General features: G+C 46.4%; 814 protein-coding genes, 14 tRNA genes, 1 other RNA gene, 14 pseudogenes, 2 riboswitches and 2 other annotated features (2 of these 847 only partly in view). Of the genes and pseudogenes, 700 read left to right on the forward strand and 143 right to left on the reverse strand.

Features of this window, described 5'->3' with window-relative positions; all coding sequences use genetic code 11:
• From MWG26_RS00560 to MWG26_RS00570, 3 genes are all read right to left on the reverse strand, one after another.
• Window positions 1–634, reverse strand: partial view of a hypothetical protein gene (locus tag MWG26_RS00560; protein WP_025653980.1) — the 5' portion only. 92 nt of this gene lie to the left of the window's left edge; 634 of the gene's 726 nt are visible here — the first part of the coding sequence; its start codon is at window positions 632–634; its stop codon lies beyond the left edge, outside the window.
• Between the two features lie 17 nt (window positions 635–651).
• Window positions 652–1,221 (reverse strand): RNA polymerase sigma factor, encoded by a 570-nt coding sequence (locus tag MWG26_RS00565; protein ID WP_025653981.1) that lies wholly within the window; start codon window positions 1,219–1,221, stop codon window positions 652–654.
• A 199-nt stretch (window positions 1,222–1,420) separates the two neighbouring features.
• Entirely contained in the window at window positions 1,421–2,107 is a 687-nt protein-coding gene (locus MWG26_RS00570; protein ID WP_025653982.1) for a diguanylate cyclase domain-containing protein, read from the reverse strand.
• A 368-nt stretch (window positions 2,108–2,475) separates the two neighbouring features.
• Here MWG26_RS00570 and MWG26_RS00575 point away from each other — a divergent pair, with 368 nt between their 5' ends.
• The 20 genes from MWG26_RS00575 (at window position 2,476) to MWG26_RS00670 (ending at window position 39,775) form a co-directional block, all read left to right on the forward strand.
• Window positions 2,476–19,077 carry a DUF7507 domain-containing protein gene (locus tag MWG26_RS00575; RefSeq protein ID WP_240285591.1) on the forward strand — a complete coding sequence of 5,534 codons (16,602 nt, stop codon included), beginning with the start codon at window positions 2,476–2,478 and terminating at the stop codon, window positions 19,075–19,077.
• 35 nt (window positions 19,078–19,112) lie between these two features.
• Window positions 19,113–19,325, forward strand: coding sequence for a hypothetical protein (locus tag MWG26_RS00580; protein WP_117441369.1), 213 nt, complete (start codon window positions 19,113–19,115; stop codon window positions 19,323–19,325).
• A 67-nt stretch (window positions 19,326–19,392) separates the two neighbouring features.
• Window positions 19,393–19,584 carry a hypothetical protein gene (locus tag MWG26_RS00585; RefSeq protein WP_025653986.1) on the forward strand — a complete coding sequence of 64 codons (192 nt, stop codon included), beginning with the start codon at window positions 19,393–19,395 and terminating at the stop codon, window positions 19,582–19,584.
• 153 nt (window positions 19,585–19,737) lie between these two features.
• On the forward strand, window positions 19,738–20,256 hold the full coding sequence (lepB, locus tag MWG26_RS00590) for a signal peptidase I (protein WP_117441368.1): 519 nt from the start codon (window positions 19,738–19,740) through the stop codon (window positions 20,254–20,256).
• A gap of 202 nt (window positions 20,257–20,458) precedes the next feature.
• Window positions 20,459–21,298, forward strand: coding sequence for a tyrosine-type recombinase/integrase (locus MWG26_RS00595; protein ID WP_025653987.1), 840 nt, complete (start codon window positions 20,459–20,461; stop codon window positions 21,296–21,298).
• A gap of 416 nt (window positions 21,299–21,714) precedes the next feature.
• Complete coding sequence (locus MWG26_RS00600; RefSeq protein WP_025653988.1) at window positions 21,715–22,122, forward strand: hypothetical protein; 408 nt, start codon at window positions 21,715–21,717, stop codon at window positions 22,120–22,122.
• A 101-nt stretch (window positions 22,123–22,223) separates the two neighbouring features.
• Window positions 22,224–22,610 carry a DUF2304 domain-containing protein gene (locus tag MWG26_RS00605; RefSeq protein WP_081732986.1) on the forward strand — a complete coding sequence of 129 codons (387 nt, stop codon included), beginning with the start codon at window positions 22,224–22,226 and terminating at the stop codon, window positions 22,608–22,610.
• On the forward strand, window positions 22,607–24,730 hold the full coding sequence (locus MWG26_RS00610) for an NAD-dependent epimerase/dehydratase family protein (RefSeq protein ID WP_025653990.1): 2,124 nt from the start codon (window positions 22,607–22,609) through the stop codon (window positions 24,728–24,730). Before MWG26_RS00605 ends, MWG26_RS00610 begins: the two co-directional genes overlap by 4 nt.
• A gap of 15 nt (window positions 24,731–24,745) precedes the next feature.
• Window positions 24,746–25,660: a hypothetical protein gene (locus MWG26_RS00615; protein ID WP_025653991.1), complete on the forward strand. Its 915-nt coding sequence runs from the start codon at window positions 24,746–24,748 to the stop codon at window positions 25,658–25,660.
• Window positions 25,661–25,720: 60 nt separating this feature from the next.
• Window positions 25,721–26,248 carry a hypothetical protein gene (locus MWG26_RS00620; RefSeq protein ID WP_240285592.1) on the forward strand — a complete coding sequence of 176 codons (528 nt, stop codon included), beginning with the start codon at window positions 25,721–25,723 and terminating at the stop codon, window positions 26,246–26,248.
• Between the two features lies 1 nt (window position 26,249).
• The gene (locus MWG26_RS00625) at window positions 26,250–27,989 is read left to right on the forward strand and encodes a pilus assembly protein (RefSeq protein ID WP_240285593.1); all 1,740 of its coding nucleotides are present in this window, start codon (window positions 26,250–26,252) and stop codon (window positions 27,987–27,989) included.
• Between the two features lie 119 nt (window positions 27,990–28,108).
• The gene (locus tag MWG26_RS00630) at window positions 28,109–28,855 is read left to right on the forward strand and encodes a glycosyltransferase family 2 protein (RefSeq protein WP_025653993.1); all 747 of its coding nucleotides are present in this window, start codon (window positions 28,109–28,111) and stop codon (window positions 28,853–28,855) included.
• Window positions 28,852–30,522, forward strand: coding sequence for a DUF2194 domain-containing protein (locus tag MWG26_RS00635; RefSeq protein WP_025653994.1), 1,671 nt, complete (start codon window positions 28,852–28,854; stop codon window positions 30,520–30,522). Before MWG26_RS00630 ends, MWG26_RS00635 begins: the two co-directional genes overlap by 4 nt.
• A gap of 227 nt (window positions 30,523–30,749) precedes the next feature.
• Window positions 30,750–32,168, forward strand: a complete 1,419-nt coding sequence (gene pelF / locus MWG26_RS00640; protein ID WP_025653995.1) for a GT4 family glycosyltransferase PelF — start codon at window positions 30,750–30,752, stop codon at window positions 32,166–32,168.
• A 2-nt stretch (window positions 32,169–32,170) separates the two neighbouring features.
• The gene (gene pelG, locus MWG26_RS00645) at window positions 32,171–33,628 is read left to right on the forward strand and encodes an exopolysaccharide Pel transporter PelG (RefSeq protein WP_117441164.1); all 1,458 of its coding nucleotides are present in this window, start codon (window positions 32,171–32,173) and stop codon (window positions 33,626–33,628) included.
• Window positions 33,615–35,114, forward strand: a complete 1,500-nt coding sequence (locus tag MWG26_RS00650) for an MATE family efflux transporter (protein WP_025653996.1) — start codon at window positions 33,615–33,617, stop codon at window positions 35,112–35,114. Before pelG ends, MWG26_RS00650 begins: the two co-directional genes overlap by 14 nt.
• 65 nt (window positions 35,115–35,179) lie before the next feature.
• On the forward strand, window positions 35,180–36,244 hold the full coding sequence (locus tag MWG26_RS00655; RefSeq protein WP_025653997.1) for a glycosyltransferase family 2 protein: 1,065 nt from the start codon (window positions 35,180–35,182) through the stop codon (window positions 36,242–36,244).
• A gap of 13 nt (window positions 36,245–36,257) precedes the next feature.
• The gene (locus MWG26_RS00660) at window positions 36,258–37,262 is read left to right on the forward strand and encodes a glycosyltransferase family 2 protein (protein ID WP_025653998.1); all 1,005 of its coding nucleotides are present in this window, start codon (window positions 36,258–36,260) and stop codon (window positions 37,260–37,262) included.
• A gap of 43 nt (window positions 37,263–37,305) precedes the next feature.
• The gene (locus tag MWG26_RS00665; RefSeq protein ID WP_025653999.1) at window positions 37,306–38,592 is read left to right on the forward strand and encodes a DUF4874 domain-containing protein; all 1,287 of its coding nucleotides are present in this window, start codon (window positions 37,306–37,308) and stop codon (window positions 38,590–38,592) included.
• Between the two features lie 13 nt (window positions 38,593–38,605).
• Window positions 38,606–39,775 carry a CDP-glycerol glycerophosphotransferase family protein gene (locus MWG26_RS00670; protein ID WP_117441163.1) on the forward strand — a complete coding sequence of 390 codons (1,170 nt, stop codon included), beginning with the start codon at window positions 38,606–38,608 and terminating at the stop codon, window positions 39,773–39,775.
• 20 nt (window positions 39,776–39,795) lie between these two features.
• Here MWG26_RS00670 and MWG26_RS00675 read toward each other — a convergent pair whose 3' ends face one another.
• Window positions 39,796–40,638: a DUF368 domain-containing protein gene (locus MWG26_RS00675; RefSeq protein WP_025654001.1), complete on the reverse strand. Its 843-nt coding sequence runs from the start codon at window positions 40,636–40,638 to the stop codon at window positions 39,796–39,798.
• A gap of 1,010 nt (window positions 40,639–41,648) precedes the next feature.
• On the opposite strand from MWG26_RS00675, the gene MWG26_RS00680 reads away from it, so the two are divergent.
• From MWG26_RS00680 to MWG26_RS00720, 9 genes are all read left to right on the forward strand, one after another.
• The gene (locus MWG26_RS00680; protein WP_025654002.1) at window positions 41,649–43,007 is read left to right on the forward strand and encodes a Wadjet anti-phage system protein JetA family protein; all 1,359 of its coding nucleotides are present in this window, start codon (window positions 41,649–41,651) and stop codon (window positions 43,005–43,007) included.
• A 94-nt stretch (window positions 43,008–43,101) separates the two neighbouring features.
• Window positions 43,102–43,746, forward strand: coding sequence for a DUF4194 domain-containing protein (locus tag MWG26_RS00685; protein WP_025654003.1), 645 nt, complete (start codon window positions 43,102–43,104; stop codon window positions 43,744–43,746).
• A complete protein-coding gene (locus MWG26_RS00690) occupies window positions 43,697–47,047 on the forward strand; it encodes an ATP-binding protein (RefSeq protein ID WP_044926061.1) in 3,351 nt (1,116 codons plus the stop codon). Before MWG26_RS00685 ends, MWG26_RS00690 begins: the two co-directional genes overlap by 50 nt.
• A gap of 87 nt (window positions 47,048–47,134) precedes the next feature.
• Window positions 47,135–48,322 carry a Wadjet anti-phage system protein JetD domain-containing protein gene (locus tag MWG26_RS00695; protein WP_117441162.1) on the forward strand — a complete coding sequence of 396 codons (1,188 nt, stop codon included), beginning with the start codon at window positions 47,135–47,137 and terminating at the stop codon, window positions 48,320–48,322.
• A 100-nt stretch (window positions 48,323–48,422) separates the two neighbouring features.
• A complete protein-coding gene (locus MWG26_RS00700) occupies window positions 48,423–49,100 on the forward strand; it encodes a TIGR00266 family protein (protein ID WP_025654006.1) in 678 nt (225 codons plus the stop codon).
• 51 nt (window positions 49,101–49,151) lie between these two features.
• Window positions 49,152–49,706, forward strand: coding sequence for a phosphodiesterase (yfcE, locus tag MWG26_RS00705; protein ID WP_117441161.1), 555 nt, complete (start codon window positions 49,152–49,154; stop codon window positions 49,704–49,706).
• A complete protein-coding gene (locus MWG26_RS00710; RefSeq protein ID WP_025654008.1) occupies window positions 49,682–50,647 on the forward strand; it encodes an NYN domain-containing protein in 966 nt (321 codons plus the stop codon). The genes yfcE and MWG26_RS00710 overlap by 25 nt, the downstream gene beginning before the upstream one ends.
• A gap of 231 nt (window positions 50,648–50,878) precedes the next feature.
• Window positions 50,879–53,287, forward strand: coding sequence for a glycyl radical protein (locus tag MWG26_RS00715; protein WP_044926065.1), 2,409 nt, complete (start codon window positions 50,879–50,881; stop codon window positions 53,285–53,287).
• 13 nt (window positions 53,288–53,300) lie between these two features.
• Entirely contained in the window at window positions 53,301–54,209 is a 909-nt protein-coding gene (locus MWG26_RS00720) for a glycyl-radical enzyme activating protein (protein WP_025654010.1), read from the forward strand.
• A 217-nt stretch (window positions 54,210–54,426) separates the two neighbouring features.
• Here MWG26_RS00720 and MWG26_RS00725 read toward each other — a convergent pair whose 3' ends face one another.
• On the reverse strand, window positions 54,427–55,239 hold the full coding sequence (locus MWG26_RS00725) for a GntR family transcriptional regulator (protein WP_025654011.1): 813 nt from the start codon (window positions 55,237–55,239) through the stop codon (window positions 54,427–54,429).
• Between the two features lie 333 nt (window positions 55,240–55,572).
• Here MWG26_RS00725 and MWG26_RS00730 point away from each other — a divergent pair, with 333 nt between their 5' ends.
• The 7 genes from MWG26_RS00730 (at window position 55,573) to MWG26_RS00760 (ending at window position 63,545) form a co-directional block, all read left to right on the forward strand.
• On the forward strand, window positions 55,573–56,364 hold the full coding sequence (locus MWG26_RS00730; RefSeq protein WP_025654012.1) for a DeoR/GlpR family DNA-binding transcription regulator: 792 nt from the start codon (window positions 55,573–55,575) through the stop codon (window positions 56,362–56,364).
• Between the two features lie 31 nt (window positions 56,365–56,395).
• On the forward strand, window positions 56,396–57,019 hold the full coding sequence (locus MWG26_RS00735) for a sugar O-acetyltransferase (RefSeq protein ID WP_244062681.1): 624 nt from the start codon (window positions 56,396–56,398) through the stop codon (window positions 57,017–57,019).
• Window positions 57,016–57,891: a PHP domain-containing protein gene (locus tag MWG26_RS00740; RefSeq protein ID WP_025654014.1), complete on the forward strand. Its 876-nt coding sequence runs from the start codon at window positions 57,016–57,018 to the stop codon at window positions 57,889–57,891. The genes MWG26_RS00735 and MWG26_RS00740 overlap by 4 nt, the downstream gene beginning before the upstream one ends.
• Before the next feature lie 16 nt (window positions 57,892–57,907).
• The gene (locus MWG26_RS00745) at window positions 57,908–58,519 is read left to right on the forward strand and encodes a DUF1349 domain-containing protein (protein WP_025654015.1); all 612 of its coding nucleotides are present in this window, start codon (window positions 57,908–57,910) and stop codon (window positions 58,517–58,519) included.
• 398 nt (window positions 58,520–58,917) lie between these two features.
• Window positions 58,918–60,492: a response regulator transcription factor gene (locus MWG26_RS00750; protein WP_025654016.1), complete on the forward strand. Its 1,575-nt coding sequence runs from the start codon at window positions 58,918–58,920 to the stop codon at window positions 60,490–60,492.
• The gene (locus tag MWG26_RS00755; RefSeq protein ID WP_025654017.1) at window positions 60,479–62,152 is read left to right on the forward strand and encodes a sensor histidine kinase; all 1,674 of its coding nucleotides are present in this window, start codon (window positions 60,479–60,481) and stop codon (window positions 62,150–62,152) included. The genes MWG26_RS00750 and MWG26_RS00755 overlap by 14 nt, the downstream gene beginning before the upstream one ends.
• 100 nt (window positions 62,153–62,252) lie before the next feature.
• Window positions 62,253–63,545, forward strand: a complete 1,293-nt coding sequence (locus tag MWG26_RS00760; protein WP_025654018.1) for an ABC transporter substrate-binding protein — start codon at window positions 62,253–62,255, stop codon at window positions 63,543–63,545.
• A 244-nt stretch (window positions 63,546–63,789) separates the two neighbouring features.
• Here MWG26_RS00760 and MWG26_RS00765 read toward each other — a convergent pair whose 3' ends face one another.
• On the reverse strand, window positions 63,790–64,440 hold the full coding sequence (locus MWG26_RS00765) for a PBECR4 domain-containing protein (protein WP_025654019.1): 651 nt from the start codon (window positions 64,438–64,440) through the stop codon (window positions 63,790–63,792).
• Between the two features lie 603 nt (window positions 64,441–65,043).
• On the opposite strand from MWG26_RS00765, the gene MWG26_RS00770 reads away from it, so the two are divergent.
• From MWG26_RS00770 to MWG26_RS00785, 4 genes are read left to right on the forward strand one after another with little or no spacing between them, the layout of a single operon-like run.
• On the forward strand, window positions 65,044–65,931 hold the full coding sequence (locus tag MWG26_RS00770) for a carbohydrate ABC transporter permease (protein ID WP_025654020.1): 888 nt from the start codon (window positions 65,044–65,046) through the stop codon (window positions 65,929–65,931).
• Window positions 65,931–66,764 carry a carbohydrate ABC transporter permease gene (locus MWG26_RS00775; RefSeq protein WP_025654021.1) on the forward strand — a complete coding sequence of 278 codons (834 nt, stop codon included), beginning with the start codon at window positions 65,931–65,933 and terminating at the stop codon, window positions 66,762–66,764. Before MWG26_RS00770 ends, MWG26_RS00775 begins: the two co-directional genes overlap by 1 nt.
• Window positions 66,765–66,781: 17 nt before the next feature.
• Entirely contained in the window at window positions 66,782–67,135 is a 354-nt protein-coding gene (locus tag MWG26_RS00780; protein WP_117441159.1) for a hypothetical protein, read from the forward strand.
• A gap of 24 nt (window positions 67,136–67,159) precedes the next feature.
• The gene (locus MWG26_RS00785) at window positions 67,160–69,103 is read left to right on the forward strand and encodes a hypothetical protein (protein WP_025654023.1); all 1,944 of its coding nucleotides are present in this window, start codon (window positions 67,160–67,162) and stop codon (window positions 69,101–69,103) included.
• A gap of 73 nt (window positions 69,104–69,176) precedes the next feature.
• On the opposite strand, the gene MWG26_RS00790 is transcribed toward MWG26_RS00785, so the two are convergent.
• Window positions 69,177–69,740, reverse strand: coding sequence for a GrpB family protein (locus MWG26_RS00790; protein WP_025654024.1), 564 nt, complete (start codon window positions 69,738–69,740; stop codon window positions 69,177–69,179).
• Window positions 69,741–69,996: 256 nt separating this feature from the next.
• On the opposite strand from MWG26_RS00790, the gene MWG26_RS00795 reads away from it, so the two are divergent.
• From MWG26_RS00795 to metG, 11 genes are all read left to right on the forward strand, one after another.
• The gene (locus MWG26_RS00795) at window positions 69,997–70,971 is read left to right on the forward strand and encodes an ABC transporter permease (protein ID WP_025654025.1); all 975 of its coding nucleotides are present in this window, start codon (window positions 69,997–69,999) and stop codon (window positions 70,969–70,971) included.
• 85 nt (window positions 70,972–71,056) lie between these two features.
• Window positions 71,057–72,070: a substrate-binding domain-containing protein gene (locus MWG26_RS00800; RefSeq protein ID WP_025654026.1), complete on the forward strand. Its 1,014-nt coding sequence runs from the start codon at window positions 71,057–71,059 to the stop codon at window positions 72,068–72,070.
• Between the two features lie 22 nt (window positions 72,071–72,092).
• Complete coding sequence (locus tag MWG26_RS00805; protein ID WP_044926068.1) at window positions 72,093–73,568, forward strand: sugar ABC transporter ATP-binding protein; 1,476 nt, start codon at window positions 72,093–72,095, stop codon at window positions 73,566–73,568.
• A 15-nt stretch (window positions 73,569–73,583) separates the two neighbouring features.
• The gene (locus MWG26_RS00810) at window positions 73,584–74,540 is read left to right on the forward strand and encodes a carbohydrate kinase family protein (RefSeq protein WP_025654028.1); all 957 of its coding nucleotides are present in this window, start codon (window positions 73,584–73,586) and stop codon (window positions 74,538–74,540) included.
• A gap of 161 nt (window positions 74,541–74,701) precedes the next feature.
• Complete coding sequence (gene deoC, locus MWG26_RS00815) at window positions 74,702–75,403, forward strand: deoxyribose-phosphate aldolase (RefSeq protein WP_025654029.1); 702 nt, start codon at window positions 74,702–74,704, stop codon at window positions 75,401–75,403.
• 363 nt (window positions 75,404–75,766) lie between these two features.
• Entirely contained in the window at window positions 75,767–76,672 is a 906-nt protein-coding gene (gene nadA, locus MWG26_RS00820; protein WP_025654030.1) for a quinolinate synthase NadA, read from the forward strand.
• A gap of 19 nt (window positions 76,673–76,691) precedes the next feature.
• On the forward strand, window positions 76,692–77,885 hold the full coding sequence (locus tag MWG26_RS00825; RefSeq protein ID WP_117441157.1) for an L-aspartate oxidase: 1,194 nt from the start codon (window positions 76,692–76,694) through the stop codon (window positions 77,883–77,885).
• 91 nt (window positions 77,886–77,976) lie between these two features.
• A complete protein-coding gene (gene nadC, locus MWG26_RS00830) occupies window positions 77,977–78,828 on the forward strand; it encodes a carboxylating nicotinate-nucleotide diphosphorylase (RefSeq protein WP_025654032.1) in 852 nt (283 codons plus the stop codon).
• Window positions 78,829–78,866: 38 nt separating this feature from the next.
• Window positions 78,867–79,376, forward strand: coding sequence for a transcription repressor NadR (locus MWG26_RS00835; protein ID WP_025654033.1), 510 nt, complete (start codon window positions 78,867–78,869; stop codon window positions 79,374–79,376).
• A gap of 349 nt (window positions 79,377–79,725) precedes the next feature.
• The gene (locus MWG26_RS00840; protein ID WP_025654034.1) at window positions 79,726–79,911 is read left to right on the forward strand and encodes a hypothetical protein; all 186 of its coding nucleotides are present in this window, start codon (window positions 79,726–79,728) and stop codon (window positions 79,909–79,911) included.
• A gap of 334 nt (window positions 79,912–80,245) precedes the next feature.
• Complete coding sequence (metG, locus tag MWG26_RS00845; protein WP_025654035.1) at window positions 80,246–82,156, forward strand: methionine--tRNA ligase; 1,911 nt, start codon at window positions 80,246–80,248, stop codon at window positions 82,154–82,156.
• A gap of 83 nt (window positions 82,157–82,239) precedes the next feature.
• On the opposite strand, the gene MWG26_RS00850 is transcribed toward metG, so the two are convergent.
• Entirely contained in the window at window positions 82,240–83,175 is a 936-nt protein-coding gene (locus MWG26_RS00850) for a glycosyltransferase family 2 protein (protein WP_117441156.1), read from the reverse strand.
• Window positions 83,168–86,068, reverse strand: coding sequence for a YfhO family protein (locus MWG26_RS00855; RefSeq protein ID WP_117441155.1), 2,901 nt, complete (start codon window positions 86,066–86,068; stop codon window positions 83,168–83,170). Before MWG26_RS00855 ends, MWG26_RS00850 begins: the two co-directional genes overlap by 8 nt.
• A 164-nt stretch (window positions 86,069–86,232) precedes the next feature.
• Here MWG26_RS00855 and MWG26_RS00860 point away from each other — a divergent pair, with 164 nt between their 5' ends.
• Window positions 86,233–86,970 (forward strand): response regulator transcription factor, encoded by a 738-nt coding sequence (locus MWG26_RS00860; protein ID WP_025654036.1) that lies wholly within the window; start codon window positions 86,233–86,235, stop codon window positions 86,968–86,970.
• The gene (locus tag MWG26_RS00865; RefSeq protein ID WP_049915265.1) at window positions 86,963–88,327 is read left to right on the forward strand and encodes a HAMP domain-containing sensor histidine kinase; all 1,365 of its coding nucleotides are present in this window, start codon (window positions 86,963–86,965) and stop codon (window positions 88,325–88,327) included. The genes MWG26_RS00860 and MWG26_RS00865 overlap by 8 nt, the downstream gene beginning before the upstream one ends.
• 158 nt (window positions 88,328–88,485) lie before the next feature.
• On the opposite strand, the gene MWG26_RS00870 is transcribed toward MWG26_RS00865, so the two are convergent.
• Window positions 88,486–89,664, reverse strand: a complete 1,179-nt coding sequence (locus MWG26_RS00870) for an iron-containing alcohol dehydrogenase (RefSeq protein ID WP_025654038.1) — start codon at window positions 89,662–89,664, stop codon at window positions 88,486–88,488.
• Window positions 89,665–90,009: 345 nt separating this feature from the next.
• Between MWG26_RS00870 and MWG26_RS00875 the strand changes: the two genes are divergently transcribed.
• The 15 genes from MWG26_RS00875 to MWG26_RS00945 all read left to right on the forward strand — a co-directional run bounded on the left by MWG26_RS00875 (window position 90,010) and on the right by MWG26_RS00945 (window position 111,227).
• Window positions 90,010–91,959 (forward strand): BglG family transcription antiterminator, encoded by a 1,950-nt coding sequence (locus MWG26_RS00875; RefSeq protein ID WP_025654039.1) that lies wholly within the window; start codon window positions 90,010–90,012, stop codon window positions 91,957–91,959.
• A gap of 26 nt (window positions 91,960–91,985) precedes the next feature.
• Window positions 91,986–92,447 carry a PTS sugar transporter subunit IIA gene (locus MWG26_RS00880; RefSeq protein ID WP_025654040.1) on the forward strand — a complete coding sequence of 154 codons (462 nt, stop codon included), beginning with the start codon at window positions 91,986–91,988 and terminating at the stop codon, window positions 92,445–92,447.
• Window position 92,448: 1 nt separating this feature from the next.
• The gene (locus MWG26_RS00885; RefSeq protein ID WP_025654041.1) at window positions 92,449–92,757 is read left to right on the forward strand and encodes a PTS fructose transporter subunit IIB; all 309 of its coding nucleotides are present in this window, start codon (window positions 92,449–92,451) and stop codon (window positions 92,755–92,757) included.
• Window positions 92,757–93,842 (forward strand): PTS fructose transporter subunit IIC, encoded by a 1,086-nt coding sequence (locus MWG26_RS00890; RefSeq protein ID WP_025654042.1) that lies wholly within the window; start codon window positions 92,757–92,759, stop codon window positions 93,840–93,842. The genes MWG26_RS00885 and MWG26_RS00890 overlap by 1 nt, the downstream gene beginning before the upstream one ends.
• A gap of 132 nt (window positions 93,843–93,974) precedes the next feature.
• Complete coding sequence (locus MWG26_RS00895) at window positions 93,975–94,859, forward strand: class II fructose-bisphosphate aldolase (protein ID WP_025654043.1); 885 nt, start codon at window positions 93,975–93,977, stop codon at window positions 94,857–94,859.
• 62 nt (window positions 94,860–94,921) lie between these two features.
• Window positions 94,922–95,671, forward strand: a complete 750-nt coding sequence (locus MWG26_RS00900) for a nuclease-related domain-containing protein (protein WP_025654044.1) — start codon at window positions 94,922–94,924, stop codon at window positions 95,669–95,671.
• 131 nt (window positions 95,672–95,802) lie between these two features.
• Window positions 95,803–97,431 (forward strand): class I adenylate-forming enzyme family protein, encoded by a 1,629-nt coding sequence (locus tag MWG26_RS00905; RefSeq protein WP_025654045.1) that lies wholly within the window; start codon window positions 95,803–95,805, stop codon window positions 97,429–97,431.
• Between the two features lie 47 nt (window positions 97,432–97,478).
• Window positions 97,479–99,086, forward strand: a complete 1,608-nt coding sequence (locus MWG26_RS00910; RefSeq protein ID WP_025654046.1) for an acyl CoA:acetate/3-ketoacid CoA transferase — start codon at window positions 97,479–97,481, stop codon at window positions 99,084–99,086.
• Window positions 99,087–99,104: 18 nt separating this feature from the next.
• Window positions 99,105–99,944: a 3-hydroxyacyl-CoA dehydrogenase family protein gene (locus MWG26_RS00915; RefSeq protein WP_207658947.1), complete on the forward strand. Its 840-nt coding sequence runs from the start codon at window positions 99,105–99,107 to the stop codon at window positions 99,942–99,944.
• A gap of 90 nt (window positions 99,945–100,034) precedes the next feature.
• Window positions 100,035–101,216 (forward strand): thiolase family protein, encoded by a 1,182-nt coding sequence (locus tag MWG26_RS00920; RefSeq protein ID WP_025654048.1) that lies wholly within the window; start codon window positions 100,035–100,037, stop codon window positions 101,214–101,216.
• Window positions 101,217–102,252: 1,036 nt separating this feature from the next.
• Window positions 102,253–106,017 (forward strand): hypothetical protein, encoded by a 3,765-nt coding sequence (locus MWG26_RS00925; protein ID WP_244062682.1) that lies wholly within the window; start codon window positions 102,253–102,255, stop codon window positions 106,015–106,017.
• Window positions 106,018–106,189: 172 nt separating this feature from the next.
• The gene (glgB, locus tag MWG26_RS00930) at window positions 106,190–108,115 is read left to right on the forward strand and encodes a 1,4-alpha-glucan branching protein GlgB (protein WP_025654103.1); all 1,926 of its coding nucleotides are present in this window, start codon (window positions 106,190–106,192) and stop codon (window positions 108,113–108,115) included.
• A gap of 121 nt (window positions 108,116–108,236) precedes the next feature.
• Complete coding sequence (locus tag MWG26_RS00935; RefSeq protein ID WP_117441152.1) at window positions 108,237–109,163, forward strand: helix-turn-helix domain-containing protein; 927 nt, start codon at window positions 108,237–108,239, stop codon at window positions 109,161–109,163.
• 408 nt (window positions 109,164–109,571) lie between these two features.
• The gene (locus MWG26_RS00940) at window positions 109,572–110,891 is read left to right on the forward strand and encodes an ABC transporter substrate-binding protein (RefSeq protein WP_025654105.1); all 1,320 of its coding nucleotides are present in this window, start codon (window positions 109,572–109,574) and stop codon (window positions 110,889–110,891) included.
• A gap of 57 nt (window positions 110,892–110,948) precedes the next feature.
• On the forward strand, window positions 110,949–111,227 hold the full coding sequence (locus MWG26_RS00945; RefSeq protein WP_244062683.1) for a hypothetical protein: 279 nt from the start codon (window positions 110,949–110,951) through the stop codon (window positions 111,225–111,227).
• Between the two features lie 139 nt (window positions 111,228–111,366).
• Here the strand turns inward: MWG26_RS00945 and MWG26_RS00950 are convergent, their stop codons facing one another.
• A complete protein-coding gene (locus MWG26_RS00950; RefSeq protein WP_117441395.1) occupies window positions 111,367–112,608 on the reverse strand; it encodes an IS256 family transposase in 1,242 nt (413 codons plus the stop codon).
• An 83-nt stretch (window positions 112,609–112,691) separates the two neighbouring features.
• Here MWG26_RS00950 and MWG26_RS00955 point away from each other — a divergent pair.
• From MWG26_RS00955 to MWG26_RS00965, 3 genes and pseudogenes are all read left to right on the forward strand, one after another.
• Window positions 112,692–113,357, forward strand: a pseudogene (locus tag MWG26_RS00955) (carbohydrate ABC transporter permease); the annotation flags it as partial.
• A gap of 70 nt (window positions 113,358–113,427) precedes the next feature.
• Window positions 113,428–114,156: a carbohydrate ABC transporter permease gene (locus tag MWG26_RS00960; RefSeq protein ID WP_081732994.1), complete on the forward strand. Its 729-nt coding sequence runs from the start codon at window positions 113,428–113,430 to the stop codon at window positions 114,154–114,156.
• A gap of 18 nt (window positions 114,157–114,174) precedes the next feature.
• Window positions 114,175–115,245: a uroporphyrinogen decarboxylase family protein gene (locus MWG26_RS00965; protein ID WP_025654108.1), complete on the forward strand. Its 1,071-nt coding sequence runs from the start codon at window positions 114,175–114,177 to the stop codon at window positions 115,243–115,245.
• Window positions 115,246–115,334: 89 nt separating this feature from the next.
• On the opposite strand, the gene MWG26_RS00970 is transcribed toward MWG26_RS00965, so the two are convergent.
• The 9 genes from MWG26_RS00970 to MWG26_RS01010 all read right to left on the reverse strand — a co-directional run bounded on the left by MWG26_RS00970 (window position 115,335) and on the right by MWG26_RS01010 (window position 124,023).
• Window positions 115,335–115,961, reverse strand: a complete 627-nt coding sequence (locus MWG26_RS00970; RefSeq protein ID WP_025654109.1) for a V-type ATP synthase subunit D — start codon at window positions 115,959–115,961, stop codon at window positions 115,335–115,337.
• A 68-nt stretch (window positions 115,962–116,029) separates the two neighbouring features.
• Window positions 116,030–117,397 (reverse strand): V-type ATP synthase subunit B, encoded by a 1,368-nt coding sequence (locus tag MWG26_RS00975; RefSeq protein ID WP_025654110.1) that lies wholly within the window; start codon window positions 117,395–117,397, stop codon window positions 116,030–116,032.
• Between the two features lie 17 nt (window positions 117,398–117,414).
• Window positions 117,415–119,181, reverse strand: a complete 1,767-nt coding sequence (locus MWG26_RS00980) for a V-type ATP synthase subunit A (RefSeq protein ID WP_025654111.1) — start codon at window positions 119,179–119,181, stop codon at window positions 117,415–117,417.
• A complete protein-coding gene (locus tag MWG26_RS00985; RefSeq protein ID WP_025654112.1) occupies window positions 119,174–119,761 on the reverse strand; it encodes a V-type ATP synthase subunit E in 588 nt (195 codons plus the stop codon). Before MWG26_RS00985 ends, MWG26_RS00980 begins: the two co-directional genes overlap by 8 nt.
• 201 nt (window positions 119,762–119,962) lie before the next feature.
• On the reverse strand, window positions 119,963–120,271 hold the full coding sequence (locus tag MWG26_RS00990; RefSeq protein ID WP_025654113.1) for a V-type ATP synthase subunit F: 309 nt from the start codon (window positions 120,269–120,271) through the stop codon (window positions 119,963–119,965).
• A 1-nt stretch (window position 120,272) separates the two neighbouring features.
• A complete protein-coding gene (locus MWG26_RS00995; protein WP_025654114.1) occupies window positions 120,273–120,704 on the reverse strand; it encodes an ATP synthase subunit C in 432 nt (143 codons plus the stop codon).
• 14 nt (window positions 120,705–120,718) lie between these two features.
• The gene (locus MWG26_RS01000; RefSeq protein WP_025654115.1) at window positions 120,719–122,665 is read right to left on the reverse strand and encodes a V-type ATP synthase subunit I; all 1,947 of its coding nucleotides are present in this window, start codon (window positions 122,663–122,665) and stop codon (window positions 120,719–120,721) included.
• Entirely contained in the window at window positions 122,662–123,708 is a 1,047-nt protein-coding gene (locus tag MWG26_RS01005; protein ID WP_025654116.1) for a V0D/AC39 family V-type ATPase subunit, read from the reverse strand. Before MWG26_RS01005 ends, MWG26_RS01000 begins: the two co-directional genes overlap by 4 nt.
• A 3-nt stretch (window positions 123,709–123,711) precedes the next feature.
• Complete coding sequence (locus MWG26_RS01010) at window positions 123,712–124,023, reverse strand: hypothetical protein (protein WP_025654117.1); 312 nt, start codon at window positions 124,021–124,023, stop codon at window positions 123,712–123,714.
• 342 nt (window positions 124,024–124,365) lie between these two features.
• On the opposite strand from MWG26_RS01010, the gene trmB reads away from it, so the two are divergent.
• The 6 genes from trmB to MWG26_RS01040 all read left to right on the forward strand — a co-directional run bounded on the left by trmB (window position 124,366) and on the right by MWG26_RS01040 (window position 131,788).
• Entirely contained in the window at window positions 124,366–125,016 is a 651-nt protein-coding gene (trmB, locus tag MWG26_RS01015; RefSeq protein ID WP_025654118.1) for a tRNA (guanosine(46)-N7)-methyltransferase TrmB, read from the forward strand.
• Window positions 125,017–125,309: 293 nt separating this feature from the next.
• The gene (locus MWG26_RS01020; RefSeq protein ID WP_025654119.1) at window positions 125,310–125,621 is read left to right on the forward strand and encodes a thioredoxin family protein; all 312 of its coding nucleotides are present in this window, start codon (window positions 125,310–125,312) and stop codon (window positions 125,619–125,621) included.
• Window positions 125,622–125,920: 299 nt separating this feature from the next.
• Window positions 125,921–125,993, forward strand: a tRNA-Lys gene (locus tag MWG26_RS01025).
• 108 nt (window positions 125,994–126,101) lie between these two features.
• Window positions 126,102–126,290: a hypothetical protein gene (locus MWG26_RS01030; protein ID WP_147324109.1), complete on the forward strand. Its 189-nt coding sequence runs from the start codon at window positions 126,102–126,104 to the stop codon at window positions 126,288–126,290.
• Window positions 126,291–126,416: 126 nt separating this feature from the next.
• A complete protein-coding gene (locus MWG26_RS01035; RefSeq protein ID WP_025654122.1) occupies window positions 126,417–127,610 on the forward strand; it encodes a YibE/F family protein in 1,194 nt (397 codons plus the stop codon).
• Window positions 127,611–127,756: 146 nt separating this feature from the next.
• Window positions 127,757–131,788, forward strand: coding sequence for a LamG-like jellyroll fold domain-containing protein (locus tag MWG26_RS01040; RefSeq protein ID WP_025654123.1), 4,032 nt, complete (start codon window positions 127,757–127,759; stop codon window positions 131,786–131,788).
• Between the two features lie 127 nt (window positions 131,789–131,915).
• On the opposite strand, the gene MWG26_RS01045 is transcribed toward MWG26_RS01040, so the two are convergent.
• The 3 genes from MWG26_RS01045 to MWG26_RS01055 form a co-directional block, all read right to left on the reverse strand.
• Window positions 131,916–132,392 carry an SAM-dependent methyltransferase gene (locus MWG26_RS01045; RefSeq protein WP_025654124.1) on the reverse strand — a complete coding sequence of 159 codons (477 nt, stop codon included), beginning with the start codon at window positions 132,390–132,392 and terminating at the stop codon, window positions 131,916–131,918.
• 150 nt (window positions 132,393–132,542) lie between these two features.
• The gene (locus MWG26_RS01050; protein ID WP_025654125.1) at window positions 132,543–133,373 is read right to left on the reverse strand and encodes a MerR family transcriptional regulator; all 831 of its coding nucleotides are present in this window, start codon (window positions 133,371–133,373) and stop codon (window positions 132,543–132,545) included.
• 188 nt (window positions 133,374–133,561) lie between these two features.
• Window positions 133,562–133,864, reverse strand: coding sequence for a helix-turn-helix domain-containing protein (locus MWG26_RS01055; protein ID WP_025654126.1), 303 nt, complete (start codon window positions 133,862–133,864; stop codon window positions 133,562–133,564).
• Window positions 133,865–134,057: 193 nt separating this feature from the next.
• Between MWG26_RS01055 and MWG26_RS01060 the strand changes: the two genes are divergently transcribed.
• From MWG26_RS01060 to MWG26_RS01150, 19 genes are all read left to right on the forward strand, one after another.
• Window positions 134,058–134,810 (forward strand): hypothetical protein, encoded by a 753-nt coding sequence (locus tag MWG26_RS01060; RefSeq protein WP_025654127.1) that lies wholly within the window; start codon window positions 134,058–134,060, stop codon window positions 134,808–134,810.
• Between the two features lie 65 nt (window positions 134,811–134,875).
• Window positions 134,876–136,231: a family 43 glycosylhydrolase gene (locus MWG26_RS01065; protein WP_025654128.1), complete on the forward strand. Its 1,356-nt coding sequence runs from the start codon at window positions 134,876–134,878 to the stop codon at window positions 136,229–136,231.
• 122 nt (window positions 136,232–136,353) lie between these two features.
• A complete protein-coding gene (locus MWG26_RS01070; protein WP_117441238.1) occupies window positions 136,354–137,262 on the forward strand; it encodes a diguanylate cyclase domain-containing protein in 909 nt (302 codons plus the stop codon).
• A gap of 29 nt (window positions 137,263–137,291) precedes the next feature.
• Entirely contained in the window at window positions 137,292–137,882 is a 591-nt protein-coding gene (locus tag MWG26_RS01075; RefSeq protein WP_025654130.1) for a hydrolase, read from the forward strand.
• 207 nt (window positions 137,883–138,089) lie between these two features.
• Entirely contained in the window at window positions 138,090–138,764 is a 675-nt protein-coding gene (locus tag MWG26_RS01080) for a response regulator transcription factor (protein ID WP_025654131.1), read from the forward strand.
• Window positions 138,761–139,999, forward strand: coding sequence for a sensor histidine kinase (locus MWG26_RS01085; RefSeq protein ID WP_117441237.1), 1,239 nt, complete (start codon window positions 138,761–138,763; stop codon window positions 139,997–139,999). Before MWG26_RS01080 ends, MWG26_RS01085 begins: the two co-directional genes overlap by 4 nt.
• Window positions 140,000–140,391: 392 nt before the next feature.
• Window positions 140,392–141,186 carry an HpcH/HpaI aldolase family protein gene (locus MWG26_RS01090; protein WP_025654133.1) on the forward strand — a complete coding sequence of 265 codons (795 nt, stop codon included), beginning with the start codon at window positions 140,392–140,394 and terminating at the stop codon, window positions 141,184–141,186.
• A gap of 108 nt (window positions 141,187–141,294) precedes the next feature.
• Entirely contained in the window at window positions 141,295–141,993 is a 699-nt protein-coding gene (locus MWG26_RS01095) for a hypothetical protein (protein ID WP_244062684.1), read from the forward strand.
• A 409-nt stretch (window positions 141,994–142,402) separates the two neighbouring features.
• Complete coding sequence (locus tag MWG26_RS01100) at window positions 142,403–143,164, forward strand: HD domain-containing protein (protein ID WP_025654139.1); 762 nt, start codon at window positions 142,403–142,405, stop codon at window positions 143,162–143,164.
• 36 nt (window positions 143,165–143,200) lie between these two features.
• Window positions 143,201–144,184, forward strand: a complete 984-nt coding sequence (locus MWG26_RS01105) for an ABC transporter permease (RefSeq protein ID WP_025654140.1) — start codon at window positions 143,201–143,203, stop codon at window positions 144,182–144,184.
• Window positions 144,181–145,683: a sugar ABC transporter ATP-binding protein gene (locus tag MWG26_RS01110; protein WP_117441236.1), complete on the forward strand. Its 1,503-nt coding sequence runs from the start codon at window positions 144,181–144,183 to the stop codon at window positions 145,681–145,683. The genes MWG26_RS01105 and MWG26_RS01110 overlap by 4 nt, the downstream gene beginning before the upstream one ends.
• Before the next feature lie 16 nt (window positions 145,684–145,699).
• Window positions 145,700–146,704: an ABC transporter permease gene (locus MWG26_RS01115; RefSeq protein WP_117441235.1), complete on the forward strand. Its 1,005-nt coding sequence runs from the start codon at window positions 145,700–145,702 to the stop codon at window positions 146,702–146,704.
• Entirely contained in the window at window positions 146,701–147,744 is a 1,044-nt protein-coding gene (locus MWG26_RS01120) for a sugar ABC transporter substrate-binding protein (protein ID WP_117441234.1), read from the forward strand. Before MWG26_RS01115 ends, MWG26_RS01120 begins: the two co-directional genes overlap by 4 nt.
• 71 nt (window positions 147,745–147,815) lie before the next feature.
• Complete coding sequence (locus MWG26_RS01125) at window positions 147,816–148,724, forward strand: acetamidase/formamidase family protein (RefSeq protein WP_025654144.1); 909 nt, start codon at window positions 147,816–147,818, stop codon at window positions 148,722–148,724.
• 60 nt (window positions 148,725–148,784) lie between these two features.
• A complete protein-coding gene (locus tag MWG26_RS01130) occupies window positions 148,785–149,747 on the forward strand; it encodes a D-2-hydroxyacid dehydrogenase (RefSeq protein WP_025654145.1) in 963 nt (320 codons plus the stop codon).
• A 119-nt stretch (window positions 149,748–149,866) separates the two neighbouring features.
• On the forward strand, window positions 149,867–151,384 hold the full coding sequence (locus MWG26_RS01135) for a xylulokinase (RefSeq protein WP_117441233.1): 1,518 nt from the start codon (window positions 149,867–149,869) through the stop codon (window positions 151,382–151,384).
• Between the two features lie 40 nt (window positions 151,385–151,424).
• Entirely contained in the window at window positions 151,425–151,754 is a 330-nt protein-coding gene (locus tag MWG26_RS01140; RefSeq protein ID WP_025654147.1) for a cupin domain-containing protein, read from the forward strand.
• Between the two features lie 73 nt (window positions 151,755–151,827).
• The gene (locus tag MWG26_RS01145; protein ID WP_044926133.1) at window positions 151,828–153,168 is read left to right on the forward strand and encodes a hypothetical protein; all 1,341 of its coding nucleotides are present in this window, start codon (window positions 151,828–151,830) and stop codon (window positions 153,166–153,168) included.
• Window positions 153,169–153,347: 179 nt separating this feature from the next.
• Window positions 153,348–154,418, forward strand: a complete 1,071-nt coding sequence (locus MWG26_RS01150; RefSeq protein ID WP_025654149.1) for an Ldh family oxidoreductase — start codon at window positions 153,348–153,350, stop codon at window positions 154,416–154,418.
• 13 nt (window positions 154,419–154,431) lie between these two features.
• Here MWG26_RS01150 and MWG26_RS01155 read toward each other — a convergent pair whose 3' ends face one another.
• Window positions 154,432–155,298: an AraC family transcriptional regulator gene (locus MWG26_RS01155; RefSeq protein WP_025654150.1), complete on the reverse strand. Its 867-nt coding sequence runs from the start codon at window positions 155,296–155,298 to the stop codon at window positions 154,432–154,434.
• 172 nt (window positions 155,299–155,470) lie between these two features.
• Between MWG26_RS01155 and MWG26_RS01160 the strand changes: the two genes are divergently transcribed.
• The 3 genes from MWG26_RS01160 (at window position 155,471) to MWG26_RS01170 (ending at window position 158,090) form a co-directional block, all read left to right on the forward strand.
• Entirely contained in the window at window positions 155,471–156,079 is a 609-nt protein-coding gene (locus tag MWG26_RS01160) for a sugar O-acetyltransferase (protein ID WP_025654151.1), read from the forward strand.
• 15 nt (window positions 156,080–156,094) lie between these two features.
• Window positions 156,095–156,952 (forward strand): HAD-IIB family hydrolase, encoded by an 858-nt coding sequence (locus MWG26_RS01165; protein WP_025654152.1) that lies wholly within the window; start codon window positions 156,095–156,097, stop codon window positions 156,950–156,952.
• Between the two features lie 88 nt (window positions 156,953–157,040).
• Window positions 157,041–158,090, forward strand: coding sequence for an aromatic acid exporter family protein (locus MWG26_RS01170; RefSeq protein ID WP_117441232.1), 1,050 nt, complete (start codon window positions 157,041–157,043; stop codon window positions 158,088–158,090).
• On the opposite strand, the gene MWG26_RS01175 is transcribed toward MWG26_RS01170, so the two are convergent.
• A complete protein-coding gene (locus MWG26_RS01175) occupies window positions 158,042–158,482 on the reverse strand; it encodes a metal-dependent transcriptional regulator (protein WP_081732997.1) in 441 nt (146 codons plus the stop codon). The two genes, MWG26_RS01170 and MWG26_RS01175, sit on opposite strands and share 49 nt — an antisense overlap.
• Before the next feature lie 146 nt (window positions 158,483–158,628).
• Here MWG26_RS01175 and MWG26_RS01180 point away from each other — a divergent pair, with 146 nt between their 5' ends.
• The 3 genes from MWG26_RS01180 to MWG26_RS01190 all read left to right on the forward strand — a co-directional run bounded on the left by MWG26_RS01180 (window position 158,629) and on the right by MWG26_RS01190 (window position 163,260).
• A complete protein-coding gene (locus MWG26_RS01180; RefSeq protein WP_025654154.1) occupies window positions 158,629–158,874 on the forward strand; it encodes a FeoA family protein in 246 nt (81 codons plus the stop codon).
• A 1-nt stretch (window position 158,875) separates the two neighbouring features.
• The gene (gene feoB / locus MWG26_RS01185; RefSeq protein WP_025654155.1) at window positions 158,876–161,029 is read left to right on the forward strand and encodes a ferrous iron transport protein B; all 2,154 of its coding nucleotides are present in this window, start codon (window positions 158,876–158,878) and stop codon (window positions 161,027–161,029) included.
• Between the two features lie 251 nt (window positions 161,030–161,280).
• Complete coding sequence (locus tag MWG26_RS01190; protein WP_309295946.1) at window positions 161,281–163,260, forward strand: sensor domain-containing diguanylate cyclase; 1,980 nt, start codon at window positions 161,281–161,283, stop codon at window positions 163,258–163,260.
• Window positions 163,261–163,288: 28 nt separating this feature from the next.
• On the opposite strand, the gene MWG26_RS01195 is transcribed toward MWG26_RS01190, so the two are convergent.
• Entirely contained in the window at window positions 163,289–164,653 is a 1,365-nt protein-coding gene (locus tag MWG26_RS01195) for an MATE family efflux transporter (RefSeq protein WP_117441231.1), read from the reverse strand.
• Window positions 164,654–164,790: 137 nt separating this feature from the next.
• On the opposite strand from MWG26_RS01195, the gene MWG26_RS01200 reads away from it, so the two are divergent.
• From MWG26_RS01200 to pcp, 6 genes are all read left to right on the forward strand, one after another.
• Window positions 164,791–165,624, forward strand: a complete 834-nt coding sequence (locus MWG26_RS01200; protein WP_025654157.1) for a MerR family transcriptional regulator — start codon at window positions 164,791–164,793, stop codon at window positions 165,622–165,624.
• Between the two features lie 135 nt (window positions 165,625–165,759).
• Entirely contained in the window at window positions 165,760–166,353 is a 594-nt protein-coding gene (locus MWG26_RS01205; RefSeq protein ID WP_025654158.1) for a VanZ family protein, read from the forward strand.
• A 368-nt stretch (window positions 166,354–166,721) separates the two neighbouring features.
• Window positions 166,722–167,402: a 5-oxoproline transporter, DUF969 family subunit gene (locus MWG26_RS01210; RefSeq protein WP_025654159.1), complete on the forward strand. Its 681-nt coding sequence runs from the start codon at window positions 166,722–166,724 to the stop codon at window positions 167,400–167,402.
• A 15-nt stretch (window positions 167,403–167,417) separates the two neighbouring features.
• The gene (locus MWG26_RS01215) at window positions 167,418–168,365 is read left to right on the forward strand and encodes a DUF979 domain-containing protein (protein ID WP_025654160.1); all 948 of its coding nucleotides are present in this window, start codon (window positions 167,418–167,420) and stop codon (window positions 168,363–168,365) included.
• Window positions 168,366–168,428: 63 nt separating this feature from the next.
• Window positions 168,429–169,424 (forward strand): 2,5-dihydroxypyridine 5,6-dioxygenase NicX family protein, encoded by a 996-nt coding sequence (locus MWG26_RS01220; RefSeq protein ID WP_025654161.1) that lies wholly within the window; start codon window positions 168,429–168,431, stop codon window positions 169,422–169,424.
• A gap of 25 nt (window positions 169,425–169,449) precedes the next feature.
• Complete coding sequence (gene pcp, locus MWG26_RS01225) at window positions 169,450–170,094, forward strand: pyroglutamyl-peptidase I (protein WP_025654162.1); 645 nt, start codon at window positions 169,450–169,452, stop codon at window positions 170,092–170,094.
• 111 nt (window positions 170,095–170,205) lie between these two features.
• Here the strand turns inward: pcp and MWG26_RS01230 are convergent, their stop codons facing one another.
• Window positions 170,206–170,712 (reverse strand): sensor histidine kinase, encoded by a 507-nt coding sequence (locus tag MWG26_RS01230; RefSeq protein WP_025654163.1) that lies wholly within the window; start codon window positions 170,710–170,712, stop codon window positions 170,206–170,208.
• Between the two features lie 47 nt (window positions 170,713–170,759).
• Here MWG26_RS01230 and MWG26_RS01235 point away from each other — a divergent pair, with 47 nt between their 5' ends.
• The gene (locus tag MWG26_RS01235) at window positions 170,760–170,897 is read left to right on the forward strand and encodes a hypothetical protein (RefSeq protein WP_153918034.1); all 138 of its coding nucleotides are present in this window, start codon (window positions 170,760–170,762) and stop codon (window positions 170,895–170,897) included.
• Between the two features lie 73 nt (window positions 170,898–170,970).
• On the opposite strand, the gene MWG26_RS01240 is transcribed toward MWG26_RS01235, so the two are convergent.
• Entirely contained in the window at window positions 170,971–171,969 is a 999-nt protein-coding gene (locus tag MWG26_RS01240; protein WP_025654164.1) for a hypothetical protein, read from the reverse strand.
• A 439-nt stretch (window positions 171,970–172,408) separates the two neighbouring features.
• Here MWG26_RS01240 and MWG26_RS01245 point away from each other — a divergent pair, with 439 nt between their 5' ends.
• From MWG26_RS01245 to MWG26_RS01280, 8 genes are all read left to right on the forward strand, one after another.
• Entirely contained in the window at window positions 172,409–173,413 is a 1,005-nt protein-coding gene (locus MWG26_RS01245) for a carbon-nitrogen hydrolase family protein (protein ID WP_025654165.1), read from the forward strand.
• Window positions 173,414–173,919: 506 nt separating this feature from the next.
• Window positions 173,920–174,624, forward strand: coding sequence for a FadR/GntR family transcriptional regulator (locus MWG26_RS01250; protein WP_025654167.1), 705 nt, complete (start codon window positions 173,920–173,922; stop codon window positions 174,622–174,624).
• Window positions 174,625–174,827: 203 nt separating this feature from the next.
• Window positions 174,828–175,709 (forward strand): dihydrodipicolinate synthase family protein, encoded by an 882-nt coding sequence (locus tag MWG26_RS01255; RefSeq protein ID WP_025654168.1) that lies wholly within the window; start codon window positions 174,828–174,830, stop codon window positions 175,707–175,709.
• Between the two features lie 223 nt (window positions 175,710–175,932).
• On the forward strand, window positions 175,933–176,850 hold the full coding sequence (gene dapA, locus MWG26_RS01260) for a 4-hydroxy-tetrahydrodipicolinate synthase (protein ID WP_025654169.1): 918 nt from the start codon (window positions 175,933–175,935) through the stop codon (window positions 176,848–176,850).
• Between the two features lie 32 nt (window positions 176,851–176,882).
• Window positions 176,883–177,785 carry a carbohydrate ABC transporter permease gene (locus tag MWG26_RS01265; protein ID WP_025654170.1) on the forward strand — a complete coding sequence of 301 codons (903 nt, stop codon included), beginning with the start codon at window positions 176,883–176,885 and terminating at the stop codon, window positions 177,783–177,785.
• Window positions 177,786–178,610 carry a carbohydrate ABC transporter permease gene (locus tag MWG26_RS01270; protein ID WP_025654171.1) on the forward strand — a complete coding sequence of 275 codons (825 nt, stop codon included), beginning with the start codon at window positions 177,786–177,788 and terminating at the stop codon, window positions 178,608–178,610. It abuts the gene before it with no gap.
• A 2-nt stretch (window positions 178,611–178,612) separates the two neighbouring features.
• A complete protein-coding gene (locus MWG26_RS01275; RefSeq protein ID WP_025654172.1) occupies window positions 178,613–179,968 on the forward strand; it encodes an FAD-dependent oxidoreductase in 1,356 nt (451 codons plus the stop codon).
• Between the two features lie 33 nt (window positions 179,969–180,001).
• Complete coding sequence (locus MWG26_RS01280; protein WP_181969602.1) at window positions 180,002–181,387, forward strand: ABC transporter substrate-binding protein; 1,386 nt, start codon at window positions 180,002–180,004, stop codon at window positions 181,385–181,387.
• A gap of 532 nt (window positions 181,388–181,919) precedes the next feature.
• Here MWG26_RS01280 and MWG26_RS01285 read toward each other — a convergent pair.
• The 6 genes from MWG26_RS01285 to MWG26_RS01310 form a co-directional block, all read right to left on the reverse strand.
• A complete protein-coding gene (locus tag MWG26_RS01285; protein WP_025654174.1) occupies window positions 181,920–182,486 on the reverse strand; it encodes a cob(I)yrinic acid a,c-diamide adenosyltransferase in 567 nt (188 codons plus the stop codon).
• 96 nt (window positions 182,487–182,582) lie between these two features.
• Window positions 182,583–182,912, reverse strand: coding sequence for a glycerol dehydratase reactivase beta/small subunit family protein (locus MWG26_RS01290; protein ID WP_025654175.1), 330 nt, complete (start codon window positions 182,910–182,912; stop codon window positions 182,583–182,585).
• 123 nt (window positions 182,913–183,035) lie between these two features.
• A complete protein-coding gene (locus MWG26_RS01295) occupies window positions 183,036–184,847 on the reverse strand; it encodes a diol dehydratase reactivase subunit alpha (protein WP_117441187.1) in 1,812 nt (603 codons plus the stop codon).
• Window positions 184,844–185,236 (reverse strand): diol dehydratase small subunit, encoded by a 393-nt coding sequence (locus MWG26_RS01300; RefSeq protein ID WP_025654177.1) that lies wholly within the window; start codon window positions 185,234–185,236, stop codon window positions 184,844–184,846. The genes MWG26_RS01295 and MWG26_RS01300 overlap by 4 nt, the downstream gene beginning before the upstream one ends.
• Entirely contained in the window at window positions 185,237–185,908 is a 672-nt protein-coding gene (locus tag MWG26_RS01305; protein ID WP_025654178.1) for a propanediol/glycerol family dehydratase medium subunit, read from the reverse strand. It lies immediately after the preceding gene.
• A gap of 11 nt (window positions 185,909–185,919) precedes the next feature.
• A complete protein-coding gene (locus tag MWG26_RS01310) occupies window positions 185,920–187,584 on the reverse strand; it encodes a propanediol/glycerol family dehydratase large subunit (protein WP_025654179.1) in 1,665 nt (554 codons plus the stop codon).
• 506 nt (window positions 187,585–188,090) lie between these two features.
• Here MWG26_RS01310 and MWG26_RS01315 point away from each other — a divergent pair.
• From MWG26_RS01315 to MWG26_RS01345, 7 genes are all read left to right on the forward strand, one after another.
• Window positions 188,091–189,977: an AAA family ATPase gene (locus MWG26_RS01315; protein WP_025654180.1), complete on the forward strand. Its 1,887-nt coding sequence runs from the start codon at window positions 188,091–188,093 to the stop codon at window positions 189,975–189,977.
• Window positions 189,978–190,058: 81 nt separating this feature from the next.
• The gene (locus tag MWG26_RS01320) at window positions 190,059–190,238 is read left to right on the forward strand and encodes a hypothetical protein (RefSeq protein WP_025654181.1); all 180 of its coding nucleotides are present in this window, start codon (window positions 190,059–190,061) and stop codon (window positions 190,236–190,238) included.
• A 65-nt stretch (window positions 190,239–190,303) separates the two neighbouring features.
• The gene (locus tag MWG26_RS01325) at window positions 190,304–191,614 is read left to right on the forward strand and encodes an amidohydrolase (protein ID WP_025654182.1); all 1,311 of its coding nucleotides are present in this window, start codon (window positions 190,304–190,306) and stop codon (window positions 191,612–191,614) included.
• Window positions 191,615–191,707: 93 nt separating this feature from the next.
• A complete protein-coding gene (gene amrA, locus MWG26_RS01330) occupies window positions 191,708–193,093 on the forward strand; it encodes an AmmeMemoRadiSam system protein A (RefSeq protein ID WP_025654183.1) in 1,386 nt (461 codons plus the stop codon).
• The gene (gene amrS / locus MWG26_RS01335; RefSeq protein ID WP_025654184.1) at window positions 193,086–193,913 is read left to right on the forward strand and encodes an AmmeMemoRadiSam system radical SAM enzyme; all 828 of its coding nucleotides are present in this window, start codon (window positions 193,086–193,088) and stop codon (window positions 193,911–193,913) included. The genes amrA and amrS overlap by 8 nt, the downstream gene beginning before the upstream one ends.
• Window position 193,914: 1 nt before the next feature.
• A complete protein-coding gene (locus MWG26_RS01340) occupies window positions 193,915–194,379 on the forward strand; it encodes a YaiI/YqxD family protein (RefSeq protein ID WP_025654185.1) in 465 nt (154 codons plus the stop codon).
• Window positions 194,376–194,957, forward strand: coding sequence for a cyclase family protein (locus tag MWG26_RS01345; RefSeq protein ID WP_025654186.1), 582 nt, complete (start codon window positions 194,376–194,378; stop codon window positions 194,955–194,957). The genes MWG26_RS01340 and MWG26_RS01345 overlap by 4 nt, the downstream gene beginning before the upstream one ends.
• 80 nt (window positions 194,958–195,037) lie before the next feature.
• Here the strand turns inward: MWG26_RS01345 and yaaA are convergent, their stop codons facing one another.
• Complete coding sequence (gene yaaA, locus MWG26_RS01350) at window positions 195,038–195,817, reverse strand: peroxide stress protein YaaA (protein ID WP_044926151.1); 780 nt, start codon at window positions 195,815–195,817, stop codon at window positions 195,038–195,040.
• 438 nt (window positions 195,818–196,255) lie between these two features.
• On the opposite strand from yaaA, the gene MWG26_RS01355 reads away from it, so the two are divergent.
• Window positions 196,256–198,229, forward strand: a complete 1,974-nt coding sequence (locus tag MWG26_RS01355) for a sensor histidine kinase (RefSeq protein WP_173005566.1) — start codon at window positions 196,256–196,258, stop codon at window positions 198,227–198,229.
• Window positions 198,204–198,950, forward strand: a complete 747-nt coding sequence (locus tag MWG26_RS01360) for a response regulator transcription factor (RefSeq protein ID WP_117441189.1) — start codon at window positions 198,204–198,206, stop codon at window positions 198,948–198,950. Before MWG26_RS01355 ends, MWG26_RS01360 begins: the two co-directional genes overlap by 26 nt.
• A 134-nt stretch (window positions 198,951–199,084) precedes the next feature.
• On the opposite strand, the gene MWG26_RS01365 is transcribed toward MWG26_RS01360, so the two are convergent.
• Entirely contained in the window at window positions 199,085–200,191 is a 1,107-nt protein-coding gene (locus MWG26_RS01365; RefSeq protein WP_025654226.1) for a HigA family addiction module antitoxin, read from the reverse strand.
• Entirely contained in the window at window positions 200,184–200,426 is a 243-nt protein-coding gene (locus MWG26_RS23120; RefSeq protein ID WP_416388517.1) for a hypothetical protein, read from the reverse strand. The genes MWG26_RS01365 and MWG26_RS23120 overlap by 8 nt, the downstream gene beginning before the upstream one ends.
• Before the next feature lie 435 nt (window positions 200,427–200,861).
• Here MWG26_RS23120 and MWG26_RS01375 point away from each other — a divergent pair, with 435 nt between their 5' ends.
• From MWG26_RS01375 to MWG26_RS01405, 7 genes are all read left to right on the forward strand, one after another.
• The gene (locus MWG26_RS01375) at window positions 200,862–202,178 is read left to right on the forward strand and encodes an ABC transporter substrate-binding protein (protein WP_025654228.1); all 1,317 of its coding nucleotides are present in this window, start codon (window positions 200,862–200,864) and stop codon (window positions 202,176–202,178) included.
• 88 nt (window positions 202,179–202,266) lie between these two features.
• A complete protein-coding gene (locus MWG26_RS01380; RefSeq protein ID WP_025654229.1) occupies window positions 202,267–203,211 on the forward strand; it encodes a carbohydrate ABC transporter permease in 945 nt (314 codons plus the stop codon).
• Window positions 203,211–204,041, forward strand: coding sequence for a carbohydrate ABC transporter permease (locus MWG26_RS01385; RefSeq protein ID WP_025654230.1), 831 nt, complete (start codon window positions 203,211–203,213; stop codon window positions 204,039–204,041). Before MWG26_RS01380 ends, MWG26_RS01385 begins: the two co-directional genes overlap by 1 nt.
• 6 nt (window positions 204,042–204,047) lie before the next feature.
• A complete protein-coding gene (locus tag MWG26_RS01390) occupies window positions 204,048–205,937 on the forward strand; it encodes a glycoside hydrolase family 127 protein (RefSeq protein WP_025654231.1) in 1,890 nt (629 codons plus the stop codon).
• 9 nt (window positions 205,938–205,946) lie between these two features.
• Window positions 205,947–207,851: a glycoside hydrolase family 127 protein gene (locus MWG26_RS01395; protein ID WP_025654232.1), complete on the forward strand. Its 1,905-nt coding sequence runs from the start codon at window positions 205,947–205,949 to the stop codon at window positions 207,849–207,851.
• A gap of 258 nt (window positions 207,852–208,109) precedes the next feature.
• The gene (locus MWG26_RS01400; RefSeq protein ID WP_025654233.1) at window positions 208,110–208,712 is read left to right on the forward strand and encodes a Maf family protein; all 603 of its coding nucleotides are present in this window, start codon (window positions 208,110–208,112) and stop codon (window positions 208,710–208,712) included.
• Entirely contained in the window at window positions 208,705–208,893 is a 189-nt protein-coding gene (locus MWG26_RS01405) for a DUF6472 family protein (protein ID WP_025654234.1), read from the forward strand. The genes MWG26_RS01400 and MWG26_RS01405 overlap by 8 nt, the downstream gene beginning before the upstream one ends.
• A gap of 48 nt (window positions 208,894–208,941) precedes the next feature.
• On the opposite strand, the gene MWG26_RS01410 is transcribed toward MWG26_RS01405, so the two are convergent.
• Complete coding sequence (locus MWG26_RS01410; protein WP_025654235.1) at window positions 208,942–209,499, reverse strand: M48 family metallopeptidase; 558 nt, start codon at window positions 209,497–209,499, stop codon at window positions 208,942–208,944.
• Between the two features lie 134 nt (window positions 209,500–209,633).
• On the opposite strand from MWG26_RS01410, the gene MWG26_RS01415 reads away from it, so the two are divergent.
• From MWG26_RS01415 to MWG26_RS01435, 5 genes are all read left to right on the forward strand, one after another.
• Complete coding sequence (locus MWG26_RS01415) at window positions 209,634–210,326, forward strand: response regulator transcription factor (protein WP_025654236.1); 693 nt, start codon at window positions 209,634–209,636, stop codon at window positions 210,324–210,326.
• The gene (locus MWG26_RS01420; RefSeq protein ID WP_025654237.1) at window positions 210,319–211,308 is read left to right on the forward strand and encodes a sensor histidine kinase; all 990 of its coding nucleotides are present in this window, start codon (window positions 210,319–210,321) and stop codon (window positions 211,306–211,308) included. The genes MWG26_RS01415 and MWG26_RS01420 overlap by 8 nt, the downstream gene beginning before the upstream one ends.
• 187 nt (window positions 211,309–211,495) lie before the next feature.
• Window positions 211,496–212,176, forward strand: coding sequence for an ABC transporter ATP-binding protein (locus tag MWG26_RS01425; protein WP_117441190.1), 681 nt, complete (start codon window positions 211,496–211,498; stop codon window positions 212,174–212,176).
• Window positions 212,173–214,665, forward strand: a complete 2,493-nt coding sequence (locus tag MWG26_RS01430; protein WP_117441191.1) for an ABC transporter permease — start codon at window positions 212,173–212,175, stop codon at window positions 214,663–214,665. Before MWG26_RS01425 ends, MWG26_RS01430 begins: the two co-directional genes overlap by 4 nt.
• A 277-nt stretch (window positions 214,666–214,942) precedes the next feature.
• Window positions 214,943–215,842, forward strand: a complete 900-nt coding sequence (locus MWG26_RS01435) for a DUF2238 domain-containing protein (RefSeq protein ID WP_025654360.1) — start codon at window positions 214,943–214,945, stop codon at window positions 215,840–215,842.
• Between the two features lie 189 nt (window positions 215,843–216,031).
• On the opposite strand, the gene MWG26_RS01440 is transcribed toward MWG26_RS01435, so the two are convergent.
• Window positions 216,032–216,808 (reverse strand): IclR family transcriptional regulator, encoded by a 777-nt coding sequence (locus MWG26_RS01440; protein ID WP_025654361.1) that lies wholly within the window; start codon window positions 216,806–216,808, stop codon window positions 216,032–216,034.
• 555 nt (window positions 216,809–217,363) lie between these two features.
• On the opposite strand from MWG26_RS01440, the gene MWG26_RS01445 reads away from it, so the two are divergent.
• The 8 genes from MWG26_RS01445 to MWG26_RS01480 all read left to right on the forward strand — a co-directional run bounded on the left by MWG26_RS01445 (window position 217,364) and on the right by MWG26_RS01480 (window position 226,061).
• Window positions 217,364–218,281, forward strand: a complete 918-nt coding sequence (locus MWG26_RS01445) for a dihydrodipicolinate synthase family protein (protein WP_025654362.1) — start codon at window positions 217,364–217,366, stop codon at window positions 218,279–218,281.
• Between the two features lie 117 nt (window positions 218,282–218,398).
• On the forward strand, window positions 218,399–219,754 hold the full coding sequence (locus MWG26_RS01450) for an ABC transporter substrate-binding protein (protein WP_181969603.1): 1,356 nt from the start codon (window positions 218,399–218,401) through the stop codon (window positions 219,752–219,754).
• A gap of 191 nt (window positions 219,755–219,945) precedes the next feature.
• Window positions 219,946–220,809, forward strand: a complete 864-nt coding sequence (locus MWG26_RS01455; protein WP_025654365.1) for a carbohydrate ABC transporter permease — start codon at window positions 219,946–219,948, stop codon at window positions 220,807–220,809.
• Entirely contained in the window at window positions 220,806–221,630 is an 825-nt protein-coding gene (locus tag MWG26_RS01460; RefSeq protein WP_025654366.1) for a carbohydrate ABC transporter permease, read from the forward strand. The genes MWG26_RS01455 and MWG26_RS01460 overlap by 4 nt, the downstream gene beginning before the upstream one ends.
• Before the next feature lie 101 nt (window positions 221,631–221,731).
• Window positions 221,732–223,000 (forward strand): lactate racemase domain-containing protein, encoded by a 1,269-nt coding sequence (locus MWG26_RS01465; RefSeq protein ID WP_147324108.1) that lies wholly within the window; start codon window positions 221,732–221,734, stop codon window positions 222,998–223,000.
• Between the two features lie 2 nt (window positions 223,001–223,002).
• Entirely contained in the window at window positions 223,003–224,457 is a 1,455-nt protein-coding gene (locus MWG26_RS01470) for an NAD(P)/FAD-dependent oxidoreductase (protein ID WP_025654368.1), read from the forward strand.
• Window position 224,458: 1 nt separating this feature from the next.
• Window positions 224,459–225,697: an NAD(P)/FAD-dependent oxidoreductase gene (locus tag MWG26_RS01475; RefSeq protein ID WP_025654369.1), complete on the forward strand. Its 1,239-nt coding sequence runs from the start codon at window positions 224,459–224,461 to the stop codon at window positions 225,695–225,697.
• The gene (locus MWG26_RS01480) at window positions 225,687–226,061 is read left to right on the forward strand and encodes a DUF1667 domain-containing protein (protein WP_025654370.1); all 375 of its coding nucleotides are present in this window, start codon (window positions 225,687–225,689) and stop codon (window positions 226,059–226,061) included. Before MWG26_RS01475 ends, MWG26_RS01480 begins: the two co-directional genes overlap by 11 nt.
• A 121-nt stretch (window positions 226,062–226,182) precedes the next feature.
• Here the strand turns inward: MWG26_RS01480 and MWG26_RS01485 are convergent, their stop codons facing one another.
• Entirely contained in the window at window positions 226,183–226,869 is a 687-nt protein-coding gene (locus MWG26_RS01485; RefSeq protein WP_117441193.1) for a TMEM164 family acyltransferase, read from the reverse strand.
• A 761-nt stretch (window positions 226,870–227,630) separates the two neighbouring features.
• On the opposite strand from MWG26_RS01485, the gene MWG26_RS01490 reads away from it, so the two are divergent.
• The 17 genes from MWG26_RS01490 (at window position 227,631) to MWG26_RS01570 (ending at window position 245,555) form a co-directional block, all read left to right on the forward strand.
• Complete coding sequence (locus MWG26_RS01490) at window positions 227,631–228,341, forward strand: F0F1 ATP synthase subunit A (RefSeq protein WP_025654372.1); 711 nt, start codon at window positions 227,631–227,633, stop codon at window positions 228,339–228,341.
• A 74-nt stretch (window positions 228,342–228,415) separates the two neighbouring features.
• Window positions 228,416–228,640, forward strand: a complete 225-nt coding sequence (gene atpE, locus MWG26_RS01495) for an ATP synthase F0 subunit C (RefSeq protein ID WP_025654373.1) — start codon at window positions 228,416–228,418, stop codon at window positions 228,638–228,640.
• Window positions 228,641–228,661: 21 nt separating this feature from the next.
• The gene (atpF, locus tag MWG26_RS01500) at window positions 228,662–229,165 is read left to right on the forward strand and encodes a F0F1 ATP synthase subunit B (protein ID WP_117441195.1); all 504 of its coding nucleotides are present in this window, start codon (window positions 228,662–228,664) and stop codon (window positions 229,163–229,165) included.
• Window positions 229,143–229,811 carry an ATP synthase F1 subunit delta gene (gene atpH / locus MWG26_RS01505; RefSeq protein ID WP_330587818.1) on the forward strand — a complete coding sequence of 223 codons (669 nt, stop codon included), beginning with the start codon at window positions 229,143–229,145 and terminating at the stop codon, window positions 229,809–229,811. The genes atpF and atpH overlap by 23 nt, the downstream gene beginning before the upstream one ends.
• Before the next feature lie 5 nt (window positions 229,812–229,816).
• Window positions 229,817–231,325, forward strand: a complete 1,509-nt coding sequence (gene atpA, locus MWG26_RS01510) for a F0F1 ATP synthase subunit alpha (protein ID WP_025654376.1) — start codon at window positions 229,817–229,819, stop codon at window positions 231,323–231,325.
• 1 nt (window position 231,326) lies between these two features.
• On the forward strand, window positions 231,327–232,217 hold the full coding sequence (gene atpG / locus MWG26_RS01515) for an ATP synthase F1 subunit gamma (protein ID WP_025654377.1): 891 nt from the start codon (window positions 231,327–231,329) through the stop codon (window positions 232,215–232,217).
• Between the two features lie 57 nt (window positions 232,218–232,274).
• The gene (gene atpD, locus MWG26_RS01520; RefSeq protein WP_044926239.1) at window positions 232,275–233,657 is read left to right on the forward strand and encodes a F0F1 ATP synthase subunit beta; all 1,383 of its coding nucleotides are present in this window, start codon (window positions 232,275–232,277) and stop codon (window positions 233,655–233,657) included.
• A 27-nt stretch (window positions 233,658–233,684) separates the two neighbouring features.
• A complete protein-coding gene (gene atpC / locus MWG26_RS01525; RefSeq protein ID WP_025654378.1) occupies window positions 233,685–234,101 on the forward strand; it encodes an ATP synthase F1 subunit epsilon in 417 nt (138 codons plus the stop codon).
• A gap of 277 nt (window positions 234,102–234,378) precedes the next feature.
• Complete coding sequence (locus tag MWG26_RS01530) at window positions 234,379–235,998, forward strand: EAL domain-containing protein (protein WP_025654379.1); 1,620 nt, start codon at window positions 234,379–234,381, stop codon at window positions 235,996–235,998.
• A 15-nt stretch (window positions 235,999–236,013) separates the two neighbouring features.
• Window positions 236,014–236,643 carry a 4'-phosphopantetheinyl transferase family protein gene (locus MWG26_RS01535; RefSeq protein WP_025654380.1) on the forward strand — a complete coding sequence of 210 codons (630 nt, stop codon included), beginning with the start codon at window positions 236,014–236,016 and terminating at the stop codon, window positions 236,641–236,643.
• The gene (locus MWG26_RS01540; protein WP_025654381.1) at window positions 236,640–237,428 is read left to right on the forward strand and encodes a D-Ala-D-Ala carboxypeptidase VanY; all 789 of its coding nucleotides are present in this window, start codon (window positions 236,640–236,642) and stop codon (window positions 237,426–237,428) included. Before MWG26_RS01535 ends, MWG26_RS01540 begins: the two co-directional genes overlap by 4 nt.
• Before the next feature lie 346 nt (window positions 237,429–237,774).
• Window positions 237,775–238,113 carry a P-II family nitrogen regulator gene (locus MWG26_RS01545; protein WP_025654382.1) on the forward strand — a complete coding sequence of 113 codons (339 nt, stop codon included), beginning with the start codon at window positions 237,775–237,777 and terminating at the stop codon, window positions 238,111–238,113.
• 139 nt (window positions 238,114–238,252) lie between these two features.
• A complete protein-coding gene (locus MWG26_RS01550; RefSeq protein WP_025654383.1) occupies window positions 238,253–239,503 on the forward strand; it encodes an ammonium transporter in 1,251 nt (416 codons plus the stop codon).
• Window positions 239,504–240,072: 569 nt separating this feature from the next.
• Entirely contained in the window at window positions 240,073–241,110 is a 1,038-nt protein-coding gene (locus MWG26_RS01555; protein ID WP_025654384.1) for a hypothetical protein, read from the forward strand.
• 25 nt (window positions 241,111–241,135) lie between these two features.
• Entirely contained in the window at window positions 241,136–242,548 is a 1,413-nt protein-coding gene (locus tag MWG26_RS01560) for a deoxyguanosinetriphosphate triphosphohydrolase (protein ID WP_025654385.1), read from the forward strand.
• A 557-nt stretch (window positions 242,549–243,105) separates the two neighbouring features.
• On the forward strand, window positions 243,106–244,149 hold the full coding sequence (locus MWG26_RS01565) for a class I mannose-6-phosphate isomerase (RefSeq protein ID WP_244062685.1): 1,044 nt from the start codon (window positions 243,106–243,108) through the stop codon (window positions 244,147–244,149).
• Between the two features lie 212 nt (window positions 244,150–244,361).
• Window positions 244,362–245,555 carry an ROK family transcriptional regulator gene (locus MWG26_RS01570; RefSeq protein WP_025654387.1) on the forward strand — a complete coding sequence of 398 codons (1,194 nt, stop codon included), beginning with the start codon at window positions 244,362–244,364 and terminating at the stop codon, window positions 245,553–245,555.
• A 151-nt stretch (window positions 245,556–245,706) separates the two neighbouring features.
• On the opposite strand, the gene MWG26_RS01575 is transcribed toward MWG26_RS01570, so the two are convergent.
• Entirely contained in the window at window positions 245,707–247,230 is a 1,524-nt protein-coding gene (locus MWG26_RS01575; protein WP_025654388.1) for a DUF6128 domain-containing protein, read from the reverse strand.
• A gap of 179 nt (window positions 247,231–247,409) precedes the next feature.
• On the opposite strand from MWG26_RS01575, the gene tadA reads away from it, so the two are divergent.
• Complete coding sequence (tadA, locus tag MWG26_RS01580; RefSeq protein WP_117441004.1) at window positions 247,410–247,886, forward strand: tRNA adenosine(34) deaminase TadA; 477 nt, start codon at window positions 247,410–247,412, stop codon at window positions 247,884–247,886.
• Between the two features lie 99 nt (window positions 247,887–247,985).
• Here tadA and MWG26_RS01585 read toward each other — a convergent pair whose 3' ends face one another.
• The 3 genes and pseudogenes from MWG26_RS01585 to MWG26_RS23125 form a co-directional block, all read right to left on the reverse strand.
• The gene (locus tag MWG26_RS01585; RefSeq protein ID WP_044926268.1) at window positions 247,986–249,590 is read right to left on the reverse strand and encodes an amidohydrolase; all 1,605 of its coding nucleotides are present in this window, start codon (window positions 249,588–249,590) and stop codon (window positions 247,986–247,988) included.
• A gap of 62 nt (window positions 249,591–249,652) precedes the next feature.
• Window positions 249,653–250,219, reverse strand: coding sequence for a chromate transporter (locus MWG26_RS01590; protein WP_025654390.1), 567 nt, complete (start codon window positions 250,217–250,219; stop codon window positions 249,653–249,655).
• Window positions 250,216–250,808: pseudogene (locus tag MWG26_RS23125) on the reverse strand (chromate transporter). Before MWG26_RS23125 ends, MWG26_RS01590 begins: the two are co-directional and overlap by 4 nt.
• A gap of 275 nt (window positions 250,809–251,083) precedes the next feature.
• Here MWG26_RS23125 and MWG26_RS01600 point away from each other — a divergent pair.
• On the forward strand, window positions 251,084–251,959 hold the full coding sequence (locus MWG26_RS01600) for a LysR family transcriptional regulator (protein ID WP_025654391.1): 876 nt from the start codon (window positions 251,084–251,086) through the stop codon (window positions 251,957–251,959).
• Window positions 251,960–252,121: 162 nt separating this feature from the next.
• Here MWG26_RS01600 and ffs read toward each other — a convergent pair.
• Window positions 252,122–252,384: signal recognition particle sRNA large type (ffs, locus tag MWG26_RS01605), an RNA gene on the reverse strand.
• A 223-nt stretch (window positions 252,385–252,607) separates the two neighbouring features.
• Here ffs and MWG26_RS01610 point away from each other — a divergent pair.
• The 40 genes and pseudogenes from MWG26_RS01610 to MWG26_RS01805 all read left to right on the forward strand — a co-directional run bounded on the left by MWG26_RS01610 (window position 252,608) and on the right by MWG26_RS01805 (window position 293,143).
• The gene (locus tag MWG26_RS01610) at window positions 252,608–254,338 is read left to right on the forward strand and encodes a B12-binding domain-containing radical SAM protein (protein ID WP_025654392.1); all 1,731 of its coding nucleotides are present in this window, start codon (window positions 252,608–252,610) and stop codon (window positions 254,336–254,338) included.
• Window positions 254,335–254,970, forward strand: coding sequence for an endonuclease III (nth, locus tag MWG26_RS01615; protein WP_025654393.1), 636 nt, complete (start codon window positions 254,335–254,337; stop codon window positions 254,968–254,970). The genes MWG26_RS01610 and nth overlap by 4 nt, the downstream gene beginning before the upstream one ends.
• A 172-nt stretch (window positions 254,971–255,142) precedes the next feature.
• Complete coding sequence (locus tag MWG26_RS01620) at window positions 255,143–256,702, forward strand: VanW family protein (RefSeq protein ID WP_025654394.1); 1,560 nt, start codon at window positions 255,143–255,145, stop codon at window positions 256,700–256,702.
• A 4-nt stretch (window positions 256,703–256,706) separates the two neighbouring features.
• Complete coding sequence (locus MWG26_RS01625) at window positions 256,707–257,723, forward strand: AIR synthase-related protein (RefSeq protein ID WP_025654395.1); 1,017 nt, start codon at window positions 256,707–256,709, stop codon at window positions 257,721–257,723.
• 127 nt (window positions 257,724–257,850) lie between these two features.
• A complete protein-coding gene (locus MWG26_RS01630; RefSeq protein ID WP_044926270.1) occupies window positions 257,851–258,342 on the forward strand; it encodes an Lrp/AsnC family transcriptional regulator in 492 nt (163 codons plus the stop codon).
• On the forward strand, window positions 258,342–259,511 hold the full coding sequence (locus MWG26_RS01635; RefSeq protein ID WP_025654397.1) for an aminotransferase class I/II-fold pyridoxal phosphate-dependent enzyme: 1,170 nt from the start codon (window positions 258,342–258,344) through the stop codon (window positions 259,509–259,511). Before MWG26_RS01630 ends, MWG26_RS01635 begins: the two co-directional genes overlap by 1 nt.
• A 5-nt stretch (window positions 259,512–259,516) precedes the next feature.
• Entirely contained in the window at window positions 259,517–260,014 is a 498-nt protein-coding gene (locus tag MWG26_RS01640) for a tRNA (cytidine(34)-2'-O)-methyltransferase (RefSeq protein WP_025654398.1), read from the forward strand.
• Between the two features lie 420 nt (window positions 260,015–260,434).
• Window positions 260,435–261,154, forward strand: a complete 720-nt coding sequence (locus tag MWG26_RS01645) for a GntR family transcriptional regulator (protein ID WP_025654399.1) — start codon at window positions 260,435–260,437, stop codon at window positions 261,152–261,154.
• A 293-nt stretch (window positions 261,155–261,447) separates the two neighbouring features.
• Window positions 261,448–262,311: an aldo/keto reductase gene (locus MWG26_RS01650; protein WP_025654400.1), complete on the forward strand. Its 864-nt coding sequence runs from the start codon at window positions 261,448–261,450 to the stop codon at window positions 262,309–262,311.
• The gene (locus MWG26_RS01655; RefSeq protein WP_025654401.1) at window positions 262,308–263,336 is read left to right on the forward strand and encodes a TRAP transporter substrate-binding protein; all 1,029 of its coding nucleotides are present in this window, start codon (window positions 262,308–262,310) and stop codon (window positions 263,334–263,336) included. The genes MWG26_RS01650 and MWG26_RS01655 overlap by 4 nt, the downstream gene beginning before the upstream one ends.
• The gene (locus tag MWG26_RS01660) at window positions 263,329–263,829 is read left to right on the forward strand and encodes a TRAP transporter small permease (RefSeq protein WP_025654402.1); all 501 of its coding nucleotides are present in this window, start codon (window positions 263,329–263,331) and stop codon (window positions 263,827–263,829) included. Before MWG26_RS01655 ends, MWG26_RS01660 begins: the two co-directional genes overlap by 8 nt.
• A gap of 1 nt (window position 263,830) precedes the next feature.
• Window positions 263,831–265,135, forward strand: a complete 1,305-nt coding sequence (locus MWG26_RS01665; RefSeq protein ID WP_025654403.1) for a TRAP transporter large permease — start codon at window positions 263,831–263,833, stop codon at window positions 265,133–265,135.
• Window positions 265,136–265,147: 12 nt separating this feature from the next.
• Window positions 265,148–265,576: an HIT family protein gene (locus tag MWG26_RS01670; RefSeq protein ID WP_025654404.1), complete on the forward strand. Its 429-nt coding sequence runs from the start codon at window positions 265,148–265,150 to the stop codon at window positions 265,574–265,576.
• Window positions 265,577–265,595: 19 nt separating this feature from the next.
• Window positions 265,596–266,603: a TRAP transporter substrate-binding protein DctP gene (dctP, locus tag MWG26_RS01675; RefSeq protein WP_025654405.1), complete on the forward strand. Its 1,008-nt coding sequence runs from the start codon at window positions 265,596–265,598 to the stop codon at window positions 266,601–266,603.
• A 25-nt stretch (window positions 266,604–266,628) separates the two neighbouring features.
• Window positions 266,629–267,126 carry a TRAP transporter small permease gene (locus tag MWG26_RS01680; RefSeq protein ID WP_025654406.1) on the forward strand — a complete coding sequence of 166 codons (498 nt, stop codon included), beginning with the start codon at window positions 266,629–266,631 and terminating at the stop codon, window positions 267,124–267,126.
• On the forward strand, window positions 267,119–268,402 hold the full coding sequence (locus tag MWG26_RS01685; RefSeq protein WP_025654407.1) for a TRAP transporter large permease: 1,284 nt from the start codon (window positions 267,119–267,121) through the stop codon (window positions 268,400–268,402). The genes MWG26_RS01680 and MWG26_RS01685 overlap by 8 nt, the downstream gene beginning before the upstream one ends.
• 55 nt (window positions 268,403–268,457) lie before the next feature.
• Entirely contained in the window at window positions 268,458–269,441 is a 984-nt protein-coding gene (locus MWG26_RS01690; protein ID WP_025654408.1) for a C-terminal binding protein, read from the forward strand.
• Window positions 269,442–269,445: 4 nt separating this feature from the next.
• On the forward strand, window positions 269,446–270,219 hold the full coding sequence (locus MWG26_RS01695) for an HpcH/HpaI aldolase family protein (protein ID WP_025654409.1): 774 nt from the start codon (window positions 269,446–269,448) through the stop codon (window positions 270,217–270,219).
• 19 nt (window positions 270,220–270,238) lie between these two features.
• On the forward strand, window positions 270,239–271,069 hold the full coding sequence (locus MWG26_RS01700) for a transketolase (RefSeq protein ID WP_025654410.1): 831 nt from the start codon (window positions 270,239–270,241) through the stop codon (window positions 271,067–271,069).
• 13 nt (window positions 271,070–271,082) lie between these two features.
• Window positions 271,083–272,051 (forward strand): transketolase family protein, encoded by a 969-nt coding sequence (locus MWG26_RS01705; RefSeq protein ID WP_025654411.1) that lies wholly within the window; start codon window positions 271,083–271,085, stop codon window positions 272,049–272,051.
• 130 nt (window positions 272,052–272,181) lie between these two features.
• Window positions 272,182–273,681, forward strand: coding sequence for an L-arabinose isomerase (gene araA, locus MWG26_RS01710; protein ID WP_025654412.1), 1,500 nt, complete (start codon window positions 272,182–272,184; stop codon window positions 273,679–273,681).
• Entirely contained in the window at window positions 273,678–274,553 is an 876-nt protein-coding gene (locus MWG26_RS01715; protein WP_117441000.1) for a D-psicose 3-epimerase, read from the forward strand. The genes araA (MWG26_RS01710) and MWG26_RS01715 overlap by 4 nt, the downstream gene beginning before the upstream one ends.
• Window positions 274,554–275,320: 767 nt before the next feature.
• Window positions 275,321–275,632 (forward strand): ATP synthase subunit B family protein, encoded by a 312-nt coding sequence (locus tag MWG26_RS01720; RefSeq protein ID WP_025654413.1) that lies wholly within the window; start codon window positions 275,321–275,323, stop codon window positions 275,630–275,632.
• A gap of 28 nt (window positions 275,633–275,660) precedes the next feature.
• Window positions 275,661–277,679 (forward strand): V-type ATP synthase subunit I, encoded by a 2,019-nt coding sequence (locus MWG26_RS01725; RefSeq protein WP_117440999.1) that lies wholly within the window; start codon window positions 275,661–275,663, stop codon window positions 277,677–277,679.
• Window positions 277,676–278,152: a V-type ATP synthase subunit K gene (locus MWG26_RS01730; RefSeq protein ID WP_025654414.1), complete on the forward strand. Its 477-nt coding sequence runs from the start codon at window positions 277,676–277,678 to the stop codon at window positions 278,150–278,152. Before MWG26_RS01725 ends, MWG26_RS01730 begins: the two co-directional genes overlap by 4 nt.
• 51 nt (window positions 278,153–278,203) lie before the next feature.
• Window positions 278,204–278,797, forward strand: coding sequence for a V-type ATP synthase subunit E (locus tag MWG26_RS01735; RefSeq protein ID WP_025654415.1), 594 nt, complete (start codon window positions 278,204–278,206; stop codon window positions 278,795–278,797).
• A gap of 121 nt (window positions 278,798–278,918) precedes the next feature.
• Window positions 278,919–279,890 (forward strand): V0D/AC39 family V-type ATPase subunit, encoded by a 972-nt coding sequence (locus MWG26_RS01740; protein ID WP_025654416.1) that lies wholly within the window; start codon window positions 278,919–278,921, stop codon window positions 279,888–279,890.
• Window positions 279,883–280,203 (forward strand): V-type ATP synthase subunit F, encoded by a 321-nt coding sequence (locus MWG26_RS01745; protein WP_025654417.1) that lies wholly within the window; start codon window positions 279,883–279,885, stop codon window positions 280,201–280,203. The genes MWG26_RS01740 and MWG26_RS01745 overlap by 8 nt, the downstream gene beginning before the upstream one ends.
• Before the next feature lie 9 nt (window positions 280,204–280,212).
• Window positions 280,213–281,979 carry a V-type ATP synthase subunit A gene (locus MWG26_RS01750; RefSeq protein ID WP_025654418.1) on the forward strand — a complete coding sequence of 589 codons (1,767 nt, stop codon included), beginning with the start codon at window positions 280,213–280,215 and terminating at the stop codon, window positions 281,977–281,979.
• Window positions 281,979–283,352 carry a V-type ATP synthase subunit B gene (locus MWG26_RS01755; RefSeq protein ID WP_025654419.1) on the forward strand — a complete coding sequence of 458 codons (1,374 nt, stop codon included), beginning with the start codon at window positions 281,979–281,981 and terminating at the stop codon, window positions 283,350–283,352. Before MWG26_RS01750 ends, MWG26_RS01755 begins: the two co-directional genes overlap by 1 nt.
• Before the next feature lie 42 nt (window positions 283,353–283,394).
• On the forward strand, window positions 283,395–284,066 hold the full coding sequence (locus MWG26_RS01760; protein WP_025654420.1) for a V-type ATP synthase subunit D: 672 nt from the start codon (window positions 283,395–283,397) through the stop codon (window positions 284,064–284,066).
• Window positions 284,067–284,082: 16 nt separating this feature from the next.
• Complete coding sequence (locus MWG26_RS01765) at window positions 284,083–284,235, forward strand: hypothetical protein (RefSeq protein WP_244062686.1); 153 nt, start codon at window positions 284,083–284,085, stop codon at window positions 284,233–284,235.
• Window positions 284,236–284,406: 171 nt separating this feature from the next.
• Window positions 284,407–284,796 (forward strand): annotated as a pseudogene (locus MWG26_RS22975) (hypothetical protein); the annotation flags it as partial.
• A 385-nt stretch (window positions 284,797–285,181) separates the two neighbouring features.
• Window positions 285,182–285,691: a shikimate kinase gene (locus MWG26_RS01775; protein ID WP_025654422.1), complete on the forward strand. Its 510-nt coding sequence runs from the start codon at window positions 285,182–285,184 to the stop codon at window positions 285,689–285,691.
• Between the two features lie 150 nt (window positions 285,692–285,841).
• Window positions 285,842–287,134, forward strand: a complete 1,293-nt coding sequence (locus MWG26_RS01780) for a UDP-N-acetylglucosamine 1-carboxyvinyltransferase (protein ID WP_025654423.1) — start codon at window positions 285,842–285,844, stop codon at window positions 287,132–287,134.
• Between the two features lie 498 nt (window positions 287,135–287,632).
• Window positions 287,633–289,060, forward strand: a complete 1,428-nt coding sequence (locus MWG26_RS01785) for a CapA family protein (RefSeq protein WP_025654424.1) — start codon at window positions 287,633–287,635, stop codon at window positions 289,058–289,060.
• Between the two features lie 90 nt (window positions 289,061–289,150).
• Complete coding sequence (locus tag MWG26_RS01790; RefSeq protein ID WP_025654425.1) at window positions 289,151–289,720, forward strand: GNAT family N-acetyltransferase; 570 nt, start codon at window positions 289,151–289,153, stop codon at window positions 289,718–289,720.
• Between the two features lie 139 nt (window positions 289,721–289,859).
• Window positions 289,860–289,957: riboswitch (SAM riboswitch) on the forward strand.
• Window positions 289,958–290,099: 142 nt separating this feature from the next.
• Entirely contained in the window at window positions 290,100–291,287 is a 1,188-nt protein-coding gene (gene metK / locus MWG26_RS01795; protein WP_025654426.1) for a methionine adenosyltransferase, read from the forward strand.
• A gap of 115 nt (window positions 291,288–291,402) precedes the next feature.
• On the forward strand, window positions 291,403–292,458 hold the full coding sequence (locus MWG26_RS01800) for a sensor histidine kinase (RefSeq protein WP_025654427.1): 1,056 nt from the start codon (window positions 291,403–291,405) through the stop codon (window positions 292,456–292,458).
• Window positions 292,451–293,143 carry a response regulator transcription factor gene (locus tag MWG26_RS01805; protein ID WP_025654428.1) on the forward strand — a complete coding sequence of 231 codons (693 nt, stop codon included), beginning with the start codon at window positions 292,451–292,453 and terminating at the stop codon, window positions 293,141–293,143. Before MWG26_RS01800 ends, MWG26_RS01805 begins: the two co-directional genes overlap by 8 nt.
• A 153-nt stretch (window positions 293,144–293,296) precedes the next feature.
• Here the strand turns inward: MWG26_RS01805 and MWG26_RS01810 are convergent, their stop codons facing one another.
• A complete protein-coding gene (locus MWG26_RS01810) occupies window positions 293,297–293,530 on the reverse strand; it encodes a hypothetical protein (RefSeq protein ID WP_025654429.1) in 234 nt (77 codons plus the stop codon).
• A gap of 162 nt (window positions 293,531–293,692) precedes the next feature.
• Between MWG26_RS01810 and MWG26_RS01815 the strand changes: the two genes are divergently transcribed.
• From MWG26_RS01815 to MWG26_RS23130, 15 genes are all read left to right on the forward strand, one after another.
• Entirely contained in the window at window positions 293,693–293,905 is a 213-nt protein-coding gene (locus MWG26_RS01815) for a hypothetical protein (RefSeq protein ID WP_244062687.1), read from the forward strand.
• Between the two features lie 780 nt (window positions 293,906–294,685).
• Window positions 294,686–296,065, forward strand: coding sequence for a TrkH family potassium uptake protein (locus MWG26_RS01820; RefSeq protein WP_025654432.1), 1,380 nt, complete (start codon window positions 294,686–294,688; stop codon window positions 296,063–296,065).
• Window positions 296,066–296,106: 41 nt separating this feature from the next.
• On the forward strand, window positions 296,107–296,763 hold the full coding sequence (locus MWG26_RS01825; RefSeq protein WP_025654433.1) for a potassium channel family protein: 657 nt from the start codon (window positions 296,107–296,109) through the stop codon (window positions 296,761–296,763).
• Window positions 296,764–296,798: 35 nt separating this feature from the next.
• On the forward strand, window positions 296,799–297,575 hold the full coding sequence (locus MWG26_RS01830) for a TrmH family RNA methyltransferase (protein WP_025654434.1): 777 nt from the start codon (window positions 296,799–296,801) through the stop codon (window positions 297,573–297,575).
• Window positions 297,576–297,808: 233 nt separating this feature from the next.
• Window positions 297,809–298,474 carry a SatD family protein gene (locus tag MWG26_RS01835; RefSeq protein WP_244062688.1) on the forward strand — a complete coding sequence of 222 codons (666 nt, stop codon included), beginning with the start codon at window positions 297,809–297,811 and terminating at the stop codon, window positions 298,472–298,474.
• A 120-nt stretch (window positions 298,475–298,594) separates the two neighbouring features.
• Window positions 298,595–298,927 (forward strand): hypothetical protein, encoded by a 333-nt coding sequence (locus MWG26_RS01840; RefSeq protein WP_025654436.1) that lies wholly within the window; start codon window positions 298,595–298,597, stop codon window positions 298,925–298,927.
• 347 nt (window positions 298,928–299,274) lie between these two features.
• Window positions 299,275–300,144 (forward strand): MerR family transcriptional regulator, encoded by an 870-nt coding sequence (locus MWG26_RS01845; protein WP_025654437.1) that lies wholly within the window; start codon window positions 299,275–299,277, stop codon window positions 300,142–300,144.
• A 582-nt stretch (window positions 300,145–300,726) separates the two neighbouring features.
• Window positions 300,727–302,820, forward strand: coding sequence for an ornithine carbamoyltransferase (gene argF / locus MWG26_RS22980; RefSeq protein WP_081733015.1), 2,094 nt, complete (start codon window positions 300,727–300,729; stop codon window positions 302,818–302,820).
• A gap of 91 nt (window positions 302,821–302,911) precedes the next feature.
• Window positions 302,912–303,892, forward strand: coding sequence for a biotin--[acetyl-CoA-carboxylase] ligase (locus MWG26_RS01855; protein WP_025654439.1), 981 nt, complete (start codon window positions 302,912–302,914; stop codon window positions 303,890–303,892).
• Between the two features lie 65 nt (window positions 303,893–303,957).
• On the forward strand, window positions 303,958–304,299 hold the full coding sequence (locus MWG26_RS01860; RefSeq protein WP_025654440.1) for a DUF6145 family protein: 342 nt from the start codon (window positions 303,958–303,960) through the stop codon (window positions 304,297–304,299).
• Window positions 304,283–305,053: a type III pantothenate kinase gene (locus MWG26_RS01865; RefSeq protein WP_025654441.1), complete on the forward strand. Its 771-nt coding sequence runs from the start codon at window positions 304,283–304,285 to the stop codon at window positions 305,051–305,053. The genes MWG26_RS01860 and MWG26_RS01865 overlap by 17 nt, the downstream gene beginning before the upstream one ends.
• 13 nt (window positions 305,054–305,066) lie before the next feature.
• A complete protein-coding gene (gene dusB, locus MWG26_RS01870; RefSeq protein WP_117440998.1) occupies window positions 305,067–306,026 on the forward strand; it encodes a tRNA dihydrouridine synthase DusB in 960 nt (319 codons plus the stop codon).
• A 267-nt stretch (window positions 306,027–306,293) separates the two neighbouring features.
• Window positions 306,294–306,782: a transcription elongation factor GreA gene (gene greA, locus MWG26_RS01875; RefSeq protein ID WP_025654443.1), complete on the forward strand. Its 489-nt coding sequence runs from the start codon at window positions 306,294–306,296 to the stop codon at window positions 306,780–306,782.
• A gap of 94 nt (window positions 306,783–306,876) precedes the next feature.
• Window positions 306,877–308,847 carry a lysine--tRNA ligase gene (gene lysS / locus MWG26_RS01880; RefSeq protein ID WP_117440997.1) on the forward strand — a complete coding sequence of 657 codons (1,971 nt, stop codon included), beginning with the start codon at window positions 306,877–306,879 and terminating at the stop codon, window positions 308,845–308,847.
• 187 nt (window positions 308,848–309,034) lie between these two features.
• Window positions 309,035–309,145, forward strand: coding sequence for a hypothetical protein (locus MWG26_RS23130; protein ID WP_379689817.1), 111 nt, complete (start codon window positions 309,035–309,037; stop codon window positions 309,143–309,145).
• 101 nt (window positions 309,146–309,246) lie between these two features.
• Here the strand turns inward: MWG26_RS23130 and MWG26_RS23135 are convergent.
• Both MWG26_RS23135 and MWG26_RS01890 read right to left on the reverse strand, forming a co-directional pair.
• Window positions 309,247–309,618 (reverse strand): annotated as a pseudogene (locus tag MWG26_RS23135) (HNH endonuclease); the annotation flags it as partial.
• Window positions 309,615–309,872 (reverse strand): helix-turn-helix domain-containing protein, encoded by a 258-nt coding sequence (locus MWG26_RS01890; RefSeq protein WP_181969584.1) that lies wholly within the window; start codon window positions 309,870–309,872, stop codon window positions 309,615–309,617. The gene MWG26_RS01890 and the pseudogene MWG26_RS23135, both read right to left, overlap by 4 nt.
• Window positions 309,873–309,987: 115 nt before the next feature.
• On the opposite strand from MWG26_RS01890, the gene MWG26_RS01895 reads away from it, so the two are divergent.
• The gene (locus tag MWG26_RS01895) at window positions 309,988–312,174 is read left to right on the forward strand and encodes a DNA-methyltransferase (protein WP_117440994.1); all 2,187 of its coding nucleotides are present in this window, start codon (window positions 309,988–309,990) and stop codon (window positions 312,172–312,174) included.
• A 74-nt stretch (window positions 312,175–312,248) separates the two neighbouring features.
• Here MWG26_RS01895 and MWG26_RS01900 read toward each other — a convergent pair whose 3' ends face one another.
• On the reverse strand, window positions 312,249–313,079 hold the full coding sequence (locus MWG26_RS01900; protein ID WP_181969583.1) for a helix-turn-helix domain-containing protein: 831 nt from the start codon (window positions 313,077–313,079) through the stop codon (window positions 312,249–312,251).
• 153 nt (window positions 313,080–313,232) lie between these two features.
• Here MWG26_RS01900 and MWG26_RS01905 point away from each other — a divergent pair, with 153 nt between their 5' ends.
• The 21 genes from MWG26_RS01905 to MWG26_RS02010 all read left to right on the forward strand — a co-directional run bounded on the left by MWG26_RS01905 (window position 313,233) and on the right by MWG26_RS02010 (window position 334,391).
• Complete coding sequence (locus MWG26_RS01905; protein WP_117440992.1) at window positions 313,233–313,466, forward strand: hypothetical protein; 234 nt, start codon at window positions 313,233–313,235, stop codon at window positions 313,464–313,466.
• Between the two features lie 93 nt (window positions 313,467–313,559).
• Window positions 313,560–313,943, forward strand: coding sequence for a hypothetical protein (locus MWG26_RS01910; RefSeq protein ID WP_117440991.1), 384 nt, complete (start codon window positions 313,560–313,562; stop codon window positions 313,941–313,943).
• Between the two features lie 59 nt (window positions 313,944–314,002).
• Entirely contained in the window at window positions 314,003–314,599 is a 597-nt protein-coding gene (locus MWG26_RS01915; RefSeq protein ID WP_117440990.1) for a hypothetical protein, read from the forward strand.
• A complete protein-coding gene (locus MWG26_RS01920; RefSeq protein WP_117440989.1) occupies window positions 314,583–315,341 on the forward strand; it encodes an ATP-binding protein in 759 nt (252 codons plus the stop codon). The genes MWG26_RS01915 and MWG26_RS01920 overlap by 17 nt, the downstream gene beginning before the upstream one ends.
• Before the next feature lie 172 nt (window positions 315,342–315,513).
• Window positions 315,514–316,488, forward strand: a complete 975-nt coding sequence (locus MWG26_RS01925) for a hypothetical protein (protein ID WP_117440988.1) — start codon at window positions 315,514–315,516, stop codon at window positions 316,486–316,488.
• Between the two features lie 5 nt (window positions 316,489–316,493).
• Complete coding sequence (locus MWG26_RS01930) at window positions 316,494–316,703, forward strand: excisionase (RefSeq protein ID WP_330641686.1); 210 nt, start codon at window positions 316,494–316,496, stop codon at window positions 316,701–316,703.
• A gap of 97 nt (window positions 316,704–316,800) precedes the next feature.
• Window positions 316,801–318,387, forward strand: coding sequence for a tyrosine-type recombinase/integrase (locus MWG26_RS01935; RefSeq protein WP_117440987.1), 1,587 nt, complete (start codon window positions 316,801–316,803; stop codon window positions 318,385–318,387).
• 422 nt (window positions 318,388–318,809) lie between these two features.
• Window positions 318,810–319,499, forward strand: coding sequence for a deoxyribose-phosphate aldolase (gene deoC, locus MWG26_RS01945; RefSeq protein WP_025654445.1), 690 nt, complete (start codon window positions 318,810–318,812; stop codon window positions 319,497–319,499).
• An 11-nt stretch (window positions 319,500–319,510) separates the two neighbouring features.
• Entirely contained in the window at window positions 319,511–320,824 is a 1,314-nt protein-coding gene (locus MWG26_RS01950) for a transaldolase family protein (RefSeq protein WP_025654446.1), read from the forward strand.
• 139 nt (window positions 320,825–320,963) lie between these two features.
• Window positions 320,964–321,533, forward strand: a complete 570-nt coding sequence (locus MWG26_RS01955) for a DUF1097 domain-containing protein (RefSeq protein ID WP_025654447.1) — start codon at window positions 320,964–320,966, stop codon at window positions 321,531–321,533.
• 49 nt (window positions 321,534–321,582) lie between these two features.
• Window positions 321,583–322,035: a VOC family protein gene (locus tag MWG26_RS01960; RefSeq protein ID WP_025654448.1), complete on the forward strand. Its 453-nt coding sequence runs from the start codon at window positions 321,583–321,585 to the stop codon at window positions 322,033–322,035.
• Between the two features lie 9 nt (window positions 322,036–322,044).
• Complete coding sequence (locus tag MWG26_RS01965; RefSeq protein ID WP_025654449.1) at window positions 322,045–323,226, forward strand: phosphopentomutase; 1,182 nt, start codon at window positions 322,045–322,047, stop codon at window positions 323,224–323,226.
• Complete coding sequence (locus MWG26_RS01970) at window positions 323,219–324,388, forward strand: iron-containing alcohol dehydrogenase (protein ID WP_025654450.1); 1,170 nt, start codon at window positions 323,219–323,221, stop codon at window positions 324,386–324,388. Before MWG26_RS01965 ends, MWG26_RS01970 begins: the two co-directional genes overlap by 8 nt.
• A 9-nt stretch (window positions 324,389–324,397) precedes the next feature.
• Window positions 324,398–325,723 carry an amidohydrolase family protein gene (locus MWG26_RS01975; RefSeq protein ID WP_025654451.1) on the forward strand — a complete coding sequence of 442 codons (1,326 nt, stop codon included), beginning with the start codon at window positions 324,398–324,400 and terminating at the stop codon, window positions 325,721–325,723.
• 25 nt (window positions 325,724–325,748) lie between these two features.
• Window positions 325,749–326,840: a BMP family ABC transporter substrate-binding protein gene (locus tag MWG26_RS01980; RefSeq protein WP_025654452.1), complete on the forward strand. Its 1,092-nt coding sequence runs from the start codon at window positions 325,749–325,751 to the stop codon at window positions 326,838–326,840.
• 112 nt (window positions 326,841–326,952) lie between these two features.
• Window positions 326,953–327,789: a nucleoside phosphorylase gene (locus tag MWG26_RS01985; protein ID WP_025654453.1), complete on the forward strand. Its 837-nt coding sequence runs from the start codon at window positions 326,953–326,955 to the stop codon at window positions 327,787–327,789.
• An 87-nt stretch (window positions 327,790–327,876) separates the two neighbouring features.
• Window positions 327,877–329,409, forward strand: a complete 1,533-nt coding sequence (locus tag MWG26_RS01990; RefSeq protein ID WP_025654454.1) for an ABC transporter ATP-binding protein — start codon at window positions 327,877–327,879, stop codon at window positions 329,407–329,409.
• Window positions 329,399–330,484: an ABC transporter permease gene (locus tag MWG26_RS01995; RefSeq protein ID WP_025654455.1), complete on the forward strand. Its 1,086-nt coding sequence runs from the start codon at window positions 329,399–329,401 to the stop codon at window positions 330,482–330,484. Before MWG26_RS01990 ends, MWG26_RS01995 begins: the two co-directional genes overlap by 11 nt.
• Window position 330,485: 1 nt before the next feature.
• Window positions 330,486–331,430, forward strand: a complete 945-nt coding sequence (locus tag MWG26_RS02000; protein WP_025654456.1) for an ABC transporter permease — start codon at window positions 330,486–330,488, stop codon at window positions 331,428–331,430.
• On the forward strand, window positions 331,430–333,427 hold the full coding sequence (gene tkt, locus MWG26_RS02005; protein ID WP_117441002.1) for a transketolase: 1,998 nt from the start codon (window positions 331,430–331,432) through the stop codon (window positions 333,425–333,427). Before MWG26_RS02000 ends, tkt begins: the two co-directional genes overlap by 1 nt.
• Window positions 333,428–333,611: 184 nt before the next feature.
• Complete coding sequence (locus MWG26_RS02010) at window positions 333,612–334,391, forward strand: DeoR/GlpR family DNA-binding transcription regulator (protein ID WP_025654458.1); 780 nt, start codon at window positions 333,612–333,614, stop codon at window positions 334,389–334,391.
• Window positions 334,392–334,489: 98 nt separating this feature from the next.
• Here MWG26_RS02010 and MWG26_RS02015 read toward each other — a convergent pair whose 3' ends face one another.
• The gene (locus MWG26_RS02015) at window positions 334,490–335,737 is read right to left on the reverse strand and encodes a uroporphyrinogen decarboxylase/cobalamine-independent methonine synthase family protein (protein WP_117440984.1); all 1,248 of its coding nucleotides are present in this window, start codon (window positions 335,735–335,737) and stop codon (window positions 334,490–334,492) included.
• A 127-nt stretch (window positions 335,738–335,864) separates the two neighbouring features.
• On the opposite strand from MWG26_RS02015, the gene MWG26_RS02020 reads away from it, so the two are divergent.
• From MWG26_RS02020 to MWG26_RS02030, 3 genes are read left to right on the forward strand one after another with little or no spacing between them, the layout of a single operon-like run.
• Window positions 335,865–336,692 (forward strand): helix-turn-helix transcriptional regulator, encoded by an 828-nt coding sequence (locus MWG26_RS02020; protein WP_117440983.1) that lies wholly within the window; start codon window positions 335,865–335,867, stop codon window positions 336,690–336,692.
• 50 nt (window positions 336,693–336,742) lie between these two features.
• Window positions 336,743–337,930 (forward strand): cache domain-containing protein, encoded by a 1,188-nt coding sequence (locus MWG26_RS02025; RefSeq protein ID WP_117440982.1) that lies wholly within the window; start codon window positions 336,743–336,745, stop codon window positions 337,928–337,930.
• A 49-nt stretch (window positions 337,931–337,979) separates the two neighbouring features.
• Window positions 337,980–338,351, forward strand: coding sequence for a TnpV protein (locus MWG26_RS02030; protein ID WP_117440981.1), 372 nt, complete (start codon window positions 337,980–337,982; stop codon window positions 338,349–338,351).
• Between the two features lie 49 nt (window positions 338,352–338,400).
• Here the strand turns inward: MWG26_RS02030 and MWG26_RS02035 are convergent, their stop codons facing one another.
• From MWG26_RS02035 to MWG26_RS02045, 3 genes are read right to left on the reverse strand one after another with little or no spacing between them, the layout of a single operon-like run.
• On the reverse strand, window positions 338,401–339,426 hold the full coding sequence (locus MWG26_RS02035; protein WP_117440980.1) for a virulence RhuM family protein: 1,026 nt from the start codon (window positions 339,424–339,426) through the stop codon (window positions 338,401–338,403).
• An 11-nt stretch (window positions 339,427–339,437) separates the two neighbouring features.
• Entirely contained in the window at window positions 339,438–340,346 is a 909-nt protein-coding gene (locus MWG26_RS02040; protein ID WP_117440979.1) for a recombination protein NinG, read from the reverse strand.
• A gap of 56 nt (window positions 340,347–340,402) precedes the next feature.
• Entirely contained in the window at window positions 340,403–341,335 is a 933-nt protein-coding gene (locus MWG26_RS02045) for a sigma-70 family RNA polymerase sigma factor (RefSeq protein WP_117440978.1), read from the reverse strand.
• Window positions 341,336–341,580: 245 nt separating this feature from the next.
• Here MWG26_RS02045 and MWG26_RS02050 point away from each other — a divergent pair, with 245 nt between their 5' ends.
• The 18 genes from MWG26_RS02050 to MWG26_RS02135 all read left to right on the forward strand — a co-directional run bounded on the left by MWG26_RS02050 (window position 341,581) and on the right by MWG26_RS02135 (window position 363,580).
• Window positions 341,581–341,796 carry a transposon-encoded TnpW family protein gene (locus MWG26_RS02050; RefSeq protein WP_117440977.1) on the forward strand — a complete coding sequence of 72 codons (216 nt, stop codon included), beginning with the start codon at window positions 341,581–341,583 and terminating at the stop codon, window positions 341,794–341,796.
• Window positions 341,787–343,829, forward strand: a complete 2,043-nt coding sequence (locus tag MWG26_RS02055) for a recombinase family protein (protein WP_117440976.1) — start codon at window positions 341,787–341,789, stop codon at window positions 343,827–343,829. Before MWG26_RS02050 ends, MWG26_RS02055 begins: the two co-directional genes overlap by 10 nt.
• A gap of 70 nt (window positions 343,830–343,899) precedes the next feature.
• On the forward strand, window positions 343,900–344,529 hold the full coding sequence (locus MWG26_RS02060) for a CHC2 zinc finger domain-containing protein (RefSeq protein ID WP_117440975.1): 630 nt from the start codon (window positions 343,900–343,902) through the stop codon (window positions 344,527–344,529).
• Window positions 344,501–345,802 carry a DNA primase family protein gene (locus MWG26_RS02065; protein ID WP_117440974.1) on the forward strand — a complete coding sequence of 434 codons (1,302 nt, stop codon included), beginning with the start codon at window positions 344,501–344,503 and terminating at the stop codon, window positions 345,800–345,802. Before MWG26_RS02060 ends, MWG26_RS02065 begins: the two co-directional genes overlap by 29 nt.
• 515 nt (window positions 345,803–346,317) lie before the next feature.
• Entirely contained in the window at window positions 346,318–346,533 is a 216-nt protein-coding gene (locus tag MWG26_RS02070; RefSeq protein WP_117440973.1) for an LLM class flavin-dependent oxidoreductase, read from the forward strand.
• Window positions 346,534–346,547: 14 nt separating this feature from the next.
• Window positions 346,548–346,754 carry a DUF3847 domain-containing protein gene (locus MWG26_RS02075; RefSeq protein ID WP_117440972.1) on the forward strand — a complete coding sequence of 69 codons (207 nt, stop codon included), beginning with the start codon at window positions 346,548–346,550 and terminating at the stop codon, window positions 346,752–346,754.
• A 351-nt stretch (window positions 346,755–347,105) separates the two neighbouring features.
• Entirely contained in the window at window positions 347,106–348,794 is a 1,689-nt protein-coding gene (mobQ, locus tag MWG26_RS02080; RefSeq protein WP_117440971.1) for a MobQ family relaxase, read from the forward strand.
• Window positions 348,795–349,003: 209 nt separating this feature from the next.
• Window positions 349,004–349,594, forward strand: coding sequence for an MptD family putative ECF transporter S component (locus MWG26_RS02085; RefSeq protein ID WP_117440970.1), 591 nt, complete (start codon window positions 349,004–349,006; stop codon window positions 349,592–349,594).
• Window positions 349,594–350,307: an energy-coupling factor transporter transmembrane component T gene (locus MWG26_RS02090; protein ID WP_117440969.1), complete on the forward strand. Its 714-nt coding sequence runs from the start codon at window positions 349,594–349,596 to the stop codon at window positions 350,305–350,307. The genes MWG26_RS02085 and MWG26_RS02090 overlap by 1 nt, the downstream gene beginning before the upstream one ends.
• A complete protein-coding gene (locus tag MWG26_RS02095; protein WP_117440968.1) occupies window positions 350,304–351,785 on the forward strand; it encodes an ABC transporter ATP-binding protein in 1,482 nt (493 codons plus the stop codon). The genes MWG26_RS02090 and MWG26_RS02095 overlap by 4 nt, the downstream gene beginning before the upstream one ends.
• Complete coding sequence (locus MWG26_RS02100; RefSeq protein ID WP_117440967.1) at window positions 351,782–353,590, forward strand: ABC transporter ATP-binding protein; 1,809 nt, start codon at window positions 351,782–351,784, stop codon at window positions 353,588–353,590. Before MWG26_RS02095 ends, MWG26_RS02100 begins: the two co-directional genes overlap by 4 nt.
• Window positions 353,583–355,337 carry an ABC transporter ATP-binding protein gene (locus tag MWG26_RS02105; RefSeq protein ID WP_117440966.1) on the forward strand — a complete coding sequence of 585 codons (1,755 nt, stop codon included), beginning with the start codon at window positions 353,583–353,585 and terminating at the stop codon, window positions 355,335–355,337. The genes MWG26_RS02100 and MWG26_RS02105 overlap by 8 nt, the downstream gene beginning before the upstream one ends.
• A gap of 215 nt (window positions 355,338–355,552) precedes the next feature.
• A complete protein-coding gene (locus MWG26_RS02110; protein ID WP_275891977.1) occupies window positions 355,553–356,194 on the forward strand; it encodes a sensor histidine kinase in 642 nt (213 codons plus the stop codon).
• The gene (locus tag MWG26_RS02115) at window positions 356,172–357,800 is read left to right on the forward strand and encodes a response regulator transcription factor (RefSeq protein WP_025654462.1); all 1,629 of its coding nucleotides are present in this window, start codon (window positions 356,172–356,174) and stop codon (window positions 357,798–357,800) included. The genes MWG26_RS02110 and MWG26_RS02115 overlap by 23 nt, the downstream gene beginning before the upstream one ends.
• Before the next feature lie 1,037 nt (window positions 357,801–358,837).
• Window positions 358,838–360,124, forward strand: coding sequence for an ABC transporter substrate-binding protein (locus tag MWG26_RS02120; protein ID WP_025654463.1), 1,287 nt, complete (start codon window positions 358,838–358,840; stop codon window positions 360,122–360,124).
• The gene (locus MWG26_RS02125; RefSeq protein ID WP_049915355.1) at window positions 360,121–361,086 is read left to right on the forward strand and encodes a carbohydrate ABC transporter permease; all 966 of its coding nucleotides are present in this window, start codon (window positions 360,121–360,123) and stop codon (window positions 361,084–361,086) included. Before MWG26_RS02120 ends, MWG26_RS02125 begins: the two co-directional genes overlap by 4 nt.
• An 11-nt stretch (window positions 361,087–361,097) precedes the next feature.
• Window positions 361,098–361,925 carry a carbohydrate ABC transporter permease gene (locus MWG26_RS02130; RefSeq protein WP_025654465.1) on the forward strand — a complete coding sequence of 276 codons (828 nt, stop codon included), beginning with the start codon at window positions 361,098–361,100 and terminating at the stop codon, window positions 361,923–361,925.
• A 68-nt stretch (window positions 361,926–361,993) separates the two neighbouring features.
• Complete coding sequence (locus tag MWG26_RS02135; protein WP_153921279.1) at window positions 361,994–363,580, forward strand: glycoside hydrolase family 43 protein; 1,587 nt, start codon at window positions 361,994–361,996, stop codon at window positions 363,578–363,580.
• Window positions 363,581–363,844: 264 nt separating this feature from the next.
• Here MWG26_RS02135 and MWG26_RS02140 read toward each other — a convergent pair whose 3' ends face one another.
• Window positions 363,845–365,599 carry an IS1182 family transposase gene (locus MWG26_RS02140; protein WP_025654467.1) on the reverse strand — a complete coding sequence of 585 codons (1,755 nt, stop codon included), beginning with the start codon at window positions 365,597–365,599 and terminating at the stop codon, window positions 363,845–363,847.
• A 380-nt stretch (window positions 365,600–365,979) separates the two neighbouring features.
• Here MWG26_RS02140 and MWG26_RS02145 point away from each other — a divergent pair, with 380 nt between their 5' ends.
• The 15 genes from MWG26_RS02145 to MWG26_RS02215 all read left to right on the forward strand — a co-directional run bounded on the left by MWG26_RS02145 (window position 365,980) and on the right by MWG26_RS02215 (window position 386,442).
• The gene (locus tag MWG26_RS02145) at window positions 365,980–366,954 is read left to right on the forward strand and encodes a LacI family DNA-binding transcriptional regulator (protein ID WP_025654468.1); all 975 of its coding nucleotides are present in this window, start codon (window positions 365,980–365,982) and stop codon (window positions 366,952–366,954) included.
• 105 nt (window positions 366,955–367,059) lie between these two features.
• The gene (locus MWG26_RS02150; protein WP_244062689.1) at window positions 367,060–368,388 is read left to right on the forward strand and encodes an ABC transporter substrate-binding protein; all 1,329 of its coding nucleotides are present in this window, start codon (window positions 367,060–367,062) and stop codon (window positions 368,386–368,388) included.
• A gap of 88 nt (window positions 368,389–368,476) precedes the next feature.
• On the forward strand, window positions 368,477–369,361 hold the full coding sequence (locus MWG26_RS02155; RefSeq protein WP_025654470.1) for a carbohydrate ABC transporter permease: 885 nt from the start codon (window positions 368,477–368,479) through the stop codon (window positions 369,359–369,361).
• Entirely contained in the window at window positions 369,362–370,204 is an 843-nt protein-coding gene (locus MWG26_RS02160; RefSeq protein ID WP_153921277.1) for a carbohydrate ABC transporter permease, read from the forward strand.
• Window positions 370,205–370,252: 48 nt separating this feature from the next.
• The gene (locus MWG26_RS02165) at window positions 370,253–372,730 is read left to right on the forward strand and encodes a GH116 family glycosyl-hydrolase (RefSeq protein ID WP_025654472.1); all 2,478 of its coding nucleotides are present in this window, start codon (window positions 370,253–370,255) and stop codon (window positions 372,728–372,730) included.
• 2 nt (window positions 372,731–372,732) lie between these two features.
• Window positions 372,733–374,409, forward strand: coding sequence for a glycoside hydrolase family 13 protein (locus MWG26_RS02170; protein WP_025654473.1), 1,677 nt, complete (start codon window positions 372,733–372,735; stop codon window positions 374,407–374,409).
• 181 nt (window positions 374,410–374,590) lie between these two features.
• Window positions 374,591–375,292, forward strand: coding sequence for a GntR family transcriptional regulator (locus MWG26_RS02175; protein WP_025654474.1), 702 nt, complete (start codon window positions 374,591–374,593; stop codon window positions 375,290–375,292).
• Between the two features lie 83 nt (window positions 375,293–375,375).
• Window positions 375,376–376,674: a nickel-dependent lactate racemase family protein gene (locus MWG26_RS02180; protein ID WP_117440963.1), complete on the forward strand. Its 1,299-nt coding sequence runs from the start codon at window positions 375,376–375,378 to the stop codon at window positions 376,672–376,674.
• Between the two features lie 61 nt (window positions 376,675–376,735).
• Window positions 376,736–378,070, forward strand: a complete 1,335-nt coding sequence (locus MWG26_RS02185; RefSeq protein ID WP_117440962.1) for an aminotransferase family protein — start codon at window positions 376,736–376,738, stop codon at window positions 378,068–378,070.
• 32 nt (window positions 378,071–378,102) lie between these two features.
• Window positions 378,103–379,284 (forward strand): M20 family metallopeptidase, encoded by a 1,182-nt coding sequence (locus MWG26_RS02190; protein ID WP_117440961.1) that lies wholly within the window; start codon window positions 378,103–378,105, stop codon window positions 379,282–379,284.
• 40 nt (window positions 379,285–379,324) lie between these two features.
• On the forward strand, window positions 379,325–380,734 hold the full coding sequence (locus tag MWG26_RS02195; RefSeq protein ID WP_117440960.1) for a YfcC family protein: 1,410 nt from the start codon (window positions 379,325–379,327) through the stop codon (window positions 380,732–380,734).
• 57 nt (window positions 380,735–380,791) lie between these two features.
• Window positions 380,792–382,063: a 3-oxo-tetronate kinase gene (gene otnK, locus MWG26_RS02200; protein WP_117440959.1), complete on the forward strand. Its 1,272-nt coding sequence runs from the start codon at window positions 380,792–380,794 to the stop codon at window positions 382,061–382,063.
• Window position 382,064: 1 nt separating this feature from the next.
• Window positions 382,065–382,658, forward strand: coding sequence for a class II aldolase/adducin family protein (locus MWG26_RS02205; RefSeq protein WP_117440958.1), 594 nt, complete (start codon window positions 382,065–382,067; stop codon window positions 382,656–382,658).
• A 389-nt stretch (window positions 382,659–383,047) separates the two neighbouring features.
• Complete coding sequence (locus tag MWG26_RS02210) at window positions 383,048–384,973, forward strand: sensor domain-containing diguanylate cyclase (protein ID WP_117440957.1); 1,926 nt, start codon at window positions 383,048–383,050, stop codon at window positions 384,971–384,973.
• Window positions 384,974–385,200: 227 nt separating this feature from the next.
• Window positions 385,201–386,442: an IS256 family transposase gene (locus MWG26_RS02215; RefSeq protein ID WP_117441395.1), complete on the forward strand. Its 1,242-nt coding sequence runs from the start codon at window positions 385,201–385,203 to the stop codon at window positions 386,440–386,442.
• A gap of 269 nt (window positions 386,443–386,711) precedes the next feature.
• Here the strand turns inward: MWG26_RS02215 and MWG26_RS02220 are convergent, their stop codons facing one another.
• From MWG26_RS02220 to trxA, 3 genes are all read right to left on the reverse strand, one after another.
• A complete protein-coding gene (locus MWG26_RS02220) occupies window positions 386,712–387,131 on the reverse strand; it encodes an RrF2 family transcriptional regulator (protein WP_025654476.1) in 420 nt (139 codons plus the stop codon).
• A 130-nt stretch (window positions 387,132–387,261) separates the two neighbouring features.
• Window positions 387,262–388,182 (reverse strand): thioredoxin-disulfide reductase, encoded by a 921-nt coding sequence (gene trxB, locus MWG26_RS02225; protein WP_025654477.1) that lies wholly within the window; start codon window positions 388,180–388,182, stop codon window positions 387,262–387,264.
• A 3-nt stretch (window positions 388,183–388,185) separates the two neighbouring features.
• Window positions 388,186–388,503: a thioredoxin gene (gene trxA, locus MWG26_RS02230; RefSeq protein WP_025654478.1), complete on the reverse strand. Its 318-nt coding sequence runs from the start codon at window positions 388,501–388,503 to the stop codon at window positions 388,186–388,188.
• Between the two features lie 265 nt (window positions 388,504–388,768).
• Between trxA and MWG26_RS02235 the strand changes: the two genes are divergently transcribed.
• On the forward strand, window positions 388,769–389,542 hold the full coding sequence (locus MWG26_RS02235) for an SDR family oxidoreductase (RefSeq protein WP_025654479.1): 774 nt from the start codon (window positions 388,769–388,771) through the stop codon (window positions 389,540–389,542).
• A 15-nt stretch (window positions 389,543–389,557) separates the two neighbouring features.
• Complete coding sequence (locus MWG26_RS02240) at window positions 389,558–389,896, forward strand: hypothetical protein (protein WP_025654480.1); 339 nt, start codon at window positions 389,558–389,560, stop codon at window positions 389,894–389,896.
• A gap of 175 nt (window positions 389,897–390,071) precedes the next feature.
• On the opposite strand, the gene istB is transcribed toward MWG26_RS02240, so the two are convergent.
• The 3 genes from istB to MWG26_RS02255 form a co-directional block, all read right to left on the reverse strand.
• Entirely contained in the window at window positions 390,072–390,824 is a 753-nt protein-coding gene (gene istB, locus MWG26_RS02245; RefSeq protein WP_025654481.1) for an IS21-like element helper ATPase IstB, read from the reverse strand.
• A complete protein-coding gene (locus MWG26_RS02250) occupies window positions 390,821–391,378 on the reverse strand; it encodes a Mu transposase domain-containing protein (RefSeq protein ID WP_049915358.1) in 558 nt (185 codons plus the stop codon). Before MWG26_RS02250 ends, istB begins: the two co-directional genes overlap by 4 nt.
• 177 nt (window positions 391,379–391,555) lie before the next feature.
• Entirely contained in the window at window positions 391,556–392,191 is a 636-nt protein-coding gene (locus MWG26_RS02255; RefSeq protein ID WP_049915360.1) for a transposase, read from the reverse strand.
• 212 nt (window positions 392,192–392,403) lie between these two features.
• On the opposite strand from MWG26_RS02255, the gene MWG26_RS02260 reads away from it, so the two are divergent.
• The gene (locus MWG26_RS02260) at window positions 392,404–392,787 is read left to right on the forward strand and encodes a VanZ family protein (protein ID WP_025654482.1); all 384 of its coding nucleotides are present in this window, start codon (window positions 392,404–392,406) and stop codon (window positions 392,785–392,787) included.
• An 89-nt stretch (window positions 392,788–392,876) separates the two neighbouring features.
• Here MWG26_RS02260 and MWG26_RS02265 read toward each other — a convergent pair whose 3' ends face one another.
• Window positions 392,877–394,283, reverse strand: a complete 1,407-nt coding sequence (locus tag MWG26_RS02265; protein ID WP_025654483.1) for an ATP-binding protein — start codon at window positions 394,281–394,283, stop codon at window positions 392,877–392,879.
• A 534-nt stretch (window positions 394,284–394,817) separates the two neighbouring features.
• On the opposite strand from MWG26_RS02265, the gene MWG26_RS02270 reads away from it, so the two are divergent.
• Window positions 394,818–395,759, forward strand: coding sequence for a tyrosine-type recombinase/integrase (locus MWG26_RS02270; protein WP_025654484.1), 942 nt, complete (start codon window positions 394,818–394,820; stop codon window positions 395,757–395,759).
• A gap of 1,306 nt (window positions 395,760–397,065) precedes the next feature.
• Here the strand turns inward: MWG26_RS02270 and MWG26_RS02275 are convergent.
• Entirely contained in the window at window positions 397,066–397,242 is a 177-nt protein-coding gene (locus tag MWG26_RS02275) for a hypothetical protein (protein ID WP_154253251.1), read from the reverse strand.
• A 614-nt stretch (window positions 397,243–397,856) separates the two neighbouring features.
• Window positions 397,857–398,465 carry a Mu transposase domain-containing protein gene (locus MWG26_RS02280; protein ID WP_025654489.1) on the reverse strand — a complete coding sequence of 203 codons (609 nt, stop codon included), beginning with the start codon at window positions 398,463–398,465 and terminating at the stop codon, window positions 397,857–397,859.
• 870 nt (window positions 398,466–399,335) lie between these two features.
• Here MWG26_RS02280 and MWG26_RS23140 point away from each other — a divergent pair.
• Together MWG26_RS23140 and MWG26_RS22995 are read left to right on the forward strand one after the other, a co-directional pair.
• Window positions 399,336–399,548, forward strand: a complete 213-nt coding sequence (locus tag MWG26_RS23140; protein ID WP_025654490.1) for a hypothetical protein — start codon at window positions 399,336–399,338, stop codon at window positions 399,546–399,548.
• Between the two features lie 6 nt (window positions 399,549–399,554).
• A pseudogene (locus tag MWG26_RS22995) lies at window positions 399,555–400,018 on the forward strand (ATP-binding protein); the annotation flags it as partial.
• A 158-nt stretch (window positions 400,019–400,176) separates the two neighbouring features.
• Here the strand turns inward: MWG26_RS22995 and MWG26_RS02295 are convergent.
• From MWG26_RS02295 to MWG26_RS02345, 11 genes and pseudogenes are all read right to left on the reverse strand, one after another.
• Window positions 400,177–401,286: a DegT/DnrJ/EryC1/StrS family aminotransferase gene (locus MWG26_RS02295; RefSeq protein WP_025654491.1), complete on the reverse strand. Its 1,110-nt coding sequence runs from the start codon at window positions 401,284–401,286 to the stop codon at window positions 400,177–400,179.
• Window positions 401,287–401,308: 22 nt separating this feature from the next.
• Window positions 401,309–401,527 (reverse strand): annotated as a pseudogene (locus tag MWG26_RS02300) (GNAT family N-acetyltransferase); the annotation flags it as partial.
• Between the two features lie 15 nt (window positions 401,528–401,542).
• Window positions 401,543–402,619 carry an ATP-grasp domain-containing protein gene (locus tag MWG26_RS02305; RefSeq protein WP_025654492.1) on the reverse strand — a complete coding sequence of 359 codons (1,077 nt, stop codon included), beginning with the start codon at window positions 402,617–402,619 and terminating at the stop codon, window positions 401,543–401,545.
• 868 nt (window positions 402,620–403,487) lie between these two features.
• A complete protein-coding gene (gene rfbC, locus MWG26_RS02310; RefSeq protein ID WP_025654493.1) occupies window positions 403,488–404,096 on the reverse strand; it encodes a dTDP-4-dehydrorhamnose 3,5-epimerase in 609 nt (202 codons plus the stop codon).
• A gap of 102 nt (window positions 404,097–404,198) precedes the next feature.
• On the reverse strand, window positions 404,199–405,086 hold the full coding sequence (gene rfbD / locus MWG26_RS02315) for a dTDP-4-dehydrorhamnose reductase (protein WP_025654494.1): 888 nt from the start codon (window positions 405,084–405,086) through the stop codon (window positions 404,199–404,201).
• Window positions 405,087–405,115: 29 nt separating this feature from the next.
• On the reverse strand, window positions 405,116–406,144 hold the full coding sequence (gene rfbB, locus MWG26_RS02320) for a dTDP-glucose 4,6-dehydratase (protein ID WP_117440875.1): 1,029 nt from the start codon (window positions 406,142–406,144) through the stop codon (window positions 405,116–405,118).
• A gap of 43 nt (window positions 406,145–406,187) precedes the next feature.
• The gene (gene rfbA, locus MWG26_RS02325) at window positions 406,188–407,084 is read right to left on the reverse strand and encodes a glucose-1-phosphate thymidylyltransferase RfbA (RefSeq protein ID WP_055152546.1); all 897 of its coding nucleotides are present in this window, start codon (window positions 407,082–407,084) and stop codon (window positions 406,188–406,190) included.
• Window positions 407,085–407,246: 162 nt separating this feature from the next.
• A complete protein-coding gene (locus MWG26_RS02330) occupies window positions 407,247–408,434 on the reverse strand; it encodes a MerR family transcriptional regulator (protein ID WP_025654496.1) in 1,188 nt (395 codons plus the stop codon).
• 132 nt (window positions 408,435–408,566) lie between these two features.
• Window positions 408,567–408,710 carry a hypothetical protein gene (locus tag MWG26_RS02335; RefSeq protein ID WP_153919697.1) on the reverse strand — a complete coding sequence of 48 codons (144 nt, stop codon included), beginning with the start codon at window positions 408,708–408,710 and terminating at the stop codon, window positions 408,567–408,569.
• Window positions 408,711–408,974: 264 nt separating this feature from the next.
• Window positions 408,975–411,485, reverse strand: coding sequence for a hypothetical protein (locus MWG26_RS02340; protein WP_117440876.1), 2,511 nt, complete (start codon window positions 411,483–411,485; stop codon window positions 408,975–408,977).
• Window positions 411,486–411,550: 65 nt separating this feature from the next.
• The gene (locus MWG26_RS02345) at window positions 411,551–413,662 is read right to left on the reverse strand and encodes an efflux RND transporter permease subunit (RefSeq protein WP_025654500.1); all 2,112 of its coding nucleotides are present in this window, start codon (window positions 413,660–413,662) and stop codon (window positions 411,551–411,553) included.
• 309 nt (window positions 413,663–413,971) lie between these two features.
• On the opposite strand from MWG26_RS02345, the gene MWG26_RS02350 reads away from it, so the two are divergent.
• The 6 genes from MWG26_RS02350 (at window position 413,972) to rplA (ending at window position 416,915) form a co-directional block, all read left to right on the forward strand.
• A complete protein-coding gene (locus tag MWG26_RS02350) occupies window positions 413,972–414,577 on the forward strand; it encodes a TetR/AcrR family transcriptional regulator (RefSeq protein WP_025654501.1) in 606 nt (201 codons plus the stop codon).
• A gap of 152 nt (window positions 414,578–414,729) precedes the next feature.
• Window positions 414,730–414,879, forward strand: coding sequence for a 50S ribosomal protein L33 (rpmG, locus tag MWG26_RS02355; protein ID WP_009001657.1), 150 nt, complete (start codon window positions 414,730–414,732; stop codon window positions 414,877–414,879).
• Between the two features lie 22 nt (window positions 414,880–414,901).
• Window positions 414,902–415,102, forward strand: a complete 201-nt coding sequence (gene secE / locus MWG26_RS02360) for a preprotein translocase subunit SecE (RefSeq protein ID WP_025654502.1) — start codon at window positions 414,902–414,904, stop codon at window positions 415,100–415,102.
• A gap of 25 nt (window positions 415,103–415,127) precedes the next feature.
• Window positions 415,128–415,646: a transcription termination/antitermination protein NusG gene (gene nusG, locus MWG26_RS02365; RefSeq protein WP_025654503.1), complete on the forward strand. Its 519-nt coding sequence runs from the start codon at window positions 415,128–415,130 to the stop codon at window positions 415,644–415,646.
• 52 nt (window positions 415,647–415,698) lie between these two features.
• Window positions 415,699–416,124, forward strand: a complete 426-nt coding sequence (rplK, locus tag MWG26_RS02370) for a 50S ribosomal protein L11 (RefSeq protein WP_025654504.1) — start codon at window positions 415,699–415,701, stop codon at window positions 416,122–416,124.
• 98 nt (window positions 416,125–416,222) lie between these two features.
• Window positions 416,223–416,915: a 50S ribosomal protein L1 gene (rplA, locus tag MWG26_RS02375; protein WP_025654505.1), complete on the forward strand. Its 693-nt coding sequence runs from the start codon at window positions 416,223–416,225 to the stop codon at window positions 416,913–416,915.
• Window positions 416,916–417,084: 169 nt separating this feature from the next.
• On the opposite strand, the gene MWG26_RS22875 is transcribed toward rplA, so the two are convergent.
• Entirely contained in the window at window positions 417,085–417,426 is a 342-nt protein-coding gene (locus MWG26_RS22875) for a hypothetical protein (protein ID WP_199679560.1), read from the reverse strand.
• Window positions 417,427–417,497: 71 nt separating this feature from the next.
• Between MWG26_RS22875 and MWG26_RS02385 the strand changes: the two genes are divergently transcribed.
• The 22 genes and pseudogenes from MWG26_RS02385 to MWG26_RS02480 all read left to right on the forward strand — a co-directional run bounded on the left by MWG26_RS02385 (window position 417,498) and on the right by MWG26_RS02480 (window position 440,507).
• Entirely contained in the window at window positions 417,498–418,442 is a 945-nt protein-coding gene (locus MWG26_RS02385; protein ID WP_118555767.1) for a DUF6017 domain-containing protein, read from the forward strand.
• Window positions 418,443–418,478: 36 nt separating this feature from the next.
• A complete protein-coding gene (locus tag MWG26_RS02390) occupies window positions 418,479–418,952 on the forward strand; it encodes a PcfB family protein (RefSeq protein WP_118555766.1) in 474 nt (157 codons plus the stop codon).
• Window positions 418,949–419,431 (forward strand): annotated as a pseudogene (locus tag MWG26_RS02395) (recombinase); the annotation flags it as partial. The gene MWG26_RS02390 and the pseudogene MWG26_RS02395, both read left to right, overlap by 4 nt.
• A 580-nt stretch (window positions 419,432–420,011) precedes the next feature.
• Window positions 420,012–421,829, forward strand: coding sequence for a reverse transcriptase domain-containing protein (locus MWG26_RS02400; RefSeq protein WP_003504504.1), 1,818 nt, complete (start codon window positions 420,012–420,014; stop codon window positions 421,827–421,829).
• Window positions 421,830–421,934: 105 nt separating this feature from the next.
• A pseudogene (locus tag MWG26_RS02405) lies at window positions 421,935–422,690 on the forward strand (VirD4-like conjugal transfer protein, CD1115 family); the annotation flags it as partial.
• Window positions 422,691–423,189: 499 nt separating this feature from the next.
• Complete coding sequence (locus MWG26_RS22670; RefSeq protein ID WP_270629529.1) at window positions 423,190–423,315, forward strand: hypothetical protein; 126 nt, start codon at window positions 423,190–423,192, stop codon at window positions 423,313–423,315.
• 188 nt (window positions 423,316–423,503) lie between these two features.
• The gene (locus MWG26_RS22880) at window positions 423,504–424,223 is read left to right on the forward strand and encodes a reverse transcriptase domain-containing protein (protein ID WP_207658940.1); all 720 of its coding nucleotides are present in this window, start codon (window positions 423,504–423,506) and stop codon (window positions 424,221–424,223) included.
• Between the two features lie 41 nt (window positions 424,224–424,264).
• On the forward strand, window positions 424,265–425,413 hold the full coding sequence (locus MWG26_RS02410; RefSeq protein WP_330615971.1) for an RNA-dependent RNA polymerase family protein: 1,149 nt from the start codon (window positions 424,265–424,267) through the stop codon (window positions 425,411–425,413).
• Between the two features lie 102 nt (window positions 425,414–425,515).
• Window positions 425,516–426,058 (forward strand): annotated as a pseudogene (locus tag MWG26_RS02415) (type IV secretory system conjugative DNA transfer family protein); the annotation flags it as partial.
• A 64-nt stretch (window positions 426,059–426,122) separates the two neighbouring features.
• Window positions 426,123–426,338, forward strand: coding sequence for a Maff2 family mobile element protein (locus tag MWG26_RS02420; protein WP_002604482.1), 216 nt, complete (start codon window positions 426,123–426,125; stop codon window positions 426,336–426,338).
• A gap of 82 nt (window positions 426,339–426,420) precedes the next feature.
• Window positions 426,421–427,272, forward strand: a complete 852-nt coding sequence (locus MWG26_RS02425; protein WP_118555928.1) for a VirB6/TrbL-like conjugal transfer protein, CD1112 family — start codon at window positions 426,421–426,423, stop codon at window positions 427,270–427,272.
• A 12-nt stretch (window positions 427,273–427,284) separates the two neighbouring features.
• Window positions 427,285–427,677, forward strand: a complete 393-nt coding sequence (locus MWG26_RS02430) for a PrgI family protein (RefSeq protein ID WP_118555762.1) — start codon at window positions 427,285–427,287, stop codon at window positions 427,675–427,677.
• Window positions 427,637–430,033 carry a VirB4-like conjugal transfer ATPase, CD1110 family gene (locus MWG26_RS02435; protein WP_118555761.1) on the forward strand — a complete coding sequence of 799 codons (2,397 nt, stop codon included), beginning with the start codon at window positions 427,637–427,639 and terminating at the stop codon, window positions 430,031–430,033. The genes MWG26_RS02430 and MWG26_RS02435 overlap by 41 nt, the downstream gene beginning before the upstream one ends.
• Window positions 430,030–430,986 (forward strand): DNA-methyltransferase, encoded by a 957-nt coding sequence (locus MWG26_RS02440; RefSeq protein ID WP_118555760.1) that lies wholly within the window; start codon window positions 430,030–430,032, stop codon window positions 430,984–430,986. The genes MWG26_RS02435 and MWG26_RS02440 overlap by 4 nt, the downstream gene beginning before the upstream one ends.
• On the forward strand, window positions 430,983–432,953 hold the full coding sequence (locus MWG26_RS02445; protein WP_118555759.1) for a C40 family peptidase: 1,971 nt from the start codon (window positions 430,983–430,985) through the stop codon (window positions 432,951–432,953). The genes MWG26_RS02440 and MWG26_RS02445 overlap by 4 nt, the downstream gene beginning before the upstream one ends.
• A gap of 13 nt (window positions 432,954–432,966) precedes the next feature.
• Window positions 432,967–433,689: a phosphoadenosine phosphosulfate reductase domain-containing protein gene (locus MWG26_RS02450; protein WP_118555758.1), complete on the forward strand. Its 723-nt coding sequence runs from the start codon at window positions 432,967–432,969 to the stop codon at window positions 433,687–433,689.
• Between the two features lie 6 nt (window positions 433,690–433,695).
• Entirely contained in the window at window positions 433,696–433,962 is a 267-nt protein-coding gene (locus tag MWG26_RS02455) for a DUF4315 family protein (RefSeq protein ID WP_118555926.1), read from the forward strand.
• Window positions 433,952–434,701 (forward strand): DUF4366 domain-containing protein, encoded by a 750-nt coding sequence (locus tag MWG26_RS02460; RefSeq protein ID WP_118555757.1) that lies wholly within the window; start codon window positions 433,952–433,954, stop codon window positions 434,699–434,701. Before MWG26_RS02455 ends, MWG26_RS02460 begins: the two co-directional genes overlap by 11 nt.
• Window positions 434,698–436,773: a type IA DNA topoisomerase gene (locus tag MWG26_RS02465; protein WP_118555756.1), complete on the forward strand. Its 2,076-nt coding sequence runs from the start codon at window positions 434,698–434,700 to the stop codon at window positions 436,771–436,773. Before MWG26_RS02460 ends, MWG26_RS02465 begins: the two co-directional genes overlap by 4 nt.
• On the forward strand, window positions 436,770–437,138 hold the full coding sequence (locus MWG26_RS02470; RefSeq protein WP_007860200.1) for a cysteine-rich VLP domain-containing protein: 369 nt from the start codon (window positions 436,770–436,772) through the stop codon (window positions 437,136–437,138). Before MWG26_RS02465 ends, MWG26_RS02470 begins: the two co-directional genes overlap by 4 nt.
• A 125-nt stretch (window positions 437,139–437,263) precedes the next feature.
• The gene (locus MWG26_RS02475) at window positions 437,264–440,293 is read left to right on the forward strand and encodes an antirestriction protein ArdA (protein ID WP_244062690.1); all 3,030 of its coding nucleotides are present in this window, start codon (window positions 437,264–437,266) and stop codon (window positions 440,291–440,293) included.
• A 4-nt stretch (window positions 440,294–440,297) separates the two neighbouring features.
• Window positions 440,298–440,507, forward strand: coding sequence for a transposon-transfer assisting family protein (locus MWG26_RS02480; RefSeq protein WP_002584960.1), 210 nt, complete (start codon window positions 440,298–440,300; stop codon window positions 440,505–440,507).
• Between the two features lie 201 nt (window positions 440,508–440,708).
• Here the strand turns inward: MWG26_RS02480 and MWG26_RS02485 are convergent, their stop codons facing one another.
• The 3 genes from MWG26_RS02485 to MWG26_RS02495 form a co-directional block, all read right to left on the reverse strand.
• Window positions 440,709–442,043: a relaxase/mobilization nuclease domain-containing protein gene (locus MWG26_RS02485; RefSeq protein ID WP_002584959.1), complete on the reverse strand. Its 1,335-nt coding sequence runs from the start codon at window positions 442,041–442,043 to the stop codon at window positions 440,709–440,711.
• On the reverse strand, window positions 442,004–442,333 hold the full coding sequence (locus MWG26_RS02490; protein WP_002584958.1) for a plasmid mobilization protein: 330 nt from the start codon (window positions 442,331–442,333) through the stop codon (window positions 442,004–442,006). The genes MWG26_RS02485 and MWG26_RS02490 overlap by 40 nt, the downstream gene beginning before the upstream one ends.
• Before the next feature lie 201 nt (window positions 442,334–442,534).
• Window positions 442,535–442,891 carry a helix-turn-helix transcriptional regulator gene (locus MWG26_RS02495; RefSeq protein ID WP_002584957.1) on the reverse strand — a complete coding sequence of 119 codons (357 nt, stop codon included), beginning with the start codon at window positions 442,889–442,891 and terminating at the stop codon, window positions 442,535–442,537.
• A 398-nt stretch (window positions 442,892–443,289) separates the two neighbouring features.
• Between MWG26_RS02495 and MWG26_RS02500 the strand changes: the two genes are divergently transcribed.
• The 6 genes from MWG26_RS02500 to MWG26_RS02525 all read left to right on the forward strand — a co-directional run bounded on the left by MWG26_RS02500 (window position 443,290) and on the right by MWG26_RS02525 (window position 448,252).
• Window positions 443,290–443,475 carry a cysteine-rich KTR domain-containing protein gene (locus MWG26_RS02500; protein WP_003431289.1) on the forward strand — a complete coding sequence of 62 codons (186 nt, stop codon included), beginning with the start codon at window positions 443,290–443,292 and terminating at the stop codon, window positions 443,473–443,475.
• A 16-nt stretch (window positions 443,476–443,491) separates the two neighbouring features.
• Window positions 443,492–444,475: a 23S rRNA (adenine(2503)-C(2))-methyltransferase RlmN gene (gene rlmN / locus MWG26_RS02505; protein WP_002584956.1), complete on the forward strand. Its 984-nt coding sequence runs from the start codon at window positions 443,492–443,494 to the stop codon at window positions 444,473–444,475.
• Window positions 444,476–444,948: 473 nt separating this feature from the next.
• Window positions 444,949–445,386, forward strand: coding sequence for a sigma-70 family RNA polymerase sigma factor (locus tag MWG26_RS02510; RefSeq protein ID WP_002604474.1), 438 nt, complete (start codon window positions 444,949–444,951; stop codon window positions 445,384–445,386).
• Window positions 445,370–445,612: a helix-turn-helix domain-containing protein gene (locus MWG26_RS02515; RefSeq protein ID WP_002604473.1), complete on the forward strand. Its 243-nt coding sequence runs from the start codon at window positions 445,370–445,372 to the stop codon at window positions 445,610–445,612. Before MWG26_RS02510 ends, MWG26_RS02515 begins: the two co-directional genes overlap by 17 nt.
• A 461-nt stretch (window positions 445,613–446,073) precedes the next feature.
• Window positions 446,074–446,247 carry a transposon-encoded TnpW family protein gene (locus MWG26_RS02520; RefSeq protein WP_226855230.1) on the forward strand — a complete coding sequence of 58 codons (174 nt, stop codon included), beginning with the start codon at window positions 446,074–446,076 and terminating at the stop codon, window positions 446,245–446,247.
• Window positions 446,248–446,488: 241 nt separating this feature from the next.
• A complete protein-coding gene (locus tag MWG26_RS02525) occupies window positions 446,489–448,252 on the forward strand; it encodes a recombinase family protein (protein ID WP_118520950.1) in 1,764 nt (587 codons plus the stop codon).
• An 89-nt stretch (window positions 448,253–448,341) separates the two neighbouring features.
• Here MWG26_RS02525 and MWG26_RS02530 read toward each other — a convergent pair whose 3' ends face one another.
• Window positions 448,342–449,550: a sensor histidine kinase gene (locus tag MWG26_RS02530; RefSeq protein ID WP_025654506.1), complete on the reverse strand. Its 1,209-nt coding sequence runs from the start codon at window positions 449,548–449,550 to the stop codon at window positions 448,342–448,344.
• 35 nt (window positions 449,551–449,585) lie between these two features.
• Window positions 449,586–450,257 (reverse strand): response regulator transcription factor, encoded by a 672-nt coding sequence (locus tag MWG26_RS02535; RefSeq protein ID WP_025654507.1) that lies wholly within the window; start codon window positions 450,255–450,257, stop codon window positions 449,586–449,588.
• Between the two features lie 194 nt (window positions 450,258–450,451).
• Between MWG26_RS02535 and MWG26_RS02540 the strand changes: the two genes are divergently transcribed.
• The 26 genes from MWG26_RS02540 to MWG26_RS02665 all read left to right on the forward strand — a co-directional run bounded on the left by MWG26_RS02540 (window position 450,452) and on the right by MWG26_RS02665 (window position 482,957).
• The gene (locus MWG26_RS02540) at window positions 450,452–451,720 is read left to right on the forward strand and encodes an ABC transporter substrate-binding protein (protein ID WP_025654508.1); all 1,269 of its coding nucleotides are present in this window, start codon (window positions 450,452–450,454) and stop codon (window positions 451,718–451,720) included.
• Between the two features lie 60 nt (window positions 451,721–451,780).
• Complete coding sequence (locus MWG26_RS02545) at window positions 451,781–452,674, forward strand: carbohydrate ABC transporter permease (protein WP_117440877.1); 894 nt, start codon at window positions 451,781–451,783, stop codon at window positions 452,672–452,674.
• Window positions 452,671–453,498: a carbohydrate ABC transporter permease gene (locus MWG26_RS02550; RefSeq protein ID WP_025654510.1), complete on the forward strand. Its 828-nt coding sequence runs from the start codon at window positions 452,671–452,673 to the stop codon at window positions 453,496–453,498. Before MWG26_RS02545 ends, MWG26_RS02550 begins: the two co-directional genes overlap by 4 nt.
• A gap of 12 nt (window positions 453,499–453,510) precedes the next feature.
• Window positions 453,511–455,028 (forward strand): arabinosylfuranosidase ArfA, encoded by a 1,518-nt coding sequence (gene arfA, locus MWG26_RS02555; protein ID WP_025654511.1) that lies wholly within the window; start codon window positions 453,511–453,513, stop codon window positions 455,026–455,028.
• Window positions 455,021–456,001, forward strand: a complete 981-nt coding sequence (locus MWG26_RS02560) for a glycoside hydrolase family 43 protein (protein WP_025654512.1) — start codon at window positions 455,021–455,023, stop codon at window positions 455,999–456,001. Before arfA ends, MWG26_RS02560 begins: the two co-directional genes overlap by 8 nt.
• Window positions 456,002–456,062: 61 nt before the next feature.
• Window positions 456,063–456,200: a sequence feature (ribosomal protein L10 leader region), on the forward strand.
• A gap of 36 nt (window positions 456,201–456,236) precedes the next feature.
• Window positions 456,237–456,821 carry a 50S ribosomal protein L10 gene (gene rplJ / locus MWG26_RS02565; RefSeq protein WP_025654513.1) on the forward strand — a complete coding sequence of 195 codons (585 nt, stop codon included), beginning with the start codon at window positions 456,237–456,239 and terminating at the stop codon, window positions 456,819–456,821.
• Window positions 456,822–456,921: 100 nt separating this feature from the next.
• Window positions 456,922–457,299, forward strand: coding sequence for a 50S ribosomal protein L7/L12 (gene rplL, locus MWG26_RS02570; protein WP_025654514.1), 378 nt, complete (start codon window positions 456,922–456,924; stop codon window positions 457,297–457,299).
• 337 nt (window positions 457,300–457,636) lie between these two features.
• Complete coding sequence (locus MWG26_RS02575; protein ID WP_025654515.1) at window positions 457,637–458,071, forward strand: hypothetical protein; 435 nt, start codon at window positions 457,637–457,639, stop codon at window positions 458,069–458,071.
• A 29-nt stretch (window positions 458,072–458,100) separates the two neighbouring features.
• A complete protein-coding gene (locus MWG26_RS02580) occupies window positions 458,101–459,417 on the forward strand; it encodes a TrkH family potassium uptake protein (RefSeq protein WP_117440878.1) in 1,317 nt (438 codons plus the stop codon).
• Between the two features lie 12 nt (window positions 459,418–459,429).
• A complete protein-coding gene (locus MWG26_RS02585; RefSeq protein WP_044926299.1) occupies window positions 459,430–460,101 on the forward strand; it encodes a potassium channel family protein in 672 nt (223 codons plus the stop codon).
• A gap of 15 nt (window positions 460,102–460,116) precedes the next feature.
• Entirely contained in the window at window positions 460,117–461,541 is a 1,425-nt protein-coding gene (gene pyk / locus MWG26_RS02590) for a pyruvate kinase (RefSeq protein ID WP_025654518.1), read from the forward strand.
• A gap of 373 nt (window positions 461,542–461,914) precedes the next feature.
• Window positions 461,915–463,030 carry a GntR family transcriptional regulator gene (locus tag MWG26_RS02595; protein ID WP_025654519.1) on the forward strand — a complete coding sequence of 372 codons (1,116 nt, stop codon included), beginning with the start codon at window positions 461,915–461,917 and terminating at the stop codon, window positions 463,028–463,030.
• A 56-nt stretch (window positions 463,031–463,086) separates the two neighbouring features.
• A complete protein-coding gene (locus MWG26_RS02600) occupies window positions 463,087–463,773 on the forward strand; it encodes an L-ribulose-5-phosphate 4-epimerase (protein WP_117440879.1) in 687 nt (228 codons plus the stop codon).
• Between the two features lie 119 nt (window positions 463,774–463,892).
• Window positions 463,893–465,389 (forward strand): L-arabinose isomerase, encoded by a 1,497-nt coding sequence (araA, locus tag MWG26_RS02605; RefSeq protein ID WP_117440880.1) that lies wholly within the window; start codon window positions 463,893–463,895, stop codon window positions 465,387–465,389.
• 216 nt (window positions 465,390–465,605) lie between these two features.
• Entirely contained in the window at window positions 465,606–466,784 is a 1,179-nt protein-coding gene (locus tag MWG26_RS02610) for a M20 family metallopeptidase (protein ID WP_025654522.1), read from the forward strand.
• A 140-nt stretch (window positions 466,785–466,924) separates the two neighbouring features.
• Entirely contained in the window at window positions 466,925–470,782 is a 3,858-nt protein-coding gene (rpoB, locus tag MWG26_RS02615) for a DNA-directed RNA polymerase subunit beta (protein ID WP_025654523.1), read from the forward strand.
• 14 nt (window positions 470,783–470,796) lie between these two features.
• A complete protein-coding gene (gene rpoC, locus MWG26_RS02620; protein ID WP_025654524.1) occupies window positions 470,797–474,423 on the forward strand; it encodes a DNA-directed RNA polymerase subunit beta' in 3,627 nt (1,208 codons plus the stop codon).
• A gap of 266 nt (window positions 474,424–474,689) precedes the next feature.
• Window positions 474,690–475,478, forward strand: a complete 789-nt coding sequence (locus MWG26_RS02625) for a chemotaxis protein CheW (RefSeq protein WP_025654525.1) — start codon at window positions 474,690–474,692, stop codon at window positions 475,476–475,478.
• Window positions 475,471–476,289: a CheR family methyltransferase gene (locus MWG26_RS02630; RefSeq protein WP_025654526.1), complete on the forward strand. Its 819-nt coding sequence runs from the start codon at window positions 475,471–475,473 to the stop codon at window positions 476,287–476,289. Before MWG26_RS02625 ends, MWG26_RS02630 begins: the two co-directional genes overlap by 8 nt.
• Window positions 476,290–476,319: 30 nt before the next feature.
• Window positions 476,320–476,685: a response regulator gene (locus MWG26_RS02635; protein ID WP_025654527.1), complete on the forward strand. Its 366-nt coding sequence runs from the start codon at window positions 476,320–476,322 to the stop codon at window positions 476,683–476,685.
• Window positions 476,686–476,713: 28 nt separating this feature from the next.
• On the forward strand, window positions 476,714–478,396 hold the full coding sequence (locus MWG26_RS02640; protein WP_025654528.1) for a methyl-accepting chemotaxis protein: 1,683 nt from the start codon (window positions 476,714–476,716) through the stop codon (window positions 478,394–478,396).
• Between the two features lie 14 nt (window positions 478,397–478,410).
• Complete coding sequence (locus MWG26_RS02645) at window positions 478,411–479,022, forward strand: chemotaxis protein CheC (RefSeq protein ID WP_025654529.1); 612 nt, start codon at window positions 478,411–478,413, stop codon at window positions 479,020–479,022.
• A gap of 4 nt (window positions 479,023–479,026) precedes the next feature.
• Window positions 479,027–479,503, forward strand: a complete 477-nt coding sequence (locus MWG26_RS02650) for a chemotaxis protein CheD (protein ID WP_025654530.1) — start codon at window positions 479,027–479,029, stop codon at window positions 479,501–479,503.
• Between the two features lie 46 nt (window positions 479,504–479,549).
• Window positions 479,550–480,500: a GGDEF domain-containing response regulator gene (locus MWG26_RS02655; RefSeq protein ID WP_025654531.1), complete on the forward strand. Its 951-nt coding sequence runs from the start codon at window positions 479,550–479,552 to the stop codon at window positions 480,498–480,500.
• Window positions 480,501–480,504: 4 nt separating this feature from the next.
• Complete coding sequence (locus MWG26_RS02660) at window positions 480,505–482,511, forward strand: chemotaxis protein CheA (protein ID WP_117440881.1); 2,007 nt, start codon at window positions 480,505–480,507, stop codon at window positions 482,509–482,511.
• The gene (locus MWG26_RS02665) at window positions 482,502–482,957 is read left to right on the forward strand and encodes a chemotaxis protein CheW (RefSeq protein WP_025654533.1); all 456 of its coding nucleotides are present in this window, start codon (window positions 482,502–482,504) and stop codon (window positions 482,955–482,957) included. The genes MWG26_RS02660 and MWG26_RS02665 overlap by 10 nt, the downstream gene beginning before the upstream one ends.
• Before the next feature lie 87 nt (window positions 482,958–483,044).
• Here MWG26_RS02665 and MWG26_RS02670 read toward each other — a convergent pair whose 3' ends face one another.
• Window positions 483,045–483,602 (reverse strand): helix-turn-helix domain-containing protein, encoded by a 558-nt coding sequence (locus MWG26_RS02670; RefSeq protein WP_025654534.1) that lies wholly within the window; start codon window positions 483,600–483,602, stop codon window positions 483,045–483,047.
• A 133-nt stretch (window positions 483,603–483,735) separates the two neighbouring features.
• On the opposite strand from MWG26_RS02670, the gene MWG26_RS02675 reads away from it, so the two are divergent.
• The gene (locus tag MWG26_RS02675) at window positions 483,736–485,109 is read left to right on the forward strand and encodes an amidohydrolase (protein ID WP_025654535.1); all 1,374 of its coding nucleotides are present in this window, start codon (window positions 483,736–483,738) and stop codon (window positions 485,107–485,109) included.
• Window positions 485,110–485,186: 77 nt separating this feature from the next.
• Entirely contained in the window at window positions 485,187–486,953 is a 1,767-nt protein-coding gene (locus MWG26_RS02680) for an adenine deaminase (RefSeq protein ID WP_117440882.1), read from the forward strand.
• A 198-nt stretch (window positions 486,954–487,151) separates the two neighbouring features.
• Here MWG26_RS02680 and MWG26_RS02685 read toward each other — a convergent pair whose 3' ends face one another.
• The 3 genes from MWG26_RS02685 to MWG26_RS02695 form a co-directional block, all read right to left on the reverse strand.
• Complete coding sequence (locus MWG26_RS02685; protein ID WP_173005669.1) at window positions 487,152–487,298, reverse strand: hypothetical protein; 147 nt, start codon at window positions 487,296–487,298, stop codon at window positions 487,152–487,154.
• Between the two features lie 122 nt (window positions 487,299–487,420).
• Window positions 487,421–488,155: a response regulator gene (locus tag MWG26_RS02690; RefSeq protein WP_025654536.1), complete on the reverse strand. Its 735-nt coding sequence runs from the start codon at window positions 488,153–488,155 to the stop codon at window positions 487,421–487,423.
• Window positions 488,145–489,215: a sensor histidine kinase gene (locus tag MWG26_RS02695; RefSeq protein WP_373596235.1), complete on the reverse strand. Its 1,071-nt coding sequence runs from the start codon at window positions 489,213–489,215 to the stop codon at window positions 488,145–488,147. Before MWG26_RS02695 ends, MWG26_RS02690 begins: the two co-directional genes overlap by 11 nt.
• 226 nt (window positions 489,216–489,441) lie before the next feature.
• On the opposite strand from MWG26_RS02695, the gene MWG26_RS02700 reads away from it, so the two are divergent.
• Together MWG26_RS02700 and MWG26_RS02705 are read left to right on the forward strand one after the other, a co-directional pair.
• Window positions 489,442–490,527, forward strand: a complete 1,086-nt coding sequence (locus tag MWG26_RS02700) for a M24 family metallopeptidase (protein WP_117440884.1) — start codon at window positions 489,442–489,444, stop codon at window positions 490,525–490,527.
• 268 nt (window positions 490,528–490,795) lie between these two features.
• A complete protein-coding gene (locus MWG26_RS02705) occupies window positions 490,796–492,778 on the forward strand; it encodes a sodium-translocating pyrophosphatase (protein WP_025654538.1) in 1,983 nt (660 codons plus the stop codon).
• Window positions 492,779–492,980: 202 nt separating this feature from the next.
• Here MWG26_RS02705 and MWG26_RS02710 read toward each other — a convergent pair whose 3' ends face one another.
• A complete protein-coding gene (locus MWG26_RS02710; RefSeq protein ID WP_025654539.1) occupies window positions 492,981–494,057 on the reverse strand; it encodes a LacI family DNA-binding transcriptional regulator in 1,077 nt (358 codons plus the stop codon).
• 389 nt (window positions 494,058–494,446) lie between these two features.
• Here MWG26_RS02710 and MWG26_RS02715 point away from each other — a divergent pair, with 389 nt between their 5' ends.
• The 10 genes from MWG26_RS02715 (at window position 494,447) to deoD (ending at window position 505,064) form a co-directional block, all read left to right on the forward strand.
• A complete protein-coding gene (locus tag MWG26_RS02715) occupies window positions 494,447–495,832 on the forward strand; it encodes an ABC transporter substrate-binding protein (protein WP_025654540.1) in 1,386 nt (461 codons plus the stop codon).
• 148 nt (window positions 495,833–495,980) lie between these two features.
• Window positions 495,981–496,859 (forward strand): carbohydrate ABC transporter permease, encoded by an 879-nt coding sequence (locus MWG26_RS02720; protein ID WP_044926308.1) that lies wholly within the window; start codon window positions 495,981–495,983, stop codon window positions 496,857–496,859.
• Between the two features lie 15 nt (window positions 496,860–496,874).
• Window positions 496,875–497,699 (forward strand): carbohydrate ABC transporter permease, encoded by an 825-nt coding sequence (locus MWG26_RS02725; RefSeq protein WP_117440885.1) that lies wholly within the window; start codon window positions 496,875–496,877, stop codon window positions 497,697–497,699.
• Between the two features lie 76 nt (window positions 497,700–497,775).
• Window positions 497,776–499,878 (forward strand): ADP-ribosylglycohydrolase family protein, encoded by a 2,103-nt coding sequence (locus tag MWG26_RS02730; RefSeq protein WP_025654543.1) that lies wholly within the window; start codon window positions 497,776–497,778, stop codon window positions 499,876–499,878.
• 48 nt (window positions 499,879–499,926) lie between these two features.
• Window positions 499,927–500,838 carry a carbohydrate kinase family protein gene (locus tag MWG26_RS02735; RefSeq protein ID WP_025654544.1) on the forward strand — a complete coding sequence of 304 codons (912 nt, stop codon included), beginning with the start codon at window positions 499,927–499,929 and terminating at the stop codon, window positions 500,836–500,838.
• On the forward strand, window positions 500,835–501,971 hold the full coding sequence (locus tag MWG26_RS02740; protein WP_240285601.1) for an SIS domain-containing protein: 1,137 nt from the start codon (window positions 500,835–500,837) through the stop codon (window positions 501,969–501,971). Before MWG26_RS02735 ends, MWG26_RS02740 begins: the two co-directional genes overlap by 4 nt.
• Before the next feature lie 28 nt (window positions 501,972–501,999).
• The gene (locus tag MWG26_RS02745; RefSeq protein WP_025654545.1) at window positions 502,000–502,404 is read left to right on the forward strand and encodes a secondary thiamine-phosphate synthase enzyme YjbQ; all 405 of its coding nucleotides are present in this window, start codon (window positions 502,000–502,002) and stop codon (window positions 502,402–502,404) included.
• Between the two features lie 9 nt (window positions 502,405–502,413).
• Entirely contained in the window at window positions 502,414–503,337 is a 924-nt protein-coding gene (locus MWG26_RS02750; protein ID WP_025654546.1) for a nucleoside phosphorylase, read from the forward strand.
• Between the two features lie 18 nt (window positions 503,338–503,355).
• Complete coding sequence (locus MWG26_RS02755; protein WP_025654547.1) at window positions 503,356–504,339, forward strand: nucleoside hydrolase; 984 nt, start codon at window positions 503,356–503,358, stop codon at window positions 504,337–504,339.
• Between the two features lie 14 nt (window positions 504,340–504,353).
• Complete coding sequence (gene deoD / locus MWG26_RS02760; RefSeq protein ID WP_025654548.1) at window positions 504,354–505,064, forward strand: purine-nucleoside phosphorylase; 711 nt, start codon at window positions 504,354–504,356, stop codon at window positions 505,062–505,064.
• 119 nt (window positions 505,065–505,183) lie between these two features.
• Here deoD and MWG26_RS02765 read toward each other — a convergent pair whose 3' ends face one another.
• Genes MWG26_RS02765 through MWG26_RS02775 form a run of 3 tightly spaced genes read right to left on the reverse strand, consistent with a single transcriptional unit; the run spans window position 505,184 to window position 508,465 of the window.
• Window positions 505,184–506,359: a ribose-phosphate pyrophosphokinase gene (locus MWG26_RS02765; RefSeq protein ID WP_025654549.1), complete on the reverse strand. Its 1,176-nt coding sequence runs from the start codon at window positions 506,357–506,359 to the stop codon at window positions 505,184–505,186.
• Window positions 506,332–507,360 carry an ATP-binding protein gene (locus tag MWG26_RS02770; protein ID WP_025654550.1) on the reverse strand — a complete coding sequence of 343 codons (1,029 nt, stop codon included), beginning with the start codon at window positions 507,358–507,360 and terminating at the stop codon, window positions 506,332–506,334. Before MWG26_RS02770 ends, MWG26_RS02765 begins: the two co-directional genes overlap by 28 nt.
• Window positions 507,361–507,373: 13 nt before the next feature.
• Window positions 507,374–508,465 carry a DnaD domain-containing protein gene (locus tag MWG26_RS02775; RefSeq protein ID WP_025654551.1) on the reverse strand — a complete coding sequence of 364 codons (1,092 nt, stop codon included), beginning with the start codon at window positions 508,463–508,465 and terminating at the stop codon, window positions 507,374–507,376.
• Window positions 508,466–508,541: 76 nt separating this feature from the next.
• Between MWG26_RS02775 and MWG26_RS02780 the strand changes: the two genes are divergently transcribed.
• Window positions 508,542–508,685 (forward strand): hypothetical protein, encoded by a 144-nt coding sequence (locus tag MWG26_RS02780; RefSeq protein ID WP_153919749.1) that lies wholly within the window; start codon window positions 508,542–508,544, stop codon window positions 508,683–508,685.
• 127 nt (window positions 508,686–508,812) lie between these two features.
• On the opposite strand, the gene murC is transcribed toward MWG26_RS02780, so the two are convergent.
• Window positions 508,813–510,189, reverse strand: coding sequence for a UDP-N-acetylmuramate--L-alanine ligase (murC, locus tag MWG26_RS02785; protein WP_055152520.1), 1,377 nt, complete (start codon window positions 510,187–510,189; stop codon window positions 508,813–508,815).
• 214 nt (window positions 510,190–510,403) lie between these two features.
• Between murC and MWG26_RS02790 the strand changes: the two genes are divergently transcribed.
• The 3 genes from MWG26_RS02790 to spoVG all read left to right on the forward strand — a co-directional run bounded on the left by MWG26_RS02790 (window position 510,404) and on the right by spoVG (window position 513,154).
• A complete protein-coding gene (locus MWG26_RS02790; protein ID WP_025654552.1) occupies window positions 510,404–511,678 on the forward strand; it encodes a glucose-1-phosphate adenylyltransferase in 1,275 nt (424 codons plus the stop codon).
• Window positions 511,675–512,793 carry a glucose-1-phosphate adenylyltransferase subunit GlgD gene (gene glgD / locus MWG26_RS02795; protein ID WP_025654553.1) on the forward strand — a complete coding sequence of 373 codons (1,119 nt, stop codon included), beginning with the start codon at window positions 511,675–511,677 and terminating at the stop codon, window positions 512,791–512,793. Before MWG26_RS02790 ends, glgD begins: the two co-directional genes overlap by 4 nt.
• Window positions 512,794–512,866: 73 nt before the next feature.
• The gene (spoVG, locus tag MWG26_RS02800; RefSeq protein WP_025654554.1) at window positions 512,867–513,154 is read left to right on the forward strand and encodes a septation regulator SpoVG; all 288 of its coding nucleotides are present in this window, start codon (window positions 512,867–512,869) and stop codon (window positions 513,152–513,154) included.
• A gap of 100 nt (window positions 513,155–513,254) precedes the next feature.
• Here the strand turns inward: spoVG and MWG26_RS02805 are convergent, their stop codons facing one another.
• Window positions 513,255–513,935 (reverse strand): RluA family pseudouridine synthase, encoded by a 681-nt coding sequence (locus tag MWG26_RS02805; protein WP_025654555.1) that lies wholly within the window; start codon window positions 513,933–513,935, stop codon window positions 513,255–513,257.
• A gap of 91 nt (window positions 513,936–514,026) precedes the next feature.
• Here MWG26_RS02805 and MWG26_RS02810 point away from each other — a divergent pair, with 91 nt between their 5' ends.
• The 8 genes from MWG26_RS02810 (at window position 514,027) to tuf (ending at window position 524,333) form a co-directional block, all read left to right on the forward strand.
• Window positions 514,027–515,001 carry a calcium/sodium antiporter gene (locus MWG26_RS02810; RefSeq protein WP_025654556.1) on the forward strand — a complete coding sequence of 325 codons (975 nt, stop codon included), beginning with the start codon at window positions 514,027–514,029 and terminating at the stop codon, window positions 514,999–515,001.
• Window positions 515,002–515,010: 9 nt separating this feature from the next.
• Complete coding sequence (locus MWG26_RS02815) at window positions 515,011–516,378, forward strand: 5-bromo-4-chloroindolyl phosphate hydrolysis family protein (RefSeq protein WP_025654557.1); 1,368 nt, start codon at window positions 515,011–515,013, stop codon at window positions 516,376–516,378.
• Between the two features lie 39 nt (window positions 516,379–516,417).
• Complete coding sequence (locus MWG26_RS02820; protein WP_025654558.1) at window positions 516,418–517,551, forward strand: toxic anion resistance protein; 1,134 nt, start codon at window positions 516,418–516,420, stop codon at window positions 517,549–517,551.
• Between the two features lie 84 nt (window positions 517,552–517,635).
• Window positions 517,636–517,844, forward strand: a binding site (T-box leader).
• A gap of 151 nt (window positions 517,845–517,995) precedes the next feature.
• The gene (gene proS / locus MWG26_RS02825) at window positions 517,996–519,438 is read left to right on the forward strand and encodes a proline--tRNA ligase (RefSeq protein WP_025654559.1); all 1,443 of its coding nucleotides are present in this window, start codon (window positions 517,996–517,998) and stop codon (window positions 519,436–519,438) included.
• Between the two features lie 266 nt (window positions 519,439–519,704).
• The gene (gene rpsL, locus MWG26_RS02830) at window positions 519,705–520,124 is read left to right on the forward strand and encodes a 30S ribosomal protein S12 (RefSeq protein ID WP_009001705.1); all 420 of its coding nucleotides are present in this window, start codon (window positions 519,705–519,707) and stop codon (window positions 520,122–520,124) included.
• A gap of 291 nt (window positions 520,125–520,415) precedes the next feature.
• Window positions 520,416–520,886, forward strand: a complete 471-nt coding sequence (gene rpsG, locus MWG26_RS02835; protein ID WP_025654560.1) for a 30S ribosomal protein S7 — start codon at window positions 520,416–520,418, stop codon at window positions 520,884–520,886.
• Window positions 520,887–520,902: 16 nt separating this feature from the next.
• Entirely contained in the window at window positions 520,903–523,020 is a 2,118-nt protein-coding gene (gene fusA / locus MWG26_RS02840) for an elongation factor G (RefSeq protein WP_025654561.1), read from the forward strand.
• Window positions 523,021–523,139: 119 nt separating this feature from the next.
• On the forward strand, window positions 523,140–524,333 hold the full coding sequence (gene tuf / locus MWG26_RS02845) for an elongation factor Tu (RefSeq protein WP_025654562.1): 1,194 nt from the start codon (window positions 523,140–523,142) through the stop codon (window positions 524,331–524,333).
• Window positions 524,334–524,438: 105 nt separating this feature from the next.
• Here the strand turns inward: tuf and MWG26_RS02850 are convergent, their stop codons facing one another.
• On the reverse strand, window positions 524,439–524,915 hold the full coding sequence (locus MWG26_RS02850) for a hypothetical protein (RefSeq protein WP_025654563.1): 477 nt from the start codon (window positions 524,913–524,915) through the stop codon (window positions 524,439–524,441).
• 986 nt (window positions 524,916–525,901) lie between these two features.
• Here MWG26_RS02850 and MWG26_RS02855 point away from each other — a divergent pair.
• From MWG26_RS02855 to MWG26_RS02970, 24 genes and pseudogenes are all read left to right on the forward strand, one after another.
• Window positions 525,902–527,358 (forward strand): annotated as a pseudogene (locus tag MWG26_RS02855) (putative bifunctional diguanylate cyclase/phosphodiesterase).
• Window positions 527,355–528,083 (forward strand): DUF554 domain-containing protein, encoded by a 729-nt coding sequence (locus MWG26_RS02860; protein WP_025654565.1) that lies wholly within the window; start codon window positions 527,355–527,357, stop codon window positions 528,081–528,083. Before MWG26_RS02855 ends, MWG26_RS02860 begins: the two are co-directional and overlap by 4 nt.
• Before the next feature lie 180 nt (window positions 528,084–528,263).
• A complete protein-coding gene (locus MWG26_RS02865) occupies window positions 528,264–529,301 on the forward strand; it encodes a LacI family DNA-binding transcriptional regulator (RefSeq protein WP_244062691.1) in 1,038 nt (345 codons plus the stop codon).
• Between the two features lie 297 nt (window positions 529,302–529,598).
• Complete coding sequence (locus MWG26_RS02870; RefSeq protein ID WP_025654567.1) at window positions 529,599–530,081, forward strand: RpiB/LacA/LacB family sugar-phosphate isomerase; 483 nt, start codon at window positions 529,599–529,601, stop codon at window positions 530,079–530,081.
• A complete protein-coding gene (locus tag MWG26_RS02875; protein ID WP_025654568.1) occupies window positions 530,078–530,746 on the forward strand; it encodes a ribulose-phosphate 3-epimerase in 669 nt (222 codons plus the stop codon). The genes MWG26_RS02870 and MWG26_RS02875 overlap by 4 nt, the downstream gene beginning before the upstream one ends.
• A 618-nt stretch (window positions 530,747–531,364) precedes the next feature.
• Complete coding sequence (locus MWG26_RS02880; RefSeq protein ID WP_025654569.1) at window positions 531,365–532,381, forward strand: LacI family DNA-binding transcriptional regulator; 1,017 nt, start codon at window positions 531,365–531,367, stop codon at window positions 532,379–532,381.
• A 14-nt stretch (window positions 532,382–532,395) separates the two neighbouring features.
• Window positions 532,396–532,959: a 6-phospho-3-hexuloisomerase gene (gene hxlB, locus MWG26_RS02885; RefSeq protein ID WP_025654570.1), complete on the forward strand. Its 564-nt coding sequence runs from the start codon at window positions 532,396–532,398 to the stop codon at window positions 532,957–532,959.
• Window positions 532,960–533,044: 85 nt separating this feature from the next.
• Complete coding sequence (locus tag MWG26_RS02890; protein WP_025654571.1) at window positions 533,045–534,160, forward strand: autoinducer 2 ABC transporter substrate-binding protein; 1,116 nt, start codon at window positions 533,045–533,047, stop codon at window positions 534,158–534,160.
• A 185-nt stretch (window positions 534,161–534,345) separates the two neighbouring features.
• Window positions 534,346–535,839: a sugar ABC transporter ATP-binding protein gene (locus MWG26_RS02895; protein WP_025654572.1), complete on the forward strand. Its 1,494-nt coding sequence runs from the start codon at window positions 534,346–534,348 to the stop codon at window positions 535,837–535,839.
• An 18-nt stretch (window positions 535,840–535,857) separates the two neighbouring features.
• Complete coding sequence (locus tag MWG26_RS02900) at window positions 535,858–536,880, forward strand: ABC transporter permease (protein ID WP_025654573.1); 1,023 nt, start codon at window positions 535,858–535,860, stop codon at window positions 536,878–536,880.
• Between the two features lies 1 nt (window position 536,881).
• A complete protein-coding gene (locus MWG26_RS02905; RefSeq protein ID WP_025654574.1) occupies window positions 536,882–537,844 on the forward strand; it encodes an ABC transporter permease in 963 nt (320 codons plus the stop codon).
• A gap of 94 nt (window positions 537,845–537,938) precedes the next feature.
• The gene (locus tag MWG26_RS02910) at window positions 537,939–538,892 is read left to right on the forward strand and encodes a ribokinase (protein ID WP_117440888.1); all 954 of its coding nucleotides are present in this window, start codon (window positions 537,939–537,941) and stop codon (window positions 538,890–538,892) included.
• Window positions 538,873–539,439, forward strand: coding sequence for an SIS domain-containing protein (locus MWG26_RS02915; RefSeq protein ID WP_025654575.1), 567 nt, complete (start codon window positions 538,873–538,875; stop codon window positions 539,437–539,439). The genes MWG26_RS02910 and MWG26_RS02915 overlap by 20 nt, the downstream gene beginning before the upstream one ends.
• A 54-nt stretch (window positions 539,440–539,493) precedes the next feature.
• Window positions 539,494–539,979, forward strand: a complete 486-nt coding sequence (locus tag MWG26_RS02920; RefSeq protein ID WP_025654576.1) for a VOC family protein — start codon at window positions 539,494–539,496, stop codon at window positions 539,977–539,979.
• Between the two features lie 94 nt (window positions 539,980–540,073).
• Window positions 540,074–540,709, forward strand: coding sequence for a 3-hexulose-6-phosphate synthase (gene hxlA / locus MWG26_RS02925; RefSeq protein ID WP_025654577.1), 636 nt, complete (start codon window positions 540,074–540,076; stop codon window positions 540,707–540,709).
• 1 nt (window position 540,710) lies between these two features.
• Complete coding sequence (gene hxlB, locus MWG26_RS02930; protein WP_025654578.1) at window positions 540,711–541,271, forward strand: 6-phospho-3-hexuloisomerase; 561 nt, start codon at window positions 540,711–540,713, stop codon at window positions 541,269–541,271.
• 230 nt (window positions 541,272–541,501) lie between these two features.
• Entirely contained in the window at window positions 541,502–541,927 is a 426-nt protein-coding gene (locus MWG26_RS02935) for a hypothetical protein (RefSeq protein WP_025654579.1), read from the forward strand.
• A 169-nt stretch (window positions 541,928–542,096) separates the two neighbouring features.
• A complete protein-coding gene (locus MWG26_RS02940; protein ID WP_025654580.1) occupies window positions 542,097–542,537 on the forward strand; it encodes a helix-turn-helix domain-containing protein in 441 nt (146 codons plus the stop codon).
• An 85-nt stretch (window positions 542,538–542,622) separates the two neighbouring features.
• Window positions 542,623–543,579, forward strand: a complete 957-nt coding sequence (locus tag MWG26_RS02945; protein ID WP_025654581.1) for an aldo/keto reductase — start codon at window positions 542,623–542,625, stop codon at window positions 543,577–543,579.
• Between the two features lie 17 nt (window positions 543,580–543,596).
• Entirely contained in the window at window positions 543,597–544,772 is a 1,176-nt protein-coding gene (locus MWG26_RS02950; protein WP_025654582.1) for an iron-containing alcohol dehydrogenase, read from the forward strand.
• A 334-nt stretch (window positions 544,773–545,106) separates the two neighbouring features.
• Window positions 545,107–545,556 carry a ribose 5-phosphate isomerase B gene (gene rpiB / locus MWG26_RS02955; protein ID WP_025654584.1) on the forward strand — a complete coding sequence of 150 codons (450 nt, stop codon included), beginning with the start codon at window positions 545,107–545,109 and terminating at the stop codon, window positions 545,554–545,556.
• A 71-nt stretch (window positions 545,557–545,627) separates the two neighbouring features.
• The gene (gene mtnA, locus MWG26_RS02960; RefSeq protein ID WP_025654585.1) at window positions 545,628–546,710 is read left to right on the forward strand and encodes an S-methyl-5-thioribose-1-phosphate isomerase; all 1,083 of its coding nucleotides are present in this window, start codon (window positions 545,628–545,630) and stop codon (window positions 546,708–546,710) included.
• A 445-nt stretch (window positions 546,711–547,155) separates the two neighbouring features.
• On the forward strand, window positions 547,156–547,917 hold the full coding sequence (locus tag MWG26_RS02965) for a DeoR/GlpR family DNA-binding transcription regulator (protein ID WP_025654586.1): 762 nt from the start codon (window positions 547,156–547,158) through the stop codon (window positions 547,915–547,917).
• Window positions 547,918–547,919: 2 nt separating this feature from the next.
• Complete coding sequence (locus tag MWG26_RS02970) at window positions 547,920–548,090, forward strand: hypothetical protein (RefSeq protein WP_153919777.1); 171 nt, start codon at window positions 547,920–547,922, stop codon at window positions 548,088–548,090.
• A gap of 135 nt (window positions 548,091–548,225) precedes the next feature.
• Here MWG26_RS02970 and MWG26_RS02975 read toward each other — a convergent pair whose 3' ends face one another.
• Window positions 548,226–549,020, reverse strand: coding sequence for an HAD family hydrolase (locus tag MWG26_RS02975; protein ID WP_025654587.1), 795 nt, complete (start codon window positions 549,018–549,020; stop codon window positions 548,226–548,228).
• Window positions 549,021–549,373: 353 nt separating this feature from the next.
• Here MWG26_RS02975 and MWG26_RS02980 point away from each other — a divergent pair, with 353 nt between their 5' ends.
• The 3 genes from MWG26_RS02980 (at window position 549,374) to MWG26_RS02990 (ending at window position 555,020) form a co-directional block, all read left to right on the forward strand.
• On the forward strand, window positions 549,374–550,774 hold the full coding sequence (locus tag MWG26_RS02980; protein ID WP_025654588.1) for an NAD(P)/FAD-dependent oxidoreductase: 1,401 nt from the start codon (window positions 549,374–549,376) through the stop codon (window positions 550,772–550,774).
• Window positions 550,775–550,975: 201 nt separating this feature from the next.
• The gene (gene glmM, locus MWG26_RS02985; RefSeq protein WP_025654589.1) at window positions 550,976–552,322 is read left to right on the forward strand and encodes a phosphoglucosamine mutase; all 1,347 of its coding nucleotides are present in this window, start codon (window positions 550,976–550,978) and stop codon (window positions 552,320–552,322) included.
• A gap of 217 nt (window positions 552,323–552,539) precedes the next feature.
• The gene (locus tag MWG26_RS02990) at window positions 552,540–555,020 is read left to right on the forward strand and encodes an excinuclease ABC subunit UvrA (RefSeq protein WP_044926316.1); all 2,481 of its coding nucleotides are present in this window, start codon (window positions 552,540–552,542) and stop codon (window positions 555,018–555,020) included.
• Between the two features lie 821 nt (window positions 555,021–555,841).
• On the opposite strand, the gene MWG26_RS02995 is transcribed toward MWG26_RS02990, so the two are convergent.
• From MWG26_RS02995 to MWG26_RS03005, 3 genes are all read right to left on the reverse strand, one after another.
• A complete protein-coding gene (locus MWG26_RS02995; RefSeq protein ID WP_117440890.1) occupies window positions 555,842–558,424 on the reverse strand; it encodes a PEP/pyruvate-binding domain-containing protein in 2,583 nt (860 codons plus the stop codon).
• 159 nt (window positions 558,425–558,583) lie between these two features.
• A complete protein-coding gene (locus MWG26_RS03000; RefSeq protein WP_025654592.1) occupies window positions 558,584–559,348 on the reverse strand; it encodes an N-acetylmuramoyl-L-alanine amidase in 765 nt (254 codons plus the stop codon).
• 160 nt (window positions 559,349–559,508) lie between these two features.
• Entirely contained in the window at window positions 559,509–560,861 is a 1,353-nt protein-coding gene (locus MWG26_RS03005; RefSeq protein WP_025654593.1) for an HlyC/CorC family transporter, read from the reverse strand.
• A gap of 712 nt (window positions 560,862–561,573) precedes the next feature.
• On the opposite strand from MWG26_RS03005, the gene murB reads away from it, so the two are divergent.
• The 6 genes from murB to MWG26_RS03035 all read left to right on the forward strand — a co-directional run bounded on the left by murB (window position 561,574) and on the right by MWG26_RS03035 (window position 565,969).
• A complete protein-coding gene (gene murB, locus MWG26_RS03010) occupies window positions 561,574–562,479 on the forward strand; it encodes a UDP-N-acetylmuramate dehydrogenase (protein WP_025654594.1) in 906 nt (301 codons plus the stop codon).
• A 1-nt stretch (window position 562,480) separates the two neighbouring features.
• On the forward strand, window positions 562,481–563,359 hold the full coding sequence (gene rapZ / locus MWG26_RS03015; RefSeq protein WP_117440891.1) for an RNase adapter RapZ: 879 nt from the start codon (window positions 562,481–562,483) through the stop codon (window positions 563,357–563,359).
• Window positions 563,360–563,368: 9 nt separating this feature from the next.
• Window positions 563,369–564,328: a DNA-binding protein WhiA gene (gene whiA / locus MWG26_RS03020; protein WP_025654596.1), complete on the forward strand. Its 960-nt coding sequence runs from the start codon at window positions 563,369–563,371 to the stop codon at window positions 564,326–564,328.
• The gene (locus MWG26_RS03025; protein ID WP_025654597.1) at window positions 564,325–564,582 is read left to right on the forward strand and encodes an HPr family phosphocarrier protein; all 258 of its coding nucleotides are present in this window, start codon (window positions 564,325–564,327) and stop codon (window positions 564,580–564,582) included. Before whiA ends, MWG26_RS03025 begins: the two co-directional genes overlap by 4 nt.
• A gap of 211 nt (window positions 564,583–564,793) precedes the next feature.
• On the forward strand, window positions 564,794–565,735 hold the full coding sequence (locus MWG26_RS03030; RefSeq protein ID WP_025654598.1) for a diacylglycerol/lipid kinase family protein: 942 nt from the start codon (window positions 564,794–564,796) through the stop codon (window positions 565,733–565,735).
• A 162-nt stretch (window positions 565,736–565,897) separates the two neighbouring features.
• Window positions 565,898–565,969: transfer RNA gene (locus MWG26_RS03035), tRNA-Glu, on the forward strand.
• A gap of 105 nt (window positions 565,970–566,074) precedes the next feature.
• Here MWG26_RS03035 and MWG26_RS03040 read toward each other — a convergent pair.
• Window positions 566,075–566,671, reverse strand: coding sequence for a TetR/AcrR family transcriptional regulator (locus MWG26_RS03040; RefSeq protein WP_025654599.1), 597 nt, complete (start codon window positions 566,669–566,671; stop codon window positions 566,075–566,077).
• A 218-nt stretch (window positions 566,672–566,889) separates the two neighbouring features.
• Here MWG26_RS03040 and MWG26_RS03045 point away from each other — a divergent pair, with 218 nt between their 5' ends.
• The 3 genes from MWG26_RS03045 (at window position 566,890) to MWG26_RS03055 (ending at window position 572,741) form a co-directional block, all read left to right on the forward strand.
• Window positions 566,890–568,938: an oxidoreductase gene (locus tag MWG26_RS03045; RefSeq protein WP_117440892.1), complete on the forward strand. Its 2,049-nt coding sequence runs from the start codon at window positions 566,890–566,892 to the stop codon at window positions 568,936–568,938.
• 534 nt (window positions 568,939–569,472) lie between these two features.
• Window positions 569,473–570,339: a class II fructose-1,6-bisphosphate aldolase gene (gene fba, locus MWG26_RS03050; RefSeq protein WP_025654601.1), complete on the forward strand. Its 867-nt coding sequence runs from the start codon at window positions 569,473–569,475 to the stop codon at window positions 570,337–570,339.
• Window positions 570,340–570,626: 287 nt separating this feature from the next.
• Window positions 570,627–572,741: a glutamine synthetase III family protein gene (locus tag MWG26_RS03055; RefSeq protein ID WP_025654602.1), complete on the forward strand. Its 2,115-nt coding sequence runs from the start codon at window positions 570,627–570,629 to the stop codon at window positions 572,739–572,741.
• A 113-nt stretch (window positions 572,742–572,854) separates the two neighbouring features.
• On the opposite strand, the gene MWG26_RS03060 is transcribed toward MWG26_RS03055, so the two are convergent.
• Window positions 572,855–574,735, reverse strand: a complete 1,881-nt coding sequence (locus MWG26_RS03060; protein WP_117440893.1) for a DUF4914 family protein — start codon at window positions 574,733–574,735, stop codon at window positions 572,855–572,857.
• Between the two features lie 282 nt (window positions 574,736–575,017).
• Between MWG26_RS03060 and MWG26_RS03065 the strand changes: the two genes are divergently transcribed.
• The 4 genes from MWG26_RS03065 (at window position 575,018) to MWG26_RS03080 (ending at window position 580,854) form a co-directional block, all read left to right on the forward strand.
• Window positions 575,018–576,472: an aspartate ammonia-lyase gene (locus MWG26_RS03065; protein ID WP_025654604.1), complete on the forward strand. Its 1,455-nt coding sequence runs from the start codon at window positions 575,018–575,020 to the stop codon at window positions 576,470–576,472.
• A gap of 72 nt (window positions 576,473–576,544) precedes the next feature.
• A complete protein-coding gene (locus tag MWG26_RS03070) occupies window positions 576,545–577,699 on the forward strand; it encodes an NAD(P)-dependent malic enzyme (protein ID WP_044926319.1) in 1,155 nt (384 codons plus the stop codon).
• 316 nt (window positions 577,700–578,015) lie between these two features.
• Complete coding sequence (locus tag MWG26_RS03075) at window positions 578,016–578,318, forward strand: metal-sensing transcriptional repressor (RefSeq protein WP_025654605.1); 303 nt, start codon at window positions 578,016–578,018, stop codon at window positions 578,316–578,318.
• 10 nt (window positions 578,319–578,328) lie between these two features.
• Window positions 578,329–580,854, forward strand: a complete 2,526-nt coding sequence (locus tag MWG26_RS03080; protein ID WP_117441270.1) for a heavy metal translocating P-type ATPase — start codon at window positions 578,329–578,331, stop codon at window positions 580,852–580,854.
• Window positions 580,855–581,106: 252 nt separating this feature from the next.
• On the opposite strand, the gene MWG26_RS03085 is transcribed toward MWG26_RS03080, so the two are convergent.
• Complete coding sequence (locus tag MWG26_RS03085) at window positions 581,107–581,778, reverse strand: Rpn family recombination-promoting nuclease/putative transposase (RefSeq protein WP_025654606.1); 672 nt, start codon at window positions 581,776–581,778, stop codon at window positions 581,107–581,109.
• A 395-nt stretch (window positions 581,779–582,173) separates the two neighbouring features.
• On the opposite strand from MWG26_RS03085, the gene MWG26_RS03090 reads away from it, so the two are divergent.
• From MWG26_RS03090 to MWG26_RS03165, 17 genes are all read left to right on the forward strand, one after another.
• Entirely contained in the window at window positions 582,174–583,430 is a 1,257-nt protein-coding gene (locus MWG26_RS03090; protein WP_025654607.1) for a serpin family protein, read from the forward strand.
• 53 nt (window positions 583,431–583,483) lie between these two features.
• Window positions 583,484–585,187 carry an ABC-ATPase domain-containing protein gene (locus MWG26_RS03095; protein WP_025654608.1) on the forward strand — a complete coding sequence of 568 codons (1,704 nt, stop codon included), beginning with the start codon at window positions 583,484–583,486 and terminating at the stop codon, window positions 585,185–585,187.
• A 13-nt stretch (window positions 585,188–585,200) separates the two neighbouring features.
• Entirely contained in the window at window positions 585,201–586,355 is a 1,155-nt protein-coding gene (locus tag MWG26_RS03100) for an exonuclease SbcCD subunit D (protein ID WP_025654609.1), read from the forward strand.
• A 1-nt stretch (window position 586,356) separates the two neighbouring features.
• Window positions 586,357–589,011, forward strand: coding sequence for an AAA family ATPase (locus tag MWG26_RS03105; protein WP_025654610.1), 2,655 nt, complete (start codon window positions 586,357–586,359; stop codon window positions 589,009–589,011).
• Between the two features lie 6 nt (window positions 589,012–589,017).
• Window positions 589,018–590,121, forward strand: coding sequence for an SGNH/GDSL hydrolase family protein (locus MWG26_RS03110; RefSeq protein ID WP_025654611.1), 1,104 nt, complete (start codon window positions 589,018–589,020; stop codon window positions 590,119–590,121).
• A 162-nt stretch (window positions 590,122–590,283) separates the two neighbouring features.
• Entirely contained in the window at window positions 590,284–591,306 is a 1,023-nt protein-coding gene (locus MWG26_RS03115) for a LacI family DNA-binding transcriptional regulator (protein ID WP_025654612.1), read from the forward strand.
• A 192-nt stretch (window positions 591,307–591,498) separates the two neighbouring features.
• Window positions 591,499–593,166, forward strand: a complete 1,668-nt coding sequence (locus MWG26_RS03120; RefSeq protein WP_025654613.1) for an alpha-glucosidase — start codon at window positions 591,499–591,501, stop codon at window positions 593,164–593,166.
• Between the two features lie 425 nt (window positions 593,167–593,591).
• A complete protein-coding gene (locus tag MWG26_RS03125; protein ID WP_025654614.1) occupies window positions 593,592–594,584 on the forward strand; it encodes an ABC transporter ATP-binding protein in 993 nt (330 codons plus the stop codon).
• Window positions 594,568–595,434, forward strand: coding sequence for an ABC transporter permease subunit (locus MWG26_RS03130; protein ID WP_025654615.1), 867 nt, complete (start codon window positions 594,568–594,570; stop codon window positions 595,432–595,434). Before MWG26_RS03125 ends, MWG26_RS03130 begins: the two co-directional genes overlap by 17 nt.
• A gap of 12 nt (window positions 595,435–595,446) precedes the next feature.
• Entirely contained in the window at window positions 595,447–596,934 is a 1,488-nt protein-coding gene (locus tag MWG26_RS03135; protein WP_025654616.1) for a GldG family protein, read from the forward strand.
• 14 nt (window positions 596,935–596,948) lie between these two features.
• The gene (locus tag MWG26_RS03140) at window positions 596,949–597,857 is read left to right on the forward strand and encodes a DUF4340 domain-containing protein (RefSeq protein WP_025654617.1); all 909 of its coding nucleotides are present in this window, start codon (window positions 596,949–596,951) and stop codon (window positions 597,855–597,857) included.
• 247 nt (window positions 597,858–598,104) lie between these two features.
• Window positions 598,105–598,512, forward strand: coding sequence for a TFIIB-type zinc ribbon-containing protein (locus MWG26_RS03145; RefSeq protein ID WP_025654618.1), 408 nt, complete (start codon window positions 598,105–598,107; stop codon window positions 598,510–598,512).
• A gap of 182 nt (window positions 598,513–598,694) precedes the next feature.
• Window positions 598,695–599,417: a J domain-containing protein gene (locus MWG26_RS03150; protein WP_025654619.1), complete on the forward strand. Its 723-nt coding sequence runs from the start codon at window positions 598,695–598,697 to the stop codon at window positions 599,415–599,417.
• Window positions 599,418–599,634: 217 nt separating this feature from the next.
• A complete protein-coding gene (locus MWG26_RS22675) occupies window positions 599,635–599,763 on the forward strand; it encodes a hypothetical protein (protein ID WP_275891936.1) in 129 nt (42 codons plus the stop codon).
• Window positions 599,764–599,787: 24 nt separating this feature from the next.
• A complete protein-coding gene (locus MWG26_RS03155) occupies window positions 599,788–600,300 on the forward strand; it encodes an NADH-quinone oxidoreductase subunit NuoE family protein (RefSeq protein WP_025654621.1) in 513 nt (170 codons plus the stop codon).
• Window positions 600,301–600,304: 4 nt separating this feature from the next.
• Entirely contained in the window at window positions 600,305–603,433 is a 3,129-nt protein-coding gene (locus tag MWG26_RS03160; protein WP_081733023.1) for an NADH-ubiquinone oxidoreductase-F iron-sulfur binding region domain-containing protein, read from the forward strand.
• 40 nt (window positions 603,434–603,473) lie between these two features.
• Complete coding sequence (locus tag MWG26_RS03165) at window positions 603,474–605,255, forward strand: NADH-dependent [FeFe] hydrogenase, group A6 (RefSeq protein WP_025654623.1); 1,782 nt, start codon at window positions 603,474–603,476, stop codon at window positions 605,253–605,255.
• A 127-nt stretch (window positions 605,256–605,382) separates the two neighbouring features.
• On the opposite strand, the gene MWG26_RS03170 is transcribed toward MWG26_RS03165, so the two are convergent.
• From MWG26_RS03170 to MWG26_RS03180, 3 genes are all read right to left on the reverse strand, one after another.
• Complete coding sequence (locus MWG26_RS03170) at window positions 605,383–605,607, reverse strand: heavy-metal-associated domain-containing protein (RefSeq protein WP_025654624.1); 225 nt, start codon at window positions 605,605–605,607, stop codon at window positions 605,383–605,385.
• Window positions 605,608–606,066: 459 nt separating this feature from the next.
• Window positions 606,067–606,288 (reverse strand): heavy-metal-associated domain-containing protein, encoded by a 222-nt coding sequence (locus MWG26_RS03175; protein ID WP_025654625.1) that lies wholly within the window; start codon window positions 606,286–606,288, stop codon window positions 606,067–606,069.
• A gap of 308 nt (window positions 606,289–606,596) precedes the next feature.
• A tRNA-Leu gene (locus MWG26_RS03180) sits at window positions 606,597–606,680 on the reverse strand.
• A gap of 375 nt (window positions 606,681–607,055) precedes the next feature.
• Here MWG26_RS03180 and MWG26_RS03185 point away from each other — a divergent pair.
• The 17 genes from MWG26_RS03185 (at window position 607,056) to MWG26_RS03265 (ending at window position 622,420) form a co-directional block, all read left to right on the forward strand.
• Window positions 607,056–608,018, forward strand: a complete 963-nt coding sequence (locus MWG26_RS03185; protein WP_025654626.1) for a beta-ketoacyl-ACP synthase III — start codon at window positions 607,056–607,058, stop codon at window positions 608,016–608,018.
• 184 nt (window positions 608,019–608,202) lie between these two features.
• Entirely contained in the window at window positions 608,203–608,427 is a 225-nt protein-coding gene (locus MWG26_RS03190; protein WP_025654627.1) for an acyl carrier protein, read from the forward strand.
• 27 nt (window positions 608,428–608,454) lie between these two features.
• Window positions 608,455–609,393: an enoyl-[acyl-carrier-protein] reductase FabK gene (fabK, locus tag MWG26_RS03195; protein WP_025654628.1), complete on the forward strand. Its 939-nt coding sequence runs from the start codon at window positions 608,455–608,457 to the stop codon at window positions 609,391–609,393.
• Window positions 609,386–610,306, forward strand: coding sequence for an ACP S-malonyltransferase (gene fabD, locus MWG26_RS03200; RefSeq protein WP_025654629.1), 921 nt, complete (start codon window positions 609,386–609,388; stop codon window positions 610,304–610,306). Before fabK ends, fabD begins: the two co-directional genes overlap by 8 nt.
• On the forward strand, window positions 610,300–611,040 hold the full coding sequence (fabG, locus tag MWG26_RS03205) for a 3-oxoacyl-[acyl-carrier-protein] reductase (RefSeq protein ID WP_025654630.1): 741 nt from the start codon (window positions 610,300–610,302) through the stop codon (window positions 611,038–611,040). The genes fabD and fabG overlap by 7 nt, the downstream gene beginning before the upstream one ends.
• Before the next feature lie 12 nt (window positions 611,041–611,052).
• The gene (gene fabF, locus MWG26_RS03210; RefSeq protein WP_025654631.1) at window positions 611,053–612,291 is read left to right on the forward strand and encodes a beta-ketoacyl-ACP synthase II; all 1,239 of its coding nucleotides are present in this window, start codon (window positions 611,053–611,055) and stop codon (window positions 612,289–612,291) included.
• A 189-nt stretch (window positions 612,292–612,480) separates the two neighbouring features.
• Window positions 612,481–612,981: an acetyl-CoA carboxylase biotin carboxyl carrier protein gene (accB, locus tag MWG26_RS03215; protein ID WP_025654632.1), complete on the forward strand. Its 501-nt coding sequence runs from the start codon at window positions 612,481–612,483 to the stop codon at window positions 612,979–612,981.
• A 73-nt stretch (window positions 612,982–613,054) separates the two neighbouring features.
• The gene (fabZ, locus tag MWG26_RS03220; RefSeq protein WP_025654633.1) at window positions 613,055–613,486 is read left to right on the forward strand and encodes a 3-hydroxyacyl-ACP dehydratase FabZ; all 432 of its coding nucleotides are present in this window, start codon (window positions 613,055–613,057) and stop codon (window positions 613,484–613,486) included.
• Between the two features lie 15 nt (window positions 613,487–613,501).
• Window positions 613,502–614,836 carry an acetyl-CoA carboxylase biotin carboxylase subunit gene (locus tag MWG26_RS03225; RefSeq protein ID WP_025654634.1) on the forward strand — a complete coding sequence of 445 codons (1,335 nt, stop codon included), beginning with the start codon at window positions 613,502–613,504 and terminating at the stop codon, window positions 614,834–614,836.
• A gap of 88 nt (window positions 614,837–614,924) precedes the next feature.
• Entirely contained in the window at window positions 614,925–616,622 is a 1,698-nt protein-coding gene (locus MWG26_RS03230) for an acetyl-CoA carboxylase carboxyl transferase subunit (protein ID WP_049915396.1), read from the forward strand.
• A gap of 23 nt (window positions 616,623–616,645) precedes the next feature.
• Window positions 616,646–617,695, forward strand: coding sequence for an NAD(P)H-dependent flavin oxidoreductase (locus tag MWG26_RS03235; protein ID WP_025654636.1), 1,050 nt, complete (start codon window positions 616,646–616,648; stop codon window positions 617,693–617,695).
• A gap of 49 nt (window positions 617,696–617,744) precedes the next feature.
• Complete coding sequence (locus tag MWG26_RS03240) at window positions 617,745–618,191, forward strand: MarR family winged helix-turn-helix transcriptional regulator (RefSeq protein WP_025654637.1); 447 nt, start codon at window positions 617,745–617,747, stop codon at window positions 618,189–618,191.
• 126 nt (window positions 618,192–618,317) lie between these two features.
• Window positions 618,318–618,857 carry a DUF6465 family protein gene (locus tag MWG26_RS03245; protein ID WP_025654638.1) on the forward strand — a complete coding sequence of 180 codons (540 nt, stop codon included), beginning with the start codon at window positions 618,318–618,320 and terminating at the stop codon, window positions 618,855–618,857.
• 1,003 nt (window positions 618,858–619,860) lie between these two features.
• A complete protein-coding gene (locus MWG26_RS03250) occupies window positions 619,861–620,541 on the forward strand; it encodes a DUF6320 domain-containing protein (protein ID WP_025654639.1) in 681 nt (226 codons plus the stop codon).
• A 24-nt stretch (window positions 620,542–620,565) separates the two neighbouring features.
• Window positions 620,566–620,949, forward strand: a complete 384-nt coding sequence (locus tag MWG26_RS03255; RefSeq protein WP_025654640.1) for a DUF6483 family protein — start codon at window positions 620,566–620,568, stop codon at window positions 620,947–620,949.
• Between the two features lie 42 nt (window positions 620,950–620,991).
• The gene (locus MWG26_RS03260) at window positions 620,992–621,576 is read left to right on the forward strand and encodes an HD domain-containing protein (RefSeq protein ID WP_025654641.1); all 585 of its coding nucleotides are present in this window, start codon (window positions 620,992–620,994) and stop codon (window positions 621,574–621,576) included.
• Window positions 621,577–621,691: 115 nt separating this feature from the next.
• Window positions 621,692–622,420 (forward strand): NAD-dependent protein deacylase, encoded by a 729-nt coding sequence (locus tag MWG26_RS03265; protein ID WP_025654642.1) that lies wholly within the window; start codon window positions 621,692–621,694, stop codon window positions 622,418–622,420.
• A gap of 146 nt (window positions 622,421–622,566) precedes the next feature.
• Here MWG26_RS03265 and MWG26_RS03270 read toward each other — a convergent pair whose 3' ends face one another.
• Window positions 622,567–623,427 (reverse strand): class I SAM-dependent methyltransferase, encoded by an 861-nt coding sequence (locus tag MWG26_RS03270; RefSeq protein ID WP_025654643.1) that lies wholly within the window; start codon window positions 623,425–623,427, stop codon window positions 622,567–622,569.
• 289 nt (window positions 623,428–623,716) lie between these two features.
• On the opposite strand from MWG26_RS03270, the gene yedF reads away from it, so the two are divergent.
• The 9 genes from yedF (at window position 623,717) to MWG26_RS03315 (ending at window position 632,822) form a co-directional block, all read left to right on the forward strand.
• Complete coding sequence (yedF, locus tag MWG26_RS03275; RefSeq protein ID WP_025654644.1) at window positions 623,717–624,343, forward strand: sulfurtransferase-like selenium metabolism protein YedF; 627 nt, start codon at window positions 623,717–623,719, stop codon at window positions 624,341–624,343.
• A gap of 49 nt (window positions 624,344–624,392) precedes the next feature.
• Complete coding sequence (gene selD, locus MWG26_RS03280) at window positions 624,393–625,442, forward strand: selenide, water dikinase SelD (RefSeq protein WP_081733024.1); 1,050 nt, start codon at window positions 624,393–624,395, stop codon at window positions 625,440–625,442.
• Window positions 625,443–625,468: 26 nt separating this feature from the next.
• Window positions 625,469–626,923: an L-seryl-tRNA(Sec) selenium transferase gene (gene selA, locus MWG26_RS03285; protein WP_025654646.1), complete on the forward strand. Its 1,455-nt coding sequence runs from the start codon at window positions 625,469–625,471 to the stop codon at window positions 626,921–626,923.
• Window positions 626,886–628,802: a selenocysteine-specific translation elongation factor gene (gene selB, locus MWG26_RS03290; protein ID WP_025654647.1), complete on the forward strand. Its 1,917-nt coding sequence runs from the start codon at window positions 626,886–626,888 to the stop codon at window positions 628,800–628,802. The genes selA and selB overlap by 38 nt, the downstream gene beginning before the upstream one ends.
• A complete protein-coding gene (locus MWG26_RS03295) occupies window positions 628,799–629,740 on the forward strand; it encodes a selenium metabolism-associated LysR family transcriptional regulator (RefSeq protein ID WP_025654648.1) in 942 nt (313 codons plus the stop codon). Before selB ends, MWG26_RS03295 begins: the two co-directional genes overlap by 4 nt.
• Window positions 629,741–629,903: 163 nt before the next feature.
• Complete coding sequence (locus MWG26_RS03300; protein ID WP_025654649.1) at window positions 629,904–631,040, forward strand: aminotransferase class V-fold PLP-dependent enzyme; 1,137 nt, start codon at window positions 629,904–629,906, stop codon at window positions 631,038–631,040.
• Window positions 631,041–631,054: 14 nt separating this feature from the next.
• A complete protein-coding gene (yedE, locus tag MWG26_RS03305) occupies window positions 631,055–632,167 on the forward strand; it encodes a YedE family putative selenium transporter (protein WP_025654650.1) in 1,113 nt (370 codons plus the stop codon).
• Window positions 632,168–632,380: 213 nt separating this feature from the next.
• The gene (locus tag MWG26_RS03310; protein ID WP_025654651.1) at window positions 632,381–632,584 is read left to right on the forward strand and encodes a sulfurtransferase TusA family protein; all 204 of its coding nucleotides are present in this window, start codon (window positions 632,381–632,383) and stop codon (window positions 632,582–632,584) included.
• 1 nt (window position 632,585) lies between these two features.
• Window positions 632,586–632,822, forward strand: coding sequence for a putative Se/S carrier protein (locus MWG26_RS03315; RefSeq protein ID WP_025654652.1), 237 nt, complete (start codon window positions 632,586–632,588; stop codon window positions 632,820–632,822).
• A 157-nt stretch (window positions 632,823–632,979) separates the two neighbouring features.
• On the opposite strand, the gene MWG26_RS03320 is transcribed toward MWG26_RS03315, so the two are convergent.
• The 3 genes from MWG26_RS03320 to MWG26_RS03330 all read right to left on the reverse strand — a co-directional run bounded on the left by MWG26_RS03320 (window position 632,980) and on the right by MWG26_RS03330 (window position 635,707).
• A complete protein-coding gene (locus MWG26_RS03320) occupies window positions 632,980–633,735 on the reverse strand; it encodes a UbiA prenyltransferase family protein (protein WP_025654653.1) in 756 nt (251 codons plus the stop codon).
• A gap of 77 nt (window positions 633,736–633,812) precedes the next feature.
• Complete coding sequence (locus tag MWG26_RS03325) at window positions 633,813–634,397, reverse strand: TetR/AcrR family transcriptional regulator (RefSeq protein ID WP_025654654.1); 585 nt, start codon at window positions 634,395–634,397, stop codon at window positions 633,813–633,815.
• 272 nt (window positions 634,398–634,669) lie between these two features.
• Entirely contained in the window at window positions 634,670–635,707 is a 1,038-nt protein-coding gene (locus tag MWG26_RS03330) for a proline racemase family protein (protein ID WP_025654655.1), read from the reverse strand.
• A 327-nt stretch (window positions 635,708–636,034) separates the two neighbouring features.
• Between MWG26_RS03330 and MWG26_RS03335 the strand changes: the two genes are divergently transcribed.
• From MWG26_RS03335 to MWG26_RS03520, 39 genes are all read left to right on the forward strand, one after another.
• Window positions 636,035–636,132, forward strand: a tRNA-Sec gene (locus MWG26_RS03335).
• Between the two features lie 93 nt (window positions 636,133–636,225).
• Window positions 636,226–637,572, forward strand: coding sequence for a proline reductase-associated electron transfer protein PrdC (gene prdC / locus MWG26_RS03340; protein WP_025654656.1), 1,347 nt, complete (start codon window positions 636,226–636,228; stop codon window positions 637,570–637,572).
• 20 nt (window positions 637,573–637,592) lie between these two features.
• Complete coding sequence (prdA, locus tag MWG26_RS03345; protein ID WP_025654657.1) at window positions 637,593–639,443, forward strand: D-proline reductase (dithiol) proprotein PrdA; 1,851 nt, start codon at window positions 637,593–637,595, stop codon at window positions 639,441–639,443.
• Between the two features lies 1 nt (window position 639,444).
• Window positions 639,445–639,744: a CBO2463/CBO2479 domain-containing protein gene (locus MWG26_RS03350; protein WP_025654658.1), complete on the forward strand. Its 300-nt coding sequence runs from the start codon at window positions 639,445–639,447 to the stop codon at window positions 639,742–639,744.
• On the forward strand, window positions 639,741–640,193 hold the full coding sequence (locus MWG26_RS23215; protein WP_025654659.1) for a glycine/sarcosine/betaine reductase selenoprotein B family protein: 453 nt from the start codon (window positions 639,741–639,743) through the stop codon (window positions 640,191–640,193). The genes MWG26_RS03350 and MWG26_RS23215 overlap by 4 nt, the downstream gene beginning before the upstream one ends.
• Window positions 640,194–640,220: 27 nt before the next feature.
• Window positions 640,221–640,466 (forward strand): proline reductase, encoded by a 246-nt coding sequence (locus tag MWG26_RS23220; protein WP_025654660.1) that lies wholly within the window; start codon window positions 640,221–640,223, stop codon window positions 640,464–640,466.
• Between the two features lie 1,032 nt (window positions 640,467–641,498).
• Entirely contained in the window at window positions 641,499–641,816 is a 318-nt protein-coding gene (gene rpsJ / locus MWG26_RS03360; protein WP_004607300.1) for a 30S ribosomal protein S10, read from the forward strand.
• A 66-nt stretch (window positions 641,817–641,882) separates the two neighbouring features.
• Window positions 641,883–642,563 carry a 50S ribosomal protein L3 gene (rplC, locus tag MWG26_RS03365; protein WP_025654661.1) on the forward strand — a complete coding sequence of 227 codons (681 nt, stop codon included), beginning with the start codon at window positions 641,883–641,885 and terminating at the stop codon, window positions 642,561–642,563.
• Window positions 642,564–642,594: 31 nt separating this feature from the next.
• Window positions 642,595–643,215 (forward strand): 50S ribosomal protein L4, encoded by a 621-nt coding sequence (rplD, locus tag MWG26_RS03370; protein ID WP_025654662.1) that lies wholly within the window; start codon window positions 642,595–642,597, stop codon window positions 643,213–643,215.
• The gene (gene rplW / locus MWG26_RS03375; RefSeq protein ID WP_025654663.1) at window positions 643,215–643,514 is read left to right on the forward strand and encodes a 50S ribosomal protein L23; all 300 of its coding nucleotides are present in this window, start codon (window positions 643,215–643,217) and stop codon (window positions 643,512–643,514) included. The genes rplD and rplW overlap by 1 nt, the downstream gene beginning before the upstream one ends.
• Before the next feature lie 95 nt (window positions 643,515–643,609).
• On the forward strand, window positions 643,610–644,452 hold the full coding sequence (gene rplB / locus MWG26_RS03380; protein ID WP_117441063.1) for a 50S ribosomal protein L2: 843 nt from the start codon (window positions 643,610–643,612) through the stop codon (window positions 644,450–644,452).
• A gap of 26 nt (window positions 644,453–644,478) precedes the next feature.
• On the forward strand, window positions 644,479–644,760 hold the full coding sequence (rpsS, locus tag MWG26_RS03385; RefSeq protein WP_025654665.1) for a 30S ribosomal protein S19: 282 nt from the start codon (window positions 644,479–644,481) through the stop codon (window positions 644,758–644,760).
• A 31-nt stretch (window positions 644,761–644,791) separates the two neighbouring features.
• A complete protein-coding gene (rplV, locus tag MWG26_RS03390) occupies window positions 644,792–645,178 on the forward strand; it encodes a 50S ribosomal protein L22 (RefSeq protein WP_025654666.1) in 387 nt (128 codons plus the stop codon).
• Between the two features lie 14 nt (window positions 645,179–645,192).
• Complete coding sequence (rpsC, locus tag MWG26_RS03395; protein WP_025654667.1) at window positions 645,193–645,849, forward strand: 30S ribosomal protein S3; 657 nt, start codon at window positions 645,193–645,195, stop codon at window positions 645,847–645,849.
• Window positions 645,849–646,286, forward strand: a complete 438-nt coding sequence (gene rplP, locus MWG26_RS03400) for a 50S ribosomal protein L16 (protein ID WP_025654668.1) — start codon at window positions 645,849–645,851, stop codon at window positions 646,284–646,286. The genes rpsC and rplP overlap by 1 nt, the downstream gene beginning before the upstream one ends.
• Window positions 646,276–646,482 carry a 50S ribosomal protein L29 gene (gene rpmC, locus MWG26_RS03405; RefSeq protein WP_025654669.1) on the forward strand — a complete coding sequence of 69 codons (207 nt, stop codon included), beginning with the start codon at window positions 646,276–646,278 and terminating at the stop codon, window positions 646,480–646,482. Before rplP ends, rpmC begins: the two co-directional genes overlap by 11 nt.
• 11 nt (window positions 646,483–646,493) lie before the next feature.
• Window positions 646,494–646,751 carry a 30S ribosomal protein S17 gene (gene rpsQ, locus MWG26_RS03410; RefSeq protein ID WP_025654670.1) on the forward strand — a complete coding sequence of 86 codons (258 nt, stop codon included), beginning with the start codon at window positions 646,494–646,496 and terminating at the stop codon, window positions 646,749–646,751.
• Between the two features lie 45 nt (window positions 646,752–646,796).
• Window positions 646,797–647,165 carry a 50S ribosomal protein L14 gene (gene rplN, locus MWG26_RS03415; protein ID WP_025654671.1) on the forward strand — a complete coding sequence of 123 codons (369 nt, stop codon included), beginning with the start codon at window positions 646,797–646,799 and terminating at the stop codon, window positions 647,163–647,165.
• Window positions 647,166–647,178: 13 nt separating this feature from the next.
• The gene (gene rplX, locus MWG26_RS03420) at window positions 647,179–647,490 is read left to right on the forward strand and encodes a 50S ribosomal protein L24 (protein ID WP_025654672.1); all 312 of its coding nucleotides are present in this window, start codon (window positions 647,179–647,181) and stop codon (window positions 647,488–647,490) included.
• Window positions 647,491–647,513: 23 nt separating this feature from the next.
• Complete coding sequence (gene rplE / locus MWG26_RS03425; RefSeq protein WP_025654673.1) at window positions 647,514–648,053, forward strand: 50S ribosomal protein L5; 540 nt, start codon at window positions 647,514–647,516, stop codon at window positions 648,051–648,053.
• 13 nt (window positions 648,054–648,066) lie between these two features.
• The gene (locus MWG26_RS03430; RefSeq protein ID WP_025654674.1) at window positions 648,067–648,252 is read left to right on the forward strand and encodes a type Z 30S ribosomal protein S14; all 186 of its coding nucleotides are present in this window, start codon (window positions 648,067–648,069) and stop codon (window positions 648,250–648,252) included.
• Between the two features lie 33 nt (window positions 648,253–648,285).
• Entirely contained in the window at window positions 648,286–648,687 is a 402-nt protein-coding gene (gene rpsH / locus MWG26_RS03435; protein WP_025654675.1) for a 30S ribosomal protein S8, read from the forward strand.
• Window positions 648,688–648,831: 144 nt separating this feature from the next.
• Window positions 648,832–649,374 (forward strand): 50S ribosomal protein L6, encoded by a 543-nt coding sequence (gene rplF, locus MWG26_RS03440; RefSeq protein WP_025654676.1) that lies wholly within the window; start codon window positions 648,832–648,834, stop codon window positions 649,372–649,374.
• Window positions 649,375–649,391: 17 nt separating this feature from the next.
• A complete protein-coding gene (gene rplR / locus MWG26_RS03445; protein WP_025654677.1) occupies window positions 649,392–649,760 on the forward strand; it encodes a 50S ribosomal protein L18 in 369 nt (122 codons plus the stop codon).
• A 15-nt stretch (window positions 649,761–649,775) separates the two neighbouring features.
• The gene (gene rpsE, locus MWG26_RS03450) at window positions 649,776–650,285 is read left to right on the forward strand and encodes a 30S ribosomal protein S5 (protein ID WP_025654678.1); all 510 of its coding nucleotides are present in this window, start codon (window positions 649,776–649,778) and stop codon (window positions 650,283–650,285) included.
• A gap of 122 nt (window positions 650,286–650,407) precedes the next feature.
• Entirely contained in the window at window positions 650,408–650,590 is a 183-nt protein-coding gene (gene rpmD / locus MWG26_RS03455) for a 50S ribosomal protein L30 (RefSeq protein WP_025654679.1), read from the forward strand.
• A 26-nt stretch (window positions 650,591–650,616) separates the two neighbouring features.
• Window positions 650,617–651,057, forward strand: coding sequence for a 50S ribosomal protein L15 (rplO, locus tag MWG26_RS03460; protein WP_009001876.1), 441 nt, complete (start codon window positions 650,617–650,619; stop codon window positions 651,055–651,057).
• The gene (secY, locus tag MWG26_RS03465) at window positions 651,057–652,409 is read left to right on the forward strand and encodes a preprotein translocase subunit SecY (protein ID WP_025654680.1); all 1,353 of its coding nucleotides are present in this window, start codon (window positions 651,057–651,059) and stop codon (window positions 652,407–652,409) included. Before rplO ends, secY begins: the two co-directional genes overlap by 1 nt.
• Before the next feature lie 192 nt (window positions 652,410–652,601).
• Window positions 652,602–653,246, forward strand: a complete 645-nt coding sequence (locus MWG26_RS03470) for an adenylate kinase (protein WP_025654681.1) — start codon at window positions 652,602–652,604, stop codon at window positions 653,244–653,246.
• Between the two features lies 1 nt (window position 653,247).
• The gene (locus MWG26_RS03475) at window positions 653,248–653,529 is read left to right on the forward strand and encodes a KOW domain-containing RNA-binding protein (RefSeq protein WP_025654682.1); all 282 of its coding nucleotides are present in this window, start codon (window positions 653,248–653,250) and stop codon (window positions 653,527–653,529) included.
• A gap of 2 nt (window positions 653,530–653,531) precedes the next feature.
• The gene (gene infA / locus MWG26_RS03480; RefSeq protein ID WP_005613024.1) at window positions 653,532–653,750 is read left to right on the forward strand and encodes a translation initiation factor IF-1; all 219 of its coding nucleotides are present in this window, start codon (window positions 653,532–653,534) and stop codon (window positions 653,748–653,750) included.
• A gap of 119 nt (window positions 653,751–653,869) precedes the next feature.
• On the forward strand, window positions 653,870–653,983 hold the full coding sequence (gene rpmJ, locus MWG26_RS03485) for a 50S ribosomal protein L36 (protein WP_003497809.1): 114 nt from the start codon (window positions 653,870–653,872) through the stop codon (window positions 653,981–653,983).
• Window positions 653,984–654,367: 384 nt separating this feature from the next.
• Entirely contained in the window at window positions 654,368–654,736 is a 369-nt protein-coding gene (gene rpsM, locus MWG26_RS03490; RefSeq protein WP_025654683.1) for a 30S ribosomal protein S13, read from the forward strand.
• A gap of 30 nt (window positions 654,737–654,766) precedes the next feature.
• Window positions 654,767–655,162 carry a 30S ribosomal protein S11 gene (gene rpsK, locus MWG26_RS03495; RefSeq protein ID WP_009001882.1) on the forward strand — a complete coding sequence of 132 codons (396 nt, stop codon included), beginning with the start codon at window positions 654,767–654,769 and terminating at the stop codon, window positions 655,160–655,162.
• 21 nt (window positions 655,163–655,183) lie between these two features.
• The gene (rpsD, locus tag MWG26_RS03500) at window positions 655,184–655,777 is read left to right on the forward strand and encodes a 30S ribosomal protein S4 (protein ID WP_025654684.1); all 594 of its coding nucleotides are present in this window, start codon (window positions 655,184–655,186) and stop codon (window positions 655,775–655,777) included.
• A gap of 165 nt (window positions 655,778–655,942) precedes the next feature.
• A complete protein-coding gene (locus MWG26_RS03505) occupies window positions 655,943–656,902 on the forward strand; it encodes a DNA-directed RNA polymerase subunit alpha (protein ID WP_025654685.1) in 960 nt (319 codons plus the stop codon).
• Window positions 656,903–657,075: 173 nt separating this feature from the next.
• The gene (locus tag MWG26_RS03510; protein ID WP_025654686.1) at window positions 657,076–657,612 is read left to right on the forward strand and encodes a bL17 family ribosomal protein; all 537 of its coding nucleotides are present in this window, start codon (window positions 657,076–657,078) and stop codon (window positions 657,610–657,612) included.
• Window positions 657,613–657,888: 276 nt separating this feature from the next.
• On the forward strand, window positions 657,889–660,507 hold the full coding sequence (gene adhE / locus MWG26_RS03515) for a bifunctional acetaldehyde-CoA/alcohol dehydrogenase (RefSeq protein WP_117441064.1): 2,619 nt from the start codon (window positions 657,889–657,891) through the stop codon (window positions 660,505–660,507).
• 311 nt (window positions 660,508–660,818) lie between these two features.
• Window positions 660,819–661,574, forward strand: coding sequence for an aminoglycoside phosphotransferase family protein (locus MWG26_RS03520; RefSeq protein ID WP_117441065.1), 756 nt, complete (start codon window positions 660,819–660,821; stop codon window positions 661,572–661,574).
• Window positions 661,575–662,091: 517 nt separating this feature from the next.
• Here MWG26_RS03520 and MWG26_RS03525 read toward each other — a convergent pair.
• Entirely contained in the window at window positions 662,092–663,258 is a 1,167-nt protein-coding gene (locus MWG26_RS03525; RefSeq protein WP_025654688.1) for a cell wall hydrolase, read from the reverse strand.
• Window positions 663,259–663,377: 119 nt separating this feature from the next.
• Here MWG26_RS03525 and MWG26_RS03530 point away from each other — a divergent pair, with 119 nt between their 5' ends.
• From MWG26_RS03530 to MWG26_RS03590, 13 genes are all read left to right on the forward strand, one after another.
• Complete coding sequence (locus MWG26_RS03530) at window positions 663,378–664,223, forward strand: Cof-type HAD-IIB family hydrolase (RefSeq protein ID WP_025654689.1); 846 nt, start codon at window positions 663,378–663,380, stop codon at window positions 664,221–664,223.
• Complete coding sequence (locus MWG26_RS03535; protein WP_025654690.1) at window positions 664,217–665,044, forward strand: undecaprenyl-diphosphate phosphatase; 828 nt, start codon at window positions 664,217–664,219, stop codon at window positions 665,042–665,044. The genes MWG26_RS03530 and MWG26_RS03535 overlap by 7 nt, the downstream gene beginning before the upstream one ends.
• A gap of 243 nt (window positions 665,045–665,287) precedes the next feature.
• Window positions 665,288–666,070 carry a basic amino acid ABC transporter substrate-binding protein gene (locus MWG26_RS03540; protein WP_025654691.1) on the forward strand — a complete coding sequence of 261 codons (783 nt, stop codon included), beginning with the start codon at window positions 665,288–665,290 and terminating at the stop codon, window positions 666,068–666,070.
• 14 nt (window positions 666,071–666,084) lie between these two features.
• The gene (locus MWG26_RS03545) at window positions 666,085–666,777 is read left to right on the forward strand and encodes an amino acid ABC transporter permease (RefSeq protein ID WP_025654692.1); all 693 of its coding nucleotides are present in this window, start codon (window positions 666,085–666,087) and stop codon (window positions 666,775–666,777) included.
• Window positions 666,767–667,513, forward strand: coding sequence for an amino acid ABC transporter ATP-binding protein (locus MWG26_RS03550; protein ID WP_025654693.1), 747 nt, complete (start codon window positions 666,767–666,769; stop codon window positions 667,511–667,513). The genes MWG26_RS03545 and MWG26_RS03550 overlap by 11 nt, the downstream gene beginning before the upstream one ends.
• A 550-nt stretch (window positions 667,514–668,063) precedes the next feature.
• Complete coding sequence (gene mutY / locus MWG26_RS03555; protein WP_025654694.1) at window positions 668,064–669,812, forward strand: A/G-specific adenine glycosylase; 1,749 nt, start codon at window positions 668,064–668,066, stop codon at window positions 669,810–669,812.
• A gap of 62 nt (window positions 669,813–669,874) precedes the next feature.
• Window positions 669,875–670,477: a TetR/AcrR family transcriptional regulator gene (locus MWG26_RS03560; protein ID WP_117441066.1), complete on the forward strand. Its 603-nt coding sequence runs from the start codon at window positions 669,875–669,877 to the stop codon at window positions 670,475–670,477.
• Between the two features lie 72 nt (window positions 670,478–670,549).
• A complete protein-coding gene (locus MWG26_RS03565; RefSeq protein ID WP_117441067.1) occupies window positions 670,550–671,470 on the forward strand; it encodes a diacylglycerol/lipid kinase family protein in 921 nt (306 codons plus the stop codon).
• 15 nt (window positions 671,471–671,485) lie between these two features.
• Window positions 671,486–672,310 carry a glycerophosphodiester phosphodiesterase family protein gene (locus MWG26_RS03570; RefSeq protein WP_025654695.1) on the forward strand — a complete coding sequence of 275 codons (825 nt, stop codon included), beginning with the start codon at window positions 671,486–671,488 and terminating at the stop codon, window positions 672,308–672,310.
• 157 nt (window positions 672,311–672,467) lie between these two features.
• A complete protein-coding gene (locus tag MWG26_RS03575) occupies window positions 672,468–673,148 on the forward strand; it encodes a phosphatase PAP2 family protein (RefSeq protein WP_025654696.1) in 681 nt (226 codons plus the stop codon).
• A gap of 264 nt (window positions 673,149–673,412) precedes the next feature.
• Window positions 673,413–673,607 (forward strand): hypothetical protein, encoded by a 195-nt coding sequence (locus tag MWG26_RS03580; RefSeq protein WP_025654697.1) that lies wholly within the window; start codon window positions 673,413–673,415, stop codon window positions 673,605–673,607.
• Window positions 673,608–673,624: 17 nt separating this feature from the next.
• Window positions 673,625–674,710, forward strand: coding sequence for a tryptophan--tRNA ligase (gene trpS / locus MWG26_RS03585; RefSeq protein ID WP_025654698.1), 1,086 nt, complete (start codon window positions 673,625–673,627; stop codon window positions 674,708–674,710).
• A 20-nt stretch (window positions 674,711–674,730) separates the two neighbouring features.
• Window positions 674,731–676,944, forward strand: a complete 2,214-nt coding sequence (locus MWG26_RS03590; protein WP_025654699.1) for a bifunctional diguanylate cyclase/phosphodiesterase — start codon at window positions 674,731–674,733, stop codon at window positions 676,942–676,944.
• Window positions 676,945–677,019: 75 nt separating this feature from the next.
• Here the strand turns inward: MWG26_RS03590 and MWG26_RS03595 are convergent.
• Together MWG26_RS03595 and MWG26_RS03600 are read right to left on the reverse strand one after the other, a co-directional pair.
• Window positions 677,020–677,093: transfer RNA gene (locus MWG26_RS03595), tRNA-Arg, on the reverse strand.
• A 135-nt stretch (window positions 677,094–677,228) separates the two neighbouring features.
• The gene (locus MWG26_RS03600) at window positions 677,229–677,930 is read right to left on the reverse strand and encodes a Crp/Fnr family transcriptional regulator (RefSeq protein ID WP_025654700.1); all 702 of its coding nucleotides are present in this window, start codon (window positions 677,928–677,930) and stop codon (window positions 677,229–677,231) included.
• A gap of 140 nt (window positions 677,931–678,070) precedes the next feature.
• Between MWG26_RS03600 and MWG26_RS03605 the strand changes: the two genes are divergently transcribed.
• The 8 genes from MWG26_RS03605 to MWG26_RS03640 all read left to right on the forward strand — a co-directional run bounded on the left by MWG26_RS03605 (window position 678,071) and on the right by MWG26_RS03640 (window position 687,410).
• Window positions 678,071–679,582, forward strand: coding sequence for a YjjI family glycine radical enzyme (locus tag MWG26_RS03605; protein ID WP_025654701.1), 1,512 nt, complete (start codon window positions 678,071–678,073; stop codon window positions 679,580–679,582).
• Window positions 679,582–680,421, forward strand: a complete 840-nt coding sequence (locus MWG26_RS03610) for a YjjW family glycine radical enzyme activase (protein WP_044926355.1) — start codon at window positions 679,582–679,584, stop codon at window positions 680,419–680,421. Before MWG26_RS03605 ends, MWG26_RS03610 begins: the two co-directional genes overlap by 1 nt.
• 28 nt (window positions 680,422–680,449) lie before the next feature.
• The gene (locus MWG26_RS03615) at window positions 680,450–681,394 is read left to right on the forward strand and encodes a nucleoside hydrolase (protein WP_025654703.1); all 945 of its coding nucleotides are present in this window, start codon (window positions 680,450–680,452) and stop codon (window positions 681,392–681,394) included.
• Window positions 681,395–681,434: 40 nt separating this feature from the next.
• Entirely contained in the window at window positions 681,435–682,490 is a 1,056-nt protein-coding gene (locus MWG26_RS03620) for a BMP family lipoprotein (protein ID WP_025654704.1), read from the forward strand.
• A 72-nt stretch (window positions 682,491–682,562) separates the two neighbouring features.
• Window positions 682,563–684,059, forward strand: a complete 1,497-nt coding sequence (locus MWG26_RS03625; protein WP_117441068.1) for an ABC transporter ATP-binding protein — start codon at window positions 682,563–682,565, stop codon at window positions 684,057–684,059.
• Between the two features lie 6 nt (window positions 684,060–684,065).
• Window positions 684,066–685,121 carry an ABC transporter permease gene (locus tag MWG26_RS03630; RefSeq protein ID WP_240285616.1) on the forward strand — a complete coding sequence of 352 codons (1,056 nt, stop codon included), beginning with the start codon at window positions 684,066–684,068 and terminating at the stop codon, window positions 685,119–685,121.
• Window positions 685,122–686,039, forward strand: a complete 918-nt coding sequence (locus tag MWG26_RS03635; RefSeq protein ID WP_240285617.1) for an ABC transporter permease — start codon at window positions 685,122–685,124, stop codon at window positions 686,037–686,039.
• 12 nt (window positions 686,040–686,051) lie between these two features.
• Window positions 686,052–687,410, forward strand: a complete 1,359-nt coding sequence (locus tag MWG26_RS03640) for an 8-oxoguanine deaminase (RefSeq protein ID WP_025654707.1) — start codon at window positions 686,052–686,054, stop codon at window positions 687,408–687,410.
• 113 nt (window positions 687,411–687,523) lie between these two features.
• On the opposite strand, the gene MWG26_RS03645 is transcribed toward MWG26_RS03640, so the two are convergent.
• Window positions 687,524–688,756 (reverse strand): 6-phosphofructokinase, encoded by a 1,233-nt coding sequence (locus MWG26_RS03645; protein WP_025654708.1) that lies wholly within the window; start codon window positions 688,754–688,756, stop codon window positions 687,524–687,526.
• 273 nt (window positions 688,757–689,029) lie between these two features.
• Between MWG26_RS03645 and glf the strand changes: the two genes are divergently transcribed.
• From glf to MWG26_RS03660, 3 genes are all read left to right on the forward strand, one after another.
• Window positions 689,030–690,127, forward strand: a complete 1,098-nt coding sequence (gene glf / locus MWG26_RS03650; protein WP_025654709.1) for a UDP-galactopyranose mutase — start codon at window positions 689,030–689,032, stop codon at window positions 690,125–690,127.
• 15 nt (window positions 690,128–690,142) lie between these two features.
• Window positions 690,143–690,550, forward strand: coding sequence for a GtrA family protein (locus MWG26_RS03655; protein WP_025654710.1), 408 nt, complete (start codon window positions 690,143–690,145; stop codon window positions 690,548–690,550).
• A gap of 200 nt (window positions 690,551–690,750) precedes the next feature.
• Window positions 690,751–691,473: a protein kinase family protein gene (locus tag MWG26_RS03660; protein WP_025654711.1), complete on the forward strand. Its 723-nt coding sequence runs from the start codon at window positions 690,751–690,753 to the stop codon at window positions 691,471–691,473.
• A gap of 301 nt (window positions 691,474–691,774) precedes the next feature.
• On the opposite strand, the gene MWG26_RS03665 is transcribed toward MWG26_RS03660, so the two are convergent.
• The gene (locus MWG26_RS03665) at window positions 691,775–693,034 is read right to left on the reverse strand and encodes a Glu/Leu/Phe/Val family dehydrogenase (RefSeq protein ID WP_025654712.1); all 1,260 of its coding nucleotides are present in this window, start codon (window positions 693,032–693,034) and stop codon (window positions 691,775–691,777) included.
• A gap of 28 nt (window positions 693,035–693,062) precedes the next feature.
• Complete coding sequence (locus tag MWG26_RS03670) at window positions 693,063–694,346, reverse strand: aspartate aminotransferase type Ic (protein ID WP_025654713.1); 1,284 nt, start codon at window positions 694,344–694,346, stop codon at window positions 693,063–693,065.
• A 121-nt stretch (window positions 694,347–694,467) separates the two neighbouring features.
• Here MWG26_RS03670 and MWG26_RS03675 point away from each other — a divergent pair, with 121 nt between their 5' ends.
• Window positions 694,468–695,436 (forward strand): LysR family transcriptional regulator, encoded by a 969-nt coding sequence (locus MWG26_RS03675; protein WP_117441070.1) that lies wholly within the window; start codon window positions 694,468–694,470, stop codon window positions 695,434–695,436.
• Between the two features lie 208 nt (window positions 695,437–695,644).
• The gene (locus MWG26_RS03680; protein ID WP_025654714.1) at window positions 695,645–697,519 is read left to right on the forward strand and encodes a PEP/pyruvate-binding domain-containing protein; all 1,875 of its coding nucleotides are present in this window, start codon (window positions 695,645–695,647) and stop codon (window positions 697,517–697,519) included.
• 20 nt (window positions 697,520–697,539) lie between these two features.
• Here the strand turns inward: MWG26_RS03680 and MWG26_RS03685 are convergent, their stop codons facing one another.
• Window positions 697,540–698,511, reverse strand: coding sequence for a LysR family transcriptional regulator (locus MWG26_RS03685; RefSeq protein ID WP_025654715.1), 972 nt, complete (start codon window positions 698,509–698,511; stop codon window positions 697,540–697,542).
• Window positions 698,512–698,742: 231 nt separating this feature from the next.
• Here MWG26_RS03685 and MWG26_RS03690 point away from each other — a divergent pair, with 231 nt between their 5' ends.
• Entirely contained in the window at window positions 698,743–699,414 is a 672-nt protein-coding gene (locus MWG26_RS03690) for an AroM family protein (protein ID WP_044926357.1), read from the forward strand.
• Between the two features lie 49 nt (window positions 699,415–699,463).
• Entirely contained in the window at window positions 699,464–701,062 is a 1,599-nt protein-coding gene (locus tag MWG26_RS03695) for an OPT/YSL family transporter (RefSeq protein WP_025654717.1), read from the forward strand.
• Window positions 701,063–701,103: 41 nt separating this feature from the next.
• Here the strand turns inward: MWG26_RS03695 and MWG26_RS03700 are convergent, their stop codons facing one another.
• Window positions 701,104–702,036 carry a LysR family transcriptional regulator gene (locus tag MWG26_RS03700; protein WP_025654718.1) on the reverse strand — a complete coding sequence of 311 codons (933 nt, stop codon included), beginning with the start codon at window positions 702,034–702,036 and terminating at the stop codon, window positions 701,104–701,106.
• A 138-nt stretch (window positions 702,037–702,174) separates the two neighbouring features.
• Between MWG26_RS03700 and MWG26_RS03705 the strand changes: the two genes are divergently transcribed.
• From MWG26_RS03705 to MWG26_RS03820, 26 genes and pseudogenes are all read left to right on the forward strand, one after another.
• Complete coding sequence (locus MWG26_RS03705; RefSeq protein ID WP_240285620.1) at window positions 702,175–702,963, forward strand: carbon-nitrogen hydrolase family protein; 789 nt, start codon at window positions 702,175–702,177, stop codon at window positions 702,961–702,963.
• Between the two features lie 30 nt (window positions 702,964–702,993).
• Window positions 702,994–704,304, forward strand: a complete 1,311-nt coding sequence (locus tag MWG26_RS03710; protein WP_025654720.1) for a cytosine permease — start codon at window positions 702,994–702,996, stop codon at window positions 704,302–704,304.
• Between the two features lie 29 nt (window positions 704,305–704,333).
• Window positions 704,334–705,401, forward strand: coding sequence for an aminopeptidase (locus MWG26_RS03715; protein WP_025654721.1), 1,068 nt, complete (start codon window positions 704,334–704,336; stop codon window positions 705,399–705,401).
• 37 nt (window positions 705,402–705,438) lie between these two features.
• Entirely contained in the window at window positions 705,439–706,503 is a 1,065-nt protein-coding gene (locus MWG26_RS03720) for a 2,5-dihydroxypyridine 5,6-dioxygenase NicX family protein (RefSeq protein ID WP_025654722.1), read from the forward strand.
• 89 nt (window positions 706,504–706,592) lie between these two features.
• Entirely contained in the window at window positions 706,593–708,020 is a 1,428-nt protein-coding gene (pepD, locus tag MWG26_RS03725) for a beta-Ala-His dipeptidase (RefSeq protein ID WP_025654723.1), read from the forward strand.
• Between the two features lie 684 nt (window positions 708,021–708,704).
• Complete coding sequence (locus MWG26_RS03730; protein ID WP_025654724.1) at window positions 708,705–709,178, forward strand: DUF1700 domain-containing protein; 474 nt, start codon at window positions 708,705–708,707, stop codon at window positions 709,176–709,178.
• 1,096 nt (window positions 709,179–710,274) lie between these two features.
• The gene (gene pfkB, locus MWG26_RS03735; protein ID WP_025654726.1) at window positions 710,275–711,189 is read left to right on the forward strand and encodes a 1-phosphofructokinase; all 915 of its coding nucleotides are present in this window, start codon (window positions 710,275–710,277) and stop codon (window positions 711,187–711,189) included.
• Between the two features lie 14 nt (window positions 711,190–711,203).
• The gene (locus tag MWG26_RS03740; protein ID WP_162149251.1) at window positions 711,204–711,668 is read left to right on the forward strand and encodes a PTS sugar transporter subunit IIA; all 465 of its coding nucleotides are present in this window, start codon (window positions 711,204–711,206) and stop codon (window positions 711,666–711,668) included.
• Entirely contained in the window at window positions 711,665–713,062 is a 1,398-nt protein-coding gene (locus tag MWG26_RS03745; RefSeq protein WP_025654728.1) for a PTS fructose transporter subunit IIC, read from the forward strand. Before MWG26_RS03740 ends, MWG26_RS03745 begins: the two co-directional genes overlap by 4 nt.
• 14 nt (window positions 713,063–713,076) lie before the next feature.
• Window positions 713,077–714,210, forward strand: a complete 1,134-nt coding sequence (locus MWG26_RS03750; protein ID WP_025654729.1) for a uroporphyrinogen decarboxylase family protein — start codon at window positions 713,077–713,079, stop codon at window positions 714,208–714,210.
• Between the two features lie 122 nt (window positions 714,211–714,332).
• Entirely contained in the window at window positions 714,333–715,079 is a 747-nt protein-coding gene (locus MWG26_RS03755) for a DeoR/GlpR family DNA-binding transcription regulator (protein WP_025654730.1), read from the forward strand.
• Between the two features lie 206 nt (window positions 715,080–715,285).
• A complete protein-coding gene (locus MWG26_RS03760; protein WP_000195429.1) occupies window positions 715,286–716,458 on the forward strand; it encodes an IS256-like element IS256 family transposase in 1,173 nt (390 codons plus the stop codon).
• A 177-nt stretch (window positions 716,459–716,635) separates the two neighbouring features.
• Window positions 716,636–717,787: a THUMP domain-containing class I SAM-dependent RNA methyltransferase gene (locus MWG26_RS03765; protein WP_117441072.1), complete on the forward strand. Its 1,152-nt coding sequence runs from the start codon at window positions 716,636–716,638 to the stop codon at window positions 717,785–717,787.
• 12 nt (window positions 717,788–717,799) lie between these two features.
• Window positions 717,800–718,414 (forward strand): XTP/dITP diphosphatase, encoded by a 615-nt coding sequence (locus MWG26_RS03770; RefSeq protein WP_025654732.1) that lies wholly within the window; start codon window positions 717,800–717,802, stop codon window positions 718,412–718,414.
• Window positions 718,415–719,015: 601 nt separating this feature from the next.
• On the forward strand, window positions 719,016–719,903 hold the full coding sequence (locus tag MWG26_RS03775; RefSeq protein ID WP_270629536.1) for a DUF6017 domain-containing protein: 888 nt from the start codon (window positions 719,016–719,018) through the stop codon (window positions 719,901–719,903).
• Between the two features lie 15 nt (window positions 719,904–719,918).
• A complete protein-coding gene (locus MWG26_RS03780; RefSeq protein WP_003504510.1) occupies window positions 719,919–720,131 on the forward strand; it encodes a DUF5348 domain-containing protein in 213 nt (70 codons plus the stop codon).
• A gap of 43 nt (window positions 720,132–720,174) precedes the next feature.
• Window positions 720,175–720,651 carry a PcfB family protein gene (locus MWG26_RS03785; protein ID WP_117441073.1) on the forward strand — a complete coding sequence of 159 codons (477 nt, stop codon included), beginning with the start codon at window positions 720,175–720,177 and terminating at the stop codon, window positions 720,649–720,651.
• A pseudogene (locus tag MWG26_RS03790) lies at window positions 720,648–721,127 on the forward strand (VirD4-like conjugal transfer protein, CD1115 family); the annotation flags it as partial. The gene MWG26_RS03785 and the pseudogene MWG26_RS03790, both read left to right, overlap by 4 nt.
• Window positions 721,128–721,707: 580 nt before the next feature.
• Complete coding sequence (locus tag MWG26_RS03795; protein ID WP_003504504.1) at window positions 721,708–723,525, forward strand: reverse transcriptase domain-containing protein; 1,818 nt, start codon at window positions 721,708–721,710, stop codon at window positions 723,523–723,525.
• Window positions 723,526–723,630: 105 nt separating this feature from the next.
• A pseudogene (locus tag MWG26_RS03800) lies at window positions 723,631–724,401 on the forward strand (VirD4-like conjugal transfer protein, CD1115 family); the annotation flags it as partial.
• Between the two features lie 499 nt (window positions 724,402–724,900).
• A complete protein-coding gene (locus MWG26_RS22680; RefSeq protein WP_270629529.1) occupies window positions 724,901–725,026 on the forward strand; it encodes a hypothetical protein in 126 nt (41 codons plus the stop codon).
• A gap of 188 nt (window positions 725,027–725,214) precedes the next feature.
• Window positions 725,215–725,934 (forward strand): reverse transcriptase domain-containing protein, encoded by a 720-nt coding sequence (locus MWG26_RS22885; RefSeq protein ID WP_207658940.1) that lies wholly within the window; start codon window positions 725,215–725,217, stop codon window positions 725,932–725,934.
• A gap of 41 nt (window positions 725,935–725,975) precedes the next feature.
• Window positions 725,976–727,124, forward strand: a complete 1,149-nt coding sequence (locus MWG26_RS03805) for an RNA-dependent RNA polymerase family protein (RefSeq protein WP_330615971.1) — start codon at window positions 725,976–725,978, stop codon at window positions 727,122–727,124.
• A 102-nt stretch (window positions 727,125–727,226) separates the two neighbouring features.
• Window positions 727,227–727,778, forward strand: a pseudogene (locus MWG26_RS03810) (type IV secretory system conjugative DNA transfer family protein); the annotation flags it as partial.
• Between the two features lie 29 nt (window positions 727,779–727,807).
• The gene (locus MWG26_RS03815; protein ID WP_003505006.1) at window positions 727,808–728,035 is read left to right on the forward strand and encodes a hypothetical protein; all 228 of its coding nucleotides are present in this window, start codon (window positions 727,808–727,810) and stop codon (window positions 728,033–728,035) included.
• A 100-nt stretch (window positions 728,036–728,135) separates the two neighbouring features.
• Window positions 728,136–728,276 (forward strand): Maff2 family mobile element protein, encoded by a 141-nt coding sequence (locus tag MWG26_RS03820; protein ID WP_244062692.1) that lies wholly within the window; start codon window positions 728,136–728,138, stop codon window positions 728,274–728,276.
• Between the two features lie 142 nt (window positions 728,277–728,418).
• Here the strand turns inward: MWG26_RS03820 and tet(40) are convergent, their stop codons facing one another.
• Entirely contained in the window at window positions 728,419–729,639 is a 1,221-nt protein-coding gene (gene tet(40), locus MWG26_RS03825) for a tetracycline efflux MFS transporter Tet(40) (RefSeq protein WP_024407615.1), read from the reverse strand.
• Between the two features lie 286 nt (window positions 729,640–729,925).
• Window positions 729,926–731,845, reverse strand: a complete 1,920-nt coding sequence (gene tet(32), locus MWG26_RS03830) for a tetracycline resistance ribosomal protection protein Tet(32) (RefSeq protein ID WP_003505402.1) — start codon at window positions 731,843–731,845, stop codon at window positions 729,926–729,928.
• Window positions 731,846–732,353: 508 nt separating this feature from the next.
• Between tet(32) and MWG26_RS03835 the strand changes: the two genes are divergently transcribed.
• The 22 genes from MWG26_RS03835 to MWG26_RS03940 all read left to right on the forward strand — a co-directional run bounded on the left by MWG26_RS03835 (window position 732,354) and on the right by MWG26_RS03940 (window position 755,556).
• Window positions 732,354–732,809 (forward strand): XRE family transcriptional regulator, encoded by a 456-nt coding sequence (locus tag MWG26_RS03835; RefSeq protein WP_003505401.1) that lies wholly within the window; start codon window positions 732,354–732,356, stop codon window positions 732,807–732,809.
• Between the two features lie 213 nt (window positions 732,810–733,022).
• Entirely contained in the window at window positions 733,023–733,790 is a 768-nt protein-coding gene (locus MWG26_RS03840) for a class I SAM-dependent methyltransferase (protein WP_003505400.1), read from the forward strand.
• 204 nt (window positions 733,791–733,994) lie between these two features.
• On the forward strand, window positions 733,995–734,441 hold the full coding sequence (locus tag MWG26_RS03845; RefSeq protein WP_003505338.1) for an RNA polymerase sigma factor: 447 nt from the start codon (window positions 733,995–733,997) through the stop codon (window positions 734,439–734,441).
• Entirely contained in the window at window positions 734,431–734,634 is a 204-nt protein-coding gene (locus tag MWG26_RS03850) for a helix-turn-helix domain-containing protein (RefSeq protein WP_003505336.1), read from the forward strand. The genes MWG26_RS03845 and MWG26_RS03850 overlap by 11 nt, the downstream gene beginning before the upstream one ends.
• 624 nt (window positions 734,635–735,258) lie before the next feature.
• Window positions 735,259–735,657, forward strand: a complete 399-nt coding sequence (locus MWG26_RS03855) for a plasmid mobilization protein (RefSeq protein WP_002569238.1) — start codon at window positions 735,259–735,261, stop codon at window positions 735,655–735,657.
• Window positions 735,629–737,251 (forward strand): relaxase/mobilization nuclease domain-containing protein, encoded by a 1,623-nt coding sequence (locus tag MWG26_RS03860; protein ID WP_002569237.1) that lies wholly within the window; start codon window positions 735,629–735,631, stop codon window positions 737,249–737,251. The genes MWG26_RS03855 and MWG26_RS03860 overlap by 29 nt, the downstream gene beginning before the upstream one ends.
• Window positions 737,252–737,436: 185 nt before the next feature.
• Complete coding sequence (locus MWG26_RS03865) at window positions 737,437–737,649, forward strand: hypothetical protein (RefSeq protein WP_002569236.1); 213 nt, start codon at window positions 737,437–737,439, stop codon at window positions 737,647–737,649.
• Entirely contained in the window at window positions 737,639–738,388 is a 750-nt protein-coding gene (locus tag MWG26_RS03870; RefSeq protein WP_002569235.1) for a phage replisome organizer N-terminal domain-containing protein, read from the forward strand. Before MWG26_RS03865 ends, MWG26_RS03870 begins: the two co-directional genes overlap by 11 nt.
• A complete protein-coding gene (locus tag MWG26_RS03875) occupies window positions 738,385–739,239 on the forward strand; it encodes an ATP-binding protein (protein ID WP_002569234.1) in 855 nt (284 codons plus the stop codon). Before MWG26_RS03870 ends, MWG26_RS03875 begins: the two co-directional genes overlap by 4 nt.
• Window positions 739,236–739,424 carry a transposon-encoded TnpW family protein gene (locus MWG26_RS03880; RefSeq protein ID WP_002569233.1) on the forward strand — a complete coding sequence of 63 codons (189 nt, stop codon included), beginning with the start codon at window positions 739,236–739,238 and terminating at the stop codon, window positions 739,422–739,424. Before MWG26_RS03875 ends, MWG26_RS03880 begins: the two co-directional genes overlap by 4 nt.
• 111 nt (window positions 739,425–739,535) lie before the next feature.
• On the forward strand, window positions 739,536–741,146 hold the full coding sequence (locus MWG26_RS03885; RefSeq protein ID WP_002569232.1) for a recombinase family protein: 1,611 nt from the start codon (window positions 739,536–739,538) through the stop codon (window positions 741,144–741,146).
• Window positions 741,147–741,167: 21 nt separating this feature from the next.
• A complete protein-coding gene (locus MWG26_RS23145) occupies window positions 741,168–741,329 on the forward strand; it encodes a Maff2 family mobile element protein (protein ID WP_244062693.1) in 162 nt (53 codons plus the stop codon).
• 85 nt (window positions 741,330–741,414) lie between these two features.
• The gene (locus MWG26_RS03895) at window positions 741,415–742,278 is read left to right on the forward strand and encodes a VirB6/TrbL-like conjugal transfer protein, CD1112 family (RefSeq protein ID WP_003505008.1); all 864 of its coding nucleotides are present in this window, start codon (window positions 741,415–741,417) and stop codon (window positions 742,276–742,278) included.
• Between the two features lie 21 nt (window positions 742,279–742,299).
• Window positions 742,300–742,866, forward strand: coding sequence for an MT-A70 family methyltransferase (locus MWG26_RS03900; protein ID WP_081459767.1), 567 nt, complete (start codon window positions 742,300–742,302; stop codon window positions 742,864–742,866).
• A gap of 6 nt (window positions 742,867–742,872) precedes the next feature.
• The gene (locus MWG26_RS03905) at window positions 742,873–743,322 is read left to right on the forward strand and encodes a PrgI family protein (RefSeq protein WP_003505010.1); all 450 of its coding nucleotides are present in this window, start codon (window positions 742,873–742,875) and stop codon (window positions 743,320–743,322) included.
• Window positions 743,225–745,630: a VirB4-like conjugal transfer ATPase, CD1110 family gene (locus tag MWG26_RS03910; RefSeq protein WP_117441022.1), complete on the forward strand. Its 2,406-nt coding sequence runs from the start codon at window positions 743,225–743,227 to the stop codon at window positions 745,628–745,630. The genes MWG26_RS03905 and MWG26_RS03910 overlap by 98 nt, the downstream gene beginning before the upstream one ends.
• A gap of 29 nt (window positions 745,631–745,659) precedes the next feature.
• Window positions 745,660–747,630, forward strand: a complete 1,971-nt coding sequence (locus tag MWG26_RS03915; RefSeq protein WP_117441021.1) for a C40 family peptidase — start codon at window positions 745,660–745,662, stop codon at window positions 747,628–747,630.
• A 22-nt stretch (window positions 747,631–747,652) separates the two neighbouring features.
• On the forward strand, window positions 747,653–747,907 hold the full coding sequence (locus tag MWG26_RS03920) for a DUF4315 family protein (protein WP_003505014.1): 255 nt from the start codon (window positions 747,653–747,655) through the stop codon (window positions 747,905–747,907).
• A complete protein-coding gene (locus MWG26_RS03925) occupies window positions 747,897–748,694 on the forward strand; it encodes a DUF4366 domain-containing protein (protein WP_003505015.1) in 798 nt (265 codons plus the stop codon). The genes MWG26_RS03920 and MWG26_RS03925 overlap by 11 nt, the downstream gene beginning before the upstream one ends.
• Window positions 748,691–750,781 (forward strand): DNA topoisomerase 3, encoded by a 2,091-nt coding sequence (locus tag MWG26_RS03930; RefSeq protein WP_117441020.1) that lies wholly within the window; start codon window positions 748,691–748,693, stop codon window positions 750,779–750,781. The genes MWG26_RS03925 and MWG26_RS03930 overlap by 4 nt, the downstream gene beginning before the upstream one ends.
• Before the next feature lie 143 nt (window positions 750,782–750,924).
• On the forward strand, window positions 750,925–755,352 hold the full coding sequence (locus tag MWG26_RS03935) for an LPD25 domain-containing protein (protein WP_003505021.1): 4,428 nt from the start codon (window positions 750,925–750,927) through the stop codon (window positions 755,350–755,352).
• Window positions 755,353–755,355: 3 nt separating this feature from the next.
• A complete protein-coding gene (locus tag MWG26_RS03940; RefSeq protein WP_003505023.1) occupies window positions 755,356–755,556 on the forward strand; it encodes a transposon-transfer assisting family protein in 201 nt (66 codons plus the stop codon).
• A 328-nt stretch (window positions 755,557–755,884) separates the two neighbouring features.
• Here the strand turns inward: MWG26_RS03940 and MWG26_RS03945 are convergent, their stop codons facing one another.
• From MWG26_RS03945 to MWG26_RS03965, 5 genes are all read right to left on the reverse strand, one after another.
• Complete coding sequence (locus MWG26_RS03945; protein WP_117441019.1) at window positions 755,885–756,217, reverse strand: DUF6050 family protein; 333 nt, start codon at window positions 756,215–756,217, stop codon at window positions 755,885–755,887.
• A gap of 69 nt (window positions 756,218–756,286) precedes the next feature.
• Window positions 756,287–756,925 (reverse strand): class I SAM-dependent methyltransferase, encoded by a 639-nt coding sequence (locus MWG26_RS03950; RefSeq protein ID WP_003505027.1) that lies wholly within the window; start codon window positions 756,923–756,925, stop codon window positions 756,287–756,289.
• A gap of 280 nt (window positions 756,926–757,205) precedes the next feature.
• Window positions 757,206–757,559: a cysteine-rich VLP domain-containing protein gene (locus tag MWG26_RS03955; protein WP_044911538.1), complete on the reverse strand. Its 354-nt coding sequence runs from the start codon at window positions 757,557–757,559 to the stop codon at window positions 757,206–757,208.
• Window positions 757,556–758,890: a relaxase/mobilization nuclease domain-containing protein gene (locus MWG26_RS03960; RefSeq protein ID WP_003505032.1), complete on the reverse strand. Its 1,335-nt coding sequence runs from the start codon at window positions 758,888–758,890 to the stop codon at window positions 757,556–757,558. The genes MWG26_RS03955 and MWG26_RS03960 overlap by 4 nt, the downstream gene beginning before the upstream one ends.
• Window positions 758,857–759,180, reverse strand: coding sequence for a plasmid mobilization protein (locus tag MWG26_RS03965; protein WP_117441018.1), 324 nt, complete (start codon window positions 759,178–759,180; stop codon window positions 758,857–758,859). Before MWG26_RS03965 ends, MWG26_RS03960 begins: the two co-directional genes overlap by 34 nt.
• Before the next feature lie 656 nt (window positions 759,181–759,836).
• Here MWG26_RS03965 and MWG26_RS03970 point away from each other — a divergent pair.
• The 19 genes from MWG26_RS03970 (at window position 759,837) to MWG26_RS04060 (ending at window position 772,405) form a co-directional block, all read left to right on the forward strand.
• Window positions 759,837–760,787, forward strand: coding sequence for a helix-turn-helix domain-containing protein (locus MWG26_RS03970; protein ID WP_003505037.1), 951 nt, complete (start codon window positions 759,837–759,839; stop codon window positions 760,785–760,787).
• A gap of 132 nt (window positions 760,788–760,919) precedes the next feature.
• Entirely contained in the window at window positions 760,920–761,531 is a 612-nt protein-coding gene (locus MWG26_RS03975) for an MptD family putative ECF transporter S component (RefSeq protein WP_003505039.1), read from the forward strand.
• On the forward strand, window positions 761,531–762,226 hold the full coding sequence (locus tag MWG26_RS03980; protein ID WP_330641620.1) for an energy-coupling factor transporter transmembrane component T family protein: 696 nt from the start codon (window positions 761,531–761,533) through the stop codon (window positions 762,224–762,226). Before MWG26_RS03975 ends, MWG26_RS03980 begins: the two co-directional genes overlap by 1 nt.
• Before the next feature lie 10 nt (window positions 762,227–762,236).
• Window positions 762,237–763,715, forward strand: a complete 1,479-nt coding sequence (locus MWG26_RS03985) for an ABC transporter ATP-binding protein (protein ID WP_117441017.1) — start codon at window positions 762,237–762,239, stop codon at window positions 763,713–763,715.
• Between the two features lie 2 nt (window positions 763,716–763,717).
• Window positions 763,718–765,532 (forward strand): ABC transporter ATP-binding protein, encoded by a 1,815-nt coding sequence (locus tag MWG26_RS03990; protein ID WP_003505046.1) that lies wholly within the window; start codon window positions 763,718–763,720, stop codon window positions 765,530–765,532.
• A gap of 3 nt (window positions 765,533–765,535) precedes the next feature.
• Window positions 765,536–767,269: an ABC transporter ATP-binding protein gene (locus MWG26_RS03995; RefSeq protein WP_003505048.1), complete on the forward strand. Its 1,734-nt coding sequence runs from the start codon at window positions 765,536–765,538 to the stop codon at window positions 767,267–767,269.
• A 21-nt stretch (window positions 767,270–767,290) separates the two neighbouring features.
• Window positions 767,291–767,653, forward strand: coding sequence for a metal-dependent transcriptional regulator (locus tag MWG26_RS04000; protein ID WP_003505050.1), 363 nt, complete (start codon window positions 767,291–767,293; stop codon window positions 767,651–767,653).
• Between the two features lie 514 nt (window positions 767,654–768,167).
• Window positions 768,168–768,611: an RNA polymerase sigma factor gene (locus tag MWG26_RS04005; protein ID WP_044911539.1), complete on the forward strand. Its 444-nt coding sequence runs from the start codon at window positions 768,168–768,170 to the stop codon at window positions 768,609–768,611.
• Window positions 768,608–768,847, forward strand: coding sequence for a helix-turn-helix domain-containing protein (locus tag MWG26_RS04010; protein ID WP_003505055.1), 240 nt, complete (start codon window positions 768,608–768,610; stop codon window positions 768,845–768,847). The genes MWG26_RS04005 and MWG26_RS04010 overlap by 4 nt, the downstream gene beginning before the upstream one ends.
• 430 nt (window positions 768,848–769,277) lie before the next feature.
• Entirely contained in the window at window positions 769,278–769,481 is a 204-nt protein-coding gene (locus MWG26_RS04015) for an excisionase (protein WP_002566648.1), read from the forward strand.
• Window positions 769,482–769,560: 79 nt separating this feature from the next.
• Window positions 769,561–770,817, forward strand: coding sequence for a site-specific integrase (locus tag MWG26_RS04020; RefSeq protein WP_003505062.1), 1,257 nt, complete (start codon window positions 769,561–769,563; stop codon window positions 770,815–770,817).
• A 203-nt stretch (window positions 770,818–771,020) separates the two neighbouring features.
• Entirely contained in the window at window positions 771,021–771,503 is a 483-nt protein-coding gene (locus MWG26_RS04025) for a metallophosphoesterase family protein (RefSeq protein WP_025654733.1), read from the forward strand.
• Window positions 771,504–771,646: 143 nt separating this feature from the next.
• Window positions 771,647–771,721: transfer RNA gene (locus tag MWG26_RS04030), tRNA-Pro, on the forward strand.
• Window positions 771,722–771,725: 4 nt separating this feature from the next.
• Window positions 771,726–771,796, forward strand: a tRNA-Gly gene (locus tag MWG26_RS04035).
• A gap of 51 nt (window positions 771,797–771,847) precedes the next feature.
• A tRNA-Arg gene (locus tag MWG26_RS04040) sits at window positions 771,848–771,921 on the forward strand.
• 5 nt (window positions 771,922–771,926) lie between these two features.
• Window positions 771,927–772,000, forward strand: a tRNA-His gene (locus tag MWG26_RS04045).
• A gap of 47 nt (window positions 772,001–772,047) precedes the next feature.
• Window positions 772,048–772,119 (forward strand) — tRNA-Gln (locus MWG26_RS04050).
• Window positions 772,120–772,157: 38 nt separating this feature from the next.
• Window positions 772,158–772,230 (forward strand) — tRNA-Lys (locus MWG26_RS04055).
• Window positions 772,231–772,323: 93 nt separating this feature from the next.
• Window positions 772,324–772,405, forward strand: a tRNA-Leu gene (locus MWG26_RS04060).
• A 210-nt stretch (window positions 772,406–772,615) separates the two neighbouring features.
• On the opposite strand, the gene MWG26_RS04065 is transcribed toward MWG26_RS04060, so the two are convergent.
• A complete protein-coding gene (locus MWG26_RS04065; protein ID WP_025654790.1) occupies window positions 772,616–773,575 on the reverse strand; it encodes an aldo/keto reductase in 960 nt (319 codons plus the stop codon).
• 176 nt (window positions 773,576–773,751) lie between these two features.
• Here MWG26_RS04065 and MWG26_RS04070 point away from each other — a divergent pair, with 176 nt between their 5' ends.
• The 7 genes from MWG26_RS04070 (at window position 773,752) to MWG26_RS04100 (ending at window position 781,219) form a co-directional block, all read left to right on the forward strand.
• Entirely contained in the window at window positions 773,752–774,807 is a 1,056-nt protein-coding gene (locus MWG26_RS04070; RefSeq protein ID WP_025654791.1) for an NAD(P)-dependent oxidoreductase, read from the forward strand.
• Window positions 774,808–775,011: 204 nt separating this feature from the next.
• A complete protein-coding gene (locus MWG26_RS04075) occupies window positions 775,012–775,767 on the forward strand; it encodes a GntR family transcriptional regulator (RefSeq protein ID WP_049915424.1) in 756 nt (251 codons plus the stop codon).
• A gap of 214 nt (window positions 775,768–775,981) precedes the next feature.
• A complete protein-coding gene (rbsD, locus tag MWG26_RS04080) occupies window positions 775,982–776,428 on the forward strand; it encodes a D-ribose pyranase (RefSeq protein ID WP_025654793.1) in 447 nt (148 codons plus the stop codon).
• Window positions 776,425–777,459: an alcohol dehydrogenase catalytic domain-containing protein gene (locus tag MWG26_RS04085; RefSeq protein ID WP_025654794.1), complete on the forward strand. Its 1,035-nt coding sequence runs from the start codon at window positions 776,425–776,427 to the stop codon at window positions 777,457–777,459. The genes rbsD and MWG26_RS04085 overlap by 4 nt, the downstream gene beginning before the upstream one ends.
• 14 nt (window positions 777,460–777,473) lie before the next feature.
• Window positions 777,474–778,331 (forward strand): class II fructose-bisphosphate aldolase, encoded by an 858-nt coding sequence (locus MWG26_RS04090; protein WP_025654795.1) that lies wholly within the window; start codon window positions 777,474–777,476, stop codon window positions 778,329–778,331.
• 33 nt (window positions 778,332–778,364) lie between these two features.
• On the forward strand, window positions 778,365–779,750 hold the full coding sequence (locus MWG26_RS04095; protein WP_025654796.1) for a glycoside-pentoside-hexuronide (GPH):cation symporter: 1,386 nt from the start codon (window positions 778,365–778,367) through the stop codon (window positions 779,748–779,750).
• A 17-nt stretch (window positions 779,751–779,767) separates the two neighbouring features.
• The gene (locus tag MWG26_RS04100; RefSeq protein WP_025654797.1) at window positions 779,768–781,219 is read left to right on the forward strand and encodes an FGGY-family carbohydrate kinase; all 1,452 of its coding nucleotides are present in this window, start codon (window positions 779,768–779,770) and stop codon (window positions 781,217–781,219) included.
• A gap of 239 nt (window positions 781,220–781,458) precedes the next feature.
• Here MWG26_RS04100 and MWG26_RS04105 read toward each other — a convergent pair whose 3' ends face one another.
• Entirely contained in the window at window positions 781,459–782,283 is an 825-nt protein-coding gene (locus MWG26_RS04105) for a sugar phosphate isomerase/epimerase family protein (protein ID WP_025654798.1), read from the reverse strand.
• 165 nt (window positions 782,284–782,448) lie between these two features.
• On the opposite strand from MWG26_RS04105, the gene MWG26_RS04110 reads away from it, so the two are divergent.
• Genes MWG26_RS04110 through MWG26_RS04135 form a run of 6 tightly spaced genes read left to right on the forward strand, consistent with a single transcriptional unit; the run spans window position 782,449 to window position 789,079 of the window.
• Complete coding sequence (locus tag MWG26_RS04110) at window positions 782,449–783,411, forward strand: phosphotriesterase family protein (protein WP_025654799.1); 963 nt, start codon at window positions 782,449–782,451, stop codon at window positions 783,409–783,411.
• Between the two features lie 12 nt (window positions 783,412–783,423).
• A complete protein-coding gene (locus MWG26_RS04115; protein ID WP_025654800.1) occupies window positions 783,424–784,470 on the forward strand; it encodes an alcohol dehydrogenase catalytic domain-containing protein in 1,047 nt (348 codons plus the stop codon).
• A 12-nt stretch (window positions 784,471–784,482) separates the two neighbouring features.
• Window positions 784,483–785,589, forward strand: a complete 1,107-nt coding sequence (locus tag MWG26_RS04120; protein WP_117441016.1) for a sugar ABC transporter substrate-binding protein — start codon at window positions 784,483–784,485, stop codon at window positions 785,587–785,589.
• Window positions 785,590–785,603: 14 nt separating this feature from the next.
• The gene (locus MWG26_RS04125) at window positions 785,604–786,575 is read left to right on the forward strand and encodes an ABC transporter permease (protein WP_025654802.1); all 972 of its coding nucleotides are present in this window, start codon (window positions 785,604–785,606) and stop codon (window positions 786,573–786,575) included.
• Between the two features lie 27 nt (window positions 786,576–786,602).
• Window positions 786,603–788,144 (forward strand): ATP-binding cassette domain-containing protein, encoded by a 1,542-nt coding sequence (locus MWG26_RS04130; RefSeq protein ID WP_244062694.1) that lies wholly within the window; start codon window positions 786,603–786,605, stop codon window positions 788,142–788,144.
• Entirely contained in the window at window positions 788,141–789,079 is a 939-nt protein-coding gene (locus MWG26_RS04135) for an ABC transporter permease (RefSeq protein WP_025654805.1), read from the forward strand. The genes MWG26_RS04130 and MWG26_RS04135 overlap by 4 nt, the downstream gene beginning before the upstream one ends.
• Before the next feature lie 107 nt (window positions 789,080–789,186).
• Here MWG26_RS04135 and MWG26_RS04140 read toward each other — a convergent pair whose 3' ends face one another.
• Window positions 789,187–790,155, reverse strand: a complete 969-nt coding sequence (locus MWG26_RS04140) for a Gfo/Idh/MocA family protein (protein ID WP_025654806.1) — start codon at window positions 790,153–790,155, stop codon at window positions 789,187–789,189.
• Window positions 790,156–790,350: 195 nt separating this feature from the next.
• Here MWG26_RS04140 and MWG26_RS04145 point away from each other — a divergent pair, with 195 nt between their 5' ends.
• The 17 genes from MWG26_RS04145 to MWG26_RS04220 all read left to right on the forward strand — a co-directional run bounded on the left by MWG26_RS04145 (window position 790,351) and on the right by MWG26_RS04220 (window position 810,507).
• Window positions 790,351–791,346: an SPL family radical SAM protein gene (locus MWG26_RS04145; RefSeq protein WP_025654807.1), complete on the forward strand. Its 996-nt coding sequence runs from the start codon at window positions 790,351–790,353 to the stop codon at window positions 791,344–791,346.
• Between the two features lie 232 nt (window positions 791,347–791,578).
• The gene (locus MWG26_RS04150; protein ID WP_025654808.1) at window positions 791,579–792,589 is read left to right on the forward strand and encodes a LacI family DNA-binding transcriptional regulator; all 1,011 of its coding nucleotides are present in this window, start codon (window positions 791,579–791,581) and stop codon (window positions 792,587–792,589) included.
• 330 nt (window positions 792,590–792,919) lie between these two features.
• On the forward strand, window positions 792,920–794,425 hold the full coding sequence (locus MWG26_RS04155) for a sugar ABC transporter ATP-binding protein (protein ID WP_049915427.1): 1,506 nt from the start codon (window positions 792,920–792,922) through the stop codon (window positions 794,423–794,425).
• The gene (locus MWG26_RS04160; RefSeq protein WP_025654810.1) at window positions 794,422–795,402 is read left to right on the forward strand and encodes an ABC transporter permease; all 981 of its coding nucleotides are present in this window, start codon (window positions 794,422–794,424) and stop codon (window positions 795,400–795,402) included. Before MWG26_RS04155 ends, MWG26_RS04160 begins: the two co-directional genes overlap by 4 nt.
• Window positions 795,403–795,414: 12 nt before the next feature.
• A complete protein-coding gene (locus MWG26_RS04165; protein WP_025654811.1) occupies window positions 795,415–796,377 on the forward strand; it encodes an ABC transporter permease in 963 nt (320 codons plus the stop codon).
• A gap of 71 nt (window positions 796,378–796,448) precedes the next feature.
• Entirely contained in the window at window positions 796,449–797,546 is a 1,098-nt protein-coding gene (locus tag MWG26_RS04170; protein WP_025654812.1) for a rhamnose ABC transporter substrate-binding protein, read from the forward strand.
• A gap of 145 nt (window positions 797,547–797,691) precedes the next feature.
• A complete protein-coding gene (locus MWG26_RS04175) occupies window positions 797,692–798,768 on the forward strand; it encodes a uroporphyrinogen decarboxylase family protein (RefSeq protein WP_025654813.1) in 1,077 nt (358 codons plus the stop codon).
• A gap of 71 nt (window positions 798,769–798,839) precedes the next feature.
• A complete protein-coding gene (locus MWG26_RS04180) occupies window positions 798,840–800,072 on the forward strand; it encodes a TIM barrel protein (RefSeq protein ID WP_025654814.1) in 1,233 nt (410 codons plus the stop codon).
• Window positions 800,072–801,118 carry a uroporphyrinogen decarboxylase family protein gene (locus tag MWG26_RS04185; RefSeq protein ID WP_025654815.1) on the forward strand — a complete coding sequence of 349 codons (1,047 nt, stop codon included), beginning with the start codon at window positions 800,072–800,074 and terminating at the stop codon, window positions 801,116–801,118. Before MWG26_RS04180 ends, MWG26_RS04185 begins: the two co-directional genes overlap by 1 nt.
• Window positions 801,119–801,128: 10 nt before the next feature.
• Entirely contained in the window at window positions 801,129–802,253 is a 1,125-nt protein-coding gene (locus MWG26_RS04190; RefSeq protein ID WP_117441014.1) for a rhamnulokinase, read from the forward strand.
• On the forward strand, window positions 802,174–802,599 hold the full coding sequence (locus MWG26_RS22685; RefSeq protein ID WP_117441013.1) for an FGGY-family carbohydrate kinase: 426 nt from the start codon (window positions 802,174–802,176) through the stop codon (window positions 802,597–802,599). The genes MWG26_RS04190 and MWG26_RS22685 overlap by 80 nt, the downstream gene beginning before the upstream one ends.
• Window positions 802,600–803,101: 502 nt before the next feature.
• The gene (locus tag MWG26_RS04195; protein ID WP_025654817.1) at window positions 803,102–804,082 is read left to right on the forward strand and encodes a LacI family DNA-binding transcriptional regulator; all 981 of its coding nucleotides are present in this window, start codon (window positions 803,102–803,104) and stop codon (window positions 804,080–804,082) included.
• Window positions 804,083–804,368: 286 nt separating this feature from the next.
• Complete coding sequence (locus MWG26_RS04200; protein ID WP_025654818.1) at window positions 804,369–805,697, forward strand: ABC transporter substrate-binding protein; 1,329 nt, start codon at window positions 804,369–804,371, stop codon at window positions 805,695–805,697.
• Between the two features lie 135 nt (window positions 805,698–805,832).
• Entirely contained in the window at window positions 805,833–806,705 is an 873-nt protein-coding gene (locus MWG26_RS04205; protein ID WP_025654819.1) for a carbohydrate ABC transporter permease, read from the forward strand.
• Between the two features lie 7 nt (window positions 806,706–806,712).
• Window positions 806,713–807,543: a carbohydrate ABC transporter permease gene (locus MWG26_RS04210; RefSeq protein ID WP_025654820.1), complete on the forward strand. Its 831-nt coding sequence runs from the start codon at window positions 806,713–806,715 to the stop codon at window positions 807,541–807,543.
• A gap of 120 nt (window positions 807,544–807,663) precedes the next feature.
• The gene (locus MWG26_RS04215) at window positions 807,664–809,007 is read left to right on the forward strand and encodes a glycoside hydrolase family 172 protein (RefSeq protein ID WP_025654821.1); all 1,344 of its coding nucleotides are present in this window, start codon (window positions 807,664–807,666) and stop codon (window positions 809,005–809,007) included.
• 21 nt (window positions 809,008–809,028) lie between these two features.
• Complete coding sequence (locus MWG26_RS04220; protein ID WP_117441012.1) at window positions 809,029–810,507, forward strand: glycoside hydrolase family 32 protein; 1,479 nt, start codon at window positions 809,029–809,031, stop codon at window positions 810,505–810,507.
• Window positions 810,508–810,611: 104 nt separating this feature from the next.
• Here the strand turns inward: MWG26_RS04220 and MWG26_RS04225 are convergent, their stop codons facing one another.
• Complete coding sequence (locus MWG26_RS04225) at window positions 810,612–811,841, reverse strand: 6-phosphofructokinase (protein WP_025654822.1); 1,230 nt, start codon at window positions 811,839–811,841, stop codon at window positions 810,612–810,614.
• A gap of 198 nt (window positions 811,842–812,039) precedes the next feature.
• On the opposite strand from MWG26_RS04225, the gene MWG26_RS04230 reads away from it, so the two are divergent.
• The 8 genes from MWG26_RS04230 (at window position 812,040) to MWG26_RS04265 (ending at window position 821,826) form a co-directional block, all read left to right on the forward strand.
• Window positions 812,040–813,056, forward strand: coding sequence for a glycosyltransferase family 2 protein (locus MWG26_RS04230; RefSeq protein ID WP_025654823.1), 1,017 nt, complete (start codon window positions 812,040–812,042; stop codon window positions 813,054–813,056).
• 167 nt (window positions 813,057–813,223) lie between these two features.
• A complete protein-coding gene (gene rbr, locus MWG26_RS04235; RefSeq protein WP_025654824.1) occupies window positions 813,224–813,829 on the forward strand; it encodes a rubrerythrin in 606 nt (201 codons plus the stop codon).
• Window positions 813,830–813,894: 65 nt separating this feature from the next.
• The gene (locus MWG26_RS04240) at window positions 813,895–815,637 is read left to right on the forward strand and encodes a S8 family peptidase (protein ID WP_025654825.1); all 1,743 of its coding nucleotides are present in this window, start codon (window positions 813,895–813,897) and stop codon (window positions 815,635–815,637) included.
• 361 nt (window positions 815,638–815,998) lie between these two features.
• Complete coding sequence (locus MWG26_RS04245) at window positions 815,999–816,643, forward strand: TetR/AcrR family transcriptional regulator (protein ID WP_025654826.1); 645 nt, start codon at window positions 815,999–816,001, stop codon at window positions 816,641–816,643.
• Complete coding sequence (locus MWG26_RS04250) at window positions 816,640–817,206, forward strand: flavodoxin family protein (RefSeq protein ID WP_025654827.1); 567 nt, start codon at window positions 816,640–816,642, stop codon at window positions 817,204–817,206. The genes MWG26_RS04245 and MWG26_RS04250 overlap by 4 nt, the downstream gene beginning before the upstream one ends.
• Window positions 817,207–817,404: 198 nt before the next feature.
• Window positions 817,405–817,623, forward strand: a complete 219-nt coding sequence (locus MWG26_RS22790) for an FMN-binding protein (RefSeq protein ID WP_044926437.1) — start codon at window positions 817,405–817,407, stop codon at window positions 817,621–817,623.
• 322 nt (window positions 817,624–817,945) lie between these two features.
• Complete coding sequence (locus MWG26_RS04260; RefSeq protein WP_117441009.1) at window positions 817,946–820,675, forward strand: glycoside hydrolase family 2 TIM barrel-domain containing protein; 2,730 nt, start codon at window positions 817,946–817,948, stop codon at window positions 820,673–820,675.
• A 131-nt stretch (window positions 820,676–820,806) separates the two neighbouring features.
• Entirely contained in the window at window positions 820,807–821,826 is a 1,020-nt protein-coding gene (locus MWG26_RS04265) for an NUDIX domain-containing protein (RefSeq protein ID WP_025654830.1), read from the forward strand.
• Between the two features lie 80 nt (window positions 821,827–821,906).
• On the opposite strand, the gene MWG26_RS04270 is transcribed toward MWG26_RS04265, so the two are convergent.
• Complete coding sequence (locus tag MWG26_RS04270; RefSeq protein ID WP_025654831.1) at window positions 821,907–822,698, reverse strand: DeoR/GlpR family DNA-binding transcription regulator; 792 nt, start codon at window positions 822,696–822,698, stop codon at window positions 821,907–821,909.
• A gap of 119 nt (window positions 822,699–822,817) precedes the next feature.
• Between MWG26_RS04270 and MWG26_RS04275 the strand changes: the two genes are divergently transcribed.
• From MWG26_RS04275 to MWG26_RS04300, 6 genes are all read left to right on the forward strand, one after another.
• Entirely contained in the window at window positions 822,818–823,459 is a 642-nt protein-coding gene (locus tag MWG26_RS04275; protein ID WP_025654832.1) for an HAD family hydrolase, read from the forward strand.
• Between the two features lie 370 nt (window positions 823,460–823,829).
• A riboswitch (ZMP/ZTP riboswitch) is annotated at window positions 823,830–823,910 on the forward strand.
• A gap of 134 nt (window positions 823,911–824,044) precedes the next feature.
• Window positions 824,045–826,285 carry a formate C-acetyltransferase gene (pflB, locus tag MWG26_RS04280; RefSeq protein WP_117441008.1) on the forward strand — a complete coding sequence of 747 codons (2,241 nt, stop codon included), beginning with the start codon at window positions 824,045–824,047 and terminating at the stop codon, window positions 826,283–826,285.
• 38 nt (window positions 826,286–826,323) lie between these two features.
• Window positions 826,324–826,821 (forward strand): flavodoxin family protein BilS, encoded by a 498-nt coding sequence (bilS, locus tag MWG26_RS04285; protein WP_025654833.1) that lies wholly within the window; start codon window positions 826,324–826,326, stop codon window positions 826,819–826,821.
• Window positions 826,818–827,318 (forward strand): DNA-deoxyinosine glycosylase, encoded by a 501-nt coding sequence (locus tag MWG26_RS04290; RefSeq protein ID WP_025654834.1) that lies wholly within the window; start codon window positions 826,818–826,820, stop codon window positions 827,316–827,318. Before bilS ends, MWG26_RS04290 begins: the two co-directional genes overlap by 4 nt.
• Before the next feature lie 209 nt (window positions 827,319–827,527).
• Window positions 827,528–828,154 carry a GTP pyrophosphokinase gene (locus MWG26_RS04295; RefSeq protein WP_025654835.1) on the forward strand — a complete coding sequence of 209 codons (627 nt, stop codon included), beginning with the start codon at window positions 827,528–827,530 and terminating at the stop codon, window positions 828,152–828,154.
• A gap of 137 nt (window positions 828,155–828,291) precedes the next feature.
• A complete protein-coding gene (locus MWG26_RS04300) occupies window positions 828,292–828,858 on the forward strand; it encodes a nucleotidyl transferase family protein (protein ID WP_025654836.1) in 567 nt (188 codons plus the stop codon).
• Window positions 828,859–829,635: 777 nt separating this feature from the next.
• Here MWG26_RS04300 and trhA read toward each other — a convergent pair.
• Window positions 829,636–830,295 carry a PAQR family membrane homeostasis protein TrhA gene (trhA, locus tag MWG26_RS04305; protein WP_025654837.1) on the reverse strand — a complete coding sequence of 220 codons (660 nt, stop codon included), beginning with the start codon at window positions 830,293–830,295 and terminating at the stop codon, window positions 829,636–829,638.
• Between the two features lie 385 nt (window positions 830,296–830,680).
• Here trhA and MWG26_RS04310 point away from each other — a divergent pair, with 385 nt between their 5' ends.
• The gene (locus MWG26_RS04310; RefSeq protein ID WP_025654838.1) at window positions 830,681–832,264 is read left to right on the forward strand and encodes a DEAD/DEAH box helicase; all 1,584 of its coding nucleotides are present in this window, start codon (window positions 830,681–830,683) and stop codon (window positions 832,262–832,264) included.
• Between the two features lie 233 nt (window positions 832,265–832,497).
• Here the strand turns inward: MWG26_RS04310 and arcC are convergent, their stop codons facing one another.
• The 3 genes from arcC to MWG26_RS04325 form a co-directional block, all read right to left on the reverse strand.
• Window positions 832,498–833,427: a carbamate kinase gene (arcC, locus tag MWG26_RS04315; protein WP_025654840.1), complete on the reverse strand. Its 930-nt coding sequence runs from the start codon at window positions 833,425–833,427 to the stop codon at window positions 832,498–832,500.
• Between the two features lie 283 nt (window positions 833,428–833,710).
• Window positions 833,711–834,268, reverse strand: coding sequence for a prolyl-tRNA synthetase associated domain-containing protein (locus MWG26_RS04320; RefSeq protein WP_330641621.1), 558 nt, complete (start codon window positions 834,266–834,268; stop codon window positions 833,711–833,713).
• Window positions 834,269–834,331: 63 nt separating this feature from the next.
• Window positions 834,332–835,963 carry a DUF975 family protein gene (locus MWG26_RS04325; RefSeq protein WP_025654841.1) on the reverse strand — a complete coding sequence of 544 codons (1,632 nt, stop codon included), beginning with the start codon at window positions 835,961–835,963 and terminating at the stop codon, window positions 834,332–834,334.
• Window positions 835,964–836,181: 218 nt separating this feature from the next.
• Between MWG26_RS04325 and MWG26_RS04330 the strand changes: the two genes are divergently transcribed.
• The 7 genes from MWG26_RS04330 (at window position 836,182) to MWG26_RS04360 (ending at window position 845,011) form a co-directional block, all read left to right on the forward strand.
• Complete coding sequence (locus tag MWG26_RS04330; RefSeq protein WP_044926439.1) at window positions 836,182–837,702, forward strand: sugar ABC transporter ATP-binding protein; 1,521 nt, start codon at window positions 836,182–836,184, stop codon at window positions 837,700–837,702.
• 3 nt (window positions 837,703–837,705) lie between these two features.
• Window positions 837,706–838,707, forward strand: coding sequence for an ABC transporter permease (locus MWG26_RS04335; RefSeq protein ID WP_025654843.1), 1,002 nt, complete (start codon window positions 837,706–837,708; stop codon window positions 838,705–838,707).
• Window positions 838,707–839,675 (forward strand): ABC transporter permease, encoded by a 969-nt coding sequence (locus tag MWG26_RS04340; RefSeq protein ID WP_025654844.1) that lies wholly within the window; start codon window positions 838,707–838,709, stop codon window positions 839,673–839,675. The genes MWG26_RS04335 and MWG26_RS04340 overlap by 1 nt, the downstream gene beginning before the upstream one ends.
• A 224-nt stretch (window positions 839,676–839,899) precedes the next feature.
• Complete coding sequence (locus MWG26_RS04345) at window positions 839,900–841,024, forward strand: autoinducer 2 ABC transporter substrate-binding protein (RefSeq protein ID WP_025654845.1); 1,125 nt, start codon at window positions 839,900–839,902, stop codon at window positions 841,022–841,024.
• A 79-nt stretch (window positions 841,025–841,103) separates the two neighbouring features.
• A complete protein-coding gene (locus MWG26_RS04350; RefSeq protein ID WP_117441007.1) occupies window positions 841,104–842,870 on the forward strand; it encodes a sensor histidine kinase in 1,767 nt (588 codons plus the stop codon).
• Window positions 842,871–842,885: 15 nt separating this feature from the next.
• Entirely contained in the window at window positions 842,886–843,635 is a 750-nt protein-coding gene (locus MWG26_RS04355) for a response regulator transcription factor (protein ID WP_025654847.1), read from the forward strand.
• 188 nt (window positions 843,636–843,823) lie between these two features.
• Window positions 843,824–845,011 carry a uroporphyrinogen decarboxylase family protein gene (locus tag MWG26_RS04360; protein ID WP_025654848.1) on the forward strand — a complete coding sequence of 396 codons (1,188 nt, stop codon included), beginning with the start codon at window positions 843,824–843,826 and terminating at the stop codon, window positions 845,009–845,011.
• Between the two features lie 132 nt (window positions 845,012–845,143).
• Here MWG26_RS04360 and MWG26_RS04365 read toward each other — a convergent pair whose 3' ends face one another.
• From MWG26_RS04365 to MWG26_RS04385, 5 genes are all read right to left on the reverse strand, one after another.
• Window positions 845,144–847,060 (reverse strand): putative bifunctional diguanylate cyclase/phosphodiesterase, encoded by a 1,917-nt coding sequence (locus tag MWG26_RS04365; RefSeq protein WP_117441006.1) that lies wholly within the window; start codon window positions 847,058–847,060, stop codon window positions 845,144–845,146.
• Between the two features lie 705 nt (window positions 847,061–847,765).
• Window positions 847,766–848,143 carry a hypothetical protein gene (locus MWG26_RS04370; protein ID WP_025654850.1) on the reverse strand — a complete coding sequence of 126 codons (378 nt, stop codon included), beginning with the start codon at window positions 848,141–848,143 and terminating at the stop codon, window positions 847,766–847,768.
• Between the two features lie 108 nt (window positions 848,144–848,251).
• Window positions 848,252–849,490 (reverse strand): ABC transporter permease, encoded by a 1,239-nt coding sequence (locus MWG26_RS04375; protein ID WP_025654851.1) that lies wholly within the window; start codon window positions 849,488–849,490, stop codon window positions 848,252–848,254.
• Window positions 849,491–849,519: 29 nt separating this feature from the next.
• Window positions 849,520–851,280 (reverse strand): efflux RND transporter periplasmic adaptor subunit, encoded by a 1,761-nt coding sequence (locus tag MWG26_RS04380; protein WP_244062695.1) that lies wholly within the window; start codon window positions 851,278–851,280, stop codon window positions 849,520–849,522.
• Window positions 851,258–851,959 carry an ABC transporter ATP-binding protein gene (locus tag MWG26_RS04385; protein ID WP_025654853.1) on the reverse strand — a complete coding sequence of 234 codons (702 nt, stop codon included), beginning with the start codon at window positions 851,957–851,959 and terminating at the stop codon, window positions 851,258–851,260. The genes MWG26_RS04380 and MWG26_RS04385 overlap by 23 nt, the downstream gene beginning before the upstream one ends.
• Window positions 851,960–852,343: 384 nt before the next feature.
• Between MWG26_RS04385 and MWG26_RS04390 the strand changes: the two genes are divergently transcribed.
• The 6 genes from MWG26_RS04390 (at window position 852,344) to MWG26_RS04415 (ending at window position 858,835) form a co-directional block, all read left to right on the forward strand.
• Window positions 852,344–854,092 (forward strand): ABC transporter ATP-binding protein, encoded by a 1,749-nt coding sequence (locus MWG26_RS04390; protein WP_025654854.1) that lies wholly within the window; start codon window positions 852,344–852,346, stop codon window positions 854,090–854,092.
• A 1-nt stretch (window position 854,093) separates the two neighbouring features.
• Window positions 854,094–855,836: an ABC transporter ATP-binding protein gene (locus MWG26_RS04395; RefSeq protein ID WP_025654855.1), complete on the forward strand. Its 1,743-nt coding sequence runs from the start codon at window positions 854,094–854,096 to the stop codon at window positions 855,834–855,836.
• A gap of 123 nt (window positions 855,837–855,959) precedes the next feature.
• Window positions 855,960–857,336 (forward strand): hypothetical protein, encoded by a 1,377-nt coding sequence (locus MWG26_RS04400; RefSeq protein WP_025654856.1) that lies wholly within the window; start codon window positions 855,960–855,962, stop codon window positions 857,334–857,336.
• A gap of 566 nt (window positions 857,337–857,902) precedes the next feature.
• Window positions 857,903–858,121, forward strand: a complete 219-nt coding sequence (locus MWG26_RS04405; protein ID WP_025654857.1) for a hypothetical protein — start codon at window positions 857,903–857,905, stop codon at window positions 858,119–858,121.
• A 22-nt stretch (window positions 858,122–858,143) separates the two neighbouring features.
• Window positions 858,144–858,365 (forward strand): helix-turn-helix transcriptional regulator, encoded by a 222-nt coding sequence (locus MWG26_RS04410; protein WP_373596796.1) that lies wholly within the window; start codon window positions 858,144–858,146, stop codon window positions 858,363–858,365.
• Window positions 858,356–858,835 (forward strand): hypothetical protein, encoded by a 480-nt coding sequence (locus MWG26_RS04415; protein WP_025654859.1) that lies wholly within the window; start codon window positions 858,356–858,358, stop codon window positions 858,833–858,835. Before MWG26_RS04410 ends, MWG26_RS04415 begins: the two co-directional genes overlap by 10 nt.
• A 6-nt stretch (window positions 858,836–858,841) precedes the next feature.
• Here the strand turns inward: MWG26_RS04415 and MWG26_RS04420 are convergent, their stop codons facing one another.
• Window positions 858,842–859,216, reverse strand: coding sequence for a DUF3783 domain-containing protein (locus tag MWG26_RS04420; protein ID WP_025654860.1), 375 nt, complete (start codon window positions 859,214–859,216; stop codon window positions 858,842–858,844).
• Window positions 859,217–859,501: 285 nt separating this feature from the next.
• Between MWG26_RS04420 and MWG26_RS04425 the strand changes: the two genes are divergently transcribed.
• The 4 genes from MWG26_RS04425 to nrdR all read left to right on the forward strand — a co-directional run bounded on the left by MWG26_RS04425 (window position 859,502) and on the right by nrdR (window position 862,312).
• Window positions 859,502–860,275 carry an ABC transporter ATP-binding protein gene (locus tag MWG26_RS04425; protein WP_025654861.1) on the forward strand — a complete coding sequence of 258 codons (774 nt, stop codon included), beginning with the start codon at window positions 859,502–859,504 and terminating at the stop codon, window positions 860,273–860,275.
• Between the two features lies 1 nt (window position 860,276).
• Window positions 860,277–861,479: an ABC transporter permease gene (locus MWG26_RS04430; RefSeq protein ID WP_117441005.1), complete on the forward strand. Its 1,203-nt coding sequence runs from the start codon at window positions 860,277–860,279 to the stop codon at window positions 861,477–861,479.
• Between the two features lie 80 nt (window positions 861,480–861,559).
• Window positions 861,560–861,814, forward strand: coding sequence for a YlmC/YmxH family sporulation protein (locus MWG26_RS04435; RefSeq protein WP_025654863.1), 255 nt, complete (start codon window positions 861,560–861,562; stop codon window positions 861,812–861,814).
• 48 nt (window positions 861,815–861,862) lie between these two features.
• Window positions 861,863–862,312 carry a transcriptional regulator NrdR gene (gene nrdR, locus MWG26_RS04440; protein WP_025654864.1) on the forward strand — a complete coding sequence of 150 codons (450 nt, stop codon included), beginning with the start codon at window positions 861,863–861,865 and terminating at the stop codon, window positions 862,310–862,312.
• A 508-nt stretch (window positions 862,313–862,820) separates the two neighbouring features.
• Here the strand turns inward: nrdR and MWG26_RS04445 are convergent.
• Together MWG26_RS04445 and MWG26_RS04450 are read right to left on the reverse strand one after the other, a co-directional pair.
• Complete coding sequence (locus MWG26_RS04445; RefSeq protein WP_025654865.1) at window positions 862,821–863,093, reverse strand: DUF6092 family protein; 273 nt, start codon at window positions 863,091–863,093, stop codon at window positions 862,821–862,823.
• The gene (locus MWG26_RS04450) at window positions 863,090–863,614 is read right to left on the reverse strand and encodes a nitroreductase family protein (protein ID WP_025654866.1); all 525 of its coding nucleotides are present in this window, start codon (window positions 863,612–863,614) and stop codon (window positions 863,090–863,092) included. The genes MWG26_RS04445 and MWG26_RS04450 overlap by 4 nt, the downstream gene beginning before the upstream one ends.
• A gap of 1,347 nt (window positions 863,615–864,961) precedes the next feature.
• Here MWG26_RS04450 and MWG26_RS04455 point away from each other — a divergent pair.
• The 10 genes from MWG26_RS04455 to MWG26_RS04500 all read left to right on the forward strand — a co-directional run bounded on the left by MWG26_RS04455 (window position 864,962) and on the right by MWG26_RS04500 (window position 874,929).
• Window positions 864,962–866,506, forward strand: coding sequence for an ABC transporter substrate-binding protein (locus MWG26_RS04455; protein ID WP_025654867.1), 1,545 nt, complete (start codon window positions 864,962–864,964; stop codon window positions 866,504–866,506).
• A gap of 127 nt (window positions 866,507–866,633) precedes the next feature.
• Window positions 866,634–867,572, forward strand: a complete 939-nt coding sequence (locus MWG26_RS04460) for an ABC transporter permease (protein WP_025654868.1) — start codon at window positions 866,634–866,636, stop codon at window positions 867,570–867,572.
• Window positions 867,573–867,721: 149 nt separating this feature from the next.
• A complete protein-coding gene (locus MWG26_RS04465) occupies window positions 867,722–868,567 on the forward strand; it encodes an ABC transporter permease (protein ID WP_173005731.1) in 846 nt (281 codons plus the stop codon).
• On the forward strand, window positions 868,564–869,388 hold the full coding sequence (locus tag MWG26_RS04470) for an ABC transporter ATP-binding protein (protein ID WP_025654870.1): 825 nt from the start codon (window positions 868,564–868,566) through the stop codon (window positions 869,386–869,388). The genes MWG26_RS04465 and MWG26_RS04470 overlap by 4 nt, the downstream gene beginning before the upstream one ends.
• Before the next feature lies 1 nt (window position 869,389).
• On the forward strand, window positions 869,390–870,046 hold the full coding sequence (locus MWG26_RS04475) for an ABC transporter ATP-binding protein (protein ID WP_025654871.1): 657 nt from the start codon (window positions 869,390–869,392) through the stop codon (window positions 870,044–870,046).
• Entirely contained in the window at window positions 870,033–870,779 is a 747-nt protein-coding gene (truA, locus tag MWG26_RS04480) for a tRNA pseudouridine(38-40) synthase TruA (RefSeq protein ID WP_025654872.1), read from the forward strand. The genes MWG26_RS04475 and truA overlap by 14 nt, the downstream gene beginning before the upstream one ends.
• A gap of 119 nt (window positions 870,780–870,898) precedes the next feature.
• Window positions 870,899–871,657, forward strand: coding sequence for an exodeoxyribonuclease III (locus MWG26_RS04485; protein ID WP_025654873.1), 759 nt, complete (start codon window positions 870,899–870,901; stop codon window positions 871,655–871,657).
• Window positions 871,658–871,684: 27 nt separating this feature from the next.
• The gene (locus MWG26_RS04490; RefSeq protein WP_025654874.1) at window positions 871,685–872,872 is read left to right on the forward strand and encodes a CobW family GTP-binding protein; all 1,188 of its coding nucleotides are present in this window, start codon (window positions 871,685–871,687) and stop codon (window positions 872,870–872,872) included.
• A gap of 62 nt (window positions 872,873–872,934) precedes the next feature.
• Window positions 872,935–873,882 (forward strand): TIGR03943 family putative permease subunit, encoded by a 948-nt coding sequence (locus MWG26_RS04495; protein ID WP_025654875.1) that lies wholly within the window; start codon window positions 872,935–872,937, stop codon window positions 873,880–873,882.
• Between the two features lie 87 nt (window positions 873,883–873,969).
• Entirely contained in the window at window positions 873,970–874,929 is a 960-nt protein-coding gene (locus MWG26_RS04500) for a carbohydrate kinase family protein (protein WP_025654876.1), read from the forward strand.
• A 347-nt stretch (window positions 874,930–875,276) separates the two neighbouring features.
• Here MWG26_RS04500 and MWG26_RS04505 read toward each other — a convergent pair whose 3' ends face one another.
• On the reverse strand, window positions 875,277–876,104 hold the full coding sequence (locus tag MWG26_RS04505; protein WP_049915434.1) for a C39 family peptidase: 828 nt from the start codon (window positions 876,102–876,104) through the stop codon (window positions 875,277–875,279).
• A 670-nt stretch (window positions 876,105–876,774) separates the two neighbouring features.
• A complete protein-coding gene (locus MWG26_RS04510) occupies window positions 876,775–877,794 on the reverse strand; it encodes an NAD-dependent epimerase/dehydratase family protein (RefSeq protein WP_117441047.1) in 1,020 nt (339 codons plus the stop codon).
• Between the two features lie 229 nt (window positions 877,795–878,023).
• Between MWG26_RS04510 and MWG26_RS04515 the strand changes: the two genes are divergently transcribed.
• The 13 genes from MWG26_RS04515 (at window position 878,024) to MWG26_RS04575 (ending at window position 889,221) form a co-directional block, all read left to right on the forward strand.
• Window positions 878,024–878,638 (forward strand): TetR/AcrR family transcriptional regulator, encoded by a 615-nt coding sequence (locus MWG26_RS04515; RefSeq protein WP_025654879.1) that lies wholly within the window; start codon window positions 878,024–878,026, stop codon window positions 878,636–878,638.
• A gap of 118 nt (window positions 878,639–878,756) precedes the next feature.
• On the forward strand, window positions 878,757–879,470 hold the full coding sequence (locus MWG26_RS04520) for a polysaccharide deacetylase family protein (RefSeq protein ID WP_334301678.1): 714 nt from the start codon (window positions 878,757–878,759) through the stop codon (window positions 879,468–879,470).
• A gap of 139 nt (window positions 879,471–879,609) precedes the next feature.
• Window positions 879,610–879,858 carry an HPr family phosphocarrier protein gene (locus MWG26_RS04525; protein WP_025654880.1) on the forward strand — a complete coding sequence of 83 codons (249 nt, stop codon included), beginning with the start codon at window positions 879,610–879,612 and terminating at the stop codon, window positions 879,856–879,858.
• Between the two features lie 267 nt (window positions 879,859–880,125).
• Window positions 880,126–881,457 carry a glutamine synthetase family protein gene (locus tag MWG26_RS04530; RefSeq protein WP_117441045.1) on the forward strand — a complete coding sequence of 444 codons (1,332 nt, stop codon included), beginning with the start codon at window positions 880,126–880,128 and terminating at the stop codon, window positions 881,455–881,457.
• A 66-nt stretch (window positions 881,458–881,523) separates the two neighbouring features.
• Window positions 881,524–882,072, forward strand: coding sequence for an ANTAR domain-containing response regulator (locus MWG26_RS04535; protein WP_025654881.1), 549 nt, complete (start codon window positions 881,524–881,526; stop codon window positions 882,070–882,072).
• Window positions 882,073–882,096: 24 nt separating this feature from the next.
• The gene (dapF, locus tag MWG26_RS04540) at window positions 882,097–882,948 is read left to right on the forward strand and encodes a diaminopimelate epimerase (protein WP_025654882.1); all 852 of its coding nucleotides are present in this window, start codon (window positions 882,097–882,099) and stop codon (window positions 882,946–882,948) included.
• A gap of 1 nt (window position 882,949) precedes the next feature.
• A complete protein-coding gene (locus MWG26_RS04545; RefSeq protein ID WP_025654883.1) occupies window positions 882,950–884,164 on the forward strand; it encodes an LL-diaminopimelate aminotransferase in 1,215 nt (404 codons plus the stop codon).
• 170 nt (window positions 884,165–884,334) lie between these two features.
• A tRNA-Gln gene (locus MWG26_RS04550) sits at window positions 884,335–884,405 on the forward strand.
• Window positions 884,406–884,469: 64 nt separating this feature from the next.
• A tRNA-Pro gene (locus MWG26_RS04555) sits at window positions 884,470–884,543 on the forward strand.
• A gap of 263 nt (window positions 884,544–884,806) precedes the next feature.
• A complete protein-coding gene (locus MWG26_RS22795) occupies window positions 884,807–884,923 on the forward strand; it encodes a type II toxin-antitoxin system prevent-host-death family antitoxin (RefSeq protein WP_309295968.1) in 117 nt (38 codons plus the stop codon).
• Window positions 884,924–885,804: 881 nt separating this feature from the next.
• On the forward strand, window positions 885,805–886,407 hold the full coding sequence (locus MWG26_RS04565; protein WP_244062696.1) for a helix-turn-helix domain-containing protein: 603 nt from the start codon (window positions 885,805–885,807) through the stop codon (window positions 886,405–886,407).
• A gap of 77 nt (window positions 886,408–886,484) precedes the next feature.
• Window positions 886,485–887,657, forward strand: coding sequence for an IS256-like element IS256 family transposase (locus MWG26_RS04570; protein WP_000195429.1), 1,173 nt, complete (start codon window positions 886,485–886,487; stop codon window positions 887,655–887,657).
• A 67-nt stretch (window positions 887,658–887,724) separates the two neighbouring features.
• Window positions 887,725–889,221 (forward strand): BglG family transcription antiterminator, encoded by a 1,497-nt coding sequence (locus MWG26_RS04575; RefSeq protein ID WP_276519065.1) that lies wholly within the window; start codon window positions 887,725–887,727, stop codon window positions 889,219–889,221.
• Here MWG26_RS04575 and MWG26_RS04580 read toward each other — a convergent pair.
• The gene (locus MWG26_RS04580) at window positions 889,202–889,636 is read right to left on the reverse strand and encodes an HAD-IIB family hydrolase (RefSeq protein WP_025654885.1); all 435 of its coding nucleotides are present in this window, start codon (window positions 889,634–889,636) and stop codon (window positions 889,202–889,204) included. The genes MWG26_RS04575 and MWG26_RS04580 overlap by 20 nt on opposite strands.
• A gap of 326 nt (window positions 889,637–889,962) precedes the next feature.
• Here MWG26_RS04580 and MWG26_RS04585 point away from each other — a divergent pair, with 326 nt between their 5' ends.
• The 9 genes from MWG26_RS04585 (at window position 889,963) to MWG26_RS04625 (ending at window position 899,573) form a co-directional block, all read left to right on the forward strand.
• A complete protein-coding gene (locus MWG26_RS04585; RefSeq protein WP_025654886.1) occupies window positions 889,963–891,012 on the forward strand; it encodes a 2-hydroxyacid dehydrogenase in 1,050 nt (349 codons plus the stop codon).
• Between the two features lie 14 nt (window positions 891,013–891,026).
• The gene (locus MWG26_RS04590; RefSeq protein ID WP_025654887.1) at window positions 891,027–891,929 is read left to right on the forward strand and encodes an NAD(P)-dependent oxidoreductase; all 903 of its coding nucleotides are present in this window, start codon (window positions 891,027–891,029) and stop codon (window positions 891,927–891,929) included.
• A gap of 18 nt (window positions 891,930–891,947) precedes the next feature.
• Complete coding sequence (locus MWG26_RS04595) at window positions 891,948–892,826, forward strand: class II fructose-bisphosphate aldolase (protein ID WP_025654888.1); 879 nt, start codon at window positions 891,948–891,950, stop codon at window positions 892,824–892,826.
• A gap of 13 nt (window positions 892,827–892,839) precedes the next feature.
• Entirely contained in the window at window positions 892,840–895,371 is a 2,532-nt protein-coding gene (locus MWG26_RS04600) for a pyruvate formate lyase family protein (RefSeq protein WP_173005737.1), read from the forward strand.
• A gap of 22 nt (window positions 895,372–895,393) precedes the next feature.
• Window positions 895,394–895,822 (forward strand): PTS sugar transporter subunit IIA, encoded by a 429-nt coding sequence (locus MWG26_RS04605; protein ID WP_049915437.1) that lies wholly within the window; start codon window positions 895,394–895,396, stop codon window positions 895,820–895,822.
• A gap of 1 nt (window position 895,823) precedes the next feature.
• Window positions 895,824–897,134, forward strand: coding sequence for a PTS transporter subunit IIC (locus tag MWG26_RS04610; protein ID WP_117441043.1), 1,311 nt, complete (start codon window positions 895,824–895,826; stop codon window positions 897,132–897,134).
• Window positions 897,135–897,207: 73 nt separating this feature from the next.
• Entirely contained in the window at window positions 897,208–897,531 is a 324-nt protein-coding gene (locus MWG26_RS04615; RefSeq protein ID WP_025654894.1) for a PTS sugar transporter subunit IIB, read from the forward strand.
• 189 nt (window positions 897,532–897,720) lie between these two features.
• Window positions 897,721–898,599: a glycyl-radical enzyme activating protein gene (locus MWG26_RS04620; protein ID WP_025654895.1), complete on the forward strand. Its 879-nt coding sequence runs from the start codon at window positions 897,721–897,723 to the stop codon at window positions 898,597–898,599.
• A 14-nt stretch (window positions 898,600–898,613) separates the two neighbouring features.
• Window positions 898,614–899,573 carry a D-2-hydroxyacid dehydrogenase gene (locus tag MWG26_RS04625; protein ID WP_025654896.1) on the forward strand — a complete coding sequence of 320 codons (960 nt, stop codon included), beginning with the start codon at window positions 898,614–898,616 and terminating at the stop codon, window positions 899,571–899,573.
• A 146-nt stretch (window positions 899,574–899,719) separates the two neighbouring features.
• On the opposite strand, the gene MWG26_RS04630 is transcribed toward MWG26_RS04625, so the two are convergent.
• From MWG26_RS04630 to MWG26_RS04640, 3 genes are read right to left on the reverse strand one after another with little or no spacing between them, the layout of a single operon-like run.
• Window positions 899,720–900,187, reverse strand: coding sequence for a PTS sugar transporter subunit IIA (locus MWG26_RS04630; protein WP_025654897.1), 468 nt, complete (start codon window positions 900,185–900,187; stop codon window positions 899,720–899,722).
• A 49-nt stretch (window positions 900,188–900,236) separates the two neighbouring features.
• The gene (locus MWG26_RS04635) at window positions 900,237–901,376 is read right to left on the reverse strand and encodes an N-acetylglucosamine-6-phosphate deacetylase (protein ID WP_025654898.1); all 1,140 of its coding nucleotides are present in this window, start codon (window positions 901,374–901,376) and stop codon (window positions 900,237–900,239) included.
• A gap of 44 nt (window positions 901,377–901,420) precedes the next feature.
• Window positions 901,421–902,692, reverse strand: coding sequence for a PTS transporter subunit IIC (locus MWG26_RS04640; RefSeq protein ID WP_025654899.1), 1,272 nt, complete (start codon window positions 902,690–902,692; stop codon window positions 901,421–901,423).
• 332 nt (window positions 902,693–903,024) lie between these two features.
• Here MWG26_RS04640 and MWG26_RS23150 point away from each other — a divergent pair.
• From MWG26_RS23150 to MWG26_RS04725, 19 genes and pseudogenes are all read left to right on the forward strand, one after another.
• Window positions 903,025–903,171, forward strand: a pseudogene (locus MWG26_RS23150) (HTH domain-containing protein); the annotation flags it as partial.
• Complete coding sequence (locus tag MWG26_RS04645) at window positions 903,172–904,980, forward strand: BglG family transcription antiterminator (RefSeq protein WP_240285631.1); 1,809 nt, start codon at window positions 903,172–903,174, stop codon at window positions 904,978–904,980. It abuts the pseudogene before it with no gap.
• Window positions 904,981–905,002: 22 nt separating this feature from the next.
• Complete coding sequence (locus MWG26_RS04650) at window positions 905,003–905,317, forward strand: PTS sugar transporter subunit IIB (RefSeq protein WP_025654901.1); 315 nt, start codon at window positions 905,003–905,005, stop codon at window positions 905,315–905,317.
• Between the two features lie 13 nt (window positions 905,318–905,330).
• Window positions 905,331–905,591 (forward strand): HPr family phosphocarrier protein, encoded by a 261-nt coding sequence (locus MWG26_RS04655; protein ID WP_025654902.1) that lies wholly within the window; start codon window positions 905,331–905,333, stop codon window positions 905,589–905,591.
• A gap of 58 nt (window positions 905,592–905,649) precedes the next feature.
• Window positions 905,650–907,395, forward strand: coding sequence for a phosphoenolpyruvate--protein phosphotransferase (gene ptsP / locus MWG26_RS04660; RefSeq protein WP_044926457.1), 1,746 nt, complete (start codon window positions 905,650–905,652; stop codon window positions 907,393–907,395).
• A 554-nt stretch (window positions 907,396–907,949) separates the two neighbouring features.
• Window positions 907,950–908,579, forward strand: coding sequence for a DUF4317 family protein (locus tag MWG26_RS04665; RefSeq protein ID WP_025654904.1), 630 nt, complete (start codon window positions 907,950–907,952; stop codon window positions 908,577–908,579).
• Between the two features lie 35 nt (window positions 908,580–908,614).
• Window positions 908,615–908,743, forward strand: a complete 129-nt coding sequence (locus MWG26_RS22690) for an NUDIX hydrolase (protein ID WP_275891937.1) — start codon at window positions 908,615–908,617, stop codon at window positions 908,741–908,743.
• A 316-nt stretch (window positions 908,744–909,059) separates the two neighbouring features.
• Window positions 909,060–910,544, forward strand: a complete 1,485-nt coding sequence (locus tag MWG26_RS04670) for a rhamnulokinase (protein WP_025654905.1) — start codon at window positions 909,060–909,062, stop codon at window positions 910,542–910,544.
• 41 nt (window positions 910,545–910,585) lie between these two features.
• A complete protein-coding gene (locus tag MWG26_RS04675; RefSeq protein ID WP_025654906.1) occupies window positions 910,586–911,284 on the forward strand; it encodes a class II aldolase/adducin family protein in 699 nt (232 codons plus the stop codon).
• Window positions 911,285–911,423: 139 nt separating this feature from the next.
• Window positions 911,424–912,764, forward strand: coding sequence for an ABC transporter substrate-binding protein (locus MWG26_RS04680; RefSeq protein ID WP_025654907.1), 1,341 nt, complete (start codon window positions 911,424–911,426; stop codon window positions 912,762–912,764).
• A gap of 152 nt (window positions 912,765–912,916) precedes the next feature.
• Window positions 912,917–913,831 (forward strand): carbohydrate ABC transporter permease, encoded by a 915-nt coding sequence (locus MWG26_RS04685; protein ID WP_025654908.1) that lies wholly within the window; start codon window positions 912,917–912,919, stop codon window positions 913,829–913,831.
• Window positions 913,832–913,834: 3 nt separating this feature from the next.
• The gene (locus MWG26_RS04690) at window positions 913,835–914,665 is read left to right on the forward strand and encodes a carbohydrate ABC transporter permease (RefSeq protein ID WP_025654909.1); all 831 of its coding nucleotides are present in this window, start codon (window positions 913,835–913,837) and stop codon (window positions 914,663–914,665) included.
• A gap of 158 nt (window positions 914,666–914,823) precedes the next feature.
• A complete protein-coding gene (locus tag MWG26_RS04695) occupies window positions 914,824–916,029 on the forward strand; it encodes an ROK family protein (RefSeq protein ID WP_162149253.1) in 1,206 nt (401 codons plus the stop codon).
• A 204-nt stretch (window positions 916,030–916,233) separates the two neighbouring features.
• On the forward strand, window positions 916,234–917,130 hold the full coding sequence (locus tag MWG26_RS04700; protein ID WP_025654911.1) for an AraC family transcriptional regulator: 897 nt from the start codon (window positions 916,234–916,236) through the stop codon (window positions 917,128–917,130).
• 73 nt (window positions 917,131–917,203) lie between these two features.
• A complete protein-coding gene (locus MWG26_RS04705; protein WP_025654912.1) occupies window positions 917,204–918,298 on the forward strand; it encodes a uroporphyrinogen decarboxylase/cobalamine-independent methonine synthase family protein in 1,095 nt (364 codons plus the stop codon).
• 257 nt (window positions 918,299–918,555) lie between these two features.
• The gene (locus MWG26_RS04710; protein WP_025654913.1) at window positions 918,556–919,539 is read left to right on the forward strand and encodes a LacI family DNA-binding transcriptional regulator; all 984 of its coding nucleotides are present in this window, start codon (window positions 918,556–918,558) and stop codon (window positions 919,537–919,539) included.
• A 222-nt stretch (window positions 919,540–919,761) separates the two neighbouring features.
• A complete protein-coding gene (locus tag MWG26_RS04715) occupies window positions 919,762–921,021 on the forward strand; it encodes an ABC transporter substrate-binding protein (protein WP_025654914.1) in 1,260 nt (419 codons plus the stop codon).
• 72 nt (window positions 921,022–921,093) lie between these two features.
• Window positions 921,094–921,978 (forward strand): carbohydrate ABC transporter permease, encoded by an 885-nt coding sequence (locus tag MWG26_RS04720; protein ID WP_025654915.1) that lies wholly within the window; start codon window positions 921,094–921,096, stop codon window positions 921,976–921,978.
• Between the two features lie 170 nt (window positions 921,979–922,148).
• Window positions 922,149–922,746, forward strand: the 5' portion of a protein-coding gene (locus tag MWG26_RS04725) for a carbohydrate ABC transporter permease (protein ID WP_244062698.1). It continues 59 nt past the right edge of the window; 598 of the gene's 657 nt are visible here — the first part of the coding sequence; the start codon lies at window positions 922,149–922,151; its stop codon lies beyond the right edge, outside the window.

Below are 922,746 nucleotides of genomic sequence, written 5' to 3' on the forward strand. Positions count from 1 at the left end.
TATAGTTCCCCTCTTCATCAAAGGAGACCGGTTCTACCTCATTACCGTCAATATCCAAAGCAGAGATATTATCGTAGTCCACTCCGGAGCCGGGATCGGAGAGATACAGATAGATCTGGTCCCCCACCTGCTTGTCAGAAAGAACCACCGGCGAGGTGGTATCCACACCGCTCACCTCACAGGTGATGGAGGCGAACTGGCGGTTTTTTAGCGTAACGGTAACGGTCATGGTTCCATTGAGTGTGGGTTCGATGGAATATGTCTTTTCGGCCACTTCATATACCGGAATATTGCTGCCGCCTATATTGGCTGTGATCCTGCTGACCGGTATAAATGTATCTACAACAAGTTCATATGCAGGTTTGCCGTTTGTACCATGATCCTTTAAGTTCAGCTGCATATTAGGTGCGATGAACAGCAAAGGCACCATACAAAAAAATAACAGAATAATTACCAGCAGAACCTTCTGGAGCAAAAAACGCTCTCTTCGGTAATTACTGTAAGATTTCAGCACGGAAAGAGGAACGGTATTGGGTTCTACCTCACATGCATCAAATATATTTTCAAGCATCTGGCTGGCAGTTGATTCGTCCAGTTCGGGTCCTCTTGTCTTCTTAAATTTGTCTGTCAACATTGGTAAAACTCACCTCCTTAACGCTCCAGTGCCTGCGCCAGCTTTGTACGTCCGCTGTTAAGATAACGCTTCACGGTACTTTTACTGACCTCCATTACATCAGCGATTTCCTCCAGCTTCATATTTTGATAATACTTCATAATAATGGCCTGTGATTCAGTAAATGACAGATCTAATATCTTCTTCATGATATATTCACGTTCATCTACCCGGATGACCTGTTCTTCCGGATTAGCATGATGCTTCGCCTGGTACTTGTTAACAGCGATATCTTCCTTGGTAAAGCCGGTCAGTTCCTGGTCAAAACGGTTCTGCTTACGGTGCATATTAAAGCAGACGCGGAAATTGATCTGATTGAGCCAGGAAATGAAAAGCTTAGAATCTCGAAGTGTATAAAGATTCTTGAGTGCTAGTATATAAGTTTCCTGGAGGGCGTCCTGTGCAAGATATTCATCCTTCAGATAATTAAATGCAAAACGGTATTCTTTTTGATAAGTGGCAGCATACAATTCAGCAAAAGCGTCGCTGTCACCGGTTCGGGCACGGCTGACCAGGGTCGATATATAGCCATAATCTAATTCTGCCATCTATTCACCTACTTCCCGTTATAGTCTCATATACTTCCCGTTTATAGTTTCATAATCTTATATCCCAAAGGCACCCCATAACACATGCCCTGTGGACGGGTCTGCAACGCAGCTGCAGAATAAGGTATACCCAAAGGGCACCCCGTAACTCATGCCCTGCGGGCGGGTCTGCAGCAAAGCTGCAGAATAAGGTATGTATTTAAGCACTGTATATCCTCTTATTTGCGAGTGCAATAAGATCGGTAATGGTACCGGCCTTAGTACCTTCCTTGAAAGCACGGCCGTATTTGTAAGCAATTGGATGGGTTCCTGATCCTGAATTGTGAGAGTCTACTTTTGTGTAAACCCGTTCGAGGAAATTATCTAGTTTCTCATCGCTTCCGTTTTCGAACAAAGCCATAAATTTGTTTCCTCCATTGCGCCCGATAAAACAGAGGTCAACGGAGGCCATTTTGAGGATGTTGGAGAAATCCTTAATCAGAGCATTCCCCTCTGCGTGTCCATATAAGCGGTTTATATCGCTTACATTTGACAGTTCAAACATGATACATCCGATGTCAGAAGGCAATGCCTGGTCAAGATACTTTTCGATTAGTGCATCGCAGCTGAAACGGTTTGGAATACCGGAGAGAGGATCCGAGTGTACTGCAAAGTCCAGGTCCCGGTAGTCTCTTTTAAAGGAAGAGAAAAAATTAAAATCAAGAAAAAGAAATAAGAATGACAATCCTAGCACCGCCCATAACAGACCACAAATAATCCGGATAGACGGGTTCGTGGCAATATATTGATATACCTCCGGATCCATTATAATCTTATATATACAAAACCCGGTCAGAAAGACGTAGATGATCAGTTGTATTGTTTTGAAAATATCTAGTTTCTTCATTGATATAGCCTCCTTATTTCTCTGGACAAAATCTCGGAATCTTCAATTATTAATACTGAAGATGTTCAACAAACATTTTAATTATATCACATTTTAATGGATATACCTATATTTTTTCAAGCTACTATTTGTGTATATTTCAGATTATACATTAAATTTACACAATTATTTAATATTAAGTTCATGTAAATCGTATTAACTTAAGAAAAAAATTAAGAAAGTATAAAAAATATGATCCCTTTCCAGATATCAATCCCTCTTTATATATGAAACGTCTAAATCTGTAAGTCCTTAATGTTGAGTAATTCAAGGGATTGGATTTTGGCATTATAGATAAATGAGAATTATAAAAAGGAAGGAGAAAGATTATGAAGAAGAATTTTAAACGCTGGCTTGCTCTTCTTTTAGCGGTTGCTATGGTAGCAACAAGTGCCGTGTATTCGTCTGGAAATTCACTGAAAGCTACCGGTGATCCGGAGAATGTAGAGCAGAGTGACCAGCAGAGCGAGCCTCAGACCGTGGATGAGGGAATGGGCAGCGCTGATGCAGGTATGCGTGATTCGGATGCAGGGACCCAGGAAACTGGCGAGACCGACTCAAAACAGGTGATCGAACTGGAAAAACCACAGGGCGATCAAGAGGCTGCAAAGCAGGAAACAGAGAATTCTGATCAGAAGGCGGATGCTATATCCGATGCAGAACAGACTGGGGGAGCTGACCAGGTATCAGGGACAGAGCAGAAGAATGCTTCTGAACCGGCCGAAGAAGCGCAGGTAGAGCCTGAAGTACAGAAATACAGTGTTGTGTTTCACAGTCCTGCCGTGGATGGGGGCAGCTTAAGTGTTTGGGCAGACGGAAACGAAAAACAAAGTATTTCATACGGCAGTGGAAATTATACAGAAGAAATTACAGAGGGCACTCTGTTAAATTTCCAGATAACTGTTCATGATAAATATACGCTTGAAGGAGTGACAGATCAGAATGGAACAGCAATCGCTCCTGTCTCTTCAGAAGGAAATGTTTATACTTATCAGGTTACCGTTTCAGGAAATCTAGAAATAAACACTTTATATAAGGAAGAAACTCAAAAAGAAGAGGCACAGCAGGAGGATGCACAAAAAACGGAAAAGAAATCAAAGATTTCTTCCAGCAGTACAAAGAGTGTAAGTCCTCTCAGCATCTCCGGCCAGCAGTCCATGTATGTTGGCGACACTCAGACTTTAGCGGGAGAAGGCAGCTGGGGAAGAAGCCATAACTGGAGTGCCAGCGGCAGCGGTAGTGTTACAATTGATGCTGACGGATCTAATGCCAGCATTACAGCAACCAAAGCTGGTAATGTAACAATAACCCACACGTATAAGTGGTTCGGTAGCCAAACAGAGACGTTCAATCTTGTGATTTACGACAAGGTCCCACTGACGGGGATTACGATTGCCGGAGAAGACAGCGTAAATATTGGCGCTTCGAAGACATTAAGTATCACACCGACGCCGGCAGATACAACGGACAAAACCACAGTTACATGGTCTTCAAGTAATGAAAAGGCAGCATCTGTTGATAAAAACGGCGTTGTTACAGGTATCGCTGAGGGCGAGACGGTTATTACCGCAGTATCAACAGTGGATAAGAACATTAAGGCATCAAAGACGATCCATGTGCTTCGGATTCCTATGACGGGAATTCAGATTCATGGCGAAGATACGGTGAATTCTGGAGATACATTGCAGTTAAGCGCAGAGTGCCTGCCTAAAAATACGACAGATGACAAGAAGGTGGTATGGACATCTGCAGATGAAGAGGTTGCTTCTGTTGACAGCAATGGACTGGTCACGGCAAAGCGGGGCGGTTCAGTTGAGATTACTGCTTCATGCGGAGAATTTAGTGACAAACTTGAGATCAGGATTACACAGGAAGTTACAAAAGTCGAAGTTGTCCTTGATACTGATAAGTTGATTATGGGAACGGCAACGAAGGCAACCGCAAAAGTGAATCCTTCCGATGCCACAGACAAAATCGTCACTTGGAGTTCTGACAACGAAGAGGTAGCAGTTGTTGATGAGGATGGAAATATCAGCACAGTGGGCAAAGGGACTGCCAACATCATTGCAACAGCATCCAATGGGATTGAGGGTTCTGCAAAGTTAATCGTGGAGCAGGCATCCGTGAGTGTTACCGCTGATTATCTGAATCCTGTAATCGGAGATAAGGTTCAGGCAAAGGCAGAAGTAAAACCGGAGTGGCTGACGGAGCAGATGAAAGAGCTGCAATGGTCTTCCAGCAATGAAGAGGTTGCAGATGTCAGTGCAGAAGGTCTCATTACAACGAAAGCTGTCGGTAAGGCGGAGATTACGGCTTCATTAAAAGAGAATCCAGAGATCAGCGCATCTATAGAGATTACAGTGCACGACCCGGCAGTGATATCTTCTCACACACTGTCTGTAGAGTTTGTATATCAAAGCGGTGGAAGAGTTCAGTCCACCTTCCGTGCACAATATGTGACTGGTGAGAAATATGAAGTAACGATTCCGGCAAAACAGGGATATACAACATACATGCAGGAATCTGACGGATCACTGGGACAGGAAGTGTCAGGTACGCTGACGGACAATATTTACGAAAATCAGAATCTTGTGGTTGTTTATGTACCGGACAGTGTAGAATATCAGGTAACCCACCGGTTCGAACAGACTGATGGAAGTTATAAAGAAGAGATCGAGAAAAAAACAGGTTATGTCGGTGAGGATACACAGGCAGAAGCAAAAGACTTAGAGGCATATATACCGTCTGAATTTGAGAATGTTGAGATCGGCGGAGACCGTGATATTAATATCACTATTACCTATAAGCTGTCAGAATATACCGTAAGGTTCAATACAAATGGCGGAAGCTATGCTGCCACACAATATCTGAAACATGGTGAAAGTATTAATGTAGATAATTATAAACCGACAAAAGAAGGTTATAATTTCTCCGGCTGGTACAATGATTCGGAATTTTCCGATCGGGTGGCCGGTGAGCAGGTGATTAAACAGGATCGCACGTTCTACGCAAAATGGACTGCCATAGATGTAAATTATACCATCTCTTATTGGCTTGAAAATGCTGATGATACTGATTACAGCTACAGCAAATCCGTTACTGCAACAGCGAAAGCAGGAACAGAGCTGACAGTAACGGCTAATCAGGCGGGAACCATTGACTACTTTACGTTTAAGAATTCCGAAACGAAAACCATAGCAGCCAATGGATCCACAATCATTAACGTTTATTATAGTAGGAATACGTATACATTAACATTCTATGATAATAGAAAGCAGGTCTATTCGGCAACGAAAAAGTACAATGCAGATATTTCCAAGATGCTCCCCTTTGATTCAAAATATGAAGGCCGGGCATGGGAAGCAACCTCTTATTATGATTATGCACTGCAGACTCTGGATCGGATGCCTGCGCAGAATATCAAGTTTAATCTGTACAATAAGTCATCCGACCAATATAAAACCATATATTATTATGGCGAGAATGTAGACGGAAACGGGTATTCACTCATTAAATCCGTCGGCACCTATTTTAATTACATTACATATGAAGAAGAGTATCATCCGATACAGGGTTATGTGAGAAGGGACAGCGGATGGAAGAGTAAAGACTTTTCATATGACCGGAATAAGAAGGAGTATTATGTAAATCTGTACTATGACAGGGCGTCCTATGATCTAACGTTCTATAACTATAATGGTATAGAGAAAACACAGCCTGTTACATTTGGCGTCTCCTTGGAATCCTATAACCATGAACCTGCCAGACCGGCGAATTTACCGGAATATTATACATTCCAGGGATGGTATACTTCGGAAGACTGTACGGATGGATCAGAGGTTGACTGGAGTTCCACGATGCCTTTCAATGATTTAATGGTCTATGCGAAATGGGCAGCCGGAGAGTATACAGTAGATTTCGATACACAAGGCGGCAGTTCCGTCGCTTCCCAGACAGTGCCAGCGGGCAATACGGTAATGCAGCCATCTGATCCTGAGCGTGAAGGATACAAGTTTGAGGGTTGGTATACATCAAAGGATTACAGCGAACGTTTTGACTTTGGAAAACCAATCGAAAAAAAGACCACAGTTTATGCAAAGTGGAAACAGATTACAACAACCACATATACGATCAAGTATATAGATGACCGCGATGGCAGTGAATTATTTGGCTCTGTTATAAAAGGCGGCAAGGTTGGAGATACTGTCTATGCATATCCAAAGGCACATGATGAGTTAGTTCCGACAAAGGCCAGTGCATCCCTCGAATTATCCTGGGATAGCAAAAAGAATGTGATTGAATTCCATTATTCAATTCCGTCAGATGTGTATTATAAAGTACAGTATCTGGATGCGGAAACAGGAGAAGCTTTAATTACCGAAAAAATTGAAAAGATCAGTGCTAACCGTGTGGTGGAGACAGCACCTGTGGTTGAGGGATACGAAGCAGATTCTGTAAGAAAATCTTTAAATCTTGCAAATGAAACAAGTGAAGCAGATATTAAAGAGAACGTGATCACATTCCAGTATACGGTTATTAAGAATCCGATTGCCTCCAGTGTGGTAAATGGCACGATCCAGCCTTCCGGTACGACAGAAGTAAAATGGGGAGGCAGCCAGACGTATACGTATGAGCCATCCTCAGGATTCGTATTAAAGAGCGTGATTGTGGATGGGCAGGATGTTACGGCATCGAATCCGGGCAGCTACACCTTCAACAATGTGACTGCGCCGCACAATATTAAGGTTACCTATCAGGTAGATTTCAGCGGGTTTGCAGTTAGCGGAATCGAAAAGGAATATGACGGAAACTCCTATCATATCGGTTTCACCGGAACCACCTATCCAACAGATCAGATCGAATACTGGTATAACGGAAAACTCCAGATGGGCAATCCAAGCTTTACGAATGCTGGAGAGTATCCGGTAACCGTGAAGGTAAAAAGAGGCAGTGATGTGTGGCAGGATACAGCCACAGTTAAGATCACAAAAAGAACAGCTAATATCACAGTAGACGACAAAGAGAAATTCTTTGATGAGGCAGATCCGGCATTGACAGGTAAGATTGAGAATCTTGTAGATGCGGGAGATTTGGGTACTGTTACTTATAAGAGAAGCAACACGGACGAAGCGGTTGGAATCTATAGGGAAGTATTAATTGCAGAGTATACTGATAATTCCAATTATATCGTGACTGTAAACCGGGGGGATTTTGAGATTAAGACGGCGAAAGTCGAAGGAGCAAGTCTTACAGCATCCGGCGGCAGTTGGCCCTATGACGGAACAGCACACGGAGCAGAAGCAGCGGTTCAGGGAGCTGAAGGATATACTGTCTATTATAAAGTAGAAGGCGGAGACTGGAGCGAAGACGCGCCGACCGTAAAAGATGTAGCAGACGGCAAGAAGACAGTCAGTGTAAAAGCAACCAGAAGCGGTTACGAAGATCTGACTGCTGAAGACGTTACAATAGAGATTACGGCAAAACCGGTGACCATTGAAGTAAGCAATGCATGGAAATACTTCGATGACCCGGATCCGGCATTTACCGGAACTGTAGGGGAACTTGTAGCAGCCGGTGATCTTGGTGAAGTAACATATAAGAGAACGAATACAGACGAGAAGGTGCAGGTATATAACGATGTACTAACAGCGGAATATACAGCAAATACGAATTACCAGGTAACCGTACTTCCGGGTGACTTCGAAATCAAAACGGCAAGTATTCAGGGAGCTTCTCTGAGAGCAGAAGGCGGCAGCTGGCCTTATGATGGGTATGCACATGCAGCACAGGCGGCAGTTAGCGGGGCAGACGGATACAAGATCTTATATTATACAGAAGGTGGCACATGGTCTGAAGATTCACCGACTGTTACAAACGTAGCGGATGGAACAAAGTCAGTCAGCGTAAAGGCAGTCAGAGAAGGATATGAAGATCTGACGACCAATAACGTGACAATCCAGATCACACCGAGAGATGCAGTAATCACAGTAAAAGATGCATGGAAATACTTCGATGATCCGGATCCGGCATTTGAAGGAAGTGTATCGAATCTTGTAGCAGCAGGCGATCTGGGAGACATCAGCTACAGCAGAACCAATAAGGATGAAGATGTAGATATCTATAAAGAAGTTCTGACAGCAGATTATACTCCGAACACGAATTATAATGTAGATATCGTCAAAGGTGATTTTGAAATCAAAACCGCAACGATTACAGGAGCAGAACTCAAAGCATCCGGCGGAAGCTGGGAATATGACGGAGCGGCTCATGCGGCAAGCGCAGTGGTAAATGGAGCTGACGGCTACCAGATTTACTATAAAGCAGACGGCGGAAAATGGACCAAAGAAGCGCCCAGTGTTACAAATGTAGCAGACGGTGTGAAGACAGTCAGTGTAAAAGCAACCAGAACGGGGTATACAGACCTGACAGCTGAAGATGTAACGATTCAGATTACCGCAAAACCAGTGACAATTACCGTGAACGACAGCTGGAAATATTTTGACCAGCCGGATCCGGACTTTAGCGGAACCGTAGGCAAACTAATAGCAGCAGGCGATCTTGGGGAAGTAAGTTACAGAAGAACGAACAGCGATGAAGCAGTAAATTTCTATGCGGACGTACTGACTGCAGATTATGAAGCAAATACCAACTATGCAGTCACCGTGGAGCCGGGCGATTTTGAAATTAAAACAGCCAGCATTGAAGGTGCAGAACTTAAGGCAAAAGGCGGTAGCTGGACATATGATGGAACAGCACATGAAGCGGAGGGGCAGGTCAAAGGCGCAGAAGGATATACTGTATACTACAAAACTGGAAACAGCGGCTGGACTACGGAAGCACCAAGCGTAACCGATGTGGCAGACGGTGTGAAGGCAGTCAGTGTGAAAGCAACCCGAACCGGATATCAGGATCTTACTGCACAGGATGTGACGATCCAGATTACACCAAGGGATGCAACCATCACAGTAGAAGATGCATGGAAATACTTTGATAAACAGGATCCTACATTTAAGGGGAAAGTAGAGAACCTGATTGCGGAGGGTGATCTTGGAGAAGTAAGCTATAGCAGAATCAACGCCGCTGAGGCAGTGGGAACTTATGAGGAGGTTCTGACAGCACAGTATGAAGAAAACACGAACTATCACGTAACAGTAGTGCCAGGTGACTTTGAAATTAAGACCGCTAAGATAGAAGGTGCATATCTGGAAGCAGCCGGTGGAAGCTGGAATTACGACGGAGATGCCCATAAGGCAAGTGCAGAAGTTAAAGGCGCCACAGGTTATAAGATTTACTATAAAGTTGGTAGTGGTGAATGGTCAGAAGAGATTCCAAGTGTAACTAATGTATCTGAGGGGATCAAGACAGTCAGTGTGAAGGCAACCAGAACCGGCTATGAAGATTTAACAGCTGAAAATGTTACCATTACCATTACACCAAGGCCGGTTACAATAACGGTGGAAGACAGCTGGAAATACTTTGATGCAGTAGATCCGGAATTTAAGGGTGCGGCAGATGATCTGATAAAAGCAGATGATTTGGGAACCATCAGCTTCAAAAGAACCAATACGGATGAAGCAGTGGGAACCTATACGGATGTACTAACAGCAGATTATGAAGCAAATACCAACTATGATGTAACAGTAGCTAAGGGAGATTTTGAAATTAAGACGGCTACCATCGAAGGTGCTAAACTTGAGGCCGCCGGTGGAAGCTGGACGTATAATGGAAGTGCCCGCAGTGCAGCGGCAGAGGTGAAAGGCGCTACAGGCTACACCATTTACTACAAGACCGGAGACGGCGGCTGGTCGACAAATGTACCGAGCGTGACAAATGTAGCGGATGGAGTTAAGACAGTCAGCGTGAAAGCAACCAGAACCGGTTATACAGACTTGGTTACAAAAGATGTGACGATTCAGATTACACCGAAAGATGCAGAAATCAAAGTTACAGGGAGCTGGAAATATTTTGATGACCCGGATCCGGCATTTTCAGGAACCGTGACCGGCCTGGTCGCAACAAATGATCTGGGTACAATTTCCTATCGCAGGACCAATGCAGATGAGGCAGTCGGAACATATTTGAAAGTACTGACAGCTGATTATGAGGCGAACTCCAACTATAATGTAACGGTTGTTCCGGGTGATTTCGAAATTAAGACAGCCAGCATAAAGGATGCAAAACTGGAAGCAGCCGGCGGCAGCTGGGAATATGATGGCGCGGCGCATTCTGCACAGGCAGAAGTTCTTGGAGCAGAAGGCTATACAATCTATTACAAGGTTGGGAATGGAGATTGGTCAGATAAGGCTCCAAGCGTGACAAATGTAGCAGACGGCGTAAAGACGGTCAGTGTAAAAGCAACCAGAACCGGATATGCAGATCTGGCAGCTGAGGATGTTACGATTCAGATTACTGCAAAGCCAGTGACAATCACTGTGAATAACAACTGGAAATATTTTGACCAACCGGATCCGGACTTTAGCGGAACGGTAGGCGAGCTGGTAGCAGCAGGAGATCTTGGAGAAGTAAGCTACAGAAGAACAAACAACGATGAGGCGGTAAATACCTATCCGGATGTACTGACCGCAGATTATGAAGCGAACCCCAACTATGCAGTGACGGTAGAGACAGGCGATTTTGAAATCAGGACGGCCAGCATAGAGGGAGCAGAGCTGAATGCGGAAGGCGGAAGCTGGATCTATGACGGAACAGCGCATGAAGCAGCCGCAGTGGTAACAGGAGCGGAAGGTTATACCGTATACTATAAGGCGGGGGATGCAGACTGGACCACAGAAGCGCCGAGCGTAAAAGATGTAGCGGACGGCGTGAAGACAGTCAGTGTAAAAGCAACCAGGACGGGATATGCAGATCTGACAGCGGAAGATGTTACGATTCAGATCACTGCAAAACCAGTGACAATTACTGTGAATGACAACTGGAAATATTTTGACCAGCCAGATCCAGATTTTAGCGGAACGGTAGGCGAGCTGGTTACAGCAGGAGATCTTGGAGAAGTAAGCTACAGAAGAACGAATGCAGCGGAAGGCGTAGGAACTTATGTGGATGTACTGACCGCGGATTATGAAGCAAACCCCAACTATGCAGTGACGGTAGAGACCGGCGATTTCGAGATCAAAACAGCGAGTGTGGAAGGAGCGTATCTGGAAGCATCCGGCGGAAGCTGGCCCTATGACGGAACAGCCCATGAAGCATCTGCAGTGGTCAAAGGAGCAGACGGCTATACGGTATACTATAAAGTGGGAGATGCAGACTGGACCACAGAAGCGCCAAGTGTAACGAATGTGGCAGACGGCGTGAAGACAGTCAGTGTGAAAGCAACCAGAACGGGATATGCAGATCTGACAGCTGAGGATGTAACGCTTGAGATCACCGCAAAACCAGTGACAATTACTGTGAATGACAACTGGAAATACTTTGACCAGCCGGATCCAGACTTTAGCGGAACGGTAGGCGAGCTGGTTACAGCAGGAGATCTTGGAGAAGTAAGCTACAGAAGAACAAACAGCGATGAAGCTGTAGATACCTATGTGGATGTACTGACCGCAGACTATGAAGCGAACCCCAACTATGCAGTGACGGTAGAGACGGGCGATTTTGAAATCAGGACGGCCAGCATAGAAGGAGCAGAGCTGAATGCCGAAGGCGGAAGCTGGATCTATGACGGTACAGCGCACGAAGCAGCCGCAGTGGTAACAGGAGCGGAAGGCTATACCGTATATTATAAGGCAGGGGATGCAGACTGGACTACAGAAGCGCCAAGTGTAACGAATGTGGCAGACGGCGTAAAGACAGTCAGTGTGAAAGCAACCAGAACGGGATATGCAGACCTGACAGCAGACAATGTAACGATTCAGATTACTGCAAAACCAGTGACAATTATCGTGAATGACAACTGGAAATATTTTGACCAGCCGGATCCAGACTTTAGCGGAACGGTAGGCGAGCTGGTAGCAGCAGGGGATCTTGGAGAAGTAAGCTACAGAAGAACAAACAGCGATGAAGCTGTAGATACCTATTTGAATGTGCTGACCGCAGATTATGAAGCGAATCCCAACTATGCAGTGACGGTAGAGACAGGCGATTTTGAAATCAGGACGGCCAGCATAGAAGGAGCAGAGCTGAATGCGGAAGGCGGAAGCTGGATCTATGACGGAACAGCGCATGAAGCAGCCGCAGTGGTAACAGGAGCAGAAGGTTATACCGTATACTATAAGGCGGGGGATGCAGACTGGACCACAGAAGCGCCGAGCGTAAAAGATGTAGCGGACGGCGTGAAGACAGTCAGTGTAAAAGCAACCAGAACGGGATATGCAGATCTGACAGCAGACAATGTAACGATTCAGATTACTGCAAAACCAGTGACAATTACTGTGAATGACAACTGGAAATACTTTGACCAGCCGGATCCAGACTTTAGCGGAACGGTAGGCGAGCTGGTAGCAGCAGGAGATCTTGGAGAAGTAAGCTACAGAAGAACAAACAACGATGAGGCGGTAAATACCTATCCGGATGTACTGACCGCAGATTATGAAGCGAACCCCAACTATGCAGTGACGGTAGAGACAGGCGATTTTGAAATCAGGACGGCCAGCATAGAGGGAGCAGAGCTGAATGCGGAAGGCGGAAGCTGGATCTATGACGGAACAGCGCATGAAGCAGCCGCAGTGGTAACAGGAGCGGAAGGTTATACCGTATACTATAAGGCGGGGGATGCAGACTGGACCACAGAAGCGCCGAGCGTAAAAGATGTAGCGGACGGCGTGAAGACAGTCAGTGTAAAAGCAACCAGGACGGGATATGCAGATCTGACAGCGGAAGATGTTACGATTCAGATCACTGCAAAACCAGTGACAATTACTGTGAATGACAACTGGAAATATTTTGACCAGCCAGATCCAGATTTTAGCGGAACGGTAGGCGAGCTGGTTACAGCAGGAGATCTTGGAGAAGTAAGCTACAGAAGAACGAATGCAGCGGAAGGCGTAGGAACTTATGTGGATGTACTGACCGCGGATTATGAAGCAAACCCCAACTATGCAGTGACGGTAGAGACCGGCGATTTCGAGATCAAAACAGCGAGTGTGGAAGGAGCGTATCTGGAAGCATCCGGCGGAAGCTGGCCCTATGACGGAACAGCCCATGAAGCATCTGCAGTGGTCAAAGGAGCAGACGGCTATACGGTATACTATAAAGTGGGAGATGCAGACTGGACCACAGAAGCGCCAAGTGTAACGAATGTGGCAGACGGCGTGAAGACAGTCAGTGTGAAAGCAACCAGAACGGGATATGCAGATCTGACAGCTGAGGATGTAACGCTTGAGATCACCGCAAAACCAGTGACAATTACTGTGAATGACAACTGGAAATACTTTGACCAGCCGGATCCAGACTTTAGCGGAACGGTAGGCGAGCTGGTTACAGCAGGAGATCTTGGAGAAGTAAGCTACAGAAGAACAAACAGCGATGAAGCTGTAGATACCTATGTGGATGTATTGACCGCAGACTATGAAGCGAACCCCAACTATGCAGTGACAGTAGAGACGGGCGATTTTGAAATCAGGACGGCCAGCATAGAAGGAGCAGAGCTGAATGCGGAAGGCGGAAGCTGGATCTATGACGGAACAGCGCACGAAGCAGCCGCAGTGGTAACAGGAGCGGAAGGCTATACCGTATACTATAAGGCAGGGGATGCAGACTGGACCACAGAAGCGCCAAGTGTAACGAATGTGGCAGACGGCGTAAAGACAGTCAGTGTGAAAGCAACCAGAACAGGATATGCAGATCTGACAGCTGAGGATGTAACGCTTGAGATCACCGCAAAGCCAGTGACAATTACCGTGAATGACAACTGGAAATATTTTGACCAGCCGGATCCAGACTTTAGCGGAACGGTAGGCGAGCTGGTAGCAGCAGGGGATCTTGGAGAAGTAAGCTACAGAAGAACAAACAGCGATGAAGCTGTAGATACCTATTTGGATGTGCTGACTGCAGATTATGAAGCGAATCCCAACTATGCAGTAACGGTAGAGACAGGCGATTTTGAAATCAGGACGGCCAGCATAGAAGGAGCAGAGCTGAATGCGGAAGGCGGAAGCTGGATCTATGACGGAACAGCGCATGAAGCAGCCGCAGTGGTAACAGGAGCAGAAGGTTATACCGTATACTATAAGGCGGGGGATGCAGACTGGACCACAGAAGCGCCGAGCGTAAAAGATGTAGCGGACGGCGTGAAGACAGTTAGTGTAAAGGCAACCAGAACGGGATATGCAGATCTGACAGCAGACAATGTAACGATTCAGATTACTGCAAAACCAGTGACAATTACTGTGAATGACAACTGGAAATACTTTGACCAGCCGGATCCAGACTTTAGCGGAACGGTAGGCGAGCTGGTTACAGCAGGAGATCTTGGAGAAATAAGCTACAGAAGAACGAATGCAGCGGAAGGTGTAGGAACTTATGTGGATGTATTGACCGCAGATTATGAAGCAAACCCCAACTATGCAGTGACGGTAGAGGCCGGCGATTTTGAGATCAAAACAGCAAGTGTGGAAGGAGCGTATCTGGAAGCGTCCGGCGGAAGCTGGCCCTATGACGGAGCAGCCCATGAAGCATCTGCAGTGGTCAAGGGAGCAAAAGGCTATACGGTATACTATAAGGTGGGAGATGCAGACTGGACCACAGAAGCGCCAAGTGTAACAAATGTAGCAGACGGAGTGAAGACAGTCAGTGTAAAAGCGACTAGAACAGGTTATGATGATCTGAAAGCAGAAAATGTAACGATTGAGATTACAGCCAGACCAGCTACCATTACAGTGGATGATGATTGGAAATATTTTGACCAGCCAGATCCTATATTTACCGGAACAATAGAGAACTTAATTGCAGAAGACGATCTTGGAGAAGTGGTTTACAGCAGAACGAATGCTGACGAAGATGTAAACATCTATCAGGATGTGCTGACCGCAGATTATGAAGAGAATACAAACTATTCTGTAACGGTAATTCCGGGTGACTTCGAGATTAAGACGGCGACTATTAAGGATGCAAAAGTAACGGCGGAAGGCGGAAGCTGGAAGTATGATGGTCAGGCTCATGCTGCAAGTGCTGAGGTAATCGGCGCAGACGGCTACACTATATACTACAAGACAGCAGCAAATGACTGGTCAACAAAAGTACCAAGTGTAACAAACGTATCGGAAGGAACCGTAACAGTAAGCGTTAAGGCTTTACGGGAAGGCTATACAACTCTGACCGCTGAGGATGTTACGATTCAGATTGTGGCAAGACCGATCACAATTACAGCGGCAAGCGCTGAGAAGTCCTTTGATAATACTGCATTGGTGAAAGCAGTCAGCACAGTAGGCCTGGGACAGTTATTACCGATACACAAATATACGGCAACTGTAGAAGGCAGTCAGACATTTGTGGGAACAAGCGACAATGTTGTAAGAGACGCTAAGATTTATACTCTGGCCGGAGAAAAAGATGTAACAAGCAATTATGATATTACTTACGTAAAGGGTACTTTGACTGTAACAGATGAGGATGTCGATGTTGATGACGTAGTAACAAAGACTCATGACGGAGAGAAGACCTATAAATATGGCGATACGATCACCTTTGATATCTCAGTTAAGAATATCTATGATGAGGCTAAGACAATTACAATCGTAGAGCAGGATGGAGTCACAATCACAGGAAATGATAAATTTGTGAATGTAGCATCGGGTGATGTAGTAACAACAACAGCAACTTACAAAGTAACAGAGGAAGATATCCTGAACGGAAGTTTCACAAACACCGTTACCGCGAAGTTCTCAGACGAAAATAAAGACTACGAGAAAGATGACACGGTTATCAAATTCGAAGATCCGAAGGGACATTTAACTGTAACAAAAGAAACAACAAGCAAGCCTGCAAACGGCGAGACATATGCTCTTGGCGAGACAATCGTCTACAAAGTTGTGGCAGCTAACGACGGAAATCTGACGCTGAACAACGTGATAGTAAAAGATGAGCTGACCGGCGATGAATGGACGGTGGGAACTCTGCAGCCAGGTCAGAGCAGCGAAGCATTCAAGGCTGAGTATAAGGTAACAGAGGAAGATATCCTGAAGGGCATGGTATTGAATGAAGCTACAGCTATAGGTGAAAGCACGGATCCTGAGAATCCAAATCCAGAGATCGTACCTGGCAATACCGAAGACCCAACAGATAATCCGAAGGGACATCTGACCGTAACAAAAGAAACAACAAGTACACCGGCAAATGGTGAAACATACGCACTTGGCGAGACGATCACTTACAAGATCACAGCAGTCAATGACGGAAACCTGACGCTGAAGAATGTAGTTGTAACAGATGAACTGACAGGAGACGAATGGACCATCGACTCACTGAAACCGGGTGAGACCAGCGAAGCGTTTACAGCGAGCCACAAGGTAACACAGAAGGATATTCTGAAGGGCTCCGTAGTAAATGAAGCTACCGCAGCAGGCGAAAGCCCGGATCCGAACAAACCGGATCCAGGAGTAGACCCGGGAGAGACAGAGGATCCGACGGACAATCCGAACGGCCATCTGACCGTAACAAAAGAAACAACTAGTACACCAGAGAACGGAGCGGCATACGCTCTTGGAGAAACAATCACATACAAGATTGTGGCAGCAAATGACGGAAACCTGACCCTGAAAAATGTAGTGGTTACTGACGACCTGACCGGAGATGAATGGACAATTGATTCCTTGAAACCGGGAGAAAGCAGCGAAGTATTTACCGCAGAATACAAAGTAACAGAGCAGGATATCCTGAACGGAACTGTACTCAACGTAGCAACCGCTAAGGGAGAAAGCCCAGATCCTGAAAAACCGGATCCGGGAGTAGACCCAGGCGAGAAGGAAGAGCCGACAGTAACACCGCAGCCGAGTCTGTTTGTAGAAAAGACAGCAACTGCAGGGCCGGAAGGCGGATTCAACCTTGGAGAGACAGTACCTTACACAATCAAAGTTGTAAACAACGGTAACGTAACAATCAGCGACATTACAGTAAATGATGAGCTGACGGGAGGCCAGTGGACAATTGACAGCCTTGAGCCAAACGGAACGCAGGAGTTTACGACAGAATATGTTATAACAGAAGGCGACATCCTGGCAGGCCAGGTAGTCAACGTCGCAACGGCGGGCGGTACGGCTCCGGATGGAAGTGAAGTAACAGGGGATGGAACTGAGACCATTGAAACAGAGAATTCCAATCCGCACCTGAGCATTTCCAAAGAGACAACAAGTACACCGGCAAACGGTGAGACATACGCGCTTGGTGAGACCATAACCTATCGCATTGTAGCAGTAAATGACGGCAATTTGACCCTGACGAATGTAGTGGTAAGAGATGAGTTGACCGGAGACGAGTGGACGATAGAATCTCTTGCACCGGGAGCAAGCAGCGAAGCATTTACCGCGGAACACACAGTAACTACAGAGGATATCCAGAAAGGTTCAGTTCTCAACGTGGCAACAGCCGGCGGCGAGACTCCGGATCCAGAAAAACCAGATCCAGGAGTGGACCCGGGAGAGAAAGAAGACCCGACAGATGATCCGAACCCAAGCGTAGCAGTGGCTAAAGAAGTAACAAGCACGCCGGCAAATGGCGAGTCATATGCACTTGGCGAGACGATCAGTTACAGAGTAACCGTAACAAACGACGGCAATGTACCGGTTGAGAATATCAGGGTTGAGGATAGCCTGGTAAGCATCACAGAGAACACCATCGCGATACTTGCACCGGGTGAGAGCAGAGAATTCACATACGAATATACTGTAACAGAAGCAGATATCAGAAACGGCCAGGTTGTTAATACGGCAGCGGCATCCACTGATGATCCGGAAGGGCCGAAGGGAAGCGATGAAGTCGTAACACCGGCAGAGCCGGCAGATGCGGCATATACGGTGAATAAGACCATAGTGAACCCGCAGGATGAATACAAGGTTGGCGACACAATTCAGTATCAGATCGCGGTAAACAACACCGGAAATGTTACACTGCACAATGTAGTCGTAAGTGATAACCTTCAGGGGGCATCCGGCAGCGTAACATTTACAGACGCTGGTGATAATACTGTTGAAGGAAACAAAGTAACAATCAGAGAAATAAAAATTGGTGAAACAGTAGTACTGAACTGTGAATACCTGATCGTTAGAGAAGATGCAGGAGCTACCATCAGCAATATCGCAAGTGTAACAACAGATGAGACTGGTGAGACTCCACGTGAAGACGAGACAGAGGAAACACCGGTTGTAAATATCTACAGACTGACCATTCATTATGTAGATGCAGCCGGAACAGCGGTAGCACCGGATTATACCGGCGAATATGAGGTGGGTGCAGCATTCTCCATCGCATCACCGGCAGTTACAGGCTACACACCGAATTATGCAACCGTAAACAGCGGCGCGGATGGTATGCCTGCAGCAGATGTAGAAGTAACAGTAACCTACACAGCGAACCCGGTCATCGTACCAATCGTACCGCCGGTAACTCCGACGACTCCGGCAACACCAGTAACGCCAGTAACACCGGCAGCGGTAACGCCGACCACACCAACGGCAATCATACCACCGACACCGACACCTGCAGCACCGATTGACGCTGAATTAACTGAGAACGACGAAGGCGACTATGATTTAACACCAATCCAGGATGAGGAAACACCATTAGCAAAACAGAACCTCGATGACCACGCTTGCTGCATTCTCCACTTCTTACTGATGCTACTCGCACTGATTGTGCTGGCATTCTACACAAGAAGCATGAAGAAACGGCAGGCGAGAATCTTCGAACTAAGAGAAGAGCTTGAGCTTGAAATGGCCAGAAGAGGCTTAGGCGGAGAGGAAAAGGAAGATGACGCTGAATAATCAAAGCAGCGCAAGACCGAAAAGGAGGGAACCATATGTTGTATAATTTATATCAATTCATACACAACAGTTTAGGGTTATGCTTCTGGGATTTACCGGCGCTGCTGGTGGGAATCATCATGATAGTCGTATTCGCAGTGCATAAGCATAATCAGAAGAAACGTCAGAACAACTTCGAAGATGAGCTGGAAGAAAAGATGAAAGCAATCAAAGAAGGAACAGCGGGCGAGGAGCCTGCGCAGGCATAACAACAAAGGCTGTCGCCGCCGTATCCATCCGGCGGCGGGCAGCACAAAATGAGAAGGAGGAATCAATATGTCATATATCTTTTCACACACCGTGCTTGGTTTTTGCTGGTGGGATCTTCCTGCATTAATCGTTTTGATTGTTGTTATCGTTGGATTTGCGGTAAAACACCACAACATGAAAAAAGAGGAAAATGATCTGGAAGATCAGCTGTCCGAACTCTACACAAACGATACGGTAGAGATTGACAGTAAAGTATAATTAGTAAAAACAATAAAGCTCCTGGGAGTGACTTCCGGGGGCTTTTTTTAGAATATTCTGAAAACGGTACGCAAAGGGGTCAGACCCCTTTGCAATATTCCTGTTCCGAGGTATAATAGGGATATATAATTTAAGTAGAAAGCAGTGAATTCCATGTCAAAAAGAATATTAGGCAAATATGACGGTAAAAAGCAGAAGTGGCTGCATGATATTATCGAGATTATTATCATTTTCCTTGTTGTCTTTATCTTGTTCAATTTTATTATCGGTATATCGTTTGTAAAAGGAAAATCCATGTATCCAACGCTTCATAATAATGAGATTGCCTTTTATACCAGAATTATTCCGCATTTTGAGCGGGGGGATGTGCTGTCTGTTAGGATGCCCTCCGGGGATTATTATGTGAAGCGTGTCATTGCGGTAGGCGGTGATACGGTGGACATTAGGCAGGGGAAACTATATGTGAATGGCGAAGAGATGGAGGAACCCTACATCAACGGGGCAACAGAGAAGAAGATCGGCGGTGTCGAGTTTCCCTATACGGTAGAGGATGGTAAACTCTTTGTTATGGGAGATAATCGTGAGGAATCTATGGATTCCAGAGACTTCGGCGCTGTTATCAGAAAACAGATAAAGGGAAAAGTACTGCTGTACATAGGCAGAATCTCGTAAGGTGTATGGCGGATAATAGAGAATGAAAAAAGGCTTCACAGGAATGCTGGCAAACGGCGGCATTCCTGTGAAGTCTTTTTTGTAGAAACAGAATTCGAAATAAAAACACTTTCATTTAAAAAATAAAAAGAAATAAACACTTTTTAAATGTATATTTTTCTGTCAAAATTGTATTTTAATAATACAAAGGAAGGAGAAATATATGGCAGAAAAAACATGGATTAAAAAAGTGAAAGAATTTGAAAGGGACTTGATATTAAATGAGAAATCCCCCGCAACTGTAAAAAAATATTTAAAGGAGATTGAGAATCTGTTTTACTTTCTTGATGGTGGGGAAATTAGCAAGAACCGGCTGATAGAATATAGAGCTTCATTGCAGCGGGAATACAAAGCCCAGACAATTAATGTAAAGCTGTCGGCCATCAATGCATTTTTGGAGTTTTCAGGACTGTCTGACTGCCGGGTAAAATTTGTAAAAGTGCAGAAAAAGTCATTCATAGAGGAAAATAGGGAATTAAAAGAGGATGAATATAAGTCTTTGCTTATGTCCGCAAAAAAGAAAGGAAATATCCGGCTGTATCATATTCTTCTCACATTATGCGGGACAGGAATCCGGATCAGTGAATTAAGGTATATTACCGCAAATGCAGTGCTGCAGGGACGCGCAGAAATAAATATGAAAGGGAAGCACAGAGTCGTACTACTTCCAAACGAATTGAAGAATAGGCTGAAAGATTATATGAGCCTAAAAAATATCAGCCAGGGATGTGTGTTTATAACCAAAAATGGAAATCCAGTTGACCGCTCTAACATCTTTCATGAGATGAAGAGGCTGTCTGCTGCAGCTGGTGTAGAGAAACAAAAAGTATATCCGCACAATTTCCGGCATCTTTTCGCAAGAACTTTTTATGCGGTGGAAAAAAATCTTTCTCATCTTGCGGATATTCTGGGACATTCCTCGATTGAGACCACGAGGATCTATGTTGCATCCAGTTACAAAAACTTTGACAAGATACTGGACAAAATGCAGCTGATAATATAAAAAACCACAGAATCAATATTCTGTGGTGGCTGGAGGATCTAGATCTCACGGTTATTTCTTGATTCACCACGAAATCAATATTCTGTGGTAAATGAAATAAGTTTCTACATAAATTCAATTGCTTATATTATATATGAAAAATGACGAATATTCAATTATATTTTAAAAAAGCAATATATTTTTAACCTTTTTAATGCAGTCTGCTATTAATTAAAAATAGTATGTATCAGAAAAAGACCTGGTGTTTTTGTTTAAGACAGGTCTGATTAACTGCGCCCAAATTATGATATGAAAGTGCACTCATAAGATATTCCCAATATAAATTTCAAATATATTTTCTTATAAAATATCTTTCTCTACCACAGAATATTGATTCTGTGGTAATTATGTAAACAGTAAAAAAAGGAAGATTTCATATGGAGAAAAGATCCCACATCACAGCCCCGCTGAATATAAAATTTCGGGAGAAATCCATGCTGCCACTCTACGAGGAAGGCATAAAAAAGGAAATACCTTATACAGAACCCATCGTCGTATATTTGGCAGCTAAAAACATTGGAACCGGAGAGATCTACATGCCCGGCATTACAGAAATCACAGCGGACATGGACGGTTATATCATAATATATGGACGGAGCATGGGCTATGAACTGCATACATATAAGACACATAAGACAGCAGGGGAATTATTTATTGAGCTGGCGGCCCATGCCGGACAGGGATTATTTGGTTATGAGCCGTGGATCGAAGCGGTCAGGCAAGAGTTTTTTGAAGAGGCAGAAAATATGATCTCAGGCGGACAGGACTCGAACAAAGAATCATAATTAACTTCTTTTACGATGTGCCAGCGCAACAGTCCGGGCTTTTAAAAATTTTTTGCCGCAATATGCCGATACAGAGCAGAAAAAATTGGGAGGAGAAGCATATGAGTATCATCTTACAAATTGTTTCCATTGCAGTATGTTTACTTATGTTATACGGGCTTTGCCAGGAGATGAAAAAAAGGCATCTTTCAGAAAACCAGGCAATCTTATGGATCGCAGGGGCGGCGGGCCTCCTGCTGCTTTCCATATTTCCACAAATACTGCCATGGGCTGCAGAGCTTCTGGGAATCTGGTGGCCCCCTGCATCACTGATCTTTTTCTTTCTCATTGTAATCATAATGATAATCCTGCGCCATACGGTCACAATTTCTTCTATGGAAACAGAAATTAAGGAACTGGCCATGCAGGTAGCCCTTTTAAAAGATGAGAACAGTGAACTGGAAAACATGTTAAACAGCAAAACCAAAGGGGAGAACACGAATATATGAAGGTATTGATTTGTGGAGAATACGGTGTATACTGCAGAGAGCTGATTTCCAGACTAAGGAAAGAGAAGCATGACATTTTCGTGATAACAGGTTCAGAGAAAGCACGGAGAGAGAAGCCAAGAACCGGAGTTTTTCAGGAGTATCATTTCAGCTATCGTAGCAAGAATATTGGTACAATCATGAAAAATGTGCAGGCTGATGTGCTCCTGATCCTGGGAGTCTGCGATACCAAATTCACATGGCAGGATATCAATCAGGAGTCGGTGCGCTATCTGACCAGCATCACCAATATCCTGATGAGCGCAAAGGAAGCCGGAATCAGACAGGTCATCTACTGCTCCTCGCTGGGGGGTTATGATGGATGCGAAGATGCTGTGATAGATAAAAACACAGACTTTGAGGCAGACTCCATCCTGATGCAGACAGTGATCCAGACGGAATACATGTGTGCGGAGCAAAATATCCCGGGGGAGTTTGATATATGCGTTATTCGCTATCCGGAGGTATTCGGAGACTATAAAACTCATAATTACAATATCTGTGCAAGGCTGATGGAAAACTTCTTTACCAGTACAGAGATGCAAATTGAGGCGGGAAAGCAGCACCGGGTGCTGTTTGTCAATGACGCTGTAGATACACTGATGCGGGTATTCCTGACCGGAGAGCGGGAAAAGAGTTATCTGGTGCCAGGCTCCGATTACACAGAACGACAGCTCATCGAAGCGGTCAGGATTGTAATACCAGGCAGAGAGACTGTCATCAGGGAGGCTGAGTATGCAGGAGCGTCTCTGCCCGAGATACAAGATCCGTATTTGGAAAGGCTGGGAATCTATGAAAAGTACAGTCTGGAAGATGGTCTGAGAGAACTGTTTAAAATATTTGAAAAAGAAAAGGACCTGGAAATAAAGGAAGAGAAGAAAAAATCTGTAATCAAGGATAAATTAATTCCCCTGGCGGAAAACGTAGGGCTTTTTCTCTTCATGACACTGCTTACATACTTACTAAAGGACACCTGGTTCGGCAGCATTGCAGACCTCTATCTGCTCTATGTAGTCATAATAGCCGTGGTTTACGGGTGTGCACATGCGTTGTTTGCGACGCTGCTCACTCTGGCGGCCAAAACCGGCGAGATTCTAATAACCGGCGGCACGTTTGATTATTCCGCATTCACAGGGATCCTGCAGATTCTTGTGGTCGGCGTAATTGTAGGGCATATGAGGGACAAATACCGAAGAAAAAACGGAGATCTGGAGGATGAAAAAAAATATTACCAGAGCGAACTTGTAGATATGACGCGTATCTATGACGGCAACAGGTATGTCAAGGAAATTTATGAAAAGCGGATTGTAAACTATGAGAATAGTATGGTAAGGGTCTATGAAGCCTCCAGCCAGCTGGATTTCTGGGAACCACAGAAGGTGATTTTCCAGGCCGTCGATGTGGCGAGGGAACTGATGGACATTCAGGACGTAGCCATCTACATAACGGGCGGCAGTGCGGGCTATTTGAGGCTTGCCGCAGCTTCGTCCGAAGAGGCCCGCCAGATGGGGAAATCCATTCATGCAGATGAAAACTTCTTCATGCATCGGGAACTGGTTGAGAGAACAGTATACCGGAACAGGGAGGTGGATTCCGTGCTGCCGTCCTATGCATGTGGAATATACGATAGAGAGAATTTGAATGCCGTCATCATGCTTTGGACAAAAGACCTCTCCAAGATTAATCTTTATGAGTCCAACATGCTGGCGCTGATCTGCCGGCTGATTGAATCCTCCATGAACCATGCGGCAACATACTGGAACCGTCTTGCGAACCAATATATAGAGGGAACAAACGTGCTGAGAGAAGAAGAGTTTGACAAAATGTGCCAGATCTGCCAGGAAGGTTCCCAGCAGAATAAGCTGGAGTATACGGCCCTCAGGATATCCGGCCGGTTTCTGCAGAGCAGGGGAAAAGAAGTCTTTGCAAAAATAGCCTCCTTGGTAAGGCAGACGGATATCATCGGTGAAAAAGATGAAAATATCTGCATTCTTCTTATGAACACAAATGAATCGGAAGCCAAATATGTGATTCAGCGCTTTCAAAATGCAGGAATACCGGTTGAAAATGGAATTGGATGATAGGAGCTGGCGAGCGTGGAAAACAAATGGATGATATGGATTTTGATTATAAATACGTGTCTGGCACTGGTGTATTTCCTGTACCGGGGCGTATGGAAAAAAGAATACCGAAAAGCAGTTCTTTTGACCGTATTTATGATACTGACTCCGGTGGTGGGCACTATCTTTTTATCGTGCAGTGAACTTTTCAATTTTATTCTATTTCATAAGCGGGACGGTCTGCTGAACGAAGAGGAGCTGAGCTTCAGTAAGAAAAGAACCCGAATGATTATAGGCGATGATATAGAGAAAGAGATCGACCGGGTACCCATAGAAGAGGCGCTGATGATTTCTGACACCATGAACAGAAGGCAGCTTTTTTTGGAGGTACTCAAGCGCCCGGACGTGGAGGAGTATATGGGAGGAATCCAGAATGCCATGGCCCAGGAGGATTCGGAGGTAGTTCACTATGCGGCTTCCTATATAACAGATACCATAGCGAAATACAAAGATACGGAAAAACGCCTTCGTACGATCTATGAGGAAAGCAAAGAGAGCGATACACTTTTGTTGTATCTGCAGTTCTGTGATAATATGCTTCACAAAAAAGTGTTCAGCGAGCCGGAGCAGAAGATCTATCTTAATTTTTTTGAAGGATATATGGAAGAACTCTATCAGAAGGATAAAACGAAGGTAAATGGAAACATGCTGGCAGATATCATTGAATTACGGAATGAATATCAGGATGCAGGCGGCATTGAAAAATGGGTGAAACGGGCAGAGGATATCATGGAGCAGGACCTTGCTGCGGCAAAAGAAGTGCTGAAATATTACTTTAAGATAAGGAACAGGAGCGGGTTTAGCGAAGCTGTCCGGCGGATAAAGGAGTCGTCTCTGGTTCTGGACAGCGAGCTTCTCGAGTGGGTGAGGTTTTACCCGTCAGACGGATAAAACCGGCGGCAGAAGGCCGGGGCGCACAAAGCCGCGATACCATGGCACAGGAGGTGCACCATGGCGCTGGAATTCCAGGGCGTACTTGAAAAAACAGACAGGGTGGTAGATGACAATGATATGGGAAAATGTGTGGACAATGATAGGGAGCGCGATTGGATATTTTTTGCTGACACTGGTGCTTCCCTCTGTCTGCCTCAGAAAATATACTGCTCAGAAAGAGCTGACTTTCCGTTTTTTCTTCTACCAGTGTATGGGAAACTTATACCTGAACTTTGTGGTTATCTTTCTTGGATTTCTGCATTTTATCAATTTTGTTTCTTTGCTGGTCATGTTGGTTATTCTGCCGTTATCCGTTACTTGTTGGAGGGAGCGCAGAATAATCACCACGTTTCGGAGACGTGCAGCGAAAATCCTGAGAGAACTGATATTAGGGATCTATGGATTCCAGGTATTTTTCCGCAAGATCAGGCTGAACCTAGAAAAATGGCTGCTGAAAAAAAAGAGGTCCCTCAAGGGCAGCGCAATAGAAATCCTGATATTCTGCGCTGTCATGGCGTGGGTCATCTGGTTTTACGGATGGTATAAAATGCATAATACAGGATATGGCCATACGGACGAAGAGACTCATCTTTACTGGATTGGGGCGCTGATCCACGGGAATATGTTTCCGGCCGGTATGTATCCCCACGGAGTGCACACCCTGAATGCGGCGCTAGGAATCCTATTCCCGCTGAATGTTACCCGGGTTTACCTGAACTTTTCGGTTCTTTCAACCGTCATGGTCTTTAGCTCGGCATATGCACTGTTCAGAAAAGTTTTTTCCAATAGATATGTGGCAATGGCGGGCTGGGCATTTTTTGTTCTGACAGATTTGTTCCATTCCACGTCCTATTTTAGGTTTCAGTTTTCGTTTCCAATGGAGTTCGGCCTTGTTGCGGCCTTTGGCATGATCTATGCTATGCTGGCGTACATAAAAAAGAAGCAGAAGGGTGATTTGATTCTGTTTTCAGCCTGCATCACGTGGACACTCATGGCCCATTTTTATGTCACCATTCTCTGCCTGATTATTTGTGTTTGCTTTGGGGTAGTATATCTGATTCCCATACTGCGCAAAAAAGTTTTGCTTCGTTACGCTGCGGCAGGGATCGTAGGTGTCTTACTGGCATGTATCCCGTATATATGGGGTTACCTGAACGGTTATGAATTTGAACGCTCTATTGAATGGGCGCTGGGAATCACGCAGACTACAGCAGAATCAGAGAACCAGAAGACTGAGGGGCCCCGCCCGGAAGATGCGCAGAAGAGTAACTGGCGGGAGGAGGGCGCTCTTTCGTTTGCACAGGATCTGCTGAAAGATGAATCTAAATATCTGTCGTACAATTTCGTAAGCAACAGAGATACCGCCAGGCTGCTCATGCTGGCGGATGGAGCACTTGCCCTGTACGCCATGCTGGGACTGGTTCTTTCAAAAAAGAGGGTGCGTTATTTGGGATATTTGTTCTGGGCGGTGCTTTGGGAGGTCTGTGCAATCCTTGCATGTGCGTATTATCTGAACATTCCTGTTTTAATTGAAGTAAAGCGAATGGCGACTTTCCTGTCATTTTTGACCATCCCTCTGCTGGGGCTGCCTTTTGAGATGCTGTTTACCCTGCTCAGGCTGTGCAGGGTAAAAGAAAAATATCTGGAAATGTCTTTTGCGGTTCTGATCACCGGCGGTATCTGGGCCATGTCGTCAGCGGGAAGAGTGAAGGAAGAACGCTATTACAGTATTACGATTTCGGAGGCAGATATGAGGGTGTGCCTGGATCTGTGTGAAAATCATGAAAAGTATACATGGACGGTCATATCACCTACCAATGATTTATCTGTAATACGCTATACCGGATATCACTATGAGATTATAGATCTGATAAAAGCACTGGATGAAGGAAAGAAAAATATCTATATTCCGACTCCGGATATATATGTGGTAACGGAACGACATCCCATCTCATTTACCAATGACCGTAGAAAAATTGACAGGAGTGACATCGATGCACCGGATAATGTACAGGAGATCAGCCCGGAACTGGCGCTTCAGGATGTGGAGTGGGACCGGGATACCAGTGGTCTGCATGGTGCGGATGCGCCGTATTATTTTCAGCGGGATGTGGTGATGTCTAAGCTCCATTATTGGATGGAGGCGGTAAAGAAGATTTATCCGAACCATGTCTCGGAATATTACCAGGATGAGACGGTCACTGTCTATAAGATTACACAGGATCCTTATTTTACATTAAATTTGTCAGTGGATTATAAGCAGCTGGCAGCAGATAGTATACATTAATCTGCCGCTAGGCTGCAGACCCGCCCGAAGGGCATGAATTACGGGGTGCCCTTTGGGTATACATTAATCTGCGGCTTTAATGCAGACCAGGATGCAGAATAAGTTACAGGGGGCATAGAATGAAAAAAATACTTTTGATGATACCGGCGTACAACGAGGCTGAAAATATAGGGGCTCTTCTAAAGCAAATGAAAGAGGCCGGGCTGGAGACCAGTATGGATATCCTGGTGATTGATGACTGCTCCCGGGACGGCACGTCGGAAATTGTGAAGGAGTCCGGGTTCAAGGTAATCCGGCAAGTTTTTAATATGGGGTATGGGGCTGCTCTGCAGACTGCTTATAAATATGCCGTAGAGAAAGATTATGATTACCTGCTCCAGATGGATGCGGACGGACAGCACGACCTCTGCAATGTGGAGGTGCTGTGCGGGAAACTAGGCTGCTTTTCAGAGGATATGGATACATATCCGGATATTGTCATTGGTTCAAGATTCCTGGAGGGGAGCCAGTCTTTCCATATATCACGGCTAAAAAAATATACAATTCTTTTTTTCAGAAAAATCATTAAAAAAGTGACAGGATGCTGTCTTACCGATCCGACCAGCGGACTTCAGGGGCTTAACAGAAAGGCATTTTCGTTTTACGCTTCCTATAATAATTTTGACTTGAAGTATCCGGACCTGAACATGATTGTGCAGATGCTTCTGCTCGGCTTTTGCATCGAAGAGGTGCCGGCCATTATGCATGAGCGCACCGCGGGAGTGTCCATGCATACGGGGCTCCTTAAAGTGGGAAAGTATATGATTTTGATGATGTTAAGCACATGGAATGCCTGGTCGCGGTATAAGACAGGGAGCACAAAATGAAATTACTGAATAAGTTTAGCATTTCCCAAAAAAACCAGCTGAAGAAATATATCTTTGTTTACATAGTCCTCATACTGTTTTGCCTTTTGCTCGTTTTCCTGCTGGTAGGCAACCTGGATAATATATGGCGGAGCATTCATGAAACCAACAGGGTGGAAACAGACAGCCGTGCCGAGTATCAGGCGGTGGTAAAACTGTCCGAGAAGCTGGAGAAAGAGCACATTGCGCAAGCAAAGCAGGACACTGCGGTTGAAAAGACCGTTGTGTGGGGAACGGGCACGGCGAGTTATAAAGCGGTTGCCCTGCAGCTTAATAATATGAAGGAGGACTTCCGTACTGAAGAACAGTTGGAGGAGTGCGCGGGGGCGGAGATCCTGTTTGTATGCAAAACAGATTTTAATGACCAGGAGATTCAGATGCTGGAGGAGTACAGCAGAGCGGGGGCCGCGCTTTTCTTCACGGAAATCCCATCCGAGGCTGCGCTTGAGAAGAAGAGCGTCAAAGATCTGCTGGGGATTGACACCTATAAAGGGATACAGGAAAAGAAGGGGATCCGCCTTACAGAAAACCTTTTATTTGGGGAGATTACAGAAAGTCGGGAATCTTTCACAATGAAGTCCGTAACACTAAAAAGACAGGCAGAGGTATACGGTTCCGCGCTGCAGAGTAAAAAAGTAAAAAACGAAAATCTTGCGCCTGTATTCTGGAGATATCAGAGCAGTGCAGAAGGCGGGAGCATATACGTGGCGGACAGGGAGCTTATGGCGGGTACCATGGTCTATGCAGTAGTCAGTTTCCTTTTTACAGATTTATACCAGGCCTATATGTACCCGATAGTAAATGCATACTGCTTTGCCGTCTCGGGGATGCCCTATACGGATGAATTCACCTCCGAGTATCTGGAAAAAGAATACCAGCGTGATAGCATGGGAGTACAAAATGATATTTTCTTCCCGGAATTTCGACGCTGTGAAGAGAGGTACGGCGTAAAGACCACCTGGTATACGGATGAACGTGAAGAGATCAAAAAATACTCGAATGCCATGCTTGCGTATTATCTGGATGGAATTGTGGAAGGAAACAATGAGATTGGTACGCTTAATAACTACAGCCTGAAACGGGAGGTGGACTCCCCTTTTGATAACCGGCTTGTGTTATGGAATTCTGATTTTGAATGGACAGATAAGTTAACAGATAGCGTCTGTATCCCATACCGTGCGCTTACAGAGAAAAAATATCAAAACATCATATTTCACGATAAAGGAATCTGCCGGGGAATGGGATTGAACACTGTTTTTACAGACATTTCTCCCTTTTTATATGAAACAGATGAGAAGAAGCAGGAACGCTGGATCGACTACTGCCGGAATCTGGAGACAGTTCTGGGGGTTGAAAAGGAAGATATTCCATGGCTGGAACGAGTGACAGTTGGTGAGGCCGTGTACAGAGTAAAAGCATTTCAAATGATGGAGCCGGAGATTAGATATTCTGATAAACAGATTGATGCGGTGATCGGAAACTTTACGGGAAAAGCGTACTTTTACCTGTCTCTGCCGGCGGACCGGGAAATAAAAGGGGCAGAGGGCGCCTCGGTTACCAGAATCAGTGATGTGCTGTATCTGGTAGAGGCTGAAAAAGCGGATATCAGGATAACGTATGAGGAATAACATAACAGGTACTAGTACAGCATTGCACTAATAATTCAGCAATAAGCACCTGTTCGCTACGCCATAGCTGTACCTGCTTTCGCTAGACGTAGGAAACACTACGCCGTCGCGGAAGCAGGCACAACTCTGACGCAGATATCAGGCACTTATTACCGAAAGATTAATGCACTGCTGTACTAGTACTAAAATCTGGGCAGCAGGGTGGTATAAGAAAGGAAAGGGTTTGTATGAAAGTATGTTTGATTGTTGAAGGAGCATACCCCTATGTCAATGGCGGGGTATCAAGCTGGATGCAGGGGCTGATGCTTGCCATGCCGGATGTTGAGTTCGTGGTACAGTCCATAGCGGCAAGCCCGGATGCGAATCTGCAGTTTAAGTACCAGATTCCCTCCAATGTCAGTGAGATTCAGGAGGTCTATCTTCTTGACGACGATTACGTAAATAATAAAACACAGAAAAAAGTTGCCCTAACGGGGGAAGAGTACGATGCATTCGAGAACCTGATGTTTGAAAGCAATCCAGACTGGGATGTCATTATCCGGTTTTTTGCCGAAAAAGAGGTGTCGTTGAATGCGCTGCTTTCAGGGAAGGACTTTTTTAAAATGACACTGGATTATTATAATGCAAATTTTCGCAGAGTTGCATTTTCGGATTTTCTCTGGACCATGCGTTCCCTGTATCTTCCGCTGTTTACGATTCTAAAATCCAGAACCGAAAAGGCAGATCTGTACCATTCCGTGTCCAGCGGATATGCCGGTATCTGGGGGTGTATGCAGAAGAGCCTGTACAAACGTCCCTTTCTGATGACGGAGCATGGGCTGTATACCAGGGAGCGGGAGGAAGAGATTATCAAAGCGGACTGGGTAAGCGGGATTTACAAGGATATCTGGATTGGGCAGTTTAAAAAGATAGGGGAGTGCTGTTACCAGTATGCGGATAAAGTGGTTTCTTTGTTTGAAGATGCCCGCAGATTCCAGATAGAGCTGGGATGTGATGAAAATAAGACAATGGTTATTCCAAACGGCGTAAATTATCACAAATTTGAAGGTATCCGGCAGAAAGAGAATCAGGATCCATATATCAACGCAGGGGCAGTCCTGCGTGTTACCCCGATCAAGGACGTCAAGACCATGATCAGTGCATTCGCCCTGGCTAAAAACAAGGAGCCGCGGCTGAAGCTATGGATTATGGGCGGTATGGAGGAAGCAGAGGATTATGCTGAAGAATGCCGCGCCATGGTGCGGGACATGGACATTAAGGATGTGGAATTTACCGGAATTATCGATGTAAAAGAGTATATTGGCAGGATGGATTTTCTAATACTGACTAGTATCAGCGAGGGGCAGCCGCTTTCCATACTGGAGGGCTTCGCCGCCAGGAAACCATATATTGCAACAAATGTGGGGAACTGTAAGGGGCTGATCGAAGGGGAACGCGACAATTACGGCCCTGCAGGATACGTCGTACCGGTTATGGGCGTGTCCGAAATCGCCCGTGCGATACTGAAACTTGCGGAGGATGAAAAGACCAGAAAAAGGATGGGGCAGGCAGGTTATCAGAGAGCCGTAAAGGCGTACGATGAATCGGTGGTTTTCGGCACATATTACAATCTTTATCAGAAATTGACAGGAAGCGGGGAGGTGTGAGCATGGCAGGCATCGGATTTGAATTAAAAAAAATATACAGAAAAGAAAGCATATCCAGGGGAATGCTGGGCGTTGTCTACAGCTCCCTTGTGACGATTGGACCTATGATACTGGTGATTGTGGCAATCCTTCTGCTCTATTTCTTTTTAGGGATGACAAAGGTGCCCTATGCGGACAGAGAGCTGCTGTCCTCCACGATTCTTTACACCTTTATCTTTTCCGTCATACTTACCTCACCGTTCAATGTAATCTTTTCCCGGTATCTGGCGGATAAGTTTTACACAGAGGAGTATTCCAACATACTGGCATCCTATTACATGGGAAATTCTATATGCTGTATCATTGCGACACTGCTGTTCCTTCCGGTGGGATGGAGTCTAAGGGTACGGGGGGAGATAGACCTGCCATTTATTATTGCGGCCTATATTCAATGGATTTCCCTGGTCATTTTATTCTTTGCAGTTACATATCTGCATGCGACCAAGGATTATAAGATTATCGCGCTTTTTTTCGTAATCGGTATGGCGGTCAGCTTTCTGGTGTCGTTTGCCTTTTATAAAGTGGCTGGGCAGGATGCAATCCATTCTATTATATACGGGCTTTCCCTGGGATTCTTTTTGATTGCGGTCTGCGACTTTTCCTATATAAAGAGGTATTTCAAAAGCGTGTCTAACGAATATGGGGAGTGTATGCACTATTTATGGTCGTTTAAACGGCTTTTAGGTGCTAATTTTTTATATATTCTGGGACTGTATGTTCATAACTTTGTATTCTGGACGGTACCGGGGCGTCTCTTTGTGGCCTCCACGTACTACAGCCACCAGGCATATGATATGGCCTCATGCCTTGCTATGTTTACAAACATTTCTGTTATGGTATCCTTTATGGTTGTGGTGGAGACACGGTTCCACACGGCCTATAAGGAATACATGGAGGGTGTCATAGGAGGAACTTATAAAATGATAGTAAAGGGGAGAAAGAAGCTGTTTCGGACGCTTTCCCAGCAGATCATCCAGGTATTTGGCACGCAGATTGCAATTACATCGGTTGTATTTCTGTTTATGGTATTGTTTGGCAAGAAAATAGGGTTTGACAGTGTTACCATGACCATCTATCCGATGCTTGTGGTTGCTTTTCTGGGAATCTTTATGATGTACGGAAATATCATCTACCTGTATTACTTTGCGGACATGACCGGGGCGTTTCTGACCGGGGCGCTTTTCTTTGCGGCCACTCTGACCTGCAGCCTGTTTTCTAGTAAATGGCCGATTCCCTTTTGGGGTGCGGGAGTATTTATCGGAATGCTTGTGGGCTGGACATACAGCTTTTTTAGAATACGCTGGATCGAAAGAAATCTGGATACCTTCATATTCTGCGATTACAAAGTCGTGGATACGATGAAGTCTTCTAATAAAGGAAAAGTTGTTTACCGAAAGAAGGAGCGCAATGCAGCAGGATAGTGGAAAAAGGCTGCTGCAATGGAATATCATTGTCAGTATGCTAAGCCAGGTTTTGTCTCTGGTGATTAATCTTATTTCAAAGCGGGTGATATGCCTGTACCTGAATGTGGAGTACCTGGGCCTCCAGAGCCTGTACTCCAATTTCTGTGACGTACTGTCCTTTGCATATTTTGGCGCGGGGACGGCGATGCTGTTTAGTTTTTACGGTCCTCTGGCCAGAGGAGATAAGGAGAGGCTGGCTGCCATTTACCGTCACTATGATGGCATTTATAAAAAAATGACCTGTGTAGTCCTCGGAATCGGTTCTATATCCACCATATTTGCGGTGTTCTCGGTCAATGCCAGTATCAGCGATTTAGAAGTGGCTGTCACGTACCTGACATTTATGCTGTCCGTCGTTCTATATAACAGGCAGATGGTGAGGAATTACTTTATCCAGGCGGACCAGCGCAGATATTTTGTGGCAGCGGTGACCGGAGGGGTGGATGCCTCTGCCCTTATTATCGAGATCCTGCTTCTAAAGTACTTCAAAAGCTATGAGGCATTTGTAGTCTGCATACTGGTTAAAAATATACTGATAAACGGGATTTTCGGTAAATATCTGAAGATCCGCTATGGGTATCTATTTAAAAGGGGGAGCAGGCTGGAAAAAGAAGAGGCGGATACGATCAAAAGCAATGTTTCCGATATGGTGATGTACCGATTTGGAAAGGTTCTGATCAGCAATACGGATAATATCTTTATCTCCCGCTTCATCAGTACTGCTATGGTTGGAATTTATTCGAATTATCAGTTTATTATCGCAGGAATTACAAGCCTGATTGCCGCTTTCTACGAGGCTATTACGGCAAGAGTGGGCCAGATGCTGTCCATGAGCGAAAGAGAAAACCAATATCAGGGCTTTCAGTTCTATTCGTTTATCAATTCCTGGATGGCGGGAGCCACGATTGTCTGTTTTTATTATCTGGTTCAGGATTTTATCAGGATCTGGATGGGGTCGGTGGACCTGCTTTCCCGGGAAGTGATTATTGTGATCATTGTAAACTATTACCTGGAAATATGCAGATCTGCCACCAAGATGTACCGGGAAAGCGCCGGGCTGTTTAAAAATATTAAACGCATGATATTGATCAAGGGCGGACTGAATATCGTTCTTTCCTTTGTACTGGGAAAAATATGGGGGCTGTGGGGAATTTTAATTGCAACGACTATTGCATCGGCTGCCACGCTTTTCTGGTACGAACCCCTCATTGTATTCCGGTATTTTAAAAAAAGCTTTATGAACGAAATCTATTATCAGTTCATCACGCTTCTGCAGATGGCGGCATCCTTCCTTGTTACAGGGCTGGCCGTCGGGGCGCTTCCGGAAGGCGGAGTCCTGCACTTCCTCTTGAAAGCCGCTGTGTGCGGGGTGGTATGCAATCTTTGCTATCTGGTATTCTACTTTATCTTTAAACAGAGTATGAAAAAGTATAGCAAACCATAGGCAAAACCGGTTTGTGCCGTGAAGTATTGCCGAAGAAGGAAATGGTATCTGGAAGAGGAGGCATTATGGAGATCAGCTTTATTATCCCCGTATATAATGGGGAACAGTTTATACGCCGTTGTATTTGTGAAATCCGCAGATGGGAGTGGGAGGAGCAGATAGAGATTCTGATCATTGATGACGGGTCTACGGACTGCACGGGGATAATCTGTGATGAGGAGGCCGCTGCAGATAAACGGGTCAAAGTGTTTCATATTGAGAACTGTGGACAGGGACTGGCCAGAAATTATGGGCTCAGGGCGGCAGCGGGGAAGTATATCTGTTTTGCGGATGCAGATGACAGGGTGGACACCAGGAACATCTACCGATTGTGGGAACAGGCAAAATCCGTCCACGCGGATGTCGCCATGGGCGGTTATTACAGGACAGACGACCGAACAGAGGAGTGGGTGCACGTGCCCGGAGAAGGCCTGATGAAACGGCGGGGAACAGACGCAGAAATGGGGCTGTACCATAAGGTGAAGACGCAGAGCATGTTCGGCTATGTGTGGAATAAATTATACCGGCGGCAGTTTCTGCGGGAGCAGGATATATGGATGGATGACATCCGGACCATGAATATGGAAGATTTTATGTTTAACATGAAGGTGTGGAGCCGCAATCCGGTGTTTTACTGTATGGACTGTCCGATCTGCTATTACATAACGGCTCATGCGTCAACGACCCGCAGACCAGATCCACAGGTTCATACGAAAAGCGTCAATATGATCCGTACGCTTGTTGGTTATCTCGATGGGGAGGGCGTTCTGGAAGAGAACCTGGATATGGTGGTTCCGGTGATTATGAGGTCTTTCTGCTGGTCAATGATAAAAAACATCCCATATGAAGGGATGTCTATGAGACGCCTTGAGGAGCGGGCTGGGACGTTTGCTTATGCCCCGGAGGTCGAAAAGGCGCTCGGCGCTGTGGATGCATCAAAACATTTAAAATCCCTTGTCTCGGCGCCGCAGAGGTGGTTCTATCGTTTCTGCATGTGTGCGCTGAAGCGGAAAATGATTAAAAGCATCAGCCGCATATTTTATATATGCTATCCGCTGATGAAACGATATGCATCGGCAGTTCTAAAGTAGAGGAGCGAAAGATATGATAAGTGTAATTGTCCCTGTTTACAGGGTGGAGCAGTATCTGGATGCATGCATTGAATCCATACTGGGCCAAACATTTCAGGACTTTGAGCTGATCCTGGTAGATGACGGCTCCCCGGATAACTGCGGGGAGATCTGCGACAGGTATGCCGGGCAAGACGCCAGAATCCGCGCCGTGCACCAGGAAAATCGTGGGCTGTCCGGGGCCAGAAATACAGGAACCGGCCTGGCAGAAGGGGAGTATATTACATACATCGACAGCGATGACAGGATCGGGCCAGAATATTTGGAGGTACTGTACAATAATGCCGTAGAATACCGGGCACAGGTATCTGTCTGCGGGTACTGCCTGGTATGGGAACACGAAAGTGGGCAGAGCAGAAATGGGCAGAACAAAAAGAAGGGGGAACAGGACTTTCATACCCTGGTTTATACCGGCAGGCAGGCTGCCGAGAAGATCGTGAAAGAAAGCACGCGTGCGATGATTACTGCCTGGGGAAAACTTTATCACAGAGACCTGAAGCCGCTGCTGGTATATCCGGAAGGAAAGACTCACGAAGATGAGTTTGTGACGTACCGCGTTTTTTATGCAGCCAGACGGGTCGCTGTATCAAACCGCCCGCTGTACCATTATCTGCAGCGCAGCGGGAGCATCATGAATGACGGCTTCCGGGAAAAGCGCCTGGATAAGATCAGGGCGCTGCGGGAGGCTGTTACATTTTTCCGGGAGAACAATGACCGGGAGCTGGAACGGTATGCGAGGAAACGGTATCTGACCAATTTGCAGATCGCATGGTACCGGACCGCGAAGTTTCTGCCGGATCGAAAAGAGCTGAGCGGGCTGCTGCGGGCGCAATGGAAGTTGACTTACGGTATATATAGGAAAGAGATCCTGGAATGCGGGGGATTTATGGAGCGGTTGTCGATCCGCATATTTTCCGTTTCACCGCGGGTATACAGGGTGATGGCGGAGGTATATCTGAAATTATTTCCGGAGGTTTGAGACGATTAAAAAAGATAGAAAAATCCAAAAAGCACTACGATTTATGATTCTTATAGTTCTATTGGCGGTTGCGGTTATCTGGGCGGTATCTGAGTACCGGGGCAGGCTTGCTTTTACTTACAGGGAGAGTGGCAGCAGGGTGGCAAATCCCTTTCAGGGAGTCTATTTCCAGTGCTCCGCCGGGGATACTGACAGGCTCTATGATATGGCGGAGGAACACCCGGACTATGATGTAGTTCTGCTTACCTATCTTTTGGATGACGAGAGGGAGATGGATGTGATACCAGAGGATAAGGTACAGGATCTGGAAAATGCACTGAGCATTGCCAGGGAACTGGGGCTTTCAGTTATATTCCGGGCAGCATATGATTTCCAGGGGGAGTATGAGGATCCGGATTTTGATATCATGCTAAAGCACATCCGTCAGACAGGGAAGGTTCTGAATGCTTATAAAGACTGTATCGCGGGAGTCCAGGCCGGTATGATCGGTGCGTTTGGAGAATGGACCCAGAGCCGGTACATGGATACAAAAAGGTACCGTATGGAGGTCATACGTGCTTGGGAGAGCGTGCTGGATGAAAGAATTCCCGTGTCTGTAAGAAGGCAGAAGTTTATACGGGAGGCTGAAGCATGGGGGTGCGATACCGACAGGCTGGGGGTCTATAATGACGGGTTGTTTTCCAGCGAAAGCGATCTGGGTACCTACAGGGAAGATTACACAAGAGAAGAGGATCTGAGGTGGTCCGCTGCGAACATTAAGGTGCCGTTTAACGGAGGAGAGATGCCCTTTATCAGTGAATTCACCGATATACACAATGTGGCGGAAGAAGCGCAGCAGCTGAATCTGTCGTACCTGCATGCGGAGTACAATCATGAGGTGTGGCAGTACTGGGCGGGGCAGGAATATGACAATATGCCGGGGGATGAATACATTAAAATGTATCTGGGCTGCAGGCCGTGGGCAGAATCGTTTAGTATCGACAGGCATTTTACGGCAAAAAAGCAGTTACGGCTGGAGCTGGAGATAAGAAACAGCGGCTTTTCCATGATCAATCCGAACTACCGGTGGTATTTTATTCTGCGGTGCGGAGAAGCGGAAAAGCGGATAAGGGCCGATTCAGAAATGGAATCAAAGGAAAAGGGGACAGTCAGCGCCGAATTAGCGAATCCCTTTCCGCGGGAAGAGCTGGAGAAAAACGGAATGACTGTGGGAATCCAAATCTCAAAAGAAGAGCCGCGGGATATAGTTGAAGCTTACTGTGTCCGGCTGGCAAACGACAAAATGGGATATGAAAACGGAATTAATATTTTAGCAAATATCAATCAGTGAGGACAGAGGGTAAATGAAAAAGCAGCGTAAACCGTGCTGGCTGGAAAAGGCATATTGGGTGGCATGTGAAAAGATCCTGGGTTTCCTGGCATTGCTGCCGGCCAGGGATCATAAAATCGTGTTTGATAATTTTGGAGGAAGGGGATACGGCTGCGATCCGAAGTATATAGCAGAGGAGCTGTTAAAGCGGGACGAGGATCTGGATCTCGTATGGCTGACCCGTGGTATGCCGGAAGAATTTCCAAAAGGTATCCGTCCGGTCCGGTACGGCGGAATCAGGGCGGTGTATGAGCAGGCGACGGCGCGGGTGTGGGTGGATAACTTTAAGAGCGGTATCCGCATACGGAAAAAGAAGGAGCAGTATTATATTCAGACATGGCATTCTTCCCTGGGACTGAAAAAGAATGAACAGGATGCCGTGCAGCTGGACCGGGCTTATGTAAGAAAGGCCATGCGGGATGCATCCATGACGGATCTGATGTATTCTAATAACGCTTTCCGGGCGGATAAATACAGAAATAGCTTCTGGTATCATGGAGAAGTGATGCGGTGCGGACATCCCAGAAACGGTGTTCTGCTCCATACGCCCCCCGCGGTAATCCGGAAGGTACGGGAATATTTTGGGATACCGGAAGAGAAAAAGATCCTTCTCTATGCACCTACTTTCCGGTCGAAAACGGGAAGCGCAGGGTACCGGCTGGATATCGGCGCCTGCCTGGAAGCTCTGCGGGACAGATTCGGAGGGGATTATATCTGCCTTTTCAGAATGCATCCCAATGTGGCATATCAGGGTACGGAATGCTCGGAGGGAATAATCCCCGCCTCTGATTATCCGGATATGCAGGAGCTTATGGCTGCCGCGGATGTCATGATTACGGACTATTCCGGGAGTATGTTTGAGTTTATGCTGACGGGAAGGCCGGTATTTCTTTTTGCGGGGGATATTGCCCGGTATCTGGCTGATGAGCGGGAATTGTACTTTACCTTCGAAGAGCTGCCCTTTTCCCTGGCAGAGAATAAAACGCAGCTGCGTCAAAATATTCTGGAGTTTGATTGTGAGGAATATAAAGCAGCGTGCATGCAGTTTATGGAGCTTGTCGGGATGGAGGAGGACGGAGAAGGGGCCAGGGTGCTGGCGGACCGGATCTTAGAAGAGATACATAAAAGGCAGACGGATTGCTGATCCGCCTGCGAACCCCTATTTTATTGATATCCGGGTCTGGATTTCTGGAGTTGCTTTATTTCAGTTACAGAAACCAGCCGGATGATTCCGAATCCGACAGCAAAAGTGAGGATGCAGAAAAGCATTTCCGACCCGGAAGGAATACCGGGGAAGAGTTCCACAATGGAACCGAGAACAAATCCCAGAATTATAAGATATGCCGGCTGGGGGTATTTTGTCATGGCGTGTTCCAGGAGCTTTGTGGTAAGGACAATTCCCAAGAGCAGGCCGATGCCAAGTGGCGCAAGGAATGTCAGCCGGAAACTGCTAATCGCCCCCATAACGGAATCGTATATCCCCATCAGGAGGAACAGATAGGAGACGCTGATTCCCGGCAGCACCAGTGCGATTGCTGCGACAAATCCAGCTAATACCAGAAGCAGCAGGCCGCCCGCCCCAGTAGTCATATCAGCCTGTAAGGCACCGGAGGGAAGCAGGGAGAACAGCAGAACCACAGACAGCCCGATGCCCATGTACAACGGATATTTCCAGGAGAAGCGCCGTATGTCTGCCTGCTTAAGCGTTAAGGGTACACTGCCCGTTACTGCACCCATAAAGAAGTACAGCGTAGGCATGGGATAATTTTGGATCAGCCCGAGCAGCGGACGGGCAAAGAGAACCATACCGAATCCGCCGCCTGCAGAAAAGGCTGTAAGGAAGAGAAGGTTTTCTTTTTTATGTTTTGTAAAGGAACTTACGGAATGGATCAGTTTGGTGTAAATGCCGAGTATCATAGCCATGGAACCGCCGCTTACACCCGGTACCAGCATGGTTCCGCCTACGATCATTCCTTTGATTGCTGTCAGTAAGTTAGTGTGTTTCATTTGGTCTCCTTTTTGCGCTTTATTATATGTGCAGAGGGGGCGGGATACAATGGGGGCAGGGGAATTTTAGCGGGTTTTTAGCAGATGGGGGAGGTGCGCGGAGGTACTATGTTATGCGGAGCAAGATGCCCGCCTTGGCGTACTTGAAAAAAGCAGATCTTTGTGCATAAACAAAAGAGGCTGCCCTTTTCACGGCCAGTAGTGGCCTGAAAGGACAGCTTCTTTATCTTAGAGGGACCCGTCTGGGTTTACGTAGAAAACAATATTATAGTAATTCCGGAGTTATAAAAGGAATATCAGTCATACTATCATGGATTTCATAAAAATAGAAAAGGATATCACTGCAGTACTGCCACAGAATTAGTATTGCGCTTCTCTTTCATATTATTCATGTAATGTGGTGTAAATAGTGAAAATGAATAAATAGTTTATCATTATTCGAAGATCAGTTACTAAACTGTGAAAACAGAACTAGGTTAAAAGAACTAAATAACTTGTTATATTATACTATTTTGGTTCGGGTTTGTCAATAAGATCAGCGATTGTATGTCAACTCTGTGTAAACTTACCTTTGGCCTGCACAGGACATATGTATTTGAATATCTGCTTGTCCTGACAATTCGTATTACTTTTGAGATGTACATAAAAAGAGCTGTTCCGAACCTTTTGGTACGGAGCAGCCTTTTTTCTGCTATCTTATATTGAATTCTTTGCTCTTTTAATCTAGTCCACTCTTTCAATACCAAGGGTGTCTTTAAACACCCTAATCGAAAGTTTGTTGGAAGTAAACAGGCAGATTATCAGTATTACTGTAAGAACGGCGTATAGGAACTATGAAATCCGGTAACTTCAAGCCTGCAAACGAACTTCCAGTTTACAGTATTTTGGCCGTATGATAAAATGTAATAAGGGTGTGGTGCGGGCTGTCCTGCACCATATGAGTTTGTACGATTGATGCTGTATTTGGAAACCAACAATACCTTATTGAACCAAAGGGGAACAATTACATTATGCAGATGCGTTTTGAAGTCCCGGACACCTTTTGGAGTTTATTCCGCTCGGTGAACCGGGATGCTTATATTGAGGCGTTATTATATATTAATGAAGAATACCAGTACAATAATTATTTTTTGACGCGGGAAGCCTGCATTCAGGTCCTGGGCGACATGAACGCGAGGAAGCGTTTCGAGCTGCAGCGCGAGGAGGATGAGACGGAGTTTGATATGTTGGAAACGCCTTCCTCCCGTATCCTAAACTGGCTGCTTAGGACCGGCTGGCTGAAGAAGATTGAGGATTATAATACGCTGGCTACGAATATTGTGATACCGGATTATTCTGCTGTTTTTATTGATGCTTTTGAGCGGCTGACCTCGGAAGACATGGAGGAGACGGAAGTTTATATCCAGAATGTGTATGCCACGCTGTTTTCTTTTCAGCATGATCCGCGCGTGAATCTGAATATGCTCCGGACGGCGCTGATCAATACGAGAAAGCTCAATAAGGCGCTGCAGGACATGCTTCATAATATGGACCGTTTCTTTGCGAGGCTTCTGGACCAGAAGACTTACGGGGAACTGTTGAAGGAGCACCTGGAAGGGTATGTGGAGGAGATTGTGCAGAAGAAGTACCATATTCTAAAGACTTCGGACAACTTCTACATTTATAAGATGGATATTAAAAAGGTTCTTCGGGATATGCGGGAGGATGAGGAGTGGATTGAGAAGATCAGGGAGCGTTCCAAGGCCCAGGGAGATACGAAGGAGGATGTGTTGGACCTGCTGGATATGATTGAGCGGGGATTCGATGATATTGAGCACAGGATCGCCAATATGGATAAGGAACACACGAAGTATGTCCGGGCCACGGTGACGAGGCTGAATTATCTGCTCAGTGGGGAGACGGACACGAAGGGGCTGGTGATCCGGCTGCTGAACCGCATGGCGCAGGGAGACGATTATGAGGAGGTTCTGCGGAGTACGGGAAGCCGGATGAACCTGTCCCTGCTGGAAATGATTTCTGAAAAGTCGCTGTACAAGCGCCGGAGGGGGAGGCAGGACTTTATCAGCCAGATGGCGCCGGAGGAGGCTGCCGAGGATCTGGAGAGAAGTGATGTGCTGAGGCTCAACCGGATACAGGCCAGATACAGCAGAAGGCAGATTGAGGAGTTTATCGAGGCGCATATGAAGGACGAGATGCTGGATGTGTCAAAGATGGAGATTTCAGGGGAAGGGGATTTTGAAAAGCTGATACTGGCTTATGATATGAGTACCAGGAAGGACAGCAGGTATATGGTGCTGGAGGAAGATGCAGCGATGGTGGAGAATAATGGGTACCGTTATCCGGGGCTGAGGTTTGTACGGCGGCGGTGAGACGGGCAGCTTAACAGAATCTCAAAGGAGCCTCAAAGGGGTCAGACCCCTTTGCAGGATGAATAGCATCAGAAAAGTGAGGAGCAGTGTTTCTATGATAGAGTATTATGAACAGCTGATGCAGGAGGAGCAGGAGGCGCTGACGGATGTGATTCAGCTTCTGTACAGGCAGACGTTTCTTCTGGAGCGGAAGTATGACAGGCGGGCGGGAAGGCTGGCCTATGTGAAGGAGTACCGGATATGCAGTAAGCATTTGGAATTTTTGAGAGCATATTTTCAGGTGGCGGGGATTACGCTTCAGGAGAATGCCCATATGGGGCTGATCTATATCCAAGGGGAGGCGCTCTGGGGAGAAAAGATGCCCAGGCTTGCCACGATATACCTACTGGTGCTGAAGCTTCTTTATGATGAGCAGATGGCGGAGGTTTCTTCCAGCAGCCATATCGTGACGACTATGGGGGCGCTCAACGGAAAGGCCGGGGACTTCCGTGTTCTTAAGGGGATTCCGTCGCCCACGGAGATGCGAAGGACGATCTCCCTTCTGAAGAAATATCAGATTATTGAGCCGCTGGATATGCTGGAGGAACTGAACGAACATACCAGGCTGATTATTTATCCGTGTATCAATGCGGTGCTGATGGGAGAGGATATCCGGGAACTGCTGAAAACATTTCACGAGGAGGACAACATTGGAGACGAAACAGCCATTCAAAGCACTATCAAAGATATGCCTGAATAACTGGCATTATATAGACAGGAAGATACTGACTCTGAATGAGGGGATCAATTTTTTCACCGGCCATTCCGGCAGCGGGAAGTCTACAGTGATCGACGCCTTGCAGATTGTGCTGTATGCCAATACGGACGGGAGGCGATTTTTTAATAAGGCTGCAGCGGATGATTCGGACCGGACGTTGATTGAGTACCTCCGTGGCATGGTGAATATCAGTGAAAATAATGAATCCCAATATCTGCGGAACCATAATTTTTCCAGTACGATTGTGTTAGAACTGGAGCAGACCAATACCCATGAAAAGCAATGTGTGGGTGTTGTTTTTGATGTGGAGACTGCGACGAATGAGATCGGCAGGCTGTTTTTCTGGCACACGGGCGGGCTTCTGGAGAATGGTTACCGGGCGGATAAGCGCTGCCTGACAACTGGGGAAATACGGGAGTATCTGCAGCGGGTATTTCCTCCGGAGCAGCATTACTGCGGCCCCAGCAATGAGCGTTTCCGCAGACAGCTGTATGATATATACTTAGGCGGGCTGGATATGGAAAAGTTCCCCCGGCTTTTTAAACGGGCGATACCGTTCCGCATGAATATTAAGCTGGAAGATTTTGTGAAGGAATATATCTGCATGGAGCAGGATATCCACATCGAGGATCTTCAGGAGAGTGTCATGCAGTACGGGCGGATGCGCAATAAGATAGAGGAGACGCTGGAGGAGATCCGAAGACTGAAGGAGATCCGGGAAAGTTATGGACAGTACAGGGAGCGCCGCAGGGACGCCGAGTCCTGTACGTATCAGATCGATAAGCTGGAGATGCTTCAGCTGCGGGCGAAGATTCAGGAGCTGTCGGACAAGATTGGGGGCCGCGAGGAGGAGATCAGCCGGCAGGAGACGATGCAGAGGCGGCGGGAGGAAGATGCCGCCCGGATTCAGAAGGAATATGAGGACGTGCTGCTTCGGATCAGCAACAGTGGCTATTCCGGGCTGGAAACGGAGCTGCTGAGTGTGAATGAGGCGCTGGAGCGCCTGGGCAGCAGTAAGGTAAAGTGGGAGCAGACTGCGGTGCGGTTGAGGGACTGGTCCGGCTGTGACGCGGCGCCCAACCAGGTTTTATGGGATATCGAGAAATTTGGGAAGGGGAATATTACCGAAGGGGAGCTGGAACGGCTGAAGGAGAGCCTGGCCGCGCTTCGGGAGGAGCTGGAGGAGGAGCGGCGTGAGACCGACTCCCGGCTTAGGAAGATTAAGAAGGAAGAGCATGAGGCACGGGAGGAGCTAAAGGAACTCAGGCAAGGGCGCAAGGCATACCCGAAGGAGCTTGAGGAGGCCAGATATGAGCTGCGCAACCGGCTGCATGAGCGCTGCGGGAAGTTTGTGAATGTACAGATTCTGGCCGATCTGCTGGATATTCGGGATGAGCGGTGGCACAATGCCGTGGAAGGATATCTGGGGAATAATAAGCTGCTTCTGGTGGTGGAGCCGCAGTATGCAAAGGCTGCCATGGATATTTACCAGGAATTGGATAAGAAAAAGTTCTTCCGCGCTGCAGTGCTGGATACGGAGAAGGTTCTGGAGGAGGAACATCCGGTACGGCCCGGAGCGCTGGCCGGTGAGGTGATTGCGCGGGAGGCGCATGTGAAGGCATATATTGACTTTTTCCTCGGGAATGTGATGAAATGTGAGAGTGTGGAGGAGCTGCGCAGGTGCCGCGTGGGTGTGACGCCGGACTGTGTTTTGTACCACAGCTACCGGCTGCAGCACATGAATCCGGAGAACTACACCAGAAGAGCTTACATCGGGGAAACGAGTATGCGGCAGCGCATCCGCCAGCTGGATGAGAAGTGCCGGGCGCTGCAGGAGGAGCGGATGCCTCTGCAGGAGATGCTGGAGCAATTCCGTAAGATCGGGCAGTATGAGGGGCTGCTGCAGCCGGTTTCCGAATACATGGAATGGCTGGATGATGTGGGGAAGATACCGGGGAAGGAGCGGCAAAAGAAGCAGCTGACGGAGAAGATGCGTACGCTCCGGGAAGAATCTGTGTCTGCGTGGGAGGGCGAGAAGCTTGAGCTGATGCGGCGGCAGGAAGAAAAGAAGATGCAGATCCGGACGGCCCAGGAGGAGATATGGAAGAATAAGGAGTTTATTAGTAAATGTAAGTCCGATAGCCTGGAGATGCATGCTCAGCTTGCGGACCGGGAGCGGTACTTCAAAGAGGATGCGGAGTTTGAGGAGCTGTTTGCTCAGTTTATGGAGGGCAGGCGTACCGTGAATTACGACTATCTCAGGAGGCAGCGGCTGGGGGACCGGGCGCCGCTGGAGGAGAAGAAGGAACGGGCTTACCAGGAGCTGGTGGATATCCGGAGCAGCTATACACAGAGATACCCGAACCGGACATTCTCAGCCAGTATTAAGGACAACGTCCCTTACGACAGGCTGCTGGAGAGCTTGGAATGCGACGACCTGGAAGGGTACAAAGAAGCGGCCAGGGAGCAGGCGCGGTCGGCGGTAGAACATTTCAAAGACGACTTTATCTTCAAGATCCGCAGTGCAATCCGGGAAGCTTACCAGCGCAAGGATGAGCTGAACCGCATTATCAGCAGGCTGGATTTCGGAAAGGACAAGTACCAGTTCGTGATTACAAAGAACAAGGGACCGGACGGAAAATACTACAGAATGTTCATGGATGATTCGCTGAAGATCAATCCGTCCCAGCTGAGTCAAGCCATGGAGAACCAGCTGAATATGTTCACCATGGAGCACGAGGATCAGTACGGGGAGATGATGAACGAGTTGATCAACATCTTCATTCCGCCCGAGAATGCCACAAGAGAGGAGCTGGAAGAGGCCAAGAAGAACATGGACAAATATGCCGATTACAGGACCTACCTGTCCTTTGATATGCAGCAGATCGTGCAGGGCGAGAAAGACATGACCATCGGACTCAGTAAGATGATCAAGAAAAACTCCGGCGGCGAGGGGCAGAATCCTTTGTATGTGGCACTGCTCGCCAGTTTCGCCCAGGTATATCGGATCAACCTGTCGCCCAAGATACATCGGAATCCCACCATTCGGCTGGTGGTGCTGGACGAGGCATTTTCAAAGATGGATGCGGAGAAAGTGGCAAGCTGCATCTCGCTTATTCGTGGGTTAGGGTTCCAGGCTATAATCAGCGCTACGAATGATAAGATACAGAACTACCTGGAGAATGTGGATAAGACATTTGTATATGCGAATCCGAATAAAAAACATATATCTATACAGGAATTCGAGCGGACAGAATTTGGGGAACTGGTGGAGGCAGAATAGGGGTCAGACCCCTTTGCGGACCATTCTCAGAATGTTCAGTTAATTGGATAACAAAGATGTGTTTTTCCCCTAGGGAGGCGTGATATTGTGTATCTTGTAGAAAGAATTATTGAGAAATGTGAGAACAGTCAAAATGACTGGCGGCTGGGGGCCACAGGCGGGAAGTCTTTGCGGATTGACCAGCAGGAATATGATGCCTGCGGGAAGACTGCTCTGGTCTCGGAGGCGGAGGAGCTGGAGCGGGCGGGGATGATCCGGATTAAGTGGCTGACCCGGGAAAGTGATATCGAGCGGATTTACTACCGGCTGGAGGATCTGGACAGATTTTATGCGGCTCTGATGGAAACACAGCCCGGGCGGCAGCCGAAATGGAAACAGATCCAGGCGTACCGCGAACTGTTGGAGCGGGAACTGGACGGGCTGCAGACGGAGTGGATCTGCCGGTACTACCGGGACCTTCTGGAGCAGCTGGGGCGGGGGAATATTCCGAAGATGCTGGACAAACGGGAAGTATACCTGCCCTGTTTCCGGGGAATCGATGAGCTGAAAGAGACCGTGTTTAAACGGATCTTCAGCAGTAGATATCTTATGAATTCGAAGACTTTTGAGGAAAACGCGGAATCCCATATCATAGCAAAGGCCCGGCAGTATTGCGGAGATGTAGTGGAAGAGATGGATGATAAGGAAGTACTCTCCCAGCTCAATATTGAGGAGTATTCCCAGGAAATGTCTCTAAAGGGGGCTCTGCGGATTGGGATAGTGCAGGGCTCAACATGTTTTGATATTAACCTGGGAGAATATATATATGGGACGGTCTTGAATAGCGAGACATTGAAAAATGCCATGATCCTGAGTGAGCAGCCGGAGATAAAATGCGTAGTTACCATTGAAAATAAGGCCAATTTCGTATCGGCTCCATATCAGGAAGGAACCTTATATGTCTTCAGCCACGGGTATTTTTCACCACGGGAAAAAAGATTTCTGCAGCAGCTTTGGGCGGCGCTGGAGGGAAAAGGCGTACAGTTTTATCACAGCGGGGATTTGGATTACGGTGGAGTTAAGATTTTTGAGTATATTAAGAAAAATATTTTCCCGGATGTGCGGCCGCTTATGATGGACGCGGAGACATATGAACGCTATCTGGCATGGGGAGAACCGATTGCCGCAAAGACGCTGCAGAAGCTGAAAAACACTAAGATACCGGAACTCCAGGGCCTGATAGATGCTATCCTGGAGAAGAGGGCGGCTATCGAGCAGGAATGTTTTCTGATGTGAGGCCTGCGTGGAAAAACGCAGGCGAAAAGGGGGAATGTTTAGGCAGTGCGCTGTGCACAAAGAGTTTCCGAGAGTACTCAAAATTAAAAAGGAGGTAAGTATGAAATATGAAATAAAAGGCGGGGCATTTCCCGTGGTTGTATGTGAGCTTGAAAATGGGGAACAGATGATTACTGAAAAAGGCTCCATGGTATGGATGAGTCCAAATATGCAGATGGATACTGCAGGCGGAGGTCTGGGGAAAATGTTCTCAAAAGCATTTTCCGGCGAAAGTATGTTCCAAAATATATATACTGCACAGGGGGCAGGGATGATCGCGTTCGGTTCCAGTTTCCCGGGGAGGATACTTCCGCTTGAGATTAGTCCGGGCAGAGAGATGATTGTTCAGAAAAGTGCATTTCTTGCATCAGAGGCAGGAATTCAGCTGTCCATGCATTTTAATAAGAAAATGGGAGCGGGATTTTTCGGCGGGGAAGGTTTTATCATGCAGCGGCTTTCAGGTTCAGGCATGGCATTTGTAGAGATAGACGGGGAACTGGTTGAATACCAGCTGGGGCCCGGACAGCAGATCGTTGTGGATACCGGCAATGTAGCGGGATTTGAAGTCGGCGTGCAGATTGATATACAGCAGGTTCCGGGGATCAAGAATAAGCTGTTGGGCGGTGAAGGGCTGTTTAACACCGTACTGACGGGCCCGGGCAGAATCTGGCTGCAGACGATGCCGATATCCAGCGTGGCAGCATCCATCCGGCCTTTCATACCAAGCGGAAATGCATAAAGTGCGCAAAGGGGTCAGACCCCTTTACAGGTAAGGAGAGGAGCTGCAGAGATGAGATTGATGATTGCATCGGATATTCACGGATCTGCCTTTTACTGCAGGCAGATGCTGGAGGCATACGAAAGAGAAAGGGCGGACAGGCTGCTTCTTTTGGGAGATATCCTGTATCATGGGCCGCGCAATGACCTGCCGAAGGAGTACGCTCCCAAGCAGGTGATTGCATTGCTGAACCCTATGAAGGAACACCTGCTCTGCGTCAGGGGAAACTGTGATACAGAGGTCGATCAGATGGTGCTGGAGTTTCCGGTTATGGCGGAATACTGCCTGCTGGAACTGGATGGCCAGACCATTTTCGCCACGCATGGGCACAATTTTAATCCAGAACATCTGCCGGCGCTTAAAGCAGGCGATATTCTGCTGAATGGACATACCCACGTTCCTGCCTGTGAGGAGCATGAAACATATATTTATATGAATCCGGGCTCTGTTTCTATTCCAAAGGAGGATTCAGTGCATAGTTATATGATATATGAAAATAAATTATTTCAATGGAAAGATATGAATGGAGAGGTATACCGGATATGGAAGACAAATATGCATTGCTAATTGACGCGGATAATGTTTCCGCAAAATATATAAAGCCGATACTGGATGAATTGTCCAAGTATGGAAACGTAACTTATAAGAGAATCTACGGAGACTGGACCAGCACGTATAATTCAAGCTGGAAAGAGGAACTGCTCCAGAATTCCATTACTCCGATCCAGCAGTTCAGTTACACGCATGGGAAAAATGCAACCGATTCTGCCATGATTATAGATGCAATGGATATGCTGTATACAAGTGAGTTAGAAGGGTTCTGCCTGGTATCCAGTGACAGCGACTTTACAAAGCTGGCCAGCCGTCTCAGAGAGAGCGGCAAGACTGTCATAGGGATGGGGGAAGATAAAACGCCGGCGCCCTTTAGAAAAGCCTGTGATATCTTTACCGTACTGGAATTGCTGCTGGAAGATAACACCATAGAAAAGGAAGAGAAGAATACAGTACATGCCACCGGAAAAGACTGTAAGAAGAGCAGTACGGATGTGGTATCCAAGAATCAGATAGAAGAGGCGGTCGTCAAGATCATAACCGAAAATCAGAACAATGATAAGGAGACCGGCCTTGGTGAGGTTGGCAGCCGTCTGGTCAAACTGTATCCGGATTTTGATGTCCGGCGTTACGGGTATAGCCTGCTGTCAAAGTTTCTGGAGACATTTCCAAAACTAAAGCTGAAACAGGACGGCACACAGGTTACCGTCATGCTGTATGAAGACAAAAGCAGGCAGGAGATGCTGGAAGAGTATATTATCATGCTTGTTCAGAATGCCGGGGCCCAGGGCGTATCCTTAGGCACGCTGGGGAACAGAATCAGAAACCGGTTTGGCGATTTCAAAGTCAGAGATTATGGGTATTCCCAGTTTAAACAGTATATTCAGAGCTTCCCTAGTATACAGATTCGGGATGATGGGGAACAGAACTGGGCAGTACATGTTGATAACAGGTAAATGAGTGCAAAGGGGTCAGACCCTTTTGCAGAGGGGTCAGACCCCTTTGCGGAAGGGTCAGGCCCCTTTTATCAGTTCTCTTTCGAAAATTATCTTTCTAAAATGTTCGTTTCCGAATAAATTTCCCCAAAAACCCATCCGCGCCCAATTGATTTGCTTACCCTCTATGCTAAGATAATCTTGTAAAGGTAACAACTCATTTTATAATCAATAACAGAAAGGAGCAAAGTTATGAGCATAAATAAGAAACTTCTCCCGCCGGGCCTTACCAGGGAAAACAGAACAGAGAAACTAAATCAAGCCATGAGAAGTGTAAAACCGGAGATCTGTATCGAGCGGGCCCGCCTTATTACGCAGAGTTACCGCAGTACAGAAGGAATGCCTTACATTATCCGCAGGGCTATAGGCCTGAAAGACCTTCTTGAGCATATGACAATCTTTATAGAGGACGAAGAGCTGATCGTGGGAAATCATGGTTCCAAACCCCGTTGTGCCCCGCTCTTCCCGGAATTCGGAGGTTTCAGCAAGGAAGAACTGGACAGGATGCCCACCAGGAAGGTAGACACACTGCAGATTACGGAGGCGGATAAGGCGGCTCTTTTGACAGAAATATACCCGTACTGGGAAAACAAGTCCATAGGAGATTTATCCAGGCACTACATTGACGAGCGGATCATGCAGGTGCTAGACTCCCCCTACCGTGTATTCAATCCTTTAAGCCGCGCGCGCAGCGGATATGGCCATTACCTGCCGGATATTCAGAAAATCATCAGCCATGGGTTCCGAAAAGTAGAGGAGGAAGCAAAAGATTGCTTGGAAAGTCTGGACATTCTGGATCCTGAGTTTACAGATAAGACTCATTTCTATAAAGCAGTCCTGATTGTATGCCAAGGGATAAGACGCTTCCAGAACCGTTATGCAGACCTGGCGGAACAGATGGCAGCAGAGGAAGGTAATAAGCGTAGAAAACAAGAGTTGCTTCTCATCGCCTCCAACTGCAGGCAGGTTCCTTATGAGCCGGCGCGGACGTATTATGAGGCGCTCCAGTCGTATTGGTTTACGCTTCTGATTGATTACTGCGGCCAAAATGGCTCCGCTATATCAGGAGGCCGGGTGGATCAGATGTTCTATCCTTACTATAAAAATGACCTGGAAAATGGCACCATGGTCAAAGAAGAGGCGCGGGAGCTTCTGGAGGCATTGTGGGTAAAGAGCAGCGATGTCATTAAAGCAGGAACCTACATGAGTGCCAGAAATAACGGCGGATTCGCCACTACGATCAACGTGGTGCTGGGCGGTGTTGATGAGAATGGGGAAAATGCAGTCAACGATTTTACCTATGTCTGCCTGGATGCAGAACAGACGGTATTCAATTCTGAACCCAACACCAGCATCCGTATTTCACAGAAGAATCCGGATAAATTCTTAAACCGTGTACTGCAGATCCTCGTGGAAAATGAAGGCGGAAAGCTTCCATTTTTTAACGATGACTTAATCATAGACGGCCTGATGAAGGACGGAGTATCCCTGGAGGATGCCAGAAACTACGCAATCGTAGGGTGTGTGGAACCGACAGGACAGGGCAATACCATGGGCAGAACCAATGCATGTTACTTCAACCTTGCCAAATGCCTGGAGCTTGCGTTATTTAACGGGGTATGCCAGATGTCGGGAGAACAGCTGGGGCCGGTAACCGGAAAATTTGAAGAGTTTGAGACTTTTGAAGAGTTTAAGAAAGCATATGAGATACAAGTAAATTATTTTGTTGACATGATGATCAGTTCGCTCAATTCCATCGAACTGCTGCACGCACGGTATGGGCAGCATATTTATTGTTCCATGCTGCTGGAAGGCTGCCTGGAAAAAGGCAGAGACTGTACGCAGGGAGGGGCAAAATACGACTATGCAGGCGTGCAGGGAGTCGGAATTGCGGATGTGGGAGATTCTCTCATGGCTATAAAAACGCTGATATTTGACAAAAAGGAAATGGCGCCGTCCCTGCTTCTGGATGCATTAAGGCATAATTTTGAGGGGCAGGAAATCCTTAAATACCGTCTCATCAACCAGATACCGAAATACGGAAACGACATCCCCGAAGCAGACGAGTTGACAGCGTATGTGGGAAAACAGTACTGTGAAAGCGTCAAAGGCCATCGGTCTCCCTACGGCGCGATCTACCGTCCCGGCCTGTTCTGCCTCTCCTCAAACACACCGCTGGGCCGCCAGGTCTGCGCACTTCCAAGCGGCAGAGAGGCGGGGACTCCACTGGGAGACGGCGGCATTTCTCCGAAACACGGCATGGATATCTGCGGGCCGACCGCCGCGGTCAAGTCTGTAGCCAGAGTGGATCACGAGAGCGCGATCAACGGAGTGAACTTTAACATGAAATTCATGCCTACGATCCTCAGGACAAAAGAAGAAAGGCAAAAACTCATCGACCTGATCCGGACGTATTTCGCCATGGGAGGCATGCATATTCAGTTCAACATCCTGACCCCGGAAAAGCTCAAAGATGCGCAGCAGAATCCCGACCGCCACAGAAATCTCGTTGTACGCGTAGCAGGATACAGTGCATTTTTCGTGGAACTGGACAAAGACATACAGGATGAAATCATCAGCAGAACCATGCAGTGCGTATAGAGGGAGGAAAAGAATGCAGGGAAATATATTTGATATTCAAAGATACAGTATCCACGATGGCCCGGGGATCCGCACGGTGGTCTTTTTAAAGGGCTGCCCGCTGCGCTGCAGGTGGTGTTCTAATCCGGAGTCCTGGCAGGCGCATCCGCAGTTATTCTATGCATCCTCCAGATGTATTGGCTGCCTGAACTGCGTAAATCACTGCCCGGACGGGCAAATTACGGCGGAAAATGGACTGCAGATTCATTGGGACAGGTGCGGGAACGATCATCTGGACTGGGTGGCAAAGTGCCCTGCAAAGGCTCTTACCGTAAAGGGAAAATGGATGCCGCCGAAAGAGGTGTTTGAAGAAGTTTTAAAAGACGAGGCATTTTATAAAAGAAGTAAAGGGGGGATTACCCTGTCAGGGGGTGAGCCGCTGCTGCAGGCAGACTTTGCAGAGTCCCTGTTAAAACTATGCCGAGGCCACGGGATTCATACGGCCGTAGAGACGACCGGATGCGTGCCAAAAGAAAACCTGGAAAAAGTGCTGCCCTACACGGATTTATTTCTATACGACATCAAATCCGCAGACAGCCAGGTCCACAAAACCTGGACAGGTGCAGACAATCAACAAATTCTACGGAATCTGGAGTGGCTTGCAAGACAAACAAAAGGCATTTTCATCAGGACACCCATGATACCGGGAGTAAACGATAGTGAACAGGATATTTTAGACATCATCGAGATCATTCAGAAAAATGGAATCCGTTATTATGACATCCTCCCCTTCCACCAGTATGGAAGCGGAAAATACATTTCCTGCGGGTTGGATTACTCCATGCAGGATGTAAAGCCCCATGAGGAAGAGTATGTAGAAAAAATCAGGGATACCATACACAGCTTCGGACTTTCCACCAAAATGGAAGAAATGGCTGACTAAGAACAAAATGGGCAAGACCACTTTGGCGCCGCCGCGCTGCCCGCCTTGCGGCTATATACCTTATCACGGCGTGCGCATCCCCGGAGGAGTCTTATGATATAGGAAAAACATCCCCCATATACCTGATCAAATCCAGATATATGGGGGATATGTATGATCCTAGCCGTTGCCGCAGAGCGGTATGTGTATCGGACAGGACAGTGCAGACGAAAAAATATTATGACAGCGTTACCTGCCGGCGGATGTCAATCGGGCTTTTGCTGGCGGATGTATTGCGGTACAGTTCCAGCTGGAATACGCACTTATCGGCCCGGGTGATAGAGGTGGTAAATTCGAATACAAATCCCGAATCCAGATAAGAGATACGCTGAATCTTATAGCCGGGGACCTTTGCTGCACATTTCAGCAGATCAGCCTCATCCTTATTGATAATGATTGCTTCAATTGTCTCCGTTGCACGGTAGAGATTCAGTGCGTAGCGCTCACTCAGCACCTTGTACAAGGATACGGTTGAAAAATCAAAGAATTCAATCCGTTCGCAGAGATAATAGGGGACAAAAGCCTTCTCAAATAAGATTGGCTCATTGTTCGCACAGCGCAGCCGGTAAAGTTTAAATACCTTATTCTGCGTCGGCGGCAGTTTGAGCTGGTCGCGGATATACTGATCCGCCTCTACCACCTCGCTCTTAATGACAACAGAGGTGGGAACCGCTCCAAGTTCCCTCATATTCTCGGTAAAATTGTAAAGATAGTTGATGTTTCGTTTCATCTTGGGATCTGCAATAAAGGAACCCCGTCCTCTGTAGCGGACAAGGAGGCCCTCATCCACAAGCCTGTCCATGCACTGGCGGACTGTAGTCCGGCTGATATTTAATATGCTGCAAAGGTTTGTCTCTGTGATCATTTGATCACCGGGCTTCAGGACACCTGCCTGGATTTGTATCTTAATATAGGAGGCAAGCTGCTCATACAGAGGAGAATCGCTCTCAGGCGAGAACTGAAATGTTTCTTTAAAATAGTCAATGTCCAATTGTATAGTTCCTTTCTATAAAATAAGAATTTCCGCCCGGGTTAGATTGGGAAAATGCAGTAATTATAGCGGATTCTGCTGTTTTATTTTCTTCAATAGTATCATAAATATATACGATATTCAAACATAATTACCAGTTAATGGAATGGTAAAAACAACTGGATTATGTCTATCGGATGTGATACAATAATAATGTATCAAATGTATGATACATTTATATTATCATATTAAATTATAAAACGCAATATCCACGGAAAAAGAAGTTGTTGTATGGTTACTATCGCGGCCCATTTGCCGTGAATAGTAACGTTGTATGGGGGCTGATAAGGATTGATGCATACACAGGATCGCAGAAAAGCAATTTTAAAAGAACTTGAACAAAACGCTTATGTTCGTGTGGGTACACTGAGCAGCATGTTCGGCTGCACTGAGATGACGATCCGCAGAGACCTGAATGAGATGGCGGAGGAAGGCCTGCTGAAAAGGACCCACGGGGGTGCTGTAAAAATAGGAAAGAATTTTGTGACTGACAATGTAAAAGACTTGCTGTACAGCAATCTGCATAATAAGATATACATAGCCAGGCAGGCGTACAAAGTCATCAGTGCTCAGGATACTATATTTTTAGATGATGCAACCACCTGCCTGTATCTGGCAAAGGAAATTAAGAAAAATGAGAAAAAACCGGTAAATATCATAACAAACAGTGTACTTTTGGCATTGGAACTTATGCAGGCGGAACATGTCTCCATAAAGATTATCGGAGGAGATGCGGCCGGCAATCTATCTGCGACTGTGGGGCAGGAGGCCGTCGAACAGATCGCGCGATGCAGGGCGGACAAGGCGTTTATCGGAGTCAATGGCATTGATTTCACGGAGGGAATCACAGGGATTGGGTACCCCCAGATGGAGATTAAGCAGGCCATGTTAAAAAGTGCAAAAGAGACCTACGTGCTGGCGGACAGCAGCAAATTCGGGCATATCTATCTTTCCCATATCTGCAATATCGATCAGGTTACGGCCGTGCTCACGGATGGGAATCTGGCGGCGGCATTTCAGGAAGATGCCAGGGCCCATGGCTTCCCGGTTATCTGGCAGACGGGGGCGAAGAAAAACGAAGAATGAATACAGTTCGGACTAGTCGGGACTGTTATGAATGAAGGGAGCAAATATGAGCAAAACAAAGTTAAGTGAAAAGGAAAAGTGCCAGGCAGGGCTGCTCTACGATGCCAACTATAATCAGGGGCTGGCGGAAGAAAGAAACAGATGCAAGGATCAGTGCTGGCTGTTTAATTCCTGCCGGCCTTCGGAGCAGGAAAAACGGATGAACATCATGAAGGGGATTCTGGGGAAGACCGGCAGCTCCTTCCTGATTGAGCAGACCTTTTGGTGCGATTACGGATACAATATAGAAATTGGTGAAAATTTTTACGCAAATCACGGATGTGTCATCCTGGATGCGGCCAGGGTGACTTTCGGAGACAATGTCTTCATCGCGCCCAACTGCGGATTTTACACGGCCGGACACCCGTACAGCCCAGATCTGCGCAACCAGGGTCTGGAGTATGCAAAGCCGATTAGCATTGGTAATAATGTGTGGATTGGGGGAAATGTCACAGTGCTGCCGGGAGTGACCATAGGGGATAATACCATCATCGGGGCAGGCAGCGTGGTGACGAAAGACATTCCGGCAGGTGTGGCGGCCGTGGGCAATCCATGTAAGGTGTTAAGGGAAATTACCGAAGAGGAGATGGAAAGAGAAAGGAGGAGTGTACAATGAACTGGCTGGATTTACATATGCATTCCGTCATCAGCGATGATGGGGAATTTGAGCCGGAGAAACTGATGGACATGTGCCGGGAGGCGGGGCTGAAAACCGTGGCAGTTGCGGACCATAACAGCACCAAAGCTCTTGGACGGGCTGCCGCCAGGGCAAAAGAGAACGGTCTTCGGCTGATCCCCGCAGTAGAGCTGGACTGCTGCATACGGGGCAGGGAACTGCATATTCTGGGATACGGCATTGATCCGGAATATCCGGAATATGGAAAGGTGGAACAAAATCTGCTGGCCCAGGAACAGGAGAGCTCAAAAATACGGCTGAGGCTGGCGGAGGAAGCGGGATTAATCGTGGATCATGATTTGGTCTATGAGCTGGCACATCACGGTGTCGTGACAGGAGAAGTCATTGCAGAGGCTGCGCTGAAGAATGAGGAGAATCACGCATTGCTGCGGGATTACCTGCCGGGGGGAAAGCGGAGTGACAATCCCTATGTGAACTTTTACTGGGACTGGTGCTCACAGGGAAAATGCGCCTATGCACCAGTAGAATTTATTTCCCTGGACAGAGCTGTAGAGATTATTACAGCATCGGGGGGAGTTCCCATTCTGGCGCATCCTGGCAATAATACGAGGGAAGATGAGATGCTGCTGCAGGATATCGTGAAAGCAGGGGTCCGGGGAATGGAAGTATTCAGCAGCTACCATACGGATGAGCAGGTGGAGTTCTACCTGGACTGGGCCATGAAACGGCAGCTGCTGATCACGGCAGGAAGCGATTTTCATGGAAAGACAAAGCCGTCTATCCATTTGGGCCGTATGGATGTAAAAGGGCTGGAAGATAAAATTTATAAAGAACTTATGGATGCGGTTTAAAAGGAGGGCATAGATTATGAATGTATTATACCAGGAAGTGCCGTGGGGAGCGGGCGTATGGACGAACGAACCGGCGGAAGTGAAAATAGAAGACGGACGGTTGAACGTAACGGCTGTGCACGAAAGCGATTATTGGGAGAAGACACTTTATGGGTTTCAGCACAGGGACGGGCATGCGCTGCTGACAGACCTGAAACGGACGGAAGCTATGGAAGTTACATTTCTCCTGGAGGATTTTCAAGAATTATATGACCAGGCCGGGATGATGTTATGGTATGACGACGTACACTGGATCAAGATGACAATAGAAGTGATTGACAACGAGCCGAATATTTCAATTGTAGTAACGGATGTCTACTCCGACTGCTCGAACTTTCCGGTACCGTCCTGGGATGGAAAACATGTGACATTCCGCGTGTCTCCGTTTGAGGATGCGGTACTGATCCGTGTGCGTACCGGGGACAGCAGATGGATGACCATGCGGCTCGCGCGATTTCCTTATACGGATGGGATGAAAGCGGGGCCGCTGGTATGTGCGCCTATTAGAAAAGACTTCCGGGCGGTATTTACACGCTGGATAAAAACAGAGACTGATAAGGGACAGCATGAAGATCCGCCGATCTTATAAGAAGGGGATGCTGTTCCCTTTCTTTTTTAGTAGGACGAAATAATGTTAACAGAAAAGACTCCGGTATTAGAACATTTAATATCCTCCAATCCTTATGCAAACTCCGATACATAAAATTTATAGGACACATTAGATTACAGGATAAAGGCAAGGCAAACAAACAGCCCAATAAGCTGTGCAGCAGAAAGAATTGGAAGCGCAGTAGAAGGGTGTACCTTAAAATGTTGATATGTATATAAAAAAGTTGTAATAGAAATAAACGGAAAGATTGATATATAATATGACTAAAAGGGGTCTGTCCCCTCTGCAAAAGGGTCAGCCATTTTTGCAGAAGGGACAGACCCCTTTCATGTGGTATAATGGTCTCAGCAAAAGAAAAATTCGGAGGTGATTGCAGCATGTACAGTATCTTGATCGTGGACGATGAAAAAAAGGAGCGTGAGGGCATCAGCAGGCTGCTTAAGCGCTATCATTTTAATTTAAAGATCAGCCAGGCAGTAAATGGTGAGGAGGCGCTCAAAGATTTTGAAAAGCATGAGTATGATATTCTCCTGACGGATATTAAGATGCCGTTTATGGATGGAATACAGCTAATCAAGGAGGTACAAAAGCGGGGATTGAACCCCATTTGCATTATCTACAGTGCTTACGGAGAGTTTGAGTATGCGCAGAATGCCATTTCACTCGGGGTGCTGGAGTACTTGCTGAAGCCGATCCGTCTGGATGCGTTTGAAGACTTGTTCCATAAAGTGATTGACCTGTGCAGGGAGAAGGAGGAAATTGAGAAGGAGAAGGAGCAGACAAGACAGGCCTATGAGGAGGTCGCCGCTTACAGGCTTAGCTGGAATCTTCTGGGCTATCTGGAAGGGGATAGAGCAGCCGGGAAAGGGGAGCTGACAGTTTATAAAAAAGAGACGGTACAGGAGCTGGAAGCAGAATTTGCGTTTGATAAAAATGTCTGCGTACCAGTGCTGATCTCCTGTTATTCCAACCTCTTCTCCATGGAGTGGGAAGCCTATCAAAACGAGATCGAAAAACAGCTCGGAGGGGAACTTCTTGTCATTAATAAAGCAGATAACCAGATTCTTGTTCTTGTAAAAAGAGAAGCACAGACTTTCCGGGCAAAAGAGCTGAAAAAGAAATGTGAACTGCTCATTGAACAATCGAAAAGAAAATATCAGACCGATGTATTTATCATCATCGGAAGCAAGACGGAAAGTTTGATTCAACTGAAGAAAGAGTATGAAGAGATGAAAGACCAGTTGGATTATCAGTTCTTTGTATCGGACAGTATGCTGATTGTGCATGACGAATCCTATTTTGTGAAAAAGGAGCAGGACATGCTGACTCTGTACTTTGAGCGTATCTTTAACTGTGCAAGAATGCAGGATTACGGCGGGATGAAAAAGGAGCTGGAAAAGGTATTTGCATATATTGAGAAACAGAGCGGATTCAGCTCGATATATGTGAAATACACATTTACCGATGCCGTTAAGAAAATCAATGAGTATACAAAATCAGATATTGATCTTATGACGTATCTGGAAAGAATATATGAGGCCCGCTCTTTTGAGGAAGTCAGCCAGACGGTATATGAAGTGTTAGATGACATGGCAAATCAGAAGAAGAACGATGAAAAAGAAAACAGGCTCGTACGGATGGCTAAAAATATCCTATATGAAAAGTACGGCGATTCCAGCCTGAGTGTGTCCTCCATTGCGGAGGAGATGCATGTGTCATCGGCTTACCTCAGCAGTCTTTTTAAAGTTGAAACCGGCGAAAATCTGGTAAAGTTTATTACCAAATACCGCGTTGGAAAATCAAAAGAGCTTTTGAAACAAAGTAATATGAAAATTGGTGATATCGCGGCTGCTGTGGGTTATATCAGCGTTTCCTACTACATATCAATCTTCAGAAACCATGAGGGATGCAGCCCTGTTCAGTATAGGGAGAAGATGAATGAAGACAATTGACTGGAGAGCCCGTTTTAACCAAATGCATTTTTTAAATAAAGTCCGCCTGATTTACAGCCTGATTCTGATTATACCGATCCTGCTGCTTGAGTGCCTGATCTGTATTACTTCCAGCAATTTCATCAAAGAGCAGCAGATGCTGGAGGTGAGGAGCATGATTGAGCGTAATTACCAGGACATCCAGAATCAAATGAAGCAGTGTGAAAAATCACTGCTTTATCTATCCAGCAATACCATGCTAAAAGAGTTTCTTGTGACCGGAGATGATGAATATATGAAACGTCTGACGCTTTCCAAAAATGTAGCGCCGCTGGTCTACAACAGCCTGCTGTCAACCCAGGATTTTTCAAAGATACTTATCTATTCAGGAAAGAATTTCAGCATATCCTACGATCTGTTCAAAAATGATTCGGAAGCGCAGGATAAGGAATGGTACCGGGAAACGGAAAATACAAGCAAGACTCTCTGGTGGTATGAAGAAGAAAAGGAACAATTCTTTATCACCCGCTGTGTCAGAGATTCTGTAACGGAAAAGAAATTAGGAATTATCCGGATTGACCTCAAAGGTGAGATTCTGGCAAAAAGCTTTGAAATATTTTCCGGGGTACCCGTGGAAATCCGTTTGCTGGGAAAAGAAAATGAATTCTACCGTTATACCAATATAGGCGGGGAGGGGGGGCATAAAACCGGATATGAGGCGTCTATGGATATGGGACAGTCCGACTGGCAGATTCAGTATGCCGTAGACCAGTCGTATTTTTCAACTATTTTTCACCCGAGGATCTTAATATCACTCATGATTGTCATGCTTCTGCTTGCATGTGTCTGGATCCTGGTTAACCGCAGTACAAAGTACCTGCTGAAGCATCTGTACCGGATTATTGACGGTGTAAAAAAGGTGAATGACAGCAATTTTGAAATCGAAATAGATGAGTCGTCGGGGGATGAGATCGGAGAATTAGCAAAAAGTATCAACCGAATGTTGAAAAAAATCAGGATGCTGATCGAGGAAGTGTATAAATCTGAGCTGGACAAAAAAAATCTCGAACTCAACCTCCTGCAGTCGAAAATCAATCCGCATTTTTTGTATAACAATCTCTCCGCCATCAACTGGATCGCGATTGAAAAGGGGGAGGACAGGATTTATGAAATTACGACGCAGATGGCAACATTTTACAGGACGGCGCTGAACAGGGGAGTGAATATAGACAGGCTGCGAGTAGAGATTGACAATATTATGTCTTACATAAAACTACAGTTATACGCTCATGAGGATTCTTTTCAGGCGGAATATGAGATTGAGGAGGCCTTGCTGGACACCCGGATCCCTATATTTATTATGCAGCCCCTGGTAGAAAATGCAATTGAGCATGGAATCGACACGCTGCGGGAAGACAAAGGTAAGATTAGGATACATATTTTCTCAGAGGACGTCTGGTTAGTGATTCATATATGGGATAATGGGAAGGAACTGTTTGGGCAAATCGGAGACTCAGAGCTGAATTCTGAAGAATTTGGATATGGCGTCAGTAATGTAGATAAACGGATAAAGCTGCTGTGCGGTGAATCCAGCGGAGTGAAGATCCGGGCAGACAAGACCGGAACCACTTCGGAAATACGTCTAAAAAAGGATACGATCGTATTGGATGCAAAATCTTAAAAAGTTGATAACCAGTTAAAAATTTTATTATTTTTTCAAAAGAATGCCATAGCTATAATGAATATATACCAAAGTAGACAAAAAAAGAAAGGGGATTGCTATGAAAAAGAAAAAAGTACTTAGTATTTTACTTGCAGCGGTTATGGCAACAGCAATGATGGCGGGGTGCGGCGGAAAAGAAGAAGACACATCCACAGGCGAAAAGAAAGAAACAGAAAACAAAACGGTCAGCATAATGGGCTGGTACGACGAGGATGATATGGAAGGTGTAATCAATGCTGTGAATGAACAGCTTGACGGAGCATATACGCTGGAGTATACCTACGTTGCACTTTCAGACTATAACAATGTGCTTGGCACCCAGCTGGCATCGGGTGAAGGCCCGGACATCGTGCTGGATGGAGCCGAATTCCCGGCGAGGGTTAAGGCGGGTAATGTGGAGGAAATTACGGACAAGGATTATGTAAAAGAATTCAGTGAAGCCGGGCTTTCTCTCGCAAGCAAGGATGGAAAAGTATACGGAATACCGTCCTATGGTTGGTTTTCCGGTATGTGGTACAATAAAGATATTTTATCAGAATGCAATGTAGAGGTACCGAAGACATTTGATGAATTTGTGGCAGCATGTGAGAAGATCCAGGCGGCCGGACATCAGGCCATGGGATTCGGGCTCGCAGACGCGGATACGGCGCAGGCCTCCCTGATGGGATATCTTGAAAATTCATTTTATCACAATAATTCCGACAATTCTGACGGTATAGATTTTGATGCAAAATTTGCCGCAGGCGAGGCTACGCTGGACGGAAATATCAATGACTGTGTTAAAAAATGGTATACATTAATTGAGAAAAAAATTATCACACCGGAAATGCTTGGGATTTCGAATCAGGATGCACTGAATACATTTAAAGCGGGGGATGTTGCGTTCTTCAATGGGGGCCCTTGGCAGTATACGGAGATCAAGGAAGCAGGAGTAAACTTTGGCCTGATGCCGCAGCTGAGCGAAAGTGGCGAAAATGTATTCACCGGCGGCGGTCCGGCTGCAAGCCTAGGAATCAATGTAAATGCGGCAAACAAAGAGGGCGCTGAAAAGACATTGGAGGCATTTGCTTCTGTGGAGGTGCAGCAGGCATTTATTGATGCGAACCCGGGATCACCGAGTTACAGAAAAGGTGTGGAGACTGAACTTCCGGATGAGTATGCAGAGATCGCAGAGTGCGTCGAGGCAGGCAATATTGCTGTCAATTGGGACCGCTGGTCTGTCAATATGCCGTCACAGACAATGATTAATGAATCCATTGCACAGATCCAGGGGATGGTATCGGGGGATTTAACACCGGATGACTATGTAAAGGCAATGGACGCTAAGGCGGATTCGATTCGATATGAGTAAGGCTGATAAATGTAGTAAAAAATAAAAGAGCGCAGGCTGTACGGGATCTTGTACAGCCTGTTTTTTCGATTTATAAAAAAGACTTTTCTTGTGAAACCTCTCGTTTTTAATTGCCTGAGCGCAACAGTTGAAAAATAAAATTATAAACAATTACCATAGGTTGAATCTATGAGTACAAGCAGTCTGAAAAAATAGTTTGAGAATGGAAACGGGTAGAAATTAAAGCATTAGTTAAATAGTGGGATTAGGAAATCTTATCGACTTTGAATTCGATTTGAGGTGTTAGCTTGTCCAAAAGAATAGTAGATGAACGAGAACTAATATGTATACGTTCTTTTTTTAATAAAGAGCGAGGTCGTTGATTTGATTCATAATCACGAGCCCCTTGTTTAAAAGTTGAACAACATGAAAAATCACATTTAGCAGAGCCATCTGCATTTGATTGGATTATGAATACAAAACTTTTTATATCTGAGCGAGAGGTAATGAGGTAATCCGCTTTTATTTGTGTATAAAAAGGGTACATATGTGGCATATATGAAAAAAGCATAAATTCAATGTCAAGAGTATCCTTCATCCGGACTAATGCTTCTAGCCTGGGAACTACCATTTCATTGTATTGAGCAGCTTTCTTGATCTGCTCCAGTTTTATTGTACCATCAAGAATTTGGGAAATAATTTTTTTTCGATTATATTTTGGAAGAGAGAGATCTTTGAGATACTGAAATCCTGCGAGATGAGGAAAATCTTCAGATAAAAAGGTGAGGTTAATAGTATAGAGTTTGTTTTTATAACCATAGGTGAAAACATACTTATAATCTGTTAGTTCGTTCCAAACAGAAGCAGCCTGATAAAAAATATCATTTGTTGAAGATGTCAGATATTGTCCCCCCATTCAAAGAAAGATAGAGTGCTCAGATAATAAATGAGACCTTGCATGAGCAAGGCCCCATTAATGCGTTTTCGTTCGATTCCTAAGAATCTATTCGGTTTGTGGTTACCGCATAACCCACGGGCAGGCTCCACAATCAGCTGCATGCCGACACAGTTAATTGCTTCAACACCTACGATAGCTGATCACTGCCGCTATCCTCTAAAAGCATTATAACACAAATAAGCTTTAAGTCAAGATCTCTATGAGCTTTTTTGAACTCGGGGAGCCAGATCATTGTTACTGTTCACACCCTGCGGGCGTGCACAGTAACGGCATCTGCCCATTTAAAGTCGCCTACGGCGAGGGGTGTTATGCGCCAGTGGCGCATGTTTAGCACGGACCGAAGCCGAGCGGAGACCAGATGCTCCGAGACCATCACGTCATCGGCTCCGATGCCGTGCAGCGGGGTGCATGGCTCCGTGAATGTAATATTGAGTTCACTGTTATTATATGTAGATTTGATAAAAAATTTGATGATTAGATAAAAAATTTATTATATAAACAGATATTCCTCCATCTTATAATGAATTTATAAAAGAGATGATCTGAAAGGAAGAGGAAAAAATGAAGAAGGCATACAAAATGAAAAATGGCGCGCCCTATGTGATTATGGTACTTCCGGCGCTTTTGGTTTTTGTCACGTTTTTTATTCTGCCGCTAATATTTACCGCAAAGTACAGTTTTTACAGCTGGACTAATTTTTCGCAGGAGATTACATTTAACGGCTTAGAGAATTATAGGAAGATATTTGACGACCCCATTCTGGCAAAGGGAATCAAAAATACACTTATTTTTGCTTTTGTAACGGTTACCGTACAGAGCCTGATTTCTCTGCCCGTATCGGTTTTTCTGAATTCAAAAATCAAAGGGAGCAATATCTACCGCGCGATTTACTTTGCGCCGGCAGTTTTGAGCACATTGGTTGTTGGTTATCTGTGGAAATATCTGATGTCCTCCAGCGACTACGGTTTTATTAACCAGGTACTTACCGGAATGGGATTTGAGAAGGTGAATTTTCTGGGCAATGCGCAAATTGCGCTGTTCGCTATTATTACGATCTCTGTGTGGCAGTGGTTTGGCTGGTCCATGGTGATTTATCTGGGCAGTTTACAAAGCATAAGTGAAGAGCTGTATGAGGCCGCCTCGGTGGATGGGGCGAACGGACTGCAGAAGTTCTGGCACATTACAATTCCGGGACTGGCGCCGGCCATTAAGATCAATTTTGTAACGAGTACCATATCGGGCCTGAAGATATTTGACCTGATTCTGGCAACTACAAACGGAGGACCGGCACATCAGACGGAGACGATTCTGTCCCTGATGTTCTCCAAGTTTTCGGATGGAAATTATGGGTATGCATCGGCCTTTGGTATGGTATTTTTGTTAGTCAGCATGCTGGTTGCGGCAGTGATGCTAGGAGTATTTAAGAAATGGGAGGATCGGCTGGGATAATGAAAAAGAAAAAGATCTATATAAACGTTTTGAAGCATTTGATTTTAATTGCGCTGGCGGTTGTTGTACTGATTCCGGTTTATTATCTGATTGTGACCACTTTCAAATCAGGGGCCGAGGCTGCTATGAATCCGATGGGGCTTCCATCCTCTATAGATTTTAGCGGTTACATAAAGGCATTTCAGGATATGCAGTATCCACGGGCATTTAAAAATACGCTAATCGTCACCGCATGTTCGGTTGTGGGGATTATATTTACCAGTTCCATGTGCGGATATGTACTGAACAGGAAAGGGAAATATAGAATCACACAGTTTGTTTTCCTGCTGATCTTATCAGGCATGATGTTTCCTTATCAAATGTCAATCATGGGACTTTACAAGCTGATCCGCGGGATGGGGCTTATGAACTCGCTGCTGGCGGTTATTTTAATCGATATTGCAATTAATATTCCATTTGCTACTTTTTTGATGAAAAACTTCATCGCCACCGTCCCAATTGAGCTGGAGGAGGCTGCCAAGATCGACGGCGCAGGAGTGTTCCGGACATTTTCAACGATCACGTTTCCGCTGCTCAAGCCGGTGATTGCTACCGTGGCGATTCTGAATACACTGAATGTATGGAATGATTTTATGGGGCCGCTGTACTTCTTACAGACAAGGGAAAAGGATGTCATCCTGCAGGAGGTTTACCGGAATATCGGTCAGTTTTCCACAGACTGGACCAGCCTGTTCCCGATGATGGTGCTGGGCGTACTGCCTCTTCTGGTCTTTTACCTCTTCATGCAGAGATTTATTATCAGCGGTGTGATGGCCGGATCTGTCAAGGGATAGGAAGGAGTGACGACAGGATGGAGTGGAAAACCAGCTGGGGGTATGAGCCCATTGACTATGGAAAAACGATCGGGTGGATAGAAGAAACGGCCTGCAGGATGTATGTAAAAAATAATCTCTCAGGAAATCGCGTAAGAGTCAGATTTTCAAATCGTTTTGGAAATACGCCGCTTTATTTTCAGGCGGTCAGGATTTCAGACGGGCGGAGAGCGCGGGCGGTTACGTATCAGGGGAGAACAGAGATAACCATCCATGCGGGTGAAGAATTTTATAGTGATGCTGTGAACCTGCCTGTTCTGGCCGGAAATGGGAGACGGCGTGCATCCCAATACAGAAGGTGGGATTTTGATGGCCGAGGAAGTGGTGCATAAGTGTTTTGTGGAAAGGGGAAACGTATGAAAATAAAAACGAAACACAGTGAATGGAATCAGGAATTTGTGACAAAGGAAAATGAAGGAGGCTATCTGACATTTTTAGGACATAAAGACGATAAAGCGGGGATGAACTGGATCGAAGGCAGCAGGCTGTGGGGGGAGGCAATATGCCCGGTTGGCATACAAGCTGAGGTGTCCAGGGAATTTACGGAGGCCGGGAACTTAAAAGAAACTTACCGGTTTCAAAATGTCTCCAAATTTCCCGTTTTTCTGCAAAAGACGGATATCGGGATCTGCGCTACCTTTAATGACAACTACGAGGAGGCAGAGAAGTGCCTTGATTATAAATGCCATACGCACCTGTTCTGCGGAAATCATGCGGCCTATGTTATGGCGCTTCGTATGTCCGGGGAGGGAGCAAACCTGGGATTAAAACTCCTGCAGGGGAATATTGGGTCATACAGTATTGAACGGGATCTAGATCAGAGGAGTGATGACAGGGGGGACTTTATTCTCCACCCTGTAATCGGCTGTATCGAACCGGGTGAGGAGTCGGTGGTTCAATGGGAACTTTTCTGGTTCGACACGAGGGAGATGTTTTACAGTGAACTTCTGGAGGCGCCGCATTTCCCGGTAGCATTTTTAGATCGGAGTACGTATTTTACCGGTGAGACTATGTGTTTTAAAGCCGCGGTAAAGGGAGAGGCTGATCCGGCGGCAGTCAAAATTATGCTGGGAGCCAGGGAAATTCCTTTTACTATAAAGAAAGAGAAGGAGATTCTCTGGATATCGGCGGAATATCCGGCAGAACAAGAAGGGGAATACCGGTTTCGAATAAACATGTATGGCAAAGAAACATTTGCGTTATTGTACTGCGCTGCCAGACTTGAGGATATGGTGGACAGGAGGTGCAAATTCCTGGCTGAAAAACAGCAGTTTCGCGGCAGCAGTACTTCTTTGGACGGGGCATATCTAATCTATGACAGGGAGGAGGACTGCCTCTGCTATGATCATAATACTGATGACCATAACGGGGGGAGGGAACGCCTGGCTATGGGGGCTTTGATGGCCTTATGGCTGCAGCGCAGCCGGGACGGGAATCTGGAAAACAGCCTGAAGGCATATGTAACATATGTCTACAGGGAGCTGTACCGCAGAGGCGAGGGGATTGTATACAACGATATTTCCTATAATCTGGATTGGCACAGGATGTATAACTATCCCTGGATGGCGGTCTTTCAGCTTGAACTGTACCGGCTTTGGAAGAAACAGGAGTATCTGGAGGATGCTTATCAGGTTATGAAGCGGTATTATGAACAGGGGGGGACCGGATTTTATGCAATCGGGATCCCTGTTTATGAGCTCCGAAAAGAGCTGCTGAAAGCAGGTATGTCCGGGGAGGCGGAAGTAATGGCACATTATGCCAAGGTGCATGCGGATCATATTTGCAGTAACGGAGTGTACTATCCCGCATCGGAGGTTTCTTATGAGCAGAGTATCGTTGCCCCGGCGGTGTCATGCCTTCTTCAGGGATACCAGATAACCGGGAAGGAAGCGTATTTAAGAGAAGCAGAAAGGCAATTACGCATATTATCATTGTTTAATGGAAGACAGCCGGATTACCATCTTTTTGAAAATGCGATCCGGCACTGGGACGGGTATTGGTTTGGGAAAAACAGGATGTATGGGGATACATTTCCACATTACTGGAGCGCGCTGACAGGGGTGGAGTATGCCAGATACGGAGCGGTTACCGGGAACCACTGCATGGATGCGCAGGCTTCGGCATCACTGCGGGGATGCCTGAACCTGTTCTTTGCAGACGGCTGTGCATCCTGCGCTATGGTCTATCCGGAAAGGGTGAATGGGAGGAAAGGGCATTACTATGATCCCTGGGCGAATGATCAGGACTGGGCATTGTATTATGCATTGAAGTATCAGGTGATTACGGAAGGGGGACGCTGAAAATATAAAGTATAATTAATCATAATAGCCATTGTTAGTTTTAGGCTGACAATGGCTTTATCTAATGGACTTATTACCATTCATCATATTTTTCCTTCGCTATCTGTGTATACTTGGCAACGAAATCCGACTTCGAGTCCGTATAGCTGTCCCTGTCATGTTCAAACTCCTTCCAGAGCCTCAGCTTTAGCCGCTCATATTCATGAGCAATATCCGGATTTTCAATTAGATAATCCCTGAAATACAATTCGTCATGATCTCCAATATATCTCAAATGCAGATGAAATACCCTTTCAGCAAATCCATTTTCCGTGTAACCTTTATTAAAAGAAATTCTGCGGTTTCCCCGGGACATGCATAGATAACCATTGTCTTCTAAAATGGACTTTATAAACTCCATATCAGAATCATCCGGCACTTCCATCAGAATATCCACAATAGGCTTGGCCCAAATCGTACAAACAGAGGTACTTCCGATATGACTGATCCGCATTCTCTCACGATGCGGCAGAATCCCCATAAGAAGGCTTGTCTCTTCCTCATACCATTCCTTCCATACTGCTTGATGCGGTTCTAAAAAAATGGGAAACAATTCCCACAAATCTTCCAAACTCATCTCCGAAAGCGTACTGCTCATTAATAAACCTCCTAAATAAAATAACAGAACATGGCGTTGCCTTTACAAAAATAAATGCTGATTTATTATAGCATACATGACAATCATCATAAACAACCTAAAGTTAAGTACATCGTAAATATAACAAAAATAAATGGTGTATTTTTGTGCAATCTGTTAGTTTTGAGTAGAATTTTACAAAATTATTGACAATATTAAATGAATAATATATATTAAATGTATCATACATTTGAGACAAATAAACAGGAGGTTAGTTATGGGGAAAGGTAAGGTATCGAACGTAAGCGGAAATGGCACGCTTCTTAAAAATTTAAAGGCAATGGGAATTTTGTGGGCGTTAATTTTAATTTGTATCATTGCAGCTATTATTTCCCCTAATTTTCTGAGACCGGCGAATATCGTCAATGTGGTGCGCTCGGTTTCTTTAAACGGGATTATCGCAATGGGGATGACATTTGTTGTGCTGACCGGAGGCGTTGATCTGTCTGTCGGTTCTACTGTGGGCGTGGTGGCTGTATCTGCCGCAATTATGATGCAGAAAGGGATTCATCCAGTTGTTACTATAGCAGCAAGCCTTCTAATCGGAATTGTTCTGGGACTGATCAATGGGATCGGTGTTACTGTGGGGAAGCTGGCCCCGTTCATTATGACGCTGGGTACTATGACGGCTCTGCGCGGCGTTGCAAGGTATATCGCGAATGGCTCTCCGCAGAACTGGAGGGATTCCGGCATAGACTTTTCCTTTTTGGGACAGGGCAGCATCCTGGGGATACCGGTTCCGGTGTACATATTTTTAGCGGTGTTTGTGGTTGCATTTTACGTATTAAAGTATACAGAATTTGGGCGGAGCGTCTACGCGTTGGGGGACAGCCGTGAAGCGGCAAGGCTGTGTGGAATCAACACGAAGAAGGTAGAAACGCTGTGCTTTGTGATTACTGGTTTTCTTTCCGCCTTGTCTGCTATTATTTTTATCTCCAGGCTTGGCATTGGACAGCCTGAAGCGGGCGAAGGTTATGAACTGGATGCCCTGGCTATGGTTTACATTGGCGGGGCAAGCACCGCAGGAGGAAGCGGAAGTGTAGTGGGCACACTGATTGGTGCGTGTCTGATCTCTGTAATTAACAATATCCTGAACCTGATGGGAATTTCTCCATTTATCCAAAAGGTAATTCAGGGTGTCATTATTATTCTTGCAGTCTTGCTGGAGCGTAGAACCAAGAAGAACAGATAAGCAACAGCAGTGCAAATAAAGGCTAACAGCACATAGGTGCTTTAGTTCATATCAAATTCAAAAATTATAAGAGGAGGAAAGGTGAATGAAAAAGAAGATTTTTAGTGTAATGTTATGTATGGCAATGGCAGTGACCATGGCGGCAGGGTGCAGCAAAGGAGCATCAAATGACACAAAGGATTCGGAAAGTACTGCAAAGACAGAAGATAAGGGCGAGGCTTCCGACAGCGGCGATAAGAAATTTGTGATCGGTGTTTCACAGGGAACAATGAACCATCCATTCCGTGTGGCTATGGTGGATGAAAATGTAAAATATGCGGAGGAAAATTATCCGGAATTTGAATGTATTACAACAGACGGACAGAACGATTCCGCTACGCAGGTTCAGGATGTGGAAGATCTTCTGGCCCGCGGTATCGATCTGCTGCTGATTTCTCCGCTCACCTCGGATGCGCTGACGCCTGTTTGTGAGAAGGCAATGGAGCAGGGGATCCCGGTTGTTACGCTGGACAGAAATGTGGAATGTGACGTTACCTGTTTTATCGGGGCAGAGAACAAGCCTATGGGCGTAGCTTCTGCAGATAAGCTGGCTGAGGCCCTGGACAAGAAGGGAAAAATCGTGGAGATTCAGGGGACGGCAGGTGCGTCTGCGACAATCGACCGTCACGATGGATTTGCAGAACAGCTGGAGAAGGAATATCCCGATATGGAAGTAATTGCAACCCAATACTGTGACTACCTCCGTGAAGATGCAATGACATTTATGGATGATACTCTCCAGAGATTTGGGCCTGGTGAGATCGATGCCATCTACTGCCACAATGATGAGATGGCACTGGGCGCGCTGGAATCGCTGCGTGCGGCAGGCCGCGAAGATGAAGGTATCCTGATTGTAGGAATGGATGGTACGGAGGTTGCATTTTCAGAGATTGAGGAAGGCAATATGTTCTTCACTGTTGTATATCCATACTGTGCACCGGAAGGAATGCAGGCTGCATATGAGATTCTGGAGGGCGACGGGGTGGAAACCCGCTGGGAACTGGATACAACAATTGTGGATAAGGATAATGTAAAAGACTGGATAGGTAAAGGACTGTAAACAGGCACAGGAGGTGGCAGGGATGCTCAAAATGAACCATATTTCTAAAAGCTTTCCGGGAGTGAAGGCGCTGGATGATATATCAATTTCTGTTGAAAAGGGTGAGATCCATGCGCTGGTCGGCGAGAACGGAGCCGGAAAGTCTACCCTGATGAAGATTTTATCGGGGGCTTATTCTCTCGACAGCGGGGAGATCCTGCTGGACGGGGAAAAGATTGAGAATACATCGCCTGCAAAGATGATTGAGAAGGGAATTGCGGTTATTTATCAGGAGCTGATGCTGCTGCCTCACCGTACTGTAGCAGAGAACATTTTTCTGGGCAGGTACCCTAAAACAGGCTTGGGAAAGATAGATTATAAGAAAATGGAGCGGGATGCGAAAGCGGTCCTAGATGAATTGAAGCTGGATCTGGATGCCCGGGCGGTGGTGGAAGATCTGAGTGTTGCCAAGAGGCAGATGGTAGAGATTGCCAAGGCAATGTCCCGCAATGCCAAGATTGTCGTGTTGGATGAGCCGACTGCGGTTTTGGGCGACAGTGAGCTGGAGGGATTGTTTGATATTGTGAAGCGGCTGGCGTCGGAGGGTGTCACATTTATCTACATATCACACCGGCTGAAAGAGATTTTTGAACTCTGCACGAACCTGACGATTATGAAAGACGGGAAAATGGTAGAGAGCGGACCTGTGGAGCAATATACGACGGAGATCCTGGTCAGCAGGATGGTCGGGAGGGATGTGAAGGATATTTATCCCAAAAGAACCCGGAATATCGGCGAGGTAGTGCTTTCGGTTAAAGGACTGACCAGGAAAGGGGTTATAGAAAATATTAATTTTGACCTGCATAAGGGGGAGATTCTGGGGATTGCAGGCCTGGCAGGAGCCGGGCGCTCGGAGATTCTGAGAGCAGTCATCGGGGCGGATCCCATAGATGCGGGTACCGTGGAGCTGGAAGGCCGGCCGGTGACATTTAAAAATGTAAAAGAAGGCATTCTGGCCGGGCTGGGAATTGTTCCGGAGGAGCGGAAGGCGGAAGGGCTGATGCTGCAGCAGAATATGATTTTTAATATGACCGTGCCTGCGCTGAGAAAGTATAAGAACCGCTTCGGCAGGCTGACGCCGGCAAAGGAGGCGGAGGTTACCAGAAAGTATATTGAGACGTTTCACATCCGGCCAGGTTCTCCTCATACGATTACGAATTTTATGAGCGGCGGCAACCAGCAGAAGGTGGTATTGTCCAAATGGATAGCCGCGGACTGCAAGATTCTGCTGGTCGACGAGCCCACCAGAGGTGTGGATGTGGGAGCGAAGGAAGAGATTTATGAGATACTAAACCAGCTGATTGAAAATGGGCTTTCAATTCTTATGGTTTCGTCGGAACTGCCGGAGCTGTTGGGTACATGCGACCGGATTATGGTGATGAACGAAGGACGGCAGACAGGACTGTTTGATATTGATGAATGCTCGGAAGAGACGCTGATGACATTTGCAACAAATTAAGGGCAAGGTGGCAGTATGTTTGATTTATGTGCAATCGGGGATGCCCTGATTGATTTTATCCCGGCGCCTCAGTATACTCCTGAGGCACCTGTTTACCAGTGTGAGGTGGGAGGGACGGTGGCGAATCTGCTGACGGCCGGAAGCAAACTGGGTCTGAACACGATGTTTGTGGGGAAGATTGGCGAGGATTGTATGGGCCATCTGATCCGGGAGAAGATGGCGGGGTATGGGGTCAGCATGGACGGATGTGTTATGGATCCGATGCATTTTACGACTCAGGCATTTGTGACGCTGGATAAAGACGGGGAGAGAAGCTTCAGTTTTTCTCGGCGGTTCGGGGCTGATATCTGGCTCCGGGAAGAGGAACTGCCGATTGAAAAGGCTGTAGAATCTTCCATGGCTGCATTTTCGGGAATGTGTATGACGGATGAGCCTGTGCGTTCTGCAACCTGGCGGTTTTTGCGTGCGGTGTACGACAAGAAGATCCCCATCGTGCTGGATGTAAATTACAGATATAATCTCTGGAAAAGTGAAGAAGACATGATACGCATTATGCGGGAGACGCTGCCCTATGTAACGCTTTATAAATCCTCGGAGGAGGAGGCCTGTCTGCTGGCGGGCGCCGAAAGCTGGGAAGGGGCCGCGGAGATACTCTCGGGATATGGATGCAGAATTGTTATTATAACGCTGGGGGAGAAAGGGTCTTATTACTATATGGATGGCAGGTCCGGTCTGGTTGAATCTTATCCGATAGAGGCCGTGGACACGACAGGAGCAGGGGATTGTTTCTTTGCCGGACTGCTCTATCAGATCAAGAAAAAGGGCGGCATTGACAAGATCGTCTCGGAAGATTTCCCACAGATCCTGAGCTTTGCGAACGCCGCCGGTGCGCTGGCTGCGACAAAGCGGGGCGGTACAAAAGGTTCACCGTCGCTGCAGGAAGTTACAAGCTTTCTGGCTAATCGGAAATAAGCTGGGCGGCAGGTCCTCCCGATCGTATTTGGATTCATTTACAGATTGGGTTTCGGGTTTAAAAACTGTATTCAGATAAGTATGAGTAATATCAAAATGAAATTAACTCTAAATAAGAGTTGATAATAAATCATAAAGAGAAGGCAATAGGAGGAGACAAAATGAAACCTGATAAAAAAGCATGTGACATGACAACCAGAGAGCTGGCCGCATACATTGATTATTCGGTCTTAAAGCCGGAGTTCACAGAGGAAGAGATCATTGAGCTGACGAAGGATGGGGTAAAACTGGGATGTGCAACAATCTGCATCAACCCCGGATATATGAAACTGTGTGAACCATATGTAAAAGGAACAGACACCATGCTCTGCCCGGTAACAGATTTTCCATTCGGAACAAGCTCCACAGAATCCCGTGTACAGCAGATCGAAAATGTAGCAAAATACGATACTGTAAAAGAAGTGGATATCGTAGCAAACTTTGGATGGATAAAAGCAGGATTATACGACAAAGTAACAGAAGACTTGAAAAAGTGCGCAGAGGCGGCGCACAAATACGGAAGAGAAATCAAGGTTATCCTGGAAACAGATGCCTTAAATGAGGAGCAGGTAAGACGGGGATGCCACTGCTGCATAGATGCGGGAGTAGATTTCGTAAAAACCAGCACCGGTTTTCTCACCGGCTTCGAGGCCCATGGAGCTACACCGGAAATTATCAAAGTGATTATGGAAGAAGTGGCCGGAAAGGCAAAAGTCAAAGGAAGCGGATGCATACGGACGAGAGAACACTTTCTTCAGCTGATCGATATGGGAATTGACAGAATGGGCGTGGGGTATAAGTCGGTACCGGTTGTATTGGGGTGAAAAGGCAGCGAAAGAGGAGCGAAGAGGGCAGCAAAGGGGTCAGCAAAGGGGTCAGACCCCTTTGAACACCATATTCAGACAATAACGAAGAGATGCAGGAGTTATCCGGCATCTTTTTGTATTATAAAGGATAAATTATCTATTAATCCAGGGAAAACCTTCATTAATGGGAGAATAATAGAGTATGCAGATCTGCTGGAGAAATAAATATTCAGAATTGCTGGAAAATGGAAGGCAAAGGGGTCTGACCCCTTTACTGTCTTGTCACCTGTAAACTTATGTGCTATAATGATGAGAATTTACCGCAGAAGTTTTCTGCAAAGGAATACATAAGCCCCAAGGGGCAGGAGAGGTGTGAAAAAGATGACAATAGCCGATGAGATTAATAGGTTGAAGAAGGAAAAAAATGCTGTGATTCTGGCTCACTATTATGTGAATCCGGAAGTGCAGGACATTGCGGACTACATAGGTGATTCTTTTTATTTAAGCAAGGTTGCAGTAGAGCTTACGGAGCAGACGATTGTGTTCTGCGGGGTTTCTTTTATGGGAGAAAGCGCCAAGGTGCTGAATCCTGGGAAGACGGTGCTGATGCCGGATGCTTCAGCGGACTGTGCAATGGCGCATATGGCGGATACTGACACGATCAGGAAGATGCGGGAGCAATACGAGGATCTGGCTGTGGTGTGTTATATTAATTCCACTGCGGAACTCAAGGAGCATTCGGATGTCTGTGTGACGTCGGCAAATGCGGTTAAAATAGTGAGGGCCATACCCAATAAAAATATCTTTTTTATCCCGGACAGAAATCTGGCCCATTTTGTGGCTGAGCAGGTTCCGGAAAAGAATTTTGTTTACAACGAGGGATACTGTCCGGTTCATGAAAAAATGAGTGTTGCGGAGATCAGGAAAGCGAAGAAGATGCATCCGGAGGCGGAGGTTCTTTCCCATCCGGAGTGTCCCAAGGCAGTGCTGGAGCTTTCGGACTACATAGGCAGCACCACCGGAATTATTGACTATGCGGGCAAAAGCGGCAGCAGAGAATTTATTATCTGTACAGAAAATGGAGTCCGCCACAAACTGGAGAACGATTATCCGGAAAAAAAGTTTTATTTTACGGAGACAGAACCTGTCTGTGAGGATATGAAAATTATTACACTGGAAAAAATACTGCATGTGCTGAAGACCGGAGAGAATGAGGTACGGGTATCGGATGAACGGAGAGAGAATTCCAGAAAACCACTGGAAAGGATGCTGGAGTTGGCGAAATAGGAAAGGCTGTGGGGCTGTTATGGAAATGAAAACAGAAGTCGTAATTGTTGGTACTGGTGTGGCAGGATTATTCTGTGCGTTGAATCTGCCGCGGGATAAGCAGATCCTGATGCTTACCAAATCGGATGTGGAGAGCAGTGATTCTTTTCTGGCCCAGGGCGGTATCTGCGTTCTCCGGGACGAGGATGATTACGACAGTTATTTTGAAGATACAATGAAGGCAGGGCATTACGAGAACCGCAGGGAGTCGGTGGATATTATGATACGGAGCTCCCGGGAAATCATAGACGACCTGGTTGGATATGGAGTGGAGTTTGAGCGCAGCAAAGACGGTTTCGCCTATACGCGGGAGGGCGCGCATTCCACTCCCAGAATCCTGTACCATGCGGATATTACAGGAAAAGAGATTACGAGTAAGCTTCTTGCCCAGGTTAAAAGGCTTAAGAATGTAACGATTTTGGAATATAAAACTATGACCGATATTATAGAAGAAAACGGAATTTGCACCGGGGTTCTGGCAGAGTCGGAGGCAGACGGTAAGATAGAGATCTACGCGGATTTTACGGTTCTGGCAAGTGGGGGAATCGGGGGAAATTATAAACATTCCACCAATTATCCTCATTTAACCGGGGATGCCATAGAAATCTCGAAAAAACACGGCATCCGTTTGGAACATCTGGACTATGTGCAGATCCATCCCACCACGCTGTATTCACGGAAACCGGGCAGGCGGTTTTTGATTTCCGAATCGGTCAGAGGAGAAGGGGCCGTCCTTTACAATAAAAAAGGGGAGCGTTTTGTTAATGAACTCCTTCCGCGCGATGTTGTGACAAAAGCGATTCATGAACAGATGGAAAAGGATGGAACAGATTATGTGTGGCTTTCTATGAAACATATTGATAAAGAAACCCTCATGAGCCATTTCCCTAACATCTGCCGGCACTGTCTGGAAGAAGGCTATGATGTGACCAGAGAATACATTCCGGTGGTTCCTGCCCAGCACTATTTCATGGGCGGCATCTGGGTGGATTCCGACAGCCAGACATCCATGGACAGCCTGTTTGCCGTGGGAGAAACAAGCTGCAATGGCGTCCACGGCGCCAACCGTCTGGCCAGCAATTCCCTGCTGGAGAGCCTGGTGTTTGCAAAGCGGGCGGCTGCAAAGGTCAAAGAGATGTATGGGACAGAAACTCAAAAGGAAGAAACGGCGTGAACAGCAGGAAAATGGCGCAGGCTTGCCTTAAACCGAATGCTTGCGGGGGACCGGATTAAATAATCAGAAAATAGAAGGGAGAACAGGACGAATGAATGATGTTACAATGACATTACAGGCTGACCACCTGATTTTAGAGGCGCTAAAGGAGGACATTTCCAGTGAGGACGTTACCACCAATGCAGTGATGAAAGAAGCAGTGAAAGGCGAGGTAGAGCTGATCTGTAAAGAAGACGGAATCATCGCCGGACTCCATGTATTTAAACGGGTATTCGAGCTGCTGGACAGTCAGGTTATGGCAGAATTTTACTGCAAAGACGGCGATCAGGTCATGAAAGGCCAGCTCATGGGAAAAGTAACAGGGGATATCCGGGTGCTCTTATCGGGCGAGCGGGTGGCGCTGAATTACCTGCAGAGAATGAGTGGAATCGCGACCTATACGCATTCCGTAGCGGCACTTCTGGAAGGAACGAAGACAAAATTGCTGGATACAAGAAAGACCACGCCTAATATGCGGATTTTTGAAAAATACGCTGTGCGGGTAGGCGGTGGATACAATCACAGATATAACCTGTCAGACGGTGTTTTACTAAAAGATAATCACATCGGCGCAGCAGGCAGCGTGGCAAAGGCCGTACAGATGGCGAAGGACTATGCGCCATTTGTGAGGAAGATTGAGGTTGAGGTTGAGAACCTGGATATGGTAAAAGAAGCTGTTGAAGCCGGCGCAGATATCATTATGCTGGACAATATGACGACAGAAGAGATGCAGGAAGCCATCCGTATCATAGACCACAGGGCCCAAACAGAGTGTTCCGGAAATGTGACAAAGGAGAACATCGGCAGGATTACCGCGCTTGGTGTAGACTATGTTTCCAGCGGAGCGCTGACACATTCCGCACCAATCCTGGATATATCGCTGAAGAATCTTCACGCAGTATAAATATGGACGGACAGAAAGGCAGGTGAAAGCATCCCATGATGACAGGTTCTGAACGCAGAAATGCTATAGTGAGCCATATAAAAAACAGTGCCGTACCGGTATCCGGCAAAGCACTGGCACAGGAATATGAAGTGAGCCGTCAGGTTATCGTGCAGGATATCGCCTTGATCCGCGCATCCGGACACGATATCATTTCCACAAACAGGGGATATATCCTGAATACGCCGAAGTCCGCCGGCCGGGTGTTTAAAGTAAACCATACGGACGACGACCTGGAAAATGAACTGTGTTCCATCGTAGACCTGGGCGGGCGGGTCGTCAATGTTATGATTAATCATCGGGTGTACGGGCATATGGAGGCGGAACTTAACATCAATTCCAGAAGAAAAGTCATGGAGTTTATGGAAGACATCAGAAGCGGAAAATCCAGTCCGCTCAAGAATATCACATCGAACTATCACTATCATAAAGTGGAGGCAGATAATGAAGAGACCCTGGACATGATAGAAGAGATGCTCCGGAGAAAAGGATATCTGATAGAGCCTTAGATAGAATACTTTATAGCATTAAAAAAGCCGGGGCTGTGGGCTCCGGCGGAGAAAGGTATGAAAAAAAATTTATCTGAAAAAGCATTTCTGCTTTGTATGATTATAATTTAAACAAAAAATGTGACAAAATTGTGTTATCAGCATTAATAGTTTGTAAAAGAATCATTTAAACTTTATGAAGGGATCTTTAGAATTTATAAAGTCATACCCTTGACATTCGGAAATGGCTGTGATACGCTTTTTAACAGACCAAACAGAAATGAAAACGCAGTGACGGAGAGAGTAGTCTGCAGGACATTCCACAGAGAATTCCCACAGTTCCTCAACATAGGAACGAACGCTGAGAGGGATGAATGAAGGGCAGATGAAGATGGCTTCTGAGCGGCGCACCGAACAAAGAACAGACGAGAGGCAGTCCGAGGAATTCTTTAGTATGCCGCCGGAGGTTCTGTGCAAGGCTGCGATGGGTTCGCCCTTTACAGCGAAGGAGTGCTGGCTGGCACTTACTGAGGCTCTGTCCGTGAGGTCAGAGTGAATTGGAAGTGGTAACACGGATAGGATCCGTCTTCTTAATATTGATTAAGAGGGCGGTTTTTTATGATATAGGAAATTCCACTGGAATTTCCTATATCATAAAAAACCCTCCGGGAGGATGCACACGCCGCGATAAGGTATATAGCCGCAAGGCGGCATCGCGGCGGCGCCAAAGTGTGCAAGCCCCTCATAGTGAGGGGGGGGAAGCCCATGTGGGCTTGCCCACTTTGTTCTGTTATAAGAATACCGGCCTGACAGCGTTTTGGTACAGGTCAACAGTGAAATCGGGGCGTCCCTTCCACGGACAGGGCGGCGCTCTTAAAGGAGAGAGAATCATGTCAGAAAAACAAAAGTATTACATTACAACAGCGATTGCCTATACATCCGGCAAACCGCATATTGGGAACACCTATGAAATCGTCCTTGCAGACGCGATTGCAAGGTACAAAAGAAGCCAGGGGTATGATGTGTTCTTCCAGACAGGCACAGATGAACACGGCCAGAAAATCGAGTTGAAGGCAGACGAGGCCGGAATCACCCCTAAGGAATTTGTGGACAATGTGGCAGGCGATATCAGAAGAATCTGGGATCTGATGGATACCTCCTATGACAAATTTATCCGCACTACTGACGAAGAACACGAAAAACAGGTGCAGAAGATTTTCAAAAAGCTGTACGACCAGGGTGATATTTATAAAGGGCATTACGAGGGCATGTACTGCACTCCATGCGAGTCCTTCTTCACAGAGTCTCAGCTTGTGGATGGGAAATGCCCTGACTGCGGGCGTGAGGTTCAGCCTGCGCAGGAGGAGGCGTATTTCTTTAAAATGAGCAAATATGCGGACCGTCTGATCGAGCATATTAATACACACCCGGAGTTTATCCAGCCTGTGTCCCGTAAAAACGAAATGATGAACAATTTCCTTCTGCCTGGCCTGCAGGATCTGTGCGTATCCAGAACATCATTTAAATGGGGAATTCCTGTGGAATTTGACCCTAAGCATGTGGTATATGTATGGCTGGATGCGCTTACGAACTATATTACAGGTATTGGGTATGACTGTGACGGAAACCATACAGAACAATTTAAAAAAGACTGGCCGGCAGATCTTCATCTGATCGGTAAGGATATTATCCGTTTCCATACGATATATTGGCCGATATTCCTGATGGCGCTGGATCTTCCGCTGCCGAAGCAGATTTTCGGGCATCCGTGGCTGCTGCAGGGCGACGGTAAGATGAGCAAATCCAAGGGAAATGTGCTGTATGCCGATGAATTGGTTGATTTCTTCGGTGTGGATGCCGTGCGTTATTTTGTACTCCACGAAATGCCTTTCGAGAACGATGGCATTATCTCCTGGGAACTGATGGTAGAACGTCTGAATTCCGACCTCGCAAACACCTTAGGCAACCTGGTGAACAGAACCGTGTCCATGACCAATAAATATTTTGGGGGAACGGTATGCGATAAAGGCGCTGCGGAGGAAGTGGATGCAGACCTGAAAGCGGTCATGGAGGGGACGCCAAAGGCAGTAGAATCTAAGATGGAAGGACTGCGCGTAGCAGATGCCATTACGGAAATCTTTAATTTATTTAAACGCTGCAATAAATACATTGACGAGACTATGCCCTGGGTTCTTGCAAAAGACGAGGCCAAAAAAGACAGGCTGGAAACCGTATTGTGGAACCTGATCCAGGGAATTTCCGCAGGAGCCGTACTTTTGGAATCCTTCATGCCGTCCACCAGTAAGAAGATTCTGGAACAATTGAATGGAGGCCATGTCACAGATAAACCAGAAATTCTGTTCCAGAGGCTTGACCTGGAAGAGGTACTGAAAAAAGTAGAAGAGCTGCATCCGCCTGTGGCAGAGACTGGATCCAAAGATGCAGAAGAAACCGTCATTGACATAGAGGCAAAACCTGAAATCACATTTGAAGATTTTGGGAAAATGCAGTTCCAGGTTGGAGAAATTATTGCCTGTGAAGAAGTGAAGAAATCCAAAAAACTGCTCTGTTCCCAGGTAAAAGTCGGAAGCCAGGTAAAACAGATCGTATCAGGCATCAAGGCATACTACAAACCGGAAGAGATGGTAGGCAAGAAAGTCATGGTGCTTGTCAACCTGAAACCAGCAAAGCTGGCCGGAGTACTGTCAGAGGGAATGCTGCTCTGCGCAGAAGACGCAGATGGCTGTCTCGCACTGATGACACCAGAGAAAGACATGCCGGCCGGTGCCGAAATCTGCTAAAGGGGTCTGACCCTTTTGCGGAGGGGTCAGACCCCTCTGCAAAGGGGACAGACCCCTCCGCAAAGGGGACAGACCCCTTTGAACTATCGAAACCCTTCTTCTCTCTTTACAATATATAGAGGCCGCTTTTTTGTTTCCATGTAATCTTTAGAGATATACTGACCCAATACGGATATGAAAAGCAGCTGTATCCCGTTCAATCCCAATATCAGCAGCACTACAAGCAGGATTCCGCTGGCCGCATAGCCGAAGATAAACGTTCGTACAGCCACGGTAATTCCGAGCAGCAGGGCGGCAGCCAGCAGGAGGCTGCCGGTTGTTCCGGCAAGCGTAATCGGAGCGGTTGAGAAGGAGAATATTCCGTCTAGGGCATATCTGAACAGGCTTCTAAAGCTCCATTTGCTGTTTCCCGCGGCACGTTCCACGTTGCGGAATGGAATCCATTTGGTATCAAAACCGATAAATGAAAAGATTCCTTTCATATATCTGTTATATTCCTTGAATTCTAGGATTGAGTCGGCCATCGCTCGGTTCATCATGCGGTAATCCCCGGCCCCGTCACTCATGTTCATATCACAGATTTTGTTAACGATCTTATAGAATCCGCGGGAAAGAAAACTTCTGACCCGCCCTTCTCCCTCACGGTCTTCCCGGAATCCGGCACAGCAGTCATAGCCCTCATTTTTCAGTACCCTGTACATTTCCCTGAGAAGCAAGGGCGGGTGCTGGAGATCCGCATCCATAAATACGCAGTAATCGCCGGAAGCATACTGCAGGCCGGCATACATAGCGGCCTCCTTGCCAAAGTTCCGGGAGAATGACAGGTATTTGCAGCGCTTGTCCCGATAAACCAGGCTTTGCAGTATTTCTGGTGTGTGATCCCTGCTTCCGTCATCAATAAAAATGAATTCACACTCTGCAGTCTCTATGCCGCGGACTGCCTTGTCTGTTTCCTGATAGAACATGGAAAGCACCTGTTCTTCATTATAGCAGGGAACGATAATGCTGATTTTATCCATGGTTCATTTCCTCCTTTTGGAAAATCTTATACTTACACAGCAAATAATTCGATAATACAGTGATTACGCTTACTATGATCTTAGAAGGCAGAGGCGGTATGCCCAGGGCGCCTGCTGTCAGCCAGAGCAGGGCATTTTCTACCAGAAGCGTCAGGAACCTTAAACATACAAAAGAAGAGAATTCCTGCAGGATCTGTTTCTGGGAGTGGAACACCAGTCTGCGGTTCAACAGATACGCTGTGATAACGGCTCCTCCCCAGGCCAATGTATTAGCTGCAAGGTACCCTACATATATCTTTAAAAGCGCATAGTAAATTAAATAATTTACAAAGGTTGTCGCACCGCCGCTTAAACAGTAGAGTACAAGTTCCTTTTTGGTTTTCAGCATCCCGAGAAGAGCCAGACCGGGAGCCCGGAGTGCGTAAAGAAGATAAATCAGAAAACAACCAATCGTAATGATAAATCCGGCCAGCTGTCCCGGCGCATGGAACCGAACGCTGATTTCATGGACTCCTTTTGTCAGATGAACTCCTGCAAATGCTTGGTTCAAAGTAAGGATAGGAACATTTTTCCCGTCAACCAGGATTTCCATACCCCTTTGTACAGGAATGGAGGTTACAAAGCAGCCGTCCTCATCAAGAGATGCCCTGCAGGATAATATTTCACCGGATTGAAGCGCGTGTTCTTCAACCTCCGTATACTGTTTTTCCGCAAGGTTTTGTACGTCATAGGTATGCCAGTTTATATTCTTTATCAGATATTTTCCTTTGGAAAATGTAATAGTAAGAGTGTTAAGTCCCTCTTGAGACGGACTGGTAAACTGGTAATGGAAAGTATTGTTTCCGTTGGGGTAAGGGGCGCCCGGACCGGACAGCTTATTTCTCATATGGTTTATATCAATGACAACCGCGTGCTGTCCCTGATTCTCAACTTCAAAATCCAGCAGGAGAATCTGTTCTTTCAAAGACTGGCTCAGTTTGAGCGCAGCCGTGGTTTCCTTCTTCACATTCAGAATCCATCCCTCATCCATTTTTTCAGCCTGAATCGTGTCCGGCATCTGAAGATCTTCAAAGGAAGGCTCATAAATCATCATATTAGATCCCGCTGCGTCAGCAGGCTTATCGGCAGTATCGTTCCCAGGAACAATGGTATATCGGGTTATGGCATCAAGCCGGTCGTATTTGTTCAGTTTTTCATACTGTGACTGGCTCATGAGAGAGCTGGTCGTATAAGCAACAGGCAGTACATTCTCATTTTCAGCCAGAACAGGAAGACTTTTGCCGGCCGTGTTTTTTTCAGTGTCCCCAGCTTTCACGATTTGATATCCGGGAGGCACTTGATCCTGAAAGGTCTCAAGATAACGTACCCCGAGGAAATTCAGTAAAAACGGATTGGAAGAGGGCAGGATCGCCAGCCTGTTATTAATCTGAACGGGGGACAGCAGCGTATCATAATAAAAGTTAGAGTATCCCTCATTAGAAATAGAGGAGTACATGGCACTTTTCTGCTGCCTGCCGTTTACTGCAAGATTGCCGGTATTGAGTACGTCAGTCAGGGTGTCGTATCTGTAGAGAGGAGATCCGCCATACACCGGGCTGCCGTCCAGCACGGAGATGTCTGTGAAAACATCCTCTTTCTTTACAAAATGTTCCTTCTGCATGGTTTGGTAAAACAGCATACAAGGCATTAAACATAGCAGAACCCGGCTGGTCACATACCGGAACTTCAGTAGGGGTTCTTTTACCCTAATTTTGCTGACCAGAACAACCAATAGCAGGATTCCAAGGTCAGCGGCTATCCAAGGAAATGTATTCTTTGAACGGAAAAAGAACAAGCATGCAGCTGCAATCAAGCATGGCCATAGCCTCCAGGTAATTTTTTTCATGCGCAGCTCATTTAGAAGTTTCGCACTTTGCAGTACAACGAGGGGGACAAACGGAATCAGAATCTTTGCACGGGCATACAGTGTCCCGTTCAATATCCACGCAGCAGCTCCGCAGAAAGAAACAAAGAGCAGCATAATACTGTCAGTCCGGTACTTTTTATGGCAGAGTCCCAAAAGCAGCAGGTACAGGCATATAGCGGTCAGCCCCATTCCGTACGGACTGTACAGGAGTCCGTGCATATCGGCATTTGCCCCAAGTATTTCCATTAGATTCAGATTCTCGGAAGCGCGTTTGTGTTCCAGGATGACCAATGCGGTCGGTATAAGCAGAAGAGCCGCCATGCCGATGGAAAGAAAGGCCGATTTTAGATATTGAAGGAATCCATGTTTCCAGAATTCCTTTCCCTCCTCACGCATCCAATACCAGCCAATGACCGCAAGGCAGGCTATGGAGTAATAAAAACTGTTAAGGTAAATCAGCAGCATACATAGCGGAAGAAACTGAAAACGTTTTTTCTTAATACACAAAAGTGCCAGCATCAAAAAGGGCATATAATTTACAAACATAATCTGCCGGTGAGTCTGAAAAAAACATGCGGCAGTCAGGAAGAACAGGCTGCCAAGAAAGGCAGACCCCTTATCCTGCGTGTGTTTTAGCAGCCAGCAATAGCAGAGCATAACGGAACAGAAATATCCTGCCAGCATATAGCCGACCAGAAAATATACCATAGGAACAGAGGGGAAGAGACATCCGATCAGAATGTCCGGCCTCAGGTATCCATAGTAAGAAAACTGATAGCCATTACTCCCGCCCCCGAGCGGCAGAAAAGCCGGCGCCAATGTTCCCTGTTCCAGGCAGGCGCCGCGGATTGTCTCAGCAAGCCGGACATGCTGGCTCAGCCAGTCTGTATAAGATCCATAGAAATATCCCCCCGGAATGGTCAGAAGCACCAGAATTATGAAGAGCCCGGCCAGCAGTGCGGGGAAGAAATACTTTTTGTTTGTCATACTCTCTCCTTTTTACGAGCGGTTACAGAATATTGTTTACACTTGTGGATTATACAACCCGTTTCTTAAAGAATTCCCAAACTGAATCTGAAGAATTCTTAAGAGTAACTATATTTTTTCTAAAATCATGTATAATGATATTGGAAACAAGGGGGTTGGTAAAAATGGAAACAGCCAGAATTTTAATAGTAGACGATAATCCGGAGATTCGTGAGATTATCAGAATCTTGCTTCAAGGGGAAGGATATGACATAGAAGAAGCAAAGAATGGAACAAAGGCCCTGGAAATGCTGGAGCTGCAGATGTTTGACCTGATTATTCTGGATATCATGATGCCGGGCATGAACGGATACCAGACCTGTCTGGAGATCCGGAAGCAGAGCAACGCGCCGATTTTGTTTTTAAGCGCTAAGGGACAGGAGAGCGACAAAACACTGGGATTTTCCAGCGGAGGGGATGATTACCTGGTAAAACCGTTTTCCTATAATGAACTGGTCAGCCGTGCCAAAGCATTGATCAGACGCTACCAGATATATAAAGGCAAGGAAGATCCTGATTCCGCGGTAGAGGATAGGAACAGCGCGAGAGGAAGCCATGAAAAAAAGCGCCTGCACTTTCATTATCTTGAGATCGATGAGGAGCATGAGACGGTGTATGCGGAAGGCCGGGAGATTGAACTAACGGATACGGAATATGCCATGCTCCATTTACTGATAAAGTACCGTCGCCAGATATTCTCTGCAGAAAGACTGTATGAGGCTGTCTGGGATGAGCCTTACTATTACGGCGCCAATAATACGATCATGGTCCATATCAGAAATCTGCGCAAAAAGATTGAAAAGGATGCCAGGAATCCCGTCCTGATCAAAACCATATGGGGAAAGGGGTACCGCTGTGATTAAGAAGATGAAGACCTCAGTAAAAAGATGGAAAATACGGACGAAGCTTTCAATACTTATGCTGGCAGCTGCGATTGCAAGTCTTTCTCTGTTTTGGGGGATCTGGTCTAATATGGGAAATGTATGGGATTTCCTGTGCAGATTCCCTTCGATCACATGGGATAAGAATGCGCTGATTGAGGAACTGGAAGCAAATGCAAAATACTATGATGTTCCGGACCGGGAGGAAAATAAGGAAGCGCAGGCCGAATTCAAATCGTTCTTTGCACCAAAGGATGAGTATACGGGTCTTTATGTTTACGAAATCGGAGGGGAAGGGCTTTTCAGGGCAGGAGCATACCCCGAAATAACAGGACGGATGGTATACGGCAGCCTGCTGGATGCAGGATACAAAATCTCATCAGGGGAGATTGAAAACCTCGATGAGAGGCCAATGGAGTTCCGCAATGGGAAATACAGCGTGATGATATATTCCTATCACGCCATGAAGATCGTGTACCCATACCTTCTGTTCAGTGTGCTGATCAGCGTCGGTGCGTTCCTGACAATAAACTTGTTTTTTATTAATCGGAGAATGAAGGACGTTCTCTGTCTGAAGGACGAGGTGCTGCAGATGGCGTCCGGGAATCTAAAGCATCCGGTACCTGACTGCGGAGAAGATGAGATCGGGATACTGGCAGAAGAACTAGACAAACTCCGCACTGCGCTGGATGAGAATATCCGTCAGGAGGAAGAAAGCCGAAAGGCAAATCAGGATCTGATCACAGCCATATCCCACGACCTCAGAACCCCGCTGACGATTCTTAACGGATATCTGGAAGTACTCCAGTTAAAGAAGATACCCAAGTCAATGGAAGAAGAGTACCTGGCAAGATGCCTGCAGAAAACAAGCGATATCAAAGAGATGACAGATAAAATGTTCGAATATGCGCTGGTGTTTGAAGAAACAGAAGCGGTCAATATAGAAAAAGTCCCGGTACAGGATCTGCTGGAAATTCTGCAGGAGAACCTGGACTTCCTGCGTCTGGCCGGATTTGAAGCGGAAGTAAATATCGAAGAAAGCCAGGGGTTCATAAAGGGTGATGTAGTAATTTTAAAAAGAATATTCAACAACCTGTTTTCGAACATCTTAAAATACGGAGACAAGAAAAACCCTGTCAGGCTCACCTTCAAAACAGAAAAACAGCAGCTAAAAACAACCCTCATAAATACAGTCAAAAAAGAACTAAATGAAACCGACAGCAACCGGATCGGACTCAAAAGCGTGGAAAAAATGGTGGAAATCCATGGAGGAGAACTGTATGTGCTGAGTGAGGCAGATATATACACCACACAAGTCTCAATTCCAAAAGGGGCGTGAGCGTTGCAGGAGGTGCGGCGGCATTCAGGGGCTGTCGGGAAATGTAATTCATAAGCTACATATTGAGGCAGATTATGAAGTCAGGCAGCAATATATAGTATGAATCATTTATTTCCCGACGGCCCCCTGTTTTTTTGCAGGATGATAAAGAAAAGGATTTAACGGGCCATTTCGAAAATTTTAATTATATCCTCCTTATATAAGGTCTGGAAGAAGCCAACGTGTCCTCCGCCTGTAGCAACGCATTTTTCAGCCATTTCTTCAATTTGTGCATCGGTGGGAGTTACACCCAGTTCACGGAGACTGATCGGCATTCCGATAGAGCGGCACCAGTCTTCCCAGGCCTCAATACCTTTGAGGGCAGTTGCCTCTGTATCATAGAAGTTCTGTGCTGCATCAAATACACGGACTGCAAACTGTGCGAATCTTGCAGGATTTGTCTTATATACATATCTTGCCCAGCTTCCCCAGACGGCACAGAGGCCTGCGCCGTGAGCAACATCAAACATACCGCCCAACTCATGTTCGATTTTGTGAGATGCAAAGTCGGATACACGTCCGGTTCCGGTCAGTCCGTTGTGAGAAAGGCTTCCGGCCCACATCAGGGTTGCGCGCGCTTCATAGTTTTCAGGGTCTTTAACAGCAGTCAGGGCAGCTTCACGAACAGATACAAGAAGCCCTTCTGCCATACGGTCGATCAGGTCGACATCTTTTGTGTTTGTAAAATACCGCTCCATTGTATGCATCATAATATCAGAAGCACCGCTGGATGTCTGATATGCAGGAAGTGTATATGTAAGTTCCGGGTTCATGATCGCAAATTTGGGACGGGCGCAGTCATGGTTGTAAGAACGCTTGAGCATGCCGTCTTCGATGGTGATTACCATAGAGTTGCTTGTCTCAGAACCGGTTGCTGCGATTGTTGAGATACATCCGATTGGTGCAATTTTGTCGGTGGCAGTTTTGCCCAGCAGAAGGTCTTCCAGTTCAAAATCATTTGCAAGCCCGTAACCGATTCCTTTGGCAGAGTCGATTGCGCTTCCGCCGCCGATGGGAAGCAGAAAGTCAACTCTTTCCTCTTTACAAAGCCGGATTCCTTCTTTTACTAATCCAAGTCTTGGATTCGGAACAACTCCCCCCAAATCTACATATTCCAGACCGGCCTCAGTAAGTCCCTGGTGAATACGGTCTAAAGTACCGCTTTCCTGAAGATAATCGCCGCCGAAATGTACAAGTACTTTGTGTCCGCCCATTTCCTGAATGACTTTACCGGCTTCTGCCTCAACACCTTTTCCAAAAATAACTTTTGTGGGGTTATAAAATTCAAAATTAATCATGTGTAAATCCTCCTGATTATAAAAGATTTTTGTGCTGTCTATTATTATAGACGTTTCCGAAGAAAAGAATATTTGATAAATTGCACCAACTAAGTGAAAAAGTATAGGCAGAGATACAAAAATACAGAAACAGTGTATGATAAACGTAACCGGAAATTTGAAGAGTAAGTAAAATAAATGAAATATCAGTTAAAGTGCACAAAAAGAGGGGGGATAAATTCGTCAAAAATGATATATTTACCATTGATTGCACTAAGTTCATTGGTTAAAGTGCAATTAACTGATTTGTAAATAACTGCTGAAACTAGGTATAATATCTACAGAACAGCAAGGAAAGGTGGTCAAATGTTTTTACCAAGAGAAAAGAAAATCCTTCATTTGCTCTATAAAAATGAAAATAAGTTTACCACATCACAAATTGCTGCGGAATTAAAAGTCAGCCCAAGGACTATCAAGGCTGATATAAAGAAGATCAGGGAGATTCTAGAAAAAAATTCCTGCAGTATTAAGACAAAGCAGGGGGTTGGCCTTTGGCTGTATTATGATGAAGCCGGAGAACAGTTTCTGCAGTCAGTCTTGTATGAGATGAAGGATTCCTACATCTCATCGGATGTGAGGAAGTATTACGTTGCTGCTTATCTGCTCTTACATAATAAAGAGTATATATCAATGGAATCAATTGCAAATCTACTCTACGTGAGTAAAGGAACGATTGTGAATGATGTGTCGGAGTTGATTTCCTTCTGGGAGAAATTCGGTATTACTTTCATAAAGAAAGTAAAATACGGGATTAAGGCAGAAGGTTCGGAAACACAGATTCGATGGGCGCTGACAGATGTTCTGAAAAAGGTCGGCGGAAAAAGCGGAAGAATTGAAAATGAGAAGATACAGACTCTGTTTACAAAAGTGCGGCTGGAAAGTTTAAAGCGTATCATCCGATTGGCAGAGAACCGGTTCCATTTTGTATTGACGGACATTTCCTTTGATGAACTTTTGATTCAGCTTGCGATTCTGATAACGAGAGTTCAGATGGGATGCGTGACAGAGCCGGAGGAAAAAAAGGAACAGGCCAGTGAAGGTAGAAAAGCCTGGTTTGTAAGCCGTTACATCCTGGAACAGATATATGAACAGTTGGATGTTGAAATTCCGGAATCTGAGATTACATTTTTGATGACGTGTCTTCTGGCAGTCAGATATCAGACTCCTATGACGAAAGAAAAAGACAGAGAGAAGACCCGTGCCAGAGAGCCTCAGATGTTTGAAGATATCATGTCTCTTCTGCGGGAAGTGGACGAACAGTATCAACTGCAGCTGGAGGAAGACAGCGAATTGGCATGCGCTCTGTTCGATCACTTGGAATGTATGGTTCACAGGTTCCAGAGCATGATGTATCTGGAAAATCCGATTTTGGATTCGGTGAAAAAGGAAATGTTCTACGAGTATGAAATTGCTTCTTATCTGATATCAAAGTTCGGACAGAAATACGGACTGGAGACGACGGAGGATGAGATCGGCTATGTCTCATTTCACATAGGAGCGGCTATAGAACGTGCACGACAGAAAATGAAAAGAAATCTGTCTGTCACAATTATCTGTATGACCGGTATTGGAACATCACAGTTTGTTTCCATGAAGCTGAAACGATTGTTTCCGGAAATAGAAATCAAGCAGATTATCTCGGGAAACCAGGCAGATAATTTAGAACCGGAGGCACAGGATTTTGTAATCTCAACAGTGCCTATTTATAAAGAGGGAATCGAAGTGCTTCATGTATCGTCGGTTTTGAGTGAAACAGATATTCAGAGAATCCGAAAATATATTCAGAAAAAAACAAGCCATCTACAGGAAGAAAATACTGAATATTTTTACCTGAAGAAGTTTTTGAATAGTTCCATCTCTATTATGAACTGCGATTTGAAGTCAAAAGAAGAAGCAATCAAACTTCTGGGAGGCAGGATGATCAGCGAAGGCTATGTAGATGAAGGGTATATACAGTCTGTATTTGAAAGAGAAGAACTTTCGGAAACTTCAGTAGGCAGTCTGGTAGCTATACCGCATGCATTTGAAGGGCACATACGTAAGCAGGGAATCGGATTCATGACATTACAGAAACCCATCATATGGGGCTCAGAGAGAGTACAGATTGTCTTCATGCTGGCATTGGATGCAAAGGTGGAGAATAACTTCCAGCGGATTTTCAGCGATGTGCTGGATCTGACACGAAATATAAAAGATGTTGAACAGGTATTGAGAGCAAAAAAATTTAGCGAGATAGATATTTTGACAAAGGCATAGACATGCAGGAAAGGATTAAACACAATATGAATGTTTCAGAAATGGTGAATGAAAAGCTTGTTAATTTTGGATATGAAGCCAAGACAAAAGACGATGTAATCAAAGGACTTGGCAAAATGATGTATGATGCAGGGAAAGTAAATGACCTGAATAAATATATTGAAGGACTTTACGAAAGAGAGGCCGTATTTTCCACGGGGGTCGGAAACGGTGTCGCAATACCCCATTGCAAATCAGACTGCGTCAGAGAAGCAGCATTTACGCTGGTCAAACTAAAAAATTCGGTGGAATGGGAAACACTGGATGGACGTCCGGTTGACTACGTAATTATGCTTGCTGCACCAAACACATCAGATAACGCGCATCTGGAAATGCTTTCCAAGCTGGCGGCGAATCTGATGGATGATGATTTCCGGGAAACGCTGAAAGGTGCATCCACAGTCGAGGAAATCAAAGAGTTGTTTTCATCAAAAAAGGAGGAAGAGTAATATGTATATTTTGGGAGTGACAAGTTGTCCGGTAGGAATTGCACATACCTATATGGCGGCATCCAATCTGGAAAAGACTGCAAAGAAAAAAGGTCTGGAAATCAAAATCGAAACACAGGGGGCTGCTGGTGTTGAGAATGAGATCACAAAAGAAGATCTTAAAAGGGCAGACGCAGTAATTATTGCGAGTGATGTAAGAATAAAGAACGCCGAGCGTTTTGACGACCTTCCGACACTGACCGTCGGTGTCAGCGAAGCAATCAAAGATGCAGAAGGAATTATTAAAGAATTATTGGAGGCGTTAGAATAATGGCAGAAATCAAAAGAAAAACAAAAAAGAAAAGCCAGGGAGCTTTTCTGAGAGATTCTATTATGACAGGTATTTCCTACATGATTCCAGTAATTGTAGGAGCAGGTGTAATTCAGGCAATTGCAAAGGCAATGGGCGGATATGATATCGGAAACCACATGGATCAGATTGATACAATTGCAAAAGCAATCATGCTTCTCGGACAGAATATGATGAACTATGTTGTACCGGTTATTGCAGCATTTATCGCATATGCGATGGCTGATAAGCCGGGACTTGCACCAGGCTTTGTAATGGGTGCTCTTGCAGGCGCAATCAATACCGGATTTGTCGGTGGGGTTGTCGGTGGTATCATGGTTGGTTATTTTGTACTTATGTTAAAGAAAATTAAGGTGCCAAAGGCGATACAGGGTATTATGCCGATTCTGGTCTATCCGGTAGTCACGACACTGGTCTGTGGTCTGCTGATGTATTATGTAGTAGGACGTCCAATCAGTTGGTTTATGGCATGGCTTACATCAGGACTGATGGCTCTGAGCGGTGGTTCCAGATTCGTACTTGGTGCGGTAATCGGAGCAATGATTTGTCTAGATCACGGCGGTCCTATTAACAAAACAGCAGCTCTGTTCGTAAACGGACTGAATGCTGACGGATTCTTAATTCCTACTTCTGCTAAAATGTGTGCAGGCATGACCTCTCCTCTGGGAATTGGACTTGCATGTTTCATCGGCGGAAAGAAGAAGTTTACAGAAGCTGAAAGAGAACAGGCAAAATCACTGTTTATCCTGTCATGCTGCTACGTACAGGAAGGGGTTATCCCATTCCTGATGAAAGACCCGGTTCGAGTTGCAGTTTCCTGCTGCACAGGCGGTGCGATTACAGGAGGTCTGTGTATGATGCTCGGACTTGAGTCTCCTGCAGTTCATGGTGGTGCATTTGTTATTGCCATGACATCCAACCCGCTTTTGTTTATCGGTCTTTGGCTGCTAGGCGGTTGTATTACAGGCGTACTGTATGCACTCCTTAGAAGACCGCTGCCGGAAGGATATGTAGAAACCGAAGAAGACATTGTATCTATTATCTAATTTTTCAGAAAGGAAGAAGCTTTGGCTTTTTCCTTTCTACACTTAAAGCAGAACCAGACAGACGGCTAGATATATTTTTACCGGGTGCCGAAAAGTATGTACGGTAATCCGAGATATAAGGAGAGTAATAATATGTATGTATCAATGAAGGATATGCTCTGGCATGCACATCAAAATAATTATGCAGTCATGGCAATCAATTGTGTAAATATGGAACAGGCGAAGGCGATTATCCAGTCGGCAGAAGAAGAAAAATCTGCGGTAATTATCAACATATCCCCCCGTCAGATGAAAGCCCACGGACATGGGGATATTCTTGCCCCGATGATAAGAGGAATGGCAGAAAAAGTATCAGTTCCGGTTGCATTCAATCTGGATCACGGAGCTGACCTTGAAGATATTACAGCGGCTATGAAATATGGATTTTCAAGTGTGATGATTGACTCTTCCAGTTATGATTTTGAAGAAAATGTCAGAAGAACACAGCTGGTAGCTTCTCTTGCACACGGCATGGGACTGTCCTGTGAGGCAGAATTAGGGCATGTAGGAATGGCAAAAGAGGCAGATAACGAAAAGGCAGACTTGTACACAGATCCACAGCAGGCTAAGGAATTTGCAGCGAAAACAGAATGCGACTGCCTTGCAGTGGCGATCGGAACGGCTCACGGAAGTTACCCGAAAGGATTTGTCCCAAAACTGGATTTTGACCGTTTGAAATTATTAAAAGAGACACTGCAGATGCCGCTTGTGCTTCATGGCGGTTCCGGTGCCGGAGAAGAGAATATCAGAAAAGCGGTAGCATATGGAATTAATAAGATCAATGTATGTACAGACTTGTTCAAGCATGCGAGAATCGCAACAGCAAAGGCTCTGGAGGAGAATCCGGAAATCGATTACATGGATCTTTGTATTGCGGCACAGGAAGCAATGAAAGAATTTATTAAGAGTTACATGAGAGTTATCGGTTCCAGCGGCCGCTATGATTTCGATAAGTATGAAGGGCCGGAGTTAGACTGATGGATTGAGAAAAGAAATGCATTCTTTCCGACAATCAGCGGTGAATGTATATGAGGTGGACTATGGGACAAGATGCTTGGTTGGAATTACTTCCGGGGCTGCTCCTGGCAGTGGGAATTATTGCGGTTTTTAAAGGCGGAAGCGGATGGTATCTTTTTCGCCGGAGTATCTATAAAGAGATCTATTCTAATTATCTGGAATATGCAATGAGGAAGAAAAGCCTGACAAAACTGTCGGAAAGCTATTACCTTGATTCGCGGTTCGGCAGGCACAGGATTTTTTATCAGCTTGCCGCTGCAAAGGGGGAAAAGACCCCGCAGGCGTACGTTATCATCTTGCTGACCAGCGGTATGTATGTATTGGATATTAAGAATCAGACCGGCGATATTGAAGCATCAGTCCGGGGGGATTTTAAATATCAGGCAGTTGAAAAAGCAAAGAAAGGCGAAAAAGCTAAAGTAGAAATTAAAATGATGCGTAATCCGATGGATGAGATACAATATTTCCAATCGCAGATTGTTCGGAAGCTAAATAAAGAAGAACTTACGATTCATCCGATCGTCGTGTTTCCGGATGCAAGTACATTGACATGGAAAGACAGGAAAATGCCGGGCTCGGTTGCGGTCATTCACAGAAAACAAGTGTATCAGACAATCAAAGAGATACATGAGAAGAGGGCAGATGTTTTCTGTGAATCAGAAATAGAGCGTATGTATCTTGCGCTTGCAGGAGAGGCGCTTGCAGCTGAGAAACATAGTTACTATTCACGGGGCCGTGCACCACGCTGCACGGCGTCCGAGCCAATAAAGTGATGGGGTCGGGCATCTGGCTCCTCGCCACAGGCGACTTTAAATGAGCCAGATGCCGTTACTATGCACGGCCCATGGCCGTGAATAGTAACGAAACATAAACGATTCGGCTTCAGAAAAAAAGAGGTGTAATCATGTTAAATGGAAAAGATGTATGGAATATGTGGTTTCAGAAGGAGATGGGCGACCTGACTGTCGGAGACCGGACCGTTTATACTTTTCCGAAAATGAAGAAAAGTTTTTATGAGATGCTGAAAGATACGGCAGAAAGATTCTCTGAAAAAACAGGCCTTTGCGATAACTGGGGGCGCTGTTACAGTTATCGGGAATTTCTTCACATGGTGGATTCCATGGCGGCATATCTGAAATATGTGCGTCATTTGGAAAAAGGAAGTCATGTGGGACTGCTTTTAAATAATGGAATTGAATTTGCAACATCCTTTTATGCATTATGTAAACTGGGGGCCGTAGCGGTGCCGTTTCCGACAAAATACCGGGAACCGGAAGTGCGTTCTTTGATTAAAAAAGCGGATCTGCAGGGAATTCTGGCGAGTGAGGATTACGGATGGGTCCGGTCTTACAGGGAAGCTGGAATCTTTGTAGAGGTAACGGCAGATGAAGAGGAAGGATATGGTTTTGCAGAGGCAGTCGCAGAAGGAAATATCACAGAGATGATGTGTGCGGAGCCGGGATGCAGTGAATTGAATGATGAATTTATCCTGATGTTTACGTCAGGGACGACTTCTGCAAGTAAAGGTGTTATTTTAAAAAATTATAATGTGAATCATGCGGTGATGATCTATCAGAAACTGCTTGAACTTGGACCGGAGGATAAAACAATCATTCCCGTACCGATTTATCATATCACAGGTTTGGTGGCGCTGCTTGGGCTGTTTGTCTATATCGGCGGAACAATATATCTGTATAAGCGGTACGATGCAAAGCGGATTCTTGAAGGTGTGAAGAGGGATGGAATCACATTTATGCACGGCTCACCGACCGTATTCGGACAGCTGTTGGATTACAGTGAGGAATTCCCGGAACTTCCGAGTATCCGGACACTGGCATGCGGCAGCAGTTATATGCCGGTGGAAACGATGAAGAAGCTACACCGCTGGATGCCGCTGATGAAATTTTGCAACGTTTATGGAATGACGGAAACTTCTTCACCGGGAACGGTATTTCCGTATGATGCGGCCACAAGCCTTTATCCTGGGTCAGAGGGGAAACCGGTTCCGGGGCTGATGCTGAAAATATTGGATGACGATGGCCGGGAAGTACCGGACGGTACGGTTGGAGTCGTATATTTAAAAGGCGCAAATATCTGTGAATATTACTATCATCTGAAAACCCCGCTGATTACGGAAGACGGATGGCTCAATACCGGGGATATGGGATATATCAACGAGGACTCGTATGTGTTTATCGTAGACCGGAAAAAGGACATGATAAACCGGGGCGGAGAGAAAATCTGGTGTACAGATGTGGAGGATGAACTTGTTGCGGTTGAGGGAGTTAAAGATGCAGCAGTAGTAGGGATACCCAGTGATAAGTACGGAGAAGTGGCTGCGGCATTGATTGTGCTTGAGAGCGGCGTGCAGATGACAGCAGAGGAACTGAAAGCGGATTTGAAGAGCCGTTTGGCAAAGTTTAAGATACCGGAGCAGATTTTATTTGCAGATGCAGTTCCGAAGACACCGGGACTTAAGACAGATAAAAAAACAATCAAAGAGATGTTTGCTGATGCGAACAGAATTTCATAAGAAGAGGGTTTGCGGCGAAATGAGTTGAAAGAGAAAGGAAAGAAGTTATGCTGAAAGCAAATTTTGTGAGTGCAAAGGAAGCGGCTGCTAAGATAAAGGACGGCAATACTGTCTGCACGATTGCTATGACACTGGTAAGCGCCAGCGAATCTATTTTAAAGGAACTGGAAAAAAGCTATCTGGATACAGGACATCCGTCAAATCTGACGTTGCTTCACTCCTGTGGGCAGAGTGACCGCAAAGACGGAATTCAACATCTGGCACACGAAGGTATGGTAACCAAAATCATCGGTTCTCACTGGGGCTTGCAGCCGCGCTGGATGGAAATGATTGCGAACAGCCAGGTTGAGGCGTACTGTCTGCCGCAGGGCCAGATTGCACAGCTATATCGGAGCATGGCATGTGGTCTGCCGGGGAAAATGTCAAAAGTCGGGCTGGGAACATTCATTGATCCGCGTGTGGAAGGCGGAAAGATGAATGAGCGGACAAAACCGCTGAAAGATATAGTAGATATCATCGAATATGCTGGTGAAGAGTACATGTTTTACAAACAGATACCGATTGATGTATGCGTAATCCGGGGGACGGTTTGTGATGAGATGGGTAATCTGACAACCACAGAAGAGGCTATGAAACTGGAAGTGCTTCCGGCTGTTCTGGCTGCCAAAAGGTACGGCGGAATTGTGATCGCACAGGTAAAACAGGTTGTACAGACAGGTACTATCAATCCGAAGGATGTGACGGTTCCTGGAGTATTTATCGATCATATTGTTGTCTGTGAGAATCCCCGGGAAGACCACAGGCAGACATCTTCCTGGTATTTTGATCCTTCGTACTGCGGACAGGTGCGGGTGCCGCAGGGCAATATTCCTCCGGCACCGTTCAATGAACGGAAATTCATTGCCAGAAGAGGAACGCAGGAATTATATGACGGCGCAGTCGTGAATCTTGGAACAGGAATTCCAAATGATATGGTCGGAAAAGTGTGTAATGAAGAAGGGGTTTCCGATGATATTATGATTACCGTGGAGTCAGGAATCTATGGAGGAGTCCAGGCCGGGGGGATTGATTTTGGGATCGGTCAAAACCTTTATGCGATGATCGGACATCATGAGCAGATGGATTATTACAACGGTGCCGGTGTCGATATTACATACATGGGTCTCGGAGAACTTGGAGAGGACGGCAGTGTCAATTCGACCAGGATGGGATCGAGATGTACAGGTGCAGGCGGATTCATTGATATTACGCAGAATGCGAAGAAAGTAGTATTTCTCGGAACATTTACGGCGAGCGGAGCAAAATATCAGTTTGCTGACGGCAGGCTGACCATTTTACAGGAAGGAAAAATCCGCAAGATGGTAAAACAGGTTGCGCAGTTGTCTTTCAACGGACCGATGGCCAGAGAAAAAGGCCAGGAAGTTACGATCGTAACAGAACGTGCAGTATTTTGCCTCTGTAAAGAGGGCGTGGAACTGATCGAAATCGCGCCGGGAATAGATTTACAGACACAAGTGCTGGATATGATGGATTTTCAGCCGCTTGTCAGCCCGAAGCTGAAGCTGATGGATGAGAGATTATTCATCGAGGATGGTCCGTTTGGACTAAAGTTAAAAGAAAAATCCTTAAATATAAAGGGAAAACAAATTGACTAAATTGGGAGGTAATTGAGAATGAAAATTGCAGTAATCGGTGCAGGACTTATGGGAAGCGGTATCGCACAGACATGTGCGCAGGCTGGATATGAAGTGAAGAATATTGATGTGTTTGAGCCAGCAATTGAAAAGGCAAAAGAGAACATAGAAAAAATATTTGTAAAGAAAATTGCCAAAGGAAAAATTACAGAAGCAGAGAAAGCTGAAGTACTTGAAAGACTGACATACAGCAGTCATATGGAGGATGTAAAAGGAGCAGATCTGATTATCGAGGCAGTTCCAGAGAAAATCGATCTGAAAAAATCCGTATTTGAGCAGCTGGATAAACTGGCTGATCCGGAGACACTGATTGTGTCAAACACGTCAGGACTAAGTATTTCAGAAATCGCAGCAGCAACAAACAGACCGGACAAAGTAATGGGGGTACATTTCTTTTATCCGGCTCCGGTAATGAAATTGGTAGAGCTGATTCGTGGAATTGCAACTGCAGATGAGACTTACCATAAAGTAAAAGAATTTGCAACTGCGATTAAAAAGACAGTGGTAGATGCACCGGAATATCCGGGATTTATCGTAAACCGTGTACTTGTACCGATGCAGAATGAGGCAGCATTCATGGTAATGGAAGGCTGCAAACCGGAAGATGTCGATAACGCAATGAAACTGGGCTGTAATTTCCCCATGGGACCATTGGAACTGACAGACTTTGTAGGCGTGGATGTTATGCTTGCAACGATGACGGGACTGTACAACGGTTTCCATGACAGCAAGTACAGACCATGTCCATTGCTTGAGACGATGGTAAAAGCAGGACATCTCGGAAGAAAATCCGGACAGGGATTCTATAAATACGAATAAAATTTCAGAAAATTCAGAAAACGAAGGGCAAAGGGGTCAGACCCCTTTGCGGGTTTGTCACAAAGATGTTAGGAGAGAGGAGAGACAGTGATGAAAGAAGTAGTAGTAGTCAGTGGTGTAAGACTTCCGGTCGGAAGTTATGGCGGCAGTTTAAAAGATATTTCAGCAATAGAAATGGGCGCAATGGTTGTAAAAGAAGCAGTGGATCGTGCGGGGATTGATCCGGCGGTTGTGGACGAAGTGATCATCGGGCAGGTTGGAGAGGTTGCAGAGAATGGATTTGTTGCAAGGGCAATCAGTTTGAAAGCAGGAATGCCAAAAGAGACAACTGCATATTCTGTAAACCGTCAGTGTGGTTCCGGATTGCAGTCCATTGCAGAGGCTGTGATGGAAATCCAGACAGGTCAGGCAGAAGTTGTAGTGGCAGGTGGTTCTGAAAATATTTCTCAGCTTCCGTATTATGTAAAGGATGCCCGCTGGGGAGCAAGAATGGGACACAAAGTGTTTGAAGATGGTGTGATTGATATCCTGACATGGCCGCTTGACGGAAATCATAATGGTGTAACAGCAGAAAATGTTGCTGAGAAATATCACGTAACAAGAGAAGAACAGGATGCGTTTGCAGTACAGAGCCACCAGAGAGCCTGTGCGGCAATCAAAGCAGGAAAGTTCAAGGATGAGATTCTTCCGGTAGAGTTAAAAGATCGTAAAGGAAATGTAACAGTATTTGATACAGACGAAGGACCAAGAGAAGGGCAGAGTATGGAAAAACTCGCAAAGCTTCGACCTTGCTTTGTAAAAGGCGGTACGGTAACAGCTGCAAACTCCTCCAGTTTGAATGACGGTGCGGCAGCAGTTGTTGTTATGTCGAAAGAAAAAGCAGAAGAACTGGGAGTATCTCCGAAGTTAAAAATCGGAGGTTATGCAATCGCAGGATTTGATGCAGAACTGATGGGATATTCACCGAAGTTCTCTAGTGAGAAGCTGGCGGAAAAATTAGGCCTGGATCTGAAATCCATCGATATGTTTGAAATTAATGAGGCATTTGCGAGCCAGGCATACGCAGTAAGCAGAGATCTCGGACTGGACCCTGAAAAAGTAAATATTTATGGCGGAGGTATCTCCATAGGACACCCGATTGGGGCGACTGGTGCAATGCTGACTGTAAAGGTGATGTATGAATTGATGCGTACAGATAAGAAAGATGCGATGATCAGTATGTGCATCGGAGGTGGACAGGGAATTTCCATGTACTTTACAAAATGTGAATAAGAGAGTATACCTCTAAAAGTTGTTTAGATTGAGCCGGAAAATAGGGCGCTGTCGGGAAATAGACAGGCCGCACAGCGTCCCTATAACCGATTCTAAAAATTCTGATTTTCAAAATAATCTGATAAATATGTGAAATTAATACAATTATGGATTAATTTATAAAAAAAGGATAAAGTGTGTTGACAAAGATGGGCTTGTATGATATTATCTAACTAATCCAAGCGAGATAAATAAAAATAAAAAGATATCTCAAAGGAAATCATCTGAATGGACATAAATAAAAATGTTCCATGAGATTAAAATGTTAGATGAAGGAGGAAAGGTCCAATGGACAATTCGACATCATTTATTAATCAATATGTTAGTGGTACGGCAAATGGAAGTTCCTGTGAAGAAGAGACCTTTACCGATATAAGATAAAGGAATCCAGTACAAAAGAAGAATGAAAAGGATTTAATCGGAGAGTTCTGAAGCTGGATTAAAATCAACGATTTACCATTTGCAGACGTATTGAATATAGATACCACATATAACAGAGTTCCTGATATGTGTAAAGAAACATTAACAGGATATCATTTCATAAAAAGTGTACATAGTTATAGAAGAAATAGCTTAATAGGATGCCGGAATATTGTTAACAATACTGCGGGAACCAAACAGCTATAGGATGAATAACCTAAGGTTATACTTTAGAATTATGAATCGATACCAAGAGCGAAAGGGATTGGGTTCTAGTTGTATAATCGATTTGTATATTGAAGGACAGGAGGTTTAATAAGCCAGTCTTAGTGAACAGACTGAAGCATCAATAAACAAAACGGTAAAGGTCTTACAGGAACGTAAATCAGTAGATTCCTCCGATTTATAAAATATATAGAATGAGAAAATTAAATAAGTCTTAAAATGCATCTTCAATGTTAATTGAGGATGCATTTTTTTGACATTGAGGAGGGCTTATGGTAAACTAAGGACAGAATTATCTGCACATGTGCGTATAAACGGGCGTATGCCGGATAAAAGATATAAATAATATTATATGAACGAGGTGAGTGCAGTGGATAAGTACGAATATAAGTTAAAGACAGAACAGATGCTTGAACTTATGGAAAGCGGTGCATATAATAAAGCCGCCGAGATTGCGGATACCATCGACTGGAAGAGAGTCAGAAACGCCACTATGCTGACAAATGTCAGTGACATATATGAGAGGAACGGGGACAATCAGAAGAGTTATGAGGTTCTGAATATTGCTTATCATCGTGCAGAAGGCAGCAGGAAGGTTATCTATCGTTTATGCGCTCTGGCACTTAAAACAGGAAATGTAGATGAAGCCATTGACTATTATGATGATTTTATGCAGGTTGCGCCGAAAGATCCCAACCAGCATATTTTGAGATACAAGATATTAAGAGCCAGAAGGGCTCCGGTTGAGCAGCAGATTGAGGCTCTCGAGGAGTTTAAGAAGGCAGAGTACATTGAAGAATGGGCGTATGAACTGGCCAGACTGTATCAGGAGGCCGGTATGACGGCAGAGTGTCTGGAGGAATGCGACGACCTGATCCTCTGGTTCAGCGAAGGGAAGTTTGTTTATAAGGCGATGGAACTCAAGATGCAGTATAAACAGCTTACACCTTCACAGCAGGAGAAGTATGACCATCGCTACGAAAAGATTGAATCAGAAACAGAAGAACTTCCTGATCTGACAGAATATCAGGCAAGAAAGGCAGCCCTGGCGGCAGACGGGCTGGACAGCGATGATGCGGATGACACGGACACGCCGGCAGAAGTAGATGATGTCGTGTATGAAGCGGCAGATGACGATGAGGTTCCGGCGGAAGCGGATTCAGCAGAGCCAGAGCAGAATCATGAGGAGATGCCGGAGACAGAAGAGCCGGATGATCTTCCGGTAGACGAGACGGTGCAGAGACTGGAGCAAAAAGGAATTGGCAGCAGGATGAAGCTGGAGGATGCTCTGCAGAGTCTTTTGCGGCCCAAAAAGGAAGAACAAGAAGCTGAGGCAGAAGAAGAGCTTGAAGAAGAAGACATACCTGAGCTTGAGGCAGCAATTGAAGAGATCGAATCAGTAATTGATCTGGAGCTTGTAAATAAATATGCAGTGAAGCGTAAAAGAGAGATTCACTTTGACAAAGATTTGGAAGAATTGAAAGCGGAACCTCTGGAGGAGGAACTTTCCGGCGATATAGAGGAAGATCCGTCTCAGGAAGAGAAAGCTGCAATCGAAGCTGCGGATGGAGAACTGCAGGAAGCGGCAGAGGAAATCCTCAGCGAAGTATTCTCTGAGGAAGCTCAGGGAGCAGCAGGGGCGGGACTCTTAGAAGAGACGGAAGGAATTGACGGCGATTTATTGGAAGAAGTTCTTGAATCAGCAGAAGCGGAGCTTTGGGATGAGGAGCCTTTGGAAGAGGATGTGGATTCTGTTGAAGAATCATGGGATGGTGAGGCGTTAGAGGATACAGAAGACGAGCCGCTGGAGGAAGAACTGTTGGAAGATACTGAAGAGGAACTGCTTGAAGAGGAACCAATGGAAGAGCCGGCAGAGGAGCTGTCAGAAGACGCTTATGAGGAACTGTCAGAAGAAGCGCCAGCGGAAGCACTGACAGAGGATGAATTGAAGGAAACAGAGCCAGAGGAAGAACCAGCGGAAGAGCTGCAGGAAGAAGAGCCGGTATATGATTTAGCGGAAGAGTTTACCGGGGACGAATTACTGGAAGATTCGGGGGAAGAACTGCTGGAGGAAGAGTCCGCTTATGGCTTAGATGAGGAATTTACCGAGGAAGAATTACTGGAAGACCCCACGGGTGATCTTCCGAAAGAAGAGTCTGCGTATCGTTCAGAGGATGAAATTTTCGTGGAAGAAATAAAGGAAGATTCCACGGATGATCTGCGGGACGAGGAACACACGTCTAGTTTAGAAGAAGATATATTGGAAGATGCAGCGGAAGAATTGACGGAGGACGAACCGTTAACAGAAAGTGAAGTTGAACTTCAGGAGGAGCCACATGTAGAAGCACCTGAGAGAATAGAAGAAGCAGCAAAAGCAGATAATATTAAGCAGGAGAATAAAAAGCCGGTGAATGACGATCAGGTTGAAGGCCAGCTCAGCATCGAAGATATTTTGATGGGTATAGGACATGATGAGCAGGAAGAACCGGCAGAAGAGGACAAGATGGAAGAAAAGAAGAAAAATGCGGAACCGATACTGCCGCCGGATATTCAGAGACTGATAGATGAGATTGAGGGAGTGCTGCCTGAGGAGCCTCAACCGGTGAGAAGAACGTCGGGACGGTCTGACGAACCACGTGAGAATATGGGAGCAATTACGCAGCAGCTCCGTATCGACGATATTGCGGAGTTCTTGGATGCTTCAGACGATCTGAAGGAAGATATGGAAAGCTTTATTGACGATCTTCCGGAGGAAGTTGAGGAGTATGAGGACTCTTATGAAGAAGAGTACGATGATGCGGAGGAATCCTATCAAGAAGAAGAGGAATTTACGGCAGAATATGAAGAAACCGATGAACTCTATGATGATGAATATGATGACGGACAGGATGACTTCGAAGAGGAGTATGAAGAGGAAGAATATCCGGAAGACGAGTTTGATGACGGTGAAACATATGAGGAAGACTACGAGGATGCCGGGGCAGAATCATATGAAGAGGAGTATGATCAGGATTACTATGATGAGTATGAGGAGGAACTGGCAGAATACGATGCAGAGGAGCCGTCTGATGACATAGAAGATATAGCGGCTGGGCTGGAGGAAGAGTTCCGCCCGAATCCGGAGCATGCGGAAGGATTTGATGACAGGGAGATACCTGACGATGATGACGGTATTGATATTATGTCTGCAACGACCCCGCTGAGCCGTAAAGAGACCGCTAAAATGATTGCTACAGGCAAGACCGCGCCGCTTCCGCTCAATGAGATATCAGATGCCCTTTCTATGTCAGACACGGGATTTGTAGTCCATGGAAGATATGACCTGGAGACACAGAGCGGGATCGGGACAAGGGCCGGACTTACCGAGGAGCAGAAAAAGTTATTCTCTTATTTCGTGCCGGTACGCGGCATGAGTGAGCAGCTAGTGGATGTACTTGAACAGGATCATAACTGTTCAAACCGCAATGGAACTTCCAAAACGGGCAACCTTCTCATTATTGGTAATAAAGGGAATGGGAAAACAGTTCTGGCTGTGGACGTTGTGAAAGCAATCCAGAAGCAGAGAAATATCAGACAGGGTAAGGTTGCAATTGTTACGGGCGACTCTTTGAATAAGAAGAAAATCAGTGATATTTTTGAAAAATTGTATGGCGGCGCTTTGATCATAGAGAAGGCCGGAAAGCTGAATGAAAAGACCGTGGCTAGGCTGAATAAGGCGATGGAAAGAGATACGGGAGAGATGATGGTGGTTCTGGAGGAGCAGAGAAAGCCTTTGGACAGACTGCTTTCTTCTAACAGGGAGTTCCGCAGGAAGTTTACAAGCCGTTTGGAAGTGCCGATTTTCATTAACGATGAGCTTGTTACATTCGGCCAAACGTATGCTCAGGAGAACGGATACCGCATTGATGAGATGGGGATTCTTGCATTATACAGCAGGATTGACGCACTTCAGAGAGAGGATCATGCAGTTACAGTAGCTGAAGTTAAGGAAGTCATGGATGAGGCTATGGAACATTCTCAGAAGGCATCTGCTAAGAAGCTGGTTAAACGAGTATTTGGCAAAAATACGGATGATGCTGACAGGATTATCTTATCAGAAAAGGATTTTAATATATAATAGTGAAAACAGACAGATTCTGCTGAGTCTGTCTGTTTTATTTCCAGACGGTAAATGCTTTTAGGGCATTATGTATCAGAACTCTGTGACTTGCAGAGAAGGATTTCTCTTTCCTTTTCCGGTCATATCAAGTATAATTGAACATATAAAATACGAGCAGTGAGGTGGGCTTATGGGAAAGAATAAAACCGTACAAAAGAAAGTGAAGCCTTATGAAATTGGGGAATTAGACCAGTATCTGTTCGGCCAGGGGACACATTATGAGATCTATAAAAAGCTTGGTGCCCACAAGGTGACAGTGAGGGGAAAAGAGGGCGTTTACTTTGCGGTATGGGCGCCGAATGCAAGGCGTGTGTCTGTAGTGGGTGATTTCAACGAATGGGACTTTGAAGAGAATTATATGGAACGACAGGAACCTGCGGGAATCTATACCTGCTTTATTCCCGGGGTGCAGGACGGTGATTTATATAAGTTCTGTATAGAGACGATGCAGGGAAAACGGCTCTTCAAGGCAGATCCATTTGCCAATTATGCGGAGATGCGTCCGGGGACGGCTTCCAGAATTACAGACATTTCGCATTTGTCATGGACGGACGGCGAATGGATGGAAGCAAGAAAGGATTGGGACAGCAGGGAAAATCCGCTGGCTATTTATGAGGTGCACCTGGGTTCCTGGATGCGACATCCGGGCAGAGAAGATGAAGGGTTTTACACCTATAGAGATTTTGCCAAAGCCATTGTGAAGTATGTAAAAGAGATGGGTTACACCCATGTAGAGCTAATGGGGATGGCAGAACATCCTTTTGACGGCTCTTGGGGATACCAGGTGACCGGATATTATGCGCCTACATGCAGGTATGGTACACCGGAAGACTTTGCATATATGATTAATTATCTGCACAGGAATAAGATCGGGGTTATTCTGGACTGGGTACCTGCGCATTTCCCTAAGGATGCACATGGGCTGGCTGATTTTGACGGCACGCCGGTTTTTGAGTATGCAGATCCAAAAAAGGGAGAGCATCCGGATTGGGGAACTAAGATTTTCGATTATGGTAAACCGGAGGTTCAGAATTTTTTGATTGCCAATGCACTGTTCTGGATCGAGCATTATCATGTGGATGGTTTGAGAGTAGACGCGGTGGCTTCTATGCTATATCTGGATTACGGCAAGCAGGATGGACAGTGGGTAGCTAATAAGTACGGCGGCAATCAGAACCTGGAAGCAATCGCATTCTTCAAGCATTTGAATTCTGTTATTTTGGGAAGGAATCACGGAGCAATGATGATTGCAGAGGAATCCACCGCATGGCCGAAGGTGACGGGTTCTCCGGAGGATGACGGGCTGGGATTCAGCTTGAAGTGGAATATGGGCTGGATGCATGATTTTACAGAGTACATGAAGCTGGATCCGCTGTTTAGGAAGAATGCACACTATCAGATGTCATTTTCTATGGAATATGCTTACAGTGAGAACTATATACTGGTACTTTCGCATGATGAGGTGGTGCATTTAAAGTGCTCCATGCTGAATAAGATGCCGGGGGAAGGCTTTGATAAGTTTGCGAATCTGAAGGCAGCATATGCGTTTATGATCGGGCATCCTGGGAAAAAGCTGCTCTTTATGGGACAGGATTTTGCTCAGCTTAGGGAGTGGAGCGAAGAACGGGAACTGGACTGGTTTTTGCTTTCGGAGGAGCCGCATCAGCAGATACAGAGATTCTACCGCGACCTGCTTCATTTATATAGGAAGAACAAAGCGCTTTATGAGCTGGATGGGGATCCGGAGGGATTTGAATGGATCAACAAGGATGATACGTTCCGTAGTATTTTCAGTTTTGTAAGGCATTCAAAGGACAATAAAAAGAATCTGCTGTTTGTATGCAATTTTACGCCTGTTGACAGGCCGGATTACAGGGTTGGTGTTCCGAGACGGAAACAGTATAAGCTTGTATTGAACGGTGATGATAAGGAGTACGGCGGAAGCGGTGAGGAGAGGCCTACCGTTTATAAGGCTGAGAAACAGGAATGTGACGGAAGGAAGTATTCTTTTGCATATCCGCTGCCGGGATATGGGGTTGCGGTATTTGAATTTTAAAGTTAAATATTAATTTTGGTACCGTAAAATGGCTGAAAATAGTTATTGTGCGGTACCTCTTTTATATGGAAGGCTGATGAATAAGAAGGTTCTGTAATAATACATTTGGAGGAGAATTGCGATGGGTGGGAGTAAAAGGGAGTGTATTGAATTCCGGTTTTATGAAAAGCCTGATCAGGAGCCGGTTCTGGCATTGACGGGAGAAAGCTGGAACCGCGATTACAGCAAAGGAAATAAAGAACTTCATTTTCATAATATGGTAGAGATAGGATATTGCCATAGGGGTAAGGGACAGGTGGTATTAAACAAGGAGTACTATGATTATAAAGAAGGGACATTTACCTTTATTCCGCAAAATTATCCGCATTCGACGAACAGTGATATCAGGAGCCATTGGGGGTTTCTCTATTTTGATGCAGAGGAGCTTATATTAGATGCATTCAGCAGCAACTTGTATAAAGGCGAAAAGATACGGACGAGCATTACAACGGATGCATATGTACTAACTATAAGTGAGGTGCCTTATCTGGGAAATCTGGTATTAATGGTTTTCGAGCTCGCAAGCCAGGGCGGTAACTACTCGAAAGATTCTATCCGATGTGCATTAATGAATATAATCTTTCAAATATTACGCATAAAAGAAGCAGGTGTGCAGTCATCCAGTTCAGAAAACAGGAGCAAGATTGTATCTGCCTTAGAGTATATAAGCAAGCATTATACTGAAGAGATTATGATTGGGGACCTGGCGGAATGCTGTCATTTAAGTGAAACGCATTTCCGAAGGCTTTTTCAAACGGACATGAATATGACGCCTGTAGAGTATATTAATCTTATTCGTGTACAGGCTGCATGTGATTTGATGAAAAAAGAAGACTGCCAAATGGAACAGGTAGCCGCCCGGGCAGGATATCAGACGATGTCTACTTTTAACAGAAATTTCAAGCAGATTATTGGGATCAGCCCATATCAGTGGAAAAAGCAGGTAACATCGAATGTAAGAGGGAGAGGAAAATACCGGGTTCATGCGAAAAAAGGTTGGGAATTTTAAGGTTATTGATGAAGGGGCAGGCATGTTTTTTATAAACGGGGCTGATGCTAAATAGATGAGTAATCATTTATGGAGCAGAGGCCCTTATTTTATATTGCATTAACGATACCTAAAGGGCGTCCTGTCACACATGCCCTGCGGGTGAGTCTGCAGCAGAGCTGCAGAATAAAGGACATAATTAGTACAAATAAAATGGTCGAATTTGCTTTTTTTAAGAGCATTAATGTTAACAATCGGAAAAAAGGCGATGGTATAATATACCCATAACAATTATAGAACAGGTTAGAATATGTACAAAATGTACATATGAAGGCCGTTCTGCTGATATACCGGTATTATCGTTTAAAACTAAATGTAAATGAAACCAAGTGGATGGCAAACAGTACGGGAAATTTAGGAGGAAAGAGAATGAAAAAGAAAATTGTGGCACTTTTACTTACTGCTGTTATGGCAGGCGGGCTTATTGCATGCGGAAGTGGTGAAAAAGCGGACACTCCAAAAGATGAAAAAACAAGTGAAGAAAGCGGGAAGGGAGACAGCCTGACCGTGTGGTGCTGGGATCCGGCATTCAGTATTGTAGCCCTGGAAGAGGCAGAGGCTATTTATCAAAAAGAAAATCCGAACTTTGAGTTAAATATTGTTGAGACTCCCTGGGAGGATGTACAGACAAAACTGACGACCGCGGCTACATCGGGCGATTTAAGTACTCTGCCGGATATTCTGCTGATACAGGATAATGCGTTTCAGAAAAATACATTAAGTTATCCGGACGCCTTTGTGGATTTGACTGATTCCGGAATACAATTCAATGAATTCAGCCCTGGTAAAGTGGGATTCTCAACTGTTGATGGAAAGAATTACGGGGTTCCGTTTGATAATGGGACATGTATCGGCTGCTACCGGACAGACTACCTGGAGCAGGCAGGCCTGACAATTGATGACTTTACGGATATTACATGGGATCAGTACATAGAGAACGGGAAAAAGGTTTTAGAAGCAACAGGAAAACCGCTTATGACACAGTATGGCGGAGAGCCTGATCTGATTTGTGAAATGCTGCAGTCAGCAGGTGCATCTATGTTCAAAGAAGACGGCAGTGCGAATCTGTCGGATAACGAAGTCTTGGAAAAAGCAATGGGGATCTATGCTGAACTTGTTGAGACAGGAGTACTTCAGCTGGTAAATGACTGGAATGCATATGTGGAAACTATTACAAAAGGAAACGTAGCAGGTACTATCAATGGATGCTGGATCCTTGGAACGATTCAGAGCTCTGAAGACCAGGCCGGGAAATGGGCAATTACAAATATGCCGAAGATGGACGGAGTTGATAATGCTACAAATTATTCAAGCAATGGCGGATCCAGCTGGGCAGTTACATCTAATTCTGAAAACCCGGATCTAGCGATTGATTTCTTAAATAAGACATTTGCCGGAAGCGTAGAATTTTATGAAAACATTCTGCCATCTACAGGCGCCCTAACAACCTATCTGCCTGCTGGAGACAGCGAAGTCTATGCAGAACCACAGGAGTTCTTTAACGGGGATGCAATCTATGAGAAAATAACAAAGTATGCAGGCAAGGTTCCAAGCAATATTACTGGTATGTATTATTTTGATGCAAGAGATGCTGTGGCAACAGCTCTGAGTAATGTGGTCAATGGAGCTGACATTTCTTCAGAATTAAAGACTGCAGAAGAGACAGTAGAATTTAGTATGGGTAAATAAAAGAACCCTGATATGCTTAGAGATGGATCAGTTTGGGTTCAAACTGATCCATTTTAAATGAAAGGAGACAAAGGCGTGGATAACAAGAATAGAAGGAAGAGGATGACTCTGAGCAGGCGGGGCAGCCTTACGGGCTGGGCATTTTTAGCTCCCGGGGCAATACTTATATTGTTTATGAGTTTCATTCCGATTTTCAGGGCACTGATCATATCATTTCAAACAGGAGTGGGTGCAGGAAATAAGTTTAACGGGATAGGCAATTATGTCAGAATGTTTCAGGACAAAGTATTTATGGAAACATTGACAAATACGGAGCGTGTGAAGAAAAGTCTGTAAATGCTGATCTTCTATGATAACAGGTGGGCTGAAAGTTCTTAGTTGGGCTTTCAGCCCTTGGTTTATATATAACAGCACATGCTGTTGCATGTCAAGAGCAGGCGGAAAAATCCGCCTGTAGCAGATTGCTTAAAAGGACTTATTCTGGTAGCCGCCCCTCATACATGATGCTTAGCTCTCCATAGACCTGACCCCAGTTTCTGATAGGCATTGACCATTTCTTTGTAGCTTCAAATGTAGACAGGTACAACGCTTTCAAAAGAGCTGTATCGCTTGGAAATACACTTCTCTGACGGTTTAGCTTGCGGTAGGTGGCATTCAAGCTCTCAATGGCGTTGGTCGTGTAAATGACCTTTCTGACCACTGCTGAAAACTTGAAAATCGGGGAAAGGGCATCCCAGTTCTGCTTCCAGCTTCTCATGGAATTGGGATATTTTTCGCTCCATTTTTCAGTGACACGTTCCAGGGCTTCTAGCGCTTTCTCCTCCGTTGCTGCATGATAGATGGTCTTAAGATCTGCACAAAATGGCTTTCTGTCTTTGTCTGACACATATTTCATTGTATTACGAACCTGGTGCACGATACAGCGCTGATATTCCGTCTTTGGATATGCAGCTGCGATTGCTTCTTTGATACCGGTCAGCCCGTCAGCACAGATAATCAAAATGTCTTTTACTCCCCGGTTTTTCAGGCCATTCAAAACAGACAGCCAGTATTTGGAACTTTCATTTTCACCAACCTCTATGGTCAGGACTTCTTTCCGTCCATCCTGATTAATCCCGAGAATCACATAAGCCGCAAGTTTGCGGATGACACCATTATCACGGACGGAGTAGTGGATGGCATCAATGTAGAGCACCGGATATACCTCTGAAAGAGGACGGTTCTGCCAGTCCTCAATCTGAGGCATGATCTTATCGGTAACATCGGAGATAAAGCCTTCTGAAGCCTTAAAGCCGTAAATATCCTCCAGTGTATCAGAAATCTGCCGTGTGGTCATGCCTTTGGCATACATAGAGATGATCTTTTGGTCAATATCAGAGATATCCTTCTGCCGTTTTTTGACTACCTGTGGTTCGAAAGTGGACTTCCGATCCTGAGGAATCTGGAGATCCATGCTGCCATAGCTGCTGTTAATACGCTTGGATTTGTAGCCATTGCGGTAATCGTCATTGTCAGAACGTTCTGACTTTCCATAGCCCAGGTGTTCATCCATCTCTGTTTCCATCATTTCTTTGATGGTACCGCCAAGCAGATCCTTCAGGGCATCCTGAATGTCTTCTGCTGACTGGATATCGTATTCCTGCAGAAGCTGATGAATAATGTTTCGCTTTCCATCTGTCATTTGTACTTTGTGTACCGGTTTCTTTTCTCTCGCCATAATAAAAGGCCTCCTATGATTTTTTATTTTATCATAGAAGACCACATAAATCCTTATTTACAGAAACTTTTTCACATGCTCCAAATACGCTTTTTTACCTAATACAAATCCCTATCATGATACTGTTTGCACTGATACTGGCAACCATACTTAACAAGCCGAATCTCCGGTGCAAGGGATTTTTCAGGACATGTATATTCCTTCCCTGTGCGACTTCGCTTGTTTCCTATTCTCTGGTGTTTAAGTCATTGTTTGCAGCAGACGGCCTGATTAATCTGGTCTTGTTAAATACGGGAATCTTTTCCGTACCTTATGATTTCCTGGGTCATCCAATGAGTGCGAAGATTATCATTATTGTTGCTATGGTATGGCGGTGGACAGGCTATAATATGGTCTTTTATTTATCCGGCCTGCAGAATATAGAGCATTCAGTTTATGAAGCGGCCAAAATCGACGGAGCTAATTCTTTCCAGCAATTTTGCAAAATCACAATTCCTTTGTTGAAGCCCACCCTTGTACTAACTGCCATAATGTCAGTAAACGGAGTACTGCAGCTCTTTGATGAATCTGTAAATCTGACAAACGGCGGGCCCGGAAATGCGACATTATCCATGTCACATTACATATACAATGTTTCCTTTAAGTATGTACCAAACTTTGGCTATGCGGCCGCTATGTCCTTCCTTATTATGATCCTGGTTGCGGTTATGGCATTTGTTCAAATGAAAGTAGGTGATAAGCGTGATTAAAGCAAAAAGATCTGTACCATATATCGTTTTGATTATAGCTTCTGTAATCAGCGTGTTCCCCTTTTTATACATGGGTGTATCAGCTACGAACAAGAGTATTGATATTATTAATGGGAAATTACTTCCGGGGACTTATCTCATAGAAAATTTGAAAAATCTGCTGGCGAATCAGTCTGTAGGAACGGCATTGTGGAATTCTTTTAAATATGCGGTAATCCTGACATTCATTAGTCTGTTGGTCTGCTCCCTGGCCGGCTATGGGTTTGAAATATATCATGACAAGGCAAAAGATATACTGATGGCCGTGATTTTAATGGCTATGATGGTACCTTTTGTTGCAACTATGATACCTTTGTTCCAAATGTTTTCGCAGGCCAAACTGCTCAATACGGCATTAGGTTTTGTACTGCCTACAATCTCCACGCCTCTGATGATTATGTTTTTCAGGCAGAGTGCGCGGTCCTTTCCCTATGATATCATTGAGGCTGCAAAAATCGATGGTTTAAATGCACTTCAGATATTTTTCCGTATGTTTATGCCGACAATGCGTTCAACTTATGCGGCAGCGGCAACGATTATATTTATGAATGCCTGGAACAATTATTTGTGGCCAAAGGTAATTATGCTTACAGAAGAAAGCATTACAATGCCGATGCTGGTGGCAAACCTTACAGCAGGATATGTGACAGATTATGGTATGCTTATGCTGGCGGTTTCAATCTGTACACTGCCTACTGTAATCGTCTTCTTTGCCCTGCAGAAGAGCTTTGCCGAGGGAATTACAGGCGCTGTAAAATAAATTGTAAGGAGAATTCACATGACAAACAGAGAAAATTTCAAGTCTTTGATTAAAAGAAAAGGCTATGAGCATGTACCCGTTGAGTTTGTGCTCTGTCCCTCTTTGCAGGAACAAATGAAAGAGCGGTTCGGAACAGACGATTATGAAGAGTATTTTGGATTTCCATGGAAGAAAATAGAAGATATCCGTTTGCTTGACCATGATACTGAGATATACCGTCCGTTTTTTAATCCACCATTAGCCGAAAATGGGGAAATAGACAAGTGGGGAGTCGGGCACGAATCCTCCCCCAACAGTATGCATATGACATATATGCGGCATCCGCTGGAGAATGCGGAGAGCCTGGAGGATCTGCAGGCTTACCCGTTCCCTGATTTTGCAAATGGCTATAAAGAACATCAGAAGGAACAGGTGGAGGATGCGAAAAAACGTGATCTGATAGCGCTGGGGGATATGCAGATTACACTTTGGGAGATTTCCTGGTATCTAAGAAGTATGGAAGAACTGTTCTGCGACATGATGGAAGGCAGTGATATGGCAGAGTTTATGTTCGACAAGGCTCTGGAAATGGCGAAAGTACGTGCAGAATCCTATGTAAAAGCGGGCGTGGATGCACTTTTCTTTGGGGATGATATTGGAATGCAGCATACAATTATGATGAGCGAAGATCTGTATTGTGAATGGATAAAGCCAAGGCTGAAGGCACTGATTGATTATGTAAAAGCAATCAACCCTGAAGTTATTATTTTCTATCATTCATGCGGATTCATAGAACCGCTGATCCCACACTTGATTGATGCGGGTGTGGATGTGCTGAATCCTATCCAGAGTGAATGCATGGACTTTGAAGAAATTTATCGGAAATATGGGGATCGGATTTCATTTCACGGAACGATAGGCACACAGACAGTTATGCCCTTTGGGACACCGGAGGAAGTAAAGGCAGAGGTATGGAAAAATCTGGATATTGCCGGTGAAAAGGGTGGTCTTATGGTGGCGCCCACACATATGTTGGAGCCGGAAGTACCGATGGAAAATATTCTTGCTTATGTAGAGGCATGCAGGGAGTATAAGGCGGGAGGGCGTTAGAGTTTGTATTACTGGAAGTTTGTATCTGAGGGAAGAGACGGATCGGAAGTTTTTTGGATAAGTAGGTAAAAAAGGAGCACTGACAGCAGTCAGGCTCCTTTTTTCTGCTTCATGCGTTTGATAACCTTCAGCCGGGTGAAATCCTCACGCTCCTTCTCTTCCAGTGCATTGGTAATACTATATACAAGCTTAGAATACATAGGAATTGTAATATTCTGCAGTGCATTTGCCCGTTTCTGGGTTTTCTTAATATTAGCCGCAAGGCGGTAGGCCGCATTTTCCACCATAGAAAGCTTTACAGTCAGGTCTTTCACCTTGCGGAAGGCTTCGGTAGCCAGGTCGATGGATTCTTTGGTTGTACTGAAAGAATACGTAGGGGCATTATTTCCCGGTACATATTTTACATGGGGGATCTCAGTTCCCATAATACTGCGGGTCTGTATTGTGATGGAGTTCTCAATTGGCACAGTATAGGCAAGCTGCGATACCATGCTGATTCCATGCTCAATATTAGCTCTCTGCAGACACTGGTATGCATAAGTGAACGTGGTGTCGATTTCATCCTGTATACCGCGGGCCTCATCAATCAGATTCATCAGTTCCCGGATAAGGATATTCCTTTTTTTATCCATCAGGTCGTATCCCTGCCTTGCAAGAGCCAGAGAATTCTTTGCCAGCATAAGATTTCCTTTGGTGGGAAAAGTACGTGGATCCATGCAGTTCCTCCTTTTAACACTTGATTAGTCAGAATATTCTGAATATGGAGCTCATTGGGGTCAGACCCCTAATAGTATTTGTCGAGGATCTTAGTATCGATACGGTCCAGTTCTTCTCTTGGCAGCAGTCTGAGCAGTTCCCAGCCAAGATCCAGTGTCTCTTCCATACTGCGGTTTTCGTTCGGTCCCTGGCCGATGTACCGCTCTTCGAATGCTTTTCCGAACTCCAGATACTTTTTATCGGTCGGTGACAGCTCATCCTCTCCGATGACGGAAGCCAGGTTTCTGGCGTCTCCTACTTTGGCGTAGGCGGAGAAGAGCTGGTTCGCCAGATCCTGGTGGTCTTCTCTGGTGTATCCCTCACCGATGCCGTCTTTCATCAGACGGGAGAGAGAGGGCAGGATGTTGATGGGCGGATAGATGGACTGGCCGTGCAGCTCTCTTTCCAGTACGATCTGTCCTTCCGTGATGTATCCCGTCAGGTCGGGGATCGGATGCGTGATGTCGTCGTTTGGCATAGTTAGGATCGGGAGCTGGGTTACGGAGCCGTTCACGCCCTGTACGATGCCGGCACGCTCGTAGATGGTTGCAAGTTCACTGTACAGGTATCCGGGGAAACCTTTACGGCTTGGGATCTCCCCTTTGGAGGAGGAGACTTCACGCATAGCCTCTGCAAAGGAGGTCATATCGGTCAGGATGACCAGGATATGCATGTTCTGCTCGAAAGCCAGGTATTCGGCGGCGGTGAGCGCTACTTTTGGCGTAATCAGACGCTCTACAACCGGATCGTTTGCGAGGTTCAGGAACATGGCTACGTGGTCAGCCACGCCGCTTTCTTCAAAGGTACGGCGGAAGAAGTCGGCTACGTCGTGTTTGACGCCCATGGCGGCAAATACGATGGCAAATTGTTCTTTGGTATCATCCCCCAGGGAAGCCTGCTTTACAATCTGAGCCGCCAGCTGGTCGTGGGGGAGTCCGTTTCCCGAGAAGATCGGGAGCTTCTGCCCGCGGATCAGTGTGGTCAGGCCGTCAATTGCGGAGATTCCGGTGTGGATATAGTTTCTCGGGTATTCCCGCATGACCGGGTTCAGCGGGAGGCCGTTTACATCCCGCTTTAATGTGGATACAATGGGCCCCAGGTCATCTACGGGCTGCCCGATACCGTTGAAGGTGCGGCCCAGCATATCCGGGGACAGGGCGATTTCCATAGGGTGCCCGGTTAGGCGGGTGTGCGTATTCTTGAGGGACATATTTTCGGAACCCTCGAATACCTGTATGACTGCCTTGTTTTGATATATCTCTACGATTCGTCCGATTTTGCGTTCCGAGCCGTCTACGACAAATTCTACGATTTCATCGAAAAAGGCGTCCTGAACGCCCTCCAGTGCTATCAGAGGGCCATTAATACTGCTGAGTCCCAAATATTCTATTGACATGAGATTGTTTTCCCCCTTTAAGCATTTTTTTCCAGCACACGCTGATAGAAAGCATCGATATCACGTCTGTACTGGGCGAACATTTCCAGCTGGTCGTTAGGAACATCATATTTAATTGCAATGATTTTATCGAATATGTTTTCTGATTTCAATACAGACATTGGATGCCCCATGGTTACGAGTGAACGGGATTGCTTATAAAGATATAAAATAATGTCCATCATCAGGAACTGTTTTTCCATGGATACGCAGGTATCGTCCTTATGAAATGCATTCTGCTGCAGAAAACCAAGCCGGATCACGCGGGCAATTTCCAGAACCAGTTTCTGGTCATCGGGCAGCACATCGCTTCCGATCAGTTTAACAATCTCCAGAAGACTGCTCTCCTGGTTCAGCAGGGCCATCAGGCGGTTACGGTAGTCCACAAACTTTGGGGAGACATGATCCTGATACCAGGGAGCCAGATCCCCGAGATATTCACTGTAGCTGGTCAGCCAGTGGATAGCCGGAAAATGCCGTGCATAGGCCAGGCTCTTATCCAGACCCCAGAAACAGCGGACAAATCTTTTCGTATTCTGTGTGACCGGCTCGGAGAAATCACCGCCCTGTGGAGAGACCGCCCCGATGATGGTTACAGACCCGTCGGTTCCATTTAAATTGTGCATCATACCCGCCCGTTCATAGAAGGCGGAAAGCCTGGATGCAAGATACGCAGGAAATCCTTCTTCTGCAGGCATCTCTTCCAGGCGTCCGGAGAGCTCTCTGAGAGCCTCTGCCCAGCGGGAGGTGGAGTCCGCCATGATCGCCACATCGTAGCCCATATCCCGGTAATATTCCGCCAGTGTCAGCCCGGTATATATGCTGGCCTCACGGGCAGCAACAGGCATGTTGGAGGTATTTGCAATCAGCGTCGTTCTGTCCATCAGCGGATTACCGGTCCTGGGGTCAGTCAGTTCCCCGAATTCTTCCAGGACCTGGGTCATCTCGTTGCCGCGTTCGCCGCAGCCGATGTAGATGATAATATCGGCGTCGGACCATTTGGCAATCTGATGCTGCGTCATCGTCTTGCCTGTACCGAAACCGCCGGGAACGGCAGCGGTGCCGCCCTTGGCTATCGGAAACATGGTATCGATAATACGCTGGCCCGTGATCAGGGGCGTGGATGCAGGAAATCGGTGATGGGTCGGACGGGCCGTGCGGATCGGCCAGTGCTGTGTCATGGTCAGCTTCCTGTGTGTTCCATCGGATAACTCCAGAGTGACCAGGGTTTCATCAATGGTGTACTCGCCGTCTTCTGCGGTATCGGTTACAGTTCCTTCCATATTGGGGGGAACCATGCATTTATGCATGATGGCATGGGTTTCAGGAATCTCCGCTATAATATCTCCGGCATGGAGGTAATCTCCCTTAGAGACGACGATGTGCGTTGGCCATTTCTTGCTGCGGTCCAGCGAATCTACGCTCACGCCTCGGGTGATAAATGCGCCGCTGTTCTCAGCAATCTTCTCCAGAGGGCGCTCAATTCCGTCGAATATATTGTTTAGTATACCCGGAGCCAGAGTGACGGAAACCGCACTGCCGCTTGCAATCACCTCTTCCCCCGGGCAGAGTCCCGACGTCTCCTCGTAGACCTGCACTGTGGTCAGGTCCTTGTCCAGAGAGATGACCTCCCCGACCAGCTTTTCCCTGCCCACGTATACCATTTCCGACATGCGGAAACCAGTATTGCCTTTCAGATAAATGACGGGGCCGTTAATTCCATATATAGTTCCAGTGTTAAGCAATGCCGTCACCTCCTAAAAGAACAAATTTATCATACTCATTCCGAAGAGCCGTCTTAAATGAATTGTCAATCAGAATATTACGGCCTCTGATGACTGCCCGTATTCCGCCCATAAAATCCTCTGCACTCACCGTAAGCCGGGTGCCCAGAGCATCCTCCAGATCGGAGCGCCGGCCTTCGTCGGAAGGGTTGATATAGATAACCATAGCTTCCCCTGCGGCAAAATGGACGGCATTGCGGATACATTGGATCAGGTAATCCTCGTAAGCTTCTGTCTTCATATAATCGTGAACTAAAGCAACTGTCTCAGCAAAGATCTTATCTTTCAGATCCTGCTGGACCTTTCCCTGCATGCGCTTTAAATCCAGCTGTGATTTGGCCATGGCCTGGTTCAGCTGCTGCCTGGCACTGACGGTTTCAGCCTTAATGCGCGTCTCGGACTGGCCAAGCGCCTCTTTTTTATGATCTTCAAATACTCGTTCCAGCGCTTCACGGTAGGAATCTATGATAGCGTTTCCCTCAGCCCTTGCTTCTTTCATCGAGGCGGACCGCAGGTGTGCGATTTTTTCTTCCAAAGTCAAGAGGGGTACCTCCTTCTATTATTCATATCGTTACTATTCACGGCCTGTAGGTCGTGTATTAACAGCATATGGTTCATTTAAAGCCGCCGATGGCGGATAGACAGATGCCTGTCCCCATCACTTTATTGGCTCGGATGCCGTGCAGCGTGGCCCGCGGCCCCATGAATAATAACTTCATATCTCTGCTTTGTTTATTTTGATCTACAGTTTCAGCCCAATGGCCTCGGTAATATAGGATGTAATAAAGTCTTTTTTACGGCCGGTTCCGTGCCTGTCAGGAATCTCAATCAACAGGGGCATCTTCCTTTCCAGACGGAATTCATCGATCATGTCCGGAAACTCTCTTCCAAACTTTTCCGTCAGCAGAACGATCCCCACTGTCTCGTCCTTAAGGACCTTCTGTAAGGCCTCCTGGAGCTCCCCGCGCTCGTGGACGACTACTCCGTCTACGCCTGCAAGGCGCATTCCTGTATAGGTATCGACATTATCACTGATTAGAAACATCTTCATATCAAAGTTTACCGAGGATCATGAAGGAGATGATTAATCCGTAAAGACAAACACCTTCTGCAAGACCTACGAAAATAAGGGACTTACCAAGCACGCTGGAGTCTTCGCTGATTGCGCCGAGGGCAGCGCTGGCAGCGCTTGCTACGGCAATACCTCCGCCGATACAGGATAAACCGGTAACCAGAGCGGCTGCGAGATAGCCAAGTCCTGTTGCCGTAGAAGCCGCAGCGGCAGTTGTCTCTGCCGCATTCACTTCTCCGCCAAGCATCATGATGGATGCGATGACAAACGCACCAAAGAAAAAGAATGCATTTACGCCAATCGTCCTTTTAAAACGCTTTTTGTTCTTCTGCCCGATTAAGTAATAGCCAAATGGGATAATAATACTTAAAATTAAAGCTGCAATAAAAACAATTTTTGTTGCTAATGTCATAATAATAGTCCTCCCTACTTCTTTTTGGTTTTATTTGATTTATTCGTATAAGGATCAAACGCTCTTCCGCTTCCTTTGTAAAAACGGCTGAACATTTCGTAGTATTCCAGACGCAGTACCTGAATTCCGACGATAAGTCCTTCAAAGCCGCATACAAATAAGTTGCCCAGAACGATTATCACCCAGTTGGGCGATCCGTTTTCAGCTCCTGCCAGGATTAGGACGACCTCCATAATTGCGGCATGGCTGACGGCGAAGGCACCGATGCGGACAAAGGAGAGCGTATTAGAAAAGTAGCTGAGAAGGGTTTCGAACAATTCAAAAAATCCCTGAATCAGGAACATCCCCGCACTTTCTTCCATAGCATCCGCCCGCTTCTGAATTTTTCTAGTTATAGGTTCTTTAAATAATATCAGCAGAAGCGGGATACCGAACATGACAGCCATAAAGACGGCACCCGGAGTCTTATGCCCTGTCATAAACAGCACGATCGTTATCACAACGGAAAGATAAAATACAAATCCGGCAAGGCCGTTTGCGTCAAACCAGATATTTTCCAGGTCATGGAATCGTATGGCATTGACAATATGCAGGATCATGGCCGCCAGTATAATCACCATACCAAAGGCCACCGAAACAATAAAAACGGTATTCAGTTTACCGATAAACGGAAGCGTTGTCATATGGTCAATCGGCCGCAGCCATAATGGCTGGATGATGTCTTCAAATCCGAAGATACTGCCGAACATGAATCCAAAAATAGTAGAGAAAATGCCGGCCGTTGCTATAATACCGGCTAAAGGCGCCTTTCTAAAGTGATAGATCAAACTGCCTCCAATGAAAAGCAGAAGTCCTTGTCCCACATCGCCGAACATGATCCCAAATATGAGAGAATAGGTCAGGCCAACGATAATGGTTGGGTCCATTTCATTATGGGAAGGAAGGCCGTACATCCGGATAAACATCTCAAAAGGCTTGAATATCTTTGGATTCTTCAGTTTGGTGGGCGGTTCTCCGAAATAAGTGCTGTGGTCGTCCTCCACAACGACAAAAATCTTGTCGTCGTATCTGGTTTCTTCCAGGAACATCTCGACATCATCGTCGGCCATCCAGCCGCACAGGATATAATAATCTTGTTTATTATCTTCCATGCGGGCAGCCATTTTCCGTACATCAAAGTTATTGGCCAGCTCTTCCAGCCGGTTCCTGGCTGCGATCAGCTGAGGGGCGCGTTCGGAAAACATCTCACCGGTTTTCCTGTCCAACGCCTCAATCTCCTGCCCGGAATCGTAGATTTCCCGTACCAGCATGCGGTATTCGTCCATGGGGGTTCCCTGCAAATCCGAGGGCAGTTCCATCTTCTCAAAATGCAGAGAGCGGAAAACCGCGTCAACTTTCTGGGCTTCTCCGGGTGATACAAAGTAGGCGCCGTACACATATCTTTCATCCCGTTCTCCTTCGACAAAGATTGCGTCCAGGTCATCCAGCAGGTACTTTTCCATCTTGTGGTAGTACTCTGCGGGAATCCGGCCGAAACGGTAGGCGATATATTTATAATGCAGTATTTCATCTAGTTCGCAATCCAGTGGTTTAAAGGGAGCAACAATTTGTTGCCTATTACGGAGCTCCTCAATCTTGATTTTGAGAGCTTCCTTCTTATCCTGCATTTCCATATAATCACTGTTTGCCATGCGCACAACTTTGAACATCTCTTGCAGGCTGAGAGATTCATCTGGTTCGACCTCATCCGCATACTGAAGATATCCGGTAAATTGTATGGCCTTGTTTAGGGCATCCCGGTAGGGGTTGATTTCTATAAAAGGCTTTAGATTATCGACTGTTTTAAGCTCCGAAAGTGCAGATTCCAGCTGAATCTCATATCTGGACAGATAGAGGTCGGTTATACGGTCGATATCATCTCTTGGACCGGAGATATTGACAAATTTCATTTTCACTATCATTGAGTTCTACCTCCAACGTACGCTAACGTTTCGCCGGGGGAAAGGCCGTAACGGATACATTCCAGGGCGGTTGTCAGCTTTTTAAGCTCTTCTTCTTTCAGGAATAAATACGTATTAACAGTGGCAATAGAATAAGGATTGCGTCTTCTGTCCACAGTATACAAGTGATAAAGGCAGTCAGAATACATCTGTTCGATCGTCAGATTCTGTTCAAAATCATAATGCTGTGTATACGAAGTCCTGCGGACTGCCGCATAAAACTCTTCTATATTAGAGGCCTCAGCAAGTTCCTTGATAAGCTCTGTGGAGATTTTGTAGTGGATCGGGATTAAAAGGGAATATATGTCGGCAGATGTCATCTCATAATACTTTTTAGCCCTGTAGATCCACTGCAGATTTAGAAGGTCTATTTTTGAACCACAGTCCCTGGTGAAGATTTCAAGTTCTTTTTTCTTCAGCACTCTTTTTCTGTCCTTCCATAATGTCGTAAAATAGTACAAGTCGAGGGCCAGGTCGTAGTCAAATAAGGTGACGGACTGCGAGTCACGCAGCTTATGAAGGGGCTCATAATATTCCGTACCCTTTAAATTCCCCACGAGTTCATCTGTTGTTCTTGAGGTGATCAGCTTTTCTATAGAAATTTGTGAATACCTGTCAAAAAAAGGCTGTTTATAATTCAGGTCAAACGGTTCTGTATAATGGTTAATCACAATTCGGAAACAGTAGTTAATCAGATCGATTTCATATCGCTTTAGATATAATTTTAAAAACTTTCTTTGTTCTATGCTGGAGAACCGGTAGATCTTTGAATAGTCCCGATATAAAGAGCGGATCAGAATCTTTTCAATATCACCGCGGTGAAGATGCTCTTCGTCAAGCTCCTCCAGGACATCTGCGTAAGCGGAATTCTCTTTTAAATAGGTACAGACTTCCGGCACACTGTGGAGGCCGGCGATCTCTTCAAACTGCTCCGGCTTTAATAGCTTGGCCTCCATGGCGCGGATCTTGGTCACGATACCGCTATAAACTAGTAAATTTCCCATAGGCTATACCTCTGTAATCCGTTTTAGAATCATCTGGGCATAAAGTGTGTGTTTTTCTTCATATTCTTTTTGCAAAGCCTCGATAGAATTCGTATTGGCGCTGCTCTGGCCGGCAAGAAGTTCTGCCGTATTGCGTTCTAGTTCATCCCGTATTTTTTTGATTCTGGCCTGCGTCTGTGCCTCCAGATCATCATCAAACCTGCGGCGCACCCCCCGGAATTCATCATCCAGGACTGCTTTCTGCGCTTCTGCGTGTTCTACGACAGCCGCGGCAGCAGCTTCTATTTCAGATAATTTCTTTACAATAGAGTCCATAGTCTGCCTCCTGTGATTCGTGGTTTGTAGTTGTTATTATAATACACCTTTTTTCAAAAAATGCAAGTTCGGTTAATGTCAAAATTTGTCTAAAAAATGTAATGAAATGTTGACTGTTCGTTACTGTTTACAGGTTTGTCTGTGAACAGTAACAACTGCATAAAACGATGAACGGTTACTTCAAATGTGCTTTGACCTTAACCTGTCAGCGTAATATTATATTTTTTACAAAAAGAGGATTGATTTTTGGCTGTACTGTATTATACTTACCATAAAAGAAAATAAAAAACCTGGTTTGAGAGAAGTAAGGGAAAAAGACGAAATAAAAAGGAGCAATCTATTATGAGGTTAAGGAATGTACCACGTGCCGAGGGAACGATACAGAACCATCCGGCTGTGATTAAACGCCCGGAGGCACAGAAAGGCTGTTGGCGGCAGGTTTTTGGCAATTCAAAACCCATCCATATTGAGATCGGCATGGGGAAAGGACGTTATCTCTTAACGATGGCATCTCTTCATCCGGATGTAAACTTTGTAGGAATTGAAAGATATACAAGCGTTCTGCTTCGGGCCGTAGAAAAGTTTGACACGGAGGAGTTTAAAATGCTGAAAAACATCCGTTTTGTGTGCATGGATGCCCGGGATGTGGCCGAGGTTTTTGCACACGGTGAGGTGGAGAGGATTTATCTGAATTTTTCTGATCCCTGGCCAAAAGCCAGGCATGAAAAACGGCGTCTGACATCCCATGAGTTTCTGGAACGTTATGAACAGATTCTTGTGCCCGGCGGGACGCTGGAGTTCAAGACAGACAATACGGAACTGTTTAACTTTTCCCTGGAACAGGTGAAGAGTTCGTCATGGACTCTGGAACATTATACATACGACCTGCATCATCACGAGATAATGAACGAAGGAAATGTAATGACCGAGTATGAGGAAAAGTTCTCTGCCAGGGGAAATCCCATCAATAAGCTGATTGCGGTAAGAAAATAGAAAAGTAAAACCCGAGAAGGCACAGTTTTTAGAAAAAGCTGTGTCTTCTTTCACATTTCGGCGGATCGTACATATTATAACTGTGAGGAGATGTAAGCCTTACACGGGCAGTCAGGAGTGGATATGCGGGGAAGAGGATGGAAGGATTTTATTTGTCGCAAAATGTATTGCAGACCAGACCTGAACCGTAAGTTAATGTGTCTGAAGCGTTCATTTGACGAAGTATGTGATATTTTGAATAACGGCAGCAAGTGCCGTGGTAAATAAATTGCAAAGGAATGTAGGTGCTGACAATGAAAATCAGAGTGACTGCGAAAAATTACCCACAGGAGGTTCTGAGGTCGGAAACGCCTGTATTAGTCGAGTTTTTTGCTGTTTGGTGTGGGAAATGCGCCATGATGGAGGATGTTGTGGATGAGATCGCCGAATTATACGACGGCAGGGTCAAAGTATGTCAGATCGAGATTGACGAAAGTGAGACCCTGGCGGCGGAATTTGAGGTTGAAATTGTTCCGACATTTGTTGTATTCAAGAACGGAGAGCCGGTATCGGCGGCAAGCGGAGTACTGGCAAAGGAAGTACTGGAAGAGATGATCGGGATGTAGGGGATTGAGGGGGACGCTTAATGACAGGGATGCCGGGAAGGCGCCGGGGCTATGTATACCGCCGGCTCTTTCCGGCATCCCTGTCGTTAAGCTGGTGTATCCGGGCGGAAGGAGAGACTGTGTCTGCTGACGGGGACTCCGGACGAGGACGGCTCATGGACTGGCGGGAAGTGAGAAATTTGCTAAAAAATTTGTTGGAAAAATTGAAAAAATTAAAAAAAGTACTTGCTTTTTTTTATTTGTTCATATATAATACTACTTGCGTCACCTGTTAAAGGTACTGCAAATACAATAGATAAGCGCGATTAGCTCAGTTGGTAGAGCACCTGACTCTTAATCAGGGTGTCCAGGGTTCGAACCCCTGATCGCGCAGTTGGAAATCACTGTTTTTGAGAAGTTGGAGTCTCGGGGACGGTGGTTTTTTTGTATTTTGATTGGGAATATATATGGCGTGGTGGGGTTCGGGAAAAGTATTACATTATGATGGTTTTGGTAGATCTTACAGAAAATGAGATTCGGAAATATACGTCTAAAGCAGCCGATGTCACGTTTGATATGGAAATGGACTACGGGATCCGCTTTTCACCGGTTATTGAAAACGAGGCTCATTTTACCAAATGGGTAGATTCCCTTCCATATTATAAGAATGTGTCAGAGGAGGGGGTATGATTTATAGAGGATAGGCGGCAGATTTACCGCTTATCCCTTTTTTAATCCGCATTTCATATGGCTTTAACGTTTCTCTTCTATTATAGAAGGATAAAATTCTTAGCGGACTGGGAAAGGAACGGGGTTATGGCAAAGCTAAAACGGGAAGCGGACAAAAAGGTATTAAATAAAAGTGAGGGGAGCTGGATAAAACGGCATCGTGCGGAATGTATTACGATCTTGTTTATTTTAGGTTTTATGATATCTGTGCTGATATGGAACAGGGGGATACAGGATAAGTACCAGCATTACAACAATACAAACATAACATATGAAAAAGGAATTGTCACGGAGGTGAAGAATGACGGGCTGACGGTGGATGAGACGGACAGCGGCCGGTATCTGGGCCTGCAGTATGCAAATATCCGGATTCTCAGCGGAAAGTATAAGGGCAGGATTGTGGAGACAGATAATTATCTGACCGCCTCCAACAATATTTATGTGGAGGCGGGGACCCGGGTTATTGTTTCGCAGGATGAACCGGAGGATACGGAACCATATTTTGTAATCTATAATTATTACCGCTCCCCGGCTGTCTATGGGATTCTACTTGTGTTCGCGTTTTTTATGATGCTGATCGGGGGCAGGAAAGGGCTGCGCGCGATCCTGGGGCTGGCGTTTACGCTGTTTGTGATTGTGATGTGGATGATTCCGGTCATTTATCTCGGGTATTCTCCTGTTATGGCTTCGGTTGCAGCTGTGGTTATTACCACGACCGCCGCATTGCTTCTGCTGAACGGGGCCAGCAAGAAGACATTGGCGGCAATCTGCGGGACCGCGCTGGGAGTGGTTTTGGTGGGGGTTATTTTCGCTCTGTTTGCGGCTGTGCTGCACGTGTCTGGATACAATACGGATGAGACAGAATTCATGGTTCTGATATCCCAAAATACGCACCTGCAGATTGCAGAGGTCCTGTTTGCCGGTGTACTTATTGCATCTCTGGGGGCTGTGATGGACGTGGGAATGTCAATTGCTTCGGCAATATTTGAAGTACAGAACGCGAACCCGCAGCTCAGTAGAAGGGAATTGTTCCGGTCCGGTGTTAATATAGGGAAGGACATGATCGGAACTATGAGCAATACGCTGATTCTGGCTTTTACAGGAAGCGGACTCAGCACACTGCTTGTGCTGACTGGGTATGGGATTAAGTACCATCAGCTGGTCAGTTCTGATTTCCTGGCGATTGAACTTGGGCAGGGGCTCTCCGGGACAATCGCGGTGATTTTGACGGTGCCGGTTACTTCAGCGGCTGCATCTGTACTGTATAAAAGGACGAAGTAAATGTTAAATAAATATACAAAAATTTTATTTTATTATTTGAAAGATTAACAAGGGCTTAACTGCATAATGATGCTCCTCTGATATCTACTCTTTATTGTTGATAAGGAGTTCAGACTAAAAACATATCAGAAGGAGAAAACAGAGAAATGAAAGGGAAAATGATGAAGAGGCTGCTGGCTATGGCAATTGCAGCGGCGAGTATCATGTCGGCTCCCGGGCTTCTTACAGCAAATGCTGCGGGGAATACGGCAGGAAATACACTTGCGGATACAGCGGCAGATACGGGGGTGCGGGATCAGGCAGCGGTTCAGCGGTCAACAGTGGAAACAGATACCCAGCCGATGGAAGCGAATGGGTTTCTGTCATCGGAAGGGGATACGGCGGAGGCAGTTGACGGAGCTGCTGATGTCAGCTTTGGAGTAGTTTCCGATACCCATGTGCGGCAGGATAAGGCAACAGAAAAGAGCAGGCTTGCAAAGGCCGCGTCCTTTTTCAGTGATGCAGGACTGGACCGCATGGTAGTGGCGGGAGATCTGACAGATAGTGGTTCTGCCAGCGAATATGACGCGTGGGGAAGCATTATTAATGAGAATCTTTCCATTCCGCTGATCGCAAGTATGGGAAATCACGAAAATAACAGCGCGGATTATTTTACAAAGACGACCGGGAATAAGCCCAATAACCATCAGGTTGTTAACGGATATCATTTTATTACACTCAGTCCGGGAAGCGGCCAGCTGGATCCGGAGACCGGGAAGGGAACGACTCAGGGAGGCGGCAATTATTCCTATGCGGTGGAATGGCTGGAGGAACAGCTTACGGCGGCGGAAGCGGATACACCGGACAAGCCGATATTTGTATTCTTCCATCATCCGATTAAGAACACATTTTATGTGTCTACAGAATGGTACGGAAGCGGGTTGGACGAGGTGTTCAAATCACATCCGCATGCGGTCACATTTTCAGGGCATATACACAGCCCCAACAATATGCCCACCAGTATCTGGCAGGATGGAGGCTATACCGCGGTTAACACGGTTACGCTCTCTTACATGGAAATGGAGACCGGCATGATCTATGGTTCTGTTCCGCCAAATGCAAGCCAGATTGCACAGGGGCTTGTAGTTGAGGCAAGCGGAAGCCGGGTAACCATTAAAAATTATGACTTCCTTGCGGACAAATGGATCCCGCAGACATGGACATTTGATGTAAATGAGACGCTGCCGTATACGAATGAAAGAGCAGAATCTGCAAAGGCGCCGTATTTTGGGGAAGGTGCTGCGCTTACGGTGAGTGAGATTAAGGATAACTCGGCAAAGCTGACATTTGACCAGGCCAAAGTGCCGGAGAATAATGTAGGGGATCTGGTGCATTCCTACAAATATGATTTTATTAATACCGATACACAGGCAGTTGTGAAGACTTTTAAAACATGGTCCAATTACTATCTGCAGCCGATGCCGGAACAGATTACGCAGGTGGCCCCGGATCTGGAGGGTGGAACATCCTACGAGGTGCGTATCTATGCCATTGATGCATACCAGAAAATGAGCGACGACTATTTGACGCAGACGTTTAAGACGACCGGTGAATCTTCATCAGAACCGGGATTTGATGATATGGTAACCGGTGTGCCTAAAGCAGATCTTCTGGATGTAGACTTTTCCGGCGGCTTAATCGAGGATCATTCGGAATCCGGGAACACATTTTACGGCAGCGACGGAAGCAACATCTCCATGGATGAAGGCCTTGGGAAATATGTGGCATCGTTTACCGGCAATACAGAGGAAGCTTTTCTGACAGACTGGTCGGCAGAGCAGTATGACAAAACAAATGATGATTTTACAATCGAATCCACCTTTAAGGTTGACAAATTTTCCGACAGCTATGTGGATTTGTTTGGAAATATGGAATCTGCGGGCATTGGTTTTGAAATTCCGGCTTATGATGAGGAATCCGCAAGTCTGGAGGCATGGGTTCACATCGGCGGTTCCTATAAGCGGCCCATTGCCGCAGGTGCTCTGAAATATGGCGAATGGAATCACGGTGTCATTACTTATGACGGAAGTAAGGTGACACTGTATCTGAACGGACAGAAGATTGCATCCAGGGAAGCTTCGGGCGAAGTGAAGACACCTCCGGCAAGCTCACGGTATTTTGCAATCGGAGGGGACAGCGGTTCAAACGGGAGCGTACAGTCTCCGATGGTTGGGGCAATTTCGACGGCACGGCTGTACAGTAAAGCTCTTACAGCAAAACAGGTGTCTATGCTTGCCAATAGGGAACTGCCGGTGATTGACAAAAGCAAACCAGAGATCCAGCTTGCATCGGCGCCTGCTTCGGAGGGGACACTGAATGTGGACTATACGATTCCCGCGGCCCAGGCGGCAGATAACAGCACAATTGCAGTATTGACAGCGGTTGTGAAAGACCCGGATGGGACTGAGATATTAAAGCTGGGCGGAGATGCCAGCAAGACAGAGGAAACAACGTTTAAACCCGAGAGGGCGGGAACCTATCAGCTGATCTTTACTGCGGACGACCCCGCGGGGAATACGGAGACGAAGAGTTTTTCAATTGAAGTGAAGGCCGGGGACCGCAGTAAACTGGACGCGGCAATCGTCAGGGCAGTATCTATCAGCGATGAAGAGCTTGCAACCTATACGGAGAAGAGTATCGCAAGGATGATGGCAGCGCTTCAAAGAGCAATGGAAATTACAAGTACTTCCGGGCAGGAAGAGATTGATACGGTGACAAAAGAGTTGAATGATGCCATTGACGGCCTGGAGAAAAAACAGGAAACGCCACAGGTGGATAAGACCCAGCTGAATGAACTTTATGAGGCAGTTAAGGGGATGACAGGCGAAGGATATACTGAAGAGAGTTATAAAGCTCTGGATGCCGCCCGCACAAAAGCTCTTGAGATCATAAACAGTACCGCCGCAGATCAGGAAGCAGTGGATGCGTCGTATGCGGAACTGCTGGCTGCAAAAGATGCTCTTATGGCTGCTGAAATACAGAAATATATGGAGCTGGTTCTTCAGGCCGCGGCAGAGGCAGACACCGCGGATGCATCGAAAGAGGCTCTGGAAACATTTCACATGGCAGAAGAGGAATTGAGTGAGTTGCTGGAAGACAGCACTGCCAAAACAAATGTAAAGGCTGCAAAAGCAATCGGCGTTTTGAGAGCCATGGGCGGCCTGAATCCGGATACTGTAAACACGAAAGTGCTTAAGCTGGCCGTACAGGCAGCGGAAGTATTGAATCAGTCTGCATATACAGTAAGTTCATGGTCCTTCTTTGAGACAGCACGCCTGGAAGCGGAAGGGCTGCTGGATGAGATTGAAGCGGCCCAGGCTGAAGCTGTGAATCAGGAAACCGGTGGTCCGGCAGATATCCCGGAAACAGATGGTTTAAATCTAGAGCCAGAGAAAACGTATGTAGAAAAAGTGGATGCAGAAAAAGTAAATGCAGCGATCGAAAAGCTGGAAACTGCTGTTATGGAACTTACTGAAAAGCCGGTTGAATTGCTGGCAAAGTTAAATGCATCCATTGCAAAAGCAGATGTAGTTCTGGCAAATACAGAAAGTTATATACCCGACAGCCTGAAAGGTCTTCAGGAAGCAAGAGATGCAGCAAAAGCGCTGGCAGATGCAGGGGAGGGAGATGAAGAGGAAATGCTTCAGGTTCTGGGCACGCTAGATACTTTATTAGGTCAGGTTAAGAACCGCGCTGATAAGGCAGAATTGGTTATCGCGCTTTCAAAGGCTTCTCTGGTTAAAGAAGCAGAGTATACAAAGGAAAGCCTGGAAGCATTTAAAAAAGCTTTGGAAGAAGCAAAGGCGGTAAATGAGGATTTGAATGTGTCAGATCAGGCGGTTGTGGACCAGGCAGTAAAGACACTGGAAGAATCTATGGAAAAACTGGTTAAAATTGAGGATAACTCCGGAAATAACGGAGGAAATAATGGGAACCAGAACAGCGGGAGCCAGAATAGCGGGAACAGCAGCCAGGGAAGCAGCAATAAACCTGTGCAGCAGGCTTCCGGAACCAATTCTTCTGTAACGAAGGCTGTAAAAACAGGTGACAATTCTTCCTTTCTATTACTGGCGGTTCTGGCAATGGCAGGACTGGCTGGAGCTGCAAGCGCGGTTGTTTTGAGAAGAAAACAGAGATAACGGCAGATTTACAGCTGGTTATATTTATAAGGGCAGATGTAAAGCACCCGGGAAATGATTCCCGGGTGCTTCTTACGGTTCTTATCAATATGGACCGTTCAGACAGTTCTGGGATAGAAAGATGTTATTAAAAATTAAATTCGTTCTCCCATACAAAGTCCGCAGACTCTTCCACGCTCATCGGCCAATGGCTGCACCAGGCCGGAACCCCGGGGGTTTCCACCCTGTCCAGGCTGGGCGTGTAAGGCTTAATGTCCAGAAGGGGTGTGCTGTCATTTGCATCAATATAGGCAATCTGAATGATGCCTTTAAGGTAATCGATCCCGATTATCTCTGCTGTGGATAAGGCAATCGGGTTCGGGCGTACCGGTGATCTTGTGGCAAAGACGCCCATGACCTCCGGTGAATTCTTGTAGGGCTCCTCTGTTTCCAGCTCTGAACGGAATTCTGCTGTGTCAAAATCACTGAACCACCACAAGATATTAATGTGGCTGAATCCGTCCAGTGCCTGCAGTGCAGGAATGAATTCCGGTGTGAGCTGCAGGAAGGTTCCGCTTTCGCCGTTGTAGATGGTTCCAATCGGGTTTAATTCATATGTTTTCATGATGTTTCCTCCATTTATTCTTTTTCCCCGTACGCAATGATCCTGGTGGGCCTGCCTGATGCGGGGAACTGGTTTGTAAGCATAAGGTAACCCCTGACACCGTGTGAGAGTCAAGAAAAAACGTCCTGTAATTTTAACTTACAAGACGTTTCAGGTAATCTTCTTCATAGGTATTTGAATTTCTGTTAAATAGGATTGCGGGCATTCTTCATTCCATGGACCCCGGTGTACGATCTGCCGGTTTGGCCCGGACATTCTGTAATGGCTGTTTTTCTGCAGCCATTGTGCAAAGTTGAGGTAAGCGCCCGCGATATTAGAGAATTTTCCATATACCATGGTGCAGGCCATGGCAGGAACCGGTTCGGTTAGGCGCAATGAGAAGCCGTCCACAGTCTGGCCGGTTAAATCCACAACTTTTTTTAGAACAGCGCATAACTCTACGTCAACATTTTCCTCTTTGTATTCGTTGTCGTGGTATATTGAAAATGTCTCACCGGACAGATAAATCCGGTTCATCACTGCAAAGGCGGATAGTTCTTCCCACAATCCGCCTTCCGCATAATAATCGGGAATCACCCGCCTCAGAGACAGGACGTGGTAAGCTGGAATGGATTTGACAGCTATCTGATAATGCAGTTCATCCTTTCCGAAAAGAAACTGATTCTTTGCAGTCTCAATCCTCTTTAACTGTGCCTGTTCAGCCTCAATATTCCCCATAATTTCCATATATTTACGATCCAGCTGTTCCACTATAGTGTTATCATTCCCACTCTTAAGTATGTCAGCAATCTCCGCAACCTGAAATCCGCTGTCCCGCAGATAAACAATTTTATTCAAAACAGGTATTTGTGCAGCCGAATACATCCGGTACCCCGACCAGGAATCAATCTCTGCGGGGGCTAAAAGCCCCATCTTATCATAATACCGCAGCATTCGGACAGAAACCTGAGTTAACCTTGAAAACTCACCAATACGAAACATACTACCGCTCCAATCACAGTTCCAATCATATTTTTCATTATATGGAATATGTAACGATACTTCAATAACCAATATTCATGGAGCTGCTATATCATATCAGCTTTACTTTGCTTACCTATTGCCGGCCAATTGCACTGTCCTTACCCGCACCCCAATTTGGACAAACGAACCTTCTACCATCCCCCATTCTACTTACCAAAGTCTCCAGATCTACGTTTCATTGCTTTTATTAATTCTGTCAGAGCCTGGACCTCGTCTTCTGTCAAACCAGACAGATCGAGTCCCTGCTTTTTTTCTAGTCCCAGCAGATAATCAGTAGTCACTTTAAAGATTTGTGATATAGAAATCAAGACATCATAGGAAGGCATGCGCAGTCCGGTCTCATAGGCACTAATGACGGATTTAGTTACTCCAAGCCTCTGAGCTAACTGTGCCTGAGTAAAATTATTCTGCAGGCGTAAAGTCTTGAGCGTGTTTCCAAATTCTACCATACCAACACCTCCCATTTGTAGTGTACTATAGTATATGTATTTAATAGGTGGATTAAGTATTGATATAGTTGACAAAGAATGGAAGATTAAGTTATAATTTTATGTTGAAACAGGGAAAGATTCTATATCGGTTTTTTCCGCGGTAAAAAGTAATCTATAAACATATCAAAAGAAGAAAGGCAGAGTAAAAATAATGGTATTCGTGGTAAGTATCTGGCCTGTTTTAGATTCTGAAGAAAAAAGAAGAGAGATTCATAAAATACTGGAAGACGGTGGTACAGTTCGGAAAAAAGTAGAGACCAAATTGACCAGACTCGGCCTGCGAAACTTTATGCTGCAGATTTACGGCGAGCAAAAATGGACAGGAAATCTGAGAAATCGTTTCAAACATCTTGATAAATATTTGAATATAAGATATAAAGAAAACAGCAGTCTTCTTACATATGTTTGTGAATTCGGTTCCCGGGACGATCTTACGGCTGCCGAGGGGCAGATCAGGAGCATCTGTGAATCGGAGGAGGATACTTTCTACGTGTCCGGAGACTCTCAAAAAACAGAGCTGATACTTGAGCTGCTTGAAAATGAACATAATTTCATGTTAATGAATTACTATGAGCCCGATTTATATAGAATGTTTACTAAAAATCTGAGTAAAATGAAAAAGTTTGGCGCGGCCTGCGGCATATCCCCCAGGGATTATCTCATCGTATCCGATGCGGTGCTTGCATTGTTCAACATAGAGCCATTTGCCCAGATAAGCTGGATACCAATTGGGAAAGAGGACGGGAAACTAAATAAGCTGAACAGGAGAGAATACGAAGGTATTCTGGGGGACTGGCAGGAGGAGATTTATAAACCCGAGAACCAGGTAACCTTTCTCGGATTTCGGTTCATCTCCTTAGATATGCTTAGAAAAATGAATATAGAAAAAAAGGGACACTTTTAAGTTTCTATTTTACTTCAAAGGGGTCAGACCCCTTTGAGAAAATCCCTTTAGGAGGAATGCATGTCATGAGAGAGTATAAAAATACCAGAAATCCCATTCTGCCGCCGGATATCCATATTCCGGACGGTGAGGGCCATGTTATGCCGGATGGACGGCTTTATATTTATGGAAGCTATGATGAGATAGAGAATGAATATTGTAGTGACAGGTATTATGTTGTGTCTACTGCAGATATGAAAAAGTGGGTTATTCACGATGAGGCATTTACCGCAGAAGCGGTAACGTGGATTCATGACGGGGATGCCCCTAAATATCCGGGGATTGACCGGGAACATCCGACTCCGTTCATGAAGAAGATTCTGGAGGAAGCTGCGGGTAGTAATGACAGTCAGGAAGAGGGGGATAAGACGGCTGATGAAGAGGCCGTATTTTTATATGCTCCGGACTGCATTTATAAGGATGGAAGGTATTATCTCTATTTTTGTACATCGGATGACAGGGAAGGGGTGGCTGTTTCGGAGTGCCCGCAAGGCCCGTTTACGAATCCTGTGCAGCTGCCTTGCGGAGGGATAGATCCCGCAGTTTTTATAGATGATGACGGGAAGGCCTATTACTATTGGGGACAGTTGTTCTCTCATGGAATCAGGCTCAATGAAGATATGGTTTCTTTTGACCCGGATAATATTGCGGATAATCTTGTGACAGAGGAAAAGCATTTTTTCCATGAAGGGTCTTCTATGCGTAAGATTAATGATACTTATTATTATGTATACGCTGATATGCAGAGAGGGAGGCCGACAGCCCTGGGATATGCCACCGGCAGTTCACCGCTGGGCCCGTTTGAATATCGGGGAATTATCATTGATAATGATGGCTGCGATCCGGAAAGCTGGAATAACCATGGTTCGATAGAATGCGTAAATGGACAGTGGTACGTGTTTTACCATCGCAACAGCAGGGGATGCCGTCAGTACAGGCGGTTATGTATTGAGCCGATTACCATCAATCCGGACGGGACAATCGATGAGGTGAAGATGACCTCTCAGGGGCCCGGAAAACCTTTTGGCCCGGGAGAGAAAATAATGGGGTATCAGGCCTGCGGGCTTAAAGGGAGCGTATATATCGGTGCGGAAGAAAACCGGGGGGCAGAATATGAAGAAAAACTGACACATATATGCCACGGAGATGAAGCCATATTCCGTTATGTACAGAGCGAGGATGAATTTTGCAGTATCCGTATACTGGCGTCGGGAAGCGGACAGATAGAAATACTGATGGATGGGCATACTGCCGGAATTGTAAAAATAACGGATGGGGTACAGCTAAACAGGGATATCAATATGGCTGCCGGAGAATATGAGCTGGTACTTCGTTTCCAGGAAACAGAAGAATTGGAAATAAGAGAGATTGTTATAAATTAGACAAACAGGGGCAAAGGGGTCAGACCCCCCTGCATAGGGGTCTGACCCCTTTGCGTTAAAACTATCGACAATGGTAATATCTATGTGCTATGATTGTCATAAGAATTATAGGAGGAAAGAATATGAGTGATACATTATGCAGAGAAGCCTGCGTCCTGATACAGGAACTGATGGAATGTTATGTGTCCAGGGGAGCAGCTGAAATTGAAGAGATGTACCAGTATCTTTCCCCGGATATCTTGGTAATTGGCACCGGCAGGCATGAATTTTATACCAATTTGGAATCGCTTAAGGCTGGCCTGGAGAAGGATCAGGAAGAGGCAAAAGATATTGAATTTATTATTAAAAACGAGTGGTTTAAGGCAAAACAGATTACGGAAGACTGCTGCGTTGTTTATGGAGAGTTCGAAGCGTGTGAGAATAATATAGAGGGCAAAAAGGTTATCATCAATATGGACACAAGAATTACGGCGGAGGTACATAGGCGGCCGGACGGAAGCCTGGTCGTCGGAAGTCTGCATCATTCGATTCCATATGTATACCAGAATGAGGGAGAATATTATCCGAAAACGTTTGCCGACATAGCAGAGGAAGCGCTGCGGCGTAGTGAGATTCTGGAGAAGAGTATTCAGCTGGATTCTCTAACAGGGCTTTATAACCGTAAATATACGGAAAAACATATTAACAGAATGCTGACAGATGATAAGATGGGAGGGCTCATGCTTATGATTGACTTAGATGAATTCAAGCGGGTGAATGATGAGAAAGGCCATCTTGTAGGGGACGAGTTCATGGTCTTTCTGCCCGGAGACAGAAGCATCGAGGAGGGAGACCGCCTGGCGGATTATCTTATAGAATCGATAGGAAATGTCTTTTCAGGTATAGGATTAGATCAGAGCTGTTCTATAGGAATTGCCAGAGCAGAGATAGAGGGGGAAGATTTTGAAAGCCTTTACCATAAAGCGGATGCTGCGCTGTATGAATCAAAGGCCTTAGGAAAAAGAACTTTTCAGTGGAATTCGAAAAAATAAAAATTAACATGAGGAAAGGTGGTAAAATTATGGTAAGTAATATCAGCAGGGAAGAGGCATTCGAGCTGCTAAAACAATATAATAAGGAACCATTTCATATTCAGCACGCGCTGACCGTGGAAGGCGTTATGCGATGGTATGCCGGGGAGCTTGGCTATGGAGAGGAGGCAGATTATTGGGCAATAACCGGCCTGCTTCACGACATCGATTTTGAACGTTATCCGGAAGAACACTGCCAGAAAGCGCCGGAGCTTCTGAAAGAGGGCGGCGTGGGCGAAGATATGATTCACTCGATCTGTTCACACGGATATGGAATCTGCAGCGATATAGAGCCCGAGCATGAGATGGAAAAGGTCATGTTTGCGGCGGATGAACTAACAGGCCTGATCGGGGCCGCAGCGCTGATGCGTCCATCTAAGAGTGTAATGGACATGGAAGTATCCAGCATAAAAAAGAAATTTAAAGACAAAAGATTTGCAGCAGGATGTTCGAGAGATGTGATACGGCAGGGGGCAGAGCGGCTTGGATGGGAATTGAACGACCTCTTTGAAAAGACAATTCTTGCCATGCGTTCCTGCGAGGAAAGCATCAACAAAGAGATGGAGAATTACTGTGCATAAACAGCGTATTCTGGGCATTGGAACCGGAATCTATGGCGTAGGCCCTGCAGTTATGGCGGTGAGACTGCCGAGGGTGCGGGGCGCTCAGCCCAAATAAATGCGGAACGGATCAGGGAGACTTGATTCGTTCCGCATTATATTTGGCTGAGCTAAATTTCTAAGCCTTTATTAAGGTAGCTATGGTAAACTGTTACTGAGGTGATGATGATGAAATTATTATTTGCTGAGGATGAGGTAAGTATGTCGGAGGCGGTTGTGGATATTTTGACATATCATAAATATATTGTGGACGCAGTGTATGACGGGGACGCGGCCCTTGATTATGCCCGTGCAACGCAGTATGACGGGATTATTCTGGATATTATGATGCCGAAAATGAGCGGGCTCGAGGTTCTGAGCCTTTTGCGCAGGGAGGGGTGCCGCACGCCGATTCTGCTGTTGACCGCGAAGGCAGAGGTGGAGGACCGCATACAGGGTCTGGATATGGGGGCGGATGATTATCTCCCCAAGCCTTTTGCTATGGGGGAACTTCTGGCCCGGATCCGTGCTATGCTGCGGCGGAGGGAGGAATTTACCCCGGATATCATGCAATGCGGAAATATCGAACTGAACCAGCAGAGCTATAAGCTGAGCGGGAACGGGCAGACATTTGTGCTGACAAAATTGGAATACCGGCTGATGGAAACGCTTATGCGGAACCAGGGAATTTACCTCTCTACGGAAGAACTGCTTGTGAAAGTGTGGGGATATGAAACAGAAGCCGAACTGGGGACGGTATGGGTATATATATCATATCTGAGGAAAAGGCTGGCGTCCCTGAATGCTAACGTGGAAATAAAAGCAAAACGAAACATCGGATATACTCTGGAGGTTAAGAGATGACGAAAACACTTCAGAAAAAATTTATAACCACTGCTATGCTGGCAATTACTGTGTTGATTTTGGTTCTGCTTGGAGCGATCAATGGAATATACGGGCTGATTTCCGGCCGGCAGATGGAACGGATGCTGGGGATGCTGGCTGACAATGGGGGGGCTCCCTCGAGGCAGCCAGAATTACCAGACAGAGGCAGGCCGGGCTTTTTGGAACTGCCGATCGATGAGGATACAGCCATGTCGGCCCGGTATTTTCTGATCCGCTATAATTCGGACGGTGAGGCCGTGCAGACCGATGTCAGTAAAATCGCTTCCGTGACAGAAGCAGAGGCTGAAAAAATGGCAGAGAAGGTAAGAGAAAGCGGGAGTTCAGAGGGAAGAGCGGAACAATTTCGTTATAAGATAGTGCAAACCCGTGAAGGAAAAGGCAGTATCATCATTTTTCTGGATACATCTTCACAGACCCGAACCATTCTCATGGTCTTAGGGATTTCAATATTTATCGGCATCCTGTGCTGGAGCCTTATGCTGCTCTTCGTCATTCTGCTCTCAAAAAGAGCAATTCTGCCCATCGCAGAAAATATAGAAAAACAAAAACAGTTTGTAACAGATGCAGGTCATGAAATCAAGACCCCCTTGGCTATAATCATGGCAAATACAGATGCCATGGAGCTGCACAATGGAGAGAATAAATGGAGCCGAAATATCCGGGAACAGACGATACGTCTCAACGGGCTTATGCAGAATTTGCTGGCCCTTGCAAAAATGGATGAAAATGGAGCGAAGCTTCCGTGCGCCGACATTTCACTGAGCAGCCTGCTGGAAGAGATCCTGCCGTCTTTCTACGAGCCGGCGGCCCTGAAAGAAGTTATAATAGAAGAAAATATCCAGTCCAATATCATCATGCACGGGAATAGAGATAGTATGGCAAGGCTCATTGCAATACTGTTGGACAATGCGGTAAAATACACGTCGAACCAGGGAAGTATTATAATTTACTTAGAAAGAAAAGAAGATGTTATTATATTAAAAATAAAAAATACATGTGATACGCTCCCGGAAGTTGCCCCAGAAAAACTCTTTGACCGCTTTTACCGGGGCGACAGCGCCAGGACACAAAAGAGCGGGGGTTACGGCATTGGCCTGTCCGCAGCCCGTGCTATAGCAGAATCACAAAAAGGAAGCATTAAGGCATCCTATGAAGAAAACCAGATTATATTCACGGTAGAACTGAATGTGTAGAATTCAGAGGCATGGAGCATATACTAGGGACATTTATACTTTTCGGAAATACAGGGCATGGATATACTTTCGTCTGTCTTTTTTATCTTATGAAATCCGGGTGCCAAAAGGTTTTTAACCAAACCTTTTGGCACCCGGATTTTTATTGCAATACTCATTTATATGTTAATAGCCCACCGGAGGAATGTGTACTGCGGCGTAAGAAGCAGATACCGCAGTGCGGCTGCCACAGGTGCGAGTTTCGCAAACAGAACTCTATCTATATACTGCCTTAACCGGAAGCGCAAGATAGGAAATGGTAAGCGCAAGATTGATAATCGACTGAAACGTGAAATTTGAATAAGATGTAGTCAAGAAATATTTCTGAAATAAAATGTTAAGGAGACAGGTATATGAGACTAAACAAAATGAGAGAAATTTTAGACAATAACGGCACCACAGTTACTACCAGAATATGGAGTTCATGGCCGACCATTGTTGAGGCAGCTGCATCTACAGGCAGCTTTGATTATTTTGAATTTCTTGCTGAGTATGCACCGTTTTCTTTCAGTGACCTTGAGAATTTTGTCAGGGCATGTGAGCTGTATGACACAGGCTCCATGATTAAGGTAGATTTTCAGAACAGGGCTTATGTGGCACAGAAAGCGGCAGCAGTAGGATTTCAGGCAGTTCTGTTTACAGATCACGAAACACCGGAACAGATTCGTGAAACGATCAAGTTAGTATTACCGAAAACGCCGGAAGATGAAGGAAAATTTGGCTATCCGAATGCAAGATGGATTAAATACCATCCGGAGCTAAAACAGATGGATTATGCAGCAATGAACAGGAGCCTTGTAAAAGCATTTATGATTGAGAAAAAGGAAGCGATGGATCACATTGAGGAAATCTGCTCTATTCCAGGTGTTGACATGGTACAGTTTGGTCCGTCTGACTACTGCATGAGCCGGGGATGGAACTGTGCTGACCATAAGGAGGATATTAGAGAGGCTCACGAGAAAATGATTACAACAGCCTTGAAACATGGTGTACAGCCGAGAGTTGAGATTGCAACTCTGGAAGACGCAGAATACTACAGGGCACTTGGTGTAAAACATTTCTGTATTCTGGATCAGATGGATATACTAATGGCCGCATGGACAGGCACCTGTGCAGAGGTAAAAAAGATGGCTGAGGCAATGAAATAATACCTGAAGGGCATCCCGTAATGCATGCCCCTGCGGGGCCGGTTTTTCAGCAAAGCTGAAAATCAAGGTATATATGTATTGCAGACAGATTAGCTGTAATTACTACGAATGAAAGGAAAGATAGATATGAGCATGTTAGATAAAATTATCATTATGTTAACACATAACGATAAAACGGTTCCAAATGCAATCGAGCTGTTTGAGGAAAATAGTGATCTGCCGATTCAGTATTGGGGATTTAAAGATGTTGGTATGGAGCGGGATAAAATGAAGCTTCTCTGCACTAAAATGAGGGATGCTGGTAAAACCTCTTTTTTGGAAGTTGTGTCTTATACTGAAGAAGAGTGTATGAGGGGGGCCGAGATTGCAGTGGATTGTGGCTTTGATTATCTGCTCGGAACTCTGTACTATGACAGTGTTGCCCATTATATTAAAGAACATAACCTGAAATACTGCCCATTTGCGGGAAAAGTATCTGGAAGTCCGAGTATCTTGGAAGGAACATTGGAAGAAATGCTAGCGCAGGAAGCAGATTTTGCTGATAAAGGAGTTTTTGGTACAGACATTCTTGGATACCGCTATATAGATGGTGATCCGAATGTGCTCTCTGCAGAGTACATAAAATATGCTAAGCGCCCTGTTGTGCTGGCAGGAAGTATTGGGTCTGTGGAGCGTATTATGTTAGTGAAGGAAATGAATCCATGGACATTTACCATGGGCAGTGCACTTTTTACTGAAAATTTTGTAAACGGCGGGTCTTTCAGAGAGAATCTGATGTTCATTGTTGACTTACTTAAGACACTATAATGTGCCAGCAGAATATCATTGAATAAAGAAAATTATCTGGAATTTATTATATTTATCGATTAACAAACATGCAGGGATAAGGTTAAAAGCTGTCTGAGAATACTCTTTTACAAAATCTGGGATTACACTGGTTTTGTGAGAGATGTTCTCAGACAGTTTTTTGTTGATATAAAAGCGAAAGCTAAAAAGGAATAACTTACCATAATTTTACTTAAAATTCTTATTTAATTATAAGAAAAAGTAAGTAATAATTTAAAAGGAGGTGATTTGTATGTCTAAAATCCATATAAACACATAGCAAAATAGGAAATGTGCTGTGCAAGATACATAATCGTGATGCGCCGGAAGTTGATATATAATTAAATTACAAAATTATTCCGGATAATGAAACAAAAAGGAGGAAAAGTAAATGTCAAGATACGTAATACAGCCCTACACAGAACCAAGCTACGATTTAAGATTCTTTAAAAAGTTTTCCCCGGAAAGAATGAAAGCAGTTGCCCTTATGGCTGAAGTTGGGCTGCCGCTGTATAAAATCCACCATTCGATTGTTATCGGTGATGTAGCGCTTCTCATAGCTGATGGCGTTGAAAAAGAATTAGGAATTAAAGTAAACCGCTATGTATGTGAAATAGGAGCATTGCTCCATGACGTTGGCATTAGCCAGATCCAGAAAGACGATATGCCGGAGCATGCTTTCATTGGAGCGCAGATTGCAAGGGACGCCGGATATAGTGAAGAAATCGCGAGATGTATTGAGCTGCATGACTTTGCCGGTCTTACAAAGGAATACGTGCAGGGAGCAAATCTTCCGTGCATGATTCAGAAAGAGGATAAGCTTCCCGAGTCCTGGGAAGAAAAAATTGTTGCTTATGCGGATATGATTGTTTCTCTGGAGGGCGAATGGTTCATGGATGTTTGGAATGATGATACATGCCCATGCAGAGCTTATTATGATCTGCTTTCGATTGTATTTAAGACCAGGACAGGCAGAGTGCTAAGCAAGGATCATCCGCAGTTTCAGTATGAAATTGATTTTAACAGGGAGATGAGGCGCTTTATTCCACGGGAAGTTTATGAGACAATCCGGCCCCGGATAAACCGGATGAGGGAGACGATCATAATGAGTGGGGAGAACTTACCGTTTCCATCTCTGGATACCTGGCAATAGCCGTTTGAAGCAGACCGGATAGGAGGCAGATTAAAAATGAGTCTAAAGGATGTGGTTCAGAAAAAGGGATACAGGCAGGATAAAATATCCCTGGCAATTACCATGCTGCCATTTGTAATTTTGGTATTGAGCATGATATATATTTCATCGCAGAACCCCTATTTTTTTACAGTAAGAAATATATCGAGTATCTTGCTCCAGACCTCATCGCTGGCAGTGATGTCGATTGGGATGACATTTGTCCTGATCGGCGGAGGCATTGATTTGTCGATTCCCCCTGTCATGGCAATGTCCGCCATACTTGGGGTAATGTACATGAGTAAGGGCGGTAATTCCATCACTGCTTTCTTCATTATGATTGGAGCCGGAATTCTTTGCGGAATAGTCAATGGTTTTGCGATTGCATATCTGAATATGATTCCATTTGTTGTAACACTTTCCATGCAGATGATTACATACGGATTCTGCATGTGGATCACAAATGCAGTCGGTGTAACAGGAATGAAAGAATCATTTAAAAATACGGTGCTATTTAATATACAGGGATTTGCACTTCCCATTTTTCTAATGATACTGCTGATGATTATTGCACAGGTGGTTTTGAAAAAATCCTACCTTGGGCGGTGGTTATACTTATCAGGTACGAATGTAAAAATGGCGGAAGTTTCAGGCATCCCTGCCAAAAAAGTAGTATTTGGAACGTATTTAATCTCAGGTTTTATGGCAGGGCTGGCTGGCATGATATTAAGTGCAAGAATGAATTCTGCTTCCGCGACTTTTGGCGAGGATGTAATTGTAATGGATATTGTGGGTGCTGCGGTCGTAGGAGGGGCCAGTACGAATGGCGGGATGGGTACGGCATTTGGCGCTGTATTTGGTGCAGTTTTCATTACCATAATCAGTAACTTTACGAATATGTTACATATTCAATACAACATGATTCTGGTTATCAAAGGAATCCTGATTATCGTATTTGTAGCACTTGATATGGTAAAACAAGGCAGGAGGGAAACAAAATGAGTGAAGCCATTTTACAAATGCGCCAGATTACAAAAAGTTTCTCTGCAAATAAAGTGCTTAGGGGAATTGACCTGGAAGCATACAAAGGAGAAGTGCTGGCCCTAATTGGGGCCAATGGAGCAGGAAAGAGCACAATGATGAATATACTGTGCGGAATCTATCAGGAAGACAGCGGAGAAATTTTGATTGATGGAAAAACGGTTAAGTTTAAAAATCCTACCGAGGCAATAGAGCATGGAATCGCTTTTGTGCAGCAGGAAATGGCATTGATGCCGACGATGTCTATTGTGGACAACCTGTTCCTGAATAACTTTCAGGTCAAAAGAGGCCTGATTGATTATAAGAACAGTAAGAAAAAATGTGTGGAAGTCCTGAAAAAGCTGGGATGCCATTATTCACCGGATACTTTAGTGGGAAGCCTGGGGGCAGGGGACCGTCAGCTTGTACAGATATCAAGGGCTTTATTGAGCGATCCGCAGATCATTATTTTTGACGAAGCCACGTCATCGCTGACTTTACCGGAAAAAGAAAGGCTTTTTAAGGTGATTAAACAACTCCGTGAGGAGAATGTTGCCATTATATATATCACACATATGATGGACGAGATATTTTCTATCTGTCAGCGTGTAATGGTGCTGCGGGGCGGAATTACTGCCGGCAAAGAACTGGTATCAAAAGTGTCTCATGCAGACCTGGTTAAAATGATGATCGGTGATAAAGTAGAAGAGCTTACAGGCCACAGCCATACGGTTGGTAAGGCGTCAGAAGATGCTCCGGTTGCTATGCAAGTGGAGAACGTGACTCGGAAAGGTGTTGTTGAGGGCATTAATTTTAGTATTAGGGAGGGGGAGGTTGTAGGCCTGTGGGGACTGATGGGTGCCGGCAGGACAGAAGTTGTCAGATGTATCACCGGACTTGATCCCATAGATGAGGGCACAATCTCAATTGCAGACAAAAATGGGAAACTTAAAAAGCTCCCTCCGAAAAAGATGATCGGTAATGTGGCTATCATTACAGAAGACAGGCGTGTAGATGGTCTGGCTTTGGAAATGTCTGTAAAGGACAATATGACCTCTGCGAACTTAAAAAATCTTACGGGAAAAGTGCCGGGGCTCTTAGATAAAAAAAAGGAACTGGAAGTATGTGAGAGATATGTAAAAGAACTGGAAACAAAGGTAGCAAGCCTGAACCAGCCCATCAGTACTTTGAGCGGCGGGAACCAGCAGAAGGTTATTCTTGGGCGCTGGCTGCAGAAGGATCTTAAGGTGTTCATACTAGATGAGCCAACCAGAGGGCTGGATATAGGAGCTAAGGCGGATGTCATGAAAGTAATCCACCAGCTTTCAGAAAAGGGTGCAGCTGTACTCGTTATTATGTCGGATATTGATGAGCTTATGAGCGTAAGCCAAAGGTATCTGGTTATGCATAATGGAAAGATTGTAAAAGAACTCGGGGGAGAATCTACACAGACGGACCTGATGGCGGCGGCATTGCAGTGAAAGGAGGGAAAATAGCATGCAAAAAGTAAAAGGCGGGTTCGATCTTAAGGAATTTTTGATGAAGTACAGTTTCGTAATCATTATTATATTTGTATTTATCTACTTTTCACTGGCAACAGACAATTTCTGTACAGCCGGAAATATCATTTCGATGCTCCATACTGCTGCACCTAATTTTATATTTGCCGCGGGGGCAGCGATGATTATCCTTACCGGAAAAGTTGATTTATCAATCGGTTCTGTAATGTATCTGGCGACAGCAGTTTTTACAGTGCTGATAGGCTATACGAAAGGAAATGTCCTGATATCATTGCTGGCAGCTATTGCAGCAGGGCTTTTGGTGGGGTTACTGAATGGTTTTCTGATTGTTGTGCTGAAAGTAACACCTATGATTGCAACGATGGGTTCCATGATAGCTATACGCGGAGTATCGCGTTCAATCTGCGGCGGAATGCCTTTATCACTGCCGGAGAATATTAGAAGCATTGGGGCAGTTAAGGCAGGTCCTGTATTTTTAGATGTCATTATTGCGCTGGTCATACTGATTCTGATTTATGTGGTGCATAACAGAACCAGGTTTGGCAGATTAATCACTGCCATCGGTAATGATGAAAAAATAGCTGTGAAACTAGGAATCAATGTTTCAAAGATCATCATCACCGATTATCTGTTATCCGCCCTGCTGGCATCCATAAGCGGTCTGATGCTGGCACTGCAGGTTGGAGGAGTAACACTGGCATTTGGCGAGGGAAAAGAATTTACAGCAATTGCAATCTGTGTAATTGGCGGGTTTAGCATGTTTGGTGGAACGGGGCATGTTTTAAAGGGGCTTCCGATTGGTGTAATGACTCTGACTGTGATTGAGGCAGGGCTGAATTTTATGGGAGTATCTCCATATGCGTACAGGTTCGTACAGGGCGGAATCATTTTTATAGCAATGTACGCACAATCCTATCAGTCTATGGTGCAGGTTCGTAAGGAAAAGAATGAAACAAATGATGAGAGGAGATTAAAGGTATGAAAAAGAAAATGAGAAGTGTTATCTGTGTAATTTTAAGTCTTATGTTACTGTTGACTGCATGCGGAGGAAGTAAGAGTGAGGAAAAGAGCAAGAAAGATGCGTCAAAGGGTGACACCCCGACCATCAGAGTTGGAGTTTCTTGGCATGAGATGCAGAGCGTAAATGTGACGGTATGGGGCGAATATATGAAAAAGTTCGGTGAGGAGAAGGGACCGGAATATGGAGTTAATTTTGAGTGGATCGAGGTAGTTGGTGATGCAACACCAGTGCAGGAAGCATCCAACATCCAGGATCTGATTAATCAGCAGGTCGATATCATGGTTGTCTGGTGCAACAATGCGGAGACCATTGGTGAGTCTATCCAAAAGGCACAGGATGCAGGGAGCAAAGTTGTGACACTGGATCATCAGGACGCCGGTAAGATTGCGGATGCCCATGTAGGACAGGATACATTAGACCAATCTATCGTTGCAAGCGAGGCTTTGGCAGATATTCTTGAGAAAGATGGCGTAAAGGATGCCAAAGCAATCGAACTTTTCGGAAGCCTCGGTGACCCGAATTCTGTAAACCGTTCTGAGGGCTGGAAACAGGTGGAAGAAGAACGGAAATTGTGGACAACAGTAACAACAGTGCCTACGGAGTGGAAAACAGAAAACTTTAAGAGCGGGTTAAGTAACGCATTGGCGGCAAATCCAGATGCAGAAGTACTTTATATAGCAAGTGATTTTGCATTTTCGGCAGTGCAATCAGCATTAGAGGAAGCCGGGCGGTGGAAAAAACGCGGTGAAGAAGGTCATATGTATATCTGTACCCAGGACGTACTTCCACAGGCATACGAAGCTTTTGTAGCCGGATATATCGACAGCGGTGTCCCGTTTGATAACATTGCACATGCAGAAAAGGTAGTAGAAGTAGTGGCAGATCTTTATCTAGGAAATCCGGTAGAAAAAGAAAACTGGGTTAAGAGCCCCGCTGTTACTGCGGACAACATTGAAACAGAGGCTTCTGTTTGGGCAAGAGATTACCTGGACTATGAATAACAGGCAGCAGGTCGTGAATGCGCTGACTTCTATGTGAAGTCTGATGCAATAATAAAACGGAGGTATTTATCATGATTAGAGAAGTGGGCATAAACAACAGGATTTATGATTATGATGAGAGCAGAATGCCGGCAATGTATGCAGACTCAGGCGATACCATTATTTTTAATGCGGAAGATTTTGTAGGAAATTTACTTACAAATGAGAAAGTCCTGAAAAGCCATATCATAGCGGAGGGGTTTGTCTGCCAGCCATGCAATGGGGATGTGTACATTAATGGTGCAGAACCAGGTGATACATTGAAAATAACTATTGATAAAGTAGAAATCACTGCTGACCAGGGGACAATTGCCCTTTTTCCGCCAGATTTTGAGATATATGGTAAATACCTCGATAAAGAAGAAACAATGAAGGTTCCGCTCGTGGACGGCAAAGCGATCTTGTTTGGCGGAAAATTAGAGCTTCCGGTAAAGCCTATGGTAGGCGCTATTGCGGTATGCCCGCATGGGGTGGCTGAAGACACCGTCACACCTGGCAGTTATGGCGGAAATATGGACTGCAAACTAATTACAGAGGGGACATCACTTTACCTTCCTGTTTTTGTTCCGGGCGCTTTGTTGAATATGGGGGATGTCCATGCCATACAGGGAGACGGGGAAACCTTTTCCGCCCTGGAAGTACCGTCCCGTGTCACGGTTACCGTTGAACTGATAAAAGCGAGACAGGAAAAATGGCCTGTGCTTGAGACCAAGGATAAGTGGTATATAATCGCTTCAGCGGATGGATTGGATACCGCAACGGCAGAAGCCATGGAAGCCGCCTATCATTTTCTGGTAAGCCGTGGCGGAGGATATGATAAAAAAGAGTGGATTGTACTGTTGGGCCTGATTGGTGATGTGGAAGTCTGCAATGTGGTTGATCCAAGGGTAGCCGTAAGGCTGGGCATTCCTAAAAGTGCAGCAGATAAAATTCATTTCTAAATAGGAGTATGCTTTGTTTAAAAAAGGTTTGCTACAGTAACTTAAAAAGGAGACGGAATCATGAGAATTGTAGTGTTAGACGGATACACACTGAATCCTGGTGACCTGGACTGGGAAGGACTTAAGAATTTAGGTGAGGTAACAGTATATGATCGGACTTCTCTTACCAATGAACAGGAAATCATAGACAGGATCGGAAATGCTGAAGTAGTGTTTACGAATAAAACGCCGCTTACAAAAAAGGTTTTTGATGAGTGTAAAAGTATGAATTATGTTGGTGTTCTTGCAACCGGGTATAATGTTGTGGATGTGGCGGCCGCAAAGGAATATGGAATCACCGTGACCAACATTCCCACATATGGTACAGATGCGGTGGGACAGTTTGCGATTGCGCTCCTATTGGAGATCTGCCATCATATTGGCCATCACAATACGGCTGTACATGAGGGGGCATGGGCGAAGAATCCGGACTGGTGCTTCTGGGATTACCCCTTAATTGAACTTGCAGGAAAAACAATGGGGATTATCGGATTTGGACGAATTGGACAGTCTACAGGAAGGATCGCTAAAGCGCTGGGGATGCATGTGATTGCCAACGATGAATATCCAAATGACAGCGGAAGAAATATTGCAGATTATGTGACCAGGGAAGAACTGTTTAATAGGTCGGATGTAATTTCTGTCCATTGCCCGCTGTTCCCTTCTACAAAAGGAATAATCTGCAAAGAGAACATTCATAAAATGAAAGATGGAGTCATCATTCTGAATAACTCAAGGGGCCCTCTTGTAGTGGAGCATGATCTGGCGGATGCTCTGAATTCAGGAAAGGTATATGCAGCCGGCCTGGATGTTGTTTCAACGGAACCGATCCGTAATGATAATCCACTGTTAAAGGCAAGGAACTGCATCATTACGCCGCATATCTCATGGGCGCCAAAAGAATCCAGGCTTCGTCTGATGAATATTGCAGTAGAAAACCTGAAAGCATTTCTGGATGGGACTGCAGTTCATGTCGTCAGTTAGTAACAGTTCAGTCCTGCCTGAACGGTTACACCAGTATAGCATGCGGATAAAATTATAAGCTTGCTAAAAGACGGCTGCTGCTTTTGATAGTGCGCTGGAACGTAGGAGGTATAAGGATAATGAAGATATTAATGGGACTTGATCTGGGAACAACGGCTATGAAAATAGCACTTTTTGATGAGCAGGGAAAGATTCTGGCTTTTTCAACACAAGAATACGACTTACTGACTCCCCAGACTAATTATGTGGAAGAAAAACCAGAAGTTTACTGGAAAGCCTTTCAGGATGGGATTGCTGACCTCAGAAGCCAATACTTCTTATCTGAAGTTACAGAAATTGCGATGGCAATGTCTGCACAAGGGGAAACCCTTTTTGTATTAGACAGAGAGGGGAATCCTTTGCGAAATGCTATTGTCTGGATGGATAACCGGGCAATAGAAGAAGCAAAAGAGCTGGAAGAGAGGTTTGGAAACGATGTCTGCTATCAGAAAACCGGTCAGGTAAGCTTTGAAGCCTGCTGGCCTGCATCAAAGATACTATGGATTCGTAAACACGAGCCGGAAGTGTTTGCGGAGGCAGATAAATTTTTATTGATAGAGGATTATTTTATTTACAGGTTAACAGGAAAGTATACCACAGAACCTTCCTTGGTTTGTTCTTCCACATACTGGGATATCATTGACCGGAAGTACTGGAAAGAGATGCTGGATTATCTGGGAATTGAGGAGCGGCAGCTTGCAGCAGTTGCTGAGTCGGGAAATGTTGTTGGCAGGATATTGCCTGAGGTTGCGGAATCACTGGGAATTACCAAAAACCTGACAATTTGTACAGGTGCGTTGGATCAGGCTGCCGGTGCGATCGGAGCAGGCAACATCCGGCAGGGAATGTTCTCAGAAACGATAGGCGCAGCTTTGGCAGTGTGTGTTCCAGTAAATGAACCTGTATTTGATCCGGCAGGAAAGATGCCATTGTTTTGCTTCCCTTTGAAGAACATGTATATGATTCATACGTTCACAAATGGGGGAATGACACTCCGGTGGTTTCGGGATAAATTCTGTGAGCTGGAAATGCTGGCAGAAAAAAAAGGATGTGGAGACGCATATGACATGATCAGCAGCCAGGCAGCAAGCGTACCGGCAGGAAGTGACGGTTTGATCATGCTGCCGCACCTGGCTGGCGCGCTGGCACCAGATGTCAATGCAAGGGCAAAAGGAGTATGGTTTGGTTTTACGCTGCAGCATACAAAGGCACATTTTATGAGAGCTATTATGGAATCACTGGGATATATATTAAAAAGAAATATTGATTCACTCAATGATATGGGGATAAAAGTAAAGGAGATCCGCTCTCTTGGTGGTGGTTCAAAGAGTAAAGTTTGGTCCCAGATTAAAGCAGATATTAACCAGGTCACGCTGGAGACTGTAAAGTCAAAGGAAGCAGCGGCTTTAGGCGCTGCAATACTGGCAGGGACGGCAATGGGAGTATTTCAAAGCGTAGAAAATGCAGTAGAACGTATGGTGGAAGTAAAGGATAGGATTGTTCCCTCTGAAGAACATAAGGAAGTATATCGGGAAGGTTATCTAATGTATAATCAGTTATTTGCCGATTTAGCAGGGTGTTTTGATAAAACAAGATAGCAATCTTTAAAATATTTGTGAATGTATGGGAGGTATATTGATGAAGGCAGTAAAAAAATGTGAAACAGCGGTCTCTTTGGATGGACCGGAGGTGTGCAGGGAATATCTGTGTACCGGGAAGATTACGTTTGGATCCTCCGCACTGCTTCCGGGGCAGACAGGAGGGATTGATCCGGGACATCCGGACTCACACGAGGTGTTTTATGTAAGCAGGGGGCATATTATCATGCGGAATCCGCAAAACGGAGAATATTTTGAGTTAACGGAAGGGGATGTAATTCTAGTCGAGGAAGGGGAGCCCCATGAGATGACAAATATTGGAATGGAACCTGCGATTATTAGTTGGAGCTGTGCACCAAGCCATATCTAATCGAATTCTAAAGATGAAAGAAGCAGAGAGAGAAAGGAAACAATAGCGACATTAAGAAATGGAAGGGATGAATATGAGACAACCAAGAATTGGAATTGTTGGCGTCACCTGTGAGTTTGAGAGCGGCGGGCAGCGTGCAGAGGCGCTGGTAGACAGTATAGGAACCGCACTGGAGAAGAAAAACGTAGCGGTGGTTTATGCAGAAAAGGTGGCATGGGATTCCGCAGATGCCGTCAATATATGCAGGCAGTTTAAGCAAGAAGAACTGGATGCTCTTGTAATTGTGGAAGCAACATGGATCATGGATTCTATGCAGTATATTTTTATCAATGAGCTTCAGCTTCCAACCGTATTTTGGGCAGTGCCTTATACCGAGACATTCTCGATCGGATGTGTACAGCATTTTGGGGCAATCCTAAAGGCACAGGGAATTGAATATGAATATGTATATGGGCTTCCGGATAACGAAGAGGCAGTACATAAGGTAAAAACGGTTGCTGAAGCCGGACAGATTATGAAGGCTGTTAAGGGGATGCGGCTTGCTCTTGTAGGACCGCGGCAGACGTGGAGAGTGGCTGGTCCGCAGGATATGAGCAATGAGGAATGGGAATTCTCACGTAAATTCGGTGTGACCCTGATTCATATTGAAATGGGAGAGATTTTATATCTGGCAGACAATATAAGAGATGGGGATGCCGAAGAGGTATTAAAATGTTTATCAAAGCGGACAGGCGCTGTAAAAGCAAATGGGACAACCATGCAGTATATGGCTAAGATCTACATGGCCACAAAGGAAGTCATTAAAAAGTATTCTCTGGATGCAATGGCAGCGGAGTGTTACCCGATGTTCAGCGGGCTGATGAATCTAACCTCATCGTGGCTGGCAGATGAGGGAATTGTGGTAGACACTGAGGGCGATATCGGGCATACCATGGTAATGCATATGCTGAATCTGATCTCAAAAGGCGGGGCCTGCGCATTAGGGGAAGTGGGAAGTATCGATGATATGGAAAATATCCTGGCACTGGCTCATGAAGGCAGTACCGCACATTCTCTTGCAGAAGATATTCATAAAGTACAGATCTCACAGAGCGGAGAGAGAGGCACTTTTGTAGGTGCTCCTTTGAAAGCAATGGAGAAAGTAACAATATCCAGCATTACTGGTGCGCGGGGAAGTTATAAACTACTGGCTGACCGGGCAGCAGTTACAGAGGCATCCCATGAGGAATGGGTGGAAGGCGGTGAAAAGCTGTTAGTAAAGCTGCGTGTTGCCGACAAGGCAAGTGCAGTGGTGGATCAGCTGATGCAAAATGGCATGGATCATCATCTTCTTGTCAAGGAAGGGGATTGGGTTGAGGTATTAAAGATGATCTGCAAGTTCTGGGATATAGAGAGGGTTCAATTATTTAAATAATTTGTAATAGTTCAGACAAGCCTGAACTGTTACAATACGGGTTCTGCAGGTTTTCTGACCGGAATAAGACACTAAATCACAGAGTCAAATGATTTATGAAAAACCCAAATATAAACGAAAGGGTCAGGCCCTAATTGCAAAGGGGTCAGACCCCTATGGAAATATAGGAGAAAAAAGATATGAAGAATTATAAGGTAACCGTATTGCATCTGAAGGAATTTACAAAAAAGGTATTTGCCATGACTGGGCTTACCGAAGTGGACGCGGACTCTGTAGCGGAACTGCTTGTCCATGCTGATGCCAGAGGTGTCAGCAGCCATGGTGTACTGAGAATGAAACCGTATATAGAGAAGATTAATGGAGGCGGCGCCTCATTAAAAAGTGAATATCGTATTGTGTCGGAGACCGCTAACACTGCAGTCATAGATGCACAGGGAGGTCTTGGCGCAATTGCCGGTGAAAAAGCAGTTGCGGTTGCAAGAGAGAAAGCAAAAACAAATTTAATATCCATAGTATCTGTAAAAAATAGTAATCATTTTGGCATGGCAGGACATTGGGCGATGAAACTGGCTGGAGATGACTGCATAGGATTTGCCTGCTCTAATACGGATCCCTCAATGGCGCCTCCGGGAGTAACGATTCCATTTATAGGAAACAATCCGTTTTCATTTGCATTTGCCGCAGGAAAAAAATATCCGGAAGTATGTGTAGATATGGCAACAAGTGCAGCGGCATTTGGAAAAGCCAAAGCATATGCGCTTGCAGGAAAGCCGATTCCAGAGGGCTGGCTTCTGGATAAACAGGGGAAACCGACTACAGACCTGAAACAATATGGCATGCTGGTTCCAATGGCTGAACATAAAGGTTTTGGAGTTGCATTCATCGTGGAATTGTTTGCAACCCTGCTTTCAGGCGGGGTTCTGTCACCTGATGTAAATGACCAGGATCTGCCGGGGACGCCGGAGCTATCCAGCCAGAGTTTTGGGTGCGTTAATATTGGTGCATTTCGTAACCTTCAGCAGTTCCACCGGGATGCTGAAAAATATATTGAAGCTATGAAAAAACTTCCTGTACGTGATGGTATCGACAGCGCAAAATATCCGGGAGAGATTGAATATACAAGCAAACAGAAGAGTCTGAAAGATGGAATTATCCTGCCAGAAACGCTTGTTCTGCAGCTGGAGGAAATTGCAAAGAATATGGGGCTTGCTGAAAGTGATATTGAGTTCCTAAGGGGCAAAGAGGCATAAATATAGTAACACATTAAGTCTCATCAATGTGGCTGGTACGGTATTCAATAGGGCTGACCCCCATCATTTTCTTAAAGGTTTTATAAAAATAGCTATAGTTATTAAATCCTGCATTTTCGGCTACTTTACCAATTGGAAGATCACCCTTTAGGTAATAAGCAGCTTTTGAAATCCGTTTTTCTATGATGTAATTGGTCAGTGTATAATTGGTGATACTTTTAAAAATCCTGCATATATAGTATTCACTATAATTAACTTCACTGGCCAGCCGTTCAAGAGATAAATCTTCACTCAGATGAGTATTGATAAAATCGACCAGATCAGCAACCATGGAAACCCGGCGGGATTCGGCATTGTCAAAATGTATACCATCATAGCAGTCGCTGAAAAGATAGGCCGCCAGCTGATGGAGCAGAGCCTTTTCCAGAATATCATTCCCGTGTGTCAGTTTGTTTTCCCTGAATTGGTGGAGAACAGAAAGATACTTATTAAAACAGCTGTCATCCACATGGATAATCGGATAATTACAATTATCTTTTGAAAAAATGTCTAAAAGATTGGAGTTGGGAGTGTTAAATGAGAGCAGGAGGCTTGGATCTATGCTAATACTAAATCTCTCATAATGTGCATTTGGATTATAGACAAGAGTATGCGGATCAAACATATTGATCAGTGCAATATCACCCCTGCGGATCAGATATTCTTTATTATTAATTTTAAAAATTCCGGCATTGCCCAAATAAACAACAATTTCATAAAAGTCATGATAGTGCAGGCCTGAACGAAGTTCATTTTTGGGCGTGCGGAACAGGCATTCATAATCACCTTTATATACAGAAATACGAGATAAAAATTTTATATCCACACCTTTTATATTCATATTATATCCTCCTAGTTAACTTTAGTTTACAAAGAGAAAGACATAGTGTCAATGAAATGACAAAATAAGAAATATATTGCGCAAGTTATGAAAACATTACGTTGCTGTGTACACTCGAAGGCAGTGAACAATAACAATATTACCTGAAGTGTTATAATAAGGAGGTATCTGCATGAATTTTGAACAACAAAGAATACGTATACTGCAAGGAAAAATGTATAATGATCTGACTCCGGAGTTGGTTCAAGCAAGAAAAAATGCTGTAGAGCTTACGAATGAATATAATGCCAGTTATGGTCAGGGTGCAGAAATCAGAGAAGGGATTTTGAGAAAATTATTAAAACATGTCGGACAGGGAGCCTTTTTTGAGCCGGGGTTTCGGTGCGAATTTGGCTTTAATATTTCTGTTGGGGAGAACTTCTACGCTAATTTTGACTGTATCCTTCTGGATCCGGGAGAAATAGAGATTGGTGACAATGTGCTTTTTGGACCGCGGGTTTCCATATATACAGCAAGGCATGCTTTCAATGCTCAGGAAAGAGCAGCAGGTGCCTGTTTTGCTAAACCGGTCAAGATAGGAAATCATGTCTGGGTCGGAGGCGGAGTACATATGGACCACGGGATTACGATTGGGGATCATAGTGTTATTGGAGCAGGAAGCGTAATTACAAGAGACATTCCTTCAAACGTGGTAGCAGCTGGAGTACCTTGTAAAGTAATCCGTGAGATTACAGATACGGATGCGACGGATTATTTTGATATACTAATGCAATTGTATTAAAAGGGAGAAACGCGAATGAGAACACTATATATTTCAGACTTAGACGGTACGTTATTAAACAGCAGAAAGGAAATAACAGATTACAGTTCAGAAATTATTAATTCGTGCATTGCTTCAGGAGTGTTGTTTTCGATTGCAACTGCAAGGATGCCTTACGGATGTGATTACCGTCTGCAAAAACTGCATCTACAGGTACCTGCTATTTTAACAAATGGTGTGTTTCTATATGATTTTAGCACGAAAAAATATCTGCATGCGGAAGTGATTGATCAAGAGGCGGCAGAAAAGGTAATATCAGCATTTGAGGAGAATAAGAGGGACTGCTTTCTGTATCTTTTTCAGGATGAGGAGATCAGCATATGCTATGGGAATGATAAATTAAAAGAACAGGAACAATATTACAGCATAAGGGCACAGGAAAGCTGTAAAAAAATATATCGGACTGATGATTACAGAAAGGAAATGGCTTGCGGTGCAGTTGTATATTTTGCGCTGACAGGGGAAAAAAAGGAGCTTGACCCGGTTTGTAAAAGCCTGGATAAAATATCCGGGATCCATTATGCCTGTTATCTGAACATCTATAATAATCTATATTGTCTGGAAGTTTTTAGTGATAAGGCGAGTAAGAAAAATGCGCTGCTGAGACTGAAAGCGATGCTTAACTACGATGAGCTGGTAGTGTTTGGTGATAACTGGAATGATATGCCGATGATTGACATCGCGGACAGGAGCTATGCACCGGAGAATGCCCTTCCGGAAATAAAAAAAGTTGTGACGGCAGTACTAGAGAGTTGTAACAATGACGGCGTAGCAAAATTTTTAAAGAATGAATGGGAACAAAGGCAGTTAGATAACACGCGGTTAAGGCGATAAAAGTAAAAAAAAAGGATATGATATAGAGTAAAACTCCTGCATAAGATCTGGCAGTTCATTGACAGGAAATTGAAAAAGGGGAGACTCTATGAAACCGGGAAAGAGGAAAGAAACAGGTGCAGTCCTGGTAGAAGCAGTAAGAATTGCAGTGGGAAGCGGCGCAGCCATGTATGCGGCTTCCCTTTTGCATCTTGAATTTGCCGCATCGGCGGGGATGGTAACGCTGCTTACGATACTGACTACAAAATGGGAAACACTCAGGCTCTCAGCTGCCCGTATTCTGACATTTTTTCTGGCAGCGGTCCTGGCATGGTTAGTATTCAGCCACATCAAAAGCGACGGCGCTGCATTTGGAATCTTCATATTTTTATTGGTATTGATAAGCGAATGGGTAGGCTGGAGGATATCTGCATCCGTAAATGCGGTTATAGGCACGCACTTTTTAACTACACGCAACTTTTCAATTGCTTTTATTGCAAATGAATTTCTGATCGTGTTCTTAGGAATCACGATAGCTATAATTATCAATCTGTTCCAGAATAATGGCGGTCATAGGGACAGAATCATAGAAAATATGCGTTATACAGAGCAGGAATTTTCCGACATATTGGGGGAACTGGCTGCATTTTTATATAGCCAGGACAGAAGGGAGGCTGTTTGGGAGAAGCTGGAACTTTTAGAACAGAAACTAGAGGATTTTATAGAACAGGCATATGTGTATCAAAACAATACCTTCAGAGCTCATACCAGTTATTACAGCGCTTATTTTGAAATGCGGGAAAAACAGTGTGGGGCGCTACAACATCTGCATCATGAGATGGAAAAGCTGAAGGCGCTTCCAAAGCAGTCTTTTATTGTGGCAGATTATATTTCCTATTTAAAACATTTCGTCAAGGAAATGAACCGGCCGGAAAAGCAGCTGGCACGTCTGGCGGCGCTGTCTGAGGAAATGAAGGCACAGGAACTCCCCGGCAGCAGAGAGGAGTTTGAGAACAGGGCGGTGCTCTATCACATATTAATGGATCTGGAAGAGTTTCTGCAGTATAAGCAGCATTTTGTGGAGCGGATTGACGAGACGCAATTTGCCGTTTACTGGAAAAAAGAGGTGGAGGATTTCAGACGCTCCAAAAGTAGATGAAGGTTTTCGATTGTTTCCCGGTTGATAAAATGTTCAATTTTCTCTACCTGTTCAAGTTCGTTTTCTGAATGATTCAGCAGGCACAGGAATTTATGCAGTATATCGTGGCGGTAAAGAAGATATTCTCCAACCTCAAGCCCTTTGGGCGTTGCGGTTAGGTAGCCGTATTTCTGGAAAGAGATGTACCCCCGCTCCTTCAGCGCGTTTACCATCTTGGATGCAGAGGAGGGTTTTACATGCAGATTTTCAGACAGTGCCTGGATTCTTACGATATCCTGTCCTTTAAGCATACGGCAGATCATCTCCAGATAATCTTCCATAGATGCGGTCAGATCATCCGTGTTATGCAGTTCATATCCTTTTTGGGTATAAAAATTATTTCTATTGTCCATTATATCATTTCTCCTATTAAGATAAAAAGTTAATATCTATTCGAAATTTCTTTTCCAATGTGTCACAGAATCCCGAAAACTTAATATTATAGAATCAGGAAAGAAAGTTTCCTTATCCTAAATTCTATGACAAGGCGGTGGCGCTTATGAAAAAGGAGATCTGTTTAAACGATATACAGCCGGGGCAGAAGGCGGTTGTCAGAGAGCTGAGGTCAGATGGAAGTATCCACAGACGTCTTTTGGATATCGGTCTGGTCAGAGGAACGAAGGTTGAATGTGTGGGAAAGAGCCCCGGAGGGGATCCGGGGGCATTTTTAATCCGCGGAGCAGTGATTGCAATCCGTTCGGAAGACTGCGGGGATATCCTGGTTCATACTTTGGAAGGTGCCTGATATGGGGCGCGAAAAAGTGATTGCCATAGCGGGCAATCCGAATGTGGGGAAGAGCACGGTCTTTAACAGCTTGACGAACCTGCACCAGCATACGGGAAACTGGCCTGGTAAGACGGTTACCAACGCCTCGGGATATTGTGAGACTAAGGAATATTCTTATAAAATGGTAGATATTCCGGGGACGTATTCGCTGTTGGCCCATTCGGCAGAGGAAGAGGCCGCCCGGGACTTCATCTGTTTTGGGGACGCAGATGCGGTTGTTGTGGTCTGCGATGCTGTCTGTCTGGAGAGGAACCTGAACCTCGTCCTGCAGATTCTGGAAATCACCAGAAAGGTGATTGTCTGTGTAAATCTCCTGGATGAGGCGGAAAAGAAGGGGATTTATGTCAATCTGGATATCCTGTCCCGGGAGCTGGGCGTACCGGTTATCGGTATGGTGGCAAGGGAGGGAAAGGGCAGGGATCAGCTGCTGGAGACCATGGACAATATGATGCGGGAGGCCCAAAACGTCAGGCAGGAGCTTCAGGCTTCTTCTGTGGGCTGCATAGCTGCAGATGGATATGTTATTCCATACTGCCAGACGTTGGAAAAAGCAATTTCTCTGCTTGAACCCGCGGTGGATGCGGTGCTGGAGGGGGTACAGATGCCCTCGACAGCCGCCTGCAGCGGCTGCCTGAACAGCAGATGGCTGTCCCTGCGGCTGCTGGATTATGATAAGACGCTGGATGAAGGCATCCGCAGATATCTGCAGAGAAATATCTGTCAGGAACACTGCCTGAAGGAAGCGATTCCGGAGGCACAAAAATTACTGTACAATCAAAATATGGATAAGAAAAGGCTGGAGGAAGAGATTGTATCATCGGTCATGTATATTGCGGAACGGATCAGCGAAAAGGCTGTGACGTTTACAAAAGAACATGCCGACAGCCGGGATCGGAAAATTGACAGTATTCTCACCAGCAGGCGGGCAGGGTATCCGCTGATGGCAGCGCTGCTGATGGCAGTTCTGTGGCTGACCATAACGGGAGCAAACTATCCCTCTGAAATGCTGGCAAAGGGACTGTTTTGGATACAGGACAGACTGACGGAACTGTTTGGTTTTGTAGGCGCGCCCGCCTGGCTGCATGGCATATTGGTTCTGGGGGTTTACAGAGTGCTGGCATGGGTTATCTCTGTGATGCTTCCGCCAATGGCAATATTTTTTCCGCTGTTTACGCTGTTGGAGGACGCAGGTTATCTGCCTAGAATTGCATATAATCTGGATAAACCCTTCAAAAAATGTTGCGCGTGTGGAAAACAGGCACTGACCATGTGCATGGGCTTTGGATGCAATGCCGCAGGGGTAGTGGGATGCAGGATCATAGACTCGCCCCGGGAACGGATGATTGCGATACTGACTAATAGCTTCGTGCCCTGCAATGGGAGATTTCCTACATTGATTGCAATTATAACCATGTTTTTTGCAGGTATTTCCGGAGGAGCAGGTGCGTCATTATTATCGGCGTTTTTACTCACTATGTTTATCCTGCTTGGGGTTGCCATGACATTTTTCGTATCCTGGATTTTATCAAAAACTGTGCTAAAAGGCGTGCCCTCGTCCTTTACGCTGGAGCTGCCGCCATACCGCAGGCCTCAGGTGGGCAAAGTGATTGTCAGGTCCATCTTTGACAGAACCCTGTTTGTGCTGGGCCGCGCGGTAGTAGTGGCCGCGCCGGCCGGCCTGTTTATCTGGGCCTCAGCCAATATTACTGTGGGGGATACGAGTCTTTTAAATTATTGTGCATCTATGCTGGACCCATTTGCCAGAATGCTGGGCCTGGACGGGGTCATACTGATCGCTTTTATCCTGGGGCTCCCGGCAAATGAAATTGTTGTGCCCATTATAATCATGGCGTATATGGCACAGGGCAGCCTTGTGGAATTTGACAGCCTGGCAGAAATGAAAACCCTGTTTGTGCGCCATGGATGGACCTGGCTTACTGCGGTCTGCACCATGCTTTTTTCCCTTATGCACTGGCCCTGTTCCACAACACTGCTGACTATTAAAAAAGAAACAGGAAGCTGGAAGTGGACGCTGGCGGCACTGGCAATACCGACTTGTGCAGGGATACTCATATGTTTTATTGTGGCACAAATCGGAGGTTGCTTTTTGTAAGCCGGTATTTAAAAGAAAGAAAAACAGCTCGCCGACGGGTGGGGGCGCAAAATGGAAAAATAGCCTCCAGCCGCCTACGGGCGCCCAAGCCGTTCCGGATTGCAGACACAGACCTGAGAAATTCGCAATGGATTGGGTCAGGCTTCCGGTTTTCCGGCGTTCCTTAAAAAAGAATTATCCCTCTCCAAATACTTTTGTTTGAACAGATTTAAGTGTATAATAGTAAGAAAACATGGTGGAGGGAAAATGAAGTGGCACAAGAAACGCAGGCAAATGCAGAAAAAGCCGGAAACGGCATGAAAAAGAATATATTACTGCGCACGAACTTACTCATATGCATGGTAATTATTGCAGGGTTTCTGATGACAGCAGTACTGAGTTACCGCGCCAATTATAGTGCTTCTCTGGAGAATATTGAGCAGATTTCTACTTTGACGTCGGAAGGGATATATTATCAGATGAATTCTGCATTTACTAAGCCGGTCAATATTTCTCTGACCATGGCAAATGACAGCCTGTTGAAGGAGTTTCTTGCGACAGAGGCGGAACATCTTGCGAATAAGGAATACATAGAGACCATCAGGCGGTATCTTGGGGGTTATCAGAATAAGTACAATTATGATTCGGTATTTTTGGTTTCCACAGAGAGCGGGCGTTATTATAATTTTAATGGTCTTGACCGGGTGCTTGAAAAGGGGGATCCGGAAAATGACTGGTATTTTGAAATATTGGACAGCACGGTGGATTATTCTATGAATGTCGATAACGATGAGGTGATAGGCGCGGACAATGAGATCACTGTTTTCGTAAACTGCAAGATTAAGAGTGACAGCGGCGGAACGATCGGTGTGGTCGGGGTTGGGGTGCGTATCAGCTACTTGCAGGATCTGCTGCAGGGATACCAGGATGAATTCGGTGTAAATGCCTATCTGATTAATGAGAATGGCACAATAGAGATTTCAACGGACTATACAGGGTTTGAGGCTGTCAGCTTGTTTGATATCGGTCGGTACAGACAATATGGCGGGCAGGTTCAAAATGATATTCTTGGATGGAAAGAAGAGGGCATGGCCAAAAGTTTCTGGGTGGGAGAAAACATAAAGGGCCGGTCGGACTATATAGTTACCAGATATCTGCCGGAACTTGGCTGGCATTTGGTAGTGGAACGCGACACAAGCAGCTATATTACGAAGCTTAATAAGCAGCTTGCTTTAACGATGCTGGTAATAGCCGTGATCATAGGGGTAATTCTCTATATTATTACGCAGGTGATCCGAAGTTTTAACAGGAGGATTATTGCTCTGACCGAGTCGGTAGAGCAGGAACGGCATACGATGTTCGAGAAAGCTACTGAACAGCTTTTTGATAAAATATATGAGCTTGATATTACAAAGAACCGTCCAGCCAACCAGGCAACGGCGCAGTATTTCGAAAAAATGGGGGCTCCAAAAGGAACACCGTACGACCAGGCTCTTCAGATTGTAGCTGAAAGGCAGATTCATGAGGCATATCGGGAAGGATACGTAGAGACTTTTAAACCGGAAAGCGTTCTCAGGGCTTATGAAGACGGGCGGGATACCCTTAGATACGATTTTATGATTCTCAATGAAGAAGGCAGATATTACTGGATGCGCATTACAGCGCGAATTGTGAAATGGGAGAGCGACGGTTCGATTCACATGCTGACTTACCGTCAGAATATAGACGCCGAGAAGCAGCAGGAACGCAGGCTGCATGAACTCGCACAGACGGATGAGATGACAGGTCTCTTAACAAAAACGGCCACAGAACGTCAGATTGAAGAGGCGCTGAAACGGAATCCGGAGAAGCTTTACGCGTTTTTTATTACTGATATAGATAGCTTCAAACAGGCCAATGATTTATATGGGCATTCATTTGGAGATACCGTTATTGTATCATTTGCACGTACAATTCAGCAGCATTTCCGGGAAGATGATATTGCAGGCAGGTTCGGTGGAGATGAATTTGTGGTGTTTGCATCCATACCCGGGAAGGAATGGGCGGTGGAAAAGGCCGCGGAGCTGTCCCGAGATCTCTGCTGGATGCATCAGGTTGGGAATGACCGCTGGCAGATTACAGCCAGCATAGGGGTGGCTGTACTGCAGGGGGCGGACTTTGAGATGTTTTATAAGAATGCGGATGCCGCTCTGTATGAATCTAAGAAAAACGGGCGGAATCGGTATACCATGTATTACAAAGAGGCAGAGTAAGGGACAGAACCCTTCCTGCCTCCACTGCTTAAAAATCCTTTATAAGTTCAGGTACTTCTTTTTTCCCGATATATTGATATTTTTTTCTCTTTGTATAGAAGAAAAAGAAAGAAAGCAGAAGCGTAACACATTCCGCAGCAGGTACAGAGAGCCATACACCGGTAACTCCCAGCAATTCGGGCAGCAACAGAATACTTGCAACGATAAAGACGAAGGTTCGGGCAAAGGAAATTGCCGCAGATACCGGCCCATCAGAAAATGCGGTGAACATGGCGGATGCAAAGATATTCATGCCTGCAAATATAAAGTTGAATGAGAATAGAAAAAATCCTGTTTTGGCAAGCTCATAGGTCGGCGTACCGACAGGCGTAAATATTTCCACGATATAGGGGGACAATACCAGCGCTATTGCAGTTGCAATCAGCGAGGATATGGAAACAAAACCGATACATATTTTGAAGATTCTCTGCAGGAGAGGAATATTTTTTCTTCCGTAATTGTAGCTGATTACCGGCGCCACCCCCATGGAAAAGCCAAAATACAGCGCGTTGAACAGGAATTGTCCGTAAAGCACGATCGTGATCGCGGCAACCCCTGCTTCACCCAGCAGACGCAGCATTACGATATTGAACAGGAAGGTAACTACTGCGGTGGATACATTTGTGACCATTTCAGAGGAACCGTTGGCGCAGCTCTTCAGCAGTGTTGAGAGGCTGAAGCGCGGCTTTACAATGCGCAGTGTATTTTTTCCGGAAAAAAAGTATATCAGCCCGGCTAAAGCGGGGATGACCTGCCCAAGGCCGGTTGCCAGTGCAGCTCCCTGGATTCCCATCTGCAGAGGCCCCATAAATACATAATCCAGTATCATATTTACGATCCCCCCCATAATGGTTAGAATCAATCCAAGATGAGGCCTGCCTGCGGTGACAAAGAAGGTCTGGAAGAGCAGCTGCAGAATACAGGCCGGTGCAAAAAACAGCAGCACCCCGAGATAACCTTTACAGTCTGCAACCAGAATATCAGTTGAACCGAGCAGCCGTACCACAGGCTCCAGAAAAAGGGTGCCTGCGGCCAGAATAACCACACTTAAGAATAAAGAAGCTGCAATAATCAATGAGAGGTCCTGGTTGGCCTCTTTTTCTTTGTGTTCCCCTAATTTTTTTGCAATGAGGGCGCTTCCGCCGCTGGCAAACATGACACCCACTGCGATAATCAGGTTAATAACAGGAAACACAATATTTGCAGAGGACAGTGCGTTGCTTCCCACAAATCGGGAAATAAATATCCCGTCAACTATCGTATATAAAGAGGTAAAAACCATCATAATCATAGTCGGGAGCGCGAATCTGAGCAGCGAAAAAAAACGGAAGTCTTTAGCAATTGATAATGACATTATAAATCATCCTTTCTATGAATTTTTTTCAGCATATGTTATGATAAAGTATAGGGTAACACGATAGTCAAGCTGAAATTAAAATTATATTAAAATTTTAAACAAACAGCTGTAAATGCGGGCAGGAGGGGATTAACATGGAGAATAGCAGGATATTAACGGCGGGGGAGTTTGCCAAGATCGTGGGAGTTACTAAGCATACACTCTTTCATTATGATGAGATTGGTCTTTTCAGGCCGGAGAAAAAAGGGGATAACGGGTATCGGTATTATTCGATGGCACAGATTGAGGTATTTGATGTAATTCACACACTAAAGGATCTGGATATGCCGTTAAGTGAGATCCGGGAATACCTGGACAGAAGATCCCCGGAGACGCTGCTTGAGCTGCTGGACAAAGAACAGGAGATTGTGGAGCAGAAGGAAAAAAGGCTGAAGAGGACAAAAGAATGGATTATCGGGAAGCGGAAGCTGATTAAGGAAACGGAAACGATCGATACAGAAGCGGTGGAATTATTGGAGATGCCTGCAGTTTATGAAGTGTTTGTCAGGATGAATACTGCAGATGAAAAGATCTGGGCCATGGAGACTGGCAGGCTTCTGGATATGTGTGAAGCGTTTGGCATCAAAGGAGTAAAAGGAATTGGTTATATGCAGCCATTCAACTATATTAAAGAGGGGTTATACAACAGCTACGAAAAAGCATACGTGGTCACAGAGCGGGACATCCCAGGCGCCGGGTGTGTAAAAAGGTCTGCGGGCACGTATCTGGCGGCTTATCATGTGGGACACTGGCAGACGCTTAATGAGGCTTACGAAAGAATGCTGGCATATGCAGAGTCGGCCGGTCTTACCTTATGCGGAGGCTGTTATGAGGATTATCTGCTGGATGGGCTTACACAAAAAACGGAGGAGGAATATGTCACAAGAGTGTCCTGCAGGATAGACAGTGCATGCGGAGGGTGCCGATAACCTCTGAAGAGTCATGAACGGTTACCTTTAGGTATCCGGGATTATGAAAGACGTTCACAAGAGGTTGATTTTATTCCCATATCAGCGTATGATAGTAAAATGATTTTTACTACATATATGAGGATGTGATTTGTAATGTTTAAAAGGTGCATTTTATTGATATTAAAACCGCTGTCGTTTTTACCGGCACTGATCATGATGTATGTGATCTTCAGTTTTTCAGCACAGAGTGGAACGGATTCGGGCAATCTGAGTTATTCCGTAAGCCATAAGATTGTGGAAATCGGGAATGAAGTTCTGGAGAAGAATATGGAGGAATGGGAGATCGATGAGAAGGCATACGAGATTGAATATCCGGTGAGGAAGATTGCGCATATGACAGAATACTTTATACTGGCAGTTGCGGTATCACTGCCGTTTTATGTATACGGCCTGCGGGGCTTTGGCCTTATGCTGGTGGCTGGGCTGATCTGCGTAGGCTTTGCCTGCGGGGATGAGTACCATCAGTCCTTTGTGGATGGGAGAGGTCCGTCCGTGAAGGACGTGGGAATCGACAGCATCGGAGTGTTCTTTGGAATCATGGCAGTGCGCATCTGCTGCTGGACGATATTGGCTCCTGTGCGGACGATGGAGCGGGAGCGCCGCCGATGGGAACGGAAAAGAGAGAGGCAGAGAGCGCGTGAAGAGGAGCAGCGGTACAGAAGGCGCGGCAACCGGAGAGAATATTAGAAGCAATTTTATAATGGGGAAGTGTAAGTCTCAAAAATCCATAGATTTTTGAGGCTTACTTTTATTATCTTATAGGATTAGGGTGTCAAAAGATTCTTTATAAACGAGTCTTTTGACACCCTAATCTGATATTGGAAATTCCTGAGTACAAGTCTGGCAGGTAGATTAAAAATAATTACTGAAACCCGAGTAAAAATTAACCAATAGACCCAAAATATAATTATACATCGTCAGAGTGTATCAGACCGTTTATTATGCCTGCCAGACCGTCGTATTTAACAGGCCCATGAATGGCCTGGTTCACTCCTGCGCATGATACAACTGAAAGAAGGGCGTATGCGTTGTCTGTATGCCAAAGGAGGCTATATATGGAACTAATAAAACTGTCAGGAATCCTGATTATTATCATTGGATTTGCGTTAAGACTGGATTCCATACTGATTATTCTAATTGCCGCAATTGTCACAGCATTGGTGGGAAACATGGGGGTGACCGGGCTTTTGGAGACGTTAGGAACCAGTTTTACTGCGAACCGGAATATGGCAATTTTCATTTTAATTATGCTGGTAACCGGAACTTTAGAGCGCAACGGTCTGAAGCCCGCAGCTGCCAGCCTGATCGGCAGGATTAAGAATGCATCTGCCGGGGCGGTCATAGGAGTTTATGGGATCATGAGGGGGATATTTGCCGCGTTTAATGTCAGCTTCGGCGGGGTTGCCGGGTTTGTAAGGCCAATCGTAATGCCCATGGCAATCGGCGCAGTTGAAGCACAGGGTAAGGAACCGGCAGAAGAGCACGTAGAGCAGTTAAAGGGAATGGCCTCCGGCATGGAGAATATTGCATGGTTTTTCTGCCAGGTGCTGTTTGTCGGGGGTTCGGGCGCCCTGCTGGTGCAGTCCACACTGGAAACCCTGGGATACCAGGTTTCCCTGCTTGATTTGGCAAAGGTAGAGATACCGGTCGGGATCTTTGCAATCATTACAGGGATTGTCTATTATTTTCTGAAAGACAGGAAATTGTACAAAAAATATTATGGGGATAAAAAGTAAGGAGGAAGGCGCATCATGACATTTTTTACAAGCCAGGACGTGGCACTGGGCACAAAACTCCTGGAAATCATCTATATAATTATGGGCCTTATTACTTTCTATACCGGAATCAAAAATGCATTGGATAAGGAGAATCCCTCCCGGTTCGGAACCGGGCTATTCTGGTGCGCCCTTGGAGCGGTGCTTGCGTTTGGACGCTGGATCCCGCCGGCTATAAACGGGGCACTGATTATCCTGATGACCATACCGGCCATCCTGAAAAAAGTAAAGATTGGAAATGTCGAACCACTGACAGAGGAATATACCAATGAAAAGTACCGGACCATCGGAATGAAAATCTTTATCCCGGCCCTGTCCATCGGTGTCTTTGCCATTATTTTTGCCGTCTTTCTCCCCGATCTTGGCGCAATCGTTGGAGTGGGTGCGGGCATTGTGGTGTCGGTTTTGATACTAATGCTTCTTTCCAGGGAGAACCGGCCTGGGGTTTTTCTGAGGGATTCAGAACGCCTCCTCTCAACGGTAGGGCCTTTAAGTATGCTGCCGATGCTCCTTGCAAGCCTGGGCGCGGTTTTTACCGAGGCAGGCGTAGGGGGTGTGATAGCCGGCCTCGTCGGCGGGGTGATTCCCGAGGGCAATGTAAATGCGGGAATTATAGTTTTTGCAGCCGGGATGGCATTGTTTACCATTATAATGGGAAATGCCTTTGCAGCCATTACAGTGATGACAGTTGGAATCGGCGCGCCCTTCGTCCTGCAATATGGTGCAGATCCTGCCGTCATAGGAATACTGGCATTGTCATGCGGATTCTGCGGTACACTCTGTACGCCGATGGCCGCAAATTTTAATGTGGTACCCGTGGCCATGCTGGACATGAAAGACCGTTTTGGCGTAATCAAATGCCAACTGCTGCCGGCCGTACTCATATTTGCGTTTCAGGTTTTCTATATGATTTTAATGAAATAAGGGTGAAAAATAAGAAGTGCAGGCTCTAAGAGCATTGGATTGATCCACAGGAAGGAAACGGTTATGCAGGACTACCGGAAAATAGAACGGGGCGCTATGATTGTCATAAAAGACTGGCTGCGCCTGAAACCATGGGAAAAACTAATGATTGTGACAAGCGAAAACCATCTGGAAGAGGCAAAAGTGCTGAGGCACTGTGCCCACAAACGGGCAAAGTCTGTAGATCTGATGGTGGTGGAAAGACGGGGGAAGCATGTAGGCGTATTTTTTGACCGCCACGAAAATGTATTTGATGGTTACCGGGCCGTAATCGGAGCTACAGACTATTCTCTTGTTACCACAAAGGCGGCTAAAAGGGCGATAAACAGGGGGAGCAAGTTCCTGTCCCTGCCTTTGGCCACCAATAACGAAAAATCAATGCTCTCATACCGTTTTATGGGGATGGACACAAAGAAGAGCAAAATGATGGCAGGTATTATCATGAAATATCTGAACTCCTCCTCTGTGATCCAGGTAAAGACGAAGAGGGGGACAGACCTAAAGCTGTATAAGAGAAACAGAACCGCGGGGTTTTTTAATGGAGTGGTGCGGGACGGCAAAGGATTTTCATCCGCCAGCATTGAAGTGTATGTTCCGATTGAAGAGACAAAGACGGAAGGGGTCATGATAGCGGATGGCTCACTGGGGTATATCGGAAGAGTGGAAGAGCCATTTAAGATATGTATAAAAGAGGGGCGCATCCAGGAGATGGAAATGAATTCCAGCGGACAGAAGCTGAAAGCATATATGGAGGAATTTAAAGACCCCGGAATTTATGTGGCGTCGGAATTGGGAATTGGCCTGAACTCCTATGCAAAGTGCAGGGGAAAATGTTATATTGAAGATGAGTCTGCCTATGGAACATTTCACATCGGTGTGGGGCGGAACATTGCCCTGGGCGGGGTACATGAGGCGAACGGGCATTTTGACCTGGTCGCGCATAAACCGGATATCTATGCGGACAACCGGATGATCATGGAACGGGGAAAGATCATTATACCGGAACCGCATATACTATAAAATTCCAAATAGAAGGAGGAAAGATATGAGAGTATTAATTACAGGATTTGACCCTTTCGGAGGGGCAAGCATCAATCCGGCCTATGAAGCCATAAAACTACTGCCGGATATCATTCGGGGCGCGGAAATAATTAAGATGGAAATCCCAACAGTTTTTTACAGGGAAGGTGAAATACTGGAGGAGGGAATCCGCAGGCACAGGCCCGATGCCGTAATCTGCATCGGACAAGCCGGAGGACGTTCCGGAATTTCTGTAGAGAAGGTGGCCATTAATCTGATCGAAGCCAGAATTCCGGACAATGACGGGCGGCAGCCTTTTGATGTGCCTGTCTGTGAAGATGGGGAGAACGCGTATTTTGCAACGGTTCCGGTGAAGGCGATGGTGGAGCGCATCCGGGGCAGAGGGATACCGGCAAAAATATCATATACAGCGGGAACCTATGTATGTAATGACGTAATGTACCGCCTGCTGTATATGATAGATAAGAAATATCCGGAGATCAGGGGAGGATTTATACACGTGCCATTTCTGCCGGAGCAGGTAACTGACCTGCCGGATGGGACGCCTAGCATGTCGGCTGAAACGATTGCCCGGGCCATTGAGGGGGCGGTGGAAGCAGTGGTGGAGAACCGGGAAGATGTCAAGACGATTATGGGGGAAACGCATTAAAGTTAAAAAACACTTTTAAGTATTGGGAGAAGGGGGATAAGAACAAGTGGACAAGCCTGCCTCAACTTCCCAACCTCTTACGCATGAGGGGCATGCACACTTTGGCTATGTTCATAGGCGAGCCTCAGACAGCGGAAAGCTGATATGAAAGGCCGTACCCTCCCCAGTCTGTGATTCAACGGATATAGTTCCCCCATATTCTTCTATGCTGATCTTTGTAAAATAAAGCCCAAGCCCGCGCAGCCCGGGATTTCTTTTCGTACTGAATTCATAATTGAAGATCAGGGGAAGGTGAACCGGGTCAATTCCTTCTCCGCTGTCTTTGAACGTAATCTCTGCCGAATCCTTCGTATATGCGGCAGAGAGTGTCATAGATCCCTCCATAGGCGTATGTTCGGTGGCATTCATAACCAGATTCTCAAAAGCCCGGAACAGATTTACCCTGTGGCAGTATATAGTGCATGTCTGCGGGGGCAGTTTAAGATGGTAGTAGATGCCGTTTGCATCGGCGTAAGGCAGGGGTTCTGTGTACACATACCGGAGAAATTCACTGCAGTCCAGAAGGTCAGCAGAACCTGATCTGCCTGATGCGAATGATCCAGATACTGCCCCGGACATAGAAAGCCCGGATGTACAGCCTCCCGTTCCTGACCAGGAAGATCCGGATGCGGAGAACGGTCAGGCAGGCGGAACACCATCCGTCAAACCACCGTCTGATGGACAGGGAGGGCCAAATTGGGGAGAGGGTGACAACCAGGAAGAAGCCTCTGACAAGGCATCTTGCAGGTGCAGAAAGTTTGTAGTATATTGATACATTGAGGAGCATACTACAAGCTTCCCTGCACCTGTATAGTGTTTCTGAAGCCTTTTATGGGTTTAATAGCATTTCTTGCATGGCGTAAATCCCATGCTTTCTGCTTCAGATACTGTTACCTGCTGTGGATTATTCATGCCACTGCACGACGGATTACTGTGATATTTACTTCCGCTTTGTGGAATCCATACCATTTGTTCTTGTGGGACTTGATTTGCCTGCGAAGATTCTTGAGCGGCAGCTTCCTCTGCTATCCGTTCCTCTTCAGCTTTTTGGGCGGCAGCCTCTGCTGCTATTCGTTCCTCCTCTGCCTTTTTAGCAGCTTCTTCTTCAGCTTTCTTAGCGGCTTCTTCCTTAGCCTTTTTAGCAGCCTCCTCTTCAGCTTTCTTAGCGGCTTCCTCTTCTGCCTTTTTAGCAGCCTCCGTCTCAGCTTTTTCTTGAGCTTCTTTTACCGCAAGTGCATCCTTGTCCTCTACAGTAATAGTTATGGTATTGCTTTTTATATCACCACATAGCACGTACATAGTGTAACTTCCAGATTCCTCAGTGGTAAATAGTAGGTTATCGCCATCCTTTTTTAATTCCCCACCAGAAGTTTCGCATTCAATGTCTTTTAGATCAGCATTGGAGGGAGTGGTCTTAACATCTACGGGAATTGCTGTGTTTATATCGTACCTATTATTTTCATCTGCTGAGAGAACAATAGTTTCTAATTTATTATCCCTTGTAAACAGAGTGCAAATGCCACCGAGTACAAATAATACAATAAAGACTGTTAAACATCCTCTCCCTTTCTTTTTCTTTGGCTCTTCAGGGAGCAGACTTTCTTTCTTCTTAATAAAACGGATATTATAGATTTTTTTACTGGAATCTTTTGGGGAAGAGGTCTTTCTTTTAGATACCCTGCTTCCAGGAAGGCCAATGACTGGAGTCCGTTTTCCTTTAGATTTACCCTTGTAATGCACACCTTTCGTTCTATCAGTTCTGGTTTTGCTATTTTTGTAAGAATCGATTTTTACATCAGGAGCGGTTTTTTTACTTTTCCGAAATGCGAGTCCCATTTGCGTAACTCCCCCTTTTCCTTTGTATTTATTAGGATATATACTACATAATATATGAAGCCTCCAGGCGTGATAATTGTTACTGTCTATGCAAGATAAGTGATACAATCAATATAGTTTTTTAATTTACGCGACTTATTTTATACTTGCGTCTTACATTAAACTACTTCTATTATATACGATTATATGGTAAATGGAAATAATAGTATTGGGGAGTCCAAGTAACTAATGTGAAAATCTGTAAGCATTCTAAGAAGCTTCGTTATAGTTAACACGTTTATCGAAATTATATTTGTATAGAATTACTACATTATAAACTGCAAAAATTTTACTCAATTATTCATTTAAGCCCGATAACTGAAAATTGATTTTCTTTTTCTTTTTTGTATGATAAACTTATATTATAAAAATACAACGGTGTATCATAGGAGGAAAAAATATGAAAGAGTATCCTAAGTTTAAGGCGGCAGCGGTACAGGCAGCGCCGGTACTGCTGAATCTGGAGGCAACGGTAAAGAAGACATGTGATTTTATCGACGAGGCAGGTAAAAACGGAGCGAAACTTATTAATTTTCCGGAGGCTTGGATTCCTGGATACCCCTACTGGGTCTGGATGGACGGACCGGATTATGGGATGAAGTATTTTGTTGAGTTTTATAATAATGCGGTGGAGATTCCCGGAAAGAGTGTCCAGGAGATTAGTGAGGCGGCTAAGAGAAATAAGATGTATGTTTGTGTTTCCGTAACGGAACGGGAGGGCGGCTCCTTGTATCTGACTCAGCTTTGGTTTAATCCGAATGGCGATCTTATAGGAAAGCATCGTAAGAATAAGGCTACCAGCCAGGAAAAAACAATCTGGGGCGACGGGGACGGAAGCCTGATGCCGGTATTTCACACGGAGTATGGAAATATGGGCGGGCTGCAGTGCTGGGAGCATTTTATTCCTTTGAATGTAGCGGCTATGGGCGGTCAGTACGAACAGATCCATTGTGGTTCCTGGCCCATTGCCATGTGGGATCCCAATAATATGTTTGCAACCGAACAGACACATGCGGCAGCGACTTATTATGCGGTTACTAATCAGGTCTTTTATCTGCTTGCGTCTATGATCTGGACTGAGGATCAGGCCGACCGCATCTGTGAGACAGATGCACACAGAGCAACGATGAAGCTGGGATACGGTATGACCAAGATTATAGCTCCGAACGGTACCGATATCGGGACACACCTGGAGCCGGATGAGGAAGGAATATGCTATGCGGATATTGATCTGGGCGCTTATATATCAGGACGTTATATCATAGATACCGCAGGGACGTATTCCACACCGGGCTATCTGCGTATGACCCTCGATAAATCTGTACATAAGGCGGTAAATATTGTGGGGGATGTGGAACAGAAGGTGATACCTTATAACGAAATTCAGTTTGATGAATTAAAGTAATATAGTGATAATCAATGCAGGATATTTTCAGAGCGGAAATATCCTGCATTTTATATAAATGGGGATTGCCTATGAAGAAGCGGCTAAAAGATTATTTTCCGCAGATCAGGACACGGGAGGAGGTGATGAACGATATACGAATCAGTCCTGTGTCAGCTTATCAGTTTGATCAGTGGAGGAGGAACTTCAGGAAGAATTCCTGGATTTCTGCACCGGAGCCAGGGGTGTTAAAATAACTTACGACTCTTTTTTTAGGAAATTATGAACCCTGAATTACATGAGGAATGTTTGGAAGGATTGTTATCCTTACTGCTCGAACAGAAAGTAAAGATTCATCAATTACTGCCTCATGAGTCAGCAAGAATTGCAGATGAATATGCTTCGGGAGTATGTTTTAATTCCACTTGACATTTTTAGTTAGTCCCTCAGAAAAATAGGTTGCTTTTTTGAATACGGCGTCATACAATTAGACAAAGGATACAGGTCAGGATCAGGAGGAGATGGGAATGAAAGAAATACAGAGAATGTCTATAACAGACGCGGTAGTTGAGAATATTAAGGAGCTGATAGAGTCGCAGGCATATAAAGTAGGGGCAAAGCTTCCTACGGAGGCGCAGCTGTGTGAGGAACTGAAGGTCAGCAGGACAAGCGTCCGGGAAGCGTTTCGGGTACTTCAGGCATTGGGGTATGTAGAAAATAAGATGGGAAGAGGGGCGTTCGTAGCAGATTATAAGAAGGCGCGCAACGAAAAAGAACCCTGGTATGAGGTACAAAATGCCCAATTTCGTGATTTTATGGAGACTCGTATGGCAATTGAGACTTTATCAGTCAGGCTGGCGGTAGAACGCGCTGGAGAAAAGCAGTTTAAAGAACTAAAAGAAATCCACAAATTATTTGTACAGGCAAACGAAAGCCGGGATATGGTAAGAATGATTATGCTTGATGAATTGTTCCATACGAAGATTATTGCATGTACGGGTAACCCACTGCTTATTAATATTAATAAACAGCTCCTAGAAAAGTTTAGAATTTACAGAGGAGACTCATTTACCGATAAAACGGTTTATAAAAATGCTGTAGAGCCGCATGAGAGGATATTGTTCTGCTTTGAAACTAAAAATGCAGCATTAGCCGTAGAAGAGATGAGGAAACATCTGGAAATTACAGAAAGGGATATGGGACTTATACACAGCAGAAAGAAAGAGGATTAATCTTAGCGGACATGTTTTTAAAGAAAATGCTTGACTTATGCAGGTATTATGGTATGATGAAAACACGGATGTATGATTGTATGATGTCACATTAAAAAACAAAAAGTTGTATAGGAAATATTTTGTGAAGCGTAGTTTGTCATATAGAGCATGACGGCGGCTTTACACAGATACGCAATGGCGTATTTGAACAGGAGGCAGGTATGAAAGAAATAAAAGGAATTATTCCTCCCGTTATTACTCCATTCAAACATAATGGCAGTATTGATGAGACGCTGGCAGCAAAAGAAATGAAATACACTGTCAGTGCCGGTGTCCACGGGATCAGCATAGGTGGAAGTACGGGGGAAGGCCCTGTATTAAGAGATGAAGAACTAAAATTACTGGTTACGATTGCAAGAGAGCAGGCAGGCCCGGAGCTTCCGGTGGTGTGCGGCGTTATGAGGACATGTACGCGGGATGCTGTAGCGGCTGGTCTTGCGGCAAAGGAAGCCGGGGCGGATGCTGTAATGGTTACTCCCACGGCGTATAATGTCTTAGTTCCGGACGAAGAAGGTATGTTTGACTTTTATCATACCATATCAAAGGAAGTACAGCTTCCGGTTATTATTTATAATGTGATTCCCCAAAATACGATTACACCGTGTTTGTTTAAGCGCTTGTTGGACGAGACGGAATATGTAAGGGGGATTAAGCAAAGTGTGGGGAGTGTTCCGGCATTATATGCCATGCGGATGATGTGCAAAGACAGAGGCATGATTTACGCTGCCACGGATGATATGCTGTATACCTGCTATGATCTTGGAGCTGACGGGGCTATATCGGCAATATTGGCAGTATTTCCGGAACTGTGCGTGGAAATGTGGGACTCTTATCAGAGTGGCAGACATGCGCGTTCCAAAGAAATTCAGGATCAACTCTATGAATGCTGGCAGAGCATTGCAGGCAATCAGTTTCCAATCCGCCTGAAATATGCTCTCCAGGTGATGGGACGCGATCCGGGTGCATGCAGAAGCCCTATTGTGCATTTAGATGCAGGCGAAAAAAAGAGAATAGAGTTAGCATTTGAGAAGATATGTAAGTAATAATGCAGAAAGCTGAGGTCTGGTCATGACTTTAGCTTTCTTTTTTTATACCATAAAAATTCTTACTAGTTATTTTTGACAGAAAACAACCAAAAATTGTGCGAAACAACCAAAAATTAATAACATGTAAAGAATGTGTTGACAAAATTATACAAAGGCATTATATTGATTTTAGACATCGTACAATAGTATATCGTACAAAATGATAATGGAGGATAGGAAAATGAAGTTTACAAAAAAGTATGGAAAGATTTTATTACCATTAATTACCCCCTATACGGAAAATGAAGAGGTAGATTATCATAGGTATGCTGAGCTGATTGAGTATCTGATAGAAAATGATCTTTGTGATTCCCTGATTGTCACAGGGACTACGGGGGAGGCTTCCCTGCTTACATTTGAAGAAAGAGTGGGACTGATGAGAACAGCCGTAGAAGCTTCAGCCGGTAGAAAACCAGTCATCGCCGGTACAGGCTGTGCCTCAACGAAGGAGACAATTGAACTGACCAGGGAAGCAGAGGCTTTGGGGATTGATTTGGTGATGGTAGTATGCCCCTATTATAATAAGCCCACGCAGGAAGGAATCTACCAACACTATAAAAATCTGGCTGAAAGCACAGATATCCAAATTCTGCTTTACAACATACCAATTTTTGTTGGTGTAAATATCGAGGCGCAGACAGTTAAAGAACTGGCAAAGATAGACCGGATTATCGGCATAAAAGATGAAGCAGGCATTAACCCAACACAGGTTACTGATTATTTTTTGGCAGTAAAAGATGTGAACCCAGATTTTGTAGTATTTAATGGGGATGATATCATGCTTCTCCCCACGATTGTACAAGGCGCTATGGGACTCGTAAGCGGCGGGGCACATATTTTTGGACATGAGATCCGGGCCATTTTCGAAGCGTTTGACAAGGGGGAGAATGAAAAGGCAAAAGAGCTTTTTACTCCAATTTACCGTTTCTGCAAATCAACGGGACAGAACGGAAGGATTTTGCCAAACTCCATCCTGAGGCCGGCTATAGAACTGGTAACAGGAATCAAGCTGGGACCTGCCAGGGGACCGCTTGCACCGGCCACGAAGGAGGAGATGGAAGTAACTGCCGGTATCCTGAAAGAAATAGGAAAACTGTAAAACCAGAGAAGAGAAAAGGGAGGTGTTAGCGAATGAAACCGGAGAGGAAAAAGCGTTTATTAAACAATGATTTATTCCTTGGCTATTTATTTCTGCTGCCGACATTCATATGTCTTGGATGCCTGATCTTATTTCCGGTATTACAGACAATAAAGCAAAGTTTTTTCGACACAAACTACATAACCGGAAATAATAACTTTATCGGTCTTGGCAATTATCTTGATGTATTACAGGACGGGGTGTTTCTGAAAGCATTAAAGATTGATGTCATATGGACGTTGGGAAGTGTAGCATTCCAGATGCTGTTAGGGCTGCTAACCGCACTGCTTATAAGCAAAGATACGAGGATGAATAAGATCATACGCTCCATACTGCTGACACCTTATGTTATTCCAATCATTTCATTGGTTCTGCTTTTTCAGTGGATGTTGAATGATACATATGGCATACTGACAAATTTCTTCGTGAATATCGGCGTTCTGGAGCAGGGAGGCTCTCTTCTGGCAAGCCCTGTGACAGCACTGCCTACTGTGATTGCAGTCAATGTGCTGAGATCGTTTCCTTTCTGTATGGTGAATTACCTGGGAGGAATTCAGGCAATATCACAGGATCAGTTTGAAGCAGCCATGATAGACGGGGCAAATAGCTGGCAGAAATTCAGGTATATTACCTTACCGTCTTTAAAGCCGATTACTTATAGCTTACTAGTCCTGCGTATGATATGGGAGTTTAATGCATTTGACATGATTTATCTGATGACAGCGGGGGGACCGGCGCAGTCAACACAGCATCTGCCTATTTTAATATATACGGAAGCAGTGGGAATGTTTAACTTTGGAAGGGCTTCTGCAATGTCTATTCTCATGGGAATCATATTAATCGTGATGATTGTACTTTTTTCCAGAATCAGTAAAGGAAAGGAGAAAGGCAGATAAATGAACAGGATAGGAAAAATTTTAAAAGCAGTTGGAATATTGTTATTGCTGGCAATCGTGGTTGTCCCGTTTGCATGGATGCTGATTTCTTCATTTACGCCGGCAGAATCACTTTTTACGAAAAATCCCTCTTTCATCCCCAAAGGGTTCTGGACAGGATGGTATAAAAATGTATTTGTAAGCAGCAACGTCCCCAGATATTTTCTGAACAGCATCATCGTATCTTCTGCGGTCATGGTGATAACAGTGGTGGTGGCATCACTGGGAGCATATAGTCTGACAAGGTTCAGATATAAGGGGAGAGAACTTTTATCACATATAATCCTTTGTACATACATCTTTCCGCCAATCTTACTTATGCTGCCACTTAACACTATTTTAACAAAATTAGATCTGGTGGATACATTTGCAGGAATAATACTTGCTCATTTAACAATTACAATACCTTTAGGAATCTGGATGATGCGGTCATTTTTTGCAGTCATACCAATTGAACTTGAAGAAGCTGGCATGATTGACGGTTTAAGTAAGATCGGTGTATTCAGAAAAATTTCAATCCCCATGTCGGGGACAGCTATTTTTTCGATAGGACTTTTTTCTTTTATACAGTCTTGGAATGAATATTTATATTCAAGTGTGTTCCTAATCAGTACGAACCGGAAAACACTGCCAATTGGAATCCGGGAATTTATTGCGCATTACGATATCCGCTGGGGAGAGATTATGGCAACTTCTGTGTTGATCAGCATTCCTGTAATTATTATATTCATTTCGATTCAGCGGTATTTTATCGCTGGGCTGACAGCAGGGGCGGTGAAGGAGTGAAAATGGAGAAGAAATACGATATTATCGTATCGGGTGCTGGGCCGGCTGGATTTTGTGCCGCAGTTTCAGCGGCCAGGATGGGAATGAAAGTCTTATTGATTGAGGAATCTGATTCTATTTTAGGAAATATTACGGCTGGACCGCTGGAAGCAATTATGACATTTCATGATGGTAAAAGCCAAGTCGTCAAAGGGATTGCACAGGAATTTGTGGAGAACTGCATCTCGGATGGGGGGTGCGCAGGACACGTTAAAGATACGGCTGGTTATGCAGAGACAATTACGCCGTTTGCACCTGAAATCTGTAAATATGCAGGGTACAAAATGCTGAGGGAGGCTGGGGTAAAGCTGCTTATGCAGACGCAGATCCTGGAATGCTCTCTTGAAGATCGGAGAATTGTATCTGTAAAGGTATTTAGTAAATCAAAATATCAACGATACGGGGCAGCAGGTTTCGTTGACTGCACCGGTGATGGTGATCTTGCTGCACTGGCGGGATGTACGTATGAATTTGGAGACAGTGAGGGCAGGGCGCAGCCGTTGACCAGTATGCTGCAGCTTGGCGGCGTAGACACAGGCAGGCTGGAGAAAATGGTGCGGATGCATCCGGAAGAGTTCTGCTTTTTTTCGAAAACACCGTTTATGGACATGCTGGACATGGCAAAAGAGAAGGAAAGGCAGAATCTGCATCTATGGGGGTTCAGGTCACTGCTTAAGGAGGGATACGAGTCGGGGGCACTTTCTCTGAAAAGGACAGAGATGCATGCAATGACAGGATTCTACCCGGGCGAGATGATTCTAAATTTTACCAGGGTTGAGGCAAATCCCCTGGATATGGAGGAGAGAAGTGCTGCGCAGGCTGAGGCCGTGATACAGGCATATGAATTGTGGAAATGGTTAAAGGAGAGCCAGGAGGCATTTCGTGATTCGTGGATCATAAAAACTGGCAGGATAGGAATACGTGAAGGCAGACGGATTACAGGGTATCACCGCATTACAAAAGAAGAGCTGGAGGCTGGTGGAAGGGATCTGCATCCGGCAGCTATGGGAGCGTTTCCGATGGATTTACACAGCCCGGGCGGTTCATCTATGGAGGTCTACCCAGTAAGCCACGGGTATCGGATTCCAATGGAAAGTTTAATTTCTAGAGATTTAGATAACCTGATGATGGCGGGCAGGTGTATCTGCTGTACACATGAGGCACAGGGATCCTTAAGAATTACTGCAACAGCGATGGCAACGGGACAGGCAGCCGGTATTTGTGCGGCATTGGCAGTGAAAAGTCATAAAAACTGTATAGAAGTAGATTATGAAGAAGTGAAAAAGGAGCTGCTGAGGCAGGGAATGGTGATCGAATAGCTGAGGCGCATGGTAATTAAGGAGGTTTATGGTATGAAAAGGTTATGTTCTTTATTATTAGTTTTAGTAATGCTTTTTACTATGGCGGGATGTTCCAAAGGAAGTGAAAGTAATGATAATGCGAAAGGGGATAAGCCACAGGGCGATAATCCCATCGAACTTACTATGTGGACGATGCATACGACAGAGGCTATGATCGATACACTGAATGCACAGGTGAAGGCTTTTGAGAGCCAGAACCCGGATATTAAAATTAAAATCGAGACACTGACCTATGATGTTGTCTATCAGCGCATGATGGCTGGTATGAATTCGGATACAATGCCGAATATCTTCAACGGCATAGAGGGGCATATTGCCTTTATGCAGTCTAAGGATGCACTGGCAGATGTTTCAGATATCATAGATGCAAAAGGAGGAAGAGATGCTTTTGTAGAAAAATATCTGGACTGGGTTACGAAAGAAGATGTCGTATATGCAGTTCCGGATTGGGCTTTATATCAGGGCGTGTGGTACAGAAAAGACCTCTTCGAAGAAAATAATATAGAAATCCCAAAAACCTGGGAAGAATTAAGCGCTGCTGCGGCAAAACTGACGCAGGATACAGATGGGGACGGAAAAACGGATATATATGGGATGTGTATACCGATGGACCGTAATATGGTGGCACAGCAGACATACTCTCAGTTTTTATACAGTAATGGTGTGAATATTTTCAACATGGACACAGGCGCATACGAATTTGGTGATAAAAAAGAGGAAGCAGTACAGGCTCTAGACACGATGATGCAGATCTACCATGAATCATCTCCGGAAGGATCTGTCAACTGGTCCTGGACAGATTTCCGTACAGCTTTGGCCAAAGGTGAAATAGCTATGACTAGCGAATGGGGAGCAGTTGTTGCTATAGCAGCGGAACAGAATCCTGAAATGCTGGATAATTTATCCGTGTTCCCATTTCCAGGGCAGGATGCTTCAACGTATAATCAGAATGCCAGCTTTGGCGGTGCCTACTATATGGCAATCGGAAAATCGACGGATGAAAAAATAGAGGCTTCCAAAAAATTTGTGGAATTCCTTTTTGAAACGGATAATGTGGCCGAGCGTGCTAACAGCAGGCCGATCTATGCACTGCCTGCATTGAAGGAAGCGTTTGAAAGTGATACCTATAAAAACAATGAAATGGTCCGTAAGTTCTCCAAAGAAATGGACGACATTTTTGAGAATATCATCCCATATGAGGAAAGAAGCGGATTTGAAGCAGGGCTTACAAATTCCGCTGGCCAGATTGAGTCATCGAACCTTATGGGGGATGCGATCCAAAATGTTGTGTTAAATGGCTGGACAACGCAAGAGGCTGTAGACTATATGGATGAAAAGCTTCAGGAAATTATTACGAATTGTAAAGAGATGAAATGATGGCGTACAGGCTGCCATTCTGATATGCTCCCTTCAGGTAGACAAGTGAGATAATAAAGTCACTTGATACTTGGAGGGGAGCATTTTAATGTTAAGAAAATTATGCGTATAAGAAAAGATATTTGCAGTAAAAAGATATCTGAATGGACTAACGACAATAGTTGGTAATAATCACTGAAAAAAAGTAGAGCAGGGAAGTAAGAAAATGGCAGGACAACTGAGCCACTATGCAGTAAGCATAAATGCGTACTGACAAGTTAATTCTGCATCTTGAAATACTGTAGATAACAAGGTATGATATCCTGACTTTTGCAAAAAAAGAGAATGAGTTTTTAAAGTGTAGTTAGATATTCAGAAAGCGTAGAATAAATAAAAAGTGTGTATTGTGTTAAAGTGTGACAAAATAAGCTGTTTTGAAAAAATATCGATTTTACTATTCGAACTTGCGTTACTCAATCCGTTATACTTTATAATAACGATTTTTATGGGGACGGGACAGGAAATTATACGAATCTGCAATTAAAAAGCCCTGCTATTTCGCAAGGCTTTTCATAACATTTTTAACTACTTCCTGACGAAGCCCTTCATCGGGTTCGGCAGAGGCTTTATAGTCGGCATACCTCGCGGTAATGTAGAGGTAATCTGAAAGCCGGTTGATATACTGCATAGCCTTGCTGTCTGCGCCATAGTTCTGGGCTACTTTGCGGAAACGGCGTTCTGCCCTTCTGGCAACAGCCCTGGCAACATCCAGCCTTGCGGACAGTTCACATCCGCCATAAAGTACGAATTCCTTAGCACGCGGAAATAGGCCCTCTAGCCGGTCAATCTCTTCTTCCAGCATAAATGTCTCTTCTTTTGTAAAGCGGTAATCCAGGTTACGCGGATCTGCAATCCCAGCCATCATTTGAATCAGCGCTTTTTGAATCTGTGAAAGACGGTCTTGCAGAGGCTGGCTGGCAATGACTTTGGCCAGACCGATATGGCTGCTCAACTCATCGATTGTCCCCAGCAGTTCTATACGGTCGTCTGATTTGGAGACACTCACTCCATTCATAAGAGAAGTCTTTCCGGTATCTCCGTTTTTGGTATAAATTTTCATGGTTTTCTCCCCTTTTATTCATATAGAGTAACAGTTCAGACAGGCTTGAACTGTTACCATATTGATGCGGTCCGGCGCAGCGTTTAAAGCTGCAGCCTATTTAAAAGCCAGTTTTTTGACGGCGCGGGCGCTGTTTGCCCCCAGTTTCCTGCACTGCGTCGGGGTGGCATTCTGGTAACTCTCGGTATTGCGGCCTTTTGGAAGGCCCCGCATCTGCATGGCAATCCCTTTTCCCGAGATACCGACTCCGGAACCAAGCATGGAGTCCTTGGCAGCGTTCCATGCCAGTTCGTCAAGCAAAGCGTTTTCCATTTCCTTTATTTCATAAAATACCCCTTCTTCTTCAATACCGGCACAGACATCCCTGAGAGAGGCGGCATCCGGGTTATTAACATATATGAAAATAGAAGGTCTTTTTATTATCATTTTTCTTCTCCTGCATACGAAAGTACTGGTGCATTGTCTCATTGATATTCAGCCTGATAGCTAGACTAAATTTCCAGATCCAGTATGTAAAAAGCCTCTGAAAATTTATACTGCGCGATTAGGCTAAATCTCAATGTTCCAGTACACGAGTCCGGTGGCTACGGCATTGCGCGGTCCTTCTGTGCCGCGGATATTTCCCCGGCCGCATACGATACGGTAATCGGCGAATTCTTCCATCAGCATTTCAGGGATCTCAAAGTCTTCGGCAGAACCTCCGACCAGTACTACATTAGAAATATTCTTTAAATCATGGTTCGGAGCAACTTTTCTCAGGGCGCGGAACGCATTTGTGACAAAAACTTTCTTTTTAGCATCGCGGCGAACCTGGACAATCTTTTCCATCGGAATATCCTGCTCTATGCGGATAAATCCATCTTCTGCCAGCAGGATAACCCGTCCATAGAAGCGGGGGTCAATGGAATCCTCCACAAAGGTCATCTGCCCGTTTTCCATCCGCATGTGAAACAGGCTTTCCACCTTGGCAAGAGGGTATTTTTTAATCTGTTCCGCCATATGCCTGTCGCCCAGGCCCAGCTCGGTTTCGATCAGCATGGAAACAAGTTCCCCGGCTCCTGCCTGATGGGTCATGGTAACCTGTCCCTCGCTGGAAATGACTGCGGCATCGGTAGAACCTCCGCCCATATCCAGAATGGCAAGGGGCAGCTGGGTGCCCGGGGTTGTAAGGGCTCCGAGGCTTGCCATCACCGCTTCCACGCCGGCTACTTTTACATCTGTTCCGAGTTCCAGTTTTAGTTTTTCGGCGATTTCCTTCATAGGAAGGCGGCTTGTCTTTACCATGGCGGCGATGCCAACTGCCTTTTCCAGGCAAGTCTCCCCTGCCAGAGCGCCGGAGATCAGAACCGGGGCCAGAGTGTCAACGGCCAGTACATCTGTAATATGGATATCCGCTTCCGGGGTATGATCCAGATTCCCCATGCCCTGCCTGATACGGGCAAACATATTGCCCACGTTGGTGTCCGGCTGCCCGCTGATATCATGGATACTTCCTGCCTCAGACACCGCATGCATGATCTTCGCCGCTCCTTCATCCAGATTCACGGAGGTGCTGTGCTCTGCATCCAGATAAATCTCTCCGGCGGGGAGTACATTTTCACGCACATTTCCGCCCGGAGTCTTCAGCACCACGGCACTGCGCTTTCCAATCAGGCTCTTGGCGATTGGGGTGACAGTGCGGGTCTCCTCAGCATTCAGCTTCAGAAGAGTGGCAATACCATAGGGATTAGATAGCATCCGCACAGTCTGTCCGGGAAGCGCCACCTCGATTGCAGCCATAACTTTGTCCGGGAGTTTGTCGATATGCGCAACTTCATCAATGATCGGCAGCTTTTTGCGCAGCCGGTTCTCTACCAGAACAGCTTCGTCTGCCTGCAGGATCACTCCCACAATATCGAGCGTATCGGCAGCCTGATTCAGAATTGCGGCCACCTCCTCATAAGAATAGGTTTGGGGAGCCGCGACAATATATTGTGTACCGGGTATCCCGCGGGACAGGTTCTCAATCAGGAGAATCTCCCCTACTGCCTGTCCGGCTCCTGCAGGAGTGGAAGGATTGTGCCCGATCATGGAGGAATCCGTTATGATAGTCTCTGTCAAAGTCTCCATCGCAGTATCACCGATCACGGGCGCGGACTCGTTCAGCCGGATTAGGGAAATGTCGCTGATCTCCCTTCCGATCCTGCCCATGGCCTGCTTCAGAGCCGCTTTGATGGCATGGGTATTCGCGACAGTTCCCTTCGTCCCGGTGGTGGGGCAGGAGGCGCTTGTCAGAAAGTGAATCGTGCCGTCGGACGCACTTTCCCCGACGCAGACTTCAGTTGTAGAATTCCCAATGTCAACTCCAGCGATATAACTCAAAGCAGAATCCCTCTTTTCTCATAGACTTCTGCGGCCTCCATAACGAGGCGCGCACAGTTTCTTGCGTTATATTTTTCAAGAAGCTCCTGTGCCATCAGGACCAGTTCTAACTTTGTAGAACGGTTGGGGCGCAGTTTATCATACATTTTCAAAATCACATCATCCGGCACATCGACCAGCTCGGCCGCGCGCTCAAAATTCTTTTCCATGGGATCATTGCCGGCCTCCCGGGCAACCTGTCCCTGTGCTTTTAACACCTCTTTTGATATCTTGATGTCATCGGCGGAAACGCGGTTTTTCATCACTTCATCCAGCGTAATATCAGTCAGCTTTTTACCGGTCCTGGATGTAATCTTTTCTTTTTCGTGTTCTCCTAATGGGTATTGCATCTACTTTACCTCCCATTCGATTATTCCGACTTCAGGGTCCAGCTGTTCCGTCTCGGCTATGTGCATCAGGGCAGCCTTGACCTGGTATTTAGGACGGGACATTGGATCGTTGGTGCAGGGGATGGGAACAACCTGTTCCCCTTTTACATATTTGGCGGCATTTTTACCGATCTTTCTGTAAGTGTCCAGATCCATCAGAGGCGCCTGGGGGAAAAGCTCCAGATTGGAGAGCGGGTACAAATCCTTCTGGTGGATGACGGTGGTTCCTTTTGACTGGATACCGATGCCAATGCCGGAGCCGGACAGTTTTGCGGCCTCCAGGGCCATGAAACATACATCCGAGGTGTCCAGGATCTTTACTACCCTTGGCACCATGCCTTCCTCTTCAATCCCTGCCTTCACGTTCTTCAATACATCGTCCAGCGGGATGCCGCAGATCGTCTTCAAAATTTCTTTTTGAAATGCGGCGCCGACCCCGATTACAACTTCTTTGGGGTCTGACCCCTTTGCAGCCCTTGGGTAAGACGCATAGGATGTCTTTACTTCATTGATTCTTTCGCGTCCTGCCATAGAGGGCACGGCAGCCGGTGCAGGCGCGGCGTCCTTTTTCTGCTTTATCTCGGCGAGGACAGCATCTGTTATCTGTTTTATTAAATCTTCATTCATCTGCATGCTCTTTCCTCCTATATATCCCGCGGATTGATAATATGAGGAATCTTCTTGATTTCCTCCCAGCGTTCGCCCTCGACACGGTAGCCAGTACCGGGACCCATGTAGTCATTCGGTGTATTAACGCCGGAGAGCACATGGAAATCTTTGTCCAGGATCGCAGCGGTCTGCATATAGTCACCGGCAACGCGTTGCTTCAGCATATTCAGGACGCTCTCCGCAAGATCCTGATAGCCGGATTCTGCAAGGGCCTTTACCACATCCACGCCGGTAATGCCGCGCTTGAGTACGTCCTCGGCAGACATCAGGTCTGCAGTTACATCCCGGGGGAGCGTGTCTTTACTTCCGTGGGCATAGGTGACCGCCTCCACCTGTTCGTCGGAGACAGGCGTAAGCCCCAGCTGTTTGAACACGGCCTGTACGGCCTTTCCGGCCTTGCGTCTGACCTGAATGACTTCTTCCTCTGTGACTGGCCGGAGTCCGCCGTCAACCTGCATATCTCTCTGCAGGACGTTATAATCATCAAAATCCTCTGCATCAAAGTTAGAACCCGCAAACATATTATCGTAGTTGGGCTCCGCCGCATAGCCGGAAAATATAAAATCGGTTCCCGGCAGGAACTGCAGCATAGTTCTTGCGGTTCTGCGCATGTCCGAATTGGAAAAACTCTGGTCATTGGAAGATGCACATTCCAGGCCGAGCAGTGCGGCAACCAGGTTCTCGCTCATTACTTCCCGGATTCCTCCCGGAACAGCTCCGGGTACTCCGATACAGCTGACAGAGCCATTCTGGATCCCCTGGCTTCCGGCTCCTTTTGTGGCGTAAAGACAGCGGCATTCCAGGTACAGCATGGACTTTTTCTCACTGTTTCCCATCAGCACCTCGGAGCCGGAGCCGGAAGTAAAGCGGACTTTCAGGCCGCGGGAAGCGTATGCCGAGTTCAAAAATGCTTTGGAGTAAGGGGTATCGTCCCCGTCAATAAATACTTTTTCCGTCCCATACACTGAAAGTGTCTCCGCATATGTAGTCAGTCCTCTGATACCAAGTTCCAGCTCGGTGGCCTCCTCGGCGGAGCACTGCGTCAGAACACCGGGACGTCCGGCCTGGGATCCGATCAGGAGCGCCATGGCGCTTAAGGGTGCATATCTGGCAACGCCCATGGTGGTCTCTTCCTCTGCAAATCCTCTCAGGGCGCCTTCTGCGGCGTCCGCTGCGATCTGAACCGGATCGTCCTTCAGATTGGTAATATGAGCCTGATTGCCGGGAGTTCTGCGCGCGCGCATCTTCTGCATTCCCATCATCAGCTCTACAACGTTTAAGCAGTTCAGAACCTCAACCATCTTGGCGGGGGTGATACCGCTTACGATCTCCAGAATCTCTTTTCTGGAAACATGGATGTCCACAATCATTCTGGCAATATCTAAGGATGGAATAGTCATAGACATCTCGGCTCTCTGGATGCTGATGGCATAATCCGCGATAAACTGGTCTATAAAATCGAAATTTTCTCTTTTCTTTCCGTCCAGTTCTATAATTCTGCCATTTTCAATCTTAATGGAAGGCTTGGGATCATACGGGCTGTTCATCGCTGCAAAACCCATCTCCGGCCATTCGTTAATATAACCGTCCATATTAACCGGACGGCGGTCCAGTGTTTCAATACGTTTTGATCTCTTCATTTTTCTTTTCTCCTAAGGAATTAGAATCCAGATAATGTCTTTATTATACAACAATCACAGGGAAATAGCAACGTATTATTCCTAGAAGTCAACCAAAAGCCACAAAAATATGCGGGAGAATCCACAACAAACAACAATGGGGGCGCAAAATGAAGGGATAGCCGAAAGCCTGCCAAATGCACATATGCCGCTCTTCACAGCGGCATATGTGCATTTGGCAGGCTTTCGGCTATCCCTTCATTTTGCTGGGGGCATCAAATCGGTAGTTAGGGGCGCTTGTTGGGATGGTTCTGTAAACGGGGCGGCGTATTGATTCGGCTGGTGGGACGGGATAGGCTCGGTACGTAGAACAGGCAAGATTTCAGGTACTTGGATTTATGGAAGGAGATGTGTTAAAATAGAAGCATATAAAGATAGAACGATTTAGTATAATAACTTGAGGATATACATAGAGTTTCCGAGAGTGCTCACGAGGGGGTTTTATAGGTGGAAGGGAGGTGGCTGAAGTGCGGATAACCAGTCTGCGGATCAGAAATTTTAAATCCATCCGCAACATGTACATCGAGGATATTGACAATGCCCTGATTCTGGTGGGGCAGAATAATACCGGGAAGACAGCCGTGCTGGATGCTGTCCGCGCGGTGGGAGGCTCCTACCGGATCCAGCCGGAAGATTTTCAGGAAAACAACTCGAATATCGAAGTGTTCGTCTCTCTGGAATTTCTGGAAGAGGATCTGATCCGCCTGCAGAAAAATGGAGTGGTCAGCCAGTACAGGCGTTTCGGGGCATGGGAGGCGGATTTTAGGAGGAAGCTGCCGTCCTTCGATGATAAGGGCATTCTGACCTTTGAGTTTGTGGCCAATAAAGACGGGCGTATCCGCTGCAGTGACGGCGTAAAAAAGAACAATCCATATATACAGGAAGTATTTCCACAGATATATTATATGGACACACAGAGAGACTTAAATCAGCTTCAAGGGGACCTGCTGATGCTGCAGGAGGATGCGCTTCTGAAAAGAATGCGGTCGGGCTGCTGCATTTTTGACCAGGCAAAGCTCTGCAGCCACTGCTTTGCGTGCATCGGTCTGATCAACCAGAAAAAACCGGAAGAGCTGGACGCTTTTGAGGCTGCAAAGCTGCTGGATTACAAACTTTATCAGCTGAATCTGAATGATTTCGCGGGGAAGGTGAATGAGAACTTCCGGAAAAACGGCGGGCAGGATGAGATCATCTATTCTATGAACAGGGACGTTGAAAGGATGCTTCTGGTGACCGCAGAGATCCGGGGCAGGGAGAAGAGAGCGAACCGGCCGGTATCACAGATGGGGAAGGGCATGCGCAGCGTCTATATGCTGTCTCTTCTGGAAACTTATGCGGAAGGGCCGGACAGGGTCCCCAGCATCGTGATGGTGGAGGAGCCGGAGATTTTCCTGCATCCGAAGCTGCAGAAGGTATCGGGTGAGATCCTGTACAGACTGTCCCGGAAAAATCAGGTGATGTTCTCCACCCACTCCCCGAATCTGCTTCCGAACTTCAGCAGCAGGCAGATTCGGCAGATTGTGCTGGGGGAAGACGGTTGTTCAGCAATCCGGGAGAAGACCGATATCAGCAGAATTCTGGACGATCTGGGCTATACGGCCAATGACCTGATGAATGTGAACTTTGTATTCATCGTAGAGGGCAAACAGGACAAAAGCCGGCTGCCCCTGCTGATTAAAAAATATTATTCAGAGACATACGACGAGGAAGGAAATCTCTCCAGAATCGCCATTATCACAACGAATAGCTGCACGAACATCAAGACCTATGCGAACCTGAAGTATATGAACCAAATCTATCTGAAAGATCAGTTTCTGATGATCAGGGACGGGGACGGACAGGATCCGGAAAAGCTGAAATGGCAGCTCTGCCGTTATTATGAAGAGAGAAATACGGAGGACGCGGATAAGCTCCCCCGGGTTACCCCACGGAATGTACTGATTCTGCATTACTATTCATTTGAAAATTATTTTCTGAATCCAAAGGTCATGGCAAAACTTGGCGTCATAGAATCAGAGGAGGCATTCTATGAGATTTTTCTGGAAAAATGGAAAGAATATCTCTACAGAATCCGGAGCGGGAGGAAACTCACGGAAGTACTGGGAAGAGAGATAACCGGCGTGGATGATGTGAAAAATCATATGGAAGAAATCCGAATATACATGCGGGGCCACAATCTGTATGATATTTTTTACGGAAGATACCGGGAGCAGGAACAGGAGCTGCTGACCAGATATATCGAGCTGGCCCCAAGGGAGGACTTCCAGGATATCATGGACGCCATTGATCGGTTTATCTATTTTGAGAGCAAAAAGAAAAATTTACAGGGCCTTGTGGGGGCGGACAGTGTTTGAAACAATAACAAAAAATCACGTTAAGTCCCTGTAGCAGCTCGGATAGACTTAAAGGGAAACGTACAACAGAAGGAGGAAACAATGCTGAAATGTTTTTATATCGTAGAGAAAATTGACGGAGATTATGCAATGCTTAGAAGAACTGACGAGACAGACCCGGCTGCGGAGCCAAAGATGGTTGCGCGGGCGCTTCTTCCGCCGGAGATTCGGGAAGGGAGCCGGCTGCTGTACGAATATCTGCAGTACAGCATTGTGGAGTAAATAACCCGCAAACTGGGACAACATCTTGCAGCAAGCAATTTTAAGACACACTCAAGGGAGACAGAATGAAAAGCACAGAAGCATGGGAAGTATGGTTTGATCAGAATAAAGAGGAAATGATACAGACAGCGGATGATATTTTCCGCCATCCGGAACTGTCCGGGCAGGAGATCTATTCCTCCGGGCGGCTGGCCGCTTTTCTGGAAAAACAGGGATTTTCCATTCAGTGGAAGATCGCAGGATTCGAAACTGCTTTTATAGCACAGTGGGGCAGCAGTAAGCCGGTCATCGGATATCTGGCGGAGTACGATGCACTGCCGGGGCTTGGACAGGAACCGGTCTGGGAGTGCCGCACCGACGGCGGTCCGGGGCATGGATGCGGACATAATCTTCTGGGAACGGCCTGCGCAGCAGCAGCCTGTGCACTGAAGGCACAGATGGAAGCTGCGGGCGTGGAGGGGACGATTCGGGTATACGGCTGTCCTGCCGAAGAGATTGTCATCGGGAAAATCAAAATGAATGAGGCGGGTGTCTTTGACGATCTGTCCGCTGCTGTCACATGGCACCCTTTTGACAGAAACCGGGTAAGCTACGATATCTGGCAGGCCCAGGACGTGAAGAACTATGCGTTTTACGGTACGGCAGCCCATGCTGCCAAACACCCCGAACTGGGGCGCTCTGCCCTGGATGCCGCGGAGCTGATGAATGTGGGGGTCAATTATTTGAGGGAGCATGTGGCGGAGGATGTGCGGATGCATTATACCTACACAAATACTGACGGCCCGGCAAATATTGTGCCTGACTATGCCTCCACCAATTATTTTATCCGTTCCGGCCGCAGGGACCGGACGGAGGATGCTTCCCGCAGGGTGGATGACTGCGCACGCGGGGCGGCTCTGATGACGGGGACGAGAGTCGAGATTGAGCTTGTGACCTCCAACAGAGAGATGAAGGTGAACCGGGCGCTGGCAGAACTGTTTTACGAGGCTATGGAACAGATTCCCCTTCCGGAGCATACGGAGGAAGAGCTGGAGTTTGCCCGTAAGATAAGCGAAGCGGCAGGATTTCAAAATAACGGCGTTTATTTTACGGGGCTGGAGCCGCTGGAGGAGGAACCGGTACTTCTGAACATCGGAACTGACGTATCGGATGTGAGCCACACAGTGCCCACGGTGATGCTCAGTGCGGCGGTGATGTGTAAAGGTACGCCGCTTCATCATTGGACCACAACGGCCCAGGCAGGGATGAGTATCGGGCAGAAAGGGATGCTGTACGTGGCAGAGTGCATGGCGCTTGGCGGCTGGATGCTGATGAGAGAGCCCGTGCGGCTGGAACAGGTATGGCGGGATTTTAGGGATGATAAGGCCGGGAAATAATAGGGATATAGAATCGGAAAAAGAGAAAGCAGATAAATTGAAACAGTTCAGACCTGCCTGAATTGTCACGACAAATCAGAAGGAGGGAAGGCTATGGGAATTATGGCGGCATTTATGGTTCCCCATCCACCGCTGATCGTACCGGATATCGGCAGAGGTGAGGAGCATAGGATTCAAAGTACGGTGGATGCATATGGGAAGGTCGCGCGGCGGATCGGGGAGCTGCAGCCTGAGACGATCGTATTGATCTCACCCCATCAGGTCATGTATGCGGATTACTTTCATATTTCACCCGGAAAGGGGGCCAAAGGGGACTTTGGCCAGTTTGGGGCAGGCCAGGTGAAGCTGGAAGCTGCATATGATACAGAGTTCATAGACTATCTGGGCAGTCTGGCTAAGGCTTGGAAACTGCCGGCAGGAACCTTGGGAGAACGGGATAAGCGCCTGGATCATGGAACTATGGTGCCCCTGTATTTTGTGAACCAGTACTGGACAGGATACAAATTGGTAAGAATAGGGCTTTCGGGATTTCCGCTGATCAGACATTATGAACTGGGACAGTATATCGGCGAAACCATAGAACACCTGGACAAAAAGACGGTGCTGATTGCCAGCGGAGATCTGTCACACCGGCTGAAGGAGGACGGCCCTTATGGGTATCAAAAGGAAGGTCCGGAGTACGATACCCGGATCATGGATGTGATGGGCAGAGGCGCATTTGAGGAACTGCTGGATTTTTCCCAAGACTTTTGTGAAAATGCGGGAGAATGCGGACACCGGGCATTTACAATTATGGCTGGTGCTTTGGATGGAATGGCGGTCGTGGCAGAGCGGCTTTCTTACGAGGGGCCTTTCGGCGTCGGCTACGGTGTGTGCGCTTATGTGCCCTGCGGGCAGGATTCTGAGCGGAAGTTTAAAGCAAAGTTTGAGGCAGAGGAAAAGGCCAGGATTTTGGAACAGCGGGGTCAGGAAGATGCCTATGTGCAGCTCGCGAGGCAGACGATAGAGGAACATGTGCGCACAGGCAGAAAGATACAGGTGCCAAAAGGGCTGCCCTGGGAACTGTACAGCCAGAGGGCCGGCGCTTTTGTTTCTATTAAGGAAGACGGGCAGCTGCGGGGGTGTATTGGGACCATTCAGGCAGTACGCGGCTCACTTGCGGAGGAAATCATAGACAATGCAATCAGTGCTTCCTCCAGGGATCCCAGATTTCCTGCGGTGGAGCCGGAAGAACTGGACAGGCTCGTAATCAGCGTGGACGTAATGGGAGAGACAGAGCCGGTGGATTCACCGGATGAACTGGATGTAAAACGGTATGGGGTCATCGTCTCAAAAGGGCATAAGCGGGGGCTTCTGCTTCCGAATCTGGAAGGCGTGGAGACGGTGGAGGAGCAGATTGATATCGCAAAGAGAAAGGCCGGCATCAGCAGAGACGAAGAAGTACGCCTGGAGCGGTTTGAGGTGGTACGGCATGAATAAAGTCTGTCAGGTATGTATGCACCATTGCAGTCTGAGGCCCGGGCAGACCGGAATCTGCGGGGCCAGAAGGAATGAAAATGGGACGGTCATATGCGGGAACTACGGGCTGGTGACCTCCATGGCCCTGGATCCAATCGAGAAAAAGCCGCTGAAAATGTTCCGCCCGGGGAGCAGGATTTTATCGGTGGGCAGCTATGGATGCAACCTGCGGTGCCCTTTCTGCCAAAATTACGAGATATCCATGGCGGATGAGGCGGCTGGGGGTACACTGTATATCTCCCCAAAGGATCTTGCCTATAAAGCGTTGGAGTATAAAGATGCTGGCAATATCGGCGTGGCGTTCACCTACAATGAGCCGCTGGTCGGCTGGGAGTATGTGCGGGATACGGCAAGGCTTGTGAGAGAAGCGGGGATGGTGAACGTTCTTGTCACCAATGGTTCGGTAACCCAGGAAGTGCTGGAAGAGCTGCTGCCGTTTACGGATGCCATGAATATTGACCTGAAGGGGTTTCGTGCGGACTCTTACAGGAAGCTGGGAGGCGATCTGGAGACGGTGAAGGCGTTTATCCGGCGTGCGGCAGAATCCTGCCATGTAGAGATCACAACGCTGATTGTGCCGGAAGAAAATGACAGCTTGGAGGAAATGGAAGAGGAAGCGCAGTGGATCGCATCTTTAGGCGGGGAGATTCCTCTGCATGTAACCCGTTTCTTTCCACGATATCACATGGAAGACAGAGGGCCCACGGATATAGGGCGGGTGTACCTTCTTGCAGAAACGGCGCGTAAGTATCTGAAAAATGTATTCGTGGGGAATTGTTAATATGAAGATTATAGTAGATGCAGATGCCTGCCCGGTGATCGGGATCGTGGAAGCCGAAGCACGGCAGAATAAGATTCCGGTCACTTTGGTCTGTGACACGGCGCACCTGTTCCATTCAGACTACAGCCAGGTTGTAACGGTGGAAAAAGGCGCGGATTCCGCTGATTTTAAAATTGTTACTATGGCGGAAAAAGGAGATATTGTCGTGACGCAGGATTACGGTGTGGCCTCCATGTGCCTCGGAAAAGGCGTATTTCCGATCCATCAGAGCGGAAAATGGTATACAGCGGAGAATATCGATCAGATGATGTTTGAACGGCATATAGCCAAAGAGGTCAGGAGAAAGACCAGGAAAAATCATCTCAAAGGGCCTAAAAAGCGGACGCAGGAGGATGATGACCGCTTCCGTGAGTCCCTCAAACGGCTGATTTTGGAAGAAAAGGGAGAGGCAGGAGAAACAGAATGAAGTTCTATGATATTTCGAGAGAATTATTCGGCTCTGCCGTATATCCCGGAGACCCGGCGCCTGAATGTGAGCGTCTGATGCAGGTGAGAAACGGAGATGGGTGCAATCTCACATACCTGAAAATGTGTACACACAACGGAACCCATATGGATGCCCCCAGGCATTTTCTGGATGAGGGCAGGGCGGTTGATGAGCTGCCGCTGAAGCAGGTTATGGGGCCGTGCAGTGTGGTAGAATTTGACGGCATACTGGACGCAGAGCAGGCTTGCAGGATCATAGCAGGGAAAGAGAAAAAGGTATTATGGAAAGGCCGTGTTGTCTTCACGGAGGATGCAGCCAGAGTATTTGCGCAGGCGGGCATGGAGCTGACAGGTGTAGAAAGCCTGACCGTGGGCCCGGAAGATTCGCCGGCCGGAGTGCATAAAACCCTGCTGGGTGCAGGAATGGCCATACTGGAAGGCCTGTATCTGTCAGACGTGGAGTGCGGCGAATACTTTCTGTGCGCCCAGCCGTTAAAGCTGGGGGGATGCGACGGAGCCCCGTGCCGGGCCGTGCTGATAGAAGGCAGTGACTTATGAGTTATGAAAAATGCAAATACAAACAAAAGGGGTCAGACCCCTTTGCAAAGTGGCGGCAAAGAATATGAAAAAGGTTCAGATCATCGGCCTGGCGGCATCGGATTCTTCAGGAAAACATACTCCGTCTCCGAGGAGAATTCCGGATGAAAACGATAATTCAAACGATCAAATCCGCGTATCTCGGTGATATCTTCGATGTACCGTTCAGACATCCAGCGGACCATCTCCCCGCGCGCCATTTTCGCCTGAGTTCCCTTCATCTTTACTTTCCCGTTTATATTTTCACCAAAAATGCAGGTTACCTGAGAATGCGGTGTTCTGACGTATGGCAGAATTGTTTTACTATATTCGGCAGAAGCCAGATTGAGGATCTGAACAGCATCAGATTCCCCGTCTTTCCCGGTCAATAAGTCATACATCCTGCGGCCCCAGAACCGATAAAGATCCCGTGCCTCCTCTGTTTCCAATTTAGCCTGCATCTCAAGGCGGTAAGGGATCACCCGGTCGGCAGGCTTCAGAATTCCATAGAACCCAGATAAAATATAAAGATGCTCAGAAACATAATCCCACTGCGAATCCGAAAAAACCTGTGGAGCCATATACTGATACTGGATTCCTTCGTAAGCAAGCAGTGCAGGGCTGGAAGCACGATTCGGAGAAAAAGAATGAAGACGTTCATAATTCTGTTTGGCAAGCCTGTCGCTGCAATGCCACAATGTCTGCAGTTCTTCCAGTGCCATCTCCTTCAAAAGAGTATGTAAATATCCGGTTTCCTCCAGAAAAACCGGATCCGTAAGCTTAAAACTAAATTCATCTATAAGATTCATTTTTTTAGCAGGTGAAATAATAATCTTCAACATTTTAATAACCTCGTAAAAGCTATATTCTCCTTCATTCATCCACGGTGCGGGTGGTTTGGAATGGTCGGAAGATATATAATTGACAGAATCCGTTATATATTGACTATAATATACTTAACAAGAGAGCCGAAAGCCAGCACACACCTGGCTGCCGGTAAGTATCAGCTCTAAAAGCAGCGCCTTAGTTTACCAGACCGAGGGCACTGCTTTTTGTGTTTAAAGATGTTAACAACAAGAGCTATTATCGCACAAATCATAATTACAAAAGTGAATAAATCGCTATATGTAACCATTGACATCAGCTCCTTTTACCTTCTCAAAAGGAGTTTAACATTTTAAAGTTAGAAACTCAATGCTAAAATATCGTTTTCCCCCAGACTCGCTTTTCAAAAAGTTTTCTGCTAAAATATGATTCAGAGATCCACAGGAGGTGAGGTCATGTTAAGCAAAGCCAAGGAGCTGTATCTCCGTTTAATCAAAGGCAAACTAGTCAACCAGATTATTTTCGTAATAGGAATCATCTGTTTCATACAGATCATCACAGTCTGTCTGATGTATTTATACATGTATCATTCCAGAGAAGAAGAAATTATATCAAATAATATGCAGATATTACATCAGGCAAATACAAATTACTTTTCCGGGATCGTGGATGATTTATCTGTTGCATCAAAAGAAATGTTTTATGATAAAATATTCTGGGAAAGCGGCGGCGAGGAATCGGTCAGCGAAGATAACCAGATATACAATATTCTTGCAAGTAAATATAATTCGGCAAGCGATATCGACAGTATTTATTTATATTCCAGTGCATCAAACAAATTTTATATAATGGACGAAGTTTCATTTAACCATATTCCTATTAAATCAACGGAGAATACGCTGTACATTTTAAACGGTCATGATCTGGAAGAGATGCCCTGGTATACTGCGGCGGAAACGAGTAATGCATTGGCGGTAACGGTGTCAAAAGAAATCCGGTACGAAAAGAAAGATATCATTTGCTTTTCCAGATATATACAGTATCCTTTAAAGAATGACGATTATTATTTTGTTATCTCCGTAAATATCAATAAGAGCAGGCTCGATACACTTTACAGACAGTTTAACAGCGAGGAGGAAGAGTTATTAATATTTGATAATGACCTTCAGTTAATCTATGACAGCGAAGAGCGGGAGGAGAAAGCGCTGAACAGCTTGAAGGATGCAGTCAGTATTCATGACGAATCCGGATATTGGTTCAGACAGAAGATCGATAATAAAAAATGCATTGTAATCGCGGATAAATCCCAAAATGAAGGCTGGACAATGGTAAAGATTGTGCCGGAAGTCCAGATTATGAAAGGGATTAAAACACAGTTTATCAGCAACTGCATACTTGTGCTTATGATATTCGGCCTGGGAATCCTGGTTTTATACTATATAATCAATCGTACTATGAAGCCGATAGAGAATCTTGCAGGTACCATGCGGCATTATAAGCAGGGGGAAAGCTACGAGGAGCCGCTGCTGGCAAAGAGAAGCGATGAAGTGGGAACCCTTTATTCCAGCTTTGAGAAAATGAATCTGAGAATCAATACCCTGATCGAATCGGAATATCAAAGCCAGATTCAGGAAAAGCAGGCCAAATTAGAGGCTCTGCAGGCGCAGTTAGACCCGCATTTTTTATATAATACTTTGCAGACGATCAGCGGAATTGCAATTGAGAATAATGTGCTGGAAATCGAGGAGATCAACAATGCACTAAGCGGGATTTTAAGATACAGTCTTAACAACAGCAAGAGCATTGTGAAGGTATCCGAAGAAGTCAGAATTGTCCGGGATTATATGGACATTCAAAAATACCGGTTTGGTGATAAGATCAGCCTGGAGATTAAACTCTCGGATAAGGCTCTGGATATGCTGGTTCCGGTGTTTACATTACAGCTTCCTGTAGAAAATGCCATCAAGCATGGGATGGAAAAAACTACAAAAGCAGTTCATATCTGTATTTATGATATCATAAAAGAAGATATATACCCAAGGGCATTTTGTAACGCAAGCCCTGCGGGCGGGTTCTCAGCAAAGCTGAAAAATAAGGTATCCCCAAGGGCACCCCGTATCTCATGCCCCTGCGGGGTGGATTTTCAGCTAAAGCTGAAAAATAAGGTGTGTGAATTTTACATTGAAGACAACGGCGATGGCGTCGAGGCTGAACGGTTAAAGGAAATTCAGAATATGCTGAATAGCAAAGGAGGGGCGCCAGCGAATGGATACAAGCAAAAAGGACTGGTGAACCTTAACGAACGTATCCGGCAGCAATTTGGCCCGGCATATGGGGTAAGTATCGAACAGCGGGACGGAGGCGGTATTCGAGTGAAGATTACGGTGCCAGGAGGGAAGGCAGATGCTGAGAGTAGTAATTGCAGATGATGAACGGATTATCCGTCGGACTATACGCCTGATTGGTAATTGGGAAGAAAACAATATGGAGATTGTCGGAGAGGCACAGAATGGGATAGAGGCTGTTGAGTTAATTAAGGCGAAGAACCCGGATGTGATCCTGCTGGATATGAAAATGCCCGGCTGCTCCGGAGACCAGGTTCTGAAGTTTATAGCGGAGGAAAAGATGAATCCTTCGGTTATCGTCATCAGCGGGTATGATGACTTTCAATATGCCAGAATCGCTTTAAAATATGGCGCGGTAGATTATATATTAAAACCAATTAACCGGAATGAACTGAACCAGGCGCTGAAAAAAATTTGTGAGCAGCACGCAGACGAGAGCCGTGGAGCAGGTATTGAGTGCAGGAAAGATATTATGGGGCAGATAAGGGAACGAATCGATGCGGAATATGCCCGGGATATTTCACTGAGCAGCCTGGCTCAGGAGTACTACATGAATAAGGATGTATTGTCCAGGCTTTTTAAGAAAAAATATGGAGTAAATATCACCAGTTACATAAACGAGGTAAGGCTTGCACAGGCAAAGGCATATCTGGCGGCAGGCTATAACATTGCAGAAGCAGCAGAGCTTGTTGGATATCACGATTGCAGCTATTTCAGCCGGGTATTTAAAAAATATTGCGGGATATCTCCAAAGCAGTTTATTCTTGAAGGGGATAAGGCTCCTGTAACTATGGATGACGGGTAGGTAATATGTTACGGCTTGGCGGAAGTTCAAACTTTGTGTATTCTTCCTCTGCCTTCTAACCTTTTATACACATCACAGGACCTGGTATAATACCAAGTCCTGTACTATTGATTTTGCATAATATCTCTGTATATTTATCCAATCACGTACTTAATTTTCAAACTATTCAGTGTTGTCTGATAAGTCAAAAAATTATCCTGCTGCAATCGTCCGACAACAATACCTGGCAAAATATTTATATTAGAAGCGAATTCCTTTATCTTTTCAGCAGTAAAACCGCTTTGATTTATTCTCACAAATTCATCATAAGCCGTTTTCGGAATTAATGTATTTTGTGAAAAGGTATCTGCTTCTACTTCAAGCCGCTGGATCAAATCATCTGTTTTAAGTCCTGCTTTGTTCTTTTCACTTACTAAAAGAACTTTGATTCTCTGCTGCAATACATGGCCTAATTCATGGAATAAGGCAAACCAAAATGTATCTGCATATTTTCTTCTATCATTTAATGCTAAAATAACCTTATCTTTGCCAAGCCACTTTACAGCGCCATTCACGCCACAGTTCTTTAGATTTGGAAGTAATACAAGAGCCACACCATAACTTGCCAGTAACTCTTTAAGCCTAGGATAAAATACTTTCGGATTCTGCACTGTCATGTTACGGATTTCCGGAATTGCCTCGATAAGTTTTTTCTTATCAAAGGGTTCTACATCGATCTGTGTTCCAATATTGATTGCCGTCTGTACCCATGCGTTTGCATTAATTATATTTACGTCTGTCACTTCGGAAACACTTGTTCGGTACTGAACAAGAAAATCACTTTGTCTAAGTACGATAAGCGAAGAAACTTTAAAATATCTTTGAAGCTCCTGTACCTTTTCTGTTGTAATACGTGTTGCTTTCACTAAGCCCAAGTCAACCCAGTATTTATAATCAATTTTTCTTACGAGTTCGCATTCTTCAGCTATTCTTTTTCGTATTTCAATTTCTAATTTTTTTTCGATGTACTTTTGGTTTAAATTCAACCACATTTTCGTTGACGTTCCAAATACAATAGAAAGTCTTAACACCATCTCATCGGTCAAATTAATTCTGCCATTTACCAAATCACTTATATATTTAGGCGTAGTCTGGAGACGCTTTGCCAATTCTTCCTGCGTATTGCCCTGCTCGTCAATATAATTCTTCACATAATAGCCAGGGTGGAATGCAATCAACTCTTGGTATTCAATTTTATTCATAGTGATTAGACACCTCCCACGCAATAATTACCTCTGTTGATTTATAAACAACATTAATATCTTTTTCTTTCCACTCATTTCCGTTGGCATCTAGTGGAATAATAACTAAGCGATATCCAGCTCTTCTTCCAGCAATATCCAATGCATATTGCTCCGTTCTCTTTCCTTGAAGAGGATGTAAATGATATATCTGCATTTCAGCAATATCCTGAAGATTATCTGCACTTTCAATCAAGTTGATAAGTGCATGAAGCTTTTCTGCAACAACTGCAGGTAATTCTTTCTTAGCTTTTTTAAAATCTGTACAAATTTTTTCGACTTTTTTATCGTGATACTGAATTTCTATATCAGAACCCCTCCAATTTAATAATAAAATTACCGAAAAAGTAATTTTTATTTATAATACCATAATATATATATATATTCAAGCGGTTTCTTTCATCTCGAATACTTTATTATTTTTTAATATAATATGCACAGTTTACTTTGGCGTTTAGCCTATTAAATTTTATATACAAGCAGTTTGTTGTCGTTTTTCCTACGGCTTTTTATAATTTTTAACATTGTCAGTTTTGTCCTAAAAACAGTCGATATTGTCTATGTATTTCATAAGGAGTTAAATATATGATAATAATAACAAAACAAAGCGAAACCAAAAGGAGGAGGACAAATGAGGAAAAAGAAATTATTATCATTGGGGATTGCACTGGTGATGATCGCGGGGCTGGCCGCAGGTGGATGCTCCCAAAAGGGAAGCGGCAGTACATCAGACAGCAGCGGCGCCAAGGAACAGGAATCAAGTGAACCGGTAGAGCTTGAATTTTTATTCGGGGATCCGAACAGGACGGAGATATTCAGCCGTATTGTTGAAGATTTCAATAACAGCCAGGATGGGGTTCACGTTACATTCAATGCAACCGGCACAAATCATCTCGAGGAGTTGATGACCCGGCTGGCGGCCGACGATGCGCCGGATTTGACAAGCCAGCTGCAGGGATTTGAACTTGCCAGTTATGTAGACGCAGGATATATCAAAGATATCAAGAATGAGCCCTTCATGAAATACATCCGGGACACAGAACTGGATACAGTCACGATTGAGGACGGGGTATATGGAATCCCGATGGATACGCAGGCATGGGGCGTTTTCTACAATAAGGAGTTATTTGAAAAAGCAGGGATTTCAGACGTTCCGGTGACAGTTTCGGAATTAAAAGACTGCGTAGAGAAGTTAAAAGCGTCCGGGATCACTCCTTTTGCCGCGGGCTATGCAACAGAATGGACCATTGGCCAGTTCCTGGGATATGGGGCATCTTCCATCCTGACGCCGGCTGCGGTAGAGTTAGGGGATGATTATAAGAAAGGAAACTGGACCTTTGACCAGCCCGGTATCGATCAGGCGTTTGACGTATTGGATCTGGTAGCAGACAATACGCAGGACAGGCCGTTTGATACGGATGTGTCGGGACAATACGCCGCATTTGCGAAAGGGGATGCAGCCATGATGCTGCAGGGTAACTGGTCGATTCTTCAGATCAGGGAACTGAATCCGGATATCAAAATGGGGATGTTCCCACTTCCGATTTCCGAGGACAAAGAAGCCCTGTTATTCCCGAAACAGTACGGATTTGTAATCAATGTATTAGCGGCATCCGAGGAGGATCCGGCAAAAGCTGAAGCGATCAATCAGTTTATGGAATATTTCCTGAACCCGGAAAACGGCGGCGGTTACTATTATGATGAAATCGGTGTTCCAACAGCAAATGCAGTAGCGGAGCCTGAATTAGATGAAGCATCCGAGATTCTGCAGACATATCTGCAGGATGAGAAAACGGTCTTTACTTATTATGCATATGAGCCCGCCGGATTTGATGCGGAATCATGGAAAGTTACTGTACAGTACCTGAATTCCGGTACAAAAGACCATAAGAAATTAATTGAGGATTTTGACAATGCATTTAACAAGTATGCGGATGCATTAGAATAGTTAATGCTTCAGAGGCTGCAAAATTGGGCTTACGGAAACCGTACAATTTTGCAGCCTTTTGATAACGAACAGAGGAGACGTGCAAGACATGAGAAGCAGAAAGAGGAAAAAAAGAGAGGTATACCCAAGGGCATCCCGTAATTCATGCCCCTGCGGGGCGGATTTTCAGCTAAAGCTGAAAAAAGAGGTATTAGATTTTATCAGATTTGTTTTTCCTATGTTAATACTATATGTACTTTTTTTTATACTTCCGTTATTTCAGACCATTGGTTATTCTTTTACGAACTATAACGGAATTAATCCAAACAAAGAGTTTACGGGATTATCGAATTATGTGGATATATTGAAAGACGAACTTTTTTATAATGCCATGGGTTTTACTGTAAAATCGGCTGTCCTGCTGATTGTCCTGGCCAATATCGCAGGTTTTCTGTTCGCCCTGGCGTTGAATCGAAAGATCAAAAGCAGGAATGTTCTGAGGGCTATCATTTTCTGCCCTTTTATTTTTAATAATGTAACGGTCGGTTTTATCTGGCAGTTTTTATTAGGCAGATTTATGACGGATTTATATCCGCTGACCGGCTGGGGAATATTTAATACGGGATGGCTGTCAGATGAAAGGCTTGTATTGTACTCGGCTGCAGCCGTTAAGTTGTGGCAGTGTATTGGATATTTTATGGTCATTTATCTGGCCGGGCTGCAGCTCCTTCCGCAGGATCCGGTAGAGGCTGCGGTGATTGACGGGTGCAGCGGCGCTAAGATGATCCGGTACATTACGCTTCCTTTAATGAAGCCGACGATTTTTGTCTGCTTATTCTTGTCTGTCACGGAGAGCCTGAATATGTTCCCGTTGCTTATGAGCCTGACAAACGGCGGGCCGGGACATGCATCGGAGAATATTGCCTTATACATATACAACGAGGCGTTCAAGAGCCACCGGATGGGATACGCTTCTGCATTAGCGGTTGTATTGACGATCGTAATGGCGGTCATTGCCGGCCTGCAGATGAGACTGACAAAGGAGGAAGACTGATGGCAGAAAAAAAACGTACGAATAGGATTATTGCAGTGATTCTCTGGTTGATCTGCGCAGCGATGTTTCTTCCCATGGTTTTTGTAATCATGAATTCTTTTAAAACATTCGGGCAGGTGGTCATGGAGCCGCTTGCTTTGCCGGAAGCCTGGAACCTGGATAACTTTAAAGAGGTTATGAACACCGGCCATTACGCAAAAATATTTGGAAATACGATCTATTTCGCGGTGTTAAGCGGGGTTATTGTTATAGGGCTTGGAGCAATGGCAGGATATAAGCTTGCGAGGATGAACAATAAAATCGGACACATTACGTCGGTAGTATTTATGATCGCCATGATGCTTCCATTTCCGGTCATTATGATTCCTCTGGCCGTGACAGCTTCGGATCTTCATATTACCAATAACCTGACGCTGATCTCGGTACTGAATGCCGGTTTTTCCTGTTCGCTGGCGGTGATTATGTACACACAGGCCGTAAAATCCATACCGAGAGAGCTGGATGAGTGTGCCTATATGGATGGCTGCAGTGGATATCGTTTCTTCTTCCAGATCATCTTCCCGCTGCTAAAACCGATCAACGGAACCGTGGCAGTGCTCTATTTTATCCGATATTGGAATGATTTGATGCTGCCTATGATTTTGATTTCGAAGAAAGAATTATATACGATTCCACTGTCACAGTTAGCATTTTATAACCAGTTTACTCAAAATAGATGGAATCTTCTGCTGGCCTCCGGGCTGATGGCGATTATACCGGTTGTCATCATATATTTATTTGCACAGAAAACGATTATAAACGGCATAGCAGCAGGGGCTGTGAAAGGATAGGGGCGTATGTATAAAGAGACAAATATAAAAGATGTTACGATTACAGGCGGCTTACTGCATGAAAAAAGAATGCTGGCTGCCGGTAAAACCATCCCGTATATTAGAAAAGCACTGAACGATGAGATAGAGGGGATAGAACCAAGCGGGGCATTTGAAAACTTCAGAATTGCGGCCGGTGAGTCTGACCGGGATTTCTACGGGCTTGTATCCCAGGACAGCGATGTCTATAAATGGATGGAGGCGGCCGCACTGGCTCTTCAATATGAAAATCAGGAGACGCTGGCTGCTTTTAATGAGGCCGCGGATCTTTTAAAGAGAGCGCAGCAAAAAAACGGATATTTAAATACATACTATATTATTCATGGTTTGAAGGACAAATGGCATTATCTGAAAGAGTCCTGCCAGTTATACTGTGCAGGCCATTTAATCGAAGCGGCGGTATCGGCGCATCAAGTGCTGGGACGGACGGATTTACTGGTCATTGCAGAAGCGTATGCGGATTATATTGATCACTGTTTTGGACCGGAGGCCGGAAAAATCAGGGGATATGACGGACATGCCGAAATTGAGCCTGCACTTTACCGGCTGTATGAGGATACGGGAATTGACAGATATAAGAGACTGGCGGATTTTTTTGTTGAGGAGCGCGGCAGGAAACCATACTTTTTTTCGGAAGAACCGCGGAATACGAACGTGGGGAAGAACCTGGTATATGAGCTGGATGAGAGCGATTACAGACATTCTCAGTCACATTTGCCGATACGTGAACAAAATGAGGCGGTCGGACATGCTGTAAAGGCTATGTATTTTTATACTGCTGCGGCAGATAAGGCAAGGCTGAATCACGATATGGATTTGTTTCAGCATGTAAAGAAGCTGTGGCGGAATGTGACAGAAGAAAAGATGTATTTGACAGGGGCTATTGGGTCATCTGCGTATGGGGAAAGCTTTACATATCCATATGACCTGCCCTCTGATTTGATGTATGGGGAGACCTGTGCATCGATCGGGTTGTTTCTGCTGTCCTATCATTTGCTGCTGATAGAGAATGACTCCCAATACGGTGATATTATGGAAAAAACTCTTTATAACGGCATCCTGGCAGGGATCTCGGAGAGCGGCACTGAGTTTTTCTATACAAATGCACTGGAAATCGATCCGGAAAGATGTGAGAAGAGGCAGGATTATTCGCATCTGAAATATGAGCGCCAGCCATGGTTTGACTGCCCCTGCTGTCCGCCGAACATTGCCAGGCTTTTAATGGGACTTAATAAATATATTTATACGGGTGATGAGCACAATTTTAATATCCATCTTTTCATAAACAGCGAGGCGGATATAAATGGCTGGACCGTAACACAAGATACCGTATACCCCAATCGGGGGGAGATCAGGATCCGGGTGAGAAAGGCGGACCGCACGCCCGGCGTTCTGAGAATCAGAGTGCCGTCCTGGTGTGAGAAGATACGGATTACAAAGAACCGGCAGGAAATACACCCGGTGATCAAAAGAGGATACGCTGAAATCGAGCAGGAATGCTGGCTGGAAGAGACTGAAATTCAGGTGGATATGGAAATTCTGCCCCGGAAAATATATGCGTCCCTGCAGGTACATTCTTTGATTGGAAAGGCGGCTGTGATGCGGGGGCCTGTGGTATATTGTGCCGAAGAAGCTGATAACGGGGACCTGAGCGGGCTGTTTTTTAAGAGGGAGGGAAACTTGTCGGGAGACGTGGATTTGATTTATGCGCAGGGATACCGGTGTACGAAAAAAGAGAACGGATTATATGGATGTGAGCCCCCTCAGTTTAAAGATACTGCCATTTGTCTGGTTCCTTATTACCGTTGGGGAAACAGGGGGAAGGGTCGAATGTGTGTATTTATAAAAGAAAGGTGATTTGATGTTATGAAACAGACAAAAATGGAAATCAGGGACATTTTCTGGAGCGGGCAGATTGAGAAAATGTGCAAATGCATAATACCTTATCAGTATGAAGTACTAAGCGATGCTGTCCCCGGGATACCTAAGAGCCATGCAATTGAGAATTTTAGAATTGCGGCAAAGCTGGCCGAGGGTGAGTATGCAGGCATGTTATTTCAGGACAGTGATGTGGCCAAATGGATAGAGGGCGCGGCATATTCTCTTAGAATAAAGGAGAATCCCAAGCTGGAATCCCAGATTGATGAACTGATTGAAATCATAGGACGGGCGCAGCAAAGCGATGGTTATCTTAATACATATTACACTTGCGCAGGCAAGGGGAAACGGCTTACCAATATCGCACACGGCCATGAAATGTACTGCGCGGGCCATCTGGCGGAGGCCGCGGCTGCGTATGCAGAAGCAACGGGGAAAGAACGGCTGCTGCAGATTGTAGAGCGTTATATGGATTGGTTTATGGAAAGAATCGGTCCGGAAGAGGGGAAACTGCATATCTACCCCGGACACCCAGAATTGGAGCTGGCGCTGTACAGGCTTTATCAATATACCCAAAAAGAAAAATATTTGGCTTTTATGAAATACCTGTTATTAGAACGGGGAAAGCAGCCCTCTTTCTTATTAAACGATTCCGGATTCGGTGAACAATTTAAGGATAAATGGTTTGGACTCGAGTATCACCAGGCACAGAAACCAGTGCAGGAGCAGAGCGAGGCGGTGGGTCATGCCGTCAGGGCCATGTATTTGTATTCCGGCTTGGCGGATCTGGCATACGAAACAGGAGATGAAAAGACCATCCGGGCCCTGGATGCGCTGTGGCAGGATGTGACAAAGCGAAAGATGTATATTACAGGAGCAGTGGGAGCGGATGAGCATGGAGAGGCATTTTCGGTTCCATACGATCTTCCAAATGACAGGGCATATGCAGAAACCTGTGCGTCTATCGGGCTGGTGTTCTGGGCAAGGCGGATGCTCCGTCTGAAGCTGGACAGCCAGTATTCGGATATTATGGAACTGGCATTGTACAATGGGGTATTGAGCGGTATGTCGGACAATGGCAAAGAGTATTTTTATGTAAACCCTCTTATGCTGAATCCCCGTGAAGCCGACCAGAGATACGATCTGCGGCATGTGGAAACAAGCAGGGTAACCTGGTTCGGATGTGCGTGCTGCCCGCCAAACGCGGCAAGAACCATTACGTCATTAGATAAATATGTTTATGATTTTAATCAGGAGGAAAATCAGTTAGCCATACACCTCTATATTGGAGGAAAAATCTATTTGGAGGACGGGGGACTGTGGGAAATCACCGGAGATTACCTGGGAGACGGGAGACTGGAGATAAAGTATTTTGGCCCAAAGAAAGAGATGTCTGTCAGATTCAGGAAACCTGGCTGGAGTAAGAGCATTGGAGTACTGGACAATGGAGAAGAAATACAACCGGAAGAAGTTACAGGATATATGGAAATAAACAGGGCGTGGTGTGATGGTGACGTCATTCAACTTCAATTTGATATTCAAAGCCGGTTTGTATATGCAAATCCCAAGGTATCTGCAGACAGCGGCAGAGCAGCGATATTGCGGGGCCCCATTGTCTACTGCCTGGAGGAAGCTGACAATGGAGAAGATCTGAATGCGCTGATCGCAGAATCGATTTGCGGGACAAAAGAAATGGGACAGGAAAGAGAAGGCAGAGAAGAGTTTTACCCGCCTGTCTATATACGGGGGTATCGGGAATATCAGAATCCAGACAATCATGAGCTGTATTCATTTGAACAGCCGGCGAGAAAAAAAGTCACGATGAAGGCGGTTCCTTATGCACGGTGGGGGAATCGGGGGCTTGGGGAAATGCTGGTTTGGGTTAGGCGTTGACTCGCTTTCGGCTAGCCCTTCATTTTGCTGGGTTCATCCAATCGGGAGTAAAGCTTGTCTTCTGGGGGCTTCTTAAGCGGGGCGGCGTATTGATTCGCTTGGTGGAACATATTGTCTCCATTTGTTTACTATAAAATAACGGTATTCTATATGTACCACGGAATATTATTACCAAACGGCATACCGGAACAAAGGGCTTTCGCAGAGTATGTGTCCGTGATACAATAGTGCTATTGAAAGTTATGGGAGGCATACGTTATGAAGAGGATTGTACTGGGCTCTGCATCACCCAGGCGAAGTGAGTTGATGACGCTGATTGGGCTGAAGTTTGAAGTTGTGGTAAGTAATAAAGAGGAGCATTATGATAGTACGGTTCCCCAGGAGATTGTGAAGGAACTGGCTTTGATGAAAGCGGAGAATGTAGCGGCTGAACTTGGTGCAGAACATGGATTGAGGGATACGGTTATAATTGGGGCAGATACGATCGTGGCTGTGGACGATAAGATATTGGGTAAGCCAAAGGATGAAGCTGAGGCATTTGAGATGCTGACGGAACTGCAGGGCAGGGCGCATCAGGTGTTTACCGGGACTGCCATTTTGGATTATGATGAGGGGGGCGCGTGTCAGACTTTAAATCATGTGGTTGAGACCAAGGTTTATGTACATGCTATGGAACGGGACGAGATTCTGTCATATATCAAGAGCGGGGAGCCTATGGATAAGGCAGGCGCATACGGGATACAGGGGGCATTTGCGGCTTATATTGACAGGATAGAAGGGGATTATTATAACGTAGTGGGTCTGCCGGTTTCTTGTTTGTACCAGCAATTGAAACAGATCGGAGGGGGTAACGTTGAATAAGCGTGAGGCATCAAACTGCGAATACTGTATGAACTATGAATACGATGAGGATTATGAGTGTTACGTCTGCACGCAGAATCTGGATGAAGACGAAATGGTTCGGTTTGTAAAAGGGGATTTTCATGAGTGCCCGTATTACAGGCATGGGGATGAGTATAAAATCGTAAGAAAACAGATGTAAAGGGGGGCTGGCCCTTCTGTAAAAGGAACAGCTTCCTCCGCAAAGGGGTCAGACCCCTTTGCTCCAGAGCATGGTTCCGTTATCTCGCAGCCATTTCTGGGAACTCTTGTAATTAGGAAGTATCTCTTCTACGATGTTATAAAATGCGGCTGAATGGTTCATCTCTTTTCTATGCGCCAGCTCATGGACTACAATATAATCCAGCACATCTTCGGGGGCAAAGATCAGCCGCCAGTTGTAGTTGAGGTTTCCCTGGCTGGAGCAGCTTCCCCATCGCGTCTTTTGTTCCCGGATGGAGATGCGTCCGTAGGAGACGTGCATGATGGATGCATAGTAAGCGGTTTTTTGTGTGAAAATATCTCTTGCTATTTTAATGTAGCGGCTTCGCTGCCGTGCGGTAAGCGGCTGCGGGGCAGGCCGTGGATTTTGCTTCGCTTTATCGATGTATTTGAGTACCCAGGCTTCTTTTTCTTTGAGAAAACGGTCGATGGAGGATCTGGGGCAGTTTTTGGGGGCGCGGACTTTGACGCTGCCCTCCGCTGTGATTTGTATGGCCAGTGTTTTCCGGCTGCTGTATATAACTTCATATGAAAATGGATGTTTCAATTTGATCACCTCCACAACAGTTTAGCAGGGATACCATTAGAGTTCAAGTGTGTCTGACTAGTACATCGTATAATAATTAACTGCCAGTCCCATGGGGGCATAAGATATTGTGGAAGAAAAGGAGTCTTTTAAGAGTGGAAAAACAGAAGATTTTAATAGTAGAAGATGACCTTGCCCTTGCAGAAGGGCTTCGGATAAATATGGAAGCGGCGGGATTTTTGGCAGAGGCAGTATATAATATACAGGATGCGTTTCTGCAGCTGGAGACGGTCCAGGCGGACCTGCTTTTGCTGGATATCAATCTGCCGGATGGAAACGGAGTAGAATTTGCGGAAAAGGTGCGCCGTATGCTGAATGTCCCCATCATATTTCTGACAGCCAGGGATATGGATGAAGATATGATTGCCGGATTCCGGGCAGGGGCGGATGACTATATTACTAAGCCGTTCCATATTCAGGTGCTGGTAGAGCGTGTCCGGGCTGTGCTGCGGAGATATCAGCCGTCCATGGAAGTGAAAAATCAGATCCAGACAGGGAATCTGATAATTGATTTTGAGAGCTATACCGTATTGAAAAGTGGTAAGCCGCTTTCCCTGACTCCCACGGAGTTTAAGCTCCTTGAGAAGTTCTTAAGAAACCCCGGAATCGTTCTGACAAGGCAGGTGTTGATTGATGAGCTGTGGGATAATGATGGCAATTATGTGGATGAGCATACGCTGACCATCTTTGTTAGCCGTCTCAGATCGAAGATAGCTGATCGGGAGTTTACGTATATTAAGACCGTTTACGGAACCGGGTACCGCTGGACAGGAGCTGAAAATGGATAAATGGACAATCGCCGCTGCCGTTGCTGCAGCAGTCATCAGTGCAGCAGTTACCGGGCTGATCCTTTGGATCAATATGCGGAAAAAATATATCGCGTTTACAGAGGAAATTTGTGATTCTATAGACACTATTCTTCGGAAGGAGTCGATGGAGGAGTTTGTTCTGGAGGATGAAACACTGGCTTCCCGTGTACAGATGAGGCTGAAGCGGCTTTCCGATATTACGGAAGCTGCGGCAAAGAAAAATGAGGATCAGAAAAGGGAAGTGCAGAGCATTGTATCCGACATTTCCCACCAGCTGAAGACACCCATTGCAAATATTACCATGTATTGCGATACAGTCCGTCAGAAAGAACTGCCCGAAGAGATCCGGGAACAGTGCCTTGAAGTGCTGGGCAGGCAGGTAGGAAAATTGGAATTCCTGGTGCAGTCTCTATTGAAAATGTCCCGCCTGGAGACCCATATGATCTCCATCCATCCCGAAAAAAACTGCCTCAGGAATACGTTGTATGAAGTGGCGGAAAGCATCCGGGTGAAAGCGGAACAAAAAGGGCTGGAAATAGAAGTTGATTGCCCGGAGGCGATCTATCTGTACTACGATGCCAAGTGGACGGCGGAAGCTATTTTCAATATTGTGGATAACGCCGTGAAATATACTGAGGAGGGTGGAAAGATCCGGATCTATGCAGAACCTCTGGAAATTTACACGAAGATTGTCATTGAAGACAATGGTATGGGAATTGCAGCGGAGCATATCAATGATGTGTGTAAACGTTTTTTTAGAGAGGGAAAAGCGAACAGAACGGAAGGGGTCGGGATCGGCCTGTATCTAACCAGAGAGATTATCACAAAACAGGAGGGGTATCTGAAAATACAGTCCCGGGAGGGGGCCGGGACGAAAGTGGCAGTATATATTCTCAACAGGATAAGCGGGCAGTCTGGCGTCTCTGCAGGAGCAGAGATACAGAGCGAAAAACAAGATTAACCGCTGAGGTGCACAGCCGGATGGATCCTATCACTTGATTGGCCCGGATGCCGTGCAGCGTGGTGTATGGCCCCGTGAATAATAACGGAAAACCTACAAAATTCTTATGTTTTTTGAGAGGTTTTTGAAACATTTCTTTGATATTCTTATTACAGACCAAAAAACGGTGTTCAAAGGAGTGTTTAAAATGAGTATACTGAAAACGGAAAATCTGAAGAAATATTATGGGAAAGAACCCAATGTTGTACGTGCGCTGGACGGCGTATCCCTGGAAATAGAAGACGGCGAATTTGTGGCGGTTGTAGGGACATCTGGCAGCGGCAAGTCAACCCTTCTGAATATGATGGGAGGCCTGGACGTTCCCTCATCGGGAAAAGTTATTATAGCGGACAAAGACCTGTCGGGAATGGATGACGACCGCCTGACAATATTCCGCCGCAGGAGGATCGGATTCGTGTTCCAGAACTACAATCTGATCCCCATACTGAATGTGTACGAAAATATCGTGCTGCCGGTCTCTCTGGATGGAGAGAAACCGGATGAGACCTATCTGAAAAAAATCATTTCGCTTCTGGGCCTGGAGCAAAAGCTGATGGAAATGCCGAACAATCTTTCCGGAGGCCAGCAGCAGAGAGTGGCAATTGCCAGGGCACTGGCCTCAAAACCGGCAATCATTCTAGCAGATGAACCCACCGGGAATCTGGATTCCAAAACCAGTCAGGATGTGCTGGGGCTGATTAAAATGACGAGCAGACAGTTCCACCAGACAGTTGTCATGATCACTCACAATGAGGAGATTGCACAGCTTGCCGACAGAACCATCCGCATCGAAGACGGAAAGATCAGGGAAAGCAGGTGGAATGCATGAGCCGGAAGTCATCAGGGAAAATTGCTGTAAATAATAATGGCAGAACGGTAAGAAGTCTGGCTGCCAGCAGCATAAAAAGTAGCAAAATGCGTAACTTTTTTATTGTAGTTACGATCATCCTTTCCGTCAGCCTGCTCATGGTCATGGCCTTGTTTTACGCGGGTATGGACACGGAAAGGGCGCGCCAGGTTGAAAAAATGCAGCATGTTATTTATTACAAGCTGGACAGACAGCAGCTGGAGGAACTTTCACAAGATAAACGGACAGAGTACGTTCTGGGGATGAAAAGCGGCCAGGGCATGGAAGTGGACGGCAAAATGATCCAGCCCGTGGCATATGATAGTGAACCGCTGAAGGCAGACGGGGTTGAGATTGATACAGTGACTCCGGTCAAAGGAAAAGAGCCGTTAGAGATAAACGAAGTGATGCTGTCAGATGTACACTGCAAGGCACTGGGGCTTCAGGGGGAACCGGGCGAAAAGGTGTCCTTTACCTTCTTAGACGGAACAACCGAAGAATTCGTTCTGTCCGGAATCTTCCATTTGGATAGTCCGCCAAAAATATATAGTCTCATCCTTTCCCAGAAATATGCGGAACAGGGATCACAGCTGAAAGATGTGGCATACGACGGTATCGTGCGCATTCATGATGCAAGAGAAATGAAGCAGCAAAAATTTTTAGATACCATACGCACCATGGCGTCAGATTATGGTATTGCGAGAAAAAATGTCAATGAAAATAATTTCTACCTGGATACCTTATCCGGCGGCGACCGGCAAGCCCAGCAGAATATGTTGATAATCGGCGTAGCCATTGGGATCCTGTTTGTCAGCGTATTGGTAATCTACAGCGTATTTTATCTCTCAGTGGTAGGCCGCATCCGGCAGTTCGGACAGCTTAGAACCATTGGAATGACAAAGCGCCAGATCCGCAGAATGGTCCGCACCGAGGGGCTGATACTATGTGGAATCGGTATCCCCGTAGGACTTGTGATTGGAGGCGTAATCAGTTACCTCCTGAAACCGGGAGGATGGAGCTGGAGGAACACACTGCTGGTCGGGGCAGCCGTCATTGTGGCTGACATCATAACGGTGCTTCTGTCTATCCGCAAACCGGCGTTCATTGCCTCCTCGATCGCGCCTGTGGAAGCAAGTAAATTTTCCGGTGTTGAGACGGAAAAACCGAAAAAAGGCAAAAAGAATCGGCATGCGGAGGGAAGACGTCAGGATGGCGCGCACAGCGACAGAAGTAAAAAAATGTACCGGAATCTTACGCCTATGAATCTGGCCTCCATGAACCGCACGAGAAACAAGAAAAAAACAGCTATGACAATGGCATCACTCGGAATCGGCGGCGTTTTGTTTATGCTGGCAGCGTGCTTCATTACATGTACCAGCCTGGAAGGGTATGCCAGCCAGGGCCCGTACCGTTTGGGGGAATTTGTCATTGATCTTTCCTACAATGTATCGGAAACAGCAGAACACGGACAGACATCCATTCAGGAGAATAATCCGATAAATGAGGAGCTGATCAGGCAGCTTGAGTCTATTGATGGGGTGGAAAAGGTTCAGACATTCCAGGAATTACACACGCGCTGGGAATCCCATGATGAAATGGACGAGGAGAGTATGGTATCCTTTGCTGAAAATGAGGTGGAAAAACTGAAAACCATGCTGGAAGAAGGCGATATTAACTATGACAGCATGGTACAGGAAGATCAGCTGCTTGTACAGTATAATGATTCTAATAAAGAAATTTTTGGCTGGAAGTATGAAGTTGGTGACAAGGTAAAACTGTCCTGGTATGACGGCGCAAATGAGTTAGAAAAAGAATTTACAGTCGCAGGAATCCTGGATACGGATGACTATATAAAGTACAGTAATAATTATGGGAACTTTATCCTGCCGGAGGAGACATTAAACCAGATGGCAAACGGCCTGAATCTTAACAGTGAGATCGTTGTGAAGGTTGACCGTGAAAAAGAAGCCCAGATTGAAAAACAGCTGAATGCGGTAATGGATGAAAATCCGATGCTGACAATGGGTACGCTCAGAGAAATGCTGGAAGAGAGTGAAAAATCCTTTAGTATCCTGTTTTCGGTCATGCTGGGGTTAAGTCTTTTCATTGTGGCATTCAGCATCCTGAATATGATTAACACATTAATTACTAATATTCTTACGAGAAAACATGAATTTGCGATGATGCAGTCCGTTGGAATGACGACAAAACAACTGTCCCGTATGATACAGATGGAAGGGCTGATGCTGACGGCCGGAAACCTGGTCATCACTCTGGTCTTTGGAACGGCGGCAGGGTATGGTATGGTTAAGATATTTGAATACTTTGGGATCGACTATATGAGCTTCCGGTTTCCGGGATGGCTGTTCCTGGGGTATGCAGTGTTTACGGCAATTATTCCTATGATTGTCTCCGCGGTTATGATTCGAGGGTTTCAGAAGGAAGCACTGGTGGATCGGCTGAGGGAGTAGGGTCGTACGCATTGAATAGGCAGGTCGGAATTAAGGCTGCGCCTATGTAGATCAGTAAGCAGGTTTCCAGGCTTTAAGGCGTTTTACCCCGCCCGAAAAGTCTGGAAGGCCTGCTGATTATACTCCCCTTGGCGTCCGTCTAATCAGCAAATAGCGCTTCCCAAAGATATCACTTGCAATTATGCCGGTTTCTTTTTATAATGAGTGAATGTATAGACCGGCTGTCTAGCGGTCAATGATGAGAAGCAGACATGGATTCTGAAGGGATGAAGGTAAGATGAAGGATAGCGATAAGAAGGAAAAGCACCGTTTCCGCAATATGTGGAAGGCGTTAAGTATGGAACTGAGGGAGCACAAAAGTTCTTTTATGGTATATTTTGTGCTGCGTCTGCTTGTGATCATAGTTATGATCCTGCAGATATTTAATCAAAATTATGAGAATGTGTTTCTATGTATCCTCACGCTGCTGCTTCTGGTTATCCCTAGTCTGGTTCAGGTGACAATGAAGATAGAACTGCCGACAACTCTCGAGATTATTATTCTTGTTTTCATATTTGCCGCCGAAATTCTGGGGGAGATACGGGAGTTCTATATCGTATTTCCGTTTTGGGATACCGTCCTGCACACGCTCAACGGATTCCTTGCGGCTGCAATTGGATTTTCGTTGGTGGATCTCCTCAACCGCAGTGAAAGAATGGTGTTCAAACTGTCGCCGCTGTTCACAGCCATTGTGGCTTTTTGCTTTTCTATGACTATCGGGGTTATCTGGGAATTCTTTGAATTCGGCATGGACCATATTCTGGGATTTGATATGCAGAAGGATACCATTATCCATACCATCCGATCGGTTATGCTGGATCCGGCAGGCGGTAATAATGTTGCTGAGATTGGAAACATAACCAGCGTAGTGGTTCAGGGGAAGGATCTCGGCCTGGGGGGCTATCTGGATATTGGCCTGATCGACACCATGAAAGACCTGATGGTAAATTTTATCGGGGCAGTAGTGTTCTCTGTCATCGGTTACTTCTATGTGAAAAATAGAGGCAGAGGACGGGTGGTAGGAAGATTCGTCCCGCGGAAAAAGAAGGCGGAACGGGACTTCCTCAAAATCGTGGAAGCGCAGGACGAGAAAGAGCAGGAACAGGAGCAGCAGGAGCAGGAACGTCCCGGAAAATAGACCGGATGGAGGACTCCGGGGTAAAATAATGCGGATTCTAAAAACTGTAACAGTTCAGGACGGCCTGGTTTGCTATCAAAAACAGGCCGTCCGGCCTGTCATATCTAAACGCGGAAAAGCCGCATCTTATGGAAGATACCATAAGGTGCGGCTTTTCCGCAGTTAGAAATCGTACGATACGCTGCGGGCTTACCTGCCCCAGCATTGGAATAGGTTACGGGTAATTTCTTCGGATGCTTCTTTGAGTACCGGCAGATAGGGCAGCAATTCGTCGGTGTCTTTTATACCGACAAATCCGCTGAATGACAGTGCGGCTATGATATTTCCTTCGCTGTCCCGGACCGGAACGGATATGCAGCTGCCGTTATCAGAGGACTCTCTGTGGTCAAAGGCATATCCTCTTTTTGCGGTCTTTCGGACTTCCAGCCAGAATTCGTCCGGATCAATGATGGTATAAGGGGTGAGCGGTTCCATATCGCAGGAATCGACCAGCTTTTCTACCAGGCTGATCGGCAGCTCGGACATTAGAACCTTGCCTCCCGCACAAGCGTAAAAGGGAAGCTCGGAGTACAATGCCGGTACATAGTTTACAAGGCTCTTAGTGCGGGACTGCTGCAGTACGTAGCAGCGGTGCCCTTCGCGTACGATCAGATTCATGGGCTGGCCGTGTTCTTCTGTGCAGCGGATCATAGTCAGCTCCGCTACTTCCTTTAAGGCCAGATAGAGGTTATTTTTCTCGATGACAAAACTGATCTTCTGGCCGGTTATGTAACGCCCATCGTTACACTGGTAAACCCAGCCATTCACTTCTAAAGTCTTTAAAATGCGGAAAGCAGTTGACGGATTAAGCTCACAGCTTTTTGCAATCTCATTTACGCCAAGCGGAGAGCGTTCCTTGCGGAGGATGTCCAGTACCTCTAAGGCACGGTCCACCATCTTGATGGTTTCTACGTTTTGTTTTTCCATGATGCGTACCTCCTTACTATATACTATGATATCTTGCTAAAGGGATATCAAGTGTTCCATCCGGCAAGTTATTATTGGAATATTTATTTCATCAGAGTGTATAGCGACTATATACTACATTTATACCATTTTAAAAAATGTATGTCAATATGTTGAAAGAAAATGGGGGAATTAATTGGAATATATATTCCGAAAAAATAAAATGCCAGAGAGGACATGTTATAGATATGTGAGCGAGCAACATTAATTTAGTGATATTAATTGGGTTAAATGAGTTAAATTAAAACAAAAACTATGATTACAGAATATAATCAAAAATATCTGAAAATATAATGAAAAATTTAAAATATAAAAAGTGGAAAAATGTAGTTGACAGACCATAAAAATCGTTGTATATTGAAATTACGGAATAGCCATTCCGAAAAGCGGATTAATTCAACAAGAATGAGAGTCAAGAAAATCATTCTAAACAGAATAAGACCATATTTTACATATTGGAATGACTATTTTAAATCTAATCAATTATATTTTGAAGAGTAAAGGAGAACGAGAACAATGGCAAAAGAAAAACTGAACGGCATCTACATCCCAATGGTGACACCTTTTCATGAAGATGAATCCATCAACTTTGCAGGAATCAAAGAATGCACGGATTTTCTGGCTGACAATGGTGTTACTGGTATTATTCCCTCCGGCAGTACCGGCGAGATGGTTGCGATGACTCCTGACGAGCAGATTGCAGTGAATGATGCGGCGGTGAAAGCCGCAGACGGAAGGATTAAAGTCGTATGCTCAACCGGCGCATATCGGACAAAAGACGTGGTTAAAATGTCACAGGCAGCCGAGGCAGCGGGTGCAGACGGCGTTATGGCAGTAACACCGTGGTACATGGCTCCGAATGAGAACGAACTGTTAAAGCATTATGAGACAATCCGTAAAGCTATTGATATCCCGATTATGGTATATCACAACCCCTACTATTCAACCTGCCTGATGAGTGATGAATTTATGGCTAAGCTGTACAACGAAGGCTTTATCGACGCGGTGAAGGAGCGTCAGGCGGATGTGTACAGACAACAGGATCTTAGATATCTTACAGACGATCATTTTGCGATCTTCTATGGTTACGATGTATGCCCTGTTGAAAGCGTGAGCTGCTGGGCAGACGGATGGGTATGCGGTACAGGGAACCTTTTCCCGAAGGAGAATACAGAAGTATTCAACCTTGCAAAAGAGAGGAAGATGGAAGAAGCGATGACTGCCCACTTCGAAAAGATCCGCCCCTATCTTCCGTTATTTACGAAACCGACTGCAGACGGCATGCCGACGCCTTGGCTTCAGATTATTAAAGAAGGCCTTAAACTCCGCGGCGTAGATGCTGGATACTGCCGCAAACCGGTTATTTCAGAGCTTCCGGCCGATGTTATGGAGACCCTTAAGGCGGTTCTGAAGGAATACGGGTATCTTGCCTAGCCTCCCGGAATAGGATCTGGTGCTTTCAAGCGGAGAAACTTTAAAAAGGTGGATGAGATTTTGCTGGCTGCAGGCTCTGACAAGCCTGCAATTCAGCGGGAAGGAATGGTTAAAGTTATGAAAAAGAAAATAATTAGTTTGATCTTATTGTGTACCCTTGTATTTAGTACGACACTGTGGGGCTGCGGTTCATCTAAGGATACCGCTGCAGACAGCGCAGATACGTCAAAGGAAGCTTCGGATGAAACAGAAACCACTGACGGCAAAGGCGGAAAAACAAAGATTACAGTTCTAAGGCCCGGTGACCAGGAAAAAGTGGAAGCCTTTATGGAGCCGGCGATTGAACAGTTTGAAAAAGACAACCCGGATATTGATGTGGAAATCATGTATGAATCATGGGCTGGCTGGATCCAGAAGTATCCGACCTCTTTTGAGGCGGGAACCCAGCCTGACGTCATCTTCTGGTGGGACAATAAGATGAATGATTCCTCTGCGCATGAACATCTGGTAAAGCTGGATGACTATCTGAGCGAAGACTTCTTCAGCCAGATACCCGACAGCGTCTGGAATCTGGTAAATACCAGCGGACTTGACGGTACATATTATGTTCCAAGCAGCGTAGATACAGCGGTACTTTACTATAATAAAGAGGTGTTTGAGGCCGCAGGCCTGGATCCGGAGGCTCCGCCTGCAACGTGGGATGAGCTTCTGGCAGCTGCAAAAGCCATCAAAGAAAAGGCCGGCGTACCCGGTATCGGCGTTCCTGCCATTACCGGCTCTGAAGTGCTGGAAGAATTTGTTGGAATGTTCATAAATCAGGCGACCGATGCACCGATCCTGGATGATAAGAGCATGCCGCTGTTTGATACGGATGAGGGTCTTGAAGCAGTTAAATTTGTAGAGCAGCTCGTTCCTTATGTACAGGATTCCCCTACTGAATACGGACGGGGAGAATTACGCCCGCTGTTAAGAGACGGCGGAGTGGGAATGCTGATTGACGGTCCGTGGGGCGTTGCGGCATATACGGCTGCATTCGGCGAAAACCTGGATGAAAGTAAGATTGGGATTGCTAAGATTCCGCTTGCTCCAAATGGCAAGGAAATTGCATGGGCAGGCACCAATGGCTGGATCGCTACGCGTGACGAGACAGCAGAAGCTTCTGCAAAACTGATTGAATATCTGATGTCGCCGGAAGTAATTATCGAACACCACTTGGCATACGGTTCTGCTCCCCTGTATGAGTCGGAATTTGATAACCCTTCATTCCAGTATGATTTCTGGAAGGTATTTTATGACGAAGCACAGGATTATAAGCTGTACGGTATGATTGGAAAGGACAGTGCGACGCCGGCGGCGTACTACACTGCATTAGAAGAAGTATGGCAGCAGCTCATTCTGGGCCAGCTCAGTGCGGAAGATGCACTCAAAGCGGCGGCTGAGGCTGCGGAAGGCGTTACTTCACGAAACCAATAACCTGTAGCGCTGCAGTTAACGCATCAGACCAGGGATCTATTAAAAGGTACGGGGGAAGATCTCAAACGTATCAACCTGGGAGTTGCTGAAAGGTAAGGGTTAAGGTATCAAACATAAGTCTATTATCCAGGCCGGTGGTTCATCCGGCCTGGATTGCAGCAATATTCGTTTTGAGAAAGGGGGCGCCCTGTTTGAAAAAGAGCCAGAGAAAAAGAGTCATCTGTTCGCTGCTTCCGCTAATTGTCCTGTTGGTTTTTATTTACGGATACCCGTTGTTTAAGGTCTGTACCAGCGCCTTTATGGGATTTAGCGGCGCTTCAGCAGGCCAGTTTGTAGGCTTTGGAAATTTTTCTATTATTAAAGGCGAGATTCCGAAAACTGTTGTAACTACGTTGATCTGGACGTTTGGTTCTGTAATTCCCGCGATGATCCTGGGCCTTGCCGTGGCATTGATCTGCAGCCGGTCTTTTGCGGGAAAGAAAGTAGTCGTGGCATTCAATCTGCTGCCCTACGCTATTCCTTTGATTATTGTTGCCTCTTGCTGGCGTTTTGTATATAATTCTGACTTCGGTATCATCAATGTATTGCTTAAGAACTTAGGCCTGATTGAGGAGCCGATCAGTTTCCTAGGCCTGGATCTGGCTCTCACATCCGTCATCCTGGCCAGAATTTGGCGTGCTATGCCGTTTGCGTTTATGAATTATTATTCGGCACTTACGACGATCCCGGCCGAACAGTATGAAGCGGCATGTATTGACGGCGCCGGTCCAGTGCAGAGATTCTGTTATATTACCATGCCTAATCTGAAGGCAATTACAGGAAGTACTCTGATTGTACTGACAGTCTGGACATTCCTTGTATTTGATATTATTTTCGGTATGACAGGCGGCGGGCCGGTCAATGCGACCAAGACCATTTCGATGCACATCTATCAGGAGATGTTCAGTATGAAAAACCTTGGCACAGCATCTGCATGGTCACTGATCGCGATATTGGTACTGGTAATTATTACGGTATTTTACTGGAGACTGATGGAAAAGGAGGATGCGGCATGAGAAATAATAAATCAATTGCCGGAAAAATTGTCCGGATTATCCTTTGTATTTTATTCTGTATGTTTGCGGCGATCCCAATCTATGAAGCGCTGATCGTGTCGCTGACTCCATATTCCCACCTTCTGGAGGCGCAGCTGGTGCCTCATTATTTTGAGCTGTCCAACTTTACCTCGGCCTTTGGACTAATCGCCGGCAACGTGCTGAACAGCTTTTTCTATGCGTGCTGTGCAACGGTTCTCACGACGCTGATCTCCATTCCGGCAGCTTATGTGCTTTCCAGATACCGCTTCAAGTTGCGCCAGGGTATGCTTTTTATCTTACTTCTAACGCAGATGATGGCGGGTATTGTTATCCTGCCTACATTATACAGGATGTTCCAGTCGCTTGGCATTCTGAATTCCCGGGGGGCACTGGTTCTTGTGCTTACAGGCATTAACCTGGCACTGGTCGTAACCATTCTTCACGGATATTTTTCAACCCTTCCGGCAGAGCTGGAAGAGGCGGCGGCGCTGGACGGCTGCAGCTATATACAGCTGCTGGTCCGCGTGATTTTTCCAATCAGCGGTCCGGGCATCGCGGTGGGGGCAATTTTTGTGTTCATCAATAGTTATAATGAATTTGTTGTACCACTGTTCCTGCTGTCAGATGCAAATAAATATCCTTTGACGCTGGTGGTATACAGCCTGCTCAGCGATACAACAATCCGCTGGCATATCATGGCTGCTGCGTCTCTGATTGGGATTATCCCGCCGGTTGTGATTTTTACATTCTTCCAGAAATATATCATACAGGGGGTTACCTCGGGGGCAGTAAAAGGATAAGCTGATATGGGGGCAGACCCATTTGCAAAGAGGTCTGACCCCTATGCGGAATCGACAGGGTCCTCCCTTAGGAGGGCAATAAAATCTTGGAGGGACAGATTATGCAGGAATTTAAGATCCCGTGGGGGCAATGGTATGAACAGTCATATAGAAAACTAACTTTTCCCGATGAGTGGGAGGTGCACTATCAGGGGATGCAGGAGCTTCCCTCCCTGACAAGCGGGGAAGTTCTTGCGGCAATAGACAATCCGGTGGGGACAGAGCGGCTGGAGACTCTGGCTGCGGGGAAGAGGAGTGCATGTATCATTATTGATGATATTTCACGCCCCACCCCGGGCGCCTACTTACTTCCGCTCGTGATCAGGAAGCTTCTGAATGCAGGGATGGACGGCAGAAATATTAAGGTCTTGATCGCGCTCGGCGGCCACCGCCCTATGACAAAACAGGAAATGGAAATCAAGGTGGGAAAATGGGTACTGGATCACGTCCAGGTGCTGAACCACTCCCCGTTCTCAACAGACCTGGTAACCATTCCGGACGACGATCAGGTGATCAAGATTAATAAAAACTATGTGGATGCAGAGCTGCGAATTGCCGTTGGGTGCATTGTGCCTCATACTCTGGCAGGGTTTTCAGGGGGCGCTAAGGCGGTCATCCCGGGAATCGGCGGTATTGAGACACTGAAAAGCAACCATTTGCTTGTCTATGAAGACTCGAGCAAAAACATGTCATTTAAGACCAGCACATGCAATCCTGACAATGCGATGCGCACCAATATGGAGCGGATCGTCGGTAAAGTTGGGCTGGACTTTATTGTGAATGTGGTGCTCAACGATAAGATGGGGGTCGCAGATGTTTTTGCAGGCCATTTCATAAAGGCACACCGGGCTGCATGCAGACGGGCAATGGAATGTCTGCAGACGGAATTGGTCCGGGATGCGGATATTCTGGTTCTCTCTGCCTATCCCAAGGATACGGAGTACTCCCAGATCGGCACTTGTTTTGCTGTCCTGGGACACTACAAGGAAATGTGCGTAAAGCCTGGCGGAACCCTGGTTGCAGTGACGGCAGCAAGCGAAGGAGCGGGATTCCACGCGCTGTTTGGCCCCGGGATGAGCCTGTTTTCCCCGCATGATGATAATGTGCCTCCTCCGGAGCTGAAAGGAAAAGAAACCCTGATTTATTCCGATGGTGTTAATGCTATCGACATCAGGCAGTTTTACAGAGATGAGACGCCGGACCTAAACAGGGAGTGGGAAGACATACAGAAACGTCTGGAAGAAAAATATGCAGGGAGAAAGCCGGTGGTTGCCATTTACCCAATGGGAGCGATACAGATCGGCTGCATGAATACGGAAGGTGGAGAATGACTATGGGCACACAGTATGATATTGCCGTGATTGGCGGCGGTGTGATTGGAAGTGCGGTTGCGAGGGAATTGTCACGCTATCAATTAAAGATTTGTGTTTTAGAAAAAGAACTGGATGTCTGCAATGGTGTCAGCGGACGCAATACCGGACTTCTGCACTCAGGTATACTAAATGAAAAGAACCTCCTGCGCACAGAGTGCTGTATGGAGGGGAATGCAGAATTCGAGCAGGTTGCCGGGGAACTGGACGTACCGTTTCGAAGGTGCGGCAAGCTGATTGTTGGATTTGGCGGGGAGGAAAGGAAACGGCTGGAAGGACTGTATCAGCGCGGGCTTGATAACGGGGTACCTGGAATCAGAATGATTGGCCGCGATGAGATCAAACGCCTGGATCCAAATGTGGATGGCGACTTTGCAATTTACGTGCCTTCGGCAGGCATTTTATGTCCGTTTACATATACAATCGCATTGGCGGAAAATGCGGTTGAAAACGGTGCAGCGTATTATCTGGATCACGAGGTGACAGGGATTGAGAGAGCGGAAACAGGGTTGTACCGTATCATCACGAAAGGCGGAGAATTTGTCAGCCGCTGGGTCATCAACTGTGCAGGGCTTTATGCCTGCCGTATTTCTGAAATGCTTGGCTTTGAATCATATGTACCGAACCGCGTCAAAGGCGAATACGAGATTCTGGATAAGAAAGCAGGAAACTTTCTGTCTCTGCCGGTGTATCCGACTCCCAATGAGTACGGTGCATTTGATGTCCATGTAACTCCGACGATCGATGGAAATGTCCTCGTAGGCCCTACTATTGAGACGATCGGTGCAAAGGCCGATTATGCGGCAACGCAAAAAATGATAGACGTTCTGGCTGAGCAGGGTTCCAGAATGTTCCCCCGGATGAAACGGGATTACTATATCCGCAATTATGTGGGGGTGTTCCCGACCATAGAAGATCCGGTGACCCATAGGGAGCTGGACTTTCAGATTCAGACGAAGAAAAGCGTTCCCCATGCTGTAAATCTGCTGGCCATTACTTCTCCGGGGCTTACCAGTGCGCTTCCGATTGCGCGGAGAGTGGCTGCTAAGATCAAGGAGCAGGAGGAACTAATGGCAAACGAGAAGTTTAACCCCATCCGCAGGGGGATTGTAAAATTTGCGGAACAAGATGCAGAGGGCAAAAAGCGGCTGATTGAGCAGGATCCGGATTACGGGGAGATATACTGCAGATGTGAATGCGTGACCAGGGCAGAGGTGAAACAGGCGCTTCATAATGTGCTGGGCGTTTCTAACGTCAGCGGAATCAAATACCGGACGAGAGCTACGATGGGGCGGTGCCAGGGCGGCTACTGCGAGACGAGGCTGACCCGGTTGATCCAGGAGGAGCTGGGCAGGCAGAGGACGGAGATACTGCTGCATAAGAAGGGCGCCTATATGTTTACCGGGGAGGTGAAATGACATGCACAAGCGAGATGTTGTGATTATAGGAGGCGGGCCGGCCGGGCTTGCCGCTGCTGTTGAGTTGAAAAAACGGGGAGTGGACGATATCTTAATCATTGAACGTGAAAAACAGCCTGGGGGTATTCTACGCCAGTGCATCCATGACGGATTTGGCCTGACGCGTTTTGGCCAGACCCTGAGCGGCCCGGAATATTCCCAGAGGTTTATTGATGAAGTTGATGAACTGCAGATCGAGGTTCTTACCGATGCAACGGTCATTGATCTGACGGGGGACAAAGTGGTAACAGCGGCTTCTAGGGACGGCCTTATCCAGGTACAGGCAAGGGCGGTCATTTTGACCATGGGCTGCCGGGAACGAACCCGGGGGGCGCTGGCGATCCCGGGCCAGAGGCCGTCAGGCATCTACAATGCCGGTGTAGCGCAGAGCTACATGAATTTGTACAATACCATGGTGGGAAAAGAAGTGATTATCATGGGTTCAGGTGATATCGGGCTGATCATGGCAAGGCGGATGACGCTGGAGGGTGCCCATGTAAAGGCTGTATTTGAAGTGCTGCCGTATCCGAGCGGCCTTCCCAGAAATATTGAGCAGTGTCTGAACGACTACAACATCCCGCTGTACCTCAGTCATTCTGTAATCAATATCAAAGGAGACACACGGATTGAGGGCGTAACGGTGGCAGAGGCAGGGGCAGATATGAAGCCGGTTCCCGGAACGGAAAAGGATTTTACCTGTGATACTCTGGTATTGTCGGTGGGGCTGATTCCTGAAAATGAGCTGTCTCTTGCGGCGGGAGTCACGCTGGATAGCCGGACAAAGGGCGCATTTGTGGATGAAAATTACCAGACAGATGTCCCGGGCGTTTTTGCAGCTGGAAATGTCCTGCATGTGCACGACTTGGTAGACTTTGTATCTCTTGAGGCCGAGGCTCTGGCGGCCGGAGTTGAAGAATATCTGAACTGCGGGGGGCTTTCGCCCTGTGAAGTGGAGATCGGAACGGACAGCAACATCGGGCACATCATCCCCCAGAGCGTGAGCGGGGAGAAGAATTTCAGGATGTCCCTGAGGGTGAAACGCCCCATGGGCAGGTGCAGGGTTGTTGTCAGCCAGGGGGATACAACTGTAAAATCAACGGTTGTGCCAAATGCAATCCCGGCAGAGATGATTCAGTTTGATATAGATGCCGGTAACATTTTATCTAAGGAGAAAATAGAGGTGTCAGTTTATGAACAGTAGAACCTTTGTCTGTATCGTCTGCCCCAACGGGTGCACGATCGAGGCTCAGTATGAAGATGATAAGATATGCAGTATTACTGGAAATAAATGTCAGAAGGGGATGGAATATGTCCGACAGGAACTGATCGACCCCCGCAGGACGATTTCGACTTCTGTGCGCATTAAGGGGGCGGTGCTTCCGTTGTGCAGCGTGAGGCTGACCAATGCAATCCCCAAAAAAGAGATCTTCCGGGTGATGGAGGAGATCAATAAAATCACACTGACTGCGCCTGTTGAGATCGGGCAGGCAGTCATAAAAAATGTCTGTGGACTGGAGAGTGACGTAATTGTTACGAAGAATATGGGAGGAGAGCGTCTGCCGTAAGGGTGCCTGGGAATGCCCTTTGGGCTGAAAGTTTCCTCCAGGCAATCACATGGCAGGCTGGGTGCATCCGGGTGGGAGGTGAAAGTCGTTTGCCGGGCGGCGTTTTAACCTTTAGACGATTTTAATCCGTTTGATGGTGGTTTTGTTGATAAATGTATGCGGCAAAGCTCCAGATGTGGAAAAGGACGGCGGCTCCCAGGATGGTTGACAGGATGTAGATTAGGATGGCGGGAGTGTTTCCTATATAGGGGATCAGGGCGGAGAAGCCTATTTGCTGCATGAGGTAGTCGGGGTTGATGTAGAACATGTTAATGGTTCCAAAAGAATCCAGGAGGAGATTGAGGAGTGTGGCGGCTGCGCAGCAAGTCAGGTAGAGCAGGGTGCTGTCTCTGAAATGACGGAGGCGCAGGTGCTGGGAGGCCGGGCTTTTCATGTATGAGAGTCCTGCGGTCAGGCCTATGACGATGAGGAGGAAATGCCATAAGTAGGAATGGATTGTAAGGAGGGGGGCGTCATAGTGGAGGCCGCTTGTGTCAGCGAATACGGCGATCCCTCCGAGGAGGCTGTAGTTCATCAGGAAGGAAAGCAGGGCCTGGCGGAAACGGGAGGGTTTGAGCCAGGGGATGACCAGAAGGAGGTACATGGCTATGCTGCACAGCTGAAATGGGAAGTACCACCATTGATAGATGCCGTGATTGAGACGGAAGGTGAGATACCATTGTTTCCAGAGCTCACTGGCAGACATAAGGAGGCCGCAGACAAGGAAAAAGTGATTCAGTTTTTGGGGGACGGGAATCTTTCTTTTCATGTTGGCCTCCTGTTGTATTGATGGGGTGGACCTGTTTTTCTTACACTTATTGTATGACAGAAGTGTATTCTTTAACACAGGCCTTAATGATTGGTTACTGTTCACGGTACCGTGGACAGTAATTTTTATGTAATGTTCCTGGAACTTTATGTTCTCTTTAGTATGAATTATAAAGGATATGAACCAAAAATGCACGCGTTATGAAGGCTCTTTTCAGTAGTTTTCCGTGGTTTGGGACGGGCGGCTGATCGGTGATAAAGCGCATAAAAAGGCCGCTTATCATAAAGAAATTGCTAAAGTTTCCTTAACCTTTGTGAAAATATTGACATACTTATGGCTAAAACGACGAAATGTGAAGGGCTCGAAACATTTCGGTTTGGTTAATTTGTATTTAATTAATTTTTGCAAATATAAAATGTACAAAAATAAAGATTAAATTTAAATAAAAATCCGTAAACCAGGGAATTAAATCACTGGAAAATTTGATGAAATTTAAAAAAAAAGGAGGATAAATGCCGACATTTTGAAATCGTTGACAAACAAAAACTTTGGGCGTAATCTTTAGTTTAACTTTTAGGAGGAAGTGCTCCTGGAAGGGTGTGGAGGGAAGGGAATTTCTGTTTTGAAGTTCTTTTTTTATTTCAAAGGATCTGCATCTTATGAAATAAATAAGCCCTCCCTGCGGGGTGCGTACTGCGGCGTAAGAAGCATCTGCCGTAGGCGGGAGTTTCGTAAGTGAAACTCCACTTTAAACACAAAATATGAAAAGAAAGGGAGGGAGCGATACGGAAAGTTTGACAGAGAAGCTGCTTGAAGAGCTGAACTGCAAGACCGTGTTTACGATTCCGGTATTCGGGGGAATCGGCGTGGCGGAGTCGGTAGTCGTTACCTGGATTATTATGGCCGTCCTGGTCGGGGTGTCATTTATCTTTGTCCGGAATCTAAAGGTCGAGAATCCGGGAAAGAAACAGCTGGTGATGGAGTCGGCCATCGGCTGGGCGCAGAACTTCTTCGAGGGCATCATAGGGAAGGAAAACAAGCGTTATATTCCTTATTTGATCACAATCATTCTCTATCTGGGTGTTTCCAATATGATCAGTCTGTTTGGATTCAAACCGCCTACTAAGGATTTGAATGTGACAGCAGCGCTCGCTATTATGAGCATGTTCCTGATTGAATATTCAGGCATACGTAAAAATGGGGTAAAGCATTGGGTAAAACATTTTGCCGAACCGGTGCCGATCGTTGCACCAATTATGGTTCTGGAAATTGTAATCCGTCCGTTGTCTCTTTGTATGCGGTTATTTGGTAACGTGCTGGGTGCATTTGTTATTATGGAACTTTTAAAAGCGATTATACCGGTCATTGTACCAATACCATTTAGTTTTTATTTTGATATATTTGACGGGCTGCTGCAGGCGTATGTGTTTGTTTTTCTGACGGCACTGTTTATGAATGAGGAACAGGAGTAAAAAAAGACAGAATTATTTTGTAACTGTTCATGGTTCTGGACAGAGACATTATTTTGAAAAAGGAGATTTGTACTATGGGAACAATTATAGCTATTGGAGCAGGTATTGCAGTTTTAACTGGTGTGGGAGCAGGAATTGGCATCGGCATTGCAACGGGCAAGGCAGCAGACGCAATCGCAAGACAGCCGGAAGCGGACGGCAAGATCAGCAAGACGCTGATTCTTGGATGTGCGCTGGCAGAGGCGACAGCTATTTATGGTTTTATTATCGGGTTATTGATTATTATACTTTTGAAATAACAGGAAAGGCAGGTGGAACAGGTGCTGCAATTAAATGTGAACCTTTTCTTTACCATAATAAACCTTGTTGTTCTTTATCTTTTGTTGAAAAAGTTTTTAATCAAACCGGTTACGAAGGTGATAGAGGCGCGCGAAAGGATGATTGCGGACGGCTTGAGTCAGGCCAGCAGTGCCAGGGAAGAGGCAAAGGAGCTTAAAAACCAATACGAAGCCGCTCTGTCCTGTGCCAGACAAGAATCTGAGAAGATTGTGCAGAAGGCTCAGGTACAGGCAAAAGCGGAGTATGAGCGTATTGTGAAGGATGCCGGAACCAAGGCCGGAGATATGCTGGATTCCGCGAAGGCCAGTATTTTGCTGGAGCGGGAACAGACAATGAAGGAGCTGCAGTCAAAGATTGCGGGGCTTGCGATGACGGCGGCAGCTAAGATCGTAGGTGAAAGGACAGAGAATCAAGGAAATCAGGGGATATATAATCAGTTTCTGGGAGAAGTAGGTGACGCTCATGATGACACAGATAACCACTAACCGTCAGAACTGCCCGGAAAAGGCAGTGTCGGACACCCGGGGACACCATACGGCGAGCGCTGTTTATGCAGGGAAACAGCCAGTCTGCAGCATGGGGGATACCCAAAGGGCACCCCGTAACGCATGCCCTGCGGGCGGATCCGCAGTAAACTGCGGAATAAGGTATGCAAAAGTGTTGTATGAGCTGAATATGAACAGGGAGGCCATACAGAAAGCAGAAGAGATATTTGCAGAGGTTCCTCAGTTGAAGGATGTGCTTATCAATCCAACGATCCGTGAGGAGAAAAAGTTCAAAGTGATTGACCGTGTATTTCCTGAGGAAATCAGAAATTTCCTAAAAGTGGCATGCAGACACCACAGAATGGAGCTTATCGGGGATATTTTTAAGGCATATCATCAATATTGCGATGAACAGAATAAGATCCTGAATGCGGTATTGACGTGTGTGGAACCTCCAAGTGAGGTACAGCTGAATAAAATGAAGGCGTTTCTTTGTAAAAAATATGATGCGGTAAAGGCAGATATTGAAATCGTTCAGGACAAAGCACTGCTCGGTGGTTTTGTACTCCGCGTGGGCTGTGATGAATTTGACTGGAGCCTGCAGGGGCGCCTGAATCGATTGGAACAAAAATTGACCAGGAGGTGACTAGAGTGAGTGTTATCATTTCAGACGAAATTATTTCTATTTTAAAAGAAGAGATAGAAAATTTTGACGCAGCCAGCCAGGACAGCGAGGTGGGCACCGTAATATCAGTTGGGGACGGAATCGCCACGGTTTATGGGATTAACCACGCTATGTATGGGGAGATCGTGACTTTTCATAACGGGATCAGAGGTATGGTGCAGGATATCCGGAAGGATGTGATAGGATGTATCCTATTCGGGCACGATACGGGGATTAAAGAAGGCACAAAAGTAACGCGCACGAAAAAAAGAGCCGGCGTTCCGGTTGGAGATAACTATATTGGCAGGGTTGTAGATGCGCTGGGTGTGCCGGTTGACGGTAAGGGAGAGATTTCCGCAGATGACTATAGGCCCATCGAACAGGAGGCCCCCGGTATTATTGACAGGAAGTCGGTCAGTGTACCGCTGGAGACTGGGATCCTGGCTATTGACGCGATGTTTCCAATCGGACGGGGGCAGCGGGAATTGATTATCGGAGACAGGCAGACGGGAAAAACTTCCATTGCTTTAGACACGATTATCAATCAAAAGGGGAAAGATGTAATCTGTATCTATGTAGCAATCGGCCAGAAAGCATCCACGGTTGCAAAAGTAGTAAATACGCTGATCGCAAACGGAGCTATGGATTATACGATTGTGGTTGCATCTACGGCTAGTGACTGTGCGCCGCTGCAGTATATTGCGCCTTATGCGGGAACCGCGATGGCGGAGCATTTTATGCATCAGGGCAGAGACGTGCTGATTGTATATGATGATTTATCCAAACATGCGGTGGCATACCGTTCGTTATCCCTGCTGCTGGGACGCTCGCCGGGACGTGAGGCCTATCCGGGTGATGTTTTCTATCTGCACTCCAGGCTGCTCGAGCGCTCCAGCCGTCTGAACGACGAGCTGGGCGGAGGCTCTATTACGGCACTTCCGATCATTGAGACACAGGCAGGGGACGTATCCGCATACATTCCGACCAATGTGATTTCCATCACGGACGGACAGATTTTCCTGGAGAGTGATTTGTTCTTTTCCGGTATGCGTCCGGCAGTAAATGTAGGACTGTCCGTATCACGTGTGGGCGGAGCCGCGCAGACGAAAGCGATGAAAAAGGCGTCGGGAAGTATCAGGATCGACCTGGCGCAGTTTCGGGAAATGGAGATATTTACCCAATTCAGTTCCGACCTGGATGATTCGACGAAAGAGCAGTTGGATTATGGCAGCGGGCTGATGGAGCTGCTGAAACAGCCGCTCTGCCAGCCATTGAGCCTGCATGAAAAAGTGATTACCCTATGTGCGGCGACGAACCGGGTGCTGCTCGGGGTAAAAAAGGCTGATGTGAAACAATTTCAGGCGGATATGCTGAGCTTCATGGACGCACAATACCCGGAAATCGGGAAAGAGATTGAAGAGACCGGGGATCTTACCGATGAACTGGCTGATAAGATCGTGGAGGCCGCGAAGGAATTTAAGAAGAGCAGGTGTTAATATGGCAAATATCAGAGAAATACAGACCCGTATAAACAGTGTGAAGGATACGATGAAGATTACGAATGCGATGTATATGATCTCCTCTTCCAAGATGAAACAGGCAAAGAAGAAGCTGGAAGATACAGAGCCGTATTTCTATGGACTGCAGGGGGAGATTTCCAGGATTCTGCGCCATGTCCCTGATATAGAACATCCGTACTTTGACCTGAGGGAACATATCCCGGTGGGGGAGCGGAAGATCGGTTCCATTGTTATAACAGCAGACAAGGGACTGGCGGGGGCATACAACCATAATATCATCAAGCTGGAAGAAGAACTGCAAAGCGGGCCTGGAATACACAAACTATTTGTAGTCGGAGAGCTGGGGAGGCATTATTTTTCAAAGCATAATGTGGAAATAGACACCAGCTTCCAGTATACAGTCCAAAAACCCACGATGCACCGGGCCAGGAACATTTCGTCCACGATCATCGAAAAATTCGAAAGTGGAGAGCTGGATGAAGTATACATGATATACACCCGTATGGAGAATTCTGTGAAGTCCGATGCCGAGAAGGTTAGGCTGCTCCCCCTGGAGAGAGCTTCCTTCAGCGATATGGTCATGCCGCTTAACATGTACCGGGAAGAAATCGAGCTATATCCATCCGCTCAAAGCGTCATGGACAGTATCATACCCAACTATATCACAGGTATGATATACGGCTGCCTGGTGGAAGCATACGCCAGCGAGCACAACGCCCGCATGATGGCGATGCAGACAGCCACAGACAGCGCGGAAAGTATTATCAAAGAATTATCTACCTTATATAACCGTGCAAGACAGGCTGCAATTACCCAGGAGATCACCGAAGTATGCAGTGGAGCAAACGCACAGAGACGAGAAAAGTGAGAATATTCTGAAAATGGTGTTCAAAGGGGTCAGACCCCTTAGGAAGTGAGATCTATTATGAATGAAGGACGAATCATACAGGTCATGGGACCTGTCGTTGACGTAGTATTTGAAGACGGCAATCTTCCTTTTATTAAGGATGCGCTTGAAGTTGATAATAATGGAAAGAAGTGCGTTATGGAGGTTGCGCAGCACTTGGGAAACAACGAGGTGCGCTGCCTGATGCTTGCCGCCAGCGAAGGTCTGCATAAGGATATGGAAGTAACTGCTACCGGGGATGGTATTAAGGTTCCAGTGGGGGAGCAGACTTTGGGCAGATTATTCAATGTTTTGGGTGAAACCATTGATAATGGAGAGCCGGTCCACTGCGATAAGAAATGGGTCATCCACAGGGATCCCCCTTGTTTTGAGGATCAGAGCCCGGTGATTGAGATTCTGGAGACTGGAATCAAGGTGATTGACCTGCTGGCGCCTTATGCCAAGGGCGGAAAGATCGGCTTATTCGGCGGAGCCGGGGTTGGAAAAACCGTTCTGATTCAGGAACTGATCCGCAATATTGCGACAGAACACGGCGGTTATTCTATTTTTACCGGGGTTGGTGAGCGTTCACGTGAGGGAAATGACCTGTGGACGGAGATGAAGGCTTCCGGTGTACTGGAGAAGACGGCGCTGGTATTTGGGCAGATGAACGAGCCGCCCGGAGCGCGTATGCGTGTAGCCGAGACGGGGCTGACAATGGCCGAATATTTCAGGGATGAAGAGCATCAGAATGTGCTTTTGTTTATAGATAATATTTTCCGTTTTACCCAGGCAGGGTCGGAGGTGTCCGCACTTCTTGGCCGTATGCCGTCGGCCGTAGGTTATCAGCCTACGCTTGCCACGGAAATGGGGGAACTGCAGGAACGGATCGCATCTACCAGAAACGGTTCCGTAACTTCCGTGCAGGCGGTATATGTACCTGCCGATGATCTGACGGATCCGGCCCCGGCCACGACGTTTGCACATCTGGATGCAACAACTGTATTGTCCAGAAAGATCGTGGAACAGGGGATCTATCCGGCTGTGGATCCGCTCGAATCCAATTCCCGTATACTGGAAGAGGATATCGTAGGCGAAGAGCACTACAGAGTGGCAAACCAGGTAACCGCGATCCTGCAGAAATACAAAGAACTGCAGGATATCATTGCAATCCTGGGTATGGAAGAACTCTCGGATGATGATAAAGCAGTGGTAATGCGTGCGAGAAAAATTCAGAGATTTTTATCACAGCCATTTTTTGTGGCCGAGACGTTTACCGGAATACCCGGCAGATACGTACCGCTAAAGGAAACGATACGCGGTTTCAAGATGATTGTGGATGGAGAAATGGACCAGTATCCGGAGTCCGCATTCTTTAATGTAGGAACGATCGATGATGTGATCGAAAAAGCAAAAGCATGAAATGCGGCAGAATAGAGGTGTATGTAGATGGATACATTTGGCCTGAAAATAATAGCGAGTGACAGAGTCTTCTATATAGGACGCTGCAGGAAGCTGATTCTCCCGGCTCCGGACGGAAAGATGGGTATTCTTCCGGATCATGAGAATATGGTAATTGCTATCAGCGTAGGCGATGCCAGGATGGAGATTGAAGAAGGCAGCTGGGTTGACATAGCCGTTGGTGCAGGTTTTGCGGAAGTCGTGAATAACCGTGTCACTATTCTGGTAGATACCGCTGAACGGCCCGAAGAAATCGATGTGCGCCGCGCCGAGGAAGCCAAAGAGCGCGCGGAAGAACAGCTCCGCCAGAAACAGAGCCTTCAGGAGTATTACCGTACCCAGGCTTCTCTTGCCCGGGCGATGAACCGATTGAAAGTATCCCAGGGGAAACGCTGGAATTTGTAAACAATTCTGAAAATGGTGTGCAAAAGGGACTGACCCTTCTGCAGAGGGGGCTGCCCCCTTTGCAGAAGGGCCAGTTCTCTTTACCCGTCCAAATTAATTCCCTCATCGCATCTTGCTTTTTATGAGAGATTATACTACAATATTTATATCTGTACGTTACCAGAACTACAGTGTATAAAAGCTAATAGTTATCGAGTACTGTATTGCGCAGGTTTCAGGCACTCTAATCACCAAAACATACACAAAGCAGTACTGTAAGATCAGGGGAGAGAAGTCCATGAGTGAGAAATATAGACAGCGTTCTATAATAGAAATCATGAATGACGTACTGGGCACCATACGTGATTATTATGATTCCGAATATGTTTATTATATAGAAAAAGAGGATGACGATATCATCACGATCTATGAATGGTGTGCAGAAAACGTTCCATGGCAGAGGGACCGCATTAAGATGCTGGATGCGGATCAGATGCCCAAGTGGCTGCGCCAGGAGATTACGGACACTACCGAGGCGGACTACAGTGTATTCCAGCCGCTGGATGATGAGGTGGTGGCGGTTCTGGCTGCGGTGGGCGTACACCGGGGCGGGTGCGACCTTTCACTTATGCGTGCGGTTATCCCATATATTTCACAGGCGATTGTCCTGCAGAAGATGCAGAAGCAGCAGGAATACCTCAGCTATCACGATGACCTGACCGGGCTTTTGAACCGGAACAGCTTTGTCGGCTATCTGGCGGAAGTGAAGCAGGAAGAACTGAAGTCACTGGGGGCGCTGTCCGTAGATATCAACGGCCTGAAGAACTTTAATAAAGAGTTTGGGCGTGAGTATGGGGATGAGGTGGTCATTCGTGTCGGGGAAGTCCTGGAGGAGTACTTCAGAGGCGCTATGGTATTCCGCCTGACAGGGGACGAATACCTGGCAATCATGGAGAACGTGGATTATGAGGACTTTATGAATAATGTCCACGGCGCACACAGCAAGCTGGAGAATATCAGCCTGGGCCTGACTACGATGGGATATGCCTGGGAAAAGGTAGACATTGATGTGGACAGCCTTGTGGCACATGCCGAGGGCATGATGCGGGAAGAGAAGCAGAAGTATTATAAGAACCTGAAGAAAGGCCATCATGAGCCGATTATCAAGCAGGATCTTCTGGAAGATATCGAACAGGGGAATTTTATTGTGTGTTTTGTCCCCAAGGTAGATGTTCTGACGGAGGAAGTGGTGGGAGCCGAAGCAGTTGTACGTTATCACCACAAGGATCTGGGCATTGTGGATCCGGGGAAATACATTACACTGCTGGAGGAGACAAAGCTGTCTCATCATCTGGATCTGTATGTATTCGAGGAGGTCTGTAAGACACTGAGGAGATGGGAGCTGGATGATATGCCGATGCTGCCTGTGTCCGTGAACTTTGCCGGTGCAACTCTGCGGCAGGAGAGCGTTGCGGAGAAGATGCTCGCCCTGGTAGAGAAGTACCATGTTTCCTGTGAATATCTGGAAGTCGAGGTTTCCGAATCCTACACAGATATGAATCAGGAGATGCTTGCAGAGACAAGCAACAAGATCAGGAAGGAAAATGTACGAGTCATTCTGGATCATTTTGGCGCTAAGGATTCCAGTTTTGCCATTCTATCTATCATGGAATTTGATGGCCTGAAGCTGGATCGGAGCCTGGTAGCTAACATTGTCGGAAACAGCCGCAGCCAGATTGTGGCAAAGGCAGTGATTGATGTATGCAGGCAGCTCGGTGTCCATGTGGCGGCCGCAGGGGTGGAAACACAGGATCAGCTGAATGTATTAAAAGAGTTGGGATGTGATTATGCACAAGGGACATTGTTCAATAAGCCGATTACGATAGACACTTTTGAAGTGCGCTATTTGAAGAATTAGAAAGCAGGCATATCTATGATCAGGACGTGGCTTTCGGATATCCGCCCTTTATATGAGGAGCAGAGATACCGGAAATATTACGATACGCTTCCGGCTTTTAGAAAAGAAAAGGCGGACAGGCTGCGATTCCAAAAAGACAGGGCGCAGAGCGCAGGAGCCTGGATATTGCTGGAAAAGATACGAAAGAAATACAGAATTACAGAAAAAGCAGCATTTAATCTCTCGCATTCAGGGGATTATGTGCTGTGTTCTGTTGATATGGAATGTAATGAGGAAACTCAGGTGGGATGTGACATTGAGACTGTTAAAGAGGCAGATCTGAAGGTGGCAAAAAGGTTTTTCTGCCCATCGGAGTACGAGGCAATTTTGAGGGAGGACAATCAAAAACTGCAAAGGGATATGTTTTACAGGTTCTGGGTGCTGAAGGAAAGTTTTATGAAGGCCACCAGAGAGGGCATGGCGCTGGATATGTCGAGCTTCGAGATCCGGCTTTCCTCGCCGCCTGTATTGCTTGAGAAGCCGGAACGTTTTCCGCGGGACTATTATTACCGCGAATACGTGCTGTCTGGGTGTCCTTGTAAAATAGCAGTCTGTTCCACTGACGACGAAATTGATTCTGAACTACGGATGGAGTTTAAATTATGAAGATGAACCGGAAGATAAAAAAAGCGCTCATATTGGGTGCAGTGTGCGGTGCAGTGCTTGGAATGGCGCTGACATTTGCCGCCGCCAGCAAGGCATTAGACAAAAAAGAAGATACTATGGCTAAAACGCACGAGAAGTTAAAAGCGGAGAATAAAGATCTGCAGTCAAAGTTGAAACAACAGAAATCTGTGGAGGCGGCGGCTGTTCTGTCTAAGCAAGAACCGGAGAATTGGGAGCTTGTGCTGGTAAATGACGATTATCCGCTGGATCAGGAATATCAGCCGGAATTAGCAGAGATTACAGAGGGGCGTTCAGTAGATTCGCGGATTCTCGAAGATACGAAGCAGATGCTGGAGGATGCCCAGGCGGGCGGACTTAAGATGTATATCTGCTCCGCTTACCGTTCCTACGATGATCAGAAGACAGTATTTAATGAGACCATGCAGAACTGGGTCAACCAGGGAAGCAGTTTACTGGATGCTTACAATGAAACGAAGAAATCTGTTGCGGTGCCGGGATACAGCGAGCACGCGACCGGGCTGGCGCTTGACATTACGTCCGAGGAGTATCAGGATCTGGATGAGAAACAGGCGGATACGGCTGAGTCCAAATGGCTGGCGGAAAACTGCTATAAATATGGATTTATACTTCGTTATCCCCCGGAAAAAGCGGATATAACCGGCATTATATATGAGCCGTGGCACTACCGCTATGTAGGGAAAGAGGCGGCGAAAGAGATCAAAGAGAAGGGGATCACACTGGAGGAATACCTGGGTGTTAAGTAGTTTCGTGAAAATAAGAGAACTTTTCTTCTACGGAAAGAGAAATCTGGACATTTTTAACAAATATAAATTTTTTATAAAATAATATTTGACTTTCAAATCTGCGCGAGTATAATAAGTTATATCAAAACGAGGGCGTTTTCCACAGGGAAGACGCCCTTTTTGTATAATAGGAAAGTGCACAGCACTTTCCTATTATACAAAACCCTCCGGGGGATGCACACGCCGCGATAAGGTATATAGCTGTAAGGCGGCATCGCGGCGGCGCCAAAGTGTGCAAGCCCTTCATGAGTGAGGGGGTGGAGAGCAGGGGTGGGATTGCCCACTTTTATAAAAAGGAGGTCACAACATGAAGAAACTCGAAATTATTATTCAACCGGAGAAGCTGGAAGACTTAAAAACAATTCTCGATGGCTGTTCTGCTAACGGGCTTATGATTACAAATATCATGGGATATGGTAATCAGAAAGGACACAGGAAAATATACCGCGGTGCAGAGTATCGTGTAAATCTGCTCCCTAAAATCAAGGTAGAAACAATCGTTGAACCTGAGACGGCCGAAGAAATCATTGAAAAAGTTGTCGCAGAAATCCAGACGGGTACATACGGAGACGGAAAGATATTTGTGTACGAAGTACAGGACGCGGTCAGGATCAGGACCGGGGAGCGCGGACACGATGCTCTCTAAATTACAGGCAGGAATGAAAAATTGTTATCAAAGGGGATAGCTGTAAGAAACATAGAGATGTGTTTCGTTACAGGTATCTCCTTTTTATATGCCCGGCATGTGAGCGGCCCGGGCAGCAAAATGAGAAGGAGGAGTCATTATGGGATTAGCAGATTTAATTGCAGGCGGTATGGAATCAAGTGAGGCGGTATCCCTGCTGATAAATGTCATGTGGACGATGCTGGGGGCAACTTTGGTATACTTTATGCAGGCTGGATTTGCCATGTGTGAGGCCGGATTTACACGGGCAAAGAATACGGGAAATATCTTGATGAAGAATATGATGGACTTTGTGCTGGGAAGCCTATTTTTCTTTATTTTTGGTTTTGCAATTATGCATGGTACGGACTGGAACGGCATCATAGGAATCAAAGGATTCTTCAATCCGATTTCTCTGGCAGATGCAGATGGTTTAATGAACGGCCTGCCAGTGGGCGTATTCATGATCTTCCACACGGTATTCTGTGCAACCGCAGCCACAATCGTTTCCGGTTCTATGGCCGAGCGGACCAAGTTTGCAGCCTACCTTGCATACAGCGCTGCGATCAGCATTTTCATATATCCGGTTTCCGGACACTGGATCTGGGGAGGAGGCTGGCTCGCAGAGTTGGGATTCCATGATTTTGCCGGTTCCACGGCTGTACATATGGTTGGAGGTATCTGCGCACTGATTGGGGCAAAAATACTGGGTCCTCGTATCGGAAAGTATGACAAAGAAGGAAAAGTCAGAGCCATTCCCGGACATAACCTGCCGATTGCAGCGCTTGGTGTCTTTATTCTGTGGTTCTGCTGGTTTGGTTTCAACTGCGGTTCTACAACAGCCGCAACTACGAACCTTGGAGATATTGCCATGACGACAAACCTTGCAGCGGCGGCAGCCACACTTCTGGCAATGACCGTAACCTGGCTCAGATATGGAAAACCGGATGTGTCTATGACCTTCAATGGATCTCTGGCGGGGCTTGTGGCAATCACAGCGGGCTGTGATACAGTCAGCAACTGGTCAGCAATCATAATCGGTGCAATAGCGGGTGTAGTGGTAGTATTTGCAGTAGAATTTTTTGATAAAGTAGCAAAGATTGACGATCCGGTGGGTGCGATCAGCGTACACGGCGTATGCGGTGCGCTCGGCACAATCCTGACAGGGGTATTCTCGCCAGATTATTCAGTAGTAACACAGCTGATAGGCGTTGCTTCCGTTATAGCCTTTGTAGGCATCATGGCAGTAATCATCTTTACAATCATAGACAAAACAATAGGGCTGCGGGTTAACAAGACCGAAGAAACCGAAGGTCTGGATGTACATGAGCATGGTTCAACCGCATATGCAGATTTCAACTTCAGACTGTAAAACATATATTATTTTAATACCTACCCGCACTGTTAAGTTCCACCAAGCGAATTAATACGCTGACACAGCCTTGACACCCTCCAATGTACGCATATTACCAACCGATTGGATGCACCAGCTGCAAAACAGGGAAGTCTGGCGACTGGGGGGAGTCTCTATGCCATTTTAAAAGTCCTAAAAGTCTGCGTTAGAGGCCATTAAGGAAAAAACATAGAAAATGGTGGGCAGAATTTGCCGTATCACGGCAAATTCTGAAGCGGCCTAAGGCCCGAAATTATCAAATTTCGGGCTGCATGCCGCTGAACCGCCATTTTCTATGTTTTTTCCTTTAGGGCCTCTTACGCAGACGGAGCGGATTTTTAAAATGGCATAGAGACTCCCCCCAGTCGCCAGACTTCCCTGTTTTGCAGCGTCCCCCCCCTCCTATCACATAAATTGAACATTGACGTCCCCGTATGTATTTGCTAAAATGAAAAAAGGGAAAATGATGGGTTTATGAAGCAATTATTATGTTTCTATCCATCAGGGTATAATACAATACAGTATCACTATTAATAAGGAGGAAGATCATGGAAGACCTTACATTTGGAGAACAAGTCAAAATTATTCTTGGCCGTAAAGGCATGACTATTAAGGAACTGGCAGAGATAATCGAGGAACGTACCGGCAAGAAGATGTCCAGGCAGAATCTGACCCAGCGTCTGGGAAGAGACAATTTTCAGGAGCAGGACATGCGCACAATCGCAAATATTCTGGGCTGTCCTTTCCATTTAAGTATACTTTCAAGAGAAACTCCTGCGGCTGCGACTGCTGTAACTGAATCAGGAGAATCCGTTCCAACGGAAAAGGAGTGGAGGAAGCTGGAGAAGAAGCGCCAACAGAAGGCTGCGGAGAGAAAACAGGCATTTACACCGGTGGAAGGTCTGCAGGATAGCGAAGATATACTAGATGAAGACGATGCGGAAGATATTGAAGAGACAGCAACGGATGCAGGTCTGACAGGCGCAATAGAGGCGGAAAGCGCTGAAGGACGGGCTGCTGGTACTGCGGTGGCAGCTGAATCAGCCATCGGGGATGAAAGTGAGACTGAAGAAGTAGATATGACGATCGGTGAACTCTATGAGATCCATGAGGAACTTTCTGAATTAGAGGAGAACGTTCAGGCCGGTGAGCCGATTGAGACAATAAAAGAAGAGTTAGAACAGAAAAAGGAAGTTAAGACGGAGAAGAAGGAAAAGTTCCGCACCGGCGGTATTTTCCTCAGGAAGAAAGGAAATCCGGCCCCTGCGGAAGAATCTGTGCCGCAGAAAGAAGAGAAGACTGCTCCACCTGTTCAGGACGAGGAAGAGCCCGAGGATTTCGAGCCGGTTATCAAACATGATGATGTAGAAGAAGACCGGGAACTGGGCGAGGTGAATCCTTATACGGGGCGTGAATATCAGTCCAACAGTGTGCGCATGCATCCGAGCAGAATCGGATATGTACAGGTTTATGACCGATCTACACACAAATGGACAGATATGACCGAGTGGGCTTTTTTGGGGTATCAGGAACGCAAGAAAGCACTGCTTGGCAAAGAGTATGAACCTCCGATTTATCTTGACTAATATCGTAAAATAAGGAGGGTGCGTTATGGAGTGGGATACATTATTATCAGCAAAACGGATGCGGGGCGGCGCGAGGAACCGGCGGAATGGTTTAACGGATCTGAGAAGCGAATTTGAAAAGGACTATCACAGGATTATCGGGAGCGCTTCATTTCGGCGCCTGCAGGATAAGACCCAGGTATTCCCACTGGATAAAAGTGACTTTATCCGCACCAGGCTGACACATTCCCTTGAGGTATCCTCACTGGGAAAGTCACTGGGGCAGAACATTGGAGAAAATATATTAACAACGAATAAAGATTCCGGATTCACGGCCCCCATGAAGGAGGATATCTGCAATATCCTCCAGTGTGCGGGGCTTATTCACGATATAGGGAATCCGCCCTTCGGGCATTTTGGAGAAAATGCGATCCGGGAATGGTTTATCCGCAACCTTCCGGATCTCACTTGTTTCGGAAGATCGGTGGAGGAGATGCTGACTCCGCAGATGAGAGAGGATTTCTATCATTTTGAGGGAAATGCCCAGGCTCTGCGTCTCGTTACGAAGCTGCATTATCTGGTGGACGAGCACGGAATGAATCTGACATATGCGCTTTTGAACACCATCGTGAAATATCCGGTTCCATCCACAGGAATCGATCCCTCTACAGGCAATATCAAGGATAAAAAGATGGGCTATTATTATGCGGATCAGGCTGTATTTGAGGAGATTTCAAAAGAAACAGGGGCCGGTACATCCAGGCATCCTCTTACTTATATCCTGGAGGCGGCAGATGACCTGGCCTATAAGACGGCAGATATTGAAGATGCCTATGTAAAGGGATTTATAACATTTTATGACCTGGAAAAAGAATTGGAAATATTGCAGAAGAAACAAAATAATGCCGATTTCCAACCGCTTGACAAACTCCGCACCCTCTATGAAAGAGGCGAAGAAAAGGGGGTTAGCCATCCGGAGTCCTACGCTGTGAAGAACTGGATTGTGAGGGCGCAGGGATATCTGATCAGCTGCGCGACTTCTGGATTTACATCCCATTATGACGAGATCATGGAAGGGACTTTTAAAGAGGACTTGTTTTATGGAACCTTTGGACAGGATCTGATGGATCTGCTTGGTGATATGGCTTACCGTTATGTATTTGCATCTAGGGCCATCTATAAGATGGAGGTGACTGAGGCAGTAATTCTGGATTTCCTGATGGATAAGCTGGTTCATGCGGTACTGTATTATGATACAGACCGGCCGCTGGGATCTATCGACAGCAGGGTGGTGTCCTTTATCTCGGATAATTATAAGAATGCATACAGACTGCAGGCAAAAGGAAAGAGTGAGGCAGAGAAGCTGTATCTTCGTCTGCTGCTGGTCACGGATTATGTATGCGGGATGACGGACAGCTATGCAAAACGGTTGTATCAGGAAATGAACGGGCTTGTTTAGGGGGATGGGGCGCTAATGACAAGGCGATTCCGGGGCCTGGCTGGGCAATGTCTGCTGGTGAAGTGTTCGGACATTTCACCAGCAGACATTGCCCAGCCAGGCCCCGGAATCGCCTTGTCATTCGTTGGGTGCATACAATCGGCAGGGATGAAGGAACTTCCAGGAGGAATGACGGACAAAATTGCGATTTGAGCGTATGTATAACCAATTCTTTTTTCGTTCTTTCTTTTCCTGTATTGTCATGTTCATACTCCCTTTCACAATTAAATATTCTGTAGTATTAGGGGCAGTAAGTAATATTAAGATGACGGGTACATTGGATTCCTTTGTTGCTATTGCTATATAGAGATGATAAGTGATAAAAAGTATTGTGCAATAATACTAGACAATTTGTTAACTCAATTGACAAAACGGGTGCGGGATGTTATGATCAAAATAAGAAGAGGTACTTCCAATAAGAGTGCCTTAATCATGACGTATGCGGCTGATCAGCCGCATACGCATAGCAAATGTCGATGAATGGAGGAAGAGACAGGAGTATGGATGCAGTTGAAAGAATGAAACATCCCATTTTTTTTAAGGAAAACCGTGTATGGAGGGTTTACAGCGGCGGTAAGCTTTTAGGGGATTTTGTGGGAAAGCCTGCGGAGGATGATTTTTATCCGGAGGAATGGATTGCTTCGGCGGTATCGGCCCTGAATAAGGACAGTACAGATCCGCGGGAGGGGCTGAGTGTAATTGAGGGAACAGATTTGACGCTAAAAGAGCTGATTGATACATATCCGGCCCAGATGCTGGGGACGGCAAGGAATCTGGGGGTGCTCGTGAAGTTTCTGGACAGTGCGGTCCGACTCCCGGTACAGGTTCATCCGGACCATGCTTTTTCGCGCAAATATCTGAACAGTGAATTTGGAAAGGCGGAGATGTGGATAGTTCTGGCAACCCGAGGGGATGCCTGCATTCATTTTGGCTTCCGGGAGCAGATGGATGAGAAACGGCTGACGCAGTCCGTAGAGAGATCTTATGAGAATAAAGAGGAAATGAGTGCTCTGTTGAACCGGTATCCCGTGAAGAGCGGGGATGTGTTTTTCATTCCCGGCAAGATGGTGCATGCGATCGGGCAGGGATGTCTGATACTGGAGATTCAGGAACCCACAGATTTTACAATACAGCCTGAGTTCTGGTGTGGGGATTATCTCCTGAGTGACAGTGAGATGTATCTGGACCTGGGGAGGGAGACGGCTCTGAAGTGCTTTGATTATGATATTTACGGGGAGGCCTGCGAAGAGCTGGCACGTCGTACACCGGTGGTTATATGGGAGCGGGACGGCGTACGAAAGGAGAGTATCATAACAGAGGAAGATACCGGATGCTTTTGTGTGGAACGATATTCTGTTTCAGAAGGGAAAGTACTGCTGGATGCGGCACCGGCCATTTATGTGGTTACAAAAGGGGAGGGAAAAGTAACAGGGGATGGTTACTCCAGAATGGTCAGGCAGGGGGATTATTTTTTCCTGCCGTACCAGGCAAAAGGAGCGTTCCGGGCGGAGACGGACGGCAGCCTTGAGATTGTAGAATGTCTGCCGCCGGCAGCAGAGTGAGGAGAATTACCAGGCTTGTGTGGAAGCATTTCAGACGATCGGTGTTTATGAAAAAGAGGAGCAAGTTTGAAACAATCGTCAGCTGCCTATCTTGAAGCTTTTAAAAAGGAGAACTCCAGGCTACCCACTTTTTGGTATGATAGAATCGTATCATAAAAGTATCTGTATATGAATCTGAAAAGATACTAGAAAAAATAAGGACAGGCGTAAATATGACGAAGAAGGTACTGAATGCTTCCGGAATGAAAAAAGCCAATCAGAAGAAGATATTGGATATGCTCAGAGTTGAGTCCGTATCCCGGGCGGAGTTATCCAGAAAAACGGGGCTGACGCGGGCCGGAATCAGTGGAATTATCGAGGAGCTCATGGCAAAAGGCGTAGTAGTGGAAGGCGAGACCATGCCGAACAGAGTCGGGCGCAGTTCAGTGGAACTGAAGCTGAACGGAGAGAGATACCTTATCGCCGGCATTTCGATCAGCCGGGATTATTGTACAGTGGGGATCAGCAATTTTTGCTGTGAGGTACTGGAATACCAGGAGGTTCTGTTTGACAAAGATCAGGATAACCCGCATACGGTATTTAGAAGGATAACAGAGATAATACGGGAAATGATGGCCGGCAGAGAAGCAGCGCTGCTGGGAATCGGTATTATTTCTCCGGGGGCGCTGGACATCGCTAATGGCAGAATTTTATCCCCGCCTAATTTTGAAAAATGGCATAATCTTAATATCTGCAGTTTTTTCCGGAGCCAGTTTGAGTGCCCGGTTGTGCTGGAGAACGATGCCAAAGCAATGGCTATTTCAGAAAAATACTGCGGTGCTGCCGGAACGGTTAAAAATTATGTGGAGATTGTCGTGGATTATGGAATTGGCGGTGGTATCGTTGTGGACGGGCAGCTTTATAAAGGCAGTTCGGGCAGCAGCAGTGAATTCGGGCATATTACTGTGGACATGAATGGAGGACTCTGCAGCTGCGGAAACAGAGGATGTGCAGAACTGTATGCAAATATTCCGAATATCATAGCGTATGCCCGTAAGTATGACAGTACTGTAACATCATGGGAAGAGATCGTAGACCGTGCTGAAGCCGGGGACGCTGATATGGGCAGGGTTATAGAGCGGGAGACAGAGTGTCTGGCCGCCGTCATTGTGAGTGCAGTCAATATCATTGATCCCGAAGTCGTATTTATTGGAGGAGACATTTCATACAAGTCCCGGATTCTGATTTCCGGCATCCAGAAAAGGGTAGATGAGCGGATTATGCGCAAAGCAATTCATGGGATTGAGATTCGTCCATCCGGCCTTACAAAGCATAAAAGGCTGATTCCCTGTTTCCATTTGCTGCTCAGTTACGTAATCGATCATTCCATTCTTTTTGAAGAAGCTCAGGCAAAGCTGCATCTGTAAAAGTAAAGAGAACAAGACCAATCTTCTTCCAAGATAGAGCCGCCGGCGGATGGCAGAGGTGCGCAGGGGTATTACGCCATGCGGAGCATGATGCGCGCCTCGCCGCAAGTACGCCAAGGCCTACTTGAATTAATTAAGCCGGCCATAGACACTATCTGATATACCGGCAGAAGTGTCCGAAGTCGGGACTGGGTGCTTTTTCGTCTTCATCCAGTTCCAACTGGTCTACATAGGTTTTGGTGAACTGCGGAAAACCAAACAGTTCCGCAGCTCTGGCTTCTCTTGGAGAGTAGATAGCAGGAACTCCGAGCCAGTAACGCCCATCTTCTTCTACCAGGAGAAGGTGGTGATAGTTGTGATATCCGTGGAGGAGAAAGCTGTTATTAGCAAGGTTCCAGCAGCGGCGGGGGAGGATCGAGAGTTCAGAACGCTGTATTTTCCGGGCTGTGGGGGAGGTTTGTGCTTCTTCTTCAAGGGAGTCCTGCAACTCTGTCCGGATTGTGTCAGCGGGGCCCTCTGTCCGGGCCGCGTTATCACCGGACATTGCAGTGTCTTTTGGCTCCGCCGGAGTATTGATTATCTCCCCAGTGGGGCTGAATTCTGAGGGCGGTATTTCCGTTTCAGAAGAGGGGAGTACATTTTGGATTATATCCTCTTCATCAGAAGGGAGTGCATCTGGGGTTATATATTCTTCATCAGAAGAGAGAGGTGAACTTTGTGGTATGTCTTCTTCATCAGAAGGGGGAAGTGAACTTTGTGGTATGTCTTCTTCATCAGAAGGGAGAAGTGAACTTTGTGGTATGTCGTCTTCATTAGAAGGGAGAAGTACACTTCGGGGCATATCGTCCTCATTAGAAGCGGGACGTGTATTACGGGTCATATCTTCTTCAACAGGAGAGTTGAGTGCATCAGGAGATACATTTGTTTCAGAAGAATTGTGAGTATCTGACGGAACATTTGTATCAGTATTGTCCGATGCATCTGATGAAATATCAACATCAGGATCGCTGAATGAATCGAAATACAGACCGGTATCAAAGTCACGGAATGTATCAGGGGGGATATCATCCCCAGACTTGTGAAAAGTATTAGAATACATAACATTTTCAGGGTCATTATATGCGTCTGAGCTATCCGTGTTTTCAGGAAGGCTTTGTGACTCCGCCTGTGCTTCGGCATCATTGGTGACAGGTAAACCGGTTCCCGCGGCTGGACCTGCTTCTGCAGACTCTGGGGAGTGGACTGCAGAGGGCGCAGGTTCTTCCGATACTGCGGCTGTACTGTCTCCGGATTTTTTCCACAGTTCGATTCCGCGGGTATCAAAGTCTGCTCCATCTGCGGCGGCTGCATAATACTGGCCGGAGTCCGTCTTCAGGAAAAAGCCGTCAATCTGCTCCAAGGGCCTGCCTTCTGGGAAAGTGGTGTCTGAAATGGTGAATCTTGCAGAGATACATTTATCTCCGCAGATGATCTCATCGACCTGACTGGAAATAAATTTTGAATTCTGCCTGCAGAATGCGTACAGCTTGACTGTGCTGCCAGTCTGCACCGGAATTCCCCTGACATTGACCTGCAGTACACAGGACTGGTAATGCTGGATTAATTTTATAAAGCCTGCATTACGCAGTTTTTGATTATTATTGTATTCATAAATATAACAGATACCGGGATTCATAATACACCTCTGGTCTTGTCTTTCTTTCAATCTAATTTATTCAGAGAGGTTTTGAAAAAGAACACTATTTGTGGTAAATTATATCAAAAGGGAAAAATTAGCGTACCGGCACATTGAAATTTAGGCTGGATATTAAGCTGAATATCAATGAGACAGTGCACAGGGTTGGAGAGATGATTATGAATGCAGACGAAAAATATATGAAAGAAGCTATCAGGCAGGCAAAAAAGGCATATGCCCTGGAGGAGGTTCCGATCGGATGTGTGATCGTATATCGGGATAAAATCATCGGACGGGGCTATAACAGGCGTACGATCGACAAGAACCCTCTGGCCCATGCGGAACTGACTGCGATACGAAAGGCCAGCAAAAAGCTGAATGACTGGCGGCTGGAGGAATGCACCCTGTATGTCACCCTGGAGCCATGCCAGATGTGCTCCGGCGCGATAATCCAGGCAAGGGTGCAGCGCGTGGTAGTTGGATGCATGAATCCCAAGGCAGGCTGTGCGGGATCCATTCTAAACCTGCTGGACATGCAGGAATTTAACCACCAGGCCGAGCTCGCGACGGGAGTGCTGGAAGAAGAGTGCAGTACCATGATGAAGCAGTTTTTTAAGGAACTGCGGGAAAAGCAAAAGAAGATGAGGGCCAAATAAAAGTAACAGCTCAGGCAGGCCTGAACTGTTATAGATAAAAACATGTAAAAGCGGAATTCTGGTCCGTGACGGCGCCAAACGTCCGTGACTGCTCTTCCATTATTTTTTGTACAGGGTTTTTCCTTCTTTAATCGTTTCCAGGACAACGATGTCTTTCAGCTTCATTTTGTCTGTTTTCAGCGGATTTTTGTCAAGAATAACAAGGTCTGCCAGTTTTCCAGCCTCCAGCGTACCTTTTTCCTGTTCTTCGTGATAGGCGTATGCAGTGTTAATGGTGATTGCCTTCAATGCATCATACACCCCAATCCTTTGTTCCGGGCCCAGGACTTCCCCGCCGCGCGTAACCCTGTTCACCGCGGCCCATACGGAGTGCAGCATATCCGGCTTTGTAACCGGCGTGTCCTGATGAAAATTCAGGACCAGCCCTCTGTCCAGCGCTGATTTACAAGGGCTGATTCGTCTGCCGCGGGTATCTCCCAGATTCTTTTTGTGAATATCGCCCCAGTAATAGACATGGCCGACAAAAATGGAGGGGATCATCTTCAAATCAGCCATCTTGTCTAGTTGATCATCCCTTGCCGTCTGGCAGTGGATCATAACAGGCCGGAGATCTGCATCAGCAGCCTCGGGTATCTTCTTCAGCCCTTTCTCATAGGCATTCAAAAACTGATCACCCGCCGCATCTCCATTGCAGTGCACCAGGATTTGTTTCCGGTCCCTCAAAGCCTGTTCCATAAACCCGGTTACGGTTTCATCTGTGAACCATGGATATGCACAGTAGCCCCCGCTGTTATCATAGGGCTTTGTCAGCCATGCCGATTTCCCCTGGGGGGAACCGTCCAGCACGGTTTTGTAACCTCCAAGTTTAAAATGGTTATTGTACTTCTGGTCACACTCCGGATACTCAATAAAGAACTGGCCCGGATCAGCTTCGCTCATAACCGGATAGGATACGACATCGAGTACAAAGGCACCTTCATCACATGCTTTCTTCATGAACTGAACCGCGTCTGTACTGCTGGCGCCGTCCTGAACGGTTGTGACTCCGTATTTCAGGTATTCCTGCTGTACGATCCGTAGGCCTTCCCTGAGATCCATCTTTATATGACCGGCGAGTAGTTTCTGCAGCTCAATCATTGCGGCTTCTTCCAGATATCCGTCCGGCTCTTTGGTTCCGGGGATCCTGCCGATGACACCGCCCTGAGGATCTGCAGTATTGCTGCCGATTCCTGCAAGTTTCAAAGCAGCACTGTTTGCGCAGCCCATATGGCCGGAAGCATGGGATACATAGATGGGGATACTTTCAGATACCTGATCCAGAATCTGTCTGGTGGGATGCCCTCCTTCTTTCAGAAAATTGTGGTCATAGCCGAAACCGACGACGATATCATTTACTGAAATGTGCCTCTCCGCAATATATTGATTCAATGTATTGATGACATCACGATAGCTGCCGCAGCCGCTCAGATCGGCGTTTAAGGCCATCTGCGCCGCCATTGAGACGTGGCCGTGTCCATCCAGAAAGGCGGGCATCAGAGTCTTTCCGTTCAGGTCAATATATTCGGTATCCGGGCCTGACAGCTTTTCTGCCCCGGCTTTCGGGCCTGCGTATGCAATTTTATGATCTGTTACAAGCAACGCCTCCGGCATATCGTGTTCCCCTGTCATTGCGATAATATTGCCGCCATAGTACAATTTTTGCATGATATATTCCATCCTTTCTGAAAGCGGATTTTTCTTGGTCTTATTTCAAATTATACCTCATATTACAAATAAAATACCACCCCTGCAGCACCGCTTATGACCATAATCAGGATTGGATTCATCTTCCGCCTGCGTAATATCACAAGCATCACAAAAAATATGAGCACTGCGATCCAGTTTATCTTCGAGAACATGGAATTTAATTGCAGGGTGCTGGTACCAAAAAATGCGAGCATTATAATTGTAGCTGCTGCTGAGATAATCAGGCCTAAAGATGCTGACTTCAGTCCGTTTAATATTTCAAAGATATAAGTAGAACTCCGGTGCTTTTGAAAAAAGCGGTATAAAAATAAAGAGATAGCTACTCCACATATTACACAGCCGACTGTAGCGGCTGCTGCGCCCCCGATGCCTCCGATCTGAAGGCCGACAAAAGTAGAGGTATTAACGGCCAGTGGGCCTGGTGTCATCTGTGAGATTGTAATAATGTCCGTAAAGAGCTTTTCACTGATCCATCCGGCTTGATTTACCACTTGCTCTTGAATTAAAGGAATGATTGCATAACCGCCTCCAATACTGAGCAGGCCGATTTTGAAAAATGTAAAAAATAAATTCCAGATTGTTGTCATTTCATCTTCCTCTTTTCCCAAAACACCCGTATCACACATAAAAAGCAGCAGACAACCAGTATCAAAGCCACATTAATACCGAGCACAAAGTTTGCCAAAAAAGCGGCAGGTATCATGGCAGATAAAAACCAGGAACGCTCCTTCAGGATCAGAGCGCACATGTCTATGATCAGATCTACAATCAGTGCGGCCACGCCCGCCTGCATCCCTTTTAACACGGCCGCAACAACAGCGTTTGAGATAAAAGCTGTATAAAATGTCGATACCAGCCCGAGTATAACAAGGGGGGGATGACGGCGGCAATACAGCTGATGGCGGCGCCCAGAGTTCCCGCGACCCGATATCCTGCCAGCGCAGACAGGTTAATGGCAATCGCTCCGGGAGTCGACTGTGCCACAGCTGCCATACCTACCAGGTCCTCCTCTGTAAAATACTGTTTCTGGGTTACAAAATAACGGCGGACCATAGGTACAACTACATAGCCGCCGCCGAAAGTAAAACTGCTGATAAACAGGTTGACTGCCAAAAGCCAGAAATATGTTTGTTTCTTGGGATGCTCCATCATGCCCCTCCTCTCTGTTTCTCCCATTATAGTTCTTGTTGAGATATCTGTAAAATGATATAATTATATAGAATATATAAATTTAATTCATGTAACAGTTCAGGCAGGCCTGAACTGTTACGCATCCAGCCCAGTGAAATTCACCTACGGCGAAGGGTGCTGTGCGCCAGTAGCGCACGTTTAGCACGGACCGAAGCGTAGCGGAGACCTGGATGCCTGCAACCGCCATGTTTCGTACGGCCTGCGCAGTAAATGCGCAGACCTGCTTAAACAGTTACTGATTCATGTCAGGAGGAGAGCTTATGAACATACGGCATTTAGAAATTATAGAAGCAGTTGAGCAGACCGGAACTTTTACAGGTGCAGCAAAAAAACTGCACCTCACACAATCTGCGGTATCGCACGCGATAGCCGAACTGGAACAGCAGGCCGGGACAGCGCTGTTTGACCGTCTGCCGCGGGGCGTATGCCTGACGAGCTGCGGTACAATGCTGCTGAAAGAGGCGCGGAGCATACTGGCCTCCTGCCGCAGCCTGGATCAGCGGATCAGCCATTTAGAAGAATGCACCCCTGTTAATATTGTGTCCAGTATCACGATAGCATCTTTTCACCTGCCCCAGATTCTAAACCGTTTGAAAGCCGTACTTCCGGAACTTCAGGTGAATGTGCGCGTAGCAAGTGCCAATTCGGCAATGGGGATTCTACAAAACGGGGAAGCGGATATTGCCTTCTGGGAAGGTGTTGAGCCCCAGGGAGCATTTCGGACCATTTTATTGGGCAGCTATAAGCTGTGCGCCGTGTGCGCTCCCGATTTTCCGCTGCCTGACCGGGCAGTATCCCCCCGCCGGCTGTGCACATTGCCGCTATTGCTGCGGGAGAAGGGCAGTGCGGTACGGGATACTTTTGACAGTACACTGTCACTTGCAAACCAAAAGGCCTATCCCAGATGGGAAAGCGTGAATTCTTTTGCACTTGTTAAAGCTGCAGAAGCTGGCCTGGGCGTTGCCATTTTGCCCGAGTGTTTATTGACAGACCCTGTTTCGGAGAAAAAGTTACGCCTGATACAATTGGAGGGGATGGAAATGGAAAATAAAATGCTGGCAGTACTGCATGAAAATAAATATATTACACAGCCTATGCAAATGATATTGGATACCTTAAAAGGTATGCCTTTGTGAAAAAAAAGGGTATAATACAGAAAAAGAAAGGGCACAAAGAACATATCAAAACCTAAAACATATAAAATGGCTGAACCCTGCAGATACACCGAATGTACCAGCAAAGTTCAGCCATTTTTTAAGCGTAAACTTTTTTATCATTATGTCAGAATTATCTTTTTTTCGTGCATTACGCTTCGAATGCATCTCCACAGACGTTACCTCGGCAGTTAACTCAACCCAGGCACCCTCACGGCACCCGGAAGGTTCTGCTTAGTGCTGCTTCGTTCCCGACCTGACACGGTTCACAGATTCCCGTCGCGTAAGACCCAGATCTCAACGCCACTTTCCAAGGGCAGCTCTGCAAATCAGCACCCTCTGCGTAATATCACCCCTGCTATAGCGGATTGCAGGTACAAGGTACCGCTAACACCCCGGCTGCACGAGTCTTAATTTTACCTTGTTTTTGCCGAAATGTCAACGGATTAGCGGAGTTTTTATTTACTATAAGTAAAAAATATAGTAAAATTAGCCTTTAAGACGTGGCTGATAGAAATTTTGCTGCGTTTTGCATGAAAATCATGGGTCTGGAGTATCTAGTATAAGCCAACATCTGTTCCCGGCCCCGAACAGATACAACAGGCCTTAAAATTGGAGATGTGAATTTTTATGAAGGTTTTATTAGCAGCAGTCAATGCAAAATATATACATTCCAATCTGGCGGTTTACAGTCTGAAGAGCTTTGCGGCAGAGTATGCACGGGAGATTCACATCGCAGAGTATACCATTAACCAGAGAATTGATGATATTCTGGCGGATCTTTACAGGCAGAAGCCAGATATTCTGTGCTTTTCCTGCTATCTCTGGAATATCAGTTATGTGAAGCAGATTGTGGTTGAGATTAAGAAAGTGCTGCCCCGCATACGTATCTGGCTTGGCGGTCCGGAGGTTTCCTACAATGCTGCGGAGATGCTGGAAAGTTATCCACAGCTGGATGGTATTATGCGAGGGGAAGGGGAAGAAACATTTCTGGAACTGCTTCATTATTATCACTGTAAACGGCATAACCTGGAGGATGTGATGGGGATTGTTTACCGCAGGGATGACGGTGCCGCAGAAAGCTTCACGGAACAGGCGGAGATTGTGGAAAACCCATGGCGGCCGGTGATAGATCTCAGCCGGGTTCCGTTTGTCTATCAGGATATGGATGAATTTAAAAATAAGATCATCTATTATGAGTCCAGCAGGGGCTGTCCGTTTTCTTGCAGCTACTGTCTTTCTTCTATCGATAAAGCCCTCCGATTCCGGGATCTTTCCCTGGTGAAAAAGGAACTGCAGCAGTTTATTGATGCAGAGATTCCGCAGGTAAAATTTGTGGACAGAACCTTTAACTGCCGGCATGATCATGCCATGGCCGTGTGGTCTTATATCGCGGCTTATGATAAAGGGAAGACAAACTTTCATTTCGAAGTGGCAGCAGACCTGTTAAGTGAAGAAGAACTGAGGCTCATCGAAACGATGCGTCCGGGGCTGATCCAGCTGGAAATCGGCGTGCAGTCGGTGAATCCGGATACGATCCGGGAGATCAGGCGTGTTATGAAGTTTGAAGAAGTGAAACGGGTGGTCAGCGGGATCCGGGCGGGTGGAAACGTGCATCAGCATCTGGATCTGATCGCCGGACTTCCCTTCGAGGACTATCACAGCTTCAGGCATTCTTTTAATGAAGTTTATGCGCTGCGGCCCGAGCAGCTGCAGCTTGGATTTTTGAAGGTATTAAAGGGTTCGTGCATGCAGGAACGTGCAGGAGAGTATGAGCTTCAATACCAAGACAGGCCGCCTTTTGAAGTGTTGTCTACAAAGTGGATGTCCTATGCCGACATCCTCCGCCTCAAAGGGATTGAGGAGATGGTGGAAGTGCATTACAACAGCGGGCAGTTCCAGAATACATTGTCTTTGCTGGAACGCGTATTTATGGACAGCTTTACCCTATATGAAGAGCTCAGCCGGTACTATGAAGACAATTCGCTTCATATGGTGAACCATTCAAGAATTACGAGGTATGAGATCCTTTATCGGTTTGCCCTTGCGCACGATGGGAAACATGCAGACCAATACAGGAAAGCCCTGACGGTTGATTTATACCTCAGGGATAATGTTAAGAACCGTCCCGATTTTGCCGGGGTTCCCGCTCTCGGAAAAGAGGAGGCCGCCGCGTTTTACGACAGAGAGGCACTAGAACACCGGTATCTGAAGGGATATGAGCATTTTGATAAGAGACAGATGCGAAAAATGACCCATCTGGAAAAGATGGATGGTAAGTTGGTGCTGTTTGACTATAAGAACAGAGATGTTCTGACAAATCAGGCAAAAGTATTTTATATAAATAAGGAGCGTTTATGAAAAAAAGAACAAGAGAGATTCTCTCCATTCTGGATGAACAGTATGGCCGGGAATACGTGTGTTATCTGAACCATGAGACTCCCTGGCAGTTATTGATTGCCACCATACTCAGCGCCCAGTGCACAGATGCGAGGGTCAATATCGTAACACAGGACTTATTTCAGAAGTATGACACGGTGGAGAAGTTTGCCAATGCAGATCTGAAGGAATTGGAGAAGGATATTAAGCCCACCGGCTTCTACCATACCAAAGCTAAAAATATCATCGCCTGCACAAAGGCCCTCGTAGATCGGTTTGGCGGGGAGGTCCCGCGCAGTCTGGAAGAACTAACCTCTCTGGCAGGGGTAGGGCGCAAGACCGCGAATGTTATCCGCGGAAATATATACCACGAGCCGAGCGTGGTGGTGGATACGCATGTCAAACGAATCTCAAAACGTCTGGGGCTTACAGAAAATGAGGACCCGGAAAAGATCGAACAGGATTTGATGAGAGCACTTCCAAAAGACCACTGGATTCTGTATAATATACAGATTATTACATTCGGACGTTCCATCTGTACGGCCAGGAGTCCAAAGTGCGGGGAATGCTTCTTGCAAAAATATTGTAAAGAGTATAGAATAAAATCTAACTAACTAAAATTTGATTCAGGTATAAAGAGGTGAATGAGGTTGAATTTCTATAATAAAAAGGTAAGAAGGATTATATCAATTGTCATTATGGTCATTATCCTGGCGATGGTCGCTACGATGGTAATACCATATCTTGTATAATAGGGAAGTGAATTAAGAAGTCAGGTGAAATGATATGGCAGACAGAAGAAGAAAACGAAGAAGACGCAGACAACAGAGAAGAGCTGTTATCGGAACAGCCTTCGTTTTGGTGTGCGCACTTCTGGTCATTGTCTGTGTGCAGATTTTTCTCCGGAGCTATATCCGGAAGTTTGACAGCCATAGGATTATTCAGGGCGTTTCTGTGGGGTATACGGATGTGTCCGGTCTGACGGTGGAGAAAGCAAAGGAAAAGGTGGAGTCGGAGGTAACGGCATCCATGAAGGCCAGATTGGATCTGACGCTGGAGGACGGCAGACATTCGGAGGTAGAGCTGTCGGCTCTTGGGATTTCCGTAAAAGACCTGGATAAGACGCTTAGGGAGGCGCTTGACTATGGCAGGAAGGGCAGTGCAGTCCAATGCTATAAGATTATGAAGAAGGCCGAGAAGAATGAGAATAAGAAAAAGTTCCCGGTGGAGTATCAGGTTACTGAGAAGTCGGCAAAGGAGGCATTGAACCACGCGATGTGCCAGGTTCTGCACCTACCGGAAAATGCAAAAGTGACACAGGATGATTCCGGTGTGGTGATTGTGGAGCAGAAGGCTGGTGAAGTACTGGATATCGAGAAGACGGTGAAGAGCATCAACAAATTGCTAGGCGGCGATTGGGACGGGAAGGACGCCAGTATTCCTGCTTATGTGGAATATATTGATCCGGAGGTGACAAAAGCGGATTTAAAGGACGTTACCGACCTGCTGGGTAGTTTCACGACTTTTTATGGAAGCGATGGTTCCGGGCGTGCGCAGAACATAGAGAGCGGTGCAAAGCACATCGACGGAGCCTTTTTGAAACCGGGCGAAGAATATTCTGCCAATGCGGCGATGGAGCCCTATACCGAGGAGAACGGATTTACCACGGCGGCCTCCTATGAGGATGATAAGGTGGTGGAATCCATGGGAGGCGGTATCTGCCAGATCTCTACGACGCTGTATAATGCGGTGCTCTTTGCAGAGCTGGAAGTGACGGAGCGTTCTCCTCATACCATGCTTATCTCCTATGTGGACCGTTCCCAGGATGCTGCAATTGCAGATGATGTGAAGGATTTGAAGTTTAAAAATAATCAGCAGACACCGATTTATATAGAAGGAATTCTTGCGGACGGCTGTATCACGTTTAACATATATGGCAAGGAAACCCGGGATCCAGGAAGAACTCTTGAATTTGTCAGCGAGACGACAAATGAAACGATGCCGGAGGGGAAACGATTCGTTGCGACTGAAGAGCCGGCAGGAACGCTGTATACCACCCGGCAGGCACAGCCGGAGATTTCCGCACGCCTTTGGAAGGTTGTATACCAGGATGGCGAGGAACAGAGCCGTCAGATTATAAATAACAGCCAGTACGTACCGGTGAAAGAGACAGTTGCAGTGGGAACCGCATCTGCGAATCCCGAAGTGACAGAAAAGATCAATCAGGCAATCCAGACTCAGGATGAGGCAAGGATACTGAGTGCTGTCCAGGGGGACAGTCAGGCGGAAAACCAGGAGGACAGCCAGGGAGCCGTCCAGGAGAATAACGGGGAGCAGGGACAGTGAATCTATGAAAGCAGGCAATATATCACAGACTATATGGAAACGGTCTGTAAAAAAACAACTGCATACTGAAAGGAAAGAAGTTCTCTTCCAGCCATCGGCGGAAGAGGCGTGCAGCGTGGTTCGTATTTCGAAAGGAAAGCTGGCTGTGTGCGCACAGGCAGAGGTCTCTGGAGCTTCCGTGAGGACAGGGATCTATGCGGCAGTAAGGGCGCTGAATGATCTGGCGGTTCATGGGGTTGAACCGACGGCATTGACCGTACAGATTTTGCTGACGCCGGATGCGCAGGAGGGTGATCTGAAAGCGATGACCGGCTGTCTGGAATCCGTTTGCCTGGAGGCAGGTGTGCAGCTAGCCTGTGTGCGGGCCGAGGTGACTCCGGCCGTTGTCCGGACGGTTATATTTGTGACGGCGCAGGGAGAGGCGGCGGAGGATGCGCTGCTACGTCCTGCTTATGCCCTTCCGGGACAGGATATCGTACTGTGCGGCTATGCAGGACTGGAGGGCATGCTGCGGATTCTGGATGAGCGGGAAGAAGAGCTGGGCAGGAGATTTGTTCCCGCCTTCATTCAGCAGATGAAGCAACTCAGAGGGAACGTGCTGGCGCTTGATGCCGCCCGTGCAGCGGCCGCTGCCGGAGTAAAGGCGATGTACCAGGTTGGAAGCGGCGGGATATTTGCCGGCCTTTGGGAACTGGCAGAGGCGGCAGGAATCGGTCTGGATGTGGAACTGTCCGGTATATCTGTCAGACAGGAGACTGTGGAGCTCTGCGAGTATTATAACCTGAATCCCTATCAGCTGACATCTGCGGGCTGCATCCTTATGACTGCCCGGGACGGAGATGCGCTTGTGAAAGCGCTGGAAAGGGTGGGCGCACGAGCCAGCAAGCTTGGGGTTACCACGGACAAGAAGGCCAGGGTAATCACAAGCGGTGAAGAACAACGATACTTAGACAGGCCGGCTCCAGATGAACTGATGTGCTGGTGGGAGCGGACCGGCGGTACGGATTGCCGGCCTGTGTAAATATAGATTTCCGTACGGCATACGCTGTGCGGCCGCACGGAGGGAACAGTTCAGGCCTGCCTGAATTGCTGCGCGCGAAGCAAAGAGGATCTAAGATACACAATGGCAGAATGAAGGAGGAGTAGAAATGGATAACCTGAGAAATGAAATTTTAAGATATCTGGAGACAAACAGCCGGGTCAATCTGGCGGAACTTGGAGTTCTGGTCGGAGTGGATGAGACGACAGTGGCAAATGAGATTGCCGATATGGAAAAAGAAAAGATTATCTGCGGATACCATACGCTGATCGACTGGGATAAGGCTGGCGTGGAGTCTGTGACAGCACTGATTGAGGTGCGCGTGACACCGCAGCGCAACCAGGGATTTGACCGGATTGCAGAGAGAATCTACAATTATCCGGAAGTACATGCGGTATACCTGATATCCGGAGGATACGACCTGCTCGTGACACTAGAGGGAAAAACACTGAAAGAAGTATCCCGCTTTGTGTCTGAGAAGCTTTCACCTATTGATGCTGTGATCAGTACTGCAACATATTTTATATTGAAAAAATACAAAGACCATGGAACGGTTTTGGTACCGAAGAAAGAATCAGAAAGGATGCTGGTGACACCGTAATGAGAAATCCATTATCTAAAAAAATAATCGAAATCGAACCGTCCGGCATCCGCAAGTTCTTTGACGTGGCAAATGAGATGAAAGATGCGATTTCACTGGGCGTGGGGGAACCGGACTTTGACACTCCCTGGCGGATACGTGAGGAGGGCATCTTTTCTCTGGAAAGGGGCCGCACCTTCTATACATCCAATGCCGGACTGCAGGAATTAAGGGATGAGATCTGTAATTATCTGGAGCGAAAGATTCATGTCAGATATGATTCCAGACATGAGACCCTGGTTACCGTGGGCGGCAGCGAGGCCATTGATGTGGGTCTGCGCTGTATGCTGGATCCCGGAGATGAAGTTCTGATTCCACAGCCCAGTTATGTATCCTATCTACCATGTACCGTCATGGCAGACGGCAAACCGGTTGTAATACCTCTGCAGTATGAAAATGAGTTTAAGCTGACGGTTGAAGACCTGGAGAAGTATATTTCTCCAAGGACGAAAGTGTTGATCATGCCTTTCCCTAATAATCCGACAGGATCCATTATGACAAAAGAGGATCTGGAGCCGGTGGCAGAGTTTGTAAAAGAACATGATCTATATGTCATCTCAGACGAGATTTATTCAGAACTGACCTACAAAACTGAGCACGTATCCATCGCCAGCCTTCCGGGAATGCGGGAGAGGACGATAGTGATCAACGGCTTTTCCAAAGGATTCGCTATGACGGGATGGCGCCTTGGCTATTGCTGTGGTCCGGAGACAATTATCGAACAGATGGTGAAACTACACCAGTTCGCCATCATGTGCGCGCCTACAAACAGCCAGTATGCAGCGATTGAGGGCCTGAGAAACTGCGACGATGAGGTGGAGGAGATGCGCAAATCCTATAATCAGAGAAGGCGTTTTCTGATGCATGAATTCGCTCGCATGGGGCTGGAATGCTTTGAACCATTCGGTGCATTTTATGTATTCCCAAGCATCCTGGAGTTTAATATGACATCCGAGGAGTTTGCAACCCGCCTTCTGGAGGAGGAGAAGGTCGCTGTTGTTCCCGGAACCGCATTTGGAAAATGCGGAGAGGGCTTTCTGCGTATCTCCTACGCATATTCCCTGGATGACCTGAAGGAAGCGCTGGGGCGTTTGGGCAGCTTTATTCAGCGCCTCAGAAACGAGAGGTAAATGCAATGCTTAATATTGTACTGCTGGAGCCGGAGATCCCGGCAAACACCGGGAACATCGGGAGAACCTGCGTAGCCACGAATACGCGCCTGCATCTGATTGAACCACTGGGGTTTAAGCTGAACGAGAAAGCGTTAAAGCGTGCGGGGATGGACTATTGGGCCGATCTGGATGTAACCACATATATTGATTTTAAAGATTTTCAAAAGAAAAATCCGGACGCCAGGTTATACATGGCTACTACAAAGGCGCCGAAAGTATACACGGAGGTTCACTATGAACCGGACTGCTATATCATGTTCGGAAAGGAAAGCGCCGGCATTCCGGAGGAGATTCTGGTGGAACATCAGGAGGATTGTGTCAGAATCCCTATGGACGGTGATATCCGTTCACTGAACCTGGGGAATTCCGTAGCGGTTATCTTATATGAGGCTTTGCGTCAGAACGGATTCTCCGGTATGAATCTCGAGGGGCATCTGCACCATCTGCACTGGCGGGAATGACAAACCGGAGCAGAGGTGTTATGAAAGACGGAGCATGGCGCGCGTCTCGCTGCAAGCATGCTTAAAATTAAAAAAATTGTGAATAGAAAGAACCAGAAAAAGGATAAATAAATCTTAATTTCTGGTTCTTTTTTTTGAACGGCAGCAATTGTTACCGAGGGACAGCCTGTTCCTGAAGAAAAAGGGAAGTTTTTGGATATAAAATATTTGATGTCTCCATTTTCGTATAGGCGGATATATAACCAGATATCTTCGCCAGGCTCCACGTAATTACGATTACCATCCTTGCGGCCAGCGATTAAGAAACTATTGTTCGCTGTAGTACTAGTCAGCACGAACATGATTTGGTACAATAAATTATTAACGGTACCTGACAAGAATTCCTTAATAAACATAAGAAAGTGAAAGGAAGTATAAGCAATGACAGAATATGTATTAAGTGAAGAGTTTAAAAGTAATGTGCAGCAGGAGATGGAGAGCAACCCTTTCGCTGTTTTAAGCCGCCTGATTTATCAAGAACTGTATCAGGAGGTGATTGAGGGGCATCTGTTGCCCGAACATAAGATCATTGAATCTAAAATTGCGAAAGAATTGAATGTTTCCCGTTCTCCTGTGAAAGTAGCACTTTCCGATATGGTGGATGAAGGGATTTTCTTCCGGGGCGTGGGAAAAACCGTCCATGTAAAGCCGATTTCTTATGAGGAATGTCTGTGGATTTATGAAGCAAGGATGACACTGGAACCCAAAGCTGCTTATCAGGCAGCAAAGCGGATCAAGCCTGCGGAGTTGCAGCAGTTAAAGGAACTTATCAGTAAATTTGAAGAGATCGACAATACCATGGATCAGAGAGAGTATACCAGAACAGATAAGCAGTTTCACGAGATTATCATCAAGGCATCCCGCAATCCATATTTGGTGAGTATGTACAAGTCTATAGAATGTCCTCTGGCCTGCTATCGCAATCAGCTCAACCAGCTTGCTTATGAAGAATGTTTTCAGCAGCATGACATGGGGAGCGGATCGGAGCATCACAAGGCAATATTTAACATGCTTAAAAACCATCTGCCCTTATTGGCGGAAGATGAGATGCGCAATGATATACAGCGGATGTATGGGACAATGTCACGGCTGAGAAAGTAAAGGTCAGAGTGCGTTACAGAAAATAATGAGTTTTAAGTTCATATACCCTGTAAAGAGACTATCATAGGTTTCTTTACAGGGTGTTTTATTTGTTGAAAATGTACAATATATAGATGAAAATATGAAGATTAAGTGCAATATAAACAGGAAAATAAAATAAATGTTTCCGAATACAAACAAAAAATACAAAAAAAATCGATTAAAGAACTTATTTTGACACATATTGTTGAGTGTTTATATAATAATCGTGGCAATAGAAAGAGAGGAGCGTATTCAAACAAAGGAGATTAGCTATGGAATACAAGACGATGCGCAATAATATGAAAGTTCCTATGCTCGGTCTGGGGTGCTATAAGTCCGAGGCTGAGGAAGGAATCCGCGCAGTGAAAAGTGCAATTGAGGTGGGGTACCGGCACATTGATACGGCAAACTTCTATGAAAACGAAGTATACGTAGGAAAAGGCATCCGTGAGAGCGGAATTGACAGGGGTGAACTTTTTGTAGTAAGTAAGATCTGGCCGACTAGCTACAAAACGCCGGAAACGGCTGTGGAGTACAGCATGAAGGCTCTGGATGTTGACTACATAGACATGTACCTGCTGCACTGGCCCGGTCAGAACGAGTATGCGCGATATCATGCTTTTGAGGCTTTACTGAAGTATAAAGAGAAGGGATATTTCAAAGAGATCGGGGTCTCCAATTTCAAAAAGGAACATCTGGAGGCGCTGACGGAGAAATTTGGTATCGTGCCGGTCATGAACCAGATTGAACTCTCCCCCTGGCTGCAGAAAAGGGAAGATTATCAGTACTGTACGGAAAAGAATATTACGATGACTGCCTGTGTGCCGTTTGCGAAGGGGTATATTCTGTCTGAGCCGCAGCTGGAACGGATTGCCGGAAAACACGGCAAAAATGTCGGTCAGGTCATACTGAGATGGAACATTCAGCGGGGCAACTGCGTCATCCCTAAATCATCGAAGCCCCACAGGATTGCCGATAATTTTAATATATTTGATTTCGAACTGGATGAAGAGGATATGTCTGTAATCGGCAGCATGGAAAACGGGAATGCATACTGCAGTGATTCCTCAGTATTCACGGGTGATTTCTGGAACATAGAGGATCATTTGCTGAACAGGAAGGAGAATATGTCATGAAAATAAAAAGAATCACGGCTTTAGGCTGCGCGGCTGCAATGGTTTCTGTCCTGCTTTTGGTCGGCTGCCAGAAAAAGGAAATAGAAAAGGTAGATCATGGAGTGATCAGGATCGCTTACAACAATGCAGAAGATTATCCGCATTTCAAGGCACTTAAATGGGCCTCCGAAGAAATAGAGAAGGTGACGGATGGGAGGTTTACGGTAAAGATTTATTCGAACGGAACACTGGGGGATCAGAGGGCGGCCCTCGAACTGACGCAGAATAACGCTGTTCAGATGTGCGTGGCCAATGCGACAATCGTGGAAAGCTATAACGGAGATTTCTCGGTCTTAAGCATGCCTTATTTATTTAAGGACAGTGATCATCAAAGGGAGGCATATACAAGCGGAATTCTGGACGATCTGTTCGATTCGACAGCGGAGCATGATTTTAAGATCGTCGGTGCATTTGGTTCTGGTTCCAGAAATATATTCTGTGCCAGAGAGGTGCGTGAACCGAGTGACCTGAAAGGACTCAAAATCCGTGTCATGCAGTCTGATAACATGGTGAAAATGCTGCATCTGATGGGCGGGACCGGGGTCCCGATGTCCGCATCCGAGCAGTATTCGGCCATGCAGCAGGGCGTGGTGGACGGAGCGGAATCCAATGAAATTGACTATGTGGGCAAGAAGTATTACGAGGTGGCACCTGTATTTTCAAGGACAGAGCATTGTTTTAGTACAGACTTTGTCGTGGCGAGCACACAGTTTCTGGAATCATTGTCAGAGGAAGATAAGGAACTGGTAGAAGGTGTTATGGACGAATGCGTTGAGAAGGAATTTGATTTCTGGGCGGAGATGGTGGAAGACAGCATTGAGCAGGCGCAGTCCCTTGGTATTGAGTTCATCGATGACGTAGATAAAGACGCTTTCGCGGAGAGCTTTACAGAATTTCAGGAATCAATCGCAAACAGCAATGACATGACAAAGAGTGTTTACGAGGCAATTGTTTCGCTGAGATCGGAGGGAGAAGAAAATGAGTAGTGTACGAAAGGTGATAGATAAGATTTTAGAGGCGGCGTCTATATTAATCCTTGGGATTATGACGATTCTTGTCGTATACCAGGTAGTGACCCGGTATGTCTTTAACAATCCCAGTTCATGGAGTGAAGCCATTGTTACGTATGGTTTTATCTGGCTGGCCATGCTCTGCGGTGCCTATGTGTTCGGAAAGAGGGATCATATGGCGATGACTTTTATACTGGATAAGTTCAAAGGAAAAAGAAAGATAATCGTTGAGATGATTAACGAGTTCCTGATTCTCCTTTTTGCAGCCGGAGTGCTGCTGGCCGGCGGATATTTTGGTGCACTGAAGCAAATGACCCAGGCGGATTCCATACTGCCGATTTCTATGGGAGTGATCTATATTGCCATCCCGATTGCGGGTGTCTTTATGTTTTTATATTTTATCTGCAATGAGTGGGATATGGTCCAGAAGCTGAAAGACCCGGATGAAAAAGAGAAGGAGGGGAAATAAGATGGATGTAGCTGTATTGGCGACAATAATTATGGTAGCGGCTTTGATTATATTTCTGATAATGGGCGTACCGATTGCAATCTCTATCGGATTGTCTTCCGCGATGGCAATGATGGTAATCCTGCCTGCAGATGTTGCTTTAGTGACATGTGCTCAGAAAATGTTTACTGGCCTGAATTCATTCCCGCTTCTTGCGATTCCGTTTTTCGTACTGGCCGGGAATTTTATGAATAATGGAGGGATCGCTGTGCGGATCGTCCGTCTTGCGGAGGCTTTATGCGGGAAACTGCCGGGTCCGCTGGCACAGAGCAATATCGTTGCAAACATGTTTTTCGGGGCAATTAGCGGAAGCGGCAATGCAGCAGCGGCAGCGATGGGCGGAACAATCGGTCCGATCGAGGAAGAGAGAGGTTATGCAAAGGAATACTCAGCGGCTGTGAATATTGCATCGGCCCCTACGGGAATGCTGATTCCACCCAGTAATGCGCTGATCGTATTTTCTACAGTCGGCGGTTCAGTCTCGGTAGCGGCACTGTTTATGGGTGGTTATATCCCCGGCATCCTCTGGGGGATTGCGGTCATGATTGTGGCCGGTTATATGGCAAAAAAACGCGGATACATCAATACAGAGAAGGTATCCGGAAAAATGAAACTGCAGTATTTTGTACAGGCTATCCCAAGCCTGATTCTTATCCTCATTATCATAGGCGGAATTCTGAGCGGGATTTTTACGGCCACAGAGGCTTCTGGAGTGGCAGTTGTTTACGCGATGGTTCTCAGCTTTATTTATAAAAGTATTACGGTGAAGGATCTGCCGAAGATTCTTCTGGATTCAGCGAAGACAACCGTTATCATCGTATTTTTGATTGGCGTGTCGTCCATTATGTCATGGATTATGGCCTATACAAGTATCCCGGATATTATTGCCACGGCAATGCTGGCGCTTACAAACAGTAAGATTATAACGTTGATTATTATTAATATCGTTCTGCTGCTGGTGGGAACTTTTATGGACCCGACACCTGCAATTTTAATTTTTACTCCGATCTTTATGCCTATCTGCGTCGGTTTCGGCATGAGTCCGATCCATTTCGGAATTATGCTTGTCTACAACTTGTGTATCGGTGCGATCACACCGCCGGTAGGAACAGTATTGTTTACAGGATGTAAGATCGGGAAAGTCACGATAGAGCAGGTGATTAAAACATTACTTCCATATTTTGCGGCGATTATCATTGTGTTGCTGCTTGTGACTTATATACCTGCCCTGTCCGAATTTCTGCCGTCTCTGAACGGTTATATATAGGGGGTATGAAATATGTCTGAGTGTTATTACTGCGAGAATGGCGAGGCCCTGGGAAGTCTGATGATCCATGTCAAAGACATAGGGAATGCGTCCGTCTACCTGTACAGGGATCAGACTCACAGGGGAAAATGTATCGTTGTCTACCGGACGGCACATAAAACAGAGTGGTACCAGCTCTCCGACGAAGAGCAGGCAGAACTGATTCATGCCGTCAGTAGGACCGCCGAAGCACTGGATAAGGTATTTTATCCGGATAAGATTAATTATGCAACATATGGGGATAAGGTAAATCATCTTCATGTACATATCGTGCCTAAATATAAGGACGGCCCCGACTGGGGCGTGCCTTTTAAAGATACACGTCCGCCGTTCCTGCTTGAGGAAAGACAGTATGATGAGCGGGTAAATGAAATCAGAGCTGCTATAGAACGTTTAGAATAGGATGGTGGGAGGAAAAAAGGTGAAACGAAAAAGAATCATAAATCTTATGTTTGTTTTTGTATTACTGTTTACGGTCGTTATGTCTGCAGGGTGCGGTAAAAATAAGGACGGCATCAAGCGTCTAAAGCTCTCTATTAATACGAACCAGTCCCAGGTTGATATGGCAGAAGCCATGCAGGAGCGGATTAAAGAGCTGTCAGAAGGAAGGATGGAGATCGATGTGTATGGGGACGGACAGTTAGGCGGTGACCGTGAAGTCGCAGAGACCGTACAGTATGGAAATATTGATATGTGTATTGTATCCACAACCCCGGTTGCAGCATTTTATCCGGACCTGAATGTATTTGATGCCCCGTTTTTGTTCAAGGATTCTGCACAGGCGCAGGAGATCCTGGACGGTGAGATCGGGCAGGATATAGCAAAAGGTATGGAGGATATCGGGTTTAAGGTACTGGGATTCCCGGAAAACGGATTCCGCCAGCTCTCCACTGCAGCAAAGGAGGTTCATTCACCGGCAGATCTGAAGGGGTTAAAAGTAAGGGTTATGGAAAGTGAGGTACATATTGAAACATGGAAGGCACTCGGTGCCAGCCCTACACCGATGGCATTCTCAGAATTATTTACTGCGCTCCAGCAGAAAACTGTGGACGGGCAGGATAATCCGTTTGTAACCGATCGGGATAACCGTTTCTATGAGGTGCAGGACTATATCATCGAAACAAACCATGTATATACCCCTTATTTGCTTCTGATGAGCAAGGACAGCTACGATAAACTGACTGACGAGGAAAAGGAGATCGTCGAGGAAGCAGGGGCATACGGTGTTTCCGTGCAGCGTGAAAAAACGGCAGAGTACGATGGGGATGCAGTGAAAGAGATGCAGGACAAGGGGGTTACCCTGATATCGCTGACCGATGAAGAAAAACAGCAGTTCCGTGATGCAGTCTCGGACATATACAGTCTGGTGGAAACAAAAGTAGAGCATCCGGAGCTGTTCCAGAGAATACTGGATAAGACTGCAGAATAGTGAAGGAAAAGGAAGGAGTAAAGAAATGTCCAAGTTCTGGAAATTTTTAGATGAGCATGCAGAGGATATCATCTCTGCGACACTCATGAGCGTGGCGACAATCGCGATCGTAGTGCAGGTAATCATGCGTTATTTGTTCAAAAGCTCACTCTCCTGGTCGGAGGAGCTGGCAAGATATGTTTTTGTGTGGATGACCTTCATTTCTATCTCTTACGGCATCAAGATGAGGAAACATGTGAAGATTGAAGCAGCGCTGTCGTTGTTTCCAAAGAAAATCAGACCGGTCATCGTCATGATAGGTGATGTGATTTCTCTGGGATGGTGTGTATTCGTGGTCATTACGGGCTGGATGCTGCTGGGAAAGGTAATTAGGTCGGGACAGATTTCACCCGCGATGTCGATTCCTATGTATTTCATCTACCTGGCACCCTGTATTGGATACATTTTATCCTCCATACGCTGTGTACAGACAATCGTCCTGCGTGTGCAGAATTATAAGAAGGGGGTGGAGATGAATGATTAGCCTCGTACTCTTTGGAGTTATGATTATTCTTTTGATACTGAACGTCCCTGTGGCGATCGCGCTTGGACTCGCTTCTCTTGCCGCAATCCTTTATTCGGGCGATCTGACGACAGGATACATCGTACAGAATCTGGTGACCAGTTCCGATTCCTTTACGACAATGGCCATCCCGTTTTTCGTACTTGCAGGTGAGATGATGGGCGGCGGAGGCATATCCAGACGCCTGATGGACAGTGCAAGAGTCTTCTTCGGCAGATTTACAGGAGGCCTTGCGATTGTGACCGTTGTCGTGTGCATGTTTTTTGCGGCCATCTCCGGTTCAGGCCCCGCGACAGTAGCAGCTGTAGGCGGTATGGTTATCCCGTCCATGCTTGCGGCAGGTTATGATAAGAAATTCACACTGGCCGTGATTGCGGCGGCAGGAAGTATCGGTGTTATTATTCCGCCGAGTATTCCGATGGTTATTTACAGCGTGTCTACCAACCAGTCGATCTCAGAGCTGTTCATGGCCGGATTTGTACCGGGGATTCTGATCGGCCTGTCCCTGATCGGATATTCTTATTTCTACTGTAAAAAGAAAGGCTATCAGGGGGATAAAGAGCCGTTTTCATGGAAGCGGGCCGGGAAAGTATTATGGGATGCGAAATGGGCGCTGATCTGCCCGGTCATCATTCTCGGCGGTATCTACGGCGGCATCTTCACACCTACAGAGGCTGCGGCAGTTGCAGCGGCTTACGGATTTATCGTTGGTGTATTTGTTTATAAAGAACTGACACTGAAGGAAGCCGTGAAGGTCATTAAGTCGGCAGTAGTGACGACATCCACGATCATGCTTGTTATCGGCTGTGCAGCCGTATTTACAAAGGTCCTTGCGGTTGCAAAGATTCCGACACTCGTGGCAAATGCGATTATCGGTCTGAATGCAAATAAGATTGTGATACTGATTCTGATCAACGTTGTCCTGCTTTTCGTCGGCTGTTTCATGGAGACGTTGTGTGCAATCATGATACTGGCACCGATTTTCCTTCCAATCGTTACTGCAGTGGGCGTCGATCCGATCCATTTTGGTCTCGTGATGGTAGTAAACCTTGCAATCGGGTTCATTACACCGCCGCTTGGCATTAACCTGTTTGTCGCCAGCCGTGTCGGGGGAGCACAGCTCTCAGAAGTCATCAAGGGCATTATTCCGTTTATTGCCGTTATGATCATAGACCTGCTTCTGATTACATATCTGCCGGCGATCACCCTGTTCCTTCCGAAACTGTTTATGCGGTAGCCGGGAAACAGGATAGAAAAAACAAATAAAAACTTGAAATAATGGAGGCGTAAGAATGAAAGCAATCGTAGTAGATAAGAATTCGGCGGATGGTCTGGATTACAGCATTCAGCAGAAAATTTTTGAAGATAACGGAATTGAATTTGTACTGGAGGACTGCCAGACAGAGGATGAGATTATAGAAAAATGCAGGGACGCAGATGCTCTGCTCGTGATATACCGTAAGATTACACCCAGAATCATGGATGCGCTGACCAACTGCAAAGTAATTCTCAGATATGGCATCGGGTATGATGTCATCGATGTAGATGCAGCAACGAAGCGCGGCATCAAGGTATGCAACAGTCCCACACACTGTCTGGATGAAGTTGCTACACATACCATCGCTATGATACTTGCGATGGAACGGCAGCTTGTATTTTTCAATGACCTGGTAAAAGAGGGGAAATGGCTCGCGAACGCAGGATTCAAACCCCACCGCCTGTCATGCCAGACACTCGGATTCGTGGGATTTGGCAATATTGCAAGAAGAACCGCCGATTTTGCTAAGGGATTCGGATTCCGCATGGTGGCTTATGACCCATATCTTGATGAATCTATCATAACCGCTTCCGGTGCGGAAAAAGTAGAACTGGATGAACTGCTGGCTGTTTCAGATGTGATAACCATTCACACACCTTTGTTTGAAAGTACCTATCACCTCATTAATAAAGATACAATTGCCAAAATGAAAGATGGTGTCATGATCGTCAACACCTCACGCGGCCCGATTATCTCCGCGGACGATCTGATGGCAGCAGTTAAGGAGGGGAAGGTCAGGGCAGCGGCACTGGATGTTGTGGAGCATGAACCGATCAGTGAGCCGGGACATCCGCTCTTTGAAACCGGAAAGATCATATGCTCCCCCCACGCAGCCTATAATTCGGTGGAGGCAGAGAAGCAGATGATGGCAGTGCTGGCGGCCACAGCAGTGGATACTTTAAACGGTAAGAATCCGGACAACATTGTAAACAAAAAAGCATTAGGAACAGGAGTGTAGACAGATGAAAAATTTATTAAGAGAAAAAATCATGAATGGTGAAAAAACAATCGGTACCTTTTTTGAGGCAGGCAATGCAAATGTGGCCGAAGCGCTCGCTCTGACAGCGGTGGATTATATGCTGATTGATACAGAGCACGGCCCGTTTGATGTGGAAAGCGTGATGCCCATGCTAAGGGCGGCAGAACTTCATGACACGACGGCGCTCGTCAGAGTGAAGGACTCGAACCGGAATTCAGTGCTGAAGATGCTGGATATCGGGGCAGGCGGGCTGATCATTCCTCAGGTACATTCCATAGAAGAGATCAGAAAGCTTGTGGAATATGCAAAATACTATCCGCTCGGACAGCGCGGGGTGGCCTTTGCCAGAGGTGCCGGGTACGGATATCTGGAACATGCGGCCGGAGACATCAATGACTATTTTGCAACATGCAACAGGGAGACACTGCTTGTTCCGCAGTGTGAGACGATGGGCTGTCTGGAAAATATCGAAGAGATTGCCAAAGTAGACGGGGTGGACGGCATTTTTGTAGGACCATATGACCTGTCTGTAGCAATGGGGATTCCGACACAATTTGACAAGCCGGAATTTAAGGCAGCAATGGAAAGAATTGTGAAAGCAGTCAGGGCAGCAGGCAAGTTTACGATTATCTACTGCGCAAATTCCGAAGTTGCCAATGCAAGGCTCTCCCAGGGCTTCGACAGTGTGACGGTGGGACAGGATATCAACTATTATATTGATGCCATCAACGCGATGGTAAAAGAGATTCACGTGTAACAGAACAGGAGGTAAGAATATGACAGTAAAGGAACTGAAAGCGTTTGCAAATGAAGTCCGGATTGCAACAGTAAAATGCCTCGAAACGAGAGGTTTCGGGCACATCGGCGGCTGCCTCTCCATCGCGGATGTCCTGGCGGTGCTTTATAACGGAGAAATGAACATTGATCCTAAGGAACCTCAGAAAACAGACCGTGACATGCTGGTCGTATCCAAGGGACATTCGGGTCCGGCTGTATTTGCGGCACTGGCTTTAAAAGGGTATTTCCCGATGGAATGGCTGGATACACTCTGCGAGGGAGGTACAAGGCTTCCGAGTCACTGTGACAGGCTGCGCACACCGGGAATCGACGCATCGACGGGATCTCTCGGACAGGGGCTTTCTCTGGCGAATGGATTAGCCCAGGGGGCAAAATTAAAGAGGCTTCCGAACCGTGTGTACTGTCTCATGGGAGACGGTGAGATTCAGGAGGGCCAGATCTGGGAAGCGGCAATGTATGCCCATCAGTATAAGCTCAATAACCTGGTCGGTATCGTGGACTGGAATAAGAAACAGATTGACGGAACCATTGATGAGTGTATATCCCTCCTTGACATAGAGGAGAAGTTCCGCTCATTTGGATGGTATGCACTGACAGTCAAAGGCAATGACCCGGAAGCAATCCAGAATGCGTTCTTAAGTGTCAGGGAGAATCAGGGCGATAAGCCGGCCGTTATCGTGCTTGACGGCACGAAGGGCAGCGGGGTGAAGTGTGTAGAGGAAATGGTATTTAACCATATGATCCCTGTCGATAAGGAACTGGCGGACAAGTGTCTGGCAGAGCTTGAAGAAGTTAAGGCAAGTGTGTGAGGAGGTACATATAATGGTGAAAACAATCTATAACGGTGATTATGAGAAAAAAGCAATTACAGAACAGTTTCTTGATCATTTAGAGAGTATGCTTGAAAATGATCCGGACGTTGTGTACCTTGATGCCGATCTGATGTTTGCATTCGGTGCGGGACTCTGGGATCTGGTCAAAAAATATCCCGACAGGGTACTCAGATGCGGCATAGCCGAGGCAAACATGATCGGTACGGCGGCTGCGATGTCAGTTATGGGATTAAAACCGGTTATTCACAGCTTTGCCTCCTTTGTGACCCGCAGAGGATTCGATCAGATATTTCTGTCCGGTGCGTATGCGAAAAAAACGCTCAACATTATCGGAAGCGAGCCGGGATATAAGCAGACATACTGGGGCGGCACCCATATGGCATTTGAAGATATCGCTATGATGCGGACGGTACCGGACTGCAGGATTTTTGATATCGCCGACGGCGTACAGTTCAATAAGCTTCTTGGCAGGACGATTGATATGAAAGGAATCTCCTATTACAGGACACCTCTTGCAGATAACATAGCAGTCTATGATGAGGATGCAGAATTCGAGATTGGAAAGGGAAACGTGCTCAGAGAAGGAAAAGATGCTTCGATTATCGCCTGCGGACGGTTAGTGACGATAGCACTTCAGGCGGCGCAGCTGTTGGCAGACGAAGGCATAGAAGTTACGGTTGTGGATATGTTTACCGTGAAGCCGCTCGATGAGGAACTGGTACTGAAATGTGCAAAGGAGACAGGAGCTATTGTGACGGCGGAGAATCATTCCGTATACGGCGGCCTCGGGTCTGCGGTTGCAGAGTATCTGGGAGAACACTGCCCGACAATTGTAGAGAGGATCGGTACGAGGGATGAATTCGGAGAGGTAGGTTCCGAGGCGTATTTAAGAGAACGGTTTGGCTTTACACCTGAGAAGATCGCAGAACGGGTGAAATATGCCGTGAATAAGAAATAAGGCTGCTGTTCAGTGCAGGGGACTATGCGCGGCCTATAGGCCGTGGCGAAGTCTCCCGTGCCGGACTGTACACATACTGCACAGTCCATACAAAAACACTGAACGGTTTATATAACAGAAAGGTGAAAAGATGGAATTACAGCGAAATTATAAATTCTGGTTCTGTCCGGGTTCTGTGGATCTGTATGGGGACGCTGAGATACAGGTAGTCACGGAACACAGCAGGATCATCGTAGACGAATTGAACCGCTCCGAACTGGTGCCGTTTGAGATTGTTCTGAAGCCGACCCTGATATCGAATCCGACGATCCGGAAGACCTTTAATGAGGCAAATGCAGATGAAGAGTGCGCTGGTGTGATCGCATGGATGCATATGTTTTCACCGGCGAAATCCTGGATCTTAGGTCTGAAGGAATTGAGAAAGCCGCTTCTGCATCTGCACACACAGTTTAATGAAGAGATCCCGTATGATACGTTAGATATGGATTTTATCAATATTAACCAGTCCGCCCACGGCGACAGGGAGTTTGCCTATATGCTCGCCAGAATGGGGCTTGAGCATAAGATCGTGGCAGGACACTGGAGTGCGGCCACGGTGCAGGAAAAGATCGGCAGATGGATGCGTACGGCGGCAGGTATTCTTGAGAGCAGCCATCTCAGGGTTCTCAGGCTTTCGGATAATATGAGAAATGTAGCGGATACCGAGGGCGACAAAGTAGATGCACAGATGCGGTTCGGCTGGGAAGTGGATACCTATCCGGTTAATGAGGCTGCCGAAGCAGTTGAGGCGGTATCGCAGTCAGACGTAAATGCACTTACAGATGAGTATTATGAAAGCTATGGGATCATGTTAGATGGAAGGGAGCCTTCAGAATTCCGCCGCCATGTAGCGGTACAGGCACAGATCGAGCTTGGAGTTGAGCGGTTTATGAAGGAGAAGGATTACCAGGCGGTCGTGACTCACTTTGGGGATCTGGGCAGCTTAAAGCAGCTGCCCGGGCTGGCCATGCAGCGACTCATGGCAAAGGGTTATGGCTTCGCGGCAGAGGGTGACTGGAAGACGGCAGCGCTCCTTCGTCTTGTCAAGCTCATGACGGCAGGAATCAAGGATGCAAAAGGAACCTCCTTCATGGAGGACTATACCTATAACCTTGTTCCGGGAAAGGAAGGAATTCTGGAGACGCACATGCTTGAGATCTGTCCTTCTATTGCGGACGGCCCTGTGAGCATTAGGGTAAATCCACTTGTGCTGGGCGGCCGGGAAGATCCGGCGAGACTCGTATTTACCGCTAAAGAAGGCGACGCAATTGCTGCATCCCTGATTGATATGGGGGACAATTTCCGGCTGATTATTAATGACATCACGTGTAAAAAAACTGAAAAACCAATGCCGAACCTTCCGGTTGCTACTGCATTCTGGACTCCAAAACCAGACTTTGAGAACGGTCTGGAAGCCTGGCTCATGACAGGCGGCGCACATCATACAGTCATGACTTATGACCTGACGGCGGACCAGCTTGGCGGCTGGGGAGATGCGATGGGGATTGAGACGGTTTATATTGATGAACATACAACAATCCGTGACCTGGAAAGAGAGCTGAGATCATTTAAGAGAGGCGGAATCATATGAATAAAATAGGAATTCATTTCGGATACTTTAATACAGACTGGAACACTGATTTTATCAGGCAAATTGAACAGATCAAAAGGATAGGACTGGACATACTGGAAGTGGCACCGGCACCGTTTTTCGCTCTGTCGAAAAACAAAAGGGATGAAATCGCACGGGCGGCAAAAGGAAATGATATCACACTCACGTTTTCAGTAGGTCTTGGGGCAGATCAGGATCTGGCATCTGAGGATGAAACCGTAAGGAACCGCGGAATAAAGTTTACACTGGATACCTTTAAAATCATGAGTGAAATGGGTTCGAATATGTATTCCGGTGTTGATATTGGTGCATGGAACCAGCCTTTTACCACGGGTGTAACAGATAAGAGCGCTGTCGTTAAACGAAGCGTGAACTCTGTAAAAGAAATTATGAAGGCGGCTGAGACTTTCGGCATCACCTTTGCGGTAGAAGTAGTCAACCGCTATGAATCATCCCTTGTGAATACTGCGAAAGAAGCAATGGCTTATGTGGACATGGTGGACAGTCCGAACTGTAAAATACTGCTGGATACTTACCATATGAATATAGAAGAAGACAGTTTTGCAGATGCAATCCGGCTTGTCGGGGACAGACTGGGCCACTTCCATGTCGGAGAATCTAACCGCAGGCCTCCGAAGGAGGATGGAAGAATACCGTGGGACGAGATCACGGGTGCGTTGAAGGAGATTCATTACCAGGGTGCGGTAGTGATGGAACCATTCATTAAAATGGGCGGAGAAGTAGGACGTGATATAAAAGTGTGGAGAGACATCAGTGAGAATGCATCCGCTGAAGAAATGGAGCAGCTTGTAAAGAATGCCGTTGCCATGCTTAGGGAAAAATTATCTTAACCTATGCGGACTAGTACGACAGCGAACGTTAGTGTAAAATATTAGCCGGCAAAATGGGGCTGTCGGTTAATACCGATTTTTAAGTCCTTTACCAAAGAATAGGAATAGGTAGTGTTAATTAATTTGTGCCCTTGGTGAAAAATGGCTCCTTTTTGGTAAGAATTCAGATATGACAATTCTTATTAAAAAGGAGTATTTTTTATGGCAGTAGCAAAAGAACAAATTCGACAGATTATCTCAGAAAACAACATCAACAGCTTTCCAGCGATAGCTCGCTGGAAAAAATGCTGTATCTTGCAAGTGGAAATGTCATAAAGAAATGGACACAGAGATACTGGAACTGGAATCAGGAGCAGAACCAGCTCATCGTGCTTTATAATGAACGGCTTTTCCAAAATTGTTTTATTTTCAGCAAATAACAAAAAAAGCGGTTGAGAAAACCAGGTGTTGTCTATAATAAGAGTAGTTAATTTTGGTTTTCTATTTGTGTTTAAGGGGAAATCAGAGGTATATCGAAACAAATTGCAGAATTTCTAAAAATAAAAGTCAATATATTATTGTTTACCATCAAAAAATTGTGTGATATTCTATAACAGTTCAGGCAGGTCTGTACATTTACTGCGCAGACCGTACCAAAACGTGGTGGTTGCTGGCATCCAGCACTTCGCGCAGGCGAATTTCAATGGGCTGGTTGCGTAACAGTTCGGGTTTGCCTGAACTGTTATGATATTCTAAAAACGCGTACGCAGAAAGGCGGTGACCAATTTATGGTAGAAGAGACCATTCAAGTGATCCGGGAAACGGAAGCAAAAGCCGGGGCTATTGTGAAGGAAGCCGATGCAAAGTGCAGAAAAATACTGGATGATGCATCGAAAGAGGCTGATATGTTGAAAGCCCGTCAGGTAGAAGAGATTCGCAGACAGGCAGAATCCATGATGGAAGCTGCGAAAGAACAAGGTGCACAATCTCTGAAAGAAGCAGCGGTTGCTGTGGAAAAAGAAATCAGTGCACTTAAGGAGCTGGCTTCCGAGAAGGAAGAACAGGCAGTTAGCCTCGTAATATCACAACTGGTTTCGTAAAAAAGCAGGATAAAGGAGGTAATACATTATGGCGGTATTGCAGATGCAGCGAATGAGTATCTGCGCATTGAAGAAAGACCGGAAGGCAATCCTGGAAAAATTGCAGCATATGGGAGTGATGGAGATCAACCACATTTTGGAGGAGGATGAAGACTTCCGCAAAATGAACACGGCGAATGCCAGAAGCGGCTTCGAAAAGGCTGCGGCATCTGCGGATCAGGCGCTGCACCTACTGCAGCAGTATGCTCCCGTAAAGCAGACCCTTCTGTCGTCATTGGAGGGTAAAGACCTGGTAGATAAAGAAAAGTACCGGTCGGTGATTGAGAACAGGGATGATCTGCAGAGAACGGCCAGAAGAATTCAGGCGCTGGATAAGGAGCGGGCGGAACACAGAGCCAATATCCTTAAAATCGAAAACAGCATCGAAAGCCTGATGCCCTGGCTGCCATTGGATGTACCCGTGGCCTTCGGGGGGACAGAACATATCGTGATGCTGCCGGGAACACTGCCCGGACAGTTAACGCTGGAACAGGTATATGCAGCTCTGGCGGAACGTGCGCCGGAACTGGAGACGGATATCCATATCATCTCCACGGAGCAGGACACCATATATCTGGCCGTATTCTGTCTGCGTAAAGATGAGGCAGCAGCAGAAGAAGCGCTCAGAAGCATGGGATTCGCAAGACCGTCCCAGGTCACGGATCAGGTTCCCGCAGAGGCAAAGGCGGATATGGAGAAGGAGATTTCCGAAATTGAATCCAGGGTCGCTGAGATTGAGAAGGAAATCACCAGCCTGGCGGTTCATCGTGAAGGACTGAAGCTTCTGGCAGATTATTACCGTATCCGTGCAGATAAGTATGAGGTGCTCGGTCAGCTGCCGCAGTCGGAGCGGACCTTCCTGATCAGCGGGTATGTGCCGAAGAAGGAAGCAGTCCGAGTTAAGAAGGTATTAGACGGCAAATATGACTGTGTCGTGGATCTGGAGGAACTAGAGGAAGATGAGGAGGCGCCTGTACTTCTGCAGAACAGCAGATTTTCATCGAGTGCAGAGGGGATTCTGGAGGCGTTCGGCCTGCCGGGCAGGGGAGAAGTAGACCCCACCTCAATTATGTCATTTTTCTATGTGTTCCTGTTTGGTTTGATGCTTTCAGATGCGGCATACGGGGCGATCGTTTCTATTGTATGCGGGATATTAATTATAAAGTTTCCAAGAATGGGTAGAAGCATGAAGACATCCATTCAGCTGTTTTTCTGGTGTGGGATATCCACGCTGTTTTGGGGGATCATGTTTGGCGGATATTTCGGGGACGTGGTGAATGTCATTTCAAGGACATTTTTCGGACATGAGATCGGGATACCGGCGGTGTGGTTCGTTCCGCTGGATGAACCGATGAAGCTCTTGATCTACTCTATGCTGTTTGGAGTGATCCATCTCTTTACCGGGCTGGGCATCAAGGGTTATCTATGCCTGAGGGATAAAAAATACATGGACTTCCTCTGTGACGTAGTCCTCTGGTATATGCTTTTAATCGGGCTTTTGATCATGCTGATTCCAAGTAACATTTTTGCATCCATTGCCCAGACAACAATCGTATTTCCGCCGGCGGTGAATGCGCTCGGTAAATGGCTGGCAATCATAGGCGCAGTTGGCATTGTACTAATGTCAGGACGTGCGAATAAGAACTTCGGAATCCGTCTGGCGCTGGGGGCATACGACCTCTACAATGTCAGCGGGTGGCTCAGCGATGTGCTTTCTTATTCTAGGCTTCTTGCACTTGGCCTGGCTACGGGCGTTATCGCGTCTGTTGTAAACCAGATGGGAAGTATGGGCGGCAAGAGCGTGCTTGGAGTAATTGTGTTTATTGTTGCCTTTATCGTGGGGCATACATTTAATATAGCGATTAATCTTTTGGGCGCATATGTGCACACAAACCGACTGCAGTATGTAGAGTTTTTCGGTAAGTTCTATGAGGGCGGCGGACGTGCATTTAACCCTTTTAAAGAAAATACAAAATATGCAGATATTAAGGAGGAAACAAATTTATGAGTCAGTTAGGTATTGTTTATGCGCTTCTTGGCGCGGCAGTTGCGGTATTTCTTTCAGGAGCAGGTTCAGCACTGGGGGTTGGGATAGCAGGGCAGGCTGCATCCGGAGTTGTATCGGAGGATCCGAGTAAGTTTGCAAAGGTATTGATTCTTCAGCTGCTGCCCGGTACACAGGGACTGTACGGATTGATTATCGGTTTCGTAACACTTTCAAAAATCGGCCTTCTGGGCGGCGGCGCGGCAGAGATCTCTGTTACGACCGGGCTTCTGATTCTGGCGGCCTGCCTTCCAATCGGTATCGTAGGTTTAATCTCCGGAAGATCCCAGGGAAAAACTGCAGCGGCATCTATCGGCATCATTGCAAAAAAACCGGATCAGTTCGGTAAAGCAATGCTTTTCCCTGCAATGGTTGAGACCTACGCGATTCTGGCACTTCTAATCTCTTTCTTGGCAGTAACTGCAATTCAGGTATAACTGGGAATGTAACACAAAGACTCAAGTAGTATGAAGAAGGAGAGCTTATAAATGAGCGGATTAGACAAAATGAAAAGTCAGATCCTGGATGAGGCGGCCCGTACAGCGGAAGAGAAAATCGCTGAGGCTGAGGCAAAGGCAGAGAAAATATTAAAGGATGCCCGCGCAGAGGCTGCATTGCAGGCCGGGAAAATCTCCGACAAGGCTCAGGCGGATGCGGAGCATTACGCACAGCGTATCGCTTCCTCCTGCGAGATGCAGCGCAGGCAGGCGATTCTGCGTGCGAAGCAGGAAGTGATAGCAGATGTGCTCGACAAGGCATATGACAGGATATTGAATCTGGATACAGAAGCATATTTTGAAATGATCCGGAAGATGCTGGAAGAATATGTCCTGCCGGAAGACGGCGTCATCTGCTTTTCGGCAGAAGATCTGGCGAGAATGCCTGCTGGATTTGAAGAGGTGATTCAGAAAACTGCTGCCGGTAAGGGCGGCGCCTTAAGCCTGTCCAGGGATGCAAAGGAAATGAGCGGCGGTTTCATCCTGGTATATGGCGGGATCGAAGAAAACTGTACCATTCGGGCTTTATTTGATGCAGAGCGGGATGAATTATCTGATAAAGTACATGGGTTATTATTTGGATAGGTTGAAATGAAACATCCATGTTACTAAGGCTCGAAAGAACCGAGCCCAAGTCAACAGGATGTACTTTACAACTAAGGTTTGGAAGGACCAAACCTTAGTTGTGTAAGCAGGAGGGTTTATTTTGAATGATTTAGAGTATACTTACGCGGTTGCGCGTATACGGGCTTTGGAGTCCTCCCTGTTTTCAGGTACTGAAATTGAGCGGCTTCTGGCTTGCTCGGATGAAGAGCAGTGCCTGCAGCTTCTGGGTGAAAAAGGCTGGGGAGACGCAACAGGTTCTATGGACGCTTCTGCCATGCTGAAACGGGAAGAAGAGAAGACCTGGGAAGTGATTCGCGATGTTGCTCCCGATCTGTCAGTGTTTGATGTCCTGTCTTATTCCAAGCTGTACCATAATCTGAAGGCTGCAATTAAAGAAGTGTGCACGGAAGTGGAGAATAAGAATATTTTTTATGACGACTGTTCCATCCCGGGGCCGGAGATGCTTCAGATTGTGAGAAATAAGGAATTCCACAGACTTCCGGGGAATATGGGGGAGACGGCGGCAGAAGCCTATGATACGCTTCTTCACACGAGAGATGGGCAGCTGTGCGATATCATCGTAGATAGGGCGGCCCTGGATGCCATTTATGAGGCGGGGCAGACGGCGGAAGATGAGATTATCAAAAACTATGCCGAGTCTACAGTGGCAATTGCGGATATTAAGATTGCCGTCCGTTCGCAGAAGACGGGCAAATCTTTGGAGTTTATGAAACGCGCTATGGCGCCCTGCAATAGTGTAAATGTAGATCAGTTATCAAAAGCCGCGGTATCCGGGCTTGATGCGGTCAGAGACTATCTTCTGGGTACTTCCTACGCGGAGGGTGCGGCGGCGTTGGAGGAATCTCCTTCGGCATTCGAACGGTGGTGCGATAACCGCATGATGGAAACAATCCGGCCGCAGAAATACAATTCTTTTTCTGCAGGCCCACTGGTAGCCTATGTGCTGGCAAGGGAAAATGAAATAAAAACTGTTCGGATTATCCTGACCGGGAAGCAGAATGAATTTCCGGATGAGGCGATCCGGGAAAGGATCAGGGAGATGTATGTATAAGATAGCGGTGATTGGCGACTACGACAGCATATACGGCTTCGCAACACTGGGCCTTAGCATCTGCCCCGTCCGGAGCAAAGAAGAAGCGGAAGCTAAGATAAGACAATTTGCAAGCGGTAAATATGGAATTATCTATATTACTGAGGCTGTGGCAGCGGAATTAAAGGATGTAATAGAAGAGTATAAAGAACGGACACTGCCTGCGATCATTCAGATACCGGGAGTATCCGGTAATACTGGCGCAGGTGTGGAAGGTGTAAAGAAAACCGTGGAACAGGCAGTCGGATCAGACATCCTGTTTTCGCAGGGGTAGGAGGTTCGAATGAGTACAGGAGTAATTAAAAAAGTTGCAGGACCTCTGGTTATTGCAGAGGGTATGCGTGACGCGAATATGTTTGACGTCGTTCGTGTCAGTAATCAAAGACTGATTGGTGAGATCATAGAGATACATGGAGATGAGGCTTCTATACAGGTTTATGAGGAGACTTCAGGACTGGGGCCCGGAGAACCAGTAGAGTCTATGGGAGTTCCCATGTCTGTGGAATTAGGGCCTGGCTTGATCAGCAGTATCTATGACGGAATCCAGAGGCCGTTGGATGATATCATGAAGATTTCCGGAAACAATCTGAAACGTGGAGTGGAAGTATCATCTTTGAAAAGAGATTTGAAATGGGAGTTTGTCCCTACAGTGGCTGCTGGCGATGAAGTAGAGGCCGGGGATATCATCGGCACGGTGCAGGAAACGATCGTTGTTCAGCAGAAAATCATGGTGCCTTATGGCATAAAAGGAAAAATTAAAGAAATCAAAGCCGGTGAATTTACGGTGGAAGAGACCGTTGCAGTAGTTGAGACATCGGACGGTGATAAGAATCTGACCCTGATGCAGAGATGGCCGGTTCGAAGAGGGCGGCCTTACCAGAAAAAACTGCCGCCTGAAATGCCGCTTGTTACAGGGCAGCGTGTTGTAGATACCTTCTTTCCTATCGCAAAGGGTGGTGTGGCAGCGGTTCCGGGCCCATTCGGAAGCGGGAAGACAGTCATACAGCATCAGCTTGCAAAATGGGCGGAAGCAGATATCGTTGTTTATATCGGATGCGGCGAGCGCGGCAATGAGATGACGGATGTTCTGAACGAGTTCCCGGAACTGAAGGATCCGAAGACGGGACAGTCACTGATGGAGCGGACGGTGCTGATAGCAAATACATCCGATATGCCTGTGGCAGCCCGTGAAGCCTCTATATATACAGGAATCACAATCGCAGAATACTTCAGAGATATGGGATTCTCAGTAGCCTTAATGGCAGATTCAACATCCCGCTGGGCAGAGGCCCTTCGGGAGATGTCCGGGCGTTTGGAAGAGATGCCTGGTGAGGAAGGCTACCCCGCATATCTGGGCAGCCGTCTTGCACAGTTCTATGAAAGGGCCGGCCATGTGATCTGCCTTGGAAAAGACGGCAGGGAAGGCGCGCTGTCCGCGATCGGAGCGGTATCGCCTCCCGGCGGTGATATTTCCGAACCGGTATCACAGGCAACGCTTCGTATCGTGAAAGTATTCTGGGGACTGGATTCTGCGCTTGCGTATAAGAGGCATTTCCCTGCGATCAACTGGCTGAACAGTTATTCACTATATCTGGATGATATGGAAAAATGGTTCAATGCCAAAGTTGCACCTGACTGGATGGAAAACCGCCAGAAGATGATGTCACTTCTTCAGGAAGAGGCAGAGCTGGAAGAGATCGTGAAAATGGTTGGTATGGACGCCCTGTCCCCGAGTGACCGCCTCAAGATGGAAGCCGCACGTTCTATCCGGGAAGATTTCCTGCATCAGAACTCCTTCCATGAGGTGGATACTTACACCTCACTCAAAAAGCAGCATATGATGATGAAACTGGTTATGGCTTTCTATGAACAGGCCGTAGCGGCGCTTGCGGAAGGCGCTTCGCTGCAGAAGCTGATTAGTATGCCGGTTCGCGAGCAGATCGGCCGTTTTAAGTATACACATGAGGACCAGCTGGACAGTGCATACGAGGAAGTGAAGAAAGAGCTGCATATGGAAATTGCCAACACAATCGGGAAGGAGGACTTCTAATGCCAAAAGAGTATAGAACCATACAGGAAGTAGCCGGTCCTCTGATGTTAGTGCGCGGCGTGGAAAATGTCACCTACGATGAACTGGGAGAGATCGAGCTTGCAGACGGCGAAACAAGGCGCTGCAAGGTGCTGGAGATTAACGGAAATGACGCTCTGGTACAGTTATTTGAAAGTGCAACAGGTATTAACCTGTCAAACAGTAAAGTCCGTTTTCTGGGACGCAGCATGGAACTTGGAGTTTCTGAGGATATGCTGGGGCGTGTATTCGACGGCCTGGGCCGTCCGATCGACGAGGGGCCGGAGATTCTTCCGGATGCACGCATGGATATTAACGGCCTGCCTATGAACCCGGCTGCCAGAAACTATCCGGAGGAGTTTATCCAGACGGGTGTTTCTGCAATTGACGGCCTGAACACCCTGGTAAGGGGGCAGAAGCTGCCCATATTTTCGGCTTCCGGCCTGCCCCATGCCCAGCTTGCCGCGCAGATTGCAAGACAGGCAAAGGTACTGGGTACGAACGAGAATTTTGCCGTTGTATTTGCTGCAATGGGTATCACGTTTGAAGAGTCCAACTTTTTTATAGAGAGCTTTAAAGCAACAGGAGCCATTGATAGAACCGTTTTGTTTGTCAATCTGGCAAATGACCCCGCTATCGAGCGTATTGCGACACCGCGTATGGCACTGACAGCGGCGGAATACCTCGCTTTTGAAAAGGATATGCATGTGCTTGTTATCCTGACCGATATCACAAACTACGCGGATGCCCTGCGTGAGGTTTCCGCAGCCCGTAAAGAGGTTCCGGGGCGCCGCGGGTATCCGGGATATATGTATACGGACCTGGCATCGCTGTATGAGAGAGCTGGCCGGCAGAATGGCAAAAAGGGAAGTATCACAATGATCCCGATCCTGACCATGCCCGAAGACGATAAGACACACCCAATTCCTGACCTGACGGGGTATATTACGGAGGGCCAGATCATCTTGAGCCGTGATCTGTACAGAAAAGGTGTTACACCTCCTATCGACGTACTGCCCTCCCTGTCGCGTCTGAAGGATAAAGGAATCGGCGAAGGCAAGACGCGCGCCGACCATTCCAATACGATGAACCAGCTGTTTGCGGCTTATGCACGAGGTAAGGATGCCAAAGAGCTGATGGTGATTCTCGGTGAAGCCGCTCTGACAGATGTTGATTTGATCTATGCAAAGTTTGCAGATGCATTTGAACATGAATATGTATCACAAGGATACCAGACAGACCGAAGCATTGAAGAGACGTTGGATATCGGATGGAAATTACTCTCCATGCTGCCAAGAGCAGAACTGAAACGTATAGACGACAAGTTCTTAGACCTGTATTACGGGAAAGAATAAGGGAAACGCAGCAGGCGGCATAAAAAAGAGAGGTGATTACATTTGGCATCAACACAGGTTAACCCAACCCGTATGGAACTGACCCGATTGAAGAAAAAAAGACTGACTGCCATCCGCGGCCACAAGCTTTTGAAAGATAAACGGGATGAGCTGATGCGCCAGTATCTGGAACTGGTGCGGGAGAACATGGAGGTTCGTTTGAGGGTGGAAGCCGGAATCCTTTCTGCCAACAAAAACTTTGTTATAGCCAAAGCAGGGATGTCCGAGGCAGCGCTGAATACAGCACTCATGGCGCCAAAGCAGGAGATCAATCTGGTTCCGAAGGAAAAGAATGTCATGAGCGTAGATATACCGACCTTTGATTACAAGACAAGGACAGCAGATGAGAATGATATCTATTCCTATGGCTTTGCCTTTACATCCAGTGACTTGGATGGGGCCGTTAAGTCGCTGGCAGATATACTGCCCGATATGATACGGCTTGCAGAGTGCGAAAAAGCGTGTCAGCTTATGGCGGCAGAGATCGAGAAGACAAGAAGGCGCGTAAACGCGCTGGAACATGTTATCATACCGGAGGCAGAAAAGAACATCAAGTATATTACCATGAAATTGGATGAAAATGAGAGAAGCACCCAGATTCGTCTGATGAAGGTGAAAGATATGATGTTGGAAGAGGCACATCATTATAATAAAAAGCAGGAATGCATAAAATAAAAAGCTCGTTTGCATCATGAAGCAGCAGTTGTTCGGCAGTGAATGGAAAAGCAGCCGTAATAACGGCTGCTTTTTTGTGGCCAGCATGGGATTACATATGGATGATGGGGCGGAAGCACATGCCGCGATTAGGTATATGGCCGCAAAGCGGCGGAGCCAAAGTGTGTAGGCCCTTTATGAGTGAGGGGGGGAGTTGAGGCGGACTTATTCAATTTATTCTGTAATATGAAAGTATTCTTTCCTAATTTATAAATTTATAATAGAATACACCCGTGAATTAACGATTCTCCACCAACAGCATATACTAACCATATAATGTCTTGAAATGGAAGTGTGTATTATGAATCCAAAACTGCCTTATTACATGGCATATCCTATGCCGCTTGCGTATGATGATGAGAAAATTGAGCGGAGAGACTTTGAGTATATGAAAAGTCTTTATCCGTCAATGGCTAAAAAAATCCTTCCTTATGTAGAAGATGAGTGTGACAGAATGGAGTACGATTGCAGCATGATGTATGACGAATATCCGGATAAACTGCAGCTGCGTATGATGTGCAGCCGGATCTATGATAATGTACGTAAACACGAAAAGATGTTTTATGGGGAAGGATATGAGGACGTTTTTCCAGAAGAGATGATGGAAGAGGAGATGTTTACGGAAGATATCATGGAAGAGCAGGCTATACACCTTCCGGGGCGTCCGACGCAGGATAACCGCCCGCCGAGACCGGGGCGTCCGCCGCAGGATAACCGCCCGCCGAGACCAGGGCGTCCTCCGCAGGATAACCGCCCGCCGAGACCAGGGCGTCCACCGCAGGATAACCGTCCGCCAAGACCGGGCCGTCCTCCGCAGAACCGTCCGCCTCAGGGGCCTGGGGGACAGAACTGGCTGCGTGATATGGTGGAAGTAATGCTGTATCAGGAATTGTATAAACGCAGGTGCGATAACCGGCGATGCAGGCGCAAATTTTACTAATTAAAAAAAATATGATATAATGTCGCAAGATGTATTACTGTCCAAAGGGCATCCCGTAAAATATGCCCTGCGGGCGGATCTGCAGTGAGACTGCAGAATCATGAATAAGTCAGGATAAATCAAGGTGGATATACTCATGAAAAAAAATCTTATTTTTATTGGCATGCCGGCAGTCGGAAAGAGCACAGTCGGTGTTGTTGTGGCGAAAAGGCTGGGCATGAAGTTTGTTGATACAGATCTGCTGATCCAAGAGCAAGAGGATAGGCTCCTGCGCGAGATTATTGCAGATGTTGGAGAAGAGGGATTCCTGAAAATTGAAAATCAGGTCAACCGTGATTTGGATGTAAAAAATGCTGTAATATCGCCGGGCGGCAGTGTGATTTACTGTGAAGAGGCGATGAGGCATTTTAAAGAAACCGGAACGGTCGTATATTTGAAGGCTTCTTATCAAACAATAAAAAGAAGGATTCGAAGTCCCAAAAAGCGCGGAGTTGTCCTGAAAGAAGGGCAGACGTTCCGTGACCTGTATAATGAGCGGACGAAGCTGTTTGAAATGTATGCGGATATTACCATTTCCGAAGATGGATGCCGGATTGAACAGACCATAGAGAACGTACTAAACGCTGTGGAAGATCCTGGAAGATAAGTGGATTGACGGAAGTACGGGAAAAAATGATTTTACAAATTTTCATTTTATGGTATAATGTCTTAGCATATTGAAAATTGGACTTGAATAAGTAACAGGGGAATAATGATAAGGGATCACGATAACAATATCGGATAATCGAGGTGCAATATGGAGCAATATATTATTAAAGGCGGCAGTCCGCTTGTAGGGGAAGTTGAGATAGGCGGAGCCAAGAATGCGGCACTTGCTATTCTGGCAGCGGCGATTATGACGGACGAGACAGTCCTGATTGACAATCTGCCGGATGTAAATGATATTAATGTGATGCTGGAGGCCATAGCGGGAATCGGCGCTACGGTGCAGAGAGTGGATCCGCACACAGTAAAGATTAACGGAAGCACGATCGGCGACTTTAATATCGAATATGATTATATAAAGAAGATCAGAGCGTCCTACTATCTGTTAGGTGCTCTGCTTGGGAAATACAGAAAAGCAGAAGTAGCACTTCCGGGCGGGTGCAATATCGGCAGCCGTCCGATAGACCAGCATTTGAAGGGATTCCGTGCGTTGGGTGCTGACGTGGATATTGAGCACGGTAAGATTGTGGCAGAAGCAGAGGTTCTCAGAGGAACCCATCTTTATTTTGATGTTGTAACCGTAGGGGCTACCATCAATGTAATGATGGCTGCAGCCATGGCTGACGGCCTGACAATTATGGAGAACGTTGCCAAGGAACCGCATGTTGTTGATGTTGCCAACTTCCTGAACAGTATGGGAGCCAATATCAAGGGAGCGGGAACGGATGTGATTAAGATCCGTGGTGTGAAGTCTCTTCACAAGACGGAATACTCCATCATCCCAGACCAGATTGAGGCAGGGACATTTATGTTCGCGGCAGCAGCAACTTTGGGTGATGTTACGGTTTTGAATGTAATTCCGAAACATTTGGATGCAACGATTTCCAAGCTGGTTGATATTGGCTGTGAAATAGAAGAGTTTGACGACGCAGTGCGTGTTGTAGCGAAAAGGAGACTGTCTTCCACACAGGTTAAGACACTGCCTTATCCTGGCTATCCGACAGACATGCAGCCTCAGATCGGCGTGACGCTGGCTCTGGCAAAAGGAACAAGCACAATTACAGAAAGTATTTTCGAGAATCGTTTTAAATATTTGGATGAACTTGCCAGAATGGGCGCGGTGATTAAGGTAGAAGGCAATTCTGCGACGATTGAAGGTGTGGAGAAGCTTTCCGGTGCACGGGTGAGCGCTCCGGATCTGCGGGCAGGGGCAGCTCTTTGCATTGCGGGCCTGGCAACAGACGGGATTACGATCATTGATGATATTGTCTATATCCAAAGAGGCTATGAGAGATTTGAAGAAAAACTCCGCGGGCTGGGCGGGATGATTGAAAAAGTATCCAGCGAAAAAGAGATACAGAAGTTCAAGTTTAAAGTTGGGTGAGAAACGGGAGGGCTTGGAAAAGTTTCCGCCCCGGCTGTATGGAAGGGTGTGCTTCCCGCGCTCGGGAATAGGGATATAAGATTTACTAATATGAAAATACGGGAAAATGCAGGCAACGCCGGCATGCCACGTGAAATCCTGATGGATTTCACGCGTCAGGCCGGCGCAAAACTATGATTCGGAATCATAGTTTTGACCTGCATTTTTCCGTATTTTCATATAAGTAAATCTAATGTCCCTATTTACGCACGCGGGAAGCACACCCTTCCATACAGCCGGGGCTGGGCTTATCAAGGCGGGACGTTTTGCACCCGGAAGGCTTTTGGGCGGGGGCGGCGGAGTTAGGGGTTGACTTTTTACCAGGAGTGTGGGATTGTTTTCTTAAGGATATATGGCAGTTTGTTTTGAAAGAGTGAAGCTACTGGAGGAAGAGGGATTCTGCGGGGCGGTTGGGCGCTAATGAGCAGAACTGGAATTTACAGAAAGAGGATTTGAGTTATGGGCAGTGACAGGTATGATGCGGAATTGCGCAGACAGAGGCTGGAGAAACGGAAGAGGGAGGTGCGGCGCAGGGCGGCGGTTTTTGGCGGGTGTGTTGTTGTTGTGATTGTTCTGGCGGTGAGTCTGGGGATAAGGGGACATCGGCGGCGTTTGGCGGCCCAAGAGCTTGAGAGGGGCGTGAATGCGGTTCAGGCTTGTTTTGTTAAGACTTTTGGTGATATGGAGGAGACGGTTTCTGTTTCGGCGGAGAAGCAGGGGGACAGCAGGAAGTCTTTTGGAGCCTGGGTTATGGATACTTATTCCGGGAAACGGGAAGCGATTTTGAAGCGTGTACGGAAAGGGCAGATTTCTGGGGAAGGAATTTATGAGGCTTTGGGGGAGACAATACATGTGCTTCGTGACAGGTATGAAGGGAAACTCGATGATGCGCAAACCGCCAAAGAACAGGGGATTTTTCTGCAGGATGGGAAGACGGATCAGGCGGAGGTAGTGATTGCCGGGGATTTGTGTTTTGCTGAGGATGGATTTGTTTTGGATCATTATGATACGGTGAATGACTTGTCACAGTGTATTTCGCCTGAGATCTTGCAGATGTCCAATGACGCGGATATTTTTTATCTGAACCACGAGTATTGTATCAGTGACAGAGGCGAGCCGCTGGAAGGGAAGCTTTATACATTCCGTGCGAAGCCGGAACGGATGGGACTTCTGAAGGAAATGGGAACGGATCTGGTCTCACTGGCCAATAATCACATTTATGATTATGGAAGGGATGCCATGATGGATACGGTGGATCTTCTGGATCAGGCGGAGATTCCTTATGTGGGCGGCGGCAGAAACAGTGAGGAGGCAAGAAGACCGGTATATTTTGTTGTAAACGGCATGAAAATCGGCTTTGTGGCGGCTACCAATGCGGAGATCGTATTTTATACCCCTAAGGCAGAGACGGACTCCCCGGGGGTGCTGGAGGCCTATGATCCTGCAGAATATAAGCAGGTGATTTCGGATGCCGCAGGGCAGTGTGATTATCTGATTGCTTATATACACTGGGGGCCGGAAGATACCAATACATATGAAGAAAATCAGCACAATATGGGAGCGGAATTCCTGCAGGCGGGTGCCGACATTGTGGTTGGCGGGCATCCTCATGTGCTTCAGGGAATTGAATACATAGACGGCAGACCGGTAGTTTACAGTATGGGAGATTTCTGGTTTAATGATGAGACAAAGTACACGGGGCTTCTGAAACTGGAGCTTACACCAGAAGGGCTGAAGCAAATGTCCTTTGTGCCATGTCTGCAGACTGGATTTACGACACAGTATATCAGTGATCAGCAGGAGCAGACGGCATTTTATAATTTTCTGGAAGGGCTATCACCAAACGCGGGAATTGATGAAAACGGTGTGGTTACAGAGAAGAAATAAGGATGTGGAACGGGCTGCACGCAGTGCAGAGAATGAAAAAATCTGCAGAAGGCGGTGTCTGCTGCAGATCTTGAAGGATGAGGCAGAAGGATGGAGAAACAGAAAATCATTGTGCGTATGGCGGATACCAGGGATGCACAGGAAATGCTGGACATTTATGAACCGTATGTGAAAGAAACGGCCATTACATTTGAATATGAGCCGCCCACGCTGGAGGAATTCTGCGGGAGGATTAAGAGGACGCTGGAGAAGTATCCCTGGCTTGCGGCTGTGGATGGTGGACGAATTGCAGGATACAGCTATGTATCACCATTTAAGGACAGGGCAGCATATGACTGGGCAGTTGAGACTACTATTTATATCCGGCCGGAATATAAAGGACAGGGGATTGGAAGGCTGTTATACGGAAAGCTGGAGGCCATTTTGAAAGAGCAGCATATTTTGAATCTGAATGCATGCATTGTCTTCCCACATCCGGAAAGCATCGCATTTCATGAGAAGATGGGATATAAAATAAATGCGCATTTCCATAAATGTGGTTATAAATTTGATACATGGCACGATATGATCTGGATGGAAAAAATGCTGGGTGAGCATCCAACGCAGCCGATGTCCATATTACCTGTGGGAGAAGTGCATACAGATAGAATTTTGATTTGAGAACAAAGCGGGCAAGCCTACATCAACTCCCAAGCCCCTCACTCATAAAAAAACTATAAATAGTGGAAAATATATTGACATTTCGCGCAATACGGTGTAAGGTTTGAAGTATAGTAAACAATTTAATAAAGCAAGCTTTCTCTTATTCAGAGCGGTGGAGATACAAAGGATCTGTGAAGCCGCGGCAACCCCAAAAAAGGAAGGTGCCAACCTGAGCGAGTAATCGAACAATAAGAGGATTGATTTATATGATATAAACAGTCCGCTTCTTGTGGGCTGTTTTCTTTATATTCAATTTAAAGAAAACGACTCCGGAGAGAAAGTGCTGATTCGGATTGCTAAAAAGAGCAGTCCTGACAATTTAAGGAGGAGAAAGAGTATGGAAAAATTATTATTCACATCAGAATCAGTAACAGAAGGACATCCGGATAAGATGTGCGATCAGATCTCAGACGCAGTTCTGGACGCGCTGCTGGAACAGGATCCAATGAGCCGTGTGGCATGTGAGACCTGTACAACAACAGGACTTGTTCTGGTTATGGGAGAGATCACCACAAAAGCATATGTGGATATTCAGAAAATCGTGCGTGAGACGGTGAGAGAGATCGGCTATACGAAGGATAAACTTGGTTTTGACGCGGATACCTGCGGCGTGCTCACGGCAATTGACGAACAGTCTGTAGATATTGCACTTGGAGTGGATAAAGCGCTGGAAGCAAAAGAGAATAAGATGTCAGACGATGAGATCGAAGCAATCGGCGCAGGCGACCAGGGAATGATGTTCGGATATGCGTCAGATGAGACAGAAGAATATATGCCTTATCCAATCGCGATGGCACATAAACTGGCATTACAGCTCACTAAGATCAGAAAAGACGGAGTTCTTACCTACCTGCGTCCGGATGGAAAGACACAGGTAACAGTGGAATACGATGAAAACAATAACCCGAAGAGACTGGAGGCAGTCGTTCTTTCCACGCAGCATGACCCGGATGTGACACAGGAGCAGATTCATGAAGATATTAAAAAGTATGTATTTGACGAGATTATACCGGCAGACATGGTAGACGAGAATACCAAGTTCTTCATCAATCCAACAGGACGCTTTGTCATTGGCGGGCCTCACGGTGACAGCGGTGTTACAGGGCGTAAGATCATCGTGGATACATACGGCGGAATGGCACGCCACGGCGGCGGTGCATTTTCCGGAAAGGACTGCACGAAAGTAGACCGCTCCGCAGCATATGCAGCCCGCTATGCGGCAAAGAATATTGTAGCAGCCGGCCTTGCAAAGAGATGTGAGATTCAGTTGTCCTACGCAATCGGAGTGGCACAGCCAACATCCATTATGGTTGATACATTCGGTACAGGCGTAGTAAGCGAAGATAAGCTGGTAGAGATTATCCGGGAGAACTTCGATCTGCGTCCGGCGGGCATCATCAAGATGCTGGATCTGCGCAGGCCAATCTACAAACAGACCGCAGCATACGGTCATTTTGGACGTAATGATTTAAATTTACCATGGGAAAAGTTAGATAAAGTTGACGCATTGAAAAAATATCTGTAATATAACAGTATTAGGTGCGTAAAATAAAAGATAAAGCAGGCGCCTTCGGGAGCCTGCTTTTTTCAGAAAATTCAGAAAACGGAGGGCAAAGGGGTCAGACCCCTTTGAGGAAATGATGAAGCTTAAAACAAAACTGGTTATTGCATTTATGACATTGATGATTCTGTCAACGCTTTTTACTACGGTTGCAGTGCATACGTTTGCGCCCAGGGAGATTGGGGAGTATCAGCAGCTTTATCTGCTGGTTGTCTTTATGACGGCTGCGCTGTTGATTTACTGGATTTACAGGACGGTGTCTGTTCCGTTGGCGAAGCTGCAGCGGGCGGCGAGGAATATTAAAGAGGGGAATCTTGATTTTGAGATTAAAAGTGAAACGGATGATGAGATCGGGCAGTTGTGCCGGGATTTTGAGGAGATGCGTCTGCGCCTGAAAGCGAATGCGGAGGATAAGATTGCATATGATAGAGAGAATAAGGAACTGATCAGTAATATCTCGCATGACCTGAAGACCCCTATTACGGCGATTAAGGGCTATGTCGAGGGGATCATGGATGGTGTGGCGGATACGCCGGAAAAGATGGACAGATACATCAAAACAATATACAATAAGGCTAATGAGATGGATCTTCTTATTAATGAGCTGACGCTGTACTCGAAAATTGATACAAACCGTATACCCTATAATTTTACAACGATATCGGCCAAGCAGTATTTTGGCGACTGTGCGGATGATCTGTCTCTTGAACTGGAGGCAAAGGGTGTGGGATTCACATACTGTAATTATGTGGAGACGGATTCGAAAGTGATTGTGGATCCGGAACAGCTCAGGCGTGTTATCAATAATATTGTTACCAATTCCCTGAAATATATGGATAAACCAAAAGGGAAGATTACTATGAGTTTAAAGGATGTGGGTGATTTTATCCAGGTGGAACTTGGGGATAATGGAAAGGGAATCGCCGCGAAAGATCTGCCGTATATATTCGACCGGTTTTACCGGACGGATGCTTCACGCAATTCTTCTAAGGGAGGAAGCGGTATCGGGCTTTCTATCGTACAGAAGATCGTGGAAGAGCATGGCGGAAAGATTTGGGCGACCAGCGAGGATGGGGTTGGAACAACAATGTATTTTGTAATCAGAAAATATCAGGAGGTACCGTTGGATGAGTAAGAAAATTTTGATTATCGAGGACGAGGAAAGCATCGCTGACCTTGAGAAGGACTACCTGGAACTCAGCGACTTCGAGGTGGCCGTTGCAAATGATGGAGAGATCGGGCGCAGAAAGGCTCTGGAAGAGGACTATGACCTGATTATCCTGGATCTGATGCTGCCGGGCGTGGATGGATTTGAGATCTGCCGCCAGGTGCGCGACCAGAAGAACACGCCGATCATTATGGTGTCGGCAAAAAAGGACGACATTGACAAAATCAGAGGACTGGGGCTGGGCGCAGACGATTATATGACAAAACCTTTCAGCCCGAGTGAGCTTGTGGCGCGTGTAAAGGCACATTTGGCTCGTTATGAGAGATTGATCGGGAGCAATGTGGAAGAGAATGAAATCATCGAAATCAGAGGGCTTAAGATCGATACAACGGCAAGGCGGGTATGGGTAAATGGGGAGGAGAGATCCTTTACCACGAAGGAATTCGATCTTTTGACTTTCCTCGCAGGACATCCAAACCATGTATACACAAAGGAAGAACTTTTTCAGGAGATCTGGGATATGGAGTCCATCGGGGATATTGCTACCGTTACGGTGCATATCAAGAAAATCCGTGAGAAGATCGAATATGATACCTCTCATCCCCAGTACATTGAGACTATCTGGGGAGTGGGGTACCGCTTTAAAGTTTAACAGGATAAGTGATTCATTTCTCAACTCTATAGGTGGAGAGATGAATCACGAAAAACAAAATAACTGCTGGTTGTAAAATTCAGCAGGATTGCTGTATCGGTTACTGATTTGCCCTCCAGCAAAAGTGTTTTTGCATATTCGATTTTCTGCGTGTTAATAAAATGCCTGGGGCGATGCCAAGCTGGAACCAATAAAGCTCTCCCTGGTTGTCACTGGAACCTGGTTGGTGCCGTGAAATTCGTCCGGGCGGGAGAGGAATACTTCCCTGCCAGAAAATGGATAATTCTCCCCCAGGGCAGAAAAAGTTCCCTGTGCCGGTATGGAAAACTCGAATGCAGGGTCATGACAATGCCAGGTAAGAGAAGGAATCGCAGGAAAAGAATCCATAACAACCCTTCTGGAACGTGTTTGGAAATTACTTGTTGTAAGATGTTGTCCCAATTCGCAGCATATTGCGATAATGGAGTTTCAGACACGCTCTAGAGTATCATATATTAAAGTTTACGCTGCACACAATTGATAGCGGTACAAATTTAAAAATTATATAATATGCTAAATGGGAAGTCAACCGTACTAAATATAATAATCAAGGAGGAAATCAAAACGTTTGAGCCGGATTACCGTAATATTATAGATTGTCCATGGAATAAGGAGGCAAAGCGGCTCCCACTCTGCGAGCATAACGTGGCATTTGAAAAAATAGGAGAGATTACAGGAAAGGATATGCTCTCTTTGCTTCAGGGAGATGGCAGAGACCTGTAAGAATTTTTCCGTATTTTTTGTAATTTCTTCAAAGACCATGGATACGATGCCGTTACCTTTGAACGATGTATCGGGGAAATCATGCCCGGAAGCTGCACTCTCGGGGACAGCCGAGTGATCCCTGTAATTCAGGATAATGATGATTTCAGGAAATATCCATGGGCAGAGTAGTTGCAAAGAGTAAAAACCAAGGGAGGTTTGCTTTTGGAACCTGGAACTCTATTCCGGATTATGTACCGGCGGATAGCTATCTCAATATGATAGAGATTGTGCGGGAATATAGAGGGGCTAAATCGCGGGCTTTGACCGCGGTATCACAAAGATCTTTCCGAATTGGTATGCAGATAAAGATGCTAAATTCGCGAACCTGCGTGTAAGAGGGGCATTTGTATTTTCAGATGAATATGACGGAGCTGTACAGGAAGTAAAGAATGCCGTAATGATAAGCGGAAAATATGGAACAATGACCTGAGTAACAGCTTGGGCCGAAGACGTACTGTACGAGACTTTGTAGAAACGCAGATAGTTAGGTTCTGAGCGGGTTCCAAATAACTGTATAATACAAAAGAAATACTGAATAACCTCATAAGGGACAGTTCCGAACGATTTCGGGACTGTCCTTTTTCGGAAGCTTGTGTTAGAATGATAACCAAAGCGGCTGCTTATAATAGTCCCTATAATCATAAATGATACGGATCTTTTATGGTCTTTTAAGTCACTGCCGGGAACACTCCAAAAGACATACCGGTTTATCCGGAATAAAATTCAAGGTGTTAGGAAATGAAGAATAAAAGTTTAAGAAAAATGAGCCTGAATACCATGCAGAAAATTGCAGTGGGGTTTCTGGGCGTTATTTTGCTGGGAGCCGTGCTTTTATGGCTTCCTGTCAGCAATCAGGAACCGATTGCTTTTGCAGATGCATTGTTTACCGCTGTTTCGGCTGTCTGTGTGACCGGGCTTGTTACAATTACGCCTGCGGTACAGTTTACCGTGATCGGAAAGGGAATTCTGCTGGTGCTGATACAGATCGGCGGCCTGGGCGTGATCGCATGTATGGTTGCTTTCTTCCTGATTATAAAAAAGAAGATAACAATGAAGGAGCGTGTGGTCATCCAGCAGACTTATAGTCTGGATACGCTGACCGGAATGGTGCAGTTCGTGATCCGTATTCTGCGCGGAACATTTGTGGTGGAAGGAATCGGAGCGCTTCTCTATTCGATTCGGTTTATTCCCGAATACGGACTGGTGGAGGGGATATGCTATTCGGTCTTCCATGCGGTGTCGGCATTCTGCAATGCAGGGATCGATATACTGGGAAGCAGCAGTTATATGGGATATGTAAAATCCCCGATTGTCAGTTTTACCACCATATTTCTCATTGTGATCGGCGGCCTGGGATTTCCGGTATGGCACGACATTTACACAAATACGAAGCGTGTAATTACCCAAAGACAGCCTGCAAGGCGTCTGTTCATGCGCCTGAAGCTGCAGACGAAGATCGTGCTGACTATGACGGCAGTGCTCTTAATTACCGGATTTTTGGGATTTTTTGTTCTTGAATATAAGAACCCGGAGACTATGGGCGGACTGAGTTTCTGGCAGAAGCTGATGGCATCCGGTTTTCAGTCTGTTACGACCAGGACGGCAGGATTTGCAAGCGTGTCACAGGCCGGGCTGACATCGGGTTCCAAGCTTCTCGCATGTATCCTGATGTTTGTAGGAGGCTCTCCGGCTGGAACTGCCGGAGGTGTGAAGACAACGACTGTGGCCATGCTGCTGCTTACCGGCGTTGGGGTGCTGAAAGGAAAGCGGGATACGGAATGCTTTGGCAGAAAAATCGAACCGTCCGTTGTACGGTCGGGGATTGCGATTATTCTGCTGACATTTTTGTTTTGGCTGTCAGGGGTGACACTGATAACGGTGCTGGAGCCGGGGATAGATTTTCTGCGGATCATGTACGAAGTGACATCAGCGATGGCGACGGTCGGGCTGACGGCGGATCTGACGCCGGAGCTGAGCCGTATAAGCCAGGCGGTGCTGATGGTTCTGATGTATGTGGGACGTATCGGTCCGATTACTCTGGCGCTCGTATTTGCAGGGCGCGCCAATTCGGCTTCCCAGCTGAGGGACCTGCCGGAAAAACGGATTATGCTCGGTTAGAGCGTGTCTGAAAAATAAAGGATTAGTCAGGAGAAGATAAAATGAAGAAGCAGTATGCAGTATTTGGCCTGGGAAGTTTTGGGCGCAGTGTGGCGCTTACACTGGAAAGCCTGGGCAGCGACGTGATTGTGGTAGATAAATCTTATGAGAAGGTGCAGGAGATATCGGATTCCGTATCCTATGCCATGCGAGCCGATGTGGCGGACCCGGATGCTCTTCTGTCACTGGGCGGACGGAATCTGGACGGAGCGGTGGTTGCGGTATCGGAGAGTCTGGAGGCCAGTATTATGGCCACTATTGCATGTAAGGAGATGGGGATACCCTATGTACTTGCCAAGGCGAGGGATGAACTTCAGGGGATGATCCTGGAGAAAATCGGTGCGGACGCCATTGTGTATCCTGAGCGTGACATGGGCAGCAGGGTAGCCAAGAGCCTGGTATCCACCGCATTCTCGGATTGGATCGAACTGTCTTCAGAATACAGCATGGCTGAAACAGTGATTCCGGAACGCTGGGTAGGAAAGAGTCTTGCAGAACTGAAGGTACGTGAGCGCTATGGAATTAATGTGGTCGGGGTTATGCAGCGTGAGGAAGTGGATGTCACCTTTGATCCTCACAAGCCTCTGCCGGCGGAATGTATCATTATTGTAATTGGTGCAAATTCTGTGCTGGCGAAGTTTCAGGAGAAGACGTTTTAATTATATATAGTTATAGAAAGTAATGGTGTATCAGTATGATTACAAGCACAAGCAATCAAAAAGTAAAGGAGCTGCTGCAGCTTCAGAAGAAAAGCAGAGCCAGGAATCAGGAGGGTGTATTTGTAGCAGAGGGGTCCCGTATGGTAGGCGAGACACCCGAAAAGAGCCTGGTCAGGCTGTATGTATCAGAGACTTATTATAGGAAACATGAGCAAGAACTAAAGAAATACGGCGCGCAGCCGGAAGTGCTTACGGATTCGGTGTTCGCGCATGTCTCAGACACCAAGAGCCCACAGGGGATATTGGCAGTTGTACGGCAGATGTCGTATACGATGGAGGAGATTGCAGGGCAGAAGAATCCGCACATCCTGGTACTGGATAACCTGCAGGATCCGGGGAATCTGGGAACCATATTCCGTACAGCCGAGGCCGCGGGAGTGACGGGGATTCTGCTGAGCCGTGACTGCGTGGATATTTATAATCCGAAAACCATCCGGTCTACGATGGGGGCTGTATATCGGATGCCCTTTTTGTACATGGATGATATGATGGAGGGGATTGCTTATCTGAAAAATAAAAATATCCGGGTCTATGCAGCGCACCTGGAGGGGAAAAATTCATATGATAAGGAAGATTATTGCTGCGGAACTGCATTTCTGATTGGAAATGAGGGGAACGGCCTGCGCCCGGAGGTGGCAGAAAAAGCGGACGTCTGGGTGAGAATTCCCATGGAAGGGCAGGCGGAATCGCTCAATGCCGCCGTGGCTGCTGCGTTGCTGATGTTCGAGGTGGGCAGGCAGCGCCGGGGCTAGTACAGCAGAGTGTGCAGAAGCGCCTTACTTTTAGAGGGATATACTATTTTTATACAGGCAGGGAATTATAGTAATTGGTGCATTCACTTATAATTATTTCTGATATTATGCATTGTATAGGCTATAATCTACAATTATAGCCTATATGATACATAATTGTTGATTATTCATCTGGAAGGCTATATAATGAAAAGGAATGGAGGCGCAGTATTATGTTCTTTTTCTTCAATTATATGCCATATATAGCGATTATAGGTGATATTAAGGATTCAAAAAAGTTAAATGACAGAAAAAAGATTCAGGAAAAGTTACAAAGAGTTTTGAATGAAGTGAATAAGAAATATGTTGAAGACATTTCATCAAAATTCATGATAACTTTAGGCGATGAATTCCAGGGGCTTCTGTGTAACGGAGGCAATATCCTGCAGATCATTACAGAGATAGAAAGCAAGATGTACCCGGTGAAAATTCGTTATGGAATTGGTGTAGGAGAAATCATTACTGATATCAACGCTGATATGGCAATAGGTGCAGACGGTCCCGGGTATCATAAGGCGCGGGAAGCGGTAGAGTATTTGAAGCAAAACGAAAAGCGGAAACAGATTGACTCTGCCGACATACGTCTTGGTATTGAAGGTGATAATGAGTCATTTGCAATTATGATAAATACAATTTTTACTTTGCTGACAGTTATTAAAGGTTCCTGGAGTAACAGACAGAGAGAGGTAATTGCAGATATGCTTGAACATCAGGACGGTCAGGTGAATGTGGCGCGGCGTATGGGGATTCAACAGTCTACGGTACAGCGTATACTTGCAAAAGGGAGGTATTACGCATATAAGGAAGCTCTGGATACTGTAGGAAAAGTGTTGGGGGAAATAACACAGAATGATATTTAGAGAATTTTTCATATTATCAGCCTGCTTATCATTGCATACTGTTTTACCGTATATGGATGCAGATTAAATTTAGTACGCTGTATTGCATACTTTGCTGAGACAGCAGGGATATCTGGGGCCGTGTTAGCCACATGGATTACGGCAGCGCTTATGATACACAAGCCTGCCAATATTGCCATATCCAAAATGCTATCGGTTTACAGGCCAAAAGATAAGGATTCGGGGAGAAAAGAGAATTATAACGCAGGAAGGTTCATTGGAACTATAGAGCGTTTTATTATGTTGGTTTTCATATCTTTAGGACAATACGCGGCGATTGGACTGGTTTTAACCGCTAAGTCAATTGCAAGATATGATAAGATTGCGAAAGTACCGGAATTTGCGGAGTATTACTTATTGGGAACGTTGTTAAGTACCATGGCTGTTGTTATAACGTCTTTTATCATTTCGTGAAAGCCAGTGTGGAAGGCAATGTTTTTCGGCCCTAATAAATAAGCAGTATAGAATCCAGACAGAGATCTTTAAGATAGGATTTCTGTCTGGATTTCTTACGTAAGAAGGACGCAGAGACGCCAAAATATAATTATTTTAGAATTAAAGCGGTGAGTTGGAAAAAACTATTGACTCTTACGCTGCGTGATAGTGTACTATGAAATAAAAGAAATATAGCGGACAGTCACAGCCGGCAGACGAACACACTATATATTCTTATAAACACCATGTACTGACGTTTATGCAGTTTAACTAAAATTGATGAATAACAATGTAACAGTACAGCGGTAAGACAGGAGTTGATTACGATGAGAACTGTAAAAGAGGTTGCCAGCCTGTCTGGCATCAGTGTAAGGACACTGCAGTATTATGACGAAATAGGCGTATTCAAACCAACGAAAGTAACCGATGCAGGATATCGTTTATATGACGATGAAGCGTTGAAAACCCTGCAGCAAATTTTGTTTTTTAAGGAACTGGACTTTCCATTGAAGGATATAAAAGCCATTATGGAAGATCCTCATTATGATAAACTAAAGGCATTTAAAAAGCAGAAAGAACTGTTAAAAGTGAAACGTGACAGGATTACGAAGCTTTTAAGCCTGCTTGAAAAGCTGGAAAAAGGAGAAGCATGTATGAGTTTTGAAGAATTTGATTTAAGTGAATATATACAAATGCTGGAAGATTTTAAACAGGAAAACACAGAAGAAGTAGTCAGGCATTGGGGAAGCGTAGAAAATTTTGATCAATTTATAAGTAAAATGAAAGAGGACGATGTCCAGATCGCGGAAATGGCAATCAAACAATATGGAAGCGTTGCAAAATATACAGAAGCCATGAAGCATAGCATGGAGCACTTTTCTGAGAATATGGAAAAGATGGAGCAGATAAAAAAGAGTGGATATATAGAAAAAAACGAGGCCCTGAATGCAAAACTGTATGAGGATATAACAAGAGACCCAAAGTCGGAAGAAGTGCAGAGTATATTAGATGAGATTATAAAGCTGGGACAGGAGACAAGGCCTGATGTGGACCAGGGGGAACATTATTGGGAGATGATGATTGACTGGTACCTCCATAAAGAGTCCTTGATAGCGGCTATGGATAAACGGTATGGGGCCGGGGCATCCAGATATATGGGGGAGGCGCTGCAATACTATTTTAGAAACGAAATCTAAGAAAAGTATATAGGGGACGCGAAAAAAGGATAGCCTTTACGATTATAAGCATATGATAAAAAAATAAGCAGAATCTATCTGTAATACCAATAGCTAATTACTGGAGGTTGTATGTATCACCAATCGGATCAATACGCTGCCCCCGTTTCGATACCCCACCAAGTAGACGGGATTTTTACTGCCGATTGGATGCACCAGCTAAAAAACCGGGAAGCCTGTACCAGGGCGGGGGGATCTATGCCATTTTAAAAGTCCTAGAGTTTACGTTAGAGGCCCTTAAGGAAAAAACATAGAAAATGGCGGGCAGGACTTGACGTCTCACGTCAAATCCTGAAGCGGCCTAAGGCCCGAAATTATCAAATTTCGGGCTGCATGCCGCTGAACCGATATTTTCTATGTTTTTTCCATTAGGGCCTCTTACGTAAACGGAGCGGATTTTTAAAATGGCATAGATCCCCCCGCCCTGGTACAGGCTTCCCGGTTTTTTAGCCTCCCCCCAAACAAACATTTCCGCCAACTTTTTATAGAAAGTTGCATTTTTGGTCCGGGATATAGTATACTAACATAAATCGAGGTGAGCAAATGGAACCATTACTGGACTTATCGAAGGAATATGGGATTGTACTTGACGGAGGAGGTGCCAGAGGTGCCTATCAGATCGGGGCCTGGAAGGCGTTAAAAGAGGCAGGCGTGAAGGTGAATGCGGTTGCGGGTACATCGGTGGGCGCTTTGAACGGAGCGCTTATTTGCATGGATGATGTCGAGAATGCGGAAAAGATATGGACCGGCATGACATTTTCCAAGGTGATGGATGTGGATGATGACTGGATGGAGCGTCTGTTCAGCCATGAGAACAAGTTTACAGAAGTGATCGCGGAGATCTGGAAGCGGCTGTCGGATGGCGGTGTGGATGTAACTCCGCTGAGGAAGCTGATTCATGAGGTGATTGATGAGGAGAAGATCCGCAGTTCCGGGAAAGAATTCTGTCTCCTGACATTTTCTCTCACTGATTTTAAAGAACTGGATCTGAGCCTGGATGATATACCGAAAGGGATGCTGGAAGATTTTCTGCTTGCAAGTGCGTACCTGCTGGGATTTAAGAATGAAAAGCTGCATGGGAAACGATATATTGACGGCGGTGTGGTAAATAATGTGCCGCTGAAGTCCCTGGTCAAACGGGGGTATACGGACATTATTGAGATCCGTATTTACGGGCCCGGCAGAGAGCCCAGAGTGAAGCTGCCCGAAGGGGCTGAGAAGTATCAGATTGGTCCGCGGGTTGGACTGGGCAGTATCATAGATTTTGAGAGCAAGCGGAGCCGGCAGAATCTGAAAATCGGTTATTTTGATGCAAAGCGAATGCTTTATGGCCTGGAGGGTTTTATTTATTATGTGGCACAGACTCATGAGGATAGCTGGTTTGAGGAACAGCTGGCGGATATCACAGAGATAGAAAAAGCGGAAATGGCTTTCGTACTGAAGCTGCCGCTGACATTTACCGTAAAGGCTTTGTATATGGCGATGCTGGAGGCGAGCGCGAAGCAGATGCGTATTCCCAAGTATCAGATCTATACGACGGATGAATTATACAACCTGACAGCCGAACGGTATGAAGCGCTTGCCGACAAGATTCATCTGCCGAGATTTACACATGTACTTATGAATATAGGGAGGGACAACACAATGAATTTAAAAGGAAGAAACTTTTTGACACTGAAGGATTTTACCCCGGAAGAGATTACCTATCTGCTTGACCTTGCGTCAGATTTGAAAGAGAAGAAGAAAAACGGGGTGCCTGTGGATTATTATAAAGGAAAGAATGTGGCCCTTATTTTTGAGAAGACAAGCACTAGAACGCGCTGTGCATTTGAGGTAGCGGCGCACGACATGGGAATGGGTTCTACTTACCTGGATCCCAGTGGATCGCAGATCGGGAAAAAAGAGAGCATCGAGGATACCGCAAGAGTGCTGGGAAGAATGTATGACGGCATCGAATACCGCGGTTTCGGCCAGGAGATCGTGGAGGAACTGGCAAAATATGCAGGAGTTCCTGTATGGAACGGCCTGACAAACGAGTACCATCCGACCCAGATGCTGGCAGATTTACTAACGATCCGGGAGCATTTCGGAAAATTAAAAGGAATCAAGCTGGTATATATGGGAGATGCAAGATACAATATGGGCAACTCCCTGATGATTGCATGTGCAAAGATGGGGATGCACTTTGTAGCATGTACCACTGCAAAGTATTTCCCGAGCCAGGAGCTGGTTGATGTCTGCAGAGGATATGCGGCAGAGTCAGGAGCAACAATCACACTGACCGAGGACGCCATGGAAGGGACAAAAGATGCGGATGTAATCTACACAGATGTTTGGGTATCCATGGGTGAGCCTGACGAAGTATGGGAAGAGCGTATTAAAGAACTTTCCCCATATAAAGTAACAAAAGAAATTATGGGCAATGCAGGCGAGGGCGCAATCTTCCTGCACTGCCTGCCGGCATTCCACGATCTGAAGACAAAGATCGGAAAAGAAATGGGAGAAAGGTTCGGCATCACGGATATGGAAGTTACGGATGAAGTATTCGAGTCCGTGCAGTCCAAAGTATTTGACGAGGCAGAAAACAGAATGCATACCATCAAGGCAGTTATGGTTGCGACTTTGGGAGAATTTTAAGAATATTCAGAAAACGGAGGGCAATGGGGTCAGACCCCTTTGCAAAAGGGGTCTGACCCCCATACCCTCCGTTTGAGTTTGGGGTGAACTTTTGAAGGCAGAAATATTAAAAATGCTGCGTGAAAGCAATGATTATGTGTCCGGCCAGCAGTTGTGTGAGAAACTCGGAGTTTCCCGGACTGCTGTCTGGAAAGCAATCAATCAGCTGAAAGAAGAGGGCTATCAGGTAGAAGCCGTCCGAAACCGCGGCTATCATATTGTGGAGAGTCCGGATATTATCTCCAGAGAAGAGCTCGTCAGTATGATCGACACCGAGTGGGCAGGACAGAAAATCTACTATTATAATACAACGGATTCCACCAACATCCGGGCAAAACAACTTGGAGAAGAGGGAGCTCCCCATGGAACCCTGATCACGGCCGGCCAGCAAAGTGCCGGAAGAGGCCGCCGTGGAAGAGGATGGGAGTCACCAGCGGGCAGCAGTGTGTATATGTCAATTCTGCTCCGGCCGGAGATTCCGCCGGTGAAAGCGCCTATGCTGACTTTGGTAATGGCCTTGAGCGTTGTCAGGAGCCTCAAGGAATGCACCGGTTTGAACGTACAGATTAAATGGCCGAATGATATCATCCTGAATGGGAAGAAACTGGTTGGCATTCTGACGGAAATGAGTACAGAGATTGACTATATCAATCACGTAGTAATCGGTGTGGGAATCAATGTGAACATGGAGTATCTTCCGGAGGAGATAAGGGATAAGGCAACCTCTCTTCGTCTGGAAACAGGACATGTAATAAGGCGAAGCGAAATCATAGCATCTACAATGAAAGAATTTGAGAAATACTACGGCTTATTCATCGAAGACCAGAATCTGGAAAGCATGCGTGAAGAATACAATACTCTGCTGGTTAACCGCGGCAAAGAAGTGCGGATTCTGGGAGGGAAAGAAGAATATAACGCAGTGGCGCTTGGAATAAACGAACAAGGCGAATTATTAGTACGCCGTAAAGACGGAACAGAAGAGGCAATTTTTGCCGGCGAAGTATCCGTGCGGGGAGTGTACGGATACGTCTAAATTTTGAGAATATTCAGAAAATGGTAAGCAAAGGGGTCAGACCCCTTTGCAGGAAAGGACGAATCATGGAAGAAGAAGTTGTTCTTTGCGGGGCCAGCTCATACGAGCAGAAGTTTTATTTGAACCCCGAGTTTGAAACACTCCCGGACAGCATACAGCAGGAACTTCAGATTATGTGTGTGCTGTACACAGAGGATGTGGGCGGAGTGCTGATGGTGGTTTACGACGAGCAGGGAAATCTGGAACTGCGGGTAGACCACAGGGAGGATGATTTTACATTTGATGAGATAGGCAGCGTGCTGAAGATCAAGGAACTCCAGCGTACGAAGTCGGAACTTTTTGAGTCGCTGGAACTGTTCTATAAGGTATTCTGTTTAGGGGAGGATATGGATGTTACTGACGATTGATGTAGGAAATACAAATATAACACTAGGTGTATTCGATCATGATAAACTGGTTGGAACCTTCCGCATGACTACAAAGCGCCCCAGGACCTCGGATGAGTATGGCTTTACGATCTGCGGTATACTGGAGCACCGGGATGTGGAGGCGGAAGATGTAGACGCGGTGATTATAGCATCGGTAGTACCGGATATTATGCACTCATTGGTAAATGGAATCATCAAGTATCTGGATGTAAAACCGCTGGTTGTTTCTGCAGGAATTAAAACGGGAATCCGGATTGTGACGGAGAATCCCAAGGAGATCGGTCCGGACCGTATTGTGGACGCAGTAGCGGGATATGAGCTCTACGGAGGACCGGTGATTGTTGTGGACTTCGGGACTGCGACCACGTATGACCTGATCGGGCCGAAGGGGACTTTTGAAGCGGGTATTACCGCGCCCGGGATTGAGACAGCCGGGCGTTCCCTATGGGGCGGAGCTGCTATGCTTCCGGCTATCGAGATCAAAAAGCCGCCGTCCATCCTGGCAAAGGAGACGGTCTCCAGTATGCAGGCAGGACTTGTCTACGGGGCAATCGGCCAGACCGAGTATATTATAGAGAAGATCAAGGAAGAATCCGGTTATGATAAGGCCACTGTAGTAGCAACGGGCGGCCTTGGCAAAATTATTGCGAAGGAAACCAGAAGTATAGACGCATACAGGCCGGATCTGACATTGGACGGGCTTCGTCTGATTTATAATAAAAATAGAAAATAGTGAGATAATAGACATGAAACAATTGAAAATCGGCAATGTGCAGCTACAGAATTCTTATATACTAGGACCCATGGCAGGAGTAACAGACCTGCCATTTCGCTTGCTCTGCAAAGAGCAGGGCGCCGGCCTTGTCTGTATGGAAATGGTAAGCGCGAAAGGAATCCTCTATAACAATAAGAATACGGAAAGCCTTTTGGAGATCCATCCGGATGAAATGCCTGCCTCTCTGCAGCTGTTCGGTTCTGATCCCAAAATTGTCAGTGAAATGGCAAAAAGAATAGAAGAGCGTCCATTTGCTATCCTGGATATCAATATGGGCTGTCCGGTTCCCAAGGTAGTCCGCAATGGGGAGGGATCCGCACTGATGAAGAATCCAAAGCTGGTATTCGAACTGGTGAGCGCGGTGGTAAAAGCAATCGAAAAACCGGTAACCGTGAAGATCAGAAAAGGGTTTGATGAGCAGCATGTGAATACCGTGGAGATTGCTAAAATTATTGAGGAAGCAGGAGCAGCAGCCATCGCAGTTCACGGAAGAACAAGAGAGCAGTACTATTCCGGAAAGGCGGACTGGGAAATCATCAGCAAAGTAAAGGATGCTGTGTCCATTCCGGTCATAGGAAATGGAGATGTCACATCGGGGGAAAGGGCCATTGCCATGCGCGAGCAGACGGGCTGTGACGGAGTCATGATAGCCAGAGGCGCCCAGGGCAACCCCTGGATATTTTCTGAGCTCACAGCCTATGAACAGACGGGCACGCTTCCGCCCAGACCTTCCCTTGGTGAGATTAAGAAAACCATGCTCCGGCACGCCGCCCTCCAGCTTGAATACAAAGGAGAATACCTTGGAATTCGGGAAATGCGCAAGCATGTGGCCTGGTATGTAAAAGGACTTCACGGCGCCGCAAGGCTGAGAGATGCCATTAATAAGGTAGAGACATATGAAGAACTTGAAAATACCTTGACATCGCTATAGGGATTGGTTATAATATTGAAATTGTGAAATATAAATTTAAACAGGACTGGTGTACTGTCTCATTGATATTCAGCCTAATAGCTAGCCTAAATTTCCAGATTCAGCATGTAAAAAGCCTCTGAGAATTATTCTGCGCTATTAGGCTAAATCTCAATGTTGCAGTACACTAGAATCAGCGCATTGGAACGCTGATCAGAGGCAATAAAGCTTAATAAATGAAAGAACACGATAAGAGGAAAGAAAAGGAAAGGAAAAGGAGCAGTTAACATGGCAGAAGCAAAGAAAAGGTTACTTACTTATGCAGGACTGAAGGCACTGGAAGACGAGCTGGAGAATCTGAAGGTCGTTAAAAGGAAAGAGGTCGCAGCAAAGATTAAGGAAGCAAGAGAGCAGGGGGATTTATCCGAGAATGCAGAGTACGATGCGGCAAAAGACGAGCAGCGCGATATTGAGGCCCGTATCGAAGAGCTGGAGGGCATCCTTAAAAATGCCGAGGTCGTTGTTGAAGACGAGGTAGATTTTGACAAAATCAATGTAGGATGTAAAGTAAAAGTATTTGATATCACGTTTGATGAGGAAATGGAATTCAAAATTGTTGGTTCAACAGAAGCAAATAGTCTGGAAGGAAAGATATCCAATGAATCTCCGGTAGGGCAGGCATTGATGGGCAAGAAAGCAGGAGATTTAGTAGAGGTAGAGACACAGGCTGGGCAGATTCAGTATAAGGTACTTGATATCAGCCGTTCAACGATATAAGTGAGGATTGAAATAATGTAATAAACCAATGAAATGACAGACCTCTTACCTACAAGGGGTCTGAATTCGCATATATAAGGAAGGAGAGAAAACAGTGTCCGAACAGAAAAATAACAAGAACGCACAGCAGAACAATGCACAGGAGCCAGACCTGAATCAGTTGAGGAAGGTCCGCCGTGAAAAGCTGGCTGAGCTGCAGAAAAACGGCAAAGACCCGTTTGTAACCACGAAATATGACCAGACACACCATAGCCAGGAGATCAAAGATCAATACGAGGAGCTGGAGGGCAAAACCGTGTCAATCGCAGGCCGGATGATGTCCAAGCGTGTCATGGGGAAAGCTTCCTTCTGCAATGTCCAGGATCTCAAGGGTAACATTCAGTCATACGTAGCAAGAGACAGCGTAGGCGAGGATGCGTATAAAGAATTTAAAAAGATGGATGTAGGCGATGTAGTGGGAATCGTGGGTGAAGTGTTCCGGACAAAGACAGGTGAGATCTCGATCCATGCCGCTTCTGTCAAACTGCTTTCCAAGAGCCTGCAGATACTGCCGGAGAAGTTCCACGGCCTGACAAACACGGATATCCGTTACCGCCAGAGATATGTAGACCTGATCATGAATCCGGAAGTAAAAGATACATTCATTAAACGTTCGAAAATTCTGAGCTCCATTAGAAGATACCTGGATACAGAAGGCTTCATGGAAGTGGAAACGCCGATGCTTGTAAGCAATGCCGGAGGCGCTGCGGCAAGGCCCTTCGAGACACATTTCAATGCACTGGATGAGGATTTCAAGCTCCGTATCTCTCTTGAACTGTACTTAAAGAGGCTGATCGTAGGCGGTATGGAACGTGTTTATGAAATTGGACGAGTCTTCCGCAATGAGGGACTTGATACAAGACACAATCCGGAATTTACGTTGATGGAGCTGTACCAGGCTTATACAGATTATCATGGCATGATGGATCTGACAGAGAATCTCTATCGTCATGTGGCACAGGAAGTCCTGGGCACAACAACAATCGTTTATAATGGTGTTAAGATGGATCTCGGCAAGCCGTTCGAGAGAATCACGATGATTGATGCCGTTAAAAAATACGCCGGTATCGATTTTAATGAGATTAAAACAACAGAAGAAGCAAAAGCACTTGCGAAAGAAAAGGGCATAGAGTTTGAAGACAGGCACAAAAAGGGGGATATCCTGAGCCTGTTCTTTGAGGAATTTGTAGAGGAGCATCTGGTGCAGCCGACATTTGTTATGGATCACCCGATTGAGATCTCACCTCTTACAAAGAAGAAACCGGAGAATCCGGACTATGTAGAAAGATTCGAATTCTTCATGAATGGCTGGGAGATGGCAAACGCATATTCCGAGCTGAATGACCCGATTGATCAGAGAGAAAGATTCAAAGCGCAGGAAGAACTGCTGGCACAGGGGGATGAGGAAGCTAATACGACGGATGAAGACTTCCTCAATGCGCTGGAGATCGGGATGCCTCCTACAGGAGGGATTGGATTCGGGATCGACAGGATGTGTATGCTGCTGACGGATTCGGCGGCTATACGTGATGTACTGCTGTTCCCGACAATGAAGTCATTAAGCTCAGATAAGCAGGAAAATAAGGCATCTAAGAGTAATTCAACAGAGAATTGCGACCAGATTGCGACCGTTGAAGAAAAGATTGATTTCTCAAATGTAAAGATTGAACCATTGTTTGAGGAAACAGTTGATTTTGATACATTCTCAAAATCAGATTTTAGAGCAGTTAAGGTTAAGGAATGTGTAGCAGTACCAAAGAGCAAAAAGCTTTTACAGTTTACTCTAGATGATGGTACAGGTGTTGATAGAACAATCCTTTCTGGTATTCATGCATATTATGAACCAGAAGAGTTAGTTGGAAAGACACTTATTGCTATTACAAACCTTCCGCCTAGAGCAATGATGGGAATTGAATCCTGTGGTATGTTACTTTCAGCAGTAAATAATCTTAAAGATTCAGAGGATGAAGAATTGCATCTTCTGATGGTGGATGACCACATTCCAGCAGGGGCGAAGTTGTACTAAGGAGTACTATAGAAGTTCACAATGTATGGACAATGAAATTGTTGTCGTAAGGAATGACGTAATATTAGTAGTTACAGGTAGGCAAGGTCGAAAATTACGACTGATTTATGACCAAATAAAGAGAACACGTAAAAAGAACCCCTCAATGAAGGGGTTCTTTTAATATCAATATTTGGAATCAGGAGATATGTTATATTTGCCTTCTCTTTCTAGCCATTTAGCCATAGCCCATGATTCTTCAAAGCGTACACTCGCCATAGTAAGACCATACTCTCTACACAATGTCATGAATTCTTGATAGGTATCAGGGCGTCTTGTAAACAGAATCCACATTAAAGCGGCTTCAGCAGTAAGAAATGTCTCTCCACCATGTTTGTGAGAAGGTCGTTTAATTACATTGCATCTTCTACATCTGAGAGTCATATTATCAAGTGTATTAGCGGCATCGCCTAATTCTTCTTTTGGAATAATGTGGTCTGCTTGCAATTCTAAACGAGTGCCACAATCTGCACATTTTCCAGTTTGGTCGAAATGCCATTGCCTAACAGCTTCCCAACATTTTCTTGGTGGATAGTGAGATTGGAAGGATTTGTTGCTTGCTACGGAAGTACCAACCTGAGATGGATTAAGGTGTCCTAAGACAAGCGATGCTATCTCACTATATTTTACCATACCAATATCAACGAGATAGTCAAGCATATACTTCCATTGTTCTTCTGTCCATTCCCTGTCGGATTCTGGAAAAGATTTAATTTTGTCGTAGTCTGTCATTGTTTAATACCTCCTAAAGCTATACGTTCTTCATATTCTTTAATAAATTCAGGTAAACTAACACCTAATGCTAAACAGATATTTCGAACTTCAATGAAATCAAGACGCTTTTGGCATTGTTCATATTTGCAAACATAGGATTGACTACAATTTAAAGCGTAGGCTAATTCTTGTTGAGTCATTTTTGACTGAGTACGGAAATCTTTCAGGCATTGGATGAGAATACGATATTCAGGTTCATATATTACACTCATAAAAACACCTCCAACATATATTTTATTCATACACTATAATTATTCCAAATTAGAATATTGACTATTCAACCTATAATAGGTATAATGGCTGGGGATATTGATAAAGGAGAAAATCATGAAAAAGGATATAATCGATAAATTTGTAGAATTATTAGGAATAAAATGGACGCCAGAAGAAAAACAGGTAGAAGCATTAAGTCAGTTGGTAGCCTATTCAAAAACCAAAGGGAAAAACAAAACTAAGGATTATAAAATGACATTCATAGAAGCGGTAAATAATAAGTTGGATTTGAATGCATCAGCATATCAGGGCGTTTTAGATTATGCATTTAAGATTAATGTGAAATTCAATTATAAGCAAAAATTGGTGATTAGAGAATTATTAGATAAGGGAGAAAAAAAAGCATTTGGCAAATTCCTAAGAGAGAATAATATAGAGGATGAATTGTTTTTAAAGCATTTTAACCCGGTTGACGAAGAATTAACATTTAAGGAATTGGGATATCTGATTCAAACGGATAAAAAATGCAACGATGTAATTGCATCCATTTTCTCAAGATATTGTTTTAATTTGTTTGATTGGAATATTTCAAGAGAATTTTTTTCTGGGGAAGACGTTAGGGAAGACTTTTATGATTTTATTGGCGCAAAATATCCTGATATGTGTCAGAGAAATCACGCAATGGTATTCATAGACGCAACACATCCCTTGATGGAGGAAGATTATATATGCGGATGTAATAAACTCTTGGGAACAATAAAAGAAGCATATAACAATCTGAATAATCATTGTGATATGATAGTTTATATACCAAATATAAAAAAGGACAATGGAAAACAATGGAAATTATACGCTGATATTATCTTATATTCTGAGAAGCATATTAAAGAAAAGATAGATAGAGCCTATTTTCGATGGAAAAAGATAGGTGATATAACAAAGGATTACATTGAATCTTTAGTGCCATATAATGCTGAGTTTGATGTCGCATTTCAAGGCTTTGTGTTTAAGGATTGTTTTGTAATTGGTGAAGATAAAGAGTATTCATTACTTTTAATATTTGAAAAAAATAAAAGAGATGAAAGAATAGTAAACTGTCCTGCATGCTATTCAAAGAATATTCAGGGGAATTCATACCCGATACTTAATGTTAGAAGCTGGGAATGTGAAAATCCGCTGTGCCCTGATAGAAGTAAGTACAATAGGGGAAAACGGTACGCATTTATGTCGCTGTATAGACAAAAGCAATTACAGAATGAAGAGAATTATATACCTGAGCAATCAATAGCAAAATGGCATCTGGATTGTATAAAAACTTGTCCGGAGACAGAGATATTTGAAATGGCAGTTCGACATTATAGCTGTGTCGGTGATGAAGTGGATGTTTACACAAATGAAAAAAAGCGAAGCAAAAGCTTTTTAAGTCGAAAGATAAACTATCATGAGATTAAGGACTGTCAGATTGATATTAGAAAAACATTTATGGATTCTTCATATTTCTACAGATATATTCAGGACGATAACAGAATTATAGGAGAATATAAAAAGAGCAAAATAGGAAAAGCGGATGTATTTTTTGGTGATTCGTATGATGTACTACGTTCCCTTCCTGAATCAAGTATAGATGGGGCGGTAACATCACCACCTTACTATAATGCAAAAACTTATTCTCAATGGGGAAATATATATTGCTATCTATACGATATGTACAATATTTCAAGAGAAATATATAGAGTCATGAAAGAAGGGGCAGTTTACCTGTTTAATATTTTTGATTACTTTGACAACGAGAATAATATCTCTCTTTCAGCAATGGGAGATAAACGTATGATATTAGGGGCGTATATGATAGATATCTTTCAACGCATAGGTTTTGAAGTGATTGGAAATATAATATGGGATAAGGGTGAGATACAGGGGAACAGAAGCTTTAATCAAGGAAATTTAACACCATATTATCAAGCGCCGTTGAATTGCTGGGAGCATGTGTTGATACTTTCAAAAGGGAAGCCCAATAAAAAATACTCAGAAATAGTATCTCAAATAAAAAACATTAGACCAGTGGTAAAAATGGTTAGAGGGAGAAATATATTAGGACATGATGCACCATATCCTAGCGATATACCAGAAATCATTATACAACATATGGAAAAGGAGGATGTTGTGTTAGACCCTTTTCTTGGAAGTGGTACAACGTCAATTGTTGCTAACAAATATGGGGTTGGTTCGATTGGAATAGAAAAAAATGATAACTATTACGAGCTATGCAAAAAAAGAATAAAGGATGGCTTACAGGTTTAATTGAAAAAGGAAATGGAACTGCAAAAAAAGCGGAAATGGATCTGAAATAAATCAGTTCCATTTCTTTTTTATTCTTATTTTTCAAGATATTTCTCTAGCATATGAACAAAAAGTTGTCCGATTTTCTCTTTTTGAATATCTATTTTTTCTTTCGTAAGAAGAACATTAAAACAGTAATTAACAAGATAATCAATTAGAATTTGATAGTTCTGAGGATTATCAGTAACTATACCGAGTTTATTTAATATATTTGCAGATAAGCAGGTGTTTATATTGATGCATTCATCCATTTTTTTGATTGCAAAAGAAAACTTATCGTGAGGTAATGCAGAGATAAGATATTCTTTTAGGGATGTTTTGTCATATTGGCTTAATGGTGTGAATGCTTGATAACCTTGAAATATATCTGACAGCAAGGCTTTCAGAGGGTCATTTAGGTTGTCAACTTCACTATTCGCAAGAAAATCTTTCCATGCATTAAGAGTGGTCGAATTGACAAGCGCATAACAATTATCTGGATGCATAAAATAATTGAGAAAATCTCTATAATTATCATCACTCATGGCTTTATTTATTATATCAATGTTGATTGTGGAGTAGTGAGAAGCAATTGCGGAAGGTGTGAATCCAATGAGTTCTTCTGCCCCTAATAAGTAATCAATATTACAATCTAAGACATTACAAATATCTGCCACCTTGTCAATTGTAGGAATTGTTGTTCCGTTTTCCCATTTTCCATAAGTTCTGCGCTCAACATTCAGTTTTTCTGATAGAGTATCTTGTGATTTGCAGTAAGCATATTTTTCATAAGGATTGTTCCGTTTGTCCTGATTATTCTTATATTGTTTCCAACGAGATTCTCGCAAATTTTTTAATTGGGTTGAAAATACATTTTTGTCATACATAAGTGACATATTCCTCCTTCTATAAAATACGATATGGTGTATGCTTGGTATTTATATGTGACATATTATAGCGTAAAATAAATATTGTCAAGAGCGCAAGACAATAGGTCAGCAACCATGGATAAGCTGATAAAAGAAAGGAGGCGCACAACTATGTTAATGCAGTTCGTTGGAATATCAGAAATGTCATTTGATACCAAAGAAGGTAATCACATAGAAGGTACAAACTTATACTTACTCACACAGAATCCTAATGTTGAAGGTTTAGAGGCACTCAAATTATTTGTTCCTAGAAGTATCGCTTTACCTAAGGGCATGGAATTAAATAAAAAGGTAGATGTTGAGTTTAATCATAAAGGAAAACTTGTAAAAATTAGTTTGGCATAATTTATAAAGAAACTCTACTGACATTATGTAAACAGATGACGCAAAGGGAGGAAATATTCCTCCCGATGCTTGTCTATTAAGGAGAACACAATAATGAATAAAGAAATTGAAACAAAGCTTATTGAATGTCATATCCTCATGGTTGAAGCTCTGAAAGGATATGAAGATAGAGCTTATCAGAGTAACAAGCTGTTTGAATTAAGACAGTATAGTAATCAGCTCCCAGATGAAATGAATAAAAAGATTACTGAATATGCAAATAATACAATTCGCCCTATGGTATATGACTCAGACTATTGGTCATTTATAGAAAAGGATGAGCAGTATGGTTCGTACAATGAAGATAATCATTTTGTTGTTGATAGCGACCGCTCGCTTGAATGCATCATATTTAGGAAATATCACCATATATGCGATTTACATGAGAAGTTAAATGCATTTATGTCGAAAGAATTTCATTTGGATTATGGTTGCTAAGTATATTTTCTTGGGGGGAGTGGATATTCCATTCCCTTGCTTGTTAAGAAAGGAGATATATGGATAATAAGCAGTTTAATGAACAGAGGCATAACAGGAAAAAACAGAAGTATAGACTTTTATTGGGAATTCAGCAGTTATGGAATTATCCAATATTGAATCTTATATGGTTGCTGTTTGGAATTGGAGTTGTGTTTTTGGTAATAGCTGAGAAAGAGTATATTGCCAATGTGGAAGTAGTTCCTGTGTTTGAATCTATATTCTCAGCATGCATGACAGCAATAATGATTATATTTCCAATTATATGCGCAATCGGAATAGTACAGTTTATAGGTTTCTGTTTTGCTATCAAAGATGAAGCCGATATGGAGCTTGTATTTGGTGATAAACGAGATGTGAAAAATCAACCGCCAATATTAATATCTAAGAAAAAAGATAGAAAATCGGGAGTTATTAAAAGAGAATTCTATACTACTATTCCGATGGAACGATGGCAGGAAAAGAAGGAAGCTATCTGTGACAGACTGGATGTGCATCTTATAGGTGATATTACTTATGGTGGTAGGAAAAAGGATAAAGGTAACCATATCTATTTTGAATCGGCTAAGGGCAGGAATCCAAAGGAACGAGGTGTGTTGTATGATGATACCTTCTAAGGAATTGCTTATAGGCTATGATTATGATGCATGGTATGGATTTGGTAATAGAGTACCTGTAACTGTGGATGCATCCACTAAGAATAACTCCCAGACGCTTATATGTGGCATGAGTGGTTCTGGTAAAAGCTATTTGACAAATCAGTATTTTGCTCGAATTTGTTTACATGGGGGCGAAGATTCGGTGGTGTATTTTGCAGATTTTAAGCAGGATGATAGTTTTACTCATCTTCGAGGCTGTCCTCGATATTATCCTTATGATAAAACCATAGAGGCTCTTGAAGAGGTATATGAAATCATGCATAAGCGTCAACGTGGAGAAGATACATCAAGGCATTATGTGACACTTGTATGGGATGAATATATGGCTAACATTTTGGCACTTCTTGGAACAGAAAAAAAGAAAGCGGAAGTAGTTATGCATAAGGTTTCAGAAATCCTTATGCTCGGACGCTCGTTAGCGGTAAGATTAGTGATTGCCTGCCAGCGCCCAGATGCCTCAGCTTTTCCAACTGGTTCAAGACTCAATTTTGGCGTGATCATCATAGTAGGTGCGACCTTAGAGAGCATATACTCAATGCTCATGCCGAAGGAGCTGATAGATAAGGTAGGCAATCGAGAATTTCATACTGGCGAAGGTGTTATGTTGTGGCAGGGTTCGGAACTTAAGTTTATAAAAGTGCCTGTGATAAGAGATGAAGAAAAAATGAAGGCAATATGCATTGATGCATTAACAAGATAACCAGAAGCGGTGGCGGTGGCGAAGCCACAAGCCATCCGCAACAGGTTTGGTTTAGTATTACCCAAACCTGCACAAACATGTGCACTCCTTGTATTTACAGGCTTTGTAGCCTGTTCGCAAGGCTGCACATAATGAACAGGAGGCGATAGCAATTAAAGATACTCAGAGCTTTATGTATCAGCTTACGATTAACGCTCCAGAGGAAAAAGGATGGACGCATGAACACATATTAGAGGTGATGCGCGGAAACTTCAAAACACTTGTATATATCTGCATGGCAGATGAGCAGGGAAGCTGTTATCACACGCATATATTTGTAGTATTTGCATCCAGAGTTAGATTCAGTATGGTTAAGCGTTATTTTGAGGAAGCACATATTGAGAAATGCAAAGGTTCAGTATCTGATAATGTGAATTATGTTAAAAAGACTGGTAAATGGGAAACAGACGAGTCGAAACAGGAAAAGATAATTGAAGGAACATTTGAGGAATATGGTACACAACCGCCAGACAGTAAGGGCAAGAGAAGTGATATGTCGGAGCTTTACCAGATGGTAATGGACAATATGACTAATGCGGAAATACTGGCTCAGAATCAAGACTATATTCTTCAAATTGATAAGATAGATAAAGTGAGAACGACATTATTAACAGAAAAATATAAAGAGACAGTCAGACTGGATTTAGAAGTGGTTTACATTAGCGGAGCTACTGGAACAGGAAAAACCAGAGGTGTTCTTGAAAAGAATGGATATTCAAATGTATATCGTGTAACTGATTACCTGCATCCTTTTGATTCATACAATGGACAGCCAGTAATTGCATTTGATGAATTTCGTTCTTCTTTAAGAATTAAAGAAATGCTTTTGTTCTGTGATATATATCCTATCGAACTTCCGAGCAGATATACCAATAAATACGCTTGTTATAACAAGGTGTATATAATATCAAATTGGTCTCTGGAAAAACAGTATTATGAAGTACAGAAGGATGATAGAGAATCTTGGGAAGCTTTCCTTAGAAGAATTCACAAGGTTGTAATCTATTCAAAGGATGGAAGTATTAAGGAATATGATTCAGTAAAAGCGTATCTGGAGCGAGATGAATATGTTGAGATAGACGATGATGTAGATTTACCTTTTGATTGAAGGGAGTGATTGCTATAGATAAAAAATATATTCCCTTATGGGAAAAAGCAAACCTAACACTTGCGGAAGCATCCATGTATTTTGGAATCGGTCAGAATAAGCTTAGGGAATTAACGAACAGCGACAATTGTCCTTATGTTATCTGGTGCGGAAACAAACGTCTTATTAAACGGAAGCTGTTTGCTGAATACTTAGAAAAGATGTATTCAATTTAATTTGATAGAGATGTAACTTTTAATAGACAATGAGAACATGTTGAGGCTATAATGTACTTGAGCGTGTTCTCTTTGTTGTTATGAAAGGAGATTTTATATGGCAGTAGAGAGACGCAAAGACAATAAAAATAGAGTTTTGAAAGAAGGCGAATACCAGAGAAGTAGCGGAACTTACGAGTTCAAATGGAGAGACAAGCGAGGCGGTCGGCACTCTATTAGTGCAGTTACTCTTGAGGAATTAAGAGAAAAAGAATTGGATGTGCTTCGAGATGTTTTAGATGGTGTCAGAGCGGATAAGAATAATCTTACCATCAATGATTTGTATAATAGTTGGGTACAGCTTAAGAGAGGTCTTAAGGATAATACATTCTCTAATTACAAATACATGTACACCATGTTTGTTGAACCAGATTTTGGCAAGAGCAGGCTCGTTGATTTGAAGCGTTCAGATGTTAGGGGATTTTATAATTATCTGGCGGATGAAAGAAATATACAGGTTAATACAATCGATAGTATTCATACTGTACTGCATCAAGTATTAGAGCTTGGAGTTGAGGATGATTATCTTAGATATAATCCTTCTGACAACGCCTTAAAAGAACTAAAGAAAGCTCGGAATTTTGAAGTTGAAAAAAGACGAGCATTAACAGTTCCAGAGCAGGAGCTATTCGAGAAGTTTCTCAGCAAGCAGGGGCAGTATCATAGATGGTATCCTATTTTTACTATCATGTTATGGACTGGGATGCGTGTTGGAGAAATCACAGGGCTTAGATGGTGTGATATTGATTTAGAGGAAGAAGTAATTAATGTGAATCATACATTGGTATATTACTGCACAAGAACAGAGGCAGGACAGATTTTTGCAATCAATACCACTAAGACAAAAGCAGGTGAGAGAACAATTCCGATGCTTCCAATCGTAAAAGAAGCTTTCCTCATGGAGAGGGAATATCAAGAAGAATGTGGAATTAAGAGTGAAGCTGTTGTTGATGGTTATCGAGATTTTATATTTGTAAATCGTTTTGGTAATGTTCAGCATCAAGGCACACTTAATAAAGCTCTAAGGAGAATTATTAGAGACTGCAATTTCGAGGTACTTGATAAAGATCACCGAGATAATGCAGTTATTCTTCCAAAATTTAGCAATCATTCTTTGAGACATACTTTTACAACCAGAATGTGTGAAGCAGGTGTAAACATTAAAGCTATGCAGGATATTCTGGGACATGCAGATGCAGAAACTACGATGCAGATTTATGCAGAAGCTACTAAGGATTTGAAGAAGTCAGAGCTTATCAATTTTGACGAGTATTTCGCTAAACAAACAATCGAGCCTCTGTTTGAAGAATTTGTGGATTTTGAGACATTTGCAAAGTCTGATTACAGAGCTGTAAAGGTAATATCCTGTGAAGCTGTACCGAAGAGCAAGAAGCTTCTGAAGTTCGTCCTGAATGACGGAACAGACAAAGAACGCGTGATTTTAAGCGGAATTCACGAATATTATGAGCCGGAAGAGCTGGTAGGAAAGACTTGTATCGCAATCACAAACCTGCCGCCAAGACCCATGATGGGAATTGATTCCTGCGGAATGTTAATCTCAGCAGTACACGAGGAAGATGGTCACGAAGGATTGAATTTACTGATGGTAGATGACAAAATTCCGGCAGGAGCGAAGCTGTACTAAAAGAAATAATTCCCCGTTTGGAAAAGGCTGAATATTGAACAAAATAAATGAAAGCACTCCTGAGAGTTAATCTGAGGAGTGCTTTTTTGTGATATAGGAAAATTCTCTGGAATTTCCTATATCATAAAAACCCTCCGAGAGGATGCACATGCCGCGATGCGACCGCCAGGAGACGCGAGTTTCGCAAGTCAAACCCTATTTTACTTAATAGCAAAAATGTTATATATTAAACAAATTATTCGAATAAATGTTAAAATAAGATCATTATTAATGAGAAAAAGCGAAAATTAAGTGAAATAAAACTAACAAATGTTATTGACAAAACAAAATAAGGGTGATATATTAACATTGTAACAAACAATATATTGAAAATGCGCATCAATATAATAGCAAGGAAAAGTGGATTATTAGGAGGATTTACAATGTTGACAGTGAACGAATTTGCAAAGCATTTAGACTTAGCATATCTGGCGCCGAATTTACAGAAGGAAGATATCATCGAGGCATGTAATATTGCTAAGAAGTATCATGTAAATGCGGTGAACGTGAACTCCTGCTGGGGAGAACTTGTTGTAGAAGAGTTAAAGGGAAGCGATGTTGGACCAAGCGCTGTCATTGGTTTTCCGTATGGCGCGATGTGCACAAAGGCAAAGTTATTTGAATTAGAAGAGATGGTAAAGCTTGGATGTACTGCATGCGATATGGTGGTGAACATCGGAGCTGTGAAAGATAAAAACTATGAACTTGTACGCCATGAGATCAGCGAGTTCGTAAGGATCTGCGGCGAGGGCTGCGATACAAAGCTGATCTTCGAAGTCGGATTTTTGACTGACGAAGAGATTGCAGAGCTGACAAGGATTTGCTGTGAGTGTGGCGTTACATATGTAAAGACGGCTACCGGATCACAGGCATTCCCGACTTTGGATCAGGTTAAGATCATGAAAGCGAATCTTTCCGGGAATACAAAGATTAAAGTTTCCGGGGTACCGAGAACATTTACCATGCCGGCAGTCCTTCACATGTTTGAACATATGGGTGTCAGCCTGGTAGGGACAAGAAGTGCAGGCAAGCTTGTCGAAGAATACAGCAAATATCTGGAAGAATTGAAATAGTGGAGGGTGTTATGCAGACAGTGAATTACAGTTTGGCCTCTCTCGTGGGAGGAGAGATTCAGATCGTATCAAATGATGAAGGCTATGTCAGAAGAGCGCTTCATCAGAATATCAGTCTTGAGGAATATGAATTCCTGCTGAAAAGAATACGTTATATTGGTGTAAGCGACAGGTTCAGGGATGTCATAGACTTATTCAAGGTTCCGGAAGGCGAGACGCCGGCCGGTTTCAAGATCGAATATAATATGAAAGAGAACCAGATATTGGAGATAGATTTGGTCCGGAATATATCGTATGATAAAAATGGATTAAAAAGACCGACCAAGTTCATTTATTCTGCAGATACAGCCAATCCGTATGAAGTCGAGCCGATCAAACACCTCATCGGGAACCTGACCTGCAATCCGGGGATTATCTACGACCTGTTCATCAATAATCCACAGGCAAATGTGGGGCATAAGTTTAAGACCAGGAACGAAGTCATGAGTGAGATCGCTGATATTCTCGGACCAGGTTGTGACATCAGTGTTGAGGTAAACAATCCATTTGCCGATTTTGAACAGATACTTGAGGAGGCAGAGGAATTCAGAGAGATGTTCTCGGATTACCGGATGGTACTCAAGATTCCCCATACAGGCCCGGTAAATGCAGACAATGTAGGCGAGCTGCTCGCAGGTGACAAGAAGCTTTCTACACGCTGGAATCAGGCTGCTACGAAGGATTATCTTTACGGGCACAACCTAGCGCTGAAGATGAAGGAACATGGGTTCAGAGTAAATTATACGTTGATGTTTGAACCTTGGCAGACGGGTATGGCATTGCAGGCAAAGCCATATTTTATCAATAGTTTTGTACGCCAGCGCTTTGGTGTTACAACTTATATTAATGGGCTTCTGAATGCATACCAGACTACATATGACGATAGATTTCTGCAGGCCCTGCGCAGCTTTATGATCGAATGGGATTTCCTCTCAAAGAATGACCAGGATGTGGATCTGCGTCTGGTTGAAAAGGTGGCAAGAGAGACAGTTGAATATAGAAAGATCAACGAACGCGAAGGATTCGACGGCATGGACGGCGTAAGGCATAACTTACGGATGCTTCGGAATTCTAATCTGGAGGACACCAGGCTGATCATCTGCAGTATCGAAGGTTCCAGAATGTATCCGGAGCTGGACAAACTGATGACAGAAGATGAGTTCAAAGATATGACGGACAGGATTGTAATTACGACAGAACCAAGTTACTTAGCACAAAATACATCGGCACCGCAAATTATTACATATCAGAGAAGATTCATGAACGCTGCGAATGGTGAGAAGTAGTTTATTGAAGAGGCACCAGGGGCAGACTCAGGCGCCTCTTTTTTGCCACTCCCGGCGTAAATACGCCACTATACAGCATCCGCTGCCTACGCCGGGAGGCAATAGTCAGGATTGCGTTAAAAAGCGAGCAGGAGGAGAGATGAAGAAAAGCCAGTATCTTATATTTGCGATTTTTGTGGGAATCCAGTCTTTTCTGCTTCAGCTGGTGGATCAGCTGATCGGTACGCATCTCGTATCCGGCGGCCACAGCGGATTTGTGTTTATAGCGTTTCAGGGCTGGGCGGTGTACTTTCTGCTGGGAAGCAGTGTGAAAGGAGCCGTAAAGGGGTTTTGCGGGTATATCCTGGGGATTCTATTTGCAGTGATTATGATTGGAATGTCGGCTGTTTTACCGGATCTGAAGCTTTTGACGGTACCGCTTGTGGCGCTGCTTGTGGTTCCCTTTATGATGTATTTTGAATTTGCCCCGTGGTGTATCAGTAATGTTGCCGTGTTCTTTGTCGGGGCGGGTGCCTTTTTCGGAATTAACAGCTATGTTGAAGGCATCAAGATGTGGCAGTCCGCAGGGATTGTACTTTTATACTGTACATTCGGGCTGCTGTCCGGCTGGATGAGCGTTTTGTTTCGGAAATGGCTGGAAGGTAAAATTTGCGGCGTATCTGTTCCTGATTCCGGGCAGATACTGGAAAAGAAAGGAATGAATGGGTAACAGTCCAGGCAAATCTGAACTGTTACATGGATGGAGGTGTATCAGGAACATGAGCAAGTTGGAAATGTTAACAAAGTTAAATGATATCTGCTTATTTGTAAAAGACTTTCAGGGAGCTCTTAAATTCTATACAGAAAAGTTCGGGTTCAAAGTTAAGAGACTACAGCCAGACCCGGAGCACGCCAATTACGCGGAATTTGAATTCCATGGGACGGCAGTGACGCTCTGGGATAAAAAGGGGCTCTGCGAAGTAGTGGATCATACCTATATTGATGGAGATGGACATCATTTTATGATGGCTGTGAAGGTTCCGGCTCTGCAGGATGTAGACGATATAGCGGAAGAATTGATTGGCAACGGGGTAAACTGCATCAAGGAACCGACTACCTACGGTTTTGGCTCCAGAGCGGCTTATTTTCAGGATTTTGAAGGAAATGTATGGGAAGTGTTTGCCTGGGAAGAAGGCAATGGCCCGGGTCTTCTGGATGAAGTGAAAGAATAGGAGGAAGCCATGCCAGGTTTTACAATTATCGTGCTGGACAGCGTAGGGGTCGGTGAGCTTCCGGATGCAGCAGAGTTCGGAGACACAGGAACCAATACGCTGAGGCATGTGGACGAGTACAGAGAAGGGCTGAATATCCCGAATCTAAAGCAGCTTGGGCTATACAATATCCAGGGCACAGGACTTACTGGGGTCAGAGCTCCCAAAGGGTGTTTCGGAAAAGCTGCAGAGCTGGGAAAGGCAAAGGATACAACGAATGGACATTTCGAGATTGCCGGACTGACAGTGAAGACGCCGTTCAAAGTATTTGGGGAATCCTTTCCGCCGCGGATTATCGAGGAGCTGGAGCGGCGGATTGGGACGAAGGTGATAGGGAATTATCCGGCGTCCGGTACCGAGATCATCAAAGTACTGGGAGATGAGCATGTAAAGACCGGGTATCCGATCGTTTACCTGTCTGCGGACAGCCTGATGCAGATTGCGATGCACGAAAGTATCATCCCTTTAGAGAGGCAGTATGAGATCTGCCGGATTGCCAGGATGCTCCTTACAGGGGATGACACGGTAAGCCGTGTGATCTGCAGGCCGTTTACGGGGGAAAGCGGCAGCTATTACCGCACGGAAAACAGGAAAGACTTTTCCGTAGACCCGCCGGGATATACAGTTTTGGATCTCCTGCATGAGAAAGGGAAAGAGGTGATCGGCGTCGGGAAGATTGAAGATATTTTCAACAGGCGCGGCCTGACAGAAATCAATCACACGAAGAATAACAGAGAAGGCATACAGGCTGCCCTGTCTTATCTGAAGACAGGATTTGACGGACTTTTATTTGTGAATCTGGTTGATTTTGACATGCTGTACGGACACCGCAATAACCCGCAGGGATATGCCGAGGCGCTGGAGTACTTCGATACATTTGTACCTGAGATGGCCAGTCTTCTGAAGGAAGACGATATTCTCCTGATCACGGCGGATCATGGGTGCGACCCGACGACGCCGGGAACAGACCATACAAGAGAGTATATTCCGATCGTCGTATACGGGAAGCGGCTGAAGGCAGGAATTAATATAGGAACCAGGAGTACATTTTCAGACATTGCGGCGACCGTTGCAGAATATTTTGGCTATGAGTTTGAGGCGGGTACCTCTTTTCTGAAGGAGATTGAAAGGGAAGGTAGGATATATGGATAGTTTTGAATTTATGTCACCGACAAAGTTTATTCTGGATAAGGATGCAGACCAGCTTTGCGGGCAGGAAGTTAAGAAGATATCTGATCAAGTGTTATTTGTCCATTACGGGGATGATTACATGTATAAGTCCGGGCTCCACGCAAGGATTATCAAGGCTCTGGAGGCGGCGCAGGTGACGTATTATGAGCTGCCCGGGGTAGAACCGAATCCAAAGGTCGGCCTTGTCCGGGCGGGTGCAGCGCTTTGTAAGGAGCATCAGATCGGCTGTGTGCTGGCAGTCGGGGGCGGCAGTGTCATTGATACGGCTAAGGCAGTTGCCCTGGGGGCAAAATATGACGGTGATGTGTGGGACTTTTACAGCAAGAAGGCCGTTCCGGTTGATGCGCTTCCTGTGGGCACGGTTATGACACTTCCGGCGACAGGAAGCGAAGGCAGTAACGGCAGCGTGCTGAATAATCCGGAGACAGGCGAGAGCGCGGATGTCATGGCAGATTTTTTAAGGCCGGCATTCACCTTAATGAATCCCGATCTGACACTGACGATACCGAAGAGACAGACCGTATTTGGCATTATCGATATGTTCTCCCATGTACTGGAGCGGTATTTTTCAAGTTCTGTGGATGTGCATCTGACAGACTATATGTGCGAAGGTGTTATGAAGGCAATCTTAGTCAATGCCAGGGCGTTGATGGAGAACCTGGATGATTACAATGCGAGGGCTGAGTTCATGTGGACGGCTATTGTAGCACACAACGGGCTTCTTGCAGCCGGAAGGAATCAGGACTGGGCGACGCATACGATCGGCGCACAGCTGAGCGCGCAGTATAATGCGGTACATGGCTCGACCCTTTCCGTGTTATTTCCATGTTGGGCGAAGTACGTATACAAAGAGAATCTTCCGAGATTCGTACAGTTTGCGAACCGCGTGTTTGACGTTGAGATAGATTTCTATGACCAGGAGAAGACCGCTTTGGAGGGAATACGAAGATTGAAGGAATTTTTCCAGTCTATGGGCGCTCCCGTGACATTAAAGGAAATCGGAGTCGAGAGCGATGAGAAGTTCCGGAAGATGGCAGAAGACGCATGCAGGTTCGGCAATATCGGTGGTTTGAAGGCTCTGAATGCCGATGATGTAGAAGTGATTTACAAAATGGCACAGTAAGGTGGGTATATGAAGTATGAAATAGGTATCAGCGGGGCAGTCATCGTCTCGGCACACAACCGGTACCGGCCGTTTATCGGTTCGGTAGGCGTGTCCGGGGACCGGATTGCGGCCGTTATGGAAGGAAAACTAAAAAAGGAAGACTGTGAGGTCTGGCTGGATGCCGATGGAAAGATCCTGATGCCCGGACTTGTCAACGGGCACTGCCACGGGGACATGACACTGGCGCGCGGGCTGGGGGATGATTTGACTTTGCTGGAACAAAACCATAAGTTTGCTGATACCGGGTGGTTTTATACCCTGATTGACGACGAGGACAGGTTCTATTCCCGGCAGCTAACCTATTGTGAGGCGCTGCTTTCCGGTACCACATTTATAATGGAAAATATGTACTGGGGGCTGGGAGAAGACTCTGTCCGGGCGATGAAGGAGGTTGGTATCAGAGGCGCTCTGGCGGAGGACGTCCGGGTAGATTTTCAGAGACCGGATGCATTTATATCAGAACAATTTCTTACAGAGTTTATCAGAGTGTGCAGAGAGAATGGTTTGGTTCCTGTACTGGGTGGGATTTCGGAAGAGGATTACGATACGGAGAGGCTGAAAAGGATTCAGGCAATCGCAGAGCGGCATAAGATATTGCTTACCTGCCATTTAGCGGAGAATACATGGCGGCAGGATATTGTAAAAAAGAAGTACCATGTGCCGGCGATTGCATATCTGCATCAGAACCGGCTACTGAATCCGGGCGTCATCGGCTCCCACGTAGTATACGCCTCCGAAGACGAGGTGCAGCAGCTTGCACAGACGGATACAAAAGTTGTGAATACGCCGCTGTGCGAGATGAAGATCCAGGACGGCATCGCGCCAATCCCAGAGATGGTTAAGCAGGGAGTTACTGTATGCCTGGGGACAGACGGGGCTATGTGGAACAACTCCAACGACATTTTCCGGGAAATGAAAGGGATGTCGCTGCTCCATACGATCCATAAAGGAATCCGCAGTTTGAAGAAGACGGATATTCTGGATATGGCGACAATCAACGGGGCGAAGTGTTTTGGACTGGAAAACGACTATGGAACTATCGAAGCAGGGAAGAAGGCAGATTTTATTCTAATCGAGACAAGAGCTCCCCATATGCAGCCGATGCTTTTGGGGGAAATGGAGACGGTAACATCCGCTCTTATCTATAATGCAACAGGCCGTGACGTAACGGATGTTTTTGTGGACGGAAGGCAGGTAGTAGCGGATCGTGTATTGCAGACAATAGACGTAAAGGATGTCATGGAAAAAGTGCAGAAAGTTTCGGAAAAAATAGGAAGGGCACTTTCTTCATAGAAAAAAGAAAAGGAAGGAACATATTATGAAAAAACGAGTATTGGCAGTTATGCTGGCAGCAGTGATGGTGGTTGGACTAGTGGCAGGATGCGGAAAGAAAAACGAACCTGCGGCCGCAGATGGGAAAGAGGATGGAGGAGAGAAGCAGTTAAAGGTTGCGCTTGTTGTAAACCAGAAGTTCGGAGATAAGGCTTCCATGGATGACCTTGCAAAAGGCGCGGATCAGGCGGCGGAAGATTTTGGGGTTGAGATTAAAAAGCTGGAGTCTGCTGAGGCTTCTAAATTTGAGGAAGATGTGCGGGCAATGTCCAAGGCCGGATATGACTTGATCGTAACCACATACGGTTACATGACAGACGCTACAAAGCTTGTTTCAAAGGAATATCCGGATACCAAGTATGCGGCAATCTTCCAGACTATCAATGACGGCAGTGATAAGTATGAAAATGTATGGGATACGGAGTTCCACGGCGAAGGAGCGTTCTACCTTGGCGGCTATATTGCCGGAAAATTGACAAAAGCAAATCATGTAGGTTTTGTTGTAGGCGCGGAGGAGCCAACGCCGAATGCGGAAGGCAACGGTTTTATGATGGGCGTGAAGGCGGCCAATCCGGATGCCACTGTTGAATTTTCTTATGTTGGAAGCTATGAAGATCCGGCAAAAGCAAAAGAAGTAACAAGTGCTATGATCTCAAAAGGCTGCGATGTCATTCAGACAGACTCAGGCGCTTCTAATGCAGGCGTGGTTGAGGCATGTAAAGAGGCCGGTATCCTGTGTGCAGGTGAGATCAGCGATTACTATGACACATACGATGGCTTTTATGGTATTGAAGGCATTGGATTTGGCGACACCGTATATAAAGCAATCGAAATGCTGCAGAATGGAGAATATCCTGGCGGAGAGCACGGAATCCGTGACCTGACAAACGGTGGTTACTTTATGGACTGGGATTCCTTCAACAGATTTGCAGACAGTAACGACGAGTATAAAGATGTGATGAAAGCAGCGATTGAAGAAGCACAGAAACTGGAAGAACAGATTAAGGACGGTTCCTTAAAAGTTCCATTTAATACAGACGTGCCGAACTGGGAAAAAATCAAATCTTCAGCAGAATAAATTAAAAACGGCAGAGGCTGCCCCTCAAGCTGCAGTAACAGGCAGCTTAAACAGGGCAGCTTCTGTAAGATAAGAAAATAAACGAAGCATTGTTAAAGGAGAGTCAATGATTATGGAAGAAAACATGAACAAAGCATCCGCACCAAAGGCAGAAAACGAGGGGGTATATCATCTCCAGCTGAAACCAGGGGATGTCCCGCCGTACGTGATCCTGCCGGGCGCTCCGGAGAGAACCTTAAAAATTGCAAAAAACTGGGAGGATGTGAAGGAAGTCGCATCCTATCGGGAATATAAAACAGTTACAGGAAAATATAAAGGGATGGATATGGCATGTACCTCCACAGGCATCGGCGGGCCAAGCTCCGAGATCTGCCTTCACGAGCTGAACACATTGGGCGTGCATACCTGCATCCGCGTGGGGACGACGGGCTGTATTGTACCGCAGTTCGATCTGGGGGATCTGATCATCCCGGTTGCCTGTGTCAGAAAAGACGGAACCTCTGCCACTTATGTAGAGCCCGAATTTCCGGCGTTTGCAAATACCTATGTGGTCATGGCCCTCATGGAGGCATGTGAGCGCCTGGGCTTTCGTTACGGACTGGGCCTGGATTACACGGTCGGCTCTTTTTACATTGGGCAGGGACGCCCCCTGAATGAGGATGGAAGCGGATACTGGCCTTCCTTTGCAGAAAAGATCATCCCGGATCTGCAGACTGCCGGCGTGACGAATATTGAGATGGAGACTTCCGGACAGTATGTTGTTGGTTATCTGCACGAAATGAGGATGGGAGCGATTCTTTCCGTAATTTCCAACAGAGTACTAGACCGCTGGGGCGACAATGGCGGGGAAGAAAAGGCCTGTCTGGCTGCGGCTGAAGCCATGAAAATACTTAAAGAGTGGGATGAAACAGGCGAAGTTAAACTGAGCGTAAAGAAAAATCAGGTATAGGTACGGAAAGACCGCTTATATAGCGGATGAGTAGAAAAGGCAACGGCTCAGACCTGCCTGAACTGTTGCCAGAAAAGGAAGGATAATATGGCAGTAGCGGTTGAAATGTTGAATATATCGAAATTCTTCCCCGGCGTTGTGGCGAATGATAATGTATCTTTAAGCGTGAATGAGGGGGAGATACTAGGACTGATCGGTGAGAATGGCGCCGGTAAATCGACGATGATGAATATGCTGTATGGGATGATGGAGCCGGATCTTGGCGTAATCAAGCTGTCCGGGAAGGAAGTCCGGATCCAGTCTCCAAATATGGCAATTAAACTGGGGATTGGAATGGTACATCAGCATTTCATGCTGATGCCCAATTTAAGTGTTCTACAGAATATTATTTTAGGAAAGACACCAACTAAAAATGGGTTGATTGATACAAAAGAGGCAAAAGAAAAGATCCAGAAGATTATGGACACCTATGATCTCCCTGTAAATCTGGACGAGAAGATATACCAGCTGTCCGTCGGAGAAAAGCAGAGAGTGGAGATTATCAAGGCGCTGTACAGGGAGGCCAGAATCTTGATTCTGGATGAACCGACTGCCGTTTTGACGCCCACGGAGACGGACAAGCTTCTGGAGGTACTGCGGCTTTTGAAATCAAAAGGCTGTGCGATCATATTTATTACACACAAGCTCCGTGAGGTCATGGCAATCACCGACAAAATTGTAGTTATGAGAAAAGGCCTTGTAACAGGAACTCTGGACACCTCTGAGGCAAATACGGAGGGACTTTCCGATATGATGGTCGGAAGAAAAGTAAACCTGGAGATTGAACGGCAGGGGTACCGGCCGGGGGAAAAAGTACTGGAGGTCAAAGATATAAGGGCCTTAAACCAGAGAGGGCTTCCGGCCTTGAACGGGATCAGCTTCCACGTTTCCAGGGGCGAGGTTGTAGGCATCGCAGGAGTAGAAGGCAATGGGCAGACCGAGTTGATTGAGGTTGTCTCAGGCATGCTAAGGCCCACGGGCGGCCAGGTAATCTTTGAGGGAAAAGATGTGACGGCGCAGAATGTACGTCAGAGAAGAGAAGGCGGAATGTCCCATATCCCGGAGGACCGGCTGAAGATGGGCAGCGCGGTCAACTGTACCATCCGAGACAATCTGATCCTAAACAGGTACTATCAGAAGCCATACTGCAAGGGCGGTATTCTGGACAATAAAAAGCTTCATGATTTGTCGGAGGATCTGTGCAAAAACTTTGATGTTAAGACACCGGATTCCGATTATAAACTGGGGACGCTTTCCGGCGGAAATATGCAGAAAGTGATCTTTGCGCGAGAGATGGAGGCAGACCCTGATCTGCTGATAGCGGCGCAGCCCACCCGCGGGGTGGATATCGGCGCCATCGAATCCATCCATCATAAAATCATTGAAGTGCGGGATTCTAACCGGGGCGTGCTGTTGGTCAGCGCGGAATTAGACGAGATACTTTCTCTGTCAGACCGCATCCTGGTTATGTACGAAGGAGAGATTATGGCTGAATTCAAACGTGGAGAAGCTGATGAGCGTACCATTGCAGCCTATATGACAGGAGCAAAGAGACAAGGCGGTGATGACGATGAAAAATAAAGAAAACAACAGAATATTATCTACACTTGGCGTTGTAGGAAAACAGATCAGCCTGATCGTCATTGCGCTGATTCTGGCAACCATCTTCCTGGCGGTTTCCGGTTACGAGCCATTGGCGATCGTAAACGGAATTTTCGACGGGCTGACCATGGATATCGCCGGTACGATCCGCTGGGCAACGCCCCTGATTCTTGCCGGTCTCGCAATCTGCGTCACTTACAAAGCAGAGGTTTTCAATCTGGGTGTGGACGGACAGCTCTATATGGGGGCTGCGGCAGCAACGGCGGTAGCCGTAAATATTCCGGAATCAATGAATCATTTGGCGGCGCTGGTGCTTATCTTCCTCTCTGCCATGCTGGCAGGAGCGCTGTTTGCAATGATACCTGCTCTGATGAAGGTGTTCCTGGACACAAACGAGGTTGTATCGACACTGCTTTTAAACTTTATTGCAGTATTATTTGTGGAATATCTGGTAACGGGCCCGCTGCGTGACCCGGAGGCGGGGACGAACCTCAATGCCAGCGCTATTTTGAATGAAAATACCTGGCTTCCGCGTATTTCGTACTTCGAACCTTCCTCTGCAAACATCGGATTTTACATAGCCGTCATAGTCATGATTATATTAACATTTATTTTCTTCAGGACGGCCTTTGGTCATGAAATTAAAGTGGTTGGCTCTAATCCGGTTCTGGCGAAATATGCCGGAATGAAGCCAAAGAAGACGATCCTTCAGGTCATGGCGATGAGCGGTGCAATCGCGGGGGTTGTCGGGGCGGTTGAGGTGACAGCGGTACAGCACAGGCTTTTGGCAGGCTTTAATCCTGATTTTGGCTTTGACGGAATCGTAGTATCCCTGCTGGCAAATAACAATCCAATCGGTGTATTGTTCTCCGGTATTTTCTTCGGCGCCCTGAAGAACGGCGGAATTAATATGGAACGTATCACAGATGTGCCGTCGGCGGTAACAGATATAGTAACGGCAATTATATTTATTACAATCAGTGCAAAGTTCCTGCTTCCGAAGTTAAAGAAAAAATTAGCGAAAAAGACACCGGCAAGTGAAGGAGGTAAATAGGATGAATTTAGCAGTTATTTCTGATACATTGGCATCTATGATACGTATTGCCACTCCTTTGATGCTGATGGCCTTAGGGGGGCTTCTGTGCCAGCGGGCAGGTGTTTTCAATATTGCGCTGGAGGGCTTCTCACTGGTAGGTGCATTTGCCGCCATAGCGGTTGTCCAGTTTACAGGCGGAAGTGTATGGGCAGGCCTGGTGGGTGCGATGCTGATCGGCGCTTTGTACAGCGCCTTGTTCGCCCTGTTTGTTACAAGGTTCAAGGCCGATAACATTATTGCCAGTATTGCTATGAACATGCTAGGGGCCGGACTGACCTCGTATCTCTTACGCGCGATGTTTGGAGTGCAGGGAGCTTACACACCGGATAAGATCGGTAAGCTGGAGATGATACAAATTCCTGTTATTAAGAATATTCCGATCCTGAGCTGCATCAGCGGGCAGAGTATCGTGACTTATTTTGCCATACTGCTAATCGTTGTGATCTATATTATATTATTTAAGACAAAGATGGGATTAAGTATCTGCGCGGTTGGGGAGTCCGAGATTGCAGCGAAGACCGCAGGCATCAAGCCGGCGGTTGTAAAATGGCAGGTCATTCTGATCTCAGGAGCATTGTCAGGGCTTGCGGGTGCGTATCTGTCCACGATTTCTGTTTCCCAGTTCTCGGAAGATATGATCCAGGGGAGAGGATTTAATGCCTTTACGGCACTTGTATTCGGAAATGCACATCCGATATTCTCTTCACTGGTAACACTGCTCTTCGGGCTTGCAGATGCAATCGGAATTAGAATTGAGCTGATGGGAATGAATATTTCACCTTCTATCATCAAGATGTTCCCATTCATTTTCGCGATTCTTGCATTGGCAATCAGCTCTTATACGACAAAGCTGAAGGTAAAAGGCGTGATTGGTCATAAAAAGAAAAAGGAGAAAACAGCATGATTAAGCAAATAGAGAACTTAGCAGTGAATGCAATCCGGGTTCTGTCTGCGGATATGGTGCAGAAAGCAAATTCCGGGCATCCGGGGCTGCCTTTGGGCGCCGCCCCGATTGCATACGAAGTATGGGCGCATCAGATGTCCCATAATCCGGCGGATCCGAAATGGATCAACCGAGACAGGTTTATCCTGTCAGCGGGGCATGGCTCTTCCATGTTATATTCCCTTCTGCATTTATTTGGATATGGGGATCTTGGAACCGATGATCTGAAAAACTTCCGGCAGTTAGGTTCCCTGACCCCCGGACATCCCGAATACGGGCATACAGTCGGCGTAGAAGCAACGACAGGACCGCTTGGAGCAGGGCTTGGCATGGCGGTGGGGATGGCCATGGCGGAAAAGCACCTGGCTGCGGTGTTCAACAGAGAGGGATATCCCGTCTTTGACCATTACACATTTGCGCTTTGCGGAGACGGCTGCCTGATGGAGGGAATCTCCTCGGAAGTTATGTCTCTGGCGGGTACCTGGGGGCTTGGAAAATTGATTGTCCTATATGACTCCAATTCCATCACAATCGAAGGAAATACGGATCTTGCATTTACCGAGGATGTGGAGAAGCGGTTCGAGGCCTTTGGCTTCCAGGTTCTTTCCGTGGAGGACGGGAATGATCCGGTGGCAATCGGAAAGGCAATTGAGCAGGCTAAGTCGGAAAAAGAGCGTCCTTCCTTTATCAGAATAACGACCAGGATCGGGCATGGAGTACCGGCAAAAGAAGGCAAAGCCAGTGCGCATGGAGAGCCGCTGGGCGAGGAAAATGTCAAAATACTGAGGGAGTCACTGGGCTGGCCTCTGGAGGAAGCATTTGCGGTGCCGGAGGAAATTTACGAACATTACCGGTCGCTGGCGCGTGCAGGCGCAGGAAAACAATATTTCTGGCAGCAGATGTTTGAGGAATATGGCAGTAAATACCCGGAACTGAAGGCAATGCTGGAAACATATTATGACTTTGATGCAGCATCCGGTCTTATTGACGATGAAGCGTTCTGGGCAAAAAATGGAAAAGCAGAGGCAACGAGGAGTATTTCAGGCAAGGTGCTGAATGCTGTCAAAGATCTGCTTCCGAACCTGATCGGCGGTTCCGCCGATTTAGGACCGTCGAATAAGACCGTTATGAATGGAGAAGCAGATTTTTCCGCCGAATGTCCTGTGGGCAGGAATCTTCATTACGGCGTCAGGGAACTTGGGATGACGGCCGTGGCCAATGGAATACTCCTGCATGGCGGACTGCGCACTTACGCGGCGACCTTTTTTGTATTTGTGGATTATATGAAGCCGATGCTTCGCCTTTCTTCTCTGATGGGGCTGCCGTTGATTTCGGTATTGACCCACGACAGCATCGGAGTCGGGGAAGACGGGCCTACCCACGAACCGGTGGAGCAGCTCACCATGCTCAGGTCCCTTCCGAACATGCATGTGTTCAGGCCCGCGGATGAAGTCGAGACAAAGGCGGCCTGGTATTCGGCGCTGACGTCCGCACATACACCGACCTGCCTGGTGCTCTCCAGACAGAACCTTCCTGTGCTTGCACAGACAAGCAGGGACGCGCTGCGCGGGGGATATATCCTTAAGAAGGAATCCGGTGAGGCAATCGATATGATATTCATGGCTACAGGTTCAGAAGTCAGCGTTGCCCTGGAGGCAGCCGGCATGCTGGAGCAGGACGGTATATCAGTCAGGGTAGTAAGTATGCCGTGCATGGATCTGTTCGCGGAACAGGATGAGGCATATCAGGAAGAGATACTTCCGAAAAGCGTTGCAAGGCGCGTTGCCATCGAAGCCGGCAGCAGCATATCATGGGGAAAATACGCCGGTATGGACGGATGTTATGTGACAATGGATGAATTCGGTGCATCGGCGCCGGCGGGGCAATTATTCGAAAAATATGGATTTACAGCCAACGCTGTGGTAAACTGTGTACGGAAAAAGTTTCCGCAAGTTTAGATTTCATGATATAATGTACGCAGAGCGTACATTATATCATTGCGCATTTGGCAGTTTCTGCAAAACCGCAGAAAGCTGCTGCGCATCCGCCTGAGGCATCGTGTCCGTTTGCGGTCATGATATAATAAACAACATGGTGGGACACATTTTCAGTGGGGAATTTGTAGAGTGAGAGGTATTTCTTTTGAGTAAAAAAGAGGATAGATTAAACCGGTTAATTGAAATATTGAAAAGGCAGAATGGCGCTACGATCCGTGATCTGGCACAGATGCTGGATGTATCTGAGATGACCGTGCGCAGGGATTTGGATGCACTGAAGGCAAAGAATGTGATACTGGACATTCCGGGTGCAGCGGTCCTGAATACCCAATATACGTATGAAGGGGAAGACGATGCATATCAACTCTCTATGGCAACCCGCTCGCATGCAAAGGAGAAGGAGCGGATTGGAAAGTTTGCCGCTTCCTTAATTCAGCAGGATGACTGTGTGATCATTGATAATGGATCTACAGTGGAATATCTTGCGGATAGTATTGCAAAGGACATGAAAGTAACGGTCTTTACCTGTAACCTGAATATCTTGAATAAGATTTGCAGTAACCCCAATATTTCTATAATTTTTGGCGGCGGCTATTATCATCCGGATACGACCTTGTTTGAATCAGCGGAAAATATCACGTTGATCAAAAATATCAGAGCCACAAAGGTTTTTGCATCGGCTGCCGGGGTTCATGATACCATGGGTGTTACCTGCATGAATAATTATGAGCTGGAGATCAAACAGACCATTATCCAGTCGGGGGCAGAGAAGATCCTGCTGGTAGACTCCAGCAAGTTCGGGATGATTAAGCCCTGCTTCGTAACAGAGCTGGACATCTTTGACAGGATCATTACAGACAAGAATATCTCAGAAGAATGGATACAACTGATCCAGGAGAAAGGGATAGAATTGGATATGGTGTAACGGGAACGGACAGGCACTTCTTTTATGGGGAGGTGCCTGTTTTTGTATTTTAAAAACAGACATTCCCAGTATAATGCATTGCCCATCCGTACCTTAGGCTATAATCCGTTATTAACCAGCTCCATCGCAATCCTTTCCCATGTAATTAAATGATCCAGACGATGTCCCACCGTGCTGATATCTTTTAATAAGATTTCAGCCGGGCAGTGGTTGCGTTCACAGGCCCGTAGTATTTCGGATAGCTCAGACCGAATTAAATCTGGGTTGGAAGCGGCGGAGACAACATTCGTGGGTGAAGGCTTAGCCGACAGTACATAATCCCTGCCAATCTTCTCCGCAGCCGCATTCACATCGGCCCAGGGTGAAATAGAGATTTTCCTCAGATTCGGAATCTGGCGGAGAAGCTCTATTTTTGTGTCCAGAGGTTCACAGCATCCATAGTATACAAATCCGAAGGGGGCAAGCGCCTCTTTGGCATACTGTATTTCAAATTCATCATGCATCTGTGGAGAGACATTTGAAAATATCTGAGCCAGGCCACGCCCCCATACGTTACCGGCGGTAATGTGCTCATAATCCCCGATTCCATCACGGAGTGTCTTGGATGCGGCGCAGGAACAGTGCACATAGGCGCTGTCAGGATTTAACAGATTTAAGTCCTCGTATTGGCGTATTGTTTCTGTGAAGATATCAGTTAACCGGCTTACTAAAGCGTGCATGAATTCCGGTTCATCTATAAGATTATATAACAGCGTATCGATATCCATGTACTGTGCAATAATGTCCCAGGTGATCAGTCCAAGCATGTAGCCGGTGTCAGATCCGGTGATTTTGACCGGTATAATATCCCCCACAGCCTCCGCTATTTTATAAAAAATACGGAGTGTTTTTTCTTGATCATATCTGATCACCGGTGGATGGAGCCTGTCTATATCATGCATATCTCGTATTTGTTCCTTGTATTTATGGGAGACGATATCGTTGTCAGGATCGCTGGAGAGTCTTTCCTCCTGAACGGTCAGGCCCATGCCGGTTGAATGAATCTTTTTTTCAACGGACAGATAGGGCTTCACCAACATATCAGCAGGGAAATGTTTCCACTGAAACAGCGTTTTTCTCAGTTCATCTTCAAGCATTCTGAAATCCTCATCCTGACACAAAAGCGTCAGCGAACCGTCGTAGTTTAACTCACTCCAGGGAAGTTCATTCATTAATACAATAGGGCGCTCTGGATGCAGATCATTCACGGATGCATGAAGTTCATACATATCTTTTTGGTGGTCTGAAAAAGCAATCTGTGCGTACTGAGCTGCCAGGGTACGCAGAATTTTTACATCATTTACCATGGGGTACCTCCTGCCTGAAATTATTATACAATTAAATATGAGTGTGGTATTATGTTAATAAATTATTTGGGATTATACCAGAAGCATAGTTGCTTAAAATTTGTCATTTCTTGCAGGAGGGAAGATATTGAAGAACAAATATTATCATTTCAGCTACTTTAAAAGTGTATCTGCCGCAGCAGAAAAATGTCTTCTCGTTTCAGATGCTATGGCTTATACCGCCGACAGTGAGTTTCTAATTGACAGGAAGATTTTTAAAAATAATCTGGTGATGTATGTTCTGGAAGGACTGCTCTGGGTGGAACAGTATGGAAAGAAGTATGCTTTGGAGCCTGGACAGGGAGTTATGATGCGTCTGACAGATGCGCACAAGTATTACACCGATCTGGAGAAAACGGCACATATTTTATGGTTTCATTTTCGGGGTGCGGGCACGGAACAGCTCCTGGAGCAGCTGTATCAGGAGAGAAAACTGCCCTTTATCTTTCATGACGATGGCCTGGAAGATGATTTTTATAAGGCTTTTGCCATAGTACAGGAAGATACTGACAAGAAAGAATCTGAACTGGCAGGACATCTATATGGCATGCTTATGAGAATACTTTCAATCTACTCATTCCAGGAAGATCATATGGACAATATGCCCGTGGAAATCCAAGAAATCATACGTTACATGGAGTCACGATTATGTGATCATTTAGACCTGGATGCAATCAGCAGGCAGGCCGGGATGGGAAAGTATCATTTCTGCAGATTCTTTAAAAAATATTGCGGAATTGCTCCGATCGAATACTATAACAGCAGAAGAATGGAATTGGCATGCTGTCTCTTAAAAGATCCCCAGAAAAAGATAGAGGAAATATCAGAGCAGCTGGGATATCTGGATATCAGTTCGTTTAGTAAATATTTTAAAAATTATTTTGGGATTTCACCATCTGCATACCGCAGGCTCTAGAGCGGGCAGCCGCATACCTGAATATTCATACACACTCCGGGAGGAATAGAATGCGCAAAAGATTATATAAAAGACTGTTAGATGCTAAATTAGAAACCAAATTATGTGCTGTCTTTCTTGTTATATTTTTGATGTCCATGACTTGTATACTGGTTCTTTCCAGTATTCTGATCCGTGCCGAATCAATCAAAAACAGCAGCCAGAAGACAGAGCAGATTCTAAAAGAGGCAAAGAGGAACCTGGATTATATTATCCTGGATATGGAGAACATGTCCAGATTTATTATCAGTGAATCGACTGCACAGACCATGCTTTTGGAAGGAAAAGGAACTGCGGCCTATGAGGCCAATAGCAATCAAATGCGGGAGATTCTGGCAAACCTGGCGTCATACAAACCGTATATAGAATCCATCGGATTATACAATTTAGACGGAGATGGGATATCCATCGGCTTTGGTCCTGCCCTGACCCGGGATTATCGGATGCTGGAGAATCAGGGATGGCTTCAGGAGGTATTTGAGGCAAAAGGCATGTACTGCTGGGAGTGGGCTAAGTTTGAAGATCTCTCCCTGGAAAAGAATTTCGAACGTTTAATACTGACCAGAGTAGTAAACCGGCAGATGTCACAGAAGCCTGCAGGAATTCTGACGCTTACCCTGAATCAATCCTATCTGGAGAACATGCTGTCGCAGATCTATCTTGGCAATCAGACCGCATTGACTCTGACAACCCCGGATAAGGAGATTATATTCAGCACCGAAGAAGAAAGGACAGGTGTGGTATCGGAAGTATTTGCGCATAAGAACGACAATACATTTATCATTAGAGAGGGGCTTACGGAAAGCCTGCTTCACTATGAAATAGCCGACGATGCAGGATGGATTCTATACAGTAAGACTCCGATGAAAGAAATCAACAGAGATTTCCTGATCAATCTTCAGGTAATTATCTTCGCGGCAGTCCTTACGATTGCGTTGGCTTTTTACTTTTATAAAAGATTCGCAAAAACCATTACAAAACCGATCTCTGATGTTATGCATGCTATGCGCAGGATGGAATGCGCTAATTTTAAAGAGCAGATTCCGGTGGACAGGGAGGATGAAATCGGGACACTGGTGAAATCGTTTAATAGCATGACCAGCCAAGAGTTAATATGTAAAGGGTGGTTTCTCCCACCTAATACATATGACTGCGGCTCATTTGTGGTGAATGGAACAGCAGTTGTAGGAAAGGAGTAGAAAAAGCCTTATAACCGCTGCAAATCAACACAAAAAGGAGCTGATTTTTATGAAATCCCTATTTGAGCAACTGGGCGGCAGTTATCATCAAGAGGGCAATTACCTTATCCCAAACCTTACCCCGCCGGATGAGCCAGAATATCAGATTGGCAAGTATGGGCGTATGCGCCGCAGCTATCTGAAAGAATATCGCCCTGTTCTCTACGCAAACTATCTCACGAGTGAAACGCTGCACCAGCACCTTGCCGAGATCGACCAAGCCTGCAACGAGCGAATGGAAATCATCGTTTCTGCTATGGCGAAGCAAGAGGGTGTGACCGAAGCGTTGAAAGCCGCCGACCAGATGGAATGGGTGCGCCGGATGAACAATATCCTCAGCCGTGCGGAGGAAATTGTTCTGACTGAACTTATTTATGCCTGATAAAATGCCCGTTATTGGCTGCATGGCCGATAACGGGCATTTTTGCGTATTAGTCCTTTTGCTCCGTGCTGGCTACCAGCCGGTCAAAGTCGCTCTGATACAGCCGATCCTGAATGACACGGTACTGCTCAAACTCGCTTTCCGCAAAGGCTTTTGCAATGGCAGCGGTGACCTTTCCCTTATCTCGCAGGATCTCTGCATCGTTGAATTGCAGAAAAGCGTCCAGCTTGGAGGCCCAATCTGCCATGGTCATAGGAATATGCCGTCTGGCCTGCCGGGTAGCATAGTCCAGATACATGGTGACGATTTCGTTCAGCTCCTGCATTTCATCTATGGATAAGTAATTTTTTGCAACGGACACATCTGCCTTGACGATCTTGCCGTCAGGGGCATTCTTCCATGAGGTTAGCCCCATGTGTTCCTTGGTGTGATCGGCTCGTGCCATAATGACCTCTGCCGCTGTGCCGCCATGGACGGCATAGTGCATCTTATTCTGAACTGTGGCAAAGAAATCCTTTGTGGTCTGGCTATCAAGAGAGTAGTCCACAGCGGTGGCGTAAATATCCGTGATTTTCTGGTAAAAGCGCCGTTCGCTGGCCCGAATCTCCTGAATCTCGGAAATCAGGTGATTGAAGTAGTCCTCATCAAAAATTTGTCCGTTGATAAGCCTGCTCTTGTCCAGTACATAACCCTGCTTGGTGAAGGTTTCCAGCACCTTGGTTGCCCACTGGCGGAACTGCGTGGCTCTGCCGGAATTGACCCGATAGCCTACGGCAATGATGACGGACAGAGAGTAGAACTTATAATGATAGGTTTTTCCGTTATCCGCAACTTGTGCAAAATTTGCACAAGTTGCATCTTCGGACAATTCGCCGCTTTCATATACATTTTTCAGGTGCTTTGTCACAACGCTCCGGTCTACATCAAAAAGCTGTGCAATGGCCTTTTGCGTCAGCCAGACATCGTGATCCTGTACCCGCACCTCAATGCCATCCTCATGGGCATCTTTCGTGAACACAAGGAAATCCACTGTGCTGTTGCGGATTTGCAGTTTATCCTTCTTGGCGTCTGCCATGTCGTTTCACCTCAATCTTCTTCGTTGGTTTTCTTCCCCCGGCTCTTATAAACATTATACTGATTCTTGCACCGGGGACTGCAAAATACGGAATTGGAGCGGCTGCTCAGGAACACCTTCTGGCAGTGCTTACACAGCCGCAGGGGCTTCTCCCCATCCACCAGCATGAAGCTGAACATCATCTGGACGCCCAACAGCAGGGAGTGAAAATCCCAATAGATGGTCGGCTTGTCCAGCAGCTCAATATGATAGCTGGGCGCAATGCCGCCGAAAGCGGCCATGCCCTTGCGGTACAGGTTCCGGGTGTCCTCGTCGATCAGGTCATAATCGTTGTAGTACAGAATAGATGTGGTCAGCGTAAAGGCCCAATCCTTGAACTGCTGCGCTACCCAGTCATAGGGTTCAGCATACTCCCGCTGGAAGCTCATGGTTTTCGCCATGGGTTCGTCCGCAAAGGTCATGGTCAGCGCCACCATCGTGCGGTCACCGGACACACTCCAACTGGACTCAACGCCTCGTTTCACCACATCGAGCTGGTCAAAGGGGTAGAACAGCGCCAGATAGTCTTCGGTTTCCATGGATTCCGCCTTGATAAAATGGTTTTTCGGCAGATAGACTGCCTCATAATCCATAAAGGACGGCGTGGTGGGCAGCGCTGTCATCAGGCCCAGCAGGCCGTAATGGGTTACAAACTCTAAGATAGCCTTCTGCACCTCGTCCTCTGGCTGCCGGTTCATCATCAGCATACCCACATTCAGTGCATCCAGCACGATTCCCGGCGCTTCCTTCAAGGGATTATAGATGTCAGGCTTGGCATTCTTCCCCGGCGTGATGTACCGCTTGCCGTCTGCGGCGGTTTTCAGTTCATAGCGGTCATACCGCACCCAATGGGAGCGGGACTGCTCAAAGAGATTCTTCATGGCGCTGTTCCTCTCAACTCGTAATCCAACTATATATTAACTATATTACTATTGTATCAACCGTCCTTGTCATCGTCAAGGGCGGCTTTCTTTTTTCTCGGCTTCGTTTTGTTCTCTCGGTGGATCACGGCATCTTTGCCCATGGTTTGCAGCAGTGCTTCATATTCCTCCACGAACTCGCGCTCTCGCAGGGTAATGCTGTAGTCCTTTTCCAGCTTTTCGCTCAGATGCTCATACATCCGCCTTTGCAGCTTTTTCTGAATGGTCATCCGCAGCTTACGGATGTTCCGGTCGGATTGCCCACGGATGGCAGCAAGCCTTGTGGTGCTGTATTGCTTGACGAACAGGTAGTACAGTACCTCCTTCTGTTCATCGCTGAGGGTGAAGAAGAGTTTGGAGAGAAAACGGTTTGCTGTCAGCTGGTGCAGCTCGTAGGGACAGGAGAAGATGATGTCAAGAAAATTTCCCTGACAAAGCTGGCGAAACCTTGGCAAATTCATCCACATCGGGGCGATCTTCGGATCAGGCACGGCCTGAAACTCCAACGGCACATCCCCGCGCAGGTTTTCATGGTCACGCTCCCGGCGTTCCCGATTTCTGTCCAGCTTGTTCCACTCGTCCACAACACTCAGAAAATCCGATTCCGTCCGGGCTGCTTCCTCCAGCCGCCGCAGAGCCTCTGCGCGAATTTCCCGTTTGAGCCGTTTTTCGCTGGTGGGCGCGGCTTCTTCCTCCTCGTCCTCCAGCTCGGCGGCATAGTCTCTGGGATGCTCGTCCTGCTCCAGCTCGCTTTCCAGCTCCAGCGTGCGTTCCTCCGCCAGCGCTTCTTCCAGGCGCTCATTCTCCGGCGCACCGTCAGAAGCGTCTGCCCAATCGGCAAAGCCATCCTCGGCCAAATCAAGGGCTTTATCTTCGCACAGTTCCTCAGATTCTTCTTCCTCATCGGAAAAATCATCGTCAAGCAGCAGATCATCCTCCCATAAATCCACGACGGCTTCACCTCCCGAAAAATGTTTTTCTTTTTCTCAAAAAACAGTTCCGATTTACACCCCGTTTTTCTCCTATTAGTGAAAGGGTAACCCAAGAACAAGTTACTTAGGTTACTTTTTCGAAATACTGCGGACAGAGAGGAGAAATGAGTATGGAAAACCCGTGCAAAGACACAGTTGGCTTACAGCCAACGGAACCAGACTTATTATACCAAAAACCAACAAATCACGCAAGGAGGAAGCCTATGGAGCAAACGCAACAGGAACAGTTCATTATCCGGCGCATCGGCGGCACCACCTATAAGGTAAGGGTCGCATTCAGCGAGACAGCAGCGGAGACCATGGAGGAAAAGATTCTGCGGATGATCCGCAATGAAGGGGTTACAAATGACGGTACTTGTGGTATAATGGAGGTGCCACAAATGAGCCGTCAGTCTGAAAGGAGCGCCGAATGCGCATGAAACAGACTGAGGAAAAGATCACCGCTCTCTATGAGCGGCTAAGCCGTGACGATGACAATGCCGGTGATAGCAACTCCATCGTGAATCAGAAAAAATACCTCGAAAGCTATGCCCAGCAGAGAGGCTACACCAACTGCCGTCACTATACCGATGATGGCTGGAGCGGTGGTAATTTTGACCGTCCCGCATGGAAACGGCTGGTGGCGGACATCGAGGCCGGAAAGGTGGCTCATGTGATTGTCAAGGACATGAGCCGGGCGGGTCGTGATTATCTGCAAACCGGCTTTTACACGGAGGTATTCTTCCGGCAGCATGGCGTACACTTTGTTGCCATTGCCAACGGCGTGGACAGTGATGACCAGAACAGCAACGAATTTGCGCCCTTCCTCAACATCATGAATGAGTGGTACCTGCGCGACCTGAGCCGCAAGCAGAAAACCGCCATTCGTGTCAAGGGGGAATCCGGCAAGCCCACCACCAACTGTGCCATCTATGGCTATAAGAAAGATCCTGAGAACAAATACCACTGGCTGATCGACGAGGAAGCGGCTGCCGTGGTGCGGCGTATCTTCCAGCTGACCATTGAGGGCAAAGGCCCTTACGATATTGCCCGCATCCTGTTTGATGACAAGATCGACACGCCTGCGGTCTACTTCGGCAAGCAGAACAAGGGCATCTGGAAAAGCAAGGAGGAGTTCCCCAACCCCTATAACTGGAGCGGCTACATCGTCGGGCAGATTTTGTCCAAGCCAGAGTATATGGGGCATACGGTGAATTTCCGTTCCCACAAGCAGTCCTACAAGGATAAGAATGCGGTGATGAATCCACCGGAGGAATGGCTGATCTTCGAGAACACCCACGAAGCCATCGTGGATGCAGAAACATGGGAGCTGGCGCAGAAGTTGCGGAAAACACCACGGCGGCATGACACGCTGGGCGAGGCCAATCCCCTGACGGGGCTTGTGTTCTGTGCTGACTGCGGAGCCAAGATGATGAACCACCGCTCAAGAGGCGGCACGGAGAATAATCCGTATCCGTCGGATTTTTACGATTGTTCCACCTATACGCTGGCACATCAAAAACGCACCCACGCTTGCAGCGGACACTATATCCGCAGCAAGGTGCTGCGGGAGCTGATTCTGGAAACCATCCGGGCGGCCAGCACCTTTGCCATCTCTGACCGAGACGCTTTTCTGGAGAAGGTGCGCTCCGCCTCCCAGCTGCGGCAGGCAGAAGCGGCCAAGGAAACCAAGCGGAGGCTGAACAAGGAGAAAAAGCGGATTTCTGAGCTGGACACCATCATCAAGAGGCTCTATGAATCCTTTGCTGTCGGGCGCATTACCGGAGAACGCTTTGACAGTCTGCTGGCGGAATATGAGGCGGAGCAGAAAGCGCTGACAGTATCCGTCTCTGAAATGGAAATGCAGATGTCCGCCTTTGCGGAGGACACCGACCGAGCCAAGCAGTTTCTGGAGCTGGCAAAGAAGTACACGGACTTCTCCGAGCTGACCACGCCCATGATCAACGAGTTCGTGGAGAAAATCATCGTCCACGCCCCGGAAAAAATTGACGGCGACCGGGTCCAGGAAGTGGAGATCCATCTGCGGTTCATTGGGCGGTTTGAGCTGCCTGTCACGGAGCTGACCGAAGAAGAAATCAAGCGGCAGGAGCAGCTCAAACGGCACCGCATCAAGAGCCGGGAGCGGTATCAGAAAATCAAGGCCGGTGAACACGCTGTCGGACAGTCCTTCACGCTGACTTGCAAGTGCTGCGGACAGGAATTTGCATCCAAGCGGACGAACACCCTGTTCTGCGGCCCCAACTGCCGGGCAAAATTCTACCGGCAGGAGGCGGCGGAGAGCCGCAGCCGGGAATGCACCTGTGAGAACTGCGGCAAGGTGTTTACCACAACAAGGTCAGATGTGAAATATTGCGGTGATGATTGTCGCTATCAGGCACAGATCAAGAGGCAGGGTGCACGAAAGAAAGCCTTGCGAGAAGCTAAGAACGAGGAAGAAACGAAATCAGCATAAGATAAGACGCAAACGGCGGCCTGTCCATTGAGGGGCAAGCCGCCGTTTTTTGCGCAGAAATGGAGGAACAATGAATCTTTTTGAAATTGTCAAATATGGCGTAAGCTGCCGGGAGGCGGCGGAGTGGTACGGCATGGAGGTCAACCATTACGGCATGGCCCTCTGCCCGTTTCACAACGACCGACACCCCAGCCTGTATGTGGCAGACGACCACTATTATTGCTTTGCCTGTGGAGAACACGGCGATGTGATCGATTTTGTAAGCAAGCTGTTCCGGCTCTCGCTGTATGATGCAGCGCAGAAGCTGGCAGCAGATTTTCACCTTACCCCGGACAAGCCGCCCAGCGCAGCGGCGCTCCACGCAAAGCGTGTCCAAACAGAAGCACAGCAGCTCAGAGAAAACGAGCGGCTGTGCTTTTCTGTTTTGTCCGATTACGCCCGTGTGCTGCGGGACTGGAAGGTAAGCTGTGCGCCGCAATCTTCGGCGGAAGCGCCGAATGAACGATTTGTAGAAGCCTGCCACAAGCTGGACGAGGCGGAGTATTACTTGGAGATTCTCACTTCCGGCGATTCCCACGAACGTACCGAGGTAATTCAGCAGCAGATGGCAGACAGCAAGCTGGACAGGCTGCGGCAGCGCTTAGAGAAAATTCATAAGGAGGAAACCGAAGATGGATATGACACCGCAGGCGTGGCCTGAGTGGTACGACGGCAGGCACATCAATGAGGTGCTGTTCTGCCAGCAATTCTTGGATAAACACCCCATGAAATGTGTGCGTGGGCGGCTGTTCACCGTGGACGGGCTGATTGAGGATGAGGGGCAGATTGGCAATCTCATTCTGGAGGAAATCTCCGGCGTGCTGACCGCTAATCTCTCCAAGACGGTTGCAAACTTACTTGCCAGTATCAAGCTGCAAGCCTATTCGCCGCCGCTGCCCATTGAAGCCGACCGCATCCATGTTGCCAACGGGACGTATTTTATGGACGGCAGCTTCAGTGCCGACAAAAGCTACTGCAACAATCGTCTGACCACTTCCTATAATCCCAACGCACCTGCGCCAACACGCTGGCTGCAATTTCTATCCGAGCTACTGCAAGAAGATGATATTCCCACCTTGCAGGAATTTCTTGGCTACTGCCTGCTGCCGACTACCAAGGGGCAGAAAATGCTCATGCTCATCGGCAGGGGCGGCGAGGGCAAGAGCCGCATCGGACTGGTCATGCGCTCGCTGCTGGGCGACAGCATGAATACCACCAGCATCCAGAAGGTGGAGAGCAACCGGTTCAGCCGTGCGGACTTGGAAAACAAGCTCCTGATGGTAGATGACGATATGGATATGAGCGCTCTGCCCAAGACCAACTATATCAAGTCCATCATAACCTCCGAGTGCAAGATGGATATGGAGCGCAAGGGCGTCCAGAGCTACCAGAGCCAGCTCTATGTCCGCTTTCTCTGCTTCGGCAACGGTGCGCTGACCGCCCTGCACGACAAGTCTGACGGCTTCTTTCGCCGCCAGATCGTGCTGACCACCAAAGACCGGCCCGCAGGCAGAGCGGACGATCCGTTTTTGGTGGAGAAGCTGCTGCGGGAAAAGGAAGGCATCTTCCGTTGGTGTCTGGAGGGGCTGCACCGGCTGATCGGGAACAACTATCAGTTCAGCATTTCGGGCAAGGCCAGAGAAAATATGGAGACGGTCAAGCGCAGCAGCAACAATGTGATTGAGTTCCTGCAATCCGAGGGCTACATCCGCTTCAAAGCCGACAGTGAGGCCAGCTCCAAGGCGCTGTATGAGGCGTATCAGCGCTGGTGCGAGGACAATGCGCAGAAGCCCATGTCTGCTAATCGGCTCAGCTCGGAGCTTGCGCAGAATGAGCGGCTTTACAACGTAGAGAGCACCAACAATGTCCACGTCGGCGGCAAGCGGGTGCGTGGCTTTATGGGTATTGAGGTGGTCAACCCGCTGCCGTATTAAAAGCGGAGCACGGACTTCAAAACTGCCGTACACGCCGTACACTCTGTACGGCTATTTTCAACTTCATCCGCAAAATACGGTTTTGCTTGTGCGTTTGGTGAAGCATTTCACGGCATGGTGAAAAATTGTCCGCTGAATCGGCGGCCGGTACGCAAAACCGGCGTACAGCAATGTACAGAAGTCGTTTTAGCCGTACCGAGCCGTACACGGGCAGCTCAATTTTTCAGCCCTGAAATCAATCCTTGTGAAATTCATGAAAATTTTCACTGTAAGCCGAATGCACTGCACCATCAGGTGATTTACCGAAGCGTGAATCCGCTGCTCCGGACTGCGGCATATCCTGCCGTTCTGTATGTTCTCATGCCGAACGATGAAGCCGATAGGGTGCTGCTACGAACAGGGCATCACGGGCAGAAATCTGAGCGGATTTGCAGCACAGCGGATTTTTCACCGACAAGCACACTGGCATCACCGATACGAAAACCGATTATACGAAATTATGGAGGTAAAACCAAATGAAATCCAATCTGAGAAATGAAATCAAGTCGTACATCGTCCGTCAGGGCATGACCATGCAGGAGGTGGTCGATCTGCTGCATGACGAGCACGGCTGGTCTGACAGCGTATCCAACCTGTCCAACAAGCTCCAGCGGGAATTCCTGCGCTATGTTGAAGCCGTTCAGCTTGCCGATGCGCTGGGCTATGAGATCGTCTGGCAGAAACGAAGATAAGGGGGATTTTTCACATGACGGATACGGAAAAGAAGCTATTGCAGGCGCAGCACCGATTGGAGGAAGCACAGGCGCGGGATCGGGTCAAGGAACGAAAGATGCGAACGCGCAGGCTCATTCAGGAGGGTGCGATTCTGGAAAAGGTGCTGCCGGAGGTTCAAGCTATTGAGCTGTCTGAGCTGGAGGGGTATCTTTCACGAAGGCTGGGAAAACAAATCTAAATTTCAGATAGGAGGTCTCCGGGAAACCGGGGGCCTCCTCTTTTTTCTCCCGTAAGGGCGCACTTACTCACCACCCTAAAGGGCAGTGGTATTTCCTGCGGAAATCGTGCGCTCTGCGAGGCGGATGCGGCTGCTGCGGGCAGCCTCCAGACAATGCCACAGCGCCTGCGAGTGCTGCTGTCATCGTCTGCGCAGGTCTCAGTTGTTTCCGTTTTGGAAACAGCTTGCGACCTGCCCGCACAAACCTGCCACTGGCAGCTTTATTTGCGGCTATGACCCGAAGCTCGACTTCGGGTCATTTTCTCTTTTGCGAAAGAGAAACAGAAAAAGAAAGAACGAGGTGAACAAGAGATGGCGATTTATCATCTGGAAGCGAAGGTGGTCAGCCGGGGCGCAGGTCGCTCTGCCGTGGCCGCTTCTGCTTATCTGAGCTGCTCCCGCCTGTATAACGATTACGACGGGATACAGCATGACTACACAAAAAAGCAAGGGCTTGTCTGGCACCAGATATTTTTGCCGGAATATGCCCTGCAGGAATGGCAGAACCGGGAAAAGCTCTGGAACGCCGTGGAAGAAGTCGAGACAGCCAAGGACAGCAGGCTTGCCCGTGAGTTTGTCGTTGCCCTGCCCATCGAGCTGAACCGTGAGCAGCAGATCGAACTGCTGCAAGCGTTTATTCAGGAGCAATTTGTGTCCGATGGAATGTGCGCCGACGCTGCCATCCACGACACCGACGGTCACAATCCCCACGCTCACATTCTCCTGACGGTGCGCCCGCTGGATGAGCAGGGCAAGTGGCAGTACAAAACCGAGAAGGAATACCTATGCATGAGAAACGGCGAAGAACAGGGCTTTACCGCTACCGAGTTCCGGACGGCGCAGAACGAAGGCTGGGAGAAGCAATATCCCTACAAGATCGGCAAAAAGAAGGTGTACATGACACCATCTGCTGCCGAGGCGCAGGGGCTTGTCCGTGCAGATAAGCACCCCAAAAGCACCCGCTATGGCAGGCAGAATCCTATCTCCGAACGCTGGAACAGCGAAGAACAGCTTGTTGTATGGCGGGCGGCATGGGCGGATGTAACCAACCGCCAGTTGGAGATGTACGGACACGACGAGCGTATCGACCACCGCAGCAACGCCGCACGGGGTCTGGATGAGCAGCCCACCATCCATGAGGGTGTGACGGCACGGGCACTGGAGCGGAAAGGGATCATCGCTGACCGCTGCGAGATTAACCGGCAGATCAAGGCGGACAATGCCCTGCTGCGGGAGCTGAAAGCTGCCGTCAAAAAGCTGGGGCAGGCGGTGAAGAATACCCTCCCGGCCATTGCCGAGGCCATGGAGAATCTGCGTAAAAATCTGCTGCTGTTCTGCTATCAGCTGGGGTATCTCCGCAAGGGCAAGGAACGCCTAAACACTTCGCTAAATACGCTGCGCCCTGCCCTCACACAGTACAATCAGCTGGCAAAGGATATTCGGGATAAGGCGAAAGAGCGCCGCAGCCTGCTTTCCGAGAAAAAGGCTCTTTCCGCTGTCCATGTATTCCGACACCGGGAACTGGCGGCAAAGATTGCGGCACTGACAGAGGATTTGGAGGAACTGCGTTCGGAAAAGAATCTGCTTCTGGCGTCGCTGGCATATACCGAGGACGATGTCGCCGATAAATTTCCCAAAGACATTGCTACCATGAAGCAGAGCCTGAAACGGCTGGAAGAACAGGGACAGAAATATTCCACCGAGCTGGACGCTGCCCTGAATGAGTATGCCGGGCTTCGGGAGCAGGCCCAGGGCTTCAACCCGGTGCAGTTGTATGAAACAAGGCAGGCCATCCGCCCCGGCAAGGAGCAGGAAGCGGAGAACCGAGCACAGCAGGTTTACGGCGAGAAGTACAACCTGCTGCTGATGTTTGACAGCAAAAAAGCGGTGTCCCGGATGCTGGACGAAGATGCTGAACGGCAGAATGTGCGGAGACTGGTACGGCTGGCGCATAAGGAGCAGCAGACTTTTCAAAAGGAAAAAAGTGCGCAGGAACGGTAACACACTGTTCCCGTTTTTGAAGATATTGCAAGTTGAATTAGCAAAATGGGGTTGACTTGAGAGAAAAATGGGGGTATAATTTTCTTGTTTTAGATATAGCTATAGGTTAGATATATCTAACCATGTGTCGTGTTGATTTATGCGACATTTTATTTACTGCGGCGGTTAGCGATTGCTAACTGTTGTGAAGAGAATCTAGGAGGAAAGATATGAGTACCAAAACCAACAAGCTGAAAACCAAAGACCTGATCGTTGCTGGAGCCTTCGCCGCCCTTTATGTGGTGGTACTGTTTGCGGTGGTGACTGTTATGGGGTTTGTCCCCATCCTTTATCTCATCGCTCCGTTTGTAAACTCGGTCATTTTAGGGTGCATTTACATGATGTATGTTATGAAAGTACCAAAAACCGGAGCAATTCTGATTCTTTCGGTGGCTGTAGGACTTCTCACTTCCACTGGCGGTGTGTGGGTATCTCTGATTTGGTGCCTCGCTCTTGGAATTGTAGCAGAGTTGATTGCCCGCGCAGGAAATCATAAGTCCAAGAAATCCTACATACTCAGCTATGTTGTTTTTGCCTGCTCCAGCATGTCTCCTTTCTGGATGCTGGCTTACGCCAAACCGGCTTTTCTTCAGTCCTGCGAAGCTTATTATGGGGCCGACTATGCCGCAACGCTGGATAAGTTCACCCCGAGCTGGATTATTCTGGTTCTGATTGGAATCGCCATGTTGGGCGGTCTGATTGGTGGACTGATTGGTTCCAAGCTTTTGAAAAAACATTTCCAAAAGGCGGGTGTGGTTTAATGCAGCTGATTGAAGCTGCCCAGCAGCCCATCCTTCGAATCGACGCCCGCACAAAATTTGCGCTGCTCTTCGGGGTGGGAATATCATCATTGATGTTCCCACCCCTGTGGCTGGAGGCAACCACTTTTGTTCTGATGGCGTTGCTTTTGACACTAAATAGGCGAATAAAAACCTCCGCAAAATTTACTGCTGCATTCCTCATTATGCTTCTGTTGGACTGGACACTGTCGTTAAAAGTCAGCGGCGGCTTTGCAGCACTGTTTTTTTCTCTTGTAAGACTGGGAAGACTTATGCTCCCGATTTTTATGGCAGGAATACTGCTGATGAAAACTACTTCTGTAAGCGAGTTTATGCTTTCTTTTGAGCGGATGCATCTGCCAAATAAACTGATCATACCCTTGTCAGTTATGTTCCGCTTCATCCCGACGATTTCCGAGGAGTGGCACAGTATCCGGGACGCCATGCGTTTTCGGGGGATTGGCATTTCTGTGCGTTCTGTGCTGACAAAGCCAATGATGACGCTGGAATATACGATGGTGCCGCTGCTGATGTCAACCGCTACGATTTCTGACGAGCTGGCGGCGGCTTCCCTCTCCCGTGGACTGGACGCTGATACCAAACGTACCTGCATTGAGGATATAAGGCTGCGGACGCAGGATTTCCTGTTGATCCTGTTTTCCTTTGTAATTGCTGCAACGGGAGGGATGGTATGATTGAATTAAAGCAAGTTACCTTCCAATATGATAATGCCCCCGAAAACGCACACAGCATCCGAAATATCAATTTAACTATACAAAACGGAGAGTGCGTTGTCCTTTGCGGACGAAGCGGCTGCGGAAAAACAACGATCACCCGATTGATTAACGGTCTCATTCCACATTACTACGAAGGAGTTTTGTCGGGTTACGTTTCCGTTGATGGAGCAGAAATCAAAAAACAGAAGCTTTCTAAAATTTCACAGCATGTTGGTTCGGTATTTCAAAATCCCCGCAGCCAGTTCTTTAATGTGGATACAACATCGGAGCTGGCGTTCGGATGTGAAAATCAGGGACTACCCAAGGAAGATGTGCTGGAACGAATCGCGGATGCGGCGAACCATTTTTGCTTGAACGGTTTGCTGAACCGGAGTATTTTTGAGCTTTCCGGCGGTGAGAAACAACGGATTGCATGCGCCAGCGTTTATGCGGTTCATCCGGATATTTTTGTTTTGGATGAGCCGTCTTCCAACTTGGACCCCGCTTCCATTCAGCAACTGAAAGATGTTTTGCTGAAGCTGAAAGCGGAAGGAAAAACACTGGTGATTTCCGAACACCGTCTGTATTACCTTCTGGATATTGCCGACCGCTTTATCTGGCTCGATCAGGGCGAAGTTCGCTCCGTATATACCAGAGAAGAGATTCTTGCATTCAGCCCGGCACAGATTTCGGCCATGGGACTGCGGGCGCTGGACTTGAAGCAGGTGGAAAGTGAAGCAGTGCATTTGAAACATCCTGAGCATGAATTTACGTTTCAAAAGCTGGAGTGTAAAGTATCCGGTCACAGCGTGCTGCATATCAAATCCCTACAAATCCCTGCTGGAGAGATTGTTGCGGTGATCGGTCACAACGGGGCTGGAAAATCAACGTTTGCCGGGTGCCTTTGCGGAATCCGGAAACATACTGGCAAGGTTTTTTATGACAGAACAGAACGAAACGCCAAAAAGCGCCTGAAAGAAAGCTATATGGTCATGCAGGATGTAAACCACCAGCTGTTTACGGAGAGTGTGCGGGATGAAGTGACTCTGAATATTCCGGAGGAACAATCGGAACAGGCAGAAAACATCCTGAAACAGATGGGGATTGCCGAACTTGCGGAATGCCATCCTCTGGCACTGTCCGGAGGGCAGAAACAGCGGGTTGCCATTGCAAGTGCACTGTGTGCGGGAAAGAAAATCCTGATCTACGATGAACCTACCAGCGGGCTGGATTATGAAAGTATGCGCTGCGCATGTACTTTAATCCGGGATACTTCCCGGCAGGCGGAGTTATCTCTTGTGATTACCCATGATCTGGAATTTATCATGGCCTGCTGTACCTGTGTACTGCATATTGACCATGGAACAGTCAAAGCATTTTATCCCCTTGACAGCAGAGGAAAAGCAAGAGTAAAAAAAGAATTTCTATTACAGGAAGAAAGTGAGGAGGAATTATGAGCAAGCAGAAGCCCAAAACGGGGATGGGAAGGATGATGCAGCTGGCAATGACAAAAAAGCCTTTGGTGATTGCCTCTGTCATCCTGTCCTCACTGGCGGCGGTGGCCAGCTTTATCCCTTATATTGCAATTTATTTTATTATCCGGCAGATTTTAGCCGTATATCCGAACCTGAGCGCATTGGGACAGACCAGCCTGTTTTCCTATGGCTGGATGGCACTGGGCGGCGTTGCGGCGAATATTCTTCTGTATTTTGTAGCCCTTATGTGTTCCCATCTGGCGGCTTTCGGCACGCTATATGAGTTAAAGGTGAATTTCCTTTCCCATTTGGCAAAGGTGCCTCTTGGATTTCATGTGATGATCGGAAGCGGTAAACTGCGGAAAATTACGGATGAGAACATTGAAAATGTCGAGAAATTTATTGCGCATCAGCTTCCGGATATTGTAGCCGCATTTGTTTCTCCTGTTGTGATGGCTGTGATTCTGTTGAGTGTGGACTGGCGGCTCGGCCTGGCCTCAATTGTTGGAGTAATTATTGCTTTTATCATTCAGAGTATCGCCTACGGCCGGGAAGGCGCCAGAAAAATGATGGATGAGTACCAGCACTCGTTGGAAAACATGAACAACGCCGCAGTAGAGTACATCCGTGGAATTTCAGTCGTCAAAGCATTCAAGCAGACTGTTTATTCCTTTCACCGGCTGCACGAGACCATCAAAGAATATACTTCTGTGGTCATTCCATATACGCTGAGCTGGGAAAACATGATGTCCGCTTTTATGACGATTATCAACCATATTTATCTTCTCCTTTTACCGGTAGGGATTTTGATCGGCATGAATACCGGGGATTTTAAGGATTTTGCTTCACGCTTTATTTTTTATCTGGTATTCGTACCGTCCATTGCGGGCATTCTTTCCAAAATCATGTATGTCAACTCCGATGCCATGCGGATTGCCAACGGTGTAGAGGCAATGGATCAGATTCTGGCTGAGCCGGAACTGAAACAGCCGCCGGTTCCTAAAACAACGGATCGCTATGATGTCAAGTTTGAAAATGTGTCATTCTCCTATGAGAAAGACAAAGAAAAACAGGCGATTTCCAATGTGAGCTTCCATGCACGGCAGGGCGAAGTAACAGCGATTGTAGGACCTTCCGGCGGCGGAAAAAGTACGATTGCCCATCTCATTCCACGATTCTTCGATGTGGATCAGGGTACTGTTTCCATTGGCTCGGTGGATATCCGGCAGATGGAAAGCCGATATCTGATGGAACAGGTCAGCTTCGTATTTCAGGATGTCTATCTGTTCAAACAGAGTATCCGTGATAATATCAGGCTTGGGAACCAGAATGCCAGCGATGAACAGATCCAGGCGGCCGCGAAAGCCGCCCAATGCCACGACTTTATCATGGCGCTGCCAAATGGCTATGATACGGTCATCGGAGAACAGGGTATCCATTTAAGCGGCGGCGAGCAGCAGCGGATTGCTATCGCCCGTGCCATTGTAAAGGATGCCCCTGTGATAGTGCTGGACGAGGCAACCGCCTTTGCCGATCCTGAAAATGAGCATTTGATTCAAAAGGCGTTTGAAAAATTGATGCAGGGGAAAACGGTAATCATCATCGCACACCGCCTTTCCACAGTTCGTAACGCCGATCATATCATTGTGATGGATAACGGGCGTGTAGCGGAAGAAGGAAGCCATGACGCCCTCCTGCAAAAAGGCGGACGGTACGCATCTATGTGGAAAACCTACAATGAAACAGCCAGTTGGACAATGGAAAAGGAGGTGCCGGTCAATGGGTAAGAAAAAATCAACCGTTCAGGATGCGCTGATGCTGACAGACAAAGGCTATCGGGACTTAAAAAAAGCGATTGCCGCCTGCACGCTGACAAATTTCTCCATGTTTATTCCAGCTATGGTGATGCTTCAGGTCGTCATGGAACTTCTAAAACCGTTTACCGGCGGGAGCATCTCATGGACAAATATGTGGATTTATTTCGGACTCGGCATCATCGGCGCAGTAATCGTATTTCTCTGCAACAAAAACGACTATAAAAAGACCTATGTAGCCTCTTACATGGAAAGCGAAAATACAAGGATTGCTTTGGCAGAACACATCCGCAAACTGCCTATGAGCGTGTTTAATTCCAAAAACCTTTCGGAGCTTACGACAAATCTCATGGGCGATGTAGCCACTTCCGAACATGTACTGAGTCATGTGTATCCGCAGATTATCTCCAATGTGATCACGATTACGGTTGTCTGCAGTATGTTTGCCTTCTATGACTGGCGTATGGCACTCGCTATTTTTATTTCCGTGCCGGTTGCTTTTCTCATTATTTTTGCGAGCAGACGGATTCAGGAGCGGCTTGGAAAAAAGCATGCGCAGGCAAAACTGGAAGCTTCCGAACAGGTTCAGGAATACATTGAGGGAATCAAGGTGGTGAAAGCCTGCAATCTGGACAGTCAGCAGTTTCAGGCTCTGGAAAAAGCGCTGCGCACCATGAAAAACCTTGCAATTAAATTTGAATTTGGTTCGGGGGTTTTTGTGACAGGCGCGCAGATGCTCGTGCAATCCGGCATCGGGCTTACCGTGTTTGCAGGAACTTCTCTGCTCCTGAACGGCAAAATTGAGCTTGTCCCAATGCTGCTTTGCCTGCTGATCGTCACCCGAATTTACGGGCCGATTATTACAGAACTGACTCTGCTGCCGGAGCTATTCTATCATCAGATTGCCATCCGCAGAATGAGAACCCTGATGAATATTCAGCCGATGGAAGGCGATACTGAAAAACCAGTAAAGGAATATGATATCGAACTGAAAAATATCAGCTTCCGCTATAATCCGCAGGGCGAGGAAACCATAAAAAATGTGAATGTTACGATTCCAGCAGGCGCAATCACGGCTCTGGTTGGCCCCAGCGGAAGCGGCAAGAGCACGCTTTCCCGTCTGATTGCACGCTTTTGGGATGTCAATAAAGGACAGGTGGAAATCGGCGGCATTGACGTGAAAGAGCTTGATCCGGAACACTTGATGGAATACATGTCCTTTGTATTTCAGGATGTGGTACTTTTCAACGACACTGTCTACAATAACATTAAAATAGGAAATATGAACGCAACCGAAGAACAGGTGCTTGCGGCGGCAAAGGCTGCGCGCTGTGATGAGTTTATTGACAAAATGCCGGATGGTTATCAGACTGTTCTGGGAGAAAACGGAAGTACCCTTTCCGGCGGTGAACGGCAGCGCCTGTCCATTGCAAGAGCTTTACTAAAGGACGCTCCGATCGTACTTTTGGATGAAGCAACAGCCAGCCTTGATCCGGAAAGTGAATCCTGTATTCAGCAGGCGATCGGCCGCTTAATACAGGGGAAAACCGTTCTTGTTATTGCACACAGACTCCGTACCATTGCAAAGGCCGACAAAATCATCGTGCTGGACGATGGCAAAGTCATAGAGCAAGGAACACACAGTGAACTGATGGAGCAAAATGGGCTTTACAAAAGGCTGTATACCATTCAGCAGGAAAGCCTTGGCTGGAGCGTATAAATGTTTGCTATTATGTAAGCCGCCGATATTTTAATATTGAGTAACCTGCAAGCCGACTGCAATAATACAGTCGGCTTGCTTGGCGTTTCGCAGAATCATTAGCAAATTTATTTGTCTTTACAATATGGGTAAAATGCCCTTGACAAATCTCGTCTCAGATTAACATACTGGTAAATGAGGTCTATAAAGAGAAGCTTCATTCCAAACAGGCAGAACTGGAAAGCCTGCAGGCCCAGATAAACCCCCATTTTCTATACAACACTCTGGAATGTATCAACTGGAAAGCTCTTGCCCATGGGGAAAAAGAAATCAGCGAGATGATTCTCGCGCTATCCGAAATGTTCCGTTTTAATCTAAGCGGGAAAACAAAAGAAACGTCCCTGTCGGAAGAAATCCAGAATATAAGAAATTATCTGCTCCTCCAGAAAAAAAGGTTTCAGGATAAACTGGACTTTTTTATTGATATTCCGGATGAACTCTTGGAGACACGTGTTTTAAAATTTACACTGCAGCCGCTTGTAGAAAACAGCATCCATCACGGAGTCGGTAATATCGAAGGCAATGGTAGGGTCTATATTATAGGCGAGGATTACGATGAGGAAGTCCGGCTCTATGTCATAGATAATGGAAATGGCATCGACGAAGAACTGATAAAGAGAATTCTAAATGGGGAGGAGCGTGGTTCTCAGACAAGAGGGCACGGAAAAGGTGTCTTTAATGTAAACGAGCGGATAAAGCTGCATTTTGGGGAAGAGTACGGCCTTACTTATGAGAATATAAAAACAGGCGGGACGAGAGTTACGGTTCGTATACCAAAGAAAGGAGAGGGATGTAATGCTGAGCGTATTGATCGTTGATGATGAGCCAGCCGCTATAGATGCGATGGTTCAGACTGTCAAATGGGAAGAAATAAACTTATCGGTCTGTGCCCGGGCCTATAATGGGAAGGAAGGACTGGAAAAATTCAGAGAACTGCATCCGGATATTGTACTCACAGACGTCAAAATGCCGCTGATGGACGGAATCGAAATGTCCAGGCAGATAAAGGCAGAAAGTCCGGACACTATGATTATCCTTGTCAGCGGATATAACGAATTCGAATATGTACAAAGTGCATTGCAGTTCGGAGCAATTGAATATCTGCTGAAGCCTACAGATCCGGACAAGCTGCATCAGGTATTGTGCAAAGCTGCTGGTCATATTTCGCGAAAAAAAATGTGGGAACAGGAATATGAAAGAATGCAGAGGCTGGCTGAAGAGATGAAGCCGGTTGGCAGAAACCAGTTTTTTAACGACCTCATTACCTATAGAATGAAAGAGGAAGAGATATGGGAGCGGGTCGAATATTATGAACTCCATTTAGAAAGAAAGCCCTATTATCTGGTAAAATTCCTGGCTGACAGGCTGGAAGCAGCAGACGGAGAGTACGGGAATCTGGAGATTATCAGGCAGTATCAGCATTTCATGATTCTGGATCAGTTTCAGACAATAGGAAAAATCGAAGTTTTCCTGAATCATGGTATCTGGTATGCCATCCTGCAGGATGTCGATGATGTGGAGGTCTTGGAAAACACATCCCAGCAACTGTCCGCAGAGTATGCAGAGAATATGGGCGCCGTTTTGCACATAGCGCTGAGTGCGCAGCATCATTTGCTGGAAGATGCGGGGCAGGCAAAAGAGGAATGCGAGGTGGCAGCCCAATATCTCCTGGCCAATACCGGGGAGACCTTCGCATTATACGATGGAATTGCTGCAATACCCATTAAGCATTCCCAGATTGAGTACCGGTCATTGGAAAATCTATATCTGAAGCTCCATCTGATGCTGGAAGAAGAAGTGATAACCGCACTGGAAGATATGTTTCGGGAGTTAGAGCGCAGAAATGCCGTCTACGCGTTGTATCAGAGTATATGTATCCAGGTACTGCTGGAACTTTACAGTATGGCATCCCAATTTCATAAATGTGAGTTAGAAAAAAAGATTCTGCAGAGGCTGGCGGAAATAAACCAGAGCGATTCATGCAGCCTTTTGTGTGAAAAAATGAAAAACATCATCGCCCAGGCACTGGCAGAGTTTAAAACAGAAAGTGATAAAAGCAGCAGCCGGGCTGTAAAAGATGCAATAGAATACGTAGAGGAGCACCTCGGAGAAAAGATATCTCTACAAGAGGTCGCCGACTATGTTAATTTGAGTAAGAATTATTTTTGTAATCTCTTTAAAAAAGAGAAAAAGGAAACCTTTGTGAACTACCTTACCAGAATGAGGATGAACAAGGCAAAATATTATTTGAAGAACTCGGATTTCAAAGTGTTTGAGATCGCAGAGCTGGTGGGGTATGAAGATTATATCTACTTTGCTCAGATGTTTAAAAAGGCCGTGGGGATATCGGCGGGGGAATATAGGGCGGTGTATCGGGATTTAGCGACGAGCTTTAGCCTCGGCGCGGATGGGGGCGCTCCATAAAGGGATAGCCGAAAACCTCCCGGAGAACATCCATGTCCTTTCAAAAACGCGGCCGCGGACCTAAGAAATTCTAGGCGGGAAACAGCCCTGAAAATGGAGCACCACTGACACATCACGAGAAATCCGATGATTTCTCGCGCTGGGTCAGCTGATTTTTGGATTCGGAATCTAAAAATCTCTCCATTTTCAGGGCTGTTTCCCACCAAGAATTTCTTAGGTCCGCTTTGAGCGTTTTTGAAAGGACATGGATGTTCTCCGGGAGGCTTTCAGCTATCCCTTCATGGAGCTGGCGCATCCAACCGGCAGGAAAAAGCTCGTTTCTAAGGAGAGGCCTCAAGCGGGGGCAGCGTATGGCATTGAATTGGTGGGACTTTTATGTCCCCAGTAGGTGTACATAAGCAATGGGATACGGTTCCAGTATCAAAATAATTCAACACATCTTGAAGATGAAAAGATACGCATAGCCAATCCACATCCGCTGCCTTGGTTCTGGATCCCACCCGGTAGGCAAAGACTCGTTCCTAAGGTGGAGCCCGAGACGGGGGAGGCGGATGGAATTGGCTATGCGTATCATGCATCTTGATTAAATGGATTTTAAGGCTTTTATGTATGGGAGCTTTGGGACTGTTTTTGAAGAAATCTATTTATTTAGTAACGATTATCGTGTGTAACTCCATATGTTTTTTTTATTAATGAACCATACAATTTTTTAAATCCAGTATATTTACGGGTAACAAGGCGATCTAACACTTACACCTATATAAACGAATCACCAATTCTGTTCCATCCGTTGCTACCGTACGAGGGCCCCTCCGGGGAATGAGCTCTTAACTACCGTTTGGATGCAACAGCGAATGACGAGGTGAGTCCGTCATCCGTCAACGAGTCTAAAGCTCGTTAACTAACTCCCGATTTAACAAGACATTATAAATAGTAAGAAAACTAATATTACCTTAATATTCATAATTTTACTATGAATATAAGAATGATAAGATGTACATAGTTCGTAACAACAAACAATAAATGGAGGGAAAGCTATGAAAAAGAAAATGATCAGTGCTGTATTAGCTCTTGTAATGCTCGGCTCACTGACGGCCTGCGGCAGCACAGGCAAGGAGGAAGATGCAGCAACGGATGGTGCAAAGGCAGACGAGCCGGTCAAGTTAAAAATCCTGACGGAGTTTGATCCGCAGACTCTCGGAGAGGAATATCTGGCTACTTTTGATGAGGTGGCGGATGAACTGGGATATGAGATCGATGTAGAACGGGTAGACACTGAGACTTATAAAACGAAAATCCGCGTTGCACTTCAGGGAAATGAACTTCCGGATGTCTTTTTTACATGGGGGGATTCTTATACACAGCCATTCCTGGATGCAGACGCGCTTTATCCGATTGATGATGCGCTGCAGGAATTTGATGCGAAGCTTTATCCGACCTATGCAGTACCTTATGAAGATGGGCATATGTATACAGTTCCTCACCAGGCCAATGGTACTTACATGACGTTTTATAATAAAAAGGTTTTTGAAAAGCTGGGCATGGATGTGCCAACTAACTGGGATGAGCTTTTAGCAGTTGTGGATAAATGTAATGAGCAGGGGATCTATGCCCTGGGGCTTGGTAATAAAGACCGCTGGGAGGGAGACCTGTTCTACAATGAAATGGTGCTCAGGGAAGATACGGACGCCTATAACAGGGCCATGGACGGCGACGGTGCATTTACGGATGAAGCATTCAAAAATGCAGCCGAAAAAGTAGAAACTCTGGTTCAAAAGGGTGCATTTCAGAAGGGGTATATGCAGGCTACGACTTCAGAGGTCATTGAGATGTTCAGGGCAGATCAGATTGCTATGTATCCGGTTGGTTCCTGGATGCTTTCCACTATGATCGCGGGTGATTTGGCCGAGAAAACGGGATATATGATGTTTCCGGCAACGGGGGCGGCGGAAGAAGTTGAGACCGCTACGACCTGTATGTCAGGCAATCTGCCTCAGGGGCTGGTAGCTTCGGCAAGCAGCCAGTTTCCGGAGGAAGCAGCCAGGTTTATTGTACGGTATGGACAGAAAATAAATGACATCAATGTGAAAAAAGGCAATATTGGATTTATGGAAACGGATGTAAAGCCGGAAGGCGAAGTCCATGAAATTCTGAAGCAGTATGAAGAGGATTTCAAAAACTATAAAATCATGCAGACCTGGTGGTTCAGCCTGGTAGATGCGAAGATTGGTGAACCTATGCGTGACCTGTCACACCAACAGTTCGCGGGGCAGATTGAAGTTGATGATTTTCTGAAAGAATTAAATACGATCATGAAACAATGACAATAGGAATACCGGCAGGCAGACAGCTGTGCAGCCTGCCGGATTTTCATGACAGAGACAGGAAGGGCGGTTTTACCATGCAGAAAATGCTGTCAAACAAAAAATATATTATTCTTTTCGTATTGCCCGGGCTGGTGATCTATCTGGCAATGTTTATATTTCCTATTATTTATACCGCGGGTTTGAGCTTTACAGACTGGGAGGGAATCGGCGCAAAAGAATTTGTAGGGCTTGAAAATTATATAAAGCTTATAAGCTCCGATTCTGTGTTCCATACAGGAGTCAAAAATACGCTGGTTATCCTGGTGGTAGCCGTCATAGGGCAGCTCTTGCCGGCCATGCTGTTTGCAGTGCTGCTCTGGAAATTTACAAAGGGAACACGGTTTTTCAGGAATGCCTACTTTATTCCTGTGATTCTCTCAACCGCAGCAATTTCTCTCTTATGGCAGAAAATTTACGATCCCAATTATGGAGTACTTAATGATATCCTGACGCGCCTTGGGATGTCCGGATTGTGCAGAGGGTGGCTTACGGAGGAGAAGACGGCATTGATCGCTGTAATCATCCCGATTATATGGCAGTACATAGGATATCATCTGATCATTATCTATGCAGGGCTGAAGGGAATCCCCGAACAGTATGAGGAAGCTGCAAAGATAGACGGCGCAAGTGGGTTCAAAGCTTTTTTCTATGTGACACTGCCCTTGCTGAGAGATATTATTAAAATTTGTGTCGTTCTGGCTACTGTGGGCGGATTAAAGATATTTGACAATATCTATATCATGACAGGAGGAGGACCTTATAACCTTACGACAACCATTGCGATACAAATGTACAAAGAATCCTTTCTGAAGATGCAGTTTGGATATGGCAGTGCCATAGCGGTTCTGTTGTCGGTCATCTGCATTGCCGCATTTCTGATCATCAATAAAGTGATGACGAAAGAAGCAGTGGAATATTAGGGAGGAAGATTATGAAGAAAAAGACTTGTAAAATATTAGCGTATGCGGCTATGCTGCTCTTTGCACTGATCCAGATTTTCCCGTTTTTATGGCTGGTTAACTTTTCACTGAAAGGAACTGCCCAGATATTTACGGAAAGTTCCCTATCACTGCCAAACCCGGTCATATGGAACAATTATCAGGAGGCCTGGTTTAAAGGAAATGTAGCAAAATACTTTATGAACAGTGTTCTCGTATCAGCAGTCAGTGTGGGAGGAATTCTGCTGATTGCAGGCATGATGGCATATGCAATAACCAGGCTTACGTGGAAATGGAAAAAAGGGACTTTTAACCTGCTGATGCTGGGTATGATGATCCCTATCCACGCAACGCTGATCCCGCTGTTTATTGTGTTAAAGAAGATGCATTTACTGAGTACACATATGGGGATTATCCTGCCATATATTGCGACGGGACTGCCCCTTGCGGTATTTATCTATTCTAATTTTATCAGAAGCATCCCATTTGAGATGGAGTCTGCAGCGGCAATTGACGGATGCTCTGTTACTAAAATGTATTTTAAGATTATTCTGCCGATTCTGAAACCCGCTACAGCCACAATAGCGATATTCTCATTTATGAGCATATGGAATGAATTTATCATGGCATCTACTTTCTTGCAGAATCAAAGCCTTAATACACTTCCTGTCGGCCTTATGGCATTTAAGGGCCAGTATCTGACTGACTGGGGGCCATTGGGAGCAGCTATAGTCATTGCAAGCATTCCGATTCTTTTGTTCTATTTTATATTCAGCGAACAGGTTGAGAAAAGCTTTGCGGCTGGTGCAGCTTTGAAGTAAACATTTTCGTAACTGTTCATAGTTCTGAACAGTTACACATTTTCAAAATAAATGAAGAGGTGAAAGTTATGAAAAATCCAATTATCCGCGGATTTCATCCGGATCCGTCCATCATAAGGGTAAAGGAAGACTACTATATTGCAACTTCGACTTTTGAATGGTTTCCGGGAGTGTGCCTGTATCATTCCAGGGATCTGGAACATTGGGAACAGCTGCCGTCGCCGCTGAACAGGGCAGCCCAGCTGGAGATGAAAGGCAATAAGAGTTCTGCCGGAGTCTATGCGCCCTGCCTGTCCTATGACAATGGAATATACTACCTGGTATACACAGATACTAAAAATCATTCAGGGCTGTTCTGGGACTGTCATAATTATCTGGTTACGGCACAAGATCCGGCGGGAGAATGGTCAGATCCGGTAGAGCTGAACTCATCGGGATTCGACCCATCGCTGTTCCACGACAAAGATGGCCGGAAGTGGCTGGTGAACATGACATTTGACTATAGAAAAGGGGATATTCAGAAAAATTATCCGCTGTGGTCGGGTATTATGCTGCAGGAATACGATCCGGTAAGCAGGAAGCTGGTCGGGAAGTCTGAAATTATATTCAATGGTACGGAGATCGGGACAGTAGAGGGGCCGCATCTGTATTACAGGGATGGCTTTTACTATCTGCTGTGTGCGGAAGGCGGTACGTTTGAGGGGCATGCAGTGACAATGGCCCGTTCCCAAAATATATGGGGCCCCTATGAGACGAATCCTGAGAACCCTATTTTATCCTCAAGAAATGACTGTACACTAAAATTGCAGCGTGCGGGCCATGCAGATATTGTAGAAGCCCACAATGGAAAATGGTATATGGTATATTTATGCAGCCGGCCGCTGCCGTCCAGAGGCGGAAGTATCATGGGGCGTGAAACTGCGATACAGGAGGTCCGATGGAATCAGGCAGGATGGCTTGAGACTGTAAACGGTACAGGGACACCCGATGAAAACTTTGAGAGTGGTTTTGAAGTAGCGGCCTACGAGCGGTTAGAGTTCTGGGACTTTAATACAAAAGAACTGCCGATCGGATTTCAGACTCTGCGTATTCCCATGAAAGAGTATATTAGGCTGGATGAACGGCCGGGGTATCTGCGTTTATACGGAAGAGAAGCATTAAGCTCGGACCATACAAATGTAATGGCTGCCAGGCGTCAGGAAGAGTTCTGCTTTACGGCTGAAACAAAAATGGAGTTTAAGCCGCTGAATTATTTCCAAATGGCCGGGATCACCTATTTCTATGATACAATCAATCATTTTTATCTGTACATATCTGCAGATGATGAAGGAAAACGGGTAATCAATCTTTATCATAATGATATGGGTAACTATCATTTCCCAATGGGAAGAGAAGGAATTCCGATATCGGATGAGGGCGCTGTCTGGCTCAAAATGGATGTACATTATGATAGAATTTCCTTTTTCTGGTCATTGGATGGAGAGAAGTATATACAGTCTGCCAGAAGCCTCTACTGTGGTGACATGACCGATGAGGCTTATCGCAGGATATCTCAGGAGCGGTTTACTGGAAGCTTCGCGGGAATAGCCTGTCAGAATTTATTTGGGGGGGACTGCTATGCAGACTTTGATTGGTTTCAGATGAAGTATAGTTAAAATGCTAGTTCTCTGTTCTGGAAATCATTCAAGGCGTTAGGATTAAAATCCAAGAATTCTTCATATTCAAGGCCACATTTTTAAAAATAAGGGGGTGTCGGTTAATACCGATTTTTAACCTCTGACAGCCAGTGAGGAGACAATCCCATAGAATCCGGGCTTTTTTTAAGCCGGGATTCTATGTGGGATTGTCTCCTCCTTTTTGCAACTTTTATTTTAGGGCGCAAAACCCCCTTGTCTGGATTTTTTGAAGCACATCTTCTGCTAAGCTGCTTTCTGCTCCTTTTTCCCTTCGTACTTTTCGATCTCATGATGTAAGAACCGATGGTATTTCATGATGTTCCGTCCAATCGCATACAGCATGAACTCTTTATAAATTTTCTCCTCTAACCGGTAGTTGAACCGCCGGAAGCTTTCGTTTTCCTTGATATCTCCAAAGTGTCCTTCTGTCTGGATCGAACGGATCTGCCGTTTCAAAATCCCTTCCTCACTCTGGATATTTGCGTTGGATTCTTCCCGCAGTTCTTCCCAGCGTTCGTTGATCTTCATGACTTTATTCCGGTCTGGATTCTTTTGGGCATCGTATTTATAAAGACATTTGGATTTATGCTCACAGCCGCCGCAGTCCGCACAGCCATATACCTCTACCGTCTGGGTATAACCCTCCTGCTCTTTGCTTTCCGTCCGGATATGGCGCAGCTCTCTTCCATCATGGCAGATGTAATAGCGCTCATCCTCAAAGACGGCGTATGTCATGTTGTAATACTTCCCGATATCTTCTTCATAAGCCCGGGGGTTCCGCTTCTCATGGTCCTGAAGCTTGATATAGCTTCGGATCCCGTTCTCTTTGAGATACAGCAGATTCTTTTCACTGCAGTAGCCGCTGTCGGCAGTCACCTCATCCAGAGTATCCCCAAACGCATTCTGGTGCTTTTTCAAAACGGGGATCAGCGTATTATAGTCTGTCCGGTCATTACTCACATATCCGTGGACTATAAAGTAATTCTCTACTGCGATCTGGGCATTGTATGCCGGCTTTAGCTGCCCGTTCAGCATATGGTCCTCTTTCATCCGCATGAATGTTGCTTCCAGGTCCGTCTTTGAATAGCTGTTCCGGTCTTTTCCCATGTTCTCAAAGCATTCCTTATACCCCATCAGGCGGTTTCCGCATTCTTCCAGCTCCTCATAGAGTTTCTGGATCTCCGGCTTATGTTTCCCTTTTCCGAAAACGAATTCGATCCCTTCCCCTTGCGCAATACACATCAGGTTTTTTTGCAGCTTCAGGATCTCAAGGGGAGAACAGTGATCGATCTCAATGATGGTGTTATTGGGGATCTTTTTATGCTTTGTCAGTTTCCGTTTCCTGTTTTCTTCGATGGCCTTCCTGACTTTGTCCATTCCTTCGATCAAGAACATATGGGCATCCCCGAGATTGTATTTCGTCCCATATCCATTCTCCAGCAGGAATGCGTTGTACTTTGCATAAAGGGCATCGATGGCATCCAGCAGGCCGGCAAGATGATAGTTGAGGCTGCCACGCCAGACGAACGTGTATCTGTTTGCGTTGGCTTCAAGCTTTGTCCCGTCAATGTAAAGCTCTTTCAGTGTGATAAGCCCTTCCTTCTCCAGGCGGCGCATGAACTGGTAATTCAGTTCATCCAGGACTTCTCCCGTCAGCTTTTTCCCTTTAAAATCGTAAAAAACATCCCGCTGGGGCTTCTGCCCTTTGGTCAGCCAGATAAAAGCAAGATCCCTCTGGCATAAGTCTACAATACGGTCAACAGCCCTTACCCCGCGCATGTTCGCGTAGGTAACAACAGAATACAGCATGATTGGGTTAAACCCGGTTCTTCCCTTATCTGAATAACAGGCCAGCAGGCCTGAAAAATCTAACTCCTCCAATACCTTTTTCAGGGTATAGACTGGATCGTCGTCGGGTAGACTCAATTCGAAGAAACTGAAGTTGATTTTCTGTTGCCCAATTTCAAAAAAGTTGTTATAATAATCTTGTTTTTGCATAGTTCCATTATAACATGGAACGGAGAGAAAGATGGTTGTCGTTAGCCATCTTTTTTCTTTTTGAGGGAATATTTCAGGGGCCGGTGTGACTCGCTTGAGTCACACCGGCCCCTTTCTGGGACTATCTATTTCCCGACAGCCCCTTATTTTTTACTTATAAACAGAAATCTAATTTCCTGCAGAGTATGCTACTGATAAAACAAACAGAGAATAAAACTAATAAAAACAGATAAAAATAGAGAAAAATAGAAAGTAATAGAGAAAAAATAGAAAAAATTCTCCGCTAAGCTTGACTTTTTTCTCCGAGTTGATATAATATAGCTATATCAAGAAGAAAATTTGATTCATTTGTAAGTCTGCATGACTTTAGGAGGATAAATATGGGCACTATAAAAGATGTAGCGAAAAAAGCCGGAGTCTCGGTATCTACCGTTTATAAGGTTTTTAATGAAAACTACAGTACCCGCCCGGGAATAAAAGAGCGTGTACTGGAGGCCTGCAAGGAAGTGAATTATACGCACCATGCAGTAGTCCGCAACCGTAAGCTGTTAGGATTAATGTTCAGCGAGGCGAAGAATCCATTTACCAATGACCTGATCCAGATGATCATTGAAGAATTGGGAAGCGAATATGAAATCGTTGTATTATTCAGCAACGAAGATACAGACAGAGAAGAGCAGAATGTGGCCTGCCTGGAGCGCCTGGGGGTTGATGCATTAATCTTCGCAGCCGTGTCAAACTATAACTATCCGGAGATCGAAAAAATGATTGAGGATGGCAAGCCGGTTATCCAGATTTTTATGTGTACCCACCAAGGTGCAGATACCATTCTTTTTGACGATGAGCTGGGAACATACCGGGCAATAAAATACCTGCTGCAGAACGGGCATAGAGATATTCTGATGCTTTACAAATACCGGGAAGATTTTCCGCAAAGAGGCGACGGCTACAGACGGGCCTTTGAAGAGGCAGGGCTGGAAGTCGATTCCCGTTTCTTATATGATATTCCCTATAATGACAGTATCAGGGGAATGATACAAAACCATATTCAGGAATTGCAGCCTACTGCCATTTTAGCAGTGAATGAAATAATTGCTACGGCTGCAGTGGCGGCGATTACAGAAATGAAACTGTCTTTTCCAGAGGACATCAGTCTGATTATTTATGATGATTTACCCTGGGCGGCAGCCTCGGGAATCACCACGATTGGGCATGCTTTCGATTCTGCAGGGTCGCTCTGTAAAAATATCCTGTCGAACTCAGGAAGTGCCGGTAAACCTCATGAGCCGGTCCGGCTGGTGATTGATCCAATGCTCATTGTACGTGATTCCGTAAAAATCTTAGATTCTAAATAGATGAAATAAGGGCCCAAACCAGTTATTAAGTCATTGCATCCGGAGGCGATGGTTAATAATAAATATAAACAAGTATAACCATGTTTAAAAGGTGAGGAGAAAAGCATGAAAAAACGTGTAATTAGTGTATTAGTCATGAGCGCGTTGCTGCTGGGATTAACAGCGTGCGGCAGCTCTGGTAATTCTGCAGATAAGAAAGAAGATAAGAATGCGGGTAATGGTAAAATAACATTTACGTTTGCAGAGCATGTGGCGAACATCGAAGAACAGGCGCCCCAGGTATATACTGTCGTTCAGGAGTTTATGAAACAGAATCCGGATATTGTGATAGACATGACTGGTTCAGCCCAGGATGAACACACTCAGAAGATCAAATTAGCGTCACAGTCGAATACTCTGCCGGATCTGTTCTATTCACTAAAGGGGGATGCCGATGCTATGGCTGAGGCAGGGCTGCTTGCTGATATTTCCGCAGATATTACAGATGATCAAGAATTTGTGGATGGTTTTCTGCCGGGAATGCTGGATGTAATGGAGATGGATGGAGCCATTTATGGGCTGCCTGCAGAGATTTTCTGCAATGGGATCTGGTATAATAAGGCGCTTTTTGAAGAATGCGGATTGGAAATACCCGTGACATATGATGATCTGATACATTGCGCTGAAGTATTTAATGAAAAGGGAATTGTCCCTATGGCACGTGGCACTAAGGATGTCTGGAGCAGCTGGTCGTTAATGACAATGCATGCCAGATACGGATTTTTTGACCATATAGATGGTATTTTCAAGGGTACGGACAACTGGCAGAACGACGATTATCTGCTGTTCTATGAAAAACTGCAGGATATGTCAGAAAAAGGGATGTTTCCGGATAATGCTGCTTCTCTTGGTTATTGGGAAGCGACCGAGATGTTCCTTGGAGGAAAGGCTGCTATGTTTGACAGCGGGGCCTGGGATACCAAAAAGTTTGATGAAAGTGAATTGAAAGAAGACATCGGCTTCTGGTGGGGACCGACTTTCAGCGATGGTATCGGCAACCAGGAACTGTCTATGAAAGCGCCTTCTCATCCATATTGTGTTTCTGCTAAAACGAAAGAAGAAGAACCGGAAAAATATCAGGCAATCATCAAGTTCCTTAAGTTTTATTATGGACCTGAGGGGACTGCCATCATTGCCAGGGATAACCAGAGCGTGCCGGTGACCAGATATGAAGGTGAAATTGATGCAGAATCTTACCCGGTGTTTGCGAAAGTCATGGAGCGTATGAATGATGATTGGGAAAGTCCCGAGACCTGCCCCAATATGACTTTGCCCGGACAGTTTGAGACCACCTATTTTGAAAGCATGGCAGGAGTCATCAACGGTATCTATACGCCCGAAGAAGCGCTCCGGTATATGGATGAACAAACTGAAGCCCAGGGGCTGATCCAATAAAGCAGACTGCTCGCCTGATGCCGCTTGGCGCAGGCGAGTTTTTCAATCAAACCGGAAATACATTTTCTTTTAGAGAGAGGTGATCTTAATGCACTGGCTGAGTAAAAGAAGTACGAAAATTATTATGGTGCTGCCGGCTCTGATTTTATTTGTGGGATTTGTGATTATACCTATTTTTATTAGTGTTTATTATAGTGTTACGGATTTTACAGGTATCGGAGAGGCACACTTTATAGGCTTGAAAAATTATCGGGTATTATTTCATGATAAGTTCTTTTTTATCGCCCTGAAAAATACATTTATCATTTTGATTTGTATAACAATCACAGTCTTACCTATATCTTTTCTTGTGGCTTTACTGTTGGAAAAATCATTCAAGGGAAGCGGAATCATTCAATCCATGATCTTTGCGCCAAATGTAGTAGCCCCAATCCTGGTAGGCTTAATATGGCTGTTTATTTTAGACCCCAAAATGGGACTGATTAACGCGGTCCTGAATGGAATTGGGCTGGAAGGATGGCAGCAGCAATGGATCGGTGGGCAGACGCTGACGCCTTATGCGGTAGCATTCGTCTATTTGTGGCAGGTTCTGGGGTTTTATACAACCATAAATATGGCGGGACTGCGCAGCATACCTTCGGATATTTACGAGGCATCTCAGATCGACGGAGCAAACCGGGTCCAGCAGGTTTGGCGGATTACGATTCCCATGATGAAGAATACCATTGTGATCAATACAGTTTTGATTATTACCGGTGGGTTTAAAATATTTGAGACAGTTCAACAGCTGACAAATGGCGGGCCTAATCATGTATCGGACGTGCTGGTTACTTATATGTACCACACCACGTTTACAACCTCACGTTATGGATATGGTATGGCCATTGCCACAGTTTCTTTTATATTTTGTCTGATCTTTTCGATCATATATCTGACCAAAGTGAATAAGTCGATGCATCAGGAGGAGGGATAGATGATGTCAAAAACACGCAGATGGCCAAAAGCCCTGAGCCGTATCGTGCTGATTGTGATCACGGCATTCACCGCATTTCCGTTTCTGTGGCTCTTTGTTCTTTCCTTTAAGACGGATACGGAGATCCTGAACAGCCCGTTTTCTCTGCCGGAATGTATAAGTTTTTCGAATTATGAGCGGGCGCTTCATACGCTGCCCCTGATAAAGATGTTCGGAAATACTCTTTTTGTAGCAGTTTTTGCCCTGGCGATCAGCTTGGTCTGCACCTTTATGCTGTCTTATGCTATTACACGCCTACAGTTTAAATCAAAGCGTTTACAAAATGGTCTTTATCTGCTATTTGTGGCAGGCCTTACGATACCCCCTTATATTGTGATTTTCCCTACTTACCGTATGATTGTTTCCATGGGACTGCTGGGAAACAGGGCGTCTTTGATCCTGCCGCTGGCGGCAACGACGATGGCCCTGGGCGTTCTTTTAATGGTCGGGTTTCTCAGGGATTTTCCAAAAGAAATTGAAGAGGCGGCAATCATCGATGGCTGTAATATCTATCAGATGTGTACAAGAGTTGTGCTTCCGGTTATTAAACCGGTACTTGCTACGGTTATTATTTTTAATGTTTTGTACTTTTGGAATGAATACCCTATATCGTCGGTTCTGGTCAATGACCCCAAAATGATGACAATATCCCTGGGAGCTTCTATGTTCAGAGGGCGGTATAGCATGGACTACAGCGGAATGATCGCAGCCACGGTGATTATTATAATCCCGCAGCTTCTGTTTTATCTGCTTTTCCAGAAACATATTGTGGAAGGAATGACCGCCGGGGCTGTGAAAGGATAAGCGCGCCCGGACGATATTTAATAAAAACGAAATATAAGGAGATTATTCATGAAACATTTAATATATCCCACAGAAGAGCTATTCTGTGACAATGAACAAAAAAAGTACCCCGGAACCGCAGGATGTGTAGATTTTCTTTTAGGCGGAATCGGAACCGGCAATGTATCTTTGGGGGCAAGAGGTAATTTAACAACCTGGCAGATATTTAATCAACCGGGACAGCTCAACAGAATGCCGTATACTTTTTTTTCCATATGGGCAAAACCCGAACATGGGGAGGCAGTTGCAAGAGTATTGGAAAGCAGGCTGAATCCCCCGTTTGATAAATCTCAGGGCTTCTTCCGAAACGAAATGGCCGGTTTACCACGCTTTGACAGCGCAGATATGGGCTCAGAATATCCATTTGTTAACTTTAAGTTTACGGACGATCAGATGCCGGTTCAGGTGAGCTTAGAAGCATTTACGCCATTCATCCCGTTGAATGCGGATGATTCAGGAATACCGGGGGCGTATTTACAATACAAAGTAAAGAATCCGGGAAGAGAAAAGGTGGAAGTGTCGATTGCCGGTTCGATGAACAATGCCGTGGGTTTTGAAGGGTATAATAATTTTTCTTTTATGCAGCATGCAGGTGAAAGAGTAAACAGATACCGTGATGATAGCGGAGTCAGAGGGATTACATATACGGGAAGGGGCTTTTCCGACCAGCATATTACCTGGGGGGATATGGCTCTTACGACCACAGCGCCCGCAGAAAATATAACAGCAAAACCCGTTTGGTATCAGGGGCAGTGGACAGATGGGGGCGAGGATTTCTGGCAGGATTTTTCTGCTGACGGCAGGCTGGATGAGGCCAGCATTTATGAACAGGTAGGCAGTACCTGGGCAGAAAATTCGGATTTCAGCTTTCTTCATTTTACAGACAAAATTGGTTCTTTAAGCGTTACTCACAGTCTGGAACCGGGGGAAGAGAAGACCTTTACATTTATTCTGACCTGGTATTTTCCAAACCGTCCGAAAATGTGGATTGAACTCGACAAGGACAGAGACGATATCAATGCCGGCAATTACCAGGTGACAAAAAATTATTATGCAACCCTTTTTACAGATGCATGGGAGGCAGCTGCTTATCTGGGCAATGAAAGAGAGCGTCTGTACCGTGAGAGCAAGGCATTTTCTAATGCATTTTTCAGCACCACGTTACCGGGATATGTTTTAGAGGCAGCAGCCGATAATATAACGGTTATGCGCAGCCCCACCTGTTTCAGGATTGAGAATGGCGACTTTCTTGGCTGGGAAGGCGTTGATAATGATTTGGGCTGCGGTCCGGGAAATTGCACTCATGTCTGGAATTACGCCCAAAGTGTGGCGGTACTATTCCCGGAGTTGGAACGAACCATGCGCAGGATTGAGCTGGCCGATGAAATAAGAGAGGATGGTTACATGCCTTTTCGGGCGTACACACCTTTTGATCTGCCCCAATGGGAAATGACGCCTTCGGCCGACGGACAATTGGGAAGCGTCGTGAGGCTGTACCGGGAATGGGTGATCAGCGGCGACGATGCGATTATCAGGGAATGCTGGCCGGGAGTTGAAAAAACCATGAGATATGCCGCGCAAATATGGGATCGTGACGGCGACGGTTTGTTAGAGGAGCCCCAGCATGTGACTTATGATACGGAACTGTATGGAATATCCAGTATGACCGGGAGCATTTATTTTGCGGCATTAACAGCGGCGGCTGAGATGGCGGAACATATGGGGCATGCAGGAGACGCTGAGAAATACAGGGAATTGGCGCAAAATGGCAGGAAAAAACTGGACGAAATAAGCTGGAACGGCGAATTTTATGAGCAGATTGTAGACGACGTGAATGCGTATCGTTATCAGTATGGGAAAGGGTGCCTTTCCGATCAGCTGCTTGGACAGTTTATGGCCTTTAATGCACAGCTGGGTTACGTGATGTCTGAAGAACATGTAAAAAAGGCTGCAGCATCCATCTTCAAGTACAATTTTGTTGAACGTGCAAAAGAGAATGTTCATGCGGAGAGGGCGTTTATTTTAAATGACGAAAAAGGCCTGACGCCCTGTACCTGGCCGAATGGCGGCCGTCCGGTATTTCCCTTTGTCTACTATGGCGAGGTCTGGACTGGAATTGAATATGAAGCAGCGGCGCTGCTGGCAAGAACGGGCCAGGTCGAAGAAGCCCTGACCATCGTGAAGGCGATCCGCGACCGGCATGACGGCTTCAAACGGAACCCCTTTAGTGAGAATGAATCAGGATATTACTATACAAGGTCCATGGCGTCATGGTCAGTATATGAAGCATTGTTGGGCTATGAGTATGACATGCGCAGCAACAGACAGACGTTTGCACCCAGACTTCATACGGATGACTTTACCGGATTCTGGTGTAATGGGAAAGCCTGGGGTATCTTCCGCCAGACAAAGACCCAGGACGGCAGCCTGATGCAGGAAGTGGAAGTCCTGTATGGCGATGAAGGAACTGTAAAGCGAGGTAAATAGTCATGAACAGACAAAATAAGGATTGGTGGAAGAGCGCCGTAGTTTACCAGGTATACCCCCGAAGCTTCCAGGATAGCAATGGAGATGGTATCGGTGATTTAAAAGGCGTGATCCGCAGGCTGGATTACTTGAGAACACTGGGGGTTGATATCATATGGTTAAGCCCGGTTTATACGTCGCCGAATGACGATAATGGGTATGATATATCAGACTATCGTGGGATTATGCCTGAATTTGGAACGATGGAAGACTTTGATCTATTGCTGCAGGAAATTCATAACAGGGATATGAAATTAGTGATGGATATGGTTGTTAATCATACGTCGGATGAACATGCATGGTTTCAGGAAGCAAAAAGTTCAAAAACCAGCGCATTTAGAGATTATTATATCTGGAGAAAAGGGAAAGAAGGCATGCCTCCCAATAACTGGCTGTCAATGTTTGGGGGTACGGCCTGGGAATATGATGAAACAACGGAGGAATATTATTTACACCTGTTCGGGAAAAAACAGCCGGATCTGAACTGGGAAAATAAAAAGGTTCGAGACGAAGTCTACGATATCATGAAGTGGTGGGTGAATAAAGGCGTAGATGGGTTCCGGATGGATGTAATCAATTTTATTTCAAAAGTTCCGGGCCTTCCGGAAGGCATTGATGGAAATGGAAAGCCTTACTATGAGAATGGCCCCAGGATTCATGAGTATCTGCATGAGATGAATGGGGAAGTAGCCGAAAACAACTGTCTGGTTATGATTGGAGAAATGCCGGATGTGCATACGGAAGATGCCTTGTTATATACAGATCCCAACAGAAATGAACTTGATATGGTTTTCTCTTTTGAGCATGTGGAAGTGGGGTATGGCAAGTATGGGAAATGGTCGGTCAGACCCTGGGCACTCACAGAGTTAAAAGAAATTTTAGGCAAATGGCAGGATGAGTTAAATGAAAAAGGGTGGAACAGCCTGTATTGGTCCAATCACGACCAGCCGAGGGCCGTATCCAGATTTGGAGATGACAGAGAGCAATACCGGGTAATCTCAGCCAAAATGTTAGCCGTATGCCTTCATATGATGAAAGGAACACCGTTTATCTACCAGGGCGAAGAACTTGGGATGACAAACACCAGATTTGCATCGATTCACGATCACCGGGATATCGAGATCCTGACGGAATATAAAGAATACTGTAAGAAAGGGATCATTCCGGAAGATGAATTTATGAATGCCGCCTATGAACATGGACGCGATAATGCCAGAGTTCCGGTTGCCTGGGACGATACGGCAAATGGCGGTTTCACGGACGGAGAACCCTGGATCAAGGTGAGCGGTCAGTATAAAACTATAAACGCACGGAACAATCTGGAGGACCCGGATTCTGTGTTTTACTTCTATAAAAAACTGATTGAGCTGAGGCATCATGAGAAGATCATGGTACATGGTGATTTTCGAATGCTTTGTCGGGAGGACGAGGACATTTTTGCTTATACGCGGCGTCTGGACAAGAAGATCTGGCTTATTGTATGTAATTTTACCTGCGAAAGTAAGCGGTTTACGGTACCGTTAGAGCATATAAATGAGGCCAGGCTAATTATTGCTAATTATACAGATTTTAAAGTGCAGCTGCCTGAAATCAAATTACGTCCTTATGAAGCAGTCGTATTGGAGATGCATAATAATTAAAAGGAAAGGTGTTTTTGTAGTGGTAAGGGCAGAGGGCGGCACATACTAAATGATCATGAGAGTGATCATGAGAGGCAGTATTGATAAAACAGCTAAAACTACTTGACATATTCTGGAATTTTAGCTATGATACAACTATAATCTAAAATTTCAGATGCATAATTGCAATGTGAGGTAATTTATGTTTAACAGAGTAAAATACAGCAGCTTAAACGAGTTGATTTATGACGAAATAAAGAGCAAGATTCTAACAAATGAGTTAAAACCAAACGAAAAGCTGGACATTGATTACTTGAGCACATCTCTGGGGGTCAGCCGCACACCCGTGACCAATGCCCTGAAGTCCCTGCAAAAGGACGGCTACGTAGTAATCAATCCCCGAAGCGGCAGTTATGTAAGAGAGTTGACAAAGGAAGAGCTGGAATATATTTTTGATTTCCGGGAGGTATTAGAAGCCCAGGTAATCCGGAAAGCCATTACCAAGCTGGATAAGAAGAAGCTAAAAGAATTCGGAGAAAAGTTCAGGCTTATCTTAAGCGTCTCTTCTGTGGAGGGGGACGAGCAGGTACTGGATGTCGTGGAGAAGTTTTTTGAGATCGAGATTAAATTCCACGAGCATTTAATCGACGCCTGTCCATCCATTATCGGAGCAGAGATCATGAATCTGGTGGATCTGACCAAGCGGATTCGTAAGCTCCATATCATTTATAAATTGCACAAGGCAGGCTGGGAGTGCTTTAAAGAAGAGATAGAAATACATGTCCGTTTAATTGAAACTTTGATCAATGAAGAGTTAGAAGATAGCATCCGGTGGATTTCCACGGATATACACCACACAAAAGAAGAGATTATGGATTGCTTTGACATTATTAATCAGTCATGAGGCAGTTGGTGCCGGCGTAAGATTGCCGGCGCCTTTCAAAAGGAAAAATGTGAAATTTTACATTTTAAAGATGGAGGGAAAATATGTACAGAATCGAAGCGGCCGGAGACAAAATACATTACATTGACGACGAAGAAAAAAGAGACGCATTTCTGCCTATGGAGAATTTCATGGGGATGTACGAAACCGGAAATCCTCCGTCCATTAAGGCAGAAGAAATCAAGAACGCCGTAATAAGCCCAGTGGGAAAGGGGGAACGTTTAAGGGATATTGTAAGCAGGAAGCAGGCGGAAACGGCGGCAGTTATTATATCGGACGCTACCCGCGGCGTACCAACGGAGCGGGTTGCACCGTATATCATTGAGGAGCTGACGGCGGCCGGTATGAAAAAGGAGAATATTGCATTTATTGTGGCTCTTGGTGTCCACAGGGATGCAACGGAGAGTGAAATGAAGGGATTCTTAGGCACTCTCATGGGAGAAATTGCGATTGAAAACCATGATGCTTTCGACGACAATAAGTTGGTATATCTTGGCATGACTTCCCGCCGTACACCAGTGAAGGTAAATAAGAAGGTGTACGAAAGCGACGTAGTGATCACGATCGGCAAGGTAGAACTGCATGATATGGCCGGATTTTCAGGGGGAAGAAAGTCCATACTGCCGGGTGTTGCTTCACAGGAGACGATTGTGATCAACCACAGGCCGGAGATGATGGTGCATCCCAAAAGCTATGCAGGCAATCTGGAGGGAAATCCCATTCACGAGGATATGCTCGAGGCCGCTAACATGTGTGGTGTGGACTATTCGGTGAATATCGTAATGAATCAGGAATATGAGGTTGCGGGAATCTTCTCAGGGGAACTGCAGGAATCACATGAGGCTGCGTCTGCCTTTTTAAAAGGGTTCTGTATGGTGGAGCTTCCGGCAAAGCCAGATATCTATGTGGTATGTCCCGGGCACCCCTTAAATATCGATATGTACCAGGGCGTTAAGCCGTTAATTGCCCTGCACAGATTGGCAGATGAGAATACTACGGTGATATTGTACGGCGATTTCAACGAGGGAATCAACGCTCCGGATTTTATTGAACCTTTCCGGGCCTATCCGGATCTGGAGGAACTGAAGGAATACGTCTGGAGCCACTATGAGATACAGATGGATCACATTGTTCCTATAAGAGAGATCCTGAAAAAGAAAACCAGAGTCATGGTTGTCTCAGAGAATGTATCGAAAGAAGACCTGGCAGCTATGCACATGGAGAAGTATGACACGCTTCAGGAAGCGATTGACACCGCGATAAAAGCGCATGAGGCAGCATGTCCGAAGGCTGCGTTTTGCCCCCAGAGTTATCGAAGTATTCTTACATTTTTAAACAACTGAGATATTTTAACTCAATCTAAAATGTTAGATATTAAATTACAGACGACAGGAGAGAATCAGGATGAATAAGGAAAGCGCATTATATGCAGTAATAGAGAAAGAATATCCGGAAGTAGATTACGGAAAAGGAATGTATATCTATGATAAACAGGGAAAAAGATACATGGACTGTGCAGCCGGAATCGGCGTGGTAAATATCGGACACGGGGTGAAAGATGTCATTGATAAGATGACAAGGCAGGCAGAGAAGATCAGTTTTGTCTACGGAGGCACATTTACCAGTGATGTCAGAAGGCGTTTGGCGGATAAGATTGTCTCGATTGCACCAAAAGGCATGGATAAAGTATTTTTTTGTTCGGGTGGTTCCGAAGCCATGGAGTCACTTATGAAGATTGCCCGGCAGTACCAGTTGGAAGCCGGAAGGCCAAAGAAAAATAAAATCATATCCCGGTGGCAGAGCTATCACGGCAATACTATGGGTACACTGGCTTTGGGCGGAAGGCCCTCCTGGCGTGAAAAATATGAGGATTTCTTTCCTAAAAATATTTCCCAGATTGCCCCATGCAATTGTTACCGTTGTCCTTATCGTTTAGAAGAGGAGAGCTGTTCCTGCCAGTGCGCCCAGGAACTGGAAAGAAAAATCAAATACGAAGGGCCGGATACGGTGGCAGCCTTTGTAATGGAGCCTATTACAGGAACCACTGCGGCAGCCATTACGCCGCCTCAAAAATATATGAAGAAAATCCGGGAAATCTGTGATAAGTATGAGGTGTTGTTCTGCGTAGATGAAGTAATTACCGGCTTTGGAAGAACCGGAAAGAATTTTGCAGTAGACCATTACCAGATAACCCCGGATCTGATCGGATTTGCCAAGGGGCTTGGCAGCGGCTATGTGCCCATAGGCGGCGTCATCGTACATAAGAAAATTGTAGACGTTATCGCGGCTGGTACAGGGGCCTTAACACACAGCTTTACTTTCTCGGGGAACCCGCTGGCATGTGCGGGGGCAGAGGCCGTACTAGATTACATCATGGAGCATGGCCTGATTGAACGAAGCCGGAAAATGGGAGAGATTTTTCTAGAAAAGCTGCAGCCATTGAAAAAATATCCGGTTGTGGGGGATATCCGGGGGATCGGCCTTTTACTTGGTGTAGAATTTGTAAAAGACTGCAATACAAAAGAGCCGCTGGATTTTAATTTTTCCGCGGAAATATCACAATATTGTTTTCAGCATGGAATTATGATAACGGGAGGTGTGACAGGAAGCGCTGATGGTATTTTAGGGGATGCACTGCAGATAGCCCCGCCGTTTATCATTAGTGAGGAAGAAATAAAACAGGTGGCTGCCATGCTGGAGCAGGCCATAGAAGAAACTATGAGAAAATATCAGTTATGAGCACGCTCGTTATAAGAAAAGAGGTGTAAAAAATGGATTTATTAAAATTAATGGAACAGATTGACAGGCAGGAGCTGACTGATTTTTTACAGATAGCAGTTCAGATACCCAGCCATATTGAGCTGGAAAGCCAGGAAAAAGAAATCGGGCAGTATATCGCCGGAAAACTGCTTGCCGAAGGAATTGAAACAGAACTCCAAGTTGTAGAAGGAGAACGGGCTAACGTGATTGCCACCATTCACGGAACCGGCGAGGGCAAAAGTGTTACCTTTAACGGCCATATAGACAGCATTCCTCCGATTGATATGGAAGATCCTTATTCGGGCAGAATCGTTGGGGATGACCTGTACGGCAGGGGGGCCTGCGATATGAAGGGCGGCATTATTGCTATGGCCTACGCGATGATAGCCATTAAAAGATCCGGCCTTATCCCAAAGGGGGATATCGTGCTGTCGGCTATGATCGGAGAGGAGTATGGTAGCGACGGCGCCACTTATTATGCAAAGCATACCAAGCTGACAGATTATGGGATCTGTGGGGAACCAACGGACATGAAGATTGGTTCTGCACAGAAAGGTCTTCACTGGTTCCAGTTTGATATCCCCGGCAGGCGGACCCATTCCAGTGTTTCATCTACGGGGATCAATGCATTGAAGCGTCTCAATGAGCTGATGACCTGCATCAATGAAGACATGGAACCAAAGCTGAAGGGAAGAACACATCCCCTTCTGGGACCGTCGCTGGTGAATCTGGGAAAAGCATGGGGCGGGGAACAGCCTAACGTGGTGCCGGGGGACGCTCATCTTCAGGTAGAAAGAAGATACATCCCCGGAGAGACCCTGGAGAGTGTAAAAGCGGAATTAGATGAGGCAGTAAAAAAATGCAATGATGGATACGGGGAAGAGTACGCTATTACCTACGAATCCATGCCCTACAGCCTGAAGGTAAGCAAAACGCCCATGGATATTCCCGAGGGGCATCCCATCGTGCAGGGGATGAAAAAAGCAGGCATGGAAGTGCTGGGAGAGGAGCCGGAGATCTTCGGCGTTCCCTTCTGGGGGGATGCAGGAGTCTTATATGATGCAGGGTGCGACTGTATACTGTTTGGACCGGGAAGCATAAAAGACGCCCATTCAAAATGCGAAAAAGTCAGCCTGAGCAACGTTTATCAAGCCGCAAAAATCTATGCGGCGCTGCCTTTTGTTTTGGAATAGTTCTTTGATTGAGTACTCTGATTAGGTGAGGAGGGAATTTATGTCAAGTAAGGATACAGCTGTAAAAGAGAAGAAAAAATTTTCGATGCCCCCGGCATTTGCCCTGCTGGTTGTTATGATTTTAATTGGCGTGATCGCCACTTGGATCCTGCCCGCAGGAGAATTTGACCGGGAAATGAATGATGCCGGGAAAACCCTGGTAGTAGCCGGTTCCTATCACGGAGTAGAGGCCAGCCCGGTAAGCGTGTGGGAAGGGTTTATGGCAATTCCGCAGGGGATGGTCAAATCGGCTACCATCATTTTTGGAGTTCTGCTTATTGGAGGTTCCTTTACCATCATCGTATCAACGGGTATGATTCAGTCAGCGCTGGGAAAAGTTGAAAAGGTATTTAAAGGCAGAGAACTGCTAATGATCCCTATCATCATGGCTGCCGCTTCCGTAATGTGCTGTTTCATCGGCCTGCTGGAGCTTTCCATGGTTATCATACCGATATTGATCCCCATATGTCTGATTCTGGGCTTTGACTCCCTGACAGCGATTGCCATGGCCCTGGTTTCCACGGCAGCCGGTTTCGGCGCCGCCGTGGCCAATCCTTTTACTGTAGTTGTGGCTCAGCCGATTGGGGAACTGCCTCTGTATTCCGGCGCGGGATACCGCACCATCTGTCTCATCGTGATTACTGCAATCGGGATCGCGTATGTCATGCGCCATGCCATAAAAGTTCGGAAAAAACCGGAGCTCAGCATAACTTATCAAACAGACATTGAACTGAGAAAAGAGTATGGGGTTGGTAAAAAGGTAGAAATGACCGGCCGCAGAAAGGTGGCTATGTTTGCCTTCTTAATCTGTTTTGCGATTCTGATTGTGGGAGCATTAAAATTCTCCTGGGGACTGATTGAGATTGGAACGATGTTCCTGATCACGGGTCTGCTTGTAGGTTTTATCTGTAAGCTGTCCCTGACGGAAATCTGTGATAAATTTTCAGAGGGGCTTTCCGCCTTTATCGGCGCTGCTTTAATCAGTGGTTTTGCCAGCGGTATAACAATTGTTTTGGAAAACGGAAAGATTATCGATACTATCATCAATGCGGTAGCACAGCTGGTTCAGGCTCTGCCCCCGTCAGTGGCCGCAGTAGGGATGCTGATTACGCAGCTGCTTTTTAACTTTATCGTACCTTCCGGGTCGGGACAGGCTTTGGTATCTATGCCTATCATGTTCCCACTGGCCGATCTGGTGGGCGTCAGCAGACAGGTAGCGGTTTTGGCCTTCCAGTTTGGAGATGGACTGTCCAATATTGTGTGGCCGACTCTGGGATATCTGTGGGTTTGTATTGCCTATGGTAAAATCAAATACGAACAGTGGTTTAAGTTTATTATTCCTTTGATCGGTATATGGTATTTGGCATGTATGATTCTTCTGGTAATTGCACAGGGAATCGGATGGTCTTAAAATTAAGGACGGATTTGCTTTTTATGCAAATCCGTCTATTTGAAAAGGGGGAGTACTATGCAGGAAAACAAACTGTTTTTCGGATGTGTGGCAGATGATTTCACCGGTGCCGCGGACGGGGCGTCGTTCCTTGTAAAAAGCGGTATTTCTACGGCACTGTATAATGGGATACCAAAGAATAATCTGAAAGATAAGAACGTACAGGGGACAGTTATTGCTCTTAAAACGAGAAATGTAAAAAAGGAGCAGGCGGTGGCTGAATCCCTCAAAGCCTTTGCGTGGCTGAAAGAACAGGGGGCCAGAATCTTTTACTTCAAATACTGTTCCACCTTTGATTCCACGGAGGAGGGAAATATTGGACCGGTAATCGATGCAGTTATGGAAAAAACGGGATTTTCCTATACGGTATTATGCCCTTCGCTGCCGGTAAACGGACGTACGCTTACGGAGGGCAGGCTCTATGTGAATGGGAAGCTTTTAGAAGAGAGCCACATGAAAAACCATCCGCTGACACCCATGAAGAAATCACGGCTGGGGGATCTCATGAAGTCCCAGGGGAAGTACTGCTGTATAGAAACAAGGACCCCCTTAACGGAAAAAGCGAAAAAAGAGATTTCCCGGGAAATTGATAAAAACGCGCATTGTTACGTGGTGCCGGATTATGAAACGGATGTTCAGGGCCAGCAGATTGCCAAAGACTTTCCAGGCATTGGATTTTACACCGGAGGCTCGGGGCTGATGGAACATCTGGGAAAATACTTTGGGAGAACGTATGGATTCGAGATGGAAAAGGCAGAGGAAGTACCTGTAAAAGGCCCGACACTGCTCATGGCAGGCAGTTGTTCTAAAATTACTTTAGAACAGATTGCTGAATATCAAAAAAAAGGCCTACCATATTATAAGGTGATACCTGCCCGGCTGGCAGACGGCTCTTTAGATGCAGAGGGCATATGGAGAGAGGCACAGATAGGTCAGGCCTCGGAGATACTAATTTACAGTTCGGCATCTCCCGGTGAGGTAAAGAAAAACCAGGAGATGGGAAAGGAAACCATAGCCCGGAAGATAGAGGATACCATGGCTGATCTGATAACCATTGCAAGAAAAAACGGCATCAGGAAATATGTGATAGCCGGAGGCGAGACTTCCGGAGCCGCGATGAAAGCACTGGGATTCGAAGGGTACCATATCGGAAACAGCATTGCGCCGGGCATCCCGATAATGACCCCTTTGGATGGACCCGCATACCGCCTGGTGCTGAAATCGGGAAATTTCGGACAGCGGGATTTCTTTTTCCGGGCTATACAAATGTTAAAAGGAGAGGAGATATAAAATGACGGAGCAGTATTTTCAGGAAGCAATATGGATCGCTCACACCCTATTTGCAAAAGGGAGCGCCTCCGGATCATCCTCCAATATCAGTTTCCGCGCAGGGAACCAGATCTACATCTCAGGCAGCGGTACATGTTTCGGCACACTGACAGAAGAACAGTTCGCCTGTCTGACGATAGAAGGCGAACAGAGGAACAAAATAAAGCCAAGCAAAGAATTTCCACTGCATCAGGTAATTTATCAGGCCAAACCAGATATAAGGGGAGTGATACATACCCACAGCTTCTATGCAACGCTCTATTCGTGCATGGCCGTTGAGAATCCTGCGGATGTGATTCCGTCCTATACTCCTTATCTAAAAATGAAGGTGGGAACCATAGGCTTGATCCCCTATGCAAAGCCGGGGAGCCAACAACTCTTTTCCTATATGAGGGAGAGGGTTATGCTGTCCGACGGCTATCTATTAAAACAGCATGGCCCAGTAGTTGGCGGAAAAAGCCTTATGGATGCATTTTACGGGATAGAAGAACTGGAGGAGAGTGCAAAAATGGCATGGTATCTGAGGGAGCTTTATAGTCCCAGTAAGCTTACATAGTGAAGGCTGGCTGTAACTAAAAAGCTATACAGATCAGAGAGCACACGATTAAAAAAGACTCTAAAACTTACGCTGATATTAAAGAACCACCAATTCTATCCCATCCGCAGCTCCGGTCTGGAATCCTCACCGGGGAAATGAGTCTTTCCTACCGATAGGATGAGCCAGCTTAATGACAGGGATGCAGGGGAGGTACTGGGGCTGTATATGCCGGTGTGTATTGCACCGGCATATACAGCCCCAGTACCTCCCCTGCATCCCTGTCATTAAGTGTCCCCCCTCAACTGCCCCCAAGCCAAAACTTGTTCTCCATATCCCCAAATTTTAGATGCAGTGTTTGGGTTATGTGATATAATGTATTAAGATATTTCGGAAGATAAGGAGGCAGTATGAAGGATCAGATCAGGAAGAAGTTGTGTTTGATTATATCGGCGGCCATGCTTTTCTCTCTGCTGTTGAATGTTCTGCTTCAGGTTCATCTGGCGGAAAAGTCTATGAGGAGGGAATCTGAGAATTTATTCTGGCAGATTAATCAGATATTGGTGCAGAATGAAAAGGACGTTGAACAAATCAAAGCAGATTTTGCGAAGAACTGCCTCATTAATGCAAAGGCCGCTGCTTATATCATGCAGAACCGGCCGGAGATTATTGGGAATCAGCCGGAACTGGAGAAGATTGCTAAGCTGCTTCAGATCGATGAGTTTCACATATTTGATACGGAGGGAAACTTGTATGCGGGGTCGCAGCCTAAATATTTTGGGATGAATTTTAATTCCGGGGAGCAGATGCAGTTTTTTCTTCCAATGCTGGAGGACCGTTCTCTTGAGCTCTGCCAGGAGATAACCCCGAATACGGCAGAGAGCAAGCTTATGCAGTATGCGGCTGTCTGGCAGGAAGACGGCAAAGGGATTGTGCAGATTGGAATGGAACCCGACCGTGTTGTAGAGGCTATGAAAAGAAATGAGCTTTCCTATATATTTTCAATTGTTACTGCGGATGAGGGAAATGTAATCTGTGCGATAGATCCTGATACCCATAAAGTGCTGGGATCTACAGACAGCAATTATATTAACAGAGATGTCAAAGAACTGGGGATAAAAGGGGAGGCTCTGGCGGATGGAGAAGAGGGATTCCGGACGGAGTTTGACGGGGAAAAGAGTTACTGTTTGTTCTCGCGCACGGGTTCCGTAATACTTGGGCGGATCTGTCCCGAGAGCACAATGTACCGGAATATATCTAAAAATACGCTTATGCTGTCCTTGTATCTTGCGCTGCTGGGCGTGATTATTATTGCGGCAATTTCCAGGTATCTGGACAGATATATAGTGCGGGGGATTTCATCGGTCAATAAAAAACTGCGTGTGATTACCGGAGGTGATCTGGATACCCGGGTGAGCGTAAATACGACACCGGAATTTGCCGAACTGAGCGACCAGATTAATGAGATGATAGAAAGCCTGCTGGATATGCCGAATAAATTATCAGCAGTGCTGGATATTGTGAAGATTCCGGTGGGGATCTATGAGTACCGGCTGAATATGAAGCGGGTGATGGCTACGAGCGGTATGAGAAGTATTCTTTGTCTATCTTCAGAAGAAACAGAGAAGATTCTGTCAGACCACGGTACGTTTGAAGCAAAACTGGAGGAGATCCGCCGATGTCCGGAGGAGGCAGAACGGGGGATTTACCGACTTCCCTGGGAAGAGGAACGGTATATCCGAATGGATTCCATTCCTTACGAGAATGGCACTTTGGGTATTATCCTGGATGTGACGGAAGACATGGTTGAAAAGCACCATATTGTATATGAAAGAGACCGGGATTTCCTGACGGGCTTATATAACCGCCGGGCATTCTACAGCAGGTTTGAAGGAATCATGAGCGGAAAGCCGGAATGCGGTCATGCGGTGCTGTTTCTTGCCGATGCCGACGGACTAAAAAAGGTAAACGATCAATATGGGCATGCAGGCGGAGACGACTACCTGCAGGGAATAGCCGATGTCCTGCTCTCCTGTCCGGCCGGAAAGAAAGTTGTGAGCAGACTGGGCGGAGACGAATTTGCCCTGCTTATTTATGGAGCGAAAGACAGGGAGGAACTGGAGGTTTATATCGATGCGGTGCAGAAGGCTGTAAGCCAAAGCATTGTAGAGATAAACGGTCAGGTCTCGATCCCTGTGCGGCTGTCTGCGGGATATGCATTCTATCCGGAGGATGGCAGTGACTGCAGTGGATTGATGGAACTTGCGGATAAACGGATGTACGAAGCAAAGAAGAGCAGAGGATATGAACCCCGTAATAAGAGAGTGTCCAGCTGATGGTGTTAAATCGGAAGAATGTCTTAATCATTCATACCCGAATATGGAACTGCACTTGGATAGGTGTTTGCAGGAAAGGAGCATGGGAGCAGCAGGCCCCTTATACAAAAAGTCTTTTCGAAATCATGAAAAGAGAAAGCCGTACCGAGCATGTGAAAAAGTTTCTGTAAATAAGGATTTATGTGGTCTTCTATGATAAAATAAAAAATCATAGGAGGCCTTTTATTATGGCGAGAGAAAAGAAACCGGTACACAAAGTACAAATGACAGATGGAAAGCGAAACATTATTCATCAGCTTCTGCAGGAATACGATATCCAGTCAGCAGAAGACATTCAGGATGCCCTGAAGGATCTGCTTGGCGGTACCATCAAAGAAATGATGGAAACAGAGATGGATGAACACCTGGGCTATGGAAAGTCAGAACGTTCTGACAATGACGATTACCGCAATGGCTACAAATCCAAGCGTATTAACAGCAGCTATGGCAGCATGGATCTCCAGATTCCTCAGGATCGGAAGTCCACTTTCGAACCACAGGTAGTCAAAAAACGGCAGAAGGATATCTCTGATATTGACCAAAAGATCATCTCTATGTATGCCAAAGGCATGACCACACGGCAGATTTCTGATACACTGGAGGATATTTACGGCTTTAAGGCTTCAGAAGGCTTTATCTCCGATGTTACCGATAAGATCATGCCTCAGATTGAGGACTGGCAGAACCGTCCTCTTTCAGAGGTATATCCGGTGCTCTACATTGATGCCATCCACTACTCCGTCCGTGATAATGGTGTCATCCGCAAACTTGCGGCTTATGTGATTCTCGGGATTAATCAGGATGGACGGAAAGAAGTCCTGACCATAGAGGTTGGTGAAAATGAAAGTTCCAAATACTGGCTGTCTGTTTTGAATGGCCTGAAAAACCGGGGAGTAAAAGACATTTTGATTATCTGTGCTGACGGGCTGACCGGTATCAAAGAAGCAATCGCAGCTGCATATCCAAAGACGGAATATCAGCGCTGTATCGTGCACCAGGTTCGTAATACAATGAAATATGTGTCAGACAAAGACAGAAAGCCATTTTGTGCAGATCTTAAGACCATCTATCATGCAGCAACGGAGGAGAAAGCGCTAGAAGCCCTGGAACGTGTCACTGAAAAATGGAGCGAAAAATATCCCAATTCCATGAGAAGCTGGAAGCAGAACTGGGATGCCCTTTCCCCGATTTTCAAGTTTTCAGCAGTGGTCAGAAAGGTCATTTACACGACCAACGCCATTGAGAGCTTGAATGCCACCTACCGCAAGCTAAACCGTCAGAGAAGTGTATTTCCAAGCGATACAGCTCTTTTGAAAGCGTTGTACCTGTCTACATTTGAAGCTACAAAGAAATGGTCAATGCCTATCAGAAACTGGGGTCAGGTCTATGGAGAGCTAAGCATCATGTATGAGGGGCGGCTACCAGAATAAGTCCTTTTAAGCAATCTGCTACAGGCGGATTTTTCCGCCTGCTCTTGACATGCAACAGCATGTGCTGTTATATATAAACCAAGGGCTGAAAGCCCAACTAAGAACTTTCAGCCCACCTGTTATCATAGAAGATCAGCATTTACAGACTTTTCTTCACACGCTCGCCGTACCTGATGATACAGTCCTAAGGGTAACAGCTACAACTAACTGAGCTGTTACCCTTACATAGACTTTTCAACGAGGTCTATCATAATCAGGTTTTTCCTGGTTTAATCTGCATTTCCGAAAATCTGCTCCTCAATGTCTTTTATTGTAATACTCTCCAGATATTGTTTTCCGATTTTATTTAGATTGCCATAGATTCCATCCATGACTCCGGCCATTCCGGATGCCACTAAACAGGGCATATCAATATTTCCGGAATGCCAAGAGGTTTTTACAATATCCATCTGCAGAGCATCACAAATTTGTTTCAGATTGATATCTTCCGGATTCCTGGCAATTCTATAGCCCCCCCGGAGGCCTTCTTTGGTATCGAGTAAATTATATTTTTTCAGCCGTGCCATCACTTTTCTGACCCGGACGGGATTCGTGCAGATGTTGGCTGCCAGCTCTTCGCTGGAGAGCGTCTCCTGCTTATGGTCGAGGAAGACCAGCGCGTGCACCGCGATTGTAAATTCTCCTGTCATGTTATCACCCTTTAGTTATATTTGCTCCTGCCCATTTCGCTCTGTCAGAGAGTCTTTGTTAAACTATTTTCAGAAATCGGATTCTTTCAGTAGATTATTTATCCATCAGACCCATTTTTATATCAATTTTCTACATTCCACTTAGAAATTCTTCCGCGTATTTAGAGGCTACAGCGCCATCAGCTGCTGCTGTTATAATCTGGCGCATGGGTTTTGTACGGATATCTCCCACCGCAAATACGCCGGGAATATTTGTGCGTGTTGTTTCATCAGCCTGTATATAGCCGTGGGAATCCAGCGTAACCTGTCCCTTCAGAATGGCTGTATCGGGAACCCTGCCGACTGCCACGAAGATCCCGTCACAGGGAAGGTAGGACACCTCTTTTGTATTGACATCTTCCAGTTTGGCTCCGATGACTTTCTTTTCGTGAAGAACTCCGGTTATCCGTGTGTTCCAGTGGAAAATAATATTGCTGTTGTTCAGCGGCTCGATATAGATCCGTGATGCGCGGAGCTGGTCCCTGCGGTGAACCAGATGTACTTCTTTGCAGATTTTAGAGAGCAGAATCGCGTCTGCAGCCGCAGTATTTCCTCCGCCTGCGATTACCACGGTCTTATTCTTATACATCATCCCATCGCAAGCCGCACAGTAAGCGACGCCATGTCCGCGCATTTCCTGCTCTCCGGGGACATCCAGTTCGCGGGGAGAGGCGCCCATTGCCAGAATCACAGTGCGTCCGAGGACTTCCCCTTCTGAGGTGATAAGTTTTTTGGGATTGGAGGTGAGTTCCATTTCTTCTACCTGGGCAAAGGCGGTTTCTACACCGAACCTGTCGGCGCCCTTTTTCATCTTTGTGGCCAGTGTGTAGCCATCTATACCGTCTTCAAATCCCGGATAATTATCGATCTGTTCGGTGGTCGCCATTTGTCCGCCCGGAGAAAGCTTCTCCAGTACCAGAACGGAAAATCCGCTCCTGGCGGCGTACAGAGCTGCGGTATAACCGCCGGGGCCGCCGCCCACAATCACAACATCATATTCCTTCTGTTTCATCCTCTATACCTCCTTTATCCACTTTTGTATCTCTGCTTTCGAGCCGGGATTTACAAGCAGTTCACTGTGATGGCCGTCCTTGAACATCAACAGGGAGGGGATCGTGTCCACATCGAACTTTTCCGCCAGTTCCGGCTCATCATCCAGATTGACTTTTCCGATTGCCACCGTACCCTGGAGTTCTTCTTCCAGCTGGTCGATCACCGGGCCAAGGCGGCGGCAGTAACCGCACCATGGCGCCCAGAATTCCACAATTATGGGTGTTCTATTCTGGCTTGTATGTTCCTGAAAATTATTGTTTGTTAAAGTAAGTTGACTCATCTTTGGCACCTCCTGATTTTATCTTTTTTGTTTTATGCGCATTGCTGTGAATATAAATGTAATATGAATGGTTACAGTTTATACTGTAATTATATTAGTATCAGTTTGCGGTGTCAAGTGTTTTAACAAAACTTTTTAATGAAAATAAAGTATGTTTAAAATTTATCAGACTATTGTTAAAATATTATTTAAATTGACAGTATATTACTTGCGTGGTAATGTAAATGTACAGTTTTGGAATACACTTTTGAAAGGGAGGTTTATTATGAGTGTTTATATTATTACAGGAGGAACAACAGGAATCGGGGCTGCTGTAAGGACGACATTGCTGGATCAGGGCCATGAGGTTTTTAATATTGACTTAAAAGAGGGTGATTTCCTGGCAGATCTTTCTAAAAGCGAGGAACGCCAAAATGCAATTGAGGCAGTTAAACTGCGCTATCCGGATGGGATTGACGGGCTTTTCTGTAATGCCGGCGTGGGACCCACTGCACCGCCTAAGCTGATATTCAGTCTGAATTTCTTTGCAGGAATTGAGATTGCAGAGGGACTGCGCCCATTGCTTAAGAAAAAGAACGGAAGCTGTGTTATGACCTCTTCAAATTCGGTGACTAATCATACGGTCCGGTGTGACTGGGTAGACATGATGTCAAACGTCATGGACGAAGACAGGATATTGGAGATGGCGGCAGATATCCCGCGTACAATGGCTCCATCCGCCTATAGCTCTTCCAAGCATGCGCTGGCCAGGTGGGTGAGGAGAGTCTCTCCCGCGTGGGCAGTGGACGGTCTGCGTATAAATGCGGTTGCGCCCGGCAACACAACGACTCCAATGACACAGGGAATGACTGATGCACAGCGGGATGCAGCGCTTTTGATTCCGATTCCGACGCGATATGGAAGAAAAGAATTTCTGGATGCACAGGAGATTGCAAACGGCATGTTATTCCTTGCTTCGCCGCTGGCCAGCGGGATCAATGGAATCATCTTATTTGTAGACGGCGGAATTGATGCATTATTGCGTTCAGAGCGTTTTTAGAAGGGAGAGAAAGTGATGAGAATTTTAGAACAATATATGGACTGTATGCAGCGCGGCGATAATGTGGGGCTGGCCGACCTGTTTAATGAGTACGGGGTGCTTCACGATGCTTCATTAATAAAGATCGGAAGCGATACGCTGCACCTGGAAGGAAAAATGGCCGTAGAAATGATGTTTCACCATAAATTTGGTTTCAATGGAGGGCCATTTAAAATATACAGTATTAAATATAATGGGGACAATCAGGTGTGGTATTTTATCCAGTATGGAGATACAATACTGCCGGTAACTGCTTTTCTGGAGAAAACGGATGAAAACGGAAAAATTAAGCGGCTAAATATATATCCGCTCTAATAATTGTTATTATTTATTCGGGAATAATGCTTATATTGTCTTTTAAATAATAGGAATTTTTATAGATTCGTCTAAGAATATGAATATTAATTTGAATATGTTCGTCAACTAGAAAGTGAGCCATTCGCTGACTTGATTTTGAGCCACCCAGTGATGGCCAGAAAGTGAGCCACCTCTACTTCCTGGCTTCTTTGGTTTTGGCCAGCCGATACGATTCTCCGTTCATATCCAGCACATAGGACTGAAATGTCAGACGGTCGATCATAGCGGCTACCATGGCTGTGTTCTCAAAAAGAGTTGTCCATTCAGAGAATGGCAGGTTTGTTGTTACTATAATACTGCCTCGCTCGCTTCTGTCAGCGATGATCTTAAACAGGAGTTCTGACTGGTAGCGGTCAAAACTGACATACCCCATTTCGTCCAGTATCAGCAGATCTGCCTTCTGGATCCGTTTTTCCAGTTTGCCAAGGGAATAGTTATCCCGGGCTTCGGAAAGTTCCGTTGACAGGGAGTATGCATTTTTGAACAGAACTGACATTCCCATGGAGCATGCTTTCAGTCCCAGACCGATTGCCATATGCGTTTTACCCCTGCCTGGATTCCCCAACATTGTGATATTTCTGCGGTCCTTGATAAACTTACAGCTTGCCAGTTCGTTCATAAAGATTTCGTTTATGGAACCACTGTAGCGTGACAGATCCAGTTCTTCCAATGTTTTGGTAAATGGAAATCCCGCTCTCTTGAGGCGGCGCAGGTTTTGATTTTCCTGCCTTTGCTCGTACTCTGTTTTCATTAATGAAAGCAGGATCTCACCGATATCGGAATCCGGAGAAAGTTGACGGAGTGCTTCTTTATAGGTGGTAAAGGTTGGGATCTTAAGCAGCTTCGCATACATCCGGATCTGATCTTCAATTAGTGTTATGCTCATTGGCTGTTCACCTCCTCTTTGTGACTCAGTTGGTCGTATTGTCGGAGGTCAACCGAAAGGATCTTTACCGGATCCTGGATCTGGGGTTTCGTCCTGTCAACGAAATCATGAAGAATGCGGACCATTCTGGAATAATTGCTGTTGTTTTTTCGAAGTTCCTCCAGAACTTCCGGCGGAACATTCTGCTTCACAGGCGCTGCATCAGGGATCGCCCGCCGCCGTTCTTCAAGAAGCGGCATATAGTGTTCCAGATGGTAAATACTCTGATGTTTCCCATAACAACGAGTATGTACTGCAATCAATGCTCCTTTATAGTAGATCTCTACTGTTTCGGGATACCCTTTGACTCCTACCATTCTGCCAGTATATTGAACCGGAACGGAATAACTGTTCGTCCGAAACCTGGCAGTGGAAAAAGCATTCACTCTGACGTTTGCGCTTTTGGCAGTTTCAAATCTGTACCCAGGGAGAGGATGGAACATTGGACGTTCCTCATCCATCATTACTCCTACTTTATCGGGTTTGCCCTTAATCTGGTGTGCTTCATATTTCATGCAGCGTTCCAAAAGAAGTGTATTCAGTTCGCAAATATCAGAAGCGTAGGGAACAGGAACAAGTATGTTTCTGCGGGCCCATCCCCAAAAAAAAATCGACAATGGTAAAGTTGCTGTAAAAGATGGATTTGGGAAACATGCGCAGGCGCAGAAAGGATATACTGCTCTTGCGGCTCACTACAGTTTTTCTGCTCTTTTCTGTAATCCTGCTGAAGGACATGAAAAGGGACTGGTAGAAGGATTGATAACCTTATGGGGAACTCCGCCCAGGATATCAAAAGTACGAACGAATGCATCCAGAAAACTTTCTTCATTCTGATGACGATAGGCAAGTACAACTGGTCTGCAGCTGTAACAAAGCCGCGCGCAGAAAAGATTAATCACAGTTTTCTGACCGTCGAGATAAACCGTAGTTTCTCCCCAGTCCACCTGCATTGCCTCGCCATGTTCGAACTGAAGAGGAATAAATGCTTTAGGCTTGCATTCCTTTAGTTCATGGACTTTTGCACGGACCGTAGATTCCCCACCTGTAAATCCGGTTTCTTCAACAAGCCGGTCATAGATACGTTTTGCGGTATGTTTTTGCTTTTTAAGACCTTGACGGGAATCTTCATCAAGGCAGTTTTGTATGAATCGGACTACGTCTGGTGTAAGAATCGTCGATTCACGGTCAGGCGTTTTCCGTTCCCAGGGGACAGCATTCCCTTCACAATATTTTTTAACGGTATTTCTGGAAATGCCCATCGTTTTTGCGATATGTCGCTGACTTTCGCCAGCAAGGAAACGCCTACGAATATCATCGTAATCTTGCATTGTGATAACCACCTTATTTCCCTCCGAATAAAAAGACTTTTATTCAGAGTACTTTTTAAGTGGCTCACTTTCAAGTCAGCGTTTGGAATAAAAATGGCTCAGTCTAAGAGTAGCATTTATATATAGGAATTTTATGTGGGTTTATTGTTACAGCCATTCATGTTTTACATATAATTCTAAAACAGGGAGACGTACACGGGAGAGTCAGAATCTTGGAATTCTGTCTTATAACATATATCGTAGCAGTTCTTTTTATTGCACTAGTTTCCAGAGAGCCTGGATCCAGAGATATGATATCGCTTATACCATTTTCTACAGTTGGCTCAACTGCACAGAGCCATGCCTATGTAGTGGAAAACATAATTATGTTTATACCTTTTGGCTTTTTATTGCCACAGCTATGGGCGCATATGAGAAATTTGGGGTTATGTTTATTATCGGCATTCATAACAAGTATGGTAATAGAAGTCACACAGGTAGTTACAAAGATGGGCTATGGTCAGACTGATGATGTGATCACTAACGTTATTGGAGCGGCAATCGGATTTGGAATTTTATGGACCGTTCAAAAGATAAAATTAACGAATAGATATTAGAACTGTAAATTAGCTATACTACAAATAAAGCAGGAGGCAGGTGAAGTTATAACATGCCTCCTACTTAACTTTATCGCTATATAATCTGATTAGCTGATTATCTTTCGGTTTATATCATCGAAAGAGATTAATTTTGTATCTTTATGCAACTTAGAATACTCCACTGCTTGGTCTGTAAATCCGGATTTTGAAAATATAATATAATATTTATTTTCATAATGAAATAATTCCCCACGTTCTTTTAAAAGAAGTACTACATCTAAAGCAGCGGGACTATTTTTCCACTTACATTCGCAGAAAAGTCCACTCTCTTCTTGAACCGCCATTATATCAATTTCCTCCTGCCGTCTTTTAGCCGGGTTATTCCCCCACCAGCGGCCACTGTTTCCAATAGGAAATGGGAGAGAAACATAAACTTCGGGGAGGTAAAGGTATTGCTGGCATATTTCTTCAAATACACTTCCCATAAAATCGCTAATTTGCGGGCGCACAAGAGTTTTATAAATTGTTTCTCCTATCCCGCGTATTATGCTGCTTAAGTTGGGGCGAACAAAGCGGTACCAGAAGAGAAACATATTATCCTCTAAATGATAAAGTGTTTTTTTACTTGATACATTTTCGGTTATTGGAACTTCTTTACTTACAATTCCTAAAGTTATAAGAGAGGAAATCTGATTGCTACATCCACTAGTTTCAAGACCTGTTTTTGTAGCGATTTCATTCATTCGGCTTGCACCACTGGCAATTGCGGAAATGATAGAATGATACGTTGCTGGTTCTTTCAGTTCCTGTTTCAGCAGATTGGATGGCTCGTCAAATAATCGTCCACTTTCATCGAAGAACAGATTTATAATATTCTCATCTACTGTCAGTGATGTATCAATTCTTGCAAGGTATTCAGGAATTCCACCAGTTACGCCATATAAAATTGCCTGCTCTTCCTGAGAAAAATTTTCTAACATAGGCCTGAACTCAAAATAGCTAAACGGATGAATCTTAAATTGTGCGGTTCTTCGTCCGTAAAGCGGACTTTTATATCCAAGAACCTGTTCTTCCATAAAGCTCATTGATGAACCACATAAAATAAAAAATAAACTACTATCCTTCCAACACTGATCAATATGACTTTGAAGCATAGATGAGATTGCAGGATAGGAAGCAGCCAGGTAAGGAAACTCATCGATTGCGATGATTAATCTTTCATGCTTCAAACATAAGCTGTCAATATAATCTAATAATGTAGCAAAATCCGAAAATTCGGGAAAATGAGATTTTAATCCGGCATCAGAAAGTAATGCTTTAGAAAATCCCTGCAGATTTTCCTTTCGTGTACCCTCAACAGCCATATAATATATAGAAGCCTTGTCCTTTATAAATTCATTTATTAAAGTCGTTTTGCCTACACGTCTTCTTCCGTAAAATACAACGAACTCAAATTGATCACTTTTATATAGAGTATTTAACTTTTTAAGTTCGCGTTTTCTACCTATAAACATAATATACCTCCCAACATAACCCGGATTATTTTCATATAATGATATTCTTAATTTTAAAAGACAGATGCTGGTAAATAAATTAAATTCGCAAGAATTTTACTAATTATACGATTAGTAATTATATAATTAGCTTATCACACCATAATTGTTTCTGCAAGACATATTGCTAAAAAATATACGTTCATACTTTTGTAGGAGATAGGAGATGTATTATTCAGGCTTTAATTTACAAATCTACTAACACCTGTAAAAATATCAATAAACATGTCTATAACTATATTAAAAAAGTCGGGAACGCATTGACTATTTAGAATTATATTCTTCAAAAGCCAAAATAAACTGTTATATGACATATATTCACATATTTTGTGTTTAACATAGAACATCTCACAGAAATGTGCGATAATAAGTCTGTTACTTTTCAAATCTGCTAAGGTAATTAATTATGAAGCAAATACATCATAGAATCCGTTCTCCATGCAGTCCTTTTCCTGAAGAACCCTGACAACAGATTACTAAAGAGAGGTGGTTATCATGAAATACAATTACAGGCAACAGGCAGCACTTGCAGGTGAGTTCGTAGAGGTACTATCAATAGAGAGAAACCAGGGAGCAAAAACATTATATGCTTACAAAAATGATGTTGATAATATGATTAAATGGGTTGATCTCCGCGGTTACAACGAATTAGATGCTGATACCATTATGTTGTATTTTTTATATCTACAAAACGAAATTGAATTGTCTCCTCGCAGTATCCGACGCAAATATGTTTCTATCAGACAATATTGCGATTTTGTAAATAAGGTACTTGAAATGAAAGAGGTATTTTTTAAATTTTCTTCGCGCAAATTTCAGATCCCTAAAAATTTACCCAAAATCTTGTCAAAAACCGAAATTCAAAGCTTGATTTCTTCAGTCTCTGCTGAATTTCAATCGGTATCCTCTGAATATCATCGCCGTCTTTGCATTCGTAATATGTGTATTATAGAGCTCTTATTTTGCCTGGGCCTTAGAATTGGTGAGATTGCCGCTTTAGATATCGAGGACTATAATCGAGAGGATTGTTCCGTTCTTATACATGGAAAAGGTAAAAAGGAACGAATGCTATTTATATCATCGCCGATTGTATGTCAAAAACTGAATAACTGGCTATTAACACGCCGGGAAATGTCGCCAGAGGATTCAGCAATGTTTGTTAATAAATCAGGGGGCCGACTGAGTATCTTTAGTATAGAAAATATTTATTATAAATATAGGGAACTTTCAAAAATAAATCCACATTCAACGCCGCACTATCTCCGTCATAGTCTTGCGACCCAGCTTCTGAATAATGGAGCAAATATTCGGGATGTACAAGAATTGATGGGACATAACAGTATAGTGACCACACAAATTTATACAGAAGTATCCCTAAATAGGCAGAAAGAAGTCTTGATGAAATATAACGGGAGGAATTTTATGAGTACCAAATAAGTTAACTAAAATTATACTATATGTTAGAAAAGTATAAGAATTAAACATAAAATTGATATAAAGACCTGTGAGCAATGTGTTTTTCCTAATGTTCACAGATTTTCTATTGTATTTTTAGGATATTGGAATTTGTATATTATAAAGATATATTGGATACTTTTACACTTTCGTAGTGTACCCACAATAGGTGAGGGGCGGTGGGACAGCCGTTCAATGAAGGTTCTGTTCAGTTTTCTTCCAGAAATGTAATTAATATCATAATGCTCAGCCATTTCATGACACGTCTTATTAATTTTTGGTGCATATCAATCGCTATGGTCAATACCTGTACAGAAATTGTACGTGATTAGCATTCGCGCACAAATACTAAAGTATTGATACATGTAGACATACGCTGTTATTTAGCTTTCCATATCCCTGGATAAGAATGTTTCTCCATATGCATGCAGACTGTAATCCAGGACACCAACGTATAATTAACAGGGAATGATTTCACCAGTTGATGGATCAATCACTTGTGAGGTGTCACCTCCCAGTCCACTTCAATTTGCTAGATAGGTTTTCTAGGGATATGCATAGTAGAATGGTTTCTTTCAAGATGCTTATGGTAATAAAAACAGAACTGTGAAAACATGAGAGGCAACTTGTTGATTTGATCGCATTCTTTGCAGTATTCCTTCCAGAGCAGTTTCAAAGTAACTCCATTGCGCATCATTTATTTATTGATCTATACGTAATCAGAATGTCTGCATTCCACAGATGGGACATGTTTATCTGGGTACAAAAGTTTTCTGGATCTTCCTATGTGGTTTCAGCCTTTAAAGGCCATGTGATGTCCAGTTCTGTGGCCTGATTTAAAACATTCCGATACTTTATCCAGGAGCATTCACAACTGCTGGCAATGCCAGTTTGATTAATCCTAAGACGAAGGTCTTCAGGATAATTGGGCATAATGGGTGGGCTCTTTATAATAGACTTACATCAAAAAAACGATGAATAATTTTATTATAAGAAGTTGAAACGTTACCGGAATGAGTGGAACCTCAGCCCGGAACGATTGGAACCAAAGTCCGGTCTCAGTAGAAAATCCACCTGGCTTTACGTAAACGCATATGAATACCAATGCGATAATTCCGACTGTGATATTACTACTATTGTTGAAACATGAATGTTCTGACGACAGAACTCCTTCTGCACAGTTTTTTACACCCAGTCTCGCGGAGGACGAAACTCACTCTCACGGAGACTGACCCATTCAGCGAATAACAGATATTACTGATGTTATAAATCACAACCAAATATTTCTTTACCACCCCCAGAATTCAAGGAATAAAATCTCACGTTTCCTTTGAATGCTTTCAAGCTGGTCGGTATGTTTTCGGTGCTCGTGATAATCCTGCCGAAGTTTGCTAAAAGCCTCTTCGGCTTCACTGTTGTTTTCCTGTACAACCATTAATTCGATTTCCAACTCGCGGTACGTCATGATTCGAGGCCTTCCTTTTGAGAAGCTTTTAATCCGTGACGTTCACGCATTGAAATTTTCCCCTGTATCAGAACATCGTAAGAATTGTGAATAATCCAATCCATGATAGCCTCCGAAATAGGGCTGTCAACATTAGGATCAGGAGTGATGCGTTCATACCATTCATCTGGATCATACTGTGTACAGAAAATCATGGAACCCTTTTCACAGCTGGATTCTGCAATCGTAAGGAGATCATAGGATTCCTGTGGCACTTGGCACCGAAAAGTGTAATGCTTTGATATATCGAGCCAGTTTATTCACCTGACTACGATTCCATTCTGCATCAACCAGCAGGCCCAGAAGTTCTTCAAAACCAAGGGTACTATAGGTAGAAGAGGCTTCCAACTGATGTTCAAGTTCTGCAACCATAGCAGTTAGCTTAATCGTCTTGAGGGAATCGATTGTGCCCTATGTGATCATACCTGCTCACCTCCCCTCTGGAAACAAGCAGCATGTGTGATACCGTGACTCTTTGATACCGGCGTTAGCTTTTTTACATCGTTCACTTTGTCCTGACTATACTTGTCTCAAAGTTTGGTAAGACTAGCGCAGAATTTGTATTCCTATTCGGGTTACCTTCCGGCGTTTAGGAAGTAGTGAACTGCTTGGGCTGTGTATTTGCCAACTGATTCCGACCCACGGATAAATTCATCTGCGTTGTACGTTAGATATTTGCGATGCTTTATCGGCATGTGTTCCGGCTGAGTAATCGGATCCCGCAGCTGTTTAGCTGCTCTTGGATGAGAGGCCACTCTGTAGCCATAATAAAAGACCTCAACAGTCACCTTTGTCAGCCGGATGTCCACCGCCTTTCCAATAAGATCAAAGCGAAGGGGATATTTGTTTTTTCCGTCATTTATGAGATAATCAAGAAGAACCTTTTCAGTGGGCCAGACTGCCGGTTCATACGGGGGCAAAGGGAGCGGCTTCATAAATGCCTTTTCTTCATCGGTAAAAGCGCTGTGGCGGCATCCCTCCCGTTTTTTAAAGGGATAATGATTAAGCTCTAAGAGCTTCTCGGCCACAGCAAGCTTGACTTCTTCAAGAGAAAAGAATTTACGATTTCGCAGAGTTGCAATGATCCATGTGGTTGCAAATTTAACTATTCCTTCTGCAAGGTTTTTATCCTTAGGATGCAGGATTCTTGCCGGAACTATTGCAGTCTCATAGTATTGAGCCATTTCCTGATAGCTGTTGTTAAGAATGGTATCATACCTTGTGTTCTTTACTATACCGGTTTTAAGATTATTGGGTAGTCATAAACATATCACGCCGCTAAAATATCGATAAGCATGTACATGGCACATTAGCTAGTTCGTCGGTCTCATATCGTTGCAGGCCTCTGCATAAGCATAGTAGCTACAGGGTAAAACGGCAGCAAATAAATTCGTATCAATTAGTTCACCGGTGCCAGGGTTCTGATATTGAAGCGTGGTTCCAGCCCTATCGACCTGCATTGTCTCCCCAGGCTTGTGCTTGATACGCATAGTCACTTTGGTAACATGTGCCCAAGGCGATACTTATCACATTACTGCGAATACATGTAGGACATCACTCCCTCTGCATTGCATGTGCTGCAGTATTCTGTTCATAGCAGTGTGAGACTTACACCGGAACGTGCCTGTTCCTTGTGAATGTAATTATAATCCGACTCCTTTCCTTTGGATGCCATTTCCACTCTTTTTGGAAATAGCAGTGTTAGAATCTCCTCATTAGTCAAATAGTCATCAAGTAGCTGCTAAGCCCCCTGGCTATTGACTCATGAAGAACTTCACGTATTATATTACTTGAACTGTGGACACTTGCAGCGATTTGATGCTGCGAATATCCGAGGCTGTCAAGCCTGAGAATCTCTTGATAATTTACCATAATTACCGACCTCCCATAATGATAGTCACACATTGCCAATTTCATTATAGAATAAATAATATCTGGAGTGGAATGGTGATCGTTTTTATCAATGGGCAAAACGTATTGGCGAAAGTACCTTCAAAGTTGTTGACAGCATCCTTACCTCCAAAACTGTGGAGCAACAAACTTATCGAGGCTGTATGGGACTTTTGAAACTGGCAGACAAGTATTCGGTGGAACACTTAGAAGTTGCATGTACAAAGGCTCTCAATTATACATCAACTCCAAGCTACAAGAGTATCAAAAACATCCTCGTAACAGGAAAAGATAAGTTTGATGCACAAGGAAAAGAGAACAAAACAATAGCAAACAAGTACGGTATCACAAGAGGTGCCGGCTATTACAGGAGGTAACCGCTTATGACAAACCAAAGTACCATGAATAAACTTATCGAAATGCGTCTCTCTGCTATGGCAGATGTACTTCGTAACCAACTCTCAGACCCACGAAGGAAGTTCCGTTCGAAGATCATATCGGAATGCTGGTTGATATCGAATACAGCAGTCGTAAAAGCAATCGTCTTCATCGACTGATTAAGAAGGCTGAATTCTACCAGCCTGATGCAAATTTCATGGATATCGACTATACATCAGAGCACAAGTTAAACAGGTCTTTACTCAACAGACTTGCAACCAGTGAATATATCACTGAACACCGTAACTTACTTAATACTGGTGCAACAGGCAGTGGAAAAAGTTATCTGGCAAGTGCTCTCGGCATGGAAGCCTGCAAGCAGTACTATAACACCAAATATGTGCGACTTCCTGACCTTTTGATAGATCTTGGTCCTTTCTCTCGCCACGCTCTATACAAGAGGGTACTACAATCATAGAAAACTAATTATAAATGTTATAAAGGTTACGTGATGATCTGACGCAGATCCGACCAAGATGTCACGCTGCCTGACTAGAAATCTTAAGTACGCTTCCAGTATTACTGTGTGTTCTTGTATCATTCTTGTGTTCGTTTCTAAAATAACGCCTATTTTTTACATCTTAAAATAATCTTGCAAATTCGATCAACATCCTCCAACGCAAGATCAGGATATAATGGTAAAGTCAGTACTCTTTTACTAATATGTAAAGCTATTGGAGTTTTAGCAGCATCATACTGTCTATGGAAGCAATCAAATGTATTAGTTAACGGGTAAAAGTACTTCCTTGCTCCAATATTATTATCTGATAGCATTTTATATATTTCATTCCGAGTAGAACCATATACTTTTTCATCAATCACTATAGGAAAATATGCATAATTGGGTTGTACATTTTTTTGTTTTAGATTAGTTTGAATGCCATCAACAGTTTTCAAATAACTCATATATCTTTCTACTATTAATTTACGTTTTGCAATCTCATCATCTACATGTTTTAAATTACAAAGCCCCATAGCAGCACAGAACTCGTTCATTTTTGCATTGGCTCCTACACCGTCAATAGTTTCCGGTCCCCGAATGCCAAAATTCTTTAAACCATATAGATTAAGTCCAAAGTCTTTATTTCTAAAACAAGCAGCTCCGCCCTCAATAGTATTAAATACTTTTGTAGCATGGAAACTGAAACAAGATACATCTCCAAAAGAGCCGATACCTTGCCCCTTATAATGAACACCAAAAGTATGAGCGGCATCATATATGACTTTCAGTCCGTACTTATCTGCAATGCGCTGTATTTCTTCAATATCGCAGATATTTCCATAAACATGAACAGGCATAATCGCACATGTTCTATCTGTAATTAATTCCTCAATCTTTGAGACATCCATCGTAAAATCAACTGGATTAATATCACAGAATACCGGCACTAACCCATTACGCACAATCGCATGTGTTGTAGAAGCAAATGTAAATGGACTGGTAATAACTTCTCCTTGCAAGTTCATTGCCTGTAAATATAACTCCAATGCCATATGGCCATTTGTAAAAAGATCAATATGATCAACTCCTAAATAATCTTTTAGCTCCGTTTGCAAACGCTTATGCTTAATTCCCATATTAGTAAGCCAATGTGTATCCCATATATCTTTTATCTCCTCAATATACTCCTCTATTTCTGGCATGGATGATCTGGTTACTAAAATATTATTATTCATCATCGCTATTCTCCTCGTCTAACTACAGTACTTTTTCCATAAGATAAGAATCAGGAGTTACTTCCTCAGTCACACAATAACCAAAATTTCCATAAAAACCGATTGCTGTAATATTGGATTTTCTTACCTCCAACTTGAATTTCAGCATACCATTTTTAATAGCATTGTCTTCTGCAATTTTCAACATTTTTTCTGCTAAATGCTGGCCCCTGTATTTGGGTGAGATTGCAAGTAGAGTTAAGTAAGCCGTCTTTGTTTACTTATCGTTCATATACGCTGCTAATATGCCAATGATTCTATTCTGAGTGTCTTGTATTCTCCAGACCTCTCCGTAATAACATAGCTTTTTCGAATAAGATTGTAGATCTATTTTCCTTTCAGTCAACGACGGAGTTAAGAGTGTTTGCATTTCTATCACAGTACGATATATTTGTTCTTCTGTTCTGATTTTGTTAATAGAAACCTCTGGTTTAATATGTAGCCTTACTAGATTAATATCCTTTTGTCCCATAATATTAATTCTTTCTGTTAACAACTTTTTATCGAACGAAATATTCTGTAACCAGTTCACAATTGCAAGTGGTAGATTTACTCCCGTCATGTGACTAAATGGATATCCCCCGACAAATCTTGCATTCATTTCCAACACATAAGGTTTATCATCAACTATAAAGACATCGACATCAAGGTTAGCTACATGATGTAAACAGCTGCTAAGCTTTTTTCCAAGCGCTTTTAGGCGATTATCTGCAATAGTAACTGCGCAATCAGTTTCACCTGATCTCATTGCATATTTTACTTTTGCAATGGTTGTTTGATAATTACCATAAAGATCATTAATAATGTCCAATCCGTACTCCTGGCCGTTTATTTTTTCTTGTATCAATACACTGGTATCAATATCTTCCTGAGACTCATATTTTAAATATGTCTTTAAAATATTTCTTTTCGTTTTCTCATAGAAAACTTTCAATTCTTCTTCATTTTCTGCTTCAAACACTGCAATAGATCCCATCCCCCATCTAGGTTTTACTATAAGTGGATATGAGATTTGTTCATTTTTAACATTAACTAATGCCTTTTCCAATGAAATGAAAGTTTTGGGCACATAGAATCCATTTTTTAATAAAAATTGATACGTTAACCATTTATCATTACAGATATTAATTACTTTTTTATCAGATATCACAACAGTTGTGCCAATCTCTTCAAATTTTTCCTTATTTTGAGTTAAAACAGGTAAGTCTACGTCAAAAAGGGAAATAATTGTTATTATTAGTACATTCCAAATCCCGTCAATTGACCTCCAATTTATACTTAGACAATTATCCAAGAGCATGTTCCGATAAATATGATATATGAAATTCGACTAACCAAAAGAGCAGGAGACTCCGTTAAATTCTTCCGCTTAGGAAATTAGATAAAAATAATAAAAGGGATTCAATACCAGATATCATATTAGCTGTCATAGCCGTTGATTATGGCAGCCAATAGAAGAGCAATAGGAAGAAAAGAGAATGAAAAGGAGAGCGCTATGATTACTGTAAACTAGATGTGTGGAAATCTTACGCTTTTTTCTTATATCCAAGTACTTAGAAAGAGAAAGCACAAGCGACCAAATACCCTGGAGAAAGGATTCTGAACAACATACTTTGTTTGAACACTAATATTGGGAAAATGATAAAAGAGAAAGGTTTAGTTTAAACTTGAGGAAGGCATTTCCAATATTCGAATAGCGCTAGATATCATTACGCAAAGCATCCTAGCGGGCCATGATTTAATTGTTGATTCTGCATTAAGATTGGAAATCTATATATTACATGAGATGAAAGCGAAAAATCCACCTCCATTATAAAAAATTTTATATACATGAGTTTCATAATAGTTTTAAAACTGTTTAAGATTACATATTTACTTCAGTGAATGTAAGAGGAAAGCAAGAAGACATATTCAGACTATAAAGAACCGAGTGTGTCAGGATGAAAATAACTATACCGTATCCATATATTTGCCAGCAGAACAATACCTACCTTGCCATTGAAAATCCCATATGAATAAAACTTAATAAATAAAAAAAGACAAGAAAATAGCCGCAACTTTGCGGCTGATTTTACTTTCTGTGATTATGTACTTACTGTCTATCAAATATCCAAACCAGCGAATAAGGATGTAAATAAAGATCTATAAGTTTCAGGGGGCCCCTAAAACTTAAAAGTCCCCCGAAACCCATCCCACATCTGATCTTTCTCACTCAATATAAGCCCAGTCCCGTCTTCCAGCCGATACCCGTCAGCGGAAGCGCTGCCCCTATACTCGCCGGCCACCTGCGGCCAACAGATGCCGATCTCCGGGTCATTCCATGCAAGCCCGCCTTCATCGCCGGGGTGATAGAAATCCGTACATTTATAACAGAACTCTGCAACATCAGAAAGTACCAAAAATCCGTGTGCAAAGCCTTCCGGTATATAAAACTGCTTTTTATTTTCTTCGGTCAGCTCAACACCAAACCATTTGCCATAAGTTTCGGATTCGCTCCGCAGGTCAACGGCAACATCAAATACATGCCCCTTAATGACCCTTACCAGTTTTCCCTGGGGATATTCCTTCTGGTAATGGAGCCCGCGCAGTACGCCTTTGCTTGAACTGGACTGGTTATCCTGCACAAAATTCATGGCCAGACCTGCATCCTCCATATCCTTCTGGTTGTAAGTTTCCATAAAATATCCCCTGGAATCGCCGTGGACGGCAGGTTCGATGATACAGAGCCCATGGATGCCGCCAACATTCTTTTCTACTTTAATCTGTCCCATCTTTACCTCCTGATATTGTTTCAATCCTTGTTGAAAGGCCAAAAACATTCTTTCGGCCCTTGTATAACTAAGTTTATCTGCTCAGATCTCAGAACGTCTTTTCTAAAATTCAATTTCCTGTAAATATCTCCGCACGGCATCCTGCCATGTGGGGAGAAGTGTGAATCCATTTTCTGTCAGCTTGCTTTTGTCCAGCCGGCTGTTGAACGGGCGTTCAGCCTTTGATATGCCGTATTCCTCCGTAGTAACCGGAATGACGTTCAGCCGCTCGGGAGAGTATTCCGGCCGCCCCATCTCAAAAGCCTGGCGGAAGATTTCCTTGGTGAACTCATACCAGCTGATGTATCCACCTTCGTTTGTTGCATGATAGTAGCCGTATTTTTCTGTTTCAATCATATCTACTAATAATACTGCAAGGTCATAAGTATAAGTTGGAGTTCCGATCTGGTCGCTGACAACCTTTATGGTATCATGTGTCTTGCCCAGATTCAACATGGTTTTTATAAAATTTTTCCCGTTTTTTCCAAATACCCAGGCGATACGGACAATAAAATATTTGTCCAGTGTCCGGGAAACAGCCAGTTCTCCGGCCAGCTTTGTCTTACCGTATACGCTCAGTGGTTTATAATCTGTACAATCCGGCTGCCACGGTTCTGTGCCCTGGCCGTCAAATACATAGTCGGTGGAGAGATAGAGCATTTTGCAGTCCAGATCCCTGCAGACATCCGCTATGTTCTGTGTTCCGACTGCATTAACCAGACGTACTTTTTCTTTGTTGTCTTCCTCCTCAGCGGCATCTACCGCAGTCCAGGCAGCACAGTGTATCACCGCATCCGGATTGGTTTCTCTGATCACGCTGTTTACGGAAGCTGCATCGGTAATATCCATTTCCTCAATGTCAACACCTACAGCTTCATGGCCCCGTTTCCTCAGTTCATTGACACAGTCATACCCGAGCTGTCCTTTAACACCTGTTACTAAAACCTTCATATAGTCACTCCATTTCATTAAAAAACGAATTATAATTCCTGGCGGTTCCCATACATTTGTTCATAATAGTTCTGGTAATCGCCGGAAATAATGTTTTCCCACCAGTCTTTGTTATCCAGATACCACTGGATGGTCTTTTTGATGCCGTCCGCAAACTTTGTTTCCGGAAGCCAGCCAAGCTCATTATGGATTTTGGTTGGATCAATCGCGTAGCGCATGTCGTGGCCCTTGCGGTCTTCTACATATGTGATCAGGCTCTCTGGCTTGCCGAGTTCCTTACAGATGATCTTAACAATATCAATGTTTTTCATCTCGTTGTGTCCGCCGATATTGTAGACTTCCCCCACGCGTCCCTTGTGGATGATTAGGTCGATTGCCTTGCAGTGGTCTTCGACATAGAGCCAGTCACGGACATTTTCTCCCTTGCCGTAGACCGGGAGCGGTTTGTCGTTTAACGCATTCGCAATCATAAGCGGAATCAGTTTTTCCGGAAAATGATACGGCCCGTAGTTGTTAGAGCAGCGGCTGATGGTGACCGGAAGCCCATAGGTACGGTAGTAGGCCATTACAAGCAGGTCTGCTCCGGCCTTGGAGGAGCTGTAGGGGGAACTCGTGTGGATTGGCGTCTCCTCGGTGAAGAAGAGATCCGGTCTGTCCAGAGGCAGATCGCCGTATACCTCGTCGGTTGATACCTGATGGTAACGGGTGATGCCGTATTTGCGGCAGGCATCCATCAGTACGGCAGTTCCTTTGATGTTTGTATCCAAGAACACCTCCGGGTTCTCAATAGAACGGTCCACGTGGCTTTCAGCAGCAAAATTCACGACCATGTCAGGGTGTTCCTCTTCGAATAATTTCTCCACTGCAGCGCGGTCTGTGATGCTTTCTTTTACAAAACGAAAATTCGGGTTATCCATTACAGGTGCGAGAGTAGAGAGATTGCCTGCATAAGTCAGACAGTCCAGGCAGATAATGCGGTAGTCCGGGTAGTTGTCTAACATATGGAATATAAAGTTGCTTCCGATGAATCCGGCGCCGCCGGTTACGATTATTGTCATGGTGATAGTCTCCTTATAGTATATTCTTTGTTTTCAACTGTTATTAATGTAGGACATCCAGAAATTTTCCGTCCAGAACGTCCTTTAGATATTGGCCGTACTGGTTTTTCCTGAATATCTCATAGACCTCCAGAATGTCATCTTTGGTGATCCATCCGTTCATATAGGCGATTTCCTCCAGGCATGCAATCTTGCGGTGCTGGTGAGATTCCACCGTTTTAACAAAATTAGTGGCTTCCACGAGGCTCTCGTGAGTTCCGGTATCCAGCCAGGTGAAGCCCTGACCGAGCAGTTCCACATTCAAGCTGTTATTTTCAAGATAGATACAGTTCAGGTCTGTGATCTCCAGCTCTCCGCGGATCCCTGGCGTCAGGCTTTTTGCGTATTCTACAACCTTGTTGTCATAAAAATACAGGCCGGTAACACAGTAGTTGCTTTTGGGTGCTGCAGGTTTTTCCTCTATAGAAATGGCCTTTCCTTCGTTATTAAATTCAACGATTCCAAAACGCTCCGGATCATCCACATAATAGCCGAAAATGGTGGCACCTCTGCCTGATTCTGCGTTTTCGACTGCAGCTTTCAGCCTTTTTTTCAGCCCGTGGCCGGCAAAAATGTTATCGCCGAGTACCATGGCAACGGTATCATTTCCGATAAACTCTTCGCCGATGATAAACGCCTGAGCCAGACCGTCCGGGCTTGGCTGCACTGCGTAACTAAGCTCCACTCCGAACTGGTGTCCGTCGCCTAAAAGCTCCTTGAACCTGGGAGTATCCTGTGGCGTGGAAATAATTAAAATATCGCGGATGCCGGCATTCATGAGCACGGACATCGGATAATAAATCATGGGTTTATCATAGATCGGCAGTAACTGTTTGGAGGTTACCATTGTCAGAGGATAGAGGCGCGTCCCCGAACCTCCTGCTAAAATAATTCCTTTCATAAGAAATCTCCTTTATCTGTATGGACTACTGGTATCAAAGATTAGTTGTTCTGATTCAAGCTGTGTGTATATTATAAAAGGTGACCTAAGGTCACCTTCAAGCCTTTTCATAAATTCTTAAGAATTTTATGGAAAAAAACTCAGTTGGGCATGGATGAAGCATTACTTTTTGGGAGTGCAGATAAATAATCCGGCCTCCTTTGTAATATGAAACCCACCTGCTGTTTTCTTTTTTACAAATGCGCGGAATTCCGTATAATGTTCTGAAATATACTGATACTGGTTGCCGTGGCAGGAAAGAATATAGGAGATCAGCGGCTCCGGTTCCGGGATCAGCAGGGAGTCTTCGTAGAGTCTCCAGTCCGTTTCCGCAAAATATTCCTTTAGGATACCGGCGCCATTTTCAAGGCCAAATTTTTCATATAACTTGTCTGCCGAAAGCATGATTCTCTCGTCAAATTCATGTACAAGCCGGCTGACTTCCGCCATATGGCGGGAACTGTAGGCGCTGCACAAAAAGCGGCCGTCCGGTTTCAGAACACGCCGTACTTCGCTGCATACCTGTGGGATATCCTCGCAGTAGAAGAGCACATGGTTGGCAATAACCAGATCCAGGCTGTGCTCTTCGAAGGGAAGCCGGTGGCAGTCAAAGGCCTCAAAAGAAAAACGGGAGTCCTTTGCTCCAACAGCCCGGCGGGCATCCCGGAGCATTCCTTCAGAGATATCGGACAGTGTGATATGAACATGTGCCGGGAGTTTTGAAAGGTTTTCTTTCCAAAGTGTCCCGTCTCCGCATCCAATTTCAAGGATTTCCATTCCCGGCTCAATCCGGCACTGTTCACAGATCCATGGAAACCAGCCCTGTGGATTCTGGGAATATAGGCTGTGGAGATTGATTCTTGCAGAAATGTTAGAAGCATTCTGATACTGATTTTTCAAACTGCTTTCCATGCCGGTCAGATGGATGAGATTCAGCATCTGGCTCCAGTCAATGTTATGCTCCTTCTGAATCACTTCCGCGGTATCCTGGATTGCTTTTTCAACGAGCTGCATTTGCTCGATCCGATCCTGAACGAGCTTTAGCTGAATATGCAGTGAGTTCAGCATAAAGTGGTAATCGGAATCATTTATGGTCATCTGACGGATGTCATCCAGAGAGAAACCCAGGTACTTCAGCAAGAGAATCTGCTGAAGCCGCGCAAAATCGGCATCCGTATAAAAACGTGCTCCCGACTCTGTGACAAGAGAGGGTTTTAATATATCCTGTTTATCGTAATAACGGATTGTGCGCAGAGTGACATGAGCCATGCGCGCAAACTCACCGGAAGAATAGTAACCTGGCTTTTTCATTGCTTTCATCCTTTCGAAACTTGTCCGGCAGTAAGCTGCAGAATAAGATATTATAAAATATTATAAAGGGAAAACAAAGAAGAGGCAATGAATAGTTGTAATAATAACGCAGGCCCGGGCTGCTGCAAATAATTACTTGTCCATGTAAAGGCGCAGAAATTTTTCCTGCTGCTCGTCATCTGTCAGTCGGTCATAAAGAGTGCTGCAGTGCAGGATGCAAAACAAAACAAAGGTGATAAGACAAAACAAAAACACGCCTATTATAAAATAGATCATATAGCCCCTCCTTATGATATTTCTATACATCTTATTATATGCAGGCTAAGGCACAAATACTCCAATAATTTCACTGTACCAGGATTTTACGGCGAGATCATAAAGTTCTGCATCCGGGAGGAGATATCAAGAAATTATTTTAAAAATCAGACAGCAGCAAAATACCGCTGCAGTTCCGGCGCACATGAGAAATAAAAGTCATGTAACCGCCGGAACGAAGACAGTGTTTTGCTGCTGCCGAGGAATCAGACACGCTCTAGTACATTATTTATTAGAAACAAAGATGAATTTCACTTCACCATCCATTCCGTCTGAAATTCCGGAGAAATTCGTATATTTTTTGGAGGAATCTATCATCGTGTTCAGCTTATCAAGCAGTCCGTCGAGGTCTCCGTCAAATGCGCTGACCAGTTTTTTGATGCCTTCATCATTGAATTGAATCATGCCGTCATTCAGTGTTTTTGCGCCGTCATCAAGTTGTTTTACGCCGTCGATCAACGCGCCGGAACCGGTCTGCAGTGTCTGGATACCTGCCGCAAGCGTGCCTGCTCCGGTATTGAGGTCACCTGCACCGGAAGCGATCCGGGAAGCGCCTTCCATAAGGCTGGAAGCGCCATTGCTGGCCTCCCCCATCTTCTCGTGTAAGGTTCCTGCACCGGTGTTTACCTGAGACGCGCCTTCGGATAACTGCTTCAATCCGGCTGCAAGACCTGCATTCCCGTCGATCCCGCCAAGAACCTGTGATGTGCCGGCCTTGAGTTGGGAAACTCCCTGATTTACCTGTGTACTGAGTCCGTTCTCACCGTTAACTCCTTCATTAAGGGAGCCGATTCCGTCTTTTATGCTTGGGGTCTGGGTTGAAGCATCGCCGGTGTTGAGGGCTGCATTCAGCGCGGCAGAACCGGCCCGGATACTGGCGGTGCCAGTGCTGGAATCGCCGGTATTCAATGCATTATTTAGAGCAGATGCCGCATAGGTGATACTGGGCACTCCGTTGGAGGGATCCCCATCATTCAGCGCTGCACTTAAGAATGCTGCCCCGCCTGCAATACCGGGATTTGTACCATCTCCGTGGAAAGCAGTGTCTATTGCCGTGGCTCCTGCAGCAACCTCCTGGGCCAGAAGGGAAAGTGCGCTGTTATCCGATGCAGGAGCAGTATTGGCGAGGCTGTCCCGTTCGTTCTGGTCTGCCTGGAGGCTGCCAATCACGCCCTCGAGGGCTTCCAGTGTGCCTTCCGGCAGATCCTCACAGCCCTGGAGGGTGGTTTCCAGTTCCTGAAGCTGTGTCACTTCATCCCAGCTGCTGGTAGTATCGCCTGCAGCCTGACTCTCTGGGCCTGCTGACAGGGCATTGGCGAGCTGCCACGCGGCAGCGGACAGCTCACCGGTACCCGCGGCAGTCTCTTGTATACCGCTATTCAGATTCGCAGCCCCCGCAGCTGCCTGCTGGGTACCTGCGTCCAGAGCCGCGGCTCCGTCGCTTACCTGCTGGATTCCTGCATCCAGAGCCGCGGCACCGGCGGCGGTTTGGGCGATTCCGTCATTCAGGACAGCGATTCCCTGGCACAATGCAGGAAGCTGGGCACCAAGAGACTTCTGCATCTCCTGGACGCCTGCATCCAGTGCCTGAACTCCGGGGAGAAGCTCATCGGTCACCTTGCCGGAAACCAGATTCAATCCTGCATGGAGTTCTCCGGCGCCTGTGTTTAATGCGCCGGTTCCGTCCAGCAGCTGGGAGGCTCCTTCAGTCAGGGCAGCGCTTCCATCCCTGAGTTCATTGCTGCCTGTGGCCAGTGTTTCGGTTCCCTCCTTTAAGGCGCTGCTGCCCGAAACCAGCTGTCCGATTCCGTCCGTCAGTGTGCCGGAGGAGGAGAGCAGTGTATCCAGCCCGCTTTTCAGCTCTCCCGAACCGTCCACCAGCTGATTGGCAGAATCCTGCAGTTTATTCATGGAACTTTTCAGGTCGTTCAGATCATCCAGTTTATCCGTCTCCAGACTGTTAAATACATCGTTAGTTGCGATTGTAATACCCTCCACGGCATCATAGTCTGTTACGTCGGCCTCCAGCTCAAAATAATCCGGTATATCTAAATCAGTCACACCTAGGTTTTCCTTTACCTGGGGAAGCCCCATGCCGAGAGCCATGTCTCTGTCACCGTCGGAGACAAGTTTACCGTTCGTGATCTTAATATTCGTGAACTTATCAGCATCCAGAATCAGTCCGGTTACCATCAGAAACGGCGTATACTCACTGCCGTTTTTTCCCGATGTGTTCTGGTACTGGTAACGTATCAGCAGATGACCGTTTTTTCCCTGCAGCTCGCCGGCGCTGATGGATTTGCCGTCCAGCGTGTATGTGATTGTAACACCCACTGGCAGAGCCCGGGTTGTCGTCCCCTGATAGCAGATGTCCTTGCTGTCTCCATCCCAGGTGATGCTGCTGCTTTTCTGGGTAAATGGTTCATCGCCCTTGACATTCTCTATATTTTCCAGCGTGGAAACATCTTTAATTTCTGACGCGTCCTTCACATTTTTCAGCTGGTCAGACACCGTGACGGCTGTAACGGAGCCGCTGCCGTCTATTTTGGCATATACAGTTTCGTCCTTTACAGGCCTGACACGGGATTCGGATGTCTTGGTATCTTTGACAGCGGATTCCTCCGTCTTGGCCGTGTTCTCCTTTGCATAACAGGCGACAGGCACGGCCAGTGTGCCGGCTGCCATGGACATAGCCAGTGCGATTGCTACGAGTGTCTTATATTCTCTGTTTTTCATATCAGTTTACCTCCTCAATAAATCTGTTGACTCCAATTATTTATTCCCGCAGGGAATCCCTTAACTCAGACATTAGCGCAGGCCTCATCGGCCGGCTTCTCTTTCTTCTTGATACATCCGCGCATATCTTTCGTAGTAGCACAGATGACTCTGTCAAAGACCATCAGCATGGATGGCAGTATGAAAATAACTGTAAACATACTGATGACAGCTCCCCGGGCCATCAGGGTACATAGGGCGGATATCATATCAATATCGGAATAAAGCCCGACTCCAAATGTGGCGGCGAAGAAGCCCAGGGCAGACACAATAACCGAACTGACAGAAGCAGAAACCGCAATCTGTATAGAGTCCCTTTTTGCTTTTCCTCTGCAGCGCTCTTTTTTGTATCTGGTTGTCATCAGGATTGCATAATCAACGGTTGCCCCCAGTTGTATTGTTCCAATGACGATAGAAGCGATAAAGGGCATTTTTGTCCCTGTAAAATAGGGGATTCCCAGGTTAATGAAGATTGCAAATTCAATGACGGCAACAAGGATCACTGGCAGTGATATGGATTTAAACACGAGTGCGATTATGATAAATATGGCGATAATGGAAACCGCGCTAACCACCTTAAAATCCTTATCGGTGATCGTGATCAGATCCTTCGTACAGGGGGCCTCGCCGATCAGCATAGCGGAAGAATCGTATTTTTTTACAATATCATTCAGCACAGTGCATTGGTGGTTAACTTCGTCGGTCGCTACCTTGTATTCGGACTGTACCAGTATCAGCTGCCAGTCACCGGCCTTTAATGTCTCTGTCAGTCCGTCAGGTATGACATCCCGGGGAATGGCGGAGCCGATGAGACTGTCGAGCCCAAGCGCGAACTTGACCCCTTTCACATCGGACAGATCATCCAGCATCGCTTTTGCTTCCTTGGCCGGAAGATCTGCATTTGCCAGAACCATATGTGTGGCATTCATATCAAATTCGTCTGCCAGTTTGTCATTTGCCTTGATACTCTCCAGATACTTCGGCAGAGTTGCATCCAGGTTATAGTAAACTTCCGCTTTGCTGTATCCCCAGAGAGCGGGTAAGAGCAGTACGATGAAGAGGAGAATGAAAGCCTTAAAGCGTTTTGTTATAAACGTTGCAGGTTTCTCCATGCTCGGTATAATGGAGCGGTGCGTTGTTTTCTGAATCAGTTTGTCAAAAACAAGCAGGAAGGAGGGCAGTATGGTGACACAGCTTATGACACCAAATATGACGCCCTTTGCCATGACAATGCCGAGGTCTTTTCCAAGAGTAAAGCTCATAAAGCAAAGTGCAATGAAGCCGGCCACTGTTGTAACGGAGCTTCCGACCACAGAGGAAAATGTATTGGAAATCGCGTGGGCCATTGCCCGTTCCTTATCTCCCGGGTAACGCTGCTGGTTCTCCTGATAGCTGTGCCACAGGAAGATAGAGTAGTCCATGGTAACCCCAAGCTGGAGCACCGCGCTTAAAGCCTTAGTAATATAGGAAATCTCTCCGAGAAAGTAATTGGTTCCCATATTATAGAGGATTGCCATTCCAATACTCAGCATGAAGAAAACAGGCAGTATCCAGCAGTCCATAAATACAGAAAGCACAATACAGCTCAGGATAACGGCGATGAGTACATAGATTGGGGTTTCCTTTTCAGAAAGCTGCTTGATGTCGGTGACCACTGCAGACATGCTGCTCAGATAGCATTGTTTATTTGTAACACTGCGGATCTCCGTTATGGCATCCATAGTGCTGTCTGCGGAAGTCGTGTCATCAAAGAAGATCGCCATCAGAGTGGCATCCTCTGTTTTAAACACATCTTTTAGTTTATCAGGCAGGATATCAATGGGCATGGAAGTGTCCGCTATGGAATCATACCAAATGACGTCCGCAACGCCGTCTACACTTTTGATTTTCTCCTTTACTTCAGCCGCATCTTTGGTATTCATGCCTTCCACAACTTCCATTGCGAAAGCACCTTTTCCAAACTCATCCATCAGGATGTTCTGCCCCTTCATCGTATCGATATTATCAGGCAGATAATAAAGTATGTCGTAGTTGACTCTGGTTTTCAGGAATCCCAAAGCCGATGGTATCAGAAGTAAAATGCCGAGTATCAGGATGACAACCCGATACTTCACTATTTTTTTACCTGCATTCACCATGTTTCATGCCTCCCTTTTAAATTATGACTATTAGTCATTTTTAAGACTAAAAGTAATATACAATAAAAATGACCAAAAGTCAATAATATTCAAAAGAAAAGTTGACTTTGGGTCATTTTGAAATTATAATATAGAAAATTGCAACTGTTTTGTACAGGACTGTGGAAGCAAAAACAGGTGTGTGGAAATAGGATTCCGTTTTAAACAAGCCCCGGTACCCACGGCAGATTTCATGGGCTGGCGGCGTGTCTGTTTATGGCAGGGTTCTGGCCGGAAACGAAAAAATTAATCGAAAGAGTGGGGAAAATTATGGGAAAAGTTGACGAAAACAAGCAGCAGAAATTAGAGGCACTGTTTAAGAGTGCGTATGACTTGTTTCTGACACAGGGGATTTCCAAGACGTCGATCCACGATATCGTTCAGAAAGCAGGAGTGGCTAAGGGGACATTTTATCTCTATTTTAAAGACAAGTATGAGATTCGGGACAGGCTGATTGCCAAGACGGCAGGGCGGCTTTTCATGGCGGCCCACGATGCATTAGAGCAGGCTCAGATCCCGGCATTTGAAGACAAAATTATATTTATAGTAGATTATGTCCTGGATGAGATGGCGAAAAGCAGGGCGGTGCTGCGATTTATCTCTAAGAACCTGAGCTGGGGCATCTTCAGGCAGGCAATTACGAAAAATGAATCAGACGCCGAAATAGATGTCATGGGCTTCTTTCATAAAATGGTAACAGAAAATCCGGATGTAAAACTGAGGGCGCCCGAGACCATGCTTTTCCTTATTATAGAGCTTGCTAGTTCCACGTCTTACAGTACGATACTGGAGAACGACCCGATCAGTTATCAGGAGCTGAAGCCCTATCTGAATGAAAGCATCCGTGCAATTATAAGAAATCACGTGATTGAATAGCCGGAATTGGCGAAAAGGCTTGACTTCTGTCCGCTTGCTGTGGTACAATGCTCTAGCGAATGGAAGTAGGTCTTTTTTTTATGCCTAAATTTAGATGGCTTCGCAACCATCATGTAACACGTAGTGAATAAGAAAAAAGCGAGGTGGAAGTTGTGCGCACAAGAATCACACTGGAATGTACAGAATGCAAGCATCGTAATTACAACATGACCAAGGATAAGAAAGCTCATCCGGACCGCATGGAGACGAAGAAGTACTGTAAGTTCTGTAAATCACACACACTGCACAAAGAAACGAAATAGTCGTTGGAAGGAAGTGGATGGCATGGGTGAGAAAACAGCAAAAACTCAGAAGAAGAGCTGGTTCAAAGGGCTTCAGGCAGAGTTTAAGAAAGTCATTTGGCCAGACAAAAAAACACTTGCAAAACAGACCACGGCAGTCGTTTCGGTTTCTATATTATTGGGGGTATTGATTTCGGTAATCGATGCAATCCTAAAATATGGAATTGATCTGTTGGTTAAGTAAACAGCCGCAGCAGAAAGGTGATTTTATGTCAGAGGCAAAATGGTATGTAGTTCATACCTATTCCGGGTATGAGAACAAAGTAAAAGCAAATATTGATAAGGCAATTGAAAATCGTCATCTGGAAGATCAGATTCTGGAGGTCAGGGTTCCTATGCAGGAAGTGATCGAACTGAAGAACGGTGTCCAGAAAGCCAGCCAGAAGAAGATGTTTCCGGGATACGTCATGATTCATATGATTATGAATGACGATACCTGGTATGTAGTTCGTAATACCAGAGGCGTGACCGGCTTTGTTGGTCCCGGATCCAAACCTGTTCCGCTTGAGGAAGAAGAGATGAACAGACTCGGAATCAGGCAGGAGAACGTCATCGTAGAGTTTGCAGTAGGCGATACCGTGACCGTGCTCAGCGGTGCATGGGAAGGGACTGTGGGTGTCATTCAGTCTTTGAATGAGCAGAAGCAGAGCCTGTCTATCAATGTAGAGCTGTTTGGCCGTGAGACACCGGTTGAACTCGGTTTCGCAGAAGTAAGAAAGATGGATTAAAAACCGTGGGAGGGATTCAGATCCCGCCAATACCACAAGGAGGTAATTAAAAATGGCAAAAAAAGTAGAAGGTTATATTAAATTACAGATTCCAGCTGGTAAAGCTACACCAGCACCACCGGTAGGTCCTGCGCTTGGACAGCACGGTGTGAATATCGTTGAATTTACAAAGCAGTTCAACGCAAGAACAGCAGACCAGGGAGACCTGATCATTCCTGTTGTTATCACAGTATACAATGACAGAAGCTTCAGCTTCGTAACAAAGACACCGCCGGCAGCAGTTCTGATCAAGAAAGCCTGCAACATCAAATCCGGTTCAGGTGTTCCGAACAAGACAAAAGTTGCGACGATCACAAAAGCTCAGTTAGAAGAGATCGCAAAGACAAAGATGCCGGACTTAAATGCTGCAACACTTGAGGCAGCTATGAGCATGGTAGCAGGAACATGCCGTTCCATGGGTGTAGTTGTTGAAGAATAGTAGATTAAGTAAGGTATTTTCGAGCTTAGTACACTTAACGAAGTTGAAATAAGTGGGAGGGGCACGATCCCGCCAATACCACAAGGAGGTTATTTAAGATGAAACGAGGAAAAAAATATATCGAAGCTGCGAAACTGATCGAAAAGGGAAACCTGTACGAGAAGGCAGACGCAGTAGCATTAGTTAAAAAAGCAGCAGTAGCTAAATTTGACGAAACAATCGAAGCTCATATCAGAACAGGTTGTGACGGACGTCATGCAGACCAGCAGATTCGTGGTGCAGTTGTACTGCCGCACGGAACAGGTAAAAAGGTTCGTATCCTTGTATTTGCGAAAGATGCAAAAGCTGAAGAGGCGAAAGCAGCTGGAGCAGATTACGTGGGAGGCGATGAACTGATCCCGAAGATCCAGAACGAGGGATGGTTTGAATTTGATGTTGTCGTAGCTACACCTGACATGATGGGCGTTGTTGGACGTCTCGGACGTGTACTCGGACCAAAAGGTCTGATGCCTAACCCGAAGGCCGGTACAGTTACTATGGATGTAACAAAAGCCATCAACGACATCAAAGCTGGTAAGATTGAGTACAGATTGGACAAAACAAACATTATCCATGTGCCGATCGGTAAGGCATCCTTTACCGAAGAACAGTTAGCGGACAACTTCCAGACGCTTATCGATGCAATCATCAAGGCAAAACCGGCAGCTGTTAAAGGTCAGTATTTGAAGAGTGTAACACTGACATCCACAATGGGACCTGGTGTAAAAATCAACCCAATGAAGCTTGCTTAATCAGAATTTGATGACATAGAGAAAAAAGTCCTGCCTTTAAGCGCGGTGAGATAAGAAAACAAGCAAAAACCCTTATATCATCGCGTTTTAAGGACAGCGGGCAAACAGGTTACAAGTGAATAACCAAGCAAAAGGGACGTTATCGAAAGATAGCGTCCCTTTCTGCATACTACGCCGCAGCTTCAAAGAAGTTGTGGCGTTTTTTTATGCCCGCAGGAAAGGAGGCGCAGCCGGAATGTATTTCACAAAGGGCAAGCAGCGGGCATTTGAACTGCTCATGCAGCAGAAGCCGGGATTTGACCGCTATCAATCCGGTTGTGCCGGAGATGATGAAGATTGCGGCACTTGCCGTTTCTACCGCCCACAATGGAAATATGAGTTTTGCGTTTTCAAAAAGTGTCCCTATTGCCCCGGCAAAAGGACGCGGAAAACGCCCGCCAGCATGGACAAATAGACGGGCAAAAGCCCTTGTGCCATGCGGCTTTGCAGACGCGAAAACGGCAAAGGGCATATTGCAATACCAAAACCGCCGAAAACGGCTTTCTAATTGTCCACGCAGATCAAGAGAGGAAGTGAGGAAAAATGGCAGTTTTCAGAGTGGAGCGAAATACGGGATATACCGTTATGAGCAACCACCACTTGCGCAACAAGGAATTGTCCTTAAAGGCAAAGGGCTTGTTGTCGCAAATGCTGTCTTTGCCGGAGGATTGGGATTATACCCTTGCGGGCTTATCCCATATCAACCGGGAGAAGATCGACGCAATCCGCGAAGCGGTAAAGGAACTCGAAAAAGCCGGATATATCGTGCGCAGCCGGGAACGCGACGAAAAGGGACGCTTGCGGGGCGCGGATTACGTCATATACGAGCAGCCGCAGCCGCGAGAGCCGGAAGCAGCTACCAGCGGCGGACAGCCGCCTATATTGGATTTACCTACATTGGAAAATCCAACATTGGATAATCCAACGTTGGAAAAACCTACGCAGGAAAAACCTACGTTGGAAAATCCAACGCAATTAAATAAAGATATATCAAGTAAAGAACAATCAATTACTGATTTATCAAGTACCCATTCCTTTCCATTCCATTCCCTAAATCCCTTGCCCTTCGAACAGGGCAAAGCGGCTACGCCGTCGGAAAGGAAAAGAACGGAAGCGAAAAGCAATAGCGCAGTAGAGATTTACAGGGAGATTATCAAGGACAATATCGAATACGACCATCTCATTCAAAACTGCAAAATTGACAAAGACCGCTTGGACGAGATTGTTGACCTTATGCTGGAAACCGTCTGCACAGCGCGAAAGACAATCCGTATTGCCGGGGACGACTACCCCGCCGAATTAGTGAAATCAAAGTTTTTGAAGCTGAACAGCAGCCATATTGAGTTCGTTTTGGATTGCATGAGGGAGAACACAACCAAAGTGCGCAACATCAAGCAGTATCTAAAAGCGGTGCTGTTCAACGCGCCGAGTACCATTGACAGCTACTATACCGCCCTTGTCAATCACGACTTATACGGCGGCGAATGAGCATAGCCGCACTTTACCGGGAAAGGAGTTGATACCTTGCAGGAAGAAGTAACCCAAAAAACGATTGCCCTATACGTCAAAGTGGGAAAAGGCGCGGCGCGGCTTACCGAACAGGCGTTGCAGAAAGCAATCCAAAAGTTTTTGGAGCAGAAAAGCAAGCCCGCACATGGGAAACAGACCATGCGGCAGCTTATGAAGCAGAACGCGGGCGTTTCCAACATCGAGATCACCGACAGCAATATTAAAGCCTTTGAGAGTACGGCGAAGAAATACAACATAGATTTTTCGCTGAAAAAGGTTAAGGGTGAACAGACCCGTTACCTTGTGTTTTTCAAAGGCCGGGACGCAGACGTTATGACCGCAGCGTTTCAAGAGTTTTCTGCAAAGAAGCTGAACCGGGATAAAAAGCCCTCTATCCGCAAAGCCCTTGCCGCTGCAAAGGACAAGGCGAAGCAGCTTAACGCCGCCCGCGACAAGGTAAAGAAAATGGACAGGGGGCGCGAGATATGAAGCAGATAAACTACAAAAAGCTGATACTTCCGAATATCCCCTATGTGTTCTTTGTCTATCTCTTTGATAAAGTCGGACAGGCGGTGCGGCTTGCCCCCGGCGCGGATATATCCGCAAAGATACTGAATATCACAAAAGGATTTTCCGCAGCCTTTGAAAACGCCTTGCCGAGCATTTACCCTCTGGATTTGCTTGTCGGCATTGTCGGCGCGGTGGTTATCCGCTTGATTGTCTATGTCAAAGGGAAAAACGCGAAGAAATACCGCAAGGGCGCGGAGTACGGCTCTGCCCGATGGGGCAACGCCGAAGATATAAAGCCCTACATAGACCCGGAGTTTCAAAACAACATCATTTTGACGCAGACGGAACGGCTTACCATGAACAGCCGCCCGAAGCAGCCGAAGTACGCGAGAAATAAGAACGTCGTCGTGATCGGCGGCAGCGGCAGCGGAAAAACAAGGTTTTTCGTCAAGCCTAGTGCGCCCGTAAGGGCGGTATAAATCCTACCTTGAGCAAGTAGTAGGTAAAAGTATCAAGCGGCATTGTGCCGCAACCTATCATTCCCCGTCTTACCCCAAAAGGGAAACCGGAGGGCGACCATAGCATGACGGAGGACACGGGGCGCTGAAGCCTCAGAAGCGCCGGCGTGACGGAATGAAAATCCACGTATGAGGATGGAAGCTAGACTGCTTGAATGACAGCCTGAAATCGGGACCAAGAGCGTACCCCTGACGTAGAGAGGTTGTACTCGTCAGTGTTCCTGACAGTCGCATTGTTTGGCTATGCGGCTGCTGATACTCGGAGCAGGTTCAGCCACGGGAAAGTGGAAAAAGGCGAACGTCACATACCGACAACGTGGAACGCTTGTTTATACCGTACTAAACGGGGATTGCCTAAAGTGAAATGCCGAAAGGCTATGAAAACGCTGAAATGCGGGGTTCTGAATATTCACCATGGCAACAGAGTTCCCATAGTAGTCTGCGGACGGGAAAGCCGTCTACATGGCAAAGGGGAACAGTGAATCATTTTCAAAACAGAAAGGATGGTGTGTGAGACACTATGAGAAATCCGATTCATGTCTTGAAAAGCCTTGAAGAAAAGGCAAGTGTAAGTAACTACAAATATGAAAGATTATATCGCAACCTATACAATCCAGAGTTCTATCTCCTTGCATATGCGAACATTGCGAAATCGCAGGGGAGCATGACGCAGGGGGTAGACGGGCAGACGCTGGACAACATGAGCCTGCCGAGAATTAACCGGATTATTGAATCCATACGCAACAGGACATATCAGCCAAAGCCTGCAAAAAGAAAGTACATTCCTAAAAAGAACGGGAAACTTCGCCCGTTGGGAATCACTTCTACTGATGATAAGTTAGTGCAGGAAGTGGTCAGAATGATTCTTGAAGCAATCTATGAGCCGACATTCAGCAACAATTCACACGGTTTCAGACCAAAAAGAAGCTGTCACACGGCACTTACGCAAGTGAAGAAAAACTTCACAGGTGTTACATGGATTGTCGAGGGAGACATTAAGGCGTGCTTTGATAACTTCGACCATCATGTGTTGGTTGAATTACTGCGGAAAAGGATTTCAGACGAGGCTTTTATCGGTCTAATCTGGAAGTTCCTGAAAGCCGGATATATGGAACAATGGCAGTACAACTGCACCTACTCCGGTGTTCCGCAGGGCAGCGGTATCAGTCCGATATGTGCAAACATCTACCTCAGCGAACTGGACAACTATATGCAGGAATACAAAGAAAAGTATGATTGCGAGCCAGAACGCAGAAGGACGACCAGAGAATACGAGCGGGCGTCCCGGAGATACAGAAAGGCACGTAAAGCGTTAATGGGCGCAGAAAAATCAACTCCTGAACTGGTAAAAGAATTTAAGGATTCCAGAAGGAAGAAGATGAATCAGCACTATTACAATCCGTTTGAGGAAGGCTTCAAGAAAATCCAGTACAACCGTTACGCCGATGATTTTGTAATCGGCGTTATCGGCTCCAAAAAGGACGCAGAAAAAATCAAGGAAGATGTAAAAATCTTTCTCCAAGAAAAACTGCATTTGGAAATGTCCGAGGAAAAGACGAAAGTCACCCATTCCAGTAAGCCGGTACGCTATCTGGGGTACGATTTCAAAGTAATCCATTCCAAGAACATGAAGCGTTGTAAAAACGGCGACATGAAACGGGTGTGGTATGGAAAAGTATTCCTGTATATGCCGAAAGAAAAATGGATTAAAAAAGCGATGGAACGGGGAGCGATACAGGTGAAACGCAACAATGACACAGGCAAAGAAATGTGGCGGCCTATGCCAAGGAAAGACCTGATGAACCGCAGCGACGCAGAGATTGTGTCTACTTTCAATTCCGAAATTCGAGGGTTATATAACTTCTATCGGATAGCAGAAAACGTAGGCGCATTGCACAAGTATTACTACATGGTGCGGTACAGCATGTTAAAAACTCTGGCAGGAAAGCACAGAACGAATGTCAGTGTTATTAAGAAGCGGCACATGGTAAACGGAGTACTGAGAATCCCATACGATACAACTAAGGGACGTAAATACTGCGAATTTTACCATGATGGATTCAGAAAGCACAGCGACGGCTATGACAATGTGGCAGACGTTATGCCGAGTTATAGGAAATATGACAGCAGGCACACGATAGTAAACCGCATAAAAGCCGGAGTATGCGAGATTTGCGGGGAACATGCAGACTATTTATGTATGCACCACGTAAGAACGCTGAAATCGCTGAAAGGCAGGGATATATTTGAGCAGAAAATGCTGAAAATGAGAAGAAAATCTCTGGCTCTCTGCCCTGACTGCTTTGAACTCTTACACGAAACCAAAGAATCAAGGTGATTCATGGAAAGCCGGATACGCTGAGAGGTGTACGTCCGGTTTGGGAGGCGGCTCCCTGAAACCTACTGATGAAAGTCAGCAAGGCGCAGGGTGCCTACCTCATATTTAATGCAGCTTCATTCCTCTTACGTCTTGACAGACCCGAAAGGTACGGTTTTGATTGAGTGCGGGAAGCTGCTGCAACGGGCAGGCTACCGCATTAAGGTATTGAATACGATTAACTTCAAAAAATCCATGCACTACAACCCCTTTGTGTATATCCGCAGCGAGAAAGATATTTTGAAGCTGGTAAATACGTTGATAGCGAATACCAAAGGTGAGGGCGAAAAAAGCGCAGAGGATTTTTGGGTAAAGGCAGAACGGCTTTTGTATTGCGCGTTGGTGGGCTACATCTGGTACGAAGCCCCCGCAGCGGAAAAGAACTTTATTACCCTGTTGGAACTTATCAACGCCAGCGAAGCCCGCGAGGACGACGAGGAATATCAAAGCCCCGTCGATCTGCTGTTTGCCGACTTGGAGGAACGCGACCCCGACCATTTCGCGGTGAAGCAGTACCGAAAGTACAAATTAGCGGCGGGCAAGACAGCAAAATCAATCCTTATTTCTTGCGGTGCGCGGCTTGCCCCTTTCGATATAAAGGAACTCCGCGATCTCATGTCCTACGACGAATTAGAACTTGATACGTTAGGCGACAGAAAGACCGCGCTTTTTCTCATAATGAGCGATACGGACAGCACGTTTAATTTTGTTATCGCTATGCTGCAATCGCAGCTTTTCAATTTGCTTTGCGACAAGGCCGACGATGAATACGGCGGCAAACTGCCCGTCCATGTGCGGTGCTTGTTAGACGAGTTTGCAAACAGTGTGACACGTTCTACGCCCAAAACGGTGGGAATAACCGACAAAAGCGTAGCCTAAAGTCACAAATAACTTAATAAATGTGGTTTTAGAGAACTGCATAACTGAAATCTCAAATGAAGGGGCAACGCCCGGAAGGGGATTCACTAATACTCCGAATAGCGTCAGCCGGATACAGACGGCTGGGGTTATCGAGCTCGGGGAAGTCGTGCGAAGCACACCCTAACGCCGGAAGGCGAGGAAAGATTCGTAGAGGTACGGGTTGTGTGTGACAGTGCGGGTGGGGTTGCCATATGGTTAGAATGACCAAAAAGGCGGTCTGACAAAGTTCCGAATGTACGGCTCTAAACGAATGGCTTGTAGAAATGCAAGTGTACCAGAGGTACGCAAGCGGGGCAAAGTAAAAGTTGTTAGTATGAAATGCCCTCTGCGCTTACAGGGCGCAGGTATCTTAAGGATTCTCCTTGAAGATAATGCTTGCAGGGCTAAAGGAACGACCTAAGTGGCAACAATCCTAAGTTATGTGGAACGTGGAAAGCAGCCAATACGGGAGCTGACTGTATCAGCGGCAAAGTACCGTATTTGTGTCGAAAAGGAAGAAGCACAGAAAGAACTTCTTCTACAATAAGCACATTAATGGTTGTGAGAGTAGAGGCACAGTACCTGTGAAGCCGTGATAATAAGCGGTGGAGGGATAGCCTCAAGCCGATACTAAGATTTTCTTTCATGTCTATATAGTAATCACCAAAAGGAGATTTTCATAGCTGTCGTGGTGCGACTAAGAAAAAATCATTCTCCGACAAGGAGCTGGTTACTATGGCAAAACGAATTGTAAATAGAGCAGAGCGGAATGCAGAAAGATATGACGCTAAAGAAACAGGCTATCAGTTATATGAAAACAGCCTGAACGCTAAGATATTTGACAGGCTCATGCCACTGATAGTGTCAGAGCAGAATATCATGCTTGCGTACCGCAACATCTGCAAAAGCGGGGGAAGCAAAACCCCCGGCACAGACGGGAAAACGATTGAAGCAATACAGTCACTTCCCATCGAAACGGTCATTAAAACTGTCAGAAACAAGTTGAACTATTATCAGCCCAAAAAGGTCAGACGGGTAGAAATCCCCAAAGATAACGGAAAGACCAGACCATTGGGGATTCCGAGTATCTGGGACAGACTGATACAGCAGTGTATCCTACAGATACTGGAGCCGATTTGTGAAGCGAAATTCCATGAGCGGAACAACGGTTTCAGACCATACAGGTCAACACAGAATGCAATCGCACAGTGTTATAAAATGGCACAGTTGCAAAATCTGCACTTTGTAGTTGACGTGGACATTGTTGGCTTCTTTGATAATATCGACCACGGTAAGCTCATTCGGCAGTTGTGGGGGATTGGAATACAGGACAGAAAGCTGATTATGATTATCAAACAGATGCTAAAGGCAGAAATCCTGTTCAATGACATAACCATTGAGCCAGAAACAGGTACTCCACAGGGGGGATTCTATCCCCACTTCTTGCAAATGTAGTATTGAATGAACTGGACTGGTGGATAGCCGGTCAGTGGGAAATGTTTAAAATCAGAGAGGGAAAAACAGGTTTAGAGTTTGACAAGACTGATAAAGAGGGAAACGTCCTTACAGTGGACAGAACGCAGAAGTGGAATAAGCTGAGAGCAAAAACCGGACTGAAAGAAATGTATATCGTAAGATATGCGGACGATTTTAAGTTGTTCTGCCGGGATTATGCAACAGCAAAGAAAGTAATGTGTGCCACAAAACTCTGGCTTGCAGAGAATCTTCATTTGCAGACCAGCGATGAAAAATCGGGAATCACAAACCTGCAAAAGAATTATACGACTTTTCTTGGAATTAAGTTTAAAGTCGTGCCAAAAGGCAGTAAGTGGATAATACGCTCCCACATAGCAGACAAGAGCAAAGTTAAGGTCATTAAAAAACTGAGCGACGTTTGGAAAGATATAAAAAACCCGAGCAAGCAAAGCGAGATTGACCGCAATATCAGCCTTTATAATGCTATGGTCATGGGAATGCACAATTACTACTGTATGGCAACGATGGTATCAGCAGACTTTGCGGAAATCTCTTATAAAGTCAACGGGAAAAGTAACGGCATGAATCATAACAACCGCAGTTTCCCCATTGAGCGGCAAGGAGAGATTACCAGCAAGTTCATACAGGAGAAGTATGGGAAATCAAAGCAGTTCCGATGGATAAAGGGAAGAATGATTATCCCGGCAGGATATGTGGCATATGAATATCCGAAATATAAAAGGCGTGAAGTCAACAAATATGCAAGGAAATATTCAGACATCGAAAACTGTATCAGTTACGAGGTCATGAAGTATATGATGGAAAACGCCCATCTCTATCCAACGTTGGAGATGGCAGACAACGCTCTGTCAAGATATATATCGCAAAGAGGGAAATGTGCGGTAACACACAATGCGCTGACAGTTTCAGACATGGTGTGCCAGCATATCAAACCTTGCAAGGGAGAGCGGAATGACACATACAAGAATTTAATTCTCTTGTCAAAAGAAGTGTCAAAACTGGTAGGTGCAACGAAAACTACAGTAATAGGTAAGATACTTGCAGACCTGCCATTGACCGAAGAAATGCAAAATAAAATCAATAAGTTCCGAAAACACAGGGAGCTGGAAGAAATACAATTCGAGAACTATATAGGCACTAAAAAGTAATCTTAGTCGGTGGAACGCCGTGTGATGGGAAACTATCACGCACGGTGTGGAGCGGGGGAAAAGCCCGAGGTGGAAACACCAGAGGCTTACCTATCGCTATTCGGGCAAATCCCGCAGTTTGAAAAATTGATTGCCACAATCCGCAGCCGGGAAATATCGGCTTCTATCATTCTGCAATCGCAGAGCCAGCTAAAAGCCATTTACAAGGACGCGGCAGAAATCATACTTGACAATGCCGACAGCACCTTGTTTTTGGGAGGGCGCGGGAAAAATGCAAAGGATATTTCGGAAAACTTGGGACGGGAAACAATCGACAGTTTCAACACTTCCGAAAATCGCGGCACGCAGGTTTCTCATGGCCTCAATTATCAAAAATTGGGAAAGGAGTTGATGACACAGGACGAAATCGCAGTTATGGACGGAGGAAAATGTATTTTGCAGTTGCGCGGCGTGCGCCCATTTTTCAGCGACAAATACGATATAACGCAGCACCCGAACTACAAGTACCTTTCCGACTTCGACAAGAAAAACGCTTTTGACGTTGAACGGTATATGTCCACCCGTCCGGCAATCGTAAAGCCCGACGAACCTTTTGACATATACGAAATAGATTTGTCCGACGAGGACGCAGCCGCCGAAACGTAACGGCGGCATTTTTATTTCCCACAACATTTTTTGAGCCGTTTTAGCGGCAGAAAGCGAGGTTTATATGGATTTTTTCAACAGCGCAGTTGACGTATTGCAGACTTTGGTAATCGCGCTTGGCGCAGGACTTGGCATTTGGGGCGGCATTAACCTCATGGAGGGGTACGGCAACGATAACCCCGGCGCGAAATCGCAGGGCATGAAACAGCTTATGGCGGGCGGCGGCGTCGCCTTGATTGGCCTTACCCTTGTCCCGCTGCTCTCCGGCCTGTTTGGATAATGCCACAACCTAATACTACCCGCCGCGCCCTCTCGGAAACGGGAGGGCGCGGGAAAGGAGGGATTAGCTTTTGATATGGCAGATGATTGAAGATTGGTTCCGGGGCATTTTGACAGACGGAATACTCTCTAATCTCTCCGGGCTGTTCGACAGCGTAAATACAGAGGTTGGAGAAATCGTAACGCAAGTCGGCACAACCCCCGCCGGGTGGAACGCGGGTATATTCAATATGATACGCAGCCTTTCGGAAAACGTCATTGTGCCGATTGCGGGCGTTATCATTACCTTTGTCATGTGCTACGAACTAATCCAGCTTGTAATTGAGAAAAACAATCTGCACGATCTCGACACTTGGATATTTTTCAAATGGATTTTCAAAACCTTTGTTGCGGTGCTGCTGGTAACAAATACTTGGAACATCGTCATGGGTGTTTTCGACGTTACGCAGAGCGTCGTCAACGACAGCGCGGGCGTTATCCTATCCGACACAAGCATAGATATTGCAACCGTTATCACCGACATAGAAGCAAAGCTGGACGCTATGAGCGTCGGCGGGCTTTTGGGGCTATGGTTTCAATCCCTCTTTGTGGGGCTTACCATGAAAGCCCTCTCTATCTGCATTATGCTTGTGGTGTACGGTCGCATGATTGAAATATACCTTGTAACGAGTATTGCCCCTATCCCCGTTGCGACAATGGTAAATCACGAATGGGGCGGCATGGGACAGAATTATTTGAAATCCTTGCTTGCCCTCGGTTTCCAAGCGTTTTTAATTCTTGTGTGCGTCGGCATTTACGCGGTATTGATACAGACAATCGCAGCAACCGACGACATATCCGGCGCGATCTGGTCTTGCATGGGCTATACCGTCCTCTTGTGTTTTACGCTTTTCAAGACGGGAAGCCTTGCAAAATCCGTATTCAGCGCGCATTAAAGGAGGTGGACTATGGCGTATGTAACCGTCCCAAAGGATTTAACCAAAATCAAAAGCAAGGTAATGTTTAACCTTACCAAAAGACAATTACTCTGTTTCGGCGCGGCGGTGGCTATCGGGCTACCGCTATTCTTTTTGACAAAGGACAGCGCGGGAACGACAACGGCGGCTTTGTGCATGGTGCTTGCCATGCTGCCTATGTTCCTACTCGCTATGTACGAGAAGAACGGGCAACCGCTGGAAGTGATTATACGGCAATTTGTGGAAGTGAAGTTTCTTCGCCCCAAAGAGCGACCTTATCAGACCAACAATTTTTATACTGCCCTTGCGCGGCAGGAGCGATTAGATAAGGAGGTACGGGCGATTGTCAAAGGAAAAGGGAAAGACCCAAAACGAAAAGCGTAAACTTACGCGGCAGGAAAAGAAACAGATCGACGCGCTTATCCGGCAGGCAAAGGGCGACGGGAAGCCCCATACGGCGCAGGACAGCATACCGTTTGAGCGAATGTATAAGGACGGGATTTGCCGCCTTGCAAACGGGCGGTATTCCAAGTGCATTGAGTTTGAAGATATTAACTATCAACTTGCGCAGCCGGACGACAAGACCGCCATTTTTGAAGCCCTTTGCGATATGTATAACTCTTTTGACGCTTCTATCAGCGTGCAGCTTTCCTTAATCAGCCGCCATGCGAACAAGGAAGATTTTAAGAGTAGTATCACGATTGCCCCGCAGAATGACGACTTTGACAGTATCAGAGCCGAATACACCGAAATGCTGCAAACGCAGCTTGAACGCGGCAACAACGGGCTTATCAAGACAAAGTTTCTCACCTTTACCATTGAAGCAAAAGATATTAAATCGGCGCGGGCGCGGCTTGCCCGTATCGAAACGGACACGCTGAACCATTTTAAGGTGATCGGCGCGGCGGCGCGGGTACTGGACGGGAAGCAGCGGCTTGAAGTGCTGCATGGGCTTTTCCACCCGGACGGGGAACGCTTCAATTTTGCATGGGAATGGCTACCCGTAAGCGGCCTTTCCGTCAAAGACTTTATTGCCCCGTCCTCTTTCCGTTTTGGCGACGGGCGAATGTTTCAAATGGGCGGGAAGTTTGGCGCGGTTTCCTTTTTGCAGATTGCCGCGCCGGAACTTTCAGACCGTATGCTTGCCGACTTCATGGAAGCGGAGAACGGGATTGTCGTCAATCTGCACATTCAGAGTATCGACCACAACGAAGCAATCAAGACTATTAAGCGGAAAATCACCGATTTAGACCGCATGAAGATTGAGGAACAGAAAAAGGCAATCCGCAGCGGCTACGACATGGATATAATCCCGTCCGACCTTGCCACCTACGGCGGCGAAGCGAAAAACCTTTTGCGGGATTTGCAGAGCCGGAACGAGCGAATGTTTTTGCTTACGCTGTTAGTTTTGAATGTGGCAGACACAAAGCAGAAATTGGACAACGACGTATTCAGTGCCGCAAGTATCGCGCAGAAATACAACTGTATGCTCACCCGCCTTGACTATCGGCAGGAACAAGGGCTTATGTCCTCTATCCCATTGGGCGAAAACCTAATCCAAATCCAGCGGGGCTTGACGACTTCCAGCACCGCTATTTTCGTCCCCTTTACGGTACAAGAACTGTTCCAAAGCGGCGAAGCGTTGTATTATGGCTTAAACGCATTATCGAATAACATGATTTTGTGCGACAGAAAACGGCTGAAAAACCCAAACGGCCTTATCCTCGGCACACCGGGCAGCGGCAAGAGTTTTTCGGCAAAGCGCGAGATCACCAACGCTTTTCTCATTACCGCAGACGATATTATCATTTGCGACCCGGAAGCGGAGTATTACCCCCTTGTGGAACGGCTGAAAGGACAGGTTATCAAGGTTTCGCAGAACAGCACGCAGTACATTAACCCGATGGACATAAACCTCAATTACAGCGAGGGCGACACGCCCATAGCCTTAAAGAGCGATTTTATCCTTTCCTTTTGCGAACTCATTATGGGCGGCAAAAATGGGCTGGAAGCGGTTGAAAAGACCTTGATTGACCGCGCCGTTATCAGCGTGTACCGCAGCTACCTTGCAGACCCGAAGCCAGAGAATATGCCGATTTTGGGCGACCTCTACAATGAAATCAAGAAGCAGCCGGAAAAGGAAGCGCAGCGTATCGCGTCGGCATTGGAACTCTATGTAAACGGCAGCTTGAATGTGTTTAACCATAGGACAAACGTTGATATTCATAACCGCCTTGTCTGCTTTGATATTAAAGAACTCGGCACCCAGCTACGAAAACTCGGTATGCTCATTGTCCAAGACCAAGTTTGGAACAGAGTTACCATAAACCGCAGCGAGGGTAAGGCGACGCGGTACTACATCGACGAGTTTCATTTGCTGCTCAAAGAGGAACAGACCGCAGCGTACAGCGTTGAGATTTGGAAGCGTTTTCGCAAATGGGGCGGTATTCCAACAGGTATCACCCAAAACGTGAAAGATTTGTTGTCGTCCCGCGAGGTGGAGAACATCTTTGAAAACTCGGACTTTGTGTATATGCTCAACCAAGCGCAGGGCGACAGGGAAATCCTTGCAAAGCAGCTTAATATTTCGCAGCAGCAAATGACCTATGTAACCCATTCCGAAGCGGGCGAGGGGCTTATTTTCTACGGCAACGTGATTTTGCCGTTTATTGACCGTTTCCCGCAGGACACGGAACTGTACCGCGTCATGACGACCAAACCCGGCGAGGTGTCGGCATGAGGATAGAAACGGATAAAATCTATTGCGGCGACAGCTTGCAGGTGCTTCAAACCTTGCCGGATAACTGTATTGATTGTTGCGTAACGTCCCCGCCCTACTATGCCTTGCGAGACTACGGCGCAGCCGGGCAGATCGGGCGGGAAGCAACGCCGGAAGAATATGTTTCCCGCATTACAGCGATTTTCCATGAGGTAAAGCGGGTGCTTGCGCCGGAGGGTACTTGTTGGCTCAATATCGCAGACACTTATTGCGGCACAGGCAGCAAAGCCGGCCACCAAGACCCTAAATATCCCAAAGGCAGGAACGGGCAGCAAGTGGCGTTCAACCACCGCGCCCCCGGCTGCAAGCCGAAAGATTTAATCGGTATTCCGTGGCTTGTAGCCCTTGCCTTGCGGGGCGACGGTTGGTATTTGCGCAGTTCTATTATCTGGTACAAAACAAACCCCATGCCGGAAAGCATGCGGGACAGGCCGACCCGCTGCTATGAATATGTGTTTCTGCTTACCAAGTCAAAGAAGTATTACTACGATTGGCAAGCGGTAGCCGAGCCGATAGCACCCACAACGGCGGGGCGGCTGAAAAGCGGAGTTAGCAAAGGAAACAAGTATAACGTTACTGTTCCGGGGCAAAACCAACCGCAGAAAATCAACCGCCCCCGCGAAAAGGGCGCATACGCCGACGAGTTGATTTCTCCCGTCCGCAGCCGCCGCAACGTTTGGCAGATCAACAATGTCGCGTATCATGGCGGGCATTTCGCAGCATACCCGCCCAAACTTGCGGAAACGTGCATTTTGGCGGGCTGTCCCGTGGGTGGGATTGTCCTTGACCCCTTTTTCGGCAGCGGCACGACGGGCATGGTAGCAAAGCGGCTTAACCGCCGCTATATCGGCATTGAGTTAAACCCCAACTATTGCGAACTTGCAAAACAGCGGATTGGAGGTGATGAAGATTGAGCAAGGAACTGAAAGCCCCCGACAAGGTAACGCAGAAAATGACCCGCGACGGTGCGGTTGCACAAAACCTTACGACGGGCGAAACGTCCAGTATCAGCGAAAGGCCGCAGGAGGAAAACTATTCAGCCCCCGCAGGGGCGGCAGCGGAAAAGGTTGTGCAGCATATCGGCGCAGAGGTTGAACGACACGCGGCAAAAGGCGCGGAGAAAAAAGCCCTTGACGCGGCGCAGCTAAAAAACCATACTTCCCGCTTGCAGTTTTCCGAAGCGGAACGGGCAACGCCGGAACTTCAAAAGGCAATTAAGAAATCGGACAAGGCGGCAGGCCGTTTAGATGCGGCGCGGGCAGCTATCCCCAAGCAGACCAAAATCAAGAAAGAGCGCGTTTTTGACGAAGCGAAAGGCAAGGCAAAAACGCGCCTTTCCTTTGAAAAGACCGATAAGCCCCCAAACGGCAAGTTGCGGCATAACCCCTTATCCCGTCCGGCGCAGGAGTTAAACAGTACCGTACACGGGAAAATCTACGAGGTAGAGAAAGAAAACGTCGGTGTGGAAAGCGGGCACCGGGTAGAACTTGCGGGCGAGAAAGCGGGCGGCATGGCGGCGCGGGCAGCAAAGCGCAGCATACGCAGCCATAAGCTGAAACCCTACCGGGCAGCGGCGGCAGCGGAGAAAAAGGCGGTAAAGGCAAACGCCGATTTCCTCTATCAAAAGGCGTTGCATGATAACCCCGCTCTTGCGCACTCCAACCCCATTTCCCGCTTTTGGCAGAAGCAGCGCATTAAAAAGCAATACGCAAAAACGCTGAAAGCGGGCGGCAAAGTGAAAAAGACCGCCGAAGCCACCGCAAAGGCGGCGAAGAAAACCGCGCAGGAAACCAAACGGGCGACGTTCTTTGTTGTCCGGCACTGGAAAGGCTGCTTGATTGTGGGCGGGATTGCCTTTATCGTGCTGCTGCTTTTCGGCGGGCTGTCCTCTTGTTCCCTTTTTGGCGGCAACAGCGGCAGCGGTTTGATTGCGTCGTCCTATCTCTCCGAGGACGCGGATATAACGGGCGCGGAAAGCGCGTATGCCGCTATGGAAGCCGAGTTACAAGATATGCTGGACAATATCGAAAGCGAATACCCCGGCTACGACGAATACCGGGTAAACGCGGACGAGATCGAGCATGACCCCTATGTGCTAATCTCTATCCTCTCCGCGCTGCATGAGGGCGTGTTTACTCTCGATGAAGCGCAAAGCACCCTTGAAATGCTCTTTGAGAAACAGTATATCTTGACGGTTACGGAGGAAGTCGAGGTACGCTACCGCACCGAAACGCGGACGGACAGCGAGGGCAACGAATACGAAGTTGAAGTACCCTATAACTATTACATTCTTCATGTGGATTTGGAAAACTTCAACCTTTCCCATGTTCCCGTTTATATCATGGGGGAAGAACAGTTGTCCCTATATGCAATCTATATGTCGTCCCTTGGCAACCGTCCCGATCTGTTCCCGCAATCCGGCTATGTTTCAAAATACTATGAAAACCCGCCCGCCGATTACGAAGTACCCACCGCGCTGCTTAATTCCGATGAAAAGTTTGCGCGGCTCATGGAGGAAGCGGATAAATACGTCGGTTTTCCCTATGTGTGGGGCGGCAGCACCCCGGAAACCTCTTTTGATTGCAGCGGATTTGTGAGTTATGTGTTGACGAACAGCGGCCTATACAATACGGGCAGACTTGGGGCGCAAGGGCTTTACAACATCTCAACCCCTGTTTCTAACCCGCAGCCGGGGGATTTGGTTTTCTTTACGGGTACATACGATACCCCCGGCGTTTCCCATGTGGGGATTTATGTGGGCGAGGACGGGGACGGAAGCCCCGTCATGCTGCATTGTGGCGACCCTATCCAGTATTCAAGACTGGACACCAGCTATTGGCAATCCCACTTTTACGCCTACGGGCGGTTACATTACAACTAAAAGGAGTTGAAAAATGAATATTGTATCTTTTGGCGGCGGCACGAATAGTGCCGCCTTACTTATTGGCCTATACAAGCACAAAATCCCGGTTGACCTTATCACCTTTGCCGATACGGGTGCGGAACACCCGCATACCTATCAATTTGTTAAGGTAATCAATCAATGGCTTGCGGAACGCGGTATGCCGCAGATTACCGTTGTGCAGTATGTTGACCGCTACGGCAACCGCCTACCTCTTGAAACCGAGTGCTTGCGCTCTCATACGCTCCCGTCGATTGCCTACGGGCATAAGCGTTGTTCGCAGAAACACAAAATCGCACCGCAGGAAAAGTTTTGCAACCACTATGCGCCTTGCCGCGAAGTATGGCAGCGCGGCGAGAAAGTCAACCGCTATATCGGCTATGACGCGGGAGAAGTGAAACGGTATGAACATTCCCGCAAGTACAACGAAGCCGACAAAAAATATCATAACCGCTACCCTCTCATTGAAGAATGGGGCTGGAACAGGGACGATTGTATTCGGGAAATCAAAGCGGCAGGATTGCCGCAGCCGGGTAAATCGTCCTGTTTCTTTTGTCCGAGCATGAAGAAACAAGAGATTTTATATCTCAAAGAACACTATCCCGATCTATTTAACCGGGCGGCGGCTTTGGAAGAAAACGCTATGCCCTATCTTAAAACCGTTAAGGGATTGGGGCGCAGCTATTCATGGAAAGAACAGTTTGGAAAGGAGTAAATGACTATGGCGAACACGAAACTTGACCGTATCGAAAGGGATATTGAGAAAACGAGGGCAAAAATCCTTGAATACCAAAAGAAGCTGAAAGACCTTGAAGCGCAGAAAGTCGAGGAAGAAAACGCACAGATCGTGCAAATGGTAAAGGCAGTACACCTTGACGGGACGCAGCTTGCCGCGTTCCTCTCCGCTTACGCCAGCGGCGAAATCACCTTGCCGCAGCCGGAAGCCACTTACCCCGCCGAACAGGAGGACAGCGACAATGAAGAATAAAAAGCTAATCCGAAAGTTTACCGTATTGCTTGCCGCGCTGGTTATCATGTGCGGCCTTTCTGTTACCGCATACGCGGGCGGCGGGTCTGAAAGCGACTTGCCGCCTACCCCTGTAACCGAGGAAACGCCCCCACCGGAAACCGAGCCGGAGGAAACGACGGGCGGCTATGAGCCGCAGCCCCTTACCCCGGACGGTAATATGTCCCTTGTGGACGATATTACGGGGGAAGCGTCCGGCGACAAGCAGTTTATCACCGTCGTAACCAAAAGCGGCAACTATTTTTACATCATCATTGACCGCGCCGAGGACGGGGAAAACACCGTCCATTTCCTTAACCAAGTGGACGAAGCGGATTTAACCGCCCTTATGGAGGACGGGCAGACCGAAGCCCCCGTTTGTAGCTGCACCGAAAAATGTATTGTCGGAAGCGTCAACACCGCTTGCCCCGTTTGCAGCGTCAATATGAGCGAGTGCGCGGGCGTGGAAGCCGAGCCGGAGCCGGAAGAAACCGAGCAGCCGCCGGAAGAAGAAAAAGGCGGCGGCATGGGTATTCTGCTTGTCGTGCTGCTTGTTGCCGCAGCGGGCGGCGGCGCGTTCTACTACTTTAAGATTTTGAAGCCCAAAAAGGACGCGGCGAAAGGCAGCAGCAACCTTGACGACCTTGATTTTGACGAGGACGACGAGGAAACGGAAGAAGTAGAAACCGAACAGACCGAGCAGGAGGACGACAATCTATGAAACTTGTAATTGCAGAAAAACCGAGCGTCGGGGCGGCGATTGCCGCCGTTATGGGCGCGAATGAAAAGCGCAGCGGATATTTTGAGGGCAACGGTTATCTTGTGTCGTGGTGTATCGGGCATTTGATTAGCCTTGCAGACGCGGCGACCTACAATGAACAATTCCGTAAATGGAAGTACGACGATCTCCCCATTGTCCCGCAGGAGTGGCGGTTTATTGTTGCCAGCGGCAAGGAGCAGCAGTTTTCCATTCTCAAAGACCTTATGCACCGCAGCGACGTTACCGAGATTGTCAATGCTTGCGACAGCGGACGCGAGGGAGAACTCATTTTCCGCTTTGTCTATGAACAGGTGAATTGCAAAAAGCCCTTTTCCCGCCTTTGGATTAGCAGCATGGAAGAAAGCGCAATCCGCGAGGGCTTCTCTAATCTCAAAGACGGGCGCAGCTACGACAACCTTTATCAATCCGCGCTTTGCAGAGCAAAGGCCGATTGGCTCATTGGCATTAACGCGACCCGCCTTTTCTCTATCCTCTACCATAAAACATTGAATGTCGGCAGAGTGCAAACGCCCACCCTTGCTATGCTGGTAAACCGCGACTATGCAATCAGCAGCTTTAAGAAAGAGAAATATCATGTTGTCCGGCTGGACGTTGGCGGCGTTGCCGCCCTTTCGGAACGGCAGGACGACGAAGCGGCAGCGCAGCAGATGAAAGCGGCTTGCGAGAAATCGCAAGCCGTTTGTACTTCCCTCAAAAAAGAGAAAAAGACCGCAGCCCCGCCGAAACTGTTTGACCTTACCGCGTTGCAGCGCGAAGCTAACCGCCTGTATGGATTTACGGCGAAACAGACCCTTGATTATACGCAAGCCCTCTATGAAAAGCGGCTTTTGACCTATCCCCGCACCGACAGCAAATATATCACTTCCGATATGCAGAGCAGCACAAAGGAACTCATTACCGGGCTTTGTTCGCTGCTTCCCTTTATGCAGGGGGTAAAGCTGCAAGCAGGCCTTACAAGGGTTTGCGATAACAGCAGAGTAACCGACCACCACGCTATTTTGCCGACAGCCGAGTTTTTGAAAGCGGGCTTTTCTTCCCTTGCCGACAGCGAAACAAAACTTATGACCCTTGTGTGCGCGAAGCTGCTTTGCGCCGCAGCCGCGCCCTATGAATATGAAGCGGTTACGGCGGTTATCTCTTGCGGCGGTTATACCTTTACCGCAAAGGGCAGGACGACGCTTTGCGAGGGGTGGCGTGAGATTGAAAAGCTGTCCCGCGCCGCGTCCGAGGAACAGGACGAGGACGCAGAGCTGGAAGCCGTTTTGCCGCCGCTTGCCGAGGGGCAGACCTTTGACAATCCGGCAGCGGAGATCTCCGAGCGTTACACGCAGCCCCCAAAAGCATATACCGAAGATACGTTACTTTCGGCTATGGAGAGCGCGGGCAAGGAGGACACGCCGGAGGACGCGGAGCGCAAAGGGTTAGGCACTACCGCAACGCGGGCGGGTATCATTGAAAAACTCATTAGCGCGGGCTTTGCCGAGCGCAAGGGCAAAAAGCTAATCCCCACAAAGGACGGGTATAACCTTGCCGCTATTCTGCCCGAAGTCCTTACGTCCCCGCAGCTTACGGCAGAATGGGAAACCCGCCTTACCGGGATTGCCAAAGGCAGCGACAGCCCAGACGATTTCATGCGCGGGATTGAGGAAATGACAGCGGGACTTGTCAAAACCTATTCCGCGATTTCCGAAGATAAAGCGAAGCTGTTTGCCCCGCAGCGGGAAGCAATCGGCACTTGTCCCCGTTGCGGCGCGGCGGTTTACGAGGGCAAGAAAAACTACTACTGTTCCGACAGGGCGTGCAGCTTTGTTATGTGGAAAAATGACCGCTTTTTTGAGCAGCGCAAAAAGGCTTTCACAAAGGCGATTGCCGCCGCCCTTTTGAAAGACGGAAAGGTAAAAATCAAAGGTATGTACTCCACCAAAACAGGAAAGACCTTTGACGGGGTTGTGCTGCTTGCCGACACAGGCGGCAAGTATGTAAACTTCCGCGTCGAGCAGAACCGAAAATGATTAGGCTTGATGAAAAGCAGTATCGAGCCGTTAAGAAAATGACCCGCGCCGCGTGCGCCAACAACGATTGCGGGAACTGTCTGCTATTGGACGACGGGGAAACTTGCGTTTGTGTGCAGAGTATCAGCTATTCGCTGTTATGCCGTTATTTCCGCGAAGCGGTTTTACCCGCAGACAGGCAGCTATGCGAACAGATCACCCGCAGCGGGGAAACCGATTTGAAGCGTTGCGCGGTATGCGGCAGCACGTTTGCGGCGGGCAGCAACCGGGCGAAATACTGTCCCGATTGCGCGGCAAAGATACGCCGCAGACAGAAAGCGGAAAGCGAAAGAAACAGGCGTTTACGGATAAAAACAACTACATAGCAAGCACAGCAAACGAGTACCCGTTTGCGAGAAATGCTCGCGCTGCTCTATGGGAAGCGCGGGCATTTTGCTTGTTGGGATAGTCCCAAACCCTTAAAAATCGAGAAAGGACGTGATGAAACAATATGCCGTACACCTCATACGACCATGACAAATTAGAAGCCGCCGAAACCATGCGGATAGAACGCCGGATATATTTTGAAGCAAAGGACGGGGATATTGCCCCTTATGCTTCCTTGCCGATTGCGCAGCTACTTTCCATGCGCAGCGAAAGCGCGGCGGCAGAACAGGCGATTTTTGACAGCTTAAAGGAGCAAGCCGCCGCATGGGAAGAACAGGCGGGGAAAACGCTTTTGCTGGATAAAGCATTGGAATATGTGAGAACGCCGCACGTCCAGCACACCGCGAACGAGTGGCAGGAAAACGAGTATAACCGCCACACCCGCAGCAACCGGGTATATCAGATGAATTACTACATTTACGAAAATACCCGCTACAACCAAGAAGCGCAGAAATCTATCCCGTATTCATGGACGCTTACATGGAGCGTGCGAACCAACAGCCCAAGCAGAACCCAAGCGAAGATCGCCGGACAGGATAGAAAGGTTTTCACCGACAAGGCAGCTATGGAAAAGTATCTGAATGGGCGTATCAAAGCGTATGACCGCTTGTTTACGGAAATCTCCCCGCCTATCCCGCAGGAGTACGCCGACTATTTCAAAGTAAACGGTATGCTCATGCCGGACTACACCATAGAGGGTGAGGAACCCCCGCAGCAGCAACAGGCGGCAGCTATCCCCGATAATACCGGGCAGGAAAAGGAGCGTGAACACATGAGCGAACAGTTTTCTATTATGATAGGCAACCGCAGCCGCTTTGAAGCGGGCGACCCAAGCGGCTATTGGCTGGATATGCCCGCCACAAAGGAGCAGTTACAGGGCGCTATGCAGAGCGTCGGCATTACCGCCGATAACCCGCAGGATTTTTCCATTCGCGGCTATTCCGACGACCCGGAGAAACATATTGCCTTGCCTTATGAAATGGTATGCGCCGCCGACGTGGACGAACTCAATTTCCTTGCGGCGCGGCTCGAACAGCTTGACCCCGCCGAGATCGGCAAGCTGAACGCAGCTTTGCAGCAGAAAAACGGGCTTGCAAATATTGGACAGGTAATTGACTTCACCTACAACGTGGATTTTTACGTCCATATCCCCGAAGTACATACCTACCGCGATTTGGGCGACTATTACTTAAATCAATCCGGCATGGTACAAATGCCCGAAGAATGGAAAGGCGGCATTGACCTTACTACTTTCGGAAGAAATGCCGCCGCGCAGGAAAAAGGCGCGTTTACCGAATATGGTTATATCGTGGAAAGCGGCGACGAGTGGGAACGGCAGTTTGAGGGGCGCGAAGTGCCGGAGGAATACAAGATTATGAGTTACCCGCAGCCGGAGCGCAGCGAACAGGACAAGACCTATATGGACGCAGCCGAAGTGCAGCAAGCAGCCGTACAGACCGCCGAGCCGCAGCAGCCCCGCCCCGTCGTCCCCATTATCCTTACTTCTGAAAAGCCCGCCGAAAAGGTAAAGGAGATTACCGCCCGTTTGGAGCAAGGCGTACAAGCAATTTTTGACAGCGACCGCTATAAAGAGTTTTTAACCGCTATGTCAAAGTTTCATGATTACAGTCTGAACAATACGATTTTGATTGCCATGCAGGGCGGCAATTTGGTAATGGGCTTCCGTCAATGGGAAAAGGAGTTTGACCGCCATGTAAAGAAAGGCGAGAAAGGCATTAAAATCTTTGCCCCCGCACCCTACAAGGTGAAAAAGCTGGTTGATAAAATCGACCCCGAAACGAGAAAGCCCATGCTTGACCGCGAGGGAAAAGCGATTAAGGAAGAAAAGGAAATCACCGTCCCCGCCTTTAAGGTTATAACCGTCTTTGATATTTCGCAGACCGAGGGCAAGGAGTTTCCCGACCTTTCCGTTAAACCGCTGCTTGCCGATGTGGAACAGTACGAGGACTTTTTCGCTGCCCTTGAAAAAGCGTCCCCCGTTCCGATTGCTTTTGAGCAGATCACCAACGGCGCAAACGGATATTTCAGTTTGACCGATAAGCGAATTGCTATCAAAGAGGGCGTGAGCGAGTTACAGGCGGTAAAGACCGCCATTCACGAAATCGCCCATGCGAAGCTGCATGACGTGGACTTAAACGCCCCGCCGGAGGAACAAAACCGCGTTGACCGACGCAGCCGCGAGGTACAGGCTGAAAGCGTTGCCTATACGGTGTGTCAGCATTTCGGGCTTGATACGTCGGATTACTCTTTCGGGTATGTTGCCGGGTGGAGCAGCGGCAAGGAAATGACCGAATTAAAAGCGTCCCTTGAAACGATACAGGCGACCGCAAAGGAACTCATTACCGAGATTGAGGGGCATTTTACCGAATTGCAGCAGCAGCGGCAAGCCGAGCAGGAGCAGCAGCCCCCCGTATTTGACAAGTTACCGCCCGAACAGCAGCAAGCCTTGTCCGATACTGTAAAAGATACCTTGCAAATGCTGGTTGACGCAGACAAGCGGATTTACGGCGACGTTACAGGCAAGACCCTTGAAGCAATCGCGGCGCAAGGCTATTCCTACAAGGACGGGCAGCTTGAAAAGCAGCAGCCGGAAGCGACCCCCGACAGCCTTATGACGGGTGAAACCGTTAGAACGCCGAGGGGCAATTTTCATATTACCGATATGACCCGCGAACAGATCGAAGCGGCGGGCTTTGGTTTTCACCATGCGTCGGAGGACGGGAAGTATCTCATTATGGGGAATGGTACACAGGCGTTTGCCATAGCCGCCGAGCAGCCGCAGCGGGATAATCCCTTAAAGCACGTTGAGGACATTGTAGAGCAGAACGACAACAACTTTGACGGGCTTATCAATAACACGCCGAAAACGCCCACCGTCGCGGATTTGGAGCAGCGGGCAAAGGCGGGCGAAGCGATCTCCGTTACCGACCTTGCAAAAGCGGTAAAAGCCGAGAAACGGGAACAGCCGCAGAAAAAACCGTCCATTTTGAAGAAGCTGGACGAATACAAGAAACAGGCGGCGCAGCAGCCGAAAGATAAACAGAAAGAGCATAAAAAGGATTTGGAGGTTTGATAGCATGAATACCCGCTTTACCATTGAGGAAGAAAACATTGTTGCGATCTACGCCGAGGACAGCCGGGAAACAACGCTTGAAAATATCCTTGCCGCCATGCCCTACATGGACGAGGATATGCGCCAGCTTGCCGCCGCAGCGGTGAACAAGCTGCAAGCCATGACGGACAGCGAGTTTTCCGAAAGGGAGTTTATCTTGACCGACGAGGAATAGCCCATAGAGAACAGGGGCGCGGTTGCCGATTTCCGGCACCGCGCCCCTGTTCTTTTTTTGTCCTTGCGTGGACAATTAGAAAGCCGTTTTTGCGGGTTTGAATATACTTTATCGTCTATGTCGTTTTCATGCGCTGGAAGCCGCAGAAACACAGGCGTTTTCAGCCCTTAACATTCCACTTGCCACCCCATGTTTTGCGCCTTATCGCTCCTGCTCCCGCGCCCTGCTTTGGGACGGGTAAAGAATACTATCGACGTTCTTTTTGACAACGCCGTATTCCTGCATTTGCTTCTTGGCTTGCCGATAATCTTCATACAATTTGGTTTTCCTGTCGTTTAAGCTTCTATACTCCTTGCGCAGCGCGGCGAGATCGGGCAGCTTCTTTATCTGCATTTCCTTTAATGCCCTTGCCGCAGCTTCAAACAGGATAATTTCGCTTTCATGCCCCCGCAGATACTTTTCCTTGTCCGGCGATTTTCGGTATTCATCGTAAATCGGTTTTAACTGTCGGTATGTGGTGGTGTGCTTGATAAGCAGCGACAAATCAGACATACGCTGTTCCACTTCCTTAACCGCCTTTGCCGCCGCGTCATGAGCGGTCATAATATCGGCTATCTTGCTTTCAAGTTCGCTATAATACTCAATCTTGTTTTCGGTTAGGAAGTTCATGCTTTTAGCAGCCTGTTTCAGATTATGGATTTTTGCCCACCGTTCATAGCCCGCCGACTGTTGGGCTTTGATACTGTTTTCAAGATCGACGACAAGCCGGATTTTCTTATCTTCCCGCAGCGTTTTTGTTTTGGCAACATACACGCCCTTGATACGCTCCTTTATCGCTTCTTCCGTATAGGCCGCGCCGAGCGTCTTTGTGCGGGTAAACCGTTCCTGTCCGGCAGCGCGAAAGGAAATGTATTTGCCCTGTTTGATTTCATACCCCATTTCCTGCAAGCGGCGCAGCAGTTCGTCAAAATCTTTCACTTGGGGAATGAGAGTATCTATCGCCGTTTTCAGCTTTGCTTTGTAGCTTGTCCCTTGCTTTTCGGCGGTGTATTCTGCATAGCTTTTTCCCTTGTCCTGTCCCGGTACGACGACGGATAGCCCATGCTCTTTACATATCCTGTCGCTGGTGCGCCGGATAAAGTGATAGCTTTGCTTGTTGGAATGGTACTTTTTGTAGTCAACGAAGCTAACCGCGTTGAAAATCAAGTGATTATGCAGATGGTCTTTATCGACGTGAGTTGTCAAAACAAACTCATACTTGCCGCCTAATACCGCCCCGGCAAGTTCCATGCCGATTTTGTGCGCTTCTTCCGGTGTGGTTTCTCCCACCGCAAAGGATTGTATCAAGTGCCGCCCTAAATGTGTGCCGCGATCTCCGGCAGCTTCCCGCGTCCATGCAAACTCAATATCGGCGGTTTCCAGCCCGCAGCCGAAAGAGGACGCAAGCAGCTTCCCGTCTGTCTTTTCGGGATTTAAGATATAGTCTATCGCAGCCTTTAAGGTTGATTTAATAGGGTGCGTCTTTGTAACCGCCATATCTCGTCCACCGCCTTTTTAATGTCCTCTATATCCTGCCTGTAAACCGTCCCCGTCGCATTGGCGCGTTTTGCAATTTGGTTGATGTTCCGGCTCACCGCTTGCAGTTCCCGGATATATGCTTTTGTGTCGCTTCGGTCAACGACAAGAATATACCCGTCTATCGCCATTTTACGGAAGTATGCCCCATACTGCTTTATGGGAAGCTGCTTCATCTTCTCGTCGATCAGCCGCTTTTCTTCTTCCGTAACGTAAAACTTCATCTGTATATTTCTCTTTCGGTTTTCCATTTCCGCACCGCCTTTCGGTATAAGGGTTTGGGATTATCCCAACAAGCATTTTCCGCAAACGGGTACTCGTTTGCTGTGCTTGCTATCTACTCCATACCCCCACCGAAAGGCGGTATTTGTTGCGCGTTCCTTTGATTTTGGACGCAAAAAAAGATTGCAGCCGCCATGCGCTGCAATCTCCCGATTTCTCATATTGTGAGGTTAATCCTCTGCTTTTTCGACTTCCGTTATCTCCCTTGCTGTTGCGGTTACAATCCGTATGCCTTTATCGCTCATACCGTCCAGCAGCGCGTCAAGCTGCCGCCGCCCGGTGGATTTCTCCGCATTGCTGTTCGGGAAGAAAAATTGATCTACCGAAATATGATACCGGGTTACAAGGTCATAGAATACCTGTAAACTCGGCTGTTGTCCCTTGTTCTCGATATTCGCAAGGTAGCGCGGGGAAATATATAACTCGTCGCTTACCTTTTTGCGGCTCTCGCCGTATTCATTTCTCGCGGCTTTTATAGCTGCCCCGAAAGCCTTAAAGTCGTACAATGGTACGGGTCTTTTTGCCATTTTCATTCACCCTGTTACATTTTACAGTTCACCTTTCTTTTTGGATATGTCCACACAATTCATATCATTAGGTTAAATACTTCCTGTTGTGTATTGACAGTAGACTGATTTTCTGATAAAATAAAATTTATGTAAAAGGAGGCGGCGTTTATGTTGCATAGCATGCGTATTAGATAAGCATTGAAAAAAAGGATTTTCCCATTTTCAACATGGGCTTTTTTGTCATGCTTATTTTGCGGATGCTATACAAAAAACTAACGACGTATAGATATAGTATAGACATAGTGCAAGCTATGCCTTAGTTTTGTTGTACTGCTCTGTGCATTATAAATGCAGGTCAATGCTCATGTTGAGGATTGACCTGCATTTTTTTGTGTAAAAAGGACGAGTGAAATATAATGCTTAAAAAATATTGGATAAAATGTCCGATTTGTAACGGAAAGACGAGAGTTCAAGTATTTCATAATACTGTATTAAAAGATTTTCCTCTTTTCTGCCCTAAATGCAAATTGACGCATATCATTGATGTAGAAAAATTAGAGATTGTAATCAAAAATACAGAAAAACAAACTTTTATTATTTAGAAGAAAGGATATAAAAATGAAACGTTTACCTAAATATACGCCTGCGGAAGTACGGAATGATCCATACGGATTTACTTACAAAGAAATGTCGGAAGTTATTGGCGAGAATGAAGCAAAAGCCTTATATGAAGAATTATATAAGCAATTACCACGCAAAAAAAATCTATCAATGTTGGTAAAAAATATTTGCAAAAGCAGTGATACTGAAAAGTATGTTTACGAACTGAAAGACAACAAATACATTGAAACGGTTTTTATCAAGCGGCGAGATGGTGGAACTGTTTGCGTGAGCACACAAGTCGGTTGTCCTGTTGGTTGTATTTTTTGTGAGTCCGGGCGAAATGGCTTTGTTCGTAATCTAACATCGTCAGAAATCGTACAACAGATTATATTGTTGCGTCGAAAAGTAAACCGTATCGTTTTTATGGGTATGGGAGAGCCTTTATTCAATTATGACAACTTGATAAAAGCAATCCATATTCTCCGAGATAGATATGGGCTCAACTTTCCAACCGACGGCATTACCATATCAACAGTTGGTCCGGTCGATCAATTAAAAAAATTGCGCGAGGAACATCTTAAAATTCAGTTGACAATATCTTTACACGCAGCAACACAATCTGCAAGAAATCGTATTATTCCTCACATGCGCATATATGCTATTGAAGATGTTGTTAAGCAAGCCTTATCCTATTCTGAAAGGCATAATCGCAAAATTGTCTTTGCGTATTTGCTTTTACCGGGTATAAATGACCGGCCCTCAGATGTAAGACAACTTGCAAAATGGTTTCGGGGCAAAAAAGTTATGATTAACGTGTTACAATACAACCCAACAAGCAATTCAAGAATTAAAGCACCACAGAAACGGGAAATAGTTGCATTCAAACATCAATTAGAGCAAGCAGGACTTGAAGTTACTATGAGAGTTTCTCATGGCAGAGAGATTAACGCGGCTTGTGGACAGTTAGCTAACACATATAATAAATTCAAAAAAAAATGATTAAAAGTGCCAGACGCATAGACGCAGAGCCGATAACGCATTAGGTCAAAAAACCTATGTGTTATCGGCTTTTTTATTTAATATTGCGCAAAAGCCGCTGTTCCCTATTATAGAATGGATTGCGGGTAGTGTATTAAAGTCGCCCTTTTTTAAGGATACGGCGGTATCGGGGAGGTATCGCCGTGTCCATTTTTATTTACTGTAACCCGCCTAATGCTTTGCGGTCAAAAAAAGCTATGCTCCGCAAGCGGGATATTCCGGCTATGAATGTGAACTGTCAATACATTTAGCTACTGCTTACATTTCCTTTGCGCCCGTCCGCGTCTTGCGGACGGGCGCATTTTGCTTTTTTCAACTTTTTTCTGAAAAGCGCACTCAAGAGCCATCTCCCGAACGGGTACGGAGCGAAAGGGGCAGAGAGGACAAGCCCTTAACTCCCGTCCTCTACTCCACGCGGGAAGGAGGTGAACTCTATGGAGCTATCTTCTTCCGACAAGGAAAGAATACAACATCAGTACGACGCATTAGCAAAGAAAACTTTGGTCGGCGAAGCGAAAAGCCACCGTCGCACTCTTGCGAAACGCGCAGCACGCGAAGTTACTTTTTCGGATTTGAGCGAAAGCGAACTCGCGCAGCTTTTCACAACGGACGAATACGAAAGCGATTATTTCCGTTTTCAAGTGTCCGGCTTTGATGTACTCGTCAAAAATGAACTGCTTGCCGAAGCCCTTAACGCTTTGCCCGAAAGGAAACGCGACATTATCCTTTTGTCCTACTTCTTGGATATGAGCGACGCGGAAATTGGCGAACTGCTGAATGTTGTACGCACGACGGTTTTCCGGCACAGGAAATCCGCGCTTGCGAAAATCAAACAGTATTTGGAGGGAAAAGCAGATGATGAATACCGTTAGGAAGTCTGAAAATCTGTTGCCGTTCCCTGTCATTTCCGCAGCGGCAAACGGCGACACAACCGCCATGTGCGCGATCTTGAAGCACTACGAGGGTTACATAGCGAAACTTTGTACCCGCACGCTGAAAGACGACGCGGGCAATACCTATTCCTATGTGGACGAGGAAATGCGTAACAGGCTGCAAGTGCGCCTTATTACCCGCACCCTTGCTTTTCATGTAGGATAATCTTTTAGCCCATGCGGGGAGCGTGTCCCCTTTCCACGCTTCCCGTTATGGGCTATTTGTCGTTCCGCAAAAGCATATCCGCTGTTGATGTGCTTTTGCAGGCCGACAAAGCCTATTGTTCTTTGACAAAGAAAGCGGCCTTTGGTGCGCAGCATAACAGGCAACGGGTACATTCCGTCTGTACCGAGCCAGTCGGCGGGTACGCCATGACAGCTTTTCCCCCTACGGGGAAAGCCGAGCGAGAACTACCTCGCCGTAAAACAAGTTTAGCAGCTTGTGGGCGACGACATACAAGGCGGCACAATGATACTCCCGCGTTGAACACCCTCAAAGTATTGCGCGGCGCACCCATAAGCATGGGCCGGGGTGAAACTCCCGTGAGGTTGCAGCTAACAACCGCCCGTTTTTGCCTTTTCAGTTTAATATTCTCTTTCTATCCCACGAAAGGGGGATTTTCTACTATGGAACAAACAAATAAACAAGAAGCAAAATCCCCGATTGTACGCGAATACAAGATCGGGGATATAACCTATATCGTCAAAGCCGTTGTAAAAGACGGTGTAAAAGAGGACGCCGCGACAAAGGTACGCCGCCTAATCCACAATGACCTAAAACGAGAAAAAAGCCCGGTATAATGCCGAAAATACTCTCCTATTGCAGACGGGCGGCGGGTTATGTGGTATAATATATATAACCTGTTTGTCCGGCTGTCGGAATAGGAGGTAACATGAAACAGTCGGATAAATTGACCGCATACTATTTTCGTGCGGCACTTCAAACAGATACTTTGTACCTTGACAATCAAATGCAAAGACTTCTTTACTACGCAAGCCGGAACGGGAACGCTGCACTTGCCGCGAAAGGTGGTGAGCGCAGATGAGTAACACTTTTTCCTTTCAGCAGATTGCAGCCCCCAAAGTGTTAAGCGCGGAAGTCCGCGAAGTCATTTCAAACAATGTCTTGCAATTCTATGTGCGCGATCAGCAGCAGGACACGCAGGACGAGGGTATAACGGCTTTATATGAAAGACTTTCGCAAGAGGACAAATTAGAGGGCGAGAGCAACAGTATTGCAAACCAAAAGAAGATTTTGGAACGGTACTGCCGGGAGCATGGGATTACTGCCTATCGGCACTATGACGAGGACGACGGATATTCCGGTACAAACTTCAACCGCCCCGGCTTTCAGCGTATGTTAGCCGATATTAAGGCGGGGAAAATCAAGCGCGTTATCGTCAAGGATATGTCCCGTTTTGGGCGAGATTATTTGCAAGTCGGTTTTTATACCGATATGCTGTTTCCCGATTTTGGCGTGCATTTTATCGCTGTCAACGACGGAGTAGACAGTACGCGGGGCGAAAATGAGTTTACCGCAATCCGCAACGTGTTCAATGAGATGTACGCCCGCGATACTTCAAAGAAGATACGCGCTACTTGGCAATCAAAAGGTAAATCCGGCGAACATCTTACCACAATCCCGCCTTACGGCTACATGAAAGACCCGGACAACAAAAAGAAGTGGATTATAGACGAGGAAGCCGCAGCCGTTGTGCAGCAGATTTTCGCATTGTGCGTTTCCGGCATGGGACCGACGCAGATTGCAAAATGGTTAGAAAAGCACGAAATCTATAATCCGACAGCTTACTCCCAAGCAAAGGGGCGGCCTGTTACCAACAAGCCAACGGCTAACCCATATAAATGGACAAATGAAACGGTTTCCCGCACTTTAGAACGCATAGAGTATTTAGGGCATACCGTAAACTTCAAGACCCGCAAGCAATCCTACAAGAGCAAAAAGAAGTTGTGGAACGACCCGTCGGAATGGGTGATCTTTGAGAACACGCAGCCGCCGATTGTGGAAGAAAGCGTATTCCTCATTGTGCAGAACATACGCCGATCACGCCGCCGTCCTACCAAAATGGGCGATATGGGTATTTTCTCCGGGCTGCTTTATTGTGCAGAGTGCGGCGGCAAGATGTATCAATGCCGCGCAACGAACTTTACCGAAGAACAGAAGTATTTTATCTGTTCGACCTATCGGAAAGGCAAAGATTTGTGTACGACCCATTCCATTAAAAATGTTGTCCTGCACGAAATTGTTTTGCGGAACTTGCGGGAAGCAATCGAGTATGTAACGCAGTACGAAGCCGAGTTTATCCAAGAAGCAGCGGACAGCCGTTTACGGGAGCGCGACGCGGAGTTTTCTCGCAAGCGCGAAACACTTTCCAGAGCCGAAAGCCGGATTGCCGAATTGGATAACCTGTTCAAGCATTTATACGAGGACAATGTAACCGGGAAATTATCAGATGAACGGTTTATCAAAATGTCCCGTGATTATGAGTTGGAGCAGGAAAACTTAAAATCAATGGCAGAAGTGTTGCGGGAAGAAATCAAGCAGCAGGAAAAGCAAAAAACCAACGTTAAGGCGTTTATCAGCGTCGTAAAGAAGTACACCGATATGCAGGAACTTGACGCTTCCATTTTGCGGGAGTTTATAGACCGTATCGAGGTTTCCCATACCGATAAGAAATCCAAGACAAGGGAAATCACGATTGTTTATAACTTCATCGGTGCATTTGATTTTGAACGGGCAAAAGAAAAAGCCCAAAATACAACTCAAAAACAGCAAAGAACGGCATAGCCGTTTGGCTATACCGTCCCTTGCTTCAATGTTTTCTTAATTCACCGCCCCGTTTGGGCGGGACTTTTTTCGCGTTCGTTTTGCCTGTATCAATCTGTAACGCTGTTAAGCTGAACGATAAATTTGTTCTTAGATGCTCCGTCAGTTTCCGCCCAGATGGAGCCGCTGTGTTCTTCTATGATCGATTGGGCGATGGAGAGCCCAAGTCCATAACCTGCGGAGTCTGTACCAATCCGGTAGAATTTCTGGAAGATTCTCTTCATATCTCCTGGACCGATAGGCTCTCCATAGCTTTCAACGGTAAACTGTACGTTTCGTTTGGCAGCCGTCAGTGAAACATATATCGTTGTTTCAGGGGTGGAATACTTTATTGCATTATCAATCAGGATGTCGACAACCTGTCTCAGACTTTCAGCATTTCCCAATACAGTAATATTTTCTATATAATTAAAATCTAAATTTTTTCCTAAATCGTATATAATAGGTTCATATGTAAGAATGCTGTTGCATACAAGAAAACTAAAATCCAGTTTTTCTTTATGGACCGGCAATGTTGAACTGTCCAGTTTTGCCAGCTGGAGCAGCTGCTCGATCAAGTCTTTCATCCTTAAGGATTCACTGTGAATAAAATTCAATCTTTGCCGGGAATAGTGGTCCGCCCTGTCAGAGTTTTCGTCCATATTTAGCAGCATCTCAGAATTTGACAGTATTACTGTCAGAGGTGTTTTGAGCTTATGTGAGGCATTGGCTATAAAGTCTTTTTGAGACAAGATTGTATTCTGAACCGGTTTTGTCAATTTTTCAGATAACACAATGCTTAAGATCCCAAAGGTAAGGATTGAAATGACTCCAATGATTAACAGCTGCCAAAACTGTTTTCTCAGAAGCGATTGTTCTGTCTGTATGTCCGCAATGGCAACCCGGATGTCGGAGATGCCTATACTTTTTCTAAGAAAACGTAAATGTCCATCAATTATGGATGATTTGGATTTGCTGGTCAATACTTCATGGACAAGCTCTCTTATATCATCTGTTGAAAGATTTTCTATGTCATTCACCAGCAGTTTTACATTGTTTTTGTAATCTACTGTGACAACAAGTATAGGCAGGGATGTGTCCTGAACAAGCGGGGATTTATTGGAATAGGTTTTATAGATGGCTGATTCCAGCTTATCCCAGCAGCTGCTTTCTAAAGTTTCTTTGGTAGAAATAAAGATACTTACAAGTATAATAAGCAGCAGAATCGAAAATACACTCATGATAGTGGCAATGATTTGTTTACGCAGCTTTTTGATCATGTGTCTCCTTTTATAATCTTTAGGGAATGGAATATCTATCTGCTTTTTAGATAATATCCTACTTTTCTGGCGATACAGATTGTCACATTAGAAGATAATAAATGCAGCTTTCGGCGGAGAAAAGAGATGTAGGCCTCAAGATTATTATATGTCGCATCAGAGTCATAACCCCAGACTTTGTTGATGATTATGTCCTTAGAGAGTATGTTGTTTCGGTTCAGCATCAGGAGACGTAAAAGCTCATATTCCTTGGAATTTAATTTAATGCATTTGTCACCGCATTTTAACTCATGCAGCGATGTCGAGAGCGTGATATCATCAAATGACATATCTTCATCAATGATAGGGCTCTGCCTTCTCATAATGGCACGGAGGCAGGCGGAGAACTCCTCTGTTTCAAAAGGTTTTGTCAGATAGTAATCGGCTCCGCTGTCTAATCCGTAAATACGGTCTTTCAGATCCCCTCTTGCCGTTAACATCATGACAGGAGTTGTTATTTTTTCATTTCGGATACTTTTAAGTATTTCAAAGCCGTTCATGCCGGGGAGCATGACATCCAATACGATTGCATCATATAAACCGCCTCTAGCATATTCAAGACCGGTGTCACCGTCAAAAACAAGATCGGCAGAATGTCCTGCTTCTCCGACCAGATCGGCGAGAGTCTGCGCCAGGGGTTTTGTATCTTCAATAATCAAAACTTTCATTCAATCACCTCTAATACAATATATCTAGTAAAAAATGAAAAATCAAGAGATTGTGCAAAAAATATAAAAAAATCATGGGATTATTAGAAAAATAGGTTAAAGTGCAAAAAAACCTCTAGTTTTTAAGAGAAATTTAAGGTTTTTATATTAAAATCCACTTAACAAAGAAAGGAATTCTATAGGAGGAGGATATTATGAAATTTAAGAAAATCAGCAGTATCTTACTAACGTGTGCAATGGTGTGTTCCTTGTTTGCAGGCTGCACAAAACAGGAGACAAAAAAGGATGAAAGCACCAAAACAGATGAAACGAAGCTGTCGCTGTGGACTGTGTTCACAGGCTCTGACGGTGACGTTTTAAAAGAAATTATCAATGACTATAATGAGACAAATGAAGACGGGATTAAGGTAGAAGTGGATATCATGGACAACGATACTCTTCAATCAAAGCTTCCCGCAGCCATATCTACAGGCACTGCACCCTCGTTTATCCTGGTGGGTATTGAGTACATCCAGGAATATGTGAATAACGAGTCACTGGAAGATATCAGTGATTTTTGGGAAACCACCAATACGAATGAAGACAATTATTATGAAAATGTGGTAGCGAAATCCTATGTGGGGGATAAATTATACGGTGTCCCGATGCAGTACAATTTGCAGTATCTGTACTACAACAAAGATATGTTCAGAGATGCAGGATTGAATCCGGATGCTCCCCCTTCTACATTTGAAGAGCTTGAAGAGTGTGCAAAGGCATTGACCAGTGCGGATGAAGGAAAATATGGACTGGCCATGCCGGTTGATTTTGGATATTATGTGCAGTATCTATGGGGAAATGGCGGAGATGTGATTAATACAGCCACAAACGAAAATCTTTTGAATTCAGATGCAAATGTTGAAACACTTACCTGGCTTCAGGAATTAAAGCAGGCTGGCGTATCACCGGACGGTCTGGCTTCTGCTGAAGCAGACACGATGTTCCAGTCAGGACAGATTGCCATGTGTCTGGCGGGTCCGTGGAACATCAATATTCTCAATGATCTGGGCATGAATTATGGGATTGCAGCCATGCCATCAGGAAGCGATGGAGCATACTCGGCAGAGGGCGGCTGTTCTTACATGATACCGAAGGGGACAGAGGATGCTGACCGGCAGGCGGTCTATAAGTTTATGGCACATTGGCTGACAGATGACGTTCTTAAGGAATGGTCAGTACGCAATGGTTTCCCGGTTTGGTCATATTCACTGCTTGAAGATAAAGATATCAAATCGAATGAGGTATTAAACAGTGTTTCAGAGGCCTCTTCCATAGGCAGAGACTGGCATCTTGGGTACGAATATGGAACTCAGATCGATAATGATGTTATGAAACCAATGATGGAAAATATTCTGATGGGTTCAAATGTCAAAACGGAAGTACAGGATGCTGCAGACAGACTGGATGAGATTGTTTCAAAATAATGGCGGTTAGTGAAAGTTCTGATTTTTTCAGAACTTTCACTGCGAAAGGAGTAAAACAATATGGAGAAGACAAAAAAAATAGCAGGGAAAAATCAAAAGACGGCATATTTGTTTATTCTCCCATCCATGATTGTTCTGACTGTTTTTGTATTTGTCCCACTGGTTTCTGCATTTGTGATAAGCATGATGAATATGGACTTGTATATGAAGGACATTACATTTGCAGGTATTGGGAATTACCTGAAGATGTTTCAGGATGCCCGTGTGCTAAATGCCACAAAGAATACTCTTATATTCACTGTGATGGAAGTACCTGTACAGATATTAGTGGCATTGGTTCTGACCATGTTCATGCAGAAAAATACAAAACTGCATAAGTTTCTGAGAGCATCTTTCTATATTCCTTATGTCTGTTCTATGACTGCGATCAGTATCTTATGGTCAATGCTGCTAAATTCCAATTCAGGGATGCTGGCATACCTGCTTAAGAAAATAGGTATCGTGATGCCCAATTTGATGTCCGACCCCACGTATGCGATGGCTGTGATCATTATGGTCACCGTTTGGAGAAATTTTGGATATACCTTGACAATCATAACTGCTGCGACTCTGGATATTCCGTATTCCTTATATGAAGCGGCGGATTTAGATGGTGCAACAGGGCTGAAAAAGTTTCTGTATATCACGATACCGTCTATAAAACAGACCATAGGGTTTTGTGCAGTCACTACATTTATCCTTGCCTTTCAGGCTTTCGACCAAATATATGTCATGACCGGAGGCGGGCCACAGCATAAAACAGAGACATTAGTGAGTTATATTTATGACAGAGGCTTCAAAACGGAACATGATTTGGGATACGCTTCGGCAATATCTGTATACCTGTTCATTATCATAGCCATTATTACGGTTTGTATGAGGAAATATATCAGCAGAAGGGAGGAACAGGCATGAAGAAAAAGGGAAGGATATTTGGGGTAACCGGTAATGTGATTTTATGTATCGTTGCCCTCCTTGTGTTCATTCCGCTGCTATGGCTGGTAGTTTCTTCTTTTAAGTCTGATGCAGATGTCATCAGATGGCCGCCTGCTTTTCTGCCGGAGGAATGGCTGACTTCTCAGTATGAATACGTGGTAGAGGCGATTCCCATATTGAGTATGCTGAAGAATACCGTTGTTTTTGCGGGCAGCGTGACATTGATCAGCCTGCTGTTTGATTCACTGGCAGCTTACGCTTTTGCCAGAATGGAGTTCAGAGGGAAAAACGTACTGTTCACGATAATCTTATTAACGATGATGGTGCCGTTTCAGATTATTATGATTCCTTTATACATAGAAGAATACAAGCTGGGAATTCTTGACACTTTGCTGGGTCTTATACTGCCAAGGGCATCCGGTGCCTATGGAATCTATATGCTGACTTCATTTTTTTCCAGGATTCCGAAATCTTTGGAAGAAGCCGCAAGGCTAGACGGGCTGAACAACCTGCAGATTTACAGACGTATTGTAATACCGCTGTCAAAACCAGCGTTGATCAGTCTGGGAATCTATCATTTTATGAATAACTGGAATGACCTTTTGTACCCGATGATGCTGACGAGTTCAGTAGAAAACAGAACGCTGTCGGCCGGCCTGGCAGTACTTGTAGGAAGCAATTCCATCAAATATGGTCCTACATTGGCTGCGACAGTAATCTCTATCTTCCCGCTGCTATTATTGTTTTTATTTGGACAGAGGTTTTTTATTGAAGGCATTGCTGCTTCGGGAGTTAAGGAATAGGGGGAGGAAAATATGTATAAAGCAGAACTGATCATAAACAAAGACTTTCGGAAAGCAGAAATTAATCCTCTTCTATATGGTTCATTTGTAGAACATATGGGAAGGGTGGTCTATAGCGGGATCTATGAGCCGGGACACCAGGAAGCGGACGAGGACGGGTTCCGTAAAGATGTGATTTCGAAAGTGAAGGAGATGGGCGTTACCTGTGTCAGGTATCCGGGAGGGAATTTTGTATCCTGTTACAACTGGAAGGATGGCGTGGGAAAAAAAGAGGAAAGGCCCAGGCTCAGGGAAATAGCATGGAAATCCATAGAGACAAACCAATTTGGCACAGATGAATTTATGGACTGGGCCAAAAAGGCAGAGATCACGCCTCTATTTGCGGTAAATCTCGGAACGAGGGGCGTGGAAAATGCAGTGTCGCTTTTGGAATACTGTAATCTGCCGGCGGGAACCCGATATAGTGACTGGAGATGTGAAAATGGCCATGAGGATCCTTATGGGATCCCGATATGGTGTCTGGGGAACGAGATGGACGGGATATGGCAGATTGGACACAAAACCCCCGAAGACTATGGAAAACTGGCGGGGCAGACAGCGCATGCCATGAAATCTCTGGATCCAAATATAAAGACAGTGGTATGCGGGAGTTCTTCAACAGATGTGGCAACGTATACAGAATGGGAAAGAATTGTATTGGAATACACTTATGAATTTGCAGATTATATTTCCCTGCACCAATATTACGGCGGACAGGAGAGAGGAACGGATGAATTCCTGTCACAGTCTGTAGAAATGGAAGAATATATTCAGACAGTCATCGGAATCTGTGATACTGTAAGAAGCAAAAAGCGGTCAGATAAAAAAATCGATATCTGTTTTGATGAATGGGGAGTTTGGGAGATTCCCGGCGGGGAAGTGGCGGATTCTGTTGCTGCCAGAGACTGGGAGGTGGCGCCTGCATTCAGCGAACAGATCTACACGATGGAGGATGCTCTGCTCTTTGCAAGTATGCTGATGGCCATGATTAAAAACTGTGAAAGAGTAAAAGCGGCATGTCAGTCCCTGCTTACAAACATCAGTGCCGCTATCATGACTGAACAGGGAGCTGGTGTCTGGGTACAGCCGATTTTTTACCCATTTTCTCATATGGCTGCATATGGGAGAGGCGTTCTAATGGAGAGCGTCTTAAAGGCGCCGTCTTATCGGACTAAGAAAAATAAAGAGGTTCCATATTTGGATCAGGTGGCCATCCTCAATGAAGAAGCAAATGAATTGGTTATATTTCTTGTGAACAGAAGAAACGAATCAGCAGAATTGAATGTAAATCTGCAGGGATTCTATATGGGACATGAGGCAGAACATACCGTTTTATTCCATAACGATATAAAGGCAGATAATAGATGCAATCATGAAAATGTAATGCCACTGTGCGGCCGGATCGCGCTGGCCGAAAATACAAAGATAGACTGTAAAATAAGACCGTATTCTTGGAATATGATACGGGTTCAGGTGAAGCAATATGAATAGAGAAAATTATGTGACTACGTTATACAATACCCCTTTTATAACTAACAGGGCAGACCCGCAGGTATACAGACATTTTGATGGGATGTATTATTTTACAGCATCTGTGCCGGAATATGACAGGATTGTATTAAGACGGGCCAATTGCCTGAAAGGCCTGGCGGAGGCAGAAGAAAAAATTTTGTGGAAACGGCATTTGTCAGGAAAACAAAGTATTCATATCTGGGCGCCGGAGCTCCATTATCTATGGGGGAAATGGTACATTTATTACGCAGCGGGCGACGTGGATGATATTTGGGCTATCAGGCCTTATGTGCTGGAGTGTAAAGGCAATGATCCGTTTCTGGATGAATGGGAAGAGCTGGGACAGATGCAGTCGGCGGACGGTGATGAATTTTCATTTCAGGACTTTTCTTTGGATGCCACAATTATGGAGCACAATGAAGAATACTACTATATCTGGGCCGAGAAAACGGGAACAGGGAAAAAGATTTCGAATTTGTACATTGCGGTAATGGAACGGCCAAACAAACTTGCAACCCCGCAGGTACTGCTGTCAACACCTGATTATCAGTGGGAACGGATTGGTTTTTGGGTGAATGAAGGTCCCGCAGTCATAAAACATGATCAGATGATATATGTGGTTTATTCTGCCAGTGAGACCGGTAAGGCGTATTGTATGGGATTGCTGTCTGTCCATGAATCTGAGGACATACTTGACCCTAATAATTGGAAGAAAAGCAGGAATCCGGTCTTATGTACGGATGAGGAAAAAGGGGTTTTTGGACCGGGCCACAATTCTTTTGTGAAATCAGAAGATGGAACAAAAGATATCTGTGTATTTCATGCCCGCTGTTATGATGAGATTACAGGAGATCCGTTATACGATCCGAACCGCCATACAATGATGATCGAAGTGGTGTGGGACGAAAACGGAAGGCCTGTATTTGATTTGGGCAAGAAGTATTTGTTGTGATATGAAGTCGCGTTGTGTTTCTTAAAAAAACTATTGACAAGCATATCAATTAGTGCTAATCTAATATAGCAATTGACTGCCGAAGACAGCAGGTGCCGTAAGGCATAAGTTTGAACCGCCTGCCGAGGAAGATCATGATTCTTAATGTGAATTATTGAGCCTCTGTGTCTTTGGACACAGAGGCTTTTATTTTTGGCAGTACACGCACAAATAAAATAAGGAGGTGTACCAGAACGTGGCAAAAGTTGAATTAAAACAACCAATCGTAGAGGCAATTTCAGAAGAGATTAAAGATGCTCAGTCAGTTGTTCTTGTTGACTACCGTGGATTGACAGTAGCTCAGGATACAGAACTTCGTAAACAGCTCAGAGAAGCAGGTATTATTTACAAAGTATACAAGAACACCATGATTAAGAGAGCGATCGAAGGAACTGAGTTCGAAGGACTTACAGATTGTCTGGAAGGACCAAGCGCTATCGCAATCTCTAAAGAAGATGCAACAGCACCGGCCAGAATCCTTTGCAAGTTTGCAAAAGATGCACAGAAACTTGAGTTAAAGGGCGGCGTAGTTGAAGGGAATGTATATGACGTAGCTGGATTGACAGAACTGTCCAAGATTCCTTCAAGAGAAGAGTTACTTTCCAAATTGCTTGGAAGTATGCAGTCACCTATTACCAATTTTGCTCGTGTTATCAAGCAGATTGCAGAACAGGGCGGCGCAGATGCATGTGCAGCTGAAGCGGCTCCGGCAGCAGAAGAAGCTCCGGCTGAGACAGCAGAAGCTCCTGCAGAGGAAGCAGCAGAGACACCGGCTGAGTAAGCCGATCTGGATTACCTGAGATTTCAGGGGAACCGAAAAGCGAAAATTAAAAATGAGGGCCCAAAAGCCCGGAAAATAATCTAAAATGGAGGATATTAAAATGGCTAAATTGACAGCAGCTGAAATGATCGAAGCGATCAAAGAGTTATCAGTATTAGAATTAAATGAATTAGTAAAAGCTTGTGAAGAAGAATTTGGTGTGTCTGCAGCAGCAGGCGTTGTAGTTGCAGCAGCAGGAGACGGAGCAGGTGCAGCAGCAGAAGAGAAAGATGAGTTTGATGTAGAGCTCGTATCCGCTGGATCTTCTAAGGTTAAAGTAATCAAAGTTGTTCGTGAGATCACAGGACTTGGATTAAAAGAAGCAAAAGAATTAGTTGACGGAGCACCGAAGGTAGTGAAAGAAGCAGTTTCTAAGGCAGAAGCTGAAGAACTCAAAGCTAAACTGGAAGGTGAAGGAGCAGAAGTTAACCTGAAATAATTTGGTGCTTTTGTAACGGAAACGCTTATAAACAGCCATATCTGCTTTACTGCGGATATGGCTGTTTTTGTGATGCAAGGCAGCAGTCCAGGCTTTCATGAACTGGGACGATATAAAAAAATAGTAAGGCGCGAAAAGACCTTGCCAACTATTTTTTATGCATCGCACGTAAGAGGCCAAAATACTGCCGCTAAGTGCTCGTAGCTATAAAAATTTCTCTGTGATTTTCGTTTCGATTAAGGATTGACAACCTGAACTTTCAGTCCTATAATGCATATATCTAATAGTAGAGAAATACAGTGTCAGAGAAGCAGTTGAGCAGGCAGGAGTAAGGGATATGAAGATGAAAAGTGAAAATAAAATAATCATTGCTATCTGTTTATTTACTGTACTGCTATTTACTGTAAGTCTGCTTGTCTCAGGGCATTCAATAACATCTGTGCAGCACAGGGACCGTTCTGCTCCCAGCGGGGCACAGATCAGCCGTGCGGACGGTCATCTGGCAGATTCAGCTGTATCCGACAGAGGGGCGCGGGTATCGTCTTTTTCTGCGGGCAGAGAACAGAGCCCTAATCACTGGAATCTGAAGGGAAAGGTCTATTTTGATTCTATTTTGGCTGTTTTATTCAAAATAGCTGTAATTCCATGCGTTATTTTATTGATGTTCCATTTTGTGAGGGATGTGAATACACTTCTATGGAGGATAGTATTCGGATTTGTGCATGAGCAGGATGGGAAGAAAAGAACAGGCGCTTTCTGTACAGTCTTATAATTATAGTGCGAAAGGAAGCGTTAATTATTGTGAATTTCATATTGCAGGCGGGAAAAGAGTTCTTTAAGAAGCAGTCGCCGGCCCGGCTGATTACGCTGGGGTTTGCCGGTGTGATTCTTTTGGGGACCGTATTATTGAAGCTGCCGGTTTCTCTCAGAGAGGGAGCCGAGGTACATTGGATCGACGCTCTGTTTACTTCCACAAGCGCTGTCTGCGTGACGGGGCTGATAGCGATTGATACGGCAGAGCATTTTACGGTTTTCGGCAGAACGGTTGTGGCGCTGCTGATACAGATCGGCGGCCTGGGCGTGACCTCTGTTGGCGTGGGCATAATACTGGCAGCAGGGAGAAAGATTGGCTTCAAAGAAAGGCTGCTGGTGAAAGAGGCACTGAACGTAAGCGGTTTTCAGGGCATGGTCATACTTGTGAAGCATGTGCTCTTTATGACACTGTGCTTCGAGGGAGTAGGAGCGGTCTTGAGTTTTCTGGTGTTTGTACAGAAATACTCACCCCTGGATGCGCTGGGAATCAGCATGTTTCATTCGATAGCCGCATTTAATAACTCGGGGTTTGATATTCTGGGAGGGCTGACAAACCTGATACCGTATCAGGGCAACGTGCTCCTGAATCTGACAACATGCGGACTGATTATATTCGGCGGCCTGGGATTTCTGGTCATTCTGGATGTACTGAAAAACAGAAACTTCCGGCGGCTGTCCCTTCATTCTAAAGCGGTGATCTTCACCAGCGTTGTATTGCTTGCGGTGGGGACGTTATCACTAAAGTGTACGGAAGACATAACCTGGCTGGGGGCCTTTTTTCAGAGCGTTTCTGCCAGGACTGCGGGATTCTCAACATATCCGATTGGAAGCTTTACTTCCGCGGGACTATTTATCCTGACGATACTGATGTTTATCGGAGCCTCACCGGGCTCAACCGGAGGCGGCATTAAGACAAGTACATTGTTTGTACTTCTCAATATTATTAAAAGTACGGCAACAAACCAGCACTGTACTGCGTTTAAGCGGAAAATCCCGGAAAAAGTGGTGTTTAAGGCGTTTATCATTACAATGTTATCGATGATTGTAGTTTGTGCGTCAACATTTACCATGTGTATACTCGAACCGGAGTATTCCTTTATGCAGCTGCTCTTTGAATGTACGTCTGCCTTTGGAACGGTAGGGCTCTCCACGGGCATTACGCCGGATTTGAGTATAGCGGGTAAGCTGGTGATCATAATGACGATGTTTATCGGAAGGCTGGGGGCGCTTACAATTGTTACAATGTGGAGCTTTAAACAACCGTCCACCGCGGTATTTACCGAGGAAAATATTACAATTGGTTAGGAGTTGAAGAGGATGTTGAAAGAAGAATTATCAGAAAGTTATGGGATTATAGGATTAGGCAGGTTCGGGACAGCGCTTGCGCAAAAACTGGCTGAAGCCGGCAGGGAAGTGATTGTGGTAGACCGATGTGAATATAAGGTAAAGGAACTGCGGCGTTATACGGATTTTGCGTATGTTGCCGATGAATTGACGAAGGAAGTGCTGGAGGAGATCGGCATTCAAAACTGTGATACGGTTGTTGTCTGCATCGGTGAGAAGATTGACACCAGCATCCTTGTTACCCTCAATGTAGTCAATCTTGGTGTTAAGCGGGTCATTGCAAAGGCCATCAGCAGAGACCAAGGGGAGGTGCTGGAGAAGATTGGCGCCGAGGTTGTATATCCGGAGCGCGATATGGCCCTGCGCCTGGCTAAGAAAATGCTGGTAAGCAGCGTGATGGATTCGATTACACTGGACAATAATGTTGAGATATCGGAAGTTATGGTGCCGCTGAGGGTGATAGGAAAAAGCCTGGAGGAGACACGGTTCAGGCAGAAAACCGGATTAAATATTATTGCGATCCAACATAAAGGAATAACCGAAACGGAGATCAGTCCGGGGTATATATTTTCAGAAGGCGATATACTTGTTGTGATTGGAAAATCGGAGAACGTCAGCAGATATGAAGGCAGCCTGCTGGCTTAGAAAGGTGGGGTTTTTATGCGGAAAACAAAAATTATCTGTACCCTTGGACCGGCTACTGACCGGGAAGGGGTTCTGGAACAGCTGGTCAGAGACGGTATGGATGTGGCGAGGTTCAATTTTTCTCATGGGAACTATGAGGAACAGAAAAAACGTTTGGATGAGCTGAAGGCAGTCCGGCAGCGGCTGGATAAGCCGATAGCCGCTCTTCTGGATACAAAGGGACCGGAGATCCGGCTCTGTAGGTTTAAAGAGGGCAGAGTGGAGCTGAGAGAAGGGCAGGAGTTTCTTCTGACACCGGAAGAGATAGAAGGCACACAGGAGGCGGTATCGGTTACTTATGCGGATCTATATAAAGATGTAAAACCAGGGGACAGCATTCTGATAGATGACGGACTGGTGGGGCTGGCCGTGGAGCGGATCGAAGGCAGTTCTGTATGCTGCAGGGTTGTGAATGGAGGCGTGGTCTCTGACCATAAGGGCGTGAATCTTCCGGGAGTCAATGTAAATATGCCTTTTATCAGTCAGAAGGACCGGGAGGATATTCTGTTTGGGATTCGGGAAGGGTTTGATTTTATTGCCGCATCCTTTACCCGTTCTGCGGAAGATGTAAATGAGATCAGGAAGATTCTGGATGAAAACGGAGGTGAATTTATTAATATTATCGCCAAGATTGAGAATCAGCAGGGCGTGGACAATATCGACAGTATTATTGAGGCAGCCGACGGCATCATGATTGCCCGGGGGGATATGGGGGTAGAGATACCGCTGGAGGAAGTTCCTGTGATACAGAAGGCCGTCATTGGAAAAGTGTACAATGCCGGGAAGCAGGTGATCACGGCTACGCAGATGCTGGATTCTATGATGAAAAATCCACGGCCTACCAGGGCAGAGACGACTGACGTTGCAAATGCAATTTACCAGGGAACAAGTGCAATTATGCTGTCCGGGGAGACGGCAGCCGGACGTTACCCGGTGGAAGCGCTGCGTACGATGGTGAAGATCGCGGTGCGGACGGAGAGTGACATCGATTATAATCAGCTGTTCAGCATACGCGGCAGGGAGAGCAGGACGGATATGACGACAGCCATTTCACATGCTACATGTATGACTGCAATTGACCTGCGGGCTAAGGCAATTATAACGGTAAGCAAGTCCGGGCGTACGGCGCGTATGATATCAAAGTACCGTCCGGGGTGCATGATTGTAGGGTGTTCACCGGATGAGCATACGTGCCGCCAGCTGAACCTGTCATGGGGTGTACTGCCGGTGCATATCCGGGAGGAGTATAGTATGGAAATTCTGTTTTTGCATGCCACCGAGGCCGCAGAGAAGAAGGGCTATGTAGAAAACGGGGAAATAGTTGTGCTGACAGCAGGAGTGCCTTTGGGTAAATCCGGAAACACCAACCTGCTGAAAACTACATTAGTGGGCGAATATTAGCAGCTTTGAATAATTACGGTAAAAAGCCTCATTTGTAAAGCGAAGGATAAGCTTTATGAATGGGGCATTTTAATGTGTCTGGGTATACGATAAATCAATGTTGTACACATACAACTTTTAAAATTATATGCACAGAATACAAAAAAACGGGAGTAGTTGTATGTACATTTATGAAAGACTCCGTCTTGAATTTAAAAAAAATATATAATAAAGTTATAGTATAACTAAAGGATATATTGAACACATGTTTCTATGGGGAAGCCTTTAAAGCAAAGCCGTAAATAAGGTATATCCAGGGAACCCCCTTAATACAGGCTCCTGGGTGGGAGAGAAATTAAAGGGAACGCAGACAATAAGGGAAGGGAGGGAATCTATGGCTGAGGAGAAGGCAAAATACGAAGAGATAGCAGACTGCATTATGCGTGAGCTGGAAGAGGGAAAGCTTAAGCCGGGAGAACGGATTTATTCGGAAAATGAACTGGTGTCGCTTTTTCAGGTGAGCAGGCAGACGGCAAGGCATGCGGTATCTGTCCTGGAGGCCCGGGGTGTAGTGAAACGGGTCAGAGGAAGTGGGACTTATATAAAAGGGCAGGAAAAACGGTTGGAGAAAAAGCGCAGCAGAACCATGCGGATTGCTGTTATGACAACTTATGTAGACGAGTACATTTTCCCTAGCATGCTGCGGGAGATGGAGTCCAGATTCTCCCGCGAAGGCTATACGCTGCAGATCTCATTTACCTATAATGCGGTAGAAAAAGAGCGGATGATATTGAAAGGTTTTCTGCGGGAAGATTCTGTGGACGGGATTATTGCAGAACCTACCAAAAGCGGTCTGCCGAACCCTAACCTGGACATTTACCGGGAATTGGAGAAGAGAGAAATACCGGTTTTATTTTTGAATAGTTACTATCCGGAGCTGCAGGGAGTGCATGTGAGCCTGGACGATTATCTTGCCGGGCGGATGGTGACGGAGCATCTTCTGCAGTGCGGGCACAGACGGATTGCGGGAATATTTAAATCCGATGACGGGCAGGGGCACAGGCGTTACGCGGGCTATGTGGATGCCCTGATGGCGGGAGATATTAAGGTAAAAGGCGAACGGATTGCCTGGATAGATACTTGTGAACTTAAGGAGATGCAGGAGGATCAGGGCAGGTACCTGCGGAGGCTCAAGGGCTGTACGGCCTGTGTCTGCTACAACGATGAGGTGGCCAATCAGCTGGTGGGGATCTGTAAGGGGGCAGGTATTCGGATTCCGGAGGATCTTTCCATTGTAGGGATTGACAATTCAGAGCTGGCCGGACGCTGTGAAATTCCTTTTACCTCGGCCCAGAATCCCGTAAAAGAACTTGCGGGACTGGCGGCATCCAGAATGCTCATAATGTTGGATGGCGGGGGAGAAATCGAAAGCGTAGAACTGAAGCCGGAAATGATCATCCGAAAGTCGGTGCGGATTCTTTCTGAACCAGGGGAGCAGTGCTATCGGTAATTTAGGCCTGCTTAAGTGGCAGTTAATTATTATATGATGTATTAGGAGGAATAAAGATGCTCGAAAATCTGAAACAGGAAGTTTATGAGGCAAACATGCAGCTTCCGAAATATGGACTGGTGACATTCACCTGGGGAAATGTAAGCGGCCTGGATAAAGAATCAGGGAGATTTGTCATCAAGCCCAGTGGTGTGGAGTATGACAGACTTACCCCAGAGGATATGGTAGTCGTGGATCTGGAAGGCAACAAAATAGAGGGGAAATACAATCCGTCTTCGGATACCCCGACCCATCTGGAGCTGTACCGTGCATTTCCGGAAATAGGAGGAATCGTACATACGCATTCCGCCTGGGCGACAAGCTGGGCGCAGGCAGGTCGGGGAATTCCCTGCTACGGTACCACCCATGCCGACTATATGTACGGTGAGATACCATGTGTCAGAAACCTGACAAAAGAAGAAATCGATGAGGCATATGAAAAAAACACGGGAGTCCTGATTGCAGACTATTTCAAAGAAAGAGATTATCTTTCTATGCCTGCTGTACTCTGCAAAAACCACGGTCCTTTCACCTGGGGGAAGGATGCCTGCGAAGCGGTACATAACGCGGTGGTGCTGGAGGAAGTAGCCAAGATGGCTGCCAGAAGCGAGGTGATAAATCCGCAGGTTCTGCCAGCACCGCAGGAGCTAAAGGACAAACACTATTACAGAAAACATGGGGCTGACGCCTACTACGGACAATAATTTGAGAATATTCTGAAAACGGAGCGCAAGGGGGTCAGACCCCTCTGCAGAGGGGTCTGACCCCCTTGCGCTCCTCTTACGGGAAACTTTGCGTGTTCTTATGAAATGGAGGTATTATCATGAAACAAAAACAGTACAAATTTTGGTTTTGCACGGGCTCACAGGATTTATATGGGGACGAATGTCTGGCACATGTGGCGGAGCATTCCAGACAGATTGTGGAGGCGTTGAATGCTTCCGGGGAAATCCCGTATGAAATAGTATGGAAACCAACGCTTATTACGAATGAGCTGATCAGAAAGACGTTCAATGAGGCAAATACAGATGAAACCTGTGCGGGGGTCATTACATGGATGCATACTTTCTCACCGGCCAAGTCCTGGATTTTGGGGCTGCAGGAGTACAGAAAGCCGCTGCTTCATCTACACACACAGTTTAATCAGGAAATCCCCTATGATACGATCGACATGGACTTTATGAATGAGAACCAATCGGCACATGGAGACCGGGAATACGGCCATATTTTCAGCCGGCTGGAGATGGAACGTAAAGTGGTTGTTGGTTTCTGGGGCGATCAGGCGGTACAGGCGAAGATCGGTTCCTGGATGCGCACGGGTGTGGGCGTGATCGAGAGCAGCCATGTACGTGTTATGCGTATAGCTGATAATATGCGTAACGTGGCCGTAACTGAGGGGGACAAGGTGGAAGCACAGATCAAGTTCGGCTGGGAAGTAGATGCTTATCCGGTGAATGAGATCGCAGAAGCGGTGGCTCAGGTCTCCAGAGGGGATATCGATGCACTGGTAGAAGAATATTACGATAAATATGAAATCCTTCTTGAGGGAAGGGATGAAAAGGAATTTCGGGAGCATGTGGCAGTGCAGGCTGGGATTGAGATCGGTTTCGAACGGTTTTTAACAGAGAAAAATTATCAGGCAATCGTAACCCATTTTGGAGATCTCGGCAGCCTGAAACAGCTTCCCGGCCTTGCGATTCAGAGATTGATGGAAAAAGGCTATGGATTCGGCGGGGAGGGAGACTGGAAGACCGCAGCCATGGTTCGAATTATGAAGATCATGACCCAGGGAATCAAAGATGCAAAGGGAACTTCTTTCATGGAGGATTATACCTACAATTTAGTGCCTGGAAAAGAAGGAATTCTGCAGGCACATATGCTGGAGGTATGCCCATCCATCGCAGAAGGGCCGATCAGCATCAAGGCACAGCCGCTGAGCATGGGAGACAGGGAAGACCCTGCACGACTTGTGTTCACCGCCAAAGAAGGGCCGGCAGTTGCAACGTCTTTGATTGATCTTGGGGACAGGTTCCGTCTGATTATCAATACGGTTGACTGTAAAAAGACAGAGAAACCAATGCCGAAACTTCCGGTTGCAACTGCGTTCTGGACTCCGCAGCCGAATCTGCAGACGGGAGCAGAGGCGTGGATTCTGGCAGGCGGTGCGCATCATACCGCATTCTCCTATGACCTAACGGCAGAGCAGATGGGAGACTGGGCGGCAGCTATGGGGATCGAAGCTGTATATATTGATAATGAAACAACAATCCGACAGTTTAAGAACGAACTGAGGTGGAATGCCCTCGCGTTCAGGAAGTAATAGAGCGTACGTCCTGACAGCAGGCCGGGGCAAGGGGAAGAAGAAAGAAGACCGGGACAGCCTGGCAGTATGACAAGAAGTCTTTATGATTTCATGTAATGCCGCCATATTGTCCCGGTTTTTCTGATTTTGAGGGCGGGAAGAAGGGAGGGGGCCTTTTAGATCTAAATTTAATATGATATAATTAAAAAATAGTCAGTAATCGTGGAGGATGCAATGGAACACAAGAAATGGGATGCGGTTGATTTGGCCCGGGAGCTGGTGCAAAAAGAGAGTACGAATCCGGGAACTTATGAAGAAGCAGTAGGCAGATTGGTTGAAAGGTATTTGGTAAGCGCGGGAGTACAGCCAGATGATTCGGAGGTGCTGCCAGGGCGGCGGAACATAAGGGCAGTTCTTCCGGGAAGGGCCTCCCACCCGGCGCTGGTTTTTATCTGCCATATGGATACGGTTGTGGAAGGTTCCGGATGGAATAAGGGGGCATTTTCAGGGGAGATAACAGACGGGAAACTTTTTGGCCGGGGAAGCTGTGACATGAAAGGCGGGCTGGCCTGTGCCCTTTCTGTTTTTGCGGAGACAGCGGCCAAGATCCATGATAAGGATCTGGAGCTGGACTATCCCTTGGTATTTATCGGAACTGTGGATGAGGAAGGGGATATGCGGGGCGTTGAACAGGCGGTTGCTGACGGCTGGGTGACAAAAGAGGACTGGGTTGTGGATTTGGAGCCTACGGATGGGCGGATACAGATGGCACATAAAGGGCGCACTTGGTTCGAACTGGAGATGCAGGGAATGACTGCCCATGCCAGCATGCCCGAAACGGGTGCAGACGCAATTGCAGGTCTGGCATTTGTGATTACTTATATAAGAAAGAAAATAGCAGAGTGCCCGGTTCATCCGGAGCTGGGACGCTCAACTGTAACCTTCGGGCAGATCCAGGGAGGGTACAGCCCCTATGTAGTTCCGGATCAGTGTATGGCAACGGTTGATATGCGTCTCGTTCCTCCGGTGGATACGAAAAAAGCGGAGGAGATCGTAAGAGAGGCCGTTGTTTATGGCGAACAGCAGGTTCCGGGAGTTAAAGGAAGCTATACGGTGACCGGTGACCGGCCTTCTATCGAAACACACCCGGATTCTGTACTTCTGGGGGAGCTGAAACGCGCCGCGGAAGAAGTGACGGGAAAAACAGTGCAAATCACTCCGTTTCCCGGCTACACAGATACCGCCGTAATCGCCGGAGTACTGAAAAACACCGAATGTATGTCCTATGGACCAGGAAGTCTCAGGCAGGCTCATAAGCCGAATGAATTCGTTATTACCACAGAAATCGACAGATGTCAAGAGGTTTTTCGTAAATTAGTAAGAAATATGTTGACAATGAAAAGAGCTTTGTGATATAGTAGAAAATGCGCTATTGTGGAAAGGTATGCCATTGTAGTGACTGTCTTCACGTCACAGGGCTCTTTCCCTGATTAAGAGAACTAACGAAGGGCGACTCGTAGCCCGCCAAAAAATATATGAGGAGTGAAACGTCAATGGAGAAAAACAGAATTCGTCCCATCACAAACGGAAAAAGTTCACGCATGAGCTATTCCAGACAAAAAGAAGTATTAGAGATGCCGAATCTAATCGAAGTCCAGAAAGACTCGTACCAGTGGTTTCTGGATGAAGGACTGAAAGAGGTGTTTGACGATATTTCCCCGATCTCTGACTTCAGCGGTCATCTGAGTCTGGAATTTGTCGATTTTACGCTTTGCGAGGATGACGTAAAGTATACCATCGAAGAGTGTAAAGAGCGTGATGCAACATACGCTGCGCCTTTGAAAGTCAGAGTACGGCTCTACAACAAAGACAACGATGAGATAAACGAGCATGAAATATTTATGGGAGATCTTCCGCTTATGACGAAGACCGGCACCTTTGTAATCAACGGTGCGGAACGTGTAATCGTAAGCCAGCTGGTTCGTTCCCCGGGGATCTATTACGGGATTGCCCACGATAAACTGGGAAAAGAACTTTATTCCGCAACAGTCATCCCAAACCGTGGCGCATGGCTTGAATATGAGACAGACTCCAATGACGTTTTTTATGTACGTGTAGATAGAACGAGAAAGGTGCCGATCACTGTGCTGATCCGTGCACTTGGTATCGGAACAAATGCAGAAATCATCGACTTGTTTGGTGAAGAACCAAAGATCCTTGCAAGTTTCGGCAAAGATACAGCCGAGAACTATCAGGAAGGTTTATTAGAGTTATATAAAAAGATTAGACCAGGCGAACCACTTGCAGTGGACAGCGCAGAAAGCCTGATCACCAGTATGTTCTTCGATCCAAGACGTTATGACCTCGCAAAGGTTGGACGCTACAAGTTCAACAAGAAACTGGCACTCAAGAACCGTGTTAAGGGACAGAGAGTGGCAGAAGATGTAGTAAGCCCTCTGACCGGGGAGATCGTTGCGGAAAAGGGGACGGTTATCACAAGGGAACTTGCCGATACCATACAGAATGCGGCTGTGCCTTATCTGTGGGTAGAAGGAGAAGAAGAGTCACGTAACATCAAGATTCTTTCCAATATGATGGTAGACCTTCAGGCAATCGTAGACATTGATCCAAAAGAAGCTGGCGTTACAGAACAGGTATATTATCCTGTACTGGAGGGGCTCCTGGAGGAGAGCGGCGGAGACATCGAGGAATTAAAGCACTTAATCCGCAGAGATATCCACGACCTGATTCCAAAGCATATCACAAAGGAAGACATTTTAGCTTCTATTAACTATAACATTCACCTGGAATACAGAATGGGAAATGACGACGACATCGATCATCTGGGCAACAGACGTATCCGTGCGGTAGGAGAACTCCTCCAGAACCAGTACAGAATCGGTCTGTCCAGACTGGAGAGAGTAGTCCGCGAGAGAATGACCACACAGGATCAGGAAGGAATTTCTCCGCAGTCACTGATCAACATCAAGCCGGTAACCGCAGCTGTAAAAGAGTTCTTTGGCTCTTCCCAGCTGTCACAGTTCATGGATCAGAATAACCCGCTCGGTGAGCTGACACACAAGAGACGTCTGTCCGCACTGGGACCGGGAGGTCTGTCAAGAGACCGTGCCGGATTCGAGGTACGGGATGTTCACTATTCCCATTATGGTAGAATGTGTCCGATTGAGACTCCTGAAGGTCCTAACATCGGTCTAATCAACTCCCTTGCAACCTATGCAAGGATCAATGAGTATGGATTTATCGAGGCTCCATACCGTAAGATAGATAAAGAAAATCCGGAGAATCCGATCGTCACAGAAGAAGTAGTCTACATGACGGCAGATGAGGAAGACAACTACCACGTTGCACAGGCGAATGAACCTCTGGACAAGGAAGGACACTTCATCCACAGAAATGTATCCGGACGTTACCGCGAGGAGACACAGGAATACGAGAGAAGCAAGTTTGATTTCATGGACGTTTCTCCGAAGATGGTGTTCTCCGTAGCGACAGCATTGATTCCTTTCCTGGAAAATGACGATGCCAACCGTGCGCTGATGGGATCTAACATGCAGCGTCAGGCGGTGCCGCTTCTTACTACAGAAGCTCCGGTTGTCGGAACAGGTATGGAAGTAAAGGCCGCAGTAGACTCCGGTGTCTGCATCGTTGCAGAAAAGGCCGGTGTCATTGAGCGTTCTACATCGACGGATATCACAATCCGCCACGATGACGGAACTAAGAAGACCTATAAGCTGACTAAGTTTTTAAGAAGTAACCAGAGCAACTGCTATAACCAGAGACCCATCGTAGACAAGGGCGAGCGGGTGGAGGAAGGACAAGTAATTGCGGACGGTCCGTCCACTTCCAACGGCGAGATGGCTCTTGGAAAGAACCCGTTGATCGGATTCATGACCTGGGAAGGTTACAACTACGAGGATGCCGTACTGCTGAGCGAAAGGCTTGTGCAGGACGACGTGTATACTTCCGTGCATATTGAAGAATATGAGGCAGAGGCACGTGATACAAAGCTGGGGCCGGAAGAGATCACAAGAGATATTCCGGGTGTCGGCGATGACGCGCTGAAAGATCTGGATGAGCGGGGAATCATCCGTATTGGTGCGGAGGTGCGTGCAGGGGATATTCTGGTCGGCAAGGTAACTCCAAAGGGAGAGACAGAACTGACAGCAGAAGAGAGACTGCTGCGTGCGATTTTCGGTGAGAAAGCCCGCGAAGTAAGAGACACTTCCCTGAAGGTGCCTCATGGTGAATATGGTATCATCGTGGATGCCAAAGTATTTACAAGAGAAAATGGCGATGAACTGTCTCCTGGCGTTAATCAGGCAGTACGTATCTATATCGCCCAGAAGAGAAAGATTTCCGTTGGGGATAAGATGGCCGGACGTCATGGTAACAAGGGTGTTGTTTCCCGTGTGCTGCCGGCAGAGGATATGCCTTACCTGCCGAACGGACGGCCGCTGGATATCGTGCTGAATCCGCTGGGTGTGCCTTCCCGTATGAACATCGGACAGGTACTTGAAATTCATCTGAGCCTTGCCGCTAAGGCGCTGGGATTCAATATTTCCACACCGGTATTCGACGGGGCGAACGAGATCGACATTATGGATACCCTGGATCTGGCAAATGACTATGTTAATCTGGAGTGGGAAGAATTTGCTGCTAAGCACGGCGAAGAACTGCTTCCGGAAGTGCTGGAATATCTTTCAGATAACAGAGAGCACAGAAAGCTGTGGAAGGGAGTTCCGCTGACCCGCGACGGTAAAGTGCGCCTGCGCGATGGCCGTACGGGAGAGTTTTTCGACAGTCCGGTTACCATCGGGCACATGCATTACCTGAAGCTGCATCATCTGGTAGACGACAAGATCCATGCACGTTCTACCGGCCCTTACTCACTGGTTACACAGCAGCCATTGGGCGGTAAGGCGCAGTTCGGCGGACAGCGTTTCGGAGAGATGGAGGTATGGGCCCTGGAGGCATACGGCGCATCCTATACTCTGCAGGAGATCCTGACCGTGAAATCGGATGATGTTGTCGGACGTGTGAAGACGTATGAAGCCATTATCAAGGGCGAGAACATCCCGGAACCAGGCATACCGGAGTCCTTTAAAGTACTCTTAAAAGAGCTTCAGTCACTGGCGCTGGATGTACGCGTACTGCGGGATGACAACACAGAAGTTGAGATTATGGAAACCGTGGATTATGGCGAGACTGATCTGCATTCTATTATCGAAGGAGACAGAAGATACCGTGATGAAAACGAACCTTACGGGGAGCATGGATTTACGGAGCAGGAGTTTGTTGGAGAAGAACTTGAGGATGTGGAACCTGAAGAAGACGATTTCGACGATGACGCTGATATCGAATTAGATGAGTTTGTGGATGACGAAGAATAGGAGGAGCCATTTATATGCCAACAAGTAATAATGAACAACAATACCAACCGTTAACATTTGATGCGATCAAAATCGGGCTGGCTTCACCGGATAAAATAATGGATTGGTCAAGGGGCGAGGTGACAAAGCCTGAGACCATCAACTATAGAACATTGAAACCTGAAAAAGACGGGCTTTTCTGCGAAAAGATTTTCGGACCAAGCAAGGACTGGGAATGCCACTGTGGAAAGTACAAGAAGATCCGCTATAAAGGCGTGGTCTGCGACCGATGCGGAGTCGAGGTGACGAAGGCTTCCGTGCGCCGTGAGCGCATGGGGCATATCGCTCTGGCAGCGCCGGTATCCCATATTTGGTATTTTAAGGGGATTCCGAGCCGCATGGGCCTGATTCTGGACATTTCACCGAGGACACTGGAGAGAGTGCTGTATTTTGCTTCCTACATCGTTCTCGACAAGGGTGAGACGGATATGCAGTACAAACAGGTACTGTCAGAGGCCGAGTACCAGGAAGAAAAAGAAAAATGGGGCTATGGTTCCTTCCGCGTAGGAATGGGAGCCGAGGCGATCCAGGAACTTCTGCAGGCAATTGATCTGGAGAAGGAATATACCGAACTGCAGGCGGGGCTTACCAATGCCACCGGACAGAAACGTGCGAGAATCGTAAAGCGTTTGGAAGTTGTAGAGGCATTCCGGGAATCCGGAAACAAGCCGGAGTGGATGATCCTGACTGCAATTCCGGTCATCCCGCCGGATCTGCGCCCTATGGTACAGCTGGACGGCGGACGTTTTGCGACATCCGACCTGAATGACCTGTACAGGAGAATTATCAACAGAAACAACCGTCTGAAGAGACTGCTGGAACTGGGGGCGCCGGATATCATTGTCCGCAATGAGAAGCGTATGCTGCAGGAAGCAGTAGATGCCCTGATTGATAACGGCCGCCGCGGCCGTCCGGTAACAGGACCTGGAAACAGGGCGCTGAAGTCCCTGTCCGACATGCTGAAAGGTAAATCAGGACGTTTCCGCCAGAACCTGCTCGGAAAGCGTGTTGACTATTCCGGACGTTCCGTTATCGTGGTTGGGCCGGAGCTGAAGATCTATCAGTGCGGTCTGCCGAAAGAGATGGCAATCGAGCTGTTTAAGCCGTTCGTGATGAAAGAACTCGTAGCGAACGGGACAGCGCACAATATAAAAAATGCGAAAAAGATGGTTGAGAGGCTGCAGCCAGAGGTATGGGATGTGCTCGAGGAAGTGATCAAAGAGCACCCGGTTATGCTGAACCGTGCCCCCACGCTGCACAGGCTGGGAATTCAGGCATTTGAGCCGATCCTTGTAGAAGGTAAGGCGATCAAGCTGCATCCGCTGGTATGTACGGCTTACAACGCCGATTTTGACGGTGACCAGATGGCGGTCCATGTGCCCCTGTCAGTGGAGGCGCAGGCAGAATGCCGTTTCCTCCTGCTTTCACCAAATAACCTGCTGAAACCGTCGGACGGCGGCCCTGTTGCCGTTCCTTCCCAGGATATGGTGCTTGGTATCTACTATCTGACCCAGGAAAGACCGGGAGCAAAGGGCGAGGGCATGTTCTTCAGGAGCGTGAGTGAAGCCATCCTGGCCTATGAAAATGAATATATTACCCTGCACTCCAGAATTAAGGTCCGCGTAAAGAAGACCATGCCGGACGGAAGTGAGAAGGCAGGAGTGATTGATGCAACACTTGGAAGACTGCTGTTTAACGAGATTATCCCGCAGGATCTGGGGTTTGTAGACCGCGAGGCCGAAGGCAGCGAGCTGCTGCTGGAAGTAGACTTCCACGTGGGTAAGAAACAGCTGAAGCAGATTTTGGAAAAAGTCATTAATACCCACGGCGCAACACAGACTGCAGAGGTTCTGGATGATGTAAAGGCGATCGGGTACAAATACTCAACAAGAGCGGCGATGACCGTATCCATTTCCGATATGACCGTGCCGCCTGAGAAGCCGCAGATGATCGAGGCAGCACAGGATACTGTGGACCGGATCACAAAGAACTACAAACGTGGCCTGATCACAGAGGAAGAACGTTACAAAGAGGTAGTCGAGACTTGGAAGGCCACCGATGATAAGCTGACGGAGGCCCTGCTGTCCGGTCTGGATAAGTATAACAACATCTTTATGATGGCCGATTCCGGAGCCCGTGGTTCCGATAAGCAGATCAAACAGCTTGCCGGAATGCGTGGTCTGATGGCGGATACGACAGGCCGTACCATCGAGCTGCCGATCAAGTCTAACTTCCGTGAAGGGCTGGACGTACTGGAGTACTTCATGTCTGCGCATGGAGCCCGTAAGGGTCTGTCCGATACAGCCCTTCGTACAGCCGATTCAGGATACCTGACAAGACGTCTTGTCGACGTGTCACAGGAACTGATCATCCACGACAGCGATTGTGCGGAGGAAGGCAAAGAGATTCCAGGAATGTATGTCAAGGCATTCATGGATGGAAATGAAGAGATTGAGAGTCTCCAGGAGCGGATTACAGGACGTTTCTCCTGCGAGGATATCAGAGATAAAGACGGGAATATTCTTGTGAAAGCGAACCACATGATCACACCAAGACGTGCGGAGAGAGTCATGAAAAAGGGCGTGAATGAGAAGGGCGATCCGTTAGATATGGTAAAAATCCGTACCATTCTTACCTGTAAATGCAAGAACGGTGTATGCTCCAAGTGTTATGGGGCAAACATGGCTACGGGCGAAGCGGTGCAGGTTGGTGAGGCTGTTGGTATTATTGCCGCACAGTCTATCGGCGAGCCTGGTACACAGCTGACCATGCGTACGTTCCATACGGGTGGAGTTGCCGGTGATGATATCACACAGGGTCTTCCTCGTGTCGAGGAGCTCTTTGAGGCAAGAAAGCCGAAAGGCCTTGCTATTATTACTGAGTTTGCGGGGACTGCAACCATCAGTGATACAAAGAAAAAGCGCGAGATCATCGTGTCAAACGACGAGACAGGCGAATCCAAGGCATATCTGATCCCATATGGTTCACGTATCAAGGTACAGGACGGCGCAAAGCTGGCAGCCGGTGACGAGCTGACAGAAGGTAGCGTGAACCCGCATGATATCCTGAAGATTAAGGGACTGCGTGCCGTACAGGATTATATGATCCAGGAAGTGCAGCGTGTATATCGTCTGCAGGGGGTTGAGATCAACGATAAGCATATTGAAGTCATTGTGCGTCAGATGCTGAAGAAGATCCGTATAGAGGAAAGAGGAGACAGCGAATTCCTGCCCGGAACCATGGCAGATGTTCTGGAATTCACCGAAGTGAATGAACAGCTGCAGGCAGAAGGCAAAGAGCCTGCAACAGGCGAACAGATCATGCTTGGTATTACCAAGGCGTCACTTGCAACCGATTCCTTCCTGTCAGCGGCATCCTTCCAGGAGACGACGAAGGTTCTGACAGAAGCAGCAATCAAGGGGAAGGTAGACCACCTGATCGGTCTGAAAGAGAACGTCATCATCGGAAAACATATTCCGGCCGGTACCGGTATGAGAAAATACCGTGATGTGAAGTTGAGCACGGAGCTTGAGCTTGATGATGAAATTGACTTTGATGAAGAACTGGTACTTGATGAAGAACTGGTCTTTGATGAAGAATAAAGAATAAGAAACAGGCCCTGTGAGCAGGCCAAAGAGGAAGATACTCTTTGACGCTGATCACGGGGTCTGTTTTTGTGATGAAGGGGAAAACTTTTGCGCTGTCCCTTTACCTCTTTCCAGTCTTATCCTGATCACAAATATAATATGATTAAGATTGGGAATAATGGAGCGGAATAAAACAGAAAATAAAAGAAGTCTGATCTTGAGTTTCCTTTAAAAATGCAGTATAGTTAGGGTAACTGTATTGTAGGGAAGGCGGTAGGAAAATGGAAGGTTTAGAAAAACTATATCTGCTTTTTAGCACAGACGGCCTCTATTATCTTCTTCCTGTTTCCAAGATGGAGAGAATACTGGACGGACGGGATATCCCCGATGGGCTGGCAGTTGCCGATGTATCTGAAATAACAGGCGGCAGCGGGGATATGGGGAAGTCCGACAGACAATATATAATACTGTTGAAAGAGGAGGGCGGCCACGGGCTGCTGGTAGAGCATATAACCGGTATGCTTGAGGTGCACGAAGGGGAGCTGATATCTTTGCCGGAACCGGTGCTTAGCGGTGCTAACAGATATCTGAAAGCCGTTTACAAGCTGAAAAACGAAGAGGCGGTATGGGCATATGCAGTGGATCCCGGGATATTTGCAAAGCCGGAGGATTCCGCAGAAGACAAAAGAAGGCGGGAGCCCCGCGTGCCAGATAGAATGCCGGGCGGCACTTATATCAGTTTGGAGTATGGCGGCAGGCGGTTGTATGTAGACAAAGAAAGCGTATCTGCAGTAGTCAGCAGTCCCCGGATTCAGCGTGTACCCGGGGCAGAGGAAGAGATCCTGGGTATAGCAGACTATCAGGGAAAGGTTGTGGTCTATTATAATCCGGTTAAGATGGGTGGAACAAAGCAGGCCGGTGCGGGAAGCCTGGAATACACATGCGGGATCATCCTGGAGCAGGGGGATTGGATGATAGGAATACCATGCAGTGATATAGGCGGACAGGAGGAGGTTCCGGATGATCTGCTGCCAGTGATAAACGGAGTGGGGGCGAAAAGTTGTGATTAGGCTGACAGAGCAGGAGTTTGCCGATATTGTTGAATATTTCAGGCTACACTACGGCATTAACCTGGATAAAAAGAAAGTGCTTATTGAGTGCCGGATGTCCAAAGAACTGGAGCGTTATCAGGTCACCTCTTTTGCGCAGTACATGCGGCTTCTCAGGAGTGACGGTTCGGGAGAGATTGCGGGCGGTATGGTGAACAGGCTGACGACAAACTATACATATTTTATGCGTGAATCCGTGCATTTTTCCATTCTGACGGATAAGGTATTTCCCGAACTGTTTGGAAAAAAGTACGGGATCTGCCAGATATGGTGCGCAGGATGTGCCACAGGTGAGGAATGCTACACGCTGGCTATGTGCCTGGATGAGTATAAAGAGAAAAATAATAGGGCTGTCAGCGCCAGAATTCTGGCAACGGATATATCGGAAGAGGTGCTCAGCAAGGCGGAAAAGGGAATATATCCGCGCCGTGAGATTGCGAATATACCCTTGGCATGGCAGGAGAAGTATTGTACGGATATGAGCCGGGACAGTTTCCGGGTAGATGAAAACTTGAAATACAATATCCGTTTTCGGAAGCATAACCTTATGGAGCCGCTAACGGAGTCTTCCCGGTTCGATCTCATATTCTGCCGGAATGTCATGATCTATTTTGACAGAGCGTCCAGAAAACAACTGGTTTCACGTTTGGAGGAGAGCCTGCATCCGGGGGGATATCTTTTTATCGGCCACGCGGAGCTTTTATCCCGTGACGAAACATCGCTTGAGCAGGTATATCCGTCAGTGTACAGGAATAACGGCGGCGTAAAATGATTAATTTAACAAAAGGGAAGAGGAGAATACATGGATAAGAAAATTATGATCGTGGATGATGCGATGTTTATGAGAAAGACGATACGCAATGCATTAGAAAGCGCGGGATATTCCTCGATAGTTGAGGCGGAGGATGGAGAAACAGCAATCGGGATATATCAGAAGGAAATGCCGGATCTTATGCTCCTTGATATCACGATGCCCGGGAAGTCCGGAATTGAGGTGCTGGAGGAAATTATGCGCATCCATCCGGAGGGAAAAGTTGTAATGTGTTCTGCCATAGGCCAGGAGATGATGATTCAAAAAGCGATACTGGCCGGAGCGCAGGAATTTATCGTAAAGCCATTTAAAAAGGAAGAACTGCAGAGGATAGTAAAATACTGCCTTGGAGATTAACTGGGGAGCAAATGAGAGGAATAGCAAGATGAAAAAACATTTTGAGAATCTGAGAGTTGGAAAGAAACTGATTGTGGCATTTGCATGTATCATCGTGCTTTATGTGATCACTGTAAGTGCAGCGGTAGTGAATATCAGAAGCCTGTCGGACAGGATTGAAAAGATGTATACGGAACCGTTTGCCAATATGGAAGCATCGATGGAGATGATAGCGGATATGCAGAGCGTAGGAAGAAATCTTTCCATTCTATCGACAACGGATAATACCGTCGATAGAGAGCAGTATCTTCAGAAAACGAAGGAATACGCAGCGAATGTGGACGAATGCGCTGAATCCCTCCGTACTGGCTATGTGAGTGGTAAGGAAGAGGTTGAAGAGCTGACCGCGCAGTTTACACAGTTAAAAACAATAAGGGATCAGGTATTTGCCTATCTAGAGGCAGGAGATGACAGCGCTGCCTTTGATACATATTATCATCAGTACGAACCCCAGTCTCTGGTTACAAGAGATGCACTGGAAGCCGTGATAAGTGCATGCAAGGCGGATGTGAAAGAGAGTGTGGATACGGCTGCCACAATGAGCAAACGTATCGTTTCAATTATGTTTATTCTGGCGGGTGTATGTATACTGATTACCATCGGGCTTTGGATCCTTATAACGAGAAGCGTATTAAGGCCAATCCGGGATGTAAAAGATGCCGCAAATCAGATCGCGAACGGGAAATTGTGCATTGATCTGGATTATCAGTCTAAAAATGAATTTGGAGAACTAGCAGATGATATACGTATTACGGCGGACTCCCTGAATCTTTACGTATCAGAGATACAAAAAGGGATGCGTGCCCTCGGGGAAGGCAGGCTGAATTATCACAGTGAGACAGAGTTTAAAGGTGACTTTATAACGCTGCGCAGGTGCATGGAGGATATCGGCGCTATGCTGCGCAGTTCCATCCAGCAGATCAGCAGCAGCGCTGAACTGGTATCCGGAGGGGCAGAACAGGTTTCCAATGGGGCGCAGGTACTTGCGCAGGGGGCATCAGAACAGGCAAGTTCCATCGAGGAGCTGGCTGTCAGCATCAATGAGATTGCGGAGAGCGTGAAAATTAACGCTGAGAACGCTGTGATGTCCAGAGATTTTGCGGATGAAGTGGGCAGAAAGCTCCTGGAAAGCAACAACCAGATGAGGCGCTTAGAGGACGGTATTGAGCAGGTCCGCGCCAACTCAAAAGAAATTGCAGGTATTGTGAAGGAGATTGAAGATATTGCGTTCCAGACCAACATACTGGCGCTCAATGCTGCGGTAGAAGCCGCCCGTGCGGGAGAGGCCGGAAGAGGGTTTGCCGTGGTAGCAGGAGAAGTGCGCAGACTTGCGTCGAAGACGGCCGGGGCATCCAAACTGACAGCGGAACTGGCAGAGAAGAATGCGGAGGTGGTAGAGGAAGAAAGTTCAGCGGTTGCAATTACGGCAGACACGCTTCAGGATTCTGTGGAGGGTGCACAGAAAGTCAATGATATGGTTAATCAGATATCCGAGTTGAGCACACAGCAGGCAGAGGCGATTACACAGATCAGGAAAAGTGTGGAGATGATATCGGATATTGTCCAGGGGAACTCGGCGACATCAGAAGAAAGCGCAGCGGCAAGTGAAGAGCTGTCCGCTCAGGCACAGCTTTTGAAAGAACTGGTGGAACAGTTTGAAATACAGGCATGAGAGAAGAGGCGCGTATGAATATTTATACTGATTTAGATAATGAGACAAGGGATATGCTGGCTGAGCTGGGCAATATTGGAACAGGCAATGCTGTTTCCTCACTCTCGGCGATGATGGGGCATGTAATCGAGATCGGAATACCGAGTATCTGTCTGGTAAGATATCAGGATATATTTGATACACTGGGAATCCAGGAAGCGGTGCAGACGGGGATTCTGATCCAGGTAAGCGGGGAACTGCAGGGGATGTTTTTATTCCTGATGGACGAAGCGTTTACCAAAGCAATTCTGGAAACGATGCTGGGTGAGACAGACTACTGCCTGACCTGTCTGGACGAAATGGGCCAGTCCCTGCTGAGTGAACTGGGGAACATCATGTGTGGTTCGTACATACGTGCCCTGGCGGAACTGACTGGAATGGATACGGATGTGTCGGTGCCGGACCTTTGTATTGATATGGGCGGAGCCATACTGGGCGTGCCGTTGTCCAGACACCTGAAAGTAAGCGACAGCATTCTGCTGATTGAAAATATATTCCATATGGGAGAAAACGCGTTTGTAGGCAGGATCCTATTCTGGCCGGAGCTGGATTCGCTGAATACGATGCTTAAAAAACTCAGGGAGTAGGCCTATGGAGAAGATTATAGTTGGGATCGCCGAAGGGAAAACTGCAAGACCCGGGCAGCTGCTGGTATCCTATGCTTTGGGTTCCTGCGTGGGAGTCTGCCTGTATGATGTGAAAAACCGGATCGCAGGTATGGCCCATGTGATCCTGCCGGACAGGACCTATGCGGTGGGACAGAAAAATGTATATAAATTTGCGGCTGACGGCACAAAAAAGCTGTTGGATGAGATGTACAGACAAGGTGCACAGAGACGGTATATAACGGCAAAAATCGCAGGCGGAGCCAAAATGTTCGGCACTGCAGAGAATGATTGGGATATTGGGGAACGGAATGTAAGAGGTGTAAAACAGGCACTGTCTGAGGAACGAATACGTCTTGCAGCGGAGGATACAGGAAGTAATTATGGGCGCACGATTACATTTTCAGCGGAAGACGGGATACTGGAAGTGAGCACGGTACGGCACCCTGTTAAGCGTTTCTGATCCAGGCAGCAGGTGGAAATAGATGGATAACGATGGAGGAAGAATGATGGACACGGAGAATAAAAAAATAGTAATGGTAGTGGATGACAGCCTGCTTATCTGCAAGCAGATAAGGGCAGCGCTGAGCGATGCCGATGTCTTTATATGCGAGGCACATACCGGGCAGGAGGCGCAGGAGATGATCGGGCAGTATCAGCCGGACCTGATTCTTCTAGATGTGGTTCTGCCGGACACAGACGGTTATGAGTTGTTCCCAAAACTAAAAGAAGCAGATAAGAATAACGCCTCAATCCTATTTTTGACGTCAAAGGATAAGGACGATGACGTCGTCAAAGGCTTTGATATGGGAGCCTGCGACTATATCAAAAAGCCGTTTGTCAAGGGGGAGCTGCTGTCCAGAGTGAATACACATCTTCAGCTGAAGCTGCAGAAGGATGAGCTGGACCGACAGAACAAGGAACTGCTCTCCAATATGGAAAAATTAAATTATATGGCGTTTCGGGATGGGCTAACGGGGCTTTATAACCGGAGATACGTGATTGGAGACCTGGTGGAAGATATCGCGAAATGTACGGGAGAGGAACGGAAGAATGTTCTGATTCTTGCGGATATAGACGATTTTAAGATGGTGAATGATACATACGGGCATGAAGCGGGCGATATGGCGCTGGTCTGTATCGCGAATATAATGGAGGGAATCTGCAGGGATTACAAGGTTGTGCGCTGGGGCGGCGAAGAGTTTCTGGTGGCATTGTTTAATGTGACGGAGTCAGAGGCATTTCAGATCAGTGAGACAATCCGTAAAGAGGTCGAAGGATTTCAGATAACCTGTGGAAGTGATACATTTTCCTGCACCATTACGCTGGGAATGCATGTTTACGGACGGCAGGAAGGGATCGAGGAATGTGTGGAAAAGGCAGATCAGGCCTTATACTATGGTAAGAGGCATGGGAAAAACTGCAGTGTATGGTATGAAAACATAGAACAGGCGGAATGAGAATATGGGGTTTTTTGATGCGGATGCAGAAGAGATGTTAGAGGTATATTTGCTGGAGGCAGAACAATTGACAGGGCAGCTGAGTGCTGTCCTGTTGGAGACTGAGAGGAAAAATGCCTTTGCAAAAGAAGATATCCACAGTATTTTCCGTGTTATGCACACGATAAAAAGTTCATCCGCAATGATGGGGCTGAAACAGCTTTCCTCTCTGGCGCATAAGGTGGAGGATTTATTCTCGTATTACAGGGAGCAGCAGGGGGAGATCAAAGAGGTGCCTTCGGACTTGTTTGACCTGTTGTTTGCCGTGCTGGATTATATGGAAGATGAGCTCAAACGCATGGATCAGCCGGATTATGCCCCGGCAGATACAAAGGTTCTGGAGGGAAACGCTGACGCATATCTGAGCAGGATCAGCCATGGACAGTCTGCAGAACCGGAGGAGGCAAAGGAAGAGGCCCCCGGCACGGAACAGGATGTGATACCTGCCCAAATGGCAGAAAAGAATGGGGTTATCGTGAAGGTTCTGTTTGAGGAAGGGTGCAGAATGGAGAACGTCAGAGCCTTTATGCTGATCCGGCAGATAAAAGGAATGTGCAGCGATCTGGAGACATATCCTCCGGATCTGGAGCGCTCTCCGGAATCTTCCGGTATCATCAGTGAACAGGGGCTGTTTATCCGTTTTGAAAGCAAAAGCAAAGAAGAAGTGCTGGAGATTCTGAAGCGGGGGCTTTTTGTGGAATCGTGCAGGGTTATCCAGGAGCGCCTGCCCGCGCCGGTGCCGGAAGAGACGAACCAGCAGGACAGGGAAGTCGCAGAGAATAAAGAAGTAGAATTTCTTAGTGTGCGAAGCGACAGACTGGACCACCTGCAGAATCTGGCAAGAGAGCTGCTGATACATATGATGTCCCTTGAGAACCAGCTGGAATCCAGCGGGATGGACGATATCAGGGAAGGGCCTGCACACCAGCTGGAACGCCTTATCAGTGAGGTGGAGCGGACGGTGATGGAGATGCGCATGGTGCCTCTCGAAAAGATTGTGCCGAAGCTTAGGCGGATTCTCAGGGACATCTGCAGAGATGAAGATAAGGAAGTGGAGTTTGTTGCCAACTGCGGGGATATCGAAGCGGATAAAAGTGTGGTGGACTATGTGTCTGAAGCTCTGGTACATCTGATCAGAAATGCAGTGGACCATGGAATCGAATCTCCCGATGAACGGACAGCCGCAGGAAAAGACCGCCGGGGAAAGGTGATATTTTCCGTGGAAAGCAACGTGGGGGAGGTGTTGATCTCTATAGCAGACGACGGACGGGGCCTGGATCAGGAGAAGATATGCGGGAAAGCAAGAGAAAGAGGCATGCTGACAAAGCCTGTGGAAGAGTACAGCCGTCAGGAGATTCTGGATTTGATCCTGCAGCCCGGCTTTTCCACGAAAGAGGAAGTGTCTGAGTATTCCGGCCGCGGCGTGGGGATGGATGTGGTAAAAAGCGTCCTGGAGAGTGCGGGAGGCAATATTTTCATTGAAAGCGAGCAGGGCAGGGGAAGTACCTTTACGTTGTCTGTTCCGTTGACGCTGGCCACCATGGAATGCATACGTTTCCGTGTGAGCGATTACCGCTTTTCCATGCCTGCACGCTATGTGTATCAGTTTCTGGAGTATAGAGATAATAAAAAAAATATACAGGAGATTCAGGGCTGTTCCTACATTCTGTTTGAGAACAGAATGGTACCCATGATCGACTTACGGAAGTTCTACCGCCTGGAAGGAGAGACGCCGGATTCTGCAGTGCTTGTCTATGTAAGGGGTACGGAAAAAGAGGGCTGCATTCTGGCAGACCGTATGTATGAACAGAAGAGAATTGTGGTAAAACAGCTGCCTGCCCTGTTCGGGGTGGATTTCAGAAGAAAGACCGGAGTCAGCGGCATGAGTATTATGGGAAACGGCAAGGTATGCACAGCGCTGGATCTGGAGATGCTGTTTGGTTTATATGAGAAAGGGAGCCTATGGAACTAGAGAATACAACAGAATTGCTCTGCATTCAGGGCAGAGAAAGAAAATACGCTTTTGAGTTTCCTTATATCACAGAGATATGTCCCGGGCTGAAAATCTCGAAAATCCCCTGTCTTCCAAAATACTTTACTGGGGTATGCAACTATAAAGGAATGATAATACCGGTGATTCACACGCAAGACATGGAGGAAAAATCGTTGGCCAGACATATTGTCATTGTCTGCCAGTACCGTGATTATCAGCTCGGTATCGAATATTGGGGGGAGCCTTATATCCTCTCTGCAGAAAACTGCAGGGAGATCCAGAGGCCGGAGGCCGAGCCGCGCATTGAGGTCTGGATAGAAAAGGCAATTCTACAGGCGGAAGAAGAACTGTACACGGTGGTGGACCTGGAAAAAACAATCTTGAATCTGGCCCGGTATTTCCAGGAAGAATATCTCCGGATTTAGAAGCAAGTACCGGTCGTAAAATACATGAGCCGGGCTGTGCTGGATTACCAGCACAGCCCGGCTCATGGTTTCTGTATCATGTTACTGTCAGAATGTATAGGGAGAAGTAGAAACCATCAGGATTTTTGCTTCTTTCTCTTCCTTGTTCATCCATCGGTGTCCGATATAATTAGGGTAATACAGGGTATCATGCTCCTCCAGCTCATAGCTGCCGTTGTTTTCCAGTTCAAACGTAACATTTCCCTGCAGCACATATACAAATTCTTCTCCGCCATGGCGTGCGAATTCGCCGGAGTCTGAGCCGGAGGGAATTGTGACAGTGGCTGCGTACATTTCGTTCTTCCCGTGTATGATTAAAGATTCTGTCAAAGCCTTTCCATTGCTTGTGTTTCTGACAAATGATTTTTGATCCCGAAAGCGGACCAACTGTACCTGAGAATCCTCCTCTAAAAACAGGGAAAAGACGGGGATGTCAAGAGTATCACAGATGGCCTTCAGCGTCAGCAGATTTGGGGATGTCTTGCCGGTCTCGATCTGGCTGATGGTGCTTCCGGCCACCTGAGACAGGGCGGAAACTTCACGCAGTGACAGGTTCATCTCCTGCCGTTTGTCTTTGATTGTTTTACCGATTTTAGATAAATCCATAATGACCTCCCGGGTAATTTTAACTGAATGCAAGTATTATAACAGAAACAGATTATTCAGTCAAATAGGAGAATTGACAAAACGAACGATATTCGTTATAATGAACAAAAAGTCAGATAAAGGAGGCAGTGGATTGGAAAGTGCAAAACAAATTTATTTTAAAAATGGTTATATTCTAACCATGAATGAGTCAAACCAGGTTTATGAAAACGGCGGTCTTCTGGTGCAGGACGATAAGATTCTGGCGGCAGGTAAAGTAGACCCCGCGCTGATTAGGCCGGATGCGGAAGTCATTGACCTCAATGGCAGATATCTTCTGCCGGGATTTGTCAATACGCATGTACATACATCTCAGCAGATCAGCCGCGGCGTCGGCGATGATGTAGATTTTATGACGTGGCTGCATAAAAGAATGTGGCCTTTTGAGAGTAACATGACAGAAGAGGATTCTTATGTCTCGACCCTGATGTGCTGTCTCGAACTGATCCGCTCCGGAGTGACCAGTTTTGCCGAGCCGGGCGGCCAGTTTGTCAGCGGCATGGTAAGAGCCGTGTCAGAAGCCGGGCTGCGCGGAAAGCTTGCCAAATCCGTCATGGACTGTGGGGAGGGGCTGCCTCCAATCTGGCAGAAGACCATGCAGGAAGAACTCGATCAGCAGGTGGATGATCTGAAAAAGTTCCATAACACTGCTGATGGCAGAGTCCAGATCTGGTTTGGGCTGAGGACGATTTTCAACAATACGGATGATCTGATCGTCAGGACAAAAGAACTGGCGGATCAATATCGTGTGGGTGTGCATATGCATGTAGCGGAGGCTAAATCAGAGATTGAGTATACAAAAGAAGTTTACGGGGAGCCAACGGTAACACATCTGCACCGTCTGGGAGTATTGGATAAAAATCTGCTGGCGGTACATACCGTGTGGCTGACAAATGAGGAAGTCGACCTGTTCAAAAAATATGATGTCAAAGTCTCCCACAACCCGGCTTCTGCCATGCGTGTACTGGGGTTTGCCAAAATTCCGCAGATGCTGGATAAGAAAATCTGCGTCTCTATAGGCACTGACGGGGCATCTTCCAGCAACCGTATGGATATGGTGGATGAGATGTGGCTCACGTCGCTGATTCATAAGGGATGGCGACTGGATTCCACGGTTGTACCGTCGGAGGACATCTTATGTATGGCTACCAAAAACGGTGCGAGGGCACTGTTGGATGACCAGGTATATGGAAGCCTGGAACCAGGCAAAAAAGCGGATCTAATCGTGATTAATCCGCATGGCCCGTCCATGATGCCGGTAAACGACAGAATAGCGGCGCTTGTGACGGCTATGCATTCTACGAACATTGAAAGTACAATGTGTGATGGAAAATGGCTGATGAAGGACAGGAAAGTGCTGACACTAGATGAAGAGGCAATCGTAAAAGAGGCCCAGGAACGGAGCGAGGCGATATACAGGAGAGCGGGAATCACGCTGCCTAACCGGTTTCCGGTCACCCGCTGCTAAGAGACAAGCTGAGTGCATGAGAAGCAGGAGGATGTTTCAGATAACAAAGTGTGATTTCAGATAGGAGGAACAGATATATGGATAAAAAATTACTAGAAGTTGCGGCAGGAAGAACACCTGCAGATATCGTTGTTAAGAATGGAAAGATTGTAAATGTATATACAAAAGAGATCTATGAGGGCGGTGTGGCTGTAAGCGGAAACACGATTGCGGCGGTTGGCGATGTGGACTATACAATCGGAGAAAATACAAAGGTCATTGATGCGGGAGGAAATTATATTACTCCGGGATTTATTGACGGACATATTCATCCCGAAAGCACCAGCCTGGCAATCCGTTCCTTTGCTGAACTGGTATTAAAACACGGCACCACAGCAGTTATGACAGACCTTCATGAGGTCGGGGTTGTAGGCGGCCTGGAAGCCATCGAAGCGGTGCTCAAAGAAGCGGAGGAGACGGATCTGAAACTTTATTTTGTTGTTCCGTCCCATGTACCATTTGCCCCCAACCTGGAAACAAGCGGAGGACATTTTAACGGCGAAATCATTCAGAAAGCGCTGCAGAGAGAAGATGCGGTCGGCTTGTCTGAAATTGTAGGGCCATACGTCTTATCCGGATTTCCGGATCTGCTTGAGTCCATGGAGAAAGCGAACAAGATGCCGGGGAAGACCTGTCAGGGGCATCTCCCGGATATGATGGGGCCTGCTTTGAATACCTGCCTTGCAGCAGGCGTTACCACGGATCACGAATCCCTGAACGGAGAGGAGGCGGCTGCCAGATTAAGGAATGGCTGCCACCTTATGATCAGAGAGGGATCAGCTGCGCAGAACCTTGCAGATTGCTTGAAAACGATCCTGGAACAGAAACTGGATACATCCAGAGTCAGCATCGTTACGGATGACCTTCATACCGTCGATGCAGTGGACAATGGACATCTCGATGAAGCAGTGCGCAGGGCGCTGAAGGCAGGCGTTGATTTCCCAACCGTAATACAGATGGTTTCCCTCAATGCTGCCAGGGCCTTCCATCTGGACGATGAAATCGGCGGCCTGGCGCCTGGGCGCAGGGCGGATATCAACATAACAACCGGGGAAGAAGATTTCCGCGTATTAAGCGTCATCGCAGGCGGAAAAGAAATCGTGGACAATGGCAGGTGCCTCATATCCTATCCAAAGGCAGAGCATGCGCCATGCCTTTTAAACACAACGAAACTGAAAAATCCAATCACCCCGGAAAGCTTCCGAATCGAAGCCCCCGAGGGAGCAAAAAAGGTAAAAGTAAAGGTAATGGATACCCTGCCATGGATACCGATCACGCAGGGACGTGAAGCAGAACTACCTGTGGTTAATGGTGTGGTACAGTGTGACGTGGAGCAGGATGTGCTCTATATTGCCCAGGTAGAACGTTACGGAGTAAACGGAAACGTCGGCAAAGCGTTTATGGGAGGGTTCCATCTCAAAGAGGGTGCCATTGCATCTTCTGTAGGACACGATAACCACAACATTATCGTAATGGGAACAAACTTCGAAGACATGGCCATAGCTGTCAACCACCTGATTGAAATAGGCGGGGGCCAGAACATCGTCAAAAATGGCGAGATACTGGCAGAGATATCTTACCCAATCTGCGGCCTCCTTTCAGACCTGTCAGGAGAAGAGCTTGCAGACGAGAAACGGAAACTCAACGGAATTATCCACGAACTCGGTTCACCGATCATCATTCCATTCATGTTCCTGTCCTTCATCTGTCTGGCAGCCATACCAATGTATGCAGTTACAGACGTAGGATTCATAGACGTAATAAACCAGGAAGTTATCTCACCCATAATCGAGGTCACTGAGTAAAGATGTGATCCTTTGGGGAATAGGAAAGTCTTGTTTCAGGACAACATAAAGGGGCTGTCGGGAAATGATATTTACAAACTACATATTGAGGCGGACTATGAAGTCAGGCGGCAATATATAGTATGAGTCAATCATTTTCCGACGGCCCTTTCATGTTGTCCTTCCCTTTTTGGAGCCGCCTTTATGGTCATCCGCCAATTAATCGGCCAGCTTATACCCGTAGCGTATTTTGCGGTATATTTTCCATATAATGAGCGCCGGAAAACTGACGGCAATATAAAGTGATGAAAAAATTCCCACAGCGCCCCCCACTACCATTAAGATAGTCATTCCTATATTTCCCATAGCCTTTTCTCTCCCTTTCCTTTTCTTGATCATTTTATGACTTATTGTAAAGGAAAAGGCAGTATACCAAAAGAGTTTGGTCATTTTCTTAGCGGTTCTTTAACGGGGAAACGGAGAGCGGACTAAACGGAAGAAGGCTGAGAATTGCTGTCATATTCGTCTTCTTTCATGCGGTACCCAACCCCTACTTCCGTGAAAATATACTGCGGCTGGGCGGGATCAATTTCTATTTTTCTGCGTATATTTGCCATGTTTACGCGCAGGATTTTATTATCACTGTCCGCATAGGGCCCCCATACATTTGACAGAATTGAGGCATAAGTTATGACTTTGCCGGAATTCTGTGCCAGGTAGGCTACTATTTTGTATTCGATAGGCGTCAGATGAACCGCTTTCCCGTCAATGGTCAGAATACGTTTAGAGAAGTCCAGAAGCATATTGCCGCACTGGTAGGGGCGTATGTACAGAGAACCATCCGTATACAGCCGGTTGCTGTGGCGCAGGGAAGCACGGATGCGGGCCAGAAGCTCCGAGGTACCAAATGGTTTTGTGATGTAATCATCCGCGCCCAGATCCAGAGCAGCTACTTTTTCTTTTTCCGCTGAGCGGGCCGAAATTACGATGATCGGTATGCTGGACCAGGCCCGCACTTCCTGTATAATCGAACATCCGTCAAGATCAGGCAGGCCGAGATCAAGCAGGATGATGTCCGGACATTGGGAACCGATCAGACTGAGCCCTCCTTTGCCGGTATCTGCGCATAAGACCTTGTAATCGTGTTTTTTCAATATTTTACTTACAAATGTCAAAATTTTCTTTTCATCTTCAATTATCAGAACTGTAACTTTATGCGTCATATTCATGCTCTCTCTCCTTTGGCAGTGTAAAAGTAAATTCAGCCCCATTTTCATGGTTAGCGGCAGTAATCGTGCCGCTGTGTGCAGTAATGATAGTCTTGCAGATTGACAGACCGATACCAACGCCTCTGTAGCTGTCGGCCGGACTGCGGGTAGACTTTCCCTCAAAGATATAAGGGAGCTGCATTTCATCCAGTCCGATACCGTAATCCCGGATTTTAAAGCGGACAAAATCATCATCGCTGGTTATGGTCAGCTCTACGGGTTTCTCAGTATGTGAATGGACGCAGGCATTTTCCATAAGGTTAATCAGGACCTGTTCGATCAGTGTGGCATCCATGGGAACCATAAGGAAGTCCTTGGGCATATTCACATGAATCTTTATATCTGGATAGCGCTTCCGGGTTCTCGTAATTGCCTCGGAAATGACCTCCTCCACGACTTCAGGCGACTTCTTCACTTTACCGGAATCATCCTGAATCCGGGTAACGGTCAGCAGATTTTCGACCATGTTTAAAAGCCAGCCTGCATCCTCATGGATATTGTGAATCAGTTCCAGTTTTTCTTGATCCGTAAGGTCGTCATAATCCTCCATACAAGAGGCGGAAGAGCCGATGATTGTCGTGAGCGGTGTGCGCAGGTCATGGGAAACCGCACGCAGCAGGTTGGCCCGGATTCTTTCTTTTTCTGCCTCTGCCAGTTTACGTTCCTTTTCGTCCAGTATTATCTTCTGCTTTTTTATACGGGTGGTGGCTGTGCTGGTGATAATACTGACTGCCAGCATACCCAGAAATGTGACAGGGTAGCCGTCCAGGGTAAAATCCATCCGGAAAAAGGGATAGGTAAAAAATACATTAACCGCTGCTACGCAGAAAACCGAAGCACAGATTCCATAAATGTAGCCGTCCGTGTTAAGCGCAATCAGAATGAGCGCAAGAATATAGAATAAAGCAATATTTGCGGAACTTTTATTTCCCAAATGGAAAAATAAAAAGGATAAAACACTCGAGATTGCGAGGAACAGAAGAACAGCCCCCAGATTTCTAAGTATTTTTTTTATCAATTATAATCACCTCATTATCAAGCATATCATAAACCAAAAAAAAATCCACATTAAATTAATGAGACCATGTAAAAACCGGACCTGCAGCAGGGAGAAACACCCAGCAGAAGCAGGAAATATATACCATCGGGGATTTATTGACATGCCATATGAATAGCCTTACAATGACAGAGGTATGTTTATAAGAAAGCATTAAATATGCAGAAAAAAGGAGGTTTTATGAATGGACACAGGTAAGTTAAATAGAATATTGGGGGCAATGGAAGAAAAAAGCGTTCCGCAGATGATCATTGCTGATCCACTCACCATTTTCTGGCTGACGGGAAAGATGATTGTTCCGGGAGAGAGATTGTTAGCGCTGTATCTGAATGTGAATGGGAATCACAAGCTGGTAATCAATGAGCTGTTCCCCCAGGAGAAAGATCTTGGGGTTGATCTGGTCTGGTATAACGACATACAAGATGGCGTTGAGATTCTGTCACAGTATGTAGAAAAAGATAAAACAATTGGCATCGATAAAATCTGGCCGGCGAAATTCCTGCTCAGATTGCAGGAACTGGAAGCTGGCAGTCGTTATGTGAACGGTTCCATGATTGTAGACTATATCAGGATGATCAAAGATGAAAAGGAACAGGAACTGATGCGGGAATCGTCCAGATTGAATGACGCTGCGGTAGAAAAGCTGATCCCTTGGGTTGGAAAAGGACTCACAGAAAGGGAGCTGAGCGCCAAGATCCGTGAGATCTACAAGGAGCTTGGATGTGAGGGCGTATCCTTCGAACCGATCACAGCATATGCTAAGGGCGCAGCCGATCCACATCATGTAACAGATGACTCCAGAGGAAAGCGTGGAGACTGTGTGATTCTGGATATAGGCGCATTTAAAAACAACTATGCATCAGACCTGACAAGAACTGTATTTATAGGTGAAGTATCTGACCGGGCAAAAGAGATCTATGACATTGTCGCAGAAGCCAACAGAAGAGGAATCGAAGCTGCCAGGCCGGGGAACAGAATGTGCGATGTAGATGCTGCATGCCGTGATTATATTACGGAAAAAGGATTCGGCCCATACTTTACACACAGGACAGGCCACTCTATCGGCCTGGAGGATCATGAATTCGGGGATGTATCGTCCGTCAATGAAGACATCATCAAGCCAGGACAGTGCTTTTCTGTAGAGCCTGGAATTTACCTGCCGGATGAGGGAATCGGCGTCCGTATCGAAGACATTGTGCTCATCACGGAAGACGGATGCGAAGTACTCAACCACTTTACAAAAGATCTTATAATTGTTCCGGAGGAGTAGGAACCGGGGCATAAATCAACACATCTACAATGATCCGCCGCCCGACCTCTTTCAGATATTCAGATAATTGACGGAGGGCGGAAGGCGGAGTGCATAAAGTTCTTTCAATTGAATAAATTTCCCAAATACAATACAATTTCTGCAAAATACATTGTTAATTCCTGCATTCTTTGCTAGAATGAGATCAACAGACCCGGTAAAGAAGGAGGTGTTGAATCATTTATAGGCCGGGAATATGTTAAAAGGGATTGGTTTTTAGGAGGTTATTATGGAAAGGTTATTGTATTTGGTTCCGGCAGTAGGAGTTCTAACACTGCTGTTTGCCGCATATCTGGCGGTAAAAGTAAGCAGAGCAGATGCCGGGAACGACAAAATGAAGGAAATTGCCAGTGCAATTAGTGAAGGCGCACAGGCTTTCCTGAAATCAGAATATAAAATTCTGGTTATTTTCGTTGTGGTGCTATTCATACTGATCGGTGTGGGCATCGGCAACTGGGTTACGGCAGTATGCTTTGTGGTGGGCGCTCTATTTTCAACGCTTGCCGGTTATTTTGGAATGAATGTGGCGACGAAGGCTAATGTCAGGACGGCAAATGCGGCAAAAGAGAGCGGCATGAATAAGGCATTGTCCATTGCATTTTCCGGTGGAGCGGTTATGGGAATGTGTGTTGCGGGGCTTGGTGCACTGGGAGTGAGCCTGGTTTATATCATCACCCGCAATGTAGATATCCTGTCAGGATTCAGCCTGGGAGCTTCCTCAATTGCGCTGTTTGCCCGTGTGGGCGGAGGTATTTATACTAAGGCAGCAGACGTGGGAGCGGACCTGGTTGGTAAGGTAGAGGCCGGGATCCCGGAAGATGACCCGCGTAATCCGGCAGTAATCGCGGATAATGTAGGCGATAATGTAGGGGATGTGGCAGGCATGGGAGCGGATCTTTTTGAATCTTATGTAGGTTCCCTTGTATCTGCACTGACTCTTGGCGCTGTCGGGGCAGCAGTATCCGGAGTGGTATTTCCACTTGTGATAGCGGCCTGTGGTCTGCTGGCATCGATCATCGGTACATTTTTTGTAAAAGGAGACGAAAAGTCCAGCCCTCAGAAGGCTCTGACAAGAGGAAGCTACGTTTCTGCGATTCTTGTCATTATTGCATCCGTTGTACTTAGTAAAGTGTTATTTGACGGCTTCCAGGCGGCGATTGCGGTAATCGCAGGCCTTGTTGTGGGAGTAATTATAGGAAGTGTAACAGAGTATTATACATCATCAGATTATAAACCGGTTCAGAAGATTGGCAACCAGTCAGAGACAGGTCCGGCAACCACAATTATCAGTGGTATCGCAGTCGGCATGCAGTCTACTGCATTTCCGCTCCTTCTGATATGTGCAGGTATCTTTGTAGCGTATAAGGCGGACGGCTTATATGGGATCGCACTTGCGGCAGTAGGTATGCTTTCTACAACCGGTATTACGGTGGCGGTAGATGCATACGGTCCGATTGCGGACAACGCAGGTGGTATTGCAGAGATGTCCGGACTGGATGAATCTGTACGTGAGATTACCGATAAGCTGGATTCTGTGGGAAATACTACTGCAGCCATGGGGAAAGGTTTTGCAATCGGTTCAGCGGCACTGACTGCGCTGGCCCTGTTTGTATCCTATGCAGAGGCTGTAAAGCTGCAGTCTATCAACCTGCTGGATTATAAGGTTATCATCGGGCTTTTCATTGGCGGAATGCTGACATTCTTATTCTCCGCATTAACGATGGACTCCGTGTCAAAAGCTGCTTATAAGATGATTGAAGAAGTAAGGCGGCAGTTCCGCGAGAAACCAGGTATTATGAAGGGGACAGATAAACCGGATTATACCTCTTGTGTTGCGATCTCTACAAAGGCGGCCCTTCGGGAGATGCTTCTGCCAGGCGTGATGGCAGTTGTCGTGCCGGTAGTGGTTGGAGTCGTATTAGGCACCGATGCACTGGGCGGGCTCCTCGCAGGAGCGCTGGTAACAGGCGTACTGATGGCTATATTTATGGCCAATTCAGGCGGAGCCTGGGATAACGCGAAGAAATACATAGAAGAAGGCCACCATGGCGGGAAGGGCAGCGAAGCCCATAAGGCAGCCGTAGTAGGCGATACGGTCGGGGACCCGTTTAAAGACACCTCAGGACCGTCAATCAATATTTTGATAAAACTAATGACTATCGTTGCACTTGTATTCGCCCCGCTGTTCCTCTCTGTAGGAGGGCTCTTGTAAGGATTCACGATTTTTTGTAATATTTTAAAGGGCACTGTTCTATCAGATATGCTCTCTTCATTAACAGGCGATTTATTACCATTATACTTTTCTGCCTGGAAAGAGAACATATTTTGGATAGAGCAGGGCCCTTTTCGCTTTTACAAAAACTTCTGGGAGAATCTTATTTCGCAGCCACTGTGGTTCCACCGGAGGGCTTGAGTTATGGGGTATCCTTTGGAAGGATATTTCTGTCCTCGTGGAGCAAAGCAGCATTATGACGGGGCAGGGAACAGCTGCTTCTCTGAATCAGCACAGGAGGATATAAATAATCCTGATGCGCACGGTCAGGTTCTTCGATCCGGTCAATTAAAAGTTCGCATGCGCGGCGTCCGAGCAGTTCAATCGGCTGACGGATCGTGGTGAGAGGAACAGCACAAAGGTGAGAAATTGTGCTGTCATCATAACCTACTAGAGAAAGGTCTTCCGGGATGGAAATTCCACATTCTGAAGCGGCGCGCTGCACACCGATCGCAATCTGATCGCTGAAGGCGAAAATGGCAGTGACATCTTTTTTGAAAAGTTCCATGGCACCGCGGTATCCTGTCTCAATCAGGTATAATCCCTCGTATATCAGAGACGGGTCATAAGAGATCCCGTGTTTTGAGAGAACCTCCTGATATCCGGCCAGACGGCGTTTGGAGCCGTAGTCGGAGAGGGAACCCGTAATACAACCGATCCGGGTATGTCCAAGCCTGATAAGATAATCTGTAGCCAGATATCCTCCCAGCTGATGATCGGCAGAGACATAATCATGAAATACGTTATGAATCGCACGATCCAGAATCACATAGGGAGTACGGCAGGTATTTAATTTCTCCTGCAGTGCATGCAGCTGTTTAGGACTGGCGTTGATCGTTTCCGGGGGTTGAAGAATAAAGCCGTCAATACAGCGGCTTTCCAGCAAATCTATACTGTGGATACAGCGCTCCACCTGTTCATCACAGTTGCAGATCAGCAGACTGTAATGGTGAAGCTGCGCATTACGTTCTACTCCAACGGCCAGCTCCGAGTAAAAGGGGTTAAGCATATCGGCATAGATCAATCCAATGGTATGTGTTTTTTTCGTAACCAGTGAGACAGCAACCTGGTTGGGAACATAATTCATTTGCTTGGCAATCTGACGAACCCGCAGTTTTGTTTCTTCGGAAATGCGGTTTTCTTTGCCGCGTAATACGAGGGAAACAGTGGAAGCGGATACGCCGGCAGCCTGGGCAATGTCACGAATCGTACAAGTCAAAGCGGGGCCTCCTTCAAATAAACTGATATTAATAGTATTCCCCTTCAAAGATTGAGGTAAGGGGGGAACTGAAGTGGACTTACACACTCCACTCCGCTGTATTATGGAATAAATTATAACAGAGAAATTAGAAATCTGCAATTGCTATTAGAAAAAAACACAAAAATACTTGATAAAACGCTTTAACTAAGGAATTCGAGGGGGTTGAGCAAATGATTTTCCTGAATCATAAACAAAAAACATGCGCTTAATTTATGTAAAACTACCAAAAAATAAATGCTATGTTATGATTATATTGACAAAAACAACACAGGGTGATAATTTATAACCATAAAGTTATAACATACCAGTTAGCGAAAACGTTTTACCAAAAGAAGGGAGATTGTAAAATGAAGAAAAAAGTGTTGAGTATCTTGTTAGTTCTGGCAATGTGCTTCGGCATGCTGACAGCCTGTGGCGGAGGCAGCGGCGGAGGCAGCGGCACAGATTCTGAAGATGCAAAAGAGAGTAAGAGCGAATCAGATGACGATACCGTAGAATTATCTATGTGGTTCTGGGGCGCAACTTCCGAACAGCAGGAAGCAATGTCCAAACATCTGGTGGACAAGTTTAATGAGGCGCATCCCGGCTTCCAGATGACAGTAGAGTATCGCTCTTCTGTAAACAAAGATATGGCAGTCGCTCTGTCAGCTGACGAGGGGCCGGATATCGTATACGAATCATCCCCGTCACTTGCCCTGACCTATATTCAGGCAGGGAAATATGCCAACCTTGATGAATATGCTGAGAAATACGGCTGGAAGGATAAGGTCCTGGGCTGTATGTATGACTCCGGCATGTATGAAGGTTCCCTTTATTCTCTGCCAATGGGTATGAATGTAATTGGAATGGTTTATAACAAAGAAGTGCTGAAAGAAAATAACTGGGAGGTTCCAAAAACAGTAGATGAGCTGACCAAGATTATGGATGAGGCTATGGAAAAAGGCATGTATGGATCCGTAACAGGAAGTAAGGGCTGGCAGCCAACGAATGAAGACTATACTTCTCTGTTTCTGAATTCTTTTGGAGGCGCTGACAACGTTTATGCGGCTCTGACAGATGAACTGCCATGGACAGACGCGTCCCTGACAGATGCAATTAAAACTTCAGCAGAATGGTATCAGAAGGGATATCTGGGAACGGATTACCTGTCACTTGACTGGGCGGACTCCGCAGCACTCCTTGCTGAGGGAAGGGCTCCGTTCTACTTTGGACCTATGAAATTTATCCAGAACCTGATGTCCTATGCTGACAAAGACACCTTCGGATTCACCGCATTTCCGTCAACGAGTGCGGACTCACCAGCTATCTACACGGTAGGGGCTACCGGGCTTCTGGCAATCAACGAACAGACAGAGTATAAAGATGAGTGTGCAGAATTCCTTGATATGATGATGACCAATGATTTCGTTGCTAAGATGGCAAATGACTGGCCGGGATACTGGGCCGTACCGCTGACCACATTAAACGAGATCGATATGGGACAGTTCAGCGGCCTTCCGTTGATGTTCATGCAGGGGATTACCGAAGCATGCGCTGCGATCGATGAAGGGAACTTTGGTTATTATAATTCTTCCTATATGCCGGCGGAGGCATTTGACTTAATGTATAAAGTAGATTCCGTCTGGCTGGGCGATAAAGATGCAGAGACATTTATGAAAGAAATCGATGATGCGTTCCAGAAAGATTTCGATGCAGGATCTTGTCCAATCTGTCCTGCACCGGCAGGAAAGTAAAAGACAGCATATATGCGCGGCAAAGGATGCAGATGAAGCTGCTTCGCGCTTTTGATTGGAAGAGGAAGGTTGAATCCTGTGGCGGTGGCCGCAAATGAAAGGCCACCGCCATTTTTATATCTGGAATAGAGAAAGAGGTGGCGTTTAGATGTCATTTGAACGAGTAAAACAAAAAACCCAATATTATCTGCTGATGGCCCCGGCGATTCTTCTAAGCACTTGTGTAATCCTGATACCTTCTGTTACGACGATTATTTCATCCTTTACGGACTGGAACGGCGTATCAAAAGATATGAATTTTATCGGTCTTCAGAATTATAAGGAATTACTTGGTAACGATGTTTTTATTAAGGCTTTGGGTAATAACTGTAAATGGATGGTCATGTATCTGGTCATTCCGGTGTTGCTTGCCCTGATCGCAGCCGTGTGCCTTCTGAAGCAGAAAAAAAAGAGCGCTCTGTTTCAGGTGATGTTCCTGTTTCCCTATGTGATTGCCCCAATTGCCAATGCTTTGATCTGGCTGAACATGATCTACAGCCCTCTTACCGGCTTGGTTGGATTTTTGAAAAATACCTTTGGGCTGTCGTGGATGGCTTCCCCGCTTACGAAGCCGAGCGCTGCGCTGATTGGCGTGGCTGCCGCGGATATCTGGCATTACTGGGGATACCTTGCGATCGTATTTTTCTCTGCTCTTAGGCAGACTCCCATGGACTATGTGGAGGCTGCAACGATGGACGGCTGTAATGGCTGGCAGCTTTTCCGGTATATTTATTTTCCGAGCATGCTGCCTACTTTCAAAATGATGTTAGTTTTGATTGTAATTCAGTCCTTCCTTCAGTTTGATTACGTATACCTGCTAACGTCCGGCGGGCCGGCCCATGCGACAGAGATGCTGGGGACATTGACTTACAACTATGCGTTCAGTCTGTTCCAGTTTGGAAAGTCTGCGGCGATTGCCGTGATGATGTCGGTGCTGGGACTGGTTGCATCGCTTATGTACGCGAGAATGAGCCGCAACGAATCATAGGAAGGAGAATCGGACATGAAAAAAGAAAAAAGATCCATTTTATCAATGATTATTTTGAGCTTTCTCACCTTTATTTGTATGCTGCCCATGCTGATGGTATTGCTGAACAGCTTTAAGACCCATGTGGATATTATCATGAATCCTCTGTCTGTCAAATTTTCAGCCGGGTTTGCGAATTATGTGAAGGCGTGGCAGGATGGGAATTTTGGGCGAAGCATTATAAATAGTATCGTGTACACCGGATGCACGGTGATCGTAGTACTTCTGTTTGCTTCTCTGGCAGCCTATGTAATTGGCGGGCGGAAAGTACGGGGCACTACTGTTATACATAGTTATTTTCTGATTACGATGACAATGCCTGTGTACCTGTTTCTTGTTCCTTTGTATCGTGTGTATGCGAAAATGGGGTGGCTTGGAAATCATGTGGCGGTATCCTTCATTCTGTCCGCCACCTCACTTCCGCTGGCAATCTCCCTTTTACGTTCATTTTTTATGGCGATTCCAAAAGAGCTGGAGGATGCGGCACGTATTGACGGAGCCAGTACACTGCAGGTGATCAGACATATCATTTTGCCCCTTCTTTCGCCAGGTCTGGTGACGGTGGGGATTATAACAGGTTTAAATTCATGGAATGAATTTCTGGTGTCTTCTACGTTCCTGACAGGAGAGAAGAATTTTACAGCCATGCTTTCTTTGATGTCGCTGAACGGTACGAATACGGCAAACCACGGTACAAACATGGCTGCAACCGTGATTATTGTGGCTCCGATCATTCTGTTCTTTGTATTGATGCAGAAAAGGTTTGTGGAAGGAATGGTAAGCGGAGCCGTGAAAGGATAAAAGCGGAGTATGCTTTTCGAAGGCATAGTTCCCGGTATTGCTGCGGCAGGGCTGCCGCTTAGGAAGGAGATAAGAGATGGGATTATCAGAAAAATATAAAAATCAAATTTACGCCGGAGTCCTGGGAAAGATGATCGGTGTATATCTGGGCCGGCCGGTAGAAGGATGGCCGTATCAGAGTATTATAGAGCGTTTTGGTGATGTGCCGTACTATGTTCACGAAGAACTGAATCTTCCGCTGATCGTGGCGGATGACGACCTTTCCGGTACTTTTGCGTTTTTCCGGGCGATGGAGGACAACGGGTATCCGAAGAACCTGACTGCCAGGCAGATCGGGGATACCTGGCTGAATTACATTATAGAAGACCGGTCCATTCTCTGGTGGGGCGGTCTGGGAAACGCTACGGAGCATACGGCTTATCTTCATTTGAAGAATGGCATTCCTGCGCCGGATAGTGGTTCTATGGAGAAAAATGGACCGGTTCTCTCCCAGCAGATCGGCGCTCAGATTTTTATGGACGCTTATGCTATGATGTGTCCGGGGGACCCAGAATATGCAGATTATCTGGTACGTGCCTGTGCCAGCGTGTCCCATGACGGCATTGCCGTAGATGCGGCAGGATTCTTAGGGGCCATGGAAGCGGCAGCTTTTGATCAACGAAATCTGGAAAAACTTTTTGATGAAAACGTCAGGTTTATACAAACAGAAGAATTGAGCGCTCTGGTTGATAATGTGAGAAACATCTGTAAAGCGGAGTCGGACTGGAGAAAAGTCAGAGAACGGCTGGATGAGAAATACGGATATCACATTTATCCCGGTCCGTGCCATATGGTACCTAATCATGCGATGGTGCTGGCGTCTCTCCTCTGTGCCGGTGATGATTTTGCGGAATCGGTAAAGATTGGGGCATCTGCTGCCTGGGATACAGACTGTAATGCAGGAAATGTAGGCTGTCTGAACGGAATCCGTCTGGGAATTGAGGGGATAGAGTCAGGACCGGATTTTAGAGGGCCTGTAGCGGACCGGCTGCTGGTCATCACTTCTGATGGCGGCGAAGGGATATCTGATGCCGTGAAAGAGACAAAAAGAATTGTACGCGCCGCCGAGGCAGTGCGGGGGATCGAAGGGGAGGAGCGAAGGGAACGCTTTGCGTTTGAGTATCCCGGAAGCGTGCAGGGATTTACTGTTTGCCCGTATGTAGAATATCCAAAATGTACACCAAAGATATCCAACGGAAATGAAATAGGAGCCGGAAACGGTCTCAGGCTGAATTTTGATATTTTAGCAGAAGGAATGAACGCTCATGTCAGTGTGGCTACATTTTTAGATATTCATGAAGAGTACCGGAATTACGAAACCTATGTTTCGCCGACGCTCTATACCGGACAGACTGTAACCGTGCGTGCGGATTGTCCGAGAGAGGACGGGCCGGATATGCGCCCTTATATCTGGTATGCAGACCGGAATGGGCAGCTGCAGAGAACGGACGGGGAATGGATACGGTTAAGTTCAAAGGGAACGGTTCTCGCCTGGAATATCCCGGATAACGGCGGATTGCCGGTGCTGCGGTTTGGCCTGGAATTTTCGAGTGTAAAACGCTACCGGGGCGATGTTTTTATAAGAAGCATTGACTGGAGCAATACGCCCCGATGTCTGAATCAGGAAGGGATTATGATGCGGGATATGTGGGATACCAACCCATTTTGGGCAAAAATGTTCGTAGCCAGCGCAAAGTGTTTCTCACCGAATCTAAATTGTACTTATTGTATCAGCCATGATGAACCGGGTGGACTTGCTACGATTGGAACCAGAGATTTTACAGATTACACGGTTTCATCCATGTTAAAGTTCAGCCTGCATAAACGGGGAGGATTGGCCGCGAGAAGCGCAGGGCACCGCAGGTATTATGCTGCAGTTGTATCTGGAGGGGATACGTTCCAGATTATAAAACACAGGGATGGTAAGGAAACTGTTCTGGCCGAAGGCAGTGTTCACTACGCGCAATTTGTAAAATATCCAATGAAGTTTACCCTGTGCGGGAATAAGCTGGAAGCATCTTTTGGTGAAGTGACGATTATGGCAGAAGACAAAGAAGATGCATACCTCTGCGGAGCTGCGGGGTATGTCGTGGATGAAGGTGCGGTTTTTATTGATGGATTTCATCTTGAAAAGAAATAGCATTTCTGCCATTTACAGCAGAGAATAAATGGAAAAAGGTGGTTTAAGATGGAATATGTAATTGCGACAACAGTTTCTACAGATGAAATACATCTGGCCGATGGCACTGTTTTTGGAAATCAGCCCGGGAGCGCAGGATTTTACGCATTGGCAGGAGTGCGGATGTTTACGGATAAGGTGGCGGTATGCGGAGGAATCGGGCCGGAATACCTGCCCCGTCATGAAAAGTGGTACAAGGATAATGGGGTGTCAACAGAGGGGCTGGTTCTGCGTTCTGATATATCTCCGACCATAGTGATCCACTATTATCCGGATGGCAGCCGAACGGATGAACCCAATATTGGACTGAAGGAGTTTCGGGCTCTTGACCCTTCGCCGGATGAAGTATTTCGCTGCTGTGATCAGAATACGAAGGGGGTTTATGTATTTAAAGACGTGGAGCGGGATTATCTGGATGCTTTAATCGGAGGAAAACTTCGGTTTGGCTACAAACTGATGTGGGAAATCTCCGAAGATGCCTGCAGACCAGAGAATATCGATGTGATTGAGGCCTATTTAAAGGATATTGATGTCTTTTCTATTAACAGGCACGAGGCCTGTCTTTTATATGAGACAACAGATGAGGAGGAAGCGCAGCGGAGACTTCTGGCGGCTTCTCCAAACTGGGTATTTTTTAGAAGGGGTTCTGAGGGCGCGCATATGCTTGCAGGTGGAAGAATCTATCAATGTCCGAGCATATCAGGAATTCAGGTTGTTGATACGACCGGAGGCGGCAATAGTTCTTCAGGTGCTGTACTTTATGCCTGCTGTGAAGGCTATGAGCCACAGATGGCAGGCTGTATGGGATCGGCGGCTGCGGCAGAAATTATTGCGCAGTTCGGTACGCCGCCGCTTTTTACAAAAGAAATGACAGAGCGTGCATTTGCACGGGCAAAAGCATCATGTAAGGAGGAGGTATGAAAATGATTGGATTTGAGAATTCCATGCTGCGTCAGGTTTTGAGTGTGCCTGACCTGCTGGACGAAGTTTATCCTGAGATAGAGCCTCAGGTACGTTATGTACTGACAACACCGGAGATTTACTCCATAAAAAAGGTGGTTCTGACAAGCTGTGGAGACGGCTATGCAGCCTGCCTGGCCGCCAGGCGGGCATTTGAGAGTTTTCTTCAGATTCCTGTTGAAGTGGAAGACCCTCTCACCTTGTCCAGGTATTATCAGATGAAATGGGTGGGAGAATCTCCCTGCGATCCTCTTGTAATTGCAGTCAGCAATTCCGGGCAGGCAGCCCGTGTTATTGAGGCAGTAGAGAGAATGCGCGCGCACAGGGCGCTGACCATTGCCATTACATCGAATGCGGATTCGCTCCTTGCAAAGGCTGCAGAAAAAGTAATTGTTCCCATGATTCCGGAATTCGAAAAATCGCCGGGAGTCCGCACCTATGCAGTACTGCAAATGATCGTATATCTTCTGGCGATCCGAATGGGGGAAGTACGCCTGAAATATACGATGGATCAGGCGAATGCGTACCGGCAGGAACTGAAACGTCTGCCGGCAGAATTTTTGAATAAAAAAGAAGATGTATGCAAACTGGCGCTGGAAACCGCCAGGGCGTTTCAAGAGGCTGCCAGTGCGGAGATGATAGGCTGCGGCGCCGATTACGGAACAGCGTGGTATGCTCATGCGAAAATGTATGAGGCAGTGGGACTTCCTTCTGTCCATCTGGACAGCGAGAACTGGTTTCATGTGAATTATTTTGTGAAAGATGTAAAACGAACACTGACCATGGTGTTTGCGGCAAAAGGCAATGAGGCACAGAGCCGTACCCGAGAACTGACAGAGAGGCTGAACCAGATGGGAAGAGAATTTGTACTGGTAACCAATGATGAAAGTCTCCAGGCGGAATACCGTTTTCTCACGCCGGATTCTGGGAACTGTCTGTTCCAGCCCATGGCTGCGCATATGGTTCCGGCTCTCATTGCCGGATATCTTGCGGCAATGAGAGAAGAAGCTTACAGCCGAGGATTTGAGGGGATCTGGAAAGAAGAAAAAGGCATGTATTCTACCACGGTCTCAGAAAAGGTATTGCTGGATTAAAAATGATAAACGATGGAGGTTTTTAAAAATGCTGGATAGAATTCAGTTTCGAACAACAAAAGACGGAGTGATATCTCTGACGGATCAGATCAAAGAGTGTGTGAAGAATTCCGGTGTAAAGAGTGGAATTATGTGTGCGTTTATTACTCATACAACGGCGGCGTTGACAGTGAATTCATTTTGGGATCCGCTGGGGCATGAGGACATTCAGGACGAAATCCGCCGCCTGATACCGACCAGAGTGGATTTTAAACATCAGCATGATACTCCGGAGGATGCTGCGGGGCATGTGAAGTGTACGCTGATCGGCCCTTCCATGTCATTTATTATTGAAGATGGCAATCTATTGCTGGGACATTCTCAGGGAATTTATTTTCTGGAATTTGATGGTCCGCGTAACAGAGAGTGTTATATAAAGATCGTGTCGGAATAGGAGGAGAGCATGAAGAAGAGTGAACTTATTCGGAACAAGCCGTCAATCAAGCTGATGCAGGAGCGGTATGAATATTGGGAAAACGTTCCTTATCCGGGCCTGATAATGGATAACAAACCCGCCATCACACAGGTGGATATCGAGAAAGTGGGAGATTATCTTATCTATTTGGTCCGTGACCCGCTGGCGGCCTACGGAAAGGATCCGGCAGAACGTGTGGCTGAACGCCTTACGGCTGCAGAATGCATTGGGAATTCCGGTATGTTTCTGAGCTATACAGGTACCTATAAAGGGGCAAAAATCACCTGTGTCAGCGGTGGCAGCGGCTGTCCGGAAGTGGAATTAGCGATCAATGACTTTATGGAATATACAGACTGTTCTACTTTTCTCAGGGTGGGTACTTCCGGAGGCGTGGCAGAGAAAGTGAAAGTGGGAGACTGTGTGATCACTACGGGAGTTTACCGGGAGGACGGAACCTCGCGGGCTTATGTCGCGGATGGATTTCCGGCATATTGTCATTACGAAGTCGTCAATGCAATGGTTCAGGCAGCCGAGCAGTATCATTTTCCTTATAAGCTGGGCGTAACTGCCTGCATGGACAGTGACTTTGTCGGTAATGGACGCCCTTCTGTAGGAGGCTATCTGCAGCCGGAAAATATACAGAAGCTTGGTACATATAATCGCGCAGGTGTGCTCAATACGGATCGGGAATCATCCATTATTATGACAATGTGTAATCTGTTTGAACGAAGAGGCGGAGCGATTTTTAATGTAACAGACAATCTGATTTCCGGTCATAAATTTGAAGCAGGGGCAGGAACGGAAGTTTCTATAGAGCTGGCCCTGGAAGGAATCGCGATTCTTCATCAGATGGATAAGCAGAAAGAAGCTGTCGGGAAAGAAAACTGGTTTCCGGGGCTTGATAATATATAAGGAAAGGAATTGATTGTTATGAGCGAGAAAAGAAAAATTATGATTGACTGTGATCCGGGTACGGATGATTCCGTATGCATTATTATGGCGCTGACGCATCCGGACGTGGAACTTTTGGGGATTACAACAGAGAGCGGTAACCTGCCGGCAGACAAAACAGCAGCGAATGCTCTTAAAATTCTGGAATATATGGACCGTGGAGATATCCCGGTGGCACAGGGAATGATGCATCCAATGCTGCGTGAGTATCCAAAGGATCCGTACAGCCATGGTGAAGACGGACTGGGGAATCATTTCTTTCCGAAGCCAAAGTTAAAAACAACAGATCAGTCGCCGTCGCAGATGATCATAGATACGGTACTTGCGAACCCGGGCGAGGTGACGCTTGTCTGTACATCCTGTCTGACAAATGTTGCAGTTGCGTTTATGAGCCGTCCTGAAATCATTCCGCTGATTAAGGAGATTTATCATATTGGCGGCGCTTATGGAATTACCGAATATGCCTTCCGCAATGCTACCGGAGATAATCCGATGAGTGAATGGAATATTTATGTAGATCCGGAAGCTGCGAAAATCGTCTATGAATCGGATGTAAAGCTGACATCTATAGGTCTGGACATTGCATTCAATCCGGAGGCGGTGAACATTTCAGAAAAGACAATTGAGAAACTAAAAGGCCTGAATAACCGTCAGGCAAAATATACTCTGGAAATTATCGACTATATTGACGGAAATAATTCCATTAAAGATCAGGGAATTATGATTAATGGTCCGATTGACACAACAGCAATGTGCTGCTTCCTGAATCCGGATATCATGACGGATGTGAGGGAAATCAATGTGGCAATTGACTGCGGCGGTCAACTGACCAGGGGAATGACAATCTGGGACAGAAGAGATCACTTCCGCTGGGAACATCTGCCGAAAGTCCGTACAGTATTTGCTATTGATGGACAGAAATATCAGGAAACATTCTATGAAGCATTAGGCGGAAAATTATAATTGGAGGCAGAACGATGAGTCAGACACCGACTATTCATAATGCGGCAAAATACGGTGAGATTGCCAGGACTGTGTTAATGCCGGGCGACCCGCTGCGGGCCAAATATATTGCGGAGAAGTTTTTGGATGAACCAAAGCTGGTCAGTGATGTGCGGAATATTTACTGTTATACGGGGATATACCAAGGGAAAGAAGTTTCAGTGATGGCAAGTGGCATGGGTGCTGGTTCTATGAGTATTTATTCATATGAGTTGTTTCATTTTTATGGCGTGGACAGTATTATTCGTGTCGGATCAGCAGGAGGCATGCATCCAAGCCTGAAGCTGCGGGATATTGTAATAGCTATGACTGCTTCAACGGATAACGGCTATGCGGTACATTTTGATCTGCCGGGAACTCTGGCGCCCTGCGCGGATTATTCTTTGATTGAAAGAGCGGCTGCCTATGGGAAAGAGCATCAGCTTCCGGTTCGTGTGGGACCAGTCATTTCTGGGGAAGGTTTTTATTATTCGGATGAATGGTATGATAAATGGACCAGTATGGGAATACTGGCAGCGGAAATGGAGTCTGCGGCGCTGTATATAAATGCAGCTGAAGCAGGAAAGAAGGCAGTGGCTTTGTGTACAATAGCAGATTTGATGTTCAATGGCGAACAGTGTTCAACAAAGGAACGGCAGGAAAGCTTTGACGATATGATTCGAATGGCGCTGTCCATGGCTGACTAGAGATATAACAAGACGAATTCAAATGAAACCTGTAACCTGGGATGAAAGAAAAACAGTCCTCACAGACTTAAAATGTCTGTGAGGACTGTTTTTTATGAAATTAAAAAATTAAGTTAGTCCTATCTATTACGGTATTCCTGAAGGACATGCTGGATTCTTTCGTTAGGATTGAGCAGTGTGCTGATGGATCCGTCATGGTTGAGCGTATCGATCAGCAGTGCGATATATTTGCTCATGTCGCAATTAATATAATATGGCTTGGACAGCAGCTCTGGAGACTGGTAGATCAAATTTGTTGTCAGAATTCCTGTAATAATGCCGTCCTCGTATGCCTTGTCAAACTTGTCCATTCCGTTGGTGAACAGGCCGAACGTTGCTGCAGTATAGATTCGTTTTGCTTTCCTGCGCTTTAATTCGGTTGCAACCTCAATCATACTGTCTCCGGAAGAGATCATATCGTCGATGATGACGACGTCTTTGCCCTCTACGGAGCTTCCCAGGAATTCATGGGCAACAATGGGGTTACGTCCGTTGACTATCTTTGTATAATCGCGGCGTTTGTAGAACATACCCATATCAAGGCCAAGGACATTGGCAAGGTAAACGGCGCGGTTGGTGCCGCCTTCATCCGGGCTGATAATCATCATGTGTTCCGTGTCAATCTGAAGGTCGTCCACATTGCGCAGAAGGCCCTTGATAAACTGATAAGTCGGCGGTACAGTTTCGAAGCCGTTCAGAGGGATTGCATTCTGAACCCTTGGATCGTGCGCATCGAAAGTGATAATATTGTCTACACCCATGCGGACAAGTTCCTGGAGTGCAAGCGCACAGTCCAGAGATTCACGCCCGTTTCTTTTGTGCTGTCGGCTTTCGTATAAAAATGGCATGATGACGTTAATGCGCCGGCCTTTACCGCCGATTGCGGCAATGACGCGCTTTAGATTCTGAAAATGGTCATCCGGGGACATGTGGTTGATATTGCCCGTCAGGGAGTAGGTGATATTGTAGTTGCATACGTCTACCATAAGATAGAGATCCATCCCGCGTACGGATTCATTGATAATGCCCTTTGCCTCGCCGGAACCGAATCTCGGCACAGCACAGTCTACAATGTAAGTATCCTTTTCGTATCCGGAGAATGCTACATCATCCTTGTGCTCAATGGCACTTTCCCTTCTCCATTTGACCAGGTAATCATTGACCTTTTTTCCGAGTTCCTCGCAGCCCACGACCGGAATCAGGCCCAGAGCGCCAACTGGAATGTTTTCTAGAGTTCTTTCTGTGCGGTGTAACATGAGTGTTCCTCCCTGTTTTTGATTAATTTCTTTTTGATTCTGATATCATCGCCAATCAGTTTGACCATCGTGTAATTACTGGTAATTCTGGAGAAGGACCGTTCTGTATAAAGGTCGGCCAGAGTGTCCAGAGACAGATTGGTTGATATAATGGTTGATTTGCGGCTGAGCAGCCGTTCATTAATGCAGGTAAAAAACTGTGATGCCACAAATGAGTTCGTGAATTCTGTTCCAAGATCATCGACAATCAGCAGATCGCAGTCAAATATATACTCATACATATTCTGCGCATCAATATTGTTTTTGTCAAATGTATTTTTGGCTAGAATTGAAAAAAACTTTGAAGATGAAAAGTAGAGAACGGAATATTCTCTGTCCATCAGTTCTTTTGCAATACAGTTAGAAAGGAAAGTTTTGCCTACTCCTACGTCCCCGTAGAGGAAGAGGTTGTTAAATTCTGTTCCGAATGTGTCGGCGAAATGATGGCATAGCTTAAGGGCATCCTGTATTACCTGCATGGAAGAACGCCCTGTTTTAGTGTCTATATAATTGTTGGAATAGTAATCTAGAGAAAAGGTGCCGAAGTTCTCCTGCTTTAGAACCTGCTTCAGATTGGACTGTTCATAGAGGATGCCAATTACGGCCTTCTTAAAGCAGTGGCACTTCTGATTGCCGATGTAGCCGGTATCCATGCAGTCTTTACAGTCATAAATAGGTTCCAGATAATCCTCAGGGAATCCTCCCGAATGCAGAAGTTCTTTTTTACTGCTTCTCAGAATCGCCAGTTCCTCTTTCAGGGAATCTATGGCCTTGTCGTCCCCATTCAACAGTTTGCGGCCGTACTGGACGGACAGAATGGAAATGGATTCATCGATCGATTTGAATTCCGGAAGCTTTTTATACACCTCTCCATAATGTCTGGTCAATCTATCGTGATTACGGAGCTGGCGCTGTTCATAATCACGCATAATGGCCTGATATTGTGATGCTTTAAGTCCCAAGTTTATGCTCCTTTTAATTACTGTTTAATAGTTGCTCTTCCAGCGATTCCATGTCGTAGGCGCGTCTTTCGAAGTTGTTAAGATTCTTGGTGACTGGCTTCTGCCTTGAGTCAGAAGACTTCCTGGAAGATTTTTCTTTCTGGAAGGCGGCGTCCAGAACAGCGATATCTTTCAGATGGATTACCTGATTTTCATTCCATTTGGTGAGGATCGAATCAGCATATTCAAAACTGGGCTGATGGGTAGCTGTTATAGTCCGGCTGCAGGCTTCCTGAATGATATCGAGAGTAAAGCCGAATTCCTCCGTCCATTTCTTAATATAAGAAAGTTCAGCTGCTGCGGGTCCTCTGTTCTTAATACCAAATGCATTCAGAACGGTGTAGCAGTTCTTATTGTATGCCGAGGAATGCTGGCGGGCCTGTTCGACCGAAGTGATACCACTGTCTGACCAGGAGAGGGCAACTTTCTGAATATAGTGAATACTTCTATGACCGTTCTCAACGCAGGATTCAATCAGATATTCGATTAAATCGGCTGACATGCCAAGTGTCTCATAAAAATATGTAATAGCGTCCACATCGGTGCTGGACAAGGTCTTGCCGAGGTACTGTTCCGCTATGAAAAGAAGCGACTTTAATTCTTTTTGCGCTTTGAAGGAAGTCAGGGGAATTGCTTTTGACTTCGGTTCAGCCGGACACGCAGCTGCAGGCTGCGAGGCTGGCTGTGCAGCGGGCTTCCGCTCTCTGGCTGCCGGCTTTGCAGTGGCAGGAGCGCCCTTCAAGGCAGTTACTTTTCTTGGGGCGATGGAGGGGGTCCGTTCCAGTTCAATTCCAATGATCCGGCCTTCTTCATCTTTTTCCAGGCTTAAAAGCCCTTCAGATTCCCAAAATCTGAAGGCCCTCAGAATATCGTTCTCGGTGTTGTTCAGACAATCAGCAATCGTAGAGATTGTGAGAGAAGAACAGGGATCATCGAGATGCCTCAGCAGGAATAAATAGACCTTTACAAATTCACCGTTCGCCTGGATCATATAGTTATCTATAAAATCATTTGTAACCAGGGTCACGTTTGTCTGGAATTTATTCTTCAATGTCAGTGTTTTCATAAATTATGTTTCCCCACCCTTCGCTTTTTTGCAACCGTTCAAGCAGGCCTGAACGGTGACCTTTTCTTACCAGAGTATGTCAGATCGAATACATACCCGGCTGAATGTTCCGCTTAGTAGGATGATTAAGGCAGATTTAAAAAGCGCAGCCGTATCTGCGCTGGTTAAATCGGGGTTAATCAGGCCGCTGAGCGGGAAGGTCAGGCGGGTGCAGTATTAGTCTTAAATAGATTTAACTCTTATGCGTATAGGTATTATAGCACCTTATTGTTGAGGGACAAAGTGTTTTTTAGTGGGTAAAACAGAGTTTTTTGTAGATAACTGTGTGGGGAAAGTGTGGATAAGTTTTATTTTAACAGTTCTTCCCCGATATTTACTACATCTCCAGCTCCCATAGTTATCAACAGGTCACCGGGTTTACAGTTCTCTCTTAAGAAATCTTCGATTTCCTCAAAACACGGAAAATAATGTGAGTCGGTTCCCAGTTTTGAGAGCTCCTGCGCCAGATCGCTGGAGGATATTCCCAGCGTATCCGTTTCTCTTGCGGCGTAGATATCTGCTAAGACCACATGGTCCGCATGGGACAGAGCCTCTGCAAACTCATGGAAAAATGCCTTTGTCCGGGTGTAAGTGTGGGGCTGGAATACACACCACAGTCCTTCGTGCGGATAGTGCTTTGCAGCCTTTAAGGTTGCGGCAATTTCTGTGGGATGGTGGGCATAATCATCCACGATTGTGGTGCCGTTTAGGGTGCCCTTGTATTCAAAACGGCGGTCTGTCCCGGAGAAGGAGATCAGCCCCTTCTGTATCATATCGGCTGGAACGCCAAGCAGCTCTGCAACTGCGATAGAAGCAAGCGCATTGGAAACATTGTGGTCTCCGGTGACAGAAAGGACAACGTGTTCTGCAGGAGTTCCGTTCCGAAGCAGGTCAAAAGAGACACAGCCTTTATCGTCGTAACTGATATTCTGCGCGCTGTAGTTGGAATCCGGGGAACTTCCGTAAGTGATGACGCTGCAGTTAAGCCCATCGCAGATCTCTTCATAGTTCTGTATATTTGAATTGATAACAAGGGTTCCGTCGGGAGGGAGCAGGGATGCAAACTGGTGAAATGAATGACGGATATCTTCCAGGTCTTTGAAAAAGTCCAGATGATCTTCTTCTATATTGAGGATAACGCTGATTCTGGGGTAAAAATCCAGAAAGCTGTTTGTATATTCACAGGCTTCCGTAATAAAGGTTTCGGAATTACCTACACGTATGTTGCCGCCGATGGCCTGCAGAATGCCGCCAACCGATATAGTTGGGTCCAGATTTCCTTCCAGGAGAATATGGGAAATCATGGAGGTGGTTGTGGTCTTCCCATGTGTTCCGGAAACGGCAATGGGATTCTTATAGTTTTTCATCAGCTGTCCAAGCAGTTCTGCCCTGGTAAGCATCGGTATCTTACGTGCAACTGCTTCAATCAGCTCCGGATTATCACGGCTGATAGCAGCAGTGTAAACCACACATTCAATCCCATCTATAATATTGCCGGCCTTCTGTCCGTAAAATATGCGGGCACCCTTGTCTTCCAGCTGCTGAGTTAGTGGTGACTTTCTGGAATCAGAACCAGATACTGTAAATCCTTCTTTTAGAAGTATCTCGGCCAGACCACTCATGCTGATGCCGCCAATCCCTATAAAATGGATATGAATTGGTTTTTTGAAATTGATCTTATACATAAATTTATTCCTTCTCCTTTAAAAAAATCTTAAAATTTGTCATAAACATTAACTGCTTTTTATATTATACTATATATGGGGAAATTTTAAAGATGTTCTTTTTGTGCAAAATTAACAAAAAGGCAAAACGTTCCGCTAAAAATTTGTAAAAAATGTGTGCGGGAGATAAAAGTGTGTTATAATAAACCCAACTAACTAGAAATGAGGTGACGACATGATTAAAAAGGAAATGATTGCAATGCTGTTAGCAGGAGGACAGGGCAGTCGATTGGGAGTCCTTACCGCAAAAGTGGCCAAGCCGGCAGTAGCATTTGGCGGAAAGTACCGTATTATTGATTTCCCGCTCAGTAACTGTATTAATTCAGGCGTAGATACCGTGGGTGTTTTAACACAGTATCAGCCTTTACGATTGAATACTCATATTGGAATTGGAATTCCGTGGGATTTGGACCGCAATGTCGGAGGGGTGACGATTCTTCCGCCGTACGAGAAGAGTACAAGCAGTGAGTGGTATACAGGGACAGCGAATGCGATTTACCAGAACCTCGACTATATGGAGACCTATAACCCTGATTATGTACTGATTCTTTCAGGAGATCACATTTATAAGATGGATTATGAAGTGATGCTGGATTTCCACAAGGCGAATAAAGCTGATGTCACCATAGCCGCCATGCCGGTACCGATGGAGGAAGCAAGTCGTTTTGGTATTGTCGTTACAGATGATGAGAGCAGGATTAAAGAATTTGAAGAGAAACCGGAAAAACCGAGCAGCAACCTGGCATCAATGGGTATCTACATATTCAGCTGGCAGGTACTGAAGGATGCGTTGCTTAAACTTTCGGAACAGCCGAATTGTGATTTCGGAAAGCATATCATTCCGTACTGCCACGAGAATGGCAAGCGGATGTTTGCATATGAGTACAACGGCTATTGGAAAGATGTCGGAACACTGAGTTCTTACTGGGAAGCGAATATGGAATTAATCGATATTATTCCCGAGTTCAACCTCTATGAAGAATTCTGGAAGATCTATACCAACAGTGCCAACATTCCACCACAGTATATTTCGGAACAGTCCGTAGTTGACAGATGTATTATCAGCAACGGTTCGGAGATCTACGGCGAGATTCATAATTCTGTGCTTGGAGGCGGTGTAACTGTAGGTAAGGGGAGCATTATCAGAGACTCCATTATTATGAGGGATGTTACCATTGGAGATAACTGCGTGATTGATAAGGCGATTATTGCCGAGGGAACCAGGATTGGCAGCAATGTCGTGATTGGAATAGGAAGCGAAGTTCCGAACAAAGAAAAACCGAATATTTACGGCGGCGGTCTTGCAACTATCGGTGAGAATTCAGAGATACCGTCAGGAGTACAGATCGGTAAGAATACCGCCATTAGTGGTGTTACGTCCATAGAGGATTACAGCGCCGGAGTACTTGCAAGCGGAGAGACATTAATAAAGGCAGGTGATCGTGTATGAGAGCAGTAGGTATTATCTTAGCAGGCGGAAATAACAGAAAGATGCTGGAACTGACTTCCAAACGTGCTGTTGCAGCGATGCCTGTAGCTGGCAGTTACAGGGCAATTGATTTTGCGTTGAGCAACATGACAAACTCCCATATTCAGAAGGTGGCCGTGCTGACACAATATAATGCAAGATCCCTGAATGAACATTTGAATTCATCCAAATGGTGGGATTTTGGGAGAAAGCAGGGCGGGCTGTTTGTATTCACCCCTACGATTACGGCAGAGAATGGTTACTGGTACCGTGGAACGGCGGATGCTGTCTATCAGAATCTGGATTTCCTGAAGAAGTGCCATGAGCCGTATGTAATCATTACATCAGGAGATGCGGTGTACAAGCTTGACTATAATAAAGTGCTTGAGTACCACATCGCGAAGAAAGCAGACATTACAGTCGTGTGTAAGGATCTGGAAGCCGGGGAGGACGCTACCCGCTTTGGTACCGTGCGCATGAATGAATCCGCAAGGATTGAAGAGTTTGAGGAAAAGCCGATGGTGGCTCACTCACATACGATTTCTACTGGTATCTATGTCATCAGGAGAAGACAGCTTATCGACCTCATCGAGCACTGTGCAGAAGAGGAAAGACATGATTTTGTAACCGATATTCTGATTCGTTATAAGAATCTGAAGAAAATATACGGTTATAAGATAAACAGCTACTGGAGTAACATCTCAACAGTGGACGCATATTACCAGACAAATATGGATTTCCTGAAACCGGAAGTGCGCAGCTATTTCTTTAAGGAGCTTCCGCCGGTGAATTCCAAGGTCAGTGATCTTCCGCCGGCTAAGTATAATCCGGGGGCGGTTGTTAAGAACAGTCTCATCGGAAGCGGAAGTATCATTAACGGAACCGTTGAAAATTCCGTGTTATTCAAGAAGGTATTTGTGGGCAATAACTGCGTTATCAAGAACTCTATCATCCTGAACGACGTTTATCTTGGGGACAATACTTACATTGAAAACTGTGTAGTAGAGAGTCGCGATACGATAAGAGCGAACACAAGGCATGTTGGTGAAAATGGTGTGAAAGTGGTAGTTGAGAAAAACGAACGGTATGCATTATAAAGGTTAGGCTTATTGAGTCATGTCTCAATAGGGCGCAGAACTAATGCAGGCGGAGAAAGGAGACTTGAACATTATGCAAATCACAGATGTGCGTGTGCGCAAGGTGGCAAAGGAAGGGAAGCTGAAGGCAGTTGTTTCTATCACAATTGACGACGAATTTGTTGTCCATGATATTAAAGTGATAGAAGGTGAGAAGGGCCTGTTTATCGCAATGCCGAGCAAGAAAGCTCTTGACGGTGAATACCGTGACATCGCGCACCCAATCAATTCCGGGACCAGAGAGCGTATTCAAAGTACAATCCTGGAGAAGTATTCCCAGTCAATAGAGGACGAGCCGGAAACAGTTCTTGGGGAAATGTAAATGTAGTAAATGGAAGGCTGCTGCAGCTCATGCGAGCTTGCAGCAGCCCGTTTTTTTCAAAAGAGGGGTCTGACCCCTTTGCATCTGATTGTTATAAACTTCACAAAGATACGTTATTTATAGATTTGAGCCGGTCTGTCTGAAAATCCATTATTTTACCTGTGCGTGGGTGTTTAAACTTCAAACGGCAGGCAAACAGCTGAAGCCCGCAGGATTCCGAAACTTTTCCAGATTCCCGGCCGTACTTCCTATCACCGGCGATGGGGGTTCCCATATGTGCCATCTGTACTCTGATCTGGTGGTGACGGCCTGTTTCCAGGGTGATCTCCGCCAGTGAGCGGGCAGTATCCGGATTGGATTCTATAATTTTATAATGCAGGAGCGCTTTTTTTGCACCCGGAGTTTCAGGTGTGCAGACCTTTGCCGTATTGTTTCTGCCGTCTTTTACAAGGTAATCTGCCAGATCTCCCTCCATGGCGGAGGGGATTCCGGTGAGGAGCGCACGGTAATGCTTGCCGAATCCAAACCGGGTCAGCTGTTTGTTCAGGCCCCGGGCGGCAGCAGGTGTCTTGGCAAATACGAGAAGACCTTCCACCGGCTGATCCAGGCGGTGGATGACGGCGAGGTAGGGCGGCTGTTTTCCGGGATGGTTTTTATGGATATGGTTTTTCAGAATACTGATCATATCGGGGGTTCCTATTCGGCTGCTTTGGGTTGGTATTCCGGCCGGTTTGACACAAACGATGATGTCCTCGTCTTCATATAAGATGTCCGGGTTCATTTTATTTACTCCTTTGCTGGTATATCCTTGACTTTTCAGAAAAATCTGACTACACTGATTATCGTATAAAAGAAAAGCGAGGTCAAGTATGATAACATATCTGCTGTTAATAATAGGGTTTTTTCTGCTGATAAAAGGTGCGGATTTTTTTGTGGACGGAAGTTCAAGCATTGCAAAGATATTACGGGTGCCATCCATTATTATCGGCCTGACGATCGTCGCTTTTGGGACAAGCATGCCGGAGGCCTCCGTCAGTATAACGGCTGCCCTCCAGGGGAAAAATGACCTTGCAGTCAGTAATGTGATAGGTTCCAATATATTTAATCTGCTGGTCGTACTTGGGGCAAGCGCGATGGTGCGTCCAATTCAGGTGAAGTGGTCTATACTGAAAAGAGAGTTCCCATTTTCTATAATAATCACTTTGGTTTTATTGCTGGGGCTTACCGGATTTCATTTCAGCGGCATACTTGAAAATGACAGAGAATACGTACTTACAAGAGGCGCGGGAATTTTTCTTCTGGTTCTGTTTATCGGATTTTTATGCGTCGCAGTGACCGATGCCATGCACTCCCGCAGGCAAATGGAACAGTCGGGGGAGCCTGTAGAGGAATATGAAGTCTTGACTCCTCTTCGCAGTGTGGGTTATATTGTAATTGGGATAGCTGGAATCATTATCGGAGGCAACTTTGTTGTGGACAGCGCAACGGAGATTGCACTGAGTTTTGGACTAAGCCAGACATTTATCGGGCTTTCTATAGTGGCACTGGGGACTTCCCTGCCCGAGCTGGTAACTTCAATGGTGGCAGCTAAAAAGGGGGAAAATGATCTCGCACTGGGCAATGTGGTTGGCTCTAATATATTTAACATTCTGTTGATCTTAGGGGCTTCCGCATCTATTACACCGATTACTGTGAACGCTTTCGCGGTTTGGGATACGGTGATCCTGATCGTGGCAAGTTTTCTGGTGTATGTGTGCGCTGTCAGCAGAAAGGGATTGTCTAAGCTGGAAGGCTTATTGTTTCTGCTGTTTTATGCAGGATTTTTTGTATATATTCTGACAAGGTAGGTGGAAAAGATGAAGAACCAGGATTGGGAACGATTTGGGGAAGATATCCGCAGGACGGTGCAGGATGCTGTGGATTCCCAGGATTTTAACAGATTAAACCAGACAATTACAAATACCGTTAATCATGCCATGGATGGACTGGAAAAAGGCATTCATACAATGGGGGATGCTGTAGGGGACGCAGTTGACAAGACTGCGAAGAACTTTAAAAATCAATCCTGGCAGAACAGCCGCCGGCAGTCCAACGGGAATACATACAGGTACCAGGGAGGCCCGGGGCAGGAAAACGCAGGTTACAGATGGAACCCGGATTCCAGACAAAGTCGGGAACAGGGATGGCAGGGACAAAGAACGCAGGACCGCGCAGCGAATGCAGGCGTACAGTACCGAACCGTGCAGAATTCCCCGTCTGTTCAGAAGAATACCAGACTGTTTGTAAGCACGACCGGAACCAAAGTCGGAGGGGTTATTCTTGCTGCTGCAGGTTATACACTGGGAATCTCCATGCTTTTATTGCTGATACTCGTTGTGGTCGTGGGAATCACTGCATTTGATTTCAGCAGCAGTTTCCGGGTGACAGCATGCGTGCTGGGGGCGTTTCTGGCGGCTGGGGCCATTCTCGCTGGTGTCGGGACAAACCTTCTTGGAAAAGTGAAGCGATTCCGTGGATATATCAGAGAAATGGGCGGAAAAGAATACTGTGAAATCAAGGAGTTGTCACAGCGCCTGAAAAAAACCCCCAAGTATATCGTAAAAGATCTTGAAAAGATGATAAATAAAGGCTGGTTCCGGCAAGGGCATTTGGACAGCCAGAGAACCTGCCTGATCGTCAGCAATGAGGCCTATGCCCAGTATACAGATCTCATGCAGCGCATAGAAAAGCAGAAACAGGAGGAACGTCTGGAGAAAGCGCGCCGGGCTGAGGAGGATATGAATATGGACCCGCAGGTAAAAGAGATTATCCAGGCGGGGGATGAGTATATCAAAAAGATCGAAAAATGTAATGATGCGATTCCGGGGGAAGAGATTTCGGCGAAGATATCCCGTATACAGACCCTGGTGGACCGGATTTTTGACCGGGTTGAACAGAATCCGGAGAATGTGCCGGATATCCGGCGGATGATGGAGTATTATCTGCCGACAACAGTCAAGCTTCTGGAGGCCTATGAGGAGCTGGATGCACAGCCGGTTCAGGGAGCCAATATTATTTCATCCAAGAGTGAGATCGAGAAAACTCTGGATACTTTAAATGCAGCGTTTGAGAAACTTCTGGACAGCTTGTTCCAGGATACGGCCTGGAATGTATCGGCTGATATATCGGTTCTGAACACAATGCTGGCACAGGAGGGACTTACCAAGGACGACTTTAAAAAGTAGAAAAAATTAGATGCAGACTTACCGGATGGAGGAAGTAAAATGAACAACGAATTTGAAGGATTTGCAGGAACCCCTGAACTGACGCTGGAACCTTTCCAAGAACAAAAACAGGCAGTAGAGGTCGTGGAGAAAGAAGAAGTTGTATTTGATGACAACATATTGACGGACGAAGAAAGACGGGCAGTCGATAACTTTGCAAACCAGATCGACCTGACCAATTCTTCCGTTATTCTTCAGTATGGGGCAGGCACGCAGAAGAAGATGGCGGACTTTTCGGAGACGGCGCTGGAGAACGTAAAGACGAAAGACCTGGGGGAAATCGGAGACCTTTTGTCTGGCGTAGTGAAAGAGCTGAAGGATTTTGATGAAGAGGAAGAGAAGGGGTTCCTGGGGATATTTAAGAAGACTTCTAATAAAATAAATGCCATGAAGTCAAAGTATACTAAGGCGGAGACAAACATTAACCAGATATGTAAAGTGCTTGAGAACCACCAGGTACAGCTGTTAAAAGATATTGCGATACTGGACAAAATGTATGAGGTGAATCTGACCTACTTTAAAGAACTTTCCATGTATATACTGGCAGGAAAAAAGAAGCTGCAGGAGGTACGTACCACGAAACTTCCGGAACTGCTGAATAAGGCCCAGAGAGACGGTCTGCCGGAGGATGCACAGGCCGCCAGAGACCTGGACTCCATGTGCAACAGATTTGAAAAGAAAATACATGACCTCGAGCTGACCCGCACCATTTCAATCCAGACCGCGCCTCAGATCCGCCTCGTGCAGGGGAATGACACCCTTATGGTAGAAAAGATCCAGTCCACGATAGTAAATACCATACCATTGTGGAAGAGTCAGATGGTTCTGGCTCTCGGTGTGGAGCATTCGGCTCAGGCAGCAGCAGCTCAGCGCGAAGTGACAGACATGACAAATCAGCTGCTGCGTAAGAACGCCGAGAAACTGAAGCTGGCAACAGTTGAAACTGCCAAAGAGTCAGAACGTGGAATTGTAGACATTGAAACGCTGAAGATGACGAACGAATCTCTGATTTCTACGCTCGACGAAGTGATGCACATCCAGCAGGAGGGCAGACAGAAACGCCGCGAGGCAGAGCAGGAGATGATGCGTCTGGAGGGCGAGCTGAAACAGAAGCTGCTGCAGGTTCAGGGATAAGATAACGTTACAGTCCGACAGGATCATGATTAGCGGAGGAGAATCCCTTGACAAAGAGAGGGTTTTCGAGTAGAATCACAGTTACTACAGGCGATGAACGGGAATAGTATATGCAGGAAACGATACAGAGAGGAGGCTGTTAGGTGTGAGGCCTTTGCGGAGAATGTATAGAACCGGCCCGGGAGCTGCTGTGTGAAAGCACGGCGTAGAACCGGCGTTAACGGTGTTTGAGTGAGCTGCGTCAGGGGATGCAGTTAATTAGGGTGGTACCGCCGAGACTTTCGGTCCCTTTTTGGAGGGGAAGAAGGTCCCGGCGTTTTTGTATATTTAAGTATAACCAGCATACCAGGGATACCTGACTATACAAAAACACCGGGACAGCACGACTTCCTGACACATGAAATACGGGGCAGGGGCCCTGGAGAATGGAAAAGGAGACATATTATGGCTAAGGAAAAGAAACTGGTTGAATCAATCACATCAAGAGACGAGGACTTTGCACAATGGTATACAGATGTAGTCCGTGAGGCAAAGCTGTGCGACTATTCGGGAGTAAAGGGATGTCTGAATTATCTGCCCAATGGGTATGCAATCTGGGAGAATATCCAGAGCGGCCTCGACAGGAGGTTTAAAGAGACCGGAGTAGAGAATGTCTATCTTCCTGTTCTGATCCCGGAGGCACTGCTTCAGAAGGAATCGGATCATATTGAAGGATTTGCTCCTGAAGTGGCATGGGTAACTCACGGAGGCCTGGAGAGACTGCAGGAAAGATTCTGCATCAGGCCTACATCAGAGACCATGTTCTGTGATTTGTGGAGCAGAACAGTGCAGTCATACCGGGACCTGCCGAAAGTATGGAATCAGTGGTGTTCCGTGTTGCGCTGGGAAAAGACCACGAGACCGTTCCTGCGTTCCAGAGAATTCTTGTGGCAGGAAGGACATACGATCCATGCAACATACGAAGAGGCAGAGCAGCGGACATTGACCATGCGTGATGTATATAGAGACTTTATTCAGGATGACCTTGCAATTCCTCTGATTTCCGGGCGGAAAACAGAAAGTGAAAAATTTGCCGGGGCGCAGGACACATACACAGTGGAGGCGCTGATGCACGATGGAAAGGCACTGCAGTCCGCAACAAGCCATTTCTTCGGAAACGCATTTCCGGATGCGTTTGACATCAAATATGCGGATAAGAACAACGAGCTGCATAGTGTATATGAGACATCCTGGGGCCTGTCCACCAGAATCATCGGCGCCATTATCATGGTGCACGGCGATGACAGCGGCCTGGTGCTGCCGCCGAGAATTGCGCCTGTCCAGACGAGAGTGATTCCGATCGCCCAGCACAAAGAAGGCGTTCTCGAGAAGGCGAACGAACTGCTTGGCGCCCTGAAGGATGCGGGCTATAAGGCGAAGATCGATGATTCGGAAAAGAGTCCCGGATGGAAATTCAGTGAGCAGGAGATGCTCGGCATTCCGACCAGAATAGAGATCGGTCCAAAAGATATTGAAAACAATCAGGTTGTAGTAGTACGGCGCGATACGAGAGAAAAGATCGTCGTATCAATGGATGAGATCACTACAAAACTGGGCGATATCCTTGAAACAATCCAGAAAGATATGTTTGACAGGGCAAAAGCATTTCTGGATGCCCATATAGACAGCGCGGTAACGATGGAAGAAATGAACGAAAAATTCCAGGGCAACCGTGGATTCATCAAAGCAATGTGGTGTGGTGACGAGGCTTGTGAAGACGAAATCAAAACCCAGACAGGAGGTGCATCTTCCAGATGTATCCCGGATGACGAGGAACATCTCTCAGACGTGTGCATCTGCTGCGGAAAACCGGCGAAGCATATGGTCTACTGGGGGAAAGCATACTAAAAGCTGCGCGGAGGGGTCAGTCGCTTCTGCAAAGGGGTCTGACCCTTTTGCGGAGGGGTCTGACCCCTTTGAACATCAAGAAACAAAAAAGTTCCGTAAAAATCATCGAAAATCCCTTGACTTTCCCGCAAAAACGTAATAAACTAATTTAGCGTGCATAAAAAGGCATTATTTTTTGGCGCGTAAATCAAGATAATTACGATTATCTGCAACCCCTTTCCACATAAGTGAGAAGGAAACGAAAGAATCATAGGAGGTGAAAAAGAATGCCAACATTTAACCAGTTAGTTAGAAAAGGACGTCAGACTTCTGAAAAGAAATCAACAGCACCGGCACTTCAGAAAGGATACAACTCTCTGCAGAAACGTGCTACGAATGTATCTGCACCACAGAAAAGGGGTGTATGTACAGCTGTTAAGACAGCTACACCAAAGAAGCCTAACTCAGCTCTGAGAAAAATCGCCAGAGTTCGTCTCTCTAATGGAATCGAAGTAACGAGCTATATCCCGGGTGAAGGACATAACCTGCAGGAGCATAGTGTTGTTCTGATCCGTGGAGGAAGAGTTAAGGACCTGCCAGGTACAAGATACCATATCGTAAGAGGTACACTTGATACAGCAGGTGTTGCTAAGAGAAGACAGGCTCGTTCTAAATACGGCGCTAAGAGACCAAAAGACGCAAAATAAAAGCGGCTTTTAAAGGTTTGTCTAATTAGCAGATTATGTAACTAAACAGTTAAATCGTATCACAAACAGAACTATGATTATCGAATCTTATTGAACATTAGCAGTTCAATAAGTAAAGGTTGCGGATTTATGCAGGCGCTTATTGTCATTCAAAAGATGAAGCGCTGACTTTTATAGACAGGTCCCGCGGCCACGAGCACATGAAGTGCGATTTCCATAGAAAGACACATGTGAGTACCGATGAATTAATCCCGGCAGAGACCGGAAATAATGATTAAGGAGGGAAGGACCGTGCCACGTAAAGGACATACTCAAAAAAGAGATGTATTAGCGGATCCAATATACAACAATAAGGTTGTTACCAAGCTTATCAACAACATTATGTTAGATGGTAAGAAGGGTGTAGCACAGAAGATTGTATACGGAGCGTTTGAGAGAGTTGAGGCAAAGGCTGATAAGCCGGCTATCGAGGTTTTCGAGGAAGCAATGAACAATATCATGCCGGTTCTCGAAGTAAAGGCAAGACGTATCGGTGGTGCAACTTATCAGGTGCCGATCGAAGTAAGAGCAGACAGAAGACAGGCTCTTGCACTTCGCTGGTTAACAACCTATTCTCGTAACAGAGGCGAGAAGACAATGGAAGAAAGGCTTGCAAATGAAATTTTGGATGCAGCCAACAACACTGGTTCATCAGTGAAGAAGAAAGAAGATATGCATAAGATGGCAGAGGCAAATAAAGCATTTGCTCACTACCGTTTTTAATTAGGAGGAAAAAATCTTGGCTGGAAGAGAATATCCACTAGAAAGGACCAGGAATATAGGGATTATGGCTCATATCGATGCTGGTAAGACAACATTGACAGAGCGTATCCTGTATTATACTGGTGTAAACTATAAGATAGGTGATACTCACGAGGGTACTGCGACCATGGACTGGATGGAGCAGGAACAGGAGAGAGGTATCACAATTACTTCAGCTGCTACAACATGTCACTGGACTTTGGAAGAAAAGACGAAGCCAAAGCCGGGTGCCCTGGAACATCGAATTAACATCATCGATACACCGGGACACGTTGACTTTACCGTAGAAGTTGAACGTTCACTTCGTGTGCTGGATGGAGCCGTAGGTGTATTCTGTGCTAAGGGCGGTGTTGAGCCTCAGTCAGAAAACGTATGGCGTCAGGCTGACACATACAATGTACCGAGAATGGCGTTCATCAATAAGATGGACATTCTGGGAGCTGATTTTTACAATGCTGTAGAGCAGATCAAGAACAGACTTGGTAAAAATGCAATTTGTCTTCAGCTGCCAATCGGTAAAGAAGATGAATTCAAAGGAATCATCGACTTAATGGAGATGCAGGCTTATATCTATAATGATGAAAAAGGCGAAGACATTTCTGTAGTAGAGATTCCGGACGATATGAAAGACGACGCAGAACTGTACCGTACAGAATTAGTCGAGAAGATCTGCGAATTAGACGACGATCTGATGCTGGAATACCTGGAGGGCGAAGAACCTTCTGTTGAAGCACTGAAGGCTGCCCTGAGAAAGGGAACCTGCGAGTGTACAGCTGTTCCGGTATGCTGCGGTACAGCATACAGAAACAAAGGTGTCCAGAAGTTATTGGATGCAGTGATCGAATATATGCCGGCGCCGACAGATATCCCGCCAATCGAAGGTGTGGATGCGGACGGAAACAACGTGGTGAGACATTCATCTGATGAAGAACCATTCTCAGCACTGGCATTTAAGATTATGACAGACCCGTTTGTAGGTAAGCTTGCTTACTTCAGAGTATACTCCGGTTCTATAAACTCCGGTTCTTACGTGCTGAACGCAACAAAAGGCAAAAAAGAACGTGTTGGACGTATCCTTCAGATGCATGCCAATAAGAGAGCAGAACTGGATAAAGTATATGCAGGAGACATCGCAGCTGCTATCGGATTCAAGTTCACAACAACAGGGGATACAATCTGTAACGAACAGCATCCGGTTATCCTGGAGTCTATGGAATTCCCAGAGCCGGTTATCGAGCTCGCAATAGAGCCGAAGACAAAGGCTTCTCAGGGCAAACTTGGAGAATCCCTTGCAAAACTTGCGGAGGAAGACCCGACATTCCGTGCACACACAGATAAAGAGACAGGACAGACAATCATCGCAGGTATGGGTGAGCTTCATCTGGAGATCATCGTAGACAGACTTCTGCGTGAATTCAAGGTAGAGGCTAACGTAGGCGCGCCGCAGGTTGCTTACAAAGAGTCCTTCACAAAACCTGTTGATGTAGACAGCAAGTATGCAAAACAGTCAGGTGGACGTGGACAGTATGGACACTGTAAAGTTAAATTTGAGCCAATGGATGTCAATGGAGAAGAGATTTACAAGTTCGACTCCAGCGTAGTCGGCGGATCGATTCCAAAAGAATATATTCCGGCTGTAGGCCAGGGTATCGAAGAAGCTATGAAATCCGGTATCCTCGGAGGATTCCCGGTTGTTGGTGTTCATGCGACTGTATATGATGGTTCTTACCATGAAGTCGATTCAAGTGAAATGGCATTCCACATTGCCGGCTCTCTCGCATTTAAAGATGCCATGAGAAAATCATCACCTGTACTTCTTGAGCCAATCATGAAAGTAGAAGTCACAATGCCTGAAGAATATATGGGAGATATCATCGGTGATATTAACTCCCGCCGTGGACGTATTGAAGGTATGGATGATCTGGGCGGCGGTAAAATTGTCCGCGCATTCGTGCCATTGTCCGAGATGTTTGGCTATTCCACAGACCTCCGTTCCAGAACACAGGGACGCGGAAACTACTCCATGTTCTTCGAGAGCTACGAGCCAGTTCCGAAGTCTGTACAGGAAAAAGTGTTATCCAATAAAAATGCCTAAATATCAGAAAAAGGCTTGAAAAACCCGGCCTTTTGAAATATAATCAGAATTAGCCGAGTAAAAGCGAAAACCAATAAAATGCCCGAAAATGGGCTATATATTAAGGAGGATTATTCAAAATGGCAAAAGCTAAATTTGAAAGAACAAAACCACATGCTAATATTGGTACCATTGGACACGTTGACCATGGTAAAACAACATTAACAGCTGCTATTACAAAGACACTTTCTCAGAGAGTTGCTGGTAACGCAGCAGTTGATTTCGAAAACATTGATAAAGCTCCAGAGGAAAGAGAACGTGGTATCACAATCTCTACAGCTCACGTTGAGTATGAGACAGACAAACGTCACTATGCACACGTTGACTGCCCAGGACATGCTGACTATGTAAAGAACATGATCACAGGTGCTGCTCAGATGGACGGAGCTATCCTTGTTGTAGCTGCTACTGACGGTGTTATGGCTCAGACAAAAGAGCATATCCTTCTGTCCCGTCAGGTAGGTGTACCTTATATCGTAGTATTCATGAACAAATGCGATATGGTAGACGATGAAGAGCTTCTTGAATTAGTAGAGATGGAAATCCGTGAACTTCTTGACGAGTATGAGTTCCCGGGAGATGATACACCGATCATCCAGGGATCAGCTCTGAAAGCTCTTGAAGATCCATCAGGAGAATGGGGAGACAAGATCATGGAACTTATGGACGCAGTTGACAGCTGGGTTCCAGATCCGCAGCGTGATACAGACAAGCCATTCCTGATGCCGGTAGAGGACGTATTCTCTATCACAGGACGTGGTACAGTTGCTACAGGTAGAGTAGAGCGTGGTACACTTCATGTATCTGATGAAGTTGAAATTATCGGTATCCACGAAGACATCAAGAAGACTGTAGTAACAGGTATCGAGATGTTCCGTAAACTGCTTGATGAAGCTCAGGCTGGTGATAACATCGGAGCTCTGCTTCGTGGTGTTCAGAGAACTGAAATCGAAAGAGGACAGGTTCTGATCAAACCAGGTACAGTACAGTGCCACAAGAAATTTACAGCTCAGGTATACGTTCTGACAAAAGATGAAGGTGGACGTCATACACCATTCTTCAACAACTACAGACCACAGTTCTATTTCAGAACAACAGACGTAACAGGTGTTTGCGATCTGCCGGATGGCGTTGAGATGTGCATGCCTGGAGATAACGTAGAGATGACAATCGAACTGATTCACCCAGTAGCTATGGAAGAGGGTCTTGGATTCGCTATCCGTGAAGGTGGACGTACAGTTGGATCAGGAAAAGTTGCTAAGATCCTTGATTAATCATTGATTTTATAGCATTGAATCATAATAAAAAACCGCAATCCTTGAGTTTTCAAGGACTGCGGTTTTTTTCATAATATACAAATCAATTCTAGAACCGATAGATCAACACATAACAATGATCTTTCTCGGCGTAGTCTGAGGCGGAATACTCCGTGTAGTGACGCTGTAGAACACAATCAGGTTCCGTCCGCCGATGGTACAGTTAAAACGCTGCCCATTCCCCGTTACAACATTCGTTGAAGGCCCAATATTTAACTGCAGAGACTGATCAGCCGCCAGCAGATTCCGGTCAAAGAACCCATAAGCAATCTGTTCGTTGCGCATGGCCAGGCTGATTACAGCAGCCCTGTACTGCGGAGGGTAGATGAGCGGTACAGGCTGATTCGGATCATAGAATGCTGTGACACGCATGCCTGGCAGTAAAAAAGTATTGTTCACAATGTAAGTGTCAGGAGAGGATACAAAGTTAACAGGACCATTATTTGTCATCAGGCTGATGAGCTGGGAACAGCATTCTCCGGAAAAGGGTGTGATGTTTCGGATCATACCGGTGATTGGAGTATAAATTGTATTAGCCATAAATAAAAACTCCTTTTTTATTAGTATATGCAGAAATATCTTTATTGCAATTTTACTTATCAACAGCAGTTCAAGCAATTGTATAGGCGAGAGATGCCGTCAGTTATTGATGCTGCGTTAGGCGGAACTATATGCAATTGTGTGACTGCTCCGTGACAAAGGGGGGATACGCCTGTTCTGGCTACTTATTTAGTATGGAAATATTAGCCTCTTCATGTTATACTTATCCATAAGGGATTTATCTTAACAGCAAATAAGACAAGTTTATCTTGGCAGGAGTCCAATCTCCTTCTAAGATAAAGCCGCCGGCGGGGGGGGGGGGCAGAGGATTTATGTCATGCGGAGTATGACACGCGCCTCGCCGCAAGTATGCCAAGGCTTACTAGAATAAGTATGTGGGAAAGGAAGCGTTTTTGTACAGGGGGGTTCCTGGGTTACAAAGGCACAGGGCAAATGGAATGAAAGCAAAATGGAAGTATGCTCTTCTTGGTTTTTTTCTTGCCATGGATCTTCTAATTGTGTTTGTGTTACGTTCGGTTTATAGTTCACAGTCTTATGGTCAGTTAATTAACTATGTCGGTATTGTCCGCGGTGCTACCCAGCGTCTCGTGAAGCTGGAAATGAACAATCAGCCCAGCGATAGTTTGATTACATACCTGGATGACATTATGGACAATCTGAGCGCGGGCAAAGGCAAATATGATCTGATCCTTCCTGACGATAAAGAATACAGGGCATGCCTGGGGGAACTGGTAACCGAATGGGCAGGCCTGAAAGAAGATATCTATAATTACCGGGGCGGGTATACGGATAGAAATGTGCTGCTTGAAAACAGTGAAATTTATTTTAATCAGGCGAACGAAACGGTGTTTGCAGCGGAGGCATATTCTAAACACCGTACAACGAACCTTCTTCGGATGACCGTTGTGTTGATTATCTGTATTTTTCTTATCTGGCTTCTGATTTTCTGGTTCAGCCTTAGAAAGATGCTGAATCTGGAACATGTGAATAAAAGCCTGGAGGATAAAGCGGGACGGGACATCCTGACTAATGTCTATACAGTGGATAAATTTAAAAAGGCTGCACAGGAGCTTCTGGATGAGAACAGCGGGCTGAAATACGCTGTTTTTTATGTGGATTTTGCAGATTTTAAGTATATAAATGATGTATTCGGCTATGAATGGGGAGACCGTATACTGAAAGAGTATGGCACGATACTGGAAAAAGACCTGGATGAAAAAGAGGTAGTCGGTCGTGTCAATGCCGATAATTTTGTGATTCTAAGACACTATGAGACCAAAAAGGATGTACTGAACCGCCAAAAAGAGGTTGATAAAAAGATTACAGATTATATGCGTGATTCCGGAAACAGACATATCCTTTCCGTCTGCTGCGGGCTTTGCTGTATTGAGGATGTAATTGAGAGCCTGAAAATAGAAGGCCTGATGGATCGGGCAAATTTTGCAAGAAAGGCTGTTAAGACGGGGAAGTTTGACAGATACCGCTTTTATAATGAGAGCATACGCCGGCAGCTGTTCTTCGAAAAAGATATTGAAAGCTGTATGGGAAGTGCGCTTGAGAACAAAGAATTTAAAGTATACTATCAGCCGAAAGTGGATCTGAAGACAAACCAGATCGCCTGTTCAGAGGCGCTGGCACGCTGGCAGAAGGCGGATGGCACAGTCATTTCACCCAATGAGTTTATCCCTGTTTTTGAAAAAAATTACACAATACCTCTTCTGGACAGATATATCTTTGAGGAAGTCTGCAGGTGGCTGAGGCATCTGCTGGATGAAGGACTACAGGCGCTTCCGGTCTCGGTTAATGTATCCCGCCTCCAGTTCTATAACAGCGATTTTGTAAGCAGCTACACAGAGATACGGGATAAATATAACATCCCCCCAGCCTTCTGGAGATCGAGTTTACGGAGACTATTCTGTTTGATAACTGGGATGAGCTGAGTAAGATTGTTGAGGATCTTCACAGCGCCGGGTTCTCCAGTTCCATCGATGATTTTGGAAAAGGATATTCTTCACTTAGTATGGTGCAGAATTTGAACGTTGACGTCCTGAAAATAGATGCTGCTTTTTTTCCGAATATTACGTCTAAAGAAAAGGACAGGCTCCTTGTAGAAGGGATGATTAAGCTGGTAAAGCAGTTTGGAGTAGTAACAGTGGCTGAGGGAATCGAGACGGAGGAACAGATAGAAGTACTGCGCGGCATTGGCTGTGATATGATACAGGGATATGTCTTCTACAGGCCGATGCCGGAACAAGATTACGAAAGCCTGCTTTTTGAGAAGAACAGCGATAAGACAGATGCGGCAAAAAGAACTGCTCAGGAGAACGCGGTAAAGAACGGGGTGCAGCATGAGGGAAAAGAGTGCGGACAAATCATCGCAGATCCGGGAGTGTATTATCAGGATAATGGAGAATTTGGATGAAAGGGTTAGGTACAATTGTTAATGTTGCAGCTGTGATTGCGGGCAGCGGGATTGGTTTACTAATTAAGAACGGATTAAGGCAGCGCTTTCAGGATATCCTGATGCAGGCATGCGGTGTTGCAACTATTTTTATTGGAATAGGCGGGGCACTTACCGGGCTGCTCAAAATTACCCCGCAAGGGGTGCTGGAGACGCAGAATACCATGCTCCTTGTATTTTCACTGGTACTTGGAAGCCTTCTGGGAGAAGCGTTGAATATAGAACTGCATATGGAACATCTGGGAGATACGCTCAAAGCCCTTGTAAATGCTAAAAAGGACACCCAGTTTGTGAACGGATTTGTTACGGCTACGCTGGTTATTTGTATCGGTGCGATGGCAATCGTAGGCTCTATACAGGATGGACTGACAGGCGACTATACGATGCTCCTGGCTAAATCGCTTCTGGATTTTGTGATTGTGATGGTATTTGCATCTACATTAGGAATTGGAGTAATGTTTGCTGCGATTCCTCTGGGGGTCTATCAGGGAGGAATTACCCTGGGGGCTTCATTGATATCGGGTTACATGAATGAGACACTGATTTCGAATCTGTCCTGCATAGGTTCCGTCCTTATATTTTGTGTTGGCGTGAATCTGGCATTTAAGAAGATGATCAAGGTGGGGAACATGCTCCCCGCTATATTGGTGCCTATCGCATATAACTTTCTTTCATTTCTGCATTAAGTTTAAACCAGTGTTGGTACCAGATAAAGATATGGACTTCTGGCAGGTGTATATACCGGCCGGGGGTCCATATGCTTTCCTGGCTCTTATGGAAAAAGCATGGAAAACACTGGATTTTATAGGGTTCTATTATTGTAACCCCGCAAAAGATGAGTTATAATCAAAGCAAATGAAATTATTATGATACCAATGAAACCGAGGTCTAGAGAGATGCCAAATGTAACGATCAACGATATAGCCCGATGTGCAGGTGTATCTAAAGCAACTGTGTCACGTGTACTGAATCATCCGGACGTAGTTGATGAGAAAACAAGGAAAACTGTCCAGCGGGTGATGGAGGAGCAAAATTACCGGCCTTCCGTGACAGCGAGAAATCTGTCGAACAGGAAATCCAGTACAATTGGAGTGATACTGCCGCAGGTGGACAATATGTTTTTTGGCGAAATGCTCCGGGGCATGATACACGTTGCAGATAAAAATGAACTGACCATCATGTGCTTTAATTCGGATGACAGCAAGAAAAAGGATCTGCAGACACTGGAAATTCTGGCCGGACACAGAGTGCGGGGACTGATCTATGTACCCGCAGTATCTTATGAGGAAAAGAACGAGCGAAAACTGCTGAACCGTTACCTGCGTACGCTGGATGCGCCGGTGGTCATTGCAGACCGGAACATCGATCTGCCGGTGGACGGTGTGTTCTTTGACGACAACGCGGCCATGTACGAGGCAACCTGTGCGGTGATCGAGGCAGGACATACCAGGATTGCAATCATTAACGGGACGCAGGAACGGGTGCTGGGCAGGCAGCGCCAGAGCGGATTCGAGAGGGCGGTGGAAGAGGCTGGATTAACCATACCGGAGGAATATATTATGCTCGGGGATTATAGTATACAGAGCGCTTATATGATGACAAAAGAGATGATGAAGCTTCCGGTTCAGCCGACGGCAGTAATTACCTGCAATAATGATACTACAAAGGGATTTCTGGAGGCGGTGTATGAGAGCGGCAGGTCAATACCTTTAGATTACAAGAACGTATCCCTCGATAAGATGGAGATGCTGAATATTCTGGGAATTCCCTACAATTACATAGAGCGTGATGCATACCAGATGGGGCAGAAAGCCATGGAACAGCTGATTAACCGCATAGCATTTCCAGACAGGGCTTACCGGCATATTATTATTGAATCCCCATTTGTGAAGCAGAGCCTTTAAAAAAGATAAAATGAACCATCAGAGACGGTTTGTGCAGATTACACAATGTAAAATAAAATGCATAGCCGTATGCTGATGGTTTTTTGTATGTTTTTATGAAATTAGAAAATAAAAAGCCAGTTCATTGACAAATGGAGTGGAAAGGAGTTATATTTAAAACATCTTGTAACCGGTTACAGCGAAATAGAGTGTACAAATTTTTGTTTAATACCTTAAATATAGGGGTTTTATTGCCAGTTATAACTAATATTAATAAAGCGGTTACATAAAATATCGATTATAGCAGGAGGAATTGTCTTGAAAATTATTATGGGTGCCGATCCGGCAGGTTTTGAACTAAAGAATGCGATCAAAGCAGATTTGCTAAAGAAAGGCTACGATATTACTGATATAGATCCGGAGACTCCCGTGTTGTTCCAGGAAGCGGCAGTTGCGGTGGCACAGGGCGTTCAGAGCCGGGAGTACGACAGGGGCATTGCGATATGCGGTACGGGCATGGGTGTCAGCATTATATGCAACAAGCACAGAGGCGTCTATGCAGCCTTGTGTGAAAGCCTGTATCAGGCCCGGAGGGCCAAAGCGGTGAATAATACGAATGTATTGTGCATGGGCGGTTTTATCATAGGCAATGAAATGGGGATCGAGATGGCTAACGCCTGGCTGGAAGCAGAGCACATGTCAGGCCTCACACCGGAGATGGCCAGAATTGTGGAAAAGGAATATGATCAGCTGGTAGAATTTGAAAAAACGGTATATTCAGATGAGGAGGGGCAGCAATGAAGAAGATATCACCATCCATGATGTGTGTGGAAATTGACAAACTGAATGATTATTTGAAAATATTTGAAGAAGAAAAAATAGAATATCTCCATATTGATATTATGGATGGTGAATATGTGCCCAATTATACGCTGGGGACGGATTATGTACGGCAGCTTCGAAAGACAACCGATATACCGCTGGATGTACATCTTATGATAAACAATCCGGAAAGGAAGATTACGTGGTTTGATTTCCAGGAGGGAGAGTATGTCTCCGTCCACGCTGAGAGCACGCAGCATCTGCAGAAGGCGCTTCAGGCCATCAGGGCTACGGGCGCAAAACCAATGGTTGCGATTAATCCCTCTACCAGAGTGGAGGAACTTCAGTACGTCCTGGATGACATGGACGGTCTTCTTGTTATGACCGTAAATCCGGGTTTTGCCGGACAAAAGGCGATTCCGCAGACTATCCAGAAGATTGAAGACTGCAGAAACTATCTTGACGAGCGGGGATATCAGCATATAGAGATTGAGGTTGATGGAAACGTGAGTTATGAGCTGGCCGGGGAAATGTCGAAAAAACATGCGGATATCTTTGTGGCCGGATCTTCCAGCTTCATGAATGGGATTGATGGAATGCGGGAGGGGATTCAGCTTATGCGGCGGGTTATTGCGGTCAGTTGAAGCGCATAAGGGACGCCGCTTGAACCGAATACAGGGCTGGCTTAAAACGGGACAGGACTGTAAGCTGGAGTAAAGGAAAAGAGACGAAAAAACGGGACAACCTGGGCACATCACCCGAAGCCTGATGGCTTCGCGCGCTGGACCCAGGAAAACTTGTAATTCGGAATTACAAGTTTTGTCCCGGTTTTTCGTCTCTTTTCCTTAACTCCAGCTTACAGTCCTTTTACGTTTTAAGCCAGCCCTGTATTCGGTTCAAGCGGCTGGTGCATCATGGCGGGGATATGGCCGCAAATGGAGGGAACGCGGAACGGGGGCGGCGGATGGAGTTGGATGTGACGGGAGAGGATTGGGGAAAGAAAAAAGACATTTTTCGACTTACTTTTCAGAAACCGCTTTCTTTTTGGGGAAATATGGGGGAGGATGTCGAAATATGAAGGAGAATGGGAAGGCAAAAATATGTCGATAATTTTGTGGAATATATACAAAAATGCGATGTTAAAAACATTAAAAACGACGAAAGTATGAGGGATATGTGATGAGGGGTTGACGAGTGGGAGGTTGTGTGTAATAATGATTTTACTGAAACCGGTTACAAACATTCAGCGGGGGAAATGAAATATGCCTAAAGAATTTACGATCAATGACATTGCAAAAGAGGCGGGCGTTTCGAAGGCGACAGTGTCGCGGGTGTTGAATGAATCAGCTTCCGTTAAGACGGAAACGAAGGAACGGGTTCTGGAGATTATGGAGAAGCGCCATTTTTCTCCTTCGGCTACGGCCCGGAACCTGTCGAGGCAGAGCTCGAATACGATCGGTGTGATAGTACCGGAGGTTGATAACCCTTTTTTCGGGGAGATGCTCAGGGGGATTACGGAGATCGCAGACAAGTATAATTATACTTTAATCTGCTGCAACTCAGATGACAGCGCGGACAAGGACAAGAAAGCGCTGCTGATGCTGAAGGAGCACAGAGTGAGAGGGCTGCTTTACACACCGGCGGTTGATTATACAACCAAGGAACAGCAGAGGGAGATCAACAAGCATTTGAAAGATCTGAACGCCCCAATCGTGATTATGGACCGACAGACAGATAGTCTGGAGGAGTATGACGGAGTTTTTTTTGATGATGAGAAGGGCCTGTATGAGGCCACGATGGCTTTGATCAGGGCAGGGCACACGAAGATCGGCCTTCTGAATGCGACGATGGACAGAGTATTGGCCAGGGTTCGCTACAAAGGTTATGAAAGAGCCATCCATGATGCAGGTATTCCTCTTGAGAGGCGGTACATATTTGAAGGGGATTACCGGATGACGAAAGCATATAAGCTTTCCAAAAAGCTTCTTTCTATGGAGGACCGCCCCACGGCAGTTTTAACCTGTAACAACAGAACCAGCCTCGGCTTTTTGAAAGCACTCTACGAGAGGGACGAGCGTTTGTCAAGAGATATTGCCTGTATCGGGCTGGACAGAATTGAGGCATTCGATGTGATTCACAACAAGTTCAACTATATTGAGCGGGATGCCAACCAGATGGGACGCCAGGCAATACGGCTGCTGAATGACAGGATCGCATATCCCGAAAGGCCGTTGAAGCAGATCATACTGACACCGGTCTTAAGGATTCAGGAATTATGAGAATGGAGGTTTATATGGAAGACAGATTTAAAGAATTATCGGCTATGGCGATGAAAGAACTGACAGAAGTATTTGACAGAATGGATGATTCCAATGTAAGAGATCTTCTGGAACTCATAAAGAAAACAGACAGGATATTCCTGCTGGCAGCAGGAAGGGAAGGGCTGTCTACCCGGTCCTTTGCCATGAGGCTGATGCATCTTGGCAAGCAGTCTTACTGGATCTGGGATGACACCACACCGTCCATCGGAGAGGGAGACCTGATGATTTGTGCATGCGGCTCCGCGAATGTGGGTCATGAGAATTATATAGCAAAGATGGCGAAAGACAACGGCGCCGAGCTGGCGCTGATAACGCCGTCAAATGAAGGTTATCTCTTATCCATAGCAGACCTGACAGTAAATGTACCGGCAGCGGCTTATAAAGCCACCGGGGATTTTGTTCCTACAGAGCAGCTGATGGGAAATCTCTTTGAGCAGGCACTCTTTATTCTCTACGATGTGCTGGTTATGATGTTGAGAGAAGAGATGGGAATCAGCAAAGAAGAGATGGTCAGCAGACACCGGAATGTAGAATAATGTCTGCAGCAACAATGCCCGTAATGGGCCATGCGAAAGCATGGAGCGATCACATAAATTTTTTCAAAAAAGGAGGAAAAATGTTATGAAAAATCTCAAGAAATTTGTCGCAATCATGGCAGCGGCAGCAATGACACTCTCAATGGTGGCATGCAGCAGCGAAAAAACCACCACGTCCTCAGACACAAAGAAGGAAACGAAAGAGACCACAACGGAAGACAAAGGAAGCAGTACTGATTTGTTTGATATTGCAAATTACAAGTCTGACAAAGACAAGTCTGAATGGACAATCGCAGTTGTAACAAAGGATAACACAGCAAACTGGTTCAAACGGATGGAAATCGGTGTTAACGAATTTGGTGAAGAGACCGGAATCAACGTAATCCAGAAAGGACCGGCTAACGCAGATGCAGCTTCTCAGGTACAGGTTATTGACGATTTGATCAACCAGGGCGTTGACGCACTTTGCGTAGTGCCGATCGACCCGGGCGCAATTGAAGCATCCCTGAAGAACGCTATGGAGCAGGGCATTGTAGTTATCACACACGAAGCTTCCAACCAGAAGAATACATTATTCGATACCGAAGCATTTACAGCTGATGATTTCGGTGCAGCAATCATGGATGCTCTTGCAAAAGACATGGGTGAAAAAGGCAAATATGCTATGATGGTTGCTTACACAACATCTACAACTCATATGGAATATGCAAATGCGCAGTACAAACGCCAGCAGGAAGCATATCCGGACATGGAACTGATCAATGACGGCGCAATCCCATCAGCAGAATCAGAAGAATCCATTGATACATCCTATGAAAGAGCAAAAGAAATCCTGAAAGCGAATCCGGATCTGAAAGGCTTCACAGGTGTTGCATCTACAGACTGCCCAGGTATCGCTAAGGCTGTAGAGGAACTCGGACTGGACGTTAAGGTTGTTGGCGTAGGTACACCAAACGAATTTAAGCCATACGTAGAATCAGGCACAATCTCCACAATCAAACTGTGGGATCCAAAAGACTCTGGTTACGTTATGTGTAAAGTTGCTTCTATGATTCTTGCAGGCGAGGAAGTAGGAGACGGAAGCGACCTTGGAATCGACGGATACAACAAGATCACTTTGGTTGAAGGCGACAACAGATGCCTCATCGGACAGGCTGACCTTACAATTACAAAAGACAACATTAACGACTACGATTTCTAAATTTTATCAATGGAAATCAGACTTGCCGGACGGCAGCTGAAGGTAAGTGAGTTTTGGAAAAACAGTAATAATCGCACATCTTACATCCGTGTGGGATGTGCGGTTTTTTTCCAGACTGGGGTAACGTAAGTGAAAAGTGGTGGATTATTTACGTTACCCCAGTGAGGACAGAAAGGCAAGGTGACATGATGGGAAGTGAAAATATCCTTTGTGTAAAAGGAATTAAGAAATCATTTGGCGGTGTCCATGCTCTCAAAGGTGTGGATCTGACAATTAAGCGGGGGGAAACGCATTGTCTGGCAGGTGAAAATGGATGTGGAAAATCTACCATTATCAAGGTCATTTCCGGGTTCTACAAACCGGACGCAGGTTCTATAGAAGTGGATGGAAAGGGCTTTCCGATCATGACACCTGCAGAGGCTATCAAGGCCGGAATCCAGGTTATCTACCAGGATTTTTCAATCTTCCCGAATCTGACAGTAATTGAAAATCTGGCATTTAACCAGGTACTGGCAAATAAGAAGAAGCTGGTCAACAAAAAGGAGTTCCGCAGGATTGCTGAAGAAGCAGTCCAAAAAATTAATTTTGATGTGGATCTGGACGCGCTGGTTGAGACGCTTCCGGTTGCCGATAAACAGCTGATTGCAATCTCAAGAGCACTGCTCGATAATGCAAAACTGATTATCATGGATGAGCCCACAACCGCTCTGACTAAGAAGGAAGTGACCCGGCTCTTTGAGATTATTACAGACTTGAAAAAGAATGGGGTTACAATCCTCTTTGTATCCCATAAGCTGGATGAAGTGTTTGAGATCTCCGACAGCATTACAATCCTCAGAAATGGCGAAAATGTCATCAGCTGTCCTACCAAAGAAATGACAGAGGAAAAGTTTGCTTACTACATGACGGGACGCCATTTTGATACACAGGTTGTAAAAGAAGTAAATGAAAACAAGTACGGCGACGTGGTTATGGAAGCAAGAAACCTTACCGCTCCCGGATTTGAAAATGTAAGCTTCGAACTGCATCAGGGAGAGATCCTGGGCGTCACAGGGCAGTTGGGATCCGGACGTACGGAACTGTCTCTGGCATTATTTGGAATGCTCAAGCCAACCGGCGGACAGCTGCTGGTGGATGGAAAAGAAGTGCATATCAAGAGTGTATCAGCAGCCCAGAAACTGGGTATCGCCCTGGTTCCTGAGGACCGTCTGACAGAAGGGCTCTTCCTTCCCCAGTCGATTATCCGGAATATCACGGTCAGCAAGATGGACCAGCTGGCTAATAAAGCCGGCATTCTGAGCAGCAAAAAGGTTGAGGAAGAATCCGCGAAATGGGTGAAGGATATCGGGGTTGCCACTAAAAATCACGAATTCCCGGTTCAGACACTCTCAGGAGGAAACCAGCAGAAGGTCGTACTCGGCAGATGGCTTGCGAACCACCCGAAAGTATTAATTCTGAATGGACCTACAGTAGGCGTGGATATCGGCGCCAAATATGATATCCATAAACTGCTGAGAGAACTGGCTGCGAGCGGTATGGCAATTATCGTTGTATCCGATGACGCGTCAGAAGTAATTGCAACCTGTGACAGGGCGCTGGTCATGCAGGCGGGACATGTGACAGGCAATCTGTCGGCTGACGACCTGAATGCGGGCACGCTTGCACAGGCTACGGTCTAGGGAAGGGGTGAAGTGCAAATGAATAAATTTTTCAAGAGGTTGATTAAGCAGACAGAATTTTATGTGTTTTTAATCATTGTAGTTCTGTCACTTGTAATACAGGCGAGATCCGGATTGTTTTTCGCTAACAATAATATTGTAGACCTGCTCCGTTCCATGATAGTTCCTTCTATCTACGCAATCTGTGCACTGCTGGCTTTTGTCAGCACTGGTCCGGATGTATCCTTTCCGCTGATTGCGGCGTTGAGCAGTTACCTGGCTCTGACCGTAACGAACAGTCTGGGGCTGGATGGAGCACCGTGGATCATTACATTTATTATCGGCATTGTATTTGGATGTATCATGGGAGCGCTCAACGGAATCATAATTGTAAAGTATAAATTTCCAAGTCTGATCGTAACACTGGGTACCAGCTCCATTTTCAGTGGAATCCTGCTGGGGGCTTTCGAGGCAGAGAGAATGGACCTTCCGGCGAATCTTGCAGCATTTGGAAAAGCGTCATTATTAACAGTTAAGAATGCAAAAAGCGGGCTGGGTTCTACACTGCCGATGACATTTGTCATTATGATTGTTATTTACATCATTGCCTACCTGATTCTGAATAAAACAGTTGTGGGCCGCGGTGTGTATGCGATCGGCGGTGATGAAGTATCCGCAGAGAGAGCCGGATTTAACGTGAAGGGAATCCGTTTCGGAATCTTTGTAGTAAACGGCGGTATTGCTGCAGTGGCAGGACTCTGTTATGCAGTCATGTCCATGAGATATCTGCCTACTGAGTATGCGGGCGGTGAGATGATCGTTATTGCGGCCATCATCCTGGGCGGCACGAGAATGACGGGCGGTATCGGAACCCTGAAGGGATGCCTGCTCGGAACACTGCTTCTGACGATGGTATCAAACAGTCTGATTCTTCTTGGAATCTCTGTTTACTGGCAGAAGGTATTTATTGGAGCCATTATTATCATAGGTACGGCAATCTCTGCGATTCAGAGCCATGCCGGCGCCAAGGTAAAGACCAGGTTAAAGAAGGAGGCGGCATAATATGAAAAAAATGGACAGTAACATCAAACGTTTATTAATAATACTTGTTGCTTTCATCGTGATAGCCTGTGTTACAAAGCCAAGTGAGTTTATCAAGATCGGGAACTTCCAGACCATGGCAAAACAGCTTTCCGAGTATGGACTGATGGCAATCGGTGTAGGGATCTGTATGATTTCCGGCGGAATCGATTTGTCTACCGTATATATCGCAAATCTCTGCGGTATCCTCGCAGGTCTGATGATGCAGGAGAACGGAAGTATTGCAGTTGCAATCCTTGTTGCTCTGATTGTGGGTATGATCTGCGGCGCATTCAATGGATTCCTTGTATCTTACCTGAAGATCCCTGCGATGCTGGCTACGCTGGGAACCTACCAGCTGTTCATGGGAATTGCGATCATATCCTCCGGCGGCAGTACGGTAAGCGGAATTCCGGAAGCATTTACCGGCTTTGCCACGACAGCGCTGTTTGGTTATATACCGCTCTCCTTTGTAGTATTCCTGATTCTGATTGCGGTGATGACCTTTATTATGAGCAAGACAAAATTCGGAACAAGGGTATACCTTGTGGGAACCAATGAAAAAGCGGCCAAATTTGCAGGTATCCACTGCAATGCCGTATTGATCCGCACCTATATGCTTTCTGGGCTGGTATCCGCAGTGGCAGGTCTTCTCAGCCTTGCAAGAATCAATTCTGCAAAAGCAGACTTCGGAAGCAGTTATACGATGCAGTGTATTCTGATCGCAGTGCTGGGAGGCGTGAATCCTAACGGCGGATTTGGAACGATTCCGGGAATCGCCATAGCGGTAGTCATACTGCAGATGATGTCCTCCTATTTGAATATGTTCCCAAGCATCAGCAATTACTACAGAGATTTAATCTGGGGCATAGCTCTGATTGGTGTTCTGATTATTAATTTCGTCCTTGACAGGAGAAGAACTCAGAAACTGAGTAAAATCAGCTGATAAATTCTGCGGGTGCCTCAAATGTATTTTGCAGTGAGGCCCCGCAGTTATCAGTTAAGGATTGAAAATAAAGTGAATCGGTCAGGAGGATGTTATGGAGAAACCGAAAATATTAGTTGTGGGCAGCATGAATATGGATCTTTTCGTGGAGGGGGCAAATTCCATACCGGGATTCGGGGAGTCCATTATGTGTGGTAATTATGGATATGCTACAGGCGGAAAGGGTTCCAACCAGGCCATCGCAGCAGCTCTTCAGGGAGCGGATGTTACGATGGTGGGACGGCTCGGCGAAGATACAAACGGGGAGTCCCTGAAAAACGAGCTGAAAAAAGCCGGAGTCCATACGGAGTATATTGTAACTGACAAAGAGAAGCAGACGGGACTTGCGCTGATGCTGCTGAATTCTGACGGCCGCTATGTTTCTTATGTAGCGCTGGGAGCGAATGGCAGCATATGCGCGGAAGATGTTAAGGCGGCTTTAGAGGCGGAAAAGTTCGATATGGTAATTATGCAGCTGGAGATGCCTCTGGAGACCGTATACCGTACATATGAACTGGCAAAGGAGCGGGACATTCCCGTGTTCCTGGATGCGGGGCCTGCGATGAGTATCCCTCTGGAGCGGCTGCAGGGGCTGTATATCTTATCCCCCAACGAGGCGGAGACAGAGGCGCTGACGGGGATAAGTCCCGATACGGAGGAAAGCGCCGTTGAAGCAGCAAAATGGCTGTATGATCAGGCGCGCCCCCAATATGTGATTCTAAAACTGGGATCCCGCGGGGCTTTACTCTATGACGGGAAATCAGCGGAACTGATTCCGTGCTTTAAAGTAAAAGCAGTCGATTCTACTGCTGCAGGTGATACATTCGGCGCGGCGCTGGCAATCCGCCTGTGCAAGGGCGACAGTATGAAGGACGCCATCCGTTTTGCGCATGCGGCTGCGGGGATCTGTGTATCCCGCATGGGGGCGCAGGTATCTATCCCTAAAGAGACAGAAGTGGCGGCATTTTTGGAGAAAGAAGGCGGTTCTCATGGAAAAGAAACAGTATAAAGAAATGCATGATGTGATCATAGAGGAGTGCGGACGCGCTCTGGATGCGATCGATGCTGATGATGTGCTCCGTTATATCGGGATGATCCAAAGCGCCGAAAAAGTATTTTTTGTTGGCGTGGGAAGGGTTCTGCTGTCATTGGAGGCTATGGCAAAACGATATGCCCATCTGGGGATACGGGCCGTAATCGTAGGTGAGATAACAGAGCCGGCTATTACACCGCGGGATGTTCTGGTGGTAGGTTCCGGGAGTGGAGAAACGCTGTTTCCAGCCGGAATCGCGAGAAAGGCAAAAGCGGCGGGGGCAAAGGTAATTCATATCGGAAGTAATCCGTCAAGCGGGCTTCGGGATGTTGCAGACCTGTTTCTGCGGATTCCGGTGGAGAGCAGGGCGAAGCTGGAGGATGAGATTCATTCCAGACAGCCGATGACGTCCCTGTTTGAGCAGGCTCTGCTGCTCTTCGGGGATACGACGGCGATGATGATGATCGAAGACAGAAAGATTGATCTGGACGGTCTCTGGGAATATCATGCCAATCTGGAATAACCGGATGGCAGCAAGAACGGTACAGTATAAAAATTATAATAGGAGGAACATACAATGAAAGGATTAATTAAACAGATAGCGATCTTAGTGGAAGATGTGGACAAGGCAATGCAGAATTACTGGGATATTCTTGGGATCGGACCATGGGATGTACGCCATTTCCGTCCGGAAACATGCCATGATTTCTATGTGAACGGTGAGCTTCAGACAGAAGGCTTTGATTTTATCTGTGCTGTCTGCTGGCATGAGGACATTGAACTAGAACTGATCCAGCCAATTGAAGGGCCGAATGTATATTGGGATACGCTGAAAAGAAAAGGTTCCTGCCTGCATCATTTCAAAGTGGTCATTCCGGATAATGATGAGCTGAAGGCTTATGTGGAAGAGCTGGAGGCAAAGGGAATGAAAGTAATGCAGACCGGTTGGATTGACAACGATGTCCATTATTATGTGGACTCAGAGGATAAGCTTGGGTTTATTCTGGAACTGGGCAATGGAGGAGCGATCGGAGAACCTGATTACCGTTATCCGGCAGAATAGTTTAGGTCTCAAAATAGTTTATTACCGTAAAGGAGCATTCATAATAACAGTTCAGGTCTGCCTGAACTGTTACCATTCATAAAAGGAGAAAAGCATGAAACTACAATTGGCACTGGACGATTTGACAATGGATGAGGCACTGGAGCTGACAACGAAGGTACAGGAGCATATTGACATCATAGAGATCGGAACTCCGTTTGTTTATCAGGAGGGGATGCGCGCGGTTCAGATATTTAAGGAGCGCTTTCCCGATAAAGAAGTGCTGGCGGATATGAAGATTATGGATGCCGGATATTACGAGGCAGAAGAGGCCCTGAAAGTGGGTGCAGACTATGTAACCGTTCTGGGCGTAACAGATAACCTGACAATTAAGGGATGCATTGACGCGGCGGAGCATTATGGTAAAGAGATTGTGGTGGATATGATCTGCGTTACGGATATGCCTAAGCGCATCCGTGAGCTGGAGGAACTGGGGGCACATGGAATGGCAGTGCATGTGGGCACAGACCAGCAGGCAGCGGGGCGCAAACCTATTGATGACCTGCGTGTCATGGCAAAGCACTGCGAGAAGGCAAAAATCTCTGTTGCCGGCGGCATCAGCCCTGAGACGACTCCGGAATATGCGGCTTTAAAGCCTGAGGTACTGATTGTGGGAAGCGGGATTGCACATGCGGCAGACCCGGCCGGCGCGGCAAAGGCGATTAAAGACAGTATGAAGGAGTGTGAATAGAATGGCAGAAGCAGTGATTTTGAAAAAAATTCTGGAAGAATTGATGGAAAATGCGAAACAGATCCGGCAGGAGGAACTGGAACAGTTTGCAGACAAGATTCAGGAAGGCAACCGCATATTTGTAGCGGGCGCAGGCCGTTCCGGGTTTGTGGCAAGGGCATTTTCCAACCGGCTGATGCACCTTGGGCTTACCGTTTACTTTGTAGGTGAACCTACTACACCTTCGATCCAGAAGGGGGATCTGCTGATGATCGTGTCCGGCTCAGGGGAAACCGGCAGCCTGAAGGTGATGGCAGAGAAAGCGAAAAAACAGGAGGCAATGGTTGCGGTAATCACTATTTTCCCGCAGGCATCTATCGGCAGTATGGCGGATGCGGTGATCCAGGTTCCTGGTGTGACACCGAAAAGTGAACTGGAGACCGCGACTACCTCTGTACAGCCTATGGGAAATGCATTCGAACAGACAACATGGCTGATTTGTGATAATATAATCATGATTTTGATGGAGCGTATGGGAAGGACCCAGGAAGAGATGTTCTCTTTGCACGCGAATCTGGAATAGGAATTACAGAACGGAATTATACCCTGCCCGGATGCAGGGCTGATGAAGCAGAACTGCTTTTATCAGCTTTGCATCCGGGCAGGGTGTATTTTATTTTACGCGATGCGACCGTCGCAGGCGCGAGATTCGTAAGCGAAACTCTATTTTATTGTGGATAACTTCCGGTTGTGTTAAACTGAATGTATAAAAGTACTTTTTATGGGAAGTTTTACAGAAGCGGAGGGATAGGTATGAAAACGTTGAAAGAACTGAGGGCAGTGATTCTGGTTTTGGGCGTATATTTGATATTCGGGTGTTATCTGTGGGCAGGGAATTATGCCAATATGCGGCTTGAGAGGACTTATGAAATTAAATACAGGTATATGATGATGGTTACTATGGTTATATTCTGGCTGGCGGCGGCCGCGGCAGTTGCCCTCCTGGGCGGGATTATGAAGAAACGGTTTCTTTGGGTGGAAATTGTCCTGATCGATATACCAGCGGTGCTGATGCTTTTGGCACAGGTCCTGTACTTTACAGTTCCGAATCTGCCAATGTTGGTGGGGGTATTTTCAGATAAACTTATGGTGCTGGGAGCGGTTCTTGCGGGGTGTGAGGCGGTGCGTTATGTACGCTACTTCAGAAACGGGCGCAGTCCGTATAAGCGAATTGTGTAACCCGCTTCAGACACGCTCAAGAGCGTAATAAAAAACAGGAAAGAAATACTGTGAAAAAGCAATCTGCAACTCCAGGTTGCGGCGATGTAAAGTGTATCTGGTGGCCCGAAAAAGGAGTGGATGGTATAGTAAGGCCAGAGCGGCATAATAAGACGAGGAGGCGAAGGATATGACTCTGGGCGAAAAAATACAGAAACACAGGAAAGAGAAGCGGATGTCCCAGGAAAATTTGGCGGCGCTGCTGGGGGTATCCCGGCAGGCCGTATCCAAATGGGAACTAAATGATACGATACCGGACACGGAGAATGTAATACAACTGGGGCGGATACTGGGAGTATCGCTGGATTATCTTCTGATACCGGAGAGGGAGTCACACGATGAATGCGGTAAAGCTGGCCCGGAAAAACCAGACAGGCCGGGAAAAAGAGGAAGAGCTTTAGCGGGATGGGGCATCTACCTGGCGCTTGTGATGATATTTCTCGTCATAATGTGGTGGAATTCTTCCTTTGGGGTAGGGTTGGCTAATGCAGTAAATATTACGGTTCTGGCGGTTTTTGTTTATATTGTGCGTCTTCTCATAAAAGCGTTGAAGAAGTATATACAAAAGTAAAGAGAATATTTATAATAGAAGTGTCGGGGCAATTGTAAGAGATAGATTGCTGCCGGCACTTAAATGATTGGAAAGGAGCGAGCGAATGAAGAAGATTGTGATACCGGACACGGATCTGGTATTATCCCCGATGGGGATGGGATGCGTGAATGCCGGCCTGAAGTGGGACGGCAAGGAAGCAGATTACATATTTGATGCTTTTTTGGATATGGGTGGCAATCTTTATGATACTGCGCGGGTGTATTCCGACTGGGTTTTACCTGAAATTGGGAGAAGTGAGCGGGTTCTGGGAGACTGGCTGAAGAGAAGCGGTAAGAGGAACCGGATGGTGTTAATTACCAAAGGCGGGCATCCCGATATGGCCTGCCCTAAACCGGATCTCCATAAAAGCCGGATGCGGGAAGCTGATATGCGGCATGATGTGGAACAGTCTCTGCAGGCGCTGCACACGGATTATATAGACCTGTATTTTTATCATCGGGATGATGAATCTGTGCCGGCAGAAGAACTAATCGAGACTATGGAGACATTTGTGAAGGAGGGGAAGATCCGATACTATTGCTGCTCGAACTGGAGCACCAGCCGGATGAAGGCTGCGGACAGCTGCTGCCGGAAGAAGGGCTGCCGGGGATTTGCGGCAAACCAGGTTCTGTTCAATATGGGTTCCCGCTTTATGATGCCTCTGGAGGACGATACCATTCGGTATATGGATGATGAGATGCAGGAATATCATAAAAAAAATTCTGAGAATCTGGCGATGCCATACATGGGAATCTGCAGCGGTTTTTTCCATAATTTCATCGAAAAGGGTGAAGATTCTGTAGTGGATTCACCATACTATACGAAGGAAAATATCAGACTGGCAGAAAGAGTCAGGATGCTCACGGAGAAGTATCAGGCAACGGTGACTCAGGTTGTTCTTGGATTCTTTACATGCAGGGATTTTCAATGTGTTCCGCTGTACGGGCCGCGCAGCGCCGAGCATCTAAAAGAGGCAATGGGCAGCTTTGAGATACCATTTAAGAAAGAAGATTATGAATAAAGACGAGGAGAAATATTGTGGAAAATTTTACATTTTACAGTCCTACTTATTTTGTGTTTGGCAGAGAAAAAGAAACGGAGACAGGGCATTACGTAAAGCGCTTTGGGGGAAGTAAGGTTTTGATTCATTATGGCGGCGGCAGTGTAAAGCGTTCCGGCCTTTTGGACAGAGTGAAGGTATCCCTGGAGACCGAGGGAATTGAATATGTCGAGCTTGGGGGCGTGAAACCGAATCCGAGGAGCGGACTGGTATATGAGGGGATCGATCTGTGCAGAAATGAGGGTGTGGATTTCATACTGGCTGTTGGCGGGGGAAGTACGATTGACTCCGCGAAAGCGATAGCCGCAGGGGCGGTTTACGAAGGCGACTTCTGGGACTTTTATCAGGGGAAGGCGGTTGAAAGAGCGCTGCCCGTGGGTACCATTCTGACGATCGCGGCGGCCGGCAGTGAGGGATCACCAGATTCCGTGATCACGAAAGAAGAGGGCATGTTCAAGCGCGGCGCTACTGGAGAAGCAATGCGTCCGGCTTTTTCCATCCTGAATCCGGAGCTGACGCAGACGCTGCCGGCGTATCAGACAGCATGCGGTGCAACCGATATTATGGCGCATGTTCTGGAGCGCTATTTTACAAACTCAACTGAGGTTGAGATTACAGACAGGCTCTGTGAGGCCGTACTTCTAACCATGGTAAAAGAAGTACCCCGTGTAATTGCTGATCCGGATCATTATGAAGCGCGCGCAAATATAATGTGGGCAGGTATGGTTGCACACAATAATACATGCGGTGTGGGCAGACAGCAGGACTGGGCCAGCCATGATATCGAACATGAGCTTAGCGCAATGTATGACTGTGCACACGGCGCAGGGCTTGCAGTCATATTCCCGGCGTGGATGCGGTACACCGTGGAACACAATCCGATGAGATTTGCACAGCTCGCAGTCAGGCTGTGGGGATGCCAGATGGACTTCGAAAATCCGATGAACACTGCGATTGCAGGAATTGATGCCTTCAAGTGCTTCCTCAGCTCAATTGGGATGCCGGTATCCTTCGCGGAACTTGGCGCAAAGGAAGAAGATATCCCTGCCATGGCGGAAAAGAGCTGCTACGGTGACGGAAGAGGCGGATCACTTGGCGGATTTGTAAAACTTGGAAAAGAAGATGTGGAGAAGATATTCCGGCTGGCTCTGTAATATTATCGTTTGGGAGAAATTATGACTGCACATACTCTGCAATAGCTCAGACAGATCTGCGCATTTACTGCGCTGACCGTACGGAAACATTGTGGCTGCAGGCATCCGGCCCTTCGCCCCAGGTGGATTTTAATGAGCTGGATGTGTAACAGTTCAGTTCTGTCTGAACTGTTACCATATTCTTCGGAGGGCAGTATTAAGAAAACTAGTTTACTTGACATTTCAGACTTGATGGTAGACAATAAAATAAAGGTCGGTTTTATCTGCCGGGGCAGATCTGTACCACTGCAGATGAAGGACGCAGGCTTATAAATTTTACTGAGGAGTGGAAAAGATGAGAATAGGTATTGGCAACGATCATTCAGCGTTGGAGATGAAAGCGGAGATTATTGAATTTTTGCAGGAAAGAGGACATGAGGTGGTAGATTACGGCACAAATTGTGCTAAGAGCTGCGATTACCCCAAATATGGCGAGATCGTCGCGCGGGCGGTTGTAAATCATGAGGTGGATCAGGGCATCCTGATATGTGGGACTGGACTTGGTATCTCACTGGCTGCGAATAAGGTAAAAGGGATCCGTGCGGCAGTCTGCAGCGAGCCATTTACTGCAAGGATGGCCAGAATGCATAACAACTGCAATATTCTGGCATTCGGAGCAAGGGTGATTGGGCCTGAGCTTGCGAAGATGATCGTGGAAGTGTGGCTGGATACGGACTTCGAAGTGGGCGGACGCCATCAGAGGCGGGTGGATATGATTAGTGATATTGAGGACAGGTGGGAATAGCCCTTTTTCTGTAAAGGAAATTAAAGCGGGGGCGCCTGCTTTGATAATATAAGGTAAAGGAGAATTGATTTATGGCGAAAACAATTCTTGAATATGATACGGTATCTCTGGATGAGGAGAATGGCGCGCTGGTGATTATTGACCAGACGCAGCTGCCCGGAAAGATCGAGCTGCTTTCCCTGACTGATATTGAAGACATCTGGGAGGCTATTTACCTGTTGAAAGTAAGGGGGGCTCCGGCTATCGGGGTGACGGCCGCCATAGGTGTTTATCTGGCGGTTAAGGATCTGAAGACGAATGATATGATGGAATTTCGCGCAGCTTTTCAGCGGGCGAAGGAGTATCTGGCGACATCCAGGCCAACCGCCGTGAATCTTTTCTGGGCGCTGGAACGGATGGCTTCTGTAGTGGAAGAAAGTACGGCCAGCCTGGACTGCCGGGTGGAAGATGTGAAAGAACTGCTTCTAAAGGAAGCACAGCGCATCAGAGAAGAGGACATTGATGTATGCCGGAGGATCGGTGAAAATGCACTGACTCTTGTAAAGCCCGGTGATGGACTGCTGACCCACTGCAATGCGGGCAAACTCGCAGCGGTAAAATATGGTACGGCGACCGCGCCGATGTACCTTGGGCAGGAAAAAGGATATGGATTCCGACTCTTTGTTGATGAGACAAGACCTCTGCTGCAGGGGGCGCGGCTGACTGCTTTTGAACTGCAGGAGGCGGGCATGGATGTGACCCTGATCTGCGATAATATGTCGGGAGCGGTTATGAAAAAGGGATGGGTTGACGCTATCTTCGTAGGCTGCGACAGGGTAGCCGCGAACGGTGATGCGGCAAATAAAATTGGAACTTCCGTAGTAGCCGCGGTTGCCAAATATTACGGCATCCCTCTATATGTATGTGCACCCACCTCAACCATCGATATGTCGCTGCCGGCCGGAGATGCAATACCGATCGAGGAACGTTCTGCAGAGGAAGTAACGGAGATGTGGTATGAGAACCGTATGGCGCCGGAGGGTGTGAAGGTGTTCAATCCATGCTTTGACGTAACAGACCATGAACTGATCGCCGGTATCGTGACGGAGTATGGTATCGCATGGCCGCCTTATGAGGAGTCTTTGAAGAAGATATTTGGAAATATAAATAACTAATCTGAATGAAACACACAGTCTAAGATCTGCATTGGACTGTGTGTTTTTTTGCAGTTTAAATAAAGTCCGGGAATTTGGAATAATCGTACTGTCAACCTTCTCATAAGGATCACCACGCAGGAAAAACCAGTCGGTTAGCTTCGGGCTATGAGCAAACTGTTTATTATTTTTTGAAGAAATGGAGAAAGCAGATTGTAGTTGGATGAGGGAGATTATTGTTATTTTTATACGAGCAAGTATGTAAAACGAAGCAGAAATTTGGGGATAACGGAAGCAGGTTTGAGTTATTTGTTAAAAAAATTTAAAAAAATGGAAAAAATTGGAAAAATGCTGTTCTTGTGGGCTCCAAAGTATGCTAAAATATGATAATAGGAAACCGTCATATTTCCTTATAATTGTGGTGTGTGGATTAGGTTACTTTTCTGAAATTCATAGGGAGAAAAATATGGAGGAACGCAGAAGAAAAATATTGCAGGAACTTGAAGAGAAAGGAAAGGTTCGTGTTAATGAATTGAGTGCAGAGCTGGGGTGTTCTGAAGTTACAATCAGGAACGACATAAAATGTATGGAACGGGCTGGTCTTCTGATCCGTACTCATGGAGGTGCGCTTAAAATAGAAGAGAATCCTCAGAAAAAGTATTCAGCAGAAAGCATTTATCGGAACACGGACAAGAAAAGAGCGATTGCAGCGAGTGCGTATGAGTGCATTGAAGACAGGGACACAATTATCATCGATGATTCTTCTACCAGCTTCTACTTAGCGCTGCATATCAAGCAGCATCCGGAAAAAAGCATAGCGGTGGTGACCAATTCACTCATGTCAGGTATTGAGCTGGCCGGATTAAAGCATGTTGAATTGTATATGGTAGGTGGACCGGTGGGGGGAAACCTGGCGGCCACAATAGGAGACGAAGCAGTAGAGGACATATCCAGATTTCATGTGGATAAGGCATTTATAGGCGTACATGGAATTAATTTTGATGTGGGGATCACGTCCGTAGCCACATCCCAGATGCAGGTTAAACAGGCAATTCTAAAAGCAACGGAAAAAATATATGTACTGGCGGACAGCAGCAAGTTCGGCGGCGGATACTTGTCCGTAATCTGTCCATTAAAAGATGTATATCAGATCATAACAGACAATCAAGTGAACAAAGACTATGTTAACCGCGCAGAAGCAGAAGAGATACCGTTAGTTTTGGCTTAGGGATGCAGGTGGATTGGGAAGGGACGCCGCAGGCCCCGGACATAGGGATGGCTGGAAGCGGGGGAACGGCTGTAAGCCGGAGTAAAGTAAAAGAGACGGAAAACCAGGGCAGCCTGGACACATCACCCGAAGCCTTGATAGGCTTCGCGCGCTGGATCCAGGGAAAATTGTGATTTGGAATCACAATTTTCACCCTGGTTTTCCGTCTCTTTTATTTGTTTGTACTGGCGCCAGCTATGCTGTGTCTCCCGCCGCCATTGCGCCCTCCGCTTCAGCCTGGCGGACCTCCTCGACTACCCAGCCCTTACTCATCCAAGTTCCGCTATGAGATCTTCGAGTACTTCTTCTACGGAGTCTGTTACGTAAGTGGAGTAATAGGAGATCCCCGGCGCCGCATTGGACATGGCATAGCTGGTGCCGGCACACTGGAGCATCTCGATGTCATTATACTGGTCGCCGAAGGCCATGCATTCTTCTGGTTTGAGATGGAAAAGCTCCATCATTTTTTCCAGTGCGGTTCCTTTGTTGGCGCCCGGGGTGATAAAGTCGATCCAGATATTTCCCGATGTTACTACATTGATTTCATTACTGAACATATCCTGCAGGTGCTTGAGATATTTATCTACGATATGAGGACCGTCTGACATGTTGCCGATTGCTATTTTTAAGAAAGGGCCTTCGATTTTTGAGATATCGTCGACGATTCTGGTAGTATTGTGCATCACATTTACGATGTGATTGACAAAGGCTGGATCATTGTCCTCGATAAAGCAGGCGTCCTCCCGGGATGCGACGATCTCAAAGTGTTTCTCCCGTTTGATTTCTGCAATAATTCTGGCAGCAAGGCTGTCATCGATTGAGGCACGTGATATCACTTTACCCTGGTGGATGCAAAGGGCGCCGTTCTCGGCAATGTAGGAGATCTCGTCCTTAATCTTATCAAATACAATGCGCTGGTTATCATACTGCCTTCCGCTGGCGGAGACAAAATGGATGCCTTTTTCTGTCAGCTTGTGTATCAGTTCAATAGAGCGCGGGGGAAGTTCCTGCGCACCTCCCTGCAAAAGGGTGCCGTCGAGATCACTGGCTACTAATTTAATCATATAAAACCTCCAAGTTATATTTATAAAGGCCTTATACTCAAGGCTCCGGCTGGTACGTCGAAAAATAACAGCAAGTTAATGATTATTCGATGTACACTAGACGCAGAAAACTTAGATATAAGGCTTGCTTCATTATAATAAGTTATACTTCTTATATATTACCCTAAATTGAGCGAATTGTATAGCCTTGTTCTCCGGAAAATTGTATGATACTATTCTATTGTGGGAAGTGTGTGGGAATTGCGTGGGGGTCTGACCCCTTTGCAAAAGGGTCAGACCCCCACGCAATTCCCACACATTTCGAATAACTTAGAGGACATGAAAATTAAATTCAGAGAAAGCTGAGGGATAAGATGAAACAGTATGATGTAATAATTATTGGTGCAGGTCCGTCCGGGATTTTCTGTGCGTATGAACTGAAGCGTCAGAAGCCGGATCTGAGTGTATTGATGGTTGAGAAGGGCCGATGCATTGAAGAGAGGCAGTGCCCAAAACGGAAGACAAAGGTGTGCGTGGGCTGCAAGCCCTGTTCGATTACAACCGGTTTTGCCGGGGCCGGTGCGTTTTCTGACGGCAAGCTGTCTCTGTCACCGGATGTTGGAGGAACGCTTCCGGCGATATTGGGGTACGATAAAGCAACGGAAATGATTCACGAAGCGGACAGTATCTATCTGCAGTTCGGAGCCGATGAAAAGGTGTATGGTATTGAAGACCAGCAGGCGATTACTGATATCCGTTCCAAAGCAATCCGTGCCAATCTGAAATTGATAGAATGTCCGATCCGCCATCTGGGAACGGAGGAAGGCTATAAGATTTACACGCGCCTCCAGCATCATCTTTTGGACGCAGGTGTGGAAATCCTGTTTAAAACGATGGTGACGGATATTATCATCGAGGATGGGGCTGTAAAGGGAATCGTGACAGATAAAGGAGAAACCTTCTATGCGCCGGAGGTCGTGGCGGGAGTAGGAAGAGAGGGGTCCGAGTGGTTTTCACACATCTGCAAGGGGCATGATATCGAGACGAAAAATGGAACAATCGATGTAGGCGTCCGTGTAGAAGTCCGTGATGAGATTATGCAGGAACTCAATGAAAAACTTTATGAAGCGAAATTGGTGTACTATACGCCTACATTTGATGATAAGGTAAGAGTATTCTGCACGAATCCATCCGGTGAGGTGGCAACGGAATATTATGAAAATGGGCTGGCCGTTGTGAACGGGCATGCATATAAATCAAAAGACATGAAGACGCATAACACCAACTTTGCGCTTCTGGTGTCCAAGAACTTTACGGAACCCTTCAAAACTCCGACCGAATATGGGAAACATATTGCCCAGCTCGGTAATATGCTGAGCGGCGGCAGAATCCTGCTCCAAAGATACGGTGATTTCCGCAGAGGCCGCAGGACAACGGAAGAGCGTCTGCTTCGAAATAATATCACACCAACGCTGAAAGACGCGGTGCCGGGAGATCTGTCACTTGTATTTCCGCACCGGATCATGGTTTCCATCGATGAGATGATCAAGGCTCTGGATAAAGTGACACCGGGAATTGCCAGTGATGAGACCCTTCTGTATGGTGTAGAAGTAAAATTCTATTCTAACAAAGTCATTGTAGATAAAAAGTTTGAAACAAATGTTTCAGGCCTGCGCGCCATGGGAGACGGGGCGGCAGTGACGCGGGGACTCCAGCAGGCATCAGCCAATGGGATCTGCGTAGCAAGAGCAATTATCGAAAAAATGGAAGGCTAGTAATGTACACAAAGACTGACTTTGGGGAGAATGGGCGTTACTATGCGCGGCCTGCGGCCGTGAATAGTAATGATTGAGCAGTCCAGCGTATGTAAAAAATAGTTGTATCCTGGAGAAGATGAGAATATAATGATAATAAATGCTGCCATAACAGGAAGCATTATTATATGTAACCAGACAAATTAATAAGAGGAAAAGTATATGGGCAAATATTTTGGGACAGACGGATTTCGAGGAGAAGCAAACGTAGTATTGACAGTGGAGCACGCCTTTAAGGTAGGCCGTTATCTGGGTTGGTATTTTGGCCGGGAGCACAAGGCCAGAATCGTAATCGGCAAGGATACAAGACGAAGCAGTTATATGTTTGAATATGCACTGGCGTCGGGTTTAACTGCATCGGGAGCGGATGCATATCTGCTACACGTTACAACAACACCGAGCGTATCTTATGTTGTGAGGACGGAAGACTTTGACTGCGGCCTGATGATTTCTGCCAGCCATAATCCATTCTACGACAATGGAATCAAGGTGATTAACGGTCAGGGCCATAAGATGGAAGCCGAAGTTGAAGCAAAGATAGAAGCCTATATTGACGGTGAGATCGAAGAACTTCCTCTGGCAACAAAGGAAGACATCGGCTGTACAATTGACTATGCGGCAGGAAGAAACCGCTATATCGGACATTTGATTTCACTTGCTACCCGGTCATTTAAAGACATGAAGATCGGACTGGACTGTGCAAACGGAAGCGCATTCAGCATTGCAAAGAGCGTTTATGATGCACTGGGGGCTAAAACCTATGTCATCAACAATGAGCCGAACGGAACAAATATTAATACCAACTGCGGTTCCACACATATAGAGATTCTGCAGCAGTATGTAAGGGAAAAGAAATTGGATGTCGGATTTGCATTTGACGGCGATGCGGACAGGTGTATCGCAGTAGATGGAAACGGCAATGTAGTAGACGGCGACCTGATCCTTTATGTCTGCGGGAAGTATCTGATGGAGCAGGGCCGCCTGGAGGATAACACCATTGTTACAACGGTGATGTCCAATCTGGGGCTCTACAAAGCCTGCGATAGAGTGGGCATGAACTATGAGCAGACGGCAGTCGGCGATAAATACGTGTATGAGAACATGCTTCAGAACGGTTACGTGCTGGGCGGGGAGCAGTCCGGCCATATCATATTCAGCAAGCACGCAAGGACCGGAGACGGTGTGCTGACTTCCCTGATGATCATGGAAGTCATTATGGAAAAGAAGCAGAGCCTTGCCAAACTGTGCGAGGATGTAAAAATTTATCCCCAGCTGCTGAAGAATGTCCGCGTGACAGACAAAAAAACAGCGCGTGAAAATCCTGCGGTACAGAAAGCGGTAGAGGAAGTAACCGCGGCCCTGGGCAGCGAGGGACGTATTCTCGTCAGAGAAAGCGGAACAGAACCAGTCATCCGCGTTATGGTAGAAGCCGCAACAGACGAAATCTGCGAAAAACATGTAAATCAAGTCATTCAGGTTATGGAAACGGAAGGGCTTGTTATAGGGTAGACGGCCGTGGCAGGCCGGCGTAACCGGAAAGGAAGGGAAACAGGAGAAGTCCTGTCTCCCTTCCTTTTTCTGCAGCGGCCGATTGCAGCCTAATTCCAGTATCCCGTTACAGACACTAAAAAATCCCCCTTCCTCTGTGTGATATTGTATACTGAGATTATGTAACCTGAAAATGGATGTGCGGTGTCCGGCAAAAATGAAGAAGAGGAGGTATCACATGAGTGATATCAAAATTACTGGTGCCAACGAAGGCAATTTGAAACATGTTTCACTGCGAATACCCAAAAATAAACTGGTTGTATTCACGGGACTTTCCGGCTCGGGCAAGTCCACTTTGCTGATCGATGTTCTGTTTCAAGAATGCCAGAGGCAGTATCTCGAGGCAATTACGCTGGAGGGAATCCACAAGCCGGATGTAGAGAGCGTTAAGGGCGCTTCCCCGGCCATTCTAATTTCCCAGACGGATGGGAACAGAAATCCCCGTTCTACGGTGGGAACCCAGTCGGATATATATACGGATCTGCGGATGATCTATGAGAAGCTGGGGGTGCGTACCTGCCCGCACTGCGGCGGGATTATTTCGGCGGCAGACTGCAGGGAAGAGACGGAGAAGATCAATGCGGATTTCTACGTCTATATGTATTGCAGTAAATGTGGGAGGAGAATGGATAAGATTACCCGCACCTATTTCTCTTTTAATACAAAGGAAGGAGCCTGCCCGGCCTGCGAGGGACTGGGAAAAGTGCACACCGTGAAAAAAGAACAGGCGGTTGATGAAAGCCTGTCGCTGGAAAACGGTGCGGTTCGTTTTTGGGAAAAGCAGTATGGAAAATATCAGACCGGAGTCTTATATGCCGCTTTTGGGCATTACGGCATTTTAGGGGGCAAAGACATCCCCGTAGAGCGTTTCAGTGAGATACAAAAAGAGATTTTATACAACGGCATAGACAGCAGCCGGGTTAAAACGGAATTCCCAAGGATCAGTCCTTCTAAAACAGCGGCTGCAGGCAGGTTCGAAGGAGTGCTGCCGATATTATGGAGGCGGCTGGCAGATAAGAATGGGGAAGCCGGACAACTGGAGGCGTATTTTGATGTTGTCGACTGTCCGGACTGTAAAGGCGAGCGTCTGTGCGAACTGAGCAGAAATGTGACTGTAAATGGCACCCGCCTGCCGGAATTGTCGTTTTATTCCCTGGAACAATTAGAGGACTGGATCCGGCAGATGGAAGTTTCCTTGGCAGAACGGCATGCAGCGCTTGTAAACGCCTATATCCGGGATATAAAGACTAAATTGAACCGCTTTATCAAAGTGGGGCTGGGTTATCTGTCTCTGGACCGGCAGATCGTTACTCTGTCAGGAGGGGAACTGCAGCGGCTGCGTCTGGCGGCCGCACTGGACTCGGAATTATCCGGTGTGATTTATATACTGGACGAACCCACTGCGGGGCTCCATCCCAAAGATACGGCGGGCCTCCTGGAAATACTAAAAAAGATGCGGGATCTGGAGAATACGGTGCTCGTGATTGAGCACGATACCGATATCATGGCTGCAGCCGATTATATCATAGATATCGGTCCGGGATCCGGCAGACATGGGGGAGAAATCATCGCATCCGGTACCCTGGAAGAGATCATGAGGCAGAAATCATCCGTGACAGGAACCTATCTTTTGGCCCCCCATCCTGGGAAACAGGATTACCGGAGTGCGCAGGGAAAGATCCGGATTCAGAACGCCGTAAAATATAATCTGGATCATCTTTCCGCAGATATTCCAGTCGGCTGTTTTACTGCCATTACAGGCCCCTCAGGTTCCGGAAAGTCAACCCTTATTTTCGAAGTTCTTGCAAAAGGCAGGGCAAAAACAGCGCAAAACCAATTGCACACAGGGAAATCAGACCATCTATGCCCGGCAGACAGTTCCGCGGTAAAACCGGGGAATCAAGTAAAAGGGCTGGAACAGTTTGACAATATCATAGAGGTTGGGCAGGCGCCGATCTCGAAAATGAAACGTTCAAATGCGGCAACCTATTCCGGAGTATATACAGAAATCAGGGCGGTCTTCGCCAAAACTGAGTCTGCAAAAAAGGCGGGGCTGACTTCCCGGCATTTTTCATTCAATACCCCAGGCGGCAGATGCGAGAACTGTCAGGGCCTGGGCTATGTGGACAACAATATGCTGTTCTTTGCGGATACAAAAGCCGTATGCCCCGTGTGCAGCGGAAATCAGTTCCAGCAGCAGGTGCTGTCCGTCAAATACAAAGGTCTTTCCATCAAAGCGACCCTGGATCTTTCCATAGAAGAAGCCGCCGGCCATTTTGAGGGCATCCCCAAAATCTCAAAAATCCTGGGGGTTCTCCAGGAAGCAGGCCTGGGCTATCTTCAACTGGGCCAAAGCCTGACAACATTATCGGGAGGAGAGTGCCAGCGCCTCAAGCTTGCAAAAGAATTAATCGGGAACAGTTCAGGCAGAAAAAACCTGTATCTCATGGATGAGCCCACAACCGGCCTGCATCCAATCGACATCGAACACTTCCTGAAACTCCTGAACCGCATAACAGATGCCGGAAATACCGTAGTGGTCGTAGAGCATAACCAGCAGCTTATCCAAAACAGCGACTGGATAATCGATCTGGGTCCTGGGGGCGGCACAAAAGGGGGGCAGATTATGTTTATGGGGATACCAGACGGATATTTCTAGACGGAGGGATGCTCCGTGTCCGGATGGACGGGAGGGCTGCGGGGGTGTATATGCCCTTTTAAATTGCGGCCGTTTGCTAAGTGCTCCTAGGGGAGAATACTGCCGGGAATGTGGGCATGGATGACACAGCATGGGAAAATTGATATTTTCCCACGCTGGGTCATCCGGAAACATGATTCGGAATCATGTTTCCTCCCACATTCCCTGCAGTATTCTCCCCAAGGAGCACTTAGCGCACTCTGAGCAGTTTAAAAGGGCATATACACCCCCGCAGCCTTCCGTCCATCCGGACACTTCGCTGGTGCATCAAGGCGGATGGGAGGTCATAAACAGGGAGGGAATGGGGGCGGGAGCTGCGGATGGGAATGGTTAAGCGTATGGTAAAGGCCTGAGTGAGGATAAGCAACTCGAGGATACCTCTTTAGTCGATTTGTTCCTGTGTAGGAATTCAATCCGCTGCAACCGTTTTATTCCCCGTCCGAGATTATGATCCGCGAACCTACCGGCTGGATGCACGTAGCCTGTGGGGAGCGGGAGGGAAAGGCTGCGGAAAAACACGGCGGGTGATTTCGGAAGCGTAGAATGCGCGATTAGAGCCCGTTACATCAAAGCGGGAGTCTCACATGGGCAGAATCTGCTTCCGAAGCAGATTCTGAAACAGCCTGAGCTGTGTAATCCATCAGGATTACGCAGTGAATGCTGTTGGACCATGTGAGGCTCCCGCTTTGATGTTACGGGCTCTTCGCAAATGGAAAGATTCGAAATCACCCGCCGTGTTTTTCCGCAGCCTTTCCCTCCCGCTCTCCACAGGCGACCTCCCTCTACACACAAACCACCCGCTGCCCCACAATATCGGAGTATATCTCCACCCCTTCTGATTGAAGTTCTGCTACATGGATGACGTCGGAATAGATTTCTTCCTCGGTGGTTTCTTTTAGCAGGTTCTCCAAGATGTTTGGGTGTGCGAGTATTTTTTCTTCGTTAAAGTGCACCTGGCTGTCCCCCTGGAACAGGGCGATGTAGAAGATGTTGGATTCTACGATATCCTGGAAAAAGTGGCTTCCGTAGGAGAGTTCGGGCATCAGGCCCAGATTCTCGTAGGATACTTCGCAGATGGCCTCCATGCTGCACAGGTCTGTGAAACGTACCGGGACACCCAGGGCGGGCGTGGTGGTTCCCCAGCGGCCGGGGCCGATCAGGACGGCGTGGCGGTTCCGAAGCAGACGGTTCAAGGTGCCGATCTGGTTGGCTATGGCATATTTCTGATGCTCGTTCAGTTCCAGATAGGGTTTAATTTTCACAAAAATGATATAGTGAACCGGAAGCCGGACATTTCCACCCATAAAGTTTCCTTTTGAGGAAAAATAGCTGCGGTCCCTGCCCGTATTTTCAGGGAATTCTACGGTTTTTCCCAGACCCTTTGTCTGCAGGGGGCGGCATTGCAGCAGATTGATCCGGTAATCTTCCTGTTTATTGAAGTTGCAGGTAAATTCAATATCAACGGGATAGTCGTAAGTATGCGATAATATGGCCAGAATATTTTCCAGCGCCCTGGGGAAATCCGTATGTCTCAGCAGACGGGTGAAACTGACAATATCCGGAACTTTGCGGCCCGGCTGTCCGATTTCACGGAAATGCCTGGCAAGCTCGTAGTCAGGTTCCATGAAGAGCCGGATATTGGTCTTTAGAGGGAGGCCTGCGGTGTCCTCGATGGGCACGGTCTGGAATTCATTTTCCTCCAGATTAATCACATCCACGTAGTGCTGGGAAAATTTCCTTTCATCTCCATAGTTGAGCAGGGGAGGGCGCTCCGGCTTGTCCAGCGCGACAATCCGCGGATAGTCCGAATTAACCCGGTCTACGGCGCGGGTGCCCATTCCGAATACAAGACGCAGCATCCCCTTGGACGGATCGGTGTTCTTATCCCAAACGAACAGGTTAGAAGAATTACCAACTCCGGCACAATGGGGGAAGAAGTATTTGCCGTGGTAATCGCCGGACACTCTCTGTACCAGCAGGGCCATCTGCTCGTCCTCGCCGGAGAGACCGCGGTTCTTGCGGTACTCCAGAGCCTCCTGGCTCATGACACTGGCATACACCTTGCGCACGGCCTCAAGAAAAGCATCATAGCGGTCTTCCGGTGATCCCTGGTTGGGACAGAAGAAACTGTCGTATTTTCCGGCAAATGCATTTCCGAAGTTATCTTCCAGAAGAGAGCTGGAGCGGACAATGATAGGAGACTGGCCGTAATATTCCAGCATGACCATGATCTGCTCCTTGATTGCAGGAGGAAAATGCCCGGTCAACAGCTTTTCCCGAAGTTCGGGAGCCGCACGGAAATATCCTTCCTCCGACTTTTGTTCCATCCGGAGGCGCCAGCAGCCATTTTGTACAATGTAAGTATAGAATACATCCGAGCCAATATAATAGGAATCGTGCCGTTCCATATGTTCCCGGTAAAAATCCGGGATTTTCGTTTCCAGTATTTTGCGGGCTAAAAGCATTCCCACCGACTTGCCGCCGATATATCCGGTTCCGATCACCCGGCTGCCGATCTGGATCAGATCCGCCAGTGTGAAGTATTCCCTGCTCAGGGAGGCAATTCTGGAGCGCTGTCCGATGAGAAGATTCAGCAGGTTCTCTTTTACATATGCCTGCTCTGCGGAAGCGGCGTTCAGATAGGGCTTGGCCTCCTCAAAGCTTACATCCCAGTAATCCAGTTTTTTTGTATGGACCTGGAGCCTGGAAAATAACTCAGCAGAGCTTGCACTGTCCGTGATGCACTCTGCGCCGGCCTCTGTTAGCAGGTGAGGCAGAAACATAACGGGGGAGTAGCGCTCCCAGACCTTCAGCGGGTGCAGATAATAGTTTCCGTCTACAAAATAGAGATTCAAAAGAAGCCTGACAGCTTCCCGGATCCGGGCAATGGTATCCGGCGTATGGGCATTCCTGTCAAGTGCAAAACAGGAAACCGTCTCGAGCTCCGACAGATAAGGGCAGGCCACCTGAAAGAAATTCCCGATCATCAAATCGGAGCACCAGTGCTGCTGCATGTCAGTGAGACAGTCAAAGAGATAGAAGGCGTGCTTCCCCTCTGCTGTGATAATCCGGTATATATCGCTGGTGAAAGATTCAAAACCATGGCAGACATCAATGGTATACATTTGAAAATCAGCGCCTTCGTCTTTCAGTGCAGCATCATCCACCAGGGGCGCGTGACTGCCAAAGTGTATATAAAGGATGCGCCTGCGGTCCGCGGCAGCCTGTCTGACAAATTGACGGGCGGCAAATGCGTAGGACTCCAGAGTGTCCACCTGCCAGATGATATGATCACCAGGCCGGAGGCCGCCGATTACCTCGTCTGCCCCCGACAGCCCGGTACTTATTTGTTCAATGCTTTCCATAGTATTCCTCCATTCCTGCATGGACAGCCAATATTATTTCCAGTTTAACACAAATAGAAAAAAAATCAAATGTTGGGAATCCATACATATCCAGCAGACAATCCTGCCATATCGTGGGAGCTGCATGGCAGGAAAATCCGCAGGCAAAAGGGACAGCTATTAACGGCTGACAATAATGGTTGGATAGCCGGCTCTTTTGAGACGCTGCTCCATGGCTGTTGCATCGTCCAGAGTATCATAATTGCCGACCTGAACCCGGAAGAATCCGTCTGTATCTACAATAGATGCCGGGAAATCCTGTTCCAGTAGTTCATTCAGCAGCCGGTTTGCATAGGTTGGATTTCGGAAAGCGCCCACCTGTACCTTATATCCCGGTGGATCGATGACATGATCCATTTCCAGGGTGTCCAGGATTCCGGAAGCGATTGCCTGGGCGATTGCGTCGAAATTGTCATCAAAAAGCTGGTTATCTGTGTTGGAGTTGATAAACCCAACTTCTACCAGAACAGCGGGCATTTTTGTGCGGCGGAGCACCACCAGGTTGGGGCGCGCCTTTACGCCGAGATTCACAAATCCTACGGCCTCCAGCTGCTCATTGATATTTTCAGCCATCTGAAGTTTGATTCCGGAGAGATCATATACCAGTGACTCCACTCCTGATACTACGTTGTCTGTGGGAAAAGAGTTCCGATGTATGGAAATGAAAAAATCCACCCCTGCATTGTTTGCCTCCATTGCTTTTTCATAAGGAGATTCGTATACATCCGTAGTTCTGGTGTATTGTACGTCGATATCATGGTTCTGAAGAATTTCACCAACGGCTAATGTAAGGCGCAGAGTATCGTCTTTTTCCTGGCGTCCATTATATACGGCGCCTGGGTCACGCCCTCCGTGTCCTGCATCTAACATGATTGAATAAGGCATAAGTAAAGATTCCTTTCACATTGTTCTATTTTATGATATGTAGAAAACGCAAGGATGTTCCTGTCCGCCAAAGAAAATCGGACCTCCGCATGGAGCCTGACTGCTTACGCGCAGTTCTGACACCATTTGGAAGTCCGATAGGATGACTGGCATGGCAGAATTAGGATCCGCCGTATTCTTTATGCCGTTCTCCATATTCTTTTTTTGGCGGGACATCATCCGGATCTTCGGAATCTCCGTCCTCTTTATCAGATACTTTCTTTTCAGGCAGATAGACATGTACACTTTCTACCCTATTCTTATCCAGTGTTTCAACGACCAGCATAATTCCGCTGTCTGTTGTAACCTCGTCACCCACTTCGGGCAGCCTGTCCAGATGCTCTATAATAAAACCGCCGAGGGAGTCATAATCCTCAGACTGCAGTTCCAGATCCAGACGGTCATTGACATCATCCAGGCTCATGGAGCCTTCGATAATATATTCATTATCGCCAAGCTGTTTTACGAATTCATCTTCTTTCTCGTCATATTCATCATGGATTTCCCCAACGATTTCCTCCAGAATATCCTCCAGAGTAACAAGGCCGGCTGTTTCACCGTATTCATCCAGCACAATAGCGATATTAAAAGAGGCATCCCGCATTTCCACGAGCAGCTCGGATATATTTTTATATTCGTAAGTAAAATATGCTTCGCGCAGTATGTTGCGCACAGAAAATTGCGCCGTACTGTCAAAAAGCAGAAGATCTTTCATATTAATGGTACCGATAACATTATCGGTTGTATCCTCATAAACAGGGAGACGTGTGAATTTGTCTTCTTTGAAAATATCAATCAGTTCTTTATAAGTACTGTTTACATCTGCAAATGTCACGTGGACACGCGGCACCATAACGTCCTTAGCACGGGCATCGCCCAGGTCAAACACATTGTAGATCATTTCTTTTTCTTCGGATTCAATGACTCCGTCTTCGTGGCTTACGTCTACGATGGTACGAAGTTCGTCCTCTGTCATGGCGCTGTTCTTGGCATTGGGATCAATGCGGAATATAAACAGAATTCCATGTGAGAACAGGTTAATGATGAAGATAAATGGGGTCATCACCACCATAAATGCCCGGATCACCGGGATATAGGCAAGAGACAGCTTCACTGCATTTAAGGTTGCTATGCTCTTTGGAGTAATCTCTCCGAATACGAGGATCGCAACTGTCAGGATTGCCGTTGCAATGCTGACCATGTAACCACCGAAGCTGTAGGCCAGTGTGGCGGCTAATGAGGAAGCGGAAATATTTACAATGTTGTTGCCGATTAAGATTGCGCTCAGCATCTTACGGGAATGCTTTTCCGTAACGTCCAGAACCATCCTGGCCCGTTTATTTCCGTCGTCTGCCAGAGAACGCATGCGGATCTTGCTCACCGTGGTAAGCGCCGTCTCCGCGGATGAAAAAAATGCAGACAGTATCAATAAAACGATTAATATAACAAATTGTATGGCATCACTCGAGTCCAATTATCTGTTCACTCCTTTATTATTTTATTGCGTAATTGCTCAAAGCATGTATACCCCCTAAATATACAACATCCGGGGCTTTTTTGCAAGTAGAGTTTGGGATGTAAGCTTTGGTATTGCGGAGAGGGGGCGCAAAATGAAGGGATAGCCGCCAGCCTCCTAAGGGCACACATACCGTTCAAAATTGCGAACACAGAACCTAAGAAATTCTAAGAAGCAGTCAGCCGCGAGAGTGGGGCACGGGATGGCACATCACGAGAAATCTCATGATTTCTCGCGCTGGGCCATCCGCTTTTATGATTCGGAATCATAAAAGCTCCCCACTCTCGCGGCTGGCTGCTTCTTAGAATTTCTAAGGCCTGCTTTAGCAATTTTTGAACGGCATGTGTGCCCTTAGGAGACTGGCGGCTATCCCTTCATTTTGCTGGGCGCATCCAATCGGCAGATGAGCTTGCAAACCAGGGGGAGCTCCATGACGGGGGCAGTGTATTGAGTCGTTTGGGAGTACAGTATGGAATAGGGATATGGGAGGAGTTATGTATACCTTGTTCCGCAGTTTACTGCGGATCCGCCCGCAGGGGATGTGTTGCAGCCATCGTTTTGTTCTGTGCGCCATCCGTGCGCAAGTCTAAAGCTTGCGTACTAAACGTTGAATTTGGCGGGGGTTTGTTGTATGATTGAGGTGAAAGTTCAAAAGAATTGGAGATCATGTATGAGTTTATACGAAAAATTATGTGACATACTGGGAGAGAAATGTGTTTTTGCAGATGAACCAATGAGCCGCCATACCACATTCCGTATAGGAGGGCCGGCGGATTATTTTGCAGTTCCCTGTGATACCGAAGGCGTAAAAAAGGTCATCGGTTTGTGCAAAGAGGAAGAGGTGCCTTATTATATTCTGGGGAACGGCAGCAATCTTCTGGTGGGAGACAAAGGATATAGAGGCGTTGTGATTCAGATTTATAAAAATATGAGTGGGATACATGCTGAGGGGAACCGGATTTATGCGCAAGCTGGCGCGCTGTTGTCTAGGATAGCGGCGGAGGCACTTTTGCACAGCCTGAAGGGGTTTGAGTTTGCATCCGGGATACCGGGGACACTGGGCGGAGCTGTCATGATGAATGCAGGGGCCTATGGAGGTGAGATGAAGCAGGTTCTGGAGAGCGTGGCTGTTATGACTCCGGAAGGCGAGGTAAAGACTCTCAGGAAAGATGAGCTGGAATTGGGATATAGAACAAGTATCGTTGCCAAAAAGAATTATATTGTTCTGGAAGCAGTGATCAGGCTGGAACCGGGAGATGCCGGTGATATCCGTTCTTATATGGAGGAGCTGAAAGAAAAAAGAGTGTCAAAGCAGCCGTTGGAATACCCCAGCGCGGGGAGCACGTTCAAACGGCCGGAGGGGTATTTTGCAGGCAGGCTGATAGAGGATGCAGGACTGCGGGGATTTCAGGTAGGAAATGCGCAGGTGTCACAGAAACACTGCGGATTCGTGATTAACCGGGGCGGCGCTACGGCAGCAGAAGTAATATCCCTGATGGAGCAGGTCGCTGATAAAGTAGAGGAGGTATCCGGCGTCAGGCTGGAGCCGGAAGTGAAACGGATAGGAGAATTCTGAAATGAGATTTGTAATTGTTACTGGTATGTCGGGCGCCGGCAAATCCACAGCGTTGAAGATGCTGGAAGACATGGGGTATTTCTGTGTGGATAATCTGCCCATTCCTCTGATTCAGAAGTTTGCGGAGATGCTGGCGGCGCCGGATACCGAGATAGACAAGGCAGCCCTGGGGATTGATATCCGGGGCGGCCAGGCCTTTAAAGGACTGGAAGAGAAGCTAAAGCAGATTGATGAGCTCGGTCTGGGCTACGAGATTCTGTTTCTGGATGCCGGGGATGATGTTCTGGTAAAGCGTTACAAGGAGACCAGGCGGCAGCATCCTTTGGGCGGAGCGGGGCACATTGATATTGGCATTGCAAAAGAAAGAGAAAAAATTGCGTTCTTAAAAATGCAGTCCACGTATATACTTGATACAAGCAAGATGCTTACACGAGAGCTGCGGCTGGAACTTGAAAAAATTTTTGTAGAAGGGAAGGATTTTAAGAATCTTTATATCACGGTGATGTCGTTTGGATTTAAATATGGGATCCCGCAGGATGCCGACCTGGTGTTTGACGTCCGTTTTCTTCCCAATCCATATTATATTATGGATTTAAGGCCGAAAACAGGCAATGACCAGGAAGTGCGCGAATATGTAATGGACAATGACAAAGCCAGGAAATTTCTGGGGAAATTAACTGAAATGATGGACTTTTTAATACCGAATTATATACTGGAGGGAAAAAATCAGCTGGTGATTGCCATAGGATGCACTGGCGGTAAGCATCGGTCCGTTACGCTTGCAAACGCCCTGTACCAGTTTCTGGAGCCGAAGGAAAGTTATGGAGTGCGTATCGAACACCGGGATATTGGGAAAGATGCTATAACGAAGGCGAAATAGGAGAGAGCTATGTCATTTTCTGGAAATGTGAAAGAAGAACTTTCGAAGCAATGGAACACCGCAAGGCACTGCCAGATTGCTGAACTGGCAGCCCTAATCAGTATGTGCGGCTCCATTGTAATCAATAGTTATGGGCATTACAGCGTAAAAATTCATTCGGAAAATTTGGCTGTTGCAAGAAAATGCTTTACATTGATCACAAAAACATTTAATATAGAAGCTGATATCTCTATCCGCAGGAACATCGCGAAGGAAAGTGTCTCTTATGCTGTGGTGGTAAAACGGCATGAAGACGCGCTTCGTATCCTTCAGGCAGCAAAACTGATCGAAGAATTTCAGTCAGAATTCGAAGAGGTCCACATTGTGAATCCTCTCGTTGTACAGCAGACATGCTGCAGACGCTCTTTTATCAGAGGTGCTTTTCTCGCCGCAGGCTCGATGAGTGATCCAAACAAGTCGTATCACTTTGAAATTGTCTGTGCCTCCGAGAAGATGGCACGCCAGATTCAGGAGCTGATATGCGGATTCTCCATGGACGCCAAGATTGTCCAGCGGAAGAAGTCCTATGTTGTGTATCTAAAGGAAGGCTCGCAGATAGTGGATATCCTGAATATTATGGAAGCGCATATTTCCCTCATGGAACTGGAAAATGTCCGGATTCTAAAAGAGATGCGCAATACCGTAAACCGCAAGGTAAATTGTGAAACTGCCAATATCAACAAAACAGTATCAGCCGCAGTCAAACAGGTGGAGGATATTACATATCTGAGAGATACAATAGGTTTTGAAAAAATGTCGGAGGGACTGGAGGAAGTAGCGCTTGCCCGCCTTTCACATCCCGATGCGACACTCAAAGAGTTAGGGGAACTCTTATCACCGCCCGTTGGAAAGTCTGGGGTCAATCACAGACTTAGAAAACTGAGCGAGATGGCAGAGAAGGTTAGGCAAAAACAAGGAGGATTATTATGATTGAAACACCGGTTGTTGTGAAACAGGACAAGGGACTTGACGGAAGACCAATCGCATTGTTAGTACAGGAGGCAAGCCAGTACGCAAGTTCAATTTATATTCGGGTAGATGGGAAGAAGATCAATGCAAAAAGCATTATGGGGATGATGAGCCTGAACCTTTCAGAGGGCGAGAAGCTTACGGTAGTAACAGAAGGCGAAGATGAGCAGAAGGCGGCAGAAGGAATTAAAACCTTTTTTACTAAGAAAAAATAGTCAGATGCATTTTAAAATAGAATAACGGCAGATAAAAGTTACTATTCACGGGGCCGTGAATAATAACGATAAAGAATTATGAAGAAAGAACTATATGGAAAGAGGTTGTACTTTTGTGCAGCCTCTTTTATAATGAATGGATATGGTGTAATAATTGTGGTCAGCGTCATGGCTGATCTGCTGTTTGCATAGGATGGAGGAGATCTGTATTATGAAAAAAATGCTGTTTATTTACAATCCAAATGCCGGAACGGGGCTGTTAAAACCGAAACTTTCCGACGTACTGGACATTTTTGTTAAGGGGGGATACGAGGTGACGGTATATCCGACGCAGCGCTATCACGATGCACTGTCTAAGACCATAAGCTATGAGGGCGATTACGATCTGGTTGTCTGCAGCGGTGGTGACGGCACGCTGGATGAGGTGGTGACGGGAATGTCCAAAAGGGATAGGCAGGTGCCGGTCGGCTATATCCCGGCAGGGACTACGAATGATTTTGCCAACAGCCTGCATATCTCAAAAGATATGCTGGAGGCGGCGGATATTGCAGCTAACGGGGTTCCGTTTCCATGCGATGTGGGGATTTTTAATGATGATATCTTTGTCTATATTGCCGCGTTTGGTTTATTTACAGATGTATCCTACGAGACAAAGCAGAGTATGAAGAATGTGCTGGGGCATCTGGCCTATGTGCTGGAGGGCACGAAGCGTATTTTTAATATCCCTTCTTACCATATTAAAGTGACATATAACGAGGAAGTCCTAGAGGATGAATTCGTATTCGGCATGGTGACTAACTCCAGGTCTGTGGGTGGATTTAAGGGCATTATCGGCAAAGATGTAGTGTTTGACGACGGTGAATTTGAGGTAACGCTGATTAAGACCCCAAAGAACCCCATAGAGCTAAACGAAATTATTGCTTCCCTAGTAATCAAGCAGATTGATTCGAAGCATATGTATTCCTTCCGCACAGGACATATTCGTTTTGAATCCGTGGAAGAGATTCCATGGACATTGGACGGAGAGTTTGGCGGGGAACATGATGATGTAGTGATTAGAAATAAGAAGCAGGGGCTTCGGATTATGGTGGCGGAGAGAAGTATTGAACATCTTTCCGTAAAGGGAAGAATTGAGGGCAGCAGGGAGTCATAGAGAGCCTGGCGGGCTATATGCCTGCCAGGCTTGATGTTTCATATCCCACAATCCAATTTAAGCGGCGGAATTTGCAAATCGACAAAAGATTTAAAAAAGTGCTTGCATATTTGAAAATGGTGTAGTATAATAAAACTCGCTTGTGAAAGCAATATAGGACATGGCTCCATGGTCAAGCGGTTAAGACGCTAGCCTCTCACGCTGGAATCAGGGGTTCGATTCCCCTTGGAGTCATTAGTGAAAATCCATAGAATATTCTATGGATTTTTTTGTTATACACTCATAAATTAAGAAGATATTTTTAAACTAAAGGGGGAGAGCTGCGAACAGCTCTCCCCCTTAGTTAGTCCCCTGTTTTTGGTAATAGCTGAGAATCATATCCAGTGCGTGGTTTGTCCGTTCAGACAAGGCGTATCCTCCCTCGTGGAGACACCAGTCATAGATCATTCCCCTGGTAATTCCCAGGATGTCTTCTGTGATTGCGGCCGGATCTCCCAGAAGGGTGCCGGCGGAAGTCTCTTCCAGCACGGCGTGATAGATCGTCTGATAAAAGAATCGGTCCTTGTTGAGGATATATTTTTCCTTGCTGGACAGCTGATGTTTAAAATACTGGAGCGCGGCCATGGCACCCATATCTTCCATCGAGCGGGCCTGCCCTGAGATAAGAAAATGGATGGCCTCCAGCGGAGAATCGGGGTGTCCGTTCTTCCAGGCTTCTTCGGACTGCTGGTCAAACAGACGGTACCCCTCGTCCAATATATTTTCCTTGCTTTTAAAATGATGATAAAAGGCGCCTACGGATACCTCTGCCTTATCACAGATATCCTGGACCGTTACGTTTTCATAAGACTTCTCTGCGAATAGAGATACTGCACAAGAGAAAATCTTATGTTTTGTTGCAATTGCCTGTTTCTGGCGATTAGTCTGTGGCTTCATAAATCCCCCTAATTCGGTATGATACATGCCGTGTCTATGTTGTGTAACCCTTTTGTTAGGATAACACGAGTATTCCCTTTTTGACAAGGCGGTAGTACGATTATAGTCAAAATTAACAAAATATCATTCGGCGAATTGTATTCTGTGTCAATAGATTTGTATTAAATAAAGTGTTATAATTTTAACAGAACTTGTTGAAAAGCTGAAAGGAGTTGTCTATGTCTACAAAGTACAAACATTTATTTTCGCCGATTAAAGTAGGAAACACAGAGGTGCCAAACCGTATTGCCATGATGCCGATGGGTGTATTTTCACCACGTCTGATGAATCAGAAGACCGGAGCGTATACAAAGGACGGCGCGGATTATTATATTGAACGTGCCAAAGGCGGCACGGGACTGATCGTGACGGGTTTAGTTCCGATTATACCGATTCCGGTAAAAAACCCGGTTAATTTTCCGGATGAATATGTACCTGCGATGAAATATCTGGCGGACGGAGTCCATAAGTATGGTTCCAAGGTATTTGTCCAGCTGACGGCCATGACGGGGAGAGCAGGGCATATTGAGAGCGAGACGGACTGGAAGATGCTTCCGGCGCCGGCGCCGATTCAGAATGTATGGGATCCAACCATAAAGAACAGGGGAATCTCCAAAGAGGAGATTCACAAATACGTAGAAAATTTTGCGCAGGCAGCGTATCTGGTGAAACAGGCAGGCTGCGATGGTGTTGAAATCCACGCTGTCCATGAAGGCTATCTGCTGGATCAATTTGCAATCGGATTCTACAACAAGCGTACGGATGAGTATGGCGGATGCCTGGAAAACCGTTTAAGATTCCCAAAAGAGATCGTGGAGGCCATCAAAGAAAAGTGCGGAAAAGATTTTCCTGTATCCGTGCGCTACAGCGTGCGCAGCTATGTGAAGGACTACAACCGGGGAGCACTTCCGGGGGAAGAATTCGAAGAAATGGGCCGGGATCTGGAGGAAGGCGTTACAGTTGCAAAAATGCTGGAGGAATATGGTTACGATATGCTCAACTGCGACAACGGAAGCTATGATTCCTGGTTTTGGCCGCATCCGCCGGTGTATATGCCAAAAGCCTGTAACCTAAAGGATGTGGCGGCAGTTAAAAAAGCAGTCCATATACCAGTCGTATGCGCAGGACGTTTTGATGATCCTGAACTTGCCGAAAAAGCAATATCTGAGGGTCGGATCGACATCATGGGTATGGGCCGTCCGCTTCTGGCAGACCCGGAGCTGGGCCGCAAGTTCTATGAAGAGCGCCTGGATGACGTACGCCCATGTATATCCTGCCATCAGGGGTGCCTGGGAAGAATCTTCCAGGGCAAAGACATCAGCTGTGCTGTTAACCCGGCCTGCGGAAGAGAAAAGAGCTACGAATTAAAACCGGCAGAGACAAAGAAAAAAGTCATGGTAATCGGAGGCGGCCTGGGCGGCATGGAGGCAGCGCGAGTCTGCGCACTGCGCGGCCATGAAGTAGATCTGTTTGAAAAAACAGGAGAACTCGGCGGCGTCTTTGTAGCCGCAGCAACTCCCGATTTTAAAGACGATGACAAAAATCTCCTGAAATGGTACAAAAAACAAATGAGCGACCTTCCAGTTAATGTACATATGAATACAGAAGCAACAGCAGAAATGACCGCAGGATACGACGAGATATTCGTAGCAACAGGAGCCAATGAAAGGAAACTGGACACACCGGGATTCGATGCCGAAAACGTCACATATGCCATAGAAACCCTCAGAAGCTCAGACATAAAAGGCGACAACGTTCTAATCGTAGGAGGCGGTCTGACAGGATGCGAGATAGCCTACATGTTAGGCAGGGAAGGCAAAAAAGTAACCATAGTAGAAATGGCCGACACCATCCTGAACGCCTTCGGCCTTGCCGCGGCAAACTACAACATGTTAATGGAACTGCTTGACTACTACAAAGTCAAAGTAATCAAAAACGCAGTAGTCGAGAGCTACAAAGAAGGTATTGCAGTTGTATGTGAAACAGAAAAGAACTATCCGAACTCTGCAAATCGTGCAAAGCGCATGTTCGCCCTCGGCCCGCAGGGAATGAAAGTAAAACACGAAATCCCAGCCGACCACATAGTAGTATCCGTCGGTTATACCCCGGATCAGAACCTATATGAAAGAATCAAAACAGACAATGTCCACCTAATAGGAGACGCCAAGCAGCCCACCAACGTAATGGACGCAATATGGGCAGCCTACGAGTCCGCAATGACAATATAAACCTGTCAATAAAGATATAAAACCGCATAAACACTACTGCACAGTCATTCTACATCCGCCACACCCGGCCTAAGATACCGTCGGAGACGGTCATAATTCCTTCTGACAGGATGAGCCAGCCAGGGGCCAAACGGGACGGGGACAGACGGAAGCATCTATGTGTCTGGTATGCATGAAGCGAGCTTAGCAGCAGTTAGAGGGAACGCATAAAATCTGCCGGAGAAAAGTTGCTACCGAAGCAACTTTTCCGTACACCTGAGCCGTCTACTCATCAGAGTAGGCGGTGAATGTGTACAGTGCCGGCAGATTTTGTGCGTACCCTCTTACTGCTGCTTAGCGCAGCGTCAGCATACCAGACACATAGATGCTTCCGTCTGTCCCCGTCCCGTTTGGCCCCTGGCGTCCCCCTGCCAGCTATTAATTATGATTTTTAGATTGTCTTTTCCCCATCAATAAGCTATAATGTATAAAGATTTGATAACAAACATGCTTGTCGGTTTACCCCGGCAAGTCATAGTAGTGAAGGAGGATTATATGTTAGTATCAGCAAAAGAAATGCTTCAAAAGGCAAAGGCTGGCCATTACGCAGTCGGACAGTTTAACATCAACAACCTGGAATGGACAAAAGCAATTTTGACAGCAGCCCAGGAGTGCAGCTCTCCGGTAATTTTAGGTGTATCAGAAGGCGCCGGAAAATATATGACAGGTTATAAGACAGTGGTAGGTATGGTAAATGGGATGATGGAAGAACTCAACATCACTGTACCTGTTGCACTTCATCTGGATCACGGCAGCTACGAGGGATGCCTGAAGTGTGTGGAAGCAGGATTTTCTTCTATCATGTTTGACGGTTCCCACTATCCAATCGAGGAGAACGTTGCAAAGACAAAAGAGCTTGTGCAGATCGTAAAAGAACACGGTATGTCTCTGGAAGCAGAAGTCGGCTCCATCGGCGGCGAGGAAGACGGTGTCATCGGTAAGGGCGAGTGTGCTGATCCTCAGGAATGCAAGATGGTTGCAGACCTTGGAATTGATTTCCTGGCAGCAGGAATCGGCAATATCCATGGAAAATACCCGGATAACTGGGAAGGGCTGAGCTTTGAGACTCTGGATGCAATCCAGCAGCTGACAGGGGACATGCCTCTGGTACTTCACGGCGGTACAGGAATTCCGGAAGATATGATCAAAAAGGCAATTGATCTGGGCGTAGCAAAGATTAATGTAAATACAGAATGCCAGTTATCATTCGCAGCTGCTACACGTAAATATATTGAGGCTGGAAAAGACCTGGAAGGCAAAGGCTTTGACCCGCGTAAGCTGCTGAAACCAGGCACTGACGCAATTATCGAGACCGTTAAGGAAAAAATGGAATTGTTTGGATCAGTGGGAAAAGCTGAATAAAAATTTTAATTTTTTACTTGAATTTCCTGGACGATTGAGGTATACTGACAAACGTAGATACGAACAAGGGCGTTCCAAGATAACTTGGAGTGCCCTTTTACTTTATGGGGACATTATACATTGTTCCGCACCAAGCTGCGGGTCTGCCCGCAGGGCATGAGTTACGGGGTGCCTTTTGGGAGTACATAAGACTTATGCAGAACCCATAGAATAAAGTAATTGAAAACGGGAATTCGCAAGGCTGCCCGGTTCTACAAATTTGAAAAGCGAAGAGAAAGGAAGGATTTATGAGCGCAGAACTAGTCAATGTTGCAGAGATTTTTGGGGAAAATGTTTTTAACGATACTGTGATGCAGGAACGTTTGCCGAAAAAAATCTATAAAAACCTGAAGAGAACGATAGAGGAAGGAAAGGAACTGGATCTTGAGACAGCCGATGTCATTGCACATGAAATGAAGGAATGGGCGATCGAGAAGGGGGCAACTCACTACACGCACTGGTTCCAGCCTCTGACAGGTGTGACAGCCGAGAAGCATGACTCCTTCATCTCAGCCCCTCTGCCGAGCGGCAAAGTGCTGATGAGCTTCTCTGGAAAAGAACTGATCAAAGGAGAACCGGATGCATCCTCCTTCCCGTCGGGTGGGCTGCGCGCCACATTTGAGGCGAGAGGATATACGGCCTGGGACTGTACTTCACCGGCATTTGTGAGACAGGATGCTGCAGGAGCCACACTTTGTATACCGACGGCATTCTGCTCCTATAAGGGAGAAGCGCTGGATCAGAAGACGCCTCTGCTCCGTTCCATGGAGGCCGTCAGCAAACAGTCTCTCAGGCTGCTTCGCCTTTTTGGAAATACGACTTCTAAAAAAGTGACCCCATCTGTTGGGCCGGAACAGGAGTATTTTCTGGTAGATGCGCAGAAATTTAAACAGAGGAAGGATCTGATTTATACAGGCCGTACGCTGTTTGGGGCAATGCCTCCGAAGGGACAGGAGCTGGATGACCACTATTTCGGAACCATACGCCAGAGAGTTGCATCATTCATGAAGGATGTCAACGAAGAACTCTGGAAGGTAGGCGTATCGGCAAAGACACAGCACAATGAAGTAGCCCCGGCACAGCATGAGCTGGCTCCCATCTATGCGGAAGCGAATATTGCGGTAGACCACAATCACCTGGTAATGCAGACTCTAAAGAGGGTAGCATGCCAGCATGGTATGAAGTGCCTGCTCCATGAAAAGCCTTTTGCAGGTGTGAATGGTTCCGGCAAGCACGATAACTGGTCCCTGACCACGGACGATGGAATCAACATGCTCGAGCCGGGAAAGACCCCGCATGAAAACACACAGTTTCTGATGGTGCTGACCTGTATTCTGAAGGCGGTTAACAGGCATGCAGATTTGCTGCGTGAATCGGCTGCAGACCCGGGAAATGACCACAGATTAGGTGCAAATGAGGCTCCGCCGGCTATCATTTCTGTGTTCCTCGGCGAACAGCTGGAGGATGTACTGGAGCAGCTGGTCAGCACAGGCGAGGCAACACACAGTCTTAAGGGCGGAAAACTGGAGACCGGAGTGAAGACTCTGCCGGATCTTGCGAAGGACGCAACGGACCGAAACAGAACCTCCCCGTTTGCATTTACCGGAAATAAATTTGAATTCCGCATGGTTGGTTCACGCGACTCTGTAGCTGCCCCGAATATTGTGTTAAACACAATCGTGGCGGAGGCATTTTCAGAGGCATGCGATGTGCTTGAGAAAGCTGACGACTTTGATATGGCCGTTCACGATCTGATCAAAGAATATGCGATAGAAAACCAGAAGATCGTATTCAATGGGGATGGCTATTCAGACGCATGGGTAGCGGAGGCCGAAAGACGGGGCCTTCCGAACATCAAATCCATGGTCGAAGCAATTCCGGCAATGACGACTGAAAAGGCGGTAACCTTGTTTGAGAAGTTCAATGTCTTTACAAGGGCTGAACTGGAATCACGTGCGGAAATCCAGTACGAAAGCTATGCCAAGGCCATCAACATTGAGGCCCGCACCATGATCGATATGGCGAGCAAGCAGATCATCCCTGCAATTATGAACTATACAAAGACACTTGCAGATACGATTCTTGCAGTAAAGGCTGCCGGGGCAGATACCAGTGTGCAGAGTGAACTGCTCAATGAAGTATCAGCGCTTCTTGTCGAAACGAAAACCAATCTGAAAACACTGATTAAAGTGACAGAAGAAGCTGCAGAGAAGGAAGAGGGCGCTGTACAGGCGAACTTCTATCATTCCGATGTATTTCCGGCTATGGAAGATCTGCGGAAACCGGTAGATGCGCTGGAGATGATCGTGGATAAAGATGTATGGCCGATGCCATCCTATGGCGATTTGATATTCGAAGTGTAAGAAATTCTATAGAAGGATGTAAGCAGGGGGCTGCTGCACTGGCTGATTCATATCAGCTGTGCGCAGCCTCCTTTTTGTGATCTTTTTCTTGATCCGCCGTCTGACCTGTCGTCTTACGGCCGGAGCCCTAACGGGATTATCTTGCAGTAATCCTCTGCGGAACCTCTGTTTTTAAAGCATTCCAGAATCTCTTTTCCTACCGGATGAAGTTCCTCAGTATCGTAAACAGAAAGTTCTTTTTCAAAGAAACCGTAAAGAATCCCCGCGCCTTTATCATAGCCTGCTTCTCCAAGGGTTTCCTGGTTTTCCGGACGAAGGAATTTGGAAGAAATCGACTGGCCGTCTACTTTCATCTGTTTCAGTGAATATCCAAGCAGGGAACAGCGGGCTGGGGTCAGACGGTCCATTTTCATATTTACGCCACCGCGGCGGGCCAGGTATTCCCGGGAAATCCATTCGGCAGCAAACCCAACTTTGTAAATTCCGATGTGCTGGTTAGGGATCAATACATATCTTGTTTTCGGGCAGCTTAGGATCTGCTCTAAAAGATAATTCGCCTGTTTTATCCGCCGCCCGGTCGCAAACGGCCAGTAGGAGCCAACTCCCTCGGCGGCAAGCGGAGAACTTCCGTTAATACTTGGATTATTGTATCCGCGCGGCGCGACCAGACGCCACAGCCACGCTATTGCCGGCGGTATGACCTGCATCAGTCCGAGAATGCCGTAATCCGGATGTTTTGCGGTGGATGGAGGAGTCCGTACACCAAAGCTCCGCACATTGACTTCCACCGGGCTGGCCACGATGTTCGGAATCAAGCGGCGCGGTATGATGACTCGTGGGTTCGGGCATGGACTTCCATCTGACTCGATGGTGTGGTCCCACGGAAGACAGGTCGAACGCGGAACCGCCTGAAGGTTAAAAAATACCAGCGGCTCTTTAGAGTGAACAGCAATTTTTTCATAAAGCGGGTCGCACCCGTATTCTGTAATACCGTCGACCCGGACAAACCAGCCATCCTCGCCATCCGTAAGCGCTAATTTCCCACTGCCCGTCTGGATGCGGGGATTGCAGTTCGCCATGTCATCCGTAACCGGCTCGATTGTACAGGTATCGCTCATGGTGATATAGCGTTTATCTCCCGTAAGTGTATTGACGCCAAGAAGGACGCGGCCGTCTGACTCACGGTGCACATCCTGCAGCAGTTCGCTCTTACCGCCTCCGGATGCACCTTCATGCATCATAACCATTTCATTTTCATAAGGCGTAATAATGCGGGCTGCCGAAGCATGGGCCGTTACCCAGCCTTCCTGCTCACCGATGTCAAGAAGCACACTGTAAATCCCTTTTTTGGCAGAAGGCCCGGGATAAAGATTGTAGGAAAATACTTCATGCAATTCGCTGGTGCGGCAGTGTACACAGACCTGCCTGCCGTTAAAATGAGTATGCCGGAACGGCGGTGCCACATAGACAATTGCCCGCGGCCTGAACGGTTCTTCTATCGTTCTTGCATTCACAAACGCCTGAAGCTGAGAAACGGCAAATGCAAAAAATGCAGCGTTGCGCGGACAGACTAGCAGTGAATTGTAGCCATACTCAACCCCACCGGCTTTAAACGGTATGATGATTACCTCCTGACCTGAAAGCCACTGAAAAGTCTGCTCTTTAACGGAAGAAAATTCATAACCATAAGCATCTTGAAACCGGAGCTTATCAGTTGGCAGATCATCCCCAATCCGCATAGAATCCGCATCACGGCGGCGCATATAATCTTCGGCAAAATTGACGGCAGCGCCATTGCGGCAGCGGGCGACCGTGGCTTCCAGCACCATTCTGCCTTCTACATTATAGAGGACTTCAATTTCGTCGGTGTGCTCATTTCCAAAGATTAGTTCAAAAAGCATTTCTTTGCTTTCTGGAATGATCACACTTGGGCTGTTGGAGACAATGTTTTCAAGTTCTTTGGGAAGAATAAACTTTTGAATTAAGGAATGCATAATTTCTCCTCCTGACTTTCATTTAATATTTTTGCGTATTTGAAATTAGGGTATTTCAGAGTACTCTACCACCTCGCACATAATGCTGTCAATATAAAATTGCAAGTTCTTAGCACAAAACTTGCAAAAATGAGATTTATAAATTATCGAGAAAACAGATGGATGCCCTGAATATAATCAAATAGTTATATCTGATATACAAATATATGTCTTGGATTATAGAAAATTCTGGATTTATAATATGGCTAGAAATTGGAAGTTATGGTTAGGAGGTCTTGTGTTATGGTTATGACAAAAAATGTAGATGGAATGGAGTGCCGGACTGAGAAGGACTCGATTGGAACGAAGGATATTCCGGAAGGGGTCTACTATGGGGTTCAGTCGCTGCGGGCTGCAGAAAACTTCAGGATAACGGGGCTGTCAATGCACCCGGAGGTTATCAACAGTCTGGCGCAGATTAAGAAGGCAGCGGCGATCACCAATTGTGAGGCCGGACTGCTGGATAAGCATATTGCTGAGGCGGTTGTAAAAGCTTGTGATGAAATACTGGAGGGCAAGCTTCATAATGCTTTTATTGTAGACCCGATTCAGGGGGGCGCAGGAACCTCCATTAATATGAATGCCAACGAGGTGATTGCCAACCGTGCAATTGAGATATTGGGCGGGCACAAGGGGGACTATTCCATTGTGCATCCGAATGATCATGTCAACTGCGGACAGTCAACCAACGATGTAATACCTACGGCAGGTAAGATGACTTCTCTGAAGCTGCTCAAGAATGCCAGGAAGGAATTGGAGCGTTTACATAAGGCTCTGAGCGGAAAAGCGGAGGAATTTGACTCCATCGTAAAAATGGGCAGGACGCAGATGCAGGATGCAGTTCCGATCAGGCTAGGTCAGGAGTTCAGGGCTTATTCCGCGGCAATACAAAGAGATATTAACCGTATGGAAAAAGCGCAGGAGGAGATGCGGACTCTGAATTTAGGCGGGACGGCGATCGGAACCGGTATCAATGCGGATGAGGCATACCTGCGGCGGATCGTTCCGAATCTGGCACAGATCAGCGGAATGGATTTTGTGCAGGCTTATGATCTGATCGATGCCACCCAGAATCTGGATCCCTTTGTGGCCGTATCGGGTGCAGTTAAGGCCTGTGCCGTAACACTTTCCAAAATTGCAAATGACTTCCGGCTGATGTCTTCGGGGCCAAGATGCGGCTTTGGGGAGATCAATCTGCCCGCAAAACAGAACGGCTCCTCCATAATGCCGGGGAAGGTGAATCCGGTCATCCCCGAAGTCGTGAACCAGGTTGCCTTTCTTATTATTGGAAATGATGTAACAATTACAATGGCTGCCGAAGCAGGGCAGCTGGAATTAAATGCTTTTGAACCGATCGTGTTTTACTGCCTGTTTCAGTCAATTGATACCTTGGCATATGCGGTGGAGACTTTTGTGGATAATTGTGTAAATGGGATTACTGCAAACAAGGAACGCTGCAGGGAATTAGTGGATAACAGCGTGGGGATTGTGACGGCCCTCTGTCCTTATGTAGGATATGCGAAATCTGCTGCTCTGGCGAAAGAGGCTTTGAAAAGCAAAGTCCCTGTCAGAAAGCTGATTCTGGATGAGGGACTGCTCAATGAGGCCGAACTGGATGAAATACTGGATGTGAAGAGTATGACAGAACCTGGGATATCGGGGAAAGAGCTGCTGCTCAAAAAGCAAATAAAAGCTTAAGGATATAAAAAGTAGAATCGTACAACAGGATAGACAAGTAACAGGTTAAGGAAAAAGAAAGTGAGGTCAGTTATGGATTACGAAAAGAAAGCTCTGTATATGCATGAAAAATTCCATGGGAAAATCGAGGTTTGCAGTAAAGTTCCCCTGGAAACAAGAGAAGACCTAAGTACCGCCTATACGCCCGGCGTTGCCCGGCCCTGCATGGAAATACACAGGGATGAGAAAAAAGCATACAACTATACCGCAAAAGGCAATTTAGTAGCTGTTGTAACGGATGGAACGGCAGTATTGGGACTGGGTGACATCGGTCCGAAAGCAGCCATGCCGGTCATGGAAGGAAAAGCTATCCTATTCAAAGAGTTTGGAGGTGTAGATGCATTTCCCATATGTCTGGACACGAAAGACACGGAAGAAATTATTGAGACCGTGAAACGCATTGCCCCAGTTTTCGGCGGTATTAACCTGGAGGATATTTGTTCGCCCAAATGTTTCGAGATTGAGCAGAGACTTGAAAAGGAATTGGACATACCGGTTTTTCATGACGACCAGCACGGAACGGCAATTGTAACGACGGCTGCTCTGATGAATGCGCTTAAGGTAGTGGGCAAGAAAATAGACGGCATAAAAGTTGTACTTAACGGTCCGGGCAGCGCAGGTAGCGCAATTGCCAAAATGCTGCTTCATGCAGGCGTAAAGCATATGACGATCTGTGACCTGGAAGGGATACTGGCGGAAGGCTGTTCCTTTGCCGTCGGGCATAAACTGGAGCTGGCAAGACTCACAAATCCGGAGAAAATTACCGGAGCCCTCCAGGATGCAGTCAGGGGGGCAGATGTCTTCATAGGAGTTTCCGCGGGTAACATTTTGACAAAAGAAATGGTACGCACGATGGCGCCGGAACCAATCGTATTCGCAATGGCAAACCCCACGCCGGAAATCACTTACGAAGATGCCAAAGAAGCAGGAGTAAAAATAATCGGGACCGGACGTTCCGACTATCCGAACCAAATCAACAACGTCCTTGCCTTCCCCGGCCTCTTCAGGGGAGCACTGGACGCAGGAGCAAGAGACATCACCTACGACATGAAGCTGGCCGCCGCCCGCGCAATAGCATCATTGGTAAACGAAAAAGAATTGAACCCAGACTATATCATCCCATCCCCATTCGACAAACGGGTAGCCGCCAAAGTAGCTCAGGAAGTCGCAAAATGCGTTCACAGATAAGCTGTTTGTGATGAAGCAAAAATCCAGAAAAATTTACTTCCAAACCCAAAAGACAACAACTGTGTATCCAATCCCATCCACTTCACCCGCAAGAACCTCCCCCAAAAAAGCATATCCATCCCATTGGAAGCGCACAGCCTATGGGGAGCCGGACTTCTGCGGGGGGCAGGAAACTTCTGGACACCTTTTCGGAAGTTTCCTGCCCCCCGCAGAAGTCCGGCTCCCCACAGGCGTCCCCCCTCGAATATCTTTTTAAATATCCACTTGCAATATACCTGGTGGGGGTATATAATGACCTTGGAAAGAGGTGATACAAATGGAAGAAAACAAGGAATGCTGCCACAAGAAAAAGGAACGTTCCGAGAAGGAATACAAGGATCTCGTTAACCGCCTGAACAGAATTGAAGGGCAGATCCGTGGTATAAAAAGAATGGTGGAAAGCGATACTTACTGTACAGACATTCTGATTCAGGTATCGGCAGTAAATGCCGCTCTGAACAGTTTTAATAAAGTACTTCTTGCGAATCATATCAGAACCTGCGTGGCGGATGACATCAAGGCAGGAAAAGAAGAGACGATAGACGAGCTGGTGGTAACTTTACAGAAATTAATGAGATAGGAGGCAGAAGATGGAACAATATTCAGTAACAGGAATGAGCTGTGCTGCCTGTAGTGCCCGTGTGGAAAAGGCGGTCGCTAAAGTTCCCGGAGTTACGTCCTGTTCGGTCAGCCTGCTGACAAATTCCATGGGAGTAGAAGGTAGTGCTGCATCTTCGGATATTATTGCAGCAGTGGAAGAGGCAGGTTACGAAGCCGCCCCGAAAGTTTCCGGTGACAAATCAGGCGCTTCAGCTAAGGCCCCGGCAGAAAATGATCTTTTAAAAGACAGAGAAACTCCAATACTAAAGAAGAGGCTGATCGCTTCGCTTTGTTTTTTGGTTCCGCTGATGTATGTATCGATGGGACATATGATGTGGAACTGGCCTGTTCCGGCAGTTCTGGCTGGGAATCATGTGGCAATGGGACTGATTCAGCTGTTGTTTACCACGGTAATTATGGTAGTGAACCAGAAGTTTTTCATCAGCGGCTTTAGAAGCCTGTGGCATCGGGCGCCTAATATGGATACTCTGGTGGCACTTGGCGCGGGGGCCTCATACATTTACAGCACCTATGCGCTGTTTGCAATGACAGATGCACAGATGCACGGTGATATGGCTGGGGTGATGAACTACATGCATGAGTTTTATTTCGAATCAGCGGCAATGATTCTGACCTTGATCACCGTAGGAAAAATGCTGGAAGCACGGTCTAAGGGCAGAACGACAGATGCGCTTAAGAGCCTGATGAAACTGGCGCCGAAGACAGCGACGGTCCTGCGCGGAGAAATAGAGTCGGTAGTTTCCATCGAACAGGTAGTAAAAGGGGATATCTTTGTAGTAAGACCTGGGGAAAATATACCGGTGGATGGCATTATTATAGAAGGAAGCAGTGCAGTAAATGAGTCTGCCCTGACCGGAGAAAGCATTCCGATTGACAAAGCCCCAGGGGATCCGGTATCGGCGGCAACGCTGAACCACTCTGGCTTTATCAAGTGTGAGGCGACAAGGGTCGGTGAAGATACCACACTTTCCCAGATTATTCAGATGGTCAGCGACGCTGCGGCAACAAAGGCGCCCATTGCCAAGGTTGCAGACCGGGTATCCGGTGTATTTGTGCCGGTGGTTATTGCTATTGCAGCATTGACAATTCTGGTATGGCTGTTTGCCGGGCAGACCATTGGTTTCGCTCTTGCAAGAGGAATCTCCGTACTGGTTATCAGCTGTCCGTGTGCCCTGGGTCTGGCGACCCCGGTAGCGATCATGGTCGGCAACGGTATGGGGGCAAAGCATGGGATTATGTTCAAGACAGCGGTTTGCCTTGAGGAGACCGGAAAGATGCAGATCGTGGCACTTGATAAAACCGGGACAATAACAAGCGGTGAGCCCAGAGTAACAGATATGCTTCCAGCAGAAGGCGTCAAAGAAGAAGAGCTTCTGGCCATGGCCTATGGGCTGGAGAAAAAAAGCGAACACCCCCTGGCACGGGCTGTTCTTATGCTTGCAGAGGAGCGGGACATCCGAAATACCCAGGAGATCACAGACTTTCAGGCGCTCCCGGGCAATGGACTTTCCGGCAGAATGGGCGGTGATCTTCTGACAGGGGGCAGCTTCAAGTTTATCAGTGAGAATACCGAAGTTCCGGAAGCTATGAAAAAGAAGGCGGAACAGCTGGCCGAAGACGGGAAGACACCGTTATTTTTCAGCCGCAGCAATCAGCTTATTGGTATCATTGCAGTAGCAGATGTTATTAAGGAAGACAGTCCCCGGGCTGTCAAAGAATTACAGAACATGGGGATTCATGTGGTAATGCTGACCGGTGATAATGAGCGGACAGCGAAGGCCATCGGGCGCCAGGCAGGTGTGGATGAGGTAATCGCGGGCGTACTGCCGGACGGCAAGGAAAACGTGATCCGTTCTCTGAAGAAAAAGGGCAGAGTCGCCATGGTAGGAGACGGAATCAATGATGCACCCGCGCTAACCAGGGCGGATATCGGAATTGCCATCGGCGCTGGTACAGATATCGCAATCGATGCGGCAGATGTAGTCCTGATGAAAAGCCGCCTGAGCGACGTGCCGGCTGCAATCCGGTTAAGCAGGGCCACCCTCCGGAATATCCATGAGAATCTATTCTGGGCATTTATCTACAATGTTATCGGTATTCCGCTGGCAGCCGGTGTCTGGTTCCCGCTGCTCGGGTGGAAGTTAAACCCCATGTTCGGTGCAGCCGCAATGAGCCTGTCAAGCTTCTGTGTAGTAACAAATGCACTCAGGCTTAATTTATTTAAAATGTATGATGCAGCGAAAGACAAAAAAATAAAAATCAAAAAGAAAGAGGAGGAAACAACGATGCAAAAAACTATGAAAATTGAGGGGATGATGTGCGGACACTGTGAGGCCAGAGTAAAGAAGAGCCTGGAGGCACTTTCACAGGTGGATGAAGCGGCAGTAAGCCACGAGTCAGGAACCGCAGTCGTAACCTTAAATGCAGAGATCTCAGATGAAGAATTAAAAAAGACAGTAGAAGACCAGGACTATAAAGTACTGGAAATAAAGTAAACAGACACTTAGAAACAGCTCGAAAATGATGATAAAACAGGGGGACAAAGCTGATATATAATCTCCGGTGTTTATGAAAAAAGGGCTTTTGGCGGCCCAATGTTATCCAGCAGGTCTATACAGCATTAAAAATGCTGTATAGACCTGCTGGACTTTTTTTGCACAATATTTGGATATTCAATTGCTGGCTGTCAAATATTCTACTGGGACAGTACAGGATTCGTTTATCCCAATGAATATCTTTAACAAGGGTTATTCCAGAATTTCTTTTACTTTCTCAACAGTTAAGTCACAGTATTCGGCGATCTCATCGAGAGATTTTCCCTGAATGTGCAGTTTGAAAACCTGGCGGGCACGTTGCTCTCCGGCTTGTTGTCCAATTTGAACTCCTCTTTTTTCAGCACTGCTGATCTGAGTATTATAATCCTTGAGAGCTTTTTCCCTCGCCTCATATTCGAGCCGCTTTTGTTCATCCGCACTCAAATTTACCAGTGTATGATAAGCTTCATCCAGATATTCGTTTGTTTTAGCCATTCTCTCAAACTCCTTTCTGTCTTTCCCATTGAAGAACTTCATCCATGCAATAATATCCTCTTCGGTATGCATATCTGCTGGCAGTTTCTTGAGTTCCAGTATCTGAAGCTCCATTTTATCAGTGTAAAGGCTGCCCGTCCGGTCATCCCGGAAATGAAAACTGCGGTAACATCTGCTGTCACCAGGAAAATGGATGAAATCTAGAATACCCAGCTTATCATCCGGGGCGTCCCTGGGAAGCAGGGTTGGAAGAATACAGGTATCTTCGATCTCACTGGGTGAAACTTTTAATAGAGCCGCTATAAAGCCCCTTCTGACTTTAGAATTCTGCATTAGATTATTAAAACAGAAGTCTACAGTCGGTAACATGATAAAGTTGTCATTTGCCATAAATCTCCTTTCATGTGCAGAAAAAGCTGCAATTGTACACAAAAGGAAATCCCCTGCTTTTTATTTATCATACCACGGATTTAGAAGGTATAAAAGACTAGAATCTCTTACATAGTTCAATCAAAGTTTTTCTGCTGTTAAATAAGTTTTTGTTTTGGTATACTTCGGCGAAACGCCGTTTGGAAGATGAAAAGCGATTGCTTTTCGATATCTCTGATTTCTAGTATATCACCTTAATTATCCTTTTGGCAATCAGACTTATAAACCATAATAAAGGGTGTTGAAAAAATCTCCCCATGTGTTTTACAATTGTCTTTGTAAATGATACAATATGCGTAAATCAGCCCCCGTCAATTGACAATCATGTTCAACACAATAAGGAAAGGAGATCCTTTATGAAAAAGCGCATGTTTTTATTGTGTATTGCACTAGTGCTTACAGGCGCATTTATTTTATCCGGCTGTGGCAAAAAGGGACAGGCATCAGACTTAATGAAAGGTATAAAGGCCAACGATGTCAGCAAAGAAGCCACACTTCGTGACGAGGATACTGTTGCCGCCGCAGATTTTGCGGTGCGCCTGTTTCAGGCCAGCCGGGAAGAAAACTCCGAGGTGCTGATATCGCCTGTTTCTGTGCTCTATGCTCTTGCTATGACCGCTAATGGGGCAGGAGGGGAGACCCTCACACAGATGGAGGATGTGCTGGGGCTGAGCGTAGAAGAACTGACCCCATACCTCTATGCTTACAAAGAGGCACTGGCTTCCGGTAATAAGTACAAGCTGGATCTTGCCAATTCGATCTGGTTTAAAGAGGATGATAGCCTGACCGTGAATCCGGACTTTCTGCAGATAAACGCGGACTGGTATGACGCGGAACTGTATAAAGCCCCTTTTGATCATTCTACGCTCAAGGATATCAACCATTGGGTCAGCGACAAAACGGACGGTATGATAGAAGATATACTGGATGAGATCCCGGATGAAGCGATCATGTATCTGATTAATGCGATTGTTTTTGATGCCGAATGGGAGAACATATATAAGGAAAATGAAGTCATGACGGATGTTTTTACAACGGAAAACGGAAGCGGGCAAATAGCAGAGCTGATGCATTCGGAAGAGAACGAATATCTGGAAGATGAGAACACAACCGGTCTGATCAAGTATTATAAGGACAGGAAATATGCGTTTGCAGGCCTGCTTCCGAAGGAGGGGATAAGCGTGAGCGAATACATTTCCTCCTTAACCGGTGAAAAGTTGATGAGCCTTTTGAACAACTCGCAGAGCGTGCCGGTGGATGCGGCGATCCCCAAATTCGAAAATGAGTACGATATAGAGATGAGTATGACTCTGAAGGGCATGGGGATGACGGATGCATTTGATCCCGGACTGGCAGATTTCAGCGGGTTGGGAATATCGACGGATGGGAATATTTATATAAACCGTGTACTGCACAAGACTTATATTGCGGTGGATGAACAAGGGACGAAGGCGGGAGCAGCCACAGCTGTGGAGCTGACGACGGAAGCTGCGATGATCGACTCCGCAGAGCGCAAAACCGTATACCTGAACCGGCCGTTTATTTATATGCTGATTGATAGTGAGGCGAAACTTCCTGTCTTCATGGGGACAGTGATGGATATAAAAGAATAAGGCACACTGGAGTGTGCCGTCTGAACAAGAAAGTAGAAAAGGAGTGCATTAAGATGCAGACATCAACAGAACTAAAAAATTTACTCAACAGGATTGACCACAAGAGTTATCCTGCCTACAAAGATACGAAGGGTGTTTATCAGTTCCCCGGGTATCAGCTTTCCATCGATCATGTACAGGGAGATCCATTTGCCTCCCCTTCGAAATTAAGTATTCATATAAAAGGAGCAGCGGCTGGGTTCCCGAAAGAGTTGTTTGAGACGGAGCACCGCCGGATTGCACTGCAGGATTATCTGACACGCCAGTTTGGACGCGGTGTTGAAAAGTATGCATTCAAAGCCAAAGGTTCAGGGAAGAGCGGCCTGATCTCTGTCAGCAGATGCGGACAGGAGATACTGGAACGTACGGCATGCAGTATTGACGTTCGAAGCGGAGATCTGGTACTGAGGCTTGAAGCCGGTTTTCCTGCGAACGGGAGAACCATCAATGCCAGGGAATTAATGAAGATATTGTTTGACTTTTTGCCGGAGTGTGTGGAAAACTCCCTGTATTATAAGAAAAGCGATAAAAAAAGAATAGAACAGACCGCATTTCTCGCGGACGACCAGCAGTACATCCGGGAGCAGCTGCCTGCTCTGGGACTGGCTGCCTTTGTGGCGGACGGAGCTATTCTGCCCAGAGAATCCGGAATTTCTTCCCGGCCAATGAAAGGGGCGGTTGCCTTTGCTTCCCCGGAGGAACTGAAAGTGACACTGGAACTTCCTCACAGAGGAAAAATAACGGGAATGGGAATCCGCAGAGGAATCACACTGATCGTGGGCGGGGGATACCACGGAAAGTCTACTCTCCTGAAAGCACTGGAACTGGGGGTTTATAACCATATTGCGGGGGATGGCAGGGAGTATGTTATTACAGACGCCACCGCGATGAAGATCCGTGCAGAGGACGGACGCAGTATTAAGAAAACAGATATTTCCATGTTTATAAATGACCTTCCCAATAAGAAGGAAACACGGGGATTCTATACAGAGGATGCCAGTGGAAGTACATCCCAGGCAGCGAATGTGATAGAGAGCATGGAGGCAGGGGCAAAACTGCTGCTGATCGATGAAGACACAAGCGCAACCAATTTTATGATACGGGATGAGCTGATGCAGCGCGTGATCCACAGAGATATGGAACCCATCACGCCATTTATCGAACGGATCAGGGAATTGTATGATGAGTATGGAATATCAACCGCCATCGTGGCAGGAAGTTCCGGGGCATATTTCCATATCGCGGACTGTATTATCCAGATGGACAGATATGTGCCGAAAGATATCACCGCTCTTGCAAAAAGAGAGGCTGAAAGTTTTCCAATGCTCAGCGGGCCGGACGAAAAAGCAGCAGCACCGGTATTCACACGCTGCCCGGGAGGGAATCCGGTATTTCGCGGGAATGACAGGGTAAAGATGAAGACGATGGGCCGGGAGGCAGTGCAGATCAACCGGGAAACCATTGACCTGCGCTATGTGGAGCAACTCGTTGACAGTGAGCAGGTGTCTGCATTGGGGTATTGTGTAAAATATGCGGAAAAACATCTTTTGGACGGAAGAAAGACTCTGCAGAAAGTTGTGGAGGAGTTGGAGAATAAGATAAAAAAAGACGGACTGGGTAGTTTGTGTGAAAGCGGCTCCAGTGTGGCATGCCTTGCAGCGCCGAGAAAACAGGAGATATACGCATGCCTGGACCGGTACCGGGGCCTGAAGCTGTAGAAAGGGGACTCATATGCGTTTTTTTCATTTATCTGATCTGCATATTGGCAAACAACTGCACCACTACAGCCTTCTGGAGGACCAGAGACATATATTAAACGAGGTGGTCAGCCAGGTGAAGGGGCTTAAACCTGACGCAGTCGTAATAGCCGGAGATATCTATGACAAGTCTGTCCCGTCGGCAGAGGCAGTCTCTCTGTTTGACGATTTTCTGACGGAACTGGCTGACGTGGACGAAAAACCGGCGGTTATTCTGATCAGCGGGAACCATGATTCGGCCCAGCGGCTCGATTACGCCAGCCGGATTCTGGGCAGGCAGAATATATATATTGCAGGAGAAGCGCCCAGGGAAAAGGATGAATATTTAAAGAAAGTAACGCTCTCTGACGAATACGGGGAAGTGGATTTTTATCTGCTTCCGTTCTTAAAGCCGGGATATGTCCGCGGTGTTTTTGAAGAAGAGATTCCGGAAACCTACAGTGAAGCGGTTGCACGCATTCTGGAGCGCGAAGGTTTGGATCAGGAGAAGCGCAATGTTCTGTTGTCTCATCAATTCTATACGGGATACGGGAAAACGCCTCAGACCTGTGATTCGGAGCTTTTTTCCGTGGGCGGGATTGACAATGTTGACATCGCGCCCCTTTTGCAGTTCGATTATGCAGCTCTCGGGCACCTGCACCGGGCACAGCAGGCAGGAGAGCCCTTTATCCGCTACTGCGGAACCCTTCTGAAGTATTCCGTCAGCGAAGCGGGAGATACGAAGTCGCTTCATGTAGTGGAACTTGGCAAAAAAGGGGAAAAGGCGCTAGTAGAGCTTCTGCCGCTCCATCCGCTCAGAGATGTGCGTACGGTCCGCGGAGAGATGAAGCAGATCATGGAGCAGGCGGAGACAGAAAGCTGCGAAGACTATATCAGCATCACCCTGACGGATGAGATCGATCCGTACAGGCCAAAGGAGCAGCTGGAGAAAGTGTATCCCCATATCCTGGAGATCCGGGTGGATAATGCACGGACAAGAAAGCGGCTGGAGGAGTTTGATGAAGAGGTGGAACTGACCGATCCGCTTCTTGTATTTGGAGAATTTTATGAGGAAATCCAGGGAAGGGAACTGTCCCGGGAAGAGAGAGAATTTTTAGAAAAGGTATTTGATAAGGTGAAGGGGGAATAAGATGAGGCCGGTAAAGTTGACAATGTCTGCATTTGGATCTTATGCTGATGCAGAGGAAATAGATTTTACAAAAATCCAGCATGGCCTTTTTCTTATCACCGGCGATACCGGTGCGGGAAAGACTACGATTTTTGACGCCATCACTTACGCGCTGTACGATAAGACAAGCGGGGGAAAGCGGGACGGCAATATGATGCGCAGCCAGTACGCATCAGAAGAGACGGATACTTTCGTTGAATATACATTTTCATACAGAGGCAAAGAATATACTGTCAGAAGAAACCCTGAATATTTACGGATCGGTAAGCGCAGGATGGCAGACGGTTCCCCCCGGCTCGTAAAAGAGACGTCAAAGGTAAGTCTGCTTATGCCCGACGGCAGAGAGGCGCAGGGGAAGAAAAAGGACATTGATAATAAAATAGAAGAAATCATCGGGCTGGATGTGAACCAGTTTACCCAGATTGCAATGATTGCCCAGGGGGATTTTCTGAGGCTGCTCCACGCAGAATCAAAAGAGCGCAAAAAGATCTTCTCCAGAATCTTTCAGACCAGGCTGTACTGGCAGGTCCAGGAAGAATTAAAGGAGGAGGCCAAGCAGCTCTATATCCGTATGGAGGATAATACAAAGGACTGCCTGCGGGAGATGGAGCGTGTGGAGCCTTATGCCGGCTGCGATGAGGCTGCAAAGTGGGAGCGGCTTTTGGCGCTGAAACTTCCTCCGGCAGAGGAAGTTATGGACGTCTTAAAGGGAATCTGCAGGTATGGAAAGTCCATGGAAACGGAAGCCGAGAAAGAACACACACAGCTGCAGAAGAAAGCGGAGGATCTGAATGCAGCCATCCGCAGCCAGGAGGAGGTCAACATTCTGCTTCAGTCAAAAGAGCAGGCGCAAAAGAGGCTGAAGGAGCTGGAGGAAAAAAAGAGCAAAATGGAAGAACTCCGCCGCCAGATCAAAGACGGTGAGAGGGCCGAGAAAGTGCTTGTAAAAGAGGAACAATATAAACGGACCAGCGTGGAAGCAAAGCGCCTGAAAGAAGTGGCCGGGCAGACAAAAGATTGGATGGAGGAGCAGACCGCAGTCTTAGAGGTGCGTGAAAAGGAATTGCAGCAGCTGGAGAAAGAATTGCAGGAAAAAGAACCTGTTCTTCAAAAGCAAATTCTCCGACTGAAAGATATACTGCCCAGATATGCGGGCATCCGAAAACTGGAAGAACAGTATAACAAACAGTTTAAGAAAATGGAACAAGTGCTTGAGGAATGCAGGACGGCCTCTGCGGATTATGAGAGAAAGTACCAGCAGTTTTTTGAGGAACAGGCCGGGATTCTGGCAAAAGAACTCAAAGAAGGGCAGCCGTGTCCGGTATGCGGCTCCACGGAGCATCCGCATAAGGCGGAACTATTAAAAAGCGCTCCGGGGCAGGAAGAAGTGCAGCAGGCCAAGGAAAAGCGGGATCAGAAAGAGCAGGAGCGTTCCGCCTGCCAGGAACAGTTTCAGGCATCCAAAAGCCGTCTGGACTCGGAACGAAAACTTTTGGAGCAAGCGGCGGAAGATATCATAGCTGGAGGCTCCCTCCAGGAGGAGGAGGCAAAAGAACATCTGAAACATCTGGAAGCTGATTTAAAAGAAATGAAGAAAAATTTCCAGAAAAAGGGAAAAGAGTTCAGGGAATTGATGGAAGAAATGAAGCGCAGAAGCGGACTTCTGGAGAGTCAGGAAAAACAGCTCCAGGAATTGAATACGAAGCAGAAAGAAGAGGAAGAATATTTTCAGGAAGAATTAAAAGCGCAGAAATTTGCGTCCCTCGAAGAATACAGCAGGGCATTGGAATGGACAGAAGGACGCAGAGCGAAAGCAGAAGCACTCAGTGAGTATGAAAAAGAGTGTCTGGAAGTAAAAACCAGATATGAGATGCTCTGCCAACAGAGTGAGGGCAAGCAGCACGCTGATCTGGAGGAAGAAAAAGAGAAGCTGGAAGAAGTACTCATTTCCCAGAAAGCGCAGAAAGACAGATGGCTTCATCTGCACAGCCAGAACCAGAAAAACAAAGAGGCCAGGTCAAAGCTGAAACAGTATTTTGAAACAAAGGCCGGCCTGACAAAGCAGTACGAGATGGTAAACAATCTGAGCCGTACGGCTAACGGAACACTGAACGGCAGCATCAAGCTGGATTTTGAGACCTATGTGCAGAGAAAATATTTCAAGCAGATCATCCATGCCGCCAACCGAAGACTCAGTAAGATGACCTCCAACGAGTTTATCCTGCAGTGCCGGGAGATAAAAGACCTGAGCAGCCAGGGGCAGGCCGGTCTGGACCTGGATGTTTACCACCTTGTCAACGATGCCGTGCGGGATGTAAAGACGCTGTCCGGCGGCGAGTCCTTTATGGCATCTTTGTCCATGGCGCTTGGCCTTTCGGATATCATACAGAACACGGCAGGGGCTATCAGCCTGGAGACCATGTTTGTGGACGAAGGCTTTGGGTCACTGGATGACGCAGCAAGAGAGCGGGCGATCCAGATCCTGCAGGAGCTGGCGGGGGAAAAAGGAACCGTGGGAATCATCTCCCACGTAAATGAATTAAAAGAACAGATCGAATGGAAACTTGCAGTTACAAAGACAGAGCAGGGAAGCAGTACCAGGTGGGTATTAGAATAAACAGAAATGGAAGTGGGACAGATGAAGAAATACCTGAAAACAGCATCAGCCCTGCTGCTGGCCGTGATTCTGAGCCTGCAGCAGGCACTGCCCGTAAGGGCATGGGAGGAAATTGTAACCTGTACGGTTCTGGGAGACAGCATCGCAAAGGGGTATTCTTCTGACAAAGCCAATAAAATAGACTGCTACGGCCGTATCGTGACCGAACGCATAGCCGAAGAGAATGAGATCTATTTCGACTATCAGAACTATGCGAAAAACGGCCTGGACACCCAGAGCCTCAACGAAAAAGTCCTGTCCAGGGACACGGTAAAAAGAAACCTGAACAAATCGGATCTTATATTTCTCACAATGGGTTCTAATGACCTCATGAACGAATTCAAGAAAGAGGCGCAGGAAATTCTGAATTCCAACACCAAATTCCGAAGCGCCCCTCAGGCTATGAACGAACTCCAGGAAGCAGTCAAAAAAAATCCTCTTTTGGTCCTCAAGATCATAGATGCCTTAAGCAGCTGGGATTACGAAAGTTTTGAGTCCGAGTGGGCCGCAGCTATGCAGACCATAACTCAACAGAAAAAAGACACGGCCCAGATTATCGTAACCAACATTTACAACCCGATCTACAACATGCAGCTCCCCGGAACCATGAACAAAGTTGTAGAAGACATCATCCAGAACATGAACAGCATCATCGAAAAAAGGGCCGAAGAATTCAACTACCAGGTCGTAGACCTCTTCAACTCTAACATCGTAGCCTTTGTCCAGGGCGACGGCCTACACCCCAGCCAAGAGGGCCAGCAGCTCATAGCCGAAATGGTCTACGACAAGATCCAGCCCGTTGACGCAAATACCCAGTCCGTAGACGGCCAAGCGGTAAAAGGGGAAAATATCCAAGAAGGAAACACTAAAGAAGAAACAGAAACTCAAGTGTCTCCTGGTAAAACCAAACAGCCCTCCATACAGGAATCAGATACCCTTGAAAACGAGGCCGGGAAGGCCGCAAAAAAATCCAAATCTGTCTTCTATCCATACCTGTTTTCAGGGATCATAATCATCATTTTAGCGGTCGTCTTGACAATATACATTCGAAAAAAGAATAAAACAAAGTAGTGGGGATAGTGCTTCGGCAGTATCCCCTTAAACTTCAGCGAAACCTATATTTATGAAACATATAATCCATATAGACTATTGATCGTAACAGTTCAGGGCAGAGTTGTTTAAAGTATGGGTATATGGTATATTTTATTAGTAAATAGTGGTAGGAGCGAACTTATGGTTACGATAAAAGAGATAGCAGAGATGCTGGGTGTGAGTACTGCAACCGTGTCAAATGTTATACACGGAAAGACAAAAAAAGTTTCCAAAAAAAATATCGAACGAATTGAAAAAGTGCTGAAGGAAACAAAGTATGTAAATAGAATGGATAAAAATGCGCTTATAAATGAAAAGCCTCTTATTATCGGTGTGGTAATCCATACATGTAAATCCTATGAGAATACATTTTTGTCGGATCCTTTTTACGGGCAGCTTGTTGGCGTACTGGAGAAGGAGATACGAAAAGCCGGCTATTATATGATGCTGTATGCTTCGGAAAGTACAGAAGAGATCTATCAGATGGTAATGACCTGGAATATTGCCGGTCTTGTAGCAGTTACTTTCACGCACACAGAGTATAATAAGTTGGCTGCGTTGATTAAGAGACCTATCGTTGCTGTAGATTTATATAACATATTAGATCATAATTATTATAATGTTGGAACGCAGGACAAACAGGGTGGATTCCTAATGACGAAATATTTATTGGATCTTGGGTACTCAGATATTTTAGTGATAGGTAACCGTAATGTGGGCGTTGATTATACCAGGTGGCAGGGGTATGAAGAGGCATTAAAAAAGGCAGAAGGTTCACGTTTTAAAGCATATCCGTTGATTGCAGCCAGTGACGTTTACGAAAAGAGACGGAAACAGTTTGAGGAGCTGGCTGGATTTGCTGCTTGGAACAAAAGAACAGCTCTGTTCTTCCTTGCAGATATTTTAGCTGTTGAAGGTATTAATTTTTTTGCAGAGAAAGGGATTATTGTTCCCGATGATGTTGGTATCGCAGGGTACGATGACAGTCAGTATTCAAGCATTACCCACCCCAAATTAACAACGATAAATCAGGATATAACGATAAAAGCTAAAAAAACATGCGAGATGCTGCTGGATCTACTTAATGGAAGGGAGATAGAAAAACATAATCTTCTGCTGCCGGTTCGATTGGTTATCAGGAATTCGACAAAGAATAAGGGATAATTTATGTGCATAGTACATATATTATCCCTTTCTTTTTTGTGTACTAAGCAGGTTATGTTCGTAACTTGTTGACAGCCGATAAAAACACGTTTAAACTCTTGAAATATCCTTAGTTATGCAACTTATTCATGCCCTGCGGGCATTCTTCAGCTAACGCTGAAAAATGAATGAAATCGAAATGTGAGGTGTTTTATGAGAGAAGAATGGTGGAAAGAGGCGGTAGTATATCAGATTTACCCGAGGAGCTTTTATGACAGCAACAATGACGGAGTTGGTGATATCAATGGTATTATACAGAAGCTGGATTATCTGAAAGAACTGGGAATAGATGTAATCTGGCTTTCACCGGTTTATCAATCTCCCAATGCGGATAACGGTTATGACATTAGCGACTATCATACCATTATGAAAGAGTTTGGGACGATGGAAGATTTTGATCACTTATTAAATGAAGCGCATAAGCGGAACCTGAGGATCGTGATGGACTTAGTTGTAAATCATACCTCGGATGAACACGAATGGTTTACCAAAAGCAGAACTTTGCCTGATAGCAAGTATCGCGATTATTATATCTGGAAGAGGGGGAGGAACGGAGGAACTCCCAATAACTGGGGCAGCTGGTTTTATCACTCAGCGTGGGAATATGAGGCTGATACGGATATGTATTATCTGCATATATTTTCCAAAAAACAGCCGGATTTAAATTGGGACAATCCATTATTGCGGGAAGAGATTTACTCGATGATGACATGGTGGCTGGATAAGGGGGTAGATGGATTCCGGATGGATGTCATCAGCCTGATTTCTAAAAATCCGTCTTTTCCGGATGGAGAAGTAACCGGGGCATACGGAGATTTTGGTGACTTGACACCATATTGCGAGAATGGCCCGCGTGTTCATGAATATCTGCAGGAAATGAATGATAAAGTGCTGTCAAAATACGACATTATGACAGTTGGTGAAACACCGAATGCATCTGTAGATGATGCAGCAAAATTCGCGAATTGTGATGGCACTGAGCTAAATATGGTGTTTCAATTTGAGCATGTATCAATTGATTACGGACAGTTTGGAAAGTATACGGAGAACAGATATCGTCTTAAAGATTTGATAGCGGTTTTGAGTAAGTGGCAGGACGGTTTGTGTGATAAGGGCTGGAACAGTTTATACTGGGAGAATCATGACCAGCCCCGCTCCGTTACTAGATTCGGTGATGTTTCAACGCCGTTGTATTGGGAAAAATCGGGGAAGATGCTGGCAACCTGCCTGTATATGTTACAGGGGACACCCTATATATACCAGGGGCAGGAAATTGGGATGACAAACCCTAGATTTGAATCATTTGCAGACTATAAAGATATTGAGGCTAAAAATGCACACCGTGATCTGGTTGAAGAACAAAAAATTATGACAGAGGATCAATTTCTTAGATGTGTTTTTAATCTTGGCCGTGATAATGCAAGAACACCGATGCAATGGAATAACAGCAGCTATGCGGGATTTTCAAAGGTGCCGCCATGGATGAAGGTTAATCCTGATTATCAGGATATCAATGTGGAGAAACAGCAAAATGACCCCGATTCAATCCTGAGTTATTATAAAACATTAATCAAACTGCGCAAGAATTATAAGGTCATTGTCTATGGTAAATATGAATTACTGAATCCAACATCCGAGTATATATGGGCGTATAAAAGAAAACTTGACAATACAGTCATGACTGTGATGGCAAACTTTTCTGATCATACCGTCGGATGTGAATATTTCAAACAGGAGTCAGGAATCTTATTATCAAATTATAGGCAGCATCAGATTTTGAAGCTACAGCCATATGAGGTTATTGTTCAATTAGAACAGTGATAGTTACTATGCACGGGGCCGTGCACCACGCTACACGGCATCCAAGCCTATAAAGTGATGGGGGCGAGCATCTGGCCCCTCGCCACCGGAGACTTTAAATGAGCCAGATGCCGTTACTATATAGAAATTACAAATAGTTAGCTCTTTTGAGCTGATAGGAATGGCAATTGTTTTGCCTATTTTACGAAGGCACCTCAAAAATTCCACATTTCAAACACAAATCCGTCACAACCTTCTGTTAATTTTATCCTTATGTGGAGCACACAGCTGTTTCATATGGGCCGTCTTATCCAGAGTATGTTTGATGATTTGTCGGACACTCCTGACCGGTAGCATCCGCGGTAAGCAGATCAGCCATCTGGGGACATAAATTATCAGCCGCACTCCGGAGCCGGCGTAAATTAACGGACCAGGGAGGTAAGGAATTGATTGAGGTAAAAAACTTAGTAAAAAAATACGGAAACCATCTGGCCATAGACCACCTGAATTTCAAGATTGAAAAAGGGAAGATCTATGGCTTTTTGGGCCCCAACGGAGCAGGGAAATCGACGACCATGAATATCATGACCGGGTACCTTGGAGCAACGGAAGGCGAGGTGCTGATTAACGGACACGACATTCTAAAGGAACCGGAAGAAGCTAAGAAACACATAGGGTATCTTCCGGAGCTTCCCCCGCTTTACATGGAAATGACAGTACAGGAGTATTTGGATTTTGCTGCGGAATTGAAAGGAATATCCAAAGACAAACGGGAATCCTCAGTGGAAGAGGTGCTTAAGCTTGCAAAACTGATGGATGTCAGAAGTCGGCTGATCCGCAACCTGTCAAAAGGATACCGGCAGAGAGTAGGCCTGGCTCAGGCTATGCTGGGATTTCCCGACATTATCATACTGGATGAGCCTACCGTGGGGCTGGATCCGAAACAGATCATTGAGATCAGGGAGCTGATACGGAAACTGGCGAAGGATCATACCGTCATCCTGAGTTCGCATATACTGGCCGAGGTCAGAGAGGTGTGCGACTACATTATGATCATTTCTAAGGGCAGGCTTGTTGCCAGCGATACGCCGGATAATCTGGAGCATTTGATGGATGAATCGGAGTCTGTCGAAATCCTGGCGAAAACAGAACCTTCGAATCTGCGTGACATATTGAATCCGATCAAGGATATCTCCGGCATTAAAACAGAAAAGAGAGCGGACGGGACAACATATGCGGTATTGGAAGTAAAAGACAACAAAGATATCCGGGAACAGGTTTTCTTTGCATTTGCCGGGGCAGGCTGTCCTCTTCTTATGCTGAATACGAACCGTGCAAGTCTGGAGGAGATCTTCCTGGAACTGACACAGGGGGAAACAGGCCCGAAACTGCTGTCTGCAAAGAGAGAGGAGGACAAGACAGATGCTGGCGATTTATAAGAGAGAACTGAAGTCCTATTTTCAGTCCATGATTGGATGTGTCTTTATAGCGTTCCTTGTAGCATTTGCGGGAATTTATTTTATGGCTTATAACCTAAATGCGGGATACCCCTACTTCTCCTATACGCTGTCCGGCGTACTGATTGTTTTTCTTGTAGGGATACCGCTGATTACAATGAAAAGCTTTTCGGAGGAGCGGAGAAACAAGACAGACCAGCTGCTTTTGACAGCGCCGGTAAGCCTGCGCCAGGTTGTGATGGGAAAATACCTTGCGATGGTTTCCGTACTGGCAGTGCCGAACCTGATCTTTTGTTTATTCCCTCTGATTATTAAAATGCAGGGAACTGCATATCTGAAGGTGGATTATATATCCATCGGGGTATTTTTCCTTCTCGGATGTGTATATATTGCGATCGGGATGTTTTTGTCCTCACTGACAGAGAGCCAGATCATTGCCTTTATCACCACGTTCGGGGTTCTGCTTGTTCTGTATCTGTGGGATGGCATCCTGTCTTTCCTTCCAAGCTCCGCTCTCAGTGGCGCTGTGGGGATTATCATACTCCTGACCATTGTAGCTGCCTATATTCAGCAGATGACGGGCAACTGGTTTATCAGCGGAGGGATTGAACTCATTGGGATTGCGGCCTGTGTGGTTACGTATATTGTAAAATCCAGCCTGTTCGAGAACATTCTGACGAAGTTCCTTGGAAATCTTGCGCTTGCAAATGTTTTTACGGATATTACGTCGAACAGCATAGTAGATGTCAGCGGCATAGTTCTGTATTTGTCTGTAATTGTAGTGTTTATTTTCCTGACAGTACAGGCAATTCAGAAAAGACGCTGGAGTTAGGAGGGCCGGAAATTGCAGAAAATAAAAAGTTTATTTCATACAGCGGGAACAAAAAACGGAACCTACAGCGTGGGGATTACCGTGATCGTGGTCGCAATCGTAATAGTAGCCAATATGATATTCGGACAGATACCCGAGAAATATAGGAATATCGACGTCAGCAGCACAAAGATCTATGAGATTACGGATACCAGCCGGGAGCTTTTGAAGGATCTGAACCATAAAATAACGTTTACGGTATTGGCGGAGAAAGACAAGGCGGACGACCGGATTAAAACATTTTTAAGCAAATATGCAGCTTTGTCCAAATATATTTCTGTGGAGTGGATTGACCCGGTACTCCACCCGTCTGCTCTAACGGAGTATGAGACCAGCGCGAATACGATCGTGGTAGAATGTGCGGATACGGGTAAGAGTACAACCGTTTCATTTGACGATATTGTGGTCATGGATACCTCCTCCTATTATTATACGGGCAGTGTATCAGAATCCGAATTCGACGGAGAAGGCCAGCTGACCAGTGCGGTGAATTATGTGACCAGTGATGTAAATAAAAAAATATACAGAACAACGGGGCACGGTGAGGCTACATTATCAAACTCAATTACAGAGTTAATGGACAAAAATAATTACAAGATAGAAGAACTGAATCTGGTGATGCAGGCATCCATACCCGAAGACTGCGATCTTCTGCTTATGTACGCGCCGGCCACGGATTTGACAGACGATGAAAAAGCAGCAATGCAGCAATTTCTTTCGGCAGGCGGGAAAGTGATGATTCTTCTGGGAGATACCAGCACTACAGCGCTTCCGAATATTGCCTCCATCATGAAGGAATATGGAATGGAAGAAGCCGATGGGTATATTGCCGATCCCCAGAGATGCTACCAGGGCAATTACTATTATATATTCCCGACGCTTTCACTGTCAGGAGATCTGGCGAAAGGCATGTCTTCGCAGATGGTGCTTGTCACCAATACCCGGGGCCTGAACCTGGTAGATGCCGCGAGAGATACCATTAGCTCCAGCTCCTTTATGACAACGACGGACAGCGCCTATGCGGTGACGGAAGACAGCCAGACGCAGGGCACGTATACTTTGGGGGCGGTTGCCACAGAGCAGATCAGTGCCGAAACCAAGGATGAGAATAAAGACGAAGGTACTGAAGCAGCAGAGGACGATACGCAAAGCAAAGACACATCAGACACTGCAGAGGAGAACACGAAAGAAAGCCGCCTGACCGTAATCACCGCGGGAAGCCTGATCGATTCCCAGATCACAGATACTTTCACGCAGCTTGAGAATACGACATTATTTATGAATGCCGTAAGCAGTAACTTTGACGGCGTACAGAATATCTCAATTGAACCAAAGAGCCTTGCCACGGAATATAATACCGTGCAGCATGCAGGACTATTCAGCCTGCTCGTAATATTCGGTATCCCGCTGCTGATTCTGGTCGGTGGATTTGCAGTATGGTTTAAGAGAAGAAAAGCATAGGAGGGCGGATGAAGATGGAGAAAAAAAAGAAGAAATCCTTCCTTTTGCTGCTCTGCCTTCTGCTGGTTCTTCTGATTGCCTACCTGGGGATTCAAAGGTGGAATAAGAAGCAGGAAGAAAAGAAGGAAGCTAAAACAGAAGCGGAAACGGTGTATGTTACCGATATAGAGGAAATTACAAGTATTCAGTATGATGCAGGCAGCGGAGAGTTTCATTTTGTAAAGGAGGACGGTACATGGTACTATGCCGATGACCGGGATTTCCCGCTGGCACAGAGCTACCCGGAACAAATGGCCTCTGATTTTGCCAGACTGAAGGCAGAGCGGGAGCTGAAAGACGGGGATTCACTGGAGGACTATGGGTTAAAAGATCCGGTATACACGGTTGTGCTGACGGGAAAAGACGGAAAAGAGACCGCCGTTTATTACGGAAATGCTGTGGGAGATAACTATTATGCCACTGTGGGGGATTCCAAAAAGGTGTACACGGTGAGCGGCACTTCCATATCTGACCTGCAGTATTCACTGGAGGATATGGCGCAGCTGGATACCTATCCCAATATTGGAAGCGGCAATCTGAAGAAAGTTGTCATAACAAGAGATGGCAGCGAGACCACCTTTGATTCGGAAAATAATGACGATACAGAAGCCATTGCAACGGCTGCCGGCGGACTGGGAGCTGTAACCCTGAGCAAGGCCGCGGATTATTCCGTGGAGGATAAAGACCTGGCCGGATTTGGCCTGGATGAAGCGGCAGCAATCACTGTGAAGGCCGTCTATACGCAGGACGATGAGGAGCAGACGCTTACGCTCTATATTGGAAAAGAAGACGGTGAGGGAAACCACTATGTCATGCTGAATGATTCCAGGATTGTATATCTGATCTCAGATGAGGTTTGCAAAAATATCCTAAATGAAAAGTAATGGGCATGGACAAAGCGGGCCTGCTCACTTTGCACGCAAATTTTATATTTATTTTATAAGACATTTCTTGACAATTCAGAGAAAACAGAGGAGAATATTTTACATGTAGATCATTACCCTGCAGATGACTGCAGGGCATCAATTCAGCAGCACAGCGGGAAGCGGGGAGGACCCGTGGAGGACGCCGGAATCAGGCAGTCCTGATTTCTGCTTGCTGCCGCAGGAATAAAAGTAAGGATGGTAAAACATGAAAGAAAAACTGATACGTTTCATGCAGGGAAGATACGGAGTCGATACATTATCGAAGTTCCTGCTTATAGTGGGTCTGGCGGTGGTGTTAATCTCTTCCGTAATCGGAGGAGACAGAGTCCGTCTTATCTTATATGCATTGGGCTGGGTCTTGATTATCTACTGCTATTTCCGGATGTTTTCAAAGAATGTGACAAAACGGTATGCAGAGAACCAGACCTTTCTGGCAAAGACGAGTAAGATACGCGGCTTTTTCCGGAATCAGAAAGCCATATGGAAGCAGAGAAAAACGCACCATATTTATAAATGCCCCGGCTGCGGGCAGAAGATCAGGGTGCCAAAGGGAAAGGGAAAGATCGAGGTGCGCTGTCCGAAGTGCAGTAAGACCTTTATTAAAAACAGCTGATTGATGATGCAGGATAAGGAGAAAAAGCGGTGCTGGAGGCAGACAGGCATGCTGCCGTCAGGCCTCTTTTTCTGGTATGAGAACTCTTAGAAAAAAGAGAGTTTAAACGCAATAGTTCAAACCCGTCTGAACTGTTACGATTAAACGGTTAGGGACAGAGATGTTGAGGAGAATGGAAGACTATGAATGATCCGTATAAAGTGTTGGGTGTGTCAAGGGATGCAGCCGACGAAGAGATAAAAAAAGCATACCGGACGCTGAGCAGAAAGTACCATCCCGATGCGAATATCAACAACCCCATGCGCGATGAGGCGGAAACCAGGTTTAAAGAAGTGCAGCAGGCCTATCAGCAGATTATGGATGAACGCGAACACGGATATACCGGAGGTACAGGCGGTTATGGAAATACCGGAAGTTATGGGGGATATGGCGGTTTCGGCGGCTTTGGCGGTTTTGGAGGCTATGGCCCCTACGGCGGGCAGGAACAGCGTACGGCGGGAAACAGCGAGACAGATATTCATCTGAAGGCGGCGGCCAATTACCTGCAGGCCGGCCGATATGAAGAGGCGCTCCATGTCCTGAACGGAATCCATGACAGGGGAGCTCTGTGGTATTTTTACAGCGCATCGGCTAATTCGGGGATGGGCAGCAATGTCACTGCACTGGAACATGCGAAGGAAGCCGTAAGGCTGGAGCCGGAGAATATGCAGTACCAGATGCTGCTGCAGCGTCTGCAGGGCGGCGGTTCCTGGTATCAGCAGAGGCAGAGCGTGTATGGATATCCGGGGGCGGGCGGCAGCGACTTGTGTATGAAACTCTGTATTGCAAATCTGCTCTGTAATCTGTGCTGCGGTGGAAGCGGGCTGTGCTGCGGCGGAGGCGGATATGGAGGCAGATATATATAGGGAGCGCCTCTTTAGATAATGATTTTTGTTGTCTGTCAATTCTTTATCATACTCGAAATATTTCGATTGCATCTTGACAGAGACAGACTGGTTGTGATATGATCGGTACCATAACAAAAACTTTCAGACAATTTGCTTGAATTTGTACAATTAATAACAAGCTTATCGTTCCTGATTTTTAGGGGAAAATGCCAGAAACAGGGAGGACTCATATCATATGGACCAGTATATTCGTAAAAAAACAGGAAAACAGGATTCAGGATGTAAAAAACATACAGGTAATCAATCAGCGGGAGCTGCCAATCAGGCAGTTCCCGCTTTTACTTTGTATGTTTTTTCACAATAAAAAAGTAAAAGGAGGCACTAATTGATGGGTGAATACACACAAGGATGCTGTGGCTGTGCCCACAGTGAGACAGCTCTGCTGGAGCGGATCGCGGAATTGACGGCGGAGTACAAAGGGAAGGAAGGGAGCCTGATCCAGGTTCTCCACATGGCACAGGGAATCTATGGCTATCTTCCGCTGGAGGTGCAGGAAGTCATAGCGGACGGCCTGGATATACCTTTGGCCGAGGTATCAGGGGTCGTTACATTTTACTCATTCTTCGCCACCCAGCCAAGAGGTAAGCATACCATACGTGTCTGTCTCGGCACGGCCTGCTACGTAAGGGGCGGTAAAAAGATTGTGGAAAGGCTGAGGGAAATACTGGGGGTAGAGATTGGGGAGACCACAAAGGACAGGATATTCACGTTTGAAGTGGCCCGCTGTATCGGTTCCTGCGGGCTGGCGCCGGCCATGTCTATAGACGATCAGGTCTATAAACAAGTGAACCCCGACAAACTGGAACAGATACTGCAACGCTACTATGAGGAGGAGGAGTAAGACTATGGCTTTAATAAATGAGACATCCAGGGAAAACCTGGTGGTAAGGGACCAGATGGATCTCCGTGTGATCAAAGGAGATTACCTGGCACAGCGGAGAAAGTACAGACGCCAGGTTCTGGTGTGCGGAGGCGCAGGCTGTATCTCTTCCCACTGCCAGGAAGTAAAAGACGCGCTTCATGAGTCGCTGGCCAATTATCAGCTGGAGGATGAGATAGAGGTCCTTGTTACCGGCTGTATGGGAACCTGTTCTCTGGGACCGGTGATCCTGGTTGAGCCTGACGGAGTATTCTATATCGAGATGGATCCGGAAAAGGTGGACCATATTGTGTTCAGGCATCTGATGAATGATGAGGTCTGCGAGGAGTATACATATTTTGACGACGACATGGGGATTCATGTGCCGTTGATGAAGGATATCGGCTTCTTTGAGGGCCAGGTCCGCATTGCCCTGAGAAACTGCGGAAGGATGGAGTTCTCTTCTCTGGCGGCCTATATCTCCAGGGATGGGTATGGGGCGCTTGCGAAGGTATTGAGCGGCATGAGCCGGGAAGAGGTTGTCGCGGTCATGAAAAATTCCGGCCTGCGGGGGCGTGGAGGTGCGGGTTTCCCAACCGGCGTGAAATGGGAGGCAGGAATGAAGGCTCAGTCGCCGGACGGACGAAAGTTCATGGTCTGCAACGCGGATGAGGGGGATCCCGGGGCATTTATGGACCGGAGCCTTCTGGAAGGAGATCCACACAGCGTCATTGAAGGTATGATGCTGGGGGGATATGCGATCGGGGCAGCCAAAGGATATATTTATGTGCGTGCAGAATATCCCATTGCGGTAAAGAGGCTGGGCGATGCCATCGACCAGGCAAGGGCGGCCGGCATTTTGGGAAAAAATATCATGGGAAGCGGCTTTGACTTTGACGTAGAGATCCGCATTGGAGCAGGTGCATTTGTATGCGGCGAGGAGACTTCCTTATTGGCCTCTATAGAGGGCAGGCGGGGAGAGCCGAGCCAGAAACCGCCGTTCCCGTTTGAGAAGGGCCTGTTTGAAAGCCCGACGATCATCAATAACGTGGAGACGCTGGCTAATGTGGCGCCAATTATTCAGAACGGCTCCAGCTGGTATCGGAAAATCGGTACGGATCTGAGCGCCGGGACGAAGGTGTTTGCCCTGGCAGGAGACATCGTTAACGCCGGGATTATTGAAGTTCCTATGGGCACGATTCTGGGGGACATCATCTATAAGATTGGCGGCGGAATAATCGGCGGCAAGCGGTTTAAGGCCATCCAGTCAGGCGGGCCATCCGGCGGCTGCCTCACCAGGGCGCATCTGAATACCCCGGTAGATTATGAGTCCCTGGCAGAGCTTGGGGCAATCATGGGATCCGGCGGCCTGGTCGTCATGAACGAAGATACATGTATGGTAGATACGGCCCGGTATTTCATGGATTTTATCTGTGATGAATCCTGCGGTAAATGTCTCCCCTGCCGTAACGGCACCCGCCGCATGCTGGAGCTTCTGGAAGGAATAACGGAAGGGAATGGCCGGCCGGAAGACCTGGAGCTTTTGGAGGAACTGGCGGAGACAATCAAACAGACTGCTATGTGCGGCCTTGGGCAGACAGCTCCCAATCCGGTACTTTCCACTCTAAAATATTTCCGCGGGGAATACGAATCCCACATTTATGATAAACACTGTGCGGCAGGCGTCTGTGCGGAACTTCAGACCTCACCGTGCCGAAATGCGTGTCCGGCAAATGTTTATATTCCGGGTTACCTTTCTCTGCTGGCCGCAGGCCGGACCGACGATGCCTATCGTCTGATCCGGCAGGATAATCCGTTCCCGGCTGTGTGCGGGCGCGTCTGCACCCATCCGTGTGAGGATCACTGCCGAAGGGCGCAGGTGGATGAGCCTGTTGCTATCTGTTCTGTAAAAAGATTTATCGGGGATTACGCACTCCGGGATGATTATAATATCCCAATGGTAGAGCCGCTGCCGTCTACCGGAAAGAGAATATCCGTCATCGGAGCCGGCCCATCTGGCCTGACTTGTGCCTATTACCTGGCAAATCTGGGGCATGAGGTACATATATACGAAGCAGAATCCGTGGCCGGCGGCGTTTTATATTGGGGAATCCCCGAATACCGGCTGCCTAAAAAAGTTCTCGAGAAAGAGATCCACGCCATCGAAAAGAGCGGCGTCCATATCCATTTGAACACCAGCATTGGTACGGATTTGAGTTTTGATGATATGCGCAGCCAATCCGATGCCATTTACATTGCGGCAGGGACCCAGGCTTCCCGTCTGCTGGATATCCCGGGCGAGGAACTGGAAGGCGTGGAAAGCGGCGTCGGATTTCTGAAACGTGTTGGGTTGAAGAAAGACCTGTCCGTACCGAAACATCTTGTTGTTATCGGCGGAGGCAGTACGGCGATTGATGTTGCGAGGACCGCTGTCCGCCTCGGCTCAGAGCAGGTTACCGTAGTCTACCGCAGAACGGAGCAGGAGATGCCTGCAGGCAGGGAAGAGGTAGAAGAGGCACGGGAAGAGGGGATCGAAATTATTTCATTGGCATCCCCGCTGGAATTCGTGGGTGCGGATGGCAAAGTGACGGGAGTTCATCTGATCCGCCGCCGCATAGCGGAATTTGGCAGCGATGGGCGCAGGCTGACCAAACAGCTGCAGGGTTCGAACTTTACCATTGATTGTGACGGTGTTGTTACCGCCATCAATCAGGATGTAGACCACAAGGTTTACAGGACGACCAATGTGGGGATGGATAAGACCGGAAAACTGGAGATCAATAAATACACCAGACAGACTGCAGAGAAAGGCATATTTGCGGGAGGCGATGTCAGCCCATGGGGCAAGAACGTTGTAATCCAAGCGATTGCCGACGGCAAGCAGGCTGCCGTGAAGATCGACCAGTATCTGGGCGGAACAGGGGAATTGAACAAGGGGCAGCAGTTCGACATTCCGGAAATCGAACTGGAAGTGAACGAACCCCATGACCGTTACCCGACCAGATGTTTGAAACCGGAAGAACGAACCGGCAATTTCCGGGAAGTAAACTGTGGATATCACAAGCTGGACGCTATGGCAGAGTCCCTGCGCTGTCTGCATTGCGACAGGCGGTAGCAGCGGGAACCCATAACAAGACAGAGACCAGGAGGTTAATATGATACATTTAACAATAAATGGAAAGCCGGTGGAGGTATTGGAAGGCTCCACCATCATGGAAGCGGCAGAGGCTTCCGGCATCCGCGTGCCCAGCCTGTGCCATATGAAAGATGTCCACCAGTACGGTTCCTGCCGGATCTGCGTGGTGGAAGTGGAAGGGATGAAGAACCTGCAGGCGTCCTGCATGGTAAAGGCCAGGGAGGGAATGAAGGTGAGAACCCATTCTCCGAAGGTTCTGGAGGCCAGGAAGGTTCTGTATGAGCTGCTTTTATCCAATCATTCACAGGACTGCCTGAATTGCAGCCGGAACCAGAGCTGTGAGCTGCAGGCCCTCGGATATGAGCTGGATGTGACCGAAAGCCGTTTTGAAGGCGCAGTGTCCGAAGGGCATGTGGATATATCTCCCTCCATCACCCGTGATACCAGTAAATGCATTCTGTGCCGCCGCTGCGTGACTGCCTGCGCGGGAATACAAAAGGTAGGGGCAATCCAGGCGCAGAACAGGGGATTTGAGACCACGGTCAGCCCGGCGATGGGGCTGCCGCTTAATTCCACATCCTGTGCAATGTGCGGGCAGTGCACTATCGTCTGTCCTACCGGCGCCCTCAAAGAGACGGATGGCCTGACACCGGTATGGAAGGCTCTGGCCGATCCAAAGAAGCGGGTGGTGGTTCAGGTGGCTCCCGCCGTGCGTGCGGCTTTGGGGGAAGAATTCGGCCTGCCGTGCGGAACTCCAGTAACTGGTAAAATTGCCGCAGCCCTTCATGATATAGGATTTGACGACGTCTTCGATACCTTATTCTCGGCGGATCTGACGATCCTGGAGGAAGGCACTGAGCTGCTGGGGCGCCTGAATGCCGCACTGACTGGCAAAGAAGCGGTGCTTCCCATGATCACAAGCTGCTCTCCGGGATGGATCAAGCATGTGGAGCATCAGTTCCCGGAGGCACTCGGACATCTCTCTACCTGTAAAAGCCCGCATACCATGATGGGAGCATTAGTGAAGTCTTACTATGCAGAGAAGACGGGCACGCAGCCGGAGGATATGTTCGTTGTTTCGGTTATGCCCTGTACGGCGAAGAAATACGAGATACAGCGCCCGGAGATGGAAGTGGAAGGAAACCGCGACGTAGACGCGGTGCTGACTACACGGGAACTGGCGAGAATGATTAAGAAAGCAGGCATCGATTTCGTAAGACTGCCCGATGCAGAATTTGATGCTCCAATGGGGCTGGGAACCGGTGCGGCTGATATCTTCGGTGTGACCGGAGGCGTAATGGAAGCTGCCCTGCGTACGGTTTATGAAGTAGTAACAGGGGAAGAACTGCCTTTTGAAAAATTGCATGTAACGCCAATTGTAGGTCTGGAGCAGGTGAAGACGGCGGAGATTACCATAGGGAAAACGCTGCCGGAGTACGCACATCTGCAGGGTGTGGCGGTGAAGATTGCCGTGACCAGCGGCCTGGCAGGAGCATCAAGGCTGATGCAGGAGGTTGCGGATGGTACTTCTCCTTATCATTTTATTGAAGTAATGGGGTGTCCCGGCGGCTGTATCAACGGCGGCGGCCAGCCCCGGTGCAGTGAGGAAGGATACCGTGAAAAGAGGTCGCAGGCTCTGTACAGTGAGGATGAACGCAAGGTGCTGCGCAAGTCCCATGAGAATCCGGATCTGATGAAACTGTATGCAGATTTTCTGGGAGAACCGAATGGACATAAAGCACATGATCTTCTTCATACATATTATGTTCCGAGGGGAAAATATAACCAGCTGGCAGAATGAGCCGGTTTCAGCAAGTTAAGTGAGGACACACCCTACGCTATAGGGTGAGAGGGAAATCAATAAAAACAGCGGTGTATCGATCCACCCCGTAAAGGGATATGGAAGGATACACCGCTGCTGCATGTCGTTATTCTCTGTTCGGGCAATTCTTACAGTAAAATGGATCGGCGAGAATCTTTTGGATCTGACGCTCAATCTCTTCTTCTTTGTCATCGTCCATATCAACGGTAATCTTCTTCAATTTGAATGAAGCTACGGCTTTATTCACACCCGTTAAGGTGCTGATATGTGTTTCCGTCACTTGAGAGCAGTGTGTACAGGTTACGTTGTCTAAGGTATATACTTTTCTCATTTCTTTCCCTCCTCTTAGAGATTGGGTGATTTTCGGTTCATACGAAAGAATTGCCTGATTCCATGAACAACAATGAAGCAGCTGCAGATATCTTATGCCGGCGTACACTTTGGGGTCTTTTTTCTCCGTCCTATTTCCACCCTTTTGGCTACAATATACTTATAACCTCATTATATGGAAAAGAAAAAATGCTGTCAATGGGCCTTTAGTAGTAGACTTCTTTAAATAACCTTAAAACAGCGTTGTGCCGCTTAATCCCATAAAATGGGATAGAGCGATACAGCGCTGTTTCAAGAAGATTCCGGAACACCCGGAATCAAGTTTTAGAACAACAACGATTCAAGTGGAGATACTTGATAAACCATGAACAAACTGTGCAACGAATGGCGGACATTGAACGGTAAGCTGTCCGCAGCCATTCTCTATATGACTGTGCGAAATTCCTTTGGCCTGCCCGAATTATCTGTTAGGACAAGTCTTACAGTAAACAGGGTTCTCTATTAAGTTGAGAACCTGGCTTTCAACCTCTGCTTCTTTGTCATCATCCATATTAACAGTTACTTTTTTTAATTTAAAAGAAATCATTGCTGATGTCACGCCAGGAATGGCACTCATTTTAGTTTCCATCACTTGTGCGCAGTGTGAACATGTTACATCTCCTAAGGCATAAATTTTTTTCATCTTTTCCCTCCTCTTAGTATGGGATGAAATAGGGGCATTTGAAAGAGGCGCCTCTGTTATGAACAGCAATGAGACAGCCGCAGCTAAGCTATGCCGATGTATGCTCTGGGCCTTTTTCATGTCCTGTTTTCACCTGTTTTTGGCTACAATAAATCTATAATTTAATTATATTTAAAACAAAAGATATCGTCAATGGGCCTTTAGTAGTAGTGTCATGGAATAGGATGAGGTAACCAAAAGCAAGTCTAGAATAATTCAATAAAAAAAGAGAAGCCTTAATATATTAAGACTTCTCACTTCTCAATCAATGCGGAAGAAGAGACTTGAACTCTCACAGGATAAACTCCCACTAGAACCTGAATCTAGCGCGTCTGCCATTCCGCCACTTCCGCTCGACAAGTGATATTCTATCATAAGATACCGGACTTTGTAAACCCCTATTTTAAAATTCTTTACCTTTTGGCATTTTAGATGAATTTTCTGAATTTGGGGGGATGGTTGTAATCTTTGTTCAATACACGGAGATTCATTGGCCTGCTCCGATACTTGAGGAGGTGTCGTGAAAAGGCAAAGCCTCCTAACAGCGCCCCAAACAGAACTGCCGCTCCCGTTTGAAATTTCTCTCGGAGGGCGGCTCTCCCTACATCCCATAAATTTTCCTCTTGACAAATAAGTTATTTGTTATTATACTTTGATAATCAAAGTATTTTAAGATAAAAGTATTTGAGATAAAAATAAAACAACGAATTCAAACATGGAGATAGAATATGATAGGAAAGATATGTGGAACAGGTTCTTATGTGCCGGAGCATTTTCTGGATAACAATGATTTAGCCAGGCTGGTAGATACCAGTGATGAATGGATACGGGAGAGAACCGGTGTCGTGAGGCGGCATATTATTGAGGATGACACGACTGTTTCCATGGCTGTGAAGGCGTCCCGGGCAGCGCTGGAAAACAGCGGCGTGGCTCCAAAGGAACTGGATCTGATCCTGGTATCGACGTTCACTTCAGAGGTTCTGCTTCCCTGTACGGCGTGCGAGGTGCAGCGGGAACTGGGTGCTGTCAATGCGACTGGATTTGATTTAAATGCGGCATGTACGGGATTTCTTTTTGCGTATAATACAGCCCAGGCCTATATTGCTTCCGGAATGTACCGGACGATCCTGGTGATTGGGGCGGAAAGTTTATCGAATACGGTGAACTGGAAAGACAGAGGCACCTGCATTTTGTTTGGGGATGGGGCTGGGGCGGCCGTGCTCAGAGCGGAAGAAGACACTCTTTATCAGCCGGTTACCCATTCTGACGGGGGGAGAGGAAATGCGCTTACGTGTATGAGCAGGCACCGCAAGGATTGGTTACCTGATGAACAGGACACCGACTCTTATATGAAAATGGACGGCCAGGCCGTGTTTAAATTCGCGGTTAAGAAGGTGCCGGAGGCAGTTCTGGAGGTTTTGTCCAAGGCGGGGCGCACTGCGGATGAGGTAGATTATTTTGTTCTTCACCAGGCAAACCAGAGGATCGTAGAGGCTGTGGCGAAAAGATTGCAACAGGATATCAGTAAATTTCCCATGAATATGCAGGAATATGGAAATACATCTTCAGCCAGCATTCCCATTTTATTAGATGAGTTGAACCGGAAGGGAACGCTCAAAAAGGGGGATAGGCTGGTACTGTCTGGGTTCGGGGCAGGGCTTTCCTGGGGAGCTGCTTTTCTGGAATGGTAGAGGCAGTGTATCAGGTATTTCTCTGTAAAGCAGGAATCGGAAACAGGGAATTGAAACAGGTAATCTCCGGCTGGCTATAAGGCTGAATATCAATGAGTCAGTTCATTATTTTACGATGTACCAGACCGGATTACATAAATAAATAATAAATATAAAGAAAAGAGCATGAAAGGAATTTAAAACTATGTTAGAAAAAGTAAAAGAAATCGTATCAGATTCATTGGGAGCAGATATCAACACAATTACAGAAGCTACTTCATTCAAGGATGACCTTGGAGCAGACTCTCTGGATCTGTTTGAAGTTGTGATGGCATTTGAGGAAGAATTTGATGTGGAGATTCCGTCTGAGGATCTGGAGCAGATCGCTACGGTCGGGGACGTTGTAAAATATTTAGAAGCGCACAAATAATAAGTACTCGAAAGAAAGGTTGTTAGTATGAAGACGAAAGTAACCGAAATATTAGGAATTGAATATCCGATTATCCAGGGTGGAATGGCATGGGTTGCTGAACATCATCTTGCAGCCGCCGTATCAGAAGCTGGCGGGCTTGGGCTGATTGGAGCGGCGAGTGCGCCGGCAGACTGGGTACGGGAACAAGTCAGGGAAGCTAAAAAGCTGACCACTAAACCATTTGGCGTTAATATTATGCTGATGAGTCCTTACGCGGACGAAGTGGCAGAAGTGATTGTGGAGGAGGGCGTTAAAGTCGTTACAACAGGTGCTGGTTCTCCTGAAAAGTATATGAAGATGTGGAAAGAGGCGGGGGTTAAGGTGATTCCGGTCGTTGCCTCTGTTGCACTTGCTAAACGAATGGAACGCTGCGGGGCGGATGCTCTGGTAGCGGAAGGTACGGAAGCCGGCGGGCACATTGGTGAGAATACCACCATGGTTTTAGTTCCGCAGGTTGTGGATGCGGTGAGTATCCCGGTGATTGCCGCAGGCGGTATTGCGGACGGCAGGGGAATTGCGGCGGCGTTTATGCTGGGTGCCCAGGCCGTGCAGATGGGAACTCATTTTGTGGTTACGAAAGAATCTGTTGTTCATGAAAATTATAAAAAATGCATTATTAAGGCAAGGGATATCGATTCCCGGGTTACAGGCCGTTCAACCGGGCATCCGGTGCGGGCCCTGCGAAACCAGATGACGAAGACCTACCTACAGAAAGAACAGGAGGGCGCCTCTTTTGAGGAGCTGGAGCTGCTGACATTGGGCGGACTGCGCAAAGCGGTTGTAGAAGGCGATGTGGTAAACGGCAGTGTAATGTCCGGCCAGATTGCGGGCATGGTGAAGGAAGAATTGTCCTGTACGGAGCTGATTCAAAAGCTGGTGAGAGAGACAGACGACCTGATTGGAGGAAAAGGGTTTTATGAGTAAGACGGCATTTATATTTCCCGGCCAGGGCGCACAGAAGGCAGGTATGGGAAAAGATTTTTATGAACAAAGTGAAACGGCGAGGATGCTGATCGATCGGGCATCGGAATTGCTGGATATAGATATGAAAGCGCTGTGCTTTGAGGAAAATGACCTGCTGGATCAGACCGAATATACCCAGGCGGCGCTGGTTACGGTCTGCCTGGCTATGGAAAAAGTACTGGAAGAGCGGGGGATTAAGCCCGATGTGACGGCGGGACTAAGCCTGGGTGAATACTGTGCAGTCACAGCAGCCGGCGGAATGTCGGCAGAGGATGCGATTGCCGCGGTCCGCAAGCGGGGAATCCTGATGCAGAACGCGGTTGAGGATGGAAAAGGTGCTATGGCGGCTGTTCTCGGGTTATCTGCAAAAGATATCGAAGCAGTACTAGAAGGCATGGCGGGCGTCAGCGTTGCAAATTACAACTGTCCGGGGCAGATTGTGATAACCGGGCGGAAGAAAAGCGTGGATCAGGCGGCGGAGGTTTTGAAAGAAGCCGGGGCGAAGCGCGTGTTACCGCTGAATGTGAGCGGACCCTTCCATTCTCCTATGCTTGAGGAAGCAGGGAAGAAGCTGGCAGAGGTGCTGGAGCATGTTGAACTGCATCCGCTGCAGATCCCTTATGTGACAAATGTAACGGCAGCGTATGTCCGTGACATTGGCCAGACAAAGGCTCTTTTGGCGCAGCAGGTTGCATCGTCCGTTCTCTGGCAGCAGAGTGTGGAGGCGATGATTGCAGACGGTGTTGACCGGTTTGTGGAAATCGGGCCGGGCCGGACGCTGGCTGGGTTTATGAGAAAGATCAGTAAAGAAGTAAAGGTATATAATGTAGGAACGTGGGAAGATGTAGATAAGGTGGTTCAGGAATTATGTTAGTGGGAAAAGTAGCGGTTGTCACTGGTGCATCCAGAGGAATCGGAAGGGCTGTAGCCCTGAAACTGGCCTCTCAGGGCGCGGTGGTTGTGATTAATTATAATGGCTCTGCGGGGCGCGCAGCGGAAGTAAAAGATGAGATAGAGAAGGCTGGCGGGAAAGCAGAGACGATGCAGTGCGACGTATCCGATTTTGGTGCCTGTGAGAAGTTTATAAAAGAAGTCATTGCACAGTTTGGCCAGATTGATATTCTGGTTAACAATGCAGGGATTACACGTGACGGATTGCTGATGAGAATGTCAGAGGAAGATTTTGATGCAGTGCTGGATACAAATCTGAAAGGTACGTTCCACTGCATTCGTTTCGCCTCCAGGCAGATGATGAAGCAGAGAAACGGCCGGATTATCAACCTGTCCTCTGTTTCAGGTGTAATGGGAAATGCAGGGCAGGCGAATTACTCCGCCTCAAAGGCAGGCGTGATCGGGCTTACGAAAGCCGCTGCCAGGGAACTGGCATCCAGGGGGGTGACAGTGAATGCGGTTGCGCCGGGATTTATTAATACGGAAATGACGGCAGAACTTTCTGAAAAAGTGAAGGAAGGGGCTGTGGCGCAGATCCCCCTGGGGAGTTTCGGGGAGCCGGAGGATATTGCGGAAGCGGTTGCATTTCTGGCTTCTGGAAATGCCGGTTATATCACGGGGCAGGTCCTGTGTGTGGACGGCGGAATGGCGATGTAGAAGGAGATCAGTATGAAAAGAAGAGTAGTAGTAACCGGGCTGGGGGCAGTAACTCCGATCGGGAATACGGCAGAGGAATTCTGGAGCGGCATCCGCAGAGGGAAGGTGGGCATTGGGCCCATAACAAGGTTTGACGCTTCTGAGTATAAAGTACAGATTGCGGCGGAGGTAAAAGATTTCGTGGCAAAAGAGCGCATGGATTTTAAAGCGGCTAAGCGTATGGAAGCATTTTCCCAGTATGCAGTTGCGGCGGCAAAAGAGGCGTTCGCGGATGCGGGAATCGACATGGCGGCAGAAGATGCGTACCGGGCGGGCGTGATCGTGGGATCCGGTATCGGAAGCCTTCAGGCTGTGGAGCAGAATTATACGAAAATTGTTGAAAAGGGACCGAGCAGGGTGAACCCGCTGATGGTTCCGCTTATGATATCCAATATGGCGGCGGGAAATGTGTCGATACAGCTAGGTTTGAAAGGGAAGTGTACGAATGTAGTGACGGCCTGTGCTTCAGGAACAAACTGTATCGGAGACGCTTTTCGTGCAATTCAGTATGACGACGCGGACATTATGGTGGCAGGCGGAACGGAAAGCTGCATCTGTCCTACCGGAGTAGCCGGATTCACCGGACTGACCGCGTTATCCACTTCTGCAGACCCAAAAAGGGCATCGATCCCGTTTGACAAAGAGCGGGACGGATTCGTTCTGGGAGAGGGTGCGGGAATCGTAGTACTCGAAGAGCTGGAGCATGCAAAAGCCAGAGGCGCGGAGATCTATGCGGAATTGGTGGGATATGGTTCAACGGGAGATGCATACCATATTACATCGCCGCAGGAAGACGGAGAAGGCGCAGGCATGGCGATGAAACTGGCGATGAAAGAGGCGGGCGTGGAGCCGGAGCAGATCGACTATATCAATGCCCACGGAACCAGCACCCACCACAACGATTTATTCGAGACCCGGGCCATCAAATACGCGCTGGGAGATGCGGCAAAAGACGTTGTCATCAACTCTACGAAATCTATGATAGGCCATCTCCTCGGTGCGGCCGGCGGTGTGGAATTCGTCGTGTGCGTAAAAAGCATCAAGGATGGATTTATCCATCAGACGGTGGGAACCACAGAGACAGATGAGGAATGCGACCTGAATTATGCAGTAGGAGCACCCATAGAAAAAGAAGTGAATTACGTACTGACCAATTCCCTTGGTTTTGGAGGACATAACGCAACTTTATTAGTCAAGAAGTATGAAGCTTAGAGTGTGTCTGAAAATTCCTTACTGTAAGATGTTGTTTCAGTTTGCGGGGGATTTACTGCCAAATTCAGGAGGCGTAGTGGTGGGCTGCGTTGACTGGATTTGGCAGTAAATAGACCGTAAAGCGGGGCGGCATCTTGCGACAATGAATTTTCATACACGCTCAAGTGCGCCGCACAAAAAGGAGGCAGCATGAAAATAGAAGAGATATTACAGTTAGTGGATACAGTTTCAAAATCCACGCTGACAGAGTTTAAATATGAGGAAGGCGCAGTGAAGCTTTCCCTCAAAAAAACATTAAAAACTGTTCCCGCTGAAGTCGCAGCAGAGCCGGTACTGACAGCCCGGACACCGGCAGCCCTGTATCAGCAAGCTTCGACCCCGGCGGTTCCGGCTCCGGCGGCCATCACAGTCCCAAATCCGGCCAAAGAGGAAACAGGATCTGTACCCATTCCAGAGGAAAAAATAGTAAAATCACCTTTAGTCGGCACATTCTATGCAGCACCGTCAGAAGATGCGGCTCCCTTTGTAAATATAGGGGACAGCGTAGAAGCGGGCCAGGTACTGGCAATCGTAGAGGCCATGAAATTAATGAATGACATTGAGAGCGATTATACAGGGATCGTGGCGGAAGTGCTGGTAGAAAATGGAGATACAGTAGAATATGGCCAGCCATTGTTTGTTATAAAATAGTCAATCAAGGTCAAGGGGGTCAGACCCCTCTGCAGAGGGGTCTGACCCCCTTGTCGAGAAAGAAGGTTAAGTAATGAATAGATTAGATATTAAGCAGATCCAGGAGATTATTCCACACAGACATCCATTTCTTCTTTTAGATTATATTGAAGACTATGAGCCTGGCAAATATGCGGTTGGGTATAAATGCGTGACATACCGTGAGGATTTTTTCGAGGGACACTTCCCGGAACACCCCGTTATGCCCGGCGTGCTGACGTTGGAGGCACTGGCTCAGGCTGGCGCGGTCGCTATACTGAGCGTAGAGGAAAACAAGGGCAAAATCGCTTTCTTCGGAGGCATCCAGAAATGCAAATTCAAAGGCATGGTATATCCGGGTGATAAGCTGAAGCTGGAGACTACGATTATCAAGCAAAAGGGCCCCGTGGGAGTAGGCCAGGCGGTTGCTTCTGTGGATGGCAAAGTTGTAGTAACGGCAGAATTGACATTTATGGTTGGAAATTAAGGAGATGTGCAGGTTATGATTGAAAAGGTATTGATTGCAAACCGGGGAGAAATCGCAGTGCGCATTATCCGTGCCTGCCGAGAAATGGGAATCGAGACAGTGGCAGTCTATTCTGAGGCCGACCGGGAAGCCCTTCATACACAGCTGGCGGATGAGTCGGTCTGCATTGGTCCGGCTCCTTCTGCGCAGAGCTATCTGAGTATGGAGAGCATCATAAGCGCGACTCTTGTATCCGGTGCGGACGCAATCCATCCGGGGTTTGGTTTCCTGTCTGAGAACAGTAAATTTGCGGAACTGTGCGAGCAGTGCAATATAACATTTATCGGCCCAGAGTCTAAAGTAATTAGAAAAATGGGAAATAAACAGGAAGCCAGAAATACGATGACAGCAGCCGGTGTACCGGTGATCCCGGGAAGCACCGAACCGATTTACGATGTAAAGACAGGTGCTGCCGCGGCTGATAAGATTGGTTATCCCGTCATAGTCAAGGCGGCCCTTGGGGGCGGCGGAAAAGGCATGCGGGTGGCGGAAAAACCGGAAGATTTTGAGAACAGTTTCAACACCGCACAGAAAGAAGCCCAGATGGCCTTTGGGGACGGCACCATGTATATCGAGCATTTTGTCCAGCATCCACGGCACATTGAGTTCCAGATACTTGCGGATAAACACGGAAACGTCATCCACCTTGGTGAACGCGACTGTTCCGTACAAAGGAACCACCAAAAAATGATAGAAGAATCCCCATCCATTGCGCTTACAGAAGAAATGCGGAGGAACATGGGGGATGCTGCGGTCAAAGCCGCCAAAGCTGCGGGCTACACCAATGCAGGTACAATCGAATTCCTACTGGAAAAAAGCGGGAACTTCTATTTTATGGAGATGAACACAAGGATTCAGGTAGAACACCCGGTTACAGAGTGGGTAACTGGAATTGATTTAATAAAAGAGCAGATCCGCATCGCAGACGGCAAAACACTCGGCTATGCCCAGGAGGATGTCAGGATAACCGGGCACGCCATAGAATGCCGTATTAACGCAGAAAACCCGAAGAAGAACTTCCGTCCGTCACCGGGCACTATCACAGACATGTACCTTCCGGGAGGGAAAGGCGTGCGTATAGACGCTGCCATATACAGTGGATATACGGTGACCCCATATTACGATTCTATGCTGGCAAAACTGATCGTACACGCCGGGAGCCGAAAAGAAGCAATCCGCAAAATGCGCAGCGCGCTGGGAGAGATCATCATCGAGGGGATAGACACAAACGTAGACTATCAATATGAAATATTACATCATCCCGATTTCGAGTCCGGGGATATAGATATTGAATTTATTGAAAAAATGTAGGGTAGGATATAGAAATTTTTAGAATTGTCTGAAAACGGTACGCAAAGGGGTCAGACCCCTATGAAGCGACCCCATGAAGGAGCTGTTTATGAAGTTACAGAATATGTTTAAGAAGACGAGCAGAAAGAGTTATATCTCTCTGAATGAGTCTAAGCCCGAAGTCCCGGAGGGGCTTCTCAGAAAATGTAATAAGTGCGGCGCGGCTATTATTGCAGAGGATGTTAAGCAGGGCTTTTATATCTGTCCGAAATGCCGCGGCTACTTCCGCGTCCACGCCTACAGAAGGATAGAGATGCTGGCGGATGAAGGTTCCTTTGAAGAGTGGGACAGGGAAATTAAGACGAAAAATCCTCTCAATTTTAAGGGGTACAAAGAGAAGGTAGAAGCACTGCAGGAGAAAACAAAGCTGGAAGAAGCAATTGTTACGGGCAAAATAAGAATAGATGGCATGCCGGCAGTTGTGGGTGTATGTGACGGCCGGTTCCTCATGGCGAGCATGGGCGAGGCGGTCGGCGAGAAAATTGTCCGCGCTGTGGAGCGGGCAACGGAAGAAAAACTTCCCGTCATTATTTTTGCCTGCTCCGGCGGCGCGAGGATGCAGGAGGGGATTGTATCCCTGATGCAGATGGCTAAGACCTCGGCGGCGTTAAAGAGGCACAGCGATGCAGGGCAGCTCTATATCTCTGTTTTGACCGATCCAACCACGGGCGGCGTAACTGCAAGCTTTGCGATGCTGGGGGATATCATTCTGGCAGAACCCCATGCACTGATCGGATTTGCCGGCCCCCGGGTCATTGAACAGACGATCGGGGAAAAGCTTCCCAAAGGATTTCAACGTTCGGAATTTTTATTGGAGCATGGTTTCATAGACCGTATCGTTGAACGTGAACACATGAAAGCAGAACTGGCAGAGTTACTTCGTCTGCACAGCGGTGACGCTTGTTTTGATTGCAGGGCAAAGGAGCGGCAGGAACATATAATCCCAGTCAACAGGGCTAAGAAAGCGCGCAGTGCCTGGGATCGTGTTCAAATTTCCAGAAAGAAAGGCCGGCCGGTGGGTTCTGATTACATTGAAAATCTATTCAAAAACTTCATAGAATTACACGGAGATAGGTGTTTCAAAGACGACAAGGCAATCATAGGTGGTATTGCATATTTTGAGGGCATGCCGGTGACCGTGATAGCACAGGCAAAAGGAAGAAACACCAGGGAAAACATCGAGCGCAATTTCGGTATGCCGTCCCCCGACGGTTACAGAAAAGCACTGCGCCTGATGAAACAAGCGGAGAAATTTGGTCGTCCGGTTATCTGCTTTGTAGATACCCCCGGCGCATTCTGCGGCCTGGAGGCAGAGGAGCGCGGACAGGGAGAGGCAATCGCCAGGAACCTGTTTGAGATGTCCGGACTGAAGACACCGGTTCTGTCAGTGGTGATCGGGGAAGGGGGAAGCGGCGGAGCCCTCGCTATGGCAGTTGCCAATGAGGTATGGATGTTGGAAAATTCCGTATACTCCATCCTCTCCCCGGAAGGATTTGCCAGCATTTTGTGGAAGGACAGCAAACGCGCCAGCGAGGCTGCCGAAGTCATGCGGCTGACAGCGGATGACCTGCTGCGGCTGCAGATTATCGAGAAGGTCATACCGGAGCCGGAACACTATGCAGAGGAGAGCCTGGAAATAGTCTGCGCCGTGATGGAACCTTACATTAAGGAATTTCTGGAAAAATACACAGTTTTTTCCGGTGATGAGCTGACTGAAAAACGTTACAAACGATTCAGAAAGATGTAAATGAAAAGAGAGGTCATGTAAATATGAGTCCACTAAAAATTGGCGAAAAGACGGCCAGGGTTCCCCTGATACAGGGTGGTATGGGGGTGGGAATCAGCCTTGGAAATCTGGCAGGGACAGTTGCGAAGGAGGGCGGGATCGGCATCATTTCAACGGCCCAGATCGGTTTTCGGGAGCCGGACTTTGACGAGAACCCGTCAGGAGCGAATCTGCGGGCCATTCGGAAAGAAATGGAAAAGGCAAGGGCTATTTCGCCTGACGGCCTGATCGGATATAATATCATGGTAGCTCTGAGAGATTATAAACAACATGTCGCTGCCGCCGTGGGAGCCGGTGCGGATCTGATCATATCCGGTGCAGGCCTGCCCACAGAACTTCCGGCTCTGACTGCGGGAAGTCCCGTAAAGATTGCGCCTATAGTATCTACAGAAAAGTCTGCCAAAGTAATTCTAAAATACTGGGGCAGAAAATATCACAGGACTGCTGACCTTGTTATCATTGAAGGTCCAAAGGCCGGCGGCCATCTTGGGTTTAAAAAAGAAGAGCTGGACTTTTATTCTCCGGAAAGATATGAAGAGGAGATAACCAAAATCATAGAAACTGTCCGCGGTTTTGCAGAAGAGTATCAGACGGAAATACCGATCATTGCAGCTGGCGGGATATTTGATGTCGAAGATGTACGGCGTGTCATGGCTTTGGGGGTGGACGGAGTTCAGATTGCATCCAGATTTGTGACAACCCGGGAATGTGATGCTGATATCCGTTATAAAGAGGCATATCTTAATGCATCAAAAGAAGATATTGTCATCGTGAAAAGCCCCGTGGGTATGCCGGGACGCGCAATCTTGAATCCATTTATGAAACGTGTTATGCTAGGGGAGAAGATGGAGCATACCCCATGCCACAGATGTCTGGCCAGGTGCAATCCTGCAGAGATTCCGTACTGCATCACGGACAGTCTTATACGTGCTGCCAAAGGAGATGTAGAGGAGGCCTTATTATTCTGCGGGGCCGATGCATACAGACAGACACGCATGGAGACCGTAAAAGAGGTCATAGATTCTCTCTTCTAAACGCAGACAGCGCGGTGATACGCGCTACAGAGAAAGGAGCACAGCATCTGTGAATGCACACGAGACCATCAATGATATACTGGTTCATTTGTTTAACGAGATCTGGGAATTAGAGGAAGAGGCGATTATAACAGATGAATATAAGGATATCAGCAACAACGACATGCATATCATAGAGGCCATCGGACTTGGCGATGACAGCACCATGTCCGTGGTAGCCAGGAAACTCGGCATCACAGCCGGGTCTCTTACTACGTCCGTCAACAGCCTTGTGAATAAAAAATATGTGGTACGTGAAAGAAGTGAATCCGACAGGCGTGTAGTCTACATCAGGCTCACAGAGAAGGGCAGAAAAGCGTTTTACCACCATAAGGATTTTCACACACAGATGACCGATGCCGTCATCCAGAGCCTGGATGAAAATGAGATCCCGGTTCTGTTAAAAACACTGAAAGGCCTTTCAAAGTTTTTCCGCGGGTATAAGGAAGAAAGATAACGATTCAGTGACTATGGAAAAGTTTTTTTGACGTTTGAGAAAAAATGAGGTACAATACACCTTGTAGCAAAAAAATGTTCATGTTGAAGTCTAAATACTTGATTGTTTTAGCAGGAGGGAGCAAGTATGGCACCAAGGAAAACAACAAAGAAACCAGTAACCACAAAACCAGCGGCAGAAGAGGCTGCAGAGTTATCTGTAGAAGCAGCCGGGACAGCAGCTGTAAAAGCTGACGCTACAAAAAAAGATGCTGTTAAAACCGAGGCAATTGAGACGAAAGCAGGAAAGGCAAAGGCGATCGAGACAAAGAAAGATACGACAAAAGCCATTGAGACAAGAGCAGCTGTTCTCAAAGATCCTGAACCTGTTACAGAAGAACCAAAGAAAACGGCGGCAAAGAAGGCCGCACCTAAGAAGGCCACAACAAAAACAACTGCTGCGAAGAGAACCACAAAAAAAGCGGAGTTAAAGACAGAGTTGTTCCTTCAGTTCTCAGGAAAAGAATACTCAGAAAAAGAAGTGCTTCAGAAAGTTAAAGATGTATGGACCAAGGAACTGAAGAATAAAGTGGGCGATATGAAAGACGTAAAGATCTATCTGAAACCGGAAGAATTTGCGGCATATTACGTAATCAACGGGGACACTACCGGAAAAGTGGACCTGTAGAATTGTCGGGGATTTGGGTGGGGGCGCAAAATGAAGGGATAGCCGCCAGTCTCCTAAGGGCATACATGCCGTTCCGTATTGCGGACGCAGACCTAAGAAATTCTAAGAAGCAGCCAGCCGCGGAAGTGGGGCACAGATGGCACATCACGAGAAATCTTATGATATCTCGCGCTGGGCCATCCGCTTTTATGATTCGGAATCATAAAAGCTCCCCACTTTCGCGGCTGTCTGCTTCTAAGAATTTCTAAGGCCTGCTTTAGCAGTACGGAACGGCATGTATGCCCTTAGGAGACTGGCGGCTATCCCTTCATTTCGCTGGGCGCATCCAATCGGCAGAAAAGTGCGTCAATTGGGGCGTTGCGTAACGGAGGGCGGCGTATGAATTCACTTGGTGGTACGGAAAATATTCGGTACATCGTAAGGTGTAACTGTTTATGTTTCTGTCAGGCCGCGCACTTCCCATTGGTAAATAAATGGAGATTTTATGTTCAACCAAACGAATCAATACGCTGCCCCCGTTTCAGAGCCTCCCCAGTTGACAACCTTCCTGCCGATTGGATTCACCCAGCGAAATTAAGAGAGCACCGTAAGCCTCCCAATTGCACCTATGCCGTTTTGATGTGCGGACACGAACCTAAGAAATTCTAGGAAGCCGACAGCCAAAAAAGTGAGGCACAGGCGACACATCACGAGAAATCCGATGATTTCTCGTGATGTGTCGCCTGTGCCTCACTTTTTTGGCTGTCGGCTTCCTAGAATTTCTTAGGTTCGTGTCCGCACATCAAAACGGCATAGGTGCAATTGGGAGGCTTACGGTGTTCTCTTTATTTCGCGCCCCCATCCGCCGACAAAACTAAAGCTTGTCACCTACTGCTTATTCTTAATGGTAATCTCAGGAAGAGTGTGGTAAAATTGCAGTTAGAAGAAAGATTTTTTGCAGAATTATTGATTGCCAATATTTTTGAATCAGATATAAAAACACAGAAAAACCGGGAGGAAAAAGATGGGAGCAGAGAACAGCGGTAGTAACAAAAAAGACATTGAAAAAGGAAGGCATCCTGCCGTTAAACTATATCTGCGTATTATGCTGGCACTTTATGGGGCGGCCGTACTCACGTGCCTGATCTGCAATCTGGTTATTGAGCACAGACTTTCCTGGTTTTACATTGTCCTGTTTTCAATCGGGACCGCTTTTTCAGTCACGATCCTGCCGGTACTTGTAAAAAAGCACAGGGTCATTCTGTCGGCACTCGGTGTCACGCTCTTTACATTTCTGCTTCTGTACGCCTGCAACCGTTATACAGGCGGGGACTGGCTGTATCGGTATGCATTTCCTATCGCGGCATTTCCGGTTGCTGCAGTCTGGCTCATGATTCTTACGGCAAAGATAAGGGGGATGAACTGGTATTTTAAATCTGCGTTTATTTCACTTTTGGCAGGAATACTAATTATAACACTGAATACATGGGTCGATGCTGTGCTGAGCGGAAAAGATAATCTTGTAAAAACGTTTGTAATGAAGTTTAATCCCACGGATACGGGGTATTTAGTCAATACATTGATCGGGATTTGTTTTGTGGTCTATTTCTTTATTGGAATATGGCTTGGTATATCAAAGAGGGAGAAAAGCAGACAAAGATTAAACGAAGCAGATGCCTCCGAACAGCAGGCGGAGGGGCGGTAAGCAGCGGGGAAAAGAGGTGCTGATATGGAATTTGAACAGGATTATATTATGAGGATGATAAAAGGGGAAACAGCGGCTCTGGCTCGGATTATATTTCGAAAGACAAGTCCACAGTACGAGCTCCCGGAGGAAAATAAATATACGGCAGTGGATGATCTGTTTGCCCGTCTTGTAAGAATGGCGGATGCAGGAGCGGTGAATAAGGCGGAAAATATGCTGTATCAGGAACTGGATCAGTCGGATAAAACTTATCTGGAAATGGGAATTGGATTTTATCATCATCTGAACGAATACGGGGATGATTTTCTGGTCCAAAACGATTATACAAGAGAAGAGATCGGCGAGGGGATCAGGCAGCTGCTTGCGGAGTACGGAATGGATTCCCTGGATGAGATACTTGAGATCTAATATATTATATGTAATAAATATAGAAGAAAAGAGGTTGGAAAAATGACAAGATTGGAGCAGCAGGTTCAGTTTATCAGGGAGATCGATAAGGTGAAAAATATTTACCGGCAGACCTACCTGGCAGATGGCCGGAGAAAGGAAAATGATGCGGAACATTCCTGGCACATTGCGCTGATGGCAGTGCTTTTGCAGGAGTATGTGCCGGATGCAGATGCGGCCAGGGTGATGACCATGGTTCTGATTCACGATCTGGTCGAGATTGATGCAGGAGATACCTATGCGTATGATTCCGCAGGAGCAGAGACGAAACGTGTCCGGGAAGCAGCAGCGGCGGACCGGATATTCGGGCTTCTTCCGGTGGAACAAGGGCAGGAGTTCCGCAGGTTGTGGGAGGAATTTGAGGAGTATGAGACACCGGATGCGAAGTTTGCCCATCTGCTGGATAATTTCCAGCCACTGCTGCTCAATGATGCATCCGGCGGGAAAAGCTGGGCTGAGCATAAGGTGAAAAAATCACAAATTTATAAACGGAATCAGAAAATAGAGGAAACTTCGGAAGATATATGGAAATGTATGCAGGCGATTGTACAGGAGCATATTGAAAAAGGAAATGTGATAGACGGATAGAGAATCCATTATCGGCCGTAACCCATAAATGCAGAGACGGCGGTGCCCGTTAGTATGCATGTTTACGCGGCTGTTGCAGAGCATGGGGCCGGTGTGTGAGTCAGGAGGTATCAGAATGTACGAAAAGGAAATAGAGCTGCTTCAGAAAATTATAGATGAAAGCGGTAACATTGTGTTTTTTGGCGGTGCAGGAGTATCCACAGAGAGCAATATTCCTGATTTTAGGAGTGCTGACGGCATTTACCATCAGAAATACAAATACTCTCCGGAACAGGTAGTAAGCCACAGCTTTTTCATGGAGTATACAGAAACATTTTACGACTTTTACAAGGAAAAAATGATGATATTAGATGCGTTGCCCAACCCTGCGCATCTCAAACTGGCAGAGCTGGAACAGGCGGGGAAGCTGAAGGCTGTGATTACACAGAATATTGACGGTCTTCATCAGGCGGCCGGCAGCCGGACTGTCTTCGAACTCCACGGCAGCATCCACAGGAACTACTGCATGAAGTGCGGGCGTTTTTACGATGCGCAGTTTGTCAAGAACTCCGACGGCATACCGCGCTGTGAATGCGGCGGCATCGTTAAACCGGATGTGGTGCTGTACGAGGAAGGCCTGGATTCCAATACAATCCAGGGGGCGGTAGATGCAATTGCCGAGGCTGATACCCTTATTATTGGAGGAACTTCGTTGGTAGTTTATCCGGCCGCGGGATTCATCGATTATTTCCGTGGAAGCCATCTGGTTGTAATTAATAAGTCAGAGACTGCAAAGGCCGTCCGGGCTGAGCTAAACATATCCGCCCCCATAGGGCAAATATTGGGTGCAATTACAGTGCAGTAATCATTTCACATATGAATGCATATGCAGGGAAGATTCACGAAGAACAGCAGCCCGCCAGAACATCCGGTTCCGGCGGGCTGACTTATATGTCAGTATTCTATACTTGTACAGATGGGGCGCATGCCCCCAAAATATATTCAGGGGTTTTACGTTCTTTCCCAGCGTCCCGATGCGCCGCAAGGCAGCACCAGCCCGTTTGAGCTTACAGGAAGCCCGATTTCCTGGGAATCAACGGTTCCGTTCCAGGCCTTGAGCTCGGTGGAGATCATATATGTCAGGACGGCCGGGGCCAGCCCCGTGGTATAGGAATTAACCAGGAAGAATACCGCATCCTTTGACAGGATCTGGGTGCAGAGCCTGATCAGCGGATGGATCATATCCTCAATCTTCCATACCTCTCCTTTGGGACCTCTGCCATAGGAGGGGGGATCCATGATAATGGCATCGTAAGTATTGCCGCGGCGGATTTCCCTTTCCACGAACTTCACACAGTCGTCTACAAGCCAGCGGATCGGAGCCTCGCCCAGTCCGGAGGATGCCGCATTTTCCTTTGCCCAGCCAACCATGCCTTTGGAAGCATCCACATGGGTAACCTGTGCGCCGGCTGCCGCTGCTGCCAGCGTAGCGCCGCCCGTGTAAGCAAAAAGATTCAGCACCTTTATCGTCCGGCCTGCGTTTCTTATCTTATCAGAGAACCAATCCCAGTTCACGGCCTGTTCCGGGAATAGCCCTGTGTGCTTAAAATTAAAAGGTTTCAGGTTAAATGTAAGTTCCCCGTAATGAATCTGCCACTGATGGGGCAGATCAAAGAATTCCCATTCCCCGCCGCCCTTTTTACTGCGGTGATAGTGCCCGTTTGGCTTCTTCCATTCCTTCTGTGTCTTAGGCGTGTCCCAGATGACCTGCGGATCCGGGCGGATCAGAAAATAATCCCCCCAGCGCTCCAGCTTTTCCCCTATGGAACAATCTATGACCTCATAATCTTTCCAGTTATCTGCAATCCACATGATTTTTATCTTATCCTTTCTTTCGGAAACTGCTTGTTTAAAATCCCAAAACAAGCGGAAAACTACACATATCATCTCATAAATGAATAAAATTTTCAACATGGATTTCCGGATATTATAATCATAACAGGAACAGATCGTTGGCAATCATGGTGGCAGCGGAACAAAAACAAACAGATGTCGACAATAAATATTGTTTACTCAAAGCTAAGTCAGTGATAGAATATATCTATAAATAACCTCAAAGGGGTCAGACCCCTTTGCGCTACTTTCGAAAGGAGAAACTATTATGATAACAGTAAACGCTATAGGAGACGCCTGCCCCATCCCTGTCATAAAGACGAAGAAGGCTCTCCAGGAGCTGGAAGGTTCTGAAGTTATTGAGGTATTGGTCGATAATGAGATTGCCGTCCAGAATGTAACAAAGCTGGCATCCAGTTCCGGAGCCGGGGTGAGTTGGGAAAAAACCGGAGAAAAAGAATACCGGATTGTCATCAAAAAGGAAGGCAGCGTTTTACAGCAGGGACAGTATGAGAAGCAGGAACAGCAGGAAGAGGCCGTATGCTGCACGGACAGCAGCAGCGGTACAATAGTTGTGGTATCTTCAGACCGGATGGGAGAGGGAAATGATGAATTGGGATCGGTGCTAATGAAAGGCTTTATTTTTGCCGTGTCACAGCTCGAAGAGCTGCCCGGGACAATCCTTTTTTACAATGGGGGAGCCAGACTTACAGCGGAAGGTTCTGAGTCCCTGGAGGATTTGAAAGCAATGGAAGCCCAGGGCGTACAGATTATGACATGCGGTACATGCCTGGATTATTACGGGCTGAAGGAAAAGCTTCAGGTAGGAAGCGTGACCAATATGTACACGATTGTAGAGACCATGAATGGAGCGCAAAAAGTGATCCGTCCATAACAAAATAGAGTTTCTGAGAGTGCGCAATATAGGAAAGGAGGAAGATGGCATGAACAAAGGCAAAGATGTGCGCCTTACCCAGATGGCAAAGACAGCCGGGTGAGCGGCTAAAATAGGTCCTGAGACCCTTGCCCAGGTTCTGGGTAAGCTGCCAACATTCCAGGATGAGAATCTCATGGTTGGAATAGAAACTTCAGATGATGCTGCGATTTACAGGGTCACGGATGATATTGCTATGATTCAGACCGTTGACTTCTTTACCCCGGTTGTGGATGATCCGTATACCTTCGGGCAGATTGCAGCAGCCAACTCCCTCAGCGATGTATACGCGATGGGAGGAGAGCCAAAGGTGGCTCTGAATATTGTAGGATTTCCAAATTGTCTGGATCCGGAGATTCTAGGTGAGATCTTAAGAGGCGGTGCCGACAAGGTAAAGGAAGCTGGCGCCGTGCTGGTTGGAGGACATTCCGTCCAGGATGATGAGCCGAAGTACGGCCTGAGTGTGTCGGGATTTGTACATCCGGATAAGATATACAGAAATTATGGCTGCAGGCCTGGTGATGTGCTGGTTCTGACCAAACAGATCGGAAGCGGCATCATCAATACTGCGGTAAAAGCGGAAATGGCCTCGGAACAGGCCAAAACGGAAGCCGTCAAAGTGATGTCTTCTCTCAATAAAAAGGCAAAGGAAGCAGCAGAGGGCTTTCCGGTGAATGCCTGTACGGATATCACCGGATTCGGACTGCTGGGACATTGTGCGGAAATGGCAGAGGCCAGCGGCGTAACACTGGAAATCCAGGCAAAAAGGGTGCCTTACATGCAGGAGGCTGTGGATTACGCTAAGATGGGCTTAATCCCTGCCGGCGCCTACAAAAACCGTGAACACTGTGAGTGCATGGTGGACGCGGAGCGTGTAGATGAATTTGTAACAGACCTCATGTACGACCCACAGACATCAGGCGGCCTTTTGTTCAGCCTGCCAAAGCGTTATATGGATGAATTTATGAATGGGATGAAGCGTGCAAAATTGGACACAAAAGTTTCCGTGATCGGACAGGTGCTGAAGAAAGAAGAAAAATTGATCCGGCTTGTGCCATAATACAAACAAAACATAAGGAGCAGTCTATGAATAAAAACCTTTTATATCGGAAAATCCCCAAAGTAGATGTTCTGATGGAAAACAATGTAATAAAGCAAATGGCGGAGCTGTATGGTTATGACGGTGTACTAGAAGCCGTACGGATGGAGCTTGACAAGCTGCGCGCCTATATTGCATCCTGTGAGAACGAGGAAGAAGCCGAACGGCAGATGGAAAGCCTTATGGTGCGTATAGAACTTACCGCAGCGGACATGCACCGGCCCAACATGACGCGAGTGTTAAACGGAACGGGAACGATACTGCATACCAACCTGGGCCGCGCTCCGCTTAGCGCTGAACATCTGAAGCAGGTGGCATACATTGCAGGAGGCTACTCCAATCTGGAATATGACCTGGAAGAAGGCGGCAGGGGGGAGCGGTATTCTCATTTCGAAAGGCTTCTATGCAGGATCACAGGGGCAGAAGCTGCCATGGCTGTAAATAATAATGCTGCCGCGGTTATGTTGATTTTAAGCTCCCTGGCAAAAGGCGGGGAGGTCATCGTATCCAGGGGAGAACTGGTAGAGGTCGGAGGGAAATTCAGAATTCCCGATGTCATGGAACAAAGCGGCGCAGTCCTCAGAGAAGCCGGAACCACCAACAAAACACATATAACTGACTATGAGGAAGCCGTCACAGAGGAGACAAAGGCCTTCATGAAAGTGCATACCAGCAACTACAGGATCGTAGGTTTTACAGAATCCGTTTCCGTTGCAGAACTGGCGGCACTGAAAGAAAAGTATCAGCTCCCGGTCATTGAGGACTTGGGCAGCGGTGTCCTGGTAGATTTAAGCAAATACGGACTGGCCTATGAGCCTACGGTACAGGATTCTGTGAAAAATGGGGCCGATGTGGTTTGTTTCAGCGGAGACAAGCTGCTGGGCGGCCCTCAGGCGGGGATCATTGTTGGAAAAAAGAAATATATAGACATGATGAAAAAGAACCAGCTGACGCGGGCGCTGCGGATTGACAAATTCACAGCTTCAGCGCTGGAAGTCGTTTTGCGGGAATATTTATCGGAAGAGAAAGCGGTGCACAACATACCGGCTTTATCTATGATCACGAGGAAGCCGGAAGAAGTAGAGAGGGATGCCAAAAAGTTCTGTAAAATGCTCAGACGTGCAGAACTGACTGCAGAAATCGGCGTCGAAAGCTGTGAAGCACAGATTGGAGGCGGCTCCCTGCCGCTGGAGCGCATCCCCAGCTTTGCGGTGACAATCCGCCCCCTGGATATCAGTACACCGGAGCTGGAAGAGAGGCTCCGCCATATGCCGGTGCCAGTGGTGGGACGGGTCATGAATGACAAGATCCTCCTGGATATGCGGACATTTGATGGAAAATTCATGAACTATCTTACCAGAATCTTAAAGGAGCAGAATGTCCTGGAAAAGGAAGGAAACCCTTATGAAGCATATTATTATCGGAACAGCGGGCCATATTGACCATGGGAAAACAACACTGATAAAAGCGCTCACCGGCCGGAACACGGACCGCTGGGAGGAGGAACAGCGCAGAGGAATTACAATCGACCTGGGGTTTACCTGGTTTGATTTAAAGAACGGAAACCGGGCGGGCATGATAGACGTCCCCGGTCATGAGAAGTTCATCAATAATATGGTTGCCGGCGTTGTGGGGATGGATCTGGTGCTTCTGGTTATCGCAGCCGATGAGGGAATCATGCCCCAGACAAGAGAGCATATGGATATTTTAGAAATGCTGGGAGTCCAAAAAAGTATTTTGGTCCTGAATAAATGCGATCTGGTGGATGAAGAATGGCTGGAGATGGTGGAAGAAGAGATCCGGGAAGAACTGCAGGGGACATTTCTGGAACAGTCTCCTGTCGTGAAAGTGTCGGCAGCGACCGGGGCAGGGATTCCCGGTCTGGTTGAAACCATCGAGCGGGTGAGCGAGTATGAGGTGGTAGAAAAGGAGATTCACACCATACCCAGGCTGCTCGTAGACCGGGTGTTTTCCCTCTCCGGCTTCGGTACTGTGGTAACCGGTACGCTCGTCAGCGGGACGATCTCAAAAGAAGATAAACTGGAGATGTTTCCCAATGGACGAGAGTGTAAGATCCGCAATATCCAGGTACACGGCAGGGACGTGGAAACATGCTATGCTGGCCAGCGCGTGGCAGTCAATATCTCCAATATGAAGAAAAAGGAACTGCAAAGAGGCTGCGTCCTTGCGCCCCCCGGAAGTATGAAAGATTCCAGGCTCCTGGATGTAAAACTGGAAATGCTGGATTCCTCCGTGCGTGTCCTGTCAAACAACACAAGGCTGCATTTCTTCAGCGGTACCAGCGAGGTATTGTGCCGCGCTGTCCTTTTGGGCGATGAGACTCTTGGACCGGGAGAAAGCGGATATGTCCAGCTTAGAATGGAAGAGCAGGTCGCCTTCCGGAGAGGGGACAGATTTGTTGTGCGGTTCTATTCTCCGATGGAGACAATCGGGGGCGGTGTGATACTGGAACCAAATGCGGTGAAGAAGAAACGGTTTTCCCAGGAGGTTCTGGATTCCTTGAAGCAGAAGGAGTCCGGTTCCGCCGAAGATGTAATTGAACTGCATGTGAAAGAGTACGCAGAAACAATGGCTGCGGTGTCAGAGCTTGCCAAACTCTCGGCGCTGTCCAGAGAAGAGACGGAAGAGGCCGTGAAGATTCTTGCAGAGGAGGGACTGGTCTGCGTTTTCCCGATGAAAAAGGATACTTTCGTGTGGCATACAGCGGACGAGCGTGCATACAGAGAGAAGATTCTGAATGCCCTGGAAAAATACGCGGAGAAGTACCCTTACCGCTATGGTATGGCGAAGGCAGAAGTGCACAGCACATACATGAAACGAGTGAAGCCTAATATATTTGACAAATATATCGAGTATCTGGAAGCGCAGAACATTCTGTCGCGCCATGATGAATTCCTTGCGCCGTCGGCGTATGAAGCGGCCAGGGATGCGGTTTACGAGAAGGTGCGGCGCACGCTTTTAGGCGTATTGAAACCCGCGGGTTATGATTTCGCCAGAATGACGGATATCAGTTTCGGGGAAATACCTGCAGGCACGGTGGAGGATATCCTGCTCCTTATGGTTGACAGGGGAGAAATCGTAAAAGTAGCGGATGGTATGTATACACTTGGTTCTTATATGGACGCGGCACGGGAGAAGATTGTGGAAAAGCTGAAAGCGGACGGGAAAATTACAATCGCAGAGATTCGTGATATGTTTGGCACAAGCCGGAAAAGTGCGAAACCGATTCTGGAATATATGGACAGCATTAAGGTTACCCGGAAAACAGGAGCAGAAAGTGAAAGGATATCAAATCTATGAATCTGAAACAATTAGAGGCATTCACAGCGGTGGCGGAGGAGGGAAGCTTTTCAAAGGCGGCAAAACAGCTCTTCCTGACACAGCCTACAGTAAGCGCACATGTCTCATCGCTGGAGCAGGAATTGGGAGTTTGTCTGTTTGTGAGAAATACAAAAGAGGTCAGCCTTTCAGAAGATGGGAAAAAACTGCATGGCTATGCAAAGCAGATGATTGTGCTTCAGAGAGAGATTGAAACAGTATTTAACAGGACGAGGAAAGAGACCAGTCATTGCATGCATATTGCCGCATCCAGCGTCCCTTCACAGTACCTGCTTCCTCAGATCCTGGCAAAATTCAGTGAACTGTATCCCGGAGAACGCTTTAAAATAGCAGAGACAGACAGCGCAAAAGTAGTGGAACAGGTTACAAACGGTAATGCGGATATCGGATTTACCGGAACAGTACTGGAAAAAAAATACTGCCGGTACATACCGTTTTACCAGGATGAACTGGTCATTATCACACCTAATTCAGATAAATTCAGGCGCCTGCGGGAAAAGCTTCTCCGTGAAAAGAAGAAGATAAAAACGGGATCGGAAAACATGTGGATCCAGGAGGAACCTCTGATTCTGCGGGAAGAAGGTTCCGGTACCCGTAAGGAAGCGGAGCGACTGCTGAAAAAGATGGGGATCCATACAGATGCACTGAAGATCGTAGCGAGTATTGAAAACCAGGAGACGATCAAACGTTCAGTGAGCAGAGGCGTTGGAATCTCCATTATATCGCGCCTTGCTGCGGAAGACGAAATCAGCGCCGGCAGTATCCTTTGTTTTCCTCTGGATGCAGAGGAGGGGAAGCGTGACATAAATGTCGTTTATAACAAAAACTTTCAGCTGCCTGCGCCGGCAGAAAACTTTCTTCGGGTGGTAAGTAAAGTTTATCCAAAGGAAATCCCATAACGATTGTTTTACGGGAAGCCCTGCGGCAGGCATCTGAATAGAATATATTTTAACAGCCACTATAGAGGATATCTATGGTGGTTTTGATTTATGGCGGTTTTCAATTAGACGCTTAAGGTCTGGCGGGTTATACTGGATATGTATGGAAATGGAGGGGGAAGTTATGATTTATATGGACAATGCGGCGACAACATTACAAAAGCCGGAAAAAGTGGCAGAGGCAGTCGTCAGTGCAATGAATTCTATTGGAAATGCGGGAAGAGGCGCAACGGAAGCGTCTTTGAGTGCGTCCAGAATTATATTTGACACGCGGGAAAAGCTCTGCCGTTTTTTTCATGCGGAAAGTCCAACAAGAATTGCGTTTACGGCTAATTCTACGGAGAGCCTGAATATAGCGGTCAAGGGGACTGTGGGTTCCGGTGATCACGTGATAACAACCGTACTTGAGCACAATTCAGTCCTTCGTCCGCTATACGAATGCCAGGAAAAAGGAACCGAACTTACGATCTTGGGGTGCGATGAAAAGGGCAACATTTCCTATAAAGAGATGGAAAATGCAGTCAAAAAAAATACCAAGGCAATTGTGTGCACACATGGCTCCAATCTGACCGGTAATATGGTCGATATTGAAAGAGTGGGGCAGATTGCTTCAAAATGTGGGATATTGCTCATCGTTGATGCATCCCAGACAGCCGGAGTATATCCGATCGATGTACAGCAAATGCACATTGACATCCTGTGTTTTACCGGCCACAAAAGCCTGTTGGGCCCACAGGGAACCGGCGGCCTGTATGTCAGAGAGGGCGTAGAAGTACGTCCCCTTTTAAGCGGCGGAAGCGGTGTGGATACGTATAATACACACCACCCAAAGCAAATGCCCACGGCGTTGGAAGCAGGAACCTTGAATGGTCATGGAATCGCGGGTTTAAATGCGGCGCTGGAATATCTGGAGGAGAATGGGATTGACTGGATCCGGGAAAAAGAACTAGCCTATATGCGGCAGTTCTATGAAGGGATTTCCCATATTCCCGGCGTGGCAGTTTACGGTGATTTTGACACGGATAAGAGATGTCCAATCGTTTCCTTCAACATAGGAGACTATGATTCTGCTGATGTAAGCGATGAACTATTTGTAACATATCAGATCGCTACCAGGCCTGGGGCACATTGTGCACCGCTGATGCACAGAGCGCTGGGAACAGAGGGGCAGGGGGCCGTAAGATTCAGTTTCTCACATTACAACACTGAAGATGAAGTTGAGAGAGCTATCCTGGCAGTAAGAGAATTAGCAGCAGAGTAGGAGGGAAACAAAAAGTGAATTTATCGGATTCAAAAAAGAAATTAGCAATAGCAGGAGCAGTTTGCGGCCTAGTGGCGGCATGTCTGGCTTATTTTGGGAACCCTGCCAATATGGCATTTTGCATTGCGTGTTTTATCCGGGACACCGCGGGGGCGCTGGGGATGCATCAGGCCGAGGCTGTGCAGTACGCACGTCCTGAAATTATTGGGCTTGTGCTGGGGGCATTTATTATCTCCGTGCTAACAAAGGAATACCGTTCGACGGCAGGCTCATCCCCGATGACACGCTTTATACTTGGTATGGTCATCATGATTGGTTCCTTGGTGTTTTTAGGCTGTCCGCTTAGGATGGTGATCCGTATGTCAGCCGGAGACCTGAATGCATGGGTGGCATTAATCGGTTTTATTCTGGGGGTAGGCACCGGTGTATTTGCCTTGAAAAAGGGCTTTAGCCTCGGAAGGGCGCATGTCACGAATAAAATGAGCGGAGCAGTACTTCCGGCGCTGATGTTTGGAGTATTAATCTTAGCAGCAGCCACAACTCTGCTGAAAGCAAGCGAAGCAGGACCTGGAAGTATGCACGCGCCAATTATCCTGTCCCTTTTAGGCGGTTTGGTATTTGGCGCAATGGCGCAGAAATCAAGGATGTGTTTTGCGGGTGGAATCCGGGATGTTATTCTGATGAGGAACTTTGACCTTCTGACAGTAATCGGAGGCTTGTTCGTGGTGATGCTGATATTTAATATTGCATCTGGCAGATTTGTGTTAGGGTTCAACACGCCGGGGGTTATCGCACATTCCGAACATCTATGGAATATTCTTGGAATGTATGCAGTGGGATTTGCAGCAGTGCTGGCTGGGGGATGCCCGTTAAGGCAGCTGATTCTGGCAGGCCAGGGATCCTCGGATTCGGCAGTGACCGTACTTGGTATGTTTGCCGGTGCAGCCGCCTGCCACAACTTCGGTCTTGCCGCAAGTGGAACAGCATTGAACGCAGAGACAAAAGAACTGGTTAACGGTGCAGTGCCGTTTAATGGGAAAGCAGCTGTCATAATCTGCATTGCGGTATGCTTTATCATTGCGTTTACTAATAGACGTAAAGATTTTCATACATACCCTAGTACATAGTATAATAATTAACTGCCACATAAGCCGACCTTAATTTGCGATAGAATTGCGCCACAAGCCTCAGCGCAGCCCGCTGCGCCTGCGTTTGTAGCAGCACTCTCAAAAATTTATCTCAGCTTATGAGTCAGTTGCTTATCTTACGAGGCACTAACAAAAAAGTCCCTTGAAGTGCGGACTATAAAGTAGTATTCTTAGGAAAGAAGGTATCATATTATGAAGGAAGTTGATGCAAGAGGTCTATCCTGCCCGGAACCGCTGATGCTGACGGCAGATGCGCTGAAAAAGTTCAACGAGCCGGTAAAAGTACTTGTTACCGAGCCGCATCAGAAGATGAATGTCGAAAAGTATGCCAAAGATCACGGAAGAAAGGCGGTATCTTCTGAGACAGAAGACGGATTTGCAGTAATAATAGAGTAAAATGAGAAAAAAAGAGTTAAAACTAGTCATCACATTTCATACAACTGCGGACGCCATGGCAATGGAAAAATTATGCCGCCAAAAGAGTATTCCAGGCAGGCTAATCCCCGTCCCCCGCATCCTGTCCGCAGGCTGCGGCCTGTCCTGGTGTGCGGATCCATCCCAAAAAGAAGCAGTCCAAAAAGCAATAGAACTGGCAGGAATCCAGGAAGAAGCAATCCAGGAGTGCATGGTATAAATCTACATTGCATAAAAGGAGATCTGAGAGGAGCGGCGGGAGATGCGATGGTGTTTTCTGATGCCTTATAGTGTGCCGTGCTAAACGGCCGGTATCAGAAAACACCATCGTACCTCCCGCCGCTCCCTTCACGTCCAGGCGTCCCCTCCTCCCCGCCCTACTTATCACGGGGATTCTTCCAAAACCAAAATGCCACGAGTATTCCAGTTATGTACAGTATGTTGACGAGTATAGTTGGATTATCTCTAAGCAGATATATCACCGCAACTATTGCCGCCAGGGATATCGTAAGCTCAATTGCTTTCATAATCCGTTTTTCTTTGATGTCCCGGGCTTGCTGCTGCAATTCATTGCGTTTTTGCTCCAAGGTAAGATAGTCCATCAGATTTTCGTCGCTGATGCGGGAGAGAATCCACTTATCACGGAAGAATTCTTTATCTTCCTTTTTGAAATGGAAGCGCTTTTTATCGGCAGGCTCCTCATCGGGCATTTCGTAATCGGTATCTGTCTCCTTTTGGGCGGATACTCTTTTAAATGCCTTGCTGGTGAATTCGGAGGCTTTACCGGTAAACTCAGAAGCCTTATCAGTGAAGTCAGCGGCTTTGTTCTTTAATTCAGATACTCTTTGTGATAATTCCGGTTCTTTGGCTGCGGGTTCCTGCGCCTGAGTTCCCGGTACCGGGCCGCCGGAACCATCGGATATCGCAGATGCAGACGAAGCGGAAGCCGAGGAGGAGATCTCTGCTGACGCCTCTTTTACGACGCCTTCGCTGTTGAGTTCAGTGGAGCCTGGCATTTCTGATGCAAATGGCACAATATTCGAAACATCTGTATCAACCGGAGGGACAGCCGTGGGAGTCCCAGGTGTTTTATTGACAGTTTCATCTTTTGTAGGAATTAATTCTTCGGACACAGATCATACCTCCATATAGATTTTTCTTAATCATATCAGCTTTTGTCGAAAAATACAATAAAAGGGGACAGAAAGGGTTAAAGCCCTTTTGCAAAGTTATCCAGTACGTGAGGAAGCAGTCTGTCACTGTATGCAGACAGGGGGTACTTACCTTCGCAAAGTGACCAGTCATAGAGCAGTCCGCGCTCATACATGGTATAAATTTTTACAAGCTCCGCTGTCGAGGCACTGCAAAATTCTCCCGAATTAATTCCGGCAGTGATGATCTCTGTGATCAGCTGGAAATAGTAACGGTCGTCATCCAGAAGAGAACGGTTGTCTTTTGTGACAAGCTGAGATGAATACAGCGAAGCAAGCAGATTGCGGTCAATGCTTGTCTCAATCATATAAAATAATTCGTGATTCAGCAGCAGCAGTTTCTCCCTGGAGGACAGCGTTTGATCCATGGTACTGTAGATCTCTTCGTATTTCTGGTCAAAAAGATCTGAAAGGGTGGAGAGAAGGGCGTCCTTCCCCTTAAAATAGTGATAAAATGTTCCTTTTGAGGTCTTGGAAAGTTTGATAATATCCTCTACTGTTGTGTCGTCATATCCATTTTTATAAAATAAGTTCCAGGCAGCTTTTACGATACGGCTTTTGGTTGTCTGTTTTTTCCTTGGCATAACAAGCTCTCTTTCCCAGGGTGCGTTTGATTATCTATTAAATATGAAGAATCAAACACGCCTTAGTATTTATACATTTTGTTTCGATTATTAGTATAGCATAAGTTATAAATATCGACCATGGAAAAAATATAGAAAAACGGTGTGGTTTATTTCCCGCATCGATAAGATGTTTAGCCGCAATTCGGCATCGCGGCGGCGCCAAAGTGTGCAAGTCCCTCATGTTTGAGAAGGGACTTGAAGTGGGCTTGCACACTTTGTTATGTGCCGGATTATTCTCCTCTTGCAACTTTAAACCCATATTTCAGCGGATCGTCGGGATCAATTACGTAGGTTGCTTCACCGGTAACATAAGCACTTCCGGTTATCTGGGGAACCACCGCTTTGAATTCACCGACAGTGGCTTCTTCTTTGATCACTCCTTTGAATTGGGATCCGATAAAGCTTTCGTATACAAACGGCTCCCCGATCTTAATTTCACCGCGTGAATAAAGAGTTGCAAGCTTGGCGCTTGTCCCGGTTCCACACGGGGAACGGTCAGACATATAATCACCGAAAATTACTACATTGCGGTAATTGCAGCCTTCTGTGTCAGTATGACAGTAGAGCTCTGCCAGATCCACAGAGGTGATGTCAAGAAATGGGTGTTTGATTTCTACCTCCGCATTTACCTGCTTTATTACTTTCATACCAAAATCTGTCAGTTTTGGGATAGATTCCTTATCGACCGTCCAGCCAAGCTGTTCGATGTTTATAAGAGCAAAAAAACTTCCGCCAAATGCAATGTCGTATTTGATCTCTCTGCCGTCTATCACGGTCTTCAGATTTTCTTTATAAAGGAAAGCGGGAACATTAGTCAAGGTCACATTTAATACCTTTCCATTCTTAACTTCTGCTTTTACACGAATAAGACCGGCCGGCGCGTCCAATACTACTTCTGTGAAAGGTTCTACGGCAGGTACGAGGCCGGATTCAATAAGCGCCGTTGTTGTTCCGATTGTACCATGGCCGCACATGTTCAGATATTCTCCGGTATCCATAAATATAACGCCGAAATCCGCCTCCGGGTTCACTGGTTCCGTTACCAGGGCCCCAAACATGTCATGGTGCCCCCTGGGTTCAAACATCAGCGCCTGGCGGTATTTATCAAAGTTATTTGCAAGATATTGTTTGCGCTCCATCATGGAGCCGCCTTTTAATTCGGGAAAGCCGGACATGATGATACGGGTAAATTCTCCGACGGTATGTGTGTCAATTGCCTTAAATGATGCTTCAAAAGCATTCAGGTTAATTTTGGGATTGTAATTCATAACCCTTCCTCCTAGCTGTTGATTTATAGAATCCGCCTATAAGCGTTTCTTAAATAATACCTTACGGGTTATTATGGAGATTAATCTGAGGATTAAACAGGTAAAAAATGATAAAAACCCAATAATAGACCTCGTTCTAGTATGCGGTTCAGTTTATACAAATTATTATGTATGAAAAGCCTTGAAAAGTCAACGATTATTTGTTAATATATAAACACAAATAGGATAAATAAATCATGCGAACAACCGCCTGGTTTATATCATTTATCGTTTGACATCATAACCAGCGGTAAATGCGGCAATGATATAGAATAATTATATAAGTGAGGGGGTAGAAGGGTAACTGGTGTGCCTCCTGGTCTTCAAAACCAGTGTTGGGCGTTTGAAGCGTCCTGGGTGGGTTCGATTCCCACATGCCTCCGCCAAAAACAAGATCTGCAGGAAAATCTATTTCTGCAGACTATTTATAAAGAAGTATGGATTCATAAATAAGCCATAGATAAAGGAGAAAACGGGCCATGGGAAATTTACAATTTTTGCTGAGACAGCATGTTGGAGCTCCGTGTGAGCCGGTTGTCAAGGCTGGTGACAGAGTGGAAAAGGGGACGCTGATCGCCGCTCCGGCCGGGCTCGGAGCGAATATTTTTTCCAGCGTTTACGGAAGTGTAAAGGCTGTTCTTGAGGACCGTATTATTATCGTTCCGGATGACGAACAGAAAGATGCGTATGTGCCGATTCAGGAGGGAGACCACCTGGATATGATAAAAGAAGCAGGCGTGGTCGGGATGGGAGGCGCTGGATTTCCGACAGGAGTGAAGCTGGGCACGGATCTGAATGGCGGATACATTCTGGTCAATGCGGTAGAGTGCGAACCCGGACTCTGTCATAATATCCGCCAAATTGAGGATAATATAGAGATGACCCTGAAGGGAGTCAGGTACTGCATGGAGATAGCCAATGCAGCTCAGGCTATTTTTGCTGTCAAGGCTAAGAATAAAAAGGCTGTTAATATCTTAAGAGAGGCGGTCCGGAATGAGGAGAATATTTCCATTCATCTTCTTCCGGATATTTATCCGATGGGGGAAGAGCGGGCCGTGGTAAGAGAGACACTGGGGAAGCTTCTGGATCCAACCCAGCTTCCTTCGGCGGCGGACTCTATTGTGATTAATGTGGAGACCGTGCTGCGGGTCGCTGAAGCTATAGATCTGAAGAAACCCTGCTTCAGCAAAAACATGACTGTTATTGGAAAAATCAATGGTGGAAATGAGCCTCATGTTTACATGGATGTTCCTGTCGGAACCAGTGTGGGTGACATGATCGAGCGGGCAGGCGGGATTGACGGCGTGTATGGTGAAATCATCATGGGCGGCCCCTTTACAGGAAAAGCCGTGGAGAAGGACGCCCCGGTTACCAAGACTACCGGAGGTATTATCGTGACAATTGACCTGCCGGATCTTCACGGGGCGCCTGTGGGTCTGCTCGTCTGTGCCTGCGGAGGCGATGAGGAACGCATGAGGGATGTTTGTGAAAAGATGCATGGGAATGTTGTGTCAGTGGCTCGATGCAAGCAGGCTGTGGAGATGAAGAACGGGACGCTGAAGTGCGAGAATCCTGGAAACTGTCCGGGACAGGCCCAGAAATGCCTGCAGTTTAAAAAGGACGGATCGGAATATATAATTATTGGCAATTGCTCGGATTGTTCCAATACCGTTATGGGTTCCGCCCCGAAGATGAAACTAAAGGTTTTCCACCAGACAGACCATGTTATGAGGACGATCAACCATCCACTGTATAGAAGATTAACCGTTTCTAAGCAGGTAGAGCAGCTGCCCGAAGACAGGCAGCCCATCCCTGATGGAAAATAGATAAAGGAGGAAAGAAAGGTATGTCAATAACAGCTGAAACAGCGAAAGAACATGCGAATGACCCTGCGGTACTCTGCTGCAGAGCGGAGGCAGACACGATCATACAGGCATCCAATCTGGAAGATCCGGCTATATTTGATGATCTGGTAGATTCAGGGCTATTGGATCTGGAAGGTGCATTGACCATTGAACAGGTATTGGGAGCCAGGCTTACTAGGACTTGCGATTCTCTGAGCCCTTTGACGGCGGATGTCGTAGAAGGGGCTAAAGCAGCGGCAGCCGGCGAACCGAAACCAACAGCTGAACCGGCAGCGGTTTTACCGATTACACCGCCGGCAGAAGGACCGATGTTCAGGATTCATATAGGAGAAGGCAGAGATATAGATATAGAACTACCTGCGGCGCTGATGAATACGGCGGGAGTTTCACAGGCAGCTGCTCAGCCAGCTGATCAGGGAGCCAGCCTGTCAACAGAAGCTATTCCGGAGGTACCGGGGCAGGACGGGGAAAAAATTGTCAGAACATTGACGAGAAAGCATTATAAGATTACAGAAGTAAAACGCGGCCCGAAGACGGAGATCAAAGGCACCGCATTGTATATCAGGGAAGGAATTGAAAAAGAATGTGTAGATTCCCAGGATCTGGTATTTGATCTGCAGATCGACATTATTGTACCGGAAGAGTATCATACGTATTCTGAGACGATTATGGATGTACAGCCGATTGCCTGCAAGGAAGGCGGCGACGAAATCGGAAGCGGTACAACGAGGGTGCTGGACGGCGTTATCATGATGGTTACAGGTACAGATGCCAATGGAGTGCAGATTGGGGAATTCGGCTCTTCGGAAGGGTATCTGGATGAAAATATTATGTGGAACCGGCCCGGAGCGCCTGACAAGGGTGAGATTTTTATAAAGACCCAGGTGACAATCAAAGAAGGTATGAATATGGAAAGGCCGGGCCCTCTTGCGGCGCACACAGCCACAGATGTAATTACGCAGGAGATTAGGGATGCATTAAAAGAACTGGATGACGATTCATTGGTGGTTCATACGGAAACATTTGGCCAGGTGAGAAGGCCGGGCAGGAAGAAAGTGGTCATTGTAAAGGAGATCATGGGACAGGGTGCGATGCACGATAACCTGATCCTTCCGGTCGAACCGGTGGGCGTGCTCGGGGCCAAGCCGAACGTCGACCTTGGCAATGTGCCGGTCTGTGTATCACCCCTGGAGGTGCTGGACGGATGTATCCATGCGCTTACCTGCATCGGGCCGGCATCCAAAGAGATGTCCAGGCACTACTGGAGGGAGCCGCTGGTACTCGAAGCGCTCCACGATCCGGAAATAGACCTGTGCGGTGTAATATTTGTAGGAAGTCCGCAGATCAATTCGGAGAAATTTTATGTTTCGAAACGTGTCGGTATGATGGTTGAGATGATGGATGTGGATGGAGCATTTATCACAACCGAAGGCTTTGGCAATAACCATATTGATTTTGCGAGCCACCACGAACAGATTGGAATGCGCGGGATCCCCGTTGTTGGTATGTCTTTCTGCGCAGTACAGGGTGCTCTGGTCGTTGGCAATAAATACATGACCAATATGGTTGACAACAATAAATCGGAGTCAGGCATTGAAAACGAAGTGCTTGCCTGCAACACTCTCTGCCATGAGGATGCGCTCAGAGCCCTTGCCATGTTGAAGAATGCAATGGCGGGGGAAGAGGTAAATAAAGCAGAGAGAAAATGGAATCCAAGTGTAAAAAAGACGAATGTGGAGCTCATATCAAATGTGACAGGCCGGCCGATAGAGCTGGTGAAGAATGAACAGTCACTGCCAATGAGCCAGAAGAGAAAAGAGAAATACGACTAAGATGAAAGAATTAATATATGGTGATAAGATTATACGTATGGAAGGGGTAATCGTTGAAATCCACGACGGCTGCGTGGGGATAGACTTAAAGGGCAGGCTCGGCTATCTGAAGATTCCGATGCGCATGCTGATTACCGACTACCCTCTGGCAGTAGGGCAGGAGGTTGCATGGAACATGAGTTTTGTGGAGCAGCTCGGGGCCGGGATAAACGAGAAGTACGTGAGTAATCTGACCACATATAAAAGACATCAGGAAGAGATGCGTAAAGCCGACGCAGAAAACAAGGAGGTAGAAGAATGAGTTTGACAACCACGAAAGGTTTGCAGTCAGAAATATACGTTCCGATTACTCCTCCGGCAGTGTGGACACCTGTGACAAAAACGCTGAGTGATATGTCCATTGCCCTTGCTACCGCAGCGGGTGTACACTGTAAGAGTCAGGAAAGATTTAACCTGGCCGGCGACTCAAGCTGGAGAAGGATTACGAACGACACTCCGTCAAGTGAGTTGATGGTATCCCATGGAGGATACGATAATGGAGATGTAAACAAAGACATTAACTGTATGTTCCCAATCGACAGAATTCATGAATTGGCAGCAGAAGGATTTATCAGAAAATGCGCGCCGGTGCATGCCGGATTCATGGGAGGCGGTGGAGATCAGGACAAGTTTAAAAACGAAACAGGACCTGCAATCGCACAGATGTTTAAAGAAGAAGATGTGGATGCAGTCATCCTCACCGCTGGCTGAGGTACCTGTCACCGCTCTGCAGTATTGGTGCAGAGAGCGATTGAAGAGGCTGGAATACCTACGATTATTATTGCAGCCCTTCCCCCGGTTGTCCGCCAGACCGGTACACCACGCGCCGTAGCTCCGTTAGTACCCATGGGTGCCAACGCAGGTGCGCCGAATGATGTAGAAATGCAGACGGATATAGTAAAAGCAGCGCTTGAACAGCTTGTTAAAATAGAAACACCGGGCACGATAGTTCCGCTGCCGTTCGAATATGTGGCAAAAGTGTAATATTAAGATACAAATAGGGACGTTCCGGTGGAATTGTCCCTATTTTGTTAAAAAATTCGTAAAACGGAGAGCAAGGGGGTCAGACCCCTCTGCAGAGGGGTCTGACCCCCTTGCTCTCCTTGCAGAAAAGCGAAAAGCACGACTAAAGTCGTGCTTTTCGCTTTTGGTATGTCATTGAGAGGTTTTTCCTCGTTGCCATGCAGTTTGTATTATATACAAATCTGGGGAATGTCCTACAATGAGGATGTATATATTAATTGGAGTTTACCAGTGCAAGATTGCTCTTGGGGGAAACAACCGGCGCTGGCATAACTGCAATAGCAACCATATGTATGGTTTTGGTTATCCGGGTAAAGGATAAGGCTTATATTTTTATAAAAAGGCGCTTTCCTAGTATGAGGGAAACCGCCTTTGGTTACAATCCTATAAGTTGTTTACACTATACCACTTTACCACGGTGATGTCAAGAGCGGGAAAACAAAAAGAATAGATTTGAAAAACAGGGCTTACTATTTACGAGGCCGTGAATATATGGTTGCAGCCTCAAAATAATGAACAAATAAATATTGCAATTTTTATAAAAACTACGTTATACTCATTAAGCTTGATATAAAAACGATATATTATGAAGCCAAAGATAAAGCTGTTTCTTCTATATAAATATGTTTCAGATTTAGGAAAAAGACATGGAGTGTGAAATTAATTTGGATTGTATTGAAAAAAATACAATAATTCCAAAAAACCTCTTGAAATATATGGATGAATCCGCTATACTAAGAGAGCTGTGGCATGATAGCGTAGAAGCGTGAGGTTGCTGCCGACTGCGAAGAGCAGGATGGCAGGTTTTCCGTGGAGCGAATGTCAAGTTAGGAAACTGGCGACAAGTCACTGTACGAATCAAAACTGATTACTGATTATCAAAGGATAAGAGGTATGAAACAACGTGTGAGTTTCTCACGACACACACGGGAGAGTGTACAGTCACCGCTTGTCGTACTGATGGAATAGTACGAAAAGGAGGCGACTTTTTTTATGGCAAGTCAAGTAATGAGAATCACATTGAAGGCATATGATCACCAGCTGGTTGATGCATCTGCAAAGAAAATCATCGAAACTGTAAAAAAGAACGGATCACAAGTGAGTGGACCAGTGCCACTTCCGACCAAGAAGGAAGTAGTAACGATCCTGAGAGCTGTACACAAGTACAAAGACTCCAGAGAGCAGTTCGAGCAGAGAACTCATAAGAGACTCATCGATATCATCACACCGACACAGAAGACTGTGGACGCATTATCCAGACTGGAGATGCCGGCCGGTGTTTACATTGATATCAAAATGAAAAATAAGTAAGCAGTATTCCTAAAGTTTAGGATGAGCGCATAAGCGCTCCGCTGTAAATCACAGGAGGTAATTATAATGAAGAAAGCTATTTTAGCTACAAAAGTCGGAATGACTCAAATCTTCAACGAAGATGGAGTTTTAACTCCGGTAACTGTACTTCAGGCTGGCCCATGTGTAGTAACACAGGTTAAGACAGCAGAGAACGACGGTTACAGTGCAATTCAGGTTGGTTTTGCCGACAAAAAAGAAAAGATTGTCACAAAAGACAAGAGCGGCAAGAAAGAAATCGCGCACAGAAACGGTGTTACAAAGGCTGAAAAAGGACACTTTGACAAAGCCGGCGTATCCGGAAAAAGATATGTAAAAGAATTCAGATTTGACAATGCTGAAGAATATACACTGGCTCAGGAAATCAAAGCCGATATCTTTGCAGCAGGAGATAAGATTGATGCTACTGCAGTTTCAAAAGGTAAAGGTTTCCAGGGTGCAATCAAGCGTCACAATCAGAGCAGAGGACCAATGACCCACGGTTCTAAGTTCCACCGTCACGCTGGTTCCAATGGTGCGGCATCTGATCCCAGCAAGGTATTCAAGGGCAAGAAGATGCCAGGTCAGATGGGTAACAAGAAAATTACAGTTCAGAATCTTGAAGTTGTCAGAGTTGACGCTGAAAACAATCTGCTTTTAGTAAAAGGCTCAGTTCCGGGACCAAAGAAATGCCTCGTGACAATCAAAGAAACTGTAAAGGCTAACTAGTCTGACTGACGAAGAAAGGAGGAACACACAGATGGCAAACGTATCTGTTTATAATATCGAAGGTAAAGAAGTTGGTACAATCGATTTGAACGATGCCGTATTTGGTGTTGATGTAAATGAACATCTTGTACACATGGCAGTTGTAAGCCAGCTTGCAAACAAACGCCAGGGAACGCAGAAAGCAAAAACACGCGCTGAAGTTTCCGGAGGCGGAAGAAAACCATGGAGACAAAAAGGAACAGGCCACGCAAGACAGGGCTCTACAAGAGCGCCGCAGTGGGCAGGCGGCGGAGTTGTATTCGCTCCGGTACCGAGAGACTACTCATTTAAGATGAACAAGAAGGAAAAGAGAGCCGCTCTCAAATCCGCTCTTACTTCCAGAGTAGAGGAAAACAAATTTATCGTAATCGACGAGCTGAATTTTGACGAGATCAAAACAAAGAAATTCCAGGAAGTTTTAAATAACCTGAACGTGAACAAAGCACTGCTTGTTCTGGAAGACGGCAACAAGAACGTGGAAATTTCTGCAAGAAACATCAAAGATGTGAAGACGGCTCATACAAATACAATCAATGTATTTGATATCTTAAAATACAACACAGTAATTACAACGAAAGCTGCTGTTGCAACGATCGAGGAGGTGTATGCATAATGGCTAACATTCAATATTATGATGTAATCCTTAAACCAGTTGTTACTGAAAAAACAATGGAGCTGATGGCTGAAAAGAAATACACATTCCTTGTCCACACAGAGGCCAACAAGACTCAGGTCAAAGAAGCTGTTGAAAAAATGTTCAATGGAACAAAAGTAAAAAGTGTAAATACCATGAACCTTGACGGTAAGACAAAGAGACGTGGTATGACATACGGAAAGACAGCTAAGACAAAGAAAGCTATCGTTCAGCTTACAGAAGACAGCGCTGATATCGAGATTTTCGAGGGCCTGTAAGACCGGCCCGGGTTTGAGAGAACCCATCTAAGCGTACAATATACGGTGCAATTCCGTGAAACTAATAATCAGGCAAAACGAAAGGAGAGAAAGTAATGGGAATCAAAACATATAACCCATATACACCTTCCAGAAGACAGATGACTGGCTCTGATTTCTCTGAGATAACAAAGACAACTCCTGAGAAGTCTCTGCTGGATTCCAAGAGCAGAAAAGCCGGCCGCAACAACCAGGGCAAAATTACAGTTCGTCACCGCGGCGGCGGAGCTAAGAAAAAATATAGAATTATTGATTTTAAGAGAAAGAAAGATGGGGTTCCGGCAACAGTTGTTGGAATCGAGTATGATCCGAACAGATCAGCAAACATCGCACTGATCTGCTATGCAGACGGTGAAAAAGCATACATCCTCGCTCCGGAAGGATTAAAGGATGGCATGAAAGTCATGAACGGACCAGAAGCAGAAGTAAGAGTAGGAAACTGCCTGCCTCTTTTTGAGATTCCGGTTGGTACGCAGATCCACAATATCGAATTATATCCTGGAAAAGGCGGACAGCTTGTTCGTTCAGCAGGAAACAGCGCACAGCTGATGGCGAAAGAAGGAAAATATGCAACATTAAGACTTCCGTCTGGTGAGATGAGAATGGTTCCAATCATTTGCAGAGCATCTGTTGGTGTCGTAGGAAACGGCGAGCACAACCTGATCAACGTAGGTAAAGCGGGCCGTACACGTCATATGGGTATCAGACCTACAGTACGTGGTTCCGTTATGAACCCGAACGACCATCCGCATGGTGGTGGTGAAGGTAAGACAGGTATCGGACGTCCAGGTCCATGCACACCTTGGGGCAAACCGGCACTCGGTCTTAAGACACGTAAGAAAAACAAAGCTTCTAACAAGATGATTGTAAGAAGAAGAGATGGAAAAGCGATTAAATAATTCAGATTACAAGGAGGTTAGAACCTATGGCTCGCTCACTTAAAAAAGGACCATTTGCAGACGAAAGCTTACTGAAAAAAGTAGACGCTATGAATGCTGCAGGTGATAAATCAGTTGTTAAGACATGGTCACGTCGTTCTACAATCTTCCCGTCATTCGTTGGGCACACATTTGCTGTCCATGACGGAAGAAAACATGTGCCTGTATATGTTACAGAAGACATGGTAGGCCACAAGCTCGGAGAGTTTGTAGCAACCAGAACATACAGAGGACACGGCAAGGACGAGAAAAAGTCAAGAGTAAGATAAATCATAAGATATTCGAAAGGAGGGTTCATCCATGGCAAAAGGACATAGATCCCAAATCAAACGAGAAAGAAACGAGCAGAAAGATACAAGACCATCAGCTAAGATTTCTTACGCCAGAGTGTCAGTTCAGAAAGCTTGCTTTGTATTGGATGCCATCAGAGGTAAGGATGTACAGACAGCACTTGGTATTTTAGCTTACAACCCAAGATATGCTTCAAGTGTAATAGAAAAATTATTAAAATCAGCAATTGCAAATGCTGAGAACAACAACGGTATGAATGTTGAGAACCTTTATATAGAAGAGTGTTACGCAAACAAGGGACCAACAATGAAGAGAGTAAGACCAAGAGCACAGGGCAGAGCTTATAGAATCGAGAAGAGAATGAGCCACATTACAATCGTGCTTAATGAAAGATAATAAGGAGGGCAATAATGGGACAGAAAGTTAATCCTCATGGTTTAAGAGTCGGCGTGATCAAAGACTGGGATTCTAAATGGTATGCAGAAAAAGATTTCGCTGATAACCTGGTGGAAGACCATGAAATCAGAAAATTCCTTAAAAAGAAATTATTCAGCGCAGGTGTTTCAAGAATCGAGATCGAAAGGGCATCTGACCGTGTTAAAATCATCATCTATACAGCTAAGCCAGGCGTAGTAATCGGCAAAGGCGGTTCTGAGATTGAAAAAGTAAAAGCGGAATTAGCAAAATATACAAACAAGAAGCTGATCGTTGACATCAAAGAAATTAAGAGACCAGACAAAGATGCTCAGTTAGTAGCTGAGAACATTGCTCAGCAGCTTGAAAACCGTATTTCATTCAGACGTGCTATGAAATCCTGCATGTCAAGAACTATGAAGTCCGGAGCACTCGGTGTTAAGACATCCGTTTCAGGACGTCTCGGCGGCGCTGATATGGCTCGTACAGAGTTTTACAGCGAGGGAACGATTCCGCTTCAGACACTGAGAGCTGACATTGATTATGGATTCGCAGAAGCTGACACAACTTACGGAAAAGTCGGTGTAAAAGTTTGGATTTACAAAGGCGAAGTTCTTCCGACGAAAGCAGATAAGGAAGGGAGCGATAAATAATGTTAATGCCAAAAAGAGTGAAACGTCGTAAACAGTTCCGTGGCACCATGAAAGGAAAAGCTTTAAGAGGCAATACGATTTCATACGGTGAATACGGTATCGTTGCAGCGGAGCCTTGCTGGATCCGTTCCAATCAGATAGAGGCAGCCCGTGTTGCTATGACACGTTACATCAAGCGTGGCGGTAAAGTCTGGATCAAGATCTTCCCGGACAAACCGGTAACAGCAAAACCAGCAGAAACTCGTATGGGTAAAGGAAAGGGAGCACTGGAGTACTGGGTAGCAGTAGTGAAACCAGGCCGTGTTATGTTTGAAATTGCAGGAGTACCTGAGGAAACAGCTAGAGAGGCACTTCGTCTTGCAATGCATAAGTTACCTTGCAAATGCAAAATCGTTTCTCGCGCAGACTTAGAAGGCGGTGATAACAGTGAAAATTAATACATTTGTACAAGAATTAAAAGGGAAATCTGTAGAAGAATTAAATGAAGAATTAGTAGCTGCTAAAAAGGAACTTTTTAATCTGAGGTTCCAGAATGCAACGAATCAATTAGATAATACAAGCAGAATTAAAGAAGTTAGAAAAAATATCGCCAGAATCCAGACGGTGATAACAGAAGCTTCTAAAGCTGAGTAGGAGGTCGTACTGTGGAAGAAAGAAATCTTAGAAAAACCCGTACAGGCAAGGTTGTTAGTGACAAAATGGACAAAACAATCGTTGTTGCAGTTGAAGACCACGTTAAGCATCCACTTTATAAGAAAATCATCAAAAAAACTTATAAATTGAAAGCTCATGATGAAAAGAATGAGTGCAACGTTGGAGATACAGTTAAGGTTATGGAAACAAGACCGCTGTCTAAAGATAAGAGATGGAGACTTGTAGAAGTCATGGAAAAGGCGAAATAATTATATCGCATATTTTGCAAGCATATTTAAAGGAGGTTTACCTGCATGATACAACAAGAAAGCAGACTTAAAGTAGCAGACAACACAGGCGCTAAAGAGTTACTGTGTATCCGTGTACTTGGCGGTTCTACAAGAAGATATGCCAATATCGGAGACGTGATCGTTGCGACTGTTAAAGATGCAACACCAGGCGGCGTTGTAAAAAAAGGTGACGTTGTAAAAGCTGTAGTTGTCCGTACTGTAAAAGGCGCTCGTCGTAAAGACGGCTCCTATATCAGATTCGATGAAAATGCTGCTGTTATTATAAAAGACGATTTGAACCCACGTGGAACACGTATTTTTGGACCAGTAGCCAGAGAGCTCAGAGACAAGAAGTTTATGAAGATTGTTTCTTTAGCTCCGGAAGTACTGTAGGGAGGTGCCGAGAATGTCAACTATGAAGATCAAAAAAGGCGACACTGTTAAAGTAATCGCTGGAAAAGATAAAGACAAAGAAGGCAAAGTAATTGCTGTTAATAAAAAAGATGGAAAAGTTCTGGTCGAAGGTGTCAACATGCTGACAAAGCACACAAAACCAAGCGCTGTGAATCAGAATGGCGGTATTATTCATCAGGAAGGACCGATTGATATATCCAATGTGATGTATGTACACAAAGGAAAAGTTACCAGAATCGGCTTTAAGATGGATGGAGACAAAAAGGTACGTGTTGCGAAGTCAACAGGAGACGTAATTGACTAATTCAGGGAAGGAGGTCCAGAACTTTGAGTAGACTGAGAGAAACATATCAGAATGAGATCGTTGATGCAATGATCAAAAAATTTGGATATAAAAATATCATGGAAGTGCCGAAACTTGATAAAGTTGTCATCAACATGGGTGTCGGCGAAGCAAAAGAAAATGCAAAAGTATTGGAGTCAGCAGTCGCTGATCTTGAGAAGATTTCAGGACAGAAGGCAGTGCTTACAAAAGCTAAGAATTCTGTCGCAAACTTCAAGATAAGAGAAGGCATGGCAATCGGATGTAAAGTTACTTTAAGAGGGGAAAGAATGTATGAGTTTGTTGACCGTCTGATCAACCTCGCATTACCTCGTGTACGTGACTTCAGAGGGGTTAACCCGAATGCATTCGACGGAAGAGGCAACTACGCCCTTGGTATCAAGGAGCAGCTGATTTTCCCGGAAATCGAGTACGATAAAGTAGATAAAGTCAGAGGTATGGATGTAATTTTTGTTACAACAGCAAAATCTGACGAAGAAGCTCGTGAATTATTGACTCAGTTCAATATGCCATTCACTAAGTAAAGGAGGGAAATTCATGGCTAAGACATCAATGAAAATCAAACAGCAGCGCAAACCAAAATACTCTACAAGAGAGTACAGCCGCTGCAGAATCTGCGGACGTCCGCATGCATATTTGAGAAAATATGGAATCTGCCGTATTTGCTTCCGTGAACTGGCATATAAGGGACAAATCCCAGGCGTTAGAAAAGCAAGCTGGTAACTAACCAAAAAGAAATAAGGAGGTCAATAATCAATGACTATGAGTGATCCAATCGCAGATATGCTTACAAGAATCCGTAATGCTAATACTGCTAAACATGATACAGTTGATGTTCCTGCATCTAAGATGAAAACCGCGATTGCTGAGATTCTGTTGAACGAAGGTTATATTGCAAAGTATGACATCGTAGCCGATGGAAACTTCAACACGATCCACATCACATTAAAGTATGGTGCAGACAAGAACGAAAAAGTTATTTCAGGTCTGAAGAGAATCTCTAAACCGGGTCTTCGTGTTTACGCGAACAGCGCAGACATCCCGAAGGTGCTGGGCGGACTTGGAACAGCCATTATTTCTACAAATAAAGGCGTAATCACAGACAAAGATGCAAGAAAGCTCAATGTAGGCGGAGAGGTACTGTGCTTCGTTTGGTAGGTGCCGGACACTTTATATATGTATGGAAAGAACAGAGTGGAATGGCCGTTCTCTGGCATTTAAGAACAGAGAACTTTAGAGCAACTGAAAACAGAGAAGCCATACAGCAGCTTCTCCGAGAATTTAAGTTATAGGAGGTACGGTATGTCACGTATAGGAAGACTGCCAATCGCAATCCCGGCAGGTGTAACTGTTGATATTGCAGAGAATAACGTAGTGACCGTAACAGGTCCGAAGGGAACTCTGAAAAAAGAGCTTCCGGTTGAAATGGAAATCAAAAAAGAAGGCGAAGAAATTATCGTCACAAGACCAAGTGATTTAAAGAAGATGAAATCTTTACATGGTCTTACAAGAACACTGGTCAACAATATGGTTGTAGGTGTAACAGAAGGATATCAGAAAGTTCTGGAAGTCAACGGTGTTGGTTACAGAGCAGCTAAATCCGGAAATAAACTGACATTAAGCTTAGGATACTCTCATCCAGTTGAGATGATCGACCCGGAAGGTATCGAATCCGTTCTGGAAGGCCAGAACAAAATTACTGTAAAAGGTATCGATAAAGAAAAAGTAGGCCAATACGCAGCTGAAATCAGAGACAAGAGAAGACCGGAACCTTATAAGGGCAAAGGTATCAAGTATGCTGATGAAGTGATCAGACGTAAAGTTGGTAAGACTGGTAAGAAATAATTAAGGAGAGTGTGAAAATGGTTAGTAAGAAATCAAGAAGCGAAGTTCGTAGAAAAAAACACATGAAATTACGTAACCGTTTCAGCGGTACAGCTGAGAGACCACGTTTAGCTGTGTTTAGAAGCAATAATCATATGTATGCTCAGATTATCGACGATACAGTTGGAAACACTCTGGTTGCGGCTTCCACTCTTCAGAAAGATGTGAAAGCGGAATTAGAAAAGACCAACAACGTTGATGCAGCAGCAAAGTTAGGAACAGTGATTGCCGAAAAAGCAAAAGAAAAAGGCATCACAGAGGTAGTCTTTGACAGAGGCGGCTTTATATATCAGGGTAAAGTGAAAGCACTGGCAGACGCAGCAAGAGAAGCTGGGCTGAATTTTTAGGAAGGGAGAACACATATGAAACAGGAACGTATTGATGCTAGTCAGATGGAATTAACAGAAAAAGTGGTATCAATCAAACGTGTTACCAAAGTTGTTAAAGGTGGTCGTAACTTCAGATTCACAGCTTTAGTAGTTGTTGGCGATGGGAAAGGCCATGTTGGTGCAGGTTTAGGAAAAGCTACTGAGATTCCGGAGGCAATCCGCAAAGGAAAAGAAGATGCAGCTAAGAAATTAATCAAAGTTGCCATGGATGATAATGACAGTGTAACACATGATGTGATCGGAAAATTCGGAAGCGCTTCCGTATTGCTGAAGAAAGCTCCGGATGGTACCGGTGTTATTGCCGGAGGCCCGGCCCGTGCCGTGATCGAGATGGCAGGAATCAAGAACATCCGTACAAAATCTTTGGGATCCAATAATAAGCAGAACGTTGTTCTTGCTACTATTGAGGGGCTTAAAGGAGTGAAGACTCCGGAAGAGGTTGCAAAACTTCGCGGCAAATCAGTAGAAGAGATCGTAGGCTAAAAAGATAGAGCTTTGCTCTATCGCATAAGAAGATAGAGTTTGATCTATTGCATAAAAGGATAGAGATTGCCCTGTCGTATAAGATGTGAGAGCGTGCTTTGTCGTATAGGAGGTAAATTATAATGGCAAACTTAAAAGTTACACTGGTAAAGTCTACAATCGGTGCTGTGCCAAAGCATAAAAAAACTGTTGAGGCTCTGGGACTCAGAAAACTCAACAAGACAGTCATCATGCCGGATAATGCAGCTACAAGAGGTATGGTACAGCAGGTTAGACACTTAGTGAAAGTTGAAGAAGAAGCATAAATAAAAAACGATAAGGAGGTAATATCATGGACTTATCAAACTTAAGACCAGCAGACGGTTCAAAGCAGAGTGATAATTTCAGAAGAGGCCGTGGACACGGTTCTGGTAATGGTAAGACGGCTGGTAAGGGCCACAAAGGTCAGAAAGCTCGTTCAGGAGCGCCAAGACCAGGCTTTGAAGGCGGTCAGATGCCTTTATACAGAAGAATACCAAAGAGAGGTTTCACATGTAGAAACTCCAAAGAAATCATTGGTATTAACTTAAGCGCGTTAGAAGCATTTGAGGATGGCGCTACAGTTTCAGTAGAAACATTAATTGAGAGCGGTATCGTTAAAAATCCAAAAGACGGTGTAAAAATTCTTGGAAATGGAGAGTTAACTAAGAAGCTTACTGTTCAGGCAAATGCATTTAGTGCAAAAGCAGCTGAAAAAATAGAGGCCCTTGGTGGAAAAGCAGAGGTGATCTAATGCTAGAAACTGTACGAAGAGCATTTCAAATAGAAGACATCCGTAAAAGACTATTCTATACGTTTTTAATGCTGGTCGTTGTTAGACTTGGCTCCCAGCTGCCGACACCGGGTGTGGATCCAACCTATATACAGGAATTTTTTGCGAATCAGACCGGTGATGCATTCAATTTTTTTGATGCATTTACCGGCGGTTCCTTTACCCAGATGTCTGTGTTTGCACTCAGCATTACACCGTACATCACATCTTCCATTATTATGCAGCTTTTGACCATCGCGATTCCAAAGCTGGAAGAGATGCAGAAAGAGGGAGAAGACGGAAGAAAGAAAATTGCAGCGATTACCCGTTATGTCACAGTAGCTCTCGCTTTGATCGAATCAATCGCTATGGCGGTAGGGTTCGGGCGCCAGGGACTTCTTGTTGAGTATAATTTCGTAAATGCTGCTATTGTAGTATGTACACTTACCGCAGGTTCTGCATTCCTAATGTGGATCGGTGAGCGTATTACAGAAAAAGGTGTGGGAAATGGAATCTCCATTGTCCTGCTTATTAACATTGTTTCTCGTGTGCCGGATGATTTCGTCCAGCTGTACGAACAGTTTGTAAGGGGTAAAACCATTGCAAAAGGAGGTCTGGCAGCAATTATAATTCTTGCAGTGCTGTTGGTTGTCATTGTGTTTGTTATCATCCTCCAGGGTGGTGAGAGAAAGATTGCAGTACAGTATTCACAGAAGGTACAGGGAAGAAAGACATATGGCGGACAGTCCACACACATCCCGTTAAAAGTAAATACAGCAGGTGTTATCCCGGTTATCTTTGCATCCTCGCTGATGCAGTTCCCGATCGTAATCGCGTCTTTCCTTGGAAAGGGAGAAGGAACAGGAATCGGAAGCCAGATTCTGAAGGGAATGAATTCCAACAACTGGTGTAACCCGGGCAATTTAATCTATTCATGGGGTCTGATTGTATATATTGTGCTTACTATTTTCTTTGCTTATTTCTATACATCAATTACATTCAACCCGTTAGAGATAGCAAACAATATGAAAAAGAGCGGCGGCTTTATTCCGGGTATCCGTCCTGGCAAGCCAACCGTAGAGTACTTACAGAAGATATTGAACTATATTATCTTTATCGGTGCATGCGGGCTTGTGATCGTTCAGGTAATACCTTATTTCTTCAATGGTGTATTCAAGGCCAATGTCTCCTTTGGAGGAACATCCCTGATCATTATTGTGGGCGTCGTATTAGAGACGATCAAACAGATTGAAGCACAGATGCTTGTACGCAATTATTCAGGCTTTTTGAATAATAAGGGAAACTCTATGAAGAACAGTTTCCTCGGTTATTAATTCGCGTGAGCGCAATAAGCCAGATGTGCATGTCTGCATGTATATATGGCGGCTGTCCTCGGGGATTTCACTGAAACTACTTAGCTCGCCAAGTTTTGTCCTGAGACGGACGGAACCGGCGGGTTAATGTGCTATATGGATATATCACCGTTTAGGGACAGGACGGTGATGAAAATATGGAGGAACATGTATATGAAGATTATTATGTTAGGGGCTCCCGGAGCAGGCAAGGGGACACAGGCTAAGAAGATCGCGGCGAAATATGGAATACCTCATATTTCTACCGGAGATATCTTCAGGGCGAACATCAAGAACGGCACAGAACTGGGACAGAAAGCAAAGACTTATATGGACCAGGGACTGCTTGTTCCGGATGAACTGGTTGTAGACCTGGTAGTGGACAGAGTGAATCAGGAAGACTGTACATCAGGATATGTGCTGGACGGATTCCCGAGAACAATTCCGCAGGCGGAAGCTTTAGACAAGGCTCTGGCGGAACTGGATCAGAAGGTGGATTATGCCATCAATGTAGAAGTACCGGATGAGAATATCATCCGCCGTATGTCCGGAAGAAGGGCATGTGTAGACTGCGGCGCTACTTATCACATGGAATATGCACCGACCAAAGAGGAAGGCATCTGCGACAACTGCGGCGGGACGCTGATCCTGAGAGATGATGATAAGCCGGAGACAGTCCAGAAGCGTCTCGGTGTCTACCATGAGCAGACACAGCCGCTCATTGATTATTATACAACGGCCGGAATCCTCAAAGAGGTGGACGGAACCATCGATATTGAGGATGTATTTGCTGCCATCGTAAAAATCCTCGGAGAGTAATATGACAATAGAACCGGGAATGTTTGCAAAATCCAAAGCAGGCCGCGATAAAGGCTGTATATATGTCATAATTGATGTCAATGCTGAATATATATATCTGGCGGATGGGGCTAAAAGAACCGTCCGCCGGAGAAAGCGAAAGAATCCAAAGCATCTGCAGATTATAAAGAAGGCGGCAAGTCCTTCCACTACAGATGATGAAACAATCAGAAGTGTTATAAACAGATATTCTCGTTTGGACACGAATGAGAATAGTAAAGTGCCAAACGTGCAGGAGGATTAAGTATGTCAAAAACTGACGTAATCGAAATTGAAGGAGTCGTAGTTGAAAAACTGCCAAACGCTATGTTTAAGGTAGAGCTGGAAAATGGCCATATTGTGCTGGCACATATCAGCGGAAAACTGCGTATGAATTTTATTAAGATTTTACCAGGTGACAAAGTGACGTTGGAAATGTCTCCATATGACCTGAGCAAGGGGAGAATTGTCTGGAGAGATAAGTAAAAAAGTATTGACTTTGCCTGGAAACTAGTGGTATACTATGAAGTGGCTGTTTTTGGATAGGTGTGCCCAAAAATAGTTGGAAGCGTATAGCCAGGCAAAGGATGGAAGGAGGATTTGACATGAAGGTTAGATCATCAGTAAAACCAATTTGTGAAAAATGTAAAATCATTAAAAGAAAAGGAAGCATCAGAGTAATCTGTGAGAATCCGAAGCACAAACAAAGACAGGGCTAATACTTAAGAAGTACAGACTGTTGGGATTTGTGAATTAATTAGGCGGCTGACAGCGCGACACACCAGGAAGTGTGTAGGGCTGTTTAATATACAGTAAGGATACACCACACTGCTGAATCTGCAGGTACCGAAGGGTTGGTGGTCTTTTGTATATTGCTTATAATACCCGGCGATCATTTACGGTGAAAATCCGTGTCGGGAAAGGGCGTACTGTAGTATACCCAAAGGGCATCCCGTAACTCATGCCCTGCGGGCGGATCCGCAGTAAACTGCGGAATAAAGTATGCCTGGATGTTTTCGGGAGAAGGAAGCACCTTTCCGGATGCCAGGAGACATCCCAGTTAGGGACAATATGAAAACAGATTTGAAATGGAGGAAAGACACATGGCTCGTATTGCAGGTGTAGACTTACCAAGAGACAAACGTGTAGAAATCGGCTTGACTTATATCTATGGAATCGGTAGAACAAGTGCCAGCCGTATCCTGACAGAGGCAGGAGTAAATCCTGATACCCGCGTCAGAGATCTGACAAGTGAAGAAGTAAAGAAAATCAGTGAAGTGATCGAAGAGACTCAGACTGTAGAAGGTGATCTCAGAAGAGAGATCCAGTTGAATATCAAGCGTCTGAAAGAAATTGGATGTTACCGCGGAATCCGTCATAGGAAAGGCCTTCCGGTACGTGGACAGAAGACCAAGACAAATGCAAGAACATGCAAAGGTCCTAAGAGAACTGTAGCTAATAAGAAAAAATAATTAAGAATTCAAGAAAGTAGGTTAGTTTAAATGGCGAAGAAAGTTACCAAAAAAGTGACAAAGAAACGTGTCAAGAAAAACGTTGAACGAGGACAAGCACACATCCAGTCATCTTTTAATAATACAATCGTAACATTAACAGATGCACAGGGAAATGCTCTTTCATGGGCAAGTGCAGGCGGTCTGGGATTTAGAGGTTCAAGGAAATCTACTCCATACGCAGCTCAGATGGCAGCTGAGACAGCAGCAAAAGCAGCATTAGTACATGGTCTTAAAACGGTAGACGTTTTTGTAAAGGGTCCGGGATCAGGAAGAGAAGCAGCAATCCGTGCGCTCCAGGCATGCGGGATTGATGTAACAAGCATTAAAGACGTAACACCGGTACCACACAACGGATGCCGTCCACCGAAACGCAGAAGAGTCTAGTATATATAGGAGGAAGCTAACATGGCAGTAAATAGAGTTCCAGTTCTTAAGAGATGCCGTTCATTAGGTATGGACCCAATCTATTTAGGAATCAATAAAAAGTCTAACAGGCAGTTAAAGAGATCCAACAGAAAAATGAGTGAGTACGGCCTTCAGCTACGCGAGAAACAAAAAGCTAAGTTTATCTACGGCGTACTGGAGAAACCTTTCAGAAACTATTATGCAAAAGCAAAACAGATGGAAGGCATGACAGGTGAAAACCTGATGATTCTTCTGGAATCCAGACTTGACAATGTAATGTTCCGTATGGGATTTGCAAGAACAAGAAAAGAAGCAAGACAGATTGTTGACCACAAGCATGTAATGGTAAACGGCAGACAGGTAAACATCCCATCATACCTTGTAAAAGCCGGAGATACAATTGAAATCAAAGAAAAGCACAAAGGAAGCCAGAGATACAAAGATATCCTGGAAGTAACAGGAGGAAATATGATTCCTGACTGGCTGGAAGTAGATGCTGAGAACCTGAAAGCTACAGTAAAAGAACTTCCTGCACGTGAGGCAATTGATGTTCCTGTTGATGAGATGCTTATCGTCGAGTTATATTCTAAATAATCCTTGAGTATAGCATGATAGTGACATCCATGCCGCCGGGAACCGGTGATGCCGATCCGGCGGCAGGATGGAGTTTGTCGCACAGGAGCCTTTAGGAAACGGCCCCTGTGTGACACAGGCATCGTACCCCTCAACATATTTAAACCCATAAGGAGGGTCTGTGTAGTGTTTGATTTTAATAAACCTAATATTGAGATTACCGAAATTTCAGAAGATAAAAAATATGGAAAATTCGTTGTCGAGCCTCTGGAACGTGGATACGGAACAACATTAGGCAATTCCCTGAGAAGAATTATGCTTTCATCCCTTCCGGGAGCAGCTATCAGTTCTGTTAAAATCGACGGAGTCCTGCACGAATTCAGTTCCATTCCGGGTGTTAAAGAAGATGTAACCGAGATTATCATGAATCTGAAATCACTGGCAATCAAGAATACATCAGAATCAGACGAAGTAAAGACCGCATATATCGAATTTGAAGGAGAAGGTGTTGTAACAGGCGCTGACATCCAGGCGGATTCCGATATTGAGATTATGAATCCCGACCAGGTCATTGCAACCTTAAGCGGAGGCAAGGACAGCAAGTTGTACATGGAACTTACCATTACAAAAGGAAGAGGATACGTAAGCGCAGACAAGAATAAGAATGAAGACTTACCGATTGGCGTTATTCCGATTGATTCCATATATACTCCGGTAGACCGTGTAAATCTCACAGTAGAGAATACGCGTGTCGGCCAGATTACTGACTATGACAAACTGACATTGGATGTATGGACTAAAGGAACACTGCTTCCGGACGAGGCTGTCAGCCTTGCTGCGAAAGTGCTCAGCGAGCATCTGAAGTTGTTTATCGACCTCTCAGAAGTTGCTCAGGCTGCGGAAGTCATGATCGAAAAAGAAGATGATGAAAAAGAGAAAGTACTGGAGATGAGCATTGATGAATTAGAGCTCTCCGTACGTTCTTATAACTGTCTGAAGAGAGCAGGCATCAATACCGTCGAGGAACTTACCAATAAGACACCGGAAGATATGATGAAGGTGCGTAACCTTGGACGCAAGTCACTGGAAGAAGTGCTGGCCAAGCTGAAGGAATTAGACCTTGAGCTGAACCAGGGCGATGAATAAACGTTACTATTCACGGCTTATGGGCCGTGTATAGTAACGAATAAACAGCCACTGCACCATATAGATTATTATTTGAATTATCCTGTCAGTAAGCCCGAAGAGCATGGCGGGAGCATTTGATTAATAAGCCCGAAGATGCATAACCAAATGTTTGAAAATGGAGGATTAAAACAATGGCAAAGTATAGAAAACTCGGCAGAACATCCAGCCAGAGAAAAGCCTTAATCAGAAACCAGGTAACAGCTCTGCTGAATAATGGCAGAATCATTACGACAGAAGCAAAAGCAAAAGAGATCCGCAAAGTAGCGGAGGGATTAATTGCTATGGCTGTCAGAGAAAAAGATAATTACGAAGAAGTGACCGTAAAAGCAAAGGTTGCACGTAAAGATAAAGACGGCAAGAGAGTAAAAGAAGTAGTAGACGGCAAAAAAGTTACCGTATATGATGAAGTTGACAAGAAGATCAAGAAAGATATGCCGAGCAGACTTCACGCAAGAAGAGAGATGCTGAAGGTTCTTTATCCTGTAAAGGAAGTTCCGGCAGCTGCTGCAGGTAAGAAGAGAAATACAAAAGAAGTTGATCTTCCGGAAAAACTGTTCTCAGAGATCGCTCCTAAGTATACAGACCGCAACGGCGGCTACACAAGAATCGTAAAGATTGGTCAGCGTAAAGGTGACGCAGCTATGGAAGTGCTGATTGAATTAGTATAATTCTGGAAAGAAAAGTTTATAGAGATATAAATTCTTGATAAATAATGATACGGCCCGGCGGCCGCGGAAAGCTTATTGAATTTTAATGCTTTCCGCAGCCGCCGGATTTTTGTCTTCATAGTATGGATTGCATCTATTTTTGTGCAATATCAACAATAAATGTTAAAAAAATAACGTTAAATATTTGACAAAAGCAATATTGACAATTATTTAACGATAGGTTAAACTAAAACCTGTAATTAAGAAAATTATTCTATTACGGGAGGAAAAATAGAAATGGCAAAGAAGGAAAAGGTCGTAGTACCTGAGATTGTAGACAGCGTGGAAACACTCGAAGCAAAAATGAAAGCTATGCGTGAAGCTCAGAAAGTATTTGCTGCTTTTACGCAGGAACAGGTAGATAAGATTTTTTATGAAGCAGCCATGGCTGCGAATAAGATGCGTATTCCGCTTGCAAAGATGGCGGTAGAAGAGACGCAGAGAGGAATTGTGGAAGATAAGGTTATCAAGAACCACTATGCAGCTGAGTACATTTACAATGCGTATAAAGACACCAAAACATGTGGTGTGATAGAGGAAGATGCGGCGTTTGGCATTAAAAAGATAGCAGAGCCGATCGGTCTGGTAGCTGCGGTTATTCCGACCACAAACCCGACTTCAACAGCGATCTTCAAAACACTGCTTTGTCTGAAGACCAGAAATGCAATTATTATCAGCCCCCATCCTGCTGCTAAAGCATGTACGATCGAGGCGGCAAAAGTTGTTCTGGACGCAGCTGTAAAGGCTGGCGCTCCGGAAGGCATTATCGGATGGATTGATGTACCGTCTTTGGAATTAACAAACACCGTTATGAAGGATTCGGACATCATTCTTGCAACCGGCGGACCGGGAATGGTAAAGGCTGCTTACTCATCAGGCAAGCCGGCGCTCGGAGTAGGACCTGGAAACACACCGGTAATTATTGATGAGACAGCTGATGTTAAGATGGCAGTAAATTCCATTATACATTCCAAGACATTCGACAACGGCATGATCTGCGCATCTGAGCAGTCTGTAACAGTTCTTGACAGCATTTATGAGGAAGTGAAAAAAGAATTTGCTTACCGTGGATGCTATTTCCTGAAAAAGGGAGCAGAGCTGGATAAAGTACGCAAGACAATCATTATTAATGGCGCACTGAACAGCAAGATTCCGGGCAAATCAGCATACGAAATTGCAAAAATGGCTGGAGTGGATGTTCCGGAAAACACAAAAATCCTGATAGGTGAAGTGGAATCAGTAGACATTTCCGAAGAGTTTGCTCATGAAAAATTATCTCCTGTACTTGGCATGTATAAAGCAAAAACATTTGATGAAGCGTTGGAAAAAGCAGCCCAGCTTGTAGCCGACGGCGGATACGGTCACACAGCTTCCCTGTATATCCATCCGGCACAGACAGAGAAAATAGCAAAACATGCAGCAGCCATGAAAACGTGCCGTGTTCTTATCAACACACCTTCTTCTCACGGCGGCATCGGCGACCTTTACAACTTCAAAATGGCTCCATCCCTCACACTGGGATGCGGCTCATGGGGCGGAAACTCCGTTTCTGAAAATGTTGGGGTAAAACACTTACTGAATGTTAAGACAGTGGCTGAGAGGAGAGAGAATATGCTTTGGTTCAGAACACCTGAAAAGGTTTACTTCAAAAAAGGCTGTATGCCGGTTGCACTGGATGAGCTGGGAACAATCATGCACAAGAAAAAAGCATTTATCGTTACCGACTCCTTCCTGTACAAAAATGGCTACGTAGCTCCAATCGAGGCAAAACTGGATGAAATGGGTATCCAGCATTCATGCTTCTATGAAGTAGCTCCAGACCCGACCCTGCAGTGTGCACAAAAAGGTGCAGACCAGATGAGAGCATTTGAGCCGGATACAATTATCGCACTTGGCGGTGGTTCTGCAATGGATGCAGCAAAGATCATGTGGGTAATGTACGAACATCCGGAAGCAAATTTTGAAGACATGGCAATGGACTTTATGGATATCCGCAAGAGAGTATATACATTCCCGAAAATGGGAGAGAAAGCTTATTTCGTAGCGATCCCGACCTCTTCAGGAACCGGTTCTGAGGTCACACCTTTTGCAATCATCACAGATGCAGAGACCGGGGTAAAATGGCCGCTTGCAGACTACGAACTGCTTCCGAATATGGCAATTGTAGATGTTGATAACATGATGACCCAGCCAAAGGGCCTGACAAGCGCATCAGGTATCGACGTTATGACACATGCAATCGAGGCATATGTATCTATCATGGCCACAGATTACACAGACGGCCTGGCAATGAAAGCTGTAAAGATGGTATTTGATAATCTTCCATCCGCATACGAGAACGGGGCAAACGACCCACATGCACGCGAAATGATGGCTAATGCTTCCTGTCTGGCAGGTATGGCCTTTGCAAACGCATTCCTCGGACTGAACCACTCCATGGCACACAAACTGGGTGCGTTCCATCACCTTCCACACGGTGTTGCAAATGCAGTACTCTTGACAGAAGTTATGAAATACAATTCAGCAGAGGCTCCGACAAAAATGGGGACATTCTCGCAGTACCAATACCCACATGCACTTGCAAGATATGCTGAACTGGGACGCTTTGCAGGCTGCACAGGCAAAGATGACCAGGAAGTATTTGATAACCTTGTTGTAAAATTAGAAGAGTTAAAAGAGACAATCGGTATCAAGAAAACGATCAAAGACTATGGCATAGATGAGAAATACTTCCTCGACACACTGGATGACATGGTAGAGCAGGCATTCAACGATCAGTGTACAGGCGCTAACCCAAGATATCCATTGATGAAGGAGATCAAAGAGATCTATCTGAAGTGCTACTACGGCAAATAAGCTTCCCGGTCTTTCATCCACAGCCGCCGTGTCATACGGCACAGCGGCTGTATAAAAATCATAAGATATCCTCTTGAATATAAATTTTTTCTCACAAATATGAGCGTGGCGCATAAGCGTCACGCTTTTAAATTCCGCAAAGGGGTCTGACCCCTTTGCTTCAGAATGATACAAAATTAACAATAAAACTATATAAAAAAAGATAGTTAAAAATTGCACAAAATTACTCGAGGGGTCTTACATTGTTAAAAAAGTTGATGTATAATAAATACAACTTAAAAGAGCGGCATCAAAAATAGGAGGTATAGCTTATGAAACTGGAAGAAAAGAATTTAATCGTGGAACGTCCTTATAAGAAAGTTTACAAATGTGAAGATAGTGTAGTAAAAGTATTCGAATCTGCGCATCCAAAATCCGCAGTATTCAACGAGGCGCTGAATACTGCCAGAGTAGAAGAGACAGGACTGGATATCCCAAAGGTAAAAGAGGTAACACAGATAGACGGCAAATGGGCGCTTTCCATCGAATACAAAGCAGGAAAGACATTGGAAGACATGATGGAAGCAGACAGCAGCAACCTGGAAAAATATATGGAGGACTTTGTAGACCTGCAGCTGACGGTACATGCCAAGACTGCACCGCTGCTAAACAAGCTGAAAGATAAACTGTCCCGTCAGATTAACGGCCTGAAAGACTTAGATGCCACAACAAGATACGAGCTGCTCACAAGGCTGGAGAGCATGCCGAAGCACAATAAAGTCTGCCACGGCGATTTCAACCCAAGCAACGTAATCGTAGGGAAAAACGGCAAGATGACAGTCGTAGACTGGGCACACGCAACCCAGGGCAACGCCAGCGCAGATGCAGCCATGACCTATCTGCTGTTCGCACTAAAAGACCAGAATGCAGCAGACCTGTATATGAAGCTGTTCTGCAAAAAGAGCGATACAGCAAAACAATACGTACAGCAGTGGCTGCCAATCGTAGCAGCGGCACAGCTCACAAAAGATAACGAACTAGAAAAAGATTTCCTAATGAAATGGATTGATGTGATCGATTATCAGTAGGGGTGTTTTGGGGAGGGGGACGCTAAGAGGAAGGTGAGACTGTTTCCCCCCGCGGGGGCAGTACATGCCGTTTCAAACTCCTGCCCACTTGCGGAGAATCCGTAAGAGAAAAAACAGGGAACAGGAAGGGACTTGCCGCAGTTGGCCCGAATGCCGATGCATTGGCGCCGCCGGTGGCAACAGAATTTGTTTTGGTAAAACAAATTCTGCCCTCCCTGTTCCCTGTTTTTTCTCTAACGGATTCTAACCGCGCGTTCTATGGAGTTTTGAAACGGCATGCACTGTCCCCGCGGGGGGAAACAGTCTCACCTTCCTCTTAGCTGGACGCATCCGCCGGTAACTAAAACCTCCCTATTGGGGAGGTCTTTGGTCGGTGACAGTGGATCTGATGTGAATGGCCGTAATTTTGCCCAGGGCGGAAGTGATACTGTGTACATAATTAATTCCCATAAGACATACCCTCCCCATCTCAGTCAGGCGGATCTCATCCAAAAAGCCCTAAAATCGAATCCCCCCGCTACCAGCTTGGGAAGAAGAGGTTATTTCCGATGTTGACTCCAGGCCTCCCCGCTGTTCCTGCGTAGAGGAAGTAATAGCAGTCGGATACTGCGGCCAGCCGTGCTCCGTTGATGGCATCCTGGGCCACGGTATAGGCCAGTTCGCTGGCGCCTCTTGCGAGTACGGCATCCAGACGGCCTGACCATACCGGTTCAAACTGTCCGCCTGCGTAGACGACATCTGTGATCGTGTTCGGGAAGATTGGACTGTTTACGCGGTTCATGATAACTGTTGCTACGGCAAGCATGGAATCGTAATCATGCATGGCCTCACAATCGAGTATTGCCGCAAATACATCCAGATCGTTTCCGGCCACATTGGTTGCTCCGCCGTTGACTATGGTGTCATCATAACCACCGTTATCACTGCCGCCTCCGGAATCATTGCCTCCGGATGGCGTATCTCCGGGATCATTGTTGTCATTCGCATTGTTATTGCCACTGTCAGGCTTCTGAGCAGCGGCGTTTTCTGCGGCAACTTTAGCGGCCGCCTCTGCAGCCAGTTTGGCGGCTTCCTCCTCCCGCAGTTTTTTAAGCTGTGCGTTGAAGGCGTTCAGATCAGTAGAGGTTGCCTCCGCCTTCTGAACCAGCTCTGCCTGCCGGGTCTCCAGGTTTTTCTGCAGTTCCTTCATGGAATCCTGCTGAGCCTCCAGAGTTATTTTTCTGTCAGCAATCTCTTTCTGGGTCTCCTGCAGGATCTGGAGCATACTCCGGTCATATTTACTGATATTCTGTATGAAGTCGGCTTTGTTTAAAAAGTCAGTCAGGTTGTCCGCCGAAAAAAGCATCTCCAGGAGTGTTGCATTACCGGTTTCATACATATACTTAATACGGGATTTCATATCTTCGTATTGTTGTGCTTCGTCTGCCTCTGCCTCAGCTAAGGAATCTTTTGTCCTCTGGATTTCACCGTTGGTAATTTCAACCTGCATCTCAGTTGTTGATATCTCATCACTTATTGCCACAAGTTCCTGATTGATACCTTCAAGCTGGTTCTGCAGATCAGAAGTTTTGCTTTCGAGACTTTCTGCATCTTCGGCGTGCGCCGGGAAAACAGAAAGCACCAGTACAAGAGAACAGATAAATGCCAGAAGAGCCTGTCCCCTGTGTTTTAAGCGCAATTTCATATTCTACAATTCCTTTCTTAATTGTTTTGCCCTGATATTATACTATAAATTGCTTTATTAAGCAAATTTTGATAGAATAAGTTATAAAAATTTAGTGAGATGTAAGGAGCTGGCAGGAGATGAAACAGCAGATAAAAATGATTGGACTGGACTTGGACGGTACACTTTTGAATGACAAAAAGGAACTGCTGCCGTATACAAAGCATGTGCTGCAGGAAGCAATTGCAAAAGGGATAGTTGTACTGATGGCAACAGGAAGGCCGTTTACGGGCATTCCGGAGGAACTGAGATTTTTTCCCGGCATACGCTATGCACTTACCGCAAACGGGGCAAGGGTGATCGATGCGCAGGAAGAGAAAATTCTCATGGAACGCCTCCTTCCGATAGAAAAAGCGAAGAAAGCATTGGAAACTCTGCGGAAATATGATACATTACAAGAAGTGTACTTTGATGGACAGGGGTATGCAGATAAGGAGAAGCTGGATTCCATCAGCCGTTACCATCACAATCCACATATGTGGGATTATGTGCGCAGGACCAGGAAAGCAGTGCCGGATGTCATGGCGCTGGCAATGGAACGATATCAGGATATGGATAAAATGCAGGCGTTGTTTGCCAATCTGGAAGACAAAACAGCCGCGTGGAGGGAACTGGAACAGCAGGAGGGTATCGTACTGGTCAGCTCACTGGGATATAATATAGAAATAAACGCTGCCGGAGTAAACAAGGGAACAGCATTAGTTGAACTGGGCAGCATGATTGGAATCAGGCGTGAGGAGATTATGGCATGTGGTGATGGCGACAACGATATTGAGATGATAAAAGAAGCCGGCTTTGGCGTTGCGATGGGCAATGCGGAAGAAGAGGTAAAGGCCGCCGCAGATTACATAACACTTTCCAATGAAGAAGAGGGGGCGGCAAAGGCCATTGAAAGATTTGCTCTAAGAGGAGGAGACATATGTTAGAAGCTTTAAAGGTAATTGTACTGGGGATTGTAGAAGGTATTACCGAATGGCTGCCGATCAGCAGCACGGGACACCTGATACTTGTAGAAGAGTTTATAAAGCTGAAGATGACGGAAGACTTTATGTCAATGTTTAATGTGGTTATTCAGCTGGGGGCAATCCTGGCGGTCGTAGTCATCTATTTCCATAAACTGAATCCGTTTTCTAATACGAAGACGCAGAAACAGAAGATGCTGACCCTCCAGCTGTGGGTTAAAGTTCTGATCGCATCGGTTCCGGCAGCCATAATCGGCCTTTTATTTGATGACTTTATTGATGCGCATTTGATGAATTATGTGGTAGTAGCGATTACGTTGATCCTATATGGTATTGCATTTATTGTTGTGGAAAAACGGCATGAACATGTGAAGCCGGCGGTGAAGAGGCTGTCAGACCTGACGATCCCAATGGTAGTGATTATTGGATGCTTCCAGGTACTGGCACTGATACCGGGCACCTCACGGTCGGGCGCAACGATAATCGGCGGTCTGCTGATTGGGGCGGCGAGAGGCGTAGCCGCGGAATTTACATTTTTCTTAGCCATTCCGGTTATGTTTGGGGCCAGCTTCCTTAAGATCATTAAGTTCGGTTTCCATTTTACGGGTGCGGAAGTATTTTTGCTGCTGCTTGGATGTATCATCTCCTTCGTGGTATCTATATTCGCCATCAAGTTTTTGATGCAGTATATCAAGAATCATGACTTTAAAGTATTCGGATATTACCGGATTGTTCTGGGAATCATTGTGCTGCTCTACTTTGGAATGACAGCATTATTTGCATAAAAAGCGGCAGACAGAAGTGATCCTATGCACGGCCCATGGGCCGTGCATAGCAGCGTATAAAGTACAGAAAAGAAATAGTACATTCAGTACGGAGATGGCCTCTATGGCCTTCTCTTTTTTATTTCCTGGTGGAATATTAAGGGAAATACGGCGCATAGTCTTGTTTTTTATAGAAAACATGATAAAATATAGAGATAATGTGTATGATTATGCATAACAATGTAAATTTGGAGGGTACGGAAAATGAAAAAGAAAGTTTTAAGTGTTTTATTGGTGGCAGTATGCGTATTATCAATGGCGGCATGCGGATCTAAGAAAGAAGACAGCAGTGCAGGGGATGCAGGTGACAGCGGCAAGAAGGAAAAGCTGGTGATGGCTACGAATGCAGAATTTCCGCCGTATGAATTCTATGAAGGAAAAGAAGTCGTAGGAATCGATGCTGATATTGCGGCTGCAGTAGCAGAGGAGATGGGAATGGAGCTTGAGATTGAGGACATGGCTTTTGACTCTATCATCACAGCAGTAACAAGCGGAAAAGCAGACATTGGCGCGGCAGGTATGACTGTGACTGAGGACCGTCTGGAAAATGTAGATTTTACAGATACATATGCAACAGCAACACAGGTGATTATCGTCAAAGACGATAGTGCAATCGCTGGACCAGATGATCTGACAGGAAAGAAGATCGGCGTACAGCTGGGAACCACAGGAGATATCTATGCGGACGACATTGAAGACGCAACTGTAGAGCGTTACAACAAGGGTTTTGAGGCTGTACAGGCATTGCAGCAGGGCAAGATTGATGCGGTAATCATCGATGGCGAGCCGGCGAAAGAATTTGTAAAAGAAGCGGAAGGGCTCAAGATTCTGGACGAAGCATTTACAGAGGAAGAGTATGCAATTGCCGTTAAAAAAGGAAATGATGAACTGAAAGAGAAAATTAATGATGCACTGGCTAATCTGAAGGAGTCTGGTAAATTGGATGAAATCGTAGCGAAATATATCAGCGCTGACAGTGCAGAATAAAAGAGGATACGATTATGTTGCAGACGTTGCAGGATAAGTTTTATGGGAATTTTATAGAAGAAAACCGCTGGGAATACATTTTAGATGGACTGGGGGTCACTTTACAGGTGACCTTCTTTGCCGTCATAATCGGAATTGTAATTGGTTTTCTGATTGCAATTATACGCTCCACGTATGATAAAACAGGAAAGCTGAAGATCCTTAATTTTATCTGTAAGATCTACCTGACGGTGATCAGGGGAACTCCGGTTGTTGTACAGCTTTTGATCATTTACTTTGTAATATTCGGAAGCGCAGACATCAGCAAAGTTCTGGTAGCTATTATGGCATTCGGGTTTAATTCCGGGGCCTATGTTGCCGAGATATTCCGCTCCGGTATCATGTCTATTGATAACGGACAGTTTGAGGCTGGGCGCAGCCTGGGATTTAACTATGTACAGACCATGATCCATATCATTATGCCGCAGGCTTTTAAGAATGTACTCCCGGCGCTTGGCAATGAGTTTATCGTGCTGTTAAAAGAGACATCCGTATCTGGTTATATCGCCCTGCAGGATCTTACCAAAGGCGGCGATATCATACGAAGCCGTACATATGATGCATTCATGCCTCTTATTGCGGTAGCTTTGATTTACCTGATTATGGTAATGATCTTTACAAAGCTCGTAAATCTGCTGGAGAGGAGGCTGAGAAACAGTGATCACTAATGGAGATGTATTGATTAAGGTAGAAGACCTTCATAAGGTATTTAATAACAGGCTTCATGCACTGGACGGGGTAACGGAAGAAATCCGTAAAGGCGAAGTTGTAGTAATTGTCGGACCGTCAGGCTCCGGCAAGTCAACGTTCCTCCGATCCCTAAACCTTCTTGAGACTCCGACAACGGGGCACGTATATTTTGAAGGAACAGACATTACAAGCAAGGAAACGAATATCGACCGCCATCGCCAGAAGATGGGGATGGTGTTCCAGCATTTTAATCTATTCCCACACAAGACGATTATGGAAAATATCACGCTTGCACCGATTAAGCTTCTGAAGAAGAGCAAAGCCGATGCTGAAAAGCGGGCGATGGAACTTCTGAAGCTGGTGGGGCTGGAGGAAAAGGCACATGCCTATCCGTCCCAGCTGTCAGGCGGTCAGAAGCAGCGTATTGCAATTATCCGTTCTCTGGCAATGAATCCGGATGTCATGCTTTTTGATGAGCCGACTTCCGCCTTGGACCCTGAGATGGTGGGGGAAGTCCTGGAGCTAATGAAAAAGCTCGCCCATGATGGAATGACAATGGTGGTTGTGACACATGAAATGGGCTTTGCACGGGAAGTGGCGACCAGGGTTATATTTATGGACGAAGGGAAAATAAAAGAACAGGGGGCTCCGGAGGAATTCTTTAATAATCCGGCGGAACCTCGACTTCGGGAGTTTCTTTCGAAGATTTTGTAGGCAGGGGGGCCTGATGGAAGCGGGACGCTCCGACAGCGCCGAGGGATGCTTATGCTGTTTTTGGAAACCGGCCGCTTCGCCTAAGAAGAGCTAACTGCGAAAAAACCGCATTTTATGGGACCGAGCGTATTCACTTAGAAAGCCGATGCTTTCTAAGTGAATACGCTCTGGGAAATTGATTCCGAATCAATTTTCCCCCATAAAATGCGGTTTTTCGCAGTAAACTCTTTTAAGGCACGCTTGAGGCTTCCAAAAACAGCATAAGCATCCCCCGCCGCTGTCGGAGCGTCCCGCTTCCATCAGGCTGGGCTGCATCAAATCGGGGAAGAGAGCGCTGGTATGAGGAGATTTCGGAGAGGGGATCTGGGCGGGGGCGGCGGATGGAGTTGAATTGGTGTGTAAGATTTGACAGCAGAACTTTTTTAAAGATATGATTACTTTTAGCTATCAGCCAATAATCTCCATCTATTATTTGGTTTCTTTTTAGGGGGTTCTGTGGTAGTCTAATTTTACGATGTACTAGAACGGGAAATGAAAGAGGTTTTGGTGAATGAAGTATGAACGAATAGAAAAGGCAGTGTTTCTGGAGCGGCCCAATCGGTTTATTGCTTATGCTCTGATTGGGGGGCAAAGAGAGACGATTCATGTGAAGAATACGGGGCGGTGCGCGGAGCTTCTGAAAGAGGGGGCTGTTATTTATGTGCAGGAGAGCCTTAAGCCGGAGCGGAAGACGAAGTGGGATCTGATTGCTGTGGAAAAAGGGGACAGGATGGTGAATATGGATTCTCAGATTCCGAACAGAGTGGCTCAGGAATGGATCGAAGCCGGTAATTTGTTTGGAGAGTCTCCGTTTGTCAGGGCGGAGACTACTTATGGGAACTCGAGGTTTGATCTCTATGTTGAGGCAGACGGGCGCAAGTGTTTTGTAGAGGTGAAGGGGGTTACGCTGGAAGAGGATGGCGTGGCACGGTTTCCGGATGCACCGAGTGAGCGGGCGGTTAAGCATGTGGAAGAGCTTTGTAAGGCTGTAAAGGATGGATATGAGGCTTATGTTTTGTTTGTGATCCAGATGAAGGGGATACGCTATTTTACCCCGAATATGGATACGCATCCTGCGTTTGGGGAAGCGCTGCGCAGGGCTAAGGCGGCGGGTGTGCGTATATTGGCGCGGGACTGTAGAGTGACGGCGGATAGTATTGTTATGGATGAGGCGGTGCCGGTGGTGCTGGGGAGTCCGGAGCTGAAAGAGGCAGTGGTACCCCTTGTGCGCTGGTACCGGGAACATAAACGGGATCTACCCTGGCGGCATGATATCAGTGCATACCGGGTCTGGATATCTGAGATTATGCTCCAGCAGACGAGGGTGGAGGCTGTGAAGCCCTATTTCGAAAGATTTCTAAAGGAGCTTCCTACGGTGAAGGATCTGGCAGAGGTGGAGGAAGACCGGCTTATGAAACTGTGGGAGGGGCTGGGCTATTACAACCGGGTACGGAATATGCAGAAGGCGGCCCGGCAGATTATGGAGGAATATGGCGGGGAGTTTCCGGATACATATGAGGGAATCCGTTCGCTGACGGGAATCGGGAGCTATACGGCAGGTGCGGTCGGCTCTTTTGCATTTGGGATTCCCAAGCCTGCGGTGGACGGGAATGTCCTTCGGGTGGCGGCAAGACTTATGGCGCGGGATGAGGATATTATGAAAGCGGGTGTCCGGGCACGTATTGAGGAGGAGATTGAGGAAGTGATTCCCGCCGATGCGCCGTCGGATTTTAACCAGGGGCTGATTGAGCTGGGAGCTATTGTCTGCGTGCCGAACGGTGAGCCTAAATGTATGGAGTGTCCCCTGGCCGGGCTTTGTAAGGCTAGAAAGCTTGGCATCGAGACGGAGCTGCCGGTCAGAACCAAGGCAAAGGCCAGACGGATCGAGAAGAGAACGGTTCTGATACTTTTGGACGGGGACACGCTTGCGATTAAAAAACGCCCGCCAAAGGGGCTTTTGGCCGGTCTGTATGAGTTTCCAAATCTGGAGGGTCACCTGAATAGAAAAGAAGTGATACAGTACTGCAACTCCATTGGGCTGTCTCCGCTGCATATGAAAAAGGTACAGAGTGCGAAACATATATTCAGCCATGTAGAGTGGCATATGACGGGGTATGAGATTAAAGTGGACGGGCTGGAGAGAAACTGCAGCGCGGATATGCTGTTTGTCCGCAGAGAAGAGATCGAGGATAAATACCCGATTCCTTCTGCCTTTGAGGCATATCGCCGGGGCATTTTAGAGTCCGCTCTGTTTTCTTGAATCCCGGGCGGATTTATGGTATACTCACTTTATAACATGTGGGATAAAAGGAGTGTAAATTTATGGGCGACAAGATAGAGCTGTCCAGGCAGCAGCAGAAATCAAAGGAAACAAAAGAACGGATATTCCGCGCTGCAAAGCGGATTCTCCAAAAGAATGGCTACGAAGAGCTTTCTATTAAAAATATCTGCGAAGAAGCCGGCGTGTCAAACGGAAGCTTTTACCATCATTTTAAAACAAAGGACGATCTGCTGTCTTATTATATAGAGGATCAGCCCAGCATCAACCCGGATTTGCTCGATCTGCCCAGGAATGCAGAGGAAGCGAAGATTGCCATCATCCATGTGTACCTGAACTATGTGAATTACTGCAGGGAACTTGGCGTTGAGTTTATTTCAGGATATTACGACACTAAAAATCAGGCGCTGAATCCTGCCAGCCGCGCAGAGCGACCCTATCCCATTGTGACAGTGCAGACATATGTTGAGAAAGCCATGCGGGAAGGAATTGTCAGACTGAATGTCAGCATTGAAGAGTTCACGACTGACATCCGTATGATTGTAATCGGCAATGTATTTGAATGGTGTCTCCGCGGAGGGAATGCCGACTTTGAGGGCAATATGCGCCGCTCACTTGGTAAATACCTGGACAGTACGATCTTATAGGATGCGGCCGTACCCTTTGAGATTACCGGGCTTGATTTGAAAAAACTTATCCCCAGAAATGGAGGCAGCAGTATGAGATACAGCTTTATAGTGAATCCGAATTCCCGTTCTGGTATGGGAGGCATGATATGGGATATCATAGAGCCGGAACTGAAAAAAAGGCAGTTTGAATATGAGAGCTTCCGTACGGAGTACCCCGGGCATGCGTCTAAAATTACCAGCAGGATCACCGGGGACGGGGAGGTACATACCCTGGTTGTACTGGGGGGAGACGGAACCGTGAACGAAGTGCTGAACGGAATCACCGACCTTGGGAAGACGGTCCTGGGCTATATTCCCACAGGTTCCAGCAACGATTTTGCCAGAGGGATGAAGCTCCCCGCAGATCCGCTTGGGGCACTGGATATGATTCTGAAGCCCGGCAGGATCCAGCCCATGGATGTAGGGCTTTTAACCCGCGCAGGGAAAGAACGGCGGTTTGCGGTGAGTACGGGAATCGGGTTTGATGCGGCAATCTGCCATCAGGCGGCTGTATCCAGGCTGAAAGTCCTGTTAAACCATCTGAAACTGGGCAAACTGACATATGTAGGAATTGCCTTGAACAGGCTGTTCCATGACAAGCCAGTTCAGGCAGAGATCACTCTGGATGGACAAGAGATAAAAAAGTTTCCGAAGGTATACTTTGCGGCTGCCATGAACCAACCATACGAGGGCGGCGGTTTTTGTTTCTGCCCGGATGCTTCCGGGAATGACGGCCTGCTGGATGTGATTGTAATATCGGGGCTTCCCAGGCTGGCTGTCCTTTTGCTCCTGCCCACGGCATATAAGGGATGGCATGTGCATTTCCCGGGAATCCATGTTTTCAGGTGCAAAAAGGCAGTGATAAAAACAGAACGTCCGCTAGCTGTACATACAGACGGGGAACCCGTATTCCTGAGAGATCAGATAACGGCGGAGGTACTGGAAGAACAAATCAGGGTGATCACAGCGTAAAAGAAGGAGCAGGTTATGTATGTACTGATTCTGGCTGCAGTTGGAATAGCAGCTGTTTATCTGTTTATGATTATGCCGCGTATGACGAAGCGGAAACAAATGAAGCTCTTTATGGGCCAAAAGTGGGCCCACAGAGGGCTTCATTGCGTTGAGAAAGGGATACCGGAGAATTCCATGGCGGCATTTAAGCTGGCGGTAAAAGAAGGGTATGGGATAGAGCTGGACGTTCATCTGACGAAAGACGGCCGTCTGGTTGTTTTTCACGATGATACCTTGAAGCGCGTCTGCGGGAAAGAAGGCAGAATAGAAGATATGTCATATGAGGAGCTGCAGCAATGCTATCTCAGCGGAACTTCCGAAAAGATTCCCCTTTTTTCCTCCGTCCTGTCCTATATTAAGGGGCGCGTCCCTCTGCTGATCGAGGTGAAGCTTCCCACGCAGAACACGGATATTTGTGTGCATCTGGAAGATCAGCTGCGCGGATACACCGGGCCTTATCTGATTCAGTCCTTTAACTGTCTGGTGCTTTGCTGGCTGAAAAAACACCGGAAGGATATTCTGCGGGGACAGTTATCGTCCAATTTGGTGAAAAGTGACCATTCTCCGCATTATATACTGCGTTTCTGCGTAAAATATTTGTTAAGTAACTGTATCACCAGGCCGGATTTCATTTCCTACAAATTAAAGGACAGCCAGAACGTCAGCCTTCTGGTATTACACAGCTTTCTTTTTACACCGGTGGCAGTATGGACGCTTCGTACTGCCCAAGCCATGGAACAGGCGGTAAAGCAATATGATATGTATATATTTGAGGGGATAAGGCCGTGTAGAAAAAAGTGAAGGCCCGTTAGTAATAAATTGGTAACAAATAAGCTGCAAAGGCCCATAAAATCAAAAGATTTTGTTAAGGTTTTATGAACTTTATTGTTGTGGCATGTAATTCGTGCTATAATCGGGGCAGCTAGAGAATATGCATTAAAAAAAGGGAGCGTTCGGTATGGACTTTAGGACGAAAGCCACGAATTTTATTAAGAAATATAAGCATGCCTGGGTGTTCAGCTATATCCTGATTTACATGCCATGGTTTATGTATCTTGAGAAGCATGTAACATCAGACTATCATGTCATACATTCCGTAATAGATAATAAGATACCATTTGTAGAATACTTTATTGTGCCATACTTACTGTGGTTTGTATTCATAGCAGCCACATTTTTATATTTCTTTTTTACAGATGTGGACGGTTTCTACAGGTTGGCAAAGCTGATGTTTACGGGAATGACGATTTTTCTGATTATTTCCACGTTAGTTCCAAATGGCCTGAATCTGCGTCCCATGTATTTTGCCAGGGATAATGTCTTTGTGGATATGGTAAAGATGCTTTACAAGGCAGATACCCCGACCAACGTTCTGCCAAGCCTTCATGTATATAACTCTCTGGGAGCCTGCATAGCCATCTATAACAGTAAAGTGCTGCAGAAGCATAAGGTGATAAGCTGGGGGGCTTATATCCTGGCAGCCCTGATTATACTCGCAACAATGTTCCTTAAGCAGCATTCGATCATAGACGTAATGGCAGCTTTCATCATGGCTTATACTATTTACCAGTTTGTCTATGAGATAAACCGCAAAAAAGCGCCCAAGCTCTCGAATCAGATTGCTACCTGGGGCAAATAGTACTCACAGCATATTTTAGAATATTTCATCCGTAACAGAGAGGGTTTCCCAAAGCATACTTTGGGAAACTAAGAGGACTGCGGAAAAGTGATCTTGACTTTTCAAAGTGGCTTCTGGAAACTCTGATCCGGGTGAAATTTTTTCGGTACCTGCAGGTTAAGCGGCAGCGATGGCAGCAGGGCCTGCGGCCTGCCCTGGCGGGGGCTAAAAAAAACGTCGGAATCACTATATCTATAGCCAAACCATTGGCTGTAGTGTTATAATGTGAAAAGATTAACCGGGAAGAAGATAAGGCTCCTACTTTTAGGCGGCAGGCAGGAAAAGGAAAGAGTCCTGGCGGATGTTCCATCTTCTTACGGGAATAGGTGCCGGCGTATGGCAAAGGCACGATGCTGCGCAGCGGATAAAGCGAACATCGCCGCAATGATGCTTGGCGTACTTGAATATGAAAAGAATTAGGAGGAATGAGATTAGACATGGGCAAGATAATGTTAACAGGGGACAGACCGACCGGGAGACTGCATGTGGGGCACTATGTCGGTTCATTGAAGCGAAGAGTGGAACTGCAGAATGCAGGCGAGTATGACGATATATTTATTATGATAGCGGATGCACAGGCACTGACGGATAACGCGGACAATCCGGAGAAGGTACGCCAGAATATTATAGAAGTGGCGCTGGATTATCTGGCATGCGGGCTGGATCCGGAGAAGTCGACGCTGTTTATCCAGTCACAGATACCGGAATTATGCGAATTATCTTTTTATTATATGAACCTGGTTACGGTTTCTCGTCTGCAGCGTAATCCTACGGTAAAATCCGAGATCCAGATGCGGAATTTTGAGGCAAGCATTCCGGTCGGATTCTTTACTTATCCGATCAGCCAGGCCGCTGATATTACAGCGTTTAAGGCAACCACAGTTCCGGTTGGGGAGGACCAGCTTCCGATGTTGGAACAGACGAAGGAGATTGTAAGAAAGTTTAATTCAGTTTATGGCGATACGCTCGTGGAACCCGATATTCTGCTTCCCGACAATACGGCGTGTCTGAGGCTGCCGGGTACGGACGGAAAGGCAAAGATGAGCAAGTCTTTGAATAACTGCATTTACCTCTCCGAGGAGCCGGATTCAATCAAACAGAAGGTATTTAGTATGTTTACGGATCCCACACATATTAAAATTGAAGATCCGGGTAAGCTGGAGGGCAATACGGTGTTTACGTATCTGGATGCCTTCTGCAGGCCGGAATATTTTGCGGAATTTCTGCCGGACTATGCGGATCTGGATGAACTTAAAGCACATTACCAGAGGGGCGGGCTTGGAGATATGAAGGTGAAGCGTTTCCTGAACGCAGTCCTTCAGGCAGAACTGGAGCCTATCAGAAACAGAAGAAAAGAATACCAGAAAGATATCCCATACGTATATGAGATTCTGAAAAAGGGAAGTGAGAAGGCTGAGAGCGTGGCTGCCGATACTTTGCGTGATGTGAAAGAGGCGATGAAGATTAATTACTTTGAAGACCTGGAGCTGATCAATGCACAGGCAGAGAAGTTCAGGGAGTAACGAAGCGAAGGGGTCCTAATATGCAGGATATAAAGAACTCTGAAGAGTATAAGAACCTTTGGACGCGTGCTAACTATGATGACCTGACAAAGGTATTGAACCGCAGGGCGGGCAGAGAACGTTTGATAAGTTTGTTTGAGAAGGCAAGAACAGAGAGCAGGATGCTGGTAGTGTCCCTGTGCGATGTGAATGACCTGAAGCAGATCAATGACAGATACGGGCACCGCGAAGGCGACAATATGCTGCGATATGTTGCACAGGCCATGTCCCAGGAGCTGAAAGAAAAAGATATTCTTTTCCGGTTGAGCGGGGACGAATTTGTTATGGCGTTTTATGATGAGAATGAAAACAATGCGGAAAAGCGCATGCAGAGGATCCTGGCATATCTTAAGGAAAAAAAGAATTCCAGAAAAGTGGTCTACGAAACGTCTTTTTCCTATGGCCTTGTAGAAATCTATCCGGAAGAATGCTATATAGTTGAAGACCTTCTTGAAAAAGCGGACTGCAGAATGTATATTCAAAAAAGGAATTATCATATACTGCGTGCGAAGCAGAGGCTGGAGCAGCAGAAAGATTCTGGAGTCCGGGAGTTTTTATATGATAAGGAGCATCTTTATGATGCACTTATGGAAAGTACAGATGATTATATATTTGTTGGAAACATGAAAACAGGGGTATTCCGTTATCCGCCTGCTATGGTAAAGGAATTTGGGCTGCCGGGAGAGGTAGTAGAGAATGCCGCTGCGTTCTGGGGCGGGAAGATACACCCCTATGATGAACGACACTTTCTGGAGAGCAATCAGGAGATCGCCGACGGAAGGATGGAGTCCCATGATATCGAATACCGTGCCCGGAATGCCAGGGGAGAATGGATTTGGCTTCGCTGCCGCGGCAGGATGATCAGGGACGAGAGAGGCGAACCGAATCTGTTTGCGGGAATGATTACCAATCTGGGGCGTAATCATAAGACTGATCATATGACAGGCCTTGACAACCGGTTTGAATTTGAGGGTGATGCAAAAAAATATATGGTTGATCTGGAGGCAACAGAGTATCTTGGAATTATGCTTTTGGATATGGATGACTTCCGCAATATCAACGACTTAAATAACCGTTCTTTTGGGGATGCCGTCCTGAAAATAATTGCACAGAAGATTGTCAAATTTCTTCCAGCCAATGCGAAAGTGTACCGGATGGATGGGGATGAGTTTGGAATCCTGTTTCTGAATGGATGCCAGGAAGATGCGCTGGAGGTGTTCTGCCGGATTCAGAGACATTTTCAAAAGATTCAGGACTATAAGGGGCGCAAATATTACTGCACGATGTCGGCTGGTTTTGCTTCCTATCCGGAGGATTCGGATGACTATCAGGAACTGTTGCAGTACGCGAATTACTCACTGGAATGTTCAAAACTAAAGGGGAAAAACCGGCTCACTGTATTTACGCAGGAGATCCTAGAGAGCAGAGGAAGAAAGCTTGAAATGACGGAACTTCTCAGAGAAAGTATCGAGAGAGGCTTCACCGGATTTTCTTTGAATTACCAGCCTCTGATTGTCTCCGGGACAAAACAGCTGTGTGGGGCGGAAGCGCTTGCAAGATGGCAGTGCACTGCATTCGGCGATGTGCCGCCGTCAGAGTTTATACGGATCCTGGAGCAGAGCGGACTGATTATCAATGCCGGAAAATGGGTATTTAGAGAAGCGGTCCGTCAGTGCAGTGAATGGATTAAGCGGAGGCCGGGTTTTCGAATGAGTATAAATCTTTCGTATCCCCAGATGCTGGAGGAGGATTTTGAGGTCTTTGTACTTGGAACGCTGGATACTTTCCACGTACCATATGAAAATATCACCTTGGAAGTTACGGAGACCTATCTGATTGAGCAAGACGGCATTGTACATGATATCATGGAAAGACTGCAGGAAAAAGGGATTCAAACAGCAATGGATGACTTTGGGATGGGGTATTCATCCCTATTCGAGTTGAAAAATACGCCTGCAGATATCGTAAAGATAGACCAGGGATTTGTAAGCGGGCTGACAACAGATATGTTCACTGCCACATTTATCCGCTCAATCACAGAGCTATGCCATGACGTAGGCAAAATAGTCTGCATGGAAGGCATAAAGACGGAAGAAGATTATAACGTTGCAAAAGAGATTGGGGTAGACCTGATACAGGGGTATTATTTTAGTAAAGCGCTTCCGCCAGGTAAGTTTGAAGAAGCGTTCTTATAATAAAGGAATGCTTCTATAAAAAAGAAGTTCGGATAACAAAAAAAGTCTGAAAGCAAATGCTTCCAGGCTTTTTAGCGTGCGCGAGAAGATTCGAACTCCCGACCTTCTGGTCCGTAGCCAGACGCTCTATCCAGCTGAGCTACGCGCACATACTGCAACTATTTCGTTCACAGCAGATATTAGTATATAATAAAAATCATGGGTTGTCAATAGGTTTGCGAAAAAAACATTAGGAAGTCATTTGGCCTGCCGTATTCCGGCTCAGAGTGGGTCTGAAAAATTGATCAAAAAAACTCGCTGAGAATTGTCTGGATTTTATAGTATTGTTCTTCTGTAATTAAAATTTTCCCCTTGTTTGAAGATAGCAGACCTTCTTTATAAAGAGCATCTAATTGGCGGTAAAGCGTACGGAGGCTTATATTTAATATTTGTGCCAGGTCTTCTTTTTTTGTTTTAACAATGACTGGAAAATGTGTATTTGGACAATATTGATAAAGCTGGAGTAAAAGTTTATCCCGGGTGTTGTTTAAAAGTAAGCCGTCATTTTCTGTTAATACCTGGTTAATGAAAGAAGAAAGATATTGAATATTTATCCATCCTAATATAGGGTCTGCTAATAATTCATTTATATATTTTTGGTTTGAAATACGGATATAGGAACAGGAAGAAATACAGCGTATGGTTGCCGTATGTTGTGTAAGAGTGGGATGTACGGCTTCAAAAAGCCCATAAATTTGTATAGGCCCTGCGGCGATGGATTTCAGCAATTTACCGGAAGGGCTGTATTTTTCCGTACAACAGTAACCATCCAGAAGAAGGTAGATATTGTTTGAAGGCATTTCATTCGAAATAAGCAGATCGTTTTTATCTGCGTGGTCAATTTTTAAATGTTCCTTGTGCAATAGTTCTATAAAGTCTTTGCTCAGTGGGTAGTGATAGTCTGGAGATGTAACATACTGAATAATTTTCCGAAAATTAACCGACATTTTTTGTTCCTTTCTACCAAAAAAGTGACAGATGACATTTTTTGAAAGTGTCTGTAATGATATCATATTTTCAGATAAGGCGCAACCAGAAAATGAACCGGCCTCACATTAATATTTCTAATATTGGAGGAGGAAAAAATATGTTAAATATTACTGATTTAAAAAAGGATGTAGAATCCGTGATTACGAACGGAGCTTTTACACATGAGCAGGCCATGATGAACTTGTCCGCAATTCCTTTAAACTATGTGGAGTTTTTTGAAACTACAAAAGAATTTCGAGAGCTTTTTGAGGCAGGATGTTTATGTACTATGACAGAAGGGAATGTTACGTATCAACCCAGATATGCCCTTCCTGATTATGAAAAATTAATGCGGGAGGGATGTAAGTTTCTGAGGCTGGATCCCCCAAAATGTTTGTTTGATGCGATACAGACACTGGAAATGTTTTACCGTCATATTCCATCTGTTACGCATTATCCGGTGTATTTGGGGTCAGTTGATAAACTTTTGGAACCGTTTATGGATGACGAGCATGCATATGACCTGATCAAAAGTTTTTTGATTTTTTTAGACCGCTCGATTCCTGATTCCTATTGTCATATGAATCTTGGTCCTGAAGCTACCAGAGCGGGAGAAATGATTGTTGAAATTGAAACAGAGCTGAAAAATGCAATTCCATCTATCACATTACTTTATGATTCTGACATAACGCCTGATAATTTTGCAGAAAAATGTGTTATCTGTGCGTTGAATTGTGCAAAGCCAAGCTTTGCAAATCATAAAGAGTATAGTAAATTGTATGATGTGCCATATGGCATTGCAAGCTGTTATAACGCACTTCCAGTTTCCGGAGGCTCGTATACTTTATCAAGAATTGTACTCAGCAGGCTGGCAGAGAGGGCCAAGGATAGTGAACATTTTGTAAATGAATTGCTGCCGCATGCGGTGAAGGTATTATGTGAATATATCGAACAAAAGATTGAGTTTTTAGTGGAAAAGAGCCATTTTTTCAAGTCTAATTTTCTTGTAAAAGAAGGATTTTTGAAAGTAGAAAATTTCACGGGTATGTTTGGCATTGTTGGAATGAACGAATGTGTAAACAGGCTGATGGAAAAAGAAGGACGGCCGGATAAGTATGGTTACAGTGAATATGCAGATCAGTTGGCGGTTAATATATTAGAGACAATGAAAGAATGTGTGAATTCTTTTAAAAGTAAATATTGTAACTGCACAGATCATCATTTTACTATGCATGCACAAGTAGGGATTGACAGTGATTATGATATCAGCCCCGGAGCAAGAATTGCAATTGGTTCTGAACTTCCGCTGCATGAGCATCTAAAACATTGTGGCATGGTACATCCTTACTTCACATCGGGTGTCGGGGATATCTTTCCATTTGATGCTACAGCGCAGAGAAACCCTGATGCAATCCTGGATATGATAAAGGGAGGATTCTCTCAGGGAATGAGATATTTTTCTACCTACTCATCTGACAGCGATGTTATACGTATCACCGGGTATCTGGTGAAAAAATCAGACGTCGCAAAATTGGATGCAGGAATTGCTGTTCCGCAGGCAAACGCTATGTGGGGATACTATGAGGTGAAGAACAGTAAGGTTTATGATAGAAAGGTGCGAAATTTATAATGGCTGCGGTGAATAAAATCATACATAGCAGCGTAGTGGATGGGCCGGGGAACAGGGCTGCGGTATTCCTTCAGGGATGTAATTATAAATGTGTTTACTGCCATAATCCGGAAACGATAGAAAAATGTACAGGATGCGGACTCTGTATAGAACAATGCCCGGCCGGAGCATTGCGTTTGGAGAAAGGAACTGTGCAGTGGGATAAAATGCTTTGTTGTGAGTGTGATACCTGCGTCCATGTTTGTCCGCATCTGTCATCCCCAAAAACAAAGAATTATACAGCAAGGCAGATAATGGAGGAGATTCGGGGTGATATACCTTTTATACGGGGGATAACAACATCAGGAGGGGAGTGTTCCCTGCAGAGAGATTTTATCGTTGAGTTGTTTAAGCTGGCAAAGGAACAGGGACTTACTACATTGGCAGACAGTAATGGCAGTTACGACTATACTCAGGATGAGGAACTTTTACAGGTTTGCGATGGCCTTATGCTGGATGTGAAAGCATTTGACCCGGATGCACATATTAGGCTGACAGGAATGGATAATAAAATGGTTTTAAAAAATGCAGTATTTCTGGCAGAACATGAAAAGCTGGAAGAAATTCGTACGGTAATCGTACCGGAGTACTTACCAAATAAAGATACGGTGGATAGGATCACGAGATTGTTAAGACCATATTTAAAGAGAAGAGAAATCCGATATAAACTTATCGCATACAGGCCGTTTGGGGTCCGGGCTCCTTACAGGGAAACACTGCGGTCTCCCGATCCTTCGGAGATGCAGCGCTATAAAGAGATCGCGCTGAAAAATGGATTTCATGATATTGTAATAATCTGATAGTGTCACGAAAGAAAGGAGGAGTTCTATGATGAAAATCTGTATCGACTGCGATCCGGGAGTGGACGATTCACTGGCAATATTATTTGCGTTATGCCGGCCGGATATTGAAATTGTCGGAATTACGACAAGTGCTGGGAATGTAACTGCAAAGCAGGGGGCCGAGAATACATTAAGGATTCTGAAACTGGCAGGAATGGAGGGGAGAATACCAGTCTGTATTGGTGCGGAAAGCCCGCTGGAAGGGGAATGCGGAGAATTCCCGTATTTTATACATGGAAAAAATGGGATTGGAAATGTTGAGTTACCCGCAGCAGAGCAAAAGCCAATAGAAATGGATGTTTGTGATTTCCTGTATCAAAAGGCATGCGAAAATGAAGGGGAAATGACATTAATTACATTAGGGCGTATGACAAATATCGCTATGGTGTTGGCAAAATATCCAGACTTTCATAAAAAAATCAAGCGGGTTGTTTCCATGGGGGGAACTCTGCATGCATCAGGAAATGTGTCACCGGTAGTGGAAGCTAACATAGGCGGGGATCCGGAGGCAGCGGATATTGTAGTACAGACTCCGTGGAACTTAACAATGGTCGGCTTGGATGTCACTTTAAAGACAATCCTTAGAAAAACAGATATCGATCAGGCGCTTGGCAGCTGCCGACAAGAATGCAAAGAGCTGCTTGTATTCTTACAACAAGAAATGAAGTGGTATATGCAGGGCGCTCACCGTCAAAATTGGATGCGGGAGTGCTGCCCGCTTCATGATCCACTGGCAATGGTTATTGCAGCGGATCCCGCGCTTGTTAGCACACAAAAACGAATTACGAGGATTGAGTGTGAAGGAAAGTATTGTCGTGGTATGGTTGTAACAGATTTAAGAGAGCACCCGATAAAAGGGAGATATGTTGAACATTGTATAAATGTAGATTCTGAAAAAGTACTGAATACATTATTTGCAGCTTTTCAGTAACTTTTATTAATGAGGAGTAATACAGCAAAGGAGAAAGAATATGAAAAAGGTAGTATCGTTTTTATTAACACTTATCATGGTATTTGGTCTAATGGGATGTGCAGGTTCGGACAAAGAGAAGAAAAAGGAGGACACAAATGTGTCCGGAAATGAGAATACGGATCTAAAGGCTGCTGTCATATTGGGAATAGGAGGACTTGGAGATCAATCTTATAACGATTTGGTTTATAGCGGGTTAGAGCGTGCAAAGGAAGAATTGGGAGTAGATTTTGACTATGCAGAGCCCAAAGAAGTTACAGATTTTGAAACGATTCTTAGGGATATGAGTGATTCTGGTGAGTATGCAGTCATTATTGGAATCGCTTTTGATCAATTGGATGCTTTTACAATGGTTGTACCGGACTATCCTGATCAGCAGTACGCACTCATTGATGCGACGCTTCTTGAAGAAAATGTGGCAAGCTATGCAAGCAAGGAGCAGGAGGGCGCATTTCTTGTAGGTGCGCTTGCAGCTTATATGAAACAGGATGCGGCGTCCTATCATTTGGAGGATAATCACAAGTATGGGTTTGTCGGCGCAATGGAGTCAGAAACAATTGACCGGTTTGCCGCAGGCTATCAGGCTGGCGTTAAGTATGTAGACTCAGATGCCGATGTGGCCATACAATATGTAGGAGGAGATAATCCTTTTGGGGATACTACAACAGCTAAGGAAATCGCAGGCAGCCAGTTTGCAAAAGGATATGATATTATTTTCCATGCTGCGGGAGGATCAGGTCTTGGAGTATTTGCAGCCGCAAAAGAGTCTGATTTCATCGCAATCGGTGTGAATTCAAATCAGAATACAGTAGATCCAGATCATATTGTTGCAAGCATGCTCAAGCGGGTAGACAATGCAGCATATGATATTGTAGAATCTACAGTAAATGGCAATCTAAAAGTTGGTGAAGAAACCGTACTGGGTCTGTCTGATGAAGGAATTGGTTATACATTAGAGGGGAGCAATATAAAAGTTCCGGATGAAATTGTAGAGCAGTTAGAAACAATTAAATCGCAGATTATCAGTGGAGATATCGAAGTACCATCAGAGCTGTAAAAATTAGAAAAAGAAGATGTTTTTTATCGGGGAACATCTTCTTTTTTATAGAGAATAGTTGAGGTGACAACGGTGTTAGCTGTAGAAATGAGAAATATTACAAAACGTTTTGGGAGTTTCACTGCAAACGACCAGATCAACTTTTTGGTGGAAAAAGGGGAGATACACTGTCTGCTTGGAGAAAACGGTGCGGGGAAAACAACTCTCATGAATATACTGTTTGGTTTATATAAGGCAGATGAAGGATCCCTGAAAATAAATGGAGAGGATATCGTAAAGCATTCAGCAAAGAAAGCATTCCAATGTGGGCTTGGCATGGTGCATCAGCATTTTATGCTCGTAGATGCACTGACAGTGTGGGAAAATGTAGTTGTAGGGAATGAACCGGGCAGATTTGCGATTGACAGAAAGACAAGCATTCAGCAGGTACAGCAAATTTCAGACTGTTATAATTTCGGACTAAATGTAGAAGATAAAGTCTCGGAGTTGTCCATAGGCATGAAGCAGCGTGTTGAAATACTGAAAACACTTTATCGGGGGGCAGAAATCATTATTTTGGATGAACCGACTGCTGTGCTTACGCCTCAGGAAGTGGAACAGCTGCTGGACATTTTCCGGGACATAAAAAGGCAGGGAAAAACCATTATTTTTATTACACACAAATTAAATGAGACAAAAGCGGTCTCTGACTCTGTTACAGTTTTGCGGGGAGGAAAATCAGTATTTAGTGCGGCTACAAAAGATGTGGACATAAAGACTCTTGCGAACAAGATGGTCGGCCATGAGGTTGCTTTTAATCTAAAACGGCTTCCGAATGATATTGGAGAGGCTGTTGTTTCTCTCAATCAGGTACGTATTTTAGACAATGCTCAAGAGACAGTATCATTTGATATTCATGCAGGAGAGATTTTGGGAATTGCCGGTGTAGAAGGAAATGGCCAGATGCAGCTAGAGGAAATTCTGATGGGATTTCAAAAATGTAAAGAGGGATCCATAATAATCAAAGGGGATGATGTAACAAAATGGTCCACTAGAAAACGCTTAGAGAAGGGGATCAGCTATATTCCATCGGAAAGACATCAAAGGGCAATACTAACTAACTTTTCAATTTTGGATAATTATTTACTGGGAAATCAATATAATAAAAAGTTTGTAAAAAAGGAACTGATTAATTATACATACTTAAACAAAATGGTATCAGCATCAATGAAAAAATATGATGTACGTGCGATAGACGAGAAACAGACTGTTGGTTCCTTATCAGGCGGAAACCAACAAAAAATGGTTCTTAGCCGTGAAGTGGAGAAAAATTCGGATTTTGTGCTTGTTTGTCAACCGGTACGTGGGTTGGATATAGGTGCCATTCATTATATTCATAAAATATTATTAGAATTAAGAAAACAAGGGAAAGCGATTTTATTAATTTCTGCAGAGCTGACAGATATTTTTCAGCTCAGCGATAGAATTGCGGTATTATACAAAGGTGAAGTGATGGCTCTGAAAAAGAATGAAGAATTTACGAAAGAGTCCATAGGTCTTTTAATGGCTGGACAGAAAGGCGGGGAATAAATGGGGGTGCAGGAAAAAAGAAAAAGTCATTTGATGCTGCCTGATCTGCAAAATTTATTGCTGTCAGCCATTGCAATCATCTTATCTTTATTTATAACAGCGGCTATTATGTTAGCTTCTGGATATCACCCGATTGAGGCTTTTCGGGCATTACTTGATGGCGCTTTTGGCTCTCGAAATTCGATGGCTACAACGTTGGGCAAGACCATACCATTAGTGTTTGTGGGTTTGGCATGTGCATATTCCAATAAGGGCGGGCTTTTTAACATTGGCTGTGAAGGACAGTTGTATATTGGAGGACTTGCGGCAACAGTCACAGCTTTGCAAATGCAGGGTATGCCCAGAGTCCTGGTATTAGCAGCATCTTTTACTGCGGGGATGTTGGCTGGCGGGCTTGTCGGCGGGGTGAATGGTTTCTTAAAAGCGAAATTGAATATCAATGAAGTATTAGTAGCAATCATGCTGAACTATATCTTAAAGTTTTTTGCCAGTTATTGTGTACATGGCCCCTTACAGGATCCAGAGTCCAGTGTGGCACAGACTACTGCGATTGGGGAGAATTATATGCTTACAAAATTAGTGCCTAAATCTCAGTTAACTACAGCTGTTTTGATCGGAATCCTATTGGCTGTCTTATTATATCTTTTTTTTAATAAAACAAGGGCGGGATTCAATATCAGGGCTGTTGGAGAGAATGGTACGGCAGCGCAGGCATCTGGTATTGGAATGATACGTACAGTGATTATGACGATGGCTGTGAGTGGTGCATTAGCTGCACTGACAGGTATTACGGAAGTATTTGGAAAAACAGGGAAATTTGTGGATGGTTTTTCACCAGGTTATGGCTTCACCGGTATTGCAGTGGCAGTGTTAGGACGAAATCATCCGTTAGGCGTGCTATTGAGCGCACTTCTGTTTGGAATCATGGAATCCGGGGCAATGAAAATGAGCTACATAGCAGGAGTATCTACCAGTATGATTAAGGTAATGCAGGGGCTGGTGATCCTGTTTGTAGCAACGCCTGAACTTGTTTCTTTCATAAAGGGAAAGGGGGCAAAATAGGTGGATAATTTGGAACAACTCATTTCTATGAATATGCTGCTAGTGACGTTGAGAATGGCAATTCCTCTTATTCTGGCTTCCATCGGGAGTGTGATTTGTGAACGCAGCGGGATCATAAATCTTGGCATTGAAGGTATGATGCTGGCTGGCGCTTTAGGTGCGGTGATCGGGACCTCTATATTTCAATCGCCATGGATGGGAACATTAGCTGCTATTTTGATGGGAGGAGTATTTGGTCTGATTCATGCAGTTCTTTGTATCCGATACCATACAAATCAAGCCGTTAGTGGTGTGGGAATAAATATTTTTGCTTCTGGATTGACAATTGTTCTATGTAAAGCAATCTGGGACAAAGAAGGATTGAGTGGAGAAGTTGCGCAGATTCCAACCGTGACGGTTCCTCTTTTACATAAGATTCCAGTGATCGGTCCACTATTTGAAGAGCAGTCCCCGTATTTGTATATCACTATATTGATCGTAGCCATTTCATGGTATGTGATGTATCGTACAAAAGTGGGCCTGCGTCTTCGTACAATAGGTGATCATCCGAAAGCGGCGTCTACTGCCGGGGTAGATGTTACGAAATATCGTTATGTAGCAGTGATAGTATGCGGAATGTTATGCGGTTTATCCGGTTCCTTTTTGTCGATCGTGCAAAATAATCTTTTTGTAAAAGAGATGGTTGCGGGAAGAGGATACATAGCTCTTGCAGCGACAATTTTTGGAGGCTGGAATCCACTGGGATCTTTTTGGGCAAGTATGTTGTTTGCTTTTTCACAGGCACTTAGAATTACGCTTGACTTGAATATACCGGAACAATTTCTGCAAATGCTTCCATACCTGTTGACAATGTTTGTTCTGATACTTGCAGGCGGAAAAGCAAAGGGGCCACAGGCCTCAGGTGACATCAAAGACTAGAGAGTGAGTAATATGGAAAAGGAAAGTATTCTTATTAAAAATATAAAATGTCTTGTTACATGTGATGAGAAGGATCATGTATTTACTAATGTGAATATGTATATAGAAAAAGGTAAAATTTCTTATATCGGTTCAGAGAGCAGAAAAGCGAAAAAAATTATTGATGGAACACATTTTGTGGTTTATCCTGGTTTAATAAATACACATCATCATTTGTATCAGATATTTAGCCGTAATCTTCCAGAGGTTCAGCACATGGAGTTGTTTCCGTGGCTGCGATATTTATATGAAATATGGAAAAATATTGATGAAACAACGATATATTATGCCACGTTAATTGGTGCCGGTGAGTTGATGAAAAATGGCTGCACAACTTGCTTTGATCATCATTATGTATTTCCGGAAAACGGAAAGCATCTGATTGAAAGTCAATTTGAAGCGGCAAATAAGCTGGGAATTCGTTTTCATGCATCAAGGGGGAGCATGGATCTCAGTCAAAAGGACGGCGGACTTCCTCCGGACACGGTAGTGCAGACAACCTCAGAAATTATAAAGGATTCCCAAAGATTAATTGAGCGGTATCATGACGTTTCGGAAGGATCCATGCGGCAGATTGCGTTAGCTCCCTGTTCTCCGTTTAGTGTTTCAGAAGATCTAATGAAAGAGTCTCAGCAGCTTGCAAGAGGCTTTGGCGTGCGCCTTCATACACATTTGGCAGAAACGCGGGATGAAGAGTGCTATATGATGGATAAAATGGGAATGAGACCATTAGAGTATATGGAAAAACTGGATTGGCTGGGATCGGATGTATGGTTTGCACATGGAATTCATTTTAATGACAGGGAACTGGAATTGTTAAAATCAACGGGTACCGGGATTGCACATTGTCCGATTTCAAACATGAAATTATCCTCAGGGGTTGCCCGGATTCCCGAGATGCTCCGTCGGGGAATCCGGGTTGGCCTTGCAGTTGACGGCAGTGCCAGTAATGATGGATCCAACCTTTTGGAGGAAATGCGGGCAGCATATTTGCTGCATAGACTGCAGGCAAGCTCTGATGCACCAGATGGATATGAGATTCTGAAAATGGCAACCAGAGGTGGCGCAGAGATTCTTGGGCGTAAAGATATAGGGAGTCTTGAGATTGGAAAGCAGGCAGACTGTTTTATGATCGATATTCGGAAATTGGAGTTGGTTGGAGCGCTGGAGGATGCAAAATCCATGCTTGCTACAATTGGGTATAAACAGCCGGTCGATTATACGCTTGTGGCAGGCAAAATAACGGTGAGCGAGGGAAAGTTGACTGCTTTGGAAGAAGGGCGGTTAATTGAGGACGCAAATCAAGTTTCGAAAAATTATTTGTGTAATTAACATGTTTAATATAGCGGAACACATGCGGAAATGTATGGCTGTTCAATAGAAAAAGGAGGAAAATGAAAGTGTTTCATTTCCTCCTCTTTTCTGGTACCAATTCTAAACGGATTTTATATTGGCCGGAACAGATGGCGTGGGATTCCGTCTACAACGATCGGAGAGACATCGCCCTGTATCAGCGGACGCACGTAGTTGAGGAATTCCTGGGTTACGTAAGTGCCCTCTTTGTTTACCCAGTTTCTCGGGACGAGCTTTTCATCATTTGCTATTTTGTGTACGTCTTTGACCTCTGTGCCGCTCTGATATGGGTCATCGGAGAGCCGCTGCAGGACGACCATTTTGCCGGAGTCGCCTTCATCTGCAGCTTTTACCGCCGCACCGCCTACCTGATACGCTTCCAGGATGTCCACGCGGGATGCACAGTGGGATGCGGAACGCTGCAGGCTGCTCAGTTCTATTGTACGGGTCTTGCAGCCGACCTCACCTGCGATATAGCTAGCAAGATAGTTGGCAGTGCCGGAGAGCTGTTTGTGTCCAAATGCATCTACGAAGTCGATGCTCTGTCCCAGCTCGCATACATAACGGTTGTCCTTGAGCCGGATACCTTCGGAAACGGCAATGACAACAGAGGGTTTCCTGGCGAGCAGTTCACGGACCTTGGCGCCGAAAGTCTCAATGTCAAAAGGCAGCTCCGGAAGATAGATCAGGTCGGGACCTGCGCAGTCCTCGCCTTTTGCAAGCGCAGAAGCGCCTGTCAGCCAGCCGGCATTGCGTCCCATGATCTCTACAATAGATACGAGTCCCTTTTCGTATTCCAGGCAGAAGCTGTCGCGGATGATCTCTTTCACAGATGTGCCGATATATTTGGCGGCGCTTCCATAGCCCGGGGTGTGGTCTGTGAGTGCCAGGTCATTATCAATCGTCTTGGGGCAGCCCACAAAGCGGGTGGGATGTCCTGTGACAATGGCGTAGTCGGATAATTTTTTAATAGTATCCATGGAATCATTTCCGCCGATGTAGATGAAAGCTTCGATTTCGAGTTTATCCAGAATCTGAAATATCTTGTCGTATACATCCATGTTTTCGTGAATCTCCGGGAGTTTATAACGGCAGGAACCGAGAAATGCCGCGGGAGTTCTCTTGAGTAATTCCGCATCCAGTTCAGTTTTAATAAAATCTGCCATATCTATATATCTTTCCTGCAGCAGGCCTTGAATCCCGTGCAGCATTCCGAATACTTTTTTGGCTCCGCGGTCCTTGGCCGTGCGGTATACTCCTGCGAGGCTCGAATTAATTGCTGCTGTTGGTCCGCCGGACTGGCCGACGATTACATTTCCTTTCATGTCTGTTACCTCCGTCTCTCGATTATAGTAGTTTTCGCTTCTGATAAAGAAAACGATTTATATCCATTTTAGTGCATAATGACCAATTTGTAAACGAAAAAATATAATAAGTTGTGGAAATGTGCAAAATAATTACGCGGATTGGGACTGCAGATTGTGGAATGCCTGGGTTTATGAAGGCATTCTATGTACAGAATGCCCTGAAAATGCTATAATATTGGACAAAGTAAGAAAAGTCCCAATAAAAAGGACTTATATTTAGGAGGAGAACAAATGCATCAGTATGACTATCTGGTAGTGGGGGCAGGTCTGTACGGCGCTGTGATGGCCCGCGAACTGAATAAAAGAGGAAAGAAGTGCCTTGTGATTGACAGACGTGACCACATAGCAGGAAATATTTACTGTGAAGACATAGAAGGGATTCACGTACACAAATATGGAGCTCATATTTTCCACACATCCAATAAAAAAGTATGGGAATATATGAACCAGTTTGCTGAGTTTAATCATTATATTAACTCTCCGATTGCAGTTTACAAAGATGAGCTGTACAACCTGCCTTTTAACATGAACACATTCAGCAAGATGTGGGGGATCCGGACTCCGCAGGAAGCGAAAGACATGATCGCAAAGCAGGTTGCGGAGACAAATATTACAGATCCCCAGAATTTGGAGGAGCAGGCTTTGTCTCTGGGGGGGCGTGATGTCTATGAGAAGCTGATCAAGGGGTATACGGAAAAGCAGTGGGGGAGAGACTGCAGGGAGCTTCCGGCATTTATTATCAAAAGACTGCCGTTTCGATACACCTATGATAATAACTATTTCAACGACAGGTACCAGGGGATTCCAATGGGGGGCTATACGGCTGTTGTTGAAAAGATGCTGGAAGGAATCGAAGTCAGAACCGGAACAGACTTTTTTGCATTTAGAAAAGAAAACCCGGATATTGCGGCGAACATCATTTTTACCGGCATGATAGATGAATATTTTGAGTACAGACTCGGGGCGCTGGAATACCGTTCTGTGCGTTTTGAGACAGAGGTGCTGGACTGTGACAACTATCAGGGCAATGCGGTGGTGAATTATACAGAGCGGGAAGTTCCCTATACCAGAATCATAGAGCACAAGCATTTTGAATTCGGTAAACAGGAAAAGACCGTGATCTCCAGAGAGTACTCCTCAGAATGGTCTGTAGGAATGGATCCTTATTATCCGGTTAATGACGAAAAAAATAACAGCCTGTTTGAACAGTACAAAGAGCTGGCGGCCCGGGAGAAGAATGTGATATTCGGGGGGCGGCTCGGAGATTATAAGTATTATGACATGGACAAGGTCGTGGAAGCGGCCTTAAACAGACTGGAAGAAATGTAAGGGCAGGCGCATAAGATGAATAATAAGAAGACAAGCCTGTGGCAGCAGATTACCAGGTTCGCGGTGGTCGGGGGAAGCGCGTTTCTCATCGATTACGGGATTATGATTTTATTGACGGAACTGTGCGGGATCAATTATCTGATTTCCAGTGCAATATCGTTTACGGTCTCTGTGATCTACAATTATCTGCTGAGTGTCCACTGGGTATTCAATGTAACAGGAAACAGAAGCCAAAAGCAGGATTTTGTGGTATTTATCATCCTGAGTATAGTCGGGCTGGGGATAAATCAGTTAATCATGTGGATCTGTGTGGATAAACTGGGGATATTCTATATGATTTCCAAGATCGGAGCAACCGCTATTGTAATGGTTTATAATTTTATCACCAGAAAGATATTTCTGGAGAACGGAAAAGAAGAGTAGTGGGCAAAAAGTTACTGCGTATGGCTCATAGGCCGTGAATAGTAACGGCAAAAATGCAGGCACAATAGTGCTTGCATTTTTTGTGCAGATCAAGTAAGATACAAGTATTCTGATAGATCTGATTTTACATTTCAAAGTTTCATTCACCATCGGTTCTGATAAATATCTCCATCAAGGAAACACTGCAGAAAGGAGTATGATTGATTAAGGAAAGAAAATATGATGTAATTAAATTCATAGAACATAACGGAAAATGCCGCGTGGTTATGGACTGCATTGCGGGCAGGCTGCTGATATACAGGCTGCAGGATACAGACAGGCTGACGAAGGAAGCTGTATTTGAATGGCTCACAATGCTTGTGGGAGAATTGGATAAGTACCACAGATGCAAAAGGGAACAGTGCTATCGGTATCTGAATCCATACAGCGTCCTTGTAACAGCTGAAAATAAAATATTTCTGCTGGATCTGAGTGCGGCGAGCAATGGCTTTGTCCTGCAGAATATGCAGAAGCCCGCTATGCGGGAGCATTTTGTGAAACCGGTTATCCAGATCAAAGAGAACACCAGGCTTTCTATGGATCTGTACAGCCTTGGAAAAACAATGCAGTTTACACTGGCCCGTGCAGAGCCGGTGATCACTCTCTCAAGAAGGGAAGAATACCTTCTGTCTGGAATTATTGAAAAGTGTCTCGGTGAAAATCCCAAGAAAAAATATGTTGATTTGAAAGAAGTTCTGAAACAATTACCCAAAGTGAGCAGTATAAAGAATGAGATACAGAAGAAGATGATGAAAAAGAGCGTGCTTATTATAGCGGCCATCGTAGTGCTTTTGACGGCTGTATGGGCAGGCAAAGCGCTTGCATGTACCGGCGATGTGGGAGAATCCGGCAGGGAGGCCATAGAAGAGACGGTATATAGGTAAGGGAGAAAAGCGTGGTAAAACAGATCGATCAGAAAAAGTTCCTGTAAAAGGGAGGATGCCGGGTAGTCGCTTTTGCGGCTCCCGGCATGTATTATGAAAAAGTTTATTCAAATAGTATTGCACCTGTTGTCGAATGTCAGTATCAAATGTTTTATTCTTCATTTGATATATTTAGTATATTCAAAAGAAATGAAGAAAGCATGAGTAGAAAATGAAAGTTTTTTTAATGATAAATGAACAAACTATGAACAAACGGAAGGGGCAGTTTTGATTCCGCCCCGTTTTTGGTTCTATTTAGATTTTACGGCCAGATTGCTCTTGCTTTTTTTGCATCCACTACACGTTTTACTGCAATCAGGTATGCGCCTGTACGAAGCGTTGTATGTTGCTGCTCTGCGATATTCCATACGGCTTCAAATGCGGGATCCATAATGTTTTTCAGCTTTTCGTTTACCGTTTCTTCTGTCCAGCTTACGGATTGGATATTCTGTACCCATTCAAAGTAAGAGACTACAACACCGCCGGCGTTTGCGAGGATATCCGGAACAATGACAATCCCTTTGGCATTCAATGTTTGGTCTGCTTCCGCGGCGATCGGGCCATTGGCGGCTTCTACGATGACGTCTGCTTTGATCCGGTCTGCATTAGAGGCGTTGATCTGGTTTTCCAGTGCAGCTGGAATCAGAACTTTGACATCCAGTTCAAGCAGTTCTTCATTGGAAATGCGGCTTATTCCGTCTTCACTGTAATCTTTCAACAGATTTCTGCGGTCTTTGGACAGGTATTCGAGGATGGCCGGGACATTCAGGCCGTCCTCCTTGTAGATTCCGCCGGATACGTCGCTGACGGCCACTATTTTCATGCCTTCTTTGTAAAGGAGTTTTGCAGTTATGCTTCCTACATTACCCATTCCCTGAATGGCCGCGGCTGCTCCATTCGGATCCTGGCCCAGCTTCTTGAGGATGTTTTTGGTGGTGAACATTACGCCGCGGCCTGTCGCCTCGTTACGCCCGAGCGCGCCCCCGAGTTCAATTGGCTTTCCGGTAACAACGCCATGTACACAGTGGCCCTTTAACATGCTGTAGGTGTCCATCATCCAGCCCATGACGGCTGCATTGGTTCCTACGTCCGGAGCCGGAATGTCCTGTTCCGGTCCGATCAGCGGGGCGATAGCGGCGGTAAATCTTCTCGTGATGGCACGGATTTCATTTTCAGATAACTTATTCGGGTCACAGACAACGCCGCCCTTGCCGCCGCCGTAGGGGATGTTGACAACAGCACATTTGAAAGTCATCCAGGCCGCCAGTGCCTTAACTTCATCTAGGTTTACGGCCGGATGAAAACGGATACCGCCTTTGGCAGGCCCTCTGGAAGTAGAGTGCTGGATGCGGTAGCCCTCAAAAACATGAGTGGTTCCGTCATCCATTCGAACCGGAATTGCTACCTTTAACTCTCTTTCAGGATATTTGATTGCTTCAATGTCGCTGTCCGAGTACCCCAGAATGTCGGCAGCTTCTTTTACTACTTTTAATACGTTGTCATAAGGATTATACTGTCCCATAACGATTCTCCTTTTCATGAACTAAAAATTAATCGGGTTTCATTATTTTTTCGATTCCGGCAATTTTTACACAGATGGTAAAGATATCCATTGCCTTTTCCAACTCCTCAATGACGGGATAGGTTGGGGCAATACGGATGTTGCTGTCCTTCGGATCTTTTCCGTAAGGATATGTGGCCCCTGCTTCTGTCAGTGTAACGCCTGCAGCCCTGGCCAAATCTACGGTGCGTTTGGCGCAGCCCGGAAGCGTATCCAGGGATACGAAGTAACCGCCTCTCGGAGTACTCCAGGATGCAAGGCCGGTTCCGGACAGGTTCTGCTCCAGCTTATCGAGCACCATATCAAATTTGGGCCTTAATTCTTCCGCCAGCTTTTCCATATGAATTCTAATATTTTCGGGTGTTTTGAAAAACCGGACATGCCGCAGCTGGTTTAGTTTGTCATGTCCGATGGTCTGTGCCGACATATGCTTTTTCAGTTCTTTTATGTTTTCCGGCCCGGAAGCGATTAGTGAGATTCCTGCGCCGGGAAAGCTGATTTTGGAGGTGGAGAAGAAATAGTATGCTCTCTCCGGGTGTCCGGCATCCATACAGGCCTTTAATATGTCTTTTAATGGGACCTCCTCATATATATGATGTATGCCATAAGCGTTGTCCCAGAAAATTCGGAAGTCGTCTGCAGCGGTATCCATAGACGCAAGCTGATCTACAACGTAATCGCTGTAGCATACTCCCTGTGGATTTGAGTGGAGCGGCACACACCAGATTCCCTTGATGGAGGCATCCTTGCGTACCAGATCCATCACAATGTCCATGTCCGGACCGTCTTCTTTCAGCGGTACAGATATCATCTCGATACCGAGCTCCTCACAGATCTTGAAGTGCCGGTCGTAACCGGGAACCGGGCAGAGAAATTTTACCGGAGTGCCAATATATTTTTGCCAGAGCCAGGGTTTGCAGCCGCCGGTTCCGAACAGACACAGGAAACTGAGTGTATCAAACATCAGGTTCAGGCTGGCATTTCCACCGATTATTATCTGTTCAGGGTTCAGGCCAAGCAGCTCCCCAAAGAGCTGTCTGCACTCGGGAATCCCTTCCAAGATACCGTAGTTTCTGGCATCGGTACCATCGGCCAGGGTATAGTTTTCCATTTTGTTAAGCAGTTTATTGCTCAGGTCCAGCTGTGCGGCAGCAGGCTTGCCTCTCGCCATGTTCAGATTCAGGTTCTGCACCCGGGCTTCCTGATACTGAATCTGCAGGTCCTTCAGTAAAGCATTCAGGTCTTCACTTGAATAGTCTGTGATTGCTTTCATAATCTCCTCCTTCTGGGGTGTTTCTTTTCTTGATTTTATTATAGAAATAGCATAGAATAAAAACAAATATTTATATTTATATAGTTAATATAACCAAATGCTTATGGGATGGAGGAATGGTATGTTCAGCGGAATGAACTATGTGTATGAAGTATATAAAGAAAGAAGCTTTTCCAAGGCTGCGGAGAACCTATATATATCACAGCCGGCGCTCAGCGCCATGATTAAAAAGGTGGAAAACAAGGTGGGAATGCCTCTTTTTGACAGGAGCACCAACCCCATCCAGCTGACAGACTGCGGGAAACGGTACATAAAAACGGCTGAAAAAATCATGGATCTGGAAGATGAGTTTGCCTACTATGTGGGCAATCTGCATGAACTTAAGACCGGGCATCTTTCTGTGGGAGGAACATACCTATTCTCCTCATTTATATTTCCACCTATTATCTCCAGATTCCGTGAGACTTATCCTAACGTAAAGGTAAGCCTTTTCGAGGGGCACACTCCGCTTCTGGAGCAGAAGCTTTTTGCAGGGGAACTGGATATTATTATTGATAACTATCTGCTGGATGAATCTATTTATGAAAAGAAAATCTTCATGGAGGAGCACCTGCTGCTGGCGGTCCCGGCTTCTTTTGACAGCAATAAAAGGGCGACAAAATACCGGCTGAGCGTAGACGATGTGAGGGGAAATGTCCATCTGCAGCCGCAGTTTCCCGGCGTTCCGCTGAAAAAATTTAAGGATGATCCCTTTATCGTACTGCGGGCTCACAACGATACAAGAGAGCGGGTGGAGGCTATCTGCCGGAGGGCGGGGGTGCAGCTGAACTATTCCTTAAAGCTGAATCAGCTGCTGACTACCTATCATCTGACGGAATTTGGAATGGGCGCCTCTTTTGTCAGCGATACGGTTGTGAAGAGCCTGCCTCCGGACGCAGACATTATCTATTATAAAATAGATGACCCGGAAGCTGTCCGGGAGGTCTATCTGTATTACCGCAAGAATAAATATCTGACAAGATGCATGACTGAATTCATGAAAATGGCGCTGCCGGGAATAAAGATCGGGATGGAGCAGGCTGCGGAATAAGGTATACCCAAGGGCACCCCGTAACTCATGCCCTGCGGGCGGGTCTGCAGCATAGCTGCAGAATAAGGTATAACCATATACTTATACCAGCTATAACTTGAAATGATTTGCTATTTCGCCCGGTTTAATTTACACTTAATCTAAGACGAGAATTGATGTGCCGGTAAACCAGGAAGCACAGAGTATTGCGGAAAGGGGGAGTTCTTATATGAATATATGGCAGGAACTGCTTGGCAGGGAAGAGATGACAGAGCAAGAGAAGAAAACGGTATGCAACAGCCTTATGACAAAGGAAGCGCGGATGGAACGGCTGATATTAAAACATTTTTCCACAGAGGATTTCAGAAAGGTGTGGGAGCGCAGGATCGGGGAGGGGCTGATCGGAGGGAAGGCATGCGGGCTTTTAGTGGCACGGAAGCTGATTAAAGTGCGTCTTCCGGAATTCAAAGACTACATAGAACCACACAATTCTTTTTTTATAGGTTCGGATGTATTCTGCAAGTATCTGGAACTGAATGACTGCATGGAACTCAGGGAAAAGCACCGCCGGGAGAAAGAACAATTTCAGGAGGCCGAGGAGCTGAAAAAACGGCTGTTAAACGGTGTATTTCCGGAAGCGATACGGGAAGAACTGAAGAAAGTCCTGCAGCATTACGGAGCTACACCGATCATTGTGCGTTCCAGCAGTTTTTTGGAGGACGGCTATGGGAATGCCTTTTCCGGAAAATACGAATCTATTTTCTGCATGAATCAGGGCAGCGAAAAGGCGCGTCTTGAGGAACTGGAGAATGCGGTGCGCCAGGTGTATGCCAGCACAATGAATCCGTCCGCGATTGAATATAGAAGAAAGCGGAAGCTGCTCGATGCGGATGAGCAGATGGCCCTCCTGGTTCAGAAGGTAGAAGGGGAAAGGTATGGCGATCTGTATTTTCCGGTGGCTGCGGGGATGGGATGCTCCTACAACCCTTATAAATGGATGGAACATATGAATCCAGATGCGGGAATGCTGCGCATGGTAATGGGGCTTGGAACCAGAGCGGTAGAGAGGACCCCGGGGGATTACCCTCGTCTTGTGGGGATGGACCGGGCGCAGGCGAATATCCGGACAACGATTGCAGACCGGCACAAGTTTTCCCAGCGACAGGTAGATGTACTGGATCTCTCTGGGGAGGGACTGTGTACAAAAATGCTGGAAGCGGTCATTCCTAGTCTGACAGACTGGCAGAAGAAGCTGGTCTTAAGCAGGGACAGCGATGCGGAATATATATTGTCCCAGAGGCGGCAGTTCAGAAAGGTATACTTTGCAGACTGCCAGGGCCTGGTTGAGAATAATGATTTTATAAAGATGATGAGGAAGATCCTGAAGATGCTGGAGACAGAATATGAGAGGCCTGTGGATGTGGAATTTGCCGTCAGAAGTCCCGGGGAGGGGGTCTGGAAGGTGAATCTTCTACAGTGCCGTCCGCTGCAGGTGGCTGCGTCCGAGCAGGTTGAGATACCGGAAGGGATTGACGATGAACTCTTATTCGATGTGCGCCGTACTTCTATGAGGCGCTCGAAGAAAGAGTCGCTGGACTGTATTGTCTGGGTGGATCCGCAGGCATATTATGAGCATCCTTATACGAAAAAGCCCGATGTGGGCAGAATGATCAGCTGCATTAACCAGTATTACGAGGAGGAGGATAAAAAACTTATGCTTCTTGTGCCTGGCCGGATCGGAACTTCATCCCCGGAACTGGGAGTGCCGGTTGTCTATGCCGATATCAGCCAGTTCATTGCCATATGTGAAGTGGCATACAGTAAGGCGGGCTACCGGCCGGAGCTTTCCTATGGAAGCCATATGTTCCAGGACCTGGTGGAGGCGGACGTTTATTACGGGGCAATTAACGAGAACAGCAAAACCAGGCTGTATCAGCCGGAATTACTGACCCGTTTCCCAAATGTATTTTCTAAGCTTTGGCCAAAGGAAGAGGAGCTGTCGCATATTATAAAAGTGTATGATGTATCGGGAACCGGCACCAGCCTGCTTTTGGATGCAAAAGAAGGCAGGGCAGTCTGCCGGCTCGGTAAAAACAGCAGATAGTGGCAGGAGAGGAGCGGCAGTCAACGGAAGGCCTCTTTTGCAGCGCTCCCCTGTTCCGGCCCTTCCGCTGTTTGCCTGACCGGGTAAACACCGCCCTTGAGATGATCCATGTTTTCCTGGCATACGGTGAGGAACTGCCGGCTGCTGGGGGCAAAAAAACTGTTTTTCATCCAGGCGAAGTTGAAGAGATGGTAGGATGAAAAATTATGAACATGTATCTGGCTGAGCCGTCCGGCATCGATATCATCCTGCACAACAAAACGGTAGATAAATGAGATTCCAATGTCCTCCATGATCAGTTTTTTGACAGCATTGATGGTTCCGATCTCCACATAGGAATGGAAGGTGTTGATGTCCTGATTATGCGTATGCAGAATTTTCATCAGGTTGCGGTGGGAGTAGGTGTCATTTTCACGAAATACCAGGCGGTATCTGTTGAGTTCTTTGAACTGGACCGTTTTTCCGGCAAGGGGATGTTGGGGGGAACAGACGCAGATTGTCTCTGACTCAAAGAGCTCTACGCTTTCATATTCGTCCGGTGGACAGTAGATATCTGTGATGCAGAAATGGATACGTCCGCTCTGCAGCTGCGTCAGCAGTGCATCCGCCTCGCCGAGATACATGCTGACTTTTTTATTGGGAAAGCGTTTGAGATATTCGGCTACCATGTGAGGCACCAGTGATTCCCCTGTTGTCGTAATGGTACCGATTTTGATCTCCTCCGGTTCCTTCGGATCTGCCTTCAGGCGGTCCGCGATCTGCTGTGAATCGGATCGGACCGTCTGTGCAAATGCACGCAGGAGCCTTCCGTGTTCTGTGAGGTGCAGGCGGCGTTTTTCATCGTAATAAAGCAGTTTGGCCTGGTAATGATTTTCCAGATGCTTGATGTGCTGGGACACCGCGGGCTGCGTAATGTTCAGAACACTTGCTGTCTGTGTATAATTTCTTGTCTCGCATAGGACAAGAAAGGTTTCAAGTTTTAAATCTAACATGGTGAAATCCTTTCTGGGCAGTATATCGTTAAACTCTATAATCTGAACTTATCGGGGTATAAAATAATCTAATTTCATTTTAGTATTTTTATGTGATAAAATCAAGTTAATAACTACATAAGAGCATACAGCAAGGAGGCTTATCTTACAAAAATAGGATAAGTCCCTTTTTGTATAAAAATTGCTATGATGTCTAGGGAAGGAGGATGTAAAGAAAAAGGAGGTGGGTTGATGAAGATTGGAGCGGTTACAATCGGGCAATCACCAAGGGTGGATGTAACACCTGATATTCTGCCGATATTCGGCGAGGGGGTGGAATTGCTGCAGGCAGGCGCACTGGACGGGCTGACAAAGGAACAGATCCGGTCTATGGCGCCTCTGGAAACAGATTATGTACTTGTTTCACGTTTAAATGACGGTACGTTTGCCAAATTCGGAGAAAGTTTTATACTGGATCGGATGCAGAGCTGTATCTCAAGGCTGGAAGAGCAGGGGGCGGTTCTCATCATGCTGTTTTGTGCAGGAACTTTTCCGGACATATTTGAAGCAAAGGTACCGCTTGTGTATCCGGCAAAGATTTTGAATGGTTTGGCTCGGGCATTGAGCAAAAACTCCAACATCATAGTGATAACACCTGATGAACAACAGGTACAGCAGGCATATGACCAGTGGGGGCCGATCATGGAGAAAGTAACTCCCATACCGGCAAACCCCTATGGAGATATGGCTGAAGTGCGGAAAGCTGCGGAAAAGGCAAGGGATATTGACGCGGATCTGATCGTGATGGATTGTATTGGTTTTACAAAAGAGGCGAAAAGCATTGTTTCATCTATCGCGAAGAAGCCTGTCCTGCTCTGCAGGACAACTCTGGCAAGGACCGTCAGCGAAATGTTAGACATTTAAGCAACACAGGTTTACAACTAACAGAGTTTAACACAAAGGAGGCGTTTTAATGAACGAACAAAATAACGGAACACAGGGACAGAAGCATCCGTTAGCGTTAAGCCCGGCGATCTTGATCCTGAACATTATACTTGCAGTTCTGGGTGCGATCATCGGGATGGAGCTGATCGTACGCGTCGGTATCAGCACGAATACGTCCATCGTAGGTGCACTTTTTGCAATTATCCTCTCCAGGATACCGCTTGCAATATTCAAAAAATATAAGAATATCCATTCGCAGAATCTGGTGCAGACATCGATTTCAGGTGCAACTTTTTCTGCGGCGAACAGTCTGATCCTTCCCATTGGTATTCCATACCTGATGGGGGAAATCCAGCTGGTTGTTCCTATGCTGGTGGGTGTGCTTTTAGCAACCATTATCGATGCAACCATACTCTATAAGACTTTTGATACTCCGATGTTTCCAGCAGATGAGCCATGGCCGTCGGGAATTGCGGCTGCAGAGACCATTCTCGCGGTAGTTAATAAGGGCAAAAAAGCAATGCTGCTTATTGTAGGTATGGGAATTGGTATTGTCGGAAAAGCACTGGGAATTCCGACCGACCTTCTCGGCGTTACATGGATCGGTGATATGTGGGCACTGGGGGCATTTGGAGTGGGTGCGCTTGTAATAGGCATCAGTAACGACAATCAGTTTAATATGTCCCAATACTATGTGCCTCACGGTATCATGATCGGGGCCGGCCTTGTAGCTTTGATCCAGGTTGGAATTATGCTGTTCAAAAAGGAAGATGGCAAGAATAGCGTTGCCGGCAAGTTTACAAGCAGCATTGCCGATATGAGAGGGGCGCTTGCCAAAGGCTATATTGCTTATGTTGTAGTTGCTATCGGTCTTGCGGTGGTATCTGGCATGTATGCTGAGATGTCCGTACCGAAATTGATTATCTGGGTAATATTTGCAGCGTTCTCTGCAATCGCATCAGAATTGATCGTAGGGATGTCAGCGATGCATTCGGGCTGGTTCCCTGGATTTGCTACGGCCCTGATCTTCCTGCTTGTGGGTATGATGATTGGCTTCCCGAAGGTTCCGCTGGGAATACTGGCAGGGTATACGGCGGCTACAGGACCGGCATTCTCTGACATGGCGTATGACTTAAAGTGCGGATATATTCTCCGTGGAAACGGTGCTGATCCTGAGTTTGAGCGTGCGGGGAGAAAACAGCAGTATATCGCGGAAATTATTTCATTCTGTGTAGCTTTTGTTGTTGTTCTTGCGATGTTTAATACATACTTCGAACAAGACATGTTTGCACCGGTTTCCCGTACCTTCGTGACAACAATTGATGCCGGTTCCAGTCCTGAGATTGCCAAATGGCTGCTGATCTTTGCGATACCGGGTGCGATTATTCAGTTCATCGGCGGTCCTAAGAAGCAGCTGGGTGTCCTGTTTGCAACCGGACTTCTTGTAGGAACTACGATTACAGGTATCACGGTTATCGTAGCCCTGATATTCAGAATCATCGTTGTGAAGATGAAGGGCGAAGAAGGACAGAGTATCCTGTACATCCTTGGCGCTGGCGCCATTGCGGGTTCGGCTCTTTATAGTTTCTTTACGTCAACCCTGCAGCTGGGAAAAGCGAAAAAATAACCGTCAGACAGATGGTGTGAAAATGGGACGGTCAGTTTTCTTCAGGATAGTGAAGAAAACTGACCGTTATTTTGAAAAATAGAAGAGTTCAGGACTTCTCTGCATACCTCCAGGAACTGCAGATTGCCGCGGGTAAAAAAGCTGTTTTTCATCCATGCAAAGTTGAACATAGAATGGGACGAAAAGTTGTGGATATGTATCTGGCTGAGAAGGCCCTTATCCAGGTTCTCCTGTACGACAAAACGGTAGATAAAGGAGATGCCGACGTTTTCCATGACCATTTTCTGTACAGTATTGATCGTGCCGATCTCAACATAAGATTGGAAACTATCGATATCCTGGTTGTGTGCATGGAGGATCTTCATCAGGTTCCGGTGGGAGTTGGTATCATTTTCCCGGAAAATCAGCCGGTAGCTGTTCAGATCCTCGAAATCGACGGTCTTGCCGGCCAGCGGATGCTCCGGTGAACAGACACAGGTCGTGTCGGCCTCAAAGAGTTCACAGCTCTCATATTCCAGCGGCGGACAATAGGTGTCTATGATACAGAACTGGATGCGGCCGGATTTGAGCTGCTGCAAAAGCGCATCAGCTTCCCCCAGATACATACTGACCTTTTTGTCAGGATACTTTTTCAGGTATTGTGCAACCATATGCGGCACCAGGGATTCCCCTGTCGTGGTCAGCGTCCCAAGCTTGAGTTCATCCGGCTGTTCGGGTTGAATCTTCAGCTTTCGTTCTATAATCTGGGAGTCTGACTTGATCGTCTGGGCGTAGGAGCGGAGCAGTTTCCCATGATCGGTCAGATGGAGCCGGCGCTTTTCATCGTAGTACAAAAGTTTGGTCTTGTAATATCCCTCCAGAAATTTAATGTGCTGCGTGACAGCGGGCTGCGTAATGTTCAGCCTGTTTGCCGTCTGAGTATAATTCCTGGTCTCGCACAGGATCAGGAAAGTATCCAGCTTTTGATCTAACATTTTACATAAATCCTTTCTGAATTTTCTGGTAATTATCCGTATAATCGGAACTTATTAGGCCATAAAATTATATGATTTTATTTTATACAAAAATTGTGGTATTATCAATACAAATGAAAGCCATCGCAAAAATAATTTATGATGGGGAAAGGAAGTGGGAGCGTGCTGAAACTGGGGATTGTGCAGATGTCGGTTTTGGAGGGAAAGGTTGACGAGAACTGCAGTAAGATTAGAAAGGCGGTAGAAAGCCATGCGGCAGGGGATATTGACCTGCTTTGTTTTCCGGAACTGTGCATCAGTGGATATGTTTTTGAAAGTGCTGTACTGTCTGACGGAGAGGCGGCATTTTTTTCAGAATTGGCGGCAGAGTATGAAATAGCTATTTTGGCAGGGATCCATATGCCCGAGGGAGATAAACATTATGATACGGCCTGCATCTGGGACGAAAAGGGAGAACTTCTGGCAGAATACAGGAAGATCCACCTCTGGGATACGGAAAATGATTTTTTTGAAAAGGGGGACGAACTTGTTACAGTGCCCTTCAAGGGCTGGAATATCGGTATGCTGATCTGTGCAGATCAGGGGTTCCCGGAGGTCTCCACGCCGCTGGCGCAGAAGGAAGGTGCGGATGTCATAATATATCCGAGCGCATGGGGCGTTGGGTGGGAAGATTTATTTACCACGTGCAGCAAGATGAGGGCTGCGGAGAATCAGGTATACACAGTTTCTTTGAACAGGGCATCGGGAGATGTACAGTACTGCGGCAATTCTACCGTGTCCAATCCGGACGGGAGCACGCTTATGCGGCTTTGCACTACGGATGAGGCCTATGCGAGAGTCGTATTGGAAAAAGAAAAACTTGCGGAAGCAAGGAAAGGCATTCCCTGGAGGGATATGAAGAGGTATGAGGTTTACAACAAACTATAAAGAATGAGGGACTTAGGAGGATACTAGAATATGGGCAAGAAAAAAGAAGATAAGGCAGCAATCGTGGACGAGCCGATGACACCTGTGCCGCTGGATCAGCGGCAGAGCTGGGTTACACCGGCGGTTATATTCGGCGGACTCGAGTTCTGTGTTCCGATCCTGATGATTGGTGCAACGCTGATCGGGGCGTTCGGAATCAAGGGGATGGTTCCGGTCGTACTGTTTACATTTTTGATATTGACATGGGGCGGCAATACATTGAGCGGATACATAGGCGCTAAGACAGGCCTCTCTTCCTCTGTAATCGCGCGTCAGGGATTTGGCGACAAGCAGGCGAAATTTATCATAGCGCTGGTAATCGGAGTCATCAGTATGGGCTGGTGGGCAATCCAGACATCGGTTACAGGAAATGCACTCTGCGTGATACTGGGGATAGACTATACAACGAACAGAATCGCATGGGCGATTGTGACGATTATCGTTGGATTTTTATTCGCAGTGCCCTCTATTATTGGATATTCTTCCATGAAATGGACGGACTATCTTGCGGTTCCCTGCGGATTGCTGTTATGCGTGGCAGGTATATATCTGGCACTGAAAAATGTGGGCTGGTCCAACATTATGAACTATCAGGGCAGCGGAGATATCTCTTTTGCGGCAGGTGTAACAATGCTGCTGGGCATGAATGTATCCCAATTTGTAATCGCTGCTGATTACACCAGATATGCAAAGCCAAAGTGGAAAGACAATATCCTGATTCCTCTAGGAATTATCGCGATCGGTATCCCGCTTGTATTTATCGGCGCTATAATGGCAGCAGGCAACGGAACAGCTGACATCGTGGCAGTGATGCAGAACCTGGGATTCCCGGTATGGGGATTCATCGTGCTGTGGCTTGCATCATGGACTAGCCAGCTGGTGAACAACTACACAATGGGGCTTTCTTTTTCAAATATTTTAAATGTTACATCAAATAAAGGAAGAGCGACTGTTACACTGGTCGGTACAGTATTATCAATTATCCTGTCTCTGTGGGGAATCCTGGAGCATTTCCAGGATCTGCTGAGCCTGGCGGCACTGTTGTATCCGGCGATCGCAGGGGTTATGTTTGTGGACTTCTTTGCAAGAAAACAAAACTGGGTCGACAAACTCGGATGGAACTTTATGGCTACATTGGCGATGGTGGTCGGAACGGCAGTCGGTTATGTGACAACATATGTCGTAAAAGTCGGCATCCCGCCGCTTCAGTCTCTGCTGATTACCGGTATCGTATATTATGCGGCTATGAAAATTAAGGCAAAAACAGCTCCGGATAAATTTACCGAGGGTATGTTTGAGTAAAAAACAATTTAAAAGAAGGAGTGATGGAAATGGAATATCCAATCGGCATCGAAATGACAGATTCGTATCAGTCTTATGAGGTGCAGAAAGCAGCGATGAAACTTGTGAAAGATGTCATGCTTGTAAAGGCGGGGGAATCCGTTGTGGTTACAGCAGACACTTCGACCGACATGAGGGTGGTCGACGCAGTAATGGGTGCGGCATACACCATCGGAGCCAACCCTGTTATGATTAAATATCCAACAACAGGCAAAGCCTTTGAAGAGCCGTTCCTGCCAATTGCGAATGCGGTGGCAGTGGCAGATGTATGGATTGAGTTTGCATATTATTGTGTGATGCACACACCGTGCTTCCAGAAGGCGATTGCAAATGGGGCAAGGTATACCTGCCTCTGCGGTATGGATACGATCATGCTGGTAAATACTGTAGGCAAGGTGAAATACGATGTAGTGGTTGAGTTTGGGGAGTACCTGACACAGAAAGTGCAGGCTTCTAACGAAATCATTGTGCGTGATGCGAATGGAACAAATCTGAAGGCTTATAACCAGGGAAGAAAAGTAAAACACTCCGGACAGCTTGCAACAAAGAAGGGCTATCCCGTGATGCTGGGCGGACAGGTAAGCTGGTGCCCGGTGGAGGAGACAATCGAGGGCACGCTGGTGTTTGACGCAGCGCTGTTCCCGCCGAGTGAGATCGGGCTTCTGAAAGAGCCGGTAAGGCTGGAATTCAAGGAAGGCCGTGTGACAGAGATTACAGGCGGGGCACAGGCTGAAATCTTTAAGAAGTGGCTGGCATCGTTTAATGACCCGAATATGTACCGCCTGGCACATTATTCAATCGGATTTAATCCGGGTGTGCGCAAAGCCACAGGAAGAATCGTGGAAGACGAGAGAATCTTCGGATGCATTGAATTCGGTATCGGCAGCCAGGGAGCCAGCCTGATGGGGGCATTCTGGGATGCGGCTTCCCACACGGACGGAGTTGTATCTAAGCCGACGATTATTCTGGATGGGGAAGTTCTGGAAGAGAACGGTATATACAAAGAAGAAACCTGTATATCATACTGCAAAAAGCTTGGCATTGCAGAGTATGAGTAGAAAACGAATGTATTCAGTTTAAAGGAGGACGAAAGGTATGGAATACCCAATTGGAATCGAAATGGCCCCGGAGTATTTATCTTATGAGGTAAGCAAAGCGGCTTATAAACTGGTAAAAGAAGTTATGCTGGTTGAACCCGGAGAGAACGTAGTGGTGACAGGGGACACATCTACAGATAAGAGAGTGCTGGATGCTATTATGAATGCGGCATACATTGTAGGCGCAAACCCGGTGCTTGTGTATGTCCCAACGAATGAAAATGCTTATGCGGAACCAATCGCTCCACTTGGCAATGCGGTGGCAGTGGCAGATGTGTGGATCGAGTTATCCTACTCCTCCATCATGCTCTGTGAATCCTGGAGAAAGGCAATCGATTTCGGATGCCGCTATATCAACCTGACGGGTATGGATGTAACCATGATTGTGAACTGCATCGGAAAAGTCGATGTGGCACGTGTCGTGGAACTCGGGGAAGCACTCAAGGCGAAGATGGAAGCAGGCAATGAAATCATCATCAAGGATGAAAATGGAACCTATCTTACAGCCAGAAACGAAGGAAGAAAGGTTCGCCATTCCGGCCAGCTTGCTACATTTAAAGGATATCCGTTCATGATGTGCGGACAGATCAGCTGGTGCCCGATCGAAGAGACGATCAACGGCAAACTGGTCTTTGACGCAGCTATCTTTCCACCGACTGATATGGGAATTCTGTCTGGCAATGTAGAGCTGACATTGGAAAATGGAATCGTTACAAAGATTGAGGGCGGCAAAGACGCAGAGCGTTTCAGCTCATGGCTGCACTCATTTGACGATCCGAATATGTTCCGTCTGGCCCACTATTCACTTGGTTTCAATCCGGGAGTATCAAAGGCTACGGGACGTATCGTAGAAGACGAAAGAATCTTTGGCTGCATGGAATTCGGTATCGGAAGCCAGGGCAAGATGATACGCGGAAGTTACTGGACAGCGGCATCCCACACGGATGGTGTTGTTTCCAAACCATCCATTATTCTGGATGGAGTTGCAATTGAAGAAAACGGCAAATATGTAGATCCTGAGCTTGCTGAAATCTGCAGAAAAATGGGAGTGGCAGGTTACTAAAAGTAAAACAGGTCTGAAGTAAATGGGGACACCCACAGGCTTGTGCCAGGGTGTCCTTCTGTTATATAAAAAAGAAGGGAACGCAGCGAATGGACATAGAAAAAGTGATTTCTTATTTTAAAAAAGTCTGCTCTATACCAAGAGCATCGGGGGATGAGAAGGCGATCAGCGATTATATTGCTGATTTTGCGAGGGAGAGAGGGCTGGAAGCTGTACAGGACTCTCATTATAATATTATAATCCGGAAACCCGCCACAGTACCCGATGCCGGGGAGCCCGTGATTCTCCAGGGACATCTGGATATGGTATATGTAAAGGAAAATGACAGCAGCCATGTATACGCCGACGGGATCGAGGTGAAGGAAGACGACGAATACTTTTATGCGGACGGAACTTCTCTTGGGTCTGATAATGGTATTGCTATCGCGTATTGCCTGGCTCTTCTCGACAGTGATGATATCGCGCATCCCGATCTGGAAGTCATATTTACTGTACAGGAAGAAGTCGGTTTGATCGGCGCGGATGTGATTGACATTTCTTCTCTGAAGGGGACGCGGTTTATTAATCTGGATTCTGAGGAGGAGGGCGTATTCTACACAAGCTGTGCAGGCGGTCTGAGATGCCGTATGGCCTGGGATGTGGAGACAGAAACTCTAAAGGAGGCAAGGGTGCCTCTCAAAGTGGCCTTCCAGGGTCTTGCGGGCGGCCATTCAGGCATCAATATCGGAATGGAGCTGGGGAATTCTATTGTGCTGCTCGGAAGGCTCCTATATGCCCTCAGAGATATGCAGATACGGATCAATGATCTGGATGCCCCCGGAAAGGCGAACGCCATTGCCAGCAATGGTGCGGTATGCTTTTATATAAAGCCGGAGGATCTGGATCCCGTTAAAGCAAAAATACGGGAAGTGGAAAAAACATTCCAGGCGGAACTTCAGTACACGGATTCTATTTCCTTCCAATTAGATGAGGGGAGTCCGCTGGAAGGTGCTGTTGTCTATACGGAAATGTATCAGAAGAAGATTATGAACAGCCTGATGCTTCTGCCCTACGGGGTAGCAGGATATTCTTTTGCGATTGAAGGTCTTATAGAGACTTCTATGAATATGGGGGCGCTGACACTGGAAGACGGAAGGCTTACCCTGCTGATGTCCCTGCGCAGTTCCGTGGAATCACAGAAATACATGCTGAGGGATAAAATCCAGATTATAGCGGATGAGTACTGTGATACCTGTATCTTCGAGAATGATTATCCGGGCTGGCAGTACAGGAAAGAGTCTCCTCTCCGGGAGAAGGCAATCGCACTGTACGAAAAATTGTTTGATAAAAAAGCTGAGGTGGCCGCAATCCATGCGGGGCTTGAGTGCGGGTATTGGGATAACAAAAAACCGGGCCTGGATATTATCTCGACTGGGCCGAACCTTTACGATGTGCATTCCACAAAAGAAAAAGTATCAAAAGAATCTATTGCGCATATGTGGCTTTATCTGACTGAGCTGCTGAAAGAATTGGCGTAGTATTCTTGAGAGAGACGGGGGGATGGAGGACGCGAAATGAAGGGATAGCCGCCAGCCTCCTAAGGGCACATATGCCGTTGCGAATTGCGGACACAGACCTAAGAAATTCTAAGAAGGAGCCAGCCGCGAAAGTGGGGCACGGGATGGCACAGCACAAGAAATCCGATGATTTCTCGCGCTGGGCCATCCGCATTTATGATTCGGAATCATAAATGCTCTCCACTTTCGCGGCTGGCTCCTTCTAAGAATTTCTAAGGCCTGCTTTAGCAATTCGCAACGGCATATGTGCCCTTAGGAGGCTGGCGGCTATCCCTTCATTTCGCTGGGGGCATCCAATCGGAAGGTGAGAATCGTTTGCCGAGGGGCGCTAAACGGGGGGAGCGTATTGATTCGCTTGGTGGAACGGCATAGCACCCATCTGTCCGCAAGACTGAAGTTGTAAATTACCTAAGGATTAATGAGTCTGGATTGAATACGAAAAACACCCATTAGGAATTTCTTAGAAAAATTTAAGGTTCTTCTACTTGGAATGAAAAGGGGTTTGTGTTATCCTAAGTGAAAGGCGTTTATTTGATAAGATAGTGAGGATCCGATTACCTGTACGGGGGCGGATGAAGCACGAAGCGCGGATTGAAACAAAAATGCAGATAGCTGTCATGCATAAGTAGGAGGAGAAAGACAATAATGACACGGATAGAATTCCTTCAGCAGCTGCGCCAGGCGCTTGAAAACGATCTGAGCGGCAGTGTGGTACAGGAGAATGTAGATTTTTATAATCAGTATATATCGGACGAAGTGAGAAAGGGAAAAAGCGAAGAAGAAGTACTTCAGATGCTGGGAGATCCCTGGATTCTGGCCAGAACTGTTATTGATGCCGTGGACGGAACCGACCGTTCCACAGTTTATGAGGCCGGCGGAAGCACTTACGATGACTTCGAGAAGGGGAGAAGCACCCAACAGGAGAGCGGGGGACAAAAGATGCATGGTTTTGGATTTGATACGTGGTGGAAGAAACTGCTGGCAGTTTTGGCAGTTATTATGGTAATTGTTGTTATATTTTCAATTGTAACCGGACTTGTACGGCTGCTGGCACCTATACTCATACCGATCATCGTTATTATGATCATTGTTCAGCTCATTAGTGGGCGGCGAAGGTGAGGAGTGGCTGGTATGGGTGCGCCTGGGGCTGCGGAAAGACAGGAGTGGCTGGAAACGGGTTATGGTCTGTAAGCTGGAGTAGAGCAAAATGGAAGAAAAACCAGGGCAACCTGGTTTTTCTTCCATTTTACTCTACTCCAGCTTACAGCCATAAGACGCTTCCAGCCACTCCTATCTTTCCGCAGTCCCAGGCTGGACGCATCATGCAGGTACATCTAGATCACCTGGATGGGGCCTTGATGGGAGCGGGAGGATGGGAATTGGGGGAGAAGGATATGTTGGGACGAGGAGTTTTGTTTTTGCTTTTAAAAGTAAAAGACCGATGGGGGAGCCATCGGTCTTTTGAGGGGAGTATAAATAATTAATAAGGGGTTGTAGAAAGTAACCTTTCTACATTGATAAGTATAATATACAAAACTGGAAAAAGCAAGCAAAAATAAAAAAATATTAAATAAAAAGATTTATCCGATTTTGTAAAATATGAATAAAAAAGTGATTTGGCAGGAACAATATGTGTGTACCAAATAAATTTCTCAGGAGGAATACTCATGTCAAACAATTACAGTAACACAAACAACTCAAACAACTCAAATAACTCTAACAACTCATCAAAGAACACAAACAGCAACTCATATTCATCTTATTCTGATGAACAGAGCAAGAACAAGAATTCCAACAAGAATTCTTCAAACAACTCTTCTTCTAACAGCAACAAGAATAACAACAACAAGAATTCTAGCAGCCAGAGCAACAACTACTAAATTAGAGCTCCTTTATGCAGGTCGAATTGTAAACTTATGTGACTGTTCATGGGTCTGAACAGTTATAAACTCATTTTGGTACAGGGAAGAAATATTTTGGGACGTGGTAAAGTTAAACTTTACTACGTCCCAAAATTGTATATAGGATTTTAGAAATGAAAAGTGAAATGAAAGAAATGACGTAAACGGTCATTATTTGTATGCAATGTCTAAAAAAACAGCCCAAAATAGCGGAAATGTAGAAAAATACATATGAAAATTGTAAATAATGGAGATTGATTATGAACGATTATGAAAGTATAATGATGCTAAGTTCATTGGAAGGGGGTGAAGGAATGATATATACGGTTACACTAAGTGCCTCTTTAGACTATATTGTTTCGGTTCATAATTTTGAGCTGGGAGTGACCAACCGGACCACTTCAGAAATGATCCTTCCGGGAGGGAAGGGAATTAATGTCTCCATGATTCTGCAGTCACTGGGCATTGAAAACAAGGCGCTGGGATTTATTGCAGGATTCGTAGGTGAAGAGATCAGGAAGAGGGTCATAGAGATGGGATGCCAGCAGGATTTCATTTTCCTGCCGTCAGGAGTTTCCAGAATTAACATAAAGTTAAAGTCTATAGAAGGAACAGAAATCAACGGGCAGGGGCCATATATTTCTTCAGAGTACATAGAAAAACTATTTAAACAGTTAGACTCATTGAACGAGAATGACATTCTTGTATTAGCAGGCAGCGTACCGGATTCTGTGCCGGATTCTATCTACAAGGTTATCATGAACCGTTTAAGCGATAAGAAGGTCATGATTGTTGTTGATGCATCCAATGATTTGTTGGTAAATGTCCTGGAAAACCATCCGTTTTTGATTAAGCCAAATAGTTTTGAGTTAGGTGAAATATTTGGGAAAGATATCCATGACAGAAAAGATATTATGAAACATGCGAAATTGCTGCAGCAAATGGGCGCCCGTAACGTTCTTGTATCCATGGCGGGAGACGGAGCCATATTAGCAGCGGAAAACGGCCGGATATATGATGCACCTGCACCAAAAGGCAAGTTAAAAAATGGGGTGGGGGCAGGAGACTCCATGGTTGCCGGGTTCCTGGCTGGATGGCTGGAAGCGGGCGATTATGAAAAAGCCTTTCGGATGGGAGTAGCATCCGGGAGTGCCAGTGCATTTTCAGAGCATCTTGCAACAAAGGAAGAAATATATAAAGTATTAGAGCAATTTGATGAAAAGCAATAATGAAAGGGACGCATATGAGAGAGTTATTAAAACCGGATTACATTTTTGTGAACCAAAGGCCAAAGTCAGCCAGCTTAGACGCCGCATTAGAGCTGATAAGTGAAAAATGCAGTGAATATGCAGGGGTCAGGGCCTCGGAACTGAAGAAAATGTTTTTAAAAAGAGAAAAGATGGATTCTACGGGGTTTGGCGAACAGTTAGCAATTCCACATGCAAAAGTAAAAAGATTAAAAAATCCTATGATTGCAGTATTCCGCTTTGAGGAAGGAATAGACTGGAAGTCTATGGATGGACGGCCTGTAAGGGTGGCAATCGCTCTGATTATGCCTGCCGGCGATGAGAATAATACACATTTACAGGTCTTGGCAAAACTATCAAGAAAACTGGTGCATCAGGAATTTATGGAGATGCTGTTAAAGATTGAAGACAAGAAGGAACTCTATAATTACATAATAGAAGAAATGGGGGATTTGGGATGAAATTTGTAGGAGTTACGGCCTGCCCGACAGGTATTGCACATACCTATATGGCAGCAGAAAAGCTGGCGGAAGAAGCAAAAAAGATGTCGATAGGTATCAAGGTGGAGACAAGAGGTTCTGTTGGAATAGAAAATAAACTGACGGAACAGGAGATTAGAGAAGCAGACGTGGTTATATTGGGTGTTGGTGTTTCGGTCGATAAATCCATGTTTAACGGGAAAAAGATCGTAGAGGCTACAGTTTCTGATACAATACATAATACGGATACTGTAATTAAAAGGGCCATTGAAGCAGCACAAGACGAGAATTACCCGTTGTATACAGGGGGAGGTACAAAAGAAAAGGCAAGTGAAGAACAGGAAGCAGATACGTTTCTTAACTTGCTCAAGAGGATACCAAAGCATTTAATGACTGGAGTGTCCTACATGATTCCTTTTGTTGCGGCGGGCGGAATCATGATTGCCATCTCGTTTATGTTTGGCATTGATGCATCTGGAGTTGAGGGATCCCTTCCATTTTATCTGAATAAGATAGGCGGCATTGCATTCAGCGTTATGATACCGATTATGGCGGGGTTTATTGCATACTCCATGGCGGACAGGCCGGGAATTGCGCCGGGTATGGTAGCAGGCCTGATTGTCACGCAGCTGGATCCCAGCCCGGGATTTATCGGAGGTATCATCGGGGGTCTGCTGGCGGGTATCATAGCATGGGCAATTAAAAAGATTAAAATGCCAAAGGCACTGGCAGGTTTGAAACCCGTTTTAATTATTCCTCTTTTCTCCACTTTTATCGTGGGCTTACTGATGTATTTTGTGGTTGCACCGCCTTGCGTTATGCTTCAGAGCGCGATGACAAACTGGCTGACCAATATGTCAAACAGCAGCGGCATATTACTGGGGGCCGTAATTGGCGCTATGCTTGCATTTGACCTGGGCGGCCCGGTGAATAAGGTTGCGTACATGTTCGGCGTGGGGCTGCTTGCAGAAGGTGTATATGGCCCGCAGGCAGCAAGTATGGCATCCGGTATGGTGCCATCCCTGGCGATGGCACTGGCAACTGTCCTGAACAAAAATCTCTATACTCCGGCAGAAAGGGAGAGTGGAAAGACAGCATGGCTTTTAGGCGCATCATTTATAGCAGAAGGGGCAATTCCGTTTGCCGGTGCGGATCCGCTTAGGGTTATCCCCTCTCTGATGGTCGGTTCTGCAGTGGCAGGGGGCATGGCAATGGCATTCAACCTTACATTGCAGGCGCCCCATGGCGGTATCTTTGTAATGGGGCTTGTGAATAAACCGTTCTTATTCCTGCTCTGCACAGCGGTCGGCATGGTTATATCGGCGCTTATGGTCAATTTCTTAAAAGGAATGAAGGTTAAGAAAAACAAAAAATAAGAAGGGAAAATTTTATGACATCAAAAGAAAGAGTATTATGTGCGGTGAATCATAAGCCTGTGGACAGGATCCCCCTGGATTTAGGGGGGACTGCCTGCAGCATGGTAGACAAGGCTTACTTTAAGGTTAAGGATTTTTTGGGGATAGAAGGAGAGATTGAGCCGTACAGAAAGGGATCCAATGTATGTTATTATGACGAACGGATTCTGGATAGATTTGATATTGATATCCGGAGAGTTTTTGCAAAGCAGTCGGAGGAATATCCCAAATATCACGATGACGGTACTTTTTCCAATGAATGGGGACTTGTTCAGAGAGACACCGGTTTATATGTGGAGACCGTAAAAAACCCGCTGGAAGATGCAGAACTGGAAGATTTGGATACCTATCCATGGCCACAGCCGGAAGAGATGCTGGATGTAACAGGAATGAAGGAGAGGGCAAAGAAGCTGCATGAGGAGAACGAATATGCAATATCTCTTCGAATGCCCTGCAACGGTATATTTGAAATCGCCTGTTGGCTGAGAGGGATGGAAAATTTCATGGTAGATACGATAACAGATCCCGAATTTGCCCATGCCCTGATAGAAAAGATATTAAAAGTCCAGATAGAGATGTATGGATATCTGCTGGATCAAGTTGGGGAATATATTGATATTGTAGAGTCAGGAGACGATTACGGAAGCCAGCAAAGCCTACTGATATCACCGGATGCATACAGGGAGTTTATCTTCCCGGCCAGAAAAAAGCTGAACAAGGCAATCAGGCAGAAGGCGCCGCAGGCCAAGATTTATCTGCACAGCTGCGGAGCTATTGCTGATATTATAGAAGATTTGATCGACTGCGGTGTTGATATACTAAATCCCGTTCAAACCTCTGCTGTAGGAATGGATCCGGTTACCTTAAAAGATAAATTTGGAGACAGGATTTGTTTCCACGGAGCAGTAGATACACAAAAAGCTATGACAGGTTCGATTGAACAGGTAGAGGATGAAGTGAAAAGACTGATTGATATATTGGGCAGGGACGGAGGATTTATACTGAGTTCATGTAACCATATCCAATCAGACATACCGCCGGAGAATGTGGCCAGAATGTTCGAGTTTGCAGCGGAATACTCAAGTTACTATTCACGGGGCCGTGCATAGTAATATGCTCAAAGCAGTAATTAAGTAAATATATGCTTTAAGATAAGGATTGAATTAGAAGGTTCCGAATTGTATAATAAGTGGAAAGCGATAAGCAGGCTATTTGCAGGAGGTGGAGCTGAATGCTGCTCAGAAAAAGGCATCAGGAGATATTAAGGCTGTTGGAAAATAGAAAAAGTGTGACTCTCCAGGAACTGATGGAAGAGTTTTCAGCATCTGAATCTACGATCAGGCGGGATCTCACTGCCCTGCACAAAGAGGGGAAGCTGGTTAAAGTCTTTGGGGGTGCCGTATTGGCTGGGGATACGTTCCATACAAAGGACGAGAAGGTTTCCAACAGAGAAGAGATTAACCGGACTGAGAAAATCAAGATTGCCAGGTATGCCGCCTCTATGATAAAAAAAGATGATTTTGTTTATTTGGATGCGGGTACAACTACCGGGTACATGATAGACTATATCCAGGAGAGGAGTGCTACGTATGTAACCAACGGAGTCTCCCATGCACGGCGGCTTGCGGCCATGGGGTTTAAAACCATGATTATAGGCGGTGAACTGAAAGAGTCTACGGAAGCGGTTGTTGGCGGGGAAGCCTTGAACAGCCTGGAGAAGTTTCATTTTACAATTGGTTTTTTTGGGGCAAACGGGATCACGAAAAAGAACGGATACACCACCCCTGATGTTAGTGAGGCGCTGGTTAAGCAAAAAGCGATGGAAAAGTCACAGAAGAAATATATGCTGTGCGATGCGGCCAAATTTGGCAATGTATGTTCGGTTACATTTGGAGAGTTCTCAAGTGCCATTATATTGACCAACTATGTTCCCAAAAATATATATGAAAATTCCAGTAATCTTATTGCTATTCGCTAAAAGGCTGTATGAGGATTCATTATATCTTTTATTACTCCGGAAAAGGCGTGGTAATGATATAATTTTATAAATAATGAATAATAAAGCAAAATTCATCTAAAATAGGATAAAGTCCGTATAATTGTGTAAAAGTAAAAAGGCCATATAACAGTCCTTTTACGGTACAATGTTTTTAACGACAAAAACATACCCAGGAGGACTTTTACATGACCCAAGTACATTTTACACTGAAAAGCGAAGAGATTCAAAGCATTATTGAATATTCTGTAAAGGATGACGTTTCTAAAAATATTTTAACAACGGTATTTAATCAACTAATGGAAAATCAACGAACAGAATATATTCAAGCAAAAGAATATGAACGAACAGAAAACCGACAAAGTCAACGAAATGGCTATTATGAGCGCAGCTTTACGACACGTGTAGGCACGCTAGAATTAAAAGTACCCAGAACACGTGATGGCCATTTTTCACCCACAGTGTTTGAACGTTATCAACGAAACGAAAAAGCCCTCATGGCTTCAATGTTGGAAATGTATGTATCAGGCGTTTCAACTCGTAAAGTATCAAAAATTGTGGAAGAACTTTGTGGTAAATCCGTCTCTAAGTCCTTCGTTTCTAGCTTAACAGAACAGCTAGAACCTATGGTTAACGAGTGGCAGAATCGTTTATTATCAGAAAAAAATTATCCTTACTTAATGACCGATGTACTCTATATAAAAGTACGAGAAGAAAATCGAGTACTCTCAAAAAGCTGTCATATAGCGATTGGAATAACCAAAGATGGCGACCGTGAAATTATCGGCTTCATGATTCAAAGTGGCGAAAGCGAAGAGACCTGGACAACATTTTTTGAATACCTAAAAGAACGCGGTTTACAAGGTACGGAACTCGTTATTTCTGATGCGCACAAAGGATTAGTCTCTGCCATTAGAAAATCCTTCACCAACGTAAGTTGGCAAAGATGCCAAGTTCACTTCCTAAGAAATATCTTTACCACCATTCCTAAAAAAAATTCAAAATCTTTCAGAGAAGCTGTTAAAGGAATTTTTAAGTTCACAGATATTAACTTAGCGCGTGAGGCTAAAAATCGATTGATTCATGATTATATCGATCAACCAAAATATTCAAAAGCTTGCGCATCATTGGATGATGGATTCGAAGACGCCTTTCAATATACCGTACAAGGAAATTCCCACAATCGACTAAAGAGTACCAATCTAATTGAACGACTGAATCAAGAAGTACGCAGAAGAGAAAAGATTATTCGCATCTTCCCCAATCAAACATCAGCCAATCGCTTAATTGGAGCCGTTCTTATGGACCTACATGATGAATGGATTTATTCTTCAAGAAAATACATCAATTTTGATAAGTAGAAATGGTAAAAACATTGTATAGCATTTTACACAGGAGTCTGGACTTGACTTAAAATAGATAATAAACAGGTTTGGGACGTAGTAAAGTTCAACTTTACTACGTCCCAAATTTATAGTAATATGTATACATATATTGAAAAATAAAGATATATTGATATTGTCCGATTGGAGGATTTGATGAATAATAAGCTTGAATTGATAGCACCTTGCCATTTTGGCCTTGAGGCGGTTCTGAAGAGAGAAATTCAGGATCTGGGGTATGAGATTGCACAGGTGGAAGACGGAAGAGTAACTTTTTATGGTGATGAGAAGGCGATCTGCAGGGCGAATATATTTTTGCGTACAGCGGAACGTATTTTGTTGAAAGTGGGGTATTTCAAGGCAGAGACATTTGACGAATTGTTTGAGAATACAAAAGCGATTCCATGGGAGACATTAATTCCGAAGGATGGGAAGTTCTGGGTGGCTAAGGCGGCCTCTGTCAAGAGCAAGCTTTTCAGCCCGTCCGATATACAGTCCATTATGAAAAAAGCCATGGTAGAGCGGATGAAAGTGCATTACCATATGAAATGGTTTGAGGAGAACGGCGCGTCATACCCAATCCGTGTTTTTTTAATGAAGGATATGGTAACGGTGGGGATCGATACATCGGGCGTATCCCTTCATAAGAGAGGATACCGTCAGCTGTCCAGCAAAGCTCCTATCACAGAAACACTGGCGGCCGCATTAATAATGCTGACCCCTTGGAGCAGGGAACGGATTCTGGTGGATCCATTCTGTGGCAGCGGCACGTTTCCTATAGAAGCTGCTATGATGGCTGCAAATATTGCGCCGGGCATGAACCGGTCGTTTCTCGCGGAGGACTGGACAAACCTGATATCCCGTCATGCCTGGTATGAGGCCGTCGATGAGGCGAATGATTTGATTGAGGATGACGTGGAAGTTGATATTCAGGGGTATGACTTAGATGCAGACGTGGTGAAGGCGGCAAGACAGAATGCGCAGGATGCCGGAGTGGATCATATGATTCATTTCCAGCAGCGTGATGTCAGGGATTTGAGGCATCCTAAGAAATACGGATTTATCATTACCAACCCCCCATATGGAGAAAGACTGGAAGAAAAACAGGCATTAGCATCCCTGTACAGCGAATTTGGCGAGAGCTTCTGGAATCTGGACAGTTGGTCAGCCTATATGATCACCAGCTATGAGGATGCGGAGCGGTATTTTGGACGTACGGCGGATAAGAACCGCAAGATTTACAACGGAATGATCAAGACATATTTTTATCAGTTTTTGGGGCCAAAGCCGCCAAAACCAAAAGAATAGAGGAATACGGTTATGGATAAAAGAATCATTTTCGCAACAGGCAATGAGCATAAGATGGAAGAGATCCGAATGATCCTGGATGATATTGGGATTCCAGTATACTCCATGAAAGAAGCAGGGATAGATATTGATATCGTGGAGGACGGGACAACTTTTGAAGAAAATGCGATGATTAAGGCGAAAGCAATTTCGGAGCTGTTACCGCATGATGTGATCCTCGCAGATGACTCCGGACTGGAGATTGATTATCTGGACAAGGCGCCGGGGATTTATTCGGCAAGGTATGCCGGAGTTGACACTTCCTACGACATCAAAAACCAGATGCTTCTGGATCAGCTGGAGCATGTGCCTGATGAGCAGCGCACAGCGCGATTTGTATGTGCCATAGCGGCTGTCTTTCCGGATGGGACTGCAGAAACTGTCAGGGGGACTATAGAAGGCGTCATCGGGCATGAAATCATAGGGGACAATGGTTTTGGCTATGACCCTATCTTTTACGTACCCGAATATGGCTGTACGACAGCGCAGATGGAGCCGGAGAAGAAGAATGAGCTCAGCCACAGAGGGAACGCTCTGCGGGCGATGCGCGAGATTATGAAAAAGAAGTATAGTGAAAAGACATCTTGAAATGTATGGCATTAACAGCAGGGACGCAGTCCTAGGGACAGACATATCCGTGAGTCGTCCCGCTGCATGTCCTGCAGGCACGTATTCAGCAGAGCTGTAAATATTATGATAAAAACTCTGATTATCTCAAAAAAGCCCGGAAATACGGGCATTTCACGGGATATGAGAACTGAATTTACTACTCATTTACTACATTCGGATTGAGCCTTGACACGCTGCTTTCTCCCGTGAAGTACCCCCTACCCAAATAGGACACATCAAAAATTGAATACGACACCGCAAGAAGCGGCGTTCTCTTTTCCCTGCGGGGAAATAAGGGACGCTGCTTTTTTTGCGCCTAAAACCAGAAAGGAGGCGACCGCCTATGTACTTCACATCCGGCGACGACCGGGCCTTTGAACAGCTCATGCAGGAGAGGCCGGGCGCAGACCACTTTGACAACGGCGAGGCCGGAGCGCCGGAGGATTGCGGCACCTGCCGCTTTTACCGCCCGTACTGGAAGTATCAGTTTTGCGTCTACGCAGAATGTCCCTACCAGCCGGGCAAGCTCACCGCCCTTGACGGCGCGGCGAAATTTCAAGTGAAAGGAGTTGACGACGAAATGGCAGTTTTTCGCGTGGAGAAAAACCGGGGCTACACGGTCATGTCGAACCACCACCTGCGGAACAAAGACCTATCCCTAAAGGCCAAGGGCCTGCTGTCGCAAATGCTGTCCTTGCCGGAGGACTGGGACTTTACCCTAAAGGGCCTATCCCTTATCAACCGGGAACAGATCGACGCTATCCGGGCGGCTGTCTGGGAGCTGGAACAGGCCGGGTATATCGTCCGTTCCCGTGAGCGCGACGGGCAGGGGCGGCTTCGCGGCGCGGACTATCTTATTTACGAGCAGCCCCAGCCAGTGCCGGATTCCCCTACGTTGGAAAATCCAATGTTGGAAAAACCAACACAGGAAAAGCCTACGCAGGGAAAACCAATGCAATTAAATAAAGATAGACAAATAAAAGAACCATTAACTACGGATGGATTAAATACCGATTCCATTCCTATCCTTTCCCCTCCCTCTCCTTTAGAGGACGGGGCGGCAGAGCCGCCGGAACGGAATGGAAAGGAAGCGGCGACACAGAGCGCCGTAGCGATTTATCGGGAAATCATCATGGACAATATCGAGTATTCCCATCTGGTACAGAACACCCGGCTTGACCGGGAGCTGTTGGACGAGATCGTGGACTTGCTTGTGGAAACCGTATGCAGCGCCAGAAAGACCATCCGCGTTGCCGGGGACGATTACCCCGCCGAGCTGGTAAAGGCCAAGCTGATGAAGCTGAACAGTTCCCATATCGAGTTTGTCTTTGACTGTATCAGCAAGAACACTACGGAAATCCGCAACATCAAGAAGTACCTGCTGGCGGCGCTGTTCAATGCGCCAAGCACAATCAGCGGTTACTATACGGCGCTGGTGGCCCACGATATGAACACCGGCAAAATCTGAAAGGAGGACGGCCCTATGAAACAGGGTGCATTGATTTTTGACGAACAGACAGACCGCTACGACATCCGCTTTGATTTGGCGGACTACTACGGCGGCCTGCACTGTGGGGAAACCTTTGACGTGATGGTGGGCGGCAGGTGGAGGCCGACCCGCATTGAAATGGCGGAGAAATGGTATCTTGTCGGCATACGCGCCGACGACCTCTCCGGCCTGCGGGTACGGATTTAAGCCGCGCCGCCTGCCTGCTTGACTTCCAAAGGAGGGATGGCAGTTGCAGGAAGAAGTCGATCAGAAAACCATAGCGTTAGCAATCAAGACCGGCAAGCTCACCGGCCAAGCGCTGCAAGCGGCCATGAAGAAGTATCTGGAAGCCCGGAAAAAGGGCAAGGCCAGACTTCCCCACGGCCAGCAGAGCTTGCGGAAGCTCAAACGGGACGGTTCCGCGCTGTCCAATATCGAAATCACCGAGGCCAACATCGGCCTGTTTAAGCCCTGCGCCAAGAAATACGACCTTGATTTTAGCCTGCGGAAAGACAATACCACCCATCCGCCCCGCTATATCGTGATTTTTAAGACCAAGCAGGCGGACAATCTGGAACAGGCGTTCAAGGAGTTCACAGCCAAGAAGCTAAACCGGGAGGAACGGCCCTCCATCCGAAAGACCCTATCCGCCATGAAACAAAAGGCTGCGGCCAAAGAGAAACAGCGGGCCAAGGAGAAAGTCAAGGAAAGGGGGCTGTCGCTGTGAAGCCAGAAGTAAAAAAACTGATAATTGCCAACCTGCCCTATCTCCTGTTTGTCTATCTGTTCGGCAAGCTGGGGCAGGCATACCGGCTGGCGTCCGGGGCGGATATTTCGGAAAAGCTGCTGCACTTCCTCGACGGGTTTTCAGCGGCCTTTGAGAGCGCCGCCCCCAGCTTCCACGGCTTTGACCTGCTAATCGGCGTGACCGGTGCGGCGCTGCTGCGGCTGATGGTGTACCTGAAAGGCAAGAACGCCAAGAAATACCGGCGCGGGGTAGAGTATGGCAGCGCCCGTTGGGGCGGCCCCAAAGATATAGCCCCGTACATCGACCCCGTGTTTGATAACAATATCCTGCTGACACAGACGGAACGCCTCACCATGAACAACCGGCCCAAAGACCCCAAGACGGCCAGAAACAAAAACGTGCTGGTGATCGGCGGCTCCGGCAGCGGCAAGACGCGATTTTTTGTGAAGCCCAGTGCGCCCGTAAGGGCGGTATAAATCCTACCTTGAGCAAGTAGTAGGTAAAAGTATCAAGCGGCATTGTGCCGCAACCTATCATTCCCCGTCTTACCCCAAAAGGGAAACCGGAGGGCGACCATAGCATGACGGAGGACACGGGGCGCTGAAGCCTCAGAAGCGCCGGCGTGACGGAATGAAAATCCACGTATGAGGATGGAAGCTAGACTGCTTGAATGACAGCCTGAAATCGGGACCAAGAGCGTACCCCTGACGTAGAGAGGTTGTACTCGTCAGTGTTCCTGACAGTCGCATTGTTTGGCTATGCGGCTGCTGATACTCGGAGCAGGTTCAGCCACGGGAAAGTGGAAAAAGGCGAACGTCACATACCGACAACGTGGAACGCTTGTTTATACCGTACTAAACGGGGATTGCCTAAAGTGAAATGCCGAAAGGCTATGAAAACGCTGAAATGCGGGGTTCTGAATATTCACCATGGCAACAGAGTTCCCATAGTAGTCTGCGGACGGGAAAGCCGTCTACATGGCAAAGGGGAACAGTGAATCATTTTCAAAACAGAAAGGATGGTGTGTGAGACACTATGAGAAATCCGATTCATGTCTTGAAAAGCCTTGAAGAAAAGGCAAGTGTAAGTAACTACAAATATGAAAGATTATATCGCAACCTATACAATCCAGAGTTCTATCTCCTTGCATATGCGAACATTGCGAAATCGCAGGGGAGCATGACGCAGGGGGTAGACGGGCAGACGCTGGACAACATGAGCCTGCCGAGAATTAACCGGATTATTGAATCCATACGCAACAGGACATATCAGCCAAAGCCTGCAAAAAGAAAGTACATTCCTAAAAAGAACGGGAAACTTCGCCCGTTGGGAATCACTTCTACTGATGATAAGTTAGTGCAGGAAGTGGTCAGAATGATTCTTGAAGCAATCTATGAGCCGACATTCAGCAACAATTCACACGGTTTCAGACCAAAAAGAAGCTGTCACACGGCACTTACGCAAGTGAAGAAAAACTTCACAGGTGTTACATGGATTGTCGAGGGAGACATTAAGGCGTGCTTTGATAACTTCGACCATCATGTGTTGGTTGAATTACTGCGGAAAAGGATTTCAGACGAGGCTTTTATCGGTCTAATCTGGAAGTTCCTGAAAGCCGGATATATGGAACAATGGCAGTACAACTGCACCTACTCCGGTGTTCCGCAGGGCAGCGGTATCAGTCCGATATGTGCAAACATCTACCTCAGCGAACTGGACAACTATATGCAGGAATACAAAGAAAAGTATGATTGCGAGCCAGAACGCAGAAGGACGACCAGAGAATACGAGCGGGCGTCCCGGAGATACAGAAAGGCACGTAAAGCGTTAATGGGCGCAGAAAAATCAACTCCTGAACTGGTAAAAGAATTTAAGGATTCCAGAAGGAAGAAGATGAATCAGCACTATTACAATCCGTTTGAGGAAGGCTTCAAGAAAATCCAGTACAACCGTTACGCCGATGATTTTGTAATCGGCGTTATCGGCTCCAAAAAGGACGCAGAAAAAATCAAGGAAGATGTAAAAATCTTTCTCCAAGAAAAACTGCATTTGGAAATGTCCGAGGAAAAGACGAAAGTCACCCATTCCAGTAAGCCGGTACGCTATCTGGGGTACGATTTCAAAGTAATCCATTCCAAGAACATGAAGCGTTGTAAAAACGGCGACATGAAACGGGTGTGGTATGGAAAAGTATTCCTGTATATGCCGAAAGAAAAATGGATTAAAAAAGCGATGGAACGGGGAGCGATACAGGTGAAACGCAACAATGACACAGGCAAAGAAATGTGGCGGCCTATGCCAAGGAAAGACCTGATGAACCGCAGCGACGCAGAGATTGTGTCTACTTTCAATTCCGAAATTCGAGGGTTATATAACTTCTATCGGATAGCAGAAAACGTAGGCGCATTGCACAAGTATTACTACATGGTGCGGTACAGCATGTTAAAAACTCTGGCAGGAAAGCACAGAACGAATGTCAGTGTTATTAAGAAGCGGCACATGGTAAACGGAGTACTGAGAATCCCATACGATACAACTAAGGGACGTAAATACTGCGAATTTTACCATGATGGATTCAGAAAGCACAGCGACGGCTATGACAATGTGGCAGACGTTATGCCGAGTTATAGGAAATATGACAGCAGGCACACGATAGTAAACCGCATAAAAGCCGGAGTATGCGAGATTTGCGGGGAACATGCAGACTATTTATGTATGCACCACGTAAGAACGCTGAAATCGCTGAAAGGCAGGGATATATTTGAGCAGAAAATGCTGAAAATGAGAAGAAAATCTCTGGCTCTCTGCCCTGACTGCTTTGAACTCTTACACGAAACCAAAGAATCAAGGTGATTCATGGAAAGCCGGATACGCTGAGAGGTGTACGTCCGGTTTGGGAGGCGGCTCCCTGAAACCTACTGATGAAAGTCAGCAAGGCGCAGGGTGCCTACCTCATACCTCATGCAGTGCGTGTCCAAGGACTATCCGACCTCTTTTGTTATCACTGACCCCAAAGGCGGCCTGATCGGGGAGGTGGGCCAGCTCCTTGTGCGAAGCGGCTACCGGGTGAAAGTGCTAAATACCATCAACTTTTCCAAGAGTATGCGGTATAACCCGTTCCGCTATATCCACAGCGAAAAGGACATCTTGAAGCTGGTAAACACGCTGATCTGCAACACCAAGGGGGAGGGCGAAAAGAGCGCCGAGGATTTTTGGGTGAAGTCGGAACGGCTTTTGTACTCCGCCCTCATTGGCTATATCTGGTATGAAGCGCCGGACGATGAAATGAATTTCACGACGCTGCTTGAAATGATTAACGCCAGTGAAGCCCGCGAGGACGACCCGGAATTTCAATCGCCGGTTGACCTGATGTTTGAACGGCTGGAAGAAAAAGACCCGGAACACTTTGCCGTGCGCCAATACCGTAAATTCCTGTTATCCGCCGGCAAGACCCGTTCCTCGATTCTGATTAGCTGCGGAGCCAGATTAGCGCCCTTCGACATCCGGGAAGTGCGGGAGCTGATGGAGGACGACGAGTTGGAGCTTGACACCATCGGGGATGAAAAAACGGCCCTGTTCCTCATTATGAGCGACACGGACACGACCTTTAATTTCATTCTGGCTATGGTGCAGAGCCAGCTTATCAACCTTTTGTGCGACCGGGCGGATGATAAATACGGCGGGCGGCTGCCCGTCCATGTACGGCTGATTTTGGACGAGTTCGCCAACAGTGTGACACGTTCTACGCCCAAAACGGTGGGAATAACCGACAAAAGCGTAGCCTAAAGTCACAAATAACTTAATAAATGTGGTTTTAGAGAACTGCATAACTGAAATCTCAAATGAAGGGGCAACGCCCGGAAGGGGATTCACTAATACTCCGAATAGCGTCAGCCGGATACAGACGGCTGGGGTTATCGAGCTCGGGGAAGTCGTGCGAAGCACACCCTAACGCCGGAAGGCGAGGAAAGATTCGTAGAGGTACGGGTTGTGTGTGACAGTGCGGGTGGGGTTGCCATATGGTTAGAATGACCAAAAAGGCGGTCTGACAAAGTTCCGAATGTACGGCTCTAAACGAATGGCTTGTAGAAATGCAAGTGTACCAGAGGTACGCAAGCGGGGCAAAGTAAAAGTTGTTAGTATGAAATGCCCTCTGCGCTTACAGGGCGCAGGTATCTTAAGGATTCTCCTTGAAGATAATGCTTGCAGGGCTAAAGGAACGACCTAAGTGGCAACAATCCTAAGTTATGTGGAACGTGGAAAGCAGCCAATACGGGAGCTGACTGTATCAGCGGCAAAGTACCGTATTTGTGTCGAAAAGGAAGAAGCACAGAAAGAACTTCTTCTACAATAAGCACATTAATGGTTGTGAGAGTAGAGGCACAGTACCTGTGAAGCCGTGATAATAAGCGGTGGAGGGATAGCCTCAAGCCGATACTAAGATTTTCTTTCATGTCTATATAGTAATCACCAAAAGGAGATTTTCATAGCTGTCGTGGTGCGACTAAGAAAAAATCATTCTCCGACAAGGAGCTGGTTACTATGGCAAAACGAATTGTAAATAGAGCAGAGCGGAATGCAGAAAGATATGACGCTAAAGAAACAGGCTATCAGTTATATGAAAACAGCCTGAACGCTAAGATATTTGACAGGCTCATGCCACTGATAGTGTCAGAGCAGAATATCATGCTTGCGTACCGCAACATCTGCAAAAGCGGGGGAAGCAAAACCCCCGGCACAGACGGGAAAACGATTGAAGCAATACAGTCACTTCCCATCGAAACGGTCATTAAAACTGTCAGAAACAAGTTGAACTATTATCAGCCCAAAAAGGTCAGACGGGTAGAAATCCCCAAAGATAACGGAAAGACCAGACCATTGGGGATTCCGAGTATCTGGGACAGACTGATACAGCAGTGTATCCTACAGATACTGGAGCCGATTTGTGAAGCGAAATTCCATGAGCGGAACAACGGTTTCAGACCATACAGGTCAACACAGAATGCAATCGCACAGTGTTATAAAATGGCACAGTTGCAAAATCTGCACTTTGTAGTTGACGTGGACATTGTTGGCTTCTTTGATAATATCGACCACGGTAAGCTCATTCGGCAGTTGTGGGGGATTGGAATACAGGACAGAAAGCTGATTATGATTATCAAACAGATGCTAAAGGCAGAAATCCTGTTCAATGACATAACCATTGAGCCAGAAACAGGTACTCCACAGGGGGGATTCTATCCCCACTTCTTGCAAATGTAGTATTGAATGAACTGGACTGGTGGATAGCCGGTCAGTGGGAAATGTTTAAAATCAGAGAGGGAAAAACAGGTTTAGAGTTTGACAAGACTGATAAAGAGGGAAACGTCCTTACAGTGGACAGAACGCAGAAGTGGAATAAGCTGAGAGCAAAAACCGGACTGAAAGAAATGTATATCGTAAGATATGCGGACGATTTTAAGTTGTTCTGCCGGGATTATGCAACAGCAAAGAAAGTAATGTGTGCCACAAAACTCTGGCTTGCAGAGAATCTTCATTTGCAGACCAGCGATGAAAAATCGGGAATCACAAACCTGCAAAAGAATTATACGACTTTTCTTGGAATTAAGTTTAAAGTCGTGCCAAAAGGCAGTAAGTGGATAATACGCTCCCACATAGCAGACAAGAGCAAAGTTAAGGTCATTAAAAAACTGAGCGACGTTTGGAAAGATATAAAAAACCCGAGCAAGCAAAGCGAGATTGACCGCAATATCAGCCTTTATAATGCTATGGTCATGGGAATGCACAATTACTACTGTATGGCAACGATGGTATCAGCAGACTTTGCGGAAATCTCTTATAAAGTCAACGGGAAAAGTAACGGCATGAATCATAACAACCGCAGTTTCCCCATTGAGCGGCAAGGAGAGATTACCAGCAAGTTCATACAGGAGAAGTATGGGAAATCAAAGCAGTTCCGATGGATAAAGGGAAGAATGATTATCCCGGCAGGATATGTGGCATATGAATATCCGAAATATAAAAGGCGTGAAGTCAACAAATATGCAAGGAAATATTCAGACATCGAAAACTGTATCAGTTACGAGGTCATGAAGTATATGATGGAAAACGCCCATCTCTATCCAACGTTGGAGATGGCAGACAACGCTCTGTCAAGATATATATCGCAAAGAGGGAAATGTGCGGTAACACACAATGCGCTGACAGTTTCAGACATGGTGTGCCAGCATATCAAACCTTGCAAGGGAGAGCGGAATGACACATACAAGAATTTAATTCTCTTGTCAAAAGAAGTGTCAAAACTGGTAGGTGCAACGAAAACTACAGTAATAGGTAAGATACTTGCAGACCTGCCATTGACCGAAGAAATGCAAAATAAAATCAATAAGTTCCGAAAACACAGGGAGCTGGAAGAAATACAATTCGAGAACTATATAGGCACTAAAAAGTAATCTTAGTCGGTGGAACGCCGTGTGATGGGAAACTATCACGCACGGTGTGGAGCGGGGGAAAAGCCCGAGGTGGAAACACCAGAGGCTTACCTATCGCTATTCGGCCAGATACCAAATTTTGACAAGCTGATTGCCACCATCCGAAGCCGGGAAATCTCGGCTTCTATCATTTTACAAAGCCAATCGCAGCTAAAGGCCATTTACAAGGACGCGGCGGAAATCATTTCCGACAACTGCGATTGTACGCTTTTCCTTAGTGGCAGAGGCAAGAACGCCAAGGAGATCGCGGACGTGCTGGGGAAAGAAACCATTGATAGCTACAACCAGAGCGAGAACCGGGGCGCGCAGACCTCCCATGGATTGAATTATCAGAAGTTAGGAAAGGAGTTGATGAGCCAGGACGAAATCGCAACGATGGACGGAGGCAAGTGTATTTTGCAGGTACGCGGCGTGAGGCCGTTTTTCTCGGAGAAGTACGACATTACCCGCCACCCCCGCTATAAGTACCTCTCGGACGCCGATAAAAAGAACACCTTTGACGTGGACAGATACTTGTCGTCCATGCGCCGCAAAAAGCGGCGTGTGGTATCGGAGGATGAAGCCTTTGAGCTTTACGACATTGACCTGTCGGACGAAGATTCCGCCGACCAGTAAGGCGGCTGGCAAAGAAAGGAGCCTGACCTATGAAACACTCGGACGAAATTACATTTGCGGATTGCTTCAAGTCGATAGAGAACGTCTATCGCGCCATTTTTTCTGTTGCCGTCATGTGCCGGTGGATAGCGGAACACAACACCGTCCCCACCGACGCGGAGGCCGTACAGATGGAAATGGAAATCAACCGGCAAGTGTGTGACGCATGGGCGGAAATCTATGTGACTGCCCTGCGGGAATGGCTGGGCGGCCAATAACTCCGGGCCGCCTGCGGATTGTGACGCTGTTGCCGGGAAATGACCGGCAGCTTTTTTTGAAACCAAACAACATCACAATCTGAATGTATGGAGGTAATTTATGGATTTTTTCAATTCTGCTGTTGACGTTTTACAGACTATCGTTGTGGGCCTCGGCGGTGCGCTTTGCGTGTGGGGAGGTGTCAATCTTTTGGAGGGGTACGGGCAGGACAACCCGGCCTCCAATGCTCATGTACGGTAAAGTATCACAAGAAAATTATGTCGAATTGACAGCCGCCTCCGCTATACCGAATAAGGAAATAAAGAGTCCTCAAATTTTGCGCTACTAAATGAAGACGAGCGGAAGTAATCTCCCGCTCGTCAGTAAACTTAACTATGCCATATCAATCCCGCTTCTTTCCCGCCACCGGCACTAAGAACAGCGCGGGCAACAGCAGGAAAGCGGTACAGACCAGCCCCCAGGGTATGGACACCTGCTGGGCTACCAGCCCCACAATAGGCCCGCCGATGATCTGCCCGAAAGAGTCCAGCTGTCCGCTGGTGGAAAAGACTGTGGCGCGCATTTTCTCATCCACATGGTCGTTCATCCAGGCGGCCAGCACAGGCTCCTTGATGGTGCGCATAAGCCCCGCCAGCAGGAACACCAACAACATGAACCAAAAGCTCCGCCCCACCGCGAAGAGAACCAGGCACAGGATATACCCGGCGCTGGTGGACATGACCACACTGGTTCGGCTGACAGTCCCTTTTTTCTCCATGCGGGCGATGAGCAACTGAGAAGCCAGAATACCTAAGCCGTTGCCGATAAGACTGATAACACCGAACCAAGTGACGCTGTTCAGCGGCCCGATAACGGGTATTACCGTGTCATCCAGAAAATGAGCGGTGGAGAGCCGGTCAAAGCCTTCACTGGCAAGTCCCCCGCATAGTGTGATTGCTAAGAGCGCCAGCAACACAGGTGCGCCTTTCACAAAGCCCAGGTTGAGCTTGAACAGGCAGACAAAGTCTTTAAGCAAGCCCTGCCGTTCCTCAATAGCAGGGGAGAAGTTGGTTTCTGGCATGATGCGAACCATCACCAGCCCCAACAACAAGCACAAACTGCCCCCCAAGATGACAGGCATTTGCAGGTTTATGTTTCCCAGCAGTGTGCCCAGCACCACGCCCAGAACGCCGCCGATTTGCCCCATTTGACTGCCCCGCAGGAACACCTTGTCTATGGGTTTGTCCTCTTCCTCCGAGGCAATCCACGCCTCCAGAGCGCCGGTGATGAAGGTATCACCGCAACCCCAGACAACCTGGGCCAGCAGAACCGGCGCGAACCACGGTAGCGCACCCTCCATCAGAAAGCCCAGGCCGTAGAGGAACATTCCAATCAGCACCGAGCGCCGACGGCTATACAAATCCGCCACCACACCGGTGGGTATCTCGAACAGAAAGCAGGAGGTCTCCAGAACCGTCCCTACCAGGACAAGCTGGAAAGCATCCAGCTGCACCACCTCCAGGTGGTACACGATGGAAAGCACTGTGGACATAGAAACCGCCAGGGAACAGACAAATCGGAACAGCAGGTAGACAGAATATGCCTTTGAATTTTTAGCAAACATGAAGTTACATTCTCCTAGTATAATAATGGTGTAGTCAAGAACGACTACTGGTTAATAGTTACAAAGTCCAATCTAATAAATCTATATAGATATAACGGAAGGAGGAGTTCCCCCTCCATCAGAAGTTATAGGACATATTTACCGTGTCTGAGGTTTCCTTAATGCACCAGACAAAATATAGAGGTATAATCACTGAAGGCAGGATCATTGACGTTTCCTCCTTGGGAGCCGGCCTTCTGGGATATTTCGCAATAGCCAGCAATGAACGCTTGCATTGCGCAAGACGTTACATTATCTTCTGAAACATATGCCGGATCTTGTCTAAACGGCTGTTCGGGCGGCGTGGCTGAAATACAGGCTCGCCGGAAGTTTCCTGATACCCTTTTAATTCTGTAATGCAGACACTTCTTCCATTTGTATAAAAATTCAGATCATTCCTATATTCACCGATACAACGGGCAGGGATTTCACCCTTAAAAATAACTTCATCTTTTTCAAGTCTGGTTGATTCAATGATTGCGCAATACTTTGGTGCATCATTATAAGCCCGTGAAAGATATTCCTGCGGTGCAAAAAGGGTAAAGGAAAGGTATGGTTCCAACAGTTGTGTCCCTGCTTTTTTCAATGCCTGCTCCAACACGACAGGCGCAAGAAAACGAAAATCAGCGGGGGTGCTGACCGGGCTGTAATAAACTCCATAATCAAAACAAATTTGGCAGTCTGTCACTCCCCAGCCATATAAGCCCTGCTCCATTCCATAACGCACACCCTCCATGACGGCATTTTGAAAACTTTGGTTTAAATAGCCGAGAGATACCTCGCTTTTATATTGTGTTCCGCTTCCAACAGGAAGCGGTGTTACAGTCAAACCAATAGATGCCCAAAACGGATTCGGCGGCACTTCAATATGAATCGTGCAGCTCGCTTTTTTTTGCGGTCTTTCCAGATAAATAACCGAAGGCTCTTTCATAGCCACGCCCACATGATATTTTTCTTCTAATAGCGAACAAATAACTTCTAACTGTACTTTTCCCAAAAAAGATAACATAATCTCATGGGTAACAGTATCAATGTCAAAATGCAAAAGAGGGTCTGTATCAGCAATCTCTGCGAGGGCATTTAACAGGGCTTCCCTTTGCTCCGGCTTTTGCGGCTCTACCGTTGTCCGAAGTAATGGCATGGGATTATCAATCCGTGTTTTGTGAGGCAGGAGTTTTTCATTTCCCAGGATATCGTTCAGTTTCAAAGTATCATCAGCTAAAATAACAATTTCTCCCGGACAGGCATGGTCAGCCGGGACGATTTCACCATTTGACGGAATACACATTTCTGTAATCTTTATTTTTTCCTTTTTTGACAGCAGCAGGGTATCCCGTAAATGGAGCGTCCCATGATACAGGCGTAAATAAGAAAGCCGTTTTTTCCGCTCTGTATACTCAACCTTAAAAACATATCCACATAATTCAGACTGAATATCGTCCGTTTCTGTAATGAAAGTTTCTATAATCGCTTCAATCAGTTTTTCTGTTCCTAAATTGTCTTTTGCACTCCCATGATAAACAGGAAACAAAGAGCAGCATCTGGTTCTTTTGCACTTTTCATATTGTAATTCCTGTATATCCAAAGAATCCTCTGCAACATATCGTTCTAATAGTTCATCGCTTCCGGAAATAATCATATCCCATTTGTCTAAATCAGAAATATCGGTCATGGTTATCTTTGGCGACAGGGAAACCTCCTGCATGACAATCATATCACTGGTAAGTTTATCTTTAATGCTTTGGTAAACACACTGCAGGTCGATCCCATTTTGGTCTATCTTATTTATAAAGATAATTGTCGGAATGTCCATTTTCTGAAGCGCATGGAATAATATACGGGTTTGTGCCTGTACGCCGTCTTTTGCTGAAATGACTAAAACAGCTCCGTCAAGGACAGATAAAGAGCGGTATGCTTCGGTTAAAAAATCCATATGACCGGGAGTGTCCACGATATTGATTTTATAATCATTCCAATAAAAAGAAGTAACCGCTGTCTGAATGGTAATTCCCCGTTGCCGTTCCAAAATCATAGTGTCTGTTCTTGTGGTCCCTTTATCCACGTTTCCCTGTTCCGCAATCGCTCCACTGGTGTATAGCAGACTTTCTGTCAATGTAGTTTTTCCTGCGTCTACATGGGCCAGAATGCCGATATTGATTATTTTCATGTGATTGTCCTCCCTTTACAGCCCCAAAGGGCATAAAAATCCCCAGCAGTAAAATACTTTTACCACTGGGGATTCTAATTTGCGGACATACACATATACAGCATACACCTATTTGTGATTGCTGTTTTTTGAATATGTCAAAATTGATAAGGCAAAAGTATTCTTAAATTGGGTACAAAAAACCAAGCCCCCACAAAAGGAGCTATCATAATTCTTTGTTCCCACTATTTGATTATAGTTTTATTTAAGAATACCTTGCCGCATATTTTTTACTCCTTTTCTGGAATGAAGCTATTATATCACATCAGTTTTAGGAAAGCAAGTACTTAAAAGAAATTTTTCTTCCCCTTATATGTAACAATCATACCGGCTTCCTGGTGTTCAGAATGGTTTCTGCTGTCTGCTGTGGTGTTTGATTGGAATTGTCCAGCCAAAAGCCGATCCGTGGTGTTGTCTGCATAAATGTATCGTATATTGATAAAATCAGCATCAGAGAGGAGGAACCATTTTGAACCAGAAACAGACGGATATTACAACAGGAAAGCAAATACGTCATCTGCGAACACAATCGGGAATGACACAGGAAGAACTGGCTGGGGAATTGAATGTTACCCGGCAGGCGCTATCGAATTGGGAGAGAGATGTTAATGAACCCGATTTAAATACGTTGAAAAAAATTTGTTTTCTTTTTGGAGTCCACATGGACGATTTTGCGAAGGAGGTAATAACAAAAATGGAAACATGTGAAAAAAAAGAGAAACGACAATTTAATAAGTATGATATGGCAATTGGACTTTTTTATGGTGTCGGGATATTTCTTGGCATTGGTATTTTCTTTGTTGGCGGTTTTATGACAATGTCGGGTGCAGGGTGGGGAGCATCACTATTTGGCGGTGGCTGTTTTTCTCTTGTATTTGGCTTGATATGCCATGCAGTTATTACATTGAGAAGAAATGACAAATGATGACATATCCTGCTTTCTAGACTTTTCGGTCATATCGCGTAAAAAAGCCGCTGCTTTTGGCTTTCCAATAGCGGCGGCAAAGGGAAATATCCTTTGAATACCTTACAGAAGAAAAGTTTTGCAGCATTATAAAAATAAAAGCCTATACCATTTTGGAAAGAAAAGATACATAATAGTCAAGACGGCAACAATCAGAAGTTATGGAGGGTAACAATGGAATATAGTAAGGAAGATTTAATGGAAGCAAAAAGGCAAATTTTGGGAGTGGGAGAGAACATGGGAACAGAGGAAAGTAAAAAAATCTGGGAGAAAAACGCACAATTTTGGGATAATGCAATGGGTGACAAATCTAATGAATTTCACAGAGAGGTAGTGCGTCCCAAAGTAACGGAACTTCTATCTCCTAATCCTGCGGATTACATTTTGGATATTGCGTGTGGCAATGGAAATTATTCTTCGTATCTTGCACAAAGAGGCGCTTCGATTGTCGCTTTTGATTACAGCAAAAAAATGATAGAATTGGCTAAAAGACGGCAATCACAATATGCAAAACAAATTGAATTTTGTGTAGCGGATGCGACCAATAGAGAAAGTATATTAGAATTAAAAAGAAATCGAGCCTTTACGAAAGCAGTTTCTAATATGGCAATTATGGATATTACGGATATTGAACCACTTCTTATGGCTGTTTATGAACTGTTGGAGGAAAGCGGAATTTTTGTCTTTGCAACGCAACACCCTTGTTTTATCACGTTGACTGAAAAATATATGACACCGCACAGTTACTATGGTATAGCGATTGAAGGGCAACCGGAGGAGCAGATTTATTATCATCGTTCCATACAAGATATTTTTAACCTTTGTTTTAGAGCTGGATTTGTCATTGATGGATTTTATGAAGAATGTTTCAAAAACAACAAAGAAATTCCTATGGTAATGATAGTAAGGCTTAAAAAGGTAAAACGTGATAGCTTAAAATAAATTCAAGTTTGCCGGATAAATAGCAAACCTGGCCGAGCCAGTCAACGGTCAAGATGAACGGGCTTCGCCCGCCGTTGACAGCCCCGCCCGGTTTTGCAGTTAGGCAGTCAAGGAGCGACAGCCTAAAGTGCTGCCGCCCCTTACTATCATAAAAAGCAACTACTAACCAGCCACAGCCCTTTTGGGAGGAAAGGGGGATTTTCCATGACCTGTACAGAAGAATATCGGGAACATATCGAGTACACTTTCCATGCCTTTTGCAAAGTCGTTATCCGAAATGCAACGATCAACGCAGCGAGGACACGGAGCAGGAAGCACAAAAGAGAAATATCCCTTGAATACCTCACAGACGAAAAGCACTACCCTTTAGGCACGACAGATGAATATTTCCAAGCCCCGGAGCCGGACGAGGAATACATACTTACCCTTTGCGGCGATACGGTCATTTTCAGCAGCGGCTTACTTGCGGAAGCCCTGTCACGGCTGGACGAACGGGAGCGGGAAATGATTTACCTGTCCTTTTTCAAGCGTATTCCACAGCACGAAATTGGCAGACAGTACGGGCGCAGCCGCAGCACAGCGGGCTACCATATCCGAAAAGTCCTACGGCAGCTCCAAGCGGAAATGGAGGGAATGGCATATGAGAAATAATAGGCTTCTCCCCTATGAAACAATCGTCCAAGCCACCAGCGGGGAGCCGGAAGCGGTGGGAACTGTATTGCAGTATTACCGCCGCCGCATACAATGTGCCGCCCGTGTGAATGGACGGGTAGACCAAGATACAGAGGACTACATCACCCAGACGCTTCTCACAGCTATTTTCAAGTTCCGCTTTGGGAGATAGCCCTACCGCCTACAACTGAATAACCGCCGCTTCGCCGGCAACCAGAAAGCAGTAAATCTATTCAACAGATTTGCTGCTTTTTTTCGTTCCTGTTTGGCATTTTTGAAAATCCCCAGTATGAAAAAACAAAAGGGAAAATTGCCGCCGCAGTTGGCAAAATCCCTTACTTATCCGTGGAGGGTATCAAAGAAAAAAATACTGCCATTGTCCGCCTTTTTCGGCTTGCGTGGTGTTGTAGGGAATAAGGGGAAATTCTAAAAATCTCCGTCCATTTTGCTTTGCGTGGTGTTGTAGGTAGTGAAAGGAAAATTTTCAAGATATGCCGGAATAGCGGGTAGCAAAGCCCTTTTGAAACGTCTTGTTAGCGGAAAGTACGGAAGCCGGGGAACGCCGGAGTTTTTCAGAGCAAGATTCTACCGCAGTACCAAAATTCGCTTATCGCTCATTTTGCCCCTGCGGGAATCTTGTTGGGGAGTGCCTTCCCCAAACCCTGCTTATGCGGCTTACGCCGCTGGAAAATCCCTCAAAATAATTTTTCGGATTTTTCAAAAACAGTTCCGCTTTACACCCTGTTTTTCTCCTATTAGTGAGAGGACACCACGCACAGCCGAAGGAGGTTTTACCATGCGAAAACGATATAACACGCCGCACCGCAGCCGGGTAGTCAAGACACGCATGACCGAGGAAGAATACGCCGAGTTTGCGGAAAGGCTTTCTGCTTACAACATGAGCCAAGCCGAGTTTATCCGGCAAGCCATAACCGGGGCAGCCATACGCCCCATCATAACCGTTTCCCCCGTCAATGACGAGTTGCTTGCCGCTGTCGGGAAGCTGACCGCCGAATACGGCAGGATCGGCGGCAACTTAAACCAGATAGCCCGGACGCTGAACGAGTGGCACAGCCCCTACCCGCAGCTTGCCGGGGAGGTACGGGCGGCGGTTTCCGACCTTGCTGCCCTAAAGTTTGAAGTCTTGCAGAAAGTGGGTGACGCTGTTGGCAACATTCAAACATATCAGCTCTAAAAATGCGGACTATGGCGCAGCGGAAGCCTATCTCACATTTGAGCATGACGAGTTTACCATGAAGCCCACCCTTGATGAAAACGGGCGGCTGATACCGAGGGAGGATTACCGCATTTCTTCCCTCAACTGTGGGGGCGAGGATTTCGCTGTTGCCTGTATGCGGGCTAATCTCCGCTATGAGAAAAACCAAAAACGGGAAGATGTGAAAAGCCACCACTATATCATCAGCTTTGACCCACGGGACGGGACAGACAACGGCTTGACCGTAGACCGGGCGCAGGAGCTGGGCGAGCAGTTCTGTAAAGAGCATTTCCCCGGACACCAAGCCTTAGTCTGCACCCACCCGGACGGGCATAACCACAGCGGCAATATCCATGTGCATATCGTCATCAACTCCCTGCGGATTTATGAAGTCCCGCTTCTGCCCTACATGGACAGACCAGCCGACACACGGGAGGGCTGCAAGCACCGCTGCACCAACGCCGCTATGGAATATTTCAAGAGTGAAGTCATGGAGATGTGCCACCGGGAGGGGCTTTACCAAATCGACCTCCTAAGCGGCAGCAAGGAACGGATAACCGAACGGGAATACTGGGCGGCAAAGAAAGGACAGCTTGCCCTTGATAAAGAGAACGCTGTCAGAGAAGCCGCAGGACAGCCGACCAAGCCCACCAAGTTTGAAACGGACAAGGCGAAGCTGCGCCGGACGATACGGCAGGCACTTTCCCAAGCTGGCAGCTTTGACGAATTTTCTTCCCTTTTGCTGCGGGAGGGTGTGACCGTCAAGGAGAGCCGGGGGCGGCTTTCCTACCTCACGCCGGACAGGACAAAGCCTATCACAGCCCGGAAGCTGGGGGACGATTTTGACAAGGCTGCTGTCCTTGTCCTGCTTACGCAGAACGCCCACAGAGCCGCCGAACAGAGCAAAGCCATACTCGAATACCCTGCCGCGGTTAAAAAGCTGTCACAAGGGGAAAAAACCACAAAAACCACCCCGGCAGACAACACCTTGCAGCGCATGGTTGACCGGGAAGCCAAGCGAGCCGAGGGCAAGGGCGTGGGCTATGACCGCTGGGCGGCAAAGCACAACCTAAAGCAAATGGCAGCTACCGTTACCGCCTATCAGCAGTACGGCTTTTCTTCCCCGGAGGAACTGGACGAAGCCTGTTCTGCCGCCTATACCGCCATGCGGGAAAGCCTTACAGAGCTGAAGCAGATGGAAAAGACGCTGAACGGGAAAAAGGAGCTGCAACGGCAGGTGCTTGCCTATTCCAAGACCCGCCCTGTCCGGGACGGGCTGAAACAGCAGAAAAACGCCAAAGCAAAAGCAGCCTACCGTCAGAAGTACGAAAGCGACTTTATCATAGCAGACGCAGCCGCCCGCTATTTCAGGGAAAACGGCATTTCCAAGCTGCCGAGCTATAAAGCCCTGCAAGCAGAGATTGAAACCCTTATCCAAGAGAAAAACAGCGGCTACAACGATTACCGGGCAAAACGGGAGGAATACCGCCGCTTACAGACTGTCAAGGGCAATATCGACCAGATTTTACACCGGGAGCGCAAGCCTGTGAAAAGGCAGGAACAGGAACGATAAAAACCGCCCCAAAATGTACCCGAACCTATACAGAACAAGGGGGCTGCCCCGTACCCTATCCGCAAATACCAAAGGATTTTTTAACGGGCTTATAGGGCAGAAAAAACCCGAAAATGATACCGAGATGATACAGAATTACCGCCGATACCGCCACACCAGCGGAAACGGCAGAAAGGAGCGCACCCATGCCAAGAATGAGCAAGAAACGGCGGCTGGAATGGTCTTTTTTCCTGCGGCAAGTGAAAGTCGGGAATTCCACCTGCGATCGTATCACATACAATGACCTCTGCCGGGGCTGTACCCATAGCTGCAAGCAGAGCTTCCGGGCGGTTATCATACTCTGCCCCCACTACTACTCCAAACGCCGGAAAAAGGAGGACAGGGACAATGGCAGATAACCGCAAGTATTACTACCTCAAGCTGAAAGAGAACTTTTTTGACAGCGACTCCATTGTGCTGCTGGAAGATATGAAAGACGGGATTTTATACTCCAATATCCTCTTGAAGCTGTACTTAAAATCGCTGAAAAACGGCGGGAAATTGCAGCTTGACGAGCATATCCCCTACACAGCGCAGATGATAGCGACACTGACCCGCCACCAGATAGGGACGGTTGAGAGGGCTTTAGAGATTTTCCGGCAGTTGGGGCTTGTGGAGCAGCTTGACAGCGGGGCTTTCTATATGACCGACATTGAGCTGATGATAGGACAGTCCTCTACCGAAGCCGAGCGGAAACGGGCTGCAAGACTGGAAAACAAGGCACTTTTACCGCCCCGGACAAAAGGCGGACATTTGTCCGACATTCGTCCACCAGAGATAGAGATAGAGTTAGAGAAAGAGATAGAGATAGAAAAAGAGAGAGAGGGAGAAACGGGACACCCCGCCCCCGCCGCTTATGGCAGATACAACAATGTGATACTGACCGATACAGAGCTTTCCGGGCTAAAAACAGAGTTGCCCGACAAGTGGGAGTATTATATTGACCGGCTTTCCTGCCATATCGCTTCCACCGGGAAACAGTACCACAGCCATGCAGCCACCATTTACAAGTGGGCGCAGGAGGACGCTGCCAAAGGCAAGGCTGCCCCGAAACAGGGCATACCCGATTATTCATGCAAGGAGGGCGAGAGCTTATGAAAAACGGAATTGAAGCTATGATTACGGACATTACAGCCACTACCGCCGAAGCGGAGGACTACACAGGCGAGGACGGGCTTTTATACTGCGGTAAGTGCCATACGCCCAAAGAAGCCTATTTTGCAGAGGGAAAGACTTGTTTCGGGCGTGACCGCCACCCGGCAGAGTGCGACTGCCAGCGGGCAGCCCGTGAAAAGCAGCAAGCCGCCGAAAGCCGACAGAAGCACCTTGAAAAAGTGGAGGACTTGAAACGCCGGGGCTTTACCGACCCTGCTATGCGGAACTGGACATTTGAGCATGACAACGGCAGAAACCCGCAGACCGAAACCGCCCGCTTTTATGTGGAGAGCTGGGAAACCATGCAGGCTGAAAATATCGGCTACCTGTTTTGGGGCGGCGTGGGGACGGGAAAAAGCTACCTTGCCGCCTGTATCGCCAACGCCCTTATGGAAAAAGAGGTTGCCGTCTGCATGACAAACTTTGCAACGATACTGGGTGACCTTGCCGCCAGCTTTGAGGGCAGGAACGAATATATTTCCCGCCTTTGCAGCTACCCTCTGCTGATACTTGATGATTTCGGTATGGAGCGAGGAACAGAATACGGGCTGGAACAGGTTTACAGCGTGATTGACAGCCGTTACCGAAGCGGCAAGCCGCTGATCGCCACGACCAACCTCACGCTGGAGGAATTGCAGCACCCGCAGGACACGCCCCACGCCCGTATCTATGACAGGCTGACTTCCATGTGCGCCCCCGTCCGCTTCACGGGCAGCAACTTCCGAAAGGAAACCGCACAGGAAAAGCTGGAACGCTTAAAGCAACTGATGAAGCAGCGAAAGGAGAGCCTATGACAGAAACGAAACAGACAAGCACCACCAAAACAGACCGCCGCCCGGACTGTGTGACGGAAATCCGCATGGGCAACTCCGTCCTTACCGTTTCCGGCTTCTTCAAGCAGGGCGCAACCGACACCGCAGCCGACAAGATGATGAAAGTGCTGGAAGCGGAAGCTGCTACACAAAAAACGGCGATTTGACCGACCATAAAGAAGCAGATTTGACGCTTTTGCCGCTATACAGACAGCCGCCCCATGTGGTACAATCAAGGTACGGAATAGTGGGGCTGGCTGTCGGAAACGGAGGATTTTATGTTAAGACAGACCAACCAACAACCAATTACCGCCCTTTACCCAAGACTATCCCATGAGGACGAGCTGCAAGGCGAAAGCAATTCCATTTCCAATCAGAAGCGTATCCTTGAAACCTATGCAAAGCAGAACGGCTTTTCCAATCTGCGCTGGTACACGGACGACGGTTATTCTGGTGCGAACTTTCAAAGACCCGGTTTTCAAGCCATGCTTGCGGACATTGAAGCCGGAAAAGTCGGGACAGTTATCGTAAAGGATATGTCGAGGTTAGGGCGAAACTACCTGCAAGTGGGAATGTACACGGAAATGATTTTCCCACAGAAAGGTGTCCGCTTCATCGCTATCAATGACGGAGTGGACAGCGCACAGGGCGACAATGACTTTGCCCCGCTGCGGAATATCTTTAACGAATGGCTGGTGAGAGATACGAGCAAGAAAATCAAAGCAGTAAAACGCTCAAAAGGCATGAATGGCAAGCCCATCACAAGCAAGCCTGTGTATGGCTACCTCATGGACGAGGATGAAAATTTCATTATTGACGAGGAAGCTGCACCCGTAGTCAAGCAGATATACAACCTCTGTCTTGCCGGGAATGGTCCGACCAAGATAGCCCGTATGCTCACAGAGCAGCAAATCCCCACGCCGGGAACGCTTGAATACCGCAGGACGGGCAGCACCCGCCGCTACCACCCCGGCTATGAGTGCAAGTGGGCGACCAATACCGTAGTGCATATCCTTGAAAACCGGGAATACACAGGCTGTCTGGTAAATTTCAAGACAGAAAAACTTTCTTACAAAGTCAAGCACAGTGTAGAAAATCCCCCGGAAAAGCAAGTGATTTTCGAGAACCACCACGAGCCTATCATAGACACCCAAACATGGGAACGGGTGCAGGAGCTTCGCAAACAGCGCAAACGCCCAAACCGCTATGATGAAGTGGGTTTGTTCTCCGGCATACTGTTCTGTGCGGACTGCGGCAGCGTGATGTATCAGCAGCGATACCAGACGGACAAGCGCAAGCAGGACTGTTATATCTGCGGCAACTACAAGAAACGCACCCATGACTGTACGGCGCACTTTATCCGCACCGACCTCTTGACCGCTGGTGTACTCTCCAATCTGCGGAAAGTGACCAGCTATGCGGCAAAGCATGAAGCCCGGTTTATGAAACTCTTGATTGAGCAGAACGAGGACGGGGGCAAACGCAGGAACGCCGCCAAGAAAAAGGAACTGGAAGCCTCCGAGAAACGCATAGCCGAGTTATCCGCTATCTTCAAGCGGCTGTATGAGGACAGCGTGACCGGGCGCATATCAGACGAGCGTTTCACAGAGCTGTCGGCAGACTATGAAGCAGAGCAACGGGAGCTGAAAGAAAGAGCCGCTGCTATTCAAGCGGAGCTTTCCAAAGCACAGGAAGCCACCGTGAACGCAGAAAAGTTTATGAATGTTGTCCGGCGGCATACCAGCTTTGAAGAACTTACCCCTACTCTGCTGCGGGAGTTTGTAGAGAAAATCGTTGTGCATGAGTGCAGCTATGACGAGAACAAGACCCGCAGACAGGACATTGAGATTTATTATTCTTTTGTTGGCAAGGTGGACTTGCCCGAATAACCGCCCGACCTATCCGACACAATGCGCAAGTGCCGGATAGGAACGGCAAAATTTTTTACACTTCTATTACTTCTTTATCGCACATCAGTAAAAAGCCAAGGGGTCAAGCAGTTAGTCGCGGGCGGCGGCGTGGCGCTGATCGGCGTTACCCTTGTTCCGCTGCTCTCCGGGCTGCTGGGATAACCGGCCCAATGCCAACCGCTAACCTTAGAATCGCCCCCGCGCCCTCCCTCTTTTTGGGAGGGCGCGGGAAAGGAGGTGTACCCACATGATCGGTGATTTGATTGGGGAATGGATAAAAGGAATCCTGATTGACGGTATCATGGGGAACCTGTCAGGGCTGTTTAACACCGTGAATACCAAAGTCGGGGAAATCGCGTCGGACGTGGGGAGTACCCCGCAGGACTGGAACGGCGGTATTTTTTCTATGCTGCAATCCCTGTCGGAAACGGTAATCGTCCCTATCGCGGCGGCCATTCTCGCCCTTGTGATGTGCTATGAGCTGATTGAAATGATTGTAGAAAAGAACAATATGCACGATTTTGACAGCTCCATGTTTTTCCGCTGGATGTTCAAGAGCGCCTTTGCCATCCTCATTGTGACGAACACATGGAATATCGTCATGGGCGTGTTCGACGCCACGCAACAAGTCGTCAACCAGAGCGCCGGGGTAATCATCGGGGAAACCAGCATTGACTTTGACACGCTGCTGCCTGATCTGGAAAGCCGCCTTGACGCGATGGACATTGGGCCGCTGCTCGGCCTGTGGTTCCAGACCCTTGTGGTGGGGCTGACGATGAACATTCTTTCCATCTGCATTTTCCTTGTGACCTACGGGAGAATGATTGAAATATACGCTGTGACCGCGCTGGGGCCTATCCCCCTTGCCACGCTGGGAAACGCGGAGTGGCGCGGCGTCGGCCAGAACTATTTGAAATCCCTGCTGGCGCTGGGCTTCCAAGCCTTTCTCATTATGGTGGTTGTCGGGATTTATGCGGTGCTGATTCAGGAGATCGGCACGGCGGACGACATTTCCGGCGCGATATGGGGCTGTATGGGCTATACCGTTTTGCTTTGCTTCTGTCTGTTCAAGACCGGCAGCATATCGAAAGCCGTATTTACTGCACACTGACAGACAGGAGGAACACCAACCATAGAGGAAACACAAAAGAAAACCTACAACATCATTTACGCCGACCCGCCGTGGCGCTATGAACGGAAAGCGGTACAGGGGGCGGCGGAAAAGCACTATCCCACGATGGGGATTGACGAGCTGTGCGCCCTGCCAGTGGAAACGCTGGCTGACCGGGACTGCCTGCTGTTTTTGTGGGCCACATTCCCGCAGCTTCCAGAGGCGTTGCGGCTGATTAAGGCGTGGGGCTTCACATTCAAGACCGTGGCCTTTGTCTGGCTGAAATTAAACCGCAAAAGCCCCACATGGTTTTACGGGCTGGGCTACTGGACAAGGGGAAACGCGGAAATCTGCCTGCTTGCCAAGCGGGGCCAGCCGAAGCGCCATTCTAAAAGCGTCCATCAGTTTATCATTTCCCCCATTGAGGAACACAGCAAGAAACCAGACATTACCCGCGAGAAAATCATAGAGCTGGCGGGCGACCTGCCTCGCGTGGAACTGTTCGCAAGACAGAAAACCCCCGGCTGGGAGGTGTGGGGCAACGAAGTGGACAGCGACGTTTCACTGTCCGTATCAGAAACGAGGTGATATTTTATGGCTTATGTAACTGTTCCCAAGGATTTTACCCGCGTGAAATCCAAGGTGGTGTTTGGGCTGACGAAACGGCAGCTCATTTGTTTTGGCGGTGCGCTGCTTGTAGGCGTCCCGCTTTTCTTTTTACTTAGGGGCCGCGTCCCCACTAGCGCGGCGGCACTGATTATGGTGTTCGCCATGCTTCCGGGCCTGCTTCTGGCCCTCTATGAGCGCCACGGCCAGCCCCTTGAAGTGGTGGTATGGCAGATCATCCAGTGCTGCTTTCTTATGCCGAAAGAGCGCCCCTACCAGACCAACAACGCCTATTCTGCCCTTGTGCGGCAGCGACAAATGGAAAAGGAGGTAAACGCCATTGTCCAAAAAGCAAAGGAACGAAGCGCCGGAAAAAAAGCCGGTAAAGCTGACCCGCGCAGAAAAGAAAGAGATTCAGGCCGTCATCCGCAAGTATAAGGGCGACGGCAAGCCCCACTCCGCACAGGAGAGTATTCCCTACGAGGCCATGTATCAGGACGGGATTTGCCGCCTGACGCCCCGCACGTTCTCCAAGTGTATCGAGTTTGCGGACATCAGCTATCAGCTCGCGCAGGCGGACACCAAGACGGCCATCTTTGAAAACCTGTGCGATTTATACAACTATCTGGACGCCTCTATCCACGTCCAGTTTTCTTTTATCAACCACAAGATCGACCCTAAGCAGTACGCCAAGAGCTTTGAAATCCGGGCGCAGGGGGATGATTTTGACGACATCCGGGCCGAGTATTCCGCCATCCTGAAAGACCAGCTTGTAAGCGGGAACAACGGCCTCATGAAACGGAAATTCCTGACCTACACCATCGAGGCCGACAACCTGAAACTGGCCCGCGCAAGGCTGCGCCGCATTGAAACCGACCTCTTAGGCTATTTCAAGAGCATGGGGGCCGTGGCGTGGGGGCTGGACGCGAAAGCTCGTCTGGAAGTCATGTACAGCATTTTCCACCCGGACGGGGAGCCGTTTCCATTCGATTGGAAATGGCTGGCCCCCTCCGGCCTCTCCACCAAGGACTTTATCGCCCCGTCCTCGTTCCGTTTCGGAAATGCCCGGCTGTTTGGGCTGGGTGGCAAGTATGGGGCTGTGAGCTTCTTAAACATCCTTTCCCCGGAGCTGTCGGATGAAATGCTGGCGGACTTCCTCAACACGGAAAACGGGATTGTCGTCAACCTCCATGTGCAGGCCATCGACCAGAGCGAGGCCATTAAAACCGTCAAGCGGAAAATCACCGACCTTGACGCCATGAAGATTCAGGAACAGAAACGGGCCGTCCGCAGCGGTTACGACATGGATATACTTCCCAGCGACCTTGCCACCTACGGGCAGGACGCCAAGGAGCTATTAAAGACCTTGCAGAGCCGGAATGAACGGATGTTTCAGCTCACCTTTCTGGTGCTGAACACCGCCGACACCCGGCAAAAGCTGGACAACGATGTATTTTGGGCCGCAGGCGTGGCGCAGAAATACAACTGTTCGCTTGTCCGTCTGGACTACCAGCAGGAGCAGGGCCTTATGAGCAGCCTCCCTTTGGGGGCCAGCCACATCAAAATTGAGCGTTCCCTGACGACTTCCAGCGTAGCCGTATTCGTGCCTTTCGTGACGCAGGAGCTTTTTCAGGGCGGCGACGCCATGTATTACGGCGTCAACGCCAAGACCGGCAACATGATTATGCTGGACAGGAAGCGGGCGCGCTGCCCCAACGGTTTAAAGCTGGGAACCCCCGGAAGCGGCAAGTCCATGAGCTGTAAATCCGAGATTTTGAGCGTGTTCCTCTGTACGCCGGACGACGTGTATATCTGTGACCCGGAGGCGGAGTATTACCCCCTTGTCAAGCGGCTTCACGGTCAGGTGGTGAAGCTCTCGCCCACCAGCAAAAGCTATGTGAATCCGCTGGACATCAACCTGAATTACTCCGAGGATGAAAGCCCGCTGGCCTTAAAATCCGACTTTGTGCTGTCGTTCTGTGAGCTTGTCATGGGCGGCAAGAACGGGCTGGAAGCCATCGAAAAGACGGTGATTGACCGGGCCGTGCAGGTGATCTACCGGCCCTATCTGGCAGACCCCCGCCCGGAAAATATGCCAATACTTTCCGATCTCCACCAAGCCCTGTTAGACCAGCATATCCCGGAGGCTGACCGGGTGGCGCAGGCCCTTGACCTGTATGTGTCCGGCTCCCTGAACGTCTTTAACCACCGTACCAACGTGGACATTGAAAGCCGGATTGTGGCCTTTGACATCAAGGAGTTAGGCAAGCAGCTAAAGAAAATCGGTATGCTGATTGTCCAAGACCAGATTTGGGGCCGGGTGACGCAGAACCGCAGCCAGGGCAAGGCGACGTGGTTCTTTTGTGATGAATTTCACCTGCTTTTGCGGGAGGAACAAACGGCGGCCTTTTCCTGCGAGATTTGGAAGCGTTTCAGGAAGTGGGGCGGCGTCCCGACAGGTGCCACCCAGAACGTGAAAGACCTCCTTTCCTCCCCGGAAATCGAGAACATTTTGGAAAACAGCGACTTTATCTGCCTGTTAAATCAGGCCAGCGGTGATAGGAAAATCCTTGCGGAACGGCTGAACATTTCCCCCCAGCAGCTACGGTATGTGGACAATTCCGAACCCGGCGAGGGGCTTTTGATTTATGAGAACGTGATTCTGCCGTTTAAGAACCCGATCCCGAAGAACACGCAGCTCTACCAGATCATGACGACCCGGTTAGGCGAGGGGGCCACAATATGAGCGCCGGGCCAGATAGGAGGTGATTTACCATGAAGCGCCCCTTAAAACCCCGTGATAAAATCACCCAGCGCATGACCCACGACGGGCTGACGCTGGATAACCAGACCACCGGCGAGAACGTCAACGTGTCCAGCCGGGAGGCCGAGCAGGAATATACCGCCGAGCCGGGCGGCACGGCGGAAAAAGCACTGGAACGGGCCGACCAGCTCCACAGCCGCCATAAGGCGAAGCAGGCGGCCAAGGACGCCGGAGAGGTAGTGGCGGAGGGAGGCGAAGCCCTGCACCGGCCCACCTCCCGCCTGCAATTTACCGCCGAGGAACGGGCCTCCCCGGAGCTTGCCCCCTATATCAAAAAAGCCGAGAAACGGGCGGATAAGCTGGACGCGGCCAAAGACGCCCTCCCGAAGAAGCGCGTACTTACCAAGGAAACCGTCTACGATGAAGCCAAGGGAAAGGCCAAGAGTAAACTTCACTTTGAAAAAGTGGAAAAAGACCCGCCGAAGCTCAAAACCAATCCGGCCAGCCGCCCCGTACAGGAGGCGGGGCTATATCTCCACGGGAAAATCCACGAGGTAGAACACGAAAACGTGGGCGTGGAGGGCGGCCACAAGGGGGAAGAACTGGCCGAGCGTCAGGCGGGCAAGGCCCTAAGAAGCACCAGACAGCGGCATAAGCTAAAGCCCTACCGGGCCGCAGCCAAGGCCGAGAGGAAATCCATAGCCGCCAACGCCGAGTTTGTGTATCAAAAATCCCTGCGGGATAACCCGGAAATGGCGCAGGCGGTAAAGAACCCGGTTTCCCGCTTCTGGCAGAAGCAGAAAATCAAGCGGCAGTATGCCAAGGCAGCGCGGGCGGCGGGCCAGACGGCACAGGGCGCGGCCAGCACCGCCAAGACCACGGCCACCACAGCCAGGAAAGCCGCCAAGGAAAGCAAAAAGGCCGCCTCCTTTGTGGCCCGCCACTGGAAAGGGGCGCTGCTGATCGGCGGCGTGGGCCTGCTTCTCATGCTGATTATGGGCGGCCTGCAATCCTGCACCGCCATGTTCGGCAGCGCCGGGACGGGGCTTGCGGCCACCTCCTATCTGTCCGAGGACAGCGATATGCTGGGGGCCGAGGACGCCTACGCCGGGATGGAGGCCGACTTGCAGCATGAGCTTGACAACTACGAAAGCCTGCACCCCGGCTACGACGAGTACCGTTTTGATTTGGACGAAATCAGCCATGACCCCTATGTGCTGACATCTATCCTCTCCGCGCTCCACGGCGGGGCGTTTACGCTGGACGAGGTACAGGGCGATCTTGCCATGCTCTTTGAACAGCAATACACCCTGACGCAGACCATTGAAACGGAAATCCGTTACCGCACGGAAACGAGGACAGACAGCGAGGGCAACGAGTACGAGGTGGAAGTCCCCTATACCTACTATATCTGCAACGTGACACTTACCAACAACGACTTATCCCACCTGCCCGTTTATCTCATGGACGAGGAACAGTTAAGCCTGTACGCGGCCTATATGCAGACATTAGGCAACCGGCCAGACCTCTTTCCAACCGGCAGCTATCCCCATGCCTCCACCGTCAAGGAGCCGACCTACTATGAAATCCCCCCGGAAGCTTTGGAAGATGAAACCTTTGCGGCCATGATTGCGGAAGCGGACAAATATGTGGGCTATCCCTATGTGTGGGGCGGCAGCTCTCCAAGCACCAGCTTTGATTGTTCCGGCTTTATTAGCTGGGTACTCAATCAGAGCGGATGGAGCGTCGGGCGGCAGACGGCGCAGGGGCTTTATAACCTCTGTACCCCCGTCACATCGGGGCAGGCCAAGCCCGGCGATTTGGTGTTTTTCGTCGGCACCTACGACACTCCCGGCGTTTCCCATGTGGGGCTTTATGTGGGTAATTCCGTCATGCTGCACTGTGGCGACCCCATTTCTTACACAAATCTAAATTCAAGTTACTGGCAATCTCACCTATTTTGTTACGGGCGTCTACCCTGACGCCAGAAAGGAGTTTTAGACTATGGCAGCAAATAAACTTGACCGTATTGAAAAGGACATTGAGAAAACCAAGGGCAAGATCGCGGAATTGCAGAAACAGCTCCGGGAGCTGGAAGCGGCAAAGACCGAACAGGAAAACTTGCAGATCGTCCAGCTTGTGCGCGGTCTGAACATGACCCCGCAGGAGTTCGCCGCCTTTGTGCGCGGCGGCGCTCTGCAAGCGCCCCCGGCCCCGCAGCCGGAGTTTGAACAGGAGGGAAACGCTGATGAAGAATAAGCTCATTCGCAGATTTACCGTGACGCTGGTCGCTGTGCTTTGCATGGCGGCTTTTTCCGTCACCGCCTACGCCGGGGGCGCTGACCCTGACCCGGAGCCGCTGCCGGAAACCACCGAGGCCCCTTTGCCGGAGGAAACGGAGGAACCCACCACCGGGGGCATAGAGATGGAGCCGGAGGGCGTACCCGTCACCCCGGAGGGCAACGCGGCTCTGGTAGATGATTTCTACGGGGATAAACAGCTTATCACCGTCACAACCAAGGCCGGGAATTATTTCTATATCCTGATTGACCGGGCCAACGAGGACAAGGAAACCTCCGTGCATTTCCTGAACCAAGTGGACGACGCCGACCTGCAAGCGTTGTTGGAGGACGGCGAACAGGAGCCGCAAGCCTGCACCTGCACGGCCAAGTGTGAAGCCGGAGCCGTCAACACGGCCTGCCCGGTTTGTAAGAATAACCTGACCGCCTGCGCCGGGCCGGAGCCGGAACCCGTAGGCGAGGAAGAACCGGCAGCGCCGGAGAAAGAAAGTGGCGGTATGGGCGGCCTTGTGGTGTTCCTTGTGGTAGCGCTGGCAGGCGGCGGCGCGGCCCTTTACTTCTTTAAGCTCCGTAAGCCGAAAGCGGATGTCAAGGGCAGCGATGATCTGGATGAGTACGACTTTGGCGAGGACGAAGAAGAAGCCCCGGAGCCGGACGACGCCACCGATGGGGACGCCCAAGAGCCGGGGGAAGATTTGTTGATAGAGGAAGAAGCAACAGAAACGAATAAGGAGGACGAGGAATGAGTATTCAGTTAGTGATTGCAGAGAAGCCGAGCGTAGCCCGCAGCATTGCAGGCGTGACCGGCGCGGATAAGAAACAGGACGGCTACTTTGAGGGAAACGGCTATCTGGTGAGCTGGTGTATCGGCCATCTGGTTTCCCTTGCCGACGCCGGGGCCTACGACGGGCGTTTCAAGAAGTGGCGCTATGACGATTTGCCGATTCTCCCGCAGGAATGGCAGTATATCATCCCGGACGAGAAGAAAAAGCAGTTTGAAGTCCTGCGTTCCCTGATGGAGCGCCCCGATGTGGACGGCCTTGTGTGCGCCACCGACGCCGGACGCGAGGGGGAACTCATTTTCCGTTTCGTCTATCAGATGGCGGGCTGTCAAAAGCCGTTCAAGCGTCTTTGGATTTCCAGCATGGAGGACGGGGCCATCCGTGACGGCTTTGCCAGCCTGAAACCCGGCGCGGACTATGACGCCCTCTATCAATCGGCCCTTTGCCGGGCGCGGGCGGATTGGCTGGTGGGGATAAACGCCACAAGGCTTTTCTCCATCCTCTACCACAAGACCCTGACCGTGGGCCGGGTGCAGACGCCCACCTTAAAAATGCTGGTTGACCGGGAGGCCAAAATCAGCGGTTTCAAGAAAGAGAAATATCACGTTGTCCATATCGCAGCGGGCGGCATGGAGGCGGCCAGCAGCCGCATTTCCAACCCCGGCGAGGCGGACAGCCTGAAAGCGGCTTGCGCCGGGGCGCAGGCCGTTTGTGTTTCCGTGGCGAGGGAGAAAAAGACGGAGCAGCCGCCCCGCCTCTATGACCTTACCACCTTGCAGCGGGAGGCCAACCGGCTCTTTGGCTTTACCGCCAAGCAGACCCTTGATTACGCCCAACAGCTCTACGAAAAAAAGCTGCTGACCTACCCCCGCACGGACAGCCGGTATTTAACCGACGATATGCAGCCCACAGCGGAAAGCCTTGTGTCCGGCCTCTGGCCCCTGCTTCCCTTTGCAAAGGGGCTTGACCTCTCCCCGCAGTTTGGCCGGATTCTGGACAGTAAAAAGGTGAGCGACCACCACGCCATCCTCCCCACAATGGAGTTTATCGCCAAGGGCTTTGACGGCTTGACCGAGGGGGAGAAAAAACTACTTTCCCTTGTCTGCTGCAAGCTGCTGTGCGCCGTGGCCGCGCCCCATGTGTATGAGGCCGTCACCGCCACAATCACCTGCGCCGGGAATGAATTTACCGCCAAGGGCAAAACCATCCTGACGCCGGGATGGAAAGAGATTGACCGGCGCTTTAAGGCTTCCTTTCAGACCGACGCCGACGAGGACGCGCCGGAGCTTGCGCGGGAGCTGCCGGAGATTACCGAGGGCCAGACCTTTGACAAGGTGGAGGCCAGCGCCACCGAGCATTTCACCACGCCGCCAAAGCCCTACACCGAAGATACGCTGCTGTCGGCTATGGAACGGGCCGGGGCCGAGGATATGCCGGAGGACGCCGAGAGGCAGGGCTTAGGCACACCGGCCACCCGCGCCTCCATCTTAGAAAAGCTGGTGCAGATGGGATTTATCGAGCGAAAGGGCAGGCAGCTACTTCCCACCAAGGACGGCCACAACCTTGCCTGCCTCCTGCCGGATGTGCTGACCTCTCCCCAGCTTACGGCACAGTGGGAAAAGGAGCTGACGGCGATTGCCAAGGGGGAGGCCGCCCCGGAGAGCTTCATGCAGGGCATTGAGGAAATGACGCGGGGCCTGATTGCGAACTATTCCCAGATCAGCGAGGACGCCCAGCAGTTGTTTCAAAACGAGCGTGTGGTTATCGGCAAATGCCCGCGCTGCGGGGAAAGCGTCTACGAGGGGAAAAAGAACTACTATTGCGGAAACCGGGCCTGCCAGTTTGTCATGTGGAAGAATGACCGATTTTTTGAGGAACGAAAGAAAGCGTTCACCCCGAAAATCGCCGCCGCGCTCCTTAAAAGCGGGAAAGTCAAGATAAAGGGCCTCTATTCCGTGAAAACGGGAAAGACCTACGACGGCACGGTACTTTTGGCTGATACGGGCGGGAAATACGTCAACTATCGCATAGAACGGAGGGCAAAGAACTAAAAAACAGCAAGCATAGGGAGTGTAGCCACACTCCCGAAAACTCCCTGACCCGGTACACCCTGCCGGGCCGGGGAGTTTGCTTGTTGGGGAATATCCCCAAACCCCTACGCAAAACACGACCACAGAAAGGATGTGAGGAATGAATGTCGTACAGCTCTTACGACCATGACAGCTTAGAAACGGCTGAAACCATGAAGATTGAGCGCCGGATTTACTTTGAAAGTGAACAGTCCGACCTTTCCGGCCTGGCGGCCCTGCCCTTGTCGGAGCTTTTGAAGCAGCGGGAGGAAAGCGCCGCCGCCGAACAGGAAGTGTTTAACCGTCTAAAGGAGCTGGCCGCCGCATGGGAGGAACAGGCCGGAAAGACCCTTGCCCTTGATAAAACGCTGGACTATGCCCGGACGCTTCCTGTCAAGCATACCGCAAACCAATGGGAGCCGCAGGGCGATTTTCTCCGCGTCCGCAGCAACGCCGTCTATAAAATGTCCTATTCCATTACCGAGAACACTCGGTATAACAGCGCGGCGGAGAAATCCATCCCCTATTCATGGACGCTGGACTGGAATCTTTACACCAATGCGCCGGGGAATTACGGACAGGCCAGAATCGCCGGGCAAAAGAAAGTCTTTGACAGCCGGGAAGCACTGGACAAATATCTGAATGGCCGTATCAAGGCCCACCAGCATTTGTTTACGGAAATCTCCCCGGCCATCCTCAAGGAGTACGCCGACTATTTCAAGGTGAATGGCCTTTTGCTCCCCGGTTACACCATCGAGGGGGAAGCGCCCAGTCAGGCCGCCGAGCTGCCCCAGCAGACCACCGGGGCCGAAAAAGAACAGCCGGAGCCGTCCCCTGCTATCCAACCGCCTGAAAGGAGGGAACCCGTGAACGAAGTATTTTCTATCCTGATTGACAACCGCGCCGAAGCGCAGTCCGGCGGGCCGCACGGCTACTGGCTTTCCCTGCCGGCCACCGCTGAACAGGTGCAGGCCGCCATGAAAGAAATCCACATCAGCGCCGACAACCCGCAGGATTTTTTCATTGACGGCATTTCTGCCCCGGAGGGCCGGGCGCTGGAATTGCCGGAGGATTTGGTACGGGCCGCCAGTGTGGACGAATTGAATTTCCTTGCCGCCCAGCTTCAAAAGCTGGACGCTGTGGAGCTTGCAGGCCTCAACGCCGCCATGCACTCTCCGGAAAAATTTCAGTCTATCGGCCAGATCATCGACTACGCCGAGAACACCGATTGTTTTATCCTGATCGACGCCAAGGACAACCGCACACTGGGGGATTACTACTTAAACCGTTCCGGCCTGATGGTAGTCCCCGACGAGTGGAAACCGGCCATCGACACGGAACGGCTGGGCCAGTTTATCGCCAGCGAGGAAAAAGGCACGTTTACGGAGTACGGCTATCTCCTGCGAACCGGCGACGAGTGGCAGCGCGTCCACGAGGGCCAGCCCGTGCCGGAGGAATACCGGGTAATGGGCTATCCCGCGCCGGAAGCGCTGCGGGAGGAAGCAAAAGCCCAGCCAGAGCAGAAACAGGAGGCCGCAGCTCCGCCCCCGCAGCCCGTCACCCCCATTATCCTGAACAGCCAGAACAGCGCCGACCGCATGAAAGAAATCACCGACCGGCTGGAAACAGGAATACAAGAACTTTTCGAGAGTGAACGCTACAAAGCCTATCTCACCTCTATGGCGAAGTTCCACAGTTACAGCTTTAACAACACGCTCCTGATCGCCATGCAGGGCGGCCAGCTTGTCGCAGGCTATAACAAGTGGCGGGATGATTTTCACCGCAACGTCAAGAAAGGCGAAAAGGCCATCAAGATACTGGCTCCAGCCCCGTTTAAGGCCAAAAAGGAAGTGCCGAAGCTGGACGCCCAGGGCAAGCAAGTGATCGGCAGGGACGGAAAGCCTGTCACCGAGGTTCAGGAGGTACAGGTTCCGGCCTTTAAGATTGTTTCCGTCTTTGACGTGAGCCAGACCGAGGGGGAGCCGCTGCCCTCTTTGGGGGTGGAGGAATTGACGGGCGGCGTGGAGCAATACCAAGATTTTTTCAAGGCGCTGGAACAGACCTCCCCCGTCCCGATTGGTTTTGAGGACATCCCCGGAGGCTCTCACGGCTACTACCACCTGACGGAAAAGCGGATTGCTATTCAGGAGGGCATGAGCGAATTGCAGACCGTCAAGACGGCCATTCACGAAATCGCCCATTCCAAGCTCCACGCCATAGACCCGGAGGCCACGCCCGCAGAGCAGGCCGCCCGGCCCGACAGCCGAACCCGCGAGGTACAGGCCGAGAGCGTGGCCTATGCCGTCTGCCAGCACTACGGGCTGGACACGTCCGACTATTCCTTTGGGTATGTGGCCGGGTGGAGTTCTGGCAAAGACCTGCAAGAGCTGCGGGCGTCCCTTGAAACCATCCGCGCTACTGCCCACGAGTTGATAACCGCCATCGACGGCCACCTTGCCGAACTTCAGCAGCAGCGGCAGGCCCAGCAGGAACAGCCGGAGGCCGCCCCAATAGAGCAGGCCGCCGAGCAGCCAAACCCGGACGGCGTATTTTCCAAGCTGCCCCCGGAACAGCAGCAGGCCATGACCGATGAAGTGCGGGCCATGCTGCAAATGCTGATTGACACGGATTTGAAAATTACCGGCGAGGTATCGCAGGGGACGAAAGAGGCCATCCAGACACAGGGCTTTACGCTCTCCAAGGATGGAACGCTGGAAAAGGCCGAGGCCCGGCAGCCGCAGGCGTGGAATAGGATAGACGGGATTTTGAACGGAAAACCATTCATGCCGGAGGCGTTCCCCAATGAACGGGCCAACGCTTTGATTGACCTTGCAGAAAAGGACGGCCAGCGGTTAGGCAACGGGGAACGCCGGTTGATTGTGGAATATGCCGAGGCGGTGGACGACACGCAAAAGGTGATGGCCCTTGTCAATGAGCTTTGCGAACAGGGCTATGAAATGCAGTACGGCGAGGTGGACAGCTTTGTGAAAAGCCGGATAGAGGGGGAAATCGCCGTGGCAAACGCCGAGCGCCAGATCACCCTTGACCCGGCAGCGGAGCCGATTGTTACGATTCTTTGGAGTGAAAGCCCCCACCTGAAAGACGGCCAGCAAATGCCGTTACATGAAGCCGATGCCGTTTTTAAGTCACTGGACGAGGCCCAGCGCCATGACCGGGAACAGCCGGGTTATACAGGTCATTGGTACGATAAAACCAAGTTCCGCATTGATTTTACTATGCAGGGCCAGCCGGACAACTACGAGGGGCGGCAGGATTTTGGCGACGGAGACGGTTCCCTGATCGAGCATATCCAAGGGTATCACGAATACTACGCGCAGGATGAAAGCTGGAAAAACCATGTGCTGCACCACGAGGGGCCGGAGGCATGGGAGGCGGACAAGGCCCAGCGGGAAATGCTTCTCAATGAGTTTATCCCTTATATGAAGCAGCACTGTAACCTTTCCCGTATGGAGCAGGAGGCCCAGCGCCTTTTGCAATCCGGCGATTCCCTCCCGCCAGAGCAGACCGCCTATTTGACCGCCCTTGTGGACTATGTAAAGGAGTGCCGCCCGCTTCTCAATCAGGGGGAACCTTTGCCGGAGCCGCCGCAGCTTTCCGACTTTGATAAGAGCTTGCAAAACTACAAGGAGCAGGTACAGGCCGAGGTCGCGCAGGAGGCCAAGGCCGCCGGTTTGACGGTGGAGGAATATATTGCTTCTGGCTCCGATGCCCCGGCGCAGCCTAACTTTTCCATCTACCAAGTACCGCGCGGCCCGGAGGGGCGCGACTTCCGCTACCGTTCCTATGAGGGCTTGCAGGCGGACGGGCTTTCAGTAGACAGGAAAAATTACCAGCTGGTCTACACAGCCCCGTTGGATAAGAACGCCTCTCTGGACGAGATTTACCATTGCTTTAATATGGAACATCCCGCCGATTACAAGGGACGTTCCCTCTCTATGGGAGATATTGTAGTGTTCCGGCAGGACGGGAAACAGACTGCCTACTATGTGGATCGTATCGGTTATCGGGAGGTGCCGGAATTTTTCAAGGAGCAGGGACGGCAGCTTACCCCCGACAAACTGGAAACGGGCGAAACTGTTAAAACACCGAGGGGGACTTTCTATGTAACCGCCATGAGCCGGGAACAGATGGAGGCTGCCGGGTATGGATTTCACCACCAGTCGGAGGATGGCAGGTATCTCATTATGGCAAATGGTACGAGGGCCTTTGCCATCCCGGCCCAGCAGGACAGCCACATCAAAACCGCTGAAATGTCCACCGAACAGAACGAAAATATGATCGACGGCATCCTGAACAACACTCCGTCCATGGGAGAACTGGAAGCCAGAGCAAAGGCCGGAGAACAGGTTTCCCTTTCGGATGTCGCTGCGGCAGTGAAAGCAGAGGGACAAACGCAAAAACAGGCCCACAAGAATGCTAAGGCCAACCATAGCCAGAAAAAGCCCTCCATCCGGGCGCAGCTTGCAGCGGCTAAGAAGGAACAGAAAAAGAATCCCCCGCATAGGGAACAATCAAAGGAATTGGAGGTATGAGGAATGTATTTCACCGTGGAAGAAGAAAACCTGATTTGTATGTATCATAAGAGTGACCGGCGCAGGACATCGGGAGCCATCCGGGCCACCCTGTCGGATATGAGCGAGGATATGGCGGCGCTGGCCCGTCAGGCCCTTGATAAGCTGGACGCTATGGGCGATGCCGACTTTGAAGCGCAGCCGTTCCATTTCACAGACGAATAACCCAAGCAGGCAAAAGCGCCGGACGCGGGGGGCTATATGTCCCTTGCGTCCGGCGCTTTTTTCGTGTTATACAAATCCATAGCATTTTCATAGTCAAATGTGACCTTTAGCCGTCACGCAGACTTATTCGCCTTGACGAATCATTGGCTGGCGTTCGATTTGCTGCTTTTTTGTAGTAGAAAAAGTAAATGGCTTTCCTGGGGGAAACGATATTAACACTCAGCCATACCTCCAACCAAGGGAAGCGGCCCCGATATTTCAGGGTTTCTCCCCTTTACTTTTTCTACACACACCTCCCAACATTTCAGGACACAACTGGAAATCCAAATCAATTCGTGAGCAATCGGTAAATAGTCAGAGGAATATACCATACAGCAACCACCAGACGCCAGGTCAGGATGACCCCGCCGATCAGGCCGCCTATTATAAAGTTCACAGCAATCATACCAACCGTGCCGCCTAAGTCATATCCATGGGGAACCAGCCAAACAAACATCCGCCGAATCCCAAAGGGAATCCCGCAACAGAGCCAGACATAAAAATATTCCGTTTCGCCGTTTTTGGTAAAGACCGACTTGAAAATCAAAAACAGGAACAGTGCGATTATCAGGGGCAAAACCGTGTGTTTCAACAAATCTTTCCAAATCTCTCCGCGTGTCATTCTATCCCTCCATCATGTGTTGTAAGTAAGAAATCTCTATGAATCCGCATTTTGAATCGGCGGTTCCGCTTACCGTGCTTTCTCCGCCAGGAGACAAATCCAGTGTTGTTTCCGATTTATATGTGCGGCTATCTGGGAAAAGCCTGCATCTTTTAAGTATTGCGTCAACTGTTCCTGAGTAAAAATACGCATTCCGTCGATAATGTCAGTCCATTTTTCGTCTGCCTGTTTCGTCCCGTCCGATTCATTCACAATCATAAATGTCCCGCCCGGTTTAAGTACCCGCCAGACTTCTTGAAAGCTCTCCACCGGCCCCGGCCAGAAATAGACCGTTTCAAAGGCTGTGATCACATCAAATGTCGCCGCTTCAAAAGGGAGACGAGACACATCCCCCTGCACAACGTTACATCTCCCAGACTGCACCTCATGCCGGTTGAACTGCTTTGTTTTATCACAAGCGACCTTGGAATAATCCAGGGCGGTGACCGTTGCAGCAGGAAAACGCTTTAAAAGCGCTGCGGTATTGCGTCCTCCGCCACATCCGAAATCTGCGATCATAGAATGAGACGCCTTCTGTACGACTGGAAAATAGGAAAGCCCCCAATCGGAAACAGCAGCATGGCCCTGATTCATACCTCTGACCATCATTTTTCCCATCCAGCCGTTCGGCTTTCTGGTGTTGTTAAAAAACTGTTTGAGAATCCCCATGGAATAACCTCCTTGCTCTTACTGAGTTCGCATTAACTAACTGATTTTATTATATAGGAACTCACTTGAAAAATCTACTGATTTTTCAAGGATATATGATTGTGGGGAAAGCCATAGGAAAAAGAAACAGAATGGCAACGCAGAAATGAGAGCGGGATATCGGTATCACTTTGTAGAAAAAGTAAATGCCGCTTCCAGGAGAAAAGGTATTAACATACGACCACCCCTCTGACCAAAGGAAAAAGCCCTGATATTTCAGGGCCTTTTCCCATTACTTTTTCTACGCATGCTCCCGGTGTTTCCTCGCCCACAGCTTCTTGCTCTGCCGTTTGCGTTTCTTGGCACAGTCTGGACAGTAAAGGCAGTTGGGCCGCCTGGGAGAAAACAGCGTCCCGCACTCCCGGCAGCGCAACGCCTGGCTCCGCTCCATTAGTTCGGCATAAAGCGCCGCGTCCAGCGGGAGGACGGCGGCCTTGAACCACCGGCACAGCAGCGAATAGGAAATGCTCTGCACACAGACACATTCCTCCCCATCGTCCAGCAGGAGGCAGTTCCCGTCACAGTAATTGCAGCACTCATGCGTTAGCCGTCGGGACTTGCGGTATTGGCTGTAATTCATTCTTGGTCGCTTCATCGTTCCTGTGTATGCTCCTTTCCCGGTGTCACCCACAAAATGCCATCCACATTCTGCTTTATAATGCCGTATTCTTTCAGCTCTTTCTTTACCTCGTTATACTGTTCTGACAGCCGTTCCCGTTCTCCGTCCAGCTTTTTATATTCGGTTTTGAGCGCGTACAGGTTGGGGAGCTTCTTCACCCCGGCCTCTTTGAGCGCCTTTGCCGCAGCTTCATACAAAATAAGCTGGCTCTCATGCTCTCGCCGGAACGCGGCCTTGTCTTTGGCCTGCCGCAGTTCCAGCGCCACGGGCCGCAGTTGCTTGTAGGTAGAAATATGCTTTATCAGCAGCGCCATGTCCCCAAGGCGGCGCTCCACCGCTTTCAGGGCAGCGGCGGCTTCGTCGTTGGCCGCGCTGATCTCGTTCAGCCTGCTTTCCAAACCCTCGTAGCTCTCAATCTGATGTTCCGTCAGGAAATTTAAGGCTTTAGCGGCCTGCTTCAAGTTGTGGACTTTCGCCCAACGCGCATAGCCCGCCGACTGCTGGGCCTTGATACTGTCCTCCAAGGCGATCCGCAGGGAGATTTCCCCGGCACTTCTTCTGCGCGGCCCCCGGTCGATGGCAATGCCCCTGATCCGCTGGGTGATCCGTTCCTCGGTGTAATCCTCCCCCAAGGTTTTGCAGCGGGTAAAGCGTTCCTGTCCGGGGGTGCGGAATGAAATGAATTTCCCGTGCTTAATCTCGTAGCCCTGCGCCTCCATGAGCCGTAAGAGGCCGTCAAAATCTCTGGCCTGCGGGATTGCCGCGTCAATGGCAATTTTCAGCTTTGCTTTCCAGCTCTTGCCCTTGCGCTGGGCGTCCCATTCGGCATAGCTCTTTCCCTTGTCCTTGCCCGGCTTCACCACGGACAAGCCGTTTTCCCTGCACAGCCGGTCACTGGTACGCCGGATATAGGCGTAGCTCTGCTTATTGGAAATGTACTTGCGCTGGTTTGCCATATCCACTGCGCAGAAAATGATGTGGTTATGCAGGTGGCCCTTGTCTATGTGGGTGGTTATCACATAGGGATATTTCCCGCCCAGCACTTCATCGGCAAGCTGCCGCCCGATTTCGTGGACCTGCTCCGGCGTGGTTTCGCCCGGCTCAAAGGCTTGTATCAGGTGGTGGGCCAGATTGTTGCCTTTCTTAAACGCCTGATCTAACAGCATTTGAAATTCAATGTCCGCCGTTTCATAGGAACAGCCGTAGGAGGAAACAAACATCTTATCGTCGGTCTTGTCCGGGTTCTCGATATAGTCCAGCGCCTTTTTCAGATTTACCTTGATAGGATGTATCTTTGTAATTGCCATATCTGGGCCAGCGCCCCCTTGATGTCCTCCACGTCCTGCGCGTACACAGCCCCGGTACTGTTGATACGCCGTGCAATCTGGTTGACGTTGACGCCGATTTTTTGCAGCTCCGCAGTCTGCGCCCGGATGTCGCTGGTGTCCACATGGACAATATAGCCGTCAATCAGCATTTTCCGGGCGTAGGCTGAAAAATTCCTTGTGCCGAGCTGGGACATCTTCGCTTGAATGAGCGCCCTTTCCTCCGGCGTCACGGGGACGCGCAGCACAAACTTCCGTTTTCGATTTGCCATTTCCTCACCGTCCTTTCATTCAGGGGTTTGGGGATTTCCCCAACAAGCAACCGGCTCCGGCCCGCAGGGAGGGATGGGGCCGATGTTCGGGAGTGTGGCTACACTCCCTATGCTTGCTGTTTTTCTTTTCCTCCACTCCTAATACTCTGAAAAGCTTTCAAACTACCCGCAAAATAGCGCTTTGGAAAGAAAAATTTGCAAAAAAATAAGAGGCCTTTTTGTGGCCTCCACAACACACAGAATAGAGAATATTATTTTGTGTACTGGTCAATAATTGTGCTGATAAACTGTGAAAAATGATATTCACTTTGTGTGCCTTCCTCTATCTGTTGGTTAAGAGAAAAATTTTCAGTTCCTAGGCTCTTTCGGTTTGTTCTATATTGTGTTGACATTACTCTTATATCTGATCAGGCTTCATGGTCTGCATATAGCGTTGTTTTCAGAGTTTATTAGCACAGAGGCTTTTGAACGGCTCTAGGCTGCCTGCCCTCATCAAGAAACAATAACATAATTTGCCCGTGCAGCAACGGACAAAGCGTCTTCGCTTCCTCTACCAATACTGTTATCTGCAAGTCTTACTTTGGCTTTATCTTGACTGCTTCCTTCAAATGGCATATTATAGTTAGAAGTAGCTAACCAAAAGGAGGGCTATTCTGATGACCCAACATCATGGCTTAGAATGGTATGGTGAAGGTGCGACATTCGCTGAAGTGTGCAATGATTACACGAAAGTTGAATACAAGTGCAATGGAATAGGGGTTCTATATGATTATGCGCTATTCCTTGGTATTGATTTGATCTTTATGGACTTTAATTGTACAGACACCTTCCGTGAACCCATTCCAAATAAAAATATCATTGAAATTCGTCATTACCAAAAGGGGCGCGTTGAATTTGAACTAAGAAATAATAAGGTTTTTCATATGAAAGAAGGAGAATTATGTATCAATGCTCTTGCTAATATTCCTGCGGCCTATTCTTTTCCCTTTGGATATAGCGTAGGACTAAGCTGTGTGATTGATAAGGATTCTGTCGATGCGGAAACGCAACAGATTTTTTCGTACTACAACATTGATGTTCTAAATCTGGGACGAGAACTGGAATTAGAAAAAAAGTGGTTTTTATGTCGAACGCCTCAGCGTCTGTTACATATCTTCGATGAATTGTACGCGGCAAAAGGTATTGAAGGGAGAAATTACTTCCGTATCAAATTATTGGAACTATTTTACCATATCAAACAGCTGCGGATTGAAGATCAGTATGAGGCAACGTATTATGCCAAAGAACAAATTGAAATCATCAAACGCATCCGCCAACAGCTCATAGAAAACCTCGACAAAAAAATATCCATAGAAGAACTTTTGCGAAAGGAGCCAATGAGCAAGGTCACATTTCAAGCTATTTTCAAACAGATTTATGGCGATACGCCCTATGCACATATCAAAAAGTATAAAATGAATCTTGCGGCTGTTTATTTGCAGGAAACAGATCAATCAATCACGCAAATAGCCGGTGAACTTGGATATTCAAATATTAGTAAATTTGCGCGAGCCTTTCAAGAAGTGTTTGGAATGCTTCCAAAGGATTACCGTAAAGCAAAAAAGTGATTTAACTTTTGGGCTGTTTTCTTGATTTACTTTTCCCTTTGGAGTAGTTAGAGACTGCAAACCGGTGTAGAATGACAGTGTAGTTAGTTATTGCTAACTACACTGTCATTTTATTTTAAGGAGGTTTCAAAGATGGAACAAACGGTGAAGAAAAAGTTTGGCATTCGCGATATTATGACGATTGCCGCAATGATGGTCATCAATTTTGCTATTGCAATGATAATTGGTATGGTTACATTGCCTTTTCCGGTAGTATATTTGTACGGCTCTGCCGGAATTGATGCATTTATCGGCGCAATCTTTTATCTGGTTGCAGCAAACCGCGTCAACAAACACGGACTGTTGTTTGCATGGGCTGCGGTTTATGGGGTGATTCAAGGAGTTATGGGTTATATGTTCTTGATTCCCTATTTCTTGATTGTAGCTCTCGTTGCCGAACTGTGCATGGTTGGCAAGAATACATACCAAAGTGCGGTTCGTAACCGAATTGGCTGGATGGTCAACTCAATCGGTAATTTTGTAGGTTGTGCCGTACCGTTGTGGTGGTCCTGGGACAGTTATCAGGAAATGGCTGCAAACAGTGGTTTTGATGCCAACACCTTAAATATGCAGCTCTCTATGGTAACGTCTCCTGCGCTGATGCTTTTGGGCGTTGTTATTACTGCGGTTCTTGCAATCCTCGGCACGTTGTTTGGCCAGCGTCTGCTCAGAAAGCATTTCCAAAAGGCAGGCATTGTAGGATGATGGCCGTATCAAAAAGCAGACGGATTGATCGAATTGACGGGCGCACAGTTCTTTTCCTGACGCTGTGCGCTTGTCTTGTTACTTTCCTTACAACAAGTTTTTTAGGACATGGAATTTTTACCCTTTGGATTTGTTTGATCCTGTGCTGGTTTGGTTTGTTTCGTCAGGCGATTGGGTGCTTTTCAATTTATATGGTTGCACTTGTATGGCTACTGATTGAAATGAAATATAAAATCAGTGTCCCATCTCCACTGTTGCTCAGCATGGTTTACAAACTTTTGCTTCCGGCTATGCCTGCCTATCTTCTGGCTAAAATCCCCTCTGGGAAATTAACGGCCAGCTTGAGAAGAATGCCGATTTCTACCCATATCATGCTTGTATTGATCGTCATGCTCCGCTTTGCGCCGACTGTGCTGCATGAATTTGGAGAAGTCAGGGAAGCCATGAAAATTCGTGGCTTCTTAAAATCGGTCGGTAATGTTTTGAGGCATCCAATGGACACGTTGGAATACGCCATTGTTCCGATGGTGTTCCGCTCCTTAAAGATCGCGGACGAGTTAGCAGCTTCTGCCATAGTCAGGGGAATTGAAAGCCCCTACAAGAAAGAAAGCTACTATGTCAGCCGGATCGCTGTGCTGGATTGCGTTTTGATTGTTGTCAGCGTGGGAGCTGCCGTGTGCTGCTGTCTTTTATAGGAGGAATGGAATGGGAAAAGAAATTATGATCCGTGACCTGACCTTTTCCTATGGCGGGAACGGAAATCAACTGGAACATATATCATTAGACATTGCCGCCGGGGAGGTCATTGTTATGACCGGCCCATCGGGAAGTGGGAAAAGCTCTTTGACAAGAGTAATTAACGGCCTGATCCCCTACTTTTACGAGGGAGAATTAAGCGGTGAGGTTTTTGTGGATGGAAAACTGCTGAAAGAGATTCCTTCCTGGGAACGCGGCAAAATCGCAGGAAATGTATTTCAAGACCCGAGGAGCCAGTTTTTTGCCAATGAGGTCGCAGGCGAGATTGCTTTTGGCTGTGAGAACTACGGTTATTCCCATGAAGAAATTCAGAACCATGTTCACCGGGCAGCGGCGAACATCAAGATTCAGGATATTTTGGATCACAGCCTGCACAGCCTGTCCTATGGAATGCGTCAGAAGGTTGCGATTGCATCCGCAGAGGCGATTGATCCTGAAATCTATGTCATGGATGAACCGTCTGCCAATCTGGATATTGCATCTACCTACCGCTTTGCAGATATTATTCACGATTTGAAGAAGAAGGGAAAAACCATCATTATAGCGGAACACCGGCTTTATTATCTGATGGATCTGGCAGACCGTTTCCTGTGTGTCCAGAAAGGGAAAATTGTGCGGGAATTTACTGCACAGCAGATGAAAGCTCTGACTAATAAGGAAATCCAGGCGCTGGGGCTTCGAACTCCTAACCTGCATCAGATTGAGCAAACGGAAATCCCGTCTGCGGCAACCAGTGAGGTTGTTCTGGAAGTGAAAAAACTGAACCACTCTTTTGGTGAAACGATTGTATCTAAGGATATTGACTTTCAATGCCATAAGGGAGAAGCGATAGCCCTGATCGGCCCAAACGGGACGGGCAAAAGCACCATAGGGCGAATCTTGGCAGGGCTTTTGAAAGAGAAATCCGGCGAAGTCGTTTTATTCGGAAAGCATTGTAGACCGAAAGGCCGCTTGGGAAAGGTCTGGTATATTCCCCAGGATTTAGACAGTCAGCTATTCGGTGAGGATTTGCTTGACGAACTGACTACCGGCGCAGAAGTCAACCCGGAGCGGAAACAAGCGGCGGAAGAAATCCTGGAGGCCCTGGAACTGACGCCATTCATCAAACAGCATCCCTCTACGCTGTCAGGAGGGCAAAAGCAGCGGCTGGCTCTTGGCGTGGCTCTAATGCACGAAGCGCCGATTATCGTACTGGATGAACCGACAAGCGGGCTGGACGGTACGAATATGCGGAATGTCAGCCGGATGATCCGCAAGCTGGCGAAAATGGGGCGCACCATTATCGTCATTACCCATGACGCGGAGTGTGCGCTTGCCTGCTGTGAGCGGGCAATACGCCTGGAGAACGGCTGCATTACCGATGATTTTCAAATCAGAGGCGCAGAGCTTCTCTTAGACAAAATTGGATATGACAAAAAGGAGGGTTAGAAATGGCACAGCAAAACAAGAAGCAGCCGATAGCGAAAACCGGACTGGCACGCTGCCTGGAATTGGCTTCCGGCCATAAAGGGTTGGTGTTCCTGGCAGGGTTTTTGGCGGCGCTGGCTGCGATCTGTTCTTTTGTTCCGTACTTATCAATCTACTACATCATTCGGGAAATCCTGTTTGTTTACCCGGATATGTCGCTCTTGAATGTTTCCGCAATCTCGACCTGGGGATGGCTGGCCCTGGCTGGAATTTTGGGGAACATCGTATTTTACTTTTTTGCCCTGTTGTGTTCCCACGTTGCGGCGTTTGGAACGCTTTATGAATTGAAGGTGGCCTTTGCCGACCACATCATGCAGATTCCCCTTGGGTATCATCTGACCCTGGGCAGCGGCAAAATGAGAAAGATCATGGATGAAAACATTGAAAGTGTTGAGAAATTCATCGCTCACCAGCTCCCGGACTTTGTGGCCTCTTTGGTCGCGCCGCTTGTTCTGGTTATCATTCTTCTTGGAATTGACTGGCGGTATGGCGTGGTTTGTCTGGTCGGTATTGTTCTGGCCTTTATCGTGCAGTTTGCGGGCTTCAACGGAGAAGCAAAGGAAAAAATGCACCGTTTTCAGACCGCCCAGGAGAACATGAACAGCGCTTCTGTGGAATATGTACGTGGTATGTCGGAGATCAAAGCATTTAATCAGACCGCCGATTCCTTTAAGCGGTTGGGCAAATCCATTACAGACTATACCTCTTTTGTGTTGGAGTACGCATTGGGCTGGCAGAACTGTATGCCTGCTTTTACCACGATCATCAACAATATTTATCTGCTTTTGATTCCGGTGGGCATTCTGATCGGGATGCACACTACGGATTTCAGGGAGTATTCGCTGACATTTATTTTCTACCTGATTATTGTCCATGCGATTTCCGGTGTCCTGAATAAAATCATGTATATCTCTGAGTCCTTTACGCAGATTGACGGCAGCGTGGAGCGTATGGATGAAATCCTGCGTATCCCGGCCCTGCCCGAAAAGAGTACGGCGCAAGCAATCGAAAACTATGGGATTGCTTTCCGGGATGTCAGCTTTTCCTACGAAGCCGATTCCCAGGTCAAGGCCCTGTCTCATGTTTCTTTCTTTGCGGATCAGGGCAAGGTGACAGCCATTGTCGGCCCCTCCGGTGGCGGTAAAAGTACCATCGCCAGCCTAATCTCCCGGTTTTATGATGTGACGGACGGAAGTATTCAGATCGGCGGCGTTGACATTCGGGATATTCCTCTGGATGCGCTGATGGATAAGGTCAGCTTCGTATTTCAGGATACGTTCCTGTTCAAACAGAGCATCCTGGATAACATCCGTATGGGAAATCCAGATGCCACGGAAGAACAGGTGATTGCGGCGGCAAAGGCTGCAAGATGCCATGATTTTATTGAGCAGCTTCCAAACGGTTATCAGACTGTGATCGGCAGTACCGGCGTCCATCTCTCCGGTGGTGAGCGTCAGCGGATTGCCATTGCAAGGGCTATCGTAAAAGACGCGCCCATCATCGTTCTGGACGAGGCTACTGCGTTCAGTGACCCGGAGAACGAGTACCTGATTCAAAAAGCCTTTGAAAAGCTGATCCAAAATAAAACAGTTGTAATGATCGCCCATCGCCTGTCCACGATTCGTAATGCTGACCAGATACTTGTCATGGAAAAGGGCTGCCTGATTGAATCCGGCACCCATGACGAGCTGCTGAAGAAGGACGGAAAATACGCGCAGATGTGGAGCAGCTATACGGAGTCGATCAACTGGAAAATTGGCACAGGAAAGGCGGTGTGATCTATGAGTAAGCTGAAAGAAAAGTTAATGCTGTCGGAGAAAGGCTATTCCGACCTGAAAAAAGCAATTACGGCCTGCACAATAACCAATATCGCGTTATTGCTCCCATCAATGGTAGCCTGCCTGATCTTTTGGGAGCTGTTAAAGCCGTTTACGGGAGAAGCAATTTCGTGGGCCGCGTTGTGGAAGCTGCTGGGCCTGGGGCTGGTGGCGGCTATTCTGGTATTCCTGGCCGCGAAAAACGATTATAGGAAAACCTATATTGCTTCCTATAAGGAGGCCAGCACGACCAGACTTCGGATCGCGGAGCATCTTCGCAAGCTCCCCATGAGCTTCTTTAACACAAAAGATTTGTCCGATATTACCACCAACATGATGGCGGATTGCAGCAGCATGGAATCCATGCTCAGCAGTACCATCCCGCCGCTGATTGCAAATATCATCTCTGTTACCCTGACCTGCGTTTGTCTGGCATTTTTTGACTGGAGAATGGCCCTTGCGATTTTCTGCACAATGCCGGTTACATTCCTTATCATCTGGTGCGGGCGCAAGCTACAACTTCGTCTGTTTGACAAACAGGTGGATGTGAAACTGGAGGCGTCTAGCCAGATTCAGGAATACCTGGAAGGTATCAAAATCATCAAATCCTGTGGTCTTGGCGGTTCCCGCTTCGATGCGTTGGATAAAGCACTCCAGGCTATGAGAAAAATCGCCATCAAGGTAGAACTGGCCTCCGGTATTCTGGTTCAGGGAGCCAGCCTGATCCTGCAAGCAGGGCTTGGCATTACTATTTTCATTGGAACGGTGCTGATAACAAACGGTAAAATTGAACTGCTTTCTTTACTGGTTCTACTGATGTTCTCTACGCAAATTTACGGTCCGATCCTTGCCATTCTCTCGCAGTTGACCTCTCTGTTTCACTTGGGGACTGTTACCAACCGTATGCGTACCCTGCTGACCACGCCCGCCATGGAGGGCGAGGACAAGGATGTATCCAAATATGACATTGAACTGAAAAATGTCACTTTCGGATATAACCAGGACGATGTTATCAAGGATGTGTCTTTCTCTATTCCCGCTGGCAGCGTAACGGCTCTGGTAGGGCCTTCCGGCAGCGGCAAAAGCACGATTTCCAAACTGAACGCCCGTTTTTGGGATGTAAGAAAAGGCCAGATCACCATTGGCGGCATAGATGTCAGCACCATTGAACCGGAACACCTGATGCGCTGTATGTCCTTTGTATTCCAGGATGTGACCCTGTTCAATGATACTGTTTTTAACAATATCCGTGTAGGCAACATGAACGCTACCGAGGAGCAGGTCATGGCGGCGGCAAAGGCGGCATACTGTGACGAATTTATCCAGCGATTGCCAGACGGTTATCAGACTGTCCTTGGAGAGAACGGCAGCACTCTTTCCGGTGGTGAGCGTCAGCGGATTTCCATTGCCCGCGCGCTTTTGAAGGACGCACCTATTATTCTGCTTGATGAGGCAACAGCGTCCCTTGACCCAGAGAACGAGGTTTTGATTCAGCGTGCTATTGCAAAACTGGTAGAGGGTAAGACGGTTATTATGATTGCTCATCGGCTCCGCACTGTGGTGGATACTGACCAGATCATTGTCCTGGATAATGGTAAGTTGGTTGAGCAAGGCACTCATGAGGAACTAATGAAGAAGAACGGTCTATACCATAAGTTATTTCATATTCAGCAGGAAAGCCTTAGTTGGGCCGTATAATTTTTGTACTAGGAGGCTGAGATGAAACTTCATGCATCCGGGGAGGACTACTTGGAAGCTATCCTCGTTCTGCATAAGAGAATAGGCATGGTGCGTTCCGTAGATGTAGCCCGGCACATGGAGGTGTCAAAACCCAGCGTGTGCCATGCAGTAGGCATTTTGCGTGAGGGCGGCTTTCTGACAATGGATGAAGAACACTATCTGCATCTAACAGACATTGGTCGAGAAGTGGCCGTAAAAATCTATGAGCGCCATTGCTTTTTCATGGAACAGCTCATAGCCGCAGGCGTTGATCCTAAAATTGCAGAAGCCGATGCCTGTCGGTTGGAACACGTTATTAGTAGGGAATCTTTTGAACGGTTAAAAGAAACAGCCGACCAATAGGAAGTGAATCACACGAAACACGCTTCACCGCCCAATAGGCAAAGAAAAAACGTTGCAGGGACAGAGGCTTTCCTGCGCGTAAAATGGATTCCTTAATCTTCGGCGGTTCAAGACCAAGTCTGCCGTTTCTTCGCCTTCTATTGGAAATGGCGTCCTGACACTGGCGTGATTGGCGGCTCTAGGAGGAAGCTGTCATGTGTAGAACGGGAGAGCGACCACCGGAAATGGGAGTAGTACCGTTAAAAAAAGCCATCCCCCGGCCATTCGGAAATGCGGCCGGAACTATGCATTATACCATGCAGTAAAATATTTTACTATTTTTATGTTCGCCCGGAGGGTTTATGCCCTTCCGGGCGAATTTTGTTATTTCCTGCGTCCCGTACCACCGGCCCCACACTTTTTCAAAAAATGTTTAAAAAAGTGGCGTTTAGCGGGTAGCTGGTGGCCTTTCAAAAGTAACTTTGGCGGAAAGGGAGATAACCACCAAAATCACCCACAGAAAGGGGGTGAGAAGATGGATACAATCCCCCGCAATGACTTTATCCTACGGCACCGCTATGACGCATTTTGCAAGGCGGTACTCCGCAATGAGGCCAAAGATTATCTGCGTGAGATGGGACGGCAGCGCGACCGTGAAAAGTCGTTTGAATGCCTGACTCCGGAAGAACTGGAAAAGCTCTCCACGGTAGATTATTACCCCAGCGATAGCTACGTTTTTTCGTCGCATGGATATGATTTGCCCATTGACAACGAGCTTGTAGCCGAGGCATTCGCCAGCCTGCCACAACAGGAACAAAGCATTTTGATTTTGCACTGTGTTTTGGATTTGGCAGACGGAGAAATCGCAAGCCTCATGGGAATGTCCCGCAGCGCCGTACAGCGCCACAGGACAAGCACCCTGAAACAGTTGCGTTTGAAATTGATGGCGCTCATGCCAGAGGGAGGGAAACGCGGATGAAGGAACCCACATTCAACGGCAGAGAGCTTCTGCCCCTTTCGGTGATGGAAGCTGCCCACGCTGGGGACGCAATGGCTATGGAACAAGTGCTGCGGTACTATGCGGGCTACATAAACAAGCTCTGTACCCGCACCTTGTACGATAGCAGCGACATCCCTTATGTGTGCGTGGACGAGTATATGAAGCACCGTTTGGAACTCAAGCTCATTCATTCCATCATCGTTGCTTTGAAGTAACGGCCCGGCCACGGGAACGGAAATGTTTTACTCATCCCTTTCCGCATTTCCGCTGACCTGGTGGCTGATGGATGCACCTTGACAAATACGCCCGCAGGACAATGGCGGTGCGTCATAGGGCATACGGACACATTCTGTCTGCATCGAGCCGGACGGCGGTTGCGCCATGATGCTGATTTCTACGAAAACAGCGGAGCGATCACCACCCAGCCGCAACATAAGCGTGGCTGCTTATGGGCGACGACGTGTAGGCAGGACAATGATACTCCCTTACAGCCACAGTCCGAGCGTTAAAAGCGTCGCAGGCAATGGGTAGGGCCGCGTGAAAACCACGCGGGGGTGAAAGTCCCGTGGAGCTGGGCCGCCAGCCGTCCGTGTTTTGCCCACATTCACAAGAAACCTTTGTTTTAAACAGAAAGGGGGCCGCATTATGAGTAATAACGATGTGCCTATTTGGGAAAAGTATACGCTTACCATTGAGGAAGCGTCGAAATATTTTCGCATTGGAGAAAACAAGCTGCGGCGGCTTGCCGAGGAAAACCCATCCGCTGGCTGGGTGATTTTGAACGGCAACCGCATCCAGATCAAACGGCAAAAGTTTGAAAAAATCATTGATTCTCTGGACACAATCTAGTGAAAAAGAGCCTTGACTATGCTATAATATCCTTAGAGCGTGTCAAGGCTCTTTCCGTCATGGAAAGGAGCATGACGAAATGCCAAAACAGGAACGAGATGTAAAAAGACGGGACAGCAAGGGCCGCCTTTTGAAATCTGGAGAGAGCCAGCGACCAGACGGAAGATACGCTTACAAATATACGGACACCTTTGGGGAACAGAAGTTTGTTTACTCATGGAAGTTAGTACCCACAGACAAAATCCCTGCCGGGAAGCGGGCGGATATTTCACTCCGCGAGAAAATCAAGCAGATACAGAAAGACCTTGACGACGGGATAGACACCATCGGCAAGAAAATGACGGTCTGCCAGCTTTATGCCAAGTACATCCGGCAGCGGGGAAATGTGAAGCGGGGAACCCAAAAGAGCCGCCAGCAGCTAATGAAACTTTTAGAAGAAGATAAGCTGGGGGCGGCCAGCATTGACAGCGTGAAGCTGTCCGACGCGAAAGAATGGGCTTTGCGTATGCAGGAAAAGGGTGTTGCTTACACGACCATCTGCAATAGCAAGCGTTCCCTGAAAGCCATCTTCTATATGGCGATTCAGGATGATTACCTCCGCAAAAATCCCTTTGACTTCCAGATCAATGAAGTAATCAACGACGACACCGAGCCAAAGGTTCCTCTGACCCCCGCACAGGAAAAAGAACTCCTGAAATTCATACAGGATGATACCATCTATTCCAAGTATTATGACGAGGTGGTTATCCTGCTGGAAACAGGACTTCGGATTTCTGAACTCTGCGGCCTGACCCCTGCTGATCTGAATTTTGAAAAGCGTTTTATCCATGTAGACCACCAGCTTTTGAGAAGCACGGAGGACGGCTACTATATCGAAACGCCCAAGACAGACAGCGGATTTCGTCAAGTGCCAATGAGCGCAGCAGCTTATGAGGCGTTCCAGCGCGTGTTGAAGAACCGCAGGGGCGGCAAGGCAATACAGGTGGATGGGTATAGTAATTTCCTATTCCTGAACCGGGACGGCCTGCCGAAAGTAGCGGTACATTATGACGCCATGTTTAAGTGTCTTGCCAAGAAGTTTAACAAGTGTCACAAGGAGCCGTTGCCGTCAGTAATGACGCCCCACACCATGCGGCACACGTTCTGCACCAGAATGGCAAATGCGGGAATGAACCCAAAAGCACTACAATATATCATGGGCCATTCCAACATCATTATGACGCTGAACTATTACGCCCACGCCACATTCCATTCCGCACAGGAGGAAATGGACAGACTGGAAGCCAAGACGGAAATCAAAGTGGTAAACACGGAGAAAACCGAAGCTGCCGCTTAGTAGTAGACAGGTATTTTACTACTTCTTCTACTACTTTTGACCGTGAAAACACAAGGGGTTATAAAAGTATTTGTGAGGTTCTTCCGATATGAAAAACGCCGGAAAAGCCCGAAGTTACGGGCTATACCGGCATTTAAGAACTTCTAAAGAGATAATCGAAAATCTATTAAACTATTATATAAAAAAGAACAAGGATGAATGGAATGAAAGTATTGATAGTTAGCGATACGCATGGAAACCACTTTAACCTGGACCGTATTCTGGATCAGGCCGGTGCAGTGGATATGTTTATCCACCTTGGCGATGTGGAAGGCGGAGAGGAGTATCTTGATGCGGTAGTGGACTGTGAAAAACATATGGTAAAGGGAAATAACGACTTTTTTTCCGACCTTCCCAAGGAAGAAGAATTCAGTATAGGAAAGTATAAAATCTTTATTACACACGGACACGGCTACTATGTTTCGCTGGATCCGGAATATATAAAAGAAGAGGGGAAGGCCCGCAATGCCGATATTGTGATGTTTGGACATACGCACCGTCCATACCTGGACCAGGGGAAGGAGATTACAGTCCTGAATCCCGGCAGTGTTTCATATCCGAGGCAGGAGGGGAGGAAGGGGAGCTACATGATCATGGAGCTGAACGAGAATGAAAAGCCCTGTTTCCATCAGTATTATCTGGATTGAAGGTTTGAAATCAGGCGTTTTTTGGCCAAATTGGCTGCCTGCGAAAAAAATGTAAAAAAATAAAAAATTATTGTTGACATAAGCTGTGCCTTATTATATAATAACTATTGCGTCACGGGAAAAAGTGACAAGCACAATTACATCGGGGTGTGGCTCAGCTTGGCTAGAGCGCCTGGTTTGGGACCAGGAGGTCGCAGGTTCGAATCCTGTCACCCCGATAGTGCGGGTGTAGTTCAATGGTAGAACACCAGCCTTCCAAGCTGGATACGTGGGTTCGATTCCCATCACCCGCTTTCTTACAGCATCATGTTGTAAGGAGCCGTAAACAGGGGATAATTTCATAAGAGTCTGTAGCTCAGCTGGATAGAGCAACGGCCTTCTAAGCCGTAGGTCGAGGGTTCGAATCCCCCCAGGCTCGTTGTGGTGGGTGTGGTGCAGTTGGTTAGCGCGCCAGATTGTGGTTCTGGATATCGTGGGTTCGAGTCCCATCACCCACCCTTGTTTTATTAGTACTGGCAACGCAGTGTCAGATATAAGTCTTTATTGGGCTATCGCCAAGCGGTAAGGCACAGGACTTTGACTCCTGCATTCGCTGGTTCGAATCCAGCTAGCCCAGTTTGCCTGGGTGCAGGCGGGAACAATCGAATAGTATGAGGGCGTGTAGCTCAGGTGGTAGAGCACTTGACTTTTAATCAAGTTGTCCGGGGTTCGAATCCCCGCACGCTCATTGAGAAGAAATATCGTTAACTCAATAATTATTGAGATTGCGATATTTTTTTGACAAAGCACGGCAGATGTAATAAAATACATTTGCTGGTATGCGGATATGGCGGAATTGGCAGACGCGCTAGACTTAGGATCTAGTGGGGTACCCCGTGCAGGTTCAAGTCCTGTTATCCGCATCAAGAGCCTTAATCTTTCCATCTCGGAGGGTTAAGGCTTTTTTTATATATTGATTAGGGGAAAAGAAAAATGTAAAGCGAGTTCTGCTTAACAAAAAAATACCGCCGGTTGATCCGGCGGTATATATTTATGGGTGATTTTAATTGGTTATAAATGGTTTCTCTACTATATTAAATGTTTTTCTCAAAGGATCTTTTTAAGAGCGTATCTTAGATACCTACAGTGTCGTCAATAGCCTGGTTGATGACTGCCATTTCATCCTCAGACAGTGCCCAGTCGAATGCAGAACAATTTTCCAGCGCCTCTTTTGGATTTCTGACCCCGGTGAGTGAAGCTCCTATGTATGAATGCTGCGTCGTCCAGTTGACCGCTACCTGCGCTACAGGAACCTGATGTGATTCTGCGATCTGATCCAGTGTCTTTAGAAGTTCCATTACCTTGGAGAATTTCGGTTCCTCAAAGAAATCATAGAATCCGAGTCTTGCATCTCCGGCTTCGAACTTCGGCAGTTCACGAATTGCGCCTGTCAGTATCCCGGCGCCTAAGCCTCCGTATCCCATTGTATAAACACCCTTTTGAGCATATCTTTTCAGGACTTCCTCTTTGGAACGATTGACCATAGAATAAGCGAACTGTACCACGTCAATTGCGCCCAGGTCATACAGTTTGGAGAGCTCTTCATCCTCAAAATTAGAAATTCCTGTATATAGGATCTTTCCCTGCTGTTTTAATGCATTTAAAGCCTCAACAGTTTCGTCAAACGGTGTATTTACATCCGGCCAGTGTATTAGGTAGATGTCGATGTGGTCGGTATTCAGCCTGGTCAGTGATTCTTCACACTGCTTAATGATCGCGGCCTTGCTGCTGTCACGGATGGGCTGAGAAGAGCCGTATTTAGCTTCTTCGGGCCAGCGGATTCCGCATTTGGTCAGCAGAGTGACCCGATCCCGGCAGGAAGCGATCGCTTTTCCGACTACTTCCTCGGAATGGCCGCGTCCATAGCTTGGGGCGGTATCGATTAGGTTGACGCCCTGTTCTACCATAGTAAGAATTGCATCGATGGAATCTTTTTCGTTAACGTCTCCCCAGCCAGTGCCTCCGATGGCCCATGTTCCAACTGCCAGCTCAGACAGCCTTAAATCTGTGTTTCCAAATTGTTTGTAGCGCATAATATCATCCTTTCTTTGTTTGCTAGATTGTTTCACATTTGTATTGTATACTTATTGTATTATTATTGTCAAGTGTTAATGGATAAAATAAATAACAAAAACAATACAATATTATTGACAAAATGATATCGTACAGATATAATGCATATATAATATAAGTCTAAGGAGGAAAAAAGATGCTGAAAGTATTGTGTACCGCAGAGTTTGATGATATGTGGGAAGAGAAGATGAAAGAATACTGTGATATAAGAAGGGTTGGCTTCAGCCTTACAAAGCAGCCGAAAGACAGATTGAATGAAGAACAGCTGATAGAAGCCCTTAAGGGAGTGGATGTATTTATCGTAGGTTATGAGAAGGTGACAGAAAATGTCCTGTATCATGCACCGGATGTGAAGCTTCTGCTCAGTGTCAGGGACGGCCCGGAAGAAAACATCGACATCAAGGCCTGCACAAAACTTGGAATTCCGGTTCTTTTCAGTGCCGGAAGATGTGGACGTTCTGTGCCTGAATTTACGTTCTTATTGATCATGGCACTGGCGAAGCCTTTGATTAAAGTAGTAGAAGAGGTAAGAGCGGGGAACTGGATCAAAGAGAATGATCTGAAGTTCAGGCGGATCAACGAAAATTCCACTGAGGTCTATGGAAAGACGCTTGGAATTGTGGGACTTGGAAGAAACGGCCTGGGCCTTGCTGTAAGAGCACAGGCTTTCGGGATGCGGATCATTGGTTTCGATCCGTTTGTAGATCGAGAGAAGATGAAAGCGATGGACATCGAGGTATATGACTTAGATGCGGTGATGAGGCAATCAGATTATATCGTTCTTCTTGCACGTGTCACAGAAGAGAATAAAGGGATGATCGGGGAAAAGGAAATCGGACTGATGAAACCTACGGCCTGCCTGGTGAATACAGGACGGGCGGCGCTGCTTGATATGGATGCTTTATTCCAGGCGCTGAAGGAGGAACGGATCAGAGGGGCGGCGCTGGATGTCCTGGATGAAGAGCCGCCAAGGGAGGATCATCCAATTTATCAGATCGATCCGGACAGGCTGATTGTTACGCCGCACACTGCGGGAGTAAGCGTAGAGCGGATTACATTCCAATCAAGGGTGTTGAATGAGCATCTCCAGAATTATCTGAAAGGGATACTCCCGCAGTCATTCTGCAACCGGGAAGTGATTGAGCTGCCTCAGTTTAAAGAAAGAGGAAAGAAATTGTTTGGAGTCAATTGAAAGTAGGCTGACTTTTATGATACAATCTAACAGTAATGTATATACAAGGGTATCGCGTAACTCATACCCTTAGTGAGCGGAGTTGTAGCTAAAGCTGAAAAATAATGAATACCTAAAGGGCATCCTGTAATTCATGCCCTGCGGGCGGGTTTTCAGCAAAGCTGAAAAAAGATATGATTAAAGTAAATTATAGGAAGGTAGAATATGGAAGAGAAGAAAGACAGCAGACCTGATTTGGAAAGTGGGAAAGAAGCAATTCCTCTGTATCACCAGATCGTTGCGGATCTGAAGGATCAGATCAATAGGAATGAACTGAAGAAAGGTGATAAACTGCCTACCGAGAAATGGCTGAACGAACATTACGGCGTCAGCCGTGTAACTGTACGGAAAGCCCTGGAAGATCTGACGGAGCAGGGGTACCTCGAAAAAAGGCCGAATAAAGGCTGCTTTGTATCACAGCCAAAGTTTGAGAAGGATCTGTCCAGGATGAGGAGCATGCATCAGGAACTGCTTGCATCGGGGATCACCCCCACCTCCAAGATCATTTCTTACCAGGAAGTGCAGGCGGATCCCTGGATCTTAAGCCACCTGAAATGTGCGGAAGATGAGACTGTGCTTGTGATCAAGAGGATTCGGTTTGCTGATGAAAGGCCTTTTGCAGAGCAGACCATCTATCTCCCTAAATCCTTATTTGGAGATTTTAATCCATGGCTGTTAAGAGATCATTCTCTGCACGATGTCATGCAGGAGCAGTATGGAGTGGAGATCCGTTATTCTACGCAGAGCGTGAATGCCACGACTCCTACCAAAGAGAGAATGAAAGAGCTGGAGCTGTCTAATGAGAAACCGATCCTCCATATTAGGAGTACCGTATATACAACAGATGATAAGGTGTGTGAGTATTCGGATACATATCATGTCACAGATGTGGTCAGATACTCATTTACATGGTATAAATAGAGGCGTAATTGAAATAGGAGCCGGATATTCCGGCCGGATTACAGGACATGTTCTGCAACCCGGCCGGGATATCCGGCTCTTTTTGACAGCTGCCCAGAAAATTTTGCATTGGTCATCTCAATATACAAAAATAATACAAAAATAAAATAAAAATATTGCAAAGACAAACATCATATGATACAATACAAATACAATAAAGAAAGGGAGGAGCGAAATGAAAAAAAATGGGATTATTAATCCTGAATTAATTCGGGCGTTAACAGATTTGGGGCATTTTGACAGTTTCGTAATCTGTGACATGGGTTTTCCAATACCGGCTGATGCTGTCAGGATCGATCTTACATTCGTGCCGGGGGAGCCTGGATTTCTAAAGGTGCTCAAGGCGTGCCTGAATGAAGTAGCAGTACAGGAGATGACGATGCTGAAAGGGATTTCGGAGGCGAATCCGGGATTACATACAGAGATTCTGGGAATGGTACATAATCAGGAACTGGAGTATATCAGCCTGCCGGATTTCAGGGAAAAGGCAAAAGGAGCGAAGTTCTATATCAGGACAGGTGAGACGAAGCCTTGCTCTAATATGTATCTGGTCTCGGCTTCCGGAGTCAAAGAGCGTGTTGACAAATATAATATTGAATTTGGAATGGAGGAAGATTCATGAAAGCATTAGTGTATGAAGCGCCGGGAAAAGGAAAGATAACGGATATTCCGATGCCGGTCTGCGGGGATGATGATGTGATCATCAAAATCAAGTCCTGCGGAATCTGCAAGTGGTCGGAGCTAGCCCATAATTCCACCGGAACCAGCCTTGCAAAGTATCCCTGTACTCCGGGACACGAATTTGCGGGAACGGTATATGAAAAGGGAAAGAATGTAACGGCTGTAGAGATCGGCGATGCTGTGACCGTTGATAATGCAAGCAATTGCGGTGACTGTTATTACTGCAGAAATGATCAGTCTCTGTATTGCGACAACTTTGCATCGATCGGACATAACATCCAGGGCGGTTTTGCGGAATACGTGAAAGCCTCTAAGGATAAGGTGTTCTTGATTCCTGAGAATCTCTCATTTGATGAAGCGACTGTGGCGGAGCCGGTAGCCTGCGCCGTCCACTGCATGGACGTATTAGATGTAAAGACAGGGGAGAATGTTCTGGTTCTGGGAGTAGGGCCTCATGGTCTGATTCTTGGACAGTTGTGCCATTACTCCAATGCGCAGAAAGCGGTTACGATCGGCGGGCTGGAAAGCAAGCTGCAGATCTTAAGGGAATGCGGCGTACCGGTCATAAAAATGGACCGGAAGGATTACAGCATCCATGAGGAAGCTATCAAAAAGGAATTTCCCCATGGGGTTGACGCCATTATTGATACGACAGGATACTGGCCGCTGGTCCAGAGTGTATTCAAGTTCCTGAAAAAAGGCGGAAGATTCATCCAATATGGAAGCTATCATTCCACCGAAGATTTTGTGATTCCGCCAAGCTGGTTCAATGAGATTCATTATAATGAACAGAAATATATAGGCGTTTCCTGCCAGACCTTCTGTTTTGACCGTGCACTGGATTATATGGCGAGCGGCAAGGTAAAAGTAGATCAGTTCATCACACATAAATTTAGTCTGGATGATTATTTTGAAGCGCTGGAAGTTAACCGTACCGACAGAGAAGCGATCAAAGTCATCATCAACCCATAAAAGGAGGAAATAAGATGTTAGTTACATTGACAGAAATACTGAAAGAGACAAGAGCCAAGAAGTATGCCGTAGGAGCGTTTAATGCCACAGATTATCTGCTTGCAGAGACGGTGATCAAAGCGGCTGAGGAGGAAGGGGTTCCGGTGATCATGATGGTGCCCACCCCGGCTTTCAAAGTAAAACAGACGCCGTATCTGATGCAGTTCATCCTGGACAGGGCAAGAAAGGCAAGCGTACCGGTGTGTATGCATCTGGATCATGGAAAGGACTTCGATATCGTGATGCAGGCGATTCACTATGGCTGCTCCTCCGTTATGTTTGACGGGTCACTTCTTTCGATGGAAGAGAATATGAAGCAGACCAGGGAAATCGTAAAGATCGCTCATGCGTGCGGGGTATCAGTGGAGGCTGAGATCGGGCACGTGCCGGGTTCCAAGAATACACCGGCCACGGGGGCGCCTGATGAGAGTATGTACACAAAGCCTGAGGATGCCGTTACTTTTGTCAGAGAAACGGGCGTTGATGCACTTGCAGTATCTATTGGGACCGTGCATGGGAAGTTCGTTGGAACTCCAAAACTGGATTTTGACCGGCTGAAGACGATCCGTGATCTAGTAGATGTCCCTCTTGTACTGCATGGCGGATCAGGGCTTTCGGACGAGGATTTCCGGAAATGTATCGAGCTTGGAATTAGTAAGATTAACTTCTTCACGGGACTTGCAATGGCGGTCTCAAAGGCGGCATATGAAGCGATGAAGGAATCCGAAGGGAACATCATGTGGCCGGAGATCTCTCCGATCGCGGAACAGGCAGGAATTGATGCAACGAAGGAACAGTTCAGAATTTTTAATACGCAGCCACTGAACAAATAATCATTCTTGAGTGAAGTGAGAAAGGGGCATACTATGGAAAAGATAAAACAAACGCTGGAAGCGGCTAATGTCAAACTGTCCTGGAGAGAGCGGTTCAGTTATGGGGCGGCAGATGTATATGGAACTTTATTCGGTAATTTTCTCTCAACTTTTATTTTATACTATTATACCGATATACTTGGAATCAGCGCAGCAGTGGCTGCCAATATCTTCCTTGTGTGTAATCTGGTCGATGCCTTTACCGCAATATCAGCCGGCCCGATTGCAGATAAGGTGAGAACCAAATGGGGAACATACAGGCCGTTCTGTCTGTTCGGCGCCATTCCACAGGCCATTGCTCTTGTGCTGTGTTTCACAAAGATACAGGCAGGAGAAGGCACAAAGGTAATCTGGGCAATGGCTACATATCTTCTTGTAAATGTATGCTATGCATTTATTAATACAGCGTACAGTACGCTTTGCTCTGCAATGACTACGAATGTCAACGAGAGAGGGGTGCTGAATGTTTTCAAGATCGGCGGTTCTGCAACGGGTTCCTTAGTTGTATCTCTCCTGGCACTTCCGCTTGTGGCAGCAATCGGTGCAGGCAACGAGGCGCGCGGTTATCAGGGAGCAGCAGCGGTCATGGGAATCTTGTCTGCGGTCATGCTGCTCATTGCCTTCTTTGGTACCAAGGAGCGTGTAGTCGTAGAAAAGACGGAGAAAGTAAAAGTCATCGACAGCTTCAAGATGGTCTTAAAAAACAAGCCTTGTATTTTAATGATTTTTCTTTTAATGTTTATAGCATGGACATTTAACTTCCGCTTTGCGGTGGTAATGTATTACTGCAAATACTATCTGGGAGATGCCGGACTGCTGACCGGATTCAACAGTTTGGTATCATTGGTCGGAATTCCGGCGATCATACCGATCCCAGGCCTGTACAAAAAGCTCGGTAAAAAGAACACGATGGTATTAGTGGCAATTCTGACGATCCTGAACGGCATCGTATTTTTACTCGCGCATCAGAACTATTACATGGTAGCATTCGGGTTCATATTATTCGGCGTTACACTGAATGCATCCTTCTCTGTAGTCTGGGGAATGATTCCGGACACGATCGAGTACGGAGAGTGGAAGACAGGAGTCAGGGCTCCGGGAGCCGTCGTATCTGCGTGTGCTTTTGCCAGGAAGATCGCCATTGCGGTTGCGACCTGGTCTGTAGGCCAGGCGCTTTCCCTCATCCACTATTCTGCTGAGCTGGAGGTACAGACTGCAGCAACCAATACCGGTATATACTACCTGAATGCAGTGCCGCTCATCATCGGTGGAATCCTGATGCTGATCGTTATCTTACCATATAATCTGACTCAGGAAAAATTTGAGAGCATTCTGAAAGAAATTGATGCCAGAAAAGCATCCTCCGGCAGCCAGGGCTAGATAGAAAGGGGAATCTTATGAAAGAATGTATCATGGTAGTGGATTTTGGAACTTCAAATGCCAGGACCAACCTGGTAGATATCACAGACGGGAGTATCGTGACGGGACATAGTAAGCAGGTATTTTATCACAGCCCGAAGACGGACTTTCATGAGATTCCGGCAGATGATTACTGGCTGGCATCCGTAGAGACGACGCAGCGCGTCATAGAAGACGCCGGCAGCAGATATCATATAGCAGGCCTTGTATTCTCCTACATTGGAGACAGTCTGGTTCCTGTAGATGCAAAAGGGAATCCCACCTATCCCATGCTGGCGTCCTATGATCTGAGAGCAAAGAATGACATGGAACTTTATACAGAGCAACTTGGCACAAGAGAATTCGAAAAAATCAGCGGCTGTCCGCTGACACCCAGAAATACTGGGGTGAAGATCCATTGGCTAAAGAAGTATATGCCGGATGTAGCTGAGAGAACTGCACAGTATCTGACTCTGCAGCAGTATGTCAATCTGAGGCTTGGCCTGGGGCCGGTCAGTGATTATTCTGTGGCGAATAGGAAGCTGATGCTGGATGTCCGCACAAAAAAATGGTCGGCAAGATTAATGGATTTGATCGGAAGCAATACAGAAGAGATGGGGCCGGTGATCACGGGAGGGGACGAATGCATCGGCAGGATCACGTCCTACGGCCCCGTAAAGTTTCCGTACGAAATACCGGTATTCCCAGGAGGGCATGACTCGGCGGTTGGTTTTATCGGTCTCGGACTAGACAGCAAAAGCCGTGGAATTCTCGGCAACGTGGGCGGCACATTCGACCATTACGGATATCTGAAGTCAGAGTACCAGGACACCCTGCCCGCAGCAGGAATCCAGACGGTGGCAGGACCGACAAAGGACAGCTTTGTTACGATCAAAGCACATCCGGCAGGAAAAGACTTGCTGTGGTTTATACACCAGATCGTCGGAAAGAAAGACATGAGGCTTCTCGACGGCTATTTCAAGGCGGCTCATTTTGGCGGGGAGAACGGCTCCTATTATACAACGGGGCTAGACACATCGGCAGGTTCTTTCGTATATCTGGATAATCTGGCGGGAGTACAGAAGATCTTCGATACCCTGGTCGAAGGAATGACATTCCTGTCAAAAGATATCGTGGAACAATTCAAGCTGCTTCATTACCCATTTGAGGCGATCCGTGTAGGCGGCGGCAGCGGAAAATCCGATGAATGGCTTCAGCTGAAGGCGGATGTCTTTGGAATACGGATCGAAAAAGTAAAGAATCTGGAGGTGTCTTCGACAGGCGCGGCAATCATCGGAGCCGTAGGATTGGGAATATGCACTTACCAGGAAGCCTTTCGGAGCATGGTGGCAGTGGAGAGATGTTTTAAGCCTGATGAAGCATTAAGCAGCAGATATCAGGAAAATTACCGGAATTGGAAAAGAATATGCAGGCAGCTGGACAGAAGGTAAAGGAAAGCGCAGCGAAAAAAGAGAGAGCATGACACATTTTGTGCCATGCTCTCTCTTTTATGATATAGGAAATTCCTCTAGAATTTCCTATATCATAAAACCCTCCGGGAGGACGCACACGCCGCGATTAGATATATAGCCGTAAAGCGGTAACGCGGCGGTGCCAAAGTGTGACCATAAGATGATTTCAAAAAAGTGTTTTGCCAGATGCATTTTATTGCTTTCAAAACGAAATTATGTTAGGATTCAAACGTAGATGTTAACGTTTCGAAATCTTTCAATATTAATTTCATAAAATCATCATTCATATTCATCGGAGGAAGATAATAATAGTTTTCCGTTATCATCCATCCCTGGAAGCCGATCTTTTTGATTGTTTCAGCTGTCTGTATGTATCCGGCATCGCCTGTTCCCAGAAGTACGCAGCCACGCTGACCAGGTGTGAATAGGGAGCGCAGGCTGTCTTTCATATGAAAATGGCTGATTGTTTCTGTTCCAAACGCCTGGATCTGTTCAATCGGATCGCCGGTACCGAAACGAAGGGGATTCAGGATATCCATACAGACTTTCACCCGGCCCTTCAGCCGATCGAGCAGCACCTGTATCAGCGGAAGAGGAAGTGCAGATTCGACAGCAATTTCAACCTGAGAGATTTCGGCCAGGCGGCATGCATATTCCAGATGACTCAATGCATTGCTGTATGCATCTTCGGTCTTAGGACTGACCGTGATGACGAGTGTACGGATATCGAGTGCCCTGCAGGCTCGTATTCCATTACGGATGCTGGCTCTTGCAGCGTCTCCTTGAGGTGTATTGACAGGAAAATCAATGGTTCCTTCTGCAAGCAGAGCTCCAAGGTTCAGGGAATGAAGACGGATTTCGTAGTGTCTGGCCGTCTCATTGTAGATTTGTTGTATTTCTGGGTGGTTCAGCGGGAAATTGAGGCTTCGGCCGCCGGCTTCACCAAGCTGCATCCCGTCAAATCCGGCTGTGCCGGCAAGTCTGATCGCAAGGGGGCCGGAGACCGGCATGGACCACTCACATATTCCATAATAATTCTTCATAGTGTTATCCTCCATAAATAAAATATAATACAATAACAATACAAAGTCAACATAAATAATGATAATATAATACAAAATTAGACCTAAATAGATTGACAATAAAAATACAATATGATAAAATCATGAGTAAGAAAAAGAGGATAATAGAAGGACGGAGGAACAGCTATGGTAAAGATTAATACAGTGTTGGGAAAACTAAGTACGGAAGATCTGGGAATGACTCTGATGCATGAGCATTTGGGAACCGTGGACGCAAATGTATGGAAGGCATTTCCGGATTGGCTGAATCGGTCGGAGTTCATTGATTATGCAGTGGGGCAATATAAGAAAGTAAAAGATAGAGGAATCGATACGATCGTAGATGTGACACCCTTGGATCTGGGAAGAGACATCCATATGATAAAAGAGGTATCGGAAAAGTCCGGTGTTAACGTCGTGGCATGCACAGGTATCTATGGAAACAGTTATGGCTGGCACCTGTATAAGGATCCGGATTATATTGCTTCGTTATTCATAAGAGAAGCTGTAATCGGGATCGAAGGGACAGATATCAAGGCAGGTGTCATCAAGTGTGCCACCCATGAGGATCATATCAATCAGGATGATGAGCGGATGCTGAAGATCATTGCAAAAGTACATAAAGAGACAGGTCTTCCCATCATTACGCATTCTATCGGGCATTCCGGATATGAACAGCAGGATGTGTTCGAAGCGGAGGGGGTAGACTTAAGCAGAGTCGTTATCGGACACCTGGGAGACCTCGATGATGTGGAATATATCGTGAAAGTGGCGGAAAGAGGAAGTTATCTTGGTCTGGACCGTTTCAGCATTGATACAATCCAGCCGCTTAAGGTTCGTGCTCAAGTCCTGAAAGAGCTCTGCGACAGAGGATATCGTGACCAGATCATCGTAAGCCATGATTGTATGTGTTTTATGGACGGGCGGGACAGCCTGAATATCTTCGGCGGTACCTGGGATGACTTTTATAAAGAGAACCATGAGGACATGGAATATCAATATACCTATGTATTTGATTATATCTGGCCGGAACTTAAGAGGCTCGGGATGACGCAGGCGGATTTTGACCAGTTCCTGATCCGTACTCCCCGGACATTTTTTGAACGATGAGCGGAGGGCAATATGAGAGCATTAGTATATGACAGACCCGGAAGAAAATATGGCAGTATCCGTGAGATCGATACGCCGGAGTGCGGTGACGGGCAGGTACTGATCGAGGTCATATCCTGCGGAATCTGCAAGCCGGCAGAAAAGTCACATGACCAAAATGGCTCTGTCCTTGGAAGATACCCGGCGGTGCCGGGACATGAACTGGCAGGCAGGATCGTTAAGACCGGCAGGAACGTCGTATCTCTCAGGGAAGGGATGAGGGTGACGGTCGATAATGGCGTACCGTGCGGGACATGCTATTACTGCAGGAGAGGAGAAAGCGCTTTTTGTGAAGCGTTTGGTTCTATGGGGCATAATCTGCAGGGCGGGATGGCGGAATATATCGTGGTGGATGAGAGGAATGTCTATCGGATACCAGATGCTGTCACCTATGACCAGGCAGCCCTGTGTGAATTGATCGGCTGCTGTCTGAGGGCTGTAGAGAGAAGCCAGGTCAGGTACTGCGATGATGTGCTGGTCCTGGGGGCTGGAGCCAGCGGGAATATACTGACACAGTTATTTTTGAGTTCCTGTGCGCAGAATACGGCTGTGATAGACCTGGTGGGGAGTAAACTGGAGATCCTGAAGGAAAAAGGGGCTCTCACCTATCTTGCCGAGCCGGGCAAAGAGGCGGAGATATTGGCGGAGACTGCGGCCGGTTTCCCAAAGGGATTTGATATCATTGTGGATGCATGCGGCAGCGCCGAAATGAGCCGCGCCTCTTTGAAATACCTGAAAAAGGGCGGGACTTTTGTTGGATATTCCTTTCCGAACGGTGCCCAAAAAGAGCTGCTGTTGCCGATCGCTCAGTTCATCATCAATGAATGGACCTATATAGGTTCCACTTTTAACAGTGAGTTTGATAAATGTATTGAGATCATCAGCAGTAAAAAAGTGGATTGTGATTGTCTGATAACAGGACATTATAAGCTGGAAGAATATTTTGAAGCGCTTGATGAAAGTCTGGAAGATAAAGAATCCATCAAAGTGATGATTCATCCCAAAGGGACAGCAAAATAGAGGTGGAAAGATATGAAGAGAATAAGAATTCTGGCGGTTCTGGTTCTGATGGTATTTCTGATGACGGGATGTGATGCTCTGATAGAATTGCCGGAAGAGCTGAAAGAAGAAGAGGTACAAAAGACAGATTTGAAAAAAACAGAGTTTGAGGGACCGGATGAGAAAGCGAAGGCGCCAAGAGGCGCAAAAGTCGCTTTAGTACCGGCACAGGCTTCTTTGTCCGGCTGCATCGTTCCATGTGAAGCTATTCAGGAGGTGGGAGAGCGATATGATTGGGATATCCAGATGTTCGATGGGAAAGGAACGCCGGATGAGGAAAATACCGCGATTATGAATGCAATTGCATGGAAGGCAGATATCATTATTACGATCTCGCTGGATGCGAGAAGCGTCCAGCAGGGAATCCAGGCGGCGAATACGGCTGGAATCCCGATCGTGAGCGGTTCCAACGGTACGGATGACCCCAACCCGCGTCTGAATCTGGAGAAGGAAGGCCTGGTTGATTTCCTGTATGATGTCGGACCTGATTACCGGGCGCTCGGAACGGCGATGGCCGAATGGATGGAGTCCCACAGAGAACTGAGCGGACATGTCGTCATCTACAGCTGTCCGGGATCTTATTCCGTGGAATATTTTGAAGACGGTCTGCTGGCGGGGCTGGAACAGACAGAGCTGTCAGTAGACGGGCAGCTTCAGAAGTTTACATTCAAACAGATGGGGGATGAATTGAACCGCATGGTTATCGGTTATGTGACCGCCAATCCGGAAACAGAATTTATCTTCCTGCCCTTTGATCCGGCAGCCGTCAGCGTGGCAGAAGCGCTTGAGACAGCAGGAATACAGGATGTGAAGGTATGCGGTGTATTAGGGAATCAGGAGATGATCTCTCTGATCAGACAGGGGACGGTTGCGGCATGTACGGCTGCCTACGATAACGTATACTTAGGCTACGCAACGGCAGACCAGGCGATCCGCGTCTTAAATGGACAGGAGCTTGCGGCGCCGAGAGGCGAAAATCTGCCTTATCAGATCATAGACATCCAGAGCCTGCCCAAAGAGGGGGAAGCGTGGGCGCCGAATATGAACTACAAAGAACGTTATTATGAGCTTTGGGATTAAAAAGAGGGTGCGATATGAAGGAAGCTGATATTCGAAATGGGAGAAATACAATACTAGAAAAATATGGTATGCTGGGCGTTTTGCTGATCATTATTTTGATCTTTGGGTCATTATCCGATTCTTTTCTTACAGTACAGAATTTCAGCAATATATTCATCAGTGAATCCGTGGTAGGGTGTCTGGCCCTGGGGGGATTGTTCATTCTGGTAGTCGATGAATTTGATCTTTCACTGGGATACATCTTGTGCTTCTGCATGGTGCTTGGCGCCTTCCTTTCAGGGAAAGGCTGTCCGGGGGCTGTGGTAGTTTCCGTGATGATTGCAGCAGGCGCTGCATGCGGAGCTCTGAATGGATTAATCGTCACGAAGCTCGGGATCAATTCCTTTATTGCGACGATGAGCGTGGGACTTTCGCTTGCCGGGATTACACAGGCATTGTCGGGTGGGGGGATACTGAACACCAATATTCCACAGTCGATAATTCATTTTGCAAGAGGAAAGGTATTCTATGTGGGATATAGTGTGATCTTTCTCCTGGTGCTGTGCGCGGCCATTCATTTTGTCCTGGACCATACGGAATTCGGCCGGCATCTGTACGCGGTGGGGATGTCAGGGCGCACGGCAGTCTTCGCCGGGATCAAGGCAAAGAGAGTCAGGCTTACCGCATTCACTGTGGCCGGACTCTTTTGCGGGATATCGTCAATCGTGATGCTGGGACAGCTGGGCGCCGCCAGCTCTGCCTATGGAACGTCGCTTTTGCTTCCGGCATACTCCGTCGTATTCCTGAGCAAGGCGTCTTTTCATCCCGGGCGGCTGAATGTACCGGGTCTGGTCGTAGGAGTGGCGCTCTGTGCACTGGGCCAGAATGGAATTGAGATCGCCGGCGCGCCGGTATGGGGGAGCTATGTCTTTCAGGGAGTGCTTCTGATCCTGTCAATCTGGATCTCGGTTCTTCTGACTCAGAGAGCAGGGCGGAAAGTGAAGTAACGAAAGGAGAAGGCAATGTCTGTTGAGATGGAACATATTTCAGTATCATTTGCCGGTGTTACGGTACTAAAAGATGTGAGTCTTTCGGTGGAGGACGGAATCATTTGCGGTGTGCTCGGAGCCAACGGCAGCGGCAAGTCCACGTTGATCAAGGTACTGACCGGGATCTATCATCCTGATAAGGGATCAGACTCTGAAATCACGATTGCCGGTCAAAAATGCAGTGATATTCCCGATTCGAATGAGGCGTACCGCATGGGCGTGCGCGCAGTGCATCAGGAGAGCCCGCTGATAGACGATTTTACAGTGGCAGAATGTATCGCCGCATTCAAAGGATATCCGAAAAAGAATGGAAGGATTGATTGGAAAGGAATCAAAGAATATGCAGAAAGACTGCTTTTGACGTATGAAATCTCATTAGAAACAGAACAGCTGGTGAGAGAGCTGAGCGCCATGCAGCGCAATATGCTGGCAATTGCCATCGCAATAGGCCAGGAGGAAGAACAAAAGCAGACGAAGCTGCTGATATTGGATGAATCAGAGGCTTCCATTCCCGAAAATGAAGCAGAATTCTTCCTTAAGCGGGTGAAGATGCTGGCTGCAAAGGGAATTCCGATCATTATGATCAGCCACCGGCTGAAAGCCGTGCTTAAATATTGTGACACTGTGGTGATATTGAACGATGGGGAGATGGTATTTCATGGAAACGTGGGGGATATTACGGAAGAGATCATCGTCAGCCAGATGCTCCGCAGAGACGGTGGGGCACAGAAGGAAACAGACGCAAAGAGAGAGCACACCCTTACCGGTCTGTGGGATTTGCTGAAGTGCAAAACGCAGTATCAGATGGGTGCGGAAGTGCTTCGGGTTGAGAATCTGAAGTATGGAAACCTGAACGGCTGTTCTTTTGAGTTGTATGCGGGAGATATCCTTGGAATCGTGGGCGTAGCTGACAGCGGGATATCCGAGCTGCCCTGGCTGCTGTCCGGAAGATGGTCCAGAAAGGATGGGGAGATCTATGTCGGGGGCAGCCCCCTACCGCGCCATATGAGCACGAGGAAGGCCATCAAAAACGGTCTTGTGCTGCTTCCCAGCGACCGTCCGAAATCAGGAGGCGTCATGGAGTGTTCTGCGAGGGAGAATCTTTTTATGCCGAACGAAAAGAAATACTGGAGCCGGAAAAAACTATCCAGGCGAACCCTTCAAATGATGCAGGAGATATTCGATATACAGCCCCGCGATAGTTTTGAAAAGAAATTTGGGACATTCTCGGGAGGAAATCAGCAGAAGGCGATTATGGCAAAATGGATGAGCTTAAAGCCAAAGGTATTCGTCCTGGACGATCCGACCTACGGAGTGGACCCCAATTCACGGCAGAGGCTATTCGCACTGTTGAAAGAAGCGGCCGCACAGGGAATGGGAATCATTGTCTTTTCTACGGAACCCGAGCAGCTCGCGGACTTATGTACCAGGATTGTGGTGATACGGGAAGGAAAGGCGGCAGGACAGATTCAGAAAAAAGACGGCATTCTGGAAAGAGAGACGATTGCGAGGTGGAGCTATCTATGAACAATAGGAAAAGTATGGATCTCAGGAAGAACGGTCTTGCCGTGATAACCGTAGTATTGGCAGTCATATTCGCGTTTGCGGTTCCACAGTTCGCGAATCTCAGAAATATAAATGTAATCGGTATCGGCAGAGTTCCCGTCGCGATGTTCGCTATGGCATCTCTGATTCCTCTGGCGGTCGGAGAATTCGATATTTCACTGGGATACATGATCGGCTTTCTGCTGATGCTTGGCGGCAAGATGGCATCGATCGGGGGGACAGCCCTAGGTGTAGTTGTTGTGATTATGCTGAGCAGCGTCGTACTGGGAGCTTTTAACGGTCTGATCACGGTGGTGTTTAAGATTCCGTCCACGATCTCTACATTGGCCACCGGCATGATCATGTACGGGGGTTCATTGGGGCTGAACGGCGGCAAGTCATTCACCGGTGTGACACCGGATCTGCTGATGTGGATCAGTAAAATTAAGATTGTGAAGCTCAATATCTGCATTTGGGTATGCCTGGCAGCAGGTATCTCTGCATGGCTCATACTGGAGCATTCGCCTCTGGGAAAATATATCTATGCGATCGGACATTCTGAACGAGTAGTCGCACTTGCGGGAATCCGTACGAAGATAGTGCGTTTTGTTTCTTTTATCATAGCATCTGTGCTGATTGGCCTATGCGCCGTCGTACTGATGAGCCAGTCAAAAAATGTGTATCCCGATACAGGGCAAAGCTATCTGCTTCCAGGACTGGCTGTCACCTTTTTGAGCACGACGGTTCATACGCCAGGCAGATATAATATACCGGGGGTGCTGTGGTCTGCGGTATTCCTGGGAATGGTCTTCAATGTGATCAGCATTCTGGGGGCGCCGTTCTGGGCCGAGGCAGTGATAAACGGAATCGTTCTGCTGGGCGTAGTGCTGGTGATGAACCTCAGAAGACAGAAGTGAGATTGAAAGAGGTTCGCCTATAAGTTAAAAAGTTCTTCCGGTGGGAGGCGCACCGCAGCGTAAGAGACAAATGCCGCGGTGGGACTTCCGCAGAGGCGGCTTTTACATCACTCCCCATACCCACAGGATGACAGTACCATATCCATAGCTTCAGCGACCCCAATTGAAAATTCATGGCTGACAAGGGGCGCTTCCCCATTCAGTATACAGGCGCCGAGCTGTTCTACTTCCAACATATAATTCTGTGGGGCATCGACACAGAATTCGGTGCGCTTTTCATCTTGTACCAGATACCATTTCTGTTTTCCTTCCGCATTAAATCTGACCGGTACTTCCAGTATTCCCCGATCTCCATAGATAAAGGAACGATCCCCGCGATGATAAGGGAACATGCCGCAGGAGAACACCGCGCGCCTGCCGCCGGGGTACATCAGGTATCCCGTTGTCAGGTCATCAATTTTCTCCCCGGTAAAATGTGAAACAGCCTGCCCGGAAAGCGGCACTGAACCAAACAGGCAGGAAGCAAAGCTGATGGTATAGCATCCAAGATCATAGACGGATCCTCCCAGAGTATCCCGGCGGATGCGGATATCATCCTCGTAACCGGGTGTAAAGAAGACAGATTCTATCATATTCACATTTCCAATCAGGCCGTTGTCTATCTGCTTTTTAAGCTCCTTCATGACCGGAGAGTGAAGGTAGGCAAATGCCTCCATAAAAATGACGCCCGCAGCGTCGCATGCCTGGATCATTTCTTTCGTATCTGCGGCGCTTCCGCTCGCCGGCTTTTCACACAATACATGTTTTTTACAGGCCGCCGCTTTCAGGACCCATTCCTTATGAAGGTTATTCGGGAGCGGTATGTAGACAGCCTCCACGTCCGGATCCTTCAGCAGTTCATCATAACTTCCATAGGCTTTTTGAAAATGAAATTCATCACAGAATTGTTCCGCCTTTTCCAGTGAACGCCCTGCTATGGCATACAACTCGCAGTTTTTTGCCATCCGCATACCAGGGATAGTCTGTTCTTTCGCAATTCCGGCAGTACCGAGAATGCCCCAACGTATTTTTTTCATAGATAGTAAACTCCTTTCAGGTATGTTAATAAAGCTTAGAAACTGTCCATAAACTCATGCCCTTTCGCCAGAACAGCGGCAGAGCCGTGGATTAAGGTTATTATAACATATTTATCAAAACATGATAAATTCTTTTCCGCAGCGCATACTATAAGCAGGCCGTTCGCCTGAAAAAATAAAAGAAAAGAGATAATTATGAAATTTGATGCTGTTTACTATGAACCGGATTCTCTGTCTTATACATTAGGAGAGCAGCTGAAGGAACAATTTGGCAGCCTCCCCTGGATACCAATTGCCAGCCACAACTCCATCAAAGAGATGCAGGAAAAGCCCAATTCCGAATTTGGCCGTATGAAGAGGAACTTGATTATCGGGATCCGCAAGACGCATAAATATGTGGAGAATCACAAAGTATCCGATTATCTGGTGCCCTATACCTCCTCCGGCTGTACGGCCATGTGCCTGTACTGCTATCTCGTGTGTAATTACAATAAATGCGCGTATCTCAGATTATTTGTGAACCGGGAGCAGATGTTGGACCGCCTGATAAAAAAGAGCATGAAGAGCGTACAGCCGCTGGCATTTGAGATCGGCAGTAACAGTGACCTTGTATTAGAAAACACCATCACGCAGAATCTGCTCTATACCATTCCGCGTTTTGTAGAGGAAGGAAGAGGGAAGATAACATTTCCGACCAAATTCGATATGGTGGAGCCGCTTCTGGGACTGGAACACGGCGGCAGGGTGATCTTCAGAATGAGCGTGAACCCACAGCCAATTATCAGCAGGATTGAATTGGGGACGTCCAGTCTGAAGCAGCGGATCCAGGCTGTGAACGAGATGTGTGAAGCAGGGTATCCATGCGGTCTTCTAATTGCACCGGTAATTATGGTTGATGGCTGGAAGAAACTTTATACGGAGCTTCTGGAAGAGCTGGAGAGCGGATTGTCTGCTAAAATGAAACGAGAGATGTTCCTGGAGATCATATTGATGACCTATTCCTATGTCCACCGCGCCATCAATCAAGATGCCTTTCCAGGGGCAGAAGACTTATACGATCAGGAGCGGATGACCGGGCGCGGCAGGGGAAGATATTGCTACCGGCCGGAAGTACGGGCTGAGGCAGAAAGTTTTCTGAGGGCGGAGATAAAAAGAATCCTGGGCGATGTGCAGATTCTTTATATCAGCTGACCGTAAGGCCGCGGGCAATTACTTTATGTACCAGAGCGGGAAAAGTCGTACGAATCAGTCTTCTTTGGTTGTACATTTTCGCTAAGAATGTTAAAATAACCCATATGAGTACAGAGTATCAATGCGGGGAGAAAGCATATCCAAAGGGCATCCCGTAATGCATGCCCTTCGGGCGGGTCTGCAGAATAATGTATAAGGTATTGAGACGATCTGAGTGAAAATAGGAGTTCAAATGAGTACAATCTATGATGTCGCAAAATTGGCCGGGGTAGGGAAATCAACGGTTTCCCGTGTGATCAATAAAAACGGGGCTATTAAAGAATCTACGAGGCTTAAGGTGGAAGCCGCCATGAAAGAACTGAACTACCGCCCAAGTCTGTTCGCACAGGGGATTAAGACGGGCAGATCCAAGACGATCGCTTTAGTCGTTCCGGATTCCACGAATCTTTTCTATAGCATGCTGTTGTCAGGGATTGAGGATATTGCAAGAAAATATGGCTATTTCGTAATGCTCTGCAATGGGGAATATGATTCACAAAAGGGAAAAGTATATCTGGAACAGCTTCAGGAGCGTAACATTGACGGCATTATTTATTGCGTATACCGAAAGGATGAGGTGTTCAAAGATATATTCGAACTGTCGGAGACGGTTCCCGTAGTATTTACCGATGACCCCTACCTGCGCGATCCTACAGTGTCAGTGGTTTATACGGACGGAAAAAAAGCGGTGCGCGAGAACGTTGATTATTTATATAAAAAGGGCTGTCGGAATATTGCCTTTATCGGCCTGGAAGAGATCTGTGCAGTTATGTACCGGTTTGAGGGATATAAGCAGGGATTAAAGGATCATGAAATCCGGTATTCCCGGGATCTGGTATATCAGGCTCCCTATAACTGGTGCAGGATGTCACATTTTATGCTTGGTGCGGAAGGGATTTCCCAGATCATGCAGTCAGGGAAGCAAGTGGATGCCGTGATTGCCGCGACGGACATGCTGGCGATCGGCGCGATATCCTGGATCCAGGAAAACGGATACAGCGTGCCAGGTGATATCCGGGTGATCGGATACGACAATATTGAGATTAGTTCTATTATCCGTCCTAAAATGTCGACCATCTCCCAGCCCATACGTATGATGGGAAACGAGGCGGCAGAGCTGCTGTTTCGGAAGATAGAGGAGAACAATGGGATTAACGAGACCATTGAAATGAATACCACTTTCATAGAAAGAGAAAGCACGTAGAAAATATGAAAACATGTTTCAGACCATGATTCTGGAGCATGTTTTTTTGTATCATAGGAAAATGCCCGGCACTTTCCTATGATACAAAACCCTCCGGGAGATTCACAATTAGTTATAGTCAATATGAACAAATGAAAAACAAAAATATAGTAAAAATAACGAAAATGACTTACAAAAATATAAAAATCCACAAGTTTATTGACAATAATTTTTGTATATGTTATAACGGAAATAAGAAATGGGATCAATCCCAATAAAGCCGGAAGCAACGGCTGTTTTTTAATACATAAATTGGGATCAATCCCAATTTTGGAAGGAAGGAGAGTAATATTGGAGAAAAAAGTCAATTTGTTAAGCGCTCAGAAGATATGTAAATCCTTTGGAAAAAATAACGTTCTTAAGTCTGTAGACTTTGATTTGGAGGCAGGGGAGGTACATGCACTGATCGGTGAGAACGGGGCAGGAAAGTCGACGCTTCTAAAAATATTATTCGGAATTTACCAGCCAACCTCGGGTGAGATCTATCTGGACGGGAAGACCGTGCGGATGAAGCATCCGGTGGACGCTATTGGACACGGTATTGCAATGATTCACCAGGAGCCTTCCGTTTTTGAAGATCTGAGCATTGCAGAGAATATTTTTACCGGACACTTTGATACACGGAAGATCAAATGGGAGGAGCTGAACAGAAAAGCCTCTGAGGCTATGCAGGAAGTGGGGCTTGCGTTTTCTCCGGGCAGAATGATGAAGGGGCTTTCTGTTGCAGAGCAGCAGCTGATAGAGATTGCCTCCGCGCTTTCTTCTGATGCGAAGATCATTTTTATGGATGAGCCTACCGCATCGCTCACGCCTTCCGAGGTGGATAATCTGCTGGAGCTCATCGACACCCTGCGGAAAAAGGGAAAAACGATCGTCTACATCAGCCACAGGCTGGAGGAAATTAAGGCAGTTTCAGACAGGATTACGGTTCTGCGGGATGGAGAGATCGTAGGTACATACCAGAATGCAGAAATTACCAAGGATCAGATCATCCAGAAGATGATCGGCAGAGAATTCAGGGCCGGGGGCGGAGAGACAGAAAGGAAGACTTTCGGGCAGCCGTTCTTGGAGATAGAAGATATCAGTATTCCCGGCATTTTCGAACACATCAGCTTTCAGATTGCAAGAGGAGAGATCATGGGGGTTGCGGGCCTTATGGGAGCAGGGCGGACGGAAGTAGCCAGAGGAATATTCGGGATTACGCCGGTAAAGTCGGGTCAGATCAAAATCAAGGGAAAAGAAGTAAAGATTGGCTCCCCTGAGGCAGCTATCATAAATAAAATCGCCCTGGTGCCCGAGGACCGGCAGGGACTGGGATTGTTTGTTTCAGAACCGATTGCTTTTAATACCACCTTTGCGATCATCGACAGTATCAAAAAGAAGTTAGGCTACATTGATACAAAGAAAGAAAAAAAGATCTCGGAAGAATACGTGGAAGGCCTGAAGACAAAATGCAGGTCCGTCAACCAGAAAGTGGGGGATCTGTCCGGCGGGAACCAACAGAAGGTCAGCCTGGCAAAGTGGATCAGCACGAATCCGGATGTCCTGATTCTGGATGAGCCAACCCGGGGAATCGACGTGGGTGCGAAGGAAGAGGTATACAGGCTGATCAGAAAATTGGCGGAGGAAGGAAAATGCATCATGATGATCTCCTCCGAATTAAATGAGATCATATCACTGAGTGATAAGGTGATGGTTATGTATGAGGGAAAACAGACGGGAATGCTGCAGAAGGACGAGATCACAGACGTAAAGATCTTGTCTGCGGCGCACGATTGTCTGGAGGAGGCACAATGAAAAAGAAAAAGCTGAATTTAAGTTCATTTCGTGAATTAGGCGTGATTGCTATGATTGTGATTATCTATGCAGTCGTATGTATCATAGAGCCCCGGTTCTTTTCCACCACTTCGCTGGTCAACATCCTGCTGTTTTTTCCATTTTTGCTGATTGTATCCCTGGGGGAGATGATCGAAATTGTGAGCAGAAATGTGGACATGTCATTGGGCGCGATCCTGGCGTGTTCCGGGTATGCGGCGGGGCTGCTTTTTAAAACGTACAGCGGCCTGCCTATCGCAGTTGTTTTTATCGCGGCGATTGCACTGGGATGTGTGCTGGGGCTGATCAATGGGTTTATCGTGACAAAATTTCAGATCCCATCTGTCATTGTTACGCTGGGAACTATGAATGTATATCGGGGCGTGATTTTCATCCTGGGCGGCAAACAGATCGATAATTCGGTGATACCCCAGTCCTTAATGGCGCTTTCCCAACCAAAGCAGTCCGTCATCGGGATTCCATATTCCGTACTGATTGCGCTTCTGGCGGCCGTTCTTCTTGCCTTATTTTTAAAATACTTCCGGGCGGGCAGGGAAATATATGAAATCGGTTGTAACCCTGCGGCGGCAAGCCTGCGGGGGATCTCAAACAACCGGGTACAGTTGTTTGTCTTCACACTGGCCGGCGGACTGAGTGGTCTGGCAGGGATGGTCTTTATATCCAGAATCGGCTATATGGATCCGGGAGCCGCGGGACGGGGCCTGGAATTCACGGCCATAGCCGCGGTTGTGATCGGCGGAACCAGTATGAACGGCGGAGTCGGCAAAGTGACGGGGACCGTATTGGGATGCCTGCTTCTGGGAGTTATACAGAATGCGATCTCAATAACAGGCATTTCCGGGTATTGGCAGGAGGCTATTTATGGAATTATTATCGTAGTCTCTGTCATTATCGATAACCTGATTAAAAATAGGCTGGCAGTCAGCGAAGCGAGATAAGGGGGGACAATGATGAAACATAGATTAAAAATGAACCGGATGATCCGGCCGGAACTGACGGTGTTTGTGTTCATGATTTTAAGCCTTGTGGTCGGGGTTCTGCTGTCGCCAAACTTTCTGGACATTAGATTTCTGCTTGGCTCCACGATCTTCTACTGCGAACTCGGGCTGATGGCAATTCCGTTTACCCTCCTTCTGACATCAGGGGAGATCGACCTTTCCATCGCGGCAAACATGAGTCTGGTGGCTTGTCTGGTGGCCGTACTGTATCAGGCGGGGATGAGTATGCCAGTGCTAATTGTGATCGGTATTGCAGCAGGGACGCTGCTTGGATTTTTTAACGGCCTTCTCGTGACGGTTACAAAGCTGCCCTCATTAGTGATAACCATCGGCATCATGTCTGTCTATCAGGGATTTTCACAGGTTCTGGTAGGAGACGCGGCGATTTCGGGATTTCCGGAATGGTTTATCGGTCTTGATCAATACACAATTTTGGGATTGATACCACTAAATCTGATTATCTTGATTGTAGTCGCCCTTATTTTCTCCTTTCTGTTGAAAAAGACGGTATGGGGCAGGAAGGTGACTGCCATCGGCCTGAACCGCGGCACGGCATTGTATTCCGGCGTTGCAGTTGAAAAAACAAAGGTTCTGCTCTTTACAATTCAGGGGACATTCTGTGCAATCGCAGGTATTATGACAATGTCCAGGCTGCAGATGGCGAAGTATACCATAGCGGGCGACGGACAGATGGACGTTATCACTATGGTTCTGCTTGGCGGAACCGCATTTGCTGGAGGACGTGGGAGCGTCCTTGGGACACTGGCAGCATTTTTCATTATCGTTTTCATCAGAACGGGCATGCGGCTGGCGCTTCTGAGCAATTATGCACAGATGGCGATACTGGGACTGCTGTTGATTCTTGTAATTATTATTTCAAACGGGTTAGAAAAAATGGCTAAAAAATATGAATAGGAGGTGCAGTGGTATTAAAAAAATAATTAGCCATGAGAAACATATAAATAAAAAAATTCAGGAGGATTGCTATGAAAAAAAGAGTATTATCAGTAGTATTGGGGATCTGTTTACTGACCGCGGCAATGGTGGGCGGATGCGAGAAGAAGGGCGTGGAGCAGAACCCGAAAAGTGACAGCAGCAAACAGGAAGAGGAGCAGGGAAGTACGGACGATAAGGCACAAGGCAGTGCGAAAAACGCTTCCGATGTCACAGTCCGCTATATCTGTCTGACAAAGGGAATTCCCTACTTTGACCCGATTATTGAGGGGATGAAAGAAAGTGTGGAAAAGGCGGGGGCAACCTTCCAGGATACGGCTCCGGATACAAGCGACGCGACGGCACAGATCCCGCTGATTGAGGCAGCAATCCAGGACAAGGTCGATGTAATCTGTATATCACCAAGTGATCCGGATGCTTTGTGCGCTACTTTTGATAAAGCCAGGGACGCGGGAATTATCGTTCTCTGCGTGAATGATGATGTTACCGGAAACGAAGACAGAAGAGACGGTGCGGTAATGTCTACGGATTACGATGTGCTTGGAAAAGAGAACTTTGAGGCGTTTGCGGAGAGCATGAATTATGAGGGCAAGTTTGTTGCATTAAGCTCTAAGACAGGAACGCCGTTCCAGGAGAACCAGATGCAGATTTACAGGGATATGATGGCGGAAGACGAGAAATACGCGAAAATGGAATTTGTGGATGTTCTTTATGGCGATGATGAGGCTACAAAAAGCCTGACCGAGGCGGAGGCTGCCATCCAGAAATATCCGGACCTGAAAGGCATTATATCTCCGACAACGGTAGGAATTGTAGCCGCAGCACAGGCAGTGGAGAATGCAGGGCTGACGGGCAAGATTATGGTAAGCGGAACGGGAACACCATCCCAGTGCAAGACATACCTGGAAAATGGCACCATGCCGAATGCATTTCTCTGGGATACCAGGCTTTGCGGAAATGTAGCAGGAACACTCTCAGTTAAGCTTGCAACGGGAGAAACGGCGCTGGAAGCCGGAGCTGAAATTGACCTTGGCGAATACGGTACGGTAAAGGCCAATGATGTCTGCCTGGTACCGGCAGGAGATCCGTTGAAGTTTACAAAAGACAATGCGGATGAATATGATTACTAATTTTTGAAAATAAGTGGCATGACAGTAAAAATATTAACTGAAATAAATAATCAGCTGTGCCGCAAAAGGGACAGACCCCTCTGCAAAGGGGGCTGTCCCCTTTGAGAAGGAAACCGGTGCAGTCTGCAGGAGGAGGTACGCGTGTATGAATGCAAGAGAAAGGGTACTGGCGGCTTTAAAAGGGGAGGGGAAGCCCGACCGGATGCCATTTGAGATCAGTTGGGGCGCGTTTACCCCGAGACTGATGCAGTGTTATCATGAGAAGGAAAAAACAGAGGAAACACCGGAAGAATACTTTGACTTTGATGTCAGGTCGGTAAATATCGGCGCAACAAAGAAGAAAACAGATTTTACAAAATACTTCAAAGAGAAACTTCCGGACAATGTGATCTTTGATGAGTGGGGAATTGGGGCCGTGCCCGGCTCGCAGGAACATTTTCTGGAGTTCAAATACCATCCCCTTGCGTGGTGTGAAACAGCGGAGGATGTATATGGCTACGAGTGGCCTGATGTGGATGCAGATTACCGGTTTGAGGGAATGAAGGAAAAAATTGAAGAATATAAGTCCCGTGGCTACGTGGTAATGGGAGAATTGTATCAAACGATCTTCGAAACCGCGTGGATGCTGCGTGGGATGGAAACTTTTTTGATGGATTACTATGAAAACGAAGAAGTGGCTATGGCTATATGCGATAAACTGAAAGAATTGAGGATAAAGCAGGCGAAGAAATATGCGGAGCTTGGTGTTGATATCATCCGCCTGGGGGATGACGTGGCGACACAAAAAGGGCCGCTGATGAGCCGTGAAATGTACGGTGCTTTGATAAAAGAACGTATGAAAAGAATCGTTCAGGCGGGGAAGGCTGTAAATCCGGAAGTGCTTTATTTCCGGCACTGCGATGGGAAAGTGGAAGACATTGTGGATGATTTTATCGAGGAGGGCATCGATATCCTGAATCCTGTACAGCCGGAGTGTAATGACCTGACGCTTATATATGATAGATTTGGGGACAGACTGGCATTCTGGGGCGGAATCGGGACACAGAGCACGATGCCCTTTGGAACGCCGCAAGAGGTGAGGGAAAAAGTAAAGGAAGTTCAGAAAATTTTGGGCAAAAGAGGCGCGCTGGTTGTGGCCCCTACGCACATACTGGAGCCGGAAGTGCCATGGGAAAATGTACTGGCATTTGTGGACGCTGCGAAGCATTCCTATTACGAATAAATAAGATGGTCATGAATAAATAAGATGGTTTCAAATAAAGGAGAAGATGGTTGCGAATAAAGGAGAAGTCAATGGAGCGATATGAAAAAAGATATGAGATTTTAAAAGAAGAATTAGGTGAAAAGGGGTTAGACCTGGAGGAAATTAAAGATTTACTAAAGACGCAGGTCATTGAACTGCCGTCCTGGGCAGTGGGAAATTCCGGAACCCGCTATGGCACATTTAAAGATAAGGGGGCAGCAGTTACGATCTGGGATAAGATCGACGACTGTGCGGAAATCCAGAGGTGCCTGGGGATCACGCCGGTTATGGCAAGCCATGTGTGCTGGGACAAGACTGAGGACGGAAGATTCGGCCCGGTCAGGGAATATGCCGAGGAGAAAGGCATGAAAATCGGTACCGTGCATCCGAATACATTTTCCGGGCAGGAGTTCAGGTATGGATCCATGTGTTCGCCGTTGGACTGGGTACGTGAACAGACGAAGGAACACTTTAAAGACTGCGTCAGAATGGCGCGGGAGATGGGTTCCCGGACAATCGGGATGTGGGTGGCGGACGGAACCAACTATCCGGGGCAGGATAATCTGAGGGAGCGGAAACACCGCCTGTATGAGGGACTAAAGGTTCTGTATGATGCGATGGATGCGGATATGACGCTGCTGCTGGAATATAAACCCTTTGAACCATTCTATTACACGACCGACGTGCAGGACTGGGGCACCTCCTATCTGATGTGCAGTAAACTAGGACCTCAGGCAAAGACGCTGGTGGATCTGGGGCATCACCTGCCGGGGACCAATATTGAGCATATTATATCCACTCTGCTGGACGAAGGAAAACTGGGAGGATTTCACTTTAACAACCACCGGTACGCGGATGATGATCTGATTCTCGGAACCGTGAACCCGCTGGAGATCTTTCTGATTTACAAAGAAATCATCGATGCGGGGATGGACGGCGTTGATAATCAGATTGCCTATATGCTGGATCAGTCCCATAATATTGAAAACAGCCTGGAAGGCATTATCTACTCTGTCATGAATATTCAGACCGCCTATGCAAAGGCATTGCTGATTGACCGTAAGGCTTTGAAAGCTGCCCAGGCGGATCACGATGTCGTAAAATGCAACCAGATCATCATGGAGGCATTTGAAACGGATGTGGAGCCGCTGTTGTCCGTTGTCCGTATGGAACTGGGGCTCACGGATACCGATCCGCTGCGGAATCACCGGGAGAGCGGTTACCATAAAAGGGTGTCCGAGACCAGAGCGGAAGGGATACTGACACTGGGAGGAGGATGCTGATGAACGGAAGAGAGAGAATTCTGGCGGTTTTAAACCGCCAGGAACCGGACAGAGTCCCTACCTGTGAGTGGGTGCTCTATCCAAAGGTAATGGAGCAGATCTGCAATACGGCAAGCGACCTGGAATTTGTACAGAAAATGGATCTGGACGGGATTGCCGTCGGGCTGGATTCAAAGAATACGGTAATAGATGACCGGCATTTCATTGATGAATGGGGAATTACCAGAGTTTCCTATGACGAATATCCGAATCCGGTTGGATTTCCGATCCAGGAATTATCTGATCTGGATACCTATGAGGTGCCGGATCCCGATGCGTCGTACCGCTTTAATAAGATTAAAAAAGCAATGGATCTGTTTGGGCAGGAAAAATGTGTAATTGCCAGGGTGCGGGACGTATTTTCACAGCCCAGGGACCTGATGGGATTTGAAAATTTCCTGGCTGGTTTTTATGAGGAACCGGAGCTTGTCCAGCGCCTGATGGAGATGAGCGTGGAATACTCCGGCAGAATCTGCGAAAACCTTGCCGGGCTTGGTATTGAGGTAATTGTTGTGGGTGATGATATTGCCAACAACCAGGCACTTCTTATGAATCCCGACATGTATAGGGAACAGGTGCTGCCACACTTTGAAGCACTGGTCAAAAAGGCTAAAAGCCTGGGACTCAAGGTGATCAAACACAGTGACGGAGACTTGAACAGCGTAGTGGAAGATCTGGTAAACGCAGGAATAGACTGCTTGGATCCGATTGACGCAAGAGGAAACATGGATCTCGCTGCATTAAAGGCAAGGTATGGAAACAGGATTGCATTCAAGGGAAATGTGGACTGTGTGGAAACACTTGTAAACAAGTCAGAAGACCAGGTACGCAGGGAAGTAGCGCGTTGTCTGCTCCAGGGAAGCGTGGGAGGCGGACACATTATCTCCTCCTCCAACTCCATCCACAGCGGAATAAACCCGCGGAATTACAAGGTTTTTCTGGATGCGGTAAAGGAATTGGGGTGGTATCCCTTAGACTTAGAAAAATTAAAGCAAATCGCAGAATAGGGGTGTGCAAATGGGCAGATATTTTGCAGTCGATCTGGGGGCGGAAAGCGGCCGCTGTATCGCAGGAACCCTGGAAAACGGCATTATAAAACTGGATGAACTGTGGCGGTTTCCGACACAGGGACTTAAAATCCGGGGAGAATGGAAATGGAACGTTTACCGCTTTTATGAAGAAATATTAAAAGGACTTCGGATTTATGCGGATCAATACGGACCCGAACTGGATTCGATCGGCGTAGACACCTGGGGCGTAGATTTTGGCCTGCTGGATAAGAACGGGACACTGATGGGGATCCCATATACATACAGGGATAAAAGGACAGAAGGCACAGACGCCCTGCTGGAGCCAAGGAAAAAAATGTTATACCGAAAAACCGGAATTCAGTTTCTGGAGTTCAATACACTGAATCAGCTTATTGCAGCCAGGAGGCAGAAAGATACACAGCTCGACCACGCCAGAGAACTGCTGTTTGTGGGAGATATCCTGCACTATCTGTTGGGAGCCAGGCCTGTTTGCGAATACACGGCGGCCTCCATATCCATGCTGGTAGATACGGTCAACCGCAAATGGGATGACGAGATCTTCGAGGCCTACAATATCCCGGTAGAACTGCAGTCCCAGATCTCGTTTGCAGGGGACACAGTAGGAACACTCCGGGACGATATTGCAGACCAGGCGGGACTAAAACGTGGGATTCCGATCATTACGCCTGCCGTACATGACACGGCAAGTGCAGTAGTAGCGACTCCCACAGAAGGTGAAAACTTCGCTTTTATCAGTTCCGGTACATGGTCTCTGGCAGGAATGGAGCTGAAACAGCCCGTAAATAATGAAAAAAGCTTCGCACTCAATATCTCCAATTCTGGCGGAGTACTTGGAAAATCCCTTTTTCTAAAAAATATCATGGGACTCTGGATTATTCAGCAATGTAAAAAACAATGGAACCGAAAAGATCCTGGGCTTAACTACTCCAGAATCGTAGAAGAGGCGCAAAAAGCCCCTAAATTTACGGCGTTTATAGACGTAGACGACAACAGCTTTTTCGCACCGGAATATGCCGGAAGCGATTGTCGAATACCTGAAAAAAACAAATCAGATCCAACTCAAAGAAGACGACATCGGTGCAATCAGTAGGCTGATCTATGAGGGCCTTGCACTGAAATACAAATATGTTTTAGGGAAGATAGAAGATGCCGCAGAGAAAAAAATCGATGTCGTACACGTAACAGGAGGCGGTGGAAAGAATACACTGTTAAATCAGTTTATAGCCAATGCGCTCCACAAAAAAGTAACGGCAGGCCCGGAAGAATGTACAGCAACCGGCAATCTCCTGATGCAGGCCTACGGATGCGGACATGCCTCCTCATTAACAGAAATACGCAGAATAGTGAGGGATTCCTTCCAGGTGAGGGAATATGTGCCGGAAGATGAGGCAGAGTGGAATCTTGCATACAAAAATTTCACAAAATATTGCTTCTAAATCAAACAAAGCAACGGCCATAAATCCCATCCGCTGCCCCGTAAAATCTCCCAGACGGGAAATCGTTTTCACCTGCCGGCCGGATGAACCAGCCTGCAGCAAGATGAACCAGAGATATGCTTACGCCTGCATCTTGTCCTGTCTTGCTGCAGGCGTCTCTCCCTGTATAAAAAAACAAAAGATTGTGCAATAAGTAGTAATGTCTTATAATATAAGCAGTAAAAAATTTGTCTGATAAAGAAAATGATTATTGCACAATAGAAGAACCGAGAATACTATGTATCAATTATCTTGATGTGAACAAAGATATCGGGGCAATGATCGGACAAGCACAGGAATCTGATGGTTACGGAAGATAATCTGTACGAGTTGACAAATGAACGGGCTGGGGAAAAGACAATGTTTCGGCTGAAACCGTATCTTTAGTTTGACTTTTGTCCGGAAATATATTACAACTAGAATTAAGCAGAGCTTAAAAATACAGAGGAAAGGAGGATTGAAGATGGCAAGTATCAGAGATGTTGCCAAAAAGGCAAACGTAGGCCCGACAACGGTCTCACGGGTTCTGAACAACAGCGGCTATGTATCCGATGAGACCCGCCAGAAGATAGAAGCAGCCATGCGTGAACTGGACTACACGCCCAACGAGCTGGCGCGCAATTTATTTCACAAGAAAACAGGGATTATCGCCGTATTAGTTCCCACGGTTGCACACCCGTTTTTTGCTGAATTTGTAGAATATGTGGAAGCAGAGCTGTATAACTGCGGCTACAAGACCATGCTGTGCAATACCGTGAAAGAAGAAAATGCGGAACTTGAATATCTGGATATGTTGAACCGTCATATTGTAGACGGCGTGATCACAGGTGTACACTCACTTGATGTGGAGGAATATCTCAAGATCCACAAGCCGATTGTGGCGCTTGACCGCTACCTGGGCGAAGATATCCCTGTGGTGGCAGTGAACCATAAAAGAGGCGGCAGACTGGCGGCAGAAGAGCTGATCAGAAGCGGCTGCAAGTCCGTACTGCATTTCCGCGGCGCGCAGGAAGTTGAGTCACCATACCATGACAGACATTATGAATTCGAAAGGATTATGAAAAAGAACCATGTGAAGACATATTCCTATGAACTGGAATGGAACCGTTTTGACGCCTTATATTATAAAAAGGCAGTAGAGTCAGTTTTTGAAATGGGAATAGATTTTGACGGAGTATTCGGAGTTGACCAGCTGGCGATAGGTTATATGAATGAAGCGATCAGAAGGCATAAAAAGGTACCGGGAGATGTGAAGATTGTGGCTTATGACGGTACATACCTGACGGGAATCGTAGAACCGCAGGTGACGGCCGTTGCACAGCCTATGGAAGCGTTGGCCAGGGAATCCGTGCGCCTGATGGCAAGGCTGGTAAATGGAAAGACTTACAAAAATAAGCAGGTTTTATTAGAGGTAGAGCTTAAAAAAGGCAAGACAACTGTATAGTAAGTTCATTGTGAAAGGTGTACAAAATAAAATCATAATCTTTTGTAGTAATAAACAAAAAAACAGTGAATTTAAAAAATAAGGTTGACTTTTTTAATTGGAGTTATATAATGGGCTTAAAGTAATCAACAGGTGTACATCCTAGAAAACTTATTTTTTTTGCCGCATTGTGGAACGGGTTCCATGATGCGGCGCGGAACAAGCTGAGGTATTTTTTTTAAACAATGTGGAACGGGTTCCACATTGGAAACAAAAAAACAGTATTCGTAATACAAGGAGGAGCATTATGAAGAAAAGAACTTTAAAAAAACTGTTGTCAGCTGTTATGGCCGGTACGATGGCTGTGGGATTGCTTGCAGGATGTTCAGGCGGCAAGGAGGCGGCGTCGAAGGCAGAGTCAGAGGGAGGAGCAACGACGATTAAGTTCGGCATCCATGTGGCGAATCCCCAGGAGCAGGAAGCTGTTACATACAACATTGTGCAGGCATTTAACGAGAAGTATGATGGAAAATATAAGGTGGAGTTTGAGGCTTCCGATAAAGAGTCTCATTCCAAGAACATGAAGCTGGAAGCTTCCGACGGAACACTTCCGCAGATCTTCTGGCTGGATGCCAGCGAGGCGCCGGAATACAGTGACTCGGGCGTACTGATGGATTTATCGGATTTCTTATCCGAGAATTCTGATATCCAGACAGCCCTTGGCGGCATGGAAAATGCATTCCAGGATGACAGCGGGCAGTATGGACTGCCTTACCAGTGTAATGTCCAGGGAATCTTTTACAACAAGGACCTGTTTGATAAGGCAGGGGTTGAGTATCCTACGAACGACACTACATACGAAGAATTCATTGAGATGGTCAAAAAGCTGAAAGAGAGCGGCGTGACTCCGCTGTCAATCGGAAGCAAAAACAGTGCATACGCAATGTGGGAGTTCAACGAGACGCTTGCCAGATATGGATGGTCGGAGAATATTGACAGCATTCTTTCAGGAGAGAAGAAATTTAATAATGAAGACCTGAATGCTTGTTTTGAAAAGTTAAAAGGAATCGCGGATGCAGGTGCATTTCCGGAAAATATGGCTACCATCGAATACTTTGACGCGAAGCAGCTCTTTAACGAAGGCAAGGCGGCAATGTTTGGCACCGGCCAGTGGGACTGTGCGGAATTTGATGAAAATATCGGCGAAAAGGTAGGTTTCTGGTGGGGACCCAAATTTACAGATACGGACTACAACCAGGATATTGCAATGAAGGTTCCGTCCGCACCGATTGTTGTAAATGCAGAGGTTGCAGACGATGACGCAGTGAAAGAGGCGGTTTACGAGTTCCTGAAATTCTACTATGGAGAAGATGCAGCAAAGATTTCCTATGAAGGTTCTATTTTCCCGGCAACAAACTATTCCGAAGTTGCCGCAACGGACACACAATATTCCATGAATGCGATGCTGGAAGCCCTGGGGGCAGGATGGGAGAGCCCGGAGGCAGCGCCGGATCTGACTGTGGTATCCGCAGTACAGGAGGCCCTTTACAATTCTATGTTTGGCGTGATGCAGGGAACATATGAGCCCTCCGAAGCCCTGGATAAGATTGACGAGGCTCTGTCCTACAGTAAATAATGAAACAGGTCCATACGAGGAAAGCCGGAGCCCCAGCCGTGAGTGCGGCGGGGCTGCCGGGTGGATTTTTTACGATGTACTGGTAACAGTTCAGGCAGGCCTGAGCTATTGCGAATTCTATGATTGGAGAAGGATATGCGCTGGTTAAGTAAAAGAAGATATAAAATAGGCCTTCTGATCCCGACACTGCTTGTCTATAGTGTGTTCATTGTCCTGCCGATTGTGATTGCGGTTGGATACAGCTTTACAAAGTATTCCGGCATTGGTAAGGCAAGGTTCCAGGGATTTCAGAATTATATCAGGCTGTTTCAGGATAATGTGTTTTGGATTTCACTGAAGAATACGATGATTATTTTCATACTGGCATTTATCCTGCTGCTGACATTATCATTTTTCATAGCACTGCTTTTAAACAACCGGTTGAAAGGAACCGATTTTTCGAAAGCGCTCATATTTTCCCCGGCAATTATTGCGCCCATTATTGTTGGTATTATATGGGTATATATTCTGGACCCGAATATTGGGGTCATTAACAATATTCTGGACGCGGTGGGGGCATCGGCGCTGAAGCACAAATGGATCGGCGGGGAGACATTTTCGCCATACAGCATCGCAATCATTTATTTCTGGCAGCAGCTCGGATATCTGGTGACCATTTTTATTGCTGGTCTGAAAATGATTCCGGAAGATGTGCTTGAGGCAGTGAAGATTGACGGTGCAAGCGGTGTGCAGAAGGTCCGCTATGTCATCATTCCCATGATGCGCACGACGATCTCGACGGTATCTGTCCTAATTATAACCGGCGTATTCAAAATCTTTGAAATCGTTCAGCAGACAACAGGCGGAGGCCCGAACCACCTGTCGGAGACACTGGTAACCTACAGTTACTCTATGACATTCTCCAGCAGTGATTACGGCTATGGGATGTCTCTGGCTACGATAACCTTTTTGCTGTCACTTTTGATTACGGGGATTTACTCATTCCTGACCAGAGAGAAAGAGAGGTAGCAGGATTATGATCAATAAAAAGAAGAAGACAGCCATGTATATCCTGATGGTTTTGATTACGCTGATGGTTGTATTTCCGTTTATCTGGATGCTGGTGCTTTCCTTTAAAACAAATTCTGAAATATTGTCCGCACCGCTTTCTCTGCCGAAAAGCCTGAACCTGGAAAACTACAGCAATGCGTTTAAAACTTTGGATTTTCTGCAGCTTTATGGGAATACATTATTTGTATGTGTGATATCACTGGTTATCGAATTGATTATTACCTTTTTCAGTTCCTTTGTGATCTCCAGAATGGAATTTAAGAATAAAAAGATTGTTTCCTTAATATATGGGTTTCTGATCATGGGACTTTCGATCTCACCCTTTATTCTGCTCTTTCCGGTATACAAAATCAATGTATTCTTCGGATTAAGGGGAAAGCTGGCGCTGATATTCCCATATGTGGCAACGTCCATATCCTTCAACACGCTGCTGCTGGTGGGATACCTGAAGTCGCTTCCGACGGAGATTGATGAGGCCGCCGTGATTGACGGATGCAGCATCTGGGACCTGATGCTGAAGGTGATTCTTCCCATGGCAAAACCGGTCATTGCAACGATTGTAATCTTTAACGTGCTGTATATCTGGAATGAGTTTCCATTTGCATCTGTTATGTTAAGAGACATTTCAGATTATACGCTTTCCATGGGGGCTTCCTTCTTTAAGGGAACCTATACGGTGGATTATGGCGGGATTGTAGCGTCCAGTGTGCTGATTATTATACCGGAGCTGATCTTCTATGGCATTTTCCAGAAGAATATTGTAGAGGGTATGACGGCCGGGGCCGTAAAAGGTTAAGCCGGGAGAGTTAAAATGCAGGCTTCTGACACATATACACACGGTTTGTGCAGTAAACGGGCAGATCTGTGCGGGCTGTTGTGAATCAATATAATATGAAAAAAATTAGGAGGAAATATCATGAGTAAAGTATCAGGATTATTTCAGGATCTGACAACTATAAAAGAGGCCAGGAACGGAAGGCTGGCGAGCTGGGACCAGAGAGGCAAGAACCAGGACTACTGGGAAATTCCTGCAAAGGAGAGCATTACCCTGGGAGAGATTGAAGGCCCCGGCTGCATCACACATATCTGGATGACCTCATCCTGCCGCAGGGTAAAGGCACCCAGCATCCTGGATCCGGTGCAGAATGCATCCGCAGCACCGGTGATGGAAATCCATCCGGCGCTGGGCGTTATCTGGGACGATTATGACCCGTTTTACTATAGGAAGGCATTGATCAAAATTACTTGGGATGACCAGGATACGCCGAGCGTTCTGGCGCCTTTGGGAGACTTCTTCTGTATCGGGAACTGCTATCCGGGGAATTTCTCTTCCCTTCCATTCAATGTATCGCTGAAACCGGAGGAGGCAGGACGATACGGCGCGCCGTGTTCCGTATCCTGTTATTTTCCGATGCCGTTTAATAAGAAGGCAAAGATTGAGATTATCAATGAAAATGAACTGCCGTTTATTTTGTATTTCAATATCGACTATGAGATGTATAAGAAACCGCTGGACGAAAATACCGCATATTTCCATTCCAGCTGGCACAGAGAGAATCCGTGTGACGGATGGGGACCTGATATCCAGGTGAATTCACCGGAGGTAAATAATGTCACTAATCTGAAGGGGGAAGGCAATTACACCGTTCTGGACGTGGAAGGAACCGGCCATTACGTGGGATGCAACTTGACCGTGAAGCACTATCAGGGCAGCTGGTGGGGCGAAGGAAACGACATGTTCTTTATTGACGGGGAAGAGTATCCAAGCCTTAACGGCACAGGAACGGAGGATTACTTTAACCATGCATGGGGTATGCAGCGCAATGCATTCCCATTCTTTGGAACCATCGTGCACGAAGGAGATACGGACGGATTCCATGTATCCTACCGGTTCCATATCACGGATCCGGTCAGGTTTGAAAAGCGCCTACGAGTAACGATTGAGCATGGCCATGCAAACCATTTATCGGACGACTGGAGTTCCACGGCGTACTGGTATCAGACCCTTCCGACCGCAAAGCCGCTTACGATCCTTCCGTTGGAGGAGCGTCTGCCTAATGTGCCTGTGCTTCCCGAAAGGAATCTGAAGATGCCACAGTTAACAGAAGAAATGCAGGCGGCCAGGGATTCTTACGAGAAACGCTGGGAAGAGTACTCTCCGGCAAGGCAGGAGCAATTTAGAATCAAGGAGAACAAAGCGCGCCGCGAGTCGGCGCTCAATACGGAGTTCGCAAAAAAACTGCGTGAAGAATACAAGTAATGGGAGAACTGGAGGCGTTTTATGTCTAAGGAATTAATGCAGCAAAATATCGAGAAGGCCCAGAGGGAGATTGACGCGAAAAAGGAATACGTGAGAAAGGGCAAAATGCGCCAGCACTACCACTTTATGCCGCAGACCGGCTGGCTCAATGATCCGAACGGGTTGATCTTCTACAAGGGAAAATATCATTTTTTCTACCAGTACAACCCATATGAAGGATTCTGGTCCTGTATGCACTGGGGGCACGCGGTAAGCGGGGATCTGGTACATTGGGAATACCTGCCTCTTGCGCTGGCTCCAAGTGAAAGCTATGACAATCATCACCAGGGGGGCTGTTTCTCGGGAAGCGCGATCGAGCATGACGGGAAATTATTCCTGATGTATACAGGGACAACGAATAACGGGAAAGGCTTTGAACAGTCCCAGTGTATTGCATACAGCGAGGATGGGATTCATTTTGAAAAGTATATAGGCAATCCGGTGCTGACTGCACCCGAGGGGATTCCGGGAGACTTCTTCCGTGACCCGAAGCTCTGGAAGCACGAGGACACGTATTATGTGGTTTGTGGGGCGAACAAAGACGGCATGGCTCAGGCGCTTTTATACAAGTCACAAGATATGTTCCACTGGGAATTTGTGAATATCCTGGCCGAAAGCCGGGGCGAGTGGGGATATATGTGGGAGTGCCCGGATTTTTACCCCATCGGTGACAAATACGTCCTGATGTTCTCCCCTATGGGGGCAAAAGAAAGGACCAGTGTATATCTGGTAGGTGATTTTGATTATCAGACCGGAAAATTTTACTATACCGTATCTGGGGAAATCGACTGGGGATTCGACTACTATGCCCCGCAGTCATTCCTATCCCCGGACGGCAGGCGGATCATCGTAGGATGGGCCAATGCCTGGGACTGGATGCCGTTCTGGAAGGACTGGGGCCCCACCTACAAGGAAGGGTGGTGCGGCTTCTTCAATCTTCCGAGGGAGGTCGTGCTCTGCGGGGACAATACCCTGCAGTTTCTGCCGGTCAGTGAATTGGAACAGCTCAGAAAGGATGAGCAGGTACAGCGAAATGTGACATTAGAGGCGGAAAACCCCCTCCTGTTCCGGGAAGGCAGCGTATACGAGGCAAAGCTCAAAATTAACCTAAAAGAATCAACCGCAAAGAAGATCTGTATGGAACTGCGCTCCTCAGACGAAAAGAAAACGCTGGTAGTCTTCGATTTTGAAAAAGCAGAGATCAGCTTTGACAGAAGCCGGGCTGACGGCTGGAGCAAAGGCATCGCCAAGAGTCCATTGAATCTGTTGGGAAAGGACTACTTGGATATCCATATATTCTCAGATCAGAGTTCGATAGAAATGTTCAGCAATCATTACCAAAATAACATATCATGTAATATATTCGCCCCGGAAACAGAGTGCGGGAATTACATAACGGCACAGGGGGGAAAGCTAAGTATTGAGCTTATGGAAACTTGGGATTTGGAGGGCGTGATGTAGGGGACGCTTGCCGAGAACCGGGACGGGATGCATACGTCTGCATCCCGTCCCGTTCTCCGTCAGGCGTCCCCTCATCCGTTCCCGCGGCTAAAGTCCGTGAATTATTAAACAGTTTTTCTGTAAGCGAACATGGGGACTCCCTCCTCCATAGGAACATGGACTTCCCCCTGGATCAGAGGCTTTGCATAGTCGATAAATGCATCACCCACATCCGTGCCTTCCCTTGTAATCCATTCTGCCGGAACCGTTTTTTCCCTGTTGCAGACATGGTTGACATCGGTTGTCACGTAATCAATTGCATAGGGCTTGTCCTGGATTCTTTTGAAAGCAATCATCTTTCCGGTCTCGCCCTCCAGTGCACATTTTACGCCGAATGCACCGGAGGCTATAGCTTCTTTTTGATCTGTCCCGGAGAGCATGGTGCTGGAGCAGCGTTGAGATACGTTTAGTTCCACGGAACGGACTTTTATGCCAAGCCGTTCCTTGATCAGATTCTCCAGATATTTTCCGGAGCCGGCCAGCATCTTGTGACCAAAGGCGTCTACGCCTACGTCGCTGGCAAACTCGCAGATGAAGGTACCGTCTTTGTCATGAATACCCTCGGATATACATACAACCAGGTTGGGAGTTTGTTCCAGGGCTTCTTCCACTTTTTGAAGGAATGCTTCCTGATCAAATGCTGCCTCAGGAAGATAGATCAGTACCGGGTTGTCCCCCTCGAACTTCCGGGCCAGAGCGCTGGCGGCGGTCAGCCAGCCGGCATGGCGTCCCATAATCTCTACGATGGTAACGGATTTTTTATTGTCATATACGGAGGCGTCCAGGGTGATTTCTCTGACCGTAGATGCAATGAATTTGGCGGCGCTGCCGAAGCCCGGGGTGTGGTCTGTCTCCACAAGATCGTTGTCGATTGTCTTGGGAATCCCAATGAACTTGATGTCGCTGCCGGTTTTAGCGGCATAGCGGGAGAGTTTGCTTACGGTATCCATGGAGTCGTTTCCACCGATATAGAAAAAATATCCGATATTTAATGCATTAAGCTTTTCCATTAGCTCTGGATATACCGGATCGTCCAGATCCTCGGGAAGTTTATAGCGGCAGGATCCCAGATAGGATCCGGGAGTCGTCTTGATCAATTCCAGTTCGCCGGAGTGCTCCAGAGGCTCCATATCCATGTAATGCCCGGCGAGGAATCCCTCGATTCCGTTGATCATTCCATATACAGCGCCAAAAGAATCTTCCCGGTTCAATGCCTCATATACAACGCCGTAAAGGCTGGCATTGATGACGGCGGTTGGTCCGCCTGACTGGCCCACGATAACATTTTTCTTCATAAATAATCCCTCCAAAGCTATTTTCATTTTTGTCATACCTATAACTATAATGGATAAAGACATTTTTTACAATAGGTTACTATGCGCGGCCCCGTGGATAGCAGCTGTAACAGGTATAAAACGGATTTTATGATAAAACAGTTGGAAATTTGGTCAATGTGCAGTATAATTGCTGTATCTGAGTAAAGAGGTGTTCTTATGAAATATATATCATTTGCAATTCCATGCTACAATTCTGAAGCGTATATGGAAAAGGCGATACAATCAATATTAAAGGGCGGGGAAGATGTGGAGATCATCATTGTGAATGATGGCTCCGAGGACGGTACAGAAGAGATTGCCCGGCATTATGCAGATTTGTATCCAACGATTATTAAGGCGGTAAATAAGGAGAACGGGGGACACGGCGATGCTGTCAATGCGGGACTGGCCCATGCAACTGGACGATACTTTAAGGTGGTGGACAGCGATGACTGGGTAGATGAGGAGGCCCTCATGCAGATCCTGGAAGCGGTCAGGGGCTTTGTGCAGACGGAGACGGAAGTGGACATGATTGTTTCAAATTATGTGTATGAAAAGGTTGGGGTTGAGCATAAGAAGGTCATCCATTACCGCAATGTGCTGCCGCAGAATCAGATATTCCATTGGGACGATATCGGGCATTTCCGGCTGGACCAGTATATCCTGATGCATTCCGTCCTCTACCGGACCGAGATGTTGAAGTTATGCCAGCTCAGGCTGCCGAAGCATACATTTTATGTGGATAACATTTATGTATATTATCCACTGCCGCACGTGCGCACGATCTACTATATGGATGTTGACTTCTACAGGTATTTTATCGGGCGTGAGGATCAATCCGTTAACGAAAAGGTGATGATCAGCAGGATAGACCAGCAGATATTCGTAAACAAGAGCATGATAAATATGTATGAACTGCGGATGATTTCCAGTAAAAAGCTGCGTAAATACATGATTAATTACCTTGCAATTATGATGACTGTATCCTCGATTTTGTGTATCCGTTCCAAGAAAAAGGCGAATCTGGAAAAGAAGGCGGAACTGTGGCAGTATCTGAAGAAAAAGGATTACGGCACTTACTTTAAGATTCGTTACGGAATCCTGGGCCAGACGATCAATCTTCCCGGCAAGTCCGGACGAAAGGTATCCTCCATGGCTTACAGTGTGGCAAGAAGGCTTATCGGATTTAATTAGCTGATTGGGTACGATCGGATATTACGAAAAGTTTTTGGATTTATGGGCCGGCAAAAGTTATGGAACAGAATCTGCACGGCTGCATGTGCATATAGAAAATATTTAACTGAAAAGAGCATAATTTACCAGCCATGGTACATACTAGTAATAAAAAAGGAGTGTGTATTATGGCTGTTAATTTTTCAGAAAGTAAAACAAAAGAAAACCTGATGAGAGCATTTGCCGGGGAGAGCCAGGCAAGAAACAGATATACAATCGCTGCAGATAAGGCAAGAGAGATGAAAATGTATACGATTGCCGACATTTTTTTGTATACGGCTGATCAGGAGCGCGCCCATGCGGAGAGGTATTACGAACTGCTGAAAGATCTGTCCGGTGAGACAATCTTTATTGACGGAGGTTATCCGGTAGATCAGCAGACGACTCTGGCTGAGCTTTTGAGAGCTGCGGAGCACAATGAAAAAGAGGAATATGAGGATGTTTACCAGGCATTTGGCGATGTGGCTAAGGAAGAGGGATTTTTAGAGGCTGCCTCTGCATTCTATCAGATCGCAGAGATTGAACACACCCATCAGGTTCGTTTTGGTGAAATCGCCGGCATGCTGGAGACCAACCAATACTTTGCGTGCGAGAATGAAAGCAAATGGATCTGTACGAACTGCGGATATATCCACGAGGGAAAACAGGCTCCGGCTGTGTGCCCTGTCTGCCGCCATGCGCAGGGGTATTTTCTGCCATATGCATATGCTGCATATAAGGGAGAAGGAAGATAACCAGAAAAGATATACCCAAACGGGTAAGAACCATCTGTTAACTGAATAGTCAAAAGGAGCGGGATATGAGCCAGAAAGTAGAGAATCTGCTGAACCTTGCATTAGATGCTACGGAAGAAGAACGCGTCAGGTCACTGGAGCTGGAGGTGGGATATAACCCGATTGAAAGAGAATGGGATCTGGTGATTAAGTATTCGGGTTCCCTTGATCCGGTGAGAGCGCTGGCAACGTCTGTGACGGAACTTGCAAATGAGTATGCGATTATCACAGTACGGGAATCTGTGATTGACAGGCTAGCATCTATTCCCCAGATAGAGTATATTGAAAAACCAAAGAGGCTGTTTTTTCAGGTGGCGAACGGAAAGAGAGTTTCCTGCATCAATCCGGTGCAGCGAACTCCTTTTTCTTTGCTCGGAAGCGGCGTGCTGACCGCCGTAATAGACAGTGGAATTGATTATGCCAACGAGGACTTCAGAAATCCGGATGGAACGACGAGAATACGGGCGTTGTGGGATCAGACGATTCCAGGAAGTCCGCCGCAAGGCTATGCCATCGGTACGGAATATACACAGGAGCAGATTAACGAGGCGCTTGCACAGGATTCCAGAGCGGCGCAGGAGCGGATTGTGCCAAGCAGAGATACATCCGGTCATGGGACCGCGGTAGCAGGCATTGCAGCGGGCAACGGCGCCGGCAGTCCCGGACGGCAGTATGCGGGGGTGGCGCCTGCCAGTGATCTGCTGGTTGTCAAGCTGGGAATTCCCCGGGATGAAGGCTTTCCCAGAACAACGGAACTAATGCTGGGGGTAGATTATGCGGTTCGCAAAGCCCTGGAATACCAGATGCCTGTAGCCGTGAATATCAGTTTCGGAAATACATATGGTTCCCACGACGGAACCTCCCTGCTGGAGCGCTTTCTGGATGATATATCTAATTTCTGGAAGTGTGCAATCTGCGTGGGCAGTGGGAATGAAGGAACCAGCGCCGGCCACACCTCCGGAAGGCTGACCGAGAATGTGGAAGAAAGTGTGCAGCTGGGAGTACAGGCTAACGAGCCCACGGTCAATGTGCAGCTCTGGAAATCCTATGTGGATACAGTGGATATCTCTCTGGTCAGCCCGTCGGGGGTGCGGGTGGGGCCGATTCAGGATATCCTTGGCTCTCAGCGCTTTATCCTGGGAAATACAGAGATACTTCTATATTATGGGGAACCGAAACCGTACAGCGTCAAACAGGAAATATTTATTGACTTCCTGCCCAGGCAGACCTATATAGACAGCGGTGTATGGCAGATCATCTTATCTCCGCGCAGGGTGGTTACGGGAGAATATGAGATGTGGCTGCCCAGTCAGAGCGCACTGAATATAGGCACCGGGTTTTTATTTCCAAAGAGTGATACGACGCTCACCATACCCTCCACGGCGCTCCGGGTGATAACTGTGGGGGCATATAATGGTCTGACTTTCAGCTATGCAGACTTTTCGGGCCGAGGGCCGGCGGCGCTCTATGAGTATGCCACGGTGCCAAAGCCGGATCTCGTGGCTCCGGGAGTCAATGTGACATCTGTGGTGCCCGGCGGAGGATATGCGCAGTTTACTGGAACTTCATTTGCTGCGCCCTTTGTAACCGGCAGCGCGGCACTTCTGATGGAGTGGGGGATTGTGAAAGGGAATGACTCCTATTTGTATGGGGAGAAGGTGAAGGCCTATCTGCGGAGAGGGGCGAGAAAACTTCCGGGATTTGATCAGTGGCCGAATAACCAGATGGGGTATGGGGCGCTTTGTGTGCGGGATAGTATACCGCTATGATATACAATATGCACCTTATTCTTATGTGAAAGATATGAAGGATTTTATAGGTAAAGTAAGCCGGCTAAATAAAACCAATACGATAGTTTGTGATATAAATAGTTGAGTTTCATCCGAACGATCAGAAAATGAAGAAAATTTGTTTATACTCTAATAATTAGGTTCGATGAAGATCAGTCTATTAAGGCTGATCTTTTCTTAAATTAAAAGCCCTTCCGGTATAGCGCACACCCATAAAGAAGTAATACTTTCAATAATTTCCTCAAGGAGTTTTAAATCGTTTATTTCACAACGTCATTGACAAGACGAAAAACTATCTATATAATTAAACTTAGAGTTTAATTATTGTATGGAGGAAAACATGGGACGAAGAAAGAAAGAGCCTAGAAGCGTACACAGGGAAAACATAGTATCTGCGGCATCTGCACTATTTATGGAAAAAGGCATTGCCGCGACTTCTATGGACGATATAGCGAAAGCCGCCGGATACAGCAAAGCAACATTGTATGTATATTTTGAAAATAAAGAGGAGATAGTCGGCATTTTAGTATTAAACAGTATGAAAAAACTTTATGACTATATATCCGCTGCTTTGGCGCAGCATGAAAGCACAGAAACAAGATACAGCTTTATCTGTCGAAGCCTGGTACAGTATCAGGAAGAATTTCCTTTTTATTTTAAAATGGTGTTGGACAAAATCAACATTGATTTTGAAAGCCAAGACTATTTGCCGGAAGAAAAGGAAACATATCAAATTGGGGAAGAAATCAATGAGAAAATAAAAGATTTTTTATTGTCCGGTATGGAAAAAGGGGATTTACGGAGTGATTTGGAAATAATGCCTGCTATCTTTAGTTTTTGGGGTATGCTTTCCGGAACCATTCAGCTTGCCGTAAACAAAGAAGAATATATTAAAAAGTCAATGGGTTTATCTAAAAAGCAGTTTTTGGAATATGGGTTTTCACTTATCTATCATTCGATTGCAACTAAGGAGAAAAGATTATGAGAAAAAATGCGCTTGCTATTTTAGGTAGTCCTCATGCAAATGGAACAACAGCAGCCATGTTAGATTTGGCAATTCATAAAGCGGAACAAGTGGGATATGCTGTAACAAAAATCAAACTGTATGAAAAGAAAATTTCTTTTTGCACAGGTTGCCGCGCTTGCATGGACACACATATTTGCATACAGAAAGATGACATGCAGGAAATTGCTGCGCTATTACATGAGTGCCAGCTTGTTATCCTTGCCGCCCCTGTTTATTGGGCAAATGTTCCGGCTCCTGTCAAAAATATGTTTGACCGATTATTGGGAACCGCTATGGAAGAAACAGATACATTTCCTAAACCACGTTTACAGGGCAAGAAATATTTGATTTTAACTTCCTGCAATACTCCTGCCCCTTTTTCATGGATATTCGGACAGAGCAGAGGGGCAATCCGCAATATGGACGAATTTTTCAAGACCGCAGGCATGAAACCGATAGGAAAAGTGGTGCGTGCAAATGCAAAGAATAAGAAAGAACTCCCTAAGCGGACAATGAAAAAGATTGAGAGGTGTCTGAAATAAAATATTCCGAAAGAGAATCCTATTGTTTGCAGTAATTTTGCTTTTCCTTATCGGTTTGGTTTTTACCGCAGTTTATTTGAAGAGTGTGGCAGACTATAAAAAGGCAGTAAGGGAAACTACTTTTAGCAACATAAATATTTCCAATGTTTCCGACGGAGTTTATGTTGGAGAATATGACGTGGATTTTTTTATGCCAAGGTGGAAGTAACCGTTCAGGACGGAGTAATTACAAATATTGATATTCTGGAGCATAAAAACGGACGTGGAAAATCCGCAGAAGTTGTTGCAGACAGAATCATGGAAGAACAGAAAATAGATGTTGACGCAGTATCAGGAGCAACAAATTCAAGCGTTGTCATAAAGAAAGCTGTCGAAAATGCCTACCTCGTGTACAAAATATCATTGTACATGAGGTAGGCATTTCGCTCCCTGTTTGTCAGCCGTTAGATTAGTGTCACTCTAATACTTCCTTATTGGCGTTCATCTTAGCCTGTTCCCTTTGTTTTTTATGTCAAAGAACCACTGATGAAAAGAGAATCTTAAAAACAATTATAAAATAAATGGTCGAATATGCTCTTTTTGGGAGCGTTATTAATAACTATTGAACAACCGTCAATGATATAATAAACCAAAACTAAAGGCGAGCATGTTCAAATCGAATCATTTTCAGACACAGAAACATACTTTCCTGACAAACAACGAACCAGAGATACAGTAAAAATAGATAAGGAGACAACAAATGAGATATAATTTTGACAGAGAATGGAAGTTTTCACTTGGGGACTTTGGTATTTTACCGGAATCCATGTCGCATGGAGCCGTCTATGGTTTTTCAAAAGCCGGCGGGATTACAGGCGCTGCGGCTCTGGAATTTGATGATTCGCTCTGGGAGACAGTGGATCTCCCCCATGACTGGCAGCACAGCCAGGACTTTGATCTTACTGCCCCCGCAGACCATGGATACCGCAGAGGGCTCAAAGGCTGGTACCGCAAAAAATTCTGTTTAGATGAATGTGACAAAGAGCGTTCACTCAGCCTGGTTTTTGACGGAATTGCTGGCATAACTGATATATATCTGAACGGATGTAAGCTGTATCATAATGAAAGCCGCTACAATAGCTTTTGTGTTGATATTACAGACATTGCGAATTACGGGAAGAAGCCGAATATTCTTGCAGTGGAGATTGACTGCAGCATCTGGGAGGGCTGGTGGTATGAAGGCTCTGGGATATACCGGCATGTCTGGCTGTTGAAGGAGCCTCTGGTACATCCGGTTTACAGCGGTATCTTTGTGCGGCCGGAACGGGTAAATGACGGCTGGAAGACGCATATAGAGGCCGAGCTTGAAAATGCATCCGGGGAAGAGCAGCGGTATCATTGCATCGTGGAACTGTGTGATGAGGATGGGAATGTACTTCCGGATATGCAATACAGCACAGAGGGAACGGCACAAGCGTTTGGGAGATTCAAGGTATGCTGTGAAATGGAAATAGAGGATCCCGTTTTGTGGGATATTGACCGCCCATATCTCTACCACTGTAAGGTGCGGCTGAAGGATGGGGAAAACATGGATGAAACAGACATCCCCTATGGTTACCGGATAATAAAAATCGATGCAGACAAGGGATTTTGGCTGAATGGGCGGAAGGTGAAGCTTCTGGGGACATGTAACCATCAGGATCATGCCGGAATCGGAGCCGCACTGCCGGATGAAGTTCAGAGATACCGTCTGAAAATTCTAAAGGATATGGGCTGTAATGCCTATCGGTGCGTCCACCATAACCCAACACCGGAACTGCTTGACCTATGTGACCGGATGGGAATTCTGGTGATGGATGAAAACCGGACATTCAGTACGGCGGAGGACGCAATGCGGCGGCTTAGGGGGATGGTGCGGCGGGACAGGAACCATCCGTGCGTTGTCATATATTCCGTATTTAATGAGGAACCGCTGCAGGGCACCGCAAAGGGAAGAAAGATAGCAGAAAGGATGACGGCCCAAATAAAAGTGCTCGATCCGGACCGCCCCGTACTGGGTGCGTTTAACGGCGGTTATATGGAGGAAGAAGGGGCAGCCACAGTATTTGACATCACAGGTATTAATTATTATACGGACAGTTACGATGCTTTTCATAAAAAATTCCCGCAGCAGCCGGTTGCAGCGTCTGAATTAGTGTCCGCATTTTCTACAAGAGATACTTACAGAGATAATGAGGAGGAACAGGTATTCAGCAATTATGATGAAAAAACGGCTCCCTGGGGAGAAACAGTGCGGGCAGCCAATGAGTCCGTTTTATCCAGAGACTTTATTATGGGGATGTTTGTATGGACCGGATTTGATTACCGGGGGGAACCCTCTCCTTATGAATGGCCGAGTGTAAGCTCTCATTTCGGAATGATAGATACCTGTGGATTTCCCAAGGATACTTATTATCTATACCAGGCCTGCTGGAAGAATCAGACAGTACTCCATATTCTGCCGCATTGGAACCACAAAAGAGGAGAGACAGTACGGGTGATGACTTTCAGTAATTGTGAGGAAGTGGAACTCTTCTTGAATGGGCGGTCTATGGGCAGAAAGAAAAATGAGATATATGAACAGTGCGCCTGGGAGCTTGAATTTGAGCCGGGAACGCTGCGTGCGGAAGGCTATATCTCAGAAAAGCAGGTTATAGAGGCAGAACGTAAAACCGCAGGGGAAGCCGTTTCAATCCGGGTAGAATCCAATCGCAATTATGTGAATTACAGTACAAAGGATGCGCTGATATTAAACATATCGGCGGTTGATGCGAAAGGGGAAGTCCAGCCTTCGGAGGAGGGATATATAAAGGCGGCCGTTTCGGGGGCGAAGCTGCTCGGGGCAGGTAACGGCGATCCGAACAATCATGACCGTGAGGAAGACGGGCGGGTCAGGTTATTCCGCGGACGCTGTCAGATCATACTGCAGGCCGAGGATCAGGAGTACCTGCAGGTAACATTAGTTTCTGAGAAATTGGGGGAGTACACCGGAAAGTGGGAGATCCGCAGAGCGGAAGACGAAAAAGAAATATTGAGTGTGGATGCGGTGTTTGTGGGCGGCTGGAGGATGTCTCATAAAGCAGTGAGGGAAAAACCGGATCTGCACCTGAGTATGGATAAGTCTGATATGAACACGCTGGAACCTGTTGAATTCGAGGGAAAGGCACAGTCACAGTTATCCGGAAAAGACGGTTGGTACTGCCTATACCGGTCGACAGAGATTTCGCAAAAGGACGCTGGAAAAACCCTATGCTTTCACAAGGCGGCAGGCGATGTTGAAGTGTATCTGGGGGAGGAATGTCTGGCCCGAAAAACCTTTGTAATGCCCGGTGAACTGACGGTAACAATTCCAAGTCGGGCCGGGGAAAACTGTGTGCTGTCCGTGATTGTAAGAAATACGGCGGCGGACCGGAAAGCGGGAATATTCGAACCGGTGTTATTGATTCCATGACGGATATACAGAAGCTCCGAAAAACTGCAAAATTCCATCTGATTGTGTTAGAATAGAGAAAGATAAAAGTTACTATACACGGCCTATGGGGCGTGCATAGTAACAGATAAAATCAGATGGGAGATGGAAAAATGTTTAAATTGAGTACATTATGTTATATTGAAAAAGATAACCGTTACCTGATGCTGCACCGGACCGTGAAAGAGAATGATGTGAATAAGGATAAATGGATCGGTGTGGGCGGGCATTTCGAGGACAGGGAGAGCCCGGAGGAATGCCTGCTCAGAGAGGTTTGGGAAGAGACCGGCTTTATCCTGACCTCTTACAAATACCGTGGACTTGTTACCTTTGTGTATGGTGAAGACACGGTTGAATATATGTCGTTGTATACTGCGGACGGCTTTACAGGCGAGCAGACTGCCTGCGATGAAGGGGAGCTGGAGTGGGTAGATAAGAAAGAAGTACTGGGCCTGAATCTATGGGAAGGGGACAAGATTTTCTTCCGCCTTCTGGACGAGGGCAGAGAATTCTTTTCTCTTAAGCTAGTATATGATGAGACGGATACGCTCCAATATGCGGCGCTGGACGGAAAAGAGATGGAATTATTCGATATACTGAATCCCGACGGCAGTAAGACAGGGATTGTCAGGGAGCGGGGCGTTGCCCACAGAGAGGGCAGCCTTCATGCTGCCTCACATATATGGGTAGTGCGGAAAAAGGAAAAGGGCGGTTATGATGTTCTTCTGCAAAAACGCAGCGCTGTCAAAGATTCGAATGCCGGATGCTACGATATTTCATCTGCAGGACATGTGGCGGCAGGGGATGAATATTTGACTACTGCGGTAAGAGAGCTTAAGGAGGAGCTTGGACTCCGGGCAGCGCCTAAAGATCTGAAGTTTATAGGTATTCACCATGGCGGGTTCGAGGACGTATTCTATGGCATGCCTTTCAAAGATGACGAGCTCAGCGCCGTGTATGTGTACAGTGAACCTGTGGACGTCGAGGGACTGAGGCTGCAGCAGGAAGAGGTGGAAGAAGTGATATGGATGGATTACGGCGATTGCCGCAGGGGGATCCTGGACGGAACACTTAACAACTGTATTTATATAGAAGAGTTCGAGATGGTAGGAAAATATCTTGGAGTGCTGTAGCTGCCGGGGACTCCGACCTCCGTCAGACCGTACCGTGCAGCGGCCTGACGGGGGATGATATCTGTATGATCCGTTTCGCTCTAACAGAGAATCAATCCCGGATTGATCTTTTCTAATTTTTCTTTTTTATCTGGATCCAATTCATTATCAGTCAGAATGTAGTCAAAATCTGAAAGCTCCGCGTATTTTACAAAGCTGTTTCCGGCAAATTTTGTGTGATCCGCCATAAGAAAGGAGCAGCTGCTCTGCTCACGGAAGGTTCTTTTCAGCGCAGCATCCAGCTCATCCGTAGTGGTGATGCCAAAATCCAGTGAACAGAACATCGTACCTACAAAGCTTTTATCCACATGATAATGCCTGCAGAATTCTATGGTCGAAAGGTCGAGAGTACCGCCGATCTGCTCCTGATAAGTTCCGGGCGCAACAATGAGCCTGATTTTCCGGTTGGTGCTGAGCTGCTGGATGGCAGAGAGGGAATTCGTAATCAGCGTGGCGTGGATGTCAGGAAAGTATTTTATAAGCTGGATGGTGGTGGTGCCTGAATCCAGGAAAATGGTGTCGCCTTCTTTTATAAAGCTGGCGGCCTTTTTTCCGATTGATTGTTTGTACTGCCTCATTTTTTCATTGCGGGACGAAAAATTCGGAACCACTGCTCTGTTTTTACATAGATGGGCGCCGCCGTAGTGGGTCTCCAGGATTCCCTGCCTGGCAAAGAAGTGAAGGTCCCGACGGATTGTCATGGGAGAGACGGAAAATGCATGTGACAGTTCATTGACAGACACCTCCCCATTTTCCTCCAGGATCTGCAGAATTTTCTGGCGCCGTCCGATTCCGTCAAGATTTGTTTGATCTGGTTTGTTTTGATGATTCATAGCACATAATCTCCTTTGAAAATGGATGAATAAAACATAAATAAACATTAATAAATGTTTCTATATGTGTTATTATAAACCTGTAACAAACAGAAAGCAAGGCAGGAGGAACAGGAGATTTGAAATATGACGCAGTGATTTTTGACGTAGATGGAACTTTAATTGATACGGAGAATACGATTTTACTGTCTTTACAGCACATGCTGCTGCGGATGACGGGGAAAATGTACCGGCCTGAGGAACTCTATTTTGCTTTGGGAATTCCAGGCGCCAGGGCCCTGGAGCTGCTTGAGCTAGAGGAGGCGGACAAAGCGATGAAGATGTGGCTGGACTACAGCGCCAGATATGAATTTCTCCAAAAACCTTTCCAGAGAATTCCTGAAACACTGCAGCGCCTGAAAGACGCAGGCCTCAGATTAGGGATCGTAACTTCCAGGACCAGGGAAGAGTTTAAGAAGAGCGTGGAAAGATATGATTTTGTCCGGAAACTTGAAGTCATCATCTGTGCGGATGACACGAAAAAACATAAACCGGATGCGGAGCCACTTCTTGCGGCGCTGGAAAAGCTTGATCTTGCACCCTCCCGTGCGCTGTATGTGGGAGATTCCACGTACGACATGGCTTGTGCCAAGGCAGCAGGGGTCCACGGGGCACTGGCGCTTTGGGGGGCTCACGAGACGGAAAAGATCCCTTCTGTATACCGTCTGGCGGATCCGGAGGACATTACAAGGATTTTGCTGCAGATGAAGGAAGTTTCTTAATACACCTACCTGGATGGAGGCGTCTGCCGGAATGTGTTGCAGGAAGTGTCTGTCCTGTAGGAAATACGATCCATTGTGCGGAGAAGCAGTGAGAGGAGATCTGCAAAATCAGCCGGAGCCGAACACATTCACCCCTTAATCAGAAGATTAAGATCCTCAAGTGTTTTGATAAGCTGCCCTGGCAGTACTATTATTCCGGCTGATTTTGCAGATTTCCTCTTACTGCTTTTTCGCACAGTGGATTGTATTCAGAAAAAATTTATCGATAAAATTTATCGATGAAATTTATCAAAAAATATGTTGCATTTTATTCGACTTTGTGTTTATACTGAAAGTACGACATAAGTATTTAGGCTTCGTGGAAAACTGAAATGTTCTATGTGACTGACGGAAAAGTGGAGTATACCACATGGGAGCATAGGATAGAACGCCGACCGTCTGGGCAGCTCAATGATTTGGGCTGCCTTTTTTGTTTTTAACTTAGTGTGCATTGGTATTGTCTGCATGGTATCAGAGGGAGGAACGAGAAAGGCAGCGGGATGATTGGGAGAAATTTAATGACCTTGATAAATGGAGGATAATGTCATGGAACAGAAAAATTTTGAGCAATGGAATGGATTTGCAGCAGGAGATTGGCAGAAAGAGATTAATGTCAGGGATTTTATTCAGAAGAATGTGACCCCATATGAAGGCACGGACGAGTTCCTGGAAACGAAAACGGAGAGGACGGAGCGCTTGATGGAGCGTCTTAATAGTCTTTTAAAGCTGGAACAGGATTTTGGCGGCGTGCTGGATATCGACACGCAGTCAGTATCGTCTCTGACTGCATACCAGCCAGGTTATCTGGATAAAGCGGAGGAACTGATTGTAGGTCTGCAGACGAACCGGCCATTAAAGAGGGGGGTGAATCCCTTCGGTGGAATCAACATGGCCAGAAAGGCCTGCAAGGCTTACGGCTATGAGCTTTCTGATAAGATCGAACAGGAATTCCAGTACAGGACAACCCACAATGACGGTGTATTCCGCGTGTATACGGAAGAGATGCGTAAAGTCCGGCACGCAGGCATACTGACGGGGCTTCCGGATGCTTATGGGAGAGGACGAATTATCGGCGACTACCGCAGGGTGGCCCTGTACGGAGTGGATATTCTGATAGAGGAGAAGCAGAATGACAAGAGAATCATCGGCGAGGGGGATTTTGATGTCGAGTCCATCCGTTTATCGGAAGAAGTGTTCCAGCAAATCAATTTCCTTAATAAGATGAAGGAAATGGCACAGATGTACGGTTACGATATTTCAGAACCTGCACATAATGCCAGGGAAGCTGTCCAATGGACTTATTTTGCGTATCTCGCAGCCATCAAGGAGCAGAACGGCGCCGCCATGTCACTGGGGCGGACCAGCAGTTTTCTGGATATTTATATTCAGAGAGACATCGAGGCGGGACTGCTGGACGAGGTGCATGCCCAGGAGCTGATTGATGATTTTGTGATGAAGCTGCGCATGGCAAGGCATCTGCGCACGCCGGAATATAATGAATTGTTTGGCGGGGACCCCATGTGGATTACAGAGTCCATTGGCGGGATGGACGAACAGGGCCGCACGCTGGTGACAAAGAACAGCTTTCGTTTCCTGAATACGCTTTACAATCTGGGACCGGCTCCGGAGCCGAACCTGACGGTGCTGTGGTCCGAAAAGCTGCCCCGGGGCTTTAAGGATTTCTGTGCAAAGGCTTCCATTGATACGGATGCGATCCAATATGAGAACGATGATCTGATGAGACCGGTAAATGGGGATGATTATGGAATTGCCTGCTGTGTGTCTGCGATGAAGATCGGGAAGCAGATGCAGTTCTTTGGGGCAAGGTGCAACCTGCCGAAACTGCTTCTGCTGGCGCTTAACGGCGGATATGATACCTATACCAAGTCTCCGGCTGGACCGGAGATGCCGGTATATGAAGGAGATATACTGGACTTTGATACTGTAATGCAGCGGTTTGAAAAGTACAGGGAATGGATCTGCCGTCTCTATATAAATACCCTGAATGTGATCCACTATATGCATGATAAGTACGCCTATGAGAAGACACAGATGGCGCTTCATGATACCGAAGTGGAACGTTTTATGGCATGCGGGGCTGCGGGGCTGTCTGTACTGACAGATTCCCTGAGCGCCATCAAATACGCAAGGGTAAAGGTTATCAGAGATGAGAACGGATACATAGTGGATTTTGAAACACAGGGAGAATTTCCAACCTATGGAAATGATGACGACAGAGCCGATGAAATTGCAAGGAACATTCTGGCCGATATGTCTGCGGAGCTGAAGAAGACGAAGACATACCGTGATGCAGTACACACGCTGTCTGTCCTGACCATTACCTCCAATGTCATGTATGGGAAGAAGACCGGCGCAACCCCGGATGGGCGCAAGGCGAAAGAGCCGTTCGCACCCGGAGCAAATCCGATGCATAACCGGGAGAAGAACGGAGCGCTGGCATCCCTGAATTCTGTAGCCAAGCTCTCCTATGAAGACTGCCGTGACGGGATATCCAATACCTTTTCCATTACTCCGGATACGCTGGGCAGGACAGAAGAGGAACGGCTTGAGAATCTGGTGAATATCCTGGATGGATATTTCCGGCAGATGGCGCACCACGTGAATGTAAATGTAATAAACCGTGCAATGCTGATGGAGGCTTATGAGAATCCGGCAAAATACCCGAATCTGACAATCCGGGTTTCCGGATATGCGGTAAACTTCCACAAGCTGTCCAGGGAGCAGCAGAAGGAAGTAATTATGCGTACTTTCCACGAAAAGATGTAGAATAAAAAGAGAGCACTCAAAGAAAAGAAGGGACAACTATGACATATGAGATCGTATTTGACAGTGCAACCGGCAATACAAAGCTGCTGGCGGAGAAGATAAAAGAGAGCATGGAGCGGGGGGAATGTGCCTATTTCGGCGGCCCAACGGAGGCTCCTGCACAGTCTGAACTGATATTTGCAGGATTCTGGACGGATCGCGGAAACTGCAGTGAGGGAATGAGGAACTTTCTGGAGAGGCTGAATGAGAAAGAGGTATTTCTGTTTGGTACAGCGGGCTTCGGCGTCATGCGGGAATACTTTGACAGTATTCTGGAAAGAGTAGAATCATATCTACCGGATAGTTGTACTGTGAAGGGGACATTCATGTGTCAGGGCCGGATGCAGGAGAACGTAAAGAAGCGTTACGAGGCCATGCTGGAGAACGACCCGGCGGATGCACGGATAAAGGCAATGCTGGATAACTATGAAAAGGCGCTGCTGCATCCCAACAGTGAAGATTTGCAGGAATTAGAAGAAAGACTGAAGAAGCTATGAATATGACAGAACAGGTAAGCCACGAGTTTGAACCCGTATTTGACAAGAATTCCAGGGTGTTGGTCCTGGGCACATTCCCATCCGTAAAATCCAGGGAAAACCAGTTTTATTACGGTCACCCACAGAACCGTTTTTGGAAGATTATCGCACGTTTAACTGAAAGCGAAGTGCCGGAGACGATTGCAGATAAGAAAAAGATACTGCTGGATCATGGCATTGCAGTCTGGGATGTCATCGCCAGCTGTGAGATCCGGGGATCTAGTGACAGCAGTATCCGAAATGTGGTGCCCGCAGACTTATCCAGGATACTGGACAACTGCAGCATCAAACAGATCTATGCCAATGGGGGAACTGCCAAAAAACTATATGAAAAATACAGCAGGCCGAAGACCGGCAGGCCAATAACCGGCCTGCCCTCCACAAGTCCGGCGAATGCCGCTTACTCAGCAGACCGTCTGATGGAAAGCTGGGGAGAAATAAAAAAGTTTATTTTTTAGCTCAAAGGGGTCAGACCCCTTTGAGTTTTTTTCTGTTTACAGGAGTTTAATACAATATTAACATCCGCATGCTGGAGGTATGTTCCGCAGGCTGCTAACATATATTAGTAAAAGACTCGTTATTATTCACGGCCCATAGGCCGTAGATAGTACAAAGCCCCTATTATGAGGTCTTATATGAAATATAAACAGAGAGAAGCATCGTTTGAATGAAAAAGAAAAATAATAAGTTGAAAGCGAATTTGGTTAACAGTGATTTTAGTATTAAGGGCGAGTGTGCGATCAGCCTGCTTCTGACAAAACTGGATATCATTAATATCGAGCTGTCGATGGAGCTGGACCGCAATGTGATTCAGATGAAGACAGGGCGTATGAAATCCTACGAGAGCACCTGCAAGAAAATGGACAGAAAGGGGATTGAGAAAACCTTTTCGAATGCGCTGGAAAAAGTAAATGACCTGATCGGGGTGCGTGCGGTCTGCTCTTATATGGATGATATTTACCGAATCGCAGAGATTTTTTCGGAGCAGAAGGACGTTAAGATTGTAAAAGTAAAGGATTATATAAAAAATCCGAAGACATCCGGATACCGGAGCCTTCACTTGATTATGGAAATCCCCATTGGATTCCAGGGCGGCACCCAGTGGATGAAGGCAGAGCTTCAGCTGCGCACTGCGGCCATGGACTACTGGGCGAATCTGGATCATCAGCTGAGATACAAAAAGGGCAGGCGCGAAGCGGAACTAATCGACAATGAGCTGCAGAAATGTTCGGAAACTATTGGAAAACTGGATCAGACTATGTTGGAAATCCGAAAAAAAATAGATAAAATATAAAGCCCAGGCCTAAATAATAACAGGACAGTCATATTTGCTTTCTTAGAAAAACTGTATTATACTGATACTATGCGGGATATGAGCCAAGAAAAAGCGGATGTGCCATACCCCCAGAATACGGGAGAGGAGCCGGGAAAATGGTCGAGACAGGGGTTATACATGGAAGATTTCAGATCTTTCATTTAAAACATATGGAGTATTTGCTGGCAGCAAAAATGAGATGCAAAAAGCTTTTTATAGGGATTACACATCCTGATATCTCATCATTCGCAGCTACATCGGATCTGGATCAGCACGGAACAACGAGAAGAGATAACCCGCTCACATATTTTGAGCGTCTGGAAATGATAGAAGGAGCGCTGGCTGACTTTGGAGTAGGTCGGGAAGAATACGAGATCATCCCGTTCCCCATCAGCCATCCAGAACTCATTCTCCAGTATGCACCGAAAGATGCAACCTACTATATGAGTATCTGCAGTGACTGGGACGAAGAGCGCTGCCAAACACTCCAGGGCCTGGGGCTGGAGGTCGAGGTACTGTGGAGAAAAAGCAGAGAAGAAAAAGGAATCACAGGAGACGAAATCAGAAGACTAATTGCTGCTGATAAAGAATGGCAGCAGTATGTACCAAAGACCGTGGGTGAATACCTCACCAGCCATTCTATCACCGAGAGGATACGTGGGGTGCAGTATTTGTATGAGTAGGGGGGCCGCTGCCGGAGCCGGACATAGGGATGGTTGGAAACGGGATGGGGGCTGTAAGCTGGAGTAGAGGAAAAAAGACGGCAGACAGGGGGAACCTGGACACATCACCCAAAGCCTTGATGGCTTTGCGCGCTGGGTCCAGGGAATATTGTAATTCGGAATTACAATATTCCCCCCTGTCTGCCGTCTTTTTTCCTCAACTCCACCTAACAGCCCCCAAGACGCTTCCAGCCATCCCTATGTCCGGCTCCGGCAGCTGGGTACATCAAATCGGAAATAATGCACATGTGGGACGTATACGGTAGAGGCGGATCTGCGCGGCGGAAGCGGTTAATTGCTACTCCTAAAAACTGTATACACAACCCCGTATATTAAGCTCCCGCTTATCCAACTCCATCCGCTGCTACCGAATTGCCCCCCACCATAAGGCATGCCTTCAAATCCGGAAGAAGCCCAGCCTGTCTGGAATGGGGAACGGGAGGGCGGCGGGAAAGAAGGGATGGTTCCTGGAAGTATAGAGTGCGCGGTTTAGAAGTACTTACACAAAAGAAACTGCCCACGAGGGCTGGCAAGTGATTTACCAAATCACTTGCCAGTACAACCTAAGACGAGAAAGCATCAAGCTTTCTCGTTGCATGTTGTACGTGCCCTCGTGGGCAGTTTCTTTTGTGTTAGTACTTCTCCGCAAACGGGTGACTTCCAGGAACCATCCCTTCTTTCCCGCCGCCCTCCCGTTCCCCATTCCAGACAGGCGGACTATTTCCCATGAATCCTGCCTTAAGGAAGCAAAAAAGCATACATCAATACGAAGTGGCAGGCGCTTCCCCCCATTACGAACAAATGGAAGATTTCGTGGCTTCCGAAATTTTTATGTTTGTTATCGAAGATGGGCACTTTCAGTGCATAGATGATTCCTCCGATTGTATAGATAATCCCTCCTGCAAGGAGCCAGAAGAATCCGGCTCTGGACATGTTATTCAAGATCTGCGTGAATGCCAGTACGCAGGTCCATCCCATTCCGATGTACAGAACGGAAGATACCCATTTTGGACAGAAGACCCAGAATGCCTTGATGAGGATTCCTACAATTGCTATGCCCCAGACAAGTGTCAGAAGGATCCGGCCGGTTTTACCGGGCAGAACAAGGAGACAGATCGGGGTATAACTTCCTGCGATCAGAATAAAAATCATCATATGGTCAATCTTTTTCAATATGGTATTGACCTTTTCTGATAAATCAAATGTATGATAAGTCGTGCTTGCTGCATATAATAAAATCAGGCTGGCTGCGTATATTGCCAGGGAAACCACATAGACACTGCGTGGTTCATGTGCCGCCTTTATCAACAACGGAATAGCGGCAAAGATTGCCATTAACATTCCTATAAAATGTGTAATTGCACTGCCCGGGTCTTTAATATGCTGCGTCTTAGTCATAATATCATGCCTCCTAAAAATGAAAACTTTTACATGTAGTTTTTAAAACTATGTTTAGTATATGCTTATATTACAACTATTATTACAAAATTGCAAGCGTTTCAGAGATTTTATTTTTTTAGAAACGGACATATTCCGGACGATTTTCAGGCTGCATGGGAAGCCGATCGTAACAATTCCGGCCTTCCTGAACTGTAACAGCCGATTACTGGCGGAAAATACAGGCAGCCTGTACTCAAAATTGACAATTGGCGCCAAGTCTGCTATGATAGCAACTGAGACTATGTGTATATCCTTTACTTGGTGTCCGGTAAAGGGTATTTTTTTGAGATTTTAAAGGTCTGTAAAAATGACACAGAATTAAGAATAAGAATAAAGGAGATTTATGGAAGAAGTAAAATTTGAAGATTTGGGGCTCTGCTCCGAGATAGTTAAGGCAGTTAAAAAAATGGGCTTTGAGGAAGCGTCACCAATTCAGGCCAAAGCAATTCCCATCATGCGGTCGGGAAAGGATATCATCGGCCAGGCACAGACAGGAACCGGTAAGACGGCTGCTTTTGGAATTCCTCTTCTGGAGAAGCTAGAGCCTAAGAATAAGAAACTGCAGGCAGTTGTTTTATGCCCCACAAGGGAATTGGCTATTCAGGTGGCGGAAGAGATCCGCAATCTTGCAAAATATATGCACGGCATTAAAGTGCTGCCCATTTATGGAGGACAGGAAATTGTCACACAGATCCGTTCTTTAAAGAGCGGCACACAGCTGATTATCGGGACTCCGGGGCGTGTGATGGACCACATGCGAAGGAAAACAATTAAGATGGATGAGGTCAGCACCATCGTACTGGACGAAGCGGACGAAATGCTGAATATGGGATTCCGCGAAGACATCGAGACTATTCTGGAAGGGGTTCCCGAAGACAGGCAGACGGTTCTCTTTTCTGCGACGATGCCACAGGCAATTCTGGATATCACGAAAAAGTTCCAAAAAAATGCGGAGATCGTTAAAGTTACAAAAAAGGAACTGACGGTACCGAATATTGAGCAGTATTATTATGAAGTAAAACCAAAGAGCAAAGAAGAAGTTCTTGCCCGTCTGCTGGATATCTATTCACCAAAGTTATCGGTGGTATTCTGTAATACGAAAAAACAGGTAGATATCCTAGTCAATGGACTGCTGGGCAGAGGTTATTTTGCCGCGGGACTGCACGGCGACATGAAACAGCAGCAGCGTGACAGGGTAATGCAGGGATTTCGTTCCGGTAAGACAGACATTCTTGTGGCGACAGACGTGGCCGCGAGAGGGATCGATGTGGATGAGGTAGAAGCCGTGTTCAATTATGACCTACCGCAGGACGATGAATATTATGTACACCGTATCGGAAGAACTGGAAGGGCAGGGCGCGAGGGACGTTCTTTCTCATTCGTTTCAGGAAAAGAAGTCTATAAGTTAAAAGAGATCCAGCGCTACTGCAAGACCAAGATCTATGCGCAGAAGGTTCCTTCCTTAAATGATGTGGAAAGTACAAAGATCGAAAATATACTCGGAGAGATCGACAACATCATCGAGACAGAGGATCTGACAAAGTATCTTCAGGCCATTGAAAATAAGGTAAACGAATCCGACTATACGGCGATGGACATGGCGGCAGCCTTCCTGAAGCTCAGCTCCGGACAAAATGAAGCTGGACCGGAGGATATAGAATTCGGAGATACCGGGGCAGAGGAGGCAGGCATGGTTCGCCTTTTCATTAATATAGGCAAGAAAAACAAGGCAAAACCGGGAGATATCGTCGGGGCAATTGCCGGAGAGAGCGGAATTCCGGGTAAACTAATCGGATCTATCGATATGTACGATAAGTACACTTTTGTAGAAGTGCCGAAAGAATATGCAAGAGAAGTGCTCGGTGCGATGGATCATGCAAAGATAAAAGGCAAAAATGTGGCTGTTGAGCCGGCTAACCAGAAATAAAGCGGGCAGCCCCGCGGTTAATAAAGTGTGTCATACAGCGCCAAATGAGCAGGCGCTGCCGAATTGCAGACAGAGAGAGCAGGAAAAAGGGGCAGGAGTGATTGTATTTTATCACACCTGTCCCTTTAGATTTACAGGAAAGAAAAAAGACGGCTGACGACAGCCGTCTTTTTTCTGTTAAAATATATTATCTTTTTATGAAGCTATAAGCATCCTACTTATCACAGAAAATGTCAGCAGATAATCGTTCCTGCTTTTCTTTTCATTCCCTCGCTGACTTTATCAAATGAAGTGATAAGGGCGCTGCGTCCTTCACGCTTTTCGATAAACTCCACTGCGGCCTGGAACTTAGGAAGCATATTATAGATGCCAAAATGGCCCTGCTCCATATATTCCCGGGCCTGGGCTGCAGTAATCTTTCCAAGCTTTTCTTCATCCGGCCTGCCCAGGTTGATGCATACCTGTTCCACACTGGTAAGGATGATCAGTTCGTCCGCATCGATCCCTTCGGCCAGCTTGCCGGCTGTCAGGTCTTTTTCAATTACCGCGCTGGCTCCTTTTAGATGATTGTCCTGTTCCAGGACGGGGATTCCGCCTCCCCCACAGGCGATGACAACCTGTCCCGCATCCAGCAGGGCAGTTACTGCATCCAGTTCTACAATCTTAACCGGATGAGGAGCGGAGACTACACGACGGAAGCCCTTTCCGGGTTCCTCGATGACATAATTTCCTTTTTTGCGTTCTTCATTGGCCTCCTCGGCTGTCATGTAACGTCCCAGTACTTTTGTGGGAGTATAGAATGCTTCATCGTAAGGGTCAACGATCACCTGGGTCAGTACCGTACTGACTGTCCGGTAGATCCCACGGTTCAGAAGCTCTTCTCGGATGCCGTTCTGCAGGTCATAGCCAATATAGCCCTGGCTCATGGCGGAACACACAGACATGGGGGCAGCGGTATAATCATCATGGGTTTTGCCGAATTCATTCATGGCAGTGTGGATCATGCCGACCTGCGGCGCATTGCTGTGCGTAACGGCAACCTGGTATCCTTCTTCGATTAAATCAGCAATAGATTTGGCTGTATTTTTTACGGCGACCTTCTGCTCCGGAAGCGTAGTTCCTAAAGCACGGTGTCCTAATGCGACAACAACTCTTTTTTTCATAATCTGGTCCCTCTGTTTCGTAATTAGATTAGTATCTGGCACATCGCCTAATCATTAACGGCACTTCAACTGGCTTACATGTTCGATAGCGCTGTGCCCAAGTCTCAGTGCAAGCATCATATCTGCGTTTGTAAAGCAGCATTCTCCGAAATTGAACTGAGCTTAAGGGTCAGCCGCCTTTTTTACGATGTACTAGTGAATATATAAGATTATATTATTTTTTCTGTAAAAAAGCAACGGTGAACTGCCTGAAAAAAGACGGCCATTCATTTCGCGCCCCTCATCAGAGCGATACAACACGGTAGCGATGGCCGGTATATTTTAAAAACTTCTTCAATATGTCCCCGGTTTTAATTTTCAGGCTTGTGGTATTCATACAAGGATGGCATCCCATATACTCCTGATCCAGGAGTTCCTTATCAACCAGCAGATCAACATACCAGTCTTTGTCATTCATAAGTCCGAGCACACTGACTGAACCGGGTGTAAGTCCCAGATACTGCTCCATAAATTCCGGCTCCGCAAAGGAAAGGCGTGAGATGCCCAGTTGCGCAGACAGGTCTTTTGTGAAAAACTTTTTTTCTCCGGGCATGAGAAGAAGAAAAAATGTGGTCTTTTGTCGGTTGCGCAAAAACAGATTCTTGCAGGGGAGAATACCGAGTTCCTCCTCCACGGCCCTGCAGGCTTCAATCGTAGGTGCAACATCATGGTCAACGCCCTCGTAGGGAATATGCAGCTGATCCAACAGGTCATAAACGCGGGCTTCTTTGTCAGTCCGGCCGGAGCAGTCGGGTTTCCCCGTAAAATGCTCCTTGCTTACATAGATTTCACTCATAATCATAGTCCTTTCTTAATTCAAGTATGTAACACATCCCGTGTATAAAGCAGAGGATCTTAAAATCACTCACACACTCATAAAAATCGTCCCCGGATTCAAAAGCCGGGAAATCAGCTCCGGATGCAGCGCGGCATAGATGAGATCGGTGACAAAAAGTATGCACAGTACGATGCACAGAGCTATGCGGAGATATAAAGGCAGCCTTAAAAACATTTCTTCCCATCTGGGAGCCAGATAATACAAAAATGCACAGCCCATCATCGCGAAGAACACGGCTCCGCCTAAAAATGTGCGGCCATTTAGGTTTATAAAATAACCGGTGTAATCCGATTGTATGATATCCAATTCGTATTCCAGCAGCCAGCTCATCAGGTATTCAATGGCCATGTAAGCCGCCATCATCATTGTAAAAGATAAGATCGGCCTGTGTGCAAACTTCTTAATAAAGATCAGCAGTATCAGTGCGCAGACGCCATAGAGCGGAATCCACGGGCCGAATAAGAATCCCCGGTTTAGAAAGACTCCGTCGCGTATGAGGTGAATTGCGCTCTCCACAATCCAGCCTAAGATGGAAAAAGCGAAGAACAGGAATACGCAGGACACAAAGCTATATTTTTTGTCGGCCTGTATGGGGGCTTTGACAGCCCTTTCAGGCGGCTGGATAGAATACAGGAACACCGGATACTGGTCCGGTGCAAAATATGAAATCTTGGTATAGGGACCCTCTGAGTCATCGTAAAGCGCCTTGCTGATCAGAAGCTCATCCTCGGAGGGAACACGTTCCAGCATGGGATCATTGAATGCCTCGTAGTGCGGAGCCCTTGACAGCACATAGCTGCGTCTCAATTCCATATATAGTTCAGTATCTGTTCCGGTCATATAGGGATTCACATAGAGAAAATCCAGTACTCCCAAAGTCAGGAGCGAAAGAATCTCCCAGCCTAAAAACGAAAAGTGCAGCAGGAACATTCTCCATTTATTTCCGTGCATCAGCTGCCGGGACAGCTGAAACGCATCTTTACGTGAAATGGCCGGATTCTCTGCGAGAATAAAGGGAATCATGCTGTATTCGTAGTGCTTGATGATACCGCCTATGACGGTAAGGTTCCAGAGCCACTGGAACACATTACGGCAGAACATAATCCAGGCCGGATTGCGTATGTATCTCAGTTTATATAGGAAGAAGATTTTACTGATTCTGGTCTGATGATAGTTCCGTGCCTCCAGGAAAAATCTTCGTTCGCCAACCAGGATCAGGTTTGCAATAAAAAACTGAAAGAGTATGGCTGTAACAGCGCCGGCGGCCAGAAAGAGCGAGGAGAGATAGGAGTGATCGGTAAAAATACTGTTCACGGTCTTTAATATGGAAAAGAGTACGGACTTTCCGCTGGTATACATGTCGATAAGCAGCTGTGCAGCAGTCCTGACAGGGGGCGTAAGAATCGTTTCCTCCTGATCCGTATCGGCAATCTGCTCTACGGTATCCGTTATGACTGCAGAGTTAGACTGGCCGCCGGTGACGGCTGGTTCGGTATCCGCATGTACTTCAGTTTCCGGATCATACTGGTTGAGAAACGTAGTAGAGGAAGTGTAGGCAGTCGTCAGCATTGCAGCCAGAAAACAGACTGCAATCATACGCCAGTAGTTAATTTTCACAGAAAACCGTGCCTTTTGCTTCAGTACTTTTCTCTTCCACATAAAATGGAACCTCCATAGAAAGTGATTATTATCTCCATTATAGTAAAGAAGTAAAAATAACGCAATCGTAAAAGGGAAGAAACCCCAGATTGTATTTTATATAAAACCATTTAGATTTTCCATGTTTATTCAGCCGCAGATCCTGTACTATTTTTATAAACTAGTACATCGTAAAATCAGTTACTTATTTTACAATGTACAAGGAAGGAGGAGACAGCATGGGGCAGACAATATTGGAGCTGCATGATATTGTAAAAACATTTCCTGGAGTTCTGGCGTTGAACGGCATTAATTTTAATCTGCAGAGCGGCGAGATACATGCAATCTGCGGCGAGAACGGGGCCGGGAAGTCCACCCTGATGAAAGTGGTTTGCGGCGTACACAAGGCCGACAGCGGAACAATGGTGGTAAACGGCAAAACAGAAGACTTTGCCAATCCGATGGAAGCCTATGGGAAAGGCGTATCCATTATTTTTCAGGAAACAAGTCTGTTTGAAGAAATGACAGTGCTCGATAACCTGTTTCTTGGACATGAGATGACTAAGAAAGCAGGAATCATAAAGGTGCTGGATTACAGTGCAATGAGGAAAGAGGCGGAGAGGATCTTCCAGCGTCTGAATACAAAGATAAGCCTGGATGCACAGATAAAAACACTTGGCATGGCACAGAAACAGATGGTTGAAATCGCAAAGGCGCTGACCTTTGATGCGAACATTATCATCTTCGACGAGCCTACTGCATCCTTGACACAGCGGGAAGTAACGGCACTGTTTAAGATCATCAATGACCTCAAATCAAGCGGGCTTGGAATCGTATATATCAGCCATCGTATGGAAGAAATTTTTGAACTGTGCGACAGAGTGACGGTTGTCCGGGACGGACAGTACATTTCTACAAAAAATATTGCAGAGACAAATAAAGACGAATTAGTGGCCGATATGGTCGGACGAAAGATGGGGAGCTATTATCCCAAGTCAGAGACTGTCATCGGCGGGGAAATATTCCGGGTAGAGGGATACTATGATGAGGGTTTTCTGGAGAATATCAACTTCCATGTAAATAGAGGCGAGATTCTGGGATTTGCCGGCCTTGCAGGGGCAGGACGCACAGAGCTGATGGAATCAATCTGCGGGTTCACCGGCAGGGCGGCCGGCAGTGTCTGGCTGGAAGGAAAAAAGCTGAACATCCACAGTTATAAGGATGCCATGGCAGACGGAATCGTGTATGTGTCGGAGGACAGAGGAAAGTACGGCCTGATTGTGGATATGAGCATTCAACAGAACATTTCACTCCCCCAGCTGGAAAACTTCAGCAAAGGTCCCGGCTTTCTGGATGAAAAAAAGGAGAGAGCGAAAGGGGAAGCGTACATCAAGGAGGTTGGAATCAAAGCTCCGGCCCCGGATTTCCTGGTTGCGAACCTGTCCGGGGGCAACCAGCAGAAGGTATCCGTATCCAAAGCGCTGGCAATGGGGCCGAAGCTTTTGATTCTGGATGAACCAACCCGGGGGGTTGATGTCAACGCAAAAGCAGAGATACATAAGATCATCAGTGAACTGACGCAAAAGGGCCTTACGATCATTATGATTTCATCCGAGCTGCCCGAACTGATCGGCATGTGTGACCGGATCTATGTTATGAAGGACGGCTATATTGCAGGATGCTTTGACCGGGAAAATGTAACACAGGAAAAGATCCTGACGGTTGCATTGGAATCTAAGAAAGACAGGCAGGAGGGCTAACAGATGACTGAGAAGAAAAAGAAAGCATCCTTTCTGACAACAGAATTTTATCTTGCGGTATTTTTGGCAGCGGTACTGCTGCTTCTGGGCGTGCTGGCAAGAGATTTTTACTCGATTAATAATATGATGAGCCTGCTGAATACATTCAGCTACATCCTGATTTCAGCCATAGGCATGAATATGATCATCATCACCTCCAATATCGATGTTTCCACGGGCGCGCTGATCTCGGTGGTCTGCCTGTTTACCGCCGCTCTGGGGAAAGCAGGAGTTCCCTTTGCAGGGCTCCTTCCGGCGGCGATGCTGATGGGAGCAGGCTTAAGCACCCTGAATGGCCTGTTCATAACCAAGATGAAGATACCGGCCATCGTGGCAACGCTTGCGACAACTCAGATCTTCCAGGGAGTGCTTCCGCTGCTGGTGGAGGGCTCGATTTACGATCTGCCCGCAAGCTTTACCTGGCTGGCGTTTGATGCCAAGATCTTTGGAATCATACCTGCAAGCGTACTGATCTGTCTGATCGTGACAGTGTGCGCGCTGCTGTTTATGAAGTATTCCAAGTTTTCCAAGAAGATTTACGCGATTGGGAATAATGCCAACGGCGCAAGGCTCGCCGGGGTAAATGTAAACCGGACAGTGGTAATTACCTATGCCATTGCAGGCGCGCTGTTTGGAATCTCGGCCATCATCATTGCCACGGCAGGACAGCGCGTGACAAACACAATGGGAACCGGGCTGGAGATGACCTTTATCGCCGCTGTCGTACTCGGAGGAACCAGTACGGCCGGCGGATCCGGAAAGATCATTGGTACGGTAATCGGGGCCTTTATCCTGGCTCTGATTGCACCGGCGATTAACTATTTGGGAATCAGCCCCAACTGGTCAGATGCGGTAAAAGGCGCAATCATCATTATTTCCGTCGTTGTGAGCGGAGCTAAATATCTGAAGAAAAAACGGGTGATTCCGGCAGAAAAGCTGATAAAAACAGGAGGTGAGAGAGCCTAATGAAAAAAGTACTGAAGTTTTCATTTAATAAAGCCCTGTTTTTGATCTGGCTGGTCATATTCAGCGGAATCGCGGTCAAGAGCCCGTCGTTTCTGACCGCGCCATATATTATCAACGTAATGCTCAGAAACATTGTGGAGATCGGTATGGTTGCGCTGCCTATGACGCTTATCATCATCACAGGGGGAATCGACCTGTCTGTAGGCAATACGATGATCCTTTCCGCCATGCTGGGAGGAATCGCCTATACAAAATGGGGGACCGTGGCAGCGGTTGCGGCAACCCTGCTGACAGGAGCGGCCTGCGGGCTGCTGAATGGGGTGATCATCGCAAAGGCGAAGATTTCCGCCATGGTCACCACGCTGGCAACCATGTACCTGTTTCTGGGGCTCGCGAGAGGAATTTCAAAGGGAGACAGTGTTTACTCCTACGGTTTTGCAGAGTTTATGGGTAATATATCGATCTCCGGTCTCCCGATACAGATCTGGTTGTTTATCATACTGGCGGTTGTGTTCACGCTGCTGCTGGGGAAAAGCATTTTCGGAAGAAAACTCTATGGGATTGGGCTGAATATCAATGCCACAAAATACTCCGGCGTCAATACAGACCGTATGCTGATTGTTATCTATACATTATGCGGAATTGTCTGCGCCATTGCTGCATTCATTTTCCTGGGAAGATTTACAAGCGTGAAATACGATGCGGGAACCAGTTTCAATCTGAAGGTCATTACAATCGTAGTTCTCGGAGGCACAAGCATCATGGGGGGCGTCGGCGATATGAAAGGAACGATTCTCGGCACACTTATTATTGCAACTCTGAACAGCGGCCTCACGGTCATGAATATACCGATCGATGTACAGACCATCGTACAGGGGGCGGTACTGATTATTGCCCTGATCGCATGTGCAATTGTAACAGAACGTACGAAGAAAAAGCGGATTATTAAAGTGGATTCACACGGATAAAGTTCAGGCCGTGCCATGGCTGCACGGCATCGGAGCCAATAAAGTGACGGCTTCGGGGCATCTGCCCCGCCGAAGGCTGCTTTAAATGGGCCGATGCCATTACTGTGCACGCCCGGAGGGAGTGCACAGTAACTTCTCACGAGAGGGCCAAGTCGGACCCGTTATAAAAAGATTGTAATACGCAAGTATTATATATACAATAAAAAGGAAAGGAAAGAGGATGTATGAAAGCAAAAGAGTTAATGAAAAAGGTAACTGGCGGAGCGCTGATTGCAGTTATGGCAGTCACGATGCTGGCGGGGTGCGTATCTAAGACGGAGACGCCGCCGGCGGACACCAAGACGGAGGATTCGGACAGTAAGGATGCGGAGGGAGATATGACGGTCGCAATGCTGCCGAAGTTCAAGGGAGAGAATTACTTCGATGCATGTAAGACAGGCGCACAGGAGGCTGCAGACGAACTGGGGATTACGCTTCTGTATGACGGGCCTTCCCAGGACCAGGCGACGAACCAGAAACAGGTAGATATTCTGGAGGGATGGATTGCACAGGGGGTTAATGTCATCGTTGTATCACCGAACGATCCCACCGCGATTGCTCCGACTCTGAAGAAAGCGCAGGATGCGGGAATCAAGGTGGTTACCTTCGATGCAGATGCCCAGGAAGATTCCAGGGACATATTTGTAAATCAGATCACGGCGGAGAGCGCAGCCAAAGGACTTCTGGACGGCGCTGCAAACGACCTGAAAGATAAGGGCTACGGAGACAGCAAAACTGCCAATATCGCACTCGTATCAAGTTCAGGAACGGATGCAAACCAGAAGGCATGGGAAGATGCAATCAATAAACTTCTTGAGACAGACGATTACAAGTTCATGAAGATTAAAAACAAAGAGACCGACGTATATTATCCAGGAACCGATGAGACAAAGGTGAACAGCGAATGTGCAACTTTGATCGGACGTATGGGCGAAGGCGAGGATAAGATCCAGGCGGCAATCGGACTATCATCCATGGCCACACCTGCACTTGGGGCACAGTACCAGTCTGCATCCAGTAAACCGGACGCAAAAGTCGTTTCCATGACAGGGCTGGCAACACCGAACGCACTCAAGACTTACATCAAAGACGACGAGAATCCGTTGAATTCCGGTGTACTCTGGAACTGTATGGATCTTGGATATCTTGCAGTACAGACGGCATACCAGCTTTCAGAAGGAACAATTACACCTGATTCAACATCCATCGACGCAGGAAGGCTTGGCGCAAAGGATATTGTTGATTCACAGTGTGTACTGGGAGATGCTCTTGTATTTGATGCATCCAATGTAGATGAATTTGATTACTAAAATATAGGATAGATAAGGAGGGGGCTGCGGACGGCGGCGGCCCTCCTTAAGTGCTAGGGACGGGAGATGGGCGAAGGACATGAGAAAACAGAAGGCGGGGACGAAACTGTCTATTACATATGCCGTATTTGTCATTCTGATGATTACCGCGGCGGCTGTTATATTTTTCCGGTACAGCAGAGACACCGTCCACAACGACGGTGTCAGCAACCTGATACAGACAACGGCTGCTACAATGGAACAGATTGATAACAGGCTGACAAATATGGAACAGGCTTCGGTAGACGTCCTGACAAACGCCCATTTTCTGGAGCTGTGGGTGGAATTTACGGAGAGCTGGAACCAGGAGACCGGGCGGAACGTAAAGCGGATTCTGGTTAATGCCTATAAAAATAAGTCCGATATCCGCCGTGTTGCCGTGTATGACAAGACGGGCAGCTTTATCTGCACTGGAAACACAGAGGCAGAACGGGAAGAGGTGGCTTCAAGGGTTGCCTATATTGAGGACAAATACAGCTTTAATGTGGCTGACAGCCGTGTATTTCTGGGTCCGGCGGCGGATTTCTGGGAACCATCCACAAAGGGAACAGTCATAACGGAGATTAAACCCATTAAAACCCCATCCAAAGAAATCGTAGGATATATTGAGGTTCAGCAGAACTATTTTTACCTCAGGAATATATGCGATGTAAAATGGAGCGGTTATGATCTGAATACGATGGTTTTCATTGGAGATCAGGCGGATCTCTTTTATGCGGATATGACATGGAAGCAGCCGAAAGAGAAGATCAGATATTTTGCCGAGCTTACGGAGCAGTATGTGAAGGCCCAGGATACGGGGGAAGAGATCGTGACCATGGCCAGTTCCAACTATTATCCCTGCCGGACAGTGATCGTGCTGCCCGAGAGCATTTTGTATAAATCACTGCGGAATACCATTCAGGGAATCAGTCTTGTGGCGTTGCTGCTGATTGCATTTACCATCTTGTATATTCTGTTTGTGACGAAGAAAATCATGCGGCCCATTGATACCTTTGTAAAAAGGATGCAGGGGACAAAACTGGAAAACTTTACAGAACATCAGGCCACCCGGGACATGGACTGGGAGACTATGATTCTGGTTACGGCCTTTGAGGATATGGCGGCCCGTCTGCGGGAATCCATGGAGCGGGAGAAGCAGATGGCAGATGTGCAGACCAAGACGCTGTTCGGCATACTGCAGTCCGAGATCAGCCCCCACTTTATGTATAACACACTGGGCAGTATCGCAAACATGTGCGAGAACGGAGAGCGGGAGGAGGCGGCGAATGCTTGCTATTGTCTGTCCGAGATCATGCGGTATGCGTCCGATTATACAACGGTGGAAGTGACCTGGCAGGAAGAACTGGAGAACCTGAAGGCATATATGGCGATCATGAAAAGCAGATACCGCCAGAGGCTGGATTATGAGATCACAGTGGACGGGAATCTGGACTATTTTATGCTGCCGAAAGTGACATTCCAGCCCATTGTGGAAAATGCAATCAAGTACAGTCTTCTGGAATCCGAACACGTATTTATCCAGATCTATGTCGTCGAATTTGACGGATATGCGATTGTGGAGATCAAAGATAATGGCTGCGGGGTAACCAAGGAGGCTGTGGAACTGGTAAGAAGCAGAATTGAGACCTTTTACCGGGATCACGGCTCCCAAGAAATCACAGACAATCTCCAGTTCGGCGGCATGGGGCTGAGCGGGACGCTGATCAGGCTTTCTATTTTCTTCGGAGAAGGCTTTTCCTATGAAATACTGGGGCAGAATGATACCGGAGGTACAACGATTGTACTGAAAATGAAACTCGAGTAGTTTAGGGAGGTTAACATGTATAAAGTGCTTTTAGTAGATGACGAGCCGGCGATTCTGGAAGCAGAAAAACGGGCGATTTCGCAGCGCATAAGGGATTTTGAAGTAATCGCAGAAGCTTATTCCGTGGACCGGGCAATTGAGATCTTCGAAGAGATCCACCCGGAAGTCGTGCTTACGGATATGAAAATGCCAAGAAAAAGCGGGATTGAACTGATAAAATACATTGGGCAGCAGGAAGAGAAACCTGCGGTCTGCATCGCAGTCAGCGGCTATTCGGACTTTCACTATGTTCACGATGCATTTCTGTACGGAGGCTTTGACTATCTGCTCAAACCAATAGAACCGGCCAAGATCGAGGAATTATTTGACCGGATTCAAAAACTCCTGGCATCAATGAAAAAGGAGCAGAGCAGAGTGTACCTGTCTTCTGAAAAGCCCTCAGGCCGGGAGCTGGTGTCCATGATCGAGCACTATGTTAAGCACCATTTATCGGAGGACAACAGCATCATCAGAATCTGTAGCAGATTCATGATAAGCCAGCCGTATCTGAGTAAAATTTTTAAGAAATATGAGGGCTGTACTTATAACGAATACATTATAAATCTGAAGATCACGGAAGCGAAAAAGCTGCTGGAATGCCATGACTGCCTCATTGGAGAGGTGGCAGAAGCGCTGGGGTTTACAGATCAGTTTTACTTCAGCAAAGTATTCAAAAACGCGGTGGGATGCACGCCCCGTGAGTACAGAAAGCAATTCCTGGTTTAGTATATGAATGCGGCGAGGGGAAGTCCCTTTACAGTGCATCTTCACATCATGTATCTTTCCTGGTCCTGAGGCTTTAGAGAGAAAGGTTTGGTTTTGGATTTTACAAAAGAATGTTTTACATTTCCATGTTTTTATTACAGGCTGCCTTTTATAATAAAACTATCATAATGACAGTGGAGGAATGAAAGATGACGAATAGAGAACGGGAACAGGCTACACTTAATTTTCAGAAACCCGAAGGAAGAGGCACAGTCGCGGAGACATTCTATCCATGGGTATTGACCACGAACCGGTTTAAAGAAGAGGGAATGCCCGCCGAGATTGCAGACGGAGCCAAGGATATTACAAACAATATTGTCGGAAATAAAGCAAATCAGACCGAAAAGTATCTTGCAGCAGAGTGGGGCCAGGGAGTTATGGAATATGAGCAGTATCTGGGCTTTGACCCAGTCAGAAGAATCCATTTTGTACTTCCTTTCCGCCGCTTTGAAGAGAAGATCATAGAAGAGACACCGGAACATATCATCAAGCAGGATATCTACGGCCGGCAGGTGCTCAAAAATACCGGTTCAGACCTGGAGCTAGACTATAAGCCGGTCATAGAAACCATGGAAGACTGGGAAAATCTGAAATCGCACGCAGAGAAAGAGCTGGAAGCATATTTCTCAGATAAGCAGATCGAAGCCGCTTACGGCCATCTGGCAGAGGGGCACGACAGAGGGGACTATTCTATCCGCCTTAACATAGAGGGCTTTTTCTGGGTACCCCGGGAACTGCTTGGAATAGAAGCCCATATGTATGCATTCTATGATGAACCGGAACTGCTGCACGCCATCAATGATTACATACTGGAGATTTACCGTACAAAGTTATTAAAAGTAATAGACCTCGTACAGCCGGATGTCATCTATTTTATGGAGGACTTAAGCGGAAAGAACGGCCCAATGGTATCCCCGGACTGTTTCGAGGAATTCGTGGCAGACTATTACAGAGCGCTGATTCCGCTGTTCAAGGAGCATGGCGTTGGAAATGTTTTCGTAGACACCGACGGAGACTTTGCCCGTCTGATCCCCAACTTTATGGATGCCGGAGTTGACGGATTCCTGCCAATGGATGTTAATGCGGGAATGGACATCGTAGAGGTAAGAAAACAATTTCCAAAGCTAAAATTTATCGGAAGCTTCAACAAACTGGAGATCGCAAAGGGCCCCGCGGCCATTGACAAAGAATTCGACCGTATCCTGCCTGTCATCAGGGGCGGCGGCTATATCCCGGGATCCGACCACCAGGTGGCGCCATCCACCTCACTGGAGAACTATAAATACTACATAAAAAAACTCAGAAAAATAATGGAACAGGCGGGGGCGGATTTATAAGGGGACGCTTGTCTGTGCTGATGACTGCGGGGCCGGAGGGGATGCCTCCGTAGACATCCCCTCCAGTGCCGCAGTCATCGGCACAGACCGCTGGTGCATCCGACGGGAGACAGGCGCCCCCCCCCAGTCAAATCACATCAAAAACCGCAAAAAATCCTCCTCTGCGAGAGGTTTTGAGTAGTAGAAACCCTGTATCTGATCTATGCCAAAGTCTATGACGAGCTGCTTCTGTTCTTCGGTTTCTACTCCTTCTGCGACTACTTTCATTCCAAGCTCCTGGAACGTGCGCACCATATTTTTGACGGCCAGGGCGGAGGTGCTGTTTTCCATGGATGCGCAGATAAGACTGCGGTCCAGCTTTACGGTACCGAAGGGGAGGCTGATGACGGTGGCGATGTTGGAATAGCCGGTGCCAAAATCATCCAGGCCCATCATGATGCCGTGTTTTTCCACTTCCAGCGCGAATTCTCTTACGATCTCCGGATTCTCTGCCAGGGTGCTTTCTGTAAACTCGATCTTGAGTGTATGTGCCGGAGTGTGGCAGCAGTGAATGATATCCAAGACCTTTTCCGCCAGGTTTGGCTGGGAAAACTGAATTGCTGAAAAATTCACATGTATACATTCGATGGGTATCTTCATATCCAGAAGCCGATTGATGAAGCAGCACACTTTCTTTATTATGACGTATGTAATATCAATGAGAAGCCCTGTCTCTTCGGCGATTGGTATAAACTCGGACGGATAAACAGGTCCGATGGGAGTGTCATTCATCCGCATCAGAGATTCGGCATAGAGAAATTTACCTGTTTTGACTTCATATATGGGCTGATAGAACATCTCAAAACTCTCGTCGGCCAGTTTGTCTTTTAGAATCTGTATGATACGGCGTCTTCGCTTCAGCTTGGACAGCATCTCTCTGTCACAATAGCAGATCTGTCCATATCTGCCGGTTTTAGCCTGCACAACGGCGTACTCTATGGAGGTTATGACCTCCTCCAGCGTCTGTGCGGCCTCTGTATGGCGGATCACCCCCATGACTGCCGACAGATTGAATTGATAGTCATTGACCTCCCATGGGTGGGTCATGTGGTCTTGTATTTTCACGATGCAGCTTCGTATCCTGCTGTCCTCTTCTTTGGGAAACAAAAGCGCAAATTCATCCCCGCTGAAACGGTAGACATTCTGGGACGGACCAACGGAATTCAGAAATTGAGAAAGTGATTTCAGTAAAGCATCTCCGTTATGCTGCCCCCAAGCGTTGTTAATCAGCCGGAAATCGCGCAGCGACACGACTACAAGTGTAAAGGGCCTGTCAGGATAGCGGGTGAGCAGCAGGGTAAGCATATTCAAAAGTTCCTGCCGGTTTGGAAGATTAGTCAGGTAATCCAGAGAGATCTGTTTATTCTGCAGGTGAAGGTAAATGATAAGAAGAGCACATGTGGCGGCGGTACCTGAAAGAATAATTTGAGGATATGCCTGTTGAAATATAATTACCAGAAACGCAAGCACAGGAAATGAAGCTAAAATCCGTGAAATCTCCTTGTCTATCTTTTTGTAATTTACTAGAGTAATAACAAGACATGCGAGGCAGTAAAGATAGAAAATCAGATAAGTTGTGATAATCAGGTTTCCACGTGTATAACCTTCCACTGCGGTCAGATCGAAAATATTCCTGGTAAACGGATTCAGCAGAATCAGTACAGCATACCCAAACCCGGGAATGGAACAAAATAGAAAAGACTTCTTTAACCCCGGGCTTTCGACATAAATAATGGCCATAGTATAAAGAAAATAAGCCAGGCCCATAAAAGGGGTAAGAAGAAAATAAAGAGTCGTGATGATCCAGATGCTCCATAGAGGAACAATCTGATCAAAATAAATCATAACTGTGGAAAGGATATTAGTAAGCATGGCACAAAAAGTAACCATCAGACATCCCTGAAACATTCTGTTCTTCAGAGTTGGAAGACGGCTGCCTTTTCGTGAATAAATTAAAATAATCCCAAGCATAACCAAAGAAATGCTTTCGGGTGCAATATTCCAGGTCATAATCGCATACTCCTCACAGGAAAATCCTCATCTGTCATCATCGTAACATAATACCGTTTCCCCACCGGAACCAGAATAACTACAGACGTTTTCACCACACACAGAACCCACGTATTTATTATTATAAGTACAAACCCTCAATAATACAACAATCTTGTAAAAAATAACCAAGCAATAAATAAAAATTCCAATTCTATGCCTGTTTAAACGTCCCTTCCCTATCTCCTGACTAGTCAACTGATCACCTATACCAACTCCATCCCCATTCCCCCGTAAGAGTCCCTCCACCAGTAACACAGTCCCATCAGCCTGGATGCACCAGCTGAGTGGAAGTGGAATAGGCCTCTTTCCGATGGGGCCGTGAAGTAATGGAACAGCCGTAAGCCTGACAAATGCACATATGCCGTTTCGGGGTGCTAAAGCGGACCTTAGAAATTCTTGGAAGCCGACAGCCCCAAAAGTGGAGAGATTTTGTGATTACCAAATCACAAAATCAGGGGACCCAGCGCAAGAAATCATCAGATTTCTTGTGATGTGTCCCCTGTACTCCACTTTTGGGGCTGTCGGCTTCCTAGAATTTCTTAGGTTCGCGTCCGCACCCCAAAACGGCATATGTGCATTTGTCAGGCTTACGGCTGTTCCATTACTTCGCGCCCCCATCGGAAAGAGGCCTATTCCACTTCCACTCAGCGTCCCCTCCTATCGTTACTCAGAAAGATACCACCCCCAGAGGTACAGCAGAGGCCAGATCAGCCCCACCAGGCTGAATGCGGAGAATCCCGTAGTCATAGCAGCGTAAATAATATTAAACACATAGTATGCTGCCAGTATAATTCCTATAATCAGCACTATTTTTCTGGATTTATAGGCTACACCTATGATACCGGCTGCCAGTATGATCAGCCCGCCAATAATCGAATATACATAAGAGAACGTCGTCGGCGGTACGATACCCATTGCCTCATAGGTCGCATCCATTGTTGATTTCATAGCGATAGCAAACACACCTGACAAGAGGGAAATTGCCCCAATGACAATCAGGATGATAGAGAATACTTTTAAAAGCTTACTTTGTTTTTTCATGTGAAAACCCTCCTCGTTTTATGAGATTAGTGAATAAGTTGTATAGAATCATGTGCTGTCTTTGCAAGAGCGCACAGGATTTTCTGTTAAATCTATTAATAAATATTATTACATCCGTCTAAGCGCCTCAATTGGGCTGAGTTTGGCCGCCTTCTTTGCCGGATAGATGCCGAATACGATTCCCACACTGCAGGAGAATATGGTTGCAATCAGAATCGCCGGGAAGGAAAGTTGAGCCTTGATGCCGCCGATTCCAAGGGCGCTGATCAGGGCCGTTAGCGCGGCGCCGAGTATGATTCCGATGATTCCTCCCATGCCCGAGATGATCGCGGATTCACAGAGGAACTGTGCGATGATGGATCCTGTCTTGGCCCCCAGGGCCTTGCGGATTCCGATCTCGCGGGTACGTTCTGTGACGGATACAAGCATGATATTCATAACCCCGATACCGCCGACAATCAGTGATATGCCTGCAACCAGAGCTACGAAGGCGGTTACTCCGTCCATGATGGAACCGAACATATCGGAGAAATCCATTGGCTTCTGCTGGATGAATGGCGTTTCGCCCAGATTCTGGTGTCTGGAATTCAGGATCTGTACCGCGTTTTTTGCGATCCTGGATGCCTGGTCTTTGTCAGCAGCAGTGATGGAGACGGAAGCAAAAGCTTCTACCGGAGTTCCCAGGTCTGCAGAGACAGTATAAGGCATCTCGATGGAAATACTTTTATCCATTCCCATTGCCAGGTACTGTTTTTCTGCTTCCATCATTTCCGGAGCAGTCTCACGTATGCCGATGATGTTAAAATTTTGTATATTGCTGTCTATCTGCAGTTCGATGGTCATGCCAATGACATCTGTATTACCGAATAAGTATAGTGCTGTCAGTTCGTCTATGACGCACACTTTGTTGGCATTTGCAACATCATTATCCGTGAAGTAACTTCCCTTTACCAGAGGATTTTGGTATTGTGCGTTTTCATAATCAGGAGTTGTCAGCCCTACGTAGGCATCAAATTTCCCTTTTCGGGTTGTAATGGATCCTAATGTACCCGAATAGGCGGATACGCTCTGTATGGAATCTCCCAGGGTTGTTTTCAGATAAGAAATATCTTCGCCCGTAATGCAGTTGGGGTCCGATACCTCGTCGGAATTAGCCTGGACCGTGACGGTGTTGTTCTGTTCGTTTGAAGCATCGACCACATCTTTTTTCAGACCGTTTCCGATGGAAACGATGGTGACGACAGATGTGATGCCTATGATGATACCCAGCATCGTAAGGAAGGAACGGCCTTTATTGGAACGGATATTATCAAGAGCCATTTTTACGTATTCTAAAAATTGTCCCATATTAAGTCCTCTTTTCTCAATCAGTCCGTTTATTCTTTCGCTGCTTCTGCACCGGCATCGGAGCCCGTGCCCTTTGCAGGCGCCGCAGTAGCCTTCATGCCGTCCTCAATATCTACGTTCAGATCATTTACCACTTTATCCCCCTTTTTCAGGCCGCTCTTAACTTCGATCTGTGTGGTGGATGCGGTACCCAGTTCGACCGGTTTTTTCTTTACAACACCGTTCTCAATTACATAGACAAAATCGCCCTCAGAGGAGGTGTTGATGACTTCCGTCGGAACAACCAGTACATTGTCGGCTTCCGCAACGGTCATTGTGATTTTGGCTGTAGCGCCGATGCAGAGGTTTTCATCCGGATTGTCGATATGGATCTCTGCACCGATGACCGGGTTCCCTTTTTCATTATTAACGGCTATTTTATTGACCTTTGTCAGTTTCCCTTCGTATTTATAGTCTCCAACGGTGACGGTGGCTTTATTGCCAACCTTCATCTTTTCATAGTCATCGGGAGATACTTCGATTTTTACACGAACCTTCTCGGTACTGGCGATGGTGAACATGGCCATTCCCTGGGTGGCTGTGTTGGTCTGCAGCGCATCTACGGCTGCGATTACACCGTCCATGTCGGCCTTCATGCCTTCCCGGCCCTTTTCCACAAGCTCGGCGGGGGTCAGCGCCGTGAGTTCGGCAAGGTTGTCGCTGATATCCAGGTTAGCCAGCTCTGCGGAGGACATTCCGGGGTCTGTGGCCGGTGCGTTGGCCGCATTGTAAGCTGCTTCCCATTCTGCGTAGGCTGCATCATACTGCGCCTTGAGCTGTGCATAACCGGCATCATTCACGGGATCATTATTGATGCCAGGTGCCGTCTCGTCGATTATCTGCTGGGCATCATTGATTGCTTGTGCTGCATCATCGTATTTTTTGAAAATCGGCTGAAGTGCTTTAATCACAGCAGTGTCATCAGCAGTCCTCTGATCGTCTGGTTTTGCAAGTGCAGCCTCAAGATCAGCGCGGCGTCCCGCGTAGTTAGTATTTATTTCATCGATCACTGCCTGGTTGGTATTGATAATTTCCTGCTGTTCCGCGACGATTTTCTTCAGGCGTTCCTGTTCCGGGGCAGCGGCGTCTGCCTCTGCCTGGTTGGCCTGATATTGTGCATAAGCGGCGTCAACCTGAGCAGCAAGGTCGTTTACTTTATCAGCCAGCCGGTTGGCCTGGTCTGCAGCCTGTGCAGATGCCGCATTTGCCGCGTCAATGGCTTTGGCATTTTGTGCCTTTGTAGCCTGGGATGCATTGAGGCTGGACTGCAGGCTCAGTTGTGCCTGCTGGTTGTCTCGCTCCAAATTTGTTGTGTCAAAGCTCACCAGGAGATCGCCGGCCTTTACGGAATTGCCCACAACAGCGTTGCAGATGGCAACAGGTGCAGTGACGGGAGAATAATAGGTCTTCGTGTTTTCACTTTCTATCTTTCCGCTTGCATTGTAAACTTCTTTAATATCGCCTGTTGTGACTTCAGCAACCTGCAGTGTTGTCGCCTGGTTGCTGCCGCTGCCAGTGGTTAGCTTTGAGGCCGCGAAGATCACTATGCCCAGAACCGCAATTACCGGGATGATGATCCAGGCGGGAAGCTTCTTCTTAGGGGGCTTCGCCGCTTCGGCATCTTCCAGTTCGTAGGAATCATCCCCGGTAAGTAAATCTTCATCGGTCAAATCGTTATCAATGGTGTCTAAAATTTCTTCCTGTTCTTTTTTCTTTTTGGAAAACATATTATGCCCCTTCCCTTTCTTCATTCAGATAATCATTTTCGATACGCCCGTCAATGATGCGGACGACTCTGTTGACCTGTTGTGCGATCTCATCATCGTGAGTGATGATAATAACGGTGCGGCCTCCCTTATGGAGGCCTTTCAGAATCTCCATGATTTCCTTCGTGGATTTGGTGTCCAGGTTACCGGTCGGCTCATCGGCCAATACGATTGGAGGCTGTGCGGCAATGGCGCGCGCCACAGCTACCCTTTGCTGCTGACCGCCGGAAAGCTCATTTGGCTTGTGCTTCATCCGCGTGCCCAATCCGACCTTTTTCAAGGCTTCGACCGCAATCCTGCGGCGTTTCTGCTTCCCAAGTCCGCGGTAAATCAGCGGCAGCTCAACATTTTCGACAGCATCGAGATTGGCAATCAGGTTAAATCCCTGGAAAATGAATCCGATCTCTTTATTGCGTATATCTGACAATTGGTTGTCTGTCAGTTTAGAGACATCGTGTCCGTTCAGAAAGTAATTTCCCGAAGAGGGGACGTCAAGACAGCCCAGCATGTTCATCAGTGTAGACTTTCCGGAACCGGAGTGCCCGATGATTGCGACAAACTCGCCTTTTCCGATTTCCAGATCGATACCGTCCAATGCACGCACTTCGTTTTCGCCGGGATTGTAGATTTTATGCAGGTTCTCAACTTTGATGAGTGGTTCCATGAAACATCCCTCCATGATTTAGTGTAATGGTAGTTGTATTACTTAACTAATACAATATTCTTTTAAGATTAAAAAGTCAATACTTTTATGGAGAAAACGTGCTCAAAAAATAAAAAATTGATAATAGTTCAGGTTACTATTCACGGGGCCGTGCACCCCGCTGCACGGCATCCGAACAATTAAAGTGATGAAGCCGGGCATCTGGGCCCTCGCCCCAGGCGACTTTAAATGGCCCAGATGCCGTTACTATGCGCGGCCCCCGGGCCGTGAATAGTAACCAGTTCAGACTTGTCTGAACTGTTACAATAATGGGAAACATTTACAGTAGAGGTATTGTCTGTTACAATACAGTCGTGCAATATAACGGACTTGGAGGAAAAAAGCGTGAGAAGATTACTGCCGTTTTTAAACGGGTATAAAAAGGAAAGCATTATCGGGCCGCTGTTTAAACTGCTGGAGGCAACATTTGAACTGATTGTACCGCTGATTATGGCACAGATTATTGATGTGGGAATCCGGCACCGGAATGTGCCATATATATGGAAGATGGGCGCTGTTCTTGTTGTTTTCGGCGTGCTGGGGCTGAGCTGTTCGCTTCTGGCACAGTATTTTGCGGCGAGGGCGGCCGTTGGGTTTGGCACCGGGCTAAGGCACGAATTGTTCCGCCATATCGGTGATCTGTCCTATGCGGAGATAGACAAAGCAGGGAGCTCTACATTAGTTGTGCGCATGACGAGCGATATTAATCAGGTGCAGTCTGGGGTGAATCTGGTGCTCAGGCTGTTTCTGCGTTCCCCGTTTATTGTGGTTGGCGCAATGATTATGGCATTTACGATCGACGTGAAGGTAGCGGTTATATTTTTGATCACCGTGCCGGTCTTGTCCCTTGTAATATATGGCATTATGATGCTGACGATTCCTCTGTATAAAAAAGTACAGAAGAGCCTGGACCAGGTTCTTCTTTCTACACGGGAGAATCTGGCCGGAATTCGTGTGATCAGGGCGTTTCGAACACAGAATCAGGAGAAAGCAGAGTTTGAGGATAAAAGCGGCACACTGATGCGGTTTCAGCAGCTAGTCGGAAAGATATCGGCTCTGCTGAATCCCCTGACCTATGTGCTGGTGAACCTGGGCATCATCGCCGTTGTCTGGTACGGCGGGGGCGCGGTGCAGGCAGGACGGATTACCCAGGGGGAAGTCATTGCGCTTGTGAACTATATGACGCAGATACTGCTGGCGCTGGTGGCGCTTGCCAATCTCATCGTTTCTTTTACAAAGGCGATGGCATCCGCGGGCAGAATCAATGAGGTATTTGACCTGAAGCCGGGTATTACGGATGGCGCGGGATCCATACAGAACGGAACCAAAACGGCATCTGCCGCAGATCCTCTGCCGCGTGTGGAGATGCGGGATGTTACCTTTTACTATGAAGGCAGCCAGGAGCCTGCGCTGTCGCACATTTCATTTTGTGCAGGCGCGGGTGAGACGATTGGAATCATCGGAGGAACCGGTTGCGGTAAGTCTACGCTTGTAAATCTGATCCCTCGTTTTTATGATGTCAGTGAAGGCGCAGTGTGTGTGAACGGAACGGACGTGAGGGAATGGAGGCTGGATGATCTGAGGGGGACAACCGGCGTTGTTCCGCAGAAGGCGGTCCTTTTCCATGGAACGATCCGGGAAAACATGAAAATGGGAAAAGAGAATGCCTCGGATGACGAGATCAGAACGGCACTGAAGACGGCCCAGGCGCTGGAAATCGTGGAGGGAAAACCGAAAGGGCTGGATACCATGGTCAGCGAGGGCGGTAAAAATCTGTCCGGCGGGCAGAAACAGCGCCTTACGATTGCAAGGGCTTTGGTGCGGCGGCCCCAGGTATTGATTTTGGATGACAGCGCATCGGCGCTTGATTTTGCTACAGATTCCCGGCTGCGAAAGGCGCTCAAAGAAGACACATCGGGAATGACCGTGTTTATCGTATCCCAGCGGGCGGCCTCTATTATGTATGCGGACCGGATTCTCGTGCTGGATGACGGGGAGATTGCAGGCTGCGGAACGCACGGGGAACTGCTGGAGAACTGCCAGGTCTACAGGGAGATCTGCTACTCGCAGCTTTCCAGAGAGGAGGTGGGCTAAGATGGCACGAAATCATGACGGTACTATTAAGAAAATCCTGCGCCTGATTAAGCCATACCTGCATTATCTGGTGCTCTCGCTGGTCTTTGCGGTGATATCCGTTGCGCTGACTCTGTATGCACCGATCCTGACCGGAAATGCAATTGATTATATAATAGGAACAAATCAGGTGGATTTTGACTCTATTTTCTATATTCTGAAGATTCTGGCCGCTGTCATATTCATTACGAGTGCAGCGCAGTGGCTGATGAACCTGTGCAACAATACGATTACCTACCGTGTTGTAAAGGATGTAAGGACCCGTGCCTTTGCGCAGCTGGAAATCCTTCCTTTAAAATATATTGACAGCCATCAGTACGGCGAGACAATCAGCAGGATTATCACGGATGTGGAGCAGTTCTCAGACGGACTGCTGATGGGATTTACACAACTGTTCACGGGGATTGTGACAATCGCCGGGACGCTGATCTTTATGCTTTCTATCAATGTGAGGATTTCCCTAGTGGTCATTTTGATCACGCCGCTGTCTCTTTTTGTAGCCAGCTTTATAGCAAAAAGAACGTACACCATGTTCAGGGCACAGTCTGAAGCGCGGGCGGAGATGACTTCCCTGGTGGATGAAATGGTGGGAAACCAGAAGGTCGTCCAGGCCTTTGGTTACGGGGACCGTGCGCTGGAACGTTTTGATGAGATCAACCGCAGGCTGCAGGAAGTAAGCCTGAAAGCCATATTCTTCTCTTCCATTACCAATCCCAGTACGAGGTTTGTAAACGGGCTTGTATATGCGGGAGTCGGGATTGTGGGCGCATTCACGGCGATAGGCGGGGTGATTTCCGTTGGACAGCTGTCCTGTTTCCTGAGTTATGCGAACCAGTATACAAAGCCCTTTAATGAGATTTCCAGCGTGGTGACGGAGCTGCAGAATGCATTTGCATGTGCAAAACGGGTCTTTGATTTTATCGAGGAGACGCCCGAGATCCCGGATTCCGGGGACGCCATAGTTATGGGGCAGGCGGACGGCAGCCTGAAGCTGGAGAATGTCTCTTTTTCGTATAGAAAGGATGTACCGCTGCTGGAGCATCTGAAGCTGGATGTGAAACCCGGGCAGAAGATCGCCATTGTGGGGCCAACGGGCTGTGGGAAGACAACGCTTATTAACCTTCTGATGCGGTTCTATGACGTGGATGCGGGACAGATTATCCTGAGCGGTCATGATATCCGGGAGGTGACCAGGGACAGCCTGCGGGCAAACTATGGGATGGTGCTGCAAGAAACCTGGCTGAAGTCGGGCACGGTTGCGGAAAATATTGCCTATGGCCGCCCGGACACCCCGCGGGAGGAAATCGTAGCTGCAGCCAAAGCCGCTCACGCCCATGGATTTATTAAGCGGATGAAGGACGGGTATGATACACTGATCCAGGAGGAGGGCGGGAATCTTTCCCAGGGACAGAAGCAGCTGCTCTGTATTGCGAGAGTTATGCTGAATCTGCCCCCTATGCTGATTCTGGATGAGGCAACCTCTTCGATCGATACAAGGACGGAAATTAAGATACAGGAAGCATTTCAGAAGATGATGGAGGGGAGAACCAGCTTTATCGTGGCACACCGCCTGTCTACCATACGGGAAGCGGATGTGATTCTTGTGATGAAAGACGGGAACATTATTGAACAGGGGAATCATGAAGAACTGCTCAGAGTGGGCGGGTTCTATAAGAATCTTTATGAGAGCCAGTTTGCCCATTAGTGCAAACACGTTGGCTTAAAATACAGTCATTTCCAGTTCACAGAAAAAACACAATTCTACTACATGGTATTCAAATTTTCTTCATACAATGGTGAGGTAATAAGGGGCAGAAAGGATGGTTGGATGAAGAAAAGGGTGATACAGTTATTTCTGGGGACCGCGGTTTTATTATATGTCTTTACCGGATGCAGCCATCAGGGGAGCACAGACGATAAAGATACGGATTCAGTAAATTCAGGGGAAGTAATCGTTGAAGAGCAGGAACAAGATTTTATAGATGAGGAATCACAGGGGAGCATTGAGTTAAACGGCATGCTGCAGGTGGACGGGAAGAGTGAGAACTCAGAATCGGAATCCATTAGTACCAGCAGCGAAAACCAGAATGCCGTGTTGGTAAAGAACGGAGGGACGCTTACCATGACAGACGGGAAGCTGACAAAGTCGGGGAACACGTCCAGTGCGGATGAGAGCAATTATTATGGCGTAAATGCGGTATTTGCTACAACTGCAGGAAGCGAGTCCAGTATCAGCAAAAGTGAGATCACGTCGGCGGCTGAGGGGGCGAACGCAGTTTTTGCAACCGGGACGGATGCACTCATACATGCGAACCATGTGAAGATCAGTACGTCGGGTAATTCTTCCAGGGGATTGAAGGCTACCTATGGAGGCAGAATTAAAGCAGAGAATATAGAAGTAACCACCAGCGGCACCCGCTGTGCGCCCGTGGCGGCAGAGAAGAGCGGCAGTGTGTTCGTACAGGGAGGCACTGTGCTGTCGTCCGGTACCGGCAGTCCATGCATCTTTGCGGCCGGGACAGTAACAGCAGAAAAGCTGGAGGGCAGTGCGGATGACAGCCAGATACTGATGATAGAAGGCGGCAGCACAGCAGTCTTAAACGGCTGTGACCTATCCGGTTCCGGTGAGAACGGTGTGCTGCTGTACCGGAGCAGCTCCGAAAACGAAGGGGAAGGGGCCTCAAACCTGAAAGCAGCTGATACAAAGCTGACATCCAGGACAGAAGGGCCGCTGTTCTATGTGACAAATACAAAGGCGGATGTAATTCTTAAAAGTTCGGAATTAAAGTACGAAGGTAATGTGCTGGCCAAAGTATCTGGCAACAACATAAACAACTGGGGAACCCCGGGCAGCAACGGAGGAAACCTGACATTGACTGCCATAGATCAAAAACTGAAGGGCAGAATAATCTGTGACGAGATCAGTACCGTGAATCTGAAGCTGAAAGAAAGTTCCAGCTTCAGCGGCAGCATCAACAGCGATAATAAAGGAAAATACATAAAAGTGTCCCTGGCGGAAGATGCAGACTGGAAACTGTCGGGTGACGCCTACGTAAATGTTTTGACGAATGCAGATCAATCCTGCAGCAATATAGATTCGGGAGGATACAGCATTTACTATGACACTGCGGACAGTGCGAACAGCTGGCTCGCAGGAAGAACAATCAGCCTGGCAGGCGGAGGGAAGATTGCGCCAAGGGGATAGGCGGCGGGGAGGGGGACGCTCTATAAAGGGATAGCCGAAAGCCGCCGTAAGAACATACCTGTCATTATAAATCGCGGACACGACCTAAGTAATTCTAGGCGGAAACCAGCCATGAAAATGGAGCACAGCTGACACATCGTAAGAAATCTGATGATTTCTCGCGCTGGGCCAGCTGATTTTTTGATTCGGGATCAAAAAATCTCTCTATTTTCACGGCTGGTTTCCGCCTAGAATTACTAAGATCCGCTTTAGCGATTTATAATGACAGGTATGTTCTTACGGCGGCTTTCGGCTATCCCTTTATGGAGCTGGTGCATCCAGTAGGGAGATATGATCCGTTCCTAGGCGAGGGGCTTGAAACGGGGGCCGTGTATGGAGATTGAATTGGTGGTGCTTTCATGTCCACGGCATCTCTGTTAGTGAGCGTTACGTCTCCCATCAGCGCCGAGACGAAAGCTCGTCACTGGAAAATGTAAAATGTGCTTGACATTTAATGTAAAGCGTACTATACTTTAAATGTAAAACGAACTATACATTTTCTTTAGAGGCAAAGGAGAGCGGTGATTATGAAAAAAGGTGATATGAGGAGAGAATTAAAGTTGGGTCTTGCATTTCATGCGCTGGCTTTGCTGCTTCAACAGTTTGCGGATACACCGGAGCTGATTAAGGGATTCCTTTTTGGGATGGCGATCTGCCTGATGTTGACCGGGATTCTTCCGGAAAAGTCCTACCGCAGAATAAAAGCGTTTAAGGAGTCTTTGTTTTATGGAGGAAAGCAGCGCTGAACACGACGGTCAGAAATGGGGGATGTTTTTGGAAAATAAAATTCAGCAGTTGAGGAAGGAACGCAAGATTACGCAGAGTGAACTTGCAGATGCAGTTGAGGTGACAAGGCAGACCATCATATCGCTGGAGAATGGCAGGTATAATGCGTCATTGATACTGGCACATAAGATTGCCCAGTATTTTGGAGTCAATATTGAGGATATTTTTATTTTTAATCTGGAGGAGGAAAATATATGTTTATAAAAGCATTGCAACAGGGGGCTAAGACAGACGAGGAGTACAGGGAGAAACTAAAAGCCAGGATCAGAATAGACTTTTTTATGTGCGGTGTGGGGCTGCTTACCATCGCAGCGGCGATTGTGATGATGCTGAGAGGCGGGGAATATGAGGAGGGATTTTTATGCGGGGTCTTTACGGGAACCGGTGCAGCCGTTCTTTTCTTCGCAGTCAAAGAGATCTTAAAGGCAAAAAAACTTCTTAAGAATGAAAAACTTCTGCGAGAGGAACGTCTCAAAGTATCTGACGAGAGAAATAAAATGATTAATGAAAAAACCTCATATTGGGCAGGCATGATTGTTATGGGAGCCTGTTATGTGGTTCTTTTAATTTCAGGATTTTTTAACTTTGCAGTATTCTGGACGGCATGGGGAGTACTAATGCTGTATTTCCTTGTTACCGTCATCGTAAAAAAATATTATGAAAAAAAGCTATGATTCCTGCTAAGGAGTCATAGCCTCATGTTCACGTTTCAGTTCAGCAAAGCATTCGTGGGCAGTCCAGAATTGGTTGGTCGGAGTTAGGACCGCCTTGTAGGGCAGAGGGCCGGCGCCGCTTTTCTTCAGCGCTGCCAGTGCCTGGTTGAGACGGTTGTCATCAAAGAATGCGAAAACGATCATGGTATCGGGTAGGGCGGTTCCGGCATAATTTCCTTCGGCGGGTACCGCGTCTTTTATGCCGGCCAGTACGCCGAGCGGCTGGTGATACTCTTCCTCTTTTACATGTTTCAGGCGAACATGCAGGGGAAAAAGTGCCATCTCGATTTTTAACAGCTTTTCTTTATCAGGAACGTGAAAAAGTAAGATAGTTTCTTTCATGGATAGTCCTCCTTATTTTTTTATATTGTAATCTATTTGGGACAAGATTGAAAGGGCTGAGGAAGGAAAAATATGTTACTATATACGGCCTATAGCCGTACATAGTAACGCATCAGGCTCATTTAAAGTCGCCTGTGGCGGGGAACCCCATCACTAAACTGACTCGGATGCCGTGCAGCAAGATGAATGGCCCCGCGAATAATAACAAAAATATTTATATTGACAAATCAATAACAAGGATATATAGTTGTATTAACACAATAGTACAGAACGAGGAGGGAGATCATGATAGAGATCAAAAACCTGACCAAGATTTATAAACTGAATAAAAAGCAGATGAAGGAATCCAAGACGACAAATCCCGTAAAGACTGCCGTTAATGACCTGAGCCTTACGGCAAAACCGGGCGAGATATACGGCCTGCTGGGACCAAACGGCGCGGGGAAGACAACGACGCTGCGGTGTATCTCTACCATCATCAAGCCGACAAAAGGCGAGATCTATGTATCCGGCCATGAAGTACAGAAGGAACCGGAAATGGTGCGGGAGAAGCTCGGCTTCCTGACAGGGGATATAAAGCTGGATCCTCAGTTTTCTGTGGATTATATGTTTGATTTCTTCGGAAGATTACATAACATTCCGGAGGATAGGCTCAAAGCGAGAAAAGAGGAGCTTTTTGAATATTTTGGGATCAAAGACTTTTCCCAGAAAAAGATCAAAGAGCTGTCCACAGGTATGGCGCAGAAAGCTGCAATCGCGGTATGTCTGGTTCATGACCCTGATATCGTAATCTTTGACGAACCGACCAATGGGCTGGATGTAGTGACAGCACGCGGCGTTACTGATTATTTAAGAAAATTAAGGGACGAAGGCAAGCTGGTGATTATCTCCACGCATGTCATGTCAGAAGCTGAAAAAATCTGTGACAGGATCGGAATTATCATTGATGGGTGTAAGGTGGCTGAGGGAAGTCTGGATCAGATACTTCACGATACAAACACAGAGGATCTGGAAGACGCCTTTTTCGAACTTTACAGAATTCAGAAGGGAGGAAAGTAAGATGAGCGGGATTAAACAGATATGCGGGAAAGAGCTGGCAAGGGTTTTCAAAGACAAGAAGATGATCTTCTCAGTATTTTTCCTTCCGGTGATTATTATGGTTGGTATTATGACTCTGGTCAGCAGTCTGAGCAGCAACGCTCAGGAAGACGTCGAATCGCACAAGGCGATCGTATATCTCCAGAATGCGCCGGCAGGTTTTGAAGAATTTTTAAAGGCCGCGGACAAAGAATGCGATGTATATACGGTCAGCGACAGGGCCGAGACCGAAGGTATGATTAAAAACGGAGGGGCAGACCTGCTGATCGAATTTCCGGAAGGTTTTTTGGATGAGGTTACCAGTTATCAGACAGGAGCGCCAACCCCTCAGGTTAAGACATATTATAACCCGTCGGAAGACTATTCACGCGCGGCATATGACACAATATCAAATGGCGTCCTGGAGTCATACAGACAGCTGCTCTTATCCGACCGTGTGGAGGACATGGAAGGGCTTACTGTATTTACAGTAAATTCGGATAATCCTGAAATGGTCATTCAGGACGAGGAGAAAGCCAGCGGCAAGGTTCTGGGAATGATGCTTCCTTATTTTGTAACCATCCTGTTATTTGCCGGGGCTATGGGAATCGGAACCGATATGGTAGCCGGGGAAAAGGAAAGGGGCACGATGGCAAGCCTACTGGTCTCCCCGATCAAGAGAAGCTCCATTGTACTTGGAAAAGTATTTTCACTGATGATTATCTCCGGAGTATCCTCTGTCGTATATGTGGGTGCAATGGTTGCCTTTATGCCGCAGATGATGAGCGGAATGGGCGGAGATATGGGGCTGGATCTGTCGTTGAATCCAAAGCAGATCGGGATGATGGCCGCTTTGCTTGTGGCAATTGCATTCCTGTATTCGGCAATTATCGTCCTGGTATCCGTATTTGCCAAGACCGTGAAGGAGGCCAGTTCTTACGTGATGCCGGTTTACATGCTGGTTCTGGTGCTTGGGATCACGACAATGTTTACAACAAAGACTCCGCACGAATGGTTCTATGCCGTGCCGATCTATAACACATCGCTTACGCTGCAGGGTATTCTGACGCAGGAAGTGACCATGATGCAGTATGGGATGACACTGGGCGTAACACTTGTTCTGGGAGCCGTATTAATCGGTGTGATTGCAAAAGCATTTGAGAGTGAAAAGGTAATGGCAATTTAACACGCATTTCAGAGTGCCCGCATATAGTAACAGTGAGAGAAGCTGCTGCTGTATGCGGGCATTTTTGGTGTGGTGAGATTATGAGATTATGTGAATTGCGGGAAAAGGAAGTTATTAATGTATGCGACTGTAAAAGGCTTGGATGCGTTGTGGATGTGGATATCGACATCAAAGAGGGCCGGGTGGAGGCCATCATTATTCCGGGTCCGGGGAAAATCTGCGGTTTCCTCGGAACAGACTGTGAATATGTCATTCCGTGGCACTGCATCAAGAAGATTGGCCCCGATATTATTTTAGTGGAAATAAGGGAGGAAAAGTTTTTGCAAAAGTTCTAGTTATTGTGTATAATGGGGGAAGAAATGGGAGGAAAGGCGGAATATATTATGAAATGTCCTTATTGTGGAAACCCCGACACAAGAGTAATTGATTCTAGGCCTGCAGAAGATAATAATTCTATACGCAGAAGACGTTCCTGTGACGAGTGTGGAAAACGTTTCACAACCTATGAAAAGGTTGAAACTATTCCGCTGATCGTGATCAAGAAAGACAATAACAGAGAACAGTATGATCGCGCGAAGATTGAGCAGGGCATTTTAAGCGCCTGCTATAAAAGACCGGTTCCGGCATCGGAGATTCAGCGGACAATAGATGCCGTGGAACTGGAGATATTTAACCGCGAGGAAAAAGAGATACCAAGCAGTATGATCGGTGAGATTGTGATGGACAAGCTTAGGGCGCTGGATCCGGTGGCTTATGTGCGGTTCGCTTCCGTGTATCGGGAGTTTAAAGATGTCAACACCTTTATGGCGGAACTGAAGGAATTTTTAGAGTAGGGGGGGGCGCCTTCCCGGGATGGTGAATGAGACGCCGGAGGGGATTTGAGCAGGTGTTTTTGGATACCGGGCGTTTAGCCTAGTTTCCGTAAGGATAAAATAGAAAAATCTGATGGAACCAGCAACATGCGGCGCCAAATCTGATGATTTGGCGCCTTAGTTGCTTCAAACTTTGCTTGGGAAAGCAAAGTTTGTCCATCAGATTTTTCTATTTTATCCTAACGGAAACACGGCACACTTTAGGCATCTAAAAACACCTGCTCAAATCCCCTCCGGCGTCTCATTCACCATCCCGGGAAGGCGGCGCTCATCCGGCCGGGTGGTCGGAGATGGCGGACGGAGGCGGCGCGGGGGGGATGCTTGGTGAGGATGTATAGTTCTGAAATTTGGGAGACTGTTGGCAGGGGGGGCAGTTATGCAGGGGAATGTATACCCAAAGGGTACCCCGTAACTCATGCCCAGCGGGCGGAACGGCAGTATGGGTGGCAGAATAATGTTTTGCTTTTTGTTAGATTATGTCTACCAGTTTGGCGGCGGCGTCCTGGAGCATTTGGTAGAAGGCGGGCTCGTCGGAGGTGCATTTGTGTTTGCCTTCTTCTATGATGGATATGAGGTCTTTTAGGTCCTGATTATCGGGGTCATCCTCCAGGTGGAGTTGGCACAGGCGCTGGGAGGCCTCTATTAATCGGAGGGGGCCGTAGATGTGGGGCTCGTTTTCCAGGCCGGCGGCGCTGGTTATCATGTAGATTAAGAGTTCGAGGCTGGCTTCTTTGTTTTTCATTTGTTTTCCTCCCATTGATTGAAGTATAGGATTTCTTCCAGGGGTTTTCTTCTGGGGTCTCTTGGGTCTCCTTCAGGGTAGCCTATGGACATTAGCATTTCTATGCGGTATGTATCGGGGAGACAGAGGAGTTTGCGCACGGCGGCATCGGTGTAGGACTTGATGGCGCAGGTGCCGAGGCCCTCTTCGAGTGCTGCCAGCATGATGTTTTCTGCAGCCATGGAGGCGTCCATCATGCAGCCGTAGATTTCAGCATTGCGGGAGTGGTTCAGGGCATATTCCATGTCGGAACAGATTACCAGGATGACGGGCGGATGGCCGCTGAGTCCGGGACTGAACATGTCCACTTTTGCGACGAGGTCCGGTTCGGTGACAAAGAAAAATTTCCATGCCTGTAGATTGCTGGCACTGGGCGCGAGCCTGCCGGCATCGGCCAGCCTGCGCAGAAGGTCTTCCGGGACCGGGGTGTTCTTGAAGTTCCGGATACTTCTGCGTGATTGAATTGCTTCTGTAATGTTCATTGCAATACCTCACTTTACGTAATTATTTGATTCATTTTATAACGCCTCTGTTATATAAACCATAAAAAAATTATATCATAAAACTAAAAAATAATGGATAGGGAACCCAAAAAAATCGGGATTTAGCGGCGAGCTTTAGTCTCGGCGCGGATGGGGGCGCTCCATAAAGGGATAGCCGAAAACCTCCCGGAGAACATCCATGTCCTTTCAAAAACGCGGCCGCGGATCTAAGAAATTCTAGGCGGGAAACAGCCCTGAAAATGGAGCACCACTGACACATCACGAGAAATCCGATGATTTCTCGCGCTGGGTCAGCTGATTTTTGGATTCGGAATCCAAAAATCTCTCCATTTTCAGGGCTGTTTCCCACCAAGAATTTCTAAGGTCCGCTTTGAGCGTTTTTGAAAGGACATGGATGTTCTCCGGGAGGTTTTCGGCTATCCCTTCATGGAGCTGGCGCATCCAACCGGTAGGAAAAAGCTCGTTTCTAAGGAGAGGCCTCAAGCGGGGGCAGCGTATGGTATTGAATTGGCGGGACTTTTATGTCCCCAGTAGGTGTACATAAGCAATGGGATACGGTTCCAGTATCAAAATAATTCAATACACATCTTGAAGATGAAAAGATACGCATAGCCAATCCAAATCCGCTGCCCTGGTTCGGGATCCCATCCGGTTGGCGAGCTTTCCTGTCGATTGGCTGGTTCATCCGACCGGTAGGCAAAGACTCGTTCCTAAGGTGGAGCCCGAGACGGGGGAGGCGGATGGAATTGGCTATGCGTATTTTTAAATCCAGTATATTTACGGGTAACAAGGCGATCTAACACTTACACTTATATAAACGAATCACCAATTCTGTTCCATCCGTTGCTACCGTACGAGGGCCCCTCTGGGGAATGAGCTCTTAACTACCGTTTGGATGCAACAGCGAATGACGAGGTGAGTCCGGGAGCTGGCGGGGCAATGTCTGCTGGTGAAAAGTCCATAAAGCGAGCGATTAGAAGCTGTTGAAGAAAACGGAACGGGAAGGGAGGGCAGAATTTGCCTTACCAGGCAAATTCTGATGCCGCCTGCGGCGCGAATGCATCGGCATTCGGGCCAAATGCGGCATGTACCTCCCTTCCCGTTCCGTTTTCTTCTACAGCTTCTTCGCGAAGTGTCAGGACATTTCACCAGCAGACATTGCCCCGCCAGCTCCCGGACTCACCTCGTCATTCGCGTCCTCCATCCGTCAACGAGTCTAAAGCTCGTTAACTAACTCCCGATTTAAATGCTTGCCAAAACGCACCAAATCCGCTACAATTAATACGACAATTTAATAATGAAGGTTATTTGAAGAAGGAGACAAACATGAAGAGAAGAGTAACAGGGATTCTTTTAGTGCTCACTATGGCTGTAACTGTTGCACTGAGCGGATGTTCAGGTGACAAGGAGAAGCAGAAGTCAACGACGGAGAATAAACTTTCAGGAAACCCAGTCGAGGGCGGGAGTATCAAGGTAGGTATATCCCAGGATTTAGACAGTCTTGACCCACATAAAGCAGTTGCGGCAGGAACGAAAGAGGTTTTATTTAACATTTATGAAGGCTTGGTTAAGCCGGACAAAGATGGTAATTTAATTGAGGCCGTGGCGAGCGATTATGCAATTTCGGATGATGCAAAGGTGTATACATTTACTTTGCGTGATGGGGTGAAGTTCCATAATGGGAATGACGTGACGGCGGAAGATGTAAAATATTCGATAGATAGATGCGCTGATACGTCAAATGGTGATCCATTGGTATCGGCGTATTCTATTATTGAGAGTGTGAATATTCTGGATGAAAAAACCGTGGAGATCCGCCTCACCGAACCGAATACGGAATTTCTTGCCTATATGACGACTGCGGTGATCCCGAAGGATTATGATGCTCTGGAGACAGCTCCGGTGGGAACCGGGCCGTTTAAGTATGTGTCACGCAGCCCTCAGGAAAATGTGGTGCTGGAAAAAAATGAGGATTATTGGGGAGAGAAGGCGCATCTGGACAAGGTGGAATTTAAGATTGTGGCGGATGCGGACATGCTGGTGACCAATCTCAAGGGCGGCTCTATTGATATGGCAATGCGTCTAACTTCCGGCCAGGCGGCAGAGCTGACGGATGGTTTTCATATTGAAGAGGGCACCATGAACCTGGTGCAGGCACTGTATCTGAATAACGATGCTAAACCCCTGGACAATGAGAAGGTGAGGCAGGCGCTGTGCTATGCTGTTAATCCGGATGAAATCATGGATATTATGGCCGACGGAAAAGGCGTGCGCATCGGTACGAGCATGTATCCCGGATTGAAGAAGTATTATGATGAAGAATACGCGCACTATTATGAGCAGGATTATGAGAAGGCGAAAGAACTGCTCAAAGAGGCGGGATATCCGGATGGATTTGATCTGGAGATTACAGTCAGCTCTGCGGACCAGCCGCATGTGGATACGGCTCAGATTATTGCGGAAGAATTGAAGAATATCGGTGTCAATGTGACGATTAAGCCGATTGAGTGGGAGACATGGCTGGAAGATGTCTATGCAAACCGCAATTTCCAGTCCACCGTAGTGGGGGTCGACGCATCCAATCTGTCCGCCCGCGCAATGTTGGAAAGATTTACATCCGACAACAGCGGCAACTTTATTAACTTTAAGGATGCGGAGTATGACAGCAAATTCAAAGAAGCCATCTCTGCCGTTGATGAAGCAAAACAGACGACGCTTTATAAGGAGCTGGAAGGGATTCTGGCTGAGAAGGCGGCCAATGTATATATCCAGGATCTGGCCAATCTGGTGGCTATAAGTGACAAATACGATGGATATACATTCTATCCGCTGTATGTGCAGGATATGGCGTCAATTTATATGGTAGAATAGCATGGAAGCCGGTCTGCGAAGAAAAGAGTAATAGTTCAAGCAGGTCCGAATTGTTACGGAAAATACACATTCAGATGCAAATGGGGCATAATAGGATGAAAGTCATTTAAGCTCCGGGGAGGTAAGTATGAAATTTGTTTTAAAAAAAATAGCAGGTCTTATAATCGCATTATTAATTGTCAGTGTACTTGCCTTCCTCGCGTTTGAAGTGATTCCCGGGGACCCGGCCAGGTCGATACTGGGTACGGAAGCTACGGAGAGCAAAGTCCAGGCTCTGCGGGAGGAGATGGGACTGAACCGTCCCCTGCCGCAGCGTTATGGACAGTGGGTGAAGGATTTTGTCACAGGGGATATGGGAACCTCTTATTCTTACCAGGTTCCGGTCAGAGAAATGATTGGGGATAAAGTACCCGTCACAGCGGCGATGACGTTGATGGCATTTGTCTTTATCCTGTTGTTTTCCATACCGGTCAGCCTGCTGAGTGTGAGATATGCGGATAAATTTGTGGACAGGCTGTTTTTGGTTTTAAACCAGATTACTATGTCGGTTCCGCCATTTTTTGTTGGCATTATCTTTACTGTATTATTCGGGCTTACGTTTCGGCTCTTTACACCTGGGGAATATGTGCCTTATACGGAGAGTGTGGGCGGCTTTCTGGGGTATCTGGTTCTGCCGTCCATTGCAATAGCGCTTCCAAAGGCGGCAATGACAACCAAGATGCTGAGGAATTCTCTGTTGGAGGAAATGCACAAGGACTATATACGTACGGCTATGAGCCGGGGCAACAGTCTGTGGAGAATGCTGGTCAGGCATGCGTTCCGTAACGGGATACTTCCCGTTATTACGTTTCTGGGGATGGCAATTGCAGATATGATAGCCAACAGCATTGTGATTGAGCAGGTATTTGGGATACCGGGGCTCGGCCGGACTCTGATTTCCTCTATCTCAAAACGGGACTATCCGGTGGTGGAAGCGGTCATTGTCCTGATAGCAGTTATTATATTGGTAGTTAATGTGATTGTGGATCTGCTGTACCGGAAACTGGACAAACGGATTGAGATATAGGGTAACAGTTCAGACAGGCCTGCGCATTTACTGCGCAGACCGTACGAAAACATAGTGGTTGCAGGCATCCAGCCCTTCGCCGCAGGCAAATTTCAATGGGCTGGATGCGTAACAGTCCAGACTTATCTGAACTGTTACGCTATAGGGGTATGAAAGTGAAGAAACAGCGAATAAATAATGGGAAAATGGGAAAAACTGGATATAACTTTACATTTGGCATGGTGCTTACCATCATCATGGCAGCGCTGATTGTGCTTGGCTTTTTCTGGACCCCTTATGATACAGAAGCAATGCAGGGGTCTGTGAAACTGAATGCGCCGTCGCTTTTGCACATTTTCGGAACAGATCAATTCGGGCGTGACATATTCAGCCGTGTACTTGCGGGAGCAGGCAGTACTTTTTCGATTGCAGCCGGCACGATATTGATCGGCGGAGGGATCGGGATTATCGTGGGAGCAGTGACCGGATATTTCGGGGGCTGGCTGGACGAGGCGCTGATGCGGGTCAATGATGCCGTGGCGGCTTTTCCAAGCGTGCTGCTTGCACTGGTCATCATTACCGTGTGGGGAACCGGAAAATATAAGGTTATGCTGGCGCTTGGAATCGCATTTATCCCCAGCTTTGCCAGAATTGTGCGGGGGGAGTTCATGCGCTGCCGGGAGGCGGACTATGTAACCAGCGCCAGGCTGATCGGAGTATCTGCCCCAAGAATCCTATTTGTGCACATCCTTCCGAATATTCTGCCGGCACTGCTTTCCGCACTGATGATCGGATTTAACAATGCAGTGCTTGCGGAGGCGGGCTTAAGCTATCTGGGAATCGGCGTGCAGCCGCCGGACGCCAGCCTGGGAAGAATGTTGTCGGAATCCCAGACATATCTGGCAAGCGGCCCGTGGTGCGCTGTATTCCCGGGGCTGTTCCTGGTACTTATGGTGCTGGGGGCGGGGATGCTCGGAGAAGGGATTCTGGACAGGTTCGGAGGTGGTAGATCATGATGAGAGTAGAGAATCTGTCCATCCATTTTGGGGAGGGCGGTGAAACACAGGAGGTTGTGCGGGACATTTCTTTCTGTCTCCAGGACGGGGAAATCCTCGGGATTGTGGGGGAATCCGGATCCGGAAAAACTATGACAGCGCTGACAATTGCGGGACTTTTGAAGGAACAGGCAGTACTGGACAGCGGCAGTATTTACCTGGATGATACGGATCTGCTGAAACTCTCAGCACGGGAGATGCGGGAGATTCAGGGCAGGGACATCAGTATGATATTCCAGGAGCCGATGACAGCCCTGGATCCTACGATGAAGATCGGCAGACAGGTAGAGGAAGCGCTTGTGCTGCACACGAAGCTTTCAAAGGAAGAGCGCAGGCAAAAGGCGGTGCGGGCGCTTCGGGATGTGGAGCTGGAAGATCCGGAGGCCCTGTACGGGAAGTATCCCCACGAACTGTCCGGGGGCATGCGGCAGAGGGTTATGATTGCAGCTGCTATTGTATGCAGGCCCAGGGTGCTGATCGCGGATGAGCCGACAACGGCGCTGGATGTGGGGACACAGGACAGCATTTTAAAATTGCTGAAAAAGCTGAATCAGAAATATCATATGGGGATCCTGTTCATCTCACATAATCTCCGGGTGGTCAACGAGCTGTGCCGCCGTGTGCTGGTCATGAAAGACGGGGTGATCGTGGAGGAGGGGGCAGCCGGAGATATCTTTGAACATCCCGGAACGCCTTATACAAAAGAACTGGTTGCAGCGATTCCGGGCAGGACAAAGAGCACTGCTTTTTATAAACTCCTGAGAGCAAAGGCAGGTGAGTGAAATGGCGGAGAAGGTACTGGAGCTGAAAGCTGTAAATGCATTTTATAAAGAAGGAAAACGAAAAAAACAGGTACTGGAAGACATAACATTTACACTGTATGAAGGAGAGATTGTCGGACTGGTCGGCGAAAGCGGCAGCGGCAAGTCTACATTGTGCAAATGTGTTCTGGGACTGCTCAGGGAATACGAGGGCGAGATCATTCATTATACCGAACACCCCCAGATGATATTTCAGGATCCGTTTGGTTCCCTGAATCCGAAGAAGACCATCGGCTGGATTCTGGAAGAGCCGCTTAAATGCAGAGGGGGATATACCAAAGAAGAGCGCAGAAAAAGGGCGGAGGAAATACTGATGCAGGTGCACCTTCCGCAGGAGTTTTACCGGCGCTATCCGCGGGAATTGAGCGGAGGGCAGCGCCAGCGGGTAAGCATTGCGCTGGCACTCATTACCGGAACCAGATTCATTCTTGCCGATGAGCCTCTGTCTGCGCTGGACGTGACGGTACAGGCGCAGATCATAGAGCTGTTGAAAGAACTGCAGAAAAAAGAAAAGATATGTTACTTGTTTGTATCTCATGATTTGGATGTGGTCAGCATGCTGTGCAGCAGGGTGCTCTTTTTAAAAGACCGGAAAGTGGAGGAATATGCGGACATATAAATTGACGGTAGTATATGACGGCAGCCGGTACCAGGGCTGGCAGAGGCAGAAAAGCACGGAGAGAACCATTCAGGGAATTCTGGAAAGGGCAGTCTCTGAGGTCACAGGACGTGAAACGGAGATTAACGGCTCCGGCAGAACCGACGGGGGCGTGCATGCGAAAGGGCAGACCGCCAGTATGGTGCTGCCCGGCAAAGTGGAAGAAACTGGATTCTGCGCGAGTCTGAACGAAGCGCTGCCCGAGGATATCCGTGTGAAGGAGATGACGCTCGTAAAAAACGGGTTCCATGCGCGGTTCAACGCGAAAGGGAAACGTTATGAATATTTTATTGATACCAGGGAAAAACCTGATGTTTTTACCAGAAAATACTGTTTTCATTATCCGTATGAGCTGAATATTCCAGCAATGGAGGAAGCTGCGGGGTACCTGATCGGCACCCATGATTTTGCGGGATTTACAGATAAAAAAGATGAAATAACCACAATACGGACAATTTATGATATAATCATTGAGAAACAGGACACCAAAATAAGGATGGAATATTATGGGACAGGCTTTTTATACCATATGGTCCGTATTTTAACAGGAACGCTGCTGGAGGTTGGCACGGGTGAGAAAAGACCCGAGGAGGCTGCCGCGGCGCTGGAAGCGGGAAACCGGGAGTATGCGGGATTTCTGGCTCCGGCCAGGGGACTGTTTCTGAAGGAAGTTTACTATAACAAGGGCAGATAAAAATGTGTATTAATTTGGATGGAGTCGGATTACGGGGAAGGAGAGAGTTCTTTGTTCCGGTGGTTCGGCTTTTTGTATATTTACAATAAGTCTGCTCCATAAGAGATAAGGAGGTTTATATGAAGTTTGTTTCGTGGAATGTGAATGGAATCCGTGCATGTGTGCAGAAAGGGTTTCTGGAATTCTTCAGCCAGGCGGACGCGGACATCTTCTGCATACAGGAGACTAAAATGCAGGAAGGGCAGCTTGAGCTGGAACTGGACGGCTACCACCAATACTGGAACTATGCGGTGAAGAAAGGATATTCGGGGACGGCAGTATTTTCAAAGATAGAGCCGCTTTCCGTGGTAAATGGTATCGGAATTGAGGAACACGATCAGGAGGGGCGCGTGATCACTCTGGAGTATGATGATTTCTACTTTGTTACGGTTTATACGCCAAACTCCCAGAATGAGCTTGCACGCCTGGATTACCGGATGAAATGGGAAGACGACTTCCGCGCCTGGCTGAAAAAGCTGGAAGAGAAGAAACCGGTTGTCGTGACGGGCGATATGAATGTGGCGCACAAAGAAATCGATCTGAAGAATCCCAAAACGAACCGAAAGAATGCCGGTTTTACGGATGAGGAGCGGCAGAAGTTCACGGAGCTTTTGGAGGCGGGGTTTATTGATACGTACCGGTATTTTTATCCGGAGCAGGAGGGGGTATACTCCTGGTGGTCCTACCGTTTCCGTGCCCGCGAGAAGAATGCGGGGTGGCGCATCGACTATTTCTGTGTGTCCGAGTGCCTGAAAGACAGGCTGGTAGATGCGGGGATACTGACAGACATTATGGGGTCGGATCACTGCCCTGTCATGCTGGAAATGAACGAAAAGTAATCACTGAGAGATTAGGAGGCAGTTATTGTGACGAAAATAGACATTATATCCGGCTTTTTGGGCGCCGGAAAGACTACATTTATCAAGAAGATGCTGAAAGAGGCGTTTCGCGGTGAACAGGTCGTGCTGATTGAAAATGAATTCGGCGAGATCGGGATTGACGGAGGTTTTTTGAAGGAATCCGGGATTGAGATCCGGGAGATGAATTCGGGATGTATCTGCTGTTCACTGGTCGGTGATTTCGGAAAATCCCTGAAGGAAGTGGTGGGAACTTATCACCCGGACCGTATTCTGATTGAGCCGTCCGGCGTTGGGAAGCTTTCGGACGTGATCAAAGCCGTGCAGGATGTCCAGGAGGAGATCGACGCGGAGCTGAACAGTTTTACGACTGTGGTTGATGCCATGAAGTGCCGGCTGTACAGAAATAATTTCGGGGAATTTTTCAGCAATCAGGTGGAATATGCCGGGGCTATTATTTTGAGCCGTACAGATAAGGCTAAACCGGAGAAAGTGGAGGAGAGTTATCAGATCCTTCGGGAATTGAATGAGAAGGCTCCGATTATTACCACACCGATTGCAGAACTGCCGGGGGATAAGCTGCTGGAGACAATGGAACACAGTAAAACGTTGGAGGAAGAACTGCTGGCGGAGATCATGTGTCCCGAATGCGGAGGACATCATGAGCATGGGGAAAGCTGCGGGCACGACCATCACCATGAAGGACAGGGGTGCTGCCATGAAGGGGACGGGCACCATCATGAAGAAGAGGGGCATAGTCATGGAGAAGGCTGCGGCCATCATCATGAGGAACATGGGCATAGCCATGGAGAAGGCTGCGGCCATCATTATGAAGAGCATGAGCACAGTCATGAGGAGCATGCAGATTCCTGCGGGTGCGGCCATGACCACCATCACCATGATCACGGGCACCATCATGCGGATGATGTGTTCTCAAGCTGGGGAAGAGAGACGATTAAGACCTACACAAAAGAGGAAATTGAGCATATTCTGAAGGCTCTCGAATCCGATGAATCATTCGGAGTTATTCTGAGGGCAAAGGGGATGGTTGCCGGGGAAAATGACTGGATCTATTTTGATATGGTTCCCGAAGAGCACGAGGTGCGCAGCGGTGCTGCCGAGTATACCGGCAGACTCTGTGTGATCGGTTCGAACCTGAATGAAGAAAAACTGGCGGATCTGTTTGGAATAAAATAAGCAGCAGCCTGACGGCGGCCTGTGAAGGAACAGGCTGCTGTAAAGATTGGAGAGATTAAAAAATGAACGAACCTGATGTAATGGTATATTTGATGACCGGATTTCTGGACAGCGGCAAAACGGAATTTTTAAAGTTTACACTTTCACAGGATTATTTCCAGATCGAGGGAACCACACTTCTGATTCTATGCGAGGAGGGCGAGGTGGAGTACGATCCGCAGGAAATGCTGGAGTACAACGTGAAAATTGAGCGTGTACAGGAACAGACAGACCTGACGGAAGCATGGCTGGAGGAAATGGACGGTAAGTATCATCCGGAGCGTGTTGTGATTGAGTATAACGGGATGTGGAAGGTCAGTGACTTTGAGCAGATGAAACTTCCCGAAGGCTGGGGGATTGAGCAGAAGTTGACAACTGTGGATGCCAGCACCTTCCAGATGTATCTGACGAACCTGAAGCCGCTGTTTGTGGAGATGGTGCGGGATTCTGAGATGGTGGTATTTAACCGGTGCACGGACAGAAAGCCGCTGGCTGGGTACCGGCGAAGCGTCAAGGTCGTGAGTCCCCGGGCGGAAGTGATATTCGAGGATGAGAACGGGGAAGTGGAAAATATTTTCCTGGACGATGTCCCCTATGATCTGGACGCCCCGGTTATCGAGGTGCGCCGGGAAGACTACGGGATTTGGTATGTGGATGTGATGGAGCATCCGGAACGTTACAAGGGGAAGACCGTGGAATTCACGGCGCGTGTACTCAAGCCGAAAGGATTTCCGTCAAAAGTATTCATGCCGGGGCGTATGGCAATGACCTGCTGCGCAGATGATACGACATTTCTCGGATATGTGTGTAAAAGCCCCTATGCCCCTAAGCTTAAGAAAGGACAGTGGGTGAAGATCCGGGCTAAGATCGGGTTCGCAAGAGTGTCTGTCTACGGCGGTGTGGGGCCGGTTCTGGAGGCAGAGCACATAGAAGACGATGAGGCAATTGAGGAACTGGTTTACTTTAATTAAATCCCCTCTGGAGTTTTATAAAAAGATTGCAGAAAGATTTGATTTGCGTTAAACTTATAACAAATATAGGAATAAGGAGATAGGTCTATGGAAAAGCAATTTGATGTAATCGCAATGGGAGAACTGCTGATTGATTTTACAATGAATGGTAAGAGCGAACAGGGAAACAACATGTTCGAAGCATGTCCAGGCGGCGCTCCCTGCAATGTGCTTGCCATGTTGAATAAATTGGGGAAGAAGACGGCATTTCTTGGAAAAGTGGGGCAGGACCAGTTTGGGGTTCTGCTGAAAAATACGCTGGATGAGTCGGGGATCGATACTTCTAATTTAAAGATGGATGCAGATGTGAATACAACGCTTGCTTTTGTACATACCTTTCCTGACGGGGACCGGGAGTTTTCTTTCTACCGTAATCCGGGTGCAGATATGAGGCTGACAGCGGACGAGATTGATGCAGAATTTTTAAAGAAAGCAAAGCTTTTCCATTTTGGCACCCTGTCCATGACACATGAAGGCGTCCGTGAGGCCACGAAAAAGGCGCTGAATATCGCGAAAGAGAACGGGCTTTTGATTTCATTTGACCCGAATCTGCGCCCGCCGCTCTGGAGTTCCCTAGAGCTTGCAAAGGAACAGATGGAATATGGTTTCCAGTTCTGCGATATCCTGAAGATCTCTGACAATGAGATTCAGTTCGTGTCCGGCAAAGAGGATTATGATGAGGGAATCCAGTATCTGCAGGAGAAATATCATATTCCGTTGATCCTGCTGACGCTCGGCAAAGACGGAAGCCGCGCCTACTATAAAGACATGCGTGTAGAGAGAAGCGGGTTTAAGATGGATACGATCGAGACCACAGGGGCAGGCGATACGTTCTGCGGAAGTTCACTGAACTACCTGCTGGAGCATGGCATAGAGAATTTGACAGAAGAGCAGCTGGGTGAGATGATGACCTTTGCAAATGCAGCGGCAGCTTTGATCACGACGCGGAAGGGCGCTATTCGTTCCATGCCTGAAAAAGAGGAAGTTCTGGAAGTAATAGGACAGTAAAGTGGCAGTTGGCGAGCTTTTGGTTTGCCGGTGGATGGCGGCTATCCCTTCATTTTGCTGGGTGCATCCAATCGGCAGCTAAGCTTGGCAACTGGAGAGGCTTCGTAACGGGGGCAGCGTATTGAGTCGTTTGGTGTTATAGAATAACCCCGGTACATAGAAAAAGAGAGTTATACATTATTCTGCAGCTAGGCTGCAGGTCCGCCCGAAGGGCATGCATTACGGGGTGCCCTTTGGGTATACCTTATTCTGCAGCTGTGCTGCAGACCCGCCCCGAAGGGGCATGTATTACGGGATGCTCTTTGGGTATAGTTAATTCCACGCGAGGTTCCACTCGCAGAGCAGGATTACTTTTCCGGGCTGCCGTTGTCCGCAGGTAGAACAGCCAGCGCCTGGCTTCCCATCTCAAGATACCGCTGTTCTGCCACCGTCTTCTCATATCCCGTCACGCCTCCGTCCTGGTTTGGATCATTAAAATAGTAGTACTCCTCATCCCATCCCACCAGCAGCAGACAATGCTCCTCCGCCGGCCAGGTAAAATATTTTCCAGTCTCCAGTATGGTCCACCCATTTCCTTCATAGGTTGGCTGCATATCAATGGTCGCCCAGACGATCACCGGTATCCCCTGGCCGATGTATTCCTCCGTGATCTGCTTAAGGCGCGTTCCGGTCAGATCTTTCACCCGGTCCTCTCCTGCTGCCGCTGCAAGCGCGTCATAAATCACCGGTGCAAAACAGCCAAATCCGCTTCCGGTCCTTGGATCTCCGATAAAATAATAGTAAGGGCTGTTGCCGTAATACTCTCCGTCTTTTTCATAATAAGTCCCGATTCTCAGGTACTGGTCAATAAAATCATCCACAGAAACATCAACCCCGGCATATTGAAGCGCCATGACAGCAGTCACGCTCTCACAGCCCGTTGGATAATCGTTCTGGCTCAGAAACGGAACTGGAAGGATCTTTTTCTCTGGCTGCGTTTCTAAAGAGCCGGACGGATTCTGCTTATCGCCTTCCCCCGCCCGGCTCTCTTCGATTGCCGTTTCTTCATTTTCTGCAGCAGCCGTGCCCCTTTGCCCTGCCTTCGTATACAAAATGCTGGCAGCCGCAATGCATCCGATCAGTATGATTCTGAGCCGCCGCCTCCTATATCTGCTGTCTCTGCGATTTTCTGCCATTGTACACCGCTGTATTTGCTTCTTACATATATTATAATCACCAGGGATTGTCCTATATTCTGAAGGATCTAAAAAAACGGAACGCAAATTCTTTACCATTAACACCCCAGCCAGCCTAAGACGGATGGGGACGCAAAATGAAGAGATAGCTGAAAGCCTGCCAAATGCACATATGCCGTTGCGAAGTGCGGACACGAATCTAAGAAATTCTAGGAAGCGACACATCACGAGAAATCTAAAGATTTCTCGCGCTGGGTCGCCTAATTTTGTGATTCGGTAATCACAAAATTTCCCCACTTTTTCGGCTGTCATCTTCCAAGAATTTCTAAGCCCCGCTTTAGCACTTCGCAACGGCATATGTACATTTGGCAGGCTTTCAGCTATCCCTTTATTTCGCAGGATTCATCCAATCGGCAGTAAAGCTCGTCAACTGAGGAGGCGCCGTAACGGGGGCAGCGTATTAATTCGCTTGGAGGAATATATAATCTCCATTCGTTTATCACGAAATAACGTTGTTCCATAGACCCTACAGAATATTATATCCACAGCCCCCCCTAATTCATGCCCTGCGGGCGGGTCTGCAGCAGAGCTGCAGAATAAAGTATAGTCATATAATAAGAAGAACCGAACGGATGCAGAGTGCTGATTACACCGCCGCATCCGGCCGATTCTATTTTTTGACGGAATGTTCCCGGAGCTGCCGTATCATATCAGCAATGGTCTGATGCAGAGGCCTGGGGTGATAATCCAGCTCACGGCTGGCCTTATCATGTGAAAAGTTTCCGTTGGAAGTCAGGGTATACATTGCATAGGGGGTGAATACGGGAGTTTTCTTCCAGCATTTATAATGGAGTTGCGCAAAGGGGGCCGCACATTTGGCGGTCCAGGCGGGCAGGAAGAGGCGGGGCTTTTTCTGTCCGGATGCTTTTGACAGTTCTGTGAATAATTCTTTCAGCGGGATAAAGCGGTTGGAGAGAATATAGCATTCCCCGCTTCTGCCTTTTTGGGCGGCCTTAATGGCCCCGGAAGCCACATCTCTTACATCCACGAAGTCATATCCGCCGCGCACGGCCACCGGCATGCCCTTTTCCGTAAAATTTAATATCATATGCATCAGGCTTCCCGCCGGGCGCTCTGCGGGGCCTATAATCCCGGACGGATGTATGACGACTGCATCCAGCCCGCGTGCGGCGCTGTCCAGAACATACTGGGTGGCCTCCGCCTTGGTTTTGGCGTAATATCCCGTGACGTGTCCGGGGGAAAAAGTCCGGATCTCAGAAATGACTCTATGCTGCGGCGCTTCTGGGATTGCATGAACACTGCTTACATATACCAGGCGCTTAATATGGTGCCGGATACAGGCGTCCACCACATGTTTCGTGCCCTCCACATTGACTGCGTATACACCCGGTGTTTTACCACCGTAGATGGAGATCAGGCCGGCACAGTGGATCAGGATGATATTCTCTGCCGGGCCGGAATTTTCATGCAGAAAAAGAGGTTCCAGCGTATCCGGGAGGCAGACGTCCCCGGTGATGTAAGTGAGGTTTGGGGAAGAAGCACGGAACAGTCCAGCTTCGGAGGGCAGTATAAATGCCCGCACTTTATTCCCTTCTCTGACCAGTTCCGAAACAATATGGCTGCCAAGATGACCGGCGGCTCCGGTAACGATATATATTGTATTTTTCATAATCAACACCTCCCGATAATGATGGAACATCCTTGATGGGCAGCAGTAAAATACATGCCTCCAGGGGCAGAGATAATCTGCCGTGGAGATAAATCCAGTGATAGATATACGACACAGCGTTGCTTTCTGTCCTTATTTTAAATATAATAAAGGTACCGGGAATTGGCAACCGCCAGATTCGGTGTATCTGTAAGTAAGACAACAAAAAAGAAAGAAGTGTTGATTGTTTATGAAAAATTCAAAATTAGACCGCAGGATCAAATATACGAGAAAAATGATCAGGCACAGTTTTCTACAGCTGCTGGAGGAAAAACCGTTGGGAAAAATCACAGTAAAGGAAATCTGCGAAAAGGCCGACATCAACAGGGCCACTTTTTATGCTCATTATGAGGATGTGTATGATCTTCTCTGCAAGATTGAGGAGGAATTCTATCAGGAGGTACTTTCATTTGCGGGGGATATGGGGCAGGAAAATTATACGGGAATTTTGCCGGCTGAAATATTAAAAAAAATTAGAGAGAATGAAGAACTGTGCAAAGCGATGTTCAGCAAATATGGAGATAAAGAATTTCTTGCCAGGATGATGTATTTTGCAAAGGAAGATTCTCTTGGCGCCTGGAAAAGGCTGTATCCGGACATGGAAGAGGAACGGCTGGAGTGGCTGTATGAATTTATCGTCAATGGCTGCGAGGGAATCATACGGAATTGGGCGTTGAACGGGTTTGAGTCAGAGCCGGAAGAGATCGCAGCGTTCATGGCCCAGATGTTCCGGAGCTGTGTACAGGGGATGCAAACGGGGGAGAATGTTGCAAAGGGGTCAGACCCCTCTGCAACAGGGGTCTGACCCCTTTGCTTCTATTTTCGTTCCCCCGCTGCATATACTTATTCTAAGCAAATATACTCTGGAGTTATTTATGAGACAAAGGCTATTCAAGGTCAGTTTTAGTGCGTTTCTGGGCATTATGATTATAGGGTGTTCGGTGAAGTATATGGCGGGTCATGCTAAGGTGGCGGGGAATGTAACCGGCCGGGAACTTCCCATCTATTCCGTGGACACACCTGAGAAGAAGGCCGCGCTCACCTTTGATGCCGCATGGGGCAATGAGTCTACGCAGAAGCTTTTAGACATTCTGGCAAAATACAAGGTCCATGCGACTTTCTTTATGACGGGCGGATGGGTGGAGAAGTACCCGGAAGATGTCAAAGCCATACTGGCGGCGGGACATGATTTGGGAAACCACAGTGAAACCCATCCGAATATGAGCCAGCTTTCCGAATCGGAGCAGGAGGCCGAAATCATGGGCGTGCACGATAAAGTAAAGAAACTTACAGGTTATGATATGCAGCTGTTCAGGGCGCCCTACGGGGAGTACAATGATACGGTGATCCGGACCGCCGTGAAATGCGGCTATTATGCGATTCAGTGGGATGTGGACAGTCTGGACTGGAAGGATTATGGCGAACAGAACATCATTGATACTGTTCTGGAAAACAAATCCCTGCAGAACGGCTCCATTATCCTCTGCCATAATGGGGCGAAGTATACGGAGGACGCGTTGGAAAAGGTGATTACAGGACTTCAGGAAAGGGGATACAAGATTGTACCTGTTTCGGAGCTGATCTATAAGGAAGACTATCATATGGATGCATCCGGAAGGCAGATTAAAAGCAGATAAAAATTTAACATTAGGACTTTCCTTTTTGCACAGGATAGTGTACAATATTGAATCGGTGATGAAATATTGCCACGTAACAAGCGGTTCCATCAAATGTCAATGGATGGGGGTACTCTATAGCAATCAGGAGGTAAGAACCATGGCGGGGGAAATATTAACAGCGAACGCAGTAAGAGTGGGATTTGCAACTGTTAACGAGATTCAGGAATTTGTACAGCTTATCAAGGAATATAAAGGAGATCTTGATATGGCGCAGGGAAGAATGACCGTGGATGCCAAGTCAATTTTAGGAATCTGCAGCCTTAATATGCATGACGAAATGGAACTCCAGGTACACAGCGGAGAGTTTGAAAAACTCAAAACCAAAATCCGCAAATTCATAAAATAAAAAAATGAAAAAAGTGGGATAAGAAAGTTTGACATTTTTTCACTGGGTCGTTATAATAAGACGAAACAAGGGCGTTTTCTTCAGGGGAGAGAACGCCCATTTTTAGATTCCAGAAAACTTTTCAGGAGATTTTACAAATGGTCTGAGTAAGTTGTTTTGCAGAAAATTAGGTTCCTACCCCAGGCAAGCCTGTAAACAGGAACAAAATAAGCACGTGAGAAGTATAAAACATACTAATATGTCAGATAACAGTCAGGAGGGTATTCTATGAATGATTACACGAGAGAAGATATTTTAGAAATGGTAGAGGAAGAGGATGTCGGCTTTATCCGCCTTCAGTTTACAGACATCTACGGCACTATGAAAAATATGGCCGTCACGGTGAGCCAGCTGGAGAAGGTGCTGAATAACGAGTGCATGTTTGACGGCTCTTCTATCGAGGGATTTTCCAGGACAGAAGAATCGGATATGTACTTATATCCGGATTTAAATACGTTTGAGATCTTCCCCTGGAGGCCGCAGCAGGGAAAGGTGGCACGGTTCATATGCGACGTGCACCGTCCGGACGGTACACCCTATGAAAGTGATCCCCGCTGCGTGCTGAAAAAAGTCATACGTGAAGCCCGCGAAATGGGATACACTATGAATGCCGGGCCGGAGTGCGAGTTTTTCCTTTTTCACACGGATGATGACGGACTTCCGACTACGATCACACATGAAAGAGGAAGTTATTTTGATGTCGGGCCGCTGGACTACGGTGAAAATGCGCGGAGGGATATGGTGCTTACCCTGGAGGAAATGGGATTTGAGATTGAGACATCCCACCACGAAATCGCCCCCGCGCAGCATGAAATTGATTTCCGGTATGATGAAGCCCTGGCCACGGCGGATAATATTATGACATTTAAGCTGGTTGTGAAAACCATTGCAAAACGCCACGGACTGCATGCTACATTTATGCCTAAACCCAAATCCGAAACCTATGGATCCGGAATGCATCTGAACCTGTCACTTTCAAAAGACGGCACGAATATATTCCAGGATAGCAGTGACAAAAACGGCCTGAGCCGGGAGGGGTACTATTTTATGGGCGGCCTGCTGAAACATATGAAAGCCATCACCTGCATCACGAACCCGACTGTGAATTCCTACAAACGGTTTGTGCCGGGATATGAGGCGCCGGTATATATGTCCTGGTCAGCAAGAACAAGGGGGCCGCTGATCCGTATTCCGTCTGTCCGCGGGGAAAAGACGCGGATAGAACTGCGAAGCCCCGATCCTTCTGCGAATCCGTACCTGGCACTGGCAGTTCTGCTTGCCGCCGGGCTGGACGGCATTAAAAATCAGATTCTTCCGCCAGACAGTGTGGATGAAGACATTCAGGCAATGTCAGAGGAACAGCGCCGTGAGCTTCATATTGAAGCTCTTCCATGGAACCTGATGGAGGCGGTTCGCGAACTGGAGGGAGACGCACTGATCCGCGAAGTGCTGGGAGCGGACCTGACAGCTAAAACGATTGCCTCACATAAAAAGGAATACCATGATTATTGTATGCAGGTTACGGACTGGGAACTTGCGAATTATCTTCATAAAATGTAAACGTCTTGTGTGGGGAACGATAAAAGTGTGGCTAGGAATGAAAATGGGCAGGAGGTGTAAGCGGGTATGAGCAGTATTGTGGTTGTATTTCCCAAAAAAGAGACTGCGGCAAGTATTCGCAACCTGTTAGTGCGGGGCGGCATTGACATATCCGGCATCTGTACCACCGGGGCCCAGGCGCTTCAATATGCAGATAATTTTGGGGAAGGAATTATGATCTGTGGATATAAAATGCAGGATATGTTATATTCGGAACTAAGGGAATGCCTGCCCGAATCCTTCGAAATGCTCCTGATTGCCTCGCCTGATAAGTGGGGCCAGGATCTGGTGAAGGGCGTGATAGGACTTCCGACGCCGGTCAAAGGCTATGATCTGCTGAACACATTGCAAATGATGCTGCAGACCATGCAGAGAAGGCGCAGGAAGAGAAGAGAGGCAGCCAGGAACAGGGATCCCGGGCAGCGGGCGCTCATAGGGCAGGCAAAAGCGCTGCTGATGGAGCGCAACCATATGACAGAAGAAGAGGCGCACCGCTATCTGCAGAAGTGCAGCATGGACAGCGGAACCAATATGCTGGAGACTGCGCAGATGGTATTGACGATCATGTCAGAATAAAAGATGCGAAAAGGAGAGACAAGAATGAAGTTTACAAAGATGCAGGGACTGGGGAATGATTATGTTTATGTAAATGGTTTTACCGAGAAAATAGAAAATCCGTCCGAATTGGCCGCACGGGTCAGCGACAGGCATTTTGGAATCGGTTCTGACGGTCTGATTCTGATCAATCCGTCTGCAGTGGCTGATTTTGAGATGGAAATGTACAATGCGGACGGCTCCAGGGGGGAAATGTGCGGGAATGGTATCCGATGCGTGGGAAAATATGTTTACGATTACGGTCTCACGGAAAAGACTGCGATATCGGTCGAGACGCTGGGCGGTATCAAATATCTGGAGCTGTCCGTGGAGAACGGAAAAGTAGCGCAGGTGAAGGTAGACATGGGAAAACCGGAACTTAAGGCCGCGTTGATCCCGATCATCTCAGAGGAAGAGCTTGTAATCAATGAACCTATTATAGTAGATGGAACAGAATATAAGATGACGGGGGTGTCCATGGGCAATCCCCATACAGTTGTCTACATGGATGACATCGAACATCTGGATATAGAGAAGACAGGTCCCAAATTTGAACACCATGAGCGTTTCCCCAAACGTATCAATACAGAGTTTGCGACTGTCCTCGACAGGCATACGGTCAGCATGCGTGTGTGGGAACGGGGTTCCGGGGAGACGCTTGCCTGTGGTACGGGAGCATGCGCAGTAGCTGTTTCCAGCATCTTAAACGGCCTGACAGAAGACGAAGTGACAGTCAGGCTGCTGGGAGGCGACCTGCTGATTAAATGGGACAGGGAAAAGGATACCGTATATATGACAGGCCCCGCAGAAGTTGTATTTGACGGGGAATGGAATCAATCATCAGCAAAGGAGAACTAGCATGTTCAAAATAAACGATAATTATTTAAAACTGCCGGGAAGCTATTTATTTTCTACGATTGGGAAAAAGGTAAATGCCTATACCGGGGAGCACCCGGAAAAAACGATCATACGCCTTGGGATCGGGGATGTCACACAGCCCCTGGCTCCGGCCATCATCGAATCCCTGCACAGCGCTGTGGATGAGATGGGAAGCGCAGAGACATTTCACGGGTATGCACCGGACCTGGGCTATGAATTCCTGCGGAAAGCCATGGCGGAAAACGACTATCAGGCCCGCGGCTGCGATATTTCCGCGGATGAAGTCTTCATTTCAGATGGTGCAAAATGCGATTCCGGAAATATCCAGGAGATCTTTAGCACAGACAATAAAATCGCTGTATGTGACCCTGTATATCCTGTCTATGTAGACACCAATGTTATGGCCGGCAGGACGGGAACTTACGATACGAAGACAGAAACCTGGAGCGATGTGATCTACATGCCCTGCACAGCAGAAACAAACTTTGCACCGGAGCTTCCAAAAGAGACGCCGGATATCATCTATCTATGTTTCCCCAACAACCCAACCGGTTCAACCATTACCAGGGCGCAGCTCCAGGATTGGGTAGACTATGCAAACAAGGCTGGGGCAGTCATCATTTACGATGCAGCTTATGAGGCTTATATCTCAGAGGAGGACGTACCACATACAATCTATGAATGTGAAGGGGCCAGAACCTGTGCAATCGAACTAAGAAGCTTCTCCAAAAACGCGGGCTTCACAGGCGTGCGTCTCGGGGCGGCGATCATACCGAAAGACATAAAATCCGATGGGGTAACCCTGCATTCACTGTGGGCCAGACGCCACGGCACAAAATACAATGGGGCACCTTACATTGTACAGCGTGCCGGGGAAGCCGTATACTCCGAAGCAGGCAAAGAACAGCTGAAAAAACAGGTCGCATATTATATGAACAATGCAAAAGTCATATACCAGGGCCTGAAGGATGCAGGATACACCGTCTCCGGAGGAGTAAACGCGCCATATATATGGCTGCAGACCCCCAAAGGAATGACCTCCTGGGATTTCTTTGATTATCTGCTGGAGAAGGCTGGTGTAGTAGGGACCCCGGGGGCAGGATTTGGTCCAAGCGGAGAAGGATACTTCCGTCTGACTGCGTTCGGCAGTCATGAGAAAACGGTGGAGGCAATAGAAAGAATAAAAGCATTGTAAACGTGCAAAGGAGTCGCAAAGGGGTCTGACCCCTTTGCACACCATATTCAGAATATTCAGAAAAAAGCGCCTCTAAAATTTTTTTGATGGAAATTACAAAAAGGGCTTGATTTTTCCGGGGAGTCTGCTATAATAACCATGTTGCGTCTGACAAGGATAAGACAAGTTGATGCGGATTGGTGTAATGGCAGCACAACAGACTCTGACTCTGTTTGTGAAGGTTCGAGTCCTTCATCCGTAGTTGAGAATCTGCGAGAGCAGATTCTTAATTTTCTCTTTAAGAGAAGCTCAAGTTTTATACATATCGGAGTGTGGCTCAGCTTGGTAGAGCGCTACGTTCGGGACGTAGAGGTCGCGTGTTCGAATCACGTCACTCCGATTTAACCCGCATTTTATGCGGGTATTGTCTTTTTATAGGAGTAAGAATTTGGTTATTTTTTCTAGTTAGGTGATACTGCCGCTACTTATTTTTTGCTCTTTGCAAAGTCGTGCCCTATAGTCAGTAATATTTCTGGCATGGGTGTAATTTCTTTTGCTGTCTGTAAAAATCCATTCACATAAAATCCCAAATTCAACTTGTGCGTGCATAATCAATATCATAAACAGATAGAAGTGCTTTGTGAAGTCAGACCGATTTCAGATTTGAGAAACTATACAGACGTTTTAAAAGAAACTACAGATGGTGCTCCGGTATTTTTGACAAAGAATGGACATGGAGAATATGTGATATTGGATATGAAAGAATACGATCGGATGTAGGCAGCACTTAAGCTGTTGTCAAAATTAGAAGAAGGAGAGCAGTCAGCGAGGGAGCAGGGCTGGATACCTGTTGACGATCTGGAAAGAGATTTGGGATTAATCTAGTGAAGATTAATTATTCACCGAAATCCAGACAAGACCTGAAGAATATAAAGGTTTCTATCATTGCAGAGTTTGATGATATTGGACTTGCAGGCAGAATCTTGAAGGCAATATTGGGGGTTTCAGATGTACCAGAATAAAGTAACTCATAGGAAAGATAGGTTGAAGAGCCTGTCTTTTCTGCGTTTAGAGGTGATTTACTTTCCGATGTAAGTAATCCACTTGCATGGAAAAACTGAACCGCCTTCATGAAAGGTGCACCAGTCCAAGCCCCTGACTGCGTATATGAGGAGGGGGCATGGCCTAAGAGGCGGACGGGAAACAAAGAATGACCATGCGGAAATTCTGGTATGCCTTGCGGCAGGACTCCTGGCAGGGAATACTACCATATGAAGAAAGATAGCCTTTCTTATAAACTGTGGGCCAGGTAAGGATACCGGTGGAAAGAGATGCCTAGGGAAACGATATGACTCCGGGAAAAAGATAAAATACGACAGGAAGCAACCCTTGACACTACTGTAAATTACTTGTAAACTATGGTGAGTTCTACTATAATTATTAATAAGTATATTATATTTTAGAATATTTATAGAATATAAGGCAGCATAAAGGAAAAAGAGGAAAAGCTATGAAACTGAGAGAAATCAAAAAGCGGTTTGCGCATTGGGACTGACAACCTTCCGTTCCGTGATGTATGTGGGTGCAGCCCCAGCAGCAGATGATGGTTATAGTGTTTCTTACTTTTGAACAAATTGCATACAGTGCGGTTAGGAGGAGATATGTACAGAAGATTTATATCTATAATTCAAGATCTGACTGAGGACGGAAATTATACCATTGATAATTTTGCAGATAAATATGCAGTCTCAAAACAGACCATCCGCAATGATATTAACAGCATCAATCAATTTTTAAGAAGCTATAATTTAAGTGAAATTAAAATAATAAATGGTCAGATTGATAAAGGGGAAAGCCTGATATACGGTAAAAAGTTTATCAATACATATATAAAGAATAATCTATACTCCTATAAATTTTCGAAAGAAGAGCTGGTTTTTTTAAGTTCTGTGGCACTTCTTTATGAAGAAGACTATATTACAATTGATGAGATTTCTGAACGTCTCTTAGTCAGCCGATCCACTTTTATTAATAATCTGGCCACGCTAAAGGATTATCTAAAAGCGTTAGGTCTTCATTTTATTAGTTCTTCAAATAAGGGGATTAAAATTGTTGACAGTGAATTGGCCAGAAGAGAAGCGCTGGTAAAAATGTTGAGGCAGTATATAAAAGAAAACCGTTTTTTACTGCTTATAATTGTGAAAAATACGATGTTTTTTCAGAAAGATTACAGACCCGTTGATAAAGTCCGTATAATTGTGTAAAAGTAAAAAGGCCATATAACAGTCCTTTTACGGTACAATGTTTTTAACGACAAAAACATACCCAGGAGGACTTTTACATGACCCAAGTACATTTTACACTGAAAAGCGAAGAGATTCAAAGCATTATTGAATATTCTGTAAAGGATGACGTTTCTAAAAATATTTTAACAACGGTATTTAATCAACTAATGGAAAATCAACGAACAGAATATATTCAAGCAAAAGAATATGAACGAACAGAAAACCGACAAAGTCAACGAAATGGCTATTATGAGCGCAGCTTTACGACACGTGTAGGCACGCTAGAATTAAAAGTACCCAGAACACGTGATGGCCATTTTTCACCCACAGTGTTTGAACGTTATCAACGAAACGAAAAAGCCCTCATGGCTTCAATGTTGGAAATGTATGTATCAGGCGTTTCAACTCGTAAAGTATCAAAAATTGTGGAAGAACTTTGTGGTAAATCCGTCTCTAAGTCCTTCGTTTCTAGCTTAACAGAACAGCTAGAACCTATGGTTAACGAGTGGCAGAATCGTTTATTATCAGAAAAAAATTATCCTTACTTAATGACCGATGTACTCTATATAAAAGTACGAGAAGAAAATCGAGTACTCTCAAAAAGCTGTCATATAGCGATTGGAATAACCAAAGATGGCGACCGTGAAATTATCGGCTTCATGATTCAAAGTGGCGAAAGCGAAGAGACCTGGACAACATTTTTTGAATACCTAAAAGAACGCGGTTTACAAGGTACGGAACTCGTTATTTCTGATGCGCACAAAGGATTAGTCTCTGCCATTAGAAAATCCTTCACCAACGTAAGTTGGCAAAGATGCCAAGTTCACTTCCTAAGAAATATCTTTACCACCATTCCTAAAAAAAATTCAAAATCTTTCAGAGAAGCTGTTAAAGGAATTTTTAAGTTCACAGATATTAACTTAGCGCGTGAGGCTAAAAATCGATTGATTCATGATTATATCGATCAACCAAAATATTCAAAAGCTTGCGCATCATTGGATGATGGATTCGAAGACGCCTTTCAATATACCGTACAAGGAAATTCCCACAATCGACTAAAGAGTACCAATCTAATTGAACGACTGAATCAAGAAGTACGCAGAAGAGAAAAGATTATTCGCATCTTCCCCAATCAAACATCAGCCAATCGCTTAATTGGAGCCGTTCTTATGGACCTACATGATGAATGGATTTATTCTTCAAGAAAATACATCAATTTTGATAAGTAGAAATGGTAAAAACATTGTATAGCATTTTACACAGGAGTCTGGACTTGACTGACCCGTTATCAAGAGAATATTAAATGAGATAAAAAAAGAATACATGATCGAGTTAAATGACTCATCGTATAAATTACTGGAGTACTATCTTGCATTTTCTGTAGAAAAAATGAAAGCGGGTAAATATGTAGATGGCATTATAAAAGATACATATTCTGAAAATTATATTATTGCTGATCAAATTATAAAACGGCTTAGCCATGCACTTGAGATAGAAATTCCGGATCAGGAAACCCAATTTGTGTGTAACCTTTATTATAGTGTATTGTCGTATAAATCACCGAAGATTAATTATAAACAATCGCTGCGAATTCAGTTTTTGGCAAGAAAGCTGATCGAGGATGTTTCTGCTTCATTAAGTATTGACTTTAACAGCAACTATACACTTTTTGAAAATTTGTCAAATCATCTGATTGCGCTGTATTCGGCTCAGCAGATGGATGACAGACCAGGTCTGATATTGGAAGAGATAAAAGAAACATACGGTAACGTTGTAAAAGAAGTAAAAGATCATCTGGGAGCGATAGAATCTTATTTTTTAAGAAGTTTAACCGAAATTGAAATATTATATATAGCAGTTCATTTCTGTGCCGCTATTGAGCAGTACAAATTGGACACTTATTTCTATGATGCTGTACTGGTATCAAATGCAGGGGCAGGGGCATTAGAATTGATCCGTGTTAAATTGCATATATTAAAAAATCTTCATATAGCACGTGTGTTAAATTCGCATGAATTGCAGGATATAGATACATTCAATGAGGATATATTGATCTCAACGGAGCCGGTTGTTAATAATTCTATCAGAACGGTTCGAGTCTCGGCTCTGATTACGGAACAAGATATACAGGCAATATCGGGCGTATTACTTGACATGATGGCAAATAATATTCCACCTGTCAGGCAGGAAACTGATTTGTTTATGATACGTAACAAAATCAGGCCTGTTGTATACCAGTATGTCGAAAATCGTTGCGAGGAGGCAGTTTCCAGAATATCGGAAACAGTGTACAAAGCCTTACGTGAACACTCAAAGCCCGGATTCCATCTTAATGGGGAAGCTCTGTCTTTGAGTCAGTTGTGCATACCCCAGTTAATTCAATTAGGGATAAACTGCAGTACATGGCAGGACGCCATCAGACAATCCACAAAGCTTTTAGAAGCAAATGAGTATGTTACTCCAGGCTATGCAGATTCCATTATCGAAGTTACTAAAGAATACGGTCCCTATTATATTGTTGCACCTGGCATCGCAATTGCACATGCTAACCCACTAAAAAACTGTTTTAGGCCGGGGATTAGTTTTACGCGGCTGAAATGTGGTGTCCGTTTTGGAGAGGATGATTCGACGTTAGTGAAATATATATTTACACTCTCAGCTGTGGACAAACAAGCACATTTAAATGGATTGTTTCAACTGCACAATATCCTTGGAAAACCAGATTTTCTGGAGATACTTGACAGTGCAGATACCCCTGAAGAAATTTATACGTTTATTTTAAAGACCTGTTAATAACATGATGGAGGAGGGCATAGTAGATTCCTTCTTCATCATTTGTTTTTGTAATATAAGCCGCCTTTTCTTTTACATAATCACAAGACTGTCCCATAGCGTAACTAGATTCAACAATCTCAAAGAGACTGACATCATTTTCTCCATTTCCAAAGGCAATCACATCTTTAGACGACCAGTTATGCAATTTCATTAATTGTAAAAGAGCCCTTCCTTTAGAAATCCCGCAGGGTAGGATTTCTAACTGTCTGGGGGCTGTCCTGAAGATTTCATACTTCTTATAATATTTCCTTCTCAAAATATAAAAAATTTCTTCGATTTTGTCTTCAGTCTGTAATACCTGAAGCTTATTGATTGGAAGCTCAATCTGATCTGTTGAGATGATGTTTACAATTATAGGATAGGGGCGTTTCAAATCAGTAATCCATCCCCAGGGTCCCCCTATTAATGGATAATCTTCAGGAAGATGTTTGTTTCCAAAACGATTGCTTTTATCATAGTCTTCCTCCCCATTGCTAAATTATATATAAAATCCAGTTTATTAAAAATACACCCTCTAAGCATAGAGACTTTCAATTTTTATAGTAGTAGATCAGTTCCTTATAGAACAGTTCAAAATATTTTTTTTGGTGACAAAAAGTTGGACTAATCATTTCGGATCATTGTTGCTATTATAAAAATATATTCAGAGAGCGTGTACACAAAACTGAATTTTAAATTCAAAGAAAGAAGGCATTAAATATGAAAAAAATAGTGTTTGCTTTTGATGGCAGACGACTTCCTGATCCATATCAGGGCAGAGAGGATATCTCAAATTTAATCGAACAATGTTCAGCATATGGATATGAAGTTGTTCGCACATATGATGACGGTCTGTTCTGTGAAGGAGGAGATTATCGTTCAGTAGCAAAGCGTATTGAAGATGAAGGTCCTGACTGGGTGAAATATTCTGACGAGTATTTAAAAATTATGGAAGATGCAGATGCATTGGTCATTATGTACAATGGGGTAAACAAAACCTTATTAGAGCATTCTCCTAAATTAAAATTTATTGCTGTCATGCGCAGCGGTTTAGAAAACATAGACATAGAAGAATGTAAAAAGCGCGGAATCACAGTAAGTAATTGCCCGGGGAAAGTTTCAGAACCTGTTTCTGAAATGGCATGTGCGATGATTCTTGATGCGCTGCGGGGAATTACCTTAATGAATAGTAACTGGAAGCCGGGAGCAGGTTTTCAGGCTGTCGAAAGCAGTAAGTTGTCATATGAGACTACCTTGGGCATTGTAGGCTTTGGCATTATTGGCAGGAAAGTAGTAAAAAAATTAAGTGGATTTGATTTCAACGTACTCGTTTATGATCCTTTTGCTAAACAAGAAGATGCAGATACATATGGAGTGAGATTAGTAAATCTGGATACACTCATGCAGCAGGCAGATATCATTTCTGTGCATGCCAGATTATTACCCTCTACTGAAAATTTGATCGGTGCACACGAAATAGCATTAATGAAGCCGAATGCAATTATAGTGAACACCGCGAGAGCAGGACTTGTAGATGAGGAGGCATTGATCGAAGCTTTAAGTAAACATAAGATCAAGGCGGCTGCTCTGGACGTCTTCAGGGAAGAGCCTTTGCCGGATGATCATATCCTGCATCAGTTAGACAATGTGATTATTACGCCACATATGGCAGGAAATGCCGGAGATGTTATGCTGCTGTCAGTACGGATCATGATGGAAGAGATCTTACGTTACTTTAAAAATGAGAATCTTATGTACAAAGTAGTATAAAGGAGGAATCGGATATGAAATACGGTTTTATTGGATTGGGAAACATGGGACACTTTATGGCCAGACATTGTATCGATGCTGGGTATGAAATGATTGTGTCATCAAATACAGTATATCAAAAAGAATTAGATGAAATGGTAAATGAGGGGGCTGTCAAAACTGATTCTAATGCCGAAATAGGTAAAAATGCGGAGCGTGTGTTCTTGTGTCTGCCTAATGGAAATATCGTAGAAGAGGTAGTCAGTGAAATTATGGAAGTCCCGGGATCAATTGTTAAAGAAATCTATGATTTTAGCACTGTCGGGCCTAGCTTTTCTAAAAGACAGGGGAGAGAGGGGGAGGCAAAGGGATACGCTTATTATGACTGCCCTATTGCCGGAGGAGTTGCAGGCGCAGAGGCTGGCACTCTCTCTATTATGATAGGATGCGAAGAGGCGGAATTTGAGAAAGTTAAAGAGATTGTATCTCCTATGGGGAAGAATATCATGCATGCAGGGCCTCTCGGCAGCGGTTCGGCTGTAAAGATGTTTAATAACTACCTGGGCGGAGCGGATTTAGTGGCATGCTGTGAAGTTATGGTTATGGCCAAACAGTTAGATATGGATTTAGAAAAACTATTCTCAATAATAAACAAAAGTACAGGACGTAATTTTGCATCAGAAAATGCAATTCCAGGTTTCCTGAAGAACAGAAACTTTAAACCGGGCTTTGCGACAGACTTGTTTTACAAGGACATTAACATTGCTTTACAGACGGCTGACGAACTGAAACTGCCTGTATCAATCGGACCGGCTGCACTGCATGCCTTTGGTGCTACGCGCGCAATGGGATTTGGACAGGAGCATAGCATTGCAGTTGTTAAGTATTATGAAGCTTTAGCTAATGTAAAAGTAAATGAAGAACCGGAAGAAAATTAAAAAGAGTGAGGCAGACAAATGTTAGTAAATACAAAGAATATCTTACAGGAAGCAAAAAAAGGGGGTTATGCAGTAGGAGCATTTAATTTGTTATCGCATCCTACCGTAGAAGCTATTTTAAGTGTCGCAGAAGAAACAAATACGCCTGTGATCGTTCAGATTAACGACTGGGTTGATCCAAACCTGGCAGCTGCCCGCCGCAAATCTCAGTTTGAGGCAGATACTTTTATGGACTATCTGGTCAACCGGTGCAAAGCGTCTACCGTTCCCACAGCGATAAACCTGGATCACTGTAAAACGTACGAAGGGTGTATGCGTGCTATCAAATGGGGATGTACGTCTGTTATGATTGACGGGTCTGAGTTACCGCTGGAAGAAAACATTAAATTGTCGAAATCAGTTGTTGATACAGCCCATGCCTGTGGTGTTTCTGTGGAAGCGGAAATCGGACATGTCGGCGGTCGCGGGGATGATGTAGTGAAGGAAGATGTTTATACGACTGTGGAAGAAGCAAAATATTTTTATGAACAGACTGGTGTTGATATGCTTGCCGTATCCATAGGCACAACACACGGCCTATATCTTACAAAGCCAAAGCTGAACTTCGACAGAATCAGTGAATTAAAGGAATATATTCCAATTCCCCTGGTTATGCATGGCGGGAGCGGCTTAACTCCAGATGACTATACCGAATGTGCAAAACGCGGAATTACTAAGATTAATTTTGCTACATATATGTTCATGGAAGGCGGAAAATACATGAAAGAAGCGATCGAAAAGAATCAGGATAAACCGGCGGAATTCAATACACTATTGAAGGCAGGTATGGAAGGACAAAAAGCAATTATCCGTGAGCATATCAAATATTTTGGAACAATGAAATACAATGAATTTTGAAAAGGGAGGAAAAATGGCAGCAATAACAGTTAAGACGGTAAAAGATACAGAGCGGGAAAATATTCGACGCTGCATGGAGGAATATCCGGATCCTATTGGAGCTAAGAATTGGAAGGTCAGTGATTCTCTGATTTGTGATATTAAAGAACTTAAAAAGAGTGACCGCCTTGAGCGGATGAGACAGACATATCTGAACTCCAGACAGCAAATTTATATTAAGGAACGGTGCATGCTCATTCATAAAAGTTACAAGCAGACACTTGGAGAAGATGTGAATATCAGATGCGCAAAGGCCCTGGCAAGTGTGTTAGAGAACTATCCAGTTACCATCCGTGAGGATGAATTGATTGTAGGATCCGTCACTCCGACGATGAGAGGCTGTCTGTGGTTTCCAGAAGTATCTGACTGGCTGATTGATGAGATTGATACTATCTGTACCCGTGAGTATAATCCGACCTTTATCTCAGAAGAAGACAAGGAATACTATTTGAATGAAGTTCATCCCTACTGGAAAGACAGGTGTAGTTTTGCAAGTATTCAGAAACAGCTTCCTGATGAAGTGAGAGAAAAACAAAACTGTGGCCTGTGGAGCTGCGGAATTGGCATGCAGCAGCATGTGGGTCATATCCTGTCGTTAGATAAGCACAGACTGGAGAGAGGGATTGGCTGGTATAAGGCGAGAGCGCAGGAATTAATTGATACGTCTGACAAATCGGATCCAAAATATATTGATAAATATCACTATTGGAAATCAATCATTATAATCTGTGACGCGATTCGGACATTCGCCCTTCGCTATTCTGATGAGGCGAAACGATTGGCTGATGAGACCGGGGACGAAAAGCGGAAGGATGAACTGTTATTGATTTCTGATACATTGAAAAAAGTGCCATGGCAAAAACCAGACACATTCTATGAGGCAGTTCAGTCTGCATGGTTTATGCAATTGATCTACTATTACGAGAATAATTCAGTTGCACAATCGCCGGGACGTATCGATCAAAAATTTTATAATTACTTCAAGAAAGATGTCATTGATGAAAAGAGTCTGCCGCTGGAACTGGCAAAAGAGATACTCTGCAGCTACTGGATGAAGATTGCAGAAACGAATAAAGTTTACACAGAAGCAGAATCCCGGTTCAGAACGGGAAATCCAATGTTCCAAAACATAAGTCTTGGCGGAGAAGATGTGGAAGGAAACTGTGCAATTAACGAGTTGAGCTACCTGTGTTTGAAAGTAGAGGAGTTTGTTCACTTAGATCAGCCTAATACGGGCATCTGGATCGACAAATCCACTACGAAGGATTTTATTGAGACAGCATTGAAAGTTGTTGGAACCGGCGGCGGAAAGCCAATGTTTCTGGGTGCCGAATCCAGAATTCGACATTTCAAAAATTTATGCGGATTACCGGAAGAAGCTGCCAGAAAATATGATTCTGTTTGCTGTTCATTTATGTGGAATCCTTATCTTCCCAATATGGATCATTGTGCCGATATTAATCCGGGAGTTGCTTTGGAGTATGTGTTTACAAATGGAAAAGACCGAAAAACAGGCAGGCAGATAGGTCCAATGACAGGAGATCCCGCGAAATTTAAGTCAGTAGAAGAAATATTTCATGCGTTAGTGAAACAGATTGAATATGGGATTCAAATGGCGTGCATGCATGCCAGCACAATCTATAAGGTTTGGGAGGAAATGTTTCCGGCACCGTATACGTCAATGTTTCAGGGGACCTGCCTGACTGACGGACAGGATATTACCAAAGGCGGTTCACTTGGACACATGAGTGCTACACAGGTTTCCGTAGGTCTGGTTAACGTCATTGACTCACTGTCAGCAATCGAGAAAGTTATTTTTGATGATGAAAAGGCTACAATGACTGAATTAATTCAAGCTTTAGACGATAACTTCAACGGCCATGAACATTTGCAGGCCAGGCTGCTCAAAGCTCCAAAGTATGGAAATGATGACGAATATGCGGATCGGTGGATTCCGAAAATCCAGAGGGTTTTAGACCATACATATCTCAATTATCCCATGCGTTTTGGACGGCTGAGAAAAAATCCGGTATATATCCATCTATCTGCAGGAGTATTGTATGGCAGTATGATCGGCGCAACACCAGATGGAAGAATGGCAGGAATGCCTTTGGCTGAGGGGGGGATTTCTCCAATGCAGGGACTGGAGCTCAAAGGCCCTTCTGCTTCGATGAGAAGTGCTTCAAAATGGGATTATGAAGAGATTAATTCTGTTGTATATAATCAGAAATTTCACCCACGCACATTTGAAAATCCGGATGACATAGCAAAGCTGTCCACTTTAGTAAAAGTATTCCTGTCTCAAATGGGACAACACAACGATGGCGCTGCCCATGTACAAATAAATGTTGTTTCGGCAGAGACACTAAGAGATGCTCAGAAGAATCCGGAAAACTATAAAGACTTGATAATCCGAGTGGCTGGATATACAGCATTCTTCACTGAAATTTCACGGGATCTGCAGGATGATTTGATTGCAAGAGTCGAATTTGAAGGTATTAATTAGGTGAAAGCAGGTGAAATCTATTTTGTTAGATAATATTTATTGTAAAACGAATTTGCAAGCGGATTCCTGGCAGGATTCAATACGAAAAGCAGCAAATCTACTGTTACAAGAAAATTGCATCGAGGAACGATACATTGACAGTATGATTAATTCTGTGTTGAAATATGGTCCTTATATTGTTATAGATCAAGGGATTGCCCTCGCTCATGCCCGGCCGGACGATGGAGTGCTAAAAACAGGGATTGCTATAGCAACGCTTGCCCCGTCAATAATATTTGGTACAGAAAACGATCCGGTAAGGCTCATGATAGTGCTGGCGGCATCCGGCGATGATGAACATGTTAATTTGTTGGCATTTATTGCAGATTTTCTGAGCGATGAAAGCAATATTAAAAATATTTTTAATGCCAATGATGATACACAATTAAAAAACACAATAAGAGGTGTATAATATGAATACTGTAATAGACTGGCTGTTTGCCAATATAATTGGAGAAAACGCTATTTTTCTTGGTCTTATTGCATTATGTGGTCTACTACTTCAAAAGAAGAATGCGCGGGAAACATTCATAGGTGTTATTAAAACTATATTAGGTTACTACATTTTTACAGCAGGCAGCAATCTGGCAATCTCTGCGCTGCAGGTTATCAATACTACATTGACACCATCTCTGGGGGTTGAAAGTGGAATCGTACAAACCAGTGGGACGTTTATGATTTATCTTGCTGAGGGAATGAAATATCTGGCTCCGAGAATCATGCCATTATTTATTGTTTCATGGTTTGTACACATCTTACTTGTCAAAATATTTAATAAATTTTTTAAAGCAGTTTATTTAACAGTTCACAAAGCACTGGAGTTTATGTGTATTTTAATGATTTTCTTCTACTCCGTTATGGGTTGGGAGGGAATCATGCTATATATCCCCGTGGTTGCATTTTCTGCTTTATGGTGGACAATTTCACCAATGCTGACATACAAAACATCAATGGAAATTACAGATGGAGGATTCTGTCTGGGACATGGAAACCAGTTTGGAGCATTCATTGCAGATAAAATTGGTGGTTTCTTTGGAGATCCTGAGAAAGATGATACGAACAATTTACACTTACCGGGTTTTTTGAACATCTTTAGTGACTCTACGATGAATTTAACTATTTCAATGGTCATTACATTCCTGCTGACCTGGGGCATTGTGACTTTCATTGGAAATCCAACAGCCATTGGTGCTCTGAATGAGTCTGCCGGAGAATATAATTCATTTGTTTATATGATTATTCAAGGTTTCCAATTTGGAGCTGGTGCAGTAATTTTACTGCAAGGTGTAAATATGTTCTTATCATCCCTGATTCCGGCATTTCAGGGAATTTCTGAAAAGGTTATTCCAGGAAGCGTACCGGCAGTAGACTGTATTGCGTACTTTGGCTTTTCTCCGATTTCAGTGATCCTGTCGTTTATCTCATATCTGAGTGCTGGAATTTTGTGTACCGTAATGTGCCTGATATTTAAAACTCCGATTTTTTTGTTTTTCGCTGTGCCTTCTGCTTTTTTTGACTCAGCATCTATCGGCGTATTTGCGAACCGTAAAGGTGGTTGGAAGGCTGTTATTGCAGTTGGATTTATCTGTGGATTAATTTCACACATATTTGGAGGTGTTCTGGCTTATGAGATGGGGATTCTGGCAGAGGGTATAGCAGCGCCATCCATTGATAGCAACTTAATCCCAAGTATTATCTTCATGATCTTCAGACTATTTATATAGAATAAAGGCAGTATGATAAGTGTTCTTGGTTTTGAACAATTGAGGAAATATTTTTATTTCAGGAGGAAAATGTATGTATAAAATTATGACAATTTGTGTAAACGGAGTTGGAACCAGTATAATGGCAAAAAAGCTTGTTTCAAATAGTATTACTGAACTGGGCTATAATATCAAAGATATAGAAATTGACGAAGCATCATTGTCTAAAGTAGAATCTGTTTCCTGTAATTTAATTATTACTACATCCGGTCTGAGCGAACGAATTCCTGCCAGCGTCAAGTCACATATTGACGTTATCTCTGTTGTAAATATGATAAGCGGGAAAGAAAAGATGAAAGAAGCTTTAAGACCATATCTGGAAAAAGCAGCTGAAAGCCAACTGATCTCAAAAAATTAACTTTAACGTAATGTAAGCAATTAAAAAAGCTGTGCAGGCTTAGATAATATTCAGACTGCGCAGCTTTATTCCTGATCGCAAAGAGCCAAAGTCTAAATTGCCTGAACTTGGTGACTGCCGCGAAAGTCAAAGTCCTGCAGCTTACTGCGAGTTCTTTGGCGAAATTATAAAAGTGAAAAGGAGAGTTGTATGGAATCAGGAATTATATTTGACATTCAAAATCTGTCCCTGCATGATGGACCGGGGCTGAGAACCACCGTGTTCTTTAAAGGGTGTCCGCTGCGGTGCTTATGGTGTGCAAATCCAGAGTCACAAAATATCCAACCGGAGGTTATGTATTATAGAGATAAGTGTGTACATTGCAATGCGTGCGTTAAAGTATGCCCGACTGGCGCAGTGCTTATAAATAAAGGCTGCATTGGATGTGGAAAATGTGTTGAAGAATGTTTTTATAATGCCAGAAAGCTGGTTGGTAAATCAATGACATCAGATGAAGTTATGGAGGAGATACGAAAAGACCAGCTGCTTTATAAAGAATCTGGCGGTGGAGTAACATTCAGCGGAGGAGAGGTTTTAGGACAGCCGGTATTTTTACTGGAAATCATAAAACAATGTAAACAAGAACGTATCCATACGCTGCTGGATACAACTGCATATTGTAATCTAAAGACTTTTAAAGAAGTAATGGAATATATTGATCTGGTGTATGTTGACCTAAAGTGCGTGTTTAATTCAAAACATAAAGAAATGACAGGTGTGTTTAATTCGATTATTTTAGACAACATACGTTATATGGACAGAGTGGGTAAACCATATGAAATAAGGATGCCAATAATTCCAGACTACAATGACTCAGCGCCAATGCTAGAAGAAACTGTTCAGTTTATAAATAAATTAGAGGCAAATCCGCACGTATGGCTGCTGCCCTTTCATGCATTTGGGAAAACAAAATATGAGCCTCTCGGCATGAAATGGCCGATGGGAGATAAGAAAAATATGAATCGTGAAGAGCTGGAACCGATAGCCCATTTTTTTATTGAACACGGTGTCAATGCAAGAATTCAATAGGAGGAATAAATGATATGAAAATTGTTGTATTAGATGGATATACAGAAAATCCAGGTGATCTGAGTTGGGAATCTCTGAATAAATATGGAGAAGTTGAGATTTATGACCGCACCGAAAATAAAGACGATGTAATTACAGGGAGGATTGCAGGTGCAGAAATTGTCCTGACTAATAAAACACCGATTTCAAAGAAGGTAATTGAATACTCCAAAGATCTAAAGTTAATTTGTGTATTAGCTACAGGCTATAACGTTATCGATACTGCAGCAGCAAAGGCCGCCGGAGTGACCGTATGCAATGTTCCAAGTTACGGCACTTATTCAGTTGCTCAATATTCAATTGCTCTTTTACTGGAAATATGCTGCCATATTGGCCACCACAATGATACCGTCCAAAATGGCGTATGGACAAAGTGTGAAGATTGGTGTTACTGGGATTATCCGCTTATTGAATTGTCAGGAAAGACGATCGGCATTATTGGTTTTGGACGGATTGGCCAGGCAGAAGGGGCAATTGCCCAGGCTTTGGGAATGAATGTAATTGCATACGATCCATATCCAAATGAAAGCGGAATGAAACTGGCGAAATATACAGACTTAGATGAACTGTATAAGAAAAGCGATGTGATTAGTTTACACTGTAATTTGACAAGAGATAATGAGGGTATGATTAATCAGGATTCAATAGCTAAGATGAAAGACGGTGTAATACTTATTAATAACTCACGCGGACAATTGGTGAATGAGAGAGACTTAGCAGAGGCTCTTAAAAGCGGGAAAGTAGGGGCTGCAGGTTTGGATGTTGTTTCAACAGAGCCAATCACTGAGGACAATCCACTGTTAAATATTGAGAATTGTTTAATAACACCGCATATTTCATGGGCTTCTATAGAATGCAGGCAGCGCATTATGAACACTACAATATTCAATATAGAATCCTATTTACATGGAGAAACAGTTAATGCTGTTGTTTAGGAAAATGTGTCCATTAAATTAATAACCAATACTGTTACAGCGGAGCCGGAAAATAGATAACTACAATACAGGGCATCAAGATTCGTTTGAACCATGATGCCCTGTATAAATTTTTCAATAGCCGGCAACCCTGGAAACCTGTAAGTCTACGAGCCTAAGATCACTTCTTCACAAAGTGAATATTTCACAAACATCTTCCGTAAGTCTTCTGTTTCGAGTTCCATGCACTGGTGTGTAAATTCTGTGTTCGATACTGCTGCAATTATTTTTTGCAGAATCGAAATCTGTTGGCTGCCTCTGGGAAGTGCCAGATTAAACACGAGTCTGGTAGATACAATATCATCTGGCGCATCCATCCGGTAAAAATCTACCGGTTCCTTCAGACGCAGTATACAGACACCAGCTTTTATTACAAATTGGTCATCGGTATGCGGAATTGCAATCGAGGTATCCATTAAAAGTCCTGTAGGATATGTCTTTTCCCTGTCTATACAGGCCTGTTCAAACCCTTCTTTTACAAACCCATTTTCATATAATGTACCTCCGGCAAGATGAATAGCCTGCTCCCAGCTATCCGCTGTTCCATCCACAACTAATATATCTTCTTTCTTCATGTCCCGTCCTTTCTTTATGTCCCGTCCTTTCTTCTTAGCCGGATAACCATCAGATGAATTCCAGTTCGTTTTTCATAACCTTTCCTCTGGCGATAACCAGCTTTACATTCACTCCCTCATCAAATACAATGAGATCCGCGTCATAACCTATGCCAATCTTTCCTTTTCTGTCTGACACTCCGGCCATTTTAGCAGGATTATACGTCGCCATACGGACTGCCTGAAGAAGGGGGATATCCGAACATTTCACGGTCTCTCTCACGATATAATCCATAGGAGCCATTGTCTTAATTGATATCCTGTCTGGCAAATGATTTGGAACCACCATTTCCTCCCCTTCTTTAAAAGGCTCTTTTTGAACCGCACTGTCCGTGGTAAGATACATACCGCCTGTGCCTTTGAAACGATAGATAAGATTCAGCATTTGTCCAGTCAGATGTCTGCCATTTCCGATTACTTCTGCTATAAGTTCCGGTTCCATCAAACAGTCCTCAATTACGCCAGGAAAACGCTCTCCTGTCTGCTGATCCCGGTAAACACCAGACATTCCTGTATATAAATGTGTGACACAGTCAGCTCCCGCTTCCACACACTCCATAACCTGCTCATATGTGGCAGGACCACAATGGGAAATCGCAACCTTAATCCCGCTAGAAGTAAAAAATCGTGTAAACTCTGCTGCCCCCTTAAGGGAAGGATCCACGCCGATCTTCCGTAATGCAGGAATCTGCTTAATCAAATGTACATATTTATCCGGTGTATACGCGGGAGCTTCTTTTCCCTGATTACAGGGCTCTCCATATATGTAATCCCAATCCAGGCACTCTGAATGCATACCCAGAATTTCCGGCCCTGAGCTGTCGTTCATAACTTTCCACAATATTTTTCCTAATTCCGGGAGCGGAAACATATGGGATGCAAAAACAGAAGTCACACCATGTTCCGCACTCAGCAATAAAGCCTGCCTGATTTTCCCTTCATCTGCTTCACAAAAACTAAAGCCTCCGCCTCCATGTATATGTAAATCAATAAACCCAGGCGAAAGATACATTCCTTCTGCATCCACTACTCTTTCTGCCGTACCCAGATTCTCTCCGATTCCTGTGATTTTTCCCTTTTCGTATGCCACTTCACAATTTTCTATACAGCGAAATGGAGTTATTACTCTTGCATTAATAATTTTTTTCACGAAATAGTTCCTCTTTATGATGTATTGTTAAATTAGTTACTTTTTTATATTCCTAGAAAGAATCTTTTAATTCCGCACATAATGATTGTAAACCAGTCAAGTGCAGGTCCGGAAGTAACGTCTCCTGCTAAAGACGGGTCTAAGAATTTATATACACTTCCAATTTCCGGAGCCAGATAATTCATCAGTGCCATTATGAAGCATACATAAACCGCTGAACACAACAGTGAACGGAGAAAATCTTCTTTACAATACATAGTGCAAAAACCGACCATATAAATAATCCCACCCATTAAACCTGTAGGAAAATAAGAGAATCCCGGGACAATAAGCGCAAATGCAACAGCAATAGGAAGCATAATGCTGTTAATAGTAATTACAACCGGAGACCCTATTGACATAGCCATATCACATGCGATATAACACTCTGCATCTTTCCCAATATGTTTTACAGCCCATTTTTGCGCCGCCTGAGTAATCATTCCTAATCCTTCCAGAAAAATTTTCAGTACTTGAGGAATCAACATCATACTTCCTGATATTCCCATCCCTATTGCGCAGATTGTTGTCAGATTCTGTCCCGTAATCACTCCCATAAACATGCCGACTATAAGGCCGATTACTGCAGGCTCACCAACAATCCCAAGTTTTTCCTGTATTGTCTTTGGTGTAATGCTGATTTTATTAATTCCCGGGACGTGATCCAGAATTTTATTAATTAGCCAGCATACTGGTCCTGCAAGACTCATATGGGTTGTGTTAGAGGTTGTTGTTCCCTCCATCCCAAGGGCACCTGACCATTTCTTAGCAAACAAATCTCCTAGCCAGATTCCCCAGATAAAGTTAGCAAATGCACAGATAACAGCAATCACAAGACTGTCAAACATAACATATGCGAATCCTGATACTACAAGAGGAATGCCATAATCCCAAATATTAACCTGCAGCGTCTTAAATACTTTGAACTTTACAAGCAGCAGGCTCAAAATTGCAAATGCCGGAATAAGAAATACAGCAAAAGGTAACGCAAACGGCAGCGCTGCGGATACAGACCAGGGGATATCCACAATCGTAAATCCGGAACCCTTTGCCGCATAATACTCTGTGACAGGTCCTAATGTCGTAATCATATAATTTGTAACCAAACCCACACCAGCGATCCCGATTCCAGCACGGAGGCCAGCTCTTAATGCATCTGCGAATTTCATTCGAAAAAACAAACCAACCAGGATAAAAATAACTGGGAGGAAAACAGATGCCCCAGAACTATATACTGCTAAAATAGCATCTTTAATACCCGTAATAATAGCATTCATTTTAAATTCTCCTTTTCTCTTTTAAAATTTTTCGGAAATTTTGCTTGGGCATTTCTGACGGGCCCTGCTAAAAAGTGCACATTAACATACAAAATTTTGTCCCTTATTTTGTTAAATATATACTAACATTACCAAAATGTAAACACTTTCGCATGTCATGTCTTTTTCAAAATTTTTGAAATTTTTTGAACAACAAAATGACGTTTTTTACTTTTGTTTTTGTTGAAATCGTAAAATTATTATGTTAGCATTTTATTAAATTCACAATAAAACATTGATTTTTTGCAATTTTTTATGGAAAACTTATCCAAACAAAGAGAGGGGTGGAATTCATGAAAGGTCGAAGCGTAGAAATTCTGCAGAATCTGTTTCTTTCTGAAAATCCAGAGTACAGCATCCGGGATTTTTCACAGAAATATGGTGTATCCGAACGCAGCATCTATAATGACATTAATGAAATTAATGAAGTGCTTTATAGTATGGATTTAAAGAAAATACATACAGACAATGCTGGCAGCATAGTAATTGATCCTTCTACAAATACTGCAAAAATACTTCAGTATCTAAAAACAATTAATACCTATGAGTATCATCTGTCTGCTAAAGAACGCCGCCTGCTTCTGCTGTTAAAACTTTTATCATCTGATACGCCGTTGACTGTACATCAATTGACACAGCTCCTGTTCGTATCCAGAACCACTATTTACTATGATTTAAACCAACTCAAAGAAAGAATCAGTAAATTTGAAGCAACGATTTCTTTTTCTTCTGATACTGGAATTTTTATCCTGTGTGACGAAAAGCAGACCAGAAATCTTATCGCAGATGTATTAGTCCATGCAATCGGGCAGATAAACAATCTAACCACATTTCAGCAGATGCTGTTAAATGAAGTAGCCCGCAGTATTTCTCTTGAAAGTATAGCAGAAATTACTCATATTGCTGAACTCACTGTTTCTTCCTCATTGACAGAGTATTCGTTCACAAAGGTCTGTCTGAACCTTTTTATTGCAGCCAACCGCTATGTACGCGGTAAATGCCTCACACAATTTGCAGCAGGTGATGACTTTATTGAAAATAATATTGAGTATAAATTTACGTCCTTTATTTTTAAAGAACTGGGTATTATTTCTATTGCAGAGATCCAGTCCATGACGCAAGACCTCATGACGCATCAGATATTTACGGAGAAACCCTCCGCTTTTATGATTGACTTATATACTGTCATTGCAGACTTTTTATACAAAATATCAAACGTTGTAGGCGTTCCACTTTGCAATGAAACCGAATCTTTTGCATTTTTAGTAAATCATTTTGAAAACATGATGAATTCCGGACGGACGAACACTTCTGCGTTATGTACCTCCAGCCCGCAAAAGAAGCATGATTTTGCCGGTCAGTATTCCATTATTTTTGACGCTGTAAAAAGAAACATTTTATATTTAGAAGACTATTTTCATCACACCTACAGTGAAGATGATATCTTTTATATCACCATGCATATCTGTGCTGCGTATGAAAGGAATTTGGTAAAAAAGCCAAAATTAAATATTTGTATTATTGCACCAGGCAGCATGGCAACAGCACAAATGCTTGCAGCACAAATTGAATCCCGCTTTAATTTGCGTGTTCAAGGTGCATTTGACCGCAGCAAGATAAACAAGCTTGTATTTGAGCAGATTGATTTCATAATTTCAACACAAAAACTGCCGGATATTCAGATACCTACAGTAGTTGTTAATTCAATCCTGAACATCAATGATTATGAAAAAATACTTACTATGACAAATAAGATCTACCGTCAAATGAAGCCGGCTTCCAATGAAGTCAGCACAGGAGTTAATTTCTTGCATTCTCTGACAGATCCATCCCGGCTTTGTCTGAATGCTTCGGCCAGTTCCTGGGAAGAAGCAATCCGGACAGGCGGGCAGCTGCTTTTGGAGCATGGTGATATTACAGAATCATACATAACCGCAATGATAAATACATTACAAGAATTTGGACCTTATTACTCTGTCATGCCCCACCTTGTTTTTGCTCATTCAGCGCCAAAATCTGGAGCACTCAATTCGGGCTTAAGTCTGGTGATCTATAAAAATGGAGTACCTTTTGGGCTTGAAGAACATGACCCAATCCATCTATTGTTTACAGTTTCCGAAAGAGACTCAAAAAAGTATCTGGAAACATTTACAAAGGTAATTTCAATTGCCAAAGATCCAAAAACATGGGAACAACTTATGAATGCAAAAAGTGAGATGGAAATATACCAGATCCTTATTCATGCATAACAAAAAAAGGAGATCAAACATTATGAAAAGAACACTGAAAATCATCATCGCATGCGGCAGTGGATGCTGTACATCAACGCTTTGCAAAAACATCATTAGTGAACTGGCACAGTCAGAGAAGATTCCGGCTGAAGTCTCAACCTGCAGTTCCATGGAACTGCCAGCCATGTCTCAAAACTATGACGTACAGTTTACAACTATGCCTTACAAGTTTCCGGAAGGAACCAGATATTGCCTGAATGTATTTCCACTTGTAACCGGTATGAATGCCGAAAAATGTACCGAGCAGATTCGTGTAATTTTAAGAGAAGCATACCAAAATGAAGGCGAAGATTAAAGGAGATTGTAACATGTACAGAAAAGAATTAACGATCCAAAATGAAACAGGGCTTCATGCGAGGCCTGCATCTGATTTTGCCGCACTTTGCCACAATATCAGCAGCGATATCCGTCTGATTACAGGAACCGCTGTTGTAAACCCCAAAAGTATCATTAGTATTCTGGCCAGCGGTCTTTCACAAGGAGCCAGGTTCACTTTAGAAATAGAAGGCCCGGATGAAGAAGAGGCCGGAGAGAAAATTGTCCGATTTATTGAAGAGCTAAAAGATTGATGCAGCTGTCCATAACCTTTTACAGTTACAGAATCATTATTTGAATGAGGTGAATAGAATGCAGTCAATCAAAGGACTAACCGGGACACGGGGACAGGCTTGCGGAATTATTGTTACTATACAAAATGCGATACAGGAATTGAAATGTATTCACATATCAGAATCTGAAATTGCAGCCGAAGAGAAAAAATTAAATGATGCCAGAAAAAGTTATCAGGCGGAGCTGTCCCAGCTTTATGAAAAAACCCGACAGGAAATCGGTGAAAATGAAGCCGCTATTTTCCGGGCATATCTTGAAATGGTAAACGATGATGTATTTTTTGATAATCCGCTTAAAAGGATGAAAGAAGAACTCATAAACATTGAGTATACATTAAATGAAGAAAAAAATCAGACTATGCAGATGTTTCTCGGGCTGGATGACCTTTATATGAAAGAACGCGGGAGTGATATTGAGAATGTATGTAATGCTTTAATTGACAAAATGCTGGGCAGCACATCCCCTATTGACAAGCTTTCACACATGGATCAGCCATTTATCATTATTGCTGAGGACCTTGCCCCAGCAGATACTGTGCGTTTGGACAAAACCTGGCTTCGGGGCTTCATCACAGAAAAGGGCGGACAAACTTCCCACACTGTAATTTTAGCAAAAACGCTTGGCATTCCAGCCATTGTCGGTGCCAAAGGCGCACTTTCCCATGCTGACTCAGGCAAATCTGTATGGATGAATGGTGAGACCGGGGAAGTTGTCTTTGAACCGGATCAAAGTATTATACGGAAATATAAAGAAAATATGGAAGCAGAAAAGAACAGAAAAGCACTGCTTCGTGAGGTTGAGAAAGAAAAAGCTTTTACATTAAACGGCCAGTACATAAAAATCTGCGTAAATGCTGGTCAAAAGGACGATATCAACTCAATAGACATATCAGCTTATGACGGAATAGGACTATTCCGTACGGAATTTCTTTATATGGCTGAATCAGATTATCCTACCGAAGAAACACAGTTTCAGATATACAAGAATCTGGCCAAAAAAACTGGGGGGAAAGAAACCATCATACGCACGCTTGATATTGGCGGTGATAAGAGCATTGATTATATGCAGCTGCCCGAAGAATCCAATCCTTTTCTCGGATATCGTGCTATCCGGATTTGTCTGGACAGAAAAGACATATTTAAAACTCAGCTGCGTGCTATTTTAAGAGCATCTGTTTATGGTCATTTGTCCATTATGTTTCCAATGATTGTAAACTTGACTGAACTGCGGCAAGCCAGACATCTTACTGAAGTATGTATGCAGGAACTGGCCAGAGAAAACATACCTTATGATGGTTCTATCCGGATAGGAATCATGATCGAAACTCCTGCTGCAGTCCTTATCAGCGATATTCTAGCCAGAGAGGCAGACTTCTTCAGCATTGGAACTAACGATTTAATCCAGTATATTACTGCTTCCGATCGTATGAATGAAAAGACTCAATACCTATATTCTGTCTGCTGCCCTTCTGTCCTCCGTGCTATACGCAAGGTGGTACAAGATGCACATGCCGCTGGAATTCAGGTCGGAATTTGTGGAGAAGCTGCCTCTGATGAAAGAATGGTTCCTATATGGGTCAGCCTTGGAATTGATGAATTGAGCATGGTTTCTTCACAAACAGCAGCCATTAAATATATTATACGCAATCTTACTGGGAAAAAGGCAGATGCCATTAAAGAAAGAGTTTTTCAAATGGATACCGTACAGGAGATAGAAATGTATCTCGATGAATGCATAAAAGAATATCAAGAGAACCTTTGTTAAAGTATGATCAATAAAAGAGAGATTGGAGGATCTGAAAAATAGATTACCCAAAAAGTATCCCTAAGTAATCAATACTTAGCGGCATTGAAATTTCCAGTGGGGATATGTTTTCCAGGCTTTTCTTTTTGATTTTCTCGAGCCTTACAGTTAAGGATTACGACCTACATGAGGACGCGCCTACCCCGTTTTTGGCCGGACAGGGTAGGCATTTTTATTTTCGCTTGATTCAACAATAAACAAAAAAGTGCTTCTGGAATGGATCAATATTTTATTGAATATCCTTTAAAACTGGATTATACTATGAAGAGTAAAATTGACAAATAGGTATTGTCTTATTTGTTTCATTTAAAAATTAAAAAGGAAAAATCTAACGATACCTATGCGAAGCGTAAAACACAGCTCTTTGGGTAGCAGAACCTAGCGGTTACGATTACAATCAGGATGAAGGCAAAGCTGCAAGAGCATTTTTAGTACATATAAGAAATCTGCCCCCGGACTCAACAGAAATAGAGTGACTAATCAAAGCGAGAATAATAATGATAAAAACAAAAAACATTATAAACAGAGAAGACATGTTGGAACTAACCAGACGTATGACCCTCACCCGTAATTCTGTTACAAGAATTGCCGGGTGCTATGCAGACAGAGAAGGAATATTCGACGGAAGTTTTAATATAAATTTTTTAAAACTGTCCCCAGCGGAGCGGACAAATAAGCTGGCGCTGGCGAAGGCAATTCCTTACTCGCCTACGAATGTAAATCTGAGAAAATATGAATTTCCGCAAGAACAGCAAAAACCTGGCAGTATGTGGCAGATGCTTATGGCAATAAAAGAATGCGGGTTGAAAAATGATGCCCTGCTGGACACATTTTATGAAACTGTGATGGAACAATACCATGCCAAATCAGATTACGCTGTTCTATTATTTCATGACCGCTATGACATACCGGCAAAGGCATCTGATCATGAACGCTTATGGGAGTCTGAGGAAGTATTTGAATATATTATCTGCGCTGTATGCCCGCTTCTTGGGGAATATAATCCCGGGAATCCGGAGTGCGGCTTCTTATTCCCTGCGTTTACAGACAGATGTGGGGATCTGAATCATATCGATGTGTTCCAGGCGGACGCAGACCGCCCGCATGATGAAATTCTGGAGCTGCTGGGGGTACATTTATTTTAGTATACACAATTTGTTAAATGAAGGAGATGATCCCGATGGACGAATTAAAGGAGAAAGAACTTGCAGCAGGGATGGAGTATGCATTGAAGATCATAGAATCAGATCAGTACTGCGAATGTTATATGCAGCAGGAAGCAGATGGATATGTGGGAACTTTGTACTGAACAGACATGTTTTAAGTCCTTTACTAAAGAATAGGAATATGCCGTGGAATTGAGTGCTTTCCAGCACGTGATTTTTCACGGCATATTCCTATTTTTTTAATGACGCTTATTTTTGGCTGTAAAAGTGCCTTGTACCCATAATTTGTGCGTTTTTATAGAAAAATAATAGGATTTCAGCATTCAATTGTATCGAAAACAATAATAATATGGGGTAAAAATACTAAAAATAACCGATATAGAATTTAAATATTGACATTTAAGTTGTTATTAGATAGAATAATATTATCGAAAAAGAAAAAACAACAGGAGGAAAGCAATGAAGAAGCAGATATCTATTGCGGCAGACCTGGGAGCCAGCGGCGGTAAGATGGCAAAAGGATATTTTGACGGGGATCACGTCGAGATTGGAGACTATTTTGACTTTCCAAACCAGCCCTTGTCCTTGAATGGAAATCTATACTGGGATTTGTTTGCGCTTTACAATAGCATATTAAAAGGTCTTGACTTTTACTCCGGGGAGCAGGGGGCAGCCACGATTGGTATTGATACGTGGGGGGCAAGCTACGGATTTCTGGATAAAAGAGGAAGGCTTTTGGAGCCGGTTTATCATTACCGGGATCTGCGCACAGAACAGTCTTTGGAGAAATCTTACGAAGTGCTTCCAAAGAGAAAACTGTTTGAACTCACCGGATGCCAGCCTAATCGTTCTTATACATTGCCTCAGCTTTACTCGTACATAGAACATGGGGATAAGATCATAGAGTTGGCAGATAAGATGCTTTTTCTGCCGGATCTGCTGGCATATTTTCTCTGTGGGGAGATGTCAACCGAGCGTTCGATTGCGGGAACATCGGGGCTCATGAAGCCGGAGCAGGATGACTGGGCGTGGGAGGTGTTCCGAAGGCTTGGCATACAGGAAGGGATGCTGACGGGCATTGTGGATACAGGGTCGGTAAAAGGCTGCGTTCTCCCTGAGATTGCTTCTGTCACAAGAAACGGGGATACGAAGGTTATTGCAGTTCCGGGACATGATACAGCGTCGGCGGTGGTTGGAATCCCGGGCTTCGGCATAAACCAGGTTTACATGAGCATTGGAACCAATATTAATATGGGAATCGAACTTTCCCGCTGCATTGTCAGTGATAAGGCCTATGAAGGCGGATTTAAAAATGCGGGAGTCATAGAAGACCGAAAGATACTATATCGGGATTTTGCAGCATTCTGGCTCCTGAATGAACTGAGAAGAACCTGGAAGGCCGAGGGACATGATTATGAGTATGACACAATTATGGAAATGGCTCTTTCATGTAAATCAAAGCGTGTGTATGTGGATGCCGATGATACACATCTAAATAATGCGGGCGGCAATGCAAAAGAAAAAATAAATGCCTATCTGGAACGAACCGGGCAGCAGACACTACAGACAGATGCAGAATTTGTCCGCTGTATATTGGAAAGCATTGCGTTGAAAGTCATGTATTGTGTTGAGTACTTGAAAAAGGAGCTTGCGATTCCGGTAGAGAAGGTGTCGGGAGTAAATGGCGGGAGCAGAAATTATGTGCTGATGCAGTTTGTCAGCGATGCGCTGGGAATGCCTGTCTATGGGGGGATGCCATATGCAACACTGGCCGGTAATGTGATGACACAGATGTATTCGATGAGGGAGGTGGCATCGGTTAGCCAGATCAGGGAATTAGCCGCAAATTCATTCGAAATGAAGGAATACCAGCCTCATACAGAAGAAAAAGAAAGATGGAAAGCGGATTTGCAGAAAATGACAGAAAAAGGGATCTGCAAGTAGTACGGAAAGTATCGTACATGTAAATAAAAAGGAGGACAAAGATGAGCGAACATTACATGGAAAAAATGAAAGAACTGGGAATATCTGAGGAGGTGGTAAATCAGGTGCTGGCTGTAGCTAAGCGCATGGACGACAAAGGGCTGGTCAATTCCTTTGCAGGGAATATTTCTGCAAAAGTGGATGGCAAAATTTATATTACGCCAACCGGACAAAATAAAGGCCTTCTCACACCGGAGAAGATTGCTGTTGTGAATCAGGATGGGGAGCGCATTTTTGGGATGAAAGAAACTTCGGAAATTATCATGCACAGTATGGCCTATGATATCTGCGAAGAGAACGGCTGGGATGTGGGAGGCGTTGTTCACAGCCACTCGAAAGTACTGACTGCATTTTCTATGGCGGGGCTGGATGTTGAGACAACGGCGCTTCCGGAGATGATGGGAAACTTCCATAAGATCCCGTGTGCGCCATATGGGGCGCCGGGAACAAAGTTCATTATGACGATGGCAGAGCCTTATTTTGCGGAGGGATACAGAATCGTACTCCTGGGAAACCACGGAAGCCTTGCGGTAGGCAGGACTGTGGAGGAAGCCATGAATGTAGTGGAAGCATCGGAATCAATAGCAGAACAGATTTTGATTACAAAATATATTCTTGGCGGAGAAGCTTCATTAGATGTGGATGAAATAGCTAGATTCTTTGACATATATAAAGAGAACCGTTTAGGCAGAGTGAAATAACAGGGAGGAATCCTACTTCCACTAGTGGGAGAGTAATATAACCGAAGGGCATACGGACATTCACGCCCGGAGGGAACCGTTTTGCGGGAATGCAGCAGAACAAAGTGAAAACACGTAGAAAAAGATGGAGGAAAACAGTATGAAGTTGAAAAAAGTGGCAAGTGTAGTATTAGCATTGACAATGGTTGCAGGCCTGGCAGCCTGCGGCAGCTCTTCAGACGGAGACAGCAAGAGCGGTGATGCCAAAACAAGTGAAAGCAGTGGCAACGGAACAGAAAAGACGACATTGACCATGTGGTCATGGTCCCCGATTACACGTACATGTGACAAGATGATTGAGGCTTTTGAAAAAGAAAATCCGGATATTAAGATTGAGTTTACCTATTATAATTATGATCCGGAATATCTCTCAGCATTGTCTGCAGCAGCCGCATCGGACAATCTTCCGGACATTATTGGCCTTCAGCCAGGTTCCCTGACCGCGCAGTATGCGGATTACCTTATGGATTATTCTTCTTATGCACAGGAGGAGTGGGGCGATAACTGGAAAGATAATTACCCGGATATGATTGCAGACCAGATTCAGATGGGGAATAAGCCGGGAGATGAAGGCAATTACATACTTCCCGTAGAGGCACAGGTGATTTCTATAGTTTACAATAAGAACGTATTCGAAAAATACGGCCTTGATATTCCGAAAACATATGACGAATTTAAAGCGGTTTGCAAGACACTTAATGATAATGGCGTGGCGCCTTTGTTCTTTGGCGGAGCCAATGGATGGCAGTGTGTAAATCTCTTTACTATGCTGTGTTCACAGCTGGACACAACGATATTTGACAAAGCACAATCCGGCGAAATTAAATGGACAGATCCTGCTATGGTGGAGGCAATGAGCAACTTTAAACTGATGTTTGATGATGGGATCGTTCAGACGGGAGCGATGTCTGCAGATGCAAATACGAACGGAACTCCTGCATTTGTATCTGATTCAGCGGCGATGATGGCGCTTGGTTCCTGGTGGTGTCAGGAATTTACCGCGGAAGATCCGGCAACAACGATTGCTGACTGGGATTTTGGGTTCTTCTATCTGCCGGCTGTAGGAACGGCTAAAAATCCGGCAACTCCTGTGGGCGGTATAGACTTTGGTTATGGAATCACAAAGAATTGTAAAAATCCGGATGCTGCATGGAAAGCACTCAAATCATTCAGCGCAGGTGCAGGTATCCAGGCATGTGTGGATGATGTAAACAACCTTCCGGCGTTCAAAGGGATTGAACCTAAGAATACAGAACTGAACAAAGACCTGGTTGAACAGTATAACAGCTTCTCAGAAGATTTGAACAGCGCAATGAATCAAAGAATCGGCGAGCCTACGATTGAAACAGCACTGCAGAATGCACTTGCAGGCGTTGGTTCCGGCGAACTTACGCCAGAGCAGGGATGCCAGGCAGTACAGGATGCGCAGGACGCATTATAGGCGGCGGAGACAATGTTTATAATCCCAAACAGATAAGTCTTAGGTGAACTTAACTGGGAGAACCAACCCCTTTTTATGAGGCAGAGGTTCTCCCATATTTGAACACGGCAGTGTGAACATATACAGTAATGCGGCTGGAAGGAGGATAAAAGATGAGTAACATAGCAGTAAAGGCAAAGGGAAAGAAAAAACATAATATCCCAGGGTATTTGTTTATTCTTCCGTCTGTACTGTTCTTCCTGTTTTATATTTTATATCCGATAGGGTTTGTAGGCTGGAGCAGTTTGTTCAGTTGGTCTACTCTGAAAAATATGACTTTTGTCGGAATGGAGAATTATATCAGAATTTTCCAGGATAAAGTATTCCTGACGACTATGAGAAATTCTCTTTTCTGGATTATCACGACAGTGCCGATTCAGGCAGGAGTCGGATTTTTCCTGGCATATATAATAGAAGAGCAGCTTCAAAAAGGAAAAGGTATATTCAGGACAGTATTTTTCCTTCCGGTAGTTACGTCTGTAGTAGTTGTAGCTATTGTTTGGGGAAAAATGCTGCAGCCATATCAGGGGATCATTACACATTATTTGTCGGCTCTTGGTATCGGAGGACAGGTAAATATCCTGGGAATGCCCAATACTGCAATTTTTGGATGTATTATCGCAAACATATGGGAATGGACGGGATGGTCCATGATCATGTATGTGGCAGGAATGTCCCAAATCCCGGAGGATATGAAGGAAGCGGCAAAAATAGACGGGGCGACGCGGTGGAAGGAAATTTTATATATTTATATTCCCTCACTGGCATCCACACATAAATCCCTTTTGATGCTCGGCATCATCGGCTCACTTCAGACATTCGGGCTGATCTATACCATGACAGGAGGAGGTCCGAATCATGCATCAGAGATGCCGGGAACTTACATTTTCCAGTCTGGGTTCACAAATCAGCAGATGGGATATGCGTCCGCCTTATCCGTGGTAATATTACTATTCGCACTGGTGCTTACTGTATTCCAGGTGAAGGGGCTTGGAGCGGGCGATTTTATGAGGAAGGAGGCAGACTAAACCATGACAGCCAAAGAGAAGCAAAAGCAGATAATCTGGAGTATAGTTCTCATAATCGTGACATTGATTTTTATGGTTCCGCTGATCTTCATGGTAAGCATGTCTCTACGGACACCGGATACAATCGGGTTACCGCAGCTGTTTATTTCGGACGTGACGTTTAAAAACTATGCAAACGTGCTGAGACAGAATCCTGATCTATGGAAGAATTTTATGGGAAGTGTGATCGTTACGGTCACATCGGTGGCGCTTGTTACAATTTGTGCCAGTATGGCTGTGTTCGGCTTTTCCAGAAAGAATGTGCATGGAAAGGTTCTGATATACAATATTCTTTTATGTACTCTGATGGTGCCGATAGCGGGGCTTGTTGTTCCGATTACGCAGCTGAACAGCAGACTGGGCTGGATTAATAATTACTTAGGGCTGATTTTTCCATATGCAGCGCTCGGAATCCCTTTTGCCATTACGATTCTTCAAGGCTTTATGGTAGGAATTCCGGAAGAATTGGAGGAAGCCGCGGTGATTGACGGGTGCGGGATTATCCGGCTATTCCTGCAGATTGTATGTCCTCTTCTGAAGCCGGGTATTGTGGTCATTGTCATCTGGCAGTTTCTGACTTCATGGAATGAGTTCTTCCTTGCCATGTGTACGCTGACCAAGGAGTCTGTGAAAACACTGCCGCTGATCGCACAGCAGTACAATGGAGCTTATTTCAGCCAGCCGGGGACTTTATTTGCGGCGCTGACTTTGATTACGATACCAATGCTTGTATTCTATATTATCGTTCAGAAACAATTTGTTAAGGGTCTGACCGCAGGGGCAGTAAAGGGGTAACAGTCCAGACGGGACCGAACTGTTTGCAAAAGGATAGGAAAGCCCCTGAAAATGGGCGCCAAAGCTTGCATGCCGGATGGATTAAGAGTATGATATATGAAGAATATATATAAAATTCATGAATCCGAGAGGTTAAGGCTATGAGCAGGGAATCCATCATGGAAAGTCGAAAATACTATCAGCGAAATAAAATGCTGAGTATTATTCGGTATCAGAAGGATGTTTCCAGATATGATGTGAAAAAAGCAACAGCATATAGTATGACGACCGTATTGAATACGATTGAAGAGATGCTTGGCGAAGGTTTGATTTATGAGGAAGAATGCGCGGAAGCAAGAGTGGGGAGAAAACCGGTGTGGCTGCGGATCAATCCGGATGGCGGGTATTTTATCGGCCTGGAATTCAACGGCCGGATTATGCATTGTGTTGTTCTGGATTTTGCCGGCAATGTTATATACTCAAGAGAAAGTGTAATAGCAGAGTCACAAACCCATGCGGATGCAGTTCTAACAATGTTGAAAGAGAATATTTACCGTGCTATGGATATTTTGCATGGAAAAAAGGGGAAAGTGCTGGGTATTGGTTTGGGTGTACCCGGGTACAGCAATAAAAAGAAGGGAATCGCCATTTCGTACAGCCACATCAGGGATTGGGATAATATACCCCTGAAGAGGATGATCGAAGAGGAGTTTGGGCTTCCGTGTTACATGGAGAACAATGTAAGCGGTATGATTTATGCATATAAATGTCTGGTATACAATGGGAAATGTGAAGATATGCTGTTTTTTTCTGTCCGTACCGGTGCAAGGGTTATGCCGATTATCAATAATATGCCGGTCAGCAGCATTAATGGTTTTCCGGGGGAGATTGGCCATGTAAAGGTAAGCGGAGGGAGCCGGATCTGTTCATGCGGGCGTTACGGCTGCCTGAACACGGAAGTATCGGACTTTGCAATCGTGAGTAAGATTAAAGATGGTATCAAAGTAGGACGGTTTCGGGAAATTGTGGATATGGTGAACGGCGATCTGAGTGAAATTACAATCGTGACCTTTGTGGATTCCGTACTTTTGAAGCATCCTGATTCGCAGAATCTGATGAAACAGGTGGCAGGGTATTTGGGCGAGACGTTCAGTATGCTAGTAAATATATTTGCCCCCAGGAAAATTGTATTCTACGGCGAGATGGTCAGGATTGGTGAGCCATTTTTTGAAATATTGCGAAAATGTGTAAAAGAGAACTCGTTAAAAGAAAATTACAAAGGGCTGCAGATACTTGGTTCTGAGTTTGGCCCGGATCTGGGCGCCATAGGTGCGGCGGCGCTGGTTATGCAGGAAGAATTTGAGTTTGTGGAAAAAACGATATAAAGAAAAGCTTTGAAGTGTCATTCGATTTTTATCGAATGGCATTTTTATTGTTTGGTGCGGTAACTTAACAATAAAACATATATGCAAAAACTGCTAAGTTTTTAATAGATTTAAAAAATGTTTCAAAGACTATGCTAGCCGTCGCGCCAGCGATTTGGTACAATTAACATGGAACTATAAAAGCAGGACAAACTGGAGAATTAAATGATTTACGCGAAAGATGATGTAATTCAGAAAAATGAATTTCCCTTTGATATTTTCAATGGGAACGGACAGAACAATCACCTACCCTCCGAGAAGATAACGGTGCACAATCATGACTGTCTGGAAATAAACTATGTGGTTCATGGCGGGGGATATTATCTGATCGGCAATAATAAATATGAACTGCATACAGGGGATATCTGTTTGATTAATAATCAGGAATACCATATGGCGATGAATACGGGAATGCTTATGCTGAAGGTGATCGTTTTTAATGCAGATTTAATATGGAATGGCAGCCAGATGGATTATATGTATCTTAAGGCCTTTTTTGAGCGGAAAGAAAATTATGAACCTTTCTTCAAGGCAGGTGGAGATATTGCCGAGGCTGTAACCCCGATTATATTTGCGCTGGACAAAGAATGGCGGGAAAAAAAGCCGGGATACCGGATTTTAATCAAGGCTGATTTAATGAAGATGCTTGCTATGATTTACCGCTACTATCAGGAATCCGAGAGTTTTGATGACCAGGCGAAGCCTCCCTGGAAAAATTATCATTGCGTTACACAGGCAGTTGACTATATCAATTCCCATTATCAGGAGCGTTTGACGCTGGGAGGTATGGCGGAGATGGTTCATATGAGTGAAAATTACTTTTCGACTGTGTTCAGGGAAGTAGTACAGATGCCTTTCTCAAAATATGTACTGGAAAAAAGGTTAGACCATGCGTGTATGCTGTTAAAGACAACCAACATCCACATTACGGCTGTTGCACTTCAGAGTGGTTTTGAAAATATATCCTATTTTAACCGGGTATTTAAAAAGAAGTATGGAGCTTCGCCCGGCAGATACAGAAGCGATAAAAAAATACTGGAGGAAAGTGCAATAAAATCGTAAGATAAATCAAGTAGAAAGCCTCCTGCATTGTTATGCTTATTTCAATAGCTTAATCATGCAGGAGGTATTGTATATGGAATTAATGTATCAGGAAAACTGGGAAACAATAAAAAAGAGGCTGGTACTTCTCTGGGAAAATGAAATTCTGGACAGGCCGTGCATTTCGGTGAAATGTCCGAAGGATGAAAATGATCCTTTTGTAGATATAAAACCAGAGGGGCAGGAAGCGCTGAGGGAGTATTACACGAATCCGGAGCTTATCCTGGAAAGAAATCTAAGGCGTTTTGAAAAAACTTATTTTGGTGGAGATGCATTCCCCTGTATTTTTCCATACTGGGGAACAGGAGGACATGCTAAGTACCTGAATGCAGAGGTTTCGTATTTCCCGGATACGATCTGGGTACAGCCTGCATTTGAAGACTACGAGAGTTTTGATTTTGAATTTGACCGTCAAAATCCGGTATTCCAGGCCGAACTGAAAGCCCTGGAATATCTGGCCGAAGCAGGCAAAGGAAAGTTCTTCGTATCACCTCCTGACAACTGTGGTAGTTATGATGCTCTGTCACAGCTGCGGGGAGGAGAAGAGTTCATTCTGGATCTGCTGGAAGAACCGGAACTGGTCAGAAAATATGGAAACAAGATGGTAGATATCCTTATGGAAAGCGGAGATGAAATATTCAGGGTTATAAGGGAAAATAATGACGGCGGCTCTGTACATGGATATTATAATACATGGTGCCCGGGAACACACATGCAGCTGCAATGCGATTTGTCCGTAATGATTTCGCCGGAAATGTTCCGTGAATTTATCGTAGAGGAGCTGGAAAGAAGCGCTGGATGGCTTGACCATGCAATCTATCACATGGATGGGCTGGAACAACTGCGCCACCTGGACATGATTTTGGGGATCAAAGATATTAATATGATACAGTGGGTTCAGGTTTCCAGCCAGCCGGACATCACTCAGAACCTGGAATATGTACATAAAATCCAGAATGCCGGAAAGGGCCTTGTTGTGGAAGCCTCCAAAAATCAGCTGAACACGATTGTGAATAACATTTCTCCAAAAGGGCTCGATCTGGTAATTTCTGATGCAGCCAACAAGAAAGAGGCCGATGAAATCGTCGGCTTTGTGGCAAAGCATAGTTTCAAAAAGACAGTGTTCTGACCATCGCGAAGCGATTTTTAATGGCTGGATGCGTAACAGTCCAGCTTGTCTGAACTATTAAATAAACTTTGGATAAATAAACAGGTTTATAAAATAGTGTTGCCGAAGAAACAGCAGGCAGTCTTTTTCAGAAGAAAAGGGGTCAGCCCCTCTGCAGAGGGGTCTGACCCCTTTTCTCTTTTTCTGTAAAAAGATTGCCTGTTTTTGTAAAATAAAGTAAAATCAAATAAAAACAGCAGTAAAAAGGAGGAGATTTTATGGCTGGGATCCGTGATGTGGCAAAAGCGGCAGGAGTATCCATTTCAACAGTTTCTAATGTACTGAATGGAAAACGCAATGTAGGGGAAGAGACAAAAAATAAGGTTCTGCGCATTTGTGAGGAACTGTCTTATTATCCAAATATAGCAGGAAGAACGCTCAAAAAGGGAGACAGTAAAACAATCTTATTTAATTTCAGTGATTTTGACCGTACCTTTTTTTTGAAAATTATCCGCGGCATCAGTGATTATGCCAATGAAAATGATTACGATTTTATTATCAGTACCAGCAAGTCCTGTGAAAAGTATATGCGGAGCAATCTGACGGCCGGCTGCATCAGCCTGGATTCGAAGATGAGCAATGAGACACTGTTAAGAGCGGCGTCTGAGACATACCCGATTGTGGTTCTGGACCGGGTTCTGCACAACCCCTATATTAAAACCATCGTCAACAATAATTACGACTCTATGTGCCAGCTGGTGCAGCGGGTCATTGACTGCGGCTACAGGAAATTTGCCTATATAGGGGGGATTGAGACAACGGATGACAACAAGGAGCGCTACAAGGCTTTTCTGGATGTACTGGAGCAGAATCATATCGGCTTCAAGCGGGAAAATTATTATGCTGGCGATTACCGGGAAAAAAGCGGTTACCGTGCGGCAAAGATTATTATGCTCAGTGAACGGCTTCCGGAGGCGTTGATGTGTGCGAATGACAATATGGCAATTGGGGCTATCAAGGCCTTCCGCGAAAACGGCATCCGTGTACCGGAGGATATTGCAGTTACCGGTTATGATAATTCTGATCTGTCCAGCATCATGGAGCTGACCACTGTAGAAGTTCCGGATTATGAGCGGGGATATCTGGCAGCACAGTACCTTGTTGAGAATATTGAAGGAAAAAGAAATGTGGAGTTGTTCAGGATAGCGGCCCAAGTAAAATGGAGAAAAACGGTGGGGAGTAAAATAAAGAAAAATAATTAGTGTTTACATATAGTGTTTACTAAAATATATGTGTAAAAATGCCGAGATTATAAGGAAAAATACTAGAATACGATAAAAATATTGTGAAAAACAGAGGGAATCAGCATTTTTTATTTTAATACTGAAAAACAATTGACGAAAATCAAAACTGAAATTAAAATTTGTGTATAACGTTTTACAAATGAAGCGCTGAATAACCAGCAATAAATGGGAGGAGAGAAAATGAAATTAAAAAAATTGTGTAGTTTACTCATGGGAACGGTAATGCTGGCATCCCTGGCATTGACAGGATGCGGCGGAAAGGAAGACGGTGCAGGAGACAAAGCGGAGAAAAATAATGACACTGTCGATAAGATAGTAATTTTCCAGTCAAAGGTAGATATTATTGACCAGCTGGAAGCACTGTCTGAGGATTATAAGGAAGAGACCGGTGTAGAGGTAGAGGTATGGGAGGCCCCCGGAGATGATTATTATCAGCAGCTGAAGTCCAAACTGGCGAATAATCAGGGGCCGACGCTGATGTCCTTTGTACCGGGTACGGAATCGGAACAGATGAAGAATTATCTGACAGATTTGAGCGATTTAAGTTTTACGGATAAGATCGCAGAGGGAATGGCGGATGTAATTGACGGAAAGACTGTCGGTATCCCGTATACGGTAGAAGGGTTCGGCGTTGTATATAACAAAGATCTGATGGATGCTGCCGCACTGAAAACAACCGACGATTTTATCAACATGTTAAAGGAGCAGAAAGAGGCTGGAATAAACGGGTTTGCGCTGTCTCAGGAAAGTTACTTTATAATCGGCCATATTTTAAATACTCCGTTCTCGCTGCAGGATGATCCGAAAGCCTTTATGCAGGATGTAATTGACGGAAAAATCAATTTAAAGGACGTGCCGGAGTTCCAGGAGTTTGCGAAACTGTATGATGCAGTCCGCACATACTGCAAAAATCCACTGGAATCAAGCTATGATCAGCAGTGCGGAGATTTTGCCACAGGGAAATCAGCTTCAATACATCAGGGAAACTGGGCATACAGTATGTTTGCAGATTATGATATGGACTTTGACATGGGCATGGCTCCGCTTCCGCTTGGAGGAAATGATAAACTGGCAGTCAGCGTTCCCAGCGCATGGTATGTAAACTCTCAGGTATCAGAAGCAGAGCAGCAGGCAGGGAAAGACTTCTTGGAATGGTTATATACAAGTGAGACCGGAAAGAATTATCTGATGAATGAATTCGATTTTATTCCAGTTGTAGAAGGAATGACTAATGATGATTTAAATGTTCTGTCTCAGGAATTAGCGGATTATACAGAATCTGGAAAAACAATATCCTGGGCGCTTAATTACTATCCGGCAGGTATTGTAGATGTATATCTCGTGCCGATTGCAGAAGGATTTTTTACCACAGACATGAGTACAGATGAATTTTTGGATGAACTAACCAAAGCCTTTGTTCAGGCGGGAGCCGGAAACTAAGAAGTGATCAGGAAAAAGATGGCAGTTCTGATATGCAAATAGAGCTGCCATTTTTATGCCAGGGAGGTAAATATGGCTAAGAAGAAAAAAGTAAAAAGAATGGGCTGGTATGCGTTGTTTGTGCTTCCGCTGCTATTTATCTTCACAACGGTAGTGCTGATACCATTTGTTATTGGGATCGGATACGCATTCTTTTCCTGGGACGGGCTGCCCTTAAACCCGAAGGTCTTTGTGGGACTCGATAATTTTGTGCAGCTGTTCTCAGATCAGCGTTTTTTAAACAGTGCAGTTCATACCATAGTATTCACACTGCTGGCCATTGCTGCTATTAATATACTGGGGCTTGGATTTGCCTTAATGGTGACCACGAAGCTGAAAGTCAGAAATATTGCAAGGACTATGCTGTTTATGCCTTACCTAATCGGCGGGCTGATTCTGGGATATATCTGGAAATTCGTCCTGGGAGATGCATTGTCGTATATCGGCGAACTTACCGGATGGGGCGGTATTTTTACCAATTGGCTGTTAGACGGGAAATGGGCGCTGGCCGCCATGGTTGTGGTTGCGACCTGGCAGATGGCCGGCTATATTATGATTATTTATATTACCGGAATACAGGCAATACCGGATGATGTGATTGAGGCCGCTCAGGTAGACGGGGCGGGCTTCTGGCAGTGCCTGTTTAAAATTAAATTTCCGTTGCTGATGCCTTCCTTTACCATATGTTTGTTTATGACATTGTCCAACTGTCTGAAGATATTTGACGTGAATCTGTCTCTGACGGGGGGCGGCCCCCAGAATGCCACTGAAATGTTTGCCATGAATATTTATAATGAAATCTTTTCTTTGAATAATTATGGATACGGGCAGGCGAAAGCAATTGTGTTCTTTGTGGTGGTTGCTCTGGTTACTCTGATTCAAGTATCCATAACGAAAAAGCGGGAGGTGGAGATGTAATGTAAAAGTTTTTGGTTAATACACTCGTACTCCTTTTATGCGCGGTTTTTCTATTTCCCATTTATCTGGTCGTGGTGAATTCATTTAAAAACCGCTCGGAGCTATATGCAAACATTATGGCTCTGCCAGGTGAATTCACCTTTGAATACTACGAAAAAGCCATGGCTAAAATGAATTTTTTTCGAGCGTTTGGAAATTCGCTGATTGTAACAATTGTATCTACCTTGCTGATTGTGCTTCTTGCCTCTATGACGGCATGGATGCTGGTGCGTGTGAACAATCTGCTTAGTAAAATCATCTTCAACCTTTTGATAGCAACTATGCTGATTCCCTTCCAGACGCTGATGATGCCTTTACTGCAGGAAATGGGCTGGATACGGGATAACCTGCATATACCTGTGCTTGATACGCTGGGAGGGCTGATCTACATGAATGTGGGATTTGGGGCCAGCATGGCAGTATTTTTATATCATGGCTTTGTAAAATCAATCCCTGTTTCGCTGGAAGAAGCGGCACAGATTGACGGCTGCAGCAGACTGGGGATCTTTTTCAAAATTGTGTTTCCCATGCTAAAGCCGACTACTGTAACAGTGGCGATTCTGGATGTTATCTGGATCTGGAACGACTACCTGCTGCCTGCGCTGGTGCTGTCCAGTAAAGCAAACCGTACCATACCACTGTCCACGGCAGCCTTTTTCGGACAATTTACCATACAGTGGAATATGGCTATGGCAGGTTTGACACTGACAATCATTCCGGTTATCATCT

Source organism: Faecalicatena contorta, assembly GCF_022835095.1.
GTDB classification, from domain to species: domain Bacteria; phylum Bacillota; class Clostridia; order Lachnospirales; family Lachnospiraceae; genus Faecalicatena; species Faecalicatena contorta.

Excerpts from the sequence above, each read along its gene's own strand:
- MWG26_RS00565 (WP_025653981.1), bottom strand. The coding sequence starts at position 1,221 with ATGGCAGAATTAGATTATGGCTATATATCGACCCTGGTCAGCCGTGCC.
- MWG26_RS00570 (WP_025653982.1), bottom strand. The coding sequence starts at position 2,107 with ATGAAGAAACTAGATATTTTCAAAACAATACAACTGATCATCTACGTC.
- MWG26_RS00575 (WP_240285591.1), top strand. The coding sequence starts at position 2,476 with ATGAAGAAGAATTTTAAACGCTGGCTTGCTCTTCTTTTAGCGGTTGCT.
- MWG26_RS00580 (WP_117441369.1), top strand. The coding sequence starts at position 19,113 with ATGTTGTATAATTTATATCAATTCATACACAACAGTTTAGGGTTATGC.
- MWG26_RS00585 (WP_025653986.1), top strand. The coding sequence starts at position 19,393 with ATGTCATATATCTTTTCACACACCGTGCTTGGTTTTTGCTGGTGGGAT.
- lepB (WP_117441368.1), top strand. The coding sequence starts at position 19,738 with ATGTCAAAAAGAATATTAGGCAAATATGACGGTAAAAAGCAGAAGTGG.
- MWG26_RS00595 (WP_025653987.1), top strand. The coding sequence starts at position 20,459 with ATGGCAGAAAAAACATGGATTAAAAAAGTGAAAGAATTTGAAAGGGAC.
- MWG26_RS00600 (WP_025653988.1), top strand. The coding sequence starts at position 21,715 with ATGGAGAAAAGATCCCACATCACAGCCCCGCTGAATATAAAATTTCGG.
- MWG26_RS00605 (WP_081732986.1), top strand. The coding sequence starts at position 22,224 with ATGAGTATCATCTTACAAATTGTTTCCATTGCAGTATGTTTACTTATG.
- MWG26_RS00610 (WP_025653990.1), top strand. The coding sequence starts at position 22,607 with ATGAAGGTATTGATTTGTGGAGAATACGGTGTATACTGCAGAGAGCTG.
- MWG26_RS00620 (WP_240285592.1), top strand. The coding sequence starts at position 25,721 with ATGGCGCTGGAATTCCAGGGCGTACTTGAAAAAACAGACAGGGTGGTA.
- MWG26_RS00625 (WP_240285593.1), top strand. The coding sequence starts at position 26,250 with ATGCATAATACAGGATATGGCCATACGGACGAAGAGACTCATCTTTAC.
- MWG26_RS00630 (WP_025653993.1), top strand. The coding sequence starts at position 28,109 with ATGAAAAAAATACTTTTGATGATACCGGCGTACAACGAGGCTGAAAAT.
- MWG26_RS00635 (WP_025653994.1), top strand. The coding sequence starts at position 28,852 with ATGAAATTACTGAATAAGTTTAGCATTTCCCAAAAAAACCAGCTGAAG.
- pelF (WP_025653995.1), top strand. The coding sequence starts at position 30,750 with ATGAAAGTATGTTTGATTGTTGAAGGAGCATACCCCTATGTCAATGGC.
- pelG (WP_117441164.1), top strand. The coding sequence starts at position 32,171 with ATGGCAGGCATCGGATTTGAATTAAAAAAAATATACAGAAAAGAAAGC.
- MWG26_RS00650 (WP_025653996.1), top strand. The coding sequence starts at position 33,615 with ATGCAGCAGGATAGTGGAAAAAGGCTGCTGCAATGGAATATCATTGTC.
- MWG26_RS00655 (WP_025653997.1), top strand. The coding sequence starts at position 35,180 with ATGGAGATCAGCTTTATTATCCCCGTATATAATGGGGAACAGTTTATA.
- MWG26_RS00660 (WP_025653998.1), top strand. The coding sequence starts at position 36,258 with ATGATAAGTGTAATTGTCCCTGTTTACAGGGTGGAGCAGTATCTGGAT.
- MWG26_RS00665 (WP_025653999.1), top strand. The coding sequence starts at position 37,306 with ATGATTCTTATAGTTCTATTGGCGGTTGCGGTTATCTGGGCGGTATCT.
- MWG26_RS00670 (WP_117441163.1), top strand. The coding sequence starts at position 38,606 with ATGAAAAAGCAGCGTAAACCGTGCTGGCTGGAAAAGGCATATTGGGTG.
- MWG26_RS00675 (WP_025654001.1), bottom strand. The coding sequence starts at position 40,638 with ATGAAACACACTAACTTACTGACAGCAATCAAAGGAATGATCGTAGGC.
- MWG26_RS00680 (WP_025654002.1), top strand. The coding sequence starts at position 41,649 with ATGCAGATGCGTTTTGAAGTCCCGGACACCTTTTGGAGTTTATTCCGC.
- MWG26_RS00685 (WP_025654003.1), top strand. The coding sequence starts at position 43,102 with ATGATAGAGTATTATGAACAGCTGATGCAGGAGGAGCAGGAGGCGCTG.
- MWG26_RS00700 (WP_025654006.1), top strand. The coding sequence starts at position 48,423 with ATGAAATATGAAATAAAAGGCGGGGCATTTCCCGTGGTTGTATGTGAG.
- yfcE (WP_117441161.1), top strand. The coding sequence starts at position 49,152 with ATGAGATTGATGATTGCATCGGATATTCACGGATCTGCCTTTTACTGC.
- MWG26_RS00710 (WP_025654008.1), top strand. The coding sequence starts at position 49,682 with ATGGAAGACAAATATGCATTGCTAATTGACGCGGATAATGTTTCCGCA.
- MWG26_RS00715 (WP_044926065.1), top strand. The coding sequence starts at position 50,879 with ATGAGCATAAATAAGAAACTTCTCCCGCCGGGCCTTACCAGGGAAAAC.
- MWG26_RS00720 (WP_025654010.1), top strand. The coding sequence starts at position 53,301 with ATGCAGGGAAATATATTTGATATTCAAAGATACAGTATCCACGATGGC.
- MWG26_RS00730 (WP_025654012.1), top strand. The coding sequence starts at position 55,573 with ATGCATACACAGGATCGCAGAAAAGCAATTTTAAAAGAACTTGAACAA.
- MWG26_RS00735 (WP_244062681.1), top strand. The coding sequence starts at position 56,396 with ATGAAGGGAGCAAATATGAGCAAAACAAAGTTAAGTGAAAAGGAAAAG.
- MWG26_RS00740 (WP_025654014.1), top strand. The coding sequence starts at position 57,016 with ATGAACTGGCTGGATTTACATATGCATTCCGTCATCAGCGATGATGGG.
- MWG26_RS00745 (WP_025654015.1), top strand. The coding sequence starts at position 57,908 with ATGAATGTATTATACCAGGAAGTGCCGTGGGGAGCGGGCGTATGGACG.
- MWG26_RS00750 (WP_025654016.1), top strand. The coding sequence starts at position 58,918 with ATGTACAGTATCTTGATCGTGGACGATGAAAAAAAGGAGCGTGAGGGC.
- MWG26_RS00755 (WP_025654017.1), top strand. The coding sequence starts at position 60,479 with ATGAAGACAATTGACTGGAGAGCCCGTTTTAACCAAATGCATTTTTTA.
- MWG26_RS00760 (WP_025654018.1), top strand. The coding sequence starts at position 62,253 with ATGAAAAAGAAAAAAGTACTTAGTATTTTACTTGCAGCGGTTATGGCA.
- MWG26_RS00765 (WP_025654019.1), bottom strand. The coding sequence starts at position 64,440 with ATGGGGGGACAATATCTGACATCTTCAACAAATGATATTTTTTATCAG.
- MWG26_RS00770 (WP_025654020.1), top strand. The coding sequence starts at position 65,044 with ATGAAGAAGGCATACAAAATGAAAAATGGCGCGCCCTATGTGATTATG.
- MWG26_RS00775 (WP_025654021.1), top strand. The coding sequence starts at position 65,931 with ATGAAAAAGAAAAAGATCTATATAAACGTTTTGAAGCATTTGATTTTA.
- MWG26_RS00780 (WP_117441159.1), top strand. The coding sequence starts at position 66,782 with ATGGAGTGGAAAACCAGCTGGGGGTATGAGCCCATTGACTATGGAAAA.
- MWG26_RS00785 (WP_025654023.1), top strand. The coding sequence starts at position 67,160 with ATGAAAATAAAAACGAAACACAGTGAATGGAATCAGGAATTTGTGACA.
- MWG26_RS00790 (WP_025654024.1), bottom strand. The coding sequence starts at position 69,740 with ATGAGCAGTACGCTTTCGGAGATGAGTTTGGAAGATTTGTGGGAATTG.
- MWG26_RS00795 (WP_025654025.1), top strand. The coding sequence starts at position 69,997 with ATGGGGAAAGGTAAGGTATCGAACGTAAGCGGAAATGGCACGCTTCTT.
- MWG26_RS00800 (WP_025654026.1), top strand. The coding sequence starts at position 71,057 with ATGAAAAAGAAGATTTTTAGTGTAATGTTATGTATGGCAATGGCAGTG.
- MWG26_RS00805 (WP_044926068.1), top strand. The coding sequence starts at position 72,093 with ATGCTCAAAATGAACCATATTTCTAAAAGCTTTCCGGGAGTGAAGGCG.
- MWG26_RS00810 (WP_025654028.1), top strand. The coding sequence starts at position 73,584 with ATGTTTGATTTATGTGCAATCGGGGATGCCCTGATTGATTTTATCCCG.
- deoC (WP_025654029.1), top strand. The coding sequence starts at position 74,702 with ATGAAACCTGATAAAAAAGCATGTGACATGACAACCAGAGAGCTGGCC.
- nadA (WP_025654030.1), top strand. The coding sequence starts at position 75,767 with ATGACAATAGCCGATGAGATTAATAGGTTGAAGAAGGAAAAAAATGCT.
- MWG26_RS00825 (WP_117441157.1), top strand. The coding sequence starts at position 76,692 with ATGGAAATGAAAACAGAAGTCGTAATTGTTGGTACTGGTGTGGCAGGA.
- nadC (WP_025654032.1), top strand. The coding sequence starts at position 77,977 with ATGAATGATGTTACAATGACATTACAGGCTGACCACCTGATTTTAGAG.
- MWG26_RS00835 (WP_025654033.1), top strand. The coding sequence starts at position 78,867 with ATGACAGGTTCTGAACGCAGAAATGCTATAGTGAGCCATATAAAAAAC.
- MWG26_RS00840 (WP_025654034.1), top strand. The coding sequence starts at position 79,726 with ATGAATGAAGGGCAGATGAAGATGGCTTCTGAGCGGCGCACCGAACAA.
- metG (WP_025654035.1), top strand. The coding sequence starts at position 80,246 with ATGTCAGAAAAACAAAAGTATTACATTACAACAGCGATTGCCTATACA.
- MWG26_RS00850 (WP_117441156.1), bottom strand. The coding sequence starts at position 83,175 with ATGGATAAAATCAGCATTATCGTTCCCTGCTATAATGAAGAACAGGTG.
- MWG26_RS00855 (WP_117441155.1), bottom strand. The coding sequence starts at position 86,068 with ATGACAAACAAAAAGTATTTCTTCCCCGCACTGCTGGCCGGGCTCTTC.
- MWG26_RS00860 (WP_025654036.1), top strand. The coding sequence starts at position 86,233 with ATGGAAACAGCCAGAATTTTAATAGTAGACGATAATCCGGAGATTCGT.
- MWG26_RS00870 (WP_025654038.1), bottom strand. The coding sequence starts at position 89,664 with ATGATTAATTTTGAATTTTATAACCCCACAAAAGTTATTTTTGGAAAA.
- MWG26_RS00875 (WP_025654039.1), top strand. The coding sequence starts at position 90,010 with ATGTTTTTACCAAGAGAAAAGAAAATCCTTCATTTGCTCTATAAAAAT.
- MWG26_RS00880 (WP_025654040.1), top strand. The coding sequence starts at position 91,986 with ATGAATGTTTCAGAAATGGTGAATGAAAAGCTTGTTAATTTTGGATAT.
- MWG26_RS00885 (WP_025654041.1), top strand. The coding sequence starts at position 92,449 with ATGTATATTTTGGGAGTGACAAGTTGTCCGGTAGGAATTGCACATACC.
- MWG26_RS00890 (WP_025654042.1), top strand. The coding sequence starts at position 92,757 with ATGGCAGAAATCAAAAGAAAAACAAAAAAGAAAAGCCAGGGAGCTTTT.
- MWG26_RS00895 (WP_025654043.1), top strand. The coding sequence starts at position 93,975 with ATGTATGTATCAATGAAGGATATGCTCTGGCATGCACATCAAAATAAT.
- MWG26_RS00900 (WP_025654044.1), top strand. The coding sequence starts at position 94,922 with ATGGGACAAGATGCTTGGTTGGAATTACTTCCGGGGCTGCTCCTGGCA.
- MWG26_RS00905 (WP_025654045.1), top strand. The coding sequence starts at position 95,803 with ATGTTAAATGGAAAAGATGTATGGAATATGTGGTTTCAGAAGGAGATG.
- MWG26_RS00910 (WP_025654046.1), top strand. The coding sequence starts at position 97,479 with ATGCTGAAAGCAAATTTTGTGAGTGCAAAGGAAGCGGCTGCTAAGATA.
- MWG26_RS00915 (WP_207658947.1), top strand. The coding sequence starts at position 99,105 with ATGAAAATTGCAGTAATCGGTGCAGGACTTATGGGAAGCGGTATCGCA.
- MWG26_RS00920 (WP_025654048.1), top strand. The coding sequence starts at position 100,035 with ATGAAAGAAGTAGTAGTAGTCAGTGGTGTAAGACTTCCGGTCGGAAGT.
- MWG26_RS00925 (WP_244062682.1), top strand. The coding sequence starts at position 102,253 with ATGAACGAGGTGAGTGCAGTGGATAAGTACGAATATAAGTTAAAGACA.
- glgB (WP_025654103.1), top strand. The coding sequence starts at position 106,190 with ATGGGAAAGAATAAAACCGTACAAAAGAAAGTGAAGCCTTATGAAATT.
- MWG26_RS00935 (WP_117441152.1), top strand. The coding sequence starts at position 108,237 with ATGGGTGGGAGTAAAAGGGAGTGTATTGAATTCCGGTTTTATGAAAAG.
- MWG26_RS00940 (WP_025654105.1), top strand. The coding sequence starts at position 109,572 with ATGAAAAAGAAAATTGTGGCACTTTTACTTACTGCTGTTATGGCAGGC.
- MWG26_RS00945 (WP_244062683.1), top strand. The coding sequence starts at position 110,949 with ATGAAAGGAGACAAAGGCGTGGATAACAAGAATAGAAGGAAGAGGATG.
- MWG26_RS00950 (WP_117441395.1), bottom strand. The coding sequence starts at position 112,608 with ATGGCGAGAGAAAAGAAACCGGTACACAAAGTACAAATGACAGATGGA.
- MWG26_RS00960 (WP_081732994.1), top strand. The coding sequence starts at position 113,428 with ATGGGTGTATCAGCTACGAACAAGAGTATTGATATTATTAATGGGAAA.
- MWG26_RS00965 (WP_025654108.1), top strand. The coding sequence starts at position 114,175 with ATGACAAACAGAGAAAATTTCAAGTCTTTGATTAAAAGAAAAGGCTAT.
- MWG26_RS00970 (WP_025654109.1), bottom strand. The coding sequence starts at position 115,961 with ATGGATCCACGTACTTTTCCCACCAAAGGAAATCTTATGCTGGCAAAG.
- MWG26_RS00975 (WP_025654110.1), bottom strand. The coding sequence starts at position 117,397 with ATGTCAATAGAATATTTGGGACTCAGCAGTATTAATGGCCCTCTGATA.
- MWG26_RS00990 (WP_025654113.1), bottom strand. The coding sequence starts at position 120,271 with ATGAAGATGTTTCTAATCAGTGATAATGTCGATACCTATACAGGAATG.
- MWG26_RS00995 (WP_025654114.1), bottom strand. The coding sequence starts at position 120,704 with ATGACATTAGCAACAAAAATTGTTTTTATTGCAGCTTTAATTTTAAGT.
- MWG26_RS01000 (WP_025654115.1), bottom strand. The coding sequence starts at position 122,665 with ATGATAGTGAAAATGAAATTTGTCAATATCTCCGGTCCAAGAGATGAT.
- MWG26_RS01005 (WP_025654116.1), bottom strand. The coding sequence starts at position 123,708 with ATGGGAAATTTACTAGTTTATAGCGGTATCGTGACCAAGATCCGCGCC.
- MWG26_RS01010 (WP_025654117.1), bottom strand. The coding sequence starts at position 124,023 with ATGGACTCTATTGTAAAGAAATTATCTGAAATAGAAGCTGCTGCCGCG.
- trmB (WP_025654118.1), top strand. The coding sequence starts at position 124,366 with ATGAGGTTAAGGAATGTACCACGTGCCGAGGGAACGATACAGAACCAT.
- MWG26_RS01020 (WP_025654119.1), top strand. The coding sequence starts at position 125,310 with ATGAAAATCAGAGTGACTGCGAAAAATTACCCACAGGAGGTTCTGAGG.
- MWG26_RS01030 (WP_147324109.1), top strand. The coding sequence starts at position 126,102 with ATGATGGTTTTGGTAGATCTTACAGAAAATGAGATTCGGAAATATACG.
- MWG26_RS01035 (WP_025654122.1), top strand. The coding sequence starts at position 126,417 with ATGGCAAAGCTAAAACGGGAAGCGGACAAAAAGGTATTAAATAAAAGT.
- MWG26_RS01040 (WP_025654123.1), top strand. The coding sequence starts at position 127,757 with ATGAAAGGGAAAATGATGAAGAGGCTGCTGGCTATGGCAATTGCAGCG.
- MWG26_RS01045 (WP_025654124.1), bottom strand. The coding sequence starts at position 132,392 with ATGAAAACATATGAATTAAACCCGATTGGAACCATCTACAACGGCGAA.
- MWG26_RS01050 (WP_025654125.1), bottom strand. The coding sequence starts at position 133,373 with ATGTTTCGTATTGGTGAGTTTTCAAGGTTAACTCAGGTTTCTGTCCGA.
- MWG26_RS01055 (WP_025654126.1), bottom strand. The coding sequence starts at position 133,864 with ATGGTAGAATTTGGAAACACGCTCAAGACTTTACGCCTGCAGAATAAT.
- MWG26_RS01060 (WP_025654127.1), top strand. The coding sequence starts at position 134,058 with ATGGTATTCGTGGTAAGTATCTGGCCTGTTTTAGATTCTGAAGAAAAA.
- MWG26_RS01065 (WP_025654128.1), top strand. The coding sequence starts at position 134,876 with ATGAGAGAGTATAAAAATACCAGAAATCCCATTCTGCCGCCGGATATC.
- MWG26_RS01070 (WP_117441238.1), top strand. The coding sequence starts at position 136,354 with ATGAGTGATACATTATGCAGAGAAGCCTGCGTCCTGATACAGGAACTG.
- MWG26_RS01075 (WP_025654130.1), top strand. The coding sequence starts at position 137,292 with ATGGTAAGTAATATCAGCAGGGAAGAGGCATTCGAGCTGCTAAAACAA.
- MWG26_RS01080 (WP_025654131.1), top strand. The coding sequence starts at position 138,090 with ATGAAATTATTATTTGCTGAGGATGAGGTAAGTATGTCGGAGGCGGTT.
- MWG26_RS01085 (WP_117441237.1), top strand. The coding sequence starts at position 138,761 with ATGACGAAAACACTTCAGAAAAAATTTATAACCACTGCTATGCTGGCA.
- MWG26_RS01090 (WP_025654133.1), top strand. The coding sequence starts at position 140,392 with ATGAGACTAAACAAAATGAGAGAAATTTTAGACAATAACGGCACCACA.
- MWG26_RS01095 (WP_244062684.1), top strand. The coding sequence starts at position 141,295 with ATGAAAGGAAAGATAGATATGAGCATGTTAGATAAAATTATCATTATG.
- MWG26_RS01100 (WP_025654139.1), top strand. The coding sequence starts at position 142,403 with ATGTCAAGATACGTAATACAGCCCTACACAGAACCAAGCTACGATTTA.
- MWG26_RS01105 (WP_025654140.1), top strand. The coding sequence starts at position 143,201 with ATGAGTCTAAAGGATGTGGTTCAGAAAAAGGGATACAGGCAGGATAAA.
- MWG26_RS01110 (WP_117441236.1), top strand. The coding sequence starts at position 144,181 with ATGAGTGAAGCCATTTTACAAATGCGCCAGATTACAAAAAGTTTCTCT.
- MWG26_RS01115 (WP_117441235.1), top strand. The coding sequence starts at position 145,700 with ATGCAAAAAGTAAAAGGCGGGTTCGATCTTAAGGAATTTTTGATGAAG.
- MWG26_RS01120 (WP_117441234.1), top strand. The coding sequence starts at position 146,701 with ATGAAAAAGAAAATGAGAAGTGTTATCTGTGTAATTTTAAGTCTTATG.
- MWG26_RS01125 (WP_025654144.1), top strand. The coding sequence starts at position 147,816 with ATGATTAGAGAAGTGGGCATAAACAACAGGATTTATGATTATGATGAG.
- MWG26_RS01130 (WP_025654145.1), top strand. The coding sequence starts at position 148,785 with ATGAGAATTGTAGTGTTAGACGGATACACACTGAATCCTGGTGACCTG.
- MWG26_RS01135 (WP_117441233.1), top strand. The coding sequence starts at position 149,867 with ATGAAGATATTAATGGGACTTGATCTGGGAACAACGGCTATGAAAATA.
- MWG26_RS01140 (WP_025654147.1), top strand. The coding sequence starts at position 151,425 with ATGAAGGCAGTAAAAAAATGTGAAACAGCGGTCTCTTTGGATGGACCG.
- MWG26_RS01145 (WP_044926133.1), top strand. The coding sequence starts at position 151,828 with ATGAGACAACCAAGAATTGGAATTGTTGGCGTCACCTGTGAGTTTGAG.
- MWG26_RS01150 (WP_025654149.1), top strand. The coding sequence starts at position 153,348 with ATGAAGAATTATAAGGTAACCGTATTGCATCTGAAGGAATTTACAAAA.
- MWG26_RS01155 (WP_025654150.1), bottom strand. The coding sequence starts at position 155,298 with ATGAATATAAAAGGTGTGGATATAAAATTTTTATCTCGTATTTCTGTA.
- MWG26_RS01160 (WP_025654151.1), top strand. The coding sequence starts at position 155,471 with ATGAATTTTGAACAACAAAGAATACGTATACTGCAAGGAAAAATGTAT.
- MWG26_RS01165 (WP_025654152.1), top strand. The coding sequence starts at position 156,095 with ATGAGAACACTATATATTTCAGACTTAGACGGTACGTTATTAAACAGC.
- MWG26_RS01170 (WP_117441232.1), top strand. The coding sequence starts at position 157,041 with ATGAAACCGGGAAAGAGGAAAGAAACAGGTGCAGTCCTGGTAGAAGCA.
- MWG26_RS01175 (WP_081732997.1), bottom strand. The coding sequence starts at position 158,482 with ATGGACAATAGAAATAATTTTTATACCCAAAAAGGATATGAACTGCAT.
- MWG26_RS01180 (WP_025654154.1), top strand. The coding sequence starts at position 158,629 with ATGAAAAAGGAGATCTGTTTAAACGATATACAGCCGGGGCAGAAGGCG.
- feoB (WP_025654155.1), top strand. The coding sequence starts at position 158,876 with ATGGGGCGCGAAAAAGTGATTGCCATAGCGGGCAATCCGAATGTGGGG.
- MWG26_RS01195 (WP_117441231.1), bottom strand. The coding sequence starts at position 164,653 with ATGTCATTATCAATTGCTAAAGACTTCCGTTTTTTTTCGCTGCTCAGA.
- MWG26_RS01200 (WP_025654157.1), top strand. The coding sequence starts at position 164,791 with ATGGAGAATAGCAGGATATTAACGGCGGGGGAGTTTGCCAAGATCGTG.
- MWG26_RS01205 (WP_025654158.1), top strand. The coding sequence starts at position 165,760 with ATGTTTAAAAGGTGCATTTTATTGATATTAAAACCGCTGTCGTTTTTA.
- MWG26_RS01210 (WP_025654159.1), top strand. The coding sequence starts at position 166,722 with ATGGAACTAATAAAACTGTCAGGAATCCTGATTATTATCATTGGATTT.
- MWG26_RS01215 (WP_025654160.1), top strand. The coding sequence starts at position 167,418 with ATGACATTTTTTACAAGCCAGGACGTGGCACTGGGCACAAAACTCCTG.
- MWG26_RS01220 (WP_025654161.1), top strand. The coding sequence starts at position 168,429 with ATGCAGGACTACCGGAAAATAGAACGGGGCGCTATGATTGTCATAAAA.
- pcp (WP_025654162.1), top strand. The coding sequence starts at position 169,450 with ATGAGAGTATTAATTACAGGATTTGACCCTTTCGGAGGGGCAAGCATC.
- MWG26_RS01230 (WP_025654163.1), bottom strand. The coding sequence starts at position 170,712 with ATGTCCGGGGCAGTATCTGGATCATTCGCATCAGGCAGATCAGGTTCT.
- MWG26_RS01235 (WP_153918034.1), top strand. The coding sequence starts at position 170,760 with ATGCGGAGAACGGTCAGGCAGGCGGAACACCATCCGTCAAACCACCGT.
- MWG26_RS01240 (WP_025654164.1), bottom strand. The coding sequence starts at position 171,969 with ATGGGACTCGCATTTCGGAAAAGTAAAAAAACCGCTCCTGATGTAAAA.
- MWG26_RS01245 (WP_025654165.1), top strand. The coding sequence starts at position 172,409 with ATGAAAGAGTATCCTAAGTTTAAGGCGGCAGCGGTACAGGCAGCGCCG.
- MWG26_RS01250 (WP_025654167.1), top strand. The coding sequence starts at position 173,920 with ATGAAAGAAATACAGAGAATGTCTATAACAGACGCGGTAGTTGAGAAT.
- MWG26_RS01255 (WP_025654168.1), top strand. The coding sequence starts at position 174,828 with ATGAAAGAAATAAAAGGAATTATTCCTCCCGTTATTACTCCATTCAAA.
- dapA (WP_025654169.1), top strand. The coding sequence starts at position 175,933 with ATGAAGTTTACAAAAAAGTATGGAAAGATTTTATTACCATTAATTACC.
- MWG26_RS01265 (WP_025654170.1), top strand. The coding sequence starts at position 176,883 with ATGAAACCGGAGAGGAAAAAGCGTTTATTAAACAATGATTTATTCCTT.
- MWG26_RS01270 (WP_025654171.1), top strand. The coding sequence starts at position 177,786 with ATGAACAGGATAGGAAAAATTTTAAAAGCAGTTGGAATATTGTTATTG.
- MWG26_RS01275 (WP_025654172.1), top strand. The coding sequence starts at position 178,613 with ATGGAGAAGAAATACGATATTATCGTATCGGGTGCTGGGCCGGCTGGA.
- MWG26_RS01280 (WP_181969602.1), top strand. The coding sequence starts at position 180,002 with ATGAAAAGGTTATGTTCTTTATTATTAGTTTTAGTAATGCTTTTTACT.
- MWG26_RS01285 (WP_025654174.1), bottom strand. The coding sequence starts at position 182,486 with ATGAAAATTTATACCAAAAACGGAGATACCGGAAAGACTTCTCTTATG.
- MWG26_RS01290 (WP_025654175.1), bottom strand. The coding sequence starts at position 182,912 with ATGATAATAAAAAGACCTTCTATTTTCATATATGTTAATAACCCGGAT.
- MWG26_RS01300 (WP_025654177.1), bottom strand. The coding sequence starts at position 185,236 with ATGCAATACCCATTAGGAGAACACGAAAAAGAAAAGATTACATCCAGG.
- MWG26_RS01305 (WP_025654178.1), bottom strand. The coding sequence starts at position 185,908 with ATGCAGATGAATGAAGATTTAATAAAACAGATAACAGATGCTGTCCTC.
- MWG26_RS01310 (WP_025654179.1), bottom strand. The coding sequence starts at position 187,584 with ATGAAGAGATCAAAACGTATTGAAACACTGGACCGCCGTCCGGTTAAT.
- MWG26_RS01320 (WP_025654181.1), top strand. The coding sequence starts at position 190,059 with ATGCTGAAATGTTTTTATATCGTAGAGAAAATTGACGGAGATTATGCA.
- MWG26_RS01325 (WP_025654182.1), top strand. The coding sequence starts at position 190,304 with ATGAAAAGCACAGAAGCATGGGAAGTATGGTTTGATCAGAATAAAGAG.
- amrA (WP_025654183.1), top strand. The coding sequence starts at position 191,708 with ATGGGAATTATGGCGGCATTTATGGTTCCCCATCCACCGCTGATCGTA.
- amrS (WP_025654184.1), top strand. The coding sequence starts at position 193,086 with ATGAATAAAGTCTGTCAGGTATGTATGCACCATTGCAGTCTGAGGCCC.
- MWG26_RS01340 (WP_025654185.1), top strand. The coding sequence starts at position 193,915 with ATGAAGATTATAGTAGATGCAGATGCCTGCCCGGTGATCGGGATCGTG.
- MWG26_RS01345 (WP_025654186.1), top strand. The coding sequence starts at position 194,376 with ATGAAGTTCTATGATATTTCGAGAGAATTATTCGGCTCTGCCGTATAT.
- yaaA (WP_044926151.1), bottom strand. The coding sequence starts at position 195,817 with ATGTTGAAGATTATTATTTCACCTGCTAAAAAAATGAATCTTATAGAT.
- MWG26_RS01355 (WP_173005566.1), top strand. The coding sequence starts at position 196,256 with ATGTTAAGCAAAGCCAAGGAGCTGTATCTCCGTTTAATCAAAGGCAAA.
- MWG26_RS01360 (WP_117441189.1), top strand. The coding sequence starts at position 198,204 with ATGCTGAGAGTAGTAATTGCAGATGATGAACGGATTATCCGTCGGACT.
- MWG26_RS01365 (WP_025654226.1), bottom strand. The coding sequence starts at position 200,191 with ATGAATAAAATTGAATACCAAGAGTTGATTGCATTCCACCCTGGCTAT.
- MWG26_RS01375 (WP_025654228.1), top strand. The coding sequence starts at position 200,862 with ATGAGGAAAAAGAAATTATTATCATTGGGGATTGCACTGGTGATGATC.
- MWG26_RS01380 (WP_025654229.1), top strand. The coding sequence starts at position 202,267 with ATGAGAAGCAGAAAGAGGAAAAAAAGAGAGGTATACCCAAGGGCATCC.
- MWG26_RS01385 (WP_025654230.1), top strand. The coding sequence starts at position 203,211 with ATGGCAGAAAAAAAACGTACGAATAGGATTATTGCAGTGATTCTCTGG.
- MWG26_RS01390 (WP_025654231.1), top strand. The coding sequence starts at position 204,048 with ATGTATAAAGAGACAAATATAAAAGATGTTACGATTACAGGCGGCTTA.
- MWG26_RS01395 (WP_025654232.1), top strand. The coding sequence starts at position 205,947 with ATGAAACAGACAAAAATGGAAATCAGGGACATTTTCTGGAGCGGGCAG.
- MWG26_RS01400 (WP_025654233.1), top strand. The coding sequence starts at position 208,110 with ATGAAGAGGATTGTACTGGGCTCTGCATCACCCAGGCGAAGTGAGTTG.
- MWG26_RS01420 (WP_025654237.1), top strand. The coding sequence starts at position 210,319 with ATGGATAAATGGACAATCGCCGCTGCCGTTGCTGCAGCAGTCATCAGT.
- MWG26_RS01425 (WP_117441190.1), top strand. The coding sequence starts at position 211,496 with ATGAGTATACTGAAAACGGAAAATCTGAAGAAATATTATGGGAAAGAA.
- MWG26_RS01430 (WP_117441191.1), top strand. The coding sequence starts at position 212,173 with ATGAGCCGGAAGTCATCAGGGAAAATTGCTGTAAATAATAATGGCAGA.
- MWG26_RS01435 (WP_025654360.1), top strand. The coding sequence starts at position 214,943 with ATGAAGGATAGCGATAAGAAGGAAAAGCACCGTTTCCGCAATATGTGG.
- MWG26_RS01440 (WP_025654361.1), bottom strand. The coding sequence starts at position 216,808 with ATGGAAAAACAAAACGTAGAAACCATCAAGATGGTGGACCGTGCCTTA.
- MWG26_RS01445 (WP_025654362.1), top strand. The coding sequence starts at position 217,364 with ATGGCAAAAGAAAAACTGAACGGCATCTACATCCCAATGGTGACACCT.
- MWG26_RS01450 (WP_181969603.1), top strand. The coding sequence starts at position 218,399 with ATGAAAAAGAAAATAATTAGTTTGATCTTATTGTGTACCCTTGTATTT.
- MWG26_RS01460 (WP_025654366.1), top strand. The coding sequence starts at position 220,806 with ATGAGAAATAATAAATCAATTGCCGGAAAAATTGTCCGGATTATCCTT.
- MWG26_RS01465 (WP_147324108.1), top strand. The coding sequence starts at position 221,732 with ATGCAGGAATTTAAGATCCCGTGGGGGCAATGGTATGAACAGTCATAT.
- MWG26_RS01470 (WP_025654368.1), top strand. The coding sequence starts at position 223,003 with ATGGGCACACAGTATGATATTGCCGTGATTGGCGGCGGTGTGATTGGA.
- MWG26_RS01475 (WP_025654369.1), top strand. The coding sequence starts at position 224,459 with ATGCACAAGCGAGATGTTGTGATTATAGGAGGCGGGCCGGCCGGGCTT.
- MWG26_RS01480 (WP_025654370.1), top strand. The coding sequence starts at position 225,687 with ATGAACAGTAGAACCTTTGTCTGTATCGTCTGCCCCAACGGGTGCACG.
- MWG26_RS01485 (WP_117441193.1), bottom strand. The coding sequence starts at position 226,869 with ATGAAAAGAAAGATTCCCGTCCCCCAAAAACTGAATCACTTTTTCCTT.
- MWG26_RS01490 (WP_025654372.1), top strand. The coding sequence starts at position 227,631 with ATGAAAAGAAAGGGAGGGAGCGATACGGAAAGTTTGACAGAGAAGCTG.
- atpE (WP_025654373.1), top strand. The coding sequence starts at position 228,416 with ATGGGAACAATTATAGCTATTGGAGCAGGTATTGCAGTTTTAACTGGT.
- atpH (WP_330587818.1), top strand. The coding sequence starts at position 229,143 with ATGATGACACAGATAACCACTAACCGTCAGAACTGCCCGGAAAAGGCA.
- atpG (WP_025654377.1), top strand. The coding sequence starts at position 231,327 with ATGGCAAATATCAGAGAAATACAGACCCGTATAAACAGTGTGAAGGAT.
- atpD (WP_044926239.1), top strand. The coding sequence starts at position 232,275 with ATGAATGAAGGACGAATCATACAGGTCATGGGACCTGTCGTTGACGTA.
- atpC (WP_025654378.1), top strand. The coding sequence starts at position 233,685 with ATGGATACATTTGGCCTGAAAATAATAGCGAGTGACAGAGTCTTCTAT.
- MWG26_RS01530 (WP_025654379.1), top strand. The coding sequence starts at position 234,379 with ATGAGTGAGAAATATAGACAGCGTTCTATAATAGAAATCATGAATGAC.
- MWG26_RS01535 (WP_025654380.1), top strand. The coding sequence starts at position 236,014 with ATGATCAGGACGTGGCTTTCGGATATCCGCCCTTTATATGAGGAGCAG.
- MWG26_RS01540 (WP_025654381.1), top strand. The coding sequence starts at position 236,640 with ATGAAGATGAACCGGAAGATAAAAAAAGCGCTCATATTGGGTGCAGTG.
- MWG26_RS01545 (WP_025654382.1), top strand. The coding sequence starts at position 237,775 with ATGAAGAAACTCGAAATTATTATTCAACCGGAGAAGCTGGAAGACTTA.
- MWG26_RS01550 (WP_025654383.1), top strand. The coding sequence starts at position 238,253 with ATGGGATTAGCAGATTTAATTGCAGGCGGTATGGAATCAAGTGAGGCG.
- MWG26_RS01555 (WP_025654384.1), top strand. The coding sequence starts at position 240,073 with ATGGAAGACCTTACATTTGGAGAACAAGTCAAAATTATTCTTGGCCGT.
- MWG26_RS01560 (WP_025654385.1), top strand. The coding sequence starts at position 241,136 with ATGGAGTGGGATACATTATTATCAGCAAAACGGATGCGGGGCGGCGCG.
- MWG26_RS01565 (WP_244062685.1), top strand. The coding sequence starts at position 243,106 with ATGAAACATCCCATTTTTTTTAAGGAAAACCGTGTATGGAGGGTTTAC.
- MWG26_RS01570 (WP_025654387.1), top strand. The coding sequence starts at position 244,362 with ATGACGAAGAAGGTACTGAATGCTTCCGGAATGAAAAAAGCCAATCAG.
- MWG26_RS01575 (WP_025654388.1), bottom strand. The coding sequence starts at position 247,230 with ATGAATCCCGGTATCTGTTATATTTATGAATACAATAATAATCAAAAA.
- tadA (WP_117441004.1), top strand. The coding sequence starts at position 247,410 with ATGAATGCAGACGAAAAATATATGAAAGAAGCTATCAGGCAGGCAAAA.
- MWG26_RS01585 (WP_044926268.1), bottom strand. The coding sequence starts at position 249,590 with ATGCAAAAATTGTACTATGGCGGCAATATTATCGCAATGACAGGGGAA.
- MWG26_RS01590 (WP_025654390.1), bottom strand. The coding sequence starts at position 250,219 with ATGACAACAATCTGGAATTTATTTTTTACATTTTTCAAAATCGGCCTG.
- MWG26_RS01600 (WP_025654391.1), top strand. The coding sequence starts at position 251,084 with ATGAACATACGGCATTTAGAAATTATAGAAGCAGTTGAGCAGACCGGA.
- MWG26_RS01610 (WP_025654392.1), top strand. The coding sequence starts at position 252,608 with ATGAAGGTTTTATTAGCAGCAGTCAATGCAAAATATATACATTCCAAT.
- nth (WP_025654393.1), top strand. The coding sequence starts at position 254,335 with ATGAAAAAAAGAACAAGAGAGATTCTCTCCATTCTGGATGAACAGTAT.
- MWG26_RS01620 (WP_025654394.1), top strand. The coding sequence starts at position 255,143 with ATGGCAGACAGAAGAAGAAAACGAAGAAGACGCAGACAACAGAGAAGA.
- MWG26_RS01625 (WP_025654395.1), top strand. The coding sequence starts at position 256,707 with ATGAAAGCAGGCAATATATCACAGACTATATGGAAACGGTCTGTAAAA.
- MWG26_RS01630 (WP_044926270.1), top strand. The coding sequence starts at position 257,851 with ATGGATAACCTGAGAAATGAAATTTTAAGATATCTGGAGACAAACAGC.
- MWG26_RS01635 (WP_025654397.1), top strand. The coding sequence starts at position 258,342 with ATGAGAAATCCATTATCTAAAAAAATAATCGAAATCGAACCGTCCGGC.
- MWG26_RS01640 (WP_025654398.1), top strand. The coding sequence starts at position 259,517 with ATGCTTAATATTGTACTGCTGGAGCCGGAGATCCCGGCAAACACCGGG.
- MWG26_RS01645 (WP_025654399.1), top strand. The coding sequence starts at position 260,435 with ATGACAGAATATGTATTAAGTGAAGAGTTTAAAAGTAATGTGCAGCAG.
- MWG26_RS01650 (WP_025654400.1), top strand. The coding sequence starts at position 261,448 with ATGGAATACAAGACGATGCGCAATAATATGAAAGTTCCTATGCTCGGT.
- MWG26_RS01655 (WP_025654401.1), top strand. The coding sequence starts at position 262,308 with ATGAAAATAAAAAGAATCACGGCTTTAGGCTGCGCGGCTGCAATGGTT.
- MWG26_RS01660 (WP_025654402.1), top strand. The coding sequence starts at position 263,329 with ATGAGTAGTGTACGAAAGGTGATAGATAAGATTTTAGAGGCGGCGTCT.
- MWG26_RS01665 (WP_025654403.1), top strand. The coding sequence starts at position 263,831 with ATGGATGTAGCTGTATTGGCGACAATAATTATGGTAGCGGCTTTGATT.
- MWG26_RS01670 (WP_025654404.1), top strand. The coding sequence starts at position 265,148 with ATGTCTGAGTGTTATTACTGCGAGAATGGCGAGGCCCTGGGAAGTCTG.
- MWG26_RS01680 (WP_025654406.1), top strand. The coding sequence starts at position 266,629 with ATGTCCAAGTTCTGGAAATTTTTAGATGAGCATGCAGAGGATATCATC.
- MWG26_RS01685 (WP_025654407.1), top strand. The coding sequence starts at position 267,119 with ATGATTAGCCTCGTACTCTTTGGAGTTATGATTATTCTTTTGATACTG.
- MWG26_RS01690 (WP_025654408.1), top strand. The coding sequence starts at position 268,458 with ATGAAAGCAATCGTAGTAGATAAGAATTCGGCGGATGGTCTGGATTAC.
- MWG26_RS01695 (WP_025654409.1), top strand. The coding sequence starts at position 269,446 with ATGAAAAATTTATTAAGAGAAAAAATCATGAATGGTGAAAAAACAATC.
- MWG26_RS01700 (WP_025654410.1), top strand. The coding sequence starts at position 270,239 with ATGACAGTAAAGGAACTGAAAGCGTTTGCAAATGAAGTCCGGATTGCA.
- MWG26_RS01705 (WP_025654411.1), top strand. The coding sequence starts at position 271,083 with ATGGTGAAAACAATCTATAACGGTGATTATGAGAAAAAAGCAATTACA.
- araA (WP_025654412.1), top strand. The coding sequence starts at position 272,182 with ATGGAATTACAGCGAAATTATAAATTCTGGTTCTGTCCGGGTTCTGTG.
- MWG26_RS01715 (WP_117441000.1), top strand. The coding sequence starts at position 273,678 with ATGAATAAAATAGGAATTCATTTCGGATACTTTAATACAGACTGGAAC.
- MWG26_RS01720 (WP_025654413.1), top strand. The coding sequence starts at position 275,321 with ATGGTAGAAGAGACCATTCAAGTGATCCGGGAAACGGAAGCAAAAGCC.
- MWG26_RS01725 (WP_117440999.1), top strand. The coding sequence starts at position 275,661 with ATGGCGGTATTGCAGATGCAGCGAATGAGTATCTGCGCATTGAAGAAA.
- MWG26_RS01730 (WP_025654414.1), top strand. The coding sequence starts at position 277,676 with ATGAGTCAGTTAGGTATTGTTTATGCGCTTCTTGGCGCGGCAGTTGCG.
- MWG26_RS01735 (WP_025654415.1), top strand. The coding sequence starts at position 278,204 with ATGAGCGGATTAGACAAAATGAAAAGTCAGATCCTGGATGAGGCGGCC.
- MWG26_RS01745 (WP_025654417.1), top strand. The coding sequence starts at position 279,883 with ATGTATAAGATAGCGGTGATTGGCGACTACGACAGCATATACGGCTTC.
- MWG26_RS01750 (WP_025654418.1), top strand. The coding sequence starts at position 280,213 with ATGAGTACAGGAGTAATTAAAAAAGTTGCAGGACCTCTGGTTATTGCA.
- MWG26_RS01755 (WP_025654419.1), top strand. The coding sequence starts at position 281,979 with ATGCCAAAAGAGTATAGAACCATACAGGAAGTAGCCGGTCCTCTGATG.
- MWG26_RS01765 (WP_244062686.1), top strand. The coding sequence starts at position 284,083 with ATGAAGCAGCAGTTGTTCGGCAGTGAATGGAAAAGCAGCCGTAATAAC.
- MWG26_RS01775 (WP_025654422.1), top strand. The coding sequence starts at position 285,182 with ATGAAAAAAAATCTTATTTTTATTGGCATGCCGGCAGTCGGAAAGAGC.
- MWG26_RS01780 (WP_025654423.1), top strand. The coding sequence starts at position 285,842 with ATGGAGCAATATATTATTAAAGGCGGCAGTCCGCTTGTAGGGGAAGTT.
- MWG26_RS01785 (WP_025654424.1), top strand. The coding sequence starts at position 287,633 with ATGGGCAGTGACAGGTATGATGCGGAATTGCGCAGACAGAGGCTGGAG.
- MWG26_RS01790 (WP_025654425.1), top strand. The coding sequence starts at position 289,151 with ATGGAGAAACAGAAAATCATTGTGCGTATGGCGGATACCAGGGATGCA.
- metK (WP_025654426.1), top strand. The coding sequence starts at position 290,100 with ATGGAAAAATTATTATTCACATCAGAATCAGTAACAGAAGGACATCCG.
- MWG26_RS01800 (WP_025654427.1), top strand. The coding sequence starts at position 291,403 with ATGAAGCTTAAAACAAAACTGGTTATTGCATTTATGACATTGATGATT.
- MWG26_RS01805 (WP_025654428.1), top strand. The coding sequence starts at position 292,451 with ATGAGTAAGAAAATTTTGATTATCGAGGACGAGGAAAGCATCGCTGAC.
- MWG26_RS01810 (WP_025654429.1), bottom strand. The coding sequence starts at position 293,530 with ATGGATTCTTTTCCTGCGATTCCTTCTCTTACCTGGCATTGTCATGAC.
- MWG26_RS01815 (WP_244062687.1), top strand. The coding sequence starts at position 293,693 with ATGCTAAATGGGAAGTCAACCGTACTAAATATAATAATCAAGGAGGAA.
- MWG26_RS01820 (WP_025654432.1), top strand. The coding sequence starts at position 294,686 with ATGAAGAATAAAAGTTTAAGAAAAATGAGCCTGAATACCATGCAGAAA.
- MWG26_RS01825 (WP_025654433.1), top strand. The coding sequence starts at position 296,107 with ATGAAGAAGCAGTATGCAGTATTTGGCCTGGGAAGTTTTGGGCGCAGT.
- MWG26_RS01830 (WP_025654434.1), top strand. The coding sequence starts at position 296,799 with ATGATTACAAGCACAAGCAATCAAAAAGTAAAGGAGCTGCTGCAGCTT.
- MWG26_RS01835 (WP_244062688.1), top strand. The coding sequence starts at position 297,809 with ATGCCATATATAGCGATTATAGGTGATATTAAGGATTCAAAAAAGTTA.
- MWG26_RS01845 (WP_025654437.1), top strand. The coding sequence starts at position 299,275 with ATGAGAACTGTAAAAGAGGTTGCCAGCCTGTCTGGCATCAGTGTAAGG.
- argF (WP_081733015.1), top strand. The coding sequence starts at position 300,727 with ATGGAACCATTACTGGACTTATCGAAGGAATATGGGATTGTACTTGAC.
- MWG26_RS01860 (WP_025654440.1), top strand. The coding sequence starts at position 303,958 with ATGGAAGAAGAAGTTGTTCTTTGCGGGGCCAGCTCATACGAGCAGAAG.
- MWG26_RS01865 (WP_025654441.1), top strand. The coding sequence starts at position 304,283 with ATGTTACTGACGATTGATGTAGGAAATACAAATATAACACTAGGTGTA.
- dusB (WP_117440998.1), top strand. The coding sequence starts at position 305,067 with ATGAAACAATTGAAAATCGGCAATGTGCAGCTACAGAATTCTTATATA.
- greA (WP_025654443.1), top strand. The coding sequence starts at position 306,294 with ATGGCAGAAGCAAAGAAAAGGTTACTTACTTATGCAGGACTGAAGGCA.
- MWG26_RS23130 (WP_379689817.1), top strand. The coding sequence starts at position 309,035 with ATGTTATATTTGCCTTCTCTTTCTAGCCATTTAGCCATAGCCCATGAT.
- MWG26_RS01890 (WP_181969584.1), bottom strand. The coding sequence starts at position 309,872 with ATGAGTGTAATATATGAACCTGAATATCGTATTCTCATCCAATGCCTG.
- MWG26_RS01895 (WP_117440994.1), top strand. The coding sequence starts at position 309,988 with ATGAAAAAGGATATAATCGATAAATTTGTAGAATTATTAGGAATAAAA.
- MWG26_RS01900 (WP_181969583.1), bottom strand. The coding sequence starts at position 313,079 with ATGTATGACAAAAATGTATTTTCAACCCAATTAAAAAATTTGCGAGAA.
- MWG26_RS01905 (WP_117440992.1), top strand. The coding sequence starts at position 313,233 with ATGTTAATGCAGTTCGTTGGAATATCAGAAATGTCATTTGATACCAAA.
- MWG26_RS01910 (WP_117440991.1), top strand. The coding sequence starts at position 313,560 with ATGAATAAAGAAATTGAAACAAAGCTTATTGAATGTCATATCCTCATG.
- MWG26_RS01915 (WP_117440990.1), top strand. The coding sequence starts at position 314,003 with ATGGATAATAAGCAGTTTAATGAACAGAGGCATAACAGGAAAAAACAG.
- MWG26_RS01920 (WP_117440989.1), top strand. The coding sequence starts at position 314,583 with ATGATGATACCTTCTAAGGAATTGCTTATAGGCTATGATTATGATGCA.
- MWG26_RS01925 (WP_117440988.1), top strand. The coding sequence starts at position 315,514 with ATGTATCAGCTTACGATTAACGCTCCAGAGGAAAAAGGATGGACGCAT.
- MWG26_RS01935 (WP_117440987.1), top strand. The coding sequence starts at position 316,801 with ATGGCAGTAGAGAGACGCAAAGACAATAAAAATAGAGTTTTGAAAGAA.
- deoC (WP_025654445.1), top strand. The coding sequence starts at position 318,810 with ATGTTGACAGTGAACGAATTTGCAAAGCATTTAGACTTAGCATATCTG.
- MWG26_RS01950 (WP_025654446.1), top strand. The coding sequence starts at position 319,511 with ATGCAGACAGTGAATTACAGTTTGGCCTCTCTCGTGGGAGGAGAGATT.
- MWG26_RS01955 (WP_025654447.1), top strand. The coding sequence starts at position 320,964 with ATGAAGAAAAGCCAGTATCTTATATTTGCGATTTTTGTGGGAATCCAG.
- MWG26_RS01960 (WP_025654448.1), top strand. The coding sequence starts at position 321,583 with ATGAGCAAGTTGGAAATGTTAACAAAGTTAAATGATATCTGCTTATTT.
- MWG26_RS01965 (WP_025654449.1), top strand. The coding sequence starts at position 322,045 with ATGCCAGGTTTTACAATTATCGTGCTGGACAGCGTAGGGGTCGGTGAG.
- MWG26_RS01970 (WP_025654450.1), top strand. The coding sequence starts at position 323,219 with ATGGATAGTTTTGAATTTATGTCACCGACAAAGTTTATTCTGGATAAG.
- MWG26_RS01975 (WP_025654451.1), top strand. The coding sequence starts at position 324,398 with ATGAAGTATGAAATAGGTATCAGCGGGGCAGTCATCGTCTCGGCACAC.
- MWG26_RS01980 (WP_025654452.1), top strand. The coding sequence starts at position 325,749 with ATGAAAAAACGAGTATTGGCAGTTATGCTGGCAGCAGTGATGGTGGTT.
- MWG26_RS01985 (WP_025654453.1), top strand. The coding sequence starts at position 326,953 with ATGGAAGAAAACATGAACAAAGCATCCGCACCAAAGGCAGAAAACGAG.
- MWG26_RS01990 (WP_025654454.1), top strand. The coding sequence starts at position 327,877 with ATGGCAGTAGCGGTTGAAATGTTGAATATATCGAAATTCTTCCCCGGC.
- MWG26_RS01995 (WP_025654455.1), top strand. The coding sequence starts at position 329,399 with ATGAAAAATAAAGAAAACAACAGAATATTATCTACACTTGGCGTTGTA.
- MWG26_RS02000 (WP_025654456.1), top strand. The coding sequence starts at position 330,486 with ATGAATTTAGCAGTTATTTCTGATACATTGGCATCTATGATACGTATT.
- MWG26_RS02015 (WP_117440984.1), bottom strand. The coding sequence starts at position 335,737 with ATGGTAAATGATGTAAAAATTCTGCGTACCCTGGCAGCTCAGTACGCA.
- MWG26_RS02025 (WP_117440982.1), top strand. The coding sequence starts at position 336,743 with ATGCGCAAAAGATTATATAAAAGACTGTTAGATGCTAAATTAGAAACC.
- MWG26_RS02030 (WP_117440981.1), top strand. The coding sequence starts at position 337,980 with ATGAAATCCCTATTTGAGCAACTGGGCGGCAGTTATCATCAAGAGGGC.
- MWG26_RS02035 (WP_117440980.1), bottom strand. The coding sequence starts at position 339,426 with ATGGCAGACGCCAAGAAGGATAAACTGCAAATCCGCAACAGCACAGTG.
- MWG26_RS02040 (WP_117440979.1), bottom strand. The coding sequence starts at position 340,346 with ATGAAGAATCTCTTTGAGCAGTCCCGCTCCCATTGGGTGCGGTATGAC.
- MWG26_RS02050 (WP_117440977.1), top strand. The coding sequence starts at position 341,581 with ATGGAGCAAACGCAACAGGAACAGTTCATTATCCGGCGCATCGGCGGC.
- MWG26_RS02055 (WP_117440976.1), top strand. The coding sequence starts at position 341,787 with ATGCGCATGAAACAGACTGAGGAAAAGATCACCGCTCTCTATGAGCGG.
- MWG26_RS02060 (WP_117440975.1), top strand. The coding sequence starts at position 343,900 with ATGAATCTTTTTGAAATTGTCAAATATGGCGTAAGCTGCCGGGAGGCG.
- MWG26_RS02065 (WP_117440974.1), top strand. The coding sequence starts at position 344,501 with ATGGATATGACACCGCAGGCGTGGCCTGAGTGGTACGACGGCAGGCAC.
- MWG26_RS02070 (WP_117440973.1), top strand. The coding sequence starts at position 346,318 with ATGAAATCCAATCTGAGAAATGAAATCAAGTCGTACATCGTCCGTCAG.
- MWG26_RS02075 (WP_117440972.1), top strand. The coding sequence starts at position 346,548 with ATGACGGATACGGAAAAGAAGCTATTGCAGGCGCAGCACCGATTGGAG.
- mobQ (WP_117440971.1), top strand. The coding sequence starts at position 347,106 with ATGGCGATTTATCATCTGGAAGCGAAGGTGGTCAGCCGGGGCGCAGGT.
- MWG26_RS02085 (WP_117440970.1), top strand. The coding sequence starts at position 349,004 with ATGAGTACCAAAACCAACAAGCTGAAAACCAAAGACCTGATCGTTGCT.
- MWG26_RS02090 (WP_117440969.1), top strand. The coding sequence starts at position 349,594 with ATGCAGCTGATTGAAGCTGCCCAGCAGCCCATCCTTCGAATCGACGCC.
- MWG26_RS02095 (WP_117440968.1), top strand. The coding sequence starts at position 350,304 with ATGATTGAATTAAAGCAAGTTACCTTCCAATATGATAATGCCCCCGAA.
- MWG26_RS02100 (WP_117440967.1), top strand. The coding sequence starts at position 351,782 with ATGAGCAAGCAGAAGCCCAAAACGGGGATGGGAAGGATGATGCAGCTG.
- MWG26_RS02105 (WP_117440966.1), top strand. The coding sequence starts at position 353,583 with ATGGGTAAGAAAAAATCAACCGTTCAGGATGCGCTGATGCTGACAGAC.
- MWG26_RS02115 (WP_025654462.1), top strand. The coding sequence starts at position 356,172 with ATGCTGAGCGTATTGATCGTTGATGATGAGCCAGCCGCTATAGATGCG.
- MWG26_RS02120 (WP_025654463.1), top strand. The coding sequence starts at position 358,838 with ATGAAAAAGAAAATGATCAGTGCTGTATTAGCTCTTGTAATGCTCGGC.
- MWG26_RS02125 (WP_049915355.1), top strand. The coding sequence starts at position 360,121 with ATGACAATAGGAATACCGGCAGGCAGACAGCTGTGCAGCCTGCCGGAT.
- MWG26_RS02130 (WP_025654465.1), top strand. The coding sequence starts at position 361,098 with ATGAAGAAAAAGACTTGTAAAATATTAGCGTATGCGGCTATGCTGCTC.
- MWG26_RS02135 (WP_153921279.1), top strand. The coding sequence starts at position 361,994 with ATGAAAAATCCAATTATCCGCGGATTTCATCCGGATCCGTCCATCATA.
- MWG26_RS02140 (WP_025654467.1), bottom strand. The coding sequence starts at position 365,599 with ATGCAAAAACAAGATTATTATAACAACTTTTTTGAAATTGGGCAACAG.
- MWG26_RS02145 (WP_025654468.1), top strand. The coding sequence starts at position 365,980 with ATGGGCACTATAAAAGATGTAGCGAAAAAAGCCGGAGTCTCGGTATCT.
- MWG26_RS02150 (WP_244062689.1), top strand. The coding sequence starts at position 367,060 with ATGAAAAAACGTGTAATTAGTGTATTAGTCATGAGCGCGTTGCTGCTG.
- MWG26_RS02155 (WP_025654470.1), top strand. The coding sequence starts at position 368,477 with ATGCACTGGCTGAGTAAAAGAAGTACGAAAATTATTATGGTGCTGCCG.
- MWG26_RS02160 (WP_153921277.1), top strand. The coding sequence starts at position 369,362 with ATGATGTCAAAAACACGCAGATGGCCAAAAGCCCTGAGCCGTATCGTG.
- MWG26_RS02165 (WP_025654472.1), top strand. The coding sequence starts at position 370,253 with ATGAAACATTTAATATATCCCACAGAAGAGCTATTCTGTGACAATGAA.
- MWG26_RS02170 (WP_025654473.1), top strand. The coding sequence starts at position 372,733 with ATGAACAGACAAAATAAGGATTGGTGGAAGAGCGCCGTAGTTTACCAG.
- MWG26_RS02175 (WP_025654474.1), top strand. The coding sequence starts at position 374,591 with ATGTTTAACAGAGTAAAATACAGCAGCTTAAACGAGTTGATTTATGAC.
- MWG26_RS02180 (WP_117440963.1), top strand. The coding sequence starts at position 375,376 with ATGTACAGAATCGAAGCGGCCGGAGACAAAATACATTACATTGACGAC.
- MWG26_RS02185 (WP_117440962.1), top strand. The coding sequence starts at position 376,736 with ATGAATAAGGAAAGCGCATTATATGCAGTAATAGAGAAAGAATATCCG.
- MWG26_RS02190 (WP_117440961.1), top strand. The coding sequence starts at position 378,103 with ATGGATTTATTAAAATTAATGGAACAGATTGACAGGCAGGAGCTGACT.
- MWG26_RS02195 (WP_117440960.1), top strand. The coding sequence starts at position 379,325 with ATGTCAAGTAAGGATACAGCTGTAAAAGAGAAGAAAAAATTTTCGATG.
- otnK (WP_117440959.1), top strand. The coding sequence starts at position 380,792 with ATGCAGGAAAACAAACTGTTTTTCGGATGTGTGGCAGATGATTTCACC.
- MWG26_RS02205 (WP_117440958.1), top strand. The coding sequence starts at position 382,065 with ATGACGGAGCAGTATTTTCAGGAAGCAATATGGATCGCTCACACCCTA.
- MWG26_RS02210 (WP_117440957.1), top strand. The coding sequence starts at position 383,048 with ATGAAGGATCAGATCAGGAAGAAGTTGTGTTTGATTATATCGGCGGCC.
- MWG26_RS02215 (WP_117441395.1), top strand. The coding sequence starts at position 385,201 with ATGGCGAGAGAAAAGAAACCGGTACACAAAGTACAAATGACAGATGGA.
- MWG26_RS02220 (WP_025654476.1), bottom strand. The coding sequence starts at position 387,131 with ATGACAGGAGAATTTACAATCGCGGTGCACGCGCTGGTCTTCCTCGAC.
- trxB (WP_025654477.1), bottom strand. The coding sequence starts at position 388,182 with ATGAAACAGAAGGAATATGATGTTGTGATTGTGGGCGGCGGCCCCGGC.
- trxA (WP_025654478.1), bottom strand. The coding sequence starts at position 388,503 with ATGAGTCAACTTACTTTAACAAACAATAATTTTCAGGAACATACAAGC.
- MWG26_RS02235 (WP_025654479.1), top strand. The coding sequence starts at position 388,769 with ATGAGTGTTTATATTATTACAGGAGGAACAACAGGAATCGGGGCTGCT.
- MWG26_RS02240 (WP_025654480.1), top strand. The coding sequence starts at position 389,558 with ATGAGAATTTTAGAACAATATATGGACTGTATGCAGCGCGGCGATAAT.
- istB (WP_025654481.1), bottom strand. The coding sequence starts at position 390,824 with ATGAGCATAACACTAATTGAAGATCAGATCCGGATGTATGCGAAGCTG.
- MWG26_RS02250 (WP_049915358.1), bottom strand. The coding sequence starts at position 391,378 with ATGAAATATGAAGCACACCAGATTAAGGGCAAACCCGATAAAGTAGGA.
- MWG26_RS02255 (WP_049915360.1), bottom strand. The coding sequence starts at position 392,191 with ATGCAAGATTACGATGATATTCGTAGGCGTTTCCTTGCTGGCGAAAGT.
- MWG26_RS02265 (WP_025654483.1), bottom strand. The coding sequence starts at position 394,283 with ATGTTTATAGGTAGAAAACGCGAACTTAAAAAGTTAAATACTCTATAT.
- MWG26_RS02270 (WP_025654484.1), top strand. The coding sequence starts at position 394,818 with ATGAAATACAATTACAGGCAACAGGCAGCACTTGCAGGTGAGTTCGTA.
- MWG26_RS02275 (WP_154253251.1), bottom strand. The coding sequence starts at position 397,242 with ATGACGTACCGCGAGTTGGAAATCGAATTAATGGTTGTACAGGAAAAC.
- MWG26_RS02280 (WP_025654489.1), bottom strand. The coding sequence starts at position 398,465 with ATGGCTCAATACTATGAGACTGCAATAGTTCCGGCAAGAATCCTGCAT.
- MWG26_RS23140 (WP_025654490.1), top strand. The coding sequence starts at position 399,336 with ATGGGACTTTTGAAACTGGCAGACAAGTATTCGGTGGAACACTTAGAA.
- MWG26_RS02295 (WP_025654491.1), bottom strand. The coding sequence starts at position 401,286 with ATGAATAATAATATTTTAGTAACCAGATCATCCATGCCAGAAATAGAG.
- rfbC (WP_025654493.1), bottom strand. The coding sequence starts at position 404,096 with ATGGGACAGATTAAAGTAGAAAAGAATGTTGGCGGCATCCATGGGCTC.
- rfbD (WP_025654494.1), bottom strand. The coding sequence starts at position 405,086 with ATGAAGGTTTTAGTAACAGGTGTTAAAGGACAGCTCGGGTATGACTGT.
- rfbB (WP_117440875.1), bottom strand. The coding sequence starts at position 406,144 with ATGACAATAATCGTAACCGGCGGCGCCGGATTCATCGGAAGCAACTTT.
- rfbA (WP_055152546.1), bottom strand. The coding sequence starts at position 407,084 with ATGAAAGGAATTATTTTAGCAGGAGGTTCGGGGACGCGCCTCTATCCT.
- MWG26_RS02330 (WP_025654496.1), bottom strand. The coding sequence starts at position 408,434 with ATGAAAAAGCCAGGTTACTATTCTTCCGGTGAGTTTGCGCGCATGGCT.
- MWG26_RS02335 (WP_153919697.1), bottom strand. The coding sequence starts at position 408,710 with ATGATCTATTTTATAATAGGCGTGTTTTTGTTTTGTCTTATCACCTTT.
- MWG26_RS02340 (WP_117440876.1), bottom strand. The coding sequence starts at position 411,485 with ATGAAAAACAGAGAATATAAGACACTCGTAGCAATCGCACTGGCTATG.
- MWG26_RS02345 (WP_025654500.1), bottom strand. The coding sequence starts at position 413,662 with ATGGTGAATGCAGGTAAAAAAATAGTGAAGTATCGGGTTGTCATCCTG.
- MWG26_RS02350 (WP_025654501.1), top strand. The coding sequence starts at position 413,972 with ATGGGAAAAGTTGACGAAAACAAGCAGCAGAAATTAGAGGCACTGTTT.
- secE (WP_025654502.1), top strand. The coding sequence starts at position 414,902 with ATGGGTGAGAAAACAGCAAAAACTCAGAAGAAGAGCTGGTTCAAAGGG.
- nusG (WP_025654503.1), top strand. The coding sequence starts at position 415,128 with ATGTCAGAGGCAAAATGGTATGTAGTTCATACCTATTCCGGGTATGAG.
- rplK (WP_025654504.1), top strand. The coding sequence starts at position 415,699 with ATGGCAAAAAAAGTAGAAGGTTATATTAAATTACAGATTCCAGCTGGT.
- rplA (WP_025654505.1), top strand. The coding sequence starts at position 416,223 with ATGAAACGAGGAAAAAAATATATCGAAGCTGCGAAACTGATCGAAAAG.
- MWG26_RS22875 (WP_199679560.1), bottom strand. The coding sequence starts at position 417,426 with ATGCCCTTTGCCGTTTTCGCGTCTGCAAAGCCGCATGGCACAAGGGCT.
- MWG26_RS02385 (WP_118555767.1), top strand. The coding sequence starts at position 417,498 with ATGGCAGTTTTCAGAGTGGAGCGAAATACGGGATATACCGTTATGAGC.
- MWG26_RS02400 (WP_003504504.1), top strand. The coding sequence starts at position 420,012 with ATGAGAAATCCGATTCATGTCTTGAAAAGCCTTGAAGAAAAGGCAAGT.
- MWG26_RS22880 (WP_207658940.1), top strand. The coding sequence starts at position 423,504 with ATGGCAAAACGAATTGTAAATAGAGCAGAGCGGAATGCAGAAAGATAT.
- MWG26_RS02410 (WP_330615971.1), top strand. The coding sequence starts at position 424,265 with ATGTTTAAAATCAGAGAGGGAAAAACAGGTTTAGAGTTTGACAAGACT.
- MWG26_RS02420 (WP_002604482.1), top strand. The coding sequence starts at position 426,123 with ATGGATTTTTTCAACAGCGCAGTTGACGTATTGCAGACTTTGGTAATC.
- MWG26_RS02425 (WP_118555928.1), top strand. The coding sequence starts at position 426,421 with ATGATTGAAGATTGGTTCCGGGGCATTTTGACAGACGGAATACTCTCT.
- MWG26_RS02430 (WP_118555762.1), top strand. The coding sequence starts at position 427,285 with ATGGCGTATGTAACCGTCCCAAAGGATTTAACCAAAATCAAAAGCAAG.
- MWG26_RS02440 (WP_118555760.1), top strand. The coding sequence starts at position 430,030 with ATGAGGATAGAAACGGATAAAATCTATTGCGGCGACAGCTTGCAGGTG.
- MWG26_RS02450 (WP_118555758.1), top strand. The coding sequence starts at position 432,967 with ATGAATATTGTATCTTTTGGCGGCGGCACGAATAGTGCCGCCTTACTT.
- MWG26_RS02455 (WP_118555926.1), top strand. The coding sequence starts at position 433,696 with ATGGCGAACACGAAACTTGACCGTATCGAAAGGGATATTGAGAAAACG.
- MWG26_RS02460 (WP_118555757.1), top strand. The coding sequence starts at position 433,952 with ATGAAGAATAAAAAGCTAATCCGAAAGTTTACCGTATTGCTTGCCGCG.
- MWG26_RS02465 (WP_118555756.1), top strand. The coding sequence starts at position 434,698 with ATGAAACTTGTAATTGCAGAAAAACCGAGCGTCGGGGCGGCGATTGCC.
- MWG26_RS02470 (WP_007860200.1), top strand. The coding sequence starts at position 436,770 with ATGATTAGGCTTGATGAAAAGCAGTATCGAGCCGTTAAGAAAATGACC.
- MWG26_RS02475 (WP_244062690.1), top strand. The coding sequence starts at position 437,264 with ATGCCGTACACCTCATACGACCATGACAAATTAGAAGCCGCCGAAACC.
- MWG26_RS02480 (WP_002584960.1), top strand. The coding sequence starts at position 440,298 with ATGAATACCCGCTTTACCATTGAGGAAGAAAACATTGTTGCGATCTAC.
- MWG26_RS02485 (WP_002584959.1), bottom strand. The coding sequence starts at position 442,043 with ATGGCGGTTACAAAGACGCACCCTATTAAATCAACCTTAAAGGCTGCG.
- MWG26_RS02490 (WP_002584958.1), bottom strand. The coding sequence starts at position 442,333 with ATGGAAAACCGAAAGAGAAATATACAGATGAAGTTTTACGTTACGGAA.
- MWG26_RS02495 (WP_002584957.1), bottom strand. The coding sequence starts at position 442,891 with ATGGCAAAAAGACCCGTACCATTGTACGACTTTAAGGCTTTCGGGGCA.
- MWG26_RS02500 (WP_003431289.1), top strand. The coding sequence starts at position 443,290 with ATGCTTAAAAAATATTGGATAAAATGTCCGATTTGTAACGGAAAGACG.
- rlmN (WP_002584956.1), top strand. The coding sequence starts at position 443,492 with ATGAAACGTTTACCTAAATATACGCCTGCGGAAGTACGGAATGATCCA.
- MWG26_RS02510 (WP_002604474.1), top strand. The coding sequence starts at position 444,949 with ATGGAGCTATCTTCTTCCGACAAGGAAAGAATACAACATCAGTACGAC.
- MWG26_RS02515 (WP_002604473.1), top strand. The coding sequence starts at position 445,370 with ATGATGAATACCGTTAGGAAGTCTGAAAATCTGTTGCCGTTCCCTGTC.
- MWG26_RS02520 (WP_226855230.1), top strand. The coding sequence starts at position 446,074 with ATGGAACAAACAAATAAACAAGAAGCAAAATCCCCGATTGTACGCGAA.
- MWG26_RS02525 (WP_118520950.1), top strand. The coding sequence starts at position 446,489 with ATGAGTAACACTTTTTCCTTTCAGCAGATTGCAGCCCCCAAAGTGTTA.
- MWG26_RS02530 (WP_025654506.1), bottom strand. The coding sequence starts at position 449,550 with ATGATCAAAAAGCTGCGTAAACAAATCATTGCCACTATCATGAGTGTA.
- MWG26_RS02535 (WP_025654507.1), bottom strand. The coding sequence starts at position 450,257 with ATGAAAGTTTTGATTATTGAAGATACAAAACCCCTGGCGCAGACTCTC.
- MWG26_RS02540 (WP_025654508.1), top strand. The coding sequence starts at position 450,452 with ATGAAATTTAAGAAAATCAGCAGTATCTTACTAACGTGTGCAATGGTG.
- MWG26_RS02545 (WP_117440877.1), top strand. The coding sequence starts at position 451,781 with ATGGAGAAGACAAAAAAAATAGCAGGGAAAAATCAAAAGACGGCATAT.
- MWG26_RS02550 (WP_025654510.1), top strand. The coding sequence starts at position 452,671 with ATGAAGAAAAAGGGAAGGATATTTGGGGTAACCGGTAATGTGATTTTA.
- arfA (WP_025654511.1), top strand. The coding sequence starts at position 453,511 with ATGTATAAAGCAGAACTGATCATAAACAAAGACTTTCGGAAAGCAGAA.
- MWG26_RS02560 (WP_025654512.1), top strand. The coding sequence starts at position 455,021 with ATGAATAGAGAAAATTATGTGACTACGTTATACAATACCCCTTTTATA.
- rplL (WP_025654514.1), top strand. The coding sequence starts at position 456,922 with ATGGCTAAATTGACAGCAGCTGAAATGATCGAAGCGATCAAAGAGTTA.
- MWG26_RS02575 (WP_025654515.1), top strand. The coding sequence starts at position 457,637 with ATGAAGATGAAAAGTGAAAATAAAATAATCATTGCTATCTGTTTATTT.
- MWG26_RS02585 (WP_044926299.1), top strand. The coding sequence starts at position 459,430 with ATGTTGAAAGAAGAATTATCAGAAAGTTATGGGATTATAGGATTAGGC.
- pyk (WP_025654518.1), top strand. The coding sequence starts at position 460,117 with ATGCGGAAAACAAAAATTATCTGTACCCTTGGACCGGCTACTGACCGG.
- MWG26_RS02595 (WP_025654519.1), top strand. The coding sequence starts at position 461,915 with ATGGCTGAGGAGAAGGCAAAATACGAAGAGATAGCAGACTGCATTATG.
- MWG26_RS02600 (WP_117440879.1), top strand. The coding sequence starts at position 463,087 with ATGCTCGAAAATCTGAAACAGGAAGTTTATGAGGCAAACATGCAGCTT.
- araA (WP_117440880.1), top strand. The coding sequence starts at position 463,893 with ATGAAACAAAAACAGTACAAATTTTGGTTTTGCACGGGCTCACAGGAT.
- MWG26_RS02610 (WP_025654522.1), top strand. The coding sequence starts at position 465,606 with ATGGAACACAAGAAATGGGATGCGGTTGATTTGGCCCGGGAGCTGGTG.
- rpoB (WP_025654523.1), top strand. The coding sequence starts at position 466,925 with ATGGAGAAAAACAGAATTCGTCCCATCACAAACGGAAAAAGTTCACGC.
- rpoC (WP_025654524.1), top strand. The coding sequence starts at position 470,797 with ATGCCAACAAGTAATAATGAACAACAATACCAACCGTTAACATTTGAT.
- MWG26_RS02625 (WP_025654525.1), top strand. The coding sequence starts at position 474,690 with ATGGAAGGTTTAGAAAAACTATATCTGCTTTTTAGCACAGACGGCCTC.
- MWG26_RS02635 (WP_025654527.1), top strand. The coding sequence starts at position 476,320 with ATGGATAAGAAAATTATGATCGTGGATGATGCGATGTTTATGAGAAAG.
- MWG26_RS02640 (WP_025654528.1), top strand. The coding sequence starts at position 476,714 with ATGAAAAAACATTTTGAGAATCTGAGAGTTGGAAAGAAACTGATTGTG.
- MWG26_RS02645 (WP_025654529.1), top strand. The coding sequence starts at position 478,411 with ATGAATATTTATACTGATTTAGATAATGAGACAAGGGATATGCTGGCT.
- MWG26_RS02650 (WP_025654530.1), top strand. The coding sequence starts at position 479,027 with ATGGAGAAGATTATAGTTGGGATCGCCGAAGGGAAAACTGCAAGACCC.
- MWG26_RS02655 (WP_025654531.1), top strand. The coding sequence starts at position 479,550 with ATGGACACGGAGAATAAAAAAATAGTAATGGTAGTGGATGACAGCCTG.
- MWG26_RS02660 (WP_117440881.1), top strand. The coding sequence starts at position 480,505 with ATGGGGTTTTTTGATGCGGATGCAGAAGAGATGTTAGAGGTATATTTG.
- MWG26_RS02665 (WP_025654533.1), top strand. The coding sequence starts at position 482,502 with ATGGAACTAGAGAATACAACAGAATTGCTCTGCATTCAGGGCAGAGAA.
- MWG26_RS02670 (WP_025654534.1), bottom strand. The coding sequence starts at position 483,602 with ATGGATTTATCTAAAATCGGTAAAACAATCAAAGACAAACGGCAGGAG.
- MWG26_RS02680 (WP_117440882.1), top strand. The coding sequence starts at position 485,187 with ATGGATAAAAAATTACTAGAAGTTGCGGCAGGAAGAACACCTGCAGAT.
- MWG26_RS02685 (WP_173005669.1), bottom strand. The coding sequence starts at position 487,298 with ATGGGAAATATAGGAATGACTATCTTAATGGTAGTGGGGGGCGCTGTG.
- MWG26_RS02690 (WP_025654536.1), bottom strand. The coding sequence starts at position 488,155 with ATGACGCATAAAGTTACAGTTCTGATAATTGAAGATGAAAAGAAAATT.
- MWG26_RS02700 (WP_117440884.1), top strand. The coding sequence starts at position 489,442 with ATGGACACAGGTAAGTTAAATAGAATATTGGGGGCAATGGAAGAAAAA.
- MWG26_RS02705 (WP_025654538.1), top strand. The coding sequence starts at position 490,796 with ATGGAAAGGTTATTGTATTTGGTTCCGGCAGTAGGAGTTCTAACACTG.
- MWG26_RS02715 (WP_025654540.1), top strand. The coding sequence starts at position 494,447 with ATGAAGAAAAAAGTGTTGAGTATCTTGTTAGTTCTGGCAATGTGCTTC.
- MWG26_RS02720 (WP_044926308.1), top strand. The coding sequence starts at position 495,981 with ATGTCATTTGAACGAGTAAAACAAAAAACCCAATATTATCTGCTGATG.
- MWG26_RS02725 (WP_117440885.1), top strand. The coding sequence starts at position 496,875 with ATGAAAAAAGAAAAAAGATCCATTTTATCAATGATTATTTTGAGCTTT.
- MWG26_RS02730 (WP_025654543.1), top strand. The coding sequence starts at position 497,776 with ATGGGATTATCAGAAAAATATAAAAATCAAATTTACGCCGGAGTCCTG.
- MWG26_RS02735 (WP_025654544.1), top strand. The coding sequence starts at position 499,927 with ATGGAATATGTAATTGCGACAACAGTTTCTACAGATGAAATACATCTG.
- MWG26_RS02740 (WP_240285601.1), top strand. The coding sequence starts at position 500,835 with ATGAAAATGATTGGATTTGAGAATTCCATGCTGCGTCAGGTTTTGAGT.
- MWG26_RS02745 (WP_025654545.1), top strand. The coding sequence starts at position 502,000 with ATGCTGGATAGAATTCAGTTTCGAACAACAAAAGACGGAGTGATATCT.
- MWG26_RS02750 (WP_025654546.1), top strand. The coding sequence starts at position 502,414 with ATGAAGAAGAGTGAACTTATTCGGAACAAGCCGTCAATCAAGCTGATG.
- MWG26_RS02755 (WP_025654547.1), top strand. The coding sequence starts at position 503,356 with ATGAGCGAGAAAAGAAAAATTATGATTGACTGTGATCCGGGTACGGAT.
- deoD (WP_025654548.1), top strand. The coding sequence starts at position 504,354 with ATGAGTCAGACACCGACTATTCATAATGCGGCAAAATACGGTGAGATT.
- MWG26_RS02765 (WP_025654549.1), bottom strand. The coding sequence starts at position 506,359 with ATGTTACACCGCACAGAAAGAACTCTAGAAAACATTCCAGTTGGCGCT.
- MWG26_RS02775 (WP_025654551.1), bottom strand. The coding sequence starts at position 508,465 with ATGAAAACACTGACATTGAAGAATAAATTCCAGACAAACGTGACCCTG.
- MWG26_RS02780 (WP_153919749.1), top strand. The coding sequence starts at position 508,542 with ATGTCAGATCGAATACATACCCGGCTGAATGTTCCGCTTAGTAGGATG.
- murC (WP_055152520.1), bottom strand. The coding sequence starts at position 510,189 with ATGTATAAGATCAATTTCAAAAAACCAATTCATATCCATTTTATAGGG.
- MWG26_RS02790 (WP_025654552.1), top strand. The coding sequence starts at position 510,404 with ATGATTAAAAAGGAAATGATTGCAATGCTGTTAGCAGGAGGACAGGGC.
- glgD (WP_025654553.1), top strand. The coding sequence starts at position 511,675 with ATGAGAGCAGTAGGTATTATCTTAGCAGGCGGAAATAACAGAAAGATG.
- spoVG (WP_025654554.1), top strand. The coding sequence starts at position 512,867 with ATGCAAATCACAGATGTGCGTGTGCGCAAGGTGGCAAAGGAAGGGAAG.
- MWG26_RS02805 (WP_025654555.1), bottom strand. The coding sequence starts at position 513,935 with ATGAACCCGGACATCTTATATGAAGACGAGGACATCATCGTTTGTGTC.
- MWG26_RS02815 (WP_025654557.1), top strand. The coding sequence starts at position 515,011 with ATGAAGAACCAGGATTGGGAACGATTTGGGGAAGATATCCGCAGGACG.
- MWG26_RS02820 (WP_025654558.1), top strand. The coding sequence starts at position 516,418 with ATGAACAACGAATTTGAAGGATTTGCAGGAACCCCTGAACTGACGCTG.
- proS (WP_025654559.1), top strand. The coding sequence starts at position 517,996 with ATGGCTAAGGAAAAGAAACTGGTTGAATCAATCACATCAAGAGACGAG.
- rpsL (WP_009001705.1), top strand. The coding sequence starts at position 519,705 with ATGCCAACATTTAACCAGTTAGTTAGAAAAGGACGTCAGACTTCTGAA.
- tuf (WP_025654562.1), top strand. The coding sequence starts at position 523,140 with ATGGCAAAAGCTAAATTTGAAAGAACAAAACCACATGCTAATATTGGT.
- MWG26_RS02850 (WP_025654563.1), bottom strand. The coding sequence starts at position 524,915 with ATGGCTAATACAATTTATACTCCAATCACCGGTATGATCCGAAACATC.
- MWG26_RS02860 (WP_025654565.1), top strand. The coding sequence starts at position 527,355 with ATGAAAGGGTTAGGTACAATTGTTAATGTTGCAGCTGTGATTGCGGGC.
- MWG26_RS02865 (WP_244062691.1), top strand. The coding sequence starts at position 528,264 with ATGATACCAATGAAACCGAGGTCTAGAGAGATGCCAAATGTAACGATC.
- MWG26_RS02875 (WP_025654568.1), top strand. The coding sequence starts at position 530,078 with ATGAAGAAGATATCACCATCCATGATGTGTGTGGAAATTGACAAACTG.
- MWG26_RS02880 (WP_025654569.1), top strand. The coding sequence starts at position 531,365 with ATGCCTAAAGAATTTACGATCAATGACATTGCAAAAGAGGCGGGCGTT.
- hxlB (WP_025654570.1), top strand. The coding sequence starts at position 532,396 with ATGGAAGACAGATTTAAAGAATTATCGGCTATGGCGATGAAAGAACTG.
- MWG26_RS02890 (WP_025654571.1), top strand. The coding sequence starts at position 533,045 with ATGAAAAATCTCAAGAAATTTGTCGCAATCATGGCAGCGGCAGCAATG.
- MWG26_RS02895 (WP_025654572.1), top strand. The coding sequence starts at position 534,346 with ATGATGGGAAGTGAAAATATCCTTTGTGTAAAAGGAATTAAGAAATCA.
- MWG26_RS02900 (WP_025654573.1), top strand. The coding sequence starts at position 535,858 with ATGAATAAATTTTTCAAGAGGTTGATTAAGCAGACAGAATTTTATGTG.
- MWG26_RS02905 (WP_025654574.1), top strand. The coding sequence starts at position 536,882 with ATGAAAAAAATGGACAGTAACATCAAACGTTTATTAATAATACTTGTT.
- MWG26_RS02910 (WP_117440888.1), top strand. The coding sequence starts at position 537,939 with ATGGAGAAACCGAAAATATTAGTTGTGGGCAGCATGAATATGGATCTT.
- MWG26_RS02915 (WP_025654575.1), top strand. The coding sequence starts at position 538,873 with ATGGAAAAGAAACAGTATAAAGAAATGCATGATGTGATCATAGAGGAG.
- MWG26_RS02920 (WP_025654576.1), top strand. The coding sequence starts at position 539,494 with ATGAAAGGATTAATTAAACAGATAGCGATCTTAGTGGAAGATGTGGAC.
- hxlA (WP_025654577.1), top strand. The coding sequence starts at position 540,074 with ATGAAACTACAATTGGCACTGGACGATTTGACAATGGATGAGGCACTG.
- hxlB (WP_025654578.1), top strand. The coding sequence starts at position 540,711 with ATGGCAGAAGCAGTGATTTTGAAAAAAATTCTGGAAGAATTGATGGAA.
- MWG26_RS02935 (WP_025654579.1), top strand. The coding sequence starts at position 541,502 with ATGAAAACGTTGAAAGAACTGAGGGCAGTGATTCTGGTTTTGGGCGTA.
- MWG26_RS02940 (WP_025654580.1), top strand. The coding sequence starts at position 542,097 with ATGACTCTGGGCGAAAAAATACAGAAACACAGGAAAGAGAAGCGGATG.
- MWG26_RS02945 (WP_025654581.1), top strand. The coding sequence starts at position 542,623 with ATGAAGAAGATTGTGATACCGGACACGGATCTGGTATTATCCCCGATG.
- rpiB (WP_025654584.1), top strand. The coding sequence starts at position 545,107 with ATGAGAATAGGTATTGGCAACGATCATTCAGCGTTGGAGATGAAAGCG.
- mtnA (WP_025654585.1), top strand. The coding sequence starts at position 545,628 with ATGGCGAAAACAATTCTTGAATATGATACGGTATCTCTGGATGAGGAG.
- MWG26_RS02965 (WP_025654586.1), top strand. The coding sequence starts at position 547,156 with ATGGAGGAACGCAGAAGAAAAATATTGCAGGAACTTGAAGAGAAAGGA.
- MWG26_RS02970 (WP_153919777.1), top strand. The coding sequence starts at position 547,920 with ATGCAGGTGGATTGGGAAGGGACGCCGCAGGCCCCGGACATAGGGATG.
- MWG26_RS02975 (WP_025654587.1), bottom strand. The coding sequence starts at position 549,020 with ATGATTAAATTAGTAGCCAGTGATCTCGACGGCACCCTTTTGCAGGGA.
- MWG26_RS02980 (WP_025654588.1), top strand. The coding sequence starts at position 549,374 with ATGAAACAGTATGATGTAATAATTATTGGTGCAGGTCCGTCCGGGATT.
- glmM (WP_025654589.1), top strand. The coding sequence starts at position 550,976 with ATGGGCAAATATTTTGGGACAGACGGATTTCGAGGAGAAGCAAACGTA.
- MWG26_RS02990 (WP_044926316.1), top strand. The coding sequence starts at position 552,540 with ATGAGTGATATCAAAATTACTGGTGCCAACGAAGGCAATTTGAAACAT.
- MWG26_RS02995 (WP_117440890.1), bottom strand. The coding sequence starts at position 558,424 with ATGGAAAGCATTGAACAAATAAGTACCGGGCTGTCGGGGGCAGACGAG.
- MWG26_RS03000 (WP_025654592.1), bottom strand. The coding sequence starts at position 559,348 with ATGCCTTATTCAATCATGTTAGATGCAGGACACGGAGGGCGTGACCCA.
- murB (WP_025654594.1), top strand. The coding sequence starts at position 561,574 with ATGAGTTTATACGAAAAATTATGTGACATACTGGGAGAGAAATGTGTT.
- rapZ (WP_117440891.1), top strand. The coding sequence starts at position 562,481 with ATGAGATTTGTAATTGTTACTGGTATGTCGGGCGCCGGCAAATCCACA.
- whiA (WP_025654596.1), top strand. The coding sequence starts at position 563,369 with ATGTCATTTTCTGGAAATGTGAAAGAAGAACTTTCGAAGCAATGGAAC.
- MWG26_RS03025 (WP_025654597.1), top strand. The coding sequence starts at position 564,325 with ATGATTGAAACACCGGTTGTTGTGAAACAGGACAAGGGACTTGACGGA.
- MWG26_RS03030 (WP_025654598.1), top strand. The coding sequence starts at position 564,794 with ATGAAAAAAATGCTGTTTATTTACAATCCAAATGCCGGAACGGGGCTG.
- MWG26_RS03040 (WP_025654599.1), bottom strand. The coding sequence starts at position 566,671 with ATGAAGCCACAGACTAATCGCCAGAAACAGGCAATTGCAACAAAACAT.
- MWG26_RS03045 (WP_117440892.1), top strand. The coding sequence starts at position 566,890 with ATGTCTACAAAGTACAAACATTTATTTTCGCCGATTAAAGTAGGAAAC.
- fba (WP_025654601.1), top strand. The coding sequence starts at position 569,473 with ATGTTAGTATCAGCAAAAGAAATGCTTCAAAAGGCAAAGGCTGGCCAT.
- MWG26_RS03055 (WP_025654602.1), top strand. The coding sequence starts at position 570,627 with ATGAGCGCAGAACTAGTCAATGTTGCAGAGATTTTTGGGGAAAATGTT.
- MWG26_RS03060 (WP_117440893.1), bottom strand. The coding sequence starts at position 574,735 with ATGCATTCCTTAATTCAAAAGTTTATTCTTCCCAAAGAACTTGAAAAC.
- MWG26_RS03065 (WP_025654604.1), top strand. The coding sequence starts at position 575,018 with ATGGTTATGACAAAAAATGTAGATGGAATGGAGTGCCGGACTGAGAAG.
- MWG26_RS03070 (WP_044926319.1), top strand. The coding sequence starts at position 576,545 with ATGGATTACGAAAAGAAAGCTCTGTATATGCATGAAAAATTCCATGGG.
- MWG26_RS03075 (WP_025654605.1), top strand. The coding sequence starts at position 578,016 with ATGGAAGAAAACAAGGAATGCTGCCACAAGAAAAAGGAACGTTCCGAG.
- MWG26_RS03080 (WP_117441270.1), top strand. The coding sequence starts at position 578,329 with ATGGAACAATATTCAGTAACAGGAATGAGCTGTGCTGCCTGTAGTGCC.
- MWG26_RS03085 (WP_025654606.1), bottom strand. The coding sequence starts at position 581,778 with ATGGCAAATGACAACTTTATCATGTTACCGACTGTAGACTTCTGTTTT.
- MWG26_RS03090 (WP_025654607.1), top strand. The coding sequence starts at position 582,174 with ATGAAAAAGCGCATGTTTTTATTGTGTATTGCACTAGTGCTTACAGGC.
- MWG26_RS03095 (WP_025654608.1), top strand. The coding sequence starts at position 583,484 with ATGCAGACATCAACAGAACTAAAAAATTTACTCAACAGGATTGACCAC.
- MWG26_RS03100 (WP_025654609.1), top strand. The coding sequence starts at position 585,201 with ATGCGTTTTTTTCATTTATCTGATCTGCATATTGGCAAACAACTGCAC.
- MWG26_RS03105 (WP_025654610.1), top strand. The coding sequence starts at position 586,357 with ATGAGGCCGGTAAAGTTGACAATGTCTGCATTTGGATCTTATGCTGAT.
- MWG26_RS03110 (WP_025654611.1), top strand. The coding sequence starts at position 589,018 with ATGGAAGTGGGACAGATGAAGAAATACCTGAAAACAGCATCAGCCCTG.
- MWG26_RS03115 (WP_025654612.1), top strand. The coding sequence starts at position 590,284 with ATGGTTACGATAAAAGAGATAGCAGAGATGCTGGGTGTGAGTACTGCA.
- MWG26_RS03120 (WP_025654613.1), top strand. The coding sequence starts at position 591,499 with ATGAGAGAAGAATGGTGGAAAGAGGCGGTAGTATATCAGATTTACCCG.
- MWG26_RS03130 (WP_025654615.1), top strand. The coding sequence starts at position 594,568 with ATGCTGGCGATTTATAAGAGAGAACTGAAGTCCTATTTTCAGTCCATG.
- MWG26_RS03140 (WP_025654617.1), top strand. The coding sequence starts at position 596,949 with ATGGAGAAAAAAAAGAAGAAATCCTTCCTTTTGCTGCTCTGCCTTCTG.
- MWG26_RS03145 (WP_025654618.1), top strand. The coding sequence starts at position 598,105 with ATGAAAGAAAAACTGATACGTTTCATGCAGGGAAGATACGGAGTCGAT.
- MWG26_RS03150 (WP_025654619.1), top strand. The coding sequence starts at position 598,695 with ATGAATGATCCGTATAAAGTGTTGGGTGTGTCAAGGGATGCAGCCGAC.
- MWG26_RS22675 (WP_275891936.1), top strand. The coding sequence starts at position 599,635 with ATGGACCAGTATATTCGTAAAAAAACAGGAAAACAGGATTCAGGATGT.
- MWG26_RS03155 (WP_025654621.1), top strand. The coding sequence starts at position 599,788 with ATGGGTGAATACACACAAGGATGCTGTGGCTGTGCCCACAGTGAGACA.
- MWG26_RS03160 (WP_081733023.1), top strand. The coding sequence starts at position 600,305 with ATGGCTTTAATAAATGAGACATCCAGGGAAAACCTGGTGGTAAGGGAC.
- MWG26_RS03165 (WP_025654623.1), top strand. The coding sequence starts at position 603,474 with ATGATACATTTAACAATAAATGGAAAGCCGGTGGAGGTATTGGAAGGC.
- MWG26_RS03170 (WP_025654624.1), bottom strand. The coding sequence starts at position 605,607 with ATGAGAAAAGTATATACCTTAGACAACGTAACCTGTACACACTGCTCT.
- MWG26_RS03175 (WP_025654625.1), bottom strand. The coding sequence starts at position 606,288 with ATGAAAAAAATTTATGCCTTAGGAGATGTAACATGTTCACACTGCGCA.
- MWG26_RS03185 (WP_025654626.1), top strand. The coding sequence starts at position 607,056 with ATGATAGGAAAGATATGTGGAACAGGTTCTTATGTGCCGGAGCATTTT.
- MWG26_RS03190 (WP_025654627.1), top strand. The coding sequence starts at position 608,203 with ATGTTAGAAAAAGTAAAAGAAATCGTATCAGATTCATTGGGAGCAGAT.
- fabK (WP_025654628.1), top strand. The coding sequence starts at position 608,455 with ATGAAGACGAAAGTAACCGAAATATTAGGAATTGAATATCCGATTATC.
- fabD (WP_025654629.1), top strand. The coding sequence starts at position 609,386 with ATGAGTAAGACGGCATTTATATTTCCCGGCCAGGGCGCACAGAAGGCA.
- fabG (WP_025654630.1), top strand. The coding sequence starts at position 610,300 with ATGTTAGTGGGAAAAGTAGCGGTTGTCACTGGTGCATCCAGAGGAATC.
- fabF (WP_025654631.1), top strand. The coding sequence starts at position 611,053 with ATGAAAAGAAGAGTAGTAGTAACCGGGCTGGGGGCAGTAACTCCGATC.
- accB (WP_025654632.1), top strand. The coding sequence starts at position 612,481 with ATGAAAATAGAAGAGATATTACAGTTAGTGGATACAGTTTCAAAATCC.
- fabZ (WP_025654633.1), top strand. The coding sequence starts at position 613,055 with ATGAATAGATTAGATATTAAGCAGATCCAGGAGATTATTCCACACAGA.
- MWG26_RS03225 (WP_025654634.1), top strand. The coding sequence starts at position 613,502 with ATGATTGAAAAGGTATTGATTGCAAACCGGGGAGAAATCGCAGTGCGC.
- MWG26_RS03230 (WP_049915396.1), top strand. The coding sequence starts at position 614,925 with ATGAAGTTACAGAATATGTTTAAGAAGACGAGCAGAAAGAGTTATATC.
- MWG26_RS03235 (WP_025654636.1), top strand. The coding sequence starts at position 616,646 with ATGAGTCCACTAAAAATTGGCGAAAAGACGGCCAGGGTTCCCCTGATA.
- MWG26_RS03245 (WP_025654638.1), top strand. The coding sequence starts at position 618,318 with ATGGCACCAAGGAAAACAACAAAGAAACCAGTAACCACAAAACCAGCG.
- MWG26_RS03250 (WP_025654639.1), top strand. The coding sequence starts at position 619,861 with ATGGGAGCAGAGAACAGCGGTAGTAACAAAAAAGACATTGAAAAAGGA.
- MWG26_RS03255 (WP_025654640.1), top strand. The coding sequence starts at position 620,566 with ATGGAATTTGAACAGGATTATATTATGAGGATGATAAAAGGGGAAACA.
- MWG26_RS03260 (WP_025654641.1), top strand. The coding sequence starts at position 620,992 with ATGACAAGATTGGAGCAGCAGGTTCAGTTTATCAGGGAGATCGATAAG.
- MWG26_RS03265 (WP_025654642.1), top strand. The coding sequence starts at position 621,692 with ATGTACGAAAAGGAAATAGAGCTGCTTCAGAAAATTATAGATGAAAGC.
- MWG26_RS03270 (WP_025654643.1), bottom strand. The coding sequence starts at position 623,427 with ATGTGGATTGCAGATAACTGGAAAGATTATGAGGTCATAGATTGTTCC.
- yedF (WP_025654644.1), top strand. The coding sequence starts at position 623,717 with ATGATAACAGTAAACGCTATAGGAGACGCCTGCCCCATCCCTGTCATA.
- selA (WP_025654646.1), top strand. The coding sequence starts at position 625,469 with ATGAATAAAAACCTTTTATATCGGAAAATCCCCAAAGTAGATGTTCTG.
- selB (WP_025654647.1), top strand. The coding sequence starts at position 626,886 with ATGAAGCATATTATTATCGGAACAGCGGGCCATATTGACCATGGGAAA.
- MWG26_RS03295 (WP_025654648.1), top strand. The coding sequence starts at position 628,799 with ATGAATCTGAAACAATTAGAGGCATTCACAGCGGTGGCGGAGGAGGGA.
- MWG26_RS03300 (WP_025654649.1), top strand. The coding sequence starts at position 629,904 with ATGATTTATATGGACAATGCGGCGACAACATTACAAAAGCCGGAAAAA.
- MWG26_RS03310 (WP_025654651.1), top strand. The coding sequence starts at position 632,381 with ATGAAGGAAGTTGATGCAAGAGGTCTATCCTGCCCGGAACCGCTGATG.
- MWG26_RS03315 (WP_025654652.1), top strand. The coding sequence starts at position 632,586 with ATGAGAAAAAAAGAGTTAAAACTAGTCATCACATTTCATACAACTGCG.
- MWG26_RS03325 (WP_025654654.1), bottom strand. The coding sequence starts at position 634,397 with ATGCCAAGGAAAAAACAGACAACCAAAAGCCGTATCGTAAAAGCTGCC.
- MWG26_RS03330 (WP_025654655.1), bottom strand. The coding sequence starts at position 635,707 with ATGAATTACAATCCCAAAATTAACCTGAATGCTTTTGAAGCATCATTT.
- prdC (WP_025654656.1), top strand. The coding sequence starts at position 636,226 with ATGGGAAATTTACAATTTTTGCTGAGACAGCATGTTGGAGCTCCGTGT.
- prdA (WP_025654657.1), top strand. The coding sequence starts at position 637,593 with ATGTCAATAACAGCTGAAACAGCGAAAGAACATGCGAATGACCCTGCG.
- MWG26_RS03350 (WP_025654658.1), top strand. The coding sequence starts at position 639,445 with ATGAAAGAATTAATATATGGTGATAAGATTATACGTATGGAAGGGGTA.
- MWG26_RS23215 (WP_025654659.1), top strand. The coding sequence starts at position 639,741 with ATGAGTTTGACAACCACGAAAGGTTTGCAGTCAGAAATATACGTTCCG.
- rpsJ (WP_004607300.1), top strand. The coding sequence starts at position 641,499 with ATGGCAAGTCAAGTAATGAGAATCACATTGAAGGCATATGATCACCAG.
- rplC (WP_025654661.1), top strand. The coding sequence starts at position 641,883 with ATGAAGAAAGCTATTTTAGCTACAAAAGTCGGAATGACTCAAATCTTC.
- rplD (WP_025654662.1), top strand. The coding sequence starts at position 642,595 with ATGGCAAACGTATCTGTTTATAATATCGAAGGTAAAGAAGTTGGTACA.
- rplW (WP_025654663.1), top strand. The coding sequence starts at position 643,215 with ATGGCTAACATTCAATATTATGATGTAATCCTTAAACCAGTTGTTACT.
- rplB (WP_117441063.1), top strand. The coding sequence starts at position 643,610 with ATGGGAATCAAAACATATAACCCATATACACCTTCCAGAAGACAGATG.
- rpsS (WP_025654665.1), top strand. The coding sequence starts at position 644,479 with ATGGCTCGCTCACTTAAAAAAGGACCATTTGCAGACGAAAGCTTACTG.
- rplV (WP_025654666.1), top strand. The coding sequence starts at position 644,792 with ATGGCAAAAGGACATAGATCCCAAATCAAACGAGAAAGAAACGAGCAG.
- rpsC (WP_025654667.1), top strand. The coding sequence starts at position 645,193 with ATGGGACAGAAAGTTAATCCTCATGGTTTAAGAGTCGGCGTGATCAAA.
- rplP (WP_025654668.1), top strand. The coding sequence starts at position 645,849 with ATGTTAATGCCAAAAAGAGTGAAACGTCGTAAACAGTTCCGTGGCACC.
- rplN (WP_025654671.1), top strand. The coding sequence starts at position 646,797 with ATGATACAACAAGAAAGCAGACTTAAAGTAGCAGACAACACAGGCGCT.
- rplX (WP_025654672.1), top strand. The coding sequence starts at position 647,179 with ATGTCAACTATGAAGATCAAAAAAGGCGACACTGTTAAAGTAATCGCT.
- MWG26_RS03430 (WP_025654674.1), top strand. The coding sequence starts at position 648,067 with ATGGCTAAGACATCAATGAAAATCAAACAGCAGCGCAAACCAAAATAC.
- rpsH (WP_025654675.1), top strand. The coding sequence starts at position 648,286 with ATGACTATGAGTGATCCAATCGCAGATATGCTTACAAGAATCCGTAAT.
- rplF (WP_025654676.1), top strand. The coding sequence starts at position 648,832 with ATGTCACGTATAGGAAGACTGCCAATCGCAATCCCGGCAGGTGTAACT.
- rplR (WP_025654677.1), top strand. The coding sequence starts at position 649,392 with ATGGTTAGTAAGAAATCAAGAAGCGAAGTTCGTAGAAAAAAACACATG.
- rpsE (WP_025654678.1), top strand. The coding sequence starts at position 649,776 with ATGAAACAGGAACGTATTGATGCTAGTCAGATGGAATTAACAGAAAAA.
- rpmD (WP_025654679.1), top strand. The coding sequence starts at position 650,408 with ATGGCAAACTTAAAAGTTACACTGGTAAAGTCTACAATCGGTGCTGTG.
- rplO (WP_009001876.1), top strand. The coding sequence starts at position 650,617 with ATGGACTTATCAAACTTAAGACCAGCAGACGGTTCAAAGCAGAGTGAT.
- secY (WP_025654680.1), top strand. The coding sequence starts at position 651,057 with ATGCTAGAAACTGTACGAAGAGCATTTCAAATAGAAGACATCCGTAAA.
- MWG26_RS03470 (WP_025654681.1), top strand. The coding sequence starts at position 652,602 with ATGAAGATTATTATGTTAGGGGCTCCCGGAGCAGGCAAGGGGACACAG.
- MWG26_RS03475 (WP_025654682.1), top strand. The coding sequence starts at position 653,248 with ATGACAATAGAACCGGGAATGTTTGCAAAATCCAAAGCAGGCCGCGAT.
- infA (WP_005613024.1), top strand. The coding sequence starts at position 653,532 with ATGTCAAAAACTGACGTAATCGAAATTGAAGGAGTCGTAGTTGAAAAA.
- rpmJ (WP_003497809.1), top strand. The coding sequence starts at position 653,870 with ATGAAGGTTAGATCATCAGTAAAACCAATTTGTGAAAAATGTAAAATC.
- rpsM (WP_025654683.1), top strand. The coding sequence starts at position 654,368 with ATGGCTCGTATTGCAGGTGTAGACTTACCAAGAGACAAACGTGTAGAA.
- rpsK (WP_009001882.1), top strand. The coding sequence starts at position 654,767 with ATGGCGAAGAAAGTTACCAAAAAAGTGACAAAGAAACGTGTCAAGAAA.
- rpsD (WP_025654684.1), top strand. The coding sequence starts at position 655,184 with ATGGCAGTAAATAGAGTTCCAGTTCTTAAGAGATGCCGTTCATTAGGT.
- MWG26_RS03510 (WP_025654686.1), top strand. The coding sequence starts at position 657,076 with ATGGCAAAGTATAGAAAACTCGGCAGAACATCCAGCCAGAGAAAAGCC.
- adhE (WP_117441064.1), top strand. The coding sequence starts at position 657,889 with ATGGCAAAGAAGGAAAAGGTCGTAGTACCTGAGATTGTAGACAGCGTG.
- MWG26_RS03520 (WP_117441065.1), top strand. The coding sequence starts at position 660,819 with ATGAAACTGGAAGAAAAGAATTTAATCGTGGAACGTCCTTATAAGAAA.
- MWG26_RS03525 (WP_025654688.1), bottom strand. The coding sequence starts at position 663,258 with ATGAAATTGCGCTTAAAACACAGGGGACAGGCTCTTCTGGCATTTATC.
- MWG26_RS03530 (WP_025654689.1), top strand. The coding sequence starts at position 663,378 with ATGAAACAGCAGATAAAAATGATTGGACTGGACTTGGACGGTACACTT.
- MWG26_RS03535 (WP_025654690.1), top strand. The coding sequence starts at position 664,217 with ATGTTAGAAGCTTTAAAGGTAATTGTACTGGGGATTGTAGAAGGTATT.
- MWG26_RS03540 (WP_025654691.1), top strand. The coding sequence starts at position 665,288 with ATGAAAAAGAAAGTTTTAAGTGTTTTATTGGTGGCAGTATGCGTATTA.
- MWG26_RS03545 (WP_025654692.1), top strand. The coding sequence starts at position 666,085 with ATGTTGCAGACGTTGCAGGATAAGTTTTATGGGAATTTTATAGAAGAA.
- mutY (WP_025654694.1), top strand. The coding sequence starts at position 668,064 with ATGAAGTATGAACGAATAGAAAAGGCAGTGTTTCTGGAGCGGCCCAAT.
- MWG26_RS03560 (WP_117441066.1), top strand. The coding sequence starts at position 669,875 with ATGGGCGACAAGATAGAGCTGTCCAGGCAGCAGCAGAAATCAAAGGAA.
- MWG26_RS03565 (WP_117441067.1), top strand. The coding sequence starts at position 670,550 with ATGAGATACAGCTTTATAGTGAATCCGAATTCCCGTTCTGGTATGGGA.
- MWG26_RS03570 (WP_025654695.1), top strand. The coding sequence starts at position 671,486 with ATGTATGTACTGATTCTGGCTGCAGTTGGAATAGCAGCTGTTTATCTG.
- MWG26_RS03575 (WP_025654696.1), top strand. The coding sequence starts at position 672,468 with ATGGACTTTAGGACGAAAGCCACGAATTTTATTAAGAAATATAAGCAT.
- trpS (WP_025654698.1), top strand. The coding sequence starts at position 673,625 with ATGGGCAAGATAATGTTAACAGGGGACAGACCGACCGGGAGACTGCAT.
- MWG26_RS03590 (WP_025654699.1), top strand. The coding sequence starts at position 674,731 with ATGCAGGATATAAAGAACTCTGAAGAGTATAAGAACCTTTGGACGCGT.
- MWG26_RS03600 (WP_025654700.1), bottom strand. The coding sequence starts at position 677,930 with ATGTCGGTTAATTTTCGGAAAATTATTCAGTATGTTACATCTCCAGAC.
- MWG26_RS03605 (WP_025654701.1), top strand. The coding sequence starts at position 678,071 with ATGTTAAATATTACTGATTTAAAAAAGGATGTAGAATCCGTGATTACG.
- MWG26_RS03610 (WP_044926355.1), top strand. The coding sequence starts at position 679,582 with ATGGCTGCGGTGAATAAAATCATACATAGCAGCGTAGTGGATGGGCCG.
- MWG26_RS03615 (WP_025654703.1), top strand. The coding sequence starts at position 680,450 with ATGATGAAAATCTGTATCGACTGCGATCCGGGAGTGGACGATTCACTG.
- MWG26_RS03620 (WP_025654704.1), top strand. The coding sequence starts at position 681,435 with ATGAAAAAGGTAGTATCGTTTTTATTAACACTTATCATGGTATTTGGT.
- MWG26_RS03640 (WP_025654707.1), top strand. The coding sequence starts at position 686,052 with ATGGAAAAGGAAAGTATTCTTATTAAAAATATAAAATGTCTTGTTACA.
- MWG26_RS03645 (WP_025654708.1), bottom strand. The coding sequence starts at position 688,756 with ATGAAAGGAAATGTAATCGTCGGCCAGTCCGGCGGACCAACAGCAGCA.
- glf (WP_025654709.1), top strand. The coding sequence starts at position 689,030 with ATGCATCAGTATGACTATCTGGTAGTGGGGGCAGGTCTGTACGGCGCT.
- MWG26_RS03655 (WP_025654710.1), top strand. The coding sequence starts at position 690,143 with ATGAATAATAAGAAGACAAGCCTGTGGCAGCAGATTACCAGGTTCGCG.
- MWG26_RS03665 (WP_025654712.1), bottom strand. The coding sequence starts at position 693,034 with ATGGGACAGTATAATCCTTATGACAACGTATTAAAAGTAGTAAAAGAA.
- MWG26_RS03670 (WP_025654713.1), bottom strand. The coding sequence starts at position 694,346 with ATGAAAGCAATCACAGACTATTCAAGTGAAGACCTGAATGCTTTACTG.
- MWG26_RS03675 (WP_117441070.1), top strand. The coding sequence starts at position 694,468 with ATGTTCAGCGGAATGAACTATGTGTATGAAGTATATAAAGAAAGAAGC.
- MWG26_RS03680 (WP_025654714.1), top strand. The coding sequence starts at position 695,645 with ATGAATATATGGCAGGAACTGCTTGGCAGGGAAGAGATGACAGAGCAA.
- MWG26_RS03685 (WP_025654715.1), bottom strand. The coding sequence starts at position 698,511 with ATGTTAGATTTAAAACTTGAAACCTTTCTTGTCCTATGCGAGACAAGA.
- MWG26_RS03690 (WP_044926357.1), top strand. The coding sequence starts at position 698,743 with ATGAAGATTGGAGCGGTTACAATCGGGCAATCACCAAGGGTGGATGTA.
- MWG26_RS03695 (WP_025654717.1), top strand. The coding sequence starts at position 699,464 with ATGAACGAACAAAATAACGGAACACAGGGACAGAAGCATCCGTTAGCG.
- MWG26_RS03700 (WP_025654718.1), bottom strand. The coding sequence starts at position 702,036 with ATGTTAGATCAAAAGCTGGATACTTTCCTGATCCTGTGCGAGACCAGG.
- MWG26_RS03705 (WP_240285620.1), top strand. The coding sequence starts at position 702,175 with ATGATGGGGAAAGGAAGTGGGAGCGTGCTGAAACTGGGGATTGTGCAG.
- MWG26_RS03710 (WP_025654720.1), top strand. The coding sequence starts at position 702,994 with ATGGGCAAGAAAAAAGAAGATAAGGCAGCAATCGTGGACGAGCCGATG.
- MWG26_RS03715 (WP_025654721.1), top strand. The coding sequence starts at position 704,334 with ATGGAATATCCAATCGGCATCGAAATGACAGATTCGTATCAGTCTTAT.
- MWG26_RS03720 (WP_025654722.1), top strand. The coding sequence starts at position 705,439 with ATGGAATACCCAATTGGAATCGAAATGGCCCCGGAGTATTTATCTTAT.
- pepD (WP_025654723.1), top strand. The coding sequence starts at position 706,593 with ATGGACATAGAAAAAGTGATTTCTTATTTTAAAAAAGTCTGCTCTATA.
- MWG26_RS03730 (WP_025654724.1), top strand. The coding sequence starts at position 708,705 with ATGACACGGATAGAATTCCTTCAGCAGCTGCGCCAGGCGCTTGAAAAC.
- pfkB (WP_025654726.1), top strand. The coding sequence starts at position 710,275 with ATGATATATACGGTTACACTAAGTGCCTCTTTAGACTATATTGTTTCG.
- MWG26_RS03740 (WP_162149251.1), top strand. The coding sequence starts at position 711,204 with ATGAGAGAGTTATTAAAACCGGATTACATTTTTGTGAACCAAAGGCCA.
- MWG26_RS03745 (WP_025654728.1), top strand. The coding sequence starts at position 711,665 with ATGAAATTTGTAGGAGTTACGGCCTGCCCGACAGGTATTGCACATACC.
- MWG26_RS03750 (WP_025654729.1), top strand. The coding sequence starts at position 713,077 with ATGACATCAAAAGAAAGAGTATTATGTGCGGTGAATCATAAGCCTGTG.
- MWG26_RS03755 (WP_025654730.1), top strand. The coding sequence starts at position 714,333 with ATGCTGCTCAGAAAAAGGCATCAGGAGATATTAAGGCTGTTGGAAAAT.
- MWG26_RS03760 (WP_000195429.1), top strand. The coding sequence starts at position 715,286 with ATGACCCAAGTACATTTTACACTGAAAAGCGAAGAGATTCAAAGCATT.
- MWG26_RS03765 (WP_117441072.1), top strand. The coding sequence starts at position 716,636 with ATGAATAATAAGCTTGAATTGATAGCACCTTGCCATTTTGGCCTTGAG.
- MWG26_RS03770 (WP_025654732.1), top strand. The coding sequence starts at position 717,800 with ATGGATAAAAGAATCATTTTCGCAACAGGCAATGAGCATAAGATGGAA.
- MWG26_RS03775 (WP_270629536.1), top strand. The coding sequence starts at position 719,016 with ATGGCAGTTTTTCGCGTGGAGAAAAACCGGGGCTACACGGTCATGTCG.
- MWG26_RS03780 (WP_003504510.1), top strand. The coding sequence starts at position 719,919 with ATGAAACAGGGTGCATTGATTTTTGACGAACAGACAGACCGCTACGAC.
- MWG26_RS03795 (WP_003504504.1), top strand. The coding sequence starts at position 721,708 with ATGAGAAATCCGATTCATGTCTTGAAAAGCCTTGAAGAAAAGGCAAGT.
- MWG26_RS22885 (WP_207658940.1), top strand. The coding sequence starts at position 725,215 with ATGGCAAAACGAATTGTAAATAGAGCAGAGCGGAATGCAGAAAGATAT.
- MWG26_RS03805 (WP_330615971.1), top strand. The coding sequence starts at position 725,976 with ATGTTTAAAATCAGAGAGGGAAAAACAGGTTTAGAGTTTGACAAGACT.
- MWG26_RS03815 (WP_003505006.1), top strand. The coding sequence starts at position 727,808 with ATGAAACACTCGGACGAAATTACATTTGCGGATTGCTTCAAGTCGATA.
- MWG26_RS03820 (WP_244062692.1), top strand. The coding sequence starts at position 728,136 with ATGGATTTTTTCAATTCTGCTGTTGACGTTTTACAGACTATCGTTGTG.
- MWG26_RS03840 (WP_003505400.1), top strand. The coding sequence starts at position 733,023 with ATGGAATATAGTAAGGAAGATTTAATGGAAGCAAAAAGGCAAATTTTG.
- MWG26_RS03845 (WP_003505338.1), top strand. The coding sequence starts at position 733,995 with ATGACCTGTACAGAAGAATATCGGGAACATATCGAGTACACTTTCCAT.
- MWG26_RS03850 (WP_003505336.1), top strand. The coding sequence starts at position 734,431 with ATGAGAAATAATAGGCTTCTCCCCTATGAAACAATCGTCCAAGCCACC.
- MWG26_RS03855 (WP_002569238.1), top strand. The coding sequence starts at position 735,259 with ATGCGAAAACGATATAACACGCCGCACCGCAGCCGGGTAGTCAAGACA.
- MWG26_RS03865 (WP_002569236.1), top strand. The coding sequence starts at position 737,437 with ATGCCAAGAATGAGCAAGAAACGGCGGCTGGAATGGTCTTTTTTCCTG.
- MWG26_RS03870 (WP_002569235.1), top strand. The coding sequence starts at position 737,639 with ATGGCAGATAACCGCAAGTATTACTACCTCAAGCTGAAAGAGAACTTT.
- MWG26_RS03875 (WP_002569234.1), top strand. The coding sequence starts at position 738,385 with ATGAAAAACGGAATTGAAGCTATGATTACGGACATTACAGCCACTACC.
- MWG26_RS03880 (WP_002569233.1), top strand. The coding sequence starts at position 739,236 with ATGACAGAAACGAAACAGACAAGCACCACCAAAACAGACCGCCGCCCG.
- MWG26_RS03885 (WP_002569232.1), top strand. The coding sequence starts at position 739,536 with ATGTTAAGACAGACCAACCAACAACCAATTACCGCCCTTTACCCAAGA.
- MWG26_RS23145 (WP_244062693.1), top strand. The coding sequence starts at position 741,168 with ATGCGCAAGTGCCGGATAGGAACGGCAAAATTTTTTACACTTCTATTA.
- MWG26_RS03895 (WP_003505008.1), top strand. The coding sequence starts at position 741,415 with ATGATCGGTGATTTGATTGGGGAATGGATAAAAGGAATCCTGATTGAC.
- MWG26_RS03905 (WP_003505010.1), top strand. The coding sequence starts at position 742,873 with ATGGCTTATGTAACTGTTCCCAAGGATTTTACCCGCGTGAAATCCAAG.
- MWG26_RS03915 (WP_117441021.1), top strand. The coding sequence starts at position 745,660 with ATGAAGCGCCCCTTAAAACCCCGTGATAAAATCACCCAGCGCATGACC.
- MWG26_RS03920 (WP_003505014.1), top strand. The coding sequence starts at position 747,653 with ATGGCAGCAAATAAACTTGACCGTATTGAAAAGGACATTGAGAAAACC.
- MWG26_RS03925 (WP_003505015.1), top strand. The coding sequence starts at position 747,897 with ATGAAGAATAAGCTCATTCGCAGATTTACCGTGACGCTGGTCGCTGTG.
- MWG26_RS03930 (WP_117441020.1), top strand. The coding sequence starts at position 748,691 with ATGAGTATTCAGTTAGTGATTGCAGAGAAGCCGAGCGTAGCCCGCAGC.
- MWG26_RS03935 (WP_003505021.1), top strand. The coding sequence starts at position 750,925 with ATGTCGTACAGCTCTTACGACCATGACAGCTTAGAAACGGCTGAAACC.
- MWG26_RS03940 (WP_003505023.1), top strand. The coding sequence starts at position 755,356 with ATGTATTTCACCGTGGAAGAAGAAAACCTGATTTGTATGTATCATAAG.
- MWG26_RS03945 (WP_117441019.1), bottom strand. The coding sequence starts at position 756,217 with ATGACACGCGGAGAGATTTGGAAAGATTTGTTGAAACACACGGTTTTG.
- MWG26_RS03950 (WP_003505027.1), bottom strand. The coding sequence starts at position 756,925 with ATGGGGATTCTCAAACAGTTTTTTAACAACACCAGAAAGCCGAACGGC.
- MWG26_RS03955 (WP_044911538.1), bottom strand. The coding sequence starts at position 757,559 with ATGAAGCGACCAAGAATGAATTACAGCCAATACCGCAAGTCCCGACGG.
- MWG26_RS03960 (WP_003505032.1), bottom strand. The coding sequence starts at position 758,890 with ATGGCAATTACAAAGATACATCCTATCAAGGTAAATCTGAAAAAGGCG.
- MWG26_RS03965 (WP_117441018.1), bottom strand. The coding sequence starts at position 759,180 with ATGGCAAATCGAAAACGGAAGTTTGTGCTGCGCGTCCCCGTGACGCCG.
- MWG26_RS03970 (WP_003505037.1), top strand. The coding sequence starts at position 759,837 with ATGACCCAACATCATGGCTTAGAATGGTATGGTGAAGGTGCGACATTC.
- MWG26_RS03975 (WP_003505039.1), top strand. The coding sequence starts at position 760,920 with ATGGAACAAACGGTGAAGAAAAAGTTTGGCATTCGCGATATTATGACG.
- MWG26_RS03980 (WP_330641620.1), top strand. The coding sequence starts at position 761,531 with ATGGCCGTATCAAAAAGCAGACGGATTGATCGAATTGACGGGCGCACA.
- MWG26_RS03985 (WP_117441017.1), top strand. The coding sequence starts at position 762,237 with ATGGGAAAAGAAATTATGATCCGTGACCTGACCTTTTCCTATGGCGGG.
- MWG26_RS03990 (WP_003505046.1), top strand. The coding sequence starts at position 763,718 with ATGGCACAGCAAAACAAGAAGCAGCCGATAGCGAAAACCGGACTGGCA.
- MWG26_RS03995 (WP_003505048.1), top strand. The coding sequence starts at position 765,536 with ATGAGTAAGCTGAAAGAAAAGTTAATGCTGTCGGAGAAAGGCTATTCC.
- MWG26_RS04000 (WP_003505050.1), top strand. The coding sequence starts at position 767,291 with ATGAAACTTCATGCATCCGGGGAGGACTACTTGGAAGCTATCCTCGTT.
- MWG26_RS04005 (WP_044911539.1), top strand. The coding sequence starts at position 768,168 with ATGGATACAATCCCCCGCAATGACTTTATCCTACGGCACCGCTATGAC.
- MWG26_RS04010 (WP_003505055.1), top strand. The coding sequence starts at position 768,608 with ATGAAGGAACCCACATTCAACGGCAGAGAGCTTCTGCCCCTTTCGGTG.
- MWG26_RS04015 (WP_002566648.1), top strand. The coding sequence starts at position 769,278 with ATGAGTAATAACGATGTGCCTATTTGGGAAAAGTATACGCTTACCATT.
- MWG26_RS04020 (WP_003505062.1), top strand. The coding sequence starts at position 769,561 with ATGCCAAAACAGGAACGAGATGTAAAAAGACGGGACAGCAAGGGCCGC.
- MWG26_RS04025 (WP_025654733.1), top strand. The coding sequence starts at position 771,021 with ATGAAAGTATTGATAGTTAGCGATACGCATGGAAACCACTTTAACCTG.
- MWG26_RS04065 (WP_025654790.1), bottom strand. The coding sequence starts at position 773,575 with ATGCGCTACAAACAATTTGGAAACACAGATTTAAGGCTGTCTGAGCTG.
- MWG26_RS04070 (WP_025654791.1), top strand. The coding sequence starts at position 773,752 with ATGCTGAAAGTATTGTGTACCGCAGAGTTTGATGATATGTGGGAAGAG.
- MWG26_RS04075 (WP_049915424.1), top strand. The coding sequence starts at position 775,012 with ATGGAAGAGAAGAAAGACAGCAGACCTGATTTGGAAAGTGGGAAAGAA.
- rbsD (WP_025654793.1), top strand. The coding sequence starts at position 775,982 with ATGAAAAAAAATGGGATTATTAATCCTGAATTAATTCGGGCGTTAACA.
- MWG26_RS04085 (WP_025654794.1), top strand. The coding sequence starts at position 776,425 with ATGAAAGCATTAGTGTATGAAGCGCCGGGAAAAGGAAAGATAACGGAT.
- MWG26_RS04090 (WP_025654795.1), top strand. The coding sequence starts at position 777,474 with ATGTTAGTTACATTGACAGAAATACTGAAAGAGACAAGAGCCAAGAAG.
- MWG26_RS04095 (WP_025654796.1), top strand. The coding sequence starts at position 778,365 with ATGGAAAAGATAAAACAAACGCTGGAAGCGGCTAATGTCAAACTGTCC.
- MWG26_RS04100 (WP_025654797.1), top strand. The coding sequence starts at position 779,768 with ATGAAAGAATGTATCATGGTAGTGGATTTTGGAACTTCAAATGCCAGG.
- MWG26_RS04105 (WP_025654798.1), bottom strand. The coding sequence starts at position 782,283 with ATGAAGAATTATTATGGAATATGTGAGTGGTCCATGCCGGTCTCCGGC.
- MWG26_RS04110 (WP_025654799.1), top strand. The coding sequence starts at position 782,449 with ATGGTAAAGATTAATACAGTGTTGGGAAAACTAAGTACGGAAGATCTG.
- MWG26_RS04115 (WP_025654800.1), top strand. The coding sequence starts at position 783,424 with ATGAGAGCATTAGTATATGACAGACCCGGAAGAAAATATGGCAGTATC.
- MWG26_RS04120 (WP_117441016.1), top strand. The coding sequence starts at position 784,483 with ATGAAGAGAATAAGAATTCTGGCGGTTCTGGTTCTGATGGTATTTCTG.
- MWG26_RS04125 (WP_025654802.1), top strand. The coding sequence starts at position 785,604 with ATGAAGGAAGCTGATATTCGAAATGGGAGAAATACAATACTAGAAAAA.
- MWG26_RS04130 (WP_244062694.1), top strand. The coding sequence starts at position 786,603 with ATGGAACATATTTCAGTATCATTTGCCGGTGTTACGGTACTAAAAGAT.
- MWG26_RS04135 (WP_025654805.1), top strand. The coding sequence starts at position 788,141 with ATGAACAATAGGAAAAGTATGGATCTCAGGAAGAACGGTCTTGCCGTG.
- MWG26_RS04140 (WP_025654806.1), bottom strand. The coding sequence starts at position 790,155 with ATGAAAAAAATACGTTGGGGCATTCTCGGTACTGCCGGAATTGCGAAA.
- MWG26_RS04145 (WP_025654807.1), top strand. The coding sequence starts at position 790,351 with ATGAAATTTGATGCTGTTTACTATGAACCGGATTCTCTGTCTTATACA.
- MWG26_RS04150 (WP_025654808.1), top strand. The coding sequence starts at position 791,579 with ATGAGTACAATCTATGATGTCGCAAAATTGGCCGGGGTAGGGAAATCA.
- MWG26_RS04160 (WP_025654810.1), top strand. The coding sequence starts at position 794,422 with ATGAAAAAGAAAAAGCTGAATTTAAGTTCATTTCGTGAATTAGGCGTG.
- MWG26_RS04165 (WP_025654811.1), top strand. The coding sequence starts at position 795,415 with ATGAAACATAGATTAAAAATGAACCGGATGATCCGGCCGGAACTGACG.
- MWG26_RS04170 (WP_025654812.1), top strand. The coding sequence starts at position 796,449 with ATGAAAAAAAGAGTATTATCAGTAGTATTGGGGATCTGTTTACTGACC.
- MWG26_RS04175 (WP_025654813.1), top strand. The coding sequence starts at position 797,692 with ATGAATGCAAGAGAAAGGGTACTGGCGGCTTTAAAAGGGGAGGGGAAG.
- MWG26_RS04180 (WP_025654814.1), top strand. The coding sequence starts at position 798,840 with ATGGAGCGATATGAAAAAAGATATGAGATTTTAAAAGAAGAATTAGGT.
- MWG26_RS04185 (WP_025654815.1), top strand. The coding sequence starts at position 800,072 with ATGAACGGAAGAGAGAGAATTCTGGCGGTTTTAAACCGCCAGGAACCG.
- MWG26_RS04190 (WP_117441014.1), top strand. The coding sequence starts at position 801,129 with ATGGGCAGATATTTTGCAGTCGATCTGGGGGCGGAAAGCGGCCGCTGT.
- MWG26_RS22685 (WP_117441013.1), top strand. The coding sequence starts at position 802,174 with ATGCCGGAAGCGATTGTCGAATACCTGAAAAAAACAAATCAGATCCAA.
- MWG26_RS04195 (WP_025654817.1), top strand. The coding sequence starts at position 803,102 with ATGGCAAGTATCAGAGATGTTGCCAAAAAGGCAAACGTAGGCCCGACA.
- MWG26_RS04200 (WP_025654818.1), top strand. The coding sequence starts at position 804,369 with ATGAAGAAAAGAACTTTAAAAAAACTGTTGTCAGCTGTTATGGCCGGT.
- MWG26_RS04205 (WP_025654819.1), top strand. The coding sequence starts at position 805,833 with ATGCGCTGGTTAAGTAAAAGAAGATATAAAATAGGCCTTCTGATCCCG.
- MWG26_RS04210 (WP_025654820.1), top strand. The coding sequence starts at position 806,713 with ATGATCAATAAAAAGAAGAAGACAGCCATGTATATCCTGATGGTTTTG.
- MWG26_RS04215 (WP_025654821.1), top strand. The coding sequence starts at position 807,664 with ATGAGTAAAGTATCAGGATTATTTCAGGATCTGACAACTATAAAAGAG.
- MWG26_RS04220 (WP_117441012.1), top strand. The coding sequence starts at position 809,029 with ATGTCTAAGGAATTAATGCAGCAAAATATCGAGAAGGCCCAGAGGGAG.
- MWG26_RS04225 (WP_025654822.1), bottom strand. The coding sequence starts at position 811,841 with ATGAAGAAAAATGTTATCGTGGGCCAGTCAGGCGGACCAACCGCCGTC.
- MWG26_RS04230 (WP_025654823.1), top strand. The coding sequence starts at position 812,040 with ATGAAATATATATCATTTGCAATTCCATGCTACAATTCTGAAGCGTAT.
- rbr (WP_025654824.1), top strand. The coding sequence starts at position 813,224 with ATGGCTGTTAATTTTTCAGAAAGTAAAACAAAAGAAAACCTGATGAGA.
- MWG26_RS04240 (WP_025654825.1), top strand. The coding sequence starts at position 813,895 with ATGAGCCAGAAAGTAGAGAATCTGCTGAACCTTGCATTAGATGCTACG.
- MWG26_RS04245 (WP_025654826.1), top strand. The coding sequence starts at position 815,999 with ATGGGACGAAGAAAGAAAGAGCCTAGAAGCGTACACAGGGAAAACATA.
- MWG26_RS04250 (WP_025654827.1), top strand. The coding sequence starts at position 816,640 with ATGAGAAAAAATGCGCTTGCTATTTTAGGTAGTCCTCATGCAAATGGA.
- MWG26_RS04260 (WP_117441009.1), top strand. The coding sequence starts at position 817,946 with ATGAGATATAATTTTGACAGAGAATGGAAGTTTTCACTTGGGGACTTT.
- MWG26_RS04265 (WP_025654830.1), top strand. The coding sequence starts at position 820,807 with ATGTTTAAATTGAGTACATTATGTTATATTGAAAAAGATAACCGTTAC.
- MWG26_RS04270 (WP_025654831.1), bottom strand. The coding sequence starts at position 822,698 with ATGAATCATCAAAACAAACCAGATCAAACAAATCTTGACGGAATCGGA.
- pflB (WP_117441008.1), top strand. The coding sequence starts at position 824,045 with ATGGAACAGAAAAATTTTGAGCAATGGAATGGATTTGCAGCAGGAGAT.
- bilS (WP_025654833.1), top strand. The coding sequence starts at position 826,324 with ATGACATATGAGATCGTATTTGACAGTGCAACCGGCAATACAAAGCTG.
- MWG26_RS04290 (WP_025654834.1), top strand. The coding sequence starts at position 826,818 with ATGAATATGACAGAACAGGTAAGCCACGAGTTTGAACCCGTATTTGAC.
- MWG26_RS04295 (WP_025654835.1), top strand. The coding sequence starts at position 827,528 with ATGAAAAAGAAAAATAATAAGTTGAAAGCGAATTTGGTTAACAGTGAT.
- MWG26_RS04300 (WP_025654836.1), top strand. The coding sequence starts at position 828,292 with ATGGTCGAGACAGGGGTTATACATGGAAGATTTCAGATCTTTCATTTA.
- trhA (WP_025654837.1), bottom strand. The coding sequence starts at position 830,295 with ATGACTAAGACGCAGCATATTAAAGACCCGGGCAGTGCAATTACACAT.
- MWG26_RS04310 (WP_025654838.1), top strand. The coding sequence starts at position 830,681 with ATGGAAGAAGTAAAATTTGAAGATTTGGGGCTCTGCTCCGAGATAGTT.
- arcC (WP_025654840.1), bottom strand. The coding sequence starts at position 833,427 with ATGAAAAAAAGAGTTGTTGTCGCATTAGGACACCGTGCTTTAGGAACT.
- MWG26_RS04320 (WP_330641621.1), bottom strand. The coding sequence starts at position 834,268 with ATGATTATGAGTGAAATCTATGTAAGCAAGGAGCATTTTACGGGGAAA.
- MWG26_RS04325 (WP_025654841.1), bottom strand. The coding sequence starts at position 835,963 with ATGTGGAAGAGAAAAGTACTGAAGCAAAAGGCACGGTTTTCTGTGAAA.
- MWG26_RS04330 (WP_044926439.1), top strand. The coding sequence starts at position 836,182 with ATGGGGCAGACAATATTGGAGCTGCATGATATTGTAAAAACATTTCCT.
- MWG26_RS04335 (WP_025654843.1), top strand. The coding sequence starts at position 837,706 with ATGACTGAGAAGAAAAAGAAAGCATCCTTTCTGACAACAGAATTTTAT.
- MWG26_RS04340 (WP_025654844.1), top strand. The coding sequence starts at position 838,707 with ATGAAAAAAGTACTGAAGTTTTCATTTAATAAAGCCCTGTTTTTGATC.
- MWG26_RS04345 (WP_025654845.1), top strand. The coding sequence starts at position 839,900 with ATGAAAGCAAAAGAGTTAATGAAAAAGGTAACTGGCGGAGCGCTGATT.
- MWG26_RS04350 (WP_117441007.1), top strand. The coding sequence starts at position 841,104 with ATGAGAAAACAGAAGGCGGGGACGAAACTGTCTATTACATATGCCGTA.
- MWG26_RS04355 (WP_025654847.1), top strand. The coding sequence starts at position 842,886 with ATGTATAAAGTGCTTTTAGTAGATGACGAGCCGGCGATTCTGGAAGCA.
- MWG26_RS04360 (WP_025654848.1), top strand. The coding sequence starts at position 843,824 with ATGACGAATAGAGAACGGGAACAGGCTACACTTAATTTTCAGAAACCC.
- MWG26_RS04365 (WP_117441006.1), bottom strand. The coding sequence starts at position 847,060 with ATGACCTGGAATATTGCACCCGAAAGCATTTCTTTGGTTATGCTTGGG.
- MWG26_RS04370 (WP_025654850.1), bottom strand. The coding sequence starts at position 848,143 with ATGAAAAAACAAAGTAAGCTTTTAAAAGTATTCTCTATCATCCTGATT.
- MWG26_RS04375 (WP_025654851.1), bottom strand. The coding sequence starts at position 849,490 with ATGGGACAATTTTTAGAATACGTAAAAATGGCTCTTGATAATATCCGT.
- MWG26_RS04380 (WP_244062695.1), bottom strand. The coding sequence starts at position 851,280 with ATGAAGAAAGGGAAGGGGCATAATATGTTTTCCAAAAAGAAAAAAGAA.
- MWG26_RS04385 (WP_025654853.1), bottom strand. The coding sequence starts at position 851,959 with ATGGAACCACTCATCAAAGTTGAGAACCTGCATAAAATCTACAATCCC.
- MWG26_RS04395 (WP_025654855.1), top strand. The coding sequence starts at position 854,094 with ATGGCACGAAATCATGACGGTACTATTAAGAAAATCCTGCGCCTGATT.
- MWG26_RS04400 (WP_025654856.1), top strand. The coding sequence starts at position 855,960 with ATGAAGAAAAGGGTGATACAGTTATTTCTGGGGACCGCGGTTTTATTA.
- MWG26_RS04405 (WP_025654857.1), top strand. The coding sequence starts at position 857,903 with ATGAAAAAAGGTGATATGAGGAGAGAATTAAAGTTGGGTCTTGCATTT.
- MWG26_RS04410 (WP_373596796.1), top strand. The coding sequence starts at position 858,144 with ATGTTTTTGGAAAATAAAATTCAGCAGTTGAGGAAGGAACGCAAGATT.
- MWG26_RS04415 (WP_025654859.1), top strand. The coding sequence starts at position 858,356 with ATGTTTATAAAAGCATTGCAACAGGGGGCTAAGACAGACGAGGAGTAC.
- MWG26_RS04420 (WP_025654860.1), bottom strand. The coding sequence starts at position 859,216 with ATGAAAGAAACTATCTTACTTTTTCACGTTCCTGATAAAGAAAAGCTG.
- MWG26_RS04425 (WP_025654861.1), top strand. The coding sequence starts at position 859,502 with ATGATAGAGATCAAAAACCTGACCAAGATTTATAAACTGAATAAAAAG.
- MWG26_RS04430 (WP_117441005.1), top strand. The coding sequence starts at position 860,277 with ATGAGCGGGATTAAACAGATATGCGGGAAAGAGCTGGCAAGGGTTTTC.
- MWG26_RS04435 (WP_025654863.1), top strand. The coding sequence starts at position 861,560 with ATGAGATTATGTGAATTGCGGGAAAAGGAAGTTATTAATGTATGCGAC.
- nrdR (WP_025654864.1), top strand. The coding sequence starts at position 861,863 with ATGAAATGTCCTTATTGTGGAAACCCCGACACAAGAGTAATTGATTCT.
- MWG26_RS04445 (WP_025654865.1), bottom strand. The coding sequence starts at position 863,093 with ATGAAAAACAAAGAAGCCAGCCTCGAACTCTTAATCTACATGATAACC.
- MWG26_RS04450 (WP_025654866.1), bottom strand. The coding sequence starts at position 863,614 with ATGAACATTACAGAAGCAATTCAATCACGCAGAAGTATCCGGAACTTC.
- MWG26_RS04455 (WP_025654867.1), top strand. The coding sequence starts at position 864,962 with ATGAAGAGAAGAGTAACAGGGATTCTTTTAGTGCTCACTATGGCTGTA.
- MWG26_RS04460 (WP_025654868.1), top strand. The coding sequence starts at position 866,634 with ATGAAATTTGTTTTAAAAAAAATAGCAGGTCTTATAATCGCATTATTA.
- MWG26_RS04465 (WP_173005731.1), top strand. The coding sequence starts at position 867,722 with ATGAAAGTGAAGAAACAGCGAATAAATAATGGGAAAATGGGAAAAACT.
- MWG26_RS04470 (WP_025654870.1), top strand. The coding sequence starts at position 868,564 with ATGATGAGAGTAGAGAATCTGTCCATCCATTTTGGGGAGGGCGGTGAA.
- MWG26_RS04475 (WP_025654871.1), top strand. The coding sequence starts at position 869,390 with ATGGCGGAGAAGGTACTGGAGCTGAAAGCTGTAAATGCATTTTATAAA.
- truA (WP_025654872.1), top strand. The coding sequence starts at position 870,033 with ATGCGGACATATAAATTGACGGTAGTATATGACGGCAGCCGGTACCAG.
- MWG26_RS04485 (WP_025654873.1), top strand. The coding sequence starts at position 870,899 with ATGAAGTTTGTTTCGTGGAATGTGAATGGAATCCGTGCATGTGTGCAG.
- MWG26_RS04495 (WP_025654875.1), top strand. The coding sequence starts at position 872,935 with ATGAACGAACCTGATGTAATGGTATATTTGATGACCGGATTTCTGGAC.
- MWG26_RS04500 (WP_025654876.1), top strand. The coding sequence starts at position 873,970 with ATGGAAAAGCAATTTGATGTAATCGCAATGGGAGAACTGCTGATTGAT.
- MWG26_RS04505 (WP_049915434.1), bottom strand. The coding sequence starts at position 876,104 with ATGGCAGAAAATCGCAGAGACAGCAGATATAGGAGGCGGCGGCTCAGA.
- MWG26_RS04510 (WP_117441047.1), bottom strand. The coding sequence starts at position 877,794 with ATGAAAAATACAATATATATCGTTACCGGAGCCGCCGGTCATCTTGGC.
- MWG26_RS04515 (WP_025654879.1), top strand. The coding sequence starts at position 878,024 with ATGAAAAATTCAAAATTAGACCGCAGGATCAAATATACGAGAAAAATG.
- MWG26_RS04520 (WP_334301678.1), top strand. The coding sequence starts at position 878,757 with ATGATTATAGGGTGTTCGGTGAAGTATATGGCGGGTCATGCTAAGGTG.
- MWG26_RS04525 (WP_025654880.1), top strand. The coding sequence starts at position 879,610 with ATGGCGGGGGAAATATTAACAGCGAACGCAGTAAGAGTGGGATTTGCA.
- MWG26_RS04530 (WP_117441045.1), top strand. The coding sequence starts at position 880,126 with ATGAATGATTACACGAGAGAAGATATTTTAGAAATGGTAGAGGAAGAG.
- MWG26_RS04535 (WP_025654881.1), top strand. The coding sequence starts at position 881,524 with ATGAGCAGTATTGTGGTTGTATTTCCCAAAAAAGAGACTGCGGCAAGT.
- dapF (WP_025654882.1), top strand. The coding sequence starts at position 882,097 with ATGAAGTTTACAAAGATGCAGGGACTGGGGAATGATTATGTTTATGTA.
- MWG26_RS04545 (WP_025654883.1), top strand. The coding sequence starts at position 882,950 with ATGTTCAAAATAAACGATAATTATTTAAAACTGCCGGGAAGCTATTTA.
- MWG26_RS04565 (WP_244062696.1), top strand. The coding sequence starts at position 885,805 with ATGTACAGAAGATTTATATCTATAATTCAAGATCTGACTGAGGACGGA.
- MWG26_RS04570 (WP_000195429.1), top strand. The coding sequence starts at position 886,485 with ATGACCCAAGTACATTTTACACTGAAAAGCGAAGAGATTCAAAGCATT.
- MWG26_RS04585 (WP_025654886.1), top strand. The coding sequence starts at position 889,963 with ATGAAAAAAATAGTGTTTGCTTTTGATGGCAGACGACTTCCTGATCCA.
- MWG26_RS04590 (WP_025654887.1), top strand. The coding sequence starts at position 891,027 with ATGAAATACGGTTTTATTGGATTGGGAAACATGGGACACTTTATGGCC.
- MWG26_RS04595 (WP_025654888.1), top strand. The coding sequence starts at position 891,948 with ATGTTAGTAAATACAAAGAATATCTTACAGGAAGCAAAAAAAGGGGGT.
- MWG26_RS04600 (WP_173005737.1), top strand. The coding sequence starts at position 892,840 with ATGGCAGCAATAACAGTTAAGACGGTAAAAGATACAGAGCGGGAAAAT.
- MWG26_RS04610 (WP_117441043.1), top strand. The coding sequence starts at position 895,824 with ATGAATACTGTAATAGACTGGCTGTTTGCCAATATAATTGGAGAAAAC.
- MWG26_RS04615 (WP_025654894.1), top strand. The coding sequence starts at position 897,208 with ATGTATAAAATTATGACAATTTGTGTAAACGGAGTTGGAACCAGTATA.
- MWG26_RS04620 (WP_025654895.1), top strand. The coding sequence starts at position 897,721 with ATGGAATCAGGAATTATATTTGACATTCAAAATCTGTCCCTGCATGAT.
- MWG26_RS04625 (WP_025654896.1), top strand. The coding sequence starts at position 898,614 with ATGAAAATTGTTGTATTAGATGGATATACAGAAAATCCAGGTGATCTG.
- MWG26_RS04630 (WP_025654897.1), bottom strand. The coding sequence starts at position 900,187 with ATGAAGAAAGAAGATATATTAGTTGTGGATGGAACAGCGGATAGCTGG.
- MWG26_RS04640 (WP_025654899.1), bottom strand. The coding sequence starts at position 902,692 with ATGAATGCTATTATTACGGGTATTAAAGATGCTATTTTAGCAGTATAT.
- MWG26_RS04645 (WP_240285631.1), top strand. The coding sequence starts at position 903,172 with ATGGATTTAAAGAAAATACATACAGACAATGCTGGCAGCATAGTAATT.
- MWG26_RS04650 (WP_025654901.1), top strand. The coding sequence starts at position 905,003 with ATGAAAAGAACACTGAAAATCATCATCGCATGCGGCAGTGGATGCTGT.
- MWG26_RS04655 (WP_025654902.1), top strand. The coding sequence starts at position 905,331 with ATGTACAGAAAAGAATTAACGATCCAAAATGAAACAGGGCTTCATGCG.
- ptsP (WP_044926457.1), top strand. The coding sequence starts at position 905,650 with ATGCAGTCAATCAAAGGACTAACCGGGACACGGGGACAGGCTTGCGGA.
- MWG26_RS22690 (WP_275891937.1), top strand. The coding sequence starts at position 908,615 with ATGGACGAATTAAAGGAGAAAGAACTTGCAGCAGGGATGGAGTATGCA.
- MWG26_RS04670 (WP_025654905.1), top strand. The coding sequence starts at position 909,060 with ATGAAGAAGCAGATATCTATTGCGGCAGACCTGGGAGCCAGCGGCGGT.
- MWG26_RS04675 (WP_025654906.1), top strand. The coding sequence starts at position 910,586 with ATGAGCGAACATTACATGGAAAAAATGAAAGAACTGGGAATATCTGAG.
- MWG26_RS04680 (WP_025654907.1), top strand. The coding sequence starts at position 911,424 with ATGAAGTTGAAAAAAGTGGCAAGTGTAGTATTAGCATTGACAATGGTT.
- MWG26_RS04685 (WP_025654908.1), top strand. The coding sequence starts at position 912,917 with ATGAGTAACATAGCAGTAAAGGCAAAGGGAAAGAAAAAACATAATATC.
- MWG26_RS04690 (WP_025654909.1), top strand. The coding sequence starts at position 913,835 with ATGACAGCCAAAGAGAAGCAAAAGCAGATAATCTGGAGTATAGTTCTC.
- MWG26_RS04695 (WP_162149253.1), top strand. The coding sequence starts at position 914,824 with ATGGAAAGTCGAAAATACTATCAGCGAAATAAAATGCTGAGTATTATT.
- MWG26_RS04700 (WP_025654911.1), top strand. The coding sequence starts at position 916,234 with ATGATTTACGCGAAAGATGATGTAATTCAGAAAAATGAATTTCCCTTT.
- MWG26_RS04705 (WP_025654912.1), top strand. The coding sequence starts at position 917,204 with ATGGAATTAATGTATCAGGAAAACTGGGAAACAATAAAAAAGAGGCTG.
- MWG26_RS04710 (WP_025654913.1), top strand. The coding sequence starts at position 918,556 with ATGGCTGGGATCCGTGATGTGGCAAAAGCGGCAGGAGTATCCATTTCA.
- MWG26_RS04715 (WP_025654914.1), top strand. The coding sequence starts at position 919,762 with ATGAAATTAAAAAAATTGTGTAGTTTACTCATGGGAACGGTAATGCTG.
- MWG26_RS04720 (WP_025654915.1), top strand. The coding sequence starts at position 921,094 with ATGGCTAAGAAGAAAAAAGTAAAAAGAATGGGCTGGTATGCGTTGTTT.